Genomic DNA, 922746 nt, shown 5'->3' on the forward strand with positions numbered 1-922746 from the left:
TTGGTTTAGGTTTCGCTCACGTCCTATCTTGCGGAGAATATTGTACATGAGTGGCTCTGTTACAATTTGTTTCGATTTGTCAGTGGACGAACATAGAGTGTTGCAATTTTTAGCCCAAACAGAGGGTTTATCCTCTGGTGGATATGCGCGGAATGTTATTAAACGATATTTAAAGGAATCTGACAGCAGTGAGAGTATGGGCCGGGAAAGAAGAAGGGATTTCAGACAACCTGTCTCTATTCCAGCGGTATCTCTTGTAAATTATTCCGACAATGTGTCGAAAAGTCATCCCGTAACAATCAGGGACATCTCTAAAAGCGGTGTATGTGTTGTGTTTTCCGAGATGGATATCCAGTTACGCGATCTGTTGCGGTCTGCAATGGGATTTGAACTTGTTTTTACTGTACCAGAGTCTGGAGCCACAGTCGCGTTTTCTTGTAAAGTCTGCCGAACAATTTTTGGCGCTAATGTCGCTATGGCCGGTGAATTCAGCAATGCAACCCACCATGAGGTGGGAGCACTGTCTCCAATATTCCAATAAGGAGTGGTTACCCCCGTGTCCCGAAGAGCATGAAGCAGGATACATCTGTGGATGTTGCGCAAGATGCAACTAAATAGCATCAAGGGACTTCGTATGTGGTCTCCACCGATGATTTTCACAGCGAAAGGCCGCTGTCCTCAGAGGACAGCGGCCTTTCTGTTACCAGTCCCCCTGAGCCGCGCAGAGGCCGGGGGGCTGGATTTTACGGGGTATGCTGAGAACAGCCTTGCGCGAAAGGGCCTAGAGATGAGTCCGGCTGAGCCTTTCTTCAATGCGCAGAAGTTGATTGTACTTGGATATCCGGTCAGAGCGGCACAGGCTGCCGGTCTTGATCTGTCCGGCGTTAACCGCAACGGCGAGGTCGGAGATGAAGTGGTCCGAGGTTTCGCCGGAACGGTGCGAGATGACGGTCTTATAGGCTGCTTCCTTGGCCATCTCGATGGTATCCAGCGTTTCGGTTACCGTGCCGATCTGGTTCAGCTTGATCAGAATGGCGTTGCAGATGCCCTTGGAGATGCCTTCTGCAAGAATCTTCGGGTTGGTGACGAAAAGGTCGTCGCCGACCAGCTGAATGTCCTTGCCCAGTTCGCGGGTAAGGTGGGCAAAGCCGTCCCAGTCGTCTTCGGCAAGGCCGTCTTCGATGGAAATGAGGGGGAAGCGGGCGCAGAGATCCTTGTAGAAGTCGGTCAGTTCGGCTGCGGAGAATTCCTTGCCTTCTCCGGCCAGCACGTACTTGCCATTCTTGCGGAACTCGCTGGCAGCCACGTCAATGGCAATGGAAATGTCCTTGCCGGGCTCGTAGCCTGCCGCTTCAATGGCGCGGATGAGGTATTCGAACGCGGCGGCGTGGTTCTTAAGGTTGGGGGCAAAGCCGCCCTCATCGCCTACGGACGTGACCATGCCGTCCTTGTTGAGGATCTTCTTGAGGGCATGGAAGGTTTCCGTGCCCATACGCAGTGCTTCAGCAAAGCTGACCGCCTGCATGGGCAGGATCATGAATTCCTGAATATCCAGATTGTTGGGGGCGTGCGCGCCGCCATTGATGACGTTCATCATGGCGCGGGGCATCTTCTTGCCGTTGGTGCCGCCAAGGTAGCGGTAGAGGGGCAGGCCGAGGGAGGAAGCCGCAGCGCGGGCGCAGGCCATGGAAACACCGAGCATGGCGTTAGCGCCGAGCTTGTTCTTGTTTTCCGTGCCGTCCAGTTCGATCATGGCGCTGTCTATGGCAACCTGATTGATGCAGTTCATGCCGACAATGGTGTCGGCAATGGGACCCATGATGTTGCCCACTGCGGTCTGTACGCCCTTGCCGTTATAACGGGCGGCGTTGCCGTCGCGCAGTTCCAGAGCTTCACGGGTGCCGGTGGATGCACCGGAAGGCACGCCTGCAGTACCCATGTGGCCGGATTCTAGACATACTTCCACTTCAACCGTGGGGTTGCCGCGCGAGTCAAGAATTTCGCGGGCCCAGACAGTTTTAATTCTGCTCATTGCAATATCTCCTGTAGTGATGACGAAAGATTCCCGAGGAGGTGGAGATTGCTCCCCTGCGGACAGGGGAGCTGCCATGACTATTTCTGGAAGATTTCGATCTTGTTGGTGCGCGGTTCGGAGAGCGTGAGGTCGGCGGAATGCGTGCTCAGAACAACAACATCACCGTCATTGAACTTGGGCGAATTGTGCACGAAGTTCTTCAGGCGGGTGGTGTGGCGTGCCTCTGCCTCGGTGCACAGCAAGGGGCTTACGCCCCAAACGAAGTTCAGCGCCTTCACCGTGGATACCACGGGAGAAAGTGCATGGATTTCGTGGCGCGGACGGCGGCTGGATATGTTGCGGGCGGTAAGGCCGCTTTCCGTATGACACACCAGTGCCACGGCCCCGAAGTTCTGCGCCAGCAGGCAGGATGCATAGGCCATGTGCTTACCGTTGTTCGAACCTTCGCGGGGCAGCCACGGGGTCTGCATCCGTTCGTGGAAGTAGCCTTCGGCTGCAACGGATATTTCGTGAATGGTTTTGACAACTTCCAGCGGATTTGCGCCGATGGCGGTTTCTTCGGAGAGCATGACGCAGTCCGCACCGTCCACCATGGCGTTGGTCACGTCCGATGCTTCCGCACGGGTGGGCACCACGTTGTTCACCATGGAGAGCATCATCTGGGTGGCTACGATAACAGGCTTCTGCGCATGGCGGCAGGCGCGGATAAGGCGCTTCTGAATGGTCGGCACTTCGGCGAGCGGACATTCCAGCGCAAGGTCGCCGCGGGCAACCATGATGGCATCTGCCAGTTCCAGCAGCGATTCAATGTTATCCACGGCGTTCTGGCGCTCGATCTTGGCGATGATGGGCACGCGGCGGCCGCAGCGTTCCATCTCTTCAATCAGGTCGCGCAGGTCCTGTGCAGTCTGCACAAAGGAGATGGCAAAGGCATCCAGTCCCAGTGCAAGACCTTCGCACACGTCTATGCGGTCCTTGTTGGTGAGCGCAGCCACGGGGTGGAACTTGCCGGGGAAGGTGATGCCTTTATTCGAGGTCAGCAGTCCGGCATTTTTGGCTTCCAGTTCGAACAGGCGATCTTTGGCAAGAACCTTGGTCACGTTGAGCTGCAGCAGACCGTCGGCAAGAATGACGCGCATGCCCTCTTCAAGCCCTATGAGCAGTTCGGGAAAATCCAGCGGAAGGAACAGGCGGCCTTCGGCAGCGGCTGCCTCTTCGGGCACGCCAAGCAGCATGGTTTCGCCCTTGCTGATCTGTCTCGGAGAATCCGCAACGGTACCGATGCGGGTCTTGGGACCGCACAGGTCGCCCATGGCCGTGAGCGGGGTTTCCAGTTCCTGCTCCAGCTGGCGGATGAGCTTGAGCGCTTCCACAAAGCCGTCTGCGCTGGAGTGGGAGAAATTGAGCCGGAAGATGCGCACACCGTTTTCCACCATCGCCCGCATAATTTCTATCTTGGTTGATGCGGGGCCGAGTGTGGCTATGATTTTGGTTTTCATGATACCCATCCTTGTAGTCATGAGCGTGGTTCGGAAGGCTGCACCGTCACTGCGCCGGGCAACTCATGCCTTGTGCCGACGGTTTCCGGTGCAACGGTTTCAATGATGGCGGGCTGTTTCTGGGCCAACGTGTCGTCGTACACGGTTTGCTGAAATACGTTTTGCAGAATGGACAGGCAGATAAAGCAGACAATGCCTGCAATAATGGGGGTGGTTACCCAGCCGCAGGCAATGCCGCCCACGGTGCGCCAGCGGATGCCCCGTCCGCCCTTGAGCAGCCCCATGCCCACCACTGCGCCCACAATGGCCTGCGAACTGGAAACGGGAACCAGAGGCAGGGTGGGGAGGCCCATTCCCCTGAGAAAAGCCTCAAGGCTCTGCGAAGAAAACACAAAGAGCACAACCGAGTGCGCCCATACCGCAACAAGCGCCATGACGGGAGAAAGTTTGAATATGCCCCCGCCGATGGTCTGCATGGTGTGTCTGGAATAGGTGAACACCCCGACGGCAATGGCTATGCCGCCGATAAGAAAGAGCAACTGGGCGGAACTGAGCGGAATTACCCCGAAGAGCGTGACGTTACCGAAAGGGGATACCGGAACAAATACGCCCACGACGTTGGCGATGTTGTTCGCTCCCAGAGAGTAGGAACCGAAAGCTCCCACGGCGATCAGCCCGTAGCGGGTCCACTTGTCGAGTTTGAACAGGCTGATCCTGCAGGACGGAATGACAAAGGCCGCAAGCTTGTAGAAGGCAATGGCCGTTATGGCAGCCAGCGTGGGGCAGGCAACCCAGGTCATGACGATCTTGGTCAGCTCTATGGTGTCCGTGGGGGTGTCGGAAAAGAAGTTCCAGCCGAGAATGGCACCCACGATGGCCTGTGATGTCGAGGCGGGATACCGCGCCCGTATCATCATGTACACGCTCAGGGCAGCGGAAAAGGCCACCACGAACGCGCCTGCCAGAGCGTTTACCGCTCCCAGTTTGCCCAGTGTTTCAGAGGCCCCCGCACCGCTTATGACCGCACCCAGCAAGACAAACAGGCTGCAGCAGACGGCTGCAGTGTGAAACTTGACCATGCGCGAGCCCACGGCGGTGCCGAACACGTTGGCAGCATCGTTTGCGCCGAGGGACCAGCCCAGAAACATTCCGCTCGAGAGAAAGAAGAGAGACACTCTGTGCTCCTAGAACGCGCGCTTGAGTACGTATATGGCAAGGCTGTCGGCCATGTCTTCAGCCTGATCCGCAATGGCGTCCACGTGGCGGACGAAGGCGCTCAACTGGAGGCTTTCGCACAGTTCGAGGTTTTCCGTTCTGAAAATGGCGGTCTGCAGTCTGGTAGAAATCTTGTCTGCTTCCGCTTCCCAATAGGACACTTTATGCAGATGGTCGGAAACTGCCAGAATATTTTTGAAGAAAGATCGTATGGAGCAGGTAACCGCTTCAACTGCCTCTACCACGCATTCAACGAGAGCGAGAAGGTCTTTCACCAGCGTTTCGCGCATATTGGGCCGTTCAATTTCGAAGCGGAACATGGAGCCTTTGAAATGGCCGAGCAGCGAATCCATGCCTTCAATGAGGCGCAGCACGTCGCCGCGGGATTCGGGAATGAGGGTGCGGCGGTAAAGCAGATCCTCAATGGATCGGCGCAGCACGTCGGCCTGACGCTCTGTTTCCACCATATTCTCGAGATGGCCCTTGAAAGCATCAAGATTGTGGCTCGTGTAGGAATCGATGCCGCGTTTGTAGATGATACCGGATTCGCTCACCAGATCGAGAAATGCGTCAACCTTGTGCTCAATGCCGATTTTTTTGCGTAATATTCCACCGTAAGACATGACAGGACCCTTAGCGTGTTGCAAATAACTTTTGACTCAAAGGCGCTCCCCGCTCCGCCCGCAGGCGGAGCGGGGAATTTCGCCTAGGCGGTTTCAGCGCGATGTTTCTTGACGATGTTGATCAGCGGGGGAACGAGGAGCAACAGGGTCAGAATCCAGAGGACGATGGCCTGCGGGCTTGCAAAGAAGATGGAGAAGCTGCCGCGGCCCATGATAAGTCCCTGGGCAAATCCGGTTTCGGCAATGGGGCCCAGAATCAGACCGAGAATGAGGGCTCCCAGAGAGAAGCCGGTCTTCTTCAGGATGATGGCACCAACACCGAAAAGCAGACACAGGTAGATATCGAGCACGCTGTTGTGAATTGCGTAGGAGCCGAGCACCGAGAACAGGCACACGGTGGGAATGAGCAGTTCAACAGGAGTGCGGGATATCTTGGCGAAACGGGGGGCCATGTACAGGCCGAGAATGAGGAACACAATGTTGGCAAGGAAGAGCGATAAAATGAAGGCGTAGGTCATGGTGCCGTGCTTGGTGAAAAGCTCGGGACCGGGGATGAGGCCGTGCACCAGCAGGCCGCCCAGCAGTGCCGCAGCAACGCTGTTGCCGGGAATGCCGAGAGTGAGCGTGGGTACCAGCGAGCCGCCCACGCAGCCGTTGTTGCCGGCTTCTGCAGCGGCGATACCTTCAGGGTTGCCCTTGCCGAACAGGTGTTCGTTCTTGGAGCGGCGTTTTGCCACGTTGTAGGACAGGAAGGCCGCAATGGTTGCGCCTTCACCGGGAAGAATGCCGACGATGGTACCGGTGACGGAACCGAGGCCGATGTACTTCCACAGTCCCTTGGGCATGGGTTCGTTCTTGATTGCGCCGACATCTGCCGTGCCTTCCACCACGCTCTTCTTGCCGGTGAGGGCAAGCATCTGCGCGATGGAGAACATGCCGATGAGCGCGGGCATGAAGGCGACGCCTTCAAACAGGTCGGTAAGGCCGCCGGTGTAGCGCAGCATGCCGGAGATGGGGTCGGTGCCGACAACGGCGATGATCAGGCCGAGCAGGCCGGAGATGATGGACTTGATAAGGCCGCTTTCTTCGTCAGCCATGGAAACGATGCCGGCAAGGCCCAGAAGTGCCAGCAGGAAGTATTCCGGCGGGCCGAAAGAGAGAGCAAAAATGGCCAGCACCGGAGCCATGATGAGCAGAATGAACGTGGAGAATGTGCCGCCCCAGAAGCTCGAGATAACCGAGACTTTGAGTGCGAGTCCGGCGCGCCCCTGCTGCGTGAGTGGGTAGCCTTCCATAGCTGTTGCCACGGCGGCGGGAGTACCCGGCGTGCGCAGCAGAATGGCCGGAATGGAGCCGCCATACATGGCACCGCAGTATACGCCGCCCATGAGCACGAGACCGACAAGCGGTTCAAGAGTGAAGGTAACAGGAATAAGCAGGGCCACCGCCATGGTTGCGGTAAGGCCGGGCATGCCACCCACGACAACGCCGGCAACCGTGCCGATAACAACGGCAAACAGGGCTGCGGGGGCCATGAGTGCATTGAAAGCGTCGAGGATCATCATACGGTCTTCCCCTTATCCTAAGAAGCTGCATGCGGGCATAAAGACGCCCAGCAGTCTTTCGAAGACAATGTATATGAAGCCGAGAACCCCGGCAGTGGTCAGTCCGATGGAGAGGATTCTTCTGGCTCCCAGCAGATACATGGCAATGGGCAGGAACAGGCCGGAAGCAAGATAGAACCCGAGGTATTCAAACGTCAGCGTGTAGAGGACGAGCAGGCCGAGCAGACCCCAGAAGCGCACGGGCATATCCGCGATAACCAGCTTCTTGTTGCTGCTGTCATCCTTGTCCTTTCGTCTGGCCTTTCTGGCAGAGAGTGCCAGTTCGGCAACACAGAGGATACCGAGAGAGAGTCCGAGGAATCGTACGTATTCGGCCGTGGAGCCCTGAACGGATTGCGGGTAGGATGCGGTGCTGCTGTAAAGCAGCACCGCCAGTACCAGAAATCCGCCAAGCAGTAGTAACTCAGCAAGCTTTCTAGTCATGATAGTTTACCAGGGGTTTTTATCGTAGAAGGTCTGGGTTTCAACCTGCAGCTCGTCGAGGTAGGAACGGAAGTCCTTGCCGCTCATGGGCAGACGGCTGAACACGTTCTTTTCGCAGTCGGAAATGTAGTCGGGGTCGCTGTTGACCTTTACGAGCAGGTCGTCAAGCTTGTCCTGAATTTCCTTGTCGATACCGGCGGGAGCTGCAAAGCCGCGAACAGCGGTCATGGATACGGAAACGCCCTGTTCCTTGGCGGTGGGCACTTCGGGCAGCAGGTCAGAACGGACATCGGTCAGCATTGCGATAATGCGTGCGGTGCCGGCCTTCTGCTGGGAATGCATCTGGGAAAGGTTCATGAAGCTGGCATCGCAGTGGTTGCCGAGGATCATGGCCTTCTGCTCAGTGGAGCCCTTGGTGGGCAGCAGATTGAAGGTGGTGCCGGTGCGGTTTTCAAACTTCTTGGCAGCGATGAAGTCGTCGGAACCGATACCGTTCACAGCAACGGTCAGGGGCTTTGCCTTGGCGGCTTCAATGAAGGAAGCAAGGTCCTTGATGGGGCTTTCCAGCGGAACGGCGATCAGAACCGGATCGTCCACGGTGTTGCCCATGAGGTGGAAGCTGTCGAGGGTGTAGGTGGCGCGCTTGGCCACGATGTGGGAAACGACCTGGGTGGTGAAGAGCATACCGATGGTGTAGCCGTCGGTCTTGGAGCGGGCGATGAGCTCAAAACCCTTCTGGCCGCCGGAACCGGGCACGTTCTGCACTACGAAGTCGGCACCTTTCCAGTACTTCTTGGCAGCGTTGATGAAGATACGGGCGGTGGTATCAGTGGAACCACCAGCCTTGGAGGGAACGATGATGGTGATCGGCTTTTCCGGATACTCGGCAAAAGCATATGCCGGGAAGACGAACACCATGGCAAGAAGCAACGCAAACAGTTTTCTCATAACTCCTCCTTGAATGTTTCTCAGCAAACGAAACCTTCGTGACAACGTCGACCGGTTGCCCATCAACAGGCCGAGCCCGCAATGAATGAATGTAGAAGCAGCGTTGTTGGTCTGTTGTGCTGCCCTGATTTTCACTGGGTGCGGTCCCTATAGATCAAGGACCGTGCCAAGAGGTGTTTTTATGGTTAACATGCTGTTATTGTTTTTATTATGCATTTTGTGAGAGCGATGGGTCAGGGTTGCGGGAGTTTCAAAATTGTGTCAATTTTGACTCATCCGATCCTGTTTTGACCCGAAATCGGTTTGACCACCGGGGCAAAGCGGTCAACCGGGGGATTGTTGCCGCTATATAATGATTGGCGTGCTGTTCTGTTTTTCCGTGCGTTTCAGGGGCGGCCAGAACGTAAGGCTGCGACAGGACTTGAGCGGAGTTGCTGCCGCAACCCGCTTTTTTATTTGTATATTACGGACCCCTCAGCGGCGTTGCCCAGGTCTTGGAAGGGAAGAGAGTCGGTGCGGTCCGGACTCGGGAACGGGCGGTGACCGTCGCGGAAGGCCCCGGGTAACACGGTTATGTGTGAACGGTGTGATGTTTGCAGTGTGGCTGTGTGGGTGTTTGTATATGGTTGCGTCCTGTCCCTGAGGAGTGAGGGGGCGGGCATGTCGAGGGAGCGAGGGAGGTTGTCGATGGGGTGTTTGTGTGTGGAGCACAATGTGGGGTGGAAGAAGCGGGTGCTGGCTTTGCTTCTGCTCATGGGAGTCGCCCTTGCGGCAGCTCCCGAGAAGGCCGTTGCCGCGCGCCTTCAGATTTTAACATCGTTTTCGCCTGCGTTTTATGAACCGTTCATACAACGGTTCAATGCATTGCATCCTGATATAGAGGTCGCCATTCTGAACAAGAAGACGACCTCGGCCATTGATGAAGTGGTCAGGGGCAACAGCAGGCAGTTCGACCTGTTCTGGTCGTCATCGCCGGATGCCTTCGAGATACTGAAAAGCTCGCGAAAGCTGCGGCGGTCATCTCTGGGCAGGCAGCATAAAGTGTTGTTTGCAGGGGATTTGTCGGTGGATGATCCCGAAGGGTATTACTTCGGCTTTGCCCTTTCCGGTGTAGGGTGGATGTGGAACCAGTCCTACCTGCGGAAAGAGGGGCTCAAGCCCCCGCAAGGGTGGGCAGACATGGCGAATCCGGCCTATTACAACCACATGGCCATGTCCACGCCCACGCAGTCCGGTTCCACCCACCTTATCGTGGAAACCCTGCTGCAGGGCATGGGCTGGGAGAAAGGCTGGGCGCACCTTATGCACATAGCGGGCAATCTGGTCACGCTTTCCGCGCGGAGTTTCAGCGTGCCGGAAGGGGTGAAAAGCGGGTTGTTCGGCATGGGGCTGGTGATCGATATTCTCGGCCGTCCGCAGGATATGTCCAATCTTTCGTTCCGCTACGGTGAGCCGGTCTTTCTGGTTGCGGCGAGCATTGCCGCCCTGAAGAACGGTGCCAATACGAAGGAAGCGGAACTGTTCATCGATTTTGTGCTTTCACCGGAAGGGCAGGACATACTGCTCATGCCGGGCGTGAACCGCCTGCCGGTATCGCAGGCCATATATGACAGCGGCAAGCTTGAATCGTCGGCACTGCTGGCGCTTATCAAGGCCGGAAAATCCCGCCCGTACGATGCGTATACGGCGCAGCTGCGATATGGGCTGGTGAACAGGATGTTTGATGAACTCATTACCTTCAAGCTGCCGGAGCGGCGCAGAATCTGGAAACGGCTCATAACGCTGAGCAAGCAGGACGATGCGAATACTCCGGCTGTGGCCAATGTGCGGGAGAAGGTCTATGCGCTGCTCGGCGAGATTCCCGTAACCGAGGCGCAGAGCCGTGATGCGGAGTTTGCCGGAATATTCTCCTCACCTTCTTCTGCCAGAACGGGGGGAACGGTGATGCAGGGACAGATAGAACAGTGGCAGCGTTTCGTAAATGAACGCCTGATAAAAGCCAAGGAATTGCTGGACACAGTATCCGTCAAGAAATGAAAAAGAACATCCCGTTATTCTTCGGCATATGGGCCCGCCTGCTCATGGCCTTCGGCGCAATTGCGACCGTGACCGTGCTTGCGGTGCTCACCGCCCTTTTTCTGCTGGAACGGTCCAGTGATATCTTTGCCAACATTACGGAACGCCAGTTGCCGGAACTGGCGCAGGTTGCCAACTTTGCCGAGATAGGCGGTCAGATCATGGCCGTTGCTCCCAGCCTTGCCTCTGCGGCGGATGAAGAGGAGCAGGCAAGGGTGCGGACCGACCTTGATGGTCTGCTTGTGCGTTTTAAACGCGAGCTCGGGGTGCTTGAGCAGAACAACCCGCAGGTGGCCAGCGAGCTGGACCAGCTGGTAAAGCAGCTCACGGACAATCTGTTTGCCCTGCAGTTGCGCGTTGCCGACCGTCTGCGCCTTGAAGATGTGCTGCTGAAGAATATGGAGCGCCTGCGCTGGTTGTATTCCGACCTGCTTGGCGAGATAGAGCCGCTGGGTCAGGATCTGAACTACAATCTGGATGCCGAACTCGATCGCACCATAAGCGCGGCGGGTAAGGGCAACAGGCAGGCCGCCATGATTCGCCTGCGCACAACCCGCAGCCTCAAGAAAACCGTTGAAAGCATGGGCAACAACGGGGACCTGCTGGTGAGTCTGCTTCTGCAGGCGTCTTCGTCCGAGCGCGAGGCGCAGGTGGATAATCTCGCCGCCCTTGCGCGCGATACCGGCACCGCGCTGAAGCTGGCGCTGGAGGCATTTTCCGACGAGGCCAGCGCCCTTACCCTGCGCCATTCCCTGACTGAGATCATTGCCCTTTCGGAAGGGCCGGAAGGTGTTTTTGCCATCAAGAAGCAGATTCTCGAGGCAGAGGCGGACGGGCAGACCATGCTCGCCGACAACCGGCGCATTGTGGGACTGCTCAGAAGTTCCATCGAATCCATTGTCGAGCACAGCCAGCAGGAAGCCTTTGAGGCTGCCGAAGTGACCAAAAGCAAGCTGGAACGCGCCACATGGTCGCAGCTCGGGCTTGTGTTCCTGAGCCTTGTCATAGCAGCCTGCGTCATGTGGTTCTATGTGCGCGGCAGCATTGTTGCGCGGCTCAACGCCCTTGCCAACAGCATGCGGGCCATTGCCCATGGTGATCTTGCCCACCCCGTGCCCGAGGCCGGAGGCGATGAGATAGGGCAGATGGCAGCAGCGCTGCGCGTTTTTCGCGATACTGCCCGCACGGTGGAAGAAGCCAATGCGCAGGCCATTATCGATAATGCGGCCGTAGGCCTTGTAATCGTCGAGCCTGACGGGGAAATACGGTTCTTCAACCCCATGGCGGCCACGTTGTTCGGCGTGGAATCCGGCGGTATGACCGGCCGCTCGCTGTTTTTCCTGCTTTCAGAGAGGGACAGGGCGCCCCTGCGTGAAGCGATCGCCTTTACCTTCAACGGTGGCACGGACCAGATTCAGGTGCTCTGTCTGGGCGTCAGAAGCGACGGCAGCGAGTTCCCCGTGGAAATGGTGGTGCGGCCCATTCAGCAGCGCTCGCAGCGGCGGCTCATGATCACCATGAATGACGTGACCGAGCGTGAAAAAGCTGAAGAATTGCTGCGCCGACGGGTGAAGATCAAAACAGACCACCTGAGCCGTATCAATGAGCGCCTGCGTCAGGAAGTGAAGGAACGGCGCAGGGTGCAGGATGAACTGGTGCAGGCGGGCAAGCTCGCTGCTCTGGGGCAGCTGTCCGCGGGCATTGCCCATGAGCTCAACCAGCCGCTTTCTGCCATCCGCTATTACATCCACAACGCACGGCTCTTGCTGCAGCGCGGGCAGCTGGACATGCACGAAGAGAATATCGGCAAGATCAGCGAACTGAGCGAACGCATGGCCAAGATGATCAACCATCTTAAGTCGTTCGCGCGTCTGCCTTCCAACAAGCTGCAGCCGGTGGATGTTGTTCCGGCAATGGATCATGCGCTTTCGTTGCTGAACCGCAGAATAGCGGATGAGGGCATTGTCATAGAACGGCATTATGAAAACCGCCCCCACATTGTTCTTGCGGAAGACATACGGCTTGAACAGGTGCTTGTGAATATCGTGGGCAACGCCGTGGATGCGGTGTCGCAGCAACCGCAGGATAACAGGCGCATCACGCTGGATATCGTGGAGCGCGGCAACTGGCTGGCCATTGAGGTGGTGGACAGCGGCCCCGGCATTCCCGCCGAAGTTCGCGAGGCCATATTCGACCCCTTCTACACCACCAAGGAGGTGGGCAAGGGGCTCGGGCTGGGACTTTCCATTTCCTATAATATCGTGAAGGACATGCGCGGAGCCATAGAGGCTTCTGCCGCAGAAACCGGCGGTACCCGGTTTGTCATTTCATTCCAGAAGGTTGATGAGCAGGTATGACAACAATAGGTGAAGTTTTTCTCGTAGATGATGAAGCGGAGATCCGGCAGGCCTGCCGGCAGACCTTTGAGCTGGAGGGCTATGCCATCCGCACGTTCAAGTCTGCCGATGAAGTGCTGACCGAAATCTCCCCCGACTGGCTGGGTGTCGTTATCAGCGATGTGAGAATGCCGGGAATGGATGGGCTTGAGCTGCTGCGGCGGATCAAGGAACTGGCTCCCGAATTGCCCGTGATCATCCTTACGGGGCACGGCGATGTGCCCATGGCGCTGGAAGCCATCCGCCTCGGCGCGTACGATTTTCTGGAAAAACCCGCACCGCCTGAATATCTGATAGACGTGGCCAGACGCGCTCTGGACGCACGCCGCCTCTGCCTTGAAAACCGCAACCTGAAACAGCAGCTGGAAACCAGTTTTGATCTGGAATCCCGCATTCTGGGCAATTCTCCGGGTATCAAGCAGTTGCGGCAGACTGTTGCCAGCCTTGCCACCATTGATGTGGACGTGCTTCTGCTTGGTGAAACAGGGGTCGGCAAGGAACTCACCGCCCGTTCCATGCACGAATGCGGCGCCCGCAGGGCAGGGGCCTTTGTGGCGCTGAACTGCGGTGCCATTCCTGCCAATCTGGTGGAAAGTGAACTGTTCGGTCATGAACGGGGCGCTTTTACCAGTGCCATGAACCGGCGCATCGGCAAGATAGAGCAGGCACAGGGCGGCACCCTGTTCCTTGACGAAGTGGAATCCATGCCGCTGGACATTCAGGTCAAGCTGTTGCGCGCCCTGCAGGAGCGCGTGGTGGAGCGCGTGGGCAGCAACAAGAGCATTGCCGTTGATTATCGTGTTATTGCCGCTTCCAAGATCGGCCTGCGCGAGGCCGTGCGCAGCGGCGCCTTCCGCGAAGACTTGTTCTATCGCCTGAACGTGGCGCGGGTGGCCATTCCACCCCTGCGGGAACGGACAGAAGACATCATGCTGCTGCTTCGCCACTTCATGGGCATCATGTCTGAGCGGTTCCACAGGGCCATTCCCGAAATTTCTCCCGAAACCATGAGCAAGCTGCAGCAGTATTACTGGCCCGGCAACGTGCGCGAGTTGCGCAACGTGGCGCAGCAGCTGGTTCTGGGGTTGCCGCTCGATCTTTCCGCGGCGCATCTGAGTGATGATGGCGACGATTCTCCCCGCCTTTTCGACAAGGCTGCTCCGCTGGACGACCTGATGGAGCAGTATGAAAAGCAGGTGATTGAAGAAGCCCTTGCCCGTAACGAAGGGAAGATCGAAAAAACAGCCCAGTATCTGGGTATTCCCCGCAAGCGGCTGTATCTGCGCATGCAGAAATACGGCTTGCAGAAATAGCCGGACAGGCCGGTGGAAGGGGCGCCCGATTGCATGAAAAGGTCCACCTGTCAGTTCAGACGGGGCATCAGGCTGCTGACGAGAACAGTTCTGTCTTTGGGCTCCACCGGGCAGGAACCTAACGTTTCTGCACCTCGTATACGCGATGGAAATCCGTTTTGGGGATCTCAGTTCCGGCTTGACGGGGTTGCGAGTTTCTTGAAAACGAGGGGTTGCCATTAAATCAAGGCCCCGTCTGTCAATTCAGACGGGGCCTTTGTCTTGTCATGCGGCCTGCTTGTGCAGGATGGGTCAATTTTGACCCGTACTATTTGCAGTATGCTTCAAAAGCCTTGCGGATGGACACGGCAGCCAGCAGCGTGCGGGGCAGAATGGTGTCTGCCAGCAGGTATTCATCTGTTGTATGCAGCTTGCCGCCGATGGGGCCGAGTCCGTCCAGCACCGGAATGCCGGTCTGAGCGATGAAGTTGGCGTCGGAACCGCCGCCGCGCTGCATGCTGGTTACGGGAATGCCGAGTTCACGGCCAATGCCTTCCACAAGGGCATAGAGGCCGAGTATGGCATCGTTGGTCGGCATGGCCGGACGCATGGTCCTGATGGCGAGGGTGCATTCCGTGCCGTTGGTCTGCGGATTGGCGGCCAGGCGCTGAATGGTGTCCCACATGCGGGTTCTGCTGTCTTCGTCCCGATAACGGAATTCCACCACGGCAGTGGCGTGTTCAGACACGGTGTTTGCACCTGTGCCGCCCTCGATATGTCCTACGTTGAGGGATATGCCTGCCTGCGGGTCGTTGAGGGCTTCCAACTGCTGAATCTGGCGGGCAAGCTCCAGAATGGCGCTCGATTTGTCGGGGCCTGCGCTGCCCGCGTGGGCTGCCTTGCCTTTGATCACAAGGTCGAAGGCTATGCGCCCCTTGCGGCCTATGACCAGATCGCCGTTATCGCCTGCCCCTTCCATTACCAACGCCACATCACTTTTGTGCGCTTCCTGCAGAATAAGTTCGGAAGAATGCGTGGAACCGGTCTCTTCATCCGAGTTGCAAATAAACGCAACAGGCATGTCCTTGAGCAGGCCCGCGGCATCCAGCGCCTTGAGGGCGTAAAGCCCTGCGACAAGGCCGGACTTCATGTCCGCAACGCCGGGACCGTAAAGCGTATCACCCTTGCGGGTGAAGGTGTTGAAGCCCATCTCAGGCGGAAATACGGTGTCCATATGTCCGCACAGCAGCACGCCTTTTCCACCTTGGGTGCGCGGCTTTGTTTCGATGACGATGTTGTCGCCGACCTGCGCGCGGGCCTCACGGCGAACCGAAAAACCGGCTGTTTCCGCGGCCTTTGTCATGATGGTTGCCACCGCATCGGTACCGGCCTTGTTGGGGGTGTGGCTGTTTGTCAGCACCAGCTCTTCGAGCAGGGCCAGCATTTCTCCTTCATGACGTGCCAGATAGTCCTTGATGGTTTCAATCATTATGCAACTGCCTGTGGTTGTTGGTAGGGGGCTGAATGTATTCTTTCTTCCGTTTGTGGTAGTGGAAACTGCGTATTCCCGCAATCATTGTGAGGGTGCTCAATCAATCAAAATTCCTTGAAGATCAAGCTGAAAACAAGTAAGGCTTGATAGGTTTGAGTGAAATCACCTAGCAAGGAGAGTCCCATGCGTAAAAAATTACTGGCTACGTTCATCACCCTCGCACTGCTGACCGTCGGCGTTTCCGGTGCCTATGCCCAGACACTGACAGTGGGTATGAAGGGCGAACCCACGTCTCTTGACCCGCATTTCCACAACGTGCAGGCCAATAACATGCAGGCAATCTGGCTTTTCGACAAGCTCATTCGACAGGATTCCCGTCAGAGGCTGGAACCCGGTCTGGCTGTGTCATGGGAGCCGGTGAGCGAAAACGTATGGGAATTCAAACTCCGTGAAGGCGTAACCTTCCATGACGGTTCCCCCTTCACCGCTGAAGACGTGAAGTTCACCATTGAACGTATTCCCAACGTTCCCAACAGCCCCTCTTCCTTCGCTGCAATGGTGTCTGCTGTTACCAAGATCGAAATTGTCGATCCGCACACCATCCGTTTCCACACTGATGCTCCCGCACCGCTTCTGCCCCGTAACTTTGCGGCCTTCAATATTGTCTCCAAGAAGTACGGTGAAGGCGCTTCCACCTCCGATTTCAATTCCGGCAAGGCTGCCATAGGCACCGGTCCCTACAAGCTGGTGGAATGGAAGCGCGGCGACAGCCTCGTTTTTGCCCGTAACGATAACTACTGGGGCGAAAAGCAGCCCTGGGATACCATTGTGGTCAAGCCCATCAGCAACGACGGTACCCGTGTGGCAGCCCTCAAGGCCGGTGACGTTGACCTTATCGACTTTGTTCCCCCCGCTGACGTGAAGCATCTCGAAGCCGATGCCAAGCTGCGACTGGTGAAGTGTCCCTCCACCCGTCTCATCTATCTGCATCTCGACTCCAACCGCGACGAAACCCCCATGGTGACCGACAACGCCGGTAACGTGATCAAGAACCCCATGAAGGACGTGCGCGTGCGCAAGGCCATTTCCAAGGCCATCAACCGCGATGCCATTGTGGCGCGTATCATGGAAGGTCTTGCCGTTCCCGCTGCTCAGATGGTTCCGGACGGGTACGAAGGCACCAGCACCACGCTGAAGCCCGAAGCATTTGATCCCAAGGGAGCCAAGGCCCTGCTGGCAGAAGCGGGCTATCCTGACGGATTCAAGATCACCATTCACGGTCCCAACGACCGTTACGTCAACGATGCCGACATCGCGCAGGCCGTTGCCCAGATGCTGAGCAAGGTGGGCATCAAGACCGAAGTGAACACCATGCCCAAGAGCGTGTACTTCTCCCGTGCTTCGGCCCTTGAATTCAGCCTTATGCTGATGGGCTGGGCAACGGATACCGGCGAGCAGTCCAACTGCGTAGCCTCGCTGCTGCACACCTATGATGAGGAAAAGGGCTTCGGCGCTTCCAACCGCGGCCGTTATTCCAATCCCGAGGTGGACAGACTGCTGGAAGAAGCCCTTGTGACCGTTGATCCTGCCAAGCACAATGAGCTGATCATCAAGTCCACCGAACTCGGCCTGAACGACGTGGGCATCGTGCCTATCCATTATCAGGTGAACGTGTGGGGCATGAAGAAGGGCCTGAACTACAACGGCCGCACCGACAGCTACACGCTGCCGCGCGAGATTTCCGAAGTAAAATAGCCCGCAACGGGGAGAGGGCTGCCTTTTCCCCGACTATTGCCTGAAGGTGGCCGGAGTATCCATACGGATGCAAAGGAGGGGGGAAGGATACGGTGATCGCTCCGTGCTCCTTGCACCTCAATTCCTTTGTCCGGCCTCACTATGTATGCTATGTGACCGGAGGGGTGAAGTGTCATCCCTCCGGTCTATATCCCGATCCGCGTGTCCGGTTGTCCGGTGCATGTATACGTCTATTCGCTGTGTTCTTTCGGTTTCCACTCCGGTTGCAGCAGGCGCGCGGTCCCTTTCCTGACCTTATCGGAGCGTCACCTTTTATGCTCGCCTTTCTTATCAGACGTATATCGCAGAGCGCTGTTGTTCTGCTCGTCATGTCTCTTCTGGTCTTCGTGGGCGTGTTCTACATTGGGAATCCGGTGGATATTCTTATCGCACCGGACGCCACCCCTGCAGAATACGCGCGCGCCGTAAAAGATCTCGGGCTGGATAAGCCCCTGTGGGAACAATATTTCGTCTTTCTGAAAGGTGCCCTGCAGGGGGATTTCGGAAAGTCTTTTGTCTATAACGAACCGGCATTGCAAGTTATTCTTGCGCGCCTGCCCGCCACGCTTGAGCTGGCATTCACGGCCATGTTCATGGCTGTGGTTTTCGGCATACCTTTAGGCATGGTTGCGGGTATTCAGGCTGATAACTGGATAGGCCGCAACATCATGCGTTTTTCCATCCTCGGTTTCAGCCTGCCGACCTTCTGGGTGGGGCTCATGCTCATTATTCTGTTCTCCGTTCATCTGGGCTGGCTGCCATCTGGCGGGCGGGGTGAAACAGTGGATGTGCTCGGTTATCCTGTCAGCTTCCTTTCGTGGAAAGGCTTCTCGCATCTGGTCCTGCCCGCCATGAACCTTGCCCTGTTCAAGATGTCGCTTGCCATACGGTTGAGCCGGGCAGGAGTGCAGGAGAATCTGCAGATGGATTACGTGAAATTCGCCCGCGCCAAGGGGCTGAGCAATACCCGCATCATCGGGTTGCATGTCATGAAGAACATCATGATTCCGGTGGTGACCGTGCTGGGCATGGAACTTGGCAACCTCATCGCCTTTGCGGTGGTGACGGAGACCATTTTTGCATGGCCCGGCATGGGCAAGCTGGTCATAGATTCCATCGGTGTGCTCGACCGGCCCATCATCGTGGCCTATCTGCTCATTACCGTGACCATGTTCATCATCATCAACCTTGTTGTGGACATTTTGTATTCGATTCTCGACCCCCGCGTCCGGCTGGGACAGGAACGATAGTTCCGCACAGGAAGACCATATGACGACTACCAATACAGCAGCCACCGCAGACAAAGTGAAAGAAGAGTCCCTCTTCCTGCTGGCGGTGAAGGAATATTTTGAAAGCCGTGTGGCGGCGCTGGGGCTTATCGTGCTCATCGCCATCATCATTGTGGCGCTTGCCGCACCTCTTATCGCTCCGCAGAATCCGTACGACCTGATGACCATCGACATTATGGACGGCAAGCTCAGTCCCGGTGAATCCTCTTTCGACGGCTCCATAACCTATGTGCTGGGAACGGACACGCAGGGGCGCGACATGTACAGCGCCATCCTCTACGGGCTGCGCATCAGTCTTGGCGTGGGCGTGGTCAGCACGCTCATCGCGCTGGTCATGGGGGCGACAATCGGTCTGTGGTCCGCGTATGTGGGCGGCAAGACGGATGCCTTCATCATGCGCGTTGTTGACCTGCAGCTCAGTTTTCCGGCCATTCTCGTGGCGCTTATCCTGCTGGCCATTCTGGGCAAGGGGGTGGACAAGATCATCCTCTCGCTGGTCATTGTGCAGTGGGCCTATTACGCACGCGCCATACGAAGCAACGTGATCGTGGAGCGCAGCAAGGAATATGTGGAGGCGGCCAAATGTCTTGCCCTGCCGCTGCGGCGTATCATGTTTACACATGTGCTGCCCAACTGCATGCCGGAGCTCATTGTCATTTCCACGGTCAAGGTGGCAGGGGCCATTGCGCTGGAGGCAACGCTTTCCTTCCTCGGTCTTGGCATGCCCATTACGCAGCCCTCTCTCGGCCTGCTTATTTCTAACGGTTTCAAATACATGCAGAGCGGATATTACTGGATAAGCTTCTATCCCGGCGTGGCGCTGCTCATTCTCATCGTGAGCATCAATCTGGTCGGCGACAGGCTGCGTGACGTTCTGAATCCGAGGTTGAAGAAATGAGTACTCCCCTTCTCGAAATCAAAGACCTCAATACCCATTTTTTCACCCGCGCGGGTGTGGCCAAGGCAGTGAACGGCATTTCGCTCACTGTGGACAAGGGCGAGGTTGTCGGCATTGTGGGTGAATCCGGCAGCGGCAAGTCCGTAACGGGCTTTTCCATCATGGGGTTGGTTGATCCTCCCGGCAGAACCGTGAGCGGCAGCATTCTGTTCAAGGGCAGGGAGTTGCTGGATCAGTCCCCTCGTGAATGGCAGAAGTTTCGCGGTTCCGAGGTCGCCATGATCTTTCAGGACCCCATGATGACGCTGAACCCTGTTCTGCGGATTGATACTCAGATGATAGAGGCTGTGCGGGCGCATGAGAACGTCTCCAGAGACGAGGCCCGCAGGCGTGCTGTTGAGGCGCTTGGCATGGTGGGCATTCCGTCCCCCGAGGAGCGCATCAAGGCGTATCCGCATCAGTTTTCGGGCGGCATGCGTCAGCGCGTGGCCATTGCCACGGGCCTGCTCAACCGTCCCGACCTGATCATCGCGGACGAGCCTACCACCGCGCTGGATGTGACCATTCAGAGCCAGATTCTCGCCGAGATGCAGCAGCTTTGCCGCAAGACCGGCATGGCGCTGATTTGGATCACCCATGACCTGACCGTCATTGCAGGGCTGGCCCACAAGGTGGCCGTCATGTACGCCGGACGCATCATCGAAGAAGGCAAGGTGACGGAGGTGCTGGATGCCCCGCTGCATCCCTACACCGAAGGGCTTGTGGGCTCCGTGCCCAGCAGGAACCACCGTGGTGAGCCGCTGTATCAGATTCCGGGCATGACACCGTCTCTCATCAATCTGCCGGAGGGTTGCGCCTTTCGCATGCGGTGCCCCAAGGCAACGGAAGTCTGCCTGCAGGAACCGGAAATGACGGACATTGCCGAAGGTCGCCGTGTGCGCTGCTTTCATCCCAACAAGTGACAAACTCGCAGGACAGACAGACTATGAGTGAATCGAATATTCCCTATCTCCGCTGCGAGAATGTAAGCCGTGTCTTTACGAAAAAGCTGGATTTTGCCGGGCGCATAGCCCGTGCGCTGGGCTCCAGACTGCGCGAGGAGCACGTGCAGGCTGTGGATGCCGTGAACCTTGCCGTCATGCCGGGTGAAGTGCTCGGCCTTGTGGGCGAATCCGGTTGCGGCAAGTCCACGCTGGGGCGCATGCTGTGCGGCATTTTGCCCCGCAGCGGTGGCAATATTTATTACAAGGGTACCGACGTGGACCTGCTGAAGGGCAGGGACGCCAAAGAATATGCCGTGAACGTGCAGATGATCTTTCAGGACCCGTTTGCATCGTTGAATCCGCGCATGCGTGTGCGCAAGATCATTGGTGAGGCGCCCCTGTTTCACGGGCTGACCACGGCCGGGGAGCTTGATGACTACCTGAACGAGGTGATGCTGCGTTGCGGGCTCGATCCCAGCTACAAGAACCGGTATCCCCACCAGTTCTCGGGCGGGCAGCGTCAGCGCATAGGCATTGCCCGTGCCATGGCCGTGCAGCCGGAGTGTCTGGTGTGCGATGAATCGGTGGCGGCGCTGGACGTTTCCATTCAGGCGCAGATTCTGAACCTGTTCATGGATTTGCGCCGAGAACTGAACCTGACATGCGTGTTCATCAGCCACGACCTTGGCGTTGTGGAGCATATCTCGGACCGTATTGCCGTCATGTACCTTGGCCGCATTGTGGAAGTGGCCCCTGTGGATGCACTTTTTGATGCGCCGTTCCATCCGTATACCAAGGCGTTGCTGAACGAGGTGCCTAGGCTTGACCGCAGAGGTGTGGACTTCACGCCCTTGGCAGGGGAAATTCCCTCGCCGCTGGACCCTCCGTCCGGCTGTCATTTCCATCCGCGTTGTCCTCAGGTGATGGATATCTGCAGGCAGGAACGCCCCGAAGATGTGGAGATTGCTCCCGGCCGCCGCGCCTGTTGCCATCTGGCGACAATGAAATAGCACGTTCCGGCACAGGAAAGAACGAAGCCCCGTCAATTACTGGCGGGGCTTTTTACGTGGCTGGCGAGGGTAGGTCAGTCTGGGGTAGACTGAGTTCTCGTACCCGAATGTCATGTGCCTGAGGCCCGTGCGATCATGACGGATACGTCATGGCAGACAGAGGGTAGGCTGAAGGTGGTCGGGGCCTATGTGCAAGGGACAGACGAAAGCAGAGGTGCGACCCGCCAGTTTGGAAGCGTTCCGCACACTCAGCGCCGACGCTAGTACCCCCGTTTGCCGGGAATGACCCCGCGCACCCCGCCACGGGGATTCTCGCAGTCGCCCTTGCGCCTCGGTATCAGGTGGATATGGCAGTGGAACACTGTCTGTCCGGCGTCGTACCCGTTGTTTATGCCGATATTGAAACCGGTGACGGAAGGGTCCTTCTGCAGGATGTCATCTTTGAGACGATGCAGCAGGGCATCTGCATCCTTCTTCTCTTCAGCCGTGAGGGAAAAGTAATCCGGCGCATGCCGTTTGGGAATGATGAGCAGATGGCCTTCCGTTACCGGATACTTGTCAGGAAAGGCGATGCAGGTTCCCTGTTCGGCGGTGAATGAGAGAGAGGCAGCATGCTTGCAAAAAATGCAGGTACACGTGGCGGTAAATGGAGTGTCCATGAGGATTTCTCGGGTGGTTTCTAGTGGGATTGTGTGATTGAAAGATAGAGCGTGTGCCGGACAGCTTCTTGTTTCACGGATTCCGGGATCTGTAAATCTGTAGGCAGTCCGTAGTACGGGGCCCATGTTGCTTCTGAGTATTCCCGGTATTTGACTTGTCTGGCTTTCATGCGCACTTATGAGTCTGTTCTGCTGGTTAGTAGCCCAGAACGCACCGTCCCACTATGGAGTAACTATGCGCTCAGTAATAAAGAGAATTTGTGTCATTGTGGCTGTTTTGCTGCTTTCGCTGTTCGCCGTTTATCTTTTCGGGGCGGTCATGGTGCTGTCGGATCTGGCCTCACGCATTCATCCTGATCTGGCTCTGTGGGCCGTGCTGGTTTGTCTTGCTCTTATCGCCTATGCCCTGTGGTGCGCTGCGGCTCCCTTCTTCAGGCCGCATGCCCTGACTCTGTCCGCTACGCCTGATGAGGAGGAATTGCAGGCGTACAAAGCCGAACTGCTCACGCGATTGCGGAGTAACGGGTATCTTCAGGCGCAGGGAGTCTCCGTCAATGATGAGAATGATGTTTCAGCGGCTCTGGATGTTTTGCAGCGTAAGGCCAACACTGACATCCGCAATACAGCAAAGCAGGTATTTCTGGGGACAGCGGTATCGCAGAACGGCAAGCTGGACTCTCTTATCGTGCTTACGCTGCTGGCGCGGCTTATCTGGCGCATTTCTGCCTTGTACAATCAGCGGCCGGCCCCTTCGGAATTGTTGTCTCTGTATTCCAATGTCGCCGTAACGTCGTTCCTTGCAGCAGGAGTTGAAGATTTGGGCGGCGAGGAGGCCATGAGCAGCATTATCGGCCCTGCGGTTGCCTCATCTGCCCTGGGTGCCTTGCCCGGTGCCGAAGCGGTGGCAACTGCGGTTACGACGGCTCTTGTAGATGGTTCCGCAAATGCGCTTCTTACTCTTCGTACGGGCATTCTTGCACGGAATTATGTCTCCGGCTCATTGGCGGCTCAGGGCGGGAACAGGAGGATTGCAACAGTGGAAGCTCTTTCCATGTTGGCAGATATCTCCGGAGAAATCGTCAAGAAGGTCATTGCGAAGACCGGACAGGCCGCTGTTCAGGTCTGTGGTAAAAAAGTTGGCGATGCCGTGAGTGCAGGTGCGAGAACGGCGCGCAAAGCCGCCGAAAGTGTTGCAGAAGGTGTTGGCGGCGCGGCCCGTTCCGTGGGAGCTGGCGTGGGCGGAGCCGCCCGAGCTGTGGGTTCCGGTGTGAGCGGGGCGGTAAAAACGGCGGGAACAGGCGTGAGCGATGGTGCCAACCTGTTGCGCGATGGAGCTTTCGGAGCTGCCGTAGCCGTGGGAGATTCCACAACGGCTCTTGGCAAAGCTGTAGCAAAAGGGGCGCTTGGTTCTGCACGTGTGATCGGTAATGGCGTAAAGGAAAGCGGTCATGCGGTATCTGGTCTGCTGGGTCGCGCTGGTAATCGAACTTCCAGGCTGTGGCGGCGTATCATACGACAGCGTTAATGTCAGACGAACGCGCAGTGATTCTCAGCGTCGCGTTGAGGCTCAGCATGTCCGGCAGAGGCTCTCCCTGGTATTTACGGGAAAGCCCTGTAGTCAATTGAGCATCAGTGTCCTGAACGGATAAAGGCAGATATCTGGCGGCTGAACGTGCGCCGGGCACTGCACACCATGTCCTGTCAGCTTTCGCCCATACTTTTCAGGCTTTCGGGTCCACCTGCCCGTCACAATGAGAGCTGCTTTCAAGGGCGAGATCATGCTCTTCCCGTAACTTGGCGGAAGGACCGTTGGCCAGAGGGGGCAGCTCGCGGCTGTACCCCTTTGGAAAATGCTGGCGGGCGGTTCGAATTCGGAAAAAGACAGATCGACAGTACAAGGGCAGTGAAATTGTGTGATGCGCTCTGGACGTCCTGGCGTTGCGGAATTGGATGAAATATCTGTCAGCCGGAGCAGGGTGGTATCAGTAGTGGGCGTGGGGGAGATGGACTGAAAGGGTTGTGCCTTCCGGATTGGAGCTCATGAGTTCTATCCGGCCGCCGTGAGCCTTGGCGATGAGCTGGGCGCTGTATGTTCCGAGGCCGGTGCCGTATATCTTGCCCGCTGTAATGTTTTTTTCGAAAAAACGGTCCCGTATGGATTCAGGCACTTCACCGACATTGTGGATAGCAATGCATGTTGCGTTTTCACCCGCCTTGCAGGTGATGCTGACGTGTCCGTCCTGAGGCGATGCCTCTACTGCGTTTTTCACCAGATTCATAAGCATGCTTTCAAGAAGAAAGGCTTCTCCGCAGACCGGTGGCCTGCCCGGATAGCACGTTGTGTCTATTTGGATATCAACGTTTATCCGGTTTTGCCCGGACAATACCATGAGGGATTGTTTTACGGAGTTGAGCAGTTTGTGAACGTCTACCGGCGTTGCGGGTGCCGTATATTCGCCCCGCTCCATTTTCCGCAAGGGTTCTGCAGCGTCAATAAGGTCAATCACCTGGCGGATGCCAAGCATGATTTGCGGGAAAAAATGCACAACGGATTCATCTATTGCGCCATCCATGACCATCTGGGCCAAGGCAAACAGGTTGACAAGGGGGCCTTTGATATCGTGGTAGATGATGCGTTCTACGTTTTCTCTGAACTGCTCCTCGCGCTTACGCAGTGAAATGTCATGCATCACAATGCGGCAAACGCGGGCCGCTTCATCGTCCTGTGAGATAGAGGCGGAAATGTGTGCCCAGAATTCAGTATCCCTTTTTTTCAGCAGACGCAGGTCAAATTCCGTCGGTGTTGTCTGGAGGAAATTTTTGCGTTGCTGGTAATAGAGGTCCTGATCATCCCTGAACACAAACCGGGTCCATGGCTCGCCTATCATATCGCTTCGGGTTACCCCGAGAAGCGAGGCGGCAGTCAGGTTTGCCTCCATGATCAGCCCCCGCGGGCTGAGGGTGCAATACCCGACCGGTGCCAGATCATAGAGGTCGAAGTAGCGTGCCCGCGTTGCATCAAGTTCGGCATGTGATCGCCGCAGTTCTTCATTCTGCAGTTCCAGTTCAATTTGATGTACGCGCAGTTCATGGAGCGTCTGCTGCATCTCGGCGGGAGTGAGGGCGGGGGCATTTTTTGAGTCTCCGGCCTGTGCCAGTTTTTCTGCCCGAATCCGCAATTTATCCATCATGCCTGTATCCTCCCTTGTGTCACGCGTTGCGTGACGGCCATAGCGTATATGCTGCCAGAATTGTTGACCAGAAAAGTCGCCGTGAGCAGAATGGGAATGGACTGCCCCTCTTTGTTTAGGCGGATCGTCTCATACTGCACCATGCTGCCGGCAGCGACACTGCGTATTGTTTCCAGTTCGTGTTCCCGATTCTCTTCTGCGGTCATTTCCTGGATATTCATGGTGAGTGCCTCTTCTTCGCTCCAGCCGAAAAGCCTTTGGGCAGAAGGGTTCCATGAGATGATATCTCCCCTCATATTCAAGGCTGCAATGGCATCTTGCGAATCCCTGACAACCCCGACCAGGCGGAGCTGGTCGTGAGCTTCCTGCAGCAGTTCGTGCGATTTTTTCATTTCGGTTATGTCAACAAAGGTGATGACGGCCCCCTCAATCACGTTTTCAATGGTACGGTAAGGCTGGATGCGCATTGTGTACCACTTGCCTTCCTCTGTCCGCACATCCAGTTCCTTGGGCACCAGCGTTTCCAGTACGGACTGCACGTCGGCAACCATGCTGGTATAGCCCACCATGTTGGACGCGATGTGCCCAACTGGTCGCCCTATATCTACCTGAATCAGGTTGATTATCCGGGTTGCGGCAGGGGTGAAGCGCAGCAGGCGCAGCTGCAGGTCAACAAAGACCGTGGCTATGCCTGTGCCGGAAAGAAGGTTGCTCATGTCATTGTTGGTTTGAGACAGGTCGGCCAGCTTGTTCTGTAATTCGGCATTGACGGTGGCCAGTTCCTCATTGACGGATTGCAGTTCTTCCTTGGAGGTTTCCAGCTCTTCATTGGAGGATTGCAGTTCTTCATTGATAGCCTGCATTTCTTCATTGGAGGATTTGAGCTCCTCGTTGGACGTCTCCAGTTCCTCAATGGCAGTCTGAAGGTATTCCTCTTTGGCCAGCAATTCTTGCCGTAATATCTCTATGTCGACATCCCTGTTAATGGGCAGGCCGTCGATATGGCCCCCAGTTTCAGCGGGACCGGCGGTCTGTGCCGTATCCCGGTCGGACTGCGGCGCGGCTTCAAGAATGACGAGGTACATGGGGAAACCATGGGCAATCGAACCAGCCGTAACAGGACAGGCTGTAATGTTGACCGATATGAAGCCGCTGTTCGATTTGATTCGTAGCCCTTTGTTCTGGTGGGTTTTTCCGGTTGAATGGGCTTTGTGAAGCGTAGTGCTCAATCCCCGGCGTAATCCTTCTCGTGCCATTTTGAGAATGTTGCTGACACCGGCTTCACCGGGGGAAGGTTCCAGATACTGACCGGTGCGACCGTGGAAGTAGAGAATGTCGCCGCGGGCGTTTACCAGCACCCCGGCCGGGGCGAACTGTTTTAACAGTGCCTGCTCGGTCAGTTCGCGTAAGGGCAGCTTTGCCGGATCGATTTCCTTGATGGCAGACCGGGGGTATGTCGTTTCAAGTGTCGGTCTGGGCGGCAGAAAGCGGCCCATTGCAACATGGTGCCTGTCATGCAGGGTGTCCTTGCGCTGATAGAGCTTCAGCTTGCGGTCTATCGTGGTGAAGAGATCTCCAAAATCGCCAACGGTTTCCGAGGTGCCCAGAAAGAGAAAGCCCCCCGGGTTCAAGGCGTAATGGAATAGGGGAATGAGCTTTCGTTGCAGGTCTCCCCCCATGTATATGAGCAGGTTGCGGCAGACAATGCAATCCAGTTTGGAAAATGGCGGATCCTTGATTACGTTCTGCTCGGAAAAAACCAGCATGTCGCGGATGGTTTTGTGGATGCGGTAAACGTTGCCGTCGGCCTCTGCGGTGAAAAAACGCGCCAGCCGTTCCGGAGAAATGTCTTCGGCTATACTGGCGGGATACAGTCCGCTTCGGGCCGTGGCGATAGCGTTGCTGTCTATATCGGTGGCAAATATCTGTACCACGTAGCGCTCGCGTACCCTCTCCAGATGTTCCTGCATGAGGATGGCAAAGGAATATGCCTCCTCGCCGGAGGAACATCCAGTTGACCATATCCGTACAAGGGAGCCGGAGGGTTTGTTGGCAAATAGCCTGGGTATCACTTCTTTCTCAAGCGCTGTGAAGGCATCCGGGTCACGGAAGAAACCGGTAACTCCGATGAGCAGGTCACGAAAGAGCGCATCCGTTTCTGTCGCATTCTGCTGCAGGTAGCGGATGTAGTCATCCTGCGTGGCAATCTGGTTCAGGGCCATGCGCCGTTCGATGCGGCGCTGTATGGTGCTTGGTTTATACTGGGAAAAGTCGTGTCCCGTCCGGGCGTGCAGCATGATGAAGATGGTATGCAGCGCATCGTCGTTTATAAGTTTGGGAGCGGGGGCCGTGTGCAGGGGGGAACTGACGGTGCGGGCCACGTAAGTGAATATCTGTGCGGCCATTTCGGAAGGCGGCAGGTCGTAATCCACCAGACCGGTGGCAATGGCATTTCGTGGCATGCCGTCATACTCACAAGAGGCTGGTGTCTGGGCTATAACCATTCCGCCAGCCTTTTTAATGGCGCGTATGCCGAGGGTACCGTCACTGCCGGTGCCCGACAATACTACGCCGATTGCCACTTCATTGAGGCCGAGAGCCAGCGAGCGGAAGAAGAAGTCTATGGGCATCCGCTGTCCACGGGGGGCTGCGGGTTCAATCAACTGGAGCTTGCCGTCCAGATAGGCCATGTCGCGGTTGGGCGGGATGATATAGGCGCAGTTGGGTTCAACTTTCATTCCGTCTTCGACTTCAAATACCTGCATGGATGTGTAGCGGCGGATGATCTCGGTCAGCAGGCTTTTATGGTCCGGGGCGAGGTGTTGTACCAGAACGAAGGCCAGTCCGGAGGCCACATCGTCAGGCATGGCGGAAAAAAAAGCTTCGAAGGCAGCAAGGCCCCCTGCCGAGGCTCCGATGCCTACGACGGGAGTGGTCACATGGGGTGTTACCTCTGCTGCCGGGGCGTCTGCTTTCGGCTGGGTCTTTATAGTGCTTGATTTTTTTATCATGAAGCTGTCTTTATTGAAAATTTATATAAATTGCCCACGGCATATTCCAATGTCTTCGGGAATTGAACTCGCAGTCCGTTCCGAAGTTCCGGATGTCATGCGTAATGCGGAGGTGACTCGCGGACGGCACGGTTTGAATGTTTCATATCGTATCCTCACGCAACGTGCCACGGTATCCCATTGGAATGATATTGAAAAGGACGGTAATCTGTCGCCGGCCGATTTTGTAGTGCTCAGCCTCGCGTTGCGTTGAGCGCCACGGCCTGCTGCCTTGGGAGGAGTAGATGCAATCCATTGCCTTCTCCTGCTGCCGAAAGGAGCGTGTTTCGCGCAGATTGCAGTATGGCTGACTCCGGGAGGGACTGGTCGGTAGAGAGAGGGGCAGAGCTCACCCGGCTACGGGGTGATGAAGTTCAGCATTTGGAATCAATACGGACTTTGAAAGTCTTTGTGCGGCAGGACGCCGAGGGGCTCTGCGGCCGCTCGCAGGGGGAGATGGTCCGTTTCAAGACTTTAATAGCACGATTATTCAGGTCTAGATAGGGCGATGGTCAGGTGCAGCGAAATAAATATGAGGTTGTGGCGGTGCATATACCAATTTCTGCGAAGGATTAAGATAGTAATGTCGAAATAAATTTGCACATATGTCCTCATCTGAGTGGAAAGAGGGGGTGTATTATCTATTGATATCAGTATTGTGTGTATGTATCAGTCTTCCTGATAGATGGTTAGATATTGATAATAGTAGATATTTCAGTCATGTGATGGATTGTATATGATGCTATTTATGTGGATAGAACGTTGCTGTCTCGAAGTGTAATAGATGTTGTGATTTGCCTCAATAGGAATATAGTGTGTATGAGGTGAAAAATATGAAAGCACTTCTTGTCTATCCGTCCTATCCGGATACATTCTGGAGTTTCAGGAGTATACTTCCTTTCGTTTCCAAAAAGGCCGCATTTCCTCCCCTCGGGCTGCTCACGGTTGCCGCGCTGCTCCCTGAGGAATGGGAAAAGCGTGTGGTGGATGCGAATGTCGCGCCTTTGGGTGATGCCGACCTTGAGTGGGCAGATCTTGTCATGGTGAGCGCCATGCTGGTGCAGGTTCCCGGTGCAAAGGAGGTCATGAGGCGTGCAAAGCTGGCCGGCAAAACCGTGATAGCAGGAGGGCCGGCTTTCAGGGCTAACCTAGAAGAATTTCCGGATGCGGATCATTTCATCATTGGCGAATCCGAAGTTGTTATGGATGCATTTCTGAATGACTTTGAGCATGGAACGGCAAAAAGGCAGTATGGATCTTCCGAGCGGCCCGATCTGAGCCTGACGCCTCTCCCCGCATGGCATCTGCTGAAAATGAAGGACTATGTCTCCATGGCTGTGCAGTATTCGCGCGGTTGCCCTTTTGACTGCGAGTTTTGTGGCATTATGGTCATGAACGGGCGGCGGCCGCGAGTAAAAAGCCCCGAGCAGATGCTTCGTGAGTTTCAAAGTCTCTATGATGCCGGGTGGAGGGATTCTGTCTTTATTGTGGATGACAATTTTATCGGAAACCTTGTGCAGGTGAAGCAGTTTCTGCCCCGGCTTGCTGCGTGGCAGAAGCAACGCAACTATCCTTTCAAGCTCATGACTGAGGCAAGTGTGAATCTGGCGCAGGATAGTGAACTTATGGAGATGATGAGCGCGGCAAACTTCCACAAAGTATTTATAGGTATTGAAACGCCTTCAACGCAGAGTCTGGTAGAGTGCGGAAAGAAGCAGAATGTGACGGCTGATTTTGGGAGCGCTGTGCGCGACATACACCAGCACGGAATGCAGGTGATGGGTGGTTTTATTGTGGGATTTGACAGTGATACCCCGTCAATTTTTGAGCAACAACACCGGTTTATTCAAGATATAGGCGTTGTCACAGCTATGGTGGGGGTGCTTAACGCTTTGCCCCATACACGGCTCTGGGACCGCCTGAAGGCGGAAGGGCGGTTGCTTGACGGGTGGAGTGGAGAAAATACCGATGCCAGCCTGAACTTTAACCCCCTCATGGGGTGCACAGCCCTGCTTGATGGGTACAAGAAACTGCTGGGGGCGTTGTATTCTCCACGAAAATACTATGACCGCATAAGCACCTTTCTGCATTTTTATATACCTACAGCACGGGGCAGGATCATGAGGACAGACGTTCAGGCCTTCATGAAAAGCATGTGGTCTGTCGGAATTATCTCACCTGCCCGCATGCTGTACTGGAAACTAATTTTCAAGACGCTCCTGACCAAGCCCAAGGCTCTTTCTGCCGTTGTTGAGCTTGCCATTCTCGGTCTGCATTTTGAACGGGTGTCCCATCGCGTCATGGAGTCACCATCGCCTGAGGGATGCATGTAATGGTGCCGGATGGAACGGGAAGACGTTGGCAGGGGGGGGGCGACCTCATCCAAGGGTAACTTTCGGTCTTTTCAACAAGGAGAAAGATAATGTCGCTTGGAATGATTTTGATGGTAGTCTTGGTGTTGATGCTTCTGGGAATCATCCCTGTCTGGCCGCATAGCCGTTCCTGGGGGTATCGCCCTGTAAGCGCTCTGGGGATTCTTGTCGTTATAATTATTATTCTGCTTTTGACGGGCAGGTTGTAGTCGGATTGAAGGGGCTTTGGACGTTGCGATCTTGAGCACTTTAACGCTGCCGTACATACAGAATCATGAACACCATAGGAGGAAATATGACCTATCAACTTTCATTCAGTAAGCAGGAACAGGAAATTCGCAAACTTTTCCGTGATCTGCTGAGCAAGGCAGAGTCCATGGAGGACGTAAAGAAATTCTTTTATCAAACCGTCCGTGATCTGCTGAAGGACATTTGTGACCCCATGCCCGAAGATGTTGCCATTCACGATATTCAGCTCGATCTGGACCGGGGAGAGGGATACCTGCTCTCTGATAGTCTCATGGATGGAGCCAACTTGCGTCCTCTGATGCAGGATTCCGATCTGGATGTCATACTCGAGAGATTGTCGGAACATGCCTGGGGTCGTTATCGTCGCTTAGAGAAGAATCCGGCAAAAACTGAAAGCAAAATGTATCCCATACCCGGAAGATAGTGTGAAGGGAGCTGGCTGGACAGGGCGCGATGACGTGTTTGTTCATGTCCACAAGTGTGTCCATTCGTTGTCCATCCAGTCCGCAGGCCCCTGTATCTTGCCCAACTCGAATGAAGGAACACGCGCCCGCCCCTTGGTTGGGTGCGCTGACCGCATGCCGCTGAAGATACAAGGGGGCGCAACGTTACAAATGTGGGGGCAGGGGGGCGATTAATGCCTACTTTGTCCTGAAACTCTCTCGTCTCTTTGGCACGCCCGTCGGGATTTGTCTCAGGCTCCAACAGGCTCACGATTTGTCGACGTGCTATTTGAGTAGACCTTGGGGAAGATTGTTGAACGCATGAAACGCCCTGATGAAGACTTGAAAACGCAACTAATCACCGAACTGCAAGGCCAATGCCTCCTGACTTGATAGCCGCAGGAAAAGTATTTGATATTATGTGGTTAGGCGTTCGATGTTATGGAGGCTCGCTCACCCACTTGCATCAGAACCCGAAACGGATATTGGCCGGGAGCCCACGGACGAAATCGTCATTGCTGCTGATCTTGCCGACCTCGTGGTCGTCAAAAATAGTGCCCCGCGATGGCTTCACTTTCCTTGCCATGGGGTTCTCTGGCGCTCGTGCTGCCGGTTTTCCGGGACCGTCGTGCGTTCGAAAAAAACAACAGGTGGATGTCGCCAAGACACTTGCCGGAGCCGTGAGGTCCCAGCATGGCTACGTCCCGCTTTCCAGATTTATCAACCCTGTGGATCGGTCGGGGCTGCTTGCTTTCCTGCCGCAGGTGCACTTTCTGCTATGAGCGGCAGGAACCTCACAGACAGATGGAGGATTCCTTTGTGGTTCGTCTAGGAGTCAAGGCGTCGTTGTTGTACGTGTGGTTTCGGGGGGGGCATGGTGGCAGAGCCTTGGCCGACCACAGGTCTGCGCGGCTCCTTGAGACGGAGTTCGGCTCCGGGGAGCGTTCGGGATGGTTTTTACTCTCGCCCGTTGATGGCGAATTTGCGCAGGGTGCGCACGTTCGCTAACCCCAGCTTGTTGACCATCCGCGTCAGATACGTCTCCACCGTTCTTGGGCTGATACCGAGTTTTTCGGCAACTTCCATGTTGCTCTCACCGCGTGCCATGGCCGAGAAGATGGCCCGTTCCTGATCGCTGAGCAGAAAGAGCGGGTCCGCAGTCGAAGTGCCAGCCGCTTCGTCCAGACTTAATCCGGCGCGGTCGCTCACAAAGCGTTCACCGCGCAACACACCCAGTATCCCTTCCAGCAATACACCGGGGTCCTCGCGCTTGGTCACATAGCCGTTCGCACCGCAACGCAGCGCACGATCTATGGTGCCGGGATCTTCGTGCATGGAATAGATCAGGGTGCGGACACCGTGTTCGGCCAGATCGGCAAGCAGGTCAAGACCGCTGCCGTCGGCCAGTGAAAGGTCCAGCAACGCGAGGTCAAAGGCAGCCTGTTCGAGGCATTCCTTGGCATCGGAGCGGGTTCCGGCCTCCACGCCGGGAGTATAGCCGTTTGATTCCAACAGCAAGTTCAGCCCCTGACGTACGGCAGGGTGATCGTCTACGAGCAGAAAACGAAGGTTGGCGTGCGTATGGGATGGGTCAGCGGGAAGCATCGGGGGGTGTTCTCCTTGTGGAGGTGGGGGAAATATGCTTGTCGCACGGGGCTGCGCAGGTGACGATGGTGCCACCCCGCGGGGCGTCCTCTATAGTCAGTTTGGCATGGATGACACCGGCACGGTGGGCCATGATGCCAAGGCCGAGCCCTCCCGACCGGGAACCCTGCCGTGCAGAGGCTGTGCGGCCAATGCCGTCGTCTTGAACGGTCAGGGTGACGCCATTCAGGACGGGGCAGCACAGCTTCAGGCGGATAGTGCGTGCCTGTGCGTGTTTAGCCGCGTTGGTCAGCGCTTCCTGCGCAATGCGGTACAGCGTGCGCATGTTGGGATTGGTGCATTGCCCGCAGTGGCGGCGCATATCGAGCCGCACGTCTATGCCCGTATCCTTGGCAATACGTCGGGCCAGATCGTCCAGCGAGGGGCCGGGCATCGCGGGGTCGTGTTCTACGGGCCAGAGTCCGCGCGAGGTGCGGTATGCATCGTCGGTAGAGGCATCCAAGAGAGCTGCAAGGCTGGCCATGGTCGTGGCTTCATCCGTTCCGGCAAGCCTCTTGTTCAGAATGGATGCGCGCAGCCGGGCTCCGGTGAGTTTCTGGCACAGGCCGTCATGCAGTTCGTGGCTGATGCGCCTGCGTTCTTCCTCGCTGATGTTGATCACTTCCTGTTCAAGCCGATTGCGTTCTTCCATCTCGGCCAAGAGAGACTGGTTCTTGAGCTCAAGTTCCTCGGAGAGTTTTCCCACGGACATAAATGCATGGCTGAACCGTTTGGCCAGCGCCAGCGATTGGGTAACAACCAGAAAGAGCATGCCAAATTCGATCAGATAAGGCGTGTTGATATGCTTGGTATGGGAGAGACCGTCGTTCATGCTGGCAAGCAGGGATACCCCGCTGCCGAGCAGTAGTAGCCCTGCGCCGTTCATTCCTCGCCGTGCGCAGGCGAACAGACGCAGGACGTAATAGATGGCGCAGCCCAACCCGATAAAAATGCTGAATGCGATGTATTGGGAAATGCGGTGGTCTGGCGCGATCGGCAGCAACAGAAGGAATATCACGAAGCGCAGGTCAACAAGATAGCGGACGGCAGGGTGGAAGACCTTTGGATAGAGTGAGTGGTAGAACCGGAAGAGCATGGGAGCGCAGGCCATATAGAAAAAGAGGGGGATGTATTCAGACCACTGAGGCGGCAGGGGAGGAATAAACCGGCGAATAGCCCAGAAGGACGTGTTGGAGGTCATGCTGAAGCACAATATGCATAGACAGAGGCCGCTGAAGTACGCCGCAGCAATCTGCATCCTGTCCAGATAAAACAGGAAGAGGTGGTACAGCAGGGTGACCAGCAGGCAGCCTGCGAAGAAGTAGGAAAAAGTCCAGGTTCTGTCGCGGTCGGCTTCCAGAACACCGGGCGGGGCAAGCAGTAGCCCCTCCGGCACGCCCCCGGCGCGGAAATGATGGTTGGATATCTGGAGCACAAGTTCCAGATCCTCTCCTTTAGGGGTGATGCTGGCCAGCACCAGCGATCGCAGAGGCGTCTCGCTGTATGCATCCGTGCCCACGACGCCATTGCTCGCCACGAGCTGACCGTTGGCCCACAAGCGGTAGGCCATGGGAATGTCAAAGAGCCGCAAGGTAAGCGCGTTTGCTCCCGGCCAGAGGCGCAGACGCAGACGCAGGGTGGCCTGCCCTGTGCCGCCCAGCTTTTCACCATTCACGAGCATCCCCTTCCATGTGCCGGGCAGCGAAATCAGACCTGATGGTGAAGGAGCGGTGTTTGCAGACAAGTCCTGCGGCGTCAGCAGACGGTTCCAGTAGAATTCCCACGCACCGTCCAGCCGGGCGGGACCCATGGTCACCGGATCAAAGCTCCGCAGGTCCAGCACGCCGTTTTCGGCCCGCAGGTCATCGGCCGCCCTTGCCTGGCCGTACGGCAGCAGGAGAAAAACGACCACAAGCAACAGTGCCATAAATTGTGGAGCGATGTGGAATGCTCGGACCATCCGGGGCGGGAAGGAAGAGCGCGGTGCGTTTTTGTTCATCATTGGTCCGTACAGGGTGGGATAGGGCACGCGCTTCATGCGACAGACGGACTATATAGAGGGAGGGGAGATCTTTCAATCCCCCCAACATATTCCTAAAAGACAGGCCGCCCAGACCAATCGGGTATGGCACCCTCAACGGTTAACGGCCTGCCACATCCAAGAGCACAAGGCATTATCCCAACCGCAGAGCATGTCTGCGGCTAGAATTCATATTTGATCTGCAAACTGCCGGTCACGCCCTCGCGTTTACCCACAGCATTCTGTACGCCGAGGTCAAAGGACACGGGTAACGATGCCGACGGCTTGTACACAATCCCCAGCTCGCCGATGCCGGTATCGCCGCCCATGGATGGGGCCTTCATGTCATACCCGTTGGTGCTGGCGCGGGCCTTGCCATCAAACTCATGCTCATAGGCCGCGCCAATGTACGGGGTGATATATTCATTCACCATGTAGCTGAAGCGCGAGCCAAGACGCAGGCGGCTGGAGTCCACATCCTTGAAGTCGATGGGGTCGCCGGTAGACAGCGTGACGGAGTCGCCCTCCTGCCGCGTCCAGAAGTATTTGCCGGAGAGGTCAAGCGAGGCATTCTCTGTCATGTTCCAGACATACCCGGTTCCCAGATGCGCACCGTAATACATGGATGAGGAATCGTATTCTGCACTGCGCCCGGCGGCATCGCGCAGGTCGGAACTTTCGTATTCGTTATGCAACTTACCCGCCCGGGCCGATGCTTCAATATAGATATGGCCGGGGCCGGTATCGTCCAAATCCATACGACCGAGAACGCCACCACCCTCGTAGCGGGTGCTGCCGTCCCCTTCGACCGAAGCTGCCCCGCTGAACGAGTTATAGGTACTGTATGAGCCGGTGCCGTATTCAAAAAACGGCCCGAACGTCACACGGCCAAGCGGAACATTGGTTCCCCAAGCCAGACCTGCCATAAGGGATGCGCTGTGCATATCCACATGCGAGCCGGTATTGTAGCGCATGGAACCGCCGGAAACCGCCCCAAAACCGGCCATGGCACCGCCGCCAGCAGCAGACCCGCCTTTGGCCGCAGAAACGGCAGAATCCATCCCCTGTCCGGCGGCCACGTCCGCACCTTGCGTTACCATGCCCATGCCGGAAACAAAGCCCTCTGAAAGCGCCTTGGTCTGTTCGTTCACTGTGGGTACCGCATCGGCAGATACCGTGGCTAACAGCTTGTTGTTTTCGGTTGTGATGTCAAAGTTATATACCAGAGTTACGCCCTGCATACCCGTACCGCTCGCACTGGAGTTGAGGCCGCTGTTCGTGATCAAGGTTCCGGCATCAATAAGTGTTACGGTATCGCCGATCTGCAGAGGTGAAGAGCTGCCGTCAATGCCCACATTGATAACGGAAGATCGCCCTGAGCTGCCGGTCAGGTCTGCCGTGCCGGTCACGGTCATCACCGTATCGCCTGCTGACAATGAAGAAGGTAGATAGAAGTTAAGGTACTGAAAGTTAGCAATATTATTTACCGTCAGACCGGAGGTTTTCACATTCAGGGTATTGCCTGTGAATGCGTCACCACTGGTAGTCATACTCAAATAGCCACCATAGAGGTTCGCGGCGGAGAGGTCCGGAGAACCACTGATGGTCACGATATTATTTGTGGCTACGCCGGTACCATAGGGGGCAGTGACGGCTCCGCCGATAACGCTACCTACAGTACCGCCGCTGATATTAATGATATTGCCGGAGGCTGTATGTGTTCCCCCCAGATAGTTGGCAACGGCATATCCTCCATAAAGGTTGCTTATGGTACCGCCACTGAGGTTAACTGTATTTCCGGAAGCAGTGGCAGAGGCAGGGCCGACCATGCTGTCCACATGGGCAAGGCCACCAAATGCGGAACTCGCTGTCCCACCGTTGATGGTCACGGTATTCCCAGAAGCTGTCATGGACCAAGGGTTTACGCTCTTGGCATATCCACCAAATATCTGGATAGCACTGCTACCTATAAATCCAGCCCCAATTGTCACGGTATTGCCGTTGGATTCTACAGCAAGTTCGGTTGTAATTCCGTTAAAATACCCACCATATATTCCGGTATCGACAACACCACCATTGATATTGACTGTATTTCCATAGGCATAAATATTCTCGGCATGACTTGCTATGTTATTTGTCCCACCGATACTTATGGGACCATCTAAAAACGGAGCGTTACCTATAACATCCCTATAGTTTGAGCTATAATTCACGGTAGCTGCGTTGGCATTCTGTGGAAGTGCAAAGATGAATCCAAGAGATGTGAGAGCGAAATACAGTATGGCAGCGCAAGGCAGTGAGGGTAACTTCACGTCGTGTAGTGAAGAGGTAGGCTCTTTGAAAATAAACATTTTCTGCTCCAGATATTTTTCTTTTATTTCATCTATCTCGATGATTTTCGGTACAAAATGTGCGTGTTGTAAGTAGCTGGAGCTACTTTGGTCACCCTTGAAAAGCTCAATTGGCGGGCTAAGGCAGCCCTGGGTCTGCGTTGCACTTCAATGTCAAGGCAAAGAACACCAAGGCGACCAGCGGATCAGCCCGGCGATGAAAAAAGGACGGTCGGCAGAGTATAGTAAAGATGCGGTGAACTCCTTGGGTTGCGCTGGAGATTGCTTTGTCTTCACAGACTCCTGCGCGCATGGATATTGTTGCTCCCCCCTTAATCCATCCGTGGGTGTCCGTCTGTCCGGGAAAACACGTACAGAAGCAATTTGTCAGGATTGTTGAAAGATCGGCTCGGCCAGACGTTCCATTTCTGCATCCGCAATCGCGGCGGGCCGCATCTGCCCAAGGCCCACTGTGCCGGTGGTGCCTGGTTCACGTCCTGACTCGTGCTACCCCCTTATGTGTTGTCCATGGGCAACATCCATCCAGCCCGCTGGCTGTGCCTCTTGCCTATTTCGGGCGAAAGATCACGCGCCGCATCTTTGCCGAACAGGGTGGGGCTGCCCCCGTACTTGCTTGGACGAAGCAGCTAGGAACACGCCAAAATTCTGGACGATTTTCTAATTTCTAGTTTTTCCGTAGCCCCAACCGCGAGAACCATGTACTGAAACCGCCCCCTGGGAACTCAGGTCGCCGGGAGGACTCGTGGGGTATGGTGCCGCCCTTTAGAGATTGCGCGGTTTCCTTGAGTAGAGGGGGGAGGGGGGAAAGAGGGAGAGCGCCCTCCTGATTGGATGCGCCCGCCCCTTGGTTGGGCGCACTGATCGCATGCCGCTGAAGGTCACAAGGGGGCGTCTCGTCACAAAGGTGGGGCAGGGGTGGCCGGTATGGGGCCGCCATGATGGACGGCCCACAATCTTCGCATGGCTCAATGGCTATGCCTGATGGGACGTGGGGCTACTCTACTGATGCAATCAGGGCTGAGCGAGACAGGCTGCTCGCCTCATGTGACTTTACCCAGTTGCCCGATGCTCCTCTCTCCGCAGCCCAGAAGGAAAAATGGAGCGCATATCGGCAGGCGCTGCGGGATATCTCTCTGCAGGCTGGTTTCCCTAATTCCGTTGTCTGGCCCATCGCACCGGAGGCGTAGACCGTGCAGTTGAGGGCCATGCCGTAGAGTGGTATACAGTGGTATACAAAATGACCAAAACGAAAGGGGTTGCATTGCTGCAACCCCTTGTTTTTTCTGGTACCGAGGGCGAGACTCGAACTCGCAAGCCCTTGCGGGCGGCGGATTTTGAGAAGGAATTTGGGGGTAAAATCGAAATCCCTCGAAATAATTATACCATAAATATCAAGTAATTGTAAGCGTGTGCTTGTCGCTGCGTGTCCCTTGACCGGTGTATTTACCGGGAATATACCGGGAACACTATGAGCGAGCACGAAGCCACCAAACGCATCTGGAAGCGTCTGCCCGGCACGAAGGGAATACGCTTTTTCGAGCATGCCATCCGCAAGCACAACAGGCGTCCTGACCGCTATTTCTCTGTGCGCTGGACGCGAAACGGGCGCGATGTGGAAGAGGGCATCGGCTGGTCCTCCGAGGGCTGGCAGACCGACACTATTATTGATGCCCGCCATACGCTGCAGAAGAACTACAAGCGCGGCCTTACGCCCTCTACCTTCGCCGAGCTGCGGGAAGAGCAGGAGAAGCAGCGCAGGGCGCGGGAAGCTGCCGATGCTGCCGAGAACGTGCAGGCCATGACCTTCCGCGAGTTCTTCGAGCGCTACTACGTGCCCTGGAAGCGTGACCGGCGCAAGCGCCGCACCTGGCTGGATGACCTGAAGCGTGCCAACCATCGCATATTCCCTTTCATGGGCGATCTGCCCCTCGATGCCATCACTTCCGAGCTGCTCGAAGAGTATATGGACGAGCTCTACGCCGACGGCCTTGCAGACGGCACGGTGCTGCACCACATCGCCATTGTCCGTTCGGTCTTCAACCGTGCGGCGAATACCACCGTGCACGGCGTGAAGGTCTTCCCCGGCGTTTCTCCCGTGGACGGCATTGAGCTGCCGCGCTCCGATAACCCCAGAACGCGTTACCTCACCCGAGATGAAGCGGATCTGCTCCTGCAGAGTTGCCGTGAACGCGAAGCTGATGCCCCGCGCGAGAGCATTGCCGCTTCGTGGCGGGACCTGCATGATGCCATTGTGCTGTCGCTGAACACGGGGCTGCGTCTTGGCGAGATTCAGCGCCTTGAGTGGGCGGACCTGAACTTCTTCGGGCAGACGCTCACCGTGCGGCAAATGCGCGACCGGAAGCCGGGCGGCACGGTACCGCTCAACAAAGTGGTGACCGATATGCTCAAGGGGCGTCTTGCCGTGCGGGACAAGAGCACCCCGCTGGTGTTTGTGCCCAAGGGGGCAGGGCGGTATCGTAAGATCTCTCATATGTTCCGTGACCTTGTTCTGGAGTTGGGCCTGAATGCCGACGTGACGGACAGCAGCCAGAAGCTGGTGTTCCACTCGCTCAGGCATTCCTTTGCTTCGTGGCTGGCGTTGGCGGGCGTGGACATCTATCGCATCAAGACGCTCATGCGCCACAAGACCATCACCATGACCATGCGCTATGCGCACCTGATTCCGGATGCCTCGCGCGGGGCAGTGGAGCTGCTGTGCGCTCCGCCCGCGGCCTCACCGAAAGTCCTTTACCTCCACCATGCCAAAACGGCGGATGGCCCAGTCTATTAGCTCCTCGCTACGGTAGAGCACCTTGCGGCTGCTGTTGAAACGCCGCTTGGGGCCGTTGCCCTTGTAATCCTCATTGTTCACGGTTTTGGGATCAAGCCAGCCGCCGGTGAGCTTGCCCACTTCCTTGCGGGCGACGATGGGCGGCAGCTTGCTCAGAAGGTGTTCCTTCAGTTCCTTTTCTTCGGGCGTCAAAGGACGTTCCCAGTCAACGGGAATAATGGGATGCATATCGTGCCTCCTTCTTGTGCTGTGTGTGCCTAGAATCCGAGCCCGAAATCGGGCGTGCGAAATGTGTTGCCGTATTTGTCCGGCTTGATGCTGCCGTTGGCCCATGGATCTTCAAAGCATGCGCAGTAGAGCGTGGCCGGGCGGTTGGGCTTCTTTTTGCCGGAACTCGCCTTTTTGTAGGATGCCGCGCGAAGGGCCTCGTTGGCGCAATCAAGGCTGCAATACTTCTGGCTGCCGCGCCCTTTGGTGAAGGTGCTCCGGCACCAGAGGCATGTGGCCTCTTTGGGTGTGCGCCTTGCGGCGGCGCTGCAGCTTCGGCTGCAGTATTTTGCGCGGCCAAGCCGTATGCGTCCTGCATCTGCTGAAAATGCCTTGCCGCACTGTTGGCACTTAACCATCGGCATGGTGATCACCTCCTACCAGTACCGCCAGAAATAACAGTTCCTGCGCCAGAATCTGCAACTTGACCGAGCCTTCGACCAGTTGCGCCGGTTGCGCCACAGGCACGCCGCGTTCGCGCCAGTCGCATGCCATGGTGGCGATCTCGCCAAGCTGCTCCCATACGAGGGGAAGTTGCGATTGTACGGTTGACTCATCTGCCATGGTGTTGCCTCCGTTCCTTGAGCTGCATGAGCCATATGGCCAGCTGCATGCCGCCGATGCTGACGATGAACACCAGCATGACACCGCAGAAGATGAGCATGAACGGATCATGCGAGAGCTTTTCAAGAAGTCGGACTGATGCGTGCATGGGTGCCTCCTTCAGGGATGAAGCCCAGCTTTGTGCGGTGCCTGTCGCGTATGGTGGCAAGGTGCGCCTTCAGGACAATGAGTGTGCAATGGTCGGCACCGCATATGCCTTGCATTTTGGAGAGGGCGTTGATTTGCCGTTCTATCCGGTAGACCTGTTTCAATATGGCTGCAGAGGGTTCCATGATGCCTCCTCGCGTGTGGTCATTGCGGCGGGCAGGGCTCCGGCATCTCGACCTGGGCAACGCCTCGTTTGTCAACCGTCAGTGTTGCCCCGTTGCGGGCCAGCTCCTGCCATTCATCGTTGCACCGCTTGCTGCGCAGATCGTCGGAAAGGACGGCGGCAAGCAGGTGCAGCTCAAAGGGATTGGGAGTGCGTTCGGTATCCATGGGAAAGGTAACAGCACTCATCTGGGGCCTCCTTCTTCGTCCACCAGGCGGAGCAGGGTGAGGATTGCTTGCAGCGCCTCGTAGCCTTCCTTGGCAATGCGCTGCCGTTCGTTGGGTTCGATTGAGCCGTTTTGCAGCGCATCGTGCACTTCGCCCATGAGGTCGCCGAACTCTTTTACACAGGCCAATGCCTGCCGCTCAGTTTTCTCCGCAAGCTTGCCGCCCTTGGGCAGCTTGACGAAGACGCCATGGCGAGCGCCCGCAATGTAGTGGGCGGGCAGGTCGGAATCGACAATGTCCATGAGAGGGATGAGCTGCTGCAGGCCGAACTTGTGCGTGTCTATGGCGGCGTTCAGCTCGTTCATCAGTGTGGGGTAGGCCTTGCCCAGTCGCTCGGCCACCTGTTCTGCCGTCAGTCCGCTGGGAGCGTGCTTGACCAGGTCCTGCAGCAGGTCGAGCAGGCTGTCATACATGCGTTGGTTGCGTGGGGTTGCCATGAGAAAAACTCCTTCTGATTCTCACGCTGCCGCGTATTAAACAGCGGCAAAAATTGTGATAGTGCCTAGCTAAAATCCAACAAGGAGAGTGTCGTGCCGAAGTTTGAATATCGTTCGAAGGTGTTTGAGACACATGTGAAGAGCGGGCTTGATGAATACCTGCAGGAGATGGGGCAGCAGGGGTGGGAGTTGGTCGCTGTCACCCCCACTGCCTTTTCCACCGTCTATGCGGATATCGAGTGCTCTACGGCTCCTCAGATGGTGGCTGATTCGGTTCAGGTGTACTTGAAGCGGGTGGTGTAAACGAAAAGTAGTTGGTGTGAACAAACTGCAGCGCCACCTTGAGAGCGTGGGCGCACTGTGCCTGATTGAGGTTGGCACGTTGCGCCTCGCTCTCGACAAGGTTGAGGATGCTGTTGACCAGCTCAAGGCCCGTTGCAAACGGAGCCACTGTGTCTGCTCCGCGGAAGCGGAAGGTGGTGTAGGCATCATTCATGCTGCCACTCCCTTCGGCTTCGGTCCGGGCGGAACATCCTTTGCCTCGGGCAGAAGCTCGGCAGGAAGGATGGAAGAAAGCTGCCTGTGCCGGTAGGTGGGAATGTGGGCACTGCGCAGCATGCGCAACGCCGTGGAACGTGAAACGCCTAGCTTGTCCCCTATGCTGGCATAGGAAGACCCGATTCGATTCAGATAAACCTCTAGCTTTTCAGTTCGCGTTAAATCATTTACAAGCTCGGGAATCGGTGTAACAGGTTGCATAGTTTCACCTCGTACTTGTTAGTTTTTTAGGGCACTGGCGGTGCCCTTACTCGTCTTGTGTCCTGTTCTAATAATGAAACTGATAGTTCTGATTTTAGAACTAGTCAACGTAAAATGAGAATTTATGGCGTATGAAATTGACATCCCGTCTTTTAGAGAAAGATTACGGCATGTTATAAATGAGCTTGGAGTGACGGACCAAGAGTTCGCAGCAGTCGGAAACGTGTCAAAGTCCACGCTTTCTGGCTATTTTAGTTCTGAACGCCAGCCAAAGGCTGAATCTTTGGCCCTTTGGGTTGCCCATTATGGAATTGACGCAAACTGGCTTTTGCTTGGTGAAGGCGAAATGAAAAGGGGCTCGGAGGAGCTTTCCGAGTTTGAAAGGACTGATCCCATAGCCCAGCGCATGCGCTATGCCGTTCGCCTCATGAAGGAGCACGGCGGCTCACCAGAAGATATACGCACGGCCATCACGCTGGCCCTGAAAGGGCCAGAGGCGTGAGTGGGCTGATGAGATAGGATAGGAAATGAGAAAACCCGGCGGAAGCCGGGTTTTTTGTTGGAGTAGAGGTCTGTAAAAATTAGAGCTTTCCAAGTTGGTAGTGTTTCGTTATTTGTTTGGCTATCGTGGAACATTGGCGCGTAAGAGCTGTGGTAGTGCTTATTAGTCTGCATAGGGTGGGGTATGCTTAGATTTGCTAGGAAAATATATGGTAAGACTGAAATATATTATTATTTCTTTAAAAGAGAATTGTTGTTTATCTTTTTGTTATTATGTATTTGTGTTTATATTTTGTTTTTTTATAACCGTTTTGTATGGCGAGATGTACTTGTAGCTGTTTTGTCGGGTTTTATTTTTCCTGTAATCCTTGCCGTGATGTTTAGTTCTGAAAGAAATATGCGTGGCATTACTAATAAAGTTAAGAGGTGGAGAAAGGTTTTGCGTTGTGTCGGTGTGGGTATGGTTTGTATGCTGGTGTATCTGGTGTTGATTTCTGGCTCGACTAAGGGAGAAGATAAACTTCCGAAAAGTGATGGCCGTGTGAAATCTAATGCAACTGCTGTCTCTTCTGGTAAGGCTAATGTTGATAGTGATTGTTCGCCAGATGGTTTTGATGATGTGAGACTTAAGAGAGATTTTGGTCAGGTTTTTTGGGTGGGCTTTGATGGTTATGAGGGTTGGGAGAGTACTCAAGGCTTTATTAATCAAGTTAAAGATATTGGGGGGGTTGGTGGTGTTGTTTTGGGAATTGGTAATGTCGATGTGGAGGACGATTCTGAGGCGGGGAGGGTTGTTGGCTTTAGAAAACTGTTGGTGAGGGTGAGGGATGCTTTTTCATCGAACTCCACAGGGCAATTGTTAGTTGGAACAATGTATGATGATTCGGTTCGTGGGTTGGCGCAGGCTGGAGTTATGACTGCGGTGCCTTCGGCTATGGCTTTGGCCTCAGCTAGAGATTATGGCTATGTAAGGAAGGCTGCATCCATAGTTAGTTCTGAGTTTGGATTTCTTGGTGGAAATGTTCTTTTTGGGCCAGTGTTGGATGTCAACATGGCTGGTGGGGCCAACTATATTCAAGACAGAAGCTTTGGTGGGGATGTGTCTGGCGTTTCAGGTTATGGAGGTGCTTTTCTCGAAGGAATCTCTGGGATGGTTGGCGTTTTGATGCACTTTCCAGGTGCTGGCGGTGTAAGTTCTGGAGTTGATAGTCCGGGATTGGTAAATGGAAGTGTTGGTGTCGATAGCTTCGTTAGAATGTTAGAACCATTTCGTGATAATATTCATGGAAGAAATAATGTTGTTTTAATGACATCCAATTTTTGTTCTGACATTGTAAAGGGTGGATGTGTGTCATTTGATCGTAGAATTGTTAGTGATCTTATAAGAAGTGGTAAAAGTGAGTTTTATGAAACTGATGTAGTGGGACTAGGCTATGATGGTGTTGTTTTGACCGATGATATGTCATCTCCTTCTGTCACAAGTTCTGTTGGGAGTGGAGGATATTTTTATGATAACTATGTTGATATAGTGTTTAACAATATTGTTAGGGCATTTGAGTCTGGTCACGATATGTATTTGCTTCTAAATGTCCATCCTGCAGGAGGTGGATATAAAGATAATTACGAATCTGAAAGTAATGGGTTAAAATATAGATTTGGTTTAACTTACAATGAATTTATTGATGTGTATTTAAGATTTAAGAAGTATGTTTTTGAGTGTAAAGATGTGAAGGACCGATTGGCTAGGATGAATAAGCTTGCTAAGAGTCTGAAAAGAATCGCTAGTTTAAAGAATAATTTACCTAGTGAGGTTAAGTATACTGACGATATTTTAAAAGATTTTGATATTGCTTATGAAATGCGTATTTCAAATAATAAACATCGAGAGTATGCGCAGCAAATGTTTTGGGATGGATTTGTGAGAATTCCTAGTCATAACTCGTCTAGAATGCTTAAGAATTTACCTGAAGATTCTATTGTTTCTGTATTTTTTAGAGTTAAAGAGAAAAGCTTTTCAGAGTGCTTCGCTTTCGGAAGTGGTATTATTAGTGAAGATGTGGCTAATGCTGAATTTTCAAAAAATAACTATGTAAATATGTTTAAGAGTAATTTTGATTGTAAATTTATTCCGCAAATTCTTCCATACGCTATGAAAGATTTGGATGAAATTGATTATTACACAGAAAAATATGCAGAGCTGATTAAGGGTAGAAATGATGATGCAGTAGTAGTTTTTGTTGATTCATATGATAAATGGTACTTTGCTCAAGCATTAGTTCATTTTTTAAAAAATAACAAATATAGCTCTAAAAAAATTCACATTGTTGTTACAACTCATCCGACTTTGATGCGGCTCTCTAACTCTCGTCATGAAATTAATGGGTTGTATGACAATGTCAATTTTTATATATCTTACTCGCTGCCCTCAAACCACATGTCTATGTTTTTTAGATTTGTATGGGGGTTCGGCGGGGAGGCATCTAGTGGTAGGCTCGGTGGATTGCCAATTTTTCTTGATGGCATAAATCCGTCCCCTGACTTGCGAATGCGCAATAGTACGGATGTATGTACAAATGTGCGAGAGGCTAAGGAGTGAGAGATGGGTGCAGCACAAGACTTTCTTGAGAGTGGTGAGGGGTGGAGTTGTCGGGTGGCGAGGTTGGCTCTTCCTATCTTGATCGCGACTGCTCAGTGCGGTCAAAAGATCACGTATAAGCAGTTGGCGGAAGAGTTGTGTGAGCGCCATGGGGAAGTCATTAAACGCAGGATGACTATTTACGGGTATCCCGTTGGACGAATTGGTTGGGCTATGGAGATGCTCTCTAAAGAGTGGGGAGAGCAGGTTCCGCCGATTAATGCGTTGGTTGTCAATGCTGCAACAGGACTTCCTGGGGATGGAGTGAACCAGTTTATTGTTCAGTTTCTGAAGCCTAGAGCGCGGAAACGCCAGATGGCCCCCAAAGCGCAAAAAGCCTTTAAGGAACAGGCTGTCCAGAGAGTGTGGGATTACTCTTATTGGGATCAGGTTGCAGAGTACTTTGCAATCCCGCAGGATCAGCTGGAGCCAGCTCGGATAGTGGGGGGAGATGATGGAGAGGAGATAGGTGTTCCTCCTGTTGGAATTGCGGGCGGCCATGGTGAAAGCAAGCTGCATAAAGGGCTTAAAGAGTGGGCTGCTCGTAATCCCAAGCATTTTGCTGAGTTTGGAAAATTTTCAAAGGGTGTGACTGAATACCCCTTGCATTCTGGGGACAGCCTCGACGTGTTTCTGAGAGGATCAGAAGGTCAACTTGCTGTTGAAGTGAAAGCCAGTAATGCGCCCGTCAGTGAGCTGTACAGGGGTGTCTTTCAATGTGTGAAGTACCGGGCAACAATGCGTGCCATGCTGCTTGCGGCGAGTGAGATTCCGGCTGCGCAGGCTGTGCTGCTAACAACGCTGGACATCCCAGATGAAGTTAAGAGGCTGGCCCGGCGTTTAGAGGTTAGAATTCTGTCTGCGCCACTGAGTGCGGAGAATGGTTAAGGAGGCGTATGTTAATTTGATGGGGGGGCGGGGAATATGCGACGGTACAGATAGCAAGCCAAGCACAGGGCTAGCAACTCTAAGTAGTTCAGTAATAGCTACGACCAGAGATGAAAGAGCTAGTCGGGCAACCGTTAGAGGACGATCTTGAAAGTAATGTGTCAATTTGTGGCTACTTTATAAATCAAGCCAGCTGACGTGCTTTGTTTTGTATCCAAGCATTTCAGCGTTTAGCAGGATTTCATTCTTCGATTGATGTTTTTTTAACTGTTCTTTTAAAATGGTCTTTTTATAGAAATCAGAGAAAGGGGGGTCACCATAAAAGCCCCTGTATATGTAGAGGTCGATGGCGTTAATCCAGTTTTCACCGCACGTTTCCTTAAAATTTTCGGCATTCTCTAGGAAAATAGCGGCTTTAGTTAGTTCTGTTTTTTTTCTATAATAATTTCTACCAACTGCAAGAGCAATGAGGCCAAGGCCGACCCAAAAAGAGTCTTCTATCATAAGAGATTCGCCCAGAATTTAAGCTATTAGAAAGTCATTGACATGTTTTATATTGCAATTAGCCCCAACGGCTTCGTAACTATAAGATACAAACTTAAGTGTGATAAATTTTAACATTTATCAATATTTAATGCGCTATTAGCACAATAGTTTTTCGCCAGCAAGATGCGAGGCAACAAGCCCTTTTGAGTGTGTGGGGCGGGAGCAGTGGTCTTTGTTTGAGCTGTTTGTGTGTTGGCAATGGCCCGGCTGAAGTCGGGTTTTTTGTTGGCAATGGTTTATGAATTTGGAACTTTGCAGGGTGGAGAGTTTTCGGTATGTGTTTAGCTATTGTTTGGCAATGTGCATTGTTTATTCACAGTTGCCCCGTGTTTGTGTGCGTGCGCAACGGTCGATGCGGCTCGTGTGGGTGTTGCCGACGTTTTTTGAATGGTAGCAATTGGGGAGGTGGGTGTGGACTGGACTCAGGCAGAGGTATTCATTCGTAGGTGTATCGTTTGTGGGGTTGATTTAAAGACAGCTTGGTCTTCTCAGCGAATCGTTAAGTCTGTGGGAGCATCTGTAATTCGAGTCCAGATTGGCGCGGCGAAGTGTGTGGCGATACCTGTGAGTATGTTGCAAGTGATAAACGCCCATTTGGATGGGGGAGGCGTGTTTGACCGCACTTATTTTTCGCAGAAATATCCTGTCGAAGCTAAGAATCGCGGTTGTATGATTCATGTTATAGGGCAAATCTTTGTTAAGGCTGGTTTGGCAAGGCAGAATCGGAGAAGCTATGTCATCTGATGTGTTCCTTCTGTTGTGATGGGGGGGGGCTTTGAGGCTTCGGAGGTGGTGGGGTTAATTGGCTGGTATAATTGTGCTTGTACACTGCTGATAGCAGCCCTCCTTCCGGAACGGCTCGGAAGGTCAGCTAGCCAGAGCACTGCCTTACGCAAGGCCGCTTGCCTGCCTGCAGGGCGGTGGCAACAAATCACCGCCAGCCAGAGGGCATTTGACCCTCATTTCTTTTGAGAAACGAGACACGAGAACGCCCAGCGGATAGCTGGGCGTTTTTACAGACTGATGATTGGGAGTTTGAGTATGGATACTAATAAAGATGGCATTTCTTTTTTTCGATCTATCCCGAAAGCTCCACGCATAAACGGGGAAGACCTTATTGCGTTTATTGTTGTAACAACGAGCTTATATTACTCGCTACGATCAATTGTCGTTGATAGGTTGGTGGAATTGTATCCTGCTGGCGCATCCGAGGTGATGGGAAGTGGTGGTGCAATTTTCCCCGAATCTTTGTTAATGGGAATTCCGTTGATGATATCAATGGCAACCTCTTTTCTGATTACTTTTTTTATTTACAGCAGCTCTGGGAATAAGTTTATAATAAAAATTACTTTGTTTTTCGAAAATAAGAATGTTATATCTTTATTTATTTACGCATCTGTGTTGATAGTATTGGTGTCACTTATAAGTATGTTTGATTTATTTCACATGAAAAGCTATTTAGATCGAAATGTCCCTTTTTGGTTTAAGTCGCTATATATTGTGATGCTTGGTATTTTAGCCTTGATGATATTGAAGTGTACATTTATTATAATGTACACGCTCATCAACTGTATTGTTTTTTCAATATTGATCGCGTGTCTTCTGATTGCTGTGAAAAGCAATTTCAAAGATGACGCTAAAACTGATTCAAGTCAGTATGTAAATATTGAAATGAATGACGGGAGATATATATGCGGCGGTCTGGGATATGTAACAAACAATGAATTTCTTGTTTACACAAGTAATAGTACGTTCTTGATAGTCGAGCGAAGTGCTGTAAGGACTATAAGCCTTCCACCTGCTTGTCCCAACTGAACGTTTCACTGCTCCACATCATTTAGCAAGCCTTCGCCGCCAAACAGCCCGATAATCTTCGGGCTTTTTTATTCCCCACATTGCGGCATCTGCGTTATAGATGTATGCGTTAATCGTCATTAAGGATAATTGCACCGTATAAACGAAAGGAAGGAGGGGGAATGGAGTCCTCGGCTGTAATTGCACTGATCCTCTTTTTTGTTGGGCTTGCGGCCATTGTTGCTGTGCCCGTATTGATTTTTAAGAAGAAAAAAATCGATGAACGGTTAAACAAATCGGAGAAAGGACGCCGGGACCTTGAAGAGCAGGTGGCCGATCTGATCCGTACTTTGGACCCCCTTCTCCCTCTGCAGGGGATCGTTGATGCGAAGGCTGAGGCCGATTCTATTCTCAAAGCTGCAAGAAAAAGTGCTTATACTCTTGAGCAGGAAGCAAGCCAATCCAAGGAGGCCGCAGAGAAACAGGCGGCTGAACTCTTGAGTAGTGCCCGTAAAGGTGCTCAAGGCTTGCGTGAAAAAGCACAGGGGACTTTGGATGAAGCCAAGCAAGAGGCTCAGCGAATTCTCGACAGCGCTCGTGCTCGAGCTGAATCAATTGCTGGAGATGCCTTCAAGGCCAAAGAGAATGCGGAGCTTTATGAGAAGGCTGCAAGAGCCATGAAGAACATCATTGATGGATACGGAGATGAATATCTTGTCCCAAACCGTAGCCTGCTTGATGATTTGGCTGAAGACTTTGGACACAAGGAAGCAGGGGAGAAGCTCAAGGGAGCCCGGGCACATACCCGTAGCATGATAAAGAACGGCATTGCCGCCAAATGTGATTACGTTGCGCAGGACAAGCTCAATACGGCGCTCCGCTTTGTTCTTGATGCGTTTAACGGAAAAGTTGATATGACACTTGCCAAAGTGAAGTATGACAACTTCGGTAAGCTGAAGCAGGAAATCCTAGATGCCTACGGCCTTGTGAACCAGACGGGGAAAGCATTCAGAGATGCTCGAATTGAGCCAGACTATCTTGCTGCGAGACTGGAAGAACTAAAGTGGGCTGTAGCAACGCTTGAGCTTAAGAAGGAAGAACAGGAAGAACAGCGCCGCATTCAAGAGTTAATACGGGAAGAGGAAAAGGCTCGCCGGGATTTTGAAAAAGCCATGAAGCAGGCAGCCAAGGAAGAAAAAATGCTCCAAGAGGCCATGGACAAGGCTCGGAAAGAGATGGGGGATGCCACTGAAGAGCAGCGTGCTCGCCTTGAACAACAACTGCAGGAGTTGCAGCAAAAGCTTGAAGAGGCTGAGGCCAGAAACCAGCGGGCGATTTCCATGGCACAGCAAACCAAGCGTGGACATGTGTACGTCATTTCCAACATTGGTTCATTTGGAGAAGATGTGTTCAAGATTGGCCTGACTCGCCGTCTGGAACCACTGGATCGCGTTCGCGAGCTCGGTGATGCTAGCGTTCCCTTCCCGTTTGATGTCCATGCCATGATTTACAGCGAAGACGCTCCGGCTCTTGAATCTGAATTGCATCGAACCTTCCAAGAAAGCCAGATGAATAAGGTAAACCCGCGAAAGGAATTTTTCCAGACAGGGCTACACGCGATTCGAGAGACGTTGGATGGAATGTCCATTGAGGCGCATTGGACAATGAAGGCTGAAGCTATGGAATATCGGGAATCATTGGCGATGGCAAAATCTGCTGATATCGAACCCCTTGTAGCAGAGGCTGGCTAGCAAGCGGTATTGTAACTTAAACAACGCAAAGGGAGGCATCATGGGTTGGTCACAGGATGACGATAAGAAAAAGAAGAAGAAAGATGCAGGATACGTTGCCTGTTCAGAGGATTGGGAGTTCGATCCGATCCTTTCGCAAATGGAGGATGAGTTCGACCATCTTTCCGAGGAAACAATACACAAGGCATTTAAGTCTTGCTGTAAAGAAGTTAAAACGCCCCGCCCTGTTGATGATTTTGTGGATTGTATGAGGGAAAAGTTGCGGAATAAATAGGGCTGTTAAGCGCCCCGCTACATCAAGACCGGGGCGCTTTTGTTTCTTTTCTTCAGGCCTCTTTTCCCCAGCTTGCTCCTAAGAGATGTTTACGCAATCGAGGGTGGGATCCAATTGAGGGGGGCGAACGTGCGGAGGTGTTTCTGTAAGGTGAAATAATGCGTGAAAGTCAAGTCATAATCATATACGTGATAATTTGTTAGTTAAGAGTGACATTGCGGGTGCAGAGTGAACGGTCATGATTTGTTTATTCGATTTCTAGGGAGGGAGTAGTGTCTTATTTACATGAATATTTGGATAAAATGCAAAAGGATCATTTAGGTATTCTTGATCTACAGCAAGAGCTGTCCAAACAACTCGAGGAAATAAACAAAATTTGGGAGTGCTATTCCTTTGTCTACGCCTCGGCATTGACGAAGGATGTTCCCACGTTATCAATGAACTCTGATGATTTTCATGTCATTCACGACATGATGGCTGGAGATAAGCCAAAGCGTGTGTTAGTATACCTCCAAACTCCTGGAGGATGTGGGCAAACAGCCGAACGGATAGCCAAATTTTTGCATGAACGTTTTGAGGAAGTTCACTTTCTTATTGCGGGAGATGCGATGAGTGCAGGCACTATACTTGCGTTATCCGGGCATGAGATATTGATGTCAGACGGCGGCAGCTTAGGCCCGATAGATGCCCAAATGCGGATTGGTCGTTCTTGGTGTTCTGCTCATGACTATATTACATGGATGGAAACATTGCGGACTAAAGTTCAGCAGGAAGGTGGGGTCCACCCTGTGGATGGCACGATTTTGGCACAAATTAGTCCGGGAGAGGTTCGAGGAGTTCATACGGCCTTAAGCTTTGCCATTGATAGAGTTGAGCGATGGCTTACACAGTATAAATTCCGAGATTGGAGCACTACAGAAGGCCGTAGGCTTCCCGTTGATGAGGATATGCGAAAAGCTAGAGCACGGGAAATCGCTAACGAGTTAACAAATCAGGAAAAATGGCGTTCTCACGGCACGCGCTTGACAATCAGTGACCTGCGAGAACTCGGGTTACAGATTCACCGCGTCGAGGATCACCCTGAACTTGCTGAACCTGTTGCCCGTGTAAAGGCATTGTTGTGGGTTATTTTTAGCAATAGTACCATTTTCAAGATGTATGCGGATTCAGAGAAACGAATCAATAGACAAGCATCAGTCGCACATCAGGATGTAAATCCAAGAAATGCCGAATTGTTAGAAATGGATGTCCAGTGTCAACGATGTAATGCTCATCATAAATTTATCGCTCGATTTACTGACAACGAGGCCACGCGCAAGGCCATTGAGCAAAAGGGCACTCAGTTGTTTCCCAAGGACAATAAGTTGACATGTTCATGTGGATTTGTAATTGACCTTACCGGCCAACGTGCGCATATAGAGAACATGGTGGGGAAAAAAATTCTCGATGACCTACAAGCAGGAGGGGCTCATGGAACATCCTAAGGATAGTGGATACCGCGAAGATGAACGGTTCAATCTGAAAGAGCATGAACTGCTTATTGAGATGGCGAAGACTGCCATGCCCAAGGTAACCATTGTTGACTGCTCGCGCTGCGCGCATGTTACCTTCCACGCGTTACCTCAGGAAGATAATTACTACATGTCCGCGACATCGTAGTCGGAACTCAATCGCTCGCCTGTCACAGATGGACAGGGAGTCGGAGTTTTTTAGCGCCCCGTTCCTTCAGGACCGGGGCGCTTCTATTTCTTCCCCCCCAACACCCTCTTCCCCAACTCCGTCAGCACATACCTGTGCTGCCGTGGCCCGAGCTCCACGATCTTGATGTAGCCCTTGGCGCGGAGCGATTCGCATGAGCGGTAGGGCATGCCGGGTGGAACATCCAGCTGCAGGCGGATGAGGTTGCGGTACTGGTCCAGAAGCTGAATAGCTCGCTGGATTTTGGCGGGAGGCCATGGGCGGGTGCGCTCGAACTCAAGCATGAATTCGGGCTCGCCGTGGCCTTGAAGGCCTTTGCGGATGGATATGCCGTGCCGCTGCAGGTGCCGGACCGGATCCCAGAAGACTGAGTCGCGCATTGACTCAATCTAGCAGAAAAAGGCTATAGCGCATCTCAACGCAAGTTGAGGTCCGCTATAGCCTTTTGTGTTGTCGGGGGAGGTGGGGTCTACGCGGTGGGCTCCGCATTGGCTGCAGGTGCCTGCGGCCACACGATCTCATTCGGGAAGCCAGCCTGTTCCGGCACGCCTTCCAGTGCAATGGCATAGGCATCCCACGCGGCAATGCTGGCGTTGATTTCGGCGGTATCTGCTCCGGCGGTCACAGCCGTGCGGTGTCTGCGCAGCAGCTGCATCATGGCAGGGTCATAGACCTCACGCATGAGTCGGTCACGTTCCGCACGGCCCAGCGCTGCCAGTTCCTCGGTTCTGGGGGCAGGTGGGGTAAAGGAGATGCTGCCGTCTGCGTGCACCACGGAGTTGTGCGGGCCTGCAAGGTGGGCCTGTTCGCCGAAGGTTGCCGTAACTTCATCAGCAGAAAGCTCACGGGCACCACGCTTCAGCCACATGGCTGCATCTTCGTCGTTGTCAGTGTTGACCACCCGGCTGTCCAGAATAAACACACGAATTGTACTAGGCATGGGAAGATTCTCCTATTGGTAGGCTCTCAGTGTGGCCCCGGTCTGAATGCTCTGAATATAGATTTCAATAGCGGGGGCGGTTGGAACCAACACGAACGATGACGGAGTGACAGAGGTAAAGTTGGCACGCGAGGCCATGCCGTGATAGCGGCTGGTAGATGTTGTCACAGCATCCAGCGTGCCGCTGATTACCCTGTAGAGCACTCCATCATCAGATGTGTCCGTCAGGGAAATAAACAGGGGCTTCCCTACAATCAGATCCGGTATGGTCCACGTTCCGGCAGCACCGCGCGAGCCTTTCAGTTCTACGATGCTGCGATATTCAACATCGCCCTTGTCCACCTTGTCCCCGTTGATGGCAGCCACCTGAGCAGCCAGCGCCAGCATATCCACTTGCGCGGCGTTTACGGCCACATCTGCCACCTTGATGCAGGGCAGCACATAGGATCGCTTGACGTGGTTCTCGGCACCGCCGGTGGTCGAAGTGAGCCCCTGAAAAGTCGGGACATAATTATAGCTCTGCAAAGCTCGCGTGGCTTCGCCTGGCACATCCTCGGCCGTTACTCCGTAAATGTTGTGGGAGACCTCATAGTCACCCACGCCGTTGTTATGATGATGCGCAAGCAGTTCCTCACCGGCCCAATCCCCTGCTTCCTTGCCCGCAACTCCTTCCTGTGCAGCTGAAAAATAGTGCTTATAGCACGGCAGGATGATGTGGGTGTCCGTCAAAGCGTATCGCCCGCAGCTGCCTTCATTCGTTGCTGCAGCGGCATCCCATGCCTCTTCGGTGGCAAGGTAGCCCCCATCGGCAAGTACACGGGCCACGAGCTGAGGATAGACGGTGCGCAGGAATTTCTGCTTTACGTTCACGGCCACGGAGCCGGGGTCCGGCTTGCCGGTGCTCGGGAAGTGCAAGGTGCCTACAGGCATACCAGCCACGGTACCCCACGCAAGGGAGCCGTCTTCCTGCTTGATGATTACCTGCCCCGTCTCGCCACCAGGAGGCAGCGTTGCATGCGGGTCGTCCTTGTCCTGAATATGCCCGGCAAGGGCTTGAAAGGCTTCGCCGTGCGCATCCGGGCTATTGTTATGCATCGCCATGGCCCGATCCACGAACTCCCGCGTGGCCGTAACCACGGAAGGATCAATGGTCAGCTTGATGGTGGAAGCATTGCTGATGGCAAGCACGGCGCGAAGGCACAGCTCCTTGCCCACGCCGCTATCAAGCAGGGGCTTGTAGGTGGTGGGGTAGCCGCCAATGGCGAAGAGGTCACCATCAGCATCATACAGGCCAACCTCGCGCACGGTGAAGCCGCCCACGTCCTGCGGCACCACGACTTCGGCAACGGTCCAGCTCGGGTTCTGCGGATGGATGTAGATGGAGTTCACAGGGCGGCGATGCACTTCGCGAACCAGCGCGACCATGGCCTCGCTGGGTACAATGTCGCTGCCGTTGCCGTCGCCCAGCGCGAACTCGGTAATCTGCACCGGCGTGCCGTTCTGGGCTGCAGCAAGCTTGGCTTTCCCTTTGTTGGTCAGAAGAGTGTAATAGTTGGGCACGGTTTCCTCCGTGGCTACAGGGGGTTGATGTGGGAAATTTCGGCACTCTGATAGCCGACACCGAAGCGGATATCTGCAGGGGGAACATCCGGTGTTGCCGGTTCCCACGGGTACACGGTGATGAGCTCGCCGCCGGAGAGCTGTGCTCCGACATAGGGACTGCCATAGCCGGTGAGAAACACGGTGATGCCGTCCGGATGCTGGCTCTTGCGTTTGGTGGCCTCCACAACTGTGTCGATCTGGCCGTAGAGCTCCTGATCCAGTCCCATGTTGGTGACTTCCACCTCGATGCGGAAGGTGCCGGGCGTACCACCGTATTCAAACCACTGGCGCACGGTGCCGTTGCCATAGAGTGTGGCAAGGGCATCCTCCACGCAGTACACAGTGCCGTGATGCATGCGCCAGATCAGCGCCTTACGGATGAGATCGCGCTTCTTGGCAACGGGCAGGGTGTCCGCCCAGAACAGCACGCGGAACTGCTTGGCGAGCAGAGAGAGCATGGGCTCCTGCAGCTCGTCCACGCGGGAAAGGACGGCAGGCACGGGAATGTCTGCAATGATGCGGGCACACTCCATGTCCGCAGCCTCGGCACAGGCCAGCATGATCGGATCCTCGTCGATGGAATCCGGCAGCAGTTGCGAAAGGTGTATGTCGGTGACCTTTGCCATTATGCCGACTCCAGCCCGCCGAAGGTGATCACAGGCGCACCGTCAGGCACAGCAAGCGCATGCTCGGCCACCACGGCAAAGGCCGGGCTTGCGAGCTCCACCCGCTTGGCCCCGGCGGCACGCAGCCGATAGATCAGTTCGGAAGGGTTCACATCCCGCCCCAGCTTGGCACGCTGCCATGCGATGAAAGCGTCAACAGCCTTGGTAACGGCCTCTTCCGTCTGCGCCAGTGTGACAGGATCGTCCGCATACCAGACAACAGAGATGGCATATGGCTGCTCCACAGGCGCTGCCACGGTGACGCGGTCACCCATGGGCCGGTGCTTCTTGTCGGTGAGAATGGTCTCGACCAGCTCCAGCACGGCGGCTTGCGGCAGTTGCCCTCCGCGCATGAGCGGGTACACCTCTATTTCGCAGGGCGAAGGCGAGAGCACCGCCACATCGATGATGTCTCTATGCGCCGTCATGGCCCAATAGGTGTAGGCATCGGCAGGACCGGCGGAGGAAAAACGCCCCGGAGCCAGCAGAATGCGGCTGCGCAGGTGTTCATCATCCTCCGCATCAGCCCCGGCCATGCTGGTGGTTGTGTTGCTCACGCCCGTTACGCCGGATACCGGATCGCTCAGGCGGGCTATCTGGCCTGCCGTAAAGCCGTTGCCCTTGGTTCCCGTAACCGTGCAGGTTGCAGCCACATCCATATAGGTGGTTCCGGCAGGCACGGCGGCATCGGCATCGGTGGCAAAGAGCAACGTGCCATCTGGTGTGGCGCGTGTTCCGGCGGGGATGACAATGCCTCCTGCATCGGGATCCACGGCAAAGCGCAGGGTAACCGCGGCTGCTTCCGGAGGCAGGCGATGGGTATCCACAAAGGCTCCGAGGCATTCGAGAAACTCACCTTCCGCATACTGCACCAGATTCATGCGGGCAGCGTGGTCCTGCTCCTGCCGCAGCAGGGCATGTTCCATGGCAACGCTCTCCACAAAGAGCCGCTCCGGCGCACCGGGATAGAGCTTGTTGCCGGTTATGGCCTCGTAGGTGGTAATCATCCGCGCCTCGATGGCGGCGGGATCTGTTTCGACAAATCGGATGGGCTGCGACATGATCTAGGCTCCCTCTATGCTGATGGTCACAATGGGATACAACCGCCCGTCAACGGCATCTTCCGGCTTTGCGGCAAAGGAGACAGACTCCACCTTGAGTCGGGGCTCTTGTGCCTGCAGCTCGGCAACGATCTCGCCGGTGTATTCTGCCATGGCCTCCGGCAGGGGCCTGTCCAGAAAGCGCAGGCGCACACCGAAGGTGCGGTCGAGCGGCACGGTGCCCTTTGTGGTGCCAAGGATGTTGCGGGCATTCTGGACAATCTCCGTAACGCCGGTGGCTCCTATGATCTGGCGCGTGGTTTCGCGCATGTCGATGAGGTACATCAGCGATACTCCTTCAGGGAGAGGGATAGATCAGCCGACATGAGCACCCCCTTGGGGCCGTGCGTCCGCTCGGCGATGTCCATATCAACCAGCACAAAGGTGCCGAGATTGCGCCCGCCGATCACAAGCGGATGGGCTTTGCCGGATTCGTGCACGGCCTCAAGCGTTGCAATGCGTTTTGCAGGGTCGGCACAGAGCGCGGAGGTGAGCCGGATGCGAAAACTGGCTTCCCACAGCCCCATGCCCTGAAACTGCAGCTTGGGTGGTGCGTTCATGATGCCGTGTTCGGCAAAACGGGCACTGCGCTTGCGGGAAAGGTCGTGCAGGGTGTGCACCGTCTCGCGGGAGACAGAGAAGCCCACAGGGCCGAAGCTGCCCACATTGCCGCCGGAAAAGTTGGGGATCTCTGCGGTCGTCCGCGTGGGAACTTCCGGCAACGGAAGGGACGGAGGCGTTGTCTGCTCGGTGTTCTCCACCAGCACTTCGGTCACATCGTCGGCAATGGCCGCATCGGGCTTTTCTGCCGCTATGCCACGGGCAATGCAGTCCTTCAGCGCGTTACGCAGGTCGGTGTCCTGCCATAGCGCCCATGCCTGCGGACCTATCCCGTCCGCATACCGGTTGCGCAGGGCAAGCTGCACCACGCGTTCGGCCTTAGAGCTGCTGCCAACCAGCCCGGCCACCTCTGCGGCATCGCCGGAAAAGGAGCGGTACTCCCTATCCATCTGCCGGGAAAAGGTGTCCAGCCCTGCCGCCTGCAGGGTGGTATTCTCTTCATCTGCAATGGCCTCGCAGACGCTGAGTACACCGTTGCGGCAGCGCCCGTTGGAAAAGAGTTCATTAATCAGTGTGGTGCGCAGGCTCATTTAGGCTTCCCCGTCTCGCCGCAGGTCGGGCATATGTGCGTATGGTTCACCAGCGAAACGCCACTGGCCACAACGTCATTCTGCGGATTGGTATAGTCTCCGGATCTATGTTCCATAGGGCCGTTCAGCTGCCATGTGTTGGGAGCATCCGCGCTGCCGGCAGTCATGGGGCCAAGATAGTTCATCTGGCCTCCCTGCACGGTTATCTCCGGCGCTTGCAGGTGCACACTGGTTTCGGAAGTGGCCGAGATGTCACCCGTGGCCGTTATCTCCACGGAGCCCTGCACCTTGCCCGAGAGCTTGTGGAGCTTGCGGTCATATTCGAGCAGGGTGCCGTCTGCGAAGGTCCAGTGCGCCTTGTCACGGGTGCCGACCGGGGGCAGGTCCGTTGCCGAATAGAAGGCTCCCAGCACAAACCCCTGCTCCTGCCCGTATGGCAGGAAGAGGCAGAGCACATGCTCGCCCACATCGGGCAGCACAGAGTTCTTGTCCTTGTGCGTCTTGCGCTGGATCACGCGCAGGTCATAGGTCTGCATGTTGTCGGCATCCGGCAGCGTGACGCGGCAGGTGCCTGCCGCATCGTTCACGCTCGCCACCGTGCCCACGCGCACCAGCTGGCGGACAAGTGCTTCCAGCCCTCCGAGCCGTTCCAGAAATTCCTGCACCATAGCGCACTCCTACCAGTCCATGGTTCTGCGCACGGAAAGCGCGGTAGAGTAACCGCTGTCGTCCACGGTATGGCGCGACTGCTCTATGAAATATTTGCCGTCCAGCCAGCCGAAGCCGGAAACCCCGCAGACAGCGCCGCCGATGTAACGCGGGTTGCCCATGATCTCGATATTGCCGCTTGTCTCGAGCTTGTTCTTGCGGCGCAGTTCGGTCTTTGCGCGTTCTTCTGCCGCAGCACGGCTTTCCACGCGGTCGGAGATCTTGAGCGTCTGACCCGATTCAGGCGCATCAGGCGGGGTGTAGGTATATTCCTGCGTCACATTGGCGGCGGCATCATGATAGGTGACCGTGCAGGCGTTGTAGATGTCCGCAAGGCTGTCCCGCAGGCTGAGGCGTTTGAGCTCCCCGCCATCCCGCGAGATGGTGCCAGCAGCGGGCTTTGCGTCCTGCGCCTTTTCATCCATCATCACCAGCTGGCCGGAGTAGACCTTGAAGGCCTTGCCGTGTGCTTTGGCGAGCCGGGTGAGCAGGGCCGCGTCCGATTCCTCGCGCTGATCCAGCCGGGCAAGGGAGACATCGTCGCCGCCGAATCGGGGGCTGAAGCCCTGCGCTGCTGCAATTTCAGACAGCACGCGGGAAAGGGTTGTGGCTTCCCATGCACGAGTTTTCTTTTCCCGGCGCAGGGTGCTGGTCACCATGCTGGAGATGCCCTTGAGAGAGAGCTTGTCCCCGCCCTCGCCATATTCGTATTCCAGCTCGTCGACCTCAAAGGTGCCGCACCGCAGCCGGACGCTGTCCCCCTCGCGCTGCCAATCTTCCACAATGAGCGTAGCCTCGAGCTTGTCGCCCTTAGTCAATTTCCATGGACCGCGAAACAGGCCATCCCTGTCCTCAAGCCGGAGCTCAATGCTGTCTGCCTGTGAGGATTGCGCGTTGTCCTCCCACGTGACAGATTCAAGGTACGGCGCAAGGGCCGCGCTCACGTTCTTTCCCCTACAGAGGATCTCGAATCTGGCGGTACGGGTGCGCATGGTTAGTCCTCCCATGGAGCCTTAACCGTGGTTGCCACGGCAGGCAGGTCCGGAACGGTGAGCCGCTCGCCGCCCTCAAAGATGGCCGTGCCGCGATACTGCGGGTTGGCATCCGTCAGGCGCTCGAACAGGCGTTCATCTCCCCAGATGGCGCGGGCTATGGAATCCAGCGTTTCACCGGACTGGCAGATGTAGGCACTAGGCAAGGGACACTCTCCGCTGTTTTCTGAAGTAGTCGTCGATGATGCGAGTAACCGTGGCCTCGAGCTCGCGCCTGCCGGAATCCAGTGCAGACTTCACGGTTCCGGCGTCGCCACTGGCAATGGTGAAATCCTGCTGAATGGAGATGGTGACAGGGGCATTAGCGCTGAGGGCTGCAGGAGCCTGATTGATGGCAGCTTCCATACCGGGCATGGGGTCGAGCTCCGGCACATCCGGCAGGGTCTCGCCCATGCGTGGGGCAGCTACCTTGCCGGAAGGTGCAGCAGACTTGCTGTCGCCGGAGAAGAAGCCGATCACATCGCCAATGATAGGCATGCCCTTGATGTAATCGCCCACCTTGCCGAGGCCTTCCCATATCCAGTCTATAAGTTGACGGAAGGGAGCCCAGCTTTCATAGAGCGCCGTGCCGAGTTGCCAGAGGGTGGTAACGGCCATGATGGCCACGCCGATGGGGTTTGCCATGAAGGCAGCCTTGATGGCTGTGCCCACCATACGGATGCCACCGGCTAGGAAGGTGGAACCCATGGCGGCACCACGCTGTGCCCTGCCCATGATGCTGGAGGTGATAGCTGCCCGGCGCTGAGCAAAACTGAGCGCGGTTGTGCTGGCTGCAGCAGACTTCTGGCCCATGCCGAGGCGCATGGTGGTCCTGTTTAATATCTCGTAGGTGTCTTTGCAGGAAAGACTGATGTAGCGGGCCGCAAACACGGCGAGCCTGAAGGCTATGAAACCGGCCACCGTGCCACCGATTACGGTGGTCAGGGTTTCATGCCCGGCGGCAAACTCGGCTATGGGTACCAGAATGGAGTTGATTGCCTGAATGCCCATATTCAGGGAGGGCAGGAGCACCGAGCCCATGGTGGCACCCAACATCATGGCATTGTTTGTCATGGCCTTCCATTGTGTGGAAGAGGCGGCAAGGTGGCGTTCCATGCGGGCATCCATGATGCCACGAGAATTGTCCCGTACATCCTGCAGCGCGGCAGGCAAATCCTTGAGGGCATCCAGCAGGGGGGCGATACCCTTGCGGCCTTCATCGCCGAAGACTTCCTGCAGGGCCTGCGCCCGTGCGTCGGTATCCATGCTACCTACGGCATCGTTTACCTGCTTCAGGGTAGCGAGCATGTCGAGTTCGCCGTTCTTGCTGCGGACGATCTCAATGCCCCACTTCTGCTGCGCCTTGCCAAGCTGCCGCAGCACGGCATTGAACGCGGTACCGGCGCTGCTGCCTTTCACGCCTGCGGTGTTCAGCTGGCCCAGCAGGGTAAGGCCCTGTTCAAGGTTCACCTTGTAGGAAGCAAAGCCGGATGCTGCCTCGTTCAGCGATTCGCCAAGCTGGCTGAAATCGCGGAACTGGAACTTGAGCTGCGTCTTGGTAAGCAGGTCACCAATGCGCTGCATGTTCTCATCGGCAGTGCCGCCCAGCGACTTGCCGAGGTTGTTGTAGGCGGTGGCGATGACTTCACCCACACCTTCTGCTGCACCATTGGTGATCTTTGCCACTTTCGCCACAACCGTGGAGCCTGCCCGTGCGGCCTGAGCATCCAGCCCTGCAGAGTTCAGCGCATACTGAATATCATAGGCTCCGGTAAGATCAACAAGGCCGGTGCGGGCAAGGCCACGCGCATGCTTTTGCGCTTCCATCATAGCGGCGGGCTTATTGTCGGCGTTCAGCGCGTCCTCAAGCCGGATCTGTGAGTCTTCTTCACGCGCAGCCAGCATGAACGGAGCGGCAACGCTTGCACCCATGGCAACCACGTCCATGCTGGCTGCCCGCAACTCGGCACGCTGACCCGCATAGGCCTTGCTCTTTGCCATGCTGGCGGCAAAGCGGTCATATTTGACACGCGACTTGTCCAGCGCATCGCTGAGCTTGCCATATTCGCTGCGCAGGCTTTTGACGGAAAAACCCTGCCGATCTATCTCGACAAGGTTGTTCCGGAAGGCTCGGCGGTTCTTGTCAACGTCTCGTGACAGGGTGCCTATGCGCTTTTCCGTGGAGGCTATCCGGTGGGCCAGAAGACCGTGCATGCCCCCCGAGCGCTCTGCCTCTGCGTTCAGGGATTCCAGTTCCCTTTCGGCTTCAGAGAGGGCTCTGCGGGAAGATACCAGCTTGCCGCGCAAGGTATCGAAAGACTGGCCGAGCTTGACCGGTGCTTGGCTCTCCAGACCGGAAACAGCGTCTCCCATACGCTTGAGATGCTTTTCCGCCTTGGTGAGGTTGCCATCGAATCCAGCTGCCAGCGTAGAGCCGATGACAAAGCTGAGGCCCATTGTCTTCATGTCTGCCATGCACTACCTCGGTTGACTGGTCCTGCATGGCGATCTATTGTAATAGCGTACAAACTATCGGAGATCGCCATGCAGGAAGAACCGCTTCACACGTTCATCAAGTTCTTGTTCAAAACGAGCATTGTTGTGGTGCTCGGGTATGAGCTGCTGGACGGCAATGATCTCAGTCTTTCGCAGTCTCTGATGCCTGGTATTTTCTTTGGCGGTATCATCTACAAGCTGGTCGCCTCACCGTTAGTGGAAGGCGTTGACCGCTTTACGGACCGCTTCCGTAACTGGATTGCTCAGGCCTCATGATCAGGGGGCAAGGCTTCCAGCCACGCACTGAACTCCCGCGCTTTCAGACTTCCTATTTCCCGCCGTCCCCATCCGGAGCGTTTTCCGAAGACAAGCACTGTTTTTCGCAGGTCGCTTCCTCGCGAGGGGCGGAACGCGCCAAAAAACCGTATGCCTCCTGCAGTTTCGTATAGTCTGCCTGCCGCATCCGCAGCAGGTCGGCCAAGGGCACATCGCACAGATGGGCGAAGGTGCAGACCTCAAGCCGGGCGGCTGTGGACATATCTCCCGCCAGCTCTGCAGCTTCCAGCATATCTTCCACCAGCGGCTCCCGCATGGTGAGCTCGAGCACTTCTTTTTCCTTCACCTTGAGCGGCGTGCCCAGAATGATGACCTTGGTGCGCACTTCCATCGGTTAGCCCTCCATGCCGATGTCGGAGCGGACAGCGGCGAGATAGTCGGTTCCGTTTACCTTGAAGACCATGGCGAATTTGTCCACTTCCAGAATGTCTTCACCGTCCAGCGTCAGCTTCAGATAGTCCGCGTCCAGTTCCACTTCGCAATCCTGCGCCTTGGCGATTTCCAGCTTGCCGAGGCTATGCTTTTTGACCATGCCGCCGATGACGATTTTCTGCGGTGCGGTGACAATATCGCCGCCCTTGTCCATGGCGCGGGACTGCACCGAGGCGCGAAGGTCAAGCTGCTGTCGTGTGGGAGCGAGCAGCGAAGCGGTCTGCCGGGTGATGGAGCGGAACTTCAGTTTCACCCCCAGCGCTTTGGTGAGGCCGATAACCGGCGATTCCAGCTCACCGGCAATCCCAGCGCCGGAAATGGTGTCCGTCATGAACTCGATACCGGGCAGCTCAACGTCGACTAATCCGAGGAATACCTTGCTGGCGCTGTAGGCACTGAAGGCAATGACTTTTTCAGGAGTTTTCATGCCTAGCCTCCGAACAGGGTGCTGAAGTTATTGGGGTCGAATTCGAGAATGTTCTCGATCTGCCGTGCCGGAACCGGCGGGGTCATCCACGTGTGGAAGCGCACGATGCCGTCCATGAGGTCGGTTGTGGGGTTCTCGTCCTGAAGGAACTTCATCTCGCCGCCGAGGATGATCTCCATCTGCCGGAAGCCGTTCAGGCGGATGTTTTCGCTGTCCACGATGGTTTCAACCCATCGGCGGGTGACAGGGCCATCCAGCTTCTGGAAGTAGGTGAGCACAAAGGTGTTGCCGTGCCAGTTGAAGAACCGGCGCACAGGGATGAAGGCATCCTTGGGGTCGGTATTGGAGGGGTAACAGCCCGTGCGGTTGCCGAAGGCCTTCCAGCCGCCGTCAAAGTTCAACGGCACAATCACCCCCTGCCCGTTCAGGTATTCGGCCTGATCAAGACCCAGACGAACCGGCTTGCCGTTTGCTACGGCAGAATCGATCATGAGCCTGCGGTTGGAGGGAGAGACATAGGGAATGTCGCCATACTCGGCATCGGTCTGGGCGATGAGCCCGGCCACGTGCGTGGACATGTGGTACACATCGTCGCCAAGCTTCACCTTGGGCCAGCACACGATCATGTGTTCGTCGGTGTAGTTATTGGTTTCCTTCCACGAAGGCACGTCGGTGTACTTGGTGCATACAGTGTCCGGCACGTCCACCACGGCCATGGCCTTGAACAGGCCGTTGATGCTTGCAGCCTTGGCAGCCATCACCACGCCCACGGCAGGATTCTGCGAGAAACCGGGAGCGCAGATCAGGCCGGGAATGATGCGGAAGGTGGGGAAGATGTCGGCAATGAGTTCAAGGCCGGTGCGGGCGTTGGTGGCAACATCGATGCCGCCCACAATATCCTCGCTGGTAACCTTGGTCACATCCGGGGTCTCATCCACGGCCTTGTGCTGCGCCGGGTCGAACACGTTGATGAAAACAACCGGAGCCATGTTGTAGAGCCCGTAGTGGCTCTTGGCGAATTCGCACAGGGTGTAGGAACCAATGGCCTCAAGCGCTGTCTGCGCAGCTTCGTCGGTTCCGGCGAAGGCGGCAGCAAACTCGCCATAGGTATAGCAGAGCACGGGCTCATTGATGGGCTTTGCGCCCGACATGGTGTGCACCGGAGCCGTGCCGACAACCACAGGGATGCCTGCGGAGATACGGCGCGGCGGCACAATGCCGGTGGGCTTTTCGCTGTAGGAAACGCGGTGTCTGTAAGACATGGCTTACCCCTTTTCAGCAACGCGGCGGGCGCAGTGTGCCAGCACGGAGGTTGCGTTTTTCAGTTCCTTGCGGGCGGCACCGACATCTGCGACAGGCACGAACAATGCCGCATAGTCAGGATCCGCAGTCAGTTCCTTTTCCAGATGGCGAGGCACGCCGCCTTTAAAGATAGTCCCGTGCACAACATGGCGGGCTCCCCGCAAGGTCGGGCCGAGGTACATTACAGTGCCGGTAACGGTCGGGGTCTTTTCTTTTGCCATTTAAGCCTCCATGACGGGGTCAGAGGGTAAGGTTCGTCGCCACTGCGTGCTGATGGTGGCGATGTGGAATCGTTCCTGCTGTTTCTCGGGATCGGGCTTGGCCGAGGTAAGCGGCAGCTCCATCTCCCACTTGCCGAGGCAACGGTGTTCCAGCAGCAGGCGACGCAGTCTGCCCACGAGCACGGCAATCCATGTTTCAGCTATGTCGAGCCCAGCAGGGGAATACACGCCGAGCAGGATATCCACGGTCTCGCTGCTGTCCTCTTCGGTGTCCTCGCCTTTCTGCCAGCGCAGTACAGCGCAGGGGAAAGCCTTGTGTTCTTCTGTGGTGCGCGGGATGGCACCCAGAAACACGCGGGCCGGTGCCAGTTCTCCCGCACCTCTTTCGGGTGAAGGAAGCGGCACGGTTGCCAGCGCCTGTTGCAGAAAGACTTCCAGCTCTGTCAGCAGTTCCAAAATCATCGCAAGCCCGCCTTTTCGATAAGGAACCGGGCTTCATGATCCACGGCCTTGCTGAAGCGTTCCATGGCCTGCTCCTGCAGGCTGCCAAGGTTCTCTTCTTCCCGCAGGGCGGCAAGATGGCCGGGGCCGTAGAGAATGCGAATGGGATAACGGCGATCAGCATGGACCTTCTTCACAACTTCCGGCTTTCCTGTGGACGGCGAGTTGAGCACGAAGGCATGACGCACGCCCTTGCGCCCATCATCGGCACGCACCTTCACGGTTACGCCCTTGTGGCGCTTTCCTCTGGGGCCTTTGGGAGCACTGACAAAAGGGGCGCGGGGATAAGCTCCGTATCGCATGAGCGGCACGGAGATAGGCCCCTTTGCCGAAAGAGAGCCTCGCAGATATGATTTCTTGGCCTTGATGACGGAGAGCTTTTCGCGCAAATCCCGCGCCGGAACGGCATAGGTAGAGCGGATCAGCCGCACCACATCGGTGCGCATGCCATCAAGGGTCTTGTTCACGGCACGCATGGCCACGGTCTTGTAGCCGTCCTTGATGTGTTCAAGGGCTCCGCGCATTGCCTGCATCTGCCGGTCAATGCGGTCCTTGTCGATGAGCACAAGGGTCTGTCCGGCTTTACTCATGCGAGATCCCTCCAGAGGTGGATAACCTGCAGGCCATCCTCATCTTCGGTCTGCCCCACGATCCACTCTTCACCGTTGAACTCCACCCGGCGACCAACGTCAGGAAGCAAAACGGCTCCTTCAGCAATGCGCAGGGTGGCACTTTCCACAAAGACGGATTGCCGATCATCACCGGCAGGCTCTCTGGACAGGTCCACAATGGCGACGATGGAAGCTCCGCAGAGGGTGATCTCTTCGCCGAACTCGTTGGTGCTCATCATCATGGCAAGATCGGCCTGCATGTGGTCACGAAGGGACATCAGATCCCTCCCGCTTTTCCTGTGCTACGGATGGCACCAGACACTTGCTGCTCGAGGGCATTGTTCTTCCGGTAACTTCCGAGGGAAGAACCGAGGTAGTAGTTCACCACTGCGGCGAAGGCGGTTGCGAGAGAGCCGAGAAGAAGGACAGCTGCCTGCGAGGGCTCTCCCTGCATGGTGAGCACATGGTAGAGCATGATGAAAAAACCAACCGTCACCACCAAGCTGATCATGGCCGGGGGGAACCAGCCCATACTGGTGCCCGCTTTGGTCATTGCAACCTCACGGTCTCTGGCGCTTTTGGTGTTCTCCAGCTCGGCCTGCAGCTGGACGCGCTGCCATTCGATCAAAACAGCCTGGTGCTGAAGCTCAAGCTCTTTCAGCTTGATGGCAGCCTGCGGATCCGCCTTAATTGCGGAAGCAACTGCATCTTCTGTGGGTTCACAGCCGAAGGCCTCAGCGATGAGAGACAGGCCTTTGCCGACGATGCCGCCCACAGGACCACCAACAACGGTTCCGAGAATGGGGGCGGCACTAGCGATAGTTTTGAGCCAGTCCATTACATCCTCCAGATCTCTTTAGTCAGGGCGTGAACGCGGTTCGTCCAGCCGGGCAGGAACACCTGCATAGGCTGTCGACCTGCTTCATTCTTACGCTGGGCAAGCGTTGTCATGAGCTTGATTCTTGCCCAATTGACACCGTTAACCAGCAGCAGAGGGCCATTCGGAGGCATTGCATGGCGAACCAGTTCCGCCCGCGAGGCGGGACCGAAGATGCCATCCTCTTCAAGAGTCGACCCGCAGAGGTTGAGAGCCCGCTGCAGGAAGCGAAACGCAGGGCGTGGGCCGGAGTTAACTGCGGCATCAAAGACAGCTATGGAGACAGCAGGAGGGAACTCGTCGAGCGAAAGCCCATGCCAGAAACGATCCGCAAACAAATCGCGGGCCTGATCAATGGTGAGCGCCCGGATATCTTCAGCGTCAACATCTCCATCTCCGTCGATGTCCGCGATGGATACTTCAAGCCCCTTCAGCCAACGCAGGCTCACTCCATGGTTGGTGGCCCCGCCGGGATCGTCCGGGTGGTCCACGAATCCGCCTTCCCAGCGGAGAGTAAAATCAAGAGCCAGTTTTAATGCAGGGTTCATCAGTCGGTTCCTCTCTCGTTGAGGATTTCCCGCATGGTGTCCTTTTCAATGGGCAGGTACGGCACAATGGCACGCAGCATGCGGAACTGAATGTCCAAGCGCCTTTTGATGTCTGCGATGCTTCCTTCGCATTCGATGCGGCGCACGTATTTACCGGAAAAGAGCAGACGCACGGCAACCGCCGTAACCAGAGATACGAGGGCGGTGAGCAGAAGCATTTCGAGAGGGGAAAAGGTCATGTGTCGCCTGCCTTGAAAAGAGCGGGGCCGGTTGCCCGACCCCGTCGGTTACTTTCCGGTGCCGGTCAGATCGGCAATGTCCACACCTGCAGCCTTGCAGCGAACTTCCAGTGCGGATGCATAGGCCTTTGCCTGGTCAAGCTTGCTGGCGCAGTCGTCCTTTACCGCGTCCAGTTCCGCCTGCAGCTCGGCCTTTTCCTTTTCCAGCTGGGCAATCTTGTCAGATGCACCGCTATCAACGGAGCTGGGCACGAGAGGCTCAACGGCGAGCCCGTCCCTGATAAGGGTAAGGGCCGTATCTTCAGGCAGGGAGACGGTATCTCCCGGCTTGCCGTCCTTGCCGCCACGGCCAAGGGAGCACTTGAGCTGCACATCCATTTTGACGATTTTCTTAGCTGCCATGATGTGCCTCCTAAACGACCTTGGCGAAGAAGAAGTAGCTCATGTCGGCCACGGGCAGAGGGCGACTTTCCTCGATGACGGCGAGCTGGCTCGGATCCTCTTCAATGACCGTTTTCACGAACTTTTCCACGGGGCCGATATTGCGCAGGTCAGCGGGAAGGCCGAATTCGACGGAGCAGGGAGCGCCGGTGCAGCCCATGAGGATGTAGTCGGGCGGGAAGAGTTCACGGGTGTTGCCGTGCACGTCTTCAAAACTGCCGCCGTAGACATAGTGGTCCACGTTGCCCACGTTCCCCTTGTAGAGTTTGCCGATGGCGTTGTGCATGGTGCCGCTTTCGATGCGGCGGTTATCGAGCTCGTCCTTGACGGTGGGATTCTTGCGGTAGTGCTTGTAGGCATTGGTGCCATGCACAACCACATCGGGACGCATGCCGCAGGCGTTCTGCACGATGGTGGAGAACTCTTCGAGCTGCTCGTTGGGATCGGAAGCAGGATCCGTCCAGAGGTCACCTGCAGTAAGGACGGTCACATGGTCGGCAGGCATGCCGAAGTCCACTTCGTAGTCCACACCGTCATCATCGTGCGCAACGACCTTGCCGGTACGGGCGACTTCGGAGCACATGAACTCGATGGTGAGCTCGAGGGAGTCATTGAGGATATCGATGTCGCTGACGATGGCGGACTTAACGCGGCCTTCCACATCGCCCATGCCCTGCTTCAGCTCCACGGGTTCGCCGGGGGCAGTCACATACAGCAGGTCATTGGCTCCGGAGGGACGCTTTGCACGGAACCGGGCAGAGGGAACAATCTTCAGTGCACGCTTGGTGCCTTCGATGGTAACGGCACCGGCACGTTCGCCCACCATGGGCAGTACCTTGAGAGGATAGCTCACGTTGCGCAGGTCGATATCGCGCGTCAGATGGGTGTTACGCTTGCCGAAGAACAGCGTCTGCAGCAGGCGCGGCACAGGCTTGCGCTTGATGGCGGTTGCCGTCAGCGTGCGGGGGCTGAACAGCAGGTCGAGTACATTGATGTCAGGCATACGGTTCTCCCTTAGCGGACGTAGATGCCACGACCGGCCATGGCCCAGACAGCATCACTGATCTGGTCGGCGGTTGCGGCACCCCACGGAATGGCGTTCTTGTGGAATTCGCCGTGCACATAGCCGTCGCTCTTGGCATCGCCAGCAGCGGGCACGGTTTTGGTTTCGGCGAGCAGAGCTGCAATGACCTCGCTGCCGTCATTGGCTGCGGGATCCCATGCCTTGAACTTGCGGGTGGCGGTAACGCGCCCGAGCGGCGTGCCGCGCTGCAGCATGACTTCGGCGCCGGTGGAAGCAAGCGTCACCTGATAGGTGATCACGTCATGCCCGGCCAGAAGTGTGGAACTGGTGATTTCTGCGGTAGTCATGAGCTACACCTCCATATCGACAAGCTCGGACACCAGAGCGGCTTCGAGCTGTGCGGGGGTAAGGGCTTTGTGCGAGGTATGGGTGCCGACGGGCTTCATGCTGTCCGAGCTGGTCAGAGCAGAAAGCAGGCGCTTGCTCATGTCGGGATCGTCCTTGCCGCCCTTTTCTTCGGTGGCACCGGCAGCCCCTGCTGCGGATGCCAGCATGGGGGCAACGGTGATGATCTGCTCGCAGCTGAGGTTGGCAGCCTTGAGCTTGCGCATGCTTTCCACCTGCTGGGTGAAGCCTGCGGCTTCCAGCATGGCGCAGGCGGCGTTGAATGCGGCGTCCTGCGTTTCGGGGGAGGGAGCGGGGCCAGCAGGCGCGGAGAGCTCAGTGCCCTTGCCGTCCCCCGGCTTGTCCTGTGCCGTGCCTCCTGCCTGAGCGAGAAGCTGGGCGTGGAGCTCGGGGTGCTCCTTCTGCAGCGTCTCCAGAGTGAGGTCTTTCAGGTCCATGGTGTTCTCCGTGAAGGCCGTTGTGGCCGTAGAGGAAAGTTGTGCGAGGACATGCGCAAGCGCATCGTCCCGGTCTCTGACAATGGCGGAGACAAGGCCGAGGGAGTGGGCTTTGTCGCCGTGGAATATCTGGCCGTCCGCCCACTCGGTGGCGCGGGCCGGATCAAGGCCCATGCAGCGTTCACAAATGGAGAGGAACGCCGCATAGCCCTGATTGATGCGGGATTGGAAATAGGTGCGGTCCCGATCACTGAGGGGATTGTCGGGATTTCCGGCTACCTTGAAGGAACCGGCGTGCAGATAGGTGTAGTTGCAGCCTTCTTTCTCGTTCCACTTGCTCCAGTCGGTGTGCACCCACAGCACCCCCACGCTGCCCAGACTTGCCATGCGGGGCGCAAGGATGCTGCCCGTGGCACTGGCAATGCAGTAGGCGGCGCTGCACATGAGGCCGTCCGCATAGGCGTGCATGGGCTTTTGCCCCTGAAGGGAATGCAGCCAGTCCGTCAGCTCAAAGAGGCCGGACTCGGTTCCGCCGGGGGAATTCACGTCCAGCAGGATGGCCTTTACCGATCTGTCCGCGAGAGCTGCACGCACCTTCTCGCGGATCTGCTCGTAGCCGGTGGTCCACCAGCCGCCATATTGTGTGAGCGCTCCACGGATGCGGATGAGCGCAACGCCGTCCTGCACGTCGTAAGGGGGCTTGCTCGGTTCTTCGCGCTGACCGAAGAGGAACATGCCGGAAGAAGGCTGGCGCATATCGGTCACGAGCTGCGGCAGAAAGTCGGGGGCGAGGTACAGCAGTTTACTGGCGAGCAGTTCATGCATTGGCGTTTGCTCCTTGTGGGCTTTGGGCGGCGCTCTTCAGCAGTAGGGAATCTTCCAGATCGCGCTGGGCCCAGACATCTTCCCAATCCTCGCCGCGTTCCGCGATGGCATCGGCATGTGTGGTCAGGCGGTTTTCCAGTGCCTTCGCAACGCCGAGCACTTCCTTCACTGGATCCACGTATCCGCGAGCGGGGCCGAGCCATTTGGAGTTGGTCCATGCGTGGTAGGCTTCATAGAATCCGGGGGCATGCTTGGGCAGGCGTACATAGCCGCGCAGAACAGCTTCTTCCTGCACCATGGCCCATATGATGCGGCACAGGTGGTTCACCATCCACGTGCGGTAGAGCATGAACACACGCCACGCCTCGAGCAGGGCGGCGCGGGTGGAGGAGTAGTTGCTCTTGGAAAAGTCCTTGGCGAGTACCTCGTAGGGCATGCCCATGGAGGCGGCAGCGGCGCGGAGCACCAGCTCGGTAAAGGGCACGAAGTTGTTGCCGGGGCGGCTGGGTTCGAGGATGTGAGGGCGCTCGCCGGGGTTGCCGTACATGATCTGTCCGGGGCGAACTTGCTGGTGATAGATATCTTCGTGGTCCCGCGCATTTTGCCGGATGATCCCCTGTGCATCCTCGGTTTCGATGAATACCGGAATGCTGGCGGTGATGATCTGGGCCATGAGCTCGTAATCAAGTGAATCGTCCAGATGGCGGAACAGCTTCATGCCTGCAGCAAGGGGCGAAATACCCCGTACCTGCTCCACCTCTTCAACGCGGAAGAGATGGAGCACGCAGGGGCGGTGGGCAACGAAGGCGGGCTTGCAGACGAAATGCGCGGAGCTGAGAGAATCCGTGCCGTGTGTCCAGTCCTGCAGCAGACCTGCAGGCGGGTCGGCGATCCAGTACCGTGAAGGGGCTCCCCATTCGGTGAACTCGATACCCTCACGGATCCGGTGATCGGATTCACGGTCCAGAGGGGTGCGCAGCCGACCGGGGTGTGTATCCTGAATTGCCAGCGAGAACTTGCGTCCCTCATCGGGGAGCATGACGGGCAGATACAGCAGTTCGCCGTGGATGAGCACACAGCGCAGACCGAGGAAGCACAGATCGTCAAAGGTGAGTTTCCCGCTGGGGTGCGCTTCCATCTGCCACATCTGCCACGCGAATTCCTGCTGACGAGCAACTTCGCGGGCTTCTTCCGCAGAGATGCCCAGCCGCTCGGCCAAGGGTTTGGCCTGTGGCTTGAGTCCTGTGCCGACCACGTTCACAGTCATGGAGTCAATGACAGAACGCGGAGCCCAATCGTTTGCAGCGAGATCTTCAGCGCGGAGCTGGATGGTGTCCCGTTCGTAACGGGAAGAAGATGCAGGAGTGCGGTGGGTGTGCCAGCCGCCAAGCCTGCCGGAATGAGAACCGGCCATGCGGCGCACATGGGGATGGCGACGACCGACAAGGCCATTGGCCCCACGCGAAGTACGCAGGATGCTAGCCACGGCGGGTAACCCCCTGCACGAACACAGGGCCGACCGGGGCACCGTCGATTTTGTTGAGCTCGCGTTCCAGATAGGAAAGCGTCTTCCGGATGTCAGCTACATCGGAACGAGTGAGGGTTCTGCCCGCTATGCTGTACGACTTGCCGGAAGCACAGATGAGAAGAGCGGCTTTCCATTCTCGAAGCTGTGCTGTCAGTTCGTCTCGTGTCCAAATAGTCATGCCCCGAAGGGTAGACCTTACGGGGCATTATGTCGTGGACGTGGTGGAAGTGGAAGGCGAAGATTGGGGAGATGTGTATTTGTGTAGAGATAATAATATGAGAAATATATTCACCGTTTATGATAAAGAAAAAGGAGGGAGTATGTCTAGATTGCTAATGGTTATAGCTTGTTCTTTGGTGTTGTTTGTTTCAGGCTGCAGCTATAAGACTGCTGAGCCAGTGCAGAATGTTGATGCAACTGTAAAAGAGTTTATGAAGAAATCAGAAGTATATCCAGCATTTGGATTGTTTTTCTCTAGAGGTGGAGATGATATTTCGTCGCTAGGGAGTGTTTTAAAGAAGGAGGCTAAAATAATTGATGGCGTTGAATATGAGATATATACAAAGCAAAGTGATGGTTATGGAATCGATAATTTAGATGTAATTTCAGGAACCGCTTTTATTGAGAAAGAGTATGAGGCAAAAATGTCTGTTAAGGCTGATGCATCATATATGGCGATGGCGAGCTTGAGTGGTGATAATGTGAGTAATGTTAAGGAGGTTATGCAGATCGGAGAGATCAAAAAAATAAAAGGAAATAACTTAGAAATTGATCCAACAAAGTATTGTGGAGAAGAATATTATTATGTATCAGAAATGAGGAATGGTATATCTTCATCATATGGTTCTTTGGAGAGTAATGTTGTTGGCAGCTTTGCTGGAATGCCTTTTAATACCAACTTGTCTATTGGCTTGTCAACAGATTATCATACAATTAAAAAGGGTTGGATCGTTCTTAAATTGCTACCAACCAGAAATTTGACTGTATGTGGAGCTAATAAGTCTCTTCCATCTGTTTATAGCTTTGATGAGTTGGTGGAGAGTATTAGAAAGGAATAGTTTTAAATTTCTTGCGGTGAGGTTATGTGTTGGTCGTCTGATGTTGTTTAAGGAAGTTATGAATTTCGGATAAGTGTACCCACACCCCTCTAACTTTCCCATACCTCACCGCAGGCAGCTTCCCTTCATTGATCAAATTATAGAAATGGCTCTTTGAGCAACCCAGCATTTCGCATGCCTGCTTCCAATTCAGGCGACGGCCTTTGTTGCCTTTGGGATCGCGGTATTCTTCCGTAGCTGTGGCTTTCATGGCTTCTCCTTATGATTTCTTTTCGGGTTGTTCCTATCCGAACCAAGCAGGGCGGCTTCCCATTCCTGCTTGGGGCATTGGGGTGGGGCGCGGTGCCGCGCTAATGCCGCCCTGATTCATGTTTGCGAAACGGGACTGCAGCTTCTTTCCGCCATTTTTCGGCCTACTGCGCCGCGCAATATCCAGCTCCCATGCGGCAGCGAGACAGAGCACCTCGCAATCCCAGAAGTGGTTCGCTTTGCCAGATGGGCAGAGCCACGCTTTGGCGTCATTGTCCCAATACTCCGTAGTCATTTCATCAAAGTATGCTTTGGGCATGGCCTTTTCCGCATGCAGCCAGAAGGTGCCGGGGTCTCCGGGCTGCACTTCCAGCTTGGCGGCAAGGGTGTCCTTGAAGACGTTGGTATCCAAGCGTCCAAGCTTGAGCCCGCCGGGGATCGGTCTCTTGGATTGTGGGAAGTAGTCGATCTGCGAGTAGGCAACGGGCGCTGCCTGATGCTGCTTGCCCTGCGTTGCCAGCACGCGGGCGCGATGCTTGCGGGCGAAGTTGTAGACCTCTGTGGTGCGGTGCCCCATGGCGTCGATCAAGAGGCGTTCCACAGCGTACTCGTTGTCTTGACCGTCTCTGAAGGTTTGGTGGAGCAGAAGTTTCTCCACCGCTTCCAGCGAGGGCAGGCTGCCACACTGCACAAGCCAGCTTTCCTGTTCGGTACCCCAGCCGAATGCCCTGACCACATAGCGGAAGTACCCCTTCTGGGTGTCTACGCCAGCGAGCAGGCTGGCGACTCGTGATATACCGTCTTCCAGCGGGCTCGGCACTGCGCCGCGAGGTCGATCATCGCAATGCTGACGCAGGCCTGCTTCGGTGCGCTGTTCTTCGTAATCGTACCACGGTTCAGCCTTTCGCTTGTTCATGAAGTCCTTCATTTTGGACTTCCATTCCGGCTTACCAAGCGCTTTGGCCTGCATGAACTCTACAAAGTCTGCGGCGATTTCCGACAGCCCCACAAAGCGCGATATCCATGCCGGAACATGAAAGCCGACGGAACGCGGCCTGTGTGTCTTCAGGTGGGCAAAGAGCTCAAGGCCGGAACCGCGAGCCTTCCAATATCCGCGCTTCACTGCCTCATTGCGGGTTTGGTCGGTCCAGCAACTTCCGCAATGCTCGCAGACATAGGTGGCCTGATTGCGGGCCTTAAGCTCTTCGGGGTTGGCTCTTGTGCCGCCTTCCCAACGGATGCGGTCGAATTGCATGAGCTGCTCGCCGCCGCAATCCGGACAGCGCACCCAATAGTCAAACTTCGCCTGTGCCTTCTGGAAGTTTCTCCAGATGGGGCTTTCCGCATCAGACGGCGATGATATTTTCCAGATCTTCCGGCGGCGGGCAAAGGTGGTGGTGCGGGCCTCGGCGAGGTCTTCTGAGCTGGCTTCCTTTTTGGGATTCTGGAACTTGTCCAGCTCATCAAGCACGAGATAGCAGATAGGTTTGTTGGCAAGCCGTGTAGCAGATCCCGACCACGCCATGTAGACCGGCATGTTGGAGAGATTAACGCGAATGGCGCTGCGATCCTCTCCCTTGCCGGTGAAGAGTTCTCGCAGGCGCGGGGATTCTTCAAACATGGGGATGATGCGGTCTGTGCAGTTTTCGCGGGCGGTCGTTTCGTCGGGGAAAACATAGAGCGTGGGACCGGGGCGACGGTCTGCCGCGTAGCCTATGCAGTTGTGCACGGCTTCCGATCCGCCGGACTGTGGCACCTTGCATTGCACTATCTCTTCAACGCCAGGAAAGAAGCTCGCATCCATGATGCCTGTCAGGTAGGGCGTAATGTCATTGTGCCAGCGACCCGGAATGGCACTCATGTGCAGAATGCGGTGCCGGGCCGACCATTCGCTGACTGGTACGGGTTTTCGGTGTCGAAGTGCGGCACGCTCGCCACGGGAGAAGCGGAAGGAATAGGCAAGCCGTCCGCCTGCGTTGCTGACGTGCCGGAGAAGGCGAAGGCGGACCTTCTCCGGCAGCCAGTGTGGCAGGGCAGAAGTGATACGAAGGCGGCTAGGCTTCCGCTCCGTCTTCTGCGTTCGGGATGTCGGGTTCTTCAGCATCGTTTATGAATTCCACTTCGATTTCCATCTCCCGCGAGTATTCATGCAGGGCGGTATCGATAATCGATTCAAGCATGTTGATCAGCGTGTGTGAGTGGTTGGGATTTCCTTCCACGACGTTGATCAGTTCCAGTACTTGTACTTCGATAGCGGATTTCAAGCCTGTTTCAAGAGCCACGCCGCGTGTGGACAGTTCCATTTCCACATCCTCGCGCGGGATGAGCTTGCCTTCTTCACGCAGACGCTTGATCTGCTCGCGCTTCGCCTGCTCTTCAATGCGTTTGATTTCGGCTTCCTGCTTGCGTCGGGCGAGGTCTTCCGCACTGTTGGCCTGTTTATCCGGTGTGGTGATGAAGGGCAGCGTGCGGGCGTAGGCGTCCACGTCTGACTGCACAAAGCCGTTCTCCCGCTTGCGCAGCCTGCCGGACTTTATGTCCGCATAGAGTTTGCTCTTGGCGATTTTACGTTGCTGAGAAGTCAGGTGCTCTATGACCTGGGCAGTGCTGGAGAAGGTAATCTCTCCGTTCTTGTTAGATGGCATGCGAGCCTCCAGAAGTCGCGATGCCCGTTCAAAGGCTGCAATGGCCTGTGGAGAGGGATCGTCCCGCATGAGGCGTTTCGCTTCCTCCTTCGCTTTAAGAAGAGAGGCAACATCACTTGAAGCGCTTCGAGCGAGAAGTTCGTCGAGCTTCATCTCATCCATTGCCTTGCTCCCTGTCCGTGAAGGTGGAACCTGTAGCTTCATGTACGGCATTGTTCCCTGTATAGGCCTGCCAGCGTCTGACGATTGCATCGGCATACTTGGGATCCAGTTCCATTGTCCGGCAGATTCGATTGGTGCGTTCACACGCGATAAGCGTGGTGCCTGAACCGCCGAAGGGATCAAGAACCATATCGCCCGCCTTGCTGCTGTTGCGGATGAAGCGCTCAACCAATCCCACAGGTTTCATGGTGGGATGGATTTCACTTCGGAGCGGTTTGCGTTCCAGAATGATGGTGCTGTCGAATTGCTCGACTGACAGGTCACGTCCCGTAATCACGGTGGAGGTGCCCTCGTGGCAGAGGATGATGGAACCGTCAGGAAGCTGCTCTACGGTGCCCAGGCTGCCAAGCTCCTGAATGGTTTTCCTCTTTCTTCCGCCATACCAGCGATGAGCGCTGCCCGGCTTCCATCCATAGAGAATCGGTTCGTGCTGGCATTGGTAGTCAGCCCGACCGAGCACAAAGTGGTCCTTGCGCCAGATGAGGCATGAAGCCAGTTTGAATCCGGCCTCCCTGAATGTGCTTCGGAAGTTGATTCCCTCTGTGTCTGCATGGGCGACATAGATGGGGCATCCCTTTCCCAGGACTCCATACATGGCGTTGTAAGCGTTCTGCAGGAAGGTGCGGAAGTCGCTGTCCTTCATGTTGTCATTTTTGATGGCTCCCGCCTTGCCTTTGTAGTTCACATTGTACGGCGGATCTGTCCAAATCAAGTCAGCTTCCTTGCCGAGCATGAGAGCTGCCATGGCAGCGTGGCTTGTGGAGTCTCCGCAGAGAAGACGGTGGTTATCCATGAGCCAGATGTCTCCGGGAACCGTGACGCCTGGGCCATCAGCGGGAAGCTCATCGGGATCTGGCCCCGAATCTTCCCGGTCTAGGGCATCAAGCAGATCTTCAATGTCTGAAAGTGCCAGTCCGGTAAGTTCGAGCTGAAAGGCTTCCTGCTGTAATGCTTCCAACTCAGCAGCCAGAGCGTCTTCATCCCATTTTGACCAGGCGACGGAACTGTTGGCGAGAATGCGGAAAGCCCGCACCTGCGCCTCCGTCATACCGTCAGCGAGGATAACTGGGATTTCTGCAAGACCCATACGCAGGGCAGCTTTCAGGCGAAGGTGTCCATCCACAACAACGCCATCAGCCTTTGCCAGAATGGGGAGGCGAAAGCCGAATTCGGTAATGCATGTCATCATTCGTTCGACGTGGCGGTCATTCTTCCGTAATTGGCGTTCATATGGTCTTAATCGTTCCAGTGGCCAGTATTCGAGAGTGATCGTTTTCATCCGACGCGTCCTGTGGTAGTCCTCCTGTACCGATACGTACCGCGTTTCGGCAGGAGGGTTGGAGTGATTCCGGTCGGATAGGCTTGTATCCGGTCGCCGCATGGAGGTACCAGCTTCATGCGGCAACCCTCTCTCAGTTCAATCAGTCAGCTGCAGGGCCATCCCTTGCTCGTTCCACACACTCCAGCGGCAGAGGGTAGCGGTGTCCCGACACAAAGACCTTCCATTGTCCGTCCCGTTCAAATGGAGCAGAGCGGGTGTGCGTTGAGAACTGCCGACCTACTTCTGCTGCTGTCCGGACGCGCACTCGTGTTCCTGCTGGCGTATCCGGCGGTATGTGCGGTTCAGGCTGGATCGTTCCCATATGCTCTCGCAGGATGTGGGACAGCAGGTGACCAACAGCCTCGGGATTGTGCCAGTCATATTTATTGCCATCGCGGCTGACCCACTTCTCTCCATCCTGGACGCGGAGCAATCCTGCTGGACCGTTTCGTTCCGGCCATTCTTCAGCCCCGAAGACTGCAATGGAGCGACTGGTGCCATCTGCAAGTTTAATGGTGATATGGGCAAGCTTAGGTCGCTTTTCTCTCATTTCCCCGCCTCCGTGGGGTAAAAGTTGATTTTGCTTTCCCCGCCATGGCGGGGAAAACTACTGATTTAGCAAATTCCGACAGTCGATGATGGCAGCTCCATGCGCTACCACCCAGTCAAAGGCGTCAGTGCGAAAGACAAGGTGTGATAACTGGTTGCAGAGTGCAGCGTTTTCCGGCTTTGCCAGCCGCCATTGCCAATCCCATTTGATGCCGAGAGATGTCGTCGCATCATCTTTCTCAATCCACATGGGGCCGGAGCGCAGCAGCTCGTTCAGCTGCAGCACGCTGGCCGGGATGGCTTTCGGGGGCGGGGCGGTTTCGGCAATGCTTGGCGCTTCCCCCGCGTCGGCAGCCTCGCGGCGATGGTCCTTCCCAGAGGGAAAGGGCGGCAGGGTGAACGCTGGCGGAAGTCCGGCGAGGATCCACATGGCGAGATCTACACCATGTGCAACGGCTTCACCGGGATCTTTGCCAGCAGGAACAGGCCACCGTTCCGCTTGAGGGTATGTGGCTTGCCACCAGTCACGCTGCCTTGCTTGCATGGCCTCTGTGCGCTCGGCCTTCTCGCGGGCTTCTTCCGTGTCATTCTCTGGCTCAACGCGTTCCACATCCAAGGCATTCAGAATGCACAGGCACTTTGTCAGAATGCCATGCAGCCATTCATCAGGCTTGCCGCCGAGTGTTCCCATTCCCAGCGCTCCGATTTCTTGCCGACCTGATGCGGCTGTCGCGTCCCAGCAGGCTATTGCGTCCAATTCGGCCTCGACCACCACGAAGGCACGGGCTTCCGGATTCAGGCACATAGGAACTGAGCTGGAGCCCGGCACCATGTAGTAGCGAGGCCCGAACTCGAAGCCGTTGTCTTGGCGGATCTTGATGCGCTGTAGCTTTCTTTCTCGCCAGTAGGGGATGACAATGCCTTTGGGCAGCCACAGGCGTTTGGCTTTGCCGTTCTCTGATGTTTCTTCTGTAAGACCCCATGCGGTGCGGGAGCGGTATTCCGGCTTGGGATTGTATCCAAGACGGCACCGCTTGGCGGCTTCAAGAGAAACGCCTCGCGAGGCGAGATAGGCGAGCATCGGCGGGTTTGCGAGCAGGCGCTGGTGGCATGTGGTGACAAATGACCTGGCTTTTTCCTGCCAGAGCATTGCGGGATCATCGTGCGTTTTGAACGCGTATTCCCCCCGCGCTTCTCCTTTGCGGCGAGGTGCGGCCAACGGGCGATAGCCGCTTGCAGCTTCCACACCTGCAAAAGTACAGGCTTCGCGGTATGCCATGCTTCGGAAATCCCGAAGGTACTGGATGATGTCACCTCCACGGTTTTCAGCCCTGCACCAGTAAGTGCCGCCCTTGCCTTGGTCGGGAAAGGTGCGGAAGCGGTCCTTTCCTCCGCAGGTAGGGCAGGGGGATGCCCATTCACCGCTCGTTTGCTTCACGACCGTGCTTTCCCCGACGTCTTCACGAACCAGATCAAGAATGTTCATGAGCTACCTCCAGAAAAGGACTATTGAACGATCACAAAACATGGTCCCGACAATCGTCCTTTGTTCCAACATCCCTTTATTCTTTTCTTTTTATTAAAAAGGGACGATGAGCGGATAGGTATAGTAAACAACATGCCCGAAAGCGTATTAAAGAGCCCCGCTGGAATATGGGGCACAATCGTTCTATCGTTCACGCACCTATCCTTGCCCTATCATTTCAGCAGGATAGCAATTGGACTAACGTGTCTGCTGAAGGACCTTGATCATGTTTTGCGCTATCCGTTGCCATAGAGCGTGAGCGCCCTCGGGTTTATGCGAATGCCGTAGTAGCCCTTCACGTTGCCTTCACGCGGGATGCGCTCGCTGGGGAATCCTTGTTTACGCATGCGATCTCCCATGCCTTTCATTTTGGGCACGTTCTTGGCGCTGACGTTCTTGATCCACCAGCGCTCGAACACGGGGTAGAGTGTGGCCGAAAGCACATAGCTGTCTTTGATGACTCCGTCGGAGATGAGGCAGTCTTCGAAGAAGTCCGCCATCACATCCTCGTCCTTCCGGTATTCCGAGGTGGCATCCAGGACTTTGCGCGGCGGGTTGAGCCCCTGCTGCTGATAGTCGAGGCATCCGCGTACCAGGCGGGCAAGGATGCCCGGATATTCCTTCTGAAGCTTTTCCTTGAGGAAAGGGTCACGCTGCAGCTCGTTGTCAGCGGAGGGGCTGTTCACAAAACGGCGGGTGAATTCCACAAGATGCATGCGGTCCCAGAAGGCGAAGTCATTTGCAGGAGCATGCGGGCGAACGTTGGTGAGCAGAACCAGCTGATGGGTGGGCTTGAAGCGCACCATGCGCTTGTCGTGCGGGTAGCGTCCGGTGAGGGTGTCACCGCCGGAATACCATTTTACCTTGCCCGCGCTGAACCGGGTTCCGTCGTCAGGTTCCGAAGCAAAGGCAATACGTCGCCCACGCAGTTCCATGATGTCGGCTGAAGGCCCCTGTGAAGAGCGTGCCTGCTTTTGTGCCAGCAGCATTTCAGCGGGAATGGGACCGGCGAGATCGTCGAGGATTTCACCAATGGTTTCAACAAGAAGGCCCTTGCCGTTCCGGCCTTCGCCTTCCATCACCAGAAAGGTGTGCTCGTTGGTGAGGCCGGTGATGGCATAGCCGAAAATGCGGTGCAGATAGGCGACCATTTCTTCGTCGCCTGCCATGATTTCCAGCATGAATTTGTCCCAGGCAGCAGCCTCGGCATCCATACCCCACCATTCAACACAGCTTGCCCGATGGAGAAATTCCCCCGGCACCCCCTTTCTGAGCTTACCAGTCCGAAGGTCCAACACGCCGTTGGCAACGGGCAGCAGCCAAGGCTCCTGATCCAGCTCATCACCACGGATGGCAATGGGATCGTCGATCATGCAGGCAGCCTTCAGGCAATTGTTGATGCCGCCGATGGAGCGCAGGTAGTCCGCCTGATCTGCCAGCACCTTGCACTGCCGGTTCAGTCGTGACGCACCTTCCTTGTCACCGTCGTCTTCTGCCTGTTGTTTGAGTTTGTAGAGCTCCATGCGTGTCGAGAGGTAGCAATCAACCACGCGGGCAACAGCGATAGCGGCTTCTTTGGTGATGTCGAAATCCCAGTGGCTGCCACGCCAGACCATCCACTCGGCAGCCTGGTGATTGAAGGTGAACTTGTTCCGATGGAGCTGGGCGAAGAGCAGGCCATTGCCGATGTCATTGGCCTTGGCGCATTGCACCACAAAGTGACGATCCGGTGCGGGATCGACTTCTTCAATGGGGGCCTTGGGCTCTTCAGCCCGGCGTTTGGCTACCTGTTCTCGAATGGCTGCCAGCTCGTCGACGGGGGGAGCCGGTGATCTATCAGAATTATCAATAGGTTCTGAATTGTGAGGCGTGAAATCGCTGTCGCTCATGCAAGCCTCCGCGTGTTACGAATCCCGTAATTGGTGCACCAGAAGCGTGTTTGCTTTGCTAACCTTCCATTTTTCCACGCATATTTTTCCATCAGTCGCGCCCAAACCCTGAGCCTCGCAGCACCCGTAGAGCCGCATGCCGCAGAAGGACCCGCAAGCAGGCAGAGCCTCGGGCCTCGCCGAGGGACGATTTGGTCGGAAGTCTTGAAAGGGAGGGGAGAGGGCGCGGCGCGGCGAGCCCCCTCTGAAGGATGCCGCCGCATGCGCGGCGGCGTCAGAATCGCATGCAGACCAGAGGGAAAGAAGCGGGTACTGGTGCAAAAACCGGGAACATACCGGGAACAAACCCCGAAAACGCAAAAACGGGAAGTTTCAGAGCGCAGCATTTTGCACCTGTAACTTCCCGAATTTATTCTGGTACCGAGGGCGAGACTCGAACTCGCAAGCCCTTGCGGGCGGCGGATTTTGAGTCCGCTGCGTCTACCAATTCCACCACCCCGGCGTGTGAGGAAGCGTTTTATAGTGTAATTACTGCGCGGTTGTCAACCTGATCAGATCAGAAGAGAAGAGTGTCTGTTGTGGCTATGGCGTGCCGGAAAGAAGTTGCAATCCGGTAGGATCGGGCGCTTGAAGATGCACAAGATGGGCGGGCGCCCAGACGCCCAGACGTCCAGACGCTTAGATGCGCAGGGTGTGGGCAAGGCAGAGCACATAGCCGTCGGGGTCCGCAATGTACCATTCCCGCTTGCCGTACCACATGTCACCCAGTGGCTTCACTTCGGTCACGTTGCCGGCAAGCTTCTCATGCAAGGCGTTTACGTTTTCCACTTCCAGATAGAAGGTGGCGCTGGCTCCGGGCTTTCTGCCTGCAAAGGCAGGCAGGTCATGGGCAAAGGCCCGTTCTTCAAGAAGCATGAAGCAGGCACCGCCATTGCGGACCATGGCGCAGATGAAGTCCTGCTCATTCGTTCTGTCTGTGGCAATGGGGCCACCTTCTTCGGCCACGCCCATTTCGAAGGTGAATCCCAGCGTGTCGCAGTAAAATGCCAGGGCGCGGGCCACATTGCCTACCATCAGGTTCGGGGTCAGAGATTTCATCGTGCCTCCTGTAAACAAAATGCTTAACATCCAATGCGGGGTAGGATACCTCATTCCTCTTTGGCTGCAATCGTTTCATGGAGTATGTAGCATGGTTTTCCCGCTTGGTTCCCTTTTCAACGTGGTGTGTATTGTCGTGGGTGGCGTCGTCGGCCTTGTTCTGGGCGGACGACTGCCGGATCGCATGCGGGCTATCGTGTTTACCGGGCTGGGACTTTGCACCCTTATCATAGGGATGCAGATGGGCCTGAAAACGCAGAATCCCCTTGTGCTTGTTTTCAGTATTCTGCTGGGCTCTATTACAGGTGAGTTGCTCAAGCTTGAGGATCGGTTGACCGCTCTGGGCGACTGGATGAAAAAGCGCATGCGCAGCGGGAATGAACGCTTCACGGAAGGGTTTGTATCCTCCTCCGTGCTGTTCTGCATCGGTGCCATGGCCATTCTCGGTTCGTTCGATGAAGGCTTGCGCGGTGACCATACCATCCTGTTCACCAAATCCATTCTGGACGGTTTTGCCTCTGTCGCCTTTGCCGCCAGTTATGGTGTGGGCGTTATTTTTTCTGCCATTCCGGTTTTCATTTATCAGGCCAGCCTGACGGTGTTCGCCACGGTGCTGCAACCCATTCTGAATGAAGCCATGATGACGGAGCTTGTTGCCACCGGCGGCGCACTTATCATTGGAATCAGCATAAATCTGATGGAGTTGCGGCGTATTCCGCTGACCAACATGCTTCCTGCTCTCGTGTTCGCACCTGTTCTGGCGCGGATTCTCATGTAAGGCATATGACAGAGGGGAGCGGCGTATTGCCGGTTCCCCTTTGGATGACATTTTTTGCGAACCTCGCGTGCAAGGGGTTGCACAATCTGTCACAGGTCTTATGCTATGCCCTCAGCGAGAGCGAGCAGGAATGATAGTAATTCCTGATTGTCTAATTCCGCAAATCATCCATACATTCGAAGACCCTACGGGCATTTCCAGCATATGACGCAAAAGAATTGTATCCATATAGAAGGCGCAAGGCAGCACAACCTCAAGAATCTCACTCTGGACATCCCCCGCGACGAACTGGTCGTGGTGTGCGGTCCTTCGGGGTCGGGCAAGTCCACGCTGGCGTTCGACATCGTCTATGCCGAAGGGCAGCGGCGGTATGTGGAATCGCTTTCTGCGTATGCACGTCAGTTCCTGCCGCAGATGGACAAGCCGGAAGTGGACAAGATTGAGGGCCTCTCTCCCGCCATTTCGCTGGAACAGCAGGCTTCGTCCCGCAACCCGCGTTCTACCGTGGGGACGGTGACGGAGATATACGACTTTCTGCGCGTCTTTTACGCCCGCCTTGGGACCATGTATTGCCCCGAATGCGGCAAGCCCATTGCTGCCCGCGCCGCGGACGAGATAATTGCCGACATCCTCGCCCTGCCGGAGGGGACCAAGTTCATGGTGCTGGCACCGCTGGTGGAGCATCAGAAAGGGACCCATGCCGACCGCTTCAAGAAGTTGAAGGCGGAAGGGTTTGTCCGTGTGCGGGTAAACGGCGATGTGCTGACCATTGATGATGTGCCCGCGCTTGAGAAAAACAAGAAGCACAATATCGAGCTGGTCATCGACCGCCTTGTCATGAAGGATGGTCTGCGCGGCCGTCTGGCCGATTCGGTTGAACTTGCCCTGAAATATGGTGAAGGCCGCCTTATCGTTTCCGTGGTGGGCGGGGAAGAGACTATCCATTCCACGGAATCCGTCTGCCCCACCTGCAAGATCAGTCTTCCCAAACTCTCTCCGCAGATTTTTTCTTTTAACAGCCCGCAGGGGGCCTGCCCGCGTTGTTACGGGCTTGGTACCATCGACTATTTCGAACCCAATCTGCTGGTGCCCAACAAGGGCCTTTCTTTGGCGGATGGCGGCCTGCTGCCGTGGAAGAATCCCAAGGTCATGGGGCGTTACGAAGCCGGCCTGAAGGCTCTGGGCAAGGAGTATGGTTTCACGTTGTCTACGCCGTTCAGGGAGTATTCGGACGTGGCGTGGAATGCTCTTTTCTTCGGCGACAGGAAGACGGACTGGGAGGGCGTGACCTCCATTCTGGAGCGCGGCATGGAATTCGGACAGACCTGGCGCGATGAGCTGTCCCGTTTCCGGCAGAGCAAGCCCTGTCCCAAATGCAACGGAGCACGTCTCAAGGACGAGTCTCTTGCCGTGCGCGTGGACGATCTTTCCATTTTTGCTTTCTGCTCCCTTTCCGTGGGGCGTGCGTTGGAATGGCTGCAGGGACGCACCTTCGACAAGTCGCTGGGCATCATTGCCGAGCCGCTGATGAAGGAGCTTACCCATCGCCTCGGTTTCATGGTGAACGTGGGGCTCGATTACATTTCCCTCGGCCGCAACATGTCCACGCTTTCCGGCGGCGAGGCGCAGCGAATCCGCCTTGCATCGCAGCTTGGCTCCGGTCTGGTGGGCGTGACCTACGTACTGGACGAACCTTCCATCGGCCTGCATCCCAAGGACAACGAACGGCTCATCAATACGCTGCGCAGCCTGCAGCGGCGCGGCAATACCGTGCTGGTGGTGGAGCATGACGAGGCAACCATCCGCGAGGCTGATACCGTTATCGAGCTTGGTCCCGGTTCCGGCATGCTTGGCGGCGATATCATGTTCAACGGGCCGGTCAAAGAACTGCTGGCGCATTCCGAATCGCTTACGGCCAAGTATCTGCGCGGTGAAATGGTCATCGAACTGCCCGAGACGCGCAGGGAAGGGGATAAGGCCCTTGTCCTGAAAGGCGTGACCACCAACAACCTGCAGAATGTGGACGTGCGCTTCCCCCTTGGGGCGCTCACCTGCGTGACCGGTCCTTCCGGTTCCGGCAAAAGCTCGCTGGTGGTGGATTCGCTCTACAAGCACATTGCCCTGCATCAGTCCATCAAGGTTGACAGCCCCGGGCAGATTCAGGGTATTGAAGGACTTGAAGATATTGAACGAATCGTTGCCATAGACCAGACGCCCATCGGGCGCACACCGCGTTCGAACCCGGCAACTTACACCAAGGTTTTTGACGAGATCCGGAATATTTTTGCCATGTCGCCCGATGCGAAGAAGCGCGGCTACAAGCCCGGACGTTTCAGCTTCAACGTGCGAGGCGGCCGGTGCGAAGCCTGCGGCGGCGACGGGCAGATCAGGGTGGAAATGCATTTTCTGCCCGATGTCTACGTGACCTGCGATGTCTGTAAGGGCAAGCGCTACAATCACGAGACGCTTGAGGTGCGGTACAAGGGCAAGAACATTGCCGAGGTGCTGGACATGACAGTGCGGCAAGCCAAAGTGTTCTTTGAAAATTATCCTGTCCTGGAACGCCGTCTTGCTGTATTGGAAGATGTGGGGCTGGAGTATCTCCGGCTCGGGCAGCCCGCCACCACGCTTTCCGGCGGCGAGGCCCAGAGAATCAAGATTTCCCGTGAACTCGGCAAACGCAGTCTGCCGGGAACGTTGTATATTCTGGATGAACCCACCACCGGCCTGCATATGCACGAAGTGGGCAAGCTCATCCGCGTGTTGCACCAGCTTGTGGACAGGGGCGCGACGGTTGTCGTGATCGAACATAATACCGATGTGATCATGGCCTCGGATTATGTTATCGACCTCGGTCCCGGCGGAGGCGAAAACGGCGGCAGGATCGTATCTTCCGGCACGCCGGAGGCGATTATAGCCGATCCCAACTCTGTAACCGGTTCCTTTTTGGAAAAAGACCGGCTTACCCGTGCAAACGGGTAGTGTCGTTTTTTCCATGACATAGTGTGAAGGTGTTTTTGGTATGTATGCAGTTTACCGCTTAGGAAAAAGGTATGTTGGAAAGAAGACAATCCCGTATCAGCACTAATTTTGATGAGATCTATTCCGCGTTATTTGTTGATTTTGATAACATTTTCACCCGTCTTGACGAGCTGGCTCCCGCAGCCGCACGTGCATTTGCGACCAATCCCCAGCGCTGGCTGCGCTGGCTTGAAACCCACGCCGTGCGTATGCTTTACGGCGATGGTGTACGCAGGCGCATTCTCAAGCGGTGTTGTTATCTGAACCCTCACTGTTATCACCAGTACAGACCGTTTTTCATCCGTGCGGCGTTCAATGTTATTGACTGCCCGCCGCTCACAAACCAGGGCAAGACCAGCGCCGATATCCATCTCGTCATGGATGCCATGGACACCCTGAATCACAAGACCATGTTCGACGAGTTCATCATCCTCTCGGGTGATGCGGACTTTACTCCCCTGCTGATCCGTCTGCAGGAACATGCCCGTCGCACACTGGTGCTTTCCGTCGGCTATGCGGCTCCGGCCTACACGGCCGCAAGTTCATGGCGTATCCGCGAAGACTGGTTCGTGCAGCAGGCGCTGGACGAACGCCCCTTCGAGGAACAGCGTCCTCTGGATGAGTATCAGGCAACCGGCCCCATGCCCCAGTCCGCCAAGGTGGTCCGGCCTGTCCGGTCCGACAGAAGCCACATGGAGCGTGGTGCCCAGATCGTGAAGCGCATGGTGAGCGACTCCTCAACACCCGTGCCGCTGGCACAGCTTTCCCATTTGTTGCAGAAGGAACTGGAAGCAGGGCAGGACTGGTTCGGTTACGGTCGTTTCCGCGATTTTCTGGAAGCGCTGGAGCTCGACAGGCTGGAAGTATCCAATGTGGTGCCCGGCTATGTGTTTGATCCTGCCCGTCACGAAGAACCGGAAGAGACTTCGGCGCGCTCGGAGTTCCGCGATGCCTATCCCGAACTGTATGAATTTGCGGTGCGGGTACACAGGCTGACGGATGTGCCCCTGCTCATGCCTGAGCATTACAAGCAGCTGCTCGGCCTGATAGTGGAAGAGGTGAATGCAAACGGCTTCTTCCTGACCAATACCTCGCGTAGCGTGCGTGACAAATGCGTGGAGCGGGGTATTCCCGTGGGGCGCGCACATGTGAACTTCGTGCTGGTGGGCATCACACGCGGCGGCTACCCGCTTTCCGAGCAGGACGGGGTGAACATGAAGGACGTTGCCAAGGCGTTCATGCGAAACGTGAAGGACCTGTGCAACCGGACCCAGTTTGATCTCTCGGATGAAGAATTAAAACTGCTGATGCAGTGGATAATGCCGAAAGAAAACGGCGAATAAAAACCAAAAGAAAGGGCGGGAGAAATCCCGCCCTTTCATACTGCAGACAAAGACTTTTTTGGGCTCCGCCGGGCAGGAACCTGACGTTCCTGCACCTCGTATTCTCGATGATAATCCGTTTTTGGACCCCGGTTCCGGCTTAACGGGATTGTGGGTTTACTGAAAACGAGGGTTTGCCATTAATCTGAAAGGGCGGGATTTCTTCCGCCCTTTTTGCGTCTAATAAACTTTTCTTCGTGAGAACCCCTGCCCCAGAACGGAGAAGGTGTTTTCTACAATGAAGAAGGCGTTGGGATCGCAGGTGAAGGTAATCTCTTCCAGCTTCTTCAGCTGGATGTTGTTGATTACGGTCATCAGCACATCACGGTTCTGGCCGGTGTAGGCCCCTTTGCCTTCAAGGAAAGTGCCGCTGCGCTGCAGCTTGGTCATGACCTCGGCGGCAATTTCCTTGGCGTTATCGGAGATGATGAAAACCACTTTGCGCTGGTTGAACAGCGAAAGCACAGACTCCATGGTGGTGGAGGCGATGAATACATTGATGATGGATGCCACCACAAGGTCTGTCTTCAGAATTGAAAGCGAGAGCGAGAACAGAAACAGGTTGAAGGCGAAGAAGGTTTTGCCGACTCCGATATTGTATTTCTGGTTGAGCATTATGGCTACGATATCCATCCCGCCCCCCGAACCCAGCGAGCGCAGAATAAGCCCGCCGCCAAGGCCGGAAAGCACGCCGCTTGCCACGGTCGCGTAGAATTCGTTTTCGATATGGATGGGAACATTCAGCACCTTGTACGCCACGGTGGAAAGGCACATGGCATACAGGCTGTACAGACAGAATCGTTTGCTTACCTTGAACCAGCCCATGACGAACAGGGGAATGTTCAGCATGAAGTACCACGTGGCCGGGTCCAGCAGCTGGGTCTTGTAATAGGTAAGGGCACCAAGGCCGAAAATGCCGCCGGGAATGAAGCCATGCACCGTGGCAATAGACTTGATGCTTACGGCGTAGACGCAGGAACCAAGCGTAATGAGCAGCAGGTTCCATGGAATGGAATAGGTGTAGTCTCGATTCATGATGTCGGATTTGATTGTTGCTGATCGGTAAAGAAAGGACCGATGATGACTTGAGGTGCGCTCAGATGAGGCTTTTTTGGAGAATAGTCAACCGGTCAGCATCCACTCTAATAGATAATTATTTAAATTCTTCCAGTTTGGTGCGGAAAAGTCAAAGAAGAATCGCGTTTGTGCAAACGATTATCCGTTTGCGCTGCGTTCTGGAGATTTGCTTTGGCCCTGCACATGATTATGTATGGAATGCGTGCCTGTGCTCCCGCTGTTTTCGCGGAGCGCAGGAATAATAGAACATGATCAGGCAGGTGCATGATGACAGGATTACAACACGCTCTGGCCCGCAGCACCAACCGCGGGCAGACTCTGCTTCTTCTGCTGGCTATCGCTTCCCTTTCCGGTCTTGCGGGCTGGGTTCTGGGGGGTAGTGCAGGTGCCGCATGGGCGCTGATTCTGGCGCTTGCCCTTGCGCTGTTTGCCCCCCGCATGTCTCCGGCCATGCTCATGCGCATGTACCGTGCGCGGCCCCTGCATGCAGCGGAATTCCCCGTCCTGCATGAAGTGGTGGCCGATATGGCTGCCCGCGCCGGGCTTTCCCGAACGCCCCGACTGTTTCTGATACCTTCGCAGGTCATGAACGCCTTTGCCGTGGGCGGCAGGGATGATGCGGTCATTGCCGTGACATCGGGACTTCTGAACAGGCTGGACATGGATGAACTGACAAGTGTGGTTGCGCACGAGATAAGCCACATTCTGCATGGCGATATTCAGGCCATGACGCTGGCGGATATCTTCTCGCGCATCACCGGCGTGTTCTCCACCATCGGCAAGATTTTGCTTATTATCAATCTGCCGTTGCTGCTGCTCGGTGAGATAACCATTTCGTGGGGATTGGTCTTTGTGCTGCTGGGAGCACCTGGTGTGAGCATGCTGCTGCAGCTGGCACTTTCGAGAACGCGCGAGTTTGAAGCGGATGCATCTGCAGCGCGGCTTACGGGTGCCCCCCTCGCACTGGCAAGGGCGCTTGCCAGAATCGAATACCAGCAGGGAAGCCTGTTCGACAGATTGTTCTTTCCGGGCAGGCGCGAGCAGGAGCCTTCACTGCTGCGGTCGCATCCGGTGACAGACGAGCGGGTGGCACGCCTCAAGGCCATGGCGCAGGAGCCGTGGGCAACGCCCCGGTACCGGTTTGCACAGGCAACAAGGCCCCGGCCTTTCACCATTGTGCGGCCGCGCTGGAGAATGGGCGGCTACTGGATTTCGCTGTAGCCGTTATTGCTGACCAAGGGCAGACCGCAGGAAGCTGGAACTGCTAGTATACCTTGTTTTGCGGGTGTGCTTGGGCAACTGCGGTCATGCCTTCGGCGCGCGCAGCCTTTCTCAGCCGCATGCCTGCGGCTCTGTCTGCTATTGCCGACATGTCCAGTCCCAACCCGTTGCAGGGGAGCTGGGCCTTTGCGTGCTGTTTCTTCCTTTCATTGTTCTGCAGGATAGTCATGGATTGTACTCCTGATGAAAGTTATGTCTTGTGTGACATAATGTCTTCATTATGCTATGCTGTCATGACAAATGAGCGTGTTGGATTATGCTTTGTTTAACGCAAAATGCCGCCATGCCGCGAAGGTAGCGACGGATGGGCTGTTATCAAGAGTTTGGAAATGGTTTGTGTCAAACTGGCAATAAGAGCTTTTATGTTTCCCTGCATGCCGGAGCACCCTATAGAGAAACCATGAAGATCGTGTGTCTTCACTGACAGGATGCCTGCGACAGGATATCTGTCATTCCCTTCCCCACGATGTAACGCAACGAGGAGCCGGTCATGTGTCCCGCAAGCAGACCCACCATGCGACTGCACCTTTGGCTTGAAACCGATAAAGGCGTCTTTTTCGGTCAGGGCAGGTTGCAGCTGCTGGAGTATATTGAATATACCGGTTCGCTGAACGCGGCGGCAAAGGCTCTGGGCATGTCCTACCGTGCTGCCTGGGGTAAGATAAAGACCTCTGAAGAGGCCTTGGGCTTTCAGCTTGTGGAGCAGCCCGACGGCAAACGCGGCGGTGGGCAACTGAGCGAGGCAGCCAAGCTGCTCATCGCAAGTTACCGCACGTGGCTGCAGGAAGTGGAAGCCTTTGCCCTGCAGTCTGCCAAAAAGCACATGGACTACACTCCCGCGCAATACTGGTCTGTGCGCGAACTCCCTTCCCGAAAACCGCCAGAGGCAGCGCTGTCTGCCCGCTCTGCCCGGTCTGGTCGACCTACCGGAGAGGCACCCTGCGACGGGGTGCCAGAGTCTGGAGCGGAGGCAGAAGCGGAGGCGGAAGCCTAATCCACCAAGTACCCATGACAGGATTGGTGCGTCCATAAACATGCTAACGTTAACATGTTTGAATTATTAAATAATATTGCTACAAATGTATAGACGTGGCACCGTGGTGGGGTAGGGTGTCTCCGTGGTGGAGGCGCCGTGTACCTCAACCACAGGAGGCCGACGCATGAATTGCTCGCGGCGAGGATTTCTAAAACTGACCGGCGCAGGTGTCGCCTGCCTCTCGCTGGGTCAGTTGGGATTCAATCTGTCGGAAGCTAAGGCTTATGCCACAAAGCTGAAGATTGAAGGGGCAAAGGAGATCATTACGATCTGTCCGTTCTGTTCCGTCAGTTGCAACATGATCGCGCATGTGCGCGACGGTGAACTGATCAGTACGGAAGGTGATCCTGATTTCCCCGTTAACCAGGGAGCGCTGTGTGCCAAGGGTGCCGCGCTTACCTCCATGTCCAAGAACCACCACCGTCTGCTCAAGCCCGTGTATCGCGCGCCTTACAGCGATAAGTGGGAAGAAAAGGACTGGGACTGGATGCTGGAACGCATTGCGCGCCGCATCAAGGAAACCCGCGATAAAGAGATCATTCTCACCAACGCAAAGGGCCAGACCGTCAACCGCCTCGAGTCCGTGTTCCATCTGGGTACCTCCCATGCGGACAACGAAGAGTGCGCCCTTATCCACCAAGCAATGCGCGGCCTGGGTGTTGTCCATATGGACCACCAGGCACGGATCTGACACAGCGCAACTGTAGCGGCTCTGGGAGAGTCGTTCGGACGCGGTGCGATGACCAACCACTGGATCGACATCAAGAATGCCGATTCCATCCTCATCATAGGCAGTAACGCTGCCGAGCATCACCCCATTTCATTCAAATGGGTTCTTCAGGCTAAAGACAACGGGGCCGTGGTAATGCACGTGGACCCCAAATTCTCCAGAACCTCCGCCCGTTCCGATTTCCATGTACCGCTTCGTTCCGGTACGGACATCGCGTTCATGGCGGGTTTGATCAACTATGTTCTTGAGAAGGGTAAGTATTTCAAGGAATACGTGCTCAACTATACCAACGCCGCCACCATCGTCGGCGAGGGGTATGCCTTCAAGGACGGTCTCTTCAGCGGATACGATGCACAGAAACGTGCATATGACCTGAAGAAGTGGGACTTCGAGAAGGATGAAAACGGCGTGCCCAAGCGTGACGTTACGCTCAAGCACCCCCGTTGCGTCTTCAATCTCATGAAGAAGCACTATTCCCGTTACTCCATAGACAAGGTTTCCTCCGTCACCGGCGTGACCAAGGAAAACCTGCTCAAGGTATACGAGAACTTCGCAGCCACAGGCAAGCCGGACAAGGCCGGTACCATCATGTACGCCCTTGGCTGGACGCAGCATACCGTAGGCGTGCAGAACATTCGCAGTGCGGCCATTCTCCAGCTTCTGCTGGGCAACATCGGTATTGCAGGCGGCGGCATCAATGCCCTGCGTGGTGAACCCAACGTTCAGGGTTCCACCGACCACACCCTGCTGTACCACATCATCCCCGGTTATCTGGCACAGCCCATGGCTGACTGGCAGAGCTACGAGGATTACAACAAGGCGAACACGCCTTCTTCCAAGGATCCTCTGAGCGCCAACTGGTGGCAGAACAAGCCCAAGTATCTTGCCAGCCTGCTCAAGGGCTGGTTCGGCGATTACGCTACCAGGGAAAACGGGTTCTGCTACGATCTGCTGCCCAAGATTGAAAAGGGCGCGGACCATTCGTACATGTTCCTCTTCGACCGCATGTACAAGAAGGAGATTACCGGCGGGTTCATCGTGGGCCTTAACCCCATGAACAGCGTGCCCAACTCGAACAAGGTGCGCAAGGCGCTGGATAATCTGGACTGGCTTGTCACCATGGACCTGCACCATTCCGAAACCACGGACAACTGGCAGCGCCCCGGCGTTGACCCCAAGACCGTGAAGACGGAAGTGTTCCTGCTGCCCTCCGCGCACCGCGTGGAAAAGGAAGGCACGGTTTCCAACTCCGGCCGCTGGCTGGTGTGGCACCATGCCGCCATCAAGCCGCAGGGCGAGGCCCGTCCCTTCGGCGGACTCTATATCCCTCTGGTGAACAAGCTGCAGGCCATGTACCGCAAGGAAGGCGGCACGCTTGCCGATGCCATTACCCGCCTGAACTGGCCCGAAACCTATAATGCCGAAGAGTGGACTGCCCGTATTAACGGCTTCTTCACCAAGGACACCAAGGTCGGCGACAAGCTCTACAAGAAGGGGCAGCTCGTACCTTCCTTCGTGGCTCTGCAGGATGACGGTTCCACCTCTTCGTTGAACTGGCTCTACTGCGGCAGCTTTACAGAAGAAGACGGCAACAAGTCCAAGCGCCGTGACCCTGCGCAGACTCCCATGCAGGAAAAGATCGGCCTCTATCCCAACTGGGCATGGTGCTGGCCGGTCAACCGCCGCATTCTCTACAACCGTGCCTCCGTCGACCTGAACGGCAAGCCGTGGAATCCGGCCAAGGCTGTTATCGAGTGGGATGGCGCCAAGTGGGTGGGCGACGTGCCGGACGGCGGATGGCCGCCCATGGCTACCGGCAAGGGCAAGCTGCCCTTCATCATGAGCAAGAACGGGTTTGGCCAGCTGTTCGGCCCCGGCCGTCTGGATGGTCCCTTCTCCGAGCACTACGAGCCGGTGGAAACCCCCATTGCATCGCATCCCTTCTCCAAGCAGTTGCACAGCCCGGTCTACAAGTTCGTTACCAGCGACATGGACATTCTTGCCAGGCCCGCTGATCCAGACTTCCCCATCGTGCTGACAACCTACAGCCTCACCGAACACTGGTGCGGCGGCGGCGAAACCAGAAACGTTCCCAACCTTCTGGAAACCGAACCGCAGCTCTATGTGGAAATGAGCCCCGAACTGGCCAAGGAAAAAGGCATCGCCAACGGCGATGGCGTGATCATCGAAAGTGCGCGTGGCAGAGTGGAAGCCATTGCCATGGTAACGGTACGCATCCGTCCGTTCCTGATTGAAGGCAAGACTGTCCACCTTGTGGGTATGCCGTTCTGCTTCGGCTGGACGACTCCCGGTACCGGCGACTCGACCAACCGGCTTACTCCCTCGGTAGGTGACCCCAACACCTCCATTCCGGAGTACAAGGCCTGCTGCGTCAATGTCCGCAAAGCCGACAAGCTCACTGAGATCGCACAATAGGCAGTTCCGTTAAGGGAATTCGCCAAGGAGCATGATCATGTCAAAGTCCTTTTTCATAGACACGACACGGTGCACGGCCTGCCGGGGTTGCCAGCTGGCCTGCAAGGAGTGGTTCGAGCTTCCGGCCAACAAGACCAAGCAGCTCGGAACGCATCAGAATCCGCCGGATCTGAATGCATACAACTATAAACTGGTCCGTTTCAGCGAACACATGATCGGCGACAGGGTGGAGTGGTATTTCTTCCCCGATCAATGCCGTCACTGTGTGTATCCTCCCTGCCAGGGGGCTGCGGATACTGTGCTGGAAGGGGTCGTCATTCAGGACGAAGCCACGGGTGCCGTTATCTTCACCGAGAAATCCACCCAGATTTCCAAGGATGATTTCGAATACATCCGTGAGTCCTGTCCTTACGACATTCCCCGTCGTGACGAGAAGACCGGCCGTATGGCCAAGTGCGTCATGTGCATAGACCGCGTTCAGGCCGGCATGTTGCCTGCCTGCGTAAAAGTCTGCCCCACCGGCACCATGAACTTTGGTGACCGCGAGGACATGCTCGCACTTGCGCAGAAGCGTCTGGAGAAGGTTCAGAAGACCCATCCCAACGCCATGCTTGCCAATCCGGACGATGTGAACGTCATCTACCTGCTGGCGGATGCGCCTGAACGCTATCACACCCATAGCGTTGCACAGGCCTCCCCCAGAAGTCGCAAGCAGCTTTTCGCCTCTGTGCGGAACAGGCTTGCGACTGCCGGGGACGGGGTTGAAAGAAGCTGAGACAAGAAACCCCATAGGAACCTGACCTGAAAGGGAGGGGCTGCGTGCCCTGCCGCGGCCCCTCCCCATTTCCGGAATCAGGCGCAGTGCCAACCCGCGGCACTGCCGTACATGGTGCGCGAAGCATCATGTCTTTTTACACATCAATAGATATGTTTTAAAATACATATCTAAAATCGACAGGGTTTTGTTTTTATAATATATCGTAATAAAAGACTTAATTTTTTAGTGCAGAAACGAGGGCAAGTTGCCGTGACTGTTGTCTCCCCCTGTATGTCTCTATGCATAACTTACAGGAACGTGCGTGTCGGATTCCGGATGGTTCCGGAGTGTCGGCGCGGCGGTACAGCAGGGAGGTTTCCATGCGTTCAACAAATTGCCCCACGTTGCGGATCCACTTGTGGCTGCAGAACAAGAACGGCGTTCTGGCCGGACACGGACGGATTCAGCTGCTTGAATACATCGAATATATGCGGTCCATTACAGCGGCTGCCAAGGCTCTTGGCATGTCATACCGGGCAGCATGGGGCAAGATACGGGCAACGGAAGCCCTGCTCGGCAAGCGCCTTCTGGAAGAAACAGAAGGCAAACGCACCGGCAGCAAACTGAGCAAGGACGGCCTTCGCTACATTGCTGCATACAGGAACTGGGAATCAGAGGTTGAGCAATATGCGTTTGAATCGGCACAGGAACACTTCGCCTGCCTGCAGCAATACTGGTCGCCGCGGGAATTGCCATTCCGTAAACCGCCTCCGGGTGTGCGTAATCCCGGCAGCGGTAACGGCTGATCCCACGTTGCATCCTGTGACGACAGGAGTGGTGCGTCCGTAGTAGTGTTAACTGTAACATTTTGATTTCATTCGATTTTATTGACTCAAAAATGACAGGCGTGTCACCGTTTGAGGGTAGCGGCATTCCGATAGGCGGAGTGCCTTCACCATCAAGCCAACAGGAGGCCGCAGCATGCAATGCTCACGGCGAGGATTCCTGAAAATGACCGGTGTCGGGGTGGCATGCCTTTCACTGGGACGTCTGGGAGTCAATCTGGCAGAGGCAAAGGCGTACAGCGCGAAGCTGAAGATAGAAGGGGCGAAGGAAATCCTGACCGTGTGCCCGTTCTGTTCCGTAAGCTGCAACATCATCGCCCATGTTCGTGACGGCAAACTGCTGAACACGGAAGGCGATCCTGATTTTCCGGTAAACGAGGGCGCACTGTGCGCCAAGGGTGCCGCGCTGACGTCCATGTCCAACAACCATCACAGGCTTCTCAAACCCAAATACCGTGCGCCTTACAGCGACAAGTGGGAAGAGAAGGACTGGGGCTGGATGCTGGAAAAGATAGCCCGACGCGTCAAGGAAACCCGAGATCGCGACATGATCCTCAAGAATGCAAAAGGCCAGACCGTGAACCGCGTGGAATCTCTGTTCCACATGGGCACTTCGCATGCCTCAAACGAGGAATGCTCCGTCATTCATCAGGCGGTGCGTGGTCTTGGTATTGTGCATTTCGATCATCAGGCCCGGGTCTGTCACAGCTCCACGGTATCGTCTCTGGCGGAATCGTTCGGTCGCGGTGCCATGACCAACCACTGGATAGATATCCAGAACGCCGATGTCATTCTCATCATGGGCAGCAACGCAGCCGAGCACCATCCCATTTCCTTCAAGTGGGTACTGCGCGCCAAGGACCGTGGCGCCGTGGTCATGCATGTGGACCCCAAGTTCTCCCGTACCTCGGCACGCTGCGACTTCCACGTGCCGCTGCGTTCCGGCACGGACATCGCCTTCATGGGCGGGCTCATCAACCACGTGCTGGAGAATGAAAAGTACTTCAAGGAGTACGTGCTCAACTACACTAACGCCGCCCTCATCGTGGGTGAGGAGTATTCCTTCAACGATGGTCTGTTCAGCGGCTACGATGCCAAAACGCGCACATACGACCGCACCAAATGGGCGTTTGAGGAAGATGCCAAGGGTTACATCAAGCGTGATGACACGCTCAAGCACCCCCGTTGCGTCTTCAACCTGCTGCGCAAGCACTATGCCCGCTACACCGTGGATGATGTTTCGTCCGTGACCGGTGTGCCCAAGGAAAAGCTGCTTCGCGTGTACGACCATTTTGCCGCATCGGGCGACCCCAAAAAGGCCGGCACCATTCTCTATGCGCTCGGCTGGACCCAGCATACCGTTGGGGTACAGAATATCCGTACCGCCGGTATTCTGCAGCTGCTTCTCGGCAACGTCGGACGCTCCGGCGGCGGCATCAACGCACTGCGCGGTGAACCCAACGTGCAGGGTTCCACGGATATCGCCCTGCTGTATCACGTGGTTCCGGGCTACATGTCCATGCCCATGGCTGACTGGCAGACCTATGACGAGTACAACAAGGCCAACACGCCTACAGCCAAGAGCCCGAACAGCGTCAACTGGTGGCAGCACAAGCCCAAGTACTTCACCAGCCTTCTCAAGGCATGGTTCGGGGACAGAGCGACTCCGGATAACGGGTTCTGCTATGAACTGCTGCCCAAGCTCGACAAGGGCATGGACCATTCCTACCTCTTCATGTTCGACCGCATGTACAAGAACCAGTTGCGCGGCGGCTTCATTGTGGGCGTAAACCCCGCAAACAGCCTGCCGAACACCAACAAGGTGCGCAAGGCGCTGGATACGCTGGACTGGTTGGTCGTGATGGACCTGCACCATTCCGAAACTTCGGAAAACTGGCAAAGAAAGGGATCTGACCCCTCCAAGGTGAAGACGGAGATCTTCCTCCTGCCTTCTGCCCACCGCGTGGAAAAGCCCGGCACGGTAACCAACTCCGGCCGCTGGGTGGTCTGGCACAACAAGTGTGTCGAGCCCATGGGCGAGGCCCGCAACTTCGGCGATTTCTTTGTCCCCATGATCAACAAGGTGCGCGAGCTGTACAAGGCGGAAGGCGGAACCCTGCCGGAAACCCTGCTCAGCCTCAACTGGCCGGATAAGTATGATGCCGAGGAATGGACCAAGCGTATCAACGGTTACTTCTGGCGCGACTCTGTGGTGGGCGGCAAGAAGTATCGCAAGGGCCAGCTTGTTCCCTCATTCACCGCGCTGAAGGACGATGGCTCCACCTCTTCGCTGTGCTGGGTATACACCGGCAGCTTTACGGAAGAGTATGGCAACCTCAGCAAGCGTCGCGATGCTTCGCAGACGCCGCTGCAGGCCAAGATAGGCCTCTATCCCAACTGGTCGTGGGCATGGCCTTCCAACCGGCGCATACTGTACAACAGAGCCTCGGTTGATCTGAACGGCAAGCCCTATGATCCGGACCGCACCGTCATCATGTGGGACGGCAAGCAGTGGGTGGGCGATGTGCCCGATGGCGGCGCGCCGCCGCTTGCTTCCGACAAGGGAACGCTCCCCTTCATCATGGCTCCCGCTGGTCTCGGCCAGTTGTATGGCCCCGGTCGCATGGACGGTCCTTTCGCGGAGCACTATGAGCCTGCGGAAACCCCCATTGCATCGCATCCCTTCTCCAAGCAGTTGAGCAGCCCGGTCTACAAGTTCGTTTCCAGCGATATGGATGTGCTGGCGGCTCCCGCCGATCCCAGATTCCCCATCGTGCTGACAACCTACAGCCTTACCGAACACTGGTGCGGCGGCGGGGAAACCCGCAACGTTCCCAACCTGCTGGAAGCGGAACCGCAGCTGTATGTGGAAATGAGCCATGAGCTGGCCAAGGAAAAGGGCATAGCAAACGGCGACGGCGTCATTCTGGAAAGCGCCCGCGGCCGCGTGGAGGCCATTGCCATGGTTACCGTGCGCATGCGTCCGCTGCTGGTTCAGGGAAAAACCGTGCATCTGGTGGGCATGCCGTTCTGCTACGGCTGGACAACCCCCGGATGCGGCGATTCCACCAACAGGCTCACGCCTTCGGTGGGCGACCCCAACACCACCATACCGGAAACCAAGGCCTGCTGCGTGAACGTACACAAGGCCGACAAGCTTACCGAGCTTGACCGGTAACAGCCGTCATGGAGAATGCTATGTCAAAAACATTCCTGATAGATACGACTCGATGCACGGCCTGCAGGGGTTGCCAGCTGGCCTGCAAGGAATGGTATGAACTGCCCGCAAACAAGACCTTTCAGACGGGCACGCACCAGAATCCGCCGGACCTCAATCCGAACAACTACAAACTGGTGCGCTTCAGCGAGCACCTTATCGGCGACAAGGTTGAATGGTACTTCTTCCCCGACCAATGCCGCCATTGTCTGAATCCTCCCTGTCAGGGGGCGGCAGACACGCTGATCGAAGGGGCTGTGATTCAGGACGAAGCCACCGGCGCCGTTATCTTCACCGAGAAATCCGCCAAGCTTTCCAAGGATGATTTCGAGTATGTCCGCGAGAGTTGTCCCTACAACATCCCCCGTCGTGACGAGAAGAGCGGCCGCATGGTCAAGTGCGTCATGTGCATAGACCGTGTGCAGGCCGGTATGGTGCCTGCCTGTGTGAAGGTATGCCCCACCGGTACGATGAACTTCGGTGAACGTGACGAGATGCTTGCCCTTGCGGAAAAGCGTCTTGCCAAGGTCAGGGAGACGCATCCCGATGCCATGCTCGCCGACCCCTATGATGTGAACGTGATCTATCTGCTGGGTGACAAGCCCGAGCGCTATCATGAGCATAGCGTTGCCTCGGCTACTCCCATGAACAGGAAAAACCTTTTCGCAACGGTCCGTTCTGCTGTAGGGAACGTCAAAGACGCTGTAAGAAAAGGATGATTCCATCCGGAATCGTATGAGTCTCATGTGAATACGAGGGGGGCTGCCTGAGTACGGGCAGCCTCCCCAACCAAAACAGGAAGAATAGGTACACCATGGATGCTCAGTATCTTGCCAAGCGCAAACCTGCCCCTCAGACTCTTGCCGACATCTGCGAACGCCGTCCTGCTCTGGCCAGCGTGCTCACCATCTTCATTCCTTTGTACACTGCACGCGAAGAGCTGCGCGAATCGTTGCAGCCGCTGGTGTCACCGCTTCCGGAACTGAGCGAGCCCAATGCCGAATTTCTGGCCAATGGTGTGCCTTTGCTGGCCAATGCCGGTTTTGACTGGATAGATGCCGCCTTCAAGAAGGCCGCTCATGATATTTTGCCTCAGCTCGAAGCTGTGGAAGGGCTGCGTGAAGACCTGAAAACCTTTGCGGAAGGGCTTGAGAAAGGCACCCTGATACCTCCAAAACTGACACAGACCTATCTGAGCAGCGATGCCAAGACGCTGGCAACCATGCTTGAGAACCATGCGCAGTCCACGGCTGTGGGCGCGTTCTTGACCCAGCAGATTCTCGGCCCTGTGCTGCAGGCTGCCCGCATGAAGAGTGTAGAACCTGATCTGCAGACATGGCGGCAGGGATATTGCCCTGTGTGCGGTTCTTTCCCGTCAGTGGGCTGTCTCAGCCGGCCCGATCCCGATCAGTCCGAATTTCTCAAGGGCGGCGGCGGACACAAATATCTTCACTGCTCCCTGTGCGGGCACGACTGGCGTTTCCGCCGTGGTGCTTGCCCCGGATGCAGCAACGAAGATCCGGGCGCCATCGAGTACATGCGTGCGAAGGAAAGCCCGTGGGAACGTGTGGAACTCTGCCGCAAGTGCAATACCTACGTCGGGGCGCTGGACCTGCGGGAAACCACGGAAAGCCCGGACCTTGATGCCGCCGCCATAGGGCTCATGCATCTGGATCTTCTTGCCGCTGCAGAGGGGCTGCGCCCTCTGGCTCCTTCTCTCTGGAACACCTTCGATTAACCTGCGGAGGCAGTATGCAGACCATTCGGCGAACCATTCTGCGGTATCGGGAAGGCGGGGCACATGCCTCCGACGATACGATTCTGGCCGAGGCTCCGCTGGAAATCGTGGTGAACGGCGTGCCGTGGGCCGCGCTCATGTGCACCCCCGGTGGTGACGAGGATCTTGCACTTGGCTTCTGCCTCACAGAAGGGCTTATGGCGCCGGGAGAATCCTATGCGATGGAACGTCTGGAACATATGGCCGAAGGCAGCAGAATTCACCTTTCCATCCGCGGAGGGGGCGAGCGGGTGCATACCGTCATGAACGGGCGGGGGCTGCGGACAGGGGCTTCGTGCTGCGGTAACCGCAGCGCCACCTGTGCGGAAGAGCTTATTCGTGCCATTCCCCCCGTTGCCGGTGGTTATCACATTGCTCCGGAACAGCTGCATCATCTGCAGGTGGAATCGGAAGCATGTCAGGCTCTGTTCGGCAGCACGGGGGCTACGCATTTCTGCGCCCTGTATGACAACGAGAGCGAGCTGCTCGCCTATGCCGAAGATGTGGGACGGCATAATGCGCTGGACAAGGCCGCAGGACAGGCCTTCCGGCAGGGCAGGGTGGAGCGTGTGCGGCTGGTGCTGCTTTCGTCCCGCCTGAGCTTCGAGATGGTGCAGAAGTCCATAGCACTGGGGGCGCAGGTCGTTGCGGGTTTTTCTGCCGTAACCAGCAGGGCTGTCGCGCTGGCAGAAGCCTCAGGGGTTACGCTGATCGGTTTTCTGCGACCGCCGCGTATGAACGTGTATACGCATCCCGGCCGGTTGGGGTTGGAGTCGCACGAAGGTTCGTTCCAACAGCAGGGGCTGACAAAATTCACTACGGATATGCCTTCCTGATGCTGCATCTGTGTTACATGTAATAAATTTCACATGGTTTACCGGCTCGCGAAGCTGGTCTATTCTCACGCACCCGGTTTGTGCCATATGGCAGCCGTAACCCAGCTCATTCTGTGGAGACACCCATGACGCAAGGATTCAAGAAAATCGGTGAACATACTTTTGACGAGTTCATCGAGATGGCGACCTTATTCCATAACTATCCCGCGCCGGGTCTTATCCTCGGGGGCTACATGGTTGAGGAAGCCAAGCGCCATATTCCCGAAGGCACTCTCTTCGAGGCCATTTCCGAAACTTCATGGTGTCTGCCGGACGCCATTCAGATGCTTACTCCCTGCACCATCGGCAACGGCTGGGTGCGGGTCATGAATTTCGGCCTGTATGCCATGAGCCTTTTCGACAAGCATACCGGCAAAGGTGTGCGGGTCTGGCTGGATATGCACAAACTTGCGCCCGATTCCGAAATCCGCACATGGTACCTTAAGCTCAAGCCCAAGCATGAGCAGGATTCCGACAGGCTGCTGCAGGAAATAGGCGAAGCAGGGGCAGACATTCTTTCCGTAAGGCCCATTCAGCTGCGGTCCGATCTGCTGGTCAAGCGCAGCAAGGGCGGCATTGGGGAGTGCCCCGTATGTCACGAGGCATACCCCATTGTGCACGGCCCCATCTGCCGTTCCTGCAAAGGTGAGAACCCGTATTATACTAACGCCGGTGATGCGGCCGCAGGTGTCGTCTATCCCTTGCCCAGCGCCATAAAGACCGTTGCGGCGGAAGAGGCCATGGGGCGTGAAGTGGTTCACGACATGACCAGCATAGACCCCGGCAAGAGCAAGGGAGCCGCCTTCCGCAAGGGGCAGGTTTTCGAGGTTGGCGACCTGTGCCGTCTGCAGCACATGGGCCGCAACAATCTCTATATCGAAAGTGGTGAAGTGGGCGAAGAATGGGTGCATGAAGACGACTGCGCCAAGGCTTTTGCCTCTGCCATGTCCGGTGTGGGTGTGGTGATCGATGGTGAACCGCATGAGGGCAAGGTAACGCTCAAGGCCGCACACGACGGCTTGTTCCGCGTGAATACCGATGCGTTGTATGCCTTCAACCTCTGTCCCGGTGTCATGGCCGCAAGCCGCAATGGCTGGACCGTGGTGAAGGAAGGGGCCGAGGTGGCAGGCACCCGCGCCATTCCGCTTTACCTGCAGCGTAACGACTTTGTGCGGGCCATGCAGGTGCTGGATTCGTCAGAAGTGCCTCTCTTCAGCGTGTTGCCGCTGCGCAAGGCCAAGGTGGGAGTTCTCATCACCGGTGATGAAGTGTTCAGCGGCAAGATTGAAGACCGTTTTGAGGAAATCATTCGCAGAAAGGTTACCGCACTCGGCAGCGAGGTACACCGCGCCATTCTCGTGCCGGACAACCGTGAGATGATCCGCGACAACGCCCGTAACTTACTGGACGACGGCTGCAATATCATTATTACCACTGCGGGCCTTTCCGTTGATCCCGACGACGTGACCCGTCACGGACTTGTGGATGCTGGCGCGCACGACATGCTCTATGGCGCGCCGCTGCTGCCCGGAACCATGACGCTGATCGGCAAGATAGGCACCGCGCGTCTTCTCGGTGTGCCTGCCTGTGCGCTCTTCTTCAAGCACACCAGTCTGGACCTGATTCTGCCCCGCCTGCTGGCGGATGTGGATGTTACCCGTGATGATCTTGCCCGCATGGGTGAGGGGGGCATGTGCCTTGGCTGCGCCAACTGCACCTTCCCCAAGTGCCCGTTCGGCAAGTAGAGCAGAGCGACACATACAAAATGAAAAGGCGGCCCGAAAGGACCGCCTTTTTTGATGGAAAGAAACTTGATTAAGCCGTGGCTGGCGCCAACAAACGGATTATCATCGCATACACTGGGTGCAGGGGGATTATCCCCCTGCGCGCCGAAGGCAAATCTTTGGAAATTATTCCTGGCAATCTTTTAGGCGGCCCTTTCGGGCCGCCTTTTGTATTCCTGTCGAGAGGCTGCGTCTATTTGGGGAAGACCAGCGGGAGCAGGTCTTCGATCCGTTCTGCCGTATGCACCTCGATTTTCTTGAGCAGTTCGGCAGGCACATCTTCAAGATCCTTCACGTTCTGGCTGGGAATAATCACGTGGCCAAGGCCACGTGCAACGCCCGCAAGAATCTTTTCCTTTATGCCGCCCACGGGCATGACCCTGCCGCGCAGCGTGATTTCGCCGGTCATGCACAGGTCGCTGTTCACGGGCTTGCCGGAAAGGGCGGATATGAGCGCGGTAACCAGCGTGACACCGGCAGAGGGGCCATCCTTCGGGGTGGCACCCGCAGGCACGTGAATATGGATATCCAGCTTTTCAAGGAAGTCCGGATCAATACCCAGCTGGTCCGCATGGGCCCGCGCATAGCTCATGGCGGCCTGAGCGGATTCCTTCATCACGTCACCGAGCTGGCCGGTAAGGGTGAGCTTGCCCTTGCCCTTCATGGTGGACACTTCGATATGCAGAATCTCTCCGCCGAAGGGAGTCCATGCAAGGCCCATGGCCACGCCGGGGAGCAGTTCCTTTTCCTTTTCCTCGTCAATGTAGCGGGGAATGCCCAGCAGCTTGGGCAGGGTCTTCAGGGTGATTTTGAAGGGACCCTTCTTGCCCTCGGCCTTTTTGCGGGCCAGCTTGCGGCAGATGGAGCCAATCTCGCGTTCAAGGTTACGCAGGCCCGCCTCGCGGGTGTATTCCTGAATGACCTTGGTGACCACGGTGTCCGGGATAATGGTTTCTTCCACGGTCAGGCCGTTTTCCTCGGTCTGGCGGGGGATGAGGTAGCGCCGTGCAATACTCGCCTTTTCCTGCATGGTGTAGCCGGGAATTTGGATGATCTCCATGCGGTCGCGGAGCGGCGCAGGAATGGTATCCAGCTGGTTTGCCGTGCAGATGAACATCACCTTGGAAAGATCGAAAGGCACGTTCAGGTAGTGGTCCGAGAACGAGAAGTTCTGTTCGGGGTCCAGCACTTCCAGCAGGGCGGATGAAGGGTCGCCGCGGAAATCGGAGCCGAGCTTGTCTATCTCGTCCAGCATGATAACGGGGTTGCGGGTACCAAGCTGCTTGATGATCTGGATGATGCGGCCGGGCATGGCACCGATGTAGGTGCGGCGGTGCCCGCGGATTTCGGCCTCATCGCGCATGCCGCCGAGCGACACGCGTGAGAACTTGCGTCCCAATGCGCGTGCGATGGAACGGCCAAGGGAGGTTTTGCCCACGCCGGGAGGGCCCGCAAAGCACAGGATGGGGCCTTTGGACTTGGGATTGAGCTTGCGCACGGACAGGTATTCCAGAATGCGGTCCTTTACCTTCTCAAGGCCGTAATGGTCTTCGTTGAGAATGGTTTCCGCAGTGGGAATATCCAGCCTGTCACGCGAAAGTTTTTTCCATGGCAGTTCGCCCAGCCATTCCAGATAGGTGCGCACAACGGTCGCCTCGGACGCATCGGGATGCATGGAGGCAAGGCGTCGCAACTGTTTGTCCGCTTCCTTGCGCACTTCCTTGGGCAGTCCGGCCTTTTCTATCATGCGGGCCAGTTCCTCGATGTCGTCCTCACCGGAATCGCCTTCGCCCAGCTCGCGGCGTATGGCCTTGAGTTGTTCGCGCAGGTAGTAGTCCTTCTGGGCCTTGTCCATGCCTTCGCGGGCCATGTTCTGTATCTTGGCCTGCATGGCGGCCACTTCCGTCTCTTTCACCAGCTGGTTGTTCACCAGTTGCAGGCGTTCGAGAGGATCGGTGCATTCAAGGATGAGCTGTGCGTCCGTCACCTTCATGCGCAGGTTGGCGGCAATGAGGTCGGCAAGCCTGCCGGGATCGTTCACGCTGTTCAGCACAGACATGATGTCCGAGGTTGCGACTCCGCGCAGCGAGAGAATGCGTTCGCTCTGTTCGCGGGCGGCGCGCATCATGGCTTCCTGCTCGACGGTGAGCATATCCACTTCCGGCTCGTGAAGGGCCTCTACCTCGGCGATCATGTAGGGCGATTCGGAAATGAAGTGCTTTACCCGCGCGCGGCTGATGCCCTGCACAAGCACCTTGAGGCGCCCGTCAGGCATTTTGAGCATGCGCATGATCATGACGACGGTGCCGGTATGGTGCAGGTCGGCAGGGCTGGGGTCTTCTATACCCTCTTCCTTCTGGGTGGCGATCATGAGGTAGCGGCTGCCGTTCAGGGCGGCATCCACTGCCTGTACGGATTTTTCCCGGCCCACAAAAAGGGGCAGGATCATGTAGTTGAAGACTACGATGTCGCGGACGGGAAGCACGGGCAGCTCGGCGGGAAACTCGGGCAGGGCTCCTTCCATGTCGTCGGCAAAGGAGTCGGTTACGGAGTCGTCGGGCGTGCTGTGTTCGGGATTTTCAATATCAGGATCAAGCGTCTTTTTGCTCATTATATGCTCCGTTGGGAAAAGTATGCGTGACGACTAGTATTGAATGGAAAAATCAGGGCAGGGCGGATCGGGTGCCAGTGCATCCGTGCAGGTCACTTGTGCCACCCGGCTGTATGGCGGGCCTTCCCACAGTTTTTCCTGCAACGTGGCAACGGCATCTTCTGTGCCGCAGGCGAGCAGTTCAACAGCTCCGTCAGACCGGTTGCGCACCCACCCTGTAAGGTTGAGCGCACTGGCCGTGCGGACGGTCCAGAACCGGAAACCGACTCCTTGAACCATGCCCTTGACGGAACATCTGCAGGTCTTCATTCAGGTGCCCCCGTTAATTCGGAAGGGCTGCGGCGTTTGTTACACAAGCCCTTCGTCTTTAAGACTGTAAAAGTCGCCTTCGGTGACGATGATATGGTCCAGAACCCGGATGCCCAGTGCCTGTCCGGAGCGGATGATCTGGCGTGTGATCTCCACGTCCGGCGTTGAAGGAACCGGATTGCCGCCCGGATGGTTGTGCACGATGACAAGTGAGCTTGCCTTGTACCCCAGCGCCATTTCCATGAGGTCGCGGGGATAGATCATGGTCGTGTTCACCGTTCCGGTGGAAATGCGTTCCCACGCAAGCAGCCTGTTCTGGTTATCCAGAAACACCGCCCAGAACTCTTCATGCTGCAGCGAACCGAGCCTGAGCCTTGCCATGGCGACGATTTCCGTCGGGCCGGAAAGGGTGGCTCGTTCCCTGACAGGAGATTCAAGGCACCGTGTCATGAGTTCCCGGAGCAGCAGCCACTGGTTTTCCAGAGACTGGCCAAAGCCGGTTACGGCACGAAGCTCCGCAGGGCGGGCATGAAGCACACCGTGCAGGGTTTTGAATCTCGACAGCAGTTCCTTGGCCAGCGGTTTGGTATCGCACCGGGTGAGCACGGTACCGAGCACCAGTTCCAGAATTTCATAATCCGCAAGTTGGCGCGGATCTTTTTTGAGTTTCTGGCGCAGGCGCTCCCTGTGGCCATGAAAATGCGGTTTGCTGTCCATAATAAGTAATATTTAGCGTGAAGCAAGCTGAAATACGAGAGAAAAATAGCCTTACGGAAAGATTGGGAGGGAAAAACTAACGTCTATAAGCAGTTTGAGCGTGTTGGGGACGCTGATGAGCGGCTTTGGGGCTGCCAAATAAGGCAATAAGACCCGCAACAAGCATTTCCATGGCTTGTTCCGGCTTTCGCTCGCCGGTTTTAATGCCTTTTTCAGCTTCAAGGGCGAGATCCCATATCCGTGCAATTCGTCCACGTCCCATGGAAGCGGCAAGCCGTTCCTTGTTCTGTTTGACATTGCCGGGCAGAAAGACCTGTTCACCGGCCAGCAATTGCCACAGAATGCGAGCCTCGCGCAGCAACATGGCAAGAAATTTGAAGATTCCGTCCTCGCCTGTGGCGTGACCCTGCACTACCTTGCTCCATACCTTATCCGGCGCGTTGCCGGTTTGCAGGGCATTGATGAAAGCGAAGATGTCCATTTCGGTTTCCTGCGCAATCTCCGAGGCAAGTTCCGGTGTTATGGCTGCGCTGTCCCCTGCGGCAAGGGCCAGCTTTTCCAGTTCCCGCGTGGCTGCCGTGGCGTCGGAAGGAAGGTTCTGGGCCAGCATCTGCAGTGCCTGCGGGGGAATGGTGATGGCATTCTTTGCGGCCCAGCCGGTGACAAAGTCGCGCATGTCACGCGGGGAGAGCCCTGCCGATTCCCATATCCAGCCCTTTTTTTCGGCAAACCCCCAGCATTTGAGACCGGTTATGGCCTTGGCGACCTTGGCCTTGCCCTTTTCAAACGGTACTTCAAGGCAGAGAAAGGGCCATGCGAGCGGGTTGAAACTGCCCAGCGCCTGGCTCAGTTTTTTCCAGTCATCGGTGGAAAGGTTCTGGGCGTTGCGAACGACCAGAGATTTGGGCGAGGCAAAGAGCCCCTGCAGGGTCAGGTTTTCCCAGAAAACGGGAGGCAGGCCTTCATCACCCCAATAGACGTGCCGCTGCCATTGGCCTTCGGCTGCAGGATTGGCGTTGAGCAGGGACTCTATATGGTCCTTGATGAGCTGTGCATCGGGGCAGGTGCAGATGGTGAATCCGGGTCTGGACATGGGCTCTTTATGCTGCTTGAGGTTGGGACATGAAAAATGGCCTGAAAGACGAAGCTTTCAGGCCATGTATATACGATGGGTGGCCGGGGGTCCATACGCTATTGGCCATCCGCGCAGGACTAGAAGTTGTGCCTCATGCGGTCGCAGACGCGCTGGACAAGAAGCAGGGCGAGTTCCGATCCGGCCTCCTGCTCATTCTTTGCGTCATAGGTCCGCGAGAGCGACTCCTTGCCGGAGCGCCACACTACGGCGTTTTTAGCGCCGCTGTAGACAATGGCCTCGAACGAGAGCGATGCCGAATAAATCAGCGTTACGTCGTCCGTGTTCTGCATGTGGCTGCGCAGCCTGAACTCGTTGATCACGATGCGCATGGTGTAGTCGGACGGGCTTGAATCCACCCACCGGGCCAGATTGCGCTTGTGAATCTCGTCCCGCATGAGCGAACGGAGTCTGGGCGGCAACCATGCATACATGGTGGGGTTTTCCACCGATCCCATGCGGACGGTGGCTTTGGAGCTGCCGAAAATCCCCTTTTCCTTGCCCGCCAGTGTGTAGCCGCATCCGGAGAGCAGCACCGTTGCGGTGAGGACAAGAAGGAGAAGGCGGGCTACGCCGACAACACTGTTTCTGCTAGTTGGCAACCACATTCACGAGTTTCCCGGGAATGACGATGACCTTGCGGACGGTCAGGTCTTCCACATGCTTGGCAACGTTTTCATCATTGAGCGCGAGCGTCTTCACCGCTTCCTGATCGGCGTCGGCGGGCACTTCAAGCCGCGCGCGGACTTTGCCGTTCACCTGCACCACAACGGTGACAACATCCTTAACCATGGCTTCTTCATTGTACGTGGGCCATGGAGCAAAGGCCAGACGGGTATCATGACCGATGGCCTGCCACAGCTCTTCACACAGGTGAGGAGTCATGGGTGCCATGAGCGCCAGTACCGTGGACACGGCGGAAGAGAGAACGATGCGGCCGTTTTCGTCTTCGCGCAGTTTGTCCTTGGCGAGGTAGAGGTCGTTTACCAGCTCCATGACTGCCGCAATGGCGGTATTGAACTGGAAGCGCTGGCGGATGTCTTCACCGGCCTTCTTGGCGGCGGTGTGTTCCTTGTTGCGGATGCCCTTGGCTTCTTCGCTGGTGCAATGGGCTGCGGTGGAGGAGCAGGGAGCAACAGCGGAAAGCACGTCCATCTGTTCTTCCACAAGACGCCATATGCGTTTGACAAAGCGGTTGGCACCTTCGATACCGGTATCGGACCAGTCGAAATCGCGTTCCGGCGGTGCGGCAAAGAGGCAGAACAGGCGCACGGTATCGGCACCGTAACGGGCGATCATTTCAGTGGGATCTACCACGTTGCCCTTGGACTTGGACATCTTTGCGCCGTCCATCAGCACCATGCCCTGTGTGAGCAGGTTTTTGAACGGCTCGTCAAAGTTAAGGAAACCGCAGTCGCGCAGCGCCTTGGTAAAGAAGCGGGAGTAGAGCAGATGCAGAATGGCATGCTCAACGCCGCCGATGTACTGGTCAACGGGTGCCCAGTAGGAAAGGGCGTCGGGCGTGAAGGGGGCATTGTCCTGACGGGCATCGGTATAGCGCGCGTAGTACCACGAAGATTCCACGAAGGTATCCATGGTATCGGTTTCGCGGCGTGCCTTCTGTCCGCATTTGGGACAGGTGCACTCGTAGAAATCGGGCGTGTCACCGAGGGGCGAACGGCCGTCGGGATGGGTCTGCACTTCCAGCGGCAGCACGATGGGAAGGTTCTCTTCCTTTTCGGGAACAATGCCGCAGGTATCGCAGTACACCATGGGAATGGGGCTGCCCCAGTAACGCTGACGGGAAATGTTCCAGTCGCGCAGGCGGTAGTTGGTGGTGCGCTTGCCGCGGTTGTTATCCTGCAGCCAGTCGGCCACGAGGGCCTTGCCTTCTTCATTGGGGGTGCCGTCGAACTGGCCGGAATTCACCATCACGCCGTTGGCGGTAAAGGCTTCTTCCATGCTGGCGGTGTCGAGGCTCTGACCTTCGGGCTGAATGACAACCTGCATGGGCAGATTGTACTTGCGTGCAAATTCGAAATCGCGCTGGTCATGGGCGGGAACAGCCATGACTGCGCCCGTGCCGTAGCTGGCCAGAACGAAGTTGGCCACATAGACCGGCACCTTGGCACCGTTGAGCGGATTGATGCAGTAGGCACCGGTGAAGACGCCTTCCTTCTCGAGCGTGTCGGAAGTGCGCTCAATGCGGTCCATGTTGCGGATGCGCTCTACAAAGGCGTGTACTTCTTCTGCCTGGGGCTTGTCCGCAATGAGCTTTTCCACCAGCGGATGTTCGGGGGCAAGGCTCATGAAGGTCACGCCGAACACGGTGTCGGGGCGGGTGGTGAACACGGTGATGGAGTCATCACTGTTTTCAATGTCGAAGGTGATCTCCGCGCCCACGGACTTGCCGATCCAGTTTTCCTGCATGGATATGACGCGGTCCGGCCAGCCACCCTTGAGCTTGTCGAGGTCTGCCAGCAGTTCTTCGGCATAATCCGTGATTTTCAGGAACCACTGGGCCAGATCCTTCTGCTCGACGATGCTGTCGCAGCGCCAGCACTTGCCGTCTTCCACCTGTTCGTTGGCAAGCACGGTGTTGCAGGTGGGGCACCAGTTCTGGGGCTGCTGCTTGCGATAGAGCAGGCCCTTTTCGTAAAATTTGAGAATGAACAGCTGTTCCCAGCGGTAGTATTCGCGGTCGCAGGTGGCCAGTTCACGGCGCCAGTCGTAGGAATAGCCGAGACGCTTGAGCTGGGCACGCATGTTGTCGATGTTTGCGTACGTCCACTTGGCGGGGTGAATGTTGTTCTTGATGGCGGCGTTTTCAGCGGGTAGGCCGAATGCGTCCCAGCCCATGGGGTGCATTACGTTGCAGCCCTGCATGCGCTTGAAGCGTGCCACCACGTCGCCGATGGAATAGTTGCGGACGTGGCCCATGTGGATGTTGCCCGAAGGATACGGGAACATTTCCAGCACGTAGTACTTTTCCTTGTCCGAGGTGTGATCGGTATGGAAATCGCCGTTTTCTGCCCAAATGCGCTGCCATTTGGTTTCTATGGCCTGCGGATCGTACTTCATTCCCAACAATTCCTTTTATGTTGCTCATGTTCACCGCCCGTATGGACGGCTCGCGGAAATATCTTCTGACAGTTCAGGTCGCTTTCGGCCAGCTCCGGTCGCTTTGGGCAGTCCCTGCGCAAAAGCGGTGTGAGGCCCGGCTTGAGCATTCCGCCGGTTTGAGCGGACGGATGGCCAATGCAGCCGGTCGTTATCGGCCGTTTCCGGTCGTGCGCCGGAAATGCGCCCATCTGCAAGCCTGATGATGCTTTGCCGATGGCGGCCGTGCAGTTGCCCGAACGACTCTATGCCTTACCTCAGCAAGGCCGGTTCTATCAAGCATTTGCCGCTCTACAATCGGCCTATGAAGACCGGTAAAGCGGCAAATGACGTGCGGCCGGAACCGCAACCACCCGGACAGGCCGGGTGGTTGTGAAAGCTAGACAGTGCGGGGCGTGAGAGTTCCGTCCTGCAGGGCTTTGGCCGCGGCATCGAGAATGCCGTTCACAAAGTTGCGGGATTTGTCGTCGCCGAACTGTTTTGAAAGCTCGATTGCTTCGTTGATGGCCACTTTGGGCGGCACATCCTGACGGTGCAGCATTTCATATACCGCCAGCCGGAGCAGGGTGATTTCTATTTTGCCGATGCGCTCAACCCGCCAGTTCTTGGCAAATCTGGCGATAACTTCGTCGAGTGCGCGGTGGTTGCTCCACACGCCTTCGATAAGTTCCCAGGCAAAGCCTTCAGGATGGGCAGGGTCGATATTCTTGTCGGCATTGTCCGGTGAACCGGCGTACGTCTCGGCCAGTGCTTCAATTGTCTGCACCGGAGAGAAGTTCAGGCCGTAGAGAATCTGAAAGGCCTGAGCGCGCGCCAGTCTGCGCGGAGGAGTTTTTTCCTTGGACATGGGTTAGATTTGCTCCAGAACGCGGAAGGTTTCCAGCATGGCGGAAGCCGCTTCCACACCCTTGTTGCCACCCTTGGAACCGGCACGTTCAATAGCCTGATCCAGAGTGTCACAGGTGAGCAGGCCAAAGCCTACAGGCAGGTTGAATTCGAGAGAAACCTGCGCGAGGCCCTTGGCGGCTTCGTTGCAGACGAAATCGAAGTGGGGGGTTGCACCGCGGATAACTGCGCCGAGGGCCACGATGCCGTCGTATTTGCCGGAAGCGGCGAGCTTCTTGGCGGCAATGGGCATTTCAAAGGCGCCGGGCAGGCGGACGATGGTCATGTCTTCGCGGGAAGCGCCGTGGCGCGCGAGGTAATCAACCGCACCGCCGACCAGACGGTCTACAATAAAATCGTTGAAGCGGGTGGCGATGATGGCGACCTTCATCCCCTTTGCATCAAACTGGCCTTCAATGGTCTTCACATGCAGCATGCTGTATTCTCCTTGATCAGGGCAGTGCCCTGCGAAACGTCGATCATTCAGTATAGAACACGCTCCCCGACCCTGAAAAGCATTAAATCAGGGTAGGGGAGCATAAAGTTTAGCCTGTTCAATCCGTTGCCGTGCGCGCAGGGGAAATCCCCTGTATCCGCAGTGCTCAATGGAGAGCCGGAACGGATGCCTGCTTACTGCGCGTTCTTGTCGTCAAGATGTTCCAGCATGTGGCCCATCTTGTCTTTCTTGGTGCGCAGGTAGTCGGCGTTGTATTGGCAGGCGTCCATCTCGATGGGGATACGCTCCACCACTTCGATGCCGTAGCCTTCAATGCCGACAATCTTTTTGGGGTTGTTGGTCATCATGCGCATCTTGCGAACGCCGAGGTCCACCAGCATCTGAGCGCCGATGCCGTAGTCGCGCAAGTCGGCCTTGAAGCCAAGCTTCTTGTTCGCTTCCACGGTGTCGTAGCCCTGATCCTGCAGCGCGTAGGCCTTGATCTTGTTGGCAAGGCCGATGCCGCGTCCTTCCTGACGCATGTAGAGGATCACGCCTTTGCCTTCCTGTGCGATGGCGCACATGGCATTGGCGAGCTGGTCGCCGCAGTCGCAGCGCACGGAACCGAGCACGTCGCCGGTGAGGCATTCGCTGTGCACGCGCACCATGACGGGATCGTCGCCCTTGATGTCGCCCTTCACCAGCGCAATGTGGGTGGCGGGTTCCAGCTCGTTTTCGTATGCAATCACCTTGAATTCACCGTACTTGGTGGGCATCTTGGCTTCTGCGACACGCTTGACGGAAAGCTGGTCGGGCTGCATGCGGTAGCGGATGAGATCGCGGATGGTGGCGATCTTCATGTCATGCTTCTTGGCAAACTCGATAAGGTCGGGCATGCGGGCCATTTCGCCGTCGTCTTTCATGATTTCGCAGATGACGGCAGCAGGCTTCAGACCGGCAAGGCGGGACAGGTCCACGGAGCCTTCGGTCTGGCCGGCGCGGACGAGAACGCCGCCCTTCTGGGCGCGCAGGGGGAAGATGTGGCCGGGGGTGACAAGATCTTCCGGCTTCACGTCGTCCTTGACGGCGGTAAGAATGGTGGTTGCGCGGTCGCCGGCGGAAATGCCGGTGGTAACTCCGTTACGGGCTTCGATGGATACGGTGAAGTTGGTGCCGAATTTGGACCCGTTGCGGCGTGCCATGAGCGGCAGCTGCAGCTTGTCCACCCAGTCGGGGGCCAGCGCAAGGCAGATGAGGCCGCGTCCGTGCACGGCCATGAAGTTGATCACTTCAGGGGTGACGTGTTCGGCGGCGATGGTGAGGTCGCCTTCGTTTTCCCTGTCTTCATCATCGACCAGAATAAGCATCCGGCCCTTGCGAATCTCTTCAATGGCCTCTTCGGCAGTGCAAATGGGCATGTTCGTACCTCTTGAATGTTTCTCAGGGCGGCCCGCATCAGTCTGCGTGACCCCTGCTGAACGCTTAAAATCCGTGCTTGCGCAGAAATTCTTCCGTAATCACGCCGGAAGCGGCTTTGGGGGCGGCAGGTTTGCCCTGCCACGCGCCCAGCATGCGCTGGACATATTTGCCGATGACATCCGTTTCCAGATTGACCCGGTAGCCCGGTTTCCACTCGGAAATGGTAGTCACCTTCTGCGTTTCGGGAATGATGTTCACTTCCAGAAAATCAGGGCCGCAATCATTGATCGTAAGACTGATGCCGTCAAGTGCTACGGAGCCCTTCGTGATAATTTGTGCTCCGAATTCGGCAGGAAAACTCAGCCTGTAAACGCGGGAAAGACCTGCCGGACGTACAGAAGCCACGCTTGCAACACAGTCCACGTGTCCGCTCACGATATGCCCGCCGAGACGGTCGCCCATGGCGAGCGCGCGTTCAAGGTTTACACGGCTGCCACTCTTGAGGTCGCCGAGGTTGGTCAGGCGCATGCTTTCCGCAGAGGCGTAGACGGTAAACCAGTCAGCACCAAAGGTTTCCACAGTCAGGCACACACCGTTCGTGGCGATGGATTCGCCGAGTACAATGTCTGTGAGCTGGCAGAGCGGGCGTATGGTCAGGCGGGTTTCGCTTCCCATATTCTGTACGGACCGGATTTCTCCCTGTCCGAGAATGAGTCCTGTGAACATAATCAGTCTTCCCGTCGGCGCAAGGTAATGATGATATCGTCGCCGCTTTTTTCCGTTGCAATCATGCGCAGTCCGAGCACATCTTCCATGGTAGCCGGGGCGCGGCCGTCAAACAGGCCGGGGGCCTTGGCGTCGGCCATGATCTTGGGAGCCATGTGCAGCTGAAATTCCTGTGCCAGACCGAGTTCCAGCATGGCAAGGGCCAGCCGGCCGCCGCCCTCGCACAGGGTGTACAGGCACTTGTGCTCGTTACGCAGCCAGCGCAGGCCGTAGCCTATGTCACGTCCGCCGAGGGTGTCGCCTTCCATGACGGGCAGGGGCATGACCGTGCAACCTTTGTCGCGCAGTCCCTTGGCGGCGTCAGTAGCAGCAGATTCCTCGGAAGTCCAGAATATGGTTTGCTCCGGCCGTTCCGTAAGCAGTTTGTATGCTTCGGGAACATTGGGAAGCTGCGAGGTGATGATAACGGCCAGAGGCTGTTTTTCCACCCCTTCGATGCGGCAGGAGAGCTGCGGGTTGTCTTTGCGGAAGGTGGTGCCGCCCACGATGACAGCTCCCACGTTGCGCCGAAGCTCGTGCACACGGGCGCGCGATTCGGGGCCGCTTATCCAGCGGGAATTACCGTTGCGCGTGGCTATCTTGCCATCCAGCGTGGAGGCAAGCTTGAGAATGGTATAGGGCAGGGGTGTTTCAACCCATGTCAGAAAATCCGTGACGAGGTCGCGGCATTCCTGTTCAAGCACTCCCGAATCGACGAGCACACCGTTCTCGCGCAGGAACTCCGCGCCGCCCTTGGCCTTGGGATTGGGATCCAGAAGACCGATCACCACGTGGCGGATGCCCGCATCAAGCACTGCCTTGGAGCAGGGGGGCGTTTTGCCGTAATGGTTGCAGGGCTCAAGGGTGACAACAAGAGAACACTGGGATGGATCGACGCCCTGCGTTGCGGCATCGCGCAGGCATTCCACTTCCGCATGGGGCTGGCCGCATGCCGTGTGGTAACCGCGTGCCACAATGTCGCCGTCCTTGACAAGAACGGCACCCACGGTGGGATTGGGCGCTGCATGCCAGCGTCCCTGTTCCGCCAGCGCAATGGCCTCGCGCATGAACGGTTCGAAGGGGTGACCCATTAACAGCCTCGTTTGCTATAATCCAGTTTGGTGAACACTACGCCGGATTCTTCCACCATGGCGGTGGCAAGCGGATCGTCGTAGCCTTCAACGTAATACACGGCCTTTACCCCGCAGTTGAGCAGCATCTTGGTACAGATGAGGCAGGGCATGGTGGTGCAGTAAATTTCAGCGCCGGTAAGGGAAACGCCATGCACGGCAGCCTGAATGATGACATTCTGCTCTGCGTGCAGCCCGCGGCAGATCTCGTGTCGCTGGCCGGAGGGAATGCCGAGTTGTTCGCGAAGGCAGCCGGTGTCCAGACAATGCGAAACATTGGCGGGAGCTCCGTTGTAGCCGGTGGCGAGGATGCGCTTGTCCTTCACGGCAATGGCGCCGACCTTGCGGCGGGTGCAGGTTGAGCGCTCCGCCACCATGTAGGTGATGTCCATGAAATATTGCGGCCACGGCAGTCTTTCGTGCATGGAAGCTCCTCTCGAATCTGATTTGCGATGTCGGCCCTTATAATACGAACGCGCTGCGAAGGCCAGTCTGCCCGCGCAGCGCGTTCCGATACGGCGTGGGAGTTAGGGCTACCAGGCGAAGATCGGGAACTGGCGCGCGAAGAGTTCCACTTCCTTGCGGATGGCCTTGAGGCGCGTTTCGTTTTCGATATTGCCGAGCGCGTCGATGATCCAGTCGGCGACCTTTTCCATGTCCTTGCCCTTCATGCCACGGGTGGTGAGGGCAGGGGTGCCGATGCGGATACCGGAGGTCACGAAGGGGCTGCGGGTTTCGAAGGGCACGGTGTTCTTGTTCACGGTGATGCCTGCTTCGTCCAGCGCCAGCTGTGCGGCCTTGCCGGTGATGTCCTTGTTGGACAGGTCAACCAGCATGAGGTGGTTGTCCGTGCCGCCGGAAACGAGCTCGAAGCCCTGATCGGTCAGGCACTTGGCAAGTGCCTGTGCGTTTGCCACAACCTGCTTCTGGTAGTCAGCGAATTCGGGGCGCAGAGCCTCGCCGAAGGCAACGGCCTTGGCAGCGATGACGTGCATGAGCGGACCGCCCTGAATGCCGGGGAATATCTGGCTGTTCAGGGATTTGCCGAGATCCTCTGAGCTGAGAATCATGCCGCCGCGCGGACCGCGAAGGGTCTTGTGGGTGGTCGTGGTGGTGATGTGTGCGTAGGGAATGGGGGAGCTGTGCACGCCTGCGGCCACAAGGCCGGCGATGTGCGCCATGTCCACCATGAGCTTTGCGCCTACTTCGTCGGCAATGGAGCGGAAGCGTGCGAAATCCAGTTCGCGGGGATACGCGCTTGCGCCGGCCACGATGACAGTGGGCTTGTGTTCCTTGGCGAGCTTTTCCACCTGATCATAGTCAATGCGGCCGGTTTCCTTCTGCACGCCGTAGAAGACGACGTTGAAGAAACGACCGGAGAAGTTCACGGGGCTGCCGTGGGTGAGGTGGCCGCCGTGGGAAAGATCCATACCCAGAATGGTGTCGCCGGGCTTGGCAATGGCGAAGTATGCCGCCATGTTGGCCTGGCTGCCGGAGTGGGGCTGCACGTTGGCGTATTCTGCCCCGAAAATGGTTTTTGCGCGGTTTATGGCCAGATCTTCGGCCATATCCACGAACTCACAACCGCCATAGTACCGCTTGCCCGGGTATCCTTCGGCATACTTGTGCGTCATAACGCTACCCTGCGTCTGGCGCACTGCGGAAGAGACGAAGTTCTCGGATGCGATAAGTTCGAGCCCGCCGGTCTGGCGCTCGATTTCCAGATACATTGCCCGTGCTACTTCGGGGTCTTGCAAGAACAGTTCGTCCATTTTCCACCTTCCGGTATAGATATTGTTAAAGCCGTGCACCGGTTGTCCGGTGCACGGCCTGACGCAATCGCGGGATTGCCTAGTCGGCGAATCGCTTGAACAGAATGCTGGCGTTAGTGCCGCCGAAGCCGAAGTTGTTACTCAGAACGTACTTCGCCTGATATTCTTCCGTGCCGCTGCCCATGTAGTTGAGGTCGCAATCGGGGTCGGGGCTGGTGTAGTTGGCAGTGCCGGGCACAATACCCTTGTGCAGAGTCATGCAGGAGAACACGCCTTCCATACCGCCCGCAGCACCCAGCAGGTGGCCGGTCTGCGACTTGTTGGCGGAGATGCGCAGCTTGTATGCGTGGTCGCCGAAGACCTTCTTCATGGCAAGGGTTTCGGCCTTGTCGTTGAGATTGGTGGAGGTGCCGTGCGCATTGATGACATCCACATCGGAAGGAGCGATACCCGCTTCGTCAATGGCTGCCTTCATGCAGCGCGCCATACCGTCCGCATCTTCACGGGGGGCGGTGATGTGATATGCATCGCCCGTGGAACCGAAGCCCACGACTTCCGCATAGATGTTGGCACCACGTGCCTGTGCGTGCTCCAGCGATTCCAGCATGAGGAAGCCTGAGCCTTCGCCGATGACGAAGCCGGAACGCTCTCCGTCGAAGGGACGGGAAGCGATTTCGGGGGTGTCGTTACGGTTGCTGCACAGGGCTTTGAGCGAGGTGAAGCCGGATACGCCCATGGGGGTGATGGTGGATTCGACCCCGCCGGTAATGGCGGCATCGCAGCGACCCATCACGATTTCCGTATAGGCGTGCCCGATGGCGTGCGTGCCGGAGGCACAGGCGCTGGTGAACACCACGTTGGGACCCTTGGCACCGGTGAAGATGGAAACCTGACCGGGCGCCATGTTGGAAATAAGCATGGGAATCATGAAAGGGCTGACCTTGTTGGGGCCTGCTTCCATGAGCTTGGTGTGGAACACTTCAATGGTATCCAGACCGCCGAGGCCCACACCGAGGAGGACGGCAACGCGGCCGGCATTCTCATCGTTTATGACCAGTCCGCTGTGTTCCACCACCATCTGTCCGGTTGCCACGGCGAACTGGACAAAGCGGTCCATGCGGCGGGCTTCCTTAACGGGCATGTATTCAACGGGGTCAAAATCCTTCACTTCACCTGCGATCTTCGAGGAGAATTCGGAGGCATCGAAACGCGTGATGGGGCCAATACCGGACTTGCCGGCAACCAGATTCTCCCAGCTGGATTCAAGGTCCTTGCCCAGCGGGTTGAGGGTTGCGAGACCGGTAACAACAACTCGTTTTTTTGTCATTATTCGTTCCTTGAGGCTTGCGGCGCAGTCCGCGCTGCCGGGTCTGACATGGAGCACTGTGTGGCGCCATGAGAATGTCCGGCACCAGATTCACGCTGCTGAAAGCCCGAGATTGACACCCTTGCGGGGGGCCGGGACGCGGCCGGAAGAAACGGGGCAGGCGTCTTATGATATTTCATAAGACGCCCGCGATATATGGCTGACAGTATTACTATTACTGCTTGCTTGCGATGTAATTGATGGCGTCCTGCACCTTCAGCATCTTCTGTGCATCGTCGTCATCGATTTCGGTGCCGAATTCTTCTTCCATGGCCATGATCAGTTCGGTCAGGTCGAGAGAGTCTGCGCCCAGATCTTCAACGAAAGATGCTTCGGGCTTTACTTCTTCGGCAGAAACGCCGAGCTGGTCGATGATGATCTGCTTAACTTTTGCTTCGATAGACATGGATTCCTCCAAAGGATTGTTTCTTCGTTTGTACCGCGTTTGTATACGGTGTGTTGTCTGATTTTTTTCGTAATGAGGCAGCTAGCAATACATGCCGCCGTTCACTGCAAGTACCTGACCGGTGATGTAACCTGCCTTGTCAGAGGCGAGGAAGGCGACAGCTTCGGCAACGTCATTCACCGAACCGAAGCGCTTCATGGGAATGGCGTTCTGATACTCGGTACGAACGGCTTCCGGAAGGGCATCGGTCATGTCGGTTTCGATAAAGCCGGGAGCCACGGCGTTGACAGTGACATTGCGTGCGGCCAGTTCCTTGCCCAGCGCTTTGGTCAGTCCGATAAGACCGGCCTTGGCGGCAGAGTAGTTGGCCTGACCCGCGTTGCCCATCTGCCCCACAACGGAGGTGATGTTGACAATGCGGCCGTAGCGCTGCTTCGACATGATCTTGGCCGCCTCGCGGGCAGCGAGGAACGAGCCGCGCAGGTTGATGCCGATCACGCTGTCAAAGTCCTCGTCCTTCATGCGAAGTACGAGGCCGTCCTTGGTGATGCCCGCGTTGTTCACGAGCACATCAAGTCGCACCTTGTCCTTGATTTCATTTTTGAAGAAGTCGTTCACTTCTTCGCCATTGCCCACATTGAGCTTGAAGGCGACAGCCTTGCCGCCCGCGTCGATGATGGACTGGGCAACAGCCTGTGCTTCCTCGGGCTTGGAAACGTAGGTCAGGTATACCTGAAAACCGGCTTTACCCAGAGTCTGGGCAATGGCTTTTCCTATCCCTCGGGAGCCGCCGGTCACCAGTGCTGTTGAAAGTAGTTCAGTCATAGTCGCTTCACGGGTTTTGGGTTTGGTGCGAAAAGCACTGCCTTATACCTTAAAGAAAGTATAACTTCAATTCCCAAAAAACGCCTTAATCCGTTATTGCTCAAGTGTCCGGTATTGCACAGCGAACTGTGGTTTCTCTAGAACTCGAGCAGGGCAGAACCCCAGGTGAATCCGCCGCCGAAGGTGGTCAGCAGAACACGCATGCCGGGCTTGATAAGACCCTGGCTCTTGGCGTCTGCCAGAGCCAGCGGAATCGAAGCCGCAGAAGTGTTTCCAAACTTGTTCAGGTTTACGAACACTTTTTCCGGAGCGATGTCCAGCTTCTTGCCCACTGCTTCGATGATGCGCATGTTGGCTTGGTGCGGAATGAGCATGTCCACATCGTTCGTGCTCATGCCGTTGCGGGCCAGCAGGGTTTCGCAGATGCTGGTCATGCTGCGCACGGCATGCTTGAACACTTCTCGTCCCTGCATGGTGACAAAGTGCTCGGCCGGAACAGGCTGATTCAGCTTGTAGGGAATGGAAGAGCCGCCGCCGGCAATGGTCAGCAGGTCGCGCAGGGAGCCATCGGAAGAGAGCTCTATGTCAACAACCTTGGCGCTGCCGGGCTTCTGGGTTCCGGAAATAACCACGGCACCGGCTGCATCGCCGAAAAGAACGCAGGTGTTGCGGTCTTCCCAGTTTACGCGGCTGGTGAGGGTTTCTCCTCCGGAGAGCAGAATGGTAGCATTATCGCATGCCGATGTCAGGCCGCAGGCAACCTGCAGGCCGTAGACGAAACCGGAACAGGCGGCGTTGATGTCGAGTGCCATGGCGCCCTTGATGCCGAGCTTGTCTTCCACCACGCAGGCGGTGTTAGGGCAGTAAGCATCCGGGGTGCATGTGGCGACAAGAATGTGGGTAAGCGCATCTGCCTGCATTCCTGCATCAGCAAGTGCGCCTTTGGCCGCTTCCGTCACAAGGTCGGAAGTGCACTGGCCCTCATCCACGACGTGGCGCTGCTCTATGCCGGTGCGCGTACGAATCCATTCGTCGTTGGTGTCGACAAACTTTTCCAGATCAAAGTTGGTCAGCACTTTTGCCGGGGCAAAGGAGCCGAAACCATGGATATAGCAATGCTTGGTCATGGCAGTGTCCCGAACGCGGGACGGCGGCACGACATGTGGTCGTGCCGCCGCTCCGACGATCAATTCTTGACGGCCTTGCCGAAGCTGGTCAGCTCTTCGTTAGCGCTGATAGCTTCAACCAGACGTTCGTTGGTTTTCTTCTCCACGAAGGCGGCTGCCATTTTGACCGCGTTGGTAATGGCCTTGGCGTTTGAGGCACCGTGGCACACAATGGCGATTCCTTTTAGACCCAGAACGGGGGCACCGCCGTATTCGGCGTAGTCCACCATACGGGCAAAGCGCTTGAAGGCGCTTCTCGCGAGCAGCGTGCCGATTTTCGCAAGAAAGCTGGACAGCAGTTCGCGCTTCAGGATGCGGCTCATCGAAGTGCTGAGCCCTTCGCTGAGCTTGAGAGCCACGTTCCCCACAAAGCCGTCGCACACGATGACATCCACATCGCCCGTGAACAGGTCTCTGCCTTCCACGTTACCGACGAAGCGGATATTTTTCGCCATCTTGAAAAGGTCGTAAGCCTCTTTCACCTGCGAATTGCCCTTGCCTTCCTCTTCACCGATGGAAAGCAGACCTATGCGGGGCGATTCACGCTCCAGCAGGTCACGGGCATATGCATCGGCCATGAGGCCGAACTGGAACAGGTGATGCGGTTTGCAGTCAACATTGGCACCGACGTCCAGCAGGACAATGGGCTTTTTTTCCGTGGGCATCACGCTGGCAAGCGCCGGACGGTCAACCCCCGGAATGCGTCCCATAATGAACATGCCGCACGCAACAGTAGCTCCGGAATTACCGGCGCTCACAATGCCATCCGCCTTGCCTTCTTTTACCAGTCGGCAGGCTACCTGGATGGAAGAGTTTTTCTTGCGGCGCAGTATGTCCGAAGGCTTTTCGTCCATACCGGCGACTTCATCGGTATGGACAATGTCATAGACCACCTTGCCGGAAAGCATTCCGGAAGGCAGCCTGTCAAGTTCAGCCTTAATTTTCTCCGTGTCGCCAACCAGAGCGAGCCGGATGCCATACGTGCGGGCAGCCTCTATCGCACCGGGAATGTTGACGGCGGGGCCGTGGTCCCCACCCATGACGTCCACGGCGATGATGGGGCTGTTATGCATTTTCCTTCGTCATCTGGCGGCCGTTGTAGGTACCGCAAGCGGCACAAACACGGTGGGGCAGGGCAGCTTCGCCGCACTGGCAGAACACAACGGTAGGAACAGCCACACGGTGGTGGGAACGACGCATGCCCTTCTTGGACTTGGACTTCTTAGCCTGAGATACAGCCATGACAAACCCTCTCTTTTTTTCCTTCCGGCCCGAAGCCGGAAAGGCAGTAATGCTTATTTATTGATTTTAAGATTCTGCAGCACGGCAAGGCGGGGATCAAGTTCCTCATCCTTGCAATCGCAGGAGCCCGTGTTCAGGTCGGTACCACACTGGGGGCACAGACCTTTGCATTCTTCATTGCACAACGGCTTGAGCGGCAGCGAAATAACAAACTCTTCCCAGAGCAGGGCGGAGATTTCGATCTCCAGCCACTGGCCGTCCTTGGCAGGGCGGACAGCGGGATCCTGTCCCGGTTCCAGCAGGTCTTCCTGCATGGACAAGAGTTCGGCGAATTTCTGCTTCACCGTTATAACGGCGTCTTCCGCGCAACGATCGCAGGGCGCGGCTACAGAGCCGGTAATGCGACCGCGAACAAGGCAGCCGTCTTCCTGCGGAAGAAGGTGCAACACGGCAGACAATGCATCCACAACGCGGTAGGGCAGTTTGAACTCTGCGATCGGTTCCAGCCAGATTGACTGCTCGTCGATCGTGATTTCTTTGCCCTCTGCAGGGATGTCGTTCAGTGGAATCCAAATTTGTGTCATATGTAATATCCTTGCGGAAGGCGATTTCTACATGCGACCTCATCAACTTGTCAAGAAAAGGGTTGCCTTTTTTACAGTGTGGGTATAATACACCCATCTCTTTGCAGGTGATAGAGGAACAACACGCGATAGCCGCGGCTCCGCAAGCATCTGCAGACTATAGGAACCAGATTTTTTTCATCATATATGGAGGATCGCCATGTCTAGAGAATGTGCAATTTGCGGCAAGAAGCCCCAGACCGGTAATCAGGTTTCCCACTCCAACATCAAGACCAAGCGTCGTTTCCTGCCTAACCTGCAGAGCGTTCGCCATCAGCTGCCCAGCGGCGAAGTGAAGCACATGAGTGTTTGCACCCGCTGCATCCGCTCCGGCGCAGTTGTTAAGCCCGTTACCGCCAAGAAAGCCTAAGTATTAAGGCGATCCTGACAGGATGAAAAGGCCCCGAGTGATCTCGGGGCTTTTTTTATATCCTTATTGTCACTCTTCCGGCATTATTTCCTGTCGTCAGCGGTGGCAGAAGGAAGCAGAAGGAGAGGATATGCTCTGGTTTATCCTTGCATTGGGGACTGCCTTTTTTTCCGCGCTTGAAGCGGTTGTGGTGAAAAAGTGGCTCGGCCATCTTTCCCGCTGCGACATGCTTGCCTGTTTTCTGGGCTGGAGCTGGCCCATGTTTGCCCTATATATAATGATACGGGGCTGGCAGCCCCTTGCTCCGGAGTTCTGGCAGGCTCTTCTGGTCATGCTGCCGCTGAATATTCTGGGCACCTTCATCCAGTACGAAGCCATACGGTCTGCGCCGATATCGCTTATCATGCCGCTTATGGCCTTTACGCCCGCGTTCATGATCGTGACAGGGTTTGTGTTTCTCGGTGAACTGCCCACTCCGGCCGGACTTGCCGGTATCGCCTGCATCGTGGCCGGAAGCTGGGTGCTCAACGCAAAGGCAGCCAACCGCACAGCACTGCTTGAACCCTTCAGGGCCATATTCCGCGTTCGCGGGTCACGGTACGCCCTGTATGCTTCCATTATCTGGGCCATAGGAGCCGTGTTTTCCAAACGCATGGCCCTGGCAGGTGATCCTTTTTATGCGGGCGCCATGTTTTTCACCATTCATAACGCGTTGCTTGTGGGCGGGCTGCTGCTCACAGGCAAAGCTTCATGGCGGACCATGCTTCGTCATCCCGTGGCAGGAATTGCCTCCGGAATGACGCTTGTCGCACATATCGCCTGCCATTACATTTCGATCACCATGGTCGCCGCCGCATACATGATATCCATCAAGCGTCTCAACGGGGTCATATCGGTTGCCATGGGCGGCCTTTTCTTCAAAGACGAGAACGTACGCGGCAGGTTTATCGGGGCCGCTGTCATGGCTTTGGGGGCCGGTATAATTGCCCTTTGGGGATAGAAAAGCCTGTCTGCCTTCTGTTTCCGGCCTTTTCCGGCGATAATAGGCTTGCGTTCCATGCCAGAATGATTACCAATGGCGGAGCGATCGGTTTACCATGTGTGGCCGCGCGCTGATGTCAGACTGGGCCGGGGGCCGCACTTCCGCTCGGATCGGGTAATTTCCCGCAGAACGCAAATACAGGATGTCTGATGTTTTCCAAACTATTTCTGCTTTTTACGCTCATTCCCATCATGGAGCTTTACACATTGGTGGAGGTTGGTTCCGTTATCGGTGTGGGATCGACTATTTTGATAGTCATTCTCACGGGTGTCATCGGAGCATGGCTGGCCCGCATGGAAGGTTTCAATACCATGCTGAAGGTCAGAGAAAGTCTTGCGCAGGGCAAGGTGCCTGCTGACGAGATGGTGGAAGGCCTGCTCATTCTTGTGGCCGGACTTCTTCTGCTCACGCCCGGTTTCATTACAGACTGTATGGGCATAGTGCTGCTGGCTCCGTTTACCCGCAAGCCGTTTGCCCGCATGCTTCGTAAGCAGTTCAATGAATCGGTGAAGGTGCAGGGGGCCGGTTCCTTCGGATCTGCCAACAGCGCCGGATTCACGTATTACACGTGGCATTCCTCCGGTGGCCGCAAGGCCCCGGGAGATGGTCCCCTATCGGTGCAGGATTTAGAAGCACGGCTGCGTGGAGAAACTTCGCAGGAACCGCGTAAGGCCGTGGTTATTGACTGTGATCCCATAGAGGACAAGGATAACGGTTCCCGTTAGGGGACGTATGGACTTAGTAAGAGAAAAGGCAGCCCTGCTGCCTTTTTTGATTTCCGCCGGACAGGAATATAAGGAGAGAGTATGAAGCTGATTGGTAATGTCGCGGTCATATGTATGGTCATGGTGCTCGTCTGTTCCGCTGCGCGGGCTGAAACCATCGGTTCTGTCAGCACGGTCTTCAAGGTTCTTGGAGCCAACGACAAGATAGTGGTGGAAGCGTTTGATGATCCCGATATAGAGGGGGTTACCTGTTACCTGAGCCGCGCAAAGAAGGGGGGAATATCGGGGAGCCTTGGTGTGGCGGAAGATACCTCGGACGCGTCTCTCTCGTGCAGACAGGTCGGTCCCATCTCTGTTCCCGAGCGAATCCGCAACAAGAAGGAAGACGGCGAAGAGGTCTTCAAGAAAAGAACATCGCTGCTCTTCAAGAGCATGCAGGTTGTCAGATTCTACGATGCGAAGCGAAATGTGATTATTTATCTGACGTACAGCGACAGAATAATCGAAGGCTCGCCCAAAAACTCCATCAGCTGTGTGCCGGTCATGCCCTGGGGTAACTGATGCCGCCTGTGCTGCGGTACACGCAAAATCAGGATGGCTGTTTCTGCGCTGCTGCCCGTAGAGTGGTATCAATGGTTTCAAGCAGCTCCTGGCGCGAATAGGGCTTGCTCAGCACCGCGTTGAATCCGCTGTCCTTATCCGTGAGCCGTTCATTTTCGGCAAAGGCAGTGAGGGCAATAATCGGTGTCAGGACTGCGGGATTGCCGCTTTCCCCTTCACGGATTCTGCGGGTTATCTCCATGCCGTTGGGGCCGGGGAGCTGTATGTCCATCAATATGATGTCATAGGTTGCTTTTTCCAGCGCGTGCATCGCCTGTTTGCCGTCACCGGCAACAACTACCTTATGTCCGGACAGCTCCAGAAGGCCCTTGGCTGCTGCCTGACTGATCGGGTCGTCTTCCACCAGCAGAATATGCAGGTGTTCTTTTCTGCCCTTATCTCCGGATGCTCTGCCGGCTTCAGTTTCTTTCCGGACGATTTCGAAGGGCAGCAGGATGTGAAAGGTGCTGCCCTTGCCTTCTTCACTTTCCGCCCATATCCGCCCGCCAAGCTTGCGCGCCAGATTGCGGGTGATGGAAAGGCCCAGCCCCGCCCCGCTGAACTCCTTTGTCATGAAGTCCTCTGCAATGGTGAAGGACTTGAAGATGTGCTTGATTGCCTCCTGCGAGATGCCAATGCCCGTATCCTGTACGGTGAACAGGATGTTGATGAAGCGCGAAGAGATCTCCTGAGCCCCGCCATGCGGGGCCACTGTCAGCGTCACCGAACCCTTCTGGGTGTACTGGACCGCGTTGGACAGCACGTTGGTGAGAATCTGCTTGAGACAGCCGGGGTCGCACAGCAGCTGTTCGGGAATGGAGTCCGCGTAGTGGTATGAGAAATCCAGCGATTTCAGCTGCGCCTGCGTCTGTATCACGTCAATAAGGGGCCGCAGGGTCTCCTTCATGCGCGTGGGTTTCTTATCGATTTTCAGGGTTCCCGTTTCAATGTGTGAAAGTTCAAGCAGTGACGTGACCAGAGACCCGAGCCGCACGGCGGATTGGTTCAGAAATGTGAGCAGCTCCTTCTGTGCCGGAGTGAGCTGGCTGCCTTCCAGCAACTGGGCCATGCCCAGAATGCCGTTGAGCGGCGTTCGCAACTCATGACTGATGTTTGCCAGAAACAGGCTTTTGGCCTGACTCGCCGCTTCTGCCGCTTCCTTTGCTTTGGAGAGTTCAGCTGTCCGTTTGCGAACCAGACTGTCCAGTTCCTTGTTCTGGTTGTAGAGTGCCAGATGCGTTTTTACTCTTGCGAGCACAATGGCGGGATTGAAAGGCTTGGAGATGAAGTCTACCGCGCCGATATCAAAGCCCTTTTCTTCGTCGTTATTGGAGTTCAGCGCCGTGACGAAGATGATGGGAATGTTCGCCGTCTTCGGGTTTGCTTTGAGGGCTGCGCCGGTTTCATACCCGTCCATGCCGGGCATGAGTATATCAAGCAGGATAAGGTCCGGCGGAGTATTGGCCGCAAGTTCCACGGCGTCCTGCCCGTTGGTGGCGACATTGATGGCGTATTCCGGCTGCAGGATGGCATAGAGCATCTCGATATTGGCCGGCGTGTCATCAACAATCAGAATTCGGTATCTGATGGGCTTCATTTAGGTGACCTTCTGCTATCGGTGCCGCACATGATGTTGTTCATCAGGCACTGTCGCTCTTCCTCAAAGTCTGCATGCATGATTGCGGCTGCACGGATATCTTTTTCTATCCTCAGGAAAATATCGATGATTTGCGGATCGAACTGTTTGCCGGAACTCTCGGCAACGATGGACAGCGATTCATGATGCGATATGGGCTCCTTGTAGACGCGTTTGCTGATAAGTGCGTCATAGACATCGGCCACGGCCATCAATCTTCCGGCAAGGGGAATATCCGTGCCGGAAAGACCTTGCGGGTATCCGTTTCCGTTCCACCATTCATGATGGGTATGGGCAATCTCCCTTGCGACACGCAGGAAGGAATTGGACGTATTCAGCATACGTTCGGCGCGTTGCAATGAGTCGCGGCCATATATGGTATGCAGTTTCATGATCACGAATTCGTCATCGGTCAGCCTGCCGGGTTTGAGCAGAATGTGATCGGGGATGCCAATCTTGCCGATGTCATGAAGGGGGATGGAAGCGCAGAGCATATCGACGGGAACTTCTTTGAAATACGCTGCATATTCCGCCATGCCCGCAAGTTGCTCCGCAAGCAGGCGCACATAGAGCTGGGTGCGTTTGATGTGTCCCACCAGCTCGTTGTCGCGCATTTCCGCAAGGCAGGCCATGCTGAAAATGGTGACGGACTGGGTGAGGGCTATCTCCTCTGTTCTTTCCTCGACAAGATGTTCAAGATTGTCTTGATATCCCTTAAGTTTAAGGTGATTTCGTATGCGGGCCTTGATGATGGGGGGGCTGAATGGTTTGGTTATGTAGTCAACAGCCCCTAGTTCAAGGCCTCTGGCCTCGTCTTCGGTATCTGAAAGGGTTGTGACGAAAAGTACGGGAATGGATGCGGTGCGCGGGTCGGCCTTCAATCTCCGGCAAACTTCATAGCCGTCCATTCCGCTCATGATGATGTCCAGCAGAATAATGTCCGGCTGCGGTTCAGCTGTCGCCAGCTCCAGAGCTTCGCGCCCGTTGGTGGCGGCACTGATGGCAAACTCGTCTTTCAGGATTTCCCTGAGGATAAGTATATTGGCCGTGGTGTCGTCAACGATGAGAATGCGCATTGCGGAGGTCATGATTGTTCCTCCTGTTGTATCGGCTTGTCCTGTTCTTTGCGGAACAGCTCGGAGAGCCGTTCAACACGTATGGCGGCCTTTTTGAACGCGAAAGATGCCAGGTCTTCACCCAATTCGGCGGTGAGATCTGCATCAAGTCTGACAAGAGTCGGAGTCAGTGTCTCGAAAAGGGCCAGTGCTGCCATGTCATGGATGGCAATGGCTTCCTGAAGGTCGTGAAGAATGCTTTTAACGTTCTCCACGGGCATGGCATCCGGTGGCGGTGTGGCGGCATCTGCGCCGGAGGGGGTGAGATGCTGGACACCGGCAGCCTGTTCGGCCTGTTCGTTCAGTTGCGTCCGGATGATCAGGGGAATGCCCTTTATCACCTGGTCCAGGGTATTTTCCAGTTCAATCAGCACTTCGTTCAGGTTCGCGTTGTTGTCACGCAGGGCCTGACAGGTCCGTTCTGCTGCTTCATATACTGACATTGCTCCGATATTACCGGCAACTCCCTTGAGCGTGTGTGCCAGACGGAAACCGGCCTCCAGACTATCCTGCTTTACGCATTGGCGGACTCTGGCCGGTATGTCGGCTTGTTCACGCAGGAATCCGTTTAACAGGTTTACATAGATGCCTCTGTTGTTGCGTACGCGGCGCATGCCTGCGTTAACGTCGATAATCTCGTTCTCGGCAGTGGTGAACGTTGACGGCGTTTCTGCCGGAGTAATGGGTGTTGCAACAGGTTCCCAACCTCCTTTGTGGATCCATTTGCCAAGGGTGGCATACAGTTCGTCCGGATCGATGGGCTTGTTGACGTGGTCGTTCATACCGGACTGGAGACTGAGGTTTCTGTCCGAAACCATGGCGTGGGCTGTCATGGCGATAATGGGCATTCCCTGCAGCCGGGGCAGGCTGCGAATTCTGCGTGCTGCCTCCAGCCCGTCCATCACCGGCATCTGAATATCCATGAGCACGGCCTGGAATTCTTGCTTCTGGACAAGGGTCAGAGCCTCTTCCCCGTTGCGGGCCAAGGTGACTTCCATGCCGACACCCTGCAGGAGTTCGGTTGCAACCTGCTGGTTAAGCTCGTTATCTTCTGCCAGCAAAATGCGTGCGCCCCGTATGTGATCCGGTATGGATGGAGCCCGCTGGGAGGAGCTGGTGACGGCTTCACTGATTTCGAAGTTGAATGCCTCAAGCAGTGTATTAAAAAGAACTGATCGGTTTATGGGCTTGAGCATGAGCCCTGTCAGATTCTCTTCAGCAAGGCGTTGGCGTATTTCATCCCTTCCGTAGGCCGTGACCATGATGAACTTGGGGTCGTTCGGAGGAGTCAGGATTTTTCTGATCTCCTGTATGCAGGTTATTCCGCCCATTTCCGGCATCTTCCAGTCCATGAAAACAATATCATACGGCGGGTCCGCCTGCTGAACCAGGGAAATGGCATGCCTGGGAGATATGGTTGTGTCCACTTTCAGACCGAAGGATTCAAGCGATTCTGCAAGTACCTGCAGGGCATTGGAGTTGTCATCCACGGCCAGCACTTTGCACCCTTTCAGGGATTCGGGCATGCGGAACGTTTGTTTGATGAATTCTGAAATTTCGAAGGTCAGGCTGAAGTGGAACTCCGTCCCTAGCCCAAGCCTGCTTTCACATTGAAGGTCGCCCCCCATGAGTTCGACCAGCCGCTTGGAAATGCTCAGCCCGAGTCCGGTACCCCCGTAAAGGCGGGTGGTGGAGCCATCGGCCTGTGTAAAGGGCATGTATAGATTTTTCATGTTCTCTTCGCTCAGGCCGATGCCGGAATCCTTCACACTGAAACGGAGCTTGGCGGTTGTTTTGTCCTGCGTAATTCCCCTTACGGCAAGGGTGACTTCACCTTCTTCTGTGAATTTTACTGCGTTGTTCGCAAGGTTGGTGAGCACCTGACTCAGTCGCAGGGAATCACCATACAGGCTTGCGGGCACATTGGGGTCAACTGAGAGCAGAAGCTCTATGCCCTTTTCCTCGGCTGCAAGCACAACGATGTTGATGACGTTTTCGAGCATGGTGTTCAGAGCGAAGGGGTGGCGTTCAATCTCAATCTTGCCCGCCTCGATCTTGGAGAAGTCCAGAATGTCGTTGATGATGTTCAGCAGCGTATCCGAGGCATGCTTTATCTTCTGCAGATAGTCGCGTTGCCGGGGGTCATGTTCCTTGCGCAGGGCCAGATTTCCAAGGCCGACAATGGCGTTCATGGGGGTACGAATTTCATGGCTCATGCGGGCCAGAAATTCACTCTTGGCAGAGTTGGCCTCTTCGGCAAGGGTGCGGGCACTTTCCAGCTCCTCCTTGTTTTTTACGCTGTCGGTGATGTCGCGGGTTATGCCCCGGTATCCGCCCACCAGCCCTTGCTCGTCGAAAAAAGCCGTGCCGGTCGAACGCACCCATACGGGATGCCCGTCCTTGTGTATGCAGGTTTCTTCCCAGTGCATGTGGCTTGCATTCATCAAGTCCGGATTGTTGGAAAAGGTATGGTCCAGCAAGGGAGCCAGATTGAAGGGGGCGACAGTCGCTGCTTCTTCCTGCGTGTAGCCGAGGATATTCAATATGCGGGGGCTCACATAGGTGAGGTGGCCGTTGCTATCGGTTTCCCAGATGATATCCCACGAACTCTCCACTATCTGTTTGAAACGGTTGCGGCTGGTCAGGATCTCCTTCTCGCTGGCCTTTCTTTCGTTAATGCGCTTTGCCTGTGTGAAAGCCACAATGGAAATGAGCGAAGTCAGCACGCCGAACAGGTAAAAGAAGTCCACGTATGTCTGACGAGCCAGTGCCGCGAGTTCGGCTTGCGGGATCACGCTGATGAGCCGCCACGAGAGCGAACGGGTCATGCTGTGACCAAGATTGCTCTTGGGAACATACTCAACGGCGGTGTAGGTGATGAGATCGCCGTTCACATACATCTGCCCGTTGCTGGTGGCGGCTATGTCTTCCCATGCATCCGGAAATTCTGCCTGAAAGGTACGTCCCTTTTTATCCGGATACATGAACCCCCAGCACTTGCTCTGATCCCTGTGGTATAGCCAGTACCCGTCTTTGTTGAGCAGCATCAGCCCCGTGCGTTCGTTCCGGTCAAGGTCTGCAAGGCTGTGCAGCATGCCTTCTGCAAGGTAGTTGAGGACGATAACGCCCCGGCGTTGTCCAAGTCTGTCGTCAGCACCGGTAGCAAAGCGTATGGTCGGCTTGAGAGGCGTCTCAATGACGTTGTGTTCGATATTGAGATCCAGCGGCGAGAAATAGATGGCTTCCGAAGGAAGATCTTTCGTCTCGGAGAAGTAGTAACGGTTGGATTTGTTCTGCAGTTGATCGCTGGGAACTATGGAGGCCCCGTGTGGCTCCTTGTTGATGCGGATGTCTTCATCACCGTTCATCAGAAGAAGCCGTGCCTGATCATATTGCCGGTTGTTTCTGATGAAGGAGCTGAATTCCTGCTCCAGCGCCTTCTTGTGCTTGGGAGACCATGTTGTCAGGTAGTCCCGCACCTCAAGATGGATGGAGAGATTAATCAGGTTCTGGGCAACGGAGTTAATCTCAAGCTCCAGCGATTTACCCGCAAACTCGATGAGGGATATTTGCCGACGTTCCAGAACGGTTTTCTGGGAGTCAATTTCCTGTTGCAGCAGGTAGATGAGAGATGCGGCAACGACCAGAATGACAGGAAGCCCAAGACTGAGTGCGCTGAGCAGGACTTGGCTATCTCTGGAACGTGCGGTGTTGTTCGTCGTGTGTACGTGGCTGTTTGTCATGGGGTATCCAAGCTGATTTTTAGCATAGGATACTGAATGACGAAGATTGCAGCAACGGTATATGCTCTTTTATAACGGTGTTCGCGGCAGGTTATAATGCAAAGCGGAAAAGAGCTTGTCTGGTCGTGGATTAACGATGGAGACGATGTGGCTCCGTAAGGTTCAGCACTGTTTGCACCCTGTTCAAATACGTATGGTCACGCAGGATGAGTTCACGCCACAAAGCCTTGAGCTGTGCCGCCTTATGCGGGTTGGCAAGCAGGTGATTTACCTTGGGTGAAATCTCCGCAGGGCGCCGGAAGGTCACCGCGTCCGCAAGGTGGCGGGGGAAAATATCCATGCCGGGGTTTGCGTCCGTGAGCAGCAGGCCACCCGCCGCCCATACGTCAAAATGGCGCTGGGTGAGTCCCGCAGGGAGCAGCATGCCTGTGACGTTAAGCGAGATGCGGGCGTTTCGGTACACGGCAGCGAGTCCGGTATAGTAATCAACAGGGGGGCGCAGGTCGGAACCTTCCGGCAGGCGGGGCTTCCATTGTTCATCACCGATGACGGTAAGTCCGCAGGGATGTGCCTGCTGCAGGCACATGGTGCGCCAGCATTCCGTGCTTTCGGCGGCATTGGCCCCCACCGCGCGGGGCGTGTCGGGCCAGAAATCTGCAGCTCCGAGTTGGCCGGCCCACCAGTGATAATCCGGTCTTTCTCCCCGCAGCAGCATCTCATGCGCGATGTTCTGCAAAGCACCGTCGGGGTGTATGCCTGAAAAATATTTGCGGCGTTCGGGAAATTCCGACCGGCCCACAAAGACAACCGGTGCAAGCGGTGCCACGAGCTCCGCATCGTCCTGCGTGGCAAACAGGGCAGGGTCCGTGGCAAGGGGAAGGTGGTGCACCTCCCGCGCGCCTGCAGCCTGCAATGCAGGGATGAAGCTGGCATCCGTGACGAAGAGTAATGACTCTTTCCAGAAGGGGGCCTTGCAGCCGGAAAGTATGTGCCACGGCGTATCCACACACCATATGGCAACAGGCACGCCTGCTGCCCTGAGCAGGTTGTGGCGTTCGCCGAACATGTCCAGCCCCTGCGCGTTCACGCTGAAGAAAAGGGCAGGGGTACCCTGCGCCAGCAGCCTGGGCAGCTCGGATGTGATGGTATCGGGATCGAGAATGTGAACGGCATACCCCTCTGCTGCAAAGGCGCAGGAGAGTTCGCGTATGAGCAGGCCGTGTTCCGTGCCGGACAGCAGGATGGTCCGTGTTTGTGGACTGGCTTGTGTGCCACCCCCCGGGTTCCGGGAGCGCAGATGCTGCAGCTGCACAGCTGCCAGCAACGGCCCCCAGAAGGAAGGAAACAGCCGCAGGTTCTGCCTGAAGGCCAGCACAGTGGATGCGGACAGCAGCGAGGGTGTGCATTCTGCGGGGGAAACGGACACCCAGCCGGCGGGAATGGCATCATGCCACTTCCGGTTCATCTGGGCGGAAAATTCAGGTGATTCCACATAGCGGATCACGGCATCACCGGCTGGATTTTTTGCCATAACTGCCTGCGCAGCCATTGCCGGATCAGGGCCGAGGCCGAGAAGCAGGAGGTCTCTTCCTGAGCCGTACGTGTCGAACTGGTCGGCACCGCAGAGAAGAGATTGGGGCTTGCCAAGTTCGTGTATGATGCGTATCCGTTCCGGGCGATGGTCCATTCTGTGGCCTTGGCGTTACTAGCTCTTTACGATACAAGAGCCGCAGGTGAAAAACAATGAAAGTATATCGTGACCATTATTTCAAGAAGGCCAAGCAGGAGAATTATCCTGCCCGGTCCATCTACAAGCTTAAAGAAATAGAGAAACGCTTCCGGATATTCAAGCCCGGAATGCACGTCCTTGACCTCGGTGCCGCTCCCGGATCGTGGTCGCTGGGTGCGGCGGAAATGGTGGGGCCGAGGGGGCGTGTGCTGGGGGCCGATATCCAGACCACTCCTACGGTGTTTCCCCCAAACGTCACCTTTATGCAAGAGGATGTGTTCGAGCGTTCTCAGGCATTTGAAGATGCTCTGGCCGATCTTTCGCCCATCCATGTGGTGATGAGCGACATGGCTCCGAGCACCACGGGCCACCGTTTCACGGATCAGGCCCGGTCTGCGAATCTGTGCCGCGAAGCACTTGCCGTAGCCACCAAATGCCTGATACATGGCGGCAGCTTTATCGTGAAAATTTTCATGGGGCCGGACTTTCATGAATTCGCGAGCGAGCTGCGCACCCATTTTGTAACTGTGAAGACTTTTAAACCAAAGAGCTCCCGCGCTGAGAGCATCGAAACCTTTTATATAGGAATGGGTTTCAAGGGTGATCTCGAAACCGTGCCCGCGTCTGAAGAAGATGCCGGTTCCGAATAGGCGGAACCGTAACAGGCAGGCGAACCACGCGGGAAGCTGAACAAAAAACACGAGCAGCAAACGTGCTGCATCACGCCGGACCAAGGCGTGCGGTCCAAGGAGGAAACATGGCCGGACATAGTAAATGGGCAAACATCCAGCATCGTAAGGGGCGTCAGGACGCAAAACGCTCCAAGGCCTTCACCAAGGCTGCCAAGGAAATCATCATTGCAGCGAAAGGTGGCGGCGACCCCGCTGGCAACGCCCGTCTCCGTGCCGCCATTGCAGCCGCCAAGGCTGTGAACCTTCCCAAGGACAGGATCGAAAACGCCATCAAGAAGGGTACCGGCGAACTGGCCGGCGGCGACATCGCGGAAGTGATGTACGAAGGCTACGGTCCCGGCGGTGTTGCACTGCTGATCGAAGCTGCCACCGATAACAGAAACCGTACCGTGGCTGAAGTCCGTCATCTGCTCAACAAGGGCGGCGGTTCCATGGGCGAAGCCGGCTGTGTGGGCTGGATGTTCGACCGCAAGGGCGTTGTCACCGTTGACAAGGACAAGATTTCTGAAGAGCAGATCATGGAACTGGGCCTTGAGGCCGGTGCCGAAGACGTAATCGATCAGGACGCCACCTGGGAAGTGCGTGCAGCACTTGCCGATTTCGAAGCTGTCCGCTCCGCTTTTGAAGAAGCCGGAATCGAAATCGCTTCCGCCGAAATGGCGATGATTCCCCAGAACACCATCGAAGTTGACGCACAGGTGGGGCAGAAGCTGCTCAACCTTGTGGACATGCTCGAAGACAACGACGACGTCCAGAACGTCTGGGCAAACTTCGATTTGTCCGACGAGGCGATGGCCGAGCTGGCTTAAGACTACCAGAAACGCCCGTCCAAGACGGGCGTTTTTCTTCCCCCTGCCATATGGCCGGACGGTAAGGCGGCACAATGACCCAAGGTATTACGGTTCTCGGCATAGACCCCGGTTCCCGCGTGACGGGCTGGGGGGTGGTGCGCGAGATATCCGGCGTGGCATCGCTGGTGGACTGCGGCACGGTGCGGACTGCCGATGCGGATATAGCGAAACGGCTGGGCATCATCTTCCGCGGCGTAAGCGATGTTATCACCACGCTTCGTCCAGACGTGGTGGCCGTGGAAAATGTGTTTACCGCAAAGAACGCCGCTTCCGCCCTCAAGCTCGGGCAGGCAAGGGGGGCTGCCATAGCCGCTTGTGCATTGCATGGGCTTGATGTGCACAGTTACGAACCTACCAAGGTCAAGCAGGCCATTGTGGGAACCGGCAGGGCGGACAAACAGCAGGTTGCCTTCATGGTTGCCACCATTCTTGGCGTGAAAAAGCCCTCGTGGGCGGTGGATGCGAGCGATGCGCTGGGCGTTGCCCTGTGTCATCTGACACTGCGCCGCTATGAGAAGCTTGCAGCGCGCTGAAAACGATTTTTCAGTGTTTCCCCGAATCCGTATTGCGGTCACGTTGCGGCATTTGAACTTCGTCCCCTTAACATTATAACGGGATTGGGGTACAACCCGCCAACGAGGTAACAGGCATGATAGCGTATCTTGAAGGACGGCTTGCCGAAGCCGGAGAATCTTCCGTCATTCTGGTCACCCCCGGCGGAGTGGGGTATGAGGTGTACCTGCCGGTACATACGCTTTCGCGCCTGCCGGAACGCGGGGGCGAGATCGCCGTATTCACCTATACCGTGGTGCGCGAGGATGCGCTTGAGCTCTATGGCTTTCAGACATGGGACGAGCGGCAGACCTTTGCCGTGCTCATTTCCATATCCAAGGTGGGAGCCAAGACAGCCCTTGCCATTCTTTCCCAGTTCCGGCCGGACGATCTGCGGCAGGTGGTGGCGGAGGATGATGTGGAGGCGCTGACCCGCGTTTCCGGTATCGGCAAGAAAAGCGCCCAGCATATTTTTCTTGAGCTCAAATACAAGCTCAAGGTGGAGCGTGTGCCCGGCGGTGCCGTGCTGAATGGCTCTGCCCCCGGTTCGCTCTATCGCGATGCCCTGACCGGCCTGTGCAACCTCGGGTACACGGAAGATGAAGCCGGAACAGTCCTGAAGAATGTTCTGAAGGATGAACCCGACCTCGATGTGGGCGGTGCTTTACGCGCCGCACTCAAAGCTCTTGCCAGGGGACGCTGATGACGTTGCACGATACTGAATGCCATCTGAGCACTTGCCTTGATGAAACAGTAAGGCCCCCCTCGCTGGATGAATTCATCGGGCAGGAGGAGCTGCGCAGCAACCTGAGTGTGTATCTGCAGGCTGCTCGGGAGCGCCGTCAGGCCATGGACCATACGTTGTTTTACGGCAACCCCGGTCTGGGCAAGACGACCCTTTCGCAGATCATGGCCAGCGAGCTTGGGGTGAACCTTGTTTCCACGTCCGGCCCTGTGCTGGAACGCAGCGGCGACCTTGCGGCTATTCTGACCAATCTGGGCCGCAACGACATTCTTTTTGTGGACGAGATCCATCGCATGCCCCCTGCAGTGGAGGAAGTGCTGTATCCCGCCATGGAGGACTTCAAGCTCGATCTGGTCATTGGGCAGGGGCCGGGAGCACGGACCGTGAAGATAGATCTTGAGCCGTTCACGCTGGTGGGAGCCACCACACGCATCGGCCTGCTTTCCTCACCGCTGCGCGACCGCTTCGGGGTCATTCTGCGGCTGGAGTTTTACACGCCCGAAGAGCTTGCCCGCATTGTAGCCCGCACGGCAAGAATTTTGCGGCTGGAACTCACACGCGACGGTGCGCTGGAAATAGGCAGGCGCTCGCGCGGAACCCCGCGTATTGCCAACCGTCTGCTGCGCCGCGTGCGTGATTTTGCTACGGTGAAGGGGAACGGTGCCGTTGATTCCGATCAGGCGGCCGAAGCCCTTGGCCGTATGGAGGTGGACGAAAGCGGGCTGGACCAGATGGACCGCAAGCTCCTTACTGTGCTTATCGAGCATTTCGGCGGTGGCCCTGTGGGAGTGAAGACCCTTGCGGTTGCCTGTTCCGAAGAAGTGCGGACCATAGAAGATATTTACGAGCCGTATCTCATCCAGTGCGGCTTTCTCAAGCGCACATCGCGCGGTCGCGTTGCCACGGCACGCGCCTATCGGCATTTGAATCTTTTGGCCTAACCAGTTTTTTCCCCAAGGTGGTGTCCCATGCCGCAGAAAGCGTGCCGGGTTGAATTACTTGCGTCCACACCGGACGCCACGTCCCTTATCTATGCAGCCTTCCGTCAGTGTTACCATGCAGGTTTCGTGGGCGATATGTGGCCCCGTCTGCTGGCGGGCGAAATCGCTGCCGACAAGCAGGCGGCCTTCATCACCAAGGTCATGGAATCAGGCCATGCCAGCCCCATTGAGCATGTGAGCTTTACCTTTGCCGTCGAGGGTGTTTCCCGCGCGCTTACGCACCAGCTGGTGCGTCACCGCATTGCCTCATATTCGCAACAGAGCCAGCGTTATGTTGACGGCAGCGATTTTGACTATATCCTGCCGCCTGCCATTGCCCGCATTCCCGAGGCGAAGGAACGGTTCGAATCTTTCATTGCGGAAATCGGCAACGCCTACCGCGATCTGAAAAATATTCTCGAAGCCAACGGCAGGGGAGAAAAAGCCAAGGAAGACGCACGGTTTGTACTTCCTCAGGCAGCGGAATCCAAGATTGTGTTCACCATGAACTGCCGCAGCCTGATCAACTTTTTCGAGCACCGCTGCTGCACGCGGGCGCAATGGGAAATCCGGGGCATGGCAAATCAGATGCTAGACATCTGCCGCGAAGTGCTTCCGGTTGTTTTCAAAACCGCCGGTGCACGTTGTGAGCGTCTGGGCTACTGCCCTGAAGGTGAGAAGTTTACTTGTGGCAGGTACCCCTTGCCTTGAGGGTGGTCACACTCGCCATTTCAGGTACAATCCTGATTGAAACAGTAGGAAAATCTATCATTAAGCCTGATTGCGTTTGTAAAATTCCGTTGATTTCTTGCTGATTCGGAGTAAAACGAGATTGTGGCTGTGGAAAACTTTTTCTTCATGCTGTGGATTTTCTGTGGATAACATGGGGAAATGCTGATTTCCGTAGGGTTCTGACCGATGCTTATAAATAGCAGGTTCTGATAAAATCCTATTTATCACAGTTGGTTATGTTTTGGGTCGCGGTGGGGAAATCGACATTGTTACGGTTTCGCATCGGCCTGTATTCGAATGTTGCACTTCAAGCTGATAAAACGTAGATACTCATCCATGTTTGAAATATGGGCGCATATCCAGCAGATTCTGCAAAAAAGACTCACTCCGGGCCTCTACAAGGTCTGGATTTCTCCTTTGTCAGCAGAGGTGAAAGGTCACACGGTCAGCCTTACGGCTCCTAACGAGTTCGTGGCCGCGTGGGTCCGTGACAGACTGCTTGGCGATATTACTTCGGCTGCTGCCGAAATCATTGGGCCGCAGGCGACAGTCTCCGTTGTCGCCAGCAAGACTCCGCAAAAGGCTCCGGCCCGCCGCAGTTCCATCACCGTATCCGACGCACAACCGTCCGGTCCGCTGTTTCCCTCTCAGCAGGGAACCGGTGTTGCCGTTGCGCCCGCCGCTTCCCATGAGCAGATTTCGCTGCCCATTTCGCAGCCGCTGGTCAGCAAGGCCATCGACTGGCGTTTCGATTTCGACAGCTTTGTGGTCGGTCCCTGTAACGATCTGGCCTTTGCCGCATCGCAGGGCATTACCCGTTCCTCGCTTTCGGCCGATACGCTGTTCCTCAGCTCCGGCCCCGGTCTCGGCAAGACGCACCTCATGCAGGCAGTGGGCAACGAACTCTGCCGCCAGAGCAACCGCAGCAAGCTGCATGTCGAGTACCTGACCGCAGAAGAATTTGCCACGCGCCTCATCGCTTCCCTCAAGAATCGTGATGTGGACCGCTTCAAGGCCCGTTACCGCGACGTGGACCTGCTGCTGCTTGAAGACGTGCATTTCCTGCAGGGCAAGGAACGCATGCAGGATGAAGTGCTGGCCACCATCAAGGCTCTGCAGTCCCGTGGTTCCCGTGTTGTGCTTTCCAGTTCGTTTGCACCCCGTGACCTGAAGGAGCTGGATAACCAGCTGGTTTCCCGCTTCTGCTCCGGTTTCATCGCTGCAATCGACAAGCCCGATTACGCCACCCGCCGCGATATTCTGTGCCGCAAGGCAAAGCAGTATCAGGTGTTTCTGCCGGACAATGTTACCGACATGCTCGCCGAGAACATTCGTTCCGATGTCCGCCAGATCGAAAGCTGCCTGCATAACCTGATTCTCAAGGCCCGCATCCTGAATCAGCAGATTTCCATGAACATCGCGTGGGATGTTGTCAGCCAGTATGCTTCGCACGAAATCATCATGGACATGGACAGCATTATCCGCTGTGTCTGCAACGGTTTCGATCTTTCTCCCACACAGCTCAATTCCCGTAGTCGCAGACGTGAGTTGGTAGTTGCACGCAATACGGTATTTTATCTGGCGAGAAAGCACACCGACATGTCCCTCAAGGATATCGGCGTGCATTTCAATCGCACCCATTCCACGGTTCTCAAGGGTATTACCAGCCTTGAGCGTGAAATGAGCAAGGAAACCCCCATCGGCCGTCAGGTGACCAACACCGTGGCCATGATTGAACGTAACGGACGAATTACCAGCCTGCGATAGCACGGCTGCGTTTTTCCGTATATTTCTGACTCAGAACGGCACGAATCGCATCCCGATTCGTGCCGTTTTCCGTTTCTGTACTTTTCAAGCGGAGCGGAAATGGATACAGAGATTGATGCCCGCCGGAAAGAGGCGGGTGGATCATAAAAGAGTGTGCTCATTCTGAAAAAGAGCGTGTCGCACTCATGCTTCAAGGAGTGATTATGGAGACGGGACAGGCGTATGTGGAAATAGCGCCCAGACTGCTGGGCCTGCGAGAGGCCGTTGGGCTGTCGGTGGACGAGCTTGCCGCCAAGATCGGTGTGCGGCCCGAAACGGTGAACTTGTATGAAGAAGGCGAGACCGAGATTCCCGTCAGCTATCTTAAGGATGTGGCCAATGCCTGCGGCGTGGATATCACCTCGCTCATTTCCGGCCACGAGGCGCACCTGCACGATTACACTCTGGTGCGCAAGGGGCAGGGACTCAGTGTGGCCCGCCGTGCGGACTACGATTATCTGCATCTGGCATCGCGTTTTACCAACAAACGGATGGAGCCCTTCCTTGTGACAGTGCCCCCCAAGGACGAGAATGAGCTCGTGTGGAACGAGCACGGCGGGCAGGAGTTCATCTATATTCTCAAGGGACGGCTTGAAATCTGGCTCGACCAGCGCCGGCATGAGCTCGAACCCGGCGATTCCATCTATTTCGACTCCAAAATTCCGCACGCTCTTCGCGGTCTTGATGAAGCAGAGGCCGTATTCCTGGACGTGATTAGCTAGTTTCCATCCGGTGCGCGGATACGCCGCGTGAGCACACTTTCCGGTGTGCGGCATCGTTGGATGCCTCCGGATGGAAACAGGCCCTCATGGGCCCGGCCGCCAGCCGTTAACCGGTCAGACAGCAACTGACCCCTGCGGTGTGGCGTTCCTGCACAGAGGTTACTTTGTGCGCTTTGCGCGCACTCCGTATTGACCCGTTTTGAAGGACGCAGAGCCATGCATAAACTTTCATGTTCCAGTTACGAAGAACTTGTTTCCCGTTTTTCCCTTGAAGTTCCCGAGAAATACAATTTTGCCTTTGACGACCTTGATCGTCTGGCGGACGCAACGGTCGATGGTTCCGGCAATCCTCTTGCGCTTGTGCATGTGGATGATGACGGTACACGCCGCGATTATACCTTTTCATGGCTCAAGGATGCTTCTTCCCGCCTTGCGAATGTGCTGAAAACGCAGGGCCTGCGAAAGGGCGACCGTGTCATGCTGGTGCTGTATCGCCGGGTGGAATTCTGGGTGGCCATGCTTGCCTGCCACAAGGTGGGCGCAGTACCCGTTCCGTCTCCCTCGCAGCTGACTCCCAAAGACATCATCTTCCGCGTCAACCGTGCCAATATCCGCGCCATGATCGTGGAAGATTCCATCACCGACCGTGTGGAGGCTTCCCGCCCCGAGTGCCCTTCCCTGACCTGTCTCGTGGAGGTCGGTGGCACCTCGCGTCCTGACTCGCGTCCTGACTCGCGTCCTGACTCGCGTCCTGACGGTTGGCTGGATTACGAAACTGCCGTGGCTGATGCCTCGCCCGTTTTCCCCAAGCCGCAGGGGGATGCGCTGGCAGGCGGTTCAGACCCGCTTCTCATTTTCTTTTCTTCCGGCACCACGGGCATGCCCAAGATGGTGGAGCACACCCATACCTATCCGCTTGGTCACTACATGACCGGCGCATACTGGCACGACCTTGAAGAAGGTGACCTGCACCTCACCCTTGCCGATACCGGCTGGGGCAAGGCCGTGTGGGGCAAGTTCTACGGGCAGTGGCTTGCCGGTGCTTCCGTTTTTGTATGGGATTTCCGTGGCAAGTTCGAGCCTGCCCGTCTGCTTGAGCAACTTGCGGAACATAAGGTGACCAGCTTCTGCGCACCGCCCACGGTATACCGTTTTCTCGTGCGTGAGGACCTTGCCAAGTATGATCTTTCCGCCCTGCGCCATTGCACCACGGCCGGTGAACTGCTCAACGACAGCGTATTCCTTGCATGGAAGAAGCAAACCGGTCTGCCCATCTATGAAGGCTACGGGCAGACGGAAACCACCCTGCAGATCTGCACCCTGCCCACAATGGAGCCGAAACCCGGTTCCATCGGCCGCGCTGCTCCCGGTTGGGATATCGTGCTGCGCGATATGGCAGGCAGAATCTGTCCTCCCGGTGAGGAAGGCGAAATTTGCGTGCGTGTTTCGGAAAAGACCCCCGTGGGCCTCTTTACCGGTTATATGGAAGATCCTGAAAAAACCGCTTCCGTCATGCTGAACGGGTACTACCACACAGGCGACAAGGCGTGGGTGGATGAAGACGGCTATTTCTGGTTCCTCGGCCGTGTGGACGACCTGATCAAGTCCTCGGGCTACCGTATCGGACCTTTCGAGGTGGAATCCGCCCTTGTTTCGCACGAAGCAGTGGTGGAAGCCGCTGTAACCGGTGTTCCCGATGACCTGCGCGGGCAGATAGTCAAGGCGACCGTGGTGCTTTCTGCCGGTTTCACGCCGTCTCCCGAGCTTACCAAGACGCTGCAGGACCACGTGAAAAAGGTGACAGCTCCCTACAAATACCCGCGTATAGTCGATTACGTGGCCGAGTTGCCAAAGACCATTTCCGGCAAGATCCGCCGGGTGGAAATTCGTCAGCGTGACGAAGAAGCCGCAAAAAAATAGTATCCGTCGGGATATCTATATGAAAGGCCGGAAGCACAAGCTTCCGGCCTTTCAGGTTAATGACAAACCCTCGTTTTCAGTATAACCGCATTCCCGTTAAGCCGGAACTGGGGTCCAAAAACGGATTTTCATCGCTTATACGAGGTGCAGGAACGTTAGGTTCCTGCCCGGCGGAGCCAAAAAAAATACCAAAAATGACTTTGTCAGCAGTCTGAAAGGCCGGAAGCATAAGCTTCCGGCCTTTTTTCGCAGTCGCGTCTTGTCGTTCGCGTAATCTTGTAGTCGCGGTATGGTGTTGCGAAAGGCAGAGCTTCCGCCATCGCCGTTCAGATGGCACCACGGGCGTGCCCGTATCAGATCTTCTGGCGAACGCCCTTCATGGTCAGGCCGATGCGTTTGCGCTGCTGATCCACTTCCACCACGCGTACACGCACGCGCTGCTGCACGCGCACGACATCAGCAGGGTCCTTCACAAAGTTGTCCGAAAGCTGGGATACATGCACCAGACCGTCCTGATGCACGCCGATATCCACAAACGCGCCGAACTTGGTCACGTTGGTAACAATACCGGGTAGTTCCATGCCGGTGGAAAGGTCGGCAAGGGTGTGCACGTCGGCAAAGGAGAAGGGCGCAAACTCGGGTCGCGGGTCACGGCCGGGCCGTGCCAGTTCCTGAACGATGTCGGTCAGGGTGGGCAGGCCGATGGTATCGGTGACGTAGTCATCAAGGCGTATGCGCTTACGCAGGGTCTCGTCGCGAATGAGGTCGGCAACGGTGCATCCCTGATCCTTGGCCATGCGTTCCACTATGGCGTAGGATTCCGGATGTACGGCAGATGCATCAAGCGGGTTTTTTGCGCCGTTGATGCGGAGAAAGCCCGCGCACTGTTCATAGGCCTTGGGACCGAGGCGTTTGACCTTGAGAAGCTCCTTGCGCGATGCAAAGGGGCCGCTTTCCGTACGCTGGGCAACGATGTTGGCTGCCAGCGTGGGGCCGAGGCCGGAGACGTAGGTCAGCAGTTCCGCGCTGGCGGTATTCAGCTCCACGCCCACGCTGTTCACGCAGGATACAACCACGTCTTCCAGCGAGCTCTTGAGGGCTGTCTGGTCCACATCGTGCTGATACTGCCCCACACCGATGGCCTTGGGATCGATCTTCACCAGTTCGGCAAGGGGGTCCATGAGGCGTCTGCCGATGGACACGGCGCCGCGTACCGTTACGTCGTGGTTGGGGAATTCCTTTCGGGCCACATCAGAGGCGGAATACACCGACGCCCCGCTTTCGTTGACCATGACTACCATGACGGATTCCGGCAGGCCGAGGCTGCGGACAAAGGCTTCCGTCTCGCGCGATGCCGTGCCGTTGCCGATGGCGATGGCTTCGATATTGAACTTGGAGACGAGGGCGGTAACGCGTTTGGCGGCCTCTTCAACCTTGGCACCGCCGGTAACGGGATAGATGGTCTCATTGTGGAGCAGAGCCCCCTGTGCATCGAGGCAGACCAGCTTGGCACCGGTGCGGAAACCGGGATCGAGCGCAAGCACGCGCTTCTGTCCAAGGGGGGAAGCCAGCAGCAGCTCGCGCAGGTTGGCTGCAAACACGGCTATGGCTTCCTCGTCTGCGCGGTTCTTGAGCAGGGTGCGGGCCTCGTTTTCCATGGAAGGGGCAAGCAGCCGCTTGTAGCAGTCTTCGGCCGCCATATCCATCTGACGGGAGCAGGGGCTGCTGCCGGTGACGAAATGCCGTTTCAGCGCCTGCAGGGCCATGGGTTCATCAGGGCGCAGGGAAAGGCTGAGCATACCTTCGCGCTCGCCGCGCATCATGGCGAGGATACGGTGGCCGGGAGCCGCCTTGGCAGGTTCCTGCCAGCTGAAATAGTCGCGGAAGGTAGCTGCTTCATCGGCTTTTTCACCGGCTGTCTTGGTGGCTGATGAAACGAGCTGGCCGCGCATGGAAAACATGATGCGCATGACCTTGCGGGTTTCCGTGTCTTCACTGATGCGTTCAGCCACGATGTCGCGGGCGCCTGCGAGGGCAGCTTCCGTATCTGGTACGTCATTTTCCGGCGATACGAACTGCGCGGCTGCCTTTTGCGGCACATCGCGCGGGTCCTGCTTCCACAGGATGTCGGCAAGCGGCTCAAGCCCGCGTTCGCGTGCAATCTGCGCTCTGGTGCGCCGCTTGGGGCGGTAGGGCAGGTAGATGTCTTCAAGCGCGGCAAGGGTTTCTGCCCCGTCCACTGCCTTGCGCAGTTCCGGAGTGAGCAGCTCGCGTTCTTCCAGCGACTGCGTGATGGCGCTGCGGCGTTTTTCCAGTTCGCCGAGTTGTTCGTTCCTGTCGCGGATGGCGGCAATGGCCACTTCATCCATGCCCCCTGTGACTTCCTTGCGGTAGCGGGCGATGAACGGAATGGTGGCGCTGTCGTCAAGCAGGGCGATAACGGCTTCAACCTTGGCTGCGGAGAGGGAAAGTTCTTTGGCAATGCGTGTGGCAAATGTGGTCATGCTGGTTCTTTGAAAAAAAGCTGTTGTTGTTTGTGAATGTATGCTTACATTGATTCCGTGGATACGTTATTGCACGTAACCGTTTCTACGGAAAGGAGGAAACATGAACTATTCGGAACGTGATCTTCCTGTTGTCATCAGGGAGGCGGAAATGGTGTCATTGGCAGATGGCGCTGTGGTGCGCTACGAAGAAAGCGGCGGAGCAAGAGAGGTGTTTGTGGGTGATGAGTGGTCATCGCGTGCCACCCTTTTCCCGAGTATGTCTTACGAGCTTGATTGCCCCGGCTGTTCGTATCTTCTTTCGGCCACGGATGATGGTCTTAAGGTGGAGCGCAAGGCATAGTCTGCCTTGGGTTCCGATAAATGCATGAAACACATGAGGCCGCCCTGGCGGCCTCATCTTTATTGCGCGGGCAGGTCGCCCTTGAGATTGGCCAGCTTGGCGCGCAGGTAGTCGGCAAGCGTATTGCCCACGTCGTCCTGACCGGACTGTTCCATGCCGAGGGCGGAGAGGTCTTCGGCAATCTGCTTTTCCATACGCTGTGATTCCATGAACATGACGTATACCAGCGACAGGGTGGCCCTGTTTTCCTCGGTGTCGGTGCACAGTTCGGCAAGCTGGTTGAGCGGCACAGTCTCAAGAAGACGGTCCACGAACATGTCCACCCACTTCCGGTAGACGGATGCGGGAATCTCGGGCACCAGCGAGGCAACTTGTCCTGCGGCCCTGTTTTCGACATTGGGCATGGTCACGCCCATGAATTCACCAAGGGCTTCGGTTCTGCGTTCGCGTGAATCGGACAGACGGGCGAGAATGACGTTGGAAATATGTGTGCGGATGTTCTGCGTGTCCATTGTGATCCTGCTGCCGGAAAGACCGGTAAAATAGGTTGCATCATGCATCTTCCTGTTACGGGAGACGGTTCGGGCAAGGTACTGTATCGCGCAGCATGATGCAAGAACAGGCCGGAATATGGACCAAATGTGTGTTTTGACAAAAACGTAAAACGGCCCCACACAGGTGGAGCCGTTTTGTATGCGATGTATGGCAGAAGGATTACAGCGCTGCGCGGGCGGCAGCAATGGCTGCTTCGTAATTGGGTTCGTTGGTAACTTCGGGCAGCACTTCCTGATAGACGATCTTGCCTTCCTTGTTCACGACGAGGACGGCGCGGGTAAGCAGGCGCAGTTCCTTGATGATAAGGCCGTAGGCTGCGCCGAACGCCATATCCTTGTGGTCGGAAAGGGTGGTCACGGCGTTAATTCCGGCTGCGCCGCACCAGCGGGCCTGCGCAAAGGGAAGGTCGGCGGATATGGTCAGCACGGCAATGCCGTTGCCGAGATTGGCTGCTTCCTGATTGAAACGGCGGGTTTCCACATCGCAGACGGGGGTGTCGAGCGAGGGAACGGCAGAGAGGATGAGCACCTTGCCCTTGAAGTCTGCCAGAGTCTTGGGAGAAAGGTCGTTGCCGAGCACGGTGAAGTCGGGAGCCTTGTCGCCCACGGAGACGGGAGAGCCCTGCAGGGTAAGTCCGTTGCCCTTGAAGGTGATGATGCCGGTACGTTCAGTCATTGAAAGTCTCCTTATTATTCAGAAAACGTTGTTATCTTGGGGTGGTGAGGGTTGGCGGATCACTTCGTCAGCCAGCCCGTTTGAGAACATAACGCACTTTGAGCTAAATGGGAATAATTCTCACAAAAAAATATGGCTCTCTGCCCATCTTTCTCAAGTTACCATTTTGTACGAACTGATTTCACTATTTTGTAAAATTATTGCGACTGTTTTCAACATAATTGTAAAATTTGACAATCAAGCAAAGTGTCCATTTGCAGAAAAGCCTGCATTTGCAGGGTGATTCATTGCTGGCAAGCCTCTTGCTAAGGGAAGGCTCATAGGCTGCGGGTGGCGGCTGTCTCGTGGTGAGGGCACTGCGGGATGTCACTCTTGGATTATTTACCACAATGAGCGTTGTCTTGAGCGAGGAGGCTACAATATGAATGCGGCGGATACCGCCTTTATTCTCGTGTGCGCAGCACTGGTAATGTTCATGACGCCAGGTCTGGCGTTATTCTACGGCGGCCTTGTCCGCTCCAAGAACGTTCTTTCCACCATAATGCACAGCTTCATGCTGCTGGGGGTTGCCACACTCGTTTGGGTGGTGGCGGGGTATTCCCTTTCCTTCGGTTCCGACCATGGCGGCCTCATCGGCGGTCTGGAATTCATGTTCCTTGAGGGAGTGGGGGTGGAGCCGGGACCGGCCGCGACCATTCCTCACGCACTGTTCATGATCTTTCAGTGCATGTTTGCGGTTATCACGCCTGCGCTTATTTCCGGTGCCTTTGCGGAGCGCATAAAGTTCAGCGCCATGGTTGCTTTCAGCGTACTGTGGATTCTCTGCGTATATGCCCCCATGTGCCACTGGGTATGGGGCGGCGGCTGGATGGCCCAGATGGGCGCGCTGGACTTTGCCGGCGGTGCAGTGGTGCATATGAGCTCCGCTGCTGCGGCACTTGCCGCAACGCATGTGCTTGGCCGTCGCCGCGGATACGGCAAGATGGCCTTTGTGCCGCATAACCTGCCCATGACCGTACTCGGTGCAGGCATTTTGTGGTTCGGCTGGTTCGGCTTTAACGCCGGTTCCGCCCTTGCCGCAAACGGTACCGCTGTCATGGCTTTTGTCACCACGCACATCGCAGCTGCTTCCGCAGCCGTGAGCTGGGTCATCGTGGAATGGCTCCATAGCGGCAAGCCCACCACGCTGGGTGCCGCATCCGGCGCGGTTGCCGGTCTTGTGGCCATCACGCCCGCCGCTGGTTTTGTCAGCCCCATGGCTGCCTGTGTCATCGGTCTTGTAGGCGGCGTTGTCTGTTTCGGCGGTATTCTGCTCAAGAATATCTTCAAGTATGACGATGCGCTTGATGTTGTGGGCATTCACGGCATCGGCGGCAGCTGGGGTGCACTTGCCACCGGCATTTGGGCATCCGAGGCATACGGCGGGGTCAACGGCCTGCTGCATGGCGCTCCCGTCCAGCTCTGGACGCAGCTTGTGTCCGTGGTTGCCACGTGGTTGTTCTGTTATGTGGTCAGTTATATTCTGTTCAAGGCCATTGATCTGGTCATGGGACTGCGTGTTGATGCAGAAGCCGAGCAGGCCGGTCTTGACGTGAGCGAACATAACGAGACTGCTTACACCGGCTAACCCTTTGACGCGATTGTAATCGTGGTCTACAAGAATACTCTGGCGGGGCCACATGTCCGCCAGTGACAGCAGCAGGTCTGTTGCATGACCTGAACAGGGATATGACAATGAAAAAGCTTGAGATCATTATCCGTCCTTTCAAGCTGGACGAAGTGAAAATGGCCCTGACCGATCTTGACATCAAGGGGATGACCGTCACGGAAGTGAAAGGTTTCGGTCGCCAGCGCGGGCACAAGGAAGTGTATCGCGGTGCCGAATATCAGGTGGATTTCATGCCCAAGGTGAAGATCGAGGTTGTGGTGGATGATGCACTGGTGAAGCCGGTGCTCGATTCCGTCAGCAAGGCAGCCAGAACAGGCAAAGTCGGTGACGGAAAGATATTCATCATGCCTGTGGACGATGTCTACCGCATCCGCACGGGCGAGATGGGGTCGGACGCCGTCTAGCCTTCGACCAATGATGGGGCGGGCCGGACAGCTTTGTTGTTCTGCCTGCCACAACCTAACTCGGATTTGATGACAAAAGATATACTTACCCCGTCCAGCGGAGATGCCACCAAGGCCCTGGCCGCTGGACGGGCTTCTCTTATACTGGAGCTTGAACAGCCTCCCAGGCCCGGAAGCGTACGCTTTGAACGGGCCTTTACCCGTTTGCTCGACATGTATTTTCAGACCCGCGTGGTGGAAACCGGCGCGGACAGGCAGAAGATCGCCCTTGTGGCGGTAGGCGGATACGGGCGCGGTGAAATGTGCCTTGGTTCCGACATCGACATCATCATCCTCTGCCGCAGAAGCATCCCTCCGCAGGCCATAGATGTGGCCCAGCCTCTTTTCCTGCCCCTCTGGGATGCAGGCTATTCGCTGGGGCACGGCTTCCGCACCATTGCCGATTGCGTGAAGCTGGCCAACAAGGATCACAAGGTTCTCTGTTCCCTTCTGGATGCCCGTTTCGTGGCAGGCGACAGCTCCATTTATGAAGAACTGCAGCAGCGCATGCGCGACAAGGTGCTTGCGCGGCGCGAAAAGGCATTCCTGCAGTGGCTGGATGACGAACACGCGGAACGCCTCGCCACCTACGGTGACGGCGCCGTTCTGCTGGAACCCAACCTGAAGGAAGGCGTGGGCGGGCTGCGTGACTATCACCGCCTGTTGTGGCTTGCCCGCTTGCGCGGTGCCACCGGCGATGTGAATGGCGTTATGCGGCAGGCCGGATTCAGTGAAGACGACTGCCAGCTGCTGGAGCGCAATGTGGATTTTCTGCACCGGGTACGCAACCGGCTGCATGCGCTCAGCAGGCGCAAGAGCGACAAGCTCTATGTGGACATACAGCCCGAACTGGCTGCGCGCATGGGATATGCCGATACCACGGGAATGCTGGCCGTGGAACTGTTCCTCGGCGACCTGCACCGCTGCATGGGGGATATAAAGGCGCTTGCGGCCGCATTCCGTTCGATCATGGGTGATGCCTCCGAACATGCGGATGCCGTGTGCGCCTCCTCGTCCGGTGCAGTGCTTGTGCAGGACAACGTGGTCCACATCTGCCCGCCCGAGGCGCTGATCGAAAATCCCGCCCTGATATTACAGGCGCTGGATGAAGCCGTTGTCCGGCCGGATGGTGCAACCCCTGTGTTGTCGTGGGAAACGCGGCAGACCATATCCCGTCTTGTGCGGGAGGAGCCGGAACGCCTGACGGAACTGGAAGGAGTATGGCCCACGCTGGTCCGCATTCTCACTTCCGGCAGGGCGTTTGACATCATGGAGCAGATGGTCGGCGTGGGGCTGCTTTCCGCGTTCATGCCCGATTTCGGCAGGGTGCGCGACCGTGTGCAGTTTGACGGCTTTCACACCTATCCGGTGGGACAGCATACCCTGTTCGTGTTGAGCTATCTGGAATCGCTTCCCAAGGAGCAGCATCCTGTTTTCACTCCGCGCTGGGAAAAGCTTGAGGATGTGACCGTGCTCATGCTTGCCGCCCTGTTCCATGACCTTGGCAAAGGCGGCAACGATGCCACCTCGCACTCGGTCAAGGGAGCTGCCATGGCGCGCGCCCAGCTGGCCCTGTGGGGCGTGGACGAAGCCCTTGCAGAAGAAGTGGCATTCCTTGTGGAACACCACCTGTTGCTGGCCCGCACGGCTCACAGGCGTGACCTGTCGGACGAATCAGTCGTGGCCCAGTGTGCCGGAACCATTGCCACGCAGGAACGGCTTGATCTTTTGTATCTGCTTACCTACGCCGATTCGCGTGCCACAGGTCCCAAGGCATGGAACCAGTGGTCCGCATCGCTGTTATCTGAACTGTACGGCAAAGTTGCCAACATGCTGCGTGACAGCACGCTGGCAACCCCGTTGTCCGCCCGTACCATATGCGACACCCGCAAGCGTGTGGGCGAACTGCTGATGCAGCCGGAATCTCCGGTGTCGTTTGAGGAAGGCGAGCCCATGCTGGAGCATCTGCCTTCGCGCTATGCATTGGTGGTAAATCCGGAGAACATTGTCCGGCACATGGGGCTGGTGCGCGAACTGGGCAAGGAAATCAAGGACGCACAGCGCAGGCTCAGTGAAGAAAGGGCGGCGCGAGGTATTGTGCTGCTTGATCCACGTCCGCTGGAGGGCAGGCAGAGCGATGTGTGGGAGCTTGTGGTGGTGGCCCGCGATCAGCATGGCCTTTTCGCCACGGTGGCCGGGGTGCTGGCGCTGCATAACCTTAAGGTTTTTTCCGCTGATGCGTTTGTCTGGAGAGACGGAACGGTTGTGGACGTCTTTCATGTCTCTGCACCGCCGGACCCGCTGTATCCCCGCGAATTCTGGGTGAAAGTACGCGGTTCCATCCAATATGCCCTCACGGGTAAGCTGTCGCTGGAGTATCGCATAGACCAGACCCGCGATCAGTTCCCCAAGCCCCATCGGGGCAGAAATGATGTATCCGTGGTCATAGACAACGGTCTTTCCGATTTCTATACCGTGATTGAGATCACCGCTCCTGACAGGCGTGCCCTGTTGTACGATGTGGCCCGCACACTGCAAGCCATGCGGCTGGACATCCTGTTCGCCAAGATCGCCACACTCGGGACGCAGACCAATGACAGCTTCTCCGTGCGGGATACCTACGGGCAGAAGCTGCTGGACGATGATCAGGTCACGGAAATCCGCAATGCACTGCTGCACGCCCTGCAGCAGTAATCCGCCATACAGACATACTACGCCCTGCGGGGTGCCACATATCTGACCGGACTGCGTTGTATAAGCGCCGGTTCCGGATTCTGTTTCGAATGCATATGGGAGAACTGACTTGAACGAATATATTCTGACAGCAGCCATCTATGCGGCTGCCGGATTTGTGCAGGGGCTTACGGGCTTTGGCTCGGCTCTTGTGGCCATTCCGCTGATGACAATTTATATGCCGTTGTCAGAAGCTGTGGCGGTATCCATTCTGTGCGGCGTGGTGCTGAATGCACAGGTGGGCTGGAGCTACCGGCGCTACGCGGACCGCGAACGTCTCCGCCCCCTGTTCATAGGCGCTGCCCCCGGGGTTCTGGCCGGTGTGTACCTGCTGCACAACGTACCGGGCGACATAATGAAGGCAGGCATGGGCGTGTTTTTGATGCTGTATGCTGCCTACGGGCTCTTTTTCGAACGGGTCAAGGCCAAGGGAATATCCCGTCGCTGGGGTTACCTTGCGGGATTTGCCAGTGGTGCCATAGGTGCCGCATTCAGCGCAGGCGGACCGCCGACCGTTGTGTATGCAACCCTGACCGGTTGGCCCAAGGACGTGATAAAGGCCGCACTGGCGTACTTCTTTTTCGCTGTATGTATCGTCTCGGCGGGAGCTCATGCGGCATCGGGCATGTGGAGCCTCAAGGTGCTGACCATGTTCGCCCTGACGGCTCCGGCTTTGTGGTTCGGAACGCGCCTTGGCATTCACTTTTCCGGCGGAATAGGGGAGCGTACCTACCGAAGGCTGCTCTTTACCATGCTGGCCTGTATGGGCGTGCTCATGCTGCGTCCTTTCTAGATGCGGTAGTCTCTAGTTCTGTCACGCTGACACAGCCGTGCCAGCACCCGTATACGTCCTGCCTGTCGTTGCCGGTAAGGGGACAGGCGAGGCTGGCCGCAAAAGGTCACTTCGTCTTTGCCAAGAGCAGAATATGTGCAGTGTAATGGCAGTAAAAAAGGCCGGTTCCTCGCGGAACCGGCCTTTTGCTTGGCGTATGTGGGGCTACAGAATCTGTTCAAGGAATTTCTGCAGGCGCGGATGCTCGGGGCTGTTGAAGAAGTGGTCAGGCGTGCCCACTTCCAGAATTTGTCCCTGATCCATGAACACGATGCGATCTGCCACTTCGCGGGCAAAGCCCATTTCATGTGTTACCACGACCATGGTCATGCCTTCTTTGGCAAGGTTGACCATAACATCCAGAACTTCCCCGATCATTTCAGGGTCCAGCGCCGATGTGGGTTCGTCGAAAAGCATGATCTTGGGCTGCATGGCAAGGGCGCGGGCAATGGCCACACGCTGCTTCTGTCCACCGGAAAGCTTGGCGGGATAGACATTGGCCTTTTCCGAAATGCCAACCTTTTTCAGCAGGTTGAGCGCGGTGGATTCGGCCTCGTTTTTTGCTACCTTCTTGAGCCGCATGGGGGCCATGGTCAGGTTTTGCAGAACCGTCTTGTGCGGGAACAGGTTGAACGACTGGAATACCATGCCCAGCTCCTGACGGATGGCATTGATGTCATTGCCGGGATCGTTCACGTCCAGCCCGTCGACAATGATGTTGCCCTTGTCGATGGTTTCCAGCCGGTTGATGGAGCGCAGCATGGTGGATTTTCCCGATCCGGAAGGACCGATCACCACGACTTTTTCGCCTGGCTGAATGTCCAGGGTTACGTCGTTGAGCGCCGTGAGCTGGCCGAAGAACTTGTAGACGTTCCGTATCTGGATAATGGGGGAATTAGTGTTCGTCATAGTAATTCAACTTTGCTTCCATGATGCTGACCGCCTTGGACAGCAGCAGGGTGATACACAGATAGATGAGGGCAACCATGAGGTAGGCTTCGAAATACTCGAAGGTTACCGACGCATATTCGCGGCCGCGGCGGAACAGCTCGGAAACGGCCAGAACGGAGATGAGCGAAGAGTCCTTGAGCAGTGCAATGAATTCGTTACCCACGGGCGGCAGAATGGTGCGCCATGCCTGCGGCAGTACCACCAGCATCATGGTCTGGCGGGAGTTGAAGCCCAGAGAGCGGGCCGCTTCGGTCTGTCCCTTGTCAATGGCGTCTATGCCTGCGCGGAAGACTTCGCCCATGTATGCGCCGTAGCACACGCTCATGGCAATGACCGCAGAGGCAAGGTCCGAGAGCTGTACGAATTTTCCGAGCGCGTAGTAGAGGAAGAATAACTGAACCAGCAGCGGAATGCCGCGGATTATTTCCACATAGGTAGAGGCGATGAGGTTGATTGTCCTGTTCTTGGAGAGGCGGCCGAGGCCTGTTACGAGGCCGATGGGAATGGTAACGAGAATGGAGGATATAGTGACCTGAAATGTGACGAGAATGCCGTCAGGCAGGAATTTGAGAATCTCGTAGTAGGGCTGTGGCTTTGAGATGCAGAGATACAGAATAGAGCCGATGGCAAGGAAAAGCGATATGAGCCATGCGGAAACAAGGTGTTTGTCCTTGCTGGAAGGAATGAGCATCCCATCCGTTACCGCAATGCGTATTTCTTTTTTTTCTACAGTCATTGAATGCTCGGATATGCTGAGTGGTCTATCAAAAGCAAGGGACCGGTACAACAGTACCAGTCCCGATAATAACTTATATTACGGCTGGTTATTTGCCAACCCACTTTTCGCGAAGAGCCTTTTCAATGCCCTTTTCCTGAACGGCCTTGATGCCCTTGTTCAGCAGGTCAACCATTTCCTTGTCGCCCTTCTTGACCACGAAACCATAGTATTCTTTCTGATCGGCTTCAACAATGAAACCGACCTTGAGCTTGCCGGAGTACTTTTCATTGTTCAGCACGTAGTCAAAGGCGGTTACGTCGTCGCAGATGGCGGCATCGATACGGCCGGTGAACAGAGCTTCAACAGCGTGGCCCACTTCGTCAAATTCCTTGGGGGAAACGCCGCCGTCCTTCTTGGCAACAAAGATGCCGGTGGTGCCGATCTGGCCGCCGATGGTCTTGCCCTTGAGATCGGCAAGAGTTTTGGCTTCGCTGGTAACAGGCAGGATAACAGCCTGTTTTACTTCAAAATAAGGTTCGGAGAAGTCGTACTTGGCCTTGCGTTCTTCAGTGATGGAAACGGAAGAAGCGATCATGTCGTACTTGCTGTTGGCAAGACCGGCGAAAATGCCGTCCCATGCAACGTTCTTGTGCTCGACGGTAAGACCGAGTTCCTTGGCGATGGCGTCGGTGTAATCGACGGAGTAACCGACGATCTGCTTGTCCTTGTTAACGAATTCCATGGGGGGCCAGGTGGCGTCATGGGCGATGACAATGGTCTTTCCGGCAAGGGCCACATTGGCAGTCATGAGAACGGCCAGCAACGTAAGCAAGGTTTTTTTCAGCATCCTCGTATCTCCTGAACTACTTGATATTTGTAAAAAAGCCTTCTGTTTTGTTGTACGTGATCTGCCAAAATGTCAATGCGAATCAGCGGAATCCGCAGAAAAAAGCACAGAAAATTACAAAAATGTGCTTAGTGGTGGTCGTATCAGGTACTACGGCGGTCTGAAATGCCTAACTGAATATGAAGGTTACCAGCAAAGGCACTGCGACTGTAAGGAACATGCCGCTGAATACCGCGACAATCCCGTAGCGTTCTCCCGAGCATCTTACAATTATGGGCAAAGTGGTGTCCATGGCTGTGGCACCGCCGCCTGCAACAGGTCCGAGCTTGCCGAAGACACGCGTAAGCAGCGGGGCGGTGAGCAGGGTGGTCAGTTCGCGGATGATATTGCTCATCAGCGCGACGGAACCGAGAACCGGGTCCACCATTTTCGTGATCATGATACTGGAAAGGGAGTAGTAGCCGAATCCGGCACCTACGCCGAGCGCGTGCAGCAGCGGCATATCACCGAGCAGCAGGCTGGCTGCTGCGGCACCGCAAAAGGTGCCGATGATGATGAATACGGGAACGAGCAGCACCTTGAGGTGCATTTCGCGCAGCACACGCCAGCAACGGGTGTCAAACCCAATGGACATGCCCACGAGAAAGAGCAGGGTGTAGAGCGAATACGTCGCAAGCGCATCGTCTGCTACCCACTCCGGCAGAATGTTCAACCGGCCCATCAGGCAGCCCGCCACGAAGAATCCGAGAATTATCAGACTACCTTTCATCGAGCCTCCCCCGCAGAATATACCGTTCCAGCGCCCATGTCGCAGCGGCGCTGCCAATGAGGCACGACAGGCTTATGACCATGGCGCGCACGCCTATGGTGCCCAGCTGGGCCACAAGGTTTTCGTTGGATCCAAGCGATACGCCGAGCAGGAACAGGAGCCCGTAGATGGCCCACATGGTAAGCTTGTCTACGGAGTGAACCACCTTCTCCTGATGGCGGAGGGCATAGCCGACGGGAATGCCCGCAAGAATGCAGCCGACTTCGATAAACACGATGTTCTCCAGAGCTGTGAGTGCGGTAACAGGTGAAATGGAAGAGTATGTTCCGGTTATGAGGGGGTATACCGGAGGCAAGGGGGGTGTCAATTGTGCCCGAATATGCGATTGTAGAAATAAATATCGGAAGATGTGACGCTGGTCACACTGCCGGACCGAATGAGGTTTTACAAAAGAAGCAGGCAGCGAAGAAAAGAACATCAAACAGGGCCGCGCGCCCGGGAGATATGCCATGCAACGTACAAGCCTTACTGAAGTACGCGATTACAGGCAGACCGGATTTCACAAGTATCTGGTGCACGAATCCGAAAACTTCAAGATTCTGAACTTCAATTTTATGGCAGGCCAGTCCCTGCCCATTCACAGCCATGATCTGGACGGCGAGCTTTCCATCCTGGTTTTGTCCGGGCGAGGAGAGTTTCTTGCGGCAGACGGTGCAACCCTGCCTGCGGAAGAAGGGGATGTGCTCATTTCCGAAATCCGGGAGCCGCACGGCATCCGCGCCATTACGGACATGAGCGTGCTGGTGACCATTGCTCCTCCCATCTAGCCGGAAGAAAGCTGGGCCGGTCTGCAAAACGGGACCGCTACTACATGATACAAAAAGAAAGGGCACCTTGCGGTGCCCTTTTATTTATCTTGCTACTCGTGACCTGCGCGATTGCACATAGGCATTCCGGATGGCCGTATAGGGCTCCACGGCAGCCTTTTTGAGCTCCTCGTAATCGGCAAGCTGCCGATCGAAGGAGTTGAATTCGTTATAGGACTTGAGGCCGGTCGAAGCCGTCCACGGGGTGACATAGGAAACCGGATTGAGGAAGTAGTCTCCCGTCAGACCTGCGGTGTCGCGGAGCGAGGAAGGACCGAGGAAAGGCCATACGAGGTAGAAGCCTTCGCCGAATCCCCATACGCCCAGAGTCTGGCCCATGTCTTCTTCGTCATCACTGATCTTGATGAGCGGTTTGTTTTCCTTGGCAGGATTCATGAGACCGCCGAATCCGGCGGTGGTGTTCACCACGAACCGTGCACTTTCCACACTGGCTTCAGCAAATTTGCCCTGCAGCATGCAGCTGACGAAGCGGACGGGATAGAGCAGGTTATGAAAAAAGTTGCTCACGCCGGCTCTGAGTTCCCAGGGGGTAACTGCGGAGTAGCCTTTGTGGAGCGGCTTGAGGACGTCAACGTAGAGAACGTCGTTGAAGCCGAACCAGAAGCGGTTCCATCCTTCAAACGGGTCGTTTACTTCGTAGTTGTTGTCGAAGGAATATTCTGCGTCATCATCAAAGGTTTTAAGCCCTGTGTTTCGGGAATACACCGGCTCCTGCTTCTGAGCGGAAGAGGCAACGACATACATGTCCGCAGGATATTCCGGTGCCGAATAGGCCAGCGCTGCGTTGCGGTCTGCAAAGGCGGGGTGGGCTGTCAGGGCGATAAACCCTGCTGCGATGAGTAGCTTGGCGAATAATTTCATGAGAGTGCCTTACGTTGCTATTCGGTTTTACCGTTCTGCTTGCGCACTTCTTCCGCGCGGCTCTGCACCCGCTCGATCAGTGCCTCGGCATCTTTGTTGCCATCGGTCATCAGTTCCTGGAACTGCGTACGGTAGTTCTTTACAAGACTGACACCTTCAATAATGACATCATAGATGACCCAATGGTCTTTCTGCAACATGCGATAGTCTACAGGAACAGTTTTTCCTTCAAAGTCCAGAAGCGTCTGTACTTCGACCTTGTCGCCCTTGGTGCTGGACCGCTGGCCGGTGTAGGTTGTGCCGTTGCCGGTGTAGCCTTTTATCCGTTCAAGATAGGTGGCGCGGAGCAGGTCTGCAAAGGCCTTGGAGAAGCGGGTCTGCTGATCAGGAGTGAACGAGCGCCACTTCTTGCCCACAGTACGGGCCGCAAATTCGTCGTAATCGAAAATAACCGCTACGGTGTTCTCGATCTTCGAAAGCATTTCTTCCCGGTTGGCTCCTTCAGAGTACCGGGGATCGTTCAGAGTAGCAAAAACCTCGTCCAGCGCGTGCTTGAGTGTGCTCTGCGCGTCGGTTTCAGCTGCAGCGTGAGCTGCCGGAGCCACTGCAAACAGCATTGCGCACAGGACAAAAAGTCCCAATGCAGCGCGCAGCGGATGGTTGAGAAAACACATTACTTAACTCCCCCGAAAACATATTTGCTGATTAATTCTTCTATATCCACGGCGGATTCCGTTTCCGTAATCTCGTCACCCTGCCCAAGGGTGGTTGTGGAACCGCCGGGAGCCAGTTTTATGTACTTGTCACCGATAAGGCCGCTGGTTTTGACAGAGGCAATGACATCGTCCGTGAGTTCCACGTCTTTGCGGATGGCAAGTGCCACGCTGGCAAGGCTGTCCTGCTGGTCCAGCGTAATGGAGGCCACCTTGCCGACAGGAACGCCCGCAATCTCGACATCCGCCCCGACGCGCAGGCCGGTGATGGAGGCGAAACGTGCGGTCACCGTGTAGGTGTCGGCTCCCATCACTTCCATCTTGCCGAGCTTGATGGTGAGATAGCCGACGCACAGCAGGCAGATGAGAACAAACACTCCGACTGATGTTTCCTTAGCATATTTTTTCATACACGGTTCCGGGGTAAAGTTGACGTTAGCATCTATTTGTTAAGCCATGCCTGCAAAGCGGCACGGGCCTCTTCGCCGAGCTTGAGGTCCGGCGTCTTCATGTCGCCTGCCGAACGGTCGAGGAATTGCCTCAGGTACGGATCATCGGTGCCCTTCAGTTGCTCGATTCCGCCGGAATAGACAGCCTTTCCGTCGTGCAGCACAAGAGCGTAATCCGCAATGGTGTACAGGCTGGCAAGATCATGGCTGACAACAATGATGGACATTTCCGGAAAGTGCTTCTTCATGTCCAGAAGCAGCCGGTCCATCTGTGCCGAATTAATGGGATCAAGTCCCGATGTCGGCTCATCGCATAACAGAATGGGCGGGTCTGTGACAATGGCCCTTGCAAGGCCGGCCCGTTTGCGCATGCCGCCCGAAAGCTGGTTCGGATAATACTCTGCGAACTGAGCCAGGCCCACCAGTTCCAGTTTGTGGTGCACAATCTTTTGTATGGTCGCCTTGTCGAGACGGGTATGCTCCGTAAGCGGCAGGGCAATGTTTTCACCCAGCGTCAGCGAGCCGAGCAGTGCGCCGTCCTGAAAAAGCACGCCCATCCGGCGGCGTACTTTCCTGAATTCCTTGGACGAAAGTTTGAAAAGGTCGTGCGGTCCGAGAAAAATTTTGCCACCCATGGGGCGCTTCAGGCCGAGAATGTGCCGCAACAGCGTGGACTTGCCGTCCCCGGACCCTCCGAGAATTACGGAAATTTTGCCTGCCGGAAGAGTCACCGAAATATCCTCGAGCACGACGGTGTCGTCGTATCCGAGGCGGAGGTTCTCCAGCCGTATGTCCCACCCGTTGTCTTGCATTTCGTGGCAGCCTGTGTGGTTAGAGCAGGAAGGAGGTTATGACGTAATCCGTGATCAGGATGAGCACGCATGACATGACCACGGCCGAAGTTGTGGAGTTTGAAACACCCTCCGGACCGACTCCATCCTTGCGCAGATGCGTGTAATATCCCTGAAAACAGCTGACCGTTGCCACGATGATGCCGAAAAGCAGCGCCTTGGTGAAGCCCTCGTTTATATCCGAAATATCGACGCTGGACTCAATGCGGTAGAAATAGATGCCGGAGTTTATGCCGAGCATGACCACACCAGTGAGGTAGCCGCCGATGATACCTATGACGTCGAACAGGGCGGTCAGCAGGGGAAAACAGATGATCGAAGCGGCTATGCGCGGGCTGACAAGGTAACTGATGGGGTTGATGTCCATAACTTCCAGCGCGTCGATCTGGTCCGATATGCGCATGACGCCGATTTCCGCAGCCATGGAAGATCCGGCACGGCCCGTGATCATGATCGCGGTGAGTACCGGACCCAGTTCACGGATGAGCGAAAGCGCAACGGCAGCACCCAGCAGACCCTCAGACCCGAACTTGACGAGAGTATAGTACCCCTGCAATCCGAGCACCATGCCTGTGAAGATGCCGATGAGCGAAATGACCAGCAATGATTTTGAACCGATGAAATACATCTGGTTCACTATTTTGCGCAGCTGTTTCGGTGAGGAAAAAATGTGCAGAAAGCCGTTGATGAGGAAAATGAACATGGCCCCCATCTCTCCCACGATGGAAAGCGTGCGGATTCCGAGAGCCGCTAAAGGAGAGGGAGAGGGTGATGATGTGTTCATTGTGCTATCTTGCATGCAACCGCGTCTGTTACTGATTACTGACAGGAGGGTTGCGTAACAGTTTGTATGGTTTTGTTTAAAAAAGTCAACGAAATGTTGCAGTATTAACGTGTTTTTACATATCGGCTGAATCTACTGCAGCGTCTTTTCCTTGAGCATGGGCTTGCTTATTCCCATGGTTTGCAGGGTGCTCTTCAGGTCGCGGGTGTCTTCAGGCGTTCCGCGGAAGAGAACCTGCACTCGGTGCCATGTGGCTCCGTTTGATTTGGCACTCTCGATTCTGGACTTGAGGCCGGAAGCTTCAATCCGCGCTTTCAGGCGCACGGCGGCATCAAGGTCCTGTGATGCCGCTACCTGATAGACATAGTTATATACTTCGCCCTTTCCGGTGTCCGCAGCTGTTTCTGTAGCCACGGTCTGCACTGCCGGTTTGGCCGGTTCCACAACCGGTTTGGGCGTTGCTTTCACAACCGGAGCAGCCGGTCTGGACGGAGCAGGGGACTGTTTTACGGTCCGCGCTGCGGGTGCCGGGTCCTTTTTCAGCTGATCGAAAAATGCCAGTTCTTCAGGCTTGATAACCTGTTGTGCCACCGGTGTTTCCTGCAGGCCTGCGACATTGGGCTGGCCGGAGGCGTTCAGTCTGGGGGCAGGCATGAACTGCTTGAGCTCCGGAACCGCCTCTTCAGGCTGGTAGCCGCGCCCCACAATAAGGCCGAACACGAATACCCAGACGAAACAGAGCAGACTTACAACCGCCAGCCCCGTACAGGCAGCGGGACTGGCGGTTATGGTGATTTTGCGTTTGCCGGTTGCCCCGGCTTCTTTTTCTTTGGAAAAGCTTATGCCCATGAGTATGGTCTTCAACTACATTGATTCGGGGGCGCTTACGCCGAGCAGGTTCAGGCCGTTGCGGATGACACAGGCAACGCTCTTGAGCAGCAGCAGACGTGCGGCCACAACAGATTCGTCACCGGCGTTCAGCACGGGATTGTTGGCGTAGAAGCGGTGCAGCGCGCTGGCCACGTCCTGCATGTAGAAGCTGACGTGGTGGGGGGCAAGCTGGCGGGCAGCCGCTTCCACCACATCCTCGAACTGTTCGAGAAGGCGCAGCATGTCCAGTTCATCGGCATTGCCGAGCGCTGCGAGCAGTGCGGGAGTTGCCTTGGCGGGCACGGTCATGCCGCGCTCTTCCGCCTTGCGGATGACCGAGGCAATGCGGGCATGGGCGTACTGCACGTAGTACACGGGGTTATCCATGGACTGCTGCTTGACCAGATCAAGGTCGAAATCCAGATGGCTGTCGCTCTTGCGGGAAAGGAACATGAAGCGGGCGGCGTCGCGGCCCACTTCCCTGACCACTTCTTCCAGCGTGTCAAAGGTACCCGCACGGGTGGACATGGCAACCTGTTCACCGCCGCGCAGCAGGTTCACGAGCTGCACGAGGATGACGTCAAAGCTTTCCTTGGGCTTGCCGAGCGCTTCCACGGCGGCGCGCATGCGCGGCACATAGCCGTGGTGGTCTGCACCCCAGATGTCGACGCACAGGTCGAAACCGCGGTCGTATTTGTTGTCGTGGTAGGCGATGTCGGATGCGAAATAGGTGAGCAGGCCGTCGGACTTTTTCAGCACGCGGTCCTTGTCGTCGCCAAAGTCGGTGGTGCGGAACCACAGTGCGCCGTCCTGCTCAAAGGCAAGGCCGGCCGCACGCAGGCGGTCAAAGGTCTTGTCCACGGCACCTTCTGCCAGCAGGGACTTTTCGGAGAACCACATCTGATGCTCCACATTGAAGTCCGCAAGGTCCTTCTTGATGCCGTCGAGAATGTCGTTCAGGGCGTAGTCGCGGCAGATTTCAAGAGCTTCCTGCTCGGGCAGTTCCATGAGGTTAGGATGCAGCTTCAGCACAACAGCGGCAATGTCCTTGATGTATTCGCCGCGGTAGAAATCTTCGGGGTCGGGCAGATCCTGACCGGAAAGCTGCTTGGCGCGGAACAGCACGGAGAAGCCGAGGATGTACATCTGACGCCCGGCGTCGTTGATGTAGTATTCGGTTTCCACGTCATAGCCTGCAAACCGCAGTACGCGGGTAAGGCTGTCACCCACGGCGGCACCGCGGCCGTGACCGATGTGCAGGGGGCCGGTGGGGTTGGCGGAAACGTATTCCACCTGTGCGCGCTTGCCGCAGCCATAGGAAACGCTGCCGTAGCGGTCGCCAGCCTTTTCGATGATATTGACGGTTTCGCGCCAGAAATCATCGGTAAAGGTGATGTTCAGAAAGCCGGGGCCGGCAATGTCGATCTTTTCAATGAACGGATCATTCTGCTGCAGGGCACCGGCAATGCGGGCGGCCAGATCACGGGGGCTCACATGGGCCTGCTTGGCGAGCACCATGGCGATGTTGGCAGCCATGTCACCGTGCTGCTTGTCCTTGGGGGGCTCGATGGTGGCCTTGTCGGGCCAGGTCAGATCCATGCCTTCCACGATGGTGCGGAGGGCGGAGAGCAGATGAGTCTTTGCGCGCATTGTTTCGGTTCTCTGAATATATGAAAGTTATTGTTGGTGATATGCAAAGCGGGGTACGGACAGGCTCCATACCCCGGTTCGAACTTGTCTTTATATCACGACTCGCCACACATGAAAAGATCTCAGGGGTGAGTTCCGCAGACAAACCTGCAAAAGCCGGTTGGCATGCGCTGAAAGACGTGTCGGACGGTGTATTCCGGTTTCCAATGTATTCTGTCGGGCTGTCCGGTCAGATGCGGCAGCCCGTCAGCCAGTAGCCCAACCTGTCGCTTTAGTAGCAGTTCAGGCCAGTCAGCCAGGTCAGCCAGACTATTCCGCCAGATACGCCTGAGCCGCTTCGAGGTTGCCCACGGAAACGGAAGACCATTCGGAAGAATCCGCAACAGGCTTGAGAATCTGCCCCAGCATTTTGCCGAGAACACCCTTGGGGCCTACTTCGACAAAGGTGCGCATGCCCGCATCGAACTGGTTGCGGATGGTGTCTATCCACATGACCGAAGAGGTCATCTGGGTGGGCATGATATCCTTGAGCGAAGCTGCATCGGCAACAGCCTTGCCGTTCACGTTGCAGTAAACGGGGAACTTGGGCTTGTTCCAGTTCAGCTTGGCCATGTGTGCGGAAAGTTCCTTCGCCGCCTCGTTCATGAGCGGGCTGTGGAACGCGCCGGAAACGGACAGCGGCACGGCGCGGCCCTTGCGGGTTTTCACGCGTTCAGCTGCGTCGGCAATGGCTGCCTTGGTGCCGGAAAGCACGAACTGGCCGGGAGTGTTGTAGTTGGCAACGCGGATCATTTCCCCCACGGCTTCGGCAGATTCCCTGACCACGGCTTCCACATCGGCAAGTTCCATCTTGAGCACGGCGGCCATGGTGCCGGTTCCCGCAGGGTCGGCTTCCGCCATCAGGCGTCCGCGCAGGGAAACCGTTTCAAGAACGGCGTCCACGCTCAGTGCTTCGGCAGCAGCGAGTGCGCTGAATTCGCCGAGGCTGTGACCGGCGGTGCATGCAGGGGTTGCCTTGCCTGCCACACAGGTCCACAGGGCGATGTTCACCACGGTGAGCGCGGGCTGCAGGTTGCGGGTGTTGGCCATTTCGGCTTCGTCGCCGTCCCAGTATATGCCTCGAAGGTCAATGCCGCTTATGGATTCGGCCTTCTTCCAGATATTCATGATGCCGGAATCGGCTTCGGCGAGATCCTTGCCCATGCCGGGTTCCTGAGAACCCTGACCGGGGAACAGGATGGACAGTGCTGGATTGAGGGGCATGTATGTGCTCCTGTGATGAGTGTTTGTTCAACGAGCCTTGCGTGCAGTGGTAATAGAGTATCTGTAAACAGCTTGCAAGTGTCGCTCCGGTTCAGTATTCATCAGGGTTGCGGCGTGTGCTCCGGGTGTCCGGTGCAGCACGCTGCTCAGGCATGGCAGAGCATGGCCGGTATTGCGGCAGCTGCTCGTCATGACGTGGCTGTTACGGAACGGCCGTTACGAAACGGAAATGTCATTACAATTGCTGCCGGACAACTACTGCCGGTCATTGGGTATTGATCATTCATCTATCGGCATTTACCGGGATCTACCGGTCGCAGTGCCGGATACAAGGATATTTTGTGAAAAGCAGAAGTGCAGGGGCAGAGAGAAAGGTTGCAGGCAGGGCAGGGGCCCTGAGCGTTGCGGCTGTGGAAGGCATTGTGCAGGAGTGTGGTTTTTCTCCCGATGCCGCGCAGGTGGAACAGCTGACGGAATATCTGTCGCTGGTCATGAAGTGGAACAAGGTGATGAATCTTATCGGCCCCTATTCATGGGAAGAGGCCCTGCGCACCCTCATCATGGACAGCCTGCACCTTGCCCGCTTTCTGGACACTCTTTCGTTGCCTGACGCGCCTGTCTGCTGGGATTTCGGGGCCGGAGCCGGTCTGCCGGGCATCCCCCTGCGCGTGGTGTGGAACAGGGGAACCTACCATCTTGTGGAAGTGCGCGAAAAGCGTGCGCTGTTCATGCAGCAGACCGTTGCCCGCCTCAAGATAGCAAACACGCAGGTGTTCCGCGGGCGGGCAGAAGACTTCATGGCGACCCATGAACCTGCGGACATTCTGCTCAGCAGGGCCTTCATGCCATGGGAAAAGCTGCTGGAATTTGCAGGCGGCAACATCGCCCGTACCGGACGGGTGGTCATTCTGGCCATTGAGGATGTTCCCGCATCCCTGCCGGAAGGCTGGCGGCTCGAGGCCCGCCACGACTATGCCGTGGGAGCCGATACCCGCTACTTCTGGTCGCTGGCTCCGATCATGGCTTCCAACTGATTCTTGAAGATCATCTTGGTTGCGGTTTCGTCCGCAATCTCGGCGATATCCATGAGCGTTTCGAGAAATTCGAGCATTTCGAAGCGGCGTTCTTCGGGGGAATATTCAAAGTCTTCAAGCATGTTGCCGGAAGACATGTATTCTCCGAGTTCCTGCAGATATTTCAGATTGAGCGCTGCCATGTCGGCTCCTTGCAGTTGGGTGTGAATGGGGACGTATCCCTGTTACGGGCAACTGCTTATCTGAAAAAAATCCGTCCGTGAAGCATTTTACAAATGGCGGGGCGGCCGCTATATCCTTTTGAATCGGAATGATACTCCGGGCCGGTGCCGCAGTGTATGACTGCCTGCGGCCGGAAAACGGAGCGCGCCCTCAACCGCCAGTCTGTCCTCAGGAGCGATGCATGCAAAACGGAACATCTCTTTGCAACTGGAAGAGAATTCTTCTGTACGCCATTGCGGCGTACGGCATCGCCCTTGGTGTGCGGCTGATGCAACCTAACCCGCTGCCGGATGCCATTACCATGGTGGACGGCGAATACCTGCTCGGCACGCACGATGCCTACAACTGGCTCATACGGGCCATTGATCCGCAGACTTTCGGCTCGCATCCCATGTCTGTGCTGACAAGGGTATTTGTCGAGTTCACGGGCATTTCCTACGAGACAGTCGCCTTTTGGGCGCCCCCCATTCTGGCGAGCCTTGTAGCCGCCGTGGTGGTGTGCTGGGCTGCCCTGCTGGGCAGTGCGGAAATGGGGTTGATCGCCGGTGTGGTCGCGGCACTCTGTCCCGGTTTTCTGTACCGCACGGTGTTCGGCTTTTACGACACCGACCTTGTCATGCTGCTCATGCCGCTGCTGCTTACGCTGGCTCCGGCAGCCTTGCTGCAAGGCAGGATTCACACTCCGATGGACATGTGGAAGGCCCGCAAAAAAGATCAGGGCAGCAGCGTACCCGATGCGGGCAAGCCTGTTTCACGTATGCTCATGGGGCTTTTGCTTCTTTCCGGCATGATCGGCTGGTGGATGCAGGAATGGCATGTCTTTTTCCTGTATCTCTCCAAGATATTCCCGCTGGTGGCTCTGGCACTGGTGCTGCTGCTCGGCAGACGCGGTGGCCGCGTGCCGCTGCTTGCGGGGCTGGCGCTTTATGCGCTGCCCATGGGCGGCGGGTGGATAGGGAGCATTCTCGCGCTTCTTCTGTTCGGGGTGCATGCGTTCCCGTCACACATTCCCGCAAGGCCGCTTGAACATCGCTTTGCTCCTGTCGTGCTGGTGCTGGTCATTGCGCTGGCAGGGCTGGATGCCTCTTTCTTCCAGTCCGTGCTCATCCGCATCAATCTGTACCTCAAGCCCGTTGCCAGCGACGGAGATGCCGCGCGCTATGGCCTCAAGGTGGCCTTCCCCGCCGTGGTGCAGAGCGTTATCGAGGCGCAGAACATGTCGCTGAGCGATCTCTTCGGCTATCTGTATCCCGTTACCGGTGTGGTTGTGCTCGGCCTGCTCGGCTTTCTGGCAACCCTGTGGTTTGCACCTTCGGCCACCATGCTGCTGCCGCTGCTGGTGCTTGGTCTGCTGAGCGTGAAGCTGGGCGGACGCATGATCATGTTTGCGGCACCGGCCGTGGGGCTGGGCATTGCCATGCCCATTCATTACCTGCTGCTGCACTGCCGTTCTGCCCGTTTGAATTCAGGGGCGGCACGGCTGGCCATCAGCTGCGTCTTGTCGCTGCTGCTCGCCGTACCCATCTGGGCTCAGATTTCCGCGCTGCCCTATGTCCCGTTTATCTCCGCGCCGCATGTGAAGGCCCTGAAGGCCGTAAAGGGCGAAACACCGGCCGATGCGGCCATCTGGACATGGTGGGACTGGGGCTATGCCACGCAGTTTTTCACGCGCAAATGGACATATTCCGACGGCGCGCGGCATAACTCGGACAGGCTGTATCCTACGGCCGCCATCTACACGACAGATTCCCCCCGTTTTGCCAATCAGCTCATCAAGTACATCATGAATAATGATGAAAACCTCTATTATGCGTGGAAGGGCAAAAGCGCGCAGGAGGTCGAGATCATTCTCGCCGAGCTGAAGGACAGGGATCTGGGGCTTTCGCTGCCGCGTAAGCAATATCTTGTAGTGACCGTGGATTCATTGAAGCTGGGCGCGTGGATCACTCGTTTCGGCACATGGAATTTCAGAAGAAATTCCATGCAGGGATACAACGTGAGCAGGCTGGGGAATATCAGGGTTGATCTCAATCAGGGCTATTTTGCGGAAGTGAAGGCCGGAGAGCTCACGCCTGTTGCGGTGGACAGTGTGGATATGATCGCCGCCGAAGGGGTGGAGCATCACGACTACATGCGGCAGAGCGGCATCCATCTCGTCATCGACATGCTGTCGGGATCGCAGTTCATCATGGACTCCGCCATGTATAAAACCATGATGGTGCAGATGCTTCTGCGAAAGTCGGATGACCCCGCCCTTGCTCCGTATTTCAGGCTGGTCTACGGCAACGGGCATACCCGTATTTTTGAGGTGCTTTGACGGAATCCGCTTTGGGCGGAACCGGTTCTGCTCCCGGTGAAGCAGTCTGCCAGCTTGCCTGCCAAATTGTCTGCCAGCGTGTTTGGCTGTGTGCCTGTCAGGCTCGCGAACCAGCCTTGCTGCCCGTTCCGCACGTGTGGCCTGTTTTCAGTCTCGTGCGTTCTATCCGTTCAGAATTATTCGTGATGGTAGGGGCTGCCTCTGAGAATGGCATCGGCCCTGTAGAGCTGTTCCATCAGCAGAACCCGCGCCATTTCATGCGTGAAGGTCATGGGGGAAAGACTTATCTTGTGCCTACAGGCCGCCAGTACGGCAGGCGCAAGACCAAAAGCTCCGCCGATGATGAAGCAGGGAATGCGGTTGCCGTCCATTGAGATGTCTTCCATGAAATGGGCAAACTTGACCGAGGTGTATGTCTTGCCGTGCTCGTCCATGCAGATGGGTATGTCGGCAGGGCCGAGAGCGGCAAGAATGCGCTCGCCTTCCTCGGCATTGCGTTCCGCGTTGGGCAGTTTTGCATTGCCGTCCTTGACGATACACTCCTGTATCTTTATCGAGTGTCCGAGCCGTTTGCGGTAGTGCTCGGCGGCATCAGCCCAGAAGGGCTCCTTGATTTTTCCGACAACGATCAGCTTGATGTGTTTCATGGCGTCCGGATGCGTGGTATGTGGGTGCTTCGCGGAAGGAACGGCCTGCGCCCGCTGCGCCGGAGGTTGCTTCCTTCGGAATGGTACCCTGTGTGCGGCGATGGCTCAATAACCGATGTGGGATGCAGGGGCAACCCCGGCATGTTTCCGCAGGCGGAGAAAAGAACAGTAGGAGTGCGCATGCAAACGGCAACGCCGGACAGACTGGATATGGAAACGGCGGTTCGCCTGCTGAGAAACGGCGACGTGGTGTGTTATCCCACGGAGACGTTTTTTGCCGTGGGGTGCAGCGCTTTTGATGTGTTTGCCATTGAGCGGGTTTTTCAGGCCAAAAAGCGCTCCGGTTCCATGCCCCTGCCCGTGATTATCGGCAGCCGCGAGCAGCTCGGCATGCTCACGGATGTGAATTCCGGAACTGTGAACAGGTTGGCAGATGCCTTCTGGCCGGGGTCGCTCTCCATCCTCGTTACCGCTTCCGCTGCCGTTCCGGCCATTCTTACCGGCGAGACCGGCAGGGTGGCCGTGCGCCTGTCACCCCATCCCATGGCCCGCGAACTGTGCCTTGCCGCGGGTGTGCCGCTTGTTTCCACCAGCGCCAATATCAGCGGGCATCCCGCAACCACGCAGGCTGGCGGGCTGGACCCGCGGCTTGTTGCTGGCACCGGCGGTGTGCTCGATATGCCGCCCGCACCACAGGGGGGCAAAGCCTCCACGCTGGTCGAGATAACAGGGCCGGAGACCGTGCGTATCGTGCGGCAGGGGCCGGTTACGGAAGAAGCGCTGCTGGCGGCCGGTTTCCGGATTATGCCATAAGCGCAAACGTCTGCGGGGAGCCCATGAGCCTCGGCATACAAAGAGAGCGGGGGCGGGAGTACAGGATTTTTGTCCGGATAAAAGCGCCGGTTCAGTTCCTTGTACTTTTTTGCCGTACAGGCAGGAAGGGGTTGTATGTGTAAAATCCGTGTTGTTCTGCACTGTTAGTTGTAATTGTGTCAACGGTTGCTGATGTTGGCATGGTGTGTGCTTAAGAACGAATACCTTCTTTCTTTGGCAAAAGGACGGCCTTGTCGGGTGGCACCGGCAGGGCCGTCCTTTTTTTGATCTCTTTTCCCTTTTGAGTTGGCGGGTTCTGGGTGTACACTGTACGTGCAGGAGTATTCAGATGAACAGCGATTCAACTTGCCCGCATTGCGGAAAACGTGTCAGAATATACCGTAATCCGGTTCCGACAGTGGATATTATAATCCATGAACCGGACAAGGGGGTATTGCTGATCGAACGTAACAATCCGCCCTTAGGGTGGGCGTTACCCGGTGGGTTTGTGGACTACGGTGAGACAGTGGAGGCTGCCGCTGTTCGCGAAGCATCGGAGGAAACCGGCCTTGCCGTTACGTTGACCGGATTGCTCGGTGTGTATTCCGATCCCTCGCGGGATGCGCGCATGCATACCATGAGCTGCGTTTTTACGGCCACGGCAGAGGATGTAACCGTGCTGACTGCCGGAGATGATGCCGGTGCTGCCCGTTTCTTTCCGCTGAATGCCCTGCCGGGTCTGTGTTTTGACCATGGTCGCATTCTGGATGATTTCAAAAAGCGGCTCCAACACGATGCTAAAACATCGAGCTGACCATAATAATTGAATTCTTCATCGGGCGGAGTAGCGTCTAATCGATGTATCCGGTTTCAGATACCGGCCTGCTTCTGAGGGGGAGGCAAGTCGGAAGAAGGAACAGGACAGAGCATGAAGAGGTATGGAAGCAGATGAGACCTCAGGTTGTATTCATTACATCGGAAATGTATCCCTTCTCCAAGACGGGTGGTCTGGGTGACGTTCTTGGGGCATTGCCGCTGACGCTGCACAGGATGGGGATACGGACCGCGGTCGTCACCCCGTTTTACGGGAGACTGGGTTCGGCAGAGTTCGGCGTGCATCTGGCATGGTCCGATTGCCAGGTGGGCTACCCTTGGGCGCCCATTACCGCTGATATATTTCAGGCCAACTTTCACGGCATGCCGGTCTACTTCGTGCATCGCAGCGAATATTTCGACCGGCGGTTCTATTACAACGACCATAAAGGCGACTATTTCGACAACGCGGAACGGTTCATATTCTTCAACCGCGCGGTCATGGAATTTCTCAAGCGCCTCGGTCCCGCTCCGTACATCCTGCATGCGCACGACTGGCAGGCATCGCTTGTTCCGGCCTATCTGAACTACTGGCGGCAGACCGATCCGTTCTGGCAGGATACCCGCAGCGTCATGACCATTCACAACCTTGCCTTTCAGGGGCGGTTTTCTTCACGTCTCTTTGAAGGGGCAGGGTTGCCGCCGCAGGCGTGGTCCATGAACGGAGTGGAGTTCTACGGCGACTTCAATTTTCTCAAGGGCGGCATATCCTGCGCAGACAAGATCACCACTGTTTCGCCCACCTATTCCCGGGAGATTCTTACCGAGGAGTTCGGCTGCGGGCTGGAGGGGGTGCTGCGGGCGCGGCAGCACAAACTGCACGGCATTCTGAACGGGGCGGATTATTCCATATGGAACCCCGGCAACAACAAGTTCATTCCCTGCAATTACGGGGTCAATGCCCTGAAGGGGAAGCGCAACTGCAAGATAAGCCTCATCAATGAACTGCACCTTGACCCGGCACTGAAGGATAAGCCCATTCTTGGCTTCATAGGCCGCCTGCGCCGTCAGAAGGGGGTGGATCTGCTCATCGATATTCTGCCCCAGCTGTTACAGCAGGATGTGGGCGTTGTGGTGCTGGGTGAAGGCAATCTGGAAAAAGAAGCCCGCCTGCAGAACATGATGGAGGATTACCCCGGTCGTCTTTCCACGCTGGTCAGCTACACGGAAGATCTTGCACACCGCATTCAGGCGGGATGCGATATATTTCTCATGCCTTCCACCTATGAGCCGTGCGGCCTGACGCAGATGTATGCCCTGCGTTTCGGCACGCCGCCTGTGGCAACGGCCGTGGGCGGGCTGCGCGACACCATTGTGCCGTGGCCTGACAAGGATGCCACCGGATTCATTTTCAAAGAGCCCACATCCAAGGCGTTTCTGGACGCCGTGATGCAGGCCGTGACCGTATGGAAAACCACGCCCGACGCATGGCAGGCCATGGTGCGCCGGGCCATGCATCAGGAATTCACCTGGGAGCGCTCCGCTGCCGAATACATAGAACTCTACCGCGAACTGGGAATGCAGTAGGGTTCCAAGGATACTATCGAATGCAGACGCTACCTACGTTTATCGAACCCTTCGACCTTTACCTCTTCGGTAAGGGAGAACACTGGGACCTGTACCGCATACTCGGCGCGCACCCTGTTGAACAGGACGGGGGAGCGGGATACCGTTTTGCGGTGTGGGCTCCCAATGCGCAGGAAGTGCACCTGACCGGTGACTTCAATGACTGGCGGTATGGTGAACTGCCGCTGTATCCTGTCGGCTCATCCGGCATCTGGGCGGCATTTGTGCCGGAGCTGGGCAAGGGGGCTCTTTACAAGTTCGGTATCCGCGGAGTTGACGGGCGGGTGATGTACAAGACCGACCCCATGGCCCTGTATGCGGAAATGCGTCCCGGAATAGCCTCTGTCACGTGGGATCTGGATAACCATCAGTGGCAGGATGAGGCATGGATGCAGCGACGCCTTGACGAAGGTGCGCCTCTGCACGGTCCCGTCTCCATCTACGAGGTGCATCTCGGCTCATGGATGCGTCACCACAACGGCTACGGCGAGCATAGTCCCTTTCTGAACTACGACGAGATTGCGGACCGTCTCATTCCCTATGTGCAGGAAATGGGGTTCACCCATATCGAGCTTATGCCCATAGCCGAGCATCCGCTTGACCAGTCGTGGGGATATCAGACCAGCCATTATTATGCCCCCACGTCCCGTTTTGGCACGCCTGAGATGCTCAAGAACTTTGTTGACCGTTTTCATCAGGCGGGTATTGGCGTCATTCTGGACTGGGTTCCGGCGCATTTTCCCAAGGATGAATGGTGCCTCGGGCGGTTTGACGGCAGTGCGCTGTATGAGCATCTGGACCCCCGCCTTGGCGAGCACCCCGACTGGGGTACCTATATTTTCAACTACGGCAGGCATGAGGTGCGCAACTTCCTGTTTGCCAATGCCCTGTACTGGCTGCGCGAGTTCCATTTAGACGGGCTGCGCATAGATGCCGTGGCGTCCATGCTCTATCTCGACTATTCGCGTAAGCAGGGCGAGTGGGTGCCTAATATGTACGGCGGCAGAGAAAATCTGGAAGCCGTCGATTTTCTCGGCGAACTGAACCGCGTTGTGCATGCCGAGTTTCCCGGTGCCTGCATGGTAGCCGAAGAATCCACGGCTTGGCCGGGGGTTTCCCGTCCCCTGTATGCCGGAGGGCTTGGTTTTACCTTCAAATGGAACATGGGCTGGATGCATGACATGCTGGACTACATGCGCAAGGACCCCATCTACCGGCCCCACCATCACAGCAGTCTGACGTTTTCCATGCTCTACGCCTTTTCGGAGAATTTTGTACTGCCGCTGTCGCATGACGAAGTGGTGCACGGCAAAGGCGCGCTGCTTTCCAAGATGCCGGGCGACATGTGGCAACAGCAGGCCAACCTGCGCCTGCTTTTCAGCTACATGTGGGCGCATCCGGGCAAAAAGCTGCTCTTTATGGGCGGCGAGTTCGGCCAGTGGAACGAGTGGAGCGAAGAACGCGAGCTGGACTGGTGCCTGCGGCAGTTCCCTGCGCATGAGGGCATCCGCAATCTGGTGAAGGACCTGAACGGCGTGCTGGTGCGCGAACCGGCCATGCACAAGGCAGATCACGACTGGAGCGGATTCCGTTGGGTGGATATTACCGACTATGCGGCATCGGTCATCAGTTTTCAGCGCATGGCACCGGAGGCACGACCGCTGCTCTGGGTATTCAACTTCACGCCGGTTGTGCGGCAGCATTACCGCATAGCCTGTCCCGGCGGAGGACAATGGCAGGAACTGCTCAACTCGGACAGCGAGCATTACGGCGGTTCCAACGTGGGAAACAACGGTGCGCTCATGGCGGAGCAGGACCATTTCAGCGGCGGGTACTATCTTGAGCTTACGCTGCCTCCGTTGGCGGCTCTGTGTTTTTCGCCTGTTTCTTCCGGCAGCAAGTAGTCCGTCGTGGTCTGGCAGGTCTGGCGTGCGGCGGCCGAGAAATCCGCGTAATCCGTGAAGTTTGTGTAATTCGTGTAATCCGTTGACACGTGCGGGTCGTGTGCTCTGTGTCACCCAGTGTCGTGCAACAGAGCCGCCCTTCATGAACGGACGTGCGGTAATTGTGCAGTTGTCCCTTGATCATCGAACGCTTGCCCAGTAAAAAGCCTGTCGGATTGTCAGCTCTCAACAAGGCGGGAAAACGTATGGAACCGAAGATCATTGTGCACGGCGGTGCGTGGACCATTCCCGCAGACCGCCAGCAGGCGCATATAGACGGCTGCCACGAGGCGGCCGAGCGCGCATGGACCATGCTGCAGCGTGGTGCCACGGCACTGGATGCCGTGCAGACGGCAGTGAACGTGCTGGAAATTGACCCCACCTTTGATGCGGGGCGCGGTTCCGTGCTTAACAGCGACGGGCAGATAGAGATGGATGCCTCCATCATGGACGGCAGAGATCTGAATTTTGGGGCTGTTGCGGCGGTGCGCCGCTACATGACACCTGTGGATATAGCCCGCAAGCTCATGGATACGGAATTCTGCTTTCTGGTGGCCGAGGGGGCAGAGCGCTTTGCCCGCGAGCAGGGGCTCAAGGAATGTGATCCTCGTGCACTGGTGACGGAGCGTGAGCTCAAACTTTTCGAGACCATCTGCAATCAGCAGGGCTATTGCACCCACAACGCCTTCAAGCCGGTGCCGCAGGGTACGGTGGGGGCGGTTGCCATAGATGCGTACGGCAACATGGCCGCTGCCACCTCCACAGGGGGGACTCCGGGCAAGAGACCCGGCCGTGTGGGCGATGCCCCCATCTGCGGTGCCGGTGTCTATTGCGACAACCTGCTCGGCGGGGCTTCCGCAACCGGATTTGGTGAAGGTATCATCCGCACGCTCATGTGCCGGTCTGCCTGCGAGTATCTTGCGGAAAACGACGCCATGGCGGCTGCCCGCAAGGGCATAGAACTGCTGCATGCGCGTGTGCAGGGGCATGCGGGCATTATCATGCTCAACAACAAGGGCGAATATGGGGTGTTCCACAACACCGACCACATGGCCCATGCCTATGTGTTGCCGGACGGTACCATCCATGCCTCGGTACACAAGGACAAGTAGTCGCGGAATTTGCTGAAAACAAAAGCGGGGCACCCATGGTGCCCCGTTCAGATAGCAGACAAAGTCATTTTTGGTATTTTTTGGCTCCGCCGGGCAGGAACCTAACGTTCCTGCACCTCGTATAAGCGATGAAAATCCGTTTTTCGAATCTCAGCTTCGGCTTAACGGAAATACGTTTTTACTGATAACGAAGGTTTGTCGGTAACCTGAGGCGGGGCACCATGGTGTCCCGCTTTTCTTACTGTATTTGCGTCTTACTTCCGCCGCGACTTCATGTATGCGGCAATACCCATCAGGCCGAAAATGTAGCCTATGCCCCCCATGATGTCCTGCACTGTGGGGCCATGCTGGGTTTCTTCGGCAAGCTGGCGGCGGATGGGAGCCAGCTTCTTTTCCAGCGCCGCATCCACGGCCTGCGTGACGATTTGCCGCAGTGCTTCGGCATCCACTCCGCCACCAAGTGGGGCAGAGTTAGCGGAAGAGGCAGGGGCATCGGCCTCCATGAAGGGAGGCATGTCGCCGTCGGAATTATCCGCCGTCTGCTGCGTGGCCGGAGTTGCCGTTGCTGCTCCGGCATATTCAGTTGCGGCAATGGTCCACGTGTTGGCGTGTCCTTCACCGGCGTTGAGCGTGAGCAGAATATCGGGCTTGCTGCTCAACACTTCTTTGGAAAGAGTAAAACTCCATATCCCGTCCGCGCCGGTATCACCTTCCGCGAGTACAGCGCCGGTTTTCTTGTCCGTGGCGGTAACGTGGCTTTTCTGTGCCTTGTTGCCGCTGCTGAACGTCGCTTCTGTATGAATGGTCGTGCCTTCCGCCCATGCGAATATGTTCACGCGGTGGGCATGCGCAGCCGGGGCTGCAAGCAGGGTGAGGAGCAGGGCACAGATGATGCCGGTCAGCCGGCGGGCGGAAGACGGATGCGACATGAATACCTCCGGAGTGGTCGTGTCTTTTGCGTGTGACGGTATCCCTAATCGTGCTACTGCGCAAGAGGGTGTGAAATAAAATGAGCAGGTTACCGTTTAGGCACTCAGGAATTTTCATAAACTCCTTTACAGGGGTATTTTGCTGGAGTACTGAGTATTCAAACAGCTAGGGGAGCCGGAGCTATGCACAGCATGGCGTCGGCTGAGAGTGGGCCAAGCCCAGACCCTTCGAACCTGAATCGGTTGACACCGGCGTAGGGAAGCTGCAGCAACAAACGTTGCCGTAACGCTTACCCATTCAGGTAGGCGTTTTTTTATGGCTTTTCCCTTGCGGAGAAGCAGACAAACAAGCTGGGGGAGCCTGCCGGAGTATGCAGGCTGAGAGTGGATGGTATCCAGACCCCTTGAACCTGACGCGGTTTACACCGCCGGAGGGAAGCTGTCCGCAGTAGCGGTATATTGGCTTGCCTCTTGGCAGGCTTTTTTTCTGCCGTGGAACAGGAGGAAAGGATGACTATTCGGGTAAACGGAGAAACAACCGAATGCGCGGATGGCCAGACCCTGCTCGAATTTTTGGAGGGCAGGGGGCTGAATGTGCGTTCCGTGGTGGTGGAGCATAACCGTTCCATCGTAGTGGCTGATGACCTTGGAAGCGTCCGGCTTGTCGCCGGGGATGAACTCGAAATCCTGCACTTCGTAGGAGGGGGCTAATGGAACACAGCAACAACAACGACCCTCTGGTAATCGGTGGCGTCCGGCTGCAAAGCCGTCTGTTCATCGGTACCGGAAAATACGGCTCTGATGCGGTCATCCCCGATGTCTGTCGCGCTTCCGGTTCGCAGGTCATTACAGTGGCCCTGAGAAGGGTGGATATGAACGCCGCCACGGGGAATGTGATGCAGCACATTCCGAAGCACATGCAGCTCCTGCCCAACACTTCCGGTGCGCGCGATGCCGAAGAGGCGGTTCGCATCGCACGGCTGGCACGCGCCGCCGGATGTGGCAACTGGATCAAGATCGAAGTGATTTCCGACAACCGCTACCTGCTGCCGGATGGCTACCAGACTGCGCGCGCAACGGAAATTCTGGCGAAGGAAGGCTTTGTGGTGCTGCCCTACATGAATCCGGACCTCTATGTGGCCCGCGATCTCGTGAATGCAGGGGCCGCCGCCGTTATGCCGCTGGGTGCTCCCATCGGCACCAACCGCGGCATCCGTACCCGCGAGATGATCGGCATTCTCATTGAGGAATTCGATGTGCCCATCGTTGTGGATGCGGGCATCGGCAAGCCTTCCGAAGCCTGCGATGCCATGGAAATGGGTGCAGATGCCTGCCTCGTGAACACGGCCATTGCCACGGCGGGCGACCCCGTGGTCATGGCAGATGCCTTCGGCGCTGCCGTGCGTGCCGGACGGCAGGCGTTTCTTGCCAAGGCAGGACCGGTACTTACGGGCGCGGCTGCGGCATCTTCACCGTTAACAGGTTTTCTCGGAGAATAAGAAATGGCGTTTGCACAGGTCATGGAACAGTATGCCGGCCTTGATGTGGCCGCCATGATGGAACGGGTAACCGTGGCGGATGTGCAACGGACTCTTTCGCGGCGGACACATTCCGCCGAGGACCTGCTCGTGCTCCTGTCACCTGCCGCGGCGGGACAGCTTGAGGCCATGGCGCAGCGGGCGAACCGGCTTTCCGTGCAGCATTTCGGCCGCACGATTCAGCTGTTCACGCCCATGTACATCTCCAACTTCTGCACCAACCAGTGTATCTATTGCGGCTTCAACACCCGCAACTCCATCCGCCGTACCAAGCTGGATGACGGGCAGATACGCCGTGAAGGTGAAGTCATTGCGGCCACGGGGCTGAAGCAGCTGCTGCTTCTGACCGGCGAGGCGCCGAAGATTGCCTCGGTGGAATACATCGGTCATGCTGCAAAGCTGCTGCGCGACCTGTTCCCCTCCATCGGAGTGGAAGTGTTCGCCCTGACGCAGGAAGAATATGAGCACCTCATCACCTGCGGCGTGGACAGCATGACCATGTTTCAGGAGACCTACAACGCGCAGCTCTACCCCAAACTGCACCCGGCCGGTCCCAAGAGCGATTACGGCTTCCGGCTTGATGCGCCTGAACGTGCCTGCAAGGCAGGCATGCGCGTGGTCAACATCGGTGCCTTGCTCGGGCTGGATGACTGGCGCAAGGATGCCTTCTTCACCGGTCTGCACGCACACTACCTGCAGCATGCGTTTCCCCAGACCGAGATTGCCATTTCCTTCCCCCGTATGCGTCCGCATGCTGGCGAGTTTCAGCCTGCATCCATAGTGGATGACAGACAGCTCGTGCAGATCATGCTTGCCCAGCGCATTGTGCTGCCCCGTTGCGGCATAACCATCTCGTCGCGCGAGGCTCCCGCATTCCGTGACAACCTTGTTCCCCTTGGTGTGACGAGAATGTCCGCAGGGGTGACAACCGCCGTGGGCGGACACACCAGCGAGGAAGAAGAGGTCGGCCAGTTCGAGATCTCCGATCCCCGCAGCGTGGACGAAATGTGCGCCGCCATCCGTGCGCATGGATACCAGCCCGTGTTCAAGGACTGGGAACCGCTCGAAAAGGCCGTTGCCGTGTAGCGGAGCCGCCTGTGCGCATGGTTCAGGGAACTGTCTGATCGTGGCTGGCCGTCGCTGCCCGGGGCTGCCCGTCGCTGCCCGTGGCGGCGCAAACGGCAATGCCGATGCCACTGCGGGTGATTATACGGATGATTGAACGGAGGACTGCGTGAAGGATAAGGCTGTCTTGTCAGCTCCCGGTCAGGAATCAGGGAGTTGTCCCGCAGGGGAGTCCGCCCCATATGCCGTGCACGATGCTCCGGAAGGCATGAGTGATGTTCCGGAAGCCTTGGGCGATGCTCCGGAAGAATCCACCCTGCGGTCCGGGTTGCGACGGTATCTGTCCGCAATCCAGCTGGAGAGGCTGGAAGCCGTGACCGTGGGCATTGCCGGTGCAGGCGGACTTGGTTCCAACTGCGCCATGATGCTGGCCCGTTCCGGCGTCCGCCGCTTCGTAATTGCCGATCATGATTCCATTGAACCTTCCAATCTCAACCGCCAGTTCTTTTTCGAGGATCAGGTGGGACGTTCGAAGGTGGCAGCCCTCAGGGATAACCTGCAGGCCATAGATGCCGGAATTCAGGTGACCATTCATCGTCTGGAACTGACGGAAGCCAACGTCGACGCAGTTTTTGAAGACTGTGCGATAGTGGTGGAGGCGCTGGACGGTGTGGAGGGCAAGAAGATGCTTGCCGAAGCCTTTATGGGACGCAAGGAATTCTTCGTTTCCGCCTCCGGCATGGCCGGATGGGGCGGACCGGATATGCGCACGCGCCGCATCCGTGACGTTGCGGCCCTTGTGGGGGACTTTGCAAGCGACATAGCCTCCATGCCCCCCATGGCACCACGCGTGACCATGGTGGCGGCCATGCAGGCCGATGCCGTCATAAACCACATTCTCGGCCCGTGCAGGCCGGAACAGAAGTAAGCAGGAGACAGCCATGCAGCGTGTTCTTGATACTGATATCTATGCCCTGACGGATGAAGGCCTGTCTGCAGGCCGCACCACCATCGAGGTGTCGGATGCCATGCTCAAGGCGGGCATAAAGGTGCTTCAGTACCGTGAGAAGGACAAGAAGGCCGGAGCCATGCTGGAAGAGTGCGTGGCACTGCGCCGCATGACCCGCGAGGCAGGGTGCACCTTCATCGTCAACGACCATATAGACATTGCCATGCTTGTGGATGCCGACGGTGTGCACGTGGGGCAGGAAGACCTGCCCGTGGAAGAGGTGCGCCGACTTATCGGCCCCGGCAAGATCATCGGCCTGTCCACCCATTCGCCCGAGCAGTGTCGCGATGCCATAGCACGCGGGGCGGACTATATCGGCGTGGGTCCCATTTTTGCCACGAAGACCAAGAAGGATGTGTGCGCTCCGGTGGGATACGAGTATCTGGAATATGTTGTGAAAAACCACGATATCCCGCACGTGGCCATAGGCGGAATCAAGCTGCATAACGTGGCAGATGTGGTGCGGCACGGTGCCCGATGCTGCGCACTTGTTTCCGAGATTGTCGGCGCGGATGACATTGCCGGAATGGTTGCCCGCTTGCGTGCGGAGATAGCGTCGGCCCGTTAGTCATTTTTACATATATCCACCTGTCTCTTTTTTTTATGAAGCCAAACGCCCCCGGCGGACGCTCACAATATTTTACAATATCTTTTTTTGACGCAATGTTAGCTTAGGCACAGTTACAAAAGTGATTGTGCCTTTTCTTTCGTAATGTTGTGTAAGGTTTGAGAGTAGTTACTGTTTCTTACCCTGTGCTACTTCATTTCTTGGGTGTTGCACTTTATATCGTATTTGCGTATGTCCCCTTCCCTGATTGGATGACAGGTTTTTTTGTGGGGGTGACAAAAAAATCTGGGGGGCCTCTGCAGTTCTGTTGAAGAAACTGCAGATTCAGGTGGGGGAAGAGACACTTACACTCGGGATATGACAATGAAGAGTGCATCATGCCTTGCGGTATGCTTACTGCTGGCTATCTGCATGAAATGCGGAACCGCTTTCGCGGGAGACGCATCTGTTGGCGGGATGAATTCTGCGGTTATCCGTATAGGGTTCAGCGAGTTTCCTCCCGCCCGCATGGGGGCTGAACCCGGAACCGAACGCGGCACAGAAACGGAACTTCTCCGTGAACTGTGCAGGCGTATGGGACTCAGGCCGGAGTTTGTCCACGCTCCCTTTGTGCGCAATCTCAAATTCATGGAAGACGGGTACATTGATCTCATGATTGGTGTGCTGCGCAGGCCGGAAAGGGAAAAGTACATGCTTTTCCTTGATCCTGCCTATTCCGGCGATATTCGGTATGTCTTCTGCCTCCGCAAGGGGGAGCAGACGAAGCTGCAATCGTATGAAGACCTGCGTGGCATGGTCATCGGCACGACCAACGGGGCCAAGTATTTTCCGCAGTTTGATGATGACGATAGCCTCAACAAGGATGCCGTCAGAACTGTCTACCAGAATGTGGAGAAGCTCCTCAAAGGACGAATTGATACCTTTATCGGTGAAGAATGGATGGTGAAGTTTGTTCTGAAGCGAAAAGGACTGGAGAATGCGATCAGCATGGCTCCTTACCGGTTCAGCCGTCCGCAGGATGTCTTCATCACATTATCCAGACAGTCCCAGTTTCTGGCCAGGGCAGATGAGTTCTCCGGACAGATCAAGGCAATGAAAGAAGAAAAGGTGATAGAAAAATTATCCAGAGAGTTTATCAAATCAATAACTCTCAAGTAGTTTGAGTTGTTTGCGTGCAATCTAGTGTGTGATTGATTACCGCAGCCGGAACATGGGGGCATGGTTTCGGTTGAATATTAATTCGATAAGGATATGTGATGAGACTCATGGTGCGGATGAGCTTTCTTGTCATGTTGGTTTTGTTTTTGCCCGGAATGGTGCGGGCCGATGAAATCAAAGTGGCATATACGGAGTATGCGCCCTACAGAATGACCCGGCAGAACGGGACCAAGTATGGCATAGACATCGATTTTCTGAACGAGCTCGCATCGCGGCTCGGTCATACAGTCCAGTATGTGGATTGTCCCTTCGAACGCGGATTGAGCAGCATGCAGACCGGCAAGGTCGACCTCATGACGGGAATGCTGAGTAATTCTGAGCGTGAAGAGTATATGTATTTTGTAGAGCCCGCTTACCGGAAAGCGTCTGCCAAGGTGTTTTACATAAAGGCGGGCAGCGGCATTTCCATCGAACGGCAGGAAGATCTGTACGGCAAGCAGGTAGGTGTCATCGGTGGTGTCAGTTACTATCCGGCATTCGATCTGGACCCGCGCATCAGCAAGGAATGTGTCATCACCTTTGCCCAGAATATCAAGAAGCTGGTGAACGGCAGGGTGGATGTGATTATCCAGACCGAGATCGTGGGCGACTATATGCTCTCCGCCCTTCCCGAAAGGGAAAACGTGGTAAAGGCCGCGTTGCGGAGCGGAGTGGAGCAGGGGGTCTATCTGGCCATATCCCGTAATTCTCCGTTTTTTACCGAGCGGGGGCGGATTACCGCTGTGCTCAAGGATATGCAGGCTGAAGGGTATTGGGAAACGTGTCTGCGCAACTATATGCACGTTGGGGGGAAGCATGGCCTCGCCAGGGCGAAGCCTGATTAAGTTTTTTTGTTGAGCGAATAGAAAAGGCCGCCCGGAGGGCGGCCTTTGTTGTTTCAGTAAGGAGTCCTTGCTACCAGGGAGTGGTAGGGAACTGGCTGCCGAGCTGGGTATCAAGCATGGCGCTTGCGGTTTCGCGGACCACGGTGCAGTGGTATGCGCGCTTGTCGGCGGAGCCGATCTTGGGCAGCAGGTTGATGCCGAAGCGCACAGCATGTGCCGCAATGTCCACCACGGCGAAGAAGAAGACAGTGAAGGGACAGTAGTGTTTCCAGAAGTAAAGCTGTTCGCTTCTGATGCGTGCGCGGACAACACCGGCACCGTAGAGGGAGAAATCGGCAGGTTCGTCCTTCATGGCGAACTTGTCCACGACCTTGGCGCTGGCCTGCGGCACAAAGGCCACCTTCCATACGGGGTTCAGCGCCTTGCGTGCGCGGCGGCACAGGTCCATGTCGGCAAAGCCGCCGAAGAATCGGTCGTCAAGTTTGCCGATGTTGCAGAAAAGAGCCTTGCGGACCACGGCAAAGGCAAAGGTGACAGCGGGCACTTCTTTGGGCTGGGTAGCCTTACCTTTGCAGCGGCAGGGAATGCCGAAGGCGGAAACAAACTTGGAAATGCAACCGGGCAGACGGCGTGCGCCTCTGAGACCGAAACCCTTCTGGTCCACGATGCGGCCGCCGGCTATGCCGCAGCTTGTGTTGGTTTCCATGTAGTCGAGCAGGCGGCGCGCAGAACCGGCTTCCAGAGCAACCTGCGGCGCCACGAAGAACACAAGGTCGCCGGAAGAAGCCTGAATGGCCTGGTTGGCAGCGGCGGCAAATCCCTTATCACCGGTGTTGCGGATAAGGGAGATTTCTGCACACGCACTTTTGGCAGCTTCCGCAGTTTGATCGGAAGAGGCGTTGTCCACCACGATGATTTCGCTTTCAACGCCCAGCGGGGCGAGATCGGTGGCTGTTTCATGAACGGATTCAAGACAGCTGCCGATGAACTTCTTCACATTCTTTGCAACGATGACAAAAGAGATTTTCATTGTCTGATTTCCTTGATTAGCTTTTCACCAGCCCCACACTGCCGGCGATGGGCGTTATTGCATCAATGGCGATTTGAAAGAACGCTCCCAGATCCATGTCCAGTTTCTCGCATTCCCGTATGCGGTCCCTGTTCACGCTTGCGGCAAACGCCTTGTCCTTCATTTTCTTTTTCAGGCTTTTGGGTTCCATGCCGTTCATGCCTTCAGGGCGGACAAGGGCGTTGGTGCACACCAGTCCGGTCACGCTCTCGGCGCAGCGCAGCGCGTAGTCGAGCCGGGTGGTCGGCAGATGGTTGGTACATTCGGAGTTGTGGGCGCGGATGGCGGAAAGCGCTTCTTCGGGCAAGGCGTCCTTCAGCAGTTCCATGGCCAGAAGTCCGTGTTGTTCCGGGGTGTCCTTGGTGCGGGGAAAGTCGATGTCATGCAGCAGGCCGGTAAGGCCCCACAAATCTGCATCTTCTTTCAATGCGACAGCCAGTTGGCGCATAACGGCTTCCGAGGTTACCGCATGATGCACCAGATGTTGTTCCGGCTGCAGACTCAGCAATAGTTGGTAGGCTTCGTCACGAGTGATCATCAACATCTCCAGATCGACCGGCGTTTGGATGCCAGCCTGTGAAAGATTTCTCATAATCGCGATTGGCGCGGATGACAACCATATATTCGCTTTGTTGACACAGCTCTCATAAAAGTCGAAAAGAAGGGGTTGTTTGTATGAATGATATTTAGCCGGAGAGTTTTTTCTCCGGCCCGCCATATTTTCCAGATACTGCCTGTGCGGCAAAAAGAGAAGGCCGATGGGATTAATTCTTGGTATTAAGTTCCGCGAATACGGACAGATATATTATTTTGAAAAAAGTGATTTCGAGGTGGCAATCGGCGACCGGGTCATCGTGAAAACCGATCAGGGGCAGGGGCTTGGTACCATTGTCTCCGAAAGGGACGACGTGCCTGAAGAGGCTGAGGCCGATGAAATCAAACCGGTGCACCGGCTGGCAACCAGCGAAGATTTGGAGCGCGATCAGGAAAATGAGCTTCTTGCCCGTGAGGCCCGTCAGTTCTGCGTGGACTGCATCCGTTCCCGTGATCTTGATATGAAGCTGGTTGATGTTGAAGTCTATTTCGACCGCAGCAAGATCGTTTTTTATTTCACCGCTCCGGCACGGATTGATTTCCGCGAGCTGGTCAAGGATCTGGTCAAGAACTACCGCACCCGCATTGAACTCCGCCAGATCGGTGTGCGCCACGAAACGCAGATGATAGGTGCTGTGGGCAACTGCGGCATGGTCTGCTGTTGCCGTCAGTTCCTGCGCACCTTTGCTCCCGTGACCATCAAGATGGCCAAGGAACAGAACCTGTTCCTCAACCCTGCCAAAATATCCGGCATTTGCGGGCGTCTTTTGTGCTGCCTTTCTTATGAGCAGGAAAATTACGAAGAGTTCTACCGCGCCTGTCCCAAGCTGGGCAAGAAATACCAGACGGTGGACGGCCCTGTTAAGGTGCTTCGGGCAAACATGTTCCGGAACAGCATAGCGGTGCTGACGGAGACCAACGAGGAAAAGGAAATTCCTCTGGAGGACTGGGAACAGCTCAAGCCCTCGCGTCCTGATCAGGCCAAGCAGGATGCCGCCCGGGCCGCAGCCAAGCGGGCCGCCCGCGAAGCTGAACTTGCAGCCGAGGAAGCATCGGAAGCCGGAACGGACGATATGACCGATGCCGGGGCAGAGGAGGGGGCTGATGCAGTTTCCGCCGAGGCCTCAGCCATTATTCCCGAAGGAGTGGCTCCCGAAGAGCTGGCCGCCGTGGGCACAGAATCCGAAAACGGTGCTGTGATCGAATCCGGCCCTGAAGACGTTGAAAACGTTCAGGGAACGGCACCTGCCGTTGAAGCCGGAAACACAGCTGAAGCCGCTCCTGCTGCAGAACCGCAGGCACCTGCCGCTCCGGCTCAGGATGCGGCGGCCGCCCCTGAAAAGCCGGCCAAGGACACGCGCCTTGCCCCGCTGCGCAAACCGGTCAAGAGTGCGGACCCTTCCGCCAGAAAGACCAGCAGAGGCCGTCGCAAACGCAAGCGTCGCCCTTCTTCCGGCGGTGAAGATTAGCAGGGGCGTGTAACGCGTACCATCGACCAATACCGGCATTCCATGCCGTTATGCCATAATGACATATCCGGAACCCCCGGTGCGGCTTGACCCGCCGGGGGAGACCTGAGGAGAAGTTTCGTGCAGTCCTTCTATATTACGACCCCCATTTATTACGTGAACGCCAAGCCCCATCTCGGTCACGCCTATACCACCATTATTGCGGACACCATGCGCCGCTTTCAGGCTGCCATAGGCAAGGATACCTATTTTCTGACCGGAACGGATGAGCACGGCGACAAGATCGTGCAGGCTGCCGAAAAGAACGGCTGCTCGCCGCAGGAATACGTGGATTCCATCAGCGCACTGTTCCGCGACCTGTGGCCGCACCTGAATATTTCCAATGACGACTTCATCCGCACCACGGAACCCCGCCACAAGAAGCTGGTGCAGGACGTGCTGCAGAAGGTGTATGACAACGGCGACATCTATTTCGGTGAATACGGCGGCCACTACTGCTACGGCTGTGAACGCTTCTACCCCGAAAAAGAGCTGGAAAACGGGCTCTGCCCCCAGCACCAGACCAAGCCCGAATACATTGCCGAGAAGAACTACTTCTTCCGTATGTCCAAGTATCAGGATTGGCTGAAGCAGCACATTCTGGATAACCCCGATTTCATCCGGCCCGAGCGGTACCGTAACGAAGTGCTTTCCCTGCTGGAAAGCGGCGCGCTGGAAGACCTGTGCATCTCCCGTCCCAAGTCGCGTCTGGAATGGGGTATCGAACTTCCCTTCGACAGCAACTTCGTCACCTATGTGTGGTTCGATGCGCTGCTGAACTATGTGACCGCGCTGGACTGGCCCGACGGCGAAAAGTTCGGCAAGTTCTGGCCCGGCGTGCAGCACCTTGTTGCCAAGGACATTCTCAAGCCCCACGCCATATTCTGGCCCACCATGCTCAAGGCTGCCGGTTTCGAGCTGTACAACCATCTGAACGTGCATGGCTACTGGCTGGTGCGCGATACCAAGATGTCCAAGTCCATCGGCAACGTGATCGAGCCGCTGGACATGGTGCAGAAGTACGGGCTGGATGTGTTCCGCTATTTTCTGCTGCGCGAAATGCATTTCGGCAGCGATGCCAGCTTCTCTGAAGAGGCGCTTGTTTCCCGCCTGAACGCGGACCTTGCCAACGACCTCGGCAACCTGTTCAGCCGTGTTCTTTCCATGAATACCAAATATTTCGGCGGGGTCATTCCTGCTCCTGCGGAGTATCTGCAGGACGATATGGATATCCGCGAACTGGCCGTCAATTCCATGCGCAACTTCCAGCAGCTGTTCGAGAACGTGCGTTTCTCCAACGGTCTGGAATCCCTGTGGGAACTTGTGCGCGCGCTGAACAAGTACGTGGATACCTGCCAGCCGTGGACCCTGTTCAAGGAAGGCAATCTGGAACGCCTCGGCACCGTCATGTACACCTTGCTGGAGTGCATGCGCAAAGTGGCTGTGCATCTGTGGCCCGTAATGCCCGATTCCGCTGACAAGCTGATTACCCAGCTCGGCATTCCGTTCAAGCCTGCGGATATCAATCTGCCCGCAGAAGTGGAAAGCTGGGGCGGCCTGCCTTCCGGCATCACGCCCGCGCCCGGTTCCAACCTCTTCCCCAGAGCTGATCTGGATGCCCTGCGCAAGCAGTCTGAAGAAGCCAAGCCTGCCGCGGCAAAGGATGACAAGAAGGGCAAGGAGCAGAAGAAGGCGGACAAGCCCGCACCGACAGAACCGGCCGAGATTGCCCCCATCGACTTTGAAGATTTTCAGAAGGTCGACCTGCGTGTCGGCACCGTGCTGCTGGTTGAGAACCACCCCAAGGCAGACCGCCTGTACCGTGTGGAGATTGACCTTGGTGAGGAAAAGCCCCGTCAGGTGTGCGCAGGCATCAAGGAATTCTTCACGCCCGAACAGCTTGTCGGCAAGCAGGTGGTGGTTGTTGCCAACCTCAAGCCGAGAATGCTGCGGGGTATTGAATCCCACGGCATGATTCTGGCGCTGAAGACGGAAGACGGCATGCAGCTGCTTACCGCAACGGCCACCGTTCCTACCGGAACCAAGGCTTCCTGATCTGGTAAGAGCTCGTTTGGCCTGGTCCGATTCGGTCTAGCCTGTTCTATTTGGAAAAAAGCAAACGGCCTGTCGCAAGACAGGCCGTTCAGTTTTAGTAAAACGCATTCCCGTTAAGCCGAAACTGAGGTTCAAAAACGGATTGGTATCGCTTGTACGAGGTGCAGGAACGTCAGGTTCCTGCCCGGCGGAGCCCAAATATACCAGAAATGACTTAGTAAGCAATTTAAGCGGCCTGTCGTACGACAGGCCGTTATTTATGTGCGTAAAAAGCTCAGGTCAGACACGGAAGCCGATGGCCGTGGCAAACCTGCGCGCACCGGCTGATCGGAATCCGGTTTCCCACATCCGGTTCTGCACGGCCCACAGGTCGGGGTGCGGCAGCAGCGTTCTGGCCCGCTCCACTATGGATGCCGCCCGCTCCCACTGTCTGTCGGCATCCTTGGCGTCCGGTTCTGAGGCGCTTTCGATGAAGCGCAGCAGGCGCATGGTCAACCAGTTGGTTATGACTTCGCGCCCGCCGCCGATGAGCAGGCCGCTGTCTGTCAGAAACTGCGCGAGTTGCCTGCGCTGGTTGTCCGAAAGGCCGGGGTGTTTCATGTAAGCCACGGCCAGAGCGGGAGCATTGGCCTTCCAGTGATGTCCCATGGGCTGATCGTGCTGCGCCTCAACCCATGGCTCGAACAGGGCCACGGCATTGGCGGCATCTTCTTCAAAGGCATCCAGCCGCTGGGTGTTGGCTACTTCCATGGCGCGCATGGCAATGGCCTGCCGTTTGTTTCTGGGCAGTTCCGTATAGCGCAAGGTCTGCCTGCTGCCGTCTTTGCCGGTGATGGTGATGGCGGTTTCATGAATGGTTCCGGCCTTGGGGGGCATCCATTCCCATTCCACGGGTGAGCCGTCCGGCTCGTTGGCCCAGCGGATACGGGCCTCGCCCGACAGGCTGCCGCCGACAACGTCGGTAGGCAGAATGGTGACGGTGAGGTTGCGCCATTGTACCGTATTTTTGATGTTGGGGCAGGGCAGTCGCTTTTCCGCCCACAGACGCAGCATGGCCTGCAGAATGATGCTGGCTTTGGTTTCTCGTCTCGGCAGTACATGGTTTTCAAAGACGGTGCGGCCGGTGCCTTCTTCCGTCTTGTTCGAGCGGGCCTTTTCGAGAATGGCGGCAAAGTCGCTTTCCAGCGTGGGGCCGTCCGTGCCTTTGAGTATCTCCAAGGCGCGCAGGGCGTAGGTCATGCTGTTTACCGGCTCGATGCGCGATATTTCGTCAAAGAACCAGGCACAGCTTGCAAAGGCGGCAAGAGCCTGTTCCTGCATGGCGAGCAGTTGCCATGCCTTTTTCGTGGCCTCGGGTGTGAGGCCGGGGGTGAAATTGTCCGCTGCGAAGGCTTCGCGGGGTACGGAACCGGCAAGAATTTCGCCGTATTTCTCGAGCGCGGTGGCACTGTCTTTGAACAGGGCGGCCTCTGCTGTTGTGTGGGCATCCACGGCTTTCTTCATCATGTTCAGCGCTTCGCGGAGCGGCGTCCGCCATTCCTGATTCCACTGAGGGTGTCCGCCGTCCGTGCATCCGCAGTTGCTCCGCCAGCGCTCCACGCCATGGGCGCAGCTCCATGCGCTGGGTTCGTGCAAGCGTACCTTTCTGGTGGGCGGGTTCTGGGTGAGATAGGTGGCGTAGTTGGTCAGGCGCATATTGTCCCGTCCCGAAATGGCCTGCCCGAGCGTGTAGGCAAGAGCCATCTCGCCGAAGGTGAAGTGATGGCCGTAGGTTTCACCATCCGTGCACACCGTGAGCAGGCCGCCGTTGGCCGCACCGCTCAGTTTCAGCCAGAAGTTTTCGCCGTCCTGCAGAAGCCGTTCAAAGGCAACTGCCTGAGACAGGGGACCGTTGTAGAAGAAAACGGCAATGCTCCGGCCGGAGGGCAGCTCGATGTTGTATGGCTCGGATATGTCTATTTCTCCGCCGCGCACGGGCTGCCAGTGTTCCTGTCGGTCGTCTGGACCCGATTCGGCTACTGCTGCGGCCTGATGCGGGGAAAGAATGGTGAACAGAATGCCCTGACGGGCCAGTTCTTCCAGCGTGGCAGTGTCTGCCGCGCATTCGGCAAGCCACATGCCTTCCGGTTCCCTGCCGAAGCGGGCGCGAAAGTCCGCGCGGGCCCAGGCGATTTCAAGTTTCTTGTCCTGCGCCGAGGCAAGGGGGAGAATGGTATGGTGGTATACCTGAGCCATGGCGTTTCCGTGCCCCCAACGGGCAATGCTAACGCGGTCCGCATCCACCATCCGTTGATAAGTGGGGTAGTCGTTACGTTCCATCCAGCCCAGCAGGGTGGGGCCCGCATTGAAGCTTATCCATTCGTAACAGTTCAGGATGTCAGTTATGCACCCTCCGCTGTCCGTACGTCTGGCCCATGCAAGAGGAGCGTAACTTTCCCGTGTTATACGTTGGTTCCAGTTCAGGCTCGGGGCTGCGCTGTCCTCGGGAAAAATTTCTCCCATCCATGGATCCTCACGGGGAGGCTGATAGAAGTGACCGTGAATACAGAGTTGTCGGGACATGCGATGATACTCCTGAATTTGGGCGGATAATATATCATCTATATCATCTTTTTATTTCTCTGGGGAGTCATTATATCTTCACGATTCCAGAATAGGATCATACCGCAAGACAGTTTTGTCCGGGGAGGCCGGCATGGCGATAAACGCTTTCGAGGGTCTGGATTATCCCATAAAAGGGGTTTTCTCCACAGACCGTGAGATGAAGATAGGATTTGGTGCCACGAAGCGTACTGTCATGCAGAACGTGCTCGTGTTCGTGGAACAGGATAAGGGGGGGCGGATATGGGGGCAGGTGATCAACGAAAATGACATCCCCTCGGGGGAGCGCTTTGTCATTTCGCAGGAAGAATTGCTCGAAGCATATCTTCCCGATCCCTCGGTCTATCATAAAAGGGTGCTGCCCGCTGTGCGCAACCTCAACAAGACCATTTCGCGCGCCGAGCGGCACCGCAGCCACGGCGAGTTGTTCAGTGCCGAATATGAGTTCAACAATGCCCTGCAGATAGACGAGGAGAATGTGCGTGCCACATTCGGCCTCGGGCTTGTGTATCTGGACAGGGCGGATTCGCAGAAGGCACAGCAGGTATTTGAGCGTCTCATTCTGCTGGATGCAGCCTTTGAATCTCCGCACAAGCACATGTTCAACGAGTTTGGCATCAAGCTGCGCAAGAATTCCATGTATGAGGAGTCGCTTCGGTTTTATGCACGCGCTGCGGAGCTCGCCGGAGATGATGATCACCTCATGTACAATATTGCCCGTTCACTGCTCGAATCGGGCGATAACGATGGTGCAGTACGGTATATGAAGAAGGCTCTTGCCCTGAATCCTGATCTGCGTGAAGCTCGCATGCTCAGTAAATTTCTTGAAAAAAAGACTTGAAATTCAATATGATGGGCTGTTTTACAGGAATAAACAGCTTGTTATTCCGGAATGTTTTGGTACATTGCGGAAAATATGATTGCACACTCATCGTGCGTGGTGTCACCACCGTGTGGCGTGGTGTGCCGGTAATAGGGGGAAGTAAATGGGGGCGGCAGACAGTGCGGAATCATCCGGAAGCAGTCCGTTTGCAGGAAAACCGCTGAAAGGGGTATTTTCTCTGGAGCAGTCTGCTGTCATCGGACATGGTACCACCAAGCGTAACACCAAATCACTGCAGTATTTTTATGTCATGGAAGAGCCGGATGGCCGTTGTTCCGTCCGCCTCATCAATTCCAATCATCTGCCCTCCGGTGAGGCGGAATATGCCTCTCTTGATCAGGTGATGCAGGACTATACCCCCGAGCCGGATTTCTATCACGAGAAGGTGTTCCCGGCCATGCGCGAGCTGGGCAAGACAATTGCCCGTGGTGAGCGGCATCTGAAGAATGGCGAACCCTACAGTGCGGAACTCGAATTCCTTGCCGCCCTCAAGCTTGATGAAGACAACGTGCGGGCTACGTTCGGGCTGGGGCTCGCATATCTTGATCGTGAGCAGGTGGACAAGGCCGATGTGGTCTTCCGCAAGCTGGTGAAGATGCGGGCCGCTTTTGAGCGAGAACACAAGCACATGTTCAACGCCTTCGGCATCAACCTGCGCCGCAACCACATGTTCTCGCAGGCGCTGGGGTTCTATGCCCGTGCCCAGCAGCTATGCGGTGCGGACGACCATCTCATGTTCAACATGGCCCGCTGCCTGTGCGATGCAGGCGATAACGATGGCTGCTGCACCTACCTGCGCAAGGCGCTTGAACTCAATCCTCACCAGAAGGAAGCCGCAAGCCTTCTGCGCCTTGTGGAAAAACGCAAGGGATAATCGCCGCCCTTGACGGAACCGCGATGTGCTTGTTTACCGTGTGGTAAAGAACAGATTTGGCCTGTTCCGTGTTGTCCACGGCGACCTCTTCAGTTGTCGGCTGCTTTGTCCGGCATGCTGTCCTCTGGCTGCTGACAAGCGGCGTAATGCGCGCGTTTCTGCGCCTCTCTCTCTTTGCTCCCGAAGAACTGCCTGTTCGGGTAACCCTTCTCTTTCTTCCCGGTGCCGTGCTGGCTCCCGCACCGGAGGCCCTGCCGTGGGAGGCCATAGGCGCGCTTGTCTACATGGGCCTGGGCATCACTTTTCTCGTGTATTTCGTCATCAATTATGCGCTTACCCGCATCAAGGCGGCGCACGTTATTCTGTTTTCTAACTTCATTCCCGTTTCCACCTTGCTGCTGGCCTATCTGGTGCTCGGCGAAACGCTGAACGCCTTCCAGTATGGCGGAGCGGCTATGGTGCTCTGCGGCGTTTTGCTGGCCGGTGCACCTGAAGAGGCAGGAGCGGGCAAGGAAGAATTTTGCACGGCTGCAGGAAAATGACCTGCGGCCGCCTGTAGCCGAATCGTATCGTCAGTACATTCGATCGGACATGTATCAGATGTATCGAATAGGTAATGGCTACTATTCCTGCAAGTGTGCTTTGCTGAAGCGCACTTGCGTGGAGGGGGTGATGCTATGGGGTGCTGATATACGTATGCAGATCTTTGCGTGATTTGGCAAAAGAGTTGGCAAAAATGGTGCATGATGCCTGATTGCAGTAAAATGTTGATGGAATATGCTGTATCGTACGCAGAAAACAATGGCAGACTGGTGAAAAGTGACTGTTTGAGCGCATAACACCAATCGTTATTTCACACATTCTTGTTAAAACTCCATTTCTGTACTATGCATCACGGTGCTGTTTGCGTGTTATTGTGATGCAGGGGTTGTGTTACAATGCACTATTTTTCACAAACAGCGAACTCTCTTCCCGTTACTGCATTGTCTTCGCACGCCGTGCATCATGAGGGGTCATGGTGCATGCTCCATGCGTGATGGTGCTCCACCTTTGAAGCGGAGGAATCCATGACTTCGTATACTGTGTATATGGATCAGCTTCCGGGGCTGCTGGAGCTTTGGGCCAGAGAATTTCAGGTTCATGTTCCGGTGGAAGTTGAAGAAGGCATCTATGATTTCGTCCCATGGCGCAAAGATGAGGAAATCGCCTGGGAATACGATGTTGCCTACAATACGCTGAAGCGCTTCTTCCTTCCCCCCCGCGAAACTCTGTTGCGTTTTGATCCTGCCGCGTGCACAGCGGAAGTCGTGTGCGAGGCACCCAAGCAGCTTCTGTTTGGCGTGCACCCGTATGACGTTAAGGCTGCCAACCAGCTGGATACGCTCATGCGCAAGGATGTGCCTGACAACAATTTCATCTCCAGAAAGAAGAACACCGTCATCTTTGCTCTGGAACCTGCCGCCGTTGCCCGTAACGCCTTCTGGGCGTCCGTTGACGCGCACAAAATCGACAACGGCTACGACCTGTACTGGACCCGCATAAGCTCGGCCTCTTTCCACGTGGAGGTTGCCACCCGCCGGGGCAAGGAGCTGTTGCTTGCGGGCGGGCCTCTGGACCTTGCCACGGACGCGGACAAGGAAGCCGCACGCCATGCGCACCAGCGCATCATCAAGGAATCGTTGCGCGACGGCCTGAAATATCCGTGGCGTGAAACAGCGGATATCCTGAGCCGCGCATGGGATTCCACCCTGTGGCAGCACCGCGCGCGACACTGCTTTTCGTGCGGCACCTGCAATCTTGTCTGTCCCACCTGTTACTGCTTCGACATGAAGGAGGAGCTGGATAACACCCTGACCAAGGGCGAGCGCTACCGCGAATGGGACGGCTGCATGATGGACAGCTTCTCGCGCGTGGCCGGTGATCATAACTTCCGGCCGCATACCCGTGAGCGGTTCCGTCACCGCTACTACCGCAAGGGCAAGTACATCTATGACAAGATAGGCCAGCTGGGCTGTGTGGGCTGCGGCAGGTGTGTTTCCGGATGCACCTCGGGCATTGCCGACCCCAAGGCCGTGTTCAACGAACTGTGGGAGGCGGACCGTCATGACTCCTGATACCCTGTTCCAATACGTTCCCGCGCCCGCAACGCTGGTGAAGAAGGAAAAGCTCTCCGACTTCGTCACCCTGTTCACCTTCCAGCCGGATAACGGCAGGGCGCTCATGCACAAGCCCGGCCAGTTCATCATGCTTTCCATGTACGGGGTGGGCGAAGCGCCTTTCTCGGTCAGCTCGCCGCCCAACGCCACGGGCAGCACCTTTGAGCTCGCGGTGCGCCGCATAGGCAACGTGACCAACGCCATGCACGAAATGAAGGTGGGGCAGAAGGTCGGCATACGCGGCCCCTACGGCACCAGCTTTCCCGTGCAGGATTTCGTGGGCAAGGACACCATCTTCGTGGCGGGGGGCCTCGGCTACATTCCGTTGCGCAGCCTGCTGCACTATCAGTTGCGTCACCGCGACGAGTTCGGCCGCATCATCGTCATGATCGGCTGCCGCAATCCTTCCGAGCGTATCTTCATTGACCAGATCAAAGAGCTTGAGGCCCGCGAGGACGTGGAAGTCTACGAAACCGTGGACTGCGGCAACGAGAACTGGTGTGGCAACGTGGGGCTCATCACCTCGCTGCTGCCGCATGTGGAGATTGATCCCGACATCACCCATGTGGCCATGGTGGGGCCGCCTGTCATGTACAAGTTTGTCATCCAGCAGTGTCAGGCGCGTGGCATTTCGCGCGAGAACATTTATGTTTCGCTGGAACGGCACATGAAATGCGGCATAGGCAAGTGCGGACACTGCCAGATAAACGGGCTGAATGCCTGTGTGGAAGGGCCGGTGTTCAAGTATCACGACATTCAGACCCACCCCGAAGCCATTTAGGAGGACGCCATGAAACGGAAACCGAAAATAGCGTTCTTTGACTTTGCAGGTTGCGAGGGCGACCAGCTTCAGGTGGCGAATCTTGAGGAAACCCTGCTCGACGTGCTCGGGCATGTGGAAGTGGTGAGCTTCCGCGAGGTGATGACCGGCCATAGCGATGACTATGATATCGCGCTGGTGGAAGGTTCCATCACCCGTCCTGAAGATGAGGAACGGCTGAAGGAGATACGCGCAAACGCCAAGATTCTGGTGGCGTTTGGTGCCTGTGCGACCATCGGCGGCGTGAACGCCATGAAGAACTTCATGAGCGAAACCATGTATCGCCGTCAGGTATACGGCGACAACGCCCGTTGCTACAGCACCTATGCTGCCCGGCCGCTTTCCGCTGTGGTGAAGGTGGATGCCGAGATTCACGGCTGTCCCATCGACCGCAACGAGTTTCTGCGCATCATCAAGGACCTGATCATAGGCAAGCGCCCCTTTGTGCCGGACTATCCTGTCTGCGCAGAGTGCAAGCAGGCCGGTAACATATGCCGGTATGATCTTGGCCAGCTGTGTCTGGGCATGATCACCCGTGCAGGCTGCGGCGCATGCTGCATCAACGAGGGAGCCCACTGCTGGGGCTGCCGCGGGCTCGCGCCCATGGCGAACCTTGATGCCGCCCGCTATGTGATGGAGGAGCGTGCCGGATACAGCCGTTCCGAAGTGCAGGATCTGCTGCGCATTTTCCTCAGTCATACCACCGCGCCTCTGTAGGCTGCGGGAGGAGATACGATGAGCGCCAAGAAAGTGAAGAAAGACGAAACCAAGGCCCCCGAGCCCGTCGCAACCTGTGCCGCGTGCACTGATCCTGTGCTGGCTGCGGAGGCTGAAGGCAAAAAGACCATACATGTGCACCACGTTACGCGCGTGGAAGGGCACGGCAATATCGTTGTCGTGATCGGCGAGAACAACGCGGTGGAAACCGTGCGCTGGGAAGTGCCGGAAGCGCCGCGCTTCTTCGAGGCCATATTGCAGGGGCGCAGCTATAAGGATGTGCACCAGATCGTGTCGCGCATCTGCGGCATCTGTTCCATAGGGCATCAGCTGTCCTCGTTGCAGGCAACGGAAGATGCCATGAACATCCGCATCTCCGCCCAGACGGTCACGCTGCGCAAGTTGGCCATTCATGCGGAGAACCTGCAGAGCCATCTGTTGCATCTTGCCTATCTCGTGCTGCCGGACCTGATGGGGGTGGGTTCCGTCATTCCGCTGGCAGAAACGCATAAGCCGCAACTTGTGGGGCTTATCGCCCTGCGTCGTCTGGCAAACGAGTTCTCGCGTACCATCTGCGGCCGCACCACGCACCCGCAGCGCATGGTGCCGGGCGGGTTCACCAAGCTGCCGACGGAAGAGGAGCTGCTTGTGCTGCTCAACGGCTTCCGCGACAGTCTGCCCGGTTTCAGGGAAGCCGCAAATCTGTTCGCCTCGCTGGCGGGCAAGTTCCCTGACTTCAGTCGTGAGACCGAATACATCGGCCTTGTTTCCCCCTCGGAATACGCCCTGTACCGGGGCGAGGTGGGATCATCCGACGCAAGCCGCAAGCCTGCCAGCTTCTACCGCAATGTGACGCAGGAATACTGTGTTCCCCAGTCCACGGCCAAGTGGACAAAGAACAAGCGTAATTCCTTTATGGTGGGGGCGCTTTCACGCTACAAGCTGAACCATATGCATCTCAAGCCCACGGCGCGGGAAGTGGCAAAGCTTGTGGGGCTTACCCCCGAAACGGTGAACCCTTATCACAACAACCTTGCGCAGCTGGTGGAATGTGTTCACTCGGTGGAAGATTCCATGGAACTGGTGGAATCCTTGCTTGTTGGCGGAGTGAAGCGCGAAAAAGCGCCTGTGATCCGCCCCCGTGCAGGGCGCGGTGTGGGTGCCGTGGAAGTGCCGCGGGGCATTCTGTTCCACAGTTATGAATACGATGCCAAGGGCCGCATGGTTGAGGCGGATTGCGTTATCCCCACCAACATGAACCACGCCAACATTCAGCACGATCTGGAAGCACTGGTGCCGATGATCGCGGACAAGTCCGAAGCCGAGATAGAGCTGACGACATCCATGCTGGTGCGGGCGTATGACCCGTGCATATCGTGCTCCACCCATTGTCTGGACATTACCCCCAATCAGGAAAGCAAGCCGGATAGGGGCGTGAAGTTCGTGTATAAGGGGCGGTAGGTGAGATGAGTAGGGAAGAGTAGAAAGAGACACGAGAAGAAATGAAGAAGCCCGCATCGAAAGGTGCGGGTTTTTTTGCTGTGTATGGACATTGAGTTGACATATGCCCACAATTGTCTGTGAGTATCGTGTTTGATATTGAATTATCGAATCTGCTGATATAGGTTGCTCGAAATAGGAGGGGGGTATGCCTCGCAAACCACTTGCAGTTTTCTATCCATGCACTATTTCGATTTTCCCTAATTTACTCGCTGAGTCACTGCCTCCCATCCTAAGGAAGGGTCAGACCCCAATGGATTTGATTTGGGAGAAGGTCGTAGAGCAAAAGAATTTCTCATTTCATAGTGGAAACCGTGATCGAATACTTAAATTTCGCGATTTGATTTTTATAGAAAATGAACTGCAAGGGGGGCGTATAACGCAGCAAAAAGAGCGTGTCTATATGGATGATGATGGAGAGCATTTGCATGCAAGTATTGTTTCTGATCATCCGCCAATTTGGTTTTTGATCAGTAAAGAGAAGCAGATATTGTATATACAAGCGAATTGTTATTCTCGGATAGGGATTGCAATATCATCGCTATGTAAAGCTCTAAGTAGTATTTTTACCAATATGCTAGACTCTATGTATACTGTTGAAGTAAAAAGACTTCCAGCGAAGGGCCGTTTTTGGGATATTGTTAAGAGGTCTAAGGGGGTAAACTATGTGGAATTTAAGTTTATGGTTCCAAATATTGCAGGAAGAACAAGTGCTGAAATACGAGAAGAATTGAACAGACTCAAAATTGAGGAGAATGTCACTTCTATTGTTGAAAGAAAAGAAAGTAAGCTTGGGTGTCTTCGCGTTGTTGAAGATGAAGTTACAAAAGCAAAAGTTGATACTATAGAAAATACTGGTGGAGTTTGGTCAATAAATAATAATGAGGGTATTTTTAGAAGTACAGATAATGATGCTAAAGTGAATGTTTCGCATATTGGTGAAGTTTTCAGTTCTCAAATTATTCACCAATTAAGAGAAGAGTTGGCGGGTAATGATTAGTTATTTGATTGCATATTTAAGGACTATGTGCTTTTTTAAGGTTGTTGTTCTGTCTTGTATTAGTACTTTAGCTTTGTCAAAAACTGGTCAAAATGAGTTTTATGGAAACATAATGACTTTATTGGGCATTTTATCAGGTAGTTCTTTGGCATGCGTTGCAATAGCTGCTACTGTTTTGACAAATGAGTCATTTATTAATCTGTCAATTGATTTAAATGTTGGCAAGAGAGTATATGGCGCATACGTTGATTCAATTAGGAATGATTGTTTGTTTGTGTTCTTTAGTCTCATTTTTGTTGTAACGTTCTATTGTATTCATGATGTTGACTTGCCTGGTATATCAATGCCCTTGTCTTTTGTAACAAAGCGTGATTTATTAATGTTTTTGACTCTCGTTTTGTTTTTTTCAAGTATTTCAGCGCTTAAAGACGTTTTAGAGTCTATCGTAGAGATAATTAAATTATTCTATGAGGGTGTTTGTAAGAAGAGAAAAACTTGTTCTAGTAATGAAGGGTAACTTCACAATGTCAAATATTGAGTGAGCGATTAAAATAGCCGCTGCTTCTAACCCGAAGCAGCGGCTGCGATATTTCTGACGGCCGACTATAGGCAGGCAACTTGGCCTGCGTGCTTTCGTCTAAAACGTCTTCAAATACATGCTTATCCCATCCTCAAGCATCTGCACTGCCAGAAAGACGAGGATAAGCCCCATCAGCCTTTCTGCTGCTCGCATGCCGCGCTTACCCAGATATTTGAGCAAACTTGGCGCACTCATCATGATGAGGAAAGTGGCACCCCATGCGCCCAGAATGCCGAGCAGCACTTCTGGGGAGCCGAGCCAGCCATGCTGGCCCTGCGCCCTGTGCGCATAGAGCATAACCGCCGCAAGCGCGGACGGACCTGCGATGAGCGGCACGGCAATGGGCACGATGAAGGGGTCGCGGTCCAGCTCCACCACGCTTTCACCCGCCTGCGGGAACACCATTTTCATGGCGATGATGAACAGGATGATGCCGCCGGAAAGGCGCAGGGTGGACTGATGGATATTCAGCACGCCGAGCAGCCATTCGCCGAAATAGTGGAACACGAAGATGATGATCAGCGCGAAGATGAGTTCGCGGAACAGAATGCGGCGCTGACGTTCAAGCGAGTGTTCGTTGAGCATGGGCAGGCACACGGCTGCGTTGCCGATGGGGTCCATGATCAGGAAGAGGGGCAGGGCGATTTCAAATATCGCCTGCATGCTGAGCTGCATATGCTAAAGCTCCATGTAGGTGGCGGACTGGGCCGCTTTTTCGGAAACCGTGACAGCATGCACACGCACGCCGTTTGCATCTTCCCTGCCGGAAAGACGCTCGGCAAGATGGCGATATATGAACCGCGAAAGGTTCTCCGACGACGGATTCATCACGTCGAAGGGGGGCATTTCGTTCAGCATCTTGTGGTCCAGCATCTCAAGCACACCCTTGAGTTCCTGCTTGAGCACCTTGAAGTCCAGCACGAGTTCCGTATCCGGGGTGAGACGGTCGCCTTCCACCACGGCTTCCACGGCAAAGTTGTGGCCGTGCATGTTCTCGCACTTGCCGCAATAGTTGCGCAGCGCATGGGCTGCGGCAAAATCCGAACGCACGGTAAGACGCCAGATGCCCTTAGGCTGTCTGTCTGTCATTGAGAGCTCCTTTCCAGGCGGTAAAATCCTTTTCAAACGCAGGGCCGGGCAGGATGGAGTAGCGGTCGTCCACCTGATAGAAGGCGAACGTGCCGTTGATGTTCACGCATATCTGCACGGGAACGGCTCCCTGATGCCTCTGCAGCAGACTCTTGAAGGCGACCAGCGATTCGCGGTCCAGCCCTTCCGTGGGCAGGTCCAGCGTGGTGGGGTCGCCATTGCTGAAGCAGGCTTCTGCCAGAGGCTGGACCTTTTCGGCAAGCAGTTTGATCTCTTTTACGGCATCCTCGTCCTCTTCGGTGGGTTCATCCTCGTCCTTGCCGTTCTTCTGCTCGGCAACCTTGGCGGTAAGCAGCAGCGGCTGGTCGGAATGGAACAGCTCGCGCCCTTCGGCATACGCTTCAGGGAAGATGATGAGCTCGCCGGAGGCGGTAAGGTCTTCGATGTTCGCAAAGGCCATCTTGGAGCCCTTCTTGGTAATGTGCTCCTTGATTCCGGTGATGAGAATGGCGCACTTCACTTCCGTTCCTGCCGCAAGGTCGGCGCATTCTTCCAGCGGCATGAGCTGCAGGCGCATCAGTTCGCGGCGGTAGGGCTGGAGCGGATGGCTGGTGAGGTAGAAGCCAAGGGCCTCTTTCTCGAACTTCAGCTTCATTTCGTCCGACCACTCGTCCATGCCCTGTTCTTCGCAGTCAAAGCCGATGCCGGGGCAGACCTGCGGCTCTTCCTTGATCATGGTGAACAGGGAAACCTGATTGGAGTCCTTTTCCTTGGCCTTTTTCTGCGCACGCACCACCACGGTGTCGAGCGAGGCCATCATGCCGTGGCGGGAACAGCCGAGGCAGTCCATGGCACCGCCCTTGATCAGGCTTTCTATCACGCGCTTGGTCACCTTGCGGGTGTTCACGCGGCAGAGCAGGTCGAGCAGCGAGGCAAAGGGGCCACCCTCCTGCCGGGCATCAACGATTTCGCGTATGGCTTCGTCGCCCACGTTCTTGATGCCGCCAAGGCCGTATACAACCTTGCCGTCATGCACGGTAAACTGGCGATACGAGGTCTGCACACTGGGTTGCACCACCTCTATGTCCATGTCGCGGCAGGCGGCAACGTACTTGAGAATCTTGTCCTGATTGCCCATTTCCGAGGTCATGAGCGCGGCCATGAACTCGGCGGGGTAGTGCACCTTGAGATAGGCGGTCCAGTACGAGATGAGCGCGTAGGCGGCGGAGTGCGATTTGTTGAAGCCGTAGGCCGCGAACTGCTCCATCAAGTCGAATATTTCGTTGGCCTTGGTTTCGTCTATGCCGTTTTCCGCGGCACCGGAAACGAACTTGCCGCGCTCCTGCGCCATGGCCTCGGGGTTCTTTTTACCCATTGCACGGCGCAGAAGGTCTGCACCGCCCAGCGTGTATTTGGCGACTATCTGGGCGATCTGCATGACCTGCTCCTGATAGACGATAACGCCGTAGGTGGGCTTGAGGCAGTCCTCCAGCGATGGCAGCGGATAGATGACGGGCACCTGCCCGTGCTTGCGCTTGATGAATTCGTCAACCATGCCCGAGTTCAGCGGCCCCGGACGGTACAGGGCCAGCATGGCGATGACGTCGTCAAAGCAGGTGGGCTTGAGCATGCGCAGATAGGTACGCATGCCGGAGCTTTCCACCTGGAAGATGCCGTCGGTGTCACCGCGCTGGTACAGTTCGTAGGTGGGCAGGTCGTCAAAGGCGAGCGTATCCAGATTGGGCGGCTCTTTGCCCGCCAGCGCAATGTTGTCCACCGCGTCCTGAATAACAGTCATGGTGCGCAGGCCGAGGAAGTCGAACTTCACCAGACCCACGGCTTCGACCTTCTTCATGTCGAACTGGGTCACCATGCCGCCCTTCTTATCCTTGTAGAGCGGCAGGTAGTCCGTCATGGGACGGTCAGACATGACCACGCCCGCAGCGTGGGTGGAGGCGTGCCGGCAAAGCCCCTCAAGGCGCATGGAAATATCCAGCAGCTTGGTCACGGTGGGATCGGAACGGTACAGCTCCGCCAGTTCCGGTTCCGCGTCCAGCGCCTTTTTGATGGTCATCTTCAGGTCTTCGGGAATGAGCTTGGAAATGCGGTCGCCTTCCTGAAAGCTCAGGCCCTGCGCACGCGCAACGTCGCGCACCACAGCCTTGGCCTTCATTTTTCCGAAGGTGGTGATCTGCGCAACCTTGTCTTCGCCGTAGCGGCGCTGGGTGTACTTGATGACCTCGCCGCGACGGCGTTCGCAGAAGTCCACGTCGATATCGGGCATGGACACGCGTTCGATGTTCAGAAAGCGTTCGAACAGCAGGTCGTAGGGTATGGGGTCAAGGTTGGTTATGCGCAGCGACCACGCCACCAGCGAACCGGCGGCGGAACCACGGCCGGGACCGACGGGAATGCCGTTGTCCTTGGCCCAGTTGATGAAGTCCTGCACGATAAGGAAGTAGGCAGGAAAACCCATCTGGTTGATGACGCCAAGCTCGTATTCAAGGCGGTCCCAATAGGCTTGCTCATCCACCTTGTAGGGGATGGTTTCAAGGCGTCGCTTCAGGCCTTCCTGAGACAGGCGGTTGAACTCCTGCTCCATGGAAACGCCTTCCGGCAGCTCGTATTCCGGGAAATAGTAATGGCCGAGATCGAGCTTGCAGTCGATCATGTCGGCAATCTTCACCGTGTTGGCAATGGCTTCAGGCACATGGCTGAAGGCCTTTTCCATCTCTTCCGGCGACTTGTAATACAGCTCGGTGGTGTCAAAGCGCATGCGCTTTTCATCGGTCACCTTGGCGCTGGTCTGGATGCAGAGCAGGGTGTCGTGGGCTTCCACGTCGCTTGCGTTCAGGTAGTGGCAGTCGTTGGTGGCAACAAGCGGCAGGCCCGTAATCCTGGCAAGCTCGATGAGCTTTTCGTTCAGCTCGTCCTGTTCCCTTATGCCGTTATCCTGCAGTTCCAGAAAGAAACGGCCGGGGTAGATGCCGGAATAGATGTTTGCCAGCTCCACGGCGCGGTCCATGCCCTCGTTCATGAGCGCACGCGGAATCTCGCCCGCAAGGCAGGCGGAAAGGGCGATAATGCCCTCGCTGTATTCGGCAAGCATTTCGCGGCTTACGCGCGGCTTGTAGTGAAAGCCTTCGGTAAATCCGCGTGTAACCAGACGGCAGAGGTTGTGGTAGCCTTCGTCGGTCTGGGCCAGAAGCACAAGGTGGTAGCGCTTGCGGCTGGTTTCGCTGGTGCGGTCGGTGTGGTCGCCGTGCGCCACGTACACTTCGCAGCCGATAATGGGTTTAAGGCCCATTTTCTGCGCCAGCGTGTAGAAATAGACCGCGCCGAACATGTTGCCGTGGTCGGTAATGGCCACGGCGGGCATGCCGAAGTCCTTGGCCTTGTTGCAAAGGTCCTCAAGACGGATGGCACCGTCAAGCAGGCTGTATTCCGTATGACAATGGAGATGAACAAAATCTGGCATTGGGTAGTGTCGTGTTAGAGGGGAAAAGATCGACATCTGTGTACCAGATTCACCCATCCGTCACAACCTCGCTTGAGAACTAATATCGTAACATGCTGAAAAGATATGGCATGTTCCTGATTGTTTCATACGGTTCCGGCACTTGCTCAGGCGGAAGGCATGGCGTACAAGAACCGCTAAACCGCCGCATGGCGCAAGGAGTGAACCGTGTTTGACCGCTTTTACAATATGGGCCGCCGCGCCTCAGCTCTCGTCACTGTTCTCGCTCCGGCTCTTGCCGCTGCTCTTGTTTCTTCCGTCAGCGTGGCATTTGCCGCCCCTGCCGCGGAAGAAGTAGCCGCTCCTTCCGAGTTCATGGTGAAGCTGGATGCCTTTCTGAATACCAAGTGGGGGCAATATGCCCTTATTTTCATCTTTTTCCTCATGATTATCGGGTATCTGCGTGCGCTCTTTGGTCCCAGAGGCTTTTTCCGCGAGAAGAAGTGGGATGAGTGGAATGAAGAGATGCGCCGCAAGGAAGCCGAGGCAAAGGCCGCCCGTGAGGCTGAACGCCTTGCTGATGCCGGTCGTACCAAAGCGGAGAAGCAGGCATGACCCCCCTGCCGGATATAGCTGCGCACGAGGCGTGGTTTGAGGCATGGACAGCCGGCTACCTGACCGACGACGAGCAGGATAACCGGTATATCGAGCTTAAGCGCAATCACACTATGCGCGTGCTTGAGAACGCCCGGCGCATTGTCGGCACGCTGGATATGCCGGAACATGTGGCCCGCACGGCATTGCTTGCCGCGCTGTATCATGATGTGGGGCGTTTTCCGCAATATGCGCAGTACCGCACGTTCAGCGATCAGCGTTCTGTGAACCACGGCATTCTGGGCTGCAAAACGCTGCGGCGTCTGGGGGTGCTCAACGGGGGCAGCCGCAACGAGGCTGCGCTTTGCGAATCCCGCAGTACGCAAGCCAATGTGCTGGCCAGCGTTGCCATGCACAACCGCTTTCGTGTGCCTTCCGGCATATCGTCCGCCCTGCGCGCCGTCACCGATGTGGTGCGCGACAGCGACAAGATTGATATTTTTCCCGTCATGATCGCCACCTTCACCCGCGACGGTTCTGAGAACGACGTGGTGACTCTGCATCTGGAAGAGAAGGAGGGGGCATGGTCGCCGGGCATTCTCGAATCCCTGCGGGAACGCCGTCTCGCCAGCTACAAAGACATGCGCTATGTGAACGACTTCAAGCTGCTGCTGGGATCGTGGGTGTTTGAACTGAACTATGCAGAGAGCCGCCTCATGCTGCGCGAGCGCGGGCTTGTGGAGGCACTGCTTGCCACGTGGCCTGAGCATCCCGATGTGGTGGCCATGAAGGATGTGGTGCGCGAAGCGCTCATGCGCGACTAGGTCTGCGAATGGACCTGACACCCTGAACATCTCTGACGAGTTTTAGTGTATTCGTTCGGCGTTGTTTGCAGGCAACTCGCAAGCCGACAGCCGTTTGTAATCTGGATGAGCCTGTTTTGCATGAGAGAGGGAGGTTGAAGTTGGCAAAGATTGCGCTTGTACTGACGCAGGGATTCGCAGACTGGGAATACGCGTTTATCGCCGGAACGGGAGTACCCTTTTACGGCTTTGATGTCCGTTTTTTCGCCCCCGAGGCTGGAGTTGTCCGTTCTCAGGGCGGGTTGGAGGCCATGGTTCCGCATGGACTGAATGAGATTGTCGCTTGGGCACCGGATGTGCTTGTCGTGGTAGGCGGTAGCATCTGGGCATCTCCCGATGCGCCGGACATCGGGGAGCTTCTGAAGGCGTATCATACCGCCGGAGGTACGGTGGCAGGCATATGCGGCGGCAGTCTGGCCCTTGCACGGGCCGGTATCCTTGATGCGACCCCCCATACATCCAACGATGCTGATTTTCTGGCGGAAAATGCTGCAGGTTATGCTGGTGGCGCATGTTATTGCCAGAGTCCATCTGCTGTTGTCGGGGAGCGTGTGATTACAGCACCGGGAACCGCTCCTGTCAGCTTTACTTCGGCAGTCTTCGCCGCTGCCGGTCTGGATGAAAGTGCTGTGGCGCAGTTCAGATCCATGCTGGCGGCTGAGCACGGGTAACAAGTCTGCTTTCAGCCTGCAGTGTGTGACAAATTTCGAATAGACAAGAAAAGCCCCTCCGGAAGGTGGGGCTTTCTTGTTTCAAAGATGTGTACATCAGCGACAGCTGTTATTTAGGCACCCGCAGATCATAGTGTGTCTCCAAATACGTCAGCAAGGTGTCAAGATTGCGGTATACAGGTATCTGGTCCGCACCGAACTTGTATACGCCGTTCATGATGATGGCTTCGTCAATCTCGCCGTCCGTAAGCAGTTCCCAGTTCTGCGTCTGACGTCCGGCCTTGTAGAATGTGGCAGGGTATCCCTGCCTGCTGCTCTCATCATCTTCATTCCTGCTGATGTAATGCTTCTGCGTATGCTCATTGCAGCAGCACGACATTATCTCTTCCAGCTTCATCAGAAGGCTAAGCCTGTCTTTTGATAGTCCGTTTGCAGCCATGGACAGAACCCCCATGTTCGAGTGTGGCAGCGTGACTGTATCGTGACGGCACAAGTGTTATATACTTGCCAGTTGTTGCACAGCAAAGCAAGAGGGTGCTGCAAGTTGGCCGGAACAATTTTGCATTGTTTCCGCCTGTGGCAGACGGTCGCGGTATACTCGTCCTGTCGGGAAGATGCAGAGATGGCGCACGCTGCGCATATACTTAGGCCGTGGATATTCTCGGCGTGCGGGACTTGTACGGGATGAGGCAGATAAGCTCTGTTTCCATGGTCAGCTTGCGCGGCAGTTCCCGCGCAAGATAGGCACGGGAGGACTTGGCCAGTTGTACGGAGTCTGCAATGTCCAGCGTGGAGCAGAACATCTCGCCCCAGTTTGTCACATACACCACGCTCAACTGCTTGCAGGTGCTCGTATCGCGGGGCAGGGCGAAGTTGGGTACCAGATAGCCCTTGAATATCTTTTCGCTCTGCAGTGTTTCTTCCGCATCTGTATCCAGCACTGATTTGGGGAAGAATTCATACAGGCCCTGCAGCAGTGAGGTAACATCCTGCGCTGCTATGGGCGACAGGGTCATGTCCACTTCCACGTGCATATCGGGCGAATAGAGGCCGTTGGCCACCAGCCACGCCATGAGGCAGACAGGATCGTTTTCCGCCCGCACCTCGACAAATGCCTCGCGCCGTGAGGCAACACCCTGCGGCAGGCCCATGGCTATCCATTTTTTCTTTCTTCCCGGTGTGCTGTCCTTTTTGAAGAAGAGTTCGCGGATGGTGCGCCCCATGCTGTTCACAAAGGGCAGACGCCCGATCTTGTCCTGCTGGGGGGCAAACGTGGCAAAGATCTTTCTGCCCAGTCTGGTTATGTCTTCTGGGGATATGCGGGCAACGATCTGCCGCGCCTCAAGCTTCTGCTGCAACGAGGCATAGGACTTGAGGAAGAAGGTATTCAGCTTGTCGCCCAGTTCTCTGGCCTTTTCAAAGTCCTGTTGGCCGACAAGTGCGCCCGAGCCATACAGTTCGTTTACGGCGCGGGTTCTGAGGGTCTGCAGCAATTTGTTTTCTGCGGCCTTGCCCTGTCCGGCAGGATGCAGCTTGGCCATGAAGGCCGTCTGCAGCAGGGCGGCGGCTTCCTTGTTGCCGGAGGCGTGATAATGCTCCTGCAGGGCGCGCATGAGCGTGACATAGGGGTCGGTTTTCAGCAGTCTGCGGCTGCCGTGAACAACATGCTGCTTGATCTCTTCGCACAGCAGGGGTTTTTCCGGTGTGGAAAGGTACGCTTCGAGAATGCCCAGTTTCATCACCGACTTGAAGGGGTTCTTGAATGCCTTCACAATCTGCCACAGGGCAGCCCCGAAGTATTCCTCATCGGGGATGGCCTTTACGAGGCCGAAATCGACGAAACAGTCGCCGGAGTGGAAGGGCAGGGTTGTCAGTTCCTGCAGCCGGTGGGCATGGAACTCTGTTCCGGCGCCTGATGGCATGGCCCACCACGCAAGGTCCCTGCCGCAGACCTTCAGTGCGGTGCGGTAAAATTCTTCCTTCAGCAGCAGGGCCTGTGCCGAGCCTGAACTTTCCTTGTCGGAAATGCCGAAGTCGTTGCGGATGACGGCCTCGCGGTTCATGACGAAAAAAGTCGTCTCAAGCCCGAAGGTCTCCTGCGCCCAGCGGGAGATATGATCCAGCTTGGTGCCGAGCATGCGGATGGCGTCCGGGGTGCAGGTCGCCGGATCAATGCTTACCCAGTAGTCAATGTCCGAATCGCCTGTCATGGCGACAGAGCCCACGCTGCCGATGGTGTAGATAGCGTCTACTGTGACGGTAGGGGCGGGCTGGTCTGCCAGAAGCTGAGACAGGGCGTCGGGGTCTGTTTGCTGTCCCGGTGCAGCCTGCTGTTCACAGAACAGGCTGCGGGCAATGCGCAGGGTCTCAAGGGTGGGCGCGTAGCCGGATATGGTGCAGACGGGCCAGCGATAGTTGGGAAAGAATTGCTTTTCGAACAGTCTGCTCTCAAGCAGTAAAGGCAGCAGAAGAAAGAACTCCGCGCGCTGCGTTTCAAGAACGCTGCAGGTAAGGTCGATGCGCTGGTTGTTTCGTCTGAGAAAGTGGTAGCGGCTGCGCAGGACGCTGCGGAATTGCAGAATCGTGTTTATCACGTGCTCGGCAAGCGGCTCCACCGTGCGGCACCAGCGGGGAACGGCGGCAGGTGGCAGAGTTCCGGCCAGTTCCATGAGATCATTGAACCGCCTGTGTTCTCCGGACATGAGCAGATGGGGTTCGTCGCACAGAGTTTGCCGGAAGATGCAGCCATAGTAGTTGCCCGCCCACGAGAAGGTGTGCTCGGCCTTGGTGCGCTCGAAGATGTTGTGGTTGAAGGTGCTCTCACGGAAAGTGCAGCCGCGCAGCGTGGAGCCGAAGAAAGAGGCGCGGGTGAAGTCGCACAGGCTGAAGTGGGAGGCGTGGATCTGCGCACGGGTGAAGCTTGTTTCCCACAGAACCGATTCGCTGAGTCTTGTTTCGTTGCAGGCGGAGGAGTGGAAGTGTGCGGAAGACAGAATCAGTCTGTCCGCCAGAACGCGGGTGAAGGTCGAGCGGTATATGTCCGCTTCAGAGGCATCCGTATCCGCCAGTGTGCAGCCTGAAATTGTGCAGTTGTCGAGGAGGATCTGCCCCGCGGTGCACTGCTCGAAACGGCAGTTCAGGAATGTGCAGTCCGTGAACGCACTTTGTGAAAGGTCACATCGTCTGAACGTGCATTGCTCAAAGATGCAACGCTCAAACACACTGCCGGAAAAATCCGTATCCGGAAATTCGATACCGGCAATGGTCTGTCCCAACTGGCGCATGCCGCTGAAATTGTTGTTCGCAGCCTTGGCAGATGGCGTGGAAATGGTCTTGGCAAACAGTTCTTCGGGAGTTGTCTTTTTCTTGCCGAAAAGCGTGGCTTCTTCGCGTTTGCGGGTATTGGCTGTTCCCCCCGGCTTGCGCTGCGGGCGCACCGAACTCGGAAGCGGCTCCACATAGCGCTTCTTGTGGCACGACAGCACAAACCTCTTGAGTTCGGCAGCCGTATCCGCAGGCAGCCCTTTCAGAAGATGGGCGGCGCTGGTCAGAGAGTGGGAAACAAGGTCGGCAGCACCTTCCATGAAAAGGTGGAGCAGATAGCCCAGCGCATCCTGCTTGAGTTTGGGCGGCATCAGGCTGAGAAATTCTGAAAACTGTTCCGGAGAAAGAAACAGCAGAGCCGGATAGAACTGATTACGGTCCCTTGTGAATTTGCGCATCACAAGGAGAAATATGTTTATCAGATTCGGCACGTTAAGAACAACCATGGTGAACAGGGCGTCTTTTCGCACCTTTGGCTCTTCGTGGCAGGCGAGTTTGACCAGTGCCTTCAGAAGAGGATTGGGCAGGGGCGAAGGCGGGTTTGTTCTCAACGCCTGCATCAGCAGGATAATGTGGGCTGTCCCGGTCCGGGGCGTTATGGCCGTGAATGTGGCTGTGGAAGGAGGCTGCTCCATGATGCACAGGGCTGTTGCCGCAAGCTTCGCCATTTCGTCGGAAACAGGTGATTCCACCAGCGCGATGCACTGCTGGGGTATCTTAAGGTGCGCAAGGCGTTCCGCCATCTGCAGGTTCAGGACACGCTTGGCCGTATACAGGGTGTTCATGAACTGCAGAATTTCATGAAAAGGCCAGTTTTCGCTCCGGTCAAGAAATGCCTGTGTCCACCTGCCGAGCTGCGTTTCCGTGCCTATGCCGTTACGCAGCACCTCGTGCACCAGCAGCAGTTTGCAATACAGCGGCAGGCTGTTCAGGCCGGGTTCGCACAGGTTGAACTGGGGGGCGGTTTCAAGGTGCTGTATGGCGTGGTTCCAGCAGGCCACTGGCATGGAGAGCCAGAAGCGCAGGCAGTATACGAGAATGCTGCCGGAAGCATCCTGCGCGGCAATGTTCCTGACGGCGAGCGCCATGGGGACAGCCTGGGCGGGGGCATGGCCGTTCTTCTCTTCAAATACCGTGACGGCGTTTCGGGCTTCTTCCAGCAGTGCGGACACGTCGCGGGGAGAAAGCGCGCCCAGATCGTGCGTATTTTGCAAGGCGGCAAGCAGGTTGCCGAGTGTATCCGTTTGTTTCTGCATGTCCCGTCGGTATGCTGGTGAATTTCATAAAAGCCGATTCTACGATCCGGCAAAGACTCTTCAAATGATATTGCCCGCGTAATCAACTATATGGCTTGCATGAGAGTATGGTCAAGCCTGTACCGGAAAAGAGGGGTATGCAGCCGGAAAGATATGGTATATTTCTTCCTGATTGTTATTTCTCAATGAACTCCAATGGTGCAGGTCGGGAGGCCGGTAATGAAGATGGCATGCGTAGAGACGTCGCGGACCCGGGACATAAAGCCCTTTTACGTCATGGATGTGCTGGAACGGGCGCACGCCATGGAGCGGGAGGGCAAGCATATCATCCATCTGCAGGTCGGCGAGCCAGATTTTGACGTGCCCATGCCCGTGCGCGATGCGGTTTGCCGCGCCATGTATGACGGGCGGACGCACTACACGCATTCCATGGGGACGACGGACCTGCGGGAAGCCATTGCGGAAGACTATCTCAAGCGCTACGGGGTGGAAGTTTCGCCGGAGCAGATTGTGGTGACCAACGGCACGTCTCCTGCCATGTCGCTTCTTTTCGGCGCGCTGCTGGAGCAGGGAGATGAGATCATCCTTTCCGATCCTCACTATGCCTGCTACCCCAGCTTCATCACCTTCCACGGCGGCGTGCCTGTCAAAGTACCCGTTTTCGAGGAAGACGGCTTTCAGTACCGCGCAGCTGCCATCCGCGAAAAGATGACGGACCGCACCAAGGCCATCTTCATCAACTCGCCCTCCAACCCCACCGGCAACCTGCTGTCGCCGGAACGCATGCGCAAGATTGCGGATATGAGTGTTCCCATCATTTCGGACGAGATATATCACGGCCTTGTGTATGAAGGGGAGGAGCATTCCATTCTCGAATACACGGACAACGCCTTTGTCTTCAACGGCTTCTCCAAGCTGTACGCCATGACCGGACTGCGCCTCGGGTATCTCATCGCTCCGAAGCAGTGCATGCGCACGCTGAACAAGCTGTGTCAGAACTTTTTCATATCGCCCAACGCTGTTTCGCAGTGTGCCGGTATTGCGGCACTGCGCGAATGTGAAGCGGAAGTGGCCAAGATGAAGCTCATCTACAATGAACGGCGCAAGTTCATGATCCGCAGGCTCAAAGAGATTGGGTTCGGCATTACCGTGGAGCCCACCGGAGCCTTCTATGTGCTGGGCAATGCCCGCCACTGGTCTATGGATTCGTACCAGTTCGCCTTCGAGATTCTGGAAAACGCCCACGTGGGTGTTACTCCCGGCATCGATTTTGGTCAGGGCGCGGAAGGTTATATCCGGTTCTCCTATGCGAACTCGCTGGAGAACATCAATGAAGGCATGAACCGGCTGGAACGCTTTATCCGAGAGCGTTTCGGGTCCCGCTAGCCGGACCTGTCACTCCTGTCACTCGTGTCGCGATAGTCACTATTTACACCATACTGTCACCATGGACGAATACGCACGCTTTGCCCCGCACTACGACAGGCTGCTCAATCCTTTTCTGGATGGAGTGCGCCGTAGTGTAGCGGAGCAGTGCGCACGTCTCGGGGCTGGCAGGGTGCTGGATATCTGTTGCGGTACGGCGCGGCAGGCAGCTTTTTTTCAGGGGACACAGGTCCGCTATGCCGGAGTGGATGTGTCGCGGGCCATGCTGGATGCAGCCCGCAAAACAGGCACAACCGCTCTTGCCCGTGCCGACGGGACCACGCTGCCTTTTGCTGACCGGAGTTTTGATGTTGCTCTGGTGGCGTTTGCCCTGCATGAAAAGCCTCTGGACGTGGCCGAGGCTGTTGTGCGTGAGGCTCTGCGCGTGGCGCGATACGGCCTGTTCGTGGACTACACGCTGGCGGAGCGTAATCTTGAGTTGCCGTTTCAGTGGCTCATGCAGGTGCCGGAGCGGATGGTCGGCGGTGACCACTGGCGCTGTTATCGCGCCTTCATGGCTGCGGGGGCGTTGCAGGGCATGGTGCATCGGACGGGGCTGAAAGTGCAGGAGCGAGTGTCCCTGTTCCGGGGCGGTGCTGCCATTTTCGTGTGCGGGCAGCCCTGATCGCTTCCGCTTGCAGCGGTTCGTTCTGCCGTCCGTATTGGTCTGTCATTATTTATGTCCGTATTTATGCCAGTATCTCTTTGGCAGAGCATCAGATAGAGTATCTGGCATAGCATCAGGCATAGCATCAGGCCGAGTATCAGGCCGAGTATCAGGGCGTTTATCAGGGCGTGCTGACCGCGCAGTCCAGCCGCATGCCCCACAGTATCTCGTACAATTCCAGACAATTTTCCGCCAGATAATCGGGTGCCGAGGCCGCCAGCTGTGCATGCGACGCATTGCCGCTGGTCACGGCGGCGGTGAGCGTGCCGCCCGCCTTGCCCGTCTGGATGTCCATGGGATGATCTCCCACCATCATGCTGTTTTCAGGGCGTACGCCCGTATGGGCAAGTGCTCTGAGCAGGTGGTCCGGGTCCGGTTTGACCTTGGGGACGTCTTCGCGTGCCAGCAGGCAGGTGCAGTATTCGTACAGGTCAGGAAACACCGCGAGCACGGCCTTGCGGCAGTTGCGGGTTATGACCGCAGCAGGAACATTGCGCGACCGCAGTTCGGTGAGCAGGGGCCTTGTCCACGGAAACAGGCTGCCCCGCGATGCCGCTTCCACCTCCACATCCTCGATGGCATCGTGCGCGGCTTTGATCATGGCCCGTGCCGTTATGCCGCAATGCGGTGCCACCCGGCTGCCAGCCAGTTCCAGCCATTCCAGCACAGGGCGGCCGTCGTCTTCCGGCAGCAGGGCGTGCAGGGGCGTTGCGGCCATGGTCTGCAGGGCATCGCCTGCGGCCTGCATGGCTCTGCGGCGCATTACGCCGAAATCCAGCGTAAGATGGGCGAGAGTACCGTCAAAATCGAAAATCATGGCTTGCACGCTGGTGGGCATTGTCGTATCCGGTTTGTAAGAATCACGATTTATGGTTTTAATGCCATACACGGCCGCCCGCAACGCAAGGAGGGTTTCATGCGGTCTGAGTATGATGTCGTAGTAGTAGGAGGCGGCCCCGCCGGAGCCACAGCCGCATTGGCCGTGGCAAGGAGAGGCTGTTCCGTTCTGGTGATCGAGGCGTCCGATCTGCCGCGCGAAAAACTGTGCGGTGGTCTGTTGTCTCGCAAGACGGTGCGCATCGTCAACCGCCTGCACGGAACCACGGATGAGGATCTCGTCCGCCTCGGCATCATCAACTACTCCTCAAATGGCTACCGGATAGTCTTCGACAGCAAACCTCTTTGCGACGATGTGTATGACTACCCCTTCCATTTCGTCGAGCGCGCCGTGCTGGACGCATGGCTGCTGGACCGTGCGGTGGAGGCAGGAGCCGACCTGCTCACCGGTGTGCCGGTGAGAGATGTGAATCTGGCCACAGGGGCAGTGGTGCTGCGTGACGGGCGCATGGTTCGGGGGCGCCGGATAATCGGCGCGGACGGTGCCAACAGCGTTGTCAGACGCTCCTTTCCCGTGGACAAGCGGGCATGGACAAAGTCGCTTGCCTCGACTGTGGAAGTGCGCATTCCGCGTGCGCAGTATCCTAAAGATGTTGCCGTTCCCGAAGTGCATATCGGCCCTATTGCCGAAGGGTATGGATGGGTGTTTCCGAACAGCGACCACGTTGTCGTGGGACTGGGCGGACGCATGCCCGGAGGGGGCAATATCGCGGCGCTGTTCCGTGTGTTCTGCCATGAACTGGGGATACACGATACGGATTCGCTGCAACTCAAGGGGCATCCGCTGCCCTTCGGGAACTATCTCCCCCGTCTGGTGCACGGAAAGGGCGTGCTGGCCGGTGATGCCGGCGGTCTTGTGGAACCCGTGTTCGGCGAGGGCATTTATTTTGCCATCCGTTCCGGCGAGGCGGCAGGCGAGAGCATATGCCGCTCGTTGAAAAGGCACCGGTCGCCTGAAGCCGAATACATGCGTGAACTCCGGCGCGACGTGTATGGCGAGATTCTCGGTTCACGCCGTATGCAGCGCGTACTATATTTCTTTGACCGCAACGGTCTGAACCCGCTGGTGAAGTGGGGCGTGCGCGTGGGAAGAGAGGTTCTGCTGGACGTGATTCACGGCAGGCGTTCCTTCCGTCTGTTCCGGAAATTGCCTGATAATCTGAGAGCCTGACGGCCATACACATGGGCTGTCTGCAAGCTTGATCTTGATATTCATCAGGCAGGCGGTTGTTTCCTTGGCTGTTCCCCATCCTGTTCCGGATTCGGTCACCTGCCGGACTGGCGGTCGGCGGAGCGCTCCGTATGGCGGTTTACTGTCTCGGCAGTATCTGTACGTCCGGGAAAAACGCTGACCACGCAAACCACATGCAGTCCATGCTTGCCACAGGCGTAAGGGTGGCACCTCGCAGTATGCCGAAGAGTGCTTCGCCGTCGTGTGACCATTCCGAACGGGTACCCTTGTCCAGCAGCTTGTCATTCTCCATGAAGAACTCAATGGTCTTTTCTGCGGCAACGCGCTCAAATACCCGCACCGTGGCAAGCTTTCTGTCCCATATGGCCACCATGGGCGTGATGCCCAGCGTGAAGTCCACCGCACCCTCGCGCCGGACAGCGGTGTAGGGCAGGGCGTAGTACTGCCCGTCCTGTTCCAGTGCGGCTATGCGCTCTTTGGGCGGCAGGCGGTTATCCCTGTTCATTACGGGATAGGTAATCTGCTGGAAATGGTAATAGGAATTGGGGTTGGAATAGGAACCGTACGGGTCTGTGCCGTAGCGGCGGTTGAAGCCGGTGGAGCGGGAAAGCACCATGGCGTCGGGATACGTGCGTGCGGCGCGCTCCCATGTGGTCCAGATAAGGGGGAAACGCTGCAGCTTGGCTCCCAGCAGGGGGCCTTTTATGGACATGCCGAGCAGCTGCGGCCACAGGCTGCCTGTGGCGCGGTCAAAAAGAACCGTGTTTGCGTTCAGCAGGCTGCCGGAAACGCCGAAGCTTGTGTCAAAGCGGCCCGCCTTGCCGTGGTAGCCCACAAGGCCGCCCGTGAGCGGGCTGTAGGTTATGCTGTAGGGCATGCCGTCAAACTCTTCGTTGACGACTTCATGATACACCATGATCCGCTGGGGGTAGATGCGTATGGCACCGGGAAAACGGGCCACGAACACCTGTTCCTCGTCATCCATGCTCAGGGCCGCATCGGGAACCGGCATGTAGCTGGGGCGTGAGAGCGAGGGAATCTGGTCCGGCAGAATGCCCGTGTCTGTCATCTGGTCGGCCATGCGGCGCAGCGCTGCCGGGTCCGGCACCTCCGCCCGGGCGGAAGGCGGCACGGCAAGGCTTGCGAGCAGCAGGCAGAGGCAGGCGAAGAGGCATAGCAAAGGATTGCTGCAACGCGTTACAGTGCCCCCGGCATGTATGGCTTTGGGTATTCCGTTAATCAATGTTGCTGTTTGCAAGCAGTGTATCATTTGGTATATAGCCTCCTTAAAGCAGGGTACTGCAACTGCGCATGCATGGCAACAGCATGGCGGCGGAGGACAGGGGCCGACTGCGGACTTGTTCCGTTGCGGCAGAGGGGATACTCTTGCACTGACCGGACCGGTAACGCTTCCGGCAATCGGGCGACAATTATTACAGAGAGGTGTTTGGCCGTGAGTACACCAATGAATGTACTTGTATGCGGCGGGGCGGGGTACATCGGATCCCACATGGTGAAGCTGCTGCTTGAGCAGGGGCATTCTCCAATCGTGTTTGACAATCTATCCACCGGGCATGAGGAGGCCGTTCCGGCCGAATTGCTTGCGCTCGGCGACCTGCGCGACAAATCCTCCCTGCGGCGGGTGCTGGCGGAGCATTCTTTCGATGCTGTCATGCATTTTGCCGCCAAGAGCATTGTGCCGGAATCCGTGGCCGATCCTGCCGCCTATTATGAAAACAACGTCATAGGCACCCTGAATCTTCTTGATGCCATGCGGGAAGAGGGCGTGCAGCGCTTTGTCTTCTCCTCCACGGCGGCCGTGTATGGCAACCCCGTTTCCCATGCGGGCGCTGCCTCCGGGGCGCAGGCAAGTTCCTCGCTCATAGACGAGCAGCATTCCCTTGCGCCGCTCAACCCCTACGGACGTTCCAAACTGCAGGTTGAGCAGGCGTTGCAGGACTATGCCGCTGCTTATGGCTTCCGCTCTGTCTGCTTCCGTTATTTCAACGCAGCGGGGGCTGATCCTTCCGGCGAGCTGGGCGAATCGCATGATCCTGAAACCCATCTCATCCCCAATACCTTGCGGGCCGTTCTTGGAACGGGACCGCAGCTCAAGGTGTTCGGCGACGATTATGCAACGCCCGACGGCACTTGCGTGCGTGACTACATTCATGTGAATGACCTTGCGGATGCTCATCTGCGGGCGCTTCTGCATATGCGGGATAATGAGGGAGCACACGTGTTCAACCTCGGGAATGGCGTCGGTTTTTCCGTCAAGGAAGTGCTGAACGCCGCAGAAGAGGTGACAGGTCAGCCCGTGCCCCACGAAATGGCACCGCGCCGGGCAGGTGACGCCGACATGCTGGTGGCCGACAGTGCAAAGGCACGTTCTGTTCTGGGCTGGCAGCCCGGATTCACCGATGTGCGCGAGATAATCGAAACGGCCTGGCGCTGGCACAAGGATCAGCGCTTCTAGCAGACCATATTGCATTCAGAAAGGGCGGCTCTGAGGCCGCCCTTTTTTCATTCATGGAGGAAGTGTAAGGCGGTGGAGATTATTTTTTACCGGGCTTAAGTATTTCGGGCGGGAACCGATATGGTTGGACAGAAGGACCCAGCCGGAAAAAGCAATGGCCAGCAAGGACGCAGGCCGTCCGGTTTACGGAGGACAGGGATGTCTCTTACATCATTACGAAATATTTCGGCCCTGCTGCTTGCTGTGGCCGTTGCCTTACCCGCCATGGCGGATGACTCGAATGGCGGTGCCGCAGCGCCTGCTGCCGGAGTGTATTCGGCGCAGGGACCGGTGATGAACGCTATGGAGTATACCGGCGTTGCCGAGGAGTTCGATCCCGGCACGGCCATGCGCGTGGACCCCAAGCAGGAAACTATGGTGCTCGACGGAGCCACCGTGCCCATGCATGTCATGCGCAAGGTGGACAGCGGCGTCATGCTGCCTGACGGAAGGGGGGGCATGATCTGGAAGGAAGGCGCAAGGCCCGAGCCCAATCCGGCCAATGTTGCCGCGCGGGAACTGAAGCTGAAAGTGCGCGAACTGGCGGACCAGCTGCTTGCCGGACTTGATAGACGCGCATTGCGTGGCATCACGGCCATGCCGGTATCGCTGGTGAATCAGGACGACTTTGAAGAAAGCTCGTCGTTTGGCCGGTATATTGCCGAAGCGCTGTTCTACGAATTCAACCAGCGCGGTTTTCCCGTGCGCGAGTATCGTACGGAAAGCCAGCTCAGCATGCGCCGGGGGCAGGGTGAATTTCTGCTTTCGCGCCAGCAGCAGCGTATCGGCGCTGACAGCCCCACCGTCATGTTCGTGGCGGGAACCTACTATCAGGACAAGGAAAACGTGTTTGTGAACGTGCGTATGTTCCGTGCCGCCGACGGTATGGTTCTGCGGGCGGCCCAACTGGTATTTCCGCAGACCGGTGTATCAAAACGCATGCTCGCTAATACCGGCTCACGGCTGGAAGAAACTTTTGTAGGCATGCAGGATTATCAAACCATGACCCGCGCCACGGATCTGACCGCACTGGATCTGGGCGAGGACTTCCACTAGGGGGCGCGTATGAAACGTCTGACCGCTCTCTTCATACTGCTTGTCGCGCTGCTGACGCTGGAAGGCTGTGCCATGCTTGACGGGCTTGTTTCAAAGCCCGCACCGCCCGCACCGCCCGCACCCGGAGTGGTTGTGGCCCCCTATAACGGCAATGCCCTGCATAATTTCTACATGGGGCGGCAGTATGTGGCCGAAGGGCGCTATGAACTGGCGCGCGAACACTACCTGCTGGCACTCGCGTCCGCACGCGAGGAAGCCATGCGTGACGCCCTTGTGGCAGAACTGCAGTCGGTCGACAGACTGATCAAGACGCTGCGATAGCGCGTATTGCAAGGAAGAACAGCCATGTTGCAAATCATCATCCGTACCGTGACAATGCTTGTGTGCCTGCTGCTGCCTATGGCCGCCTCTGCGGGCATGTTCGATTTCATGAAAGAAGAGAAAAAGGTGGTTGTGGTTCCGGCGGTTACTCTGCCGTCCGCTGCCTTCAAGATGGGGGCAATGCTGGATGCCCAGCTGGTGGAGCGCCTGAATCTGCTTGAAGGACCGGCCAAGGGATATACGCTTATCGTGACCACGCCCGTTGATCTCAACAACCTTGAGCTTTCCTCGCCGCTCGCACGCCAGATGGGTGAAGAACTGGCCCTGTGGTTTGTGCAGTCCGGTTACAAAGTGCAGGAAATTCGCAAGGGCCGCACCGTGCTCTTTGAACCGCAGGAAGGCGAACTGCTTCTTACCCGTCGCCAGACTCTGCTGGGCAACGAGAACGTGCGCAGCTCCATCATCATGGTGACCACCTATACCCAGTCCCGCAAGAGCATCCGGTTCAACACCCGCCTGCTGCATGCGGGAAGTAATGAAGTGCTTGCCATGTCCAGCCAGACAATTCCGCTCAACTCGGAAATGCGCACCCTCGCTGCAAGCAGTTCCGGCAAGTCGGGCGTACCTGTTACGGGCATAATGCCCTCGGTGGGCACGAGACTCCCGTAGCCTCCCTGAGTGTGACACACCTGCTTGACGCCCCGTTTCCCCAGACGGGGCGTTTTCTTATGCAGTCAGCTTTTGTTGCGCTCCTGTAGCAGCCAGTTCAGTCAGCGCCCGCAAAATGAGAGATGATCCTTAAGAATGGGCAAAGCAGACTGAGTTTTCGTATTTTCGCATCGTTGCTACCCCACGTAAAAAGACCGCCCCGATAAGGACGGTCTTTTCTTCCTGATAGACTTAAACGCGTTTCACATTCCACACGTCATTAAACAAACAGTGTAGCCAACAATGGGAACCCTAAATGCGTCCCCCTTTTGTCATCGTTATCCCTTCTACAATAGCGAAGACTTATAACGTAATGATGGGTATCGGTGGAACAGGAGCAGGCTTGGCAAAGTAGTACCCTTGCAACAGATCTGCACCGTGCTCTTTCAGCCAGTTCCATTCACCTTGCGTTTCCACGCCTTCAGCAACGGAAGTGATATTCAGCTTGTTGCTAAGTTCCAACAAAGCAGAAGTTATTCCAGACTTATACTCGTCGGCATCAACATTACGCACAAGCTCCATATCAAGCTTAATATAATCGGGCTTAAGTTTGGCTAGCAGGTTTAACGAAGAATACCCGGCGCCAATATCATCCAGCGCAACCTTAAATCCGCGCTCGCGGTAATAATCCAATACAGAAAGAAGATGGCCGACATCATGTGTCTCTTCACTCTCTACCACCTCAAACACAATATTTTCAGGCTTGAGACCTGTTTCTTCAATTGCCGCCATGGTTGTTCGCAAGCAAAACTCGGGTCTATAAATAGCCGTGGGATTAAAGTTGATGAACATCTTGGCATCAAGACTATATATCCGGGCATCGCGTATTGCAGCCAGCCTGCAAGCACGGTCCAGAGTAAAGAGCATGTCAGCTCTTCGGGCGATACTAAACATACGCAGGGGGGGAATAATAGCGCCATTATCGTCCAACCCCCTGGCCAGACATTCATACGCAAACACTTGCTGCGGGTCGTGCGCCGAGACGATGGGATGATAATGGATAACAATTCGATCCTTTTCAATAATATCAGAGAGCCAGCCCCCCTGACACCTTGCCACCAACGCTGACAAGGACTGCATTCGCATAAAGTCTGGAATTGAAGGTATTGCCCCATTCGGCATTAGCAAGGTCTTGGTGTCCTGTTGTTCAAGCGTGCCGAGCGTCTCAAAAAATTCTGAGCACATGCGCGCCACATCACCATGACCGACAGGCACAGAAACAGCTCCGGCAAAGGGCGAGGCATAGCTAAACCCTGCGCCAGACAGATACGCAACCAATGCTTCTTCGCTTTCGCGCATTGGCGGGACAAGGTATAGAATCCCCCGCTCACACAAAGCGTCCGGCAGTTTTTCGCAACGACGACAGGCTGTTGACATAAAGACAAACTCCTAAGACCATTGCAGCATTTCAAAACATATTTGTCTTAGAAATTAGCATACCCAGCCTGCCATTGCAAATTACTCCGAACAAAAACCACCATACATTTTGCTGCATAACCGCATGTGTGCACAAAAGAAAAGGCCCGCCGGTGTTCCGGCGGGCCTTGCTTCTTGTATCCGAGGAAAGCTTACATGGTTTCCTTTTTCTTCTTGCCGAAGATGCGGTGGCGTTCCATGGCGGAAAGCACGGACTTGCGCAGGCGGATGGACTGGGGGGTAACTTCCACCAGTTCGTCTTCGCGTACGAAGTGGATGGCGCGTTCCAGCGTCATGGGGCGCACGGGGGTAAGGGTAACTGCTTCATCCTTGCCGGAGGCACGCATGTTGGTCAGCTTCTTGCCCTTTGCCGGGTTCACGTCGATGTCGTTGTCACGGTTGTGTTCGCCCACGATCATGCCTTCATAAATGGGCTCGCCGGGTACAACAAACAGTTCGCCGCGCGGTTCGAGGTTGAACAGGGCGTAGGCGACGGCAGCGCCTGCACGGTCGGCCACCAGCGAACCGGTGAAGCGGGTGGGGAACTCGCCGCGGTGGGGCTCGTAGCCTGCAAACAGGGAGTTCATGATGCCGGTACCCTTGGTATCGGTAAGGAACTCGTCGCGGTAGCCGATGAGGCCGCGCGAAGGCACGGAAAATTCCATGCGGATGCGGCCGGTACCGTGGTTGATAAGGTTGTTCATGCGGCCTTTGCGCACGGAAAGCTTTTCAGTCACGATGCCGAGGAATGACTCGTCGCAGTCGATGAAGAGCTGTTCGATGGGTTCGTGGGTCTTGCCGTCTACTTCTCTGTAGATAACTTCAGGGCGGCCAACGGTGAGCTCGAATCCTTCGCGGCGCATCTGTTCCACGATGATGGCCATCTGGAATTCGCCGCGGCCCTTCACGATAAAGCTGTCGCGCTCTTCGCTGTCTTCAACGCGTATGGCCACGTTACGCAGCATTTCTTTCTGCAGGCGCTCACGAATCTTGCTGGACTGAACCAGCTTGCCTTCCTGACCTACCAGCGGAGAAGTGTTGATGGAGAAGCGCATGGAAACGGTGGGTTCATCCACGTTGATGCGCTTGAGAGCACGGGGTTTGTCGCGGGTGCAGATGGTGTCGCCGATAACCACGTCTTCAATGCCGGAAATGACGACGATATCGCCGGGCTCTGCTTCCTTGGTTTCACGCAGTTGCAGGCCGTCGTAGGTCTGCAGCTTGGAAACCTTGAGGGATTTTGCCGTGCCGTCTGCGCCTATGCAGGCGAGGGCGTCGTTGTTGTGGGCCTTGCCGTGGAACACACGGCCAACGGCCAGACGGCCGAGGTATTCGGAATAGGAAAGGTCGGCCACCAGCATCTGGAAGGGTTCTTCGGGATCATGTGCGGGACCGGGCACCTGCTCGACGATGGTTTCGAAGAGGGGGGTGAGGTTTTCGCGCGGGTCATCAATGTTGCGCATGGCCACGCCTTCACGGCCGATGGCGTAAAGCACGGGAAATTCGAGCTGTGCGTCGTTGGCGTCCAGATCAATGAAAAGATCGTAGATTTCGTTCAGCACTTCATCGGCGCGTGCGTCTTTGCGGTCGATCTTGTTGACCACGACAATGACCTTGAGGCCCGCTTCCAGCGTCTTCTTCAGTACGAAGCGGGTCTGGGGCAGCGGGCCTTCGGATGAGTCAACCAGCAGGATGGCGCCGTTGGCCATGGAGAGGGAGCGTTCCACTTCTCCGCCGAAGTCGGCGTGGCCGGGGGTGTCGATGATGTTGATCTTGCGGTCGCCCCAGCGCACGGCGCAGTTCTTGGCGGCGATGGTGATGCCGCGTTCGCGTTCCAGGTCCATGCTGTCCATGACGCGGTCGCTGACTTCCTGGTTGTCGCGGTAAATGCCGCCCTGACGGAACATGGCGTCCACAAGGGTAGTCTTGCCGTGGTCAACGTGGGCGATAATGGCCACGTTACGCACGGAGTCGTTCGTGATGATGTTTTTCAAAAAAATATCCTCGTAAAGAAAGCTGTTGCTTTTATATATGCTGTTCCTGCGTCGGAACCAAGTCGGAGGGAGAAAAAAGCGGAAGATGTCGTATCAGGACAGGATCTGCGTTGCAGCGGCATATACCTAATGAAGAGAAAGGGCAAGTGTTGCTTTGACAGATTGGATGAGCAGGCTCACGCAAAGCAGGATTACAGCGAAAGGACGATGATCTTCTGTTCGTCAGGATCAAAGAATATTTTGCTGTGTTCGATGGGCGACTGTACCTTGAATATCTGGCCGTAACTGTGGACAACCACACCTGGATATATGGTGCGGGTCACCTTAAGCTTGGATTGAATGGCCTTTTTCATGGCAACACGTTCCTGTTGAATGGTGCTTTCAATTTCCCGCAGTTCTTTTTCCGCACCAAGTCGCATCTTCAGCAGCTGTGCCACGGTTTCCCGTTTCGCGGGCGGAGTGTTCACCAGAATGGTGCGCGGGTCGCCGGTGCCCAGCGTGGCATATACCTTCTGCAGCAGGGCGTTCAGCTCGCGCCGACGTTCGGAATGGTCGGTGGTCTCCTGCTCAATGCCGAGAAATACGGTGGTGGCTACGCCAAGTTCAGAGCCGACTTCATGCGCGATGAGGGAGCCGCCGCACCGGACCGTGGAGCCGATGATCTTGCCCCGCCCCTTGGTGGCAATGACGTTCTGTCCGGCAAAGACAATGCAGTTGGTCATCTCGTGGGCGATATTCACATCTCCCTGCGCTTCAATGGTGGCGCCCTTGGCGAACATGGCTGAAATACTGCCCTGCGAGACGATGCGGCCGCCCTTGTCCATGATGATGCCGCCCTTCACCTCTACGTCGCCGCCTGCCTCTACCACTGCGCTTTCAATGGTGTCGTTCACCAGCACGTTGCGCGGGCAGATGATCTTGAAGCCGGAAAGCACGGCGCCTTTGACATGGACAGAGCCTTTTTCCAGTTCAAGGTTGCCGGTGCCCATGTTCACGTCGCCGCGTGTGGTAAACACCTCCGTTACGGAAAGCGTGTTGCGCACGAAGAAGACCATGCCCGCGATAAGAGCACGGAATTCGGAGCCGGTTTCGGTGGCTTCCACATTCTCGCCGAGAGTGATGCGGAAGACGGCACCGTCATGGGCGGGGATGACCCTGCCGAAGATATCCTTGCCGGGAACGCCGCGGGTGGGGGCGTGCAGTTTGCCCACAATATCGTCCGCAGCAACGGATCGTATGACTCCCCGTGCTCTGAAATCGATATTGCCTTCGTTATCCTGAACTCCCACATCGGAGCGGTCGTCCTTGGCGTACAGTTCGAACCAGCCGTTTCTTCCGTGCACAGGTTCAAGGCCCCGGGCAAGAATGACGTTGGGAATCTCGGTTCCGCTCTCTTTGGCATGCTGCACGGCCTTGAGGAACCGGTTTCTTTCCAGAGGGGAAGTTATTTCCAGAGCTTTCAGGGCTTCTTCCATGCGGGCTGCTGTCAGCTCTTTGCCCCGCATGTCCGTGGCGTATATGGTTGCCTGCGCGGCCATATCGGCCTTTGTTACTGTCAGAAGAGGGCTGACATGCAGGCTCAGCTTGTCAAAGTGGGCAAGACCGTACACTTCGGACCGGATCTGCAGTGTTGTCGAGTCTATGAAACAGTTGGGTGATTCGGGAAAGGTTATGCTTTTCCCCTGTTGTTCACCGGGAGCTTTGATGGGCTTGCCGGTGACGGACGTGCCGTCTTTCGCAGGCGTTGCCTTTATGATCTCGCAAAAGGCTTCACCGGGGAATACGGGGCGTGTGAAATCCCCGAAGGGTTTGATGGTGGCGTCGCCTGCCGGAACGGGAGGCTTGCCCCGCACAACGACCATGCCGTTGACATCCTTGCCGCCCGCTGCTGCCTCCATGATCAACCGTATGTCTTCGGAGGAGGGGGCTTCTGTCACGCCGGCTTTTTCAAGCGCGCGGTCTATCTGTGCTCTGGAAATATTGCAGATACCGTTGCTGCCCCGCGGGCAATCGGAAATAACGGCCCTGAGTCCGTCTTCTGAAATTGAGATGGTAATGTCGGCGTTAGGCTCGCTCACTCTGCTACCGCATCATATGTGTTAGAATATGCGTATGAACAGTCTGTCCTGCATCGGCCCCCTGCCGGATGCAAGATTAGCGAGAGTGTGTGCAATCAGACTGTGGTCTCATCCCTATCCCCGTTTTGTATCGTAGATTAATCTGTAAGATAGGGCAATATCTTGAGCCGGATTAGTTTATTGTATACCACGATATTGAAGGGCGCAGGTATTGCAGAATCCGCCGGTGGGTGGAGTATCTCTGTACTCCGGCGCAACAGAGTGGGGCGGGATCGCGTTTGAGAAGGTCCGTAAAAGGAGAAGACATGCCATACATTCCGAAAGAACGCCGCGCCGTGTTCGATGCCGCGCTGGAAGCGTGCGCAGCCGAAATAGGCAATGAAGGCGAGCTCAACTACTGCATCTACAAACTTTCCACATTGCTTATAGACCGGATTGGCCCCAGCTATACCAAGCTTTCCATGTGTTCAAGCGCCATGGAACATGCCAAGATGGAGTGGTACAGAAAGAAACTGGCGCCGTATGAAGATGAAAAAATAACGGAACACGGCGACATATAAGGGAGTGAAGATGGGCAAGGAGCAGGAAAAAACGAATGGTGCGTGCCGCCGCGGATTGAACCTTTCCATGGTTGTGGCACTGCTGGCGCTTATTGTTTCGGTTGTGTTCGGCTTCGGCGTGACGCAGAACGTATCCGGGCTGCGGCAGGAAGTGGAACGCGTGGCCCAGCAGGGCGAAGTGCGTGCGGAGCTGGACGTCGTAAAGACTGATGTGGCGGCTTTGCAGAAGCGGCTCGACAGTGTTTCGGATTTTGACGCCGTGGCGCGCAAGGCGGTTCTTTCGGCGACCATGCTGGACCTGACCCAGCGGCTGGGTGTGCTGGCGGGGACCGTTGATAATGACGCCTACGCCCGCAAGCTGAATGATGCCATGAAGCTGATGCAGGAAATACAGGCGGATCTGGAAAAATAATAAAACCGCCCGGTGTCGTGAGGCATCGGGCGGTTTTTCTTCCGGAAGAGATATTCGCGCAGAATGTGTGCAGGGTACTCCGGATCAGGCCAGCTTGCCGACCACGCTTTCGATGAGCCGTGCAAGGTTGCCGCCGGCCTTGTTCGCCATGGCGATGACAACTTCGATGGGAGCGTCTTCCATGCAGTCGGGCAAGTTTTTGTTGGTAAGGCAGGAGAAACCCAGTATTCTGAGAGACAAGTGGCGGGCCGCGATGACCTCCATGACCGTGGACATGCCCACGGCGTCGGCTCCCAGTCTCTTGAACATGCGGGTTTCGGCAGGGGTTTCCATCTGCGGGCCATGCACGCCCACATAGACGCCCCGTTCAAGGCGTATGCCGAGTGCGTCTGCCTGCTCCATGGCCAGCCGCACCAGCGAAGGATCATATGCCCGGCTCATGTCGGGAAAGCGGGGGCCCCATGCGTCATGGTTTTCGCCCGCAAGCGGGGTTCTGCCGGTAAAATTGATATGGTCGGTGATGGCCATGAGGTCTCCGGCATCCCATTGCGGATTAAGGCATCCTGCGGCGTTGGTGACGATGAAGGTGTCTATGCCGAGCCCGGCCATGCAGCGCACACCCATGCATACGTCGTCAGGGTCATATCCTTCATACAGATGATTGCGGCCCTGCTGCATGACCACCTGAACGCCGCCCAGTGTGCCGAAAAGAAATTGTCCGGCGTGGGATTGCACGGTGGAGCGGGGAAATTCCGGAATCTCAGCATAGGGAACGGCAAGCTGAACCTGCATGGCGTCTGCCAGCCCTCCCAGACCGGTACCAAGAACTATTCCCACTCTGGGAGCGGGCAGACCGGCAAGGCGAACCTGCAACGTGTCGACAGCTTTCTGGACTTTTTTTGGTTTTTGCATAACATTCCTGAATATATTTAGTTGGTCATTGCCTCGGGGGGCATGGCAGCGGAAAAGGACTCCGGCTGTCGTGATCGACTTTGCCACAGTCCGCACACCATGGTTGTATAGGCCGAACATATGGATATTGCAACGCTACTTGGGATCATACTCGGTTTTGCTCTTGTTATCGGCGCTATTTTCATGGGGGGCTCGCTGGGTGATTTCATCGATATTCCCAGTATCATGATTGTGCTCGGCGGCACGGGTGCCGCAATAAGCGTCACCTTTCCCTTCGAGGAAGTCATCCACGCCTTCGCCGGTGGCATTCAGGTGTTCGCCGGCCGGCGGGTACGGCCGCAGGAAGTGGTCAACACCATGGTGCGCATTGCTGAAATCAGCCGTCGCGAGGGCCTTGTGGCTCTTGAGAACATTCAGACGGAAAACGCTTTGCTCAAAAAAGCCTGCCAGCTTATAGCCGACAATGCCGACCCCGCGCTCATCCGCGACACCGTGATGATCGAGATTGCCACCATGAAGCGGCGCCATGCCGTTTCCATCGCCGTGTTCAACAGGCTTGGCGCGGTCGCGCCTGCCTTCGGGATGATCGGCACGCTCATCGGCCTTGTGCAGATGCTGGCGCGGCTGGACGACCCCAGCGCCATCGGCCCTGCCATGGCTGTGGCTCTTATCACCACATTTTACGGGGCGTTGCTGGCCAACCTGCTTTTCCTGCCTATTGCAGGCAAGCTGAAAGCGCGTACTCTGCAGGAAGAAGTGCACCTTTACATCATATTTGAAGGCGCCAAGTCGATTCTGGAGAACAACAACCCGCGGCTGGTGTATGAAAAGCTGAGTTCATTCCTGCCACCTCAGGAGCGCAAGAGTGCAAGATGATCATAACATCGTCGAACTCGAAGAAGAGGGCACCGCAGACTGGCTGGTCACCTTTGCCGATCTGACCACGCTGCTGCTGGTATTCTTCGTTCTCCTGTTTTCCATGTCGGTTATTGACGAAAAGCGTTTTACCGACTCTTTCCTCACGGTCCGCGAGGTCTTCGGCGGTAAAGATAAAGACTTGCTTACAACAACCGTACGGAGAGATGATGCCGCCATTCTGGATTCCGTGCGGCTGCAGAAGCAGCTAATCGAATCGCAGCGCAAGGTTTTTTCCGATGTCCGCACCTTCATGAACCAGAAGGGTGTTGAAGGCGTTGTCGGTGCCGTGTTCGACGAGGGGGTTATCACCCTCAAGGTGCCTTCGGGGGTACTTTTTGCCAAGGGTGAAGTGGAACTCTCACCTGAAGGAGAAAAGATGCTCGCCACGCTGAGAGATTTTTTTCTAAAAAATAAGACCCAGACTATCAATATTAAGGGTTATACTGACGACTCGCAGCCCTTACCGGGCAGTCGTTTCAAGGATAATTGGGAGATTTCCGCCCTCCGGGCGGTGAATGCGTTACGCTTTTTTGTGCGGTCGGGCATTGAATCAAACAGGTTGACAGCAACGGGACTTGGTGATTTAGACCCGCTGTTACCGAATACAAGTGAAGAGAACCGGGCCAAGAACAGACGTGTTGAGTTTGTGCTTGAGCGCCGGGTAGGCAAGTAGGCAGGCAATGCAGCGTGACTAGCTACGATTTTTCTCTCGACAACGGCGAATCTCTTCGCCGGGCCTTCCGGGCACAGGTCCCGGGTTTGGAAGGATGGTTTGCGGACAGGCAGAAAAGGTATCCTGTAAAGGATATCAGTGCCACCGGCTTCGCGATCCTTGACCATACCCAATCATTCAAGCAGGGCGACTCCCTCAAAATGGACCTGTTGATCAAACAACGACTGTATGTAGGTGCAATTCCGTGCCAGGTTGTCCGTGTTTTGGACAACGGCATTGTGGGGTTCGACTATCTGCCGCTTGATCTCAGGCAGGAGGCCAGAATCGACAAACTGGTGCTGGAAGTCCAGAAGCGAAGCATTGCCAACAAACACGCTGGATCTGAAGAAGACTGATTGAAACCATATCGAGGGAACTAGGTGCAAACAAAAAAACATAAGGTGCTGGTGGCAAATAGAGGGGAAATTGCCATCCGCATCGTTCAGGCCTGCATCAAGCTGGGTTTGGATTTCGTTTGTGTACACACTGCGGAAGACGCCGCATCCGGCCATGTGCGCATAGCGCGCGAAAAGGGCGGAGAGAAGAGCCTCTACCGTATTGCCTCCTATCAGGACGCCAACGAGCTGCTCGCTGTGGCGGACGACTCGGGCGCAACAGCCATTCACCCCGGTTACGGCTTCTTTGCCGAAGACTATCGCTTCGCCCGCCGCGTGGCGCAGCGCGAAAACAAGCTTATATTCATTGGCCCTTCGTGGCGTGTTATCCGTGAGCTCGGTGACAAGATCAATACCAAGCGCCTTGCGCGCAGTCTTGGTGTGCCCACCGTGCCCGGCTCCGACAAGCCCATTTATGATGAAATGGAAGCGGAAAAGGTGGCCCGCCAGCTCTTCGAATTTCAGGAAGAGCAGGGCATCGAACGTCCGCTGGTTCTGGTCAAGGCGTCTGCCGGTGGCGGCGGCATGGGTATTGAAGAAGTGCATGATATCGACCTCTTCAAGTCCGTCTATCGCCGTATCCGCAACTATGCCCTGCGTCAGTTCAAGGACGACGGCGTGCTCATCGAGCAGCGCGTGCTGGACTTCAACCACCTTGAAGTGCAGGTCGTTTCTGACCGTACGGGCAAGAATCCGGTGCATTTCGGCACCCGTAACTGCTCCATTCAGTCCACCGGCCTGCAGAAGCGTCTGGAAATAGCCCCCGGCTTCGATCCCAGCGCGCTGAACTATTCCTTTGATGCGCAGAAGGTGCTGGACGACATTACAGAGCACTCTCTGGCCATGGCCCGCAAGGTCGGTTACGACAACGTGGGTACATGGGAATGGATCGTCACCCGCGACGGCCGCCCCTTCCTTATGGAAGTGAACACCCGCATTCAGGTGGAAAACGGCGTTTCCGCCATGATCTCCCGCATCCGCGGCGAGAAGGGCGTGGACCTCATCAAGGAACAGATCCGCATCGGTCTCGGTGAGCCTCTCGGCTACACCCAGAAAGACATCACCTTCGAAGGGGTGGGTATCGAATACCGCCTGATCGCAGAAGACCCCGACAACAAGTTCACCCCCTGGGTGGGACGTATCGAACAGTTCGGCTGGACGCAGGAAGACTGGTTCAGCATGCATACGCACGTCCCCACGGACACGCCGTACGATATCCCCACGGAGTTCGACCCCAACCTTGCGTTGGCCATTATCTGGGGCAAGGACCTTGCGCACGTTAAGGAGCGCGGTCTGGAGTTCCTGGACAAGCTCAAGCTTGAAGGTGCCAACAAGGCTGGCGAGGCTTTGAAGTCCAACGTGAATTTCTTGCGGGTTAAAACACCCATCATCTTGAAATTCTAGGACTTTGTCCAAAGGGAAGGGCGTTTTTGCCACTCCCTTTGGTACCGTTACGACATCGACTGTCTCCGCCTTGCGGCGCAGGGAGTGCCAATATGGATATTGATAAGAAAATACAGCATCTTGCCGAACGCCTTTCGTATATCAAGGACGTTTTCGGCGATAAGCAGACGGAGAATGTCCGCCTGCTTGAAACCAGACTTGAAGAGTTTGTGCAGCGCGAACAGGCGTTGCCGAACAAGGATAAGATTGCGGCCGTTGCCACGGTGGAAGATCTGTTCAGCTTTGTGGAAAAGAAGCTCGAAGCCGAACTCACCCCCATGGACAAGGTCCGCATCGTGCGCCATTCGCAGCGCATATGCCTGCGCGACATTCTCGAGAACGTGTACGACAACTACACGGAAATCGGCGGCAAGGACGAAAACAGCATCGACCCCAGCATGCTCATCGCCCGCGCCTATATCACCCGTCGCAGCGGCAAGAAGACCTATCACCAGCCTGTCATGGTTATCGGGCAGGAAAAGGGCCACGGCGAGGAATTCCGCAACGGCGGTTCTGTTAAACCGTGGGGCAACGCCAAGGCGCTGCATTACATGAAGGTTGCGGAAACCGAGAACATCCCCGTGCACACCTTCGTGTTTACCCCCGGCTCCTTCCCCGTGGAAGATGCCCCCGGTGCTGCCCAGCAGATTGCCAAGAACCTGTATGAAATGTCCGCCCTTCGCGTACCCATCGTCTCCGTCTTCTCTGAAGGTGGTTCCGGCGGTGCGGAAGCCATAGGCCTTGCGGATATCCGCCTCATGCTGTCGCACGGCTACTATTCGGTTATTTCTCCCGAAGGTGCCGCCGCCATTGAAGGCCGCCTGCGCTCAGGCGACCGCGCCGGTTCCGAGCTTATCGAAAAGTGCGCTCAACAGCTCAAGATGACTGCGGAAGACAACGTGCGCATGGGCTACATCGACCATGCCATTGAAGAGCCTCCGCTGGGTGCCCGTCCCTACCACTACGACTTCTTCCGCCAGCTGCGTCAGGAAGTCATCCGCGCCACCGACGAAGTGGTGCTGAATGTGAAGGGCTTCACTCCTTTCCGCGCCATGGCGCTGCGTCGCCGTCGCGGCAAGACCATCGAAGATCTCGATCTTGAAAACATCTATGTGCGCTGGAGCCTCTCTTCCGCCGCCCGCGACCGTCTGGTGCAGCGGCGTCACAAGAAGTTCCTGCGCCTTTCCCGTCAGGCATTCCTCGACCGCCGTCCCTTCCTGCGCCGTTTCTCGGCATGGTGGTGGGACAAGGGCTGGGACATCTATTCCTACTTCAAGTACGATCTGTGGCGTAAGCATCAGAAGCAGCTCATCTATGCTGTGGAAGAAGTGGATGCCGAAGCCCGCGTGCTTATGGAAAGAGTGCTGCGTCCCTGGCGCAAGCTGACCAGCTCGCTGCCCGTGGTGCAGGCCAAGGACGACTCCAAGGAACGCGACCTGACCATGCTTTCCCAGTGGGATCAGGAAGACGAGGCCCGTAACGGCCAGTGGAGCTATGTTTCCGGCCGCGCCAAGGAAGACAAGGCCATATCCTGCCCCAATGCGGATACGCACGGCTGCCTTGACCTGTGGGCTCCCGACCTGTTCGGCGAGTTTGCGGGCGTGTGTAACTACTGCGGCCACCACTTCCCCATGGAATATCAGTGGTACATGCATAACATCTTTGATCCCGGTTCCATCTTCGAGTTCAACTCCGAAGTGGAATCTGCCAACCCGCTTGGCTTTGAAGGTCTGGATGTGAAGCTGGAACAGGCCAAGAAGAACACCGGTCTCAAGTCTGCCTGCATGACCTATGAAGCTCGCATCGACAACATCAAGGTTGTCGTGGCCATGCTGGTTGCTCCGTTCCGCGGCGGTTCCGTGGGTGCTGCGGAAGGTGAAAAGTTCATTCAGGCCGCCGAGCGCGCCAAGAAGAAGCGTTTCCCCTTCCTTGCCTATGTGCACGGCACCGCCGGTATCCGTATTCAGGAAGGTGTGAACGGCGTTATCCAGATGCCGCGCTGCACCATGGCCGTGCGCCGCTATATTGATGCCGGTGGTCTGTACCTCGTTCTGTACGACACCAATTCCTATGCAGGCCCGCTGGCCAGCTTCCTCGGCTGCTCCCCGTACCAGTTCTCCATCCGCTCGGCGAACATCGGTTTTGCCGGTCCCGGCGTTATCAAGGAGACCACGGGTATGGATATTCCCCCGGATTACCACCGGGCGTATCGCGCGCTTTCCAGAGGCCACATTCAGGGCATCTGGGACCGTCGTGATGCACGGAACAACCTGCGTCAGGCGCTGCTCACCATGGGTGGGCGCAACCTCTACTACAGGTAAGGGAGCGAGCCATGCTGGATATTACCAAACTGCTTGAAGAGATTAAGGCTTCTCCCTACGAGGAGCTCGTGATTACCGCTCCCCACACCGGCGTGGTGAGCTTTGCCGGACTGGAAGAAGGGGCGCGTGTCATCGGCCCCACCGGAATGTGGAAAGAGATTCCCGGCACCAGACTCGCCACCATTGAACGCGAGCACAACAAGAAGACCATCGTCGCAACCGAGAAGGGTATTGTTTCGAAGGTGTACAGGGAGCTTGAAGGTGCCTTCGTGGAAGCCGGAACGCCCCTCATGCAGCTGCGCCACTACCTTTCCAAGGACGAGGTGCTTGGCATCATTCTGAAGAAGGCGCTGTTCCTCTTCAACGCGCCCGAGCGCGCCAAGTATTACTTCGCGCCCGATGCGGACAAGAAGATCAAGGCTTCCGGCCCCAAGGCCGTTACCGTGCATGACGGGCAGGAACTGTTCATCATGTCGCGTATGAAGCGCGAGGCTTCACTCTCCTATTCCGGTCCCGAAGGTGTTATTTACGCCGTGTACTTTCAGCACAACGAGAACGTGGATGCCGGTGCGCCGCTTATAGGCGTTTGCCCGCCCGATCAGGTTGGTCTGATTGAGGACGTGGTCATCCGCGTGCAGACCGAATGGGTTGAACAGGACTAGCGGAGGTCGCTATGGGTAAGGTTTTGCAAGTTCGGGTGTGGGCAACCACATATGACGAGGACGACGTGCTGCGGGAATGGCCCCGCCTGCACCGCCTGGCGTGGCCCGACGATGATGCCGTCTATGTGGCAAAGCAGGGCGTGGTTGAACTGATTGACACCCTTGTGGATGCACACCGCTTCGCGGACTGGTCGGACGAGGTGAAGGAACTGACGGGAGAAAGGCTGCAGCAGCTTGCCGGGCTCAGAAAGGAGCTTGATGAGGCGCTTGCGGACTGGGACCCCGCCCGGGCCAACAAGCTGACCGATGCGATCGAAGACGCGCTGTCAGGTCTTGAAAAAGTCCTGCCCAAAGCGTAGTCTGCTCAATCCGCGCTGCCTGCTAAGGGGTGCGGATTGAACAAATGAATTGTAAGGAGCCATTCTCATGCTGAATAAAGTGATGATCATCGGGCGTCTTGGCGCAGATCCGGAGTTGCGCTACGCGGGCAACGGCACGCCCATCGCCAGCTTTAACGTGGCGACGGACGAATCCTATACCGACCGCGAGGGTAACCGTGTGGACCGCGCCGAATGGCACCGTGTGGTTGTCTTTCAGCGACAGGCCGAAAACTGCGCCAACTACCTTGCCAAGGGCAGCCTCGTGTATATTGAAGGCAGCCTGCAGACCCGCCAGTGGCAGGATCAGCAGGGGCAGACCCGTTACACCACGGAAATCAAGGCGCAGCGCGTGCAGTTCCTTGACCGCCGTGGAGAAGGTGCCCAGCCGGCTGCTTCTGCCGGTGGCGGCGAGCGTCGTTCCTTCGCCAATCAGGGCGGACAGGGCGGTGGTCAGGGGGCCGGTCAGGCCGGTCAGGGTGGTCGTGGCGGTCGTCCCCAGCAGGGCGGCTATGACAGCGGCCCCAACTATGACGACGATCTCGGTCCCGCATTCCCGTCCGAAGCCAGCGGCATGGATGACGTGCCGTTCTAGCACTTCTCTGCCATAGAATAATCAAACGCTCCCCGAAAGCTTATGCTTGCGGGGAGCGCTTTTTTACGGGCTATGGGCATCCTGCAGACTGCTGCAGTCTGGCCTGTTCCGACGTGGCAAGGCCGGAACAGGGCCTCAGGGGTGATGCGGATCAGAATTTGACCTGACGGATAGTCGCGCCGGGGCGCTGAACCGTGCGATGGTAGCGTACGGCAGGCAGGCCGAAGGACATGGCGCAGGCAATGAGATGGTCTTCGGGTATGCCCAGTCTGCTTTTGAACTCGGGCAGCACCGCCGTGATCAGGGCACGGGCAATGCCGTTCCATACCGTGCCGATGCCGTGGCTGTTTGCCAGCAGCTCAAAATAGCTCATGGCGATATGGCAGTCCGCCATGGGCGCAAGGGATTTTTCGGGCGCCGATGCAATGAGCAGGTGCGGTGCGGTCCTGAAAATGACGTCGGTGCCGTCTTCGCATCCCTGAACGTAGTTGCCGATACGTTCATAGCCGGCAGGAATGCGGTTTTCGTGCAGCGCTGCAAGGGCTGCTTCCGTCATTTCCCTGCGCAGGCGGTTCATGGTGTCTGTGTCGTCCACCACGGTAAAGGTGGTGTTCCGTTGATTTACAGCCGTGGGGGCATGCGAGGCAACCGTGAGAAGGTGATGGATAAGCTCGGGGTCAACGCCTTCTTTCTTGTAATGGCGGGTGGAGCGGCGTCCCATTATCAGGGTTTCCATTTTTTCCGCTTCCGGCAGGTTGCCTTTGAGCAGCTTACTTGCGGCAGGGTTTTTGCCGAAAATACTGAGTGCACCGGGTTTGCAGACGGCAAGGCAATGCTGGCATTCAATGCAGTTCTTCTCGTTTTCAGGGCGAATTACCGGAACATCGTCCATTTCGATAATCCTTGCAAAGCAGTCGCGGGCGCATTCTCCGCAGCGGGTACAGTCTTCCGTATGTATCTTGAAATCCAGCATATGCTTCTCCTTTGCCGGACCGGGCAGTCCGTTTGTTGATAGGGCAGGTGGCACACAGTATAGATGCTTTGCGGATAAGAAACAGTAGGCACTTATTTGTGCGCTGGTTCCGGATTGGTAAGGTTGCGGCGTAGCCGCCGTGGGGCAGAGGCCGTGGGGGGGGCCATGAGGGGAATATGGAGCAGATTTGAACAACAGCTTGCTTGGAATATGGCCGCGTGAGAGGGTATGAATCCGCAGTGTCTAATCCCCTGTACAACCTCGGACGATTATGGAAGGAATGATGCCGCCGCAAGGCGCGGTATCTACAATTTTGATAGTAGTATCGATTAGTACCACCTCTGGTGACGGATCAGACTTGATTTCTGCACCGTTTTGCAGATAATACGCTGTTCGACCTTGTCGATCATGTGGCGTAACGGCAAGGACTATAATGTGCGTAAGGAGCGTTTTATGACCAAGGGTAATGCTATGTCTGATCGCTATAAGCGTGAATTTGTAGAGGTCATGTGCCCCAAGTGCAGACGGACCCAGATTATTGCTGTGCCCGAAGAGTCCATGCCCACGTGCGAGGACTGCAAGCGCGAAATGATCATCAAGGAAGTTCTCACTGAAGGGAAGTACTAGGGAGTTGGATGCAACGGCATCCCTGACAATCAACGGGATTTGGAGGAAACGCATGAAATTTCTGAAGGCTCTGATTCTGGCCCTGCTCGTAGCCATGATCGCTCTGCCCGCAGCCGCTGCGGATATCGAACTGGCCAAGAAGTCCACCATCAGCGAAGTTCTGAAGCGCGGCGAACTGCGCGTAGGCTTTGACGCAGGCTACCCGCCCTTTGAAATGACCGACAAGAACGGCAAGTACATCGGGTTTGACGTTGACCTCGGCAAGGAACTTGCCAAGGCAATGGGCGTGAAGTTCGTGCCCGTGAACACCGATTTCGACGGCATGGTTCCTTCCCTGCTGGCCGACAAGTTCGACATCATCATCTCCGGCATGACCCTGACTCAGGAACGTAACCTGAAGATCGGCTTTAGCGATCCCTACATCATCATGGGGCAGACCGTTCTGGTGAATGCAAAGCACAAGGGCAAGATCACCTCTTACAAGCAGCTGAACGATCCCAAGTTCATCGTGATCTCCCGTATGGGCACCACCGGTGAAGAAGCCACCAAGCGTTACATCCCCAAGGCCACTTACAAGTCTTTCGAAAAGGAAGTTGACTGCGCCCTTGAAGTTATCAACGGCCGTGCAGACGCTTTCGTATACGACCTGCCCGTGAACGAAGTGTTCCAGAAGCAGCAGGGCAAGGACAAGACCTTCCTGCTCAACGAGCCTTTCACCTTTGAGCCCATGGCCATCGGCCTCAAGCAGGGTGATCCCGACTTCCTGAATTTCCTGAACAACTTCCTCCGTCAGATCAAGAACGACGGTCGTTATGAGCGCATGTATGACAAGTGGCTGCGTTCCGACGAATGGCAGTCTCAGGTAAAGTAAGGTAATCCAGCGCATTGGGGCCGGATGGAACGCCATCCGGCCCTATGCGCATTTTGATGATCCTGTTTTCGACCCGGGCCGCGTTGCGGCATGTGGGACGCGGTCCGGGCCGAAGCCGGGAAAGGTCCAGTGCGTGGGGCCTTAACCAGTTTTAGATAGCGTAAGTAGGGGACTACTAAATGAGTCGACACGTTGGATTGGACCGCCCCAAGGGACCGGGCTACTTCCTGTTCTGGAAAACCGTGTTTCTGGTGCTGCTGGCTGGCTTCATGTACTTCGTCTACATGGCTTCCAGCGCGGTGGAATATGTCTGGCGCTGGGAGCGCGTGCCACAGTACTTCTGGCTCAAGCAGGACGTGGATGTCCGTGCGGAGTCGGAAGGTGATCTGCTCTCCATCAAGCGGGATGCGACTGGCGTCACGCTGACCATCAAGACCAACAGCGGCGAAGTGCAGCGGGTTATGCCGGCCGATGCCGAAGTGCATCTGTCCGAAGGTGACTTCGTGTATATGGGCGATTCCATTGCCTCGTACCATCAGTCCAAGCCCGGTGTGCTGCTTGAAGGGTTGTGGATAACGCTGAAGGTCAGCTTCATTGCCATCATCTTCGGTATTGTTCTCGGTGTGCTTACCGGATTGTGCCGTATTTCCGCCAACCCGGCGCTGCGTTGGTCTGCCATTACCTATATTGAACTTATCCGCGGCTCCCCTCTGCTGGTGCAGATTTTTCTCTGGTATTTCGTCGCGGGCACGCTCATCAACGGTGTGCTGCAGAGCATCGGCCTCGGCGTTATGCCCCCCCTGTGGTACGGCGTGCTGGCACTTGCCATATTCACCGGTGCCTATGTGGCGGAAATCGTGCGTGCCGGTATCCAGTCCGTGCACCGCGGGCAGATGGAAGCCGCCCGTTCGCTGGGACTGAACTACAGTCAGGCCATGCGCAGGATCATTCTTCCGCAGGCCTTCCGCCGTATTCTGCCGCCGCTTGCAGGCCAGTTCATCAGCCTTGTGAAGGACTCTTCTCTGCTCGGCGTCATCGCCGTGCGCGAACTGACCAAGGCGACCCGCGAAGTCGTAAGCTCCTCTCTGCAGCCCTTTGAGCTCTGGATTCTCTGTGCCGTGCTGTATCTGGTGCTGACCTTCACTCTCTCGCTTCTGATTCAGCAGCTTGAAAGGAGAGCCCTGCGATGATCAATGCAGTCAATGTAAACAAATTCTTCTATACCCCCGACAAGCTTCATGCCCTGCGTGATGTGTCGCTGCAGATCGCATCCGGCGAGGTGGTGGTTGTCATCGGTCCTTCGGGCTCCGGTAAGTCCACCTTTCTGCGGTGCCTCAACCGTCTGGAATACGCCGATTCCGGCGAGATTTACGTGGACGGTGAGGACATTCTTGATCCGAAGTGCGACATAAACAAGGTGCGCGCCGAAGTGGGCATGGTGTTCCAGTCGTTCAACCTGTTCCCGCACATGACCGTGCTCGAGAACGTGGTGATGGCACAGATGACCGTGCGCAAGCGCTCCCGCAAGGATGCGGAAGCCAGAGGCATGGAATTGCTCGGCAAGGTCGGCATTGCGGAAAAGCACAGGGTGTATCCCGACCAGCTTTCCGGCGGGCAGCAACAGCGTGTGGCCATAGCGCGTTCTCTTGCCATGGCTCCCAAAGTGATGCTTTTTGACGAGCCGACCTCTGCACTGGACCCTGAAATGGTGGGCGAAGTGCTCGATGTTATGCAGAACCTTGCGCGTGAAGGCATGACCATGGCCGTTGTGACCCACGAAATGGGCTTTGCTCGTGAAGTGGCAGACAGAGTGGTCTTCATGGACGCCGGGCAGGTGCTTGAAGTGGGGACGCCCGAACACTTCTTCACCAATCCGCAGCATGAGCGCACCAAGCTCTTCCTGAGCCAGATTTTGTAGTTCAGGTTTACTGTTGTGTATCAGGCCCCCTTGCGACTGCTGCCGCAAGGGGGCTTTTTGCGCGCGACACCTTTCCGTAATGGGACGAAGGAGATTTTTAGCGATTATACTTGGGCATTTTCCTTGCGGTGATTATACATAGGATAGGAAAGGTAGTCCGCACAGCCTTGATCGTGCGGTTTACAGGTTGTCCATAAGGAGGTGTACCATGTTACCGACTATCAAGAAGGTATTGTACGCAACAGACCTGTCCTCTGCTGCTACGCATGCTTTCGGCTTTGCATTGAGTGTGGCTGAAAAGCACGGTGCCGAGTTGACCGTGTTGCATGTGGTTCCTGAACTGCCTCAGGAATATGGGCTTGCAGCCGGCTTTGACTTTACCCCCGACTTTGACAAGGAAATGTGGGAAGCATTCAAGAAAAGCCGGGCAGAAGGCGCAAAGAAGGAACTTGAAAAGCAGGTACGTGAAGCCTGTCTGAAATTCGGCGCTTCCCCTGTCGGGCCGGATCATCTGATTGTCCGGAATGGCAGAGCTGTTGAAGAGATTGTTGACGAAGCTCGGCGTGTCGATCTTGTTGTCATGGGTACTCAGGGACACGGCCGCATAGGTGGCCTGCTCATGGGTAGCGTTGCTCAGGGGGTGCTCGCCAAATGCGAAACTCCCGTGATGGTAGTACGTGTCGGTTCGTAACGGAATCTCCGCCTGACGGAAGCCTCACCTGACAGAAGCCTCACCTGATGGAAGCCTCATCTGGCGGAAACCCCGCAAAAAGGGGCACTGTGACGACGTTGGCGTGATGCGGAACCGGAAGTGAAAATGAAAAGCGGCTGTCGCCATGGGCGGCAGCCGCTTATTATTGCGGATTCTCTTTGTGGCGCCCGACGAGGACGATCAGCCGATGATGGCTGCCACGGCAGACGCTACCCGTTCGCCGTCCATGGCTGCGGAGATTATGCCTCCCGCGTAGCCTGCCCCTTCACCGCAGGGGAAAAGACGCTTGGCTGAAGGGTGTTCCAGCGTTTCCTTGTCACGCGGAATGCGGACAGGGGAACTGGTGCGCGATTCTACAGCAAGCACCTTGGCCTCGCCGGAATCATAGCCCTTGTACTTCTTGCCGAAGAGCGGCAGCGAGGCGCGCAGCCGTCTGGCAACGCCCTCGGGCAGCAGTTCATGCAGGGGAGCTGAGTAGATTCCGGGAATATACGAAGATTTGGGCAGGGCAGAAGAAACGCGTCCCTTGATGAAGTCGCCCACCATCTGCGCCGGAGCCTTCTGGCTCGTCCCGTCTCCCGCAGCGAACATGGCGCGTTCAACGGATGCCTGAAATTCCAGCGCGCTCAGCGGGTTATCTGCGCCGCCGATATCCTCGAGCCGTATTTCCACCACCAGCCCTGCGTTGGCAAAGGGAGCATTGCGCGCGGCAAGGCTCATGCCGTTCAGCACCAGTTCGCCGGGGGCGGTGGAGGCAGGCACCACAAAGCCGCCCGGACACATGCAGAAGGAGAATACCCCCCGATCCTGCACCTGCTGGGTGATGCGGTAGCTGGCAGCAGGGAGGTTGGTGTGCCTCGGCGACTGGTGGTAGAAAATACCGTCTATCAGCTCCTGCGGGTGTTCTATGCGTACCCCGAGTGCAAAGGGCTTGGCCTCTATGGCTATGCCCCGTGTGTGCAGCATGTGGAAGACATCGCGCGCGGAATGGCCTGTGGCCAGAATGACGGCATCGGCGTCCACAGTTGCTCCGTCAGCAAGAACGGCTCCGCGGACCTGCCCGTCTTTGAGCACAAGGTCGGTCACGTGGGTGTCGAAGTGTATTTCGCCGCCTGCACCCTCAATGGCTTCGCGTATGCGCCGCACAATGCGCGGCAGCATGTTGGACCCGAGATGCGGATGGGCGTCTATGCGTATATCCGGCGATGCGCCGTGCTCTATGAGCAGGTCGAGAATGCGCCCCACGTCGCCGCGTTTGGTGGCCCGTGTATACAGCTTGCCGTCGGAATAGGTGCCTGCGCCCCCTTCGCCGAAACAGTAGTTGGAATGGGGGTTGACCGCTCCGGTTGTGAACAGGGGCTTCAGGTCCTTGCGGCGGGCATTCACATCCTTGCCGCGTTCCAGAACAATGGGCTGGATGCCGTGTTCAAGCAGGGTGAGGGCAGCCACGTAGCCTGCGGGTCCGGCCCCGATTATGGCAACCCTGCGGCCTTTGAGCGGAGCAGGGCGGAAGAAGGGGCCTTCCGTTTCCGCAAATTCCTGCGGGGCGATAACCACCTGCAGTACGAATTGCGGCCGTCTGGAGCGGGCATCAATGGACCGGCGCGTGACCCGTGTATACAGGTTAGGGTTGTCCTGCATGCCCGCTTTGCTCAGCGCGGCCTTGCGAATGGCTTGGGGGGTGTTAATCCGGTCGGGATCTATCTTAATTTCCACGGTAACAGGCTTCATGGATATCTCTCTGTAAATGCTGTTCTGGCAGGAGCGGGCATTACTGTCTGCCCGTGCGCGGCCTACTATACTCCCGGCCTGTGTGTCACGTCAAAATAAAGCCCTGCAAGGCAACGGGATACGGGATATGTGTAGTTACCCGCCCTGTTGCCGGTGTTCGCAGCAGTAATGTGCGTGAACAGTCACGCGAATGTGCGCGTATTGTGACAGGGCAGGATGGGCGGGCATGTATCTTCCTCTCATGTTTCATGATCTCATGAATGATAACAACAGGAAAGGTAAGGTATATGATCAATCTTGAGCGTAGAGAATTGTTGAAATTGGGCGCGGTTGCGGGGGCACTCGCCCTTGTCGGAACCAGACCGCTTGCTGCAGGTGCTGCACCGTCCAGAATATCCCTTGAAGCGCTGCGGGAAATGAGCCCCGTGCAGATGGCAGAGGCCTCCGGCCCTGCCATGGCCTCGTGGGAAAGCGTGCGCAGTCAGGCTGCGGAAATCCGTAACCCCGCACTTCGCCGACAGGTGACTGCCATTCTTGAGAATCCTGCGCCCACCCTCATGAAGCGCATCGGCGCTTCGGAAAAGAAGTCCATTCACAAGGAACTGGTTGCCGAAAAACTCCTCGAGGGCGTGAGCGAGCAGGACTTTCTGCCGCCGGTCAAGGATGCTTCCAAGGCCAGCCAGCCGTTTTACGCGGCTCCCGGCAGCGGGTACCAGAGCCACCATGCCTATCCCGGCGGACTGGCCACGCATACGGACCTGAACGTGCGCGTATCCAAGGCACTGGCCGACGGCTACCTTGATGTGTATGGCTACGGGCTGGACCGCGACGTGGTCATTGCTTCCCAGTTGCTTCACGATCTGCACAAACCGTGGGTTTTTCAGTGGCAGGCAAACGGCGAGTCGCGCACGGAATTGAAGCTGGCCGGAACCGGCGAGCACCACACGCTCGGTGTTGCCGAATCCATTGCCAGAGGGCTGCCTGCCGATGTCATTGTTGCGCAGGCCTGTGCGCACAACCACCCCCGCACGCCGGAAGATGAGGTGCAGGTGGTGGGCTGGCTGAAGGCGGCTGCCATTCTCAACGGCATAGACCCCGTGCAGTACGGCCTGCTTGAAAAGGGCGGCAAGACTCTGCCCCTGCCCAGACGGCAGGAAGGGTTTGTCTGCCATCTCGGCGACCATGACTGGGTGCTTACCGTTCCGGCTGCACAGTGGATCATTCCTGTCGTGCAGACCATTGCTCAGCGCGATTACGGCATCAAGGCTGATGATGCGGCCATGTTCAACAGGTTCCGCAACTATGTGTTCTCTCAGGTGTCGATCATGTCTCTTTACGAGACCTACGCCGCCAGGGGAGAAGCAGAGCTGACCCGCGTGGTGCACGGCCAGGTGCAGCGGGCTTAAACAGTTCCTACATGCAAAAAATGAAGGCCCGCTTGCTGGAGCGGGCCTTTCTGCGTGGTGCGGGTGGAGTATCGGATACTAGCCGCACCTGGGTGACTGGGCGCAGTGTGCGCATGGAGCGGGTTTTCCTTCCCGTCATGCAAAGTCGTGGCGTCGTGCCGCCATTGCGGCGGGTGGCTGGCCAGTCGGGCCGGTCGGATCGGTCATTGCGCTCAGCGTATGGTTGGCCAGAAGGGCCATGGCGTCCTGAGGCAGCGGGATGATGCCGCGGGGGAACGATTCCACGCTATGGCCTGACAGTACGAGCGATGCCCATTTGCGCACGGAAATATGAAACAGGGCAGGATTGTCGACTACGATGCGAACCTTGGACATACGATCGTTTTCCACGGCTTGGGACGTGAAGCTTGCCCCGTGCTTCCAGTACGTGAAAAGGGCAGATTCTATCCGCCCGAACCGGAAGCCCGCAGCCGCAGCCTGCACCCAGAAATCCCAGTCCTCATACATGGTATCACGGCGAAACCCTTGACTATTCTCCCAAACCTTGCGGCGGAAGACAGCCGGAGACGTAACCACGTTCTGCCATGAAAGCAGATGGGGAGTGGTACAGGGCAGCAGAATGGTCTGCGGAGGTATGTGCCCGTCTTCGTGAACGATCTTCTGAGCCGTGTAGACAAGGTCCACGGAGGGACGATAGTCCAGCATCTCCCGACAGGCCCGAAGAAATTCCGCATCGATCAGATCGTCCGCATCCATGGCGAACAAGAGGGCGCCCTTGGCTCTGGCAAGCCCCTTGTTGCGCACCGGAGCAGGGTGCCCTTTGCCACCGGCATGCAGCAGCATGAACCGGGCACAGTTGAGTTCCTTGCCCAGCGCCTCTGCGGTGGGAACGGAATCGTCCGTACTGCCGTCATCCACCAGAATTATTTCAGTATCGTCCAGAGGATGCGTCTGCCGGTTGAGCGCATCAAAAAGACGGGGCAAATATGACCCGTAGTTGTGGTTGGTTATGATGATGCTCAGGCTGACATGTGGCGCATTCATGTTTCCTATATCGGTTGTGTAAGAGGGGCCGATAGGGGAACTTTGCCCCGAACGGATTATTATCATCCGCTTTCTGGCAGGGCCGTGCGGTTTTGCCCGCTGCTTCAGGTCGAAGCCGCGAAGAGGAAAGGTGGTTGTGACTTCCCGTCTGTGTATTCACATGATTGCCTGTTCACGATGCGCCGGTTGGTGAAGCAGCAGGAACGACTGTTCTGTCTGTTTTCCTGCTGCGGCAACGTTCTCAAGTAGCTGATGAGGCGATTCCTGCTATTGTCTTTATCGGCTGGCTGTATATACTTATAGGAATTGCAAAGAGTTTTGTAACAGGTCCCCTGTTTGATCCCTTCCGACCCCGCAAGGAGCGTTTCCGATGCCTGAATTCCTTTCGCCGTGGCTTATCTGGTTTCTGGCCGGTGTGATCATCATGCTGGCCGAACTGGGAATCCCGGGATTCGTCATAATATTCTTCGGCGTCGGTTGTTGGGCCGCAGCGCTTACGGCTGTGTGGTTCCCCGGCGCCCTTACTGCCCAGATTGCCGTGTTCATGCTGGTTTCGCTGATTTCGCTGCTCACGTTGCGCAAGGCCGCAGTGCGCATTTTTGTGGGCCGCAGCGAAGGTGCCTCTGATGAGGATACCGGCAATGTCCCCGTGGGGGCTCACGTCATTGTGGAACAGGAGATTCTTCCCGGCAGAGAGGGCAGGGTGCGCTTTCGTGGCACACTCTGGTCCGCTGTTGCCGAGGAGCCTTTGAAAGTCGGTGCCGAGGCGCAGATTTCGGGCGTGGATAAAGCCAACAAGGCATGTCTGCGCGTGGTACCTGTCCGTCAGGAATAATGCACACTCTGTGGCGGACTGTGTCTGCCACAAGACGGACGGTGCGCGAACGAAGCCTGCACCATGATACTTTCGTCATCCCCCCAGCCGGTCCCGTAGCGGCTGTCACACATAACACCAAACGGAGAATACCCGATGCTGAGTCCTGCAGCCATAGCCCTTATTGCCTTAGCGGTGTTGCTGGTCGTCGTCCTTATTAAAGGAGCGGTCATCGTGCCGCAGAAAACGGCAGCCATTATGGAACGTCTCGGCAAGTACAGCCGTACCCTTGAAGCGGGTTTTCACGTGCTTATCCCGTTCGTGGATCGCATCGCCTACTCCTTCAGCCTGAAGGAAGAGGTGATTGATGTGCCTGCGCAGATCTGCATTACCAAGGATAACGTCAGCGTTGAGGTTGACGGCATCATCTATCTTGAGGTGCAGGACGCTTTTAAATCGGCTTACGGCATAGACAATTATCTGCGTGCCGCATCGCAGCTCGCACAGACCACGCTGCGTTCCGCCATCGGCAAGATCGATCTCGACAAGACCTTTGAGGAGCGCGAAAAGATCAACAACGAGGTCATAGACGCCATTGACCAGGCGGCAATGACCTGGGGCGTGAAGGTGCTGCGTTACGAGATCAAGGACATAACGCCGCCCCTGTCCGTGAAGGAAGCCATGGAAGCCCAGATGACGGCGGAACGTCAGAAGCGCGCCAATATTGCCACATCCGAGGGGCTGCGTCAGAGCATGATCAACCAGTCCGAAGGTGAGAAGCAGAAGCAGATAAACGAAGCAGAAGGCAAGGCCGCGCAGGTGCGACTGGTTGCCGAGGCCGATGCCAAGCGTATTGAACTGGTTGCCGGGGCAACTGCGCAGGGTATTCTTCTGGTGGCGGATGCCGTCAAATCCGACGGTGGTATAGAGGCACTGAACATGCGCCTTGCCGAACAGTACATCAGGGAATTTGGTAACCTTGCCAAGGAAACCAATACCGTGCTCATGCCTGCGAACGTTGCAGACGTGGCGGGTGTTATTGCCACTGCCATGTCCACGGTAAAGGAAGTGAAAGGCGGAATGTAGATGGCGTAGTTCCAGCGCCTGTCAGTGAAGATGAAAACGGCCGGAAGCGTTCTGCTTCCGGCCTTTTTATTTTGGATGCGGCAGCCGGACTCAGTTGTCCAGCACTTCCCGGACAATGCGGGAAAATTCGGCCAGTTCAAAGGGTTTGAGCATGATCTTGCGTATGCCGTGCTGTCCCTCGCGGATGGAGCGCAGCACCTCCGAGTAGCCGGTGCAGAGGATGACCGGCAGGTCGGGGCGTATGGCATACACAGCTTCTGCCAGTTTGGCCCCCGTGAGGCCGGGCATGGTCTGGTCCGTGACGATCAGGTCAAAGGCATCCGGCGTGGAGGCAACAGCCTTCAGCGCGGTGCGGCTGTCGGTGAGCCCCGTGACCTTGTAGCCGAGATCTTCAAGAAGCTGGGTGTTTATGGCCACAAGGTCTTCCTCGTCGTCCACCAGCAAGATGCGTCCCTGACCCGTAACGGCTGCTTCCTCTTCTCCCGCTTCTTCCTGCTTTGCCTTTCCGGCAAGGGGCAGAAGCAGGGTGAAGGTGGCACCTTCTCCCAGTTCGCTGCGGGCCGTGATTTCGCCGCCCATGCTGCCCACGATGCCGTGCACCATGGCAAGGCCCATGCCCGTGCCTTCGCCCTGCGGCTTGGTGGTGAAGAAGGGGTCGAAAATACGGTTCAGCAGTTCAGAGGGAACACCGCAGCCGGAGTCGGCCACCTCAAGCTGTATGTATCTGCCGGGGTGCAGCTGGCTGGTGGGGGCAATATCCCGCTCGGCCAGGTCGCGGTAACGGGTGCTCACCTGCAGCACGCCGCCTGATTCACGCATGGCATAGGCCGCGTTGGTGCCAAGGTTCATGATGATCTGGTGAATCTGGCTGGGGTCGGCCATGAGGGTGCCGTTTGCCTGCAGGTCCGCCTCTATGGTGATGGTGGAGGGCAGAGAGGTGCGCAGCAGGTTGAGCACTTCGTGGATGAGCGGTTCCAGCTCCACGCGGCGGCGTTCCGGTTCGCGGCGGCGCGAGAACACCAGAATCTGGTTCACCATTTCGCGCGCCCGCGCGGCGACCTTGCGGATACGGTCAAGATTGCTCGCGGCGCGGCTCTCTGCGGGCACCGAGGGCTGGGCGAGCTCGGCGTACCCGGATATGGCGGCAATGATGTTGTTGAAGTCGTGGGCTATGCCCCCTGCGAGGGTGCCGAGTTCCTCCATCTTCTGGCTCTGGCGCATGCGGGTTTCCATGCGCAGCTTTTCGGTGATGTCTCGCACCACTTCCACAATATTGATGACCTTGCCCTCGTCGTCGAGCACGGGGGTGATGGAAAGGTCGCCTTCAAGCAATGAGCCGTTCTTGCGCTTGTAGGTGGTCTGGCCGCGCCATACCTCGCCTTTGCCTATGTTGTCCCATATGTGGCGGTAGAACTCTTCATTATGCTTGTCGCTGCGGACCATGGCAATGTGCTTGCCCTTGAGTTCAGTTTCCGAATAGCCGGTCATGGCCTGAAACGAGGGGTTGGTGTATTCCACGTATCCCTGTGTATCCAGAATGAATATGCCGTCTTCGGTCTGCTCCATGGCGGCCAGCATGCGCATGCGGTCCTTGAGCTCCTTCTTGAGCTCCTCGGTGCGCTGCTGCACCCGCCGTTGCAGGGTGCGGTTCCACATGATGATGGAAACAAAGGTCAGCACCACGAAGAGCACGCCGCCTGCCATGTAGAACCAGAAACGCTTGTTCTGCAGGAAGAAGGATATGTAGTTCTGATCGAGCCGTACCCAGCGCCTGTAGATGGTGCTCTGCTCGGCCGGGGTTATGGTATCCAGCCCTTTTTGCATGATACGCGCAAGAATGGGCCAGTCTGAGCGCACGGCAATGCGGTTGTAGATGGCAAATTCCGTATGTCCGGCCACGCGCAGGTTGGTTATGCCCTTGTCTTCAATGAAGTAGCTGGCCTGCGGCAACGAGATGATGGTTGCATCAATCTCGTCAAACGAGACGTGCAGCAGGGCGGCAAGGTAGTTGTAAACCGGCTGTATGTGTATGTCCGGATAATATTTGTGGATGTAGTCTATTACCGCATATTCCTTGGGCAGCGCCAGTTCCATGCCCTTGTCGCGCATGGTTTCCAGCGTGAGGAATTCCTTCTGGCTCTTGTTGACCAGAATGACGGTGGGCAGCTCAAGATATGGCTTGGTGAACTGCATGTAATCTATGCGTGCGGGGTTGCCTGCAAAACCGGCGATCATGTCTATCTCGCGGTTTTTTGCCATTTCGAGGAGCTGGTTCATGTTGTCCGGCTCGACGAGCTTGAACTTCACGTGCAGGCGTTCTTCCAGCAGGTGCATGTAGTCGGCCACCATACCGAGATATTCGCCATGTTCGTCCAGATACTCAAGCGGACGGGATGCGGGCGTGGCAGCCACGACAATGGGCTTGTTGTGCTCGGTCAGCCACACACGCTCCTCGAAGTTGAGCGGGTCCTTCCATATCTGCCGCAGCGGCAGAAGGTTGAAGGCAGACGCCGCGATAAACAGGATGACGAGAACGGCAAAGCCGAAGCCCCAGAGCTGGCCGGGCAGTCGTTTGAGGATGCCTTGCCTGCGCTGGCTCCTGCCGTTTCGGTTTTTCCCGTTCCGCGGTGTATTTGGCGGGGTGGTGTTGGACATGCTTCCTCCACAGGTAAGTACAATACTCTGTTGCATGAAGCTTGCCAATGTCCGAAATTGTTTGTGCAATCAGTCATGACTTGTAAAGGCGCAGCGTGGGCGGGCATGGGAAGTTGCGGGGATAAATTGTCGATGTTCCGAAAAAGTGAACATTGGCATGCTGCCTGTATTTTCAATGCCATGCGGCATTTCGGGAGGCAATTCCGGCTTTGCTGCGGGTTGATTGTCTGGTCCGTATGGTGCATTGAGCTAGGCACACGAACGGCAACAGCGTATTCTGCCCGAAAATGCCGAGATGCCAGTCATGCCATTCAGACCATTCCCGGCGGGCGCGCTAGTCACGCCGGCAGCACCTGCCGTAAAGGGCAAACCAGTCATGACTGTCACGCCAGATAAGCCAGAGACGATAATGATGATGGAGACGACATAATGGCCCGTATCCTGATAATCGACGATGACCCGGACATCAGCACCATCATAGCCCAGCTGGCGGAAGACGCAGGGCATGCTCCCTATACGGCGGGAACCTTGGGAGATGGGCTGCGCAGGCTGCATTCCACCCCCATTGATCTGGTGTTTCTCGACGTGCGTCTGCCCGACGGCAGGGGAATAGATGCCCTTGCGGATATCCGAAAATCGGAAGGGCAGCCCGATGTCATCATCATTACCGGCCTTGGTGATCCCGACGGGGCGGAACTGGCCATCCAGAACGGGGCATGGGACTACATCGAAAAGGGCAGCACCCTCAAGCAGATTGCCTTTTCCATGGACCGGGCGCTCAAATACCGCGAACGGCACAGGCCGGGTGAGTCGCGTTCCCTGAAACGGGACAAGCTGGTGGGGGACAGTCCCGCCGTGCATGCCGTGCTGGATAATCTTGTTGTGGCCGCCACGGGTGAAGCCAGCGTGCTCATCACAGGTGAGACGGGTACCGGCAAGGAAGTGGTGGCCCGCACTGTGCACGAGAACAGCAACAGGGCCTCCGGCCCCTTTGTGGTGCTCGACTGCGCCTCCATTCCCGCCAATCTGGTTGAAGGCGAGCTGTTCGGCCATGTAAAAGGCTCGTTTACCGGTGCCACAGCCTCGCGGCAGGGGGTAGTGGGGCAGGCCGACGGTGGCACCCTGTTCCTTGATGAAGTGGGCGAACTGCCGCTTGCCATGCAGGGGGCCTTTCTGCGTGTGCTGCAGGAAAAGCGTTATCGTCCGGTGGGCTCCACCCGCGAGCTTGTCAGTGATTTCAGGCTGGTAGCAGCCACCAACCGCGACCTTGAATCCATGTGCCGTGCCGGAACCTTCCGGACGGATCTCTTTTACCGGCTCAAATCCTGCGCCATACTCGTGCCTCCGTTGCGGCAGCGGCTTGAGGATGTTCCGGCCCTTGCACGCCACCATCTGGATGGCATCTGCGCTCGCTACGGCTGGCAGCCCAAGCAGCTTTCAGAAGAACTGCTTTCGCTGCTCATGCATTACGAATGGCCCGGTAACGTGCGCGAATTGGTGCAGACGCTGGAGCGCACGGCGGTTTTTGCGGCAGATGAAGAGACCATTTATCCCGAGCATCTTCCTGTGGACATTCGCGCCCGTGCAGCCGGACGCATGGTGCAGCGCACCTGTTCCCTTGAGAGCAGCGTGGCAGAAATGCCGCAGGCTCAGGACGTTGTGCCGGAACAGGCCGGAACGGATGTCCGAGGAGCGGCGGTGGTTTCTTCGGCGGATGTATTGGGGGATGTGTTGGGGGATGTTCCGGCGGTATCACCGTCTGCATCTCCGGCTGACTCCACGGGAACTGCGGTGGAGTCCGCAGGGCAAGAGGTGGCGTCCGAGCCGGATTTCGTGTCCCGCTATTTGGAAACGGGTGGGGAGACAGGAGCGGGACGCAGGGGGACTATTCCCCGATTCAAGGAATTCCGCACCGCCTGCATAGATCATATCGAAAAGGCCTATCTTGAGCGCCTTCTGGATGTCGCAGACGGTTCCATTAAGGATGCCTGCAGGTTGTCCGGCCTTTCCCGCACCCGACTGTATGTGCTGATGAAGTCGCACGGGGTGGTGCGCGAGTAGCTGCCCTGTGACCACTTGTACCTCACACAAAAGAGAGGAGTGTGATGGATTTTCTGCAGACCGCTGCTGAGTGGGCCTGGGCCCGCCATCATAACGTGCTTAGTTGGTATATCCGGCCGTTATTTCTTATTCCATTTTGCTATTTTGCGTACCGTCGTTCACTTGTCGGAATCTTCGCCACTCTGTTTGCCCTGCTGACGAGCATGTTCTGGTTTTCTGTTCCCGAACATGTTGCCCCTGCCGTACTTACGGCACTGCAGGCAGAAAAGGACTATCTGCTCGGTCCTTGGGCGGCATGGAAGGTGGCTATTGCGCTACTGGTTCCCCTGTCTCTGGCTGGGTTGGCTGCAGCCTTCTGGAAACGTTCCTTCATGATCGGCGTGATTGTCATAAACGCCATAGCCGTGCTCAAGCTTGTCTGGACTTTCGGATTTCTGGGCAGTGAGGCCGGTTTTGCCCTTCTTGTTCCGGCCCTGACAGGACTCGCGATCTGCAATGCGGTGGTTATATGGTGGCTGCGCAGGCGCAAGGAACAACACCAGTAGTTACTTTTCGGCATGCCGAAGCGTGGTCTTGTCCGTTTTTCTCCTCAGACTGTCTTCGCGCACCCTTTGGACTTGTTGAAAAATATCAACGATGCTGCCATGACCTCCGACCAGATTCTGGAGAAGGCGACAGAACACGACAAAGGGCTTCTCACCCCCTTTGGCAGGATGAGCCTTGAGGTGCTCAGGGAAGGTGACAACGTGGTTGTGCTGTTGTGCGATTCATACAGGAATGTTGCCCTGATGGAAGATTCCGGTTGTACCGCCAAGGTGGACAATAACTATATGGGAACCTCGACCCCGCCGTGTGCCTTCACTCTTGCCCCTGCTGAATTGTGTGAATAGCGCCTCTTCCCCGTTACCGAGAAAACCCGCTGTAAGGCGGGTTTTTTGTTCTGTGGTTCGGGATGGTCCCGGTTTAGTGAACATGTATTAGATTGAAGTGTCCCGCTTTTGTGAACATAGGGAGCCGTTGTGCGGTTCCGAAATACGGAACAGCCATCGGGGAGGGCTGATAACATGCCGTGGTTATGATATATACCGTCTTTGGCACCAATCGTGGATACCTGAGCGTACAGGCTGCGCTGCAAGCCTGAGGGAAGATGAGTATGGAGAAGAGTTCCGCGTTGGAGCTCAATAACAACCGACTGTTTTTCAGGAGTTCACCATGAAACGTATTGTTGCCGTAATGCTGTGTCTGGCAGCCGTATTCGGTCTGACCGCGTGCAACGACAAGCCTGCTGAAAAGAAGGCTGAGAAGATCACCCTTAAGTTTGCCACCCAGCACCCCATTGAGCATATGGCTCAAAAGGCTGCCGAGCGCATCAAGGCTCGCGTGGAAAAGGAAACTGAAGGCCGTGTGGAAATTCAGATCTACCCCGCCAACCAGCTCGGCGATGCTTCCCAGATTTACGAGGAAGTCATCCGCGGTTCCATCGACATCGCGCACATCACCGTGCCCGACCAGTTTGACTCCCGCCTCGGCGTAGGCTTCCTGCCCTACATCGCACGCGACTACGATCAGATTCGCAAGGTTTTCGCCACCACCGCTTTCATTCCCACCGAACTGGCGAAGATGCATGACAAGCTCGGCGTGAAGTTCTTCAGCTACTTCGGCGAAGGTTTCATCGGCGTTGGCACCGTCAAGCCCCTTGAAGCCATCAATGTTCCCGGTACCGAAAAGGGTCACATGATCCGCGTTCCCGGCCTCGACGTATTCAAGTTCGGCGCAGAGGAACTGGGCTTCCGCACCACCTCCCTGCCTTACGCCGACACCTATTCCGCCCTGCAGACCGGCGTTGTCGACGGCTGGCTCGGTGGCCCGCCCAACCTGAACTACCTGGGCTTCCGCGACGTTATCAAGCACTTCTACCAGTACAACGTGAACTTCGAGTCCACCCAGTACGTCATGAACAAGAAGACCTTTGAAGGCATTGCAGATGCTGACCGCGCTGTTGTCGAAAAGGCATTCGTGGACGAAGGCCAGCAGTCCTTCCTGATGGCTGAAAGCGAAGACCAGATGTACCGCAAGAAGATGCAGGAAATGGGTATCGAGGTTGTGACCTTCTCCACCCAGGAGCTGGAAGCCATGGCCAACTACGTGCGCGAAAAGGCATGGAAGCGTCTGGAAGCCAACCTTACCCCCGAGCTGCTCAACGGCCTCAAGGCTTCTTACAGCAACTAAACGTCCTCCAGTTTCCCGACCAGTATCTGTAACAGGATACATCACTCCCAGTACGTGCGGCGGGTGTCCGGAATACCCCCGGTACCCGCCGCACCTTCTTTCAAACCGGTTCGCATCCCGATCAAAGGGGAAAAAACAGTGATCGCCACCAAATTCAATCCCGTGCAATTCTTCTGGAAGGGGCTGAACAAGTTCCAGAAGATCATTATGGCCACAACCAGCATTTGTATCGTGGTCATGATCTGCATTGCCGTGGTCGCACGATATATTTTCGGTTCCGACTTCTACGGCGCGGAAGAACTTATTCAGATGCTTGCCTTCTGGCTCTATTTCATGGGTGCGGCTCAGGGCAGCCGCGAGCGCAGCCAGATTTCTGCCGATATTCTCACCTGCTACATCACTGATGAAAAGCGTTGCCGTATGGCGCAGCTTTTCAAGGATTTCATCTCCACTGCAATCTGTCTGCTGGTTACCGTATGGGCGCTGCAGTTCGTGATGTGGGGCGTGCAGATGGGGCCCAAGTCTCCGGTGTTCCGTCTGCCCATGCTCATCCCGCATATCGCGGTAGGTCTGGGATTTGTTCTCATGTCCATGTATCAGGTTGTCTACCTTGTGCAGGACGTTGCCGCCCACGTGCGTCTGGCCCGTGTGGAACGTTAGGAGGGAATGGAAATGACAGTCGCAATCGCAATAGGTATTCTCATGTTCACGCTGTTCATCGGCGTGCCCATTCCCTTTGCCTTCTTCGGTTCCGGTGCCTATCTGATTTTTGCAGGCGGGTATGATCCCGGCTTCCTGCTGCCGTACGGCTTTGCCAAGATGAACTCCATTGTTCTGCTTACCATTCCGCTGTTCATCATGGCGGGAGGCGTTATGGACAAGGGCGGCATAGGCGACAGGCTGGTGGACGTGGTCGATACCATCGCAGGCCGCATCCGTGGCGGTCTGGGCGTGGTTACCGTTGTTACCTGTGCCATCTTCGGCGCGGTTACCGGTTCTTCTTCCGCCACTGTTTCCTGTATCGGCTCCATCATGATGCCCAAGCTGAAGCAGGCCGGATACCCCATGGGACATTCCGCCGCGCTGCTCGCAAGCTCCGGCGTTTTAGGCATTCTCATTCCCCCGAGCATGCTGATGATTCTGTACGCATGGATGGGCAACCAGTCCGTTCTTGCCTGCTTCCTCGCTGCCTTCGTTCCCGGTGTCATTCTGACCGTTCTGCTCAGCCTGGTTAACCTGTTCCTGCTGCGCAACAACAAGGATATCGCCGTATCGCCCAGTATGGACATGGCCACCACGGCCAAGACCTTTGTCAGCAAGAGCGCCAAGGCTTCTCCCGCCCTCATGATGCCCGTGATCATTCTCGGCGGCATCTACGGCGGTATCATGACCCCCACGGAAGCAGCAGCTGTTGCCGTGCTGTACGCCGTTCCTGTGGCCATGTTCGTGTACCGCGGCCTGAAGGCCAAGAACCTGATGTACACCCTGATTGAATCCGCCACCACCACCGGCGTTATTATGGCCATGATGTTCGCGGTTATGATTCTGTCCCGCCTGTACATCATGGAAAACCTGCCCGATCAGATCATGCACGTGCTGACCTCCATTTCTGACAACAAGTTCGTGCTGCTGCTCATGATCAACGTGTTCATGCTCATCATGGGCATGCTCATGGACGACGTTTCCGGCGTGCTGCTCGGCACCCCCATTCTTGTGCCGCTGATCATGAAGCTCGGTGTGGACCCCATCCAGTTTGCCGCCATCATGGGCGTGAACCTCGGCATGGGTAACGTAACCCCGCCCACAGCTCCCTTGCTTTATCTCTCGGGCCGCATTTCCGGCGCACCCGTGACCGAAATGCTCAAGCCGACCTTGTATCTCATTCTCTTCGCGTGGCTGCCCACGCTGCTGCTGACCACCTATGTGCCCGAAGTGTCTCTGACTCTCGTGCATTACCTGATGGGCAACTAGACCAAAGGATAAACGGATATGCGTAGCATACGGGAACTGTACCGCATCGGGGTTGGTCCTTCGTCCAGCCATACCATGGGGCCCAAGATCGCCGCAGAGCGTTTTCTTGAGCGCAACCGGTCTGCCGCTTCTTTCAAGGTGTATCTTTATGAAAGCCTTGGAGCCACCGGCAAGGGCCACCTGACCGACTGGGCCGTGCAGCAGGTTCTGGGACCGGAACGCACAGAGATTGTCTGGTGTCCCGAACTGAAGCAGCCACTGCATCCCAACGGCATGCTCTTCGAGGCGCTTGATGCCGATTGCAAGGTGACGGATTCGTGGACTGTGTACAGCGTGGGCGGTGGAGCCATCCGTGAGGAAGGCGAACCTGCTGACGCGGGAAATCACGTCTATGACCTGCCCGATATCGCCGCCATAATGGCGCATTGCGAAGACAAGGGCATTACCTACTGGGAATACGTGGAGCGCTGCGAAGGCGTAGACATCTGGGATTTTCTCGCAGATGTCTGGAAGACCATGCACGCCGCCATAGAGCGCGGCCTTGATACGCAGGGGGTTCTGCCCGGTTCCATCGGCCTGCGCCGCCATGCGTGGAGCTACTACCGCAAGACCCGCCTCTCCGGCCCCGACATGCAGCAGTCCGGATTGCTCACGGCCTTTGCCATGGCGGTATCGGAAGAAAACGCAGCCGGCGGCATCATTGTCACTGCGCCCACTTGCGGTGCCTGCGGCATTGTTCCCGCTGTGCTGCACTACCTGCAGCAGACCAACTCGCTTACCGGCAGGGATGTGCTGCGGGCGCTTGCCACGGCCGGTCTGTTCGGCAACGTGATCAAGCACAACGGCTCTATCTCCGGTGCCGAAGTGGGCTGTCAGGGCGAAGTGGGCTCTGCCTGCGCCATGGCTGCCGCTGCCGCCACCCAGCTCATGGGCGGCTCGCTGCGGCAGATAGAATACGCGGCGGAGATGGGCCTTGAACACCACCTTGGCCTTACCTGCGACCCTGTTGACGGCCTTGTGCAGATTCCCTGCATCGAGCGTAACGCCTGTGCGGCCAGCCGTGCCCTTTCCTGCGGGCAGATGGCCATTCTTTCCGACGGTTCACATCGCATTCCCTTTGATGAAGTGGTGCACGTCATGACCCAGACAGGGCATGACCTGCCCAGTTTGTACAGGGAGACATCAACCGGCGGGCTTGCTCAGGCCTATTTCGCACGGATGCAGAAAAGAGCTTGATACAGTAAGTGGCCCCTCCACCAGATTCGGTTGGAGGGGCTTTTAACAGGAGGTTCGCATGGGTAATGCCTTTCCGGAACCGGTCAGCATATTCAATGATGTGATAGGGCCAGTCATGACTGGGCCTTCAAGCTCTCACACCGCCGGTCCTGCCCGTATCGGCAGGGCTGTTCACGGGCTTGCGGGCGGTGTGAGCAGGGCTGTCATCCATTTCAAGAAAGACGGTGCCTATCCCGGCACATACCGCGGGCAGGGGACAGATAAAGGGTTCATCGGCGGCTTGCTGGGATTCGGGCCGGAGCACGAACTGCTGGGTGCCTCTCTGCAGGAAGCAGGCAGGCGCGGGCTGGAATTTGCCTTCGAAATCGAGGACAACCCCCATCCCCATCCCAATACCGCCCGTATTGTAGTGACGGATGCTCGCGGCAGCGAACGGGAGTTTCTCACGGAATCCACCGGCGGCGGCATGTTCAGGATTTTCGCCATGGATGGCTTCCCCGTTTCCGTTTCCGGCGAATATTGGGAACTGTTCATACAGTCCCCGCGTAGCGAGGTGCTGGAAGGCGTGGCAGAAACAGCGCTGGTCCTCGGCTGCCGAGTAGAGCGGCGGGATGGTTCTTCCGGTTCCCTGCTGCAGATCACCGGTCAGGCTCCTTTTGCGCCCGATCTGCTGCATGTGGCGGAAACCCTGCGCAAAAACGAAGGGTGCCGTATTTCGCGGCTCGATCCTTTGCTGCCTGTTCCGGGACGGTTCCGCTACGATATGCCGTTTTTCACGGCCGGTGAGGCGCTGAAGAGTTGCAAGGGGGCAGCCGTATCCGCCGCTGAACTGGCATTTGCTTACGAAAAGGCCCGCAGCGGAGATTCGCACGCTGCCATCCTGTCCCGCATGACGGATGTTGTGCGCGTCATGCGTCAGGCTGCCGCAATGGGTATGGAAAAGGAACTGCCCGTCACGGGGTTTCTCAAGCCCAAAGCGGCACAGATGGCCCGTGCCGTTTCCGAAGTACGGCTTGCAGACCTTGGCATCATGAACCGGGGTATGGTCATCGCCACGGCCATCATGGAATATAACAGTTCCGGCGGCATTGTGGTGGCTGCGCCCACTGCCGGTTCCTGCGGGATACTCCCCGCGGTGGTTCTGTCTCTGGCCGAGAGCCTTGCGCTGTCACCGGACACTTTGGCTGAAGCAGAGGCGGAAGCCATGCTGGTTGCCGGTCTCGTGGGCGTATTCATTGCGCATCAGGCTACCTTTGCCGCCGAAGTGTGCGCCTGTCAGGCCGAAGTGGGAGCAGCCAGTGCCATGGCAGCGGCTGCAGCCGTGCAGCTGCTCGGCGGTACTGCGGAACAGGCCTTTGCCGCGGCGGGCCTTGCTCTGCAGAATCTTCTCGGGCTCATATGTGACCCTGTTGCAGGGCTGGTGGAGATTCCCTGTGTCAACCGCAACACCATGGGGGCGGCCAACGCCGTTGCTTCCGCCAACATGGTCATGGCGGGATTCGACCCTGTCATTCCGCTGGATGAAGTGATCGGCACCATGCTCCGGGTGGGCAAGATGCTGCCCGGCGAATTCCGCTGTACCAACCTTGGTGGTCTGTGCACGACCCCCACGGCCATAGGTATTCGTGAATCACTGGACCTGCGCTGACAGTACGGATAGCCGGAGCAGCGTTGCAGGCTGTCCGGTGACTGGAAATTACAAAAGCCGGGCATCTGTCCGGCTTTTTGCGTTGAAGATGCCGCGGGGGAATGCGGCATTGGGCCGCAATGTTGCCGTAATGTTGCCGTAATGTTGCCGCAATGTATAAAATGACAAATTTGTATTACATCCTTTGTGCGATAAAACAGGTGAAAACCCGACTGATTTGCTCTGAACTCCCCGCCAATGTAGTGATGGCACGTGTTAGTGGTTGTTTTTACAAAAATGATAATTATAAATTGTATAAATTAACATTTTTGTACTTTAATAACAACAAATGTGGCTTCGGAATCGGTAGTGTTTTCACGGTGTTTTGCTAACAGTCTGATAGATATACAAATTTGTAGGCAGTTGCCGTTTCGGCATTCCCTTTGCTTGGGGCTGTGCATGAACGAAACATCCGATTCCATAAAGCTCACGATACTGGCCGAAATTGGCAGCATCATCGGCAGGGCGCTCCGGTTGGAGAGCGCATTGCACGATATTCTTGCCATTCTGGGAACACGGCTTTCCATGGGACACGGCAGCATAGTTTTGCTGGAGCGTGACCGGGGAGGCGTCGCTTCATGCGTATCCTATGACCGGACCCCGCGCGATCAGGCCCGCAGAGGCTGGGGCGGGTCGGATGCAGACATCATCCGCGCCGTGTCCAAGGGGCAGGCCTTTGTCATCATGGAAGGACAGGGAACTCCCCTGTTTCTGGATGGTGCTGTTGCCCGTCGTATAACACGTCAGAAGGTGGCGCTGCTCGGAGTGCCTGTGTTCGTTCATGGTCGCGAAGCTGGGCTTCTGATGGTGAACAGGCTTTTCGATTCTCCTCTCGCGATGGATGCGGACCTTGCCTTTCTGGAAACCGTGGCCGGGCTTGTAGGGCAGTTTGTCAGCCTGAACGACTCTGTGACGGAGAAGGTGGAGGCGCTGAAGCGTGAAAACGCCGCTCTGCGGTATCGTGTTTCGCAGGATTCGCAGCGAACGCACATGATCTCGCGCAGTCCGGTCATGGCAGATGTGGAGTGCCTTATGGAACAGGCGGCCGCTTCGGATACCCCGGTGCTCCTGCAGGGTGAGGATGGAGTCGGGCGTGCTTTGCTGGCCGGTCTTATACATGATTTTTCCGAACGTGCACGCCAGCCGTTCGTCCGCATTGACTGCCGCGCGTTTTCCCGTCCGCAGGGGCGCCAGAACTGGAATGGCGGTAGGGCGCCCTCGCAGGACAGCATTACCAGCCATTTTGTCGAGCGGATGGAAGCTGCCCATGAAGGAACCGCATGTCTGGAAAATGTGACATTGCTCCCGCGTGACCTGCAGGCCAAGCTTCTGGGTGTGTTGCAGGGGCAGGGCATAGAGCGCCCCGGCACCCGCCTTGTGCGGCGTGTGAATGTGCGTGTGCTTGCCCTGTGCGGGCCTGATGTGGCGCAGCTTGTTCAGCAGGGCGGTGTTTGTCCCGATCTGTACGATTGCCTTTCCGGCAGAATGGTTATCCATGTTCCGCCTCTGCGGGAGCGCAGGGAGGATGTGGAAGCCATACTGAATCATCTCATCGCAAAGGCCGCTCGGGAATATGGCAGGCATCTGCGTTTCGGCATGGACGCACTTGAGGTGCTGCGCCGCTACGAGTGGCCCGGCAATGTGCGGGAGATGGAAGCAGTGGTTGAAAGCCTTGTGGCCATGACCGACGGCGGCAATATAAGCGCGGGTATGCTGCTGCCGCTTCTCGGTGCGGTGGAAGGTGCCCGCATGGGGGCCAAGGGGGGGGCTGTCAGCCCTTCGCTCAAGGATATGGAACGCAATGAAGTGGTGAGCGCGCTTCGCCGCACCGGCTGGATTCAGTACCGGGCAGCGGAGGTGCTGGGTATAACCGCGCGGCAGATGGGCTACAAGATCAAGAAGTTCGGCCTTGAGAACATGGTAGCCTCGGAGCGGGCCCGCGCACGCTGATCCTGTAAGAGCGTGCGTGGTTCCTTTGTGCAAGTTGGTAAGGTAGATCGGGCCGGTTGCCCTTTTCCCGCTTGCAAGGCATGACACGGATGCGGTAAAGCCGCGCCATGCATCTTGCAGGGGGAGAGCAATGAAAGACAGAGCAATTTTGTTTGACTGGGGCGGGACGCTCATGACGTCCATGCCCTATTATATGGGAGCGGGAAGAGGCTGGTCGCATGTTCCAGCGGTGGAGGGAGTTCTTGATGCGGTTCAGGCGCTCCGTTCTTCGTGGACTATAGGGCTTGCTTCTAACGCATCGGAATCCGAAGACGACGAGGTACGTGCCTCACTCGATACCATCGGGGTGGGGGCGTTTATTGACAGAATCTATACTTACAGGCGTGTGGGCAGGCCCAAGCCGTGGCCCGACTTCTGGCGGTATGTGCTTTCTGATCTGGGAATGCAGCCTTCGCAGGTTGTCATGGTTGGCGACAACTACATGGACGACGTGTGGGGTGCGGCCAACGTGGGTATGCACGCCGTGTGGCTGAACCTTGGCTCGCCTGATGTGCGCAAGGGTGACCGCTACCGGACCATTCACAACTATTCGGAACTGCCTGGCGTGTTGGCCGACATGGGGTTCATGTAAGACATCGCCGCCATATGCGTAAAAAAAGGCCGGACAATTGTCCGGCCTTTCGCATGTATGCAGGCAATTGCTACACGATGGAACCGAACGAATGGATCACGTTCTTGCGGAAGGCACGGGTTCGCCATATTTCTTCAGCGCCCGCTGTGGACAGGTCGTTACGAACGGCACTTCGCAGTTCGTCCTGCTGGGCGGGACTGAGCTTGAGCAGCTTGATGTCGCCAAGAAGCGTCAGAGGATCGCTATACTCCTTGGGCATGGGGCTCTTGCCGTTGTCGTGGTAGAGAAAGCTGATGGTTGCCTTGGGGCAGGTGTTCAGGCGTTCCAGAAAAGTAAGCATGTACGTTCTCCCTTCCGGTGCGGGTGCGCCACCGGCGATCGGACAATCTGACCGACGTTTTAGCTGTCATTGTTGTTCAAGCGGAAAGTCCGCTTCGGTGGGCGCGCAATAAGTCATAAATCCGCCCGCCGTAGTCTCCGTATTCAGTCTGCAGCACTTGGTATGCATTGGCTTGCATCGCAATTTCGAGGCCGCCAAGAAAAAACGACCTCTCATGCCGAGAGGCCGATTGCTTTGCAGAATCCGGCCTCATGGTCCATGTCTCGCATGGTTCGGCTTTGGCACCTTGCCTGAGCAGGTTGCCGGACGGTCAACGGGCCATTCCCTCGCGTCCTCGTCATGAGTGCTGTTGCCTGCTTGTAGGAAAATGGTTTCCTGATGTCAACAAGGAAATGTGGAAAAAAACATATAGTAATATTATCAGCTAATTAAGAAATGAAAAAACTGATTTAGTTGTACTTTTGAGAACTACTTTTTCTCAAGCTCTTCACAAAAATGTAGTTGCTGCTAGTACCACTATCAACCCCTCCGCTGGTCTTTCCAAAGCCGATGGTATAGGCAGAAACCAGCAACGCACACCGCAGCAAGGAGATCAATTGCCGATGGGCATTTTAACCGGGCGGCACCGTATGGGAACAGCTGCCCTCATCATGGCCGGAAGCGTGTTTCTTTCACGTTTCATGGGGCTTATCCGCGATAAATTCATTTCCTATTACCACGGTGCCACCGTGGAGTCGGATATATATTTCACGTCGTTCGTCATTCCGGATTTTCTGAATTACCTGCTCGCCGGAGGGTATTTTTCCATCACCCTTATTCCGCTGCTGGCTGAATATTTTGAACTCGATGAGCAGGAAGGCTGGCGTTTTCTTTCCGCCGTGCTTTGCTGGGTGGCGGTGGTGGCGAGTCTGCTCACGGGCGTGGCATGGATAGCCGCCCCCTGGCTGGCAAAGGTGGCTGCACCGGGTTTTGATGCACATTCTCTCGGCCGTCTTGCGCACTTTTTGCGGATCATTCTGCCCGCACAGGTGTTTTTTCTCATGGGCGCCTGCCTTTCGGGTGTGCTGTACATGCGCAGACAATTTTCTGTGCCTGCGTTGACCCCGCTTGTGTATAACGCCTGCATCATTCTGGGCGGCTGGCTGATGATAGATTCCGGTATGGAAGGCTTTTGCTGGGGCGTGCTGGGCGGTGCGGTGGTGGGCAGCTTTCTGCTGCCGCTTCTTGCTGTATACTCCGGTGGCGGTATGCGGCTGTTTCCCTGCTTCCGGCATTCGGGCGTGCGCCGCTTCATGCTGCTGGCCCTGCCCCTGATGATAGGGCAGTCCATCGTGGTGCTGGATGAGCAGTTTGTCCGCATTTTCGGGTCATTGACCGGCGACGGGGCAGTGAGCCTGCTCAATTACGCACGACGCATCATGCAGGTGCCGGTGGGCGTTGTGGCGCAGGCGGCCGGTGTTGCCTCTTACCCGTTTCTTGCGGCCCTTGTGGCCAAGCGGGAGACGGAACAGTTCAACACCACGCTCAATTCGGCGCTGCGCAATACCATGCTGATCATCGTGCCGTTGTCCGCATGGATGATAGCCGCTTCGGAACCGACTCTTCGTCTCATTTTCCAGCAGGGCGGTTTTGGTGCGGAGCAGACGCTCGGCGCGACGCCGTTGTTGCAGATTATGCTGGCTGCCGTGGCCTTCTGGGGCATTCAGCAGATTGTGGGGCGTGCCTTCTACGCCCATAAGGATACGGTAACGCCTGCCGTGGTCGGCACCGTGGCAACCGTGTTGGCTCTGCCTGCCTATTGGTGGTTTGCAAAGGTGCTGGGCGCATTCGGCGTGGCCCTTGCGGGAACCTGCTCTGTAGTGCTGTATACGCTGATGCTGTCATCCGTGTGGCGGCGGCGTTTTGGTGGCGATGCCTTTGCGGGGGTATCCGCCGCGCTTTTCAAAGCGGTGGTGCTGAGCCTGCCTGCCGCTGCTGCTGCATGGTGGGGAGTGGGGCGTGTGGCCTTGCTGTTCCCTGAATCGCCCTTGTTCGGAGCATTCATGGCGCTCGGTGTGAGCGGTCTGCTTTTCTGCCTTGTGTATGCTGTGGTGGTGCGTATTCTGGCTCCGGACATGCTTGCACCGGTAACAGCCGTAGTGCGGAGAAAGCTCCGCCGGTAGAGTGCCGGAATGGTCAGGCTGCTGACAAAGTCATTTTTTAGTTTTTTCGCCTCCGGCGGGCAGGAACCTGACGTTCCTGCACCTCGTATACGTGATGAAAGTCCGTTTTTGGACCTCAGTTCCGGCTTAACAGGAGTATGGGGTTACTGAAAACGAAGGTTTGTCATTAACCTGAAACGCCTCCCGCAAGGGAGGCGTTTTAATGTTATGGCAAGTTCCGTATTTCGAAAACAGACTTCATTAAATCGAAGCTGAAGCGATAAAACGGAAATATATCGCTTATACAGGGCGCAGGCCTTCAGTCGTTAGCAGAGTCTTCGAGGCTTGCGAATGATGAGAGCAAAACGGGATTGTCCCCCTGCCCATCTCCGATCTCTTTATCCGTAAGGCTCGCAAGGGTCGCCAACGGCTCAATGTCCGGAGGCGAATAAAACTCAAAATGATTTAACGTGAGCTACTGCTCCAGTCCACCTGTCTCGGGACCGTCGAACATGGGGCCTGTTCCGGTTGCATCCCATTCCGCTTCAAGCGCGGTAAGCTTTTCATCAAGCCAGTCGTACATGGCCCGGGCGGTGTTGTAATTCATGACAATACGGGAGTGGATGTCGCGGATGACAACCTTCTGTTCGCTTTCCACGGGAATCATTTCGTGTCCGATGCTGCCATCGGGTGCGATTATGCGTTCTGAAACCGTGGGCAGTTTGTCGCTCTCGGTATAGAAATTCAATTCTATTTCGCCATGGGGATTCACGCCGCCCCATACGCCGTGGGCGTATTTCAGTTTGGCCTCTTTTTCCATTTCGTATTCGTATCGAATTCGTGCGGGGAGTTTGTATCCCTTGCCCATGTAGTCTCCTTTCGGTGTGATTGCGGCAGATGGCCGCGAAAGCAGGCGGCACCCGGTTTTGTAGGTCAGGACGTCGAATCCAGCAAACGGCCGGATGTTCTTTCCGGAGCGACCAGCGGGGTCTGCTGTGCGAGCGGTCCGGCGGCAGGGAGTTGCCCGGCCCGTGAACGGGCCACGAATCCCGCATCCCATCGTGCCTCTGCGTCCGCAACCATGTCGCCTATGATGATAGCCGTGTCGTCCTGCAAAGAGGTGTAAGGGCGGTGGCTAAACGGCAGGCGTTTGGCTCCTTCCAGTCCCATAAGGAGGAGGGAGCGCACTATCAGGTCTTCCGACTGCCTGATCTTTTCAGGTATGACGGGCGGGAGAGGCATCGTGAGAGCTTGTCCTGTTTGTTGTCGGCGAGAGCTTCCGGCCTTCGGTATGAGGGGCGGAAGCGTGGTCCGGAGTTTTGTGACCGGACGCCATGCTCATCATATGATAGGGCAGGCAGAGCCTTAAGTAAAGAGCGTGCTCATGCAGGGGCCGCAAGCGGCGCAGGGCGCGGGCGGAGCCATGCTTGTGGCTTGACGTACGGGCGGGAATGCCGCAAAGTCTCCGCGACTTCAACCATAAACGAAAGCCGGGGATTACATATGGCCGATTATACCAGTGAAGCAATGGAAGTACGACCGTATCTGGATATGGAACTGCTCATGAGCGTGAGTCAGGAATCTCGCGTTGATGGCAAGACCATGGATCTCATGTGCCAGCTTTGGGAAAAGTGGGCTCCGCACCTCAGTGCGCGCAAGCTTAAAGTAGGCAAGATTCAGTATCTGGCCGTATGGCTGGGCGATGAGGTGGAAGCGGATGTGGACAACATCTGGGACGAATCCCCCTCAAGCGCCTATCTTGCAGGAAGCCTTGCCCAGGTTATGGTGATGTGCGCCCTGAACCAGCTCATTCCCGAGGTGCAGGACGCCGGCTGTGCACCTGCCCCCAAGCCTACCGATGCACTGGTAGACGCCATGGAAGAGGAAGGCTGCCCCTACAACGAGCAGGGAACCATGCTTTCCCGCAAGTTTGCCATTATCACGCATTACCCCTTCAAGGGCGCATGCGAAATTTGCTACCTGCAGAAGGACTGTCCCAAGGCCTCCGGCTCGCAGGATTCCGGTTCCATCGTGCTGCCCGGTTACGAACGGGGTACCGACTAGCCTCTAGGGCTTGCCGGTTCCGTCAGACCGATCGCAAAACGGATTATTCCGATTGCTCAACCCGGAGGCGTACTGTCGCTTCCGGGTTTTTTTGCAGCCAATCCTCAAGCGTGTCCATGTCGGTTGCTTCAGCCGGTGCTGCAATGACGAGCTTCTCGCCTTCCGGATGCTCCTTGAGCAGCTTGGCAATACGCCATGCAACAGATTCCACTCCACGGTTCAGAAAGCGCTCACCCTGTTCATGCATGATGAGATTGAACAGCAGCAGGGTTATGCTCCCATCTTCTGTCTGCGCGGCAACTTCCGCCTTGCGGGTTATGTCTCCGCGAAGCGCGGCGTAGGGGCTGTTGCGGCGCATGGCAATGCCTGCGGCACCGGGCAGTGCGGCTGCCAGTCCCATGCGTGCGCCGTTGTGCACCACTGCAGTGTCAATGTTGTCCACCGGCATACCGTCCACAAAGACTGTCTGTATCCGGTCTTCAACATAGTCATGAGGGATAGCGAACGCTTCTTCAAGCACCTGACGTACGCTCAGGTTCACGGGGGTGCGTACCTGCACTCCGTGCTGGAGTATGTAGCTCCAATGCCGCAGTCCGTTGGCCGTTGTTTGTAAGAATAATTCTGTGTAGGTCATTTTTAGTCATTCTTGGTTTGAATGTGTTCTTTTGAGGGGTTTTAATGACGCTTTGTTACTGTAACACACAGTAAGTGAAATATAATAAACTGTAGAACAGGCTCAAAAAATGGTATATGTTGCCGTTACTTTGGTCTGTATATCATGTTTTTCGTGGTAGCAAATACATACTGCACTGAAGGTGTGGGGTGCGCATCTTCGCAAAACTGGTCTAGAGGTAAATGCCATGTCCAAGATTCTCAGAATAAATACCAGAGACCGTTCCTATCGCTTCGAAGAGCCCGGCAAGTACGCCGGTATGGGCGGTCGTGGGCTTACGTCCCATCTTGTACTTAATGAAGTGCCTGCCGATACGCACGCATTGAGTGCGGATAACAAGATCGTTGCTGCAATCGGTCTTCTTTCCGGCACTGCCGCTGCAAACTCCGGCCGTATTTCCGTAGGCGCCAAGTCGCCCCTTACCGGCACCATCAAGGAATCCAACTCCGGCGGTAACTTCTGTCAGAAGCTGGCCCGACTGGACATTCTGGCCATGGTGCTGGAAGACAAGCCCGCTGATGATGCCGACTTCTGCAACATCATCATCACCAAGGACGGCGTTGTGTTTGAAGACGCCGCTCCCATCGTGGGCAAGGGCACGTATGATTCCATGGATTACCTCATGGACAAGTACGGCAAGAAGGCCTGCAGCATGCTTATCGGACCTGCCGGTGAAGCCTGCCTGACCGCTGCCTCCATCCAGTTCTCCGACCCGTGGGGACGTCCCGCACGTGCCGCCGGCCGTGGCGGTCTTGGCGCAGTCATGGGTTCCAAGAGAATCAAGGCCATTGTCGTGGACGATGCCGGTGGCGAACGCTGTGGCTACGCCGATGAAGAAAAGTTCAAGGTAGCTTCCAAGCGCTGGGCAGAAATTCTGCGTTCCCACCCTGTTACCGGTGAAGGGCTGCCCGGATTCGGTACTGCAGTGCTGGTGAACATCGTGAACGAAGCTGGCGCTTTCCCCACCAAGAACTTCCGCGGTGGCCGCTGTGACCACGTATCGGAAATTTCCGGTGAAAAGATTGCGGAACTCATCACCAAGCGCGGCGGCAAGACCAAGGAAGGCTGCCATGCAGGGTGCATCATCCAGTGTTCCCAGAACTACGTGGATGAAAAGGGCGAATACGTTACCTCCGGCTTCGAATATGAAACCGTGTGGGCCTTCGGCGGTAACTCCCTTATCAAGGATATTGACCAGATTGCCGCTCTGGACCGCGCCTGTGACGATCTTGGCCTCGATACCATCGAGACCGGTAACGCCGTGGCCATTGCCATGGACGGTGGCGTGATTCCGTGGGGCGACGGTGTTGCAGCCCACAAGATGCTGTATCGCATTCTGGACAAGAACGACTACCTCGGCAAGATCATCGGCAGCGGTGTGGACTTTGCCGCTCAGGCATTCGGCGTTGACCGCGTGCCTACGGTCAAGGGACAGTCCATGCCTGCATACGATCCGCGCGCAGCCAAGGGTATCGGCGTTACCTACGCCACCACCACCATGGGTGCGGACCATACTGCCGGCTACGCCATCTGCCAGAACCTGCTCAAGGTCGGCGGCGATGTGAACCCGCTGGGCAAGCAGGGACAGGTAGAAACCTCCAAGGCCCTGCAGATTGCAACCGCCACCGTTGATGCGCTCGGCCTGTGTCTCTTCGTTGCCTTTGCCGTTCTGGATACTGCCGATGCCGCTCAGGTCATCTGCGACATGGTATCCGCACGTCACGGCATCGAGTTCACTCCCGATGACTTCGGCGGGCTGGGCATCAGCACCCTGAAGGACGAACTGGCCTTCAACCGTGCTGCCGGTTTCACCAAGGAAGACGACCAGCTGCCCGCCTTCATGATGAAGGAAAAGCTGGCTCCCCATAACGTTGTTTGGGACTTCACCACCGAAGAACTGCAGGGCGCTCTGGTCGGCTAACCACTTACCGGATAGAATCAGTACGGGCCGGACAGCACATGCTGTCCGGCCTTTTTTTGCGCCCGCAGGCGCGTTGTGCGCTACTCGTTGATGCTGTGTCATCCCTGCCCATATGGTGCCGCGGTGTTCCGTATTATGTCCAATGGGCCCGAAGAAAGGAGCGTGTTCCCACCTCATAAGCAGCTGAGAACGACAGGGCTTGTACAAAGCGGGCCGAGGTTGTAGCATGCCTGTCAGTTTCCGTCATTTCAACATGTTGCCAACACGCGGAGAGTCCTGTGGTGCCAAGACTGAACATACGACAGAAGATTATTCTCGGCTTTCTCATGCCGTCCATCTGTCTTGGAGTGCTGACGGTCGTTTCCTATTCCAACCTGCTGCTCATCGAGAAGAAAACCTATTCTGTGGAGTTTATCGACGACATGGAGAATTTCATTCTCGAGTTCCGCAGGCAGGAGAAGAACTTTTTGTTGTACGGCGAGAAGAGCAGCTACGACCTTGCCATTCGCGAGGTGGATGTGGCGCTGGAAACCCTGAAGGATCTGGACGGGTACAGCTTTGATGCCCGAATGGAGCGTATGATCGGTGATCTGCGCGATCGAATAGCCGATTACCGCAACCGCATGCTCACCATGTACGGGGTGGCCAGTTCCGGCGGCAAGACCCTTGAGGCGGAGATAGACAAACTCCGTGACATCGGGAAGGATCTTGTCGATCTGGCGCAGCAGATATCCGCTCTGGAACGTAATAATATTCTTAATATAAATAAGCACCTGCGGAGCCAGCTTGTCTTCTCCATTATGGGTGTTTCCATCCTTTTTCTTATCATCTTCTACATCGTCTCCACGCGGGTTCTCAAACCTCTCAAGATCATCGAGCTGACTACCATGCAGATTGCACGCGGCAATTTTCAGCCGCTTGAGGTGCGCAAGGCCAACGATGAAATCCGGCAGGTGCAGGAGGCCTTCAACCGCATGGTGCAGGAGCTGGAAAAGCGGCAGGACCAGCTGGTTCAGGCGCAGAAGCTCTCTTCCATCGGTACGCTGAGCGCGGGCATTGCCCATCAGGTGAACAACCCCCTCAACAATATTTCCACCTCGGCCCAGATTCTGCGCGATGTGCTCAAGGACGGCACAGATCCTTTCGGCATGAAGATGCTGGACAACATAGAGAACGAAACCGCCCGCGCCCGCGACATTGTGCGCGGACTGCTCGAATTTGCGCGGCACACCGAGCTTTCTGTCAGAATCGTACCCCTCAGGGATGTGGTGAACAAGGCCGTGCAGCTTGTCTCTTCGCAGGTTCCTCCCGGTGTCACGGTAAACGTGGATGTGCAGGGGGACATTGAGCTGGAACTTGACCCTCAGCGGATGGGCGAGGTGCTTCTCAACCTGATTCTCAATGCCATTCAGGCCATAGAAACACTCCCCGGCGAGATATCGCTCTACATGGGCAAGGAACCGCCGGAAAGGATGGTGACTCTGGTGGTGGAAGACACGGGCAAGGGTATAGCCGAAAACGATCTGCCGCATATTTTCGATCCCTTCTTTACCCGTAAGGAAGTGGGCAAGGGCACGGGGCTTGGGCTTTCCGTGGCATATGGCATTATTGAAGAGTTCAAGGGCCGGATTAGGGCGGAAAGCGAAGTGGGCGTGGGTACCCGCTTCCTCATTGATCTTCCGCTGCCTGAACGTGCAGAGGCAGGGAGCGGAGAATGAACCAGTCACGTATTCTGATTGCGGAAGATGAAATGATCGCCCGCGAGAATCTCACCCACGTTCTGACCCGCAGAGGGGCGGATGTTGTGGCGGTGGAGAACGGCCGCAAGGCCATGCAGGCGCTTGCCGGCGGGGAGTTCGACCTTGTGGTTTCCGACCTGCGTATGCCGGACATGGACGGCATGCAGTTGCTGGAACATGTGAAATCCACCGTGCCGGATACTGAGGTGATCATCATCACCGGTTATGCCTCCATCGAAACCGCTGTCGAGGCCATGCGCAAAGGGGCCTACCAGTATCTTGCCAAGCCCATACGGCTGGACGAAGTCTGCGTGATGGCGGAAAAGGCGCTGGAAAAGCGCCGCCTGCGTCAGGAAGTGGATTCCCTGCGCAGGCAGCTGAAGGCATCCGATGCGCCCATTATCATCGGGCAGAGCCCAGCCGTGCGCGCACTCAAGGAGAATATTGCCCAGGTCGCACCGGTGGACTGCACCGTGCTCATTCTCGGTGAAACAGGCACCGGCAAGGAGTTGGTAGCCCGTTCCCTGCATGCGGGCAGCCCCCGGAGCGGCAACCGCTTCATGGCGGTGAACTGTGCCTCGTTCACTGAAGAGTTACTGGCCAACGAACTGTTCGGGCATGAGAAGTCGGCATTTACCGGTGCGCAGAACATCAAGAAGGGCCTTATAGAGTCTGCGGACAAGGGAACGTTTTTTCTGGATGAAGTGGGGGATATGCCCCTCAGCATGCAGGCAAACCTGCTGCGTGTGCTGGAAACCCGCACCCTGCTCAGGGTGGGAGGGACTACCGATATTCCCGTGGATGTGCGCATTATCGCCGCCACCAACCGCGATCTCAAGCTGATGGTGGAAGAGGGAAGCTTCCGGCAGGACCTGTATTACCGGCTTAATGTGATTACCCTCCGCGTGCCTCCCCTTGCTGAGCGCAAGGAGGATGTGGTGCTGCTGGCCAGCTTTTTCGCCAATCGTTTTGCCTCGGCCTTCGGCAAGACCATTACCGAGATCGACGATGAGGCGCTGCGCATTCTCATGCACTATCCTTTCCCGGGTAACGTGCGCGAGCTGGAGAATTTGATGGAACGCGCCGTAGTGTTGTGCAATGGCGAAACCATAGGCGTGGCGCACCTGCCTCACGACATGCGCGAAGAGCAGCATGTGATGCGCCCGTGCGAAGGCGGCATTTTCGAGTTCGACGGCATTGTCTCGCTGGACGAGAACGAGCGCCGGTATCTTGTATGGGTGCTTGAGCAGACACAGGGCAACAAGACCCGCGCGGCCGAACTGCTGGGCTTGAACCGTGGTTCGCTCTGGCGCAAGCTGAAGCGTTTTGGTCTGGACGAGTAATCCGTTTCCTGACAGAGAGAGTGGAGCGAATCCGGAACCGCAGAGCGGTTCCGCAGGCAGTGATACCGGGCATAACGGCCGGGCAGCGTGGGCGCTGGCAAGTCGTTATGATGGACAGAAATGATGTGGTTGCCGTTGCATTTGGCCTTGCGGCAGGCAGCATGATCGACAGCAAGGAGGAATCGGGCAAGTTTAGGAACAGCGCATGAGAATATGGGGAGTTAGTTGAACATCAGCTTTTCCATGACCTTGCGAAAGGCATACGCTCCGCTTTGCCGGGCAGGGTCCATATATACTCATAATAGGAGATTCCCGTGCTTGTTTCTGTGATTGTGTTGATTCTGGGATTGATTCTGCTCGTCTGGGGCGCCGACCGGTTTGTCGATGGTGCTGCATCGTTTGCCTCGCATCTGGGCATGTCGCCCCTTCTCATCGGCATGGTGGTGGTTGGATTTGGTACGTCAATGCCCGAACTTGTCGTGTCGGTGTTTTCCGCTGTTGAAGGAAACGCAGGCCTCGCTCTCGGCAACGTGATCGGATCGAACATCGCGAATATTTCCCTCATCCTTGGTGTTTCGGCCATTATGCGGCCCATTATGGTGCACTCGCATGTGCTGAAGAAAGAACTGCCCATTCTGTGCGGCGTGACGCTTGTCGCTGTGCTGCTGATTATGGATGGCACGTTCTCCGGTGCAGATGCATGGGTGCTCATTCTGCTTTTTGCGGGCCTGATGGGCTGGACCTTATGGCAGGGGATGAAGGAAAAGAACGATACCCTCGGCACTGCGGTCGATCAGGATATGTCGACCAGAAGAATGCCCATGAACCGTTCCATCCTGTGGCTTGTGATCGGTCTGGGCTGTCTGCTGGCGAGCTCGCGCGCACTGGTCTGGGCGGCAACGGATATCGCACGCAGCCTCGGCATAGATGATTTGGTCATCGGTCTTACCGTTGTGGCTGTGGGTACCTCTCTGCCGGAGCTGGCTTCTTCCTTTGTGGCGGCCCGTAAGGGGGAAGACGATATCGCCATCGGCAACGTTCTTGGTTCCAACCTCTTCAACATCCTTGCGGTGCTTGGCATCTCCGGAGCCATCAGCCCCATGGCCGTACCGGATGGTGTGCTCGGGCGCGACTGTGTCATCATGTCGCTTCTTACTCTGTCGCTTTTTGTGCTGGGCTACGGGTTCGGCAGGCAGGGGCGCATCAACCGGTTTGAGGGTTGCGCTCTGCTGGCCGTGTTTGTCGGCTATACCGCGTGGCTGATTATGATGCCGTAAACCGGCTGTATCAGGCAACGACGCAGGGGACAGGGCGGATGGCGAACATCCGGACACTGTAATCTGACAGAATAGAATAAACGGCCGCATCCATGAAAGTGGATGCGGCCGTTCTGACTGCTGACAAAGTCATTTCTGGTATTTTCTGACTCCGCCGGGCAGGAACCTAACGTTCCTGCACCTCGTATACGTGATGAAAATTCGTTTTTGGAACCTCTTCTTCAGCTTAACGGGAATATGGTTTTACTGAAAACGAGGGGTAGTCATTAACCTGAAACGGCCGCATCCGGAAAAGTGGATGCGGCCGTATTCATTTGTTCTGTAATGGGGACTATCAGGGCTTCGGCAGCAGCACGGCCTCTACAGCCATTTCAATATTGCTCACAAAAAGCAGTTCCACGGCGTTTCGCACTTCCTCATCCATCGCCATCATTTCATCCCTGTTACGTTCGGGCAGCACTGCCAGACGTACACCGGCCTGTTGTGCGGCGAGCACCTTTTCGCGCAGGCCGCTCACGGGCAGCACGCGCCCGCTCAGGGTAAATTCGCCCGTAAGGGCCACATCCCGCCGTGCGGGGCGTCCGGTAAGCAGGGATATGAGCGCCATGCAGATGGTCATGCCTGCAGAGGGGCCATCTTTGGAAATGGCTCCGGCAGGAATGTGCACGTGAATGTCGGAAGATTCGAAAAAGTCTTCGTTAATGCCGAACTGGGCGGCATTGCTGCGCAGATAGCTGAGCGCGGTCTGGGCAGATTCCTTGAGAATGTCGCCCAGCGAACCGGTCATGATGAGCTGGCCGCTGCCTTTCATGCGGGCGGTTTCTATGAAGATGATATGGCCGCCGTTTTCACTCCAGACAAGGCCGGTGGTCACGCCTGCAATGGGTTTGGCCGTTGCCGCTTCCAGCGAATATTTGGGATGGCCGAGGAGGGAGTGAATGTCGCTTGGCTGCACTGTCAGCGGGATCTGACGTTCCTTCTGCAGAATCTGCAGGTTCAACTTGCGGCATACCCCGCCAATTTCTCTGTTCAGGCTGCGCAGACCCGCGCCTCGGGTGTAGCCGTGCAGCAGGGTATCCATTGCCTCTGAAGTGAAGGATATGTCGTCCGGCGTATAGCCTGTTGCGCGCACTTGTCTGGGCGCAAGGTATTCAAGGCCTATGCGCCGTTTTTCGCCCAGCGTGTAGCAGGAGAAGGGAATGGTCTCCATGCGGTCGCGCAGTGGGCCGGGCAGGTTCTCCAGCATGTTCGCGGTGGTAATGAACATGACCCGGGAAAGATCGAAGGGAATGTCGAGGTAGTAGTCGAGGAAATGCCTGTTCTGTTCGGGGTCCAGAATTTCGAGCAGAACGGATGCCGGATCACCACGGAAGTCTTGCCCTATCTTGTCTATTTCATCGAGCATGAACACGGGGTTGTTCACGCCGCACTTGTTCAGCTCACTGATGATGCGTCCGGCCATGGCCCCCACATAGGTGCGTCTGTGGCCGCGCAGTTCTGCCTCATCCCGCATGCCCGCAAGAGAAAGACGGATGAACTTGCGTTGCAGCGCGTTGGCAACGGAACGCCCGATGGACGTCTTGCCCGTGCCGGGAGGGCCGGTGAAGCAGAGAATGGGGCCGGAAACGGAACATGCCTGCGTCTTTCTGTCCAGAATATCGCGCACCGTGTCGCGCAGAATGTCCAGATTGAGCGGCTTGGGCAGGTAGTGAGCCGCGCCCTTGCGCAGCGCATCCACGGCATTGTCCACGGTGGCGTAGCCCGTGACGATGATGAGTTGGGTGTCCGGCCATTCCACGCGCACCCGCTCTAGCAGGCCGAGACCATCCACCTTTTGCATTTTCAGGTCGGTGACGATGCAGTCCACATGGGTTTTGGCGAGAATATCCAGCGCTTCCTGCCCGTTAGAGGCCGTAAGGACATCGCACGAAAGCTTGCCCACCGAATAGGCCATGTTGTCGCGGGAGATGTCTTCGTCGTCCACTACAAGCACCGTGTTCCGGCGCAGATGGCAGGTAATGTTGGAAGCAAGGTATTCCAGCACGCGCTGCTTCACCAGAGACAGGCCGAAGTGTTCCTGATCAAGCACTTCGGCCGCGTGGGCCAGATGCAGGTTGTCCTGCGAGGATGTGAGCCATGGCAGCGCGAGCAGAAATTCTATGTAGTTGATGCCCAGTCCGTATTCCGCAACGGAAGGGTCCATCCGCTCAAGCTTCTCAATTTCATTCTGCGCAATTCTCCGAACGTTTTCCGGAAGCCGCACCGTCGCCACTGCATTTCGCAGCTCGGAGTGCTGGTTCGGTTCCGCAGCCGGAGCTGCCGGCTTGGGCTCACTTCGCGTGAACAATCCCATATATGCCGTCCTTTTGAAAAAAGTGATGTGTGGCGAATGGATGCGTCTGAAGCATAGCATCGGGTGACATTGAGTGCCATGTTTTCTTGCTGCTGCAATTTGCAGCGAGCCAAGGGGGTATTTTTATGTGACAAGCATGGTTTGCTGCAATTTGCAGCAGTAGATTCCGCGAGCGATGCACTTTGCATCGCTTTTTGCGTTCCAGGGGGTGGCGTTTTCTTCAAAAAATTAAATTAAAACAAATAGTTAGTTGTATGGCACGCCATATGCTTAGGGAAGGCTAGAAACACGCCGGAGACGGCACAACACGCGAGCAGGTCAGTTCCATGAAGATAATGAAAGCGCTTGAGAAAATAGCAACAGCAGTTGCCTTTGCAGAAGCTGGAGAATGGGACTCTGCGCTGGATATCATGCACTCGGACAAGACCTCTAAAAAGATCCTCATCGCCTACGAAGGTGAACCGGATAACAGGCGCATCATCGAATACGCCATTGGAATTGCGGAACGTGTGAAGTGCGACATGCTGTTCTCATATGTAGCAACAAAGAAGAAGGCTGAGAGCCTGACTCAGGAATACATTGAGATGGTGAACAAAACTTTCAATGAGGCATTTGAAAGAGAAGTTGAAGCTCTTCAGATGAACGGAAAGAACATCAATTTTCAGCATGTTGTGGTTTCCAGCGAGTTTTACGAGGCAGTCAATTCGATTTGCAGAGAAGTGAAGAAGATAGAGTTTGTCATACTTGGTTGCAGCGAAAGAAATGCTGCCAGGTTGCGGCTCAATGTTCCCTACTTCTTCTTCAAATAAAGCAGACGATGCGCGTAGCAGAGTCTGCGGATGAACGGGTGCAAATCATACGCTTTAACAGAAGGAGGGCGTCATGAGTCTGTTCAAAACTTTGGAAAACGTGTTCGCGGCTGTTGCCTTTGCAGAAAAGGGCGATTTTGAAACGGCTATCTTCATTGCCAGTGGCAAGACGGCAAAGGAAGAGCGGGTGAAGGCCCAGCCGAAGAAGCAGGCAGACAAGAGAGCCCGCCTGCGCGCCTGATGAACTGGTTGCAGCACATGTAGACGGAGCAAAGCACAAGGAGGAGTTGTGATGACCACTGTTCAGGAAAGAAAGAAAAAGGCGAAAGGGCAGGCGCTGATTTTCGGTGCCATGAGTGCAGCACTGTATGCGGGTGCCTTTGTATACGCAGATTCCATGGTGACCCTGTTCGCCAAGGGCGGGTTGTACACTGCACTGCCTATCGCCACGGTGTTTCTGTTCTCGTACGTGCACGGCAATTTCACGGGCTATGTGTGGACAGCCCTTGGAATCGAGGCTTCTGCCAAGGCCGGACGTGCTGCAGAAAAGGCCGGTGCAGCAAAGCGCACCGATTCCCGTAACCGTGCGACCATGACCGCGTAACCCGACAGGATAGTCAGGAGAATTCCCATGCATGATATGTTAGCTGAAAACCTGCGCTTCGTTGACCTTACGCTGGTCGGCGTCCTGTTCCTGTTCTTTGTCGGCTTTGTCGGCGGTCTTGTCAGCGGCTTTATCGGGTCCGGCGGCGCATTTGTTCTTACTCCCGGCATGATGAGCCTTGGTGTTCCCGGCCCCGTGGCCGTAGCCAGCAACATGTGTCACAAGTTTCCCAAGGCCCTTGTCGGCGCCATAAAGCGCTACAAGTACGGTCAGGTGGACATCAAGATGGGGCTTATCATCGGTGTGTCCGCTGAAATTGGCGTGCAGATCGGCATTCAGGTTCAGAAGTTCATTCTTGAGCAGTGGGGCCAGGCCGGTTCCAACCTGTATGTATCCTTCGCCTTCGTATTCGTTCTGGTAACTGTGGGCAGCTTCGTTCTGAAGGATGCGCTCCAGACCAAGCGTTCCGGCGGTGAAGAGCACGTTACCATGCTTGCCAAGCGCCTGCAGTCCATTGAGCTGTGGCCCATGATGAACTTTCAGACCAGCAAGATCCGCATTTCTTTCTGGTTCACCGCACCCGTAGGCCTTGCCGCAGGGCTGCTGGCAGCAACCATCGCTGTCGGCGGTTTTGCAGGTGTTCCCGGCATGATCTACATCATCGGCCTTTCCAGCCTCATGGCCTCTGCAACCGAACTGGTTGTGGCGTTTGTCATGGGTCTGGGCGGCACCATGGTGTGGGCTTTCTACGGCATGGTGGACATCCGCCTTACCCTGATTATTCTGGCTGGTTCCCTGTTCGGCGTGCAGCTTGGCGCCATTGGTACCACCTATGTGAAGGACTATGCCATCAAGTTCGTTATGGCCACCATCATGCTGATTGTTGCTTTCAGCCGTGGCCTTGCCATTCCCAAGTATCTGAACCAGCTTGAAGTCATCAACTGGGATGCCGACCTCATCAGCATCATGAGCAAGGTGAGCTTCGGTCTCATGTGCTTTGCACTGCTTGTGGGCGCGTTCATTATCCTCAAGGCCATGATCCTGGGCCGTCGCGCTGAACGGCAGCTTGAAATGGAAGGAACGGTCACCCACGCGTAAGCGGGTGTTGAACATCGGCAGGGAAGGTGGGAGGAGCGTATGTACAAGAAGGTACTCGTAGCATTCGACGGAACCGACTCGGCGACCAACGTGCTGGAACAGGCACTGGTTCTGGCCCGTTCGGAAAATGCTGCCGTCGATATCGTGACCGTCATCCCCGGCTACCAGGGAGACCTCAGACTGCTGGGTAACTCCCGTGTGCTCACCGAAATGCATAGCCACTACCAGACCTGTCTCGATTCCGCTATCAAACTGGCTCTGGCCCGCAATGTGCGGGCCAGAGCCCATCTTCGCACCGGCGAACCGCCGGAAGAGATTCTTCGCACAGCCGAAGAAGTGGGGGCTGATCTTGTCGTCATAGGCAAGCGTGCCCGTTTTCTGTTGGATTCCATGCCCGTGGGGCTGGTTGCTGACGATGTCGTCCGCCAGAGCGATGTGGATGTGCTTATCATCGCCGGTGACAAAAAGTTGGGCCTGGAGCGCATTTTTCTTGCCTACGACGGAACGGAAGGCGCAGACATTGCCGCCCGTCAGGCAAGTGCACTTGCCGCCAGATACGGTGCTGTCCTGTACATAGGCATGACCTATGAAATGGACATGGAAGCCTTCAGCCTTGCTCCTGAACTGGAAGAGGCGCTGCACCGCAAGGCTCGTTCTGCCATTGACGCTGCTGTGGAGCTGGCACGCAAGGCGGATGTGAAGCAGGTAGAGCCTGTTATCCGTCATGGCAACCCTTCCTATAAGACCCTTATTGAAGAAGCCGCCGCGCGTAAGGCGGGACTGCTTGTGGCCGGAGCCAGCGGAAGGGGCAGCCTTTCCCGTGTGCTGCTGGGCAGTGTGACGAGAAGGATGATTTCCATGAGCACCTGTCCGTTGCTGATAGTAAAGGAGTAGCTGATATGAACACCGCGAATCAGGAACCGGAAGCTGCAACGATGCAGCAGTCCATGCCTGTCACCACAGAAGCGGCCGAGCTGGATGCGAATATGGCAGCACCCCGCAATTCTGCTGACCTGTCTGCAGAACAGAGCGCAGAGCCGGCCGAAGAAGAGTTTGCGGTGATCTACCGGTACCTCGAAACGGAATCCGGCAAGGAAATTGCCGCGGAATCCGTGGTATGGGATGAGCCCGAACTGAGCGAAGGGGCCGTGGTGCACGCGGTGTCGGCTGAAGGTGCCAAGCAGCATTACACCGTAGACAGCATGAGCGGCGAGGAAACCGTCACTGTGTATCTGAAGAAGGCCCGCAACACGCTCTGGCGTCTGGTGCTTCTCGGGGTGCTCCTTACAGCCTGCTGGTTTGCCATCGACTTTATCGTCGGAAAGATATTTTAGCGATTCCCGCACATACTGCGTTTCTTGCAGCGCCGGCGGGGTTTGACCTCCTTCGCCGGCGACCCGGAAAGCCCTTCAATCAGCGGAAGGGCTTTTTCGTTTCTACGCTCAAGCGAAAGAGGGAGTGTCACTATTGAGTATGCAACGTGGCAACGTGGTTGTGTGCCGATACGGTATGCAGAAAAGGCCGGACAGCATGTACTGTCCGGCCTTGTTCGTATAAGCGGTGATTGGTCCTATTTCTTGGTGGGGAGTGGGGGCTTTTCGCCCAGCACATCGGCAAATTCCTCACCGTAAATAGTGAGCATGACCATGAAGAAGCTGAGAATGAGCGGGCCGTAGAGAATGCCAAGAATGCCGAATGCCTTGATGCCGCCGAGAATGGACATGAAGATGAAAAATACTGAGACGCGTGCGCTGTCCTTCATGAAATAGGGCCGCAGAAAACTGTCTATGGCCGCAACGGGCAGGGCGCACCACAGCAGCAGAAAGAGTGCGCTTTGCCATTCGTCCACGATAAGCAGGTAGAGGCTGGCGGGTATCCACACAAGGCCGGTGCCCACAACGGGAATAAGGGAGCAGAAGCCCATGACGGTACCCCAGAACAGGGCGGGAATGCCCACCATGGCAAGGCCGAATCCGCCTACAATACCCTGCAGCACTGCAACGAGCAGGCCCCCTACCAGAACCGAGCGGGAAACCTGACGCAGCGTGTTGATAATGTTGTCTTCCTGTTCCTCGCGCATGGGGCAGAGGTATTTCACTGCGGCCAGCATCTTTTTGCCGTCCTTAAGCAGGAAAAAGACCATCAGCAACATGAGCAGGAAGTGGAAGAAAAAGGTCACCGTATCACCAAGGGCGCTGGTGGCGAAGGATATGACTGCCTGCCCCGCAGACTTGGAAAACAGGGTGACGTTGTGTTTGATATCCAGTTCAAGCGGGTCGATGAACGGCAGCTTCTGTTGCAGCCACTGCATGGCAGACAGTATGCCGCTTTGGTTCGTCAGCTGATCAAAGTCGGTTATCCGTATCCAGTCGTTCACGGCGCGGATGCTGTCTACAGCCTGCGGAATGAGGCCGGAGAGGAACACCGTGACCGGCAGGGCGAAGCAGACTACCAGAATGCCGATGACAGAACCGGAGGCCAGCATGTCCCTGTTGCCGACTCTTGCGAGAATGCGGTTGTAGAGGGGCGAGAAACTGGCAGCTATGACAATGGAGATGATGCCCGTATGCATGAACGGCCTGATGACGCCGTACATGAGATACAGGGAGAGAAGTACCAGAACTATCAGGAAGTAACCGTATAATCCCTGTCGCGAGAAAGTACGTGAGAACTGGGCAAGGGGACCTGCCAGTTCCTCCTGTTCCTGCAGTTCCTGTTGTGCCTGCTTTTCGCAGTCGCTGTCGTTCGGGGAATGCGTGTTTTCGGTCATGGTCGGATGGCGTCCGTGGGGCTACATGGCTCCGGCAGGTTTGCCAGCAAGACCGCAGTAGCCGGGGTCGGTTTCGTCTTTGCGTTGAGGGTTCTTGAAACGCCACATCATGCAGGCTTCTCCCTGACAGAATTTCATCTTGTCGTCGGAAGTCTTGAGCAGCGGGCACGTTTTAAATCGGGCTTCCTTTTCGGGCAACAACATTTCCACCTCCTTTCACTTTCGTTTTCAGGGGAGCAGGGGCTTTGTTTCCATGTTTGTTGCATCCCGGTTTCTTGTGCGGCGTTCTTCCGCATTCCGGGAGGAGGAAACAGCTGGAGCAGGTTCAGTGCAAAATACTACGCCAAACGGTGTGCCTTTGCACCAGATTTCGCTTTTGGCCTTCCGAGCCGGAAAAATATTATTTTTCCCCTAAAGGAATTGGCACAGAGCCCGATAAGCAGGTTGAACAGGGAAATAATAATCTCTGAACAGGAGGGGATACTATGGAACTTGATGCGCTTAAAGGTGGTGCGGAAGGCGCCGCCAATGTGCTGGAGATGCAGCGTATGGCCCAGACGGAAAACCGCATGGGCCCGCAGGATCAGAACAGACTTGCACACCGTGAACAGCAAGGGGAGGGCGCTGCCCGTCCTCAGAGCGGTGTTGCCATTCAGGGGCTGGGCGAAAACCTGAACCTGATGGTTTAGCCTGCCTTGCCACATCCCGTTGCAGAAAGCGGAGCCTTAAGGCTCCGCTTTGTTTTTGGTCTGTGCCTGTTCTGTCTGCGCTGTGCTATGGGCTGGTTGCAATTCGTTCAGGACCGAGCGAAGTGCAGCTCGTTGTACCCGTCGGCGCCCATCTCGTCCGGGGGGCGCAACTGGCATGTGATGCAAACCCGTTATCTGCTGCGCCCAGGCCAGCTATCTGACCAGCTATCTGGTCAGCTATTTGTCCAGCTATCTGTCCAGCAGCGAAAGGGTGCGCATGACATCAGTCATGTCCGCAGGATCAACCGTGCCGTAGTCGGCTTCCCGCATATCTTCATCAAATCCGGCAGGTCTGCCGAACACGGCAAGGCTGACGCGCTCCATGATACGAATCTGCTCACGGGCGTCATCTTCGTGCACAAAGGGAGCCTGCGCGCCCTGCATCATGATAAGGTCCATGGAGTAGCGCTGCAGGCGTTCCGTGAATTCCTGCGACTGCCGCAGTGCCTTGTTCAGGCGCTGGTGGCGCTTGTGCAGATGGTGCCACGGGTCAGCCTCGCGGTCGGTACTGCCTGCCCTGTCCGCTTCCGCTGATGATCCGCCTTGTTGCGGTTGGAACACGATATTCTTCGGCAGCGAAGAAAGAAAATGCAGCCAGAAAGCCAGCGTGGGGGTATAGGCGGGGTCACCCGACGGGTAGTGTTCAAGAAAGGCCAGCAGCAGTGATTCGAATGCGCTTTCAAACCGAAGATGTGCGGCCTTGATGCTGCAGCGTATGCCGGTTGCCGTTTGCGAAGGGTGGAGCCGTGCTATGCACAGCCTGACCTGTTCGGACAGGGCAACATCCAGATGCAGCCTGCGCACGGTATCCCGCCATATGTAGTCGGGGATGTCGAATTGTATGGGGGCTCCCTCCGGCATGTGGAGCAGGCATGGCGGCGCAGCCTGTTCAAGCAGGGTCGTCAGCCGGTTTATTTCTTCGTCAGGGAACGTATTCGGAAAATGTGAAAGCGCAGGCCCGGAGGCCTGCGCATGCATGGATACATTTTCACCGGGATGCAGAATGCCGTCCAGTTCGTACAGAAGCGGCGCATCTGGAAAGAGCAGGAATTCGGCAAAGGTTTCGAAATCGGGGTGTTCCGGCGAGAGCACTTCCCGCAGGATGTCTGCATCGTGTCCGCCGAGCACTGTGTCCGCGTAGCGGCGCACATCGTCCGAGAGGCTGCGACCGTTTTCGAGCCATGTAATTATGGCGTCGAATATGGCCTGCGTGGAGGGATGCGGCATGTTACGCCCCCTTCTTCACCTCGTCCCACAGCGCGTCCATCTCGGAGAAGGAAAGGTCGGCAAAGACCTTGCCGCGGCTGCGGGCCAGAGCTTCCATCCGCTCGAACCGGTCGAGGAACTTGATATTGGTGTTGTTCAGGGCGGCGTTGGCCTTGAGTCCCTTGCGGCGTCCGAGTTCCACCATGGTGAAGAGCACGTCGCCGAATTCGCGTTCCTGCGCGTCCTTGTCATCCGTTGCGCATGCGGCGTTAAATTCCTGCCATTCTGATTCCAGTTGTCTGTCCACGGCGGCATCGTCCGGCCAGGTAAAGCCTATGCGCGCGGCCTTGGAATTCAGGCGGTAGGCCTTGAGCAGCGGGGGCAGGCCCTTGGGCAGGCTGTCGAATGCACCCTTGGGCTTGTCTTCTTCGCCTTCCTTCTTTTCGCTGCGCTTGATGCGTTCCCAGTTCGCCCATACATCGGCAATGCTGTTCACGCTGGCATCATCAAAAACGTGGGGATGGCGGCGGATCATCTTTGCGGCGCTTTCCTGCATGGAATCCGCAAGGGAGAATCCCTTGCATTCATACAGGCGGCTTATGAAGAGGATGAGAAACATCACGTCGCCGAGCTCTTCACGCACATCCACTATCTTTCCGCTGCGGATGGCGTCGACGAGTTCAAAAGTTTCTTCAAGCAGGTAGTCGCACAGGCTTTCCGGCGTCTGCTCCTTGTCCCACGGGCATCCGTCGGGGCCGAGCAGTTTTTCTATCACGTCTTTGAGGGCGGTGGTGGCTTCCGATATGGGGCTGGTCATGACTGGCTATCCTTTGCGCGCATCGGAAACGGTGCACGGTTTGGGGGGATGAACGGAAAAAATGCGACTAGAACGAGCGTTCCGGAATGTACTGTTGCAGATAGCTTGTGGCCTGTTGCAGATAGGGAACGGATTTGGAGTTGGTGACGAATTCCGCGTTGGGCAGAAAATACGTGATGCAGGCAAGCAGCACGCAGCAGATGAGCACACCCTTTAAACCGCCCAGCAGCAGTCCTGCCAGATGGTCGAGCCATGCGGCGGGGGTGGAGCCGATGATGGTGTGAATCACCGCCGCCAGCAGAGAGGTGAGCAGTATCACGCCGAGGAATACACCGGCGTAGGAGACAATACCTACCCAAGATTCATCCGTGATGACCTTGTTCACATAGGGCATTGCTTCCGTGTAATACCTGTTTGCCAGCAGAAAACCGCCCACAACGCCTATAATGGCGCCAAGTTCGGTCACGAGCCCGCGGAACAGGCCTCGTATGAGGAAAAAGCCCACGATGACTACAAAGATTATATCGAGTGAGTTCAAGTTTGTTATGTCCGTCACGATATGCTCTCAAAAGGGTTGTCGTTTTCAGGACGCGGAATCAGGCCCCGGCAACAGGACCTCTGCGGCCTCGGGCTGCACATGCATAGCAAAAGTGATCTGTCAGGGGAAGAGAAAGAGAATGGCGGCGGCATTTTCACGAATGAAGAAGCGCATTGCCAAGCCGGTTCATTGTGGCTAAATAATAGTGGCTGCGTATACGGTTGGCGGGCATGGTGGGGCAGGGGAAAGTTTGTATGAATTCAAGACCGGAGAACTATGGGAACTCTTGCATTATCCGCCCTTAAACCGGGTATGAGGCTGTCGGCCGATGTTCTGGACAGAAACGGCCGTAAGCTGCTTTCGTGCGGGGACGTGCTCACCGAGCAGTCTTTGCGCGTGCTCAAGATATGGGGTGTGACTGAAGCGCAGGTTGAAGGTCCGGATACCGGCGACACGTCTTCCTCTGTACCTGATGAAATTCCTGCAGATCTGTACGAAGCCGCCCTTGCGGATACAGGGCACCGCTTCAGGCACAACGATGCCTCGCTGCCTGTCATCAAGGAACTGCGCAATCTCGCCACACTGCATCTGGCCCGGAGAATGACCGCTCTGCGCGCAACCGGAGGCGACCCGCTCTCGCTTGTGCGTCCGGCGCCGGTGGTGCAGCCGGATGGCCCCTGTCCGCCTCCCATGGAAGTGCAGACCCTGCTGCGGGACGACGTGAAGCTGGGATCGCTTCCCTCGGTGTTCCACAAGCTTGTCGAGGTGGTGAACGATTCGCGCAGTTCGGCAACGGACGTGGCGGAAGTTATTGCCAACGACACGGACCTTGTTGCGCGCTTGCTGCGCGTGGTGAACAGTCCCTTCTACGGCATGACCGCGAAAGTGGACACCATCTCGCGTGCCGTAACCGTTGTGGGCAGCAACCAGCTTGTCTCCCTTGCCATGGGCATATCCCTTGTGGCCTCATTCAAGGGTATTCCGGAGCATCTGGTGAGCATGCGCAACTTCTGGGAGCACTCCATCGCCTGTGGCATGGCCGCGCGCATTCTTGCCAGCTACCGCCGCATATCCAACACCGAGCGTTTTTTCGTGGCGGGCATTCTGCACGATATCGGCCGGCTTATCATGTTCAAGCTGATGCCCGTGCATTCCACACATCTTTTCCATACCGCCTATTCGGAAAACAGGATCGTGCAGCAGTGCGAAAAAGACATAATGGGCTTCACGCACGACCGTCTCGGCGGATTGTTGCTCAAGGCATGGCGCTGCCCTGTTTCCCTTGAGAAGAATGTGCGCTATCACCATTTGCCGGGCATGGCTCCCACCGTGCAGGAAGCGGCCATAATGTGCGTGGCGGACGTGACCGCAAACGCCTTCCGTTTCGGTAGCAGCGGCGAGCGTCTGGTGCCCGTGCTTACCCGTGAGACGTGGGAATGTCTTGAGTTGCCTGTCAGCGTGTTGGGACAGGTAGTATTGCAACTGGATTATCAGGTCGCTGAAATCGTACGGTTGATGAATGTCGATGGATAACGCTGCACACCCGACCGGGACACATAGCCTTGAGCAACGGCTCAGGCACCTTGAGGAACAGGCAAGGTTCACGCTTGATGTTCTGGAAATGGCCTCGACTCTGGGCGATTTTCAGACCTGCATCAACAAGCTGCACGAGCCCACAGCCCTTCTGGAAGAGACCATTCTCCGCATAGGCGAGCTGGTGCACTTTTCCGCGTCCGCCTTTTATCTTGTGGATGAAAACAGCTCGGACTTCGCGCTGTCTCTGTGTTCGCCCGTCATGTTCAGGGACATGCTCGATGCGGAAGTGCAGCACCTCATCGACAACGGTGTCTTTGCGCTTGCCGTGCGCGAAAACAGGCCCGTTACCGTGTATTCCCGTGACAACATGTACCGTCTCGTGCTGCACGTACTGGCAACCTCGTCACGTACCAGAGGCATGTTTGTCGGCGTCATGTCCAAGGGCGAGCGCAATCTTTCCGGCATACTCATGTCGCTGCTGTCCATTGTGCTCAAGCACTGTGCCAACGCCATAGAGAGTTTTGAGTTGTACCGCCTGTTCAGGCAGGGTGACCGCGACCAGTACCAGTTCGCGGAATCTCTTCCGCTGCCGGTGGTGGAGCTTTCCGGTACCGGCGAGGTCTTGTTTGCCAACGCCGCTGCGGAGGCGTTGACGCTGAAGCAGGGGGGAACCTTGTTCTCCCGTGTTGCTCCCCGGAGCCAGAGTGCTGTCCGTTCATGGATGGTATCCTGCGCCGGCGGCGAGCCGGTAGGCGAAGTGGCGGTGGAGCTGCTTGATGAGCAGGGCGGTGCACTGGCTGTGGTGCTGCACGCAACGCCGTGGCGGACAAGTGCAACGGATTTGCGGATACGCTGTATTCTGGTGCCTGCATGAGCAGGTAATGTCTGTATGGAGCAATGGTGCCTGTATGAAGATTGAAGTGAAGTGTTTTGCCACCCTGGCGCATCGCGCTCCTGCCGGTGGCATGCTTGAGGTGGAGGCGGGAACGAGCGTGGGCAGTATTATCTCTCTGCTCGGTATTCCTGCTGATGAAGTGAAGATACGCTTTGTGAACGGGGTGCATGTAAATGATGAAGCGCTCGTCTCGGAAGGTGACAGGGTGGGGCTTTTCCCTGCTGTGGGAGGAGGTTAGGCGTTATATTTTTTCCTGAAAGACTGTAGCGGGGAACTGTTGCCTACCTGTCCTCTCGCGGGTATAGTCCATCCGTTTGTGTGCAACGGGGGAGATGGGCTATATGTCGGAGAATAGTGACACTGCTGTAGGCAGTGATATATTTTACATAGATTCCGCCTTGTTCAGGGTGTTTGATTCTGCTTCGACCGGAGTGGCCGTCTATACCTGCGACGGAGCCGTTGTCTATCTTAATGAAGCGTTTGAGCGTCTGGTCGGGCGTGGCCGGAACGAACTGGATTCGTTCCATGCCGGCACCGGCTGCTGCACGGAATCTTTTGCGGAAGAAACTCTGCGTTTCAAGGCCGTTGCAGATGGTCTCAATGTTGGCGGCTCTGTCCGCGTGCGTCTTTCCCGGCCTGACGGGTCCTGCCTTTTTGTCCGTTCCGATCTCTATTCCATCCATGATATTCAGAGTAATACCCGCCTTGTGGTGCGCCAGCTGAGTGAAATCACCGAAGCCAGCGTTCCTTCTGTGCTGGTTGCCGGCGCGCGTCGGGATAAAGCCTATGTGGCCCTGCAGCTTCTTACGCAGGTCATTCTGCGGGAATTCACGCTTAACGGTCTGATGGAAGGCATCCACGGTGTGCTGCGCGAGCTCATGCCCGCGGAAAGCTGCTCCATATCGCTGACCGGCGGACCCGGCACCATTATATCCTCTCCCTATTTCTGCGATATCAAGCGTGAAGCACCCGAGCCCCGTCCTTTCGGCAACGGGCTGACCGAGTTTGTCTACATATGGGGCAAGCCGTTCATGCTCAGGCGTGACGAAATAATGGATATGGAGGCCAAGGGCGTTGTGTGTCCGGCCAGACCTCGCCCTGCCGTATGGCTGGGTGTGCCGCTGCGGACACATGCAGGGGAAAGCGTGGGCGTGCTCACGGTGCGCTGCTATTCGGACGGAGAGGCCTTCACTCCTGAAGATCTGCAGCTGCTCGAACTGATATCCGGCTACGTGGGTGGTGCCATAGAAACCTTCAGGCAGCAGGAGGCCCTGCGGAACAGCGAGGCCCGCTTCCGCGCCGTATTCGAATTTTCCGGGCTGGGTGTATGCACCATAGGCGTTGCGCAGGAGATTATTGAGAGCAACAGGCATGTGGCCGACATGTTTGATACGGACGGTGACAGGCTCATCGGTGCCGATTTTGCCCGTTTCATCATTGATGAGCAGGTGCGGCAGAGCATACGGGACCGGTTTGCCGCTCTGGTTGCAGGGGCGGAAGAAAGCTTCACCGAGACGGCGGAATGCGCCGTTTCAGGTGCGGCACGTTTCTGGTGCCGCATGTCGTTTACCTCTGTCCGCGATGCCAACGGCGACTTCTCTTTTTCGGTTGTGCTGCTTGAGGATGTGACGGAGCACAAGCTTTCTGACGACAGGCTTATGCACATGGCCTTTCATGATGCGCTGACACGGCTGCCCAACCGTACGCTGTTCATGGATCGTCTCAGCAACGCCATCCGCAGGGCCCGCCGTCATGAGGATTATCACTTTGCCGTGCTGTTCATGGATATGGACCGGTTCAAGGTGGTGAACGACAGCATGGGCCATAAGGCGGGGGACGAACTGCTCAAGCAGTTTGCCCTGCGTGTGAGCGGGTGCCTGCGCGAGTCTGATACTTTTGCGCGCTTTGGCGGCGACGAATTTGCCGTGCTTATGGATGATCTGGAAGATGTGCTGCAGGCCCCCCATGTGGTGCAGCGCATTCTGGATTCCCTGAAGGTTCCTTTCAGAGTGGGCGATGTGGAAGTCTTCAGCGCGGTGAGTATCGGTGCGGTGCTGCGGGCGCGGGATTACGAGCGCCCCGAGGATATTCTGCGCGACGCGGATGCCGCCATGTACCGCTCCAAGGAGAATGGTCCGGGCCGGTACGAGATTTACGACCGCACCCTGCATTCCCGCATGCAGGATATGCTGCAGCTTGAAAACTCCATACGCCGCGGGCTTGAGTACTTCGAATTTCACCCCGTGTTTCAGCCGTATGTGACCCTGCAGACGGGCCGTCTGCGTGGTGCCGAAGTGCTTGCGCGCTGGCGGCAGCCCGGTGGCGGTGTCGTGCCGCCTGTCGAGTTCATTCCCGCAGCGGAGGAATCCGGCCTTATTTACGGCCTGGACTGCCAGATGCTGGAATACGGCTGCGCGGCGCTCGCCGATTGGCGCAAGCGGTATACCGGTGCATCTTCCTTTTCCATGAACTTCAACGTATCCGCCGTAACCATGCACCGCTGGAATCTGCTGGAGGTGTTCATGAAAATCGTGTCCGACTCCGGCTGCAGACCCTCGGACATATGCCTTGAAATTACGGAGAATACCCTGCTCAAGGGAGAGGAAGGCGTGACGGACCGCCTGTGGAAGCTGCGTGACCTTGGTGTGCGCATCGCCCTTGACGACTTCGGCACCGGCTACTCATCCTTCAACTATCTGCGCAGTTTTCCTGTGAACATGATCAAGGTGGACAAGATCTTCACGGCCTCCGTGCTGGAAGACAGAGCTTCGCACGGCATTGTGCAGGCCATTGTGAGCCTTGGCAGAGGGCTGGGTATGGAGGTTGTCGCAGAAGGGGTGGAAACCCTTGAACAGGCGCAGATGCTGGCATCGCTGGGATGTGAAGCTGCGCAGGGCTATCTGTATTCCCAGCCGGTGGACCCCGAACGTCTGTTCAGGATGATGGAGCACGGCCGCCTGCCCATGGAAGCCGGCTAAGTCACAGCCGGCTGGCTACCAGTCATCGCCTTCTGCTGTTCCGCCGCGCATCTCCGTGGCAATGCAGCGCAGCAATCCGTAATCGAACCTACCCTTCAGCGCATCAAATGCGCCCCTGAGTCCGGTGCCTGCTCCAATGCTGGCACCAAGCGCCTCTTGTATGTCATGCATGTCGGCGGGACTCAATTGTCCGGTTATTTCCCCGAGTTCCATTTCCTTGAGGCGCAAGGCCTGCGCAAAGTGGCCGTATACGGTTCCGGTGGCAAGGCCGCGCTCGGCGGCAACGGCTTCTGCCGTGCCGAGGGTCTTGAGCATGTCCATGGATGAGCGCACCGTCGCCGTTATGCCCCGGCTGTCGCGGGCAATCTTGCGGCGTTCCTTTTCCGCAGCTCTCTGGGGCAGCGGCGGCGTGTTTTCAGGTTTGCCGTGTTCCGCTTCATGGGCAGCCAGCAGGTCAAGAAACAGCTGGCCGTACATGGCCAGTTTGGCCTGTCCGACACCGTAGAGGTTGCTCAGTTCCTCAAGCGTTGCAGGCCGGTAAGCGGCAAGTTCCATGAGGGTTTTGTCGGGGAAAATGGCGTACGGGGGCACATCCTGTTCTTCAGACAGGCGCAGCCGCTCGTTGCGTAGCGCCTGCAGCAGGGACGATGTGAGCGGATGTGAAAGGGTGGCATGCAGCGCAGCCTCCATTTCCGGTGTGACCCGTCCGTGGGCTGCCGGTGCAGCAAGGGATTCGCGTCGTAGCTGCACTGTCCGGTCGCCCCGCAGCACCTGCCAGCTTTCTTCGTTCAGCAGCAGGCTGCCGTGGCCTTCCATATCCACATCCAGCAGGCCGAGCGCGACCAGTTGACGGAAGACGGATTTCCAGGATTCCTTGGCCAGCTCCTTGCCGCATCCGAAGGTCTTGAATTCGTTATGTCCGTGGTCAGCAACGCGCTTTGTGAGCTTGCCCAGCAGAATATCGGTCAGATGGGCCACGCCGAACCGTTGCCCGGTGCGGTAAACGCAGGAAAGGGCTTTCTGCGCGGCAACTGTGCCGTCCCATGTCTGTGGCGGGGTAATGCAGGTGTCGCAGTTGCCGCAGGAGGTAGCAAGCGGTTCCCCGAAGTAGCCGAGCAGCGCCTTGCGACGGCATTCCACTGTTTCAAGAAAGCCGAGCATGGCGTTGAGTTTCTGATGTTCGATGAAGGAACGCGGGTTTTCTTCCGGCGAGCCGATCATCTTGCGCAGAATAACCACATCGGCCAGGCCGTATGTCATGAAGGCTTCCGCCGGGAGCCCGTCACGGCCTGCGCGCCCTGTTTCCTGATGATAGGCTTCAAGGCTGCGGGGCGGCTCAAGGTGCGCGACAAAACGCACGTTGGGTTTGTCCACGCCCATGCCGAAGGCCACGGTTGCCACCATGACCACCCCTTCTTCCCGCATGAAGCGTTCCTGATTGTGGCTGCGCAGAATGGCCGTCATGCCCGCATGGTATGGCAGGGCGGGTATTCCCGCCGCCTGCAGGGCCTCTGCCGTTTCTTCAACCTTCTTGCGTGAAATGCGGTACACGATGCCTGCTTCGCCCGCATGGCGTTGCCTGATGAAGGCCAGCAGCTGATCAATGCCGCGATCTTTCTGCACTATCGCATAACTGATGTTGGGTCTGTCGAATCCCGTGGAAAAGACCGAGGCTCCGCCAAGTTGCAGATGATCCACAATGTCGCGGCGGGTGGGACCGTCCGCCGTGGCGGTAAGGGCTATGCGGGGAACCTTGGGAAATCGTTCGTGCAGTACGGAAAGCTGCGTGTATTCGGGCCGGAAATCGTGTCCCCACTGGGAAACGCAATGGGCCTCGTCTATGGCGAACAGGGCAATGGGCAACCCGTCCAGACGATTCAGAAACTGCGGAGTCATGAGACGTTCAGGCGCAACGTAGAGCAGGTCGAGCGCTCCGCCGTGCAGGGCTGCTTCCACCTCCCTCTGGCGGGCAGGGGAAAGGCTGGAGTTGAGACAGGCCGCCCTTACACCCATCTGGGTCAGCGCGCTTACCTGATCCTGCATGAGGGCAATAAGCGGCGAGATAACAATGCCGGTACCCTGTCGCATGATGGAGGGAATCTGGTAGCAGAGGGATTTGCCACCCCCTGTCGGCATGAGCACCAGCGCATCGCCTCCGCCGAGCACATGTTCTATCACGCCGTGCTGTTCGCCCTGAAAAGCATGATAGCCGTATACGTGTCTGAGCACGTCCAGAGGGGTGGATAGTTCCGGTGCGTCGGGAGCGGGGACATTGTTTATGAGTGCGTTCTGAATCTGTCTGGTCGGCATGGGCGGACACTAGCCGATTACGCCGGGTACTGGAAGGGGCTTCGGGCTATATCTCGCCATGGGTTGAAGATAGCTTGATCTATCAGGCATCTTTAGTTTACCTCTTGTGTTCGTATTCGGAAATCAATGGGGAGGGTATAGTGCGACGCTGCGTTCTGCTGCTTATTCTGCTGTTTATGGTGGGTTGCAAGGCAACAATGGTGGGTACAAATGCTGAAAGTATCTCCGATATAGAAAACAAACAGGTGGTGGGCGACCAGCGGGTTGTCTTTGTCTCGTATGACGAGGCTATAGACATTGCCGAAGAGGTCGCAAGCCTGAAGTTCCGTTCCGTCAAGGTGAACAAGGCCCGTAACGGCATTGTCGTTCACACCTATGACCCCATGTATGGCGCTTTCATAGGCCGGATAGAACCCGTTGTGCTGTATATCCCGAAGACGCAGGAATACGGCATTACTTTTCTGATGTATGGAAAAGGAGACGGTTTCTGGGACGGAACACTCACTCCAAAGACTTTTCTGAAAGCATTCTATAAAGAACTTGAGGACTACCTTGAGTTCAACGACATAGAAAATACCGTCTACACACAGGCTGAATACACGCAGTCCAAGGGCGTGCCGGTCGAAAAAGCTTCCGCAAGCATTCCGCACGACCCGCAGGCGTTCGCCTTCTGGCTCACCAAGCGTGCGGACCGCGACCCCATGGAAGGTGTGTACGAAGATTCCGCCGGTGATTTCACGCTTGGCATCTACGCCACTCCCAAGGACAGGCAGTACAAATTCAAGGCCGTCATTCTGGAATCCCGCGACCGCAAATGGAAGGTCGGCGAGATTCTTATCAAGTTTAAAAAGTTGGTACCCGGCTCCGTCTGTCTCAGCCGCATTCAGGACAAGCAGGGGACAGAATCCGGTATTGCCTGGAAGGTTGAGCGCAATTCCATTGTCTCGCTGCGCAAACCGCACGGTGACGTTGCCCTGTACAGGGAATCGGATGCAGATCTGCTCGGTACGGGTGGCGCAACCGCCTCACAGGGCGAGGGGCCTGTCATGCGGGTGGGCGACGAAGAGTACCGTCTCATTTCCTCCGGTTCCGTATGGGTTGTCGGGCCCAAATATCTCGTCACTGCAGAGCATGTTGTAGACAGCGATTATGACTACTTTGTCTTTGAAGGAGATGAGATTCGGCAGGTGCGTGTTGTCGCAACTGATAAAGATCTGGATCTGGCAGTGCTCAAGCTCATGGAAGGCACGTTTCAGGCTCCGCCCATTCCCTTGCGTAAGCAGGCAAAGATACCCAACGGTACTCCCGTGCTGGCTATGGGCTTCCCTGAGCTAGGCACGCTGGGAACGGAAATCAAGATAACGGCAGGTATAGTGAACGCCCAGACAGGGTATGCAGGCAAGAGTCAGCAATATCAGATTTCGGCAGAGATTCATCATGGTAACAGCGGCGGTCCCGTCGTCGATGACTGCGGTAACGTTATGGGCGTTGTGAGTTCCGGTATTAGCAAGATGGTAATGGATAACGTGAGTTTTGTTGTTAAATACCAGTTCTTGAAGGCGTTTATGGAGTCCCACAATGTGGATTTCACCGAAAGAGAATCGGTCAAGCCGTTGTCTGCCGTGGAAGTGTTTGAACGCTACTCAAAGTCGGTAATGTTGATTCTGGCGACCGATAAGAAATGATTTTTTCATGCTGCGACAGCGTGTTGTGAATAATTGCCGCAAGTTTGAAACGAAGAGGGTGGAGATGAGGAAGAATTTAGTGCTGCGCGTTTTGGGGATTCTTGCCGCACTGGGCATGGCTGTCATGCTCGCGGCGTGTAACGGCCCTGTTTCCATGGGGGCTTCTCCTGCCATCAAGCAGGTGGGGGGACAGGTTGTCGGGCCGCAGGATGTGTATGAAATGTCGTTTTTTGAAGCGGTGGATATGGCCCTTACCGTTTCCAAGGACAAGTTCCGCGAAGCCGAGATAGACTACGAGGGCAGAAGCATCCGCGTGAAGAACTGCATGTATCCCGGTGGATGCATGAGTGGCGAAGTGAAGCCTCTTTTGTTGAGAGATTACAATACGCACAAGTCCGGGGTGATCTTCCTGCTCGATATCAAGGGCGAGGCTTCCAGCGATCCCTTCGAATACAAGCGCCATTCCGACCTCTTCTATGGCGGGATCAAGGAATATGCGAAGCTGCGCGGGGTGCCTCAGACCACGTTCAGGCATTATACGCAGGAAGAGGGAACCTTTATTGAAATTGCTCCCAAGGATGTTCCCCGCGATTTGGCCGGTTTCGTCTACTGGCTGGACAAGAAGGACAATCCTCAGCCGTACGAGGGCGTATACGAGTTTTCCAACGGTCGTTACACCCTTGGACTTTATTACGATGCATCAGACCGCGTGTATAAGTACAAGGCCATGATTCTGGAGACCCGCACCCGCGAATGGAACGCCGGTGAGATCAAGGTAAAGTTCAACAAGCTGGAAGCGGACAGCGGCTGTCTCAGCCGGTATTTCCTGCAGGACAAGAGCGAAGTGGGCGCCACGTGGCACGTCTACAGCGACGGGCTCGTGGCGGAAAATCTGAGTGACGGTGGCTCCAACATTGTGCTGCTGCCCGTGGACGTGAGCGGCTATACCTCGAAAGATTCCGGCCGTTCCGGCAACCGCGGCAATTCCGGCAAGAAGAGCGGTGCGACGGCGAAGAAGGGCGAGCGAACCTACCGCGCTCTCGGCAGCGGTACTGCATGGCTTCTCAGCAGCAAGTATCTTGTTACCTGCAACCATGTGGTGGATACCGGCGATACCTACTTCCTGCGAGTTGGTGACGACTACAAGGAAGTGCGCGTTGTGGCCCGCGATGCGGATCTGGACCTTGCTGCGCTCAAGCTGGTTGAAGGGGCCATTGATGATCCCATTCTGCCGCTGCGCAAGAATTCAGTGCTTGAGAACGGTTCGGAAGTGTATGCCCTCGGTTTTCCGAAGGTTGGCATTCTCGGAATGACTATCAAAATTACCGATGGCATCATCAGCGCCCAGACCGGTTTTAACGGTCGTGCGCAGGACTACCAGATTTCCGTGCCCATACAGGGCGGGAACAGCGGTGGTCCCGTGTTGGATGAATCCGGCAACGTGGCGGGGGTTGCGGCCTCCATTATACGCCACGATATTGCAGATAACGTGAGCTTCATGGTGAAGTACCAGTTCCTGAAGATGTTCCTGCAGTCACATAACGTGGAATTCACGGAGCGCGATTCCAACGAATCCATGAAGGCCAAGGATATCTTCCGCCGCTACGGCTCTTCGGTGTATCTGCTGTGGGTGCTGGAACGCAATAACTAGCGATAGCAGCGGTCTGTAAGAGAAAAAGAAGCCCCCGCCGGAGTATCCGGCGGGGGCTTTATCATGCTTTGGGGGGTGCTTAGCCTTTGCGGCGCTTGGCCCACGGAACGGAGAATATCCATTCGCTGGCGCAGTGCAGCCCGTAGCGCGGCATTTCGCTGGTAAAAATAAGGGGGGCGTTTTCCGGCACTTCTTCGGCTGAAATGATCTCGGCGCGGCAGCGGCACCCAAGGGCAAAGGGGGGCAGGCAGCGGATGAGGTCTGGGTGCGAAGCGGGCAGTATGGCCCCGTGGAGCGCCCTGCAGTGCTTGCAGGGGGGGCGCATGGCCGTATAGCCGTCGTCACTGTTGTTTGCCGGAGGATCGGTGGTGATGCGCAGATAGGCGCTTCTGTTGGCTTCCAGGGCGGCCATAACACTAAGCTGTTCGTCGCGCCATGCAAGGTAGTGTTCCATGAACGCGTCAATGTCTTCGGACGAGGCCTTGTGTTCTTCAAAGAGCAGCCAGATGACTTGTCCTGTCAGTCGCGAAAAAAGGGGATGGCGGCTGGCGAGATCTTTGAAATCAATATTCATTGTGACGACCCTGTATCAAAGTGAAGCGACGAAGCGGAGCACCATGTGCAAATTTCGTCCGGCAAAATGCCAGAGAAGGTTTACTGCGCCAGCGCGCGGCTGGCAAGTGCCAACTGGGGCAATAGGCGGGTTTTTGACTGATTGTACAGACTGGCCGCCATTACGGTGTACACATTCCCCCGTAAGAGGGTTCATATCTGCTCACGTCTGAGTGCACGCAGGCAGGATATGAAAAAGCCTGCGCCGGATTCCGGCGCAGGCTTGCGTTTTATGATGCCGTGAGCCTGTTAGCCGGGTTGCTGAGCCGCAATCCAGTCCATGGCTTCTTTCAGGTCCAGTGTGCCGGTGTATATGGCCTTGCCGGAGATGGCTCCTTCAAGATTTGCAGACCGGCTAAGGGGGTAGAGTGCCTTCACATCATCCAGCGTGGCCACGCCGCCGGCGGCAATGACAGGAACCGAAGAGGTTTCCGCCAGTTTTTTCAGGGCGGAAACGTTTACGCCGGTTTGCATACCGTCGCGGTCAATGTCGGTGTAGATGACAAACGCGGCACCCTGTTCTTCCAGACGGGGCAACACGTCGTATACGGTCAGGCCCGTATCTTCCACCCACCCCTTGGTTTTGAGCTTGCCGCCTTCGGCATCCAGAGAAACACCGATTCTGCCGGGCATGGCCTTGCACAGCTTGCCGAAAAGGTCTGGGTCGGTCAGCGCAATGGTGCCGATGATGAGGCGGGTAACGCCGGCATCAAGGTAGGCACGGGCGGTGGCAATATCGCGTATGCCGCCGCCGAGCTGCACGGGAATATCCAGATTGGAACAGATGCGCCGGATGAGGTCGCGGTTCACCGGCTCGCCGGAAAACGCGCCGTCAAGATCGACAACATGCAGCCACTTGCCACCCTGGTCCTGCCACTGGCGGGCCATGGCTACGGGGTCGGAAGAGAAAACAGTTTCTTCATCGGCCCGGCCCTGCTTCAGGCGAACTGCCTGGCCGCCCTTGATATCTACTGCGGGAAAAATGATCACAGACCCAACTCCTTGATACCCTGACGCATGCCTTCTTCCGCGAGCTGCAGTGCGGAAATCCACTTGCCCTTGCGCTCAACGAATTTGCTGAGGTTCATGAGGTTGTTGCTCAGGCTTTCCTGCGTTTCCTCAAAATGGAAACGGGAGGTTGCCCGCTGACGCTTCACGTCGATAATAAAAATGTCCATGGTGACTGCAGCGGGGTGGAATGCACCCGCTTCACCGCCGTCACGGTCCTGCCACTTGAGTACCTGAGGAACCACCAGAAAATCAACCCCCATGCATTCACCGACCTTGATCCAGCGGGCAAGTGCGGTGCTGGAGCCATCTTCCTTGCTCATGCCCAGTTCAAGGCAGCGGGCGCTGGCGCCGGAACTTTCGTAGCGTCGGTTGGTCTGGCGGAACAGCTGGGTTTCGAACGTTTCGTCAAGTTCACGCAGGGTTTTCTCTTCCAGAGCTGCCTGATCTTCGGGCACATAGCCCGCAAGCAGGTCCCATGTGTGCATGGGCTGAGTGAATCGGGCAACGCCGATGGAAACCTCGGGCAACGGGGTGGGACCCTGAGTTACCTGCTGGCAGCCGACAAGGGTGAGGCCTGCAAGTAGGAGCAGGGTGATGCAGATACGCTGAACTTGTCTCATGAATCCAGACTCCCTTTGGTGCTGAGTAGCTGCGCTCGATCGCGGCTTGCGGCCATGCGCAAGGCTAGGCCGAGACCTTTGCATGCCGATTCGAGCAGATGATGTCCATTCTTACCATACAGATATGAAATGTGCATATTGATTCTTGCCGCATAGGCAACCGATTTGAAGAATTCTCTCCACAGGTCGCTTTCGTCACCGGCAATAACCGGAGGCAGCAGTTCATCGTTCCGGTAGACCAGATAGGGACGGCCGGAAATATCTATATTCACTTCAGTCATGGATTCGTCCATGGGAACCTTGGCGAATCCTACGCGGTTGATACCTGTCTTGTCAGCAAGGCACTGGTTCATTGCCTGTCCGAGGCAAAGGCCTATGTCTTCCAATGTATGGTGCGCATCAACGTGCAGATCGCCCTCGCAGGTCAGGGTAAGGTCAAAGCCTCCCCAGAAGGCCAGCAGGGTGAGCATATGGTCGGCAAAGCCCCATCCGCTCTTCACGTCCACCTTGCCCGATCCGTCCACGTTCAGGGTCAGCGCGATGCGGGTCTCGCTCGTGTCGCGCTGTATGGTGGCTATACGTTGTGTCATGCGCATATCCTTTGGGACACCGTGCGTCTGCACGGGGTGTGCGTCACGCCGTGGGCGAGCGCGTTATTTCGCTTCGGCTGCCTCTTCGTCGTCTTCATCTTCCTCTGCCTCATCTTCTTCCGAAGGTTCTTCCTTCTTACGGCCGAAGACAGAGGCGACGATGATGGATACTTCATACAGAACAAGCAGAGGACCGGCCATCAGCAGCTGCGAGAATACGTCCGGCGGGGTCAGTATGGCACCGACCACAAAGGCACCGAGCACTGCAAACCGGCGCACCTTTCGCATCATATCTGCGGTCAGAATGCCTATTCTGCTGAGGACAAGGGCGAAGAGCGGCATTTCGAATACGAACCCGAACGCGAGCAGTAGTTTGATGGAGAAACTGAGATATTCATCCAGCTTCAGCATGGCCTGAATATGCTCGTTGTTGAAGCTCATGAAGAACTCAAACGCCGCAGGGAAAACGACAAAGTACCCGAATGAGGCCCCGCCCACAAAGAACAGGGCGGAAAATACAGCCACGGGAACAATGTATTTGCGCTCTTCTTCATACAGGCCGGGGGCGATAAAGGCCCACACCTGATAGAAAATATACGGACTGGTGAGGAAAATGCCCGCAAGGGCCGCCACCTTGAGATAGGTGAGAAAGGCTTCCTGCGGTGCGGTAAAGATGAAGCTGCTCTGCTCGGGCATGAACCGGACCATGGGAGCAACCAGCAGGTTGAACAGCTCTTCTGCAAAGCCATAACAGGCAAGACAGCCCACAATGGCTGCGAGAGCTATATATTTGAGTCTCTTGCGCAGTTCGTCCAGATGCTGGACAAGCGTCATGGGGCTCTCTTCTTCTTCTTCTTCCTCTTCTTCGTCTTCTTCCTCGTCCTCTTCTTCCGTGTCATCTATCGTATCGTCGGTAACGGCCGGAAGCAGGGACGGGTCATCAATGCCTTCGCTTGAGGATTCCTCAAAAGGGAAGGGGGGCGGAGGGTGAGGAACAGAGTCAGAAACTGCCGGGGCGGCATCGGCCGCCCCGGCATCGGGAGTATCAGAATCGGAAAGGGCAGGCATATCACCCTGCTTGTCACCAGATGCAGGAGCATCGGGTACTACGTCAGATGCAGGGGCATCGGGTACTACGTCAGATGCCATAGCATCGGCTGCATTCTCAGCGTCATCACCTGCAGATTTCGGCACGACAGCCTCTTCGGCTCCATTCTTTGCCGCTGCGTCTTCGGCAGCATCGTCATTCCGGGGCTTGTTATCGGCGTCACTCATGCCTTTTCCCCGGCTACAACAGTGCTTTCGGAAGAAGATGTGACAACTTCCACGACTTCAGGGTCCGGAGGAACAGCCAGATCACCCGCAGGCTGCCCGGCAGCCTTGGCCTTCTTTTCACCCGGCTTTTCAGCCGTTTTGGTGGCAGACTTGGCCTTGGTTTTCTTCTTCTTCGGCTTTACCTCTTCCTCTGCATCATCTTCATCGCCGTAGAGTCGCTTGGCAGCGGCTTTCTTGCGTTTCTCGTGTTCTTCCATGTCGATTTCAGTGTTTATGGTCCGCTGAAAATCGGTGGATACGCGGCGGAATTCCGCCATGCCCTTGCCCAGAGTGCGGGCAATTTTAGGCAGACTCTTTGGCCCGAGAACGATCAGGGCCACAACAAGAATAACAAGTATTTCAGTAGTTCCGATGCCGAACATGCCTTTCTTGCCTGAGTTTTGTTAGATTATTCCCACTCAATGGTGCTCGGGGGCTTGGAAGAGATGTCGTACACTACGCGGTTAACGCCCTTTACTTCATTGATGATGCGGCTGGAAATGCGCTCCAGAATTTCGGAGGGCATGCGAACCCAGTCCGCAGTCATGGCGTCAACGCTGTCAACAATACGCAATGCAATGACATGCTCATAGGTACGGTCGTCGCCCATGACCCCGACGGTCTTGAGCGGCAGCAGTACGGCAAATCCCTGCCACACTTTGCGATACCATCCGGAGGCCGTCAACTCGTTCTGCACGATTTTGTCAGCTTTACGCAGAATTTCCAGACGTTCGTCGGTGATTTCACCGATAACGCGGATGGCAAGCCCGGGACCGGGGAAGGGATGACGCCATACAATGGAGTCGGGCATGCCCAGTTCCATGGCCACCTTGCGTACTTCGTCCTTGAAGAGTTCACGCAGAGGTTCGATGAGCTTGAGCTTCATCGTTTCCGGCAGGCCGCCCACGTTGTGGTGGCTCTTGATAACGGCAGAGGGGCCCTTGTGAGAAATGGATTCGATAACGTCGGGGTACAGGGTGCCCTGTGCCAGGTAGGAAACGTTGTCGATGCGGTGGGCTTCTTCATCAAATACTTCGATGAATTCGTAGCCGATGATCTTCCGCTTCTTCTCGGGATCTTCCACTCCGGCGAGCTTGGAGAGGAAACGTTCGCTGGCGTCCACGACCGTGAGGTTCAGGTCGAAGTGCTCACGCAGGTAGCTGGAAACTTCTTCCACTTCCTGTGCGCGCATCAGGCCGTTGTCCACGAAGATGCAGTGCAGGCGGTGGCCGATGGCCTTGTTGAGCAGCACGGCAACCACGGTGGAGTCGATGCCGCCGGAAAGGCCGCATACCACGTTGCCATCGGGGCCAACTGCTTCACGCACCTGCTGGATGACGCTGTCGATGAAGCCGGACATGGTCCAGTCGGCCTTGATCTTGGCAATCTTGAACAGGAAGTTGTTGATGAGCTGGGTTCCATCTTCGGAGTGGTGCACTTCGGGATGGAACTGCAGTGCGTAGATTTTTTTGGCTTCGTTCGCCATGGCAGCGATATCCAGAGTCTGGGTGCGGCCGATGACTTCAAAGCCGTCGGGCAGGCTCTTCACCTTGTCGCCGTGAGACATCCACACGCGGGAGGGGGAAGAAAGGTCCAGCCCTTCGAAGAGGGGGGTCTCCTTCAGCATGGTGAAGTCGGCAGGACCGTATTCGCGGGTCTCGGAGCTGCCCAGCGAACCGTTCAGGTTGTGTGCCAGAAGCTGCATGCCGTAGCATATGCCCAGTACCGGAACACCGAGTTCCAGCAGCCCCATGTCGAGGGTGGGGGCATCCTTGTCACCTACGCTGGAAGGTCCGCCGGAAAGGATGACGGCGGAAGGCTGCATGGCCTTTACTTCTTCTGCGGTGACAATGCAGGGGTGGATTTCCGAGTATACGCCGGCTTCACGCACGCGGCGTGCGATGAGCTGTGTGAACTGGGAACCGTAGTCAACTATGATGACTTTGCTTATGGAATCCATGTTGTTCCTCTATGGTACGGTTCTGCGAACCTAGTTTTCCATTTTATAGTTGGGAGCTTCCTTGGTGATGATGACGTCATGGACGTGGGATTCGCGCAGACCGGCTGCGGAAATCTGGACCATGCGTGCCTTGTGGGAAAGGTCGGCGATGGTTGTCGCACCCACATAGCCCATGCCTGAACGCAGGCCACCGATGAGCTGGTGAACGGTGTCGGTGACAGGTCCCTTGTAGGGAACACGGCCCACGATGCCTTCGGGAACGAGCTTCTTGCTCTTTTCCTGGAAGTAGCGGTCGGAGCTGCCTGCCTTCATGGCGTCGATGGAACCCATGCCGCGGTAGTTCTTGTAGCGGCGGCCCTGATAGAGCACGGTTTCACCGGGAGATTCGTCAGTGCCTGCGAACATGGAACCCATCATGACGGAATGCGCCCCTACGGCAATGGCCTTGACCACGTCGCCGGAGTACTTGATGCCGCCGTCGGCGATGATGCATCTGTCCATTTCCCGTGCTGCCTTGTAGGCTTCCTGAACGGCGGTAACCTGCGGAACGCCCACACCTGCAACGATGCGGGTGGTGCAGATGGAGCCGGGTCCGATGCCGACCTTCACGGTGTCTGCGCCGGATTTGAAGAGCGCCATGGCACCTTCATACGTGGCGATGTTGCCTGCAATGATCTGCGCGTTGGGGAAGCTGCTGCGGATCATGGCCACAGAGTCCAGAATGTTTCTGGAATGACCGTGGGCCGAGTCAAGCACCAGTGCGTCGGCACCGGCCTTGAGCAGCGCTTCGGCGCGCATTTCGCAATCCTTGCCTACACCAAGCGCAGCAGCAACGCGCAGGCGGCCGCTTTCGTCCTTGGCGGAGTGGGGATACTTCACCACCTTGTCGATGTCCTTCATGGTGATGATGCCCTTGAGGGTGCGGTCCTTGTCGACCACCAGCAGTTTTTCAATGCGGTGTTCGTGGAGGTGGCGCTTGGCTTCTTCAAGGGTGGTGCCCACGGGAACGGTGACGAGATTTTTGCTGGTCATGACCTCAGATACCTTTGTGGTATCGGGGGCTTCGACAAAGCGTACGTCGCGGTTGGTAAGTATGCCCACAAGTTCCTTGCCGCGCAGTACGGGCAGGCCGGAAACCTTGTATACGGACATGACTTCCAGAGCCTGGGTAATGGTCAGTTCAGGCACAATGGTGACAGGGTCGATGATCATGCCGGATTCGGACTTCTTGACCTTCTGCACTTCAAGGCACTGCTGTTCCAGCGGCATGTTTTTGTGAACAACCCCTATGCCGCCGTTGCGCGCCATAGCGATGGCCATTTCGGACTCCGTAACGGTGTCCATGGCTGCGGAAATGAGGGGAATGTTCAGGGGAATAGAGTTGGTAAGCTTGGTGCTGACGTCTACCATGTCCGGAGTGGTCTCGGAGTAACCGGGAAGAAGCAGGACGTCGTCAAACGTCAAAGCCTTGCCTATGATTTCGCTCATCGTGTGGGTCTCCCAAAGGTTGTTGTGGCTATCATTTCAAGGCCCGAACGAGGTTGGCTCGTTGTAAGGTCTCTTTCGCTGGCACAGTACCGGCCGCCTTGCCACGCCTTTGCCGGTGGTCTTGCGTGTATGGACAGTGCAACCTGCCCCGGCATCGGGTGCGTATGGAAAAAGCTCTTCCTGACGGCTTCTATAAAGCTGTGTTCCGTTTTTACAAAAATGTTAAAGTATAATTTACCATGATACGTTGTCGCAGGGGCGAATGTCAATACTGGGTGTCGCTTCGTATGTGTAACGGGGCGGCAGAAGAGCCGCTGATGAGGAGTAATGGCGGAGTATGTATCATGGTGCATTCTTGGCAGCATTCGCTAAGTTATGTCACAATCAGAAAAGGGGCAATACGGTTTGGCTGTTCGTTGCGGCAGTACGTTGTTATTGCCATGGAAAATCATGCAGTTCCGGTTGGGCCCTTGATGACTGTTTTCAAATGCGAGAAGGGGCACCGGTTGTTTCCGGTGCCCCTTTTCCTTATTATCTATCTGTATTTATTTGTGTTCAGTGTCAAGCTCGGTCTGTGCGCGCTGCTTGAGTTCGGCGTCGGCCTTGGGGTTGGCAAGCAGAGCCTCGAAATGAGGTTTCGCCTTGTCGGGCTGCTTGAGGAAATGTTTGTAGATGATGCCGAGATTGTAGCGGGCAGAGGCATCGTCTTCCAGCGCAATGAGGCTCTCGAACACTTCCACGGCTTCTGCGGGCTTCTGTTCATTGAAGAGGATGATGCCGTGCATGTACAGCACCTGCGGATCGGAAGGTGCCACTACCTGTGCCTTCTGCACAAAGAAACCGGCGCGGTTCCAGTCTTGCTGGCGGATGAAGAAGTCGGTGAGCTGCTTGAGCACACCTACGTTATTGGGGTCTTCCTTCATCAGCGCCATCAGGTGCGTGAGTTCGTCTGTTCCGCTTTCGGCGCCGCCACCGGCAGGCATGGCTTGCGCAGCTTGCTGTCTGCCCGGTTCGGTCAGGTTGGGATGCGAAGTGCGATATGCGAACGACGCGACAAGAATGGCACACAGGCTGAGGCCGATGAGACCGAGAACGAGCTTCTTGCCGCCGTTGAGAGCGGTGAGTGCAATATTAGTTGCCATTATGGGACTCCGTTCCGGAATCTGCCAGCAGTTCCATCTGGCGGATACGTTTTTCAATCTGCTTCTGGTTTGCTGCCAGAAGGCCTATGTAGCCGCCCAAGCCGAGCCAGATGGCGATGTTGGCCATGAGAAGCCAGGTTGAATTTTCCATATACCTCTCCTGAATTATGCCCGGAGGGCGTTACATGTCTTCACAGGTAGCCATGGTGTCGAGCCTGTCCGTCATGGCGGACTGGCGCGTGCGCACTGCCGTGAGTGCCAGCCAGAACAGGCCGAAGGTCAGCACGCAGGCAATAACGGTCAGCTTCATTTCCGGCTCCAGCCCGCCGCCCTTGGATGCGAACACCGCAGGGTGGATGGAGCGCCACAGGCGGGCGGAAAGAAAGACCAGCGGAACATCAACAAAGGCGGCAATGCCGAGCACTGCGCAGACCACTGCGCGACGTTCGCGCGACAGGGCCATGGAACGGAGGATGAGATAGCCCGCATAGACGAACCACATGATGAGCGTGGTGGTGAGGCGCGGGTCCCATGTCCACCATACCCCCCAGCTGTGCTTGCCCCAGACCATGCCTGTGGCAAGGGCGAGTCCGCTGAAAAGTACACCGATTTCGGCGCAGGCACCGGCAAGGTTATCCCAGAACCATGTGCGCTTCTTCAGGTACATGATGGAAGCGACAAAAACCACGGCGAAGCTGAAGAGCGACCACCATGCCAGCGGCAGGTGGAAGTAGAAGATCTTCTGCACAATGCCCATGGTCTGCTCGACGGGGGCGTAGATGAATATGAGGTACTGGCAGATGGCAAAGGCAATTCCGGCTGCCAGAGAAGTGAACGTGATCCAGTTTTCGCGCATCATGGCCTCGCTGCGAAGAGGGTTGCGGGGGTGGCGGATCTGCGGTGTGCGGCGCAGGCATATCCGATTTGGCTACGGCAGTCTCGTATCATTCTTCACCGCTATACACAAAGCCGAAGAGCAGCAGACCGGTGGCGCCGAACAGGGCGTCAAAGGCTGCGGCAAGGCCCAGCCAGTTGCTTGCACCTTCCGGAATATCGCCGGAAAAGGCAGCGGCTCCGATGCGGATGCCCGCCAGCAGAACCGGTATGAGCAGCGGAAAGAGAATGATCGACAGCAGGGATTCCCTGGCAGCCTGCCCCTGCGACAGCGCACCGAGCAGCGAGCCGAGCATGACCACGCCTATGTCCGTGAGCAGAAGAACGGCAAGTCCGGTGGCCCAGTGCTCAGAAACACTCTGCCCGAGAAACACGATGGTAGCCGGGACGAAAACCAGCTGGGCGCAGAGCAGCAGAATCAAGCCTGCAAGGGCCTTGCCCAGCCAGACGGATTGCACCGGCATGGGCGAAAGCAGCAGGCCGAAGCGCGCCCCGTTCTGTTCCTCAATACTGAACAGCGTGTTGAAGATGAGCACCTGACAGAAGGCAGAGGCCAGCCAGAAAATGGAGGCGGCCGCCTGTGGTGCCATGACTTCACCAACCTGCTGAGACAGGCTGAACACGAATATGAGCAGCAGACCGAGCAGCAGGGCCTGAATCAGCCCCGTGCCGCGGGCCAGAACAAGGCGCAGATCTTTTGCAGCTATTGTAGCGGCATATTTCAGCATACGGCCTCCGGCGTGTAACCGCTGGCAGGACCGTAATAGTCGACTCGCTTGTCACGAATGGCGAGCACATTGTCAGCCCGGACAAGGTCGGCCGCCACGGAGTGGCTTATCCACACAAGTCCGGCACCGCGTTCGCGCGCCGTTGCAATTTCATTATGCAGAATGGACATGGAGCGCACATCCAGCCCCGTTCCCGGCTCGTCCAGCAGGATGAGCGAGGGGTTGAGGAGGAATACACGGGCAAGGTTCAGGCGCTGGGCCATGCCGCGCGAGAAGGTGCCTGCCCGTTCAAAGGCAAAGCGCTTCAGTTCTACCCGCTCCAGTGCCTCAAGAAGTTCGTTCTCTCCGATGTTCAGGTCGTGAACCGAGGACCAGAAGGACAGATTCTCCATGGCCGAGAGATCAGGGTAGATGAAGGTCTGGTGTCCCACATAGCCCACACCTGCGTCACCGGCGTTGCACTCAACCGCGCCGGCACTGGGCCGGGCAAGCCCGGCCATGATCTTGAGCAGGGTGGATTTGCCCGCACCGTTGGGTCCGGCAAGGATGGTGACCGTTCCGGCTTCCACCGTGCAGGTCACATCCTTGATGATGAGCTTGGTGCCATAGAACTTGGCAACCTTGTCCAGCTTACAGAGCATCTTCTTCCCTGCGTTCTCTGTTGCGATAGCTGCAAAGGCCCAGCAGCGGGAAGAGACACATGAGCGTGCCGCCTATCCATACCCAGTTCACCAGCGGGTTCACGCTGAGCTTCAGGGTTGCGGCTTCGGTCTCGTCGGCGCCGAGCAGGGTGCCGTAGAGTTCGTTGCCGAGCGAAGGAATGGTGGCCGCTTCGGAGAAGGCGCTGCGCTGGAACTTGTGGTACAGGCGGCGCTGGGGCTGCATGGTGCCGACGAACTTGCCGTCCTTTGTTACTTCAAGGTCAGCCTGAATGAAGATGTAGGCGCGTTCGCTGCCCTGATGCAATTTCTTGTAGGTGAAGGTGTAGTCGCCAACCTGCATGGTTTCGCCGACCTTGATCTCACCTTCCGCTTCCGCCTTGTAGGGGCCGGATATGGCCACGCCGAGCACGGTCAGAGCAAGGCCCACGTGTACGCCGTATGCGGCGATGGAGCGCATGTTCCTGCGCATGGCAGGTTCGGAGGCGAACATCAGGAGTATGCCCGCAATGCCTGCCAGTGCGGTGGCACCACCGGCAATGGCCATGGGCATGGTGAAGCCCTGCGTATACAGAACGCCTGCAAAGGCGGCAAAGGCGGCACCGACAATGGCGGCCTTCTTGGTATCACGGATGCCGCCCTTCCAGCCGAGCCACGGACAGACCATGAGCAGGGCGGAGAGGATGACGAACAGCGGCAGACATACTCGGTTGTAGAAGGCGGGCTCCAGACCGACCGGATTCTCGCTCCAGAACTTGGAGAACACGGGCCACATGGTGGCGAAGAGGATGATCACGCCCAGCGTCATCAGTACCCATGCGGCGATGACAAGGAAGCCTTCGCGGCTTGCGATGTCGGACAGCGGACGGGAATCAGGATGACGGTACTGAATGGAGATCAGCAGGCTGATGAAGGTGAACACTATGATGAAAATAAGCAGGGGGGTGCCCACACCGCCGTCGCCGAAGGCGTGCAGCGAATCAACCACGCCGCTGCGGACCAGATAGGTGGCGAAGAATGCCGAGATGCTGGTCAGCGCGATGAGGAAGATGTTTATGCGGTGCAGTTTGTTGCGGCGCGTTTCGATAACTGAGGTATGCAGAAATGCGGATGCAACGAGCCAGGGAATGAGCGATGCGTTTTCAACGGGGTCCCATGCCCAGTAACCGCCCCAGCCGAGTTCCATGTAGGACCACCAGCCGCCGAGGATGATGCCTGCGGTCAGGGTGAGCCATGCGATGAGAATGAAGTTGCGGGAAATTTCGGTCCACGAGCCTTCCTGCTTGTAGGTGCCGTTCAGCGCCTGCGCAAGGGCAAGACAGCCGGGAATGGTGAAACCGCCGTACCCGAGGAACAGCAACGGGGGGTGGAAGATCATGCCCGGGTTCTGCAGCAGGGGGTTCAGGCCGTTGCCGTCTGCGGGGGCAGGGTCAACCATCTTGAAGGGGTTGCTCCATGCGGTGAGCAGCAGCAGGAAGAAGGCCATAACGGCAAGGAAGATAATCCAGAACCACAGCTTGGTGCCGTCCGAAAGGCTCTGGTAGGCGTCTGAAGTAAGGAAGAATACGCCGAAAATGGCCACTGACCATGCCCAGAAAAGTAGAGAACCGGCCTGTCCGGCCCAGAAGGCGGTCATGCGGTAGAAGGTGGCGAGGTCAAGGCTGGTGTAGCTGGCTACATAGACGTTGGTGAAATCGTAGTTCACCAGCGCCCAGAGCAGGATGAAGCAGCTTACGGTCATCAGGGCGGTGACCATGAGATGGGCTTTTTCCATCCACGGCAGTATCAGGGTGCGGCCCTGCCATATCTGCATGACGGCCACAAGGCCGAAGCCGACGGAAAACATGAGTGACGCCACGAGCAAGAGATACGCGAGAAGGTGCATGATACTCCTTCAGCCGGAATCCGGCGCAGAGATTGGGGTATGGTTGCTGGTCCGTGTCGGTAGGCTGTACGGTCCGGGGACTATTCCTGACGGTTTTCCTTCTGATACTTGGAAGGACATTTGGTCATGAGCGTCTTGGCGGTGAAGTTCTTGCCGGACGCATCAAGACCGCCCTCCACAATGACCTCAACCCCGGGCTTGAACGTGTCGGGCACTGCTCCGCGGTAGGTTATGCGCATTTCGAGGGACGTATTGTCCTTGTCTTCGATGAGGAAGGAAACACCGGGGCCGTTGGGAACATCTTCAATGCCCTCTGCCTTAACGGTGCCGAAAAGCCGTACGGAGTGCAGTTTTTCGGCCGGCATTGCCAGCGCTTCGGATACGTTCAGGAAGTAGACACTGTTCTCGGAAAGCCCCGAAAACAGCAGATAGCCAACGCCGCCGAGGAAGAGAAGCAGCGCCGCAAGGTAGACGCTTTTACCATTCTTTTTTGCCACAGGGCCTCCTGAAATTGTCAATGGCAACAAAGTTGGGCCATATTAGTATTTATTCCTGATAAGAGGTGTCTTACGCGCTTTCAAGCCCGAGTCAACCTCTGCAAGCGGATGTATCGTAGATGATGCTGATATTCCAAGTAAAAATATTATACATCACCCGGGTGCTTTGTGTGGTAATCTTCTGTAATTGCTGAATAACAGTGTCTCTGGTGTCAGGCGCCGGATTTCGTCAGCTGGCTCCGTTTGCGGCGCGCAAGCTGGCGCAGGTCTTCCACGCGGTCTGTCTCATCCACAATTTCCTTGCCCAGAATCTCTTCAAGCACGTCCTCCAGCGCTACCACGCCGGAAAGGCCGCCGTATTCGTCCAGAACCACGAAAAGGTGCATGCGTACTTCGAGAAAGTTGAGGAGCAGCTTGTCCAGCGTTACGGATTCCAGAACAAAGTGCACGGGGCGCATGATCTCGGCGAGTTTGGTTTCGTCGCGGTCGGCGGCTATTTCTTCCAGAATCGCACGGCGCAGCACAAGGCCCACCATGTCTTCGTTGTGTTCGTCGTATACCGGGATGCGGCTGTAGTGCCAGAAGTCGCCTTGTTCGCGGGCCTGCTGCACTGTCATGTCTGCGGGCAGCGAAAAGGTGACTGTGCGGGGGGTCATGATGTCTTCCACCCGCTTATGGTCAAGTGAGAGGATGTTGCGGATGGAGGTTTCTTCATACGGTTTGATGGAGCCGGAACGGCGGGAAAGGCTCACAACGGCGCGTATGTCGTCTTCCGTGGTGTGCGGGCTGCTCTTTTCAGGGGTGAGCATGCGGGTCAGCGCACCGCCGACAATGATGACCGGCTTGAGGCTCCAGACCAGAAAGGCCAGCGGGCGGGCGATGACGGGCGCCAGCGGACGGGCATAGGAAACGCCCAGAGTCTTGGGGATGACTTCGGAAAAAATGAGAATGGCGACAGTGAAGGCCGCGGCGAAAACGGCCATGTACTGGGGGCCGAACACGTCGGCAAACGCGGCACCGGCCACGGCGGCGCCTGCGGTGTTGGCCACTGTGTTCAGGGTAAGAACAGCCGTGATGGGTTCTTCTATACGCTGTCTCAGCCGGTAGAGAATTTCACCGGACCGCCTGCCGTCGTTACGCAGGCGTTCTATGTAGCTCCAGGGGATGGAATAGAGAACTGCCTCGGTCACGGAACAGGATGCAGATATGAGAACGGCAAATGCAACGGCGAGAGTGAGTTCAAGCATGTTGTTTCCTTCCGCCGGGTGTGGCGGAGCGGGGGTGGTTTGGGGATTGCGTGATCCGGCTATTGTATAAAGGCTGAGGTGGGAATTGCAAGCTTTTCAGGGGGCGTGAAAATGCGAATAACGGGGCTGTTATGCGCTTCTTGCCAAAACTCCCTGCGCGTGCCAAGAAACGCGCAGCCTGCAGCGGCTTGGTGCACATGTATTGCCCGCCGCATCTAACACTTCGGCATTGCTATGGAATAGCTGCAGGTTCCGGTTACACTTACAGCAGGAGACACGATGCCCCGGATTCGCAATATCCTTCTTGACCGTGACGGCACGGTGATTCTCGACAAGCACTACCAACATGATCCGGCAGAACTCGAATTCGAGTCCGGTGCGGTTGAAGGGCTTGCGCGTCTTGCCGGAGCAGGCATGCGCTTTTTCGTTCTGACCAACCAGTCCGGCATTGGACGCGGCTATTTTTCCGAACAGGCCATGGATGCCTGTACCCGGAGGCTGGACGAAATGCTTGCCGCCCACGGCGTAGTAGTGACGGATACCATCTACTGCCCGCATGCGCCGGAAGATACCTGCCGTTGCCGCAAGCCTGATACGGGCATGTGGGAAGTGCTGCGCGAGAGGCACGGGCTGTTGCCGGAAGAATGCGTGATGATCGGTGACAAGATTGCCGATGTGCACTTCGGTCTCAGGGCCGGACTTGCCGCCTCGGTGCTTGTACTGACAGGCAAAGGCGAAAAGCAGGCCCGCAAGCTTGGCCTGCCGGATTTTGAGTCCTGCCCCGCATCACGGTGGATGGACACCGGCAATGTGGAAGGCGGATGGCCGAACTGTGTTGCCCGTGATCTTGAAGGGGCGGCGCAGTGGATACTTGAATCCCTGCATGAGCCGGAGGCGTAATGAGCCGTATAGGTATATGGAATACCGCTTTTCTGGGAGACGCGGTGCTGACCTTGCCGCTGATCCGCACCGTCCGGGCTGCCTATCCTGACGCGGAAATCGATTTCTACGTCCGCAAGGGGCTGCGTTCCCTGTTTACGGGGCAACCCGAACTTGCAGAAGTGTATGAGTATGACAAGCGCGGCAGCCAGAACGGTTTTCTCGCTGCCGCTTCCATGGGCCGCGAGCTTGCTTCGCGCAATTACTCGTTATGGATTTCTGCCCACACAAGCCTGCGCAGCGGCATTATTGCCCGCTGGACCAGCGCCCGTATGCGCATCGGCTACAGCCGTCCTTTTTTCAATCAATGGTTCTACACGCATACGGTGGACAGGCGTTTCCCCGAGCTTGAAGAAATTGAGCGCCTGCTGCAACTGGTGAAGCCCCTCGGCATAGAACATGTGCACGACTGGCCCGAGCTCGTGCTTCCGGCAGATGCGCTGGCAGCGGCAGATGCGTTCTGGCAGGAGCGGATAACCGGCCCCGTGCTCGGGGTGCATCCGGGGTCGGTGTGGGGAACCAAGCGCTGGCCTGCCGCATCTTATGCGGAAATAGTGCGACGCGGTGTGGAGGCAGGCGCACAGGTGCTGGTGTTTGCCGGACCCGGCGAAGAGCACATGGCGCGTGAAGTTCTGGATACCTGCGGAGTTGCTGCATTGGACAAGGTCATCGACCTTTCGGCCAAGCTTTCGCTGCCTGTTCTTGCGGCGTATCTCGGCCGTCTGGACTGCTACGTGACCAACGATTCCGGCCCCATGCATCTGGCATGGGCGCAAAAAACACCGGTGACGGCCATTTTCGGCCCCACGGTACAGGCGCTTGGCTTTTATCCGCGCGGCAAGGATTCCACCGTGCTGGAGGCAGATGTGGCCTGCCGTCCCTGTGGTCTGCATGGTCCGCAGGAATGCCCCAAGGAACATTTTGCCTGCATGCGGCAGGTAACACCGGATATGGTGTGGAAGGATGTGGAAGGCAAGCTCTTCCGTAATGCCGCAACGATCTGATTGCCGGATTTTGACGAATAACAGACGGGCGTGGTGTTTATGCACCACGCCCGTCTGACGTTGATAAGAGCATTTTTGAGTGGTTTGCCTCCGGCGGGCAGGGGGATAATCCCCCTGCACCCGGTGTAAGCGATAAAGTGCATCTTTGGGCTTCAATTCCGGCTTAATGATGATTGTGTTTTTATTGAGGGGCGTCAAACAGACGGACGTGGTGTGTATGCACCACGCCCGTTTTTCTTTGTATTCTGACTGAATCTCGCAAATACTCGGCTGTGATCAGGAGGCGTTATCCTCGTGCTTGTGGTCTACATTGCCGCCGTCGTGAATATGAACGTGAACATGCGGCACGTATTCGGCATCCTGCACAATACCCTTGCGCAACGTGACGAAGCGCGAGCAGGTGCGTTCCAGAAAATCCCAGTCGTGCGAGATGATGCAACGGGTAATGGGCAGCCCGTTCAGGTGCTCGATAAGGCGCGCACGCGTGTCCGGATCAAGATCGTTTGTAGGTTCGTCGAGCAGCAGCACCTTGGGTTGCATAGCCAGCACTGAGGCAAGGGCCACCATCTTTTTTTCACCGCCGGAAAGCCGGTGTGTCACGCGGTCCTCGAAGCCATGCAACCCCAGAGAGTGCAGGGTTGCAAGGGCAACCTCACGGGCTTCATCGGGTGACATGCCCAGATTGAGCGGGCCAAAGGCCACGTCTTCAATGACGGTGGGAGAGAAAAGCTGATCGTCGGATTGCTGAAAAAGATATCCCACCTCACGGCGCAGCATTTGAAAGCCCTTTTCGCCGGTCACTATGCCGCCGTTATACCATACATGCCCCTGCGATGGTTTTATGAGGCCCATCATGGTATGCAACAGGGTCGTCTTGCCACTGCCGTTGTGGCCTATCAAGGCAACACGATCCCCTTCAAACAGGGTGATGGTGGCGTTATCCAGCGCCCGCGTGGCAGAGCCGGGATAGGAGTAACTTATATTTTCTGCACGGAGTAGAGGCAGGCCGATTTCTGCGGCCGTGTGATGTTTGCAGTCGGGAGTATGTGTCATGGCATTACCGTGAGCGGGCCGAAGCGCAGGATGAGGTCGTAGCCGAAGCTGATGGCAAAGGGAGCTGTAATCATGAGTGCTGTGGCAATGTCCTGCAGATGCAGCCGTTGTTCGTGCAGGGTGCGGAACGTGCCTGAAAAACCGCGCAGCCGCATGGCGCTGTTTACGCGTTCGGCTCTGTCCCAGCTCCGCACGAGCACCATGGCGGCAAGGTTTGCATAGGTTCTGTACGTGTGCATGTTTGTACCCGGAATAAAACCTCTGATTTTGGCCGCAGTACACAGGCGTTCATACTCCTGTGCAATGACATGGATGTAGCGCCACGTGAAGAGAAAGAGCAGGGCCAGCTTGTCGGGAACATGCAGTGACGACAGGGCGGAACCCGTTGCAGTGACTGTGGACGTGGCTATGAGCGCGATGAAGGTGAGGATGATGGCGTTTGACTTGAGGGTAATGAGCGCGGCAAGGCGTATGCCTTCCGCAGTGGCCGTCAGGGGGCCGAAGTTCGCCAGAGGTGTGCCGGGGGTGGAAAAGGGCAGGAATATCCACAGCAGGGCCATGAACAGGTTCACCAGAGCCATGCGTCGCATCAGCGGACCTGCCGGAGGGCGGGCCATGGCCATGAGCAGCAGGGAGATGGCAAGTACCGCAAGGGCGCTTTCCATGTGCTGCATTAGCGCGGTGGGGATGGCGGAACAGACTGCTGCGAGTATCTTGCATCGGGGGTCAAGTCTGTGCATGGGGCTGGTGCCCGAGGAAAACGGCTCTTCTAGCATCCGCACATCCTGTTATGGCAGCCCGTGAGGCAGACGGCAGCTCCGGAGATTGAGATAGCAGTGTGCTGCATGCTTATCGGGCCGAAGCCTCAGCAGGGTCTGCTGCGGCAGCCGCGTCATCGGCGTGATGATGCGCAGTTGCAGGAGCGGAGAAGGCAAGAACCTCCGGCCGTACCTTGGCAAGGAAGGATACCACCGAGGCGGTGACAATGCCCTCTATGACCATGACCGGCAGGGTGGAGATGAGAAGCACCTGTGCCACATGAAAGAATGCATCGCCGGACAGGGCAAGGGAGCCTGCGGTAAGAACGGCTGACAGACCTACTGCAAAGGCCCCGCAGGCAAAGGCGGCAACAGAGCGGTTGGCCGTGCCGCGGGTGAGCAGGGGGCGGAACAGATAGAAACAGAGTACGGGGGGCAGTGCCATGTTCAGCGTGTTCACGCCTAGCGTGGTAAGCCCGCCGAACTGGAAGAGAATTGCCTGCAGCGCAAGGGCCACCAGAATGGCCGGAAAAGCGGCCCAGCCCAGAATGACCCCGAGCAGACCGTTCAGTACAAGGTGGGTGGCCGTGGGGCCGACCGGCACATGGATAAGGGAGGCGACGAAGAAGGCGGCGGAAAGAATGGCAACCGTGACAAGGTTGTCGTAATCCATTTTTTTCAGTCCGATGGCTGTTCCCACAACTGTGAGGCAGGCTGAGCCTGCAAGTACCATTGGTGTGAGAACCCCTTCTGAAATGTGCATTGGCCATCTCCCTTGTTTCCGGCGCACGTGCTGTCAAAAATGATTTGGTGTGTGCACGCTGTGCGGATGAATGCGTTTTCAGCTTTGCATACCACTCACTGTTCTTTGCCGTCAACGTGCCACAAATATAAAAAATGTGTGCACGCTCAACATGCTGATGCGTCTGGAACTGCAAGCCCGCGTAACCGGCTGCAAGAAAAGAAAAAAGGCCTCCGGTAAATCCGGAGGCCTTTGATGGATACGTCTTTTGTCTTTCTAGAAGAAGACAAGGGTGACGATGATGAAGCAGGGAATCAGAATGGAACCCGACCAGGCCATGTAGCCGAAGAAGCTGGGCATCTTGACACCCTGGTCTTCAGCGATGGAGCGGACCATGAAGTTGGGGGCGTTACCGATATAGGTATTCGCACCCATGAACACGGCACCGGCGGAGATGGCGAGCAGGGTCTGGCTCATGTCGTTCATCAGGTGCACGGCGTCGCCACCTGCGGTGTTGAAGAACACAAGGTAGGTGGGAGCGTTGTCCAGGAAGGACGACAGCGCTCCGGTGAGCCAGAAGTACATGGGGTTAACAGGCGTGCCTTCATGCGAAACCATGTTGATCACGGCGGACAGCGCACCATGTTCACCGGCCTTCAGAATGGCGATGGCGGGAATCATGGAGATGAAGATACCGGAGAAGAGCTTGGCAACTTCAATAATGGGGAACCAGTTGAAGTCGTTCTTGCGACGGCTCTCGGGGTCGGTCAGCTTGAGAGACAGACCGGCGATGACGAGCAGCAGAACGTCACGGGCGATGTTCTGCAGTTCCACCGGAACGTGATAGAGGTCGAAGGATACGTGGGGACGCCACATACCGGACATAAGAACTGCCGCAACAACGCCGCCGAGCAGAATCAGGTTGACCTTGCCTTCCATGCCGAACTTTTCGCCGGAACCGGCAGCGTCACCCTTGGGCATGGGCTTGCCTTCCTTGCCGAACAGATAGGTATCCATGGCAAAGAATACGGCGAGCAGAATGCTGGCTACAAGAGCCATGGGTGCAAGCATGTGCACGGTGGTCCAGAAGAAGGAAACACCCTTCAGGAAGCCGAGGAACAGCGGCGGGTCACCCAGAGGCGTCAGAGAACCACCCACGTTTGCAACCAGGAAGATGAAGAACACGACGGAGTGCACTTTGTACTTGCGGTGTGCGTTGGCGCGGAGCAGAGGACGGATGAGCAGCATGGCAGCACCGGTGGTACCCATCCAGCTCGCCAGCAGGGTGCCGATGAGCAGAATGCCGGTGTTGAGTGCGGGGGTGCCCACAAGGCTGCCGGTCAGGCGTACGCCGCCTGCAACGGTGAACAGGGCGAACAGCAGGATGATGAACGGGATATACTCAAGGAACAGAGTATGTATCGTTTCATACAAAGCCAGCTCAAAGCCGAACTGGAAAGTGAAGGGGACGAGAAACGCCAGCCCCCAGAATGCGGCAACCTTGCCGAAGTGGTGGTGCCAGAAATGCGGTGCCGCCAACGGAAAAATCGCGATGGAAAGCAGCATGCAGGCAAAAGGAATAACCCACATTCCGGAAAGCAGAGCGCCATCCAGATGGGGGCCGCCATGTCCGCCTTCGCTGGCAAATGCGAGTGCGGGCAGCATAATGGCAGTCAGCGAAGCAGCGATGACAGCCAATGATTTGATAGAACGCCAGTTAAACACCGTCTCAGCCTCCTTGTTGTCGCGGTGAACGTCCATAGTCGAGTGCACGATAGTATCCTTGCAGCAGCGTCGTTTCCGGGAGAACCCCTCCTCGCCGGTAACGCTGCACGTTCCGATCTTCTGTTGATCCGGAAGCGTGACGCGATGGGAAACCCTGTGCGGATGCAGTGAAAAACTCCACAAGACCACAGACCTTCTAACGAGTACACACCGTCTTTTCAATAGACGCTAAGGGAAAAATTTAATAAAACCCGTAACAAAAGATTAAAACGTTGCAAATTCATGTGGTTACTTTTTGATGAAAGATCATTGTGAAAAATGGGGCAAATGGTTTGTCTGATCAGCTTTCAGATTGTGTACCCAACCAGTATAGGTGACAAATGCAGGAAACATCTGTAAAGCATGGTTTGCAAACATCAGCAGAACATCAACACACTTTAGATGTAACAGTGGAACAACAGAATGGTACGTGAAAGAACAACGCAGAGACTGGAAAAATTGGAACGGGTGCTCTCGCTCAGACAAAAGGATCTGACCCTGGTGCTCGCCAACATCCACGATCCTCATAACGTGTCGGCAATATACAGAAGTTGTGATGCCTTCGGGGTGCCTAAGGTGCATCTTTACTATACGGACACGGCTTTTCCCACACTGGGCGCCAGTTCGTCGGCTTCTGCCCGCAAGTGGGTGGATACCGTGCGGCACAAGGATAAAGAGAGCCTGATGGCCGCCATGCGTGCCGAAGGCATGCAGGTTCTGGCAACCAGCTGCACCCCCAAGGCCAAGCCCCTGCAGGAATACGACCTGGTTCGTCCCACGGCCATCATCATGGGCAACGAACATCGCGGCGTGGATACCGAGCTTGTGGATGCTGTTGATGGTGAGGTCTACATTCCCATGTACGGCATGATCCAGAGCTTCAACGTTTCCGTGGCTGCCGCAGTCATTTTGTCGGAGGCTTCCCGCCAACGCCGGTTGGCAGGCAAGTATGATGCTCCCACCTATTCTGAAGAGGAATATGCGTCCATTCTGGCCCGGTGGGCTGAAAAGTAGCGTTCCTCGCACTCTATGGGGTAACACTGTTTGCCTGAAAAAAGGAACCGCCGTATCCTGTTGAAGATACGGCGGTTCCTTTTTTTATTTCGAGCTTGTTACAAAACTCCCAAGTCTTTTAGCCAGCCCTCATATAACTGCTGCAATTCCTTCTCACCGGCCTTGCCTGCCCAGTTTGCGAGCCCTGCTGCCTTCTTGATGAGCGGCCCCGGATCTTCAAGCAGCTTGTTGACGTGTTCGGCCTTGTCTATGGCCTGGCGGGCAAGCGGAATGTTGCCGGACTTTGCGGCAGTGGCCGCAAGCTGCTTGTAGTAGGGCAGCATGGGGAAGAAATAGGTTTGCAGCAGGCGCACGCCGCAGGCTTCAGCGAACTGACCGTTTTCCTCCAGCACAGCGGCAAGCAGGTTGTAGCCCGTGTGCCAGAGAGGTTCTTTCTGCAACATTTCCCAGCAGGCGGCGGGGCTGAATTGCTGCGTCATGGCAATGGTCAGCTCTTCTTCCCTCTCCGCAGGCAGGGTGATGTAGGATTCGAGCCACGGCGTAAGGGCCATCTCGTAGCCGTCGCGTCTGGCAAAACGGTGAACATCCGGTCCGAAGCAGCCCTTGCAGCGTTCATTGAGCAGGGCGGCGTTGTCATTGTCGTCATCGCCTCTGCCCGGGGTCTGGCTTTCAAGATGATACACACGGCTCTGCGTGATGACGGCGAGTCGCCTGCCTGCTTCCCGTATGCGGCAGCACAGTTCCAGATCTTCCGAGCCGTTGCGGTATCCGCTGAAGAATGCGCCACATTGGAAAAAGAGTTCCTTTTCCACCATGATGGCTGCGCCCGTTATGGCCTGCAGGGTGCGTTTTGCGTGTACGGCAGGGTGGTCAGCGGGGAAATTGGCATACAGATGTTCGGTGCGCAGCGAGGGCGTGAAGGTAATGCCGCAGTGCTGCACTCGGTTCGTATCCGGATACAGCAGCAGCGGCCCCGCAGCGCCGATGCGCGGATCGTCCTGCATGGCCTTCATGAGCGGCGGCAGCCAGTTGGGCGTAAGCAGGGTGTCGTTGTTCAGAAAGAGCAGAAGCCCGCCCCGTGCCGCTTTTGCCCCCGCATTGCAGGCAGGGCCGAATCCCGTGTTGCGGTTAAAGCGCAGGTGGGTGAACTTGTCGCCGAAAAGCTGTTCTCCGTGCGGGGCAAGCGCGGTGGCTGTTTCGTCTTCGGAGTGGTTGTCAGCGACGATCACTTCGAAAAAGTTGCCGGAGGTATGGGCGCGCAGGCTCTTCAGGCAGGCCTCCGTCAGGTCCCAGCGGTTCCAGACGGGAATGATGATGGAAACGAGAATGGTTGGGGGCATATGTCTCATGCGCCTGCCATATTGTGCAGACGGGCGGTTTTGCGTTTCAGGTCGTCCCGAACCAGAGTGCGGCTGGCATCTCTCAGTCTGGCAACGGCCTTTTCGCCGTGGATGTGTTCCAGTTTGATCTTGTTGCCGAAAATATGGCCGTTCTTGGCAGGGGTGTTGGCCTGCCGCAGGCTGGAGTGCTGCATGTGCCGGATACGCAGCGAGCCGTTGTAGACGGCGTGATACCCGGCAAGACCTGCGCGCATGTCCCGTTCCAGATCATCGAACTGGCTGGGCGAGAAGCGTACGTCGAACGCGCCGCAGGCGTCTATTGAACGTGCGCTGATCATGTGGCAGCAGCCGGATACATGCATGCACGGTCTTGTGAACGCGGTCAAGGCGGTGTCGCGCTCGCCGGATGCATTGCCGTAAACGAAGGCGTGTTCCTGCAGGTCTTCAAAGCTGCGCTGGCCCATTGCCTGCGGCAGCAGGTGAAAGTCTGCGCACTGTATGGCGTGCGGGGCTGTGTGGTCAGTGATCGTGCAGCCCACGGCACCGGCTTGCGGATGCGCCTGTGCGGTGCTCCACAATGTGCGCAGCCAGTGATCCGGGAGGATGATGTCGTCATCCAGAAAGACCGTCCATGGCCGTTGCCGGACCTCGGGCAGCGAGAGCAGCCAGTTGCGCGCTGCCGGTGCGCCTACGTTGATGGGCAGGGATATGCGCCTGAACCGTCCTTCCGCCCATTGCGCAGCTTCACGGTCGAGCACGGCAGCTGTTGCATCCGTTGACCCGTTGTCCAGCACGAAGATAGGGCAGTCGCCTGTGTCGGATGCCCGCAGGCTTTCCAGCGTCTGTCGCAGCTGCTCTGCCTTGTTCCATGAATAGAGCACAATGGCCGGCGCGTTAAGGCTGTCTGGCAAAGGGGATTTGGCCAGCGGGGTGGATGCTTCGTAGGTCTGCAGGGTCAGGTTGGGATGAAAGCCCATGGTCTTCCACAGATCACGGAACAGCGAGGCGGCGGTCTCTCTTTCGCCCAGCTGGAGGAGCAGGGTGGCTGTCTGCTGCGTATGCCAGAGGGCAAAACCCGGATGTGTCACCTGCTGCAGGGCAGCCATTGCCTGTTCGGTTCCGAGGGTGTGAGAGGTAATCTCCGCGTGCAGGCGGGCATGCAGTGCCTCACGTGCGGGCAGGGATTCGGGAATGGAATCTGCGATGCGCTGCGCCAGTTCAAAGTCGCCGCAGGCCAGTGCTCGGTTTATTCCGGCGTTGATCCAGTACAGGGAGTGCGGTCCGGCAAGGCGTGATGCGGTCAGGGCCCGTTGAATGTCCGGTGCCGTATGCGCCGCATGCCAGTCAGCGGATTCGGGATCGGTAAGATCCGGGGCGGTTGCCGTTTCCAGCCATCGGGATACGGGGAGTCCTGCCGCGCAGCCGGAAAGGGCATCCATATCTGCCATAAGGCGCAGCAGGCGTGCATCGAGCGGAGCATCCTGCATGGCCCATACGGTCATTTCAAGGGCAAACCGGCTGCACAGTTCTCGTATTTCATGCGATTCGGCCTGATTTGAGGCCCGCAGCGCAAAGGAAATGTGACGCCATTGATGTTCAAGCCCCAGCGCGCCGTATTCCAGCGTGGGCACGGCGGCGCAGAGTGCGTCTATCTGGTCGGCGGTAAAGGCCTGTGACATGGTACCGTCCTGTAACTATGCCTGTAATTATGCCTGTAACTGTGCCAGTCATTATGTATGATATGCTCGAAGGATAGCGCGCTGAGGTATTGATTCCCTGCCGGAACCAAGGCACACTGCGAAGAGTCCGTTCTGACGAACTTTGAAGGGGACCGCACCGGATGTCAACCCTGAACCAGAGGAACCTCTTGTGATCATTGACTGGAAGGCGCTTGCGCCCGAACTTTCGCGCCCCCTGCTCAAGGGCGGGGTGGGCAAGGTGCACTTGTTGGGCATGGCCGATGCTGCTCTTGGCCTTGCCGGAAAAGGCGGTCCTGCTGCCGCGTTGTATACCGAACTGGGCTGTGATCTGCTGCTGGCCGCGTGGGAACATGATTGTCTGGACGGCAATACCGCAGGGCAGTTGCTCGCGCTGCACAGAATCCGTCCAGTTCTCAGGCCCGAAGTGCTGGCTGTTGTTTCTGCCGTGCACGGTTCGGGCAAGCCGGAGAATCAGTCTTATCTGAACAGATTGCTGCAGAAGCGCGAGACGGACAAAACCTTCCGTTTTCTGGAACAGCAACGCGAGAAGGAGCCGGGTGCTCTGTTCTGGTCTTCTCAGGCGCTCATGGTGGGTTTTTATGAAGCGGAATACGACAGGCTGGCTGCATGGCTGCATGCCGATACCGCCATTCCCGCCCCGCTGAAAGAACGGATTATGGGTGACGTGGCCTTTGCCCGCGAAGACTTCGCAACCGCAGTATTCCATTATGACCGTGCTGCCCGCAGCCTGCCGCTTGTCACGTATTCTGTCCGGCTTGCCGAGGCTGTGTATCGGGCCGGTGACAAACCGCGCGCCGTGGCGTTGTGGAAGGCAGCGGCTGCGCAGCGGCCGTGGTGCATAAACACGCTGCTGCGCCTGCATGACGTGGCAACAGGGTTGGATACGGATGTGCGCCTGCCGGAAGGACGGGGCGCGGCCCTTTTATATACATGGAACAAGGCCGAGTATCTGGACAGGGCGCTTGAGTGCATTGCAGCCAGCGACATGGACGGCAACCGCGTCATCGTTCTGGATAACGGGTCCACCGATGCCACGCCCGATGTGCTGAAAGCGTGGCGCGAGCGTATGGGCAGGGACCGGATGGAGATTGTATCCCTGCCGCTTAATGTGGGCGCGCCGGCTGCACGCAACTGGCTCATGCAGATAAAAGCGCTTGCGGATTGCCGCTGGGTCGCGTACCTCGACGACGACGCCATGCTCCCCCCCGACTGGCTGGGCCGTTTCGGTGCCGCCATGCACGCCTACCCCGATGCACTCGCCTGGGGCTGCAAGGTGGTGGACCACGGCAACCCCATGGTTCTGCAGGCGGTAGACCTGCATCTGGACGAAGGGGGCGAGGTGCTTCCCGCGCCGGAGCGCATGGAGCCGTATACGCGGCGTTTCAGTGTTTCGGATATCCATCATCAGGAACTGGATTTCGGCTGGTTCGACTATGTGCGCCCCTGCGCTTCCGTCACCGGCTGTACGCACATGTACCTGCGTGAGACGCTGGTGGAGCACGGCGGATTCGACCTGAGGTTCTCTCCTTCGCAATATGACGATCTGGAACACGACCTGCGCGGTGTGCTGCACGGGCGCATGCCTGTGTATACCGGCCACCTGCGTGTGACGCATATGAAACGGACAGGCAAGGCCGCCCGCACAGACAGCGGGGAGTTCGGCAACGCCTACGCCAACATGTACAAACTGCAAATGAAATATACGGCAGCGGAATTCGAGACCATGCGTTGCAACGACGAAGCGGCCGGTCAGACGGACCTTCTTGTCAAGCTGCTGCATCTCGACAGCTGATTCACTTCTGCCCCGTAACGGATACCATATGAACGTTTTTGATACACCGAGCACCGTGCTCGTCACCTGTCCCCGAGGTGCTGCCTCCGTCTGTGCGGAAGAGCTGAGCGCATTGGGTTTTCCCGTTCACTCGGAACTGTCAGCAGCGGTGGAAACCACAGCCACGTTGCGTGAATGCATGCGTCTGAATCTGTATCTGCGCACTGCCCATCGCGTGCAGTTTGTGCTCAAGCAATTCAACGCGTCCAATGCGGACCAGATGTATGCACAGGTGCACGCGGTGCCGTGGGAGCTGTGGCTCGCGCCGGACGGATATCTGTCCATCGGCTCCCATGTGGTGAACAACGACTCCATACGTGATACCCGTTTCGCCAATGTGCGCGTGAAGGATGCCATCGTGGACCGCATGCGCGCCAAGTTCGACCGGCGGCCGGATTCCGGTCCGGATAGCACTGGCACTGTCGTTTTTCTGCACTGGGCCGGTGATGACTGCACCCTGTATCTGGATACCTCGGGTGAACCGCTCAACCGTCGTGGCTACCGCAAGATTCCCTGCAGGGCCCCCATGCAGGAGACTCTGGCCGCGGCAACCATACTTGCCTCGGGCTGGAAAGGGGATACGCATTTTGTCAATCCCATGTGCGGCAGCGGCACCCTTGCCATTGAAGCGGCGCTCATTGCGCTGAACAGCGCCCCCGGGCTGATGCGTGAGAATTACGGCTTCATGCATGTGCCGGGGTATGACCCTGCTGACTGGGACGCCTTGCTGGACGAAGCCGAAGCCAATGAAAAGGGCGAGCTTTCCATCCGCATCATTGCCACGGACATAGACCGCCCCACGGCGGAATCCGCATACAAGAACGCCAAGGAAGCCCGCGTTGAACGCTATATCCAGTTCGGAGCCTGCGATTTTACCGAGACGCCCATTCCCGAAGAAGGGGGCATGATCATCATGAACCCGCCGTACGGAGAACGTCTGGGCGACAAGGAAACTCTGGGAGAGCTGTATGCAGGTATCGGCGACTTCTTCAAACAGCGCTGTGCCGGATACATGGGGTACGTGTTTACGGGCAACCCCGACCTTGCCAAGCAGGTGGGACTGCGCACCAAGCGCAAGATTCCTTTCTATACTGCCAAGATAGAATGCCGCCTGCTGGAATATGAACTGTATGGCGGCACCCGGAAACAGAAGGACTGATGTATCTGTGGTAGTGTGTTTGCTCAGGTTAGTGCACCCGTACTTGACATAACGGGTACAACTGGGCAAACCACGCAGCAACAGGGCGCGATATAGTCCTTTTTTCCGATCTGCAGCGGGTTTCACTGTGAAGTGAATTCCCTCTATTTTCATTGATAACAGCCGGTTGTTCTAACCGGCTCTGATAGCGCAAGGCAGGAACACGTGGCTAAATCCGACCGATACAAGAAGATGTTTGTTGTTTCCTGGGATCAGTTTCACAGGGATGCAAGAGAACTGGCAACCCGTCTGCGCGACCGCGGCCCTTTCAAGGGCATAGTGGCCATCACGCGCGGGGGGCTTGTGCCTGCGGCGATTCTTGCCCGTGAGCTGGACATTCATCTTATCGAGACGGTGTGCATCTCCAGTTACAACTGGAAAAACCAGAACGAACTGCGCGTGCTCAAGCATGTTGAGGGCGACGGCGAGGGCTGGCTTATCGTTGACGATCTCGTGGACACGGGTACCACCGCCACGGTGGTGCGCGACATGATGCCCAAGGCATTGTTTGTCACCGTGTATGCCAAGCCGAAGGGACGTCCTCTCGTGGAGGAAGTCATTGCGGAAGTAGGGCAGGATACGTGGATTCTGCTGCCCTGGGACAGCGCGGTGCAGTTTGTCGAGCCTATTGTAAATTCGAAGGAAGAAGGGTAATTTTCCTTTTTTCGATACAGCTTCTGAATCGGCGCGAGGTGGGCGTTCCCCCGTGGAACTCCGCAATTTTGCAACCCATTATCATTATGACATTTTCTGCGCTCGGAGGGATGTGATGCGTAAACTGTTTGGTGTGCTGGCGCTTGTCGCCCTGGTCGCCATGCTCGGTATCGGGACCGTGCATGCGGCTGAGAAGCAAATGAAGGTCGGCTTCGTGTATGTTTCGCCTATCGGCGATGCCGGTTATTCCTTTGCCCATGACCTTGGCCGTCAGGCCATTGCCAAGATGGACGGGATAGAAACTTCCTACGTTGAATCCGTACCGGAAGGTGCCGATGCCGAGCGTGTTATCATGAACATGGCTCGCAAGAACTTCGATATTATTTTCACCACCAGCTACGGCTACATGGACCCCACCCTGAAGGTGGCCCAGAAGTTCCCCAACATCACCTTCATGCATTGCTCCGGTTACAAGACCGCTCCCAACATGTCTGCCTACTTCGGCCGCATCTATCAGGCCCGTTACCTTGCGGGTATGGTTGCCGGCAAGATGACCAAGAGCAATATTCTCGGTTACGCCGCTGCCTTCCCCATTCCCGAAGTTATCCGCGGCATCAACGCCTTCACCCTGGGTGCACGTTCCGTGAACCCCAACGTGAAGGTACACGTGGTATGGACCAAGACCTGGTACGACCCCGCCACCGAAAAGGAAGCCGCCAAGTCCCTGCTTGACGTGGGTGCAGACGTTATCACCCAGCATCAGGATTCTCCTGCTGCTCAGGAAGCCGCTCAGGAACGTGGCGTGTACAGCATCGGCTACAACTCCGACATGTCCGCTTTCGCTCCCAAGTCTCACCTGACCTCTGCCGTGTGGAACTGGGTTCCTTTCTACACCACCGTTGTTGAGAAGGTTCGCAAGGGTGAGTGGAAGTCCGACCATTACTGGTGGGGCATTTCCGAAGGCGTTGTCGACCTTTCTCCCTACAGCGAACTGGTACCCCAGGACGTCCGCGCTCTCGTGGATGCACGCAAGGCCGAGATCAAGGAAGGCAAGTACAAGGTTTTCACTGGTCCCATCAAGGATCAGTCCGGCAAGGAACGCATTGCCGCCGGCAATGTTGCACCTGATGACATGCTGCTCGGCATGACCTGGTTTGTTGAAGGCGTTGTCGGTTCTAACGAATAACGTCCGTTTCCAATCCGGTTTACTGGAGATTCCCGCTTCATGCTAGGATTCAGAATAGCTAAGAGACAGGAGCCCCTTCAGTGGGGCTCCTTTTTTATTTTTTTTGCGGCCCTGGCGTTGTCACTGGGCATAAGCTGCCTGCTGCTCGCCATTCAGGGTAAACCTTTCATGCGTGCGCTCCTGCTGTTGTGGGAAGGCGCTTTTGCCCATGGCTACTCGCTGGAAGATACCGCCCTCAAGTCCATCCCCATATTCCTCTGTTCCCTCGGCGTTGCGGTCTGTTTCCGCATGCAGGTGTGGAACATCGGTGCGGAAGGGCAGTACGCCCTTGGTGCCGTGGGAGCCACATGGGCGGTGCTCACGTTCCCTGACGCCCCTGCGTGGGCGCTTATGCCGCTCATGTTTGCGGCTGCGGCCGCGCTTGGTGCCGCATGGGCTGCCATTCCCGCCTTTCTTCGTCTCAAGTTCGAGCTGAACGAGATCATTTCCACACTGATGTTCAACTATATCGGTATGCTGCTGCTCGAATACTATGTGTATGGCGATTGGAAGGACCCCGCGAGCTTCGGTTTTCCCATGACGGTCATGTTCCCGGATACCGCGATAATCGGTTCCATGTTCGGCCGCATTCACTGGGGGGCAGCGGTATGTGCCGTGGTGGCCGTTATGCTGTCTGTCTTTCTCAAGCGCACCCGTCTGGGATTTGAGCTCATGGCCGGTGGCGAGAACCCCCGTGCCGCCCGCTATGCGCGCATGCCCTACAACTTTCTCGTAATGCTGGTCATGGTCCTGTGCGGCGCCCTTGCCGGTTGGGCCGGACTTATCGAAACCTCCGCCACCCTGAACCGCCTGCAGCCCAACGTGATGGTCGGCTACGGCTACACTGCCATTGTTGTGGCATGGCTGGCCCGTCTGCGCATCACATCCATTGCGGTGTTCTCCATTCTGCTTGCAGGTCTGCGGGTAGGGGTGGAAAACCTGCAGCTTGAACTGCAGGTACCCGCCGCCTTTGCAGGTATCATGCAGGGCTTGCTGCTCATCACCGTGCTCGCCGGACAGTTTTTCAACTGGTATGAGATCAAGCGCGTTTCCGGCATGGAAGGGGAAGTCGACACGCCCGGTAACAGCGGTAACGCCGGTAATGCCGGTAACGCCAGCAATACCGGTAACACAGGTGATGCCCGTAATGCCGTTAACGGAGGACTGGAATGATAACCGCTGAACTGATTATTCCCATTCTCGCGGCCACGGTGCAGTCCGGCACGCCTATTCTGTATGCAACGCTGGGCGAAATGCTCACCGAGCGTTCCGGCGTGCTGAACCTCGGCGTTGAAGGCATGATGATTTTCGGCGCGTTCGGCGCGTTTCTGTTTACCTATTTTACGGGCAACCCCTGGGTGGGCCTGTTTATGGCAGGGATTTTTGCAGGCGTTCTCGGACTGCTGCACGGTCTGGTCTGTCAGGTGTTTCAGGGCAATCAGGTTGTATCCGGCCTTGCCCTGACCATTCTCGGCGTAGGCCTTGCCGACTTCCTCGGCACCCCCTATGTGGGCGTGGCCACCACCGGATTCACCCCCTTCGAGTTTCCCGTGCTTTCGTCCATTCCCGTCATCGGCGGCATCTTCTTCAAGCATGATGCGCTGGTGTATCTTTCCTACACGCTGCCCCTGATTTTCTGGTTCTTCATGAACCGCACCCGCTGGGGGCTTGCTATGGCTGCAGCTGGCGAGCATCCCGCCGCCTGTTCCGCCGCAGGCCTGAACCCCGTGCTCATGCGCTGGGCTGGCGTATTTTTCGGCGGCTTTCTTGTGGGGCTGGGCGGTGCCTATCTTTCACTCGCCTATACGCACCTGTGGACCAACAACATGACCGGCGGACGCGGCTGGATTGCCGTGGCTCTGGTCATTTTCGCGTTCTGGCGTCCCGGCCGCGCCGTGTTCGGTGCCTATCTCTTCGGGGGCATCATGGCCTTCCAGATGCGCCTGCAGGCACTCGGGGCCACGCTGCCTTCCTCGCTGCTGCTTATGCTGCCCTATGCGCTGACCATCATCGTCCTGTTGTTCTCGTCCGCCCGTGGTAAGGGCAGAGCGGCCCCTGCGGCCCTGGGCGTGAACATCGAGCCCGGAGAATAGCCATGAGCGAACGCGACATCATAAACAACCGCACGAATCGCAACGCCTTTGTGCATCTGCCGCCTCTGGTGCGGCTGGAGCATATCTGCAAGGTCTTCGGCAAGGTGCGCGCCAACAACGATATCACGCTGGACATCCGCCCCGGCATGATCAAGGCCCTGCTGGGTGAGAACGGCGCGGGCAAGTCTACGCTCATGTCCATCCTTTCCGGCCGGTTCATGCAGACTTCCGGCACTATCTATGTGGACGGAACCGCAACCCGTTTCGATTCCCCGCGTGATGCCATAAACGCAGGCATAGGCATGGTGTATCAGCATTTCATGCTGGTGGAATCCATGACGGTCGCCCAGAACGTGCTGCTCGGGCAGGAGAAGGGCTTCATCATTTCTCCCAAGGCCATGGAAGCAGAGGTGACAAAGCTTGCCGAGCGTTACGGCCTGCCCATTGATCCTTCCGCCCGCGTAAGCGAACTCTCCATGGGTGAAAAGCAGCGGGTGGAGATTCTCAAACTGCTGTACCGCGACAGCCGTGTTCTCATTCTGGACGAACCCACGGCGGTGCTCACGCCCACTGAAACGGAACAGCTGTTTGAAGCCATGTGGCGCATGGCAGATCAGGGCAAATCCATCGTCTTCATTTCGCACAAGCTCAAGGAAGTGCTCGCGGTGGCGGACGAAATCGCCATTCTGCGCAGGGGCGAGATTGTGGATGAATTCCACGAAAGCGATGTGCCCAACGAAACCGTGCTTGCCAACCGCATGGTTGGCAGGGACGTGGTGCTCGCCATTGAGGCCGAGCCTGTAAAGCCGGGGAGCGTGGTGCTTGATATCGCCAATCTTTCCGGCGACGGCATGGAATCGCTCAGCCTTACCCTGCGCAAGGGTGAGGTCATCGCTATTGCCGGCGTTGCCGGTAACGGCCAGAAGGAACTGGTCGAGGTGGTGTGCGGTCTGCGCAAGCCCGTAAGCGGCAGGGTGGAGATTCTGGGCCTCGACTGGAACAAGTTCTACCCGCGTCCTCCGCGCAAGGGCAAGTCGCTTGCTTACATTCCCGAAGACAGGCAGGGGCTTGCCACCTGCAAGTATCTTGATCTTGTGGACAACTTTTTGCTGACCACCCGCCATTCCTTTACCAGCGGTCCCTTCCTGAACCGCAAGGAAGCTGCGGAAACCACGGTGAAGATCATAGACGAATTCAACGTACAGCCCGGCCATATTGAGGGAACCGCCCGTTCCCTTTCCGGCGGCAACCTGCAGAAGCTGGTCATCGGCCGTGAATTTTTCCGCCAGCCCGACATTATCGTGGCGGAAAACCCCACGCAGGGGCTGGACATCTCCGCAACGGAAGAAGTGTGGCAGCGTCTGCTGGAAGCCCGCAACCGTGCAGGTATTCTGCTTATCACCTCGGAGCTGAACGAAGCGCTGCAGCTGGCGGACTACATTGCCGTTATGTATCGCGGGCGCTTCATGGATGTCTTCCACAAGTCCGATGCCGCCAAGGTGGAGTCCATCGGCCTTATGATGGCCGGTGTGACCGCCGCATAAACTCTTGTGGCACTGCTGGTGATATGGACCATCAACTCTGATACGTAAAAATGAACGCCCGAAGCTGCAATGCAGTTTCGGGCGTTTTTGCTATGCAGCAGGTATGTGCTCCCCGCACACCAGTGCCGGGTGGTGCACCTTGCTGCCCATACCCCCTTTCCCTATCTCTTTGACAACGGAGCGGGATGCCGTACAATGTTGCAAAGGTTACATTGCGGACTTGCGGGGGCGCAGGGGAGCATATGACAGAATCGAATTTAGCGGCTGCAGTGCATGCCGCCGGACGGTCTATGATTTTGCCCGACGGAACCGGCAAGACTGTAGTCTCTCTGGATGACCTCCGGCTGCTGGCCGAACGCAATGCCTGTTCTCTGCGGGATGCGGAGCGAACGGCTCTGCTGCAGGGCATCATGCCCGAACGTTATATACGCAACTTCAGCCTCATGGATTGTGCCGAGCAGCTTCGCCTGCTTGATGCGCACGTTTTGCTTGTAGGATTGGGAGGGCTCGGCGGCCATGTGCTCGACCTTCTTGTCCGCATGGGCGTGGGCACCATTACCGGTGCCGACGGCGATTATTTTGCGGAAAGCAATCTTAATCGCCAGCTCCTTTCCCGCGAAGACTCCCTGAATATTCCGAAGCCCGAAGCGGCTGCGCGGCATGTGACCGCAATCAACAGTTCCACCACGTTCATCGGCGTGCACGAATACCTGAGCGGAGACGCCCTTGTGGATGCCTGCCGTGGCAAGACCGTGATTGTGGATGCACTGGGCGGTCTGCAATACCGCGCCGAGCTTGAGCGGGCTGCTTCCGCCGTGGGCGTGCCATTGGTTTCCGCCGTGGTTGCAGGGCTCGGGGGGTATGTAACGGCAATTTTTCCGGGTGAGACAGGTCCTGCAGAAATGCTGGGTACCGGCACCGCAGCCGAGGACGTGCTGGGTACCCCGTCACCGGTGGTCGCCTGCGCCGCCTCCATGCAGGCAGCGGAGGTAATGCGCATCATTGTAGGGCGTCCGCGCATGCACGGCGTGTTGTTTTTCGACCTTGCGGACCGCAGTTTCCAGAATGTTCTGTTCGAGGATGTGTAGGGCAATACCCTAAACCTGCTCCTCGTAACGTGGCGTGTTGATACCGATTTTCGCTTTCACGGGTAGACAGAATACCCCCATCTGCTATCATTGGCAGAGGAGAATCGGCAGCATGACTACTGATAAACAACTGGCACACATACAGGCCGTCAGCCGGATTACCTGGATAGGCCTTATCGTGAACGTTCTGCTTTCCGTGGCCAAGGTCGCGGCGGGCATCGCAGGGAACAGCCGTGCCGTTCTTGCTGACGGCATTCACAGCATTTCCGATCTTGTCACAGATGTGGCGCTGCTTGTAGGTGTTCGATTCTGGTCGGCACCTGCCGATGATAATCATCCCTACGGCCATGGCCGTCTTGAAACGCTCATTACCGTCTGCATCGGGCTCATTCTTGCGGGCGCGGGCATCGGTATAGGCTGGGATGCCATCTCGGCATTCCGTACCGGCGAAACGCACCACAGCAAGCCGGTCGCCTTTTTTGCGGCGCTAGCCTCCATCATTTCCAAGGAATTGTTGTATCAGTGGACTGTGCGCGAGGGGCGCAGGCTGAATTCGTCTGCCGTTGTCGCCAATGCATGGCACCATCGCAGTGATGCGCTCAGTTCCATTCCTGCCGCGCTGGCAGTTGCCGTGGCCATGCTGTTGCCCGAATGGGCCTTTGTGGACCTTGTGGGGGCGATCATTGTTGCCGTGTTCATTCTGCATGCGGCGTGGTCCATATGTTTTCCGGCGCTTGAAATGCTCACCGACAAAACTGCTCCGGCCGAAGTGATGGAGCACCTCAACGAGCTTGTCTGTTCCGTACCGGGTGTGTTGAGTGTGCACCGGCTGCGCTCCCGCTATCAGGGGGCGGGACTGCTTGTGGACATGCATATCGGTGTGGACGGTGAAATTACCGTAACGGAAGGGCATGCCGTTGCCGATGCCGTAGAAAAGCTATTGCTTGAAGAGGGGCAGGAAGTGATTGAGGTGCTCGTGCACGTGGATCCGTGGGTGCACGATGATGGTCAGTGCCGCGAAATGCCTGATGAGCAGCCGAAAAACAATTGAGATTTATATAGTTACGGGCAGTTATGATAATTCGGAACGGCTCAGACAGAACTTCGTTCTCAGCAAAACGACATTCCCGTTAAGCCGGAACTGAGATCCAGAAACGGATTTTCATCGCTTATACGAGGTGCAGGAACGTCAGGTTCCTGCCCGGCGGAGCCAAAAATACCAAAAATGACGTCGTCAGAAGTTTGAATCCGGACATGATACAAGTCCGGTTCAGGTTACTGACAAACCCTCGTTTTCAGTAAAACGATATTTCCGTTAAGCCGGAACTGAGATCCAGAAACGGATTTTCATCGCTTATACGAGGTGCAGGAACGTTAGGTTCCTGCCCGGCGGAGCCAAAAATACCAAAAATGCTGTCGTTAGAAATTTGAAGCCGGACATGATGCATGTCCGGCTTTTTTGTCGGGTGTATTTGCGGCACAGGGGGCTCATTCTTTATCGTCTTCGCACTTTCCCTGATAGCCGAACAGGAAGCACAGGCCGGAGCGGACTTTGCCCGAGAAGAGCTTTTCACCAATGAGCGACCCTGCAACGCGTTTGTTGATCTCGCCGAGAGTCGGGTAGGGGTGGATGGCACCGGCAAGGGTGGAGAGTTTTACTCCGCCGCCGAGAATCGCCACCCATTCGTTGATAAGCTCTCCGGCGTGCGGGCCAGCTATCTGCACGCCGAGCACTTTCTCACGCTTGTCGAGCAGCATTTTCAGGCAGCCTTCGGTCGCGCCCTGTGCAATGGCTCGGTCGTTGGAGGCAAACGGCTCGGTCCGCAGCGTGTACTCCAGGCCTTGTTCCTGTGCGGTCTTCTCATTGAGGCCGATGGAGGCAAGCTCCGGCTCCGTGTAGGTTACCCACGGCATCCAGGTATAATCGGCCTTGCGGGGCAGCTTGAAAACTGCGTTGCTGACCACTATGCCGCCCTCATAGCCGGCTGCATGGGTGAAGAGATACTGGCCGGTTACATCGCCGCAGGCATAGATATGCTTGTGCGATGTGCGCATGCGCGCATCCACGGTTATGCCCTTGGGTGTATATTCCACGCCCGCCTGTTCCAGCCGCAGGTTTTTGATGTTGGGCGTGCGGCCCAGCGCGACCAGCAGGTGAGTGCCGCTTATGGCAATCGGCTTGCCACCGTTCTGTTCCGTCTCCACTTCAATACGTCCGTTTTTCCGGCGTACGGAACGAACAGCCGTGTTCAGCAGGACGCGCACGCCTTCTTTTTCCAGCGCATCCTGAACGATATCCGCCATGTCCTTATCCTCGCGGGAAAGGACCTGACCTGAGCGTTGTATGACGGTTACTTCGGAACCAAGGCGGCGGAAGGATTGGGCCATCTCCAGCGCTATGGGGCCTGCACCGAGAATGACAAGGGATTCCGGCAGGCTTTCGAGAGAAAAAATGGAGGTGTTGGTCAGGTAGTCCACTTCATCAAGGCCGGGAATATTCGGAATGGATGCTGACGAGCCGGTGGCAATGACAATCTGCTTGCCGGTGACCATGCGCGTTTTGTCGGCACCGGCTATGCTGACCGTATGTTCGTCCACGAAGCCGGCCTGCCCGAACAGTACCTTTGCCCCGAGAGACGTGAACCGTTCAGGGGAATCATGCGGCTGGATGGTCTGTATGACGGAACGGATACGATCTGCCACCAGAGAGAAATCCACCGGGGGCAGTTCCGGCTGCGGCAGCCCCCAACGGGCGGCATTGGCCATGCGATGACGGTTGCGGGCGGTGGTTATAAGCGTTTTGCTGGGCACGCAGCCGTAGTGCAGGCAGTCGCCTCCAAGCTGCGGCTCCTGTTCCACCAGCAGCACCCGCACACCGAGCTGGGCGGCTCCGGCCGTGGTGGTGAGTCCGGCGGCACCGCCGCCAAGCACGATCATGTCATAGTCGAAGGTGGTCATGCGTCCTCCGTGTGGTTACCGGTTACGCTTGCGCATGAAAGCCAGTGTTTTTTTCGCGGCAAGGGGAAAAAAACCGAGCAGGACGAACGACGCCAGCAGCGAAGGCGACAGAATGGCAGAGAGACTGTCGATTTTGCCCAACTCCTTTCCTGCGTTCACGTAGACGGCCGTGCCGGGCAGCATGCCGAGCTGCGAAACCCAGTAGAAGGTGCGTATGGGCAGCGAAGTGAGGCCCATGCCGAGATTGATGAGAAAGAAAGGGATAACCGGCACAAGCCGCAGGGTGAAGAGATAGAAAGGTCCTTCATGGGCTATGCCTTCGTCCATGCGTTGCAGGCGGTTGCCGAAACGGCTGCGCACCCAGTCCCTGAGCAGGTAGCGGGAGACGATGCAGGCAAGTGACGCACCGATGGAAGAGGCGAAGGAGACGACAATCAACGCTGTCCAGAATCCGAAAACCGCAGCACCGGCGAGGGTGAGAATGGTTGCCCCCGGCAGCGACAGGGCCGTGCTCAGAATGTACACGGCAGCGTAGCCTGCGAGCAGGGCGAGCGTATGCTCATTGTAGAGCATGTGCAGGTCTTGCTGGCGGGCTTTTATGGTCTCCAGCGTGAGGTACTGGTTCAGGTCGAAAATGAAAAACAGGGCAATCAGGATTCCCATGGTTCCGAGCAGGAGCATTTTTTTCAATGTTCTGCTTCGGGGCGGGGAGCCGGTACCGTGCTCCGGGGTACTGTTGTGTGGTGGCGTCATGTTGTATCCTTTCAGGTGGAGATTCCGTTGATCATCTGGTGCGGGCGATGTGACAACGTGGCGCTCAGAGATTCATGGCAGCCAGTTGGGCGGCACCCCACAGGCCGAATTCTTCGTTGGTGTTCAGATGAACGGGAATCTTTCTCAGCAGGTGCCCGTGGGTGTCGCTGTCCATAAATGCCTGTGCAAAGGCGGGATGCCGGGCAATGGAGGGATTGCCGGAGACTAAACCACCAGTGAGCACAACCCCGCCGAGAGCGAGAGTCTTCAGCACATAGTCGTGGCAGGCGCGACCGAGAAAACGGGCGAACCACACAAGCTCCGGTGCATCCGGTGTAAGCTTGGCAGTTACCTCGCGCGAGGGGATGCGTTCTCCGGTGAAAAAGGTGTGCAGGTAGCGCATGCCTGAGCCTGTGACGACCATGTCGCCTATGATCTGCGACCGGCCTGTTTCCTTGTGCAGAAACTCGGCGTAGGCGTGTTCTTCCGTGCCGACAAAGGGAAAATGTGCATGCCCCCCTTCTGAGGGCAGGGCTGTGTAAACACCATCGGTCACCTTGACGAGCAGAGCGTGGCCAAAGCCTGTTCCTGCACCAAGAACCGCCACGGGTGCACCCTCGACCGGTGTGCCGGGAAGAATGGAAAGGGCGTCGCGCATGGCAGGGCTGAGGCAGGCATATGCCTGCGCCAGAAAGTCGTTGACCAGCAGGGCCTTGGAGCAGCCGCAGGAGTCCGGCAGGGCGGCAAGGTCGATATCCCACCCTATGTTGGGAAGCGAGGCGCGTTTTCCGTCTTCTACCGGTCCCGCTACGGCAAGCACAATTGCGTCGGCAGTCTGCGGGGAACAGGGAAGCGGCGAAGCGGCAAGCTGTTCCAGCAGCTGGGCAAAACTGGTGGCTCCGGTGGTGGAAAGCCACACGCTGGCCTGCCTGACAAGCTCGCCGTTTGAGAAGGAGAAGGCTGCAAAGCGGCTGTTGGTGCCGCCTATGTCGGCAACGAGAATGCGTTTCACATGAGGCTCCTGCATGTTGTCCATGCCGTGGTCCGGCTAATCTGCCTTTGTCAGTATAACGTCCCACGCAGAAAGCAGCTGCCCGTTCATGAACAGGGCCCCGCGGTTTTCATACGTGTTTTCATCCAGCTGGCGCAAGGTTTCGATATTGGCTCCCTGCGGGGTGTATGCGCTGGAAAGTATGGTGTTATCCACAATGGCGAAGTTGCCGGATATGCGCCCCATGGGCAGGGTTTCCGCCGTCCATGTGGTGGCGCAGTCGCCCGGTTCTATGGGCGTGATTTCATAGAGGCATTCAATGTCCGTGAGCGGGGTTGTGTGAATGAGCATGGCGGAGCGGTTGTACCAGATGCGGCGTTCATGCGTGATGATGCTGGACCCGGTAACGGGATAGCTGTTTCCGTTATTGTCCCTGAATGCGCCTTTGGCGTGCCAGGTGCCGGGGAAGAGCAGATAGGTGTGTTTCATGGGTATTCCGGAGGATATGTGTGTCGGGGAGCGGGGCAGGCGTTACTGCCCCGTGTTGTTGTGTCGTGTACTGCATCCGCAGGGCTATTCTGTTCCCCACAGCTGCTTCAGGCGCTTGTCGCGACCGCAGTTGTGGCGATAGAATTTGTACCGGATGGGATTCTTTTTGTAATAATCCTGATGGTATTCTTCTGCAGGCCAGAATGTTGAGGCCTGGATTATTCTGGTTTCCACAGTGCCGTTCAGGCGGTCGGAACTGATAAGTGCAGCCTTTGAGGCTTCGGCCGCAAGGCGCTGTTCATCTGTATGGTAGAATATGGCCGCGCGGTACTGCTCTCCCTTGTCGCAGAATTGTCCGTAGGGGTCCAGCGGATCGATATTTTTCCAGAATACGTCCAGCAGGGTCTCGTAGCTTACCTTGGCGGGGTCATAGGTGATCTGAAGAGCTTCCAGATGACCTGTGGTACCTGCAGAGACTTCCTTGTAGGCGGGGTTGTCCTTGTGGCCGCCCGTATACCCTGAGGTGGTGGAAATGACGCCTTCCAGTGCATCGAAGGGCGGTTCCATGCACCAGAAGCATCCACCGGCAAAGGTGGCCACGGCCATGTTGCCGGAAGCGTCTTCAGCCCGTACCGGGGCCGGTCTGCCTACGAGGAGAAGTGTGGTGGCAAACAGTGTTGCGCCGAGTACTGTAAGAGATATGTTCATGGAGAACCTCCCGCTTGTGCGTGCATTCATTCATTGCAGGCGCAATATTGCGCTTCTGTTGAATATAACTCTTAATGCGGAAAAAGGGGAGGGGCGGCAGCTATTTTCTGCCGTGGTGGTTCCGGTGGTGCGTGTGGGGAGCGCCTCAGGGCTGACACGCCTCGCGCCAGCGGCTTTCAATGGCTTTGCCGTGGCGGAGCAGGATGTGCATGTAATCCAGCTCCATATCGATCATTTCCCTGTCCTTGCGCCGTAGCCACTCGGAAAGCCAGGCAAACCGCAAGGCGCAAGTGAAGGGCAGCAGCCATGGCAAGGTTTCGTCCGTGAGCACTGCGCCCGCATGCAGTTCGGCAATAAGGGCGGGAACAAGGCCGCGCACCAGCCAGTCGGGGTGTTCAAACCCGACACAGCCGATGCAGTTTGCGGCATCATACAGCACGGGCTTGCGTCCGGCGAATTCCCAGTCAATGACGCCGCGAATGCTGTTTTCTCCCCAGATGATGTTGAGGGGGTGGCAGTCTCCGTGTGCAATGGCCGCAGGCAGATGGGGCAGCATGGTGAACAGCGGTGTGAAGTGGGGCAGAATCTCAGCAATGCGGGCATGAATGCCGGGTTCTCTCTGCCGGATGATATCCGCGAGTGCGGCCACGTAGGAGGGCAGGGCCGGAGTGTTGGCCTCCGGTATTTCCGGCAGGGTATTGCCCGCTTTCTGCAGACCGGTGATGAATTGGCCGATGAGACGTCCGCGCCACGCGTCATCAATATAGTCGGGGCGGGGCAGTTCCACGCCGGTGATAAAGGGGGTGCACTGCCATACACCTTCAGGTGTGTGCAGAATATGCCCGCCTTCTCCGGTGCTTGCAGGGGCGTGGATGAACGGCGCGTTGCATGCCGCAAGGCTGTCCAGCAGCGCTGCCACGGTTGCACGGCTTGCGGCCTGATTTTCTCCGAGCTTTTCCACGAGCCAAAGGCTGCCGTCTGTTGTTTCCGCAACCGAGCGGGTGATGCAGCGTTCGGGGCTGCCGGGAATGGCAAGGTCGTGGCGGATGTGAGAGACGGTCAGGCCGAAGCGGGAGAGTATGTCGTGCATGGTTGTTCCTGTGGGAGTTCTGTGCAGCATTGGGCAGATTAATTGGCAAACGGTTTGGCAGCCGGTGTTTCGGGATGCGTAACGGTTGAGGACTTTTTCATAGCCGGGGCAGGATGTCCAGACTGCAGGTTTGCCTCCTCTGCCACAATGACGGAACAACCTTCGGACATATTTCGGAGATTGCGAAAAAAGCCCGCAACGCTTAGAATAAACGCTTCCGTGGAGCCGGATGTTGCGCGACAATGTCCGCCATGCTTCGTGGAGTGTTGCGGCAGCGTTTTCCGATCCGGATGGCACGAATACCGTTCATGGGGTTGCACAGGTGAGTTTCACCCGTTTGGCATTGCATCAGTCGCTGCTTGAAGCAGTGGAAGAACAGGGGTTCATAGCCCCCACGCCCATTCAGGAACGTGCCATTCCTCCGGCAATGGAAGGACGCGACGTGCTCGGGCTGGCCCAGACCGGAACCGGCAAGACGGCGGCCTTTGTGCTGCCGCTTCTGCACAGGCTGGTGGAAGGCCCGCGCAATGTTATTCGCGCGCTCATCGTTGCCCCCACCCGCGAGCTTGCAGGCCAGATTCATGAAGATATCCGGGTGCTCGGCCGCAGGGCACGCCTGCGTAGCGTGGCCGTGTATGGCGGGGTAGGATTCCACGGTCAGGTCATGCAGATGCGCGGCGGCGTGGAGATTCTTGTGGCCTGTCCCGGGCGCCTGCTCGATCACGTGCGGCAGGGGTCTGTGGACCTTTCCGCCGTTGAAGTGCTGGTGCTGGACGAGGCGGACATGATGTTCGACATGGGGTTTCTGGAAGACGTGCACGAGATTCTCCGCCTTACTTCCGGCAGAAACCAGACTCTGATGTTTTCCGCCACCATGCCGGGGCCGGTTCGTGCCTTGGCAGACAAATGCATGCGCGATCCCGTTCTGGTGGAGGTGGATATATCTACCCCCGCCGAGACTGTGACCCACTCTCTCTATCCTGTCGCACAGCATCTCAAGACGCCGCTGCTCAAGACCATGCTGCGGACGCTGGGATATGATTCCATGCTGGTGTTCACAAGAACCCGCCACGGGGCAAGACGGTTGTGGCAGCAGCTGGGCAAGGGCGGCTTCAACGTCACCTGCCTGCAGGGCAATCTATCGCAGCGCAGGCGGCAGGCCGCGCTGGATGGTTTCAAACGCGGCAAGTTCGCCATCATGGTGGCAACAGATATAGCTGCGCGCGGGCTGGACATCTCTTCCATTTCCCACGTCATAAATTACGATTTTCCCCCTTCGGTGGATACGTATATCCATCGCATCGGGCGCACGGGCAGGGCAAGCCGCACAGGCATGGCGCTGACTTTCGTGACCCCTGAAGATGAAGCCATGGTACGCACACTGGAGCGTGCCATGGAAGAGTCGCTGGACCGTTGCTACCTGCCCCGTTTCGACTACAGCGAGCAGCAGCGCAGCGCAGAGGCGCGACCGGCCAAGATAAGGCGTGTTCCGCGTCCGAGACGTATGGCACGAGCTTTTATGCCCACACAGGTGGAAACCGAACCGGCGGAACCGCTCAAAAATCAGCGGCCGCCCCGCCAGCCTGCTCCCAATCCGGCACAGGTGCGTGTCATATCAAGGCCGCAGGCAAAACCTGCTCCGGCTCCCGAAAAGGCGGAGATGCGTCCTGCCTCGCGTGCGGTTCCCAAGCAGGCTCCGGCACCGCGTGGTCCGCGCCATGCGGCACAGGATGGTCGCGATGCCCCGGAGCAGGAAGAGTAGCCCCGCAGTGCCGGACATTGATGTTGGGCACGATAGACTAGCATGATAGTCAGGCATTTTCGTCATGCATTTTCAGCATGCATCGTTTCGGGATATTTTCGCCATGTTTCACAATGACATGCGGCGCTTTTTCCCGCCCTCAGAGACAGTTGCGGGCGGGAGTATCTCGTGTCCTGACAGCATGCCGGTATGAGCAGGGTGTCACATCGGGCCTAAAGTAGCCTGAAGTAGCCCGGAGATGTTCACTGTGTCACCCTGAGCCAGAATACGGGCGGCACAGGGTGCTTCACCCGACTTGATGGCATGCGGGGCGTCTGTTACAACGCCCCTCTATACCGAATATAACCGACATCTACCGACATCTAATGGAGGAACCCCATATGCCGTCCTTTGACGTCGTGAACAAAGTGGATTTGCAGGAACTCGACAACGCCGTGAACAACGTGAAGAAAGAGGTGGAAACCCGCTACGACTTCCGTGGTACCAGCACGGAAATTACGTTGGATAAGGGCAACAAGCGTGTCAGCATTCTTGCTGCCGACGAAATGAAGATGCGGGCCGTGGCAGAAATGCTGCAGGCGCACTGCATCAAGCGTAAACTCGATCCCAAGGTGCTGGAGTTCAAGGAGTTCGAGCCCACCTCAAAGGGTGCCATCAAGCGTGATGTCTGCATCCGCGAGGGCATAAGCAAGGAACAGGCACAGAAGATTGTCAAGGATATCAAGGCCAGCAAGATCAAGGTGCAGGCCTCCATTCAAGACGATCAGGTGCGCGTGACCGGCAAGAAGATCGACGATCTGCAGGAAGTCATTGCTCTGCTCAAGGGTGGAGAATACGACGTGCCTTTCCAGTTTGTGAACATGAAGTCCTGATCCTGAGTTACGGAAAAAGGCAAAGCCGGAAAGGGAATTCCCTTTCCGGCTTTTTCATTTGTTTCCGGGCTGTTTGCTATTCGCCTGCGGCCATGACCTTGACGGTGTCGATAAAGGCCTCAAGATCGTTCTTGCCGCCCGGTGCATGGTCTTCAGGATACAGCAGGGCAGACATGTAGAAAACGGAACCTATGCGCTTTGCGACAGAAGCACTGTGCGAGAAACGGGAAAGTGTGTCGCTTACGGTTCCACGTGCATTTTCCGGCAGCATCGCCACAAGGGGGGCCGCCTCCTCAGCCAGGTTGGTGAGCAGGTTGGCCTTTTCAAGCATGATCTGGCGGTATCTGTTCTGGTCCTGATCGTCGTGCAGCACCTTTTCGGCTTTCGATTCAAGAGTCCGTACGGCCTTTGCGCGGCCTTCCAGCCAATCCGATAATGTAGTGAACGCCTTGATACCCATGGCGCGGCTCCTTGGTTTGCTCGTACAATAGCGGTTCTGGTTCCGGGGTGCAACAGATTGCGGTTATTTGCGCAGCGGCTTCAGTTTCTTCCCCGCCGTACCCTGACATTCGAAAGCGCTGTGTATGCTTTCCCTGTCATAGTGCGTGCTCTTGAAATAGTCACACTTGGCGCAGTTGGCGATCTTTTTGGCAAAGGTTTCCTGTATCACGCCACCGCAATAAGTGCCCGTGACAGCGGCGCAACTGTAGCCGTGGTTCGGCCATGCGGGGCATACCCCCATTTCCTTTTCGCGCTTGCCGCCCTTTTCACGGCCGCAGTCCTTGTAAACCCAGCAAGGAACCTCTTTGCCCGCGGCGTCTTTTTCACATTCGCCGGATTGCATGCGTTTGATATGCAGGCTCAGGTCGCTGGCTCTGCCTGAAAGGCTGAAAACATCCGTGGCGGCTTTGTTCATGGTTTCCATGGTTTCCGTGGCAATGCGTGTGATTTCATCCACGGCACCGTTGATCTGCTCGGAGGTGGCAGATTGTTCCTCGGCTGCGGTAGCAATGGACTGCACCTGTGAACTGGTTTCGTCCGCAAGGGATACAATGCTCTGCAGAGCCGCACCGGCCGCGTTGGCGCTTGCCGTAACCTGCTCCACAGCGGAAAGAGCCTGCTGCATTTCGCCGGAGGCCGCCTTGGAACTTTCCTGAATGGAAAGGATGACGCTGCGAACCTCGCTGGTGGCCTGCATGGTCTTTTCGGCCAGTTTGCGCACCTCGTCCGCCACTACGGCAAACCCGCGTCCGGCATCGCCTGCGCGGGCGGCTTCTATGGCTGCGTTCAGGGCCAGAAGGTTGGTCTGGTCGGCAATGTCGTTGATGACGTTGATTACCTGGCCTATGTCCACGGCCTTGGTACCGAGTTCTTCGATGCGGTCGCCCAGCACGGACACAACGCCGCCCACACCGGCGATTTCGCCTTCAAGGGATGCCATGCGCTTTGCACCGTCCGATGAATGGGAGCGGGTGCGCACAGCCAGTTCGGCCGCATCGCTTGCACTGCGGGCAACTTCCATGACGGTGGCGTTCATCTGCTCCATGGCGGTTGCCGTTTCCATTGTCCTGTGCTGCTGGCGGGTTGCCCCTGCGTTGGCGCTCTGTATGCGTTCTGCAAGGTCCTCGGAGGCGGAGTTTACCTGCTGGGCAGAGGCAATGAGCTGTTCGGCAAGTTCGGCCATGCGTACCTTGTCTTCAACCAGTGCTTTTTCCTGTGCACGTGACTCGGTCATGTCCACAAGAGACAGGCAAAGTCCCTTATTTGAGCTGCCATCTGAGGAGGAAAGTGGCGTGGCGGTGCAGACCAGTGTGCGCACTATCCCGTTTTGGAGAACCGTCATCTCGGCTGTTTCCCGCCTGCCGGACTTGAGAACACGTGTGGCAAGAGAGCCTGCCGCGCTGCTTTCTCCGAGCAGTCTGGACATGTTGCCGCAGAGATACTCTTCAGCTTTTCCTTTCTGGCCCAGTGCGGATATGGCGGATTCGTCCATGTGTGTTATGGAACCGTGTTCATTCGCGATAATCACGGACCGATCTTCAGAAAGGGCAGCGACAATTTCCGTGAGCCGCGTTTGCTGGTCGGCGAGCTCTTTGTTCCGGCTGAGGATGGTTTCGGCTATATTACGCAGGGGAACGGGCAGTGTATTTGCGTTGTGCAGGGTGTCATCATTCGCAATGGAGGCCAGATGCTTTATGCGTCTGGCAATAGTGAAGTGGAAGAGTAATGATGATAGTAATATCGTTGCTGAAAATACTGCTGCAAATGACAATGTCATACTTCCCAGGTGGGATATGTTGTTCCAGTAAAGACACGTCACGGCTACAAAGCCCGCAAGGAGTGCAGGGGATATAATGATCGATTTTGCAAAGTAGGAGTTATTTGCCATTGTTATCTCTGTTGCTTGGTCTTTTGATGGTGGTATTTTTCATTCTTGCAATATGACAACGGTCTATAGATACAGTTTGTATGGAAAAGCAACATAAATGTTGTCGTGCTATATACTGTTGAAGTGCCGTGCTTTGTGTGTAAACGCTTGCTCACAGTTGCCACGCAAAGAGCAATGCTGGAACCCTTGTCATTTGTCCGTTCTATTCTCGCCCATGCCCGCCCTTGCTGTTTCGGTGTCGGGCGGCTACAAGGGGGCACACCTCAGCGACGAATTATTCAAAGGATACAATATATGGCATTGATAAGCATTCAGAACGCCACTCTTTCTCTCGGCGGCCCTCTTTTGCTCGACGACGTGACCCTGCAGATTGAAGAAGGTCAGCGGGTTTGCATTCTCGGCAGAAACGGCGCGGGCAAATCAACCTTTCTGCGTGTGATGCATGGCGATGTGCCTCTGGATAAGGGAACCGTGGCCCGTCAGCAGGGGTTGCGTGTTTCCATGCTGCCGCAGGAGGTGCCGCAGGGGATCAGCGGGCAGGTGTATGCCGTTATTGCCGAAGGCATGGGAGCCACCGGCAGAGCGCTTGCGGAATACCATGAGGTGAGCGTGTTGCTGGAGTCGGGGGATACTTCCCCCGGGTTGGATACACGCCTGCAGAAGGCACAACAGGCACTCGATGCCGGAGATGGCTGGACAGCACACCAGACCGTACAGAGTGTGATCAACCATCTGAAGCTGAATGCCGAGGTGGAGTTTTCCCGTCTGTCCGGCGGGATGAAGCGCCGTGTCATGCTTGCCCGCGCATTGGCTGCGGAGCCGGATGTTCTGTTGCTGGACGAGCCCACCAACCATCTGGATGTTGATTCCATAGACTGGCTTGAAGAATTTCTTTTGCGTCGCATGCGCACGCTGGTGCTTATTACCCATGACCGCATGTTTCTGCGCAAGGTGGCAAACCGTATTGTGGAGCTTGACCGCGGACACCTTGCGGACTGGTCATGCGATTATGATACCTTTCTTGAACGGAAAGACGGGCAGCTCCATGCAGAACAGCAGGAATGGGCGCGGCTCGATCAGAAGCTTGCTGAAGAGGAAGTCTGGATTCGCAAGGGTATCAAGGCCCGCCGCACCCGCAATATGGGGCGTGTGCGCGAACTGTACGCGTTGCGTGAAGAACGGGCCAGACGGCGTGACAGGCTCGGCTCCGTTTCCATGCAGGTGCAGGAGGCAGAACGCTCAGGCAAGCTTGTGGTGGAAGCCCGTAATATTACCTACACCTATCCGGATGCCGAAACACCCGTGATACACGACGTGTCTCTGGTTATCAGCCGCGGGGACAAAGTGGGCTTTCTGGGACCCAACGGTGTGGGCAAGACCACCATGCTCAAGCTTTTGCTGGGGCGTCTTGAGCCGCAGTCGGGAACCGTGCGCCATGGCACCCGGCTTGAGATTGCCTATTTCGACCAGTTGCGCGGTGAGCTTGATGAGTCCAAATCCGTTCGGGATAACGTGGCAAACGGCAACGATACTGTCGAGATAAACGGAACCCGCAAGCATGTTGTTGGCTATCTCAAGGAATTTCTTTTCGACCCGCAGCGGATTCATATGCCCGTAAGCTGCCTTTCCGGCGGCGAGCGGAACCGTCTGCTGCTGGCGCGGCTGTTCACCAGACCGGCGAATGTGCTCGTCTTTGACGAACCCACAAACGATCTGGATATGGAAACGCTGGACCTGCTGGAAGAGCTGCTTGGCGCATATACCGGCACCGTGCTTGTGGTCAGCCATGACAGAGCCTTCCTCAACAATGTGGTTACGTCCACTCTGGCATTCGAGGGTGACGGGCGCGTCTGCGAATATGTGGGAGGCTACGATGACTGGCTGCGACAGCGACCGGCACCAGCTTCTGCGGTATCCCGCGCCGAGTCGGCAGCAAAGCCGTCCGTAAAGGCGGAAGACGATGGTGGAGCGGGTAAGCAGAAAAAGCTGACCTTCAATGAACAGCGGGAACTGAAAACCCTGAAGGAAGATCTGGAAGCACTTCCTGCCCGTCTGGCCGCACTGGAAGAAGAACAGCGCTCGCTGGAAGCGGCCATGGCTGATCCGGCGTTCTATACCCGTGACCCGCAGGGTTTTGCCGATTCGACCCGCCGCCTTGAAGAGCTGGAAAGTGAACAACTGGCACTGCTGGAACGGTGGGAACAGGCAGAACAGCGGCTGGAAGAACTGGAACAGTTCAGAGCCTAGAAGCAGAGAAGGGCCCGGGAGGGATTGTTGTTATATAGATAGTTCTATAATGATCGTGTCATGTCTCACTCACCTTAACCAAGGAGTGTTGTATGTGGCACGATCAGATCGGTTCTTCTCTTGTTGTCAGGAATGCTGAATCCTCTTTCCCACAAGGGGCGGGAAGCCGTTATGTTGCGAAGTTCCGCAACCTTCAGTTTCCGAAAGAAACCCTGTATGACAACGTTTGCTTCGTCCCCATCAGCCTGGGGCAGGAGTATCATGAAGGGAGCAAGCTGCACTCCATCATGCAGCTGGTAAACAAGACCTTCAAAGAGTGCGTTGTCATAGTCTCGGACATGCTGCACAGGCACACACTGCGTATTGTGGACCCTGATCTCACAATGGAGCGTGCCTTCGTCAAATCGGTCAATATAGGCAGGCAGTGGGTGGAGAACAATGCCGATGCCTGGGCCGACCTTTCCATTCCATACCGCATTGTCTACTGGAGCGACCTGCTCGGCATGGAAGCATATGCGGACCACAGGCAGCAGCTGGATGTCTTTTGCGACGAGGACGACGTGGCCTGCAATCTCGTTGATGACATGGTCGGCTACTTTGTGGAGGCCGCCTGCACTGAAGGAACCTGCAGTGATGAAAAATTGCGGGTTGCCGCTCTCAGCAGGGAATATCTTCTTGAAGAGCACGCCATACAGCTGCGCATGCTGCCGCAGATGTTCCCGCAGCATCACTTTGTCTATCCTCATACCAAACGGCTTGACCCGCTCATGGACTTTTATGAGCGCATGACAGGCAGCACATGCCGCTGGCTCAGAGTGCGCATAAGCCGTAAGGACCACGCGGAATAGGCTTTTTGATACGATTCGTCACATCTAATCCCATTGCCCATCTTTCATGAAATGGTGTAGGTTACTGCAACTGAAATGAAAGGTGGGCTTTATTCCATGCGTAGGTTGCTCCTGTTTTTGTTGTGTCTGCTGCTTTTTCCGTGTGCCAGCAACGCTGCAGATATCGATAAAGTAATAGTTGTCGGTCCTTCATGGGAGAAGTTTACAAATCTTGACGGCACCGGTTTGTATCATGAGATTTTGAATGAAGTGTTTGGCCTGTACGGCATTAACGTTATTCGGGAGTATGTTCCGTCAGAACGCGCTTATGATCTTGTCCGGGCGGGCAGGGCTGATATGATGACCTGCCATGATGTTGCCAGAAATCCTTTGCAGCTGGCGAAGTATCCTATGTTTGCAGGGCCCTATCATGTGTTCTTCAACAAGAAACGCATAGGGGAATGGAAGGGCGAGGAAACGCTCAGAGACCGGACTCTGGTATGGAGAATTGGGTACTATTCTCCGGCGAATTTTCCCGTTCACGTAGAGTACAAGGAAGTGAAGACAGGCGGCTCGGCACTGGGAATGGTGCTTCTCGGACGGGTCGACTTTTACGTTGATGACCTTTCTTTTATAGAAACATCCATTAAGGAAAACAAGATTCCGTTCGATATGGCCGACTATGACATACGGGTTGCCGGATACCGGACATATCATCCGGTACTGCTGCAGTCACAGCGGGGCAATCAGGTAATGGCCTTATATGATGAAGGAATGGAGCGGCTTATTCGAAACGGGCGGCTTCGGGAGATATTTGCCAAGTGGGGATTCGAATATCCGCCGTACAAGCTGGACTGATTTGTCTGCCGATATCTCGCTATATGGCGTGGCACACACGACCAACATGGTCTTTCGATTGCGTTGACCGTGCTGTAAACTGTTTGGGGGCTTCATGAAGCGTTACTTCTTTCTCATGGTCATGCTGCTGCTCATACCGTCGGGCGTTTGTGCCCAAGACTTGGGCGAAGTCATCGTTGTCGGGCCATCGTGGAACAAGTTTACCAATCATGATGGTACAGGTCTCTATCATGAGATTTTGGGCAGAATTTTTACGGAGCGCGGGGTTGCGATGCGACGGATTTATGTTTCTTCGCAGCGCGGCAATGATCTGGTCGCGTCGGGCAAGGCTGATATGATGACGTGCAGCGACAGCGCTTCTGCCCCGTTGTTTCTTGCGCGCTATCCCATGTATGAGGGAGAGTTTCACTGCTTCTATAACATCTTGCGGCAGCCGGAGTGGCATGGTCCGCAAACTATGTCCGGCAAGTCTGTGGTGTTCAGGCTGACATATTATTCCGCCAAAAACTTTCCTGAAGGCACCGTGCTCAAAGAGGTGCGCACCGCTGAAGCCGCCCTGGGGATGGTACTGCTGGGGCATGCGGATTATTACATCGACGATCTGGAGTTCATCAAAGACTCCATGAAGCAGGGCACCATTCCGTTCAATGCCGGTGATTATGCGATACAGGTCGCAGGCAGGCGGCAGTACTTTCCCGTGTTCCGCGAGTCCGAAAGAGGCAGGCAGCTGGAGGCGATGTATGCGCAGGGCATGGAAAAACTGCATGCATCCGGCGAGTTGCAGGCTATTTTTAAAAAATGGGGTTTTCCCTACCCGCACTACACATTCCCTGAATAACCGCGGAGTGGAATATGCCTGAAGCGAAACGCGGTCCTTTTTTTGTCCCCATCCGGAATTCGGTTGCGACCCTGCTGCTCAGCAAGGTGTTTCTGCTGTACGTTCTGGTGACATGCGTTCTCACTTCCGGGCAATTGGTTAACGAATATATCTCCACGCGCGACAAGGTGCACCGGTCCATCGCCTCACTTGAAACGGTGGTTTCCGAGGGGCTTGCCACGGCCATATACAATGTGGATGAGTTGCAGATACGCACCATTGTAAATGGCATGCTTGAAACGCCGGAAGTGATAGGAGTGCGGGTAGAAACGGAATTTCAGGGCGCGTTCGAGGCAAATTCTCTTGAACGGCCATTGCCTTTTGCCGCACCGGCTTTCGGGGAACATGGCGTTCTGCTGAACGTGGAAGGCTGGGGAGAGCGCGAAGGTCTTTTCTGGAACACTTTTCCCGTCATGTATCACGAAACGGGAGGGGAGCCTTATATTATCGGGGCTCTGACCGTCTTTTCCAGTGAAAACGTCGTGCTTTCCGAGGTGTGGGAAGCGCTTGTCATCATACTGGTCAACGCCGTGATCAAGGCCGTTGCCCTGTGGGTCATTTTTCTCTGGTTTGCCCGCAAGATATTGTCCCGTCCCCTTGAAAAGCTCACTACAGCCACGGCAATGGTCAGTCTCGACAACCTGGAGACGGTGCAGGTGCCTGTGGAAACGGAAAACCGTAATGAATTGACCGTGCTCGCGGAAACGTTCAACAGCATGCTTGCAAACCTGCTCGGTATGCGCCGCGAGTCGGAACGGCTGGCCATAAGTCTGCAGGAAGCCAGCAGGCAGGTTGAGGAATATAGCTGGTCACTTGAGGACAAGGTAGAGGAACGCACACGTCAGCTTGACGAAAAGAACGCGGAATTGCGTGAGGCCATCGACAGTCTGCAGCAGGCCAAGGAGCAGGCTGAGGCGGCCACCCGTTCGAAGAGCCAATTCCTTGCTACCATGAGCCATGAAATCCGGACGCCCATGAATGTGATTCTTGGCATGGCGGAGCTGTTGTCCGAGGCCGACCTTGCACGCGAGCAGCGCGAGAATGTGAAGGTGCTGCGTGCTGCCGGTGAAGGTTTGCTGGAGATCATCAACGATATTCTGGATATATCCAAGGTCGAATCCGGCCAGTTCTCGCTGGAGCATATTGAATTTGATCTTCAGAGTCTGGTGGACAAAACCATCAGAACGCTGGCTGTGCGGGGGCATGAAAAGGGGCTGGAGATTGCGTGGCGTATTGCGCCGCAGGTTCCGCACAGGCTGATGGGAGATCCAACCAGGTTGCGGCAGGTGCTCATGAATCTGGTGGGCAATGCGGTTAAGTTCACCGAACGGGGTGAGGTTATCCTTGAGGTGGATGTGCATCCCGACAGCGCGGATGCAGGCTATCTGCTCTTTACCGTCCGTGATACGGGGATAGGGGTGCCGGTTGAGCAGCAGGGGCGCATTTTCGATATTTTTTCGCAGGGCGACTCATCCACAACGCGCAAGTTTGGCGGCACCGGCCTCGGCCTCGCCATCTCACGGCATCTGGTCACGCTCATGTCAGGGGAAATTGCCGTGCAGAGCGACGGGCATTCCGGTTCCGTGTTTGCCTTTTCGGCCCGGTTCGACATTGTCAGAGCCCAGCTCATGCAGCGCCAGACTCTGAGCGCAGTGGCAGGAAAGCGTGTGCTTGTTGTTGAGCCGCATGTCTTTACCCGCAGTCTGTTGCGTGAATACCTTGAGGATTTCGGTGCTGCCGTAGAGGTGTTGGGCAACAGGCAGGGCGTATCCGCATGCCTGCGTGAACTTGCCGCATCGGGGCGGCCGGCCGAGCTGGTGGTCACAACCTTGCCGGACGGCAGCGAAGGCGGAGAGGGATTCTCCGTGGCTTCCTATGTCGCTTCGCTTGTAGACGAGGGGGTGAGGCGGTGTGTGTTCCTGAGCACCATGGGAAACAGTGTGGGTAATGTGCCGCCGGGGCTTGCCTTTGCCACTCTGGTAAAGCCTGTGGCTCCGGCTCCGCTTGCAGAAGCGCTGAACGAGGCGCTTATATCACGGCCGGTTCCTCTGGCTGTGAAGGGACCCGACATCCGGCCTGAACGCCCCCTGCGCATTCTGCTGGTAGATGATTCACCGAATAACCGCATGGTGGTAGAACTGTTCCTTCGTCGTTCGCCCCACGAGCTTGTTATGGCCGAAAACGGAGTAGAGGGAGTGGAACGCTTTGCCGAGGGGCATTTTGATGTGGTGCTCATGGATATTGAAATGCCGGTCATGGACGGGATAGCGGCAACGTTGCGCATACGTGAGATGGAAAAGGAGCAGGGAACGGGGAAGGTTCCCATAATCGCGCTGACGGCCCACGCGCTTGATGAAGAGAAGACAAGGGCTTTTGCAGCGGGGTGTACAGGATTTTTGACTAAGCCGGTAAATAAGAACGTTTTACTGGCCGAACTTTCCCGAGTGTAACTTGCTGTTTTTTCATGAATTTAAAATTAAAATGAAAAAAAATGCACTTGCCCCCTTTTCAAGGCGAAAAAGTGTTTTATTATCCCGTCAACGTTTGGGATGTTGATCCCGGCGTTGAACCCGCCCGCTGATTCAGCGGGAATTTACTGTAAAAAACTGCGGTTGCCACCGCGCCGTGCGCGGACCTGTCCTATCGTCATGCAACATGTTGCAAGGCGGGGCAGGAAGGGGTACACAGCCGCTTGGTATTGGCACTCGAAGAGTCAGAGTGCTAACAAAAAAAGTTGAATATGAAAAATGTTGGAGGTTTATAACATGAATCTGAAGCCTTTGAGCGATCGCGTTCTGGTTAAGCGTCTTGAAGCCGAAGAAAAGACCGCCGGTGGTCTCTACATTCCCGATACCGCCAAGGAAAAGCCCTCTCGCGGCGAAATCGTTGCGGTTGGCCCCGGCAAGGTTGAAAACGGCAACAACATTGCCATGACCGTTGCAGTCGGCAACGTTGTTCTCTTCAACAAGTACGCCGGCACCGAGATCAAGATCGACGGCAACGATTTCCTTGTAATGCGCGAAGACGACATTCTCGCCATCATCGCCTAACTTCCCTCATTACATATATTTTTCAGGAGGATTATCCCCATGGCTAAAGAAATTCTGTTTGACGCAAAGGCTCGTGAGCGCCTTTCCCGCGGTGTAGATAAGCTTGCCAACGCCGTTAAGGTTACCCTTGGACCCAAGGGCCGTAACGTTGTTATCGAAAAGTCCTTCGGTTCCCCCGTCATCACCAAGGACGGCGTTTCCGTAGCGAAGGAAATCGAACTGGAAGACAAGTTCGAGAACATGGGCGCACAGATGGTCAAGGAAGTTGCCTCCAAGACTTCCGACATCGCCGGCGACGGTACCACCACCGCCACCATTCTTGCTCAGGCTGTTTACAAGGAAGGCGTGAAGCTTGTTGCTGCAGGCCGTAACCCCATGGCCATCAAGCGCGGCATCGACAAGGCTGTTGAGTCCCTCGTGGCTGAACTGAACGCCCTTGCAAAGCCCACCCGCGACCAGAAGGAAATTGCTCAGGTTGGTACCATTTCCGCCAACTCCGACACCACCATCGGCAACATTATTGCCGAAGCTATGAACAAGGTCGGCAAGGAAGGCGTTATCACCGTTGAAGAAGCCAAGGGCCTCGAAACCACTCTTGAAGTTGTGGAAGGCATGCAGTTCGACCGCGGTTACCTGTCTCCCTACTTCGTGACCAACGCAGACAAGATGATCGTGGAAATGGATTCCCCCCTGATCCTCATCTGCGAAAAGAAGATTTCCAACATGAAGGACATGCTCCCCGTGCTGGAGCAGGTCGCCAAGATGAGCAAGCCCCTCGTCATCATTGCTGAAGACGTTGACGGCGAAGCTCTTGCCGCTCTCGTGGTGAACAAGCTGCGTGGCACCCTGCAGGTTGCAGCCATCAAGGCTCCCGGCTTCGGCGAACGCCGCAAGGCCATGCTGCAGGATATCGCCATCCTCACCGGTGGTCAGGTTGTTTCCGAAGAAATGGGCGTTAAGCTTGAGAACATCACCGTGGCAGACCTCGGTTCCGCCAAGCGCGTGGTTGTTGACAAGGAAAACACCACCATCGTTGACGGCGCAGGCAAGGGCGAAGACATCAAGGCCCGCGTAAAGATGATCCGCGCTCAGGTTGAAGAAACTTCTTCCGACTACGATCGTGAAAAGCTGCAGGAACGTCTGGCCAAGCTGGTCGGCGGCGTTGCAGTGATCAACGTCGGCGCTGCTACCGAAACCGAAATGAAGGAAAAGAAGGACCGCGTTGAAGACGCTCTGAACGCGACCCGTGCAGCCGTTGAAGAAGGCATCGTGCCTGGCGGCGGTACCGCTCTGGTTCGCGTGGCCACCGTTCTTGACGACATCAAGCCCGCTGACGACGATGAAGCAGCCGGTGTTGCCATTCTGCGTCGCGCCATCGAAGAACCCCTTCGTCAGATCGCCGCTAACGCCGGCTTCGAAGGTTCCATCGTTGTGGAAAAGGTTCGCGAAGGCAAGGACGGCTTCGGCTTCAACGCTGCTACCGGCGAATACGAAGACCTCATCAAGGCCGGTGTTATCGATCCCAAGAAGGTTACCCGCATTGCCCTGCAGAATGCTGCTTCCGTAGCATCCCTGCTGCTCACCACCGAGTGCGCCATTGCCGAGAAGCCTTCCGACAAGCCCGCTGCTCCGGCTATGCCCGGCGGCATGGGCGGCATGGGCGGCATGTACTAAGCATCCGCTGGCAACATTGCCTTTTGGGGCCGGAGATTTCTCCGGCCCTTTTTTTTGTCTTGAATCCGGTATATATAGTCCCGTCCACACTCTGCAATACAGTGATATCAAGTCAGAAAGGGGAGACCTCAATGGTGCTGAACAGGCATGGAGCCATGCAGTTGCTCGGGCTGGATGCAGATTGCTATGAAGAACTGCTCAACGTCATGCGCGGGGAAGTGGGGGAGTGGCTCATTTTTTTTCAGCAGGCAGACCGCTGCGAGACAGAAATGCTGCGTGCACGCGCGCACAGGCTCAAAAGTGACGCCGCAAATATCGGCGCTGAGCGAGTTAGACATGCCGCACGTGTTCTTGAGCAGGCAATACGTGAAAAACAGCAGGCCGATGAGGTCGAGCACTTCAGAAGGCTGCTCGTACAGGAGCTTCGTGAGCTTGAACGGGCAATAGTCTGACGGAATAATTCCATGGTTTCGCCGTTCCGGCGGGCACATGGCCCTAAAGAAATGCCGCTTTTCTGTCGATGAGGGTATGTAGGACTACGGCAGGCTGTCTTCCGTGGGGCTTTATAGTGCCTGAATGGACCAGGATAGAGGTACCGGCCATGAAATATAGTTTTTTCCGGAGCGGAGCGCCTTGCGCGGCGGCCGTGACAACCGCGGTAACTGTGGCAGCACTGGCTTTGACGGTGTTGCTCTCGGGCTGCGTGTTGTATCGCTCGCAGATTCCCGTTGCCACGACGTACGAGGCGGAACCGCAGTACAAGATGCAGTCGGCAGGGCACTGGCAGGTGCTGGCCTCGGATGTGGCGGACAGGATTTTGAAGGCCATTGAAGACCGTGACGACCTGCTCATGAAGCCCCTGTATCTCGAGCCGCCCAACAGCAGGCCTTTTTCTCTGGGCTTCTATAAGCTGCTGACTTCGGAACTTGTTTCGCGGGGCATGCAGGTTTCCCTTGAGCGGGAGAGCGATGTGGTCGATGTGGATTACGATGTGCTCGCCGTGCTGCATAATGACCGCATGCAGCGGCCTCCCATCGGCACCTTTACCACCATCGGTGCGGGCGTGAGCGCCGCAAGGGCGCTGAACTCCATGGCTGAATGGATTCCGGCTGCCATTGGCGCCGGAGTGCTGGCCGACCTTGCTGGCGGCGCAATCACCAGTTCTTCCAACCGCGAAGTGCTCATTTCCGTTTCCATGTCATACAACAACCGATATGTCGTCCATACTTCCTCCGTTTATTACATCAACGACCCCGATTTCGAGCAGTTTGTCGATCCCGAGGCCCGCGGCCATTATGTCCAGGAATTCAAGGCCCGTCCCGTGCGGGTTACCGCACAGTAGGAGAAGCATATGAAACGTCTGATTATGGTATGCGCATTTATACTGCTTCTGCTGACGGTGGTTGCTGCTGCGGCCGGTCCCGGCGCCATGCCGAGACAGCCCATGCACAGCGATACCTCGCTGGCTGCATTTCCCGCAGGCTCTATTATTACGGGATCAAGCCAGATGGCTGCCGATGCGTTGCATCAGGTCATGATGGGGCGGCTGAGCAAGGAAAGTCCGGTGCTTGTGGCCACCATGGTGCAGCTTGACGATCTGGAGAAAAGCTCCACGCTGGGTCGCATGGTGATGCAGCAGGTGGCATCGCGCCTCAGTCAGTACGGCTACCGCGTGATTGAGTCCCGTTTGCGCATGGATATGTCCATCCGCCCTCGTGAGGGCGAATTCATGCTTACCCGTGAAGTGGCGCGGCTGATGCAGACCCAGTATGCGGCGCAGGCGGTTCTGGTGGGTAGTTACGTGGAAAGTCCGGCATCCGTGTTCTGCTCGCTGCGTCTCATCAGGCTGGATGACGGCGCGGTTGTTGCTGCCTATGAGTACCAGTTGCCTAATGGCGGCGAGGTGCGGTCCATGCTGCGCAAGGATAGAAAGGCACCTGTGGATGTTGACCCCGTCTGGTCGGAACACTCCCGCAGGCAGGCCGCATATGTTCCCAACGGTGCCGCCTTGCCACCAGTGCAGAAGTTCGGCATGGTACGCAGTGAAGTTCCGGTCTTTCAGGGAAATACCTTTCAAGGGGGTGCCGGTGCCGCAAGGCAACCCGCAGCGGGCCTGCAAACGGCTCCTCCTCTTGCAGGCATGCCGGTTCTCGGCCCGCCTGACAGGGTGACACAGTCGCCGGAGCCTGACCCCGGAGCTCAGGTGCTCGGGCCGCCCGAGCCAGCTATCCGGTAGAGTTGCTGCCTTTGCCGAAAGATGCCGATGTACGTAAAAATAATGTTCTGCGGCATCTTTGGGCTTGTAATTATGGATGAAACAGCCTATGGATTTCGCGCGATACCGTGAGACGGTTGGTTTGAACTAACTATCTGCTGAGTCTTCCGGTGGTTCGCGAGAACATTCCCCCTGTCAAGCTTGACGCGGGCCGTTTTACACTGTAAAAAGGTCCGTTCATTTTTTTAAAGGAGAACCTTCCATGAAGAGAACGTATCAGCCGAGCAAACTCAGACGTGCCAGAGCATGCGGCTTCCGCTCCCGCCTTAAGTCCGCCAGCGGCCGTGCCGTATTGGCCCGTCGTCGTGCTAAGGGGCGTAAGAGATTATCCGCCTAACGCATTCGCGCGAGCATCGTTTGATCCGGCGGCCTGATTTTGTCAGCTGTTACAATGCAGGCCGCCGTTACTTTTCCAAGAATTTCATCCTGTTTGTGCTGCCTCGTCCCTCAGTTCAGCTGAGTTGGCGTATGGGCATGGCAGTGACGAAAAAGACAGGGACGGCAGTCGTGCGTAATCGCGTCAAGCGCGTGATACGTGAGTTTTTCCGGCTCAACCAGCGTGAGGTCTGCGACGGCTTTGACGTCGTTGTGGTGCCAAAGCGCAGTCTCAACCCCGAGCGGGTAAGCCTTGATATGGTTTCGCAGGAATTATTGCCAATAATTCAAAATGTCTGCGGCCAGCTTACCCAAGAGACGGGAAACGAAGCGCCATGAAATTATTTGCCCGAACCATACTGGTGTTGCCTATCCGCTTTTACCAGTTGTGTATTTCACCGTTTACGCCCCCAGCCTGCCGTTTTGTACCCACGTGTTCGGAGTATGCGGTCGAGGCGATCTCCCGTCACGGCGTCCTGCGGGGCACCGGTCTTGCCGTCTGGCGAATTTTACGATGTCATCCCTTCAGCCGAGGCGGTTACGATCCCGTTCCCCCTTCCCGGCATCAATCCCCCCTCGCACAGGAGTAATTGAGGTCCAACCATGATGGATAATAAGCGTTTGTTGATCGCTGTGGCGCTCTGTTTAGCAGTGACCGTAGGCTGGAATTTCCTTGCTGAACATATGGGCTGGCTGCCCAAGCCGGCCGAGCAGCAGGTAGCAACTGCTTCCGAAGCAGGCAACGTTAACGTGCAGGCAACGACCGCAGCAGATGCGGACCAGCCTGCCGTTCCTGTTTTTCAGCCCTCCGAAGGGCGTGAAGTAACCGTTTCCACCCCCCTGTACACCGCAGTGATGCACTCTCAGGGCGGCGTTATGAAGAGCTTCCAGCTCAAGGAGTACAAGGCTACTCTCGACGCTGGTTCCCCCTCTGTCGACATGGTGGGCGAGGCAGCTTCCCAGATGGGTGATCTCGGTATCATGCTGGATGGCAAGCGCACATGGCTGGAAGGCCAGTGGAGCTTTGCCGGTGAAAATCTTTCCCTTGATGGCAACGCCAGCGGCCTGCTGGTGTTTACCGGTGAAGTGGAAGGCATCCGTGTTATTCGCGAGATGCACTTCTTCGCCGATTCCTATGTGGTTAAGGAAAAAGTGCGCCTTGTGAATGCGGGAGAAACTCCCCGCAGTGTCCGTCTTGACTTCACCCTTGGTTCAAGCCCCATCGAATCGGCCCACAGCCGTTACAATCCCACCAAGATTGCATGGTTCTCCGATTCTGAAGGCCTTGATTACGAATCCGACCTCGAAGAGCTCGAAAAGGGTTTTGCCAAGAGCCTGCCCCTGCGTTGGGCAGGTGTGGAAAGCAACTACTTCCTTGCAGCTGTTGCCCCTGAAGGAAGCGATGTGGCACTCAAGGCCAAGTTCCAGCATGGTGTCTACCGCGTTGCCATAGAGCGCGATGCCATCGGCCTTGCCCCCGGAGCCGAAGTGGAACTCGGCACCAACTACTTCCTTGGCCCCAAGCTTGCCCAGGCCCTGGAGTCCGCGCCTAATATGCTCGGTGCTTCCATCGACTACGGCATGTTCAGTATTCTGGCCAAGCCCCTGTTGAAGATGATCAACTTCTTCCACGGGTATGTGGGGAACTATGGTGTGGCTATCATCATCTTGACCATTCTGATCAAGCTGCTGTTCTGGCCCCTTTCCCACAAGAGCTACAAGTCCATGGAGCAGATGAAGAAGCTGCAGCCCATGATGCAGAAGATTCGTGAAAAGCATGCTGACGACCGCGAACGGCAGAACCAGGAGGTCATGAACCTCTACAAGACCTATAAGGTCAATCCTGCCGGCGGCTGTCTGCCCATGCTCGTTCAGATTCCCGTGTTCTTCGGCCTGTATCAGGCTCTGCTGAACTCGATCGAACTGCGTCATGCTTCTTTTATCACGTATCTGCCCTTCACGGACAAGATCTGGCTTGCGGACCTTTCCGCAGCCGACCCCTTCTACATTACCCCCATTGTCATGGGGCTGACCATGCTGTTGCAGCAGATGATGACACCCAGCACCGGAGACCCGGTCCAGAAGAAGATGATGATGTTCATGCCCCTGGTGTTCACCTTCATGTTCCTGAACTTCCCCGCTGGTCTTGTCGTGTACTGGTTGGTTAACAACGTACTCTCCATAGCCCAGCAGTGGTTCATGCTCCGCAAGGCCTGATGCCTTGCCTTTTAATCGCGAGTACCTCTTGAGGTGAATGCATGGATGCATACAAGGAGTTCCAGGGTAAAACTCTGGACGGCGCCATCGAAGCGGCTTGCAGCTACTTCAATAGCGCACGGGAAAAACTTGAAATAGAGATCGTAAACGACGCAAAGACCGGGATTTTCGGTCTGGTCGGCGCCAAAAAGGCGAAGATTCGCGCCCGCCGTATGCAGGTTGCGTTTGATAGCAGTGTGTTGAATGGTTCCACCCCCGCCCCGGAAAACTCTGGCCGCGACCGTAAGAAGTCTGCGGAAGGCAGAGAAGACAAGGGCCCGCGTGAAGATCGCAGACCGCGTGATGACCGCAAGCCCCGGGATAAGGGCAAGGAGCAGGCAGCCAAGTCGGAAGACAGCGCCCGCCAGCCCGAAGCTGCTTCTGAACAGAAGGAGCGCAAAGGCGGACAGCGTGACCAGAGGCCGGCACGACGTGATGAGCGCCGTGAAGACGGCAGAAGCGAACGCCGTGAAGAACGCAAGGACGACCGCCGCGATCGCAGGGAAGAACGTGCCGAAGACGGTGAAAGCCGTCAGGACCGCAAGCCCGGCGAGAGAAAGCGTGGCGATTCCCGTTCCGACAAGCCGAGAAACAACCGTCCCCCCAAGCGTGCCAATGATGGGGAATCTACTGCCTCCATATCGGAAGAGCAGGAAGGTGTGGAACGCGAGAGTTCATCTTCTGAAGAGGAACGTCGTTCTGCAAACCGTCGCACCCGCGGCGGACGCCGCCGTACCCGTGGCGGACGCGGCCGCGGTCGCAAGGAAGAGGGCGCATCGGCAGATGCTTCTGCAGATCAGGCCGATGTTACCAATCTGAACGACGCCCCGCCGGCCGACTTCGATACTTCCTTCGACGAAGATATGATGGAAGACATCTCCGCCGAGCCCATGCCTGAGGCCAATCTTGCCGAACTGGACCAGGATAAGCTCATCGAGGTGGTAAACGGCGTTGTAAACAAGCTCATTACTCCGGTGATCGGCGAGACCCCCGTGTCTGCAGCCATCGAGGAGAACCGGGTGAAGGTGACCATCTCCAGCGGAGACAACTCCGGCCTGCTGATCGGTCGCGAAGGGCAGACTCTGGCAGCCTTCCAGTATCTGACCAACCGCATCGTGGCCAAGGAAATGGGCGTTGCCGTTCGTGTCCAGCTGGATACCGGTGATTACCGTGAACGGCAGGACGACAAACTGCGCGAAATAGCCCTGCATCTTGCCGACAAGGCCAAGACGCTTGGAAAGCCGCAGTCCACCCGTCCGCTCAGTTCCTACCATCGGCGTATAGTGCACCTTGCCCTGCAGGGCGATGATGACATACAGACCCGCAGCAAGGGCGATGGCCCGCTGAAAAGGGTGATCATCGGCCGCAAGCGCAAGAGCGCCTAGCGCAACCGCAGATGAATGCAAAAGGAGGCTCTCTGAGCCTCCTTTTTTCTTGAACAGCACCAAACAGCTTGCCCCTCCGCAAGGGCGGGGCTACACAACCGGTATGCATCATTCAGACACCATTGCCGCCATCGCCACTCCTCTCGGACAGGGGGGAATAGGCATCATCAGAATAAGCGGACCGGACGCCGCCGCCATCTTGCAGCGCCTCTTCCGCTCTTCATCCGCCTCCTTTGCCGGATTCCGTCCACGCTTCATGCACCATGGGCGCATTGCGGATGCATCCGGCGAGTTGCTTGATGACGTGCTGGCCGTGCATATGCCGGGGCCTCGCACCTTTACGGGTGAAGATGTGGTTGAGATTCATTGTCATGGCGGGCCTGCCATTGTTTCCGCCGTGCTGGAGGCTGTCTTTGCCTGCGGAGGGCGTGCGGCCGATGCGGGTGAATTTACCAAGCGCGCCTTTCTGAACGGCAGAATGGATCTGACACAGGCCGAAGCCGTGGCAGAGATGATTGCCGCACCCGTTAAGAGCGGTGTGCGCCTGGCACAGGCCAAATTGGACGGCATGCTGGGCCGTCGCATTGCCGAGCTGCGCGGGCGCCTTGAGCTTGTGCGTATGAAGCTGTGCGTGGCTGTGGATTTTCCTGAAGAGGATATTGAGTGCCTGAGTCCGGAAGAGTTTCTGGACGATATTGCATCGGTTCGTGAAGCCTTGGCGGAACTGCTGCGCAATTACGAGCGCGCCCGCTGCTGGCGCGAGGGGGTGCTGGTGGTGCTGGCCGGGCAGGTCAATGCCGGCAAGTCCAGCCTCATGAACGGCCTTCTGGGCCGCACGCGCGCCATAGTCACGGATATTCCCGGTACCACGCGCGATTTTCTGGAAGAACAGCTGAGTTTTGAGGGGCTGCCTGTCCGTCTTGTGGATACGGCCGGTCTTCGCGAGACTGGTGATATTGTCGAGCAGGAAGGCGTGCGCATAAGCCGCGATCTTGCTTCGCAGGCTGATCTGGTGCTGCTGGTTGTGGACGCCCGCACCGGCGTCGGTCATGCCGAAGAAGAGCTTGTTGCCTCTGTGGGGGCGGACAGGGTCATGGTGGTGCTGAACAAGACCGATCTGGTGGAAACGATTCCTGTCGTGCCGCAGGGCTGTGCGTATGTGGCAGTCTCCGCGAAAAAGGGCGAAGGGCTGGATACGCTGGTGGGCATGGCGCGTGCGCATGTGCTTTCCCGGCGGGAAGGCGGCGAACCCGAGTCCGGTGACCTTGTCCCCAACCTCCGGCAGAGCAGGGCACTACGCGATGCACAGGACGAGCTTGAGCACCTGCAGCAGGATATACGATTGCAACTGCCCTACGACATTCTCGGGGTACGTCTTGAGGCCGCCTGCGCCATCCTTTCAGAGATTACAGGCGAAACCACGCCGGATGACATTCTGAACAAGATCTTCGAGAGTTTCTGTATCGGCAAGTAGTGCCGAATCACCAGGCGGAGCGTCTCTTGTGCAACGGGGCGCAGTTCTGTTCCTCCGGACAGGGTAACCGGCTTCGCCATTTCTTTTCAGTGGTTTGAATACTATCGGCGGATGTGACATATGTCACGGACGCCGTTTTTTCTATCGTCTACCATGAACACTACAAGGAGTATCCATGTCCGCACCTGCTGTATCTCCATATGAAATCACGGTCTGCCGCGGCATGCAGGCTGAGACGAACTGCCGTTTCGCCATGAAGACGGCTGCCGGATTCGGCGAACGCCTTGAGCAGGCCGTGCAGCAAAGCGGGTGGCCCGCCTTTTTGCGTAATGCTATCACCGGCCCGCTGCTGCACCATCATGCCTTTCGCATTGCTCTGGCTGCCTGTCCCAATGGCTGCTCACGGCCTCACGTGGCGGATATCGGTATCATCCGGGCCTGTACCCCCCTGCTGGATTCCGAGGCTTGTTCGTGCTGTGGCATCTGCTACAAGGTGTGTCCCGACAGAGCCATAACCATGGAACGGCAGGGACCTGTAATCGACCACGCCAAGTGCATGCAGTGCGGCATGTGCGTAGCCAAGTGCAGCGAGCGGGCCTTGAGCTGTCATGAAGACGGCTACCGCATCGTGCTTGGCGGCAAGCTGGGCCGCCATCCCCGTCTGGCAACGGAAATTGGCGGCGTGCACGGCGAGCAGCATGTGCTTGCGGTTGTTACGGGATGCCTTGAAATCTACATGCGTGAGTATCGTAAAGGGCTTCGGTTCGGCGTGCTTGTGGAAGAGCTTGGCGAACGTCTGGATGAAGAATTGGCAGTATTGATGGGAAAATAAACTATGCATGAATCCCCGGTTACGGAAATCAGTAAGGAAAGTGTCCCTGGTGAACCCGCTGCTCCCCCTGTAATGGGGGGGGCGCTTCTTGCTGTACCCGTGCTGGGGCTTGTGTTGCTGGGAGCGCACTCCCTGCGGGCAGGGACCATGTGGGACCTGTTTGCGGTGCTTACCGTGGCGGGGTTGTGCCTGAGCCGTCTGGCATGGACACGGATAGTGGCCGCTGCCGTCCTTTTGTGGGGCTGCCTTGTCTGGGTCAAGACCGGCATGGATTTCGTCCAGATGCGCATGATGCTGGGACTTCCGTGGGTGCGCCTTGCATGGATACTGGGCGGGGTAACCGCGTTCTCCCTGCTCGGGGCCTTGCTGCTGCTCTCTCCCCGCGCTGTACGGCGTTTTAACGAGCGGCAGGATGCGGCAGTGCCGCAGGCCGTAGCCTTTTTGCTTACAGCCGTGCTGCTGTGGATATGCCGTGAAAAGGCGACCCGTATACCGTTGCTGCTGGCAGACCGATTTGTCCCCGGAAGCGGGGTGCTGGAAATAGCCCTGATTGCCCTTTATGCTGCCGTTGCATGCGGCTGGCTGCTGGATCGCAAGAAGGCCCGCAAGGCCCGCTCCTTCATCTGGGCCATGTTCTCGGCCGTCTTTTTCGGGCAGCTGGCCCTCGGCCTTGCCGGTGTTGAACGTCTGCTCATGACAGGCGCTTTGCATTTGCCTGTTCCCGCCCTCATCATTGCCGGACCGTTGTTCCGCGGCGACGGTTTCTTCATGCTCATCATGTTTGCGGTATCTGTTCTGCTGGTCGGTTCTGCGTGGTGCAGTCATCTGTGCTATATAGGTGCGTGGGATGACCGCCTGAGCCGCATGCATCACGGCGCGCCTCAACCTCTGCCGTACTGGGCTGCGAAGTTCCGCTGGCTTGTGGCCGTTCTGGTTTTTGCCACCGCTCTGGGGATGCGCTTTGCAGGAGTGCCGATCTTTACTGCGGTATGGCTGGCTGCCATGTTCGGCATGCTCGGCGTGGCGGTGATGGTCTTTTTCAGTTCCCGTTCGGGTTCCATGGTTCACTGTTCCGCTTTCTGCCCGCTCGGTCTTGCGGGGAACGTGTTCAGCCGTATTTCTCCGTGGCGACTGGCAATTAATGACCGTTGCACCCGTTGTGGTGCCTGCAAGCGGGTGTGCCGTTACAATGCCCTTGATGATGCGGCCTTGGAGAAGGGCAGACCCGCCTTGAGCTGCTCTTTGTGCCGCGACTGTACAACGGTATGCACGCACGGGGCTATGGAACTGCGCTTTCCTTTTCTTTCGCCCCGTGCTGCCGAGCGGACCTTTGTGACGGTGGTGGTCACACTGCACGCGGTGTTTTTTGCTGTGGCCCGTATGTAACCCCGTATAGGAGTGTTCTGAAAAGGCTTTACGCTACTGGATGCTTGTTGTAATAATGGCGGCCGTCCTTGGTGCCTGCATGGCTTGAGAGTATGAACGCCAACAAATGAATATGAGAAAAATTCCAGAGCGATACAAACGTAAAATTACCAAGGATGAGATAAACGAATTGCCCCTTTACCGCTTTGAGGGGCAGGTGGAACTGGTACGGACGGAAGAAGAACTCGCTGCAGCAGTGCAGCGTATGCGGCAGGAGAACCTGCTCGGTTTTGACACCGAAACGCGTCCCACTTTCAGGAAGGGTAAAATAAACCTGCCTTCGCTGGTACAATTTGCCTGTAGTGATGTTGTCTATCTCATTCAGCTTAACTGGCTCCCCCTGACTGAATCTGTCAAAGACCTGCTTGCCGACGCTGCAATAGTGAAAACCGGTGTGGCTGTCCGAGACGATATTAAGGACCTGCAGAGACTGTCCTTTTTCGAAGATGCCGGGGTGTTGGATTTGGGAGAGGTTGCCCGTTCCATTGGATTGGAAACGCACGGGCTTCGCAATCTTGCAGCAAACCTTCTGGATGTGCGGATTTCAAAGGGAGCACAGTGCTCCAACTGGGCGAGCCGGGAGTTGACCACGCAGCAGATTCAGTATGCTGCAACGGATGCGTGGATCAGCAGAGAGATTCATCTTCGTATGGAGTCTCTTGGGTTCCTCACTATTCCGCAACATGTGTAACCTGCTTGTCATGATGCCTGTGCATGGTGACAAAAAAGGCCGAAACGGTGACGTTTCGGCCTTTTTTGTTGTTTTTGTTTACCGTTTGCAGAAAATGGGGAACTAGTGATAATCATTGAACATGCAAAGGAAAATTGGCGAGTTTTGCATTGCGGTTTGTCAAATGTCACACACATGTAACGCAGTCTGCACATGTCCGTCACGGGCTGGTGGTTTATCTGCTCTCGTACCAACGGAGGGAATTGAATGACCAAGGAAAAGATTCTCGTTGTCGAGGATGATGAAGATATCCTTCAGCTCCTTACGTTTACGTTCGAGTCCGCAGGGTTCGAAGTGCGCACTGCTTCCACAGGACGCGAGGGCGTGACCAAGGCATCGAACTTCAGACCGGATCTCGTCCTTCTCGACCTCATGCTCCCCGGAATGAGCGGCCTTGACGTGTGCAAGGAGCTGCGCCGGAATCCGGAACTGGCAGCAGTGCCCGTTATCATGCTCACGGCACGCGGAGAAGAGGTGGACCGTATTGTGGGATTGGAGCTGGGAGCCGACGACTACATTGTCAAACCGTTCAGCCCCCGCGAGCTGGTTCTGCGGATCAATGCCGTGCTGCGGCGCACCAGAGGGGCCGAAGAGCAGGTTTCCCGCACCCACTTCGGCATGGACGGCCTTTCCATCGACATGGACGCCCACAGGGTGGAGATCGACGGAGAAGAAGCCGTGCTTACGGCGACTGAGTTCAAGCTGCTTACAGAACTGCTCAAAAACAAGGGAAGAGTCCGCACCCGTGATCAGCTCCTGAACACGGTGTGGGGCTATGAATTTGAAGGCTACGCCCGGACTGTCGATACCCATGTGCGGAGATTGAGACAGAAAATCGGCAGCTATGCGGATTACATAGAAACCATCAGGGGTGTCGGCTACCGGTTCAAGGAATAGCCGATTCTCCGCCCAAGACTCGCCTTATTGGACAAACGCATGAAGATGTACTCCAAAGACCTGAATTTCTACTACGGTGACTTTCAGGCACTGCACGGTGTCAATCTGGAGTTTGCAAAAAACCAGGTTACCGCGCTGATCGGCCCCTCCGGCTGTGGCAAGTCCACATACCTGCGGTGCCTGAACCGCATGAATGATCTCATTCCGATTTCCCGTGTGGAAGGAGTGATCATGCTGGAAGGTATGAATATTTATGACTCGAAAGTGGACGTGGTGGAACTGCGCCGCCGCGTGGGCATGGTCTTTCAGAAGCCCAACCCCTTTCCGAAGACCATTTTCGAGAACGTGGCCTACGGGCTGCGCGTGAACGGCGTGAAGGATAAAACCTATCTTGCCGACAAGGTGGAAGAAAGCCTGCGCCATGCCGCCCTGTGGGAAGAAGTGAAGGATCGCCTGCACTCATCGGCACTGGGACTTTCAGGCGGTCAGCAGCAGCGTCTGTGCATTGCACGCGCGCTTGCCGTTGAACCCGAGGTGCTGCTCATGGATGAACCCGCATCTGCGCTGGACCCCATTGCCACCCAGAAGATTGAAGAACTTATCCACAGTTTGAAGAAGAACTACACAATCATCATTGTCACACACAGCATGCAGCAGGCCGCGCGTGTTTCGGATGTGACCGCCTTCTTCTACATGGGCCGCCTCATTGAAGTGGGCGATACGGAAAGAATGTTCACACGTCCCGGCAACAAGCAGACTGAAGACTATATCACCGGCCGTTTCGGTTAGGAGACCATATGGAAACACATTTTCACTCACAGCTTGACCACATGCGCGTCAAGGTTCTTGAGATGGCCGCGTATACGCAAAGAGCCATCGAGGATGCCTGCAAGTCACTCCTGACCCGTGACGGCGACCTTGCTCAGAAAGTCATAGACGGCGATCAGATCATCAACCAGCTGGAATGCGAAATCGACGACCTGAGTCTTCGTCTGCTTGCGCTTGCCCAGCCCATGGCGGTTGACCTGCGTTCCATCGTCGGCATTACCCGCGTTTCGGTGAACCTCGAGCGCGTGGGGGATGAGGCCGTCAACATTGCCGAAAAGGCCATGTTTCTTGCCACCCGACCGCCCCTGCCGTTTCACGATCAGCTCAAGGAGCTGAGTGATACTGCACTGGATATGTTCCGCGCTGCCATTACCGCATTCCGCGAAGGCGATCCTGACCTTGGCCGCGATATCTGCCGTTGGGATAGCCAGTGCAACGCGCAGGACGTGCAGGTCATCAAGGACCTCGTCAACTACATGAACAGCGAGACGCCAGCCGTGGAGCGGGCCGTGAACACCATTCTTACCTCCCGCAGCCTTGAGCGGGTGGGGGATCTTTCCACCAACATTGCCGAGGCGGTTGTGTTCATAGTGGAAGGGGTGAGCATCAAGCATCGCATTTGCCGTTAGTATTGATAGTCGGACTTTTGGACGGCGTTCCCCGTGGAGCGCCGTTTTTTTATTTTTCACCCCCTCTATGCAAGCGGTGTAAGCTTGAGTATATTCTTGGCTATTCATGAAAAGACCGTGTTAGCGGTATGAAGGAGACTATTATGACCAAGACAGGCAAACGCAAGGTTGAGCTGCCCATTACGGCTGCAGACGTACCTGCCATGCTGCGCCAGTTGGCGGAACAGGCCGAACAGGGCAAACTGGCCCTCGGCGGCAAGGAAATCGAGGTTGACGAGTACGACACTTTTTCCGTGTCTTTCCGTCAGACCAAGAACGGTATGCGCCTTCGCGTGAAGGTGAAGTACGGCAAGTCCGGACAGGATGACGATTCCGACGATTAGTCGTCGCCGAATATATATTCCTTTGCAGAAAGCACTCCGCAAGCGCGGAGTGCTTTTTTTATGCTTCGTATCTGCCGCAGCGGAACGGAACGTCTACGCAAGTTGCTGTTTCGTTATCATGGACAGTTCCGTAAATATGCTCTTTATGGTATACGCTACGACAGCACTCTACTGAGAGGAGCAGGTTATGAAAACGCTGCTGTGTGCATTGATTGCTGCATGTACTATAGCCGCGGGGCTTGGTACAACACGAGTATCCGCTCTTGCGATGGATGTGTGTATTTCCGGGCGGGTGCCGTATGAATATGTTACGGAATCCGGGTATGCCGGTGTAAGTCTGGAGCTTTTTGCAGCAATTCTGGAACAGATGAAAGATGAGAAACTTGTGCTTTCTCAAGTGCCGTGGAGCAGAGGGTTGCGCGCTTTGGGAGAGGGCAAGTGCGATGTACTGCTTTCAGGAGTGTGGGATACGGAGCGGGAAAAACAATTTGTCTACCCTAAGCAGCCAATAGGCAGCATTGCATGGCAGTTCTTCGGAAAAGAACCGAATGCGGAATTATCCGGCATGTGGGGTGGCGTTCGGGGGTTTTCTTACCCCGAGGCCCTGTATGAGCAGGTGAGAGGCCTGCGGCGGGATGTGGACGCTCCGACACAGGAAAGCATGGTGAGAAAGCTGATGAGCGGGCGGGTCAGTGTTATTGCCATAGAGCTGGGCAGTGCGCAGACCCTTGCCCGTGATCTGGGAGTAACCCTGTATCCCGTGGGTAAACGGGTTTACGTGCCCCTCTTTGCTTTGTTCAACAAGAAAGTGCCACAAAACGTGGTTGATCGTTTTGATGAAGTCATGGAACGTTTGTGGGAAGAGGGCGTGGTAACAGATGTGTATGAGAAATATGACCTTAGCATACCGCGGCTGTCACCCCGGGATATGCTGGTTGTGGATGAACGCTTTCCACCGATAACCCCCTGACGCGTTCCGGTCATGAAGAAGTATAAAAAAACGCCCCGCAGTGCGGGGCGTTTTTTGTTGTATATACATGCGCAGGTTAGGCGCCGATGACTTCCTTCAGCTTTGCGAAGGCAGCTTCGATACCGGCAGGGTTGTTGCCGCCAGCCTGAGCCATGTCGGGGCGCCCACCGCCCTTGCCACCCACTTCGGCAGAGATGGCACCTACAAGGGCACCGGCCTTGAAGCGGTCCGTAAGGTCCTTGGTCACAGCTACCAGCAGGGTTACCTTGCTGTCCTCTTCAACGGAGGCGAGGCAGGCAATGCCGGAACCGATCTTGGAGCGGACATCGTCCATCAGGTTGCGCAGGGCGTTCACGTTGGGTGCGTCTACCTTGGCGGCCAGCACCTTCACGCCGTTCACCTCGATCACGTTGTCCATGAGGTCGCCGCCCTGACCGGAAGCGGCCTTGGCTGCCATGCGTTCCATATCCTTGCGCTGGGCGCGCAGGTCCTGCTGCAGGGCCTGTACGCGGCTGGCAACCTGTCCGGGCTTGCCCTTGACGAGGCCGGCCACTTCCTGCAGCTCGGCACGGTGTTCCATGACCAGCTTCAGGGCATTCCAGCCGGTTACGGCTTCGATGCGGCGGATACCGGCGGCAACGCCGCTTTCGGAAGTAATGAAGAAGGAGCCGGCCTGACCGGTGGCACGCAGGTGCGTTCCGCCACACAGTTCAACGGATTCGCCTTCCACGGAAACTACGCGCACGTTGGCAGTGTACTTTTCGCCGAACAACGCCATGGCACCCTTGGCGACTGCGTCGTCATAGGCCATTTCTTCGGTGTTGAGGGGCGTGTCGGCCATGATGGCGCGGTTCACGTCGTTTTCAATGGCAAGCAGTTCTTCGGGGGTGATTGCGGCAATGTGGGTGAAGTCGAAACGCAGGCGGTCGGGGCCCACAAGGGAGCCGGACTGCTTGACGTGATCACCCAGAATACGGCGCAGAGAAGCATGAAGCAGGTGCGTGCAGGTGTGGTTGCGGGCAGAGGCGATGCGTTCGCCCTCGGCAACCTCCATGTTCACGGCCTGGTTCTCGAAGATTTCGCCTTCAACCACTTCCACTTCATGCACGGTGAGTTCGGCATTGGGCTTCAGCGTGTTAAGCACGTTGGCCTTGCCGGTTTCACCGGTAATGATGCCGGTATCGCCGAGCTGACCGCCGGATTCGCCGTAGAAGGGGGTGCGGTTGGTGACAATGTATCCCTTGGTGCCCTTGGCCAGTGTGTCCACGGCTTCGGCTTCGGCGTTCATGAGCACGGCGATGCGGGCTTCGCCCTTGAGGAATTCGTACCCGATGAATTCGCTGCGCATGCCTTCTTCAAGCAGGGACTGGAAGCGCGCTGCGAGGGTTTCCTTGCCACCGGCCTTCCATGCAGCCTTGGCGCGCTGCTTTTGCTCCTGCATGCAGGCCTTGAAGCCTTCTTCGTCCACGATGAACCCGCGCTTTTCGGCAACGTCATTCACGATGTCGAGGGGGAAGCCGAACGTGTCGTACAGCTTGAACGCGGTTTCGCCCTGCACCTGAGACTTGCCTGCTTCCTTGAGGGAGGCCAGCTCGTCTTCCAGCATGGCAAGGCCCTTGTCGAGGGTCTTGTTGAAGCGTTCTTCCTCTTCCGTCACCACGCGGGCCATGAAGTCGGCGTTGCTGCGCAGTTCGGGGTAGTGGTCGCCCATGATCTCCACGATCTTGAGCGCGGTTTTGTACAGATAGGTGCCGGTGAGTCCGATCATGCGGCCGAACCGGTAGGCACGGCGGATGAGACGGCGCAGTACGTAGCCGCGGCCTTCGTTGGAAGGCAGAATGCCGTCTGCGATCATGAAGGCGATGGCACGGCTGTGGTCGGCAATAACGCGCAGAGCGGTGTCCACATCGTCGCTCTGCTTTTTGTACTGCACGCCTGCCAGTTCGGCGGTGTAGCCGATAATGGCCTGGAAAAGGTCGGTGTCGTAGTTGGAGTTCACGCCCTGACATACGGCGGCAATGCGCTCAAGGCCCATGCCGGTATCGATGGAGGGGTTGGGCAGGGGGGTGCGGGTGCCGTCCGCAGCCTGATCGAACTGCATGAACACGAGGTTCCAGATTTCGAGGAAACGGTCGCAGTCGCAGGTGCCGATACCGCAGTTGGGGCCGCAGGTCATGTGCTCGCCCTGATCAACATGGATTTCGGTACAGGGGCCGCAGGGGCCGGTATCGCCCATGGACCAGAAGTTGTCCTTTTCGCCAAGGCGGAAGATGCGCTCGGCGGGCACGCCTGCTTCGGACTGCCACAGGGCAAAGGCTTCGTCATCATCATTGTAGATGGTGATGTAGAGATTTTCCTTGGGGAGCTTCAGATCTTCGGTAATGAATTCCCATGCGAAGCGGATGGCGTCTTTTTTGAAATAGTCGCCGAAGCTGAAGTTGCCCAGCATTTCGAAGAAGGTGTGGTGGCGTGCGGTGCGGCCCACATTTTCGAGGTCGTTATGCTTGCCGCCCACGCGCAGACATTTCTGGGAGGTGGTGGCGCGCACGTAGCCGCGCTTTTCCTGCCCGAGGAAGGTCTTCTTGAACTGCACCATGCCTGCGTTGGTGAAGAGCAGGGTGGGATCGTCGTTGGGAATAAGGGCGGAAGAAGTGACCACTTCGTGTCCCTTCGACTGGAAATAGTTGAGAAATTTGGTGCGGATTTCGTTTGCAGTGATCACTGTTGGCTCCCTTGAAAAAAACTCTATCTGGCATCGAACCGGCAGTCTGTGAACTAGACGAACGCCGCCCTTGGGCGGCGTTCGGTTGTCAGCGTCAACTGCCGGATAGTCTTCTTATTCTGCGTCTGAGTCTGCGTCAGCTTCCACGACGGCGGGTTCTTTTACACCGAGGTGGGTGAGTAGCTTGTCTTCAATCTGTTTGGCAAGTGCTTCATTTTCCTGAAGCAGCAGTCGCACGTTTTCCTTGCCCTGTCCCAGTCGTTCGGATCCGAAAGCGTACCATGCACCGCTTTTGTCGATGACGTTGTTTTCAACACCAAGGTCGATGATTTCGCCAAGGCGCGAAATGCCCTGACCGTACAGAATATCGAAGTTGGCTTCGCGGAAGGGCGGAGCCACCTTGTTCTTCACGATCTTGGCGCGTACGCGGTTGCCGTATACCTCTTCCTTGTCCTTGAGGGACTGGATGCGGCGCACGTCAATGCGGATGGAGCAGTAGAACTTGAGCGCGTTGCCGCCGGTGGTCGTTTCAGGGTTGCCGTAGCCCATCGTGCCGATCTTCATGCGTATCTGGTTGATGAAGATGACGATGGCGCGGGATTTGTGAATGGTGCCGGTGAGCTTTCGCATGGCGTGCGACATGAGGCGTGCCTGGCTGCCCACCTGTGTTTCGCCCATGTTGCCTTCCAGTTCCGTTTGCGGAATGAGCGCGGCAACGGAGTCGACGACGATAACGTCCACTGCACTGGAACGGACGAGCATGTCCGCCACATCCAGAGCCTGTTCGCCATAGTCGGGCTGCGAGATCAGCAGTTCTTCGGTATTCACGCCAAGGCGCTTGGCATAGGAAGGATCAAGTGCGTGTTCGGCATCGATGAAAGCGGCGGTACCGCCCATTTTCTGGCATTCGGCAATAATATGCAGGGCAAGAGTGGTCTTGCCGGAAGATTCAGGGCCGAAGATCTCCGTCACACGACCGCGCGGTATGCCACCGACGCCCAGTGCGAGGTCCAGTCCTATGGAGCCGGACGGAATGACGGGAATGCTGACATGCGCGCTGTCGTCAAGGCGCATGACAGAGCCTTGTCCGTATTTGCGCTCAATGGCGCCAAGTGCGGTATTCAGCGCATCGCGGCGCAGATCTTCGGGGTTCTGAACGGGTTTTTTTGCCATTGGCTATGGTCTCCGATGCGGATGTATGTTCATTCTGAGCCCTGTTTCCATAGCAGAAGCCGGCCCGCGGGGCAACTCATCTTCCTGAGTCTTCCGTATTGGGCCAAGGTTGTTATTAATCATTTTAGTGTGCTATATCTTTTGGTAAGGGAGTTTTAAACGGGGTTATGGTCTCTATAGCCGGGAGGGAGCATATGCGTTATTTCGCAGGGGTGTTTTGGGGGCTTCTGTTTCTTTTGACTGCCCGCTCCGCAGTGGCGGAGGATGTATTGCGGTTTGCCTCGCAGGATTTTCCGCCATTCAGCTATGCAGAGAACGGAACGGCGGCAGGGCCGTTTGCGGATATAGTGAACATGGTGTGCGCAGAGGCCGGTTTGACGTGCCCCATTGCAATTTTGCCGTGGGGCAGAGCACTTGAAAGGGTACGCAACGGCAATGCCGAAGGGCTCTTCCCGCTGGGTTGGAACGATGAGAGAGCAACATGGCTGCGCCCCTCGCCGCCGGTGCTGACAACCGAATATGGTTTCTTTGCAACAGTTGATTCGGGAAAAAAATATGAAAGACCGGGTGATCTGCAGGGAAAGCGTGTCGGTGTGTATGGCCCTTCGAACACCTCGCATGCATTGCACCAGCTGTGGAAGCAACGGCGCAGTTTTACCATAGACATGCGCCCCGACAGCGAATCCGGCTTTTTCAAGCTGCCGAGAAACAGGGTGGATTTTGTGTTCTCGAACAGGGATGTGGGAGATGCCGTTATCCGCAAGAACAACATAACGGGGGTAGTGTATGCGGGGAATTACACTGTGCTCAACTATCTCTTCGGGTTTTCATTGGCTCCGGAAGTGCAGCCTGCCGTGGACCGTTTTCTTGAGACGTTAGCCCGCATGAAAGAGCGGGGAGATGTTGCCAGCGTGCTCGGTCGTTACCGCCTCACTTCTGCGCACTGAGAGAACGCAGGACGAACAATCGCCAACAGGTTTCAGAGTGGCGCCGTCTGTGCGTAGTTCGTCCTGTCCTTCGCCCTGCAATCAGGAGTGGCGATCAGGATATATGTAAGCAGTGAAGGCGCTCGTATCCGCAAGAAGGAGTCGCGCAGAACCTGCAAGGTCAGTTCTTGCTTTTTACGGCGATGCGCCTTATCTGCCTCGCATGCATTCGGATACCAATACTACTTCAGCCGACAACCGTTACGATGCCGTGGCCCTGCTTTCAGGCGGGCTCGATTCCATTCTGGCGGTCAAGGTTATTCAGGATCAGGGCTTGCGGGTCAAGTGCCTGCATTTTGTCTCGCCCTTTTTCGGCAAGCCGCACAAGCGCAGACACTGGGAAGCCATTTACGGCATCGATATCGAGAATGTCGATATTTCCGAGGACTATGTCCGCCTGCTGACGGAACGCCCTGTGTACGGGTTCGGCAAGGTGCTCAACCCCTGTGTGGACTGCAAGATCATCATGATGCGCAAGGCCAGCGAGATGATGCACCGTTACGGAGCCAGATTCATTATCTCCGGCGAGGTGCTGGGGCAGCGCCCCATGTCGCAGCGGCAGGATACGCTTAACGTCATCCGCCGTGATGCGGACGTGCGCGAGGTACTGCTGCGCCCCCTGTGCGCCAAGCATCTTGACCCGACAGAGGTGGAACTGAGCGGTCTGGTGGACCGTGAACGCCTTCTGGGCATCAAGGGGCGCGGACGTTCAGAACAGCTTGCACTGGCTAAGCACTACGGCTTTGCAGAAGTTCCCACACCGGGCGGTGGCTGCAAGCTGGCGGAAAAGGAAAATGCACGCCGTTACTGGCCTGTGCTCAAATTTTCGCCCAAGCCTTCTGTGCGTGACTTCAAGCTGTCCAACATTGGCCGCCAATACTGGGCGGAGGACAAATGGATGATCGTGGGGCGCAATCAGATGGACAACACCGCGCTGCTCAAGGTGTGCGGCGATGACGATCTGATATTCCGCCTGCGCGGTTTTCCCGGCCCCATTGCCGTGGGAAGACAGTTTGAAGGCAAGGCATGGGCGCAGGAAGAGATCGCAGATGCTGCCGCATTTACGGCATCGTTTTCGCCCAAGAGTGTCCAGTCCGGTCAGGACGTGACCGTGCGTGTTTCCTGCGCTGCAGACCTGCGCAAGCAGGGCGATTCCGGATCGGAACAGGGTCCCGTTGCGAACGAAATGCTCTTTACTGTAACCCCCTGTCGCCAAACGCCCATTGGGTGGTGCGAGTCTGAATGGCCCGTTGTCCGCGAGGAAATTAGGGCTGACATGCGTGACAAGCGGGCCTGAAGAGTTTATATTTAATTTACCTGGTAGACGCGTGAGACGCTGACACGGAGGCAGAATCAATACGTTATTATCCGGGCGACTTGCCGTCGTCACCATGGGGGATTGAGTTGCTCCCGACGGCGGCTGCCTGAGACTTTGCAAAAGAGATTTTGCATGTGACTTCGTCAACGATCTCACCGGGTGATTATAAGTCCCCCCGCTTCGGCGGGGGGACTTATTTTTTGCGCATTGCCCATGGAGCAGGCGGCGCTGCAGGTTCATCATTCTGCGTTCAGACTGATGCGGGATATTGTTGGACGCAGACACCATCCGGATAGGGTAGAATTGCTAACAGTTTGCATAATTATGATTGTGCTTGCGATTGTTTTGCGGAAAATGTCAAATCCAGACAGTCTGTTGATTGATCTTGAAATTGTGAGGATAACAGTCTACAGGAGGCGCGGCACTCTTGGTGATGTGCCTTGCAGTGTGTCGTGCGGATTTCGATGGAAATAATGGTCAGCGGAAACTAATTTCGGCTGAATACGACATGCTGCAGAGGGTGGGGCCGCTTTGGGCGCGGACTCATTGAGGATAATCGGGGAAGCGCGTTCCTTCAGGGAAAGGGGGGCGTGCGGCATGGGATGCCTGCATCCCGCTAAGCGCTAAAACCAAGGATGGATTCATGTCCGCAATCAACAATCAGGAAGGGTTTGCCACGCGACTGGGCGTGCTGACTGCTACGCTGGGCTCCGCTGTGGGACTCGGCAATATCTGGAAATTTCCTTACATGACCGGCGATGGCGGCGGAGCTGCCTTCCTTGTCGTGTATCTGCTTGCCACGTTCCTTGTGGGCCTGCCTGTCATGATTGGTGAAATCATGCTCGGCAGAGAAGCAAAGGCCAATGCCGTGGGTACATGGAAGAAGCTGGCTCCCGGCACCCTCTGGTACCTCGTGGGGGCAGCGGGCGTGCTGGCCGCCTTTCTCATCATGGCCTTTTATACCGATGTTGTGGGCTGGGTGTTTTCCTTCATCGTGCGCGCTGTCAGCGGAGAGTTGAATACCGTGGACCCCAAGGTGGGCGAAGCCGTTTTCGGTGCCATGGTATCCAATCCGTGGCATTCTCTGTTCTGGCAGTGGGGTGTGCTCATCCTTGTGGGTGCCATTCTGCTCGGCGGCGTTTCCAAGGGTATTGAAAAAACCACCAAGATCCTCATGCCCGTTCTGTTCATCATGCTTGTGGGCGTGTGCATCCGCTCCCTCATGCTGCCCAAGGCAGGCGAAGGCCTTGCATTCCTGTTCCGTCCCGACTTTTCCAAGGTGACGGTGGACGTGGTGCTGAACGCCATGGGCCTTGCATTCTTCAAGCTTTCCATCGGCATGGGCACCATGATGACCTACGGCAGCTACTTCAGAAACGATGCGGACATTCCGCTGACCACCATGCGCGTTATGCTGGCAGACCTTGTGGTTTCTCTGCTCGCAGGCATCGCCATATTCCCCGCCGTGTTCAACTACGGGTTCGAACCCACTGCCGGTCCCGGCCTGCTGTTCATGACCATGCCTGCCGTGTTCAGCTCGCTGCCCTTCGGCCAGTTCTTCATGACGGTCTTCTTCGTGCTGACCGGCATTGCCACCATCGGTGCCATGCTGTCCCTTTTTGAAGTGCCTGTTGCGCTGCTTTCCGGCAATGGCTGGATGGGCCGCAAGCAGGCTGTTGTCGCCACCGCGGTGGGACTTGCCCTGTTCGGTATTCCGGCAACGCTCTCGTTCAGCACGCTTTCCGATGTGACTGTGCTTGGCAAGAACTTCTTCGACATCTACGACTTCCTCAGCTCCAACATTATCCTTCCCGTGGGTGGCATCTGCATCTGTATTTACTGCGGCTGGAAATGGGGAATTGCCCAGTCCCGCAAGGCTCTGAGCAACTGCGGCGCACTTTCCAACAGCGCCCTTATCGATGTGTGGTTCATGCTTGTACGGTACCTTACGCCGCTGCTGGTGGTGCTGGTTCTGCTCAAGGGACTCAAGGTTTTCTAGCCAGTTAGCTGGAGAATACGAGTGAAAGATCAGGAGGCCCCCGCAAGGGGGTCTCCTTTTTTGCAGCCGTTCGTTGCCGACGGCGGTGCACGTTTCGTGGTGAGCCATGGAACTCTATATATCGCAATCCCTGAATCAGGATCAGATGCAGAACAAGGGGAGGGCGGGCACGAAGAGCAACACAAAGGCTTGGACTACGTGCTCTGCATGAATGCCGTCTGTCGGTACAATCTCAGCTTTGACACGCAGTGGCCTACAGCCTTGTAACTTCTGCCGGACCGGACATGTATAGTGGTCCTGCCGGTTCCGGAATGCGGACTTGCATCAGATGCCGTTGCAACACCATCTGGCAGAAAAAAGGAGGCTCCCTTGCGGGAGCCTCCTCATGTGTTCTGTATGGCGGTTGCCGTTACCGGGCATCCTGCGCCAGTTCGTCGATAAGCTGCTTGAGCTGCTGTGCGAGCGTTGCCAGTTCGTTCACCGCATCCGATGACTGTTCCATGGCCTGTGCTGTTTCGCGGCTCAGGTTGTTGATTTCATCCGTGGCACGGGTGATTTCTTCCGACGTCGCCGATTGTTCTTCGGCAGCGGTGGCAATGGAGCGAACTCTGTCGGAGGTGCCGAGAACGGTTTCCACAATGCTGTTGAGAGAATCACCGGCCTTGTGGGTCTGATCCGCACTCTGCGAAACAAGCTTGGATACATCCTTCATATGGCCGAGGGTGCCTGCCGTGCTGCCCTGAATGGCCTTGACTACGCCTTCCACTTCCTTGGTGGCGGTCATGGTCTTTTCAGCCAGCTTGCGCACTTCGTCCGCAACCACGGCGAAGCCTCGTCCTGCCTCACCGGCGCGCGCGGCTTCAATGGCCGCGTTAAGGGCCAGCAGGTTCGTCTGGTCGGCAATGTCGTTGATGACGCCGATGATCTGGCCGATGCCTTCTGCCTGCGTGCCCAGTTCCTTCAGGGTGGTTTCCATCTGCTGGGTGTGCCTGTGCACTTCGTCGGTGGAGCGGATAACATCCTGCACCACGGATGCACCCTGTTGTGCGATTTGCTGCGCCTCTTCGGCCTTTTCAGCAGCTTCGCCCGCGTTCTGGGCCACCTCAAGGGTGGTGGCGTTCATCTGCTCTATGGCCGCAGCAGATTCGCCGATACGGTCGCTCTGCAGGGCCGAGGACTGCGTTGCATCGGAAATCTGCTCCGCCAGCTGGCCTGCAGCGTCGGAAACCTGGTCGGCAATGTTGTTGGCCGTTGCTGCCGTCTGGGCGATACGTTCATTCTGCGCTTTGATGCGCTGTTCGTTTTCCTTGACGGCGGTCAGGTCGTACCAGAACGAGATGGAGCCGAGGATATTGCCGTCCGCATCATGGAAGGGCGTGGTGTTCACATCGATGTGGTACTGCTTGCCTGAGGGGCTTTTGTATTCAATCTCGCTGTGGAAGGAGCGCTTTTCGCGTATTGCCTTGTCAGACAGGGTTTCTCTGCCACCGTCGTTCCAGAAGAACTCGCCGGAGCGAACGCCGATGTAATCCGTCGGGGTTTTGGTTTTTTCAAGCAGGGTACAGACCTGCTGGTTTGCCCAGAGAATCTTGAAGTCCGGTCCCACAACAGCACATGGGGTGGGAATGCCGTTCAGCACGCCCTGCGCGAAGCCGAGCCTGTTTTTCAGTTCGCCCACCATGGCGTTAACGGAGCCGACAGTGTTGCCGATGGCATCATTGGCAGAATATTCACTGCGTGCGTTGAGGTCGCCGTCTGCAATGCGCTTGGTAACTGCGGAAAGGTCGTTAAGGGGACGCAGAAGGAAGCGTATAAGAAACGAGAAAAGTACAATGGCTGCGGCAGCCCCGCCTATGATGATGGCCGACGAGGCAAAGAGGGCCTTGTCGTCAGCGCCGAGGTACATTTCCTTTTCCGGCAGGGCAAAGCCGATGTGCCAGTCCCATGCACTGTAATAGCGTTTGTACCCAATGTAAGGCTCGCCATTACGGGCAAATTTGAGAATGCCCTCCTTGGAGTCGAGGAACTGCTTGCCGTGTTCATAGTCGGTAATGGTGGCATCTTCGTCTGCATTGTTACCGTAAACATACTTGCCGTCTGAGAGGGTGATGAAGGTCTCGCCCTTGCCGTCGTACGACAGCTTGTCGATGACAGCCTTGAGTTCAGGGGTCATCATGCTGCGGCCCACATAGATGACGGCGACAATCTTGCCTTCTTCATCCTTGATGGGCTTGTAGGCGGTAACATACCAGTCATTCACGACAAAGGCCTTGCCTCGGTATGTTTCGCCCTGCATCACGGTTTTGTAGACGGGGCTGTCTGCGGGAATGTAGGTGCCCACGGCGCGGGTGCCGTCCAGCTTCTTTACGTTGGTGGATACGCGGAGCAGCTTGCCCGGCAGTACCTGAAAAATGGTGGCGGTACCCCCAAGAGTCTTCTGGACCTGATCCACAAGCATGAAGTTGTCATTGAGCGTAATGCCGGAAAGGCCGTCCCCAAGCTGCAGGGTGGGTATGGTGACCTCTTCCTTTTCTTTGGTCACCTGATTCACGATGGTGGTCTTGATCGTGTCACTTTCCGAGATGAACATGGTGCCGAGAGTTTTGATATCTCTTTCCATGACGACAAGGTCCGCATTCAGTTTTTCCTGCGTGATCTTGTTCTGCAGATCAATCGTGTCTTCAAGTTCCGTGATGAGAGAGGCTATGAAGTGCTCGCCCAAAGTGTGGAGGGTGCTCTTTGAAGTTGCATAGAAATATACACCGGAAAAGAGAAGCATGACGACAACAGCCGCCACAATGCTGAGTAACAGTTTTCTGTTGAAGTTGAGCTGCACGATGACCTCCAGTCTTGAAATATGTCTCGGCAAAGGGAACCGACACTGGCAACGCATAAACCCATTGTCGGTCTAAGATTACAGGGCTGGCGAAACACAAGTACCGCAGTATTATCTTTGCCAGTCATGTCAACCAATTGTCAAGGTTGAGCATTTGCCGACAAACCGGGGTTTCCGCAGGTATTTCACCAGTTTCTTTTCCCCCCGGAATACGGTCTGGCAAACCCTTTGTCGATAAGCAATGTCGATAGACTGCTCTCACCTACTTCCACATCGGCGATAAGCCGGAAATATTTACCCCTTTTTATATTTTTGAGGCGTATCTTACGGCCCTGTAGAAGGGTGGTGACAAAATATTTGGCCTGTATGGCCAGAATCCGCATTTCCGGTCGCTTGTCATGCAGCTCCGGAGTATCACAGCCGGAAATGCGAATTCCGATATTCTTGCCGATCACTGGAGGAAGATCGGGAATATCAACAATGATTGTGTCTCCGTCCACAATGCGCATGACAACAGCATCCATATCCCCGTAGTCCGTATCACGCGCTTCTGCCGTCCCAACAAGACAACTGCATGCGTTAAGCAGTATGAGCAGGAGCAGGGCTGGCAGCTGGAGGTTGTGCGTGTTCATGTATATAGATAATTATATAACTTAAATCCTGTCAATGTCCTTCTCAGAACGTCAGTTATGAAGGTTGGGTGAGGAATGCAATTTGCAACGAATTGTCACGACAGGTAAAACAGGCAGAAACGACAAAAAAATGGCGCTGCCGTTGGTGACGACAGCGCCTGAAAGATGGCGGATTGACGGGATGCGGTTACCCGAAGACTTCCTGCTTGGTTACTGCCTCTGCTTTAACCCGGTCGAGCAGTTCGGCGAAAACGGCCTTTACGTTTTCACGGATGTCGCCGGCCACAATGAGGTAGAGCAGGTCGTCACCGGGGTGCAGTTCTCCCTCGTTGGCCTCGGCCACGATGCGGAAGATGCCTTCGCGCTGTTCCATCTCCTTGCATATGGCGGCAATTCTGTCATGATCAGGCGTAACACGCACGGCAACAACATTATTCTTGTCCTTGCGAGACCAACTGCGTACTACGCCGTTGTGAATGAGCATCATTCCCACATGGTCTGCAAAGCCGGGCTCCCGTTTGAGGTCGGCAAGGGCCTTGTTGATATCCATTAATAAACCTCCGCGATCGTAAGAATGGGATAGAGAATGGCCAGATTGTCCACATTGCTTAGCAAACTCCCGCAGTTCAAGGAAGCCCGAATGGTGGCGGCCGGATACGGCCTATGGACGAGCTGGGAGGGCGATCTGAACCTTTCCATCACGCAGACTTTGCAGGATTACGGCGGGTTGCTGCTGACCAGCGAGCGCGGACAGGCCGTATGGTTTTTTTTCTCAACGGATGTTTTTCTTGCACTTGCCCGGCTTGAAATATGGGGCAAGTTCAACAAGCTGCCGGTCTTTGCACAGGTATTTCCGGCCAAGCTGCTGTTCAGCAGCAAGCGCGAGATAAATCTTTCGGTTGATACGGTCATTGCTGCCCAATCCTCCATTGTTCCCGAAGATCTGGAAATATGGGTGCACGCCAGAGCACGCGAGGACGGCAAGGGGTTGCCCGGTTTTTCCTTTGATGAAACCAAGCCCTATACGGGGCTGGCCAGCGTTCCGTGGTTCATGTTCCATGCCGACCCACGTCTGCCATACCAGTCGCAGCTGGGGTGGTACGGTGTGCTCAAGCCGCTCGGAAATCCTCTGGAAAAAGGATTTCAGGCAGGCTGGCGTGAGTTCTTCAAAGAGATTGAGCAAGTTTTCCAGCGGCTGAAGATGAAGTTCATGCTGTTCGAGAACTATGTGTTCTTCCAGCTTGAAAACCTGCGCACCCTGCGTTTGTGGTGCAAGGACTATCTGTCGCTCATTGCCACCCTGAAGGAAGATACGCCCGAACGATACTGGCCGTGTGTTCAGGCGCTGGTGGATAAGAAGGGGCTCAATTTCAATAACGAACTGCACAAGAAGGTTCGTCTGGACTGGGACCAGCTGGTGCCCGACTTCCCGCACATGAGCTACCGTAACGCCTATCTCATGGGAGAAGGATTCGAGGTGCACGACACCCGTTTCAACGTGGAGTCGAGCAGCGTTGACGACTGGTGCAACATCAATCTTTCCACCGTTGGTGATGATGCCGTGGGCATGCTGCCGGTTGCCATTTCCAACAGGCTGGTGGCCGGTGTCAACAACCACTGCTTCTACTGCGGCATGCGGACGCACGAGCCCGCCGCCTGTCCTACCCGGCATATGGAAGAGCTTGATGCCGGTATATGGAAGAAAGTGGCCGCCATGGATTTCGACACCTTCAATGCCGGATTCAAACGCATCGAAGACACCCTGCAGGGAGACGTGCAGGAGGGTATAACCGCCATTCTCGGCAGAGAAGGATTGGAGCATCTGATCCTGAAGGCCGTTTTCGCCGTTACGGATACCTTCCAGCTCCGCATGATGCGCCGTATGTGGCTTGCGCGGGGCAAGGATTATCCCGCCGGAGTCGAAGATCTGGCTCCCCGTGACGAAAACCCCGTTTGGAACACGCTCAGTACCATGCTGGCGGGAGAGCACATTCATGCGGAAAAGGATTTGCAGCAGGTGCAGATCCGTTATCCCAGAGATTTCCGTTCGCGCACGATCAACGGCTTTATTGCCATGGAGCGCGGTGACCTCATCCGTGCCCAGCAGCTGTGGAAGGAAGCGGAATCCTTCTGCACATCGCCGTTGCTGCAGGGCTACCACGTGTTTCTGCAGGCGAGAAACCTTGAGATTCAAGGCCGTTTTCAGCAGGCCAGCAACATGTACAAGCAGGTCATGCGGCTTTGCCCCCTGTGGCTTGAAGCGCTGTACCGCCAGGCTGTCTGTCAGGTGAAGATGGGCTTTGCAGATCAGGCCATGGGTTTTTTGCTGAACCTGATCGAAAAAGACCCCAACATGTTCAACCGTGTGTTGCTGGACCCGGAAATGGAGCGCGGACATATCCAGATTCTGTCCGCCCTGAATGTTCCCTGGACCGAGGCGGAAGCCAAGGCCAGCCAGATGCGGGAAGGGCTGGAGAAGCTGCGGCTCGATATATCGCTCTGGTTCCCCGAGGAGCACCCCTTTGCGGAACAGGCCTCGGCAAGAATCAGCCGCCTGATGCAGCTGGCCGAGGTGAAGAACTTTGTTTCTTTCATGGGGCTGGTACAAGGGCGTGAACGCATTGACCGCGACCTGCAGATACGGGTGAATCATGAAGCACGGGATCTGAAGCAGAAATTCAAATATTTCATGGACCGCCTCACCTACATTCGTGATGAAGCCGCGTGGTTTCCCTTCCCCAAGGTGCTGGTGGAATTCAATAAGCAGTACAATTTGTGCGCGGCCAACCTGAACTGGGCGCTCAAAACGCATTTTCAGGTGGCGGAAACCTTCAAGCGGGCACAGAAAATGGCCGAGCAGGAAGAGGAGCGTCTCATCCTGCTGGAGGGTCGTCTGCGTTTTCTGCGCGTGGTGCGCGATGCAACGCTGTTTATGCTTATTCTGGGCAAGACCTTCTTCTGGATGGAGCTGATCTTCCTTGTGCTCACCCTTATCGGTTTGCCGCTTACCATCTACTATGGGCAGACCAGCGGAGCGGGATGGGCAACCGGTCTGCTTGTGAAGCAGAAGTGGCAGATTCAGAAGGGACTTATCATCATCCTTTCCGTCTTTGCCCTCGGGCTTGCCGCGCTGCGTACGGCCGTGATTTTTGAAAGTGCGCGCGAAAAACTGTTCAAAAAGGCCAGAGGGCAGGGGTAGGCGGAGTTGTCTGCGCTGGGCGGATAGCGTGGAACGGGCAAAAGCCTGTGGAGCCGCTGCAGGGCCGGAAATTTTTTTCCGGACGTATGAGGTTTCTGTCAGCGGTATTGTCGAGATCATGATTTTGCCCAGATGGACCGTACTTCCTGAATAAGGGCCGCTATCAGCGGGTCTTCCTTTCTTGAACTGAGGCAGGCAATGCTCAGTGGTACGCTGAGCGGCTCATCCCACGCGGCGGCAAGGCCTTCTGCTTCCAGCAGTTCCGCCATGTCGCGCCGCAGAATGGAAGCGCCTTTGCCGTTGGCCACCATTTCCCGGACAATGGCTTCGTCAAGCGCATCAGCAACAGGATGCGGTTTTACCCCGTGTTCCGCCATTCTGTCTGCCACCAGCTTGTGAAAGGGGCATGCGCAGGTCGTCCACAGCCACGGCAATTCTGCCAGAGACCGCCACGTAAAATCCGAGACCTTGCTGACCCGTCGCAGAAAGCGGGTGGGGATGACCACGGCGAGCGGCACGTCTGTGAGGAAGGTTTCCGATATACCCTCGTCACGGCTGATGCCGAAGCGGAAGCCTGCATCCAGCACCCGTTCATGCAGCAGGCTGGTTGTGGCCATGGTCTGCGAGGTGATGAACTCAATTGATATCTCGGGATAGAGTTTTTCCATCCGTGCATCCAGCGCGCGCATCCGCAGATAGAGCGGGTCCGTGTTCAGGCCCACGGTTATGGCTCCGCACAGCTCCGCATTGAGTTTGCCTGCAGTTACCCGCATGTTCTCGGCCGCATCAAGTATCATCCGGGCCTGACCGAGCAGGGTCTTGCCGTTGACTGTAAGCGTCATGCCCCGCGCCTGACGTTCGAAGAGGATGATGCCGAGCGAATCCTCCAGCCCCCGAATCTGGGTGCTGAGGGCCGACTGGCTGATGTGCAGTATGCGCGCCGCTCTGGTGAGGTTCTGTTCACGCGCCACACAAACAAAGGATCGGAGCTGGTTGAGTTCCACAAGATTTCTCCACGAGTCTTACGCCCCCCTTGCCGCACGATGCGGTTTAGGTTTTGCGTACCGTTCTGCAGAATCGAATGATGCCTTCTTATAATTCTGTTGGCAAGAACGCTCTGCGTCGGGCCATACTGCAAGGATATTGGAAACATAAGGAGTTGCGTCATGAAGAGTGGTAAGCTCGGGCCTTTCATGTTGAGCGGTTTGATGGTGGGTCCCGTGCTCGGATCAGGCATTTTCATTCTGCCGCCTCTGGTGCATGAGGCTGCGGGAGAGTGGGCCATTCCTGCGTGGCTCATCACCGTGGCTCTCAACGCCGTATTTGCCTTTGTGTTCGGCTTTCTTGCCATTCAGTTTCCCGGTAACGGGGGTGTGGCGGATGCCATTGGCCATGTGTTCGGCCCAAGAGCCAAGCGGCTGGCCTCGTATTATCTCATTTCTGCCGTCATATTCGGCCCTGCGGCGGTGCTGCTGACCATTGCCCGTTACCTGCCGCTGCCATGGCTGGATACCCTGCCGGGCGGGCGCATGGGCGTGGCACTTTGTCTGGTGCCGCTGGGTTTTTTGTTCCTGCTGCAGCACATCCGCTCCATAGGAACCGTGGCGCTGGCTATCTCATCGATATCGGCTGTGCTGCTGCTTGTGGGCGGCGTGCTGGTCATGGCTTTTCATGGTTCGGGGCAGGACCTGCTTCCCGAGCCGGCAAGCTTTGATGCCGATGTGTTCGGGCACGCTTTGCTCATGCTGTTCTGGATTATCGTGGGCTGGGAGGTTGTGGGCAATTACAGCGGTGAAGTGGATGACCCGCAAAGAACCATTCCTGCGGCCGTATGGGGCAGTGTGATCGCCGTTACTGCCGTGGAGCTGTGCGTGGCTTTTGCCATCCAGACGGCAGATGTACCTGTGCAGGCGGGTTACGGTGTGGCCAAGCTGCTGTACCCTCTGTTTGGAACCTCTGCCGGAATTGTGTGCTCCGTGCTTGTCACAGCGCTGTGCGTGACCACGTATCTCATGTTCGTGGGCGGTGTTGCCCGTCTGATGGCGGCCCTTGCCGCTGAAGGGGCGCTGCCTGACGTGTTTGCGAAGACAAGGAACGGCGTGCCTGTGGTTTCCATCGGCGTGTTGTGCCTGATGCAGGCAGGTTCGCTGGCAGCCTGCATTGCAGGCGTGGCAAAGCTTGAATCGCTTGTGGCCATTGCAAGCGGCTTCTTTCTTGCCAATGCCATTATCGGCATAGGAACAGGCATTGTCATGCTGCCGCATGTATGGAAGCGGGTTTGCGCCGCCTTGCTCGGAGCCGTGCTGCTGGTTGTTCTGAGCCAGTCACAGTGGTTTGTTCTGGCTGCGTGCATCATACTGGCTCTGTGGTGCTTTAACCCTGCGGAAAGGTTGACAGCACGCAGCTGAGTGAGAGATCATCAGAACCAATTCTTTTTAGGAATTTTTCCTGATAGGCTTTACATTGAGCACACAAATAATTAGTGTTCAGTGCTCTGTGACGGCAGGCGGCATTTCCGGTTGTTTTCCGGTTTTGATGGCGCTTCCGGTCGCAGTCCAATTTCATGTTGATACGTGTCCGCCCCGTAACCTGACCGATCTGACATTACCAGATAGGTCCTAAGGGAAGTGGGGTGGAACATTACTCGAATTCGAAAACAATCACAGGAGCATTATCATGTCCAAGTCCATCAAGGGCTCCCGCACGGAACAGAACCTGCTCAAATCCTTTGCGGGTGAATCTCAGGCACGTAACCGTTACACCTACTTTGCCGCCATTGCCCGCAAGGAAGGGTATGTGCAGATTTCCCATATCTTCGAAGAAACCGCCAACCATGAAAAGGAACACGCAAAGCGGATGTTCAAGTTTCTTGAAGGCGGCGATGTGGAAATCACCGCAACCTATCCTGCCGGCAAGCTCGGTTCCACGCTTGAGTGCCTGAAGGCTGCCGCCGATGGTGAACACGAGGAATTTGTTTCCCTGTACCCCGAATTTGCCCGCATTGCCGACGAAGAAGGCTTTTACGATGTTGCGGAAATGTACCGCAAGATCTGTGTGGCAGAAGAGTACCACGAAGAGCGTTACCGTGCGCTGATCAAGAATATCGAAAACGATCAGGTCTTCCACAAGGATTCCGAGATCGTGTGGCGCTGCCGCAACTGTGGTTACAACCACAAGGGCGCGGATGCTCCCGCTCTGTGTCCCGCCTGCGTGCATCCTCAGGCACACTTTGAAGTCAAGGCTACCAACTGGTAGTCCGGCTGCCGTAAGGCCTGCAGAAAGCCGGATGGTTGCATGAACGCAACTCTGCCGCACGCAAAGGACAGCACGGTTTCAGCAGACAGATAGAACATGCAGCGAGGGGTAACGTGATTGTGTCACGTTACCCCTCGTTTTTGCTTTGTGTTGCTGTCAGCGAGTTGTGCTGACAGCGCTGCTGGCGATGCATCCGTCAACGGGTGCCGGAGGCGGCAGGTCCATTCGTGTAGGGGCGCGGATTATCTTTCCTGTTTAAGCTCGGCAAGATGCTCGCGCGCAAAACCGATGGAAGGGTCAATGTCCAGAGCGGCCGTGAGGTATTCTTCGGCTTCTTCTCTCTGTCCGAGGAACTTGCAGCACAGGCCGAGGTTGGCAAGGTCAATGGCCGAGCCTTTGTCCAGATCCTTGATGAGCGTGCGGAAGTCTTCTGCCGCTTCTGCATACATGCCCAGCTTGAAGCGGGTCACGCCACGGAAGTTGAAGTATTCCTTCATCTCGGGGCACAGGGCCACTGCGCGGTCAAGACCGGGCAGGGCAGCGCGCCAGTCCTCTTTCAGCGTATGACAGTAGCCGCTGTAGAAGGCGGCCAGCCCCTTGGCATCGGCTTCGGGCTGCAGGGGTTCCGCCTGTTCGAACAGGAGGCAGGCTTCGTCAAAGGCTTCTGCCCGCAGAGCGAGCATGCCCTTGAAGAAGGGAAGAAAGTGCGCGTGCGGGTATATTTCTTCCAGCACGGAAAGGCCTTGTGCCGCCGTCTGGGCATCGCATTCTTCGCTGAGAATACGGCCCACAAACAGGCCGAGGCTGGCGTTCTTGTCCCGCTCGCGGAACTGGAAGCCCGGAACAAGGTTGTAGTTGGCGGAAACATTCAGTTCGGGATTGGTGGTCTGCACGGAATACAGGCTGTATCCCTGCGTGTGCAGGCCGCGTACAAGGGCCATGAGCTCTTCGTAGATGTCGCCGTGCTCCACGCTGGGCAGTTCATCCAGATTGACCTCGGGACCTTCAAGCAGCCAGCCCAGTTCTTCCGTTCTGGCATATTTGGGCAGGCCGGATGCCTCGTAACAGGCACCGGATTCAAAGTCGCCCGCAAGCTGGGCCACTTCCGTCAGGGCGCGTACGGCTGCCTTGACCGGAGAAGAGGCCGTGCCCGCCGTGTAGACGATTTCCGACTGATAGGGGAAGGTCGCCGGGTCCCACGCTATGGCGGCAACGGTGGGAACGGGCATACCCTGCGAGAAGTCCTTGAGAATGACGACAATGCCGTTATCCGTGAACTTGCTGTAGAGATTCACCAGCACCGGATCGGTGAACGAGGCGGGGCTGATGGTAGGCACGGGTTTGCAGGCGCGGTCTATGACGCAGCAGACGTGGCGCTCGACCAGTTCGCAGGCTCCCTGAAAAATGGATTCCTCATCTGTGTTGCCTGCCGAGGAGCCGTTGAACTCGCCAAGCTTGCGGAACCAGTCCAGCGGGATGATGCGCTCTTCGCCGCTGTGAATGTCCGTTGCGGGACAGAACCACCATTCGGTGAGGTCCATTATGCGTGCGGCGTTGTCGTGGGGCAGTGATTCGGAAACGGAGTGCAGAATCACGTCGAGCCCGACCAGCTTGTCGCCGAAGCGTTCCACCGCCTGCGACCACGTGCAGCGGACCATGTCCGGCTTGCGGTCCCAGAAGGTCCAGTAGCTGTAGCGTTCCATCAGTTCCATGAGCGCAGAGGCTTCTGCCTGCTCAACAGACGCGCCTTTGCCCATCTGTTTTCTGGTGGGCATGAACCGGCGGGCGTCTTCACCGCAGACAGAGAGAAATACGGGAATGCCGAGTCGTCCGGTATCTATGCGGCGCGTTTCGGCCAGAATATGGGTGTCCAGCTCAGCAAGACGGGCTTTCACACGGGCCACGGTCTCCGAAGGAGTCATGACCTTGTCCTGATCGGCTGTGTAGTGCTTGGGGCAACTGGAAAGTCGTATCATCTATTTGGCTCGCAATCTGTGGATGGTGTACAGGGCGCGATCCGCGCCGTCCTCGTCTCCGGCAGTGGTCTTGGTTCCCACCGTCTGTTCCTGCATGCGGAAATCTCGCTCTGCAAGCTTGAAGAACTTTTTGGCTTTTCGTCTGTAGTCCTTGGCAAGAATGGCTTCGGCCTCAGGCTGCTTTGCAAGATGGCGCTGAATGAACTTGACCAGGGCGCGGTGCAGCGTTTCAAGGTATAGAACCTCGGCCCCCACGATATAGTCGAAGGTCCGGTCAAGGCGTGTGGTCTGAATATCCACCTTGCGGACGGCAACCCTGTCCTGCAGGCCGTTTTGCAGAATGTTGATGCGGGCAAAGAGCAGGGCTTCGTCGTTCACGTCGGAAACGACTACATCCGAAAATCCCTGAGAAGCGGCGATAAGGCCGGTAACGCCGCAGCCTGCACCTATTTCGAGCAGGCTTTTGCCCTTTGAGGGCGCGTGGCGCAGAAAATGGCCGAGCATGAAGGCGGCGGGCCATATCTTGGCCCAGAGAGGCAGGGCACTGAGTGCATCTTCTTTGATGGTGGGGACGAGACTGTCGAGGTATTCTTTCATGTTCTGCACTTGCAGAATCTCGATCTGCGTATCCCCCACGACCAGCGGTTCAAAGGCAACATCGAACCGTTGCCGTGCCATATCGAGTAATTCGTCCAGCGGTGCGTCCAGACGGTATTGCATAGTGAATCCTTGGCTATGGAATAGGTGCCCGGAACGGAAACCCCACGTTGCCGTGATACGGGCACACAGGGTTCATGCACTATGCGGAACGATTGTGCAAGGCACTGAGAGTGTCTTGCAAGGGGGGGGCGTATGGCGGGCGATTGCGTATTCAGCACGTAGCACCATATCGCGGGGGCTGACCTCGGCATCTTTTTCTGATAGGGGAGGCTACGGCCAAGGCCGATGAAACGTAATCGCGAACATCGCAGGAGAAATCATGGAAAATCCGTATGTACTGCTCGAGACGACCTTGGGCGATATTCTTATAGAACTGCTGCCGGAACATGCGCCCAAGAGCGTTGCCAATTTTCTGCAGTATGTGGATGCCAAGCACTATGATTATACTATTTTTCACCGCGTCATCCGCGGCTTCATGATTCAGGGCGGCGCATACAATAACCGCCTGCAGCGCAAAGAGGCGCTGGCCCCCGTTGAGAACGAGGCCAAGGGCGGTCTTTCCAATGTAAAGGGAACCGTGGCCCTTGCCCGCGCAACGGAAAAGGACTCCGCCTGCGACGAGTTCTTCATCAACGCCGAAGACAACCTTGACCTCGACCACACGGACGACAGCGACGAAAACTATGGCTACACCGTGTTCGGCCGCGTTGTGGAAGGTATGGATGTGGTGAAGAAGATCAACTGGAAGGTGACAAAGCCCCGTAACGACTTTGATGACCTGCCCGTGGATGACATTGAAATCATCTCTGCCCGCCGTTTTGAATAGGCGTAAGGCAGATAGAGTGTAGAGTAGGGCGGCCTTCGGGCCGCCTTTTTTATGCGGCCCCGTCTGGGATAGTTAGGTGAGGGCTCTTCAGGTCGATGACAAACCCGCGTTTTCAATACAACCGTATTCCCGTTAAGCCGGAAGCGAAGTCCCAAAACGGATTTTCATCGCGTATGCGAGGTGCAGGAACGTCAGGTTCCTGCCCGGCGGAGCCAGAAAATACCAGAAATGACTTTGTCAGCAGTCTGAAGGGCCGCGCCATGTGGCGCGGCCCTTTATCTTTTCGTGTCTACAACCGTTCGGCCAGTTCTTTTCCGAACGCTTCGCATTGCAGAATGGCCTGCTCATCCGGCTTCCAGAGTACCTTGAGGCCGTCGCCCACCATTTCGAATCCGGATTTTTCAAGTTCCTTGGCGACAATACCCGCACTTTCGCCGGACCAGCCGTAGGAGCCGAAGGCAGCGCCGAGTTTCTTTTTGAATCCCAGCCCCTTGATCATTTCCAGAACCCCGGCCATGCCGGAGAGAATGCCCTTGTTGATGGTGGAGGAGCCTGCGACGACCATTTTCGATTTGAACACTTCAAGCACCACTTCATTCTTGTCGCGCTGACCCACATTGAAAAGTTTGACCGTCATCTCAGGCTTAACGCTGGAAATGCCCCTTGCGATGGCTTCTGCCATGTCCCGGGTGCTGTTCCACATGGTATCGTACAGCACGGAAACCTGATTTTCCTGATAATCCGCAGCCCACTCCAGATACTTGTGAACAATTTGCAGCGGATTATCGCGCCAGATTATGCCATGGCCGGGCATGATGTAGTCCACCGGCAGGCCAAATCCCACCACTTCTTGTATTTTCTTTTCCACCAGCTTGCTGAACGGGGTGAGGATGTTTGCATAATACTTGATGCATTCATGCATGAGATCACCCTGATCCACCAGGTCGTTGAACATGCGGTGCGATGCGTAGTGATGGCCGAATGCGTCGCTGCTGAAGAGAATGTTCTCTTTGTCCATGTAGCAGAACATGCTGTCCGGCCAATGGAGCATGGCAGCGTTGATGAAGGTGATGGTGCGCGTTCCCAGAGAGAGGGTGTCTCCGGTTTTAACCGGATGGAAATTCCAGTCCTTGTGGTAGTAGCCCCTCAGCGACTTCACTGCCTGCGGGGTGCAGTAGACAGGGACATCGGGAATGCGTTCCAGGAGTTCAGGGAGCGCGCCGCTATGGTCTATCTCTGCATGATTGGCAATAACGTAGTCGATGCTGCCAAGGTCGATTTGCTGCTCAAGGTTCGCCACAAATTCTTTGGCATATGGCATGTATACCGTATCAATTAGGACCGTTTTTTCATCGCGCACAAGATAGGCGTTGTAGGAAGATCCCTTGAAGGTGGAGTATTCCTCTCCGTGGAATTTCTGCAGTTCCCAGTCAATTTTGCCTACCCATGTCACGTTGTCCGTCAGTCGAAAACTCATGCTGCCTCACTTTGTTGTCTGTGTGCATACCGAGAGATAGTTCGCCGCCGCGTCTTTTAACGCAAAGACTACCCCATCTGACTTATGGGGTATGTGATTTGGATCAATTAGTTGTGGGAATATGCGAAAAAAGATGCCGGTTGTTGCAGACAGGGGGGGCCTTGTTGGCAGGGGGGGCACAAAAGAAGAGGGCCGGTCATGGACCGGCCCTGAAATCTGGAGCGGGAAACGGGATTTGAACCCGCGACTTCAACCTTGGCAAGGTTGCACTCTACCACTGAGTTATTCCCGCTAAGGAATATATGTATGCCTTTCGGCGATCCGACGAGTGGAGCGGGAAACGGGACTTGAACCCGCGACCTTCAGCTTGGGAAGCTGACACTCTACCACTGAGTTACTCCCGCGCTCTATCAGGTGCTCCGTCCCCGTTCGGGGTAAAGCTGGCGGCTAATGCCGCCAGCCCAAATGTCTGGAGCGGGAAACGGGATTTGAACCCGCGACTTCAACCTTGGCAAGGTTGCACTCTACCACTGAGTTATTCCCGCGTTATGGAGGCGGCATCCAGATTTGAACTGGAGAATGGAGGTTTTGCAGACCTCTGCCTTACCACTTGGCTATGCCGCCTCATCGTTGGCGATTTTGCGAAGACACACCTTGTTTGGTTTGTATCCGCTCGGAATCAGAAGTGATTTCCTCTCGCCGGAGAGCCTTTTGCCTGAACCCGGATTGGATTGCAAGCTTTTTTTCAACTTTTTTCCCGCCCGGTTTTTCCTGCTCCGAAGAGGGGGTACTTGCCGTTTGGGAAGCCGGAAATTGCCATAGCTGGCGGAACTTGTCAATCGTTTGAACAGCAAAAACGGTCAGGTTGATCTGTTCCGTTTATTGTATCCCGATGCTGCGGCAGATGAGCACGCCTTTATGAGGGGCTTTTCCGTATGGAATACAGGTGTGGGTATCAGAATGCGTAGCTGATGCCCAGAGATATTCCTGGAGCGCCGTCAACATCCAGCTTTTTGTCTTCGTCACCGGAGGAATCGTATATCCGCATGGTACGGGCAAAATGATAACTCAGACCACCCGCGATGGAGAGGCTCTGGGGTATGTCATATTCCCCCTGAACTCCAACCCTCCAGCCAGAGAGTTCCATGTATCCCTCTCGGTTGTGAGATCAATCCGTAGGGCTGGCCGGTTTGGACGGGGGGAGCATGGTTTCGGCACTGTTTCGGCGTGTGGCGCGGAATGACCGGCCGAACAGGATGGACGACAGATCAGGGGAAAACTGGCGGAAAAGTATGATGGCTTTCGTCAAAAATTGCTTAATATCGCTACAAGGCGTTAAAAGGTGTAAAAAACGCCTTGAATGGTAAACGGGCTTTTACATGTTCCCTTCCTGTGTAGTAGGGAACACGACCTGCCAGCCATTGTGCGGCAGGGCTGTAATTCAAGAGGAATGCATGGAAGTACAACCTAAGGTTTTGTTATTTGATGATGATGTGAAGCTTCAGTCGTTGTTGACTGAGTATTTGCAGGGGGCAGGATTTGAAGTTCATTGCAGGCAGACCGGTCTTGATGCCGTTGCTGCATTGCATTCAGTACAGCCTTCCATGGTTATTCTGGATATCATGATGCCCGGAATGGACGGTTTGTCCGTTTTGCGCATGTTACGGGTTGAATCCAGAGTGCCGGTGATCATGCTCACCGCGCGCGGTGACGATGCCGACCGGATAGTGGGGCTTGAACTTGGTGCGGATGACTATCTCGCCAAGCCGTTCAATCCCAGGGAGCTGCTTGCGAGAATGCGCGCCGTGCTGCGGCGGGCGGAGAGTTCGCCAGTCAGTGTTTCCGCCGGTCGTGTGGAATGTGTAGGACTTGTGCTGGATACCGGCAGGCAGGAACTGGTCATAGGCGAGACGGTTGTGGACCTTTCACCCACCGAGACCAAGCTGATGGCGGAGCTCATGCGCCAGCCGGGAGTGGAACTTTCCCGCGATGATCTCATGACCCGAGTTTGGGGCAGGGAGTTCAATGCGTATGACCGTTGCATCGACGTGCACATTTCAAAGCTGCGCTCGGTGCTGAAGCCATATCCCGAACATGCGGAGCGCATAAGAACCGTATGGGGCAAAGGGTATATGTTTCTGGGGCAGTGATGCGAATAAACAGCCTGTATACCAAGATCATGTTGAGCTTTTTCACCGCACTTGCTGCGGGGCTTGCGTGTATCGTTATCATCTTCATTCTCATTGTTGAAAACCGGTTCAACAAGCATGTCCAGAACGAGCTTATCGCCGCCTTTCGCATAACCAGCAAAGGGGTTGAACTGCTCGCCAGCGAGGGTAACATTGACGATCCGGTAGCGCATGCGGAATTGCGGCACTACATCAAAGACCTTGATGTCATCTTCAAGGGTCAGGTGTGGCTTGAAAAACCGGATGGAACGGTTTTTCTTTCCTCCCGCCCGCGCACTGTTCCCAAATTTACCATCAGCAATGAGAAGTATCAGGACAGGCTGTTCTATGCCGATGTGAAGGGGCTGCCTGAAGCTGATTTCTATTTTGCCTACCCCGTGACCGTGTTCGGGCATAATGCCACATTGGCCATGCTGCGCCGCGACGATATCTATTACAGGGACGCCGCACCGTTTTTTCTCATGGTTGTGCAGGCAGTGGGCATCTTTACGCTTCTGCTGGCCTTTCCCGTCATCAGACGTATCACCGTGCCCCTGCGAAAACTGGAGGAGGGGGCCTTGCGTTGTGCTTCAGGCGATCTTTCCTATCGGGTGGACATGAAACGCGGTGACGAGGTCGGGCGTGTGGCGCGGGCGTTTAACGTCATGGCGGACAGCGTGGAAAACATGTTGCGCATGAAGCAGGAGCTCATGGCCAATGTGTCGCACGAAATGCGCAGCCCCCTTGCCCGAATCCGTGTTGCTCTCGCCATTGCGGAAATGCGTATCGAAGAAGGGCGCACAGAGGATGCCCTGCGGCATCTTGCCGCTGTCAGTCAGGAGGTTGAGGACCTTGATTCCGCCATAGGCGGTGTTATCGAACTGAGCCGTTTCGATGCCGGAGGAGCGTATAGAGTATTCACCTCTTGTGATCTTGCAGAGATGGTCCGCTCCATGCTGCAGCGCTATGCGCCGACCATTGATATGAAGCAGTTGCAGGTGGAAGTTGATCTGCCGGAACATCTTGTGCAGGACTGCCAGAAGGAAGGCTTTAACGCGATAATCAAGAACCTGCTTGAAAATGCGGTGAAATTTGCCGAGCAGGGCGGCTTTATCCGGATAGAGCTGGCTGCAGAGAATGCGGGGGCAGTTCTGGCTGTGTCAAATAGCTACAGGCAGCTTTCGGAGAAGGAGATCAGCCTTCTGTTTCAGCCTTTCTCGCGTGGCGTGGGGGAAGATGTGCCCGGCACGGGACTTGGCCTTGCGCTTGTGGAAAGAATTGCGGTGGATCACGGCGGCGGCGTTGTGGTCGAGAATATTGAAGCCGGCGTGCGGTTTGCAGTCCGGCTGCCACGTCCGCGGAAGGATGAATCCGCCTCCTGATGCAACGGTGTTGCTGATGGGTGCAATACGGTTTTGGGGGCAGGTTCCTGCATGGCCATAAGAGAGCAGGGCCAGGAAAGAGCAGGCGCCGCGCGCAGTGTAGCTCATACAAAAGAAAAGCCCCCGATCAGAGGAATCGGGGGCTCTCTTTTGTATGTGAGCCATACACAGAGTCGTAAGGCCATGTATGGCACTAATCTCGATTTGGAGCGGGAAACGGGATTTGAACCCGCGACTTCAACCTTGGCAAGGTTGCACTCTACCACTGAGTTATTCCCGCTCGTTGGAGCCGGACTTGCCGTCCGACGAGGAGGGTTTATAGGCAAAGCGGCGCCCCTCGTCAAGATTATTTTGAGATTTTTTGTATTTTCTTTTTATGTTAGTATTTTCGTTACGTTACTTGTTGCTAAAATGCCCGTCGTGTGGCTTGCAGGCGCAGAGTTAATGATAAAGCAAAGGCGTTTGCGCTATGGAGCTGTACTTGCCCGAAATCGTGCTTATTCTAAACTGAACGCAGAATACCCCGAAATAGGTTGTTTTGCGATGTTTTATCTTATCTTATCGGTATGTTAGTTGTTTTGTACTAAAATCAAGTAGTGCTTTACTTTTGGCCCTGCATTGGTATATGCCTGTGTGCTCAGTAATAACGGCTGGCGACGTGGTTCTCCCCGTTTCTTTTTTTGCAGTTCACTGAGCCGTGAACCATGCCGAGGAGGATAGTATGGAACAGAAAGATCTCGATTATTTCCGTGAGCTTCTGCAGACCATGCTGGAAGAAGCCCAGCAGAATGGAGATGCTACTCTTGACGAATTGACAGACAGCAATGAGATGTTTGCCGATCCTGCAGACAGAGCCACTGCTGAATCTGACCGTGCTTTCACCCTGCGCATCCGTGACCGCGAGCGTAAGCTTATCAAGAAGATTCGTTCCGCAATCGGGCGTATGGAAGATGGTACTTTCGGGGTTTGCGACGAGTGCGGCGATGAAATCGGCGTTCCCCGTCTGAAAGCCCGCCCTGTTACCAAGCTGTGCATCAATTGCAAAAGCAAGCAGGAAGAAGACGAACGCGAACGGGCCGATTAGCCTGAAACAGGCGAATTTCGTATGGACGCTCATGTATTCCGACGCCTTGCCGCCGAACTGGCGCAGGTGTTGACCGGCAGTCGGATTGAGCGGTTTTACGCTCCCGCTCCGGATATAACAACTATTGTTCTCTATGCCGCCGGCCTGAAGCAGAATCTCCTGCTTCGGGCCGGTCGCCGTTTCCCCCTCCTGCTGCTTACTCCCGAACGTCCGGAGAATCCTGCATCCCCCGCAGCACACGCCATGTGGCTCCGCAAACATGCCGGAGGCCGCAGACTGGGAGCTCCGCTTGTGGACTGGGTGAACCGCCGAATGGCGGTGCCTCTCTCCGGAAGCCCCGTGCGCTGGCTGGTGCTCTGTCTGCGTGAAGGCGTGACTGTCACGGACACCCTTGAGGATGGATTCGGCAGCGAGCCGACATGGCCCGACCATGCAAGGTTTGCCTCCATTCTCGAAGGACGCGAGGTGTGGGCTGCGTATCCGCAATATACCCCTCTGCTCAGGGAAACGCTTGCCGAACTGGCCGAAACGGACCCCATGGATGCGCAGGCGCTGCTTGCCGACCTTGAGTATGGTCCCGGTGACTGCACTGCTGATGTCTACCTCTACAGCCGGGAAGATGTTCCCGAAATGGTAAGCGTCTGGCCTCTGCCTGCTGCCTGTGCAAAGGGCATGACGGAATCCGTTGTGCCTTCCGCCATGGAGGCGGTGCGTCTGATGGGGACGCAATCGTTGTTCGGCGGCATGGTGCGGCAGAAGAAGGCAGAGGAGGTGGCTCCGGCCAATGCTGCCATTAAAAGGCTTCGCAAGACTCTGCATAAGCTGGATTCGGAAGAACGCCGTCTGTCCGGCATGGTGGCGGGGCAGGCTGACGCGCTGGCAATTCAGGCCGAATTGTGGAGGATCGGGGCCGACAGTCGTCTTGCCGAGATAGAGGTGACGCTCTCCGACGGTTCGGTCAAGCGCATTGCGCTGGATTCTCTGCGTACCGTGCGTGGTAACATGGAGCGCATGTTCCATCAGGCCATGCGCGGCAAGCGCGGACTGCGTATGCTGAACGAGCGCAGAGATACGCTGCGTCGTCAGATTGATGCTCTGGAAAAGGGAGAGCTTGAGCCGGATGCCGTGCTGCCGCGCAAGAACGCGGGCGGAAGGCAGAAAGGACGCCCTGAACCGGCTGCACACCCTGACAGCAAGCTCTATCAGCGTTTTCGCAGTTCGGACGGTTTTCTCATGCTGCGTGGCCGGAATGCCAAGGGTAACCACGAGATTCTGAACAAGGCCATGCCGCACGACCTGTGGTTTCATGCCGAAGACGGACCCAGTGCGCACCTTGTGTTGCGGCTGGAGTTTCCGGGGCAGGAGGTGCCGGAGCGCACTATGATTGAAGCCGCCCAGCTGGTGGGTGTGAAAAGCTGGCAGCGCGATGGCGGCCAGGCCCGAGTGATGTGTGCTGTGGCGCGCCATGTGCGCAAGGTCAAGGGGGCTGCGGTGGGGGCTGTGCATGTGGGGCGCATGGAGCGCTCACTGTTGGTTGATCTCGGTCAGGATATCGAGAAAACACTGGCGGTTGACACTGTTCTATAAAGAGAAATAATAGGAAAAATGGCGGGAGGTAACGTTCCTGTTATCAAACATCTAATTGACTGCGATTGTTGAATGTGTATTATAATTCTGACTGCTGAATTATATGTTGCATCTATATTGTGTATGGCATGGAACAAGGTTGGGGGGTAGATTGTAGACGCGTGAGGGGACCGGGGGGGACGCTGCGTGTTACGACGAGGGTAGCTATGCTTAAACGGTTTCGCTCACTTTTCGATTCCCGGTCTGACGCCCCTTCCGGCGCGGCAGTTGATTCTTCTGCGGAAGCGAATGGTGGATATGCTCACGTGCATACCCGTTCAACCCTTGTTGCGCGGCAACCCATTTTCGACCGGGATTCCCATATATGGGGATTTGAACTGCTTTTCCGGCAGCCGCCCGATATGCTCCACTTTCCCGAACACGTCGATTCTTCCATCGCCACTTCTTCTGTCATATCTGACGGTTTTTCCATCGTTCAGCCCGTGCTTCTGCCCGAACAGAAGGTGCTGATCAATTTTTCCGCCGAGCTTCTCACCGAACGTATTCCCTCCATTCTGCCAGCCGCCCAATGCGGGGTTGAAATTCTGGAAACGGTAACACCCACCAGAGAGGTGCTGCAGTCCCTTATCCAGCTTAAACGTGAAGGCTATCTGCTGGCAGTTGATGATTACACCGGCCAGAGTGAACTGCAGTTGTTCATCAAGGTGGCAGATATCGTGAAAGTGGAAGTTCTCGGACGGGAACTGGCCGATGTGTATGACAATGTGAAGCGATTGCAGGAGTTTCCGTGCAAGCTGCTGGCCGAGAAGATAGAGGACAGGGATACTTTCCTCAAATGCCACGAGATGGGGTTTGACCTGTTCCAGGGATTTTTCTTTGCGCGCCCCGAGATCATGAGGGGCAAAAAGCTTTCATCTTCGCAAGCCATAAAAATGCGTCTGTTGGCGAAGCTTGGGGATGATAATTTCGAGATCTCCGAGGTGGGCGAGATTCTGCGTTCGGACGTTTCTCTGGTCTACAAATTCATGCGCTATCTGAATTCTGTCCACTTCGGCCTGCCGACAAAGGTCAAGAGTGTTGAACACGGTGTGACTTTGCTCGGCACGCAGAAGCTCAAACAGTGGCTGTGCGTGACGGTTCTTTCCGATCTTGAAGCGACTCCCATGTCCCGCCATATCGTTTCGCAGTCCGCCCAGCGGGGCAAGTTCCTTGAATTGCTTGGCAAGGATGCCCGAAGAGAGCAGGAACCGGCCAGTCTGTTCCTGTTGGGGCTTTTGTCCCTCATAGAAACGCTGCTGTCCGTTTCTCTGGATTCGCTGCTTCAGGATATGCCTATTGAAGAGGCCATGGTTGCGGCATTGAAGGGAGAGGAGAGCGGGTATTCGCCGTGGCTGCGGCTGGTTTCCCACTATGAGCGTGCGGAATGGGACAAGGCCATGATGGATATTGAACTGCTGGGGCTCAATGAACAGCAGGTGCTGAAGGCTTACGAGCAGTCATTGCTGTGGGCGGCTTCGTTCTTCAGGTGATGAAAAGGTGGTCTGAGGCAGTTCAGGCCGTTATGCTGCAGCCGTAAGCTGGGCGCGCGTGACTCCATGTCCGGCTCAGAGAACTAAGGGGAGACCGTAACGCGCAGAAAAGCAAGCATATGCGTTGTTATCTGCCGTTTCTGACCTTTCTCTTCTGATCTTTCTCTGCTGTTGTCTCCGTCCCTGTTGTCATTCCCAGTCATCAATGCCGTATTTTTTCAAGATTGCTGCCAGCCTGCCATTTTTCCTCATCACCTCCACTCCTCTGTCCAGCGCTGCCGCATATTCGGGTGAGCGAGCCACAGCCGGAGAAAATGCAATGTAGACTCTGTCTTCCGCAGGTCGGACAGGGTCTACGCCGGCAAGGCGTATCTGCCGCTCCATGCCCATCTCATGTGCCTTGAGCATTACGGTCATCTTTTCATCAACAAGCACATCTATCCTTCCGTAGAGCAATTTCTGCAGGTTCGTTCCCAGCGCATCGGTGCCTTGTGCTTCCTGCACGAGAGGGGTGTCTTTGTGTGTGTCTATCCATGGCTGCAGCTCTCCGCCATAGTCGTAATCTCTGGTCACTCCGAGTCTGATATTGGCAAAGGCGTCTTTGTCTGTGGGCTTCCAGAGTGAGTTTTTGAGCGTGAAATAGGCATTGGGCGCAATGCCGAGCCAGTGTCTGGGAAAAACGAAGTCCGGCACTTCTGCCAGCACAGCACCCACAAGGGCCTGAGCCTTGCCCGTCTTTACCTGATAAATGGCGCGGGTCCAGTTCATCTCTTCATAACTTACGGAAACGTTGGAGAGGGCCAGAGCCTCGGTTGCAATCTCTATGAGATAACCGGGGGCGGCTGTGCCTTCGGAGCAATTGTACGGACACCATGAATCCGCAACCAGAAGTATAGATTCTGCTCTTCCGGTGACGGGGAAAAGCAGAATGAAGCCGAGCAGAAAAACAGCGAACGGATTTTTCATGCTTATGTCCTCTTGCAGTGTAAGCACTACGCCGGAATTCGGAAAAGAGATATTATTTGCTCATGCTGCAACAGTGGAAATAGTGAGTGATTCATAAAAAAAGCCCTGCCATGAGGCAGGGCTTTGAATAGATGCAATAACGGAAACTACAAAGAAGCGCCGACCTTCTTGAGCAGACGAACGAGCTGGTTGGTAAAGCCGGCTTCGTTATCGTACCAGATTATCAGCTTGACCAGTGTACCATCTATTACGGTGGTGCACAGGGAATCTACCACACCGCCGTGGGTGTCGCCGATGTAGTCCACAGAAACCAGCGGCTCATCGCTGTAGCCGAGGTTGCCCTTCATGGGGCCTTCGGATGCAGCCTTCAGCGCAGCGTTTACCTCTTCTGCCGTGGTGGCTTTTTCCACACGGCAGGTCAGGTCCACAATGGAACCGTCAGGGGTGGGAACGCGAACGGCCATGCCATCCAGCTTGCCCTTGAGTTCGGGAATGACCATGCCCACAGCCTTGGCAGCGCCGGTGGTGGTGGGAATCATGGACATGCACGCTGCACGTGCGCGGCGCAGGTCTTTCTGGGAACCGTCCAGAATGCGCTGGCTCATGGTGTAGCTGTGGATGGTGGTCATCAGGCCGTGCATGATGCCGAAGGTATCGTTGAGCACCTTGGCTGCGGGGGCCAGACAGTTGGTAGTGCAGGAGGCGTTGGAGATGACGTCGTGCTTGGCAGGGTCATAAATGCTGTCGTTCACGCCCATGACGATGGTTGCGTCCACATCCTTGCCGGGAGCGGAGATGACAGCCTTCTTCGCACCGCATGCAATGTGGCCCGCAAGACCTTCGCGGTCCTTGATGGTACCGGTAGTTTCAACAGCGATATCAATACCGTATTTGGCCCATTCCCATTCGTTCTGCTTGCAGCGGGTTACGATAACCTGCTTGCCGTTGATCAGAAGACCCTGATCGTTTGCGGCAACATCACCCTTGAAGGTCCCGTGAACGGAATCATACTTGAAGAGGTGAGCAAGCGAAGCGTTATCCGCGCGGGCGTTGATAACGGCAACCTGCAGATCGGCATCATCCGCGAGCAGTCTGAGCAAGTAACGGCCGATACGACCGAATCCATTGACACCGAGAGTTACAGCCATCGTTAGTCTCCTGACCTTCTATATCTTGTTGGAACAGCCGAGCACGTTCTTGATCTTGTGCTGGACCATATTCTTGACAGCTTCGCGCGCGGGCTTCAGGTACTGGCGCGGATCGAAATGGGTGGGATTTTCCGCAAGGTATTTGCGGATGACGGCGGTCATGGCAAGGCGGATGTCGGTGTCGATGTTGATCTTGCATACACCGAAGGTGGCAGCCTTGCGCAGCAGTTCTTCCGGCACGCCGGAGGCGGAGCCGATTTCGCCGCCGAACTCGTTGGCCATCTTCACGAATTCCTGCGGAACCGAGGAGGAGCCGTGCAGTACGATGGGGAAGTTCGGCAGCATGTTGGTAATTTTTTCAAGGCGGTCGAAGTCGAGCTTGGCTTCCCCGGCGAACTTGTATGCGCCGTGGCTGGTGCCGATGGCAATGGCGAGGGAATCGCAGCCGGTGCGCTGGACAAACTCAACGGCCTGATCAGGGTCGGTGTAGATGGAATGTTCGGAAGACACATCGTCTTCAACACCGGCAAGGCGGCCCAGTTCAGCTTCCACGTCCACACCCTTGTCGTGGGCGTATTCCACAACGCGTTTGGTCAGGGCGATGTTTTCCTCGAAGCTGAGATGGGAGCCGTCGATCATGACGGAGGAGAAGCCGCCATCAATGCAGGACTTGCAGATCTCGAAGTCCTGACCGTGGTCGAGGTGCAGGGCAACAGGCAGGTCATCTTCGATGAGAGCAGCCTCGATCAGCTTGCGGATGTATGCCTGACCGGCATACTTGCGGGCACCGGCGGAAACCTGGAGAATGAGCGGTGCACGTTCCTCCGCGGCAGCCGCCATTATTCCCTGAATGATTTCCATGTTGTTAACGTTGAATGCGCCAACAGCGTAGCCTTCCTTGTAGGCTCTTGCGAACATCTCCCTTGTGCCGGTAAGGGGCATACAAACCTCCAGAATGTGTGGCAGTTGCATTGTCGCGATTGCGGCAATGTACCAAAAATAACGGCGCGTCCACTGTAATCGCGCCGGAAAAGGCTATTGAGTGCAGGGGTGGTACTCTCTCCAGCGTAGGGGGAGGCTGCCACCCTGTCAACAAAGGCACGGAGACTTTACACGGCAACGGGAAGAAAATCAAAGGGGATGAGCATGGTTGCCCCTTTTTGTTACCACATTTGCTGTGGTGCTGCGGAAAATTAAGGCGGAACCTGATATCATCACTGCGCGCAGCCCGTTTGAACCCCTTTGCAGGGGCTACTTCCCCGGGCAAACTACCTGCGTCTGCATGGAGCTCAGAACGTGTGTCGGCAGATGCAATAAGGCCCCGTTTCGTCGGTTTGCACCACGCAACGGGGCTTGCTCATCTGTATTCAGGGCGCGGGGTCAGATTCTTCTGGATGCATGGGCGTGGAGTTTCTGGCAATATTCGGCAATGCCGTGGTCTGCCAGGGCCGCCTTGCCGCTTGAGGTGACAAGGCGCTGGACCACAACCATGGACCGCCATGCATAGTTGGGGCTTTGCTTCACCTTCAGGTCTTTGAAGGGAATGCCTTTTGCGTCCTGCACATTCTGGGGGGAATCCATGAAAATGAGGCTGCCTTCATGGGTGTATCCTGAAAACCGCCTCAGCCATTCGGACATCTCATAGCCCCGTATGGGGAAAAGCCGCAGTGCCGCCAGCGCGAAGTTGAAGCCGTAGCCGAAGGGAACACGGGGAACGCCGTCGGCTGCGTTCACTACGCGGTAGATGGGAGTCTTGATGGGAGTGTAGAAATCGTCGTCCGCCGCTCTGGGGGCCCCGAACGTGTATGTTGCGCCTGTGCTGTCCGATCCGAGGTAGCGTGTGGCTACAATTGCCAACGCACCGCCCAGCGAGTGTCCGGTAATGTAGAGGGGAAGGTCGGTATACTGTTCGAGCAGCTTTTTTATATCCTGCTCAACAGACTGAAATGCTCTCAGAAAGCCCCGGTGCACTCGCCCGCCGCCCGGTGCAGGAACAAGGTTTATGCACATGTCGGTGACAACATCCTTTACAGATGCCGTGCCCCTGAATGCCAGCACGAGAAACGGGTCTACTCCGTCGCGGGAAAGTTTGGCGAGCATGGCTTCCGTATCATTTCTGACAAAGGTGCCGAGCAGTTCAAAATCCGCCGCGCGAAGCTCTCGTTCCACAAGTGCGCAATCCTTGCCGTTGATCTCGTAACACTTGGAGATCAGCCCTTCCAGCAGGTCTTCGTGTCTTCCTTCCTTGATGGCCTTGCGCAGTTCCTCCACGTACTCCTCAACCGTGGTCTCACCGGGAAGGGGCTCGTATATGAGCCGTGAGATTTCGGCCATCAACCATGCCGTTCTGTCCGAATACGCTGCCCGGCGGATGGGAAGTGCCGAAAGCAGACGGGAATCACCAAAATACGTGTACATGCATACCTCCTTGAACGTATTATTGCCCCGTGGTTCATTTTGCCACACTTTATATGCTTGGGTGTATGTGGTATGTATTATTTATTTCTGCACTCCGCCAAAAAAAATCCCCCGTCGATGGGACGGGGGATTTATGGTTGTCTGGGGCGGGCGTAATGCAGCCCGCCTGCGGGCAATGTTACCTGTTGTCGGTATCCAGTACGGAGAGGGCCTGCAGGGCCGTATCATCCGTGAAATCGAACCGCAGAGGGGTAAGTGTGATGTACCCTTCTGTGAGCAGGGCTCTGTCGGTCCCCGCAGCCACGGTTTCCGGCGGGATAACGCCATTCAGCCACCAGTAGTCCGAACCGCGAGGGTCCTTGCGATGGTCATACCAGTCTTTCCAAACTGCGCTGGTCTGCGGGCATACGCGCAGCCCCTTGGCTTCCGGCATGGGGCAGGCGGGGAAGTTGAGGTTGATCACGCAGCGCGGGGGCAGGTTCTTCCACGGCATATTGTCGATGAGTTCGGCTGCAAAGGCCGCCTGTTCGCTCAGGTCTTCGGGACGGAAGTTGTCGTAGGAAACGGCAATGGCGGGAAAGCCCATGTGCGCTCCTTCCGTGGCGGCGGAGACTGTTCCGGAATACAGGATGTCCGGCCCCACGTTGGCTCCTGCGTTGATGCCTGATACAACAACATCGGGTTTCACATCCATGAGGCAGGTGAGCCCCAGTTTCACGCAGTCGACAGGCGTGCCATACACGCCTTTGCCGGAAAATCCGTTTTCCTTGAATTCCTTGACGCGCAGGGGAAGCGAGATGGTAACAGCGTGGCCCACCGCGCTCTGCTCGGTGACCGGAGCAATGCAGTGCACGGTGTGACCCGCCTCAACCAGGGCTTTGTACAGGGCGCGCAGGCCGAGGGCCTGAATGCCGTCATCGTTTGTAAGGGCTATGATCATGGTTGGTCCTGAGGCGATTATACGTTATGCAAGTGTCCGGTTGCCAAGACAATAGGGGATAGAAATTGACATCTTCGCCGAAAACATGGATCGGTAATGTGAAATGACGATCCGTGAACAGCCGTTCGCAACCGGCTACCGACCGACCTCAAAAGCATAAAACGGACATGCAGAAAATTCAATTCATTCGCGATATATCGGCCAATGACGAAGTGGTATCGATTTTTGCCGTCACTCTGGCGGCACAGGGACAGGCGCGCAACGGCCCGTTCTGGCGGCTTGAGCTGGCGGATGCCTCGGGTTCCGTGGGAGCCAAGGTGTGGAGTCCGCTCAGCCAGCAGTTTGCCAGCATAACCGCAGGAATGCTCGTTTCCGTGCGCGGCCGCGCGGCCACTTTCCGCGATCAGCTCGACATAAACATCGAGGCCCTGCATATTCTTACTGAAGAAGAAATGGCAGCGCTTGATATGGGCGACTTCATGCCCGCATCAGAGCGGCATCCCGATGACATGATGGCCGACCTGATGCAGCTGTGCCGTGTTACCTTCACGCACAAACCGTGGCTTAAATTTCTGAGCGCCGTCTTCAAGGATGAAGAAATCCTGCGGCGCTTCAAAACCGCCATCGGGGCCAAGAACGTGCACCATGCCTATGCGGGCGGTCTGCTTGAGCATACGCTTTCCGTCAGCGAGCTGTGCATGCGTCTTTGCGACCATTATCCCGAATTGGACCGGCAGGTACTGCTGGCAGGAGCCATTTTCCATGATATAGGAAAGGCGTGGGAGCTCTCCGGCGGCATTGCCAACGATTACACGGACGAGGGGCGTCTCATAGGGCATATCAGCATCGGGCTGGAAAAGGCGGAACCGTATCTGCTGAAGTCCGGGCTGGAGCCCGAATTGGTCATGCATTTCAAGCATCTGGTGCTTGGCCACCATGGCACGAAAGAATGGGGTTCGCCCGTATTGCCCGCCACGCCCGAGGCGCTGGTGCTGCATTACGCCGACAACATCGATGCCAAGCTGGCGCAGGTGCGCGGCCTTTTCGCCGACTTTGCCGGAGATGTCACTGGCTGGACACCGTACCAGACAACGCTTGGCAGGCACATGTACAAGCCCGCTCGTACCCCCGAACCGGAAACGAAACAGGCTGCTAAACGCGAGGCTGCTCGCGAGATTCCCAAGGAAGACCAATGTTCATTACTCTAGAAGGAACCGAGGGCTCGGGCAAAAGCACTGTTCTCAACCGTCTCAAGGACTGGCTCATGGAGCAGGGACACGGCGTGGTGCTCACCCGTGAACCCGGCGGCAGCCGTCTGGGCAGAACCCTGCGTTCCATCCTGCTGGATATATCCAACAAGGACCTGACGGGCGAGGCCGAACTGTTCCTGTATCTTGCCGACCGTGCCCAGCATGTGCGGCAGGTCATCAAGCCCGCGCTGGATGAAGGCATGCTTGTGCTGTGCGACCGTTACGCCGATTCCACCGTTGTCTATCAGGGCTACGGACGCGGGTTGGACCCCAAGCTGCTGCACCAGTTCAACGAGGTGGCGGTGCAGGGGCTCTGGCCGGACCTGACCCTGCTTCTGGATATTGACCCCGAGATAGGACTCAAGCGCGCCATGTCGCGCAATCTGGCAGAAGGCATCTGCCAGACGGAAGGGCGTTTCGAGGCGGAATCCCTGTTGTTCCACCACCGAATCCGCGACGGGTATCTTGCGTGGGGTGCCGTGAACCGCCATCGTTTTGCGGTGATTGATGCATCCCTCAGCCCCGATGAGGTGTTTGAGCAGGTGAAAACCGCAGTGCTGGCCAAGCTTAAGCCGGCTGAATAACGGCGTACGGGGCAGGGCGGTTGTTTTCGCCGTGTTTCCGGCAGCCGGGTGGATTGTTGCAGTCCGAGAAAAGGGGGCAGCATGTTGCAGGCCAAGAATTCATTGGGCGTCATCTTTTTTCCGGCATTCGACTGGGCCATCAGCCCGACGCATCCGGAACGGGAAGAACGGCTTCTTTACACGCAGGACCAGCTGCGTGAAGAAGGGCTTTTCGATATTGAAGGCATTACCGAATACAAGCCGGAAATAGCCACGCGGGAAGATGTGGAGCGGGTGCATTTCTGCATTCCCGACGTATCCTCCGTGTGTACCAAGTCGCATCTTATTTCGGCGGGCGGCGCCATCAAGGCTGCCCAGCTGGTCATGGAAAAGAAGAAGGACAAGGCGTTTGCGCTGGTGCGTCCCCCCGGTCACCATGCCATGAAGGTGGTGCACGGGAACCGCGGCTTCTGTAACATCAATATCGAAGCTGTGATGCTTGAGCATATCCGCGAGCAGTACGGTCCTCTGCGGGTGGCCATCATCGATACCGACTGCCACCACGGCGACGGCACGCAGGATGTCTACTGGCACGACCGTAACACCCTGTTCATCTCCATTCATCAGGATGGCCGCACCCTGTATCCCGGCACGGGCTTTCCCTCGGAACTCGGCGGCCCCAATGCGCTGGGCAAGACGCTGAACATTCCCCTGCCGCCCAATACTTCGGACAAGGGTTTTCTGCATGTCATTGACCACCTTGTGCTGCCGATTCTGGAAGACTTCAAGCCGGACCTGATCATCAATTCGGCAGGGCAGGACAATCATTTTTCCGACCCCATCACCAACATGAACTTCACGGCACGGGGCTATGCGCTGCTGAACAGAAAGCTCAATCCCGATATTGCCGTGCTTGAAGGCGGTTATGCCATTCAGGGGGCGCTGCCGTATGTGAACCTCGGCATCTGCCTTGCCATGGCCGGTCTGGATTTTGACCACGTGATCGAACCGGATCTTAACCCCGCTGCCATTGAGCAGAGCCCCAAAGTGACGGAGTATATCGAAAAGCTTTCTGAAGAACTGCTGCACCTGTATCGCAATCCGCCGCCGGCCCCCCGACAAGGTGAGGTGAGTGGAGAGTTCTTTGTCCGTACCAAGGATATCTATTATGATACCGACGGCATCAGGGAAAGTCAGGTGGAGTCCGTTGTCATGTGTCCGGATTGTTCCGGCACCCTCAAGATAGACACATGGTCCACGGTGAATCCGCTCAGCGTGGGCATACAGATTCCCATAGACGCCTGCGACCGCTGCCTCGGCATCGGCCACCGTCTGCTTGAAGAAGCCCATGTGAAGGGCAACTACCGCTACATACAATGCATCAACCGTAAGGAAAAACAGTACACGCATTATGGGTTCTAGCGCATCCGTTCCCGTCGGCCATGGAGTCGGCATGTCAGGTTCAAGGTTTCCGGCAGGCAGCGTCCTGCTCCTGTTGGTGATCCTGCTCTCTGCCGCCGGCCTGAGGGCCGAACTGCGGCCCGATGTGAAGCAACTGGCTCCGCTTGTTGCCACCGGCCAGTGGGATAAGGTGAAGGCGGAAGCACAGACAGCCGTGTTTTCCGATATGCTGACCGATGCGGAAAAGTCCGAGGCGTATACCTATATGGCCCTTGCGCATGTGCAGCAGGGAGAACCCGGTCCCGCACTGGATGCCGCCGACAAGGCCGTGCAGCTGGATAGCGATAACGCCCGCGGCTGGCTGATGCGGGGAACCGCCTACATGATGCTCCGTCAGCTGGCTCCTGCGGAAAAGGACTTCGGCAAAGCCTTGCAGAAAGATCCCGCCATGTGGGAAGCCTGCCGGAATCTTGCCGAACTTTCTCAGGCCCGCGGCGATTTTCCCATGGCAATGGAATGGTTCGGCAAGGCAGTGGTTCTTGCCCCTGCCAATGTGGACCTTTCCATGGAATATGCGCTGCTTCTGCATTCGCTCGGGTTGCATGCAAAGGCGGACGAAATTCTTTCCAACGTCATAGCCGAAGTCGGAGAAACGCCCGCGCTGCTTAATAACCGTGGTATGATACGGCTGGCACAGGACTGTTACGATGATGCACTTGCGGATTTTTCCCGCGCCATAGCAATCAATCCGGCCTACGAAGAGGCGCTCATCAACCGCGGCAATGTGCTCAGGGCCTTCAAGCGCTATGATGAGTCGCTGGCGGATTTTGCTTCGGGCCTCTCCATGCATCCCGGTTCCGTCAAAATGTTTATCGGCAGGGCCTACACCCATGCTGCCATGGGCAAGTATGAGGACGCAGCCGCAGACATGGCTTCGGCCTACAGTCTGGGCAATGTCGATCCGTACGTGCTTAACGAATATGCTTGGTTCCTTGCCACCTGTCCTGACGCGAAGGTGCGCGATGGTGCCCGCGCCGTGAAGCTGACCAAGGAAGCCATAGAGCTTTCCGCCGGTCCCATTCCCGGCTATTTCGATACATTGGCGGCCGCCCTTGCGGAATCCGGCGATTATCTCGGAGCCATTGAAGCGCAGAAACAGGCCATTTTCATAGGTCAGCAGGCAGGACTCTCCGAAAAACAGCTCGCAGACTGGAATGCCAGGTTGGAAGGCTATTCGCAGGGCGTTCCATACCGCAATAATTTGCAGTAATATTGCATAAATGATTTGAAAGTAATAAGGATATAGTCATGGCTCGCAAAAAGACTCCCGCAGAGGACGTGGTGATTGACACCAAGGCCGTCACTCCCGCTTCAGGGGAACCCCGTTCTCCTGTCGATACCTACTGGACCCTGCGTTTTGAGGAATTGAAGGAAGCGCTGGAGGCCAACAATTTTGAAGTATTCATCGCCGATACCGCTGCCGCTGCGGGGGCGCTGTTCATGGATACCATTCTGCCGACGCTGAAGGGTGCCAAGACCGTTTCGTTCGGCGGTTCCATGACCCTCGTCGCCACCGGCGTGGTGGATGCCGTGCGCGCCAATCCCGATCTTGAAGTCATAGACACCTTTGACACGTCCCTTACTCGCGAAGAAGTGCTGGCCCGTCGCAGGCTTTCCCTGTTGGCGGATGTATTTCTCACGGGCACCAACGCCGTGACCGAATGCGGCAAGTTGGTGAATCTGGATATGATAGGCAACCGCGTGGGGGGCATCAATTACGGCCCGAACCATGTGGTGCTGTTCATCGGCCGCAACAAGGTTGTGGACACCGTGCAGGATGCCATGACGCGCATCAAGGAATACGTGGCTCCGGTAAACGCCATGCGTCTGAACAAAAAGACCCCGTGCCGCCAGACATCTCGCTGCATGGACTGTTCAAGCCCGGACCGCATATGCAATGTATGGACGATTACGGAAAAGTCGTTCCCCAAGGGGCGCATCCGTATTGTACTGATAAATGAAGATGCTGGATTCTAGGAGCGTCTGAAGCAGCATAGTTGACCATCATACCGGCAGTTCTCTTCGCAGAGGGCTGCCGGTCGTGTATGGAGGCGCGCGTAGATTGCCGCGCGCCGTTGCCGCGACTTCAGATTTCCGGCGGGAGAGAGATTCCTGTGCATGCGTTGCCGCCGTGCAGGAAAGAGTGTGCCCCGCGCATGCGTCCGTTTTCTCAGGGCGCTGTTTCGAATACAGGGAGGAAAGACCGTTCACCGCACACCGTAGCCAATCCAGCTCACACGGCCCGGAACTTCGATGCTGCAACCATTCATCACCGGACGGAGAGATATGTTCCTGAACGAACACCTGAGCAAGATTTTGTTTGGCGAGGCTGGAATCAACGTACCCCAGGGGGTGCTGCTTACCCCCGATACCGTGGAGGTGCCTGCCTCCATTCCTGCCCCATGGTACCTGAAGGCGCAGGTGCTCACGGGCGGGCGCGGCAAGGCGGGCGGCATACTGCGTGCCGAAACGCCTGAAGCCTTCCGCGAATGCGCGAAAAAAATATTCGGCATGACCATCAAAGGGCATAACGTGCCCTTCATCCGGGTGGAACCGGCAACGGATATCCGCAAGGAATGCTATCTTTCTTTCATCCTTTCCCGTGAACGCAAAGACCTGTTGCTGACCACCAGCCGCGCAGGCGGCATGGAGGTGGAAAATGCCTCCGGTCAGGAAAAACCCCTCATTCAGCGGGTTCCCATTGATGCAGGACTCAGAGATCACCACCTTCGTGCAGCCTTTTTTGAAATGGGCGTGGAAAAGGCCCACTGGCCCGGGTTCCGCGATCTGGCCACCAAACTTTACGCCGCCGTGCGTGACAATGGGCTGCTGCTTGCGGAAATTAACCCCCTCGTGCTGACAGGAGAAGGCGAGTGGGTGGCGCTGGACGGCAAGGTGGAGCTGGATGACAACGTGGTTGAAATGCGCGCGGAGACACTGGAGAGATTCTACACACCCGAGCATTACTCCCGCGAGGAAACCCTCGCCCGCGAAGCCGGACTGAGCTACGTGGAACTCAAGGGCTGGGTGGGCATTCTCGTGAACGGGGCGGGGCTTGCCATGGCCACCATGGACCTGCTCAACTTCAACGGCCTGACTGCCGCAAACTTCATGGATCTGGGCGGAGCTGCCAACCGCGAGCGCATGCAGCGGGCGCTTGACCTGCTGTTCCGCAATGCCAATGTGCGTGCCGTGTTCATCAATCTGTTCGGCGGCATTGTCTCCTGTGCCGAGGTGGCGCGGGCGCTGCTGGCGGTGCTTGACGGCAACCGTTCTCCCAAGCCGCTGGTGGTGCGCATGGCGGGCTTTGAATCGGAAGAAGGCCGCGCCCTGCTGCGAGAGGCCGGACATCCGGACATCTTCATTGCCACGGAAATGCACGAGGCTCTCGACCATCTGCGGACCATCAAGCCGCAGGATGCTCCAGTATACGACTATCCCCTCATTGAAGAGGCTGCCCCCAATCCTCCTGTGGGGCGCATAGAATCCGGCAGAAGTGTCGGTCTGGGCCTCGGGGCCGGTTCCAATGTTCTGGTGCAGGGCATCACCGGCAAGGTGGCGCAGCGCCATGTGCAGCTCATGCAGGAATTTGGCACCCGTATTGTGGCCGGAGTAACCCCCTTCAAGGGTGGATCGGATGTTCTGGGAGTGCCGGTCTATGATTCTGTTCACGAGGCATGCAGGCAACACAGAATAGACGCTTCCATCATCTTCGTGCCTGCGCCCTTTGCGCCGGATGCTGTGCTCGAGGCGGCTTCGGAAGATGTGCCGTGGGTGGTGTGTATTACTGAAGGCATTGCGCAGTCTGCCATGCTTTCGGCGTTCAAGAACATTCCGCCATCACGCACCCGTGTTATCGGTCCCAATACGCCAGGCATCATTGTGCCGCGGCAGACCAAGATAGGCATCATGCCCGGCTATGTGTTCGAACCGGGGCATGTGGCCGTGTTTTCCCGTTCCGGAACCCTGACGTATGAAGCCTGTGCGCGGCTTTCCGCTGCGGGGATAGGGCAGTCGGTTTCCGTGGGCATTGGCGGCGATTCATTCATCGGCACCAACTTTATTGATCTGTGTGAGCTGGTGCGTGATGACGATAATACGCATGCCGTACTGGTGTTGGGCGAGGTGGGTGGTTCTGCTGAAGAGGAGCTTGCGCGCTACGTGCGGGATACGGGCTTTGAAAAGCCGGTCATTTCGTTCATTGCAGCGCGGACAGCCCCTCCCGGTAAGCGGCTGGGACATGCCGGAGCAATTCTGGATGAAAAAACCGGAGGCGTTGTCGGCAAGCTGCAGGCCATGCGCGATGCCGGGTTCACCATCTGCCCCGATCTGGCCAGATTGCCGGAACTTGTGAAGAAGGCCATGGGATAGGCTGAATCCCGTATATTGCAGAAAAGAGTGGGGTAACGCGATGAAGGTCGCGTTACCCCACGTTGTTTTCATAATGACACCGGTATTCCCGACCAGGTAGTCTCCGTTTGTGTCAGTTCTTACCCGTCCTTATCCGTCCTTATCTGGCCTTGCCTGTTCTCTCTGGTCCGGTCTTCGTCATCCCCGTCGGAATTTACAGCGTCCGGCTTGCGTGGCCGGACGTTTAAACATTCCTTCTATCCGGATTGGAGAAGCTGCGCTACCGGTTAGGATAGCTGTAGCCAACTTGCAGAAGCTTTGTCTCTATTTCGACCCTTGAGACATCGCTTTACAGTTCAGGACTGGTGAAGCCTTGCGGCTGGTTCGGACTTACGAAGCTCCGCTTCAGATCGTATTTTCGAAGCTTCGCTTCTGGTTCATACTTTCGAAGCGTAGCTTCTGGCCGGGTAATGCCGGTGCATTATCCGCATATGCATTCAGCATGCGCGGGACTTGCCGGTCAGCAACGGCAAGCCGGGTTCCCTGTCTGCAGCCCTGCGTCTGCGTCCAGGGTAAAATGCTATACTGCGTGGTGCAGATGGTGCGGGCATGTATCATGCGATTTCTGACACATGCTGCCGAGGCAGAGATGCTGCTGCTGGTGATGCATGGGGCGCAGTCTCAGTTTGCGGTTGCCCGTATTACACAGCGTGGTCCGCCGGAAAGTGAGAAGTCCTGATGTTGCGCACATCAGCTTAACGCAGGAAGATACAACTAGTGCATATAATGCAGTTCCAAAAATGATTTCCATAACGCCTCCGTTGATTGGTGGGTCACTCAATGATGGCCACGGCCAAACAATACTCTTTGAGATTGTGAATGCAAGCACAAACTATATTATTTGCCCAAATGAGACGGAATGAAACAATCTTACAGTTCTTTTGAGACGCTACTGCACCAATGGTTCTTTGTGATGTTGCAAATGCAACATTCGTTTTGAGGTTGCAATATGTCGCGCACGTATAATTCGCTGTGTTGTACTTATTAAGAGGTGCGTTGCCATCGCTGGTTTTGCAAAGTGTGGTTGTTTCAACAATCAGAAAGCTGAAAGGTTTGCCGGGATAATTTGTTGTGGAAGCGGAATAACGCCCGGCCACTCGTTGCGCGTGCGATTGAAAATGAAAAGGCCGGAGGCATCTGCTTCCGGCCTTTTGCTGTATGTAGTCAGGTTCTGTGGGCTAGCTTTCTGGCAGAACCTGTCAATTGTGCCACGGGGGCGTTGATTCGAGTGTAATCGGCTTTTGTGAGGTTAAACGGCGTGGTGCAGGTGGTGCGGGCACGCCTCTCGCGAATTGTGACACATTTTGCCCAGACAGAGATGGTCTTGCTGGTGATACATGGGCCGTAGTCTCAGCTTTCTGTTGCCGGTGCTGCACATGGTGGAACGCCGGAAAGAGAGGAGACCGGAAGCCGCGCGCATGATCTTGACAGAGATGAACACAACCAGTGCATACAATGCAGTACCAAGGATGATTTCCATAACGCCTCCTTTTGATTGATGGGCCACTCAGGTGTGGCCACAGTTCAAATGTACAATTCGAGCTTGTGAATGCAAGCACAAAGTGCATTTTCAGTCCAATTAAGACAAAGTGAAACATTACTGCAGTTCTGTTAGTGTCGTGTTGCTGCATTTAACTCAACTGGTGCTGTGTTGTTTTGTGATATTGTGGTGTGGTGTTGTTATATTTATATGTGATGCATTGTTTCAATATGTAGCTGATGTATTTTGAGTCAGTGGTACTATATAATTGCCTGAAATTATTGATTGTTTGCATAATCAATGATGAAAGTCTCTGCTTTGCGCCGGCTGTATGTTTTGCAGGGCAGAAATGCAGATGTGAAAAAGGCCGGAAGCATGATGCTTCCGGCCTTTGGCGTTTCTGGCTGGTATTGCGGCGTGTGGCTATTGTGCCGCAGGATCGGGCGGTGCGGCAAGTTCAGGCGTAGTGCGCCGTATTGCCAACAGGTATTCATTGCTGGGCTTGGGGTCCACCAGAATCTGGTGATGGACTATCTCCATGCCCTCGGGCTTGTTGGGCCATTCTTCCCAGTGCTTTCTGCGCATGGCAATGACCACATCGGGATGTTCCTGCACAAAGGCATCCAGTTCGGGCCAGTCGTTGGTCTCAAAGATGTTGGCCTTGACGTAATAGCTGTAGGTGCCGGAGTAGATGCGGTAGCTCGCCGGAGCAAAGCCGTTGAGCATATATGTGCGCATGACAGTGGCCTGCGCCTTGGGGCTCATTATGGAATCCAGCGCGGGTGCCGTTATGGTGCCCAGAGGCAATATGAATACGGTTACACATACTGCAAGCAGAAGCAGTCCGCCTTCAGCGCGGCGCGGCGCGGCTATCCAGAGAATGGCGGCGGATACACCGGCAATGGCGGCAAGGTAGTCCCAGCCGACAATCTGAACATGGAAGGGATTGTTGAAGAACTCAATGTAGACAAGGCCGCCGGCAATACCCGCAAACAGCAGGGCGAAGAGGCGGAACATCATGCGGCACCGGCCCGGGGTGAGGCGCATGAGCGCCCGCGCGCTCAGAATGGCGAGCAACGGGAAGAGTGGCAGCAGATACACCGGCAGCTTTATGCTGATGGCGGAAAGCAGGGCAAAGCCTGACAGCACGGAAATCCACACATAGGCAAGGCCCATGCGTTCCGGTTGTCTGGTAGCCCAGAGATTCTTGTAGAACTGTACCCCGAAAAGGCGCTCCCACGGCACCGTGATAAGCAGGAATGTCCACGGCATCATCACGCCTGAAAGGGTGGCAAAGTAGAACCACCACGGCTGGCCGTGATGCCAGGTATCCGTTGCCCGCTTTATGATCTGCTGCTGAAAGATGTTTCGCAGGTAATCAGGATCTTCCGTAAAGTAGGCGGCGCTGACCCACGCAAGACAGACTGCGGTCATGACGCCGAAACCTATGGCAACATCCCAGCCCAGCAGCCGCTTGATGCGGAACCGCCATACGGTAAAGAGGATGGTGGAAACAACGGGGAAGGCCAGACCCAGCGGTCCCTTGGTTATTGTGGCAAGACCTGCGAAGAAGAAACCGAGCACGACCCAGCCGAAGGCGCTTTCCTTCTGCCAGCCCTTGAAGAGGCAGAGGTGGGAAAGGGTGATGAGCGTGGCAAACAGCAGGTCCATGCGCGAATAGTGCATCATGCCCACCGTGAAGAAGGTGGAGAGCAGCACCAGACCGGCGGCAAGCGAGGTTTTCTTGTCTTCGCCGAGGACACGGGCAAAGAGGTAGGTCGCCAGTGTGAACATCAGGCCGGACACGGCTGCGCCGAGCATGAAGAGCTTTGGTGATGCTTCGCCTACCAGCGGATACAGAGCCTTGAGCAGCCAGAAATAGACCGGCGGCTTGTCCGGATAGGGTATGCCGTTCAGATAGAGAACGATCCACTTTTTGGCGTTGATAACGTGCTCGAACACGTTGGCGTAGCGGATTTCATCCGAGAACCACAGCGCGCGGCTGTCCAGCGTGAACCATGTCTGCAGCGCCACAATCACGAACAGGGTGAGCATGGGCAGGTAGGCAAGGGTGTCGAAACAGTGGTCCAGCATACCCTTGGGAACGGGCTGGAACTGTGCGCCCTTTACCTTTTTGCCATTACCCTTCCTGCCTGTTTTTGCAGTTGCGGAATCGGCAGGTTCGGCGGTTACGGAATCTGCGGGGGCATGTTCGTCCGTAGAAGAGGCATGCTCTGCGTATGTGCCGACAGCGTGTTCGGGCGGCAGGGCCGAATGTTCACACTGTTCGTTCGTGGCGGAGGTTGTAGAAGTCCGGTCGGGACCATGTCCGGCAGATTCCTGCTGTTCGCGTTCCGGCGCGCTTGAGGAATCGGACATGGGCCAGTCGGTAGATTTGGGGCGATCGGGAGAGTCGGTCATTTCAGTCCCTGTTCCAGATGGTGTGTATGACGTACGCAGAAAAACTGCCTAACAGTATGCCGAAGAATACGTCGCTGGTGTGATGCATTTCAAGATACACGCGGGAAAAGCCCAGAAGGGCTGCGTAGCATCCCAGAAGCAACGGAACTATATGATTTTTGAAAAAGTAGGTCAGGGGTATGGTGCTGCCAATGATTTCCGCGGTATGACCTGAAGGCAGGGAGTTGTGGGCGGAATCGAAGGACCATGGCATATACAGCCCGTCCACGCCGGGGCGGGGTCTGCCGATGGCTACTTTGAAAATACGCACCAGCAGGAAGGAAACTGCAAGCTGGACCAGAATATATGCCACGACGAAACGGGTGAGCCTGGCATCGTGCCGCTTGCGGGCGGCAATGAGTATGCCCGCGTAAATGACATACATTGTGGGGTTGCCCCAGTCTGTCAGCAGCTTCATGTAATAGGTTGTGTCAGGATGCGCTGCGCGGTAAGCGCGGAAAAAGGGAATGACTTCGGCCGAGGTGCCTATTGTTGCCGTAACAAGGAGCAGCAACAGGCATAGAGGCAGAATGCTCAATACATGTTGGGTGACGGGGTAGCTGTAACGCATGGGGCCTTATACGGTGAATTGGTCCGCAAGTGAAGAAAAAGCTGGGGCCACGAGGGGTGCAGAAAAATGCGTTAACCTATTGACGAGACTTTTTAGCAAGTGTAGGCCGTTCTGCTCTACTGCGGAGTATCCGCTTCTGTTTTCACTTTCTATCAGTTCCCGTTCAGGGAGGATTACCTATGTTATCAGCTCTTCGTAATCGATGGCACGCACCGGGCGGCTACAAGGACGTTTTGCGGGTGGGGCTGCCCCTTGTGGTGAGCCTTGGCTCCACTACGCTCATGGAGTTCACTGACCGCGTCTTCCTCAGCCATTACTCTGAGGATGCCATCGCCGCATCCATGCCCGCCGCTATGGCCAACCTGACCTTTCTGCTCTTTTTCATAGGAGTGGGGAGCTATGCCAACGTGTTCATTGCCCAGTACAGCGGTGCTGCGCAGCGTTCGCGCGTGGGCGCGGCTCTGTGGCAGGCCATTTACTTCTCCATCTTCGGCGCTGTGGTGCTCGCATCCATGTCCTTTTTTGCCGAGCCCATATTCAGGCTGGCGGGGCATAGCGAATCCGTCTTCCGGCAGGAGGTCATCTACTTCCGTATCCTGTCCGTGGGCAGCGGTCTTGCGCTCACCGCCAGTTGCATCGGGTGCTTTTTCTCCGGCCGGGGTATCACCAAGCCCAATATGGTGGTCAACCTTATTGCCACGGCCATTAACGTGCCGCTCGACTACATGCTCATTTTCGGTGTGGGGCCTTTCCCCGAAATGGGTATAGCCGGTGCGGGCATTGCCACGGCATCGTCGTGGGGCATGCAGCTTGTCATGTATTGCTGGCTTGTGTTCACCAAGGAAAATGACTGTGAATTCGCCGTGTGGCGCTCGCGGGCCTTTGATCCTGCCCTGTTCCGCCGCATGATGCGTTTCGGGTTGCCCAGCGGGGTGAACAGCTTTTTCGACCTGTTCGCCGTGGGCTTTTTCATATTCATCGTCGGCAGACTGGGCAGTGCGGAGCTTGCCGCCTCCAACATCGTGTTCTCTCTGGATACGGTTGCCTTCCTGCCCATGATCGGTCTTAACATCGCCATCTCCACGCTGGTGGGGCAGGCTCTGGGGAGCGGAAAGCCGGACGAGGCCGTGCGCGCCACATCCAGTACGCTGCACATAGCAATGTTGTGGATGGGTACCATGGCCCTGCTCTTTGTAACGGTGCCGGGCTGGCTGCTGGACGTATTCCGTCCGCAGGATATGAACGCCGCATGGTTTGCCGAAGTGCAGAAAGAGGGCGTGGTGCTGTTGCGGTTCGTGGCCTGTTACAGCCTGCTCAGTTCCATGGCTCTTGTCTACTTCGGCGCGGTGCGCGGTGCGGGTGATACCCACTATGTCATGTGGGCCATCGTGTTCAGTGCCATTATGTTGCTGGCTGTGCCGTTGCTCGTTGCCCAGCTGGTGTTTGATGCGGGTTTGAACGGACTGTGGGCGGTATTCACCTTCTATGTGGTTGTGCTTTCCGCAATTGCATACAGAAGGTTCCACTACGGACCATGGAAGAGCATGCTGGTGATCGAAAGGGAGCAGCCGGAAGCAGCCGTTAAGGATGATGCCGACCGCAAGTGTGTGTCTCTGGATTAGGCAGGGGCAATCGGGGTCTTGGAGGCCCTGCGGTTATTCCACGGCGGCAACCTTGGAGAGCATGCCGTATTCACGGCCTTTGCGGGCGTCGATCTTGAGCGTCATGTAGATGCGGTCACAGTCGGCTTCCAGCGCCTTGTAACAGTCGCTCACGGCAGCCATTACGCTGTCCCAGTCACCTTCGATGACCGTGCCCATGGGGTTGAGCTGGAACATGAGACCGCTGGATTTAAGCACATTCAGTGCCCGTTTGACATAGGGGCTGACGCTGTCGCCCTTATCCATGGGAAAAATGGAAAGCTCTGCAATGACGGACATGATTCTGCTCCTGTGCTTGAGATGATTCTGACGCGCCGGAACGGTGCGTTGCGACACGCGGCGCAGGCGAGTTGTAGCCTGTAACCGGACACAAGAAAAGGCGGGAGGGAACATAAGTTCTCTCCCGCCCGTTTTTTTGCTGAAGCGGAAAGGTTAGGCAGCCTTGTGGGCTTCCAGTGAGCGCCTGCCCAGAATGAAATCCATGAACTCCACCTTTTCCATGACTTTCTTTGAAACGGCCTTGAAGCGTTGCGCTTCCTTGGCCGTATAGCGCGTAATCCCGTCACGCAGTCCTGCCACGTCCATGATCTCGTTGTAGAGATAGGGCAGATATATGGGGTCCTGACTCAGGAACATGTGGATGCTGCCGAACAGGGACCGGATTTCGCCAAAGTTGCGGTCGGGTTTTTTGAACAGCTTTTCCATACGCTTATGGGCATGGCGCAGCGAGTTTCGCCAGCTCGGGGCGCGTTCTTCAAAAACGGGCTGCTCGCAGGCGGAGCGGGACTGAAGCATACGCAGACGGTAGAGCTCAAGGGCCGGTGATTCCGACGTCAGGAAACCGTCATCCGCCACCTGCTCAAGGGTGCTGTTCGTTGCGGTGGTGATGACGTAGCCGCCGCCGTAAATATTGCGCACGTTCAGGCCGAGGCGTTTGATGTCCTGCTCCATTTCGCGGGCAGAGGTCAGGTACTGCACGCTGGTGCGGATGGGGTTGCCGTCCAAATCCTTCAGTTCCAGCGAATTGGCAACGGTGCCCGTGCAGTGGTGGCCTGCGGCGTGGGATTTTTCACGCCATGCGAAGTCCTGCCCCACAAGGGTTATATCGCGCACGCCCATCCAGTGCAGGAAGCGCATGAGTGCTACGGATACGTTCCCCGCGGCGTCCAGAACAAGATCGTCGGTTCCGGCTATAAAGGTGGCAAGGCCGCCGACCGTCCATAAGGGAATGGTGGGGCCGGGGTACTGTTCCACCACTTCCTGCTTGGTCTTGGTGGAATATATGAGCGGAATATCGCGCGCGAATTCCGGATCAAGCCGCTTGAAAACATGCAGCATGCCGTCACTGAAGTCGATGGACATGCAGAAATGTGGCTTTATGCCCACATGCTGCGCAGCCGTGAGCGTCTGCAGGGCGGTTACCACAAGGGCGGAGTGGGGCATAGCAGCGAGCGCCGGACCGTATTCCGCAAGGGAGGGGCCTGCACCCACGATTACAGCCTTGATACCCTTGCCCGCATCGCGCAGGGGGTTCACCGTGCCGTCGGAAAGGGCACGGCGGAAATTGTTGAGCTCGTTACCCACCATGATGTCCTGCGCCCTGCGCAGGGTGCCCATTTCCACACTCAGGTGTTCCAGCATCTCTTTGCATTCGCGGGTCCAGTACGCATACTGGGGGCTTATCTGCTGGCTGGGCATGTCTGCCCGCATGTATATCTTGCCGAACAGGAACTGCGTGTCGCAGCTGCGCACGGTCTGCTGAAGTACGTTGCGATCAGGGGGCAGAAAGACCAGCTTGCCCATCTGGATGAAGGGACGGTAGTCCGTCTGGCCAAGGCACACGGCAAGGATTTCGGGGTCCGGCTCCAGCACATACACCTTGTGGGTGTCGCGGGTGTTGGAAAGCAGCTGGTTAATGCCGTACCCGAGGTTGCTGCCGACAACGAATGTCGCATCCAGCGGTGTCTGCTCGCGGGGAATCCATCCCTGATAGAAGGGGGCCGGAGGCATGGTCTCGAAGATGGTCCTCCCGTCCTTCAGGCGGAAATCGAGAATTTCCCAACGATTCAGACCTATGCGGGTGTCGATGTCCGCAAGGTCCGGCTGCTGTTCCCTAAGCCACGCGGCAACGGGTTGTTTCTGCGCGGCCATGGCCCCAAGATTCTGTGTGTAGAATGGCGAGTACTTCATGTGCGCGTATATGCAAAAATACTGCCACGGCTATGGCTGTGTTGAATGTTTATTTGATTCCGGTGTGTTGTGTGCGCTTTATGCCGTGTTGGTCTGTAGCATTGAGGGCATGACGGCCCGCAGGCGTCACGATGCCGACAGGGGCGCAACGCGGCATGTGACATAAAAAAACGCACTCCGGTCAGGGAGTGCGTTTCGGGTGAGGTCTCAGATGTTTTGCGTTGCAGTTACTTTTTCGGCTGCACAGCAAATTTGCTTTTGTCACCGATGAGGATCGCGCGTGTCTGCCACGGACCAAGTTCCAGCGTCAGCTTTTTGCCTTCCAGCGCCAGCGTGTTGCCATCCGGAGGGAGTGGGCTGGCAGTTTCGTCTTCCGCGAGGATGTCGTGCACGCTGCTGCGGGAATTCAGTTTGGCCCATGCGGATTGTATGGTGACGGTTTCCGTAGCCTTCTGCCTGCCGAAGTTGGTGGCTACAAGCATCAGTGTGTTGCCCTGCTTGCGGGGCAGGTTCAGCAACTGCATGATCGTGCCGCTGTTTTTGGCAGGAAGCACGGCAACCGGCGTTGCATTTTGAATCTTGTAGTGGTTGCGGGCTGCCAGAATGCGGCCGAGGTTCCAGACAAAGGAATACGGCGTGAGTGCCTGCTCGGGAATGGAGCCGAAAACGGTCTGCGCTTTGGGCATGCCCAGCGGTGTTATGAGTGACTGCCGTGCGGTGTTGAGCAGGTCATAGGCGCCCATCATGTTCTGGAGCAGCGCTTCGTCTTCGTTGCGGGCGGGCACCAGTCCCTGCTTGAGCGGCAGGGTACCAGCCAGTTCCTTGCCCGAAACAATGAATATACCCGGCTGCATGGCATGATACGCTGCAAGCGCCGTCATGCCCCGATTCAGTTCCGCAATCTGCTCCGGCGTAAGATGGCGCATGTCGCGAATGCCCGCAGCCAGCCCCACAAGGCCCGCAGGCGTTGTGTGCAGCACGTTGTTCTTGACCAGAATGTCACCGCCGGAAGCGGTGATGATCCGCATCATCTCCCTGCGGTAGTGTTCGCGCAGGGCGGGGAGTTTGTCATCCGCAATGCCATAGAGGTGCCGCAGGGACATATCCATGCCTTCCGAGGGCATTATGGCGTGCACAAGGCGGCCTTTGTCCATGCCCAGAGATGTCTGAATATCCAGCGTAGTGTGCAGCATTGTGGCATTGCCCGTGAGCAGGGCGGCCAGCGCGCTGACGGAGCCTGCATGGTCCAGAGCCACATCCGGCCCTTCGCGCATCAGCAGTTGCTGCATGGGCAGGGGCAGGGAGTCCTGAAGGAACGACCAGCCGCCGTAGCGCCGTACTTCCTGCGCTATTGTGGCGGCAGCGTTGCGGGCATTGTCTGCGGCAATGGCCATGTCCTTCTGGCCTGCCGGATTGGTTGTTTCAATACCGACATACGGTGCCACGCTGATGCCGGTAAACGCCACACCGAGGGTTCCTACCTGCTGGATGATGGAACCGGAGACTACCTTGCGCGCATTGGCGGAAGGGTCTGTCCAGTTCAGAACAGGGCGGCTCGGTGAGCCGTGATACAGGTAGACATAGCGTCTGCTTGTGCCGTCTATGCCGCGCACTTCACCGGTTGCGGCCCAGCCGAACGGTTCGAGCGGCAAATCCAGCGTTTCGCGCAGGCGCAGGGGGGGCAGAATGTGCTGCTTGCGCAGTTCCTGCGCCGATTCGGCGGAAACGGGTTCGGCCTGCCATTGTTCGGTAATCTGCGGAAGCAGCGGCCACGCTTCTGCAGGAATGTCTATCATGCAATATATGCCCTGATAGTCGGGCTTTGCGCGGGCCGAGAGAAAGAAATCGGCTCCCATGCCGGTGGCGGCAGGCAGGAGTGTATCGCCCATGACGGCATCTGCCGTGTTGGCCGCGCGGGTGAGCCTGCGGTATTCGTCGGGCGTTCCGGCGTATTTGCTGAAACCGTATTGGACAGTATCCGCGCCGAGGAACTGGGTGCCGGAAATATCATATCCCCATATGCCGCCAGATTCGCGCAGCGGAGAGAGCAGCAGGCCGCGTACGCCCAGTTTCTGGCTCTGCCGCCAGAATTCCGGATGCAGCAAGGTTTTGAACAGCGATTCGTTGTCGTTGGTCAGCACGGAAGCAGGGTGCAGGGTAAGCCAGACCGGCGCTTCCTGAAGCAGCGTTTCAGGGCGGGGTGCCACGGAAGGCGAAAGCCACTGGATGCCGGTGTCCGAGACTATGCGTGAAAGTTCCTGCGAAGACCGCAGCATGGCCTGTTTTTCCAGCCATTGCACATAGCCGGGATCGGCTCGCAGGTCAGTGGGGGTGGTCACTTTGGGCAAGGCCTTGTCGGCGCGTCGGGGAGTGCACCCGCCAAGCGCAAGTGCAAGGCACAGGATAAGCAGTATGTGGTGCAGCCGGATGGCAAGCCGCATGTAGTATCCTCCATATAGCAGTTGTATAACAGCTGCCGCGTTTGCAGGGTCTATACTGCATGTCGCCGCGCATGAAAAGGAAAGGCGCAACATCCTTCCGGCATTGCCATTTTCGTGGTAGTACGCGAGCCGGTGCCAGCATGCGCCATTGACCCGGAGGCTGTGTCGGGATATTGGCAGCGGGAATATGATACTAACCCTGTCCGTCCGCATGCGGAAGCGGGCGATATCTTGCCGGAGCAATCATGTCCAAATTTTCCACGGAAGAGTTCATCAAGGAAAAGACCGAGGTTGAGGAAGCCGATGCCGTTCGCGTGTTCGGCAAGTCCAGAGGGCTGGATACGTTCGATCCCGCGACGGGGCGCATCATTTTTATCGGTATGCCCGGCAGCGGCAGACTGGAACTGGCGGAGCAGGTTGCAGAGCGCCTGAATATGCGCGTTGTCGCCCCCGAAGTCGTTGATTCGGTGGAAGCGCTGAATGCCGCATGTGCCGATACCGGTATTGTTCTTGTGCTGCCCTGCGAAGCCCTGCGCGATGAAGCTATCCGCGCTGCCGTGCGCGAGAAGGGGAAGGTGTTCTACCTCATGGCAGAAGTGCTGCGCATGGCCTACCGCCTTAACAAAACGTCCATTCCCGAGCAGGAAGCGATCTCCGCCCTGTTTGTGGAGATGGAACCCCTGTGCATGATGACCCTGCACTACATTCTTCAGGCCTGGAAGGAACCGAAGGAAATAGTGGAGAATGTTCTGGAGATGCTGGCCATACCTGCCTAGCATCGGCTCAGAGCTGGGCAGCACCAGTACTTACGAGAAAAAAGCCCCGTTTGATGATAAACGGGGCTTTTCATTTACATGAACTTGATTAAGCCGGATCTGGAGTCAAAAAACGAATTTTCATCGCGTACACGAGGGGCAGGAACGTTAGGTTCCTGCCCGGCGGAGCCAAAAAACAGAAATGACTTAACCTGTAGTGAAAAGCCCTCCTTTCGGAGGGCTTTTTTTATGCGTAGCAGTACAGATAATTCGCGAACAGACGCTGGCTGACACGGCTGAAACTGTCGAAGTCTGCCGTCAGTTCCAGACCGGGGATGAAGGCCTTGACTACAGGGAACTGCAGGTCCTTGCGTTGCAGCTCCACATAGACCGGACGCCGGTTGTTGGCGATGAGGGTGCGCTCCATGAGTGCCAGATTGCGGATGGGATCTTCCAAGCTGTAGTCGGGCAGGTCTTCATGGCGGCGCACCGGCAGGTCTTTCAGTGCCGGAGCAGACTGAGGGCTTTGCGGGTAGGGGTAGGGTGTCTCCGTCAGGGCGGAAATGACAGCGCGTTTACCGTTAAGCCCTGCGCCTGTTCCGCGGATGACCTCTCCCTTTCTGCTCATGACAAAGGTCTTGTAGCAGGGAATGCCGAACTCGGTGGTGATGTCCTGAAACATCACATGCACGCCGCGTGCTTCGTAATCCGCAAGCAGCAGCTTCACCTTGTCGTCCTCGCTGGAAAGACGGAAACATTCAGCCTTGATGAAAGGCTTGGTGGCTTCTGCATCGCGTTCGATAATTTCGGTCAGCGCGGCAACCTTGGCTTCTTCAATGATGTTGCCGGAGGCGAGCCCCGTGGAGCCTTGTGCCGAAAACAGGGCTATTTCATCGAGATTGCAGAACATGTAGACCATCTGCACAGGAACCATGACCGGCTCGGGGCCGTTTGCGCCTGGCGTGTGTCCCTGCATCCAGTGCAGGGGCTCATCCTGATAGGGCACTTCCAGCGGCACGCTGTTCGGGTCCATGGCGACGATGCCCTTTGTCGTCAGTTCCGACAGGCGGGCAAGCATGACGGGATGCTCACGTGCTGTTTCCAGTACCGCAGAAGGGCCGACCGAGGCGAACGACGAGCCGCGTTCCACCATTTCCATGGAATAGCCTGCACGGGCATCGGCAAGGGAAAGGCCGCGTCCGTAGGATGTGGCCAGACCCTGCAGGGAAAGATTATGCCTGCCGCATTCCACGGAAATGTCGAGGTTCCAGCGGCGCAGAAGGGCAATGGGAGAGAGTGAGGCGATGTGGCGCATTTCCACATCTGCCACAAAGCCGTTTTCCACCAGCCGTTCCAGTGCGAGCATGGCGGTCTGTTCGGGTGCGGGACGATTCCATGGTGTTCCGTAAGGTTCGGCGGCAAGCGATGCGCGCATGTCGGCTACAGTTACAGCCTTCGGGCGTTCTGCATCGGGATAGAGCATGGGCAGGTCAAAGTCTTCCATGGTCTCGGGCAGGGGCAGCATTCTGTGCTCCTGCATGTTGGACTTGAACTTGGCGCTCCATAGTCTGTGCGCATCCCGGTCTTCCTGCATCCACCATTTAAGATAGATGAGCGGCGTGTGGTGGCGCAGTTCCGCCAGCGCGTTATCGGGGAACCGTGCCAGAAATTTGCCGTGGTTGCTGTTCAGCAGGCAGGTTTCCAGAAGCAGCGCAGCCAGTACCGGACGAATGATGCTGCCGTTTTCAACGGCCGCTGCAAGCAGCTTTTCCATGCGGGAAGCATCGAATTCCTTGGTCTGCTCAAGCAGGTACTTGTGCATGAACTCGTCATAGGGGTGGGCTTCCTGATAGGCGAGGGCGTTATCGAAGGAAATGGGGTCTGCCGGATTGCAGGCAACATAGCCGACGGTGCCCTTGGTATCCGTAAGGGTAAAGGTATAGCGCATGGTCTGGCTCTTGGGCATGGAATCTCCGTAACTGTTGGAAAGTGATTTCGGGTTCCTATAGCCCACTCCGGCGGTTGATTCAATCTTCGTTGCAGTCGGTGAATATTCACAACATTATCTGTGTGCGCTGCTTTTTTGTTCCGGTGTGCTGCCGGTTTGCGATTCGGGAAATAAAGAACCTCCGGCATATCGCACGATACATACCGCGCGGTGTGCCGGAGGTGTCCGGGGGCGTGTTGTGAGGAGCCGCGTCCTCAGAAGGTAATTTTGCTCGGCTTGGGACTACTGTCTTCATTGCGCTTTATGACGCTGAAGGCAGTCGAGAATTTTTCTATGATTTTTCTGGTCAGATTAGTGTCGGTTGTATAGGTGCGTTTACTTTCATAAATGCATCCGTTGTTGCAGACAATGACAAGCTGGAAGTTAACCTGATCTTCATTGGAAAAGCCGGCCTGCTTCGGATAGCAGTTCATGTACAGTGTGCTGGATTTGAAGAGATTGTGGTTGGAACGCAGGAAGGTGCGTATAGTTTCTATGTCCGAATCGGATAGGGAGTGATCCGGAGTGTCGTCAGGATACACGACCTGCAGATCAATGCTTATCGAGGAATATGAAATGCTGGGCTGGTTGGCGAAAGTGAAATAGCCATAGATGATCCCCAAAGTGCTGCCTGCTGCAAGCACCGCCAGTAAAACCCACTTCATGCCACACTCCACGCTGAATACGAATTATTATCACTCACTATAGTATACACTACTATAGTACGCTTGCGCCAATGGTTATATGGGGGAAAACCCTCATTTTTCTGGTAGGGTTTTTGTGTTTGCAGGATATAAAAAAGGCCACCCTGAGGCGGGGTGGCCTTTTGAATAACGGGTTGTTCAGGTTTACTGGGCGGAGCCTGCAGCCTTTGCTGCTTCTTCTGCGGCCCTGGTGGCAGCTTCTGCAGCGGCGGCAGCATTCTTTGCTGCTTCAGCGGCCTTTTCTGCAAGGGCCTTCAGCTCTTCAATATTGGCGGGAGCTGCGGCTTCTGCCTGTTCTTCCTTGGCGGGTTCGGCAGCTACTTCAGCTTCATGAACTGCTTCTTTGGCATCATTCTGATGCTCGGTTTTCATGGTATCCATGTGGCCTTCGGCAGCAGGTGTTTCTGTATGTTCACCGGCCATGGCTTCCATTGCGCGCGCGGGATCAGCTTCCACTTCAGCGAGGATTTCAGCAGGCTTGTCTTCCTTCAGCCATTCAACACGGCCGGTGGAAACGTCATAAATGGCACCGACAACCTGCACTTTGCCGCTCTTGACCAGCTCGCGGGTGCTGGGGCTGACCATGAACAGGTCGTGGATGGACTGCCAAACGTTCTGCTCGATGGCCACGGGGATAACGTCTGCACCGTGCTTGCCGGTGTACTTGATGGACTTTTCAACAGCGGGGGTAATGGGGGCCACCAGACCGGGGATGTTGCGTTCAAGCGCGTGTCCGTGGCCCTCAATGGCGTTGGTAACGGCAGTAACCGCACCGCACTGGGTGTGACCCAGAACCACGAGAAGAGGCGTATTTACATGGGCAAGGCCGTATTCGATGGAACCGGCTTCGTCGCCCTGCACCACGTTGCCTGCAACGCGGATGACGAAGATGTCCATAATGCCTGCATCAAAGATGCGTTCCACGGGAACACGGGAGTCGGAGCAGCCCAGCACGGTTGCAAAAGCATGGTCGCCCTGGCTCTGCGAACCGGCCTGTTCAAGACGGATGGTGTCGGTACGCGGATGCAGCGCTTCACCGTTCACGAAGCGTTCGTTCCCTTCCTTCAGTAACTGAAGGGAGAGAGCGGGGGTGCGCTTATCCTTGGTTTTAACGTCTGATCCGTTGTCGTCGCCCATGGTCACGAAGAACAGGACAGCCAGGAACAGCGCTGCGATAATGATTATGTTCTTTCTGGAAATAGTCGACATGCATAACTCCTCTTGAATCTGTTTCACCTGATACACAATATGGCAACTGTAGCACGAAACCCCGGTCACAACCAGCAGGCCGGGTTATTTTAATGAGCCTCACGTGATATTATTCACAAGAAAAGGGTGGTTAGCAATCACTATTTGCCACGGCATCCCCTTCCTATTCTTCGGAAAAGATCTGTCGATCGGTACCCAGATAGGATTCCACGGCATGGTAGAAGGTTTCCATCAGCCGGGTGCGGTATTTGTCGCGGTGCATGACAGCATAGAAGTGGCGGATGAGCTGCATGTTTCTGAGCGGCACCCTGAAGAGTTCACCATGCTCCAGCTCGCGCTGGATGGCAAAGGGTGACAGGCAGCTCAGTGTGTCCGGGTTCTGCAGCACGCGTTTTATGGAAACCGTGTGGTGCATTTCCATGACAATGCGCAGATCCTTCATGTAGTCACCCATGTAGTAGGTGAAGGTGTCGCGTGAACCGGCACCGGGCTCACGCAGAACCCATTTCTTGTTGAGAAGCTCTTCAATGGAATAGGGGCCTTCCTTGGCAAAGTCGTCGTCGCTGGAAACAACAAACAGTTCGTCCTTGCACAGGCGGATGAATTCCAGATCGGGGCTGTCTATCTCGGTTTCCACAAGCCCTATGTCTATGTCTCCCTGTTCCAGTCCCTCTGCGATGTCGTGAGGATTGGTGAAGACCGTCTTTATGGTGACGTTGGGGTACCTGTCTTCAAACTCGAACATGATCTGCGGCAGAATATAGTCTGCAATGGTGGAAGAGGCGCCTACGACAAGCTCTCCGTTCATGTTGTCGCCTTCGAAGATGCGCAGCACTTCGTTCAAGTTCTGCAAAGCAGGTTCAAGGTTGCGCATGAAGGTACGCCCGTGGGGATTGAGGGCAAGTCTGCGGTTCAGGCGGTCGAAAAGCTGTACGCCAAGATCCTGTTCCAAACCCTTGAGGGCCACGGAAACTGCGGACTGGGTGAGAAAATTCTCTTTGGCCACCTGAGAAATATTCGGGTTTTTCGCTAGGGAGATGAACAACTCCAGCTGGCGAAGATTCATAAAGCCTCCGGCTCGTTTGTCATGAGATTTGGTCGCCCAGTATATAAAACAAATTTATGATGTCGACAACGATTGTTGAGTTTTGTGAATATAATAACGAGGGCGGGACAAAAGCAGGACGCCGTTACGGGCAAGTCGTAACGGCGTCCAGAAAGAAGGGAGGAGTTGTGTCCCTTCAGGAAGGAAGGAAAAGCTAGTTGTGCAGGAAGTAGCTGATGAAGCCCTTGGAGCGCTTTTCAGGAGCTTCGTGCTTGTATTCGTTGTAGAGGAAAGCAATGCCCAGAAGGGCGGTGGCGAATACAACAGAAGCGAAGACAATGCGCTGGCCGAGGTCATAGCTGCCGACTACAAGGTCCTGAACGGTGAAAGTGATGATCATCAGCAGCGGAATCAAAGCAAAAGACATGGTTTTTCTCCAAAGAGTGTATGTTTTTTTCGACGCAGCCTGCTGTGCAGGGGGCACTGCGTCTGAATTTTGAATGCATCAATAGGGCGCAATTATACGCGTCCGGAAGTTGTGCACCGTTGTGATAAGCGTTGCATTGTTCCGGAAGTGTTATTTGACATCACACAGATCACAACAATAGCAATTGTGAAAATATGATCAAGTGCGGTGTCTTCGCAGGTCTTTTGGTGGACGTGCAGGGCAAATAGTCTGTAAAGGCATTTCGTGAAATAAGTCACATTGCGAACATCTCATGCAATGCGTCATCGTTTCACGAACACGTGTCGATAGCCAAGAAGCAGGATATCGAGCGAAGAATTGCAGTACCAATACGGTACTGATGCATGCAGTCATTGCGTGAGATCAAAATACGCATGTTTGCGAAATGCGCAAACGAAAAAAATTCATGTCGGTAAGAAGTAAAATTGATTAACTGACCAGCGTGACATCGGGCTGGGAGGGGAGGAAATAACACCAGCCATCATTATATAACAAAGTTGGGGAGTAAGGGCGTGCAGGCGCCTGAATGCTTGACGCGTTTTCTCCTTGGGTCTAGTTTGGCGCAGCCTGAAAGGGCGGCTTCAGCCCGTTGCTGCTTTGCACTTCCCTGGCTTTTTCCTCAGTTCGGCCGTGTGTCCGGAGTGAGAAAAATGCTTCTCAGGTTTAACTTTGCACTAATCCGCTAAATATAACGGGGGCATTATGTCCATTGATGATGAAATTCTGGATATGCGCGACGATCTGGCCGATGCCGTCATAGAAGCACTTCTTGAATCCGGCTATCGGGATCTCAAGGCGGAAGGCTATGAAGACTTTCCCGCGCCTGACCCAGTCGGCGGACATATTCCGGACATCACGGCCAAGAACAAGAAGGGTATTACCTTCATCTTTGAAGTAATCACCAAGGAATTCTTCGCCGAGCAGGAAGTGGCCGACAGAATGAAGGCCTTTGCCGAGTTCGGAAACGAGAAGGAAGCCCAGTTCGTGGTTATCGTTCCCGAAGGTGAAGAAGGCTTTGCCAGTGCCTTTATTGAAGATCTGGAAATTCCCGAAGACAGCGTGGAGATCTGGGAAGCCTAGATTCCCCGTGATCTCCTTTTCGTCTTTTCACGATGGCGGGTCTTGCGACGCGCCATTTTCCTTCGTTGTTTTGCAGGAGTCTCAGGTACATGCCTACGAGTATTGGGATTAACGGATTCGGGCGCATAGGGCGCTACATGGCTCGTCTGCTGGGGGAACAACCTGCTGCCGGAAACGGCGGGGATGAGTCTTTGCGTTCGGATGAATCCTTGCGTCTGGCGGTAGTGAACGACATCATGTCTCTGGAAGAGGCCCGCCATCTGCTCCGTTACGATTCCATACATCGCCGCTTTGACGGCGTTATGCCGCACGATGAGGGATTCCTGCTGGCTGGCAAACCTGTCCGCTATACCACCGTGCAGCCTGCGGGGTGGAACTGGGATGGCGTGGATATTCTCGTGGAATCCGCAGGGCCTTTTGCGGACAGGGCCAGCAACGAACGGCATCTTGCCGCCGGTGCGAGGCGCGTGGTGGTTGCCTGTCCGGCACCTGAGGCGGATGTAACCATCATTCCCGGGGTAAACGACAACGAGCTTCTGCCGGAGCACAGAATAATCTCCTGTGCTTCCTGCACCACCAACTGTCTGGCGTTGCCCGCGCAGCACATTCTGCGCGAGTTCGGTATTCGCAGCGGGCATATGACGACCATTCATCCCTACACGCTGCGCCAGCGTCTTCTGGATGGTTCGCACTCAGACCTGCGCCGCGCCCGTGCCTGCGGCATGAACATGCTGCCCACGCCGGTCGGTGCCGCCTGTACTGTGGCCAAGGTGCTGCCCGGGCTGGAAGGAAAGCTGCACGGTCTTGCCTTCCGTGTGCCCACGGCCAGCGTTTCGCTGATCGATCTGGTCTGTGAACTGGAACGCCCCGCAACGGTGGCACAGGTGAACGACCTGCTGCGAAGCCATGCGGATGAGCATATGGGATATAGCGAAGAGCCGCTCGTTTCAGCCGACTACACGGGCTGTACCTACGGCAGTGTGGTGGACGGGGCGCTTACTTCCGTCATGGACGGCAGCATGCTGCGTATTGTGGTGTGGTATGATAACGAGGCGAGCTTTACCAACCAGCTGTTGCGGCTGGTGCGTTCAGTCCGCCGTGTTGCCGGATTGTAGATTTTCCTGAACGGGGCCCGATCAGGCCCCGGTTCCTTTTCTGATAGCGTGAAGAAAGCGCGATCGCAGCGCATCGCCCATCAAAGCCTTTTTGACCGGCGACAGCTTCAGAAAGCCCCCCACCAGCCCCCGCATGAATTCCTGCGTACGGCTGTTGGGATTGTCGAAAATGAGATTCTGGAAGGTGCCGCGCTCCAGACATTGCAGAATAACGCGCTCGAAAGTGTCTTCCGGATGGAACACCTTGCGGGCGCGTTTTTTCAATTGCAGCGCCCCCTGCTTGCAGCGCAGGGCGCATACGCCGCAGCCAAGGCAGATGGAATCGTCTATCTCTGCGGTACGCCGTTTCTTGGGTTTGCCGCTTGCGCCGGTTTCTCCGGTCAGTTCTTCGCGTATATGGATGGCGTCTATGGGGCAGGCCTTGGCGCACAGTCCGCAGCCGTTGCAGGTCTGCGTGTCGCACTCGGCTATGAAGCTGGATGAGACCAGCACCCCGGCGTAGCCGGATTCCTTGATGCCGTGCATGAGATTGCAGCAGCAGCCGCAGCAGTGGCAGATGAAACCGGCTCCCTGCCGGACGTTATCCGTGGACAGGGTGAAGCCCATGTCGCGGGAGCGGGCCAGAATGTCGAGCATCTCTGCCCTGTCTATCCGGCGGGCAAAGTTGTTGCGGATGAGAAAGTCGGCACCGGACCCCATGGAGGTGCAGGTCTCCAGCGTCACGTCGCATTGCTGAGTGCCCAGATGGTGCTTTTCATGGCGGCAGGAGCATAGGCCCACGGCAAAGACGGTGTTTTCCGCAATCAGGGTAGAGGCCTTTTCGTAGTCCAGAATCTCCACATGGTCCACGTCCGCAACGGTTTCCTCATGAGGCAGCGCCCGCATGACCGAGATGATCTGCCCGTCGCCGAAGTTGGCTTCCATAAAACTCTTGTCACCGAACATGTAGCGCTGGAAAAGCTCTGCCCATTGTACGGGTTTGAGGTCGCCTTTGGTGCGCATCATGGTGAATTCGAAAAAGCCGATGACGAAGGGGCTGATCATGTAAAGGTACTGATCTTTTTCCCATATGTCGCAGACCAGCCCTTTGCCGCACAAAGCCTCTAGCTTCGGGCGCAGCGTTGCGGCGGGGTGTCCGGTTACGGCTGCTACCCGCTCCAGCGTTGAAGGACGGTAGGGCATTCTGACGATGAGCTCTGCTTCTTCGGGTGAGTAGAGGCTGGTCAGCAGTTCGCGGAAGGCGGGAGTCCATGGGGTGCGCACGGAGGTGTTGTCTATCTTGTCCCCGAGCTGGCGGTAGATGTCTTTGGCTACGATGTGTCCCATGTTCTGTTCTGCCTCCTGTGCAAAAAAAGGCCGGGTTACCCGGCCTTTTTCGTGATTTCGAAATGCGGGGCTACAGGCCCAGCTGGTACGTGACAGCGAGTAGCTGTGCTGCGGCACCGATGATGGCGAGAGGTACCGCAATGGTCATGGAAACCTTGTGGCGCAGAGGCGTTTCGCTGCGCATTACGCGAATCCAGAAGGCGGCGGCAGCCAGCGGCATGACGGCGGCGGTGAGCCAGCACCACATGGTGAGGTTGTCTGTGGCGGGCGTACCCAGCACCGGCTGCAGCATGAAGAACAGCCATGCTGCCGGTGCAAGCTGCATCAGGGTGGGCATGAGAGCCCACTTGGCAGCGGAAGGGACGGCAAACTTGTAGTAGTCGCGGCCGAAGTCGTCACGGTTGCGGCGCAGTATCAGGTAGCACTGAGTCAGCATGCCCGAGGCGCCGAATCCTCCGAGAAGGCTCTGAATGAAAACAGGCCACGTGGGGGAGGAAGGAGATATGGTGTATATGGCAGCAAAAATTTCCATGGTTCCTGCGCCTGCGGGAATGACATGGCCTTCACGCAGCATGCTGCCTGCAAGACCGTAGCAGAGGAACAGGGCAAACAGCATGGAGATGGCGGCAAAAAGGCCGATGAGCATATGCAGGCTTTTGCTCTGACGCATGCTTTTCCACAGCAGGGTGTAGGCCATGAGCAGCGCAAAGGAGAAGGTTACGGCACCGAGGCTGGCCATGAGGGGCAGTCTGAATGGCCCCTGAAACAGTTCCGGGTTCTGTATGGTAAGATGCACCGCACCGGCGGCAATGGCGGTGAAGAAGAGGCAGCCGAGGGTGGTAGCCATGGTGGCTATCTGCTTGGCAAGCTTGTCGTGAAAGGTCTTCTTGTGCAGGACGGCAAGCTGCTGGTTGACAACGGCGATAGCCGGACTTGCCGCAATGGCAAGCAGTACCAGTCCGATGCAGCTCGCAACGATGGCTGTTACAGCCTGTGCCGGAGAGATGAGCATAGGGGTCATGCTGCTGAGGCTCCTTTGATGCTATTGGAGACGGAACGGGCGGGGCGGGTGCGGCCCTCTGGTGCGGATAGCGCGGCGTCTGCGCTTGCCGGACCGTTCTGTCGGCAACGGTCTTGTGCCTGAAAAATGCCATATGTGCAAGGCTGGCATGCAGACTGCAACAGGAAACAGCAATACTAACGCGCATTGTTCCTTGAAAAAAATCCCTGTCTCGCCTATGGATGAAAGGCATGGTGTAACTGGCGGGTATTGTGCGTTCGAAAGTTGTTTCGGGCACACCAGCTCTTTCCAGCAGAGGCGGACATCGCCTTTTTTCCTGCTTGCAGGCAAAAGATGCAGACATTGCCGGAGGCAAAGTATGGCTTTTCGTGTCGACCGGATGGTTGGTTGTATTCTGATTGCAATGTGCGCGGCATGCGCTCCCCAGCAGGGAGAGCAGAGCAGAGCGGCCAGCGACGAGTGGCGGCTGCAGAATATTGAAGCGCGTTTTCTGGAGTTTCAGGAAAGCCAGAAGGAGCGCGAGGCACAGTTGCAGACCAGGGTGCAGGATCTTGACGGCCAGCTTTCCGCAGTGCGGCAGGAACTGAACGATACCAAGACCAAGGCCGGTGAATTGCAGGCGGAAACGGCTGCTTTGAAGGAAGCTCTGCGTGCCCGTCTGGTGGCAGCGGGAGAGGCGCCTCTTGCCGATGTTCCCAAGGCCGCTCCCAAGCCGGTTCCGGCTGCCAGTGCAACGGCCAAAGCTGCACCGGAAAAAATGACTGCGTCAGCGAAGAAGGCCGCACCACAAAAGAAGGTGGCGGAAAAGGCGGCTCCAAAGGCTGCCGAACCTGAAGCCAAAGCTCCTGCTCCAGCCCCTGCTCCGGTCCCGGCCTCTGCTCCGGCCATGGCAGCCGCACCTGCTGCGGAAAAGCCTTCCGCTGCTGAAACTGTCGTGGTTGGCGATGCTTCCGGCGGTCCCGAAAAATTATATGAAGAGGGAGTCACCCTCGTTCGTGCCGGTGATGTGGAAAAAGGCCGCAAGCTGCTCGACCAGTTCATCGGCGATAATCCCAACCATACTCTCGTCCCCAATGCCCTGTATTGGATGGGCGAGACCTACTATCACGAAAAGCGCTATGCGCAGGCCGTTCTTACCTTCAAAGAGGTTGTGCGCAGGTTCCCCAAGCATGACAAGGCTGCGGCTTCCATGCTGAAGACGGGCTTCTCCTACGAAAAGCTTGGGGACAAGAGCAACGCGCGCTTCTACCTGCAGACCTTGGTTGAGGACTATCCTTCTTCTTCGCCTGCGGAAATGGCCCGCAAGCGTCTCGCCTCCTTGTAAGGCCGCAGGATTCTCATGCAGCGCACTGATGTTTCCGCTGCGTTCAGTCTTGGCGGAATGAACGACGCGCAACGAACCGAATTCTGGGCATCGCTCGCATTGCGGCATACTTCGCGTCTCGGACCGCGGACGTGGAAGAAGCTGCTGGAAGTCTATCCCTCTCCCTATTCCGCCGTGCTGGATGTGGCCAACTGGGTGGAACGTGCCGGTGTGTCTGCCCGCATGGTTTCGGAGTATCGTTCCGAACGCTGGCGCGGACCCGCACGGGAGGAGTGGAATGCCGCAGGCAAGGCCGGTTGGCGTATCCTGTTATGGACTGACCCGCGTTATCCCAACCGGCTCAAGGAAATTACCGACCCCCCCATTTTTCTCTATTACATGGGCGATGCGGGCCTGCTTGCCAATCCCGGCGTGGGCGTTGTCGGTTCCCGCCTGTGTTCGCGTGACGGCATTGCCACAACGCGGGATCTGTGCCGCCGCCTTTCCGCCTCGGGCGTGACGACTGTTTCCGGCCTTGCGCGGGGCATAGACAGCGAGGCGCACAAGGCGGCGCTGGAAAGCTGGGGCAGCACCATCGCCGTGCTCGGCACCGGACCGGACTGCATCTATCCGCCGGAAAACGCGGACCTGCATGCCCGCATCTGCGATGACGGGCTGGTTCTTTCCGAATTTCCCCCCGGTACCATGCCCGAAGCCAGAAATTTTCCCATGCGCAACAGAATCATCAGCGGGCTCTCACTCGGAGTGCTGGTGGTGGAAGCGGCCAAGCGCAGCGGCAGCCTTATCACCGCACGCCACGCCCTGGACCAGGGGCGCGAGGTGTTTGCGGTACCCGGCAGGGTGCAGGCGCGAACCTCTTCCGGATGTCACGATCTCATCAGGCAAGGGGCGAAAGCCGTGTTTGCCTGCGACGATGTGCTGGTAGAGATTGCACCGCTCATCGGCATCAATGCGGACGAATGGAAAACCCCCGAAGAGGTGGCTCCCCGACAGAGACGTGTTACACCTCCCAGTCCCGCCGCCAGAACATTCACAGGGCGGCACGCTGCGGAGCAGGATGAGTCAGGCGCAACCGTTCTGCAAGGGCGAAATGCCGCCGCAGGAAGGGGGGCACCCAAACGCACGACTGCGGCTGGCATGGGCGTTGGCATGGGCTGGAGTGCGGATGATGAAGACTGTGAGCATATGGATGCTGCCGTCAGGTCAGCCGGCTGCCACCGCGTGCCTGCGGATGTCGCATCAATGAGTTTGACCGATGACATGACGCCCGATGAGCTTGAACTTTTCAAGGCGCTTTCCGGCCGCGAAACCATGCACATAGACGACCTGTGCCGCGCGCTGGACTGGCAGGCTTCCAAAGCCAGTGCCGTGCTGCTCATGCTGGAAGTGCAGGGGGCAGTGCGCCAGTTGCCAGGCATGCACTACAGCGCTATCGTGTAGCATGCTGTGATCAGGGTTTTGGTAACGCGAATTTTGACGATATGAGAATATGCAGAAAATACCCGTAAAATTGGCAGCTCCGGGCATGAAACTCGCCAAAGCTGTGGTGCGCGAAGACGGCATTACACTGGTGGGCGAAGGCGTGGAGTTGTCTGAGTCTCTTATAGCCCGTTTTGAACAGTCGGGCATCAGCACCATTACCGTGAAGGGCAATCCCGTCCGGATGGACGGCCTGCCCGGAAGCACGGATTATGACAAGCGTGCAGAACGCATCAATCATCTTTTTCGCAAGCATACCGACAATACCTTCATGATGACCTTGAAGAAGGTGCTGTCTCAGTACTTTCGTCTCAAGGCGGCTGCAATTGCTGCAGCCGCTGCCGAAGCTGCGGCTGCCGAAGCCGCTGAAGCCGCAGCTGCAGCGGCAGCGGAAGAGGCGGAAGCGAACGGTGCTGCACCCGCTGATGGTGCCGCGGATGCAGGCATGAAGAAAAACGGGGCGCAGCAGGGTAAAAACGGTATAGGATCGTTGCTCTCCAGGAAGGTGAAGGCATGATGCAGGACATGCGAACCGAGTACAAGGGCAGGGTGCTGGCGGTGAAGAACCTGCCCACGCTGCCCAAGGTGCTGGAAGAGGTTACCCGCCTCATGGAGGACCCCAGCACCTCCACGGAGCAGATAGCCAAGGTTATCACGTTCGATCAGGTGCTGTCCGCCAAGGTGCTCAAGATGGTCAACTCGCCCATCTATGGTTTTCCGGGGCGTATCAGTTCCATTCAGCATGCGCTGGTTCTGCTGGGGTTCAACGTCATCCGCGGGCTTATTATTTCAACTTCCGTTTTTGACGACATGAACAAGGCCATGGTGGGCCTCTGGGAACACAGCGTGGGTTGTGCTCTTGCCTCCGGCGAAGTGGCCAAGACCCTCGGGCTGAAAGATCCTGAAGAATACGCCGTTGCAGGGTTGCTGCACGATCTGGGCAAGGTGGTCGCTGCGGTGCAGTTGCCGGAGATCAAGCCGGAGCTGGAAAAGCTGGTTGCCACGCAGGACATCACCTTTCTTCAGGCGGAAAAGCAACTGCTCGGTTTCGGGCATGACCGTGTAAATGCGTGGCTGGCTTTGCACTGGAACCTGCCGCCGAACATTTCCGAGGCTATCTCGTACCACCACAAGCCGTTGAGTGCGCAGCTGTATACCAAGTATGCCTGCGTGGTGCATATCGGCAATTTTCTGACCCGCGTGTTTGAATATGGCAACGGAGGCGATAACAACGTACCCGTGCTGGAACCCCGTGCCATGAAATTGCTCGGCATTAACCAGCGTATGCTGGAATCTCTGCTGGATAAGCTTTCTGACGCCTTTCTCGAAGTCTCTGACCTCGGATTCAACTAGGACGGTTTACCCTCCATATGCACCCGACCATGACGGAAAACGGCCCCATTCAGGCTTTTCTCATCTCTTCGGATACCTGCTTCGTACGTCAGGTTCAGAATATCTGGCCCGAACAGGAAATGCAGTGGTCAGTATTTTCGTGCGCAGGAGCGGTTGTGGAGCAGCTGCTCACTGATCCGCCTGCTCTGCTCGTGTCGGATTCCGTTCTGTCGGATATGACGGGCGAGGCGCTGGTTTCGCTGGTGAAGAGCGAAAATGTGTACAGACAGGTACCTACCGTGCTGTGCATGCCCCGCAAGGACTTGTACGGCGATATCGACTGGTCTCGGCTGGAGGCGGACGACATAGTTTTTACCCCGTTCGAGGATCAGGAATTCAAAGCCCGCGTGGAGCTGACCCTGAACCGCATGTCCCGTTCACTGGACGCCAATCCCCTGACCCGTCTGCCCGGGAACACCACCATTATCCAGTTTATCAAGGAACATATTGAAAAGAAGCGTGACTTCGCACTGGGGTATGCCGATCTTGATAACTTCAAGGCGTTCAACGACAAATACGGATTCTTCCGTGGTGACGAGGCGCTGATGATGGCAGCGCGGGTTATTGTGAATACCGTCAGGTCTTTTCATGGTCCCCTGTCCTTTGTTGGGCATGTGGGGGGCGATGATTTTGTCTTTGCTCTGCCGCTGGAGACGGTGGAAGCCGCCTGCAAGCGGCTGGTGGCCTCTTTCGATTCCATTGTGCCGAGTTTTTATGATGCGGCCGACAGGGAGCGGGGCAGCATCGTTTCCAAAGACAGGCGCGGGCAGACCCAGACCTTTCCGCTCATGGCCATTTCCATCGCAGTGGTATGCAATCGCAACGGCAGCCTCAAGCATTATGCAGAGGCTTCTGCCATTGCCATGCAGTTGAAGAAAAAGGCAAAGGAAGATCCGGGGAGCGTCTATGTCATCGATCAAAGGCAGGCGTAAGGGGCGCGCGGGGGACGACGACTTTCCCGGTCGCATCGCTTCATCCCGCTCGGCATCTTCCCGTACGGCGCAAGCTGATTTCTCCGGGCTTCCGGCACTGCCGGACATGGCGGAGATGTATATCGGGCATCTGGCCGTGGAAAAGGGCTATTCCGATGCCACGGTGGAAGCATATGCCCGTGACCTGCATCAGTTCGAGTCTTACCTGCAGCAGCACGGCGGCACGCTGGATGCGCCGCAGGATGTAACCCGCCATATGGTACAGGGCTTTCTTGCCGATCTGCACAGGCTGCGGATGAACAAGACGTCCATGGGACGCAAACTTTCCGCATTGCGCGGGCTGTTTCGCTATCTTGCGAAGAAGAAGTTCATAACCGTCATTCCCACGGACGGCCTGCGTAATCCCAAGACAGATACACGGCATCCCAGGGCCCTGAACGTGGACCAGACTTTTGCCGTGCTTGATGAGCGCAAGCAGCAGACTGCCGAATCCACCCGTCACAGAGGCCATGCGCGTGAACAGCTCACCCGCGACCTTGCTCTTGCCGAATTGCTCTATGGCTCGGGGCTGCGTATTTCGGAAGCTCTTGATCTGGATATTGCCGACATTGACCCTGCATCCGGCGTGGTGAGGGTAATGGGCAAAGGCAGCAAGGAACGCATGGTTCCTCTGTCCGATACGGCAAAGACCGCACTGCAGGCATGGCTGCGGCAGCGCGAGGCCCTTGATGCCTCCGGCCGTGAACCGGCCCTTTTTCTCGGAGCCCGTGGCGGCAGGCTCAACCGCAGGCAGGCGGCCCGCATCATCGAAGATTTGTGCAAACGCGTTGGCCTGCCGCAGGCGGTATCTCCCCACGGGTTGCGGCATTCGTTTGCAACCCATCTGCTTGAGGCAGGGGCAGACATGCGCAGTGTGCAGGAACTTTTAGGGCATGCGCGTCTGACCACGACCCAGCGGTACACCCATCTCAATCTCGCCCGTCTTGTGGAAGTGTATGACAAGGCGCATCCCAAGGCGGCCAGATCCGGTGAAAAGAAAAAGCCCTGATGTGAATCAGGGCTTTCAATTTAGTGAAAAGACATTTTGAATTATTTCGCCTCCGGCGGGCAGGGGGATAATCCCCCTGCACCCGATGTAAGCGATACAATCTATTTTTTGACTTCAGCCCCGGCTTTATGAAGCCTGTTTTTCGAGAAACTGGGGTTGGCATCAATTTGAATTTCTGACGTGAGCCAGTTCATTATATGTGAACCGACGGAATGTACTCTATGGAATGGGCGATTCTTCCAGCCCGACCTTGCAGACGTCGTCCAGCATCCGCAGCGTTTCATAGAGCTTCACCCATCCTGCGTCTTCACGTCCTACAAGCCTGAACTTGTAAGTGGTGACAGATGAGCAGGCATCCACTTCAAATCCTACGGTATGCGACGTGAAATCCTTGCTTTCTTCAATAATCTTGAGGATTTCATTGTGCATCTGCACGTTCTTCCTGAATACCACAGTGAGAATCACCAGCATGTTTTTCGGGGGCATGCGCTTCATGAAGGTGGGCAGCAGAAAGAGTACGGCAGAGATGATGGCCGTGGCCATGATGGCGGGGAGAAAAAGCCCGGCACCAACGGCAAGGCCGATGCCTGTGACAAGCCAGAGACTGGCCGCTGTGGTGAGGCCTCTGACACTGCCCTTGCCCTTGATGATAGCACCGCCACCCACAAAGCCGATGCTGGCAATGGCGTAAGAAGCTATTCTGCCGGGGTCGAGGCGCACAACAGCCTGCGAGTCGAGGTGTCTGAACAGTTCCTCCATGTACAGCGAAAGCTGCATCATGAGGCAGGCGCCTATGGCGACCAGAATGTTGGTTCGAAAACCGGCTGCCTGTCCGCGACGTTCGCGTTCATATCCTATGCACCCGCCCAGAAGGCCTGCGAGAAGCAGGCTGCCCAGGTGTTCCAGATGAATGTGATTTCCCAATGATTCCAGCATATGACTCTCCTGAATATAACCGCTGTAACACGATTGTCACATTGGCAGGAAATGTCAACCGCTTCGTGAAGCCGATATGCTGAAATTCTGGGCTATTATCGATGAATGTCCTTACGCGTGTTTGAAGAACATCTCATACAGGGTGAGCAATATCTCCACTACAATGAGCAGCGTGATGTACCATTCCACTCTGTACGAACTGAGATAGTCCAGAATATCAGTGTTATAGCGGACCGTATCCGTAATGACGCGCAGTCTGCCTTCCAGCACACGCTGACGTTCGTTTATCTCGTATTCAGCGTTCATGAGGGCAAAGAGTTTTTCCAGTTCGGGCATATCCCACAACTGTTCTGGCTTTTCGTCCACCATGATGCGACTGACCATGGCGGCCTGAATGGCGAGAGAATCTCCCAGCGTCTTTATGAGCTTTTTGCGGCCGCCCGGTATCTTGCCCCGGCGCATATTGTCTGCGATGGGTTCTATGGTGGCCAGCATTTCGAGAATCATGTTCTCGTAGCGGCTGAGGACCACGCTTTTTGAAAGCACGTCGGCGATGATGAAAAGCTGATCCTGCGTGGGGGTCTGTATGCGTATTTTCCCATTATACACGGATATGGGCATCTCGCCCGCGACAATCTCGGCGTGTTCGGTGTCTGATACACCGCTTAACATATCGGAGTGCGTGGCTACTTCGGTTCGGATGGCTTCTATGGCATCATCCTGCACACCGAAATAGACTAACGCTCCATATTTGTAGGCCATGACGAAATTGCCGTTCCCCATGTCCCGCATGGCTGCGGAGTGGGAGAGCCGCGTGAAGTTCAGGGTTTTCAGGTTGATGCTTTTGGCAAGGCATTCGGCAACGATGCGCATGTGAATCCCGCTTTGTGATTGAGGTTGGCAGCGCAGTAGGGCGGACACCTGCCCTGAAGACAGGTGTCCATGATGGAAATGTAAGTGGTGGCGGCAGGTTGTGGCAAGCAGTTTCAGCAGGTGGCCGATTCTTTTAAACCAAGTGCCTCGCCAAGCGCCGCTTCCACATGCAGGCGGGTGGTGTCTAGCAGGGGGAGGGGAGAGCATGTGTCATCCACCAGCAGGCAGATTTCCGTGCAGCCCAGAATGACGGCCTGTGCTCCCTGCTGTTCCATGCCCTTGATGATGTGCGCATACTTGTCGCGTGATACCGCACAGATTTTGCCGCAGCACAGTTCGTCAAAAATGACCTTGTGCACAAGGGCGCGGTCTGCGGTATCCGGAACAATCACATTCAGGCCGTGTCTGGCCTCCAGCCTGCCGCGGTAGAAATCCTGCTCCATGGTAAAGGCGGTTCCCAGCAGGCCGACAGTTTCAATGCCTTTGGTCTTGGCAAACGCGGCCGTGGCATCGGCTATGTGCAGCACCGGAATATCCGCTTCAGCCTCTATGCGCTCCGCGAACTTGTGCATGGTGTTGGTGGCAATGATCATGAAGTCGGCACCGCCCTGACGCACGGACCGTGCTCCGGCGACAAGGTGTTCCGCCACGGTTTCCCAGTCCCCCTTGGCCATGGCTGCCTCAACGGGGTGAAAATTCACACTGTGCATGACAATGCGGGCGCTGTGCAGGCCGCCGAGACGTTCGCGCACTCCCTCGTTCAGCCATTTGTAATACAACTGGGTCGATTCCCAGCTCATGCCGCCTAATATGCCTATGGTTTTCATGGTGTCCTCCTGTAGCAGCGCAGTACAGCATATCAGCTGTATGGTTGGCAGGTACAGTATGATGCAAAATGGACCCGGACAGCAGGGTACAGCCGGTTTGAAGGACGTATCAGGCCGTAGATGAACAGGTTGTGGTCAGGTTGCGGGGCATGGGCTTTCAGTACAGCCATCATCTCTGCCGGACTACAGGGGGGTGAGGGGGATAAGGTTGCCGTCGTTGTCAAATTCCATGGGAGTTGCCTGCCCGATCTGTCCAATCTGTCCGGTCTGTCGGGTTTGTCCGGTCCGGCGGGCCGAAGCAGGCAGGCCGGCAAGCAGGGCGGGGGATACATGCATGGTTTCCAGATGCAGAGTGTCGGCAATGCGCACTATACGTACCGTCTCCGGCTGCCAGTCGCCCAGAGAGTGCAGGGCAGCCTGCAGCGACTGCCTGTCTGTGGGAAAATGGATGGGAATGGCCGCCTTTTCGGGGCTGATGCCTGTAAGGGCATTGGTCACTGTCTTGGCGTAATCCATGGCATGTACCAGCCGGTCTGTGGTGAAGTCCGCAAAGCCTATGCCCAGCGCGTTGCCCTCTGATTCCGGCGTAAGGTCGCGCACGAAGATGCGGCTGACGCTGGGGCTGGACATGAAATCGCCCAGAATGTCCCGGTTTCTGCCTGTCACGTTCACGTCCATGCCGGTGCCTGAGATGTTTTTGCCTATGCGGTCCACAATGAGCAGGTCTATGACGGAAAAGGGCAGTTTGGGCGACAGCTCCTTGCACAGGGTGAGCAGTTTTTCTTCTTCCTGTTCAATCTGCTGCGGGGCAATGGCTGCAATGGTGTGCAGCTTGCCGTGGGCGTTTTCCACCAGCCCGAGCCCGAAAAGAACGGGGGCCGTGGCAAGGGCCAGACGACCTGCCTGCCGGATGACATGGGCGAACCCGTGGCGCACTGCCAGCTTGTGATACAGAGCCGCGCCTGTGTGCTTACCAAGGCCTATGCAGGCCATTTTGAAGAGGCCGCTTTCGATGGGGGCCTTGAATTTGGTGTGCGACTTCACCCTGTTGGCAATGATGATGTGGTCTGCCTGCATGGCAAGGGCGTCCATGAAGACGGGAATACCGTCTTCGGTTTCCCCGAGCTGCACAACCTGCATGGAGGAACGTATGGGGGCACCAGCTGTTTCTTCCGTAATGCCCAGCGAGGCAAGCACCTGCACCTGTCCTTCTGCCGTGGCGCCGCCGTGGCTGCCCATGGAAGGCACGATGAACGGCTCCAGCCCCATGGCGCGGCAGACCGTAACAAGGGCGGCGGTAACCTCTGCAATGCGATCAATGCCCCGGCTGCCGGCAGTAATGGCAACGGTCTGCCCCGGCCTGACGGTGCGCAGCATGCCTGCGTTGCGCAACTGCTCCACGGCATTGCTGACCGCCTTTTCGACATCCCCGACCTGCGTGGCATCAAATTCCTGCCGCACGGGGGCAAGCATGGGCCAGCGGGGTATTTCCGGCGTCCACATGGTGTGCTACTCCGGTGAGAGCAGTTCAAGGTTGAAAGCGGGGTCAAGCTTGCGGACCATGCCGGAATCCACGATTTCCAGAATGACCACTTCGGCGATCTTCCACACATCAATGCCCTGACGGATGCACCCTGTCAGCGTGTCATCGCCTCTGCCCAGTGTCGTGTGCATGTGCAGTTTGGGTTTGCCTGCCGAATCGGCAAAAAGGGTACCCAGAGCGGCCGCTTCATGTGCGGCATTGAATAGTTTGGTCATGGGGGTGATGATTTCGGCATCGCTGTCTTCCGGTCCCACAACCAGCGTGCCTGAGCCTATGCCGCCCACCAGCGCCACCAGCCCGCCGCGTATGGCGTTTTCTCCGGCAAACTGTTCGATGCAGTCGGGCAGTCTGTCGCCGTCTTCAAGCCGCAGGACAAACACCCGTCCCATGGAACCCTGTGCTGCTTTCATTATGACAATCCTCTGCTGATGTTCGTTATTGTATTGAAACGGATAGCGTATTCAAGGCCTGCGGGCAATGGAGATTGCCTTTCCTTGCGCGTTATCCTATGCCCGAGGAGGAGGCAGCATGAAGCGAAAGCATGAAAAGTCCGATGTCCGCAGGGAACAGATAGCCGAGGCGGTTCTGGACATACTGTGCGTTGAGGGCATGGGCGGGCTCACGGCGACCAAGGTGGCCAAGGCTGTGGGGCTGGTGCCCTCGGCCCTGTATCGTCATTATTCCGGCAAGCTGGAGATGCTTGAAGCCGGAGTGGAACTGCTTGGCGAGCGGGTTGGTACTCGTCTGGAACAGTGCGCGGCGGGTGATGATGATCCCCTTGCGGCGCTGCGGCGGATGCTGGATGCGCTCACCGGCATGCTGCACGAGATGCAGGTGGTGCCCCGTGTGCTTTTTTCTGATGAAACCATGACGGGCCATGCGGAATATAAGGGGGTTATCTTCAAGCTGCAGCAGCGCGTTCTCGGAACAGCCCTGCGCCATATTGCAACTGCCCAGCGTCTGGGTATGGTCCGCAACGATATTCCACCGGACAGGCTTGCCATAGCCTACATAGGCATGTTTGTGCCTCTGGCAGTGCTCTACCATTCCACTGGCGGCGGCATTGACCTGCAGTCACATCTGGACGCCAACTGGCAATTCTTTCTCGACGGTGCTGCTCCTGAACGGGCGGGAGAGCGTTAACCCGCAAGGTGCGCAACACGTTGTTCCGCTGATTAGAACCGGCACGCCATACAATAAAAGCCGGAGCACATGCAGTGCTCCGGCTTTTTCATTCAATACAGATCGTTTTAGCCGCGGTTAGGCCTTGGCGCTGGCCGCGTCGAATTCCGTGGCGAGCGAGGTCATCAGTTCCTTCACGGACATGATGCGGTCTATGCGGTGCACGTTGGAACCGGAGAAGGCAAAGCCGCGGTCAAGGTTGCCCTTTTTGGCATTGAGCAGTGCAGAGGCAATGCAGTAGGGGCTTTCTTCCTTCTTGCAGTTGTGAATGCATTCAAAAATGCATTTGAAGGGCTTTTTGAGACCGGCGCGGGCGTCTTCCACAAACTTGCCGATGATGGCGCGTCCGGGCATGCCCACGGGGCTCTGGATGATGGTTACGTCTTCTTCCTTGGCGTCGATGTACGACTGCTTGAAGCGGTCGTCGGCATCGCACTCGTGGGTGGCCACAAAGCGGGTACCCATCTGTACGCCGGAAGCGCCCATGTCGAGGAACTTCTTGATGTCTTCGCCGGTGTATACGCCGCCTGCGGCGATAACCGGAATCTTCTTGCCGTGCTTTTCCTCGAAAACCTTAACTGCTTCTACAACCTGAGGAATAACCACTTCCAGCGAGTGGGCAGGATCATCAATCTCTTCGCGGCTGAAACCGAGATGGCCACCGGCCTTGGGGCCTTCTACGACAAAGGCGTCCGGCAGGTAGTCGAACTTGGAGAGCCACTTCTTGCAGAGAATGGTGGCAGCGCGTGCAGAGGAGACAATGGGAACGAGCTTGGTGTGCGCCTGTTCCTTTTTGTCCTCGTAGTATTCCTTGAGGTACTTGGGCATATCCAGCGGCAGGCCTGCGCCGGAGAAGATGACATCCACCTTTTCTTCGATGGAGGTTTTTACGAGATCGGCGAAGTTGGTCAGGGCGACCATGATGTTCACGCCGAGAACGCCATCGCTCAGTTCACGGGCCTTGCGGATTTCCTTGCGCATGGCGCGGATATTCGCTTCGTGGGGATTTTTGCCCACATCAGGCTCGCTCATGCCGATCATGGCGCCGGCGATGACGCCTATGCCACCCTCATTGGCAACGGCGCTAGCAAGGCCGGACAGGGAGATACCCACGCCCATGCCTCCTTGCACAATGGGAATACGGGCGACAATGTCGCCTATCTTCAAAGACGGAAATGACATGATTCAGTCCTCCAAATTGCGGTGCTTCACGCCGCATTGGTAATGAAATGTCGTGTCAGTTAAACACGACAGGGGAGTAGTGTGCTCCGGACAACGGACGCAACTCTCCCTAAGGTCCCTCACGGGCGGTTCTTACACAGAACAGCAATTAGCGCAAGGGCACCAATCGCAGTGTCTGCCCCGATTGGGACGATAACTGGGGACTGTTTCCATATGGCGGAACAGAAATTCCATGAGAAGCGGAATTTGTTCATTGATGACGGTCTCGCGCATATCGTCTTCCGTGCTGGTGCCGAGCAGCAGCACTTCTTTCCCGTTGCTGCGCAGTTCCACCCATCCGGCATCGCCCACAGGCAGCGGTGCACCCTGCCGCACGCCTCTCGGGTAGATGTAGAGATAGGCCGGAAGCTGCACGCTGGGCAGCTTCTGCGCGAGCAGGGCAAGCGTGTCGTCGTCTTCTCCCTGCCAGCAGCGCAGGCGGCTCCATAGGGTGTCATCCTCCCATATGCCGGGGTTGGGACGACTGACCTTGCCGGTCTTGTAGTCCAGAATGACTGTCTGGCCTTCCCGTTCATCCACGCGGTCCATGCGGCCCGCGATGAGCCTTGTTCTGCCGTCTACGGCAATCTCGGCCTGAAAGCGTTGCTCAAGGGCGGCAATATGGGTTTCCGGCTGATTATCAATGAAGCTGGCCAGCCGTTTGCGCCCCGCCGCCTCCAGCATGAGGAAGGAGTCGAAGGGCAGGCTGTCCTTGAGTTCGCTCTGGTTGAGCCGCAGCGAAAAGAGATCCTGCAGGCGTTTGGCGTCGTCCTCGTCAAAGTGGACCGTGCGCTTGAGGTAGGGCGTGTAGAAGTCTTCAAGCACGCTGTGCAGCAGTTCGCCTATGCCCGCGTGATCGTCTCCCTCGTTCACTTCATCAATGGCACCGACGCCGCAGAGGCGTTCATGGAAAAAGCGGACAGGGCATGTGAGATAGGTATCCAGCGCGGAAGGAGACAGCGGGCGGCGAAGGTATTCGCTCAGCCGTGCTGCTATTTCCGGCGTGCGCTCGACCGGTTTGTCCAGCCGCGTGATGGCCGGCATGGGGTACGAGATGGCATGCAGGGGCGGTGTGCCTGGGGTGATGAGCTTGCCGCGTTTTTTTTCTTCCTGCCACAGCAGTTCTTCCACAAAGCGGGAACGGGCGCGTTTTTCTTCGAACAGGCCGGAGCGTTCCACCCCTGCCTGGTAGTAGATGGTGATTTGCTCCGCCCCTTGCAGCAGGCGGTGGAAGTTGTATGCGGAAACCAGCTCGCGGTGGCGCGAGTCCGGCAGCCCGAGCATGCCGCGCAGAGAATCGGGCAGAAGCGGGTCATTGGCCGGAGCACCGGGCAGCTTGTCTTCCGTGGCATCGACGATATGCACGTTATCGAACCGCAGCAGGCGTGTTTCCAGCATGCCCATGACCTGCACGCCGGTAAGCGGATCCGCCTCGAAGGGAACGCGCTCCTGCCGTATGGTTTCGCGCAGGATGGTGAAGAGCACATCCTTGGGGAAGATCTGCGTTGCCAGCGAGCATTCACGCAGCATGGGAATAACGCGGTGCATCAGACGGAATATGGATTCCGCATCGATGGGGAAGCGGTCCCACAGGTCACCGCCGTGGGTGAGCAGCAGGGTGCACAGGTCGGCCAGTGTGTCGGCCATGTCCTGCGGCGTGTGCAGATGCTCCCAGCGGGTGACGGCAAGGTCGAACACGGTGGCAAGCAGGGCGCGCACGTCTTGTTCCGGCAGCTTGCTCTGTTCATCAAGCTCGGGGTGCAAGGTTCTGGGGTCCGTGAAGCGCCTGCCCGTGCGGACCGAGGCTTCCATGTGATGCAGGGGAACGCCGAGGGGGCGTTCTTCGCCCAGTGCGAGCATTTTGAGGTAGGGGTGGCGCAGCAGGCCGATCACTTCCTTCCAGTGATACAAGGATGCCCCGTGGCCTTTACCTGATGCTGTTTCCTGCAGGCGCATGACCGTTTCAAGCAGGCGGAACAGGGTGGAGCGCCCGAGCGGGTAGCCCATGGAAATGTTCACATCCTTGCGGGGCAGGTGGTGCAGAACAGGCATGAGCAGGCCCGTATCCGGCAGCACCACGGCGCTGCCTATGGTCGCGGGGAGGGAGTCGGCATCGGTGATACGGGGCTGTCCGTCGCTTGCGCCAAGGGTGCGTTCAAGCACGTCTAGCTGCGAGTGCAGGTCGAACCCTTCATGAAACACAGTCTCGCGTTTGCGTGCTTCCGGCTCTTCGGCGCAGGTGGCTTGTACGCTCCAGCGGGAAAGCCAGCGCGTGTGCTCGCGGCAGGCCCAGTGCACCCGCGAAGGGCTTTCCGCAAGGCGGGCATCGGAATGCAGCACAACCTGCGCCTCGTACTCTTCGGCCAGGTGGCGGAAGATGGCCTCTTCAACGCCGGTAAGGCCGTAAAATCCGGCGATGAAGATGCGCTTGCCGCGCAGGCAGGCAAAGCTGTCTGCCGTGTATGTGCCCCGCTGTTCCTTGATATGCCGCAGCACGCGGAAGGCATCGTAACCGGGGGTTGTCCAGCTCCTGTTATCCAGTTTTTCCGTATATTCCCTGTGAATCCGCCCCAGAGAGCCGAGCAGACCGGCGGCAAAATCCACGACCTGCCCTTCCATGTAGGTCACGTCTTCGGGTTCAATGTTCTGATTGTAAAAATCTTCCAACAGGTTGGCGAGCCGCACCCCCCACGGGAAAAAGCGGTTGGTGTCGCCGGTGGGCAGGGGCAGGGCCTCCCGTTGTTCCTGTGCCTGATTTTCAAGGCAGCGCAGCAGCAGGCCCACCCGGTCAAGCATTTCAATCTGCTCCGGCGGGTTGTTCTCAATTTCAGAACGCAAGGTGGCGAACAGTTCGCTCACGGTAATCATCTGCGGCAGCGCAAAAGGCTTGGGCAGTTCCGGCATGGCGTAGAGCGTGTCGGCAAAATAGCGTCGGGGGCGGCTGTGCGGCACGATGATGCATGCATGGGCGGGGTTGCCGTCTGTTTCGGACAGGACAAGCCGCGCAAGGCCTGCGAGGAAGTCGTTTTCCCATGGAATGATGATGAATGGCTGGGCGCGCATGCTACTGCTCCGTCGCTGCTTCGGAATGAGAGGTGGTGCGGGAATGCTCTGCCAGTATGCACTGGCGGGCATCCAGATAGACGAGCGCGCTGCGCAAGGTGTGATCGCTGTAAGCAGGAATGGCTGCCAGCAGATTCATGTAGCGCGAAACCTGTTGTTTGTGGGCGGATGAAGGCTGACCCGTTTTGTATTCCACCACGGTGAGGGTGGTGCCGTCGTCCACCAGCAGGTCGGTGCGGTGCTGGCTGCCGTGTGCATCCATGATGGACTGTTCCGGCGTGCCATATTGCTGCCAGTGCGGGAACTCGGGCAGGGTGGCAAGCCAGTGCAGCATGGCCGACAGTTCTTCCTGCGTGGCATCACGGTCGGGAATGGGCAGCGGGGCTGTCTTCATGCCGTGCCGCACGGCGCGTTGCACATCCTGCATAATACTCTGGGGAGTGGCAGGCATGGCAAGGCGCAGTCGTTCCAGACAGGCGTGTACCAGCGTGCCGCGTCTGCGTTCGTCGAACACCAGCTCCTTGAGCGGGTTGCGGAATATCTTGAGACGGGGCAGCCATTGCATGGGCTTCCAGTTGTCGTAACTGGGCTGATCTGAATTGGGTATCGTGTTCTTCCCAGAATCGTGTTCTGCTGTGCTTTCCGCGCCAGTTGTCGTATCTATTGCCGTATCGATCGTCGTATCGGTCGTTGTATCAATCTGGGTAGAGGCCGAAGCAGAGCCCGATGCCGTGGCTGATGTCGCTGCCGGTCCCAAACTTGAAGCATCGGTTGAAGAAATGCCACGCGAGCCTGATATGCCGGCTGTACTGGATATGCCACCTGCGGCAGGTGCGGCCAAGGGGGTAGCTGTTCTTTTGCGGACAGGCGGGGTGCCGAGCATGGCTTCCGGTTCCCGTTCGTCCCTGTTTGCCCCCATGCCGTATTCGTCCAGAAGCAGGCGGAGCGCAACCAGCATGGGTGATTGGGATTCGTGGAAGGGCGAGGTGGTAATGAAGGCATGCAGCTCATCAACAGGGCGGGTCCAAGCCACGTAGAGCAGGTGCAGCTGCTCACGGGCTTCGGCAGCGAGCGCTTTGTAGTACGGTTCACCCAGTTCCTTGCAGCGCGGCACCATGATTTCCTGCCCCAGCACGGCCACACGTTCAGGCGTATCGCTGCGGCGCATGGTGTGGTGATGGAAAGGAATGACCGCCACGGGGAATTCCAGCCCCTTGGATTTGTGCATGGTCATGACGCGCACCGCATCCACATTTTCGGGCATGGGCACCTTTTCTTCACCGCCGCTTTCCGTCCACTGGTCAAGGAAGGCGGAAAGGGAGCGCATGCCGCGTTCTTCTGCCGCAAAGACCACCTCAAGGAAGCGGCGCAGGAAAATGGCATTGTCCGGAAAGCGCTCAAAGGCCTTGGTGCGGGCATACAGTTCGCGCACGGTGTCATAGGCGCTCATCAGACCGGCCTGAGAATAGAAGGGCGCAATCCACTGCCGCCATGGTCCGGGAAAGGCCTTGCGGAAAGCGGAGAACAGACGGCCATCCCGCGGTGCTGCGAGCCAGTTGTCCAGCTGCAGGGGGGAGAGGTCTGCAAGATCGGCGAACAGCCCTCTGCCGGAAACGAATTCCCAGAAGGCCATGTCGTCCGGCGGGTAGTCCAGAAAACGCAAAAATGCCACGGTCTGTGTCACCAGCGGGTGGTCTGCCAGCTTGAGGCTGTTTTCCGTGATGACGGGCAGGTTCAGGTTCACGAGCCATTCCGCCACCAGCGCGGCCTCATCGTTGGTGCGCACAAGAACGGCTATGTCGCCGCACGGTCTGCGGGGGATGAGCTCATCGCGGAAGAGGACCGTCAGGCGCTCCTCCACCTGCTTGAGCAGGTCGTCCTTGCCCTCGGCGGTGACATCGTAAAGGTGCACGTAGCCGCCGCTGTCCTTCTTGTGTTCCGGCACATCCTGCGTTGCTCCGGCAAAGCCCTGCACAATGTCGTCCACGGCGGCATCCACCAGCCTGTCCGGCGCACCGGAGAGAACGGACGAGGCAAAGGCCCGTGCCGTTTCCGGTTCAGCGAGTCGTGAAAAGATGCCGTTGTTGAATTCCACGATCTGCGCACGGCTGCGCCAGTTGTTGGGCAGCGGAGTCCGCTTGGGGTCAGGGGCAATGGCCCGCAGTTCCGGATCGTTCAGGATGGATTCAAACAGGGCGGAATCGCCCCCGCGCCAGCCGTAAATGGCCTGCTTCACGTCGCCCACATAGGTGAGGGTGCCGTTCTTGGCGAGGCATTCCACAGCCAGGGGCTGAATGGCTTCCCACTGGGGAATGGAGGTATCCTGAAATTCGTCGATGAGCAGGTGGGTGAGCCGTGTCCCCATGCGGCAGAAGGCTTCCGAGGCACCGGTTTCGCCGGAGAGCACATCGCGCGCATAGCTGGGCCACAGCGAGGCAGGGACCTTGCCCTCAGTCTGCTGCATCTCGTGCACCATGCGGGATAACGGCTCGGCAAGGCGTACGAAGGGAACAAGGATGAGCGCCCGCCGCACAAGGTGGCCGGGGCCTGCAAGGGCTGCGTGCGCATGGCACAGGTCGCTGTAGGCGGCTTCCAGATCATCGGAAGCCTTGCCCTTGGAAGCCTTGAGCAGGCAGTCGTCTATGTGCGGCTTACCGGCATAGGCAGAGTCCACAGGTGGCCTGAACGGGCCGGAGGCAAGGGCCTTGTCCATGTACTTGGTAAAGTTGGCCTGCGGAGTGAGTCCTTCCTGCTCCATGAGGTGCTTTGTGGTGTTGATTGTGGTGAGCAGGTCTCCATGCAGGTTCACCAGCCAGCCGCGCAGCACGTCGCCGTCGGCATCCGGCAGGGTTCCTTCCTGCAGGCTGCGGGTCATGAGCCCGTAAAGGCGGGTGCGCAGGGTTTCACCGGGCACAAAGCCTTCTTTGTCCGTCAGCATGAGCAGGGAGCGGCAGGCATCCGCCAGCAGATCGCGTTCCGGTCCGCCTGCGCGGGCGGCATCCAGCAGCCTGTCATAAAGAGGCTCAAAGAGCTCCTTCTCATCGAAAATGGGCTCGAAGTCCGGCGGCAGCCCGAGTTCCAGTGCGGAGAGCCGCACCAGCATGTTCAGCAGGCTGTCTATGGTGCGCACGTTCAGCGAGGAGTAGCGGCGCAGCAGAATATCCACCCAGCGGGAAGCCGTGGGGGCATCCCAGTCCGAGGCGGCGTTGCGGGGCTCAATATCCAGCGCGCGTTCCTTGAGGGAGCGCACGATGCGTTCGCGCATCTCCGTTGCGGCCTTGTTGGTAAAGGTAACGGCCAGAATTTCGGGCCAGCTGTGGCCGCTTTCCGTTTCCTCTTCGGCATGGCGGATGGCGCAGGCAGGGCGTGCATCTTCCACGGCATCTTTGAGCAGGGTAAGAAACTGCCGGGTCAGGGTATATGTCTTCCCGGACCCGGCAGAGGCTTTGATTTGTTGCAGCATGAATTACAGTTCGCAGTAGTTGTCGGGTACCATGCCGCGCAGGGCGGACTGTCCCGTGGATTCGAGCACGGCGCGCCAGTAGTCGGAATGAATGTTCAGCGTGCGGCGCTTGCGCGTGACCAGATCGAGCGGAATGTGCACATAGCGGTCCATGAGTTTGGAAACAACCATAGAGGTTTTGCCCGCCATGGCCGCATGCACCGCGCTCTGCCCCAGCAGGCCGCAGTAGATGCGGTCGTTGGCGTTGGCCGGAACGGAGCGGATGATGTAGCTCGGATCGATGTATTTGAGCGTGTAGGGCATGCCCACGTTGCTCAGGTATTCCTTGATGCGGTCCTTGAGCAGGGTGGTGAAGTCGCCGAGAACGGGGTTGCCCGAAATGTCCGTTGCCTTGTTGGTGGACATGAGGTGTTGTCCCGCTCCTTCGGCCACCACGATAACGGCATGCTTGCGGCGCTTCAGACGATCTGCCAGCGCGGGCAGCAGGCCGTTTTCCCCATCCAGTTCAAATCTGGTTTCGGGAATGAGCACGAAGTTCACTTCCTTGATGGAGAACGTGGACTGCGCAGCGATAAAGCCCGACTCGCGGCCCATGAGCTTGACGAGGCCGATGCCGTTCATGGCGCCCTGTGCTTCGGTATGGGCGCAGCTGATGGCCTCGGTCGCCTTGTCCACGGCGGTTTCAAAGCCGAAGGACTGCGGAATGAAGCTGATGTCGTTATCAATGGTCTTGGGAATGCCGATGACGGCAATCTTGAGATTGCGCTTGGTAATTTCGGCCACGATGGATTTGACAGCCTTCATGGTGCCGTCGCCGCCGATCATGAACAGGCAGTTCACGTTCATGCGTTCAAGCGCATCCACGATATCTTCGGGGTTCTGCGGGCCGCGTGAGGAGCCGAGCACCGTGCCGCCGAACTGGTGGATGTTGGAAACGGAATCGGGAGTCAGCTCCACGATTTCGTGCCCGTATTTGGGGATGAAGCCCTCAAGCCCGTAACGTATGCCCATTACCCCTGCCACATTGTAGTTGTGGTAGGCCTCCATGACGATGGCGCGGATCACGTCGTTAATGCCGGGGCAAAGGCCGCCGCAGGTGACGATGGCGCACTTGGTCTTGGAGGTGTCGAAAAAGAGGTGGCGGCGCGGACCGGCGCTCTCGAACCGGATAGGAATGGGCTCCTCATCGCCCAGTTCTTCCAGAAACTCCCTGTCGAGGAATACACTCAGCCCTTTCTCATCGTCCTCGAAGCGACAGAAGGAAATGGGGGAAGGAATCTTGGCATTTCCCAGAGTGGGAATGGTCGTATCTATGGAAAAATTGCTTTCGGCATTTTTGCGTTTCGGCATGAACGACTCCTGCTGAGTATTCAGGGCAGGCGGGGCCACCCTGTCGGCTCGGGGTTTTCAAACAATACAGGCTTATTAACATATGGTTGCCGGTAACGCCAGCCCGCGGGACGGGGTGGGTCCAGAATATCACGCAGGGGGCGGCGCGGTTTCTCTTTACACCCTCTACAAAACTGCATAGGCTTCCCGTATAGAAATGAAATACAACAGCTTGTACGGTGAATAGCGATCATGAAACCTCTTCTCGTAACACTGGGTGATCCGAACGGATTAGGCCCCGAACTGGCCTGCAGACTCTTCGGTCTCGGCGGAAGCGGCAGTCTTCCGCTTGTGCCGCTCATACTCATCGGACCGGAATCGGCGCTGCGCATGCACGCCGACCTGCTGGGCATTGCCCCTTTCTGGACCCGTATTGAAGATCCTGAAAGGGTCAGCGGTGAAGAACCGGGGGTGTTTCTCTATGAGCCCATCGGGCTGGAAGGGCTGACCCTGAACATGGGGCAGGCCACTGCGCACGGCGGCAAGGGAGCGGGCTACTCGCTGGAAGCCGCCTGCAAGCTCATCCGTTCCGGTGTGGCAGACGGCGTGGTCACGCTGCCCCTGCACAAGGCCATGCTGCAGGAAGCTGGTTTCAATTTCCCCGGTCATACCGAATTTCTGGCGCGTTTTGCGGGCCTGCGGGACGAGGACGTGTGCATGCACCTGTGCGGCAGCAAGCTGCGTGTAAGCCTTGTCACCACGCACCCTCCGCTGCGGGAGGTTGCAGACCTTGTCACCCGTGAGCGCATAAAGCGCTGCCTTGTGCTGACTGTGGATTTTGTGCGCAAGCTCGGCGTGAAAACGCCCGTGGCTGTGTGTGGCCTTAATCCCCATGCCGGCGAGTCCGGCAAGATAGGGCGTGAGGATATCGAGATTGTGGCTCCCGCCGTGGAAGATGCCCGCAAGGGCGGATTGAGCGTGGTGGGACCGCTGCCTGCGGATACCCTGTTCTACCGTGCTGCCAAGGGCGAGTTTTCCGCTGTGCTGGCCATGTATCATGATCAGGGATTGCCGCCGCTCAAACTGATGCATTTTTCACGGGCCGTGAATGTTACGCTGGGGCTGCCTTTCGTGCGGACCTCGGTGGACCACGGTACCGGCTTTGATATTACGGGCAAGGGCGTTGCCGATACCGGCAGCTTTGAAGAAGCTCTGACCCTTGCCGCCCGTCTGACCGAGCTGTAACCGGCAGGGCGGGCATGTTGTCGGCGGCTGAGCCAAGCGGGAGGATAGAGTGCGTATCGGCATAGATGTAGGGGGAACCCATACGGACGCGGTGGTGGTTGACGGCGGCAGGGTGGTTGCTTCTGCCAAGGTCTCTACTGATCATCTCAATCTGCTGTTTTCGGTGCAGAGTGCACTCAAGGCGGTGCTTGCAGATGTTGACCCCAAGGCTGTTTCGCGCCTGAATCTTTCCACCACGCTGTCCACCAATGCCATTGTCGAAGGCAGGACAGAGGACGTGGGCGTGCTGGTTTCCGCCGGTCCCGGTATCGACCCGGACGACTATCAGGTTGGTCCGTACTACTACACCGTCAGTGGCTCCATAGATCACAGGGGGGAGGAGATCTCTCCGCCCGACGAGATAGAGATGGATGCGCTGGTGCGCAACTGCTGCGAGACAGGACTCAAGGTCTACGCGGTGGTGGGCAAATTTTCCACCCGCAACCCTGCCCATGAGAGCATGTTTGCTGACAGGCTCATGGCCTGCGCGGACTTTGTGTCGCAGGGGCACCGCATTTCCGGTCAACTCAATTTTCCCCGCCGCATTGCCACCGCCTATTACAATTCAGCTGTCTGGCGCATCTACAACAAGTTTGCCGATGCCATAGAGCAGAGCGTGCGCGAATACGGCATTTATGCGCCGGTGCATATTCTCAAGGCGGACGGTGGCACCATGCCTCTGGCCATTTCACGCGAGCATCCTGTGGAATCCATCCTTTCGGGACCGGCCGCCAGCGTCATGGGCATTATCGCCCTGTGCGACATCCGGCAGGATTCCGTGATTCTCGACATAGGCGGCACGACAACCGACATTGCCATCTTTGCGTCCGGTTCTCCGGTCATAGAGAACGACGGTATAGAAGTGGGCAGTTATCCTACTCTCGTCCGCGCGCTGCGTACCCGTTCCATAGGCATTGGCGGCGATTCGCGCCTGCATGTGCAGGCCGGTGCCGTGCGTGTGGGGCCAGAACGCATAGGCCCCTGCATGGCCGCCGGTGGCAAGCAGCCTACCCTTATAGATGCCCTCATCTACAAGGGCCTTGCTGACTTCGGCGATACGGAAGCCAGTAAGGAAGGGATACGGAGCCTTGCCACCCTGTGGGACATGTTCCCGGATGCGCTTGCGGATGCAGCCATTGAAACGGCCGTGAACGCCATAGCGCGCGCAGTTGAAGGCCTGCTGGAAGAAGTGAACTCCCGCCCCGTGTACACGATCATGGAGCTGATTGAAGGCGCAAAGCTCGAACCGAGCCGTATCTACATCATGGGCGGACCAGCCAAGGCATTCAGCAGCCTTCTGGCCAAGGCCATGCAGCGGCGGGTGGAAGTTCCCGAACAGCACGCCATTGCCAACGCCATTGGTGCCGCGCTTACCCGCACGACCTTTGAACTCGAACTTTTTGCGGATACCGAAAAGGGCATCCGCTTCATTCCCACGCTCGGCATCAGGGATTCCGTCACCCGCGGCTATATGCTGGAGCACGCCCGCAAGGATGCCGTGAGCATGCTGCTGGCGCATCTGGGCGAACAGGGCGTCGCCGTTCCCGAAGGAAATGTGGATGTTCTGGAGGCAAGCAGCTTCAACATGGTGGGCGACTACGGCACGGTCGGCCGCAATATCCGCGTCAAATGTCAGGTGCGCCCCGGAGTGGCGCAGGAGTTTCGTCATGATTAAGCGTTTGCTGGTCTGCATAATGCTCTTTCTGGCGGCGGGGTTGATTCCCGCCGCTTCTGCTTTTGCCAAGGTCACGGCCAAGGCTTCTCTGCACGATATGGTCGGTCAGATGCTGCTGGTGGGATTCCGCGGCATGGAAGTAACGCCGGAAAGCCCGGTAATGCGTGACATCATGCAATACAATGTGGGCGGCGTTATCCTTTTTGACTACGACGTGGCACTCAAGAGCAAGGAGCGGAACATCCGCGACCGTGCTCAGGTAAAGGCGCTTACGACATCGCTGCAACAGGCGGCCCGCATGCCCCTGTTCATCGCCATAGATCAGGAAGGTGGCCGTGTGGCCCGCCTGAAGGCTGCACATGGTTTTCCTGCTACACCTTCCGCCGCCGTGCTCGGTAACGGTACGGTAGAGGCAACACGCAAGGCCGGAGAAACCGTCGGCCGCATGCTGGCCGAGGTGGGGGTGAACTGGGATTATGCGCCCGTGCTGGATGTGAATGTGAATCCGGATTGTCCCGTCATCGGCAAGCTTGGCCGCAGTTTTTCCGCCGACCCCAAGGTGGTGGCCGAACATGGTGCCGCCTTTGCCGAAGGGCTGAATGCCCACGGCGTTATCGCCTGCCTCAAGCATTTTCCCGGTCATGGCAGTTCGGCTGCTGATTCGCATCTCGGTGTGACGGACATAACCTCCACATGGTCCTTCAAGGAATTGAAACCCTTCAAGACCGTGCTTGAGCAGGGAGCCCGCAACGGGCTGCGCACGGCGGTCATGACGGGCCATCTGTTCAACGCCCGTCTGGATGCCGAGTATCCCGCCACCCTTTCCCGCAGCATTATCGGGGGCATTTTGCGCGAGCAGATGCGGTACGACGGGGTGATCATTACCGACGATATGCAGATGAAGGCCATTGCCGATGCCTACGGGCTTGAAGAGGCCGTGGAACGCGCCATTCATGCAGGGGCAGACATGCTGCTCTTCGGCAACAATATCAGTTACGATGCTGACATTGTCCCCAAGGTGACACGCATCATCCTGCGGCTGGTGGATACAAAACGGATTTCGCGACAGAGGGTGCAGCGTTCATACGAGCGCATCCAGTCCCTCAAGGCAGGTATGCAGTAAAAGAAAAGGCGGTGTTAAACACCGCCTCAGGGTAATGACAAACCTTCGTTTTCAGTAAACTCATATTCCTGTTAAGCCGGAACTGAGGTCCAAAAACGGATTTTCATCGCTTATACGAGGTGCAGGAACGTTAGGTTCCTGCCCGGCGGAGCCAAAAAATACCAGAAATGACTTTGTCAGCAGTCTGAGGCGGTGCTAAACACCGCCTTTGTTATGTCATTTGTTCATCAGCTGACGCAGTTTTTCCCGCTCATTCCAGAACTTGTGGAAGAATTTGACGTCATTGCCCAGAATGTTGCCCAGTTGATTCATGCTTTGCGCCTGAATGAAGTTCTTGCCCGTATTCTGGTGGTGCACGCAGGTGACATGGCCGCAGTAGAGAATCTCGTATCCCTTGAGTGCCAGATCAAAATCGTGGGCCACGTCATCCATCTGGCTTGGCGAGAAGCGCAGGTCGAAGGTAGGGCAGTCCAGAAGCGCCTGTCTGCGGAAGACATGGCAGCATCCCATGACATTGGCAGTCGGGCGTATGAAATCGTACAGCCCCGTATCGTGCTTCATGGGAGGGGTATCAAGGCTTATTCTGATCAGGTCGTCACGCACGACTGAAGGGGTTCTGTAGAGATACTGGTAGCGTCTGGGAGTGCCGGGGTTAACTATCTTGCAACCGGCAACACCTGCCTTGGGGTGCGCTTCCAAAACTGTCATCAGCGAGGCGAGCCAGTTTTCTTCCACATCGACATCATCATCGAGAAATGCCGTGTAATCTGCTTCTCTGGTGCCGGGCAAGGCAACCAGCCAGTTACGGGCTGCCGGAGCGCCTACGTTGACTGGCAGGGATATGATTTCCAGCCTGTCCGGGAACAATGTGTCGCGTATGCCGGTCACCCTTTCGAGAGAATCGTCCGTGCAGCCGTTCAGCAGTACTGTTATGCGGGCGTTGCCGATATTGGTTCCTGCGAGGCTGCGGAGTGTTTTCTCGAGAAAATCGGCCTTGTTCCATGAATACAGATAAATATTGATTTTGCGGCTTTCAAGAAGCTGCCTATCGGGAACGAAGGACTCTGAAAGCGCCTCAAGCCTGTAGCGGACAGGAATCTGGCGGGGGTCTTTCTTGAGGGACCGCATGTAGAGGGAGGAAGCTGTGCCACGGTCACCCTCAGCATACATGGCTTCTGCAGCCAGGTTGAGCGTGTGGGAGCCAAGAGAATTCTTGTCCATCTTCTCCCATATCTCCATGGCCTGTTCTCTGAAACCAAGAGCGGCGTAGTGGTTGAAAAGTATCTGCTGCCAGAAGGGTTCAAGGGGGGGAATGCACTTGAAGGAAGCAAGCCATCCGCCCGGCATTCTGCCCTCATCGTAGTCCCCGCGCAAAAGGGCAACAGCCGCCCATATACAGGCGGGAAGTTCTTTCAGTATCTGCAGGGCAAGTCTTTCGCCCTGCGCATTGTTGCTGATGCTGAAGTGGTTTTGTGCCCGCTGGCGGAGATCCTGCGGGGGAGCGATCCGTTTGAGAAGGCTGATTCTCTTTTTTAATTCATCGCTTGGGGTTATGTGATCAAGCAGCTGCAGCACAGATTCGTCAAGCGGGGCGAACTGGGCTGTTACCGCGGTGCATTGTAATAAAGCTGATTTTGCGCCTGCATGGGTTGATATGTTCTCATCAGAGAACAGCCTGTTGATGTAGGCAATGGCTGCCACGTCATCCAGAGTGAAGTTGCCGGAATAGTTGGCAAGATGGGCGCAGACTTCATCCAGTGTCAGATGTGCCAGTTCCTGATGTAACCCCGGTGTAACCCATGCAAGGGGAGAAGGCATGCGGTACTCCTTTTGAGTAGCCTGTGGGTAAAATGGTATTGATCTTGTAAACGGTTCGCAAACAAGAACCATGGGTAATTATTACCCTAACCGTCAAGTCAAAGCAAATCCCGTGCAATTTTATTGATCCGGCAGCGTGAGGGGGAATTGGAAGAGGGTTGCGCGGAATTGTCATATATTCCCTGTTTGTATTCTTTTGAAAAAAGGTATAGTCGCTACATCCTGAAATTGTCATTCTACGGAGTTCGTGATGCGAATCGGGTTACGACTTTTTATCGGGTTCAGTCTGATGCTTCTTCTCATGGCAGCCTTGGTGGCTGTAGGGTGGGAAGGGCAGCGAAGACTGACCATAGCGCAGGGAGTTCTTGAGCGCAGGGCCATGCTTGAGGCGGAACTGCGCACCATGCAGGCAGGGGCGCTGCAGTTCATGCTTGAGCCCAAGCCCGGGGCGCTGGACGCGGTGCTATCGCGCAGCGGCCAGCTGGACCAGTCCTTTTCCGCGTTCAAGATGGTGGTTGAGCATGATGTTGCCGTTCGTCTGGACAAGGCGATGCGGGCGAACATCGAGTTTCGTGGCGCGCTTGAGCGCTGGCAGTCCGTTGCGAATGGCCGCGCAACCCGCGTGCAGGAAGCGGAGGATGCCGCAACCCAGTTCATGACCTTGTTTGAGGAACTGGCCGGAAAGAAAAGAGATGCCGCCTTTGTGCACCCGGACGGGTATGCAAGCGGCGATGTGGTGAATACCCGCCTTGCCGAAATGCGCCTTGTCAACAATGTGCAGCGGGAGTTTTACGAAGCGCGCATGCTTTCGCGTGAATGGATGCGATCGGGCGATCCCAAGGTGCTGGAAGAGGTGCGCACCCGCATGGGAACCGTGCTCAGCCTGCTCGGCGATCTGAAGGAGACCATGACGGCAATGGCCGACAAGGATTTTGCCGATACCCTGCTGGCCCACGGGCGGGATTATATTGCGGCCCTGAGCGATCTTGAGGATTCCACGGGGCTGATGAACGATGTTCGTTCCACCCTTGCATTGGCCGTTGCGGACATGCGTGATCCCATGACCGTGCTTGCAGACAAATACGAGGCAGACCTCGATTATGTTCATGACATAGGTTCGCTGACGGTCGGGGGCATAGTAGCCTTTGCAGTGTTTGTGGCGCTTATTTTCACCCTCATCATCAGTTCGGGCGTGCGCAAGCGGCTGCAGAGGGCACAGAATGCCCTTGATGCGCTTGCTGGCGGCGAATGCCCTGTGCGTGATCCCAAGGACAGCGTCGAGGACATGGGCCAGCTTACGGATGCCATGCAGCGTCTGGCGCTGAGCAGTGCCGACATGGCTGAATGCGCCAAGGCCATGGCCGAAGGGGAGTGGAACAGGCCTGTTCCTGTTCGTTCTGAAAATGATGTTCTGGGCAATGCCCTTCTGCAGCTTGCCGAGAGCGGCCAGGCGCTGCGCGAAGGGCTTGCGCGAGGCGCAGCCGGTGACTTCCATGTTGTTGAGGCTCCCCGTTCCGGCAAGGACGAAACCATGGCGGCGCTGAACGGCCTGCAGAAGTTTGTCTGCGTGAAGGTCGGTTCTGCCCGCAATGCGTCCGTAGCTGTGCGCGATGCGGCAGGCAGGGCCATGGAGGCCCTCAAGGCGCTGGAAGCGAGGCTCACAGGACGCGGTGCTGCCCCCGCACCCACAGGTCAGATCGGAGAGGTGCTGCCCAGACTTGAGTCTGTGAATGCAGCCCTGAAAGGGAACGCAGCCAGCCTCAGGGATGCAGGCAAGGGCGCAGACAGGCTTGCGGGTGCTGTTTCCCGGCTTGATGCTGAGTTCCGTTCTCTCATGGGCAAGGCTACCTTTGCAGAAGACATTGCCAGACAGATAGAAACGCTGGCCATCAACGTGAATATCGAGATGGGCAGGGTGGGCGACAGCGCAGGCGGCCTTGCTGCCATTGTCAACGAACTGCGTGGCGTGGTGGAGCGTTGCCGCGAACATGCAGCAGCCATGGGAGAATCACTCTATGCCGGACGCAGGGCTTCTGACGATACCGCTGTGTTAATCCGCGATGTGCAGGAAACGCTGGGGCAGGGCATTCAGGAAGTGGCAGCCGGTGCCGCCGTTCTTGAAGACGAGATGGTTGCTCTGCGGCGCATGGCTTCCTCGCGCACGGCGCAGGCCCGCCCGGGTGAACGTGATGAAGAGTTGCGCTCTCTCGCTGCAACCATGGGTAAGGCCTTCAGCGGCCTTGTCATGGAACTGAACACCTTGCGGTCTGCCCTTGATGCCTTCATTATTGCCGAAGGGCAGGTGCCTCAATCTTCTCCGCACAGTGCCGGACGTACTCCGTCAGGCGAGAACGCCGACAGGCAGAGTGACACCCAGTCTGCTACTGTCCGGAAACCTTCTGTTCGGTCCATGCCGCCCCTGAGGATGGGGAAAGGGAAGGATGACTTCTCTGAAATGGAAGGAGAAGAACTGTAAAATTAAAGCCGCCCGAGGGCGGCTTTTTTTATTGGTCGTTCGTGGAACTCTGATCAACGTAGTGGCATTCTGTGCCGATTTGCGCGCCCACCGGCACCCGTCTGTCCAGCACATATACGTTGCCGGGTATTGATTTGGCAAAGTGCTTCATCTGGGCGGCGCGTTCGCCGATCTCCTGCAGGGAGCAGCTTCCCTGACAGTCTATGACGGCAAGTGAAACCGATATGAGAGGAAATTCCCTTTCCACACCATCCCTGCCGCGTGCCAGAATCCATCCCTTTGCACGGTCTGCCTGACTGTAGGAGTTGCGGACAAGGCGTTTGAAGCAGCGGGTAACGGCCTTGCAGATGCGCTCTGCCGTGCTGCGGTCGAGGACGCATACAAAATCGTCTCCGCCTATGTGGGCCACGATGTCGCCGCGCGCTCCATGGCGTTTTGTGGCCCATGTGAGAATATCCGCCAGCAGCAGGATGATCCTGTCTCCGTTTTTGAAGCCGTAAGTGTCGTTATATGCCTTGAAGTTGTCGAGGTCGGCATAGATGAGCGCGAATCTGGATTCCCCTCGCAGGCGGCATTCAATTTCGTTCTCCAGCGCCACGTTGCCGGGGAGTCCGGTGAGCGGGTTCGTGCCTTTGGCCAGCTCCACCTGCGCCTGTGCAAGGGCATGCAGCAGGGCTTGAACGGAAACCAGCCCGAGCAGTGTGCCGTCTCTGGTGACGATGACATCATCGTATGCCTGCAGCTGGCTTCTTTGCATGGCCATCTGCGCGGTGCTTTCTACCGGAGTGTTTTCGTCAACAATGAGTGGTGCCGCATCCATCACGGATTTGGCGGGGCGTTTGTAATACAGGGCCAGTCCATATTGGGCGGAAAGCTGCCGGTTGAGGTGGTATTCCATGATAAGCCCGATGGGGACGTTGTTTTCGGCAACGGCAATGCTGCTGTTGGGTTTGTTGTCGCCGAAGTGCTCCCGGATTTCACTGACGAGCGTGTTTGGGGAAACGGTTATGACCGGTTTGGCAAGATTGCCTACAGGAACGGAATACCCGCTGCTTCGCAGGGATATGGGCTGGTTTGCGGGGCGTATGTCGGAAAGGTCCACCGCTGCCTGTTGTTTGGGATAGGCCGGACGCCCGAGATAATAGCCCTGACCGTAGTGCGTGCCTATCTGCAGCAGGGTTGATGCCTCTTCCCGTGTTTCTATGCCTTCGGCAATGACCTTGGAATCTATCTTGTCGGCAAAGGCGACTATGGTTTCCAGCAGCGCACGGCGCACAGGGTCTCTGTCTATATTCCTGATCAGTGACATGTCGATCTTGATGAAATTGGGTTTGAGCTCGGCAATGGTGGAAAGGCCGGAATAGCCCGTGCCCGCATCGTCTATGGCGATCTGGAAACCCTGTCCCCGGTAGTGGTCGAGGGTTTTATAGAACAGGCTGAAATCGCGGATGGAGTGGCGCTCTGTAATTTCAAGAACAATGTTTTCGGCCTTCAGCCCCACCTTTTCTATAATCTCCCGCGTGCTGCCGGGGGTAAAGCTGGGGTCGGTGAGGGTGCGCGGGTGAATATTCAGAAAGAGTTTTTGTGCCTCGGCCAGTTTGTCGGCATGCACAATGGCATTTTCGCGGCACACGCGTTCCAGCGCAAAGAGCATCCCCATTTCTTCCGCAAGGTCAAAGAGAATGGCAGGGGATCTGAACGGGGAATTTTCCGGTCCGCGGCTCAAAGCTTCCCATGCCATGATGTTGCCGGTGGGAAAACTGACTATGGGTTGATACAGGGTCTGTATGCTGCGGGTTTGCAACACCGATTTGAATTCGCGCGAGAGCCGCAGGGTGTCCAGATCAAACCCCTTGCGGGCAAGGATGCGGCATTCACGCACGGCATGCATGAAGTCGGTTTCTTGACATTCGCCATCCTTGTGCCTGTACGTGGCGCACCCCACGTTCAGATGAGGTTCTCTTCCTGTCAGGCGCAGCATTTCCCGCTTCAGATACTGCTGGACGCGCAGCTTCATGGTGAATGCTGCATCAGAGAGCCGGTACTGGCGCGAGCCCACATCCGGCCATGTGAGCAGGTATTCCCCCGCTTCCAACGGGAAGAAGCGTATGCTGCCGGTTTCGGGGTCGTTCAGGGTTTCCAGGGCAGCCTCGATACCTTGTCTCAGCAGGGAGTTGAGATTGGATGCAACATCGTCACCGTAGAGTTCCCGCATGAGAATGTGATCGCTTATCTTGAAGACGATCAGGTTGAGGCATGTGTGGCTCCGCAGTGTGTCGCGAAGCTGGGTGTTGTGAATGTCCACGGCGTTGTTGCCGGGCAGAGAAGGCTGGTTGCTGATGGAACTGTCCAGCATGGTGATTTCCCTGTGTTGAATGAGTGCTCGTCTCGTATTGCGAATGCATGTCGTCCGTTTCTGTTGTCCGTGATTTCAGCATGTTAAACTGCGGACGTTTTGTAACTACGCTCTTTGGACGTCAGGTTGTTACGGGCTGGTGACATTTGGGCTGAGAATAGGTTGCGCTGTTACCGTTGCCGGTCTGTTGGCGTTTTCGCCCCTGCTGTGTGTCATGATCAGAGCATTGATGCGTCTTTTTGCATGCTGCAGGTGAGAGCGGGGCAGAAGATGCAGATGGATATCTTCCTTGAAACTTGGCTCCATAGAAGGTATTTCCGCCGTCTGGCATGATTGCCTTTCATGGCGTATGGTATGCACTGACAGGCATGAACCTTCGGACAGGGAACAACAGACTATGCAGCTACCGGAACATTGGCTCGTGGTGCGCCTGAGCGCGTTGGGCGACGTTGCCCTTACAACCGGCGTACTTGAGCGCTGGCATCGTGAGCGTAACTGGCGCTTTACTTTTCTCACGCTTGAGCAATGGGCACCTGTGCTCAAGCATCATCCCGCCATTGACCATGTGATAGGCGTGCGGCGGGAGGATTTGAGCGCTGCCGGCCTGTTGCGGCTTTGCAGAAAACTCTCGCGTGAAATGAAGGGAAGCGGCCTGCTGGACCTGCACGGTACCTTGCGTTCCCGTGTGCTTGGTGCACTCTGGAAGGGCAAGGTGCTGCAATATCCCAAGTTCAGCATGGAGCGGCGTGCCTTTTTGCGCAGCAAGGGAAAGCTGTTCCGCGAAAAGTTGCTCGAATTTAACGTGCCGCAGCGGTATGCGCTGGCTGTGGAGCCTGTCGCCCCTCCGAGACGCGAGTTGCTGCCTGTCATCCATCTTGCCGGGGAAGAAAAGAATTCAGCCATGCACCGCGTTGCCCCGATGATTGCGGGCAGTGGCAAGACCGTGGCCTTGCATCCCTATTCCACACATCTCAACAAGGCGTGGAAGCCGGAATACTGGAGCAGCCTTGCCGAAACGCTTGTTGCGGCGGGGCATAATGTGCTGATCATGGGGCGGGGTGATTCCATGGCCTCAGTCATGCCTTCGGGTGTGCACGATCTTACAAATGCCACTTCGTTACGTGAAACCTGTGCCTTGCTGGGGCAATGCGACATGCTTGTCACTGGAGATTCCGGCCCTATGCATCTTGCCGGAGGTGTGGGAACGCCGGTCATCGCCCTGTTCGGTCCCACACATGCCGTATGGGGGTTCTATCCCGAAGGGCCTGACGACATCATTCTGGAAGCAGATGAACCGTGCCGCCCCTGTTCGCTGCACGGAAGCAAGCCCTGTCCGCACGGGCAGGCCTGCATGGCGTCCATAACGCCGCAACGTGTGGTGGAAGCTGTGAACCGCATGCCCCGCAGGTCGGAACGGGCCTGAGTTCGTTTGAAGCTTACGTCGCGTTGTGCGATATTGCGTAATAGTATGTGATGTTATGTACTGATGCGTGCTGAGCTGTCCGTGCACGAAGCGTTGATTTGCCGTCTGCGACGGCCGGATCAGAAAATTCGGGCTTCTATTTCTTCCATCAGCACTTTGGCTTCCGCCATGTATGGATCGGCGGTAACGGCGCGTTTCGCATAATCATATGCCTGATCGAGTTTGCGCCAGCGCTTGTAAAGCTCCGCCATGTTGAACAGCGTTTTGGGGTGGGCACCGAACTGTTTGAGGGCTTTCAGGTACACCTGCTCACAACGCTCGAATTCGTGCAGTTCCTTGTAGCAGCGCACTGCGCCGCCGTATGCCTTGCTGTCAGAGGGAAACTGTTCAATGACGTTTTCAAACAGGACCACGGCTTCCAGATACAGCTGGTGCTCCAGAAACAGCATGGCTATTTCCGTTATCAGACCTTCTTCGTGTCCCCATCCTTCCACCACTCTGCGAAGCACACCCTTGCCCCGGGGATAGTCCTTTGCCTGCATAAGGGTTTTGCCCTTCTGGAGCAGTTCTTCCTTCTTTGATATCTTTTTTTCAACGCGTGCTGCCTGTTTGACGTGTTGTTCTTCCTTCATTCCGTGCAGAACAGATTCCAGCCGGTCCAGCAGCTCTCTTTCCTCTCCCCTTTGATAACGGATGAATGGCGTGGCATATATTTTTCTTTTTTGGAAGAACTTTATAATTTCCGGATGCTTGTTCAGTTCATTTATATATTCGTATACAAGAACTTCAACCTCGTAACGAGCCTGCCCCATTAATTTGGAATTAAGGATTTCTCCGATGCCTGCGCATATGGATTCAAGGGAACGGATAATCTCGCTGCGGCGCAGGTAAGAGCGCGCTCGCGACAGGTTTTCCCGCGTTATTTTGGGAACGGTGAATTTCATCATGCCTTTGAAGCTCCAGAGCTGTTTTCAATAGATGAAGACTTCTTTTATCTTTTGAAGACTGGTGAGTAAAGCCTTCAGAAGTGTAAGGGTAAAAATGGGGTGCTGATGATTTTGCTTGCTTTATTGAACTGATGAGGTATCAAGATAGCTTATTCTGCAAGAGGGGGAGAGTCGGATGGGTGACTCCGTATCAGGCTTGGGGTGCTGTGGGGGCAGTGCTTCAGAGTCTTGTTCTGATGAGATTAATGATAATTCATCTTTTGTTGCACGGGTTCTCGTCATTGAAGACGGGGCCGTGTCGGCAAAAGCCATATGTTTGCAGCTGACGCAGCTGGGGTATATCGTTGCAGGCGTTTTTGCCAGCGGTGAAGAGGCCTTGAGCCGGGTCTGCGAGCTTGCCCCTGATGTTGTCGTTATGGATATCGGTCTTGCCGGCAAGCTGGACGGTGTTGATACGGCCGAGCAGATCCACCGCCTGTATGACGTACCGGTTGTCTATCTTACTTCCGCTACGGATGATGCCACGTTCCAGAGGGCCAAGCTGACCAACCCGCTGGCATGGCTTGAGAAACCGGTATCTCTTGAGACCCTGCACCGCGGCTTGCGCATGGCTCTGTATCAGAGGGAATTGTACAGAAAGCTTCGGATAAGCGAAGCCAAGTACAGGCGTATCGTTGAAACCATGTCTGAAGGGCTGGTTATTCTCGATGCGGAATACCGTATCATTTTTGCCAACTCGCGGTTTCAATCACAGATACAGTGCGATAGCGAAGGGTGCTTCAATTTCTTTTTTCCATCGATGTTGAGCGCGGATACGGCGGAGTATCTGCTGGATCAGATTGCGCACCTTGATGATTCGGGCAAGATCGTCGTGGACGGATATCTCCGCTCCGCAGGCGGCGGGGAGCTGCCCGTACGCTTTTCCGTGGCCTCATGGGGCGGTACCGGCGAGATCTGCCATTGTGAGATTGCCGACCGTCACGGATATATCTGTGTGGTGAACGACATGAGCGCACAACGCGCTTCCGAGCTGGCCCGTCGTGAAGCCGAAAACAGATACCGCACCCTGTTCGAGAGCGTTCTCGACGGGGTGTACCAGTCCTTGCCCGATGGCCGTTTTCTGGAAGTGAACCCGGCCATGGCTGCCATGTTCGGGTATGATTCGCCCTCTGCCATGATTATGGAGGTGGGCGATATTTCTACCCAGTTGTATGCCGACCCTGCCGATCGTGCCCTGTTTCTGGATGTTCTGCGGGAGAACGGCAGAGTCAGCCGCCATCAGGTCCGCATGAAGAAAAGAAACGGGGAAGTGATCTGGGTGGAACTTTCAGCACATGCGGTTTGCAACGAGGATGATGAGATATTGTCGGTGGAAGGCATGCTCTTCGACATTACGGAGAGAAAACTGACCGAACAGGACCTGCGCCGCAGGGCATCCCGTGACGATCTTACCGGCCTTTATAACAGAGTGTATTTCCGCGAGTGGTTCGACAATGCGCTTGTTCTGGCCACGCGTAATACCAACAGGCTTGGCCTGCTGTATGTTGACCTGAATGATTTCAAGAAGGTGAACGACATGTTCGGCCACATGGCCGGAGACAAGGTGCTGCGTGAGGTGGCGGTTCGTCTGCGCGACTGCGTGCGGGAATCCGACATGGTAGCCCGTATCGGTGGTGATGAGTTCTGTGTGGCTCTGGAAGGCCTGCATTCGTCGGAAGACGCCATGCGGGTGGCCATGGAGATAAACCAAACCCTGTCCCGACCGCTGAAGCTGAATGATACGGAAGTTTCCGTCGGTGCCAGCCTTGGTGTCGCCATTTTTCCGGATGACGGCATGGTGGCTGAAGACCTGCTCGGCAGGGCGGATACCGCCATGTACAAGGCTAAACAGGATGGAGCAGGAGTCATGTTCTGGCGGGCACTCGGCAAGCGTGTTGCCTCGTAGGCCTCGCGGGCGGCAGACAGCTAGCTGTTTTTCCAGCAGGCCGTGATGGTTTCGCGTTCTCTCTGCATGATCTCGTGTACGGCGCGCGGAACAAGATAGGTCACATTTCGTCCGGCCAGCCAGCGTTCGCGGACCAGAGTTGCGCTTATATCAAGGCGCGGCTGTGGCAGAAAATGAATAGTGTGCCCCGTTGGCAGTCCGTATTTGGCTGCCAGCGGGGCCTTTGTTTTGAGCAGCTCGGCACCGGGCCAGTATTCGCTCACGATGGCATGAAAGGTTCCGGCGTCTTTGCCCGATCTGGGCAGCACGACAAGGTCGGCCAAGTTTGTAATTTCCATTCCCCTGTGCCATGTGGGCAGGGTGGCGAGATCTCCCGCTCCCAGTATGAAAAACAACTTGCTGTCGGGGTGGATTTTTCTGTATTCTTCAAGTGTATCAATAGTATAGGATGGTCCGGGACGCTCGTTTTCCATCTTGCTCACATGCAGAAAGGGAAAAGGGGCGGCAGCCGCAGTAACCATTTCGGCCCGCAGTGCAAAGGGGAGCAGGTTGTCTCCCTCTTTGTGCGGGGGAGACGCGCAGGGAATGAGGTCTATGCGGTCCGGCTTGATCGCTTCGAATACTTCCACGGCAGGACGGATATGACCAATGTGGACCGGATTGAATGTGCCGCCGAGAATGCCGATTGTCTGCATGGAACTTCCGGAAAATAAAAAGTTTCTGAGCGGTGTGTCACAGAGGCAGGCGATGGCCCCTTACCTGTGTCTTGTGCCTGTCAGCGGGGCGATTTCTGCCTGTATCTGTTCGTTTGTTGCAGGAAGGCAGGGGATGCTGTCCCCTGCCTGTTTTTGTCTGCTCCGGGGCGTGCGGCTCCGCGGGCTCATGGACAGGATCAGACCCTGATCTGTCCCTTGCCGAAGACGACGAACTTGGTGGTGGTGAGTTCCTTCACCCCCATGACGCCGTAAGAATGCAGCTTGGAGGTGCTGATGCCGATCTCGGCTCCCAGACCAAGCTGACCGCCATCGTTGAAGCGCGACGAGGCGTTTACCGCAACCATGGAGGCATCCACCTCGCGGACAAAGCGCATGGCGCGGTCAAGGTCGCGGGTGCAGATCACTTCCGTGTGGTTGGAACCATAGGCGGCAATGTAGTCCTGCGCCTCCTTCATGGAATCCACAACCTTCACCAGCAGTATGAGTGCGTGGTATTCCGTGCCGGGGTCGCTCTCGCTCATGGCCGTGGCCGTGCTGCCGAGCAGGGGCAGTGAGCGGGGGCAGGCGCGAAAATCCACACCGGCACCGCCCAGCTTTTCCGCCACCATGGGCAGAAAGGCCTGTGCCTCGTCCTTATGTACCAGCAGCCCTTCAAGTGCATTGCACACGCCGGGACGATGGGTTTTGGAGTTGAAGACCACGGTCAGGGCTTCTTCAAGGTCCGCGCCGCTGTCGACGTAGGCGTGGCATACACCCTCGTAGTGCTTGAGCACGGGCATGGTTGCCAGTTCCACAACCTTGCGGATAAGCGTTTCACCGCCGCGGGGGATGATCACGTCGATATATTGTTCGAGCTTGCACAGGGTATTGATGGCTTCGCGGTCCGTTGTGGGGACAACCTGCACGGCGTCGCGCGGCAGTCCTGCCGCTTCAAGCGCTTCGTGCACCAGCGCCGCGAGGGCGAGGTTGGAATTGATGGCCTCGCTACCGCCGCGCAGGATGACGGCGTTGCCCGCCTTCAGGCAGAGAATGCCGGAATCCACGGTCACGTTGGGGCGGGATTCGTATATCATGGCGATAACGCCGAGCGGAATGCGCATTTTGCCCACCAGCAGGCCGTTGGGGCGCTGCCACTGGGTTTCTATGGCTCCGATGGGGTCCGGCATTGCCGCAACCTGTCTGCAGGCATCTGACATTTCCCTGATAATGGCCGGGGTCAGGGTCAGCCTGTCCATTCTGGGACCGTCCAGTCCGCGCTTGCGGGCTTCTTCAAGGTCCTTGCTGTTCGCTTCGGTGATGGCTGCTTCTTTCTGCAGCAGCAGATCCGCCAGACGCACAAGCGCGTCGGCCTTGGCGGCAGGGCTCGCTGCACTAAGGGCGCGGGCAGCCTCCTTGGCTTTCTCGCCCATGCTCTGCATCTGTTCCGTAATATTCATGAAGCCTCCACCTTTGTGTAGATTTGATGAGTGCGGCAAGAGTATACATTTGGGGAAGGGATCGCAAGTGTGGTGCAAAGCTGCAAAAAACTCTGTCGATTTTGCATTATTCAACATCTTTCAAAGTGTAGCAGAACGTCACAACACTCAAAACCCTTTTGACATTTTCGTAATGCAAGCTTACAAAGGAGTGCGTTTTTGCGCTGACTTTCGGCGTATTCTCATTTGGTACTCGACGCAAGAGGAGATAAGATTGCATGTCGGAAAAAAGGGAAACTGAACATCACGTAGATCCGACCAATGTGGGGATCGTAGGCGAACTCCAGCATGGTATTTCCGAAGAAGCCCAGCCGCTTCTCAAGTTTCTGGTGGCGAACTACAAGACTATTCTGATCAGTCTTGGTGTCGTTGTCGCCATTGTCGCCGGTTATGGCATCTATGACTACAGCGTCAAGAAATCCATTGCTTCCGCCCGCATGGAACTGGGCGACATCCTCATCAACAAGAGCGGAGCCGATCAGTTCGCCTCTCTTGAGGCATTTGCCGCCAAGGCCCCTGAAACGGTCCGTCCTGCGGCATTGTTTGAACTGGTCCGCCTGAGCCTTGAGAAGAAAGATTATGAAAAGGCCGCAGGCCTCTGGAATTCTCTTGCAGGTATAGCGGCAGGCGATATGGCCTTTGTGGCCCGCATGGGCAAGGCGCAGGCCCTTGCCGCTTCCGGCAAGCTTGAAGAAGCTTTTACCGAACTGGAAGCCGCTGATGCTGCCGCTCCCGAATCTTTCAAAAACATAGCCAAAATGCAGTTTGCCGTGGTTGCCGAAGAAGCAGGCAAACTGGACCGGGCTCTTGCCGCCTATGAAGCCCTTCAGGGCGAAGGCAACAACATGGACAAGGAACTCTTTGCCCACAAGATAAGCCAGCTCAAGGCCCGCATAGGCAGCAAGGGCTAGCTCGCGACATCTTCCGCTCAACTGTTTGCTGTACCGGCGTTGTCCGGTCATATCAGGAGAAGTATTCAACATGGCGCATCCGATTCTGGCCGGTGGCCCCGGCGAAAAGCACCTGTTGCTCGGTAACGAAGCAATAGTGCGTGGCGCGCTGGAAGCAGGCATAAATGTTGTCACCTGCTACCCCGGCACTCCTTCCTCAGAAGTTCCCGATACCTTCCACCGTCTCAAGGACGGTTCCTACTACTTCGAATACTCCGTTAACGAGAAGGTGGCCATGGAAGTGGCCGCAGGTGCAGCTCTCGGTGGTGCCATGACTCTGGTGACCATGAAGCACGTCGGCGTGAACGTTGCCGCCGACCCGCTGCTTACCATGACCTACACCGGCCTGCCGGGCGGACTTGTGCTGCTTTCTGCAGACGACCCCGGCTGCCATTCCAGCCAGAACGAGCAGGATAACCGCTACTATGCGCGTCTTGCCGGTATGCCTTGTTTCGAGCCTGCCTCCGCGCAGGAAGCCAAGGATATGACCCGCGAAGCGCTGCATCTTGCCCGCAAAACCGAACAGCCCGTCATGCTGCGCACGACCACCCGCGTGAACCATCTGCGTGGTCCCGTGGCCTTTGATGTGCGCCCCGAACCTGCGGCCATTGTCGATTTCAAGCGTGATCCCCGCCGTTTTGTGCCGGTGCCTGCCGTGGCCCGCGTACGTCATGGCGAGCTTCTCAAGTCGCTTGAAGCAATCCGTGAAGTGGCAGAGAATTCTCCGTGGAACGTTGTCCGTGGCGAAGGCAAGGTGGGCATAATCGCTTCCGGCATCGCCCGTTCCTATCTGGCAGACGTGCTGGCCGAACAGGGCTGGGCGGACAAGGTTTCCGTGCTCGAACTGGGCATGAGCTGGCCGCTGCCCGTGAAGCTCATCGGCGACTTCCTCAAGAGTGTGGACAAGGTCATCGTCATTGAAGAACTTGAGCCGCTGCTGGAAAAGGAAATTCGCGCCATGGTGCACGAAATGGGTCTTTCCCTGCCCGTGCATGGCAAGTGCGACTACCTGACCGTGCAGGGTGAATATGACACCACCGCCATTCAGATGGCACTGGCAGAGCACCTTGATGCGCAGCCCGTTTCTCCCGTCTGCAACGAAGGTGACCTCGGCCTGCCGGTTCGTCCCCCGAACCTGTGTGCCGGTTGCTCGCACCGTGCCGTATACTATTCCGTCCGTCAGCTCTTCGGCGACGACGCCTACTATTCAAGCGATATCGGCTGCTACACGCTGGGCATTCTGCCTCCGCTCAAGGCTGCCGATTTCCTCTTCTGCATGGGATCGTCCGTGTCTTCCGGCTGCGGTTTCTCCCGCTCTTCCGGCAAGGACGTGGTTGCCTTCATCGGCGATTCCACCTTCTTCCATTCCGGCATGACCGGCCTTGTGAACGCCGTGTTCAACAAGCACAACGTGCTGCTGGTTGTTCTGGATAACGGCACCACCGCCATGACAGGCCATCAGCTGAACCCCGGCGTGGACGCCAAGGTGCTGGGCGATGCCTGCGTGCATCTGGATATTGAATCCATCGTGCGCGGCTGTGGTGTGACCGAGGTGGCAAAGGTGAAGCCTTTCAACCTCAAGGCTACCATGAAGACCTTTGAGGAAATGAAGGGCAAAACCGGCGTTCGCGTCATCATCGCTGAAGAGCCCTGCATTCTGTACGCACGGCGTACGCTGAAGCTGAACCGTCCGCAGGCTGCCTATGTGGCGGAGCAGGGGGCTGAAACCGACCGAGTTCTGAACGAATATGCCTGTCCGGCATTCTATCGTGATGAAACCGGCGTGCAGGTGGATGAATCCCTGTGTACCGGCTGTATGGTGTGCATGCAGATCAGCAAGAACTTCAAAGCCCGCAAAAGGAGCGCCTAGATGGAACGCATTCGCATCTACATGACCGGCGTGGGCGGGCAGGGTACTCTTACCGCCACCACCCTTCTGGCCCGCACTGCTCTTGATCAGGGGCTGGATGTCGTATCCGGCGAAATTCACGGCATGGCCCAGCGCGGCGGCGTGGTGGAATCCACTGTGCTGCTCGGCGGCTGGAAGAGCCCGAAAATCAGTCATGGCGAAGCCGACATCGTTCTCGGCTTTGAACCATTGGAAACACTGCGCGGCCTGCCGTATCTGGCAAAGGGCGGCAGTGTCATCAGTAACACGGAACCGTTGCCTCCCGTTGGTGTTTCCTGTGGCCGGGATACCTATCCCGCCATGGAGCATATCACCGAACGGGTGAAGGGATGCTCCGCCAAGTGCTGGTTCCTGCCCTGCAGAACGCTGGGTCTGGAAGCCGGCTCCGTACAGGCGGGGAACATCGTACTGCTGGGTGCGCTGTGCGCATCCGGGCTGCTTCCCTTCGGACCGGAGGCTCTGGAGTCCGCAATCAGGAAATATCTGAAGCCCTCGCTGGTGGAAATGAACCTCAAGGCTGTAGAGCTAGGGGTTGCCAAGCTGGCAGGCTAGGAAAACACGAATCCTATGAGTGTAACCAACCTACAAGACGAAAGTCTACAGCCGTATCTGGGAACGCTTCAGCGTATTGTGTCGGAAATGGGACCCCAGCGTCCCTTCCAGTCCACGCTGAAGTCTCTGCTCAAGACACTGGCGGAGAATCATGACTTCCAGCGGCCTCATCTGGTCATCTTCGACCCTGAGACCCGCACCCTCAAGCTCAGCCTTGCACATGCGCCCACCAAGTTGTCGCATGTGGAATACGAGCCCGGTGTCGGCGTAACGGGGCAGGTGTTCTCCAGCGGGCAGCCGGTTATCGTGCCGCGCATGAAGGATCATCCGGCCTTCCTGAACCGCGCTTTCGGGCGTACCGAGGAAGAGCTGAAGACGCTGGCCTTCATCTGCGTGCCGGTGCTCGGTCCCGGTGAAGATGATGAAGGACGCGAAGTCATCGGTACCCTCAGCGTGGACACGCCAACGAGCGATATGTCCAAGCTCACGGGGCAGTCGAAGTTCCTTGCCGTTGTCGCAGGCATGATCGCCAACCAGGCGGCGTACTTGCAGGAGGAAATGGCCCGGCAGAAGCACCTGATGTCTCAGGGCCTCATTGCCGGTGACAATGTGGAAACGGGATTCATCCCGCCCAACATTGTGGCCGCTTCCAAATCCATGCGTCTTGTACTCAACCAGGCTGCGCAGGTTGGTCCCAGCCGTGCAACCGCGCTGCTGCGTGGTGAGTCGGGTACGGGCAAGGAACTGCTGGCCGAGGCCATTCATCAGGCCAGCCCCCGCCGCGAGCAGCCGCTCATCAAGTTGAACTGCGCCGCGCTGCCCTCCGAACTGGTGGAAAGCGAACTCTTCGGTTACCAGAAGGGCGCGTTTACCGGTGCGGTGCAGGACAAGAAGGGCCTTTTCGAACTGGCGAACAAGGGGACTCTGTTCCTTGACGAAGTGGGCGAACTCAGCCCCACCGCGCAGGCAAAAGTGCTGCGTGCCATTCAGGAACAGGAAATCCAGCGTCTCGGCAGCGAAAAGACCATCACCGTTGATGTGCGTCTTATCTGCGCCACCCACCAGCCTCTGGAAGAGCTGGTGGAAAAGGGGCATTTCCGCGAAGACCTCTATTACCGCATCAACGTGTTCCCCGTGTTCATTCCGCCGCTGCGGGAACGCAGGGAAGACATTCTGCCGCTGGCGGAACACTTCCTCAGCCTGTATGCGGAAGAATACAGTCGCGACATCAAGCGTATATCCACCCCCGCCATTGACCTGCTCACGCAGTATCATTGGCCCGGTAACATACGCGAACTGAAGAACTGCATCGAACGTGCGGTGCTGGTGTGCGACGAGCACGTTATCCGTACCTACCATCTGCCGCCTTCGCTGCAGACGGCGGAAAGCACCGCGACCGACTCTAACCTTTCGTTCTGCGAGGCCGTAGCCAAGTTTGAACAGGAACTTCTTGTGGATGCGCTCAAGAAGGCCCGCGGCAACATGCTGCAGGCTGCGCGCGATCTGCGGGTGAGCTACCGTATCGTGAACTACAAGGTGAAGAAGTATGGTCTGGATGCCAAGAAATTCGCTGTGGCGAAGGGGCGTCCGCGCTAAGGCGCAGTGCATATGATATGATGAAGGCGGCTTCCGGAAGGGAGTCGCCTTTTTCTGTTTATCGCACCACGCCCCGGACTCTGTAATTGAATTCGTAGCTCAGTGCGCCGCCCCAGTCCGAGAGCAGCGCATCGCGGAACCGTGTGCCGCCTTCCGGCCCAACGGGTTTGCCGTAGGTGAAGAACCAGTTGATAACGGGGTCGCCCGTATAGCCCAGTCCTATCCAGTAGTTGCCGGACTTGAGCGTGAGCGTGTTCTGCCCAAGCGAAGCTGTATGCAGTCTGAAAGGAAAGGTGACCCACCGGTAGCCTGGCCGCATGGATATGCCTGAAACGGGGATGATTTCGCTTGTGGCGACGAGCTCTCCCGGCTTGCCCGCATCGTCCTCCATCAGGTCTATCCACAGTGAGCCGCCTCCACCGTACCGGTGCAGGGCAAGGCTTATGTCCTTAAGCGACAGGGCGCGGGGCAGGGTGAATACCTGCGCATACTGCCGCAGCCGTGTGGTTGCATATTCCGCTGTTTCCACCATGAAGTTGCGGTTCAGCGTCATTACCCCGTTCAGTGTTTCAGGAGCGTCCGAGTAGGTTGAAAAATCTATGTTCTGAGGAAAGTCCATATTGCCCAAGGCAACGGCGGCCCCTTTCTTCAATTGTGTTTTGCCTGCCTTGCCCGTGGTCGTGCGGGGCTTTAAGCGGGGAGGCTTGGCCGGATATGTTGCATCGGGCTCTGTCGTTTTGCCGGCATGGCGGCGGGCCTTCTGGCCGGTTTTGCGTCCTTCCTGTGCGGGGGGGTCTGAATCCGGTATTGCGGCCACGGGTGTTCCGGCTTCCACGACAGGCAGCATGAGTCGTTTGAGCGGTCCGTCCGCATATTCCTTTCCTGTCAGGGACACAGAGTCACTGCCGAATTCCGAAGCAAATACCTCCTGCACATTCGGGCGTCTGGTGCTGCCTCTGCGGGTTATCCATTTGACCTTGCTGTCGTTCACCGTTTCCCTGTTGTCGAGGCCCACTTCTATGCGGATGAAACGGTTGGCAATGAACATGGCCGTGCTCTGGGGATTGTAGGGTGTCCAGCCAAGGTCGGGGAACCAGACCTCAATCCATGAGTGCCGGCCAAGGCCCATGCGGGTTCGCATTACATCGCCGGAAAGGGCAATGTCGTAAGGTTCGTCCAGCGTGATGCCGTTGACGACACGAACCGGGATGCCGACCGTGCGCATGAGGGCGGCTGCGAGGTGCGAGAAGTTCTGGCAGTTGCCGGTACCGGTATCCAGCGAGAACAGTGCGTCGAACCGTTGGGGCGGATTGACGTACCGCACGTTGTCCACAATCCACTCGCAGATGCGCTGCACGGCATCGTACTGCGTCTGTGCGCCTGTCGTCAGTTCTCGCGCAAGGTCACGGATGCGGGGATCATCCGTCTGCACCTGTTCGGAGCCGAAAAGGTAATCAACTGCCTCGCGTGGAATATTGACAACGGGAAAGGGCGCAGTGGAGCGGAGCGTTCCTAACTTTGTCGTGTTGGCTGCCTTGAATCGTACCTGCGCGGTGACGGCAGAGGGCGGGGTATTCCATTGGCCTTCGACAATCTCGTTGCCCCTGTTATCCGTGTAGGTAGTCTGCTTGTCCGGCTGGGGCGTAAACTGCAGATTGAAGTCGTGCACAACTTGGCTGAACGTTGGCGAGCTGTAGGACTTGGGCACTACGAAGCTCAGATGGAAGGTGCTGGCGGCATCCGTGTCTATGACGGTCTTGGATAGTTCAAAGCTGATGAGCGAATCCATGTTGCCACGCACCCTGACGTTGCGGGCATGGGCATCCTTGCCTGCCGTGCCACACGCAAGGAGCACGGCCATGATGACCATAAAGGCGAGGCGGTGCGGCAGGGCTGGAAACAGTCGGGAGGGCATGCAGTCTCCGTGTGCGTGGGGGTTGGAATCTGGATTCACCCTACCATAGCAACAGCCGGTATGCGGAGACAAGCCTGCAAAGGAATATTCAGATGAAGCCGGAGGCGGGATCGCCCCCGGCTGATGTGGTTAGATGCCAAAGGCGCAGCCGTCTGCGCGCGGGTCGCTGCCGGCGGCGTAGAACCCTTCTTCAGTGCGCAGAATGACCTGCCCTCGGCCGAAGAGTTTGCGATCATGTCCCTGACAGAGGTTGACTGTGTGGCGCATGGCGGCCAGCGTTTCAATGGTTTCTTCGGGAAGACCTTCTTCCAGCGCCACGGAGCCGTCCGGGTTTATGCAGAACCGCAACCTGTCCAGCGCACTCTGGGGATCGCATCCGTCATCAAGCAGGGCGCTGATGACCTGAACATGGCCCTGCGGCTGCATGAAGCCCCCCATGACACCCATGGCGGAGTGCAGCGAACCGTCCTGCCGGGTGGTCATGCAGGGAATGATGGTGTGATAGGGCCGCTTGGAGGGTCCCGCGCAGTTGGGATGCCCTTCCACAAGCGTGAAGTTGCATCCTCTGTTCTGCAGGGCAAAGCCCAGACCTTCGGGAACGATGCCGCTGCCGAAATTTCCGTAGACGGAGTTGACCATGGAAATGGCATTACCGTCGCGGTCGGTTACGCAGAACTGCACGGTGTCGCTGCCTGCTTCAGGCGTACCGTGCATTACGGCGGCATTGCGCTTGTCAGGCTGAATGCGTGCGGCACGCTGCGCCGTATAGTCGGGAGCGAGCAGGGTGTTGTAGTCCAGCTCTGCATGGGCAGGGTCGCATACATACCGGCGGGCATCGGCAAAGGCGAGGCGCAGGGCCTCTATCTGTCTGTGCAGGCGCTCGGGCGAAAGCGGGGCGTGGTCGGCATGGTCGGTATGGCCGAGAATGCCGAGTGCGGAAAGGGCCACAATGCCTTGCCCGTTGGGTGGGCACTCATGCACGCGGATGCCGCGATATTCCGTTGATAATGGCGTAACCCAATCCGCAGTGCAGGCTGCAAAGTCTTCCGGCTGCAGCACGCCACCGGCTGCCTGCACCGCAGCGGCCATGCGTCCGGCAAGCTCGCCTTCGTAAAAGGCTTGTTTGCCGTGAGATGCAACAGCCTGCAGAACTTTTGCCATGTGCGGGTTGCGAACGCGCTCGCCGGGAAGCGGTGCTCTGCCGTTTGCCAGCAGAGGGGAGCTTGTTGTGTGTTTGCGCAGCGCTTCTGCCTGCGACCAGAGCTCGCTGGTTACGGGACCGACGCAGAACCCGTCGCGCGCCAGACGGATGGCAGGAGCCAGTACCTGCTCAAGCGGCAGCTTGCCGAAACGTTCATGCAGGGCGCACCACGCGGCGCATGCGCCGGGGACGGTTACAGAAATGCCGTGGTACAGGGGCATCTCTTCAACCTCAAGCGCCAGCACCTTGTCGAGGGTGAATTGCGCACCGCTTCTGCCGGAACCGTTCAGTGCGTGCACGGTGCCGGTTGCGGCATCAAAGCACAGGGCAAAGGCGTCGCCACCTATACCGGTGGAGCAGGGTTCCACCACCGCCAGTACGGCGGCCACGGCTACAGCTGCATCTGCTGCACTTCCTTTTGCGCGCAGCATGTCCAGACCGGCGGCCACGGCTTGTGGTTGTGAGGCTGCAACCATGCCATATTCCGCAAAAACGGGGGATCTGCGGGAGGAAAATGCAAAGGGGGGAACGCAAAAGCCGATTGCAGAGTGTGTATTCATTTTATCCTCATGATATTGTTCAATCACACAACAATGGGATTTTTTTGTTGAAATTTCCGTGTTGGGGCTTGCGGGGCAGTGTGTCTCATTGTAACAGGGTACCAGAGAACCTGCAGGCCCCAATGTCGACTGTTGACATTGGAAGTTATGTTTTACCTACGGCAGCGCGCTGCCACAAGCAACAGGTATCCGGTACGGTAATGCCAAAGAAAAAGAAAGGGCAGACACTGGTGTGTGTGTACCCGGATTGGTGTAAAGGGTGCGGTATTTGTGTCGCATTCTGTCCGGGAAAGGTGCTGGAAATGAGCGCATTGGGCAAGGCGGAGCCCGTGCGTCCGGAAGACTGCATCAATTGTGGCTTCTGTGAACTGCACTGTCCAGATTTTGCAATCTCCATCCGGCCACGGGAGGATGGAGCAACCTGTCCGTCGTTCCCTTCCGGCCCTCCAACCAACGGTGAGGCTTGCTGATCATGGCTACAATCAGAAAGAAACGGAAAAAGGTCGAGGTGTTTGCTCAGGGCAACGAAGCCATAGCCGAAGGCGCTTTGCTTGCCGGATGCACTTTTTTTGGCGGGTATCCCATCACGCCCTCCACTGAAATCATGGAAGTTATGTCTCAGCGCCTTCCCATGACTGAAGATGGCGTGTTCATTCAGATGGAGGACGAAATTGCCAGTATGGGCGCCATTATCGGCGCATCGCTTGCGGGACGCAAGTCCATGACGGCAACGTCCGGCCCCGGTTTTTCTCTCATGCAGGAACACATAGGCTACGCCTGCATGGTCGAGGCACCGCTGGTTGTGGTCAACGTCATGCGCGGCGGCCCCAGCACCGGGCTTCCCACCAGCCCTGCACAAGGCGATGTGCAGATGGCACGCTGGGGAACCCATGGTGACCATTCCATAATCGTTCTTTCCGCATCTACCGTGCAGGAATGTTTTGAAATGACCGTTGTGGCGTTCAATATGGCGGAAAAGTACCGCACGCCGGTTATCCTGCTGATAGATGAAGTTACGGCGCATACCCGTGAAAAGATTGTCATTCCCGATTCCGAAGAGCTGGAAATCCTTTCCCGCATGACACCCACCGTGCCGCCGGAGTGGTTTAAGCCCTATGCCGAGGCCACCCGTGCAGTGCCTGCCATGGCGCCCATCGGCTCAGGCTACCGTATCCACGTGACCGGTCTTACCCATGACAATATGGGCTTCCCCTCTTCGCGTCCTGATGAAGTGAACGAAGCCATGAAGCGCTTGTTCCGCAAGATAGACCAGTTCTACGGCGATATCATGATGGTGGACGAGTTCATGTGCGAAGACGCCGAAGTGGCCGTCATCGCCTATGGCAGCGTGGCCCGTTCCGCCCATTATGCCGTGGAGCAGGCGCGTGAACGTGGCGTGAAGGCTGGTCTTCTCACACTGAAGACGCTGTTCCCCTTTGCCCGTCCTGCCGTGGAAAAGCTCTGCCGGCGCTGCCGGCATGTTCTGGTGCCTGAAATGAACATGGGACAGATTTCCCGTGAGGTGAAGCGTGTGAACAACGGCCTCACCCGCGTGCGGACTCTGAACCGGGTAGACGGCCAGATCATTACACCTTCTGAAATCCTCAAAGCAATACTGTAGGTGTGCCATGGCAGAAGTAACACAGCTTATCCACGACTACCTGCGGCATAACAAGAAATTCCCGCACGTGTTTTGCCCCGGCTGCGGGCATGGCATCATTCTTGGTTCCCTTATCCGCAGCGTGCATGCCCTGCAGCTGCCCAAGGATGATGTGGTCATCGTTGCCGGTATCGGCTGCTCGGGGCGTATGGCGGTATATGTGGACTTCAACACCGTTCATACCACCCACGGACGCGCCCTGACCTTTGCTACCGGCATCAAGATGGCCAACCCCAAGCTCAAGGTCATCTGCGTCATGGGCGACGGCGATGCTCTTTCCATAGGCGGCAACCATCTCATCCATGCTGCGCGGCGCAATATCGGCGTAACCGCGCTCATCCTGAACAACTACATCTACGGCATGACGGGCGGGCAGTGTTCTCCCGCCACACCGTTCGGCGACAACTCCATGACCACTCCGCATGGTTCGCTGGAGCAGCCCTTCGATACGGTTGATCTGGTGACGGCGGCCGGTGCCAACTATGTGGCGCGCGGTACCTCCTTCCATGCCCGCATGCTCGACGGCCTGATAATGGACGCCATAATGCACCCCGGTTTCTCGGTTGTCGAAGCGCTGTCTCCCTGTCCTACGCAGTATGGGCGCAAGAACAAGTTCAAGGGAACAGTGAGCATGTATGAATGGCTCAAAAAGAATACGGTGAAGCTCGAAAACCGCAAGGAAGACGACACCCGCATTCCCATCGGTGTGTTCCGCAATGATAACAGGCCCGGACTTGAAGAGCGTTATGCCTCGCTCAAGCAAAGGATAATGCACAAGGGGCAGCCCGAGCCCAAGGAACAGGTTTCGCCCAAGGCTGAAGCCGAACCTATTGTTGAGGGTGTTGCGGAAAAGCCTGTTGATGCGCCAAAGGAGCAGAAGTAATGAAAAAGCTCCCGCAGATTGATCGATTTGAAATACGTCTTTCCGGTACCGGCGGTCAGGGACTCATTACCCTTGGCAGAATGCTGGGCTATGCCCTTGCCATGGGCCATGGCTACTACGCAACCCAGACGCAGAGCTATGGGCCCGAAGCGCGAGGCGGTTCCAGCCGTGCAGACGTGGTGGTGAGCAGCAAGCCCATCAGCTACCCGAAGACCGAAAATCTTGACCTTCTCGTGGCCCTGTCGCAGCAGGCATGCAACTCGTATTATCACTACATGAAGCGCTCGGGCATTCTGCTCGTTGATTCTCAGCTGGTGCAGCAGCCGCCCACCAATGTCTATCTGGGACTGCCGTTTACAGAAATGGCCACCAAAAAGATAGGCAACCCCATGGCGCTGAACACCATTGTGCTTGGTGCAGTTACCCACCTGCTGCCATTTGCGGATGTGAAGGCCATGCGCTCGGCACTGCTGGAGAACCTGCCCCAGAAGATACATGAAGTGAACCTCAAGGCCTTCAACCTCGGCCTGAAGCAGGCCAGGCAGACCTTCGGCGATGCTTCCGGTCTGTGGCAGATGGTTGAAGCCGAGGCAGAGTCGGAAGCGGATTTCTCTGACTAGTCTTCAGGAAGAGATATGGAAATGGCGGGGGTTGCAAGCCCCCGCTTTTTATTTGGTGTGCGGCAGCCGTCTGTCTCGGCTTGCCATGAGGGAGAGGGCGTAGTACCTGTGACCGCACGCTGGACAGAGGTGCAACGCAAAAGGCCAGACAGGGCCAGACGGGACCTGCCGGGGGCAGCGGCCCGCCGGTGTTTGTGTTGCATGGCACGCTTGTCGGCAAGATACTATATACGAGCGAGGGATGTAATGAGTACAACAGTTGAAGAACTTACCGTTGATTATGAAGAAGACGGCCATCTTGTCGTCAAGGAACTGGACAAGGCCATTCTTTCCAAGGGAGCGTGGGCAACTGTCATGTTCCGCTACAAGCAGTGGGACAACAAGCTGGAGGACTACGGTCCGGACAAGTACATCATCCGCCGGTACCAGAAGGTTTCCGGAGAGTATCGTGCCAAGTCCAAGTTCAACATTTCCAGCGTTGATCAAGCCAAGAAGATTGTGGAGACTCTGCAGCAGTGGATTGCCGAGGTTGAGTAGCTTCCGGCTATCGCGGGGAACCGGCCTGATGCGTGTTACGTGTCACCGGACTTCCTGCGAGTTGCAGCGCCGCATAAGAAAAGCCCCTTTACGGGGCTTTTTTGTTTGTTCGGATCTGGTCATATGTCCATGTTGGCGAACAGGCCGACCAGGTAGTCGGGAAGCTGAGTCTGGGCTTCCGCCGTCATTACCTTGCTCGGATACTGCTCCGTAATGCGCAGTGACATGAAATACTGCATGAGTATGTCGTCAGTCACCGTGATTCGCCTGCCGGTGCGGATCTGCTGGGCGAATGCTTCCTGCAGCATGCGTCGCCCTTCGAACTTAATCAGGTCTGATCGGATGATGGCCATGTCTTGCTCCTCATCTGTATAGTCTTACTGTAAGACGTTGGAGGAGAAAAGAAAACCCGCAATCCTCAAATTATTGGCGGACCGAGCGGGCGGATATGGCGATGCAGAACAAGTTGTACCGGTCGTCGTATGACGGTTCGATATTGTAATTGTACTTGGGGTTCAGGTCCAGAACCACACGCAGCTTCTTGCTGTCGTTGTTGAATCCGGTGCGGACCTGTCTGATCATCGCGCCCTTTATCTCATACGTGCTTTGCCCCTTCCATTCCTTTACTTCGATAACATCGAAGAACAGACGGGGGTTGCTCTCATCGTCAATGGTTTCCAGGTCGGGTATCCGCGGATCGCTGAAATCAAGGCAGAAGAGCTCTGCATCACCGTCCTTGGTTACCCCCATGTTCTTTATGACTGTGGGGACAAGGTGTCCGCCCTTTTTTGCCTTATCGGCGAAGGAAGGGGAAACCATGAGGGTGCAAAGAATGACTAGGGCAAGAAAAATACTATTGCGCATTGGCCTGCATAACTCCATATGGGGGCGTTGCAGACACTATGAAGTAAAACGCGGGAAAATGCAAAGATGTATGAAGGATGGAAGGTTATTCCCGGTACCGTAGGGCTTGCTGCGGCACCGGGAATATAATTGGCTATTGTTCGGCAGGGGACATGAGCATGGCAACGGCACATGCACCCGGTCCGCTGTGGCAGCCCAGCACGGGCGAAGCCTGCATGATATAGAGCGGAGCCATGCCGAATTCGTTTTCCATGCGCCGTGCATAGCGCTCGGCCACTTCGGGAACGTTCACATGGGTAATGGCGAATTGCAGGGTGCAGGGGCCGTGTTCCTGCACTTCGCGTGCAAGCATGGCAAAGAGCTTGTCTTCGCAGCGTCGTGCGCCAAGGGCCTTGGCAACCACGTTCACCTTGCCCTGCTGGCGGGAGTTGAATTCGAGAACGGGCTTGATATTCAGCAGGCGGGCAAGAAAGCCCTGGCTGCGCGTCATGCGCCCACCGCGAACGGCAAAGTCCAGCGTGTCCATGGAGACGAAAACGCGCACGTTGGCACAATCTTCTTCCGCAAGCCGGACTATTTCGGCTGCGGGCATGCCTTCCCTTGCTCTTTGTGCCGCCTTGAGGACAACCATTCCCAGTCCACCGGTAAGGGTGTTGCTGTCCAGAATGTTCAGGCGGTCGCTCCAGACCATGGACCCCACAGCCTTTGAAGACTGCATCGTACCGCTGTAGCGGGCCATGACATGCACTGCGGCCACTTCGCTGTAATGTTCCTGCATTTCTTCGTACAGGCGTTTGAAGTCGCCGGGTGCAGGCTGCGAGGTCTTTGCGGAAGTGGAGTCGCCGAGGCGGGAGTTGAATTCTTCGGTCGAGATGGTGACCTTGTCCACGAATTCTTCGTCATTGAGGAAGAGGCGCAGCGGGGCAACCTGAATATCGTATTCTCTCAGCAGGTGCTCGGGCAGGTCGCAGGTGGAGTCGGTGATAATGCCTGTCTGCTGCTGCACATCGGCAAGCAGTCTTCTATGCTGTTCCAGCATGTTCTCGGCTTTCTGTGCAGATACGGTGCCGAATTCTGCGGCTATGGCGAACACGGTATCAGGTTCGTTGGTGTGGATATGCACACGCACCTTGTCGGCAGTTCCGGCTACGATAAGGCTGTCACCAAGCGGGGCAAGGCGCTGGCGCAGGGCGGAAGCACTGATGGCTTCTCCGATGACGAGGCATTCGGTGCAGTAGAGGAACTCCAGCGAATCGACGCTGACTTTTTCCTGAACGGGATTGAAGGTCTCGACAACCACGTAGTCTTCGCCTTTGTCTTTCAGGGAGCCGCGTTCCGTGAATTCGACTATCCCTTCAAGAAGATAGACGAATCCGAGGCCGCCTGCGTCCACCACATCAGCCTTTTTCAACGATGCGAGCTTGTCCGTGGTGGAGCGGACAGACACTTTGGCGCGTTCGAGCGAGTCGTGCAGCAGTTCATGAAAATTCTGATACTTGTGGCAGTTTTCCTTCAGATGCTCGGCCCAGTCGTTGATGACGGTGAGGATTGTGCCTTCGCGCGGGTCGGAAATGGACTCCATGGCGCGTCGGGCAGCGGTAGAGGCCGCATTGGAAAAGTCTGAGGGAGAAATGCGCTTGAGTCCTTTCACCCCTTCGGAAAAACCGCACAGGAACTGGGCGAGGATGACCCCGGAGTTTCCCCGTGCGCTCATCAGTGCAGATTCGGCAATGACATCGCTCATCTTGCCTATGGAACGCTCGATGCTCTTTGCCGAGCTTGAGACGATGTTGCGCATGGTGCCGGCCATATTGCTGCCGGTATCACCGTCGGGCACAGGAAACACGTTGATATCATTGAGATGTCCGTGCTTCTCCACCAGCCTTCTGGTGGCTGCCTGAATAACGCGCATGAAACGCGTTCCGTCAAGATATTGAATCTTATTGGGGGTATTCTTCAAGAAAGGCGTCCTTGTATGGGGTCTTCTTATGCCTGCGTGGGGGCACTCCATGCGTACGGCAGAGAAGATATAAAGAAGAAGGCGCCGTAGTGCAAGGCGCTGATTGATGTGGTGGCGGTCCTGTTTTTCGGGTTATCAGTGGCGCAAGGTGGAGCTGACCCGTGTTATTGTAATGTACAGCATGAGAACGGACACCGCAGCACCTGCAAAGTAGACAGCCTTCAGGTCACCTATCCAGTAAAAGAGGGTGAAGAATATGGGGGCTACGGTTTGCGCAAGGCGCAGCACCGTGCCGTTGACGGCCATGATAGCGGCCCGCTGTTCGATGGGGGCAAGGCTTGTGAGCATGGTTGTCAGGTTGGGAAAATTGAAGCCCTGTGCAAGGCCGAAGATACAGATGGGCAGGAGCATCCACCAGTAATGCGGTGTGAAGGGAATGAGAACCATGGAAACAATGTAGAGCGCATGGCCTACGCAGAGCATGGTTCGTTCGCTGAACCAGCGGGAAAGCTTGCCTATGAGGGCGGAAGCGACGGCCGTGGCAAGTGAGGACGCGCCGAAAAGACCACCGATGGCTGAGGGGGGAACATCGAAGGTGGTGTCTGCAAGTATGGGAAAGAATGTGACGATGGGGCCGTAGAGGATGAAGAATGTGAGCAGGGTGACGGAAAAGAGCGCGATGGCCTGCCTGCTCTGGATAATTTCTCTGGCGGATTTGAAGTAGCTCTTGAGGTCCTGTTTGAATTCGGGTTCAGGCAGATCCAGATGGGTTAGTACGGCGACGCAGAGCGGCAGGGCGATGAGGGGAAGAAAGAAAGGCCAGTGCCAGCCAAGTTCACCCATGAGTCCGCCGAGCGCCGGGAATATGGCCGTGCCTATGCCGAGCACTCCGGCATTTAATCCCATAATGCGTGTGCGCTCTTTGCCTTTGTACAGATCGCCTATGATGGTAGTATACAGAACACCCAGCGGTGCCGCGCCTATGCCTTGTATGAAGCGCAGCGTCAGCAGGGTGGGCAGGGTCTGGGCAAGGCCGCAGGCTGCTCCGGCAAGCCCGAATATGATAAGACCGGGGATGAGTACTTTTTTTCTGCCGAAACGGTCTGCCAGAATGCCCGCAACGGGAGCAAGGAAGATGCCGGGAAGCGTGAACGCCGTGAGAACAAGGCCGATGGTTTCTACGGGAGCGTCAAGTTCCCGGGCCAGAAGGGGCAGAACCGGCATGATGCTGGAAACGCCCATGACAACCATGAGAGTCAGGCCGAAGATGATGGGGAGATTCGTGTCTCTGAATGTGAAGGACAAGATTGGCTCGCTGGCAAAAAATTGGGGTGTACCTTCGGTGTACTAGTTCCCTGTTGCGGGAACGTCAAGTAAAGGAGCGGAGTACGGCATGCAGGATGCGGCCGTAAGATGATGTATGAAGGAACAGACTGTTGCCATTGTCATGGTGACAAGCTATGATTACATCATATCTATTCCAATAGTTTGAAATGATAGATCTCTCACATAATATAGCATTGCCTCGACCGGAGATAATATGACTGACGAAAAGAGAATCCGTTGTCCCTACTGCCAGAAGGTGTTCAAGCTGAAGGTTAAGCCCATGCGGGATGATCAGAAGGTCCTGAATATGCAGTGCCCTTACTGCAGAGAGAGTCTTGCTCTCACCAAGGAAATGGTTTTTTCAAGCCAGGCTTGATGAGCATTGGCCTCTTTGTTTTTCGGTTGCTCGGCCCTTCCATTCAGGAAGGGCTTTTTTATGTCAGACGGATACGCCGGAACGGTTCGTATAGAGCGCGCCAATGCGCTCTATGTCCGCCATGATCTCTTTCCAGTTTTCCTGCTCAAGATTTCGGCGCATGGTGCCGGACATCGGCGCGCACTCTGATGCCACAACTTCGGGCAGGCTGTTCAGCATGCCGGGGAGCATGCGGTGTATTGCCGCCGGATTTTTATTAGCCGCCGCCCGTCTCAGCAGTTCCAGTCTGCCTGCAACCGGATTGAGAATGCCGGAAGTGTTGTTCTTCCGGTCTTCCGGCTGCTCCGCGGCGTTTGCAGCTTCTTTGGTTTGCACCGTAAGCAGGGCGGCCTTCAGCTTTGAGGCTGTCACGGGCTTGGTAACAATGGCGCTTACACCGGCTTTGGCAGCCGCTTTTTCCACAAGCTCTTTGGGGTGCAGCGATATGGCGATTATGGGGGGAGGAGGCGTTCCTTTCTCGTTCATGGCTGCATGTATGGTTCCTGCGATTTTGAAACCATTTGTTCCGGGTATTTCGAGATCGAGAAAAATGACATCCGGTGCCGGTTCATGCAGGCAGCTGCGCACTTCATGGGCCGACGGGCAGATACGGCAGGCCATGGCGAGCTGCGATAACAGCAGTTCCATCAGTCGGGCGTCGTTCCGGTCAGGGCATATTGCCAGTGCATTGCGCTGTGATCGGGGGGCGGGTGGTGTGCTTTCGTGTTCGTCTTCAGCATTGTGCCCAATCCCAACTTCAGGGGTGGCAGGCGGGGCTGAACGGCCCGTTTCAGAGTGGGGGGGCGCATGTGACGTGACACCCTGCTCCTGTTCGAGAGGAAGGCCGGGATTTTTGTGGGTGCGGAAATGGATGATGAAGGACGTGCTGCCGCACGTGGAGGATGCAACCGACAGGATGGAGCCTTCAAATTGCTTCACGAGTGCGGCAAAAAATCTTCTGTGAATGCCCGTCAACTCTTCATCGGAAACACTGCGGAACGGAGTGAGGGTGCGCATGGCGCTCCCTGAATCCGTCAGCGTGAACAATATGGGGATGATGGATTGGCGTGTTCCGAGTGTTCTGTTGAACATGTCGGATTCCGCCAAAGGTGCCGCCGGCGTTGCGGTAAGGTATACTCCTTTGCAGGGCCGGTGTTGCCGATGAACGGAAACGGCAAGCCGGATGCATTGTTTGAGGCGGCTGGCATCGGCAGAGACAATGATAGGCAGTTCCGGTGACAATTCAAAAGACATGGTCGGACACTCACCTGTGTCCGCAGACCCGTCAGCCGCTGCCTGCAGAACCTTGTGGAGATCACAGAACCCTTCATGGAGCATGAGGGTGCCGGACTCGGCGCGTGCAAAATCCTGAAGATTGTCTGCAAGGCGGTGCAGTCGCTGGCATGCATGGATAATGTCGGTAATCTGCGCCGGGGTAGACTGGGCCCTTTCGTCGGTAATGCTGTTGCAGGCCGCAGCAATGGTGTTGCACGGTTCGCTCATCAGGGTTCCCAGTTCCTGCAGCATCTCCATTCTGGCCTTGCGAAACAGGCGGTCCGCTTCCAGTCTGTATTCCTCGGCCATCCGCTGTTTCTGCATGTTCGTGTCTATGAGGCCACCTTCATAGAGCAGGGTCCCCTTTTCGTCCGAGACGCAGCGGGCCGACAGCAGTCCCCAGAATCTGGTGCCGTCCTTCCTGCGGAATTCCGCCTCAAAATTGCGGACTTGCCCGTAGGTTGAAAGCTGTTGTTTGAACTCATCCCGTCTGGAAGCATCCACATAGGCATCCGTTGCAATGTTGCGAATAGTTTCGAGGATGTCTTCCTTGTCTTTGCAACCGAACATGTTGATCAGAGCCGGATTTGCATCAAGCAGTTGCCCTTCAGCCGAGCTGACGAAGATCCCTTCGAATGCGTTGTCGAATATGCTCTGAAACTTCCGTTTGATTGTGGAGCTTTCCTGTTCATGTTTGCCGAATCGTTCAACCATAAGGTTGTATTCTTCCAGCACGATGGCGGGAATGTCCGGCGAAGCGTTTCTGCCATCTCGCAGTGTGACAGGCATGAGGTTGCGCAGCAACTGCGCTATGGCAAGGTTTTGCCCCTTGCGGGCGGCATCGAACTTTTTGAGCAGGGTTATGGTGTATGCGGTGTACGCTGCCAGGAATATCAACGAGGCAGCAATAATGTTGATGGAATAGACCGCAAGCGGAACAAGGCTGGTGGCAGCCCCCAGCGTGGCAACCATGGTGCCTTTCGTGTCTCTTAGAATGGTGTAGCGGACGAGGTGATATTCTCCATCGGCTTTAACCACCGAGGGAAGCGCTTCTGATGTATCAGGCTGCTGCAGGTAGCGGCTGGAGGTGGTGGATGCAAAAGAAAAAGCTCCGCTCCGGGTGGATGTGATTTCCAGCGGAGTTCCCCATGTGGCCAGCAGCTCCACGTTGTTTTGCGTTTTCAGGTTTTGCAGTAGCGCGGGGGTTATCGGCAGACTGAGAAGCAGTTTGCCCATCGGCGGGCCCTGAGGGCCGGAGCGGATAATGTCTGTCACGTACAGATAGAGACTGCCGTTGGCTGTTGTATAGTCCGAGGAGCGTGATTCCGTGACGGTTGCTCGCAGGAGAATTTTTTTGCGCAGCGCGGCGGGGAGCAGAGAGGCTTTCTGAGACGACGTGGCCAGCTGTATGTCCGCATTGTCGAACACCTCAAGGGCGAAGGGGGACAATATGGGAGCAATTGGGGGAATGTTAATGATCGACGCGGCAGTATGACTGCCTGACAGCAGGGTACGCACTGTTTCCGATCTGCCTGCTGTGGCGGCTTGCAGCTGCAGGGTCTGGCGCAGGGAAAGCATGCCTGAATGATACGCCTGCAGCTTTTCGTTCAGTTGCCTGTCTAGCGTTGCCCATTCACGATAGATGATCATCCCTGCGAACAGCACAAGAAACAGCGCAAAGGGCAGAAGGTGGAGGGTGCGGCTCCATTTTTTAGCAACCGGCAAAGGGGTAGGCATGTAGCTCTCCTCGATGTGGTGTCGAGAAGAGCTTACCCTGTGGCGTCTTGTGTGGGTATTATTCTATATCCATCAGTTCATGGAGTAGAGGGTATCGGTGCCAAGCTGGGCCGTCTCTTCAACTGGGCAATCGCCGGCATCGTCAGAAAGAAGATGCGCCTCCATCGTGCGTTTGCCGAAGTGGAGGGCCTGTTCCGTGTCAAACATGAAAATATCGATCTGGTTTCTCTTTGAGCCTGCCATCAGGTCTTCGATGGTGAAAATCCCCAGTTTTTTGATGTAGATCTTGCGTCCGAACACCCACCCCTGATCGAACAGGTCGCGCGAGACAGCCACGATACCGTGACGAACCTTGCGGTTCGACGCTGTGATGAGTGGCGTCTCATCCGTTTCTTCCAAGCGCGGGCTGTAGGCAGTAACCCGTACAATTTTCTTGCGTTGCATGGATTTTATTGTGTCTTTATTCGCCATGCTTATTTTTAGAGCTAATACGGTTTGTGTATATCCGCTTTCCATAAGTTCTTGAATTTGAGTAATTTTCTCTTGTTGCGTTTTCATCTGTGATGAAAGAGACGTAATATTCTGTCTTTGGAGTATGATAAGTGCTCCAAGAGACAGTATGATCAGTATGTGTATTGCGTTTTTCATGACTACCGCAATTCCTTTTTGTTTCATTTGTTGCATTTGTGAAGCAGTGTCCTTGTGTTGTGTTTGTAGTTGTATAGCGTTTTGCTGTGTGTATTTCAATGATATATCATCGCATGGCGTTGTGGCGTGGTCTGATACGTTTAACATTGTGTTATTGCAGTAGTTGAACGGACGTCATGAATCTGTAACGCAGTCTGTCGCAAACGTGAAACGTCGCGGGACTGTCGATCTTCCTTAACTTGTTTGTAACATTCCGAAGACATAACACGTGCGGGTCGCACTCAATTTCAGAGTCGCCTGAAACAGGATTGCAATGGGGCGTGTATGCTGCTTCGGACAAAAATTTCGGTTTTCTGCATGGTGCTGGGCTTGCTGCCTTTGTTGGGGATGGGGGTATACAGCGTACAAACCGCGTCAACGAGTCTGAAAGGTGCGGCGTTCGGTCAGCTGCAGGCTGTAAGCGATGTTCAGCGCGACAGCCTGGAAACTCTTGTCGAGCAGTGGAGGCATGCCACCGTCATCTATTCTCAAGTCAAGGAGGTGTACAATGCTGTCGGCATGATCAGGGATACACTGTACGGCAAGGTCAAAGACGGCGAAAAGATGCCGATAGATGCCGAGTATGATGGGATTTATGATTTCGTGAAAGCAGCCTTTGTTCCCTTTGTGACGGAATATGGCTTTGAGGATGCCTTGCTGCTGGATGACTACGGAAGGGTGATCTTCTCGGTGACAAGAGATAACGACCTCGGAGAGGATCTGGTCAAAGGTCCCTACCGGGAGACCAATCTCGCCCGCGCCTGGGAAAAGGCAGTAAAGGGCGAGTTTGTTTTTGTGGATGCAGAGGCGTATGCCCCGCTCGGGGGAAAGCCTGCCGCCTTCATGGCTGCTCCTGTATACAGCTACACCGGCGAGATTCTGGGCGTGGCCGCATTGCGGCTGCCGCTTGCGCATGTCGGGCATATCATGTCGCAGCGCGCCGGCATGGGGGATACGGGCGAGTCGTATCTTGTCGGGCAGGACGGCATTATCCGTTCGGATTCACGTCGGGATGTTGCACACCATTCCCTTGCGGCGGCCGCGCGCGACAGGGAGCAGGCAAGGGTTGATACCGTTGCCGTGCAGCGCGCACTGAAAGGGGAGAAGGGAGTGATGGTTGGTAACAGCTATGATGGTGCTGCCTACCTAACGGCCTTTGCACCGGTTGAACTGCAGGGCCTGAACTGGGTTCTGATTACCGAGATTACGGCTGAAGAAGCCTTTGCCCCGGTAACACGGTTGCGCATGGTCACCTTCGGTCTGGGAGCAGTAACCGCTCTGCTGGTCGTTGCGGGAACATGGTTCTTTCTGCGCCGTGCCATTGCCGATCCTTTCCGGCGCATCATCGCCTATGTGCAGGCTGTTTCCGGTGGCAATCTGCATGCAGAACCACAGGGTACCTTCAAGGGAGAAATAGGGCAGGTCACGCAGGCTGTTTCCCGCATGGTGGGACAGCTCAAGGAAAAGCTGGGATTCTCCGAGGGCATTCTCACGGGCATGACCATGCCCGCCGTGGTGGTGGACCCGGACAACAACGTCTCTTTCGTGAACAGCTACTTTCTCGACATGATGGAGTTCGAGGGCAGGCCGGAGAGCTATTGCGGCAAACCCGCAGCTACCTTGCTGCAGCATCAGGAAGGGGGCAGGGGCTCCACTTCGCTGGCCATGCGTGAGCAGCAGGCAGTCTTCAATGTGGAGAGAAACTGGACCACCGCGAGAGGGAACGCCCGTACAGTGCGGATAGATTGCGCACCTCTCTATGATCTTGACGGCCAGCTCATTGGCGCAATCGCGCTGGTGACCGACCTTACGGATATCCGCATCAAGGAGGCGCATATCAGCGAGCAGAATTCCATGATGCTTGAGGTGGCCGAGCAGGCGGAACTGATCAGTGCTAACCTGTCCAACGAAGCGGAGGAACTTTCGCGTCAGGTGGAGCAGGTGGGCGAGGGTGCCCGTATGCAGATTGACCGAGTGGGCCAGACGGCATCCATCATCGACGCCATGAACCGGGAGTTGCTTGAGTCCGCCCGCTATGCGGAAAACGCGGTAACGGATGCCAACACGGCCATGCGCAAGGCCGAGGAAGGCACAGAGGTCATGGGCAGAACGACAACGGCCATGAATCGTGTGCAGAACCTTTCAGAGAACCTGCGGGAAAGCATGCACCAGCTGGGAGCGCAGGCAGATGCCATTGGCGGCATTCTTGAGGTGATCAGCGATATTGCGGACCAGACCAACCTGCTTGCACTGAACGCGGCGATAGAGGCGGCACGGGCCGGTGATGCCGGACGAGGGTTTGCCGTGGTGGCAGATGAAGTTCGAAAACTTGCGGAAAGAACCATGGCCGCCACGGGTGAGGTCAACAAGAGCGTGCGGAGCATACAGAACACCGCCCATGAGAATATCAAGCACACTGATGCGGCTGTTGCAGCCGTGTCGGAAGGCAACTCGCTGGTTGTGGCCTCGGAACGGTCACTGAACGAGATAGCCGAACTGTCCGTTTCCATGGGGGAGCAGATTCAACGTATCGCCGGATTGTCCCGCGAGCACTCCGATCAGCACGCATCCATTATCAGGGCGTTTGAAGACATCCGGTCTGTTGCTTCGGAAACGGGAGCTGGGATGACGGAGTCGGAAAAAGTCGTGAGCGGGCTCGCGGGCAATGCGCATGAGCTGAGTTCGCTGATAGGCAAATTGAAGCAGTAGATGGCCTTGCCGTGCGGCAGCACTCCGCGGCTGGGGTGATTGTCAGCAATAGGCACGGGGCAGGCAGGGATGCGATAGTGCCCGAGGTAAAGGCAGCGGGATACCAGTGGCAGGGATAGTGCCGGTGTTATAGAGCCGGTGGCGGCAAAACAGCAGAGATATATCAGGCGGTGGCCAGAGCTGAAAGGGCTCCGGCCGCCGCCTTGTCTGTCAGGTCAAACATTTCTTCGCCGTGGTCATATCCGGCAAGGTGCAGCACGCCGTGCGATATGAGTCTGATGGCATGTTCCGTAACATCCTGCTGATAGAGAAACGCCTCGCGCACTGTCGTATCAAGAGACAGCGCCAGCCAGCCCATATGCCACCCTTTTTGCATTTCCTTTACCGATTCGGCATCGGCAGAAGGAAAGGAAAGGATGTTGGTGGGGCCGTCACAGCCGAGGAACGAACTGTTCAGTTCGGCTATTTCGGCATCGTCCACAAGATTGAGGTCCAGCGAGGCACCTTCGTGTCCTATGGCGGCACATATGGCCTCCACGCAGACCTGCAGTTCCATGCGGGAGACGGGGAGCAGCCATGAGAGGCCGTGGGCTTTTCGTATCTGCATCATGGCGCGTTACTGCAAGGGGTTTGACGATTTCTTTTCGGAACCGGTGAGAGACGTTGCGGCCTTGCCGGTCTGGTCGGCGGCTGTCTCTTTGGGCTCGGTCTTCTCGTCAGCTTTCTGGGGCTGCTTTGCTTCCTGCTTTGCTTCCGACTTCTCTTCGGGCTTCTTGGCGGTGCCGTTCTTTTCCTTCTTGTCGTCAGGATATTCGATGCGACGGTGGAAGATGCCCGTAAGAATACGGTGGAAGCTCTCTGTCAGGGTGTGCAGGTCGCGCAGGGTCAGTTCGGATTCATCGAGCTGGCCTTCTGCAAAGATGCTCTTGATAATGGTGTCGATGTGTCCGCGGATTCTGCTGGGGGTGGGGTCGGCCAGCACGCGGCTTGATGCTTCCACAGCATCTGCCAGCATGACAATGGCAGCTTCACGAGTCTGCGGCTTGGGGCCGGGGTAGCTGTAATCCTCTTCACGGGGGTTGTCGCCTGCTTCCTTGGCCTTGTTGAAGAAGTAGCGGATGAGCGAGGTGCCGTGGTGCTGTTCTATGATGCCTGCTATCTCGTCGCCCAGTCTGTGCTGGCGGGCCATCTCAACCCCGCGTTTCACGTGGCTGCTGATGACAAGGGTGCTCATGGAAGGGGCAATCTTGTCATGAGGGTTCTTGGCTCTTCCCTGATTCTCGATGAAGTATTCGGGTTTGGATAGCTTGCCCATGTCGTGATACAGGGCGGCCACCTTGCACAGCAGGCTGTTGGCACCTATGGATTTTGCTCCGGCTTCCACCATGTTGGCCACGATGAGCGAGTGGTGATAGGTGCCCGGTGCTTCAAGCATCAGTTCCTGCAGCATGGGCTGCTCAAGGTTCATGAGTTCCATGAGGCGGAAGCGGGTGGTGTAGCTGAACACCATTTCTATGAGCGGGCTCACGGCAAACTGCACCAGCAGCGAAAGCAGCCCGTTACCCAGCACATACAGACAGCCCATCCATATATGCCCGCTATCAAAGCGCTGGAACAGGGCCACGCCTATCCATGTGGCCATGAGGCCTGCCATGTGCGGGAAAATGCTGAGGGCGATGTCGCTTCTGGTCTGGGCGCGTTTTACCAGCAGCACATAGAGCATGGAGCCTATGAAGTAATACAGGAACAACCACAGGCCGCCCCCCGTCATGGCGGTGCACAGGAAGGAGAGGATGAGGGCTGTAACGCTGCAGCGCTTGAAGCCGAAGATCATGGCTACAAGGCCCATGCCGCCGGATACGGGGAAGAGCAGTTGCAGCAGTTCGCCGCGCATGTCGGCGGACGAGGCGTCGCCGAATGACCCGTGGGCGAACAGCAGCATCTTTGCGCCTACACCGAACAGAAGCAGCAGCAGGCCGGTAAAATAGAGGTCTTTGTTTTTGACGTCTGAAATGCGCCTTCCCGGTTTGGCAAAAGCAAAGCCGCCACCAAGCATGAGGGAAACAATGAAGAGGCCGGCAATGCGCATGGGGAACATGGTCTGCTGCTTGTGACTGATCAGGGCCTGAAGCTGCATCTGGTCTTCTTCCGTAACCCGTTCGCCCTGCCGGACGATGATTTCACCCTTTTTGATCTGGTTATAGACCGGAGCGATGGATTCGGTGGCCATGCGGCTGCGCAGATTGGTCACTTCCCTGTTCAGGGTCAGCGTGGGAGCCATGAGCGGCGTGAACAGGGCAGTGATGGAGCGGCGTGTGCTCAGGGGCAGCTTGAGCGTATCCTTGAGGTAGGTCGCCAGATTGTTGCGCAGATCCCGTATGTCCGGAACACCCGCCAGTTCAAGCCGTATGGTTTCGGTCGCGGTTGTCAGGTCACGGACGACGATGCCGTGGCGGTACTGCAGCATCAGCGTCTTATCAACGGCAACGCCGGATATGAGCTGCTCTTCCATCCACGGCAGCACGTCCTGCCGGACGATTTTACGGACGGAAGGTTCCTGCCAGTCCCGGACGGTGGAGGCGGCAATTTCGGAATTAAGGGATTCGGAAATGATCCATCTGAGCTGTTCCGGGTCGGAGTTTTCGGATGTCGGTGAGTCGATCATCGCAAAAACCTCGGCCACGCGGGACTGAAGATGCTCGATGGGGGTAAGGCTCAGATCAAAGACCGGAGGCTGCAGTTCGGCTACCTGCCTGCGTTTTGCATGGGTTGAGACGGCGTCTTCAACCAGCAGGTCCTGATCTGCCGTAACGTCTTGCGTGGCAATTTCTCCCGCTACAAAAAGAACGGTCTGCGGGCGAAGCTGCATGCCCCCCAGCACGGAAAGTCCCACAAGCACGAAGACGAAGAACACCAGCCCGTAAACAGGGCGACCTGATGCTTTTCGCGGTTTTCGCGCTTTGAAGAATGAAGGCAGAAACCGGCGTAAGCCGTTAGTCTTTTTTCCCGAAATCAGTTGTTTGGATGCGTTCATAGGCCTGTACTATCCGGCCCACCAGGGGGTGGCGGATCACGTCATCTTCGTGGAATGATAGGAAGCGGATTCCCTTGACGCCGTCGAGGATGCGCTGGGCATCCACCAATCCAGAGCGGGGAAGGCTTCTTCCCCTGTCTCCGGCGGGCAGGTCTATCTGGGTGACATCACCCGTGATGACCGCCCGTGAGCCGAAGCCCAGACGGGTAAGAAACATCTTCATCTGCTCGGGAGTTGTGTTTTGCGCTTCATCCAGAATGATGAATGCGTCGTTGAGTGTCCTGCCACGCATGAAGGCGAGGGGGGCGATCTCTATGACACCGGTTTCCAGCATTTCGGAAACTTTTTCGAAATCAAGCATGTCGTGCAGGGCATCATACAGCGGGCGGAGGTAGGGGTTGACCTTTTCCACCATGTCGCCGGGCAGAAAGCCGAGTTTTTCTCCGGCTTCTACCGCGGGGCGGGTAAGGATGATGCGCTTAACCTGCTTTGAAAGCAGCTTTGAAAGGGCCATGGCAACGGCAAGATAGGTTTTGCCGGTTCCTGCCGGTCCCACGGCGAACACCATGTCGTTTTCGCGCAGGGCGGCCACGTAGTCGCGCTGGCTCAAGGTCTTCGGCGTTATGGTCTTCTTGGGTGAAGCGACGAAAACCGCTTCCTTGAAGATGGCCTTGAGATCGGTTGCGGGCTCGCGTGCGATCATGCCGTAAGCATAGACCACATCGCGGGGAAATACGGGGTTGCCGGATTTCAGCAGCCCGTAAAGCTGCGTCATCAGGTTGAGAACGGTGTGCAGCTCTTTCTCGTTCTCGCAAGAGGCGAGAAGCGTTGCACCGCGGGTGTTCAGGGTAACGCCGCTTTTTTCAGCTATCAGGGCCAGGTTACCGTTCTGCGGTCCGAACAGTTCATTGGCCAGGCGGGCGTCGTCGAACTCCAGCGTTCGTGTCGTGGGTTGTGCAGACATAAGCTGGTAGTGCCTTGCGGCGGTACCGATACTCCTCGAAAAAGAATTTGCCAGAAGCTACCCTTTTTTATGGTCAGCGTCCAACACTTTGCGAAAAGTACAACCTCCTGTCAATATTAGTGAAAGTCTAGAAAAAGGCAGTGCCGTTGCGAATATGTGATTGCCTCTTTTTGGTACGATTTCTGCTAGATAATCCTGTAAGCGGCAGACATTGCCGTTAGGATTCACAAGGCAGGAGAAACCTATGTATACTTCAAGCATCGACAGGATTGACGGGCTTTCCTATTCGGGACTGCGTAGCGACTCGCGTACTACTGAGAACAGTTCGACGCAGGAAGCCGAAAAGACTCGTGTACAGGCCCGTCGGGCTTCCATGTATACGGCTAATAATACCATGTCGGGCATTGCCCGCGAGGTGGAAGCCGCTCTTGCGGGTGTTGAGCCGGACTCGAACGGCCGCATTACCTTCAAGCAGCTGGAAGCGCATAAGGGTAAGATGGAATCGGAGTTCGCAGAAAAGGTAAAGACCGACCTGCGTGCGCTGGGTGTGGATGAGAAAATAGAATTCCGTCTTGTATCGGATAATAACGGCGGGGTTTCCGTGTTGTCGGACAGCAAGGACGCTGCGCTTGTTGAGCGGTACTTCAAGGCAAATCCGAAGATGGTGGACGAGTTCAACAAGATTCAGATGATCGGCAATTTTGACCGTGCACGTCAGTTTCAGGACAGGCCCGTCACCGATATGCGCAAGGAAATCCAGATGCAGGGTGCGGCACTGTTCATGAGCTCTGCCATGAATAACGGTATGTCGCTGGCCTCGGAGCTTATGGACTTCAATGCGGAAGGGTATACCTCCGGCATGTTCGGCCTGAGCAGAACAATCTGATGAGACTGATTTGAGCTGAGAGCCTGAATGGAACGGTTTGAACGTAACTGCTCCGCAGGCAACTACTCCCGTGTTTTCAAGGCAGCCGTATGGGTGCCTTAGACTACCGGCAGACCTTCGTTTTCGGCAGAACCGCATTCTCGTTAAGCCGGAACCGAGGTCCAAGAAACGGATTATCCTCGCTTCTACGAGGTGCAGGAACGTCAGGTTCCTGCCCGGCGGAGCCAAAAAATACCAGAATGTCTTTGTCAGCAATGTGAGGCAGCCGTATGGCTGCCTTTTTCTGTGCCGTAGTGCCGTTTTGTCATGCAGCATGTGACAGCTTGTTTTTTGGGTGGGTTGCTGTCATGAATTCCCCCATGCGAACTCTTCAGATAATCAACGTGCGTTGGTTCAACGCCACGGCATGGTACGGCCTGTATCTTGGAACGCTGCTGCAGCGTGCGGGCCACGAGACGCGGATGATCGTCATGCAGAATACGCCGGGCGCGCTGAAAGCTCATGAATGGGGCATGCAGGGCGTGCATATGGACCTTAATACCGCCCACCCCTTCCGTCTCATGCGCACCTACGGGCAGATGCACCGGCTGGTGACCGGATTCAGGCCGGATGTGGTGAACTGCCACCGCGGCGAGGGGTTCATGCTCTGGGGGCTGCTTAAAAAACAGCTGGCAGGCGGACCATATGCCTTCAAGCTGGTGCGCACGCGTGGCGACCAGCGCCTGCCCAAGAACAATGCCGTAAACCGCTGGCTTCATACCGACGTTGCGGACGCTGTGGTTGCCACCAATTCCGTCATGGCCCGCCATTTTACCGATGTGCTGCATGTGCCTGCCTCCAAGGTGCACACCATTTACGGCGGCGTGGACGCGGACCGTTTTGTCTTCGACCCGCAGGGGCGTGAACGTGTGCGTGCCGAATTCGGGTACGGAGAAGGTGACTTTGTCCTCGGCCTTCTCGGACGTTTTGACGAGGTGAAGGGCCAGAAGGAAACCATAGAGGCCGTGGCGGCGCTGCGCAGGCAGGGCGTGTCCAATATCCGGCTCATGCTGCTCGGGTTTGACAGCGCCACCCCGCAGTCGGTGGTGGAAGGCTGGATGCGTGACAACGGCATTGAAGATATTTCGGTCATCACCGGCAAGCGGGATGACGTTACGGCCTGCCTTTCAGCGCTTGATGCCGGTGTGGTTGCGTCCAAATGGTCTGAAACCATTGCCCGTGCCGCACTGGAGATAATGGCCTGCGCCCGCCCGCTCATTTCCACCGATGTGGGGGTCATGCCCGACCTGCTGGAGGCGGATGCCATGTTCCGTCCGGCGGATGTGGATGCTCTTGCACAGGCAATACGGCGTGTGGCTTCGGATGCAGAGTATCGGAGTTTGCTGCTTGAACAGCAGCAATCGCGCATCCGTTCCCTGACCGGACAACAGTTTCTTGACCAGACGCTTTCTCTCTACAACTCAATTTTGCGGAAATAGGGTGCCGACGTGATCAATTTTGCCAGTGACAACGCTTCCGGGGCGCATCCCCGGATTATTGAGGCCGTGGCCCGTGCCAACAAGGGGTTTGCCAGCGCATACGGTGCGGACGCGCATACCGCAGAAGCGGACGCCGCGTTCAAAAGCCTTTTCGGTGACGATATCGCCGTTTTCTATGCCATGAACGGAACGGGTGCCAACGTGATGGGGCTCAAGAGCCTTATCCGCTCCTACCACGCCGTGATCTGCTCGCAGATGGCGCATATCAACGTGGACGAGACCGGCGCACCGGAAGCGGCCATAGGCTGCAAGCTGCTTACTCTGCCTTCTCCTGACGGCAAGATAACGCCGGAACAGGTTAAGCCGCTACTCGCAGCGCAGGGCGTTGTCCACCATAGCCAGCCCAAGGCCATATCCATAACGCAGGCGACCGAGTTCGGCGCGGCGTACACTCCTGAAGAAGTTCGCGCGCTGGCTGATCTTGCCCATGCGCACGGCATGTACCTGCATATGGACGGTGCGCGCATTTCCAACGCTGCCGCTTACCTTGGCGTGGATGTGAATGCCTTTACCCGTGATGCGGGAGTTGATGTGCTTTCCTTCGGCGGTGCCAAGAATGGTCTGTTGTTCGGCGAAGCGGTCATCTTCTTCAATGTCAGCGCCAACCCTGCGCCTGCGGCTGATTTTCCGTATCTGCGCAAGCAGAACCTGCAGTTGCTTTCCAAGATGCGCTTTCTTTCCTGCCAGTTTGCGGAACTGTTGCGCGACGGCCTGTGGCTGGAAAACGCGCGGCATTCCAATGCCATGGCGCAGCGTCTTGCCGCTGGATTGGCCAACGTTTCCGGCGTTACCGTGGTGAACAAGGTGGAAGCCAACGAGGTCTTTGCCGCCATGTCACCCGAGCGTATTGCATCTCTTCAGGATGATTTCTATTTCTATGTGTGGGACGCGGCCCTGCATCAGGTGCGGCTGGTCTGCTCCTTCGATACGACAGAGGCGGAAGTGGATGCCTTTGTGGCAGCCGTAGCCCGCTAACGGATTAGCTATATAATGATTGGGGCCGGTGTCGTTTAAATACCGGCCTTAATGTTAGTTTTCAGTAAAACCGCATTCCCGTTGCGCCGGAACTGAGGTCAAAAACGGATTTTCATCGCCTATACGAGGTGCAGGAACGTTAGGTTCCTGCCCGGCGGAGCCAAATGCCAGAAATGCCTTTGTGGTATTTTAAAAGGCCGATGTCGTAGAGACACCGGCCTTTTGATTTTTGTGTATCGGGCTTAGAGCCGGATGGATGAATAGAGCTTGGCGAGCCATGGGCGGGAGTAAATCTGCAGTCGCATCATCATCCACGAGGCGGGTTTGTCCTTGGCCTTGAACCGGTGGATACGCGAGGCGCAACCGGCGGGGTTGGGACCCATCTCGGTGGTGAAGAAACAGCGAAAGCCGAGGTCCTTGCCTATGGAAAGAGCATCGGGAGAGAATGCTCCCCACGGCCAGCACAGCGAGCGTTCCGGCCTGCCGAGTTCTTCCTCGATGGTGGTCTTGGCCTGAGAGAGTTCCTGTCGCAGGGCTCCCTGCAGGCTCATGCTGTCTTCATAGCTGCCGAGCTCGTCTTTTGAGAATCCTTGCACCAGTGTTTTCAGGCGCTCCAGATTGGCTTCTTCGGCAAAAAAGGCGTAGGCTGCATCTGTTTCCTGCGGAACCAGTTCGCGTATGGCGGCAAGCAGACGCTGCGAGGGTATGAAGGCGCGGTTGGCAAGCCGGGGCAGAGCCTTGAAACGGGGTAATCCCCATATGATATCGGAATCGATCCGGTCAAAGGTGCGGGTGCGTTTTTCCGGTTGGTAGAATCCGTCATATTCAGGACTGATGAATACTGATTTGTGCCATGCTGAATGGCAGGAAACACGCATGACACCGCTTTTTTCCATGAGCCGCGCTTCTTCCCAGTTGAGGAAAGGGTCCTGCCGTTCGTCAAAGCCGAGTTCATGCTTCACATACGGCTGGTCCACGCGGGGCAGGGCATCTGCGGAACATTCGTTGTTCCACACCTGCTTGAGGGTATTACGCGGTGCGGCTGCAGGTTCGATCTTGCCGGTTACGGCAAAGATGGTACCTTTGTGCCCGTATTTTTCCAGAATGGGATAGGCGTAGACATAGTTATCCAGAAAACCGTCATCAAAGGTGATGAGTATCGACTTGTCCGGCAGGGGCTTGCCCTGAATGAAGAAGTTCTCGGCATCGTCAAGTCCGATGCCGCGCCATCCGTTGCGCGCCATGGCTGCGCAGTGCTCCTCGAACAGTTCGGGAGAGACGGCAATGGGGTTCTTCCAGCGTGATATGTAGTGGTACATGAGTACCGGAACGGAGCTCGTCATGGTGCTTTGATGGGGAGTGTGGTTGACTATGAATTGTAGTGCGTTATGTTAGCATTCGAAAATGCAGAACGCTCATCTGCATTGATAACGGCGGGAATCCGCCAGTCGTCTTACGAGGAGAGCTATACGAGATGGGAGTTGAATACAAGGATTATTATAAATTGTTGGGCGTTTCCAGAAGCTCATCAAAAGACGATATCGCCAAGGCTTTCAAGAAGCTGGCCCGTCAGTATCATCCTGACCTCAATCCGAACAACAAGGATGCGGAAGCCAAGTTCAAGGAGATTAACGAGGCTTACGAGGTGCTCAAGGATGAGGAGAAGCGCAAGCTGTATGATCAGCTTGGGCCTAACTGGCAGCACGGGCAGAACTTCCAGCGTCCTCCCGGCTTCGAGAATATGAATTTTCAGGGCGGCGGCGACTTCAGCGACTTCTTCGAAACCATTTTCGGAGGAGGAGGGGGCTTCAGGCGTTCCGGCGGCTTCGGGGCTGACCCGTTTGGAGGGTATGCCGGTGGCAGCAGACCTCGCCGTGGTCGTGATGTTGAGGCAACCCTGAACCTGAGCCTTGAAGAAGCGTACAACGGCGGACGCAAGGCCGTGACTCTTCAGGATGCCGGCACCACCAAGACCCTTGAGGTGAACATTCCCGCCGGTGTGAAGGACGGTGCGAAAATACGTCTTTCCGGTCAGGGCGACAAAGGCGCTGCCGGTGGTCCCAATGGTGATCTGTATCTCAAGGTTGCCATCATGCAGCACCATCGTTTCAATCTTGATGGTGTGAACGTGGTGCTCGACCTGCCTCTTGCCCCGTGGGAAGCCGTGCTTGGTGCAACCGTGCGCGTTCCCACACTGGACGGAGAGATCGAATTGAATATTCCCCCCGGCACGAGCAGCGGCCGCAAGTTGCGTTTGCGCGGCAAAGGGCTGGGCAGTGCCTCGGCCCGGGGCGACCAGTTCGTCCGCATCATGGTCAAGGTGCCTGATTCCCTGACGGAAAAGGAACGCGCCCTGTGGGAGAGCCTGCGGGAAATTTCCGGTTTTACCCCGAGAGACTTCTAGTTCATTTGCGGGGCGGCGTTCCCGCAAGGAAAACGCCGCCCCGTGCAGCCTGAAGAAACAACGCCTGCGGAGGCCAAGATGGATAAGTATCGTTATGACGAGGATCTGCCCATTCAGTCCGACTACATTGCCTGGGCGGAGTTTCTTGAACTGGCTGCGGTGCATCCCACCCGGCTTGGCGAGCTGATGGAACTGGGATGGCTGAATCCTGCACGTACCGAGCAGGAAGAATATCTTTTTACGCGCAGAGATGTGTATCGTATCCGCAAGCTGGAACGCATCTGCGGCGATTTTAATCTTACCGCCCTTGGCGGCTCCATTATCGTGGATCTGCTGGACCGCATAGATCAACTGGAGCGCAAGGTGCAGGAACTCGAATTACTGGTGCGGGACTGATCAGTCCTGCCACACACTGCTTATACGGGAGAGATGACGCATGAATCTGAACCAATTCACCGAAAAATCACAACTTGCCATCAGCGAGGCGCAGAACGTTGCCATCCGTCTGGGACACCAGCAGGTGGACGTTGAGCATCTTGTGCAGGCGCTGGTGGAGCAGGAGAACGGGCTTGTCAGCCGTCTGCTGGAACAGATGGGGCATAAGCCCAAGGCGTATCTCGAGGCTCTGGGCAAGGAATTGCGCAGACGGCCTTCTGTCAGCGGTCCCGGCGTGGGGCCGGACTCCATCTATGTCACACAGCGTCTGAACCGCATGCTGGTGCGGGCGCAGGATTTTGCCAAGCGCCTGCAGGACGAATACGTGAGCGTGGAGCATCTGTTCTGCGCTGCGCTTGATGAGCCTGCAACCAGCGAAATAGGCCGGGTGAACAAGGAATTCGGCCTGACGCAGGACAAGGTGCTCGCAGCCCTGACGCATGTGCGCGGTGCGCAGCGTGTTACTTCGCCCAATCCTGAAGACACATATGAAGCGCTCAAGAAATACGGGCGTGACCTTGTGGAAGAAGCCCGCAAGGGCAAGCTGGACCCCGTGATCGGCCGTGATGCGGAAATCCGCCGCACCATCCGCATTCTTTCCCGCCGTACCAAGAACAACCCTGTTCTGATCGGTGAGGCAGGCGTGGGCAAAACCGCCATCGTGGAAGGACTGGCACACCGCATACTCAATGGTGACGTGCCGGAAAGTCTGAAGAACAAGAGCCTCTTTGCGCTGGATATGGGGGCGCTTATTGCGGGCGCCAAGTATCGCGGCGAGTTTGAAGAGCGTCTCAAGGCCGTGCTCAAGGAAGTGGAAAAGGCCGAAGGCCGGATTCTCATGTTTATCGACGAGCTGCATATCATCGTCGGTGCGGGCAAGACTGATGGAGCCATGGATGCAAGCAACCTGCTCAAGCCCATGCTGGCACGGGGCGAGCTGCACTGCATAGGCGCAACCACGCTGGATGAGTACCGCAAGTACATTGAAAAAGACCCCGCATTCGAACGCCGGTTCCAGCCCATTATTGTGGACGAACCCAGCGTGGAGGATACGGTTTCCATTCTGCGCGGTCTGAAAGAGCGTTTTGAGGTGCACCATGGCGTGCGCATAAGCGACTCCGCCATTGTGGAAGCCGTCACCCTGTCGGACAGGTATATTGCCGACAGGCAGCTGCCGGACAAGGCCATTGACCTGATTGACGAAGCCGCCGCCATGATCCGGACAGAGATAGATTCGCTTCCGTCCGAACTTGACGAGGCGAACCGCAAGATCATGCAGCTTGAGATAGAAAGAGAAGCACTGCGCCGCGAGAGCGACGAAGGCTCCCGTGAACGGCTGCGCAAGCTGGAAAACGAACTTGCGGGCCTGCGGGAGAATCAGGCTGCGCTGCTGTCGCAGTGGGAACGCGAAAAGGGGTCCATCAATTCCGAGCGCAATCTCAAGGAAGAGATTGAGCGCACCCGCCGCGCCATTGAAGAGGCTGAACGTAATTATGACCTGAACCGTGCCGCCGAACTCAAGTATTCCACACTGCTGAATCTTGAGAAGCTGCTTGCGGAATCTCAGGTCGGAGAAGACAAAGACGGCAGGCTTCTCAAGGAAGAAGTGCATCCGGAAGACATTGCCGAAATCGTGGCGCGCTGGACGGGTATTCCCGTTTCCAAACTGCTTGAAGCCGAGCGGGAAAAGCTGCTGCGTCTCGGGGAAGAGCTGCATAAGCGGGTTGTCGGGCAGGAAGAGGCCGTTACCGCTGTGGCGGAAGCCGTGCTGCGGTCCAGAGCCGGACTTTCCGACCCCAACAGGCCCATAGGTTCCTTCATCTTCCTTGGTCCCACGGGCGTCGGCAAGACTGAACTGTGCAAAACGCTGGCAGCTTCGCTCTTTGATTCGGAAGATAACATCGTGCGTCTCGACATGAGCGAATATATGGAAAAGCACACGGTGGCGCGGCTTATCGGTGCGCCTCCCGGCTACGTCGGCTATGATGAAGGCGGCCAGCTGACAGAGGCCGTGCGCCGCAAGCAATACAGCGTGGTGCTCTTTGACGAAATAGAAAAGGCGCATCCCGATGTGTTCAACGCGTTGCTCCAGATTCTGGACGATGGGCGTCTGACGGACAGTCATGGCCGTACGGTGAACTTCAAGAACACCATCATCATCATGACATCCAACATCGGGGCTCCGATCATGCTGGACGGCATAACCGAAGATGGCGAGTTCAGGCCCGGTGTCCGGGAAGAGGTTCTGCAGGAGCTCAGAACAAGTTTCAGGCCGGAATTCCTGAACCGTGTTGATGAAACGGTACTGTTCAGACCGCTCATGCTCGATCAGATCAAGAGCATTGTCCGGCTTCTCATGGAGCGCATACAAGGTCGTCTTGCCGAGCGTTCCATCATTGTCGAGCTGGATGAGACCGCGGCCGATCATATCGCAAGGGTAGCGTACGACCCCGTATACGGAGCCCGTCCGCTGCGGCGTTATCTGCAGCAACACGTGGAAACGCCTCTTGCCCGGATGATCATTGCGGGAGAGCTGCATGACGGGGGACAGGTGCGTATAGGTTTGGACAACGACCAACTTGTGTTCAATCTGCTGTAAGTCATGTCATGACAGTATTGAGCGCGCCCCTGCCTTTGTGTAGTGGCGCGCTTTCTTGCGTGGGCTGAGAGGAAAGGCTAATCAGCGTGTTCAGAACGTATGAACGGTTTGACCAATTGCAGACACAACGCTTTAGGAATACACATTGGTGGTAGTGTTTTGTAATTGTTGCGATAAAACCTCCAGTACGGAGGATGCAGCTACTTTTCATACAGGGCATGCGGAAAGCCCAAGGCGGGTAAGGTTGCTCATGCCCGCAAGTTTTGCTAAAGCACATTTCGCCTTGAAATAGGCTTATACCGCTAACAGGGAGTGTATCTCATGCGGATTTTTTGGATGTGCGCTCTCGCACTTGCTTTTATAACCGTGACTGCCGGCTCCGCGCTGGCGCAAGGGGGACATCCCGTGATCAAGCTTGAAACCTCCATGGGTGATATCGTTCTGGAACTCGATGCCGAAAAGGCTCCCAAGACTGCTGCCAACTTTGTGCAGTACGTTGAAGACGGTTTCTACGACGGTACCATCTTCCATCGCGTTATCGACGGATTCATGGTTCAGGGCGGTGGTTTTGACGCCAACATGGTGCAGAAGCCCACCCGTGATGAAATCGAGAACGAGGCTGATAACGGCCTCAAGAACCTCAAATACACCATCGCCATGGCCCGCACCATGGCTCCCCATTCCGCGAGTTCCCAGTTCTTCATCAACGTGAATGACAACCACTTCCTCAACCACTCCGGCAAGACCATGCAGGGATGGGGATACTGCGTTTTCGGCAAGGTTGTGGAAGGAACCGAAGTCGTGGATAAGATCAAGGGCGTACCTACCGGTACCTCCGGATTCCATGAAAACGTTCCTACTGAACCCGTGACCATTATCAAGGCTTCCGTAGTAAAGTAGAACTTGCCGCAGCCTGAAGCGAATATGAACCCCGCCGCAAGGCGGGGTTTCGTTTTGCAATCGAATCGGCTTTTTATTATGAAGGTTTTCAGTCGTGGGGGAGAACGAGAATAACCGCGAGGAGATCTGTAATGACTATCTGGACCCGTCTTGTTTCACTCTGCGTGTGCCTTGCGATGGTAGTGCAGCTTACCGCGTGCGGCATGATCCTGTATCCTGAACGCAAAGGGCAGCGTCCCGGCCGCGTAGATCCCGGCGTAGCCATTCTTGATGCTATCGGCCTGTTCTTTTTCATCATCCCCGGTGTAGTTGCCTTTGCGGTCGATTTTGGCACCGGCGCCATCTATCTGCCCGGTCACCGTGCGGATTCCGGTGCTCTGCCCGAAACAACGGTGGTGAAAACTGATCCGGCCCTGCTGGATGAAAGCTATATTGAAGCCGTGGTGGAAAGCCATACCGGCAAAAAGGTCGACCTGAGCGCCGAAGGTGTTGTGCTTCGCGAACTCCGTTCGCCCGATGCTTTAAATGCGCTCTATGCGCCCTATGAGCTTGATACGCTGGCAGTGGCCACGCGCAGATAGCGCCGGAGCATGCGCATTACGAAGAAGGCCCCGTTCATTGAACGGGGCCTTTTGCATGCGCGGGGGGGTGCTGTCTAGCGTAGCAGGTCCATCACGTGGTAGTTGGCGTCCATAACCCTCTGCGAGAGCAGGTTGACGATGAAGCGGTGCAGAGACGAAGTCAGCATCGGTTCCTTGAGCTGCAGTTCATCCAGCGTGGCTTTAGAGAGCCGGTAGAGCACGCAGTTGCCTTCCGCCACTGCGGATGCTGAACGGGGTGCCTGCGTGTAAATGCCCATTTCTCCGACCACCGTGCCCGGTCCCATCTTCTTGATGCGGGTGGTTTTTCTGCCCCCCAACTCAAGCTGTATGGTCACCATGCCGCGCTCGATAAAAAACATGTCCTTGGCCGTGTCGCCTTGCCGGAAGATGTACTCCTTGTTGGAGTAAGTCATTTTTTCCAGATAGGGCATGAGCAGAGGCAGCTTTTCCGGATCTGGGAAAGTGGGGGCCAGCATTTTTTCCAGTTTTTCTTCCGCAAGGACAGACGCTCCGGCTTCTCTGAGTATGTTGTCTTCGCACCATTCCAGCGCATAATCCATCTCCACGAAGGACATGGAAACGCCATCCGGCTCGTTGAGCGTGTAGCCGTTTTCTTCAAGCAGTTGTTCAACCTCGAACGGGACGTTGGTGAAGATGAGATTGAAGCCGCTTTTGCGAGCAATATTCTTGAACTGGGTGAAGCTAATGGCCACCTGCGAAGCAAGGCCGCTGACGCGTGAAAAGTCTATTATCAGATATTTGAGCGGCGGCTCGTTCTCATCCTGCAGCCGTTGGCGGATGGCGGCGATGATCGGTGTGGTTGACCCGAGGAATATGAAGCCCTGCAAACGCATCAGGAGAATGGCGTTGCCGCGTGATTTCAGTATGGCCAGATGTTCCGCCCCGCGGTCCACACGGCTGCGGTACGTGCTGCCGTTGAACGTGTGCTTGATGACGGAAACCTTGCTGTAGCGGCTTGCCAGAATCAGGATGGAGAAGAGGAAACCCGCCGTCATGCCTGCCAGAATGCCGAAGGCCACGGCGATGGCAAAGACGAGAACAAGCAGGATGTAATCATCCTTTCTGGTCATTTCCCGTTTGGAATCCACAAGCCACTTGCGCAGTATGGAAAGCCCAAGAAAGACCAGCATGCCTGCCGGAATGAAGCGGGGCAGATACCCAAGCAGAGGCCCTGCCCAGAAAATGGCTGAGCCGCAGATGAGACCGGCCGTTATTCCTGCCATGGGGCCGATTTTTCCCAATTTTCCAGAAGCCATGCTTCGGGATATGGATATGGAGCCGGGCAGGCCGCCGAGAAGGGCGCTTATGGTGTTGGCTGTGGCGAGGTTTTTGAGCAGTTTGTTGAGGTCTACCTCCTCTTCCATAAGCAGTTCCAGTGAATAAACCTTCTGCGCGAGAGAAAGGGTGATGAGCAGGGTTATCGCGACCAGATAGGGGGCACCCTCAAGCAGAATATCCCAGCGGATGTTGGCAAGGGTGTCAAAGCTGACCACCTCCCAGGGAATTGTAATTTGCGTCGGAAACATAAGCAGGTTCATTTCCTGCGCTGCGGGCAGGGAGAATCCCCAGTAGCGGAGCAGGCCGTGGCTTACTCCTGTGGCCAGGAGGATGAGCACAATATTCATGAAGGCGTTTTTGGTTCGATAAAGAGCCAGAGTGAGCAGCAGGCCGAAGGCTGCTGCCGGAATCCACTTCATGCAGGTTTCCAGGTTCCACGCGGGCAGCAGAGCCTTTATGCAGAAGGGGTCAAGTAAGCTGAGATGTATGGCTCCCTTGATGAGCAGAATGCCGACCATGGCCAGCATGCCCCCTATTATGGGCTGGGGAATGTAGCGCAGTATTTTGCCGGCATCCATGAAGGCGGCAAGGTGCGTGACCACGGCGGTCATGACGGTGCACGCAAGAAGGCCGGCCAGTAACGTTGCGCTTGTGGCATCAGGTGTCAGCACGGCTGCCTTGGTCTGCATGAAGGAACCGAACAGATAGAGCAGGCCGCAGACAATGGTTTCCGGTCCTGCTGCGACAACGGGCAATCTGCTGCGAACGGACATGCTTATACAGAAAACCGTGCTTGATATGAGGGCCATGCCGAGAACGGTATCAAAAGCGCAAAGCCCGGGAGCAACCTCGTGTACCAGCATGGCAATGGATATGCAGAAGAACAGCAACAGCAGGCCGCCTTCCAGCCCCGCAAGCAGGTTGGGGACCAGACCGCCATAGGTGAAGGGGCGTTTATCCGGACGCTGGACGGTGTTTATATCCACCTTCTCCGTCGAGGAATGCAGGGATGCGGAGCTGCCCCTCTGTTCTGTTCCGGACGGGAGGCCTTCAGGCTCTGTGTGTGGGGCTGCAGTGTCAGAAGAAAGCCTGCGGGAAGGCGGGACCGTTTCTTCAGATACGCCTGCCATAACGACAATGGCCCGTCTGCATGAAGGGCAACGGACAGGCTTGCCGATGAAGGAATCCGGAACGTCTTTCGTTATATCACATTGCTTGCAGTGAAAAAGCGCCACGTGCACACCTCTGTTCATGATATTTCAGAGTGCCACTTGCCCATGGTTGCAGTGATTGAAGCCGTTTTGAGCTCATCGTGCCTACCCGTGCGAGTGGTGTCGCGCAGCCATATTTTGCATGCTGTATTGCCTATGCAGAAATTAAGCTGTTAACCCATTGTATAGCATGACTATAGTAGAACGGGCAACACCTGTTGACGGGTTGCAATTTGTTGCTGACATAGTATGAGTAACAAACCTGATAAAACTCATACGCAGCACAGATGCGGAGGTCGCATGGATTATCGCATGGAGCACGACAGTCTTGGGAATCACAAGGTACCCGTAGACGCGTATTACGGTGTTCAAACCCTGCGGGCGCTGGAGAATTTTGATATCTCCGGCATTCCTATTTCCCGTTTCGACAGAATGATACAGGCGCTGGCGGAAGTAAAAAAGGCTGCCTGCCTAGCCAACATGGAACTTGACCTGCTGCCCGATTCGATTGGAGAAGCCATAGTGCAGGCCTGCCGTGACGTGCGCAGCGGCATGCTGGACTCGCAATTTGTGGTGGACGTGGTGCAGGGCGGGGCAGGAACCTCCGTGAACATGAATGCCAACGAGGTAATCTGTAATAGGGCGCTGGAAATAGCGGGTCATGCAAAGGGTGAATATCACTTCATCCATCCTCTGAACCATGTGAATCTGTCGCAATCCACAAACGATGTGTACCCCACGGCGTTCCGCATTGCGCTGGTCCGTTATATTGATGAGCTCATCAGGGCCATTCGCGAATTGCGCGAGGGGCTGGATGCAAAAGGAACCGAGTTTGCCCGTGTCATCAAGATGGCACGCACACAGCTGCAGGATGCCGTTCCCATTACGCTGGGTGCGGAATTTGCCGCATGGGGCGTGACCGTGGGAGAGGATATCCAGCGCCTTGAGGAAATGCGCCTGCTTCTCTGCGAAGTGAATATGGGGGCCACTGCGGTGGGGACCGGCATTAATTCCGTGGTGGGGTATTCCGATATAGTGGTCACGCGGCTTGCCGGTATTACCGGCCTGCCCATCAGACGTGCGGAGAATCTTATCGAGGCAACGAGCGATGCCGGAGCCTATGTCATGCTTTCCGGTATGCTCAAGCGGATTTCTGTCAAAATTTCCAAGATCTGTAATGACCTCAGACTGCTGTCTTCCGGCCCTTTCACCGGCCTTCGTGAGATAAACCTTCCTGCTGTCCAGCCCGGTTCCTCCATCATGCCCGGCAAGGTGAACCCTGTTATTCCCGAGCTGGTCAATCAGGTGGCCTACCAGGTCATCGGCAACGACATGACCGTGACCATGGCGGCGGAATCCGGCCAGCTGCAGCTGAACGTGTTTCTTCCTATCATCGCCTTCAACCTCTTTCAGGGGTTGGAGATGCTGTCTCGGGCTTTCGTCACGCTTCGCCGCCGGTGCATAGACGGCATAACCGCCAATCCCGAACGCTGTCTGCAACTGGTGAAGGGCTCTCTGGGAGTTGTTACCGCGCTTGCCCCTGTTCTTGGGTATGAAGAAGCGGCCAGCCTTGTAAAACAGGCTCAGGAGTCGGGCAAGGATGTCTGCCAGATTGTCAGGGAATCAGGCGTTGCCAATGCTGATGAAATTTGCAGCCTGCTTGACCCTGAAATGATGCTCGCCCCGCGTGCACGAAACAATAAATGATGCCTGCATCGCTCTTGCGCATGCGGTATGTGGATTGTTCGCACCCGGTATCATTCCGGATGCCGCACTGGCCCGGTGACCCGCTCACGCGGTTCGTTGCCTGTGCGGGACTTGAGGAAGACGGGTACCAGCTTCGCAGTTTCACCATGAGTGAACACGCAGGCACGCATTGCAATGCGCCCAATACCTTTTTCGAGGAGGGGGCGGATATAGCGGCCATGCTTGTCCCCCCTCCGGTGCTCCCTGTAGTGGTGGCTGATTTTTCGGACCGCGCTGCGGAGAATGCGTCGGCAGTGTTTCTGCCGGAAGACCTGTTGCGGTGGGAGCAGGAGCATGGCCGTGTTCCTGCCGGAGCACTGTTTTGCCTGCACACCGGCTGGGGGGCAAAGTGGAATGACCCTGCCGCCTTTCTGGGCTTGCAGGAACAGTCTTCTACGGGGATATCCGCAAACTCCATGTGCTTTCCGGCGTTCTCTCCCGATGTGACCCGTCTGCTTGTGGCGGACCGCAATGTGGCCGGACTGGGCATAGATACCCATGGGGTGGACAGCCCGATGGACGAGACCTTTTCTGTGAACCGCTGCGCGCTTGGATCGGGCAGACTGGTGCTGGAGTGCCTCGCCAATCTGGATAGGCTGCCACCCACAGGGACGGTGATGGTTATCGGCGGGCTGAAGCTGGAAGGCGGTACCGGATGTCCCGTGGCTGTGACAGCCTTTGTTCCCTGATACTCGCTCTGGTTCAATAAACAAAAAAAGCCGCTTCGGTCCGGAAGGAACGAAGCGGCTTTTGCGTCAACGGGTAGAGGGGCTATTGCTCAAGAAAGAAGTCCACACTGGTCACCACGCGCAGCACCTTGATTTCAGGCGAATAGGGGTCGCGCTGCTCAATGGAGAATACACCCTGACGGGCCTGGCGGATGCTGCCCACCTTGCTGCCGGAATCTGCCGCAAACTTGGTGGCGGCTTCGCGGGCATTCTTGGTGGCTGCGGCAATCATCTCGGGCTTCACGTCGTTAAGGCGGGTGAAGTCAAACTTGGGCTGATAGTCATAGGAGTAAACCAGCATGACACCCTTTTCCAGCAGGGCACCGGTTGCGGTCATGGCTTCCTTTACCATCTGAATCTTGTTACTGCGCACGGTCAGTACTGCCTCAGCAGAGTAGCGGTGCGGGGGGCGCTGTTCGGGGCTGCCACCGTATGCGTAGTGGTCGGTTATGCGCGGCGTGGAGCGTGTGGCCTGGGCGTCGCCCAGATTGTTTGCGGCAAGAAAAGCTCTGACAGCCTGTTCGGATTCTTCAATCTTTTTCTGCAGGGCAGGCAATTCGTTGCCGGTAACCGTAAAGCTTATGGGCCATATGACGCTGTCAGCGGGAAATTCGCGTTCCGCTAGCCCTTTTACGGAAACATAGCGGTCATATGATTTGAATTGTCCCAAGGCGTCTCCCAGCACAATGCTGGCAATGACAATGCTGGCAGCCAGTGCCAGCGCAGCGGTTATCAGTCCCGCATTGCCGAAGGAGCGTGTTTGTGAGTTCGATTCCATGTCTGTTCTCCTGATGGTTCACGAGGAATAGTCAGTATGCGCCGGGGCACGCCTATACGTATGACATAAAATCGGACCGATGACAGCATTAAACATTACAGGTTCTGCTGATCGAAAAAGGAGCGGAACAATCATCTTGTTACGCTCCTTTCTTTTGCGGGGGGACCTTATACGGCATTAAGCCGTGTGATGAGTCCGTTCAATTTTTGTATCAATGTATTGAGTCTGTGAATGGCCTCGGTTGCCAGCTCCGTATTTTGGCTGGTTTTTTCAGCAATGGAGCTTATCTCCTCCGTGGAACGGGTTATCTGCTCGCTGGTGGCGGATTGCTCTTCAGATGCTGTGGCTATGGAGCGCATCTGGTCCGCCGTGGTGTTGGTAATTTGTACGATGGAAGAGAGCGATTCCCCGGCTGTCTTGGTAAGTTCCGTGCTTTTACGGACAACTTCGGAAGCCTGATGCATTGCATCGATATTGTTCTTGGTACCTTCCTGAATGCCGGTAATGGCATTACGCACTTCTCCGGTGGCATTCATGGTTTTTTCGGCAAGCTTGCGTACTTCATCCGCCACCACGGCAAATCCTCGTCCGGCTTCACCGGCGCGTGCAGCTTCAATGGCGGCGTTCAGGGCCAGCAGGTTGGTTTGGTCCGCAATGTCGGTGATAACACTCATGATCTGGCCTATGGCCTGCGCCCGTTCGCCCAGTTCATCAAGGGAGGAGGTAAGGGCCACCGACTTGGTGTGGGCCTCGGTGGTTGCCTGAATGACATTGTCTACGATGGATGCGCCGGAAAGGGCGTGCCTGCGTGCCTCTTCAGCACCTTCCGCGGCATGCGAAGCATTGCTTGAAACATCCAGAACCGTTGCGTTCATCTGCTCCATGGCGGTTGCCACTTCCTCGGTCTGTTGCTTCTGAAGTTCGGCCCCCTCATTGATGATGGCAGACTGCGCGGAAAGCTCGTCAGATGCGGATGTCAGTTCCCCGGCAATGGCAGCCGCCTGCGCGGCAACATCCTTCATGGTTGTAAGCAGTGCCGAGGCGTGTTCCTTTTCTTTGTGAGCCTCTTCCATGGCAGTCTTTGCCATACCGGATTGCTCAAGGGCGTGGCGTTCCTTTTCAGCAGCAATTTCCATGTTGCGCTTGAGTTCCTGCACCATGCTCACGATGTCCAGACGGAGAGATTCCAGCTCGCCGGTAAAGGAGATCTGTGCACAGGCATCGTAATCACCTTTGGCTACCTTGCGTGAAGCAAACTGCAATGCAGTGACATTGCCCACAATGGAGCGGATAACCCAGAAAATGAGCAGGGCAAGCAGCAGCGCTGTGGCGGACTCCACTATGACTGTCACTCTGGCGGTGGAGGCGCGCTGTGCGTCAATGATGGCCTGAATTTCCTCCACAAGCTGCTCAAGGGCCGGTTCGACGCTGCCGGCTGTTTTGCGCAGGTTTTCGAGGCTGGCCGTGGCCTGTTCCGCAGTGGAGGCGTAGTTGGTGAATGCCACCAGATAGGCATCCATATATTTCAGCATCTCGGCTTTCGTCTGTTCAGGATATGCTGTGGAGGCATTGAGCACGCCCAGCATTTTGCTGTGATCGGTTTTGAATTTATCTATGTATTTTACATTGCTGCGCAGCATGTAGTCCTTTTCATGACGGCGCAATGTGAGCATGAGTGCAAGAAGTTCGTTGTCATTCTGTGCGGATATGATGGCCTCTGCCTTGTGTATGGCATCACGCAGTGAGCCGCTCAGTCCCTTGTCTTCCGAGAGTCCCAATTGAACAACAAGGTCTGTGAGGGCAGCAAACTGTTCCTTGTAGAGTTGCATCTGGGAGCTGACGTTATTGGCCTCCGCAGCCATTTCCGGCTCTGCGGCGGCGACTGCGCTCAGTTCCTCAAGTGACATGTCCACGATATTATCGAGCTTTTTACGATACTCAAGATTCTTGCGGGCAAGAAAGTCCTTCTCATTCCGGCGGGCCTGTAGCAGGTGCACTTCCGACTGTTGAATGGTGTGGGCTACCTGAAACGCCCGGTCGATTTGTCGGGCTCCTATCTCGTTGATAATAAAAACGAGTCCCAATCCGACAAGGGCCACTATTCCCGTCAGGTACAACTTGAACTTGATACTCATCTCTGCTTCTCTCTTTATTTGATGACCACTCTGGTCTGATCTTACCAAGATACTGCAGGTGAATGGAAAAAATCAATGATGATTCGTGTTAGAGTTGTAAGGTCATCAAAATGACAAAAAAGAAGCCCCCGGCGGTGTGTTCGGGGGCTTTGCAATACAAGGGGGATGGTAGGCTATTTTTCGTTGAAAGACAGCGCATGCGTTGTGCATGCGGTAACACAGGCGGGTTTGAGTCCGGCATCTACACGGTCCATGCAGAAGTCGCACTTCATGACAGTATTGGTGGCCTTGTTGAATACCGGAATATGCCAGGGGCAGGCTTCTATGCAGGCTTCGCAGCCTATGCACTCATCCTGCACAACATAGACGATACCGTCGGATTCTCTGCGCTTCATGGCCTCGGTGGGGCATACGTCCACGCAGGCAGGCTCTTCACAGTGGTAACAGCTGCGGTACGATGCCTTCATGACCGGCTTGCCGTCCTTCATTTCCGGCAGGGAAGAGGTATGAACGCCAAGCTTGATGCCAATGGGGGTATTGTTCTTGGACTTGCAGTGAACCTCGCAGGCCTTGCAGTGGATGCAGCGGTTCTTGTCCAGTTTCATTCTGTACTTGCTCATTATGTTCTCCTGACTGCTGCTATGCCTTGCGGATGCCTACAAAGTGTTCCTGAAGAGAAAGCCCGCCGCCGGAACGGTCCCATACTTCCAGACCGCCGGGCATGAGTTCCTGATCTGCCACACCCTTGCCGATGGCGCGGGACTCTACGGGCAGCCTGTGGCCGAACCCGTGGACCATGAACAGAGCCTCGGGATGGATGCACTCGGTAACAAAGGCGCGCATGGTGCCTGCGCTGCTGTTCGTGCCTGCGGAGAACACTTCGACCATGTCGCCGTCTGCAATGCCGATTTCCTTGGCGCGGGATTCGTGAATCCATGCCACGTTTTCGGACATCTGCTCGTTAAGAAGCGGGTTGTTGACCGTGTGGCCCTGCGTGTGCACGCCGACGCGGCCGAATGCTATGCGGAACATGCCCTGCGGGGGATGTGCGGGAGAAGCATAGGGCTTGAGCGAATCAATGCCGGCCTTGGCCCACTTGCCGCTCACCATTTCCAGCTTGCCGGAGGGAGTGGGGAAGCTCTCAACCTCGCGCACCACAGGTGCATCCACCAGTTCGACAAAGCCCTTGGCGGCAAAATCCTGCATGGTCAGGCCGGTGTTCTGGAGCTGGTATTCCCATATTTCTTCCATGGACTTGAACGCCAGCTTTTCCATGCCGGGGTGGCTGTCAGCCAGACGGGCTGCAAGACCACACAGAATTTCCCAGTCCGCCTTGCTGTTCACAGTGGGCTGCATGGCGCGGTGGCGCACAAAGAACTGCGGCTTGGGACCGGACTTGGAGGCAATGATGCTCTCGCGGGACAGGTAGGTGGACAGGGGAAGCACCACGTCTGAGTGCCATGCCGTGTCGGACCAGCTGAAGGTTATGCTGACCAGCAGGTCGAGCCCTTCCCACTTTTTCTTGAGTGCTTCGGGGTCGGGCATGGCCATGAGGGGGTCGTGGCGGAAACACAGGTACGCTTTGACAGGATAGGGATCGCCGGAAACAATAGCATCGTATGCAAGGTTGACGAGACCGGGACCGCCATCGAACTGCGGGTGCTTCCAGCCCACACCGTCGGCGCGTTTTTCTTCAGGCTTGGGGAACAGGTCCACAAGCTTGGTCAGGCCCTTCTTGCCCACGTCCTTTGGGGTATTCACGAGCGGCAGACCGCCCTTGACGCCCACGGAGCCGAGCAGAGCGTTGATGATATACGCCGTGCGGCACACGTTGAAGGAGTCGTTGTAGCGGGCGACCATCCAGCCGGGATGCCATATGACATTGGGGGCGGCTTCGGCCAGCTCTCTGGCAAAAGCTTCAATGCGTTCTGCGGGAATGCCGGTTTCTCCGGCAGCCCATGCGGCCGTGTAGGGAGCGGTAAAGGCAGTGAGTTCTTCCAGCCCGTTGACGAACTTTTCAACATACTCAGCCTTGTACAGCTTTTTGGTGATCAGTTCGTTGATGATGGCAAGGTTGAATGCGTAATCCGTGCCGGGGCGCACCATGAAGAAATTGTCTGCCTTGCTTGCGCTCACGTTGGCGCGGATGTCTATGACCGAGAGTTTGCAGCCCTTGCCCAGTGCGTCCATGACTGCGTTGCATTCGGCGACGTTGATGGCTTCCAGAATATTGCGGGTCTGCAGGATGATATGCTTGGCGTTGCGGAAGTCGTACGAAACCATCTTGCGGCCGATGCCGAGAACGGACTGCGCGGCATGCTGCACGTTGCGCGCGCAGGAAGCATCGTGGTTGCAGTAGTTGGGAGAGCCTAAGCCGCGCATGAAGGACTGGTGAAGGTCAACAAACGGGCCGCCACGGTCGGACCAGAGTACACTGCGGTTGCCATGTTCCGCAGTAATGGCCTTGAGCTTGTCAGCTACGTAGTCGAGAGCCTCTTCCCATGTGGCTTCGCGCCATTTACCTTCTCCTCTCTCTCCCACACGGATAAGCGGAGTGGAAGGGCGCTCGGTGTCCTTTTCCAGAGCTATGCCGGCTGCGCCACGTGCGCAAAGACCGCCCTTGAGTGCGGAGTGCGGATTGCCCATGATCCATGCCGCCTCTCCATTGCGTTTCTCCACCTGAATGGGACAACGCACGCTGCACATGCCGCAGACGCTGTATACGGTTTCACCAGTTGCCATGCTTCCTCCTGCATCAAATTGACCAAATTGCACGCTGTTGAAAAAATTGTTTTGCCAGCTTCTTCCAGGGGGAGCCGTGAATTGCTCCACATTTCTGTTGCGTGAATTGCGAAATGTCGTTGCTGCCGCATGTCGCTGATGTGTCCCTTTCACTTCAGCGGGGGCGTCGCCTGCGTCGCCGGCCGTTTGCTAGTGTGATTGACGGGTCACTATCATATATATGCAAGCGATAAAAAGTATGTGAAAAATATAGCAAGCGGTTCATTGCGCACTCAATATCGACTTGTGCTGTGCATGCACTCTTGCCTTTCTTTACTATATGAGCGAAAAATATGATAGACTGACAGTCATTCATTCAAAAAGGTTTAGGCGAATTACACGGGAACACGGTGCCTTGATTTGCAAGGCGATGGCTGATTCCGGTACACAGGGTGGAGTGAGTATGTCCCGCATAGCTTTACGGTTTCTGAAATTGATTGTTTTTTCAGCGCTTTGCTGGGGTGTGCTTTTTGCCGGTACTGCCTCTTCTGTTCTGGCGGAACATCCGCTCAAACTGCTGCATTACTGGACTGGGCCCCTTTCCGGGGGCATTGACGAAATGGTCGCCGAGTATAATGCACGCTCGCCTGTATCGCCCATAGAAGCAGTGGGTATGGATCATGAATCCTTCAAGGCCGGAATAAAAGGTCTGCTGGCCTCTGGGCAGCGTCCGCAGTTGTTCAGCTACTGGGCCGGAGCACGAACTCAATATATGGTCGACGCAGGGTATCTGGCCCCCATAGATGAAGCATGGAATGCTGCAGGCCTTGACAGGGTTTTTCCTCATGCCGTGGCGGAAACCTGCGTATATAACGGGAAACGGTATGCCCTGCCGGTGACGCAGCATGTGGTTGGCTTCTTCTTCAACCGGAACCTGTTCAGCTCCCTGAATATTACCCCCCCCGAAACATGGGATGAATTCATCGAGGTTTGCAGAACGTTGAAAAGGGCAGGTATTGCCCCTCTTTCCCTGGGTAACAGAGAGCGCTGGCCCGCACAGTTCTGGTTCGACTATTTATTGCTGCGAACCGCCGGACCTGACTACAGAGACCGGTTGGTCAAAGGGAAAGCCTCGTATCTCGATCCGCAGGTGCAGCATGCATTTACGCTGTGGCAACAGTTGATAGATGAAGGATTCTTTTCTCCTGCCACGGGCAAGAACGATTGGGCGGGCGCCGCAAAAGAAGTGCATCTCGGCAAGGCAGCCATGACTCTGATCGGAACGTGGGTGATGGGATACTACGGCGAACAGTTGGGCTGGAAGGAAATGCAGGATTACGACTTTTTCGAGTTTCCTCTGATAGATCCCGGAATCCGCAAATCCTTTGTCGGGCCAATTGATGTTCTTGTTGTGGCCCGTGGCAATAATGGGGATATTCACGGATTGGACGAGGCTCTCATGTATTTCGCCAGGGTAAGGTTGCAGGAGGTGATGAGTGCTGGGTCGGGGGCGCTGGCTCCGAGCGGGCAGGTACCTCTCGAATTTTACGGGCCTTTGAAGCGGCGGCTTGCCGAAGTTGTGCAACGGGCCGAACTATGGAATTTTGCCTATGATCTTGCCGTGCCTCCGGCCGCTGCCGATGTGGGGCTAGGGTTGTTTGCCGCGTTTCTGCGTCAGAATCAGGATCTGGGCATGCTGCTGAAGAGCACTCAGCAGAGGATGGAGTTCATATACGGTCAGCACTAACTGGTGGGAACTGGCGGGAATTGGTGAGAACTGGCGGCAGAAAGCCGCTACGGGTGGCAGAGCATGCCCGCCTGTGCGGGAATTTGCAGAAGGTCCCGGAAAATTTATCTGTGGTGGAGACAAAAGTCCGGAAAAGACATGGTCTTTTCCGGACTTTTTTATGCTCCTGCGGGCTGGGAACCGGAAGTCTCCTGAGCGGCAGGGAGAGTGATGCAGAAACGTGCGCCGTTGCGGTATTCTGTATCCAGCCAGATATTGCCGTTGTGGTTGCGCGTGATAATGAAATAGGAAACCGACAATCCGAGACCGGTGCCTTCTCCTGGTTGTTTGGTGGTGAAGAAGGGTTCAAATACCTGACGTTTATTTTTTTCATTGATGCCGGGGCCGTTGTCTTCCACCTCTATGTGTGCGGAATCATGCTCCTTGCGCAGGCGTACCGTAATGCGCGGGCTTGCTTTTGACGCATAGTCGGAGTTGAGCGCATAGGCCGCGTTTTTGAGCAGGTTGAGCATAACCTGTTCAAGCTCCTGCGGAGAGCACATTACTTCAGGGGTATCGGGAGCATAGTCCCGTTCTATGGTTATGAGCTTGAAATCGTATTTTTTCTTCAGATCATAATCGGTTGATGCAAGCTCGATGCACTTGTCCATGAGCTGGTCCAGACGGGTCACCATATGGTGGCTCTGGCTCTGGCGGGCAAAACTGAGCATGTTGCTCACAATGCGTGCGGCTCTTTCACCGGAATCCTTGATACCGAAAAGCAGATTGCGAATGCCTCGCGCCTCAAGGTACTGCCCCATGGAGTAAAGGTCGAAACTTAACTGCTCGGCCAGCTTCTTGTTACCGGCCATTTCCGGTTCAAGACGGCGGATGATGTTCTGAACGCCAAGCAGAATGCCCGCAAGCGGGTTGTTTATCTCATGGGCCATTCCGGCTGCCAGCCCGCCGACCGACATCATTTTTTCCGTCTGCAGAATAAGCTCTTCCATGCGTGCCTGATCAGTCACGTCGTCAATGCGTATAACTGCTCCGCGCAACTCGCCGCTGTATACGGGAAAGACGAGGATGGATTCCAGGCGTGAAGCCCCGTTTTCTTCGTGCGGCTGGTTGGTAAGGGTAATGGTCTTGCGTTCCCGCAGCGCAGAAATAATGCTTGCCTCCTGCGTTTTCATGCGGGGCAGTTTCTCGGTAAGCGCCTTGCCGAGAAGCTCTTCGGCCGTGCAGCCGGTTTCTTCCTGCGCCTTCTTGTTGCAGTGTGTAATTCTGCCTTTTCCATCAATGCCGATAACCACGGAAGGCATGGAATCCAGAATCTCCTGCGTGAAGGCGTGAGCTTCACGCAGCTTTCTTTCCGCCATGGTGTGCTCGGTGGTGTCGTGCAGCATGCCGTCGATGTGCTTTTGCTGATCTTCGGCATCGTGGATGCTGCGCAGGGCCAATGTGCCTATTCTTTCTTCCCCGTCAGCCTTTTTGAACAAAATGCGATGATTCGTTACCAGATCATTTTCGTCGAGTCGTGCCATGAGTCTGTCGAACAACTCTTTTTCCGTGAAGACTTGATTGCGGATGTCGGAAATGGTGCTGACAACTTCTGCAGGGGAAGAATAGCCGAGAATGCCCGCAAGTGCGGAATTTGCCGTCAATATGCCCCCGGTGGGTGACATGCGGAAGATTCCGGCAAGGGCGTTTTCATAAAGATCCCTGTAGCGGGTTTCCGTGATGCTCAGCTTTTTCTGAGATTCCGCAAGCGCGTCATATTGCTCCTGAAGCCGTTCCACCATGACCACAATGGATTGCCTCAGGCTGTTCATTTCCGAAAGAAAGGAATCTTCCGTCAGTGAGGTGCTTGTGGTGCCCTGCATGCTCACTTCGCGGGCGAACTTTTCTATTCGTATGAGCGGTGCGTCAATAAAGCGCTTGAGGATGATGTTGAGGAGAAGGAAGAGAGTGAAGTTCAGGGTGGCGATGGTTACGGTAATCCGCACAAGCGCCTTGCGGGCCAGTGCTTCCAGATTGTGGGTTGTTCCCTGCAGCGAAATGTGGCCGATTTGTCTGTCGGTCAGGACTATGGGGGCTTCGGACAGGATGAGTTCCGGAGAGAGAGTGATCCGGTCTGTGGGGACGATGCTTCCGTCCGGCAGGCGCATGCGTCCGGCAACAATTCTGTCCGAGAGTGAATCGTGCACCAGTATGGTGGCTATGTCCTCATTGAAGAAGGCATTTTCTATGATCTTCTGCGACTGGTCATCCTGAAAGTTCCATATGGGCAGGGCCAGACTGGCCGCCAGTTCTTTGGTGGTCTGCTCGATCAGAACATTCAGTTCATCATGGTAGCGGTTCTTCTCACGGATATAATCCGTAATACCGAAGACGAGCATTACAATGGTCGTTACCAGAAGTAGCGTGAGGTTTATGAATGCCCGTGTTGTCGGCTTGAACTTCGACATTGTTGTTCCCGCATGGCTTTCGAAAGAGGGGCTGAAGTGCGCGTGTGAGGCTCTATTTTTATCGTAATGTACGACATAATTCCGGTTGAGGAAAGATATTCATCCGGAGCTGATCCGGTGGGGGAAAGAGAGGGATAAGAGAGGAATTTTTTGTGCATGGCTATACCTAGTATGGGTATAGATTGTAATGACATAACAATGTGCGCTATTTGTATTTATTATCCCATGTAGCGAAGCGTATAGATGAATTTTAAAAAACACGATTGACACCCATACCCCCTATAGGTATAAAAGATCCAAGGTTGAGTTTTCATGCATATGTGTGGATGGATTTTCAGACGAATCCCAGTCCGTTTTTGAATATTCAGGAGGAAGTATGCAAAGGAAGTTCTTGATGTTTTTTGTTTCCACACTGGTGGTGGCGGCAGCGTTCGGTATGGCTTTCGCTGCGGAAGGCGGCAACGCGCGCAAGGGCAAGTTCCTGTACCGCAAGCACTGTCGGAGTTGCCATGGTGTTTCCGCATCTGATCTTTCCCCCGCAACCAAGACCCAGAAGGAATGGAAGGCGCTTTTCAGTGATACGTCCAAGATTCCGTGCAATGCGCAGTGGCCGGCGATGCCTGAGAGTGATGCGAAGGATATTTTCACATATCTGCATGATTACGCCAAGGATTCCCCCTCGCCTGCCAAGTGCAGCTGATTTGATCAAAGGGGATGCCGGAAAGTGGCTCCGGCATCCCGCTTTTCTTCACGGTCATGGTGATGGCCCGCTCGGGATCGCAAGGTCCTGCAGAGTATGGAGCATACAATGTCGGAGGGTAGGGAATTGAAGATTTCCCGCAGAAGTTTTTTCAAGGCTACCGGTCTGGCTGCCGCAGCAAGTTTGTCCGGCGGCACCGTGCTCGGTGGTCTTGCGCCTCAGGCTTGCGCCGCTGTGGCTGCGCCCGAATGGGAATCGCATTTTTCAGCCTGCGATATGTGTTTCAACAAGTGCGGACTTGTCGCGCGGGTGCAGCAGGGCAGGGTGGTCAAACTTGACCCCAATCCCAAATTTTCCAAATCACGCGGCATGTTATGCGCCAGAGGCAACGCCGGTGTCGCGCAGTTGTATGACCCGGACAGGCTCAAGTATCCTCTGCTGCGCGCAGGTAAGCGCGGCGAAGGCAAGTGGAAGCGCATTCCGTGGGATGAAGCCCTTGCCATGACGGCGGAGAAAATGCAGGAAATCCGCACCAAGTATACCCCGTGCGGGTACTTGTTCAGCGCCGGTGCGGATATGCAGTCTGCGTTCGTCTCCCGTTTCGCAGAGGTATTCGGTTCCTTCAACGTCACCTCGCATGAATCGCTCTGCCTTATTTCCAACAACAGGGCCTATCTGGATACCTTTGGCGAGGTGCCCTTTGCCGATGTCATCAACTCTAAGTACGTCCTCATGGTGGGGGCCAACCGTTTTGAAGCGCTTGTAACGCCCGATTCCATGGATCTCATGACGGCCATGCGGGAAAAGGGCTGCAAACTGGTGGTGCTCGACCCGCGCTATACCAAAACAGCGGCACTGGCGGACGAATGGCATCCCATTCGTCCCGGTACGGACATGGCCTTCATGCTGGCGGTGATCAACGTCATCATCTCTGAAAAATTGTATGATGCAGAGTGGATGGCGGAAAAAACCTTCGGTCTTGATCAGCTTGCCGGACATGTAAGTCAGTATACCCCCGCATGGGCGGCTGCGGAATGCGGCATTCCTGCGGACGATATCGTGCGCATAGCCCGCGAAATGGCTGCGGCGGCACCGCAGTCCATGATCTATCCCGGCCGCAGAACCTCAGACTATGAAGATTCCACCCAGATCAGACGCAGCTTTGCCATTGCCAACGCATTACTGGCCAACTGGGACCGTCCCGGTGGCCTGCTTGCCGCGCGTGCGGTAGGGCTCAAGGGTGTGCCGTACGATCCGCCGTGGTATGACGACAATCCCCCGGATCGCGTGGACGCCGGTCTCGTCCCCATGATGTTTGAGCACGAAGGCTCGTTTGTTCTGACTCGGGACGCTGTTCTGAAGGGCGAGCCCTATCCCCTGAAAGGCTGGTTCGTTTACAAGACCAACCCCATGGCCACGGCACCGAACAGGGCCAAGACCATAGCCATGGCCGAGCAGATGGATTTTACCGTGGTTGTGGACATTGCCATGACGGATACCGCACACATGGCAGATCTGGTGCTGCCTGCTCCCAGCTATCTGGAACGGCTTGATCCGGCATCCGGACTGCAAGGCTCAAGCGCCTGTGCCTGTGTGGTCGTGCGCGACCCTGTGGTGAATGCGCTGTACGAATCGCGTCCGGTATTCGATATTCTCAAGGACGTGGCTGGGCGTCTTGATCTGGGTGAGTACTTTGATTTTACCATCGAAGAATACCGTACAAGACAATTTGCCGAACTGCCCGACGCCATGGAAGCGCTGAGGCGCGATGGGGTCTACTATAACCCCTCCAAGGTATACGGCTTGTACGAAGGCAAGGCGCACAAGACGCTGAGTCAGAAGATTGAGCTGTTCAACCAGCGCTATGCGGATATGGGGCTGGACCCCATGCCGGTATACACCGCACCGGCCAAGGTGCCGAACAACCAGTTCCGCCTTGTGGTGGGGCGTAACGCCTACTTCACGCACGGTTCCACCCAGAATAATGCCCTGCTCCACGAACTGATGCCGGAAAATACGCTGTGGCTGCACCCTGATGCGGCACAAACGCTCGGCATAGCAGACGGCGAATTGGTGGAAGTTGCCTCCTCTGTCGGACGTGGCGAACTGAAGGCATCGCTTACCAAGGGTATTCGCACCGACACGGTGTATATGCTCACCGGCTTCGGCGCCATATCGCCCGGTCTTACCCGCATACACAATGTGGGCGCGAGCATCTCGGCCCTGCTGGATGACAAGGTGGATGCCATTTCCGGTAACGCTGCGCTGCACACAACCTTTGTGACCGTAACCCGGAAGGTGGCGTCATGAGAAAAGCCCAATACGCCATGGTGATAGACTCTGCCAAGTGCATCGACTGCAAGGCCTGCGTGGTGTCGTGCAAGGTGGCAAACGGAACTCCGGAAGGATTCTCCCGGAACTGGATCAAGGCTTCGGAGCCCGATTTTGCAGCCGGTGCCAAGCCCAGAACGCATTTTCAGCCCGGTGCCTGCATGCATTGTGAAGCGCCTATCTGCGTCGACGCCTGCCCCACGGGGGCGACGTACAAGAATGCAGATGGCATCGTGATGATAGACGAAACGCTCTGCATCGGCTGCGGGAACTGCATTCCTGCCTGTCCGTACGGGGCGCGCTTCCGCAATCCGCAAAAGCGCACGGCGGACAAGTGCAATTATTGCCCCGAGCGCAGGGCGGCAGGACTGCTCCCCGCCTGTGTGGATACCTGCCCGACCAAGGCCCGCGTCTTCGGCGACATCATGAATCCGGAATCGGATGCCGCCCGCCTGCTTGAACAGCACAAGGACCATGTGGTGCAGGTAATCAATCAAAAGAGCAACACCGCACCGCACATGTATTATCTGGCTTCCACCGCTCCAGTGGACTGGACGCACGAGGCGGTCATGCCCGCTTCCATGGCGACCATGACAGGCGTGGTGGATCCCGTGGTCAAGACTCTTGTGGGCCTTTCCGGTCTCGGGGTGCTCGTCATGCTGGGTCGCCAGTTGCTTTCCGGCCACGATAGCAGCCACGATAGCAGCCATGACAGCGGGCCCGATGTGCATACCGGCTCCGATGTGCAGGCAGGGCAGGCGCACAAACAGCAAACGGACAAGGAATAGGAGGCCGAAATGCGCATGTACAAAAGGCATGACCGCTCGGATATCTTCATCCACTGGTTTAACGCTGTCTGTTGGTTCCTGTTGCTGGTGACCGGAGTGGGGCTTATTCACAATCCGGCCCTGAATCCCTTCGGTGACGCGTTTCCGCAGGTTCTGCGAGGCATGGTCGGTGGAGGTGGCAATCTGCTGCTGGTGCACGAGATCATAGGCGTTGCATGGATATTCGGCTTTGTCGGCTATATTCTGGTGAACCCGCGCGGGGCAGCCTGTTTTCTGCGCGAGGTGTTCGCGGTCAGTCCCGACAGGGACATGCCGTGGATGTTCCGCAAGCTGGTGCTCATGACGCTGGGTGAAAAGGCCCTGAAAGCCATGGGCCAGCCTTCCGCGCTGCTGCCGCAGGGCTACTATAACATGGGGCAGAAAGGCTTCGGACAGGTTTCGGTTATCGGCGGCATCGTGATTGCCGTTACGGGCGTGATCATGCTGCTCTCGGATGTCTATTTCACGGCGGACGCGACTGTGGCCGTGAGCTGGGCAGTTACCCTGCATTATCTGGCCGTGGGCGTGGTGTTCGCAGGGCTGCTGGTGCATATTTACATGGCTGCCATTTCTCCGGACGAGCGTCCCGGTTTTCGTTCCATGTTCACCGGCTCGGTGCCGGAAGAGTATGCAAAACATCATCACCGGCTGTGGTATGAGCGCGAAAAGGCGCGTGCCGCAGATGGGGAATAAACAGGGAAGAGGCGCGCCGCAGGCGCAGTGTGGGTACAGATTGTCGCCCGCGAGGGCAGAGGAGTGATTATGCAGAGGACCGCAAGACGGTACGGGGCAGGGGCCGCCATGTTGAAGAATCGCATGGCATGTTTGTTCACCGCATTCGTGATGGCGCTTATGCTTATCCCCGCGGGTGCATTTGCCGAAGAAACGCCTATTCCTGCCGAAATGCAGTTCCACGCCATTGTGGATACTGCTTTTGTGCAGCAGTATGTGAAGGTTCCCAAACCTGCGGACGTGATGATCATTGACTCGCGTCCCGCAAACAAGTTCGGCGAGGGATACATTCCCACTGCCGTGAGCATTCCCGATTCCCAGTTCGACAAGATGGTATCGCAGCTTCCCGCAAACAAGAACGCGCTTCTTGTCTTCTATTGCGGTGGTCTGCACTGTCCCCTGAGCCACAAGTCCGCCAAGAAGGCCGAGGCTCTGGGCTACAAGAACGTGAAGGTCTATGCGGAAGGCATTCCCGGCTGGAAGAAGGCCGGTAACGCCGCAGGTATCAGCATCGACGTTATTGCCGCCATGATGAACAACGGCGACACCTATCTGCTGGTGGATGCCCGTCCTACCAAGAAGTTCCTTGAAGGCTCCATTCCTTCCGCCATTTCCCTGCCCGATTCCAAGTTCATGGAAAAGCTGGCCGTGTTGCCCGCAGGCAAGGATGTTCCCCTGATCTTCTTCTGCGGCGGTTATGCCTGTCCCCTGAGCCACAAGTCAGCCGACAAGGCCGCTCTGCTTGGATACACCAAGATCATGATCGCCGAAGCCGGCTACCCTGCATGGAAGGAACAGTTCGGCGCGGCCGCGGCAGTTGCGGTGAAGGCCGGAACGCAGGAAGGTTCCGTAGATATCGCCTGGTTTGAAAAGATGATGAAGGAAAATCCTTCCGGCATCATGCTGGTGGACGTGCGCGATGCAGCGGAATATGCGCAGGGCCATATGAAGAATGCCGTGAATATTCCAGTTGATGCCCTTGAAAAGAACATTGCATCCCTTCCCGCCGACAAGCCCGTGGTATTTGTCTGTGCAACGGGCTCCCGCAGCGGCGAAGCCTATTACATGGTGCGCGACATGCGGCCGGAAATGAAGGATGTGTTCTACATCGAGGCCGAAACCACGTATAATCCGGATGGTACGTACGAAATCAAGGTTCACAAGTAACAGTCAGGCAAGGGCCGGAGGATGACTCCGGCCCTTGTTTTTGCTCATCGAAGAATGAGCGCGACCGGCTGACCGGTGCGGAGGAGTGGCAATGCCAGACCCTGACCGTTTCGAAAGACTAAGAGCGGAACCTGCAAGCGTCCGGAAGCGTGTTTTCCGGCGGTTCACAGTTCCGCTGTTTGTGTTGCTTCTAGTATGCGTTGTTGTTTCCGCCGCTCCGGGGCAGGAGGCAAGGCCCCTGTGGTGGGCCGACATGCAGGCCGAGGCACAGGCGCATGGCTATCATCTGCTGGAAACAGACGTGGCAACTGTGGGGCCGGAATTTTTGGTGCTGGACGTGCGGCCCGATTACGAATTTCGCGGCGGACACGTGGCAGGGGCGCATAATGTGGAATTTCCTCCCACTGATGCGGCGGGAGACGCGCAGGCCATAGCCGCTGCTCTGGCCGAGGTTGTTGCACTGGCTGAAGGCACGATGGACAGGCCCGTGGCCGTATATTGCCGCAGCTTCAGGTGAACGCGTAGCGCAGTTGCAGCGCGCCAGTTGGCGCGTGCCGGTTTTACGAAGGTTTTCAGGTTTCCGCAGGGCTTCATGGGCTGGATGGCGTCTCACCCTGAGATAGAGCCCGATGAATCGGGCCGTGCGGCCCCCGGAACGACGATTACGGATGTGCACCTCTCCGTCCTTGGCGGGCATGCGGACAGGGGCTACCTCGGTCTTTCCGAAGACGCGGTGCACATGAGTTTCGCCGCCATCAGGGCGCACTACGTGGTCGTGCAATTCTTCAACTGCCTCTGCGCGGACTGCCTCAGGGAGCTTACGCAGATGGATGCCCTGCGTGAGGAGCTGGAATTAAAAGACTTGTCAGGTGATAACGGGGTGCCGTTACTGCGTTTTATCGGCATTGCGGTGCACGATGAAGCCCGCAGGGTGGCGGCATTCCGGAAGAAGCAAAAGACCGGCTTTCCGCTCTTTGTGGACAGAAGCGGAACGTTGCTGGAAGGGTTGGGTATTACGGCCCCTCCTGCAGCCTGTCTTCTGGAAAGGACTGAACAGGGCGTCATAGTGCGTGCTCTTGCAGCAGGTTCTGACCGTGAACGTGAAGCCTTTGTGCAGATGGTGCGCGGGCTGACGGAGTAATTGTCAGGCCGCCACGTATTTCAGAAGAGTGGTGAGCACGCCGGCAGTACCGGCATACAGTCCGCACCGGTCGTGGCTTTCAAGTTTGGCTTTGAGTTCTTCCACCCACGGCAGCATGTCGTTTCTGACAAAGTCAGCGGCATTCTCAAGCGCAATTTCATCGTGATCGCGCCACCCTGTGGAGAGAAGATAATAAAGATATTCCAGCTGGATGGATATGTGGTCCGGCGGCTCGTTGCTTTCGCCGGATGTCTTCAGTCCCACTGCGTTCAGCCTTTGCTGCATGGCAAGGGCGGGAGCAGCCATGACCTGATGGTCGCGATGTCCGGCGGTGTGGCACGAGGCGTATAACGGCACCGGCACGCCTTCCCGGTTGGAGACGAACAAACGGACATATTCCGTGCTGCAGAGCTGGCAGAAGCCGCTGCGGTCTTCCGCATGGCTGTCGCAGAGTTGTTCCAGTTCGGCGATTTTTTCGCATAGCTCGGCAAGGTTGCCCTTGTCCGCCTTATACAGGGGATGAAGATCGGCAAGCCCGTCCTCGCACAGTGCAAGACAGTCCGTATCCGCCAGACCACGGAACACGGCTGTCGAGAGTTCGATGGTACACAGGAGGAATAAGCGCGATGTCTCATCAGAAAACATGGAGTCGTTCATCAACACCTCTTGCGAGAACGGCCAGAAGGCGCCAGGAGCAGCGTCACTCAGTTGCAGACAATGGCCGGAACGAACCGGCGGATGATAACGGCAGCGGGTCGGAATGCCCTCCCGAAGCCATGCCGGACGCCGCCGAGGAGATGGGCATGTCGGAATCCGGCAACGACAGTGGTGACTCCGCAAATATCATGGACCGGATGGATATGGAACAGGAGCGGCTCAGAAAAAATGTGCTTGTCCGCATGCGGCGTATTGAAGGGCAGATTCGCGGCATACAGCGCATGATCGAAAACGGCGAAGAGTGCGGCGATATCCTCATGCAGGTGCGCGCCGCGCGTTCGGCGTTGCATGCCGCCAGCAAGCAGGTCATGAAGCGGTATATGGTCCGGTGCCATCTGGACGCCATTCAGAACAGTGAGGACCCAGATGAACCCATTGAGAAGATGATAGATCTTCTGACCGGCTATCTGGATTGAATGACACGAAAAAAGGGAGGAACCGAATTGCGGTTCCTCCCTTAAAATTATTGAAAAATCATTTTGAGTGTTATTTGCCTCCGGCGGGCAGGGGGATTATCCTCCTGCCCCCGGTGTAAGCGATAAAACTTGTTTGTGTGGTTTTAGCCCCGGCTTAATGGCGTTTGTTGTATTGAAAGACAGAGGTCTGCCTTTAAGCTCGAAAAAAAACCGTATCTGCCTGCCTTTCATTTTGGGAGCAGGCTGTGTCTTTATTTCCCCAGAAGAAAACGTGCCAGCTCGGCAAAGCCGCTTCCACCACGGCCCTGTGTCACCCACGTGGGGGCGGCCTCCAGTTCATCGCGGAAGTCGAGCACATTGGCCACACCGACGGAGTGGGGGAAGTAGCCGAACATGGGGGCATCGTTGGGCGAGTCGCCCGAGAACACCACCTGATCACGAATGTCGGCAAGCTCAAGGCCGAATTCTTCCCGAAACAGAATTTCAGTCATGGAAAGCTTGTCGTAGTCGCCGAACCAGCCGTTCACGTGAATGGAACTGATCTTGGCGTGCGCTCCGGCTGCTTCGAACAGGGCCTTGATGGTGGAAATATCTTCCTTGGGCAGCGGCGGCACGTCTTCGCAAAAGTCCACGGCAAGGTCAGCTTCGCGGAATGCCTGATCCGCCGAGATGGCGGCACCGGGCACAGCCTGCAGAATGGTCTTCTGCAGTTCGGTTAGCTTCAGCTTGTCGGCCGCGCGCTCCGCTTCATCCTTGCAGTAGCGGCGCAGCATCTTGCGGGCGGCATTGTCGTAGCGATAGAAGAATGCCCCGTTTTCGCCCACAACGGCGTCCACAGGCCACATCCTCGCAATGTGGTCACACCATCCGGCAGGGCGTCCGGTGATGGGAATGACCTTCATACCATGTTCCTGCAACTGTTCCATGGCAAGATAGGCCTCGGCGCGGAGCCGGCCTTCGGACGTGAGTGTATCGTCAATATCGGTGAGGACGAAGCGGATAGCACTGCGGGCCGCTTCCGGCATGTCATTCAATGGACGCATTGTCTCTCCGGTAGAGAAAACGGGCGCAGCCGAATGTGGCAACGCCCGTTTTTCATGCAGTTGTTCTTGATGGATTAGATGATCTTCTGGCGAATCTTGGTGACAAACACTTCTGCGACGATAACCACTGTAAATATGCACAGCAGTATCAGCGAAACCTGTTGCCAGCGGAACAGGTTGAGAGACGTGTCGAGCGCCACGCCGATGCCGCCAGCACCCACAAGGCCGATCACCGAGGATTCGCGGACGTTAATGTCCCAGCGGAACAGCGAGATACCCCAGAAAGCCGGAGCCACCTGCGGCCAGTATCCCTTGATCAGGATGCTGGGCCACGGTGCGCCTGCAGCCTTGAGTGCCTCGATGGGGCCTTCGTTTACCTCTTCAAGCGCTTCGGCCATGAGCTTGCCGCAGAATCCGATGGATCGGAAGGCAATGGCAATGGTGCCCGCAAGGGCGCCGGGGCCGAAGATAGCAACGAAGAGAATGGCCCATACCAGCGAGTTGACGGTACGGGAAGACACCAGAATCAGCGTGCCGAACCAGTTGAGCGCAGGAATTTTGGTGATGTTCTTTGCCGCCATGAGCCCCACGGGAATTGCCATGAAAATGGCAAGTATGGTGCCCAGAGACGCGATGTTCAGGGTCTCCACCAGTGCTTTGTGGATTCCTTCACTGTTGTATGCGGCAAAGTCCACAGGCCACATGCGCGAGAACAGGTCGTGCAGCTGCGTGGGAGCGTCGTAAAGAAACTCGGGAATGATCTCAACGGTCTTCAACGAGACAACGAAGAGCGATACGGCCCCGAGATAAACGGCAAACCGGGCAAGGCGTTGCGCCGGAGTGAATCTTTCCCAGGTTGCATTATCAGTCATTGAAGATCGCCTTTATTTTCAGTGAGATGTATTCGCTGACCATAATCAGGGCGATAATGGCTATGAGGATGGCCGCCAGGAAGTCGTAGTCAAAGCGCTGGAAGGCCGCAAAGAGCGTTCCGCCGATACCGCCCGCACCGACAATGCCTACCATGGTGGAGTTGCGCAGGTTCGCGTCAAACTGGTAGGTGGCAAAACCGATGAAGCGGTTGAAAACCTGCGGCAGCACACCGAATACGAGCACGCTCATGAACGGAGCACCTGCCGCCTTTATGGCTTCGACAGGTTTGAGCGATATTTCCTCGATGGCTTCACAGAACAGCTTGCCGATGAAGCCGATGGTGAGGAATATCAGGGTCAGAATACCTGCCAGAGGACCAAATCCCACGGCCTTCACAAACAGAATGGCAAAGATGACCGGGTGGAAGGAGCGGCAGATTGCAATGAACGTTCTTGAAGGCCACGTCATCCATTCGGGCATCAGGTTGCGTGCACCGCAAAGCCCGATGGGCAGCGAGGCGGCAATGCCGAATGCCGAGGCTATGACGGCAATCTCGACGGTTTCAACCAGGTTGCTGATCAGCAGCCGCCAGCGCTCAAAGTTGGGCGGAATCATTTCGCCCAGAAATTTTGCGCCGTTTGCCAACCCGTCGATAAACCGTGACCAGGTGAAGTCGAGAGACATGCCGGCGTACACACAGTAGGCCAGCACCCCGAGCCACCCGAGCCTTGCCGCCCAGTTGGGCTTGAAAGGCGTTCTGGTTTCGGTACGGGTTGTCATGCCAGCCAGTCCTCCCCGCCGTAAATCTGCTTCAGGTGTTCGGGGCTCAGCTCAGAGGGCGGACCGTCAAAGACGATGTGGCCCTGCGACATGCCGATGATGCGGTCGCAGAAGCGCTGGGCAAGGTTCACGTCATGGATGTTGATGAGCACGGGGATGTGCTGCGTGGCGGAAACCTGCTTGAGCAGTTCCATGATTTCCACGGACGTTTTGGGGTCCAGCGAGCTGGTGGGCTCGTCTGCCATGATCACGTCAGGGTTCTGCATCATTGCGCGGGCAATACCCACGCGCTGGCGCTGGCCGCCGGAAAGGCTGTCCGCGCGCTGGGTGGCGAATTCGCCCAGACCCACCTGATCGATGAGCTTGAACGCCTGATTGATGTCTTCCTGCGGGAATTTGCGAAGCCACGCGCGCCAGGAAGGAAGGTAACCCAGCCTGCCACAGAGCACGTTTTCAATGACGGAAAGGCGTTCCACCAGATTGAATTCCTGAAAGACCATACCGATGTGGCGTCGGGCCAGGCGGAGTCTGGTACCGCTCAGGGAGGTAATGTCCTGTCCGGCAACGATGATCTTGCCCGAGGTGGGCTCGATCAGGCGGTTGATGCAACGCAGAAGCGTGCTTTTGCCCGTGCCGGAGGGGCCGATGATGCCGACGGTGGTTTCCCCATGCACTTCAAAGGTCAGCCCCTTAAGGATAAGGTTGCCCTTGGTGTACGCCTTTTCCAGATTTTCCACAAAAAGGGAACGGGGGCTGTCCCCGTTCCCGTTATGGTTCTTGCTAATTGCGTGAGACACGATTTCTCCGATAGCCTGTTATTACTTCTTTTCTTTGGCGGCTTCTTTTTCAGCCATCTGCTTCAGGCCTTCAGCGTTGTAGCTGGAGCCGGTTGCTTCGGCGATGTCACGAATGACCTGCCAATCCTGCTTGTAGGTGATGGGGAAGAAGCGGTCTGCGCCCTTGAAGGTCTTCTGCATGGATTCGGGGAAGCGGTAAGTGCGGAAGGCTTCTTCGATCTTGGCTACCAGAGGTGCACAAAGCTGGTTGGAGTAACCGAAAGAAGAAGTGGGGAACTTGGGGCTGCGGTAGATGATGCGCATGTCGTCGCCATTGATGCGGCCTGCTGCAACCATGCGGTCATATACGTCGGAAGCAACGGGAGCTGCATCGTAGTCGCCGTGGGCAACGCCCATGACGGACTGGTCATGCTTGCCGGAGTAAACAACGGTGTAGTCCTGATCCGGAACAACGCCCAGCTTGGGGAAGAGGGCGCGGGGAGCAAGGTTGCCGGAGTTGGAAGAGGCAGAGGTGTGCGCAACGCGTTTGCCCTTGAGGTCAGCCATGGTCTGGATGGGGCTGTCTTTCTTCACGACAACGATCAGGTTGTAGCCCTGCATGTCGTCGGCATAGCCTTTGACTGCGATGGGAATGTAACCTGCAAGGTTGACTGCGAAGCCGGTGGGGCCGGTGGAGAAACCTGCAATGTGCAGACGGCCGGAACGCATGGCTTCAACTTCGGCAGCGTTGGACTGCACGGTGTAGTAGATAACGCGCTTGCCGGTTGCCTTTTCCAGATATGCCTGGAAATCGGCAAAGGCATCTTTGTAAACGGCGGGATCTTCAACAGGGGTGTAGGTGAAAACCAGCGTGCTCGGCTCCTTGCAGATACCTGCAGGGGCAATGTCGGCAACGAGATCGCCGTTGGCATCACAATACATGGAATCAAGTTCGCCACGGTTGGGGCAGTCTTCAGCAAACGCTGGAACGGCCGTCAGTACGAACGCCAGTACCAGAAACAGTAAACTCTTTCTCAACATACATTGACTCCTCATAGGGTTTGGTTTCGTCCGGAAACACTCAGGACGCTGCGCGGGCCCGCTCAACAAGCAATGTATACCCCACTATGAGCGAGCAACCGCTCTGATGTTATGGGAGCTGCAACAGAATCGCAACAAATATGGTCGACTGTTATAAAAAAAATGTCCTGAAAATGTAGGCGTGTTCGCTCGTGAATCGTGGCGAAAGTGAGTTTTGATTACTTGATCTGTCTATAACATGCTGAAAATATGATAGAAGACTTATATGGGAGGAGGGCGCTCCTGTTTCGTGATGTGCTTTTTTTATCGTTAGTGAAAATTTCAATGTCACATTGCGAAAATGATAAGTTGCCAGAGGCATATCGGCTTGCCTGTACAGTGTCGAAGTCTGGATGGAAAGGGGCAGGGGGCAGGTCGATCATATCACCCCTGCCCCATAAAGCGCGGGAGTACGTTGCAGGGGTGATTCCCGTATTGTTTCCGGAATATGCTGTTCCGGAGCGTGGAGTTTGATTTATTGGTCAGAATCTCTGCTTCTGTCACTTCGCCTTGCTGTTGATATTGTACAAGTCCTTCAATACCGTTATACAATATCGTCCGTATAGCATGTATTCAGACGTGATACCGGGCTCGTAAGGCTGTCCGGCCCGATAGCCGGAACTATGGATGTTCCGGCGGGGCGGTAACCCTCAGAAGCAAAGGGAGCAGTGATGAACGGAGGAGCTGAACAGCTGGCAATGCGCCGGATACCCATGCCCGATGTGGCACGGTTCTTCGGCATAGTTCTGGTGTATTACGGCCACATCATAGAGCGCATCATGTATCTCAAGGATCCCACTGCGACTATGCATTACAAGCTCATATACTCCTTTCATATGGCATTTTTCTTTCTGCTGTCCGGCTTCATCTTCAATGCTGACAAGCTCTACATGCCCCTCAACCGCTTCTTCCGAAAGCAGGTTGCCTCACGGCTTGTGCCATACTTCGTGTTCAGCGCGGTGCTGGTGGTGCTGAGTCTGCTTTTCAAAGGGCATTTTGTGGTCGTGGACCTTTCCACGGTGCAGGGGTACCTGCAGGGTGGCATTGCAACACTGCTGGGATTTCCCGTATTCAACATTCCCTTATGGTTCATGGCCTGCCTGTTTTCCGTGGAGCTTATCCACTTTGTTGTGGGCCGGTACCTCAAGAGCGATGCCATGCTGATTGCGGCCGCTGTTGTTACCTATCTTTCAGGATATTATCTCACGTTGTATGTGCAGTTCCTGCCCGGACCGAATTTCTGGTTTCTGCATGAAGCGCTTGTGGTGTATTCATTCTATCTGGTCGGCGTTTTGCTGCGCCGCCGGGGAATACTCATGGCTCCGGTGCAGAGGCTGATTCTGGTGCCTGTTTTCGTGGCATGCGCGCTGGCAGTGTGGTTCACCTTCAATCTCAATACAGGCCCGTTCAGGCTGTTCGATGCGGTTGTCATCGTATTATCCGGCCACGGGCATGTATTCTGGTTCATGTTCACGGCCCTGTGCGGCAGCATGATGCTGCTTGTTCTCGCCAATCTGTGCGGCAGGGTGGGGATATTCCGGTTCATGGGGCGCAACGGGTTGATATTGTTCTGCCTGAACGGTGTGTTCTATCATTTCTTCAACGGTCCCTTTGCCGAGTGGTTCATGCAGAATTACACGGCAACACCGTTCACCGTTACCTTTGCAGGGTGCCTGTTCACCCTTGCCAGTCTGGCGGCCTGCGTGCCGTTGGTGTTGTTGCTGGAGCGTTATGTTCCGCAGCTCGTGGGCAGGCCCGCAATGCGGGGGCCGTTGCTCCCTGCTCTGGTGAAAGCATAAAGTGTACGCAGGCTTGGCTGAAGGCCGTATAGATTTCCACCATGCTGATTGAAATTGACTTCACGCGATACCGTCATGGAACCGCGCCAAGGAAAAGGAGCTGATAATGAATGAATCCGGACTGATTGTCCGTTTTTGCCCGGCAGATACCGTGGCATTGTGGCGTGCATATCTTGATGCCCTGAGAGACCGTGGCATAGATATTTTTGCAACCATTGATCATAAGCAGAATGCCGAGGATGCCGGCCTAGCCATGCCGGAGACACGGCTTATCGTCTTCGGCAACCCGCAGGCCGGAACACCGCTCATGTTGCAGGCACCGGATCTGGCGCTTGATCTGCCGCTGCGGGTGCTGCTGCGGGAAATCAGGGGCGGGTGCGAGCTGGTCTATACCCCCGCTTCTGTACTGGCCAGCCGCTACGGGCTTGCCGCAGATAACCCCATCATACTCAAGATGGATGGTCTGCTCGTTGGCCTTGCCGATCAGGCGTGCGCCATGGCTGTGGAGGGGTAGGGGGGAATTGGGCTTAGCCTGCGGGCAGGTGCGCGATGCTGAGCGTCATGCCGCGCTCGTCGTCGTGCGCAGGCCCATGCTCTACGTTGTGTGTGATGTTTTGCCCGACCGTATTTGAAGGCGGGTTTGTTTTCTTCATGAATCCCTTTAACTTTGTAATCCTTCTTCCTCCGTCTTTCCCTGTGCGAGTGTAGCACAACCACATGCGTGACACAGGACCTGCAGGCATTGCCAGCAGGTCCTTTTTGTCTGCGGTCAGCTGTTTCGTGCATCATGGTGGGCAATCCCGTGACAGGCCGGATGCAGAAGGAGTTTCAGGCCGGTACAAATCGTTACGGATTGGGCTTTTTTTCCTGAAGTGTCGCATTTGCAACAGACTTCAGGATTGATTTGAGGGTACCATTCAGTCGCAATGGAAGAGCCTATGGGCCAATGATGGAGGAGTGAGAAGAAATATGGCAGTTCCTCTCACCAAAAATACATAAAAATGAAGGGTTGAAAGGAGTTGCAATGACTTCTGGGGAAAGAAAACCAACGTTGTTGTGGGCTTTGTTGACGTTCCTGCTGCCGGTTGCGGTTATCTTGTATGGAACGGTATGGGTCGGGGTGCGTCCTCCCGTGTTGCCGTTGCTGGTTGCCGTGGCGCTGGCAGGCATAATGTCTCTGCGCATCGGCTATACGTGGGAAGAGTTGCAGGAAGGCATGCTCTCGGCTGTGGGCAGAATCCAGCTCGCCGTGGCCATTCTCATGCTGGTGGGCATGATTATCGCCGCATGGATGGCATCCGGCACCATTCCCGCCATTATCTATTGGGGACTCAAGCTCATATCCCCTGAGCATTTTCTTGTTTCCACTTTCTTTCTGTGCGCGGTAGCCTCGCTCGCTACCGGCACCTCCTTCGGCACCATGGGCACCATCGGTGTGGCGCTGCTGGGCGTTGGCGGTGCCATGAGCTACGACCCTGCCTGGACCGTGGGGGCGATAGTTTCCGGTGCGTATTTCGGCGACAAGATGTCTCCTGTATCCGACTCCACGAACATTGCGGCAACCGTGTGTGATACCCCGCTGTTCAATCATATTTCGTCCATGCTCTGGACCACCGTGCCAGCCATGGTCATTGCCACTGTGGGCTATTGGATTCTCGGCACCATGCACGACGGCAGCGCCGCCACCATGGACAACATCCAGCCCATTCTCACCAGCATAGAAGCCTCCTTCAGCCTTTCACCCATCGCATTCATTCCGCCGGTGCTTATGATCGTGCTGGCTTACAGACGCCTGCCCGTTCTGCCGGTGATGGTTATCTGCGTTGTCAGCGCGCTTGCCATAGCTCTTGTGGAAGGAGCAACCGTGGCCGAGCTGGCATCCCAGCTGACCAAGGGCTATCAGGCCAAGACCGGTTCGCCCGAACTGAACAAGCTGCTTTCCCGCGGCGGTCTCATGAGCATCATGGTGACCATTCTTCTGCTTACCTCCGGCATGGCGTTCGGCGGCATACTGGAAAAGGCGCGCGTGCTTGAAGTGCTGCTTGAGGCCATGCTGCGAGGTGCCAAGAGTGCAACCCGCCTTGTGGCTTCCACCATCATTGCCTCCTACATCATTCTGCTTGGCACGGGCAGCCAGATTCTGGCCGTGGTTGTCCCCGGCCGCGCGTTTGCCGACGCCTACAAGGATGCGGACCTCGCTCCCGAGGTGCTTTCCCGAACCTGTGAAGATGCAGGCACCCTCGGTTGTCCGCTGGTTCCCTGGAGCGTGCACGCGTTCTACATCCTCGGGGTTCTCGGCGTAAGCGCCGTGGAGTTCATGCCGTATGCCTTCCTGAACATTGTGGTGCCGTTCATATCCATCGGATGTGCCGTAACCGGATTTGGAATTTTCAATAGAAAAGGTGAACGGGTTCGCCCTCTTGCAGGGAAGTAATCCCGACAGAGCTGAATAGCTAAAGGATTGATCATGTCTCAGAAGAATATAAAGAACGTTCTGTTCATCATGCTTGATACCCTGCAGTTCAACTACCTTGGATGCTACGGGAACAAGGATGTGAAGACCCCCAATCTGGACAAGTTTGCCGAAAAGGGCTTTCTGTTCGAAAACGCTTACAGCGAAGGCCTGCCCACCATACCTGTCCGCCGTGCCATCATGACCGGCCGGTTCACACTGCCTTACAGCGGCTGGCGTCCGCTGACCACCGAAGACACCACCATCACCGACCTGTTGTGGTGCCGCGAGGTGCAGACCGCGCTTGTGTATGACACGCCGCCCATGCGCCTTCCCAAATACGGCTATTCACGCGGCTTCGACTATGTGCGGTTCTGCAACGGCCATGAGCTTGATCACGAGACGTTCAGCAAGGTTCCGCTGAATCCGGAATTCAAGGGTGAAGACTACCTTTCGCCCAGCTGGCTGACGAAGGATGAAAACGGCGAGTACGATGCTTCCAGCAAGTCGCTTATCCGCGAGGCGGAATGCTATCTGCGCCAGCGCCAGAACTGGACTTCCGATGCCGACAACTACGGCTCGGTCGTTATCAGCGAGGCCGACAAGTGGATCAAGGAAAAGCGCGATCCCAACCGTCCCTTCTTCCTGTGGCTCGACTCCTTTGACCCGCATGAACCGTGGGATCCGCCGTCAATCTGGGAAGGCAAGCCCTGCCCCTACAATCCGGACTACAAGGGCAACCCCTTGCTGCTCGCCCCATGGACCGAGATCGAAGGCGTGATGACCGAAGAAGAGTGCCAGCATATCCGTGCTCTATATGCCGAAAAGGTTACCCTCATCGACAAGTGGCTCGGCAAGCTGTTTGATTCCCTGAAGGCACAGGGGCTGTGGGATGAGACCATGATCATCGTGACTTCGGACCATGGTCAGCCCATGGGGTCCGGCGAGCACGGACACGGCCTCATGCGCAAGTGCCGTCCCTGGCCCTATGAGGAACTCGTGCACGTCCCGCTGCTGGTGCACCTGCCCGGCGTGGAAGGCGGTAAGCGTGTGGAGAGTTTTGTGCAGAACGTGGACATCACCGCCACGGTTCTCGACGCTCTCGGCCTGAGTCAGGATGCGCTGGAGCAGACCGGCCATGAAGGCATTCAGACCTACGGGGCCGAAGACCTGCACGGCATGAGCCTGCTGCCGCTGATGCGCGGCGAGGTGGACCGAATCCGTGACTTTGCCATTGCAGGATACTATGGCATGTCATGGTCCATCATTACGCACTACTACAGCTATATTCACTGGTTGCAGAAGGAAATAGACACGGATTCCATGAACCGGATATTCTACGATGGTTCCGGTTCCGGCGGCAACGCCGGTGCCCAGTCTGCCAAGCTGGAAGTGAAGGAAGAAATGTGGACCTGCGTTCCCGGAGCGGAAGTCAGCGTTCCCGGTACTGACGAGCTGTATGACCGCAAGGTCGACCAGTTCCAGTTGAAGAATATTATCGAAGAGCAGCCGGAAAAGGCCAAGGAACTGCTGCAGATGCTCAAGCTCTATATCGGAGAGCTCAGAACGTCTTAGGCAGAACCGGCACGGCAAGCGGCTCTCCTGCATTGAAAGGAAACACCATGCATACGCAACAGGTTGATGAATTCTGGAGAATCAAGGTCGATAGTGACGTCTGGAAACAGGTGCTGCACTTGGGCCAGAGAAAGGAGTTTCGTCATGGTGATATTATCATCGATGCAGGGGAGCTGGTAAACAGGCTGTATTATCTCGAATCCGGCGTGGTGAGCATGAAGCGTGCGTCATGGGGCGGCGCGGAAAAGATTATCATGCATATTGAAGAGAATACGCTGTTCGGCGAGGTGCCTTTCTTCATGCACCAGCCCATACTCAGTTTTTTCATCTGCCATCAGGACGCGGTGGTTTACAGTTTTTCCCGCGAGGCGGTAGACGGCATGCTCGCAAGGCATCCGGAAATTGCCAAGGACATCATCCGCACCCTCGCCGAAAAGGTGAGCGCGCTCAGCAACCAGTCCGCAACGCTCGGGCTGGACAGCCTGTACCAGCGTATCGTCAAGTTCATACTGCTCCGCTATAACTCCATGCCTCTGGAGGATAACGAGATCATCTCGCTGGGCTCATTGCGCATGCGCGATATCGCCAGCATCCTCGGGGTGCACAGGGCCACGCTGTACAAGGCGCTCAAGGAGCTTGAGCATATGAACCTGATTCGGATGCTGGACAGGAACAGGATACATGTTCTCAACGTGGATGAACTGGCAGCCATTGCATACGAATAATCAGGATTTTTTTGGAGAACGATAATGACTACGATCAGCACGATAAGCGATGCCCACCTCGCGGAGCGGTTCCAAAGCTTTGGCGATGCCATCATCTTCTTTCACAAGGAACTGTGCCCGCACTGCAAGAACATGGAAAAGGTTCTGCTCAAGTTTTCCGCCAAGGCACCTGCCGTTGAGGTATGCAGCGTAGACAGCGAAAAGCACCCTGAACTGCTGCAGGAGCTGGGTTTTGAGCGTGTTCCCACGCTGGTATTCATACGCGGGGGCAAGGTGGCCAAGATCCAGTCCGGTATCATGAACCCCCGTGAACTTGCAGCCCTGCACGCATCCATTTAGCAACGCGCAGATCAGGAGTCTTTTGTGAGTCACGCATATGATTTGATCATTCTCGGCGGGGGCGTTGCCGGTATGACGTCTGCCATTTACGCGGCGCGTGCCAGCCTGCGCGTGCTCATCCTTGATGAGAATGCCTGCGGAGGGCTCGTCAACTGGACCCGTGTCGTTGAGAATATGCCTTCCTACAAAAGCATAGGCGGCCTTGAACTTACCGCACGCATTCAGGAGCAGGTAGAGGAGCTCGGCGTGGATGTGGAAGAAGCCGTGTGCATTGATTCCATAGACCTTGGCGGTGCCGAAAAGGCAATTGTCGCAGATGACGAGACCTATACCGCCAAAGCCGTCATTATCGCTACGGGGCGCAAGCCTGTGCCGCTTGAAGTGGCGGGCGAATGCGAGCAGGTGCATTTTTGCGCCATCTGCGACGGTGCGGCCTATGTGGGCAAACGCGTGCTCGTTGTCGGCGGTGGCAACAGCGGATTTGACGAGGCCATAGCTCTGCTGGATCAGGGTGTTTCCGAACTGGTGCTCGTGGAGAAGATGGATCGCTTCTTCGCCGCACGCACCGCACAGGACCAGTTGATGGCTCGCTCCAATGCGGAAGTCCGGCATTCCACGGAGGTCGCCGCCGTGTGCTGCAGCGACAGCCTGCGCAGCGTTACCTTGCGTAACGTGGTGACCGGTGAAGAAGAGGTGCAGACCTTTGACGGCATTTTCGTCTTCATGGGGCAGCAGCCCGGTACAGAGATGTTCAGCGGGCAGATTGCACTGGATGACGACGGATACATAGTCACGGATGAGCTTATGGCTACCTCCGTTGCCGGAGTCTACGCCGCGGGCGATGTTCGCCGAAAGAAGTACCGGCAGATAACCACTGCCATGGCGGACGGAACCGTGGCTGCTCTGGAAGCGGAGCGGCATATTCACAGCCAGATGCAGGGTTCGAAAGGGTAGAGCGACATGCCGGAACTCCAGATAACCGTTCTGGACCCGGATACCCGTCAGGTGCAGCAGGCGGCAGGACGCCTGCGTGCCCTTCTGAGAAGCGAGGGCGTGCCTGCCTGTGTCCATGAGGTGTCCTGCTATCTTGAGATTTCCCGTCGAGGGCTTGCGGATAAAACGCCCGCAATAGCATTCAGCAACATGGTTCTGCGCTGCACAAGTCTGGACGAACCGGTTCTGCGAGAACTGGCTCGCAAGCTGGGAACGCTGCATGGTGGCGAATTCGGTGAGTAGCATCGCTCTGTACGGACGTTTTAGGAATACGCTGTCTTTCAGAGACTGAATGGAATGAGGGGAGGCTTGCAGGAGCCTCCCCTTTGGATTTAGGCCCATGAATAGCTGGCCCTTTTGCAAAGACGTGGATTGGCAAAGGGGGGGGCTAGGCGTGCAATTCAGACCCGAGTCTGTCTGATTACAACTGGTCACCTTGCGCTGTTTCTGATAGCCGCTATGCAGTCCGTATGTGGACAAGCAGCGAGGAGCGAGAATTTGGACACCCGATACGAGAATACGACTCACAGCGTCAGGCAATTGCAGCACGAACTGGCAACCTATCTTGCGCTGATACCGGCATTGATGTGGCACATTGATGCTGCGTTCAATGAGATAGTGCTCACCAATGACTATAAGATACCGGGATTGGGCAACAAGGTTCCTCTTGTGCTCAAGGACCTTACTCTGGCGAAAACGCTTGTTCATTCCGACGACCTCGGGGCTTTTTACGGTGCCATGGACAGTGTCAGGGCTTTGCAACCTGCAACTGTCGCATTCAGGGTGGGTGACGAGGCAGGCCTCTGGCATTGGCTTTTTCTGAAGGGGCAGCCTGTGCAGAACGAATCGTCCCGCTATGTGGGGATGATAGGAGAGTGTGCTTCGCTGGTGGGCTCCATTGAAGACAGAGGGGCTGCAACCATGCGGCCGGACAGTCTTGAACTGCTGGACCAGCCCTCCCTGCTTGTGGAGTATTCCGGCAAGAAAGTTGTGGCCGCCAATGCCGCTGCCCGCAGTTTTCTCGGATATGGGGCTGTGGCAGACTTTCCTTCGTTTGATGGCATGATTGAAGGGGCAAGCGAGCAGTACCGGCGCAGCATGTATGAACATCTTATATTCAATACGACTTGGCGCGGTCCGCTGGCTTTCAGGGATGCATCCGGCATCCGCAGGCAGTGTGATGTTCGGCTGCGGGCAGGCGCCTGTGATGGCACGAATTTGTTGTGGGTGGGGATTGAGCCGGTCCTGACGGCGTTTTCTGCCCCAGTATTGTTAGAAGGCGATTGCGCTAAACTGTGCCAGGCGTTGGATAAGGCACAGACAGAGGTGCAGGCGTTGCAAGCCTTGCTGGAACACCAGCCGGAAGGATTGAAGGCTGAAGGGGTAATGCTGTCGCATATATACGCTTCGGAGAACCGCGTTGAGGTGACCGGGGTAGGCGAACCATTCAAGGGCATGGTGCCTCACACCTGCTATCCCTATATTGGTTCCATAGCGGAGAATCTTGTTCAGTATTCTCTGTCACATATGGTGGTTGAGGAAACCATACGCAGTATCCGTCCCATTGATTGGGCGCTGTTCATTCCGGGTGGTATCCATTCATACTATGCAGAGCCGTACTATGAAGAGGACGAGCTGGCCTATGTTCTGATTTATTGTTCCACGAAGGGTGGGGCATTCAGTTCCGGTGGGCTTCCGGCATGCAAGGATGCCTTGTTACAGTTGGCCGACCGGCTAAAGCGACTCAGCAACGACTGATAATGCAAATGCATTGAGGGGAGCCGGAAGGGACATCTGGTCTGCCTGCTTTGGCATAGGAGCCAAGGTCCGGCTGTTCTGGTCGTACCAGTGTGTAAGTGCTTTTGGGAGATGTTATCTTTAAATGGTATTAGTATGGATATGAAAACGGACGCCTGAGGGCGTCTTTTTTTATGTCTAAGGTTATATTTCGGTATGTTGCGTGTTGTATGGTTTGATTTTCTATACTGTATTTTGTCGGTGTTGTGCCACTCTGTATTTTTACATTGTTGCATATATTGTTGTTGTTTTGTCACAGAACGTTTCACTGGTTGGGCCAGATGGTGTTTTTTGTGTTTTCTTTATTGCCACCATATGGCTGTATGGCTAGTCTTGCATCCATAACATTTGGAAATGAAAAGAGAGTAAACTGGTTGGGCCAGATATGCAGAAGTCGGCAAGTGTAGTTGCAGAGCAGGTTATAGAGTTGATTCATGAAATCGGCATCAAGCCGGGAGGCAAGCTTCCCGGCGAGCGCCCGCTTGCGGACAGGTTCGGCTGCAGCCGCAATACGGTGAGAGAGGCTCTGGCCGCTTTGTCGGCCCGCGGTACTGTGGAGATCCGCACCCGCAGCGGGGCCTATCTGCGGGAAGGCGCCCTGACGGAAAATGCTGGTGGCGAGGCAGGTATTCAGGAAGCTTTTGAGGCACTTGAAACGCTGGGACCTGCGCTTGTCGGTCGAACTTGCCGTATGGCCAGTGACGCTGAGCACGAGCGTATAGAGCGCGTTACCGCACGCCTTGGCAGGGCACTGGTAGACAGGAATCCCTACGAGGCATGGCAGGGGCTGATGGCGTTTTATAACGTGTTGGCAGGCATCTGCGGCAACGCGCTGTTAAGCGGTGCCGTTGCCGACATAGCTCAGGCGGGGCGAAGCTGCGGCGCCTTGATTGCTGCACCGGAGCTTATGCCCGATTTCTTGCAGCACTTTTTTGCGGAACATGTGGAAATGCTGCAGGCCATGCGGCAGCGCGAGATTGTCCGGGCAACCGGTCTGGCTGCGGCCAGTATTGAGGCCTTTGGCACTATGCTCATGGGAGAGTGCAAAATACGGAAGCCCGGACCAGTTGACGGACCAGCTGAGGGACCCGTTGGCGGACCATCTCATAGGCCAGCCGACAGACTGGCTGACAGGGTAGTTGGCTGGAGAAAAGGCGGACCAGATGATGACGCGTAGAAATTTTTTGCAGTTGTGGAGAGGCAACCGGACTCAACCGGCTGCAAGGCAGCCTGAAGAAGCCCCCGTCGAGCAGAGTGCGGATAGTCTTCGGCAGGCTTACATGCGGGCTATGGAAGCTGGAATTGATCCTGCGACATTGGCTCAGGAGGAATTGGTACGAAGGTTTTCTTCAAAGGTAACATCTAACAATGCGGCTGATTGAAGATGTGCCGGGGCGACCGCCAAGTCTGGCCCCGACACTGATGCCATCATCCGCAGGGGAGTTCCTTATGGACAGGGACAGCAACGGTATTTTGTACCTTGAAAGCCGCAGGCTGGTCAAACGCTGGAATGGACCATGGCCTGCACTGGTGAACACGCTTATCATGGCGGTGTTCTTCTACGTCACGTGGTGGATTTTTCAGGACCCGCGCGGTATTTTCCGCATGTATACGCCCTATGTGGGGTACATGGTCTGCCGCTGGATGCTCATCCTCTTCATCTGGCTTGCGTATATCTTCGACTTCTGGCCTTTCAAGAGGACATGGCTTGAGCGCACGCATCCTCTCATAAAAGGCGCGGTGCTTACCTTGGTCAGCGTGGCCGCAATGGTGCTGCTCATCAAGGGATTCTTTATCGATTTCCTTGGCAACTACGGCATTGCCTACTTTAATCCCGAACGGCTTGAAGCCATGGGTATTACCGAGTTTTATGCGCTGGAATATGCCACGGAAGCTATCATGATGTTTGCGGCCATAGCCTCGTGGCTGTCACCCAGCTGGATTGTCGCCTGTGAAGGCGCACCGTGGAACAAACTCAAGCAGCCTGCAAAGGGGCTCACCATCCTTCTGGTGACGTTCTTTCTGAGCATGATCGTCTACTTTGTCACCATGCATTCCCACATGGCGATTCTGTTCTACCCCTGGCAGCAATATACCGCCATCACGCCGCCCTACTGGGAAGGCTTTGCCAACACCGTATCCGGTAACTTCCATATTGCATGGATCATGTGCTGCACCGTGGTTGTCTGGCAGTTCGAGACCATCTGGGAGCGCTATCCCTTTAACCTGATCAAGACCGACTGGCTGCGCCGCACGGCATCCTTCTTCGGTATTATCCTGATCGCTCTGGCACTGTGCTTCTTCCTGTACTATGCGCAGGACCTCGTATGGGGTGAAACGGTTCGTGGCACCCGCCGTCTTGCGGCACCTGACTGGCGTTGGCTGCACGTTGGTGAAATGGCCATTTTCTGGCTGCTCCCCACGCTGTTCCTCAGCTTCTACTGCGGCAACTGGCCCAATAACTTCAGCCGTCCCGTGCGTGTTTGCATCCGTACCTTCCTGACTGCCGCTCTCGCAGTGGTTGTGTACGTGATCTATTACAAGACCTCGCACCTCTTTCTCGGCACCCAGAAGGGTTTCTCACATCCTCAGCAGTTCCCCATGATTCCCATGATCTGGCTGATCAACATCTTTCTGATCAACATGTGGTTCATGGATGGATGGCCCGGCTGGAAAGCTGTTCCCAAGACACAGGAAGAGCTGAAGGAAGTGGAAGAAGAGAAGGTCGCAAGTGACGTTCGCTGGTCACCCGCACTCGGCAAGGGGCTTCTTGTGGGCACTGCCTGCGGCGTGGGGCTGTATGTCATCGTGATCGGCATTCTGCCGTGGATCGGCGAAACGGTGCAAATAATCAAGTAAGGCAGCGCAGGAGTAAAAAATGAAAGATACCAATATGAACCGGCGCGACTTCGTCAAGGGTGTTGCAACCGGGGTGTGCGCAGGTGCCTTCGCCTCTATGGGGCTGTATTCCTACACCCAGTCAGCCTACGACAGGTTGCCCAAGACAGAACGCAAGTTTCAGGACTTCGGTGCCGTGCGAAGCGTCAAGGTAGTGAACATCTCGGAAACCAGCTGGTTCAGCAATGCGGACCTTATCGGTGATATTCACGCCGCGGGCGGTCTGCTGGTGAACCAGTACACGCTGAACTGGGCGCCCTTTGCCAATGGCAGGGGTACCGCGCAGGGATCGTATGATTCCGCAATGGCCACCATCAAGGATCTGATCCCCCACGATCTTGAAAAAGCATGGGAACTGCAGCGCAAGGTTGCCTTGCACCCCGACAATCCGGGCGGATTCTCCTGCCTTCTGATTGTGGAGGCGCTGGACGGCACCAAGCATAATTTCCTGCTTGATTCCGGCTGGTCATACGAATGGATGGACAAGAGCTTCAAACGCGAAGGCATCGACAAGATGCTGGAAGCGCGGGAGATTGAAGGTCTGTTCATCTCGCACGAACATTGGGACCACTTCTGGGGCCTGCCTGTCACCATGAAGTACGACAACCGTATTCCCATGTATATCCATGATGGTTTCTACAAGGAAGGTCTGCAGTACATCAAGGACAGCGGATACAAGGGAACTCCGTTCATTCAGAAAGAACCTATGCATCAGATCATGCCCGGCATGGCCGTGCTCAAGTTTGATGTGCCGATCATCAACCGCGTGTTCGGCGAAACATCGCTTGCCTTCAACGTCAAGGACAAGGGGCTCGTGCTGGTTTCGGGCTGCTGCCATCAGGGTCTTCTGCAGATGACAGACTACGCATACACCGACCTGAAGTATGATAACGACAGGTTCTACGGGCTGTACGGTGGTCTGCACATCTCGCCTTTTGAAGACTGGGATCCCAAATACGACGACCTGGTCATTTCGCTGGGCAAGTGGAACTTCGAGCACATCGGATGCAACCACTGCACGGGCCATCTCACCGCAAAGAAGTTCATCGAACGCGGTTATCCCGTTGTTCGCGGCACGGCGCGTTACCGGTCCTCCTCCAAGGACTATCTGGGCAACGGCGATACCATCACGTTCTAACTATGCAATACGGAAGGGTGGGGCTGTCAGCCTCACCCTTTTTCGGGAATGTCATATGATTACGGATTTTTTTATTCCGCCGGGAGCGGATGAGGTTTCCTATGCCCATTTGCGGGATCTGCCTGTAAACGCCATAGCCGTTGCCTGCAGGGACAACCGTTTCCGCCGGTTGGTGAGGTGGGTGGGGATTGCACGGTGTCAGGGGGGAGAGGGCGCCTTTACGTGTCGTATTTCAGGCGGGCCGGGGATTTTCGGTCTGTCGTGGGAGGGGGGGGGCGGATTAGATGTCGTAAGGATTGGAAGGTTCGGCATCCATTACTTCCCCGACCAAGAAGAGGACGTGTGTGACCTTCTGCGCATTGATGCTGCCGTGGCTGTGCAACGGGCTGATTATGCGCAGGGAATTAGGGATTTTGTAGCGGATGAAACTCTACGATCCCTGTTCCGTATAGGCACACTGCAGATCAGTTGCCCCCTGAGTACTTCGGAACTGGGGCTGCACCTGTGCGCCGAACGGCGTAGGCGGATGGTTTCTGATTGTGGTGTAGGGAGCCTTGAAGCCGGATGGATAATCCCCCCCGGTGCTCTGGAAGAAGACCTGCCTGCATATGCCCTTTGCCGCATGTTGTTCGATGTTGTGGCTGCTGCCGTTTCTGCATGTACAAAGCAGGCGCCATCATTATTTCTCCGGACGGAGCGGGGCGGCTCGCTGCTGCATAGGCAGGCCGATGGAACGATGGTTCGTGATGCTTCAACGGAGGATTCAGTTGAAACGCAGCTTGTCGCCGATGATCTTGTTTGGGGTGAAGCGCACGCGCTGGTAGCGGCATTGTATCATGAAGCCTGTCATGATTCTTCCGAATGGGACATGTCTTTGTCTGTCGAGCAAGAGTTGGCAAAAGCTGCCATTGTCGCCCGGGCCGAGTATGACGCAGGTTCATGCGCAGCGCAGGATTTGCCGGATGGCTGGGCAAGTGCTCCCTGTTGGCAGACGCATGATCTCGATTCCCCCGCATGTGCCAGATTGTATCCGTCTCTTGCCGATAAACGCCCCGGTCTTATTGTCGTCAGCGGCTTTTTGGGTGCCGGAAAAACTACCTTTCTGAACAACTGCATCGAATATCACCGCGCCAGAGAGCGCTTTGTGGCGGTCATCCAGAACGAGGTGGGGGCAACGGGCGTGGACGAGCACCTGCTGGGCGATTCGGCATCGGTGCTTGCTCTGGATGAAGGGTGTGTATGCTGCACGCTCGCCGGAAGTCTTGCGGCAGGCGTGCGGGAGTTAACGGCACAGTTCAGCCCTGAAGTCATTCTGCTCGAAACGACCGGGCTGGCAAATCCGTTGAACTTGCTGGCAGAATTGGGTTCAATTCGCGATTTGGTGCGTCTGGATACGGTTGTTACCGTTGTTGACGCCGCCAATGTGCAGGCAGTGCTGGAATCCAGCGCCATTGCGCGAGATCAGGTTCGAGGAGCAGATGTTGTGGTGTGCAACAAGTGCGACACCATAAGCTCGGCCTCGATGGAGACTGTAAAAGCCGCGCTGACGGCATTGAACCCAAAGGCCATGATGCATGTAACCACACAAGGACAGATTCATCCTGCCTTGTTCATGGATCTTGAAACCGGCAAATCGTGTGCAGGGCTTCTGCCGGCAGTGCCCCAGAGCTATGCTAACCATACAGAGGAAGGATATAGCTCTGTCCGTTTCTTTATGCCTCGCCCCGTTACGTTGGAAGCGTTGGAACAGGCCGTTGGTGCATGTCCGGGAGCGCCTTTCCGGATCAAGGGGATAGTCGCTCTGGATGATGGTGAGCCACAGTCGTCAGGATACGTGTTGGCTCAATGCGTTGCCGGCAGGGCTGATTTCGAGCCGCTGCAGGGCTTTGAAGGCAGTCCCTTTTTGGTGATGATCGGCAGAGATCTTGATCATGCAGCCTTGCTGGAGCACTGGCAGGCGCTGGGTGCAACTTTGACGGAGTCAGATATCAGAAACGGAGTTGAATAGATGCGAGGCTGCCTTGAGATAATAAGGCGGTTTTGGGTTAAGAAAAAAGGACTTCTTGCAGAGGTCCTTTTCTCATTTTGAAATGGCAAAATTCTCAAATAGGGTGTCAACTTACACAGTGCCCCCCTCGGCCTGCGTCGAATGATAATTGTGTGGCAAAAGGAAAAGGACCTGCGATGTGAAATCACAAGTCCTTTGATTTTGGTCGGAGAGACAGGATTCGAACCTGCGACCCTCTGGTCCCAAAACAGATTTTTATGTTTCACGGGCTTTCACTCGTTTAAATTTTGTAAAGTTATCACAGTATGATAACTTTACAGTGTTTCACTGGATTTCACTTGAAATCATCCCCTTTAGCCTGTATCTGGTAGGGAGATGGTAGGGAGAATTTGAAAAAATGCGACCCTCTGGTTTTTTGAACGACGTTGAAATTGTTCATTTTTAATTTTCTTAGTGGGTCTGAGGTTTGGACATGGGTAAACGAGTAAAAACTGGCTATCCAGGGGTGTACGGCACTCCTCATGCAACCCGGAAACACGGTATCAAGCCTGATTTGTACATCGAGATTACCTATCGTCTTGATGGCAAGAAGAAGTGGGAAGGGCTTGGATGGATGTCGCAAGGAATGACACCGCTCAAGGCTTCTAAGATTCTTATGGACCTGAAAGAGGCGCACAGGACAGGGCATGGGCTGCGTACTGTTGCAGCTCATCGAGAGCTTGCAAAGGAAGAGGCGGAAGAACGATTGGAGGCCGAAAAGGTCGCAGCACGTGAGGCAACTACCTTTGAAGAGTTTTGGCTCAATGTGTATTGGCCGTTGCAGAGAGAGAAGAGCGCACGATCCATAGCTACTGAAGCATCTTTGTGGAAGCTTTGGATCGCTCCGCAGTTAGCTGATGTCGCCCTGATGAAGTTTACGCCGTTTCAGCTTGAAAAGGTTAAACAGGTCATGCTCAAGGCTGGTAAGTCTCCTAAAACGATCAAATATGCCTTTGGAGTGATTTCTCAAATATGGAGTTTGGCGCAGCGTGACGGTTATGTATTTACCCCGTTTCCTGGCGGGCAGGTTCGTTTGCCGCAGCAGGATAACAAGAGACAGCGGTTTTTGACTCCTCAAGAAGCTCGTCTTTTGTTGGAGTATCTCGCAGAACGTTCACCTCTTTCGCACGACATGGCTGTGGTCTCGTTGTTCTCCGGTATGCGGTTCGGTGAGATTGCCTCCCTAGAGTGGCAGGATGTTGATTTCCCTGATGGGCGAATTTTGATCCGCGATCCGAAGAATAGTCAGAACCGTTATGCGTTCATCACTGGTGAGATTGCTGCTGTGCTTCGTAGGCACCATTCCGGGCAACGTAGTGGATTGGTTTTTGTGAGTCGTACAGGAGGCAGGATTGATAGGATTTCCAAGGCCTACACTCGCGTTGTTGATGAACTGTTTAATGAGGGCGTGACAGACCCTCGTCTTCGTGTCTGCTTTCATACGTTAAGGCATACATACGCGAGCTGGCTCGTACAGAAGGGCGTTGATCTTTATAGCGTGAAGGAGCTGATGGGACATTCAGATTTCAAGATGACCACGCGGTATAGCCACTTGGCCCCAGAGGGATTGAGGAAGGCTGCGAAGGTGGTTGAGGGGAGCCTAGGTGACGGGGTAAGCCCCAAAGTGGGCGTGGTCATGCGAGGTCCTTGGCCTACGTAGTCCCCCCCCCTGGGGGGAGGGGGGATTGAATGGCACAGATGGCTACACAAGGAACGAGAAAATTTGTTTTTTGAAAACTTTTTCATCGCTGTTATGTGTTGAATTGACGTCAAACTACTGCTGGGCTGGTGTTTTGAATGAAATGTGTCATGTGGTGACACATTTGCGCTAATAAAAAAGAATGTGATATGGGGCGTTGAAGGCAATTGAGGCTAGTGAAACACTGAAGAGTCTGACTTATGATGTATAGAATGTCTGATGTGTTGTTAAGTCGAATGAGTGTTGTCACCTCTATATCTCTTGTGTTTGGATAGAAGTGCATATGGTGTAGAGGTTGTGCTTTATTAATAGCGGGCTAGCATAAAAATGAGGGTCCAATGTCGAAGAATATTGATGCTGAAAGATTGGCAAAGCTGTTGGAATCAATACAAGAAGACGTGCGTGAAGTGATGGAGGAGATGGCTGATTATGTTGAAGTTTTGCGAGAGGAGCATGGATTTTCGACATTGAATGACTTGTTGCGAATTGTTGAACAACAATTTTCCGGGGGGGATTCAAAAGAAAGAATGAATATCGCTAAGGTGATTTTGTCACAGAATGCACTGGCATTGCGGGATAGGCTTGCAAAACAAGCTTTATTTGACAAGGAACAGGCTGAAGTTATTGAAATTGCATTAATGTATGGCCAATTGCACGGTTTGATGACCGCGATGGTAGATCCTATGCGAGGCGGTGAGCTGTCTTTCGTTAAAGATATCATGCATTCGCTTAAATGCTCTGAGGGAAGAGAGAGCCAAACGCTAGGGAAAGAGTTCAAGATTGAGCGGGCACTGCATTGTGCTCAAATGTCGTGGGAAGGAGGAGCAGAATACTATCACAGTGAGATGGCACGAAATCTTCTTGAAGTTCCTGAGTTAGAATTGAAGATTGCTCCTATGGTTTCCGAAGCTGTTTTGCGAGATAGGCTTAAGCCTTTAGCTAGGAAATTTGGACGGGTCAGAGGTGATCGCGGGGCGATGAGGAAAAAATAGGTAGAAACAATAAGGCCGTATTCATACGGCCTTATTGTTATGTCTTAGGCTCGTATGTGACTTCTCCAGGTGCGTCGATCCCACTCATAAAGGCGTGGCCGTCGGGTGTTGTGGGGAGGATGGTATGTTGAGAATGTTAATCTAGGATGAGTCTTTTATTTTTAATATCGAAAGGCAGTACTCTTAAGGTGTGCTTTTCTTCGAATTCAAAAGAGTCAATCGGGGAAGTGAATTTGTCTGTCCTGGGATAGATAAGAGCCACTTCTTTTTCATCATCTGCTTGGAAGTACTTATGTCCATAGGCAAATATTTGGTAAAGGTCAGCTCTTGATATGCCGTATCGACTAATGTTTGGGTTGATCATTTTCCATTTTGTATCGGCAATGACCCTACTGCCGTTGCGGATTAGTTCAAGGTCTGGTTTTAAAACAAAAAATTTTTTATTCTTATGTCTTTGAACGAGGTGCTCTGAATTGAGTTGTGTTTTCACTTTCCAATCAGATTTACGTAATTGCTCAGCGACATATTCTTCAAATACTTTTTCCATAGGAAAAAGAATTGAAATGCATTCATTTCGTCCTGATTGAGGCAGGGGTGCGTTATTATTGAGTAGGATTCGGCACCAACGCATCACTTCCTCATAGTGGGCAAGATTGCGATCTGCGCGGCAGTGTTGGAAATCAGCGATGTAGTTGGTGGAATGTGGGATGTCGTAAAATGTGAACAGGTGATCTCTACAAAGCTTTTGTGATTGCACTGATTGTGCTAGCTTGGATACCTTTATAAGTGTAGATTTAATTAATCTATTTTCAGGTCTGTTGGGGTTGAATTCATCGTACTGCACATAGTTTCGCTCGCGATGGCCTGCGTTCAAACGGATGTGTTTTTGTAGGGCTAGCTTCCCTTTTATAAAGCTCTGGTTGTCTTCCCTTTCTACATAATCAGATCTGATCCCATAGCGAATCAATTGAGTTATCTGATTGAGAAAGTAACGAATAAAAAACTCAAGAAGCGGAGTCTTACCTTCGTTTAGAAGGGCTGTATCGCTTTTCTTGTATTGGAGATCTTTGAAACAGCTTAGCATTTCAAGAAATGTAAGTCTGGCATCCTTTTCCGGTTCTTCTTTACCTGTTGGATCGTAAATTTTGGGGAGAATTTCAATTATTGTACCTGCAGGAGTCTGGAGAATGCCCGCGTAATTTGTAAATTTCAGTGCCTCTTTTCGACGTATGGACGTTAGCTTGAGAAGACTATCTGCGTCTTCATTCTCCTCGGACAGGACGAGCGTTTTTAGATACGCAAAGTCCGCCTCAGAAACAGTCTTGAAGTTTTCTGCATCGGAACTAATTGGGGGAAGCCCCCCTTGAGCAAAAATGTAGCCATGCTCTTTAATGACTACATGGATCACGCTTCAGACTCCTGATTTACTTGTTTGGGGGTGTAAATTTGGATGTAGGATTCAATCTTATCAAATGCATCTTTGTTGATTTCATATTTGTTAAGATCAAAACCATTTGTTTCAGCATCGCCAAACAGTCTGGTGTTGTCGATCTCGGACTTCGTGATGAACTGGTTCTCTTTTTGTCCTTTTTGATTATCTCCCAAAACAAGCCTAATTTTTTCCCAATCATCGAAGAAGTATTCCTGCAAAAGGGGAATAATTTTTTGCTCGAAAGTCTCTTTCAATGCCTCAATTGAGGGTGAACTCCATTGATTCCCCTTGAAAAAGGCATGTCCTAACGTGTGTTCTCGATCGTATAAAACTTCAATCCTCTCGTTCATGATTGTGAGAAGTTGGGGGAGGTTCACTGTTGAAGAGCCTTCAGTCACAGTTTGCCCCTCAAGACATCCCGGATTTGGCATGATTTCCACGAAAGAAAATCTGCGTCGCAGTGCTGTGTCCATCAGTGCTAGCGATCTATCCGCAGTATTCATTGTGCCGATGATGTGCAGGTTTTTGGGAACAGAGAAGGACTTTTGGGAATAGGGAAGCTTGATTTCAAGTCCATTTGGTTCTGTGATGGTGAAGTCTCGGCGTTTGTCGTCCTCAATAAGTGTTATCAATTCACCAAAAATTTTCGAAATATTCCCTCTGTTTATTTCGTCGATAAAGAGCGCATAGGTATTGCTTGGATCGCTAAGGGCTTTCTTGCAAATTCGTTTGAAAACTCCATCTACTCGTTCGTATTCAAGTTCACTTTGTTGCTCTTCAGGTTCTTGCTGTGATGGATCTTTTAGTACTGGTCTGATTCCCTCGATAAATTCTTCATAGCTGTATGACTGATGGAAGGTAATAAATTCATAGCGTTTTATGATTTGATCGGGTGGTTGTTTGGCTGAGAACATTTTTGCCAATCTAAGCACATCTTCGCATATATCTTTCCAGCCTTCTTGTAACTCCCATACGGAATCGGCTTTCTTGTCAAAGATATATGGAGGTCTACGTTTTGTATATTTTACAGTTTGTGAGTCTTCTACGGTATGCACTTGTAGATTGAGCCAGAGAGTCTGGTTGGGGTTGCGATTATCGCTTATGTTAAGCTTTGCCTTGACGAGTGGGTGTTCCCTGATTTCAGGGACGGTTGCCTTGCCTTTATTGAGGTGGAGTGCTGCTGCAATTATCTTCCACCACGGGAGATCGCCGATGATTTCAGTCGTCCATTGTTCAGGGGTAAGATTACTTGTTTTTGTAGTGTATTGCTCTTTTAGTTGTTGTATGCGGTATGTCTTTCCTGTTCCAGGGGGGCCATAAAAAATGGTGTTGAGGGTGTCGAGCGGGGGCTTGGGTTTAGCGGTGGCTAGGTTCATAGGCTGTGTAACTTTAGTCTCTTGTGATTGGGTTTCAGGGGACTTAATCTGAGTGGAGTAAAGCCACCAGATGAAGGTGTTCAAGATTATTGGATCAGCATTTCGGAAGATGTCGTCGTATTCTATTATCTTCTTCAATAGCTGTGAGTTTTTGTCAGACCAGTCTCCTTTTTTGGTAATGGAAAAGGAGTGCTTTTGATTTAAGTAATCGATGAGGCGATTTACATATCTTACGTTCACAACAGAAGAATATATGCGTGGTGCTGCTGCAGCAAAAACTCGATTGATTGGGGCAAAACGATTTCTTGTAACAACCCCTTGTGCTTTAAAGATATCCCATTTTTTGAGTATTTTTTTGTAACCATTAATACTTGAATCTTTGAAAATATCATTTGTAAAATTGATGATGATATTTTTTAGTTTTTCAAACTCATCTTTTGTGACAAGTCCGTAGTTTCCAATGCCAGATATCCCGTTTGCTCTTTCTGTCCACAGGTACTTAGCAAAATCAATATCGAGTCGTTCTTTTCCTTCGACTATGAGTTGTACTTTGCCACAAGTTCTTCGATAGTGAGTGATCCATTCCTGTCTTGGGTTCTGGGAATAATCGTCAAACAGTTCAATCAGTGTTTTGTTGGACATGTTGATACCTTGATATAGCTCTTGTGACCTGATTGTTATCTTCGCTGGCGACTTTTTGTTGCCTTGTTTCCGTTTGAGGTTTCCCGTTCCGCTTTTATGCGCTCTAGCAGAACGGATGCAGGTTCATCATTCGGATCTTGTGGAACGAGTTCGCCTCGGAAGGCCTTGGCGAGGATAGACTGGTCTAGGTTGTTAAGTGGAGAAGACGTTCCTTCGACTATCTCTAGGAGTTTTTCATGCAGTTCAATTGTACGGGTGAGGATGATTTCGAGTTGCTTCTGTTCTGCAATTGGGGCGAGCGGGATTGGTAAATTTTCAACATCCCTTACTCTGAGGTGCTTTACGCCCATTCCGACTCCAACTCGTTGAGCAAACTCAATGATATGTGGAGCCTGGAGTGCATAAAGGAGGAAGTTCTTGCGTAAGTTGTTATCATCAGCTCGCAATAGCATCATTCGCTGCCCCATACACAACATTACTTCTTCTGGAATCATACCGACTTCACACATAGGGGCTTCGCGAGTGAAAATGATGTCCCCTGGCAGGGGAATGCATCGCCGTGACCAATACTGGTAAGTTGGTTCATCAACGAACATTGTTGCTGACAAGTTGATTTTTCCGTTTCGCACATTTGTAGTGCGGATCAAAGGGATTCCATCTTCCTTATAAGGGGCTGTCTTGTTATGACAATCAACAACAATAGCGCAAGATTCTGATGTGCTTGCCCAACACCACCCCTCAGGCAGCTCTGGCAAGCCTTCTGTATCCACTGGCGCAGGCTCCTCGTACTTCTCTTTCCACTTGTCGTTCTTGGGCTTCACGCCTTTGGCCTGCATCTTGGCAAGCTCGGCTTCTTCCCAGCGGACGCGGCGTTCAGCGCGAATACGCTCAAGGAGTCTGGAAGCAGGCTCCATATTAGGATTCTGCTTGCGCCACTCGGCAGTCAGGTCACCACGAAAGGCAGCCGCAAGCACAGACTGCCGGAACTTTTCCAGCAACGGCTTTACGGTTTCCAGAGCCTCACGAGTGCGGCGGCTTTTGGCTTGCAACGCGTCGATTTTGTCTGCAATGCGCCGTTGCTCGTTGAGGGGCGGGAGGGGCAGCTTGTAGGATTCGAGATAGCTTCTGGGTACTCGTTGCTGGCCCACGGCTCCGGTCATCTGATATTCTGCTTCCTTGCGGAAAGAATGTTGCCGTAAAAAACGATGGAGGAATTCAGGCACTATCCCTTCAGGACGAAAAACAAAAAACTCGGTAGAGCCGCAAGCCATGCCGTTTCGCATTCCAGATGCGACAGCAGATTTTCCGTTTTCCATGCAAGGAGTGATTTTGGCGAACAAAACATCTCCATCGCAGAAGTGGGTGTAGCCCTTACGAACGCTTCCGAGTGTACGGATTTCACTTGCGACTATTTCACCGGTGATGTCAGAAATCGAAGCCATCGGGACAAAAGAAATCTCTGTGTTATCCTCTATGGCTTTCGGATGCTTGGGGTTAAGTTGGCTCACTTGTTCGATCGACGCCCATGCCCATCCATTTGGGATATTGGATGTGTCTGTCATTAGTCGGCCTCACCCTTTTCAAGCATAGCCTTCAGCTCTTCCATCTCCTGCATGGCAATCCCCAATTGCTCCATGATTTCGGCAGCCAACACTTCCGGTTCAGGAAGGTCATCGGCGTAGTCGGCGTTTTCATCACGGAGCCAGGTGATGTCCAGATTGTCATTGCGCTTGGCAACATCTTCGCGAGTGAAGCAGCGGAAACGGCCTTCTTCGCCTTGGTCAACACGCTGGGCGTTGCCGTTGGGGTCGTCACCGTAGCAGGCTTCAAACTCGGCAAAGTGGGCGCGGGTAAGCGGGGTGCGCTTGCCGAAGCTGGGCATGTTGGTTCGCAGATCGTAGAACCATGTAGCCTTGGTGTTGCCCTTGTCGGTTTCCCCTCGCTGGAAGAAGAGCACGTTGGTCTTCACCCCCTGGGCGTAGAAGATGCCTGTGGGCAAGCGAAGGATTGTGTGCAGGTTGCACTTCTCCATCAGGTCGGTGCGGATGCTGCGGCCTGTGTTGTCTTCAAACAGTACGTTATCGGGCAGCACCACTGCCGCACGGCCACCGGGCTTCAGGCCTCGGTAGATGTGCTGCAAAAAGGCAAGCTGGCGGTTGTTGGTGGGGTAGGTGAAGTCATCTCGGCGGGTATGGCCTCCGCCTGTTGCAGTGCCGAAGGGCGGGTTGGTGAGGATAAGGTCTGCTTTCGCCATGGATGCGCCCTGCGGGCCGAGCGTGTCACCGTGGAAAACGGGCGTTTCCACGCCATGCAGCATGAGGTTCATCAGGCAGAGACGATGCACGTCCTGCACCAGTTCAATACCCTGGAAGGCTTCGCGGCGCTGGAAGTTCTGCTCATGCTCTTTCAGGGTGAAGAGGTCGTCCGTGCGCTCCTTGATGTACCTGTCAGCATTGATCAGGAACCCCCCCGTACCTACTGCCGGGTCTTGGATGATTTCGCCGGGCTTCGGCTGCATCAGGTCCACCATGGATTCAATCAGTCGTCGGGGTGTGAAGTACTGTCCAGCCCCGCGCTTCGATTCCGTGGCGTTCTTTTCCAGTAGGCCTTCATACAGGTCGCCAAGTCCTTCTTCTCGTGCGCTGTACCAATCCAGTTTGTCGATGGACTCTACAAGCTTCCGCAGGTTTTTTGGCTGCTGGATGAAGCTGGTTGCGTTGGCGAATATATCCTGCACAAGCTTTGAACCGCTGGTGCCAAGGTCAATGAGCATCTTCTTGTAAAAGACAAGCTGCTCAACCCCGTCCTGTTTGACGAGCTTCTTCCAGCGGTATTCTTCCGGAATTTGGTGTTCTGTTTGGGTCTCCTCCGCCATTTTGAGGAAGAGGAGGTAGGTCAGCTCGTTTACGTACTGATGGTAGGTAACGCCGTCACCCCAAAGGGTGTTGCAGAGCTTCCAGAGTTGCTGGACGATGTCGGTGGTAGTGTTCATTTGGTCCTAATTTCCAGACTTCGGCCGCTTTCATAATCGGCGTTGTTTGTAGCAATCATGTCTTTGGTATAATCGAAAGTGAATACACGGCGAAGGTTAAACCATTCATCCGAGGCAATCACTTTTAGCCTGAGGTAATCACCCTCTTGAAGGTCACATCCAAGTCCCTCTGTTGAACGTACAACCCATGCTCCGCTTCTCCCATTGTAACGGGCGCTAAGCATTTCCAGGACTTTTTGTGACCTAATTGGGATAACACGATGGTTAGCAACTGTTTTACCATCTCTAGAAGGTGGGTGAGTTACGTGATAGAGAGCCATCTCTAGGTCGATAAGAGACCGAAATAAGAGTGCATTACGTATTTTGATGGATATGATGCCATTCACGATTGCTAGTGGAGCAGAGTGCATTTGGGGGCGAAAGTACATCTGGCCCGCCCAATAGAGAATCGAGGCAACAAGTCCCGAAATTACTCCAATTAATAGTGATTCCATTTTATTTTACCCGGCATCCCGCCACATGGCTTCGTTAATCTCGCCAAGTACTTCTTCCATCCTGCCATCAAACACCTTGTTCAATCTTGGGAAGCCACCGTTGGCCTGGAATTGCCCGCTGTTGAGGGCTTCGCGATCCACGATGATCTCTTTGCGCATCTGTTCGCCAATTCGATTCAGCCATTGCCGTTGCGGGGCTGTCCACTGACGGCTTGAAAGGATGCGCTTCATTGCCCTGTCCACACGTTCTTCATATGACATGAGCGGTGAGCCAAGGGCTAACTGCCGGATGAAGCCTATGATGGAAGCAGCGATGTCCTGATTCTTAGACTCGCGCCACGCGGTGCGCAGTTTGACCTCAGAATACTGGTGCTCGTCAAGGAGTTGCTTAAGCTCCTTCAACTGCTGGCGGGTGAGTTCGCCAGGGCGTTGCAGAACTACCTTGAGGGCGGCAATCTCGTTTTGATTGTTCAGAATGAATTGCCGGAAGGATTCCAGGTAGTCTTCCGGCTTGTTGGCCGTACCGTAGCCGCGTTCCTCACGCCGGAGTTTATCCTCATGATGGGAGATGAGTTGCTTGCCTCCCATGTCGGATCGGATGCCATCCAGGAACGCACCAAGGCCTTGAGGGCCGAGAAGCATGGCCGTGGTGCTGGAAATATCCTTGCCCCCAAGTTGATCAGCAAAGGCCTGCGGTGCATGCCCTGTGAGCGTCTGGAACTTCTCAAGGGTATCATCCTTAATCAGGCGCTTCTTGCGCTGGAACTTGGCGCGGAACTGGTTGACGATGGTTTGCCGCACGTTATCATCCGTGGTTCCTTCCAATTCGGAAATAAGCTGCTGGAAGGTGACGGATACAGTCTGCACAACAGGTTTCATCTCGGTATAGTCCTGCAAAGCAGAGTACAGGTCTACGGCGTCGAAGATGCGGAACCACTCCTTGCCGATGTCGTCGCACAGGCGTGTTGCTCTGCCCAGCATCTGCTCATACAGAATGCGGCTTCTGACTCTCCGCAGGAAAACAAGGTTGCAAATTTCCGGCACGTCTATGCCTGTGGTCAAGAGGTCAACCGTGACGACGACGTTCGGAAGTCGTTCATTTTTAAAGCAGCGAATGAGCTGCAACGGCTTATCCGAATTGCCCGTTATCTTGATCACAGCATCGTCTTCCACCTCGCCATACTCGGACACAAAGGCCTGCTTGAGCAGATCAACAACCATGTCTGCATGGCTATCCGTAGCGCAGAAGATGAGGGTCTTTCCATCCAGTGTCGGGTCTAGGTGCTTTGCAAGCTGGCCGCAGACAACCTTGTTGAACGGTTCTGTGATGACGCGTTTGTTGAACTCGTCAATTTCAACGGAGACTTCGTCCTCCAGGTTCCATGTATCCACTTCGCCGCTGTGTGCGTCGAAAATGTCTATGTCCTGCCCGGCCTTCCATGTGATGCCATCTTCAGCCAGTTCAGTAACGATACGAATGGGCGGTTCATGATCCACAAGGTAGCCGTCAATGACAGCCTGGCGGTAGGAGTACGTGTACACAGGTTTGCCAAAGAGGTCGGTCGTGTGCAGCGCAGGTGTGGCCGTGAGGCCGATACGGACAGCATCAAAATGGTCAAGGACGCGGCTGTATTTGGAAATGTAGTCGCTTTCGCTGCGGAAGGTGAGTTCCGTGTCGCTCATATCCTTGTCGAGGTTGTAGCCCCGATGGCATTCGTCCACGATGATGCAGTCATACTGGTCAACGGGCAAGGGAGTGTCACCGTCCGCAGGGAAGAGCAGACGCTTAACCATCCCCTGGATGGTGGCAATTTGGAGTCGCGTATCCTTGTCCGGCTTTACGTCTCCGATTTCCTTCACGTCGTATATTTCGTTGAAGGTCTGGTGGCTCTCAAGCCGGAAGTCCTTGAATGCGTCTGCGGTCTGTTCGCCCAGTGATGTTCTGTCGACCAGAAAGAGCACGCGACGGAATCTCTTTGCTTTGCAGAATCGGTACACCAGGCCGATACAGGTTCGGGTTTTCCCTGTGCCTGTTGCCATGGCCGTGAGTATGTTCCGTTTTCCTTCGGCAATGGCAGCTTCAACTGCCCGGATGGCATCGTGCTGGTAATAGCGAAGATCCAGATAGTCTGAGGAGTTCGTTTCCAGGGTTGCATCGGCAGCGGGGATGTCCTGCCCAAGCAGTTCCATGAGGCCTTCCGGCGTTGGCCAGCCTACAAGAGGGCGAGAGATGTTGGTTGTAACTCGTGCATCCCTGAACCATATGCCGCTTTTGGTACGGAGCTGTTTGAGGAAAGGGCGGCCATTGGCGGAAAACAGGAAGGGAAGGGCATGCCCGTCCCATGCGCTGCCTTCCGGGAGGGTTTCTTCTCCTCGCACGGTGTAGCCTTTGCTGTAGCGTTGTGCCTGCTTCAGGGCTGACGAAACATCCTTGTTCCGGCGTTTGGCTTCGACAGTGGCTACAGGTGTAAGGCCGACAAAAAGTATGTAGTCCGCTGGGCCGGATTTGGTTGGCCATTCGGCAATGGCGAGGTTCTTTCCCTTTTGGGGGCGAACTCCGGCCTTGTATGTGAGGTGGGTTGAGTCGGCTTCCCATCCGGCATCACGGAGTTGTGCATCGATGATCTTCCGGGTGTCGGCTTCGTCCAAGTCAACAGAAGCTTCGCCAACCTGGTTCAGGGCTTGCTTTGTGCTGTCGATTTCGGTCTTGGATTTCTTGGTTGCCTGAATGCGAAGCTCTTCAACGCGAAGGGCAAACGAGCGCTTTGCTTCGTCCTGCTGTTGCTTGCCTTCCTGAAGCAGAGACTCTTTCTCAGCAAGGTGCAGGTATGCTACTTCCGCCTTTTTGAGGGCGGCCTGTTGTGCCTCTTCCGTTTCGGCAAGCTTCTGCTTGAGTCGTTCCAGTTCGGCTGCAAGAGCAGCATCAGCCTGAGTCGGCTTTGGGGGAGGAAGGAAGGGGCCAGGTTCAAACTCCTTATCCTTCCCGAAAACCTTATGGAACCAAGTTGCAAGAATCCTGGAAAAACGAAGGGCATCCAACGCATTCTGTTCTTCGCCTTCGAGGCCATGAACGGCGATGTTGCCAGCTTTTCTGAGGATGTGGAAAATCTGGTTTATCTTTGGGCTGAGGACGCCTTCGTCATCCAGCTTGCGAAGTACCTTTACGGCGGTGTCTTCCTCGTAAATGGCTATGCCGGAACGGGCGGCAATTTGCTGGGCGAGCAACTCGCTGAAGAGCCGGATTTTGAAGAGTGCGGCGTTGGCATCGCTAAAGACAAGGCGCTCTGCTTGTGCAGCACACTTCAGGAGCAGTTCGTCGTGTTCAGCAAGAAACCAGAAATTAGGCGATGCTATGGCGAGGGTATCCATGGTGTCGTTCTCTTATGTTTAGGCATCGATTCGTACTTAGGCACTACACGAAGAGGCCGAATTCGTGAAGAGTTAGACAGTTTTTTAAAAAAATTACCCCCCATTTGAGACTCAAACCTAGGGTTTGAGACCTACCCCCTAGCTTCCAGAATTTTTTGATCTGGTTACGTTTGCTGAAACTAAATTGAAGGAGATGTAGTCATGTCGATTACACAAGAATTTAATGCAAATGTAGCCGGAGTCAGCCTTGCGGATAGCCTAGAGCCGCATCTCCCCCCTGTGCTGTGGCGACATAAGTGGAATGAGTATCGAGCCCAGCTAGAGCTCCCCTTTACCAGAGGGCATATGCAGAACCTGGACTCGCAGAAGCGCGGTCCCAAGTCCGCTTTGCTCGGTGGAAAGATTTTTTATCGTAAGAACGACCTGCTTGAATGGATAGCTAAGGAGGGCTGGAACAATGGCTGCAATTAATCTCGATGGCTGCATCATAATTTCATCTCCAGACATCATAGAGAAATTTATGAAAAACCCTGAGAACGCTTGGAAGAGATCAGAGTTCAGAGAGATCGTTAATGCTCTGGCAGAGTATATGGAAATGCCGAGAGGTGATCTCTTCGTTGATGGGGTCCCGCATAGTTTTTACGCGGAAGAGGAGGGGGGATTTTATGCTGCATACATACTCTCACCCTTGAATCCATATTGCATGGCTATGTCCGACCTTACGCTGGGGAGGACGATAAGCTTTCAAACCCCGAAGGATTGGTTGCGAGCGGCGGATAATGGAACAATAGAGCCGCAAGGTATACGGGCTGCAATTAAGACCTATTTCAACTCGTTCGAAAGGGAGGTGCGCTAATGATTGCTCGTAACCGTGAATCATCTAACTACTTCGATTTCAGGAACGCTGCTCCATACTACGATGCTAATATGCGTGCAGGTTTCCATGAAGATTGGACTCTTGAAGATGCAAGGAGGCAACTGCATGCGAAGATACACGCTCTTGGACTTGAGTGTCCCGAGATTGTCGCTGACGGAGAATTCCATCGTTGCGATATCCAGAGTGATCTTTCAGGCATGAACGATGGATCATACTGGCTATCTCCCGAATTTCCGTATTGCGGCTATGCGAAAAATTGGAAGAGTGGGGAGGAGGAGAAAGTCAGCCCCGCCGAAGATGTTATGTCTACGTTTTCATCTAAACAGCGTGAGGCGTTTGAGAAGGAGCAAACCCACTTTAAGAAGCTTCAGGTTGTTGAGCTGGCAAAGCGAGCCGAGACGATGGCTGAACGTGCTTTGTCTATTATGCAGGAGTGTGTTCCAGCTCGACCAGATCATCCATACTTATTGCGTAAACGTGTGAAGGCTTATGGTCTGTATCAAGACAAGGGGGGGCGGCTCGTCATTCCTCTTGTTGATACGTCTGGAAAGATATGGGGATGGCAAACTATTGAGGGAGTCACTAACACCGGGCATCCAGAGAAGCGGTGTCATGGCAGTAAGAAAGGCCATTATTTCGGCATTGGTTTGCCAGATGGCAATGAACCTCCTCGCGTGCTTTATATAGCGGAAGGATACGCGACGGCGGCATCAATTCATGAGGCCACGGGAAGCCCGATAGTGATGGCCGTTGATGCTGGAAACTTGATGAGTGTTGGCAGAGCACTTCGTGAAAAGTACCCGGATGCATTTTGTGTGTTTTGTGCAGACAATGATGCATGGACTGAAGGAAATCCGGGAAGGGCATATGCTCAGAAAGCCGCTCATGAGATACGAGGAACTGTTTGTTTGCCAGAGTTTGAGGATACCTCCTTACGGCCTACGGATTTTAATGACCTTCATATGCTGCAAGGGCTTAGCGCTGTTAGAATGCAAATCCAACAGTCTGTTGTGGAGGCGATCAGCGCCGGAACAGTGCAACCGATCCCTATTGATGCTCCGCAACCCCTACCTATAACAAGTGAAATGCTACCAGCCGTATTGTGGTCATGGGTTGAGGAATGCGCAAAATCCGTTCAGGTGCCTTTGGAGCTTGTAGTTGCAAACACCCTTGGAGCCTTGTCTGCGGCTGTGTTCGGTCGGTGTTTTGTACGTTTGGGTCAGGACTATGTTGAGCCTCTTTGCTTATTTATTATGGCTCCTCTTCCGCCTGGAGAGCGAAAAAGTAGCGTAACTAAGCTTTGTAAGGCCCCCCTCGTTGTATGGGAAAGGGAGAAGCAAAGAGAAGAAGCTTTTGAAGTAAGAAAAAATAGGAGAAGAGTCGAAGCTATAAATGGGCAAATTAAAGAAATTGAAAAGGAAATGCGCAACGCAGATTTAGTAGATATGGATGAGTATTTAGAAAGAATCGAGCGCTTAGAGCGAGATAAACCAAAGAAGTTGACGACATTCAGACTGTTTGCAGATGACGTCACTGCTGAGGGACTGGCGTTGCTGATGTCACAGAATCATGAGCAATGTGCAATCATTGAAGCTGAGGGTGGATTCCTTGAAACCATCGGTGGAAGGTATAGCGCTGGTGTAGCGAATCTCGACCTCGTTCTGAAGGCATATAACAAGGAGTCTGTTAACGTTGATAGGAGGGGAAGTGATTCATTAAAACTTGAAAGCCCCGCCCTAACGATGTGTATCTCGCCACAAATATTCGCGCTTAGGGGGCTGGCAGCCAAGCCCGACTTCAGGTCGAGAGGGGTTGTAGGTCGTTTCATATTTCTTATGGGAAAGTCGACCCTAGGTACACGAACCCCCTATAATGAAGATATTCCACTATCAATAGTTCAGCAATATTGGGCATTAGTATGTCGCCAAGCAGAGGACATGTATGCGCTGGTTAAGGCGGGAAAGGAAATCGAACTCACGTGTTCCAAGCAGGGAATGGAGGAGCTCAACGCCTTCAGAGCAGAGGTGGAAGTGCGCATGGGGCCAGAAGGAGACTTGCATCATATGACAGACTGGGCAGGTAAAATTCCAGGCACTGTTGTTCGCATTGCAGGGCTATACCACCTTATTGAGCGCCTTTCTAATGATCAGAGGGAGATTCAGGAGAATTCTGTGCGTATGGCCTGCCAGTTTGGACGAGTTCTCATTGGGCATGCTAAAGTGGCTCTCTCCGTGATGGAGGGGGATGAAAGGGGCAGCTCGTCGCAATTTATGCTCGAGAAAATTCGTCAAATGGGGATACGTGAAGTATCCTTGCGAGACATATTCATTGCCTGCCGTTCAAGGTTTGCCAAGATGGGAAAATGTCGTGAGATTGTAGGATTTCTTGAAGAGCATGGATATCTGGCAAAGACAACTCCATCTTTGCGGGGAGTAGGGCGAAAAAGTGAGCTTTATGTGGTTCATCCGAGTGTATTTATCGCCAACTCCTGTTCGCAAAACACACAAAATTAGGCTTTTGTTCTATTTTGTGCGTTTTGCGCAGGGAAACTAGGAGGAGAATATTATGGCAAAAGAGTTGGCGGAACTTACGACTCAACAAGTTTTTTTTGTCGAGCTCTTTGTGAATGGAGAAACGGGTGTGGCTGGTAATGCGACAAAAGCTGCGTTGCTTGCGGGCTACTCGGAGAAAACTGCGCGCGTGATTGGACAGCAACTGCTTGCCAAACGTCATGTTGCACTTGCTGTACGAGAAGCTAATATCAGGGCTTTGAAGTCGCATGCCTCACTTGCCATATCAACTCTGGCAGCCATCGTCAGTGATGAGAGAGCTAAGCATAGGGATCGGCTTGAAGCAGCTAAGGCTTTGCTGGATCGCGGCGGATATCAGGCTGGCGAAGTGGATGCTGGCGGCGATACTCCTTTGAGTGAAATGACCATTGAAGAGTTGGCAGCTATTGTTCTGAAAAAGAACTCCATAGATGTTACTCCATCAGGCGCATAGTAGCCCTCAAGGCCTTTTGCCTACAAGGATGCCCTTCTGTAATCCAGAGGGGCATTTTTTTATGGGTTGGGGCTGCTGGGCTAGATTCTAGTATGGAGATAATAGTACCCAGAAAATGAATTATGGCGACGTATCCTAAGTCTGATTGTTATGGTTGGAGAGATTGCGGATGAGTGTGCGCCCCTCTGGTCTGACTGTCAGAGTTAAATTGTTAATTATTAGAAGGTGGCAGTATCGAAGGTGAGTAAGCCCAAAAGAGGATGGACGGACTGCTCTGGCGTGTCCGGCAAGCCACGCCTGACACGTAGGAATGGACTTCGTCCTGCTCTGTGTATTGAGATTGTATATAGTCTTGATAGGATGGAGAGATGGGCAGGGCTTAGCCCTCTCGTACCCGAGGACCTGAGGCGGAAGCTAAGTTCCTTTAAGGGAGGCTGGGAGAGGGGATAGCTGTTACAGCGTTCATATCGCACGGCACAGGTTTGGTCCTTTTGGTCCATTTTGAGTTGGGTATTCAGCTCCGCACCAACTGTGCGAAAAGAATATAAGATTTCGTGATTGTAAAATTTTATTAAATATCAGTATCTTGCGTTTTTGTGGCGTGGTTTCAACCTGGAGTATTATTCAGATTAGGAAGGATATTTCTGTTTTCATATACCTGGAAACGCGTTATATGCCGTTCACTTATTATTTGAAGTGAGCGGAAATAGTGAACCCAACGCAACACATTGCAACCTTAATCATTAATGAGCTTGAAAGTGCGGGGCGGCCCCTTCGACTACGGGAGCTATCTACGGCTGTTCGGCGTAAGGTGTCCGTTCCGGATCATCAGATGTTGCGCCAGCTCCGGGAGCTTATGCGGCAGGGGCGAACCGAGTGCGTGCATGGAGCCTGGAGGTCCACGAGCGTTGGAGTGCAACAAGCTCCAACCATGCTGCCCCGCGTCTCCAGTCATACCCACACGCACATCTGGACGGATAAAACATGGCCTTTTGCCGATGGAGATGAAAGGGCACCGAAAGCGTCCTTAGACGGCGAGGGGAGGTGGGACCTTTTCCGGAAGCTCGTCGGGTACTACATGCAGTGCGTTCGTAATGAGGAGGGGGCAGACGCATGCGCCTTTCTTAACCAGCTCAACTCAACCTTCCTCTTTCTACGCCGGACTGGATTCTGGCAGCCTCGGCCTGGTGCCACCTGGCAAGTCACCATTCCGCTAGGACAACACTTAGCTGACTTCACGGCCAGACTCTCTGGTGCCGAGGATGACACCCCCCTTGTTCTCGGATACCCAATAAATGCCACCTTCAAAGAGGGGGCGGACGGCATCAACGTCAGCGCTTTGCGTCCGGTATTCTTTTATCCTCTCCAAGCAGAAGTAGTGGCTCAGGGCCTCCGCCTGACCATCGAAGACCCTGTACCTGAGGTGAACCTTGGCTGGCTGGAGTACGCCTTTTCCCGCAAGCCAGAGCGCCAACGCAATTTTCTCTCGGCCTGCGGCTTCATGCGTGCCCGGATGGCGGAAGACGGTACCCCCGGCCGAGAGCGGGCAGAATTGGCTCCGGGCCTGGACACTCTGACTGCAGCCTTATCCTCTTTCCTGCCGTCTAGAATGCGCCAACGACTTGATCTGGCCGACATCCCTGATACTCCGTTGAAAGAACCCTTTGACAACGGCATCTATAATCGGGCTGTGATCATGTTCGCCAAGCGCACCCGCTTCAACAAGCGCCTGCTACAAGAGCTGTCCATCATATCCAAGGCCCCGGACGACGTGCTGGACAGCACTGCCCTAGCCCCGCTCTTCGCTGGGCAGCCTTCTCAGGTTAAATCGACAACTGAAGGTACATCTTGGAAAAATTCTCCTGTGGAAGGAGTGGCGGCGGACGTTTTTCCATTCAATGCATCCCAGCGTCAGGCTGTGGCATCTTTACTCCGGCACGACGTCTCCGTAATCACTGGCCCACCTGGCACAGGCAAGAGCCAAGTGGTGGCCGGAACAGCCGCCAACGCTCGTTTCCTGGACCAGTCGGTACTCATCTCCAGTCGCAACCACAAAGCCATCGACGCAGTGGTCCACCGCCTGACCGATGCATCGGGCCAGCCTATGGTGCTGCGTACCAACTCCAAGGAAGACCCCGGCTTGCGGGTCACCTTTTCCACAGTTATCAAGGCGATGCTTACCAGCCAAACGGATCCAGAAGCCCAAGAACGGGTGCAACGGGCACGGGAGGACCTTTTTACCCGACTGGAGGAGCGCGGGCGGGAATCGGCCTTGGCAGCCGAGGTACTAGGGATTTCCGCCGAATTGGGCCAAGTAGAGAACCGACTGTCTTACCTTCAAAGTGAATTGCCCGACGGCTTGTCCCCGGCTCTGGACCAATTCCACCAGGCTTTTCCGACTCTCCTTGTCCGACATGCGTCCAAGTTCGCGCAATCAGGAAAAGCCTCTTGGTCGGAGTTCAGATTCATTATTCTGTACCTACGTTTGCGAAACAGTCTCAAACCTTTCCCTGGGACTCCAACCCTCCCCTTATGGCCCGATCTTCAAGCCCGGACACTGCTCTCTGATGTCATGGGGACAATCCTCAAGGCCGCCGAGTATTCCGAACTACGCGCCAGAGCTAACGAACTGGAAACCCGCGCGGCCCAGCTACCTCCGCTTGAGAAACTCACTGAAAGGGTGGCCCGCGTTGGCAGCCGCATGGAGAGCATTCTGCAAGACCTGCTCACTCTGGACTTAAAGCACCGCGCAGGACTTCGAGATGAGGCGTCGCGATCCAAGCTGGCAGGACTGCGCGCAGCCCTGAACAGCATCCATACCGGACTTTCTGATGGACGACTGGATCGCCAAGCCGCTAAAGAGATAAGCAACCTAGGTTGCGAGGTCCTCCACGCCTTTCCGGTCTGGGCCGTGACGAACCTATCCGTGGGATCGCGCATCCCTTTTTGTCCAGGGCTCTTTGACCTAGCCCTGATTGATGAAGCCAGTCAGTCCGACATACCCTCGGCCATCCCCATCCTCTTCCGCGCTCGTCGGGTGGGTGTCATCGGCGACCCTCTCCAACTCACCCACACAAGCCGCCTCAGCCCGGCCAAGGACACACTCATGCGGCGCAGCCTCGGCTTGGAACACTTGGAGGAGCAGCGCTTCGCATATACCGAGAGTTCCTTGTATGATCTGTGCGCCGGGGTCCACATGGTGAGACCAATCTTTCTGGATACCACTTATCGCAGTACCGAGGACATCGCTGGATACTCCAGCCAACTTTTCTATAATGGTGGCCTACGGGTAGGGACCGACTCTGGCCGACTCAACCCTCCTCAAGGTGTACAGCCCGGCATCCACTGGAGCGAGGTTGACGGAGAGGTTAAAAGCTCAAGCGGCAGTGGCTGCCACTGTCCGGCCGAGGTCGAAGAAATCGTACGTCAAGTGGGCGAGCTTCTTAGGGATGGGCAGTTTCGAGGCACCTTGGGCATCGTTACCCCATTTCGCCAGCAGGCAAACCGTATCCAGGACGCACTTTTTGAATCGGGCATTGACTACCAACGGCTGCTTGGATCCCAAGCTCATGTAGATACAGCCCACGGCTTCCAAGGGGACGAGCGGGACGTAATCTTCTTCAGCCTGTGCGCCGGTCCGGACATGCCACGTGGTTCTCGCCACTTTCTGCGGGAGACGGGCAACCTCTTCAACGTGGCAGTGAGCCGGGCACGTGCCGTGCTGCATGTGGTGGGCAACCGCGCCTGGGCCGCCCACTGCGGTATCCCTCATGTAGAGCGTTTGGCTTGTCCCAAGGACTGTCGCCCCGCACCTCCACCTAAAACCCCATGGCATCCCCACGAGTCTCCCTATGAAAAAATGTTGTTCAAAGCGCTAGAGGAAGCGGGACTGGAGCCCAAACCCCAGTATCCCGTCCGCTTTCGACGGCTGGACATGGCATTGATTCGATCGGGTGAAAACGGATTGAAATTGGATATCGAGGTGGACGGAGACTGCCACCGTAATGCCGATGGCTCCCGCAAGTTGGACGACATGTGGCGAGACATCGAATTGCAAGCTATGGGCTGGAAGGTGGCCCGGTTCTGGACTTACCAACTGCGCGAGGACCTCCCCGGCAGCGTGGCAAAAATAATGAAAATTTGGGAGCAGGCATGAGCGAGATGACCCCCACCACTGATGCTACGGTCGAGCCGGGCAAGGCGTCCCCGTTTCCGAAACCTGCAGCACTGGACAAAGCATTTCCGCCCATTTGGGTCATGGCGGTGCTGATCTTTTTCACCTCTCTGCTTATCCTCGCCATGGGCTGGAAAATCATGGGACTAGAGGAGGAGCGGTTGCAATTGGCCGTGGCCACGGAAACGCTACGCAAAGACCGAGAGACTCTTGAGGGCGACATTACCCGATATGCCCAGATCCGTGAGGAGCTCCCAACACTGGAAGACCGCCATTCGTCCTTGTCGCGAGAGGTCGCGGCCCTTGGGACGGAGAAGGAGGCCCTGGAAATCCGGCTAAAAACGGCATCCGAGGAATTGGATTCGGCCCAAAAAAGACGCCAAACGGCCCATGAAGAGATGCGAGTAGCCGTTGACTCCAAGGAGACAGCCCAAAACGTTTACAGGGAGCTGACGGACAAGGCCAAAGTGTTAGAAAAGAGCGTTGCGGGCCTGTCCAATAAAGATAATGCACTCAAGGAACGGGTAGCGAAATACGAGGAACAACAGGTAGCGCTGGAGAGTAACGTTGCCGGACTAGATAGGCAAAGAAACGAACTTCAGACCAAGGTAGCCGAGTTGAAAAGCCTTATCGACGGTAAGACTCTGGCTTTACAACAACTCCAGCAAGACGAAAAGGCCTATGGAAGCCTAGCTGATAAATTCCAGAAAATTCTCAGTGAGTTGCAAGCAGCAGGACAAGATGCATCTCGAACTGTTGGCAATCTGAAAGGCGAAGCCGACAAACTTACGGCTTCGGCTGACAGGGCCGACGAGCAATCCCGTAAGCTGGCCAAGGTCACCGAGGATATGGAACGCCAGGGAGCTAGTCTGGAGCGGGAAGCGAGCACCCTCAAGTCATCCGTAGAGCAGGTAGCCAGCCAGACGAAGTCTCTAGATGGCACATCCAAGGTGCTTACCTCCTCAGCCGATCTAGCTAAGGGGGCTGTGGAGGATGTCAGGAGTAAAGCCTCACAGGCTATCAACAACCTGAGCACGGAGGTCGGCAACGTTCGCAGCGTCGTAGCGGATCTGGAGCAGGAGAAAACACACCTGCAGCAGGCGACTTCTGGTCTGGAAGGCAGCGCAGCTCCTCTTGGAAAACAAATCGAACGGCTATTGGGCCAGGCGGACCAAGCCAAGTCTACAGTTTCCAACCTAGAGAGCACGACCAAGAATATCAATGGGGAATACCAAACCCTGCGAAAGTCCAACCAGGACCTTTCCACTCAGGTGACTCAGCTTAATCAAAGCCTGATGCAAGTGATCCGGGCGGCACAGCCCCTGACTGACAAGGCAGCTGCTATGGAATCCCTGAACACTCAGGTGAGTCGCCTTGGCACCTTGCTCAATGACTTGGCAGCGCTAAAACAGCACCTGGACGCCCAGGCACGTTCTCTGGAAGGCCAATCCCCCGTGCCCCCAACCCCATAGGAAACACGCAATCTCGGAAACAGCCCACAGGCAGTCAAGGCTTAAAATCAATAGTTTACCTCAATAGTTCGGAGACAGCATTATGCAAGGCTCATCCACCTTTTTCCCCGCCACCCTCTGGCTTCTGGCCGCAGCACTGACTGTGACTGTGCTCTTGATTTTCTTTTTTATGAGTTTTTACTGGCGAAGAAGGCAGAATGCCTTTCTGCAGGACAGTAGTGAAGTCGCCGATCTGGCCGCCAGCAAGCAGCAGTATGAAGCCGATAACAAGGCCCTACTGGAGTGGCAATATCGGCAAAAAGACGAACTTTTGCGCATGACCGCCGAAAGAGAGGAGCAGGAGCGCATCAGAGCCGAGCTGACCGATCTGGAGCAACGCTGCCTCGCCAAGGACCAGGAAAATGGAGCCCTGCGAAGGGAAGTGGGCGAGTTGGAGAACCAAAAGCTCATGGCCTCCCAAACCTTGGAGCAGCTCAAGAGAGATATTGGCTCCATTGAAGACAACAGAACCGAAGCACTAACCTTGAAACGTGAAATCGAGGATATGGAGAAGCGGCTGGAAGAAGGGCGTGAAATCCTGTCAAAATTGCCGGAATTAGAGCTTCGGTTGCAGGCTTTGAGCCGTGAGAAAATCGCGATTGAAGAACGTATTCACAAACTGCAAGAAGACTCCCGCGAGCTCCAACATGTCGAGAAGGAAATGGAAGAGCTAAAGGAGGGCAGAAAAGAAAGGGCCCAGCTTAGCGTTCTCGTGGATTCTCTCCGCTCTGAGCAAAGCGCACTTGAAAAGGATATCCGACGGCTTGAGGAGGAGACGAAAGAGCAGGAGCGCAAGCTGGAGGCGTTGAAAGGCGATGTGGTGAATGAAGCCAAAGCTGCTGAGGCCAATAAACGGGCTGCCGATGACGCTCGGAAATTGCTCGAAGATGTCATCAGCCGCCGCGACGATGCCGAAACGGCGGTCCGGTCGCTGGAGGCACGAAAAGCAGTGTTGGAAGACCACATTGGTGAACTTTCCGGGCAGGGGGACGATAAATCCGAACCCCAAAACGACTTGCGCTACGCAGACCTCCTCAAACGTAGCGCCGACTGCCTCCGCCAAGACGAATTTAACCCGAAGCCACGTGCTGTGGATGAATACGATGCTCTCGAGCAGTTCAAGGAAGACCTGCGTCAACGCGACCTTCACTTCCCTTCCCGTACCATCGACGCTTTCCACACGTCCCTCAAGTGCCAGAGTATAAATCCCCTGACGGTGCTAGCTGGCGTCTCTGGGACTGGCAAGACCCTTTTGCCTATGAAATACGCCGAGCTCATGGGTATGCATTCTCTGGTTCTACCAGTCCAGCCCCGCTGGGATTCGCCTCAAGACCTCTTCGGCTTCTACAACTACCTAGAGAAAGAGTACAAAGCCACAGAGCTCTCCCGCGCGTTGGTGCGCATGGACCCCTACAACTACTCTGACGGGCAACAGCAAGACGGTTATATCTGGCCCCAAAAACGTCTACTCATGGTTCTTTTGGACGAAATGAACCTGGCACGTACCGAGTACTACTTTAGCGAATTTCTCTCCAAACTTGAGTTGCGACGACTCGTGGAGAACCCCCAAAAGGCTGCTCACCGTGAAAAAGCTGAGGTGGAATTAGACACCGGCCCTGGCCTCAAGAAGAGCTATCGAATTTGGGTACCGGAAAATGTCTTGTTCGTGGGCACTATGAACGAGGATGAGACCACGCAGACCCTTTCGGACAAGGTTCTTGACCGATCCAATGTTCTGCGGTTCGGAAAGCCAGATAAACGGCAAAATGGGTATAAGATTCCTGAGAAGAATCAGCAGCAACGTCAAGTTCTCACTTATGATCAGTGGAATCAGTGGCTTCATACTCCAACTACGCACAGCGCATGGCAAGAGCAGACCGATAGCTGGATCAGTAGAATTAACAATGGCCTGAACATGGTAGGCAGACCGTTTGGTTTCCGGGTTGAAGATGCAATTCGGTTGTATATTGCGAACTATCCCGGAGTAGATACTGAAGATCGGTTCAAATTGGCCTTCGCCGACCAAGTGGAACAGAAGATAATTCCCAAGTTGCGAGGCTTGGACATGAATGACAGCAATTTGAACACAAACCAGTGTGTTAGTGAACTCGCTAATATAATAGATGAACTTGGCGACAGACCTCTTTCTGAAGCTTTTAGGGATGCGACAAGCGAAAGCAATAGCATGGGCATGTTCACTTGGCGTGGGGTGACACGGTCCCTGGACCAGAGATAAACTATGAACGGTGTCGTCGCTGTCCAACTGCACTTATGGCCGTGGTCCGTGGGAAACCGGGATGAAACGGTCGATCTTATCAACGGAGAAGTGAATGCTCGATTTTATGGTAGCCCTGTACTCTCCGTGACCCGTGGGGCGGAGGTCTTGCTAGCCAAACGGTATGAGAGGTTTATCCCGTTTGGGCCGGAGTACGCTTCGACTTCTGGACCTTGCCAACTATATCAGACACCCCATGGGGTGATCGCACAAAAGTACGGTTTACCGAAGTCGTCGCAAAGCAAAATTGCGCCGATACTGGCTGTAGTGCCAGAAGGTCGCAAGTCTGAACAAATTACCCTACGCATGGATGGGGCAGCATCGAGCCTACAAGAGAGAGAGGAAACACAGGGCGAAAGCCAACTGTACAATGCTGTTCTGGCTTGGTCCAACTACTTTGACGAGTGTATCCGTGAATCATCGGGCTCTAAGCGCCAAGGCAAGCTCCCATGGTCCAATATACTCGTCTATCTCAAGACTATCGCCCTACAGGACGAAGAACCGCGCATGGCGCTCATTGTGCATATCGCTGAACGCATGCGCAGGCAGTTGCCCCAGATTGTTCATGCAGCCCGGCGAATCCTGGTACGGGAACGCACCATGATTCCGGCCCCGCGCGTGGCGGAAACCGATGCTGCGTGCCTGCGCTGGTACATCCGCCAGCCCGGCACTACTTCAACCCAAAAGGCGGCTGCCAACCGCCATCGTCTCCTTGCAGTCACTCGCAAAGAATCCCTGGACACGCTAGAAAACATGGTCCTCAAGGATTTTCTTAAACGCTGCACCTTAGAAAGCGCTCGCTACCTCAATTTTGATTGTACAGCAGATCAGCGCACCCAGTCTGAACGTGGTCGTAACGTCAACTCTTTCGGCCACATATGTGCAGACCTTGGACGTCTACCTCAAATGGAGTACATTTCGTCTCCACCCGCCTCGATCCGGCCTAACTATGTCCTGCAAAACGACTACCGTTATAAAAACATCTGGGAGCTCTATCGAAAGCTGTTGCATCGTGAAGATGAGAAGGACCGCCTTTGGGATTGGCAGGCCCACACATGGGCCGACATCGCCCGCATGTTGGTCAGCGCGGCCCTTATTTCCCTCGAAAAAGAATCCGGTGGAGCAGGGGCTTTCCAGCTAACAGAAATCCTTGAGTCTGTTTTGGTTATTTTGCAGGAACAGCGCTTGGGTGCACGCCTTGATCACGGCTCCGAACCCGGCCCGTTCCTGGTCAAGTCAGATGAAAATGGGCAAGGGCAGGGCGTGGTGCTGGAAATAGTGCATCCAACCTTAGCCCATGAACATGAGTCCACAAAGGATCTCGGGCGCATGGGTGGACACCTCTATCTTGTTTTCACCCCCTTGGACGGCTCATCGCAAACTGTCTTGGTGCTCTGGGCTGTGCATACGGCAGGATGCGATCCCTTGAAGCGCCCTAGGTGGGATGCTGTGTCAGAATCTGCCGCCAAGGCGCTGGAAAGGCATAAAATCCTAATCGGTGAAAGGGCTTCCAAGGTGCCAAATCTACGCGCTTTTGTCTTGGCAAGTGATTTGGAGGCCCGTGCCCCCGAGCTCCATTCGTCTCCTCAGGGCACGGTACATCTCATCCAGGTCCCAACCAACCAGATGGCGTGGAATAAAGTTGTAGAATACCTCGCCTTGGTTCTCGAAGAAGTCATGGAGTCTTTAGTATGAGCCGAATCCACGGAGTCAGTGCCTTTGGACTCATGGACTGCGCTGCGGTCACAAACGGAGGGTGCAAAATGAGCGGCTTCTATCTCGCCGATGCAGTACTGCCCCAAAGTTCCCTCGGGCAGATCCGCACCGGAGACGAGGCGGAGTCAGAGCGCATCCATTCGGGACTCCAGTGGCCGCCAGAAGCACGGGTACTCCCGGAAAAGCCTCTGCGCCGTGTGCCTATTCCTGTTGCCTGGTCTCTTTTGGTGGACGCCGGAGACCGCACAGTGCGATGGGAAGGCGGCAGGGGGAATTCCATCCCTCTTGCCTCGATTCTGGCGGCCCATGTCAAAGGTCTGCTGGAGGAAAACGATTTCACATACAGTAACCAGGATCAGGCCGTGGTGGCGATCCCTGACCATCTAGATGAGTACGGACAGGAGGCGTTGCTCCAGGCCTTCGGCAGCAACCGCAGTCAGGTATCCCTGCTCTGGCGGCCCGTTGCCGCGGCCATGACTTGGCTAGATGCGGCAAAACCAACAAATCTGGAGCAAGACGACTTCCTTCTGGTGATCTACCTGGGACCTGATGGTATGGATTTCACCACATTCGGTCTTCGAGAAGAGAAGTGTAACGGGCGGACGTACGTATTACCCGTTCGAAACAGGCCCTCCCGCGCACCGCTTCCACCTGGATGGGAGTGGGCCTGCGCTCTGTCTGCCGAGGCCGACCCCCTATGCAGGGATGATTACGGGGCTTTCTGGCAAACCTTCACCACCTTCCCCGAAGTGTGGGCCGCCATTGCCGGGGCGCCATGGGATAACGAAGATCTGCCACGCCCTTGGTCCACATCCCAAGGCTGGAGGTTGTGGGATCCCGCCCCCGTCCTAAATGAAAAGGTGCTTGATTGCGGCCAGGGGCAGTCGGCAATCCTGCGAAAATTGCTCAAAGGTTCTTGCAAACTGACACCAGCCGACCGCAAGAGTAGTGGTGAAACCTGGGGGGAGCACCTGAAGGCAGAACTTAAGGCGACATTGGCCACGCAACCAGGGCGGCTGCGTGGTGCGATACTGTGCGGACCTATTGCACCTCGGCAGATCCCTCGATGGCTGAATCCAGAGGAATTAGGTCTTCTGCCCGATACTGAACCCCGGCCCGATACGCTCTGGATGGCCAGTGCTTGCGACGATCCCGTGGCTTTAGGAGCACGTCTCTATGGGGAGCGACTGGCTGCCGGACTTCCCACGTATCTTGACACCCTTCCAGGCCTAGCTCTGCTAACTCAAAGGCAAGGGGGACTGGACTGGGTAGATATCGTGGAATCCAGCGAATGTCCGGGAGGGCAACCATATACTCGAAACATTCCGGACCGATTTTTTCTTCCGAAAAAATCTTCCAGCATGCTCGTGTACTTGAAGAAAGAGATGAGATCAAATGAGGAGAAAAAACCAGAAAAACCCGTAAGCAGCTATCGTCCTGAATTTATTTCTCCGATTGAGAGTAGAGTTAAAAGCCTAGGCAGTCTTGAAGAGGTTTTGAATAGTCAGGCATGGGATTTAAACTACTCAGCTCGTAACTATGCTTTATCTTATGCGGAATGGCTTTTTTGGAAACCAGATTTGTCGAAATCACCTTTCCGGCATGGAAGTGTTGAATTTCCTTCCTCTCCAAGTAAGGACGTCCCTCTTACAATCAATGTGGAGATGCGTCCGGCCAGTGGTTTGGCACGTGTGGAGTTCGTGCCGGAAAAGGAAAATGCTCTAAAGGGGCGCTCTGCTGCATTTGATTTTTCACGCATGGCTCCATTGGCAGAAGAGGAATTACCGGAACCACAATTGCGTTGGCCTGAAACTTTGCACTTTGAAACGACACTTGACCCTAAAGCGTTAGACGACCGACGCATCCGCGACTTCATTCAGTTGCCTCAGAACGTAATTGACAAAATATTCATCCGTCACCTGGAGTCTATGAAAGCAGCCATTTGTGCCCCAGCGCAAGACAGTCATAGGAAATTTTCCGCAAAGAGAATAGACGAGAACGGCAATGCTGGGTCTCCGCAAGGATGCGCGATTGTCTCTCAAATTGCCGATCGCATAGAACAACAATCACAACACTTTTTGGCAAGCAAACAAATTTTCATGGAAGATAACACGCGTATCTTTATTGTCCGGTCCTCTTGGCTTTGGGCAGCAACACCGCAAGTTGTCACTGGGTACATTGAAGAATTTATATCAAATCACAAATATCACGATGCAACATGGAACCACATCATAGAATCAGCAAGCAGGTGTTTTACAAAGGAAACCCAGTTCAAGCTCCTTTGCAAAATTATACACAAAAGGTCATCAACTGGTCGTGGAAATTCATTTCCCATACAGTCGATGCGTTCATTGTCAAGAATACTAGTAATCAGAGAACAAGGGTGGCGAGGTCTCGACAGTGATATGGCAAGACATTTTGCTGATCGAGCAGCAGATATCATATGCGATGAGGTTAAATCTAATAACATAAAACAAAAATTCTTTCAGGGGGTCTTCCTTATTCTCGCCTTGCTGCGTTTCAGAGCGACTGACCCATCATTCCTTGATCCTGTAAATCAGTCCTCTGTATTCAGACAAATAGAAGATTGCTTCCGTGAAGGAATAGAAATCGCCCGCAGGCAAGGGAACGCCGAAAAAGTACAATTAATCAAGAAAACAATTGATTTCATGTATTCAAAGGGATGCAAAGGAATTATTAGCCAAGTTGCTTCGCAAGCTGGAGAGTAGCTATATAAATCAGGATGATTCTAATGCTAAACTGTATAGTTTCAATTTTTTAATCTCATAAGTCGTTCGATGTGGAGTTTTACTTTTGACTGTAGACCGTCTTAAGTATCTACTATGATGTATTGCTTGGTTGTTTGGTAGGGCTGTAGATGTCTCTGTGGGTACATGTTTTAGTTCGTTCCATAAATGTTGCCTCGCTTGCTGTGAACAATTTTGGGAATCTCAAGGTGAGGCGTACAAATTGGGCTGTTACGTGAAGGCTGATTATAGTGTTTATGTTTTCTTTGAATTTATACACAACTGTCGATGATGTTTTTTTATGTTCCACTCCTGTGTTTGACTAGTCTGCAATCTACTCTTTCTTTTTCAATCAAGATGTGCCGAACTCCCTGATCCTAAAGAGCGAATTGCCCCTTGCTTTCGTCTTTGCCAAGTGCGACCATATATAGAAACTGTAGTCTAGAACCTGCTCTAAATCCTCATCTCCTCTTGAGCAGCCAAGCCAGTAGCCGTTCTTGGTCTTATGAAAAGAACTCTGACTGCTTCCTGCTTTTCTCCTGGGAGCCTTAAGGGCACCAGTTCGCCAAGCCGATAGTGGCATCCACGTCAAGAGTGTCTCCCCCTCCCAGAAATGCGTTGGGGGGGGGCTGGGGTAGGGCCTGAAGTTGAGAAACTTAATGGTTCTTGTTGCGATTTGGGTGCGCCTTTTACAAATAAAAGAGCTAAGTGCAGGTGACATCTCTTATGATGGAAGGAGATACGGGAAAAGGACGAAGCGAAGTGATAGGGGGCTTTGGCCCATCCAATTGGGTTTGGGGCAGAATCGTTGAGGAAGCGTCTTTTACTTCACACGTTTACACTCTCCATCAACGAATTCTGGTAGGGAGATGGTAGGGAAACAATGTTTCACAGAAAAAGGGCTTACGACGATGTGTCGTAAGCCCTTGATTTCTTTGGTCGGAGAGACAGGATTCGAACCTGCGACCCTCTGGTCCCAAACCAGATGCGCTACCAACCTGCGCTACTCTCCGTTTGATGTAAGCGGTCTGATAGACGAAAGAGTTTGGGGTTGCAAGCAAAAAGTGGAATTTGGGAAGATGTAATGTGTTCAGGAAGCGACATTCTGTGGGGATTCCTTCTCAATCAAGGGGAATGCCGGATGAGAACAGGTGGATCAGTCTGGTTCAGGATCTGATGGTATGAGATGCAGCTTGTCTATGGCCTCATACAGGTCTTCAAGTTCGGAGGCCAACTGTTGCAGCATGGCAGAAGTAGCGAGGGAGCCGGTGATGGCATCCGTCATGTCTGAGGGGGATAGAGCCGCCAGTTGCTGCATAAGGTCTTCCAGTTCGCCGGCAAGCAAGACGATGCGCTCGGCTCCCACCGTGGCGGCAGCGCCTTTAAGGGCATGGGCTTCAATGCGTGCATTATTGTAATTGTTGTCGGCCATGTGTCCGGATATCCGGCGGAGCTTTTTGGGGGCATCCATCCTGAAAGCATCCAGAAGCAGGGCAAACAACTCCTTATCGTCTCCCAGACGGAGCAGGACGGGGTGGATGTTCAGAACGGGTGGCCGGTTCATCAGAATTCAATTCCTTTCTGGGCGGGAATTCCCTTCTTATAGGGATGTTTGATCTCAGTCATCTCGGTGACGAGGTCGGCTTCTTCTTCAAGCCATCGGGGGCAGCCGCGGCCGGAGAGTATCAAATGAGCATCCCGCTTGCGGGCCATGGCAATCAGGTCGCGCAGCTCTTCTTCTTTAAGCAGTTCTGACTGCAGTGCATACAGCGCTTCATCCAGCACCAGCATATCAACGCTGGCAAGCTGTTCCTTAGCCCAGTTGATCAGTTCTTCCGAAACGGCACGGTGAGAAGGATACTGATCGGGGCGGGTGAGAAACCCTTTGCCCTTGGCGTGAAAGCGTTCACCGAGCAGGTTTGCGAGCACGGTCTGTTCCCCTGCCTGATCGTTACGCTTCATGAACTGTCCAAAGGCAACAGTGAGGTTCTGCCCGATTGCACGGATGGCGATACCTATCGAAGCCGTAGTTTTGCCCTTGCCGTTGCCTGTGTTGACGAGAATCATGCCGGAAAGCTCCAGATGCCGGGGATGGAGGTGCCGCACGCCTTGCAGACGGGCGCACCTTTGAGAATTGCGCGATAGCCGGTCCGGCGGATTACAACGTTTCCGCAGGAAGGACAAGCCGTGTGCTCGGAAAAATGCCCATGCACGTTACCCAGATATACATGGGACAAGCCGCATTGTTTGCCAATCTCCCATGCACGTTCCAGACGTTCAAGCGGAGTGGGGGGCCTGTCTGTCATCATATATGTAGGATGAAAGCGGGAGATGTGCCATGGCACGTCCTTGCCGAGTTCGTCGCGGATGAAGCAGGCCATGTCGCGCAGTTCGGCATCGCTGTCGTTTGCCTCCGGTATGAGCAGCGTTGTAACTTCAAGCCACCAGCCCATGCGGACGATATGCTTCAGGTTGCGCAGCACAGGTTTGAGTTGCGCGCCGCAATGCTCGTGGTAAAATGATTCAGTAAAGGCTTTAAGGTCTATGTTGCAGGCGTGGATGAGCCCGTTCAGCGCATCCAGACATTCAGTACTCTGGAATCCGTTGGAAACCATGATATTCATGAGGCCATTATCAATGGCGCATGTTGCTGTGTCGGCCATGAGTTCATAGAATATTGTAGGCTCGGAATATGTGTAGGATATGGACCGCGCATTCAGACGTAAAGCTTCTTCCACGAGTATTGCGGGCGTAACAGGCTGTCCTTGCACCGGCCTGCCAAGGCGCGGGGGGGCTGAGAGAGTATGGTTCTGGCAGAAGGCGCAGCTGAAATTGCACCCCATGGTTCCGAATGAGAACGTTGTTGAGCCCGGCAATACGTGATACAGGGGTTTCTTTTCCACCGGATCAAGGTTTGCGGCGGCAATGCAATCATATGTCGCGGTGAGGAGCTCTCCGCCCTTGTTATGACGCACCCCGCACAACCCTTTATCTTCACTGCGGATGATGCACGAATGGGCGCAGAGTCTGCATTGAACAGCCCCGTCGTTCAGCGGCTTCCAGTGTTTTGCGGCATGCATGGCTGCAACCGGATTACTGGGACGTCCCGGGCTTCATGTGAAGCTTGGGCGTAATTTCTATGTTGATCACGGGCGGAGGCGTGTTACTATCAGTTCCGTTTCCGGAATTATTCTGAGGAGAGGGAGCAGAGCGCAGGATGGTGTCTCCGGTTTCCGGGTCTGTGCCGAGCTGCATTCCTTCTGTAAAGGTGCCCATGGTTTTGTCCTGCCGCTGGGTGTCGCCAGTACCCATGCTGGCAAAAACGGGTGCGGCAATGGTTAAACCAATAAGCAATGCGCATAGTGTGAAGCGCACGTTACAGGTCGCCGGACGGTTAACATTCTGGAATGCAAACCTTTTCCTTGTCATGAGAGTTCTCCTTGCTCTTTGGGCACTAAAAGCCTATGAAGGGCTTCCGAAAATCTCGAACCTACGCTGTTTAAGGAGCTATATACATGTCTGAAGATCGTGCTAGAGCGTACACCGAGGCGGGGGTAGATATCAATGCCGGCAACGCCCTGGTAAGCAGAATCAAGAATATTGTCGCCACAACGCACACCAACGGCGTTCTTTCGGATATCGGCGGATTCGGAGGTCTGTTCAAGCCGGACCTTTCCGGTATGGAAGATCCGGTACTGGTTGCTTCCACCGACGGCGTGGGAACCAAGCTCAAGCTGGCTTTTACATTTGATAAGCATGACACGGTCGGTATCGACCTTGTTGCCATGAGCGTGAACGATATTCTTGTTCAGGGCGCAAAGCCTCTGTTCTTCCTCGACTATTTCGCAACCGGCAAGCTGGATGTAGACAAGGCCCAGCAGGTTGTTGCCGGTGTGGCTGAAGGCTGCAAGCGCGCACGTTCCGCCCTGCTCGGCGGTGAAACCGCTGAAATGCCCTCTATGTATGCCGACGGCGAATACGATCTGGCCGGTTTTTGTGTCGGCATAGCTGATAACGCCCGTATTGTTGATGGTTCCTCCATCCGCGTGCATGACGTTGTTATCGGTCTTGCATCCACCGGTCCTCACTCGAACGGGTACACCCTCATCCGCAAGGTGCTCGACAAGAGCGGCCTCAAGGGTGATGACACGTTCCCCGGCACCGAGCGTACTGTTGCTGAAGTCCTTCTCGAACCCACTGCAATCTATGTGGAAACTGTCCGTAACCTGATGCGGGACTTCGAGATCAAGGGCATGGTGCACGTCACCGGCGGCGGATTCTACGATAACCTGCCCCGTGTGCTGCCCGCTACTGTGCAGGCAAACATCAATTTCGGCAGCTGGGATATCGAGCCTGTGTTCCAGTGGCTGAAAGAGCAGGGCGAGCTTTCATGGCCTGAAATGCTCCAGATCTTCAACACCGGCATAGGCTATGTGCTTATTGTCAGCGAAGATATCTGTGAAGAGGTCATGGGGCGCCTCGACGCGCTCCATCAGAAAGCGTGGGTGATCGGGAAAATCGAGCGCCGACAGCAGGATGACTCGGAACAGGTTCATGTGAACTTTCCTGAAGAAAACGAATGCAAATAGTATAAAGCCGGGGAAACCCGGCTTTTTTCTTACTCCTCCACTTGCCTCTTTGAGCGCTAACGCCTAGTTTGACCATGTTGCTTTAAGGCATATCTGCCGGATTGTCCGTTACAGGCACAGCTTCATGGAGGTTGGCGCCGCGCGGAGACTGGCGGAAACATAGTATGTAAAATAGATAATTCGCCATGAACAAAAAAATATACAATCCCAAAATGCTGTGCGCCGCTGCTGCACTGGCTTTGTGTTTCATTGGAAGCGCCGAGGCCCGTGTGGCCAGTGGCGAGTGGATGGACAAGCTTCCCGCGGGTAAGACCTTCGAGATTGCTCCGTTGCGTTCCAAGGATGAAGCAAAGCGTTTTGCCTTTGCAGATGCCGTGTTTGCGGAGGCTACGGAAATTTTGCGTAACGCCGGTTCCGATGAGCGCAAGGTGCTTCTTCAGGACTACCTGAAAGAACGGGCTTCGCATTTCATCATGAGTTATACTGAGCTCGGTGTGGAAAATCTGCCTGAGGGCAGCCGCCTCACCGTTGATGTTCATGTGAACCGTGACCTTCTGCGGCAGGAGCTCAAGCGTCTGGGCTTTTTTGCCACCGGCGCCACTCCTCTGGCGTACAGCCCCCAATATGGTGCTGTGCAGCCGGATACGTGGGAAACACTTGGAAGACTGCATGTTTTATACGGACTTACCCCAAGTTCGGCGGCCCCTCTTGAGCTGAAGCTCGATTATGCCGGCAAGGTGTGGACCGTTTCTCTTGTGGATCGCAGCGCGCCTTCCGCCGAGCCGTATTTTGCCACTGCCGATTCTCTTGATGGTGCATGGGGCAAGGTGTGGGGCAAGTATTTCGGCGGCATGAACGAAGACAAGGCTGTCACCGCTTCGGTTACTCTTACAGTGGACGGCTGGTTCACTCCCGACGGGGTGGAGGCCTTTGATACCATGCTGCAGGAGTGGTCCGACGTTCTGGATACGGTATCGCTGCAGGATGTTTCCATGGAAGCATCGGGAATATCCGGCCACTGGGCAGTGAATATTCTTGATGCGGACAAGCTGCGTGAGCGTCTGCAGGACTATACCTCGAAGCGGCGTTTGTCTTTTGCCCTGAAGGATAGATAGCTCTGCGCTTGCCGCAGGGCGGCTGTGTCAACGCTGTCATTGCGGCGTGCAATGCGGGGTAAAGCTCATTGAAATAGGTTGGCGGGAGTCGTTGAAAGAACTACCTGCCGGGCATGGCACTTGTCGCCGGTTGAAAGGAAGCATGTGAAACTGACTGATTGTTGTTTTATGAGTCAGCATCAAAAAACAAATCCCGAAGCGCGTCGTGCTTCGGGATTTGTTTTTGAGAAAAGTCCGTGCCGTGATTGTGTTAGGCGTCGTCGTCTTTCTTCTTGGAAGACGGAGTAACGTCGATTTCGTCAGGCTCGGTGGTTGCCTTCTTGAAATTCTTAATGGCTCGGCCGAGTCCACCGCCGATTTCAGGAAGCTTGTTGGCGCCGAAAACGATCAGCACCACAAGGAGAATCAACAGGATTTCTTGCATTCCTAATCCGAACATACATTGCCTCCGTGTAATATAGCAGCAGGCTATACACATAGGGGAACCTGAGGTCAAGGGAAACTACTGTTGGGAAAAAACCTTTTGTGCTGCTAACTATCTGTAATTGCAAGGTCTGGCGTCTTGGGGTACCATGGCGTCATATTCGTGAATAAGGAAGAGGAAGAGTATAATGCGACGTATAGTAGTTGTCAGTTCCGGGCTTGCGGGCGCAAAAGCCGCGACGCGCATAAAGCGTCTTGCCCCTGAGATTGAGGTAAATCTGGTTGTTCCATCCGGCGAAGAGCAGGGCAAAGAGAGCGGCCCGTTCGCCCGCATGGTTGAATCCCGTCAGGTTTCTGAAGCGCTGACCGAGGCGCGTCAGGTTGGCGTGATCAAGGCCAGTGAGGTGCAGTTCGATTTTGAACAGAGTCAGGTAAATGTGCGTTCGCAGCGCGGCCTTCTGCATATTCGTTTCAATGAGGTCGTTCTGGAGGTCGAGGCTTCGGCCCGCCTGCCCCGCAGCCTGCGTGCAGCTGGGAACGTTGTCCCGTGGCCTCTGGAAAATTGTTTTGTGCTCGATAGCTGGATTAACGAAACCCGGCCCGGCCGTGCTGTCGTTGTGGGTGGCAGTGTGGCTCTGGAACTGCTGGCGCCTCTGCTGGAGTCCGGTCTTTCCGTTACCTGGGTGCGCACTGCTGATGCGGCGTACGATGCCGACATGTGGGATGTCATCGAACGCCGCGTTACGGATTCCTCCAACGGCCGTGTGGTGGTTGAGGACTGGACAGACGTGCGGGTTGAGGCGCTTGTTCCCGTGCTTGCAGAAGACGGCTCAGTGCAGTCTTTACAGGATGGTCGTGGCGGCGAAGTAGCTGGCGACGTATTTTTCTGGACCATTCCGCAGCGGGCTCTGCATCCTATCATTGCCCAGCCCGGTGTCGAGCTTGATCCGTCCGGCCTTATTGCCGTGGACAGCCATTTCCGCAGCGGCCCCGAGGGGCTGTACATCATCGGCTCCGGCGTCTCTATGTCCCGCCTGCCGGGCAAGACTCCGGGTGCTCCCGTGCCCAGTGTGGCCATGGGCGAGGCTGCCGTGCTTGCTTCCGCCCGCGTGGTGGCGAATCATCTTGCCGGTTTTGTTGGCGAGAATGCTTCATGGCAGGGTGTTGCCGGCGTTTTCCGCAGCTGCGGGGCCGATGTAACCGCATGCAAGCTGGGCCTGACCATGGATGAGGCCAGAGTGGCCGGTTTTGAGCCCGAGTTTGCTTTGCTGCACAGTTCGGCCGCCCTGTATGGCAATGCCGATGCACCTGTCACGCTCAAGCTGGTGTGTGACAAGAATTCACACGTCCTGCTGGGTGCACAGGTTGTGGCACGCAGCTGTTGCGGTCAGGCTGATACCATTGCCAACAGTGTAAGCGTGGCCATGGCATCGTCCATGACGGTTGAACGCCTCTCCGTGCTCGACTTTGCGGGGGCCGGTGGCGAGATTCTGCACCGTGCGGCTTCCATTCTTTCCAACAAGCTCATGTACCGTTTTTACGGTATTTCGGCGGAAGAACTTATGGCTTCCAAGGAAGCCGGTGCCAACTTCTTCATGCTTGACCTGCGCGACAACGTGGCCTGGAAGGGTGGGCACATTCCCGAAGCCTACAATATTCCCTACACCCAGCTCAAAAAGCGTCTGCAGGACGAAGTGCCCAGATTCACTCCCATCGTGCTGATCAGCCGTTCCTCGGACGCAGCCTATTCCGCAGCCTGCCAGCTGTTCGGGCTGGGGGCCACCGATCTGTATGTGCTGGATGGCGGTATGGATATGTGGCCTTATGAGGTGATGAAAGGCTGATGCATTTGCAAGGGAAAACCCCCATGAATGTTCTTCGCATGCCCGGCGTGCATTGTGCGCTATATGCCGCCGGGCATTGCCTTTATGAAGAACGTCTGAATCCCGGCTATGAGCCTCAGTGGCGTTGTGCGGAGCTTATGCGGTTCATGGCGATGTATGATACATTGCTTGAGCAGTGCGAACGTTTCTCCCTGTCGGAGGAAGAGGTGGCCTCATTGTGGGAGAAGAGAGTGGCGGCAACTCGCGCTCCCGGAGACGGGTGTCCTACGTATGCTCCACGAACGGGCGGCTGCCCCGGCTGCCGCAAGCCTGCGGGTTCCTGTTCATCGCAAGGGAACACTTCCGATGGATCTTCTGCATCGGCGCAAACAATGAATGGGGAAACTGACACCACCTTCCCCGTGCAGGATTTCTCTTCCGTACTTGACTGTACCCGCAGCTTCGGCTCAGCCTGCATATTGCGAATGCCCCGCTGCGAAGGCGTGTGCGGCCATTTTGTCCGTCAAACCGGTTGATATTCTATAAGATGGTGACAACAATGACGAAGTTAGATGTTCCGTTGCTGCTGCATGTTCCCGGTCTGCAACCCGAATTTGCGAGTTCCCGCATGCCCGCAGGAGTGCGCTTCATGTCGCCGGGACTGCCCCGCACTGACGCCTCACCTTTCTGGGTTTCCGGTGAGCTGCCTTTTGCTCCGGCCGAGGCACGGGCCTGTCTGAACGAGATGATCAGTCTGGGAGAACAGTTCAGGAATACCCGCGATCTGGTTACTCTTGCCCTGCAGCCCCAGATTGATCCGTATGGCGGCAATGACTCGGTTCGGAAGGAAATGGCAGAACTGGAACATTTCGCCGCCACGGGCGAGTCTGTCGTCTCTGAAAAGGATCCCCTGCAATCTGAGGAGTCTCTGGTTGCTGTATCGGCCATTGCTGCGCAGAAGGCGCTGATTCTGGCATGGAATCTTGAATCCCGTGTTCATGAGCTGGCAGGGCTGCACGATACGCTTGCCAAGGCCGCCGGTTCCTTCAAGGGACTGGTGGGCGTGGACGATGAAGATCTTGATGAACTGCCGGGCCTGAGCAGAACCATGGGAACGCTGAACAGCGGTGCGGAAGACATATCGCGCATGAACTGGCGGACGGTGCTGTCTGCCGTGCTGCGGTTTGCCCCTGCTGATGCAGTGTTTGTCACCACGGATGAACGGCTTGTTTCGGCTTTAACCGAACTGACTGAAATTGTGCAGCCGGACGAAGATCTGGCTCAAGCGGGCGGGGTAGAAGGATTCGGCATGTGCCGGGTGCCTGCATGGACCCTGCTCGGACACGACAGTGCCCCTGCAGACCGTCCGTGGCTCGGACGTGAACTGCGGTTTCTGGTCTGTCATACCTGTTAGCGATTATTCAGGAGAAATGAGCGGTGTATGTAACTGCCCATAATCTGCGGGAAGCATATCCCGCCGGCGTTACCGGTATCATCTTCGATTGCGATGGTGTCATGTTCGACACTCGTGAATGCAATGTCCAGTATTACAATCTCATCCTTTCACGCATGGGGCTTGAACCCATGACAAAGGAACAGGAAGATTTCGTGCACGTGGCCACCGTGGTGCAGTCGCTGGAGTATATTGTTCCCCGTTCACGCTGGAACGAACTGCCAGAGGCCCGCAAGGCTGTTAATTATGTGCAGGAGATAATGCCGCACATGCGGCCGGAGCCCGGATTGTTTGAGCTGCTTGAAACACTGCGTTCCATGAACGTGCGCATGGCCGTGTATACCAACCGGACCAACACCATGGAGCTTGTTCTTGAGCGCTGGGGTATTTCCTCCTTCTTCTTTCCGGTCATGACCGCGCAGAAGGTGAAGGGCAAGCCGCATCCCGAAGGTGCGTTCAAGATACTTGAAGCGTGGGGGGCAAAGCCCTCTGACGTTGCTTTTATCGGAGACTCGACAGCGGACCAGCGGGCCGCGGAAGCAGCCGGTATTCCGTTCTGGGCTTTCAAGAATGAAAGTCTGCTGGCACAACGTCATGTTCCGGACTTCTGGAGTGTGAGGCGAGCCCTCATTCAATGGAATGGGGATACCTGCTCCCGTTAAACGGCTGTTTTGCTGTGGGATTGGAAAAAAACACGTCTTCTGCATTTTTTTGCTTGATTTCGACTTGCAGGAAATGGAAAGATGACCATTAAGGAGTATCTCCAGACCCCTCGTCGAGGGGGGGAGTATTCCAAGAATATTCGGAGGCTATATGGAGTTGCTTGCAGGAAATTTTCTCGGGGCCATCGCCGGAGTTATCAACGCGGTCCTTTCACTGTATTTCTGGATTGTTATAGCTTCGGCGGTGCTTTCTTGGGTTAACCCCGACCCCTACAACCCCATTGTGCGTATCATACGCAATCTGACGGAACCGGTTTTCTACAGAGTGAGAAAGCTGCTTCCGTTTACTAATATCGGCGGTCTTGATTTGTCGCCCGTGGTCATTCTGCTCGGGATTGAATTTATCAAGATGTTTCTCGTGCGTACCTTGTACCAGTTCGCCGGGCACATGTAGGAGGTAGGAATGTCTATCAGCCGTATTGATATCCTCAACCAGAAGTTTTCCCGCAGTCTGCGGGGCTATAGCCCGACAGAGGTGGACCGCTGCATGCAGGAGGCGGCCGATACCATTGGCCGGTTGAGTGAGGATAGGTCGTTGCTTGAGGCGCGGGTGACAGAGCTTGAGGCCCGTCTGCGTGATTTCAAGGACCGTGAGAATGCGCTGAGAGATACCCTGCTTACCGCCCAGAAGGTGACCGACGAGCTTAAGTCCACCGCCCAGCGCGAAGCGCAGCTCATCATTGATGCTGCCTATGCCAAGGCAGAGAACCTGATAAATCAGGGACACCAGCGGCTGGCCAAGATACATGAAGAAATCAATGCGTCCAAGAAGATGCGTGCGCAGTTTGAGATGAAGGTTCAGGCGGTCATCGATTCGCATCAACAGCTTATCGAGATGAACCGCAAGGAAGACGAGCAGCTGGATGCCATGGAGAAGAAGGTGGCATTTCTGAAGGCGAACAACGGGTAGGCATGGCCCTGCCGGAATATATTGTACCGGAGCCGGATGGCAGCCATATGCTGCTGGTCTGGGCACAACCCGGTGCCAAGAAGAATGAGGTGGTTGGCCTCCATCAGGGGCGTTTGAAGATACGACTTAACGCACCGGCTGTGGATAACAAGGCCAACAAAGCTCTCCTTGAGTTTGTCGCGAAGCTTCTGTCTGTTCGTGCCAGCCGCCTTGAACTGGTGGCAGGGCAAACGAGCAGGCAGAAGAAGATCCGTATAGAGTCAGCAGAAGAACCCGTGTGGAACTCGCTGATCACGGGTGTTGCTGAATAACCTCCAAAGGAAGGAGTAAGGCTTATGGAAGCACGTGACCTCGAATTACTTGAAAAGTATCTTCCGCAAGATCTTGAACTGAAGACCCTTTGGGATGAACACATCATCTACAAGAAAAAGCTCGAAAAACTCGAAAGCAAAATCGTACGCACTCCCTCGGAGGACAAGACTCTGAAGGAAATAAAAAAACAGAAACTGGAAGGGAAAACGCGGCTTCATGGAATACTGGACCGCTATCGCAACGCGGAGGGATAAATGGAACTGACTGGGGCCCAAATCCTGTTGGAAAGCCTTAAGATGGAAGGCGTTGATGTTCTGTTCGGCTACCCAGGCGGTGCCGTGCTGGATATTTACAACGAACTTCCCAGGCATGAGAGTCTGCGTCACGTGCTGGTGCGCCACGAGCAAGGCGCTGTGCACGCAGCAGACGGATATGCACGTGCGTCCGGGAAGGTCGGCGTATGTCTGGTTACCTCCGGTCCCGGTGCCACGAACACCGTTACCGGCATTGCCACGGCATACTGCGATTCGATTCCGCTTGTCGTGCTAACAGGACAGGTCCCAACCCCCCTGATTGGAAACGACGCGTTTCAGGAAGTGGATATCGTCGGCATCACCAGACCGTGCACCAAGCACAACTATCTGGTGAAGGACATAACCAAACTGGCTTCCACCATAAAGGAAGCCTTTTATCTGGCGCGCTCGGGCCGTCCGGGGCCTGTTCTTGTGGATATACCCAAGGATGTGCAAAACAGACTGTGCGAATTCAGGTATCCTGAAGAGATTAAAATGCGCAGCTATAATCCGACCTACAAGCCCAATCTGAACCAGCTGCGCCGTGCCGTGGAACATATCATGGTAGCAAAGCGGCCGCTGGTTTTTGCGGGCGGTGGGGTCATCACTTCCAACGCCAGTGCGGAGCTGGGCGAAATGGCCCGTTCGCTGCGCATTCCGGTGGTGGGCAGCCTCATGGGGCTGGGGGCTTTCCCCTGTGACGATCCGCTATGGCTGGGTATGCTGGGCATGCACGGAACGTATGCGGCCAACAAGGCCGTGAGCAATGCCGATCTGATCATCGCGGCTGGTGCGCGGTTCGACGACCGCGTGACGGGCAAGCTTTCCACCTTTGCTCCGGGTGCCAAGATCATTCATATCGACATAGACCCCACATCCATCCGCAAGAACGTGGAAGTGCATGTTCCTGTGGTCGGCGACTGCCGGCACGCCCTTGCCGGTATTCAGGAGATCGTCAACGCCCGCCTTTCTGAAAAAGACTGGCATGCAGAGCACGATGACTGGATATGTCAGGTGGGTGAATGGCGCACTGCGCAGCCGCTCACATATATCAAGAACGGTAAGCTCAAACCTCAGAAGGTGGTGGAAACCATTTTCGAGCTTACCAAGGGCGAAGCGATACTGACCACCGAAGTAGGGCAGAACCAGATGTGGACTGCCCAGTTCTACAAGTTCCGCAAGCCGAGGACACTGCTCACCTCGGGCGGACTGGGAACCATGGGATACGGGCTCCCCGCTGCAATCGGGGCGCAGATGGCCTTTCCCGACAAGCTGGTTATCGACATTGCCGGTGACGGCTCCATTCAGATGAACAGTCAGGAGCTTATGACCGCAGTGTGTAACCGTCTGCCGGTGAAAATTGTCATCCTGAACAACGGATTCCTCGGCATGGTCCGGCAGTGGCAGGAACTCTTCTACCAGAGGAACTACTGCAATACCTGCATGGACGCACAGCCGGACTTCGTCAAGCTGGCGGAAGCCTATGGTGCCTCGGGCTACCGGGTAACAGAGGAATCGCAGCTTGAGTCCGTTCTGAAGGAAGCGTTCTCAAACCCCAACACCTGCATTGTAGACGTGCATGTGGAAAAGGAAGAGAACGTGTACCCCATGGTGCCTGCCGGTGCCTCCCTTGAAGAAATGCTGCTGGTATAGGAGGTAACCATGCGTCACGTACTGTCGGTACTTGTCGAGAACGAACCCGGTGTGCTTTCCCGTGTGGCCGGCCTTTTCAGCGGTCGCGGATTCAACGTGGATTCTTTGAACGTTGCTCCCACGCTGGAAGAAGGCGTATCTCTTATGACTATTACAACCACCGGCGACAATCAGATAGTGGAGCAGATAGTAAAACAGCTCCGCAAGCTGGTTACGGTGATTAAAGTTGTTGACTTTCAGGACCTCGCTGCCGTAGAGCGAGAGATGGCGTTGATGAAGGTGTATGCGGAAGACAACCGCAGGGCCGAGATTCTGCGTATTGCCGATATATTCCGCTGCAAGGTAGTAGATGTGAGCATGAGTGAACTGACCATAGAAGCCACGGGAGACCATGGCAAGATTGAAGCGATCATCGCGCTACTATCGCGTTTCGGCATTAAGGAAATTGCACGGACCGGCACTGTCGCTATGCGCCGTTCCATGCAACCTGAGAGTTAGACAAGCACGCTAGGCAACCCGCCTGAGCGCCGGTCGGCTCTCAGGCGGGTTTTTTTATACCCTAACCTAAACGTGTGCGCCGTGCTCTGCACGGCAGGGAGTAGTAATGAAGGTTTATTATGAACAGGATGCCAACCTGGACGTCTTGAAGGGCAAGACCGTAGCCATCATCGGCTATGGCAGCCAGGGCCACGCCCACGCACAGAACCTGCGCGACTCCGGTGTGAACGTCATTGTCGGTCAGCGCCCCGGTGGCGCCAACTATGAGCTCGCCAAGGAACATGGCTTCGCACCCATGTCTGCCGCTGAAGCCGCCGCCAAGGCCGACCTGATCATGATCCTACTCCCCGACCAGAATCAGGCCGCTGTATATGAAAACGATGTAAAGCCCCACCTGACCGCCGGCAAGTCGCTGGTGTTCGCTCACGGCTTCAACATCCACTTCAACCAGATCGTTCCCCCCAAGGATGTCGACGTGTTCATGGTCGCCCCCAAGGGTCCGGGTCATCTCGTTCGCCGCACCTATACCGAAGGTGGCGGAGTTCCCTGCCTGTTCGCTATCCACCAAGATGCGACCGGCACGGCACGGGAGAAGGCTCTGGCCTATGCAAAGGGCGTAGGTGGTGCACGTTCCGGCGTTATTGAAACGACCTTCACCGAAGAAACTGAAACCGACCTCTTCGGTGAGCAGGCTGTTCTTTGCGGTGGTATCAGCGCCCTGATCAAGGCAGGCTTTGAAACGCTCGTGGAAGCCGGCTACCAGCCGGAAGTCGCGTACTTCGAATGTCTGCATGAAACCAAGCTTATTGTGGACCTTCTGTACGAAGGCGGCCTCGCCAAGATGCGTCATTCCATTTCCGACACCGCCGAATACGGCGACTACGTAACCGGACCCCGCATCATCACCGAGGAAACCAAGAAGGAAATGAAGCGCGTTCTGGAAGACATCCAGTACGGCCGCTTTGCACGGGACTTCATCCTTGAATCCAAGGCGAACTACCCCACCTTCACTGCACGTCGTCGTATCGAAGCGGCACATCCCATTGAAGAAGTGGGTAAGCGTCTTCGTGATATGATGCCCTGGCTCAAGAAGTAATTGAGTTCAGGAATAAGAATAAAAAAGCCGCTTCACCCGAAGCGGCTTTTTTTATGGTCGCAAGATCGCAAGGCCGTAAAATCGCAAGGTTGCACGGCTGTATGGTGGTTTAGTTGCAGGGTCGTTTGTTCGCGTAGTCATGTGATATTGAGATTGTTTGGTATTATGATCACGAAATCGTTTGGCCTCGTGAGCGTAGGTGATAGCCTTGTCAGCTTTGCCAGCGGTTGGCAGTGCCTCATTGGGTTTTGGCTCCGGCCCTTTGGTAGAACCTGTTTACAGGGGCGGAATTGAAGTTGTGCAGGTTGTTTCCTGTTGTCGCACTCTGCGTCTTGTAATGTTGCAATTGGAAGTATAGGGTCGTGGTTCTCTCGTTTCCAGCATCTTTTTCCGGAGTTAACATGAAGGCTGCCGATATCTTGCTCGCCGTGCTTGTGGCGCTTGTCTGGGGATTCAACTTTGTGGTCATCAAGGTAGGGCTGGGAGCGTTTCCCCCCATCCTGTTCGTGGCGCTGCGCTTCTTTTTTGCCGCCGTGCCTGCGGTATTCTTCATTTCTCGAAAGGGTATTCCGTGGCGATGGCTCGTTGCGCTCGGCGTGAGCTTGGGAGTGGTGAAGTTCGGCTTGCTGTTTGTGGGAATGAACATGGGCATGCCCGCAGGGCTTTCTTCGCTGGTGTTGCAGTGTCAGGCCGTGTTCACGTTGCTGATGGCAGCGTTGGTGCTGAAAGATGTTCCCACCAAATGGCAGGCGGGCGGAGTGATAGTCGCCTGTGCTGGTATGGGGCTGCTCATTTCCGACATGTCTGGAACGCCCAGTTTTACAGGCCTTATGCTGGTGATTGCCGCCGGTTTCTTCTGGGGCGTTTCCAACATCATCATGAAGAAGGTGGGGAAGGTGGATATGCTCTCGCTCATCGTCTGGATGAGTCTTGTGCCGCCGTTGCCTCTGCTTGGTCTTTCCGTAGTGATGGAAACCGGACAGTGGGAGGCCATAACGCAGATGACCCTCACAGGTGCCGGAGTGCTGTTCTATATCTCTATCATCTCGACTGTCTTTGCTTTCGCTGCCTGGGCGCAGTTGTTCAAGCAATATTCCCCCAATATGGTGGCTCCGTTCTCTTTGCTTGTGCCCATTTTCGGCATTCTCTCCGCCTCAGTCGTGCTTGGCGAAGAGTTCACAGCCATAGAAATGGCCGCATCCTGCCTCGTATTTTCCGGCATCCTTCTGGTTGTATTTGGCAACAGGGTTGCTGTGGCGTTCGCAAAAAGGAGTGTGCCACAATGATTTCATTTCTTTACTTATATAAGAAATATGTTATTTAGCCTCATATAAATTATCTAGGAGGCTAAAATGAGCCAGTGCACTGACAAACAAGGTTATGTGTGGGAATTCTATAAGGATTCCAACGACAAGTGGAGATGGCGTAAGACGGCAACAAACGGAAATATTGTTGGGTCTTCTTCTCAGGGCTATGTGAACAAGTCTGACTGCATCGATAATGCTAGATCACTTGGATGCACTTGCATTTAGGTCTTATACTACGCTGCAAAAAAGCCGCCCATCTTGCGATGGGCGGCTTCATTTTTTCTAACCATTCAAATCGTAGCTACACAGCAACTCGCGGTGCCGTGGCGGCAAGCTCCAGCGCTTCATCCAAGGTGGGATGCGCCCAGATAATGGAGTGCACATCCTCAACCGTCCACTGCTGCTTTACCATGATGGTGGCAGCAGAGATGAGATGCGAAACACCGTGACCGACTGCGGCAATGCCTGCCATCTTGCCTTCCACCCACAGCACTTTCACGAACCCGTGGGTCGTGCCGTAGGACTGGGCAATGGGGTTGGCGATGAGCTGCGAGACGGAAGCCTCCACAGCCTTGCCTGCGGCCTTGAGTTCCGCAACGGTGGGACCTACACGCATTACTTCCGTGTGGCCGTAGATGCAGGCGGGCATGGGACCGGACACATAGTCGCCCTGTGCTTTGCCGCAGATGTGGCGGACCACATAGCGGGCCTGATGGTCGGCAGCGTGGGCGAGCAGGGTGCGGCCGTTCACGTCGCCGATAACATACACACTATCGCTTGCCTTGAGGCTGCCGTCCGTGACAATCCATCCGGCCCCTACGGTCTTCGCGCCTATGGCGTCCAGATTCAGGGTGCCGCTGGCAGGCTTGCGGCCAGCAGCCATGAGCGACTTGTCTGCCGTGAGGGTCTCGCCATCCTCAAAGGTGAGCACAGCTTTGCCGTCAACAGTTTTGAGCGAGGCAACTTTGCGGCCGGTATGTATCTTCCAGCCTTCGCGCTTGAGCTGCTTGGCAAGCACATCGCCGATATCCGCGTCCTCGGTGGGCGCGAGACGGTCCATGCCTTCCACTATGGTGATTTCCGTTCCCAGACGGTTGTAGAAATCACCCATCTCAAGCCCTATGGCCCCGGCACCCACCACTATCATGGATGCAGGCGCTTCGGTGAGCGTCAGCACGTGCGACGAATGCAGCACGCAGTCGCCGTCCGGCTCCAGACCGGGAAACGCCGTGGGCATGGAGCCGGTGGCCACAATGCAATGCCTGAAGCCAAGCTCAACAGCACCATCGGCCTTGTCAACGACGAGGGTTGCGGCATCCTTGAAGCTGGCTGCTCCGGTATGCACGTCCACGCCCAGCGCCTGCAGCTGCTTGCCCACTGCGGTGCGACTTCCCTTGAGAAAGCGGTCCTTGCGGGTCTGCATGGCAGGCAGGTCAAAGGACAGCGTGCCGGTAGCGCTCTTCAGCTTTTCCTGACTGTGCAGCATGGGAGCGGCAGCTGTGGAGCCGAGGAACAGCTTGGTGGGGATGCACCCCCAGTTCAGGCAGGTGCCGCCAAGGTCTTCCTTTTCCACCAGCGCGGTCTTGAGTCCGGCCTGTGCGGCATCCATGGCGGCGCGCATGCCGCCGGGGCCTGCCCCGATGACTATGCAATCGTACGTCATGGCATCACCTACGCAGGTTCGATGAGAATCATCGAACGGGCAGCCTTGGTTTCATCAAGACGGCGGACAGGGGTCTTCAGCGGTGCTTCCTGCAGGGCCACGGGATCAGTCTTCGCGCTTTCAAGAATCTCGATGAGGTCATCCACAAAGGCGTCCAGCGTTTCCTTGCTTTCCGTCTCGGTGGGCTCGAACATCATGCATTCCTTGACGATCAGCGGGAAGTAGATGGTGGGAGCATGGTAGCCCCTGTCCAGCAGGGCCTTGGCGATATCCAGCGCGCGCACGCCGCAGGATGCCTGCTGGTCGCACGCGGAGGCCACGAATTCATGCATGCATATCCTGTTGTAGGGGATGTGCAGGTAGTCTTCGAGGCGCTTGCGCATGTAGTTCGCGTTCAACACGGCGTATTCGGAGGCGCGGGTAAGGCCTTCGCCGCCGAGACGCAGGATGTAGGCATAGGCCTTCAGTACGACACCGAAGTTGCCGTAGAAGGGTGCCATGAACCCGATGGACTTGGGATAGTCGTAGTTCAGGAAGAGGCGGCCATCGCGCAGCTTGTCCACACGGGAGATGGGCAGGAAAGGCTTGAGGCGCTCGGAAACACCAACAGGACCGGCACCGGGGCCGCCGCCGCCATGCGGGGTGGCAAGGGTCTTGTGGAGGTTGAGGTGCACCACGTCGAAGCCCACGTCGCCCACACGCATCTTGCCCATGATGGCGTTCAGGTTTGCGCCGTCGTAGTAGAGCAGGGCGTCAATCTTGCGCAGCTTCTCCACGATTTCGGGGAGATGCTTCTCAAACAGGCCCAGCGTATTGGGGCAGGTCATCATCAGGGCGGCCACGTCGTCGTCCAGCACGGCATCAAGAGCCGCGGGGTCGAGCATGCCGTCCTTGGACTCGATGTTCACCACTTCGAATCCGGCCAGCGCGGCAGATGCGGGGTTGGTGCCGTGTGCGGAGTCGGGGCAGATGACTTTGGTCTTCTTGTTGCCCTTGTCCTTGTGATATGCGGCAATGAGCATTGCGCCGGTGAGTTCGCCGTGAGCGCCCGCCATGGGGTGCAGGGTGAAGGCGCTCATGCCCGTGAGTTCGCAGAGCATGCGCTCGGTTTCGTACATGACCTCAAGCGCGCCCTGCGTATACAGACCGGCACTCTTGATCTGGGGCAGCAGCGGGTGCAGCCTTGAGAAACCGGGCAGCGCAGCTACCTGTTCGGTGAACTTGGGGTTGTACTTCATGGTACAGGAGCCAAGCGGGTAGAAGTTGGAATCAACCCCGTAGTTCAGGCGGCTTAGACGGGTGAAGTGACGCACCACGTCCAGTTCGCTCATTTCCGGCAGTGCGGGCCGCTTGGCGCGCAGCAGGTTCTTGGGGATGAAAGATTCCGCGCGTTCTTCCGGCATGGGGGGCAGACAGGCGGTACGTCCGGGGACGGATTGTGCGAATGCGGTCTTCATTACAGTATCCCTCCCAGCATTTCGGCCAGAATGCCGACCTGTTCAAAGGTGTGTTTTTCCGTGCAGGCAACGAGCAGGACGTCGTCCATATCCTTGTAGTAGCGTCCGAGCGGCACACCTGCCACGAAGCCGCGTTCCACCAGCTTGTCCACGGCCTCAAAGGCGCTGATGGGCAGACGGATGGCCACTTCGTTGCCGAAGGGCGCGTCGTTCAGCAGTTCAACACCGGGAATGGCGGTCAGGCGGTCTGCAAGATAGTGGGTGCGCTCCATGGAAAGCTCGGCCGTGCGGATAAGCCCTTCGGGGCCCAGCAGGCACATGTGGATAAGCGCGCGCAGTGCGCACAGGGCCTGGTTGGAGCAGATGTTGGAAGTCGCCTTGGCGCGGCGGATGTGCTGTTCGCGGGCCTGCAGGGTGAGCACGTAGCCGGTGCGGCCTTCAAGGTCTTCGGTGCGGCCGACAATGCGGCCGGGCATCTGGCGGACCAGCTTTTCGGTGCATGCCATGATGCCGAGGTAGGGGCCGCCGAAGGACAGGGGCTGGCCGAGGCTCTGGCCTTCTGCCACGGTGATGTCTGCGCCCATTTCGCCGGGGGTCTTCAGAACGGACTGCATGACCGGATACACGGAAATGACGCCAAGGGCCTTCTTCTCGTGTGCATGGGCAAAGAGTTCGGTGAAGTCGTTGACATTGCCGAAGAAGTTGGGGTTCTGCACCACCACGGCTGCGCATTTGTCGTCAATGGCGGCCTTCAGTCCCTCGATGTCGGTCATGCCGTCCATATGCGGCACGGTGACGAACTCGATATTGAGGTTCGAGGTGTAGGAGGTGAGCATGGTCCGGTAGATGGGACTCACTGCCTCGGAGACGACGATCTTGTTCCGCTTGGTGGCGCGCACTGCCATCATCATGGCTTCGAAGATGGCGGAGCCGCCGTCATAAACGGATGCGTTGGATGCGTCCATGTCCAGAAGGCGGCATACCGCAGTCTGGAACTCGAAAATGGCCTGCAGCGTTCCCTGCGAGGATTCGGGCTGGTAGGGCGTGTAGGCCGTGTAGAATTCGCCGCGGGAGATGAGCGCGTCTACGGCTTTGGGGATATGATGATCGTAGAAACCGGCACCGAGGAAGCTGACGAGGTCGGTACGGTTCTTTCCGGCCAGTTCTTCAAAGTACGAGCAGACTTCCATTTCGCTCATGCCTTCCGGCAGGTCGAAGCTCTTGGGCCGCATGTTGGCGGGAATGTCTGCGAAAAGATCTTCCATGGTGGTGACGCCGATGACGTCCAGCATGGCCTTCAGGTCTTCCTGAGTATGAGGAACGAAAGGCATAGGGCCTCCTGTGGCCTGTGCGTTGGAAAACGCGTGTCTCTGCCGTTGGCAGGGTCATGCAGTTGCCTGCATTTGCATGGGGAGCGGGAAGTCTACATGATCCGCTCCCGCCTGGAAGACAGGGAAGGGCGTCGTGTGTTCAGGCAGCGGGGTACCGTTTTGCTGATTGGCAGGGCAGGGATGCACTTGCAGGGCACATGTATGCTGTGACCGTCCGGAACAGATCATTCTGTGCGGAAGCGGGACAACGCCGACATGTGCTTGTCATATTGCAAGGGCGCATCGGCACAGCCAATGCGAAAAGACCCGCCCCGGATTCTGCAAGAGGAAGCAGGCTCGGGACGCACCTTGTACCCGCGGCCGAAGCCGCGCCTAGTGGTCTTCGCTGGCAGCCAGTTCCGCGTATTCGGTGGCGGAGAGCAGGTTGGCGGGTTCGTCGGAAATGCGAACCTTGATCAGCCAGCCGTCTTCGAAAGCCGATTCGTTCACCTTTTCGGGGTTGTCTTCAAGGGCTTCGTTCACGGCAATGACTTCACCGCTTACAGGGGCGTACAGTTCGCTGGCAGCCTTGACGGACTCGATGGAGCCCATTTCCGTGCCGGCTTCCACAGTGTCACCCACGGCAGGCAGTTCGACGAAGGTGATGTCGCCGAGCAGTTCCTGTGCGTAATCGGTAATGCCGATGACTGCAGTGTCGCCGTCAATGTCGGCCCATTCGTGGGATTTGCTGTAGAGAAGATTCTCAGGGGTTTTCATAGAGGGAAGCCTCCTGCGTTAGGTGTTGTTGTGGTTGTGGTTTGCGGGGAAAACCCCGCGAGTGATTCTTGGTTCTGCATACCCTTGGACTCGGCTATGGGCAAGTCCCCGGTGTGTGTTTTCTGCAAAAAAAGCTTTGTTTAGTGATCAAAGCCTCAGATGGCTGTGAAAAACAAATGGCCAGCGCACACTTGGGTGGGGCTGGCCATTTGCAGTATTCAGTCTGTGTTATTCTGCAGACTTCTCGAGGGTGACACCCAGAGACTGGATCTCATCCAGAAGAGTCTGCTTGCGGATGGGTTTTACGATGTAGCTGATGGCATCGCCAAGGAAGAATGCATCGTGCACTTCCTTGTTATCATCAAGTCCGGAGATCATGATGACCTTGGTGGCCTTGTCGCCAGCTATGCCCATTTCTTTTTCAACTTCACGGATTTCGCGCAGGGCATCCTGCCCGTCCATGTTGGGCATCATGATGTCGAGCGTGATGACATCATAGGGTTCACCGTCTTTGAGGGCAGCACGGAACGCCTCCACACCTTCCTCTCCGTCAGCCGCAACTTCGACATATCCGTAGGGGTGCAGAATTTTCTGAACCAGCCTGCGGCTGTCAAAGTCATCATCAATGACAAGAAATTTCATTCAATTCCTCCAAATGTTCCAGAGAGGTATCGCGCGTAACTCTACTCTCCATCCTTGCGGTCGTCAACACGCTTAGGCACCTGCGGCGGCAAACGCATCGGCCACAATCTGCCGTGCCTCCGCCTGCAGGGTTTTCAGGTGTTCGGGGCCGGCAAAGCTCTCTGTGTAAATCTTGTACACGTCTTCCGTGCCTGAAGGACGGGCGGCAAACCAGCCCTCTTCAGTTACAACCTTCAGCCCGCCTATGGGCGCGCCGTTTGCCGGAGCACTGGTAAGTTTGGCCGTTATGGGGTTGCCCGCCAGCGTGTCGGCGCGCACGGCGGACGGGTCCAGATTTTTCAGCGCCTTTTTCTGCTCCGGGTTGGCCGGTGCCTCAAGGCGTTCATAAATGGGGGTGCCGTGGCGCTCTGTAAGCGCAGTATACTGCTGCTGCGGGTCCTTGCCGGTAACGGCAAGAATCTCGCAGGCCAGAAGGTTCATGATTATGCCGTCCTTGTCGGTGGACCACACCTTTCCGTTCTTGCGCAGGAAGCTTGCTCCCGCGCTTTCTTCGCCACCGAAACCATACGAGCCATCGATAAGGCCGCTGACGAACCACTTGAAGCCGACAGGCACTTCGCTGACCGTGCGGCCCAGCTCCTTACCTACCCTGTCAATCATGGAGCTCGATACCAGTGTCTTGCCTATGGAGGCATCCGGCCGCCAGTTGGGACGGTGCGTAAACAGATACTGAATGGCAGCGGCAAGATAGTGGTTGGGATTCATCAGTCCGGTTTTGGTCACAATGCCGTGCCTGTCCGTATCCGGGTCGTTGCCGCAGGCAATGTCGTAGGAGGCGCTCATGTGTATCAAGTTGCTCATGGCCCATGGCGATGAGCAATCCATGCGGATCTTTCCATCCTTGTCCACGGGCATGAAGCGGAACGTGGGGTCCGTCTCCTTGTTCACGACTGTGATATCCAGCTTGTATCGCTTGGCAATGGGTTCCCAGTAGGCAAGACCGGCACCGCCGAGCGGGTCTACGCCGATCTTCAGTCCGGCCTTGGATATGGCGTCCATGTCGAGGATGGAGGCGAGGTCGCGGACGTAGGGAGAAATATAATCGTACGAACGGGTTGTATCCGCCTTGCGAGCACGGGAAAGGGGAATGCGCTGTACGTCCCTGTTGGCGGTGCTGAGCAGCTCGTTTGCACGGCGCTCAATCCACACGGTGGCATCGGTATCCGCAGGTCCGCCGTGCGGGGGATTGTACTTGAATCCGCCATCGGCAGGCGGGTTGTGCGAGGGCGTTATGACAATGCCATCCGCAAGGCTGCCGCCCGCCGCGTTGAAAGACAGAATGGCGTGGGAAATGACGGGCGTGGGAACGTAGCCGTCCTGCGCATCAATGCAGACAGTCACGCCGTTTGCGGCCAGCACTTCCAGAGCCGTGTCGTGGGCTGGTTCAGAGAGGGCATGCGTATCCCTGCCCATGAAGAGTGGCCCGCTAATGCCGTTCTGCCTGCGGTAGTCACATACCGCCTGTGTGATGGCAGCAATATGTGCCTCGTTGAAGCTGCATTTCAGCGAGCTGCCCCTGTGGCCCGATGTGCCGAAAGCCACTCTCTGCGCGGGTTCCTGCATGTCGGGTTGCAGCGTGAAATAGGCGGAGACCAGCTTGGGAATATTGACGAGCAGTTCGGGTGGGCACTTCTTGCCTGCGAGCGGATGGATGGCCATGCGGATTCCTGTTCAGGTATGCGGTTACAAACGGATCATGGAGCAGTTCTATACCTGTAACAAACCAGAATCTCAAGACATGGTGCGAAGTTATAACATGGAGTGCAATGAAATACCGGAGAGAAGGACGGGTGTCTGGCGAGAACCTCTTATGTTTACGGTATATTCTAAGTATGTTGATCTCTTAGCCAGAATGCCGTCGCTTCGCTCCGTTATGCACAGATATAAGCAATACGCATGCCACTGGAGGGGGAATGTGATCGCGCCGGCGGGCCATCGCACACAGCAACGCATGCTGATATAAAAGAGTATTATATCAGTGTGTTGAATCGTTGATTATTGCGTTTCCCGAGAGCAGGTCGTCTATGCGGGAGAGGTAGCTATTTACCTCTGAAATAGTCTGATGAATGCCAAGGCGAAGGCTGGGGAAAATATGCATGGCTTGCGTCAAATCTTCGTTGCGGGCGGCGTCTTCCAGCTCTTTTGCCATTTGGGCAAGCGCTGCAGCTCCTATGTTCCTGATGGAAGATTTTACGGAATGGGTAAGGCGCTCAAGTTCCCTGCAGTTTCCTTTCATAAGACATTCTTCAAGCGCGGTTGTCGTGCCCGGCATGGTCTGGGCATAGAGCGTGAGCAACGTGATTATGACATTCCTTCTGCCTGAAAGCAGACGGCTGATTTCATCGAAATCGGAGAGTTTGGTCGCCGGAGATACCGCTTGCTCCTCGGCCTGAGTTTTCACGGGGACATATTCCAGACCCCGGTGGGGGAAAATGTCGAGGAGTAGCTGGCGCAGGTCTTCAATCGCAAGCGGCTTGGAAAGACAGGCATTGAAACCGGCTTCTGCAAATCTGGGCTGCTCCTCGGAACGGATATGTGCGCTCAGAGCGATGAGAGGAATGTGCGGAGAAACAGCAGGAAGGGTGCCGGACCGTATTTTTCTGGCAGTGTCTATCCCGTCCAGAACCGGCATCTGTATATCCATGAGCACGAGGTCGAATTCCTGCTTTTCCAGAAGTTCCAGCGCCTTTTCTCCGTTTTCGGCGATGGTGGCCACATGATTGTCTAACTCCAGCATCTGGGCAATGACGATCTGGTTAAAAGGATTGTCTTCGGCAACAAGGATGCGAAGTCCCTCTATAACCTTGCGCATGGAGTTATCCGGCTTCCGTGAAGGTAGCGGAGCTTCATTGCCTTTGTATTGTCCGAAGGGGATGGAGACGTGAAACGTTGTTCCCGCCCCCACGGTGCTGCTGACGTTGATTTCTCCACCCATCATTTCGATAAGGTGTTTAGATATGGCAAGGCCGAGGCCAGCGCCGCCGAACTTGCGGGTAATAGAGCCGTCAGCCTGTGCAAAGCTCTGGAATATGAGAGAAAGCTTGTTCTTGGGAATGCCGATTCCCGTATCCCGGATGGTGAAACTGAGCCACTCGGGAACATCCTGAAGTGCCTGCTGCTTTTCTGTGGCTGCGTTGCCGTCGTTTGAAAGGGCTTGTAATTCGGCGTGTGATTGCCGTGAGTCAGCGGAGGTATTCGTGATAGAGGCGCCATATTCCTGACGTTCGGGGGATACCCCGATGGTCACGGAGCCAGTATCCGTAAATTTGACGGCATTGCCCACAAGGTTGATCAATACCTGCCGTAGCCTGTCCCTGTCGCCGACAACGCGCAGAGGTACGTCCGGCGTACAATCGGTGATAAGATGAATACCCTTGTTCTGTGCTTCAACCCTGAGAAGATCCTGAATGCCGCTGACAAGCTTGCGCGGGCTGAAGTCCGTATATTCCAGATCGATGGCTCCTGCTTCTATCCGGGCAAAATCAAGGAGCTGGTTGAGCAGTTTGAGCAGTGATGAAGCGGCGTCCCTGAGTACCTGCAGATTGTGTACTTTTTTCGGATCTGTCTCCATGCGCAGGTTCATATCGGCCATGCCCAGTATCGCCGTCATGGGGGTTCTGATCTCGTGGCTGATGTTGGCAAGGAATTGACTTTTTGCACGGTTGGCCATTTCAGCCGCTTCCTTGGCCTCTATGAGCAGATTTTCTGCTTCTTTCTGCAAGGTGATGTCATGGATGAATCCTTCAAACCCCGGTGTGCCTTCGGGGGTGTTGAACACTCTGGCGTTTTCAACTACCCATAAATTTTTTCCTGTAAAGGTAACAACCTGCGCTTCAAAATTGTGGATAAAGCCGTACTTGTTCATGCGGCGCAGGAATTCTCTGCGGCTTTCCGGCCTTGCATAGAAGGCGTCCAGCTTGTCCTGCAAGGCTGCCCGCATCTCTTCTTCGCAGGAGTATTCGAACATGCTGACCAGGGCCGGATTCAAACTGAGCAGCTTGCCTTCTTCCGTGCTCTGATAAATGCCATACGGAGCATTGCTGAAAATGGTTCTGTAGTTTTCTTCTGCAACGGCCAGTGCGGCCAGAGTTCTCTGCTGGTCGGTGATGTCTTCAAAGCTGTCCACAGCGCCGATTATGTTGCCGGCGGAATCAAAAAGGGGTTCCCTGTTCTTGATGACAGTGCGGACAGATCCTGATCGGGTACGGATTTCATACTGGATGCCACGGCTGGAAACGGGGCCGATGGTGTGGCCTATGGTACCGGAATTCACATAGAAAAAGCTGTAGTGCCTCCCTATGGCTTCTTCTGACGGGTAACCGGTAATTTCTTCCGCCCTGTTGTTCCAGGCGGTAACCAATCCGCTTTGATTCAGTGAGACGATGGCGCTCGGTATGACCATGTTGACCTTCTCGGCCTGACTGCGCAGCGCAACCTCCCTTTCTTCGGCACTCTTTCTGTCCCGTATTTCCTGCTGCAGCAGGGTGTTCTGCAGCTGGATACGTTCTCTGTTGTTGCTTGCCTCTTCAAGGCGCGCTTTGAGTGATGTGTTACGCAGGTCCAGCCGGACTGCAAGCAGCGCGGTAACAAGCGTGGCCGAGGCTATGAGTGATAGCAGAAACAGTTTCAGTTGCGGGTGAGCAAGGCCGTATACATCGTCGATTTCAAAAACAGATACCAGTTCATAGGATGAGTTGGGAATGGAAAGCCGTATGGCCTGCAGCTTTGGCAGAAGAGAGCCGTCACCGCCTGCAAAAGGGAGCGGCTCTATGTATCCCAGCCGCAACCCCGTGAGTTTGTATGCCGGAAACTGCGCGGGGCTGTCATCCGAGATGGGGATGGGAGGATTATCGGGATGCAGCAGGAAGGACTTGTGAGGGGTGTCTGTGGAGAATTGTGAGAGATATGCTTTCAGAGAGTGTACAGGAATGGAACTGAAAATATGCCCTACAACTATTCCATCATGTATGTATGGAAGTGTTATGATAATATTCTTTGAATTTCCGGTATATATCCGGGTTGTTTCGGCTTTTTGATAGTTGCTGTCATCTTGCTGGAGGGTGAAATCCGAGTTGCAGTAGTCAGCTGATGGATACTTTTTGAGAATGTTTAATGAATTGTCTGTGGACTTGTAACCTATGTGACAGTAAATCGGCGTTCCATTGATTACATTCAGGAAGAGAAAACGCTCGAACTGATTTTCCATGAGACTGATGCTGGCTTCCAGACCGTATTGACGAGGCATCCCCAGATCTTTTGTTCTGTAATATGCTGCCAGAGAGGGGTGCTGTGCCAGTTCGGTAATGTCGACAAGTTTGGTCTGAAAGAAATAGGAGATGGCGTGTGCTTCGCTGTTGGCTGAAGAAAGAAGGTGATGTCTGTTGGTATTGCTGAGAACAATATTCTGCTGATGCAGTTTTGCAATAAGCCAGAACAGGAATATCCCGACCGTAAATACGGCGGCATACAGGGCCAACCTTGTGTGTCGGGATATCTTTGTCAGAGAAGTATAATCATTCTTCATCGGCGTGATTCTGCTTCTCAATGAATGCTTCTACGTTTCGAACTGCTTCAGGGTAGTATCTGTTGATAATGACATCATAGCTGCCATCATTCATGCAACTATGCAGGAATGCGTTGAACGCTTCAAGGAGTTCTTCAGACTCAGGGGCAAAGGCAACAGCGATACGCTGTTTATCGGATATGGGGCCTATTACCTTGAGCTTGCCGGGCCAGATGCCGAGAAGGACGAGGGCATCCGGTTCATCAGTCAGAATAGTATCGGTGTTGCCTTGCAACAGCGCACCTATGTGGTCGTGAGCGGAGGAACCATAATGTATGATGTGAGCCCCGAATTCTTCAAGGCCGTACAGTGCCGGGTCGATGGAGGTGTCTTTTGCCCCTGCCACACTCCGCCCCTTGAGCTGTTTCTTGACGGCCTGAATATCTTCTTCGGTATGTCCTGATGGGGTGATGGGGACAAGGGGTAATTCGGCTCTTGTCATGAGCCATACCTGGGTGGGAAAAGTAGGGATGGAAAAGCGGACGATTTTTTCCCGCCAGGGTGCAACCGTCAGGCCTGCTGCGGCAATGTCTCCGCGTATGGGGGTGCTGCCGGCGTATGTCATCCCCTTGCCTGTAAGGTGGTATTGCCTGCCCGTAAGGTCGGCGAACATTCTTGTATGCGGGGATTCCACAAACTCGTAGCGCACTCCCAGATGCTGGGCAAAGAGCTTGATGATGTCTACATCCATCCCGTTATGGTTGGGAGTGACAAACTGTGAGTAGGGAAAGCCCAGATGCCGCAGGGTGCCGCGTTCGCGGATTTCCTTCAGCGTCACGGCCCATGAGGATTGGACGCCGGTGCAGAAGAGCAAAAGAAAAACGCCGAGGATTGTCTTGAAGGACAAAAATCCCCGGCGTTTGCTGTTCTGTGGCATGTAATCCTCCGGTGTGCGGCGCTGCGGACGCAGGGCCTTGGTTCACTGGAGGAGTACTACACCATTACACGTTGAAAAGGAAGTGAACCACGTCACCATCCTTCACTATGTATTCCTTGCCTTCCGACCGCAGCACACCCACCGAGCGGCAGGCTGCTTCCGTCTTGTGCTGGACGTAATCGTTGTAGCCGATAACTTCTGCACGGATGAAGCCGCGTTCGAAGTCGGAGTGGATGACACCGGCTGCCTGCGGTGCGGTCCAGCCGTTGCGGATGGTCCACGCGCGCACTTCCTTCACGCCTACGGTGAAGTAGCTGATCAGGCCGAGGGTGTGGTAGCCGGTGCGGATAACCTGCACAAGGCCGCTTTCGCTGATGCCAAAGGATTCCAGCATCTCCTGAGCTTCGGCTTCATCAAGCCCCTGCAGCTCTTCTTCAACCTTGGCGCAGATCTTGACTATGTCGCAACCGCGGGATGCGGCGAATTCTGCGAGACGCTGCACGTGGGCGTTGTCTTCCAGCAGGCCGCCTTCATCCACGTTGGCGCAATAGATGATCTTTTTGTCGGAAAGCAGTGCCAGTTCCTTGAACTGCGCGGCAAGGCAATCGATCTTGCGGTCGGGGAAAGTGGAGGCAGGTTTGCCTTCGTTCAGATAGGCAAGCAGACGTTCCATGGCTTCCACGGTGGGGCGCATGGTCTTGTCGCCTTTGGAGGCACGCTGCAGTTTGTCCAGACGTTTTTCAACGGCCTGAATGTCTGCCAGCAGCAGTTCCGTTTCAATGGTTTCGATATCGCGCAGCGGGTCTACCGAGCCTTCAACGTGCGTGATGTTATCGTCCTCAAAGCAGCGGACAACTTCGAGAATGGCTGCTGCTTCACGGATGTTGCCGAGGAACTGGTTGCCGAGACCTTCGCCCTTGCTTGCGCCGCGGACCAGACCGGCGATGTCGATAAAGTCGATGGTGGCGTACAGGGTCTTCTGGGGCTTGGCTATTTCGGTCAGCGTGTCGACGCGCTTGTCAGGCACAGGAACCGTGGCCTTGTTGGGCTCGATGGTGCAGAAGGGGTAGTTGGCGGATTCCGCGTTCTGCGCCTTGGTCAATGCGTTGAAAAGAGTGGACTTGCCCACGTTGGGCAGTCCTACGATGCCGATGCTCAATGCCATGATGATTCTCCGGAAAAAAGATGGGAACGCGGTGCGTCCGCGGGGCTAATACGTTTTTTTTGCGTGAAACACAAAGGAAATTTGCAGGCTGTGCCTTCCGTAGCTCAGGATACTGTTTCGCCGGGCGAGCCAGGCAGGCCGCGGGGAACACGTGGTGAGCTGGAGGAGCATGGCGGATAACCCCATGAAAAAGCCCCCGAAGCAAATTCGGGGGCTTGCCATTTCGTGATGTACGTCTGCTAGGGAACAACGCGCATGATGTATGCGGAATCCGGCAGCAGGTACTTGCGGGCTACGTTGCGCAGGTCTTCGGCTGTGAGCTTGTCTGCCTTTTCGATGGCCTCTTTGTTCATATCCAGCGGGAAGCCGGAAGCAGAAAGCGATGCGGCTTCGGAGCTGCGACTGCTCAGGCTCTGATGATCCCGGTAGTAGTCGCCCCGCAGCAGGTTCTTGCCGCGTGCAAGCTGTTCCGCAGGCAGCAGGTTTGTCTGCAGATCCTTGATAACGCGTTTGAACCCGTCCAGCGCCTGCTGTTCCTTCTCCGGTTCCGTTCCGATGTAGAAGACAAGCAGACCCGTGAGGTTGGACTGCCACGGGAAGGCAGTCACGGTATAGCCGAGCCCGTGTTTGTCGCGCAGATCGCTGAAGAGCAGCCCGCTCTGTCCGGCAAGTATGGCCTGCAGCAGGTCAAGGGCGGGGCCGTCTTCTGCACCGAGAGGAGCCGTTTTGAAGATCATGAGCAGGTGAGCCTGATTACGGTCTTTCAGCGTAAGCGTCTTTTCGCGTTCGGCGTTCCATTCCGGCTGAGCAGGTACTGCCTTTTCTGCAGCGGGAACGGGCAGGCTGTTCGCCAACTTGAGCATGGCTTCGCGATCGAAGTTGCCGCATACGGCCAGAGTCCACGGGCGGGCGACCTGCTCCTTCCAGAACGTGCTGATGCTTTCCGGGGTATAGGTGTTCAGGCTTTCGTCCGTACCGAGCTGGTAATAACCATAGGCATGGTTGCGGAACAGGAAGGGGAACATGTGGCGGAAGGCAAGCCCGAGGGGTTGGTCTTCACGTGACTTGATGGCCGCCTTCATGTTGGTGATTTCGCGGGTTACTTCTTCGGGAGCAAAGGCAGGCTCCTTGAGCACGTCGCGGAACAGGCCGAGCATGTCGTCACCGAAGCGCTCAGGGAACTTTGCCCGCAGTGTGAAGGTCTGTCTGCCGGAGCTTGCACCGATGTCTGAAGCCCTGTTGGACTGGAATTCCTCAATGGCCGTGGCATCAAGCTTTGCCGTTCCCTTGGTCAGGGTGCGGGCGGTAAGCTCGGCAAGGCCCTGCCGGTTAGCATCGACAAGGCTGTCACCACCCTGAAAGACAAGGTCCATGGAGATGTAGGGCAGGGTATTGTCAGGGATGAGCACCAACGTTCTGCCCTTGCCGAGATCAATGGTTTCAGTGCCGGCGGGATGCTGTTTGCTGTCAGCCTTCTTCACGGCAACGGCGCTTACAGGCCATATGGTACGGGTGGACTTTTCCAGCGTTGTGGCACTTACTTCGGCCTTTTCGGGCAGCAGCAGAACTGCATGCATCCGCTCGGGGCGGACGTAGGTGCGGATGGCGTCTTCAAGCTGGGCACGGCCGGTCTGGCGAAGGGTCTGGATATAGTTGGTTTCGCCCTGTTCGCCGCCGCTGAAGAATTGGAACATGCCCACCTTTGAGGCAAGGCCGGGCAGGGTTTCCTTGGTGCGGTACATGGAATCTTCAAGATTCAGGCGTGCGCGCTGCAGTTCTTCGTCCGTGAAGGCGTTCGCATCCAGAGAAGAAAACGTCTTCATGAGTTCCTGCCAGAACGTGTCCAGCTTGTCCGCGTCAAGGGAGGCAGAAAGGTACAGAAAGCCGACTCGCTCAAAGGCGTAGGCGCCCAGCGAAATGTCATCCACAAGCTGCTTTTCGTACTTGAAAGTCTTGTAGAGCGTGGAGGTGCGGTCACCGCCAAGAAGCTGTGCGAGCACTTCAAGGGCGGTTGCACGTGAGTCGTTGAAGCCGTGAATGGGCAGTGCAACGCTCATGTACACCTTGTTCCACTTGCCGTGTTCAACTCTGACAGTAGGGCCGTCAGTGAACTGGGTGATGTCGATGGACGCCGGGGGAACAAAGTCGCGGGTGTTGTTCAGCGAGCCGAACTGCTTCTGCGCTTCGTCAAGCACGGCCTTCTTGTCCACCTTGCCGCTCACGACCAGCAGCATGGACTGCGGCTGGTAATAGGTGGCAATGTAGTCCTTGATGTCCTGTCTGCTGAAACCGCTGACCGTTTCGCGGTAGCCTATGATGGGCCGCGCGTAAGGGGTATTGGGCAGGGTGTTGGCAGAGATGTGTTTGAAGAGAAGCTGGCCGGGATTGTCTTCGCCGCGCTCAAGCTCAGAAAGCACAACCTTCTTTTCAGATTCCAGTTCTTCGGGATCAACGGTGGCGTTAAACGCCATGTCCTTGAGAACGTCCATGCCGGTCTTCCAGTGGCTGACGGGAACATCGGCCAGATAGACAGTATAGTCGAAGCTGGTTGCCGCGTTTATGTAACCGCCGATGGCCTCGATATCACCCGCTGCGCCGCCTTTGGGGCGCTTGGCGGTTCCCTTGAACACCATGTGTTCAAGCAGGTGGCTGATGCCCGCCTGAGCAGGTGTTTCGTACGCAGAGCCCGCATGCACATAAAGACGGATGGAAGCGAGCGGGAACCGTTCGTCTTCCTGAACCAGCACGGTCAGTCCGTTGGGCAGGCGGGTTATGGTTGCGCCCCACGGAGGCGTGTCCATGGCGGGGGAATCCGTATCGGCGAGCTTGGGGGCTATTTCGGGGGCAGACATGCGGGAAGTAGTGGCGGACAACGTCTTCTCGTTTGTTTTTTCAGTTGGTTTATCAATAAAAATGTACATCGAGATCATCGCGATCATGACGACGATACCGAACAGGAAGCCGGAGAACCGCTGAAACATCGTTTAAGCTCCTGTGGTCAAACTTTTCGGAAAAATGACAGCCCGGAGGGCATGATACTTCAGAAGCGGCATCAAGCATAGCTTGTGTGCCATATTGCATACAGGTAATCGTCAAAGTCCTCAAGGCAAGGTTGCTGCATAATAATTTGCCCGCAGACGTAAAATGGGTAATGTTCCCGAAGTGGTTGCGATAGGGTCGCGGCCTGTTGTACTTTGGCCGCACGGCGGCGTATCCGTCAATGGAGATATCTATGCCAGAGGCATTGTTGGAACAATTCTATAGGCGCTCTGCCAGTCTTGTGGAAGAGCTTGAACCGTATCTTCTGGAACTCGAAGTAGCCGATGAGCAGGCCGATTCCGAGCTTCTCGGGCGTATTCTTCGTGTTGTCACCAGTGTAAGGATGGGGGCGGGACTTCTGGGAGAGGAGCGTTTGCTCCGGCTTGCCCGGCTGCTTGAAATAGTGCTTGAGCGCCTGCGCTCAGGATCGCTGCAACTGGCGCATGAGGGAGTCCGGACTATCCTGCGGGGTTGTTCCGTGCTGGCCGCCATTGCGGGAAATGAGGATACGTCCAGATATGATGACGCCGTTGCCGCTCTTGAAGCGCTCGCGCAGTCCCATATGCCTTCCGAGGGAATGTTCGATCCCGGTTATCCCATTTGTTTTGCTGACGGAAAGCCCATAATGCATCTTTCCGGTTACGAGCTGGAACAGTGCGGCGGTGACGGGGCCTTTTTGTACATGCTGACCTTCAATCTGCATGCGGATATCGGCGCAAAAGATATTACCCCCCTTGATTTGCTCGAATTTCTGCAAAAAAGCGGACATGTCATTGCCACGCACTGCGAGTGTGATCTGGCGGCTACCGTATGCTGCGAAACAGATCTTAAAGGGGTACTTTATGTTCTGTTTTCGTCCATTCTTGAGCAGGACCTTGTGGAAGCCGTGTTTATGCTGGATTCTCGCCAGATACAGGCATTGGACGTGCTGACACTTGCTTCCGGAACGCTTTCGCTTACAGCGGAGGAGCGTTCGCCGGATGATGGGGCAGCGTTGTACGATCAGCAGGTGACGGATGCCCCCATTGAGGGACTGGACGAATTGATGGAAGAGTTCGACCGTGCCATGGCCGAAATGCGCGAAAGATCACACGTGCCGTTTGAACCTTGGGACGGTTCGGACGCATTCGGAGCAGGCATTGCCCCATTGCCGGCTTCCGCGTTGAAAAAGCAGGATATTTTTGATTCCATTGTCGACGGCGTGGAGTCCTCGATTCTGAAGATGGCAAATGGACCGGATGAATCTGTGGAAGAACCGGCGGCTTCGTCTGTGGCTTCATTTGTGGCTTCGTCCGTGCGAGATCCGTTTGGAGATCTGGCACCTGTGGATGAGCTTATAGAAGGTGATTCTCCGGTAATGGCGACCGTCCCTGAGGATGATACCGAATCGCTTCTTGCGGAACTGCTCGGTGAGCATTCCGGCGATGCATCCGGCATGGCCAGCTCCATCGCGCATGCAGCCGGTGATTTGTTTGTGCAGGGCGATATTGATGCTGCCTTTATCGATACAGCGCCTGGCGGTAAGACTTCAGAGAGTGAAAGCGACCGTCCGGAGCCTGCGGAGCCTGCTGAGGACCTGCCGGCGGATGATGTGTCCAGCGAGTACTGGCCCGATACGGATGAGGACGGCAGTCCGGATGACTCGCGTCTTCTTACCGACGGAGCAGACATGCCTTTGGCGGACGATCCGTCAGGCGATAATTCTGGTATCCTGACGTTGGATGAAAAAGCGGCTCTTTCCGAGACATTTGCACAGGACGTTGCCGGCGAGGGCGAAGGGATTTCCGGTTTTCCTGCATCCGGTGTCGACACCTTGTTCGCCGGCGGGGACAGCGGTGTATCCGCTTTTGGCGGTGAGACTACGACTCAGGACGAGAGCCTTGAGGCGGAGTATCCCGAAGGGGATCAGAGCCAGCTTGCAGCGTTGGAAGCCGAGTTCGAGGCCGCACTTCTGGAAGAAGCCCGCACAGCCGGTATTCTGCTGCCGGACGATGTCTCCGGAATGGAAGCGGAAGAATCTGCAGTCAGTGAAGAACAGGACTTTTTTAATGAACCGGATACTGCCGCAGACCCGGACGCTGACCCCGATGCCGATTTGTTTATGGATTCGGGCAATGAGCCTGATCTTTCCTACCTGAATCCCACAAGGGAGGAGGTGGAAGGAGGGGTTGTGCTCGCCATGGAAGGGCAGACCGAACGCCTGCATGGTTTCACCGTGACAGCGGATGAATCCCGCGCCGTGGTGAATCTGGCTGGTGACGTTACCATTGCCGCCGCTGAGAATGTGCGTGATCTGCTGCTTGATCTCATGCAGGAGCATGCCGCCATTGAACTTGATATGCGCGAGACCCAGAGCACGGACATATCCTTTATCCAACTTCTTATTGCGGCATCGCGCTTTGCGGCAGAGCACGGCGTGCAGCTGACGCTGCGTGGTGGTCATGCCGGTGCTGCGGGTGAAACCTTCAGCCAGTGCGGGTTTAGCGACGAGGTGCGGGCGCGGCTGTCGCTTGCTTCGGTATTCGTCGCGTAACGGTCGTTCTGCCGTCTGATAAATTAATAAAAGTGCAGTAAGCCGTGGCTTATGCCCAAATACGAAATTGCATCGCTTACACCGGGTGCAGGGGGATTATCCCCCTGCCCGCCGGAGGCGAATAAAACTCAAAATGACTTGATTACCAGTCTGAAAAAGGGAGGCTTTCGCCTCCCTTTTTTTATTCCATGTGCTGTGCTGTCTTTGTCAGCTTGAAGTCCAGCAGGCCGAATTCCGGCACCACCGCGAGAATGAGCTTCAGGGGCGAAACGTACAGATCAGACCAGTCAAAGGTCAGTTTGTACCCGTTGTCCGTCGCTTCAATTCTGTGGAAGATGGGGCGGATGTCTACGGTGCGTTCTCCCTTCTTTGTTTCGCGGGTCCAGTCGAATATTTCGAAGTCCGCGAAAGTGGCAAAGGCGGCCTTGAACTCTTCAAGGCGCTCGGGCGCGCCGCAGTATTCAAGTTCAAACTCTTCCGCAATGGCCTGCGGCTGCACTCTGCGGAAATCGAGAAGTTCAATGCGGGTGGGGTGCATTCCTTTGGGGAAAGCAGTCGCAATGGCATTGAACAGGTCCTGCGCGGGCATGTGCTCACGCAGGTAAATGTTTACCCATTCCGCGGTGCTTGCCACGCCAACGGGCAGCGCCTTGCCGAACGAGATGAGCGGCAGGGGATGAAAGCCCTGTGAAAAGGTCATGGGCAGGCGTGCGCGGCGGAACACCTTTTCGAAAACGGCCTGCAGCTCAAGCTGCGAAAGGAAGATGGAAGGGCCTTCCTTGGTGTACCATATGCGGTAATGCACGGCCTTGTTGCCCAGTTCTTCGGCAAGCTGGGGCGGTGCGCTGCTTTCTGTCTGCAGCTGGATGACGTTGCCCCTTTCGTCCGTTTCCGGCTCATGGGTAAGCTGGTCGCGCTCTGTACGGTTCAGAACATTCTGATAGGTCGTTTCCGGGGTAATGCGGTCCAGCAGGGAGGGACGCTTGCCCACGTCGCAGGTGCCGCACAGGTGGCAGCTGCCGTAGCGGCAGTCGTCCGTAATGGCCATGTCGTAGGCGCGTTGGCGTTCCTTGAGCAGGTATTCCTTGGAAACGCCGCTGACAATGTGATCCCACGGCAGAGGAAGGGAAACATCGCGCTCCGCAATGTACTCTTCGTAGGTGAGGCCATGTTCGCCAAGGGCTTCAAGGTAGGGTTCAAGCTTGAAGTGCTCCATCCAGCTGCTGAAAACGGCACCCTTGCGGTAGGCCGTTTCCACCACGTCCGCAAGACGACGGTCGCCGCGGGAGAAAATGCCTTCAAGCGCGCTGGAGCTGGGCTCGTGCCAGCGCATGCGCATGCTCTTTTCTTTTTTGAAGGCATCGCGAAGGTAGAAAATGCGGTTCTTGATTTCTTCAAGCGGAATCTGGGCTTCCCACTGGAAAGGGGTGTGCGCCTTGGGTACGAAGGGAGAGATGGAAGCCGTAACATTCAGGCGCTTCACATATCCGGCCGCACAGCGCACCTTGCGGCACAGTTCCACAATGGCATCAAGGTCTTCGTAGGTTTCCGTGGGCAGGCCGATCATGAAATAGAGCTTTACCTGCTGCCAGCCGTGCTGGAAGAGCTTGCGGATATGCAGCAGAAGCTGTTCTTCGGTTATGCCCTTGTTTATGACATCGCGCAGGCGCTGGCTTCCGGCTTCCGGCGCAAGGGTTGCACCGGTGCGGCGTATGCCCGCCATGCGGGCCATGATGTCGTCATCGATGGACCCCACGCGCAGAGAGGGCAGGGAGACGGAAATCTGTTCGCTGCTGCACCGGTCCACGGTTCTGGTGAACAGGGTCTTGAGTGCGGAGAAGTCACCCGTGGACAGTGAGAGGAACGAAAGTTCGTCATAGCCCGTGGACGTGAGGGTTTCGTGCAGGATGCGCTCGATTTCCTCAACGGAGCGTTCGCGGGCCGGGCGGTAGATCATGCCGGCCTGACAGAACCGGCAGCCACGGGTGCAGCCACGGCCGATTTCCAGTGCCAGACGGCTGTGCACAGCACCGAAGGGAACCGGCTGCGATACGGGGAACGTGGCCGTGTTCATGTCCGGAATGACACGACGGGCAGGGGCGGTGTGGTCTTCATACAGGGGGACGAGGGGCTGGTCCTTGCCCTTGAATTCGAAGAACGAGGGAACGTAAACGCCGTGCAGGCGCGAGGCGCGGCGCAGAAACTCGTGGCGGGTCGTCTTTTCCTTCTTGCACTGCTGCAGAACATCCAGCAGTTCCACCATGAGGTCTTCACCCTCACCGAGAACCATCAGGTCCATGAACGGCGCAAGAGGTTCCGCTCCAAGAGTGCATCCGCCGCCAGCCATGACGATCGGAATATCAAGGTTGTCGCCGCGATCGACGGTCCGTAGGGGAATACCGCCAAGGTCGAGCATGTACATGATGTTGGTGTAGCAAAGTTCATGCGTTACATGAAAGCCGACCAGATCGAGGCGTGAAAGCGGAGTATCCGATTCCAGCGTGGCGAGCTGCACCTTGTGTTCGCGGAGAACGGCGGCCGTATCAACGCAGGGAGTGAACACGCGCTCTGCCCACCAGTCTTCCCGGTTGTTGATGATTCCGTAAAGAATCTTCTGGCCGAGATAGGACATGCCCACTTCGTACATATCAGGAAAGGCGAGGGCCAGATGCAGGTTTACGGCATCTTTTCGCTTGTGAATGGCCCCTTCTTCAATTCCCAGATAGCGGGTGGGTTTGGGGATGAGGGAGAGCAGTTCGCGCATGAGTAGCTCCTTACGCCTGTGAAAAATGTGAACGCAGTCTGCTGTGTGGCAGATTGCCGTCGGTAACGATAACAAAGGGGGGTGGCATGTGCCACCCCCCTTTCGGGTATACGGAACTGAGCGTTCTTACTTGAGCAGCTTGGAAATGTCGGAAACCTTGCCGCCACCGGGGTTCTGCAGATTCAGACCGCCGAGGCCGCCCGTGCTGAGAGTCAGGTTGGAAATGGCTTCGATATACTTGCTCTTCAGTTCTTCAGGGCAGTTCTTATATTCATAAAGAACATGCGTGGTTTCAATGGTGCCGTTGAAGTCCTGTTCAAAAGGATAGCCGAAAGGCAGCAACATCATCTGCACCCCCTGCTGGGTGGGAACGGTCTGCAGGGCGGCTACTTCGGTCAGCTTGCCTATTTCAACACCGGCCTTGCCGATGACCATATCGCCGCTTACCAGCTTAACCAGCTTAACTTCATATGCCATGAGATTTCTCCTTGGGGGTTGTTACCGCGCAATAGGTAGGGCTTAGCCCTCTACCTGTCAAGCTGCGAGGTCATTCTGCCGAAATTTCGAATGGCAGGAAGGCAGACCACGCCCGCAAGCCCGAGAATGATGAATCCGGCCCCGAAACTGCCCAGGTCACCGCAGAATCCGATCATGGCCGGTGCACCGCCCGCAGCGAGAAAAGCAACCAGCGGCATGGTCATGGAAAGGACCAGTGATCGTTCCGCCGGCAGAAAGGCGTTGGCAAACATCTTGAAAATGGCCGGAAACATGAGCGGTGGAAGCGCCGCCTGCATGAAAAGCGTCATGGTCAGCCACTGCCCGTGCACTGCCGGCACAAGCATGACGGCAACAACGCTGCCGGCGAAGGAGATAAATAGAATGCGTTCTTCACCCATTCTGTCCGTAAGCCAGCCACCGGCAAGAGCCATGAAGGGCGTGGGAATGCGGGTGACTGCCATAAGTGCATTGGCCGAGGTTCTGTCCATGCCTTCCGCATTCACCAGAAACAGGGGCATGATGCTGTACGGGGCCCATTCCATTGCCACAGCAACGCCGATGATAAGGACAAACAGCCATGTCTCCCTGCGTTTAAGCAGAGAGGGAACTGTGCTTTTTCCGGGTGGTTCACCGTGGAAGTTACCGCCTCTTCCCTTGAACAGAAAGAGCAGTGCGCCGGTAACGGCAATGCCGCCCATGGCCTGCAGCGCACCGCGCCAATCCGTGAATTGCAGGGCTATTTCGGCAAATGTAGGCGCAACGATGAAGGCAAGGTTGGGGGCAAGTTCGTGAACAGATATGGTTTTGCCCCAGTCCTTGCGGTCGGCAATGGAACCGAGTGCCGCAAGGCCGGAAGGAAAATACATGCCGCCGGACATGCCGCACAGGGTAAAGCCGATGCGCAGCTCGTCAAGGGAGCTGGCAAAAGAGAGAAAGGTGAGCGCAAGGCCGTAGCAGCCTATGGAAAGGGGGATAACATACCTGTGGCGCAGTCTGCTGGAAAGAAAGCCGCTGCAGAACACGCTGAAGGCATTGCCTGCCGAGGTGAAGAGCAAAAGCGCGCCAGCGTCGGTGTAGGAAAGATTGAATTCATCCTGCAGGGGGACGAGCATGGGGGCAAGCAGCATGCGCGAGGTCTGGTTCAAAAAGAACATGAAAGTTATGAACAGAATCCACGGCAACGCCCTGGAAAATGGTGGTGTGGAGGTGGTTTGATCTGCCGTGCTCATGTTCTTTCAGAAAGTTCTTGTAACATTAGATTGTTGTGCATGTTTCTTGCTGCATTCTGCGCTGAACGCAAATCGGGCAAAGATTGCCGACTTGTTCCGCATAGGCTTTGCGGGACCGGAAGTGCGTCTGTGTGAACGATTCGCAAGAAGCAAGGAGCGGAATATGCACGCCGCGTTATCGTTCATGGGCAAGGCTCTTCTTATTATGGGAATAACCTATGCCTGCATCAGTGTCGGAAGCAGTTATTCGCAGAGGATAACCGACGTGGCCAAGGGCAAGGGGCCGCATTCCATTCGCAGGAGTGTCACCCCGCCTGTCTATGAGTCGGTCGGGAATCAGTACGGATTAGCAGGAGCAGCCAACTAGCTGCGTTTCTGCCATTTTCTGCCGGATCGCTGTTTCGCCAACGGCATTGAAAAGGGGGGCTTTTGCCCCCCTTTGCTTTGGCAATGTCATTGGGGCAGTTACAGCCCCATGCGTTCCTTGAGATAATTGAAGTCGATGGCGGAGCTCACAAGCTGTGCTCCCTGACGGATCTTGATCACATCGCGCAGTTTGTGGCGCGAGAGAATGATCTCCATCTTCTTGGCAACGGTGTAGGTATCGTCCCGTACCACCACGATGGGAATGTTCAGCACCTCCGAGCGGGTGAGGATGATGTCGTTGGGGTAGAGGTTGCCCGTGAGCACGAGGCAGGGGCAGTTTCCTTCAAGCGCCACAAGCTGAACATCCGAACGGTCACCGCCGACGATGATGGCGGAGTTCTTGTTCTTGCGGAAGTGGGTCATGAAGTTCTCGACCTGCATGGTGCCGATGAGGAAGTTTTCCACGACCTTGTCGGACTTGTTCTGTGCGGAAATGACTTTGCCGCCCAGACGTTCGGCCAGATCGCCAACCTTTATGGCTCCCATGAGCGGGTCCTTGGGAATAACTCCCAGCACCTTCACGCCGTTCTTTTCGAGGAACGGGCGGATGAGTCCATCCACCTCGTTCATGAAGTTCTGAGGAATGTCGTTCAGCACCACGCCCGCCATATTATCACCGAGCGTATCCTTGAGAACGACAAGATAATCGTAGTTGAGCTCTTTTTGCAGACGGTCGATGACCACAGCCTGCAGGTTCAGCTCGCGTACCACGCGTATGCCGTCCACGTTGCAGTAGCGGCCGGAGTACATGCTGCCGGAGCCCGCAACCACCATGACGTCCTTGTCCTGCTGCAACGTGTTGTAGCCGTTCACGATGGAGGGCATGAGGTCGTCGCATTGTCCGCTGAATGCGCGGACCTTGAAATCCTGCGTCACCACCACTGGGGTGACGAGGTTGGCCGGGGCATCCTGTCCCAAAATATCCTGTACGAAGAAAGCGTCCTCGTCGCCGAGAATGCCGTCACGCTCTTCGGGCATGGCGCCCACTGGCTTCATGTAGCCCACATTCAGACCTTCCTTCTGAAGGCGAAGCCCGATGCCCATGACGACCATGTTCTTGCCGGAATATCCGGCTGTCGATCCGATGTAGATACCGGCAGCCATAGTCTCCTCCTCTGATGTTGCCGTTGGGTGCGATATGTGTCTGTTCCACCTGTCTGCGTGTCCCGCGCATTGTGTGGACCGGCTATTCTTTCAAGCCGCAGGTCCCGGCATCTGGTGCCGGAGCCAGAATCACGCGCACATCCGCCACCCACGCTCCTGTGCTGTTGACAAGGACGGGATTGAATTCTGCCTCATGAATCTCCGGAAAATCAAGTGATAACTGTGACATGATCAAAAGAATGTCTTCAATGGCCGTGAAGTTGACGGATTCTTCGCCGCGCACCCCCTGCAGAAGCGGGAACGATTTGATTTCACGTATCATATCGTGTGCATCGCTCAGGGAAAGGGGAGCCAGCCTGCAGGAGATGTCTCTGAGCACTTCTACATAGATGCCTCCGAGTCCGAAAATGATCATGGGGCCGAACTGCGGGTCACGTTTGAAGCCGATAAGCACCTCTTTGGCATTGCGGGCTACCATGCCCTGCACAAGACAGCCCATTATGTAGGCGTCCTTGCGTTGGCGTTGCGCTCTGGAGGTAATGTCCAGAAAGGCTGCCTGCACCTCTTCCGGCGACTTGAGGTTGACCTTGACCCCCCCCACATCGCTTTTGTGCGAAATCTGCGGTGAGGCGATCTTGAGCACCACGGGAAAGCCTATCTGTTTTGCTGCGGCAATTGCCTCGTCGCTGGTGCGGCAGAGTCTGGTGTCCGGAATGGGTAGTTCGTAAGCCTTGAGAAGACCTTGTGCCTGAAATTCCACAATTTCCTGTGTGCCATCCGCCTGAGCCTTGCGAATTATTTCCCGCGCCTTGGTTATGTTGCGCCGGTAGCACACCTCCACCGGCATGGGCTGTACCTTCCATTCCCTGTAGCGGTTAAGGGCCTCTATGGCCTGAATGGCTGGTTCAGGAAAATCATAACAGGGTATGCCCGCCCGCACGAGTATTTCTCTGCCTTCCCTGACGGCTGGCCCGCCCATGAGGCAGGCAAATACCGGCTTGTTATGTTTGGCGACCACCTCGACAATGGCCCGCGCCACATCAGACACACCAGTGCGTGCAGTGGGGGAGACAAGAATAAGCAGCGAGTGCACCATCTCGTCTTTCAGGACGATATCTATGGCACCGGAAAATCTGTCCGCCTTGGCATCGCCAATGACATCCACGGGATTATAGAAGGCGGCAAAGGGAGGAAGGATGCCCTTGAGCGCATCAACCGTGCTTGCGGATAAAGGGGCCATGATCAGGCGGGACAGTTCTATGGCGTCGGCAGCCATGATGCCGGGGCCGCCGGAGTTGGTGACCACGCCTACATTGGGTCCGGCAGGCAGGGAAAGGCTTGAAAATGCCTGCGCAAGATTGAAAAGGTCCCGCAGGGCGCTCACCCGCATTATTCCCGTCTGGACAAAGGCCGCTTCATACGCCTGATCGGCACCTGCCATGGCACCGGTATGAGAAGAAGCAGCCTTGGCACCGGCGCCCGTTTTGCCCGACTTGATCATGATAACGGGCTTTTCGCGCGTGACATTCTGGGCGACCTGCAAAAAACGCTGGCCGCATTCCACGCCCTCCACATAGCCGATGATGACCCGCGTGTCGGGATCTTCCGCCAGATAGGCAAGGATGTCGGACTCGTCGAGAATGGCCTTGTTGCCGATGCTGATGAATTTTGAAAAACCGAGGCTCCGCTCCTGCGCCCAGTCAAGGATGGAAACGCACAGGGCGCCGGATTGCGAGAAAAAGGCGATGTTGCCGCGGGCAGGCTGGCCTACGGCAAATGTAGTATTGAGCCGTGCTCCGGTATTGATGAGGCCGAGACAGTTGGGGCCGAGCAGGGCTATGCCGTATTTTTCTGCCAGTTTTTTGACATTTTCTTCAAGGTACCATCCGTTGCCGCCAATTTCCTTGAATCCTGCAGTGATAACGACAATGGATTTGACACCTTTCTTGCCCAGTTCGTCTACAGCCCCGGCAACTTCTGCCGGGGGAATGCAGATTACGGCCAAATCGACTGAATCAGGCAGGTCGCGGATGTTGCGGACAACCCTGCAACCAAGTATAGTCTCCGACTTCGGGTTTACAGGATATATCCCACCAGCAAAACCTGCCTCCAGCAGGTTGGCTAATACCACGTTTCCAATTTTTCCGGTTGTGGCAGAGGCTCCGATAATGGCAACGTTTTCGGGGTTGAACAGGGCCGGGATGTTACGGTGATATGTCATGGGCCCCCACTTTGGAGAAAGGTGAAAATGCTTAACATTCTACAAGATTCTATCCACTATCGCTTCCGGCAAGTCAAGTTGCTGGAAACGGCGCTCACCCACAGCTCGCATGCTAACGAGCAGGGTGGCGATATTGAACATAACGAACGCTTTGAATTTCTTGGTGATGCGGTGCTGGAGCTGAGCGTTTCGGAGCGGCTGTTTGCCATGTTCCCGGGCGCACGGGAAGGACACCTGACCCGTATGCGGGCCAAGCTCGTGAGCAAGCCATCTCTGGCGGAGCTTGCCAAGGAATTAAAGCTTGATGCCTGTTTGCTGTTGGGCAAGGGGGAAGAGAGCCAGGGCGGAAGGGACAGGCATTCTCTGCTGAGCGATGCACTGGAAGCCGTCTTGGGGGCCGTGTTTCTGGATGGCGGATACGCCTCTGCGCTCGCAGTTGTAGACGTCCTTTTCGCCTCTCGCTGGCCGCAGGAGCCGGAAGGAGGCAAGAGCAAGGACTATAAAAGCAGATTGCAGGAACTTACACAGAAGTGCTTCAGAGAGCGCCCTGTGTATTCCCTGGCCGGCAGCAAAGGGCCGGAACATGAAAAAGTGTTCGAAGTCCTGCTTACATTACCCGACGGCCAAACTGTGACTGCAGACGGCCCGAGTGTTAAACGGGCTGAGCAGAGAGCCGCCGGACTGGCGCTTAAGCTGCTGGAACGTTCAATGGACCAATAGGTTTTTTGAAAAGGCCGGGGAGGGGGAGCTCCCCGGCCTTTTTCGTCTTTGGTCGCCTTGAACGATGTTCGACGCGCGGTGCTACTAACCGCCGATAAGCTTCATTGCCATCTGCGGCAGAGAGTTGGCCTGCGAGAGCATGGCCACTGCAGCCTGGGTCAGAATCTGGTTACGCACGAATTCCGTCATTTCGGTGGCTACGTCCACGTCGGAGATTCGGGATTCTGAAGCCTGCAGGTTTTCTGCCTGAATGGTAAGGTTCGATATCGTGTTCTCAAGGCGGTTTTGCAGGGCACCGAGAGAGGCACGGATCTTGTCCTTGGAAATAATTGCCTGGTCAATCGCATTCAGTGCCTGCTGTGCCGCGGACTGGGTGGAAATCGTGTACCCGCCGTGCGTTGCAAGCGTATTGTTGCCGATGCCAAGGGCAGATGCGGTGGAGATGCCGATCTGGATGTAGTAATAGTCTTCGGCTGAGTCGTTGCCCGTACCGAAGTGCACCTTGAGCTTGCCCGTGGCGTTCAGACCGCTGCCGTTATGCACATTGCCGGAAAGTGTACCGTTCAACAGGTGAATGCCGTTGAAGTCGGTGGCGTTGGCAATTCGGGTAATTTCCGATGCCATTGCCTGATATTCCGATTCGATCATGAGACGCTGGTCCGAGTTGTAGGTACCGGTGGCTGCCTGTTCCGCCAGTTCCTTCATTCTGATCAGTTTTTCGTCGATGATCTGCAGAGCGCCGTCGGCCGTCTGGATCATGGAGATCGCGTCGTTTGCGTTACGGATCCCCTGGTTCATTGTGGAAATATCTGCCCGCATAAGTTCGCGGATGGCCAGACCTGCTGCGTCGTCCGCTGCGGTTCCCACGCGCAGACCGGAAGACAGACGGCGCGTGGAATCTGACAGTCTGGTGTAACTTGCATTCAAGTTACGAGACGCGTTCATCGCCATAAGGTTGTGATTTATGACCAAAGACATGGTATAACCTCCTTGTTGTACTGTCTTGGACTTAGCAATGGCGATGCCAAATGATAAATTAATAGTTATTTCAGAGTGTTAAAAATGCATGAAATGCTGTTTTTGTGGGTTTGCGGCGCAGATGGTCAATATTTTCCGCCTGCTTGGGCGGATATTCGACGCAGGAAGGCCGGTGGGAAAAAGTGTTCATGCTGCCCTAAAGCAAATTTAATGTGAGCCGATAAGACGTATGTTAGGAGTTAGTCCCATTCCGGCATAGTGCCGGCTTTTCAACCGGGAGGAGTCGTCATGAGACTGCAAGAAATTGACAGCGGTCTGCTCCATACCTATGGCGAGCCCGGCCCTGTAAGAGGGGCGGACCCCGGAAGCAACGTTTATGCGACACCGATCGACAAGCAGGCTTCTCAGACACGCGTTGACGAAACCGGGAACGGGAGCAGTGACCAGAACACAGAACCTGCCAGTGAAAAAGACATACGGCAGGCAGCCGAAGAATTGCAGAAGCGCATGGAAGAACAAGGTGTACATCTGAAGTTCGAGGTTATGCACGCCGAAGACGGGCAGATAGAAGTGGAAGTTACAGATGAGGATCGCAGCAAGGTGCTCATGCGCATCCCTCCCAAAGGCGTCCTTCGCATAAATGCTCAGGGCAGGACTGCCATAGGGAATTTTCTCAATCTGCGTTCCTGACCGAAGAGATGTTTTGATAGTGCTTACAAAAGGCATGGTACAACCATGCCTTTTTTCGTGGTCTGTTATATCCGGTACAGGAATATGCGAAACAGGCAGCATTATAATGGAGTCAGTGAGAAACTGATATAGTATGGCACGGTGCAATACTGTTCCGTTCCATCAATGTTTCTTTTCGTCCAAGGAGAGGGGACTCCATGCTATCAAGAATGAGTCTGCGCGCAAAAATGCTGAGTGTGGCCGTGGCCGGGCCGTTGGTCGTTGCTGTCATTCTGTCGCTTCTCCGGGTTCAGGATATCCGGCAGGGAGCACAGGAAAGCGTTGTGGCTAAAAGTCGGGCCATTGTTCTCATGGCAGAGGCCGGACGGAATGAAATGTCCAAAAAACTTGAGATGCACCTCATAAAACCCTTTGCCGAGATCCCGCCGGACAAGGTGGTAGAGGCCGTACCGGTGATTACCGCCATAAACATGGCCAAGGTTAATGCAAAAGAGGCCGGCTACGAATTCCGCGTTCCCAAGAACAGCCCCCGTAATCCGGCCAATGCCCCCACGGAACTTGAAAAAGAAGTGCTGGAAAAGCTGGAACAGGGCAATCTGTCCGAGTACATCATTTATGGAAAGGATGAGATCCGGTATTTCCGCCCCATCCGTTTGACGGCAGAATGCCTATACTGCCACGGCGACCCCGTAGGGGAGAAGGATGTAACCGGAGGCATCAAGGAAGGGTGGCGCGCCGGGGAAGTGCATGGAGCTTTCGAGATCATCAGCTCTCTCGCAGAGGCAAATGCCAGAATTCGGGAGGCCCAATACAATGTGGCAGGCATTGCCGGGGGCGCATTGCTGGTAATAATTCTGCTTACATGGCTGATAATGAAGGCCAGCCTGCTTTCGCCGCTTGAAAAGATAAAGGTGTATGTTGCCTCGCTTGCCGGGGGGAATCTGGATTCCCATATACAGTATGATAATAAGGATGAGATGGGCGAACTGGTTGCCAGTTTGCGCGCCATGCTTGAAAAATTGCGCCATATCATCATGGAATCAAAGGAAATAGCGAGACAGGTTTCGATGGGGAGCAACGAGTTGGCCAGCGCGTCTGAATCGCTTGCAGAAGGTGCAAGCCGTCAGGCTTCTGCCGTGGAGGAGATATCATCCTCTGTTGAGCAGATGACCTCGAATATTGAACAGAACGCGCATAATGCCAAACGCACAGAGGAAATGGCTCTCAAGTCTGCTCACAATGCACGGGAAAGCGGGGCGGCCGTGAGCAAATCCGTTGGGGCCATGCGGGATATAGCGGAAAAGATACGCTTCATACAGGAAATCGCCAGACAGACGAACCTGCTGGCGTTAAACGCTGCCATAGAGGCGGCCCGTGCGGGTGAACACGGTGCAGGGTTTGCCGTGGTTGCCAGCGAGGTGCGAAAACTGGCGGAGCGCAGCAACCATGTGGCTGAAGAGATAAGCGAGCTTTCTGTCAGCAGTGTGGACATTGCCGACAAAGCAGGAAGAATGCTTGCCGAACTGCTGCCGGATATTGAAGCAACATCCAGCCTTGTTCAGGAAATTTCTGCCGCCTGTGCGGAGCAGCATCAGGGAGCTGAGCAGGTGAACAAGGGCATTCAGGCTCTGGACAGCGTGGTGCATCAGAATGCTGCGGCATCCGAAGAGATTGCCGGAACTTCCGCATCCCTTTCCCGTCAGTCGAAAGAACTGGATTCTTCCATGGCCTATTTCTCCGCACGACAGCGAATGGCGTTGCCGGAGTAACGTAGCGATCAAGGAAACCGCATTGAGCGGCCTGCCGGTGAGGCGGGCCGCTTTTTTGCTGCAGGATGAACGAAAATCCCGCCTCGGGTAAAGCGGGATTTTCGGGTGGCAGGCGGTTTCGGGGCCGCCTGCCGTATATGGTCGATCATTGTGCAGTCAGTATTAGCGCTTCATGCCTATGACTTCGTTCAGCATGGTGTCCGTGGTGGTGATGACCTTGGAGTTAGCCTGGAAGCCTCGCTGCGTGGTGATCATCTGAACGAATTCCTTGGCAAGGTCCACGTTGGATTGCTCAAGTGAGTTCGAATACACCGCGCCGAGCCCGTTGTTGTTGGCCGGTCCGGGGAGTGCTTCGCCCGAATCGCGGGTTGCGGAGAAGAGGTTGCCGCCTTCTCTGCGCAGGTTGTGCTCGCTCTGGAAGTCGTAGAGCGTGATCTGGTACAGGTCCAGAATGATGCCGTTCGAGTAGCGGCCGCGCATGATGCCGTCGCGGTCAACGGTAACGTTCTGGAGGAAGCCGAAGGTGTACCCATCCTGACTCTGCAGCAGGGTGGATGAAGCACCCGCAAAACTGGTGGTGGCCGAAGACTGGCGTTCAACATTGCTGCCGAGCGACATGAGGTTGCCGGCGTTGCTGCCAATGGTTGCCGCAGTCTGTCCTGCTCCGCCGTTGACGAGGCCAGCCGAAGTGCTCGTGTATTTGAGACCGAGGTTCAGTTCCATGAGCGAGCCGGTAACATTGGTCGACAGACCGGGGGTTACGAAGCTGGCGTTGGAAAGGCCTGAGAAGTTCGCAGTGAACAGCGGGTAGCCGTTTGTCGAATACGTGGTGGGTGCCCAGTTTGAAAGTTGTTTCAGGTCCGTACCGGCGTTGCTCTTGATGGTGTATGCGGACTGGTCCACAAGCTGCCCCGAGCTGTCGAAGGTAAGGGTACCTGTCATGAGCACACCTGCGGATGAGGTGGTGCTTACCTTGGTACCGTTGAAGACTCGTCCGTCTTCACCGGGTTCCACGGTTACCATGTATTCCCAGTAGCGCTTGCCGCTTGCTGCACCGGAAACGGTGTCTGCTGCAACCTGGTCAAAGTAGACCGTCAGGTTATGTGCGGTGCCACCTTCGTCATACACGCGCAGCGTGGACTGGTAGGCAAAACTGTTCTGGCCGATGGGCGGATTGTCCAGACCGTTCCACTGCGAGAACATCGCGAAGAACGGGTCAGCATCGTTGCTGGCCTTGTCGCCGCCGTCACGGGCATCAAGGTTGGTAATCATGGTGACGTTGGAAGTGTGCTTGGGTTCACACGTAAAGCCTTCCAGCCTGATGTCGGTGGGCACACCTGATCCCTTGATGGATGAAGACGTGCTTGTCACCTGCGTGGAAGATGTTGCCAGCGAGGGACGCGGCGTCTGAATCTGCCAGCCCTGCAGCACATAGCCGTGCGGGTCGACAAGATAGCCGTCCTTGTCGAAGCGGAAGTTGCCTGCGCGGGTGTAATAGACGCTTTCTTCGTCTTTCACTTTTACCTGAAAGAAGCCCTTGCCTCCGATTGCAAGGTCGGTTGCTTCAGTGGTGGTTTCAAACGCACCCTGGCTGAAGTCGCCGTAAATGGCTCCGATGGCAACGCCACGGCCGACCTGTGTGACACCGGCGGCGCTGTTGACATCCTGGTTGATGAAGTCCTCGAAGTCCATGCGACTGCCCTTGAACCCAACGGTGTTGACGTTCGCAATGTTGTTGCCGAGAACGTTCATTTTCTCGCCATGTGCCAGCAGGCCCGAAATTCCTGTCCACATGGATGCGGTAAGACTCATGATCGACCTCCTTACAAGGCACTGTGTGCCACAGTGTGCGGAACTATTCCGCACATCATTGTCAAGCTGTGTGCAGGCGGCTTAAGCCAGCTTTGCACTGGGTTAGGTTTTGTAAATCCGATTGCTATTCCTCGGACGAAGGTGTTTCATCCGTGGTAGGGATGGAAGAGTTATCAACAACTTCCTGAACGTCCGTAAATTTAACTATTCGGCCGTCGGCGAGGCGCAGGTACTGGTCTGTTCCGTCTCTCTGCACGCCTGCCACCTTGCCGCTCACTTCCGTGGAGATGAGAACCGGCTTTCCATCCAGCCCCTCGGCGTACATGGCGACCGAGTACACGCCGTCTGCCATTTCGGTTCCCTTGTAGTCCTTGCCGTCCCACTGATATTCGTAGTTGCCCGTCTGCTTGGTGCCGATGCTTTCGGTGCGGACAAGGTTCATATTCGGGTCGTAGATGTTGATGAAACCGTTGGCCACGGGCTCGGTAATGGTAAAATACAGGGAGCTGGTGCTATCGGCGGTCTTGGAGAGGCCGTACCCCTTGGCTCGCACGTCCTTGCCGATGAAGCTGACCGCACTGATCATTTCCTGGCGGGAGGTGGAATCGTTCATTTCCTTGATGCCGCCGGAAATATTGGTGAGCTGTTCAAGGCTGGAGAATTCAGAGAGCTGGGAAACAAATTCCTTGTCGTCCATGGGGTTCATGGGGTCCTGATGGGAGAGCTGAGCAACCAGCAGGGTAAGGAAGTCTTCCTTGCCCAGATCGGACTTGCCGCGAACCTGCAGCTGCCCGAATTCCTGTTCGGCTTTGCCAAGTATGCTGCCATCTACTGCCGTTGCCATGGGAAACCTCTCTTATGCGATAAGATCCACACCCTGACGGGTGGAATGTTTTGCCGTTTCCCCGGTATTGTGCATTTCCTGGGCCAAAGCCGTATTGTCTGCTCTGAGGTTGTGTAACCGCCTCTGATTCAAGAATTTTTGTCTCAGTTCCTGCTGCGCGTTATGCTCTGTGGAGCCTTGCCAGGAAGACATGTCCTGCTGGTTTTGCAGCCCGGTCTGCACCTCGATGTTGTCCACCTTCAGGCCCTGGTTTTCCAGAGAAGTCTTGAGCTGGTGCAACTGGTCATTGATCGCCTTGGCAGCTTCCGCGCTTTCGGGTCTGATAAGCGCATTCACTTCATGGTTCTTGACGGAAAGAATGACCGTGATCTTGCCGAGATCTTCAGGAGTGAGTTGCAGGGTCAGCTGCTTTGCACCGTTCTGCATGGTGCGGAGCATGCCGCTTTCAACCTGTTCGAAAACCTGTCTTTCTGCCGTTCTGGCTGCAGCCGTACGTAAACCGTTGGCAGCTGCGGCGTTCTGGTCGATCACGGTCTGCCCGTTGGTAGAAGGAGCAGAGTTGATTTCAAGGCGCTCAAGCAGGGACTTCAGGGCATCTTTTTGCTTGTCCCTGCTCTTGTTCTGCATGGTGTCGTCTGAGAGCGTGTCGTTGAAACGGCCAAACTGGCGAGACTCTGCGCTCTGCTGCTTGTCGGTTGCCGGATGAACAGCGTTCTTGTTGTCTGTTTGTTTCACGGACTCGGCGTTTTTTTCCTGCATGGCAGCATTGCGTGCTTCGCGGGTCACTTCCTTGTTCCCCGCAGAACCTGCCGTTACGGTTGATAAACCGTTGGCTTCGGCTGTCGCACTATCCTTGATAAGAACCGACGATGCCGCGGTTTCCTTGGAAGCACGCATATCGGCAGCATTGAATCTGCCGGAGCGCTCCCATGCCTCTTCCATGGCGGGAGCAAGCGCATCGTGCAAGCTGGTAACACGCTCTTCGGCCGCGTTGCGCTTGGCAGTAATGCTATTGGAAATTTCTGAGAGCAGAGCCTTCAGGCCCTTTGTGTCTACGGTAAGACCTTCCTGCCCTGCAAAGAGCTGCTTCATGCGGCTTATGCCGGATTCGTCCAGCTGGAGAGCCTTGCCTATGTTGGCAAGTTCTTCCTGGCTGATGTCGAGGGTGGTTCCTTCGGGCATGGAAGCTATTTTGTTGAGGACACTGTTCCACGCCTTGGAAAGATTGCCGCTCTGCGCGGTATCCAGCAGGCTGCCGGATTCTTCAGGCGTGAAGCCAAGCTTTTGCAGAAAGACGGATGCGCCGTTGCGGGTGGCATCATCAAGCTTGAAAGCGGCCGTTTCCTGTCCGGTGAAGGCACCGTTTTCGGCCAGAGAGTGCAGCAGGCTGCTCCACGTGAGAGAACCTTCAGAGGCCGACGTTTCAAGCTCATCAAGCGTCTTGTCGTCAACGCCGAGGTTGGAGAGTTTGGTCTTGAGGCTGTGATAGGTGTGCACGTCGATCTTGCCGTCGCGCAGACCGTTTATGCCATCTTCCTTGCCGCCGGTGCCGAGAAGGCGGTTGCGGATCTTGTCTGCCTGCGCATTGCTGCCGGCGAGTGAAAGCGCGTTGGAAGCAGTCTTGAGCGAGCTTTGCCCCATGCTGGCCGTATTTTTCAGAATGCCTTCAAAAGACGAAGCGGAGGCACCGGCTGCCTTCGTCTGCGCCTTGATCCCGTTTGAAGGGGATGATTCTGAAAATAGTACGGGAAAGAATTGCATGGAAGACTCCTTTGGACCTCCCAAAGCGAAAAGCGTTCCAAAACTTTCAGTTGTTAAAATACAGATGGTTATGTGTCGCAGGTAAAGGCTTGAGAGGGGAATGTGTTGCCTGGCTCGGCAAAGGTTTCCCCTTTTGGGGGAGGCTGGGGGAAAGCAGGGAACAGAATACAGGAGCTCTGTTGCCGTTATATGTGCAATGTTTGCCCTGCAAGGGGGAGAAAGCGGAGCAGAAGGGGGAAAGGGGGTTAGCCGGCGGCTAGGCCCAGAAGTCGTTCAATCATGGAGAGTGCGTCAGCATGCGCTGCGCCTGAAAATTCCTGATTGAAGAGTGCAAGCTGCATGTAGCCCGTGAGCGGGCGTATGAAGAGAGGATGTTGTTTCCAGTAGTCGGGAGCGGCGGCAGGGGAGGATTTGCCCTTAATGGCCGGAAGCAGGTCTCTGCTTATGCCGAGCAGCTGCTTCTTCAGAACAGGAACGAGCTGCGGAGAGACCGAGTTGAGCATCCTGAATGCAGTCTCGGCATCATGAGAGGCAGTCACCCCAAACTCACTGGCGAAAAACGCCTTCCAGAAAAGGGCAAGCCGGTGTCTGGGGGAGGTAATTTCCGTGCCGTCCGCATGGCGCAGGCTGTACAGTCCGTCCGCTCCGCGCGTGGTTGTATACAGCCTCTGCCCTGCAGGCGTTACGGAAATATCTTCAGTACCATCCTTTTTGGAAAGCGCGTGCGTAAGGGCCGCCACACGTTCCATGGAAAATGTCTTGTGGCAGAGAAAGGATGGGTGCTTGCACTGCCAGCAGCCGTTACAGCTGATGCTGGAACGCAGAACATGATGCCCCGGCTGGTAAGGGCCGGTTTCCCATGGGTGCACATAACCCATGGAGAGGTTGAGCGTGGGGGTGCCTGTCCATGCCGCAACGTGCATGGGGCCTGTATCCGGCGTTATGAGGCAGCGGAGCGTTCTGATGAGGGTCGAGAATTCGGAAAGGGAAAACCTGCCGCACAGGTTCAGTGCTGCCGTACCTGTTTTGTGGGCCACGGCACTTCCGAGCGGCATGTCGGCCTTGCCGCCCAGCAGAACCGGCTTCATGCCGCGCTTGAGCAGGGCGGTCACCAGAGATGACCATGCCTCAACGGTTGGGCGCTTTGCCGGATCGCTGGCACCGAGAAACACGCCCACTTTGGTCGCATCAGTCCGGTCCGTTTCCGGGTCCGGCCAGCGGGATGATCTGATGAGAGCGGCAGGAACCGTATCCAGCCCGTTCAGGTCTGCCCAGTGAAAGAGGTTGTGCCTGTTGTTATGGACAAGGCTGGCTCTGTACAGTTGCCATTTGCCGTGAATATAGGTGGTTCCGGCGGCAGTGGTTGCCGGACCCGCAAGATGTTCGCAGTGCAGCGCGCCGGCAAGGGCGGCAGCTTCCGGCCTGTGGCTCAGGTTGATGACGAGGCTGTACTCTTCCTTTGCGAGCAGGGGGGCAGCCTCCCGCGGGAAATAGGTCACATGCGGGCTCAGCGGCATGAGGCCTTCAAAGAAGGTCCGTTCCGCCACTACCCATATGGGGTGGCCGGGGTATTGGTGCTGCAGCCAGAGCAGAAGGGGAAAGGTGAGAACCAGATCCCCCATGCGCTGCATTTGAAGAACAAGAATGGGCTTTGCGCTCATGGGCTACCCGAATATGTCGCGCATGGCAGCCGCCAGATCGGTCACGCGTTGTTCGTAGCTATGTTCCGCAAGAATGCGTTTTCGCGCAGCAGAGATGACGGTGTGTCTGGCCTGCTCGTTATGCAGGTAAAAGCGGATGAGGTCAGGGGCTTCTTCCGGCTCGTGATAGCAGATGACTTCTTTGCCGGGAACGAAGAGTTCATCCATCTGTTCCCGCCAGTCGGTCAGCACGAAAGAGCCTGTGGCCGGAACGTCGAACACCCGCTGGTTCACTGCTCCCTTCATCTGCTTGCTGGTGCAGTTGAAGTTGATGGTCGAGAGCGGATAGAAGTGGGGCAGTTCGTCGTAATAGCCTATTTCCGGATGCAGGTCCCACGGGTGTTGCGTAGAGCGGAAGGTTTGCCGCCACCCCTTGTCGCCGACAATGAGGGGGGAGAAGGGCAGGGTCTGCTCCACGCAGCGGGCGCGGTACTGGCGTGTTGCTTCCCATGTGATCATTGTCTCGTAGGAAAGCTGTCGTTCGGGCGTGTCCAGCTCGCTGAAATGCGTAAAGAGAGCGGGATGGTGGTGTTGCAGGAACTGGCGGACGGAGCGTTCTTCATGTGCGGCAAAGTCCCGCGCGACCTGCCTGTACGTTGTGAGCAACGGCTTGGGGAAGCGTCCTGCCCTCATGCGGTGGGCGACTTTGTACACCATCGAATTGCCCACAAAGGATATGTCGCGCTTGAGCGGGTGGTGCGCAGGCACCGAGGCGGGTTTTGCGAACCTGACAGGGTCAGTCCCGAGCGGGAGATACCGGACATGCTCGAAGCCCATGGATTGCAGGGAGGCTATGTTGTCCGTATCCCACGTGAAAATGGCTGTCCACGGGCTGATGAGCCGGTTGTACAGATAGAGGATAAGGTGGGGGTTATCCACAAACCACGAGGCAAGGGGCAGCTGCAGCTTTTCCAGCAGGTCGGTGAGCACACCCTCGCGGTCCACCCCTAGGTGGTTGATGGTAAAGGCGAAGTCCGGCTTGAATTCCAGCACGGCCTTGAGCAGGCGTTCCACGAATTCGGTATGGCCCACCTCGTCATCGCTCAGGGTCAGCAGGTGGTAGGGGTATCCCAGCCGTTCGCAGGCGGTGACGATCTCCCCCATGAGGAAATACTGGCTGGTGATGAGCAGCAGGCGCGGTGCGGTGCCGGAAAATTTGGGATACGCGGCTTTGGCCCAGAAGTCGTACCGGACGCTTGCCGCCAGCCTGTCGCGGATGGTGCCGTAATAGTCCCGGTCGAGACGCAGATAGAACGGATGGGACAGTGCCAGAAGCGGTTTTCCGCCATGCTCCATCTGCCATTTTGTCAGGCCCGCCAGCACGGTTTCCGGATTGTCATCTGCAATCCAGAGAATCCGGCCTGTGCTTAGGGCTTCTGCAAGAAGGCCGGGATGCTGGCCTTTATGCGCTGCATCTGATGTCCCTGTCTGTGCCGGAAGCTGGTTAAGGCGCGTGCAGTGCAGAATGGGCAGTTCATTGTCCACAACCGCAACAGGGCCATCATATTGTTCAAGTAATGCTTGCAGGGCATGGCCCATTCCGCTGCCAAGCAGCACGGGCAGCGTGCCTGTCCTGTCTTCCTGCGACAGGAAGGGGCGCAGCAACTGCATTTCTCTTTCCGCTCCGCCGGGGCCGAGCAGGGGCATGGTTTTACCGGAACGTGTGATCTGAACATCAACCAGCGTTTCGTTATCTGCTACCGGCCGGACCTGATAATCCTTTGAAACGGAAACCTGCATGGCTACCAGCTTTTAACCTCGGGTTTGTGGAGATACAGCTCCATGCGATTGTTCGTTTCTCTGTTGGGGTCCGATGTATTGGGCAGCAGGGGCTGGGAGTCGGCATAGCCTACGGCCTTCAGCCGTGAGGGGGGTATATCCCCGCGAGCCATGATGGCCCGCAGCATGGCTGCCGCTCGGGCGCTCGAAAGCTCCCAGTTGGTGGGGTAGGGGCCTGGCGGCGGAGCAATATCGCTGGTGTGCCCGCGGACAACGAGGTTTACGTTGCGCTCTTTGAGAATCTTGATGGCCCCGTCCAGCAGTGATACGGCGTCCAGTTTGACCTCCGCCGATTCGGGGGCGAAGAAGGTGTCCACAGGAAAGCGCATTACCACGCCCTGATCCTCTGCGGAAACCTTAACGGTTTTCTTCAGGTTGGGATCTTCGAGGACAATGTTCTTCAGCTCTACCACCATGCCCAGAATCTGCTGATCATCTTTCTTCAGTTCCACATCCTTGCGCTCGAACTGCGAAGGCGAAAATGCGGCAAATTCTGCATCGGGCCTTTTTATCTGAATGCCGAACGCGTTCTTGACGGACCCCATGAGGGTCTTGAACTTGTTGGCATCCTGCTGCGCAAAGGAGAGCAGAAGCACGAAAAAGCAGAGCAGCAGCGTAACCATGTCTGCAAAGGTGGCCATCCATTCCGGAAGACCTTCCTGTTTCGGCGGGTCATCTGATTTGCGTGATGGCTGCGGGCAGGTCTTTTTTTCTGCCATGGCTTACCTGCTTTGTCTCTGGCCGGGAGGAAGGAATGAATCCAGTTTTTCTTTTACTATGCTGGGGTGTTCGCCGTTCAGAATGGCAAGAACGCCTTCCATGATGAGTTCCATGTTCAGGGCTTCTTCATTGGAACGTTCTTCCAGTTTCTTGGCCATGGGCAGGAACAGGCAGTTTGCCATGATGGCACCGTAAAAAGTGGTCAGCAGTGCAACGGCCATTGCGGGGCCGATGGAAGAAGGATCATCAAGGTTCTGGAGCATCTGCACAAGGCCGATCAGCGTTCCGATCATACCGAAGGCGGGAGCCATTGTGCCCATGCCCTTGAGGATTTCCTGTCCGGTGCGGTGGCGTTTCACCATGTTGGACATTTCCAGTTCCATGACGGCTCTGACAATGGATTCCTCGGTACCGTCGGAAACAAGCAGAATGCCGCGCTTCATGAACGGGTTTTCAACGGAAACCTTTTCCAGCGCCACAAGGCTTTCCTTTCGCGCTTTTTCAGCGAGGCCGATAAGGGTCTGAATGGAATCAGTCAGTTCCGGCGGTTTGGCGAAGAAGGTCTTCATGATGACCTTGGCGGCACTGAGAATCGTTTTGAGCGGGAACATGACGAATGCGACGGCGAACGTACCGCCGACAACAACGATGACAGAGGGGATGTCTACAAAGCCCCCCATGCTGCCGCCTACGGCGATGGCACCGACAATGAGGCCGAGAGAGCCAAGAATACCAATTAACGTTGCTATATCCATATTCTATCTACTTTTTGACCATGGCTGGAGAGTCAAATACTATTTCGTTGTCCTGACAAGTGATGCAGACGTTTTCCATGAAGTCGTTAATAACGCAATAGACTCCGCCAATACTTATTTCGACTCCGGGACGTATCTGTCCCGGTACGATTATCCGGCATGTGCGCAGGTCAGACTCGCTTGTCATCTGTTCCCACAGGGCTTGCCTGCGTTTCTGCAGGGTGACGAGTCTGGTTCGCGATATTTCAAGCTTTGGTTCGCATTCCGCCTTCAGTTCGGCATGTTTGCCGCATTTCTTTTCCAGAGATTCTATCAATGCCTTCAGCTTGGCTATTCCCTCGTCGGCAGCGCGCAGGTTGAACATCTGCGCCGGATCGTACCCCATTTCTATGCTGGTCATGGTGCTTATGCCCCCGCCCAGCTGGTCCTGAATGTAGACGATGCGGTTTGCGTGTATAGTGCCCCCCTGCAGACGTCCCTTTACAACCAGATTTTTCTGAACCCACACGTCGGTGTGCATACAGGAACCATCAATGAGTATATCGCCGTCGGCAATCAGTGTGGCGTTTTCGATGAAGGGGATTTTTATGTCTCCCTTTGCCGAAATTCGCGCCATTTTTCCGCCTTTGATGCCGTTTTCTGCGGTGAAGCTGCCTAGCGCTTCAACACGGGCACCTTCGACGTTCTTCTTTACCAGAATGTTTCGCCCCTGCACGCTGAACCCGGTTCGTATGGCCCCGTGCACGCAGATATCGCTCACAAATACGATATTGCCGGTGTGAAAGTCCACATCTCTGCGAACGTTCAACAGTTTCTTAACCGTAATGACACCTTCATGATAGAAGACATATCCGTTCACGGTTGCAATGATTTGTCCGGCATTTTTGGGGTTGACCGCTGTATTGGGCCCCACGGGAAGCGGCTGTCCCGCCCAGGGGCGGGGAGATATCACACCGGGGCGCAGCGGAGCGTCCGCGGGCACCAGTTCTGCCAGCACCTGTCCGGCCACGACATTCTGCACATAGTCCAGGTTGTAGTGGTCAACCTTACCGCTGACCGACTCCTTGGGAGTCAGGTGCATGTGGTCGAAATCAGGGTCGAAATAATGAACCAGTATTTGCGACATCTGCTACCTCTGATGGCTATTCCGGCAATATGTCTAGAATGCCTTCGTCGCCTTCCAGTATCTGAAAGAAGTTGCTCAGATGAACAAGCCCGAGCGTGGATCGGACCTGAGCAGAGGGATTGAGGATGAACAGTGACTTGCTCTTGCTGGCCATCTTCGTCTTGAGGGCCACCAGCATGCCCACCCCTGAACTGTCTATGAATGTGACTTCCTGCATATCCGCCACAAGGTGCTCAATGCGTTCGCGTTCGACGAACGACTCGATCTTTGTCCGGAGGTCTGGTGCAGTGTTAAGCGTTACTTCGCCTTTGAATTGAATCAGCAGGGTGGTTCCCTGCTGAATCGGGTTTAACGAATCCATAGCCCCCTCGGTATGGTTAGCTGTGCGTGCACCGTGTTTTTGCCGTTGTCTTCGGTCAGGAAATACTCCGTTGCCAGCGAAGCAATGATGTATAACCCGCGGCCCCCCTCAGCCTCGGGTTGTGAAAGAGAAGGATTGGCAATATTCGTTCCGGTTTTGGAAAACCCCATGCCCCAGTCTGAGACTTTGCATGTGACGGAATTGCCGGGATCAATGTCGAGTTCAATTTCAACCTTGCCTACTTCCATATTGCGATAGGCGTGGCGCGCACAGTTCGCAACAGCTTCGGTAAGCAGGAGGTCCAGCGAATGCAGTACCTCTTCATTGACTATGTAATCCTTCAGTACCGCAACAGCCCCTTTGGTCAAAGCCCGAGAGGCGTCCGGATGTGCCTTGGTCGTGAGTGTGTACACATGCATTGCGGCTACCCCATTGCAATCCAGAGTGCGGTTACATCATCCCTGAAATTCTGCTTTCCTCCCGCCTCCTGCGTCAAGCTATTTTGTAACGAATCAACGTAGTCGGCAGGAACAGACATGTGCGCCGAAGCTATCTCCAGAAAACGGGAAAGTGAGAACAGGGCTCCGTCCGTCATTCGCCAGTCGAAGAATCCATCCGTATAAAGAAGTATCCGGCTGCCGGATTTGAAGCTGCAATGCAGTGATTCAGTTGCGACATCAAAGAAGCCGAGCAGGGGAACATTGGCATGCAAGGTTTCTATGGTGCCGTCCGGGTGCCGCAGAATGGCCGGGCAATGCCCCGCGTTAATGTATTCCAGCGATCCGTTCCGCGTGTCGAAGTCCACACAGAAAAGCGTGACGAAGTCCGCTTCCGTCCCAATGGTTTCGAGCAGGTGCTTGTTTATGAGCTGCACAGTATCCACCAGTGTTGTGGTCCGCATCTGGGTCAGGCGGAACAGGGTGCGCACAATGCCCATGATGAAGGCGGCCCGTGCGCCGTGGCCGGAAACATCCGCAATTATGGCCCGCAGTGTTACCCCGTCCGGCAGGGTGAAGTAGTCATAGTAATCACCGCTCGCATGCCCGGACGGATTGTATATGCTCTCTATGCGGATGCCGGGAATAAGCGGGCTTGCATCCGGCAGCAGTTTTTGCTGCAGGTGGGCGACCAGTTCTATTTCCTTGCGGATACGTGTGGAATATTCCCGCAGCTGCTTGGTTATTGCGGTCTGCCGTTCGGCAACACCGATGCGCGCAAGCAACTCCGCCTTGCTGAAGGGTTTTGCAAGAAAGTCATTTGCCCCCATGTTGAGGGACAGGGTGTGCAGATCGGGGTCTTCCTCGCCGGTGAGGACGATGATGTAGGTGTCTGTGTCGTTATGATCCTTGCGGATGCTGCGGATAACAGCGAGACCGTTTTCTTCCGGCATGAGCAGATCAAGCAGGATAATGTCCGGCTTGAATGTGAGATAGCTTTCCAGCGCAGCCGCTCCCGTTTCCGCTTCATGCAGGGTTCTCGTGTCGCCGAGCATTGCCTTGAGGGAGGCCCGGGTCATTCGCGAATCATCTGCGATGAGTATTGCGGGGGCGGGGTTTGCTGTGGTTGTCATGATTTCTCGAAGTCGCTGTCTGTAAGAGCTATTGTCACCGGGCCCCAGTTTGTGAGCGAAACGTCCATTTCCGCCCCGAAACAACCGCATTGCACGTCTTGCGGTCCGGGCATTGCGCTGCGCACATCGTGCACGAACCGCTCGAAGAGAGCGAGAGCGACAGGCGGCGGGCAGGCATTTGTAAATGATGGCCTTCTGCCGCGCCGGACATCGGCATAGAGTGTAAATTGAGGAACGAGCAGAATCTGGCCACCGAACTCCGGCAGGCTGAGATTCATTTTTCCTGCCTTATCCGGAAATATACGCAGTTCCAGCATCTTGCTCAACAGTGTCTGCCAAATTTTCTTTGCAGGCAGTGATTCATCGTCATGCTGGCCGAAACCGACAAGAACCACAAGACCGGTGCCGATGCTGCCGACAATGTTGCCGTCCACCGTTACCCGGCCTTGCTTTGCCCTCTGGATGAGCAGTTTCATCACAGGCTCCCGGCACTTGTGCTGTTACATGTCTGCATCGTCACAGGCATCCTGCTTGCGTTCTTCCTGCTTCTTCCGGCCGGAGGAAGCGCCTTCGCAGGTGCATGTTTCGGAAGATGGCGTTTCGTCAGCCTCGGGGATCATGTCGTCTGTAACAAGGAAGTTGGCCATGCTGGCCTTGTCTTCATGGGTTACTTCCGCGGCTGCATCGGAAATGCGCTGCACCTCTTCCGCGCGCAGAGCCCTGCGCAGCACCTTGCCCACGATGGTCTTGGGAAGCTCGTCGCGGAACTCCACCTGCTTGGGCAGTTTGTAGTTGGCAAGCTGCTCGCGGCAGTGGGCTATGATCTCGCCCTTGGTCAGTTTTTCTCCGGCCTTGGGAACAACATACGCTTTGATGATCTCGCCGCGCGTGGGGTGAGGCACGCCTACGGTCACGGCCTCCAGAACCTTGGGATGCTCATAGAGCACTTCGTCAATCTCGCGCGGATACACGTTGTAGCCGCCAACGATGATCATGTCCTTCTTGCGGTCCACGATGAAGAAGTAGCCGTCTTCGTCCATGGTGGCGATGTCGCCGGTGTAGAGCCAGCCGTTGCGCAGGGTGGATGCGGTTTCGTCCGGGCGGTTCCAGTAGCCTTTCATGACCTGCGGTCCCCGGATGACGAGTTCACCGATCTTCCCTGCCGGCAGGGGCACGGAGCCAACTTCCATATCCACGATGCGTGCCTCGGTATCCGGAAATGGAACACCGATGGAGCCAATTTTGTGCACGCTGTCTATGGGGTTGAGGTGCGTGACGGGAGAGGCTTCCGTCAGGCCGAAGCCTTCTATGATGCTGGCTCCGGTAAGAGCGGCAAAGCGTTTGGTCTGCTCGACAGGCATGGGTGATGAGCCGGAGATACAGTAGCGGATGCAGGTGAGGTCGTAGTTGCCGATCTCTTTTTGCTGCATGAGCGCAATGTAGACGGACGGGGCACCGGGGAAAATGGTGGGCTTGTATTTCTGAATGCCGTCCAGCACGTCTTTGGGAACGAAACGGGGAAAGGGAATGACCGTGGAGGCCAGCATGGTAGGAAAGACAAGACAGACCGTGAGCCCGAATACGTGAAAATAGGGCAGTATTCCGAGGAAAATATGGTGCTCGCTGGCCAGCTTTTTAAGCATGGCGTTGCACTGCTGCGCGTTAACGGCAAGGTTGAAATGCGTGAGCATAACACCTTTGGCAATGCCCGTTGTGCCGCCCGTATACTGAAGAAGCGCCAGTGTTTCTGTGGGGTTGGCAACGGGGGTGCTCAACCTGTCGCTTCCTTCAGTCAACACTTTCCAGGGAAGAATGTGCTTGCCGTCAAAGGGAACATGCTGGTGCGAAGAGTCGCGTTTGGTTTTCAGCGAGTAGAGAAGATTGAGCGGGAAATTAAGACTCTCTGAAATGCGGGTGATGAAATATTTCTTGATGGGCAGCTTGTCGCGCAGCTTTTCCAGCTTGGGCCATACCAGGTCGAGCGCTATCATGTGCTGAGCGCCGGAATCCTCTATCTGATGGACAAGCTCCTTTTCCATATACAGCGGGTTGGTCATGACAACGACGGCACCCGCTTTGAGAATTCCCCAGAAGGCCACAATGGTCTGCGGCAGGTTGGGCATCATGACGGAAACCCTGTCGCCGGGAGAAACTCCGTTGCGCCGCAGGTTGGCGGCGACGGTTTCTGCCATTATCAGCAGTTTCTTGTAGCTGATCTTCTTGTTGCGGAAAACAATGGCAGTGCGATTGGGATGGTTTTCCGCAGCCCTGTCGAGATAGGCATACAGAGGGAGGCTTTCATACTGGATGGAGGCCGGAACGCCCTCGTCATAGTGTCCCAGCCAGGGGAATGCGTAAGAAGTGGTCTGCTCGCTCATGAAATTGATTTTGTAATGGGTGGTTGAAATGCCCGCTGCATTCTGCATGCTGGCGCGCTGAGAACATGCCCTGTCCCGCCGGTGCGTGATGGGCTGTCTTTTTACAATGGTGTTGCAATTAGAGCAAGGTATTGATTTTGCGGCAGGATGCAGGATGAGTGTTCACTTTCATGCGATATGCACTCTACACCCTCGCTGTATTGCCACTTTTGAATCGTTTATGTCTGACAATTGCCGAATGGTGCGGACCTTACATATTTGTGTGATCAGACAACCCTGAAACAGTGCATACAGCTTTGTATTTCATGCCTTGTGCAGATTCATGCGTATGTAATAACACCTTGTCTTAATGACGGTGGTATGCCAGATGTTTTATATGTTCGTCGGAACATAATTGATATTCACGCGGCATGTTTGCCCGCTCAAGCCTTACGGGGTTGGAGAATGCAATTACAGGAAGTGCTGATCCCGCTGTTGCTGACACTGAAGGTGGTCTTCTGGTCCACGCTTATCGCTGCCGGTGCCGGCATTATTGCTGCCTATCTGCTTTGCAGGAAGAATTTTCCGGGGCGCGACTGGCTTGATGCCGCATGTTCGCTGCCTCTGGTGCTGCCCCCCACCGTGCTCGGCTATTATCTGATTGTCGTGATAGGCAGAAACGGCTTGCTTGGGCAGTGGCTTGAGCAGGAGCTGGGCATACGCCTCATGTTTACGTGGCAGGGGGCTGTTGTCGCTGCTGCTGTCGTCTCCTTTCCTCTTGTTTTCAAATCCGCCCGTGCCGCCTTTGAGAGTGTGCCGCCCAGTTATCTGCAGGCCGCACGCATTCTTGGAGCAGGCGAGTGGGAGATATTCTTCAGGGTCACATTGCCTCTGGCATTCAGAGGCGTGCTCGCAGGCACCATGCTCGCCTTTGCCCGCGGCATGGGCGAATTCGGCGCAACTCTCATGGTGGCGGGCAACCTGCCCGGACGCACGCAGACCCTTTCCCTTGCCGTATACAGTGCGGTTCAGGCTGGTAACGACGGGCTCGCAACGATACTCGTCTGCGTTGTCAGCATCGTCTGCGTGGTATTGCTGGTAGTAACGGGGAAATTGGTTTCTCCGAATAACGCATGACAAGGAGAGGTTGGTAGTATGAAACGGTTCATTTTCACACTGGTAATGACGTTGGGTCTGGTCTCTTCCGCATACTCTGCAGAAATCATGGTGTCAGCTGCCGCCAGTTTGACGGATGCTTTTACCGAAATCGAGGCTCGTTACGAAAAGCTGCATCCCGATACGGATGTGGTCATGAACTTTGCCGCTTCCGGCCCCCTGTATAAGCAGATAGAGCAGGGCGCACCTGTTGACGTGTTTGCCTCTGCCAATGCAAAGTGGATGGACAAGGCTGTTGAGCAGGGTTTTGCGGACAAGAAAAACGTGACCATATTTGCCCAGAACAGCTTGGTGCTGGCCGTGCCTGCGGGTAATCCTGCCAAGGTAGGTGCTGTGAAGGATCTGTCTTCTGCTCCGGTGCGCATGATTGCCGTGGGAACACCTGAAACCGTTCCCGCGGGGCAGTATGCCAAGGCCGCTCTGGTAAAGCTCGGCATGTGGGACACGCTTGCCCCCAAGTTTGTGTATGGCGAATCCGTCAGACAGGTTCTGGATTATCTTGTTCGCGGCGAGGTTGATGCCGCCTTTGTATACGGAACCGATGCTGCCAAGGGCGGCGCTGCGGTGACCACGGTTGCGGAAATTCCCCTCGAAAAGCCTGTTGCATACCCTGCAGCCGTATTGAACAAGGCTCCCAATCCGTCCGGTGCGGCTTCCTTCTTCTCTTTCCTGAATGGCGAAGAAGGGCGTGAAGTATTGAAGAAATATGGATTCAAGGTTCAGTAGACCTGAGGAAGTTGTGATCCCATGCAGTTTGACATCGACATTGAAGTGAGACTTGGCGATTGCCGCAAGTCCCTGTTCTGCCGGAAGGAGGGGCGTGTTTTCGAGCTGAAGACCCGCCTTGCCTGCGATGTCCGCAATCTTGTGCTTGCCGGGCCGTCAGGTTCCGGAAAATCCATTACCCTGCAGGCAGTTGCGGGGCTGGTGCAGCCGGATTCCGGCAGAATAGCCATAGGCAGCCACGTGTTCTATGATTCAGCGCAGGGGATCAATGTGCTGCCGCAGCAGCGTCGCATAGGGTATGTGTTTCAGGATTATGCGCTCTTTCCGCACTGCACGGTGCGGGAAAACGTGGTGTTCGGCATGAAGCGCTGGAGCAAGCGGCTCTCGCGTGAAGAACTGAAGACGGTTGATGAGGTGCTGGACGTGTTCGGGCTTGGCCAGATTGCAAACGCCCGACCTGCTGCCATATCCGGCGGCCAGCGTCAGCGGACGGCTTTGGCCAGAGCCTTGGCCTCCAAACCGGAAGTTCTGCTGCTGGACGAACCGTTTTCGGCGCTGGACCAGCCCCTGCGGCTGCGTATGCGCGAAGAGCTTGCACGTATTCTGAATCACTATTCCATTCCGATGATTCTGGTGACGCACGACATAGACGAAGCCTGCTATTTTGCCGACACCGTTGCCGTGTATGCCGAGGGTGGCGTGCGCGATATTCTGGATGCGGAAGAACTGGCAGGGCGCGGCGAAAATATGGCCGGTTCCGTGGGAACAGTCATCCAGTCTGCCTATAATTTGCAGTAGTCATCCCGACTGTTCCCGAGACCTGGAAAAACAAAAGCCCGCAGGCAGCGCCTGCGGGCTTTCGTTTTGGTCAGAACAGAATGTCTAGCCGACTAGCCGAGCAGGCCGTGGGACTGCAGGCAGCACCGCAGGGTCTTCTCGTTATTTTCCATGAGGGGAACAAGAGGCAGGCGCAGCTCAAGGCCTATCTTGCCCATCATGGAAAGGGCGGTTTTTACGGGAATGGGGTTGGTTTCTATGAACATGGCTCTGCACAGGCCCTGCATACCGAAGTGCAGCTTGCGGGCCGTGGCGATGTCACCTTCCTTGAAGGCTTTGCACATGCTCGACATCTTTCCGGGAATGATGTTGGACACAACGGAAATAACACCGCAACCGCCGAGAGAAAGCAGAGGCAGCACAGTGAAATCGTCGCCGGAAAGAACCTGGAAGTCCGGTCCGCACTGTTCGATGATGTCTGAAACCTGAGTCAGGTTGGCCGTGGCTTCCTTCACACCCTTCACCTGCGGAATATCCTTGAACAGACGGGCAAGGGTACAGGGCAGCATGTTGGTGCCGGTGCGGCCGGGAACATTGTAGAGAACAAAGGGCATGTCCACTTCGCCGGCAATGGCCTTGAAGTGCTGATACAGCCCTTCCTGCGTGGGTTTGTTGTAGTAGGGCGTGATGAGCAGAGCACCGTCGGCACCGGCTTCTTTGGCGAATCTGGTGAGATCGATGGCTTCTTTGGTATTATTGGAACCTGCACCGGCCAGAACCGGCACCCGCTTGTTGGCCTGTTCCACACAAATGCGGATGACTTCGCGATGTTCCTCGTGTGAAAGAGTGGCGGACTCACCGGTTGTGCCGCAGGGGACGAGACCGTTGATGCCCTGTTCAATCTGCCACTCGATCAGTTCCCTGTAGCGCTCTTCATCGATAACGCCATCCTTGAAAGGCGTTACCAGCGCTGTAAACGCACCCGTAAACTGCATATAGCCTCCTCTTCTCGCTGTCGGAGCGTTCGTCCGCTTCTGGAATTGCGGACGAGCGGGCCGTTTGTTCCTTAGGGTAGGGTGAGGCCGAGAGCCTCAAGATACATTTCACCGGAATAGACGTTCAGCGCCTTGCCCTTGAGGTGGACGCATCCATTTTCAATGGATATGCCGAGTATTTCACCGCCGGAGCTGCGGACATTGACGGATGATTCCGTAAGTCCCAGAGCGTTGGTGACAACCACACCTGCCGCGGCACCAGTGCCGCAGGCATAGGTTTCGTCTTCCACGCCGCGTTCGTAGGTGCGCAGATGAATGTTATTCCGGTCCAGCACGGTCACAAAGTTCGCGTTGGTTCCGGCAGGGGCGAATGCCGCGTGATAGCGGACATGCGCACCAAGGGTTTTCACGTTCAGACCTGCCGCATCGTCATGGATGTAAACGGCGTGCGGTACACCAGTGTTCACGAAGTGAATTGTGCCTTCAAGACCGGGCATATCGACGGACTTGTTCAGTTCAAGTCCCTTGGGCGGGGTGAGCTGTACCTTTACCTCGCAGTTCTCGACATCCACCTCAGCACGGATGGGGCCTGCGTCGGACCCGAAGGTGTGCACCGGACCGGCAAATCCCAGCTTTACTGCCAGCAGACCGGCGCAACGCGATGCATTGCCGCACATTTCTGCCCGGGAACCGTCTGCGTTGTAGAAATGCCAGCGGTAATCAACTGAGGCATCGGGAGCCTCTTCAAGAAAGACAAGGCCGTCTGCTCCGACGCCAAAGGCGCGGCGGCAGACTTTTTTTGCCCAGTCCGCCATGGCTGACACGGGCAGCGCAAGCTTTCTGTTGTCAATGAACACGAAGTCGTTGCCGCAGCCCTGCATCTTATGGATGGGGACTGCATTCATGTTCCTGTTCAACGAATAACTCCTTGCAATGTATGCGATATGTGCCCGTTCTCGCGTTTATATTCATGGGGTGGGCATGGCTTCGATCACCGGGTCCGGCGGAACGGAGTCGTCAAGATTGACAACGGGGAAGCGGACGTTGTCAATCTCTTTCCATTCCCAGTCCCGGGTTCTCCGGGGCCATTCCATGAGTTCCAGCACTGCCAGCGCCTTGCCTTTGGCGTAGCCTCTGGCCCATAAAATGGTTCCTTTCGAGTCCATGTTGCCCCGCATTCCTCCACCTGCGCCACTGCCGAGCAGAACATCGTAATGTCCGGAGGCAGCAGCGAGAAATTCCCGTTCCGTGGGGGTTCCCCACGGGCTGACCCCTATCACGAGGTCACATTCGGCACGGAGCGTGTCCGCAATCCGAATGAGTTCAGCGTCTGACGCGGAAGGATCGTTCTGTACTGCGGGGAACAGAACAACCCCTATACGCCTTTCTCCGATGACACTCTGCTGCACAACCGGTCTTTGGTCAACAAGGCGGAAGCCGTTAGGCACTTTGCCTGTATGCCCTAAAAACCAATCATGCGCAGTGGTTCCCATCCACCCTACGTCTACCTGCATGCGTTCAAAAGCGGTGATGAGGTAGGGTGCAGACTCCGGAGCAAGCTCGCCGCCTGCGGCAGTGGTAAATTCACCAGCGCCGCCGATGACGATGGCAGGGCCCAGAATCTTGAATGATGCAATTTTACCGGCCCGCCGGGCCAGCCCTCCGATCGTTTTACCGCCTCAGGAAGGGCAGGGGAGAAGCTCGCCATACCCGTTGGCAAAAAACACAATGCGCAGAACGGGAAGGTTCTGCGCGTCGTGTGCTTCTGCCGCTTTTCCCGTGAGCAATGCAAGCACACTCAACAGGACGGCAAGGATGGCAGTTCGGCCGGCGCCGGTCAGGCGCCTTGTTCTACTCATTGAGAAATTCTTTGAGTTCCTTGCCGGCCCTGAAAAAGGGAAGCTGTTTAGGGTTAACCTTAACAATTTCACCGGTTTTGGGGTTTCTTCCGGTATATCCGCCGTAATCTTTGAGTTTGAAGCTGCCAAAGCCGCGAATTTCAACGCGGTCGCCGTTGGCAAGGGCGGATTTCATGCTGTCTACGAAGATATTGACCACGGTGGTCGCTTCTTCAATTGAGATGTTGTTCTCGTCGGACAGGGTCTTGATGAGTTCACTTTTGTTCATCACCTACTCCGGGCAAATGCGGGCATGTGGGCATGCGCTGTGGTTAGAGATCAAGAATTTTGCAGCTAACACAAATTGGGCATGTGGAGTATGTAATAAATCATTCTGATATTCAAGCGGTTATTAGAAGAAACTCTTTGTCTCAGTTAAAAAAGGGCCGTCGGCAATCTTGTCGCGCAGTGAAACACGCATGCGTTGCAACTTGACCGCAAGGGCAAACATATCTTGTGCTGCAGGCGAACCCGGCGCCATTTTCAGCAGCGGTTTCTGCTTTCTGACGGATTCAGTGACCATTCTGTCATGGCGGATGCCGCCAAGCAGGTGCGGGGTGAAGCCGAGGAACTTGTCACATGCCGCAGCAAGGCGCCTGAAGGTTATTTCCTCTTCGCGCTTGTCTTCAACCTGGTTCACGATAACGTGGAAATCCCGCACACCGTGCTGCGTGGCAAGCACTTTCATGAGCGCGTAGCTGTCTGTCAGCGAAGTAGGCTCCGGAGTTACGATGATCAGGCGTACATGCGTCATGGCACCAAAAGCCAGAACCGTGGGATTTATCCCTGCGCCGATGTCCATGAAAAGATAGTCGTACCCTGTGAACAGCGGGTCCAGCTTGCGAAAGAGCATGGCGCGCAGGTCGGAATCCATCTCGACCAATTCAGGTACGCCGGATGCCGCCGGAAGGAAGTCGAAGCCGCCCGGTTCGATGTGGACAGCTATTTCCCGCGGGTCCATATCAGAATCCAGCAGATTCTGCATGTTGTTTTCGGGAGCGACGCCCATGAGTACGTCAAGGTTTGCGAGCCCGAGATCGCAGTCCATGAGAAGCAGGGGAAAACCCCCGCGGAACATGCAGTATCCGAGATTGAGAGCGATGTTGGATTTTCCTACGCCGCCCTTGCCGCTGAGTACGGAAACACTGAGAGTTCTGTTCGTGCGCATGTTCATACCGGGTATTAATCAGTTCCTGAAAAGAGGAACTGTTTTTCATTGGAGTGTACCATGGTGGAGCGGTCGTATTCGAAATCCGGTTTCTGCCGGGCAACGTGTACGCAATTTTTTCCGCTTGTTTTCGCCTCGTAGAGAGCCTTGTCAGCCAGTTCCATGAGCTGGGTGATGGATGTGCTTCCCCGGCCGTTCATACAGGCCACCCCGGCGGAAAAAGTGCAGGAGAAGGGCTCGTGATTTTCACAGCCGAACTTCTGCTCAGAAAATTGCTGCAAAACTCGTTCCACCATCGATTTTGTCTTGAGTGCACTGGCTCCGGGAAGCAGCAGGGCGAATTCCTCGCCTCCGAGGCGGGCGGCAACATCGTATACGCGTTTGGCTTCGATAAGAACATCGGCAAGACCGCAGAGTACCTCGTCCCCGCATGGGTGACCGTAGGTGTCGTTTACGTTCTTGAAGTTGTCTATGTCTATGATGACAAGACTGACTGTGCTGTTGCTGCGCTCCACGCGCTCGGCTTCCATCTGCATCTTGCGGTTGAAAGCCCTGCGGTTTTCAAGGCCGGTAAGCGGATCGTGCTCGGATTGATGGGCAAGATCCTCAAGGGCGTTGAGCAGATTGTTCAGGTTCAGGCACGCCGATTCGTCCAGCGAAAGGGCAAGCCATTCCTGCAGGCCATAGAGTTTTGCCACATCGTTCCACTGTTCGACAGTGACGCCGGACAGCATGCGCGTAACGGCTATGAGGCCGTCCTTGGGGCCATCCGTACGTTCCCTTGCGAGCTGGAGCAGCAGGTCCCGCAACGAATCCAGCTCACACGACAGCGGACGCAGGTCTTCGGGGATGTCCCGGGAGCCGTATGTCTTAATTTTCTGCATGGAGATACAACAGGAAATCTCTCAGGAATACATCGATCTTACCGTTGAGCACGGCTTCGACGTCTCCCATTTCCGAGTTTGTCCGATGGTCTTTGACCAACCGGTATGGCTGGAGGGTGTAGGTGCGAATCTGGCTGCCGAAACTGATATCCATCTTGTTGGCGTATTCGGCCTGCCGTTCGTCCTGCCGTTTGCGCAGTTCGAGATCGTATATTCTTGCCTTGAGAATCTGCATGGCAGAATCGCGGTTCGCATGCTGCGACTTCTCATTCTGGCACTGGGCCACGGTGCCGGTGGGAATGTGCGTGATGCGCACAGCGGAGCTGGTGGTGTTAACGCTCTGCCCGCCGGGGCCGCTGGAACGGAAGAAGTCAATGCGAAGGTCTGCTTCCTTGACGTCTACCACGATATCGTCTCCGGCATCGGGAATCACATCCACAGACGCGAACGAGGTGTGGCGTCTGCCCGAAGAGTCGAAGGGTGAAATGCGGATGAGGCGGTGAATGCCCCGTTCACCCTTGAGCAGGCCATAGGTGTTCGTACCGCGAATACGCAGGGTTACGCTTTTGATGCCTGCTTCATCCCCGTCCAGAAAATCGAGGTATTCTGCCTTGAAGCCCTGCGCGTCTGCCCAGCGCACATACATGCGCAGAAGCATCTGCGCCCAGTCCTGCGCCTCGGTGCCGCCTGCGCCAGGATGAATTTCCAGAATGGCATCCTTGGAATCTTCCGGCGCGGAAAGAAGCATGTTCATTTCCGTTATCTGCAGCAATTCTTCAAGCAGGTTGGTCTGCGCTTCAAGGGTTTCCAGAATTTCGGCACTCTGATCCTCTTCTGCGAGCAGCAGCCATTCTTCAAGGTCTTCCTTGGCGCGCTTGAGAGCTTGCAGGCGGTTCACCTCTGTCTCAAGGCTGCTTTTTTCCTGCAAAACAGGAGTAAGCTTATCCGGCTTATCCCATGCTCCGGGGCTGGAAAGCTGTTTTTCTATTTCGTCGAGACGGGCTTGGGAGGCATCAAGGTCAAAGCCGCCTCCACAGGGTTGAAAATTGCTCGAAAAGAGTTTGGCTTTGCGTACGCAGATCTGCAAGATGTAACATATATTTATAGTCTGATTGGTTAAGGGTTCTTTCGCGTCATTCCGTAGCCAATGCACGACAGGCATGCGCCGATCAGCAGAACGTGGATGAACGTGAAGGCATTGTGATATGGTGTGGTCCGGCTGACGGTGGCGGCTATGCCGTTCACGGTCTCAGCCCGGAACAGGGAACCTCTGGTTATGATGGTGCCTTTGGGGTCCACGATGGCGGAAATGCCGGTATTGGTGGATCGTATCAGATAACGTCCCTGTTCGATAGCCCTGAGCACGGCAAGGTGCAGGTGCTGCTCCGGAGCGGCAGTTTTGCCGAACCATGCATCGTTGCTGATGTTGACCAGCAGGTTTGCCCCTTCTTCCACTCGCTGCTGTGCCAGTTCCGGAAAAATGGTTTCGTAGCAGATGAGCACACCCAAGGCAAGATTGCTGTAAGAAACCGGATGGATGGCAGAACTGGTCTGGAACTCGCCTGTTCCCTCGAAAAATACTTCGAGGAAGGGCAGGTATTGGCCAAAGGGCAGGTACTCGCCGAAGGGAACAAGGTGCTCCTTGTCATACCAGCTATTCATCAACCCGTCGGGGGTGAGCAGATAGGCCCGGTTAAGGGTGTTCCACTTGCGGCCATCGGTTCCTGCGGCATATGCGGGGGTGCCCACCAGAAGCGGTGTTTTCTCCGCGACCACGAGTTCGCGGACGAGGGAAAGATATTCCTTCTTTTCCTGAAGGTAGAAGGGCATGGCGGTTTCCGGCCAGACTACAAGGTCGGCAGGAGCGTTGGTCAGGGCCCCGTGCGTCATGTCTACGTATCTGTGGACGGTGCCGTTCTGATAGGCGGGAACCCATTTCTGCCCCTGATCTATATTGCCCTGCACCATGATTGTGCGGACGGGAGCGGTTGTTTGTATGGGAGTGTTCCACGCAAACAGCGACCATGCTGCGCACAGGGCGATTGCTGCAGTACCGGCTGCCAGCGGGGCGGGCTTGCGGGTTCTCGCAGCCTCGATGAGCTGGCATATGACAAACACCATGACACCGGAATAAGCATAGCTGCCCATGAGCGAGAGAGGCTGTAGTGCAGCGGGCCACGAGGCAAATGCCGAGGCAAGAATGGCCCACGGAAAGCCGGTGAACAGAGTGCCCCGAAGGAATTCGAGGGATGCCCAGAGCAGCCCTGCAAACAGTGCTCGCAGCATGGGCGGGAGTTTGTCGCGCATAAGGCGCACGCCAAGCGCAAACAACGCTGCATAGAGCGCCAGGTAGGTGGCAAGAAGGGCCGGAGCGGGCATGGCAAGTGACCAGTGCATTCCGGTCTGTTCTTCAAGCGGTACGGCCACCCAGTATATGCATGCCGTGTACCCGAGAATGCCGGCCAGAAGCGCCCGCCTGAAAACACTGGCGGAACGGGTTTCTCCGGTTGCCATGTAATAGAGGATGGCAGGAAAAATCAGAACCAGCGGCGGCAGGTGCGCCAGTTGATTCGCCATTCCGAAAAAAAGGCCTGAGGCGGCGAGGAGGATGAGTAGTGCTTGCATGGTGCGCAGAGGAGAATGGGTTTTCGGGAAAAGGTCAAGAGGTAAAGACGCGTCGTTTAACCAAGAAAAACGGGCCCGCAGGTGCGGGCCCGTGATTATTCATGCCTTTCGACGAGAATGGTCTGGATCATCTTGGCGTTGGCAGACTTGATGGAAAAGCGGTAGCCTTCAAGCATGAAGGTTTCTCCCGCCTGCGGAACATGGCCTGCCAGCTCGCTGAGGTAGCCGCCTATGGTTTCCACCTGCTCCGAGGCAAGGCGTATGCCCAGCAAGGGTTCAAGTTCTTCCAGCAGGGCTCTGCCCGAGAGCATGTAGCTTTCATCCTCAAGCTGTCTGATGTCCTCTTCCTTGGGAAGGTCATACTCGTCGTCGATGTCGCCCACGATGATTTCCAGAATATCTTCAATGGTGACAACGCCCGAAGTGCCGCCGTATTCATCTACGGCTATGGCGAAATGGAGTTTGCGGGCCCGGAATTCCTGCAGCAGGTCGCTCACCATCTTCGTTTCGGGCACGAAGAAGGGTTTGCGCATTATGTTTTTGAGAGGAGTTTTGTGCAGGGCAGGATCGTACAGATAACGCAGCACGTCCTTGGCGTAGGCCACGCCGACGATATTGTCGCGATTTCCTTCATAAATGGGAATTCGCGAATGCCCGGATTCGATTATGAGATTGACGACATCGTTGATGGAGGCGCTCAGTTCGATACAATGGATGTCCGTTCTCGGCACCATGATTTCGTCCACCTGAGTCTCGTCAAGGCTCAGTACGTTAAGGAGCATGGAACCTTCAGCTGCCTCAAGCTCGCCTTCTTCGCGGGCTTCGAGAATAGCCTTCTCCACACTGTCTCCGGACTTGTTGTTAAAAATGTTACTGATCAGCGACCAGAGTCGACTGTCCGAACCTCCGTCCAAAACGAGTCTCCTTGTTAAGGTTTTTTGATTAAAGGCCAGTGTTTGTCCTTCTGAATTGTGGGACAATATCTGTCACGCACGCATGACGCAAGCGCAAAGAAACGGGAACGCGTAATTTCTATTCAAGTCCCTTTTCCCGGTACAGTTCCAGATGGCGCCGCATGGCCCAGTTGCCAATTTCATCCACTTCATTACCGCGCAATGGTGGCAGCCAGTAGAGCTCTCCATGGGCGTTTTCCACGGCTTCGGCCCGTTGTATGAACTGCAGGCCGAGGTCCACATCGCGGGTTTCAAAATCCACATAGGGCATCTGCAGACGGCACAGCAGCCAGTAACGGGTTCTGGTGCCGGTCTCCGGCTCCCACAGGTCCAGCAGAATGAAAATTCTGTCGCCTATGTTGAATGAAAGCCCGCATTCCTTGGCATCGTGGCGCTTGATATGCAGCTTGACGCCGCCCGCGGAGATATTGACTAGCCGCACCTGCGCGCGCTTGCCGGGAATGAAGCTGAGAACGGGTTTGCCCCAGTTCTTGAAATTCATGTCATGCTTGGCATCGGCGAGCAGTTTTTCAGGCCACAGAGCAATGCCCATGATGTATTGCTCCGGCGGATCAACACGCAGTGCCGCCCGCTTCTGCTTCATTTCCAGTTTCTCGGGAACGGAGAGGTTGAGATGGCAGATTTCGTTGCCTACGGGCCGTATGCCGATAATGGATGAGGTAAACATGTAGTGCTGGGGTGTACGCTTCTCGTCCTGCATGCGGAAGTAGCAGTCTACGGTTTTGCCGAGCCAGTTGCTGCTGATGTTTTTCAGGGAGGAACACTCCATCGTCACAGAGTCCGCTCCCAGGTCATACAGGATGCAGAAGGTGGAGCGACGTTTGTCTGTTTCGGAATGAAACTGGAGCTCCATCTTGCTGCGCTGGTCCATGGCGTTTTTCAGATCGGTTCGTATGGACTGCGGATCAAGTACCCAGCCGTGCGGAACATATACTGCGGAGCGCTTGGAGCGTAGCCACATGATAATGATGATGGCAACCAGCACCGCAACAACAGCCAGCAGGACCATTATGACCTGCATGGAAACCATCTCGCGGGCAGATGTGTCGGTGAAACTGCGACTGATTTCTGAGAAATAGTCTGTGGTCTTGTCCACTGCGGTGATCATGGGAAATCGCACGGTCTTATTTCTTATCCGGATAGGTTATGTGTTTTTCCGGTTGCTTGCCCCTTTTCAGACGGGCGAGCAGTCTGCATGGTTTTCCGTGTACCGCGAAAGGTCTGCCGCAAGGCCGACTATCCATTATATATAAAGAAGAAAATGCCGGTACAGTCAACTACCCGTCACCTGCCACCCGATGGGCAATGGGGGCGGTATAGTGGATAACAGGAACGGAAAACAGAAGCATAAAGCCAGAAAGAAGTATTTTGTTGTTTACAATCAGTATGTTGCCTGGTGTGCGAGACTTTTCCGGAGCTGTTGCGGGCAGCCTGTCTCTTCCGCTGCAGAATTCTCTTTTCGCGCGGCCGTGGCACGCAAAGAAAATTTTGCAGTCCGAGGCAATTTATATTGCAAGAACAGGTCCATATGCAACTGAAAAGCCTGCAGATATGGAGCGTGCAGGCACTGATGTGCTGCAGGGAAAACCGGATTTGGATCAGGCTCTGCGTTCCAGCTTTTTGAGGTGGATTTCAAGGCAGGCAATTGCGGCAGGAGTTATGCCGGATATGCGGGATGCCTGCCCCAGAGTGCGGGGGCGGATGCTGCTCAGCTTTTCCACTGCTTCACGGGTCAGACCGGAGACCTCGCCGTATGCCATGTCTTCGGGCAGCACAGTGTGTTCGGAGCGCGCAAAGCGTTCCACCAGTTCTTCCTGACGGCGCAGGTAACCGGCGTATTTGGTTATCGTTTCCGCTTCGCGCAGAGATTCTTCGGGAAAGCTCGTTATCTCGGGCCAGAAGGGAACCAGATCGGCTATGTGCAACGCCGGTCTGCGCAGCAGGTCTCCCAGGGTTATGGCTTTGCTGGGGGAGGCCTCATTCATGCCTTCAAGAATGGCCCGCGTTTCGGCATCTGGACGGATGCGGCGTTCTTCCAGTTCCGCAAGCAGGGTATCCAGAGCCGCATGTTTTGCGGAGTATTGCGCCCATTGTTCATCCTTCACAAGTCCGAGCTCTCGGCCTATGGCGGTCAGCCGTCTGTCGGCATTGCTTTCGCGCAGCAGCAGGCGGTGCTCGGCGCGGGACGTGAACATGCGGTACGGCTCCTTGGTTCCCTTGGTGACAAGGTCGTCCACCAGCACGGCCATGTATGCCTGGTCGCGGCCGGGAACAAAGGGGGCTCTGCCCGTCAGGGTACAGAAGGCATTGAGCGCTGCCCAGAGGCCCTGCGCCGCGGCTTCTTCATAGCCGGAAGTACCGTTGACCTGTCCAGCCAGATAGAGTCCGGACAGGCATTTGGTTTCCAGCGTGGCGTGCAGCTGGGTCGGATTGGCGTAGTCATATTCAATGGCATAGCCGGGGCGCACGATCTGTGCTTTTTCCAGACCGGGAATGGAGGCGATCATGGCCTTTTGCACATCCAGCGGCAGACTGGTGGGAATGCCGTTAGGGTAGCATTCGGGGCTGTTTGCCCCTTCCGGCTCGACAAAAATCTGATGCCGTCCCTTTTCGGGAAAGCGCGCCACCTTGTCTTCGATGGAAGGGCAGTAGCGTGCGCCCGTGCCTTCAATCACGCCCGTGAACATGGGCGAACGGTCAAACCCTGAGCGAATGGCCGCATGGGTCTGTTCGTTGGTCCATGTGACATGGCAGGGCAACTGCGGCATTTTTGCTTCCGTGGAGCGGAAGCTGAACAGGGGCGGCGGGGTGTCGCCTGTCTGCTCTTCCATGACGGAAAAATCGATGCTGCTTTTCAGCAGACGCGGCGTGGTGCCTGTCTTGAGCCGTCCGAGGGTCAGGCCCACGGACTCAAGGGATTTAGAAAGATTCATGGCGGCAGGATCGCCAAGGCGGCCGCCGGCGAAATTGGTGAGCCCCACATGGATGAGCCCGCGCATGAAGGTGCCTGCCGTGATGATGACGGTGCTGGCGCGGAAGGTCTGCTGAAGGCGGGTACGAACACCGGCGCAGCGGCCGTTTTCCACCAGAATCTCTTCAGCGGTGTCCTGCCAGACCCACAGTGTTTCCTGCGCATAGATGTCACGCTTGACCACACGCATGTATTCGTCGCGGTCAATCTGGGCGCGGGTGGCGTGCACTGCGGGGCCCTTGCTGGTGTTCAGCGTGCGGAACTGTATGCCTGCCTGATCGGCCCACAGACCCATCATGCCGCCAAGTGCGTCAATTTCGCGGACCATATGTCCTTTGGCAAGCCCGCCGATGGCAGGATTGCAGGAAAGGGCGCCGATATGATCGGCGTTTATGGTCATGAGCATGGTGTTCAGGCCAAGGTTGCTTGCCGCCATGGCGGCTTCGCATCCGGCATGGCCGGCACCTACGACGATGACGTCAAAAACTTCCGGGGGCAGGGACTTCAGCATGGGCGTTAGGGGTGCTCCGGAGCACAAAGTGCCCCGGAGCTGGTAGTCGTGAATGTTGTTGACCTACTTGTCGAAAAGCAGGCGGGTCATCACCTTGGCATCATTGATGTTGATGGAGATGAGTGATTTTTCGTCAGGCTGGTGGGCATTGCCGCTCAGGGTGCTCCAGCAGGCCACTTCAAGACCGTGAACACGCATGTGTGCGGCAACTGTGCCTCCGCCTATGCCCATGGGGCGAGCCTCTACGTTGTAGACTTCGCGGATGGCCACGGCAAGGCGCTTTACCACATCACAGTCGGCCGGAGTGGCATCGGTGGACTGGTTGGCCTGAACATCGTCAAGGCTGATGGAAACACCTCTGAAAGCTTCCACTTCATCAGCCAGCTTACGGATGGCGGCACGCACGTCTGCAAGGTCGTAACCGGGCAGCACGCGGCAGTCGATGTAGAAGACATCAAGACCGGGAACCGTGTTCACGTTCTCGACGTTCAGTTCCTTCTTGGTGGGAGTGAAGGTGGAAATATTGGGCTCGAACAGTTCGTCCACGCGGGGGAAGGTGTCGTGCAGGCTGCGCACCTTGAGAATCATCTCTGCTGCGGCTTCGAGCGAGTTGATGCCGAGGGCGGGGCGGGATGCATGGCACTGCTTGCCGCGCACGGTCACCTTGAGCCAGAGAATGGATTTTTCCGCCACCTCGATCATGGAGCCGTCTGCATTGCCCACGTCGGGTACCACGATCAGGTCGTCCTTGGCAAAGAGTTCGGGCTTGGTCTGCATGATGTAGTCAAGGCCGTATTTGCTGCCGGTTTCTTCATCGGCCACAAGAATGAGGCCCAGCGTGAAGTCGGGCGTAACGCCTTGTGCCACAAGGGCCTTGGCGGTGAGCAGGGATGAAACTATGCCCTGCTGGTTGTCTTCCACACCACGTCCGCAGAGAACGTCGCCGTCTACCTGCACCTGCCAGGGATCATTGGTCCACAGGGCCAGATCGCCGGTGGGTACGACGTCAGTATGGGCAAGCAGCCACACGGTTCTGGAGCTTTTGCCGGGAACGCGGGCGATGAGCGTGGGGCGGTAACCGCAGGGAACGCGATCGTCAGGGGCGCGAACTTCTTCAACATCAGTGATGCCGTTGGCCGCAAGCCACCCTTTGAGATATTCGGCCTTTTCAATTTCCCCGATGCCGCCTGCGGAAGGGCAGAGGGCAGGGCGGGCCGTCATTTGCGTCTGCAGTTCGATGACAAGATCGCGCTGGTTGTCGAGAAAGGTGTAGAGTTGTTCCAGCATGACTATGCTCCGGTGATGATGGTTGGCGGGCACAGGAGGCTTTCCATACCATTCTGCACGGCTGGGAACGTGTGCCGTGTGCTGTGAAGAGGCGGCTCCACTGCCCGAAGATCGTTCGGCCGATGATCAAAGGGAAAGAAAAAACGGGAAGGCTGCCGAAGCGCACCTTCCCGTTTGTCGGCTGTGAAAGAAGAGCCTAGCGGCCCTTGGCAGCGCGCTTGGATGCCTTGAGGGGGTTGATCTTGACCTTGCCGGTCTTGTCAACGCTGGCCTTAACGTGGGTGGCGAAGTTGCAAACGCCGAGGGCCCACTTGCTCTGGGGCTGAGCATAGCTGCCGCAGTAGTTCTGACCTTCAAACTGCTTGCTACGTTCGCAGCCCTCGCACTTCTCAACTACGGGCTGGCAGATGACGCCGTTGTAGAGCATCCCCTCTGCGGTCATGACTGCACCTTCAAATACTGCACTCATTGTATCGTCCTCCTGGATCGCGCGGGCTGCGCGCGAATATTGTTCTTGAAAGCAGGGATCAATTATATAGATCCCGGCAAAAGTCAACATAAAAGTGTCTGTTCCAATCGAATCTCTAGATTTTATACATAAAGCCGTCAACTGTCGAGTATGATGCGCATTTCAAAGCCCGCACAGGCGCCAGCGTGTGCCTCGCCCGTGATGTCGCCCGTGATGTCGCCCATGATGTCGCTAGACCAGCTTGCTGCGCACCCAGTCCCGAACAGCACGAATTTCCGCTACAAGAGCGGGGTAGTCTATCCGAAGATATGTACCATCATTATATAATACCTCGCCTGAAACCATGGTCATGCGTACTTCGGCTCCCGTGGCAGCATACACCGCATGAGAAACGGGATTGTGGAGGGGGAGCAGGTTGGGGGCATTCAGGTCGAGCGCGATCATGTCTGCCTTCATTCCCGGTGCAATGCTGCCGATATCCTGCCTGTGCATGGCGGCTGCACCGCCGAGGGTGGCCATGTCCAGAACGGACTGAGCGGGTGCGCATGTAGGGTCCATGCTGTGCACCTTGTGCAACAGCGCGCAGGAGGTCATCTCCGTGAACATGTTCAGGGCGTTGTTCGAGGCGGCTCCGTCCGTGCCGAGGCTGACCCTTACTCCTTTTTCAAGCATGTAGGGTATGTTCGCAATGCCGGAGGCAAGCTTCATGTTGCTTTCAGGATTGTGGGCAACCACGGTGCCGGTTTCCGCCAGCAGGTCGATTTCGGCTTCTGTCAGGTCCACTGCGTGTGCGATGGTGGTGCGGGGGGAAAGAAGGCCGAGATCATGGGCATACGGCACTGGCCGCTTGCCGAATGCCTTGAGGCACTGCTCGGTTTCCGTCGGAGTTTCCCCGAGATGGATGTTGATGGGAAGATCAAGTTCTTCGGCAAGCTCGCGGCAGCGGGTGAGTATTGCCGGTGTGGTGGTATAGACTGCATGAGGCATGACGGATTGGGAGATGCGCGGATGGTTCTTCCACTTGGCGTGCAGCTCTTTCACTATCTCGAATCCACGGTCGGTGTTCGGGTAGGCGGGGGAGGGGAACATGAAAATGCCCTCGCCGCCGAGAATGCGCAGTCCGGCTTTGTCCACAGCTGAATAGGTGGCGTCTTCCAGAAGGTACATGTCGCAGAATGAGGTGGTGCCGAGCCGTGTCATCTCCGCACAGGCGAGCAGGGCACCGAGTTCAACGAAATCCCTGTTCAGATGCTGTTCCACAGGAAAGATGTGCTTGGTGAGCCATTCCATCAGGGGCAGGTCATCCGCAACGCCTCTGAGCAGAGTCATGGCCGCATGGGTATGCGCATTGACGAGACCGGGCATGACCAGCACGTTGCCGAGATCGAGCGTGTTAACCGGCTGGTAGCGGTTGCTGATTTCTTCCCAGCTTCCGACGTCGGTAATGGTGTCGCCCGTTATGGCTATGCCGCCCTGTTCAATGACGGTTCTGAGAGGATTCTGCGTGAGAATCTGGTCGGCTCTGACGAGAAGGTCGCACACCGTTGTCATGCGCAGGTCTCCGTGGGGTTCGTTGAGTGTGAGTGGGGCAATGCCGATTGTGCTGTGGCGGCAATCAAAATATGGTATCGTCGCCGCAGGCGCAAGCCAATTGCGATGCGTAATATGATGCTGCAGCTGCAGGCACATCATTAATAATTGGAGGAAGGATGAAAACGGGTTGTTTGTTGATACATGGTTGGGCCGGAGCCCCTTTTGAGATGGAGCCGCTTGTTCATCCTCTTGAGGTTTTCGGGTGCGTGGTGAGCAATTGTACGCTCCCCGGACATGGGACGACCTTTGATGATTTTTGCACTACATGGTTTGAAGACTGGGCCGCAGGTGCCGAGCAGGCATATGAAGAGCTTGCACAGCGCGTGGACAGGGTTGTGGTGATAGGGCTTTCCATGGGCGGAACACTCGCGCTGCACCTGGCGTCGAAGTACCCCGTTGCCGGTGTGGTGACAATGGCTTCGCCAGTTTACGTATATAAGTTGTTTCCCCCGCAGATGAAGGATTGGCGGTTGCCGTTTGTCGGTCTTCTGCGGCATGTGCGCCCCATATGGCCGGGAAGCCCCAGAAGGGCGGAGGCGAATGAAATTGCCCCCTGGGAGGGGTATGACGGAGTAACAAGCCTTCCGCAGCTGTGGAGCCTCATGGAAGGCGTGAAGAAAGCGGGACGTACTCTGGACCGCGTGACGGCCCCCTTGCTGGCCATGCATTGCCCGACAGACAGGACCGCGCCATCGGGTAACGTGTGGGAGATAATGCGCAAGGTTTCGTCAAAATACAGGAGAATGGAGCTGATTCCCATCGAAGAGACAGTTACAGCGCACCATATGCTGACAACTCACAGGGAAACGAGAGAGCGCGTTTGCGGACTTATTCAAGACTTTCTGGTCAAAACAGTTGGTTTGTAGACAAAATTGTAAACGAGTGGACGCACAGTTTTTTGTGACAATTTCGTCATATTATATATTAACATGCTGTATTTAAAAAATATAAGAACGATTTTCGAGCGAGGTGACAAGATGGCCACATGTGCTTGTTGACAATTTTAGTATTTTCACGCTAATTCGTACTTCCGTTCAATGAGAAATGCCCTCAAAGCGTTTTTTCGCTTTTTTTATCAAAATTGTTAGCGGGTCCGGATGGACGGGGTGAGGGGATCCGACCGCCCGCTCTCTGCGCAAAGCGAGGAGACTGTCTTGCTTTTCAAGCCGATCAGCCAGAATTTTAATGATTTCGTCATAGACCGGGACAAGGAACGCTGCATCAACTGCGAAGTCTGTGTGCGCCAGTGTTCCTATGAAGCCCATTTCTGGGATGATGCCCGTCAGTGTGTGAACCACGACAACACCAAGTGTGTCGGCTGCCACAGATGCGAAGCGCTTTGTCCCACGGGCTGTCTCACCATCAAGAAAAACCCTGCCGATTTCCGCGATAACGCTCTGTGGACCCCCACGTACATGAAGTATCTGTACAAGCAGGGCGACACCGGCGGTATTCTGCTTTCCGGCATGGGCAGCCCCAGTGCAAAGCCCATCTACTGGGACAACCTCCAGCTTGATGCCAGCCAGGTGACCAACCCCTCCATCGACCCGCTGCGCGAGCCTATGGAACTGCGTACCTACCTCGGTTCCAAGCCGGACAATGTGGAAGTGGAGCAGACCCCCGACGGTCCCAAGCTGAAGACCAAGATCGGTCCGCAGGTGAAGCTGGAATATCCCATGATGTTCTCGGCCATGTCCTTCGGGTCCATCAACTTCAACCTGCACAAGGCCATGGCCATGGCGGCCACCGAGCTCGGCATTGTCTACAATACCGGTGAAGGCGGCCTGCATCCTACCTTGTACAAGTACGGGGCTAACACCATCGTACAGGTTGCTTCCGGCCGTTTCGGCGTGCACAAGGACTACCTGAATGCCGGTGCCGCCATCGAAATCAAGGTCGGTCAGGGCGCAAAGCCCGGTATCGGCGGCCATCTGCCCGGCGAGAAGATTGACGAAGAAGTCTCCAAGACCCGCATGGTTCCTGTGGGCTCCGACGCCATATCGCCTGCCCCGCACCACGATATTTATTCCATTGAAGACCTGCTGCAGCTCATCTATGCGCTGAAGGAAGCAACCGAATACCGCGTTCCCGTATCCGTGAAGATTGCAGCCGTGCACAACGCACCTGCCATTGCTTCCGGTATCGTGCGCGCCGGTGCCGACATCGTCGTTATCGACGGTTTCCGCGGCGGCACGGGGGCTGCTCCCACCATGATCCGCGACAACGTGGGCATTCCGGTGGAACTGGCTCTTGCTCAGGTTGACAACCGCCTGCGTGATGAAGGCATCCGCAACTGGGCCTCTCTGGTTGTTGCCGGCGGCACCCGCTGTTCCGCCGACGTCATCAAGGCCATCGCCCTTGGTGCAGACGCCGTGTACATCGCCACAGCGGCGCTGGTCGCCGTGGGTTGCACGCTCTGCGGCCGTTGCTACACCGGCAAGTGTCCCTGGGGTATCGCCACGAACGAAGCGCGCCTCAAGAAGCGCCAGAATCCTGAAATCGCCGCCAAGCGCCTGACCAACCTTGTCAGGGCATGGGGACACGAAATTCAGGAAATGCTGGGCGGCATGGGCCTCAACTCCATCGAAAGCCTGCGCGGCAACCGCGACAAGCTTCGTGGCATCGGCCTTAACGAAGTCGAACTTGACATCCTTGGTGTCAAGCACGCCGGGAGGTAGGCAATGCGCAGAGTCTATCCCAACAAGGATTTCTGCATCGGATGCCATATTTGCGAACTGGCCTGTCTGACAGCTCATTCCGAGAGCAAGGACCTTATCATCGCCGTGCGCGAGGAACAGGCTTCCGGCCTGCGCCCCTGCAAGGCTGTGTATGAAAAGGGCCCCGTCTGCGTCTCACTGAGCTGCCGACACTGTGAGAACCCCAGCTGTGTAACGGCGTGCATTTCCGGTGCGCTCTACAAGGACGAAGAAAGCGGTAAGACCAAGTATGACGAGAGCCAGTGCGTGGGCTGCTGGTCGTGCCTGATGGCTTGTCCCTTCGGGGCTATCCGCCGCAATCCGTCCAAGGGGAAGATCATCAAGTGTGACCTGTGTGAAGGAAGGGACAAGCCCGCCTGTGTAGAGGCCTGCCCCAATGCCGCACTGAGCTACGAAGATCGTTAGCAACAAGCATCCGGGAGAATACCATGACCTATGTCATCGTAGGCAACGGCGTAGCCTCCGTTGGTGCCATTGAAGGCATCCGGAAGCTGGATAAAGAGGGCAATATTGTGGTGGTGAGCGAAGAAAACACCCCCACCTACGGCCGTCCCCTCATTTCCTATTTCCTCGCAGGCAAGATCGGGCTGGATCGCATGAGCCTCCGTCCCGACGGATATTATGAAAAGAACAACGTGGAACTCAAACTTGGTTCCCGCGTTGTCGGCCTTGATACCGGTTCGAAGACTCTGGCACTGTCCAATGGCGAGAGCGTTTCGTACGACAAGCTTCTTCTTGCTACCGGTGGTGTTCCTTTCATGCCCCCCATCAAGGGGCTCGAAGGCCCGGGCATTTACAACTTTACCACCCTTGCCCATGCGGAAATACTGCTCGATATCGCGCAGAATATCCGCAACGTAGTGGTTATCGGTGGTGGACTTATCGGCCTCAAGGCTGCTGAAGGCCTGTTTGATAACGGTTTGAAAGTAACCATTGTTGAACTTGGCCCCCGCGTTCTTTCCGCCGCTTTTGATGATGTGGCGGGCAAGATGGTTTCCCGCCGGCTCGAAACGGAAGGGCTCGGCATCCGTTGCGGCAGCACGGTGGAAGAAGTGCTTCGCGGCCCCAGCGGCGGCATTAACGGCGTGCGTCTGGCCAGCGGCGAAGTAATCGCCTGCGAAGCCGTGGTTGTGGCCATCGGTGTTGTTCCGAGCCTCACTCCCGCGAAGGAAGCCGGACTCAACATTCGTCGCGGCATCAAGGTGGACGAGTTTCTGCACACCAGTGCCGAAGACATTTACGCAGCAGGCGACGTTGCCGAAGCCTACGACATGATCACCGATGACGTGCGGGTAACCCCCATCTGGCCCAACGCTTACAGCCAGGGCTACTATGCGGGTATGAACATGACCGGCAAAAAGCACGAAAAGCATCCCGGCGGACTGGCCATGAACGCCATCTCCTTCTACGGGCTGCCCACAGCTTCTCTCGGTATGGTCAACCCCGCACCGGAAGAAGACTGCGAAATCTGCACCTATGCGGATGAAGAGAAGCAGACCTATCGCAAGCTGGTTTTCCGCAATGACAGGCTTGTCGGATATGTGCTGGTCGGCGACATCGACTTTGCAGGGCTGTATACCGGTTTTGTCCGTTTCCAGCTGCCCCTGAGCGATGAGATCAAGCAGGAACTCAAGGACGGACGGCCCTCTGCGCTGCTCTGGCCCGAACACGATTTCGAGACGAGATGGACCCCCGACCACGAGTAGGGCAGACCATCATCGGAGAAGATATATGAAGGCTCCCAGCAATTTCTGGCATTTTGACAAGGATATTTCCGGGTGCGGTGTCTTCGGTGTCATTGACAAGAAGAAGAACCTCATATCCGGCTCCATGCCCATCAGCGCCATGTGCACCATGCACGACCGCGGCAACGGGCTGGGTGGCGGTTTTGCCGCATACGGCATCTACCCCGACCACAAGGACGAGTACGCATTTCACCTGATGTGCGACGACAAGGCCGCTCTGGACAGGGCTGAGGAAATCATAAAGGAATACTTTGAGATTTCCGTTTCCGAGCCCATTCCCACCCGCAAGGTGCTCAGCATCAAGAATCCGCCCGTAATGTGGCGCTTCTTCGTTACGCCCAAGGTCCGTCGCCCCAAGTGGGAAGGCCTGACAGAGCAGGATTACATCGTAAACGTGGTTATGCTCATCAACCGCAGGGGCGGCGCATTCGTCTTCTCCAGCGGCAAGAACATGGGTGCGTTCAAGGGTGTGGGTTTTCCCGAAGATATCGCCGATTTCTTCCGTCTGGAGGAATACAGCGCCTACATCTGGACCGGCCACAACCGTTTTCCCACCAACACTCCCGGCTGGTGGGGCGGGGCGCATCCGTTCACGATTCTGGACTGGGCCATTGTGCACAACGGCGAAATCTCTTCGTACGGTATCAACCGCCGTTACCTCTGTCAGCATGACTATGAATGCACCATGATGACGGATACTGAAGTTGTGGCGTATCTGCTCGATCTGCTTATGCGTAAGCACGGTCTCTCATACGAAATGGTGAGCAAGGTTTTTGCTCCGCCTTTCTGGGACGAGATTGACCGCATGGAACCTGAAGAACGCAAGCTGTATGAAACCCTGCGCATGGTATACGGACCGGCCTGCCTGAATGGACCTTTCGCCATTCTCGTAACCGATGCCAACACCATGATGGGCCTGAACGACCGTGTTAAGCTTCGTCCTCTGGTTATTGCCGAAAAGGACAGCATGGTGTTCATGTCCAGCGAGGAAAGCTCCATCCGCGAAGTTTGTCCCGATCTCGACCGAGTTTGGGCGCCCAAGGCCGGTGAACCCGTTATTGTGAAAGTGGAGGCGTAACCATGGGCAAGAAGGTCACTCTGGACGCCAACGGCGTTTATTACAGACAGCTTAACGAGCAGATTCGCGAGGCGGTTCGCAATGGTGCCGATGAGATTGAGTTGCTCAACGTGCGCGGACAGCGCTATATCGGCAACGCCATTGACAAGCCCGTCCGCTTCACGGTGAACGGTGTTCCGGGTCAGGATATGGCGGCTTTCATGCGCGGAGCCTTTATCCGTGTGGAAGGCAATGCACAGGACGGCGTGGCCAACACCATGGACGACGGGCAGATTGAAATTAACGGTATGGCCGGAGACGTGCTCGGCTACGGCATGCGTGGCGGCCGGGTCATGGTGAAGCAGGATGTGGGCTACCGCGTGGGCATTCACATGAAGGCCTACATGGACAAGTCTCCCGTCATTGTCGCAGGCGGCAAGGCCGGTGACTTTCTTGGTGAATACATGGCGGGTGGGGCGATCATCCTGCTCGGCATGGACTCCACCATGCCCGTGGAGACGCCCATTACCGGACGCAGTCTGGGAACCGGCATGCACGGCGGGGTGATTTATATCCGCGGTGATGTTCCGGAATATCAGCTCGGACCCGGTCTGAGCTTCCATCCTCTGGAAGATGAAGACATCGCCTTTATCCGCAAGCATGTGGAAGACTGGGCCAGCGCTTTCGGCAAGGATGCCGATGAAGTCATGGCAGGAACCTTCCGCAAGGTGCAGCCTTTCTCCAAGCGTCCCTACGGCAATATGTACGTGGGTACCAACTAGGATTTTGACGGATATCAGCAAAGTATTCGGGCCCTCCGAAAGGAGGGCCTTTTATTTTGCGCCTGCCGGATATGGAACCGCAGGCCGTGCCAATATATAATGATGGGGTTTGCGATTCTGTCTGACAGAAATTGCAGCGCTCCGGGCTGCAACCCGCCCCGGCTGTGCCGTGCGCGCCTTCGGTACCCTTTCCGTTGTGCTCGAAAACGGTTGCATGTTTTCGTCCTAAAAGGTACTTCTTGCAGGTTTTCAACCAGTTTTCATTTCATGATCACCCCATAAGGAGCAAATCATGTCGTTTATCAACACCGCTTGGGCCATGGGCAATGTCGGTCAGGCTTCCGGACAGGGCGGGGGAATCGCCGCTTTTGCACCCCTCATCCTCATGTTTGCCATTTTCTACTTCCTTCTCATCCGTCCGCAGCAGAAAAAGGCCAAGGAACACAAGGCCATGCTCGAGGGTCTGAAGAAGGGTGACGCAGTGGTCACCGCCGGCGGCCTGTATGGTACCGTTGTGGAAGCCAAGGAAGAAGTGCTGACTGTAGATCTTGGCACTACCACCGTAAAGGTTGGCCGCCAGTTCGTTTCCGGTCTGGTTTCCGCTCCTGCCCCCAAGGAAAAGAAGAAGGGCAAGGAAGAAAAGCAGGCTGAAAAGCAGGAAAATAAATAAGATAACAGCGGGCGGGGGGGTGCAAAATTGTGCCTCCCGCTTGCCATATACCCCCAAGCAGGCGTAAGACTTGCCCGCTTGGCTGTAACATGCCCGGGCAGTGCCGTACTGCTTTGGGCTTTGCTGTTTGACGGAAGTCAGTATCAGATAGCATTTAGGAGTTAGAATGAAAGAAGGTCTGCGATGGCGAATACTGGTTGCCCTGCTGGTAACCATGCTGGGCCTTGCCTACGCGCTGCCGAGCGTTCCTTTCATAGGGAATTCCGGCTTGCAGAAGGTTTTGCCGAAAGACAAAATTAGTCTTGGCCTCGATCTCATGGGGGGCATTTACCTGACTCTCGGCGTGGATGTGGAAAAAGCCATCGAGAACACCCTTGCCCAGACAGGGCAGGACTTGCGCACCGTTGCCCGCGAAGAGAAAATCAATATTCTTCGTCCCCGCGTCATCGGTAGTGACAAGCTTGAACTTGTTCTCGTCAAGGCGGATCAGAGAGAAGCTCTGAACAAGCTGATTGCCGAAAAATTTTCGCATCTGACCAACGAGGCCCCGGTGGATATGGAAGAGGGCAAGGTACGTTACTCCCTTTCCTACACCAAAGAATATCGCAAGTATCTTGCAGATCTTGCCCTCGATCAGGCTGTTAAGACCATCCGTAACCGAATTGACCAGTTCGGCGTGAGTGAGCCTGATATCCGCAAGCAGCAGGATTACCGTATCCAGGTGCAGCTGCCCGGTTTGAGCGATCCTGAACGTGCGATTCAGATTATCGGCAAGACCGCGCATCTCGAGTTCCGCATGGTCAAGGACGATGCGAATGTAGAGAATGCGAAACGCGGCATCGTGCCCCCCGGCTACGAGGCGCTGCCCATGGTCTCCCGCAATCCTGACGGAACGTACTCTGAAACCGTTCTGGTCGTTGAAAAAGACGCTGCCATGACCGGTGAGTATGTGCAGGATGCCTATGTGAACTTTGACCACTTCAACCAGTCCTACGTCGGCCTTACCTTCAATGCCAGCGGAGCACGACGCTTTGAGCAGATTACCGGCGACCATGCCGGCAGACGCATGGCGATCGTGCTGGACGGAAAGATCCACTCGGCACCCGTGATTCAGGAAAAGATCCGCGGCGGCCGCGCATCCATTTCCGGCCGCTTTACCAAGGAAGAGGCGCATGACCTCGCCATTGTGCTGCGCGCCGGTTCGCTGCCCGCTCCCGTCAATATTCTCGAGGAACGTTCCGTAGGTCCTTCCCTCGGTCAGGAATCCATTGATCAGGGTGTTACCGCAGCTCTCATCGGCGGCGTGCTCGTCATGGTCTTCATGATTGTTTACTACGGTTTTGGCGGTGTGGTGGCCGACATTGTTCTGTGTCTGAACATTGTGCTCATCATGGCCGGTCTTGCCGCATTCGGTGCCACGCTGACCCTGCCCGGTATTGCCGGTATCATTCTTACGCTGGGTATGGCCGTTGACGCCAACGTGCTCATATTTGAACGTATCCGCGAAGAACTGCGAAGAGGCCTCACGCCGCTTGCCGCAATCACCGAGGGCTATAACCGGGCCACGCTGACCATCTTTGACGCCAACATCACAACCCTGATTACGGCTGTCATTCTGTATCAGTTCGGCACCGGGCCCATCCGCGGCTTTGCCGTTACCCTGAGTCTTGGCATTCTTGCTTCCATGTTCACTGCCATCTTCTGTTCCCGCATTCTCTTCGATTTGTGGGCAGGCACCAAGCAGCGAACCAAGCTCAGCATCTAAGGAGTTGATCATATGGGTCTGAGTATCATCAAACCGAATAGCACTATCGACTTCGTAGGGCTGCGTAAGTATACGCTCATCATCTCTCTGCTGGTAATGCTGATTGGTGTGGGATCGCTCATCATGAAGGGCGGCCCCAAGTTCGGCATCGACTTCGCAGGTGGTGTCATGGTGCAGGTGCAGTTCGACAAGGCTGTGGAACCTGACACCCTGAAGGATAGCCTGAAGGAAGCTGACCTGCCCGGCCTTGTGGTGCAGCGCATCGGTATGAAGGGCGACAACGCCTATCTGATCCGCGCTTCCGTTACCGGTGCCAACCCCGAAAACATGCGCGACCTCGTGCAGTCTTCCTTCAGTACACATCTCAAGGACGTGTCCTTCGAGATTCAGCGTCTTGAAATGGTAGGCCCCAAGGTTGGTAACGACCTGCGATCCGCAGCACTGGAAGCCTTGTATTACGCGGTGCTTCTCATCGCCATCTACATATCCGGCCGTTTTGAACAGCGCTGGGTGGTAGCGGGCATCATGGCTGCGGCTCTGGCCACGGCACTGTATGGCCTTGGTGAACTTGGCGTATCCAAGCAGTACCTTGTGATCACCGCCATGGCGCTCACATTGGTGCTGTGCTGGAAGCTGAAGCTCAACTATGCCCTGGGGGCCGTCGTGGCGCTTATCCATGACGTTCTCATCACGGTGGGTATTTTCTCGGTCCTGAATAAGGAATTCGACCTGACCATCGTTGCGGCATTGCTGACTATCGTGGGTTATTCCCTGAACGACACCATCATCGTGTTCGACCGTATCCGTGAAAACATCCGCGGAAGAGTGGCCCCCACGTATGGTGAGGTTGTGAACACGGCCGTGAACCAGACATTGAGCCGTACGCTGCTTACCTCCGGCACGACCCTGCTCGTGGTTGTGGCACTGTTCTTCCTCGGTGGCAGTGTCATTCACGATTTTGCGCTGGCCATGCTCATCGGCATCGGCGTCGGTACGTATTCCTCCATCTTCATTGCCAGCCCGGTACTTCTCGCACTGAGCCCTGAAGAGATTCCTGCAGAGGAACCCAAGAAGGCTCCCATTGTGAAGTCCGAACACGGCGTTGTATAACGTCTGGTGCAAATGAAACGACAAGGGGCGCTCCGGTAACGGAGCGCCCCTTTTGTTTTCAGGTTTTGCGTTTTTTAATTCAACGTGTTAGATGATGTTCATGAGCATACGAAGTGTAACAGATGTCGAAGGGGTCCCGGGCTTTTCCGAAGGCGAAGGCCTGTATTCCGGTATTGAAGATGTGCTCTGGTCCCGCAGGGATGCGATGAAGCTCTTTCGGGCGCTTTTTGAACTCGTTCCCGATGCCTTGGTTCTTGCGGATTCGTCATACCGAATACTGGTTGTGAACACCAACGCCGTTACTCTGTTTGGGATGAGCGAAGAAGCTCTGACCGGAAGCGACTGCCGGCTTCTTGTTTCCGAAGCAGTGACGGAAGAGTTTGCCGATGCCCTGCAAGGCCTTGAGACCGATTCCGTCTGGAGCGGGACCTTGGATGCCTGTGTTGTAGAAGGACCGTCTGTTCCGGTTGAGATTGCCGCACGCAAAGTATCCATTGCCTCTGATGTGCTCTTTCAGATCGTCTTCCACGACATAAGCAGCCACGTGACGCTGGAGCAGGACCTGCAGCGTAAGGATGCCGTGGTGGAAGGGATGAACCTTGCCCTGCGACATGTCATCAGGAGTGTGCACGAAGAACGGCGGGAGATGAAGGACGAACTGGTTCAGCAGGTGAAAGACCAGGTATTGCCCGCGCTGGAACGCATTGCAGATGAAGACAGTTCCGATATGCGCCAGAACTATAAGGCTGTTATTGAAGACCAGCTTGGTGAAATGTCTGACGGTAGTCCCGCTCCGCTCGATAACCTGCTCATACGCTTAACGCCCCGCGAAATGGAAATTTGCCGTCTCATTGCACTTGGTCGCAAGACACGGGAAATTTGCGAACTGCTCCAGATTTCTTTTGAAACCATGCAGACCCATCGCAAGAACATCCGCCGCAAGCTCGGGCTGACAGGGCAGGGGATTTCCCTGTACGTCTTTCTGCAGCAAGGGCAGCAATCCTCCGCCAGGTAGCCTTCTTCTTCGCAGGCATCCGCAGTCTTCTGATCTGTGATTTCGGGTACTCTCTCCGAATCTCAGGTTAGAGTATGCTGCATATTGCTTGAATCGGGTACGACATCTACCCGATCCATACCCTAAATACCCCCTTGCCCCTATTCCATTCCTCTGTGAATATTGCATCGTTAAAGATGTACCAATTCACAGACCCCCTCCATGTACCGCCATCCATAATAGAATCCTTATTCAGGTTGTTAATTTCTTCCGCACAGGATGCTGCCGATGGTGGTTCTGCTGCGTAACGGGGGCATGATTTCAGGAGATTTGATGTCAAAGATTGTCGTAGAGAGTTTATACAAAATTTTTGGTCCTTCACCCGACGTGGCACTTGCCATGCTTAAAGAGGGGAAGGGCAAAGATGATATAATGGAGAAGACCCGCCACGGGGTAGGGGTCAATAATGCCTCATTCTCCATTGAAGAAGGCGAGATAGTAGTAATAATGGGCCTTTCCGGAAGCGGAAAGTCCACGTTGGTAAGGTGTCTCAATCGTCTTATTGAGCCCACGGAAGGTACTGTTCATATTGATGGACAGGATATAACCACCATGAGTCCCGACGAGTTGCGCGAGCTTCGCCAATCCAAACTGGGCATGGTATTTCAGAATTTTGCGTTGTTTCCGCACCGTACCGTTGCCGAAAATGCCGCCTACGGCCTTGAAATCAAGGGAGTAGATGCTGAAATCCGCCGCGAAAAAGCTTTTGAAGCACTTGAACTGGTGGGCTTGAAAGGATGGGAAGAAGTATATCCTTCGCAACTATCCGGCGGTATGCAGCAGCGTGTCGGCCTTGCCCGGGCCCTTGCACTTGATCCGGATGTTTTGCTGATGGATGAAGCCTTCAGCGCCCTTGATCCTCTTATCCGCAGGGACATGCAGGACGAACTGATCAACCTGCAGGAGAAGATGCGCAAGACCATCGTCTTCATCAGCCATGACCTTGATGAGGCCCTTAAACTGGGTGACCGCATTATCCTGATGAAAGACGGCAAGATTGTGCAGATAGGCACGCCGGAAGAGATTCTGATGGAGCCTGCCAACAGGTATGTGGAACGGTTTGTCGAGGAAGTGGATATATCCCGCGTTTTGACCGCCGATTCCATCATGCAGAAGGTGCTTGCCGTTGCTCATCTGGGAACGGACGGCCCCCGTGCGGCGCTCAGAAAAATGAAAAACCACGGCATATCCTCACTCTTCGTTCTTGGCAGGGATCATACGCTCATGGGGGTGGTTTCCGCAGATCAGGCGGCGCACCTCATCGAAATCGGAGAGACGGACCTGTCGCCCATAATCTGCACCGACCTCAAGACCGTGTTGCCGGATACCCCCGCGCAGGACCTGTTTCCCATAATGCACGATCTGGCCTATCCGCTTGCAGTTGTGGACAGTTCCAATCGTCTGAAGGGAGTCATCGTCAGAGGCACCCTCATAGCCGCTCTTGCGGAAAGAAAGGGGGCCTAAATGAGTTACAGAATTCCCGTAGGCGACGTTATCGAGTCCGGCATCAACTTTCTGGTCGAGCATCTGTCCTTTGCCACCAAAGCCTGTTCCGTGGTTGTGGAAGCCTCTCTGCGCTTTCTTGAGAAGGGCATGGTGGCCATTCCGGAACCCATTTTCATCCTGCTTTCCGGGCTGATAGTGTGGAGGCTGACCCGCGAGCGTAATCTGGGACTGTTCGCGGTTCTCGGGCTCGCACTTATCTGGAACATGGGGTTGTGGGCGGCTACCATGAGCACCATTGCCCTTGTATTTGTGGCAACGTTGTTTGCCATCATGCTGGGCATACCCATCGGGATTTTCACTGCGGTGAACAAGGTCGCCTATCGCATTATCATGCCGACGCTGGACATAATGCAGACTATGCCCGCGTTTGTGTATCTGATTCCTGCCATTCCTTTTTTCGGACTGGGCAAAATGGCGGCCATATTCTCCACGGTCATATTCTCCATGCCGCCTGCCATACGCATGACCTGCCTAGGCATACGGCAGGTACCGCTGGATCTTGTTGAGTGTGCAGAAGCCTTCGGCTCAAGCCGGTGGCAGCGGCTTGTAAAGCTGGAATTGCCGCTCGCCCGTTCGACCATTCTCGCAGGCGTGAACCAGACTGTCATGCTTGCACTTTCCATGGTGGTTATCGCCGCCATGATCGGCGCCAAGGGACTTGGCGGCGAAGTTTGGAAAGCCATTCAGCGCCTTCAGATGGGCCGCGGATTTGAAGCCGGAATAGGTATCGTTATTGTGGCGATAATTCTGGACCGCGTCCTTCAGAAGGCGGGAAAACGTAAACAGTAATGTAAGGAGTTCTTAATGAAACGTGTACTATCTTTGTGTCTTGCTCTGGCCCTTGTCGTTGCGAGTTCCGTTGTTGCCTTTGCAAAGGATCCCGTACGCATTGCATATGTGGAGTGGGATTGCGCCACTACCTCTACCAACATGGTAAAGGCGGTGCTTGAACAGGAAATGGGCTATGAAGTAGAAATACTGCCCGTTGCCGCAGCCGCCATGTGGCAGGCAGTCGGTTCCGGCGATGTGGACGGCATGGTAACCGCATGGTTGCCTGTAACCCACGGTGACTACCTGAAGAAGGTGGGCGACAAGGTTGAAGACCTTGGCCCGCTGTCCACAGGTGCAAAGGTCGGCTGGGTTGTTCCCAAGTATGTCACCATCAATTCCATTGAAGAACTCAAGGCAAATGCCGACAAGTTCGAGGGCAAAATCATAGGTATCGACCCCGGTGCCGGACTGATGCGCATGTCCGAGGACACCATGAAGGCGTATTCCCTTGATAATTTTGAGCTGGTGGAAGGTAGTGGGGCGACCATGACTGCCGCTCTTGCCGATGCCGTAAAGAACAACAAGTGGGTTGTCGTGACCGGTTGGTCTCCCCACTGGATGTTCGGACGCTGGCAGCTCAAGTACCTTGAAGATCCCAAGGGCACTCTCGGTGGTTCCGAAACCATCAACGCTGTTGTCCGAAAGGGTCTGAAAAAGGATATGCCCGAGGTGTATGCATTCCTCGACCGTTTTGCATGGGATACTCCCGATCAGCTGCAGATGGTCATGGCATGGAATCAGGAATCCGGCGCTGATCCTTATGAAAACGCCAAGCGGTTCATCAAGGAAAATCCTGAAGTCGTGAAGAAGTGGCTCGGTAAGTAGCCATAGTCTCGAATGTAAAGGCCGCCCCATGGGGCGGCTTTTTTCTTGCCATGCGGAAAAGGAGGTAAGGGCACTGTTGTCGAGCCGTGTCCAATGTAATGGCGTACTTGGATAACGGAGTCTTCTTTGCGTTTCCGGAACTGCCGAGGGGGGGGGATCCGATGATAAAAATATGCCCTTTCCCACTCAATACAGTCAATTGTTGCTGTAACATGTTGCATTTTTTTGTTAGAGCATGGTAGAGTGATTACTGGCATTTCAACTATAAACAATCCATTATCTGGAGGATACAATGAAACGTTTGCTCGTAGCTCTGTCTGTTTCCGCAGCTCTGATCATGGGCTCTTCGCTCATCGCCTTTTCTCAGGACGGCGCTTCCCTCTACAAGGCCTGTCAGGGCTGTCATGGTGCGCAGGGCGAAAAGCTCGCCATGGGTGTTGGCGCTCCTTTGAAGGGGCAGAGCGCTGACGATCTGTCCAAGAAGATGCACGGCTACAAGGACGGCAGCTATGGCCATGCCAAGAAAGCCGTGATGGAAAACCTGATGAAGCGTTTTGACGATGCGCAGATCCAGGTACTGGCCGACCATATTGCCAAGTTCTAAAGCTCAACTAGCCTGAGGGTGTATCCTGCGGAGTTGCCATGCGTATGCCTATTGTCGCTTTCTGGGTGCTTATTCTTGTTGTGTCGAGTTCTCCGCTTCAGGCGGCCCCTGTTGATCATTCCGGCCACGCTGCATCCATGCAGACGGCAGAGCAGACAGCGGGGCACGATCATATGCAGATGGGCAACGGAACGACCAATGCGACCCACAGCATGCCGACGGAAAGCATGCCGGCTGATATGGCCAACGGCAACCACGGCGTTGTAACACCAGGGCAGCATGACGCGGGGCATATGGTGCCTGACGGTTCTGCCCCCGGCCTTGGCGGGCATGTGCACAAGGAGCCCGATGCCTCCGCCCCTGTTGCGTCAATAGATGAAAAGCTGGGCAACATCATCCCGCAGGGTATCATGTTCAAAGATGAAACGGGGCAGATGGTTGACGTGCGAACCCTTATGGACAAGCCGACAATCATCGCCCCGGTCTATTTCTCCTGCCCGAACGTCTGCAATATTCTGCAAAGCTCCATAGCCCGCGTTTTGCCTCAGATGTCGCTGAAGCCGGATGCCGAGTACCGCGTGATATCGGTCAGCTTTGACGAGACCGACACGCCCGAACTGGCGGCACACAGAAAGAAGAACTACATCGCCGCCATGCATAACGATTTTCCTCCCACCGGCTGGCGATTCCTGACCGGCAGCAAGGAGAGTATCGACAGGCTGATGGATGAACTCGGCTATCGCTTTGCCCGTGTGGACAAGGATTTTGTGCATCCTGTTGCCATCATTGTCACCTCGCCCGAGGGCAAGATAGTCAGATACCTTTACGGGAACAACTTCCTGCCTTTTGACACCACCATGGCCCTGACAGAAGCGGCAGAGGGCAAGGTGGGCATTTCGCTTAAACGCATCGTTTCCTACTGTTTTTCCTATGACCCGCAGGGAAGACGCTATGCGCTGGACATAATGCGCGTCGCGGGCTTTGTCGTTCTGTTCGGCGTCGGCGTTCTTTTCCTCATCCTTTCCCGCGGCGGACGCAAACCCCGCAAATGATTTGTCCCAGAACCTTCGAGCATTGAGAGGTTGTCATGGCTTCGGAGCATCAATCCGCTCTCAGTTTTTTCGACAGGCAGCCCGGTACGTCCGGGGGCATTACCTCCTGGATTTTTTCAACCGACCACAAACGGATCGGTATCATGTACCTTTGGGGGATCATGGGATTCTTCATCGTGGGCATGTTGCTGGGGTTCCTTATCCGGCTTGAGCTTATCGCCCCCGGCCGGGACATAATGGACCAGCAGACCTACAACGTCATGTTCACCCTGCACGGGGTTATCATGATCTTTCTGGTGGTCATTCCCAGCATTCCCGCTGCGTTCGGCAACATATTTCTGCCCATTCAGATAGGAGCCGAGGATGTATCCTTTCCGCGGCTCAACAACTTTTCATGGTGGCTGTATGTGACAGGCGCACTGCTTGCGCTGGTTTCGCTGTTTACTGGTAACGGGCCGCCGGATACCGGCTGGACATTCTATGTGCCTTTCAGCAGCAATGTGACCACAACCAACGTGAATGTGGCCGTCATAGCCGTGTTCATTCTCGGTTTTTCATCCATCCTCACCGGCCTCAATTTTGTCACAACCCTGCACCGGCTGCGTGCTCCGGGCATGACATGGACCAGGATGCCGCTTTTCTGCTGGTCGCTGTATGCAACCGGCTGGATTCAGATTCTGGCAACCCCGGTGCTCGGCATAACGGTGCTGCTCATTTTTGCAGAAAGAGTGCTTGGGGTGGGCCTTTTTGATCCTGCCAAGGGCGGCGACCCCATCCTTTATCAGCACCTTTTCTGGCTCTATTCGCATCCTGCCGTATATATCATGATCCTTCCGGCAATGGGCGTTATCTCCGACGTCATTCCCGTATTCGCCCGGCGCGATATTTTCGGCTACAAGATGATCGCCTTTTCAAGCGTCATGATCGCCTTTGCCGGTTCGCTGGTGTGGGCGCACCACATGTTCACCAGCGGCATGAGCGACACGGCCGTGCTTGTTTTCTCCTTCCTTACCTTTGTGGTGGCCATCCCCTCGGCCATCAAGGTCTTCAACTGGGTTTCCACCCTCTACAAGGGGTCCATTTATACGGACCCGCCGTTCTGGTACGCACTTGCCTTCATCTTCCTGTTTTCGGTAGGCGGACTTACCGGACTCATTCTCGGTGCGGCCGGTACCGACATCCATGTGCACGATACCTACTTCGTTGTGGGGCATTTCCATTACGTCATCTTCGGCGGGCTCGGATTCGGTCTTTTCTCTGCCATGCACTACTGGTTCCCCAAGATTTTCGGCAGGATGTACAACTCCAGAATGGCCAAGATATCCTGCGTGATCATCTTTGTCGGCTTTAATGTGCTGTATTTTCCCATGCTCATCATGGGCATGCAGGGCATGCCGCGCAGATATTACGACTATCTGCCGCAATATGCTTTCGGCCACCTTATCTCGACCATCGGATCATGGATTCTTATAGCAGGCCTGCTGCTCATGTTCGGCAACCTGATCCGCGGAGCGTTCAAGGGCAAGAAATGCGGCAGCAATCCATGGGGGGGCGCTTCCCTCGAATGGCAGATTCCCTCGCCGCCTCCGCATCATAACTTTGTGACGGAACCGGTGGTTGATCGTGGACCCTACGACTTCAGAGGGGTGGAACGCGATGAGTGCGATTAAGGATTATACCGGCGCGAAACTGGGTATGTGGCTCTTCCTGTTCACGGAAGTGCTTCTCTTCGGCGGACTGTTTCTGCTGTATGCAGCCTATCTGCACAAGTTCCCAGCTGAGTTTCATCTTGCGGGCAAAGAACTGAACGTTGTGCTTGGCGGTACCAACACGGTAGTGCTGATTTCCAGCTCATGGTTCATGGCGCTGGCAATCAGCGCCCTGCAGCAGGGCAGGGTTGATCACTGCAAGAAGCTGATGTTGCTTACGCTGGCCATGGCCATGACCTTTCTTGTCATCAAATACTTCGAATGGTCGGCCAAGATTCACCATGGCATTTTCCCTGATTCTCCCGAGTTGCTGGCAAGACCGGCGGGCGAAGTGGTGTACTTCGGGCTCTACTACCTCATGACCGGCCTGCATGGGCTGCACGTTATTCTGGGTGGCGGACTGATCACCTTTGCCTACGTTCTCATTGTCCGTGGCAAGGTTACGCCTCAAGATTTCGTGTTTCTCGAAAATGCCGGCCTGTACTGGCACCTTGTGGACCTTGTGTGGATCTACCTTTTCCCGCTTTTCTACCTGATAGCCTAGGGGGATGCCATGACAGAACATCATGAAGAGCATCATACCGTCTCATACCGCTTCAATACCATCATATGGGGCATTCTGCTGTGCCTTACCGCAGTTACCGTCATCGCGGCACAGTTCGACTTCGGATTTCTGAACGTTGTGGTTGCCCTGACCATTGCCACGGTCAAGGCAGGGCTGGTCATTCTGTTTTTCATGCACCTTAAGTATGAAAAACCCCTGTTCAAGATCATTGTGTTCATCACGTTTTTTCTGCTGGCCATAGCCATAGGGTTCACCTTCTTCGACATTGGCTACAGGTACTGAGGAGGTGCCATGAATCCGCAAAATTTCAATCCAGTTGCCGAAGTCGATTTTGCTTTCTACATCATTTTCGGTGTTTCCATAGTGATGTTGTTAGGCATCAGCGCCACGGCCCTCTGGTTCGTGTACCGTTATCACCACACCAGAAACCCCAAGGCGGAAGACATATCCGGCAATCTGCTGGCAGAAGTGGTATGGATTGTCATTCCCTCCCTTATCGTCATGGCACTCTTCTATTACGGATGGGCCGGATACAAGGCATTGCGCACTGTTCCTGACAATGCCATGAATGTGAAGGTCACCGCCCGGATGTGGTCATGGGTGTTTGAATATGACAACGGCAAACGCAGCAGCGTGCTGTATGTGCCCAAGGACAAACCGGTAAAGCTGCTGATGACCTCGGCCGATGTTATTCACAGCCTGTACATTCCTGCCTATCGCATCAAGATGGATACTGTACCGCGCATGGAAACCTATGCATGGTTCAATCCCGATGCCGAAGGTTCATACGACATCTTCTGTGCCGAATATTGCGGGCTGAAGCACGCAAACATGATCACCACGGTGGAGGTCATGCCTCCGGACGAATTCAACAAATGGTACAACGGCAAAAGTAAATCCGCGGGGGCGGGCAAGGCTCTGGCCCTGCTGGAGAACTACGGCTGCCTTAGCTGCCATTCCACGGACGGCTCAAAGAACACCGGCCCCACATTCAGCAATCTGTATGGCAAAAAGCAGGTTGTTGAGCTTCCGGACGGTACGAAGAAGCAGGTTGTCGTGGATGAGCCGTATCTGAAGCGTGCCATACTGAACCCGCAGACAGAGGTGCCGGAAGGATTTACTCCTGCCATGATGCCCTACAAGGACGCCATATCCGATGAAGATCTCAAGACCATCTTGCAGTGGTTCATGCACGGTAACGAGGTGTCGCTGGACGCCGGACGCGAACTGATGATGGCTGAAGGGTGCATATCGTGTCATTCCACAGACGGCAGTCTTGTGGCGGCCCCCTCGCTCAAGGATATATGGGGTCGTAAGGTGGAGGTGCTTGAAAACGGCAAGGAAAAGACCGTCACTTCTGATGAAGCTTATCTGCGGGAATCCATCCTTGCTCCGGAAAAACTGATCGTGAAGGGCTTTGATCCTATCATGCCTCCGTATCCCCATCTGACTCCCGAGCAGATGCAGCAGATGTTGGTGTACATGAAATCCCTTTCGGGGGCAGAGCAGTAGGATGATGCGTCCTTTGGCAAGGCTTGTACGGCTGCCCGTTTCCATCATGGTGGCGGTTTCGGCTGCCTTCGGGTACCTGCTGGTGCGTCCGGTTTTCGACACGGAATTGGGACTTGCCTGCATGGGAACCTTCTGGCTCGCTTCTGCCTGTTCGGTGCTGAACCAGGTACAGGAAAGTGATTCGGATGCCTTGCTCAGCCGTACCGCCGGCCGCCCCTTACCCATGGGGCAGATATCCGTTTCCGTGGCACTGTGCATTGCTTTGGTGTGCGGTGCTGCGGCAGTGGCCTGCTTTCTCATGCTCAAGGTTCCGGCGTTGCTGTGGATGACCTGCGGCATTGTGCTGTCCTACAACGCTGTATACACCCCCCTGAAGAGGCGCACCGGCTTTGCTCTGCTTGTCGGAGCCGTTCCCGGCGCCATGCCCCCCGTCATGGGGTGGGCCGCTGCCGGAGGCAGCGTGGCGGATGTTGCAGCACTGGCGGTGTTTGCCGTCTATTATCTGTGGCAGGTGCCGCATTTCTGGCTGAGAGTGGAGCGGGATGCGGGTGAATATGTCCGGGCCGGATTGCCTATTCCGGTTACCGTTTTTGGCCATGAACGCTACAGAATGTTGCTCAGGCTGTGGTTTCATGCCTATGTGGCAGGCATTCTGCTGTTGCCGCTGTTTGCCCGCATGCAGACACCGCAAATGCGGGTGGCAATGACTTTAACCGCGGTATCGGTGTTTCTGCTGACCGGCACAGTTCTCTATAAAGGCGGAAAAAAGGGACATCGTGCGGCGTTTCAATGGGTAAATGCGTCTCTTGCCATTGTCATGTGTCTGCTGCTTGCAGACAGACTGTTCGCGGCATATTACTGATGCCTCCGTCGTGGGGCGGCAGCAGACTGTGAATTGCAACGGGAATGTTCAGCCGTATAGTCCGTTCAAGTGTGCAGTTGCAGTTTTGTCAAAGCCCGGTTGGAATCCAGTTGAAACTCAGTTGAAGTTCAGTTGAAGAGGTGAATATGGATACCCGAATCATCATGTGGATTCATCCGATCATTCAGGTGATCGCGACAATTGCCGGTTTTGCGGCAATGTACTGGGGCTTCCGGCGGTTTCAGATGACGCACCTCAAGCACAAAGTCATGTTTCCATGGAAGCCGCATGTACGCTGGGGATCGATTGCCCTGCTGCTTTGGACAGCCGGTCTGGGACTGGGGTTGCTTTTTGCCAATATGGGCTGGGGTTCCATACTGGTCACTGACATTCATTACATGATCGGTTTTGCCGTGGCTCCGCTATGTGTTACGGCCTATGCTACCGGCTTTGTCATGGATAAGTACAAGAAGAAACGGACCGTACTGAACGTGGTGCACGGGGTAAACAACCTGCTGCTTTGCCTGCTCATATGCATGCAGATTGTGACCGGCGTATGGGTCATAAAGGTATTTCTTGTGTATTAACAGAGAGGTGTACAGGTGTGCGGAATTTCCGTTTGTGATCCGCGACCTTAAACAACTGCTTTAAGAAATGAACAAGGGCCGCCGGACGAATGCCGGGCGGCCCTTGTTGTGTTTCGGGATGCGGTTACGCGTCGCGGTTGTCGAAAACGCGCTTGGCCTTGCCTGCGGAACGTTCGATGGTTCTGGGTTCCACAAGGCGCACCTTGGTGGACACACCGAGGAACTCCTTGATGGTTTTCTGGATGCGTCCTTCGATGCGCTGCAGGTTCTTGATGGCGTCGGAGAACATGGTTTCGTCCACTTCCACCTGAATCTCCATGTGGTCCAGATTGCCGTCGCGGGTGACGATGATCTGGTAGTGGGGCGATGCGCCTTCTGTTTCCAGAATGATGGACTCGATCTGGGAGGGGAACACGTTTACGCCGCGGATGATGAGCATGTCGTCGCTGCGGCCGGTTATGCGGCGCATACGGACATGGGTTCTGCCGCAGGCGCAGGGAGTGTAGTTCAGCGATGTGATATCACGCGTGCGGTAGCGGATGAGCGGAATGCCTTCCTTGCTCAGCGTGGTGATGACAAGCTCGCCGGTCTCGCCGGGGGGCAGCTGCTCGCCGGTAACGGGATCAATGATTTCCGGCAGGAAGTGGTCTTCCCATATGTGCATGCCGTCCTTGGCAACGGCGCATTCCATGGAAACACCGGGTCCCATGATTTCCGAAAGGCCGTAAATGTTCACTGCGGTGATGCCCATCTTGTCTTCGATGTCGGCACGCATGGCGTCTGTCCATGGTTCGGCACCGAAGATGCCTATGCGCAGGGGCAGGGTGCGGATATCAATGCCCGCTTCCTGTGCTGCCTCGTGCAGAACAAGGCCGTAGGAAGGCGTGGAGCAGAGCACGGTTGCGCCGAAGTCGCGCATGAGCTGCACCTGACGTTTGGTTCCGCCGCCCGATACGGGAATAACAGTCGCGCCAAGCCGTTCAGCGCCGTAATGCGCTCCAAGGCCGCCCGTAAACAGGCCGTAACCATATGCGTTGTGTACGAAATCCTGACGAGAGGCACCGGCACACATGAAGGAGCGGGCCATAAGTTCGGCCCAGTTGTTCAGGTCGCGCTGGGTATAGCCCACAACGGTTGCCTTGCCCGTAGTGCCGGACGAGGCATGCAGGCGGACGATGGTATCCTTGGGGACAGCAAAAAGACCGAAAGGATAGTTGTTGCGTAGGTCTTGCTTCTCGGTAAACGGTAGATACTTGAGGTCTTTCAGGGATTTGATGTCGGAGGGGTTTACCCCCGCCTCGTCGAACCGTTTGCGATAGTGGGGCACGTTTGCGTACACGCGCTCGCAAAGGTTTTGCAGCCGCCGCAGTTGAAGCGCTTCCAGCTCCTCACGGGGAAGCGTCTCGCGGTCAACGTCGTAAATCATACCGTTTCTCCTGCATCTTGAAAAAAAGGATAGCTGTTCGTATCGGATACCAGTATAAACTGAATACTGAGATGTGCCTGATTCCCAGGGTACGGTCAAGACGTGCCCAACGGAATGAGGCCCTTCATTTCATTGCCTGATGGAGGAAATCAACGCCATGAAGGTGCTCATTTGCGGAGCAGGTCTGGTTGCAGCGGAGCTGCTTAAGCGTCTCGGCAAGAACTGGCAGGTTACGCTCATAGATAAGGACAAAACCAAAACGGGCTTATGTCTGCAGGGTTGCGACATGGTAGTCAAAACCATGTTCGAAGATGCCTCCAGTCCTGTTACGCTTGATCAAGCCGGACTCACCGGTCAGGACTATGTTCTGGCCCTTACGGACAGGGACGAGGTGAATCTGGCCGTGGTGCGCAGGGCTCGTGAGGCTGGTGTGGCGCAAGTGCTTGCACTCGTGCACGCATCGACACGCGTTGACGAGTTCGAGTCGCTTGGTGCCCGCGTCGTGCTCGTGGGCTCGCTGCCTGCACGTCATATTTATCATTATCTCGAAGACCCCAGAGTGGCCGTCACTCCGCTTGCCACGGGAAGAGGAGAGGTGCTTGAGGTTGATACCTCGGCCTTTTTCCGGATGATAGGCAAGCCCGCTGTTTCTGTCCGCGGCGAGGGCTGGAAGCTGGCCGCCCTGTTCCGGCAGGGGCGTTTCCTTCTTCCGGAATACGACACAAGGGTGGAGGCAGGCGACCGCATGATTATTGTGGGTGAAGCAGGCTCCTTCCAGCCTGTATGCTCCCTGCTGGAATGTGATTCTCCCCATTTCCCGCTGGCCTACGGGCGGGGAGTGCTGGTGGCTCTTCTTCCCGGCAGCGAATCCCAGAATGCCGTGCTGGATGAGGCGCTCTATCTTTCCCGGTACACCAAGGTTTCGCACATGGATGTTGTGTGCGCCGAGGACCAGTGCTCGGTGGAAAAGCGTATCAAGGAATTTTCCCATGTGTATGAGGCGCATCCCGAGATGGATACGGACGCCATGCTGCGCAGGGTTCGCGAAAAGGTGGAAGAGGGCAGTATAGGCTGTGTTGTCGTGCCGCCGTTTGAAACCGCCCTGTGGAACCGTCTGCTCAAGCCACCGCTGGTCGGGCTGGCGCATTCTCTCGGCTGTCCGGTGCTCATATCCAGAGGGTCGGAGCCGTATTCCAGAATTCTGGTACCCTTCAATAACAACCCCGTTGCCGAGCTTACCCTTGAGCTTGCGCTGGATTTTGCCAAGCAGGTGCAGGCGGCAGTTTCGGTTGTCATAGTGGAAGAAGAGGACTTTGTGCACGGCGAAGACTGGAGCCCCTCATCCGAAGGGATGAGCAAGCGCATCAAGGAAATTGCTCATGTTCACAAGGTGAAACTGAATGTCATGGTGCGCAAGGGCAATCCGGTGAAGGAGATTACAGCCATATCGGCGGAATATGACCTGCTCGTTGTGGGAAGCTCCACAGACCAGAAGGATCTGTTCTTTCCTCATGTTGGCGAAATGCTGACCAGAAGCGCCAGTTGCTCCGTGCTGGTCATCACGTCTTAGAGGTGCCCATGATTGTGCATCAGGCATATTCGCTTCTGCTTGTTTCCGGAGCGGCACTTATTCTTCCCGGTGTAAGCCGCATATTGCGGATTCCTGCCCCTGTGGCGGAAATTCTCTTCGGCGTATTGCTCGGCAAGAGCCTGCTGCACCTGCAGTTTTCCGGTGAATGGTTACCGTTTCTGGCGGAACTCGGTTTTCTCATGCTCATGTTTCAGTCGGGTATGGAGATTGATTTCAGTGTGCTCACACGCCAGTCCGCGAAAGAGGTATTGCTGCAGTTCGTCGTCTTTTGCGGTACGGTGGCCGGTGCCTTTGCCATAACGCTGTTTCTCGGGCTGCACCCCTTTATGGCGCTTGTGCTTTCCACCACTTCGCTGGGGCTGGTTATGCCCACATTGCGGGAGACAGGACTTTTGAAAACCATGTTCGGCCAGCGGGTGCTCATTGCTTCGACGCTTGCCGATTTTCTGACCCTGCTGGCCATTACGCTCTTCATGCTGTGGGATGAGCACGGGCTTTCTTTACAGCTCATTTCGCCCTTACCCTTGTTTATAGGCTTTGGACTGCTGCTTCGCATGGGACGGCTGTGGGCATGGTGGAATCCCGACAAGGTCCGAAAACTGCTTGATTCCGAAGGCAATCTTGAAATGGGAGTGCGGTTTTCGCTTGCCTTGCTGTTCCTGTTCGTGGCCTTTTCCGAGCTGGTGCATCTTGAGCCGGTACTTGGCGCGTTCATGGGCGGGTGTGTGCTTTCCTATGTATTCCGGGCCAAGGAAACGCTCGAGGGCAAGCTTTCCGCACTTGGTTTCGGTTTTCTCGTGCCGGTGTTCTTTATCAATGTGGGCATGCAGTTCGACCTTTCCAATGTGTTGCGTCCGGATATGCTGATTCTTACGGCCCTGCTGCTGGTCTTCGCGTTTCTGGTTAAAGTGATCCCGGCTTTCCTTTTCGGACTGCGAGGCATGAAACTGCGTGATTCGCTGCGGGCGGGGGTGCTTCTGTCTTCCCGGTTGAGCCTTATTGTTGCCGCGGCAGAACTTGGCGTATCGCGAGGATTTGTGACTCCGGCGCAGCAGGATGCCATCATTTTGCTGGCCATGCTCACCTGCCTTCTTGGCCCCACGTTGTTCAAGCTGCTCAGCAAAACCGTCATTCAACCGCAGGGCAGGGCAGGGGAATCCGCCTAGATGCGGCGGACATGAAGATTTGCTTACCGTTCGAGAGTATTGTAGAAGTATCGGGCGCATGATTGTGCTTTCACTCTACATGTCAGGAGGCGCGAGATGGATTTCAGGAAACTGGTTCTGCAAAACCGCAGCTACCGCCGGTTTGACGGGCAGAAGAAAATTACCCTGCAGGAACTGGAAGCTCTGGTCGACCTTGCACGACACACGCCTTGCGGCGCGAACCGTCAGCCCTTGAAGTATGTTCTTGTGACCTCGCAGGACATGTGCGAAGACATCTTCCCCGCGCTGGGCTGGGCCGGTTATCTTCCCGAGTGGAAGGGACCTGCCGAGGGCGAACGTCCGACAGCCTATATCGTAGTGCTCGGCGATGACGCCATAAGCACGGAAACACAGGTGGACCTTGGCATAGCCAGCCAGACCATCATGCTCGGCGCAGCCTCCATGGGACTGGGCGGTTGCATGCTCGGGGCCATCAACAAGGATAAGATACACGCCACGCTGGAATTGCCGCAGTCTCTGCGCGTACTGCTCGTGCTTGCGCTGGGGCATCCTGCGGAGAAAGTGGTAATTGAACCACTTGGCGAGGACGGAAATATCAAGTATTGGCGTGACGCCGCGAGCGTTCACCATGTGCCTAAGCGCAGTCTTGAGGACCTCATCGTGGCTCGCCACGCATAATTTTTTACCATCGGATTATTTTTATGACAGTACCTACCAACAAGAAGTTCGCCGTTGTTCCGGTAACGGAAAAGGTTGAAAATATTATCAAGTGGCTTGAAGAAAAGCACGCTTCGGACGTTGTTGCGCTCAGCCTTGAGCGCGTGAACTCCTTTACCGACGCGGTAATCATCGCATCTGCCAAGTCGGTGCGTCAGGCTCAGGCCATTGCCGAGCACGTGTACGCCATGGCCAAGGAATCCAACTACGAATACCTGCGCGTTGAAGGCAAGGACTCCGGTCAGTGGGTTCTGGTGGACCTGAACGACGTGGTCGTGAACGTCTTCCAGGATGACGTGCGCAAGCTCTTCAATCTCGAAAGCCTCTGGGCTGATGCAACCGTTCTCCATCAGGACGAAGCAAACTAGATATAACATGAGCAACCTCACTCCGACCCTGCTGCTGATTCTGGACGGCTGGGGCATTGCGCCGGAAGGTCCCGGCAATGCCATTTCCTGCGCCTGCACCCCCTCGCTCGATGCTCTGACTGCTCATCATCCCCACACTGCTCTGGCATGTTCCGGCCGTTCTGTGGGGCTGCCCGACGGATTCATGGGCAACTCCGAAGTCGGCCACATGAACATCGGCGCCGGTCGTGTGATTTATCAGGATATGACGCGCATAGACATCGCCATCGAACAAGGCGAGATGGCTGTCAATCCTGCTATCCTGAAGCTCATTGCTGATACGAAGGCCAAGGGCGGAAGACTGCACCTGATGGGCCTTTTTTCCGACGGCGGTGTGCACAGTCACCTGCTGCATCTCTATGCCCTGCTGGAGCTTGCCAAGGCACACGATGTTGAGGTGCTTATCCATGCCTTCATGGACGGCCGTGACACGGCCCCCACGAGTGGCAAGGGATATATGGAACAGCTGGTCGCTGCCTGCGACCGTATCGGGGCTGGCAAGGTCGCCACTGTTTCCGGCCGCTTTTATGCCATGGATCGTGATAAGCGCTGGGATCGAGTGAAGGTTGCCTGGGATTGTCTTGTGCTGGGGCAGGGCGAACGTGCGTCCGATCCCGTGGCAGCCGTTCAGGCGGCCTATGATGCAGGCAAGACGGATGAGTTCATCATGCCCTGCAACATCGTTGAAGCTGGTGGCACAGAGCCTGTGACCTGCATTGCCGACAACGACGGCGTGTTCTTTTTCAACTTCCGCGCCGACCGCGCCCGTGAGCTTTCCCGCGCGCTTTTCGACGAATCCTTTGACGACTTCGACAGGGTTCGGCAGCCCGTGCTGGCAGGGTTTGCAACAATGACGGCCTATGATTCCACGTTCCCCATGGATGTGGCATTTGTAAAGGAAAAGGGAGCAGATACACTGGGTGAAGTCGTCTCCTCGCTCGGACTGCGTCAGCTGCGCATTGCGGAAACAGAGAAGTACGCACATGTGACCTATTTCTTCAACGGCGGCAGGGAAGAGCCTCTGGAAGGCGAAGACCGTATTCTGGTCAATTCCCCCCGTGAGGTGGCCACCTACGATCTCAAGCCGGAAATGAGCGTTTTTGAGGTAACTGAAAAGCTGCTTGCCGAGTGGAATTCCGGCAAGTACTCTCTTGTTGTCTGCAATCTCGCCAATCTGGACATGGTGGGGCATACAGGAATAATGCCTGCGGCCCGTGCCGCTTGCGAAGCGGTGGATTCCTGCGTGAAAAGGATTCTGGATGCCGTAGTTGCTTCCGGCGGCCGTGCATTTGTGACCGCCGACCATGGTAACGCGGAAGAAATGCTGGACCCCGCAGGCAACCCGCACACTGCGCATACCATGAACAGGGTGCCGTTTGTGCTTGTGGAAAAGGGAACAGCCGTTACCCTGCGCGAAGGAAAGCTCGGCGATATTGCTCCCACCATTCTGGATATGTGGGGAGTGGAAAAACCGGCCGCAATGACCGGAGAAACCCTGCTGGTAAAACCGGCGGCATAAGGGACAATTCCGATGTCACAGAAGAGCAACAAGCCTTTGGCGCCTGTAAAACCCGCAGGGCTGGAGATGATTTTTTTCTATCCTTGTCCCCATTGCGGCCACAATGTTCCGCTGCTGACGCCCACCCAGCCCTCCATGGCGCAGTGCGATGCCTGTGCGCAGCATTTTCCCATTGTTCCGGTGGATGAAAAAACCCTCCGTTTCATGAGGACGATGCTTGCCAACGGCAGGGCAGCCATAGATCCTGACTTCATGTAGCACTTGAAGAATTGAAATAACAAAAGCCCCCGAGCAGAATGCTGCGGGGGCTTTTGTTATCTTTTTTGTGCTACGATCAATGACATGTGCCCGGCGATTGGAGAAAAAAGTTTGTTGATTGTGAAACGGATGATTTTAGCAAAGCATCCTTGTTTAGTATAAACTTTTGATAATAGCGGGTGAAGTATGGGGATCTCGTCTTTTAAGCCCTTTGCAGCGTCAAATTTTGATTCTTTTATGATAGTGAAACCATAATCATTAAGTTTTTTTGAAACTTCACCAGCATCAAGCATGAATTGATAAAATCCACTATCTAAATGAGAAAAGGTTTTTGGTAGCAATTCAAATCTATTAAGCTTCGATTTGATCCTGCGTAGTAATGAAAAGGTTGGGAATGTTATAAACAAATATCCATTACTTGCTATCACTCTTTGTGCTTCTTTTAATATGTCATCATATCCATTGTAGAAGTGCTCAATAACTCCAAGCGACCAATATCCATCTATGGTGTTGCTCGATAGAGGCAGGTCAAATACATCTCCACAAATTAATTGCAAATAGTTTGCCTTATTCTTTACTCTATGTAGTGTGTTTTGCGCATAATCAAGGCCAATAACATTGTATTCGCTTAGGTATAAATTGTGAACAATGTTGCATGGGCCGCACCCGCCTTCAAATATTGTACTTGATTGTTTTAAGTATTTTGAAGTGACACCTAAGACAAAATCGCCTTTGCCAGGTTTTTTGGTATTGAGTGGTATATTTTCCCAGTGCTTGTCCCAAAATGCAGATGTTGCATTAGTGTTGCATTGCACCAAGCGTTTATTGATTTTGTCGTAATATGTTGGCATGCCATCTCCGAACATGACGCTGTGGATAGATTGAGTATCTTTAATTATATTGCAGGACTACATGTATACTGATTTGTCTGTAGAAACTAGTATCACGTGGATACATAGCTGTCACTGGGGGTAAGAGGCAATAAAAAACAAAAGCCCCCGAGCAGAATGCTGCGGGGGCTTTTCTTGTATTGGTGGCTGCTACGCCTTGGCGCTTGCGCAGGCTTCCGACAGGCGGGCCTTGATGTAGGTGCGCATTTCCTCGTCGTCTTCTTCAAGGTTCAGACAGCAGGCATCTTCGCCGAGAAGGCCGCCGGGAACCCAGTCGCCAAGCTCGTCAGGGTCCTGAATCATGTCGGCATAGAAGCAGACGGAAAGCCAGCGAGCTTCGGGATCATCATCCACCACATCAACGAGAACAAAAAGAGTACGGCTGGTCTGAGCGGCATGGGTTGCCCGCAGGGAATAGCTGACGCCGGGGCGCCCCTTGAACTGCAGGGTTACGCCTTCCATTGCGGCAAGGTGATCCTTGAATTCGATAAAAGCTGCGCGGGTTCTGGTGTCATTGTCGGTCCACTGCTCAAGCAGTGCATTCAGTTCCTGTTCGGCATTTTCGGCAAACATGCGAATCTCCTTGATCATGCCACGCGTGTGGGTGATGTGGCGGTATTATTTTGTCAGGTAAGTGGGTGCTTTCTCACGGGCAGCGTTCTCTGTCAATGCGATGGACGAAAGGCTGCAGTGGTAGCTTGAGGCAGAGTTTTCACACACCGGCCGAATCTGACAATCCTGTATTGAAACGGATAGTCCGGCAGCTATTGCGGGTATTGGAAGAAAGGTTTTCGATTCCGGATACCAAGAGGCCGAGAACGCTGCTTGCGTTTTCTGACATGGGACTGCGCCCAGTGCATGTCGAATAGTTATAATTTTATGTGGTTGCGTTTGTTCTCATTAAAAAATGACAAAATAATGAATTTTCATTCAACAAAATTGTGGACAACTGAACGATACGAAAGTAATTCAAACGTCCTTGAATGCCCGATCAGGGTAGGTGGATTTTCTGGAGATTCAAGTATTTCGTGCCGTTAGCATCGGTGTGAAAAAGTTGAACCGGAGTCCGCAATTCAGGGCGTAGGGTATGGGGTTGGACTGATTGATTTGCTTCTCAATCGCCCCGTAGAAGACACCGGATGCCTTCCCCGCACTGCCGCAATGTGTGTGGCCCGGGCGGTTTGCAAAATTGAAAAACGGCATCCAAGACGTTCAGGACGGTATTTACATGAAATCACGTGAACAGTGGGGCTCGCGGCTGGGATTCATTCTGGCAGCCGTCGGTTCTGCCATCGGCCTCGGTAACATCTGGCGTTTCCCGTACATGGCCTATGAAAACGGCGGCGGGGCGTTCCTTATTCCTTACATCTTTGCGCTGCTGACGGCCGGTATTCCCTTCATGATTCTGGAATTCGGGCTTGGACAGAAATATCGCGGCTCTGCTCCCAAGGTTTTTGCCATGCTCAATCCCAAATGGGAATGGATTGGCTGGGCGCAGGTCATGGTCGCTTTTGTCATTTCCATCTACTATATTGCCGTTGTGGGCTGGACCCTCAACTACACCGTTTTTGCCTTTGATCAGAGCTGGGGCGCAGATCCCAAGGCTTTCTTCTTCGGAGATTATCTCGGCGTAACCGATTCTCCTCTGAATCTGGGCGGCATTCGCTGGAACATACTTGCAGCCTGTGCATTCGCATGGCTCGTAACCTGGGCTGCCTGTACCTCCGGCGTCCGCAAGGGTATTGAGCGCGCCTGCAAAGTTCTCATTCCCTTACTTTTCCTGCTGGTGCTGGTGCTCATTTCCCGCGTTGTAACGCTTGACGGTGCCATGACCGGCCTTGAATATCTCTTCAAGCCCGATTTCTCCAAAATCGCCGATTTCAGCGTATGGACTGACGCATACGGACAAATCTTCTATTCTCTTTCCGTGGGCTTCTCCATTATGCTGGCCTATTCAAGCTATCTGCCCAAGGAATCCGACACCGCCAACAACGCGGCAATGACCGTGTTCATCAACTGCGGTTTCTCCCTGCTGGCAGGGGTGATGATCTTCAGCGTACTTGGCAACATGGCCCATGAAACCGGTAAAACCGTTACCGACGTGGCCGGTGCAGGCGTTGGCCTTGCCTTCGTGATCATTCCCAAGGCCATCAACACCATGCCCATGCCCACCTTCTTCGGTGTGCTGTTCTTCCTCTGCCTCGTAATGGCGGGCCTCAGCTCCCTCATTTCCATCGTGGAAGCTGTATGCGCATCCTTCATCGACAAGTTCGGCTGGTCCCGCAAGGCGACTGTTACCGTATACTGTGTCGGCGGTTTCGCACTTACGTCTGTGTACGCCACGGGCGGCGGCCTGCTGATTCTCGATATAGTGGACCACTTCATCAACAACCTGTGCCTGCTGCCTGTAGCGCTGCTCGAAATAGTGCTCATCAGCTGGGTTGTCGGGCTTGATGATATTCGCAAGCATGTGAACGCCACCTCCGACTTTGCCGTCGGAAAGCTGTGGAAGACCTGCCTCAAGTTCGTGACCATTGCCGTGCTTGGCTATGCAACGCTTCGCAACTTCCAGGGAGACATTGCTACTCCCTACGGCGGTTACGCAACCGAGGAACTCATCGTTCTCGGCTGGGCCCTTATTCCCTTTGTTCTCATGATGGGCGTGTACCTGCGCAACAAGCAGGCATCTCCCGCCTTTCTGACCAGCCATCATTAGGAGGTGCATATGACAACTTCAGCCATCATCATGATGATCGTCGGTTTTGGCGTAACATGGGGCGGGGCCACATGGTGTCTGCGCCTTGCGATACGCAAGCATCTTTCCCAGAAGGATTAGAAAAGAAACGGCCGCCCTGAGCGGCCGTTTGCTTTTGGTGCGAATATTATATTGTCAATAGCCTTTACAGGCCGCCTCCAATGTATACAATGGCGATAAATGTTCACAAGGAGCGAACTGATGTCCAAAACCGTTCTTATGGTGCTTACTTCTCATGACAGTCTGGGAGACAGCGGTCATCCGACAGGATGGTGGCTGGAAGAAATGGCTGCGCCGTATCTGCTGTTCCGTGATGCGGGACTGGAGGTGACTGTAGCTTCTCCGCAGGGAGGCAAGGCCCCCCTCGATCCCCGCAGCGTCGAGGAGCAGGCTCAGAACGAATGGACCCGCCGGTTCATGCAGAGCAAGGAAGCGCAGGAAGCTGTGAATGACACTATTCCCGTTGATATGGTGCGTGCCGAGGACTATGACGTGCTGTTCTTCCCCGGCGGCCATGGCCCCATGTTCGACCTTGCCGTGGACGAATCCGTGTCTGAGCTGATTACGGATTTCATTCTGGAAAAGAAGCCTGTTGCCGCCGTGTGTCATGGACCTGCAGCCCTGCTGGCTGCAAAAGACGGCAATGACAATCCCGTTGTTGCGGGAAAAAAGGTGACCGGCTTTTCCAATACGGAAGAGATCGCCGTGGCCCTGCATGAGGTCGTTCCCTTCCTTCTGGAAGATGCCCTGAAAGAAAAAGGGGGCCGGTATGAATGCGGCCCTGAATGGCAGCCCCATGTTGTTGAAGATGGTCTGCTGCTGACAGGGCAGAATCCCGCATCCTCGCTGCCTCTTGCTGAAGCCGTGCTCAAACGCCTCGGAGTGAATTTCGTGCGCAAATAAGACGGTGTCGCAACACGCCGACATTCCATCCTTGTCTTCTCTTTGAAGCGAACCATTGGCGGGGGTCGTTTTTACGATCCCCCATCTATTTCAGACGTAACTCAGGCTGCGTGGCCAGCATGGTGCCGGCCCGCGCGCGACGTAACCAACAGGATCTATTCATTCATGCTTTACGCCATTGCAAGTATCATCATCGGACTTGTTCTGCTCGTATGGAGTGCCGACCGTTTTGTGGACGGCGCAGCTTCCACCGCCCGCCATTTCGGCATGCCCCCGTTGCTTATCGGCATGGTCATTGTGGGATTCGGTACTTCGGTACCCGAAATGCTGGTTTCGGCACTTTCCGCCATGCAGGGCAATCCTGGATTGGCGCTCGGAAACGCGTATGGTTCCAATATCGCGAACATCGCCCTTATTCTCGGTGCAGCAGCTCTCATCAGCCCCATCATCGTCCATTCTCAGGTTCTTCGCCGCGAACTGCCGCTTCTGCTCGGTATTTCCGCTGTATCCATACTCCTGTTGTGGGATGGCAGCCTTTCCCGTCTCGACTCGGCCATTCTGCTGATCATGTTCGCCTGCATCATGGGCTGGTCCATCATGCAGGGCATGCGTGCCCGTACCGATGCCTTCAGCAAGGAAATGGACGTAGAGATGGCATCGTCCATCATGCCGCTCAAAAAATCCGTCATGTGGCTTGTTGTCGGTCTGGTACTGCTTATTCTCAGTTCCCGCATGCTGGTGTGGGGTGCCGTGACCATTGCCCAGTCTCTGGGCGTGAGCGATCTCATCATCGGTCTTACCATTGTTGCGCTCGGCACCTCCCTGCCGGAGCTTGCTTCTTCCGTTGCGGCCGCCCTTAAAAAAGAACATGATATCGCCCTTGGCAACGTGCTCGGTTCAAACCTGTTCAACACGCTTGCCGTTGTGGGCATTGCGGGCAGCATCCATCCGCTCGAGGTCGAGAACGCCGTGCTGTTCCGCGATATGCCCATAATGCTGGGGCTGACCCTTTCGCTGGTATTCATGGGGCTCTGCGGCCGCAAGAATGCCCGTATAAATCGTTTTGAAGCGTGCCTGCTGCTCCTGTCCTATGTGGGATACAATGGCTGGCTCGTGTTCACTACGCTGGCATAATCCTTTTGTCGCATATCGGCCGCAGCCAGTCTGAACGGCCGGAAGGAGTGCATGCGGCAACGTATGAAGACTCTGAAACTCCCGACTCCCTCCCGGCCGGTGGAATCTGACGCCGGCCGGTGGGCGTCGTTATGGAAAACATGGGCGGGTCGCATCCCGCGCATCCTGCTGCTTCTTCTTGTGCTGGGTGTGCTGGACGTTGCCCGTTTCTTCATTTGGCCCGACGTGGCAGACTTGAAGAAGAGCAATCCGGAAACCACAGCCTTTATGGAATACCGCAAGGAACAGTGGGAAAATATGGGGCGCAAAAAGAATACCGTCCGTCACCAATGGGTGCGTCTGCGCGACATTTCTCCCAACCTCGTAAAGGCCGTCACCATAGCGGAGGATGACCGCTTCTGGATGCACGAAGGGTTTGACCTTGAAGGCATTGAAGAAGCGCTTCTGCGCAATCTGGAAGAAGGCAGGTTGGCGGCAGGGGGCAGTACCATTTCACAGCAGTTGGTGAAAAACCTGTATTTTTCACCTGAAAAAAGTCTTACCCGCAAGCTGCGGGAGGCCGTGGTGACATGGCGGGTGGAAAATGCGCTGAGCAAGACCCGCATTCTGGAGCTGTATCTCAACTGCATAGAGTGGGGAGACGGCATCTTCGGCATTGGTGCCGCATCGCACCATTATTACGGCAAATCACCTTCTGCGCTTACGCCCCGAGAGGCTGCCTCTCTGGCGGCCGTGCTGCCCAATCCCCTCAAATGGACGCCCACCTCGCAGTCAAGAGTGGTGAAGTTGCGCACGCGCATCATTCTGCGGCGACTGGAGCGCCGGTTGCAGCAGGATGCCCCGGGATCAGACGGCTAGGGGTTTTACGCCTTGGGGGACATCTCTTCCGACACGTCAAACTGACGGATATGAAGCAGAGGAATGAAGGTGAGAGTCTTGTCCGGCCGTATGATCTGCAGGGTGCTGTTGTCCGTCACCTCCCATTGCAGGCAGGGAATGGAGGAAACGCCGCCGTCCGTATAGCGGATGGTGAGCAGATAGTGCAGGGGAGCCTTGATTCTGTAAGCCTTGTGTTCGTTACCGGATGCAACCTCAGCCTTCATGCTGACAATCCAGTGCAGAATGGCCTTTTTCTTGTTTTCCAGCGAGTTATGTTCGGGACACAGGCCCACTTTCTGGCTGTCCGGCGCCGGAACGAATCCGTGGATGAAGCCTCCGGTAGCATCCTTGCCGCATATGAAGCAGGGGACCATGGCGAAACTCCCTGTGCAGATGATAGAAAAATCCCCCTGAGCCAAGGCGCAGGGGGATTTCATGTTTGCTAAAGGCTCTTCAGGTAGTTGATGCCGTTCTTGACCAGAATAATGCCCAGTTCGCTGGTTTCACCTGCGGTCCATCCGGGGTGGTTGGTCGGGTGGTTGTAGGCTTCAGGGTGGGGCATGAGGCCGAGAATGCGACCCGAAGGATCGGTGAGCCCTGCGATGCCCATGGGAGAACCGTTGGGGTTCAGCGGGTAGGCTTCGGTAGGCTCTCCTGATTCGGGATCAGCATACTGCAGAGCAATAAGGTTCTGGCTGATCAGGGCTTCGCGGACGGTCTCGTCGCGGAAGATGATCTTGCCCTCGCCGTGGCGTACGGGAAGGTAAAGCATGTCTACGCCCTTGGTGAACACGCAGGGGCTCTGGGGGTTGGCCTTAAGGTGTACCCAGCGGTCTTCGAACCTGGCGGAATCGTTATGGGAAAGCGAAACCTGACGGTCGAAGTAGTCACCGCCGATGGCGGGAAGCAGACCCAGCTTCACCAGAAGCTGAAAACCGTTGCAGATGCCGAGAATGATGCCACCGTTGGCAAAAAAGGTCTTCAACTGGTTGAGCAGGGGTTCTTTCTGCTCCGTGGCGGCGTGGCGCCAGCGCTGTGCAGCGGCCAGTGCGGATCCAAGGTCGTCCCCGTCGAGGAAGCCGCCGGGGAAGATCAGGAAGTTGTAGTCGGTAAGGCGGGTACGGCCGGCAACGAGATCGGAAAAGTAGGCAATATCCGCAACATCCGCTCCGGAAAGGCGTGCCGCATGCGCGGATTCCACTTCACAATTGGTGCCGTATCCGGTGATAACCAGAGTCTTAGCCTGGGCCATTGCTGCAATGTCTCCTGAAAAGTTGTCGTGTGGCAAAAAAGGGTCTTTACTTGCTCAACCGGTTCGGTTAGACCCTGTCGCTTTTGGAATGCTCAAACGTCCCTACAGGGTGATCCGCGCGACAAGGCGGTAGAGCAGTGCAGGGACCGATGATCATAGTTGCACACTCGGTAACAGTCAACGGCTGACGTTGGTTGAAATTTTGTGTATTACTGAGCGGATGTGTTGAAATCCGATTGTTCTTTGGATTTGGCACCAGTTTTTTCAAACACATACCCTTAGGCAGGAGTGTATGAAGACCAAGTTTATTTTTGTTACCGGCGGGGTTCTATCCTCTCTGGGCAAGGGATTAGCCGCTGCATCTCTCGGCGTGCTGCTCAAGGCCCGTGGTCTGAACGTGACCATTCAGAAGCTGGACCCGTACATCAACGTTGACCCCGGTACCATGAACCCCTTCCAGCACGGCGAAGTTTACGTTACCGACGACGGTGCCGAGACCGACCTTGACCTCGGGCATTATGAGCGTTTCCTCAATGTGCCCATGAGCCAGAAGAACAACTGCACCTCCGGCTCCGTTTACTACCGGGTCATCACCAAGGAACGCCGTGGCGACTACCTCGGCGGCACCGTGCAGGTCATCCCGCACATCACCGACGAGATCAAGAAGTGCATCCTCGACCTTGCCAGCGACGACCTTGATGTAGCCATTGTTGAAATCGGCGGCACCGTGGGTGACATTGAAGGGCAACCCTTCCTTGAAGCAATCCGCCAGCTGCGCAGCGACCTCGGCCGTGAGCACTGCATGTACATCCACCTTACGCTGGTGCCCTATCTGCGCGCTGCCGGTGAGCACAAGACCAAGCCCACCCAGCACAGCGTAAAGGAACTGCGTTCCATCGGCATTCAGCCCGACATCATCATCTGCCGTTGTGAAGAGCCCATCAACAGCGACCTGAAGCGCAAGATCGCACTGTTCTGCAATGTTGATCACGATGCCGTGTTCTCCGCGCAGGACGTAAAGAATATCTATGAAGTGCCGCTGTGCTTCTATGAAGAAGGGCTGGATCAGAAGGTTGCCATCATGCTGCGCCTTCCTGCCAAGAATGCGGATCTTGCCGCATGGCAGAAGCTCATCCATACCTTTAACAATCCTGTGGGCACTGTGCGCATAGGTATTGTGGGCAAGTACGTGGACCTCAAGGAAGCGTACAAGAGCCTGCACGAAGCATTGGTGCACGGCGGCCTTGCCAACAAGGTGAAGGTGGAGCTCGAGTATGTGAACTCGGAAGAGATAACCACCCACAACGTCAAGAAGATGCTCAAGGATCTCGACGGCATCCTCGTGCCCGGCGGCTTCGGCCTCCGCGGTGTGGAAGGCAAGATTATCGCCATCCGCCATGCCCGTGAAAACAAGATTCCCTTCTTCGGCATCTGCCTTGGTATGCAGCTTGCGGTTATCGAGTACTCCCGCAATGTGCTGGGTCTTGAAGGCGCCACTTCTGAAGAATTTGATGAAATGGCCAAGGACAAGGTTATCTACCTGATGACCGAATGGTACGATTTCCGCCGCCAGGCTACTGAAAAGCGTGACGAAAGAAGCGACAAGGGTGGCACCATGCGTCTGGGAACTTACCCCTGCGTGCTCAAGCCCGAAACCAATGCCATCCGCGCTTACAATGTTGAGAACATTGAAGAACGCCACCGTCATCGTTTCGAATTCAACAAGGCCTACTTCCAGCGCCTTGAAGAGGCCGGACTGGTGTTCTCCGGGCTGTCTCCCGATGGTGAGTTGGTTGAAATCGTGGAAATCAAGGAGCATCCCTGGTTCCTCGGCTGCCAGTTCCATCCGGAATTCAAGTCCACTCCGATGAACCCGCACCCGCTGTTTCGCGAGTTCATCAAGGCTTCCAAGAAGAACAAGGCGTAACTGCCGGTGCTGCCTGACACCGGAAAACTGCCGGTGGACATTCCTGCCTATTCCTAAGAGGTTCGATCGGGGGCTCACACTTGTGTGCCCCCGATTTTGTGCTTTCTTTCAAGGCATGATTGCGGTAGGTATTTGATCTTGTGATCTTGACGCTAAACAGGATAGTAATTTCAGCATGTACGCACAGTTAGCTAAGCCATTGTACGATTCGTTCGTTTCCGGCCCCTTTGTGTTCGCAGGCCCCTGCGCACTTGAAAGCTTCGAACTGGCTCTGGAAACCGCCCATGCGGTGAAGGAAGCTGCTTCAGCCTGCGGCCTGACCGCCGTTTTCAAAAGCTCTTATGACAAGGCGAACAGAACCTCCCTGAGCAGTTTCAGAGGGCCCGGCATTTCCAAGGGGCTTGAGTGGCTCGCCCGTATCAAGGAAGAAACAGGTCTGCCGGTCGTAACCGACATACATGAACCGGAACAGGCGGCTCCTGTTGCTGAAGTGGCTGATATTCTGCAGATTCCCGCCTTTCTCTGCCGTCAGACAAGCCTGCTTCTTGCAGCAGCGCAGACCGGCCGCATAATCAACGTAAAGAAAGGGCAGTTCGTGGCCCCATGGGACATGAAGCCCGCACTGGACAAGCTTTTCTCCACGGGCAACCGTTGTATCCTGCTGACAGAACGGGGAGCCTCGTTCGGGTATAATAATCTTGTTGTCGATTTCCGCTCCCTCCCCATCATGCAGTCGTTCGGTGTCCCCGTTGTTTTTGACGCCACCCATTCGGTTCAGCTGCCGGGCGGGCAGGGCGGTTGCTCGGGCGGAGACAGGCAGTACGTTCCCAAGCTGGCCCGCGCTGCCGTTGCCGCAGGGGTAAATGGTGTATTCCTCGAATGCCACCCCGATCCGGACAAGGCTCTTTGCGACGGCCCCAACAGCTGGCCGCTGGAAAAGCTTGCTCCGCTACTCAAAGACCTCTCCACCATATGGAACATAGATTATGCATGCTGAGCAGGTAGCCAAAGATATCAAGGTGATCGTGCTGGATTGCGACGGCGTGCTCACTGACGGCGGCCTGTACTACGATTCCGAGGGCAACGTCTCCAAAAGGTTCAATGTGCAGGATGGCCTTGGCATCAAGGTTGTGCAGAAGGCGGGCATTCCCGTGGCCGTCATTACCGGTCTGGATTCCGAGGCCGTGAAGTCCCGCATTGCCTCTCTGGGTATTGATGATTATTTTGCAGGCTTCCTCGACAAGATGGAGTGCCTTGAGATTATCCGGTCCAAATACGGCGTATCCTTTGAGCACATGGCCTACGTCGGCGACGACTGGGTAGACCTTGGCCCCATGCGTGCCGTAGGGTTGCCCGTGGCCGTGGCCAATGCGCAGCCGGAAACCAAGGATATCGCTCTACTCGTGACGCAGGCGCGTGGCGGGGAAGGGGCGGTGCGCGAGGTTATCCGTTTTATTCTCAAGGCGCAGGGCAAGCTTGAACAGGCCATGAGCCGCTGGAACGTATAGAATGCGCAAGCGCTATTTTTTGATAGGTGCGGTACTTATCGGCGTTGCCGGGGCGGTTGTCATAAATTTTGCGACCGACAAGGCGGTGAACGAAATCCGTCAGGTTGTGCAAAAGGAACAGCACGGCCCGGAAAACGTGGTGGACCTGACGCTGAAAGGCATAGAGCTTCAGCAGGGTGAGCACGGCGAAGAGCTGTGGCGCCTCAAAGCCAAGGGAGCATGGTACGATCAGAAGGAAGGCGTGGTCCAGGTTTCCGACCCCGTGATTACCTATATTCTGAAGCCGGACAAACAGGAACTGGTGGTGCGTTCCGCACGCGGAGTGGTCAATCAGCAGGCCAGAGTTGCCCGGTTGTGGGAAAATGTTGAAATTGAACGCGATGGCGGCTACATACGTACCAACCTGATTATCTACAACGGCACCAGTCACACTCTTAACATGCCCGGAGTTGCCCATTTTGACGGTCCGGATCTGTTTGGCAACGCAACCAACGTGACCTGGTATCTTAACGAAAACCTCGTTCGGGCGGAAAAGGACGTTTCAGTCGAAATGCTGGTCCGTCAACGCCTGGATGATTTAGCGGAAGGAGAAATCAAGGATGCTTCGCATTAGCCGCTGGCTTATGGCCTTTTGCCTCGTAATGCTTTTCGCCGGAGTGGTGCATACCGCGCAGGAAGGCGAAATGGTTCCCATCAAGGTTACCTCCGACAAGCTATCTTATGATGCAACAGGGCAGAAAGTTACTTTTGAGGGGAATGTGCATGTGACACACCCCGATGCCCAGCTCTGGTCCAAGAAAATTGTCATTCTGCTTACGGCAGACGACGCCAAGGCAAAAACAAAGAGTGAAGATGATTCCGCCATGGACCCCGGCCAGATCGACAAGATCATCGCCGAGGGCGATGTGCGCGTGAAAATGACCGACGGCAAGACCGGCAACTGCCAGAAAGCCACATATAATCTTGGCACCGGCATTCTGGTCATGGAAGGTTCTCCGGTTCTCACGGACGGCCCCAACAGCATTCAGGGTGATATCATCAATTTCTACGTGAAGGAAAACAAGAGCGAAGTGATCGGCTCTTCCGCTCTTCCCGTAGAGGCTCTTTTCTCCGCTCCCAAGCGCACCAAGAAGTAGGCAGCATGTCGTTTCTTGAAGCAGAGACACTGCATAAGGTGTATGGAAAACGAGAGGTAGTGCGCGGCATTTCCCTGAGTATGAAGCAGGGGGAAGTGGTGGGACTTCTCGGGCCCAACGGTGCCGGCAAGACCACAACCTTCTACATGCTGATCGGCATGGTGAAGCCCACAAGCGGCATCGTGAAGTATGACGGCAGCGAGATCACCGACTGGCCGCTCCACGAGCGCGCCCGCGTGGGATTGAGCTACCTTCCCCAGGAAAGCTCGGTGTTCCGCAAGCTGACCGTGCGCCAGAATCTCGAACTCATTCTTGAGCACACGGACATGTCCAAGGCTCAGCAGAACAAGCGTGCCGACACCTTGCTCGAAGAATTTCGCATCACGCATATTGCCGATTCCATGGCCATGCACCTTTCCGGTGGTGAACGCCGCCGTCTCGAAATTGCCCGCGCCCTCATCCGCAAGCCCCGCTTTATCCTGCTTGATGAGCCCTTTGCCGGCATCGATCCGCTGGCAGTGGATGATATTCAGGCCATTATCCGCGGCCTGAGCGACAGGGGTATCGGCGTACTCATTTCTGACCACAACGTCAGGGAAACACTCAATATCTGCGACAGGGCGTACCTTGTCTTCGAAGGGCAGATCATCCTCAACGGAACACCGGCTCAGATTGTTAACGATCCCAAAGCGCGACGCGTCTATCTGGGAGAAGGTTTCTCTTTGTAAGGTTGATGCTTTTCTCTGGCAACTCTCTAAAAAATATCGAGAAGAGATTCTTCTATGCCGCAAAAGCCCGATTTTCGGGCTTTTCTTTGTTGCATGGTTCTTGCTTGTATGGCAAAAAGGACTCGTATATAGAAATTTTGGAATGCTTCTTGATAGGGGTGGCTTTTCATAACGCAAACCGATCTTACCTGCCGCAGGTTCCTGCGCGGGGTAACTTCTCCGGATAGCATCACGTATGGCACTTGAACTCCGTCAGCAACTAAAGCTCTCTCAGCAATTGGTCATGACTCCCCAATTGCAGCAGGCAATCAAACTGCTGCAATTGTCCCGTCTTGAACTCATGGAGACTGTTCAGCAGGAACTGCTCGAGAATCCGTTTCTTGAAGAATCCCCTGAATCGCTGGTTCCGGCAGATGCTACGGAAAAGGCTGAACTTCGATCCGAGGCTCAGGAAGGATATGACAAGGAACTGGCCTCCAATGCCGACTGGGAAGACTATCTCGGCGATTTTTCAAGCACCACCAAACAAGTTGCCTCCCGCGAAACCGAAATCCCTGAAGAAGGTTCTTCCTTCGAAGCCCGCTTATCTTCACGCCCTTCACTTGACGGCCACCTCTTCTGGCAATTGACCCTTTCCCGGGTGACCGAACGCCAGCAGGGCATCGGCGAAATCATTATCGGCAACATAGGTTCCAACGGTTATCTGCATGCTTCAGTGCAGGAAATGGCTGAAATGGCCGGTGCCGAGGTGGAAGAGGTGGAAGAGATGCTGCACAGGGTTCAGCGTTTCGACCCTGTCGGTGTGGCCGCCCGTTCTCCTCAGGAATGTCTGCTCGTTCAGATAGAGGTGCTTGGCTACGATCGTGACCCCGTGCTTGTCGAATTGGTACGTGATCATCTGGAAGATCTGGAGAAACGCCGCTATAAGCCCCTGTGCCGCAAGTTCCGGATCAATATGGATGACCTCAGGGAATATCTTGAGCTTATCCAGACGCTGGACCCCATGCCGGGTGCCAGTTTCGGCACCAGTGAACCGCATTATGTGGCTCCGGACGTGTTCGTGCACAAGTATGACGGCGAATTTGTCATCATTTTAAACGACGACGGGTTGCCCAGTCTTCAGCTGAGTGATATTATTGATACCCTTCCTCAGGTTTCCGGACCTGACAAGGACTACTTCCAGGAGAAAATGCGTTCTGCGTCCTGGCTCATAAAGAGCCTGCATCAGAGGCAGCGCACACTCTACAAGGTTATGGAGAGTATCGTAAAATATCAGCGCGGATTTTTTGAAGAGGGTGTCACGGCTTTAAAGCCTCTGATTCTCAAGGACATTGCAGACGATATCGGTATGCACGAGTCCACGGTGAGCCGAATTACCACCAGCAAGTACGTGGCAACCCCTCATGGTATTTTTGAACTCAAGTTCTTCTTTAACAGTGCCATCGGCATGGATGATGGCAGTTCTGTGGGCTCGGAGAGCGTCAAAGCGCTCATCAAGCAGCTGATCAGCGAGGAAAATTCCAAGCGTCCCCTGAGTGATGAGCGAATCGGTGAAATTCTCAAAGAAAAATTACAATTGAATATTGCCCGCAGAACCGTTGCGAAGTATCGTACAGCTATGGACATCCCCTCATCGTCCAAGCGGAAGTCCGCTTTTTAACGGAGGGGGGCTTCCTGCAACGCCATGGGCGGTCAGGATGCAAACCACAGACGCCAGAGGCATGACTGCACATGCAGTCTCCTGAACACTCCAAGGAGGCATATATGAACATCGCATTCACATTCAAGAACTTCGAGCCTTCCGACCATCTCAAGAAGTATGCCCGCCGTCGTTTTGAAAAGCTTGGCAAGTTCCTGACTGCACACGGCAAGTCCGAAATGCAGGTTGGAATGAGCGTGGATAACTACCGTCACAAGATTGATGTGACGCTGGTTGCGGACGGTCTGAATCTGTCTGCCAATGAAAAGTCCGAGGACATGTACGCCACTGTTGACCTTGTGTTCGACAAGCTTGCTTCGCAGGTGAAGAAGCATTCCGAAAAGAACAAGGACCATCGCAGAGGTGCGGAACTGGCTCTGCGCGAAGACGTGTTCAGCTATGCGGACACTGCTGCCGGCCGCGAGCGCACCATCGTCGGGACCGACCACTTCACGCCCAAGCCGATGGGAATTGACGAGGCTGCACTGCAGCTTGACTCGCTTAATTTCGAGTTCCTTGTGTTTCTGAACGCGGAAACCGAGCGCGTCAATGTCATCTACCGCCGCGAAAACGGAGACTTCGGTCTCATCGATCCTACCATCTAGGACGCTGAAAAATGAAACTGGGTGATTACCTGGATAAAGAAATGATTCTGCCCGAGCTTACCGCCAGCACCAAGGAAGAGGTGCTGGCGGAGCTCGTTGAGCGTGTTGTTGAGGTTTATCCTTCTCTGGATAGGGAACGAGTTCTGTCTGTTTTGAAAGAACGTGAAAGCCTCGGCACCACGGGCATCGGAGACGGAATTGCCATTCCTCATGGCAAGCTGGACTCTCTCGACCGCATTATCCTTGTTGCGGGCCGCAGCATAAAGGGCGTAGACTTCGAGGCTCTGGACTTCAAGCTCTGTAACATCTTTTTTCTGGTCCTTGCTCCCGAACAGGTTGCAGGTGTACATCTGCGCATTCTGGCGCAGATATCCCGTCTGTTAAAGGACAAGGAATTCAGAAGCGCCATCCTTACCGCTTCCGGTACCGAAGAACTCTGGCAGTTGCTTGGCAACGCCTGATAGAGCCTGTCAAACATGGACTCTCCTGTAGCTCCCTCATTTCCCATTCTTGTGGTCACCGGTTTATCCGGCGGTGGCAAGAGTACCGTGCTCAGAGTGTTCGAGGATCTTCGATATTACACCATCGACGGTCTTCCCGTTACGCTTGCGCTGCAGATGGTTTCCATTCTTGATGAGCGGAGCCTCGCCAAGTATCGCGGGCTGGTGCTCGGCATGGACCTGCGTCACATTGAGTTCGACAGTGGTTTTGATGCCATTCTGCAGGCCATGCGCGAAAAGGGGCTTGCCCCGGCGATCATTTTCATGGAAGCGCGGCCCGATGTCATCGTGCGGCGCTACAAGGAAACCCGCCGCCCCCATCCGCTCGAAAGCGGAGGCCTTGGGCTTGAACAGGCTATGGAGACGGAGCGCAGGTTGTTGGAGCCTGTGCGTGCAATGGCAGACCTTGTCATAGACACGTCCGACTATTCCATTCATGACATCCGGCGCATCATCCAGCAGAAATGGACCATTCTGGAAGGCAACAGGCGCAGCATGCGCGTGCATCTGCTGACCTTCGGCTTCAAGTACGGCACACCTGCCGAAGCGGACATGGTGTTTGACCTGCGCTTTCTTCCCAACCCGTATCACGAGCCTGAACTGCGCCCGCTGTCGGGTAAGGACCCGGCCATTTCGCAGTACGTGCTCGGGGCAGGCGTCGGGAAAGAGTATCTGGAAAGGCTGACCGAATTTCTGCACTTCACACTCACCCAGATGGAGGGTGAAGGGCGTTATCGCGCCACGGTCGCCATAGGATGCACGGGCGGCAGGCACAGATCGGTCGCCGCAGCCGAGGCGCTATTTGAGGCTTTGAAAAACTTTGATTTTGCTGTATCTATTGAACACCGGCATATGGAGCTGGTTTAGCTTCAAAAGATTGCACTCTTCGCAGATTTATATTTCCGCCGGTGGAGAATAGTACCCTAATGACTGAACCCATTACAGACGTTGCTCCTGTTGGCGTGGTGATAGTAACCCACGCCGATTACGGTTCCGCCTTGCTGCGTGCAGCGGAAGTCATACTTGGTTCGCAGGACGACTGCGGCACTGTCAGCGTGGACGGGACTTCAGAAGTTGCCGAAACGGTTGCCAGACTCAAAGAAACGGTCGCCCGTGTGGATAAGGGCAGGGGAGTTCTCATTCTCACCGACATGTTCGGCGGAACGCCGACCAACCTGAGCCTTTCCCTTCTCAGTGCCGGAAACGTAGAAGTGGTCACGGGCGTGAATCTGCCCATGCTGCTCAAGGTTTTCGGTTGTCGAAAAATGGATCTGCACACTCTTGCGGACGAAGCCAAAGCCTCGGGCGACAAAGGTATTGTCGTTGCGGGCGCGGTTCTTCGCCGGAAAGTCAAAAACGGGTAACTCGGCATGCAGTGGGTTCGCATAGACAACAGGCTCATACACGGGCAAGTCATCGAAACCTGGTTGCCCTACACCCGCGCAAAACGCCTGCTCGTCGTCAACGACGAAATGGCAGCGGACGATCTGCAGCAGCAGATTGCTTCTCTGGCCGTACCGGGGCGTATTCATGCTGATTTCATTCATGTGAATGCTCTGGCAGAGTATGCACGCAAGCATGCAGGCGACATGCAGGATACTCTTGTTCTGGTTGCCAACTGCAGTGATGCGCGCCGTATTCTGGATAACGGCTTTTCCTTTACCGTGCTGAACATCGGAAACCTGCACTATTCCCCGGGAAAGAAGCAGCTGTGTGCGCATGTTGCCGTTACCGAAGAAGATGAGGTGTGTCTTCGTTATTTCAGCAAACGCAGCGTTGAACTTGATTTCCGCTGTGTCCCCAATGATCCGGTCCAGATAAAGGGGTGGTAGGATGGATAATCTGTTCAATACCGTAATCTGGATGGCTCCTCTCGCTTTTTTTTTGCCTTCTCTTCAGTACTGCGCTTTGCGCTGAATCTGGGCTTTTTTGAGCGTCCTCTTGCAGCTGGCTTCATCTGGGGCATAGTCACAGGAGAGTGGACGCTGGCCATTCACGTGTCCATATTCTTTGAGCTTATCTGGCTCGATCTCTTTCCTGCCGGTACCTACATCCCTCCCAATGCCGTGGCCCCCATGCTGCTGACACTCGGTGTTTCCAGCTATTTCAACATTCAGGATGCAACCATGCTGGCCTTACCCATTCTGGTCAGCATGCCCGCTGCGCTGTTAGCTTCCCGTATTGAGTACTGGCAGCGCAAGTTGCAGAATGCCGGGTATAACCGCATTATCCATTGGGGCAGAAAGGATGCTGAAGACAGCGTGCCGGGCAGGGTGCTCATGCAGTCTCTGGCACAGAGCTTTATCATGCATATTCTTTTCTTCTGCGTTTGCCAGCTTGTGCTTATTCTCACGATCAGGGGATTGTCGTGGTATCTTGGCCACCTGCCGGCCATTAGCGGATTAGGGTGGATGCATTTGTGGTTCGCGGCCGGTATCGGCGGCGTTATGTCCCTTCGTGTGCGACGTTCCTATGTGGTTTTTCTGCTGTGTCTCGTCTGCGTCGTGCTCATCGGGAGCGCCTGATCGTCTGTTTTTTCAAAAAAAATCATGCCGACCCTCTAGACCCACTTGGCAGGCTTTCAGCTTTGTGCTATTTGGCACAAACTATTTTCGGAAGAAGGCGAGCCAATCGCATAGTCAAACCCAATTTGGAGGAGTTTTACCATGGCAATTCTCGTGATGGGTCATATGAACCCCGATACCGACTCTATCATTTCCGCCATTGCCGTTGCCGACCTGCTCAGCAAGCGCGGCATGGAAGCAAAGGCTGTTGCACAGGGCGAAGTGACCCCCGAGTCCGCTTTTGTTCTTGGCAAGTTCGGCCTGACCGCTCCTGAAGTTGTTACTTCTGTTGCCGGCCAGAAGCTGTGGCTCGTTGACACCACCGACGGTGCTCAGCTGCCCGCAGACATCAAGGAAGCTGAAGTTGTGGGCGTTACCGACCACCACAAGCTGGGCGACGTAACCACCTCCAACCCCCTCGAAATGTGGGTATGGCCCGTAGGCTGCTGCGGCACCGTTATCAAGGCCATGTACGACTTCTACGGTATCGAAGTGCCCAAGGGCATCGCAGGCGGCCTGCTCTGTGCCATCCTGTCCGACACCGTTATGTTCAAGTCCGTTACCACCACCCCCGCTGACAAGAAGGCTGTTGCCGAACTGGCAGCCATCGCCGGTGTAGCCGACACCACCACCGTGGGCATGGACATGTTCAAGGTGAAGTCCGCTGTTGACGGCGCTTCCATGGAATCCCTCGTATTCCGTGACTACAAGGACTTCGACATGAACGGCAACAAGGTCGGTATCGGCCAGCTCGAAGTGATCGATCTGTCCATGCTGGACGCCGTTAAGGAAGGCCTGTTTGCAGAAATCCAGAAGGTGAAGGCCGGTGGCCGTCACTCCGTATTCCTGCTCCTGACCGACATCATGAAGGAAGGTTCCGAAATGCTGATCGTTTCCGACGATCCTTCCGTTGTGAAGAAGGCTTTCGGCGTTGAAGTTGCCGGCAAGAGCGTATGGCTCGACGGCGTCATGAGCCGCAAGAAGCAGGTTGTTCCTAACTTCGAAAAGGCTTTCAAGGGCTAATCAAACAGCCTCTTGCATGAAATGCCAAGGCCCGGTGCAATGCACCGGGCCTTTTTTAATTCCATTTGAAGAAATGCCAGTTACGCCTGATGTCCGGCAAGGGCTGCGCAGCGCATTTCCCTGAGCCGGATGCCGGATTCCGGCCCTCTGTTTCGCAATTCGTCCGGCAGAACCACACGCAGAATGGTATCGCGGTCTTCGCGCATTCTTTCAAGCAGATCAATGCCGCTGTCTGCGAGGACGAGTCGGCAGAAGGGTTCCAGCAGGCTGTGCTTGTTGATCTCCATGAGCAGATCAACGCGTGTGCCTGCACGCAGGGAAAGATAGGTGCCGCCCTTCATGTGCTGCCGTGCGGCAACCATACCTGCACGCATGAGCCGGTTAGAGAGCTTGAGTCGCATCCCGAGCACCCGGGCCAGTTCTTCACCCCGGTGTTCATGCTTGTAATGATGCGGCAAAACGTCTTCGGGGGTCAGAGTCTTGCCAAGGTCGTGACACAGCGCCATATATACGGCAGTAGGGTCCCCTGCACATTTGTCCATAACTTGTGCAGTGTGTTCAAGAACACTTTCCCGATGATAGGGCAGGGGGCCGGCAGGAATATTGTCTGCATTCTCCAGTTCCCTGAACCATGGACCAAGGCATCCGCCACGATGCAGTTCGCGGAGGAAGCGACCGGGCTGAGGGGTGCGCATGGCTTTGATGAGCTCGCCGGCCACTCGTTCCGGTGTCATAAGGCCGAGCACACCGGAAGAAGCTATCTCCTGCATTTGCACAAGAAGTTCCGGATGCAGTGTGAAATCAGTAAAATCTGCTGCAAAACGTGCGGCTCTGAAGGCTCGTATGGGATCATTCTTCAGCGAGGTTGCATTTGTGGGCCGCAATGTTCGGTTGCGCAAATCCGCAAATGCCTGCGGATGAGCATACAATCTGCCGTTCTGGTCAAGGGCTACGGCATTGATGGTAAAATCGCGCAATTGAAGGTCTTCGTGGATGTTATTTCCCCGTAAAGGGGCATGCTCAAGGCCATTGAGTATGCATATTGAAAAATCATTTCCTGCCTTGCGTGCAGAAGGATTGCGGCATATAAAGCCTTCGACGGTGTCCGCGAAGGCATAATCGAATTCGTGCGGAGTGCGCCCGAGCAGCAGATCCCTGACAGCTCCGCCCACTAAATATTCTTCCATTCCGGTAGTATGCATTGAATCAGTTCCGTTGGCATTTTCATTTGAAGTCTGATGACGGCATCCTATCAGGTGTGGCGTAATGTTGTATATCCTTAAAGACGGTCTTTCCGGCGTGGCGTCACCTCTTTCTCCGGACGAACTGGCGGGTTCCGATCCGGCATGGGGTGATGAAATACGCAATGCACGCTGGACCGAATGCGAAAAAAACGGCATTCGGTTCTGGGTCTCCTCCTGCGCCTGTTGCAGCGGGGCAGAGGGAGCAGGTGAAGCAGCCGGATCCGTCTTCATATGTGGCACTTGCACCTCCAGTCTGGATGTGGTGCGCATTCTTGCGCGTGAAGGATTGCTGCATGAATGGGATTCTGTGCTGGCGCTTTCGCAATCTTCAGGACGAGGTCAGCTGCGCAGGCCGTGGAGCTCTCCGTCCGGAAATATTTATTCAGCAATAAGGCTTCCTTATGGTGCTCCGCATCTGGATGACATCGCTTCGCTCACAGTGGGCTATCTGCTGGCAGAAGCGCTGAACGCGCAGGGTGTGCGCGTTGCCTTGAAATGGCCGAACGATTTGTTGCTGGAAAACAGGAAGACGGGTGGAGTCCTTTTGGAGGACTTTGGCGGTGCGTTGTTTGCCGGAATAGGCATCAACGTGGTTTCAAGCCCGCCGGTGTCGGAACTGAGGGATGGCTGGGCTGTGCCTGCCACGAACCTGAGGGCGGAAGGCTGTAAGCTTTCCGTAATGACCTTGTGGCAAACGCTTGTGAATCGAGTACGTTTTTGTTATGAGACGCAGGTTGTTCGCTGCAACAGAGAAGAGTTGACAAGACGCGTGCAATTACATCTTGCCTGGGTGGGCCGTGAAATCATCATTCACGGCGGAGATGAGGAGTATCGTCCGGGCAGGCTTTTGGGTGTCAACGAAAACGGAGCGCTCCGTCTTCTCCTGTCCGGTCAAGAAATTGCTGTCCATTCCGGCAGCATTGCCCTCTCGTCGCATACAGACCTTCCCATTTGATGTTTCGGCTCGCCCTTTAACCCGGTGACTTGCTGTCTCCGGATATTGGTATACGAGGATTGAATGGCCAATAAGACGTTTCATCAAGTATTGGACGAAGTGAAGGGCAAGCCTATTCTGGTTGCCAACCGCGGTATTCCCGCACGCCGCATCTGTCGTTCCATTCGTGAGCGGTTCGATGGAATCGCCATCATGACTGCGACTGACGTCGATAAAACGTCTCCGGCCGCCTCTGCCGCGCAGGAGCTCATGCTCCTCGGCAAAGATCCCAGAGGGTATCTGGACATAGACCGGATAATCGACCTCGCCAAGAAGCGCGGTGTTGTTGCTATTCATCCTGGCTGGGGCTTTGCCTCCGAAGACGACGCCTTCCCCAAGCGCTGTGCTGAAGAAGGCATCATCTTCATAGGTTCTTCCGCCGAGGCCATGAACCTGCTCGGCAACAAGGTACAGGTCCGCAAGATCGCCAAGAAGATCGGCGTTCCCGTGGTTCCCGGCTCTGAAGGAGCTGTGGACGTACCTCTTGCCCGTCAGCTTGCAGAAGAGATCGGCTTCCCCATCATGCTCAAGGCTGAGGGTGGCGGGGGCGGTCGCGGCATCTTCCTCGTGCAGAATCAGGACGAACTGGAATCTGCCTTCACCAAGGCTTCCACCATGGCTCAGGCATCTTTTGGCAACCCCCGCGTGTATGTCGAAAAGTATCTGGCCTCCGTCCGTCATATCGAAATTCAGGTCATTGCCGACAAATACGGCAACGTGTTCGCCTTTGACGAACGCGACTGCACCGTGCAGCGTAACCACCAGAAGCTGGTTGAAATCACGCCTTCTCCCTCGCCGCTCATCACGCCCGAACTGCGTGCACAGCTCAAGGAATATTCCCGCAAGCTGGTGCTTGAAGTGGGCTATGATTCCCTGGCGACGGTTGAATTTCTCGTTACCGCTGACGGCACCCCCTATCTTATTGAAGTAAACACCCGCCTGCAGGTGGAACACGGCATTACGGAATGCCGCTATGGCATCGATCTTGTGGAAGAGCAGATCGCCGTTGCCTTTGGCGCGGAACTGCGTCTTACTGAAGAAGGCTGCCCGCCCGCTCAGTGGGCCATGCAGCTTCGCATTAACTGCGAAGACCCGCAGGCCAGCTTCTCGCCCAACTGTGGCGTGATCTCCCGTTACGTATCGCCCGGCGGCCCCGGTATCCGCATCGACTCCAACCTTTCCGCAGGGTATGAGTTTCCTTCCAACTACGACTCGGCAGGAGCGCTGCTCATCGCTTATGGTCGCGGCTGGAACAAGGTGCTGGGTACCATTGAACGTGCGCTGAACGAATACGCTATCGGCGGCGTGAAGACGACTATTCCCTTCTTCAAGCAGGTCATAAAGCATCCCAAGTTCCGTGATGCTTCCTATGATACCAACTTCATTGCCAAGACCCCCGAGCTTCTCTGCTACACCGACGTGGCACCGGAAGCCGTGCGTCTTTCCCGGCTCATCGCCGGTATCAGCGCAAAGGGGTACAACCCGCACGTTCTGCTGGGCGAATACCGTACGCCGGAGAACCCGCGCGTAGGCAACGGCAGGTTCGATCCTGTTCTGCCCGCCGTGCCCTCAAAGCTGCTGAAGAGCGAACCGCCTTATCCCCGCGGCGACCGCAAAGCCCTGCTGGATTTCGTGCGTGATTCCGACTACGTGCACTTCTGCGACACCACGCCGCGCGACATCACGCAGTCCAACTCCGGTAATCGTTTCCGTCTGGCAGAAGACATGCTCATTGCCCCGCATCTTGACAACTGCGGATTCTTCTCCATTGAAAACGGCGGCGGAGCGCACTTCCACGTGGCCATGATGGCCAACATGACCTATCCCTTCAACGAAGCGGAGCAGTGGAACAGGGTCGCCCCCAAGACGTTGAAGCAGATTCTCATCCGCTCCACCAACGTACTGGGCTACAAGCCCCAGCCGCGTAATCTCATGCGCCTGACCGGTGAAATGATCTGTGATCATTACCAGATCATCCGCTGTTTCGACTTCCTGAACCACGTGGACAACATGCGTCCCTTTGCCGAAGTGGCTCTGAGCAGAAAGGAAGTGGTGTTTGAACCCGCCATTTCTCTTTCGTGGGCCAAGGGCTTCGACGTGGACCACTACATTGGCGTGACCTCCGCCATCCTGCGCATGGTGGGTGAAGTTGCCGGAGTAGGGGAGAGCAAGGCCAGCGAACTCATCATTCTCGGCCTCAAGGACATGGCAGGCGTATGCCCGCCCCGCTTTATCTCCGCTCTTGTTGCCGCACTGCGCACGAAGTGGCCCAGGCTGGTTCTGCATTACCACAGGCATTACACCGACGGCCTGTTCGTTCCTTCCGTGGGTGCGGCTGCCAAGGCTGGCGCGCATATCGTGGATACCGGCATCGGCGCGGCTGTCCGCTGGTACGGTCAGGGCGAAGTGCTTTCCACTGCCGCATATATTGAAGACGAACTCGGTCTCAAGACCAATCTCAACAAGGACATGATCCGCGAGTGCAACTTCGTGCTCAAGCAGATCATGCCGTACTACGACCGTTACACCACGCCCTTCTTCCAGGGCATTGACCACGATGTGGTGGAACACGGCATGCCCGGCGGCGCTACCTCCTCTTCGCAGGAAGGTGCCATGAAGCAGGGGTATATCCACCTGCTGCCCTACATGCTCAAGTTCCTTGCCGGAACCCGCAAGATCGTGCGCTACCACGATGTTACCCCCGGCTCACAGATTACCTGGAACACGGCATTTCTCGCGGTTTCCAGCGCCTACAAGCGCGGTGGCGAGAACGAGGTGAAGTACCTTCTGAGTGTGCTGGACGAAGTGAACAAGATGGATGCCTGTCAGGATTGTCAGGCTGAGCTTGCAGAAGCACGTCTTGCTCTGTATCAGGACAGCAACGATGCATTCCGCGATCTGCTGCTCGGCAAGTTCGGCAAACTGCCGCTCGGTTTCCCGCCCGACTGGGTCTACCAGAGTGCGTTTGGCGATGAATGGAAGCAGGCCATTGCTTCCCGCACAGAACAGTCTCCGCTGGAAACACTCAAGGATATCGACCTCGTTTCCGAAGAGAAGAGCTATATTGAGCACATGAAGCGCAAGCCCACGGATGAAGAGTTCGTCATGTATCTCAACCATCCCGCGGATGCGCTCAAGACCGTGCAGTTCCGTAACGAGTTCGGCAACCCCAATCAGGTGCCGCTGGATGTATGGTTTGAGGGACTTGAGCTTGGCCGCGAACTGCAGTTTGTGGACAGCAACAAGAAGCCCCACACCATGACCATTCTGCACAAGACGTCTCCGGACAAATCCGGTAAGAGTGTTGTGCGTTACGTGCTCGATTCCGAAATCCTCAGCTACGACGTTCAGGTCGCGCTGCCGCAGGAAGAAGAGGGCATCGGTTACGAAAAGGCCGATAAGAATAACACCAACCATGTGGCCGCCCCCTCCAACGGCGACCTCTGGGTCATGTATGTTCACCCCGGCGACCTGGTGAAGAAGGGTGAAGAACTCTTCAACATCTCCATCATGAAGCAGGAAAAGGCTGTACTGGCTCCTGCCGACGGCATGGTGGTAAGAGTGCTCAAGACAGCGGACTTCAAGGAAAACAAGGTCATGGTTCCCGTCAAGGAAGGGGAGCTGCTTGTGGAACTTGGCCCTGTACCCCGCCGCTGTCCCAACGAGGCGTGCCAGCGTCCTCTGACCATTGAAGGCGGTGGTTTCTGCCCCTTCTGCGGTGTGAAACTGGAAGCGTAATTGGATAAAACCGCCCGCCGGTTCAAGCCGGCGGGCGGTATAAGCGTTGAAGAGGAGTTTCGTGCCAATGATCTCATTGACGCGACTAACCATCAGAGATACATAGGACAATGCCTATACGTGACAGTTAATTCCTAACCAGATTCAGACTGTTAATGGATGGGGCATCGGGTCCCCGAGAAGTCAACGTTTCCGGTTCTCAACGAAAGGCGCATTCGCCTTTCTCCGAAGGAGTAACTTATATGGCCAAAACCAAGGCTGAAGAGGCCAAGGCCACCAAGGCCCCCGTGGCAGTGAATGTAGAAGAGATCAAGAAGAAGCTGGTTCTTACCGGCTCCGACATTGTCACGATAGGTGAAGAAGCCGAACTCTGGGTCGGCGGCAAGAACTACAACACCGCCATAATCAGTCAGGTGCCCGGAATCCGTGCACCACAGTTTCGCGCCATTTCCTCCATCGCCTTCCATAAGGTGTTGGATGAAACCAAGGTAAACGCCTCTCTCGTTCGTTCCATTGTTGATAAGGAATACAATCGTATCGACTGGAATGATCCTGAAATAAATAAAGATTCCGATTTTCTGCAGAAGTTTGTACGCAATCTCGCCAAGGAGATTCGTGCAGAAGTTCAGGCAACCGGCGTAACCAACCAGCTCAAGACCCGCACGTTCGTCAACAACGTGGTCGAAGGTTTCGCCACTTCTCCCGAAGGTATCGACCAGCTCCGCAAGCGTTCCGTGCTTGTGCAGGCTGGCATTCTGTCCGTTGAAATCCCCAAGGATGTCAACGAATGCGTGCGTCAGGCGTATAACGACATCTGCAAGGAAGCCGGCGGGGAAGATGTTCCCGTAGCCGTACGTTCTTCTGCTGCGGGTGAAGACTCCCGCAAGAAGGCCTTTGCCGGTCTGCAGGATACCTACCTGAACATCGTGGGCGAGAACATGTGCGTTGAAGCCTATCACTGGGATTGCGCATCCGCCTACAACCTGCGTTCCATGACCTACCGTCGCGAAGCCATTCTCGACGCCATGGCCAAGGCAGAAGAGACCGGTGACGAGTCCATCGCCATCAAGGCCAAGGAAGAGTGGGCCATTGAAAATACCTCGCTCTCCGTGTGCATTATGCGCATGATCAACCCCGTCATTTCCGGTACCGCATTCTCTGCGGACACCGCTACGGGTTGCCGCGGCACGGATCGCAAGGACCTCGTTTCCATCGACGCAAGCTACGGCCTCGGCGAGGCTGTTGTGGGCGGCATGGTCACCCCCGACAAATTTTACGTGTTCAAGCGCGACGACCAGCAGGAAGTGGTCATCCGCCAGATGGGCTGCAAGGACAAGAAGATCGTTTATGACGAAAAGGGCGGCACCAAGATGGTCAAGGTGCCGGACAACGAAGCCTATCGTTGGTCCCTGTCTCTTGCGCAGGCCGAAGAAGTGGCCAAGGGTGTGCGTAACATCTCCACCGCGTATGGCAGCATGATCATGGACACCGAGTTCTGCATCGACAGCGCCGACCGTCTGTGGTTCGTGCAGGCCCGTCCTGAAACCCGCTGGAACGAAGAACTGGAACTGCATCCCCACACCATTTTCATGCGTCGTCTGGAAGTGGATGCCAAGGCAGCCGCTGCAGCCGAAGTCATTGTGGAAGGCAACGGCGCTTCCCGTGGTGCAGGGCAGGGCAACGTCAAGTTCCTGCGCTCCGCTCTTGAACTCAACAAGATCAACAAGGGCGACATTCTCGCCGCAGAACGTACCGACCCCGACATGGTGCCCGGCATGCGTATTGCCGCCGCCATTCTCGCGGATGTGGGCGGCGACACCAGCCACGCGGCCATTACTTCCCGCGAACTGGGCATTCCCGCCATCATCGGTATTCAGCGTCCGGAAGCCCTGCGCGCCCTCGACGGTCAGGATGTGACTGTAGACGGCACCCGCGGCAAGGTATACCGCGGCCTGCTGCCCCTGAACGTTGTGGGCGGCGAAATGGATCTTTCCCAGCTGCCCGCCACCAAGACCAAGGTCGGCCTCATTCTCGCCGACGTGGGACAGGCTCTGTTCCTCTCCCGTCTGCGCAGTGTGGAAGACTTTGAAGTGGGTCTGCTGCGTGCCGAGTTCATGCTCGGTAACGTGGGTGTGCACCCCCGTGCGCTGGAAGCCTATGACAACGGCGAGCTGGAGCATGTGGTCAACGCCAAGGTCAAGGAACTGGACGCCAAGCTGACCAAGGTTCTGCGCGAACAGCTCGCTGCCGGTATTGTCGGCGTGGATATGAAGCTGCGTGAATATGTCGGCCACCTCACCGGTCTGGCACAGGAAATTGCCCGCCTCACCGAGCAGGAAAACCTGCGCGGCACCGACGAGGTGCTGGCCGTGCACCGCAAGATGCGCGAACTTGATCACAAGCTGGACGACTACGTGGCCTTTGCCACCCGCCGTCTTGATGTGCTGAAGACCTCTGCCGATCTGTATGAGCACGTGCTCTGCGTCATGGGCTTCAAGGACGAAGTTACCATACTCAAGGGTAACGATCCTGAAACCAAGCGCCGTCTTGCCGAAATTGATGCCATTGTGAAGGGCCGTGTGGAAGAAGCTTCCAAAATCCCCGCAGTGGCAGAGATGATCAAGAAGATCAAGACCCTGCGCGATGATGTGGCTCTGACCACCGGTATGAAGAAGGAAATCGACGATATTCGCGGCATTCCCGAGAAGATTCGCGAAATCATCCGTGCCCGCGGCTTCCGTTCCGGCAAGGAGCACTATGTGCAGACGCTGGCGCAGGGCCTGGCTCTGTTCGCCATGGCCTTCTACGGAAAGGATATCATCTACCGTACCACTGACTTCAAATCCAACGAATACCGCAACCTGCTCGGCGGTTCGCTCTTCGAACACTTTGAAGACAACCCCATGCTTGGCTACCGCGGTGTTTCCCGTAACCTGCATGACTGGGAACTGGAAGCGTTCAAGCTGGCACGCGGCGTGTTCGGTGGCATCAACCTGCAGATCATGCTTCCCTTCGTGCGCACGCTGGAAGAAGGCCGCTCCATGCGCCGCTATCTGGAGCAGGTACACAAGCTCAAGAGCGGTGTGGACGGACTCAAGGTCATCCTGATGTCCGAAATTCCCAGCAACGCCATTCTTGCCAAGGAATTCATCAAGGAATTCGACGGATTCTCCATCGGTTCCAACGACATGACTCAGATGGTTCTTGCCACCGACCGTGACAACGCAAGCCTTTCTCACATCTACGATGAAGAAGATCCTGCTGTTGTCTGGGCGATTCTGAGCACCATCTTCACCGGTCAGAAATTTGGCAAGAAGGTAGGTTTCTGCGGACAGGGCGTTTCCAACAGCGTTATCCTGCGCGGCCTTGTGGCCATTGCGGGCATCGTTTCCGCCTCTGTTGTGCCGGATACCTACTACCGCACCAAGATCGACATGGCTGCAGTGGAAAACGAGAACATTCCTACCAGCAAGCTGGGAGAATGGCTCGGAACCCAGTTCCTCAACAAGGTTCGCACTCTGCTTGAGAATAACGGCTACGGCCATATCCTCAAGAAATACAAGACCGCCAAGGATGTGATGGACTGGTATGAAGGCGAACTTTCCCGCCTGCATGAACAGCTCCGTGACTCCATAGAAACTCCCAAGGAGAAGTTCTATCGTCAGGAGCTGGAACAGTTCCGTGCAACCTTCCACAAGCCTGTTATCTACGCAGGATGGGATTGGAGCCAGACCGTGGAAGACGCTCTGCATCAGGCCGGTTTTGCCAACTTCGACGAGCAGGCCAAGGCTCTTGCCGCACAGCGCGAAACCAAGTGGTAGCAGACATCTGATCTGATATATCAACGGGGCAGTCTTTGGACTGTCCCGTTTTTTTGTTTGTAATATCAGTCTGCTCTTAAGTTTCCACTGTTCTACTTTAAGTTTCTGACGCAGGGTCCGGGCTGCTCGTATGGAACCTGGCAGCACTGGCAGAACACAGTTGTTTCACGCTGAGCAAGCATACCTGCCTTGGCATGACTGCAATTCTTAAGGATGTGTGGGGGCAGGGCTGCTTCGTAGGCTGTACGCTGAAGACCATAAGAAAGGGCAGCCACCGAGGTGACTGCCCTTGAATCGTTTTGTTGTAGTACTAATTCAGGCGGCCATTGATGTTGTCCTGAATCCAGTGGGAGTCGAACCACTCCAGAGGAGTGACAGGAATGCCGGAAGCAAGAACACCGTAGTGGAGATGGTCTCCGCCGGCCATGCCGGTGATACCGGTTTTGCCTACAATGTCACCCTTGAGCACGTTCTGGCCGGGCTGCACGGCAAATTCGGAAAGGTGAGCATACAAGGTCTGCAGGCCAAGGCCGTGGTCAACGATGACAACCTGACCGTAAATGCCCATGGTGTCGGCGAATACGACCTTGCCGTCGTTTGCCGCAGGCACGGGAGCATGGCGGGTAGAAGCGAGGTCATGACCAAGGTGGAACTGCTGGTCAACTTCCACGCCGTTGTACACATAGGTGCGCTTTTCCGCGAAGCGGGCGCGGTTGGCAGCGTTGGGAAGACGCAGGAAGGGGCCCTTCCAGAGCATTTCAGGAGAGGTCTGCAGACCGATGGAGATAAGCGATGCACGGTTTGCAACGCGCATGTCACGGTTGACCTTCAGGAAGCGCTCAAGGTGCGTCATCTCACCGGGGAATTCCTGCTCAAACTCAGGCATCTTGGTGGAAAGGAAGGATTCGCTCAGGTTGATGCGGTCGGAAGTGAATTCGCGATCAAGCGGATACACGGCAGCGGGGCGATCATACGCGTTGCCTGCCATATCCTTGGCAATGAGACGCGGCTTGTATTCGTCCACGGTCAGATAATAAGGGAATGCGAAGAAGCAGAGGTAGTTGCCGGAGCTCTGCTGGTAACCGGGGAAGAAGGTATCTCCGACCTGAACACCGGTGGAGGAGGTTTCCTCGGATACGGAATAGGCGATAACGCCCACGCCGCCACGTCGCACATAAGGCGGCATGGTGATGACGGAAACGCGGGGCGGGGTTGTATCCAGCCGGTAGGAATACTCGCGGGTAGCGGTATTGCCCTTGCCGAAGGCGGCGTAGGAGCCGTCAGAAGCTTTCACGATAAGCTCGAAGGCACCTTCTTTAAGGTCAATGGAAGAGAGGTTGATCACTTCCTTGCGTTCGGGCAGACGATCCATCCAATCCTGCTGGTAGATGATGGTTGTCGTGGTGTTCTTTCTGATGAGAACAGTAAGGTTCTTCAGGCCGGAAGCCTGATCGGCAAGAGATATTTCCAGAGAGGAATTCTTGCTCAGGCGTCCGTCCCCCGGCGTTACGGTAATAAGAGGAGCCTGCTGGTCCTTGAGCAGAAGGTAGCCCCCACCACCTACGGCGCCTAGCAATATGATCAAGAACAGGGTCAGTGCGATACTTTTGGGCTTGGACATTATGGTTCCTTACTAAATAACTCGTCATGCATCTTTATGATGCGGTTGGTGGGTAAGAGAAAAGCCACCCTTGCGGATGGCTGGGATCATAGCCGTATGAAGGTATCCCTTTACAATGCTTCAACAGCGTCCATAAGGGTAATGGTCAGCTTGAGAAAATCGGCTTCGGTAAGAATGCCGACAAGACGATCTTTTTCCACAACCGGCAGACAGCCGTATTTATGGTTGAACAATATTTCCGCAGCGCTGCGTAACCGTGTGTCCGGAGTAACGGTAAGTACATCCGTACGCATTATCTCGCTCACCGGTATTCCGGCATCAATTTCATCCTGCACATCCTGCCCCACATCCGCAAAACGGGATACAGTGGAGGAGAGCAGATCTCTGTGGGTCAACAATCCCAGAAAGAAGCCGGACTCGTCCACTATCGGGATATGCCGTATACGGGCAAGGCTCATGAGTGAACGGGCAGTCTTGAGCGAATCCGTCTGCTTCAGTGTGAACAGGTTGGTTGACATGAGATCGCTGACGTACAGCATTGGTGTCGCTCCCGAGTTTAAATTGTACGGGATCAATCTTCGCATACTCAGCGCGTATGTCAAGGGACTCCATTTGGTTGACTTGGAAGGAAAAATCTGCTTCTCAAACCGAGCACGTTTATTTTGACATACGCGGGAAAGACGTTCAAAGTTCCCGGGGCTGTCAGCATATTGAAAGGAAAGAGGATCGGCGGTTTGATTGTTGATATGCGGCGTAACCGCGAGAGAATGATACGCGAACAGCTTGAGGCCCGTGGCATAACTGATCCACGGGTGCTTTCTGCCATGCGCAAGATTCCTCGGCACCTGTATGTGCAGGAAGCGCTGCGGCTGCAGGCGTATGAAGATCATCCGTTGCCCATTGGCTACGGACAGACCATTTCGCAGCCGTATATCGTCGCCTATATGTCTGAGCAGCTGGAAACCGCACCGGGCATGAGCGTGCTGGAAATCGGTACCGGCTCAGGGTATCAGGCAACCGTTCTCGCGGAGATGGGGCTGGATGTCTATTCCGTCGAACGCCTGCGCGAGCTGCACTTCGCCACTCAGAAGCTTCTGCGCGAACTCAAGTACTATCATATACGACTCAAGCTGGATGACGGCACTATGGGGTGGCCTGAAATGGGCCCGTTTGACCGCATCATAGTAACGGCTGGCGGACCGACTATTCCCGAACCGCTCGTGCACCAGCTTGCTGATCCGGGCATGTTGCTCATTCCCGTGGGCAAGAACAAGCGCATGCAGCAACTTGTCCGCATTCGCAAGCAGGACGGTGATGTAACCCTTGAACGTCTGTGCGGCGTTCAATTTGTAGATCTGGTTGGAACCCATGGATGGTAACGCCTTTGGGCATAATGCAAAAATATCTGGATAAGTTATGGCGGGTTTCCGAATCGCAGGGTGCGCTTCGTGTGCTCGCCGCAGTTTCATTCACCGAATCAATTTTTTTTCCGCTTCCGCCGGACCTGCTGCTGATTCCCATGGCTCTGGCCAAGAGAAAGCAGGCCTTCCGACTTGCGGCCATATGCCTTTTCACCTCACTGCTCGGCGGTATTCTGGGGTATGGAATAGGCTACTTTTTCATGGATGTGGTGGGCATGCCCATCATCCACTTCTATGGTCTTGATGACAAATATCTTGTCATCAAGGAATGGTACGATACATACAGCGCATGGGCGGTAGCTGCAGCAGGGTTGACCCCCATTCCATACAAGCTGTGCACGCTTACTGCCGGTGCCTTCAAAATAGATTTCTGGGTGTTCATCATTGCCTCTACCATCAGCCGCGGGGTGCGTTTTTTTGCCATAGCCGGACTGATATACATGTTTGGTGAACAGGCCCGCTATTTTCTTGAAAAACGCTTTGATCTGGTGCTGCTGGCCACCCTCATTCTCGGCATAGCCGGTTTCGTGGTCATACGGTATCTGTAGCAGAGGCTCGGGACGGGCCTGATAAGAACCGGTGCAGCTGTGTGCAGCATACTTGACGGCGGCACATTGTTGATTACATCTTCGGACAGCACCATCCGTTACAGCCGCGAAGCGGCATGCGGGATCGCTTTCGACAAAAGGAGTACGGTATGTCTTCATGCAGTGGGTGTTCATCATCGGGCGGCATTCAGCCCGGTGCAGAAATAAAGGCAAGTGCCAAGCAGAATATTCAGGATGCCCTGATTTCTTCAACGCTGGACAAGATTCGCTACAAGCTTTTCATCATGAGTGGCAAGGGCGGGGTGGGCAAAAGCTCAGTAACCGTCAATACTGCTGCAGCCTTGGCCGCCAAAGGCTACAAGGTTGGTATCCTTGATGTGGACATCCACGGCCCCAGCGTACCGAACCTGCTTGGCGCAACCCAGCTCGGACTTGAAGCGGACCGCGGCGGCCTGCTCAACCCTGCGCAGGTGAACGAAAATCTGTGGGTTGTTTCCATGGACTCCCTGCTCAAAGACAAGGACACAGCCGTTTTGTGGCGCGGCCCCAAGAAAACCGCTGCCATCCGCCAGTTTGTTTCCGACGTGAACTGGGGTGAGCTTGACTTTCTGCTCATCGATTCCCCTCCCGGCACCGGCGATGAGCACATGACCGTGCTCAAGACCATTCCTGAAGCCCTGTGTGTGGTCGTAACCACCCCGCAGGAGATTTCGCTGGCCGACGTGCGCAAAGCCATCAACTTCCTGCAGTATGCAAACGCAAACGTTCTCGGTGTGGTTGAGAACATGAGCGGACTTGCCTGTCCCCACTGTGGCGGCGAGATTACGCTGTTCAAGAAGGGTGGAGGCAAGGAACTTGCTGAACGGTACGGGCTTGAGTTTCTCGGCAGCGTGCCGCTGGACCCTGCGACCGTTGTGGCCGCCGACAAGGGCGTGCCTGTTGTCATGCTTGAAGAAGAGTCGCACGCCAAGGCCGGTTTCCTTAACCTTGCAGACAACATCATAGCCGCGCTGGATAGCAGTCTGGAAGCAATTTCCAGTTCCAACGCCTAGCGGAACAAGTACATGCAAAGCCGCAACCACGGCAGGAGCTCGTTAGCGCGAAAGACCCTGGCGGTCTTCGTGGTCAGTGCAGCCCTGCAGGTTGCGGCTTTTACTGTTTCCAAAGCGGAGACAATCTATTACTGGAAAGACCCTTCGGGCATATATCACTTTTACAAGTCACCACCCAAAGGCTTTGTGCCGAGAGTAAAAAAGGAATCTGCCCGCAGGCAGTCGTCATACAAGTCTCTCTCCAAGAGGCAGATAGACAGGCTGGCAGATTTGTTCGGAAAAAGGCACAAGGTAGATGCCAGCCTCGTAAAGGCTGTCATAGAGGTGGAGTCGGACTACAATCCGAAGGTTGTCTCTTCAGCAGGTGCACAGGGGCTCATGCAGATAATGCCTGAAACCCAGAAGGATCTAGGGCTGGACAATCCTTTCGACCCGGTGGAGAATGTGGAAGCCGGTGTGCGCTATCTGCGCATGATGCTTGACCGCTTTAAAGATGTGCGGCTGGCTCTGGCCGCATACAATGCCGGTCCTTTAACTGTGGAAAAATACGGTGGCATCCCTCCCTTTGCGGAAACAAGGAAGTATGTTACCAAGGTGCTGAAACGATACCGGTACAACCGATCAAAGGTCAGACAGAATGTTCAACCTAGCAAATAAGATTACAATAGCCCGCATTCTTATAGTTCCCTTCATTGTTCTGCTGATGTATTTTCCCGGCAAGATTACCGGTCTGATTGCTTTTTTCCTCTTCTTTGTGGCCTCGGCAACCGACATGCTCGACGGCTTCATAGCCAGAAGGGAAGGGCAGGTAACCAGTTTTGGCAAGTTCCTTGATCCGCTTGCGGACAAACTGCTTATCAGCTCCGTCCTTATCATGCTGACCTACCATGAGTGGGTTCCTGCATGGATAACCATCGTCATTATCTGCAGAGAGCTTATCGTGACGGGGCTTCGCGCCATGGCTGCCGATGAAGGTATTGTCATTGCCGCAGACAGGTACGGCAAGATAAAGACCATCCTTCAGATGTTTGCCTGCGCGCCGCTCATCCTTCACGATCCGTTGTTCGGCATTCCCATGCAACCCATTGGAGAGATTCTTCTTTACATCGCTCTTGTTCTCACTGTATTTTCTGGTGGAAACTACCTGTACGGTTTTTACGGAAACTGGTTGCGGGAAACCGCCAAAGGGTAGTGAAGGTACTGCCGGTGCCGCATGTCCTGGGCGCGACGAACACGCCTGAACACAGCTCCGACTTCCGCTTTTTCAGGTCGGGTTGTACTCCTCAAGGAGTTTGACCATGCAAGAGTATGAAGAACTGCAAAGCAGACTGCGAAACTGCCTGCAAACAATCCTCGAGCTAGAGCCTGAACTTGAAGGTCTGGAACTTGGGCAGGATCTCATGAAGGAATTCGACCTGCTTAAATCCTTTATGGAAAAGCTGGAGGATGTTGATCTGCAGGAAGAAGACGTCCGTCGTATAGAAACAGCGACAGCTAACTTTCTTGAGGAACTTAAAGGACCCTTGTCGAACCTGCGCGAACGCAGTGTCGCCAGGCGGTTCCTGCACTAATCATGTTCTGGAAACGCGTAATTCTCGGGTGCCTTATCACCCTGAACATTTTCCTTTTTGTTCGCATGCTGGTCAGCGACCAGGGCTTTTTCTCATACAGAGAGCTCAAGTCTGACTATATCACTCTTGAGGCACAGCTGGCGGAAGTGCAGCAGAAGAATCTGGAACTGAGCCAGGAAATACGCCTGCTCCAGTCTGATGCCGACTACATTGAAAGAGTGATACGGCAGCGCCTTAATTTCGTTAAGGACAACGAAATTCTGTATATTTTTCCGGATGCAACAAAAGTGGGTACAGCAGGAGCCGCGCAGGATGAAGGCAAAGATTAAGTGGTATCAGGAAGTACTCGAGCTTGAACCCAGTTCCAAGGTTTTCTTCCCCCTTGCCAGACTGTTCGCTGACAACGACCAATACTCCGAAGCAGTGGCAACCCTCAAACAGGGGCTGGAGCGTCACCCTGAACATTTTGAAGCCCGCATGCTGCTTATTGACTGCCTTGGCAGAATAGGCGCCAAAGACAAGCTTGCCGAAGAAATTGCTTCTGTCGGACTGGTTTTGTCCAAATATCCTTCCTTCTGGAAAAACTGGGCTTCGGAACAGGCAGCTTCTCCGGACGGTAAAGATGCGGCACTTGCCCTTTCCTTTCTCTCCGCCACGTTCAGCAATTCCAGCATTTCATGGTCTTCCATCATCGAGCAGGGCCTGCGCAGTGTGCTGCATGGCAACCCTGCGGCAATGCCCGCTGCCGCTCAGGCTGCTGTAGTCCAGACGCCGATTTCCGCCCCCGCTGCTGTCTCTGCGGTAACAGAGGAAGATGAAGAGGTGGAACCGGAAGAACCTGAAGTTCCCCTCCGCAAAAGCCATGCGCAGTTTACCGAGGCAGAAGCCGCAGCATATACGGGGATACCCAGAAATCTGCCCGAAGCGTATGATGATGCCGACGAGCATGAAGATGAACCCTTTTCCCTGCGCACTCTGACCATGGCCCATGTGCTGGCAGAGCAGGGTGATATCAAGGGGGCTCTTGACATTTGCGACGAACTGGATGCCGCTGCTCAGTCGGAAAATGAGCGTCGCAGAATACAGGATTTTCGAGATTCCATGACTGGCACTGCCAAAAACGCAGGCCAAACCTCTCAGACAAAGGAAGATGCCCAGCCGCTGCAGGGCAAAACCAAGCTAATCAATACGTTGGAAATGCTGGCAGAAAGGCTTGAAGCACGCGCAGCCCGATAACGGCTGCGTTTTCATGTCCGGAGATCTGATCTGTCGTCTGTTCCCAACCAAGTCCATATCAGGAGCGTATACGTGCGTCGTTTTGTGACTGTAGCCATCATGTTGGCTCTATGCATCACCGTGCTCGCCGGTTGCAAGCAAGCTGCGAAGAATGTCTGGAAGGACACCAAGAAATATTACCGGGAATACCTTAACACGCCTGCCACGCTTGATTTCGAGCCTGCAGACGCTGAACCCGTGGAAGATCGTCTCGCCTCGGTGTACACCCCGGTCGGACTGGCACTTGAGTCATTCCGCAGAGACATGGAAAATCAGGATCAGTTCCCGACTGAAGAATGGGTACAGCAGATGATGACCCGTTATCCGTGGTTGAACGGTATTGCCGTGGCATCTCCTGATGGTACCGTGTTCATGCAGAAGCCTGAAGTGAGCATGAAGGCCCTGAATTTCGCACCACTGTTCGCTGAAGACGAAAAGAGCGGTGTCCGTGAAATGCGTGCCTATGCCGAAAACAACCCCATGGGGCCGGAAGTGTATGTGGGCACCCCCTTCTTCGTGAACAACGAGTTCAAGGGCATGGTCGTCGGCCACTTTGACCCGCGCAGCCTTCTTTCCGTATGCCCGGATCCGGCGCGTCTCGTGATCATTGCACCGGAAGGTGTTCTCTGGTCCGGACACTACATTTACGACACTACCCCGTTGGCCAAGGTCGACTGGAAGAAGGCCGTGGAGTCCGACTCCACGGATACCGTCTCGAACGAGCTGGGTGAATTCCTCTGGGTATCCAAGTATATCGGCAATATGCCTCTGGTTTTTGCCGCCACATCCAGCGAATTCCCCATCGACCCCAGCCAGCTAAACGCGCTTGCGCGTCCTGAACCTGTTGTCGAGGTTCCTACGGTCATGCCCGTACCGACCAACGAAGCTCAGGAAAACGCTGCTTCGGAGGCATCGGCAGATCAGGCAGGCGAGGTTGCTGCTGCACCGGTCCTTGAAGCCGGAATGGTTCAGCCGACCCTGAATGATAGCCCCGGACCTGCCGCTCCGACCAGAAATGCTGTCTATTCCGTGCAGGTTGGTGCCTTCCACAACCCGCAGTATGCGGAAGAGCGTGCAAAGCTCGTTACCGAGCGCGGTTTTTCTCCCTGCATGATGCAGCTCTATGACAAGCAGGGCCAGCTGTGGCACGTGGTGGAAATTTTTGATTCGCCTGACAAGGTTGCCGCGTTCAAGGAACTTCGCAACTTTGCCAAGAATGCTGAAGGGATCGAGTACACCATGGGTGTTCTTGATGCCGGAGTGATTGAGCGTAGAAAAGAATGCCGTTAGGCAAATCGCATTTACGGAGGGCGAAATGCGTCAGGTTACTGTAACCGAACATGTCTTGCTGCATCAGACAAAGTCTCCTGCGGCTTCTGGTAAATTCACGACTTTGCTGTATGACCTCATCCTGTCTGCCAAGATGATCGCCCGCAGCGTCAACAAGGCTGGTCTGCTGGATATTCTCGGCGCCACCGGCGAAACCAACGTGCAGGGTGAACAGGTCCAGAAGCTGGACGAATACGCCAACCGGACCCTCATCCACCGCATGGAACGCACCGGTGTTCTGTGCGCCATGGCCTCGGAAGAAAACGCCGATATCATCAAGGTTCCCGAGCGCTTTAAACGCGGAGAATACATTCTTATTTTCGACCCGCTTGACGGCTCCTCGAACATTGATGTGAACATCAACGTCGGTACCATATTCTCCATACTCAAGCGCACCTCACCCAACGACGAGGACGTGACTCTGGCCGATATTCTGCAGAGCGGTACGGAGCAGGTGGCCGCAGGTTATTTCCTGTACGGTCCCTCCACGATGCTCGTATACACGTCCGGCGAGGGCGTTCACGGCTTCACTCTTGATCCCACCGTGGGCGAATTTCTGCTTTCGCATCCGGATATCCGCATTCCAGAGCGCGGCAAGGTCTACTCGGTCAATGAATCGTACTATCACTACTGGGATGAACCCACCCGCAAGATCATTGAATACTTCAAGAGCAAGGATAACGAACGCGGCGCTCCCTATTCGTTGCGCTACGTTGGCTCCCTTGTGGCGGACTTTCATCGCAACCTGCTCAACGGCGGTATTTTCATGTATCCTGTCGACCATCGCATACCGCACAAGCCGCAGGGCAAACTGCGCCTCATGTGCGAAGCCTCACCCCTCGCCTTTGTGGCAGAGCAGGCAGGCGGTGCGGCCACGGATGGCAAACGCCGCATTCTTGAAATAAAGCCCGGCGAACTGCACGAACGTGTGCCGCTCTTTATCGGATCGGCAAAAGATGTAGAACACGTGGCCAAGATGTACGAAGAAGCAGGGCAGTAGCCCCGGCATGTCCGTTATTGTGGAAGCGGGGCCATGGTCCCGCTTCCTTGTTTTAACACCGGCCCGTCCTTGAACGTGACTGCTTTATCCGTATACGGCAGGGCCTTTCCCAGAGATATATATGCTTACTCTCGGCATCGAAACTTCCTGTGACGAAACGGCACTGGCTCTTGTGCGCGACGGCAAGCTGCTGCATAGCGTCATGTCCACCCAGATAGATATCCATGCTCTCTTCGGTGGCGTAGTGCCTGAACTGGCCTCCCGCGAGCATTACAGGCTCATAGGTCGCCTGTATGACGAGTTGCTTGAAAAATCGGGTGTGACAACGGCAGACATTGACGTTGTGGCTGTTTCCAGAGGTCCGGGCCTTCTCGGCAGTCTGCTTGTGGGACTGGGCTTTGCAAAAGGGCTTGTCGCTGCAGGCAATGCCCGGCTTGTGGGCATAAACCATCTGCACGCCCACCTGCTTGCCCCCGGCCTTGAAGAGGACCTGATCTTTCCCGCTGCCGGGCTGCTCGTATCCGGCGGTCACACGCATATCTACCGCATAGAGGGGCCGGATAATTTCTCCCTGCTGGGCAGAACCCTTGATGATGCCGCAGGTGAAGCCTTTGATAAGGTTGCGAAGATGCTGAACATGCCGTATCCAGGCGGCCGGTACATCGACCGGCTGGGCAGGATGGCGGAACCGGAATCTTCTCTGTTCACCAGACCCTATCTGGACAACGACAATCTCGATTTCAGCTTCAGCGGCCTGAAGACGGCTGTGGGGCTGTATATTCAGAAGAATCCTCACCTCATACTTGCTTCGCAGGACATGGCTTCCCGCCTTTTTGACGAAAGCATGGACGTATCGGGCCTTGCTCACCTGTGTGCTTCATTCAACCATACTGTTTCGGAAACGCTGCGCATCAAGGTTGAGCGGGCTATCGGCCACATGAAAGCCAGAGGAGAGGCCCCCAGATCGCTCATTGTCGCCGGCGGTGTTGCGGCCAACAGCAGAGTGCGCGAGGCCATGGATGGCGTGGCAAAGCGTTTCGGCATACGCCTTTCGCTGCCTTCGCTCTTTCTATGCACTGATAACGGTGCCATGGTGGCGTATGCGGGAGAATTGCTCGCAGCAAAGGGAATGCATCACGGACTTGATCTGGATGCCATTCCCCGTGGACAAAAGATTCCTGATGACTATCTGAGGGAAGTGCATTGACCTGCAAGAGGGCGCTCATAAATCATGAGCTTCCCTTGACACGGTATGAAACCCCTAATATTTGTATTTGATATCGACGTGTGGCATCCATGTGTTGCCTGCGTCCCCAGAATGAATGACGAGGCCGAAGCATCGGTCAAAACCTGCAAAGGAGCGAACTATGGCAGTTCAGGTAACCGACAGCAATTTCGAAGCTGAAATTCTCAAGTCCAATATTCCCGCTCTTGTTGATTTCTGGGCGCCCTGGTGTGGCCCCTGCCGTGCAATGGGTCCGGTCATTGACGAACTGGCCGCCGAATTTGAAGGCAAGGTTCGCATCGCCAAGATGAACGTTGACGAAAACCCCGCTACCCCCAGCAAGTACGGTATCCGCGCTATCCCCACCATCATTCTGTTCAAGAACGGTGAAGTTGTGGAGCAGATTACCGGCGCTGTATCCAAGAGCAGCATTAAGGACATGATCTCCCAGAAGGCTCTCGGCTAATGAAAGAATATGATTCCTTGGTGATAGGGGGGGGGCCGGCAGGTGTCACGGCCGCCCTTTATCTTTTGCGTTCCGGTATGACCGTGGCGTTCACGGAAATGCTGTCTCCCGGCGGGCAACTGCTGATGACCGAGGAAATCGAGAACTATCCCGGTTTTCCCAAGGGCATCAAAGGCTATGAACTTGCCGATCTGCTCGCGGCGCATCTTGAAGGCTACCATTACGACAAGTACATGGACACCGTGAAAACCATTGAGCACAGCCCCAAGGGAAACAAAGTGCTCATCGGTGACGAGTGGGTTCTTGCCAGAACCATCATCATCTGCTCCGGTGCCAAATACAAGAAGCTCGGCCTGCCTAATGAAGAGCGCCTCATCGGACGCGGTATTTCTTACTGCGCCCTGTGCGACGGCAACTTCTTCCGCGGGCAGACTGTCGGCGTAGTGGGCGGAGGCAACTCCGCACTTGAGGAATCTCTCTACCTCTCCAAGCTGGTAAAGAAGCTGCATCTCATTCATCGCCGCGATGACTTCCGTGCCACCAAGTGCGTTCAGGAAAAGGTTTGCATCATCCCCGATATCGACATCATCCGCAGTTCTGTGGTGACCGCGATTCATGGAGATGACAACCTCACCGGCGTTACCGTCAAGAACACCAAAACCGGAGACGAGAACTTTCTTGCACTTGACGGATTGTTCATCTTTGTGGGGTACGAGCCCGTCAAGGAATTCTATCCGGCGGGCCTCAAGACGGATAACTCCGGCTTTATCATCACCGATACGGAAATGGTCACCAACATGCCCGGCATCTTTGCCGCGGGTGATTGCCGGTCCAAAAACTGCCGCCAGGTCGCCACTGCGGTAGGAGACGGTGCAACTGCTGCCAACTCCGCATTCCACTATCTGGAAACGAATTAATGCGTAGAACTGTCATTCGCTTTTTAGCGCTGCTGCCAGTCCTGTTTGTGCTGAACGGTTGTGGCTTCATAGATTATTTCTATCTGCCGCCGCCGGAAGACACCGCTCAGGAACTTTTTGAGGCCGGAAACGATGCAATGCGTGAAAAAAATTACGCATCCGCCATCGAATACTTCAACACGCTCAAAGACAAATATCCCTTCAGCCCCTATACGATTGAAGCGGAACTGTCTCTGGGAGACGCCTATTTCCTTGACGAAGAGTACCCGCTCGCTGCGGATACCTACAAGGAATTCGAAACGCTCCATCCGCGTCATGAAGCAATTCCCTATGTGCTGTTCCAGATAGGTAATGCCAACCTGAACAGCTTCATTTCCATTGACCGGCCACAGACCAACATTGCCGAAGCCTACGAATACTTCCAGCGCCTGCAGGAAGCGTATCCGGGCTCGGAGTATGCGGTAAAGGCTCAGGAATATCTCTATACCTGCCGCAAGTACATGGCAGAACACGAAATCTACGTCGCTGATTTCTACTGGCGTACGGAACGGTACATGGCCGCCTACAAGCGCTATAACACCGTGGTGGAACAGTACTCCGATGTGGAAGAATATCAGGAATACGCCCGCGAAAAAGCCAAGGTGTCTTACCTGAAAAGCCAGCAGCAGGAAGCTACAGAGCGTCGCGAACGCCGCGAAGGGTCATGGAAGGATTACTTCGAGTGGCTCTAGCAAAAAGCAGCTGACGACGAAAATTCAAAGGGGCGGTTCCCATACGGGACCGCCCCTTTTTTGCGCGCTTGATTGAGAGGGAAGGAATAATAAAATCAGATCGGCTCGTCAGGGTAGAGCGTGGTCACACACCGATGCGGCATGCGGCTCTGAGTTTATTCGGCGGAAGAGTGTGTTTCTGCTTCGTCTTCAGCCTGCGGGCCAAGAGCATAGAGCTTCATTGCATCCCAAAGGGCATTGATTCCCAGGCCGGAAGACGAAGAGGAAATTATCGGCTTAACCCCTTCCAGCAGCCGTGCCCATTCTGCCTGCTTGGCAGACCGCTCTTTCTGCTTGCATTTGTCGGCCTTTGTGAGAACGGGAAGCAGAGGAATCTTGATGGATCGGGCATAGGCTGTCAGATCAATATCCAGCTTCTGGGGAGGAATGCGACAATCAAGAAGCACAGCCAACGCCTTGAGCGAGGAGGTGCCAACAAGATAGGCATTGATCAGCTTCGCCCATTTTTCCCGGTCGCTTTTCGAGGCCTTTGCATAGCCATAGCCGGGCAGGTCCACGAGATAAAACCCCCATGGCTCCACACGGTAATAGTTTATGCTCTGCGTCTTGCCGGGAGTGGCGCTTATGCGGGCCAGTTTCTTCCGGCCTGCAAGGGCATTGATGAGAGAGGACTTGCCCACGTTGGAACGTCCGGCAAGAGCAATTTGCGGCGCCTGCACGTTTTGAAGCTGCTCAAGCGTATATATGGTATCTTCGAGAATGAGTTGCGGTTGCATTATATATCCGATGATGGAGGAGGGCCGGGAGACCGGCTTGACAGAAAGAGTCTGTTTGTAAAATATGCCTTGTTTCAATCCATGATACGATCATGAAGCGACATGCTGAGACAATGCTATCAAATGGATGGCATAAACACAAAGGGGAATGCGAATGGCCCGCTACAGGTTTTTGATCCTCAATGGCCCCAATCTCGGCGCGCTGGGCAAAAGGCAGCCGGAGATTTACGGAACGAGCGGTATGGATGCGCTGCCCCCTCTTATCCGCAAGGTACTCGGCGATCGCGCCGATGATATCGAGCTTGAGTATTATCAGTCGAACAGCGAAGGTGCGCTCATCGATCGTCTGGAGCAGGCGCGGGAGCAGGGTGTGCAAGGCGTTGCCCTGAATGCCGGAGCCTACACCCATACCAGCCTTGCTCTGGCAGATTGCCTTGCATGGATAGGCGTTCCCTGCGTGGAGGTTCACCTGAGCAATGTGCTTGCACGCTCGGAACCTCTGCGCCAGAAAAGCTACATCGGCCGCCATGTCATCGGCGTTGTGGCCGGCTTTGGCATGATGAGTTATGCACTGGCCTTGCAGGCACTTGTGCAGCACCATGAAAAAGAGTAATGTGCCGCTTCCCGATACGGGGAACCCATAAAAATCAGAACAACGCTTTCGGCAACATGCCGATTTTTTGGAGGATCCGATGTATTCCACTACCGATTTCAAGCGCGGCCTCAAAATCCTGATGGATGATACGCCGTACGAAATTATCGAATTTCAGCATTTCAAGCCCGGTAAGGGCGGCGCAATGATTCGCACAAAACTGCGCAATCTGCTCAACGCCCGTGTTGTGGACAAGACCTTCCGCTCCGGCGAAAAGGTGGGCAGGCCCAACATCGAACATCGCGAAATGCAGTTCTTATACATCGAAGACACCAATCTGGTTCTGATGGATATGGAATCCTACGAGCAGTACTACATGTCCAAGGAAAACACCGACGGAAAGGAAGGTTTTCTCAAGGACGGTCAGCACGTTAAAATCATGCTGTTCAATGGTGAACCGCTCGACCTTGAACTGCCTGCGTCCCTCGTGCTGGAAGTGACCCACACTGAACCCGGCGCAAAGGGCGACACTGTTTCCAACGTGACCAAGCCCGCAACGCTGGAAACCGGCATCACCATCAACGTGCCCCTGTTCATCAACATCGGCAACCGCGTTAAGGTGAACACCGAAACCCGCGAATACCTGAGCCGCGAGAACTAGTCTTCCGTTCCCCTTGCGCGCCCAGCAGGAACAACTGCTGCGCCGTGTGGACGGATGCCCTGTAATACGGTAAGGGATATGGCTGTAACAGGCCGTATCCCTTTTTTTCTTTATTGCTTTTACGGAGGATAGCGCTACGGACGGCAATCGCGTGGCCCGTGAACTGTTCGCCATGTTTCTCGTTTTCTGGGGGCTGCTGTTGCTGCTGAGTCTTGCGACCTACAGCCAGGCCGACCCCAGCCTGAACCATATCGTCAGTTCGCCTGCTTCCATCAACAACGCCGTTGGTCTTTTCGGAGCACACCTCGCCGGTATGCTTGTGGATTTTTTCGGCATCGCATCGTATTTGTGGGCTTTCGGCTTCATTTTCGCCGGTGGCCGCAATTTTGTTCCCGGGCTCACCGCCATGTGGTGGCGCTGGTTCGGCATAACCATATTCGGCATATGTTTCAGTACCTTTGCCTCTGCTGTTTCCATGAACATGGGAGATATGCGGGGCGGTGGTTTTCTGGGTACCAGTCTGTATACTGTAAGCTGGTACTTCCTGCGCCCCACGGGTGCAATTCTTCTGTGGCTATTCCTGTTTCTGTGCTCCCTGCAGCTGACCTTCGGCAGCACGTGGTCCGACCTGCTCAAGCGGTTTCAGGGACTTACGCTGGATCGCATCCTCAAGTTTCTGGAACGTCACAATCGGCGCAGTGTCCTCAAGGAGAATGCCACCGAACTCGATCATGAACACGGTGAATCAACCGTAAAAAGAATCCGCAGGCTTTTCCGGCCCAAGAAAAAGAGTGAGTCCAGAGCGCTCATGCTGGCCGGTGAAACAGACAATTCCGGCATCATTGACACCCGCCCTGAACCGGAACCGGTTGTCGCTAAACGCGTGTCCGCCGCAGAACGTACGCGTGAAATTTCTGCTCCCCAGCCTGCAGCTGAATCTGCTTCATCCATCATCATAGATGAACGGCCGGAAGCACCGGCAGGCGAGCTGCTTGCCCCGTTCCCCACCGGTCCGGTAACTGAAACCAAGCCAAAGGCAGCCCAAAAGGCCGTGGCTCCGGCCCCAGTGAAGGGGAAGGTGCAATTGCCCAAGCTGGACCTGCTCTCCGATCACGCCTCGGACATGCATCGCACGCCCAAAGATGTTCTTGAAGCCAAGGGGCGCATGTTGATTGAAACCTTGGCAGATTTCGGTCTGCAGGGCGAATTGCAGCGCATTACTCCCGGGCCTGTGGTGACCATGTTCGAGATCAAGCCCGCCCCCGGGGTCAAGGTCAGCCGTATTGCCAATCTCTCCGATGATCTGGCCATGGCGCTCAGGGCCATTTCCGTGCGCATTCAGGCCCCCATTCCGGGCAAAGACAGCGTAGGTATAGAAATCCCCAACGAGCACAGGGAAATAGTGTGCCTTCGCGAACTCATCGGAGCCGAGGTCTTCCGCAAGTCCGACCTGCCGCTTACTCTGGCTGTGGGCAAGGATATTTCGGGCGTTCCCTTTGCCACCGACCTTGCCAAGATGCCCCATTTGCTGGTGGCCGGTGCAACGGGGCAGGGCAAGAGCGTGTTCATCAACTCCGTGCTCATGAGCCTGCTGTATCGCACCACGCCGGATGAGCTGAAACTGCTGCTCATTGACCCCAAGCGTATCGAACTTGCCGTGTATGCGGACATGCCGCACCTTGTGCACCCGGTTGTGACAGACATGTCGCAGGCCAAGAATGCCCTCGACTGGGCCGTGCATGAAATGGACAAGCGTTACGAGGCCATGGCCATTCTCGGCGTGCGCAACATAATAGGGTACAACGATAAACTTAAAGGATTGGGTGAAGAACGGCCTGAAGAGTATGCCGCTCTTGAACCTATGCCATATCTAGTCATCATTATTGACGAACTTGCCGACCTGATGCTCACGGCTGCCAAGGAAGTGGAAACCAGCATTGTACGACTGGCACAGCTTGCCCGTGCTGCGGGCATTCACCTCATTCTGGCGACCCAGCGCCCCAGCGTGGACGTTGTAACAGGTCTTATCAAGGCCAACTTTCCGTGCCGCATATCCTTTCAGGTTACCGCAAAGCACGACTCCAGAACCATTCTGGATACGGTTGGCGCAGAGCACCTGCTGGGCAAGGGCGACATGCTCTTCAAGGCAGGCGGCGGCAGGCTGCAGCGCATGCACGGCGCATTTGTCAGTGACGATGATGTTGTCTCCGTGGTCAATTTCTGGAAGACACAGCTACCTCCTTCCTACAAGGTGGACTTTGCCGAGTGGGGTAACGAAGGTACAGGCGATTTCGGAGGCATGGACGGCAACGGCGGCCCCATGGGGGCCGTATCTGACGATCCCATGTATAATGAGTGTGTTGCCTTTGTCATGCAGCAGGGCAAAGCTTCCATTTCGCTCATTCAGCGCCGCTTCCGCATCGGCTTCAACAGGGCAGCCCGCTATGTTGAACAGATGGAGCAGGACGGTATCATCGGAGCGGCGGATGGCAGCAAGCCGCGCACGGTCATCGGCGGTCCCGCCGGACGTGACGATTTTTGATCCAGCTATTTAATGTCATAAACAATCAGACTCGGAGTTTTACGCACAATGCGCCATATTCGTTCCATGTTTCGCTCCACGTGTTACTCTGTTTCGCTTGTTCTGGCACTTTGCCTGCTTCTTGCGGCACAGTCCCACGCAAGCGAGGTGACGGACGGCATTCAAAAACGCTACAGAGCGGCCAAGACCATGACCGCCCAGTTCACTCAAGTGCTGCGGCACAAGGAGAGCGGGGCTGTTGAAAACCGTTCCGGCTCTCTGTTTTTCAAAGCCCCCGAGCGTATCCGCTGGGTAACGGAAAAGCCCTCTCCGGAACTGCTGGTAGTAAACCCCGAAGCCGTGTGGAACTATTTCAAGGACGAAGAAGTAGCCTACAAGTATCCGGCATCGCTGGTGCATGAAACCAAGACGGCCCTGCGGTTCATCACCGGCAAGGCCAACCTTGAAGACGATTTCTACATTGAAAAGCAGGCTCCGCAGGACGGAATGACCGTGCTGCATCTTTTTGCCAAAGAACCTTCCACCGACCTGACAGAAGCCACACTGTGGATCACCCCGGAATATGAGGTGGCGCGCATTCTTACTGTGGACTTCTACGGCAACGAGAACGAGATCCGTTTCAACGGCATGGCCTTTGACAAGCCGCTTGAAGACAGCTTCTTCGAATTCACGCCGCCCAAGGGTGTGGATGTGGAAGACAGAACCCAGAGCGTGCCCGAACAGGGTATCAAGGAATAGCTCCGGGCAGGGCAGGGTTCTCAATAATCCCAGCAAAAGAAAAGCCCCTGAAGACATGATCTTCAGGGGCTTTTTCGTATTCAGGGATTAACAGGGATCAAAGAGATCATTCAAGTCCGGTGGCACGGCGGAGCAGGGATACCTCGTTTTCATCAAGGAATCGGGCCTTGCCCTTGTCCAGATTGCCGAGATCCAGAGGACCATGCCGGAACCGCTTGAGGGAAAGAATGGTCAGATCAAGATCGCGGCACATGCGGCGAATCTGTCTGTTTATTCCCTGCATGAGGTGCATTTCCAGCGTGGTGACACCGTTTTCTTCTCGCAGTACGTTCACCTTGACGGGAGCCAGTTCCTCTCCTTCCGCGAGGGTCATGCCTGAACGCATGGTGCGGAGTGCGGAATCAGCAACCGCGCCACGGATGCGTACACGGTAGACCTTGGGCAGATGCCACTTGGGATGCGTAAGGCGGTAGGTGAGATCGCCGTCATCCGTAAGAAGGATCAAGCCCTCTGAAAAGAAGTCCAGCCGCCCGACAGGAAAAAGACGAGCCTTCTTCATTTCAGGGGGAAGAAGGTCCAGAATGGTGGTACGCCCCTGCGGGTCTTTCACGGTGGTAACTACGCGCACGGGTTTGTTCGCCATGACATAGGTATAGGTTTGGCGCGACATGTTCAGGTTCACGGTAACACCGTTCACAGTCACCACGTCCTTGTTCAGGACGACCTTTACCCCTGCGGTGGTCACAGTCTGGCCGTTTACTCCGACTGCGCCCTGTGCAATCAGTTCGTCTGCCGCACGGCGGGAACATATACCTGCAAGAGCAAGTGCCTTGTTGAGGCGCACAGGCTCTGCAGGGTCAGCATAGGCGGCTTCCTGCGACTGAGGCGGCTGGTGTTGCCTTGGCTTGTCGTTCCACTGACCGCCCCGGTTGTCACCGCCGGAACCGCGTGGAGGCCTTTCGGCTTTTCCAAAACGTGGGTCGGGCGAATCTGAACGCGAATCGGGGCGCGAATCAGTCCGTGCATTTCTGCGCGACTGAGAGGGTCCATCCTGCGTCTGGCGGGAGCTGCCTGAGCCCTCGCCATCGCGGCGGGCACGCCTGTCGCCGCTCTCTTGGTCGCGGTAATTCTTTCTGGCACCGGCAGGCTTGTCACTATTTCTGGACATGAGATTCCTGATGATTTGGACGGGTTAAGGGCGGAGCACTTTGGTAGCAAGTTGCATGCTGGTGACTACATCCAGCATATTGGTCGTCTGGCCAACAGCTTTTGCATCCAGAATGCCGAAGAAATCAAGGCAGGTGCCGCACACCAGAATGGAAACGCCGGAAGCTTCAAGCTTCTTCAGCTCCTCAATGACGGGGCTATCCTTCACAGCGAGCTTTACACCGCCGTTCACCATGACAATACGCCAAAGTTCCTTGCCCAGTTCGGGCAAGGTGGCAAGGAAATTCTTCATGAGCTTTCCGCCCAGCACATCATCACCGCCACCGATAACATCAGAAGCAATGAAAACGCAGACTTTCTGCTCTTGCTGAACAGCCGCCATCTGGGCGGGCGTCATGACTTCACAGTCGCAGCCTTCTTTGCCGCTACCGGTTGCAATAAGCCGCCAACCGCCGGAAATGGTCTCTACGGCAACGGAATATCCCTTGCCGGAAACGAAGCGGGTGACATTTTCCTTGGCAGCTTCGTTATCAACCAGTATGGAAAACCCCGCCGGAGCCGAGCTTTCGATCAATTTTTTGCATTCCAGAACAGGTTGAGGGCACGCAAGGTTCTGGCAGTTCAGTTCAATTTCTGGCATTGTGATCCTCCTCACTTAGGAGATACCAGCCGCACGTGGCCGGTCAAGTTAAAACAGCAGAAGATTGCAGTAACAAAGCCCCCGAAAGGGCCGGGAAATACATTTCATGTCCGAATTGGCGAAATATGACAAAAAAAGTGAACATGTAAAGAGCCTTCCTCTTCTCAAACGCTGCCTGGGGTACTTCAAACCCTACTCACGCAGGATTACCATAGCCATAATAGCCATGCTTATGGTTTCCGCCGCAGAAGGTGGCACGGCATACATCGTCAAGCCCGCCTTCGACGATGGGCTGAACGGCAAGGATATGAGTTCACTCATGTTTGTCGCTTTTGCGGCTGTGGGCATCTTCTCCGTAAAAGCCGCAGGACGATATGTTCAGAACTACCTCATGCGTTACAGCGCCCTCAAGGTGCTGGAGCAACTGCGTAACGAACTCTACGACAGAATGATCTTTCTGCCCATGAAGTTCTTTGAGCGGGAACAGGTGGGCAACCTCATGTCACGCATCATTCAGGACGTCATTCTCATCCGTTCCAGCCTTCCCTCCGTTGTCATGATGGCGCGGGAACTCATCACTATGGTGGCGCTGATCGGCGTCGTGTTCTATCAGGACTGGTATCTGGCCATATGGGCCGTTCTGGTGCTGCCGGTGGCCATTCTTCCTATCGCATTCTTCGGTCGCAAGCTCCGTAAGCTTGGCCGCAAGAATCAGGTCAAGCTGGCCGACATTTCCGTCTTCCTGCAGGAAGTTTTCAGCGGCATCCGCGTGGTGAAAGCTTTCCATACCGAACGCAAGGAAGGGGAGAACTTCCGCAAGGAAAACGGCCGCCTCGTCAAGATAGCCGTCAAGGAAGTCGTCTACAGTGAACTGTCTTCACCTGTCATGGACGTTGTCGGCGCCATTGGTGCCGGTGCCGTGCTCGTTGCGGGTGGTATGCGTGTAATTGAAGGCCATATGACCGTGGGGGGGCTTATGTCCTTCCTTGCTGCACTCGGCTTGCTTTATGCCCCCGTGAAAAAATTCAGTTCCGCAAACCTTGACGTTCAACGTGCTCTTGCAGGTGCCGAACGAGTTTTCGAAATCCTCGACTCCACTGAAATTGTTGAAGAAAAAGACGGAACCGTTCCCTTTGAACCGCCGTTGAAAGAAGTGGAGTTCCGCAACGTTTCTTTTGCCTACGACGGCTGTGAAGCCCCGGCTCTGGATAACGTGAGCTTTACAGTCCGTGCCGGTGAAAGGGTGGCCATTGTCGGTCCCAGCGGGGCGGGCAAAACCACATTCGTCAACCTCATTCCCCGCTTTTATGAACAGCAGCAGGGGCAGATTCTCATCAACGGGCTGGATGTTCGCGATTACACGCTTGCAACCCTGCGCAGGAATATTGCCATGGTTTCGCAGGACGCCTTCCTGTTCAACATCTCCGTCCGCGAGAACATCGCCTACGGACAGGCGAGCATTTCCGAGGATGATGTCCGTGCAGCAGCCCGTGCGGCATACGCGAATGACTTTATCGAAGCACTGCCCGACGGGTACGACTCGGTAGTAGGCGAACGCGGCACCAAACTTTCCGGCGGGCAGAAACAGAGGCTGACCATTGCCCGTGCCATCCTCAAGAACGCTCCCTTGCTTATTCTTGATGAAGCGACCAGCGCGCTGGATTCCGAATCCGAACGCATAGTGCAGAAGGCTCTTGAAAACCTGATGGCAGAGCGCACAAGCATCGTCATAGCCCACAGGCTCTCCACCGTGCTTTCCGCAGACAGGATTCTGGTGATGGATCACGGCAGAATCATCTCGCAGGGACGGCATGAAGAATTGCTGGGTACTTGTCAGCTCTATACGAAGCTGTATGCAATGCAGTTCAACACTCCGGAATCCGTCGAACCGGCCTCCTGCCCCATGGTAGAGGAGCTCGCGTAATGAAGCTGCCCCTTTCAGTGGTGTCGCCCTGCATTTATTGGATGGTGCGTGCAATGTATTCCTCTCTCCGCTTCACGGAATCGGGGAGAGAGGTCGTGGACGCCTTTGCCGCGCAGCGCACGCCCATGGTGTTTGCTTTATGGCACGACGAGTTGTTTCCTGTAATTCACGCCAAAAGAAATTTGGAACTTATTGCAATCATTAGTCAAAGCAAAGACGGCGAATTGCTTTCCAATTTCATGGAACGATTTGGCTTTAGAACGGCCCGTGGCTCCAGCTCCCGCGGCGGAGTTAAAGCTTTACTTCAAGTTTCAAAAGCCATGCAGCGCGACAGCATCAGTTGCTGCATCACGGTAGACGGCCCCAGAGGCCCGAGACACAAGGTGAAAGAGGGGGCCATTTTTGTGGCAAACCGCACAAACGCTCCCATTATTCCCCTGCGTATCCACATGGCTTCCAGCTATAAGTTCAAACGGGCCTGGGACAATTTTCAGGTTCCCATTCCATTTTCCAGCGTTCATGTAGCCTTTGGCGAACCATATCATGTGCCGGAAGGCACGCTGGATAAAGAAGCCTTCGAACAGGAATGTCTGAAACTCGAAGAACGTCTCAACGCTTTGTAAATTAACGGAATATTCATGCGTTTTCCCTATTCTTTCATTGCTGAAATAGCTCCCTCGCTCGGATTTGGCGGCACCGATAAGCTGGCCCGGATTCTGGGCACCTGCATGTGGCACCTTGTCGGGTCCCGACGCAGGCTCGCCATCAACGCCATAGAAAAGCACCTTGATGTTCCGGCAGATAAGGCCAGAGAAATTGCCAAGGCAAGCTTCATCCACAACTTCAAGTCGTTCCTCGAACTGGTTCTTGTGGGCAGAGTGGATGAAGAATTCTGCCGCAGCTCCATTCGGGAAGGGCGACCTGGCGTGCTGGAAGAAGTCATGAATCTGCAGGGGCCGGTCGTGGTGGCAACCGCTCATCTGGGTTCATGGGAACTTATGTCGGGTATGCTCGGCAGCTTCATCGCCACAAGAAATAGAGACGCTCTGGTCGTGGTGCGCAAGAACAAAAATGCCAACCTGCATGAGCTTATCTGTCATTTCAGGGGCAGTCAGGGGGCCAAGGTAGTAGACCACCGTCAGGCTGTGTTCACTGTTCTCAAGGCACTGAAAAGAAACGGGCTTTCTGCATTTTTGGTGGATCATAACTGCCCGCGTAATGAGGCCATATTTCTGCCATTTCTGAACGAAACAGCCGCTGTAAACATGGGGCCGGCCGTACTTGCGGTAAGAGCCAACGCGACTGTCGTGCCGGTCTTCCTCGTTCGGGACGAGCAGGGGGGCTATGTCTTTCATGTAGATTCGCCGCTTTCGCCTGACAAGTTTACAGGCACACGTGAAGAAAAGATCCGCCAAGTTGCTGAATTTTATACTGGTGCTGTTGAAAAATATGTCAGAAAGTATCCGGAACAATGGTTCTGGATGCATAAACGGTGGAAAACCAGGCCCGAATCGGAAGACCGTTCCGCAAGCAACGCCTGAGGAAGCCGGCCCTCCCGTAGCGCCTGTCCTCAAATACCGTGCGGCCGTGAATTGTCTCTGGCGGGAAACACCTTATTCCCGAAAAGGAGAGGGCGCTCATGCACTTGTCCTTGCGCAGGCTGCGTCTGGGGCTGAAAACCGTATTCAGCGGGCGTATATCCGTCCTTGTCACGGGTTTTCTTGTCACCATTCTGATGCTCCTTTTCTATCTCTGGAATCCCTTCATTCTGCGAAGCCTTGTCTATAAGGTTTATGACGAACTGCTTATACAGTCGCATACGCACGAGACAACGGACATTCCCGTCATCATCGATATCGATGAAAAATCGCTCGATACATACGGCCAGTGGCCATGGCCGCGCTACAGGGTGGCCATGCTTCTGGCGATGGCACAGCATTACGGGGCAAGCGCTGTGGGCCTCGATATTGTGTTTTCGGAAGAAGACCGCACATCCCCTCGTGTTCTCAGGGAGACTCTTGCCGAAGACCTAAAGGTTAACTTGAAGGTTTCCGGCATTCCAGATGCTCTGCTGGATAACGACAGTCTATTGGCAGACAACCTGAAGCGCGGGCCTTTTGTTCTTGGATATCACTTCAACTTTGAACCCTCCGGTGCCACAGAAAAGCCGTGCGTGCTGCAGCCCGTAAAGGCCGTTATTCTGGCAGAAGACGGGGCCGCCAAGCCGGAAGACGCCCTCTACAACGCGCCGGAGGCCATCTGCAACCTGCCAGTTCTGGGCGAAGCGGCACGCGGGGCAGGTTTTTTCACAACCGTACCGGACCTAGACGGTATGCTCCGCAGAACGCCCCTCATCATCTACTTTAAGGGACAGATCTATCCGAGCCTTGCGCTGGCCATGCTCATGCAGGCCACAGGTAACACCCAGATAATCCTCAAGATGAAGCAGGGCGGTGTTGAATCCATCAAGTTCGGCGATCGCGTGATTCCACTTGATGAAAGGGGCCGTATGCTCTTGAAATACAGAGGAAAAGGTGGAGCATTCAGATACATTTCCGCCGCGGATCTGCTCGAGCAGAAACTGAAGAAGGATGAACTTAAAGGGAAGCTGGTTCTTGTGGGAACATCAGCAGCCGGACTCAAGGACCTGCGGGCGCAACCCTTTGATCCAGTTTTTCCGGGGGTTGAGGCCCATGCCACGGTGCTCGATTCCATTCTCAAAGGTGACTTCATAACCCGACCTTGGTTTGCACGGGTACTGGAGTTCAACACAATCCTTCTTGTCGGTGTCACTTCCACCATCATACTCTCTCTGACCGGTGCCATACCGGCCCTGCTATTCTGTATAGCCATGGGAGCAGGGCTGCTGTTTGGTGCGAAGTGGAGCTTTGCCACGCAGGGCTTCTTTCTATCACCGTTGACGGCCCTGCTCACCCTTGCAGTCAACTTTTCCCTGCTCACGCTGATGAAGTTCAGAAGGGAAGAGGGCCATAAGAAATTCCTCACGGCAACCTTCAAGTCATACCTTTCCCCCGAGCTGATTGAAGAGATGATCGCAGAGCGCACCATGCCTGAACTGGGCGGAGAAGCTCGCGTAATGACAGCCTATTTTACGGATATTCAAAAGTTCTCAACCTTTTCCGAAATACTCACGGCACCACAACTGGTTGAACTGTTGAATGAGTACCTTTCAGCAATGACGGACATACTCATCGCAGAAGGTGGCACCCTTGATAAGTATGAAGGGGACGCAATTATTGCCTTTTTTGGGGCTCCCATTAACTTTGCCGACCATCCTTTACGTGCCTGCCGTGTGGCGCTGGCCATGCAGGACACGCTGCAGGCACTCCGTGCAAAGTGGATTTCAGAGCAGATTGATCCGTCGGTTGAAGTACGCAACATCAAGGGATACCCGCAGGAAGTTTGGCCGGAAAACAGCAAATGGCCAGTCAACGTCCATCAGATGCGCATGCGCATCGGCATTAACAGCGGCGAGATGGTCGTGGGCAACATGGGCAGCGCAATGCGCATGAATTACACCATGATGGGCGATCCGGTGAACCTTGCAGCACGGCTGGAGGCTGGCGCAAAGCAGCTGGGCATTTACACTGCCGTCAGTGAACATACTCTGGAGATTTCCTTCAAGGACGGCAGGGGGAACACCGCGAAAGTTCATGATTTTGTGGAAACCCGCTTTATCGACCGCATTGCCGTGGTGGGCAAATCAGAACCGGTCAACGTGTATGAACTGGTGGCCTTGAAAGGCGGTCTGACAGAGAGAGACAAGACACTCTTCACGTATTTTGCGGAAGGTATGGTCCATTATCAGGCGCAGGAGTGGGACAAGGCAATCACGGCTTTCTCCACAGCCAGTGGATATGAACGCTTTCCGGATTCGCCGATAACGCCATCGTCAGTCTTCATTGCCCGGTGCAAGCAATACAAACAAACACCTCCAGTGCCCGCAGGCGAAAACTGGGATGGCGTATACCGCATGACGAGCAAATAAGAAGTTCAAGTCAAAGAGCAATTCACCACAGACTATCTGCGATAGCCCTTCATTCATCTTATTCATTCAAGCCATGGTGCCTCACACCATGGCTTTTTGTCGTTTAATGCCCTTGTAAGAAGCAAAAGGGCAGAAGTCCTGACCGAACTCGGCAAAATTCATTTTCTCCCCGTAAAAGGCAAATATGAAGGATGTTCAAACTGAGCATCCCGCTTCTTCAATGCAAGCGACGCAACGACGTACGGAGTAAAAGCTCTCAGGACCATAGTAGCGTTAAAGCGATTTGCGAACGCCATCTTCGGTCAAAGTTCAAGGTAGCCACACTCCGGGAAGGGAACAGGCAAGGCGCTCCAAAAGGTCACCAGACAGCAGAAAGTTAAAGCAAAACCAAAGGGCCTGTGTGGAAAACTTACCGATTGTTTCACGAAAGTCCACAAGAGAGTAATGGGCTGATATTGCAAGCTTTCATATATTTAAAAGTTAACATAATTTACATTATGAGACATAAATAAGCTTGAGTATCTCCCTTTGCAAACCGTGTTTTGGGCATGCGCTCTCTTCACTCAGCTCTCCATATAATCCTCTCGCATTCTGCTCACAGTCTGCCGTCCCGCACGCTGTCTGTTTGAAACCTCATCGCGCTGGCATTCTAGATCTGGGATCTCTGTCTTATATCCGCCAATGGCAGACATGACACCGCGACGATCATCTATTTATTCAGCTCTTTTATTCTGCTCCGGCTTCGCGGATGCTCCGTTTCATTCAAAGGTCCGTATGAAAGTCCGACGTCTTGGTTTCGAGACACCGGTCACACTGCACATCATAGGAACCTGTTCCTTTTCAGATTCCCCCAACATCTCCGCCTGAATTTGTTTGATAGCCTGCGGCACTCTCGCCAGACAAATTGACAGGCCAATTTCCAAAATTTGTGCCTCTCCCAATTTCTCATTTTCACTCCGAAAAAACGAAGGCCACAAATCGATTTTGCGGCCCTGAAATACAAATCGCGACTCTCATTTCATGAAAAATTTATCGTCTTCCATTTTGCCATTTCCAGCGCATGGTGTACTGTATGAAGTACATTCACTTTCAAAGTGAGCTGTATTGATTGAATTTGCCCATTTTAGTGTAACAAAAACAAGGAGATCACATATGAAAGTCAGCGCACGTAACCTGCTCACAGGTACGATCAAGTCCATCAAGGAAGGAGCCGTTAACAATGAGCTCGTTCTTGAAGTTGCCCCCGGGGTCGAGATCGTTTCCATCATCACCAAAAGCTCCTGCGACAGGCTCGGACTCAAGGTCGGCGGCAAGGCATACGCCATGGTCAAGGCATCCAGCGTCATGATCGCCACTGACTAGTCTGAACACCCTGCAACTACAGAGAATGCTATGGGTCGGCCAGGTGCCGGCCCTTTTTTCGGCAAAGGACAAACTGGTTTAAAAATGATCACTCAATGAAAAATCAAATTGATTAGGCGGGTTGACGTAATTGATCCCCTGAGGCACATACTCATTTCTCCATCGAATCATTTTACTTGTCCTTCGCGTGAGCCTTCGTATGAATGTCACCTGAAGGACCGTGCTCAACTACTTGTGCGGGTAACGTTCTGACGTTTTGGGGCCTTTCACACTTGTAAACGGGTACGGCATGACAAACTCTGTATTCAAATTACTCCGACGCATGGCCGGAAAAGCGCAGCTGGTACGCATGTTCACGGGGCTCGGCATCCCTCTGTGCGTATACGGCATAATGAACAGCATCGGCTTTCCCTTTGAAGGCTTGATGTGGGCTACGGCTGTGTGCTTTTGCGTGCTCGGCTGGCGAGTGGTGGCCGACAGCAGACTGGATGGATTTTCCGGCGTGGCCGCCCTTCTGGTTCTTGTGGAGTTCGCGGCGCTATTCTTGGAACGGCATGAGTTTGCGGACAAATCCCCTGCTCTCTATGCCCTGCTACTCGGTGCCGGATTGCTGTTTTTTGCCCTGTTGCGGTTTCCGCTCTTTCAGGGGCTTGCAGAAGATTTGCTGCATGAACATTTTTTCCCGGAACAGCTACGCAATTCCCCGTACTACAATCGCGGGTGGCGGCTGGTGAATCTGGGCTGGTCCCTGTTGTTTTTCCTCAAGGCCTTGATTCTCTATTCCGGAGAAGATACTGCCCCGGCCAATGAGGTTGTGTCTTTTTCTGCATGGCTACTGGGCTGGCCGTTGTTTGTTCTTCTTCTGTTTGCAAGCGTGTGGTTCATCCGGCGCTACTGGAGACAAAAAGGGATTGTGGAACTAGCAGCCTTTTAAAACGCAAAAAAGCGCTCCGGCCTGAAACCGGAGCGCTTTCCTTTTGTGCAGAGAGTGAAGAGCTTATTTCTGAACGACCTTGTTCCAGTCAGCCAGAAACGATTCAAGACCGCTGTCGGTCAACGGATGCTGGGTAAAAGACATGAGCACCTTGAACGGCACAGTCACCGTATGTGCTCCCATGGTTGCAGCGTCCACAACATGGCGGGGGTGCCGCACACTTGCAACAAGCACCTTGGTCGCAAATCCGTAGTTGTTGAAAATGGTCATGATTTCATGGATGAGGTGCATGCCGTCCTGCGCGATACCATCCAGCCTTCCCACAAAGGGAGAGACGTAGGTGGCTCCGGCCTTGGCGGCAAGCAATGCCTGCAGGGGCGAAAAGACCAGTGTTACATTGGTCTTTATGCCCATCTCCGTAAGGGTGCGTACGGCCTTTATCCCCTCGGGAATCATGGGGATTTTTACAACGACATTGGAGCCGAACTTGACAAGCTCCTTCGCCTCCCGAACCATTTCTTCAGCCTTGAGTCCTACAACTTCAAGGCTGACAGGTCCTTCCACCTCGTTGCAGACAGCCTGCGCTATCTCGCGCCAGTCGCCCTTTTCCCGTGAAAACAACGTCGGGTTGGTAGTTACCCCGTCGATTAGTCCGTAGGCCTGCGCCTCACGTATTTCGTCCAGATTCGCTGTATCGATGAAGAATTCCATGTCGCCTCGCTTGATTGATCATGTTGTTCGCGCGAATGAAACAATCCTGAAAGCCAACCTAGCATGTGAAGAACGCGAATGACAATAAAAAGCCCTCTCTTTCAGCCAGTTAAATCAGAGAAGGCATAAAAAAAGAGAGGAATCCGGCAGGAATCCTCTCATACATGAAAAACTGTACGGTCTCAGAAGAACGGTTATGCTTCTTCCTTGGCCTCGGCAGCAATTTCGCGGCCGCCCTGCTCCAGCTGAGCCAGATACTTGTCACGACATTCGTAGCTGCAGAAACGGTGGATATTCTCGCCGTCGCGCACACGAATTTCCTGATCAAGGGAAACATAGGCACCGCAGACAGGGTCTTTGACCATTTCGCCGGTGGCTACCTTGCGTTCGATGTCCTTCGCCTTCTTGGCGGCGTCCTTGTCGGACTTCTTCTTGCTGTCATTGGTGAACATCTTGAAGAGAGCCCAGCCACACACGGCGAAAATGAGTAACTTGATGAGCATTGGCCTACCCTTGTCTTTGTCGTTATTGCCAGATTTGGTCGCCTTCAAGGCGATATTGCAACGCGTTCAAGGCTTGTACCAGAGTTTTTCCGTCGGGAAAAGTCAGTTCGGGGGCAATTTCACGCAACGGTACCAGAACAAAGGCCCGCTGCTGCATGCGGGGATGAGGCAGAATGAGCTTTTCGCTCTCCATGACCACATCACCGAATAAAAGCAGATCAAGATCAATGACGCGGGGGCCGAAACGGTCTTCAGGGGCGCTGCTGTTTCTGCAGCGCCCCATGGAAGACTCGATGTTCAGCAAAGAGGTAAGAAGCGACTCGGGGTCCATGGCACCGATGCAGGAAACGCAGAGCACCTGATTGGCAAACCAGGCCTGCTCCTTCTTTTCCTGCGGCTCGGTGCGATACACGCCGGAAACGGCTTTGACCGTCACGCCGTCTAACGCAGCTATGGCTTCAACGGCACGGGCAAGGTTGCCATCCGTATCTCCCATATTGGAACCGAGGCAGATAAATGCTTCTACAGCTTGACGATTCGGGATACCGCCTCCTCAAGGCGAGCGTCATTCACGGTCAGGGAAATGCGGAAATACCCTTCACCGGGAGTGCCGAAACCGTTACCGGGGGTTATAACCACACCGGTTTCCTGCAGCACCTTGGTCACGAATTCGGACGAGGTGTAGCCCTGGGGCACGCGGCACCAGATGTAGAAGGTGGATTCAGGCACGTTGCAGTGAATGCCGGCCTTGCGTAGCGCAGCAATCATGATATCGCGGCGCTGCTTGTAAATCTTGCGCAGCTCGGCGGTGAAGGGGTCGCCGTCGCGCATGGCCACGATGCCCGCTTCCTGCACGGCCTGGAATACGCCGGAGTCCACGTTTTCCTTGATCTTGCCAAGGCCTGCAACCAGCTGGGGGTTGCCGACAGCCATACCCACGCGCCAACCGGTCATGTTGTAGGTCTTGGACAACGAATGGAACTCGATGGCGACGTCCTTGCCGCCGGGAACAGACATGATGGACAGCGGTCTGTTGTCTTCGTTGTAGTAGATTTCAGTGTAGGCGGTGTCGTGCACAACGATCACGTTGTACTGCTTGGCGATCTTGATGAGCTTTTCGTAGAACGCCATATCAGCCATGGCGGCCGTGGGGTTGTTCGGATAGTTCACGAAGATTGCCTTGGCCTTGGTCCACGTTTCTTCATCAATGGCATCAAGGTCGGGCAGGAAGCTGTTGTCCTCGGTCAGAGGCACGAACTTCACGATACCGCCGGCAAATTCGGTGGCAATGTTGTAAACTGGGTAGTTGGGAGTGCACACCAGCACCAGGTCGCCGGGGTTGATGAACGCCAGCGGGAAGTGGGCAATGCCTTCCTTGGAACCGATAAGGCTTACAACTTCGCTCTTGGGGTCAAGGTCGGCGTTGAAACGACGCTTGTACCAGTCAGCAACGGCTTCACGGTAAGACAGCATGCCTACATAGGAAGGATAGGCATGGTTTACAGGCTTTTCCACCGCTTTCTTCATGGCCTCGATAATGAAATCGGGGGTGGGCATATCGGGATCGCCAATTCCCAGACTGATGATGTCCACACCGCGGGCGGCAACCTGTGCCTTGATTCTGTCGATTTCCGCGAAGAGATAGGGGGGCAGTTTTGCCAAACGGTCTGCAAGCTGGAACTGTGCCATGGCGTTGCGTTCTCCTTAAAATTTCAATCCCTTTTGCCGGTAAAAAAAGAAGGGCTCTGCCATAAGCCCTGTTCCTTCTGTAATTACTTGTGTGGCATATGCCACTTGTGGGCCCAAAAAACAAGTGTTTATTGAGCCCGCAAGCCATGGCAACAAACCGTTTTCGGCAGATACCCTCCCCCTTCGCGCGTCACTCTATAATAATGATAGCGGCTCTGATGCGTTCCTACTTCTTGAGGAACAGATAGGCTGCAAGCCCGACAAGCACGAAGGCGAAGATCCTCTTGAACACGTCGGTCGGAACTCCTTCAATGAGCCTTGCACCGATCTGCGCGCCGATCATGCCGCCGATACCCAGCAGAATACCGGCACGGTAGTCGATGTTGGCCAGCTTGTTGTGTGCTATGAGCGCGGATATGGAAATGATGAGTATAGCCAGAAACGAAGTACCCACGGCCTTCTGGGCGTTATAACCGAGAAAGAGCAGCAGAGGAACGGTGAGAAAACCGCCGCCAAGGCCTGTGAACGAGGCCCCTATTCCGACCAGAATCCCGGCTGCGGCAAGAATGATGCTGTCCATGATGAAACTCCTTTGCGTGATTATAACCAAATTGGTCAGACCACTTTCCTCTTGTTTTGAACCACTGTCAATTGGTCAGACCAATTAAACCGCGAGAAATCTTCACGGGCTACCCTTGTCTGGCACACCGACACCGTGTAACGTATTAAACCAATTGAAATGCACCTTTTGCAGCAACGAAATACTACGGAACACTGATGACTCAGGCACCCACCACTCCCACCACGCATCCGCTTGTGGACAGCTATCTTCAACATCTTCTCGTAACCCGCGGGTTATCCGAAAACACCATTGCCTCGTACGCCACGGATATGGAAAGCTTTCTGATCTTTCTTCAGGAGAAACGCTTCCAGCTTGAGTCCGTGACAGACCAATCACTATTTCTCTATGTCATGTATCTGCGCAGGCGCGGACTTAACAGCCGCAGTCTTGCGCGACATCTTTCCGCCTTGCGCGGCTTTTTCGCCTACTGCCTTGAAGAACGGGTGTTAAGCGACAATCCGGTTCAGTACCTTGAGAACCCGAAGCTGCCCAAGACCCTGCCGGATGTACTCTCGCAGGAAGAGGTAGCAGCCATTCTCGCCCAGCCAATTCTCAAAACCAAACTTGGATTCCGCGACAGAACCATGCTGGAACTGCTGTATGCAGCGGGCCTGCGCGTTTCCGAGCTCATCTCGCTTGCGCCTGTCGATTTCGACGCGCAAACCGGCCTTGTCCGCGTCTTCGGCAAGGGGGGCAAGGAGCGCATTGTTCCTGTACACGAAGCGGCCGCAAAATTCCTTGATATCTACCTGCGGGACTGGCGGCCGGCCTTTTCTCCCGTCCAGAACTTCGTCTTTCTGAACCGCTCAGGCAAAAAGCTCACGCGCCAGGCGGTGTGGAAAAACATTCAGCGTTACGTGCAGGAAGCCGGAATCCGCAAAAGCGTTTCACCGCACACCTTCCGCCATTCCTTTGCCACGCACCTGCTGGACGGCGGCGCGGACCTGCGAACGGTGCAGTTGCTGCTCGGTCATACTGATATCGCGGCTACAGAAATCTACACGCATGTACAGGCCGACAGGCTCCGGCAGGTGCACCGCAAATACCACCCCCGATCAAGGATGTAGACGTGCCCGGCACCACGAACAAAACCGGCAACGGGCATCAGATTCCCGCTCCCGTTCTCATTACGGCACATGCCAATGCGGATTTTGACGCCCTTGCGGCCATGGTGGCGGCCAGCAAGCTCCATCCCGATGCTGTGCTGGTCTTCCCCGGCAGTCAGGAACGGAACCTGCGCAATTTCTTCATTGAAAGTGCCACCTACATGTTCAACTTCAAGCAGTCCAAGGACATTGATTTTTCAACGGTCCGCAGACTCATTGTCGTTGATACCCGCCAGCGTTCACGCATTCCTCATGTGGAAGCTGCGCTGGATAATCCCGGTCTCGAAATTCTGCTCTACGACCATCATCCCGCGTCGGACGATGATCTGCCCGCAACCCAGAGTGTGTATGAACCTTGGGGGGCTACCACCACCATCATCACCCTGATGTTGCGGGACAAGGACATTGCTGTTTCGGAAGAAGAGGCAACCCTGCTTGGTCTGGGCATATTCGAGGACACGGGCTCCTTCTCCTTTGCCTCCACCACCGAGCACGATTTTCAGGCGGCGGCGTGGCTCAAAACGAAAGGCATGGACCTGAACGCCATCTCCGAACTCATGACGCGCGACCTGACAACGGAGCAGGTCTCCATTCTGAGCGCCATGCTGCAAAGTGCCACCACCCATGACATTAACGGGGTTTCCGTGGTCATGGCCGAGGCAACCATAGAGCATTACGTGGGAGACTTTGCCCTGCTGGCACACAAGATGCTTGATATGGAAAACCTTAAAGTGCTCTTTGCGCTGGGCCGTATGGGCGATCGCGTACACGTGGTTGCCAGAAGCCGCCTGCCGGAAGTGGATGTGGGGCAGATATGCTCATCCCTCGGCGGTGGCGGGCATGCCTATGCCGCTTCCGTTTCCGTGAAGGACAGAACTCTTTCTCAAGTAAAGGATGAACTCTTTGCCCTGCTGTTTTCTTCCGTGAACAAACAGAAGCTGGTGCGCGACCACATGTCCGCACCGGCCGTAACCATTGACGATGCCTCGACCATCACCCACGCCGAAGAAGTGATGAACCGTTACGGGCTCAAGGCCGTCCCCATCATCAAGCACGAAAATCATTCGGAAGTGGCGGGCTACCTTGAATATCAGACCGCGACACGGGCCATAACCCACGGGCTCGGCAACATGCCGGTGAGCGTCTACATGCAGCGCAACATCCAGACCGTGCACCCCGAAGACAGCCTCTATCCGGTCATGGAAATCGTGGTGAGCAACCGCCAGCGCCTTGTTCCTGTGGTGGATAACGGCGCCATCATAGGCGTCATCACCCGCACGGACATCATCAACACCATAGTTGAAGAACCGGCGCGCATTCCAGAGACGCTGCTCCCTGAAAAGCGGCGCGAAAGAAACGTGAAATCGCTCCTGCGCGAACGCCTGCCCGCCCGCCTGTTTTCGCTGCTGGAAGTGGCCGGAAATCTTGGCGACTCTCTGGGAGTGCCCGTATATACCGTTGGCGGGTTCGTACGGGATCTGCTGCTCAACCGCAGCAACCTCGACCTTGACTTGGTAGTGGAAAGCGACGGCATAGCCTTCGCCCGCGAGCTGGCACGGGTGCTGAACGGTCGTGTACGCGCGCACAACAAGTTCAAGACGGCCGTCGTTATCTACAAGGATGACAACGGCACTGAGGAACGGGTGGATGTAGCCACGGCGCGCCTTGAATACTATGAGTACCCTGCCGCGCTGCCCACGGTTGAACTGTCGTCCATAAAAATGGACCTGTTCCGGCGGGATTTCACCATTAACGCACAGGCCATTCAGCTGAACAAGCCACAGTTCGGCCGCCTTATCGACTTCTTCGGCGCGCAGCGCGACATGAAGGACAAGATGCTGCGTGTTCTGCACTCACTGAGTTTTGTGGAAGACCCCACCCGCATTCTGCGCGCCATCCGCTTTGAAAAGCGCTTTGAATTCCAGATAGGACCGCAAACCACGCGGCTCATAAAGAACGCTCTACAGCTCGGGCTCATGGACAAGCTCAGCGGCAGCCGCATCTTCAATGAAGTGGATGCCATTCTACACGAAGCCCGCCCTCTGGCCTGCCTGCGCCGCATGGACGAGTTCGGCCTGCTGACCATCATTCACCCCCAGCTGCGCCTCACTCCCACCAAGGAACAAATCCTTGAGGAGCTGGAAAACGTGGCCAACTGGTACCGGCTGCTCTATCTTGCCGACGCTCCCGAGCCGTGGATGCTCTATTTCATGGGACTGCTGATCAATGCCACCTATCCCGAAGTGAAGGAGGTGACCGCACGGTTCCATTTCACCAAGCGGCAGGAAGACGACCTGCTCATGCTGCGTGAGAATATCCGCGAGGGCATAACTCTGCTCAACAACTGGGGGCGGCACGACAGATCCATGAGCGGGCTGCACAGAACCCTTTCTCCCATCCGGGTTGAAGGGTTGCTGTTCATCATGGCACGAACGCGCGTAGATGAGCTTCGCAAAAGTATTTCTCACTATCTCACCCACCTGCGCGGCATGAAGGTAGATATAACGGGAGAAGATCTGCGAATCATGGGCGCTCCGCCCGGGCCGGCGTATGGACGCATTCTCTCCCGCGTTCTCTCAGCCAAGCTTGATGGTGCGGCCCCCACACGGCAGATGCAGCTGGACATGGCGCAGTCTCTCGTGCGTGAAGAAACTGCAAAAGATGCCGACTATCTGGCCAGAAGAAAGACCTGCCGCGGTCCTGAACCGGATACAGAGCCTTTTCATGCCGTTTTTTCCGACGATGAACCGTTTGAAGAACGCACCGAAGAATTCAAGGATGGGGACGGCTCAAATTCCGATTCGAATCCCGTCCCGAATTCCTCTCCTGATCAGTCAAAGGAACATTGAGAAACGCGACAGAAAGCTGAAGTTCAAGTGGACAGCCTTGCAAGGCCCGATGCCGCTAAAGGCTTGCCCTTGCGACATATCGCGTGTAGACCCAACTAACCTCGCCTGATCATGCAAGATGAACGGTGTGGAACCGGATGCCGCTATACCGGCAATAAGCCGTATGTAGACAACGTCCTGAAATGACAGAATTATAATGGGTTCGGGCGGAACCCGCTCAGCGATCCGGCCCGGAGAAAGTTAAAGCAAAGGTTGAACCATGGAAGTGTTATGGGCTCCCTGGCGGCTTGACTACATTCTTGGTCCCAAGCCGGATTCGTGCGTGTTCTGTCTGCCCGAACATACAGATGAAGACGAAGAGCGCCTCATCCTGTATCGCGGCAAGCACAACTTCGTCATCATGAACAAGTTTCCCTACAACAACGGTCATCTCATGGTTACGCCCTACCGGCATGTCATGAACCTGGCTGACCTGTCACCGGAAGAGGCCCATGAAAACATGGACCTGCTGCAGGCGTGCGTGCGCATTCTCAAGCAGCACTTCAATCCCGGCGGCATCAACGTGGGACTGAATCTGGGCGAAGCTTCCGGCGCGGGAATCCGCGAACATCTGCACTTTCACCTTGTGCCCAGATGGAACGGCGATTCCTCCTTCATGGCAGTCATGAACGAAACCCGTGTCATTCCGGAACACCTGCATTCAACATACAAGGCATTAAAACCGTTGTTTGACGAGTTATAATATTGCATAACAAATCAGAAGGTCGGCAAGCGGGTCTGCCACACGAACAATCCGCCCCGGCACGAGCCAACTCAGGAGGAATATATGCGTTTTATCAAGGTGTTGGGGCTTGTTATTGTTTTCTTCCTTACCATGGTCTTCTTCCAGCAGAACACCGCGGAACTTTCCCAGACAATAACCCTCAAGTTCGACCTGCTCTTCCAGTCGTGGTCGACCATTCCCCTGCCCATCTATTTCTTGATTCTGGGCGCGTTTGCCCTTGGTGCCATTGTGGTGGTTCTGTTCTTCTTCATTGAGCGCGTCCGTCTTGGTGCTGCTGTCCGCAAGGCACGCAAGCAGTCCAAGAAGCTTGAGAAAGAAGTGAACGCCCTGCGCACCCAGCCGCTGGAGTCCGCCGAGCCCATGGCTGTTGAAGCTGCTGCCCCCGAGGCGGCAAAGGCGGAATAATCCGTGTCCATATTGCGACGTTTCTGGCCCGGCACCCACACGGGAAAACCGGGAAACACCATTCTTTCTCCCGTCAGAGGTACTCCTCCGGGGGAGAGAGATACCCGCGCCGCCATCAACGAGCTTTCACAGGCTGTCCGCAATGATCCGGACGCCGTGGAGATCTATCTCGCCCTCGGAAACCTCTTCCGGTCTCAGGGGGAAATTGAACGGGCGGTCCAGATACGGAGCAATCTGATCGTTCGCCCGGGTCTTGACGACAAGTTCAAGGCCCGGGCCTATTTCGAGCTCGGCCACGATTACAAGCGCGGCGGATTCATGGACCGCGCCATGCAATCTTTTGAACAGGCCCGCAAGCTCGGCGGAGAAACGGAAGAACTGCTCAGGGCCATGGCACGGCTCTATGCCGAAACCGGCAGCTTTCAGAATGCGGCCAGCCTTTACGGCAAGCTGGATCACAGAATTGCTCAGGCCCATTATCTGGTCCGCCATGCGGAAGAGCTGTATGATGCCGGTGCCGTTTCCGACAGCAAAAAACTTCTGCACAAGGCCCTGAAAGTTTACAGCGGCTCGGTCGAGGCATGGCTTGCGCTTATTTCGCTGGCCACCACCGATCGGGAATGGAGAAAAACAGGTCTGCTGCTTACGCAGGCGCTTGGCTCCGTTGCTCCTTCCATGCGCTTCCTGCTGCTGGAAGGCATGCTCTCCTTTTCTCCCTCCAAGACCGAGGCGACCAAGGAAAGCAAAGGCGAGTTCACCGCCAACCTTTGCGAGGCGGTCATGCCCGCTCTGGAGGCGCAGGCACCTGACCTTATTCTGCAGTACTACGGGGCTCTTTTTCTGCTGCGCTGCGGGAATCCTGAAGAAGCCAACGCATGGCTCGCAAAAACCATGGTGCTCAGCCCCGATTTCTGGGCGGCACGGCTTGAGCTTCTTGGCCTTTCCATGGATGACCAGCCCCTTTCGCCGGTTTTTCGCAACCATCTTGCCTTCTTCGTGGAACAGGCAAAACAGGTGAAACGCTTCGTGTGCAGCAGTTGTGGCATACGCCGTTCCCATACCTTCTATGTCTGCCCGCGTTGCCGCAGTTGGCATTCCGCCGCTTTCAGAATCACGCTGCAAGACTGATTTTTCATCCCGTTCCTCTGCTCTCCCCTATTGAGCAGTTGGACATCATCATAACTTTCACCACATTTTCATGACGTTAGAATCGAACAATACCATGAGCGACGCCGCAATTCCCAAGCTTACCCCCATGTTCGAGCAGTACTTCCAGATCAAGGAAGACTACAAGGACTGCCTGCTTTTCTACCGCATGGGCGACTTCTACGAACTCTTTTTCGAGGATGCAGAAATTGCGGCCCGTGATCTTCAGATCGCCCTGACAAGCCGTTCAAGCCCGAATGCCGACTACCGCATCCCCATGTGCGGTGTTCCCTATCATGCGGCGGAAACTTACCTGCCTCAGTTGCTTGAAAAGGGCCACAAGGTTGCCATCTGCGAGCAGATTGAAGACCCCAAGGAAGCCAAAGGGCTGGTCAAACGCGCCGTAAAACGGGTGCTGACCCCCGGCACCGTGGTGGAAGACGCAAACCTTGCCGCCAAGGGACACAACTTTCTTGCCGCCCTGTTCTGGGATGAAGCGGCAGCCAGCGGTGGTCTTGCCTGGATGGATTACTCCACTGGCGACTGGTCCGGCCTTTCCGTGACCAAAATCAACGAGCTGTGGCAATGGGCTCAGAAGATGGGCCCACGCGAGCTGCTGGTGCCGGATACGGTTGCCGTGCCGGAATCCTTTGCGCTGGTTAATACGCATATAAACCGCATGCCGTCGCGCCCCGCATTCGACTATGCCAGCAGTCGCGACCGCGTCATGCAGGTACACAACATTACAGACCTTGCAGTTGTCGGCCTTGAAAAGCACAAGGAGCTTACCCGCGCGTGCGGAGCGCTGCTCACCTACCTTGGGCAAACCCAGAAGCAGGAACTCACACACCTTGGGCAATTCAAACTGCTCAATCTGAGCAAGCATCTTATCCTTGATGAAATCACAGAGCGGAACCTTGAAATATTCCGCCGTCTTGATGGTAGAAAAGGGCTGGGTACCCTCTGGCACGTCCTTGACCAGACACAGACACCCATGGGCGGGCGTCTGCTTGAAGAACGTCTGCGCCACCCGTGGCGGGAATTGGGCCCCATCAGTGAAACGCTTGATGCGGTTGCACATTTCGCATCGCGTGACAGCCTGCGCAATGAGTTTCGCACTGCTCTGCGGGACGTATATGACATCGAGCGCCTGAGCACGCGCATACAGCTCAACAGGGCCACGCCCAAAGATTACATTGCGCTGCGTAACAGCCTCGATTCACTGCCACGCATCCGCACAATTCTGGAGCAACCGGATACTACTGGCGGTTATACCACCGCCGATGAAGATCAGGGGCTGTCCCTTCCCGGCTTCCTTGCCCGCCTGCTTGCCAACTGGGACGACATGTTCGACTACAGTGACATGCTGGACAGAGCCCTTGTGGACAACCCGCCTCATCTGCTCACGGAAGGCGGACTCTTCAAATCCGGTTACAAACCGGAACTGGATGAGCTGATTGAACTGACAGAGCATGGCGAGGCAAAGCTTGAGGAACTGCTGGCAGAAGAACAGCAGAGCTCTAGCCTGCCCAAGCTGAAGATGAAGTATAACAGGGTATTCGGCTACTTTTTCGAGCTGTCCAACGCTGTCAGGGAATCCGTACCCGAACACTTCATCCGCAGGCAGACGCTGGCCAACGCGGAACGCTTCACCACCCCGCGCCTCAAGGAGCTGGAAGAAAAATTACTTGAGGCTTCCGATACCCGCAAGACACTTGAATACAAGCTGTTTCAGGAACTGCGCGATCTGGTGGCGCAGGCCCGTCCCCGCCTGCTGTTCATGGCCGACATGCTCGCATGGCTGGACTACTGGCAAGGCCTTGCCGAGACAGCGCGCAAATGGAACTGGACCCGTCCCGAACTGCACAGCGGACAGGACATCACCATAGTTGAAGGGCGTCATCCCGTTGTGGAAGCCGTGCAGGGAAGCAGCAATTTCATTCCCAACGACCTGCGCATAGATGACAAACGCCGCGTACTGCTCATCACCGGCCCCAACATGGCCGGTAAGTCAACCGTGCTGCGGCAGGCAGCCATTATCTGCATTCTGGCACAGATAGGCTCATTCGTTCCGGCCCGTGAAGCCCGCATAGGTCTGACAGACCGCATATTCTCCCGCGTGGGCGCATCGGACAATCTGGCACAGGGGCAGTCCACCTTCATGGTGGAAATGATGGAAACAGCCCGCATTCTGCGACAGGCAAGCAAACGCAGCCTCGTCATTCTGGACGAGATCGGCCGCGGCACATCCACCTTCGACGGTCTGTCTCTGGCATGGTCCGTGGTTGAGGAGCTGGCCCGCAGGTCCGATGGCATACGCACGCTTTTTGCCACGCATTACCACGAGCTGACGGCGCTTGAAGGCACCATACCCGGCGTGCACAACATGAATATCGCCATCAAGGAATGGAACGGCGATATCGTGTTCCTGCGCCGCCTCGTCCCCGGCCCCTCGGACCGGAGCTATGGTATAGAAGTAGCCAAACTTGCCGGAGTTCCCGCCGGAGTCGTCCGCCGTGCCAAGGAAATTCTCGGAGATCTTGAACGCAAGGCAAAGGCTTCCGGCCAGCATTTTGAGCCGCCGCGTCCGGCCCAGTCTCTTCTTCCGGGGGTGCCCGCACCGGAACCGCCCAGACAAAAGGAAAAGCCGGTGGTGGAAGCCCCTGTGCATCCCCTGCTCACGGCTCTGCGCGATATTGATACCGATAATATGACACCAATGGATGCCCTGAAACGCCTGACCGAATGGAAAATGCTCTGGGGCAGCACTGCAAGCGAGGATAACGATGACTAGATCTACCCTTACAAAGCTTTGTTCCGGCCTTCTTGTGGCCCTGCTTGCCGCTTCACCCATGATTGCAGGCTGCGGCAAAAAAGGCTGGCCGCAACCCAGAGACACCAGTGACAGCTTCAGCTGGGTTCGGGCCAACGCCACTCCTGCTTCCGGATGCATCCGGGTCGAAGCGGAATTGAATGGCAATTTGCGCAACATAGAGTATATTGCACTTGAACTGCAGACCGCAGGCTCGGCGGAAGATTGCCCCACCTGCCCCTTCAACCCCAACGAACGGGTGGAATATCATCCTGAAGAGCTGGGAATCACCTCCCAGCAGGGTGCTTTCTCCACGCTCTACTGCCCCACCCGCAAATCCGGTGCCTATCGCTGGAGACTGGTCGGGGTAAACGTCTACGGTACGCTGGAACACGCCACTTCCACCGTCCGTGGTGTGGAAATGGAATAAACAGTTCCGCAACAGGAGGCACGCATGCATCATTTTGAATACCGTAACGGGGAACTTCATGCCGAAAACGTGCCCGTACGCAAGCTTGCGCAGGAATATGGCACGCCGCTGTATGTGTATTCCTCGGCAACGTTCACGCATCACTTCAAGGCGTTCGATTCCGCCTTTGAAGGCATTCAGCACCTTACCTGCTATTCGGTGAAGGCATGCTCCAACATCAACATCCTCAAGCTGCTCGGCTCGCTCGGCGCAGGAATGGATATTGTTTCAGGTGGTGAACTGCACCGGGCGCTCAAGGCCGGAGTCCCCGCTGAACGCATTGTGTATTCGGGTGTGGGAAAGAAGCACACGGAAATACGCGAAGCGCTGGAAGCCGGAATCCTGATGTTCAATGTGGAATCGAAGCAGGAACTTGAGCGCATTGCCTCCGTTGCCCGCGAGCTGAACAAGGTTGCCCGCATTTCATTGCGCGTAAACCCGGATGTGGACCCTAAAACGCATCCCTACATCTCCACTGGACTCAAAAAGAACAAATTCGGGCTTGATATTGAACAGTCGCTGGCGACCTATCGCAGAGCCGGCGAGCTTGAAGGTGTCGAGCCCATTGGCATCGACTGCCACATAGGTTCACAGTTGACCAGCATTGAACCTTTCCTCGAAGCGCTGGACAGGGTCATGAAATTCTACGAAACCCTCAAGGCCGAGGGAATAAACATCCGTTACCTCGACCTTGGCGGCGGGCTTGGCATCCCCTACAATACGGAAGAGCCGCCCCACCCTGTAGAATATGGCAGAGCCGTCACGGAACGCCTCAAGGGAACCGGACTTACGCTTATTCTTGAACCCGGCCGCGTCATCGCCGGTAACTCCGGCATACTGGTAACCGAGGTTGTGTACACCAAGGATACTCCCAGCAAGCATTTCGTCATCGTAGATGCCGCCATGAACGATCTGGTGCGCCCCTCCCTGTATCAGTCTTTCCATCGCATTGCGGAAGTTGTCCCACAGGGACGGGAGCAGCGGGATGTAGATGTGGTCGGCCCCATCTGCGAATCAGGCGACTTTCTTGCGCAGGACAGAACCATCCCCGCCGTGGAGCAAGGGGAACTGCTCGCCCTGTTCTCTGCAGGGGCGTACGGCTTTTCCATGAGTTCGCAATACAACTCCCGCCTGCGTGCCGCAGAGGTGATGGTGGATGGTGATACCGTCAAGGTCATCCGCAAGCGCGAAACGTATGCGGACCTCACTGCGCTGGAAGAAGGAAGCCTGTGACCGTGACAGTTATACTGCACGACAAATAGACAGCCCGCCCAGACAACTGGGCCAGTTGTCTGAGCAGATAGCTAAACCAGATACCAGACAAGATACAGGGATCAGATAAACAGGCCAGCTAGACAGGCCAAGTAAAAGCCGGGGAATCTAGCCCAAAAATCTAATTTGATAATCTGGTTTAATAAACAGAGCCATCGCACATTGTTAACGCCGGAGGAGAAATCCTCCGGCGTTTTTATTTAAAACTTCTTTTATAATCAGCACCATATCAACTCAATGGATATTTATATAAACAAATGTTCAAAAAAAGCTTGCCACAGGATGAGAACCTTGTTTATAAACAGCAACAGAGCAACACGATAAGGAGAAAGCATGGCACAACTGGACTTCCACACGTTCTTCCGCAGACTGGAGAAAGCCACAAGCATCAAAAGTCAGCAGGATCTTGCAACGGCGCTGGGAGTGAACCGTTCCGCTATTACACAGGCGAAACGCCGCGATGCCGTGCCTTCCAAATGGATTCTGGCCCTGTCACGTCAATTCGGCCTGAATCCCGACTGGCTTGAATTCGGGAAGGGGATGCCCCAGCGTGCAAAAGCGGATGCCGCTGCAACCGCCTCCCCCGCCCACGCCACTCATTCTGAGCACGAACAGGTGGCAAGTATTCCGGCCATTGCGACAGTACCCAAGGTCTACGCACGACTGTGCGCCGGCGGCGGCTCCTTTGACGTGGAGGCAGCCGTGGTGGAAGAGCACATCTTCAGACAGGACTGGCTTGCCAGAAAGGGAAAGCCCGGTTCCATGGTCCTCATGGATGTGTTCGGCAACAGCATGGAACCCGAAATTCGGGAAGGCGACATGGTTCTCGTGGACCAGTCGCAAAAGGACATCTTTGCCGGTTCCATCTACGCCGTGGGCCTTGAAGAGACTGTCATGGTCAAACGCCTTGAACGCAAAATGGGAGAGGTTGTCCTGCATAGCGACAACCCGGACTACTCCCCCATTCAGGTTCGGGGAGACGAGCTTGAGAGTTTTCGCGTCATCGGGCGCATAGTATGGATTAGTCGGGAATATCGTTAATTTTTTCGGAAACAAAAAGGGCAATGCCCTTTTTTTGGAACAGCAAAGTTAACTTTAATAAACAAGAAGGCAACATACAAGGAGAACGGTCATGCAAAAGCGTTTCTGCACCTGTGGTTTCATGGTTCTGGTCGACTACATCATGAACAGCAATTCCTTTGCCTGCCGGATATTCTCCGCAGGACTCAAGGCCGGACACCGGGTGGAAAGCTGCCCCTGCTGCGGACGCCCGCTTGATATCGACTCTCTGCGGTAATGTATTGGCCCGCCCCTATCAAAGCGGAAAGATGCATGCGGGATCAGCCCCGTTTTTTTGGCCCTCTGCTGTTGCATTATATAAACCATCACTTGCGCGAAATACACCGACTCTCGAAAAGGCTTCCCCGGTCGGTTGTTTCCTCCGCGCGGCATTCCGGTCTGCCCCCGGAGTGCCGCGCTTCCTTTTACGTAAATTCAACTATGGAGCATCTTCCATGCCCTTATTCAATCATGCCGACGGCCAGCACCTTGATGTGGAAGGTGCAAGTATCTATTTTGAGCTACGGGGAAACCGGAACGGAAAACCGCTTGTCCTGCTCCACGGTGGCTTCGGTGACATGGAGACCTTCAATGCCCTGCTTCCCTTCATGAAAGCAGACTACCTGCTCATAGGCATAGACAGCCGCGGACAGGGAAAATCCACGTTGGGCGACGTACCACTCACATACGCCCGAATTCAGAAAGATGTGGAAGAAGTGCTGAAACATCTGGGCATCACCACCGCAAGCCTTATCGGTCACAGTGATGGTGGCATTGTCGGGCTTCGTCTGGCGGCTGAAGGCAACATCACAATCGAAAAGCTTGTCACCATCGGCTCCCATTGGCATCTCGCTGAGGATGACCCGGCGCGCGCCCTGTTTGCGGAAGTAACAGCAGAAAGCTGGAAGGCCATGTTTCCGGAAAGCTACAACGTCTACCAACGGCTCAACCCGAAGCCCGATTTCTGCACGCTCACGGACCAGATACTCCGGCTGTGGCTTGATACCGGTCCGGTGGGGTATCCCGGCGAGATGATACGCGACATCACAGGCAGCCTGCTTGTGGTTCGCGGAGATGACGACATGCTCATCTCCCGTCAGCAGGCGGTGGAAATTGCAGACATGGTAGCCGGTGCCTGCCTGCTGAACGTCCCCTTTGCCAGCCACACCATTCATGAAGAAAAACCCGAGTTGCTCATGAGCTGTATTAACGAATTTCTGGGCAAATGATGCAACGCCTGCCCGGACGCACTTGCAAAGGAAAAAGGCCTGCAGCATTAGCTGCAGGCCTTTCTACCTTATGGTGCCGAGGAAGGGACTCGAACCCTTATGGGATTTCTCCCACTACCCCCTCAAGATAGCGTGTCTACCAATTCCACCACCCCGGCGATTTCCCGTGTATAGCAAGGTCATCAAGACCCGAATACCATATTACTGAGCAGGCTTTTCAGCAGGCTCCTGCTTGGGGGCAGCCTCTTCCAGAAGAAGGGGCTTGTCCTGTGCGGACTTCTCTTCGATCTTCACATCAATGATGCCGGATTCGTCGGAGGAGGAATGACCGGTCATGTAGTTGTAGCTCAGGGAAGTAAACAGGAAGATTACGGCCATGATGCCGGTCAGCTTGGCAATCATACCGCCGGCGCCACCGCTGCCGAACATGGACTGGCTGCCGCCGCCGAAGATGACACCCATACCTTCCTTGCCGGCCTGAAGCAGAACAAGGATAACCAGGGCGACACAGGCCACGATATGCAGGATAAGAATCAGGTTTTCCACTGAGAATGTCCTCCTAGGAACAACGAAGATCGTTGAAATCCAATTTTATGCAAGCACTATGCGGCTGAAGCTATCAGCCTGCAAAGAAGCGCCTCCTACCAGAACTCCATTGACATTGTCAAGGCTTACGATTTCCGAAGCGTTGTCCGGCTTCACGCTGCCACCATATAAAATGGGCATCTGTGCCCCCGTGGCTGGGAACATGGCAACAAGCTTTTCACGCACAATGGCATGGGCTTCAAGGATTTCCTTGGGGCCTGCCACCTTGCCCGTGCCGATGGCCCAGACGGGCTCGTAGGCAATGGCAATGACTTCGGGAGAAATATCCGCTGGCACATCCTTGAGCCCGGTTTCAAGCTGGGTATGAATGATTGCCGTCAGCTTGCCCGCTTCGCGCTCTTCAAGCTTCTCGCCAATACAAAGACATACCTTGAGCCCCTTGGCAAGGCTGTAGGCTGTTTTCTGTCCTACAAAGGTGTTGGATTCGCCAAGCACATGGCGACGTTCGGAATGGCCGGTCAGCACCCAGTTGCAGCCGCAGGCGGCAAGCATGGCCGGAGAAATTTCTCCGGTAAAGGCGCCTTCGTCAGCCGGATACACATCCTGCCCGCCCACATTGAATCCTGCAGCGCCCTTCACAGCCTCAACGGTGCCGTGCAGTGCGGTAAAAGGAGGAAAAATGAGCACTTCACGATCCTGCGGCAATGAACCTACTTTATCCACCAGTGCGCGCGCAGTCTCCCTCGCCTCGTCAGCGGTCTTGTACATCTTCCAGTTGGCGGCCATCAGTTTCTTCATTTCCGTCGTCTCCTTCAGTTATCTGCAAGCATTGTGTGCAATTCAACTATAGTATGCGAAAGAATGCCGGACACGCAATGATTCATGCGTCCGTCATGCCGATGCGGCATCTTCCTGCAGGCTTTTGGTGTAAACAAGAGCGTCTTCGTTGGTATCCGTATAATAGTGCCTGCGCACGCCGCACTGCACATAGCCGTAACTTTCGTACAGGGCAATGGCTGCGGCATTCGAGCGGCGAACCTCCAGCACGGAAGTCTCTATGCCCATCTTCACGCCGATCTGCAACATGAGACCGAGAAGCCGCTTGCCAAGCCCCTGCCTGCGGTGATCGGGATGCGTGGCAATGTTCAGGATTTCCAGTTCGTACGGGGTATGGTATACGGCCACGTACGCGACAAGAGCACCATTCTGCCGCAGGCCGAATATGGAAAATACATGCTGCTCGAAGGCAAGACGAAATTGCTTTTCCTGCCAGGGCATGGAAAAACAGCGCTTTTCCAGTTCGGCGACTTCGGTTATATGCTCCGGCCCGAGCTTGAAGAAGTCCGCATTCTGCGCGGAAACAGCTGCGGCTGCGGTCTTCGGGTCACCGGCCTGCTCGCGAGCCTGTACATTGACCTGAACTTTGGCCTGATTATTACCCTGACCATCAGCCAGTTCATCAGCGTGTTCCCCGGCGGAAGAAACCGGCCCGCCCTGCTCCTTCGGCAATGTGGTATCTGACATATTACCAACGCGGGTTCAGCGGCTGCGCACAGCACAACCCGACCCAGTTAAACATGATTGAAACTATTTATCAGCAACTCATAGAAGACATTACCGAATTCGTGGAAGTTGTCGACGAAAACGACAAGCCTTTCATGGTCATGCCTGTTAATGACGTGCACACCCAGCCCCTTCGGCACCGGGTGGTACTCACACTGCTGTATGACGATGGCGGACGGCTCTATCTGCAACGCCGTGCAAAAACCAAAAAGCTGTATCCCGGCCGTTGGGACCTATCATCCACCGGCCACGTGAAAGCCGGGGAATCGCGTGAACATGCGGCTCTTCGCGAGCTGAACGAGGAGCTGCGAGTCTTTCCCGGCAAGGTCAATCTGCTTGCGCAGATACCGGCCACTCCGGAAACGGACTTTGCCGTCATATCCCTGTTCTCTGCCCGGGTTGGGGGAGACAAGCCCTGCCCCAACCCTGAAGAAGTGGCCGAAGGCCTGTTTCTGGATCAGGAAGAGTTCGCCGCCATGTACGAAGGCTTTCGCGAATTGCTCACCCCTGCGGTCATCTGGGCTGCCGAAAACGGCCATCTCTTTTCTGACCTTCCCGATATCGGCGATCCCGCCGAACTGACTGATGACGAATTGGCGGATGTCGAAATAGATGAAGATTCATCAGAAGACGATTTGCCTGATGACAATTGATCTGATGACGAACTGAATCCTGACAGCTGCTGACTCAAGCGACCCGACAGTCAGCCGATACAGAATCTGCCAGCAGATGAGACACCATCTGCCACCGTCCCTGCCATACTCCTCTTATGAAAAATCCCTGATCAGTCTTTCTTCAGTAAGGTAAACATGGTGTCGTGCAGGCTGCCGTTGGTCGCAAGCACCCCACGGGAATACAACTCGAAAGGCAGATTGGTATCCAGCTGGGTGACCCGGCCGCCCGCCTCTTCCACCAGCAGCCAGCCTGCAGAGGTATCCCACGGGCGAAGGCCTATTTCGTAAAAGGCATCATATCTTCCGGCTGCCACAAAGGCAAAATCAAGGGCAGCGGCACCACAGCGGCGAACACCACGCGTTGTCACCAAAGTCTTGGACAGCCAGTGCAGAATTTCTTCAACATTCTCGCAGATGCTGTAGGGAAACCCCGTGGAAACCAGTGCGTGCTCAAGGTTGTCCGTAGCCGTTACCTGCATGGGCCGGCCATTCACTGCGGACCCGTGCCCTCTGGCCGCGGTGAAGCATTCGTTCAGAATGGGCGCATTCACAATACCCGCCACCATCCTGCCCTTGTGCCACAGCCCTACTGATGAAGCCACAAAGGGTATCTGGTGGGCAAAGTTCGTGGTTCCGTCCACAGGGTCGATAATCCACGCAAGATCGCTCAGCTGGGCATTTCCGGCGCTTTCTTCCGCCAGAAAGGTCGCCTCGGGCAAAATGGAATGCAGGCGGCGCTTCAGGTCTTCTTCCACTGCCACATCCGTCTCCGTCACCAGATCAATGCGGCCTTTAAGGGTAACCTTGCGGGGCTTGTACCAGCTGTCCTGAATAATGCTGCCGGATTCCTTCACGGCGGCTGTCGCTGCCTCGAGAATAGAGGCGTATGCTGCTGTATCCATCATGCACTCCTTTACCCTTTCACAACAAAAAAGCGGCCCGAAGGCCGCCATTCTGTCGAAGGGGCAAGTCTAGTTGATATACACCTTGCTGTAGAACTTGCGATCATCAAGGGTGCGGCCGGTACCGCGAACCACCGTGGTGAGGGGATCATCGTCGATGACGACCTTGAGGCTGGTCTCCTTGGTGATGAGCGTGTTGAGTCCTTTCAGCAGCGCTCCGCCACCGGCAAGCAGCAGGCCGTTGTCGGCAATATCGCCTGCAAGTTCCGGCGGGGTCTTTTCAAGGGACTTGCGCACGGCCATGACAATGGCCTTTACGGGATCGGCAAGGGCTTCGCGTACGTGTCCGTCAGTCACCAGTACGGACTTGGGGGTGCCGCTGACCATATCCTTGCCCGAAACGTCCATGGAGAGCGTTTCCGGCAGCGGATGGGCGGAACCGATTCTGATCTTGATGCGCTCGGCCATGTTTTCGCCGATGAGCAGCTTGAACTCTTCCTGAAAATATCTCTGCACGGCACTGTTCATGGCGTCGCCGGCCACACGCACGGATTCGGCATAGGCGATGGCAGAAAGGGATATGACAGCCACTTCGGTAGTACCGCCGCCGATATCCACCACCATGTTGCCGAGGGGCTGATGAATGGCCATGTTGGCACCTATGGCCGCGGCCATGGGCTCTTCCACAAGGCGCACATCGCGTGCTCCTGCCTGCTGGGCGGATTCGATTACGGCTCGTTTTTCAACCTGCGTAATGCCGGTGGGCACACAGATGACGATGTTCGGCTTGGCAAGGGAGAAACCGGTAATCACCTTCTTGATGAAAAAAGCGATCATCTGTTTGGTGACTTCAAAGTCGGCGATAACACCGTCTTTCATGGGGCGGATGGCGCGGATGCGCTGAGGGGTACGACCGAGAAATTCTTTAGCTTCCTTGCCTACGGCAAGCACTGTGTTCCGGTCGTTATCAATGGCTACAACGGAAGGTTCATTAAGCACAATTCCGTCGCTTTTGGTGTATAAAAGGGTATTCGCGGTGCCAAGGTCCATGGCAAGATCCTTGCCGAACAGTCCTAACAATTTGCCGAACATTTAGGCACTCTCTTCTTGGGTCGAAGTGGAAAAATCAAATTCAAGTTCCTCAGACTGCTCTGTTTTTTCTGCTGCAGCCTGCTGCAATTGATGTAATTGCTGTGCAGCCTCGTGCAACCGACTCCGTAAATACAGGTTTTCTAGAAATAATGCCAGATGTTCAGAAGCCATCTGACAGAAAACCTTGAGCTCCTCAGGAATTTCCTTTGGATTTTCGCTCGCAAACACAAGCACACCGCGGGTTATGCGCCCGATTGTCAGCGGCAGACAAATAACGCTTTGAAAACCGGGATGCGCTGCCAGCTTGCCATACAACGGCGAAGACTGTGTGCCGGAGTCGGACCCGCCCATGAACACAGGCTTGCCGTTTCTGAATACCCAGCCCACAAGCCCGGTGCCGTAGGGAATGGCCTGTGCCTCGCCCTGTACAATCGGCTGTGTTTCGTCCTCGATATAATAGTTCTGACCGGCCTCGTCACGCGAGGCGAAACTACAGTAGGAAAAGCCCGAGGTCTCGGCCATGATGCCGAGATACTGCTCAAGGAACTTGGACCAGTTCTTATGTCGCTTGCGCAGGCCATAAATCAACTGCAGGCAGCTGTAATACTTTCCCAGATTTACCTGTTCCGCCGCAAGGCAGGAACTGGACTGCACTTCGTAGACAAGATCGGCAAACAGCTGAAGGATTTTCTGGTCTTTGTTGGAAAAGGAATACTGGCGTTTGCTGTCCAGACAGAGCGCCCCGGTTCCGTTCTTCAGGGAAACGCCCATGAAGGCCTTGATCTTGGTTTCCTCGTTATTCGAGTAGTACCCCAGATGATACTGGCGCGTATCAAAGTCGTTAACCAGCATCGGCCCCTGGTTGCTCAGAATCCATCCGACAAGCCCTTTGCCCGGAACAAAATGGGCTCCCTTGTTCACAAGGTCGCCAAGACTGAAGCTGCCCGCAACGGCAAACTCTCTTCCGGAGTTGTCGGGCATTATCAATACAGCTGAATACGCATCAAAAACGCTGCAGATTATTCCGAGGATGCGCTCATAGCAGGACTTGGTATTCATTAAAATATACCTGCCGGATCACATGAAACCGGCTATGCTTAGCATGCTTTATCTATGACCGGGAGCTTTCCGCAATCCTGAGACGCAGGATAACAGATTTCACCAGCTCTTCCGCAGTATATCCCGCATGATAACAGTGGGCGGGGAAGCGCCACAACCATGAAAAGAAGGAAGACTGGACGAAGAACAGGTCAACAGGGCTCCCAATTGTTAATATTAGTATAGTAATCCTGCGGTTGTTTCAATCTCCCCGAACCTCCAGCCGAAACAGGGCACCACTCTACCACAGTTAATATCATGAAATTATTTAGTAATTTTTTGTAAAACTGCCCCACAATCCGGAGCCTTCATTTTTCATGAAATGGTAGAAATTTTTTAGATAATACAATATGATGCTTTGAAAGGTAAGCAGGACGCCACGTCCATGGCGCACACACCTCATCACTTCATGCCTCCACAGGATTTGAGCTTCATGAGTTTCGACTGGAAAAAGGCGTTTTCGCAATGTGGCATCCCCTGGGACACCCACAATACCTTTGCTGCGCCCATAAATCTGACATCACTCATAGAGCTGAAAGAATTTCTGGATATTGTCCACACCAAGTTCTGCCTTCTCAAGCCCTTCTGCGAGAATGAGGACTATCCCATAGTTGACAACAGGGAACTGCTGCCCTCGTTTGAATCGGACATGTGGGAGTACAAGAATCTTCCCGGCTTCTCACTTGTCGCCTTTGACAGGCAGATCAACTATTTCTCCGAGATTTTCCAGTTCGACATCCTGCATTCCCTTATGGACGAAACTGCCACAGCAGAAGGCAAGTCATGCCCGCTTGAGCAAACTGTTATATCACAAAACGTTCAGGCCATGCAGAACCGCATGCCCAAAAAGATTCAGGATACGTTCAAGCAACGCTTCATGAAATATGACGTATCCGTCCTTGACCATTACCCCCAGTTGCTCCCCTTCATCCTAGAAATGGACAGGGCGCAGGTGATGGCGCTTGATTCGTTCGGCAACTATTACCTTTCTGGCATCTACGCCTCCTTCCCCTCCGAACTGGATGCGGAAATCAAGCGGTTCGGCATGCGCGCTGGCAAATTTTCCATTGGCGACAACGAAAAATACGAACGTAACCGCCTGTTCGTCTATCAGTACCTGATGGAGCTTTACGGCTTTCCCATTGTTTCGGAGCGCAGAACGTCCAGTGCCCTGTTTGCTCGCCGCCTGCATAAAATGGGCGAACGCTTCCTCATCAGGGTGCTCGGTCAGAGCGACCGCACCCTGACAACGCTCTATACTCCCCCTAAGCGCAAGCATTACCCGCTGGTTGAAAAAATTGCGCTGGTGAAGGTGCACGACGACCAGACAGAGGTTATCCGGCGTCTGGAAGAAGGCGGCTTCTTCGTGGACGAAAAAAAACGCATTGTCATTTTGCGCGTGACCTACGCACAGCACAAATTCAACCCGGACAACGTGCGGCAGGAACGCGCCCTTTCCGTGATGATGCAGGAGGTTATCCACCCCCTTACCGGAAGGGTCATCGATGATCTCAACATCATCAAGGACACGACCAACATGTTCCTTCGCCTCAACGACATTGTCCGGGGCGAACACATGGGGCGCATCACTTACAAGCGTAATGAAATTGTCGAAAACACGGATACGGACGAGAAGCGGCTCAAATTCCTCTACGCATGGCTCTCAAAGCACCAGCGCAGAATTATCGGCTATTCCGACGAATTTTTCGGCAACGTGGTCAAGGTTCTGGATGGCTACCTGCTCTCGCCAGACAACTACGAGGCGTTCGGGAACCTGAACGAACTGTATCAGGAAGTATGGACACGCTACAGCTTTATCCAGCAGGCCCGTAAAATCAAAGTGCTTGAAGACCTGCGCACACGCGAATTCAAGGGCGAACGTATCAGCTACGGCACCATGCTGACCGAAGCGGCAACCCTGCTCCACGGTCTCAAGTTCGAAATCGTAAGCTACTTTGATGAACTGGTTGCCAGCGTTATCTCCATTGCCGAATCCATTCTCAATGACCGCTACCTGACCCGCAATTACATTGAAAAAAGGGATGACCAGCTCACGCCCTACGGTATGGAGATGAAAAAACAGTACAGAAAACTCGTCTCCCTACTTGACGAATTCAAAGCAATCCGCAAATCTCGTCGCGAGTTCAGTCAGAATCGCTAATATGGCCGTGTGATTCTGAAGGAACCAGCAACCACACCACAACATCCACCATCAACCGCTCAGGAGGACGCCTTGTCTGACCTGCTCCAAACTCCGTTAACGTCGTGGCACAAGGCTCAGGGCGCCAAAATGGCCCCTTTTGCCGGCTGGGATATGCCCATACAATACAAGGGCATCATCGTGGAGCACAATCACACCCGTGAGCATGCCTCCATCTTCGATATCTGCCACATGGGTGAATTCACGCTCAAGGGTGCAGGTGCAAAGGACGCCCTTTCCAAGATCGTCACCCACAATCTGGACACGCTCGGCACCGGCAAATGCCGATACGGTTTTCTGCTGAACGAAGAAGGCTGCATCCTTGACGACCTCATCGTCTATTGCATGGGAGAAGACGACTACATGCTGGTGGTCAACGGCGCCTGTACCGAATCCGACTTCGCATGGATAGCCCGCCACCTGCCCGCCTCGCTCGCCTTTACCGATATTTCCTCCCAGACCGCCAAGATCGACCTGCAGGGTCCCGATGCCTACGATGTGCTTGAGGCCGTCATGGGTTCCGGTTTCCGCTCTCTCAAGTATTTCTGCCATGTGACGGCCGAGTTCAACGGCGACACCATCATCATCAGCCGCACCGGCTACACCGGCGAACTGGGCTATGAATTCTATCTGCCCGCCTACAATGCCGCAGCCCTGTGGGATAAGCTCAATGCCGACTCCCGCGTAGAACCTGCGGGCCTTGGCGCACGCGACACTCTGCGCCTTGAAGTCGGCCTGCCCCTCTACGGCCAGGACCTTGACACCAAGCACAACCCCACCGAAGCCGGAATGGGCTGGCTGCTCAAGTCGCCTGCCGCATACATCGGCAAGGGCAAGGATGCGGAAGTTCGCGAAATGCTCATTCCTCTCACCATCCCCGGCCGCAGGGCCGCACGTCACAACGACGTTGTCTGCCTGCCCGACTCGAAGGGCGGCAAGGAAGTGGGCATTGTCACCAGCGGCTCCTTCTGCCCCTCTGTGGGTAATTCCGTGGCCCTTGCTTACGTGGCCAAGGAATACGCCGAAGAAACGGACTTTGTCGTCAAGACCGCCCGTGCAGGGCTGGAAGCAACCCGGTCCGAACTGCCCTTCTTCAAGGGCGGCACGGCCCGCAAGAAGCTTGAAGACTAACCGGCTCGCCTGTTTCTCCATGCTTGTTCAAGGGGTGGCTTTGGCCGCCCCTTTTTGCTGCGATCTGTCGTCCATTTTGTAAGGGGAACCGGACGCATTGGTGTTGGCAGACCGCCCCATGCCTGTTAAGAATGCGCAATAGAGTTACCGACCTTACGTATCGCGCCACAGTACTTTACCCATTCCGGAGTCTTGATTCTTGAAAACGTTCTATCTGCCGCCCGAAGAATGGCGGGAACCATACGCACTTGAAGGGCAGGAAGCCAGGCACCTCGTCAAGGTACTGCGCGCCCGCGCAGGCGACCTTATCCGCCTGCTGGACGGAAGAGGCCGCGAAGGCACATTCCGCATTACCGCCACGGAAAAGCAGCGTGTTGCGCTAACCCTTGAAGTGTTGGTTGAACATCCTGCCCCGTCGGGGTCCACAGTGCTTGCTCTGGGCTGGGCCAAATCCGTGCGACGCGGCTGGTTGCTTGAAAAAGCTGTGGAACTTGAAGCAGGCGGGGTGTGGCTCTGGCAGGCGGACCGTTCCCAGTCGCATGTTCCTGAAGACATAAAGGAATCGTGGGAAGGCCAGATGATCGCCGGAGCCAAGCAGAGCGTAAACCCGTGGCTGCCTGAACTGCGTACCATTCCCGAAGGCGTTGAAGGGCTGGTGGCTTTGGCACCGGAATTCGACCGCACCCTCATCCTGTGGGAAGGACAGTCTCCCTCGGCCCTGCTTTCGCCTGCCATGCTCGGCGGTAACGGGCGAACCCTGTTTGTCGTCGGGCCGGAAGGCGGCTTTTCCGACCGAGAAGTGCGCGTTCTTACCGAAGGCGGTTTCACCCCCGTCAGCCTTGGTCGCCGCATCCTGCGGTGGGAAACCGCAGCCCTGCTCTGCCTCGGGCTGGACTGGTGGCACCGCGAACTGAACGCATCGTCTCCCACAGAGAATGGAGGCAGGCCGTGAGCGTACGCCAGCCGCTTGCGGACAAAATCCGCCCGGAATCCTTTGATGACTTTGTCGGCCAGGAACATCTGAAGGCGCGCATAACCGCCCTTGGCAATGCCAACCGGCTGCCCAGCCTGTTGCTCTTCGGCCCTCCCGGCTGCGGCAAATCCACACTGGCCCTGCTGCTTGCCCGACAGACAGGCAAAAACTGGCTGCGCGTAAGCGCGCCGGAGGCAGGCCTGCAGCAACTGCGTAAATCCCTCACCGGCGTGGATGTGCTGGTGCTGGACGAATTGCATCGTTTCTCCAAGGCCCAGCAGGACTTCTTTCTGCCGTTGCTCGAGTCGGGCGAAATTACGCTGATTGCCACAACGACGGAAAACCCCTCTTTCAGCGTTACCCGCCAGTTGCTCTCGCGGCTGCACGTGCTGCGTCTGCGTCCTCTGAGCAGACCGGAGATGATCCAGCTTGCACGGCGCGGCGCGGAATCCAGCGGCTTCACACTGGAAGACCAGTCTTACGATTTCATCGCAGGCGTTGCGCACGGTGACGCACGCACCATGCTCAACCTTCTTGAATATGTGGCGGCCCTGCCCGAAGAGTCGCGCACATTCGAGAAGCTGCGCTCCGCCCTGCCCGAAGTGGTTATCCGGCACGACAAGGACGGCGACAACCACTACGAGCTGGCATCCGCACTCATCAAGTCCATCCGCGGCAGTGACCCGGATGCCGCGCTCTATTACCTTGCCTGCCTGCTTGAAGGCGGGGAAGACCCCCGTTTCATCACCCGCCGCCTCATTCTTTCCGCATCGGAGGATATAGGTCTGGCCGACCCCATGGCCCTGCAGCTTGCCGTTGCCTGCCAGCAGGCCATAGAATTCGTGGGCATGCCTGAAGGATTCATTCCCATGGCGGAGTGTGTGGTGTATCTTGCACTTTCAAAGAAGAGCAATTCAACCTATGCGGCCTATCTTGCGGCGGCCAAAGAAATCAAGACAAACGGCCCGCGTCCTGTGCCGCTGCACTTGCGCAATCCTTCCACCAAGCTTCAGAAAGACTGGGGATACGGCAAGAACTACCTGTACCCGCACAGTTATCCTGAAGGACACGTGGAACAGCAGTATCTGCCCGACGGGCTTGAAGACAGACATTTCTACCAACCCAAGGAACATGGTATGGAACCCCGCATAGCGGCGTGGTTCCGGCAATTGAACAAGAGAAAATCGTAAGCGGTACCACACATGGCAACTGGCCCCATATTCAGCATCATAACGCCAAGCGCGGGCAAACGCCCTCTGGCCCTTGCACAGGCCATAGAAAGTGTTCATACCGCGATGCTGCATGCGGGGCTTGATGCTTCGGCTGTTGAGATGCTTATCGGCTATGATGGCGTACAAGGGCCAGAAGTGTGCGACTACCCTTTTCTGCGGTTTATGAACCTGCCCGCACAGGGCCATTTCGGTAACGGCATACGCCGTATTCTGCTGCGGGTGGCAAAAGGAACACGAATTATCTTTCTGGATGACGACAACACTCTGGCCCCCGAAGCCTTTGTCATCTTCGGCAGGTATCCCGATGCGGAACTCGTGATCGCCCGCATTGATGTAAGCAAAGCGTTTGCCAATGGCTACCTGCCTGAGCATGTGGAAGGAAGGGAGCTTTTCCGTCCCACCAACGTAGACCCGCTGTGCATGTGCCTTTCACGGGATCTTGTGCAGAACCGCTGCGCAGGCTGGGAAGTTTACGAAGGCTATGAATCGGATTATCGGAATCTGGTACGCTACTACCGCCGTGCGCGATCCGTTGCCATAACGGATGATGTAGTAGGTGTTTATGACGCTGGGCGCGGTATGGACCGGGGGGGCATGAACCGCAGGCAGCAGGACATTGAATCAAAACGGGAGATATCATGATGAAGCGCGTATTACTGCTTCTGGCAGCACTCATGCTTATGACACTTTCCTCGGGTTGTGCCATCTACAAAACAAGCGTTGATGAACGGGATGTTAAAACAGTTGCAACCGACAAGTATATCACGGCGGAAATCAAGGCCCGCTTTCTTGAAGACAAGCTGGTCAGCATACTCGACATAGGGGCCAATGTGTATCAGGGCCATGCCTACCTCTATGGTGAGTATGAAAGTGATGCACAGCGCGCCCGCGCCATTTCCATTGCCCAGGATGTGGATGGTGTGACCAACGTTACCTACTACCTTCTGCCCAAGGTGAAGGATGACGGCTGCGGCACCACAGACAACCTGATGATTCGCGGCGAACTGGAAAAGGAACTCATCTCCGACGACCGCATCTGGTCCACCAACGTGGATGTTGCCGTCATCCAGTGCAATGTCCTGCTGATGGGCCGTGTGGGCAACCAGCGCGAGATTGACCTGTCCATCAAGTACGCGAAGGAAATTGAAGGCGTGCGCAGGGTCCGCTCCTATCTGCGGGTTCTCGGCCAATAGCCATCTTCCGCCATACAAACATACAGCGCCCCCGATCTCTCCAGGTCGGGGGCGCTTGATATTGGGGAGACTGCCAGTCTCTCCCGGATTCGGTTCTACTTCTTGCCGAATATTGCCGGAGGCTTGGTGGTATCACCGCCGGTATTCGGGAAGTCGGGATAACGGTATGCAGGCGTGTTGTGCTTGATAAGCTCTCTTGCGCCTTCCATGAAGCGGTTAAAGCGGTGCTTGCACTCATAGAAACCGTGCCACCATGCGTAGTCGGGAGCCATCATCATGGAACCCATGCGTGCGCGGCGGCCTTCATGGTGCCAGAGTTCATAGAATTCCACTTCAAGTTCTTCATCAAAGACCGTGGTGTTATCCAGCAGCTTCTTTGCGTACAGATCGTCCAGCATGGTCTTGGCAGGCTTGTAGTACTTCTCGTTGTACTCTTCGACGGCCTTGTCGAAATCAACGTAGAAATCATCGACCCACGCGTTGCCATGACACTGCAGACACACATCCTTCATCTTCGCTCTTTCGACCTTCCAGTCGGTTTTGGCGGGGAAAGCCGCAAACTCGGAAGGACGAACCGTCAGCGGGGCCTGCGTTTCCCAAGACAGACGCTCGGTCACATCGTGGCTGGTCATAACCTTGCCGGAACCGGACATATGACAGGCCGCACAGGTGGGGGCGCGGTAATCAACACCTGCCGTCCATGTGCCACCGGCGGCATTCCAGTTGTACTGGTCGCCGAAGGTATCATAGATGTCGCCGTGCTTCGATTCCTTGTAGATCTCGATCTGGGGATGGTCCGGACCAAGGTGACACTGGCCGCAGGCTTCCGGCTTACGGGCTTCCATGACGGAGAAGCGGTGACGGGTGTGGCAGCTGGTACAGGAGCCCAGCGAACCGTCAAGGTTCACTCTGCCCACGCCCACGTTGGGCCAGGTGGATGAATCAAGCTTACCGTTCTCAATCTTCAGAATGGTACCGTGGCAGTAGTAACAGCCGGTCTTGCGCTCGTTATCCGAGTTCATGCCCTTGTTGAGCCACGGGTCTATCTTCCACATTATCTCAATGGTGTTTGCATGCTTGGAACGGCTGTACTGAGTCACTTCGTCGGGGTGACAACGGGAACAGTCCTTGGGAGTAACCACAGCCGCAACGGGAATCTTGTACTGCGCCTTGCCGTAAGGCATGTCACCTCGGCTGTAATACTCAAAATGCGCCTTGGAGACATCGGCATCCTCATCGGCAGCCTGATGGCAATCAAGACAGGTAATGTTGGCTGAGGCATGCCTGCTGGCCGCCCAGTCGGCAAACAGGCCGGGCGTGGTCACACGGTGGCACTCGATACAGGCAACAGCCTGATCCGGCATGCTTCTTTCAATACGATATTCCTTCATTTTCGGATAGTTGTTAGCAGCTTTGGCGGTGCCTGCCGGCACAACCAGCAGCATAACCGCTATCAGCAACAGCCAGCCCTTCAACGACATACATTTCATCGGGAAAGCCTCCTCAGTTACCTGATTGTTCACTAGAGCTTGAGTCCCGTAGCCCTGTACGGAGGTGAAAACTGCTTGTACTGGTAATGCGGACGATCCACATGAACCAGATTCCTGTGGCAATCCACGCATTTGCGCTCGTAACCGGGACGCGGATACAACACGGTACGATGCGCCAGCATTGCTCCTCTGTTTCCGGGGATATACAGAATATTCCGGTGGCACTTCTGACACTGCTCATTATTGAAGCTTTCATATGCCCGTTCACGCATGGCTGCCCTGTCGTATTCCTCGACAGGGTTGCTCATCATGACATGGGCATAGACGTCCTTCAGCCCATGATAGGTCTTGGAGTAGAAGAAGTTCACCGTATCGTGCGGTGCAGGCAGGTGGCAGTCCATGCAGTCCGCAACTATCCCCTGTGCGTTGTTGACGTGGGTGGAGGTTTTCCAAGCCTCCCATGCAGGTCGGATTTCATGACAGGAAGCACAGAAGCCGGGCGTGGAGGTGCGAACCATTGTGTAATAGGTCATGCTGAAGATGGGGAACCCCAGCAGCACTCCTGCAATAGTCCACAGGGCCGGCTTGTACCATCGCATACGTACCCCCTTTGAGCAGTCCGCTCCGTAAAAGGTTCGACATCACAAGTATTAAGCTACTATAGACTCCACCATACATGCTGTATTGCTGTACCCAATTATAATTTGCAAAAAAAAGAGGCGGACAATGTCCGCCTCTTTCAGGAATCAGTTCAATATACCGCGTTAGCGCGTAAGCTTGCGGTACTTGATGCGGGTGGGCTGGTCGGCATCCTTGCCGAGACGCTTTTTACGGTCCGCTTCGTACTCGCTATAGTTACCATCGAAGAACACAACGGAAGAATCGCCTTCAAAGGCGAGAATATGCGTTGCAATACGGTCGAGGAACCAACGGTCATGCGAGATGACCAGCACGCAGCCGGCAAAGTTCTCAATGCCTTCTTCCAGCGCACGCATGGTGTTTACGTCAAGGTCGTTGGTGGGTTCGTCAAGCAGGATGACGTTTGCACCGGACTTGAGCGTACGGGCAAGATGCACACGGTTGCGCTCTCCACCGGAAAGCACGTCCACCGACTTCTGCTGATCGGAACCGGTAAGGCCGAAACGCGAGCAGTATGCGCGGGAGTTCACTTCTCTCGTACCCAGCTTGATGGTGTCATACCCTTCGGAGATGACATCATACACAGACTTGCCTGCGGCAAGGGTGTCACGGCCCTGATCCACATAAGCCAGTTTTACGGTCTCGCCCAGCTTCAGCTCGCCGCCGTCGGGCTTTTCGTCACCGGTAATCATCTTGAACAGAGTGGATTTACCGGCACCGTTCGGACCGATAATGCCCACAACCGAACCGGGCTGGATAAGAAAGTTCATGTTGTCCACGAGCAGCTTCTCACCCATGGTTTTCTGAACATTCACAGCCTCGATGACGGACTTGCCGAGACGCGGTCCCGGAGGAATGTAGATTTCCAGATCCTTTGCATGCTTCTCTGACTCAGTGGAAAGCAGGGATTCATAAGCGCTGATGCGTGCCTTGGATTTGGCATGACGCCCCTTGGGAGACATGCGTATCCATTCCAGCTCGCGCTGCAGGGTCTTCTGACGTTCCGATTCCTGCTTCTCTTCCACGGACAGTCTCTGCTGCTTCTGCTCCAGCCAGCTGGAGTAGTTGCCCTTCCACGGAATACCGCGGCCGCGGTCAAGCTCAAGAATCCAGCCTGCCACGTTATCAAGGAAGTAGCGGTCATGGGTTACGGCAATGACGGTGCCGGGGAAGGTCTGGAGAAAACGCTCCAGCCAGCCGACAGATTCTGCGTCCAGATGGTTGGTGGGTTCGTCGAGGAGCAGGATGTCCGGATTCTGCAAAAGCAGACGGCACAGGGCCACACGGCGCTTTTCACCACCGGAAATCACGGAAACAGGGGTGTCCGCAGGGGGACAACGCAGCGCGTCCATGGCCATTTCCAGACGGGAATCGATATCCCAGCCGCCCTTGTTGTCCATGAGTTCCTGCACAACGGCCTGACGCTCGATAAGAGCGTCCATTTCCTCGGGTTCCATGGGTTCGGCGAACTTTGCGTTGATTTCGTTGAACTCCCTGATGACCTGCATCACATCGCCAACGCCTTCTTCAACCACTTCGCGCACGGTGCGGGTTTCATCAACCAGCGGCTCCTGTTCAAGGTAGCCGATGGTGTACCCGGGAGAAACCGCGGTTTCGCCCTCGAAATCCTTATCCACACCTGCAAGCACCTTGAGCAGGGAAGATTTACCGGAACCGTTAAGGCCCAGCACGCCGATTTTGGCACCGTAGAAATAGGAAAGGGAAATATTTTTCAACACTTCGCGCTGTCCGTGACGTTTTGTCACGCGCATCATCGAATAAATAATCTTATCCGGTTCGTTCTGGCTCATGAGCTCTCCGAAGTTGGAAATTTCAGCCATCATTAGGCTTGTGAAGCTTTTGCCGTGAAAAGCGCAGCTTGTCCAGCACAGAAGACAAAATCCTTACAGCGCCAAGGTCTTCGGGCAGATGCTTCTCAAAAAAGACAGGATGATTGCATTTGCAGGCAAGAGCGCGTAGTTTTCGCGCCGTCCGGACTGTTACAGAACCGTTACACAGCCTGCTCCACGTACCGGCCACCACAGAACCGGAGAATGGCCCCCCTGCCGGACGGGGCATGCATGCTCACCTCTTACACGATTGAAGGAAAGGCCATGGCTGTTTATCCAGTAATGTACGGCAATACCTATACTACTCCTGAAAATGCCTCCAACCCCATAGCCAGACTGTTTCCCAATCTGTGTTTCTATCCGTCCATGCTTGCCATTGTCGGGGCAGCATCCCGTCTTGCCAAGTACGACAGACTCACCCCCGAAGAATGGGTCAAAAGCAGTCTGGCCATTGTACGCGCCTTTGAGCGTGTGGGTGGCACCTTTCATTTCGAGAACCTGCAGGCCTTTACCCGGCTTGATGGCCCCTGCGTCTTCGTGGGCAACCACATGAGCACACTGGAGACGTTTGTGCTCCCCGCGGTGATACAACCCTACCGCAATGTAACCTTTGTCGTTAAGCAGAGCCTGATGAAATACCCCTTCTTCAGATGGGTGATGCATTCGCGAGACCCCATTGCCGTTGGCCGGACCAACCCGCGAGAAGACCTTAAAGCGGTTCTTGAAGGTGGAGTGCAGCGCCTTGAAAAAGGCATCTCCGTCGTGGTCTTTCCGCAGGCGACGCGCAGCGACGAGCTGAACCCTGCAACCTTCAATTCCATTGGTATCAAGCTTGCGAAAAAGGCGGGGGTTCCCGTCGTGCCGCTTGCGCTGAAAACCAATGCGTGGGGTACCGGCGGGCTTATCAAAGACTTCGGGCCGATCACGGTTTCTCACCCCGTCATGATGCGATTCGGCGACCCCATGGTCATTGAAGGCAACGGCAAGGCCGAGCATCAGCATGTATGCGATTTTATTAGCGCATCACTCAAAGAGTGGACTTAACCCGCCTTGCACTGCCGCATGATCACGACGCAGTGCGAGCACTGTGCGCGTAAACACTATCATTTTCTGCAATAATATTTTTCACTAAACCCCTTGTATATTCAGGGCATTGCGTTTTCTTCAGATTATTCTTTCATCTCACCAACCCCATTTTATATTGACAGAAGATCGTGCGGGGACTAGTTTTAGCCATCGACTGTTTGAGCGCTCAGTTTGGCAAGAACTGGTTCTCTCTGATACCTTCCGCAATCATCAGGCAGAGCAACAGGTGGCTCGCAGTCAGGTTGTTAAGAATTTTTCTATAACACGCTCCTCTTCTCTCTCAGCCCCCGCAAGGGGGCTCTTCTTTTACGAGAACCTCGGAGCAGCCATTTCTGACAACTGACTAACAGCATTGTCTCATATCTGAATAATTTCTGTCCTGCGCAGCTTGAGGAAACGGCAAAGATACAACTGCAGCAAAACAAAGTACTCGGCGCTAATCCATGCAAGTAACACTTTATGCAGGAAAGCAAGAGTATTGCAGCTGTTGATTGACTGTTCGACTATTGTGAGCTAATGGACTTTTGGGTGCTCAAACAGTGTTATAACTTAAGGCTTGATTGGCAATTCTTCCGTCGGATGCAATGGGCTGCATCCGGATATTGCCTGAACCACATAAAAGATAGGCCAAGTGTATGACAATGACGAAAAAGGATGCGCTGCTTCTGGCAGCCAAAGAGCTATTCGGGGAGTACGGGTACGCTGAAACCACTTTCAAGAAGATTTCCGAACGCGCTGGGGTTGCGCTGGGTCTTCTTACCCATCACTACGGTAACAAGGAAAAGCTGTTTCTTGCCGCAGGGCTGGATGTTCTGGACAACTTTCTGATCCACCTGCGCGAGGCGTGCGCACGCGGTGAAAACGGCTACGAATCTGTGGTCAATTTCAGCCGGGAGTATTTGGAATTCTCCATTCAGAAAGATTCCTATTTCATGGTTCTGGTCCGCTGCTCCCCTTATTCGGACATGAAAACCAAGACCGACCGCGACACCATGTACGAAAAATTCAATCAGGTTCCCCGCGAACTGGAATACCACGTACGCCGCGGCATTGAGGACGGTTCCATAAAGAAAGACCTGCCTCCCCATGAAACCGCAACCGCCATCCAGTGTAACCTGGTTGGTGCAATTCGTACCAAGTTGCTGACGCCGTATGCTCCTCCGAGCCTCTATGACGAAATGGTACGATTCATCTCAAGAAGCATCAAAGCCTAATTTTGCATGCTGGTTGCACTAAAAAGCGGAAGGTAATTCTTCCGCTTTTTTTGTGTCCGCAGTCATGTCCTGCTCTACCCTCTGCAAAAAAGAGCCCCCTTGCGGGGGCCCAATCATATTCTGTTTCCTGCTTTAGCTCTTTTCAGGAGCGGGAATCAGGCGCTTGTTGCCGTCCCATACCTGCTGCGCCTTGGGGAAGGGCTTGAGGTACTTGAGCCATTCGTGCGTCTGCAGATGTGCGGGGTCCATCATCAGTTCACGGCTGTGTTCCATAATCGGCGGAACAAGAGTCTTGATGTCACCGGCCAGATCCTTCGCAATGGTGAAGTTGGAAGCGCGGACGGCCGCATCTACTGACTTCTGGCTGAACTGCTGAGACTTGGCAAGGGTATCCAGAGCCTTGGTCGGGTTATGGAAACCAACGCTATTCTCGGCAGAAACGTAATCCCAGAAGAACTGCCCCTTACGGCACCATTCGCGGGCTTCGATCATGAGATCATCATAGTCTGCAGACTTGGGCCCGGTGTACTCGGATGCACGGCGGATGGCTTCGTGCGCCCGTACGGAGACCTCCTGAGCGATGAGCAGCTGGGCAAACACCTTTTCCTGCGTATCCACCACGCGGCCCTTGAGGTACTCAGGCGTCTTGTCGGTGTGGCACTGACGGCAGGCAGCCATATCCGGGTCCTTCAGCGGAGAGGTCCACTGATGGTCGGAAATCTTCTTTTTGCCGTCGAGACGCTTGTACGTCATGTGACAATCCGCGCAGGAAACACCGGCGGAGCCGTGCGGACCGTTGATCCAGGTTTCATATTCGGGGTGCTGGGCCTTGAGCATGGGAGTCTGGGAGACAGGATGAATCCAGTCATAGAACTGGCCTTCAAATCCCTTGATCTTGGAATCGCCATGCCCCTTGTAGTACGTGTAGATGTTCTCGGGATCATACCCTTCGGTCCACGGGAACACAGGGCGCTGGGCCGCGCCGAATTCAGGCTTCTGGAAGTAGTATTCCACGTGGCACTGACCACACATGAGGGCGCGCTTTTCGTTACGCGGTATGTCCTTCCATTCCCTGCCCTGAACCTTGAGGAATTCCTTGAGCGGCTCGCTGTACAGCTGCAGTTCCATGGTCTCGGCTTCATGGCAGTTGGTACAGCCGATAGCATGGTCCTTCACATCCATGGCCTGACGGAACTCGTTGAAGTCCTTTTTCCAGAAATCATCGCCATATTTCTCGATGAACTCCGGCATCATGGTCGTCTTGCAGTTCCAGCAGGTGGAGGGCAGGCCGCCCTTCTCGCTGTAACGGTTTATACGGTCGATATTGAGAATGTCTTCAATGGCATAGGTGTGGCCACGGGCAGCACGATACTCAAAACTGAACGCATACCCGAGCCACAGGTTCTTCAGATAGGGCTGTGCGTGCTTGTAGCCCTTGGGCAGCGGGTTCACGTTGTCATGCTTGTTATACGGCACGGACCCGCCGTATTCGGTCATGATCTTGTCTTCATCGTTACGCAGGTAGGTTTGATAATGCAGCGGAAACACCTTTCCGAATTCGGAATTGCGTATTTCAGCCTTGTCCAGATTTGTCTTGTAGGTCGGAGTGACCGGTTCCACGGCATCGGAACAACCAGTGAGCGCAATGGCGGCACCCACGACGATAACACCGGCAACGGCAGAGAATTTCTTAAGCATCGGCAGCCTTCCTCGTCGATATTGGCTTCTTTGGGGTGTGGGGCACATGGCGGTGGCAGGACATGCAGTTATCCTTGCTTCCCATATTCACGGTCATCACGGTGCTTGAGTGGCAGCGCACACAGTTTGCCTGCACCACATTCAGGGTATTTCCCTGAGGATGAATAAGATCCGGAATGGTTCCCAAGGTGTTGGCATAGATGTCCTTTGTGCCTGCAACTGCCTTGAACGGAATTTTGGCCGCAAGGTTATGCGGCGCATGACATTCGTTGCATGACAGTTTGGCGTGTACCGACTGCTTGTGCGTCAGCGCCGCCTCTTCCATGGCGTGACAACTGCCGCAGAAAGCTGCCCTGTCGGTTGTCACCATCGCCAGCCCCGCACCGAAAGTCAGCGCCACACCGGCCAACCCGGCCAGCAGCATGGCTCTCCACCTTCGAGCGGAACTCCCTTCTTTGGTCAACGACATTACTATCCTCCTGAATGGCTTTCCCTTCACAACGTTTCAACTTCACAACGACACAACGGCATGTGTTTTGGTCGACAGTTCGACACGTTATGTGCAGACTAGTCCAAAATGTGTGCCAACTGACGATGTTACATGAATATATAAAAATAATATAAAAACGCAACGTTAAAAGAAACATTAGTCTGGTACTGGACGTAAAGTCCGCACCGTGTCATAAATATCTGACGATAATGTCCGATTTTCATGACAACAGCGTTCATATTTTTCGGACAAACAACAAATACAACAGGATGACTGACCATGAGGATCAAGCACAGCATTCCCGTGCTGCCCGGCATATTCCTGCTGGTCTGGACACTCCTCCTGCTGGCATTGTTCAGCTGGAGCGCCGTCAGCGAGAAAAAGCACGTCAACGACATTGCACTGCGGCAGGCAAGAGCCTTCTTTCTGCAGATCGTTTCCACCAGAGAGTGGAACTCGGCCCACGGGGGCGTGTATGTGATGGTGACAGACAGAGTCAGCCCCAACCCTTATCTGGATGACCCTCAACGTGACATTGTCACCACCAAGGGAGAGCGGCTCACCAAGATCAATCCGGCTTACATGACTCGCCAGATATCCGAAATTCTTGCCGATACCGAAGGGGTGAGCTTTCACATAACCAGCCTGAAACCCCTGCGCCCCAACAACGCTCCCGATCTTTGGGAACATAATTCCCTGAAACAATTCGAGAGAGGTGAGAAGGAAGCCTTCCAACTCATCAACGAACTGGATGAGACAGCGCGCTTCCGCTACATGGCCCCCCTCTTCGCCACCAAGTCATGCCTTACCTGCCACAAGGGGCCTGATGACAAGGAAGGAGGCGTACGTGGCGGCATAAGCGTTTCCATTGCCGCTGCTCCGCTCCTGCAGCTCGGGCAGGACAACATAAACCGCATGGGGCTTGGTTATTTTCTCATCGGCCTTGTGGGTCTCATAGGCATTGGCACCTCTGCATTTCAGGTCATACGCAAGCGTGAGCAGGCAGAAGTTGCCAACCGCATGAAGAGCATGTTCCTCGCCAATATGAGCCACGACATGCGAACCCCCCTCACGGGCATCATCGGCATGGCCGAGCTGCTCAGGCGCGACGCCACAACCCCGGAACAAGATGAATACGCATCACAATTGCAACTTTCTGCCGAAACGCTTCTGGACATCGTCAACGACATCACAGACTTTTCGCGCCTAGAGTCGGGCCGCATGGAACTGTCCATTGCTCCGTTCTCGCTTTCCGCTCTGGTCGCAAGCTCCCTGAAGGTCGTGCAATTTGCCTGCACCAGAAAGGGCATTGCCCTTTCCTATTCCATCGCACCGGACGTGCCGGATACCTTGCTGGGCGATTCCTTCAGGCTCAGGCAGATGCTTGGCAACCTGCTCGGCAACTCGGTCAAATTCACGGAGCGCGGCACCATTTCCGTTGCCGTGCATCTGGTGAAACGGTCAGATGAAGGATGCATGCTTTCTTTCTCCGTCAGCGATACCGGCATGGGCATTCACCCGAGCCAGCACGCCACCATTTTCGACAGCTTCACTCAGGGATCACAGGCACTGGCCACCGGACAGGTGGGAACAGGGCTCGGCCTTGCCATCACCCGCCAGCTTGTGGAGATGATGGGGGGCAGTATCAGTGTTTCAAGTTCACCGGGAGAAGGCTGCACATTCTCGTTCACGGCCTTGTTCCAACCTTCGGAGACTGAGGTACCCGAATCAGACCCTACTCCCTGCAACCATGATGTGCCCAGGCTCCACCTGCTTGTAGCAGACGACAACCAATTGAACCGTACTTATCTCAAGGAAATACTGAGCGGTTTCGGGCACAGCGTGGACGTGGCTTCCAACGGACGCGAGGCCTTGAATCTTCTCCGCAAAGTCCGCTACGACGCCGTGCTCATGGATGTGCAGATGCCGGAAATGGACGGCATCGAAACAACCCGTGCCATCCGCTCCGGCGTGCATCCGGACATACCGGCCGACCTGCCGGTCATTGCAGTCACGGCCTTTGCTGTGGAGGGCGACAGAGAACGTTTTCTTGAAGCAGGCATGAACGCCTATGTCAGCAAGCCCATGACAGCCGATTCGCTGGCAGCAACGTTATGCACATTATTCCCAGAAACTGGCAGAGTACCGACGACGCCCCCGCGCGCTCATACCAAGCCTTCCGTACCGGAAGCGCCGGAAACAACGTCCACACAATCGAACAACGGCATAACCATCGATAGTGCTGCCCCCATGGATATGGCAAAAGCCCTTGAAGCCATGGGAGGCAACAAGGCACTGCTGCTCCGTCTGTGTGCAGCCTTTCTTGAAGAGGTGCCGGAACGCTGCTCTCAACTGGAAACAGCCCTGCAGCAACGTAGCTGGGCCGAAGCCAGAAGGCTGGCTCACGCAATCAAGAACTCCGCAGCCATGTTGTCTGCAACGCAATTGCATGAAATTGCAAAGAAAATAGAAATATCCTGTGTTGATGAAAGCCCCGGCGCCGACAAAGAACTTAAAGCGATGCTTGAATGTATGCCCGCACTGACGGCCCATATCAACACCCTTCTGAAGAATGGTGAGACACCTCATGTCTAAGATACTGATTGTTGATGATGAACTGATGGTGCGTACCATGCTCGCTGAAATTGCCGGCAGCATGGGCCACGAGGCGCTGAGCGCACCGAGCATTGCACAAGGATTGCTGCTCGCCGCCCAGTCGGCATGTGATCTGGTATATCTGGATGTGCTGCTTCCGGACGGAAACGGCCTGAATCACCTGCCGGACTTCAAGCAATTACCCAGCCAGCCCGAGATTATTGTGATTACAGGATTCGGGGATCCCGACGGAGCAGAACTGGCCGTGCGCCACGGGGTGTGGGATTACCTGCAGAAACCCCTGATGATGGATCAGGTGAAGCTCTCGCTTACCCGCGCTCTGGCATTCCGCCAGCAGAAAGAAAACACGAACTCAGTCAAAACCTTTCTCAGGCCGGAAATAATCGGCAACAGCCCTGCCCTTCAAACGGCACTGGGACTCGCGCAGGAGGCCGCCTCAACCAGCGTGAATGTGCTGCTTCAGGGAGAAACCGGCACCGGCAAGGAGCTGTTTGCACGCGCCATTCACCTGAACAGCCGCAGACGCGACAAACCGTTTGTGACGCTGGACTGTGCCTCCTTTACGGAATCCCTTCTGGAAAGCCAGCTCTTCGGCCATGTAAAGGGAGCCTTTACCGGAGCGGACAGAAGCCGCGAAGGCCTGCTCACTCTGGCGCACGGCGGCACCCTTTTCCTGGATGAAATCGGCGACCTGCCCCTTCCCATTCAGGGGGCTTTTCTGCGTGCACTTGAATCCAAACGATTCCGTCCCGTGGGTGCCAGCCGCGAAGCGGAAAGCGACTTCCGCCTCATCGCCGCAACCAACAAGGATCTTCATGAAATGGTACGGCTGGACCTGTTCCGCTCGGATCTGCTCTACCGGCTGCGCGGCATGACCATTCCCCTGCCGCCGCTACGCGAAAGGCATGGCGACATTCCTCTGCTCATAACCCACTATCTGGACAAGCACTGTGCCCGATACGGCGTGTGCGGCAAAACCCCTTCAGAAGACTTTCTGGAAGCTGTAAACACGTATGACTGGCCCGGCAATATCCGCGAACTGGTACATGCGCTGGACAGATCCTGCACCGCATCGTTTGACGACCCCATTCTCTTTGCGCGGCAGCTACCGACGGAAATAAGGGTTCAGGTTGCCCGCATGAGTGCAGGTCAAAACGGCAGCAACGGTTCCCATGCAGCATCATCTCCCTCTGTTCATTCCACTCCGGTCCCAAATGATCCGCAAAGCATGAACGCACCTGTGTCGCTCAAGGAACACCGCCACGAGACGGAACGACAGTATCTCAACGACGTGCTCAGGCACGTATCCGGCAGCATTCCGGCCGCCGTTGAAATAACAGGGGTCTCCCGCGGTCACCTGTATGAACTGCTGAAGAAGCACGGAATCACTCCATAAAAAAACGGCACCCTGAAGTGCCGTTTTGCAGTGTCATTCGACAAAAACGAACGTAAAGGACGAGCGCTAGTTGAAACGTATGTAGATGGGAATGGTATGAACCTCGCGGGAATGTTCCCTGGTGGGGCCCAGTTCATAACGAATGGCGGCAGGATCAAGCTGCATCTCTTTCGCCACGGACTCGGCAAATCCCTTGAGGTTGATGATGGGGTGTCTCATGAACACCTGCGGCAGACCATACGTAAGGTTGCAGGCAAGACATTTTCCGGGACGCTGACGAAGCACGAAGGCAAACTGGGCTTCTTTGGCGTCACCCTTCACAAAATCGACTGAGATGTCGTAGGAACCGTCTTCTGCACCGCCAAACAAGGCATCAAAGAAAGCGTCTGTCCTGTCGTGCGGAAACAGCACGTCCAACTTCTCACGGGTAAAGATAGTCTCGAAATTCATAATGCCTCCCTGGCGCAATCCCCTCTGAAAACACAGAGAACACACTGTTATTTCAAACAAACCTACCGGCGCGCGATTACCGGAACATCTCCGCTAGCACGACACGCCGTCAACGGCAAGGGAAAACCCCGCCATACCGCGGTGCTTGCAGCCTGTTCTCCTTTTACCACGAACAATCCGGTCTGAACGGGTTCCCTCCGCTGTATGCGTTTACGGCGCATGCTCTTCAGACGACCGTCAGGCTACCTCCAGACTGCCGCCCAAATAACGCCCAAATAACGCTCGGACAACGCCCAAAGCACAGAGGGCAACACAGACAGCACGCAAATGCCGGTCTTCAGGCCACGGGGGTCATGTCCCGAAACATAATATGAGAAGGTAGCCGAAGGCCCCTTGGAGCCTCGTTACAGCCGAGACATAATATCAAGGATGTCCGGTTCAAGCTCAACACGGGCGAGGGGGATATCCTCCAGCCTGAAACGGGAGCGGAAAACTTCGGGCCTAGCCGGTGCGGGTTCGGGCTGCAATCCGGCACGGCAGGCAAGATAGCCCACCACTGCCTCGGGCCGTATGCCCGCTTCCCGCAGCATGCATAATTCGAAATGACGATGCCGTTTGGCCAGCCGCTCGCCTTCGTGATCAAAGACAAGGGGTACGTGGGCATATGTAGGCACCGGTTTACCCAGCAACCGGTACACCAGCACCTGACGGGGCGTGCAGTGCAGAATATCGTCTCCGCGCACAATCTGCGTGATGTGCTGGTCCGCATCATCTATGACCACGGCAAGCTGATAGGCAAACACACCGTCCGAGCGGCGCACGGCAAAATCACCGCCGCATTCTTCCCATGTCAGGCAGACATCCCCACGCAGCACATCGTGAAAGCCGATGAAATGGTCGCCGCAGTGCAGGCGAAGAGCCGCCTTGCGCCCCTGCTCCATGCGCTCGCGACGCTCGGCCGCACTTAAATTGAGGCAGATTCCGGGATATGCGGCCCCGTAATCTTCCGCATGCGGTGCGGAAGCCAGCGCGCGCAGTTCCTTGCGGGTACAGAAACAGGGGTACACATGGCCCTGCTCCTCCAGCATGGCGAGCACTTCTTCGTAACGCCCGTAACGCTCGCTCTGCACATAAGGACCATATGGACCACCCACATCAGGGCCTTCGTCCCAATCAAGCCCCAGCCATTCAAGATCGCGCATTATGCCGTCTGCGAATTCGGTACGCGACCGGTCGGGATCAATATCCTCCATACGCAGAACAAGGGTTCCCCCCTTGCTGCGTACAGCCAGCCAGCACAGCAGAAAGGACCATGCATTGCCAAGATGCATAAACCCCGTGGGGGATGGGGCCAATCGTCCCCTCACCGGCCGGGAATCTGAAGAAGTGCCGATAATCGAATCTGCTGCTATATTCGTCATGCAGCATCTGGAACCATGCCCACCACCAAAAGTCAAGGGTGGCAGCCTCCAACCCTGTCCCGATGATACTCCCCCTGCGCAGTGCACTCCCATCCCCATGCAGGCGGAGCAAATCCGGATGCCCGTGTTGCAGAGAGCAACAGAACCTCATCATTGCCACGAGCAAAGTCTCACATCGCTGCCACGAGCAGCAGGCCCGCATCATTGCTGCGAGCAACGGAGCCACATCCCGAAACTTGACACCACAGACGCAATAACCTACAAATCCAGACCTCTTGCACAGACCATCAACTCTTGGTCGAGCATGCGCCCGTAGCTCAGTTGGATAGAGCGACGACCTCCTAAGTCGTAGGCCACAGGTTCGATTCCTGTCGGGCGCACCATTTAAAACAAAGGGTTAGCATAAACACACATGCTAACCCTTCGCTTTTTGCTAACCTAACGCTAGAATTCAGAACCAGCCTCCTGTTTGCAGGGCATCGCTCATATCCGGAAGCTGCTGACGGTCTGTAAACACCATGCACACCGAGCCTGATTGCTGATCCAACAACAGTCTGAGACGGCCAAAGAGCCGCCTAACTGGTTTGAGCCTCACACTATAATTCTGCGCATAGTAAATCAGCATCGTCGCCACTCCATCATCATGGTGAATGGCGTCATATGGTAGCGGCTAATGCGCTCTTGCGGCCCTCCTGACGGAGCGGGTTCATCATAAAACGTGAGTTGCAACCCGGCATCAAGGAAAGCAGACATGTAAACACAGAGCGGTCTGTGCCAGTTCCGTATCCGCAGCCCGTCCCATTCAACCCAGTCCGCTCTCTCCTCGAGATAGTTCCCGAGCGGATGATACTCACGCCCATCTGCCCCCTCTACCCACCCCGTAGTGCCATTTGATGTATAAAAACTAGTTAGGTTGGCGACCAAAATCGTTCCCTTGGGTTTGGTAACCCGAGCCGCTTCACGAATCGCCGCACGCACATCATTAATATCAATCAAGGTAAGATAGAAGACAACGAGGTCGAATTCGGCATCTCCGAATGGTAAATCTTCTGCAAAGCCGGTAAGATATCGACCGCAAGGGTCTGTTTGCCGCGCATAGTGGAGAAAATCTTCAACAGGATCAATACCAGTCGTGATAATGCCCAGTCGTTCGGCCATTCGGCAGAAACGCCCATCTCCACATCCGACATCCAACATTGTCGCTGCCCCCGATTTCTTGACCCGGTCCATCATCGGAGTATCAAGGATAAATTCGCGGGCAAAATCACCTCGTTCTGGCATTCTGTCGAGCCAGGCGGCCGAGGAGCTTACCCAGCCATTCTCATCTGGATTACGCATCGCTGTAGCTGTCCTTTCTGAATATCTTAAAATTCTCTTGCGGTACCAGACCCATTCAGGTCCATTTATTTAAACAAGGGAGCAAATGCTTTCGCGTTTGTGATTCTCGATAGTACCCCCCTAAAAATCCTCAACTCGCGCGCGCCATGCCTTCTTCGTGTTTTCTACCTTACAGCTAATAACAAGCGCAAGAGCATGCAATTAGGTACAAAACACAAAACCGGTATCTTCCTCCAGCTAAATGCAACACAACCTAACACCCTGAAAATACAATCAAAGACCTCCTAAGTCGTAGGCCACAGGTTCGATTCCTGTCGGGCGCACCACTGCAAGTCATTTCAAGCCGCATTCAGTGCGGCTTTTTTGTTGTCCGATTCCGAGCCCACCCTCTCCTGCTTCCAACGCCTGAAGCTCACACACAATTCTCTACTTACCAGGTATATTACTGTTGATTAATGAATTTATTCTATACTTGCGAAGTTCTGTTCATTCAAAACCATGCAAGTTGCATATTGCATACAAACACATCGCACACCAACACACTGAATTTTGGAAACTTAATTCCAGACTAGTGTTGTAGTGTTCTTTTCATACCTGAGACGTACCCTACTATTTAATGAAAATGCCTTTACAGCTTGCACTCTTGTGATAACCATACTCGAAAGATAGAGTTATACGTATGAGGCCAAATAGTTGCCACATGGCCACATGCAACAGGCTCGTATCAGAGATACAAAAATCTGTATCATTTGGTGTAACAAGGAGGCGTGCATGCATTTTTCCGAATCATGGGATTGGGAAAACGGAGAGCGTGTCGTCGCGGAATCATTGGCTCCCATGGAGGAGCACAAATGGCAGGAAGAAATTCACGTTTCTCCCGACGGAGAAACAGCCGCCGCCATCGTCTGTATCGACAGCGGCGAGTTCGGCCTGCGATTCAATGACACCGTACACGACAATACGTTCGAAAAGGCGTGGAAGCCCGGCTTCTCGCCCGACGGACGTTTCTGCGTCTTCGTGCAACAGGACGAGGAATGGACTCTGGCTGAAAACGGCGAGCCATGGGAAGAGCGTTACGGCTTCATATGGGATCCCCAGTTCAGTGCAGAGGGCGGCGTCATTGCCGCTGCCGTTCAGCAGGACATGGAATACGGCATGTCTGTTAACGGGGCGGTGTGGGAAAACCGTTATGAAAACGCCAACGGATTTGTATTAAGCGCCAACGGCAAGCGTTCTGCCGCCGTGGTGCAGGTCAAATCCCTGGGTCAGGCCGATCTGGAAACCTTCCGCGAAGGTGCCTACACCGTTGCCGTGGACGGAGAAACCTGGGATTCCACCTTCATGAACGCATGGAATCCCGTGTTCAGCCCGTATGCCCACAGGGTGGCAGCTCAGGTCAGGCTAACCCTGTATGACTACACCATCGCAGTGGAAGGCACCCCGTGGCCTATCCACTTCCAATGCGTGTGGGACCCCTGTTTCCATCCCAACAGCAGCTCCGTGGCTGCCCCTGTCCGCCAGGGCGGTAAATGGGGCATAGCGGAAGACGGTAATATCCTCTGGAAACCCCGTTATTACAACTGCTGGCACCTTCAATACTCATCCGACGGCAGCAAGCTCTACGCCATTGTCGCGCCTGATTACGGGCAATTCACCGTGGCCGTGAACGAGAAGCCGTGGAGCATCACCGCGCCGGTTGTCACCGACCTTGTCATTTCGGCAGACGGCACCCGGGCCGCAGCGCTTGGCAACCACGACAACAAGGCGTGGCATGTCATGCTGGACGGCAAAGCATGGCGGGGACGCTACGACATGGCATGGAAGCCCGTGTTCAGCCATGACGGAAAAAGCCTTGCCGCCAGAGTACGCACCGGCAGCAAGTATGCCGTGATGGTGAACGACAAACAGGTAGACGGCGAGTTCGACAAGGCCTGGGACCCCACCTTCAGCCCCGACGGCTCCAAGGTGCTCATCCGCGGCATGCGGAACAACACCCTGCTCCGCATCGTGGCGGATGTACCCCGTTAACCGTGGAGGCAGGACATGAACACTCTGTACAACTTCGTAACCGGACCGCTTGCATGGGCAGCCTTCGTCATCTTCATTGGCGGATCGGCGTATCGCATCTGGTCCATGATCAAACTGGCCAGGCAGAAGGAAGCGGCATTCATCAGCTATATGAGTCTGCCACACGCCATGCGGTCCATCTTCAGATGGCTAACGCCTTTCGGCACGCTGGGGTGGAAGGAAAATCCGGCCATCACAGTAGCCACCTTCCTGTTCCATATCTGCCTTTTCGCACTGGCAATATTCACCGCAGGTCATGAGGTGCTGTGGGACTACGCTTTCGGCATCAGCTTTCCCTCGCTGCCGCAGGGCGTATCGGATGTGCTTACCCTGATCGTCATTGGTGCCTGTATCTACTTTGCATACCGCAGGCTCACCAACGCACAGGTCAGCTTTGTCACCACAAGCAAGGACTGGCTGGCTCTGTCCATTGCGGCAGCGCCTTTCATCACCGGCTTTCTTGCCTCACAGCAGTTCGGCAACGGTCAGATCATGACCCTGCTGCACGTGCTGAGCGGCGAGGTGATGCTTGTGGCCATTCCCTTCACCCGCCTCTCGCATGCCCTGTTCCAGCCGCTCACCCGCGCCTACATCGCGTCGGAATTCGGTGCGGTTCGCCATGTACAGGACTGGTAGCAGCACAACAGGAGGTATTACATGTCCATTCTGGATAGAAAGATAGAGGATACCGAGCTTAAACGCGCTACCGCCTCGCTCACCCAGGATCGTATCGAACAGGTCATCAACAGCGTCCTGCAGGGCGAAACCGGTGCGCGACTCAAGGCATACACTGAAACCTGCATGCGGTGCGGCATGTGTGCGCCCGCCTGCCACTATTGCGTGTCGCACGACATGGACCCCAGCTACTCTCCGGTGGGCAAGGTCGAACAGACCATGGGCCTGATATTCCGCAAGCACGGCCGTCTTACTCCGGAAGAAGTCTACGGCATAGCGCAGATCGCCTACACGGAATGCAACCTCTGCCGCCGTTGCGTACACTACTGTCCCATCGGTGTGGACACGGGCTACATCATAAGCACCGTGCGCCGCATCTGCCACAAGCTGGGTGTAACCCCCATGTACATTCAGGATACGGCCCACAGCCATTCCGCCACCATGAACCAGATGTGGGTCAAGGAAGACGAATGGATTGACAGCCTCATGTGGCAGGAAGATGAAGCCCGCGACGAATTCCCTGACCTGCGGATACCGCTGGATGTGGAAGGGGCGGAAATCTTCTACTCGGTTATCGCACCGGAACCCAAGTTCCGCACACAGCTCATCTATCAGGCCGCCGCCATATTCAATCACGTGGGAGCCGACTGGACCATGCCCTCCACTCCGGGCTGGGACAACAGCGACATGTGCATGTTTACAGGCGACTTCGAGATGATGGGCAGGCTCAAACGCAACCACTTCGAGGCGGCGCAGAAGCTTAAGGTACGGCGCATCGTCATGGGGGAATGCGGTCACGCCTTCCGCTCCGTGTACGATGTGGGCAACCGCTGGCTCGGCTGGAAGAACCACCCCGTTCCCATCGTGCACTCCGTGGAATACTTCTGGGAACTCTTCAACGAAGGTAAGATCCGTCTCACCCGCCAGTTCGAAGAGCCCGTAACCATCCATGATCCCTGCAACATCATCCGCGGCCGCGGCCTCATGGACAAGCTGCGCGAAGTTACACACCACCTGTGCAAGGAAGTAATAGAAATGTCCCCCACCCGTGAGCACAACTACTGCTGTGCCGCAGGTGGCGGCGTCATCAACTGCGGCCCGCCCTTCAAGAGCGTTCGGCTGGAAGGCAACAGAATCAAGGCTGACCAGCTGCGCGACACAGGCGTAAAGGTCGTGGTGGCCCCCTGCCACAACTGCCACGGCGGCCTTGAAGACATCATTCATCACTATCAGCTCGGCATTCACACCAAGTTCCTCGGCGACCTGATATACGAACTGATGGAAAAGCCCGAACCGGAATAGCGAAAGGAGACCAACATGAACAAGCGTGTACGCAATATACTCGCCCTGCTGGCTTCTCTGCTGCTTCTGGTGCTCGGGCTCTCCCTCGCACCCGTATCAGCGCAGGAGGAGCTGCAGCAACTGCGGCCGGAAGCCCTGCAACCGGCAACACGCCCCGCAGCGCTCTTCAACCACGACGAGCACAATGCCAAGGCCAATCTGGAAGACAAGTGCATACGTTGTCACCACAGCGGGACCGAGGGCAAGCTGGTTGCGGATGAATCCTCGGAAGGAACGCCCTGTGCAGACTGTCACACCGTGAAAGGCACCAGCAAGCAGACGCCTCTGCGCCGTGCCTACCACCGCCAGTGCATGGACTGCCACAAAGCGAACAACAAGGGGCCCACGCACTGCAGCGGTTGTCACGACAAACGCCATCCCTAACCTGAACCGGACAGAAGGACAGGCTTTATGGACATGGTAACGCTTTCAAAAGACGGCAGATTGCAGAACAGCACTCTGGAAACGGATACCCGTTCCTCCCGCCCCGTGCCGGCGGAACCGGATATTCTTTCCTGCCTCGGCAACCGCGTGCAGTTGGAAGAGGAATTCTCCCTGAGATCGTTCTTCGCCCTTCTTGTCCGGCACCCCGAACTGCGCCGCATGAGTCAGTTTTTTGCAGCTGCCGAAGCCGAAGCCGAGCGTTGTCCGACGGAAGGATGTACCACCCCGGACTTCACGGAGCTGGTCTTTGCCAAGACCGTGGAGCTTACCGGTGCTCCCGGAGAACCTGTGATGAACGTTTTCACCACGTTCCGCGGCATGCTCCCCGACGAGGGAACAGGCCCAAGAAGCGGCGAAATACGTTTTCACAGCCTGAACATGCTTCTGGACATGCCCATCCGGCTCGGCAGACTGCGCCACGTGGTCTTCGGCGACCGGACAAGCATGCTGGAATGCGACACAACATTCTCCCTTTTCGAAATAATTGAAGGAATCGCATGGGAACTGGGTTTCCAGGGCGGTTCTCAACAATGCAGCCTCAGGAGGTAGCGTATGTTTAAGAAGATTCTGTTCGCTACATCGGCTTCCCCGGCTTGTGACAACGCCGCCAAGGTCGCTTTTGACCTCGCCAAGCGCAACGGCGCGAAGTTGTATCTGCTCCATGTACTCGGTGTGCCCAGCAGGGGCTTCAGCACCACGGTACGCGACCTGCGTACCGGCCAAGATGAGGCAGTGGACGGCGACTACCGGGAATGGGTTGAAGAAGAAATCCGCACCACCTATGCGGAACAGCTTGAAGAATATGGTGACAACACCGTGATGCAACTCTCCGTGGGTGTGCCTTCAACCGAGATTCTGCGTTTTGCCCGCAAGGAAGATGTGGACCTCATCGTCATGGGTGCCAATACCCGCGATGACGACCCCGAATCGGCACGCGCCCGCTCCATCGTGGGCCGGACCATGGAAAAGGTGGCACGTCTGGCCAAATCACCCGTGCTCATCGTGAACCGTCCCTGTACCACCTGCTGGAACCTCTTCTCCAACATCGTGTACTGCACGGACTTTTCCAAGGCGGCAGATCAGGCCTTCAAGTTTGCCAACAGCACGGCGCAGACCATCGGTGCCAAGCTCTACATCTTCCACGCCTTCGACATCACGAGCGCCAAGCTCGGCGTGTTCCCCGGTCAGGCAGACATAGAGCGGCACATTGAACGCGCCCATGAAAAGATCAAGGAACGCTACATCTCCCAGATGGGTGACTACGACAACTACGACGTGGAAATCTGGGAAGGAACACCGTATGTTGAAATCCTGAAATTCGCGCGCGAAAAGAAGGCGGACCTTATCATCATGGCTCACCACACCAAGGAAGTGGAACCTGAAGAGGCGTCCATAGGCTCAACGGTGGAACAGGTGGTCATACGTTCCGCCTGTCCCGTAGCCAGTGTAGCGCGCGCGTAGCGCCCGGAACACCTCAACATCGGAGGTGCTCATGGGTGGGCCTTGTATTCTGGTGGTGGACGATGAACTCAGCTTCAGGCTCTTTCTGAAAACTCTGTTCGAAACGGGCGGTTATCAGGTTATAGCCGCCCGAAACGGAAAAGAAGGGTTGGAAAAGGCCCGCACCAAGCGGCCGGCGTGCATAGTGCTTGATGTGATGATGCCGGAACGCGGAGGACTTGAGATGTACAAGGGGTTGAAGACAACCTCGGAACTGCGGGACATTCCCGTGGTCATGCTCTCCGCGGTGGCGGCCAAGGGATTCGCCCACGCACTTAAAATGATTGGATTGGCAGCGGAGGAGCTTCCCCCTCCCGACGCATATGTGGAGAAGCCCCCGAGACCGGGGCCGCTGCTGGAAGTTGTTCGCGGACTGGTGGACCAGCCTGCGCCCCCGATCGATACCAAAACGGGCTAAGGAAACCCAGGGAGTGTAGCAATGCCGCACAAGATCCTTGTCATAGACGACGATCCTTACATCGTTAAATACCTTGTGGATATCCTGAGCGATAACGGATACGCCACGTGCTCCGCCTCCGATGGCGCGGAAGGACTGGAGCTGCTCAAGAAGGAAAAGCCGGACCTCGTTACGCTGGACCTTGAAATGCCCAACGAATGGGGCCCGCGCTTCTACCGCAAGATGACCAAGGAGCCGGAATTCAAGGAAATGCCGGTCATTGTCATCAGCGGTCTTTCGGGCATTCATCTGGCCATCCGCAACGCGGTGGCATCGTTGAAGAAACCCTTCGACCCCAACCAGCTGCTGGAAATAATCAGGGATACCCTGAACAACAAGGACGCGCTCAAGGACGACTAATCCAAGGCGCATCCAGCACCGCAGAACCGGTCGAGACACCAATCGGGCGCCGCCGCGGCGGCGCCCGACTACCTCCTTGCCCATTTCCTACGAAAAGGGTATGAAATCACATAGCTGTAGATACAGAACACATACTCCTCAGCCACTTCAACTCGAGCTCAAGGGGATTCCATGCAGCATGTCGTACTGCTCGTAGACGATGAAGACGGCATCCGAACCGTTCTCGGACTGTCGCTGGCAGATATGGGGTACAGTGTGCACACCGCCGCCAGCGGCGAGGAAGCCCTGCGCATCTTTGATGAAGTCCGGCCCCATATTGTCCTTACAGATATCAAGATGCCGGGCCTGAGCGGCCTTGACCTTCTCGAGCGCATCAAGAAGAAATCGCCGGAAACGGAAGTGATAATGCTCACCGGCCATGGCGACATGAACCTTGCCATCCAGAGCATCAAGAAAGACGCTACAGATTTCATTACCAAGCCCATCAACGACGATGTGCTGGAAATTGCCCTGAATCGCGCGCACGAACGCATAACCATGCGCGCCCGGCTGCGGGAGCATACTGACAACCTTGAACAGATGGTTGAAGGGCAGGCAGCCCGCCTTGTCGAACAGGAACGCCAACTGGCGGCACTGCAGGTTGCCGAGGGGTTCGCCGACGGCATGCGCGCGCTGTACAATTCCATTGACGGTGCCGAGGGCATGTTCAACCAGCTTCCCTGTTTTGTCGCCGTGCACAACGCCAAGATGGAGATCATCGCCTCCAACCCTCTGTATAAAGAGCGTCTTGCATCAGGCATAGGTGCACGCAGCTGGGACGTGTATCCCTATTGCAAAGGCACGGGTGACGAAGCCTGTCCCGTACGCAAGGTGCTGGAAACAGGCGAAGGCCAGCGCTGCCAGGAGTTCGTCCGCGACAAGGACGGCAACGACGTGCCCGTTATCGTGAACGCGGCACCCATTCTGGACAACAACGGCGAAATAGAGCTGGTGCTGGAAATTGCCGCCGATATCACGGAAGTGAAACGGCTGCAGGAAGAACTGCGCCTTACACGCCACCGCTACCAGCAGCTTTTCGAGGAATCGCCCTGCTACATCAGCGTACAGAACCGCGAACTCAAGATCGTGGCCAGCAACCGGCTCTTCCGGGACGATTTTGACGATGATGTGGGCGGATTCTGCCATGAGATTTATGCCCACCGTTCAAGCCCCTGTGTGGGCTGCCCCGTGCTTAAGACATTCGAGGACGGACAGCCGCACCAGTTCGAGACGGTAGTAACCTCAAAGCGCGGAGAGCAGCGCAACGTGCTTGTCTGGACGGCTCCCATACGCGATGCCAACGGACACATCACGGAAGTCATGGAGATGTCCACAGACATAACCCAGTTGCGCATCCTGCAGGACAGGCTCTCGAATCTGGGCCTGCTGCTCGGCTCCACGGCGCATGGCATCAAGGGACTGCTCACCGCCCTTGACGGCGGTGTATACCGGCTGGGTTCCGGCATAGAAAAGGATAACAAGGAACGCATCAAGGACAGCTATCAGGACATACGCCACCTGGTGGAACGCCTGCGCAAAATGGTGCTGGACATTCTCTACTACGCCAAGAAACGCGCCCTGCAATGGGAAGTGGTCATGGCCTCGCGTATGGCGGAAGAAGTAGCCGCCCTTGTCGAGCCCAAGGCAAAAGAGAACAACGTATTCTTCTCGCTTGAAGTGGCACCGGATACCGGCACATTCGAGGCCGATGCCGGCGCATTATCCGCCGCTCTTGTGAACATACTGGAAAATGCCGTGGATGCCTGCGCGACGTCGCGCCGCCCGGAACCGCGTTTTGTGCATTTTTCCGTAAAGGGCATAGGCAGCGAGGTGAAGTTTTCCATCCGCGATAACGGTGTGGGCATGGACCGCGAAACCCGCGACAAGCTCTTCACTCTTTTCTTCTCTTCCAAGGGCTCATCCGGCACCGGTATCGGCCTGTTCGTGGCCAATCAGGTGGTACAGCAGCACGGGGGAAGGATTATCGTCATGTCTGAAGCAGGCAGGGGCAGCACCTTTGCCGTGGTCATGCCGAGACGCCTGTCTGAAGAAGCCAAGCAGGGAACCGAACTGGCAGGCATAGATCTTGTCCCCAACGGCTAGGCGGGGTTCATCAGACAGGGTTCATTCAGTCAGGATTCATTCAGTCAGGATTCATAAGGAAGGGAGGTCAGGCTTTTGCAACGGGACTTGTCCGGTATGTCGGCTGAATGCATCAGCAGATCATATCGCCGGCCGGTTCCCGCAAAAAAGGCGCGGCCATAAGCACCACGCCCCGGTCAGTTGAAAATGAGAAGTCCATTTTCCATGGTGGACGGTATCCCGTACTGCTCAGACAACAGCTTTGCCCATTTCAGCGCTATCTTCTCGTACGTTCCGTCACTCATCATTTCCTTTCCGGCCTTTCGCCATTGGGCAACAAGATTTTCATCTACGGCCCGTGAGAAAAGGACATACACATCGGAATACCCGATTTCGTATACGGCCCTGTAGTTGGCAAAACTGAGTCCCAGCTGCTTGCAATCAAAGGCCATGCCCACGCTGTCATACACCATGGCATCTATCCGTCCGAGTTCCAGCTTGCGAATATTCGAGGCGTGGCTGGTAACACTTTCCACTTTCCTGAAACCGTTGTTGCGTAGAAAGTCTTCGCGCACATCACCTATCTTGGCACCTATACGCATGCCGCGCAATGTATCAAGAGTGTAGCTATTGCGCGAAAACGCTTTCAGCACATAGAAATTCCACGCCTTGCGATACAGAGGCATAAGCCATTGAAAGGCGTTTTCGCGCTCATCGGTACGGGAAAAGCTGAAAAACAGCAGATCATCCCGCCATGCCGCTTCTTCAAGCGTTCTTTTCTCAGGCATAATGACCAGGCGGGACGTATCGCCCACCCGCCTTTGCAGCTCTTTGACCATATCCACGGAGATACCGACAAGCTCCCCAGAGGTGGAAATGTAGTTTCCGGGAGGCTCATCGACGGTATAGATAGTCAGCGCACCGGCTGAATTCGGGCTCAGGAGAAGCACGAAAAGGCAACAGGCAATCAGCGCGCATTGTAACGTCGCATTCCACCTCATACATGTCCTTTTACTCCCCGCAGTTCCGGACACAATCGCAGACCTGAGTGCAATCGGGCAGGATAAAATCTACCGGGTTCCTTCTTCTTTGAGGGAACGGACAAGCTCAGAAAGCCTGCCAAGCTGAACAGCAAGCGCATTGAGTGCTTCCGTGCTTTCCACAATCCCCTGAGAGGTCTGAATGGTAATACGGTTTATCTCATCAACAGACCTGTTGATCTCTTCCGAAGTGGCTGCCTGCTGCTCCGCTGCCGTAGCAATGCCCTGCACGCGCTCTGCCGAACTTTCCACCCCCATGACAATCTCCGACAATACGGAACTGGAACGGTTTGCAAGGTCAACAGCCCTGTTCAGATCGGTCACGGCCTTCTGCATGGAGGTGACATTCAGCTTGGCAACATTCTGAATGGCATGAATGGCGCTGCCCACTTCCTTGGTGGCAGTCATGGTCTTTTCCGCAAGTTTGCGTACCTCGTCCGCTACTACTGCAAAGCCCCTGCCCGCCTCACCGGCCCGCGCAGCTTCTATGGCCGCATTCAGCGCCAACAGGTTTGTCTGATCAGCGATATCCGTAATAACGCCCATGATGCGGCCGATGGATTCAGCCTGAAGGCCGAGCTCATCCATCTGCTTCTGCAACTCTTCAGTCTGGCGCTGTGTCGTGCGGATGGCCTCGATGGAGCTTTCCACAACCTTGGCACCCTCGCTTGCCTTCACCTTGGCATCGTCGCCTGCCGCAGCTGCCTCTCCCGAGTTCTTGGCCACTTCAAATACCGTGGCATTCATCTCTTCAATGGCGGTAGCCGTGGCAGCAATGCGGGCTGCCTGAGTGTCCGTGCCGCGCTGAATCTCTTCAGCCTGTCTCGACATCTGCTCAGCAGCTACGGAAACCTCTCTCACGATTTCCTCAAGGCTTTCCGCAGCCTGATACATGCCATCCGCCTTGGCGCGCTCTGCGAGTCTGGTTGCCTCTTCCGCAGATTTAAGGGCCACGGCGGCCTGATTCGCCTTCTCCTCGGCAATGCGGGTCTGTTCCCCCACTGCTTCCATGGTTCGGTTCAACTGCATGAGCATGTCACGAAAGGCATTTGCGAGAAGTCCGTTCTCATCGCGCTGGTCCACATCAAGCCGGACTTTCATATCACCTGCGGCAATTTGCTGGGCAAATACTACCATCTTGCGCAGTGGAACGGTTATGTTGCGGGCCACCAGTATCGTGATAAGCGCTCCCAGCAGCAGGCTACCCACGGTGAGTGCCACAAGGGCGTAGGTCAGCTCGGTAAACCGCTTCTCGGAATCGGATGCCTTGGCCGTAGCCATGGTATTCACGATTTCAGTAAGCGTGTTAATATTCTCCCGCATGGCATCAAACTGGTCCTTGGCCTCTCCCAGAGACAGTCCCCGGGCTTTTTCAAGGTCACCACTGTTTATGAGATCTATAACCTGCTTCGAAACAGGCTCCCACTTCTTTCTGTCTGCGAAATACGCGTCCACATACTTTTTGGTTTCGGGTGTGGCTATCAACGCATAGAATTTGTTTATCCGCGTATCTGCCTGCCCTATATTGTCTGAATAATCTTTCATCTGCGCGGCAAACGCTTCGGTTCCCGGCTCGGCAAAGCACATGCTCCGTTCGGCAATCAAGGCCTGATGCAGGTCGCGGTCGGCTTCAAGAAGAAAGGTCGCACCTTTGAAGTCCACGTTGAACACTCCGTCCAACTGGGTGTTTAAAACACTTGAACTGTAGTACGCGGTAATCCCCATCGCTATAAGCAACAGTAGATTTGTTACCAGAACCATAGCCAGTTTCGTTACTATTCTCATCTGATTCAACATTACCGCCACTCCTGCTCTGAAAATTCTCCACGTGAAATAGACACGCCACTATTCCATAAAGCAGATGCCGCAACACAGCAAGCGCACTGCACACATATCAATAGCATTTGTGCAAGAAAAAAGAAACACCCTATAGATGAAGGAAGTGGCACTTTACCCCACAAAAAAGGGATATGCTTGGGGTCAATGTTTCAAAGGCAGGCGGAGCATGGCGCGTACCCCCCCCTGAATGCCGTTTTCCAGCACCAGTTCGCCTCCCATCTCACGGGCGGCCTTTCGGGTCGCCATAAGCCCGAATCCTGTACCGCGTGCCTTGGTGGTGAACATGCCGTCGTCAATGCTGGCAAACACCTCGTCGCTCAGGCCCCGGCCATTGTCCTCGACAATGTAGCAGACATAGCCGCCGGCACATTCCGTATGCAGAATCACTCTTCCGTCGCCGTGGTCCATCCTTCCGGCCTGGATGGCTTCTTCAACTGCTTCCACCGCGTTGGTCGCAAGGTTCATGATACATGCATGAATGGCCTCGGGATCAAGCAACGCTTCCGGCTGGGGAGCCGATGCATGCATGAGGGTTGCCCCGGCTTCGCGTATGCGGGAAGCAAGCAGCTCCGCCACTTCACGCACGGGCCGGTCGGGGTCTATGAATTCCGGACGGATTTCCATGGGGCGTGAAAGCTGCAGCATGTTCATGGTCAGGTCGCGTACACGGGTCACATCGCGCTTCACCATGCCCCAACCCTGTTCAAGATACTCGCGCTTGTTCAGTTCCAGCCCCTTTTCAAGGACAAAGAGTGCTCCTTCCAGCCCTCCGGCAATGTTCTTTATGGCATGTGCCATACCGGCAACGGTTTCGCCCATGGCGGCAAGCCGTTCGGCCTGCAGCAGTTCACGTGTTCTCTGTTCGACCAGTTTCTCAAGGTGCTCGGTATGCCTGCGCACCGTTTCACGCAGAACAGCCCGCTCCATTGAGCGACGCAACGTGAACTCCAGAAGGTCCGCATTCGCCGGCTTGGTCAGAAAGTCCGTTGCACCGAGCCGCAAACTTTCTATGGCAAGCCCCATGTCCGCATGGCCGGTATTCATTACCACCTCAATGGCAGGCCAGCTCTCGCGCACATGACGTAACAACTGCATCCCATCCATACCGGGCATGCGGATATCTGTGAGCACCACGGGAATACTTTTGTGCCTCAGAATTTCCAACGCGCTCTCGGCCGATTGTGCCTTGTGGACTACATAGCCCATGTCCTCAATCAATGCCCCGAGAACAGTCAGAATACCGACTTCGTCGTCCACCAGCAGCACTTCCGGCTTCAGGTCGGGCAACGTGGCCGGGGGACGGCCGGACAAGGATGTATTTGTAGAATCTGTCATGACTGTTGCCATCTGCTCCCTTGAACAACTGCAATATTGTCAGGCCTGCAGGCCATGCTGCACACTAGGAGCCGGATATCCCGCTTCCATCGACATCCTGTTGCCCGCCACTTGCCGTTGCCCCGGAAGAAGACGGGAAACGCAGCGTGAAACGGGCACCGCTTCCAGACGCATTTTCCGCATGAATGCTGCCTCCGAAGTCCCTGACAAGCCCGTAACTGATGGAAAGCCCGAGTCCGGTACCCTTGCCCACCTTCTTTGTCGTGAAGAACGGCTCGAAGATCTTGTTCTGCAGCGATTTGGGAATGCCGGTACCCGTGTCCTCGATTACCACCTCAACCTCCCTGCCTTTATTCAGGGTGGTCAAGGTAATCCTTCGCGGAGCCTCAGGCGTTGCGGCGCTGCGTTCTTCAATGGCATCCCGCGCATTGAGCAACAGGTTCATGAATACCTGTTCAAGCCTGTTGGGCATGGCAAGAATGAGGGGAACATGCTCATCAAGCCGCCACACCACCTCTATTTCGCGGGAAGAGAGCTGCCTGAAGAAGAATTCGAAAGAAGCCCGCAACACCGTATTGATGTTCACCAGCTCCAATGTAAGGTCGGATTGCCGACCGAACTCCCGCATATGGTTGATGATCTGGCTTGCGCGGTCCACATGCGCATCCACTTCCGTGGCCATGGTATTCAGCACCTCTGGTGCTATCTCTTCCTGCCTGCGCAGCTTGCGCATGATGAAGCTGCTGGCCGTCTTGATCACCGTAAGAGGCTGGTTAAGCTCGTGCGCCACGCCTGTGGCCATTTCACCCAGAGTGGCCATCTTGCCGGCCTGAATGAGCTTGCGCTCCGTTTCCAGCCGCTCGGTGATATCGTTCGTGGTCACCAGCAGAATCTGCCTCTCATGGTATTCAGCCGGAGACAGCATGATATCCACATAGAAGGGGCTGCCGTCTTTCCGGAAGTTGCGGGCCCTGTTCAGAACCGTGAAGGCGCGCAGTTGCGAGGCGTATCTGTCCTGTTCTTCAGAAGAGAAAAAGGAAAGGAAGGATTCCCCGCGCACGCGGACCCGCTCCACACCATAGACCAGTTCGGCCGTGGTGTTGCAGTCGATGACTTCCAGCGTCTGGGCATCGAGCACAAAAACGGAATTGGGAATATTGTCGAAAATAGCATGATACTTCTGTTCAGACATACGCAGGCGCTCTTCCACGGAGCGCCGGGCTGAAATATCCAGGCTCATCTCCATGGCGGCGACCACGTTGCCTGCCTCATCAAGCACAGGGGAGGTGTGCACCAGCCAATAGGCACGTGTGCCGTCAGGATTTACCCTGCTCTCTTCCGAACAATGGGCAAGGCCGGTGGCAAAGGTCTTTTCCACAGGACAGTTGGGGCATTTATCCGTTCGCCCCTTATAGGCTTCATAACAGTGTATGCCCGAGGCCGGATTGAACCTGTCCGCGAACTCCCTGTTGTACTGCAGAAGCTTGTAATCTCTGTCCTGTACGGTGATGCTGCAGGGCACCTGCTCGAAAAGATGCTGATATTCCTTGCGTTGCCTTTCCAGCGCCGCATGTTTATCCGCCACCTCTTTCTGCATGCGACTGAGAGCCGAGGCCAGTTCGCCGATTTCTCCCACGCCTTCAAAGTGCTCGAAATCGACCTTCTCACCCCTGCCTATTCTTCTGGCAGATTCGATGAGTTTGGCAACAGGGTGCGTGATGAACCGCCGCAACAGCATCACGATAAGTGTGGAGGCACCCAGAAATACTCCGGCAGTAAGCATGAGTATGCGATTCTGAAATACGAGAATATCCTGCTCGGCAGAATCGGCCCTGAGCACCACATCAAGCGCTCCCAGAACCATTTTGCCCGGCTCGTGGGCATGGCAGACATCCTCTGCGCACCCTTTTTCATTCATGATGGGCATAAGACTGCCGAGGCGCGGCAGCCCCTGACCATCATCAAACATGCGGATGCGTTCTTCCACCGTCAGGCTGGTCTTGGGAGTATCCGTCACGTGGCAGGCATGGCAGGCCGTATCCCGGATATCCGTCCGCGTATCAATTTCTTCGGGATGGTTGGAAAACTTGATCTCACCCGCTTTGTTATAGATGCGGATGGAAACGATGTCCGGCTGTTTGGCAACGTCGCTGATAATCTGATCCAGCTCGTGCCGTGCATTGCCCATCATCGCATAACGCGTGCCCAGCAGAATGGTCTGCCCCAGACGGTCGGCCCCTGCAACGAGCTCGCGAGCGGCATGAGAGTGCTGGTACCGTATGCTCAACCACGCATGCAGCCCTAGGCACACGAATAAGGTAATGCCCGTAATGACCAGAATACGAACAGCAAGTGAAGCGCGCAGAAACCGGAAAGAACTGGACACGGCACTCCTCCCATCCGTTAACGGTGCGCCCTGCGTGTAACGCAGGGCACATTGCAACATCTATGTTATTCCGGCTGGATCACAGGAAATCCTCCAGGCCTGTCAACGTCACATCTGCCAGAGAACACTTTGACGAAACAGGGATTTCCCGCTTGAATTCCGGATGCTCGGTGATGGTCCGCACACAGTAATCACCAAACTTTACCCCCTTTTCTGCATAGTTAACCAGCTCGCCAAAACGAAACTTGTCGAGATGGGAGTACATGGCAAGACTGGCCTCTTTCCAGAGCAGCCTTGTAAGACATCCGGGAGCATGGGAACAGGTAACGGCGTCTTTACCGCACCCCACAAGGTCTGTGCCTCCCTCCAGCAGACGAACCACCTCGCCCACGGTAATGGAAGCAGGGTCCACGGCCAGCATATGCCCCCCGTTTGGCCCTCGCCTTGTTGTCAGATATCCACCGTTCTTCAGCTGTCGGGCGATCTTCTCAAGATATTTCTGAGAAATTCCCAACCTCTTCGCGGAATCACGCATAAGCACAGGCTCATCGCGCCCGTGCACGGCAATATCGAGCAGCAGTCTTGTTCCGTACCGACTATTCGTCAGTAGCCTCATAATAGCACGCCTCCCTGATTTGCACATATCGGCATTAGAGCCACCCTATCTGGCAGGTAAACGCTTCCGCGAGGGCCACCCACCCCGTAAGGAAGTATTCACTGACAGAAACAAACAACTATAAAAAACATACCCTACCTGAGGAGTAGGTACAATGAAAAACTAAACCGAACGGCTATGGTAGACTATTTGGATTTCCAGAAAAACAGGGGCTCTGGGCGTACGTTACACAACTGGCATCCGGGCAATGAAGAAACACATAAACAGCAGATAAACGCGTCGCAACTCTGCTTAATGCCAACATAAACGCAAATAGAATGTTGCAGCATGTTTCAATTCGTATGAGACATGGTATTGTGATGATAATTTGCCTTCCAAGTCGAATGAACATTGAAAATACTTAGCCGTATGATAGTGTAAACGATGCGTATAAACCCTGTTAAGAGGCGACCATGAAAAATCCAATATCGTTACATGGCCCGTGCAACGGATGTGCTTTTCACCAAAAGTCATGCAGCTCCAAAGGGAAAAACGGATCAACTGCCTTTTGCAGAGAATTTATCCCTATGTGCCTGACATGCCAGTATCCGAGCTATTTCTGCGCAACCTGTTCCATCAGACGCTTCAGCAGTATGAAGCCGTTGCCGCGAGAATTACCACCGCAACCGGAACACGCGTATGCGTGCCGTTGGTAACTCCAAGCCACAAAAGGAAAGTGCCGCTTCCGGTAAACCGGAAGCGGCACTTTTCCATGACGTGCAATGGAAGTTAACAGGCCAGCAGCCCCTCGAGATCCTGTTGGATGCTCTTTATGAACTGACTCGCCTGCTGTCGACGTTCATCAGTCAGTTCTGCCCACCGCTGTGCTTTGTTCATGGTACACTGTTCGCCGGCTTCGACGTCAATGTACACCATGTCGTTCTCACCAACTTCCACTTCGATTCGCTCTCCGTTCGGTTTGGTAAGCACGACTTCCACCTTGCCCAAAGAAGTAGACTTGCCCATCAGTCATCTCCTTACAGGTAGAAGGTTTAACGAAAAAACCCCGAAATCCATGCGGAGATTACCACAGGAAAAAAAAGCCGCAAGCCTGCACCGATAAGGCCCACACGCCTTGTGAAGATGCGCACTAAGCGGTAATTTCAGAGGTTTTTTCCGTTTTCTCTGTTTCCCCTACGAAAACTTGACCTTTCTAGTCCAAAATCGATCTTTTGTGAAAGTTTTTTTTAGGGCCCTCATACTGTTTGCCCAACCAAACACGCCATTTCATTTGAAAAAAGGCCGCCTCACAGAGGCGGCCTTTCGCGTAATCAGAGAATACGGTGATTATTCGGCATTGTTTTCGTCATTATCCGTGCCGTTTTCTCCGCTGCCGTATTTTGCCTTGGCAAAGTCTCTCAGCCCTTCAGCAAGGCTGCGAAGCTTTTCATCGACAAGGGTATTTATACTTCCTTCAGGATACCGCCCTGCTTCATCGCGCTCTCCGGCAGAGCGGCCAGTGAGGATCTCAATCCCCTCATTGACATGTGCCACGGCCCAGATGCGGAATGTGCCGTTTTTCACGGCTTCAACCACTTCTTCCTTGAGCATCAGATCTTTCACGTTTGCCTTGGGAATCATCACCCCCTGCTCGCCGGTCAACCCGCGATTCTTGCAAACCTTGAAGAAGCCTTCAATCTTCTCGTTCACACCGCCTATAGGCTGCACCTCGCCCTTCTGGTTCACGGAACCGGTCACGGCAATACCCTGATGTATCGGCACTTCCGCAAGGCTTGAAAGCAGGGCGTACAGCTCTGTGGACGAGGCAGAATCACCATCTATGCCTCCATAGGACTGCTCAAAGGCAATGGAAGCGGCAAGGGTAAGCGGTTTGTCCTGCGCAAAATATTTGCGCAGATAGCCGCCGAGAATGAGCATGCCCTTGCTGTGGGTGGAGCCGGAAAGATCCGCCTCTCGTTCGATGTTGATGATTCCTTCCTTGCCGATGGAGGTGGCGCAGGTAATGCGGGCAGGCTTGCCGAAAGCATAGTCACCAAGGGAATATACCGCCAGCCCGTTGATCTGTCCCACGACAGCACCTTCGGTATCTATAAACACGCTGCCGCGGTCTATCATTTCCTGCAGACGGTCTTCCATCTGGTTCGTGCGATAAATGCGTGCGTCATTCGCCTTGCAAATATGCTCGCCGCGGACGATGGATTCTCCTGCCTCTCTGGCAATAAAGTTGGCCTCTTCCATTATGTCACTGAGAATGGGGAATGCCGTGGAAATGCGTTCCTGCCTGCCGGATATACGCACGCCGTGTTCAAGAAGCGAGGCAACGGCATCGGCATGGAACGGCATCAGTTTACCTTCGTTCACAAAGGTCCTGATGAGTCGGCTGATATCGCGGACAGCCTTGTCATCCCGCGGCATGGACGCTTCAAAATCGGCACGGACCTTGAAGATCTTGTCCACGTCTTCATCATAATTCCGCAACAGATGGTACAGGTGCGGGGTGGCTATGACGACAACCTTCACCTCCATCGATATGGACTCAGGCTTAAGTGAAGAGGTGGCCATGAGGTAGTAAGGATCGAAGGTCTGTATCTCAATCTCGGAAGTTTTCAGCGCCCGCTTGAGCGTCTGCCACACACCGGCTTCCTGAATGGCATCCATGAGATTAATCACAAGATACCCGCCATTGGCCCTGATGAACGAACCGCCGTTGATCTTTTTGTAGTCTGTTCGCCACAGCCCGTTTCTATCCATCACCCTTTCGATACTGCCGAAGAGGTTGCGGTAGGTGGGATGCGATTCCACAATGACGGGCGGGCCTTCGCTCTCGCTGTTGTCCACAAGCAGGTTCACACCGTAGGGATGCAGTACCGTTTCTGCCGATGAGCCAGGAAAACTCATACCCATGGGGCCTTGCTGCGGCTGGCCAATGGACTTGATCGCATCCAGATTCTCGGCCATGTCATCGAGCATGGCCTCCACATGTTTTTGCACCTTCTCCGCATCCCGCCATCCATTGAGCAGAGGTTCGGAAAGCTCGCGGGCAATGTTCATGAACATGAGCTTGTCCACTTCCTCGCTGCGGTGCTTCACCTCTTTCTGCAGTGTCCGCACCTCTAGGAAAATGGCGTCTATGTCTTCCTTGAGTTCCTTGTACTTGGCGCGCAACTGTTCAAATTCTTCGCGTGGGAAGCGGCCCTTCTCCATCATCTCTTCAAGCTTGAGCAGGTGAACCGGCTCACCGTCGATGACAGGCACGATATCGGGGCGCTGTATCTGGCCCATCTGCATGTTCACCATGACAAAACCGGCATCCTTAACGCGCTCTTCAAGCCCTTTGAAGAACTCGCGGGTTTTCTTGTCGTGCTCTTCTATGATGGCATTCTTGCTGTTGATGTATTCCTGACTTTCAAACAGCTGAGGCACTTCGCGCTTGATGCCTTCAAGGAACTTGTCCACAGCGGTTTTGAACTTCACGCCGTTTCCGGCCACAAAACGCAGCAGTATCGGCTCTTCCTGGGTTTTGAAATTGTTCACGTAGCAGAGATCGTCAGGAGTCTCCTGCTTACGGGTATAATTTTCCAGCAGGCGCTTCACCACAGCCATTTTGCCAAGGTTAACGGAGCCGGTAACGAATATATTGTACCCTTTGGCATCCATGCCCATACCGAACCGGAATGCCTCTACCCCTCTATCCTGCCCGATAATCTCTTCCTGCGCCTCCAGTTCGTCCGTCGTGGTAAAAGGCAATGCGGCCGGGTCCAGCCTCCATCGCAGATCTTCCAAGGCAACTATCGCTCTATCTCTGATCGCAGTCATTGTAACCTCCTGGCAGGCTTAGGATCGGTGCTTCAGCAGTATCGGTACGCGGCGCGCCTGCGGCTTTCTGCATTTGGGCATTATGATACGCAGCATGGTTCCGGTAAGTTCGGCCACCACATCTTCAGAACGCACTTTGCAGGGCAGTTTAAAACGATGTTCCATGAGGCTGCTTCTGGTTTCTCCGGCTGCCTCTTCCTGCTGGGTGCAACTGATGGAAAGCATGTCGCCGTTAATCTCGATGGCAAGATCTTCCGGTTTCACGCCGGGCAGTTGAGCCTCAACGATCACCTCATCGGGCAGATCCTTGATGGTCAGGTCAACCTCGGCAAGAGGCTGACACAGTGAAGGCAACCCGAAATCCGAACACAATCTGTCGAAAAGCCGCTCACTGTCATTTCTGAGTCGTTGCAATTGCTGGCTTTTCCAAATCTTCAAGTTGGGCATATCCCATCCTCCTGATACAAAAGCCTGAGCTGTCGGCAATGTCCCCCGTCTCCGGCAAAAGGCAGACGACAGCGTTGGAATCTAACATCTAACCATATTTATACATTCTTTCCGAGTAATGTGAATGGCCGGACGATATTTTTCTTCATCCGTTACCGAGTTAAGATACAACTCCTCCTTGACCAACAGGCCACAATGCCTTACCCAGACATTTCGGCCGACGTCGTTCGAAGTCTTCCGATTTCCGGCTCCGCCCCTCTGCTGTCACCGGCACAACCGCCGTTCTGACGACTCCCATAAAACAGACTAGTACGATTTAAGGATACGCAAAGAATGGATACTATCCCGATTTCCGTTGAAGGTTTCAAAAAGCTCGAGCGTGAACTTGATGCACTGAAGAAGGAACGCCCGGCCATCATTCAGGCTATCAAAGAAGCCCGTGAAGAAGGCGATCTTTCGGAAAATGCCGGATACGATGCCGCACGCGAACGCCAGGGTATGCTCGAAGCGCGCATCAACTACATTGAATCGCGTATGCCCAAGTTCAATGTCATCGACATCAACACGCTGAACAGCCCCAAGGCCATTTTCGGCTCTACCGTTACGGTCGAAGACCTCGAAAGCGGTGAAAAGAAGACCTACACTATGCTTGGTCCTGACGAAGCCGACTTCAACAACGGCAGCATTTCCATCCTTTCCCCCGTTGCAAAAGCCCTTCTCGGCAAGCAGGTGGGTGACGAGGTTGTGGTAAATGCTCCCAAGGGCCGCATTGAATACGAGATCATCTCCATCGAATTCAAGGGAACCTCTCCCGCTGCATAAACGGGCCAGCCTGTATGATATTATCCGGCCAGCCCCAAGCTGGCCTTTTTTTATTTTCGCAGGCACAAAAAAAAGGCGGCCCCCATCGGGGCCGCCTTGCACAGGCGCCGCAATTGCGGCACTCTGAACATACGCAAAATTATTCCGAACGCTCGGTTACTTCCACCAGATGATAACCGAACTGGGTACGCACGGGGCCGTGTACCACGCCTACGGCTTCATTAAAGCAGACATGGTCGAACTCGGGGACCATCTGACCGGGGCGGAACTGGCCCAGTTCGCCACCACGACGACCGGAGGGGCACTTGGAATACTGCTTTGCCACTTCTGCGAATTCTTCGCCGCCTTCAATGCGGGTCTTCAGTTCAATGCAGGTAGCTTCGGAATCGACAAGAATGTGACGCGCTTTGGCTGTTGCCATTGAATGCTCCTTATAATTCAGTTTATGTGCAAATCATGCCATGCCTTCGCTCGCGAAGCAACATATGCCCTTTCCCCTTTTTTCGTTCTTGCTTCTGGAGCGGATGAAAGATATAGCCCCCTAAGCAATTTGATGAACTTTTAACCATGATGTTTTCAAGGAGAACTGGATGGCCGGTTCCGACGACAGCCGCCAGAATGGCGCTGAAGAAAGTTTTGAAGCGATGCTGGACGCCTACACAGGCTCCATGGGTGAAAGCCTTAAGGTTGGGGACCGCGTGAAAGGCACGGTCATCAGCATTACCGCTGACAGCGTGTTTGTGGACACCGGCACCAAGGTAGACGGAGTTGCCGAGCGCAGCGAATTCCTTGATGATGCAGGCGAGTTGGCCGTGAAAGACGGCGACGAAGTAGAACTGTACGTCATGGCAGCCAATGCCCAGGAAATCCGCCTTTCCAAGGCTCTTTCCGGCATTGGTGGCGCTGCCATTCTGGAAGACGCCTTCAGGGCAAACCTGCCTGTTGAAGGCCGCGTTGTTGCCACCCGCAAGGGCGGGTACGACGTTGAGGTGCTCAAGCGCCGCGCCTTCTGCCCCGTCAGCCAGATCGACACCCGCTTCGTTGAAGACGCGGAAGCCTATGTAGGTCAGACCTTCCAGTTCCAGATCATCAAGTTCGAACAGAACGGTCGCAACGTTGTTGTGTCCCGCCGTGTACTGCTTGAACAGGAGCTGGAAGCAAAGCGCGCCGAATTCCTTGCCGAAATCAAGGAAGGTTCCGTTGTCGACGCCAAGATCGTACGCCTTGCTCCTTTCGGTGCCTTCGCCGAAATTCAGCCCGGCATCGAAGGTCTGATTCACGTTTCCGAACTCAGCTGGGCCCGTATCGGCTCTGCAGATGAGGTCGTTAGCGAAGGCGACGTAGTGCGTGCCAAGGTCCTTTCCATTGAAACGGATAAAAAGGGCCAGCTGCGCATTTCCATGTCCGCCAAGCAGGTAATGGAAAATCCCTGGGCCCGCGTTGCCGAAGATCTCAAGGAAGGCGAAGTGCGTGAAGGCAAGGTTGTACGCCTCACCAACTTTGGTGCCTTTGTTGAAGTTCTTCCCGGCATTGACGGCCTGGTGCACATTTCCGAAATGTCTTACACCAAGCGCGTGCACAAGCCCGGTGACATGGTTGCCGCAGGCGACAAGGTTATGGTGAAGGTTAAGGGCATAGACCTTAACGCACAGCGCGTTTCCCTCAGCATGAAGGAAGCCGAAGGCGACCCGTGGGCAGGCATTGAAGAACGCTTTGCCGCAGGCGCCACTGTTGAAGGCAAGGTTGAATCCCGCACCGACTTCGGTCTGTTTGTGGCACTTGCTCCCGGTATTACCGGCCTCATGCCCAAGTCCAACATGGCAAAGGCCGACAAGGCTGCCAATCTGGACAACGTGAAGCCCGGCGACACCCTGCAGGTAACCGTTGCGCAGGTTCGCACCGCTGAACGCAAGATCACCCTCGCCCCCGTGGGCGTAGTGACCGAAGAAGACAACTCGTGGAAGGAATACCGCAAACCCAAGGCTGAAAAGACCACGGTTTCCGGCGATACTTCCGCCTTCTCTAACTCTCTTGGGGCAGCTCTCAAGAACGCCCTGAAGAACAAGTAGCGTTCTGCGTTCCTGAACATTTGAAAGGCCGGTCTTTGACCGGCCTTTTCTTGTATGTTTAGCCCGCCTTTTACGGCATTACCGCACTCCCTCATGCATCTTCCTGCATACGGCTCTTCGCAAACCTGCTTCTTCCACTATAATAGAACAGTTACATAGCCCCTGCCCCTGAGGCTCTATCCTTACTCCAGGTGTTCAGACAGGCCCTTGCAGACATTCGCAGGCATTTTTTCATCCCAAGAGTTTACAATAAGAAAAAACGGCCTATTATGTATGAGGTCTGAAATTCTGCCGTTGCTACCCATTTCATGCAGAATTCTCAAGGAGAACCGTAATGAACCGCCTTACTCCAAAAGTCTTTGTGACTTCCCCCCTTCTGGTGCTGATCATGGCAGCAACGGCCCTTGCCGCCAACCTGCCCGACTTCACCGCGCTGGCCAAAAAGGCCGGTCCGGCCGTTGCGAACATCAGTACGGAAAAGACCGTTGAGATTTCCAATAACAAGGGCCTGCAGGACTTTCTGCGAAACCACCCCCGTGGAACCCCCTTTGACGATTTCTTTGATCAGTTCGACCAGTTCTTCGGCAACCGCGGTGAGCAGCAGCCCCGCAAGGAGCGGTCACTTGGTTCCGGCTTCATCATCTCCGCAGACGGATATGTTGTGACCAACAACCACGTCATCGAAAATGCGGACATCATCCGCGTGAACATTGAAACCGGCAAGAACAGCTCCGAATCACTCATTGCCAAGGTCATCGGCACTGATCCGGAAACCGACCTCGCCCTGCTCAAGGTGGACGCCAACCGCACCCTGCCCTTCATAGAGTTCGGCAACTCTGATGATCTGGAAGTGGGCGAATGGGTCATGGCCATCGGCAACCCCTTCGGCCTAGACCACACAGTCACAGCAGGCATTGTCAGCGCTAAGGGCCGCAATATCCGTTCCGGCCCCTTTGACAACTACCTGCAGACCGACGCCTCCATCAATCCCGGCAACTCCGGCGGCCCCCTGATTAACGGAGACGGCGAAGTCATCGGCATCAACACCGCCATCATTGCGCGCGGACAGGGGATCGGCTTTGCCATTCCCAGCAACATGGCCAAGCGCATCATCAACCAGCTGAAGACGGAACAGACGGTCCGTCGCGGCTGGATAGGCGTGAACATCACCAATCTTGATGAAAACACCGCCAAAGCCCTGGGTCTGAAGACCGACAAGGGTGCGTTTGTAGCCGGCGTTATTCCCGGACAGCCTGCCGACAAGGCCGGCCTGAAATCCGGCGATATCATTGTCGGCGTAAACGACAAGACCATCACCTCGTCCAGCGAGCTTATCAATTCCATTGCAAACCTGCCCCCCGGTGACAAGGCCAAGCTGACCATCCTTCGTGAAGGCAAATCCCGCACGCTGATGATCACCCTTGGTGAACGCAACCGCGAAGTTGCCAAGGCGGCACCCAGCCAGCCCGCAACAGAGTCAGCCATTGCCTCTCTCGGCATCAAGCTGCGCGCGGTAACATCTACCGAAGCCAAGGCACTTGGACTTGACTCCGTGGCCGGTATTCTGGTCACCGAAGTGGACCCGACCAAACCTGCTGCCGAAGCAGATATGCGACCCGGCGACGTGATTCTTCAGGCCAACCTCAAACCCGTGAACACGGTTGACGAGTTCCTGAAGGTTCTGAAGGAAGAAGGCGAGCCGCGCGGTGCCATAATGCTGCAGATCAAGCGACGCGGCATAGTGCAGTTCTACTCCATTCCCATTTCCCGGTAAGCGCTGAAATGACAGGCGGGCGTTCCGAACGGGACGCCCGCTTTTTCATTGGCTTTCACCTCCGCCCCTGCTACTATTCCGACCCGCTGCAAGGATAATCAAAGCTTTCAGGAGTTTCCATGAGCTCTCTCACCCCCAGAGAAATAGTGTCCGAACTGGACAAGTATATCATCGGTCAGAAGGATGCCAAACGCATGGTGGCCGTAGCCATGCGCAACCGCTGGAGACGCCAGCAGATCGAACCCGGCCTGCGCGACGAAATAGCCCCCAAGAACATCATCATGATGGGCCCCACCGGAGTGGGAAAGACGGAGATTGCCCGGCGACTCGCCAAGCTTTCCGGATCTCCCTTCGTCAAGGTCGAGGCCACCAAGTTCACTGAAGTGGGCTATGTGGGACGAGATGTCGAATCCATGGTCCGCGATCTCATGGAACTGGGCATTGCCCTCATCCGTGAAGAAGAGACCGAGCGCGTGCGCACCAAGGCCGAGGCCAATGCGGAAGAAAGCTTGCTGGACCTGCTGTTGCCCGGCTCCCGCCTTTCCTCTCCTCCCATGACCTCGTTCGACGCCCCCACACCTTCTCCCGCCCCTGCGGGCGATTCCACGCGCGACAAGATGCGCCAGATGTTCCGTCAGGGCAAACTGGACGACCGCGAAGTGGAAATGGAAGTGGAAATGCAGAGCGGGCCGCATCTCGAAGTCATGACCATACCGGGCATGGAAGAGATAGGCTCCCAGTTCAAGGACGTATTCAGCAAGGCCTTTCCTGCCAAGCGCAAGAAGCGCCGCATGCGCGTGGGCGACGCCTTTGCCCTGCTTATCGAGCAGGAAGCAGCACGGCTCATCGACCCCGACAAGGTGGCGGAACTTGCACGCGAGCGTGTGGAGCAGACGGGTATCATCTTCATTGATGAAATCGACAAGATCGCCAGTTCCGAACACGGGGGCAAAAGCGCCGACATATCCCGCGACGGCGTGCAGCGCGACCTGCTGCCCATAGTCGAAGGCAGCGTCGTGAACACGAAATATGGCATGGTGCGCACCGACCATATTCTCTTCATCGGTGCCGGTGCCTTTCACTATGCCAAGCCTTCTGACCTCATCCCCGAACTGCAGGGCCGCTTCCCGCTGCGTACCGAGCTTTCCGCTCTGGGCAAGGAAGAGTTTTTGCGCATTCTCAAGGAACCGCGCAACGCCCTCACCATCCAGTACAAGGCGCTTCTTGCCACGGAAGGTGTCAGCATTGACTTTACCGAAGACGGCCTTGAAGAAATTGCCGCCTTTGCCGAAATGACGAACCAGGAAACCGAGAACATCGGTGCCCGGCGTCTGTATACGATCATGGAACGTATTCTTGCGGAAATATCCTTTGAAGCGCCCGACCGTTCCGGCGATTCGCTTGTGATAGACCGTGACTTTGTGCAGCAGCAACTGGCCGATGTCCGCGAAGACCGCGACCTCAGCCGGTATATTCTGTAACCCCAGCCAGAACAATCCGATCCGTACGGGAGCATAGTGCATGGACCAGCATGAAAAAGACAAAATGAAGTCGCGGGTTCTTATCGAATCCCTGCCCTATATGCGTCAGTTCCACGGCGAGACCGTCGTCATCAAGTACGGTGGCCATGCAATGAAGGACGCTGAACTCGGCCGTGCCTTTGCTCTTAACATCGTACTGCTCAAGTATGTGGGCATCAATCCCGTGATCGTTCACGGCGGCGGCCCCCAGATTGGCAGAATGCTGGAAGCGCTGAACATTCAGAGCCACTTCCGCGAAGGACTGCGCGTTACCGACGACGCCACCATGGACGTGGTGGAAATGGTGCTCGTGGGCAAGGTGAACAAGGAAATCGTGAACATGCTCAACCTTGCGGGCTGCAAGGCAGTGGGGCTTTCCGGCAAGGACGGCAGGCTCATCCGCGCCCGCAAGATGGAGATGGTAATAGAGAACTTCAAGCGCACGCCGGAAATTATCGACCTTGGCAAGGTGGGCGAAGTGGTCGGGGTGGAAACCTCTCTGCTCCGCTCGCTTGAGCGCGACGGCTATGTGCCCGTCATCGCCCCCGTTGGCGTGGATGATGAAGGCGTCACCTACAACATAAACGCAGACGCCGTGGCCGGTGCCGTGGCCGGTGCGCTCAAGGCAAAGCGCCTGCTGCTGCTCACCGATGTTGCCGGCATACTGGACAAGAACAAGGAACTGCTCTCCTCGCTCACAGTGCGCCAGGTTCACGGACTCTTCGAACAGGGAGTGTTGCAGGGCGGCATGATCCCCAAGGTCAAATGCTGCCTTGAAGCCCTTGAAGAAGGTGTGGAAAAGGCCATGATCATCGATGGCCGGCTTGAAAACTCCGTGCTCCTTGAACTCTTCACCGACAAGGGTATCGGCACGCAGATCACGCATGACGCGTAAGCCCCGCCCTTTTCCCGCATCACAACAGACAGGCCCCTGCCGCTTCATGCAGCAGGGGCTTTTCCATTTCTTCATACAGCAAATATCATACTCAGTATTGGTACTTCGATTATACTGGTTAGTAATCAAAACTACCAGATCAGGTCATGGAGGCTTCCGTGAGCATTCGATTTCGACTGATACTTCCTGTATGTGCGCTGTTCCTCATCATCGTCGTCATGTTCGGCGGTACGGTATACGTTACACAGGATCAGGCAAAAGACGGGCTTGCCATCAACCTTGGTGGCAGACAGCGCATGCTGACCCAGAAGATTGCGAAGGAAACGTTGAGCTTCATAAGTGCGGACGACAAAGCCGCCGCAGAGAAACAGGTCCGCTCTTCCATGCAGATATTTGAAGTATCACTTGAAGCACTTGCAAATGGTGGCAGCGCCCCCCTCACTCTGGACATGGCCGGTCCCAAAGGCCTACTCCCTGCCCCCCCACCTGATGTGCACCTGCAGCTTGTTACCGGCAAGGAACTCTGGACCGAATACAAGGGCATGATTGAAGCAGCGTTGAAGAACGACACCAAGGTCGCCCGCAAGATCCCGGCCTTCAGCGTGCAGGTTCTGGCCGCCATGAACAAGGCCGTGGTCATGCTGCAGGCAAAGGCGGAAGCAAACATACGCACCCTGCTCATCATTCAGGCAAGCTGCCTCAGCTTTGCCATACTTGCGGCCACCGCTATCCTGATCACCCTCAAAAAGCGCATTCTCGCTCCACTGGCCCAGTGCCTGGGAGCCGCCAAGAATGTTGCGGGAGGTAATCTGGACACCCACATCCACGTGCCGGGCAACGACGAACTCGGTACTCTGGGCCATGCTCTGCAGACCATGATTGATCAGACCAGCCGGGTCGTCGCCAGTGTGCAGTCCAGCTCCCTGAGCCTGAACACGAGCATGAGAGAGCTTTCCAGATCAAGTCAGACCCTCTCGGAAGGTGCAACAGAACAAGCGGCAGCGGTTGAAGAAATCTCGGCCTCTGTTGAAGAGATGACCGCAAATATCAAACAGAATGCAGAAAACACGCGCAAGACAGAGCAAATGGCATTGCAGGCTGCCAAGGATGCCGAAGAAGGGGGAGAAGCGGTCAACAAGACCGAAGCGGCCATGAAGACCATTTCTGAAAAGATTGTCATTGTTGAAGAAATCGCACGGCAAACCAACCTTCTGGCACTGAATGCCGCCATAGAAGCCGCACGGGCAGGCGAACACGGCAAGGGCTTTGCCGTTGTGGCATCGGAAGTACGCAAACTGGCCGAACGCTCCGGAGCGGCTGCCTCGGAAATTAGTTCTCTCTCCATTGGCAGTGTAAAAATCGCACAGGAAGCTGGTGCAAAACTGCGCTCGGTCGTCCCCAACATACGGGAAACCGCAGGGCTGGTTCAAGAGATCACCGCTGCCAATAACGAACAGTATGCCGGTGCGGAACAGGTGAACAAGGCCATCCAGCAGCTGGATTCCGTCGTGCAAAGCAACGCGTCCGCCTCGGAAGAACTGGCAGCTTCATCCGTGCAACTCTCCGATCAGGCGCAAAATCTCAACGATGCCATCAGCTTCTTCTCACTTGGAGGGATAGCCCACACCCCCAATACCGCAATGGCCGCTTTGCCTCCAAGTGAAACCAGCTATGAACACGATGATGATTTCGATTAGCAACTCATTGAAATAGTGATAGTTACACTGCGAAAACTTGACAAAACCTATTTCCGACCTATTCTATAAGGTATAACCGGAACTGTTACCGGAGATAAGGAGGTTAACGCCATGACAGCTACCCCCTATACTACCTTGAAAAACAACTTTGAAAAAGCAATGCTCTGCACCGCCTTTGCAGAGGCTAATACGGATTGCCCGTGTCCCGAACAGAAAGAACATGAAGATACGAGCAGGAAGAACGAGAATACCGAAACCTTCAAGGACACATTAACCTGCATAGCCTACGCTGAGGCAGATACAGACTGCCCCATCGACACAAAGAAAAACTCCGTACAATAGCAGATAAACAACCGGACTAGAGAATACAAGCGGGAGCATACCATGTATGCTCCCGCTTTCATTTGAAAAAGTCTTCAACCACAGATTTTAAAGGCTGAAACTTACACCTATTGCTGGTACTGCTTCTTCCACTCGTCCAGAAACAACACAGCTGTTTCTACAGAGGAAAGCTGCCCGTTCTGCTGGCGGATGGCCCAGACAATATCCTGAAATGCCGCATCGGCAGGAATGCCCAACCGCTGCATGAGGGCAGCAAGCTCTTCGCGCAGTTCCGCGGGGATATCCGCCGGAAGGGCGGCAGATTCCTTGCGCGGAGCAGGCCAGCCCTCGCGGCGCGAGGCAATGAACTCCGTCAGGGTTCGCATACGCGCGGCATAGGTGTGATCGCGCAGCACGCGGGCCTTCGCTTTTTCCGCCACGGCAACCCGTGCGGATTCATCGCCAAGATAGGTCTGGATCTTGTCGAGCAGTTCCTCCATGGAACCAAAGGTGACAAGCTCGTCACTATCAAACAGGTCGCGCATGAGCGTGCGCCTGTCCACAAGCTGGAAGGCACCACAGGCGGCAAGCTCAAAGGTGCGCGGGTTGACGAAGTCTCCGCCGCTTACCAGTTCTCTGGCGTCCACGCTGGAATGCAGGTTCAGGTTGATCTTGGTGGCGTTGTAAATCTTCACACAATCTTCAGAAGAAATGCGTGCGCCCTTCATCTGCACATGGCGCTCAAGCAGAGGTTCACCATCCCATTCCGTTCCCCATATCTTGAAATCAAGATGTGTCAGCTGCCTGAAGGCAATGCGGCGGTTCGGATAGCCCGCCCCGAGAAAGGAGACATCCGAACCGTACTTGCGCTGCTCCGCCGAGCTCAGTTCCAGCTTCCTGTGCATGGAAGGCAGCGCCGCCATGGGCAGATACAGCGCATTCTCGACACCTATGTCGCGCAACTCGCTGAGGAACGGCTCATGCTGAATAACCGCAAAAAAGTCATAGAATGGTGCAAACCCGCGCCAGTAGGTAAAAAGCCGGTAGTCTTCCACAAACCACATGGCCGTGGCCACCCCGTCTTTACGCAGGCGCTTCAATGCCTGACGGTTCAGCGGAGCCTGCGCAAGACAGAGCACCAGATCGGGTTCAAAGGTCTCCACCTTGGCGAGCACGGCCTGTGAGACAACCTGCAGAAAGCTGTTTTCCAGATATTCGAGCCTGTCCGTGGTAACACGCAGGTCCTTCAATGCCGAAAAGGCGGAATGGAACGAGGGGGCTTCAAAAACCTCCACCGTGTGCCCCTGTTCTTTCAGCCCCTCAACGCAAAAACGTCCCACGGGCAGAGAACCACCATACAAGGGAAGCACAACCAGAACTCGCAGAGAATGTGCCAAGGCTGTCATTACGCTATCCTTTTTCTATAAATCACCGGCAAGCCCGGCGTTATCTTGCGGGAGCATCCAGTCGGATTCCTGAAACAGCAAAGCCGCCTGCGCGTTATCACCTATGGAAGCCAGCTCCATAAGCCCGAAGCGTTCGGCCACAAGGCCGCGCTGGTCCTTGCGCTGCGGCGAGGCATCGTCCTGTCCGAACACGGGCATATATGTCACGCCCACAGCGTCGAGCATACTCACCTGCCCTATCACATTGGCGGGATAATCGTCATCGAACTTGCCCGCCAGAATCTTCAGGAACTTCGGATCGGCAAACACATTCAGACACTGCGTGTTTATGGGACAGGGGCGTGATTCAAGACAGGGAGAACACGGCAGCACGGCCTGCCAGATGCGGTGACCGAGGCCATAGGGGCCGGTTTCATGCGACCATGCCGAAGAAAGAAAGAATGCCTGCACGGGGGTGCCCAAGTGCGCCGCAAGGTGCATGGTGCCGGTATCGGGCGTGAGCACCACATCCAGTGCGCCCACGCAGTCCAGCAGCCCGGCAAAGTCCGTGCGCCCCACAAGGTTTTCCGTACGCTGCAGCAAGGGACCGTCAAATTTACGCATGAGCTGGCTGCCCAGTTGAGCCTCGGCCTTTGTTCCCAGCAGGGTCACCTTGGGGCCGCCGTGCGCCTCGAAAACGGCCTGCACGCAATCCGCAAGCATGTTCACGGGCAGGGAACGACGCGAATTGCGTCCGGCAAGCACCACACCGATGCCGCCCCCCTTACGCATGGCAATGGGGTTCACCGCCTCAGGCACAATGGGGTCCGGAGCCAGCAGACCCCAGAAATCCATAAGGTTCAGCGGGCTGGTACGCCGGTTGCGTGTCCAGCGGAAAGCAAGACGCATCCAATGGTCTTTCAGAGGCTGGCCGCCTTCTGTGCGATACCCGTGCACAACGGCCGGATCAAAAAGTGTGGCCATGGCAAAGTTAAGGCCTGAAAAATTGAGGTTGAACACACCGTCAAACTTCTCGGCCTGCATTGCCGCAAACAACGGCAGGTTTGCAGCAAGCACCTCTTCCGCCGTTGTTGTCCCGTGTGCCTGAATGCCATGCACCCGCACATCGGGATAGATGAGAGAAGCAAGGGAAACGAGCGAGCGGTCTATACACAGGTGAACTTCGTTGCCCCCCTGCTGCAAGGACAGGATAAGCCGCTTCGTCTGCAGCAGGTCGCCGAACCGGGCCAGCTGAATAACCAGATATTTCGACATGTTTATTCCATATCATCCTTCCGGCCATACCGCCGGAGTCCGCAACCTTCATCCATGCACCGCAAAGCAGTGCCATTTCCCTTGCCGCCCGAAGGCCGCCTACGCAAAGGAAAAGAACAAAAAACTGCCCTATTTCCCCGACATCATTACCGGATCAGGCCGCATACGGCAAGGGTGGCCCGCAGAGGGAGCGTCACTTCCTCCCGCGTAAGTCTGAAACATCTTCAAATTCATGTTTTACTTTACGGTTACGGCTCTGTATAAAGCCCCATGCGGTATTATCCAACCTTTCTAGACATGCGTGGCAAACGGTGCCTCATAGTGGGTATCGGCGACGTGGGACGCCGCAAACTCGCGTCGTTGCTTGCTGCAGAGCCTGTAGAGATTCTGGTGCTGGACACCTTCCGTCTTGACGGTATTACCGATCAGGAGCTGAAAGACCTGCTTTCGCACCCTGCTGTCACCTATCAGGACCGGCCCTTTACCGCCTCCGATGTTCTGGGGCGGGCTCTGGTCTTTGCCTGCACGGGCAGCCGTACTGTCAATGAATCCGTTGCCCTTGCCTGCCGGAACCACTCCGTGCTGTGCAATGTCATAGATGCCCCTGAAGAAGGGGACTTCATCGTGCCTGCCCATTTCGAAGCGGGCGAGCTTATTGTGGCACTGAGCACGGGCGGCAACAGCCCTGCGCTTGCACGCCGCATCCGCATGGAACTGCAGGAATTCGTGGGCAACCGCTTTTCCGGCATGGTTGTGCTCATGGGTCGTCTTCGTCCGCTTGTCCTTGCGCGCGGCGAAGAGACAGGGCAGAATACCAAGCTGTTTCGAACCATCGCAGGTTCCGGCCTTATGGACGCTTTGCAGAGCAAAGACAGGACCGGTGCCGAAACAATACTGACAGAACTGTTACCGCAAGAACTGCACCCCCACATAGGAGAGTTGCTGCATGAACTTGTCTGAGCTGTTCTCCCTGCTCATCATCGTCCTGTATGCCCTTGGCACCCTGCTGATCATAGCCGGAACGGTGCTGAGGAAGGATCAACTCAAAAAGCTGTCCAACTGGTCAGCCGTTGCGGGCTTTGCGCTGCACAGCGGCATGTTGCTTTTTGCCATGATGGGCAGCGATTTCGACCTGTCGAAGGGATACTACATTCAGTTCCTTTCATGGAGCCTGCTGTTCATCTACTTCTTCCTGTGGTGGCGCATGCGCCTTTCGTTCCTCGGCCTCACGGCATCGCCACTGGCCATGCTTCTGTTCATAGGCTCCTTTACCCTCACCACCGTGCAGGGCAAACTGCCTGAAGAATGGACCGGCATGTTCTTCGGCCTGCATATAGGCACCCTGTTCCTCAGCTTCGGCCTGCTGGCCATGGCCTTTGGCGCGGGGCTCATCTTCATCCGCCTGGAACGCAAGATTAAAACCAAGGAACAGCTCACCGATTTTGACAAGGATATGCCCGCGCTGGCCACCTTTGACCGCGTGAACCACGTTGCCGTCATGGCCGGCTTCCCCTTATATACCATCGGCATGGCCTCCGGCTTCATATGGGCCCGCCTTGCATGGGGACGCCTGCTTTCGGCCGACCCCAAGGAAATAGTTTCCATTTTCGTCTGGTTTGTCTTTGCATGGCTGTTCCATCAGCGTCTTGCCGCCGGATGGCGAGGACGCAAGGCAGCCAAGGCCGTTATCTGGCTGTTTGCCATCAGCGTTTTTTCTCTCATCGGGATCAACGTCTTCATGCCTACCCACCACAGCTTCATTCAGTAGTAATTCATCATGGATCGCGACATCTATCTTATCGGCCTCAATCACAAGACTGCCACGGTTGAAGTGCGTGAAAAATTCGCACTAACCGACTGTAAGCATCTGGAACCGGGCGTTGTTCCCGTTGAAGGGTGCATCAAGGAAGCCATGGTCCTTTCCACCTGCAACCGCGTGGAAATCATCGTGGTGGGAGAAGGCGACGGCGTCATCAACCACGTCATAAAGTGCTGGGCTGACGCCCGCGGACAACGCGTGGACGACCTTGAACCATACGTCTACAAGCACAAGGGGCTGGATGCGGTGCAACACCTGTTCACCGTTGCTTCCAGCCTTGACTCCCTCGTTGTGGGCGAACCCCAGATTCTGGGCCAGCTCAAGACCGCATACCACGAGGCTGTGGACCGCAACGCCACCCGTGTCATCCTGAACAGGCTGCTGCACAAGGCATTCTCCGTTGCCAAACGGGTACGCACCGAAACAGGTGTGGCCTCAAGCGCTGTTTCCATTTCCTATGCCGCCGTTGAACTGGCAAAGCGCATTTTCGGCGACATGAGCGAATATTCCGCCATGCTCATCGGCGCCGGTGAAATGGCAGAACTTGCTGCCACGCACCTGCTGAACAACGGCATCAAGAAAATCTACGTTGCGAACCGCACCTTCGAGCGCGGGCAGTTGCTCGCCGAGCAGTTCAACGGCGAGGCCATAGCCTTTTCCGACCTGTTCACCCAGCTGGAGAAGGTGGATATCATTATCTCGTCCACGGGTGCCCACGAGGCCATCATCCGGGCCAAGGACATTCGCAACGTCCTGAAGAAACGCAAGAACCGCCCCATGTTCTTCATCGACATCGCCGTGCCGCGGGACATAGACCCGGACGTGAACGGGCTGGACAACGTCTATCTCTACGACATTGACGACCTGAAGGAAGTGGTCGAGGAAAACCTCGCCCAGCGGCAGGAAGAGGCCCAGAAGGCCCGTGCCATTGTGGAAAGCGAAACCCAGACTTTCAGCAAGTGGCTGCGCTCGCTGGAGCTGCAGCCCACCATCGTGGACCTTGTGAACCGTTCCGAGGCCATTGTCGAAGAAGAGCTGATAAAGTGTATGAAGCGCCTTGATGGCGCCAACGGTGATACCGAAAAGGTCCTGCGCTGCGCCATGATAGCCGTGGCCAAGAAAATGAACCATGAGCCCATATCCTTCCTCAAGCGCAGACATGAGGAAGAAGAGGCCGGGGACCGCTATATCGACATTACGCGGCGCATGTTCAATCTGGATAACGATTCCGTACACGACCTTGCCCACGGGCACCGCCGCAGGAAGAACTGAGTATCCTCCTGTCCGGTACCATCCAGCATCATTACGCGCACTGAAATTCGGAGTTTACGCATGCGACTGTACGTTTTTGAAGACCTGACCGCGGAAGACCTCAAGAAGGTAAAAGACCATCTGGACGCCATGGAACTTTCCGGCAGTATGCCCGGCATATACTGGCTCCCCCTGCCCAAGGCCATGCTCAGCGATGTGCAGCTTGAACACACGGACTGCGCTCCGCACTGCATGGCACTGGAAATAGTGGGCGATTCCCTGCGCCTTGAACTACTGGTGCGGGCCCGCAACAAACTGCGCTGCGAGTGTGTTGCCTATCCTTCGCCCGAACTGCGCACGCATATGCTCCAGTACATGGACGACATGCTCATGGACCTTGGCATTTACGTGTAACACGCGCCCTCTTCCGGAAAAACCTGCCAGCAGCACGCGTCCGGAACAAGGCGTCTCTGACAATGATGTTTTCGCAGCCCCTTCCGTGTGTACACACCAGAAGGGGCTTGCTTTCTCAAGGCCCAATTCGTCCGTACCATTCGTCCGGTACTGCTCACAGGGTACAGCTCACACGGACACAACGTGAGGGTAAACAACATGCGCACACAACCACCCGCCCATCTCCCCGCCGCATTGCGCGAGCTGACACCAGCTCAGGCGCGTCTTTGTCTGCATGTCGAGCAATTCATCCGCCAAGGCATGGGCCTTACCGGAGAAGCGCTCTCGGGCAAGGGGCTTCTTGTCGCCTGCTCGGGCGGATGTGATTCCACCGCCCTGCTCATCATTCTTCGCTGCCTGCAGGAGCGCCTTGGCTGCCGCCTTGCCGTGGCACACCTTGATCATCGTCTGCGGCCGGAATCGTCCGCTGAGGGCGTCATCGTACAGCAGCGCTGCGCAGCCATGGGCATTCCCTGCACGCTCGGCTCAGAAGATGTTGCAGCACGCGCGCTGGAGGCCGGAACCGGCATTGAGGAAGCTGCCCGCAACGCCCGATACGCCTTTCTGGAAAAAGCCCGCGTGGAATCAGACTGCGACTACATAGTCACAGCTCACCATCTCAACGATCTTGCGGAAGACATGCTCATGCGGCTCATGCGCGGAACCGGCTGGCCCGCATTGGGGGGTATGGAAGCTACCTGCATGGATCGCCGCCTCATCCGCCCTCTGCTTGTGACAGAAAGGAACAAGCTTGAAGCCTTTCTAGAAGAGTCCGGCATACCGTGGTGCGAAGATAGTTCCAACAGCGACCCGACCTATCTGCGCAACAGGGTCAGGGCCGAATTTCTGCCTCTTTTCATGCGGGAAAACCCCGCGTTTCTCTCTTCAGTTGCCGGTCTATGGCGGCTGGCACGGACAGACGCTGACTACTGGCAGCATGCGGAAGACAACATTCTTGCATCGTTGGATAAAAGTACTTCTTCCAGAGATTCTCTGGAAGACCGTTCGGAATATACCTCCGCTCCCCGCGCGGCATGTCCCGCCGGCAGCACGGCAGAGGCTGCAGCCCCCGCCCCCATAGTACTCCCCCGCACGGTACTATCCTCTGCGGACAAAGCGCTGCGATTGCGGGTGTATAAACGATGTCTAGACAAACTCGGCACCGGTCAGGCACTTCTGGAAGGGCTGGAACGGCTGGATGCCGTATGGTTGCGCAACGAAGGGGGCAAAACCATCCAGTTTCCCGGTAGTAAAACAGCGACGATCACGGGCGGAAATATTCTGTTTTCACGCGGATAATCAGGATTTTCCCTGCCCCGCCGTTGACAGTAAGTCTTGCTTCACGCTAAGAGCATGTGAAATATATGACAAGGAGGAATGAGGTGAATATTCTCACTTTCGGACCTAACGGCAGCGGCAAGGGCACCCAGGGTGCTCTGGTGAAGAAGAAATACAACCTTGACCACATCGAATCCGGTGCAATCTTCCGTCAGCACATCGGCGGCGGCACCGAACTCGGCAAAAAGGCCAAGGAATACATCGACCGCGGCGACCTCGTACCGGACGACATCACCATTCCCATGGTTCTGGAAACCCTGAAGGGTGCCGGTCCCAACGGCTGGCTGCTCGACGGTTTCCCCCGCAACATGGTTCAGGCCGAGAAGCTGTACGACGCTCTTCGCGCTGAAGGTATCAAGCTGGATTACGTCATCGAAATCCTCCTGCCCCGCGAAGTTGCCAAGAACCGCATCATGGGCCGTCGTCTCTGCAAGAACGACAACAACCATCCCAACAACATCTTCATCGACGCCATCAAGCCCAACGGCGATGTATGCCGCGTCTGTGGCGGTGCTCTGTCCTCCCGCGCTGATGACCAGGACGAAACTGCCATCAACAAGCGTCACGACATTTACTACAACACCGTGGACGGCACCCTCGCTGCTGCCTACTTCTACAAGGACCTCGCTGCCAAGGGCGAGACCAAGTACATTGAACTGAACGGCGAAGGCTCCATCGACTCCATCAAGGACACCCTTCTCGCTCAGCTCGCTTAATTCCCTCGTTCGTTACATACCCATGGGTACAATAAAGGCCCCCTGCTCTTGCAGGGGGCTTTTTTATTCCGGACAATCATCCCTCTCACAGACAACACCAGCTTTATGCAGACCTCTCCAATCGTGACCGGAGGGAGAGAACAGACATTCCTCTCCCTTTCATTATAGCGCACTAACGATTCATGACAGTGCCAAGCTGACTGAACACCCCGATATGCTCGCTGCTCACGCGCACGTCGTGCACGTCCTGCAGTTTGCGCATCTGCCGTATCATCTGCTCCAGCCGGTCATCCTCGTTCACCAGCAGCCATATGCGGCTCACTTCGCCACCGTTCAGGGGCAGACAGAGAATAGCTTCCACGTTGAAGGCCCGCCGGGAAAACAGGCCGCACACATGCGACATGACACCGGCGTGGTTGCTTACCGTTACATCAAGAACCGTGCGGGTAATCTGGCTAGACATTGATTTCTCCTTCAATCATCGTGCGGTTGGCTGCGCCTGGGGGTACCATGGGCAACACCCTTTCTTCCCTGCTCACGGGAACATGCACGAGACAGGGTCCACGCTGAGCAAAGGCCTCTCTGAGGACGGCATCGGGATCGCTGCAACCGGCCAGATTTACCGTGCGCCAGCCGAAACCTTCCGCAATCTTCATGAAATCCACTGCTATCTGATATTCAGATGAGAAGCAGTTGGCGTTGAAGAACAGCTCCTGCTGCTGGTGCACCAGCCCGAGGCAGTTGTTGTTCAGCAGCACCACGGTCACGTTCACCCGCTGTTCGGCAGCGGTGGCAAATTCCTGAATGTTCATGAGCAGGCTGCCGTCTCCGCTGAAGCAGATGACCTTGCGGTCCGGTGCGGCGAGCGAAGCGCCAATAGCCGCAGGCAGACCGAAGCCCATGGTGCCGAGCCCGCCCGAGGTAAGCCATTGCCGTTCCTGCTTGAAGGGGTAGCTCTGGGCAGTCCACATCTGATGCTTGCCCACGTCGGTACAGACGATGGTGTCGTCTTCAACCAGTTCACCGATTCTGCGGATGAGCTTCTGGGGACTCTCATACCCACCTTCGAGCGGTGCCATCTGGGGAAAGGCGTTTCTGAGCGCGGTAATGAAGTCCATCCACTCGGTTCTCGGATTGGGCTGCACATTGGGCAACAGGGCATCCATCACTTCGCAGATATCGCCGAGAATGCCCACGGAGGCCGTGCGGATCTTGTCAATTTCGCTGTGGTCGATATCAATGTGAATAACCCTGGCCGACGGGCAGAATTCCTGCACCTTGCCGGTGGCACGGTCATCAAAACGGACACCGGCCGCGATGATGAGATCGCAGGCCTCCAGCGCCATATTGGTATAACGCTCCGCATGCATGCCCAGCATGCCGATGGACAGAGGGTGATCCTTGGGAATGGCACCAAGGCCCATGAGGGTCATGGTCACCGGCATGGCCGACCGTGTGGCCAGTTCCAGAATCCTGTCGCTGGCACCTCCGGCAACCACACCACCGCCGACCCACAGCACGGGGCGCTTGGCCGAATTGATCATCTCGACCGCAGATTCAAGGTCCGCATCATAGGCTCTTGGGGCGGGGTCCGGCTCACCGATCTCAGGCCACTCGGCAAAGCTCACTTCACCAACCTGAATGTCGCGGGGAATGTCTATCAGAATGGGGCCGGGGCGACCTGAGGAGGCAAGGCGGAAGGCCTCCGGAATCACGGCGAGCAGTTCCGCGCCGGACCGCACAAGAAAGTTGTGCTTGGTAATGGGAATGCTCATGCCGTAGGTATCCACTTCCTGAAACGCATCCGTTCCCATCAGCATACTCGGCACTTGCCCGGTAATGCAGATAACGGGCACCGAATCCAGCTTGGCGTCGGCGATAGCCGTGAGAATATTGGTGGCTCCGGGGCCGGAAGTGGCAAAACAGACTGCGGGCTTGCCCGTGGTCCGTGCCATGCCCTGCGCGATGAATCCTGCCCCCTGCTCGTGACGGGCCAGAACGTGATGGATAAGTGAACTGCGTGAAAGCGCATCGTACAAGGGCAGATTCGCCCCGCCGGGTATGCCGGAAATGATCCGCACTCCCTGCCGTTCAAGCAAATGTATGGTAAGCTCTGCGCCGGTCATCCTGAACATTGTGCACTCCTCTTCTGACCCATTTTCTCAACCGGCGGGGGGGGTGGGTCAAAACAAGAACCCCCGCCGGTGCCTGAGCGCTGGCGGGGGTTTATTCCAGTGTTGTACTGAACGAGCCCGTTACATCGCTGAGGCACCGACGCCATGCAAGACGACGACGTTGACGACGACATTGACGACGACCACTAGAACAACCACAGCCTGCATCAGGCTGTCAGCGATAGCTGCAAAGGTGTTTCCGGTGGTATGTCGCATTGGGTTCTCGTTCCTATTCAGGAAATAAGTTTGTTCATGAAAAGTAGTGCCGGAAGAGCAAAAATGTCAAGGCATAGAGCACAATTGCTGGGGAGTGCCGTGATTACTCCGGTGAACGGTCAAAAACAGCCGGTGAACGGCAACCACGGTTCCAGCCCCAAGCACTGTTCTGCCAGCCGAAAACTAATTCTGCTGCGCCATAATCCCGTCAATTGTCTTGAGAAGTACCTGACAATCCACAGGTTTGGGCAGATAGGCGTCCATTCCCGAAGCAATGAACCGGTCCCTGTCTCCTGCCATGGCATAGGCTGTGAGCGCGATAACCGGTATGAGCCGCCTGCGTTCGCCCACTTCCCCTTCGCGAATGGCTTTTACAGCTTGCAGGCCGTCCATTACGGGCATCTGTATGTCCATGAGAACAAGGTCAAAGTCCTTTTCACGCAGCGCCTCAAGCGCCTGCTTGCCATCACCGGCAATATAGGCGGTTGCTCCGGCGTTCTCCAGCTGCCGTGCCACAAAACGGGCACTCAGGGTATCGTCTTCCACAACCAGCACGTGATAAGGCAGCCGTCTTATCCCCTGCGCGGAAAGCACATCTCCCACCTGTTCCGCCAAGGCTTCCACCCGCTGGAAGGGAAGCGAAATGTAGAAGGTGGAGCCAACGTATTCTTCTGTCTCAACACACAACTCCCCGCCCATAAGGGCCACAAGGCGTTTCACAATGGACAACCCAAGCCCCGCTCCCTGAAAATGTCTGGTACAGCTTCCTTCAGCCTGACTGAACGGTTCGAACATCCTGACCAGATTATCATCACTGATACCTATTCCCGTATCGCTTATCGAAAACAGAATGCGCAGGTCTCGATTATCGCATGTTGGCAACGCTCCTACATAGATATCCACAGAGCCCGTTTTGGTGAACTTCAGTGCATTCCCCACAAGGTTGTTAAGCACCTGATGCACTTTGGTAGCATCCCCCCAAAGCATGGGCGGCACCGCAGATGCTATCTCAAGATTCAGTATGACGTTGGTCTGTCTTGCAGCCGGAAAGAACAACTGCCACACGGCCCGCACCGTATCCGGAAGCGAGAACGATTCCACCTTGAGTTCTTCCTTGCCCGCCTCGATACGGGAAAGGTCCAGAATGTCGCCTAAAAGCCGGGTGAGCCGCCTGCACGACTGCGTGGCAAGCACAACAAAATCTTCCTGTTCAGCATTCAGGGGGGTATCCGTCAGAATCTGCAGGGTACCCATGACGCCGTTCAGCGGAGTACGCAATTCATGGCTCATATTGGCAAGAAACTCGGACTTGGCCCTGTTTGCTGCATCGGCCTCTTCCTTGCTCTGCTTGAGTTCCACATTTCTTTCAGTCAATTTGCGTATCAGAGCCAACTTCTCCATGGTGACCGATGTCAGGTCAGCGAGAGACTGCAAGGCCTGCACGACAGAGTCATCCGGCACGTTACGCTTCGCCCAGTATATGCCTATGCATCCCAGAGGTGCCGCGGACCGGATGGGAACCATGGCCATACTTTTTACAAAGGTCTTACGGTACACGTCTGCCGGAATGCGGGGATCATCAAAGACATCCGGAATGATTACTGCCTTCCGGTTCTGCATAACCCAGCCGCTTATGCAAAGCTTTTGCGGAAACCGTTTTCCCTTCCATAACGGCGCTATGGCTTCTTCATCTGCATAGAAACAGTTATCGTCTTCATTATGCACAAAGGTGGCCCCGTCAGCTCCGGCTATCTGCCTAGCGGCACGGCTTACGATTCCACGCACCTCCTCAATGCTGGCGGCAAGAGAAAGTTTGTTTGCCGCATCTGCCAGCAACCCCTGCTCCCGGGCCTTACGTTCATTCTCCTGCTCCGCGATTCTCCGCCTTGTAATATCCAAGGATATGCTGACAAGACCATCCACCACTCCGTCCTGATCCCGATGAGGATGCTTGACTGACAGGAAGTGCCGCTGGCCGTTCAAGGTCTCCGCCACTTCCTCAAACACACCTGTTTCTCCGCACTCAAGAACGGCTCTGTCATTGTCCACCTGCCCGCCGTCGACGGGAGAAGTAAACGTCAGAAAGGACATGCCGCCGAGCAGATTATCCTTCCGTATTCCCGTCATGGAATATACGGCCGGATTAACGCCGAGCAGACGCCCCCGCCTGTCCCGCGTATATACGAGAATATCCCGCGCAGCGAAGGGACCACCAAAAATCTCTTCAGGAAACTGAATCCAGTGCTTATCACCCAGATTCTCAGTGCATGCCGCCGCACCCATGACAGGCGCACCGGCAGAATCGGCTTGGCTAAACGAACCGCTTTCGGATGAACTTTGCTGCACTTCTTCAGCTACATTCTTACCGGGACGCTGCTCTGCCTTTTTCAGCCGTTCAAGGGCCTCACTGATGAGCAACCCCATCAGAATGAACATAATGGTGGAATACAGATCAGCAGTATTCTCAAAACCGAACGAACGCTGAGGCGTGATAAAGAAATACCACCCCAGCAGAGCCGAAAGGATTGTGGAAACCGCACCGCCGTGCAAGCCGGTAAGTCTGGCGCTGAAGAACACCGCCGGAAAGAACAACAGCCAGGTGAAGGGAGAAATACTGGCCCAGAGCACCCATTGCAGCCCGAGTGCCAACAAGGGGAAGAGAAGGACAAGGCTGACATTGTAAACACTGTTCGAAGCACGCATGGCTATCCTGCCTCTTTTTGCTACACAAAATCAGCGAGATGACTTCTGTCCTAACCCTGCGATCACGCGGAGAGCATGACAAAAGCCGGTCCGCCACGAGTAATGGCGCAACTCGCCGCCACAAAAATAGATTTATTTCTATTTATGGTTGTACGTAGCGAGGGGTATATCGTCAATGCCAATAAAAGACTTTCGCAGGTTGCGGAGGGACTAGGAATCAGTCCAAGCCGTCACAGCGGATAACGGCGGGATAGTGAGCAGGATACCAGGATGGGATACTAGCCTGTGCAGGGCGGGATAAACGGAAAAGGGTCCGGCAGCATTGCTGTCGGACCCATATTCTCTTGGTAGCGGGGGCCGGATTTGAACCGACGGCCTTCGGGTTATGAGCCCGACGAGCTACCGAGCTGCTCCACCCCGCGTCACGTGTGAGAGGGGGTTTACGTTGAAGCGGCTAATGTGTCAATCACTGATTTACAATAATCTCTCAATTCGCTATTACTTCCCGGTTATGACAACAATCAAATCACTATCCATAGTTGTTCCCGTATATAACGAAGAAGACAACCTCCCTATCCTGTTCGCCGAGATCGAACGCGCCATGTCGCGCACCGACAAAGACTGGCATGTCATCTTTGTGGATGACGGCAGCAAGGACAGAAGCCTTGAGGTCATGCGCCAGCTTGCGGAAAAGCACGATACTGTCCGCTATGTGGTCTTTGCCCAGAACTGCGGACAGTCTGCCGCCTTCAAGGCTGGTTTTGATGCCGCTACGGGCGACGTTGTCGTTACCATGGACGCCGATCTTCAGAATGACCCTGCCGACATCCCTGCCATGCTTCAGGAGTACGAGCGCGGCTTTGACATGGTCATCGGCTGGCGCGCAAAGCGTCAGGACTCCATTGTGAAAAAGATCGTCTCCAAGATCGGCAACGGCATCCGCAACCGCCTGAGCAATGAAACCGTCAAGGATACCGGCTGCTCCCTCAAGGTGATGCGCACCAGCATGGCGCAGCTCCTTCCCATGTTCACGGGTATGCACCGTTTTCTGCCCACGCTCATGAAGATGCAGGGCGCCAAGGTTGCCGAAGTTCGTGTAAATCACAGACCCAGACAGCATGGCGTATCCAAATACGGCGTGTGGGACCGCACCAAGGCCACCTTCTTCGACCTGCTGGCCATTCGCTGGATGCAGAAACGCACATTCCGCTATACGATCAGGGAACAGAAATAGACGGACGGCAAAGCAGGATACCGGATGGAATTCTGGCTGCACTGGACATGTACATTTATCGGGGCGGCCCTGCAGGCCGCCTCTGTCGTTCATCTGGCCTTCCGCCGGACCGGACAACAGAAGCGGAATGCCCTTTCCGCTCCCCCCCCTTTCGGAAACGAAAAGGGTAATACAGCCGAAACAACTTCGGCGTATGATCGCCTCCGGCTGGCTGCGGGTCTCGGCTCCTGCCTGCTCCTCGCCTTACAGGCCCTGCTGGACGGCGACCACGTTATGCTGACGGGACAGATGCTTCTGGCCCTCTTTTTCCTTACAGAACATCGGTACCGCCCTACGGTGCGATAACAGTCGCCTTGCTCCGCGACCTGCAAAGCGGAACATGACAGACGAGGACAGCACAGATTGATCAATGCAAAAACCAGAAAGGCCATCCTCAAGGCCTTTTTCATATTCGCTCTGCTGGCGGCAGCCATCTATCTTTTCAGAGTTTCCGGCCTCAATGAAGTGCTGGACAAGCATTGGATGGACGTGCACATCCGCGATCAGGGTATTTCCGGCGACCTGCTGTTTCTGGCTATTGCCGCAGGATTCACTGCGGTGGGCCTGCCCCGCCAGATAATCGGTTTTTTTGCGGGCTATGTTTTCGGGGCAACTATGGGCACCGTCATGGGAACCGTGGGAACCGCACTTGGCTGCGCCCTGTCCTTCTACTACGCCCGTTTTGCCGGACGCGAGGCCATTGAGCGCAGACTGGGCAAGAAGACGGCAAAGCTCAACGCCTTTCTGCAGCGCGACCCCTTCCAGATGACTGTGGTCATCCGCCTGCTGCCCGTGGGAAGCAATATCCTGACCAATCTTCTGGCGGGTATCACGTCCATATCCTCCCTCTCATTTCTCGGAGGCTCCGCGCTCGGCTACATCCCCCAGACCTTCATTTTCGCCCTGCTCGGCAGCGGAGTGAATGTTGATCCTGTCTGGCGCACCACTATCAGCGCCGTGCTCATGGTTGTTTCAAGCCTGCTCGGCTACCGACTCTACCGGAAATACCGGGTAGAATCCGAACTGGATGCATAAGAAAACGCCCCGCCGCACTCCGGCGGGGCGTTTTCATTTCGCATATCCCCTTTCGCAGTAGATAGAGATTCAGGGCTTCACCCGTCGTGCATTCATTCAGGAACACACCAAGCTGATAGCCCGTTATCTGACCTACCTTCTTTCTCCCGGCCCTGCCGCGCCTGACATCCTGCATCAGATCAATCACCATGAGCCCTATGCCGCTCCAGTTGCTCATGGTCAATTCAAGCCTCATCACGTCCGGACCGAATCCTCCACGCCTGCCGGCTTGATGCAGTGTCAAGCATAGCTCCCCGTCACAAAAAAGCGCTCTGCCGAATTACGACAGAGCGCTAAATGCGTCACTTCGAAGAAGTACAGTCTACTTGCGCCAGAACTCCGGCACAAAAAGGATGAACACAGTATAGATTTCAAGACGCCCGAGCAGCATGCACCATGTGAGCACCCACTTGGCGGCCAGCGGCAGATGTGCAAAGTTCTCTGCAGGGCCCACAGTACCAAGACCCGGCCCAATGTTGCCTATGCAGGCGGCAACAGCCGCAAAAGCCGTGAGCACGTCTATGCCCAGTGCAGTGAGCAGGAAGCTGGAAATGACAAACAGTCCCACATACAGAATGAAGAAGCCCCATATGCCGGACATGACCTCGGCAGGCACAATACGCCCCCCGAGCTTGATATGCTTCACCGCTCTCGGATGCACCAACCGGAACAATTCATGGTAGGCCTGTTTGAGCAACAGCAGCACACGCATGCACTTTATGCCGCCACCCGTTGAACCGGCGCACCCCCCAAGGAACATGAGGAAGAGAAGTAAGGCCTGCGGGAACGGCAGCCACAGCTCGTAATCCGCCGTGGCAAAACCGGTGGTTGTGCATATGGAAACCACCTGAAACGCCGCATGGCGGAACGATTCTGTCCAGGTATCGTAATTGCGGCCGTAGATAAACAAGGCAATCAGCACCGTGAAAATCACAGTTGCAACCGCATAGAACTTGAATTCGGAATCCTTCCAGAAACACTTCACGTCGCCGATCAACGCCCTGTAATGCAGGGAAAAGTTGGCACCGGCAATGAACATGAAGATGGTGATGACCCACTGGATATAGGCGCTGTCATAATGGCCGACGGACAGGTTCTTGGTGGAGAAGCCCCCCGTCGCCATGGTGCCGAAGGTATGGCAGATGGCGTCAAAGAGTGTCATGCCGCCGAACATGAGGAGTATGCACTGGACAACGGAGATGGCCACATACACCTTCCAGAGAACCGTGGCCGTATCCTTGATGCGGGGTTTGAGCTTGTCCGGCACGGGACCGGGAACTTCCGCCTTGTAAAGCTGCATGCCGCCCACCCCGAGGAAGGGCAGAATGGCCAGAGACATGACGATGATCCCCATACCGCCAAGCCAGTGTGTCAGGCTGCGCCACATGAGAATGCTGCGGGGCGTTGACTCAATGTCCGTCATGACGCTTGAGCCCGTGGTGGTGAACCCCGATATGGACTCGAACACGCAGTCCGTCCACGTGGGGAACACATCTGCCAGCAAGAAGGGCAACGCGCCTGCAAGTCCGGCACCGAGCCAGCCCAGGGCCACAATGGCCATGCCTTCACGGTGGTTCATGATCTGCTTGTCCTTGCGCCGGAACGCAAGAATGAGCAGCAGCCCCACACAGACGGAAATGAGCATGGAATGCACAAGGGGCCACAAACCGGAATCGCGATAATAGAGAGCCCAGCCGATGGGGAACAACATGGTCAACCCCACGGAAACAACCAGCGCCCCTATGACGTACAGACAATACGCAAATCGCATGCCGGCCTACAATTGCTTCAGTGTTACCGTCAGCGCCTGTTCAACACGCGAGACATTCTCACGCGTAGACAGAATGATGATACGGTCATCAGGCTGTATCATGCTGTCACCACTGGGAATGACAACTTCCTTGCCTCGCACAATGGCCAGCAGCAGCGTGCCGCGCGGCATGGCAAGATCCTTTACGGGTTTGCCCACAAGTTCGGAATCAGCTTGCGCAATGGCTTCAAGCGCCTCTGCGCCCTCACCCCGGATGGACACTGACGAGAGCACCTTGCCACGGCGGATATGGTGCAGGATAGAGTTCACGGCAGAAAGACGGGGTGAAACCGAATGATCAATGCCGATGGCACTCACCAGAGGCTGGTAGGCGACCTTGTTCACACGGGTTACCGTCTTCTTCGCGCCAAGATTCTTGGCAAGCAGTGAAGAGAGAATATTGGTTTCTTCGTCGGAGGTCAGCGAAATAACGGCATCCATCTCTCCCACGTTTTCTTCACGCAAGAAATCCTGATCGGTTCCGTCTCCGCGAAGCACAAGTGTGGAGTTCAGCTTTTCCGCCAGATACTGACAACGTGCTTCACTCTTGTCCACAAGCTTCACATGCAGGCCTTTGCGCTCAAACAGCACGGCCAGACGCAGCCCTATGTTACCACCGCCGATAATGAGCACATCACGCACCGGGGCCATATCACGGCCACAGACGCTGCGGACCACATCAAGACTGGTATCCTTGCACGCGAAATACACGATATCACCGGAAATGATTTCATCGCGTCCGCTCGGAATGATAAGGTCCTCGCCGCGGACGATTGCCGCAATGAGCACATTGGTATCCGGCACAACATCACGGAACGCCATCAGCTTCTTTCCAACCAGCGGTCCCTTTTCAACCCGAATGCCCACAAGTTTGACGCGACCTTCGGCGAACTCGCTGAAGTCTACGGCACCGGGCACGGCCAGCATGCGGTCGATGGCTTTGATGACTTCAATCTCGGGATTGATGATAGTGGAAATATTGAGCGGCTTGTTGGTGAGGGCATCCTGATAGAGGTTGTATTCCTCGTTTCGGATACGGGCGATCTTGATGGAATCCGGAGAAATGGCGTTGGCAAACAGGCAGGCGATGATGTTTATCTCGTCACTGTCCGTCACAGCCAGAAAAATATCAGCGTCCATCACTCCGGCATCGGAGAGAACGACAGGGCTGCAACCGGACCCTTGAAAAGTCTGCACGTCCAACACTTCGGAAACACGGCGTAGCGCTTCGGAACTCTGGTCAATGATGACCACTTCCTTGCTTTCCTGAGCCAGACGGTGGGCAATGTGGTATCCCACTTCGCCCGCCCCGACGATGACCACCTTGAGTTGTTCGACCCGCGGTGCACGACTGAAAAAACCCATGTTAGGTGTTTCTCCCTGATATGCCAAAGCCGGAACGCAAAAACAATTCACGAGTGGAACCAGCCTTTCACGCCGCTCAGGTCCGGCACGACTCAGCCGGAACCTTGAACTATAGGACTTTGGCGGATTGAGCGTCTCGCAATTATTACCAAATTGCATGTGCCTCTGCAAGGTTGGGGCAAAATGCTCCTCACATGGAACCTGGTACGCAGACAACAAAAAAGCCCGCACAAAAGGCGGGCCTCTTTGCAAACGTAATCTTGCAAGGCGAACTAGATCTGGGAGATAGCCTTGCTCAGACGAGAAATGTTACGAGAAGCGTTTTTCCAATGGATAACGCCCTTGGTGGCAGCCTTGTCCAAAATGGACGAAGCGGTGCCGAGCAGAGCCATAGCCTGGTCCTTGTCCTTGAGCTGAACAGCTGCGCGAACAGCCTTCACAGTGTTACGGACACGGGTCTTCATAGCGCGGTTACGAGCAGCGCGCTTCAGGCTCTGGCGATGCCGCTTGATGGCAGACTTGTGGTTAGCCACGATTAATCCTCCGAAAGACTTGTATGTAAGAATCTTAATGACAATTACTGGAACACGGGAAGCAAGTCATTACGCTGCCACCCCCAGCATGTCAAGCATTATCCGACTTTTCTTCACCTCTCAGGACAGTTACCAGAACCATTCCGAGTGGCGAAAGTATTTTCTGCTACATCTGCAGTGCTGCAAAGTCGGCAAGTCTGCCAAGCTTCTGCACCAGAGAGGTCAGCAGGTTCAGACGATTGACGCGCACGGCGGCATCGTCGCACATGACCATGACATTATCGAAGAAGGCATCCACGGTAGGACGCAGTTCGCCGAGCAGACCGAACAGGGCATCAAAATCCCCTGCCTGCCACAGGCTTTCGAATCTGGGTTCGACAGCCCTGAGCGCTTCACCAAGAGCCTTTTCCGCTTCGTCTTCAAACAGGGCAGCATCCACAACACCGGAAAGAGCCACACCGGCCTCTTCTCCCTGCTTGCGGATGATGTTTGCCGCACGCTTGAAAGTGAGCACTGCCTGCCCGAATCCTTCGGATTTGCTGAAGGCATCAAGTGCCTTGAGACGCGCGGCGGCATCGCAGATATCCGAAGAGCCGGCATTGAGCGCAGCTTCCACCAGCAGGGTTTCATAGCCCTGCGATACGAAGTAGTTCTTGAGACGCAGGTTGAAGAACTCAACCATCTTCTCAAGTGCTTCTTCGGGAGCCAGCTTCCACTTGATAGCATCACCATATCCGGCCTGCGCGGCGAGGAAGATGTCGCGGGCGGATACACGGATGTTCCGGTCCAGCATGATGCGGGTGATGCCGAGGCAGCAGCGGCGCAGCGCATACGGGTCGGCAGCACCGGTGGGAATCATGCCCAGGCCGAAGCAGCCGGCCATGGTATCGGCCTTGTCCGCAATGGAGAGCAGCGCACCGCAGAGGGAGGAAGGAACGGGCGTATCGGGACCTGCGGGCAGATACTGCTCCGCAATGGCCTGTGCCACCACGTCGTTTTCACCCATCTTGCGGGCATAGATGCCACCCATAATGCCCTGCAGGCTGTCAAACTCGTACACCATTTCGGAAACGAGGTCGGCCTTGGACAGACGCCCTGCCCTTTCGGCATCAGCCTTCAGGCCTGCATCCACAGACGCGGCCAGCGAACCGCACAGAGTGGAAAGCCGACGGGTCTTGTTGCCCATGGAGCCCAGAGGAGCAAGGAAGATAACCGAGTCGAGCTTGCCGAGCCATGCATCAAAGCTGTTCTTCAGGTCGTTGCGCCAGAAGAAGCGGCCGTCTTCAAGACGGGCACGCAGCACGCGTTCCCAGCCCTTGCGCACCACATCCATATCCTTGGGAGTGATGTTCAGCACGGTCAGGAAGTACGGAAGCAGGTTGCCGTCCTTGTCTTCAAGGCCGAAGCTCTTCTGGTGGCTCTGCATGCTGGTCAGCAGAGCTTCGCGGGGCAGTTCGAGGAAGGAAGGATCAAATCCTCCCAGACAGGGCACCGGATGTTCGGAAAGCCCCTGCACTTCGTCGAGCAGGCTGTCTTTCCAGAGCACGGTGCCACCCATGGCTGCGGCAAGGGCATTACCTTCCGCAATGGTGTGAGCGCGACGTTCGGCACCGGAGAGGGTGACGGCACACTGTTCGCGCACGACATCGGCAAATTTATCAGCATGAGAAACGGTGAAGGGACCGGGGCCGTGCACACGATGCCCGCGGGTGGTGTTGCCTGAGGCGAGGTCTGCCACGCCAAAGGGAACCACCTGATCATCGAACATGGCAAGAACCCAGCGCAGCGGACGCGCATAGGTGTATTCAAGGCTGCCCCACTTCATCTTCTTAGGGAACGGCAGTGCGCCAATGATGGCGGGACACCCTTCCGAAAGCAGATCAAGAGTGCGGGCACCGCCGATCTTCTTGCGGACAGCAAGGTACTCGCCCTTGTCGATCTTGAGGGTGAACGCATCGGCAAGGTCAACGCCCTGCGTCTTGGCGAAACCCTCGGCAGCTTTGGTGGGCTTGCCTTCGGCATCATAGGCTATTCTGACGGGCGGACCGGATACCACTTCCTCCGCTTCATTCTGAATGGCGGAAATACCCTTCACGGTAGCCGCTGCACGGCGGGGGGTGGACTGCACATCAATGGCTTCGAAATCCACGTGCGATTCCGTCAAAAAGGCCGCAAGACGGTCCTTCAATTCCTTTTCCAGCCCGGGCAGGAAGCGGGCGGGCAACTCTTCGGTGCCGATTTCCAACACAAATACGGACATGGTATGCTCTTCCTGTGGGCTTACTTGGTTTCGGTCTTGGGCAACATGGGATACCCGAGGTCTTCACGCTGCTTCGCGTAAAGACGAGCCACTGCGGATGCCAGAGCACGTACGCGACCTATATAACCGGTGCGCTCGGTAATGGAGATGGCTCCGCGTGCATCAAGCAGGTTGAATGTGTGCGAACACTTCAGGCAGTAGTCATAGGCCGGCCATGCCACACCCTCTTCGCACAGGCGTTTGCATTCACCTTCATACATGTTGAACAGGTTCAGCAGCATACCGGCATCGCTCAGTTCGAAGTTGTACTTGGACATTTCCACTTCGTTCTGATGATAGACATTCCCGTAGGTGACCTTGTCGTTGTACATGAGATCGTACACCGACTCCTTGCCCTGCAGATACATGCACAGGCGCTCAAGACCGTAGGTAATTTCCACGCTGGTGGGGAACAGGTCTATACCGCCCACCTGCTGGAAGTAGGTGAACTGCGTCACTTCCATGCCGTTCAGCCAGATTTCCCAGCCCAGCCCCCATGCGCCGAGGGTGGGAGATTCCCAGTCATCTTCGACGAAACGGATGTCGTGAACGGCAGGATCGATACCCAGAGCCTTCAGGCTTGCAAGGTACAACTCCTGAATGTTGTCGGGAGAAGGCTTCAGAATGACCTGAAACTGGAAATAATGCTGCAGGCGGTTGGGATTTTCACCATACCGTCCGTCAGTGGGACGGCGTGAAGGCTCCACATACGCGACATTCCACGGCTCGGGACCGATAACGCGCAGGAACGTCGCGGGGTTGAAGGTACCCGCACCGCATTCGATATCAAACGGCTGTGCAAGCACGCAGCCCTGCTCGGACCAGAAGTTCTGCAGGGTGAGAATAACGTTTTGGAAGTGCATGATGATCCCCTGAAGTCAATATTCTGTACACGATGTAACCGTGTTGTTGTGGTCGAATGCATTGGCGGACAAAGCCACCATTTCGCGCTAAACGCGCCTGAACATGCCCTTCTCCCATGCCAGACCGACATGGAACTGAATAAAGCCGTCCACGGCACGGGTAATCTCCTTGCGGGCACGCGGCGAAAGGTCCAGTGCTGTCCAGCAAAGCGGTGGATTGTCCTGCACAAATCGCAAAGCGTCAAGAGATTCGTTACCCATTCTGAAGCGCGGACCGGATGGCGCAGTGCAATTTCCGCAAAACAAAACACCTTCCTGCACGTGAAACACGCCTCCCCCCTGCCCTATGAGCGTTCCGCACTGCATGCAATGTCCGGTCTCGGGCCGATACCCCTGCTCAAAGGCAAATCGTGCCCTGAACAACAGGGGAAGCAAGGGGTCAACCTTTTCCGATTCCTGCAACAATGCAAGCACCCCTTCAAACAGGGAAAAAGCGGCTCCCGCACCTTCTGCAGAAACCCCCATGGCTTCAATGAACTTCTGACAGTTCACCGCCAGTCCCAGTCGCTGCAGATCAGTTCGCAACCTCACGGGTGAACGCAGCAGCGTTCCTTCCTCGAGGCTGTTGTAGGCGGCCATCCGGCTGCCCTTGACCCTGAAAAGCACTTGGTTGAGGTGATCAAGGCATCCGCTGAAGCGCTGTCTGCTCCGGCAGCCGCCAAAGGCGAACGCCGTAAAAATTCCATGCTCCGGAGACAAAAAGCGGACCCACAGGTCCGCTTCCTTGAACCGCCCGATGCGGAGAATGATTCCTTTATCCGTATAATCCATCAGACTATCGGGATCGGACGAAATTCATGGTCAGTACCTTGCCGTCGGCACCGTCGAGTTTCACATTCTTTCCATTCAGGGCAAGGCTGACACCGCCGGAGTTTCCAAGGCGCAACGTCAGGGTCTTGGGGAAGCGTATTACAAATTTCTGGCCGGAGCGAAGATACATCTCCTTGCGATCAACCCCGTCTCCCCATGCTTCAACCCAGCACTCGGCCGAAGCGGAAAGGGTAATCTTCTGATCACCGGAAACCTTTGGCAGCGCCACGTCCTGCGAAGCAGAGCCGCTGGTCACCACACTTACGTGGTCAGACTCCTGAGCCGGAGCAGCAGCCTGTTCCGTAACGGCAGGCGTTTCCGTACTTTCTTCTTCAGCCGGGGGTTCAACAACGGCCGGGGCGCCCTGATCTGCCGAAGCGGCGGGCGCTTCAAGGCCTGCCTGAGACTGGTCTGCCTGCGGAGCCGCCTCCATGGAGAGCGCGCTCTGTGCACCGTTCAGGGCCTTATCTGCCAGATCGCTTCCGGCGGACCCTTCCGCGGGAGCTTCAATCGAAGCTCCCGTGGAAGAGTTAGTGGACAGATTATCAGAAGCACCGGCGGGTGCTTCTTCCGGAGCGGGCACCGGGTCCTGCACGGCAGGCGGTGTTTCCGGCGCAGGTTGAACTGCGGATTCGGCAGGAAGGTTCTCCCCTGACACAACGGCCGGAGCCGAAGGTGTCCGCAGGAAGAAATACCACCCGCCACCAGCTGAAAGACCAAGCAGCAGAACAATGAGCACTATCCAGAGCCAGCTGGGAGAGGAGGACTGGACATTTCGGGCATTATACACCGGTTCGGGATCTTCGGGTTCGCCGTAGGCCTCCAGATAGATGGCATCCACGGCCGCACCGAGTTCTTCCGGGTTAAGCTTCACTATCCGTGCATAAGACTTAACAAAGCCCTTGGTATAAACCAGATGAGGCAGTTCCTCCAGCTCACCGCTCTCCAATGCTTTCAGTGTCCGTATGGCTACCTTGATACTTCGCGAGACATCCTCGCGTGAAAGCCCCCTGAGTTCTCTCTCCTTCTGCAGGAGAGCCCCCAATTCGGTCATTGAAGTCATTAAGCCTCCGAAGAGTCGGACGTTGATGGATTACAGATTGATTTTAACCACTGCCTTTTCACGCAGTTTGGTTGTGTATTCTTCAAAACGGGATTCGAGCATGGGCTGGCGCAGCGTATTCTCGATGGTGCTGTACACATCCTCCAGAGGAAGCATATCGCCGGAGGTCGCCTTGTCGAGTTTAAGCACGATGGTTGCGCCTTCCTGCTCAAAAGGTTCGGCCACCTGCCCAGCAGAAAGAGGCTCAAGGGCTTCTCGCCACGTGGAGGAAAGATCCTTCCATGCAAGGTCGCCCAGAAGACCACCGTTGTCCTTGGCAGGACCGACGGAGAACATCTTCACGGCGTCTTCAAATGAAAGCTTGCCTTCGCGGATCATGCCCAGAGGCTTTTCCTTATCTGCATTGGGAGCAAAGACAAGCATCTTGACAGTAACTTTTCTTTCGCTCGTAAATTCGGACTTGTGCTCATCATAATAGGCCTGCACATCTTCCTTGGTCACAACGACCTTGCGGCTGACCATATAACTGATGAGCCTGGAGCGGACGATGTTCTTGCGTACCTTGCCGAAGAGCATATCGTATGAAACGCCATCCGCCTTCATCTGCTCCTTGACCTGTTCAAGGGTCATGTTGCTGCGCTGGGCCATCTTGCGGATTTCGTTCTCCACCTCGGTGTCCTTCACGGTCAGCTGGTAGCGCTCTGCTTCCTGCGTGAAGAGCTCGTCGGTGATCATGGCATCCAGCACTTTTCTCTCGATGGCATGAATTCTGTCGGCATCGCCCGGATTTTTGCGGGAAAGACCGGTCTTGAGCAACTCCGGGGCCACTGCTTCCTGAACATCATATTGGGTAATGATCGACCCGTTCACAACGGCGACGATCTTGTTGAAAACGGTTTCGGCTCCTGCGATGCCGGCACTCAGAAAAAGTACGCACGCAAGAATGGAACAGGCACAAAAGGCCCGCAAAGTTCTATGCTTAGGTGACAATACCCACTCCCAGATTATGGTTGAAGGAATAGACATGTGCTGCCGCTTCAGCTGGTTACGGTTATTTCATAACCGGCAACAGCAACGCATCATCAGTTTACGTTTCGTGTAATCTGTTTCCAGATGTTATGCAACAATAGGGAAAAAATACCGGACCTTCACGGAACCTTGCGTGAACATTAAAGGATTGCGGTAACTGCATACCGCAATCAATCATTGCGCTTTGGCATCCGCCCCGCCGCCTTCAGCATTCTGCCCTGATTTGGGAGCATCTTCTGCGTTTTTGTCTTCCGCAGGATGCAGCAGCAGACTGGAAATACGTATATCCGCCTTGCCCAGTTCCTCGCTGAGCCACTCATCAAAAGCAGACTGTAGCTTCTGCTCCAGCAGCACCTTTTCCACAAGCGGATAAGCATGAGAGGGGCCCAGAACCTTTTCCGGCAAGTTCTCCAGCAAGATGAGTGACTCAAAGCTGTTATCGGCATTCATGACGGCACTGGCCTCCCCTTCCTTCAGCTTGTCGAAGGTAGACTTCCAGTTCACAGGCATCATGTTCAACCGCATTTTCAATTCGCGGACGGTGATATCGTCGAAGGACTTTAAAATTTCCTCTTCGGGAGTACCGGCAAGCCACATGTCGCGGGCTTTGCTCACGTGCTCCCTGTCCCTGCCGGAAAGATGCAGAAAACGGATGCGCGGCGGAAGATAGAAATCGGCCACATGATCTTTGTAGTACGCTTCCGCCTCTTGCGAGGTCAACTTGATACGCGGTCGCAGAACGTCAGTTTTGAGGGTTTCCATGGCCAGTTGCTGACGCAGCTGGGTACGCCACACGGTGATGTCTATGTACTCTTCCACCAGAGCCTTTTCAAACTGCCCCTCGGGGTAATCGGCTCGTATGACGGCCTCCGCATTGGCGACAGCCTCATCGGTAACACTCAACCCTGCTCTGACCAAAGCCTGATTTACAAGCTCATTCACGATAAGACGGGCCAGCACGTTGCCGTAATCCTCCCGCAAGGCATCCACCGCCGGAACCATGCCGCCGGACCAACTCAGATTGTTCAGATCGTAGCTGGCTTCAAGCTGGGTAAGATAGATAGGCTTGCCGTTGACAGTGGCAACCACCCCTTCCTGTTCCATATCCTTGGAGCAGCCGGCAAACAGCAGCACCGCAGACAGGCAACACAGAGTCAGGGAACACAAATGGCGCAAACGGGCATATCTTATCTTGTGCAGCATCACAGGTCCTTATTTTTTCTGTAAAAGAGGCGTCAACTCGGCCCGGGCATTCTCCAGACGCTCTCTGACATTTCCCCCAGTCTCCATCCTGAACTCAAGGCATGCCGGCGGGACTAGACGGGCGGAAGAGGCGCGGGCGCCAACCCATTCCACAAGCGCAGCCGGTGAAACGGCATCTGATTTATCGCCCCATATGAGACGTACCTTATCCTTGAAGATGTCAGCCCTCTGCACCTGCATGGACATGAGGAATCGCTTGAACAGTAACACACCGAGGAAGTTGGAAAGCTCTTCAGGCAGCGGTCCGAAACGGTCGCGCATTTCCAGTTCGAGATCCTGCAGCATAACGGCATCCACGGCAGACGACAGCATCTTGTAAAAACGCAGACGTTCCCTTCCATCCGTGATGTACGTTTCGGGAATATGGGCATTCACGCCAATATTGAGTTCTGTTTCCACGGCAATCAGGGACTCTTCGCCCTTCAGGCGTCTCACTTCCTCTTCCAGCATTTCCAGATACAAGTCCAGCCCCACGCGGGCCATCTGGCCCGATTGAGCTTCGCCGAGGATGTTGCCGGAACCGCGCAGACGCAGGTCTTCCATGGCCACCTGGAAACCGGCTCCGAGGTAGTCCATCTCCATAATGATCCTGAGGCGTTTTCGGGCTATATCCTGCAATGTTTCCAGATTGTTCACCACAAACACGGCATGGGCCTGAACATCCGAACGGCCCACACGGCCTCGCAACTGGTAAAGCTGTCCGAGTCCGAACATCTGGGCCTGGTCCACGATCAGCGTGTTAGCGCGCGGAAAATCCAGACCGGATTCCACAATGGCGGTGCATACCAGAACATCCAGTTCACCATGCCAGAATTTGTGCATGGTGGTTTCCAGATCCTTCTCGGACATCTGACCGTGTGCCTGCCCCAATCTGGCTTCCGGCACGAGCTGGCGCACATACTCCGCCACGCGCTCAAGACCCTCTATGCGGTTGTGAACCCAGAAGACCTGACCGTCCCTGTCCAGCTCCCGCTTGATATAGCCGCGCAGCATATCCGCGTCGCGCTCGATAAGGTCGGTTTCTACCGGTTTTCTTCCGAGCGGGGCCGTTTCTATAACGGAAAGCTCACGGATGCCCGACATGGAAAGCTGCAATGTTCTGGGAATGGGGGTGGCCGAAAGCGTGAGAACGTCTACATTCTTCCTGAACTTCTTGAGCTTCTCCTTGTGGCGGACGCCAAAGCGTTGCTCCTCGTCCAGAACGAGCAAAGCGAGATTGGGCAGATCCACATCGTCTGAAAGAAGACGGTGCGTCCCGATGAGAATATCCACCTGCCCCTTTGAGGCCGCGGCAAGCACTTCCTTCTGCTTCTGGCGGGTCACGAACCGGCTAAGCATGCCTATGTTGACGGGGAAGCCGCCCAGACGACTCTTGAAAGTCTGATAATGCTGTTCCGCAAGGATGGTGGTGGGACAAAGCAAGGCCACCTGTTTTCCCTCACAGGCGGCACGGAACGCGGCTCGCATGGCCACCTCCGTCTTGCCGAAGCCCACGTCGCCGCATACCAGGCGGTCCATGGGGGTGGGCTTTTCCATATCTTCCAGCACATCCTGAATGGCACGGGCCTGATCCGGCGTTTCCTCAAAGCCGAAAGAGGCTTCAAATTCCCTGTACAGTTCATTGATGGGGCCGTAGCCAAACCCCTTGGCAATGCGCCGCCATGCGTACATTTCCACAAGGTCGTGGGCGATTTTTTCAATGGCCTTGCGCGCCCGGGACTTTGAGGTGAGCCAGCCTGCACCGCCCAGTTTGTCGAGGGCAGGAGCGCCCCCGTCCGGTCCTTTGAACCGCTGGATAAGACCGAGCCGGTCAACAGGCAGATACAGCTTGTCATCGCCAGCATAGCGCAGCAGCAGATAATCGTTGGCCACACCGCCCAGTTCCATGCGGTGCATGCCGTCAAATATTGCTATGCCGTAGTCCCGGTGGACAAGATGATCACCCGGCGTCAGGTCATCATGCTCCTTCAGCCCCGCAAAGGCTCCTGTGCGGGCCCGCTCCCGACGCTCCGTTCTCGGCTGGATGACATCCTCTCCGAGTATGAGCACCTTGTCCCATACAAGGTCAATACCGCGCCGGAATGGTGCCACCAGTGCGAACAATCCCTTTTCCCATAGCGAATAGCGCAGGTGGGGCATAAGCCCGTCCTGCTCGGCCAGCTTGAGGAACTTGGCCCTGCTCCGCTCATTGGAAAAAGCAAGAAGTACCTGCCGCTTTTCGTGCGTCCACTTGCGCAACCGGGAGACAAGGGCCTGCCACGGGCGATCCTGATCCTGCGACGAGGTGAAAATATCCTGAAACGCACCATACGAACGTTCAGTCAGGTCTGCTCCCTGCTTCTCCACGCCGATGACCAGATCTTCAAAGTGAACGCGGCGATTATCAGACCAGACAGCTGTTGCCTGATCCTGCGAACGAAGGGCCATGCTTGCGGGCTGACGAAGGCCCGTCTCAGCCGCTTGCTTATCGAGAAAGGCGTGCCAAGTGCGTTCTGACTCTTCAAGTGATTCTTTAAGTTCCCGCTCGGAAGGCAGAATGAATACGGCGTCTTTGGGCAGCCACTGCTCAAGAAAAGCCGCCTGCTCGTAATAGGACCCCGGCAGAATTGGCGTTGATCCCTCTTCTGCCGCACGGGTAAAAGCCCCGGCCTGTCCCTTGGCCAGCTTGCCGTGCTTTTCCAGCTCCTTCCACCACTGCACCGCCTTGGCTCTCTGATCTGAACTCAGAATGAGAGGCGATGTGGGCAGCAGTACAATCTCCTGCATATTGCCGCGGGAACGCTGGCTTGAAGGGTCAAAGAGCCGTATTTCCTCAAGCTGGTCACCAAAAAATTCCAAACGGACAGGGCGCGCATAACCGGGACAGAAGATATCAAGTATATCCCCGCGCAGCGCCATTTCTCCCGGCTGGGTCACCATGGGAACACGGGAATACCCCCACTCCACACATTGATCGAGCAGCAGATCGGGGCCAGTATCATCCCCCACGGGCAGGACCAGCTCATGCGTGTCGAAAAGGGTAACCGGCGGCAGCTTGGGCAGGAAGTTATCCAGCGAAACCAGAACACCCTGGTGCTTCTTGCGCAGGCTCAACGAGTACAGGCTGGCAATGCGCGAAGACCATGCGCTCTTGCCGTGAGAACCGGCAGGATGCTGGGGTATAACGGTCCAGGGCTGTTCCCAGACCGGAGAAGTAAGGTTGGTCTCTTCAGTGGAACTTTCCGGCGTAAAAAGGGTAAGAAGACCTTTCAGTTCCGCCAGTTCCTGCGAGTTGCGCACGACAACCACCACATGCTCATCCCTGTTCCGCAGAGAATGGGCCATGCGGGCCTGAGAAGCGGGACCGCTCCTCGCTACCTGAACAACACGCTGCGTAGAATTCTGCAGCGCCAGAATCATCTCGTCAAAAAGCACTGGAAACCCGTTTGGTTGGCATCCGTTCAGCTCGGCACAATGCCGGGAAGGGACGACAAAAAGCCGCCGTGCTCCTTTCGGAACATCTGGCGGCCCTTGTATCGATACGGACGCGGTTTAGATCTGACCAAGCACGTTGAGGTCGTCGTTGGAAAGCAGACGGTCGAGATCGAGCAGGATGAGCAGACGATCCTGAAGCTTTCCGACACCGCTGATATATTCCGACTCCATCCCTGCCACAACGGGCGGCGGCGGCTCGACCGTGCTGGCGGGAATACGCAGCACTTCCGAAACCGAGTCCACAACAAAACCGACAATCATGTTATTGATTTCAATAACAATGATTCTCGTATGCTTGTCATGGGTCTTGGAAGTCAGACCAAAACGACGACGAAGGTCAATAATGGGAATAACCTTGCCGCGAAGGTTGATTACCCCTTCAACAAATTCAGGCGCACGGGGAACCTTGGTGATTTCCATGGTGCGGATTATCTCCTGCACCTTCAGAATATCAACCCCGAATTCTTCGTCGCCTATACTGAAGGTCACGAGCTGCAGAAGTTCGTCGTCCTGCTTTCTCTGCGCTTCACTCATTTCGCTACTCCTTCTAAGAAGTCTGCCCCGGAAAGAGGCCGAAACGTCCTGTTTCAATAGGTCAGTATGCAATGTACCGATATTGCGTACACATGGCAACTAGTTTGGACAAAACAGCCCCAACCAGCCATGATAATCGTCGAAACAAAAAGGGTTGTAAAAGGTGATAGGGTCGGATATTAGTATTGCGTCATTGCAGAGCGATGACAAAACCGCCCGTACGGCAAGGAGTCCCACTTTGATGGCGAACATTTTTCCCTATCCTGAGGATGCCCCGCTCCACATGCAGATAAAATCTCTTGGAGATGATGAGCTTCTTGACTTCTGGGAAGAAACACAATTTCTCGAACGCTTTCTTGAAGACGACATGCAGGCCCGCAATCAGGCCTCCATGCAGTATGAGCGCCTTATCCTTCAGGAGCTGCAGCTGCGCTCCTGCAGGCGATGCGTCTCCGAACGCAGAGCGTAACTCCGACACATCCGGCAAGGCGGCCCCAGCGGGCCGCCTTTTTTATTGCCCAATATTGCCCACTACCAACAAACAAGGGCTCCCGATGTGCACCGGGAGCCCTTGCTTCATTCAATTATCAGATACGCTACTTGGGATCGGGACGCCCCACGCAGAAGTAGGCAAAACCAAGTTCAGCCATCATGCTCGGCGGGTACAGGTTACGACCGTCGAACAGAATGGGAGCGGACAGAGAGGCCTTTATGCGGTCGAAATCCGGGGTACGGAACTGGTTCCACTCGGTTACAACCAGCAGCGCCTGCGCACCTTCCACAGCCTCGTACTGCTTGTCCACGATTTCCACCAGCGGATCGTTTTCAAACAGAGGCTTCACCTTTTCGCCTGCAACGGGGTCAAAGGCACGGATGCGCATACCCTTTGCAGTGAGTTCCTTGATCATGGCAAGCGAAGCTGCCTCGCGGGTATCGTCGGTGTTGGCCTTGAATGCAATGCCCCATATGGCGAGGGTCTTGCCGGCCACTCCACCCTGCGGTTCAAAGTAGTCGAGAATGCGTTCGGCCATGCGAAGCTTCTGACGATCGTTCACGTTATCCACGGATTCGAGCAACTCGGGACGGAAATCATACTCATGCGCTGTGTTGATGAGCGCCTTCACGTCCTTGGGGAAGCAGGAACCGCCGTAGCCTACGCCGGGGTAGATGAAGTGATAGCCGATGCGATGGTCGGAACCGATGCCAATGCGCACATCACGCACGTCAGCCCCCACACGTTCGCAAATATTAGCCACTTCGTTGATAAAGGAAATCTTGGTGGCGAGCATGCAGTTGGCAGCGTACTTGGTCATTTCCGCGCTACGCACACCCATGACAATCATCTTCTCGCGGCTGCGGGCAAAGGGAGCGTAAAGAGTGCGCAGGTATTCAGCAGACTTCTCGCTTTCCGTACCCACCACCACGCGGTCGGGCTTCATGAAGTCGTTGACTGCGTCGCCTTCCTTGAGGAATTCGGGGTTGGAAACCACGTCGAATTCAATATCAACACCACGTTTTGCAAGCTCATCGCTGATGATACCGCGCACACGGTCCGCAGTGCCAACCGGCACAGTGGACTTGTCCACAACGATGACAGGTTTGTGCATGTGCTGACCGATTTCGCGGGCCACCTGCTCAACATAGCAAAGATCGCAGGAGCCATCGGGACGGGAAGGAGTTCCCACGGTTATGAAAACGAACTGCGCCCGTTCCATACCTTCTGCAAGGCTGGTGGTAAATATGAGATTACCTTCGGCGTAATTGCGGCGCACCAGCTCCTCAAGACCGGGCTCGTAAATATGCACCTTGCCGGCCTGAAGCGTTTTCACCACATCGGGATTCACATCCACGCAGGTGACGGTATTTCCCATTTCAGCAAAGCATGCGGCGCTGACAAGACCAACATAACCGGTTCCGACTATACAAACATTCATTATATACCTCTGCTATATGAAGCGAATGACCATTCTTACAATACCCGAAGCATTTACCCTCTGAGCCTCTTTTCGTCAACAAGGTGCAATCCCCCTGTAAACCTTGACTGAATAGTACCATCCCGTACATTTAAGCTTGACTTTGGGATGTGCCCTCACGATCATAAGCAATCAAAATTTGAGGAGGCTTCCATGCCCGTTCTAGTAGTCAACGTCGACCATGTGGCCACGCTCCGCCAGCAACGCAGGGGCATTGAACCCGAGCCGGCAACTGCAGCGCATCTGGCAGAACTTGCCGGTGCACGCGGCATTATTGTTCATCTGCGTGAAGACCGCAGGCACATCATCGACCGCGACGTCAAACTGCTCGCCAGCTGCCTTAACACCCGGATGCACCTTGAAATGGCTGCCACCCGGGAAATGCAGGGCATTGCACAGGAAACGAACCCCTACATGGTCTGCCTTGTGCCCGAAAAACGCGAAGAGCTCACCACCGAAGGCGGACTTGCCGTTGCCGGCAGAGTTGAACACCTGCGTGACTACCTTGCTCCCATTCATGCCAAGGGCATCAAATCCAGCTTGTTCATTGAAGCAGACGTGACACAGATTGATGCCGCAAAAGCCGTTGGCAGCGAGTTCATCGAAATCCACACCGGCCACTTTGCCGATGCGAAAACGCCTGAAGCCCAGCAGAAGGAATTCGAGAAGATCGTGCGCGGCATCGAATATGCCCGCTCCATTGATCTGCGCGTGAACCTTGGTCACGGCCTCAACTACACGAACATTTTCATGTTCAAGGACGTTCCCGGCATTGATGAATATTCCATCGGTCATTCCATCATTTCCCGTGCCGTGCTGGTGGGCATGGACCGCGCCGTCCGCGACATGGTGGAAATCATCCGCACCTTTGCGGAATAGCCGCACCACAGCCACGGAGAAAAGTACGTGATTACAGGGCTGGGACTGGATGTCTGTGAACTGGACAGAATAGAACGCTCATGGAAGCGGTTCGGCGAAAAGTTCGCAGCGCGCATTCTGCATCCGAATGAACTGGCCCTGCTTCCTTCCTCTCCCGTGGCCTACCTCGCTTCACGGTTCGCTGCCAAAGAGGCTGCGGTTAAAGCGCTTGGAACCGGCTTTACCGGTGGCATATGGTTTACACAAATAGAAGTAGCCAAAGAAGCATCGGGCAAACCGACACTGAAGCTGCACGGCAAGGCCGCAGACAAGGCCCGTGAACTGGGCGCAACCACCCTGCACATATCCCTGACCCACGGCAAAGGCGTTGCCTCTGCCGTTGTCATTCTGGAATCCTGATCCGCCGGACTCCCGAAACGGGAGAAACGGAGGCCCCACATGGAACCGACACTCTTTTCCCCTCTGCCCTCTCCGGCTGAAATGGCCGAATGGGACCGCGCATCCATCCGCGAATTCGGCATCCGCGAAGAGATACTCATGGAAAATGCCAGCCGCGAAGCCCTGCATGTTCTGCACAAGGAGTTTGGCTCCTGTGCAGACAAAAGCGTACTGCTGTTCATGGGCAGCGGCAACAACGGGGCAGACGCTGCGGCACTGGGCAGACACCTGCATGATGCGGGCGCTCGCGTTCTGGTGCTGCATACCCGTCCGCTGGGTACCAGTAAGAGAGCGGCCGGATACCATGTACGACTGGCACGCAAAACCGGTGTGCAGTTCATGCTGCTGCGCCAGCACACCCTGAGCACCCTCCCCGAACCGTGGCAACACCCCGACTGTATTATTGACGGCCTTCTCGGCACCGGATTCAGAGGAGCGCTCAGGCCGGACACCCTCGCGCTGGTGCATTGGATCAATGAGCAGAGGTCCCGCAGTTTCATTTTCGCCCTCGACATTCCTTCCGGCCTTGACGGTCTGACAGGCAATGCATCTCCCGTGGCAGTGCGTGCCCACGCCACAGTGACCTTCGAGGCAGCCAAGACCGGCCTGCACATGCCCGGAGCCATGGCTTTCACCGGCAGACTGCACGCCCGCCCCATAGGCATTCCCAAAGCCGTTCGTGAAGCACATCCCGCCTCATGCGAACTGCTTGATACATCCGTAGCCACACTGCTGCCCGTGCAGCTGGGAGACATGCACAAAGGTACCTCCGGCCACGTGCTCATTCTGGGAGGCTCGCGGGGCATGACAGGAGCACCGGTTCTGGCAGCGCAAGGTGCCATGCGCGGTGGCGCAGGCTATGTACGCATTGCGGCCCCAAGACAGCTTCTGGCAGATATGACATCGGGCTTGCCCGATGTGCTGACATCTCCTCTCGGTTCCGGTGACACGTGGGACGACATTTCGAACGAATCTCTGGCCGACGCACTGCAACGTGCCACAGTGCTGGTCACCGGCCCCGGCATGGGGCGCTCCGCGGGAGCGCTTGCAACGCTGACAACGCTGCTCACCCTGCCCGGACGCCCCCCCATGGTGCTGGATGCCGACGCCCTTTACCTGCTTGCTCAGCACCCCGCCCTGAAGGATCATCTCAGAAAAGACGACATTCTCACCCCGCATCCAGGTGAGGCCGCCCTGCTGGCCGGAACCTCCATCGCGGAAGTTCAGTCGGACAGACTAGCCACAGCCCGTCGTTTTGCGCTAGAATATCCCTGTATCGTCATATTGAAAGGTGCAGGCACTCTGATCAGCTGCCCCAATGTGCCGCTGGTCCTTTCACCCTTTGCCGTACCACAGCTTGCCGTTGCCGGTTCAGGCGACGTACTGGCCGGATTGCTGGCAAGCCTGCTGGCCCAGGGGTTGAATACAAGAGATGCAGCCTGCCTAGGAGTGTATCTGCACGGGTTGGCCGGATATCTTCTGCAAACGGAATTTCCCTGTCGCGGCAACACGGCACAAGATATTGCCGCCGCGCTCATCGCTGCAAAAAAGGAGCTCGCCACATGCTTACCGCCCGCGATATAATGTCCAGTAAGGTTGTATCCGTAACTCCTGATACCGACATCCCCACTGCCGCCCGCCTGATGGTGGACAACAAGTACAACGGCCTGCCCGTGGTTTCCAAGGACGGCACGCTTGTGGGCATCATCTGCCAGAGCGATCTCATCAGCCAGCAGAAGAAACTGAACGTACCCACACTGTTCACGGTACTCGACGGCATCATTCCCATGCGCTCCATGTCTGATCTAGACGCGGAAATGCGCAAGATAGCCGCAAGCAAGGTATCGGAAGCCATGACGGCAGCCCCGACAACCGTACGTCCCTCGACTCCTATTGACGAGATAGCCTCTCTCATGGTGGACAACCAGTATCACTCCCTGCCTGTCGTCGAAGACGGACAGGTGGTCGGCATTATCGGCAAAGAAGACATCCTTAAAACCCTCATCCCCGGATAACAGGCTACCGTGCATCTGAAGCTACTTGATTCCGATACAACCGAATATCTGGGACGGGCCGTAGCCACTGCCTTGCAGAAGACTGGCACGGCCTGTCCCATTCTCTTTCAGGGACCGCTCGGCAGCGGCAAGACCACACTGGTCAGAGCCCTGGTCGAGTCCATGCCCGGCGGAGATAACGCCGAGGTCAGCAGTCCCAGCTTTAACGTTTACAACATCTACCCCACCAGACCGGAAATCGTTCACTACGACATGTACCGGCTGGAAGGCTCACCCGTGGAAAGCAGCTATTACGAGTTCCTCGATGAGGGGCGCTCCGTGCTGCTGGTGGAATGGGCGGAATTCATACCCCGTGCCGAATGGCCCGATGAGTGGTTGCTTTTTCGCTGGCTTCCATGCGATGAAGGCCGTCTCGTCGAGATTTCGTCCAGCGGTTCATCCGCAAGACGCTGCTACGACGAATTGCGTCTTCTGGTGGAACAGTTACGCCAGTAGGGTTGGGTGATGGGTCTAGACGGACAAAGGGCCGTCCTGTGGTATAACCCCTTAAACAGACAAAGGAATCGGTATGCGTATTCTGGTTCAGAAATTCGGGGGAACTTCCGTTGCCAACCTTGAGTGCATGAAACAGGTTCGCGAAAAAACTCTTGCCGCGAGAGCCAAGGGGTACAAGGTGGTTGTTGTCCTTTCCGCCCGTTCGGGAGACACCAACAAGCTGCTGGCCCTCGCAGACGAGTATTCACGCGACCCTGATTCTGCGGAAGTAGATTCCCTTGTTTCCACCGGCGAGCAGGTTTCTGTCGCCCTGTTCGCCATGATCATGAAGGATGCCGGCGTGAAGGCCCGCTCTCTTCTGGGATTCCAGATTCCCATGAAGACCGATCAGGCTCACGGAAAAGCCAGAATCCTCGGGATAGACAACGAAAAACTCACTGCGCTGCTCAATGATTACGATGTACTTGCAGTTGCCGGTTTCCAGGGCATTACTGAATGCAACCGCATCACCACCCTTGGTCGTGGCGGTTCCGACACTTCCGCTGTTGCTCTGGCTGCCGCGCTTGGCTGCGAGTGTGAAATCTACACAGATGTGGACGGCGTTTACACCACCGATCCCAACATGTGCAGCACCGCCCGCAAGATGGACCGCGTCTCCTATGACGAGATGCTGGAAATGGCCAGCATGGGCGCCAAGGTTCTGCAGATACGATCGGTGGAATTTGCCAAGAAGTACAAAGTGCCCGTGCACGTTCGTTCCACCTTCACCGACACTCCGGGAACATTAGTAACGCAAGAGGATTCAACGATGGAAGCAGTTCTCGTTTCTGGCATTGCCTATGACAAGGATCAGGCACGTGTAACGCTGCGTGACGTACCGGACGTTCCCGGTGTGGCTTACAGCCTGTTCGGCCCCCTTGCCGACAAGGGCGTTGTCGTGGACATGATCGTTCAGAACCCCAGCCGCAATGGCAAGACCGACATGACCTTCACCGTTCCCCGCGGGGACCTGAAGAAAACGCTCACCCTGATGGAAGAAATCAAGCAGGAAACCGGCGCAGCAGAAGTGTTGCACGACCTGCACGTATCCAAAGTTTCCGCCATCGGCGTGGGCATGCGCAACCATTCCGGCGTAGCCGCCAAGGCTTTTGCAGCCTTGCGCGCCATGAATATAAATATTCTCATGATCAGCACTTCCGAAATCAAGATTACCTGTCTGATTGAGGAAAAATATACTGAATTGGCGGTTCGCACCCTGCACGACGCCTTCGGGCTGGATAAAGACTCCATGCTTGGCTGATCATGAAAAAAATACAGATATACGACACGACGCTTCGGGACGGCACCCAGTCAGAAGACATCAACCTCAATAACGAGGACAAGATCAAGATCGCGATCAGGCTCGATGAGCTTGGTGTGGATTTTATCGAAGGTGGCTGGCCGGGTTCCAACCCTGTGGACCGCGCATTTTTCAGCGAAATTCAGAATTATCAGCTGAAACACGCGCGCATTGCCGCATTTGGCAGCACGCATCACCCCAACTTTCTGCCGGAGAACGATCCGAACCTACGCAGCCTGTTGGATTCCGGTGCCAGCGTTTGCACCATTTTCGGCAAGACATGGAACATCCATGCCACGGAAGCCCTACGTGTTTCCGAAGAACGAAATCTTGAAATAATTCATGATTCCGTGGCTTACCTGCACTCGCAGGGCAAGCCTGTGTTCTTTGATGCGGAACACTTCTTCGACGGATACAAATCCAACCCGGAATATGCCCTTGCCGCCATAGGCAAAGCATTCAAAGCCGGGGCGGAAGTGCTTGTGCTCTGCGACACCAACGGCGGCACCCTGCCCTCTGAGGTTTCCGCCATTGTCGCCGAAGTCCGCAAAGCGCTGCCGGAGGCCAATATCGGCATCCACACGCACAATGACTGCGAGATGGCTGTGGCCAACTCCATTGCTGCCGTGCAGACAGGGGCCATGCACATTCAGGGTACCATGAACGGGGTGGGCGAGCGTTGCGGAAACGCAAACCTCTGCTCCATCATTCCGATTCTCGAACTGAAGTGCGGCGGTGCATACACCACCATTCCGCGCGAAAAGCTGCAGCTCATCACGGCAACCTCGGCCTATGTATCCGATGTGGCCAACATGCAGCCCTTCAGCCGTCAGCCCTTTGTGGGCCGCTCGGCTTTTGCGCACAAGGGTGGCATCCATGCCAGTGCGGTCAACCGTCTGGCCATGCTCTACGAACATGTCGACCCCAGAGAACTGGGCAACCGCCAGCGCGTACTGCTCACGGAACTGGCCGGCCGTGCCAACATAGTGAGCATGGCGCGCCGGTTCGGATTCCATCTGGACAAGGATGAGCCGGTGGTAAAGGGACTGCTCAACGAGCTGAAGACCCGCTCCAGCATGGGCTACGACTATGCTGCGGCCGAAGCTTCCGTGGAACTGCTGCTGCTCAAGAAGCTTGCGCGCCGCGGAGTGCGGGAGTTCTTCAACCTCGTACAGTTCCGCGTGCTGGAGCTCAAGGATTCACACGGAAAGGAACCCTACTCCGAAGCATCTGTCCGGGTCGAGGTGGAAGGCATTACCGAGCACACGGCAGCCACGGGACACGGTCCGGTCAACGCGCTGGACAACGCCCTGCGCAAAGCGCTCATCGGCTTCTACCCGCGACTCAACGAAATGCGCCTTCTCGACTTCAAGGTACGCGTCATGACCGCGGCCAACCCTGACGGCGGCGGAACAGCCTCCGTAGTGCGGGTACTCATCGAATCCGGCGACCAGCAGTCGCGCTGGGTAACGGTGGGGGTCTCGTACAACATCATAGAGGCCAGCTGGCAGGCCCTTGTCGATTCCATCACGTACAAGCTCTACAAGGACGAGTACGAAAAACGGAAAAACGAAACGGACGACTAGCCTCTTCCCCAGAATAAAAGGCCGGAACCATGTTCCGGCCTTTCTTTTTGGCTTTCGGATAAAACGTCGGAGAATTTTGCCATACGCGCCGCTAGTCGTTCAGCGCGCGGCAGCGAAGTTAAGGGTATGCAAATAAAGAGCAGGCCTAGCTGGCCATACGCTCAACACTTACGCGATATTGCACAATGTCTTCCACGGTCAGCACAGGCATGCCGTGCTTTTTGCCAAGCGCGACAATTTCGGGCAGGCGGGCCATGGAACCGTCCTCATTGGTTACTTCGCACAACACGCCGCAGGGCTCAAGTCCGGCAAGGCGCATAAGATCAACAGTTGCTTCGGTGTGTCCCCTGCGGCTGAGTACTCCACCATCACGGGCGCGCAAGGGGAAAACATGACCGGGTCTGTTCAGATCCGCAGGCTTGGCCGTAGAAGATGCGGCAGCCTTGATCGTGCGCACACGGTCAGCGGCAGAAACACCGGTGGTAACACCTTCGGCAGCTTCAATGCTCACGGTAAAGGCGGTCTGGTGCCTGCTTTCGTTTTTCTCCACCATCATGGGCAGTTTGAGTTGACGAACTTTTTCGTCCGTCAGACACAGGCAGACAATACCACTGCATTCGCGGATGAGCATAGCCATCTGCTGCTGGTTCAGATGTTCTGCGGAGAAGATGAGATCTCCCTCATTTTCCCTGTCCTCGTCATCGGTAACAAGCACACCTTGTCCGTTACGCAACGCATCAAGTGCGCGTTCCACCCTTTCGAGCGGGGAACCGAAAGAGGACAGCAAAGACTGATTCATGGTGACTACTCCTGTAGTAAACAAACCAGAATCAGGGCACGGAAAAAGACAGATGCCGGAAGAATATCCGGCACAGGGTATGAAATACCCTCGGCGGGATGCTGACTGTCTTAAACTCTTCCATCCGGACTATACCGTCGGCTCTGGCATTTCACCAGATCTGCTGACCTCCGCATCCATTGACCATCGCCGGAGCGGAGCGCTCGCGGGCTCTCCGAAGCAACTCGGAATACCGCCGGTAGGGAATTTCACCCTGCCCTGAGAATAAGCAGCTGGAATCTATCTCTCAAAACGGCAAGGTGTCAACACCCGGCTGCAGAGAATAAAAAAAGCCTCCTGTAAAAAAAGAGGCTGTAAGCATTTCTGGCATTATTGCTCATTCTTCTATGATACTGCAGCAACTGCCTGCGGGTGAATAGACAAACTTCGCAACCCGGTTACGTCCGGCATTCTTGGCAAAATACAAGGCCTTGTCAGCCGCATCGATAAGGTTTTCCTGATAGGCTCCCTTCCACGTCGGATCGGCTTCTGCAAGCCCGCTCGAAATGGTGATCCGTATCCCCTTACGCATAATATCGCCATTGCTGTCGCGGATAACAAAGTTGTACCGCTCCATACGCTTACGGATGTCTACCGCAAGCTCTTCCGCCACAAGCGCCGAAGAACCGCGCAGGATGATGGCAAATTCCTCGCCTCCGTATCGGCACGGATGCACCTCCAGCCCTTCTGAACCGAAGGCCGAGATGGACTGACGCATGAGACAGGCAACCGTGGTTAACGCCTGATCACCAATGCGGTGACCAAATTCATCGTTAAAATCCTTGAAGAAGTCTATATCGAGCATGAGCAAGGCCAGCGGAATACTTTTTTCCTTCCATTCTCTGACGCCTTGTTCCAGCACTTCATCAAAGGCCCGCCGGTTATTCAAACCGGTCAGGGGGTCTGTCTTGCTCAACTGATCCAGATTTTCCATGTCCCGTTCCATAAGGCTTATCACCTCACGGAACGTGGCCTGAAGCAATGAGACTATTTCTGATGAATCCTGTCCGCTGGTTACTGCCTCCACGCTCCGGGCTTCCAGATGCTTCACGTCACCCTTGCGGCGCTGCATGAGGCGCTTGAATTCCTCAGCAAGCTGCACGGTTTCCTGCAGGGCGGCATTAAGGCGCTGCTCATACGGAGCAACCAGAATTTCCCGGTCCCGCATGAGCACTTCCCTGAAGCGGTCCTCGCTGAAATCTTTGCGCTTGAGCACATCAACCAGCAGTGCCTGAACCTGGCTCTTCTGAATTTCCGAAAGATAGGAATAATCCTCAAGCCCCCGCATATACAGGACGAGTGTGCGCCACTTGGCATCACGCGGCACACCGGCCTTATCCAGCATTTCGCAGAATTTGCCGTCTTGTGTAAAATCGCATGAACCGGATCTTTCGCATTGCAGAAGAGTAGAGGGCATCTGTATTCAACCTATGGGACTGTAAGTGATTATTTCCCATGCCGGGGCATGGCATCAATATTCAACTGATTGCGTAATATGCCTTAAAAAGAATGTACTGTCATTGAAATCTATTGGTCAGGCCAGATCCTGCAGTGCCTCGCGGGGGCAAACCCCATGTCAAAGGCCTGCTCAACATTCCGGAATTCTATTCTATTTTTTGCAGATATCTGTCCGGAACCGTCACACATAAAAGTAAACAAGCGCTTACTTTTACGGTTGCCCACATACGTATCGCTTCTCTTCGAAATTATATCCACCACCTGCCACATCCCCACCCGCCCTTTCACTGCATCACGCTGCAACTCCAACAAATTCTCAAAAATTCTGCGGGGCACATCAGCATGCCAGTATACCATGGCGTATCCTTCTGAAACCAGAATTTCAGCAACGTTGCTGCCCTGCGGAAGCACAAGCCGGGCAAGGGTACGCCCGTAACGGTCTTTGGATGGAGTTCCGCTCATGACACGAATCTCCTTTCCCATAACCAAAGAGGCAAGCGCATCGCGGGATTGAACGGCATAAAACTGGTTTGCGGCACCGTCTTTGCCCATTTCCGGGGCGTCTATACCCAGGAGCCTTACTACCTCTCCAGAGACAAGAACCACGGTATCACCATCGGGAACAAAGCGTACAGTCGCCCTTCTTCCTTCGTTCCCGACATCTGGTTTCGCAAAGGCAGCGGGTTGATGAAGAAACAGAAGGCAACCGAACAGCAGTACGGTCACAACCGCCAGCAGTCCCGGGCATCCGGCGGGGGGGCGCATAAAAGGATTGCGCATAACGAGTTTGGAAACCTCACAGAAAGAAAGACGGGCGACCTTGGGTCGCCCGTCTCATTATCAGCTTTCGTAGTACGAACGCAGGGTCTGGCTTCGAACAGGATGCCGCAACTTTCGAAGCGCCTTGGCTTCGATCTGGCGGATACGTTCGCGGGTAACGTTAAAGAGCTTACCCACTTCTTCCAGAGTGTGGTCGGACTTTTCGCCAATACCGAACCGCTTGCGCAGCACCTGCTCCTCACGGGGGGTAAGGTCGGCAAGCACGCTGGCAATCTGTTCGCCAAGCTTGGTGTTGACCACCTCTTCGGACGGCGCAACAGCCTTCTTGTCTTCAATGAAATCGCCGAGGCTGGAATCTTCCTCATCCCCGATGGGAGTTTCGAGAGAAATGGGTTCCTTGGCGATCTTGAGGACCTTCTTCACCTTGTCGATGGGATAGTCCATACGCTCCGCAATTTCTTCGGGCGTGGGGTCGCGTCCCAGTTCCTGAACAAGGTAGCGGGAAGTGCGGATAAGCTTGTTGATCGTTTCGATCATATGCACAGGGATACGGATGGTACGGGCCTGATCCGCGATGGCGCGGGTGATGGCCTGACGTATCCACCAGGTAGCATACGTGGAGAACTTGTAACCGCGCTGGTATTCGAACTTGTCCACCGCCTTCATGAGGCCGATGTTCCCTTCCTGAATCAGGTCGAGGAACTGCAACCCGCGGTTGGTGTACTTCTTTGCGATGCTCACAACAAGGCGCAGGTTGGAACGGATAAGCTCCTGCTTGGCACGCATGGCGGCACTGTTGCCACGCTTGATGCGCCACAGCACTTCTTCAAGGTCCGTCACGTTGTGACAACACTTTTCCTGCAGGCGCTTGAGAATTTCGATCTTGCCTATGATCATTTCCTTGAAGGAAAACAGCTCCTCCACGGTCAGGCCAAGTTCGTCCGCAGCGACGACAGGATTTATTTCGCGTTCTTCCAGCTTGGAGAACAGAGTCTGGATGTCCACCTGCGTCTTGCCGGTGGACAGTATATACGCTGAAAGGTCACGCTGGCAGTTATGCATCTGCCGCACGTAGTCTTCAACAGTCTCGATAATACGGTCGATGAGCGTCTTTTCCAGCTTGATGTCACGCAGCCGGAGAACAATCTCTTCCTTGTAGCTGATTATTTCCTTCTGCAGACCTGCCACACGCTTGTCGAGCGTGGCACATTCATCCAGCTTCAGATAGATCTTCTTTCGCTTCTTGTAGACCGACTTGATTTCATCAAGCAGTTTTATGACGCGCTCGCGCTGGTTCAGCTCATCTTCACTGGGGTCGTCTTCCTCAATGGTTTTAACCACATCTTTCAACTTGATGCGGTTATCCTTGAGATCGTCGCCCACGTGAATGAGTTCTTCAACAGCCACAGGCACTTCAACAAGGGCGTACAGAACGTCCTGCTCGCCCATTTCTATCTTCTTGGCGATGACAACTTCACCGTCGCGGTCCAGCAGGGGCACAGCCCCCATTTCCCGCAGATACATGCGCACGGGGTCCGTGCTGCGGGTGGCGTAATCGGCAGAATCTTCATCGTCAGTCAGTTCAATATCAACTTCGCCCGCGTCTTCGTCAGATTCGCTGGGAGTCACGGCAATGGCTTTGCCTTCTTTTTCCGTGTCGACAATCGCAATGTCGAGCTGGTCAAAGATGCCGATGATCTCTTCAATCTGCTCAGGGGTGTTGACCTCGGCAGGCAGGGCCTTGTTGACTTCATCAAAAGTCAGAAAACCGCTGACCTTACCCTTGGCGATGAGGGTTTTGATCTGCTGGATGTCCTTAATATTCCCCATTGGACCTCCCCAAGGATTCGTTTAACACACGAAGAAGTTCCATGTCCGCGTCCGGTTCGCCACCCTGTTTCATTTGCCGCATGGCGGCTACGAGGGATTGCCCTTGCTGCTGGCGGCGGTTCTTTTCCAGAAACGCGCAGACATCACGAAGCTCTTCCTGTTCCTTTTCGGCCGGCACAGAGTTTTCCACCCTGTTCCGTATCCAAAATTCCTTTTCTTTTCCATCAAGGTACATGGCGACATCGCCAGTACCATGTTCCAAGACCGCTTCCCACAACCGTTCCGCCCAAGGGGCTTGCAGCAATTCACGGCCGCCATGCTCCTCAAGCACTGATTGCAGGTGCGGATAACGCACTAAAAACAACAGAACCGTTTCTTCCAGCGACACAGCCAGTGACGGCTTTACCGCAGGTGGCTGCGGAACAGACTGCTGACGACGTGCGCCACCCCTGTTTGCATACCCACCGGAGCGTCCGGCAGAAGGCTGTGCCTGGGCACCGGACCATGTCTGTCGTTCACTCTTTCCATTCTGATACTTACGAGTTGGCTTTGCGCCCTGTCTGTTGGCATATGACGGTCCACCTGTGGTGCGGCCACCTGCTTCCGGGTGCCAGCCCGGACCGTTTTCCATGCCATAACGGGCAGATACCGGCCGTTTTGGAGCGGCAGTGCGGCGTAAATCCGCCTCATCAAGCCCCAAACCGCCGGCAAGCCGGGAAATATAAAACGAGCGCAGCTCCGGCTGCACCAGCGAATCCAGAAAACGGGTCACCCACTCCAGAACCTCACGGGGAGCCCACTGCGAAACAGTGCTCATGCAGTAGTCCATGCCGTCAGGAGCTGCCTGCAGCTGCCCCTCAAAAGCCTCGGTACCCTGCCCCTGCAGCAGGCTGTCCACATCCTCGCCTTCCGGCATGAGCACAACGCGGCATTGCATGCCGCGGCTCAGGACCATTTCACAGCTTTTCAGAGCCGCCTTTCTGCCCGCCTCGTCTCCGTCGAAAATGAGATCGATGCTGGAGCAGAAGCCGCCAAGGCGTTTCACCTGATCGGGCGTAAGTGCCGTTCCGAGCACACCGCAGGCATTTTCGTACCCGAACTGGTGCAGGGTGAGAACGTCCATGTATCCTTCGGTGAGCAGAGCACGTTTCTGGGCAGTTATGGCCCGCCGTGCCTGAAATAATCCGTAAAGATGCTCACCTTTCTTGTAGATGGGCGTATCGCTGCTGTTGATATACTTGGCCTGTTCCTTGGCCTCATCCTTCACGATGATACGGCCGCCGAACGCGATAACCTGTCCTGAAAGATCTTTGATCGGGAAAATCAGTCGTCCGCGGAAGCGGTCATACATGTTGCCCCGCTCGTTGCGCGAAAGAAGTCCGGATTCCACCCCTTGTGCGGGAGAAAATCCTTCGCTCTGCAGAGCATCACCGAGCGAATGCCATTCATCCGGCGCCCAGCCCAGTTCGAACGCTTCAACAATCTGCGGAGCCATGGAGCGACCGGCAATGTAGTCTCTGCACTGCTTACCCTTGGGAGAACGCAGGCAGGCGGAAAAATGGTTCCGCGCAATCTCGTACATGCGCAGGCATTGCCGCTTCGTGTCTCTTTCCTGCTGTGCGCGCGGGTCGGGCTTGTATTCCTGCAGCTCCACACCGGCTTCTTCAGCCAGTTGCGCAATGGCTTCGCGGAACTCCAGACCGTTCACCCGGCAATAAAAATCAATCAGGTCGCCTGATGCATGGCAGCCGAAACAATAAAAGAACCCATCCTGTTCATTAATGCTGAACGAAGGGGTCTTCTCCTGATGAAAAGGGCACAGTCCTTTCCAGCGCCCGCTCACCTGCCGCAGCTCCATATAGCGCCGCGCCAGATCCGCAAGGTTTATACGGGCCTTAATTTCCCGAACTGCTGAATAGTCCCGACTGCTCATGTGAATACTCAAGGGTGCACAAAAGCACCCGCCGGCCCATTGTCCAACCGGCGGCGTGCGCAGCCCGTGCTATTTGAAATCCACTATGGTCATCCCGTCGCCTCCCATGTCTTCCGGCGCAAGCCGGAATTCGGATACGGCAGGAAAGTCGCGCAACAGCCGGTGTACTTCCTTACGAAGCACGCCGGTTCCGCGTCCGTGAACAATCTCGACCTGTGATACATTACCCAGAAGGGCTTTATCAAGAAAACGCGACACTTCGCTTAAAGCTACATCAGTCCGCATTCCCCTCAAGTCAAGTCTCAAGGCAATATTTCTTTCTGCCTTGACCGTCGCTCCTGTCGTGACAGGAGTCTTGGGACCCGCAACTCCCTTTTCGTCCACAAGAGCAAGGTCTTTACCTTCCACCCACATGGAAACGCCGGAAAGATCAATTTTTACGCGATTGCGGCGACCGTCGACCTCTTCAACCACACCGGTCTTGCTCCACGGCAGGTAGGAAAGGCGCTGCCCCGGCTGAACAACCTCAACAGAGAAGGGCTTAACGGGCTCCGGCTGTACGACAACCGGCTTAACCAGTTTTTCGCGGGTTTTCGAAAGTTCCTTCAGCGCCGACTTGTGACTCACCTTGCCGGACTTCCAGTCTTTCAGAACACCCTGTGCCTGTGTCTGCACTTCTGTGAACAGCTTTTCACGGTCACGTTCAAACCGCTCTTCGAGCCGGTCACGTTTGGAGCGGAACTTGTCGCGCTCCTTATGCAGAGTCTCGATCTCCTTCTCACGGGTCACCGCGAGGGAGTTGAGGCGGTCGATGAGCGCGGAAGTATCTTCCCCGTCCATGAGCAGATAGCTCTCTGCCCTTCTGAGGACCGTTTCAGGCATGCCGTGTTCGCGTGCCACATCAAGAGCCTGCGACGCTCCCACCTGATCATAGGCAAGGCGGTACAGCGGTTTCTTGGTGTTCGGGTCAAAAAGCACGGAAGCGGCGCGAACTTTCTCACGGCTGAGGGCATAGGCCTTCAGTGCTGGGAAATGGGTAGCCGCCGCAATGGAAGCATCCTTCTCAAGCAGCTCGTCAATGACTGCCTGAGCAAGGGCTGCGCCCTGTGCAGGATCGGTGCCTGCACCAAATTCATCGAGTATGACCAGCGTTTCGGCATCTGCCTTGTCCCACAGGGCACTCAAATGGCGAATCTGCGCCGTAAACGTGGAAACATGCCCTTCAAGGCTCTGCTCATCGCCGATAAAGGCAAACACCTTGGTCCACAGGGGAAGCGTGCTTCCGCCTGCAACCGGCACCGGCAGACCGCTCATGGCCATGAGCGCGATAAGGCCGATGGTCTTGAGGCACACGGTCTTGCCACCTGCGTTACCACCGCTGATCACCAGAGCCTTCTGGCCGGGTTTCAACTGCAGGTTGAGCGGCAGTGATCCCTTTTCGGTCAGGGCAAGCAAAGGATGACGGGCTTCACGCAGATTGAGCGGCGTTTCGGCAGAAAGCTCCAGAGCCGTGCCGTCGAAGGCAGCAGCCAGCGAGCACTTTGCCAGCAGTACATCAACCTTCACCAGAAGGTCATGCACTCCGCGAACGGATGCAAGCTGGGAACGGATAAGACCGGTGAGGTAGATGAGCACCTTGCGCTCTTCTTCGCGCTCCTGCTGCTTGAGCTCCTGCAGTTCGTTGTTGAGATCCACAAGGAACAGCGGCTCGAAATAGCAGGTTTCTCCGGTCTGCGAATAATCGTGGATGATGCCCTGCACCCTGCCCTTGAAGTTGCTCTTCAGCGGCAGCACATAGCGGTCGTTGGCAAGGGTGAGGTACTCGTCCTGCATGTACTGAAGCAGGTTGTAGGTCTGCACCACTTCCTTGACCTTGCGGGTGCAGGTCTGGTGGATGCGACGCACTTCCTGACGGACGAGCAGCAGTTCGGGAGAGCTTTCATCGCGGATCTGGCCGTTGTCGCCTATGCATCGTGCAAGACCGGACCAGCTCTGCCCCGGCCAGGGGTAGCGGTCCACGGCTTCTTGCAGCAGAGGCCATTCAACTGATCCGCCGGGTGCCGAAGAAATAGAATCCACAAGCTCCTTGGCCTGCGCAAGCACCTGACGCAGTGCCCACAGATCATCCAGATCAAGCACATTGCCGGGCGCTTCGACAAAATCGAGCATGCCGGACAGCGGCGGAAACTGACGCAGCCGGAAAGAGGCATACTGGGACCAGACCTGGCCCTGCCGGAAAAAGTCCATCTCCGAACGGGCAGAATCCGGAGACAAAGGCTCCACCTTGCGGCAGGCTTCGGCTCCGGCATCCGATACGGCAAGCCCGGCAAGATGCACAAGCACCTTGTCGAACTCAAGATTCTGAAGAGTACGTTGTTCCATGCAGAAGAAGACTAAGAAAGCTTTTCGCGAACGAGTGCGCTCAGCTTCTTTCCGTCCACGCGCCCCTTGTAATCGGCCATAATGGGGTTCATCACCTTGCCCATATCCTTCATATCCGCTGCACCGGTTTCGGCGATGGTTTTGTCCACAAGAGCAGACAGCTCTTCATCGGAAAGGGGCTGGGGAAGGTAGGTCTTGAGCACTTCAAGCTCTGCGGATTCAATGGCGGCAAGGTCGGGACGATTGGCGGAATTGAACTGCTCAATGGAGTCCTGACGCTGCTTTGCCTGCTTCATGATGACGCCGAAGACATCTTCATCGGTCAGCTCACGAAGAAGTTCAACCTGAAGGTTCTTGGCTGCAGTCTTCAGGTGACGCAGCACGCCGAGCTTGACCTGATCCTTAGCCTTGTACGCGGCAATGTAATCCGCTTCGATCTGCTTTGCGAGGCTCATGGCGGTGACCTGTGATGGTGGGGGGTGATAAAGAATAATGCGGGGACTCGAAACTAACCGAATCCCCGCTATAATGCATCATGAATGCTTACATGAATGCTCCCGACTAAGCGGGCTCACGCGAGGCTAGCTCGCGTTCATCTTTCTCATCTTTTTAACAAGACGCTTGCGTGCGGCGGCCTTTTTCTTCTTGCGCATCACGCTGGGCTTTTCGAAGTGCTGACGCTTCTTCATTTCGGAAAGAACACCAGCCTTCTCAACCTGCTTCTTGAAACGGCGAAGCGCGATATCGAAGTTATAGTCACCTTCTTCGAGGAATACACCTGGCATTAAAAATCACCACCTTCATGCAATGTCCGTTTGGCGAAAGTACGCCAAGGCAAGAAGGTCAGATACTCCTTCCACAAAATCTTGGCAAGCACTTTGTTTATCGGACAATAAAAAAGGCCTGTCCGGCTGGACAGGCCTTCAAACCAGACAGCAACAAAATTTAGTGGCTACCGTGCCCGTGGCCGTGTTCGTCCTGACGGGCCTGCATCACGGACTTCAGGATAACATACCCGAGACCGGAGCAAAGAACGAACAGAACAGCGTACAGCACACCAAAAAACACAAAATGGTCAGCCATCCACCATGGAATATCCATGGGCAGCGGGCTCTGAATAGTTTCACCGTGCAGCATTTGCGCCTCCGAAGCTACTACTTGATAGCTTCTTTAAGAAGCTTGCCGGGACGGAACTTAACCACCTTGGCGGCGGGAATGGAAATTTCTGCGCCGGTACGGGGGTTGCGTCCCTTACGTTCCTTGCGCTCTTCGACAACAAAAGTGCCGAAACCGGTCAGGGTGAGCTTGCCTTCCTTGACCAGAACGTCTTCAACAGCGTCGATGAAGGCGTTAAGGGAACGCTCGGCATTAGCCTTGGTGAGGTTCGCCTTTTCTGCAATCTTTTCGATGAGATCCGCTTTAGTCATCTGCCACATCCTCCTCTCTGGGGTTTACCAAATAACACGCTTGGCAAAAAGATATCACCTAGGGCTCATTCACGCACCGAGGTGACTTTGAGATTTTTTTCTCAAACCCAGAAAACCCTTATCAGATGCGTAAATCTGGCGCAACGGTAAATATTGCCTTCGGCAGTAGGCAAACACCATTTCACCCTTCAAGTCAAGCAGGAATCCAATTTTTTACAGTAGTTGCGAGCAACTGGAACTGTCTTGGGGTCAGGTTCTCAGGACGGGCTGTGGGCAGCACTCCAGCCGCCGCAAAAGCCTCATCAAGCCTTTCTCCAAAATAACCACGCAGAATTGTTTGCATTTGCTTTCTGCGCTGCTGAAAACAGACCTTGATTACCCACGACAGAGACGCGGGATCGAAGTCCAGCTCATGTTTGGGAATTGGCTCAAACCTGAGTACGGCGGAATCGACCTTAGGCCTTGGCTTGAATACGGTAGGTGGCACGATAAACGCCCTTTTCGGCCGGCAGAAGCTCTGCAGCCAAACGGTAAGGCCACCGTACTGCTTCGAGTTCGGCGCTGCGGTTATCCTGTCGCCAACCTCCTTCTGAATCATGAAGACGGCACGGACGAGTCCCGGTGCCCTGCTGAGAATATCCCACATCAACGGTGAGGCAACATTGTACGGCAGATTGCCGATGACCTTCCAGGAAGGTCCCACTCCAAGATTCTCCCACGGAAAAAGCAGTGCGTCCGTCAGCACGACATTCAGTTCAGGATCACCGGCCGGAGGATTTTTTCTGTGCTCCGAGGCCCAATGATGGTCCTTCTCCAGAATAGTGAACCATTTGGGTCCCCGCGCGTGAATAAGGTGGGTCAGCGCACCGGGGCCGGGGCCGATCTCAATCACACGGTCTTCCGGAGTAATACCGAGCTCATCTACAATTCGATTGGCGATGTTCTTGTCTTGCAGGAAATTCTGGCCGAGGCTTTTCTTGGCACGAGGCCCGGAATGGATATCTAGAGTCATGCGGGAACTTCCTGTCGCATAAAAATATGAATGGAGGGTCTGCACGGCGTGCTTCCGCTCTCGAAAGCACAGGCAGATATCTAGCGGGTGGAGTCAGAGGAAACGTCGGAAGCAATACCTTTCTGATGAGGCAACGCCGCGGTTCCGGCGACTATGTCACTCTGGCCTGCAGAGGTATCAGCGGCACGTTTATCAGCTGCAAGCTCTGCGGCTTCTCTCTCGGCCTTCTTCTTCTGGTACTTCTTGATCAGCCGGATCATGCGCTTTTGTCTGTAGCGGTTCACAGCCTTGAAGGCCAGTATATACGTGACAAAGGCGCCGGGCACACCAAGAATCAAACCTCCGGTGAACATGACCACCACAAGGCCCCAGCCCTGCTCTATCATGGCTTTGAGTTCCAGATGGTGAAAGTCCAGCTCGGGCGTATCCACCGGCATGATCATGCGTCCCACATAGTAGAGCATGGTATAGAAAGGGATCAGGTTTACCGGATTGGAAATCCATGTACCGAGTGCTGCAGGAATCTTGCTGGCTCTGAAGACAAAGGCAAGGGAAAGAGCCACTATGGTCTGAAAAGGTATGACGGGTAGAAAACCGACAAAAACGCCAACCGCCAGCCCCATGGCAACGGAATGAGTAGAGGCCTTCAGGCGCATGACCCGAAGGTAGTTGTATCTGAGCGTCCGCTTGAATGTTTCCCATCGTTGCTGCACGAGCCAGAATCTCCCTGATTGATCGATCCAGTCTAAACAAGCTCAATTACGAAAGCGTGTCGAAGCGGGCAAACTTGAGCATGAGTCCTGCCCTTCCCTGCGTGGCGGAACGTAAATCCGTCGAGAAGCCAAACAGCTTTCTCATGGGGGCAAGTGCCTGTACAACCTTCTGCCCCGCATGGTCAAACATGTTCCCAACCCGGGCCCCCTTCATGCCCAGCAGGCTGATGACATCGCCGACGTAGGAGTCGGGAACAGACACTTCCACATGCATGATGGGTTCAAGCAACACAGGGCCTGCAAGCTCCAGCACCTCCTTGAGGGCCAGCACCGCCGCCATGTGGTACCCGGCAACGCTTGACGCACCGTCCTTGCGCTCCATTGCAAGGATGGAGACATCGACATCCTGCACCGGATAGCCCTTCTGAACGCCACTGAACAAACTATCATTAATCCCTTGTTCCACTGCGTCAAGCCACTGCGCCGGCCATCCGTCGGTATTCATCTCGAAGCGGACGCGGTTGCCCTTGTCCCGCTCACGGGGGGCAATACGAACAGAAACCTTGCCAAAGTGATGCTGGTCGCCAAGCTCTCTATCAAACACGCCGGTCGCCTCGGCAGTCTTAGTCACGGCTTCCTGATACACAACCTGCGGATTGCCTGTTCGGGGTGATACCTTGTACTCCCTGCGCAGCCTGTCTATGACCACTTCCAGATGCAGCTCGCCCATACCGGAAATGACGCGCTGGCCGGTCTCTTCGTCCTGCACAAAGGTAAGGGTGGGGTCTTCCTGAAGATACTTTTCCAGCACCTCGTCCAGTTTATCCCCTTCCTCAGAGTTTCTGGGCTCAAGCGCCAAGGATATGACAGGCTTATACGCTGCGATATTTTCAAGAATGTAAGGATGTTCAGGGGTGGCGATGGTATCTCCGGTGCGCGCGCCCTTGAGCCCCGCAGCCGCGACGATATCGCCGGCATAAGCGTGCTCAATCTTCTCCTGATGGCTCGCGTGCAACCTGAACAGACGGGATATTCTCTCGGATTCTCCCTTTGTCACGTTGCGGTAGACCTCTCCGGCCTTTATCTCGCCGGAGTAAATGCGCATGAGCACCATCTTGCGCCCGTCATCCATGAAAACCTTGAAAGCAAGCGCCCCCAAAGGAGCTGACGGAGAAACATCCAACGAGCACTTATCCTTGGTATTCTCCATATGGGCCACCGGAGGTTCAACATCGAGAGGCCCGGGCAGATAGTCCAGAACGCCATCGAGAACCAGCTGCACGCCTGTGTTTTTCAGAGCGGAACCGGCAAACACGGGAACCACCTGCAACTTCAGGGTGGCAGCGCGCAGCACGGCGCGAATCTCCTGTGCGGAAATATCTTCGCCTCCGAGATAGCGTTCCATGATACCGTCGTCGAAATCGGCAACACTTTCCAGCAGCCGATCGCGCCACGGGGCAACCAGCGATGCCTCCTCTTCTGTCAGAGGATGTCGGGTATACTCCCTGCCCTGCGAATCCTGATCGAATTCCACACGCTCCATCGTCACCACATCGGCAACACCGTAAAAATCCTCACCCTGCCCGAGCGGCACGACCACGGGAAGAGGATTCGCCTTCAACCGCGAGCGCATTCCTTCAAGTACTGCTTCAAAGTCTGCACCAAGCCTGTCCATTTTGTTGATGAACGCAAGCTTGGGCACGTGGAACTTCTCAGACTGCCGCCATACGGTTTCAGACTGGGGCTCCACCCCGCCTACGGCACAGAAAACGCCGATCGCACCATCAAGAACGCGCAGGCTGCGCTCTACTTCTATGGTGAAATCAACATGGCCGGGCGTATCTATGATGTTGATGGTGTGCTTGCCCCAGTGGCAGGATGTGCAGGCAGAGGCAATGGTTATGCCGCGTTCCTGCTCTTCCGGCATGAAATCCATGGTGGCGGTGCCTTCATGCACCTCGCCCATGCGATGAATTCTGTCGGTGTAATAGAGAATTCGTTCCGTGAGGGTGGTCTTGCCCGCATCAATGTGAGCTATGACTCCGATATTTCTGAGAAACTCAAGATACTTGGATGAAACAGCCTGCTTGGTCATGAGTCTCGCTCCGGCGAAAGATGTGGAAAATTAGGCGCAGGGCAGTATACCGGCTTAAAAAAGCTCCTTCCGGGTTACATCTCGGTCATCAGCGAAAGCCTGCGCTGCATGAAGAACTGCGGCTCAAGCTCCGGCCAGATCCAGCACCCCTCCTGCCCGGGCCCCAGCATCAGTGGAATGGAATCAGGCACAATATCAACCAGATCCGGCGTTCCTGCAAGTGCGAGAAAACCGCCCTCTTCCTGTACCATTTCAAGGTTTTCGCCATCATACCGCACGATCTGCAAATCCGGATGAGCCCATGAAAGAAGATCTTCATCTATATCGCAGGCATCTTCGGCCCCGGCGATCGCCAGTGAACCAGAAACGGGCTCAAACCAGCACGCGACATGTGGTGAACAGTCAAGGGCAAAACGGGCGACTGCGGCCTTCAACGCCTCATCAATCTTTCCGAGAACGAGACACCGGCCGCTTCCCTTGTTTGCCATTTCAGACAGCAGAACCGGCATGCGGTCTGCGGCAAGATTGACCACAGCCTCCTGTCCGGCCAGCTCAAAACCGGCCAGAACGGGAGCAGCCCAAGGCGCCCCCTCATCCGCTATCCGCACCACAAGCACGTTGGCAACTCCGGCCAGCAGCGCCGGCATGAGCGCAGCCACGGAACGCGGGCCTGAGGCGTATTCCCCCGCCAGAAAAACAATGGTCCATTCCACCGGGCGTATTTCAGCCACGGAAACAAAGCCCTGACGCCACTGTTTTTCCGCACGCCCCCATGTCATACCCGCAGCGCCATGCAGCACATGTAAACGGGCAATACACGTTTTGAGCCATGCCCTTCTTTCCGGCGTGGTACTCTCGTATGCTTCTCCAAACTCCTCGTCCGGCACCAGAAAGGTACCGAGCCAATCGGGGAAAGGGCTTTCATCAAACATCCGATCCTCGCAAATTTACGGTCTCGTCGCCGGTCTTATTATCCGGATGGCCCTTGTGGCGGGTAATGGGATTACCTCGTCTGGGATGCAGCCAACGTCTGCGCGAATCCTTACCCTTGCGCTGAATTTTGCCCCGGGAACGGGTAAACCAGAGAATACGCGCAAGCGCCGATCCCCCGAAAAGGATGTCAGCCCCCCATGCGGCAAGAACGGGGGATACTATCCCTTTTTCGCCAAGAGTTCCGCCCACTGTAAAAAGCGCATAATATACAAAGGTCAGCAGCAAACCGGTTCCAATGCAAATATACAGATTGTCCTTCCACGTGACCAGCATGAGACCGATAAGCCCCATGACCATAACTGAGCACGCGTAGGCCAGTTTCATATGCAAAGCTGTTCTGAGAGCCTCAACGTTTGATCCGGTGGCCTGCAACTGACGGGTTGCGGTCCAGAGCTTCCACAAAGGGAGTTTTTGCAGGTCTGTTCGCGGGTCAACAACCTGAAAGGCCGCTACGTCCTGCTGCAAAGGCAGGGAATAGGCGTCTGCCCGGCCTGTGGTAAGCATGCCGGGGTCGAGTATCCGCACGTTCCGGAGCGTCCAGTCTCCCGGCTTGGCGGTGAAGCTCCTTGCCTTGAGAACCTGTTTGATTTCCCTGCCGTCATCACTCAGCTCATAGGCCGTAACATTACGCCCCTGACGCTTGGCAGGCACCACGGTTCCCAAATGAACAATATACGCCCCTTCCGTGAACCAGACACGGTTCAGTTCCGTATCCTGAATGCTCTTTTTCCGGACATCTTCCTTCCAGATGCGGGCTGCCAGCTGCTCGCCCTGCACCCCGAGAAACTGGGAAAATGCCAGCTGCGCAACAGCCCAGGCAATGCCGCACACAAAAAAGAACCGGGCCAGCCGGAGAAAAGAAATGCCCCCGGCCTGCAGAGCCACCAGCTCGCGGCTGCGGGCCATGATGCACAGCTGCAGAATACAGGCGATCAGAAAAACTGCCGGAAGAATCTGTGAGATGATAAGCGGCGTTTTCACCACAAAATAGGTAATGGCCACTTTTGCGGAAACGCCTGCCTCAAGGAAGTCATCCAGACGGTCAAAAAGGTCGGAAAGCAGATAGAGACCGATGCCCACGCCGAGCACCATGAACATGAGAAAAAGGTTCTGCCGCAACAGATAGCGGGACATCAACGACATGCAGCACGCTCCTTGCGACGATGCAGGAAGGCGGCATGCTTCAACATACCAACAACGTTGAGGGAACGTTCACGGGCGGCACGCTGCAGCCCCACGGCCGCAAGAATTGCAAACATCAGGTTCGGCAGCCACACGCCCACCACCGGCGAAACTGTGCCCGATTCCCCAGCGGAAAAACCGACAGACAGCAGGCTGTAGTACACCAGAAAATTGACAAGGGCCATGATGACGCCCATCTGTCGTTCCATCCCCTCAAACGCGCAGGCAAGCGGCATGGCAAAAAGACCAAGAATAAAGCACGCAATCGGCAGGGCCAGACGCTTCTGCATCTCAACCTCCACCTTGCGCATATAGTTGAGATTGTCGGCGAATTCTCCAGGGGCGGCATACAGCTTTTTAAGCCCTGTCCACGACATTTCCTTGGGTTTAACCTCGCCAAGATCGAATCCGGTAACAAGCTTGTTCAGGTCAAGCCGGACAGTGTATTCTCTGAAGGAGAGCACACTCACGCTTCCTTTCTGCTGCCGGTAAACCTTTCCGTCCGCAAGACGGACCAGAATATCGCCACGGATCTTGTCCGTCTCGATTATCCCCCGCGGTGCGGTAATGGCAATGGTAGCCCCCTCACGGGTGCTGTCTTCCACCATAACCTCTTCCATCTTGCCACTGGCATTATCCACCTTGCGGGCATAAACCATAATTCCCGGGATGCTCTGATTGAACACACCGGGTTGTATGACTATGCGTGCACGCGTCTGCACGATATCCACAATGGTCGATCGGAAATTGCCCATCCCCCACGAAAGCCCGTACATGGAAATACCCATGTTGAAGAGGGTGCACAGCAGGCAGAATATGATTGGAGCCGGCAAAAGCTGATACAGACTCAGTCCGCCGGCCTTAAGGGCAACAAGCTCCCTGTCTGTGCTCATGCGCAGAAAGGTCAGAAACACACTGAGCATACAGGCTATCGGAACTATGAGCAGCAGGAAGAACGGCCCCAGATAAACGAATAGCATAGCCATATCTGCCGGTCCGACTTCCAGCCCGAGAAAAAGCTCCCGCAACTGCAGAACACGGCCGATCAGTATCAATGACAGCAGCGAGCCCAGACACAGGCTGAACAGGGACGATAGTTCCTTGAAAATTTGTCGGTGCAGCAAAGAAAGAGTAAGCAGAAACGCCCCCTACTCCTCGGTTTTGGCGGGTTTAAACAGGTCGCGCAGCATTTCCGCGTCCTTGGGACTCAGGTTGTAACGCATGCCCGCTTCATCAAGAAGCGGCCCCAGCGCCTTACCTTCCTTCAACAGTTCATCAATATACTGTGCAGCTCTACGGATCAGTTCGCCCTGCGGCATCACGGTAGTCACGATTGATTCCCCCAAGCTTGCGGTTGTTTCAGGAAGGCGGGTGAAGCCCTGGATATCACTACAGACGGGACTCCACTCCAAAATCGATTAAACCTACACCACTCGTCCCGCGCTTGCAACACAACCGCCGTTGCGGTATCCCGTGATGCATCATAATTCAACCCTTTTCTCGACCCATTTGTCAGAAAGGCCCACCTCACCCTGTAAGGACACCCAACATGACAGACATTCTTCCGGCCATATGGCTGGGCATAGTTGAAGGATTGACGGAGTTTCTTCCGGTTTCTTCCACGGGGCACCTCATCATCACCGGAAATCTTCTCGGTGTGACGGGCCCCAAAGCTGATACCTTTGAAGTCGTCATCCAGCTGGGAGCCATTCTTGCCGTGGTCGTTCTCTATTGGGAGCGATTTCTCGCTCTGCTCAAGCCCCGCGCCGATATGCGCTTTTCCGGCTTCAGAGGGCTGTGGCTCCTGTTTCTCACCTCGCTGCCCGCCAGCCTTGCCGGTTTACTCCTGCACGGCGCCATAAAGGAACACCTGTTTACTCCGGTTACCGTGGGACTCGCACTCGGCGTAGGCGCCCTGTACATCCTCTTTGTTGAAAACCGGACGGCAAAACAGGGAGAACCTGACAAATACGCCACCCTCGATGACATAACCCCCTCGCTTGCACTGGGCATAGGCTTTTTCCAGTGCCTTGCGCTGTGGCCCGGCTTTTCCCGTTCAGCTGCCACCATAATGGGGGGCATGATCCTCGGCACCCGCCGTTCGCTTGCGGCGGAGTATTCCTTCATCGCAGCAGTACCCATCATGTTCGCGGCAACCGGCTATGACATGCTCAAAAACTACAGCCTGTTCACGGCCGACGACATGCTCTTTCTGAGTGTCGGCTTTGCCGTTTCCTTTGTTGCGGCGTGGGCTGCGGTAAAAACCTTCATCGCTCTGGTAGGCCGCATGACATTCCGTCCCTTTGCATGGTACCGACTGGCGCTGGCACCGCTGGTGATCTATTTCTGGTCCTGATACGCCCCTTTTTCTTGCGGAGTGCAAAAAGAGACTTGCCAAGCATAGGCGTTTTGTATAATCAATTCCCCGTCGCGCGAGACTGTGTAAACAGACAGCGCTGACACATGGCGAGGTAGCTCAGATGGTCAGAGCATGCGGCTCATATCCGCAGTGTCGGGGGTTCAATCCCCTCCCTCGCTACCATGACTACAAAGGCCCCATCCGGAAACGGACGGGGCCTTTTCTCTTTTCAACAAACAATTCCATAACAATTCCGGCTACCCTGCCAATTTTTTTCTTTTATCGCTTGACAATCGAGCCAACTTCCAGCAAAAGCCTCTCCACGCAAACACGTGGCGAGGTAGCTCAGATGGTCAGAGCATGCGGCTCATATCCGCAGTGTCGGGGGTTCAATCCCCTCCCTCGCTACCACGAATTCAAAAGCCCCTGCCGGAAACGGTAGGGGCTTTTCCTTTTCACATCTCAGCACAAGCACGCCAGCTCCACGCCTGCCACCTAACTTCCCGACTTATCAGATCATGATCAGCAGTCATCTCCGTTGCGTCGCTCATATTCCGCGTCTCTCCATATGACTGACACCCCACACACACCGAAGGGAAAACGTGCCCCCATAATGCTGGCACTCTTCTTGCTCATATCTGCCAAGAGAGAGAGTGGGGAAATATATGCAGGCCATCATAGGAGGTGATTGCCGTGACCGTAGAGGGCATATTCAACGGCCTGAGCAGCATGATCAACATACGGCAGTCGGACGGAGAGCGCGAAACTGCGACCGGTTCGGATTCGCTGGACCTGTCAAAGCTGACGGACTCCATCAGCCTGTCATCCATTGATCCCAAGCTGCGCTCGGTGCTGGAAGAGATTTCCGAGCGCGGGGGTAACGTTGTTGACGCGCTGGAAGGCAACATCAACACGTTGCAGGACGGTTTTCTTGAAACGCTGCATTCGCGGCTATCCGAAGCCGGTGTAAGCCTGGATGAAAAGATAACCCTGCGTCACAACGGGGGGGCGTCTCTTACGCTGGTCAGTCAGCACCCTGACAAGGAAACCATAGACAACGTTCTTGCAAAGAGCCCCGACCTTACAGAGGCTTTTGACGAAATCGCCGGACAGTCGGAACTGGTGCGCGACATACGCAATATACGCAAGGTGGTTACCAACCGTGGCGGCCTTGCACAGTATGCCGAGGCAGCGTCCGAGGGTGGCAAGGGAAACGACAGCTATCAACTGAGCATGCGCGGTGCGTTCTCGCACTTCTACTTCAACAAGGATTAGCGATTTTCTCTTGCGTGTTGCAGGATGAAAAGGTATTGCCTACGACCTGTTCGGGATGTGGAGCTGACGTTTTTTTTATTTACGACAGAACCTTGCCATACCTGAAACAGCCATTATATTCTCTGCGACAGGATTTGGCCCTGTCCGGCTTCGCCTAATGAATGGGGGCGCCCTGGTTTCGACGGGGATTGAAGATGCCGGAGTGGCAGGCCGAGGCGCCGCTGGCCTCGTTAAAAGCGGCACAAAAGTAATTGCCAACGATAATTACGAATACGCACTGGCTGCTTAATTGACAGTCACATCTGCAGGGTTGATGTCTGATAGATCTCGCAGATGACAAACTTATCAGGCTGGCTTTCGATGGCGTTCACCCCTGAGAAAGTAAGAACATATAGATGAACTGGCTGCAGGCCACCTGGTCATGGGTAACACTTGCAGCGAGATTACGAACATGACCTAAGCCTGTAGAAGCTTCGAGCGGACCATTCTCGGACGCGAGTTCGATTCTCGCCGCCTCCACCATTCAAGGAATTTATAGGGTTTCACGCCGTCTCACCAGACCGTGAAACCCTTTCCTTTTGGGGCTTTCCCATCTCTTTGTGTCTCACCCCATCGCTTTACAGCACAAGCAAAGTGGGGGTACAAAGGGGGTACATTTTGATACCCCCGCGAGGATGTACCCCCATGAAGCTTACCGACACGCAAATCAAGAAAATCAAGCCCCAGGACACCGCCAAGCGCTACTTTGACGGCGGCGGCCTTTACCTTGAAGTGCGCCCGAACGGAAGCCGGTACTGGCGATACAAGTACCGCTTTCAGGGGAAAGAAAAGCTTCTCGCTATCGGCGTGTACCCCGACATATCTCTTAAGGATGCAAGAACAGCCAGGGCAAACGCCTCTGCCCTGCTCGACAAGGGCCTGGACCCTTCCACCGAAAAGAACAACGGGCGGCGGATCACCGCACAGCCAGAAGCGCAAACCTTTGAACAGATCGCGCGCGAATGGATGGACCTGCAAAAAGACGGTTGGGCGCAGTCCCACTACCGCACCGTCGTGCAACGCCTTGAGGGAAATGTCTTCCCCTTCATAGGGCAGCGCCCCGTATCCGAAATACAGCCTATAGAAGTGCTGGACACCATAAAGCTCATGGAAGCGCGAGGCGTGCGCGAATCGGCACATAAGACCATGAGCATCTGCAGCATGATTTTCCGCTATGCCGTGGCATCGTGCATTATCGCAAGCGACCCGACCCGAGATTTACGCGGCGCGCTGGCCCCGGTTGTGCGAAGCCAATTTGCCGCGATTACCACGCGGACAGGTGCAGGCCAGTTGATGCGGGCAATACATGGCTTTGAAGGCTTCACCCTTACGCGCCTGATGTTGCTACTGCACGCCTACACCTTCTGCCGCCCTGGCGAAATTCGCGGTGCGGAGTGGTCAGAGATTGATATGGATGCAGCGTTATGGACCATTCCGGCCGAACGCATGAAGGGAAAGCGCGAACACCTGGTGCCACTCTCGCGCCAGGCGCTTGAAGTACTGAAAGCCGCACATCCCATTTCCGGGCATGGCCGTTTCATCTTTCCTTCTATCCGATCCGCCGCTTACCCCATGTCGAACAACACGGCGAACGCCGCTATCCGAAGAATGGGATACGGGAAAGACGAAATGACCGCCCACGGGTTTCGGGCAATGGCGTCTACTATATTAAATGAAGAGGGGTACGACCCGGACGTAATTGAAAGACAACTTGCCCACATTGAAACAAACAAGGTAAGAGCGGCATATCACCGAGCACAGTATTTGGAAGAGAGAAGGATGATGATGCAGGAATGGGCGAACCTACTGGATTCGCTTGCCCCCCGCATAGCCCTTTAATTTTGGTGCCTGATGCAAGCCACAAGCAAAACCACTTCCACTACAGAAGGCAGAGCATGCGCGATTACCTCAAAGGGAAAGCTGAAGCAGACTATTGGGTTTATGGCATAACCGAACGGGAATTCACATATACCATCGAGTTAATACAAGGCATCGTTGATCTTCGAACAGAAAAGCATACTGAATATGAAAATGAGGTTCGAAGGGACACCCCCGATTTAGCTGATGACATACTCGATGACATTTCCTACTATAAATACGTTGAAGAACAACATCTTTGGCAGTTTGCCCTTGTCAGACTACAGGGTCTATTTGAATCTGTAATGACTAGCGAATTTGCGCCCCCCAGAGATGGAGTTAGACTAAACGGAATTTCATTAAAGTTAGCAGCTATTGCCAGAGAGCGATACACATTAACTGACGATGAAAAAAGCGAGCTCATTGCATGGGCAAACATACGCAATGGCATTGCACATGCCCCACCCGAAGAGCACCGCCCTATTCTTTACAAGGAAGACGTTGTTGAATACAAAAATCTAGTTTTAAGTTTATATCAAAGGTGGAAATCTGAAAAGAAAGCTAGAAACCAAACTTAAAATCATTACTACAGATACCATCAACAAAAAACAAGAAAAGTATTGACAAACAAATTCAACTGTGCTACATATACCATGTTCGCCATATTGCGGGAGTTCATACTACTCCCGTGGAGCACGCAAATAGTACATCTCTCCAAATCGTCGCAGATTCAACCACTGAAACTACAGACAATGGAGGGCTCATTATGAGAAAAATCAATACAGTTGGGATCATTGCAAACCTACTCAGCGCAATAGCGCTCGTTATCGGCCTATGGACAACCCCGCTATACACTGTCGATTTGGATCAGATGAACCACGGGCTCCCGCAATGTGACGAGCCAAACTCTCACTTCAAGAAGCCCCCGACTTACGCCGGGGGCTTCTTCATTTCATCTAATGGCCGCCGCTTAAGCGTGGCCGTTTCGTCCGAAGGTTGAACTGGTTCCAGGCGTCCGCAAGCATGGCGTGAACATCAACGTTCGGCTCCATGATGGAAAGCACATGCGCTTCCTTGATGGCTTGCTTGATTACGGCGTCTGTTTCCATGCCCACCAGATCGGCCAGCGCGGCGAAGTTCGCCAAGGTAAACTGGCGCCGCCCCTTGAGCATTTCAGAGAGCTCGAGCTTGTGCTTTGGGGAAAGGTACCGCTTGCCCGCGAAGTGCTCCATATTGTCATTGAACAGGGCCAGCCAATCAATGATCAGGCGAAGCAGGCAGGCTTCGAAGATGGTGGGGGTGAAGGGTTCCGCCGCAACGGGAAGCGCTTTCTGGCCGTGGCCACTTTCGGCAAGCGCCTGCTCCATCGCGTTGAAGGCTTCGATAAAGCGGATTTTCCACTGCATGGCCTTTTTGCCAGTGAAGCCCATTGCAAGGATGGTGAAGCCGTCGCGGGTTAGGTTGTAGGCTTGCCGGACCTCCCCTTTTCCATCCAGATAATCAACGGGCTCAAAATTGAGCGCGTTAAAATCCGAGGGAACTTCCAAGGCTTCAATCTTACGAACGACATTCTTGTGGAGCTTGCCGAAGAACTCGGCGACCTGGAGACTGGAGACTACGGGTCGACCCTCGACAAGGTCTACCGTGGGGGAAACTGCGGACATGATGTCCTCCTAGTGCTTTTCGAATGGACACCTTTCAAATGAAAGATGCCGGGAGTTCGAACCTCCACTAGGCGAGGCTGGGTATTTTAGGCCGAAGCCCTGGACATTTCCCCACTCCCGGCAAATATGCGCATAGGATAACCCTAAGATTTTTCAGAAACAATCTTGACTCTGAAAAAAGGGCACAAAAAAACCGCATCTGACGAGGTGGCGGTGTCCGCCTAGTGTGGGAGTTTCGACGCTCCGTAGCAACAAAAGGACATAATTTGATGGGGAAGTCAAGAGGGGCGAAACTCGCGTTGACAACCCCCTTCAATCACAGCACATATAGAGCCAAGGATAAATCATATCAGGAGAACAAAACCATGGTTTGCTGCATGGCTGATAAATATGGGTGGTGCAAGGACATTAAGGAGACCATCAAAGGACCTGATGGAAAGGACTATTGCATCTTTCATGCGCCTGCGGACAGCAAGTCTCCAAACGACCTTGAAAGAGAAACAAACAATATTATTGAAAACACATCAAATTTAATAAATCTTTCAGGATCTATATTTAATTGCCCTATCAGGTTTGAAATTCAAAACAACAAATCACTACACATATCAAACTCAACGTTCCTATACAGATTAGAAATAGTAGATTCAAACACAGACAGAATCATCGCACACAATTCAAAATTCAAAACTATAAATATATTTAATTCAATAGTTAATCTTTTTCAAATATCTAAAACGAAATTGGAACAAATTTTTGCAACTGAATCAACATTTAAATACGTAACAATATCAGATATAAACAAAGAAGAAGAAACAAAGCATAATTTTGTTGAATTTGTATTATCAAACATTTACACATTTTCTTATTTCAATTCTAAGACAAATTTATCAATAGTTTCATGCACAATTGATAAATCCCTATACGTCAATGACATATGTTCAAATTTTCTACAAATTTATTCTTGCACCATAAATGGGTATGCAGTATTGAATAAAATCGAAACAAATAAAATAACTATATCAAATACAATACCAATAAATAATTTAGAAATATCAAATACAAACCTATCTATATTCCCACTAAATGGATCACCAATCGAAAATATCACCTTTACTCTTTGCGAATGGCCAAAACACAAAGACAGAATAACCACGAAAGATTCTATTTCAATAATTGAATTAATACATAAAAAACAAACATACAGCACACTAACAAAAAAAGAATATACAGAAATCCTATCAACAAACGAAGATATATTTAGGAGACTAAAAAAGAAAGCCCGCCTAGATAACAACGAACTCCTTGCTTCCGACTGGCACTATGGCGAAAAATTCATGCTTGAAAAACGCCTCTGGACAGAAGCCCCCGCACTCACATGGCTCACACTCTGGCTATACAGACAGATCAGCGATTACGGCGAATCACCAGCAAAAGCCCTTTGGGTGCTCTTATCCTTCCTATCACTATTCCCATTAACCTTCTCGCTTTTCACATGCGACTACACTTTCCCCATTGATTCAGGCGACATCCGAACCTTGACCAACAACATGCTCAACTACATCCCCTTTGCATCAAAAGCGCCGGACTCCAGCAAGCTCTACCCGTTGCGCTACCTTGAAATATTCTGGCAAACCGTGATCACGATCCAAGCTGCTATTACCGGATTTGCGTTTAGGAATAAGTTTAGAAGATAAAAGAAGCCCCCACCCGACAACCACAAGGTGATCAATCGTGAATACGAGACTTTTTGTTGATAATAACGACATTGCGTATTGCACAACGTTTGAAGATGGAAGGATTTACAAGGTTTTAATAAAGCCTCTCAACAAGACCATTTATGTCTGCGAAGAGTGCGGGTCAGCTTGGCTTGATCTTGACAGTCTGTTTACCGAAGAACATGCAACATCATTGCAATATTACCTAAAAGAAATTGGAATCATTGGCGATGGCTATGTTAAATGGAGTGAGATTGTCGAATATGGAGATTTTTTGACCGCGAGCGAGCTTGAGGATGCTATACAGCGACATGGCATTAGCATTGTCAATTAATGCGCCTTCATGCGCCCGCCGAGCAACAACGCCTCCTCCCCAGCACTGATCCAAACAAAGCCCCCACCCGTTTCCGGATGGGGGCTATTCACTTCCTAGTGGAGCGCCTCCGTATTTGACCTGGCGTGCATCCCCCACAAACGAGGGAGGCACCGTCAGTATTGCATCACAATCACTACTTCGGCACCTCACCCTCAACATCCGTAACATACCCGCCCGCGCTCATCTTGTGCGTTACTCGGGTAATGCTCCATTCGCCATTCACGCCGGAACGGAAGCCGGAAAGGATTAGGCGGCCCTCTGCGGCTAGCTCCGTCCTTCCGGGAAGGCTTACGGAAAGGGTGGACTTTCCACGGCGGTAGGCTTCCAAAGAGGTTTGGGCGGCCTTTTCTGCGGCGGCCTGGTCAGGGTATACGTGCCGGATACGGCGAACCGGCTCCCCTTCTCCGGCCGTGGCTTCCTTATCCTGGGCGGCGTTAGTATCGCGCCACACGGTGACAACCCGCTTATAGTCCTGCCGCCCTATCAGCTTAACAGAATGGCTTGTGCCGCTTGTCCTGGCGATGGATACCGTGGGCATGCTCTTGCCGCTTATGGTCTTTCCCTCGCCCTGGGGTACAATGATCAACTTGCCGTCGTTGGCCTTGGCGATGCCGCCAACACTCTTTGCCACGCGGGTAAGCAGGTTCATGTTGCTTTCGTCCGCCTGGTCCAGGTGGGGCAACGTATGACTTGCAAGCGCGGGGCTTACGGCAGGGGTAAGGCCATGCTCTGCGGCTATGGATGCGGCAAGGTCGCCAAGGGTGCGGGGAGTCCATGAGCGGTTATGCTGTGTGTGCAATGCGGTGTACGCCTTGCTATCCTTCATCGGGGCGGCCTTGGCCGTAATGGTCATACGATCCGGCGGCCCTTTCAGTTCAATCTCATCCACCACATACAGGCCCATAAAACGGGCGGCCCCTTCATAGCCCAACCATACGCGCAATTCCGCGCCGGTTGCAGGCAGATTAATGCCCGCGCCGCTGTCGTCCAGTTCCAGGGTCATGCAATCGGATGCGATACCCGCTTCATCCGTCAGGGTCATAGAAATAAACCGCTGCCGGATAGCTGCGGTTATGTCGTTGCCATTGGCTTCAATACGGTAGGAAGGGCGGAAAGTATCAGCCATGCGCTAGTCCCACAGGCTTATGCCCCGTTCTTCAACGGGGGTTGGCAGATCGGGAAGGGAAAGCACCACGCCTGCGGGCAGTAAGGGTCCATGCTTGGCAATGCCGGGATTCGCTTCAAGCACCAAGGCAACGGCCGTGGCCATGTCCGCCCTGGTGCCGTAGAATTGCCAGCAAATGCGGTCCAGGGCATCGCCCTCTTTCGTCTGGTACTGCATCAATATCCCTCATCATACTTACGCAGACGGATTGAAAACTCGATTTGCAACGGTGCGCCGCCACGCTCAAATGTCTTTTGCGTCTCGTTCACACTAAGGATAACCCACCGGCCATGCACATAGCCCCGGCCATCTACCATAAGAAGCGGCTCCCCTTTGGCGGCTTCCGCGCGCATGACATCCAGTTGCCCTAGGCCGCCCCGGAAGGTGGGCAGAATAACCCCGTTCAGTGAAATGGAGTCTTCACCTGGTCCCGTGAACTGCAAGGCGGCAAGCTGGTTTACACGCTCCAACGCCTGCCAACGGTAGGCCGTGGCCCGTGAAAGTTGCTGATATGCCGCGGTATCCAGTGAAAACACGTACGCGCCAAGCTTGATCATTACTCCGGCCATGCCCTACCCCCACGCGAAGCTTGCATCATCATACATTGCCCGACGGCCTTCTGCCTGCTGGCGCTCCGTTATCTTGCGGGCCACGGCATCCGCTATGGCTTCCGGGTCCTGCCCTGGTGCCGCATGTACGTGTATGTCGCCGGTCTGATTATTGATGGTAGTTGCCCCGCCGCGCTGTACAGGCGGCAGATCAGGAACAGAAGCGGCAGGCGCTGAAGAACTGGCCGGCACATCGCTTGGAACATCCGCGCCGAAGAAGGTTTTTACCGCTCCCCATACGCCGCCAACGCTGAACGCCTGTTTCAGATCATCCCAGGCGGTAACCAGGCGATACACTCCGGCCACAGCCAACCCGATAGCGGTAATGATCATTCCCAACGGGTTCGCCATAAGCGCCACGCCCACGGCCTTGATTGCCGCGCCAACGGCCAACATACCGGAACTGAGCGCGGGCAAGGCCATAGAGACAAGCGGGGCAAGCGCGCTGCCAACCTGCCACAGACTTTGCCCGAACTGGAAAGCAGCAATGGCCGTCTTTGATGCCATGAGCATGCCCACGGCAATAGCCAGGTTTTCAAAGCCCCCAAGCTTTTCGGCAGTCCATGAAATCACGGACCCGACAGACTGCATAACGCTCCACAGGCCCTGCCCGAAGGCGACAATCTTGGGTATGGATTCCTTGATGGAGTCACCCACGCCCACAATGGTAGCGCGGTTTTCGCGCAACCAGTCGGCCAGCTTCGGCCCCATGTCTTCGATAAGCGGGGCAAGTGCGCCACCCACCAGGCCGGAAACTTCCTGCCAGGCACTGCCGACCACAGCAGTAAAACGGCTCATGGCCGTATTGTAGGCAAATGCGCCCTTCGTGCCTTCCTCGGTTAACAGGTTCAGGCGCTTCTGTTGCGCCAGCAGCTCGTTAACGCCTTCCTTCCTGGTGCGCAGATAGCCGATAAATTTGTTTCCCTCGCCACCCATCAGAATATCAGCGGCGGAAACGGCCTTCTGGTGGTCATCAAGGTTCTTTGCGGCTTCTGCTATGCGGTTGAACTGTTCCTCGGGTTTCAGGTCCTTCAACTCTTCAAACTGCAGCCCGAGAATCTGCAAGGCCTCGGTAACGGGCGTGATTTCGGCAAGCCCTTTGGATTCGCCTAGCTTGTTGCTCATCTCTTCGATGAGGTCGCCCACGTTATCCGCTTCTAGCCCTGCTTCGGAAGCGATGCCGCCCCAAATGCGCATATACTCGCCCGAGATGCCAAGACTCTTTGCAAGCCCTTCCTGCTTGGCGGTCATGCTGTTTGTCATGGTTATAGCGGTGCCAACGGCTGCCGCTCCGGTAGTGATAACGGCGGTGAACTTGGCCGCCTCGCCAACCAGGTTACGGAACTTGCCGCCCACATCGGCATCAAGGGCTTTCTGGAATGCTTCATACTTACGCTGTGAACGCTCCATTTCTGCGGCAAGGCGGCGCTGTTCGCCCGCAAGCCGGTGCGTATTTACTCCGGCCTGCGAAAGCTCATTGCCCAACTTGTCCAGGGCTTCGCGCTTGGTGGTATACGTCCGTTCCGCCTTTGCCGCCGCCCGTTCCGCCTGATCAACGGCACGCTTCATGGCTGCCGTAGGCTTTTCCGCGCTTTCAAATTCCTTACGCAGTGCGGCCGCCTCCCGCTTCAACTCGCGGTACTCGCGGCCTGCCTTGCGCACGCCGTCAGGGGCATAGGCGTTAAGCTTGTCCTGCTTTTCCTTCAAATCCCGAATGGAGTCGCCCACACCGCTCAAGTCGCCCCGCACAGTACGCATAGCGGTGCGCATTGATCCGGCCACGGCGGCCCCAACTTCAATGACAGCAGAATACTTTCGCTTATCAGCCATATTCTATTTCCCCTTCGGCAGGGCGGTAACCCATTCCATCAATTCTTCCAGCGACAAGTCCAGCAGTTCAGAGAGGGACCACCCGGTATAGTTGGCTAGGCCCAGAACGGCCTTCCGGGTGGTCGCCTCGTCTAGGACAAAAAACCGTCGTAGATTTCCTGCACCTTCCGGTAGTCAACCATATCCAGTTCTTCAATCACCTGGGGCGACACCTCGCACAGGTTGGCAAACAGGCGCACTTCCTTATCCTGGTTAGTTCCACCGGCCTTGGCGGCTATAACCTGGTCGCGAACCTTCACACGGCGTATACTGAGTTCCGTAACCGTTTCGCCCATCATTTCCACAGGATAATCAAGCGTGATTTTGGTTTTCATGTTTTCCCCTACATGCCCAGGGCGCTACGCCGGGCGGCAAGCTGATCCATGCCATTAACGATGCGGACCATGTTGATAACGTCGATTTCGTGCAGCACTCTGCCGCCCTGCTCCCGCTTGTAGTACGTGAGGTCAAAGGTATAGGTGGACGCGCCCACTTCCCCGGACTTCCAGGCGGCCGGTTCAATGGAACGCAGACGGCCGCGAAGCTGAACAACAACCGGGGTAACGGTGCCGTCGAAGGATTCCAGGGAACCGCGCGCAGTAAGCTGCGTATCGGTCCCGGTGGTCAGGCCGAACAGGGACAGCAGGTCCGCGCATTGCTTGGGGGTGGTCATGGTGCATTCCAGCTTTTCCATGCCGGTTTCAATGCCCACGGGTGCATCCATGCCAGCGGCGCGAAAATCTTCGGTGGTAAGGGACAGCTTGGGCAGTTGCAGTTCCTGCACTTCCCCGGCGTAGCCGCGCCCGTCAACGAACACGGCAAAGCCTTTCAGAATGTCACTTGCAACGGACATTATTCAAACACCTCCGTAATGTAGTCGTTAACCATGTGGGAACGGAACGTGATGTGCTCGGCCGGGTACGGCGGGGTGAAGTCAAAATCAAAGTAGATTTTGCCCTGGGCAATCTGATCCGGGGTGTTGAGTTCCGGGTCCGCCCAACAGGAACCCCCAAGGATGGCACCAACCGCTTTCAGGTGGCGAAGGTAGGCGTTAACCCCTTCAATCACATCCTGCACGTAGGTTTTCGTAATGTTGCGGTCCACGGCCCACAGGTGCGCCTGTAGCAGACTTTCGTTGATCATGTCGGCAGTACGCCGCACAGACAGGAACGCCCATTTCGGGTCAGTGGATGCGGTACGGTTGCCCCACAGAATATAGCCGCCTTCATTAATAATGGTGGCAACGTTCTTTTCGTTAAGGGCGTTGGCGCGGCAGTTAACATCGCCAAGCGTGAAATCTACCGGGCGGGACGTGCCGGAGATACCATAGATCGGCTTGTTGGAAGGTGACCACCAGAAGCCCTTGTCGTTGTCCGTGCGGGCGATTACCCCGGCAACACGGGCGCTTGCAGGTTCATCCACATACACGCCGTTACGGTAGACCTTCACCCAGGGGTCTACCATGTAGACGCGGGCGGTACCGTAATCACCGATTGCGGCAATCGCGGCGGCATCGTTGGCATTCGGTCCATCGACCAGGATAACGGCGCGCATGCGCTCCGCGATGCCTTCCAGTTCTGCGGCTACGGGGTTCTTCAAGAAGGTGCCGGGGTTTTCGGCATCCTCGGTGCGCTGATGCGTGAAGCCGGGGGCAAGCAGAATACGGGGGGTGAAGCCAAGTACCGACTTAGACGAAAGCAGGGCGTGAACACCCTCATATGCGCCGGTTACACCATCAACCCCGCCAACCACGTTGGTCATGGTTGCCGCGTCGTTGGCTCCGGCCTCTACGCGAATCACCACAACCATAGCGCCGCACTGGTCCATAATGGCATCCAGGGCGGCAGGAAGCGTACCGGCATAATTGCCCACGGTATCCAGCTTGGCGGCTTCCTTGCGGCTGCCAGCGATGAGCACGGGCGTATTCAGGGGGAATGCCGCCGCGTCTGCATCCGGTGCCGTACCCACAATGCCGATAACGGATGATTTGACCGTCCGAATCGGGCGCGGCCCCGCGTCGATTTCAACAACTTCCACGCCGTGTAAAAACTGTTCAGGCATGGTTTACCTCCTGCTAGTTGCTTTGCGCCGGAATATCCGGCCAGATTACGGAATGGGGAAAATCAGGCTGATCCGGCACCAGTTCAAGCGCGTGGGCGTATGCGTCCCATGCCTCTATGCTGGCATCTATGGCCGTGGTTTCGGCACCTGCGGCCACTGCGGCGCGGTGGTTGCGCAACAGTTGCATAATTGCCGGGTCGTAAAGTTCTTTCATGCGGCGGTCACGTTCCGCGCGGGCCGTGGCGGCAAGTTCTTCTTCGGTAGGTGCAGGCGGCGCGGGGGGTGGGGTAAAGGTAATGCTACCGTACTCGTTCACCACGGTATTATGCGGGCCTGCAAGATTGGCCAGGTCGCCAAATATTGCCGCAACTTCTTCCGCCGCAAGTTCGCGAGCACCATTTTGCAGCAAAATTGCTGCATCTTCGGCGTTGTCAGAATTGATCACTCGGTTATTCAGGATGAACACACGAATTGAATCAGGCATCGGAAGGTTCTCCTATTGGTAGGCACTTAATCTGAATCTGACGCTACTCGATCCGATAGAGACAACGACGGTATCGCTAGTCGGGATAACCACCATTGTACTGCCGGAGTTATACGTCTCCCCCTGAGAATTGCCGACATGGGCAAAAAACGTCCCACTAAATCCCGTGCCGCCTCCTGTTGCTCCGCTTGTGATCGTGAATAACGCGATGACGTCACCCCCTCCGGTTCCATCAACAAGCAAAAACAGGGGCTTCCCAATATGCAACCCCGTCAGGGTCCATGTTCCTGTCGTGCTCCGAGTTCCTTTCAATTCGGTAACACTCCGATATTCCGCATCCCCCTTATCTACCTTGCCCGCATTCTCCCCATTGAGTTTGGCCACCTGCCCCGCCAGCGCCAACATATCGACCTGGGAGGCGTTCACAGCCGCGTCGTAGGCTTTGATGCAGGGAAGCAGGTAGGACGTTTTCGGGCGGTTTTCAGGACCTCCGACGGTAGAGGTCAATCCTTGGTATGTTGGAACATAACTATAGCTCTGCGAAGCTCTTGTAGCTTCACCGGGCACATCTTCTTCCGTTGTGCCGTAGATGTTGTGGGATACTTCGTAGTCACCCACTCCATTATTATGATGATGCGCAAGCAACTCATCACCGGCCCAATCCCCAACGCCCTTCCCTGCAACACCATCCTGTGCCGACGCAAAGTAATGCTTGTAGCAAGGGAGAATGATGTGGGTATCCGTCAGGCAGTAGCGGCCGCACGTTCCTTCCTGTGCTGCGGCCTCGGCATCCCATGCCGCTTCCGTAGCAAGGAAGCCGCCGGATGCCTGCACAAAGGCGACAAGTTGCGGGTAAACATCCCGCGTGAACTTCTGCTTAACATTTACAGGCACCGTACCCGGCAACGGGCTTGCCGTAGTGGAGAAGCAAAGCTGCCCAACCGGCACCCCCGCAACGGTACCCCAGGCAAGGCTTCCATCTTCCTGTTTGATAATCACCTGCCCGGCCTCTCCGCCCTCCGGTAAGGTCTCGTGCGGATCGTCTCTTCTGGCCGCGTGGGCCTCGACCAGGGTACGGACAACAGTAATTTTGTCGTCAACGTACTTGCGGCTTGCAAGCACCATCGTAGGATCAATTTTCAATGTGATTGAGGCCGTGCTGGAAACCTGAATACGCAGAATAGCAGCCAACTCGCGGCCCGATCCTTCTGCCAGTGTCGGCTTGTACGTGGCCGGGAACGACGCAACGGCAAACAGATTGCCCTGATCATCAAACACCCCGACCTCATGCACGGTGAAGCCGCCCACCTCGGGCGGAATGACCATTTCAACCAGGATCAGGCTTGCATTGCCCGGATCAACAGACAGGTTATTTATGGGTGCCCTATGCACTTCATGCACAAGCGCTTCCATAGTCGGAAGCGGGGTAATGGGGTTGCCGTTGCCGTCACCCACGGCAACATGGGTCAGATTAACCTTTGTGCCCAATGCCGTTGCATTTGCCAGCTTGGCGGCACCAATCTCGGTAACCAGTGTGAAAAACATCTGTGCCATCAGATCACCACAGGATTAACGGTTACAGTTTCATACAGGGCAAAACATCCGCCCACATACAACGCGCCCTGGCTGGAAACGCTTGCAGGCATCCACGGGTCCACGGTGACAACATCACCGCTCATCAAATGGGCACCCACATACACATGCCCGGCGCTTCGTCCTGCCATTGTGATTCCTGCGAGGTGCGACCGGGTATTCTTGGTTTTCAATACGATCCGCTCCAAAGAGCGAATCAACGAATCATCCACCCCCCGATCATCAATTTCGATCAGCACGCGAAAAGTACCCCGCTGCCCTTCCGGTGCTTCTTCCCACCACTCGACAACGCGGATGGAATAGCCAAGGGCGGAAATTGCCCTATTCAGTGCCCCACGCGTGCCCTTGCGCCGATGTATGGCAATGGCAGATGCCACAGCCCCGCGCTTTTGCGCCTCGGTCCATGTAGAATCCCACTCATCAACCGACAGCGCCCAGGCAAGCCACGGCAACAGCGCAACGGGGCACGTTGCTGCACCCCAAAGGGTATCAACAGGAACAGGAACAGCCGAAAGCCTGGTCATGCCTTCGGCAAGGGCGCGTTCCTGGGGTGTTGCATTGGGGGGTAACAGGCTTTCCATCAGTTCACGCTCATTTCAATATCGATTGAACGGCAATATGCCGCCTGGTGCGCCTCTACCGAAATGTCTGCATTGGGACTTTGCAGTTCAACACGGATCACGCCCGAGATGTGCAACGCCTCGTATATGCCGGAAACAGCCACGCCCAGGCCCAACTTGTGACGCTCGGCCACATACCGTTCCAGGTCTTTTCTGGCGGCCTCCTTCACGCTGTCCGGGCTTGGCCCGGTCATCATGTGGATTACGGCCACAACGTCATATTCCACGATTTCAGCAGGCAGCACCGTTACCCTGTCTGTTAAGGGGCGTATGTCCTGGTCTGCGAACTTGGCCCGCACAGCATCCAAAACGGCATTACTTGGCAGTCCGTTGCCATCCATGCCCAGGATGTAGAGGGACACATCAACCGGGGCGGGAGAAATGGGGGCGGCATCCTTCACGCCGGAGACTGCCAGCGCGTGAAAGATGTACGCCCCATCAGGGCCAGCAACAGAAAAGCCTTCGGGTGCAAGCTGCACACGACGGCGAAAATCGACATCGGATTCATAGGTGGGGGCAACGGGTGGATAGGCATTAGGATTGCCGGGATTTTCCAGCTTACGCGCAAGCGGTACCAGGGCGGCCAGATTGTCCAGATCGTTGCCGGTTGCATAGGCGACCATAACCGCGCGGGCGGCATCGTTCACACGCTGGCGAACAATGGTTTCCCGGTAGGCTGCCACCTCAAGCACCTTATAGGCGGGGTCAGATTCAACCAGGGCCGAAAAGGCGGCATCCCTGCTTTGCAGATCAGCCAGCATTTCGGCCAGAATGGCCTCATAATCCAGCGTTTCCACAATATCGGGGGCAGGCAGGCCAGAAAGGTCAATGGCATTAAATCCACTCATACCATCACCCCGTCCATTGCGATTTCCCGCCCATCAGGCAGATACACACCATCAAGGCGTATCTGGACCCTACCGGCATCCGTTGCCGAAACCTGAACGCGGGTAACGCGCAGACGCGGTTCCCACCTGTCCAGCGCTTCCGCCGTGGCGGCGATGTATTCAATCTTGTTCGCTTCGTTGGCGGGAGAATCCACCAGAGAAAAGAGGCGGGACCCGTAGTCCCGACGCATGACGCGGGACCCAATGGGCGTTAGCAAAATGTCCCTAATGGACTGTCTGAGGTGGGCAAGACCATCAAGCGGCTTGCCGGTAGAAGAATCAATGCCGCGCATACGTTGGCTATACGATGCGCGGCAAATTGCTTCCTCTGCGGTTTTTGCAGTTACAAGGGAACAAGCGAACCATAGCGCAAGGCCCCGGTAACGGTCATGCTGCCGTTAACCGTCGCATTGCCCGTTACAACCATATCCCCTTGCAGGGTGTAGCTTCCTGTATGCTCTGTGTCGGCATGCTTGTATTCTTGGCCTATGGTATTCCCTGCATCATCGTGCCCGCCTGCGGTAGTCAGAGTGCCTTCAACGACTATCTGCGGGGCAGTCAAAAAGACGCGGGAACCTGCTTCAATCGTCGCGTTCTTCCCCGCCTTTGCGTCAATGCTGCCTGTAGCCTGTACGGAAACATCGCCGGGAATGGTGGCCGCCAATGTATGCGCCGCGCGGTCATATTCGATAACCGCACCATCCTTGAAGACCATGCGGGCAACATCCGGGGTATTTGCCGGTGCCGGGTGGGCGGCCTGGAACACACCTACCAGGGCAACTCCCTGTCCTGTCTCGCCGGAAGGTGACAGGATCAGGACTTGTTCGCCTACCTCGGGTGCCCACCATGAAACATCACCGCCCGCACGGGCCGTTACCCACGGTAGCCAATCCGTAACCACGGCACCGCACCGAACACGCACGCGGGCGGCTTCATAGTCCGCCGCCTCTATGGTGCCCCATCGAATCAGATTTGCAAGCCGTCTATCCATTTCAGCCATTTGGTAACGTTGCATCGGTCACCTCTGTATATTCAGGCTCATGGTCCACACCGACGCGGGGTGTATAGGATACAAGCACGGTTTGCGGTATTATCCCTTCCCCTGCCCATACGGATTCACCCAAGTAGCCCCGTACTTCAAATTCAACGCGCCATTCTTCATACGCGCGCTTTTCCTGGCTCCATTCATCAGGATAGGCACCAAAGAACTCGGCAGGATGCACAGGCAGGCCAAAGCGGTTGCCGTGCAGCCACTTGGATACGGCAGCGACAAGCGCCCCGATTTCAATATTCACGTCTGCATCTTTGACGTGCATCAGCAAATGCAGTTCCCACCGTGTGCGCACGGCAAGTTGCTCTGTGCCCACATCCGTATCCGGTTCCAGGGCTATCATGTTCAAGGCTGCCGCCGGACACCTAACCCTTTCTTTAAGGGTTTCGTAAGCCTTCACGTTAAGCGCGGGAAAGGCTTGCTGTAAGCCTTCCGCTATGGCTTTGTGCATGGCTTGAATAGTTATTTCTTGCGGGTTTCCCATCGTAATTCCTGTTCAAAAATACGATAGAAGCGGCTTTCCAGCAGGGGCAACACCTCGTTGATCACTGCGTAATCCACTTCTTTGTCGATGTGGGCATACTGAATTGCAAGCGGCTGGCGCTCACGGCCGATACGGCGGTATACTTGGCGCTCATCGTTTTTGTTCTGAGCGATGAAGGCCCGCCGACGCTCAATTTTGCCAGCCACAACGCCGGATGCCGTTTGCCGTGGATTCAAACCGGCAAGGGGAATGGCCGATGCACCGAAAAACACGCGGGCGGTCATGTGGTTACCCTTGGTGTAGATGCGCAAACGTGGCCGCAAAGTCTTTTGCTGTATGCCGGTTTCACGCGCCACCATACGAACCAGAAGGCCGCCAATCCACCGGCTTGTTTTGCTGACAGCACGACGGGCGGCGACCTCAATATCCTTTTGTGTGGCGGCAAAATCTCGCGCTATAGCCTCGACCTTGGCGAGGCTGATATTCATGTACTGGCGGCTCATGGGAATAACAGGACAACGGCAACGCCGGTTCCATCAGGCTCTACTCTGTCAACGTCATACACACGCCCGTCTACGGTACACACGGTTTCGCGCGTGAAGTCGGCAACGTCGCGATGCTTGCAGGTCAGTACAGGGCCAGTTGTTTCAAGTTCCAGGCTGCCAAGGGTTGCGAATGCTCCCGGATTATCAAAAATCGCCGCAAAGGTGCGGGCGGGATTCTCTGCCCGCACCTCTACGGCGAACTCTTCACAGTCCAGGAAGTCGGTAAAGTCTTCCTGCATGGTCATGACGACTACTTGCCTGCAGCCCCAGGCTTTGCCTCTTTGGCCTTGGAATCGTCATACTTCACAGCGCGTTCTCGATGAATAAGGTTTCTCGCCACATCAAGCGGAACAGAAACAACCTTGCCAGGCGTCACCATTTCACCGTCAATCAGTATAGCGCTCCCTTCTTCCCCGATAGTCTTGATAGTCATGGTCTTTTCGGTCTTACGGGCCATGTTCTACCCCTTATGGTACGGGGCGGTCATGCCGCCCCGGTTGTACGTTGTCGTTAAACAGTGGTGCCCACGCAGAACGATTCGGCACGGCGGGCCGCAATGTCCACATCCTGCATCGCCACGATGCGCAGACGGCCCTTTGCACTATGGGTATAGGGGTCCAGAGTCAGTTCCAGGCCACCCCACAGGCCGATAATGAGGTCCGCGAAGTTGCCGAAAAACGCATCTGCGGCGGCAATCTGGTTGGTAACACCTGCGGTATAGCCGTTGATGGTGTTGCCGGTTTCCCAAATGGTAGCCTCGGTATTGGCAAACTTGGGGGTGGTTTTGCAGTGTCCGCGCGTCTTGGCGTTGATGAGGTAGGCCATGCTGTTCACATCAGCATCATCGGCGGCAATTTCGCTTTCCATTGCCACCAGTTCGGCAAAGGTGGGCTTTCCGCTTGCGGCGAACGGCACCGCGTTCACGCCGCTGATATTCTTAATGCCCAGAGGCTCATCGTTGCCGGTTCCATAGAAACCAAGGTTATCAACTTTCAGGCCAACAGCCTTTGCCAGGTCGAAGCGAATCAGGGCTTCAACGTCAAGGCTCGACTGCATAAGCAGGCGGCGAGAAACCTCGGACATCGCGCCTATCGTGGTGGGCGACATTTTCACCTGGCCGAAATCACCCTGAGATTCGGACACATCCGTATCTTCCCCGACAACGTAGCCGGTAGCGCCGGAAAGCTGTTTCGGAATATCCACGTTACCAACCAGGCCAGCCAATTGCGTACCGTACTGCATGAGCAGAGTGCGACGACGCAGCATTTCAATGAAACTGGATGCCATGAGGTCCGTGCTTACCAGGTTGCCACCGTGGGGAGCGGCTGCATTGCCGGTGCTATAGGTACGCTGTAGCGGGGCGCAAAGAACTTCGGGGGGGATGATGATACCGCTTGCATCACGTCCCAACCGTTCGGCGGCTGCGGCAGATGCTTCCAGTTCCAGCGCGGCGGCTTCACGAACCTTCTTATTGTGCTGGTTGTTGGGGTCCAGACAACGCAACACGTTTACAAAGCTGTAGCGCTGCACGTCCTTTTCAGACAGGCCCACGGCCTCGTTTCTCTCGTCCGGGGTGGGCTTCTTGCTGCGGCCATTCATTTCCTTGAGCAAGAAGCTCTGGAAATCTTCGGGGGTCTTGTTCTCGCGCACGAACTTTTCCGCATCTTCGGGGGCATTGTATTCGCGCCCGAGAGTAAGAATGGTATCAACGCGGGTACGTTCCGCCTGTACGGCCTTTTCACGCACTGCCTGTTCGTCCATCTGCGGCGCGCCTTCGCCGTGCTTCTGAGGGGTGCCGGTTCCGGGCATAGTCCTTTCCTCCATGTTAGAAAGCGTATTGATTTCAGGCGCGCCACCAAGGCCGCGCCCAACCCCCACAGACGTATCCAGGGGGATGGTTACGAATGAAATTTCAAAGGGTTCCCAATCGGTAGCCCTGTAAACGTCGGTATCGTCATCACGGGTTTCAACCAGTTTGACTTCATGGACTTCAAAGCCCACGGAAATATGGCGCAGAATGCCGTCCACAACATCGCGAAACTTCTCCTCCGCGAGAGTGCCCCGACCAAACCGGACTACAGCCCGCCCCTTGCCGTCCGCGTCGATCCGCGCCGATTCGACAACCGCGATATGGGCGTCTCGGTCATGATTGAACAAAACAGGACCGCCATTATTCAGACGATCCAGACGCACGGCGGCGCTTGAATGTTCCAGTACCAGGACAGTACGCCACCACTGTTTGATTTCCGCATCACTGGAAAAGGCAACTTCCACCGTGCGCTTTTCCTCATCCACGGACCGCACGGCATCAATGCGGAAAAACGCCCGAGTGGCTGTAGTCTTGATGCTATCCTTCGTCGGTTTCATCATTTCCGGCATCGTCCGGTACCTCCTCAATTATCGGGGCCGCCTTGGTTGCAGCTTGGGCAATACCCAACGCCCCCCACTTGCGGCGCTCCTCTGCGATTTCGTCAAACACTTCATCAGGATCACGGCCGCTTTCCCGGATGGATTCAGACACGGACCGCATAAGGCCGTCCTGTTCCGTGCGGTGCGCGTTGGCATCCTTCGCCGGATCAACCCAAGCCCATCGACGCGGCTGGAAACGGGCGCGCTTGTATTGCCCCACACGCTCAACACGTAACGGGGTAAGACCGATGGTTATAGCCCCGGCCAGCACAGCAACGGAAACCCACGCCTCAAATACAGGGCGGATCAGCTTATCAACGAACCATTGTTGCAGGTCCTTCCAGGTTTCACGCTCATCAAGCGCGCCTGCCCGTAAGCTGGAATAGTTGGCCTTTGAAAGATCGCCGGTCAGGGCAGAATAAGAGACATCAAGCCCGGCAGATGCGGACGTGAGACACGCACGGGTAAAGGTTTCAAACTCTCCCTGCGGATATTGCGGATTGTATTCCTTGAAGGTGTAGCCAGGCGGGATAACGTCGAACGCACCCGGCTCTGCGGATTCTGGAAAATCCAATTCGTCCTCATCATCACCCGCCACGTCCACATATTCGGGGTCCGCCTGGAAAAAACCCGACTTGGTAGCCCCAACCCTCGCATTGATTACGGCGGCGGTTTCATACCGGGAAAGATGATGCAGACGGGTCAACGAGGTCCCCATCCAGGAAAGGCCGCGCGGCTGCCCGATAAACTCGGGCAAAAAAAGGTGGATCATTTCCGAAGCCGGTACGCGCTGGTACTTGGCCCCGCTATATGAGAAACCTTCCGCGTAGTCTTCGGCATCCACACGAATATAGAAGGCTACCCGCTTACCTTCCGGGGTAAATTCAATACCGGCGCGAATGCGGTTCCCGTTACGCAAGTCTTCACGCAGAGACACATCAACGCGGGTCGGGTCGATAAGCTGTAACTGGATTCGATACTTGCCATAGTCCCGCCCCTTCAAGATGCGAACAAAGCATTCCCCATCTCGTGCAACAGTCTGAACAACTAAGCCCTGCAACTCTCGCCAGGTAAGCGTTTCGGTAACCTCGGGCATCAAGCCCCATTCCTTCCACGCTTCTGAAATGGCCTTGCAGGCAAGATCGTCAACGGTTCCATCCGGCTTTAACACCGCTGGAATCACTTGAACGCCAGCAGCCCCGACAATGTTCTTACGCACCAGGCGCAAGAATTTCTTGCCGTGGTCCATGTTCACTTGGGCATCACGACCACGGGCACACAGGGCGCGCCATTCCCGCTCAACGATTGTTACGGGGCTTTCGGGATGTTTGGGCCAGGATTCGTTAAGGCGGCCTCCCTGTGCGGCTTCGTATCCGCGCAAGGTAATTCGCGGCAACGCCTTACGGGTATGGCGGCGTGGTTCCGGCTGCGGTTCTACGTCTGCGGACCTGCGGCCCCTGAAACGGTCGAAAATACCCATTAGAGTCGCACCCCTATGGAGCGTATGCCGCCCTTGCCGCGCTGTTTGTTTATGCGGGAGACAAAGAAGGAACGCAGTTTGAGCAGGTCGGCAACGCTCATACGCTGCAACTCACGGTCTTTGATTTTGTAGCTTTGCTGATCTTTGGTCGCCCTGTTCGCCAGAACGGCGTTGATTGCATCAAGGGCAATTTCGGCCTCGGTACGGCCGTCGAAAGTTTCCACATCAAGCAGGTTCACCATCACAACCAGTTCGCCATTAAGGGCAACCTGTTGTTCGCTTTCGCGCAGTACGATCACCTGCCACCAGTAACGGCCCACGGCCATATCCACAGGCAGGGAAAAATCGAAGCTGTCACCGTTTGCCACACCTTCCACATCATGCTTTGCGCCTCCGCGAAGGATGAGCGTTGCCGCCCATCCTTCCGAAGGCAGATAGCCGTCCAGTGCAAGGGAACAGGAGACGGATGATCCTCGGTAAATCTGTTTTGGTATGCTTGGTAACATCAGCCCATCACAAAGCTTTCGCGCCGCTTCTTACGGGAACGCAGTTTTACTTTCTTGCGTTTCTGCCCCATTTCCTCCGGCACTTCCTCTGCACTTTTTGCAGTTTCCGGCATTGTTTCAGGACCGTCGGGCATGGTGGCGGCCTGCTTCGCCAGGCGTTTTTCAAATCGGGCAAAGTTCGGGTTCAGAATGAGTAAGGCGGCGTGTGCGTACACCCTGCAATCAAGGGCTTCATTTCGCGGACGGACCTTGAGCCATTCCCGCTTGGGCCACCCCTTCACGTAACGGGTGACGCACTTTTCTGCGGTCAACTGGCGGAAGTATTCTTCTTCATAGTGGGCAGGCCAATGACAGCGCCCTGGACCGGAACCAGGCAACGCAAGGCGCTTGTATAAGAGGGTTTTCGCCTGGTCCGTACCAATCGTGAACAGTTCCACAGGGCGACCACTCCGACGGCCCGTCTTGCGCTTGGTAGGTGCGGAGACAATGGGCACCCCATCACCGCCCTTGCCCTTAATGGCAAACACGCGCTGCCCCTTGCGCTTCTTACAGTAACCGTAGACGGCCTGGGTATTGGCTCCACCCGAGTCAATGCAGCTACAGGAAATGGAAAGTTCCACCCCGTCCGTGTTGGTCCAGCGCCGGTCAAGAAAATCGTCCAGGGCTTCCCACACTTCCGACTGATCGGGGTCACCGTAGAGAATAGCTGTTTCCACGGACCAAGATTCTTCACCGTGGCCCCAGGCGACCACCTCCACTTCCAGGCGGTCCGGTTGGGTATCAATGCCTGCGGTCAGGATGTAAGCGCCAACGGGCACAGCGGCCCCGTATTCCTCCCGACGCTGCATCAGGCCGGTGTCGTCTATGGTTTCGCCTTGTTCTTCCCAGGTTTCCGCAAGCGAAACGTTGACGAAACTCTGCACGTCTCCCGCATGTTTCTTATCCAGAAAACTCTGGGCAATATCCCGCCATTTACGCCACGGGCTATAAAACTCGTTCAGATGAAAAGACGCATGCCCCATAAAGGGACGTTCCGCGCGCCACTCGCCAGCCTTGAGCATTGCAGGCTTGTGCTTGTCTTCAATGGTGCAGCCGCAATGCTCACAAATATAGTACGCAGTATCCGGCCTTGCTGTGCCGTCTGCGTCTGAATCCCATTTGAAATAGGCAAATTGGAAAGTTAGATAGTTATTGCAGTGAGGGCACGGCATCCAATACTTGCGTCGGTCACCGGCCAAATAGGATTTTTCAACTCTGGAAAAACCCTTAATGGTGGGGGTACTGGTTTCCAGCAGCTTGCGGCGGTCACCGAAGGTTGCGGCACGCTGCCACAGCAATTGCACCGGGTCGCCTTCCTCGGTCATGGTGTAACCGTCGATTTCGTCACAGTTGATAACCGGGGCGGAACGGCCGCGCATGGTGTTGGTTGATCCAGACCAGGAAAACATGAGGAAGCCGCCGGGGTATGACTTCATAAGGGAGTTGTTCACACCATCACGGCCGCGCGGTTTGGCGACCTTATCCCGGATCACGGGAGTATCGCGCAACAGGGGGGTAAGCTTGGTTTCTGTCCAAGTCTTGAGGTCGGACTGTGTAGGCTGCATCATCATGCAGCTTTTCGGCTCTTGAGCTATGGCATAGCCAATGCCGTTATTGATAACCTCTGTTTTCCCCGTCTGTGCTGCCCACATCAGGGTAATACGGCGTGTCACCCTATCGCCGATACAGTCCATAGGCCCGCGCTGGTACGGGGCATTGTCAGTCCGCCACGGTCCCGGCGTGGCGTTCGCCTGCCCGATGTGGCGGTACCGATCCGCCCATTCGGAAACGGTCAGGCGTTCAGGTGCTCGAAGGTTTTGAGAGGCTTTGCGAAAGACTTTGCGCAAGCCCTCCATATTCGACAGGCTTCCGAACTCAATCGGCATCTTCAACCTTCTCCAATAAATCGGCCTCGCTCAGGGCATTCAAGGCGAGGTCAATTTCTTCTTCAAGGATCACTTTAATTTCGGTTTCATCGTCCGCAGCCATAAGACGCAAGGCGGTGCGTTCCGGTATGGAAAGCAATGCCTGGCGAACCTCGACGAAAGCGGCCGTCAGGGCGCGTTCCATCTCTTCAATCGGGGCGACCTCGCCGGACAGCTTGGCGGCCTCAATCTCTTTGCAACGCACCTGAGCAACCAAAAGCCGCCGATCCAGAACAGCCTTCGGCACTTCGTCGCCAACATCGCCAACGGCCTTTGCTACTGCCCTGTCGGTATGCCACTTCACGCACTCGGCCAGGTCAAACACCCAGGCGGCCCCCCTGCCCCCTTGCTGAACACACGGCAACCCCTCACGTAAGCGGGTGCGGATCGTGGGCAAAGACAACCCCAGAGCAAGGGCGAGGCCCTGCATATCCACAGTAGCCCCGCCAACCTGTGTAAAACTCTCCGTTTTTTTCTGTTTTTTCTTTTTCGCTTCTGTCGTCATTCCAGCCCCTTAACCGGATTCTCCACATAGTTTTAATGTGAGAAACAGAAAATTGGTTTTGAAATCCACGCACACCGAAAACTCTGAGATGCTAGTGGACCCGCTGTTTACCCCTCCGGGAAGGACCCGTTTAGCGGCGTATAGATGCGTTTAGCGGTGTTTAGCCTTTGAACTGGTTAGTTATTGGGGAATGTTGCGGTTCTAATGCTAAACGCTTGCTGACTACTGCCGCACATTATTGCAAACCACTGTGTACACTGTCCTTTCTGCCACTCCGATACGGGCCGCAATGGTCGCCGCACTCATCCCCTCACGACGCATGGACAGGATGCGTTTATCCCTTTCCGCGCGGATCACGTTCGCGCACTTGGCCATAGGCAAAATGAAGCCGGGAAACTCCTTCGACAGCGCTTCGGCGTGGGCATCCCCCACCACATCACGCAGCCAATGATCCAACGGCAAACGCTTGGGGATATACAGTGAACGGCACTTGCAGGCTCGGGCCAACGCAAGCGCCCCCTCTCGGCCTATAATGTCCGCTACAACCTGGGCGGTTTCGGGTAATGCGGCATCGCTCATCCTTTCACCCCTTGTCGGATTTCAAGGTCTTGGCGGCACTGCATGCGCGCTCGGCCAGCACGTCCAGCAGCTTGCCACCTGAATAACCGGCGATAGCCGTACCGGAAGATACAGCGGCGGGCGGTATGCCAAGGCTCAACAAAAGGCCGTGGGCAACCCACCCGGTAAAGCCCGCAATGGCGAGAGATGCCACAACGGCTTTGATGGAGCACGGCGAACCACCACGCAGAAGTTTGATACCACCGCCAAGCATGGCTATCAGGACAGGGGGGCACCAGCCCCCCATCCATTGCAAGACGGCACTGAGCCACTGCACGCATGCTTCATAGGTCATGCGCTCGGGCATTATTCGCCGTCCTGTGCGGTGTTGTCGGGTGAAGGGGTCAGGTCGGGAAGGTTGCGAATATCGGCCGTCTGCCGTTCAAACTCTTCAAGGCTCGGAACGGTGTAACCCTCGGCACTGAGGCGCTTTGCCATCCTGTAGCCTTCCATGCCGACTCTCAACGCGGATTCAGCCAGGGCAAGAGCGGTGATAGGATCAAAGGGCATTACTCACCCCCTTTGCTGTAAAGGAAGGATCGCGCCTTGATGAAAAGCGCGGTGCAATCCTGCAAGGCGGTTTCGGCATCGATGCGCAGTTGCGACCAGTTCGGCGGCTCGGTCCTGGTCCTGGCATAGATCATGGCCGCATCGTCATAGGCCACGATTGCCCGCTTTGCCGTGTCCATCACCGGGGCAACTTTGGTTTCCAAGAACTGCACCCCATCCGGGGGCAAGGATGCGTGCAGGGAAAGGTATTCATCATGCAGGGCCGCGTACCCGGTATTCAACTCGGTACCGACGGCCACCCCCTTGTCATACGGTGCCAGGCCGGAAAGCGCGCACCCGGTCATAGCCGACGGCACCAACAGCAAAAGCAGGATCACGCCCGCCGCTTTGCCTGTTAGCTTGGGAACTATCTTAACGCTTACGTTCTTCGTTGCCTTGATACGGCCATAAATGGACAACAGGCCGCCAATGCCAACACCGATGGACAGGCCAACATCCACCATTTGCGACTGTGCCGCATCGTCCACACTGTACCCCATCGCCATAAGCACGGAGCACAGTATGGAGATGACGACACCCCACACGGTACGCGACTGCAACAAATGCTTCGTCTCTTCCATGATCAATCCTTTTGGCTAAATGTTTGCGCAAAAACAAAAGGCGCATCTTTAAAAGACGCGCCTATAATAGACTAACACACCGCATTACGCGATGTGCCTACGTGCGTATGCACATTTTAATTACACTTTAGACTCTGTTGTATTGTTGATTTGAGTTGATGATATGTATTCAAGTGTGTTTGTAATGGTAGATACAAACACTTCAACAGACATTTCTTCATGTCCACACCGCTTGCAACGTCGAATACGCACCGTTCTTTCGGTATCATCAAATGCCCTTGGGGCACTTGTAGGCGTTCCGCACTTTCGGCAGGCAAGAGACATATCAATCCCTCTCAATATCGTTCACGGTCCGTTCGTCCATGAATGCGGTCAGGTCCTGTTCTTTCACGCGGTAGCATGGCCGTTTTTGTGTGCCCATATTGTACCCACGCAACTCCTTACGCCTGATCAACCGGCGCACCCATTCGGGTCGCCTTTTCAAACGCGCTGCCACTTCATCAACGGTCAACGTCTGCATGCAGCATCCTCCCCATATGCCTTATTGCCGCGCGGCGGCTCTCATCGCGGAATGAAAGATAATGCGTCGTGCTCTTGGGGTCTTTGTGCCCCAGGGCTTGCGACACCTCCATAAACGGATCAACGCCCCGGCCTTCCGCTACCTGGGCAAGCATGAACTCGTATGTCTCGTTCGCAAAGGTCTTGCGCATACTATGCGTTGCCACGTCTTCGGCAATGCCACACCTCCCGAAGGCATCCTGCAACACGCGGCGCGCCTGGGTGTAGGATATGGCCTTGTTTTCGTCGCCCTGGGCACGGAACAGGAAAGAATCAGGGGCCGGGTATCCAAGCTCCCGAATCTGATCCAGAATAGCCCTCCGTGCTTCCGGTGCCAGATACACGACGCGGCTTTCCTGCTTGCCTTTCATGTGACGGCGGGCAACCCGAACAGTAAGGCGCACCTTGCCGCGGGCGGTTACATCGGCTACACGAAGAGAAAGCATTTCGCGTATGCGAAAGCCTGCAAGAATACCTAAAATAAATAGGCAACGATTACGAACCACATAGCGTCCGCTGAAGGCACCTACAGCCCCAGCAACCTCTTCGTGTGACAAGGGGCGGCAACCTGGCACAACACCTCCAAACACAAATCATCGTGCAACCATAGTTATCTGAATCAATCAGCCAATCGTAATAGACAAACAATAAACACAAACCACATATAAACAAGAATAATAAAATGATAAACGAACTAATTGAAAAATTAAAATTACTAGATGAAAGCACTGATTCTGTAGAAATAGAAAAATGCATCGCACACTTTTCAGAACAAGAAAAAATAGTACATGGACACATTGGATTTTTATTTATATACTCACTACTTCTAATAATACCAACAATATCTGAAATATACAACATAGAAGTCATCACAAAACTAGGAACAATAACATCAGGAATGATAAAAGCATTTTTTGCTATTGCAAACATTTTATACCCTTTTATATTCACATTCACAACGACAACAGTAAATGCAATAATTCCATTTTCCGCACTTCAAACATACACAAGAGGAAAGCTATCCAAAGCAACAGCATCTTACTTAATCAATGAAAACAAAATAAATCCATATTACACTGGATCTATTTTTCTCAGCATTTATAGAAAAAATGAAAAAATCAGAAAATTTAGCGCCATACTAACATTATTCTTTACGTTTTTTCCTTTACTTGTAGTATTTATACTTCCAGTAATATCACTATTTGTCTCAACAAAATCAACATGCAACACCTTGACACAACCATACAGCGCACTCTATGCCACATCAGCGTTAATACTAGCTTCATACAGCACAATCCACCTACTAATTAGCACAATCACAGCACTTAAAATATCTGAAAAACTTAAATCAAAAACCAAAAATTAGATAATAAAAAAGCACATCAATCACACAATTACACAATTACAAAATCACAAAACAACTACCATCATGAACTAGGAATATAAAGTGAATTACATAAACAGAAACGCACTTTGCACTTTTAAAGACAATGAAAGCATAATATCTTTTGCTAATACAATTAACAAAGAAGAAGAGTTAATATTCAAAAAACTTAAAACTCTTTTATTTTTTTCTTTAATAGCAATAATAGTACACAATTCAAAAGAAATCTCTATCACACCGCAAACATCTTTTTTGAAATTTTGCATAAAAGACAATATACAAATATCTTTATTCGCATACATACCATTTTTAATATACTTTTTACATGCGGTACCACATGCCATAAAATTAATACTTATAAACAAACTAAAAAGGCATTCAATAATAATATCTTCTTAATCTGAAAAATCAGACCTCAGTACAATCACAACAATATATAGCAAAATTGAATCAGCATACATTTATCAAATATCAATAGATACAGGAAATTCAGAAATAAAAATAAAAGATTATATAAAGGCGCCTGTTGACCCATATTTCCATCTTTATATGCTATCATCACTTCCATTCATCATCATAACATCATACGCTCTAAACATATCAACTATCGGCATTACAACTGCTTTATACCCAGAAACGCCAAGTGGATATTTTATTGTCTTGATAATATCCTATCAGGCACTATTTCTGCTCACACTAACAAGAACTACATCCCGTTTCACAAAACAACTTCAATCCCTTCGCGACCAACAAACACCGGCAACCCCGCCCGATCACCCCGATACGAAACAACCTGAATAGCCATGTCGTAACGGTCATGGCCGCCCGTATCGAAGTGGAACCAGGTCATGCCCGCGCCTGCTTCAATGCGCTGTATGAACTCAAAACAGGACAAATTGGGGTATGCCTGCAACTCTGCCCACACTTCGGCAGGCGTGATGTTGCGGAACTTGCAATCAAACGCCCTGCCGAACTTGTGCTGAGAAAGGGCCGCGCCGGTTCCGGTGCCCATCTCGCGCAAGCCGGATTCTTTGAAAGTTCCGCCCGCCTGCCAGTTGTTCACCACGATAGGGCCGTACCGCTTGCGCAGCCGATCCAACGTAACGAGGGCCAGTTGATCAAAGGCCATGAACATCATTGCACCGCGGGCCTTGTTCGCCTGATGGAACTCGGGGCCGACTAGTTCTTCAATTCGGAAATGTTCGGGCGTGTACATCGTTCTTCCTCCGTTTGCTCTCTGCATTCACACTTCGCGCACTTGGCGCGCTCAATCCACCACCAGGGCGGCGCGGTCTTGGGACACGGCCGCATGTTCGGATGCCGTTGCCGCCATTGCCGGGCCACCTCCCAAGAGACAGCGCCGATAGCCTGGGGGCTTGGCGGTGAAAACTGGCAACCATCCGCCACAGGCTACGGCCTCGCCTCGACCTGTTGCATAGCCAGGTAGCGCGGGCCGTACAGGTTCGCCTTCATGTATTCAAAGGCGTTCAACTCCCGCCAGCCTTTCACCTTGGCGCGCTCCACGTCGGCACGGCTCATGCTCCGCCGTTCCTTGGGGTGACAATGGGCGCACAACTCCACCCCGGCCAGGCCAGCGGGCGAAAGCAGGTAAAACGCCCCATGAATGCACCCTTGCGTGCAGGGGCCGCCCGGCAAAGCTTTGGCGCTGTTGTCCTGTAAAAACCGATGCGCCCGCAGCAACACCGTTGCCAACGATTCTCCGTATTCCAGCTTGCGCCCGCTCTCCACGATAGCGGCAAGGGCGTCCGTCAACTGGTCCTTCGTCAGGTACTTCAACGTCTTGTACCCCACGGAATACCCCACGTCGGACGGCGCGGGCAGATTCACGGCCTTATGCGCATTGGCAAGCCATAGCTCAAACTCGGGAAGCGTGATGCCTGTAAGCGTCTTCATGCGTCGCCCTCCGCTATGCCTTGATTACGGCAGCAATGGCCGGTTCGTATGCTTCACGATCAAGCCGGTTATTTTCGCAGAACACGGCCACCATCGCCGCAAAGTCTTCACCGGCAGAAACGTACCGGCTCACAAAGTCCACGGCCTGGGAAAGTGCCGGAAGCTTCTTGGAAGCCTTCTTTTCCGCACTCGGCAGGAAGTTGCCTTCACGCACTTTCAGGCAGTTGGAAACGTTCAACAGCCAGTCGAAAGACGCTTTCCACTCGTTCACCTCGCCCATCAGGTACGGGCAACGGCCCACACGGCGGAAATACTCTTCCCAATCGTCCAGGGCCTTGAACTCTGCCTTGCTTCGCGCCCTGATCGCGGCCTTGCGCTTGTCCGTTACCGCCGTACAACGGGGCAGCTTATGGCCGTTCGGCTGATCGTCCACCAACAGCCGGTTATACAGGTCGGCAACCTGCTGGCACGGGTCCGCCTTTGGGGCTTGCTCCGGTTCCAAAAGCGAAGGCTCAATTTCGTCAAGCGAAACAACGCTCACGTCGGCACCAGCCGACAAGGGTACGTTAGTACCCTCTCTTATTTCTTCTTTCTGTTCTTTGTTCTCTGTTCTCTGATTAGCGGAAGGAAGCAGACCTGTTTCCGTAAAGGCTTCCGCAAAGGCTTTCTTAAAAGCTTCGTGAAGCCCGTCAACCGTGGCTTTTGCGCTCTCTAGCATGTGCATTTTCAACGTGCTTTCGGGCAAAGCATCAAAGCCGCCGCGCCACGATTTGATCACATTCGGGCTTTCTGGAATGTTATATTTGAGGAAATTCGGGAACCACACCAGAAGCGCCCCGTCATGCTTCGCAATCCCTTGCGCCAAGACTTCCTGAAAGGCTTTCTCGAAGGCTTTCAACTCCATCCCAAGCTCATAAGCGAAGCCTGGCACATTGCCCCGAATCGCCCCTATCTGCGTTAGAGTTGGATGGGTAAGCAGAAAGAAGATGATAAGCTTCGCATCCAGTGACAACGCCATGAACTTGGCATCGTTCCAGATACATGTCGAAATCTTGCGGTAGTGTTTTGCCTTGCTCATCCGAAACCATTCCCTTGCGTTTTCGCCTGGTTCCAGGCATTATTTCCTATCCGAACGCGCTAGTTCGTACCTAGCGCCCCTTGCACCCCTCGGCCCCCCGGACTGAGGGGTTTTTCTTTTTGGGCACACCTATCTTTTCATAGCCAATCTGGTACCCTCACTAATAAACATTCACTAACTTTTAACCCTTTGAGGTGCTTTATGACCGAAGCCGAAGTTCAATACATTGCGAAACTTCTTGAAAACAAATCTGACAACTACAAACTTGCCTATGTAGCGGCATACCACGCTGCAAAAGGCGGAAACGTAATTCCACCACAGGCGTTTTACCATTTCCTCAGAACCCTACAGGAAGCGGACGGGGTTGACCCTAGCCAGCTTAAAGACCCATCCTTCACATAAATCGCGAAACATAATGCCCCATCATTTTGCCTGCCCGCCCTCGCTATATGGACAACCAATCCAGCCGCAAGGGCGGGCTATCGGATCGTAGCATTCAATCGCATAGGGGCAGGTAGCGCACCGCATAGCCGATTCAGGCTCGATATAGCGAACAGGCAAGCCTAGGGCGCGTGCAATTGCTATTTCTGCCTGCACCCCTACGGACTCACGCCAACCAGGCAGGCACAGCACCCATAATTCGTGGTGCCGTTCCAGCGTGGCACGACACATTGCCGCCCAAAACGCCCAATCCTTGGGCAGACCAAAACGCACTGCCGCTTCATGTGTGAGCGTTAGCGGAGAATACACGCCATAGCCTTGTTCCCATCCTCGGGCGGCCTGCTCTGTCACCGCCAGAAAACGCGCTTGGCGCACCCTTTCAGATTCATGAGTGTAAGGGGCAGCCAGATACACAAGCACGATACCGTTACTCATCCCTACGCCTCCAAATCCTGGCGGTAGGCAACCACGGTTTCGTCAATCTCGCCCTTCACCTCTTCGGCCAGGGCCTGCACCTCGCGCATGTCCGCGCGGTCCTGTATGGCATTGTGCAATCTGGTTAAGACGGGGTAATCATCCAGGCATTCGGCAAGCACATCTCCCTTATCAGGGATGCCCACGGCATCAGGCACGCAGTGCATACCCAGGGCTTCGGCCATGTAGTTCAGCATTGCATGCGCCAACTTCGTTCCGCCTGCTTCATGCAGATCGTGCAGAAGAACCCGCACCCGTTGAATGTCAGGCCGCGCGGAATCGCCGTCATAGTCAGGGTTTCGCATCTGCTTGTAGAGTTGCTTGTGTCCACGCCGAAAAATGCGCTCGAGCGCGGGCATGCCCAGGCAGTCCTTCGCCTCTCGCATCATCTCCCACGCCTGCAATCGGTGCTTTGTCATATATCGCCCTACTTCTATTTGTTCCGCCCTTCTGTTACGGGAAAGCCAGACACACCAACCCGCAACAGAAGGAGCGGAAATGAAAGGTATTGTTATCGCGGTCAATCGTGTTCGCGGCATGGTAGCCGTTCAACTTGAAGACGGTGACCACATCGTTTTTGACAGTCTCGGCGGCGACTTCTCCAAAGGCGACATTGTTTCGCACATCAAAGACGAACACGGAGACCAGGAAGTCATGAACGTTAGCCAAGGCGCACGAGAAACCATCTACGTTGAAGCCCTAAACGCCACCATCGCAAGCGCCTTAACCCTCATCCGCTAACACCGCCTCCAACATCCGCAGGGCGTCAGCATACGCCTTGCGGGTGTACTGATGCATTTTCACCCCACCCTTACGGCACAGCATTTCGTTAACGCGCATCCCGCGTTCCGCGAGTAGAATCTTCCGCTTAAGCATCACCCGCATAGCGATAAGCCTCTCTTCCCGAGAGCCCTGAATCACAGGCCAGGCAGGTTGAATCCGCCAGTGCGCCATGTTGGAAAAATCCTCACCGGAATTGCGCAAGGTCCATTCCAGCAATTTACGCCGCGCGCGGCATATCGCTTCCTGTTTGCGCTCATCCCTATCCAGCCCGCTGGAATTCAGACACATCGCCTACCCCCTACGCAGGGAAACCCCTGCCCTGTTTCGTCTCGTGATTTTGTGGTTACTGCCGCACACTGCACACAGGAAAGATCAGGCCGCATTTTCAGCACCCTCCTTGACAAGGTCAGGACACAAAGAGGTTAGGGGAATGCCCAATCGCAAATGATACCGAACGGCATATGATGCCCCTATATTTCTCCGTCCAGAACAGTGGTTGTGCACTACTCCGCGCTTACTCCCATCTAAGCCAGTCAAAATAGCCAACTCTACAAAGGAAAGGCCATGTTCTTGCCTATAAACCTCAAGTGCGTTTCTCATGAAGCGAATGATTTCACGTGAAGACACATTAGTCAAGACCACGCTCTTCACTGAAGACATGCCTCGGGCTAAATGAAGTAGGGAGCAATAAAATGTCAGACAGATACGCGCAGATTTCATCACTCGCATGGGCACAAATCCTCGATCGCCTTAAGGCTCTACGGGATTCAGGAGAAACCTACCAAGCTATCGGTCGGCGAATGGGAGTCCAACGAGGTAGCGTTCAAAACTGGATTGATGGCTTAAGAAGTGGAGAAAGGGTTTCCTTTGCAGACATGCTAAGATACCTTGACTCACTTCAAATCCCTATTGATTCGATCCTAAAAGGTCTGCCCACAGAAGTCCCTCCCCTCAAAAATACACAAATTAAAAATTTACGCCCGAACGCACAAGCCGACCCCGCGTTCATAATGAGTGGAGAAGCCCCGTTAAACAGCATCGGCGCCGTGGTAAACGTGTACGCAACCGCAGGGGCGGGCCTAGCGCTAGACAACCAAACAGACACTCCACTGGCACAAATATCTATACCTGCCAAATATGTCAGACCGTCGTTACTAGTCGTAATCGTCGAAGGAGACTCCATGGAGCCCACAATAAAAAAAGGGGCTTATGTAGGAATTGATCATTCTGCTGAAAAGCTTATTCAAGGCGAAGTCTATGGAGTCAATTTACCATACGAAGGAGTTGTTCTCAAAAGAGTCTACTTTGACCACAGCTCCGATAGTTTAGTTTTAAAATCCGACAACCAAAAACACAGTGATATTCGCCTTCCCATTGAAAATCGTGAAGGATTAATTATTGGCAAAGCCATTTGGGTAATGCAGGACTTATAGCATAAAGAAAATAGAAATGATCACATCTATACGTTTAATAAACTGGAAGAGCTTTGCTGATGCCAAGCTCTATATTGACCCAATAACTACAATCATTGGTGTCAACGCAAGCGGAAAATCCAACATCCTTGATGCGCTAGAATTTCTACGGCGCACCTCAAGTGGCGTAAGTATAGACAGTGCTCTCTCCGGCTCTGGAGACGGAGGCCTCCCTCCTCTACGAGGGAATATTGGGTGGGCAGCTAGAAAAGGTCACAATATATTTGGCATCGAAGCAGAAATTGAAACAGACAATAATAACTTTATATATTCCATCTCAGTATACACGAAGGAAAAAGTTGTTAGAATTCACGAAGAAACACTGTATGACACAACAGCAAAAACAAATGTTTTTAAACTAAAATCAATATCAGGAAAAATAAAGCTTTTCATGCTTGGAGCTGAGCTTGGCGATGCAGATTTTGAAAATGAAAGCGCCCTCTCTACACTTCATAAAACAAAGGGCTTACTCACCCCTAAAGAGTATATCAAATCCATTAATACTATACAGTCTCTGCTTTCTAGCATTTTCCCATTCAAACCAATGCATAACAGCATGCGTTCAATCGCCCCCATATCAGACCAATATAGGTATGACGGATCTAACATTGCTGGATTCATTGCAGGACATAAAAACAAAACGAATATTGAAAGACAGCTCTCGAAATATGCAACGAAATTTCCTGAAGGAGATATAACAAAAGTTTGGACAGAATTTATTGGTATCAATAAAGAAAAAGCAGAATTATACTGCAACGAATCTTTTGGTAATACCACAAACACTGTAGATGCAAATAACATGTCTGATGGAACTCTTAGATTCCTTGCAATACTCGTCGCAATGCTAACTGCTCCAGAACACTCTTTAGTTGCAATAGAAGAAATTGATAACGGACTACATCCTTCAAGATCAGAATTATTAATAAATTCTCTAAAAGAAATTGGCTCCAAACGAAAAGTCGATGTAATCATTATAACTCACAATCCAGCCTTGCTTAACTTTCTCGGACCTGAGGCCATCCCATTCATATCAGTTGTGCACAGAAAGCACAGCGGTGAAAGCACAATTACACTCTTAGAAGATGTCGACCAGCTCCCCAAGCTTATGGCCTCCGGCCCAATAGGAACAATAGTAAGCCAAGGAAAGCTACAAAAAGCCCTTAGAAATCAGGAAGACGCACGATGAGTAAAGTGCTTATTATTGACACATGTATTCTTTGCGTCCTCTTAAAAGTCCCACACATGGAAACATGTGGAAGAAACGATGATAAATGGGACTTTACCCGTGTAAACTCCATAATCGAATCCGAACTAGGCCAGAAAACAACACTTGTACTGCCCATAGCTACATTAATTGAATCTGGAAACCATATAACAAACCACGGAAACTACACTCATGCATCCGAATTGATTGAAATTCTTAAAAAATCAATCAATGAAGAAACTCCATGGGCTGCGTTTAGTGATCAAAGCGCTTTATGGTCCGAGGAAGAACTTGATAAACTTGCTGCGGAATGGCCAGACAAATGCAAAAGCATTGGCCTCGGAGATATGACCATCACTGCCGTCGCAAATCACTACGCCAAGAGTGGTTACACCGTTGAATTACTAACTGCAGACTCAGGGCTTAAGGCTTACGAACCTCTCCCCCCCACATCCATCCCAAGACGAAATCGCAAATAAGACTCCTTTCGACACGCATAGGAGGATTTTTTATTGACCTTATTGCTTTCACGTGAAAACATGTTTTCACACAAAAGCGCTTCTAGCTGAAAACGGTTCACGGACCAAAGTAAGACCAATACAAGCAGCTACTGTGTACCCCGCCGGGCGGCAGGGAGGCACCGAACGGAGACTAGTAGGAACGCCGCGAACGAGGCCCATTAAAGCGGGAGGGATGAAAGCCATAAGGAACCATCGCGGTTTGCAGCGCTGGCCCGTGACAGCAAGGACGCCTCCTCAGTCACAACCAGACGCATGCCAGGACAAGCACCCTACGCCACACAAGCGGGCACGGGACCGCCCTGCAAGCCGCGAACAACCGCAGAAGGTGGGGCGCATGCAACGGCTAATCTCTTTTCATACTCTGCGAAACACTGCTCTCCGCTTTCTCTGCGGCGGCCTGTTCATTGTCCTGCTTCTTGCGCTCTCCGCCTTGGGGCAGATCATGACAGGAACCATGTAACAAACGGAGAAACCACCATGCCCACAGACGACGGCCTTGTTTCCCTGGCCAACCTGAAAGGCGGTGCCGTGATTGAAGCGGCCGACTACGCCCTACAGGAAGTATTTGAAAACATCCTGGACCCGAACACGGAAGCCACGCAAACGCGCGAGGTAACCGTGAAGCTGGTCTTCAAACCCGGCAAGGACCGTAGCACCAGCGCCATACTGGTTAAGGTGGATCGCAAGCTTGCCGCCCAGGCACCTTTCGACGCGACCATTGCTATCGGCAAGGGCTTGGAAGGCAAGGCCATTGGCAGCGAATACGGCGCTATTGATCCTAGCCAGCACATCTTGCCCGAAACCGTCGAAGACCCTGCCAAGGCATTTGCCGGTTCCAAGAACGTTACCCCCTTCAAGGCTGCCGCTGGCGGCGCACACTAACCACCAACCCAAAGGATACGGCACATCATGCCTAGCGTAGACCTGAACGAATCCATTGAAACACTGGTAAGGCTTGGCGGCGACCTGAAACAGGCAGAAGTGGACCGCCGCACGCAGTTTGTTGTCCATGAACACAACGGCCGCCCCTACTACAAGGGCGAGTTCCGCCCCATGCTTGAGCCGGAAGCGGAACCGCTTCACGTGAACACCCTTACCGCCCTGGCCGACTACCTGAACGACAACCCGGACGAACTGGACCTCTCCAAGCTTCTCGTCCACGTAAACAGCGCTACGGACGTGGTTATCCGTTCCGTACCCACCGGACCGCACAAGCAGCGCCCTGTGTTCATGCGTGCCGGTGCCCTGATCCCGGATCATATGTTCGATACCTACGTCAGCCCCGACAAGTTCGTTCCTTACCTGCAAAGCTGTTTTGCAGCAGGCGAAGACCTGGAAACGGTTATTGCCGTATGCGGCAACGTGACTGCCGCGGCAGAAGTGCGCCAGCAGGACGACGGCATGACGCAGACCGTCACCGCCCGCATGGGGGTACAGCGCCGCACTGACATTGAAGTGCCGAATCCGGTAGTGCTCTACCCGTTCTCTTCCTTCGTCGAGATCATGCAGCCCGCCCGCAAGTTCGTGCTCCGCTTCAAGGGTGACACCGACAAGGGCACCCTTTGCGCGCTCATCCCCGCCGACGGTGGCGCATGGCAGATCGCTGCAATCGAATCCATCAGCACCTGGCTCCGTGAAAAACTCCCCGAGGGCGTGCGCGTAATCGCATAGCGCCGCCTTACTCCACACAACGCCGGGGGCGGCCCATAGCCCCCGGCACACCACACAAAGCCATGAAGAAAGAATACACCGTAGAAGTTGCATTGCGGGTCCTGGTGCCCGTGAAGGCCGAAGACGCGCACACTGCGCAGATCATCGCCAAAGATCGCGCAGAAATGGGCGCGGCCTTCGGCGGTAACCTGCACGTCTTGGAAGTGCAGACCGGAAACCTGGAAGAGAAAAGGGAGGCGTAGCCGTGCCAATCAGCGTTCAGCTCGAAATTTCCGACAACAACGAATGCGTCGATGCCCCATACTGGTTGATAATCGACCCCATGCAAATGATGAAACCCGCCCCACGCTCTGTCGCCCAAATGATAACCGGACCGTTTTTCAGTCGCGAATCGGCAGAGAAGCACCTTGCGGCAAGGCACTATGAATTCTCCGACAAGGCTGTTGTCTGGTGTGCGTCTGGCTATTGGTCGCACCAGTACAAGGAAGCATGGCGAACAGGTTGTAAAACTGCGGTAGGCGGCGAGTGATGGTTCAACGATACAAATTCCTTCCAGAAGCGGAAGAAGCGATCCGCGCCTGCTGGTGCGCCATGGCACTAAGCTCTGAGGGCGAATACGTCATGCACTCCGACTACGCCGCCCTCCTATCTCACGCCAAACATCTTGAGACGCGTCTAAACATGGCCACATCATTTTGTGTAGGCCTGATACGCGAAAGGGAAGTGAACATAGAAGCCCGTGGGGAAGGAAAATGGTGTGTTTACAGAGGCGGCTATGTTTTGACTCGCAAAGGGAAATGGGAATATGAGCCGTTGCCATCATCTCGCACTCAGAGTTTCTACGATAATACTCGCTTCACGCTGGAAGAAGCATTTGAACGGGCCAACGCTGTAATAAAAGAATTCAGGAAATAGCCATGAACGCGAAGCCGCTCTTTCTGCCCCTCATGCGCCGATACTTTGAAGCCTTCGTGCGCGGCGAAAAGCACACCGAGTTTCGCCAGGTATCGAAGCGGTGGAACCTGGACAAAGTAACCGTTGGCCGCCCTGTTACCCTATCCAGCGGTTACGGCAGCCACAGCCGCCTACAGGGTGTTGTAGAGTCCGTAAAAGTGGCCCATTCAAGCACCCTGCCGGAAGAAGATCGGACGGCGGTTCTAGAGTGCTACGGGGGCGACGTAGAATTGATTTGTATAGGTATCAAAATAGACCGACAGGAGGCGTAACCATGCAGACCCAACCCGCAACCACTACAGCAAGCCAGAACGGTACACAGGATCGCCTCTTGAGACTTCCCGAGGTCTTGAGTAAGGTTCCTTTCAGCCGGGCGACCCTCTACCGCCGCATTGAAAACGGCGAGTTCCCCGCCCCCAAAAAAGACGGCCACATATCCTTCTGGCACCTTTCGGCCATAAACGCCTGGATTGAAGCCAAGAAAAACGGGCTTGACAACTAACCCCAGCATCACACCAAAGCCTTCTTCAATAGCCTCCACCGTTTCGGTAGAGGCTTTTTTTGCTACTCTGCACAACTTGACGCAGCAGACATAAAAAGACAATAAGCACATATATTTTCGACCACACCAAGGCGGACAACATGAACACCAGTCAAAAAATAGCACTTTTTGCTGTTATTGTTACGATCATCGGCATCACCATCGCAGAAACTAGCAAGTATTGCGATAGAGCCAACGAAAGCTACATTGCAAGCCTTAAGCATGACATTGATATGTACGAAAAATTTGAAAAGTTTAACATTCCGAAGACACTAAACACCCTAAACACAACCCTTACAGAACTAGAGAAAAATGCAAAAAATATAAATGACTATACAGATACAATAAACAAGAACAAAGAATTGGAAATTAAAAACAAAACCTTATCATCTGATATTGAGAAGTTTAAACAAGAAAATATAGAGTTAAATAAAAAAATTGAAGCACTAGAAGAAAAATACAACAGACTGATGTCTGAAAATGAAAACTTCACCCTCAAAAACAACCAGTCAAGAACACTTTTGGGCGGAGAAATAGCTGTGGGACTATCAAGAGCATCTCAAGCACTTGAAATTGCTACCGTGACAATAAACAACAAAACCCATGAGCTACGCGCTGGGCAATCCGTTTCATTAGAACTCTCTGGAAAACGCTGCACGACTGTCCTCAAGGGGATTGGATATGACAGTGCTGGCTTTGAATTCTTCTGCAAACCAATCCCCCCAAAATCTCACCAGTAAAACCGGGGGTACATATGGGGGTACATTTCCAGATGTTCAAAAAAATATTCATTTAAATAAGTCGATTATGCGTCAAATGTGGTGGACGCCGCCTCCACCATTCAAGGAATTTATAGGGTTTCACGCCGTCTCACCAGACCGTGAAACCCTTTCCTTTTGTACTGCCGCGCAAGCAATCGCCTACGCCCCCGCTGCCCCAAAACGGCCAGGGCCAATACACCCGCAGCTGTTCAATAAAAAAGGGAGGAACAACCGTTCCTCCCTTCATAATCATCGAAGCCTGATTACTTTGCAGCTTCTGCCGGCAGTTCGCGAAAGACCATAGTGCCGCTGTCATAAGGCAACATCAGGTAGAGTTTGCCGTTTTCAACATAAAACGACTGCGCCCGGTGCAAATCGCGCATGTACACCATATCCTGCGTGTCAGGAGGGCAGGCCATACGGGTTGAGAACATGTTACCGAACGTAATCTTCCCTTCTTCAAGGACATACACGCCGCCACCACGGTTGCAATCAAAGCGCATCTGCGCCCTGCTCTCGTCCGTAAGCAGCATGGTGTAGCGTTCGGAATCAGCTGCCACGATGGTTTCGACGGGTGTTATGGTAGATTCCCACCCCCAAACCTTCCCCACAACCTCTTCCGGAGCAGCCTCGCGGCCATCCTTTTGCTTTGAGAAATACGAGCCACACGCCGTAAGCATGAATATGCTCAGGGCAACACAGAGCAACGTCAGTACACGATTCCACTTCATATTCTTCTCCTGATAGTCACATTCAGGATTTGGCTCACCACCGGACACGTTGCATCCGGCAATCATCACACACCTGCGGGATGAGAGCGGCAAAGCGGAGAGCAAGCAATATGGCGCTGTCCTTTTCCGCTTTCTTCTCACAATCTCATGCGCAGCACGCCGCGCCTGCACAAGCTCTGGCACAACAGCCCACGTGCAAAAACGAACAGTATCAAGCCAAACCCAATTTACTTCTCCTTGTTCAGCTTCAAAGCGAGCCGAACTGACAGAAATGAGTTTGAACCATACATCAAATCCGCCCCACAGGCACCAACGTTTGTTTTAAAAGATGTAAATCACCATCCCGCATTCATGGGCAGCGCCTCTTCAAGGCGCGCCCCAGCACTGCAGCGGGGATTCAAAACAGCTCTCCCGTCAACAGCCTGATCCACAGCATATCGCAAATCCTCAAGAAAGGAGATCTGCGTTTCCCGCAACAGCGGCTCATCATCAATAACTATGAGCAAAACCCCATCTCACACACTCCACAAATCGGATATGTCCGGGTCATCCTCTCTTCCGGCTTCTCCAGAGAAAACGCTCTCGAAGAAATGCGCAAGGAAGGCGTATGCACTTTCATTGAAAAGCCATACCAGATAGACACGCTCACCAAAGCCCTTGATAAGGTCATTGATCCCGGTACCACCTGACGACCACGAAAACAAAACAGCCTGCACCGGAACCGATGCAGGCTGAAATATCCATGACTATGTTAAGCTATCCCTTTGCGCGAAGCAGGACCTCATCCTTACCGTCACGCTCCTTGATAAGCACATCCACACGCTCGTTACGGGCCGTGTTCATGGTCTTACCCACATAGTCGGCGTGTATTGGCAGTTCCCGGTGCCCGCGATCCACAAGCACCAGCAGTTCAACGCACTTGGGTCTGCCGAAATCAAGAATTCCCTCAAGGGCAGCCCGAATGGTGCGCCCCGTGAAAAGAACGTCATCAACCAGCAGAATAATCTTGCCGTCAATATCACCGGGCAATTCTGTCCTGTTGATCATGGGCTGCGACTCAAGGCTGGTCCAGTCGTCGCGGTACAGGTTTATATCCAGAGCGCCGAGCGGCACATCACATTTGAGCCTTTCCGAGAGAATGGCACGCAGGCGGGCGGCAAGGTCAACGCCGCGTCGCTGGATTCCAACGAGGCAAAGATCGACGCACTCTCCATGACGTTCCAACACCTGATAGGCCAGCCGCTCCAGTGTGCGGCGCATTTCCTCTTCCGACAGAATCATCACATCATCAGACATGGTGCTCCAACCTTGCGTGTTCACATTTATCACATCGGGCTCACTCAGCGGGAGCGAGCGCCAGCTCAACCTGCATCATCCCGATTATCATCTCTTATAGACAGATGCCTCCCACAACGCAATGCCCATGCCGACACCCACAATTGACATTTGTTCAATAATTTGATATATTTAAAAAATCAATACACTCTCTCGTCTTTTATAGACTCCATAAATGACGAGCACCATCCGAACCGGAGGTACCATGGTTACTCTTGACCCCAGCGCCAAGAACGAACTTGACGCTTACTTTACCGACAAGGACAAAACCCCCATCCGCATATATCTCGCCCCCGGTGGCTGCAGTGGCCCCCGCCTGGCACTGGCCCTTGACGAGCCCGGAGATGACGACGCGACTCTGGATGTTGGCGGTTACACCTTTACCATGAACAAAGACCTGCATGAGCAGGTTAAGGGCGTTACCATTTCGGTTTCCTGCGGCGGTTTTGCCGTGGTTCCCGAAGTACCGCTGCCCAGCATGGGCGGTGGCGGCTGCAGCGGCTGCGGATCTTCCTCATCCTGCTGCTCATAGCCTTGTCTACAAGACAAGTACCAACGGCCCTTACGGGCCGTTTTTTTATTTCACGCCCAAAAATACCGTTTTGAATCAGGAACAATTACTTAGAATCATCGTGCCTTATCAACGCAAGGTAGTTGTGAAATCTATAACTATGCCCCGTATCCATTGACAATCTCTTGGGGTGTACGTACTTGTACCTCCTACACCCAAGCGGAGGAAAGCAATGTTTACACTGACCGAAAGCGCCCACAAGGAACTTGCGGCGTACTTTGCGGATAAGGAAAAGTCCGGCATTCGCATCTACCTTGCCCCCGGTGGCTGAAGCGGCCCCCGACTGGCATTGGCTCTGGATGAGCCGAACGAAGAAGACACCGTATTTACCGAGAAGGAATTCACCTTCGCCATCAATAGCGCCCTGCTTGCGCAGACCGGCGCCATCAAAATCGACTTGTCCTACATGGGCTTCACTGTCGAATCCGCAAACGCCCTGTCGGGCGGCGGTTCTTCCTGCGGTGGTTGCTCCAGCGCAGGCAGCTGCAGCTAATCGCAGCTTCGACTTTTGAAATACGAAAGCGGCCTTTTACCAAAGGCCGCTTTTCTTCTTATTCAAGTCCCACCATATATTATCGCGGGCAATACTCATTGAGAACATCGTTAACCTTTCGTATTGTCGAAGCATCAACCGCTTTACTAAACAAAATATAACGACTGTTGCCCCCCGGCACATCACGTAACAGAGTAAACCCGAATTCGTCTTCACGCAAACCTGCCTGAGACAAGAGATAATGCACCTCTTCCGGCGCGGCCAATATATAGTCTATCCGCCCTGCTCCAAGCATTTTCGCAAGCTGCACCTGATCGCCAACCAGCACAAACCGCCTCGGAGAATATTCTTTGATACTCTCGTCAACGCTTTCTCCGTATGAAAAACCATCAATAACACCTAGAGTAACATTCCGGTCTTTCAACAAATCACTCAGGTCTATCTCTCCGTCTTTCCCGTTCAAAACCCCTTTTCTGTGAAGTGCCACCAGCGGTTGATCATGATACAGCAGAGAGCTGAACACGCCCCATTGCCGCCGCTCCTCGGTCATGAACCATCCTACCGAAGCTGCATTCAACTGCTCTTCCTTGAGCATTTGGACAATGCGTTTGGCAGGAAGAGAGCGGGTGCGGAACGGTACTCCGGCCTTGGCAAAAACCGCCATGGCCTGCTCGAGAAGAAAACCGGAGGGCTTACCCTCCTTGGATGTATAATAATAAGGAGGTCTCTCCATATAGAGCACGAGCAAAGGCTCTGCACTCATAGCCGGAGTATGCAGCATAAAAAGGAACATCCAGATAAAGCCCACTACACGACGAACAGACATCCCCTTTACCTCCCTGATCGAGCTGTTCGTTTAGATACAGCAAAATTTATGATTCTTCACCTACAGAATCAAAGCACCACCCGCAAAATCTCTATGAGATACCGCAAAAAAAGAACCCCGTACCAAGGCACGGGGTTCATTCAATCAGAAAAAAATATCGCTACTCGTCAACATTTGAAGGGCCGGCAGGCAAACTGCGCGGCATCTGGTTCCCACCGGAAGAAGAACCTACGGGAAGTGCCTCAATGGTCTTGCCTGTTGATTCGCCTCCGGCAGTCAGCATCCGCCCGTCAGCAGTGATGGCCGTTTTGCCGTCAATAATGGCAATGCCGGTGCGTTCAAGCACCTCACGGCGGAATGCGTATTCTTCCGTCATCTTTCGTGTGCGGTACATGAGCCAAAGCTTTGCGATGTAGCTGATGAGCCACGCGGCAAAAAGGCCAATACCAACCCATAAGGCAAGCTCTGCAGCCGTTTCGCCCAGCTTGAGCAGAAAGTTCATCACCACATCCATGTTGTAGAGCACAAGCCCCACAAGCAGCAGACCGGCGAGCATGATAATGGTGGGCATACCCTGCACAAGGCCCACCCAGCGCTTCATCTTTTCAGGCATCAGCTCGTGAGCAGTCTGCGAAAATTCCGGATCACCCTGAATGATGCGCGAGAATCCCATGCCGATTATCTGTATGATGAACATTACCCCGACAGGTGCCAGAAACACGGATACAAGGTACGCCTTCCAGGGGAAGGTATATTCCATGGCTCCGTCAGGCAGAGTCTGCATATTGGTGACACCGTGCAGAATGGCCACCACCGTAACCACAAACTCCACAATGATGACACCCAGAGCAATGTAAGCAAGCAGGGATTTACGCTCTTTTTCATTGAGCATGGCCCCCAGTCCGCCGGGGCCGGTCCCCTTGGAAGCGGCCTTGGCAGAGCCTGCCTCTTCACGGGGTTCCTGCTGCATATCCTTTTCGCTCATTCT

836 protein-coding genes, 12 tRNA genes, 1 other RNA gene, 1 pseudogene and 4 riboswitches are annotated in these 922746 nt (G+C 55.6%); of the genes and pseudogenes, 447 read left to right on the plus strand and 403 right to left on the minus strand.

Going from position 1 to position 922746, the window contains the following annotated elements; translation table 11 throughout:
- Positions 1-46: 46 nt before the first annotated feature.
- Positions 47-541 (plus strand): PilZ domain-containing protein, encoded by a 495-nt coding sequence (locus HUV30_RS07895; RefSeq protein ID WP_174404898.1) that lies wholly within the window; start codon positions 47-49, stop codon positions 539-541.
- A 240-nt stretch (positions 542-781) separates the two neighbouring features.
- On the opposite strand, the gene eno is transcribed toward HUV30_RS07895, so the two are convergent.
- The 7 genes from eno to HUV30_RS07930 all read right to left on the minus strand — a co-directional run bounded on the left by eno (position 782) and on the right by HUV30_RS07930 (position 8368).
- On the minus strand, positions 782-2032 hold the full coding sequence (gene eno, locus HUV30_RS07900; protein WP_174404899.1) for a phosphopyruvate hydratase: 1251 nt from the start codon (positions 2030-2032) through the stop codon (positions 782-784).
- Positions 2033-2112: 80 nt separating this feature from the next.
- Positions 2113-3534 (minus strand): pyruvate kinase, encoded by a 1422-nt coding sequence (gene pyk / locus HUV30_RS07905; protein ID WP_243452115.1) that lies wholly within the window; start codon positions 3532-3534, stop codon positions 2113-2115.
- Positions 3535-3551: 17 nt separating this feature from the next.
- Complete coding sequence (locus HUV30_RS07910; RefSeq protein ID WP_205245205.1) at positions 3552-4709, minus strand: inorganic phosphate transporter; 1158 nt, start codon at positions 4707-4709, stop codon at positions 3552-3554.
- Positions 4710-4718: 9 nt separating this feature from the next.
- Positions 4719-5372 carry a DUF47 domain-containing protein gene (locus HUV30_RS07915; RefSeq protein WP_174404901.1) on the minus strand — a complete coding sequence of 218 codons (654 nt, stop codon included), beginning with the start codon at positions 5370-5372 and terminating at the stop codon, positions 4719-4721.
- 83 nt (positions 5373-5455) lie between these two features.
- On the minus strand, positions 5456-6937 hold the full coding sequence (locus HUV30_RS07920; RefSeq protein WP_243452116.1) for a tripartite tricarboxylate transporter permease: 1482 nt from the start codon (positions 6935-6937) through the stop codon (positions 5456-5458).
- 12 nt (positions 6938-6949) lie between these two features.
- Positions 6950-7420, minus strand: coding sequence for a tripartite tricarboxylate transporter TctB family protein (locus HUV30_RS07925; RefSeq protein ID WP_174404902.1), 471 nt, complete (start codon positions 7418-7420; stop codon positions 6950-6952).
- Between the two features lie 6 nt (positions 7421-7426).
- Positions 7427-8368, minus strand: coding sequence for a Bug family tripartite tricarboxylate transporter substrate binding protein (locus tag HUV30_RS07930; protein WP_174404903.1), 942 nt, complete (start codon positions 8366-8368; stop codon positions 7427-7429).
- A 687-nt stretch (positions 8369-9055) separates the two neighbouring features.
- Here HUV30_RS07930 and HUV30_RS07935 point away from each other — a divergent pair.
- Genes HUV30_RS07935 through HUV30_RS07945 form a run of 3 tightly spaced genes read left to right on the plus strand, consistent with a single transcriptional unit; the run spans position 9056 to position 14153 of the window.
- Positions 9056-10405, plus strand: a complete 1350-nt coding sequence (locus tag HUV30_RS07935; protein ID WP_174404904.1) for an ABC transporter substrate-binding protein — start codon at positions 9056-9058, stop codon at positions 10403-10405.
- Positions 10402-12801: an ATP-binding protein gene (locus HUV30_RS07940; RefSeq protein ID WP_174404905.1), complete on the plus strand. Its 2400-nt coding sequence runs from the start codon at positions 10402-10404 to the stop codon at positions 12799-12801. Before HUV30_RS07935 ends, HUV30_RS07940 begins: the two co-directional genes overlap by 4 nt.
- Positions 12798-14153, plus strand: a complete 1356-nt coding sequence (locus tag HUV30_RS07945; RefSeq protein WP_174404906.1) for a sigma-54-dependent transcriptional regulator — start codon at positions 12798-12800, stop codon at positions 14151-14153. The genes HUV30_RS07940 and HUV30_RS07945 overlap by 4 nt, the downstream gene beginning before the upstream one ends.
- 307 nt (positions 14154-14460) lie before the next feature.
- On the opposite strand, the gene HUV30_RS07950 is transcribed toward HUV30_RS07945, so the two are convergent.
- On the minus strand, positions 14461-15621 hold the full coding sequence (locus tag HUV30_RS07950) for a M20 family metallopeptidase (protein WP_174404907.1): 1161 nt from the start codon (positions 15619-15621) through the stop codon (positions 14461-14463).
- Positions 15622-15807: 186 nt separating this feature from the next.
- Here HUV30_RS07950 and HUV30_RS07955 point away from each other — a divergent pair, with 186 nt between their 5' ends.
- From HUV30_RS07955 to HUV30_RS07975, 5 genes are all read left to right on the plus strand, one after another.
- Positions 15808-17379 carry an ABC transporter substrate-binding protein gene (locus tag HUV30_RS07955; protein WP_174404908.1) on the plus strand — a complete coding sequence of 524 codons (1572 nt, stop codon included), beginning with the start codon at positions 15808-15810 and terminating at the stop codon, positions 17377-17379.
- A gap of 314 nt (positions 17380-17693) precedes the next feature.
- A complete protein-coding gene (locus HUV30_RS07960) occupies positions 17694-18668 on the plus strand; it encodes an ABC transporter permease (RefSeq protein ID WP_174404909.1) in 975 nt (324 codons plus the stop codon).
- Positions 18669-18687: 19 nt separating this feature from the next.
- Positions 18688-19605: an ABC transporter permease gene (locus tag HUV30_RS07965; RefSeq protein ID WP_174404910.1), complete on the plus strand. Its 918-nt coding sequence runs from the start codon at positions 18688-18690 to the stop codon at positions 19603-19605.
- The gene (locus tag HUV30_RS07970; RefSeq protein ID WP_174404911.1) at positions 19602-20567 is read left to right on the plus strand and encodes an ABC transporter ATP-binding protein; all 966 of its coding nucleotides are present in this window, start codon (positions 19602-19604) and stop codon (positions 20565-20567) included. The genes HUV30_RS07965 and HUV30_RS07970 overlap by 4 nt, the downstream gene beginning before the upstream one ends.
- A 23-nt stretch (positions 20568-20590) precedes the next feature.
- A complete protein-coding gene (locus tag HUV30_RS07975; protein ID WP_174404912.1) occupies positions 20591-21598 on the plus strand; it encodes an ABC transporter ATP-binding protein in 1008 nt (335 codons plus the stop codon).
- A 260-nt stretch (positions 21599-21858) separates the two neighbouring features.
- Here the strand turns inward: HUV30_RS07975 and HUV30_RS07980 are convergent, their stop codons facing one another.
- The gene (locus tag HUV30_RS07980) at positions 21859-22257 is read right to left on the minus strand and encodes an HIT family protein (RefSeq protein ID WP_174404913.1); all 399 of its coding nucleotides are present in this window, start codon (positions 22255-22257) and stop codon (positions 21859-21861) included.
- A gap of 235 nt (positions 22258-22492) precedes the next feature.
- On the opposite strand from HUV30_RS07980, the gene HUV30_RS07985 reads away from it, so the two are divergent.
- Positions 22493-23782 (plus strand): DUF697 domain-containing protein, encoded by a 1290-nt coding sequence (locus HUV30_RS07985; RefSeq protein ID WP_174404914.1) that lies wholly within the window; start codon positions 22493-22495, stop codon positions 23780-23782.
- Between the two features lie 457 nt (positions 23783-24239).
- Here HUV30_RS07985 and HUV30_RS07990 read toward each other — a convergent pair whose 3' ends face one another.
- Together HUV30_RS07990 and HUV30_RS07995 are read right to left on the minus strand one after the other, a co-directional pair.
- Positions 24240-25448 carry an ATP-binding protein gene (locus HUV30_RS07990; RefSeq protein WP_174404915.1) on the minus strand — a complete coding sequence of 403 codons (1209 nt, stop codon included), beginning with the start codon at positions 25446-25448 and terminating at the stop codon, positions 24240-24242.
- On the minus strand, positions 25445-28387 hold the full coding sequence (locus tag HUV30_RS07995; protein ID WP_243452117.1) for a chemotaxis protein CheB: 2943 nt from the start codon (positions 28385-28387) through the stop codon (positions 25445-25447). Before HUV30_RS07995 ends, HUV30_RS07990 begins: the two co-directional genes overlap by 4 nt.
- Here HUV30_RS07995 and HUV30_RS08000 point away from each other — a divergent pair.
- From HUV30_RS08000 to HUV30_RS08015, 4 genes are all read left to right on the plus strand, one after another.
- Positions 28365-28712, plus strand: coding sequence for a hypothetical protein (locus HUV30_RS08000; protein ID WP_174404716.1), 348 nt, complete (start codon positions 28365-28367; stop codon positions 28710-28712). The genes HUV30_RS07995 and HUV30_RS08000 overlap by 23 nt on opposite strands.
- A gap of 766 nt (positions 28713-29478) precedes the next feature.
- Positions 29479-30831: a B12-binding domain-containing radical SAM protein gene (locus HUV30_RS08005; RefSeq protein ID WP_373869330.1), complete on the plus strand. Its 1353-nt coding sequence runs from the start codon at positions 29479-29481 to the stop codon at positions 30829-30831.
- Positions 30832-30932: 101 nt separating this feature from the next.
- Positions 30933-31079: a DUF3309 family protein gene (locus HUV30_RS08010; protein ID WP_444979619.1), complete on the plus strand. Its 147-nt coding sequence runs from the start codon at positions 30933-30935 to the stop codon at positions 31077-31079.
- Positions 31080-31165: 86 nt separating this feature from the next.
- Positions 31166-31543, plus strand: coding sequence for a hypothetical protein (locus HUV30_RS08015; RefSeq protein ID WP_174404919.1), 378 nt, complete (start codon positions 31166-31168; stop codon positions 31541-31543).
- A 976-nt stretch (positions 31544-32519) separates the two neighbouring features.
- Here the strand turns inward: HUV30_RS08015 and HUV30_RS08020 are convergent.
- From HUV30_RS08020 to HUV30_RS08030, 3 genes are all read right to left on the minus strand, one after another.
- Complete coding sequence (locus HUV30_RS08020) at positions 32520-33167, minus strand: response regulator transcription factor (protein WP_174404920.1); 648 nt, start codon at positions 33165-33167, stop codon at positions 32520-32522.
- Positions 33154-35133, minus strand: a complete 1980-nt coding sequence (locus HUV30_RS08025) for a sensor histidine kinase (protein ID WP_243452118.1) — start codon at positions 35131-35133, stop codon at positions 33154-33156. The genes HUV30_RS08020 and HUV30_RS08025 overlap by 14 nt, the downstream gene beginning before the upstream one ends.
- Before the next feature lie 275 nt (positions 35134-35408).
- On the minus strand, positions 35409-37577 hold the full coding sequence (locus HUV30_RS08030) for an autotransporter domain-containing protein (protein ID WP_174404922.1): 2169 nt from the start codon (positions 37575-37577) through the stop codon (positions 35409-35411).
- A gap of 968 nt (positions 37578-38545) precedes the next feature.
- Between HUV30_RS08030 and HUV30_RS08035 the strand changes: the two genes are divergently transcribed.
- Together HUV30_RS08035 and HUV30_RS08040 are read left to right on the plus strand one after the other, a co-directional pair.
- The gene (locus tag HUV30_RS08035) at positions 38546-38764 is read left to right on the plus strand and encodes a tail fiber assembly protein (protein ID WP_243452119.1); all 219 of its coding nucleotides are present in this window, start codon (positions 38546-38548) and stop codon (positions 38762-38764) included.
- 281 nt (positions 38765-39045) lie between these two features.
- Positions 39046-40368 carry a tyrosine-type recombinase/integrase gene (locus HUV30_RS08040; protein ID WP_174404924.1) on the plus strand — a complete coding sequence of 441 codons (1323 nt, stop codon included), beginning with the start codon at positions 39046-39048 and terminating at the stop codon, positions 40366-40368.
- On the opposite strand, the gene HUV30_RS08045 is transcribed toward HUV30_RS08040, so the two are convergent.
- The 7 genes from HUV30_RS08045 to HUV30_RS08075 are packed head-to-tail and all read right to left on the minus strand — an operon-like array spanning position 40312 to position 42233.
- Positions 40312-40596, minus strand: a complete 285-nt coding sequence (locus HUV30_RS08045; RefSeq protein ID WP_174404925.1) for a hypothetical protein — start codon at positions 40594-40596, stop codon at positions 40312-40314. The two genes, HUV30_RS08040 and HUV30_RS08045, sit on opposite strands and share 57 nt — an antisense overlap.
- 29 nt (positions 40597-40625) lie before the next feature.
- Entirely contained in the window at positions 40626-41000 is a 375-nt protein-coding gene (locus tag HUV30_RS08050; RefSeq protein WP_174404926.1) for a hypothetical protein, read from the minus strand.
- Positions 40987-41199 carry a hypothetical protein gene (locus HUV30_RS08055; RefSeq protein ID WP_174404927.1) on the minus strand — a complete coding sequence of 71 codons (213 nt, stop codon included), beginning with the start codon at positions 41197-41199 and terminating at the stop codon, positions 40987-40989. Before HUV30_RS08055 ends, HUV30_RS08050 begins: the two co-directional genes overlap by 14 nt.
- Positions 41189-41347 (minus strand): hypothetical protein, encoded by a 159-nt coding sequence (locus HUV30_RS08060; protein WP_174404928.1) that lies wholly within the window; start codon positions 41345-41347, stop codon positions 41189-41191. Before HUV30_RS08060 ends, HUV30_RS08055 begins: the two co-directional genes overlap by 11 nt.
- Positions 41322-41531 carry a hypothetical protein gene (locus tag HUV30_RS08065; protein WP_174404929.1) on the minus strand — a complete coding sequence of 70 codons (210 nt, stop codon included), beginning with the start codon at positions 41529-41531 and terminating at the stop codon, positions 41322-41324. Before HUV30_RS08065 ends, HUV30_RS08060 begins: the two co-directional genes overlap by 26 nt.
- A gap of 19 nt (positions 41532-41550) precedes the next feature.
- On the minus strand, positions 41551-41757 hold the full coding sequence (locus tag HUV30_RS08070) for a hypothetical protein (protein WP_174404930.1): 207 nt from the start codon (positions 41755-41757) through the stop codon (positions 41551-41553).
- Positions 41754-42233, minus strand: a complete 480-nt coding sequence (locus HUV30_RS08075; RefSeq protein WP_243452120.1) for a phage regulatory CII family protein — start codon at positions 42231-42233, stop codon at positions 41754-41756. The genes HUV30_RS08070 and HUV30_RS08075 overlap by 4 nt, the downstream gene beginning before the upstream one ends.
- A 93-nt stretch (positions 42234-42326) precedes the next feature.
- On the opposite strand from HUV30_RS08075, the gene HUV30_RS08080 reads away from it, so the two are divergent.
- The 5 genes from HUV30_RS08080 (at position 42327) to HUV30_RS08100 (ending at position 47016) form a co-directional block, all read left to right on the plus strand.
- Positions 42327-42536: a hypothetical protein gene (locus HUV30_RS08080; RefSeq protein WP_174404931.1), complete on the plus strand. Its 210-nt coding sequence runs from the start codon at positions 42327-42329 to the stop codon at positions 42534-42536.
- Positions 42537-42552: 16 nt separating this feature from the next.
- A complete protein-coding gene (locus HUV30_RS08085; RefSeq protein WP_174404932.1) occupies positions 42553-42825 on the plus strand; it encodes a hypothetical protein in 273 nt (90 codons plus the stop codon).
- Between the two features lie 291 nt (positions 42826-43116).
- The gene (locus tag HUV30_RS08090; protein WP_174404933.1) at positions 43117-43494 is read left to right on the plus strand and encodes a helix-turn-helix domain-containing protein; all 378 of its coding nucleotides are present in this window, start codon (positions 43117-43119) and stop codon (positions 43492-43494) included.
- Positions 43495-43677: 183 nt separating this feature from the next.
- Positions 43678-46089, plus strand: a complete 2412-nt coding sequence (locus HUV30_RS08095) for a glycoside hydrolase family 3 N-terminal domain-containing protein (protein ID WP_174404934.1) — start codon at positions 43678-43680, stop codon at positions 46087-46089.
- 3 nt (positions 46090-46092) lie between these two features.
- A complete protein-coding gene (locus HUV30_RS08100; RefSeq protein WP_174404935.1) occupies positions 46093-47016 on the plus strand; it encodes a hypothetical protein in 924 nt (307 codons plus the stop codon).
- Positions 47017-47193: 177 nt separating this feature from the next.
- On the opposite strand, the gene HUV30_RS08105 is transcribed toward HUV30_RS08100, so the two are convergent.
- Entirely contained in the window at positions 47194-47520 is a 327-nt protein-coding gene (locus HUV30_RS08105; protein WP_174404936.1) for a hypothetical protein, read from the minus strand.
- Between the two features lie 1083 nt (positions 47521-48603).
- Here HUV30_RS08105 and HUV30_RS08110 point away from each other — a divergent pair.
- The 5 genes from HUV30_RS08110 to HUV30_RS08130 all read left to right on the plus strand — a co-directional run bounded on the left by HUV30_RS08110 (position 48604) and on the right by HUV30_RS08130 (position 53040).
- The gene (locus HUV30_RS08110) at positions 48604-49377 is read left to right on the plus strand and encodes a hypothetical protein (RefSeq protein WP_174404937.1); all 774 of its coding nucleotides are present in this window, start codon (positions 48604-48606) and stop codon (positions 49375-49377) included.
- A 161-nt stretch (positions 49378-49538) separates the two neighbouring features.
- The gene (locus tag HUV30_RS08115; protein WP_174404938.1) at positions 49539-51107 is read left to right on the plus strand and encodes an SNIPE associated domain-containing protein; all 1569 of its coding nucleotides are present in this window, start codon (positions 49539-49541) and stop codon (positions 51105-51107) included.
- Positions 51108-51147: 40 nt separating this feature from the next.
- Entirely contained in the window at positions 51148-51381 is a 234-nt protein-coding gene (locus tag HUV30_RS08120) for a hypothetical protein (RefSeq protein ID WP_174404939.1), read from the plus strand.
- A 272-nt stretch (positions 51382-51653) separates the two neighbouring features.
- Positions 51654-52865: an SDH family Clp fold serine proteinase gene (locus tag HUV30_RS08125; protein WP_174404940.1), complete on the plus strand. Its 1212-nt coding sequence runs from the start codon at positions 51654-51656 to the stop codon at positions 52863-52865.
- Positions 52852-53040: a hypothetical protein gene (locus HUV30_RS08130; protein ID WP_174404941.1), complete on the plus strand. Its 189-nt coding sequence runs from the start codon at positions 52852-52854 to the stop codon at positions 53038-53040. Before HUV30_RS08125 ends, HUV30_RS08130 begins: the two co-directional genes overlap by 14 nt.
- Positions 53041-53123: 83 nt before the next feature.
- Here HUV30_RS08130 and HUV30_RS08135 read toward each other — a convergent pair whose 3' ends face one another.
- The 11 genes from HUV30_RS08135 to HUV30_RS08185 form a co-directional block, all read right to left on the minus strand.
- Positions 53124-53459, minus strand: a complete 336-nt coding sequence (locus HUV30_RS08135; protein ID WP_174404942.1) for a hypothetical protein — start codon at positions 53457-53459, stop codon at positions 53124-53126.
- A gap of 89 nt (positions 53460-53548) precedes the next feature.
- Positions 53549-54019 carry a phage tail assembly chaperone gene (locus HUV30_RS08140; protein ID WP_174404943.1) on the minus strand — a complete coding sequence of 157 codons (471 nt, stop codon included), beginning with the start codon at positions 54017-54019 and terminating at the stop codon, positions 53549-53551.
- Between the two features lie 12 nt (positions 54020-54031).
- Positions 54032-55579: a phage tail protein gene (locus tag HUV30_RS08145; protein ID WP_174404944.1), complete on the minus strand. Its 1548-nt coding sequence runs from the start codon at positions 55577-55579 to the stop codon at positions 54032-54034.
- A 14-nt stretch (positions 55580-55593) separates the two neighbouring features.
- On the minus strand, positions 55594-56247 hold the full coding sequence (locus HUV30_RS08150; protein ID WP_174404945.1) for a phage tail protein I: 654 nt from the start codon (positions 56245-56247) through the stop codon (positions 55594-55596).
- Positions 56247-57347, minus strand: coding sequence for a baseplate assembly protein (locus tag HUV30_RS08155; protein WP_174404946.1), 1101 nt, complete (start codon positions 57345-57347; stop codon positions 56247-56249). The genes HUV30_RS08150 and HUV30_RS08155 overlap by 1 nt, the downstream gene beginning before the upstream one ends.
- A 3-nt stretch (positions 57348-57350) precedes the next feature.
- Positions 57351-57671 carry a GPW/gp25 family protein gene (locus HUV30_RS08160; protein WP_174404947.1) on the minus strand — a complete coding sequence of 107 codons (321 nt, stop codon included), beginning with the start codon at positions 57669-57671 and terminating at the stop codon, positions 57351-57353.
- A complete protein-coding gene (locus tag HUV30_RS08165) occupies positions 57671-58537 on the minus strand; it encodes a phage tail protein (protein WP_174404948.1) in 867 nt (288 codons plus the stop codon). The genes HUV30_RS08160 and HUV30_RS08165 overlap by 1 nt, the downstream gene beginning before the upstream one ends.
- The gene (locus HUV30_RS08170) at positions 58534-59205 is read right to left on the minus strand and encodes a phage baseplate assembly protein V (RefSeq protein WP_243452121.1); all 672 of its coding nucleotides are present in this window, start codon (positions 59203-59205) and stop codon (positions 58534-58536) included. Before HUV30_RS08170 ends, HUV30_RS08165 begins: the two co-directional genes overlap by 4 nt.
- 9 nt (positions 59206-59214) lie before the next feature.
- Positions 59215-60237, minus strand: coding sequence for a phage late control D family protein (locus tag HUV30_RS08175; RefSeq protein WP_174404949.1), 1023 nt, complete (start codon positions 60235-60237; stop codon positions 59215-59217).
- Positions 60238-60239: 2 nt separating this feature from the next.
- Positions 60240-60443, minus strand: coding sequence for a tail protein X (locus HUV30_RS08180; RefSeq protein WP_174404950.1), 204 nt, complete (start codon positions 60441-60443; stop codon positions 60240-60242).
- The gene (locus tag HUV30_RS08185; protein WP_174404951.1) at positions 60436-62751 is read right to left on the minus strand and encodes a phage tail tape measure protein; all 2316 of its coding nucleotides are present in this window, start codon (positions 62749-62751) and stop codon (positions 60436-60438) included. The genes HUV30_RS08180 and HUV30_RS08185 overlap by 8 nt, the downstream gene beginning before the upstream one ends.
- Positions 62752-62820: 69 nt before the next feature.
- Between HUV30_RS08185 and HUV30_RS08190 the strand changes: the two genes are divergently transcribed.
- Positions 62821-63048 (plus strand): hypothetical protein, encoded by a 228-nt coding sequence (locus HUV30_RS08190; protein ID WP_174404952.1) that lies wholly within the window; start codon positions 62821-62823, stop codon positions 63046-63048.
- A gap of 52 nt (positions 63049-63100) precedes the next feature.
- On the opposite strand, the gene HUV30_RS08195 is transcribed toward HUV30_RS08190, so the two are convergent.
- Genes HUV30_RS08195 through HUV30_RS08270 form a run of 16 tightly spaced genes read right to left on the minus strand, consistent with a single transcriptional unit; the run spans position 63101 to position 73104 of the window.
- Positions 63101-63439, minus strand: a complete 339-nt coding sequence (locus tag HUV30_RS08195) for a phage tail assembly protein (RefSeq protein ID WP_174404953.1) — start codon at positions 63437-63439, stop codon at positions 63101-63103.
- A 3-nt stretch (positions 63440-63442) separates the two neighbouring features.
- Positions 63443-63967 (minus strand): phage major tail tube protein, encoded by a 525-nt coding sequence (locus HUV30_RS08200; protein WP_174404954.1) that lies wholly within the window; start codon positions 63965-63967, stop codon positions 63443-63445.
- A 2-nt stretch (positions 63968-63969) separates the two neighbouring features.
- Positions 63970-65229: a phage tail sheath family protein gene (locus HUV30_RS08205; RefSeq protein WP_174404955.1), complete on the minus strand. Its 1260-nt coding sequence runs from the start codon at positions 65227-65229 to the stop codon at positions 63970-63972.
- Positions 65230-65232: 3 nt separating this feature from the next.
- The gene (locus tag HUV30_RS08210; RefSeq protein WP_174404956.1) at positions 65233-65490 is read right to left on the minus strand and encodes a hypothetical protein; all 258 of its coding nucleotides are present in this window, start codon (positions 65488-65490) and stop codon (positions 65233-65235) included.
- Positions 65491-65952: a hypothetical protein gene (locus HUV30_RS08215; protein WP_174404957.1), complete on the minus strand. Its 462-nt coding sequence runs from the start codon at positions 65950-65952 to the stop codon at positions 65491-65493.
- Positions 65949-66581, minus strand: coding sequence for a phage tail protein (locus HUV30_RS08220; RefSeq protein ID WP_174404958.1), 633 nt, complete (start codon positions 66579-66581; stop codon positions 65949-65951). Before HUV30_RS08220 ends, HUV30_RS08215 begins: the two co-directional genes overlap by 4 nt.
- Positions 66578-66880, minus strand: coding sequence for a hypothetical protein (locus tag HUV30_RS08225; RefSeq protein ID WP_174404959.1), 303 nt, complete (start codon positions 66878-66880; stop codon positions 66578-66580). The genes HUV30_RS08220 and HUV30_RS08225 overlap by 4 nt, the downstream gene beginning before the upstream one ends.
- Positions 66880-67440: a hypothetical protein gene (locus HUV30_RS08230; protein ID WP_174404960.1), complete on the minus strand. Its 561-nt coding sequence runs from the start codon at positions 67438-67440 to the stop codon at positions 66880-66882. The genes HUV30_RS08225 and HUV30_RS08230 overlap by 1 nt, the downstream gene beginning before the upstream one ends.
- Positions 67440-68027: a glycoside hydrolase family 108 protein gene (locus HUV30_RS08235; protein ID WP_174404961.1), complete on the minus strand. Its 588-nt coding sequence runs from the start codon at positions 68025-68027 to the stop codon at positions 67440-67442. Before HUV30_RS08235 ends, HUV30_RS08230 begins: the two co-directional genes overlap by 1 nt.
- Positions 68027-68266: a hypothetical protein gene (locus HUV30_RS08240; protein ID WP_174404962.1), complete on the minus strand. Its 240-nt coding sequence runs from the start codon at positions 68264-68266 to the stop codon at positions 68027-68029. The genes HUV30_RS08235 and HUV30_RS08240 overlap by 1 nt, the downstream gene beginning before the upstream one ends.
- A 48-nt stretch (positions 68267-68314) precedes the next feature.
- Entirely contained in the window at positions 68315-68668 is a 354-nt protein-coding gene (locus HUV30_RS08245; protein ID WP_174404963.1) for a hypothetical protein, read from the minus strand.
- A gap of 10 nt (positions 68669-68678) precedes the next feature.
- Entirely contained in the window at positions 68679-69710 is a 1032-nt protein-coding gene (locus HUV30_RS08250) for a major capsid protein (RefSeq protein WP_174404964.1), read from the minus strand.
- 11 nt (positions 69711-69721) lie between these two features.
- Positions 69722-70078: a head decoration protein gene (locus tag HUV30_RS08255; protein ID WP_174404965.1), complete on the minus strand. Its 357-nt coding sequence runs from the start codon at positions 70076-70078 to the stop codon at positions 69722-69724.
- Positions 70079-70081: 3 nt separating this feature from the next.
- Positions 70082-71398, minus strand: a complete 1317-nt coding sequence (locus HUV30_RS08260; RefSeq protein WP_174404966.1) for a S49 family peptidase — start codon at positions 71396-71398, stop codon at positions 70082-70084.
- Positions 71391-72884: a phage portal protein gene (locus HUV30_RS08265; RefSeq protein WP_174404967.1), complete on the minus strand. Its 1494-nt coding sequence runs from the start codon at positions 72882-72884 to the stop codon at positions 71391-71393. Before HUV30_RS08265 ends, HUV30_RS08260 begins: the two co-directional genes overlap by 8 nt.
- Positions 72877-73104 carry a DUF6148 family protein gene (locus HUV30_RS08270; RefSeq protein ID WP_174404968.1) on the minus strand — a complete coding sequence of 76 codons (228 nt, stop codon included), beginning with the start codon at positions 73102-73104 and terminating at the stop codon, positions 72877-72879. Before HUV30_RS08270 ends, HUV30_RS08265 begins: the two co-directional genes overlap by 8 nt.
- Positions 73105-73138: 34 nt before the next feature.
- Here HUV30_RS08270 and HUV30_RS08275 point away from each other — a divergent pair, with 34 nt between their 5' ends.
- Positions 73139-73984 carry a hypothetical protein gene (locus HUV30_RS08275; RefSeq protein ID WP_174404969.1) on the plus strand — a complete coding sequence of 282 codons (846 nt, stop codon included), beginning with the start codon at positions 73139-73141 and terminating at the stop codon, positions 73982-73984.
- 22 nt (positions 73985-74006) lie between these two features.
- Here HUV30_RS08275 and HUV30_RS08280 read toward each other — a convergent pair whose 3' ends face one another.
- The 9 genes from HUV30_RS08280 to HUV30_RS08320 all read right to left on the minus strand — a co-directional run bounded on the left by HUV30_RS08280 (position 74007) and on the right by HUV30_RS08320 (position 83482).
- On the minus strand, positions 74007-74234 hold the full coding sequence (locus HUV30_RS08280; protein ID WP_174404970.1) for a helix-turn-helix transcriptional regulator: 228 nt from the start codon (positions 74232-74234) through the stop codon (positions 74007-74009).
- A 33-nt stretch (positions 74235-74267) separates the two neighbouring features.
- Positions 74268-76094 carry a terminase gpA endonuclease subunit gene (locus tag HUV30_RS08285; RefSeq protein WP_174404971.1) on the minus strand — a complete coding sequence of 609 codons (1827 nt, stop codon included), beginning with the start codon at positions 76092-76094 and terminating at the stop codon, positions 74268-74270.
- A gap of 193 nt (positions 76095-76287) precedes the next feature.
- Positions 76288-77040 (minus strand): hypothetical protein, encoded by a 753-nt coding sequence (locus HUV30_RS08290; protein WP_174404972.1) that lies wholly within the window; start codon positions 77038-77040, stop codon positions 76288-76290.
- Complete coding sequence (locus tag HUV30_RS08295) at positions 77033-78379, minus strand: DNA modification methylase (RefSeq protein WP_174404973.1); 1347 nt, start codon at positions 78377-78379, stop codon at positions 77033-77035. Before HUV30_RS08295 ends, HUV30_RS08290 begins: the two co-directional genes overlap by 8 nt.
- A gap of 142 nt (positions 78380-78521) precedes the next feature.
- Positions 78522-78971: a hypothetical protein gene (locus HUV30_RS08300; RefSeq protein WP_174404974.1), complete on the minus strand. Its 450-nt coding sequence runs from the start codon at positions 78969-78971 to the stop codon at positions 78522-78524.
- 57 nt (positions 78972-79028) lie between these two features.
- Positions 79029-80456 (minus strand): primase-helicase zinc-binding domain-containing protein, encoded by a 1428-nt coding sequence (locus HUV30_RS08305; protein WP_174404975.1) that lies wholly within the window; start codon positions 80454-80456, stop codon positions 79029-79031.
- 275 nt (positions 80457-80731) lie between these two features.
- Positions 80732-82384 (minus strand): DNA primase family protein, encoded by a 1653-nt coding sequence (locus HUV30_RS08310; RefSeq protein WP_174404976.1) that lies wholly within the window; start codon positions 82382-82384, stop codon positions 80732-80734.
- Positions 82385-82799: 415 nt separating this feature from the next.
- A tRNA-Leu gene (locus HUV30_RS08315) sits at positions 82800-82886 on the minus strand.
- A 176-nt stretch (positions 82887-83062) separates the two neighbouring features.
- Positions 83063-83482, minus strand: a complete 420-nt coding sequence (locus tag HUV30_RS08320; protein ID WP_174404977.1) for a VOC family protein — start codon at positions 83480-83482, stop codon at positions 83063-83065.
- 91 nt (positions 83483-83573) lie between these two features.
- On the opposite strand from HUV30_RS08320, the gene HUV30_RS08325 reads away from it, so the two are divergent.
- The 3 genes from HUV30_RS08325 to HUV30_RS08335 all read left to right on the plus strand — a co-directional run bounded on the left by HUV30_RS08325 (position 83574) and on the right by HUV30_RS08335 (position 88624).
- Entirely contained in the window at positions 83574-84260 is a 687-nt protein-coding gene (locus tag HUV30_RS08325) for a DUF554 domain-containing protein (protein WP_174404978.1), read from the plus strand.
- Positions 84261-84464: 204 nt separating this feature from the next.
- Positions 84465-87242, plus strand: coding sequence for an excinuclease ABC subunit UvrA (uvrA, locus tag HUV30_RS08330; protein WP_174404979.1), 2778 nt, complete (start codon positions 84465-84467; stop codon positions 87240-87242).
- A 71-nt stretch (positions 87243-87313) separates the two neighbouring features.
- Positions 87314-88624: an NYN domain-containing protein gene (locus tag HUV30_RS08335; RefSeq protein ID WP_174404980.1), complete on the plus strand. Its 1311-nt coding sequence runs from the start codon at positions 87314-87316 to the stop codon at positions 88622-88624.
- A 219-nt stretch (positions 88625-88843) separates the two neighbouring features.
- On the opposite strand, the gene HUV30_RS08340 is transcribed toward HUV30_RS08335, so the two are convergent.
- Entirely contained in the window at positions 88844-89698 is an 855-nt protein-coding gene (locus HUV30_RS08340; RefSeq protein ID WP_174404981.1) for a YitT family protein, read from the minus strand.
- Between the two features lie 306 nt (positions 89699-90004).
- On the opposite strand from HUV30_RS08340, the gene HUV30_RS08345 reads away from it, so the two are divergent.
- Entirely contained in the window at positions 90005-90961 is a 957-nt protein-coding gene (locus tag HUV30_RS08345) for a zinc metalloprotease HtpX (protein WP_174404982.1), read from the plus strand.
- Positions 90962-91004: 43 nt separating this feature from the next.
- Here HUV30_RS08345 and HUV30_RS08350 read toward each other — a convergent pair whose 3' ends face one another.
- Positions 91005-91190, minus strand: a complete 186-nt coding sequence (locus HUV30_RS08350) for a hypothetical protein (RefSeq protein WP_174404983.1) — start codon at positions 91188-91190, stop codon at positions 91005-91007.
- 345 nt (positions 91191-91535) lie between these two features.
- On the opposite strand from HUV30_RS08350, the gene HUV30_RS08355 reads away from it, so the two are divergent.
- The 9 genes from HUV30_RS08355 (at position 91536) to HUV30_RS08395 (ending at position 104439) form a co-directional block, all read left to right on the plus strand.
- Positions 91536-92015, plus strand: a complete 480-nt coding sequence (locus HUV30_RS08355) for a winged helix-turn-helix domain-containing protein (RefSeq protein ID WP_243452122.1) — start codon at positions 91536-91538, stop codon at positions 92013-92015.
- Between the two features lie 166 nt (positions 92016-92181).
- A complete protein-coding gene (fdnG, locus tag HUV30_RS08360) occupies positions 92182-95223 on the plus strand; it encodes a formate dehydrogenase-N subunit alpha (RefSeq protein WP_174404985.1) in 3042 nt (1013 codons plus the stop codon).
- A gap of 37 nt (positions 95224-95260) precedes the next feature.
- Complete coding sequence (locus tag HUV30_RS08365; protein WP_174404986.1) at positions 95261-95998, plus strand: 4Fe-4S dicluster domain-containing protein; 738 nt, start codon at positions 95261-95263, stop codon at positions 95996-95998.
- 362 nt (positions 95999-96360) lie between these two features.
- Entirely contained in the window at positions 96361-96786 is a 426-nt protein-coding gene (locus HUV30_RS08370) for a winged helix-turn-helix domain-containing protein (RefSeq protein ID WP_174404987.1), read from the plus strand.
- A 175-nt stretch (positions 96787-96961) separates the two neighbouring features.
- Positions 96962-100003: a formate dehydrogenase-N subunit alpha gene (gene fdnG, locus HUV30_RS08375; protein WP_174404988.1), complete on the plus strand. Its 3042-nt coding sequence runs from the start codon at positions 96962-96964 to the stop codon at positions 100001-100003.
- A gap of 20 nt (positions 100004-100023) precedes the next feature.
- Positions 100024-100761, plus strand: coding sequence for a 4Fe-4S dicluster domain-containing protein (locus tag HUV30_RS08380; RefSeq protein ID WP_174404989.1), 738 nt, complete (start codon positions 100024-100026; stop codon positions 100759-100761).
- Between the two features lie 95 nt (positions 100762-100856).
- On the plus strand, positions 100857-101780 hold the full coding sequence (locus HUV30_RS08385) for a formate dehydrogenase accessory protein FdhE (protein WP_174404990.1): 924 nt from the start codon (positions 100857-100859) through the stop codon (positions 101778-101780).
- 14 nt (positions 101781-101794) lie between these two features.
- A complete protein-coding gene (gene fdhD / locus HUV30_RS08390) occupies positions 101795-102655 on the plus strand; it encodes a formate dehydrogenase accessory sulfurtransferase FdhD (protein ID WP_174404991.1) in 861 nt (286 codons plus the stop codon).
- Positions 102656-102780: 125 nt separating this feature from the next.
- On the plus strand, positions 102781-104439 hold the full coding sequence (locus HUV30_RS08395) for an FmdE family protein (RefSeq protein ID WP_174404992.1): 1659 nt from the start codon (positions 102781-102783) through the stop codon (positions 104437-104439).
- 232 nt (positions 104440-104671) lie between these two features.
- Here HUV30_RS08395 and lon read toward each other — a convergent pair whose 3' ends face one another.
- The 6 genes from lon to leuS all read right to left on the minus strand — a co-directional run bounded on the left by lon (position 104672) and on the right by leuS (position 112328).
- Positions 104672-107089, minus strand: coding sequence for an endopeptidase La (gene lon / locus HUV30_RS08400; RefSeq protein ID WP_174404993.1), 2418 nt, complete (start codon positions 107087-107089; stop codon positions 104672-104674).
- Positions 107090-107122: 33 nt separating this feature from the next.
- On the minus strand, positions 107123-107398 hold the full coding sequence (locus HUV30_RS08405) for an acylphosphatase (protein WP_174404994.1): 276 nt from the start codon (positions 107396-107398) through the stop codon (positions 107123-107125).
- A gap of 39 nt (positions 107399-107437) precedes the next feature.
- Positions 107438-108115, minus strand: coding sequence for a RadC family protein (radC, locus tag HUV30_RS08410; protein WP_174404995.1), 678 nt, complete (start codon positions 108113-108115; stop codon positions 107438-107440).
- Positions 108116-108191: 76 nt separating this feature from the next.
- Positions 108192-109208 (minus strand): DNA polymerase III subunit delta, encoded by a 1017-nt coding sequence (gene holA, locus HUV30_RS08415; RefSeq protein ID WP_174404996.1) that lies wholly within the window; start codon positions 109206-109208, stop codon positions 108192-108194.
- Between the two features lie 119 nt (positions 109209-109327).
- Entirely contained in the window at positions 109328-109855 is a 528-nt protein-coding gene (gene lptE / locus HUV30_RS08420) for an LPS assembly lipoprotein LptE (RefSeq protein ID WP_174404997.1), read from the minus strand.
- Complete coding sequence (gene leuS, locus HUV30_RS08425; RefSeq protein WP_174404998.1) at positions 109839-112328, minus strand: leucine--tRNA ligase; 2490 nt, start codon at positions 112326-112328, stop codon at positions 109839-109841. Before leuS ends, lptE begins: the two co-directional genes overlap by 17 nt.
- Positions 112329-112505: 177 nt before the next feature.
- Between leuS and HUV30_RS08430 the strand changes: the two genes are divergently transcribed.
- Positions 112506-112685 carry a hypothetical protein gene (locus HUV30_RS08430; protein ID WP_174404999.1) on the plus strand — a complete coding sequence of 60 codons (180 nt, stop codon included), beginning with the start codon at positions 112506-112508 and terminating at the stop codon, positions 112683-112685.
- A gap of 61 nt (positions 112686-112746) precedes the next feature.
- On the opposite strand, the gene nusB is transcribed toward HUV30_RS08430, so the two are convergent.
- The 14 genes from nusB to HUV30_RS08500 form a co-directional block, all read right to left on the minus strand.
- The gene (nusB, locus tag HUV30_RS08435; protein ID WP_174405000.1) at positions 112747-113214 is read right to left on the minus strand and encodes a transcription antitermination factor NusB; all 468 of its coding nucleotides are present in this window, start codon (positions 113212-113214) and stop codon (positions 112747-112749) included.
- A gap of 3 nt (positions 113215-113217) precedes the next feature.
- The gene (gene ribH, locus HUV30_RS08440) at positions 113218-113688 is read right to left on the minus strand and encodes a 6,7-dimethyl-8-ribityllumazine synthase (RefSeq protein ID WP_174405001.1); all 471 of its coding nucleotides are present in this window, start codon (positions 113686-113688) and stop codon (positions 113218-113220) included.
- Between the two features lie 194 nt (positions 113689-113882).
- Positions 113883-115106 (minus strand): bifunctional 3,4-dihydroxy-2-butanone-4-phosphate synthase/GTP cyclohydrolase II, encoded by a 1224-nt coding sequence (locus HUV30_RS08445; RefSeq protein ID WP_174405002.1) that lies wholly within the window; start codon positions 115104-115106, stop codon positions 113883-113885.
- 64 nt (positions 115107-115170) lie between these two features.
- On the minus strand, positions 115171-115833 hold the full coding sequence (locus HUV30_RS08450) for a riboflavin synthase (protein ID WP_174405003.1): 663 nt from the start codon (positions 115831-115833) through the stop codon (positions 115171-115173).
- Positions 115834-115835: 2 nt separating this feature from the next.
- Positions 115836-116963: a bifunctional diaminohydroxyphosphoribosylaminopyrimidine deaminase/5-amino-6-(5-phosphoribosylamino)uracil reductase RibD gene (ribD, locus tag HUV30_RS08455; protein WP_174405004.1), complete on the minus strand. Its 1128-nt coding sequence runs from the start codon at positions 116961-116963 to the stop codon at positions 115836-115838.
- Positions 116963-117427: a deoxycytidylate deaminase gene (locus tag HUV30_RS08460; protein ID WP_174405005.1), complete on the minus strand. Its 465-nt coding sequence runs from the start codon at positions 117425-117427 to the stop codon at positions 116963-116965. Before HUV30_RS08460 ends, ribD begins: the two co-directional genes overlap by 1 nt.
- 108 nt (positions 117428-117535) lie before the next feature.
- On the minus strand, positions 117536-118774 hold the full coding sequence (glyA, locus tag HUV30_RS08465) for a serine hydroxymethyltransferase (protein ID WP_174405006.1): 1239 nt from the start codon (positions 118772-118774) through the stop codon (positions 117536-117538).
- Positions 118775-118853: 79 nt separating this feature from the next.
- Complete coding sequence (gene fabF / locus HUV30_RS08470) at positions 118854-120101, minus strand: beta-ketoacyl-ACP synthase II (protein ID WP_174405007.1); 1248 nt, start codon at positions 120099-120101, stop codon at positions 118854-118856.
- A gap of 214 nt (positions 120102-120315) precedes the next feature.
- Positions 120316-120546, minus strand: a complete 231-nt coding sequence (gene acpP, locus HUV30_RS08475; protein ID WP_174405008.1) for an acyl carrier protein — start codon at positions 120544-120546, stop codon at positions 120316-120318.
- 81 nt (positions 120547-120627) lie between these two features.
- Positions 120628-121371: a 3-oxoacyl-[acyl-carrier-protein] reductase gene (gene fabG, locus HUV30_RS08480; protein WP_174405009.1), complete on the minus strand. Its 744-nt coding sequence runs from the start codon at positions 121369-121371 to the stop codon at positions 120628-120630.
- A gap of 137 nt (positions 121372-121508) precedes the next feature.
- On the minus strand, positions 121509-122498 hold the full coding sequence (locus HUV30_RS08485; RefSeq protein WP_174405010.1) for a beta-ketoacyl-ACP synthase III: 990 nt from the start codon (positions 122496-122498) through the stop codon (positions 121509-121511).
- A gap of 59 nt (positions 122499-122557) precedes the next feature.
- Positions 122558-123610, minus strand: a complete 1053-nt coding sequence (plsX, locus tag HUV30_RS08490) for a phosphate acyltransferase PlsX (protein WP_174405011.1) — start codon at positions 123608-123610, stop codon at positions 122558-122560.
- A complete protein-coding gene (gene rpmF, locus HUV30_RS08495) occupies positions 123603-123779 on the minus strand; it encodes a 50S ribosomal protein L32 (RefSeq protein ID WP_174405012.1) in 177 nt (58 codons plus the stop codon). Before rpmF ends, plsX begins: the two co-directional genes overlap by 8 nt.
- A gap of 53 nt (positions 123780-123832) precedes the next feature.
- Positions 123833-124363, minus strand: a complete 531-nt coding sequence (locus tag HUV30_RS08500) for a YceD family protein (RefSeq protein ID WP_174405013.1) — start codon at positions 124361-124363, stop codon at positions 123833-123835.
- 199 nt (positions 124364-124562) lie between these two features.
- Between HUV30_RS08500 and rpmB the strand changes: the two genes are divergently transcribed.
- From rpmB to creA, 4 genes are all read left to right on the plus strand, one after another.
- Positions 124563-124772, plus strand: coding sequence for a 50S ribosomal protein L28 (rpmB, locus tag HUV30_RS08505; RefSeq protein WP_174405014.1), 210 nt, complete (start codon positions 124563-124565; stop codon positions 124770-124772).
- 130 nt (positions 124773-124902) lie between these two features.
- Positions 124903-125772, plus strand: coding sequence for an EamA family transporter (locus HUV30_RS08510; RefSeq protein WP_174405015.1), 870 nt, complete (start codon positions 124903-124905; stop codon positions 125770-125772).
- 191 nt (positions 125773-125963) lie between these two features.
- Positions 125964-126539, plus strand: coding sequence for an FxsA family protein (locus HUV30_RS08515; protein WP_174405016.1), 576 nt, complete (start codon positions 125964-125966; stop codon positions 126537-126539).
- Positions 126540-126620: 81 nt separating this feature from the next.
- Positions 126621-127100: a protein CreA gene (gene creA / locus HUV30_RS08520; protein ID WP_174405017.1), complete on the plus strand. Its 480-nt coding sequence runs from the start codon at positions 126621-126623 to the stop codon at positions 127098-127100.
- Between the two features lie 28 nt (positions 127101-127128).
- Here creA and HUV30_RS08525 read toward each other — a convergent pair whose 3' ends face one another.
- The 4 genes from HUV30_RS08525 to HUV30_RS08540 form a co-directional block, all read right to left on the minus strand.
- Positions 127129-128736 (minus strand): response regulator, encoded by a 1608-nt coding sequence (locus tag HUV30_RS08525; RefSeq protein WP_174405018.1) that lies wholly within the window; start codon positions 128734-128736, stop codon positions 127129-127131.
- Positions 128733-129863, minus strand: coding sequence for a response regulator (locus HUV30_RS08530; RefSeq protein WP_174405019.1), 1131 nt, complete (start codon positions 129861-129863; stop codon positions 128733-128735). The genes HUV30_RS08525 and HUV30_RS08530 overlap by 4 nt, the downstream gene beginning before the upstream one ends.
- Positions 129860-133633 carry a PAS domain-containing hybrid sensor histidine kinase/response regulator gene (locus tag HUV30_RS08535; protein ID WP_174405020.1) on the minus strand — a complete coding sequence of 1258 codons (3774 nt, stop codon included), beginning with the start codon at positions 133631-133633 and terminating at the stop codon, positions 129860-129862. The genes HUV30_RS08530 and HUV30_RS08535 overlap by 4 nt, the downstream gene beginning before the upstream one ends.
- Before the next feature lie 130 nt (positions 133634-133763).
- Positions 133764-135320, minus strand: coding sequence for a glycosyltransferase family protein (locus HUV30_RS08540; protein ID WP_174405021.1), 1557 nt, complete (start codon positions 135318-135320; stop codon positions 133764-133766).
- 56 nt (positions 135321-135376) lie between these two features.
- On the opposite strand from HUV30_RS08540, the gene HUV30_RS08545 reads away from it, so the two are divergent.
- The 9 genes from HUV30_RS08545 (at position 135377) to HUV30_RS08585 (ending at position 144362) form a co-directional block, all read left to right on the plus strand.
- On the plus strand, positions 135377-136012 hold the full coding sequence (locus HUV30_RS08545) for an RlmE family RNA methyltransferase (RefSeq protein ID WP_174405022.1): 636 nt from the start codon (positions 135377-135379) through the stop codon (positions 136010-136012).
- A gap of 107 nt (positions 136013-136119) precedes the next feature.
- Positions 136120-136863: a YebC/PmpR family DNA-binding transcriptional regulator gene (locus tag HUV30_RS08550; RefSeq protein ID WP_174405023.1), complete on the plus strand. Its 744-nt coding sequence runs from the start codon at positions 136120-136122 to the stop codon at positions 136861-136863.
- Positions 136864-136937: 74 nt separating this feature from the next.
- Positions 136938-137438 (plus strand): crossover junction endodeoxyribonuclease RuvC, encoded by a 501-nt coding sequence (gene ruvC, locus HUV30_RS08555; protein WP_174405024.1) that lies wholly within the window; start codon positions 136938-136940, stop codon positions 137436-137438.
- A 116-nt stretch (positions 137439-137554) separates the two neighbouring features.
- Positions 137555-138160, plus strand: a complete 606-nt coding sequence (ruvA, locus tag HUV30_RS08560; RefSeq protein ID WP_174405025.1) for a Holliday junction branch migration protein RuvA — start codon at positions 137555-137557, stop codon at positions 138158-138160.
- Complete coding sequence (gene ruvB / locus HUV30_RS08565) at positions 138160-139143, plus strand: Holliday junction branch migration DNA helicase RuvB (RefSeq protein WP_174405026.1); 984 nt, start codon at positions 138160-138162, stop codon at positions 139141-139143. The genes ruvA and ruvB overlap by 1 nt, the downstream gene beginning before the upstream one ends.
- Before the next feature lie 27 nt (positions 139144-139170).
- On the plus strand, positions 139171-139893 hold the full coding sequence (gene thyX / locus HUV30_RS08570) for an FAD-dependent thymidylate synthase (protein ID WP_174405027.1): 723 nt from the start codon (positions 139171-139173) through the stop codon (positions 139891-139893).
- Between the two features lie 357 nt (positions 139894-140250).
- Positions 140251-141681: a chromosomal replication initiator protein DnaA gene (dnaA, locus tag HUV30_RS08575; RefSeq protein ID WP_174405028.1), complete on the plus strand. Its 1431-nt coding sequence runs from the start codon at positions 140251-140253 to the stop codon at positions 141679-141681.
- Between the two features lie 203 nt (positions 141682-141884).
- The gene (locus tag HUV30_RS08580; RefSeq protein ID WP_174405029.1) at positions 141885-142442 is read left to right on the plus strand and encodes a helix-turn-helix domain-containing protein; all 558 of its coding nucleotides are present in this window, start codon (positions 141885-141887) and stop codon (positions 142440-142442) included.
- A 216-nt stretch (positions 142443-142658) separates the two neighbouring features.
- Positions 142659-144362, plus strand: coding sequence for an AMP-binding protein (locus HUV30_RS08585; protein ID WP_174405030.1), 1704 nt, complete (start codon positions 142659-142661; stop codon positions 144360-144362).
- A gap of 353 nt (positions 144363-144715) precedes the next feature.
- Here HUV30_RS08585 and HUV30_RS08590 read toward each other — a convergent pair whose 3' ends face one another.
- On the minus strand, positions 144716-146866 hold the full coding sequence (locus HUV30_RS08590) for a Tex family protein (protein ID WP_174405031.1): 2151 nt from the start codon (positions 146864-146866) through the stop codon (positions 144716-144718).
- Between the two features lie 103 nt (positions 146867-146969).
- Between HUV30_RS08590 and HUV30_RS08595 the strand changes: the two genes are divergently transcribed.
- Entirely contained in the window at positions 146970-147209 is a 240-nt protein-coding gene (locus HUV30_RS08595) for a hypothetical protein (protein ID WP_174405032.1), read from the plus strand.
- Between the two features lie 59 nt (positions 147210-147268).
- Here HUV30_RS08595 and HUV30_RS08600 read toward each other — a convergent pair whose 3' ends face one another.
- Positions 147269-147721: a hypothetical protein gene (locus HUV30_RS08600; protein WP_174405033.1), complete on the minus strand. Its 453-nt coding sequence runs from the start codon at positions 147719-147721 to the stop codon at positions 147269-147271.
- 202 nt (positions 147722-147923) lie between these two features.
- Positions 147924-148439: a thiol peroxidase gene (tpx, locus tag HUV30_RS08605; protein WP_174405034.1), complete on the minus strand. Its 516-nt coding sequence runs from the start codon at positions 148437-148439 to the stop codon at positions 147924-147926.
- A gap of 421 nt (positions 148440-148860) precedes the next feature.
- Here tpx and HUV30_RS08610 point away from each other — a divergent pair, with 421 nt between their 5' ends.
- The 4 genes from HUV30_RS08610 to HUV30_RS08625 all read left to right on the plus strand — a co-directional run bounded on the left by HUV30_RS08610 (position 148861) and on the right by HUV30_RS08625 (position 154077).
- On the plus strand, positions 148861-150066 hold the full coding sequence (locus HUV30_RS08610; RefSeq protein ID WP_174405035.1) for an ammonium transporter: 1206 nt from the start codon (positions 148861-148863) through the stop codon (positions 150064-150066).
- A gap of 107 nt (positions 150067-150173) precedes the next feature.
- The gene (locus tag HUV30_RS08615) at positions 150174-150512 is read left to right on the plus strand and encodes a P-II family nitrogen regulator (RefSeq protein WP_174405036.1); all 339 of its coding nucleotides are present in this window, start codon (positions 150174-150176) and stop codon (positions 150510-150512) included.
- Positions 150513-150581: 69 nt separating this feature from the next.
- Entirely contained in the window at positions 150582-153245 is a 2664-nt protein-coding gene (glnD, locus tag HUV30_RS08620; RefSeq protein WP_174405037.1) for a [protein-PII] uridylyltransferase, read from the plus strand.
- A 109-nt stretch (positions 153246-153354) separates the two neighbouring features.
- On the plus strand, positions 153355-154077 hold the full coding sequence (locus tag HUV30_RS08625) for a sulfite exporter TauE/SafE family protein (RefSeq protein ID WP_174405038.1): 723 nt from the start codon (positions 153355-153357) through the stop codon (positions 154075-154077).
- A 204-nt stretch (positions 154078-154281) separates the two neighbouring features.
- On the opposite strand, the gene HUV30_RS08630 is transcribed toward HUV30_RS08625, so the two are convergent.
- From HUV30_RS08630 to HUV30_RS08650, 5 genes are all read right to left on the minus strand, one after another.
- A complete protein-coding gene (locus HUV30_RS08630; protein WP_174405039.1) occupies positions 154282-155025 on the minus strand; it encodes an amino acid ABC transporter ATP-binding protein in 744 nt (247 codons plus the stop codon).
- Positions 155012-155803 (minus strand): amino acid ABC transporter permease, encoded by a 792-nt coding sequence (locus HUV30_RS08635; protein WP_174405040.1) that lies wholly within the window; start codon positions 155801-155803, stop codon positions 155012-155014. Before HUV30_RS08635 ends, HUV30_RS08630 begins: the two co-directional genes overlap by 14 nt.
- A gap of 88 nt (positions 155804-155891) precedes the next feature.
- Entirely contained in the window at positions 155892-156632 is a 741-nt protein-coding gene (locus HUV30_RS08640; RefSeq protein WP_174405041.1) for a basic amino acid ABC transporter substrate-binding protein, read from the minus strand.
- Positions 156633-156801: 169 nt separating this feature from the next.
- Positions 156802-157401: a LysO family transporter gene (locus HUV30_RS08645; protein ID WP_174405042.1), complete on the minus strand. Its 600-nt coding sequence runs from the start codon at positions 157399-157401 to the stop codon at positions 156802-156804.
- Positions 157391-157675 (minus strand): LysO family transporter, encoded by a 285-nt coding sequence (locus HUV30_RS08650; RefSeq protein WP_174405043.1) that lies wholly within the window; start codon positions 157673-157675, stop codon positions 157391-157393. Before HUV30_RS08650 ends, HUV30_RS08645 begins: the two co-directional genes overlap by 11 nt.
- A 235-nt stretch (positions 157676-157910) precedes the next feature.
- On the opposite strand from HUV30_RS08650, the gene HUV30_RS08655 reads away from it, so the two are divergent.
- Positions 157911-158228 carry a cupin domain-containing protein gene (locus HUV30_RS08655; RefSeq protein WP_174405044.1) on the plus strand — a complete coding sequence of 106 codons (318 nt, stop codon included), beginning with the start codon at positions 157911-157913 and terminating at the stop codon, positions 158226-158228.
- Between the two features lie 84 nt (positions 158229-158312).
- Here HUV30_RS08655 and HUV30_RS08660 read toward each other — a convergent pair whose 3' ends face one another.
- From HUV30_RS08660 to HUV30_RS08695, 8 genes are all read right to left on the minus strand, one after another.
- Positions 158313-159149: an MlaA family lipoprotein gene (locus HUV30_RS08660; RefSeq protein ID WP_174405045.1), complete on the minus strand. Its 837-nt coding sequence runs from the start codon at positions 159147-159149 to the stop codon at positions 158313-158315.
- A gap of 17 nt (positions 159150-159166) precedes the next feature.
- Positions 159167-159823 carry an MlaC/ttg2D family ABC transporter substrate-binding protein gene (locus tag HUV30_RS08665; RefSeq protein WP_243452123.1) on the minus strand — a complete coding sequence of 219 codons (657 nt, stop codon included), beginning with the start codon at positions 159821-159823 and terminating at the stop codon, positions 159167-159169.
- Positions 159823-160272 (minus strand): outer membrane lipid asymmetry maintenance protein MlaD, encoded by a 450-nt coding sequence (gene mlaD / locus HUV30_RS08670; protein ID WP_174405046.1) that lies wholly within the window; start codon positions 160270-160272, stop codon positions 159823-159825. The genes HUV30_RS08665 and mlaD overlap by 1 nt, the downstream gene beginning before the upstream one ends.
- Before the next feature lie 32 nt (positions 160273-160304).
- Complete coding sequence (locus HUV30_RS08675; protein WP_174405047.1) at positions 160305-161123, minus strand: ABC transporter ATP-binding protein; 819 nt, start codon at positions 161121-161123, stop codon at positions 160305-160307.
- 19 nt (positions 161124-161142) lie between these two features.
- Positions 161143-161946 (minus strand): MlaE family ABC transporter permease, encoded by an 804-nt coding sequence (locus HUV30_RS08680; RefSeq protein ID WP_243452124.1) that lies wholly within the window; start codon positions 161944-161946, stop codon positions 161143-161145.
- Positions 161947-162078: 132 nt separating this feature from the next.
- Positions 162079-162810: an SPOR domain-containing protein gene (locus HUV30_RS08685; RefSeq protein WP_174405049.1), complete on the minus strand. Its 732-nt coding sequence runs from the start codon at positions 162808-162810 to the stop codon at positions 162079-162081.
- The gene (argS, locus tag HUV30_RS08690) at positions 162811-164466 is read right to left on the minus strand and encodes an arginine--tRNA ligase (protein ID WP_174405050.1); all 1656 of its coding nucleotides are present in this window, start codon (positions 164464-164466) and stop codon (positions 162811-162813) included.
- A 309-nt stretch (positions 164467-164775) separates the two neighbouring features.
- Positions 164776-165729, minus strand: coding sequence for an ACP S-malonyltransferase (locus tag HUV30_RS08695; protein WP_174405051.1), 954 nt, complete (start codon positions 165727-165729; stop codon positions 164776-164778).
- Positions 165730-166070: 341 nt separating this feature from the next.
- Here HUV30_RS08695 and HUV30_RS08700 point away from each other — a divergent pair, with 341 nt between their 5' ends.
- Positions 166071-166763: a 16S rRNA (guanine(527)-N(7))-methyltransferase RsmG gene (locus tag HUV30_RS08700; protein WP_174405052.1), complete on the plus strand. Its 693-nt coding sequence runs from the start codon at positions 166071-166073 to the stop codon at positions 166761-166763.
- Here the strand turns inward: HUV30_RS08700 and HUV30_RS08705 are convergent.
- Positions 166724-166945 carry a hypothetical protein gene (locus HUV30_RS08705; RefSeq protein ID WP_174405053.1) on the minus strand — a complete coding sequence of 74 codons (222 nt, stop codon included), beginning with the start codon at positions 166943-166945 and terminating at the stop codon, positions 166724-166726. The genes HUV30_RS08700 and HUV30_RS08705 overlap by 40 nt on opposite strands.
- 221 nt (positions 166946-167166) lie before the next feature.
- Between HUV30_RS08705 and HUV30_RS08710 the strand changes: the two genes are divergently transcribed.
- A complete protein-coding gene (locus HUV30_RS08710; protein ID WP_174405054.1) occupies positions 167167-169302 on the plus strand; it encodes an STT3 domain-containing protein in 2136 nt (711 codons plus the stop codon).
- A 176-nt stretch (positions 169303-169478) separates the two neighbouring features.
- Here HUV30_RS08710 and HUV30_RS08715 read toward each other — a convergent pair whose 3' ends face one another.
- Complete coding sequence (locus HUV30_RS08715) at positions 169479-169949, minus strand: 23S rRNA (pseudouridine(1915)-N(3))-methyltransferase RlmH (RefSeq protein WP_174405055.1); 471 nt, start codon at positions 169947-169949, stop codon at positions 169479-169481.
- A 180-nt stretch (positions 169950-170129) separates the two neighbouring features.
- Here HUV30_RS08715 and HUV30_RS08720 point away from each other — a divergent pair, with 180 nt between their 5' ends.
- The 5 genes from HUV30_RS08720 to HUV30_RS08740 all read left to right on the plus strand — a co-directional run bounded on the left by HUV30_RS08720 (position 170130) and on the right by HUV30_RS08740 (position 176256).
- Complete coding sequence (locus tag HUV30_RS08720; RefSeq protein ID WP_174405056.1) at positions 170130-170762, plus strand: L-threonylcarbamoyladenylate synthase; 633 nt, start codon at positions 170130-170132, stop codon at positions 170760-170762.
- 349 nt (positions 170763-171111) lie between these two features.
- Positions 171112-171576: an NUDIX domain-containing protein gene (locus tag HUV30_RS08725; RefSeq protein ID WP_174405057.1), complete on the plus strand. Its 465-nt coding sequence runs from the start codon at positions 171112-171114 to the stop codon at positions 171574-171576.
- A 134-nt stretch (positions 171577-171710) separates the two neighbouring features.
- Positions 171711-173162 carry a glycogen synthase GlgA gene (gene glgA, locus HUV30_RS08730; RefSeq protein ID WP_174405058.1) on the plus strand — a complete coding sequence of 484 codons (1452 nt, stop codon included), beginning with the start codon at positions 171711-171713 and terminating at the stop codon, positions 173160-173162.
- A gap of 20 nt (positions 173163-173182) precedes the next feature.
- A complete protein-coding gene (gene glgB / locus HUV30_RS08735; protein ID WP_174405059.1) occupies positions 173183-175105 on the plus strand; it encodes a 1,4-alpha-glucan branching protein GlgB in 1923 nt (640 codons plus the stop codon).
- 245 nt (positions 175106-175350) lie between these two features.
- Positions 175351-176256, plus strand: coding sequence for an isoaspartyl peptidase/L-asparaginase family protein (locus tag HUV30_RS08740; protein ID WP_174405060.1), 906 nt, complete (start codon positions 175351-175353; stop codon positions 176254-176256).
- Positions 176257-176510: 254 nt separating this feature from the next.
- On the opposite strand, the gene HUV30_RS08745 is transcribed toward HUV30_RS08740, so the two are convergent.
- A complete protein-coding gene (locus HUV30_RS08745; RefSeq protein WP_174405061.1) occupies positions 176511-177185 on the minus strand; it encodes a NikL family nickel/cobalt ECF transporter subunit in 675 nt (224 codons plus the stop codon).
- 158 nt (positions 177186-177343) lie between these two features.
- Positions 177344-177463: riboswitch (TPP riboswitch) on the plus strand.
- 65 nt (positions 177464-177528) lie between these two features.
- Positions 177529-177639, plus strand: a riboswitch (TPP riboswitch).
- 56 nt (positions 177640-177695) lie between these two features.
- On the opposite strand from HUV30_RS08745, the gene thiS reads away from it, so the two are divergent.
- The 7 genes from thiS to HUV30_RS08780 all read left to right on the plus strand — a co-directional run bounded on the left by thiS (position 177696) and on the right by HUV30_RS08780 (position 183407).
- Positions 177696-177896 (plus strand): sulfur carrier protein ThiS, encoded by a 201-nt coding sequence (gene thiS, locus HUV30_RS08750; RefSeq protein ID WP_174405062.1) that lies wholly within the window; start codon positions 177696-177698, stop codon positions 177894-177896.
- Positions 177896-178684 (plus strand): thiazole synthase, encoded by a 789-nt coding sequence (locus HUV30_RS08755; protein WP_174405063.1) that lies wholly within the window; start codon positions 177896-177898, stop codon positions 178682-178684. Before thiS ends, HUV30_RS08755 begins: the two co-directional genes overlap by 1 nt.
- A gap of 3 nt (positions 178685-178687) precedes the next feature.
- Positions 178688-179809 carry a 2-iminoacetate synthase ThiH gene (gene thiH / locus HUV30_RS08760; RefSeq protein ID WP_174405064.1) on the plus strand — a complete coding sequence of 374 codons (1122 nt, stop codon included), beginning with the start codon at positions 178688-178690 and terminating at the stop codon, positions 179807-179809.
- A 148-nt stretch (positions 179810-179957) separates the two neighbouring features.
- Positions 179958-180716 carry a sulfur carrier protein ThiS adenylyltransferase ThiF gene (gene thiF, locus HUV30_RS08765; RefSeq protein WP_243452125.1) on the plus strand — a complete coding sequence of 253 codons (759 nt, stop codon included), beginning with the start codon at positions 179958-179960 and terminating at the stop codon, positions 180714-180716.
- Between the two features lie 13 nt (positions 180717-180729).
- Positions 180730-181365, plus strand: a complete 636-nt coding sequence (gene thiE, locus HUV30_RS08770) for a thiamine phosphate synthase (RefSeq protein ID WP_174405065.1) — start codon at positions 180730-180732, stop codon at positions 181363-181365.
- Between the two features lie 363 nt (positions 181366-181728).
- Positions 181729-182523 (plus strand): substrate-binding periplasmic protein, encoded by a 795-nt coding sequence (locus HUV30_RS08775; protein WP_174405066.1) that lies wholly within the window; start codon positions 181729-181731, stop codon positions 182521-182523.
- A 131-nt stretch (positions 182524-182654) separates the two neighbouring features.
- Positions 182655-183407, plus strand: coding sequence for a substrate-binding periplasmic protein (locus tag HUV30_RS08780; RefSeq protein ID WP_174405067.1), 753 nt, complete (start codon positions 182655-182657; stop codon positions 183405-183407).
- A 70-nt stretch (positions 183408-183477) separates the two neighbouring features.
- Here HUV30_RS08780 and HUV30_RS08785 read toward each other — a convergent pair whose 3' ends face one another.
- Entirely contained in the window at positions 183478-184437 is a 960-nt protein-coding gene (locus HUV30_RS08785) for a glycosyltransferase (RefSeq protein ID WP_174405068.1), read from the minus strand.
- Between the two features lie 16 nt (positions 184438-184453).
- Positions 184454-185014 (minus strand): HDIG domain-containing metalloprotein, encoded by a 561-nt coding sequence (locus HUV30_RS08790; RefSeq protein WP_174405069.1) that lies wholly within the window; start codon positions 185012-185014, stop codon positions 184454-184456.
- Positions 185015-185234: 220 nt separating this feature from the next.
- Between HUV30_RS08790 and HUV30_RS08795 the strand changes: the two genes are divergently transcribed.
- Positions 185235-186539: a PSP1 domain-containing protein gene (locus HUV30_RS08795; protein ID WP_174405070.1), complete on the plus strand. Its 1305-nt coding sequence runs from the start codon at positions 185235-185237 to the stop codon at positions 186537-186539.
- A 120-nt stretch (positions 186540-186659) separates the two neighbouring features.
- Positions 186660-188633: a methionine--tRNA ligase gene (metG, locus tag HUV30_RS08800; RefSeq protein ID WP_174405071.1), complete on the plus strand. Its 1974-nt coding sequence runs from the start codon at positions 186660-186662 to the stop codon at positions 188631-188633.
- Between the two features lie 279 nt (positions 188634-188912).
- Here the strand turns inward: metG and HUV30_RS08805 are convergent, their stop codons facing one another.
- Positions 188913-191195 carry a DUF3536 domain-containing protein gene (locus HUV30_RS08805; RefSeq protein WP_174405072.1) on the minus strand — a complete coding sequence of 761 codons (2283 nt, stop codon included), beginning with the start codon at positions 191193-191195 and terminating at the stop codon, positions 188913-188915.
- Between the two features lie 133 nt (positions 191196-191328).
- On the opposite strand from HUV30_RS08805, the gene HUV30_RS08810 reads away from it, so the two are divergent.
- The 9 genes from HUV30_RS08810 to HUV30_RS08850 all read left to right on the plus strand — a co-directional run bounded on the left by HUV30_RS08810 (position 191329) and on the right by HUV30_RS08850 (position 199701).
- Positions 191329-192075, plus strand: a complete 747-nt coding sequence (locus tag HUV30_RS08810; RefSeq protein WP_174405073.1) for a tetratricopeptide repeat protein — start codon at positions 191329-191331, stop codon at positions 192073-192075.
- Positions 192076-192220: 145 nt separating this feature from the next.
- Complete coding sequence (locus HUV30_RS08815) at positions 192221-192991, plus strand: tetratricopeptide repeat protein (protein WP_174405074.1); 771 nt, start codon at positions 192221-192223, stop codon at positions 192989-192991.
- A 146-nt stretch (positions 192992-193137) separates the two neighbouring features.
- Entirely contained in the window at positions 193138-193533 is a 396-nt protein-coding gene (locus HUV30_RS08820) for an EamA family transporter (protein WP_174405075.1), read from the plus strand.
- Between the two features lie 525 nt (positions 193534-194058).
- Entirely contained in the window at positions 194059-195105 is a 1047-nt protein-coding gene (locus tag HUV30_RS08825) for a 4Fe-4S dicluster domain-containing protein (RefSeq protein WP_174405076.1), read from the plus strand.
- Complete coding sequence (locus HUV30_RS08830; RefSeq protein WP_174405077.1) at positions 195095-195928, plus strand: FAD/NAD(P)-binding protein; 834 nt, start codon at positions 195095-195097, stop codon at positions 195926-195928. Before HUV30_RS08825 ends, HUV30_RS08830 begins: the two co-directional genes overlap by 11 nt.
- A gap of 9 nt (positions 195929-195937) precedes the next feature.
- A complete protein-coding gene (locus HUV30_RS08835; protein ID WP_174405078.1) occupies positions 195938-196684 on the plus strand; it encodes an NADH-quinone oxidoreductase subunit B family protein in 747 nt (248 codons plus the stop codon).
- Between the two features lie 18 nt (positions 196685-196702).
- A complete protein-coding gene (locus HUV30_RS08840; RefSeq protein WP_174405079.1) occupies positions 196703-198145 on the plus strand; it encodes a Ni/Fe hydrogenase subunit alpha in 1443 nt (480 codons plus the stop codon).
- Between the two features lie 187 nt (positions 198146-198332).
- Positions 198333-199184 carry a hypothetical protein gene (locus tag HUV30_RS08845; RefSeq protein WP_174405080.1) on the plus strand — a complete coding sequence of 284 codons (852 nt, stop codon included), beginning with the start codon at positions 198333-198335 and terminating at the stop codon, positions 199182-199184.
- Positions 199177-199701 (plus strand): hypothetical protein, encoded by a 525-nt coding sequence (locus HUV30_RS08850; protein ID WP_174405081.1) that lies wholly within the window; start codon positions 199177-199179, stop codon positions 199699-199701. Before HUV30_RS08845 ends, HUV30_RS08850 begins: the two co-directional genes overlap by 8 nt.
- Before the next feature lie 120 nt (positions 199702-199821).
- Here HUV30_RS08850 and HUV30_RS08855 read toward each other — a convergent pair whose 3' ends face one another.
- Genes HUV30_RS08855 through dnaE form a run of 3 tightly spaced genes read right to left on the minus strand, consistent with a single transcriptional unit; the run spans position 199822 to position 204331 of the window.
- The gene (locus HUV30_RS08855; RefSeq protein ID WP_243452126.1) at positions 199822-200439 is read right to left on the minus strand and encodes a MarC family protein; all 618 of its coding nucleotides are present in this window, start codon (positions 200437-200439) and stop codon (positions 199822-199824) included.
- A 3-nt stretch (positions 200440-200442) separates the two neighbouring features.
- Positions 200443-200853, minus strand: a complete 411-nt coding sequence (queD, locus tag HUV30_RS08860) for a 6-carboxytetrahydropterin synthase QueD (RefSeq protein WP_174405082.1) — start codon at positions 200851-200853, stop codon at positions 200443-200445.
- Entirely contained in the window at positions 200834-204331 is a 3498-nt protein-coding gene (gene dnaE, locus HUV30_RS08865) for a DNA polymerase III subunit alpha (RefSeq protein ID WP_174405083.1), read from the minus strand. Before dnaE ends, queD begins: the two co-directional genes overlap by 20 nt.
- 207 nt (positions 204332-204538) lie before the next feature.
- Here dnaE and HUV30_RS08870 point away from each other — a divergent pair, with 207 nt between their 5' ends.
- The 3 genes from HUV30_RS08870 to HUV30_RS08880 all read left to right on the plus strand — a co-directional run bounded on the left by HUV30_RS08870 (position 204539) and on the right by HUV30_RS08880 (position 206438).
- Positions 204539-204925, plus strand: a complete 387-nt coding sequence (locus HUV30_RS08870) for a hypothetical protein (protein WP_174405084.1) — start codon at positions 204539-204541, stop codon at positions 204923-204925.
- On the plus strand, positions 204922-205728 hold the full coding sequence (locus HUV30_RS08875; RefSeq protein WP_174405085.1) for an HD domain-containing protein: 807 nt from the start codon (positions 204922-204924) through the stop codon (positions 205726-205728). Before HUV30_RS08870 ends, HUV30_RS08875 begins: the two co-directional genes overlap by 4 nt.
- A gap of 140 nt (positions 205729-205868) precedes the next feature.
- Positions 205869-206438: a DJ-1/PfpI family protein gene (locus HUV30_RS08880; protein ID WP_174405086.1), complete on the plus strand. Its 570-nt coding sequence runs from the start codon at positions 205869-205871 to the stop codon at positions 206436-206438.
- Positions 206439-206547: 109 nt separating this feature from the next.
- On the opposite strand, the gene HUV30_RS08885 is transcribed toward HUV30_RS08880, so the two are convergent.
- Positions 206548-206877 carry a hypothetical protein gene (locus HUV30_RS08885; protein ID WP_174405087.1) on the minus strand — a complete coding sequence of 110 codons (330 nt, stop codon included), beginning with the start codon at positions 206875-206877 and terminating at the stop codon, positions 206548-206550.
- 205 nt (positions 206878-207082) lie between these two features.
- Positions 207083-211018, minus strand: a complete 3936-nt coding sequence (locus HUV30_RS08890; protein WP_174405088.1) for a class I adenylate cyclase domain-containing protein — start codon at positions 211016-211018, stop codon at positions 207083-207085.
- A 225-nt stretch (positions 211019-211243) separates the two neighbouring features.
- Here HUV30_RS08890 and HUV30_RS08895 point away from each other — a divergent pair, with 225 nt between their 5' ends.
- Both HUV30_RS08895 and HUV30_RS08900 read left to right on the plus strand, forming a co-directional pair.
- Entirely contained in the window at positions 211244-212404 is a 1161-nt protein-coding gene (locus HUV30_RS08895) for a pyridoxal phosphate-dependent aminotransferase (protein WP_205245229.1), read from the plus strand.
- Between the two features lie 61 nt (positions 212405-212465).
- A complete protein-coding gene (locus tag HUV30_RS08900; protein WP_174405090.1) occupies positions 212466-213068 on the plus strand; it encodes a class I SAM-dependent methyltransferase in 603 nt (200 codons plus the stop codon).
- Between the two features lie 163 nt (positions 213069-213231).
- Here the strand turns inward: HUV30_RS08900 and HUV30_RS08905 are convergent, their stop codons facing one another.
- A complete protein-coding gene (locus HUV30_RS08905; protein ID WP_174405091.1) occupies positions 213232-213948 on the minus strand; it encodes an HAD family hydrolase in 717 nt (238 codons plus the stop codon).
- 78 nt (positions 213949-214026) lie between these two features.
- Between HUV30_RS08905 and HUV30_RS08910 the strand changes: the two genes are divergently transcribed.
- Complete coding sequence (locus tag HUV30_RS08910; protein ID WP_174405092.1) at positions 214027-215178, plus strand: NAD(P)/FAD-dependent oxidoreductase; 1152 nt, start codon at positions 214027-214029, stop codon at positions 215176-215178.
- Positions 215179-215317: 139 nt separating this feature from the next.
- On the opposite strand, the gene HUV30_RS08915 is transcribed toward HUV30_RS08910, so the two are convergent.
- On the minus strand, positions 215318-216379 hold the full coding sequence (locus tag HUV30_RS08915; RefSeq protein ID WP_174405093.1) for a DUF3179 domain-containing protein: 1062 nt from the start codon (positions 216377-216379) through the stop codon (positions 215318-215320).
- A 285-nt stretch (positions 216380-216664) separates the two neighbouring features.
- Here HUV30_RS08915 and galE point away from each other — a divergent pair, with 285 nt between their 5' ends.
- The 4 genes from galE (at position 216665) to HUV30_RS08935 (ending at position 219760) form a co-directional block, all read left to right on the plus strand.
- The gene (gene galE / locus HUV30_RS08920) at positions 216665-217675 is read left to right on the plus strand and encodes a UDP-glucose 4-epimerase GalE (RefSeq protein ID WP_174405094.1); all 1011 of its coding nucleotides are present in this window, start codon (positions 216665-216667) and stop codon (positions 217673-217675) included.
- Positions 217676-217873: 198 nt separating this feature from the next.
- Positions 217874-218770, plus strand: coding sequence for a FlgO family outer membrane protein (locus HUV30_RS08925; RefSeq protein WP_174405095.1), 897 nt, complete (start codon positions 217874-217876; stop codon positions 218768-218770).
- Positions 218771-218779: 9 nt separating this feature from the next.
- A complete protein-coding gene (locus HUV30_RS08930) occupies positions 218780-219091 on the plus strand; it encodes a hypothetical protein (RefSeq protein WP_174405096.1) in 312 nt (103 codons plus the stop codon).
- Positions 219092-219115: 24 nt separating this feature from the next.
- Positions 219116-219760, plus strand: coding sequence for a FlgO family outer membrane protein (locus HUV30_RS08935; protein ID WP_174405097.1), 645 nt, complete (start codon positions 219116-219118; stop codon positions 219758-219760).
- Between the two features lie 342 nt (positions 219761-220102).
- Here the strand turns inward: HUV30_RS08935 and HUV30_RS08940 are convergent, their stop codons facing one another.
- From HUV30_RS08940 to HUV30_RS08950, 3 genes are all read right to left on the minus strand, one after another.
- On the minus strand, positions 220103-221176 hold the full coding sequence (locus HUV30_RS08940; protein WP_174405098.1) for an EAL domain-containing protein: 1074 nt from the start codon (positions 221174-221176) through the stop codon (positions 220103-220105).
- Between the two features lie 191 nt (positions 221177-221367).
- The gene (typA, locus tag HUV30_RS08945; RefSeq protein WP_243452128.1) at positions 221368-223209 is read right to left on the minus strand and encodes a translational GTPase TypA; all 1842 of its coding nucleotides are present in this window, start codon (positions 223207-223209) and stop codon (positions 221368-221370) included.
- 191 nt (positions 223210-223400) lie between these two features.
- A complete protein-coding gene (locus HUV30_RS08950; RefSeq protein WP_174405099.1) occupies positions 223401-225287 on the minus strand; it encodes a FapA family protein in 1887 nt (628 codons plus the stop codon).
- Positions 225288-225592: 305 nt separating this feature from the next.
- On the opposite strand from HUV30_RS08950, the gene HUV30_RS08955 reads away from it, so the two are divergent.
- Both HUV30_RS08955 and HUV30_RS08960 read left to right on the plus strand, forming a co-directional pair.
- Positions 225593-225847 carry a DUF6899 family protein gene (locus tag HUV30_RS08955; RefSeq protein WP_174405100.1) on the plus strand — a complete coding sequence of 85 codons (255 nt, stop codon included), beginning with the start codon at positions 225593-225595 and terminating at the stop codon, positions 225845-225847.
- Positions 225848-225857: 10 nt separating this feature from the next.
- A complete protein-coding gene (locus tag HUV30_RS08960; protein ID WP_174405101.1) occupies positions 225858-226259 on the plus strand; it encodes a hypothetical protein in 402 nt (133 codons plus the stop codon).
- Positions 226260-226343: 84 nt separating this feature from the next.
- Here the strand turns inward: HUV30_RS08960 and HUV30_RS08965 are convergent, their stop codons facing one another.
- Positions 226344-227171: a purine-nucleoside phosphorylase gene (locus HUV30_RS08965; RefSeq protein ID WP_174405102.1), complete on the minus strand. Its 828-nt coding sequence runs from the start codon at positions 227169-227171 to the stop codon at positions 226344-226346.
- Positions 227172-227291: 120 nt separating this feature from the next.
- Between HUV30_RS08965 and HUV30_RS08970 the strand changes: the two genes are divergently transcribed.
- From HUV30_RS08970 to HUV30_RS09005, 8 genes are all read left to right on the plus strand, one after another.
- Positions 227292-228047, plus strand: coding sequence for a motility protein A (locus HUV30_RS08970; RefSeq protein WP_174405103.1), 756 nt, complete (start codon positions 227292-227294; stop codon positions 228045-228047).
- Positions 228037-228762, plus strand: coding sequence for an OmpA/MotB family protein (locus HUV30_RS08975; RefSeq protein ID WP_174405104.1), 726 nt, complete (start codon positions 228037-228039; stop codon positions 228760-228762). The genes HUV30_RS08970 and HUV30_RS08975 overlap by 11 nt, the downstream gene beginning before the upstream one ends.
- A 14-nt stretch (positions 228763-228776) precedes the next feature.
- Complete coding sequence (locus tag HUV30_RS08980; protein ID WP_174405105.1) at positions 228777-229157, plus strand: PilZ domain-containing protein; 381 nt, start codon at positions 228777-228779, stop codon at positions 229155-229157.
- A gap of 24 nt (positions 229158-229181) precedes the next feature.
- Entirely contained in the window at positions 229182-230600 is a 1419-nt protein-coding gene (locus HUV30_RS08985; protein WP_174405106.1) for an ATP-binding protein, read from the plus strand.
- 92 nt (positions 230601-230692) lie between these two features.
- A complete protein-coding gene (locus tag HUV30_RS08990; RefSeq protein ID WP_174405107.1) occupies positions 230693-232960 on the plus strand; it encodes a carboxyl transferase domain-containing protein in 2268 nt (755 codons plus the stop codon).
- Positions 232961-232971: 11 nt separating this feature from the next.
- The gene (locus HUV30_RS08995; protein WP_174405108.1) at positions 232972-233622 is read left to right on the plus strand and encodes a biotin/lipoyl attachment domain-containing protein; all 651 of its coding nucleotides are present in this window, start codon (positions 232972-232974) and stop codon (positions 233620-233622) included.
- A gap of 11 nt (positions 233623-233633) precedes the next feature.
- On the plus strand, positions 233634-233981 hold the full coding sequence (locus HUV30_RS09000) for a hypothetical protein (protein ID WP_174405109.1): 348 nt from the start codon (positions 233634-233636) through the stop codon (positions 233979-233981).
- 67 nt (positions 233982-234048) lie between these two features.
- On the plus strand, positions 234049-234594 hold the full coding sequence (locus tag HUV30_RS09005; RefSeq protein WP_174405110.1) for a single-stranded DNA-binding protein: 546 nt from the start codon (positions 234049-234051) through the stop codon (positions 234592-234594).
- Between the two features lie 151 nt (positions 234595-234745).
- On the opposite strand, the gene HUV30_RS09010 is transcribed toward HUV30_RS09005, so the two are convergent.
- On the minus strand, positions 234746-235567 hold the full coding sequence (locus tag HUV30_RS09010; RefSeq protein ID WP_174405111.1) for a nitroreductase family protein: 822 nt from the start codon (positions 235565-235567) through the stop codon (positions 234746-234748).
- Between the two features lie 471 nt (positions 235568-236038).
- Between HUV30_RS09010 and HUV30_RS09015 the strand changes: the two genes are divergently transcribed.
- From HUV30_RS09015 to HUV30_RS09035, 5 genes are all read left to right on the plus strand, one after another.
- Complete coding sequence (locus HUV30_RS09015; RefSeq protein ID WP_174405112.1) at positions 236039-236194, plus strand: hypothetical protein; 156 nt, start codon at positions 236039-236041, stop codon at positions 236192-236194.
- A gap of 52 nt (positions 236195-236246) precedes the next feature.
- On the plus strand, positions 236247-237065 hold the full coding sequence (locus tag HUV30_RS09020) for a transporter substrate-binding domain-containing protein (protein ID WP_174405113.1): 819 nt from the start codon (positions 236247-236249) through the stop codon (positions 237063-237065).
- Between the two features lie 179 nt (positions 237066-237244).
- Entirely contained in the window at positions 237245-238255 is a 1011-nt protein-coding gene (locus HUV30_RS09025; protein ID WP_174405114.1) for an amino acid ABC transporter permease, read from the plus strand.
- Positions 238252-238983, plus strand: coding sequence for an amino acid ABC transporter ATP-binding protein (locus HUV30_RS09030; RefSeq protein WP_174405115.1), 732 nt, complete (start codon positions 238252-238254; stop codon positions 238981-238983). Before HUV30_RS09025 ends, HUV30_RS09030 begins: the two co-directional genes overlap by 4 nt.
- Positions 238984-239191: 208 nt before the next feature.
- A complete protein-coding gene (locus HUV30_RS09035; RefSeq protein WP_174405116.1) occupies positions 239192-239674 on the plus strand; it encodes a universal stress protein in 483 nt (160 codons plus the stop codon).
- Positions 239675-239875: 201 nt separating this feature from the next.
- Here HUV30_RS09035 and HUV30_RS09040 read toward each other — a convergent pair whose 3' ends face one another.
- Positions 239876-241426, minus strand: a complete 1551-nt coding sequence (locus tag HUV30_RS09040) for an NAD(P)/FAD-dependent oxidoreductase (RefSeq protein WP_174405117.1) — start codon at positions 241424-241426, stop codon at positions 239876-239878.
- 287 nt (positions 241427-241713) lie between these two features.
- Here HUV30_RS09040 and HUV30_RS09045 point away from each other — a divergent pair, with 287 nt between their 5' ends.
- Positions 241714-242832 carry a metal-dependent phosphohydrolase gene (locus tag HUV30_RS09045; RefSeq protein ID WP_174405118.1) on the plus strand — a complete coding sequence of 373 codons (1119 nt, stop codon included), beginning with the start codon at positions 241714-241716 and terminating at the stop codon, positions 242830-242832.
- 135 nt (positions 242833-242967) lie between these two features.
- On the opposite strand, the gene HUV30_RS09050 is transcribed toward HUV30_RS09045, so the two are convergent.
- The gene (locus HUV30_RS09050) at positions 242968-243876 is read right to left on the minus strand and encodes a glycosyltransferase family 2 protein (protein ID WP_174405119.1); all 909 of its coding nucleotides are present in this window, start codon (positions 243874-243876) and stop codon (positions 242968-242970) included.
- A 370-nt stretch (positions 243877-244246) separates the two neighbouring features.
- Here HUV30_RS09050 and HUV30_RS09055 point away from each other — a divergent pair, with 370 nt between their 5' ends.
- Positions 244247-244711 carry an NfeD family protein gene (locus HUV30_RS09055; protein WP_174405120.1) on the plus strand — a complete coding sequence of 155 codons (465 nt, stop codon included), beginning with the start codon at positions 244247-244249 and terminating at the stop codon, positions 244709-244711.
- Positions 244712-244846: 135 nt separating this feature from the next.
- Entirely contained in the window at positions 244847-245776 is a 930-nt protein-coding gene (locus HUV30_RS09060; protein ID WP_205245207.1) for an SPFH domain-containing protein, read from the plus strand.
- 90 nt (positions 245777-245866) lie between these two features.
- Here the strand turns inward: HUV30_RS09060 and HUV30_RS09065 are convergent, their stop codons facing one another.
- Complete coding sequence (locus HUV30_RS09065; protein WP_174405121.1) at positions 245867-248431, minus strand: PAS domain S-box protein; 2565 nt, start codon at positions 248429-248431, stop codon at positions 245867-245869.
- A gap of 429 nt (positions 248432-248860) precedes the next feature.
- On the opposite strand from HUV30_RS09065, the gene HUV30_RS09070 reads away from it, so the two are divergent.
- From HUV30_RS09070 to HUV30_RS09120, 10 genes are all read left to right on the plus strand, one after another.
- On the plus strand, positions 248861-250492 hold the full coding sequence (locus tag HUV30_RS09070) for a sigma 54-interacting transcriptional regulator (protein ID WP_243452129.1): 1632 nt from the start codon (positions 248861-248863) through the stop codon (positions 250490-250492).
- Between the two features lie 203 nt (positions 250493-250695).
- The gene (locus HUV30_RS09080; protein ID WP_174405122.1) at positions 250696-251037 is read left to right on the plus strand and encodes a hypothetical protein; all 342 of its coding nucleotides are present in this window, start codon (positions 250696-250698) and stop codon (positions 251035-251037) included.
- Positions 251038-251136: 99 nt separating this feature from the next.
- Positions 251137-251382 (plus strand): hypothetical protein, encoded by a 246-nt coding sequence (locus tag HUV30_RS09085; protein WP_174405123.1) that lies wholly within the window; start codon positions 251137-251139, stop codon positions 251380-251382.
- A gap of 322 nt (positions 251383-251704) precedes the next feature.
- Positions 251705-252721 (plus strand): TRAP transporter substrate-binding protein DctP, encoded by a 1017-nt coding sequence (dctP, locus tag HUV30_RS09090; protein ID WP_174405124.1) that lies wholly within the window; start codon positions 251705-251707, stop codon positions 252719-252721.
- 138 nt (positions 252722-252859) lie between these two features.
- Positions 252860-253381 carry a TRAP transporter small permease gene (locus tag HUV30_RS09095; protein ID WP_243452130.1) on the plus strand — a complete coding sequence of 174 codons (522 nt, stop codon included), beginning with the start codon at positions 252860-252862 and terminating at the stop codon, positions 253379-253381.
- A 12-nt stretch (positions 253382-253393) separates the two neighbouring features.
- Positions 253394-254692, plus strand: a complete 1299-nt coding sequence (locus tag HUV30_RS09100) for a TRAP transporter large permease (protein ID WP_243452131.1) — start codon at positions 253394-253396, stop codon at positions 254690-254692.
- A gap of 18 nt (positions 254693-254710) precedes the next feature.
- Entirely contained in the window at positions 254711-255928 is a 1218-nt protein-coding gene (locus HUV30_RS09105; protein WP_174405126.1) for an L-serine ammonia-lyase, iron-sulfur-dependent, subunit alpha, read from the plus strand.
- Between the two features lie 58 nt (positions 255929-255986).
- Positions 255987-257576: an L-serine ammonia-lyase, iron-sulfur-dependent, subunit alpha gene (locus HUV30_RS09110; RefSeq protein ID WP_174405127.1), complete on the plus strand. Its 1590-nt coding sequence runs from the start codon at positions 255987-255989 to the stop codon at positions 257574-257576.
- A 438-nt stretch (positions 257577-258014) separates the two neighbouring features.
- The gene (locus HUV30_RS09115; protein WP_174405128.1) at positions 258015-259565 is read left to right on the plus strand and encodes a sigma-54-dependent Fis family transcriptional regulator; all 1551 of its coding nucleotides are present in this window, start codon (positions 258015-258017) and stop codon (positions 259563-259565) included.
- 130 nt (positions 259566-259695) lie between these two features.
- Positions 259696-260196 (plus strand): HAD family hydrolase, encoded by a 501-nt coding sequence (locus tag HUV30_RS09120; protein WP_174405129.1) that lies wholly within the window; start codon positions 259696-259698, stop codon positions 260194-260196.
- Positions 260197-260266: 70 nt separating this feature from the next.
- Here HUV30_RS09120 and HUV30_RS09125 read toward each other — a convergent pair whose 3' ends face one another.
- Positions 260267-260536, minus strand: a complete 270-nt coding sequence (locus HUV30_RS09125) for a hypothetical protein (RefSeq protein ID WP_174405130.1) — start codon at positions 260534-260536, stop codon at positions 260267-260269.
- 246 nt (positions 260537-260782) lie between these two features.
- A riboswitch (SAM riboswitch) is annotated at positions 260783-260882 on the minus strand.
- A gap of 256 nt (positions 260883-261138) precedes the next feature.
- On the opposite strand from HUV30_RS09125, the gene murJ reads away from it, so the two are divergent.
- A complete protein-coding gene (gene murJ / locus HUV30_RS09130; RefSeq protein WP_174405131.1) occupies positions 261139-262698 on the plus strand; it encodes a murein biosynthesis integral membrane protein MurJ in 1560 nt (519 codons plus the stop codon).
- Between the two features lie 454 nt (positions 262699-263152).
- Here the strand turns inward: murJ and HUV30_RS09135 are convergent, their stop codons facing one another.
- Positions 263153-263545 carry a hypothetical protein gene (locus tag HUV30_RS09135; RefSeq protein WP_174405132.1) on the minus strand — a complete coding sequence of 131 codons (393 nt, stop codon included), beginning with the start codon at positions 263543-263545 and terminating at the stop codon, positions 263153-263155.
- 65 nt (positions 263546-263610) lie between these two features.
- Positions 263611-263865, minus strand: a complete 255-nt coding sequence (locus HUV30_RS09140; RefSeq protein ID WP_174405133.1) for a hypothetical protein — start codon at positions 263863-263865, stop codon at positions 263611-263613.
- 315 nt (positions 263866-264180) lie between these two features.
- Between HUV30_RS09140 and HUV30_RS09145 the strand changes: the two genes are divergently transcribed.
- A complete protein-coding gene (locus HUV30_RS09145) occupies positions 264181-264741 on the plus strand; it encodes a hypothetical protein (protein WP_174405134.1) in 561 nt (186 codons plus the stop codon).
- Between the two features lie 43 nt (positions 264742-264784).
- Here HUV30_RS09145 and HUV30_RS09150 read toward each other — a convergent pair whose 3' ends face one another.
- Positions 264785-265282 carry a hypothetical protein gene (locus HUV30_RS09150; protein ID WP_174405135.1) on the minus strand — a complete coding sequence of 166 codons (498 nt, stop codon included), beginning with the start codon at positions 265280-265282 and terminating at the stop codon, positions 264785-264787.
- Between the two features lie 319 nt (positions 265283-265601).
- On the opposite strand from HUV30_RS09150, the gene HUV30_RS09155 reads away from it, so the two are divergent.
- The 4 genes from HUV30_RS09155 to HUV30_RS09170 all read left to right on the plus strand — a co-directional run bounded on the left by HUV30_RS09155 (position 265602) and on the right by HUV30_RS09170 (position 271694).
- Entirely contained in the window at positions 265602-267335 is a 1734-nt protein-coding gene (locus HUV30_RS09155; RefSeq protein WP_174405136.1) for an aldehyde ferredoxin oxidoreductase family protein, read from the plus strand.
- 281 nt (positions 267336-267616) lie between these two features.
- Positions 267617-269053, plus strand: coding sequence for a sensor histidine kinase (locus HUV30_RS09160; RefSeq protein WP_174405137.1), 1437 nt, complete (start codon positions 267617-267619; stop codon positions 269051-269053).
- Positions 269050-270417: a sigma-54-dependent transcriptional regulator gene (locus tag HUV30_RS09165; protein WP_174405138.1), complete on the plus strand. Its 1368-nt coding sequence runs from the start codon at positions 269050-269052 to the stop codon at positions 270415-270417. The genes HUV30_RS09160 and HUV30_RS09165 overlap by 4 nt, the downstream gene beginning before the upstream one ends.
- Positions 270418-270731: 314 nt before the next feature.
- Positions 270732-271694: a calcium/sodium antiporter gene (locus HUV30_RS09170; RefSeq protein ID WP_174405139.1), complete on the plus strand. Its 963-nt coding sequence runs from the start codon at positions 270732-270734 to the stop codon at positions 271692-271694.
- Between the two features lie 334 nt (positions 271695-272028).
- Here the strand turns inward: HUV30_RS09170 and HUV30_RS09175 are convergent, their stop codons facing one another.
- Positions 272029-274047, minus strand: coding sequence for a S16 family serine protease (locus HUV30_RS09175; RefSeq protein ID WP_174405140.1), 2019 nt, complete (start codon positions 274045-274047; stop codon positions 272029-272031).
- Positions 274048-274373: 326 nt separating this feature from the next.
- On the opposite strand from HUV30_RS09175, the gene HUV30_RS09180 reads away from it, so the two are divergent.
- From HUV30_RS09180 to HUV30_RS09205, 6 genes are all read left to right on the plus strand, one after another.
- Positions 274374-274856, plus strand: coding sequence for a putative universal stress family protein (locus HUV30_RS09180; protein WP_174405141.1), 483 nt, complete (start codon positions 274374-274376; stop codon positions 274854-274856).
- Positions 274857-274929: 73 nt separating this feature from the next.
- On the plus strand, positions 274930-275097 hold the full coding sequence (locus HUV30_RS09185; protein WP_174405142.1) for a hypothetical protein: 168 nt from the start codon (positions 274930-274932) through the stop codon (positions 275095-275097).
- A gap of 51 nt (positions 275098-275148) precedes the next feature.
- The gene (locus tag HUV30_RS09190; RefSeq protein WP_174405143.1) at positions 275149-275460 is read left to right on the plus strand and encodes a hypothetical protein; all 312 of its coding nucleotides are present in this window, start codon (positions 275149-275151) and stop codon (positions 275458-275460) included.
- A gap of 27 nt (positions 275461-275487) precedes the next feature.
- Entirely contained in the window at positions 275488-276558 is a 1071-nt protein-coding gene (locus HUV30_RS09195) for a sulfite exporter TauE/SafE family protein (RefSeq protein ID WP_174405144.1), read from the plus strand.
- Positions 276559-276597: 39 nt separating this feature from the next.
- Positions 276598-277452: a universal stress protein gene (locus HUV30_RS09200; RefSeq protein WP_174405145.1), complete on the plus strand. Its 855-nt coding sequence runs from the start codon at positions 276598-276600 to the stop codon at positions 277450-277452.
- A gap of 5 nt (positions 277453-277457) precedes the next feature.
- Positions 277458-277892: a hypothetical protein gene (locus HUV30_RS09205; protein ID WP_174405146.1), complete on the plus strand. Its 435-nt coding sequence runs from the start codon at positions 277458-277460 to the stop codon at positions 277890-277892.
- Positions 277893-278128: 236 nt separating this feature from the next.
- Here HUV30_RS09205 and HUV30_RS09210 read toward each other — a convergent pair whose 3' ends face one another.
- Both HUV30_RS09210 and HUV30_RS09215 read right to left on the minus strand, forming a co-directional pair.
- Positions 278129-279328: an AI-2E family transporter gene (locus tag HUV30_RS09210; RefSeq protein ID WP_174405147.1), complete on the minus strand. Its 1200-nt coding sequence runs from the start codon at positions 279326-279328 to the stop codon at positions 278129-278131.
- A gap of 21 nt (positions 279329-279349) precedes the next feature.
- Positions 279350-279532, minus strand: a complete 183-nt coding sequence (locus HUV30_RS09215) for a hypothetical protein (protein ID WP_174405148.1) — start codon at positions 279530-279532, stop codon at positions 279350-279352.
- Positions 279533-279813: 281 nt separating this feature from the next.
- Between HUV30_RS09215 and HUV30_RS09220 the strand changes: the two genes are divergently transcribed.
- Positions 279814-280017 (plus strand): hypothetical protein, encoded by a 204-nt coding sequence (locus tag HUV30_RS09220; protein WP_174405149.1) that lies wholly within the window; start codon positions 279814-279816, stop codon positions 280015-280017.
- Between the two features lie 249 nt (positions 280018-280266).
- Here HUV30_RS09220 and HUV30_RS09225 read toward each other — a convergent pair whose 3' ends face one another.
- The 3 genes from HUV30_RS09225 to HUV30_RS09235 form a co-directional block, all read right to left on the minus strand.
- Positions 280267-281304: a hypothetical protein gene (locus HUV30_RS09225; protein ID WP_174405150.1), complete on the minus strand. Its 1038-nt coding sequence runs from the start codon at positions 281302-281304 to the stop codon at positions 280267-280269.
- Between the two features lies 1 nt (position 281305).
- Entirely contained in the window at positions 281306-282100 is a 795-nt protein-coding gene (gene mazG, locus HUV30_RS09230) for a nucleoside triphosphate pyrophosphohydrolase (protein ID WP_174405151.1), read from the minus strand.
- A gap of 67 nt (positions 282101-282167) precedes the next feature.
- On the minus strand, positions 282168-282638 hold the full coding sequence (locus HUV30_RS09235) for a CvpA family protein (RefSeq protein WP_174405152.1): 471 nt from the start codon (positions 282636-282638) through the stop codon (positions 282168-282170).
- Between the two features lie 276 nt (positions 282639-282914).
- On the opposite strand from HUV30_RS09235, the gene HUV30_RS09240 reads away from it, so the two are divergent.
- The 4 genes from HUV30_RS09240 to HUV30_RS09255 all read left to right on the plus strand — a co-directional run bounded on the left by HUV30_RS09240 (position 282915) and on the right by HUV30_RS09255 (position 288047).
- Positions 282915-284171, plus strand: coding sequence for an HDOD domain-containing protein (locus HUV30_RS09240; protein ID WP_174405153.1), 1257 nt, complete (start codon positions 282915-282917; stop codon positions 284169-284171).
- On the plus strand, positions 284164-285048 hold the full coding sequence (locus tag HUV30_RS09245) for a PAS domain-containing protein (RefSeq protein ID WP_174405154.1): 885 nt from the start codon (positions 284164-284166) through the stop codon (positions 285046-285048). Before HUV30_RS09240 ends, HUV30_RS09245 begins: the two co-directional genes overlap by 8 nt.
- A 34-nt stretch (positions 285049-285082) precedes the next feature.
- Positions 285083-285307: a MoaD/ThiS family protein gene (locus HUV30_RS09250; protein WP_174405155.1), complete on the plus strand. Its 225-nt coding sequence runs from the start codon at positions 285083-285085 to the stop codon at positions 285305-285307.
- A 103-nt stretch (positions 285308-285410) separates the two neighbouring features.
- Positions 285411-288047, plus strand: coding sequence for a bifunctional diguanylate cyclase/phosphodiesterase (locus HUV30_RS09255; RefSeq protein ID WP_174405156.1), 2637 nt, complete (start codon positions 285411-285413; stop codon positions 288045-288047).
- Between the two features lie 15 nt (positions 288048-288062).
- On the opposite strand, the gene recQ is transcribed toward HUV30_RS09255, so the two are convergent.
- The gene (recQ, locus tag HUV30_RS09260; RefSeq protein ID WP_174405157.1) at positions 288063-290357 is read right to left on the minus strand and encodes a DNA helicase RecQ; all 2295 of its coding nucleotides are present in this window, start codon (positions 290355-290357) and stop codon (positions 288063-288065) included.
- A gap of 140 nt (positions 290358-290497) precedes the next feature.
- On the opposite strand from recQ, the gene HUV30_RS09265 reads away from it, so the two are divergent.
- A complete protein-coding gene (locus HUV30_RS09265) occupies positions 290498-292042 on the plus strand; it encodes a S1 family peptidase (protein ID WP_174405158.1) in 1545 nt (514 codons plus the stop codon).
- A 64-nt stretch (positions 292043-292106) separates the two neighbouring features.
- Positions 292107-293693, plus strand: a complete 1587-nt coding sequence (locus tag HUV30_RS09270) for a S1 family peptidase (RefSeq protein ID WP_174405159.1) — start codon at positions 292107-292109, stop codon at positions 293691-293693.
- Positions 293694-293772: 79 nt separating this feature from the next.
- On the opposite strand, the gene HUV30_RS09275 is transcribed toward HUV30_RS09270, so the two are convergent.
- The 16 genes from HUV30_RS09275 to HUV30_RS09350 form a co-directional block, all read right to left on the minus strand.
- On the minus strand, positions 293773-294267 hold the full coding sequence (locus tag HUV30_RS09275) for a putative phage head morphogenesis protein (protein WP_174405160.1): 495 nt from the start codon (positions 294265-294267) through the stop codon (positions 293773-293775).
- A 287-nt stretch (positions 294268-294554) separates the two neighbouring features.
- Positions 294555-295295, minus strand: coding sequence for a 1-(5-phosphoribosyl)-5-[(5-phosphoribosylamino)methylideneamino]imidazole-4-carboxamide isomerase (hisA, locus tag HUV30_RS09280; protein ID WP_174405161.1), 741 nt, complete (start codon positions 295293-295295; stop codon positions 294555-294557).
- On the minus strand, positions 295292-295936 hold the full coding sequence (locus HUV30_RS09285) for a hypothetical protein (RefSeq protein ID WP_174405162.1): 645 nt from the start codon (positions 295934-295936) through the stop codon (positions 295292-295294). Before HUV30_RS09285 ends, hisA begins: the two co-directional genes overlap by 4 nt.
- Entirely contained in the window at positions 295933-296526 is a 594-nt protein-coding gene (gene hisB / locus HUV30_RS09290; RefSeq protein WP_174405163.1) for an imidazoleglycerol-phosphate dehydratase HisB, read from the minus strand. Before hisB ends, HUV30_RS09285 begins: the two co-directional genes overlap by 4 nt.
- Before the next feature lie 63 nt (positions 296527-296589).
- A complete protein-coding gene (gene tatC / locus HUV30_RS18565; protein ID WP_174406142.1) occupies positions 296590-297360 on the minus strand; it encodes a twin-arginine translocase subunit TatC in 771 nt (256 codons plus the stop codon).
- Positions 297361-297797: 437 nt separating this feature from the next.
- Entirely contained in the window at positions 297798-298223 is a 426-nt protein-coding gene (gene tatB, locus HUV30_RS09300) for a Sec-independent protein translocase protein TatB (RefSeq protein ID WP_174405164.1), read from the minus strand.
- 26 nt (positions 298224-298249) lie between these two features.
- Positions 298250-299800: a glutamine-hydrolyzing GMP synthase gene (gene guaA, locus HUV30_RS09305; RefSeq protein ID WP_174405165.1), complete on the minus strand. Its 1551-nt coding sequence runs from the start codon at positions 299798-299800 to the stop codon at positions 298250-298252.
- A 30-nt stretch (positions 299801-299830) separates the two neighbouring features.
- A complete protein-coding gene (guaB, locus tag HUV30_RS09310; protein ID WP_174405166.1) occupies positions 299831-301288 on the minus strand; it encodes an IMP dehydrogenase in 1458 nt (485 codons plus the stop codon).
- 545 nt (positions 301289-301833) lie between these two features.
- On the minus strand, positions 301834-302430 hold the full coding sequence (locus HUV30_RS09315; RefSeq protein ID WP_174405167.1) for a tetratricopeptide repeat protein: 597 nt from the start codon (positions 302428-302430) through the stop codon (positions 301834-301836).
- Complete coding sequence (locus HUV30_RS09320) at positions 302420-302581, minus strand: CcmD family protein (protein ID WP_174405168.1); 162 nt, start codon at positions 302579-302581, stop codon at positions 302420-302422. The genes HUV30_RS09315 and HUV30_RS09320 overlap by 11 nt, the downstream gene beginning before the upstream one ends.
- Positions 302582-302611: 30 nt before the next feature.
- Positions 302612-303286, minus strand: coding sequence for a cytochrome c biogenesis protein (locus HUV30_RS09325; RefSeq protein WP_174406143.1), 675 nt, complete (start codon positions 303284-303286; stop codon positions 302612-302614).
- Between the two features lie 88 nt (positions 303287-303374).
- Positions 303375-304052 carry a heme exporter protein CcmB gene (locus tag HUV30_RS09330; protein ID WP_174405169.1) on the minus strand — a complete coding sequence of 226 codons (678 nt, stop codon included), beginning with the start codon at positions 304050-304052 and terminating at the stop codon, positions 303375-303377.
- The gene (locus tag HUV30_RS09335; RefSeq protein ID WP_174405170.1) at positions 304046-304693 is read right to left on the minus strand and encodes an ABC transporter ATP-binding protein; all 648 of its coding nucleotides are present in this window, start codon (positions 304691-304693) and stop codon (positions 304046-304048) included. The genes HUV30_RS09330 and HUV30_RS09335 overlap by 7 nt, the downstream gene beginning before the upstream one ends.
- Positions 304683-306596 carry a heme lyase CcmF/NrfE family subunit gene (locus HUV30_RS09340; RefSeq protein ID WP_174405171.1) on the minus strand — a complete coding sequence of 638 codons (1914 nt, stop codon included), beginning with the start codon at positions 306594-306596 and terminating at the stop codon, positions 304683-304685. Before HUV30_RS09340 ends, HUV30_RS09335 begins: the two co-directional genes overlap by 11 nt.
- An 80-nt stretch (positions 306597-306676) precedes the next feature.
- Positions 306677-307093: a cytochrome c maturation protein CcmE gene (locus HUV30_RS09345; RefSeq protein WP_174405172.1), complete on the minus strand. Its 417-nt coding sequence runs from the start codon at positions 307091-307093 to the stop codon at positions 306677-306679.
- 212 nt (positions 307094-307305) lie between these two features.
- Positions 307306-308340 carry a CNNM domain-containing protein gene (locus HUV30_RS09350; protein WP_174405173.1) on the minus strand — a complete coding sequence of 345 codons (1035 nt, stop codon included), beginning with the start codon at positions 308338-308340 and terminating at the stop codon, positions 307306-307308.
- Between the two features lie 279 nt (positions 308341-308619).
- Between HUV30_RS09350 and HUV30_RS09355 the strand changes: the two genes are divergently transcribed.
- Together HUV30_RS09355 and HUV30_RS09360 are read left to right on the plus strand one after the other, a co-directional pair.
- Complete coding sequence (locus HUV30_RS09355; protein ID WP_174405174.1) at positions 308620-309240, plus strand: D-glycero-alpha-D-manno-heptose-1,7-bisphosphate 7-phosphatase; 621 nt, start codon at positions 308620-308622, stop codon at positions 309238-309240.
- Positions 309240-310283 carry a glycosyltransferase family 9 protein gene (locus HUV30_RS09360; RefSeq protein WP_174405175.1) on the plus strand — a complete coding sequence of 348 codons (1044 nt, stop codon included), beginning with the start codon at positions 309240-309242 and terminating at the stop codon, positions 310281-310283. The genes HUV30_RS09355 and HUV30_RS09360 overlap by 1 nt, the downstream gene beginning before the upstream one ends.
- Before the next feature lie 276 nt (positions 310284-310559).
- On the opposite strand, the gene HUV30_RS09365 is transcribed toward HUV30_RS09360, so the two are convergent.
- From HUV30_RS09365 to HUV30_RS09380, 4 genes are all read right to left on the minus strand, one after another.
- Positions 310560-311336 (minus strand): energy-coupling factor ABC transporter ATP-binding protein, encoded by a 777-nt coding sequence (locus tag HUV30_RS09365; protein WP_174405176.1) that lies wholly within the window; start codon positions 311334-311336, stop codon positions 310560-310562.
- The gene (gene cbiQ / locus HUV30_RS09370; RefSeq protein WP_174405177.1) at positions 311333-312112 is read right to left on the minus strand and encodes a cobalt ECF transporter T component CbiQ; all 780 of its coding nucleotides are present in this window, start codon (positions 312110-312112) and stop codon (positions 311333-311335) included. The genes HUV30_RS09365 and cbiQ overlap by 4 nt, the downstream gene beginning before the upstream one ends.
- A 73-nt stretch (positions 312113-312185) precedes the next feature.
- A complete protein-coding gene (cbiM, locus tag HUV30_RS09375) occupies positions 312186-312857 on the minus strand; it encodes a cobalt transporter CbiM (protein WP_174405178.1) in 672 nt (223 codons plus the stop codon).
- Positions 312858-313112: 255 nt separating this feature from the next.
- On the minus strand, positions 313113-314501 hold the full coding sequence (locus HUV30_RS09380; RefSeq protein WP_243452188.1) for a sodium:proton antiporter: 1389 nt from the start codon (positions 314499-314501) through the stop codon (positions 313113-313115).
- A 522-nt stretch (positions 314502-315023) separates the two neighbouring features.
- Between HUV30_RS09380 and HUV30_RS09385 the strand changes: the two genes are divergently transcribed.
- A complete protein-coding gene (locus tag HUV30_RS09385) occupies positions 315024-315614 on the plus strand; it encodes a TrmH family RNA methyltransferase (RefSeq protein ID WP_174405179.1) in 591 nt (196 codons plus the stop codon).
- A gap of 98 nt (positions 315615-315712) precedes the next feature.
- On the opposite strand, the gene HUV30_RS09390 is transcribed toward HUV30_RS09385, so the two are convergent.
- Both HUV30_RS09390 and HUV30_RS09395 read right to left on the minus strand, forming a co-directional pair.
- Positions 315713-316954, minus strand: a complete 1242-nt coding sequence (locus HUV30_RS09390) for a glycosyltransferase family 2 protein (protein ID WP_174405180.1) — start codon at positions 316952-316954, stop codon at positions 315713-315715.
- Between the two features lie 5 nt (positions 316955-316959).
- The gene (locus HUV30_RS09395) at positions 316960-318633 is read right to left on the minus strand and encodes a glycosyltransferase family 2 protein (protein ID WP_174405181.1); all 1674 of its coding nucleotides are present in this window, start codon (positions 318631-318633) and stop codon (positions 316960-316962) included.
- Positions 318634-318823: 190 nt separating this feature from the next.
- Between HUV30_RS09395 and HUV30_RS09400 the strand changes: the two genes are divergently transcribed.
- From HUV30_RS09400 to HUV30_RS09440, 9 genes are all read left to right on the plus strand, one after another.
- The gene (locus HUV30_RS09400) at positions 318824-320467 is read left to right on the plus strand and encodes a glycosyltransferase family 2 protein (RefSeq protein ID WP_243452133.1); all 1644 of its coding nucleotides are present in this window, start codon (positions 318824-318826) and stop codon (positions 320465-320467) included.
- Positions 320468-320495: 28 nt separating this feature from the next.
- The gene (locus HUV30_RS09405; protein WP_174405182.1) at positions 320496-321665 is read left to right on the plus strand and encodes a THUMP domain-containing class I SAM-dependent RNA methyltransferase; all 1170 of its coding nucleotides are present in this window, start codon (positions 320496-320498) and stop codon (positions 321663-321665) included.
- Positions 321666-321869: 204 nt separating this feature from the next.
- Positions 321870-322358 (plus strand): xanthine phosphoribosyltransferase, encoded by a 489-nt coding sequence (gene gpt / locus HUV30_RS09410; RefSeq protein ID WP_174405183.1) that lies wholly within the window; start codon positions 321870-321872, stop codon positions 322356-322358.
- Between the two features lie 115 nt (positions 322359-322473).
- The gene (locus tag HUV30_RS09415; RefSeq protein ID WP_174405184.1) at positions 322474-323544 is read left to right on the plus strand and encodes a BMP family ABC transporter substrate-binding protein; all 1071 of its coding nucleotides are present in this window, start codon (positions 322474-322476) and stop codon (positions 323542-323544) included.
- A gap of 39 nt (positions 323545-323583) precedes the next feature.
- Positions 323584-324756 carry an ABC transporter permease gene (locus tag HUV30_RS09420; protein WP_174405185.1) on the plus strand — a complete coding sequence of 391 codons (1173 nt, stop codon included), beginning with the start codon at positions 323584-323586 and terminating at the stop codon, positions 324754-324756.
- Positions 324756-325676 carry an ABC transporter permease gene (locus HUV30_RS09425; RefSeq protein WP_174406146.1) on the plus strand — a complete coding sequence of 307 codons (921 nt, stop codon included), beginning with the start codon at positions 324756-324758 and terminating at the stop codon, positions 325674-325676. Before HUV30_RS09420 ends, HUV30_RS09425 begins: the two co-directional genes overlap by 1 nt.
- A 2-nt stretch (positions 325677-325678) precedes the next feature.
- Positions 325679-327220: an ABC transporter ATP-binding protein gene (locus tag HUV30_RS09430; protein WP_174405186.1), complete on the plus strand. Its 1542-nt coding sequence runs from the start codon at positions 325679-325681 to the stop codon at positions 327218-327220.
- A gap of 290 nt (positions 327221-327510) precedes the next feature.
- Positions 327511-328308, plus strand: coding sequence for a ThiF family adenylyltransferase (locus tag HUV30_RS09435; RefSeq protein WP_243452134.1), 798 nt, complete (start codon positions 327511-327513; stop codon positions 328306-328308).
- 112 nt (positions 328309-328420) lie between these two features.
- On the plus strand, positions 328421-329359 hold the full coding sequence (locus HUV30_RS09440; protein ID WP_174405187.1) for a cation diffusion facilitator family transporter: 939 nt from the start codon (positions 328421-328423) through the stop codon (positions 329357-329359).
- Between the two features lie 437 nt (positions 329360-329796).
- On the opposite strand, the gene HUV30_RS09445 is transcribed toward HUV30_RS09440, so the two are convergent.
- The 6 genes from HUV30_RS09445 to HUV30_RS09470 form a co-directional block, all read right to left on the minus strand.
- On the minus strand, positions 329797-331266 hold the full coding sequence (locus tag HUV30_RS09445; RefSeq protein WP_174405188.1) for a dihydrolipoyl dehydrogenase family protein: 1470 nt from the start codon (positions 331264-331266) through the stop codon (positions 329797-329799).
- Between the two features lie 15 nt (positions 331267-331281).
- The gene (locus tag HUV30_RS09450; protein WP_243452189.1) at positions 331282-331947 is read right to left on the minus strand and encodes a TVP38/TMEM64 family protein; all 666 of its coding nucleotides are present in this window, start codon (positions 331945-331947) and stop codon (positions 331282-331284) included.
- A 136-nt stretch (positions 331948-332083) separates the two neighbouring features.
- Positions 332084-333031: a glucokinase gene (locus HUV30_RS09455; RefSeq protein WP_243452135.1), complete on the minus strand. Its 948-nt coding sequence runs from the start codon at positions 333029-333031 to the stop codon at positions 332084-332086.
- A 36-nt stretch (positions 333032-333067) separates the two neighbouring features.
- A complete protein-coding gene (locus HUV30_RS09460) occupies positions 333068-333499 on the minus strand; it encodes a hypothetical protein (RefSeq protein WP_174405191.1) in 432 nt (143 codons plus the stop codon).
- An 84-nt stretch (positions 333500-333583) separates the two neighbouring features.
- Complete coding sequence (gene msrA / locus HUV30_RS09465; RefSeq protein WP_174405192.1) at positions 333584-334207, minus strand: peptide-methionine (S)-S-oxide reductase MsrA; 624 nt, start codon at positions 334205-334207, stop codon at positions 333584-333586.
- Positions 334208-334352: 145 nt separating this feature from the next.
- Positions 334353-335297 carry a phosphotransferase enzyme family protein gene (locus HUV30_RS09470; protein ID WP_174405193.1) on the minus strand — a complete coding sequence of 315 codons (945 nt, stop codon included), beginning with the start codon at positions 335295-335297 and terminating at the stop codon, positions 334353-334355.
- Positions 335298-335526: 229 nt separating this feature from the next.
- Here HUV30_RS09470 and HUV30_RS09475 point away from each other — a divergent pair, with 229 nt between their 5' ends.
- Positions 335527-337059: a DEAD/DEAH box helicase gene (locus HUV30_RS09475; protein WP_174405194.1), complete on the plus strand. Its 1533-nt coding sequence runs from the start codon at positions 335527-335529 to the stop codon at positions 337057-337059.
- A gap of 380 nt (positions 337060-337439) precedes the next feature.
- The gene (locus HUV30_RS09480) at positions 337440-337931 is read left to right on the plus strand and encodes a YajQ family cyclic di-GMP-binding protein (RefSeq protein WP_174405195.1); all 492 of its coding nucleotides are present in this window, start codon (positions 337440-337442) and stop codon (positions 337929-337931) included.
- Between the two features lie 76 nt (positions 337932-338007).
- Here the strand turns inward: HUV30_RS09480 and HUV30_RS09485 are convergent, their stop codons facing one another.
- Both HUV30_RS09485 and HUV30_RS09490 read right to left on the minus strand, forming a co-directional pair.
- On the minus strand, positions 338008-338391 hold the full coding sequence (locus HUV30_RS09485) for a hypothetical protein (protein WP_174405196.1): 384 nt from the start codon (positions 338389-338391) through the stop codon (positions 338008-338010).
- 63 nt (positions 338392-338454) lie between these two features.
- Positions 338455-340209, minus strand: a complete 1755-nt coding sequence (locus tag HUV30_RS09490) for a methyl-accepting chemotaxis protein (protein ID WP_174405197.1) — start codon at positions 340207-340209, stop codon at positions 338455-338457.
- A gap of 405 nt (positions 340210-340614) precedes the next feature.
- Between HUV30_RS09490 and HUV30_RS09495 the strand changes: the two genes are divergently transcribed.
- The 24 genes from HUV30_RS09495 to HUV30_RS09610 all read left to right on the plus strand — a co-directional run bounded on the left by HUV30_RS09495 (position 340615) and on the right by HUV30_RS09610 (position 364312).
- On the plus strand, positions 340615-342567 hold the full coding sequence (locus HUV30_RS09495; protein WP_174405198.1) for an ATP-binding cassette domain-containing protein: 1953 nt from the start codon (positions 340615-340617) through the stop codon (positions 342565-342567).
- A 92-nt stretch (positions 342568-342659) separates the two neighbouring features.
- Entirely contained in the window at positions 342660-343415 is a 756-nt protein-coding gene (locus tag HUV30_RS09500) for a hypothetical protein (RefSeq protein ID WP_174405199.1), read from the plus strand.
- Positions 343416-343490: 75 nt separating this feature from the next.
- Entirely contained in the window at positions 343491-344252 is a 762-nt protein-coding gene (locus tag HUV30_RS09505) for a substrate-binding periplasmic protein (RefSeq protein WP_243452136.1), read from the plus strand.
- A 94-nt stretch (positions 344253-344346) separates the two neighbouring features.
- Positions 344347-345090: a substrate-binding periplasmic protein gene (locus HUV30_RS09510; RefSeq protein ID WP_174405200.1), complete on the plus strand. Its 744-nt coding sequence runs from the start codon at positions 344347-344349 to the stop codon at positions 345088-345090.
- Between the two features lie 14 nt (positions 345091-345104).
- A complete protein-coding gene (locus tag HUV30_RS09515) occupies positions 345105-347579 on the plus strand; it encodes an ATP-binding protein (RefSeq protein ID WP_174405201.1) in 2475 nt (824 codons plus the stop codon).
- Between the two features lie 315 nt (positions 347580-347894).
- Positions 347895-348179, plus strand: a complete 285-nt coding sequence (gene groES, locus HUV30_RS09520; RefSeq protein ID WP_174405202.1) for a co-chaperone GroES — start codon at positions 347895-347897, stop codon at positions 348177-348179.
- Positions 348180-348218: 39 nt separating this feature from the next.
- Positions 348219-349853 (plus strand): chaperonin GroEL, encoded by a 1635-nt coding sequence (gene groL / locus HUV30_RS09525; protein WP_174405203.1) that lies wholly within the window; start codon positions 348219-348221, stop codon positions 349851-349853.
- Positions 349854-349984: 131 nt separating this feature from the next.
- Complete coding sequence (locus HUV30_RS09530) at positions 349985-350305, plus strand: Hpt domain-containing protein (RefSeq protein WP_174405204.1); 321 nt, start codon at positions 349985-349987, stop codon at positions 350303-350305.
- 194 nt (positions 350306-350499) lie between these two features.
- A complete protein-coding gene (locus HUV30_RS09535) occupies positions 350500-351195 on the plus strand; it encodes a hypothetical protein (RefSeq protein WP_205245208.1) in 696 nt (231 codons plus the stop codon).
- Between the two features lie 9 nt (positions 351196-351204).
- Positions 351205-352089: a FlgO family outer membrane protein gene (locus HUV30_RS09540; protein WP_174405206.1), complete on the plus strand. Its 885-nt coding sequence runs from the start codon at positions 351205-351207 to the stop codon at positions 352087-352089.
- Between the two features lie 241 nt (positions 352090-352330).
- Positions 352331-352465 carry a 50S ribosomal protein L34 gene (gene rpmH, locus HUV30_RS09545; RefSeq protein ID WP_174405207.1) on the plus strand — a complete coding sequence of 45 codons (135 nt, stop codon included), beginning with the start codon at positions 352331-352333 and terminating at the stop codon, positions 352463-352465.
- Between the two features lie 20 nt (positions 352466-352485).
- Positions 352486-352842, plus strand: a complete 357-nt coding sequence (rnpA, locus tag HUV30_RS09550) for a ribonuclease P protein component (protein ID WP_243452137.1) — start codon at positions 352486-352488, stop codon at positions 352840-352842.
- On the plus strand, positions 352839-353093 hold the full coding sequence (gene yidD, locus HUV30_RS09555; protein WP_174405208.1) for a membrane protein insertion efficiency factor YidD: 255 nt from the start codon (positions 352839-352841) through the stop codon (positions 353091-353093). Before rnpA ends, yidD begins: the two co-directional genes overlap by 4 nt.
- Positions 353094-353109: 16 nt before the next feature.
- The gene (gene yidC / locus HUV30_RS09560; protein ID WP_174406150.1) at positions 353110-354720 is read left to right on the plus strand and encodes a membrane protein insertase YidC; all 1611 of its coding nucleotides are present in this window, start codon (positions 353110-353112) and stop codon (positions 354718-354720) included.
- Between the two features lie 41 nt (positions 354721-354761).
- A complete protein-coding gene (locus tag HUV30_RS09565) occupies positions 354762-356144 on the plus strand; it encodes a protein jag (protein ID WP_174405209.1) in 1383 nt (460 codons plus the stop codon).
- Positions 356145-356247: 103 nt separating this feature from the next.
- Entirely contained in the window at positions 356248-357618 is a 1371-nt protein-coding gene (gene mnmE, locus HUV30_RS09570) for a tRNA uridine-5-carboxymethylaminomethyl(34) synthesis GTPase MnmE (protein ID WP_174406151.1), read from the plus strand.
- Between the two features lie 175 nt (positions 357619-357793).
- Positions 357794-358450 (plus strand): 4Fe-4S dicluster domain-containing protein, encoded by a 657-nt coding sequence (locus HUV30_RS09575; protein ID WP_174405210.1) that lies wholly within the window; start codon positions 357794-357796, stop codon positions 358448-358450.
- 3 nt (positions 358451-358453) lie between these two features.
- Positions 358454-359836 carry a 4Fe-4S binding protein gene (locus HUV30_RS09580; RefSeq protein ID WP_243452138.1) on the plus strand — a complete coding sequence of 461 codons (1383 nt, stop codon included), beginning with the start codon at positions 358454-358456 and terminating at the stop codon, positions 359834-359836.
- Positions 359837-359948: 112 nt separating this feature from the next.
- Positions 359949-360566 (plus strand): 3'-5' exonuclease, encoded by a 618-nt coding sequence (locus tag HUV30_RS09585; protein WP_174405211.1) that lies wholly within the window; start codon positions 359949-359951, stop codon positions 360564-360566.
- A 246-nt stretch (positions 360567-360812) separates the two neighbouring features.
- Positions 360813-361502, plus strand: coding sequence for a response regulator (locus tag HUV30_RS09590; protein WP_174405212.1), 690 nt, complete (start codon positions 360813-360815; stop codon positions 361500-361502).
- 39 nt (positions 361503-361541) lie between these two features.
- Positions 361542-362291 carry a phosphate ABC transporter ATP-binding protein PstB gene (gene pstB / locus HUV30_RS09595; RefSeq protein WP_174405213.1) on the plus strand — a complete coding sequence of 250 codons (750 nt, stop codon included), beginning with the start codon at positions 361542-361544 and terminating at the stop codon, positions 362289-362291.
- Between the two features lie 8 nt (positions 362292-362299).
- Positions 362300-362959 (plus strand): phosphate signaling complex protein PhoU, encoded by a 660-nt coding sequence (phoU, locus tag HUV30_RS09600; RefSeq protein ID WP_174405214.1) that lies wholly within the window; start codon positions 362300-362302, stop codon positions 362957-362959.
- A 143-nt stretch (positions 362960-363102) separates the two neighbouring features.
- Positions 363103-363342, plus strand: a complete 240-nt coding sequence (locus HUV30_RS09605) for a hypothetical protein (protein ID WP_174405215.1) — start codon at positions 363103-363105, stop codon at positions 363340-363342.
- A 187-nt stretch (positions 363343-363529) separates the two neighbouring features.
- A complete protein-coding gene (locus HUV30_RS09610; protein WP_174405216.1) occupies positions 363530-364312 on the plus strand; it encodes a substrate-binding periplasmic protein in 783 nt (260 codons plus the stop codon).
- A 76-nt stretch (positions 364313-364388) separates the two neighbouring features.
- Here HUV30_RS09610 and alaS read toward each other — a convergent pair whose 3' ends face one another.
- Complete coding sequence (gene alaS, locus HUV30_RS09615) at positions 364389-367034, minus strand: alanine--tRNA ligase (RefSeq protein WP_174405217.1); 2646 nt, start codon at positions 367032-367034, stop codon at positions 364389-364391.
- A gap of 114 nt (positions 367035-367148) precedes the next feature.
- The gene (gene recA, locus HUV30_RS09620) at positions 367149-368207 is read right to left on the minus strand and encodes a recombinase RecA (RefSeq protein WP_174405218.1); all 1059 of its coding nucleotides are present in this window, start codon (positions 368205-368207) and stop codon (positions 367149-367151) included.
- Positions 368208-368401: 194 nt separating this feature from the next.
- On the opposite strand from recA, the gene HUV30_RS09625 reads away from it, so the two are divergent.
- From HUV30_RS09625 to HUV30_RS09635, 3 genes are all read left to right on the plus strand, one after another.
- The gene (locus HUV30_RS09625) at positions 368402-369154 is read left to right on the plus strand and encodes a substrate-binding periplasmic protein (protein WP_174405219.1); all 753 of its coding nucleotides are present in this window, start codon (positions 368402-368404) and stop codon (positions 369152-369154) included.
- 202 nt (positions 369155-369356) lie between these two features.
- Entirely contained in the window at positions 369357-370490 is a 1134-nt protein-coding gene (locus HUV30_RS09630; RefSeq protein WP_174405220.1) for a tRNA(5-methylaminomethyl-2-thiouridylate) methyltransferase, read from the plus strand.
- 664 nt (positions 370491-371154) lie between these two features.
- On the plus strand, positions 371155-372510 hold the full coding sequence (locus HUV30_RS09635) for a sodium-dependent transporter (protein ID WP_174405221.1): 1356 nt from the start codon (positions 371155-371157) through the stop codon (positions 372508-372510).
- A 409-nt stretch (positions 372511-372919) separates the two neighbouring features.
- Here the strand turns inward: HUV30_RS09635 and HUV30_RS18570 are convergent, their stop codons facing one another.
- The 4 genes and pseudogenes from HUV30_RS18570 to HUV30_RS09650 form a co-directional block, all read right to left on the minus strand.
- Positions 372920-373633 (minus strand): methyl-accepting chemotaxis protein, encoded by a 714-nt coding sequence (locus HUV30_RS18570; RefSeq protein WP_408639935.1) that lies wholly within the window; start codon positions 373631-373633, stop codon positions 372920-372922.
- 195 nt (positions 373634-373828) lie between these two features.
- Positions 373829-375403 (minus strand): annotated as a pseudogene (locus HUV30_RS18575) (Cache 3/Cache 2 fusion domain-containing protein); the annotation flags it as partial.
- 128 nt (positions 375404-375531) lie between these two features.
- Complete coding sequence (locus HUV30_RS09645) at positions 375532-375855, minus strand: thermonuclease family protein (RefSeq protein WP_174405223.1); 324 nt, start codon at positions 375853-375855, stop codon at positions 375532-375534.
- A 310-nt stretch (positions 375856-376165) separates the two neighbouring features.
- Entirely contained in the window at positions 376166-376528 is a 363-nt protein-coding gene (locus tag HUV30_RS09650; RefSeq protein ID WP_174405224.1) for a molybdenum cofactor biosynthesis protein MoaE, read from the minus strand.
- A 36-nt stretch (positions 376529-376564) separates the two neighbouring features.
- Here HUV30_RS09650 and HUV30_RS09655 point away from each other — a divergent pair, with 36 nt between their 5' ends.
- Positions 376565-379177, plus strand: coding sequence for a tetratricopeptide repeat protein (locus tag HUV30_RS09655; RefSeq protein WP_174405225.1), 2613 nt, complete (start codon positions 376565-376567; stop codon positions 379175-379177).
- Positions 379178-379293: 116 nt separating this feature from the next.
- Here the strand turns inward: HUV30_RS09655 and HUV30_RS09660 are convergent, their stop codons facing one another.
- Positions 379294-380181 (minus strand): LysR family transcriptional regulator, encoded by an 888-nt coding sequence (locus HUV30_RS09660; protein WP_174405226.1) that lies wholly within the window; start codon positions 380179-380181, stop codon positions 379294-379296.
- A gap of 162 nt (positions 380182-380343) precedes the next feature.
- Here HUV30_RS09660 and HUV30_RS09665 point away from each other — a divergent pair, with 162 nt between their 5' ends.
- The gene (locus HUV30_RS09665; protein ID WP_174405227.1) at positions 380344-381585 is read left to right on the plus strand and encodes an APC family permease; all 1242 of its coding nucleotides are present in this window, start codon (positions 380344-380346) and stop codon (positions 381583-381585) included.
- 268 nt (positions 381586-381853) lie between these two features.
- Positions 381854-382432 (plus strand): rubrerythrin, encoded by a 579-nt coding sequence (rbr, locus tag HUV30_RS09670; RefSeq protein WP_174405228.1) that lies wholly within the window; start codon positions 381854-381856, stop codon positions 382430-382432.
- A gap of 242 nt (positions 382433-382674) precedes the next feature.
- Here rbr and HUV30_RS09675 read toward each other — a convergent pair whose 3' ends face one another.
- Together HUV30_RS09675 and HUV30_RS09680 are read right to left on the minus strand one after the other, a co-directional pair.
- Entirely contained in the window at positions 382675-384408 is a 1734-nt protein-coding gene (locus HUV30_RS09675; protein WP_174405229.1) for a YcaO-like family protein, read from the minus strand.
- Positions 384409-385128 carry a class I SAM-dependent methyltransferase gene (locus HUV30_RS09680; RefSeq protein WP_174405230.1) on the minus strand — a complete coding sequence of 240 codons (720 nt, stop codon included), beginning with the start codon at positions 385126-385128 and terminating at the stop codon, positions 384409-384411.
- A gap of 259 nt (positions 385129-385387) precedes the next feature.
- Between HUV30_RS09680 and HUV30_RS09685 the strand changes: the two genes are divergently transcribed.
- Entirely contained in the window at positions 385388-385894 is a 507-nt protein-coding gene (locus HUV30_RS09685) for a peptidylprolyl isomerase (RefSeq protein WP_174405231.1), read from the plus strand.
- A 289-nt stretch (positions 385895-386183) separates the two neighbouring features.
- On the opposite strand, the gene HUV30_RS09690 is transcribed toward HUV30_RS09685, so the two are convergent.
- From HUV30_RS09690 to HUV30_RS09715, 6 genes are all read right to left on the minus strand, one after another.
- On the minus strand, positions 386184-387371 hold the full coding sequence (locus HUV30_RS09690; RefSeq protein WP_174405232.1) for an anaerobic nitric oxide reductase flavorubredoxin: 1188 nt from the start codon (positions 387369-387371) through the stop codon (positions 386184-386186).
- A 217-nt stretch (positions 387372-387588) separates the two neighbouring features.
- Positions 387589-387663, minus strand: a tRNA-Gly gene (locus HUV30_RS09695).
- 37 nt (positions 387664-387700) lie between these two features.
- A tRNA-Gly gene (locus HUV30_RS09700) sits at positions 387701-387775 on the minus strand.
- Between the two features lie 66 nt (positions 387776-387841).
- Positions 387842-387916: transfer RNA gene (locus HUV30_RS09705), tRNA-Gly, on the minus strand.
- Between the two features lie 4 nt (positions 387917-387920).
- Positions 387921-387995: transfer RNA gene (locus tag HUV30_RS09710), tRNA-Cys, on the minus strand.
- Positions 387996-388326: 331 nt separating this feature from the next.
- The gene (locus tag HUV30_RS09715) at positions 388327-388518 is read right to left on the minus strand and encodes a hypothetical protein (RefSeq protein WP_174405233.1); all 192 of its coding nucleotides are present in this window, start codon (positions 388516-388518) and stop codon (positions 388327-388329) included.
- A 307-nt stretch (positions 388519-388825) separates the two neighbouring features.
- On the opposite strand from HUV30_RS09715, the gene HUV30_RS09720 reads away from it, so the two are divergent.
- On the plus strand, positions 388826-389521 hold the full coding sequence (locus HUV30_RS09720; protein WP_174405234.1) for a response regulator transcription factor: 696 nt from the start codon (positions 388826-388828) through the stop codon (positions 389519-389521).
- On the plus strand, positions 389521-390921 hold the full coding sequence (locus HUV30_RS09725; protein WP_174405235.1) for a sensor histidine kinase: 1401 nt from the start codon (positions 389521-389523) through the stop codon (positions 390919-390921). The genes HUV30_RS09720 and HUV30_RS09725 overlap by 1 nt, the downstream gene beginning before the upstream one ends.
- A 205-nt stretch (positions 390922-391126) precedes the next feature.
- Here the strand turns inward: HUV30_RS09725 and HUV30_RS09730 are convergent.
- Positions 391127-391201: transfer RNA gene (locus HUV30_RS09730), tRNA-Gly, on the minus strand.
- Positions 391202-391642: 441 nt separating this feature from the next.
- On the opposite strand from HUV30_RS09730, the gene dksA reads away from it, so the two are divergent.
- The 3 genes from dksA to HUV30_RS09745 all read left to right on the plus strand — a co-directional run bounded on the left by dksA (position 391643) and on the right by HUV30_RS09745 (position 395121).
- Positions 391643-392005 carry an RNA polymerase-binding protein DksA gene (dksA, locus tag HUV30_RS09735; RefSeq protein ID WP_174405236.1) on the plus strand — a complete coding sequence of 121 codons (363 nt, stop codon included), beginning with the start codon at positions 391643-391645 and terminating at the stop codon, positions 392003-392005.
- A 21-nt stretch (positions 392006-392026) separates the two neighbouring features.
- Positions 392027-393592 carry an NFACT RNA binding domain-containing protein gene (locus tag HUV30_RS09740; protein WP_174405237.1) on the plus strand — a complete coding sequence of 522 codons (1566 nt, stop codon included), beginning with the start codon at positions 392027-392029 and terminating at the stop codon, positions 393590-393592.
- Between the two features lie 206 nt (positions 393593-393798).
- Positions 393799-395121 carry an EAL and HDOD domain-containing protein gene (locus HUV30_RS09745; protein ID WP_174405238.1) on the plus strand — a complete coding sequence of 441 codons (1323 nt, stop codon included), beginning with the start codon at positions 393799-393801 and terminating at the stop codon, positions 395119-395121.
- A 189-nt stretch (positions 395122-395310) separates the two neighbouring features.
- Here the strand turns inward: HUV30_RS09745 and HUV30_RS09750 are convergent, their stop codons facing one another.
- The 5 genes from HUV30_RS09750 to surE all read right to left on the minus strand — a co-directional run bounded on the left by HUV30_RS09750 (position 395311) and on the right by surE (position 400593).
- The gene (locus HUV30_RS09750) at positions 395311-396087 is read right to left on the minus strand and encodes a substrate-binding periplasmic protein (RefSeq protein WP_174405239.1); all 777 of its coding nucleotides are present in this window, start codon (positions 396085-396087) and stop codon (positions 395311-395313) included.
- 146 nt (positions 396088-396233) lie between these two features.
- The gene (gene gap, locus HUV30_RS09755; RefSeq protein WP_174405240.1) at positions 396234-397235 is read right to left on the minus strand and encodes a type I glyceraldehyde-3-phosphate dehydrogenase; all 1002 of its coding nucleotides are present in this window, start codon (positions 397233-397235) and stop codon (positions 396234-396236) included.
- An 18-nt stretch (positions 397236-397253) separates the two neighbouring features.
- Positions 397254-398177: a class II fructose-1,6-bisphosphate aldolase gene (gene fba / locus HUV30_RS09760; protein ID WP_174405241.1), complete on the minus strand. Its 924-nt coding sequence runs from the start codon at positions 398175-398177 to the stop codon at positions 397254-397256.
- A gap of 438 nt (positions 398178-398615) precedes the next feature.
- Positions 398616-399653, minus strand: coding sequence for a lipase family protein (locus HUV30_RS09765; RefSeq protein WP_174405242.1), 1038 nt, complete (start codon positions 399651-399653; stop codon positions 398616-398618).
- A 178-nt stretch (positions 399654-399831) separates the two neighbouring features.
- Positions 399832-400593, minus strand: coding sequence for a 5'/3'-nucleotidase SurE (gene surE / locus HUV30_RS09770; protein WP_174405243.1), 762 nt, complete (start codon positions 400591-400593; stop codon positions 399832-399834).
- A gap of 167 nt (positions 400594-400760) precedes the next feature.
- On the opposite strand from surE, the gene HUV30_RS09775 reads away from it, so the two are divergent.
- From HUV30_RS09775 to HUV30_RS18460, 7 genes are all read left to right on the plus strand, one after another.
- Positions 400761-401801 carry a 3'-5' exoribonuclease YhaM family protein gene (locus HUV30_RS09775; protein WP_174405244.1) on the plus strand — a complete coding sequence of 347 codons (1041 nt, stop codon included), beginning with the start codon at positions 400761-400763 and terminating at the stop codon, positions 401799-401801.
- Entirely contained in the window at positions 401786-402427 is a 642-nt protein-coding gene (tmk, locus tag HUV30_RS09780; RefSeq protein WP_174405245.1) for a dTMP kinase, read from the plus strand. Before HUV30_RS09775 ends, tmk begins: the two co-directional genes overlap by 16 nt.
- Before the next feature lie 81 nt (positions 402428-402508).
- The gene (locus HUV30_RS09785) at positions 402509-403828 is read left to right on the plus strand and encodes a histone deacetylase family protein (protein ID WP_174405246.1); all 1320 of its coding nucleotides are present in this window, start codon (positions 402509-402511) and stop codon (positions 403826-403828) included.
- 31 nt (positions 403829-403859) lie between these two features.
- The gene (locus HUV30_RS09790) at positions 403860-405077 is read left to right on the plus strand and encodes a tetratricopeptide repeat protein (RefSeq protein WP_174405247.1); all 1218 of its coding nucleotides are present in this window, start codon (positions 403860-403862) and stop codon (positions 405075-405077) included.
- A gap of 38 nt (positions 405078-405115) precedes the next feature.
- Positions 405116-405844: a lactate utilization protein gene (locus HUV30_RS09795; RefSeq protein WP_174405248.1), complete on the plus strand. Its 729-nt coding sequence runs from the start codon at positions 405116-405118 to the stop codon at positions 405842-405844.
- Between the two features lie 309 nt (positions 405845-406153).
- Positions 406154-408238, plus strand: coding sequence for a succinate--CoA ligase subunit alpha (gene sucD, locus HUV30_RS09800; RefSeq protein WP_174405249.1), 2085 nt, complete (start codon positions 406154-406156; stop codon positions 408236-408238).
- A 595-nt stretch (positions 408239-408833) separates the two neighbouring features.
- On the plus strand, positions 408834-408956 hold the full coding sequence (locus tag HUV30_RS18460) for a hypothetical protein (protein WP_269891218.1): 123 nt from the start codon (positions 408834-408836) through the stop codon (positions 408954-408956).
- A gap of 570 nt (positions 408957-409526) precedes the next feature.
- Here the strand turns inward: HUV30_RS18460 and HUV30_RS09805 are convergent.
- From HUV30_RS09805 to HUV30_RS09815, 3 genes are all read right to left on the minus strand, one after another.
- Entirely contained in the window at positions 409527-409757 is a 231-nt protein-coding gene (locus HUV30_RS09805) for a hypothetical protein (RefSeq protein WP_174405250.1), read from the minus strand.
- Positions 409758-410180: 423 nt separating this feature from the next.
- Entirely contained in the window at positions 410181-412178 is a 1998-nt protein-coding gene (locus tag HUV30_RS09810; protein ID WP_174405251.1) for an ArnT family glycosyltransferase, read from the minus strand.
- A 1-nt stretch (position 412179) separates the two neighbouring features.
- A complete protein-coding gene (locus tag HUV30_RS09815) occupies positions 412180-412788 on the minus strand; it encodes a phosphatase PAP2 family protein (RefSeq protein ID WP_174405252.1) in 609 nt (202 codons plus the stop codon).
- A 179-nt stretch (positions 412789-412967) separates the two neighbouring features.
- Here HUV30_RS09815 and HUV30_RS09820 point away from each other — a divergent pair, with 179 nt between their 5' ends.
- On the plus strand, positions 412968-414410 hold the full coding sequence (locus HUV30_RS09820; protein WP_174405253.1) for an MATE family efflux transporter: 1443 nt from the start codon (positions 412968-412970) through the stop codon (positions 414408-414410).
- A 33-nt stretch (positions 414411-414443) separates the two neighbouring features.
- Here the strand turns inward: HUV30_RS09820 and HUV30_RS09825 are convergent, their stop codons facing one another.
- The 3 genes from HUV30_RS09825 to HUV30_RS09835 form a co-directional block, all read right to left on the minus strand.
- Positions 414444-414728, minus strand: coding sequence for an MTH1187 family thiamine-binding protein (locus HUV30_RS09825; protein ID WP_174405254.1), 285 nt, complete (start codon positions 414726-414728; stop codon positions 414444-414446).
- Between the two features lie 153 nt (positions 414729-414881).
- On the minus strand, positions 414882-416090 hold the full coding sequence (locus HUV30_RS09830; RefSeq protein WP_373869336.1) for a 6-hydroxymethylpterin diphosphokinase MptE-like protein: 1209 nt from the start codon (positions 416088-416090) through the stop codon (positions 414882-414884).
- 776 nt (positions 416091-416866) lie between these two features.
- On the minus strand, positions 416867-419080 hold the full coding sequence (locus HUV30_RS09835) for a hypothetical protein (RefSeq protein WP_174405256.1): 2214 nt from the start codon (positions 419078-419080) through the stop codon (positions 416867-416869).
- 245 nt (positions 419081-419325) lie between these two features.
- Here HUV30_RS09835 and HUV30_RS09840 point away from each other — a divergent pair, with 245 nt between their 5' ends.
- Complete coding sequence (locus tag HUV30_RS09840; protein ID WP_174405257.1) at positions 419326-419856, plus strand: nucleoside/nucleotide kinase family protein; 531 nt, start codon at positions 419326-419328, stop codon at positions 419854-419856.
- A 226-nt stretch (positions 419857-420082) separates the two neighbouring features.
- On the opposite strand, the gene HUV30_RS09845 is transcribed toward HUV30_RS09840, so the two are convergent.
- The 5 genes from HUV30_RS09845 to HUV30_RS09865 form a co-directional block, all read right to left on the minus strand.
- On the minus strand, positions 420083-421801 hold the full coding sequence (locus HUV30_RS09845) for a YcaO-like family protein (protein WP_243452139.1): 1719 nt from the start codon (positions 421799-421801) through the stop codon (positions 420083-420085).
- Positions 421802-422037: 236 nt separating this feature from the next.
- The gene (locus HUV30_RS09850) at positions 422038-422487 is read right to left on the minus strand and encodes a hypothetical protein (RefSeq protein ID WP_174405258.1); all 450 of its coding nucleotides are present in this window, start codon (positions 422485-422487) and stop codon (positions 422038-422040) included.
- A 183-nt stretch (positions 422488-422670) separates the two neighbouring features.
- Positions 422671-423735 (minus strand): carbonic anhydrase, encoded by a 1065-nt coding sequence (locus tag HUV30_RS09855; protein ID WP_205245209.1) that lies wholly within the window; start codon positions 423733-423735, stop codon positions 422671-422673.
- Positions 423736-423898: 163 nt separating this feature from the next.
- Positions 423899-424801, minus strand: coding sequence for a LysR substrate-binding domain-containing protein (locus tag HUV30_RS09860; RefSeq protein ID WP_174405259.1), 903 nt, complete (start codon positions 424799-424801; stop codon positions 423899-423901).
- Between the two features lie 193 nt (positions 424802-424994).
- Positions 424995-425207 (minus strand): hypothetical protein, encoded by a 213-nt coding sequence (locus HUV30_RS09865; RefSeq protein WP_174405260.1) that lies wholly within the window; start codon positions 425205-425207, stop codon positions 424995-424997.
- Positions 425208-425948: 741 nt separating this feature from the next.
- On the opposite strand from HUV30_RS09865, the gene HUV30_RS09870 reads away from it, so the two are divergent.
- Positions 425949-426326 carry a hypothetical protein gene (locus HUV30_RS09870; protein ID WP_174405261.1) on the plus strand — a complete coding sequence of 126 codons (378 nt, stop codon included), beginning with the start codon at positions 425949-425951 and terminating at the stop codon, positions 426324-426326.
- Positions 426327-426415: 89 nt separating this feature from the next.
- Complete coding sequence (locus HUV30_RS09875; RefSeq protein WP_174405262.1) at positions 426416-427441, plus strand: type I glyceraldehyde-3-phosphate dehydrogenase; 1026 nt, start codon at positions 426416-426418, stop codon at positions 427439-427441.
- A gap of 21 nt (positions 427442-427462) precedes the next feature.
- Here the strand turns inward: HUV30_RS09875 and HUV30_RS09880 are convergent, their stop codons facing one another.
- Positions 427463-428767 (minus strand): ATP-binding protein, encoded by a 1305-nt coding sequence (locus HUV30_RS09880; protein WP_174405263.1) that lies wholly within the window; start codon positions 428765-428767, stop codon positions 427463-427465.
- A 70-nt stretch (positions 428768-428837) separates the two neighbouring features.
- Positions 428838-429788 carry a hypothetical protein gene (locus HUV30_RS09885; RefSeq protein ID WP_174405264.1) on the minus strand — a complete coding sequence of 317 codons (951 nt, stop codon included), beginning with the start codon at positions 429786-429788 and terminating at the stop codon, positions 428838-428840.
- A 358-nt stretch (positions 429789-430146) separates the two neighbouring features.
- Between HUV30_RS09885 and ybgF the strand changes: the two genes are divergently transcribed.
- From ybgF to HUV30_RS09915, 6 genes are all read left to right on the plus strand, one after another.
- On the plus strand, positions 430147-431112 hold the full coding sequence (gene ybgF, locus HUV30_RS09890; RefSeq protein ID WP_174405265.1) for a tol-pal system protein YbgF: 966 nt from the start codon (positions 430147-430149) through the stop codon (positions 431110-431112).
- 15 nt (positions 431113-431127) lie between these two features.
- Entirely contained in the window at positions 431128-432552 is a 1425-nt protein-coding gene (gene dprA / locus HUV30_RS09895; protein ID WP_174405266.1) for a DNA-processing protein DprA, read from the plus strand.
- An 85-nt stretch (positions 432553-432637) separates the two neighbouring features.
- Positions 432638-433108: a hypothetical protein gene (locus HUV30_RS09900; protein ID WP_174405267.1), complete on the plus strand. Its 471-nt coding sequence runs from the start codon at positions 432638-432640 to the stop codon at positions 433106-433108.
- Entirely contained in the window at positions 433105-433944 is an 840-nt protein-coding gene (locus tag HUV30_RS09905; protein ID WP_174405268.1) for an HDOD domain-containing protein, read from the plus strand. Before HUV30_RS09900 ends, HUV30_RS09905 begins: the two co-directional genes overlap by 4 nt.
- A 17-nt stretch (positions 433945-433961) precedes the next feature.
- Positions 433962-434915 carry a GGDEF domain-containing protein gene (locus HUV30_RS09910; RefSeq protein ID WP_174405269.1) on the plus strand — a complete coding sequence of 318 codons (954 nt, stop codon included), beginning with the start codon at positions 433962-433964 and terminating at the stop codon, positions 434913-434915.
- 106 nt (positions 434916-435021) lie between these two features.
- Positions 435022-435963 (plus strand): tyrosine recombinase XerC, encoded by a 942-nt coding sequence (locus tag HUV30_RS09915; RefSeq protein WP_243452190.1) that lies wholly within the window; start codon positions 435022-435024, stop codon positions 435961-435963.
- Positions 435964-436182: 219 nt separating this feature from the next.
- Here the strand turns inward: HUV30_RS09915 and HUV30_RS09920 are convergent, their stop codons facing one another.
- The 5 genes from HUV30_RS09920 to HUV30_RS09940 all read right to left on the minus strand — a co-directional run bounded on the left by HUV30_RS09920 (position 436183) and on the right by HUV30_RS09940 (position 440552).
- Positions 436183-436899 (minus strand): MgtC/SapB family protein, encoded by a 717-nt coding sequence (locus tag HUV30_RS09920; RefSeq protein ID WP_174405270.1) that lies wholly within the window; start codon positions 436897-436899, stop codon positions 436183-436185.
- Between the two features lie 111 nt (positions 436900-437010).
- Positions 437011-437772, minus strand: coding sequence for an RMD1 family protein (locus tag HUV30_RS09925; RefSeq protein WP_174405271.1), 762 nt, complete (start codon positions 437770-437772; stop codon positions 437011-437013).
- A 113-nt stretch (positions 437773-437885) separates the two neighbouring features.
- Positions 437886-438599 (minus strand): aspartate/glutamate racemase family protein, encoded by a 714-nt coding sequence (locus tag HUV30_RS09930; protein ID WP_174405272.1) that lies wholly within the window; start codon positions 438597-438599, stop codon positions 437886-437888.
- Between the two features lie 183 nt (positions 438600-438782).
- Positions 438783-440102: a nickel pincer cofactor-dependent isomerase, group 22 gene (locus HUV30_RS09935; protein ID WP_174405273.1), complete on the minus strand. Its 1320-nt coding sequence runs from the start codon at positions 440100-440102 to the stop codon at positions 438783-438785.
- Between the two features lie 6 nt (positions 440103-440108).
- Positions 440109-440552 (minus strand): PPC domain-containing DNA-binding protein, encoded by a 444-nt coding sequence (locus tag HUV30_RS09940; RefSeq protein ID WP_174405274.1) that lies wholly within the window; start codon positions 440550-440552, stop codon positions 440109-440111.
- A 118-nt stretch (positions 440553-440670) separates the two neighbouring features.
- Between HUV30_RS09940 and HUV30_RS09945 the strand changes: the two genes are divergently transcribed.
- A complete protein-coding gene (locus tag HUV30_RS09945) occupies positions 440671-441285 on the plus strand; it encodes a TetR/AcrR family transcriptional regulator (protein ID WP_174405275.1) in 615 nt (204 codons plus the stop codon).
- 117 nt (positions 441286-441402) lie between these two features.
- On the opposite strand, the gene HUV30_RS09950 is transcribed toward HUV30_RS09945, so the two are convergent.
- From HUV30_RS09950 to HUV30_RS09965, 4 genes are all read right to left on the minus strand, one after another.
- Entirely contained in the window at positions 441403-442506 is a 1104-nt protein-coding gene (locus HUV30_RS09950) for an NAD(P)H-dependent flavin oxidoreductase (protein WP_174405276.1), read from the minus strand.
- A 132-nt stretch (positions 442507-442638) separates the two neighbouring features.
- Positions 442639-445608: a PD-(D/E)XK nuclease family protein gene (locus tag HUV30_RS09955; RefSeq protein WP_243452140.1), complete on the minus strand. Its 2970-nt coding sequence runs from the start codon at positions 445606-445608 to the stop codon at positions 442639-442641.
- Between the two features lies 1 nt (position 445609).
- Positions 445610-449071, minus strand: coding sequence for a UvrD-helicase domain-containing protein (locus HUV30_RS09960; protein WP_174405278.1), 3462 nt, complete (start codon positions 449069-449071; stop codon positions 445610-445612).
- A gap of 3 nt (positions 449072-449074) precedes the next feature.
- Positions 449075-450421 (minus strand): ATP-dependent 6-phosphofructokinase, encoded by a 1347-nt coding sequence (locus tag HUV30_RS09965; protein ID WP_174405279.1) that lies wholly within the window; start codon positions 450419-450421, stop codon positions 449075-449077.
- Between the two features lie 231 nt (positions 450422-450652).
- Here HUV30_RS09965 and pdxA point away from each other — a divergent pair, with 231 nt between their 5' ends.
- From pdxA to HUV30_RS09980, 3 genes are read left to right on the plus strand one after another with little or no spacing between them, the layout of a single operon-like run.
- Positions 450653-451645 carry a 4-hydroxythreonine-4-phosphate dehydrogenase PdxA gene (pdxA, locus tag HUV30_RS09970; protein ID WP_174405280.1) on the plus strand — a complete coding sequence of 331 codons (993 nt, stop codon included), beginning with the start codon at positions 450653-450655 and terminating at the stop codon, positions 451643-451645.
- Between the two features lie 49 nt (positions 451646-451694).
- Positions 451695-453359 (plus strand): hydantoinase/oxoprolinase family protein, encoded by a 1665-nt coding sequence (locus HUV30_RS09975; RefSeq protein WP_174405281.1) that lies wholly within the window; start codon positions 451695-451697, stop codon positions 453357-453359.
- Positions 453352-454482: a glycoside hydrolase family 3 protein gene (locus HUV30_RS09980; protein WP_174405282.1), complete on the plus strand. Its 1131-nt coding sequence runs from the start codon at positions 453352-453354 to the stop codon at positions 454480-454482. Before HUV30_RS09975 ends, HUV30_RS09980 begins: the two co-directional genes overlap by 8 nt.
- A 216-nt stretch (positions 454483-454698) precedes the next feature.
- On the opposite strand, the gene HUV30_RS09985 is transcribed toward HUV30_RS09980, so the two are convergent.
- Complete coding sequence (locus HUV30_RS09985) at positions 454699-456300, minus strand: glycosyltransferase (RefSeq protein ID WP_174405283.1); 1602 nt, start codon at positions 456298-456300, stop codon at positions 454699-454701.
- Between the two features lie 250 nt (positions 456301-456550).
- Between HUV30_RS09985 and HUV30_RS09990 the strand changes: the two genes are divergently transcribed.
- Entirely contained in the window at positions 456551-458776 is a 2226-nt protein-coding gene (locus tag HUV30_RS09990; protein WP_174405284.1) for a methyl-accepting chemotaxis protein, read from the plus strand.
- A 28-nt stretch (positions 458777-458804) separates the two neighbouring features.
- On the opposite strand, the gene HUV30_RS09995 is transcribed toward HUV30_RS09990, so the two are convergent.
- Positions 458805-461132, minus strand: a complete 2328-nt coding sequence (locus HUV30_RS09995) for a GGDEF domain-containing protein (protein WP_174405285.1) — start codon at positions 461130-461132, stop codon at positions 458805-458807.
- Positions 461133-461529: 397 nt separating this feature from the next.
- Here HUV30_RS09995 and HUV30_RS10000 point away from each other — a divergent pair, with 397 nt between their 5' ends.
- A complete protein-coding gene (locus tag HUV30_RS10000; RefSeq protein ID WP_174405286.1) occupies positions 461530-462555 on the plus strand; it encodes a glycosyltransferase family 9 protein in 1026 nt (341 codons plus the stop codon).
- 119 nt (positions 462556-462674) lie between these two features.
- Here HUV30_RS10000 and HUV30_RS10005 read toward each other — a convergent pair whose 3' ends face one another.
- The gene (locus HUV30_RS10005; protein ID WP_174405287.1) at positions 462675-463502 is read right to left on the minus strand and encodes a tetratricopeptide repeat protein; all 828 of its coding nucleotides are present in this window, start codon (positions 463500-463502) and stop codon (positions 462675-462677) included.
- Between the two features lie 175 nt (positions 463503-463677).
- Between HUV30_RS10005 and HUV30_RS10010 the strand changes: the two genes are divergently transcribed.
- Complete coding sequence (locus HUV30_RS10010; RefSeq protein WP_276512311.1) at positions 463678-465447, plus strand: diguanylate cyclase domain-containing protein; 1770 nt, start codon at positions 463678-463680, stop codon at positions 465445-465447.
- Between the two features lie 20 nt (positions 465448-465467).
- Here the strand turns inward: HUV30_RS10010 and nadD are convergent, their stop codons facing one another.
- Positions 465468-466142: a nicotinate-nucleotide adenylyltransferase gene (gene nadD / locus HUV30_RS10015; RefSeq protein ID WP_174405289.1), complete on the minus strand. Its 675-nt coding sequence runs from the start codon at positions 466140-466142 to the stop codon at positions 465468-465470.
- Positions 466143-466339: 197 nt separating this feature from the next.
- The gene (locus tag HUV30_RS10020) at positions 466340-467599 is read right to left on the minus strand and encodes a glutamate-5-semialdehyde dehydrogenase (protein ID WP_174405290.1); all 1260 of its coding nucleotides are present in this window, start codon (positions 467597-467599) and stop codon (positions 466340-466342) included.
- A gap of 257 nt (positions 467600-467856) precedes the next feature.
- On the opposite strand from HUV30_RS10020, the gene HUV30_RS10025 reads away from it, so the two are divergent.
- From HUV30_RS10025 to HUV30_RS10040, 4 genes are all read left to right on the plus strand, one after another.
- The gene (locus HUV30_RS10025) at positions 467857-468549 is read left to right on the plus strand and encodes a tetratricopeptide repeat protein (protein ID WP_174405291.1); all 693 of its coding nucleotides are present in this window, start codon (positions 467857-467859) and stop codon (positions 468547-468549) included.
- Positions 468550-468619: 70 nt separating this feature from the next.
- Positions 468620-470458 (plus strand): indolepyruvate ferredoxin oxidoreductase subunit alpha, encoded by a 1839-nt coding sequence (gene iorA, locus HUV30_RS10030; protein ID WP_174405292.1) that lies wholly within the window; start codon positions 468620-468622, stop codon positions 470456-470458.
- The gene (locus tag HUV30_RS10035; RefSeq protein ID WP_174405293.1) at positions 470459-471049 is read left to right on the plus strand and encodes an indolepyruvate oxidoreductase subunit beta; all 591 of its coding nucleotides are present in this window, start codon (positions 470459-470461) and stop codon (positions 471047-471049) included.
- A 15-nt stretch (positions 471050-471064) separates the two neighbouring features.
- A complete protein-coding gene (locus HUV30_RS10040; protein ID WP_174405294.1) occupies positions 471065-472645 on the plus strand; it encodes a sigma-54-dependent Fis family transcriptional regulator in 1581 nt (526 codons plus the stop codon).
- A gap of 58 nt (positions 472646-472703) precedes the next feature.
- Here the strand turns inward: HUV30_RS10040 and HUV30_RS10045 are convergent, their stop codons facing one another.
- Positions 472704-474560 (minus strand): transglutaminase-like domain-containing protein, encoded by a 1857-nt coding sequence (locus HUV30_RS10045; RefSeq protein ID WP_174405295.1) that lies wholly within the window; start codon positions 474558-474560, stop codon positions 472704-472706.
- A gap of 129 nt (positions 474561-474689) precedes the next feature.
- Positions 474690-476237, minus strand: coding sequence for a gamma-glutamyltransferase family protein (locus tag HUV30_RS10050; RefSeq protein ID WP_243452142.1), 1548 nt, complete (start codon positions 476235-476237; stop codon positions 474690-474692).
- A gap of 284 nt (positions 476238-476521) precedes the next feature.
- Between HUV30_RS10050 and HUV30_RS10055 the strand changes: the two genes are divergently transcribed.
- The 5 genes from HUV30_RS10055 (at position 476522) to HUV30_RS10075 (ending at position 480021) form a co-directional block, all read left to right on the plus strand.
- Positions 476522-476791 carry a 4Fe-4S dicluster domain-containing protein gene (locus HUV30_RS10055; RefSeq protein ID WP_174406155.1) on the plus strand — a complete coding sequence of 90 codons (270 nt, stop codon included), beginning with the start codon at positions 476522-476524 and terminating at the stop codon, positions 476789-476791.
- Positions 476792-476793: 2 nt separating this feature from the next.
- On the plus strand, positions 476794-477942 hold the full coding sequence (locus HUV30_RS10060; protein WP_174405297.1) for a 2-oxoacid:acceptor oxidoreductase subunit alpha: 1149 nt from the start codon (positions 476794-476796) through the stop codon (positions 477940-477942).
- Between the two features lie 7 nt (positions 477943-477949).
- Positions 477950-478864 carry a 2-oxoacid:ferredoxin oxidoreductase subunit beta gene (locus HUV30_RS10065; RefSeq protein WP_174405298.1) on the plus strand — a complete coding sequence of 305 codons (915 nt, stop codon included), beginning with the start codon at positions 477950-477952 and terminating at the stop codon, positions 478862-478864.
- Positions 478864-479484, plus strand: a complete 621-nt coding sequence (locus tag HUV30_RS10070) for a 2-oxoacid:acceptor oxidoreductase family protein (RefSeq protein WP_174405299.1) — start codon at positions 478864-478866, stop codon at positions 479482-479484. Before HUV30_RS10065 ends, HUV30_RS10070 begins: the two co-directional genes overlap by 1 nt.
- A 246-nt stretch (positions 479485-479730) precedes the next feature.
- Positions 479731-480021: a hypothetical protein gene (locus HUV30_RS10075; RefSeq protein ID WP_174405300.1), complete on the plus strand. Its 291-nt coding sequence runs from the start codon at positions 479731-479733 to the stop codon at positions 480019-480021.
- A 119-nt stretch (positions 480022-480140) separates the two neighbouring features.
- Here the strand turns inward: HUV30_RS10075 and HUV30_RS10080 are convergent, their stop codons facing one another.
- The 4 genes from HUV30_RS10080 to HUV30_RS10095 all read right to left on the minus strand — a co-directional run bounded on the left by HUV30_RS10080 (position 480141) and on the right by HUV30_RS10095 (position 484150).
- Positions 480141-480374, minus strand: a complete 234-nt coding sequence (locus tag HUV30_RS10080) for a hypothetical protein (RefSeq protein WP_174405301.1) — start codon at positions 480372-480374, stop codon at positions 480141-480143.
- A 70-nt stretch (positions 480375-480444) separates the two neighbouring features.
- Entirely contained in the window at positions 480445-480885 is a 441-nt protein-coding gene (locus HUV30_RS10085; RefSeq protein ID WP_174405302.1) for an AMIN domain-containing protein, read from the minus strand.
- A 133-nt stretch (positions 480886-481018) separates the two neighbouring features.
- Positions 481019-482797: a DegV family protein gene (locus HUV30_RS10090; RefSeq protein ID WP_243452143.1), complete on the minus strand. Its 1779-nt coding sequence runs from the start codon at positions 482795-482797 to the stop codon at positions 481019-481021.
- Positions 482798-482980: 183 nt separating this feature from the next.
- Positions 482981-484150 (minus strand): MFS transporter, encoded by a 1170-nt coding sequence (locus tag HUV30_RS10095; protein WP_243452144.1) that lies wholly within the window; start codon positions 484148-484150, stop codon positions 482981-482983.
- 235 nt (positions 484151-484385) lie between these two features.
- Between HUV30_RS10095 and HUV30_RS10100 the strand changes: the two genes are divergently transcribed.
- Positions 484386-484547 (plus strand): hypothetical protein, encoded by a 162-nt coding sequence (locus tag HUV30_RS10100; RefSeq protein WP_174405304.1) that lies wholly within the window; start codon positions 484386-484388, stop codon positions 484545-484547.
- Positions 484548-484610: 63 nt separating this feature from the next.
- Here HUV30_RS10100 and HUV30_RS10105 read toward each other — a convergent pair whose 3' ends face one another.
- Both HUV30_RS10105 and HUV30_RS10110 read right to left on the minus strand, forming a co-directional pair.
- Positions 484611-487598, minus strand: a complete 2988-nt coding sequence (locus tag HUV30_RS10105) for an ATP-binding response regulator (protein WP_174405305.1) — start codon at positions 487596-487598, stop codon at positions 484611-484613.
- 72 nt (positions 487599-487670) lie between these two features.
- The gene (locus HUV30_RS10110) at positions 487671-488246 is read right to left on the minus strand and encodes a 3D domain-containing protein (RefSeq protein WP_174405306.1); all 576 of its coding nucleotides are present in this window, start codon (positions 488244-488246) and stop codon (positions 487671-487673) included.
- A gap of 387 nt (positions 488247-488633) precedes the next feature.
- Between HUV30_RS10110 and HUV30_RS10115 the strand changes: the two genes are divergently transcribed.
- Complete coding sequence (locus HUV30_RS10115) at positions 488634-490994, plus strand: methyl-accepting chemotaxis protein (protein ID WP_507762595.1); 2361 nt, start codon at positions 488634-488636, stop codon at positions 490992-490994.
- Between the two features lie 163 nt (positions 490995-491157).
- On the opposite strand, the gene ybeY is transcribed toward HUV30_RS10115, so the two are convergent.
- From ybeY to HUV30_RS10130, 3 genes are read right to left on the minus strand one after another with little or no spacing between them, the layout of a single operon-like run.
- Positions 491158-491604: an rRNA maturation RNase YbeY gene (ybeY, locus tag HUV30_RS10120; RefSeq protein ID WP_174405308.1), complete on the minus strand. Its 447-nt coding sequence runs from the start codon at positions 491602-491604 to the stop codon at positions 491158-491160.
- A 6-nt stretch (positions 491605-491610) separates the two neighbouring features.
- Entirely contained in the window at positions 491611-494028 is a 2418-nt protein-coding gene (locus HUV30_RS10125) for an HD family phosphohydrolase (RefSeq protein WP_174405309.1), read from the minus strand.
- The gene (locus HUV30_RS10130) at positions 493988-494992 is read right to left on the minus strand and encodes a PhoH family protein (protein ID WP_174405310.1); all 1005 of its coding nucleotides are present in this window, start codon (positions 494990-494992) and stop codon (positions 493988-493990) included. The genes HUV30_RS10125 and HUV30_RS10130 overlap by 41 nt, the downstream gene beginning before the upstream one ends.
- Before the next feature lie 244 nt (positions 494993-495236).
- Between HUV30_RS10130 and HUV30_RS10135 the strand changes: the two genes are divergently transcribed.
- The 3 genes from HUV30_RS10135 to HUV30_RS10145 all read left to right on the plus strand — a co-directional run bounded on the left by HUV30_RS10135 (position 495237) and on the right by HUV30_RS10145 (position 498391).
- Positions 495237-495878: a hypothetical protein gene (locus HUV30_RS10135; RefSeq protein ID WP_174405311.1), complete on the plus strand. Its 642-nt coding sequence runs from the start codon at positions 495237-495239 to the stop codon at positions 495876-495878.
- A 359-nt stretch (positions 495879-496237) separates the two neighbouring features.
- Positions 496238-497356, plus strand: coding sequence for a glycosyltransferase (locus HUV30_RS10140; RefSeq protein WP_174405312.1), 1119 nt, complete (start codon positions 496238-496240; stop codon positions 497354-497356).
- A 9-nt stretch (positions 497357-497365) separates the two neighbouring features.
- Positions 497366-498391, plus strand: coding sequence for a threonine aldolase family protein (locus HUV30_RS10145; protein ID WP_174405313.1), 1026 nt, complete (start codon positions 497366-497368; stop codon positions 498389-498391).
- 242 nt (positions 498392-498633) lie between these two features.
- Here the strand turns inward: HUV30_RS10145 and HUV30_RS10150 are convergent, their stop codons facing one another.
- Positions 498634-499734 (minus strand): polysaccharide deacetylase family protein, encoded by a 1101-nt coding sequence (locus HUV30_RS10150; protein ID WP_174405314.1) that lies wholly within the window; start codon positions 499732-499734, stop codon positions 498634-498636.
- A 131-nt stretch (positions 499735-499865) separates the two neighbouring features.
- Here HUV30_RS10150 and HUV30_RS10155 point away from each other — a divergent pair, with 131 nt between their 5' ends.
- The 5 genes from HUV30_RS10155 to HUV30_RS10175 all read left to right on the plus strand — a co-directional run bounded on the left by HUV30_RS10155 (position 499866) and on the right by HUV30_RS10175 (position 505310).
- On the plus strand, positions 499866-500795 hold the full coding sequence (locus HUV30_RS10155; RefSeq protein WP_174405315.1) for a DnaJ C-terminal domain-containing protein: 930 nt from the start codon (positions 499866-499868) through the stop codon (positions 500793-500795).
- Positions 500796-500873: 78 nt separating this feature from the next.
- Positions 500874-501191, plus strand: a complete 318-nt coding sequence (locus tag HUV30_RS10160) for a chaperone modulator CbpM (RefSeq protein ID WP_174405316.1) — start codon at positions 500874-500876, stop codon at positions 501189-501191.
- A gap of 40 nt (positions 501192-501231) precedes the next feature.
- Positions 501232-503829 carry an ATP-dependent chaperone ClpB gene (gene clpB, locus HUV30_RS10165; RefSeq protein WP_174405317.1) on the plus strand — a complete coding sequence of 866 codons (2598 nt, stop codon included), beginning with the start codon at positions 501232-501234 and terminating at the stop codon, positions 503827-503829.
- A gap of 405 nt (positions 503830-504234) precedes the next feature.
- Positions 504235-504729, plus strand: coding sequence for a peptidylprolyl isomerase (locus tag HUV30_RS10170; RefSeq protein WP_269891262.1), 495 nt, complete (start codon positions 504235-504237; stop codon positions 504727-504729).
- A gap of 131 nt (positions 504730-504860) precedes the next feature.
- Complete coding sequence (locus tag HUV30_RS10175; RefSeq protein ID WP_174405319.1) at positions 504861-505310, plus strand: hypothetical protein; 450 nt, start codon at positions 504861-504863, stop codon at positions 505308-505310.
- A 74-nt stretch (positions 505311-505384) separates the two neighbouring features.
- On the opposite strand, the gene HUV30_RS10180 is transcribed toward HUV30_RS10175, so the two are convergent.
- Positions 505385-507616: a cyclic nucleotide-binding domain-containing protein gene (locus HUV30_RS10180; RefSeq protein WP_174405320.1), complete on the minus strand. Its 2232-nt coding sequence runs from the start codon at positions 507614-507616 to the stop codon at positions 505385-505387.
- A 525-nt stretch (positions 507617-508141) separates the two neighbouring features.
- Here HUV30_RS10180 and HUV30_RS10185 point away from each other — a divergent pair.
- Complete coding sequence (locus HUV30_RS10185) at positions 508142-509548, plus strand: aspartate ammonia-lyase (RefSeq protein WP_174405321.1); 1407 nt, start codon at positions 508142-508144, stop codon at positions 509546-509548.
- 20 nt (positions 509549-509568) lie between these two features.
- On the plus strand, positions 509569-510276 hold the full coding sequence (locus HUV30_RS10190; RefSeq protein ID WP_276512318.1) for a cyclase family protein: 708 nt from the start codon (positions 509569-509571) through the stop codon (positions 510274-510276).
- A gap of 82 nt (positions 510277-510358) precedes the next feature.
- On the opposite strand, the gene HUV30_RS10195 is transcribed toward HUV30_RS10190, so the two are convergent.
- From HUV30_RS10195 to HUV30_RS10210, 4 genes are all read right to left on the minus strand, one after another.
- On the minus strand, positions 510359-511093 hold the full coding sequence (locus HUV30_RS10195) for an SIMPL domain-containing protein (RefSeq protein WP_174405322.1): 735 nt from the start codon (positions 511091-511093) through the stop codon (positions 510359-510361).
- Between the two features lie 167 nt (positions 511094-511260).
- Positions 511261-513228, minus strand: a complete 1968-nt coding sequence (locus tag HUV30_RS10200; RefSeq protein WP_174405323.1) for a methyl-accepting chemotaxis protein — start codon at positions 513226-513228, stop codon at positions 511261-511263.
- Between the two features lie 173 nt (positions 513229-513401).
- Positions 513402-513848 carry a 4Fe-4S dicluster domain-containing protein gene (locus HUV30_RS10205; protein WP_174405324.1) on the minus strand — a complete coding sequence of 149 codons (447 nt, stop codon included), beginning with the start codon at positions 513846-513848 and terminating at the stop codon, positions 513402-513404.
- Between the two features lie 19 nt (positions 513849-513867).
- Positions 513868-515970 carry a molybdopterin-dependent oxidoreductase gene (locus tag HUV30_RS10210; protein WP_174405325.1) on the minus strand — a complete coding sequence of 701 codons (2103 nt, stop codon included), beginning with the start codon at positions 515968-515970 and terminating at the stop codon, positions 513868-513870.
- Between the two features lie 442 nt (positions 515971-516412).
- On the opposite strand from HUV30_RS10210, the gene HUV30_RS10215 reads away from it, so the two are divergent.
- A complete protein-coding gene (locus HUV30_RS10215; protein ID WP_174405326.1) occupies positions 516413-517696 on the plus strand; it encodes an extracellular solute-binding protein in 1284 nt (427 codons plus the stop codon).
- Positions 517697-517854: 158 nt separating this feature from the next.
- On the opposite strand, the gene HUV30_RS10220 is transcribed toward HUV30_RS10215, so the two are convergent.
- Positions 517855-520143 (minus strand): PAS domain-containing sensor histidine kinase, encoded by a 2289-nt coding sequence (locus HUV30_RS10220; protein WP_174405327.1) that lies wholly within the window; start codon positions 520141-520143, stop codon positions 517855-517857.
- Between the two features lie 376 nt (positions 520144-520519).
- Between HUV30_RS10220 and HUV30_RS10225 the strand changes: the two genes are divergently transcribed.
- The 7 genes from HUV30_RS10225 to HUV30_RS10255 all read left to right on the plus strand — a co-directional run bounded on the left by HUV30_RS10225 (position 520520) and on the right by HUV30_RS10255 (position 527041).
- Positions 520520-520843 (plus strand): c-type cytochrome, encoded by a 324-nt coding sequence (locus HUV30_RS10225; protein WP_174405328.1) that lies wholly within the window; start codon positions 520520-520522, stop codon positions 520841-520843.
- A 108-nt stretch (positions 520844-520951) separates the two neighbouring features.
- Positions 520952-523153, plus strand: a complete 2202-nt coding sequence (locus HUV30_RS10230) for a molybdopterin-containing oxidoreductase family protein (RefSeq protein ID WP_174405329.1) — start codon at positions 520952-520954, stop codon at positions 523151-523153.
- The gene (locus HUV30_RS10235; protein ID WP_174405330.1) at positions 523150-523962 is read left to right on the plus strand and encodes a 4Fe-4S dicluster domain-containing protein; all 813 of its coding nucleotides are present in this window, start codon (positions 523150-523152) and stop codon (positions 523960-523962) included. The genes HUV30_RS10230 and HUV30_RS10235 overlap by 4 nt, the downstream gene beginning before the upstream one ends.
- A gap of 9 nt (positions 523963-523971) precedes the next feature.
- Positions 523972-524694 (plus strand): formate dehydrogenase subunit gamma, encoded by a 723-nt coding sequence (locus HUV30_RS10240; protein ID WP_174405331.1) that lies wholly within the window; start codon positions 523972-523974, stop codon positions 524692-524694.
- Positions 524695-524763: 69 nt separating this feature from the next.
- Positions 524764-525900, plus strand: a complete 1137-nt coding sequence (locus tag HUV30_RS10245; protein WP_243452147.1) for a rhodanese-like domain-containing protein — start codon at positions 524764-524766, stop codon at positions 525898-525900.
- Positions 525901-526081: 181 nt separating this feature from the next.
- Positions 526082-526417 carry a rhodanese-like domain-containing protein gene (locus HUV30_RS10250; RefSeq protein WP_174405332.1) on the plus strand — a complete coding sequence of 112 codons (336 nt, stop codon included), beginning with the start codon at positions 526082-526084 and terminating at the stop codon, positions 526415-526417.
- 75 nt (positions 526418-526492) lie between these two features.
- Entirely contained in the window at positions 526493-527041 is a 549-nt protein-coding gene (locus HUV30_RS10255) for a TlpA family protein disulfide reductase (protein WP_174405333.1), read from the plus strand.
- 3 nt (positions 527042-527044) lie between these two features.
- On the opposite strand, the gene HUV30_RS10260 is transcribed toward HUV30_RS10255, so the two are convergent.
- A complete protein-coding gene (locus HUV30_RS10260; RefSeq protein ID WP_174405334.1) occupies positions 527045-527698 on the minus strand; it encodes a TorD/DmsD family molecular chaperone in 654 nt (217 codons plus the stop codon).
- 146 nt (positions 527699-527844) lie between these two features.
- Here HUV30_RS10260 and HUV30_RS10265 point away from each other — a divergent pair, with 146 nt between their 5' ends.
- A complete protein-coding gene (locus tag HUV30_RS10265) occupies positions 527845-528174 on the plus strand; it encodes a metal-sensitive transcriptional regulator (protein ID WP_243452148.1) in 330 nt (109 codons plus the stop codon).
- Positions 528175-528425: 251 nt separating this feature from the next.
- On the opposite strand, the gene HUV30_RS10270 is transcribed toward HUV30_RS10265, so the two are convergent.
- The 5 genes from HUV30_RS10270 to phnD form a co-directional block, all read right to left on the minus strand.
- Entirely contained in the window at positions 528426-529217 is a 792-nt protein-coding gene (locus HUV30_RS10270) for an HAD-IIB family hydrolase (protein WP_174405335.1), read from the minus strand.
- 74 nt (positions 529218-529291) lie between these two features.
- Complete coding sequence (gene phnE / locus HUV30_RS10275) at positions 529292-530089, minus strand: phosphonate ABC transporter, permease protein PhnE (RefSeq protein ID WP_174405336.1); 798 nt, start codon at positions 530087-530089, stop codon at positions 529292-529294.
- Positions 530082-530870 (minus strand): phosphonate ABC transporter, permease protein PhnE, encoded by a 789-nt coding sequence (gene phnE / locus HUV30_RS10280; protein ID WP_174405337.1) that lies wholly within the window; start codon positions 530868-530870, stop codon positions 530082-530084. The genes phnE (HUV30_RS10275) and phnE (HUV30_RS10280) overlap by 8 nt, the downstream gene beginning before the upstream one ends.
- Positions 530867-531667, minus strand: a complete 801-nt coding sequence (gene phnC / locus HUV30_RS10285) for a phosphonate ABC transporter ATP-binding protein (RefSeq protein ID WP_243452149.1) — start codon at positions 531665-531667, stop codon at positions 530867-530869. Before phnC ends, phnE (HUV30_RS10280) begins: the two co-directional genes overlap by 4 nt.
- A gap of 21 nt (positions 531668-531688) precedes the next feature.
- On the minus strand, positions 531689-532687 hold the full coding sequence (gene phnD / locus HUV30_RS10290; protein WP_205245210.1) for a phosphate/phosphite/phosphonate ABC transporter substrate-binding protein: 999 nt from the start codon (positions 532685-532687) through the stop codon (positions 531689-531691).
- Between the two features lie 710 nt (positions 532688-533397).
- Here phnD and HUV30_RS10295 point away from each other — a divergent pair.
- The 15 genes from HUV30_RS10295 to HUV30_RS10365 all read left to right on the plus strand — a co-directional run bounded on the left by HUV30_RS10295 (position 533398) and on the right by HUV30_RS10365 (position 551180).
- A complete protein-coding gene (locus HUV30_RS10295) occupies positions 533398-534525 on the plus strand; it encodes an acyltransferase family protein (protein WP_174405338.1) in 1128 nt (375 codons plus the stop codon).
- Positions 534526-534631: 106 nt separating this feature from the next.
- Complete coding sequence (locus HUV30_RS10300; RefSeq protein WP_174405339.1) at positions 534632-535039, plus strand: DUF302 domain-containing protein; 408 nt, start codon at positions 534632-534634, stop codon at positions 535037-535039.
- 510 nt (positions 535040-535549) lie between these two features.
- Positions 535550-536959, plus strand: a complete 1410-nt coding sequence (gene nhaC, locus HUV30_RS10305; protein WP_174405340.1) for a Na+/H+ antiporter NhaC — start codon at positions 535550-535552, stop codon at positions 536957-536959.
- Between the two features lie 33 nt (positions 536960-536992).
- The gene (locus HUV30_RS10310) at positions 536993-538552 is read left to right on the plus strand and encodes a sulfatase family protein (RefSeq protein ID WP_174405341.1); all 1560 of its coding nucleotides are present in this window, start codon (positions 536993-536995) and stop codon (positions 538550-538552) included.
- 47 nt (positions 538553-538599) lie between these two features.
- A complete protein-coding gene (locus tag HUV30_RS10315) occupies positions 538600-539277 on the plus strand; it encodes a Crp/Fnr family transcriptional regulator (protein ID WP_174405342.1) in 678 nt (225 codons plus the stop codon).
- A gap of 24 nt (positions 539278-539301) precedes the next feature.
- Positions 539302-539616, plus strand: coding sequence for a thioredoxin family protein (locus tag HUV30_RS10320; RefSeq protein ID WP_174405343.1), 315 nt, complete (start codon positions 539302-539304; stop codon positions 539614-539616).
- Positions 539617-539640: 24 nt separating this feature from the next.
- Entirely contained in the window at positions 539641-540570 is a 930-nt protein-coding gene (locus HUV30_RS10325; RefSeq protein ID WP_174405344.1) for an NAD(P)/FAD-dependent oxidoreductase, read from the plus strand.
- A 6-nt stretch (positions 540571-540576) separates the two neighbouring features.
- Entirely contained in the window at positions 540577-540852 is a 276-nt protein-coding gene (locus HUV30_RS10330; protein ID WP_174405345.1) for a hypothetical protein, read from the plus strand.
- Positions 540853-541107: 255 nt separating this feature from the next.
- Positions 541108-542367, plus strand: coding sequence for a diguanylate cyclase (locus HUV30_RS10335; RefSeq protein WP_174405346.1), 1260 nt, complete (start codon positions 541108-541110; stop codon positions 542365-542367).
- Between the two features lie 424 nt (positions 542368-542791).
- Positions 542792-543583 carry a FadR/GntR family transcriptional regulator gene (locus tag HUV30_RS10340; protein WP_174405347.1) on the plus strand — a complete coding sequence of 264 codons (792 nt, stop codon included), beginning with the start codon at positions 542792-542794 and terminating at the stop codon, positions 543581-543583.
- Between the two features lie 272 nt (positions 543584-543855).
- Positions 543856-545265 carry a hypothetical protein gene (locus tag HUV30_RS10345; protein ID WP_174405348.1) on the plus strand — a complete coding sequence of 470 codons (1410 nt, stop codon included), beginning with the start codon at positions 543856-543858 and terminating at the stop codon, positions 545263-545265.
- A 19-nt stretch (positions 545266-545284) separates the two neighbouring features.
- Positions 545285-546442, plus strand: a complete 1158-nt coding sequence (locus HUV30_RS10350; protein WP_174405349.1) for an MBL fold metallo-hydrolase — start codon at positions 545285-545287, stop codon at positions 546440-546442.
- Positions 546443-547079: 637 nt separating this feature from the next.
- Positions 547080-548450, plus strand: a complete 1371-nt coding sequence (locus HUV30_RS10355; protein WP_174405350.1) for a CobW family GTP-binding protein — start codon at positions 547080-547082, stop codon at positions 548448-548450.
- Positions 548451-548922: 472 nt separating this feature from the next.
- On the plus strand, positions 548923-550149 hold the full coding sequence (locus tag HUV30_RS10360; RefSeq protein WP_174405351.1) for a tyrosine-type recombinase/integrase: 1227 nt from the start codon (positions 548923-548925) through the stop codon (positions 550147-550149).
- Between the two features lie 377 nt (positions 550150-550526).
- Complete coding sequence (locus HUV30_RS10365) at positions 550527-551180, plus strand: hypothetical protein (RefSeq protein ID WP_174405352.1); 654 nt, start codon at positions 550527-550529, stop codon at positions 551178-551180.
- Positions 551181-551316: 136 nt separating this feature from the next.
- On the opposite strand, the gene HUV30_RS10370 is transcribed toward HUV30_RS10365, so the two are convergent.
- The 5 genes from HUV30_RS10370 to hsdR all read right to left on the minus strand — a co-directional run bounded on the left by HUV30_RS10370 (position 551317) and on the right by hsdR (position 561485).
- Entirely contained in the window at positions 551317-552588 is a 1272-nt protein-coding gene (locus tag HUV30_RS10370; RefSeq protein WP_174405353.1) for an McrC family protein, read from the minus strand.
- The gene (locus tag HUV30_RS10375) at positions 552585-554630 is read right to left on the minus strand and encodes an McrB family protein (RefSeq protein ID WP_174405354.1); all 2046 of its coding nucleotides are present in this window, start codon (positions 554628-554630) and stop codon (positions 552585-552587) included. Before HUV30_RS10375 ends, HUV30_RS10370 begins: the two co-directional genes overlap by 4 nt.
- A 35-nt stretch (positions 554631-554665) precedes the next feature.
- On the minus strand, positions 554666-556192 hold the full coding sequence (locus HUV30_RS10380) for a restriction endonuclease subunit S (RefSeq protein WP_174405355.1): 1527 nt from the start codon (positions 556190-556192) through the stop codon (positions 554666-554668).
- The gene (locus tag HUV30_RS10385) at positions 556192-557622 is read right to left on the minus strand and encodes a type I restriction-modification system subunit M (protein WP_174405356.1); all 1431 of its coding nucleotides are present in this window, start codon (positions 557620-557622) and stop codon (positions 556192-556194) included. Before HUV30_RS10385 ends, HUV30_RS10380 begins: the two co-directional genes overlap by 1 nt.
- Before the next feature lie 500 nt (positions 557623-558122).
- Positions 558123-561485, minus strand: coding sequence for a type I restriction-modification system endonuclease (gene hsdR, locus HUV30_RS10390; RefSeq protein ID WP_174405357.1), 3363 nt, complete (start codon positions 561483-561485; stop codon positions 558123-558125).
- 345 nt (positions 561486-561830) lie between these two features.
- Here hsdR and HUV30_RS18465 point away from each other — a divergent pair, with 345 nt between their 5' ends.
- The 9 genes from HUV30_RS18465 to HUV30_RS10430 all read left to right on the plus strand — a co-directional run bounded on the left by HUV30_RS18465 (position 561831) and on the right by HUV30_RS10430 (position 577770).
- A complete protein-coding gene (locus tag HUV30_RS18465) occupies positions 561831-561956 on the plus strand; it encodes a hypothetical protein (protein ID WP_276512312.1) in 126 nt (41 codons plus the stop codon).
- Entirely contained in the window at positions 561943-562341 is a 399-nt protein-coding gene (locus HUV30_RS10395; RefSeq protein ID WP_174405358.1) for a hypothetical protein, read from the plus strand. The genes HUV30_RS18465 and HUV30_RS10395 overlap by 14 nt, the downstream gene beginning before the upstream one ends.
- Positions 562341-564875, plus strand: a complete 2535-nt coding sequence (locus HUV30_RS10400; RefSeq protein WP_174405359.1) for a DUF3987 domain-containing protein — start codon at positions 562341-562343, stop codon at positions 564873-564875. The genes HUV30_RS10395 and HUV30_RS10400 overlap by 1 nt, the downstream gene beginning before the upstream one ends.
- 52 nt (positions 564876-564927) lie before the next feature.
- Positions 564928-565365, plus strand: a complete 438-nt coding sequence (locus tag HUV30_RS10405) for a terminase small subunit (protein WP_174405360.1) — start codon at positions 564928-564930, stop codon at positions 565363-565365.
- 913 nt (positions 565366-566278) lie between these two features.
- A complete protein-coding gene (locus tag HUV30_RS10410) occupies positions 566279-569521 on the plus strand; it encodes an AAA domain-containing protein (RefSeq protein WP_205245211.1) in 3243 nt (1080 codons plus the stop codon).
- Positions 569518-571011 (plus strand): hypothetical protein, encoded by a 1494-nt coding sequence (locus HUV30_RS10415; RefSeq protein ID WP_174405362.1) that lies wholly within the window; start codon positions 569518-569520, stop codon positions 571009-571011. Before HUV30_RS10410 ends, HUV30_RS10415 begins: the two co-directional genes overlap by 4 nt.
- An 82-nt stretch (positions 571012-571093) precedes the next feature.
- Complete coding sequence (locus HUV30_RS10420) at positions 571094-573286, plus strand: DUF8727 domain-containing protein (protein WP_174405363.1); 2193 nt, start codon at positions 571094-571096, stop codon at positions 573284-573286.
- A gap of 3 nt (positions 573287-573289) precedes the next feature.
- On the plus strand, positions 573290-575020 hold the full coding sequence (locus HUV30_RS10425) for a DUF2357 domain-containing protein (protein WP_174405364.1): 1731 nt from the start codon (positions 573290-573292) through the stop codon (positions 575018-575020).
- Positions 575021-575088: 68 nt separating this feature from the next.
- Positions 575089-577770: a hypothetical protein gene (locus HUV30_RS10430; protein WP_174405365.1), complete on the plus strand. Its 2682-nt coding sequence runs from the start codon at positions 575089-575091 to the stop codon at positions 577768-577770.
- 954 nt (positions 577771-578724) lie between these two features.
- Here HUV30_RS10430 and HUV30_RS10435 read toward each other — a convergent pair.
- From HUV30_RS10435 to HUV30_RS10455, 5 genes are all read right to left on the minus strand, one after another.
- Positions 578725-578801: transfer RNA gene (locus HUV30_RS10435), tRNA-Pro, on the minus strand.
- A 143-nt stretch (positions 578802-578944) separates the two neighbouring features.
- Positions 578945-579352 (minus strand): Hpt domain-containing protein, encoded by a 408-nt coding sequence (locus HUV30_RS10440; RefSeq protein WP_174405366.1) that lies wholly within the window; start codon positions 579350-579352, stop codon positions 578945-578947.
- On the minus strand, positions 579352-579855 hold the full coding sequence (locus HUV30_RS10445; RefSeq protein WP_174405367.1) for a cob(I)yrinic acid a,c-diamide adenosyltransferase: 504 nt from the start codon (positions 579853-579855) through the stop codon (positions 579352-579354). The genes HUV30_RS10440 and HUV30_RS10445 overlap by 1 nt, the downstream gene beginning before the upstream one ends.
- Positions 579852-580868, minus strand: a complete 1017-nt coding sequence (gene amrS / locus HUV30_RS10450; RefSeq protein WP_174405368.1) for an AmmeMemoRadiSam system radical SAM enzyme — start codon at positions 580866-580868, stop codon at positions 579852-579854. Before amrS ends, HUV30_RS10445 begins: the two co-directional genes overlap by 4 nt.
- A gap of 13 nt (positions 580869-580881) precedes the next feature.
- Positions 580882-581217: a hypothetical protein gene (locus tag HUV30_RS10455; RefSeq protein ID WP_174405369.1), complete on the minus strand. Its 336-nt coding sequence runs from the start codon at positions 581215-581217 to the stop codon at positions 580882-580884.
- An 86-nt stretch (positions 581218-581303) separates the two neighbouring features.
- On the opposite strand from HUV30_RS10455, the gene purM reads away from it, so the two are divergent.
- Entirely contained in the window at positions 581304-582377 is a 1074-nt protein-coding gene (gene purM, locus HUV30_RS10460) for a phosphoribosylformylglycinamidine cyclo-ligase (protein WP_174405370.1), read from the plus strand.
- A gap of 185 nt (positions 582378-582562) precedes the next feature.
- Positions 582563-583492 carry a hypothetical protein gene (locus HUV30_RS10465; RefSeq protein ID WP_174405371.1) on the plus strand — a complete coding sequence of 310 codons (930 nt, stop codon included), beginning with the start codon at positions 582563-582565 and terminating at the stop codon, positions 583490-583492.
- A gap of 250 nt (positions 583493-583742) precedes the next feature.
- On the opposite strand, the gene HUV30_RS10470 is transcribed toward HUV30_RS10465, so the two are convergent.
- The gene (locus HUV30_RS10470; protein WP_174405372.1) at positions 583743-583931 is read right to left on the minus strand and encodes a twin-arginine translocase TatA/TatE family subunit; all 189 of its coding nucleotides are present in this window, start codon (positions 583929-583931) and stop codon (positions 583743-583745) included.
- Positions 583932-584103: 172 nt separating this feature from the next.
- On the opposite strand from HUV30_RS10470, the gene HUV30_RS10475 reads away from it, so the two are divergent.
- The 12 genes from HUV30_RS10475 to HUV30_RS10530 all read left to right on the plus strand — a co-directional run bounded on the left by HUV30_RS10475 (position 584104) and on the right by HUV30_RS10530 (position 594207).
- Complete coding sequence (locus tag HUV30_RS10475; protein WP_174405373.1) at positions 584104-585759, plus strand: FAD-dependent oxidoreductase; 1656 nt, start codon at positions 584104-584106, stop codon at positions 585757-585759.
- A gap of 538 nt (positions 585760-586297) precedes the next feature.
- Positions 586298-587152 carry a hypothetical protein gene (locus HUV30_RS10480; RefSeq protein ID WP_174405374.1) on the plus strand — a complete coding sequence of 285 codons (855 nt, stop codon included), beginning with the start codon at positions 586298-586300 and terminating at the stop codon, positions 587150-587152.
- 23 nt (positions 587153-587175) lie between these two features.
- Positions 587176-587853 carry an HAD family hydrolase gene (locus HUV30_RS10485; RefSeq protein WP_174405375.1) on the plus strand — a complete coding sequence of 226 codons (678 nt, stop codon included), beginning with the start codon at positions 587176-587178 and terminating at the stop codon, positions 587851-587853.
- 151 nt (positions 587854-588004) lie between these two features.
- Positions 588005-588307 (plus strand): YggT family protein, encoded by a 303-nt coding sequence (locus HUV30_RS10490; protein WP_174405376.1) that lies wholly within the window; start codon positions 588005-588007, stop codon positions 588305-588307.
- 9 nt (positions 588308-588316) lie between these two features.
- Positions 588317-588823: a DivIVA domain-containing protein gene (locus HUV30_RS10495; RefSeq protein ID WP_174405377.1), complete on the plus strand. Its 507-nt coding sequence runs from the start codon at positions 588317-588319 to the stop codon at positions 588821-588823.
- 2 nt (positions 588824-588825) lie between these two features.
- Positions 588826-589134: a DUF167 domain-containing protein gene (locus tag HUV30_RS10500; RefSeq protein WP_174405378.1), complete on the plus strand. Its 309-nt coding sequence runs from the start codon at positions 588826-588828 to the stop codon at positions 589132-589134.
- 24 nt (positions 589135-589158) lie between these two features.
- Complete coding sequence (locus tag HUV30_RS10505) at positions 589159-589389, plus strand: DUF465 domain-containing protein (RefSeq protein WP_174405379.1); 231 nt, start codon at positions 589159-589161, stop codon at positions 589387-589389.
- Entirely contained in the window at positions 589390-591081 is a 1692-nt protein-coding gene (gene ilvB, locus HUV30_RS10510) for a biosynthetic-type acetolactate synthase large subunit (RefSeq protein ID WP_174405380.1), read from the plus strand. It begins immediately after the preceding gene.
- A 9-nt stretch (positions 591082-591090) separates the two neighbouring features.
- Entirely contained in the window at positions 591091-591579 is a 489-nt protein-coding gene (gene ilvN, locus HUV30_RS10515; RefSeq protein ID WP_174405381.1) for an acetolactate synthase small subunit, read from the plus strand.
- Between the two features lie 106 nt (positions 591580-591685).
- On the plus strand, positions 591686-592675 hold the full coding sequence (gene ilvC, locus HUV30_RS10520) for a ketol-acid reductoisomerase (RefSeq protein ID WP_174405382.1): 990 nt from the start codon (positions 591686-591688) through the stop codon (positions 592673-592675).
- Between the two features lie 401 nt (positions 592676-593076).
- Positions 593077-593961 (plus strand): EamA family transporter, encoded by an 885-nt coding sequence (locus HUV30_RS10525; RefSeq protein ID WP_174405383.1) that lies wholly within the window; start codon positions 593077-593079, stop codon positions 593959-593961.
- Between the two features lie 66 nt (positions 593962-594027).
- On the plus strand, positions 594028-594207 hold the full coding sequence (locus tag HUV30_RS10530) for a YegP family protein (RefSeq protein ID WP_174405384.1): 180 nt from the start codon (positions 594028-594030) through the stop codon (positions 594205-594207).
- Positions 594208-594283: 76 nt separating this feature from the next.
- Here the strand turns inward: HUV30_RS10530 and HUV30_RS10535 are convergent, their stop codons facing one another.
- The 10 genes from HUV30_RS10535 to HUV30_RS10580 form a co-directional block, all read right to left on the minus strand.
- Positions 594284-595645: a dihydrolipoyl dehydrogenase family protein gene (locus HUV30_RS10535; RefSeq protein ID WP_174405385.1), complete on the minus strand. Its 1362-nt coding sequence runs from the start codon at positions 595643-595645 to the stop codon at positions 594284-594286.
- An 8-nt stretch (positions 595646-595653) separates the two neighbouring features.
- Positions 595654-597102, minus strand: coding sequence for an aminomethyl-transferring glycine dehydrogenase subunit GcvPB (gcvPB, locus tag HUV30_RS10540; RefSeq protein WP_174405386.1), 1449 nt, complete (start codon positions 597100-597102; stop codon positions 595654-595656).
- A complete protein-coding gene (gene gcvPA, locus HUV30_RS10545; RefSeq protein ID WP_174405387.1) occupies positions 597102-598433 on the minus strand; it encodes an aminomethyl-transferring glycine dehydrogenase subunit GcvPA in 1332 nt (443 codons plus the stop codon). The genes gcvPB and gcvPA overlap by 1 nt, the downstream gene beginning before the upstream one ends.
- A gap of 372 nt (positions 598434-598805) precedes the next feature.
- Positions 598806-599189, minus strand: a complete 384-nt coding sequence (gene gcvH, locus HUV30_RS10550) for a glycine cleavage system protein GcvH (protein WP_174405388.1) — start codon at positions 599187-599189, stop codon at positions 598806-598808.
- A gap of 228 nt (positions 599190-599417) precedes the next feature.
- Positions 599418-599831 (minus strand): response regulator, encoded by a 414-nt coding sequence (locus HUV30_RS10555; protein ID WP_174405389.1) that lies wholly within the window; start codon positions 599829-599831, stop codon positions 599418-599420.
- Positions 599832-599903: 72 nt separating this feature from the next.
- Positions 599904-601550: a phosphoglucomutase (alpha-D-glucose-1,6-bisphosphate-dependent) gene (pgm, locus tag HUV30_RS10560; RefSeq protein ID WP_174405390.1), complete on the minus strand. Its 1647-nt coding sequence runs from the start codon at positions 601548-601550 to the stop codon at positions 599904-599906.
- 316 nt (positions 601551-601866) lie between these two features.
- A complete protein-coding gene (locus tag HUV30_RS10565; protein ID WP_174405391.1) occupies positions 601867-605415 on the minus strand; it encodes a PAS domain-containing hybrid sensor histidine kinase/response regulator in 3549 nt (1182 codons plus the stop codon).
- Positions 605405-606331, minus strand: a complete 927-nt coding sequence (locus HUV30_RS10570) for a transporter substrate-binding domain-containing protein (RefSeq protein ID WP_174405392.1) — start codon at positions 606329-606331, stop codon at positions 605405-605407. Before HUV30_RS10570 ends, HUV30_RS10565 begins: the two co-directional genes overlap by 11 nt.
- A 64-nt stretch (positions 606332-606395) precedes the next feature.
- Positions 606396-607496, minus strand: coding sequence for a redox-regulated ATPase YchF (gene ychF, locus HUV30_RS10575; protein WP_174405393.1), 1101 nt, complete (start codon positions 607494-607496; stop codon positions 606396-606398).
- A 239-nt stretch (positions 607497-607735) separates the two neighbouring features.
- A complete protein-coding gene (locus HUV30_RS10580; RefSeq protein ID WP_243452150.1) occupies positions 607736-610477 on the minus strand; it encodes a M16 family metallopeptidase in 2742 nt (913 codons plus the stop codon).
- Between the two features lie 266 nt (positions 610478-610743).
- Between HUV30_RS10580 and HUV30_RS10585 the strand changes: the two genes are divergently transcribed.
- On the plus strand, positions 610744-613068 hold the full coding sequence (locus HUV30_RS10585) for an STAS domain-containing protein (RefSeq protein WP_174405394.1): 2325 nt from the start codon (positions 610744-610746) through the stop codon (positions 613066-613068).
- A gap of 181 nt (positions 613069-613249) precedes the next feature.
- Here HUV30_RS10585 and HUV30_RS10590 read toward each other — a convergent pair whose 3' ends face one another.
- The 3 genes from HUV30_RS10590 to HUV30_RS10600 form a co-directional block, all read right to left on the minus strand.
- Entirely contained in the window at positions 613250-615832 is a 2583-nt protein-coding gene (locus HUV30_RS10590) for a TIGR03960 family B12-binding radical SAM protein (RefSeq protein WP_174405395.1), read from the minus strand.
- Between the two features lie 126 nt (positions 615833-615958).
- Positions 615959-616309 carry a hypothetical protein gene (locus HUV30_RS10595; RefSeq protein WP_174405396.1) on the minus strand — a complete coding sequence of 117 codons (351 nt, stop codon included), beginning with the start codon at positions 616307-616309 and terminating at the stop codon, positions 615959-615961.
- Between the two features lie 50 nt (positions 616310-616359).
- Positions 616360-617559, minus strand: coding sequence for an MFS transporter (locus HUV30_RS10600; protein WP_174405397.1), 1200 nt, complete (start codon positions 617557-617559; stop codon positions 616360-616362).
- Positions 617560-617722: 163 nt separating this feature from the next.
- Between HUV30_RS10600 and HUV30_RS10605 the strand changes: the two genes are divergently transcribed.
- The gene (locus HUV30_RS10605) at positions 617723-617926 is read left to right on the plus strand and encodes a hypothetical protein (protein ID WP_174405398.1); all 204 of its coding nucleotides are present in this window, start codon (positions 617723-617725) and stop codon (positions 617924-617926) included.
- A gap of 98 nt (positions 617927-618024) precedes the next feature.
- Here the strand turns inward: HUV30_RS10605 and HUV30_RS10610 are convergent, their stop codons facing one another.
- The gene (locus tag HUV30_RS10610; RefSeq protein WP_174405399.1) at positions 618025-619089 is read right to left on the minus strand and encodes a phosphotransacetylase family protein; all 1065 of its coding nucleotides are present in this window, start codon (positions 619087-619089) and stop codon (positions 618025-618027) included.
- Between the two features lie 82 nt (positions 619090-619171).
- The gene (gene acs / locus HUV30_RS10615) at positions 619172-621310 is read right to left on the minus strand and encodes an acetate--CoA ligase alpha subunit (protein WP_174405400.1); all 2139 of its coding nucleotides are present in this window, start codon (positions 621308-621310) and stop codon (positions 619172-619174) included.
- Positions 621311-621337: 27 nt separating this feature from the next.
- Between acs and rnc the strand changes: the two genes are divergently transcribed.
- Positions 621338-622030 carry a ribonuclease III gene (gene rnc, locus HUV30_RS10620; protein ID WP_174405401.1) on the plus strand — a complete coding sequence of 231 codons (693 nt, stop codon included), beginning with the start codon at positions 621338-621340 and terminating at the stop codon, positions 622028-622030.
- Positions 622031-622114: 84 nt separating this feature from the next.
- On the opposite strand, the gene HUV30_RS10625 is transcribed toward rnc, so the two are convergent.
- Entirely contained in the window at positions 622115-623008 is an 894-nt protein-coding gene (locus tag HUV30_RS10625) for a flagellin N-terminal helical domain-containing protein (RefSeq protein ID WP_174405402.1), read from the minus strand.
- A gap of 288 nt (positions 623009-623296) precedes the next feature.
- On the opposite strand from HUV30_RS10625, the gene HUV30_RS10630 reads away from it, so the two are divergent.
- Together HUV30_RS10630 and HUV30_RS10635 are read left to right on the plus strand one after the other, a co-directional pair.
- Positions 623297-623698: a flagellar protein FlaG gene (locus HUV30_RS10630; RefSeq protein WP_174405403.1), complete on the plus strand. Its 402-nt coding sequence runs from the start codon at positions 623297-623299 to the stop codon at positions 623696-623698.
- Between the two features lie 197 nt (positions 623699-623895).
- Complete coding sequence (locus HUV30_RS10635) at positions 623896-625467, plus strand: methyl-accepting chemotaxis protein (protein ID WP_174405404.1); 1572 nt, start codon at positions 623896-623898, stop codon at positions 625465-625467.
- A 162-nt stretch (positions 625468-625629) separates the two neighbouring features.
- On the opposite strand, the gene HUV30_RS10640 is transcribed toward HUV30_RS10635, so the two are convergent.
- From HUV30_RS10640 to HUV30_RS10700, 13 genes are all read right to left on the minus strand, one after another.
- On the minus strand, positions 625630-627279 hold the full coding sequence (locus HUV30_RS10640; RefSeq protein ID WP_174405405.1) for a flagellar hook protein FlgE: 1650 nt from the start codon (positions 627277-627279) through the stop codon (positions 625630-625632).
- 124 nt (positions 627280-627403) lie between these two features.
- The gene (locus tag HUV30_RS10645; protein WP_174405406.1) at positions 627404-628123 is read right to left on the minus strand and encodes a flagellar hook assembly protein FlgD; all 720 of its coding nucleotides are present in this window, start codon (positions 628121-628123) and stop codon (positions 627404-627406) included.
- Positions 628124-628135: 12 nt separating this feature from the next.
- Positions 628136-629884, minus strand: coding sequence for a flagellar hook-length control protein FliK (locus tag HUV30_RS10650; protein ID WP_174405407.1), 1749 nt, complete (start codon positions 629882-629884; stop codon positions 628136-628138).
- Positions 629885-630129: 245 nt separating this feature from the next.
- Positions 630130-631545, minus strand: coding sequence for a glycosyltransferase family 9 protein (locus HUV30_RS10655; RefSeq protein WP_174405408.1), 1416 nt, complete (start codon positions 631543-631545; stop codon positions 630130-630132).
- A 3-nt stretch (positions 631546-631548) separates the two neighbouring features.
- Complete coding sequence (locus HUV30_RS10660) at positions 631549-633324, minus strand: CgeB family protein (protein ID WP_174405409.1); 1776 nt, start codon at positions 633322-633324, stop codon at positions 631549-631551.
- A 2-nt stretch (positions 633325-633326) separates the two neighbouring features.
- Positions 633327-634082, minus strand: coding sequence for an OmpA/MotB family protein (locus tag HUV30_RS10665; protein ID WP_174405410.1), 756 nt, complete (start codon positions 634080-634082; stop codon positions 633327-633329).
- Between the two features lie 3 nt (positions 634083-634085).
- Positions 634086-634838 carry a motility protein A gene (locus HUV30_RS10670; RefSeq protein ID WP_174405411.1) on the minus strand — a complete coding sequence of 251 codons (753 nt, stop codon included), beginning with the start codon at positions 634836-634838 and terminating at the stop codon, positions 634086-634088.
- A 7-nt stretch (positions 634839-634845) separates the two neighbouring features.
- Complete coding sequence (locus HUV30_RS10675) at positions 634846-635964, minus strand: FapA family protein (RefSeq protein ID WP_174405412.1); 1119 nt, start codon at positions 635962-635964, stop codon at positions 634846-634848.
- 16 nt (positions 635965-635980) lie between these two features.
- The gene (locus HUV30_RS10680; RefSeq protein WP_174405413.1) at positions 635981-636325 is read right to left on the minus strand and encodes an STAS domain-containing protein; all 345 of its coding nucleotides are present in this window, start codon (positions 636323-636325) and stop codon (positions 635981-635983) included.
- Positions 636313-636744, minus strand: coding sequence for an ATP-binding protein (locus tag HUV30_RS10685; protein ID WP_174405414.1), 432 nt, complete (start codon positions 636742-636744; stop codon positions 636313-636315). Before HUV30_RS10685 ends, HUV30_RS10680 begins: the two co-directional genes overlap by 13 nt.
- A 5-nt stretch (positions 636745-636749) precedes the next feature.
- Entirely contained in the window at positions 636750-637895 is a 1146-nt protein-coding gene (locus HUV30_RS10690) for a SpoIIE family protein phosphatase (RefSeq protein ID WP_174405415.1), read from the minus strand.
- Entirely contained in the window at positions 637892-638371 is a 480-nt protein-coding gene (dtd, locus tag HUV30_RS10695; protein WP_174405416.1) for a D-aminoacyl-tRNA deacylase, read from the minus strand. Before dtd ends, HUV30_RS10690 begins: the two co-directional genes overlap by 4 nt.
- Before the next feature lie 24 nt (positions 638372-638395).
- Positions 638396-640273: a long-chain-fatty-acid--CoA ligase gene (locus tag HUV30_RS10700; RefSeq protein WP_174406163.1), complete on the minus strand. Its 1878-nt coding sequence runs from the start codon at positions 640271-640273 to the stop codon at positions 638396-638398.
- A gap of 444 nt (positions 640274-640717) precedes the next feature.
- Between HUV30_RS10700 and modB the strand changes: the two genes are divergently transcribed.
- From modB to HUV30_RS10715, 3 genes are read left to right on the plus strand one after another with little or no spacing between them, the layout of a single operon-like run.
- A complete protein-coding gene (gene modB, locus HUV30_RS10705) occupies positions 640718-641389 on the plus strand; it encodes a molybdate ABC transporter permease subunit (RefSeq protein ID WP_174405421.1) in 672 nt (223 codons plus the stop codon).
- An 18-nt stretch (positions 641390-641407) separates the two neighbouring features.
- Positions 641408-642154: a molybdate ABC transporter substrate-binding protein gene (gene modA, locus HUV30_RS10710; RefSeq protein ID WP_174405423.1), complete on the plus strand. Its 747-nt coding sequence runs from the start codon at positions 641408-641410 to the stop codon at positions 642152-642154.
- Positions 642155-642175: 21 nt separating this feature from the next.
- The gene (locus HUV30_RS10715) at positions 642176-642952 is read left to right on the plus strand and encodes an ABC transporter ATP-binding protein (protein WP_174405425.1); all 777 of its coding nucleotides are present in this window, start codon (positions 642176-642178) and stop codon (positions 642950-642952) included.
- A gap of 92 nt (positions 642953-643044) precedes the next feature.
- On the opposite strand, the gene dapA is transcribed toward HUV30_RS10715, so the two are convergent.
- The 14 genes from dapA to HUV30_RS10790 all read right to left on the minus strand — a co-directional run bounded on the left by dapA (position 643045) and on the right by HUV30_RS10790 (position 658264).
- A complete protein-coding gene (gene dapA, locus HUV30_RS10720; protein WP_174405427.1) occupies positions 643045-643926 on the minus strand; it encodes a 4-hydroxy-tetrahydrodipicolinate synthase in 882 nt (293 codons plus the stop codon).
- A gap of 71 nt (positions 643927-643997) precedes the next feature.
- A complete protein-coding gene (dapF, locus tag HUV30_RS10725) occupies positions 643998-644831 on the minus strand; it encodes a diaminopimelate epimerase (RefSeq protein WP_174406164.1) in 834 nt (277 codons plus the stop codon).
- A gap of 63 nt (positions 644832-644894) precedes the next feature.
- Positions 644895-645785 carry a UshA-like (seleno)protein family 2 gene (locus tag HUV30_RS18580; protein ID WP_420705183.1) on the minus strand — a complete coding sequence of 297 codons (891 nt, stop codon included), beginning with the start codon at positions 645783-645785 and terminating at the stop codon, positions 644895-644897.
- The gene (locus HUV30_RS10740) at positions 645778-646053 is read right to left on the minus strand and encodes an HU family DNA-binding protein (RefSeq protein WP_174405432.1); all 276 of its coding nucleotides are present in this window, start codon (positions 646051-646053) and stop codon (positions 645778-645780) included. The genes HUV30_RS18580 and HUV30_RS10740 overlap by 8 nt, the downstream gene beginning before the upstream one ends.
- 123 nt (positions 646054-646176) lie before the next feature.
- The gene (locus tag HUV30_RS10745) at positions 646177-646992 is read right to left on the minus strand and encodes a MinD/ParA family protein (protein WP_174405433.1); all 816 of its coding nucleotides are present in this window, start codon (positions 646990-646992) and stop codon (positions 646177-646179) included.
- Positions 646993-647006: 14 nt separating this feature from the next.
- A complete protein-coding gene (locus HUV30_RS10750) occupies positions 647007-647876 on the minus strand; it encodes a GGDEF domain-containing protein (protein WP_174405435.1) in 870 nt (289 codons plus the stop codon).
- Positions 647863-648973 (minus strand): peptide chain release factor 2 gene (gene prfB, locus HUV30_RS10755; RefSeq protein WP_174405437.1). Its coding sequence is split into 2 segments (ribosomal slippage): positions 647863-648897 and positions 648899-648973, totalling 1110 coding nucleotides; the frame shifts between segments, so codons are not numbered across the junction. Before prfB ends, HUV30_RS10750 begins: the two co-directional genes overlap by 14 nt.
- A gap of 19 nt (positions 648974-648992) precedes the next feature.
- On the minus strand, positions 648993-650501 hold the full coding sequence (lnt, locus tag HUV30_RS10760) for an apolipoprotein N-acyltransferase (RefSeq protein ID WP_276512313.1): 1509 nt from the start codon (positions 650499-650501) through the stop codon (positions 648993-648995).
- A gap of 95 nt (positions 650502-650596) precedes the next feature.
- Positions 650597-651415 carry a hemolysin family protein gene (locus HUV30_RS10765; protein WP_174405441.1) on the minus strand — a complete coding sequence of 273 codons (819 nt, stop codon included), beginning with the start codon at positions 651413-651415 and terminating at the stop codon, positions 650597-650599.
- Positions 651416-651533: 118 nt separating this feature from the next.
- Entirely contained in the window at positions 651534-652595 is a 1062-nt protein-coding gene (locus HUV30_RS10770) for a PilZ domain-containing protein (protein WP_174405442.1), read from the minus strand.
- A gap of 478 nt (positions 652596-653073) precedes the next feature.
- A complete protein-coding gene (gene mnmG / locus HUV30_RS10775; RefSeq protein WP_174405444.1) occupies positions 653074-654957 on the minus strand; it encodes a tRNA uridine-5-carboxymethylaminomethyl(34) synthesis enzyme MnmG in 1884 nt (627 codons plus the stop codon).
- 63 nt (positions 654958-655020) lie between these two features.
- Entirely contained in the window at positions 655021-656244 is a 1224-nt protein-coding gene (locus HUV30_RS10780; protein ID WP_174405445.1) for a M20 family metallo-hydrolase, read from the minus strand.
- A 196-nt stretch (positions 656245-656440) separates the two neighbouring features.
- A complete protein-coding gene (locus HUV30_RS10785; protein WP_174405447.1) occupies positions 656441-656713 on the minus strand; it encodes a PxxKW family cysteine-rich protein in 273 nt (90 codons plus the stop codon).
- Positions 656714-656944: 231 nt separating this feature from the next.
- Entirely contained in the window at positions 656945-658264 is a 1320-nt protein-coding gene (locus HUV30_RS10790; RefSeq protein WP_174405449.1) for an amidohydrolase, read from the minus strand.
- A gap of 158 nt (positions 658265-658422) precedes the next feature.
- Here HUV30_RS10790 and HUV30_RS10795 point away from each other — a divergent pair, with 158 nt between their 5' ends.
- The 21 genes from HUV30_RS10795 (at position 658423) to HUV30_RS10895 (ending at position 679259) form a co-directional block, all read left to right on the plus strand.
- Positions 658423-659172, plus strand: coding sequence for an alpha/beta hydrolase (locus HUV30_RS10795; protein WP_174405451.1), 750 nt, complete (start codon positions 658423-658425; stop codon positions 659170-659172).
- Between the two features lie 288 nt (positions 659173-659460).
- Complete coding sequence (locus tag HUV30_RS10800) at positions 659461-660984, plus strand: glutamate synthase-related protein (protein ID WP_174405453.1); 1524 nt, start codon at positions 659461-659463, stop codon at positions 660982-660984.
- Between the two features lie 3 nt (positions 660985-660987).
- The gene (locus tag HUV30_RS10805) at positions 660988-661428 is read left to right on the plus strand and encodes a 4Fe-4S dicluster domain-containing protein (protein WP_174405455.1); all 441 of its coding nucleotides are present in this window, start codon (positions 660988-660990) and stop codon (positions 661426-661428) included.
- A gap of 23 nt (positions 661429-661451) precedes the next feature.
- Entirely contained in the window at positions 661452-662729 is a 1278-nt protein-coding gene (locus HUV30_RS10810; RefSeq protein ID WP_174405457.1) for an NAD(P)/FAD-dependent oxidoreductase, read from the plus strand.
- A 25-nt stretch (positions 662730-662754) separates the two neighbouring features.
- A complete protein-coding gene (locus HUV30_RS10815) occupies positions 662755-663846 on the plus strand; it encodes a class II glutamine amidotransferase (protein ID WP_174405459.1) in 1092 nt (363 codons plus the stop codon).
- A gap of 2 nt (positions 663847-663848) precedes the next feature.
- Complete coding sequence (locus tag HUV30_RS10820) at positions 663849-664607, plus strand: GltB/FmdC/FwdC-like GXGXG domain-containing protein (protein ID WP_174405461.1); 759 nt, start codon at positions 663849-663851, stop codon at positions 664605-664607.
- Between the two features lie 292 nt (positions 664608-664899).
- Positions 664900-665277: a preprotein translocase subunit YajC gene (gene yajC / locus HUV30_RS10825; RefSeq protein WP_174405463.1), complete on the plus strand. Its 378-nt coding sequence runs from the start codon at positions 664900-664902 to the stop codon at positions 665275-665277.
- Between the two features lie 166 nt (positions 665278-665443).
- The gene (gene secD / locus HUV30_RS10830) at positions 665444-667042 is read left to right on the plus strand and encodes a protein translocase subunit SecD (protein ID WP_174405465.1); all 1599 of its coding nucleotides are present in this window, start codon (positions 665444-665446) and stop codon (positions 667040-667042) included.
- Between the two features lie 12 nt (positions 667043-667054).
- Complete coding sequence (gene secF, locus HUV30_RS10835) at positions 667055-668152, plus strand: protein translocase subunit SecF (protein WP_174405467.1); 1098 nt, start codon at positions 667055-667057, stop codon at positions 668150-668152.
- A gap of 100 nt (positions 668153-668252) precedes the next feature.
- Entirely contained in the window at positions 668253-669167 is a 915-nt protein-coding gene (locus HUV30_RS10840) for a PAS and helix-turn-helix domain-containing protein (RefSeq protein ID WP_174405468.1), read from the plus strand.
- A 312-nt stretch (positions 669168-669479) separates the two neighbouring features.
- Positions 669480-670670: a quaternary amine ABC transporter ATP-binding protein gene (locus HUV30_RS10845; protein ID WP_174405470.1), complete on the plus strand. Its 1191-nt coding sequence runs from the start codon at positions 669480-669482 to the stop codon at positions 670668-670670.
- Entirely contained in the window at positions 670671-671501 is an 831-nt protein-coding gene (locus HUV30_RS10850; protein ID WP_174405472.1) for an ABC transporter permease, read from the plus strand. It begins immediately after the preceding gene.
- Positions 671502-671516: 15 nt separating this feature from the next.
- The gene (locus HUV30_RS10855; RefSeq protein ID WP_174405474.1) at positions 671517-672368 is read left to right on the plus strand and encodes a glycine betaine ABC transporter substrate-binding protein; all 852 of its coding nucleotides are present in this window, start codon (positions 671517-671519) and stop codon (positions 672366-672368) included.
- A gap of 292 nt (positions 672369-672660) precedes the next feature.
- Positions 672661-672972 carry a c-type cytochrome gene (locus HUV30_RS10860; RefSeq protein ID WP_174405475.1) on the plus strand — a complete coding sequence of 104 codons (312 nt, stop codon included), beginning with the start codon at positions 672661-672663 and terminating at the stop codon, positions 672970-672972.
- Positions 672973-673010: 38 nt separating this feature from the next.
- Positions 673011-674024, plus strand: coding sequence for an SCO family protein (locus HUV30_RS10865; protein WP_243452152.1), 1014 nt, complete (start codon positions 673011-673013; stop codon positions 674022-674024).
- Positions 674025-674059: 35 nt separating this feature from the next.
- Positions 674060-675694 (plus strand): cytochrome c oxidase subunit I, encoded by a 1635-nt coding sequence (gene ctaD / locus HUV30_RS10870; protein WP_174405476.1) that lies wholly within the window; start codon positions 674060-674062, stop codon positions 675692-675694.
- The gene (locus HUV30_RS10875; protein ID WP_174405477.1) at positions 675681-676277 is read left to right on the plus strand and encodes a cytochrome c oxidase subunit 3 family protein; all 597 of its coding nucleotides are present in this window, start codon (positions 675681-675683) and stop codon (positions 676275-676277) included. Before ctaD ends, HUV30_RS10875 begins: the two co-directional genes overlap by 14 nt.
- A 9-nt stretch (positions 676278-676286) precedes the next feature.
- Positions 676287-676580, plus strand: coding sequence for a cytochrome C oxidase subunit IV family protein (locus tag HUV30_RS10880; RefSeq protein WP_174405478.1), 294 nt, complete (start codon positions 676287-676289; stop codon positions 676578-676580).
- Between the two features lie 9 nt (positions 676581-676589).
- Positions 676590-677810, plus strand: a complete 1221-nt coding sequence (gene coxB / locus HUV30_RS10885; protein ID WP_174405479.1) for a cytochrome c oxidase subunit II — start codon at positions 676590-676592, stop codon at positions 677808-677810.
- A 1-nt stretch (position 677811) separates the two neighbouring features.
- On the plus strand, positions 677812-678672 hold the full coding sequence (locus tag HUV30_RS10890) for a protoheme IX farnesyltransferase (protein WP_174405480.1): 861 nt from the start codon (positions 677812-677814) through the stop codon (positions 678670-678672).
- Positions 678673-678818: 146 nt separating this feature from the next.
- Positions 678819-679259 carry a DUF4079 family protein gene (locus HUV30_RS10895; RefSeq protein WP_243452153.1) on the plus strand — a complete coding sequence of 147 codons (441 nt, stop codon included), beginning with the start codon at positions 678819-678821 and terminating at the stop codon, positions 679257-679259.
- A gap of 124 nt (positions 679260-679383) precedes the next feature.
- Here the strand turns inward: HUV30_RS10895 and HUV30_RS10900 are convergent, their stop codons facing one another.
- Complete coding sequence (locus HUV30_RS10900) at positions 679384-680685, minus strand: phenylacetate--CoA ligase family protein (RefSeq protein ID WP_174405481.1); 1302 nt, start codon at positions 680683-680685, stop codon at positions 679384-679386.
- 157 nt (positions 680686-680842) lie between these two features.
- Between HUV30_RS10900 and HUV30_RS10905 the strand changes: the two genes are divergently transcribed.
- From HUV30_RS10905 to HUV30_RS10930, 6 genes are all read left to right on the plus strand, one after another.
- Complete coding sequence (locus HUV30_RS10905) at positions 680843-682255, plus strand: NAD-binding protein (RefSeq protein WP_174405482.1); 1413 nt, start codon at positions 680843-680845, stop codon at positions 682253-682255.
- A gap of 8 nt (positions 682256-682263) precedes the next feature.
- Positions 682264-683442 (plus strand): cation:proton antiporter, encoded by a 1179-nt coding sequence (locus tag HUV30_RS10910; protein ID WP_174405483.1) that lies wholly within the window; start codon positions 682264-682266, stop codon positions 683440-683442.
- A 96-nt stretch (positions 683443-683538) separates the two neighbouring features.
- Complete coding sequence (locus HUV30_RS10915; protein WP_174405484.1) at positions 683539-684120, plus strand: nitroreductase family protein; 582 nt, start codon at positions 683539-683541, stop codon at positions 684118-684120.
- Between the two features lie 23 nt (positions 684121-684143).
- The gene (gene rsfS, locus HUV30_RS10920; protein ID WP_174405485.1) at positions 684144-684527 is read left to right on the plus strand and encodes a ribosome silencing factor; all 384 of its coding nucleotides are present in this window, start codon (positions 684144-684146) and stop codon (positions 684525-684527) included.
- Between the two features lie 7 nt (positions 684528-684534).
- Complete coding sequence (gene gpmI, locus HUV30_RS10925) at positions 684535-686085, plus strand: 2,3-bisphosphoglycerate-independent phosphoglycerate mutase (RefSeq protein WP_174405486.1); 1551 nt, start codon at positions 684535-684537, stop codon at positions 686083-686085.
- Between the two features lie 12 nt (positions 686086-686097).
- Positions 686098-686343: a hypothetical protein gene (locus HUV30_RS10930; protein WP_174405487.1), complete on the plus strand. Its 246-nt coding sequence runs from the start codon at positions 686098-686100 to the stop codon at positions 686341-686343.
- Positions 686344-686399: 56 nt separating this feature from the next.
- On the opposite strand, the gene HUV30_RS10935 is transcribed toward HUV30_RS10930, so the two are convergent.
- Complete coding sequence (locus HUV30_RS10935) at positions 686400-687194, minus strand: class I SAM-dependent methyltransferase (protein ID WP_174405488.1); 795 nt, start codon at positions 687192-687194, stop codon at positions 686400-686402.
- Between the two features lie 189 nt (positions 687195-687383).
- A complete protein-coding gene (locus HUV30_RS10940) occupies positions 687384-687806 on the minus strand; it encodes a hypothetical protein (protein WP_174405489.1) in 423 nt (140 codons plus the stop codon).
- A 655-nt stretch (positions 687807-688461) separates the two neighbouring features.
- Between HUV30_RS10940 and HUV30_RS10945 the strand changes: the two genes are divergently transcribed.
- From HUV30_RS10945 to mtgA, 5 genes are all read left to right on the plus strand, one after another.
- The gene (locus tag HUV30_RS10945) at positions 688462-689949 is read left to right on the plus strand and encodes a sodium-dependent transporter (protein ID WP_174405490.1); all 1488 of its coding nucleotides are present in this window, start codon (positions 688462-688464) and stop codon (positions 689947-689949) included.
- Positions 689950-689958: 9 nt separating this feature from the next.
- Positions 689959-690069 (plus strand): MetS family NSS transporter small subunit, encoded by a 111-nt coding sequence (locus tag HUV30_RS10950; RefSeq protein ID WP_174405491.1) that lies wholly within the window; start codon positions 689959-689961, stop codon positions 690067-690069.
- Positions 690070-690189: 120 nt separating this feature from the next.
- On the plus strand, positions 690190-690891 hold the full coding sequence (locus HUV30_RS10955; protein ID WP_174405492.1) for a type 1 glutamine amidotransferase domain-containing protein: 702 nt from the start codon (positions 690190-690192) through the stop codon (positions 690889-690891).
- A gap of 165 nt (positions 690892-691056) precedes the next feature.
- The gene (locus HUV30_RS10960; RefSeq protein ID WP_174405493.1) at positions 691057-692025 is read left to right on the plus strand and encodes a calcium/sodium antiporter; all 969 of its coding nucleotides are present in this window, start codon (positions 691057-691059) and stop codon (positions 692023-692025) included.
- Between the two features lie 63 nt (positions 692026-692088).
- Entirely contained in the window at positions 692089-692883 is a 795-nt protein-coding gene (mtgA, locus tag HUV30_RS10965; protein ID WP_243452154.1) for a monofunctional biosynthetic peptidoglycan transglycosylase, read from the plus strand.
- Between the two features lie 5 nt (positions 692884-692888).
- Here mtgA and HUV30_RS10970 read toward each other — a convergent pair whose 3' ends face one another.
- Together HUV30_RS10970 and HUV30_RS10975 are read right to left on the minus strand one after the other, a co-directional pair.
- The gene (locus HUV30_RS10970; RefSeq protein ID WP_174405495.1) at positions 692889-693278 is read right to left on the minus strand and encodes a hypothetical protein; all 390 of its coding nucleotides are present in this window, start codon (positions 693276-693278) and stop codon (positions 692889-692891) included.
- 68 nt (positions 693279-693346) lie between these two features.
- Positions 693347-694156, minus strand: a complete 810-nt coding sequence (locus HUV30_RS10975) for a phosphoribosylformylglycinamidine synthase subunit PurQ (protein WP_174405496.1) — start codon at positions 694154-694156, stop codon at positions 693347-693349.
- A 292-nt stretch (positions 694157-694448) separates the two neighbouring features.
- Between HUV30_RS10975 and pyrG the strand changes: the two genes are divergently transcribed.
- The 14 genes from pyrG to HUV30_RS11045 all read left to right on the plus strand — a co-directional run bounded on the left by pyrG (position 694449) and on the right by HUV30_RS11045 (position 705846).
- Entirely contained in the window at positions 694449-696083 is a 1635-nt protein-coding gene (gene pyrG, locus HUV30_RS10980; protein WP_174405497.1) for a CTP synthase, read from the plus strand.
- Positions 696084-696258: 175 nt separating this feature from the next.
- Positions 696259-697080 carry a 3-deoxy-8-phosphooctulonate synthase gene (gene kdsA / locus HUV30_RS10985; protein WP_174405498.1) on the plus strand — a complete coding sequence of 274 codons (822 nt, stop codon included), beginning with the start codon at positions 696259-696261 and terminating at the stop codon, positions 697078-697080.
- Entirely contained in the window at positions 697070-697591 is a 522-nt protein-coding gene (locus HUV30_RS10990) for a KdsC family phosphatase (RefSeq protein WP_174405499.1), read from the plus strand. The genes kdsA and HUV30_RS10990 overlap by 11 nt, the downstream gene beginning before the upstream one ends.
- A 1-nt stretch (position 697592) precedes the next feature.
- Complete coding sequence (gene lptC / locus HUV30_RS10995) at positions 697593-698204, plus strand: LPS export ABC transporter periplasmic protein LptC (RefSeq protein ID WP_174405500.1); 612 nt, start codon at positions 697593-697595, stop codon at positions 698202-698204.
- Positions 698191-698727, plus strand: coding sequence for an LptA/OstA family protein (locus tag HUV30_RS11000; RefSeq protein ID WP_174405501.1), 537 nt, complete (start codon positions 698191-698193; stop codon positions 698725-698727). Before lptC ends, HUV30_RS11000 begins: the two co-directional genes overlap by 14 nt.
- A gap of 5 nt (positions 698728-698732) precedes the next feature.
- Complete coding sequence (gene lptB / locus HUV30_RS11005; RefSeq protein ID WP_174405502.1) at positions 698733-699455, plus strand: LPS export ABC transporter ATP-binding protein; 723 nt, start codon at positions 698733-698735, stop codon at positions 699453-699455.
- 235 nt (positions 699456-699690) lie between these two features.
- Positions 699691-701115 (plus strand): RNA polymerase factor sigma-54, encoded by a 1425-nt coding sequence (gene rpoN, locus HUV30_RS11010; RefSeq protein WP_174405503.1) that lies wholly within the window; start codon positions 699691-699693, stop codon positions 701113-701115.
- A gap of 104 nt (positions 701116-701219) precedes the next feature.
- Positions 701220-701759, plus strand: coding sequence for a ribosome hibernation-promoting factor, HPF/YfiA family (gene hpf / locus HUV30_RS11015; RefSeq protein WP_174405504.1), 540 nt, complete (start codon positions 701220-701222; stop codon positions 701757-701759).
- An 11-nt stretch (positions 701760-701770) separates the two neighbouring features.
- Entirely contained in the window at positions 701771-702220 is a 450-nt protein-coding gene (locus HUV30_RS11020) for a PTS sugar transporter subunit IIA (protein WP_174405505.1), read from the plus strand.
- A 15-nt stretch (positions 702221-702235) separates the two neighbouring features.
- Positions 702236-703126, plus strand: a complete 891-nt coding sequence (gene rapZ / locus HUV30_RS11025; RefSeq protein WP_174405506.1) for an RNase adapter RapZ — start codon at positions 702236-702238, stop codon at positions 703124-703126.
- Between the two features lie 59 nt (positions 703127-703185).
- Positions 703186-703623, plus strand: coding sequence for a PTS sugar transporter subunit IIA (locus HUV30_RS11030; protein ID WP_174405507.1), 438 nt, complete (start codon positions 703186-703188; stop codon positions 703621-703623).
- Positions 703624-703629: 6 nt separating this feature from the next.
- Positions 703630-704091 (plus strand): PTS sugar transporter subunit IIB, encoded by a 462-nt coding sequence (locus tag HUV30_RS11035; RefSeq protein WP_174405508.1) that lies wholly within the window; start codon positions 703630-703632, stop codon positions 704089-704091.
- A 27-nt stretch (positions 704092-704118) separates the two neighbouring features.
- The gene (locus tag HUV30_RS11040; RefSeq protein ID WP_174406167.1) at positions 704119-704784 is read left to right on the plus strand and encodes a PTS sugar transporter subunit IIC; all 666 of its coding nucleotides are present in this window, start codon (positions 704119-704121) and stop codon (positions 704782-704784) included.
- Between the two features lie 141 nt (positions 704785-704925).
- Complete coding sequence (locus tag HUV30_RS11045) at positions 704926-705846, plus strand: manganese-dependent inorganic pyrophosphatase (protein WP_174405509.1); 921 nt, start codon at positions 704926-704928, stop codon at positions 705844-705846.
- Between the two features lie 80 nt (positions 705847-705926).
- On the opposite strand, the gene HUV30_RS11050 is transcribed toward HUV30_RS11045, so the two are convergent.
- Positions 705927-707048: a tRNA nucleotidyltransferase/poly(A) polymerase-related protein gene (locus tag HUV30_RS11050; RefSeq protein ID WP_243452155.1), complete on the minus strand. Its 1122-nt coding sequence runs from the start codon at positions 707046-707048 to the stop codon at positions 705927-705929.
- Between the two features lie 301 nt (positions 707049-707349).
- Between HUV30_RS11050 and HUV30_RS11055 the strand changes: the two genes are divergently transcribed.
- From HUV30_RS11055 to HUV30_RS11065, 3 genes are all read left to right on the plus strand, one after another.
- Entirely contained in the window at positions 707350-708045 is a 696-nt protein-coding gene (locus HUV30_RS11055; protein WP_174405510.1) for a biotin--[acetyl-CoA-carboxylase] ligase, read from the plus strand.
- 63 nt (positions 708046-708108) lie between these two features.
- Entirely contained in the window at positions 708109-711822 is a 3714-nt protein-coding gene (locus tag HUV30_RS11060) for a pyruvate carboxylase (protein ID WP_174405511.1), read from the plus strand.
- 242 nt (positions 711823-712064) lie between these two features.
- Complete coding sequence (locus HUV30_RS11065; RefSeq protein ID WP_174405512.1) at positions 712065-715643, plus strand: PEP/pyruvate-binding domain-containing protein; 3579 nt, start codon at positions 712065-712067, stop codon at positions 715641-715643.
- Positions 715644-715953: 310 nt separating this feature from the next.
- Here HUV30_RS11065 and HUV30_RS11070 read toward each other — a convergent pair whose 3' ends face one another.
- Both HUV30_RS11070 and HUV30_RS11075 read right to left on the minus strand, forming a co-directional pair.
- Positions 715954-717264, minus strand: a complete 1311-nt coding sequence (locus HUV30_RS11070) for a M23 family metallopeptidase (RefSeq protein ID WP_174405513.1) — start codon at positions 717262-717264, stop codon at positions 715954-715956.
- A gap of 110 nt (positions 717265-717374) precedes the next feature.
- Positions 717375-717803: a CBS domain-containing protein gene (locus HUV30_RS11075; protein ID WP_174405514.1), complete on the minus strand. Its 429-nt coding sequence runs from the start codon at positions 717801-717803 to the stop codon at positions 717375-717377.
- 207 nt (positions 717804-718010) lie between these two features.
- Between HUV30_RS11075 and HUV30_RS11080 the strand changes: the two genes are divergently transcribed.
- From HUV30_RS11080 to HUV30_RS11145, 14 genes are all read left to right on the plus strand, one after another.
- Positions 718011-718643, plus strand: a complete 633-nt coding sequence (locus tag HUV30_RS11080) for a protein-L-isoaspartate(D-aspartate) O-methyltransferase (protein WP_174406169.1) — start codon at positions 718011-718013, stop codon at positions 718641-718643.
- Positions 718637-719233 carry a YqaA family protein gene (locus tag HUV30_RS11085; RefSeq protein WP_174405515.1) on the plus strand — a complete coding sequence of 199 codons (597 nt, stop codon included), beginning with the start codon at positions 718637-718639 and terminating at the stop codon, positions 719231-719233. The genes HUV30_RS11080 and HUV30_RS11085 overlap by 7 nt, the downstream gene beginning before the upstream one ends.
- A gap of 149 nt (positions 719234-719382) precedes the next feature.
- The gene (locus tag HUV30_RS11090; RefSeq protein ID WP_174405516.1) at positions 719383-720285 is read left to right on the plus strand and encodes an Mrp/NBP35 family ATP-binding protein; all 903 of its coding nucleotides are present in this window, start codon (positions 719383-719385) and stop codon (positions 720283-720285) included.
- A 12-nt stretch (positions 720286-720297) separates the two neighbouring features.
- A complete protein-coding gene (locus HUV30_RS11095; protein WP_174405517.1) occupies positions 720298-720942 on the plus strand; it encodes a lytic transglycosylase domain-containing protein in 645 nt (214 codons plus the stop codon).
- Positions 720923-721477, plus strand: a complete 555-nt coding sequence (gene pgsA, locus HUV30_RS11100; protein WP_174405518.1) for a CDP-diacylglycerol--glycerol-3-phosphate 3-phosphatidyltransferase — start codon at positions 720923-720925, stop codon at positions 721475-721477. Before HUV30_RS11095 ends, pgsA begins: the two co-directional genes overlap by 20 nt.
- Positions 721478-721583: 106 nt before the next feature.
- Entirely contained in the window at positions 721584-721856 is a 273-nt protein-coding gene (locus tag HUV30_RS11105) for a hypothetical protein (protein ID WP_174405519.1), read from the plus strand.
- A 2-nt stretch (positions 721857-721858) separates the two neighbouring features.
- Positions 721859-722185: an FtsB family cell division protein gene (locus HUV30_RS11110; RefSeq protein ID WP_174405520.1), complete on the plus strand. Its 327-nt coding sequence runs from the start codon at positions 721859-721861 to the stop codon at positions 722183-722185.
- Positions 722169-723092 carry a tetratricopeptide repeat-containing protein gene (locus HUV30_RS11115; RefSeq protein ID WP_174405521.1) on the plus strand — a complete coding sequence of 308 codons (924 nt, stop codon included), beginning with the start codon at positions 722169-722171 and terminating at the stop codon, positions 723090-723092. Before HUV30_RS11110 ends, HUV30_RS11115 begins: the two co-directional genes overlap by 17 nt.
- Before the next feature lie 72 nt (positions 723093-723164).
- Positions 723165-724421 carry an SPOR domain-containing protein gene (locus HUV30_RS11120; protein WP_174405522.1) on the plus strand — a complete coding sequence of 419 codons (1257 nt, stop codon included), beginning with the start codon at positions 723165-723167 and terminating at the stop codon, positions 724419-724421.
- A gap of 25 nt (positions 724422-724446) precedes the next feature.
- Positions 724447-725460 carry a class 1 fructose-bisphosphatase gene (gene fbp / locus HUV30_RS11125; protein ID WP_174405523.1) on the plus strand — a complete coding sequence of 338 codons (1014 nt, stop codon included), beginning with the start codon at positions 724447-724449 and terminating at the stop codon, positions 725458-725460.
- A gap of 121 nt (positions 725461-725581) precedes the next feature.
- Positions 725582-726667: a tRNA (adenosine(37)-N6)-threonylcarbamoyltransferase complex transferase subunit TsaD gene (tsaD, locus tag HUV30_RS11130; RefSeq protein WP_174405524.1), complete on the plus strand. Its 1086-nt coding sequence runs from the start codon at positions 725582-725584 to the stop codon at positions 726665-726667.
- A 160-nt stretch (positions 726668-726827) separates the two neighbouring features.
- A complete protein-coding gene (gene trxA, locus HUV30_RS11135) occupies positions 726828-727151 on the plus strand; it encodes a thioredoxin (RefSeq protein WP_174405525.1) in 324 nt (107 codons plus the stop codon).
- A complete protein-coding gene (trxB, locus tag HUV30_RS11140) occupies positions 727151-728068 on the plus strand; it encodes a thioredoxin-disulfide reductase (protein WP_174405526.1) in 918 nt (305 codons plus the stop codon). The genes trxA and trxB overlap by 1 nt, the downstream gene beginning before the upstream one ends.
- Positions 728068-728799, plus strand: coding sequence for an outer membrane protein assembly factor BamD (locus tag HUV30_RS11145; protein WP_174405527.1), 732 nt, complete (start codon positions 728068-728070; stop codon positions 728797-728799). Before trxB ends, HUV30_RS11145 begins: the two co-directional genes overlap by 1 nt.
- A 155-nt stretch (positions 728800-728954) precedes the next feature.
- Here HUV30_RS11145 and yihA read toward each other — a convergent pair whose 3' ends face one another.
- Positions 728955-729575, minus strand: coding sequence for a ribosome biogenesis GTP-binding protein YihA/YsxC (gene yihA, locus HUV30_RS11150; RefSeq protein ID WP_174405528.1), 621 nt, complete (start codon positions 729573-729575; stop codon positions 728955-728957).
- Positions 729576-729729: 154 nt separating this feature from the next.
- Here yihA and HUV30_RS11155 point away from each other — a divergent pair, with 154 nt between their 5' ends.
- From HUV30_RS11155 to lolA, 4 genes are all read left to right on the plus strand, one after another.
- Positions 729730-730188, plus strand: a complete 459-nt coding sequence (locus HUV30_RS11155; protein WP_174405529.1) for a type II 3-dehydroquinate dehydratase — start codon at positions 729730-729732, stop codon at positions 730186-730188.
- A gap of 79 nt (positions 730189-730267) precedes the next feature.
- Positions 730268-730828, plus strand: coding sequence for an elongation factor P (gene efp / locus HUV30_RS11160; protein WP_174405530.1), 561 nt, complete (start codon positions 730268-730270; stop codon positions 730826-730828).
- A 151-nt stretch (positions 730829-730979) separates the two neighbouring features.
- The gene (locus HUV30_RS11165; protein ID WP_269891359.1) at positions 730980-733370 is read left to right on the plus strand and encodes a DNA translocase FtsK; all 2391 of its coding nucleotides are present in this window, start codon (positions 730980-730982) and stop codon (positions 733368-733370) included.
- 48 nt (positions 733371-733418) lie between these two features.
- On the plus strand, positions 733419-734108 hold the full coding sequence (gene lolA, locus HUV30_RS11170) for an outer membrane lipoprotein periplasmic chaperone LolA (protein WP_174405531.1): 690 nt from the start codon (positions 733419-733421) through the stop codon (positions 734106-734108).
- Between the two features lie 106 nt (positions 734109-734214).
- Here the strand turns inward: lolA and HUV30_RS11175 are convergent, their stop codons facing one another.
- Both HUV30_RS11175 and yedF read right to left on the minus strand, forming a co-directional pair.
- Positions 734215-735276: a pseudouridine synthase gene (locus HUV30_RS11175; protein ID WP_174405532.1), complete on the minus strand. Its 1062-nt coding sequence runs from the start codon at positions 735274-735276 to the stop codon at positions 734215-734217.
- A 24-nt stretch (positions 735277-735300) separates the two neighbouring features.
- Positions 735301-735915, minus strand: coding sequence for a sulfurtransferase-like selenium metabolism protein YedF (gene yedF, locus HUV30_RS11180; protein ID WP_174405533.1), 615 nt, complete (start codon positions 735913-735915; stop codon positions 735301-735303).
- A gap of 106 nt (positions 735916-736021) precedes the next feature.
- On the opposite strand from yedF, the gene HUV30_RS11185 reads away from it, so the two are divergent.
- The 6 genes from HUV30_RS11185 (at position 736022) to HUV30_RS11210 (ending at position 744144) form a co-directional block, all read left to right on the plus strand.
- The gene (locus tag HUV30_RS11185; RefSeq protein WP_174405534.1) at positions 736022-737839 is read left to right on the plus strand and encodes an ABC transporter ATP-binding protein; all 1818 of its coding nucleotides are present in this window, start codon (positions 736022-736024) and stop codon (positions 737837-737839) included.
- Positions 737839-738462 carry a lysophospholipid acyltransferase family protein gene (locus HUV30_RS11190; RefSeq protein WP_174405535.1) on the plus strand — a complete coding sequence of 208 codons (624 nt, stop codon included), beginning with the start codon at positions 737839-737841 and terminating at the stop codon, positions 738460-738462. The genes HUV30_RS11185 and HUV30_RS11190 overlap by 1 nt, the downstream gene beginning before the upstream one ends.
- Before the next feature lie 15 nt (positions 738463-738477).
- On the plus strand, positions 738478-739380 hold the full coding sequence (locus tag HUV30_RS11195; RefSeq protein WP_174405536.1) for a lysophospholipid acyltransferase family protein: 903 nt from the start codon (positions 738478-738480) through the stop codon (positions 739378-739380).
- Positions 739381-739478: 98 nt separating this feature from the next.
- Positions 739479-741848 (plus strand): CHASE2 domain-containing protein, encoded by a 2370-nt coding sequence (locus HUV30_RS11200; protein WP_243452156.1) that lies wholly within the window; start codon positions 739479-739481, stop codon positions 741846-741848.
- Between the two features lie 1152 nt (positions 741849-743000).
- A complete protein-coding gene (locus HUV30_RS11205) occupies positions 743001-743210 on the plus strand; it encodes a TOBE domain-containing protein (RefSeq protein ID WP_174405537.1) in 210 nt (69 codons plus the stop codon).
- A gap of 289 nt (positions 743211-743499) precedes the next feature.
- Positions 743500-744144, plus strand: a complete 645-nt coding sequence (locus HUV30_RS11210; protein ID WP_174405538.1) for a hypothetical protein — start codon at positions 743500-743502, stop codon at positions 744142-744144.
- A 63-nt stretch (positions 744145-744207) separates the two neighbouring features.
- Here HUV30_RS11210 and fsa read toward each other — a convergent pair whose 3' ends face one another.
- The 5 genes from fsa to HUV30_RS11235 form a co-directional block, all read right to left on the minus strand.
- The gene (gene fsa / locus HUV30_RS11215) at positions 744208-744855 is read right to left on the minus strand and encodes a fructose-6-phosphate aldolase (RefSeq protein ID WP_174405539.1); all 648 of its coding nucleotides are present in this window, start codon (positions 744853-744855) and stop codon (positions 744208-744210) included.
- A gap of 194 nt (positions 744856-745049) precedes the next feature.
- The gene (locus HUV30_RS11220; RefSeq protein ID WP_174405540.1) at positions 745050-745358 is read right to left on the minus strand and encodes a transcriptional regulator; all 309 of its coding nucleotides are present in this window, start codon (positions 745356-745358) and stop codon (positions 745050-745052) included.
- Between the two features lie 22 nt (positions 745359-745380).
- The gene (gene folK / locus HUV30_RS11225) at positions 745381-745902 is read right to left on the minus strand and encodes a 2-amino-4-hydroxy-6-hydroxymethyldihydropteridine diphosphokinase (RefSeq protein WP_308481318.1); all 522 of its coding nucleotides are present in this window, start codon (positions 745900-745902) and stop codon (positions 745381-745383) included.
- Positions 745881-747047, minus strand: a complete 1167-nt coding sequence (locus HUV30_RS11230; protein ID WP_174405541.1) for an LL-diaminopimelate aminotransferase — start codon at positions 747045-747047, stop codon at positions 745881-745883. The genes folK and HUV30_RS11230 overlap by 22 nt, the downstream gene beginning before the upstream one ends.
- A 226-nt stretch (positions 747048-747273) precedes the next feature.
- Complete coding sequence (locus tag HUV30_RS11235; RefSeq protein WP_174405542.1) at positions 747274-747627, minus strand: sulfite exporter TauE/SafE family protein; 354 nt, start codon at positions 747625-747627, stop codon at positions 747274-747276.
- Positions 747628-747824: 197 nt separating this feature from the next.
- On the opposite strand from HUV30_RS11235, the gene xerD reads away from it, so the two are divergent.
- The 11 genes from xerD to HUV30_RS11290 all read left to right on the plus strand — a co-directional run bounded on the left by xerD (position 747825) and on the right by HUV30_RS11290 (position 760800).
- Positions 747825-748736, plus strand: a complete 912-nt coding sequence (xerD, locus tag HUV30_RS11240) for a site-specific tyrosine recombinase XerD (protein ID WP_174405543.1) — start codon at positions 747825-747827, stop codon at positions 748734-748736.
- A gap of 2 nt (positions 748737-748738) precedes the next feature.
- Positions 748739-751624: a CBS domain-containing protein gene (locus HUV30_RS11245; protein WP_243452158.1), complete on the plus strand. Its 2886-nt coding sequence runs from the start codon at positions 748739-748741 to the stop codon at positions 751622-751624.
- A 259-nt stretch (positions 751625-751883) separates the two neighbouring features.
- Entirely contained in the window at positions 751884-752366 is a 483-nt protein-coding gene (locus tag HUV30_RS11250; RefSeq protein WP_174405544.1) for an HIT family protein, read from the plus strand.
- An 84-nt stretch (positions 752367-752450) separates the two neighbouring features.
- Positions 752451-752813: a lipopolysaccharide assembly protein LapA domain-containing protein gene (locus HUV30_RS11255; protein WP_174405545.1), complete on the plus strand. Its 363-nt coding sequence runs from the start codon at positions 752451-752453 to the stop codon at positions 752811-752813.
- A gap of 3 nt (positions 752814-752816) precedes the next feature.
- Positions 752817-753941 carry a tetratricopeptide repeat protein gene (locus HUV30_RS11260; RefSeq protein ID WP_174405546.1) on the plus strand — a complete coding sequence of 375 codons (1125 nt, stop codon included), beginning with the start codon at positions 752817-752819 and terminating at the stop codon, positions 753939-753941.
- 94 nt (positions 753942-754035) lie between these two features.
- Positions 754036-756753 (plus strand): DNA mismatch repair protein MutS, encoded by a 2718-nt coding sequence (gene mutS, locus HUV30_RS11265; protein WP_174405547.1) that lies wholly within the window; start codon positions 754036-754038, stop codon positions 756751-756753.
- On the plus strand, positions 756746-757201 hold the full coding sequence (locus tag HUV30_RS11270; RefSeq protein ID WP_174405548.1) for a hypothetical protein: 456 nt from the start codon (positions 756746-756748) through the stop codon (positions 757199-757201). The genes mutS and HUV30_RS11270 overlap by 8 nt, the downstream gene beginning before the upstream one ends.
- A 24-nt stretch (positions 757202-757225) precedes the next feature.
- Positions 757226-758473: a diaminopimelate decarboxylase gene (gene lysA, locus HUV30_RS11275; protein WP_174405549.1), complete on the plus strand. Its 1248-nt coding sequence runs from the start codon at positions 757226-757228 to the stop codon at positions 758471-758473.
- A 372-nt stretch (positions 758474-758845) separates the two neighbouring features.
- Positions 758846-759553, plus strand: a complete 708-nt coding sequence (locus HUV30_RS11280) for a LexA family transcriptional regulator (protein WP_174405550.1) — start codon at positions 758846-758848, stop codon at positions 759551-759553.
- Between the two features lie 91 nt (positions 759554-759644).
- Positions 759645-759809: a hypothetical protein gene (locus HUV30_RS11285; protein WP_174405551.1), complete on the plus strand. Its 165-nt coding sequence runs from the start codon at positions 759645-759647 to the stop codon at positions 759807-759809.
- A gap of 217 nt (positions 759810-760026) precedes the next feature.
- Positions 760027-760800 (plus strand): alpha/beta fold hydrolase, encoded by a 774-nt coding sequence (locus HUV30_RS11290; protein ID WP_174405552.1) that lies wholly within the window; start codon positions 760027-760029, stop codon positions 760798-760800.
- A 71-nt stretch (positions 760801-760871) separates the two neighbouring features.
- On the opposite strand, the gene HUV30_RS11295 is transcribed toward HUV30_RS11290, so the two are convergent.
- The 4 genes from HUV30_RS11295 to rimI all read right to left on the minus strand — a co-directional run bounded on the left by HUV30_RS11295 (position 760872) and on the right by rimI (position 762870).
- A tRNA-Leu gene (locus HUV30_RS11295) sits at positions 760872-760958 on the minus strand.
- A gap of 43 nt (positions 760959-761001) precedes the next feature.
- Entirely contained in the window at positions 761002-761346 is a 345-nt protein-coding gene (secG, locus tag HUV30_RS11300) for a preprotein translocase subunit SecG (RefSeq protein ID WP_174405553.1), read from the minus strand.
- 45 nt (positions 761347-761391) lie between these two features.
- On the minus strand, positions 761392-762144 hold the full coding sequence (gene tpiA / locus HUV30_RS11305) for a triose-phosphate isomerase (RefSeq protein WP_174405554.1): 753 nt from the start codon (positions 762142-762144) through the stop codon (positions 761392-761394).
- Between the two features lie 93 nt (positions 762145-762237).
- Complete coding sequence (rimI, locus tag HUV30_RS11310) at positions 762238-762870, minus strand: ribosomal protein S18-alanine N-acetyltransferase (RefSeq protein WP_174405555.1); 633 nt, start codon at positions 762868-762870, stop codon at positions 762238-762240.
- A gap of 53 nt (positions 762871-762923) precedes the next feature.
- Between rimI and HUV30_RS11315 the strand changes: the two genes are divergently transcribed.
- The gene (locus HUV30_RS11315) at positions 762924-763562 is read left to right on the plus strand and encodes an NUDIX hydrolase (RefSeq protein WP_174405556.1); all 639 of its coding nucleotides are present in this window, start codon (positions 762924-762926) and stop codon (positions 763560-763562) included.
- Between the two features lie 131 nt (positions 763563-763693).
- Here the strand turns inward: HUV30_RS11315 and HUV30_RS11320 are convergent, their stop codons facing one another.
- The 3 genes from HUV30_RS11320 to HUV30_RS11330 all read right to left on the minus strand — a co-directional run bounded on the left by HUV30_RS11320 (position 763694) and on the right by HUV30_RS11330 (position 766636).
- Positions 763694-764488: an inositol monophosphatase family protein gene (locus HUV30_RS11320; RefSeq protein WP_308481192.1), complete on the minus strand. Its 795-nt coding sequence runs from the start codon at positions 764486-764488 to the stop codon at positions 763694-763696.
- A 66-nt stretch (positions 764489-764554) separates the two neighbouring features.
- A complete protein-coding gene (locus tag HUV30_RS11325; protein WP_174405557.1) occupies positions 764555-765577 on the minus strand; it encodes a rod shape-determining protein in 1023 nt (340 codons plus the stop codon).
- Positions 765578-766636, minus strand: coding sequence for a GAF domain-containing protein (locus tag HUV30_RS11330; RefSeq protein WP_174405558.1), 1059 nt, complete (start codon positions 766634-766636; stop codon positions 765578-765580).
- 472 nt (positions 766637-767108) lie between these two features.
- Between HUV30_RS11330 and HUV30_RS11335 the strand changes: the two genes are divergently transcribed.
- The 6 genes from HUV30_RS11335 (at position 767109) to HUV30_RS11360 (ending at position 773404) form a co-directional block, all read left to right on the plus strand.
- Positions 767109-768836 carry a hypothetical protein gene (locus tag HUV30_RS11335; RefSeq protein WP_174405559.1) on the plus strand — a complete coding sequence of 576 codons (1728 nt, stop codon included), beginning with the start codon at positions 767109-767111 and terminating at the stop codon, positions 768834-768836.
- A 72-nt stretch (positions 768837-768908) separates the two neighbouring features.
- Positions 768909-770006, plus strand: a complete 1098-nt coding sequence (gene gcvT / locus HUV30_RS11340) for a glycine cleavage system aminomethyltransferase GcvT (RefSeq protein ID WP_174405560.1) — start codon at positions 768909-768911, stop codon at positions 770004-770006.
- 199 nt (positions 770007-770205) lie between these two features.
- Positions 770206-770958 carry a 16S rRNA (uracil(1498)-N(3))-methyltransferase gene (locus tag HUV30_RS11345; protein ID WP_174405561.1) on the plus strand — a complete coding sequence of 251 codons (753 nt, stop codon included), beginning with the start codon at positions 770206-770208 and terminating at the stop codon, positions 770956-770958.
- Positions 770955-772169, plus strand: coding sequence for a replication-associated recombination protein A (locus HUV30_RS11350; RefSeq protein ID WP_174405562.1), 1215 nt, complete (start codon positions 770955-770957; stop codon positions 772167-772169). Before HUV30_RS11345 ends, HUV30_RS11350 begins: the two co-directional genes overlap by 4 nt.
- 12 nt (positions 772170-772181) lie before the next feature.
- On the plus strand, positions 772182-772853 hold the full coding sequence (locus HUV30_RS11355) for a glycosyl transferase family 2 (RefSeq protein ID WP_174405563.1): 672 nt from the start codon (positions 772182-772184) through the stop codon (positions 772851-772853).
- Positions 772850-773404 (plus strand): BON domain-containing protein, encoded by a 555-nt coding sequence (locus tag HUV30_RS11360; protein ID WP_243452159.1) that lies wholly within the window; start codon positions 772850-772852, stop codon positions 773402-773404. The genes HUV30_RS11355 and HUV30_RS11360 overlap by 4 nt, the downstream gene beginning before the upstream one ends.
- Before the next feature lie 95 nt (positions 773405-773499).
- Here HUV30_RS11360 and HUV30_RS11365 read toward each other — a convergent pair whose 3' ends face one another.
- The 3 genes from HUV30_RS11365 to ettA all read right to left on the minus strand — a co-directional run bounded on the left by HUV30_RS11365 (position 773500) and on the right by ettA (position 777344).
- Positions 773500-774894 carry a multiheme c-type cytochrome gene (locus tag HUV30_RS11365; protein WP_174405564.1) on the minus strand — a complete coding sequence of 465 codons (1395 nt, stop codon included), beginning with the start codon at positions 774892-774894 and terminating at the stop codon, positions 773500-773502.
- A 32-nt stretch (positions 774895-774926) separates the two neighbouring features.
- Positions 774927-775493, minus strand: coding sequence for a NapC/NirT family cytochrome c (locus tag HUV30_RS11370; protein ID WP_174405565.1), 567 nt, complete (start codon positions 775491-775493; stop codon positions 774927-774929).
- Between the two features lie 165 nt (positions 775494-775658).
- Complete coding sequence (ettA, locus tag HUV30_RS11375) at positions 775659-777344, minus strand: energy-dependent translational throttle protein EttA (protein WP_174405566.1); 1686 nt, start codon at positions 777342-777344, stop codon at positions 775659-775661.
- A gap of 303 nt (positions 777345-777647) precedes the next feature.
- Between ettA and HUV30_RS11380 the strand changes: the two genes are divergently transcribed.
- A complete protein-coding gene (locus tag HUV30_RS11380) occupies positions 777648-778427 on the plus strand; it encodes a lysophospholipid acyltransferase family protein (RefSeq protein ID WP_174405567.1) in 780 nt (259 codons plus the stop codon).
- Positions 778428-779104: 677 nt separating this feature from the next.
- Positions 779105-779683 (plus strand): TetR/AcrR family transcriptional regulator, encoded by a 579-nt coding sequence (locus tag HUV30_RS11385; protein WP_174405568.1) that lies wholly within the window; start codon positions 779105-779107, stop codon positions 779681-779683.
- Positions 779684-779815: 132 nt separating this feature from the next.
- Here the strand turns inward: HUV30_RS11385 and HUV30_RS11390 are convergent, their stop codons facing one another.
- Entirely contained in the window at positions 779816-781381 is a 1566-nt protein-coding gene (locus HUV30_RS11390) for an ammonia-forming cytochrome c nitrite reductase subunit c552 (protein ID WP_174405569.1), read from the minus strand.
- Positions 781374-781850 carry a cytochrome c3 family protein gene (locus HUV30_RS11395; protein ID WP_243452160.1) on the minus strand — a complete coding sequence of 159 codons (477 nt, stop codon included), beginning with the start codon at positions 781848-781850 and terminating at the stop codon, positions 781374-781376. Before HUV30_RS11395 ends, HUV30_RS11390 begins: the two co-directional genes overlap by 8 nt.
- A 300-nt stretch (positions 781851-782150) precedes the next feature.
- On the opposite strand from HUV30_RS11395, the gene HUV30_RS11400 reads away from it, so the two are divergent.
- The gene (locus tag HUV30_RS11400) at positions 782151-784466 is read left to right on the plus strand and encodes an ATP-binding protein (protein ID WP_174405570.1); all 2316 of its coding nucleotides are present in this window, start codon (positions 782151-782153) and stop codon (positions 784464-784466) included.
- Positions 784459-785883: a sigma-54-dependent transcriptional regulator gene (locus tag HUV30_RS11405; RefSeq protein ID WP_174405571.1), complete on the plus strand. Its 1425-nt coding sequence runs from the start codon at positions 784459-784461 to the stop codon at positions 785881-785883. The genes HUV30_RS11400 and HUV30_RS11405 overlap by 8 nt, the downstream gene beginning before the upstream one ends.
- A gap of 66 nt (positions 785884-785949) precedes the next feature.
- Here HUV30_RS11405 and HUV30_RS11410 read toward each other — a convergent pair whose 3' ends face one another.
- On the minus strand, positions 785950-786333 hold the full coding sequence (locus HUV30_RS11410) for a pancreas/duodenum homeobox protein 1 (protein ID WP_174405572.1): 384 nt from the start codon (positions 786331-786333) through the stop codon (positions 785950-785952).
- 404 nt (positions 786334-786737) lie between these two features.
- Entirely contained in the window at positions 786738-787754 is a 1017-nt protein-coding gene (gene gluQRS / locus HUV30_RS11415) for a tRNA glutamyl-Q(34) synthetase GluQRS (protein WP_174405573.1), read from the minus strand.
- 306 nt (positions 787755-788060) lie between these two features.
- Here gluQRS and HUV30_RS11420 point away from each other — a divergent pair.
- A tRNA-Arg gene (locus HUV30_RS11420) sits at positions 788061-788137 on the plus strand.
- 235 nt (positions 788138-788372) lie between these two features.
- On the opposite strand, the gene HUV30_RS11425 is transcribed toward HUV30_RS11420, so the two are convergent.
- Positions 788373-789092 (minus strand): class I SAM-dependent methyltransferase, encoded by a 720-nt coding sequence (locus tag HUV30_RS11425; protein WP_205245212.1) that lies wholly within the window; start codon positions 789090-789092, stop codon positions 788373-788375.
- Positions 789093-789863: 771 nt separating this feature from the next.
- Between HUV30_RS11425 and tmcD the strand changes: the two genes are divergently transcribed.
- The 9 genes from tmcD to HUV30_RS11470 all read left to right on the plus strand — a co-directional run bounded on the left by tmcD (position 789864) and on the right by HUV30_RS11470 (position 798078).
- Complete coding sequence (tmcD, locus tag HUV30_RS11430; RefSeq protein ID WP_174405574.1) at positions 789864-791120, plus strand: electron transfer complex subunit TmcD; 1257 nt, start codon at positions 789864-789866, stop codon at positions 791118-791120.
- A gap of 15 nt (positions 791121-791135) precedes the next feature.
- Entirely contained in the window at positions 791136-791795 is a 660-nt protein-coding gene (gene tmcC, locus HUV30_RS11435) for a TmcC family electron transfer complex membrane anchor subunit (RefSeq protein WP_174405575.1), read from the plus strand.
- Positions 791796-791816: 21 nt separating this feature from the next.
- Positions 791817-793136, plus strand: coding sequence for an electron transfer complex ferredoxin TmcB (gene tmcB, locus HUV30_RS11440; RefSeq protein WP_174405576.1), 1320 nt, complete (start codon positions 791817-791819; stop codon positions 793134-793136).
- 15 nt (positions 793137-793151) lie between these two features.
- The gene (gene tmcA, locus HUV30_RS11445; protein WP_174405577.1) at positions 793152-793559 is read left to right on the plus strand and encodes an acidic tetraheme cytochrome c3 TmcA; all 408 of its coding nucleotides are present in this window, start codon (positions 793152-793154) and stop codon (positions 793557-793559) included.
- A gap of 27 nt (positions 793560-793586) precedes the next feature.
- Positions 793587-794168, plus strand: a complete 582-nt coding sequence (locus HUV30_RS11450) for a hypothetical protein (protein WP_174405578.1) — start codon at positions 793587-793589, stop codon at positions 794166-794168.
- A gap of 3 nt (positions 794169-794171) precedes the next feature.
- Entirely contained in the window at positions 794172-795080 is a 909-nt protein-coding gene (locus HUV30_RS11455) for a universal stress protein (RefSeq protein WP_174405579.1), read from the plus strand.
- 31 nt (positions 795081-795111) lie between these two features.
- A complete protein-coding gene (locus HUV30_RS11460; protein WP_174405580.1) occupies positions 795112-795537 on the plus strand; it encodes a response regulator in 426 nt (141 codons plus the stop codon).
- A gap of 21 nt (positions 795538-795558) precedes the next feature.
- Positions 795559-795936, plus strand: a complete 378-nt coding sequence (divK, locus tag HUV30_RS11465; protein WP_174405581.1) for a DVU0259 family response regulator domain-containing protein — start codon at positions 795559-795561, stop codon at positions 795934-795936.
- Positions 795937-796107: 171 nt separating this feature from the next.
- Positions 796108-798078 carry a hybrid sensor histidine kinase/response regulator gene (locus HUV30_RS11470; RefSeq protein ID WP_174405582.1) on the plus strand — a complete coding sequence of 657 codons (1971 nt, stop codon included), beginning with the start codon at positions 796108-796110 and terminating at the stop codon, positions 798076-798078.
- Between the two features lie 176 nt (positions 798079-798254).
- On the opposite strand, the gene HUV30_RS11475 is transcribed toward HUV30_RS11470, so the two are convergent.
- The 8 genes from HUV30_RS11475 to HUV30_RS11510 all read right to left on the minus strand — a co-directional run bounded on the left by HUV30_RS11475 (position 798255) and on the right by HUV30_RS11510 (position 809536).
- Positions 798255-799058 carry a substrate-binding periplasmic protein gene (locus tag HUV30_RS11475; protein ID WP_174405583.1) on the minus strand — a complete coding sequence of 268 codons (804 nt, stop codon included), beginning with the start codon at positions 799056-799058 and terminating at the stop codon, positions 798255-798257.
- A gap of 69 nt (positions 799059-799127) precedes the next feature.
- On the minus strand, positions 799128-800894 hold the full coding sequence (locus HUV30_RS11480; RefSeq protein WP_174405584.1) for a methyl-accepting chemotaxis protein: 1767 nt from the start codon (positions 800892-800894) through the stop codon (positions 799128-799130).
- 183 nt (positions 800895-801077) lie between these two features.
- The gene (locus HUV30_RS11485; protein WP_174405585.1) at positions 801078-802271 is read right to left on the minus strand and encodes a sensor histidine kinase; all 1194 of its coding nucleotides are present in this window, start codon (positions 802269-802271) and stop codon (positions 801078-801080) included.
- A 64-nt stretch (positions 802272-802335) separates the two neighbouring features.
- The gene (locus HUV30_RS11490; protein WP_243452161.1) at positions 802336-804657 is read right to left on the minus strand and encodes an ATP-binding protein; all 2322 of its coding nucleotides are present in this window, start codon (positions 804655-804657) and stop codon (positions 802336-802338) included.
- A 79-nt stretch (positions 804658-804736) separates the two neighbouring features.
- Entirely contained in the window at positions 804737-805273 is a 537-nt protein-coding gene (locus HUV30_RS11495) for an RrF2 family transcriptional regulator (RefSeq protein WP_174405587.1), read from the minus strand.
- Between the two features lie 768 nt (positions 805274-806041).
- Positions 806042-806278 carry a hypothetical protein gene (locus HUV30_RS11500; protein ID WP_174405588.1) on the minus strand — a complete coding sequence of 79 codons (237 nt, stop codon included), beginning with the start codon at positions 806276-806278 and terminating at the stop codon, positions 806042-806044.
- Positions 806279-806599: 321 nt separating this feature from the next.
- Positions 806600-809089: a Lon protease family protein gene (locus HUV30_RS11505; protein WP_174405589.1), complete on the minus strand. Its 2490-nt coding sequence runs from the start codon at positions 809087-809089 to the stop codon at positions 806600-806602.
- A gap of 18 nt (positions 809090-809107) precedes the next feature.
- Entirely contained in the window at positions 809108-809536 is a 429-nt protein-coding gene (locus HUV30_RS11510; RefSeq protein ID WP_174405590.1) for an Hsp20/alpha crystallin family protein, read from the minus strand.
- Between the two features lie 333 nt (positions 809537-809869).
- On the opposite strand from HUV30_RS11510, the gene greA reads away from it, so the two are divergent.
- Positions 809870-810358, plus strand: coding sequence for a transcription elongation factor GreA (gene greA, locus HUV30_RS11515; RefSeq protein ID WP_174405591.1), 489 nt, complete (start codon positions 809870-809872; stop codon positions 810356-810358).
- 139 nt (positions 810359-810497) lie between these two features.
- On the opposite strand, the gene HUV30_RS11520 is transcribed toward greA, so the two are convergent.
- Entirely contained in the window at positions 810498-810800 is a 303-nt protein-coding gene (locus HUV30_RS11520; protein ID WP_269892108.1) for a peptidylprolyl isomerase, read from the minus strand.
- Between the two features lie 148 nt (positions 810801-810948).
- Here HUV30_RS11520 and HUV30_RS11525 point away from each other — a divergent pair, with 148 nt between their 5' ends.
- The 6 genes from HUV30_RS11525 (at position 810949) to HUV30_RS11550 (ending at position 818655) form a co-directional block, all read left to right on the plus strand.
- On the plus strand, positions 810949-812427 hold the full coding sequence (locus HUV30_RS11525) for a 30S ribosomal protein S1 (protein ID WP_174405593.1): 1479 nt from the start codon (positions 810949-810951) through the stop codon (positions 812425-812427).
- Between the two features lie 334 nt (positions 812428-812761).
- On the plus strand, positions 812762-814201 hold the full coding sequence (locus HUV30_RS11530; protein ID WP_174405594.1) for a Do family serine endopeptidase: 1440 nt from the start codon (positions 812762-812764) through the stop codon (positions 814199-814201).
- A 119-nt stretch (positions 814202-814320) separates the two neighbouring features.
- Positions 814321-815682 carry an ATP-dependent protease ATPase subunit HslU gene (hslU, locus tag HUV30_RS11535; RefSeq protein WP_174405595.1) on the plus strand — a complete coding sequence of 454 codons (1362 nt, stop codon included), beginning with the start codon at positions 814321-814323 and terminating at the stop codon, positions 815680-815682.
- Positions 815683-815722: 40 nt separating this feature from the next.
- A complete protein-coding gene (gene argB / locus HUV30_RS11540; protein WP_174405596.1) occupies positions 815723-816616 on the plus strand; it encodes an acetylglutamate kinase in 894 nt (297 codons plus the stop codon).
- A 158-nt stretch (positions 816617-816774) separates the two neighbouring features.
- Positions 816775-818313, plus strand: a complete 1539-nt coding sequence (locus HUV30_RS11545; protein WP_174405597.1) for a methyl-accepting chemotaxis protein — start codon at positions 816775-816777, stop codon at positions 818311-818313.
- A 111-nt stretch (positions 818314-818424) separates the two neighbouring features.
- Positions 818425-818655, plus strand: coding sequence for a hypothetical protein (locus HUV30_RS11550; RefSeq protein ID WP_174405598.1), 231 nt, complete (start codon positions 818425-818427; stop codon positions 818653-818655).
- A gap of 107 nt (positions 818656-818762) precedes the next feature.
- On the opposite strand, the gene HUV30_RS11555 is transcribed toward HUV30_RS11550, so the two are convergent.
- Positions 818763-820040 (minus strand): CgeB family protein, encoded by a 1278-nt coding sequence (locus HUV30_RS11555; protein ID WP_174405599.1) that lies wholly within the window; start codon positions 820038-820040, stop codon positions 818763-818765.
- A 15-nt stretch (positions 820041-820055) separates the two neighbouring features.
- Entirely contained in the window at positions 820056-821294 is a 1239-nt protein-coding gene (locus HUV30_RS11560) for a glycosyltransferase family 9 protein (protein ID WP_174405600.1), read from the minus strand.
- A 270-nt stretch (positions 821295-821564) separates the two neighbouring features.
- Here HUV30_RS11560 and HUV30_RS11565 point away from each other — a divergent pair, with 270 nt between their 5' ends.
- From HUV30_RS11565 to HUV30_RS11590, 6 genes are all read left to right on the plus strand, one after another.
- Positions 821565-822254: a precorrin-2 dehydrogenase/sirohydrochlorin ferrochelatase family protein gene (locus HUV30_RS11565; protein WP_174405601.1), complete on the plus strand. Its 690-nt coding sequence runs from the start codon at positions 821565-821567 to the stop codon at positions 822252-822254.
- On the plus strand, positions 822241-823062 hold the full coding sequence (locus HUV30_RS11570; protein WP_174405602.1) for a cytochrome C assembly family protein: 822 nt from the start codon (positions 822241-822243) through the stop codon (positions 823060-823062). Before HUV30_RS11565 ends, HUV30_RS11570 begins: the two co-directional genes overlap by 14 nt.
- Positions 823063-823071: 9 nt before the next feature.
- Positions 823072-824385: a glutamyl-tRNA reductase gene (gene hemA, locus HUV30_RS11575; RefSeq protein WP_174405603.1), complete on the plus strand. Its 1314-nt coding sequence runs from the start codon at positions 823072-823074 to the stop codon at positions 824383-824385.
- Between the two features lie 60 nt (positions 824386-824445).
- Positions 824446-824778 (plus strand): hypothetical protein, encoded by a 333-nt coding sequence (locus HUV30_RS11580; protein ID WP_174405604.1) that lies wholly within the window; start codon positions 824446-824448, stop codon positions 824776-824778.
- A gap of 198 nt (positions 824779-824976) precedes the next feature.
- Complete coding sequence (gene tilS / locus HUV30_RS11585; RefSeq protein WP_174405605.1) at positions 824977-826116, plus strand: tRNA lysidine(34) synthetase TilS; 1140 nt, start codon at positions 824977-824979, stop codon at positions 826114-826116.
- 83 nt (positions 826117-826199) lie between these two features.
- Positions 826200-826871: an adenylate kinase gene (locus HUV30_RS11590; RefSeq protein ID WP_174405606.1), complete on the plus strand. Its 672-nt coding sequence runs from the start codon at positions 826200-826202 to the stop codon at positions 826869-826871.
- A gap of 172 nt (positions 826872-827043) precedes the next feature.
- Here HUV30_RS11590 and ilvN (HUV30_RS11595) read toward each other — a convergent pair whose 3' ends face one another.
- The 5 genes from ilvN (HUV30_RS11595) to HUV30_RS11610 form a co-directional block, all read right to left on the minus strand.
- Positions 827044-827334, minus strand: a complete 291-nt coding sequence (ilvN, locus tag HUV30_RS11595; RefSeq protein ID WP_174405607.1) for an acetolactate synthase small subunit — start codon at positions 827332-827334, stop codon at positions 827044-827046.
- On the minus strand, positions 827327-829006 hold the full coding sequence (gene ilvB, locus HUV30_RS11600) for an acetolactate synthase large subunit (RefSeq protein ID WP_174405608.1): 1680 nt from the start codon (positions 829004-829006) through the stop codon (positions 827327-827329). The genes ilvN (HUV30_RS11595) and ilvB (HUV30_RS11600) overlap by 8 nt, the downstream gene beginning before the upstream one ends.
- 120 nt (positions 829007-829126) lie before the next feature.
- Complete coding sequence (locus HUV30_RS18470) at positions 829127-829261, minus strand: hypothetical protein (RefSeq protein WP_269891400.1); 135 nt, start codon at positions 829259-829261, stop codon at positions 829127-829129.
- 183 nt (positions 829262-829444) lie between these two features.
- On the minus strand, positions 829445-831964 hold the full coding sequence (locus HUV30_RS11605) for an ATP-binding protein (protein WP_174405609.1): 2520 nt from the start codon (positions 831962-831964) through the stop codon (positions 829445-829447).
- Between the two features lie 345 nt (positions 831965-832309).
- A tRNA-Met gene (locus HUV30_RS11610) sits at positions 832310-832386 on the minus strand.
- A gap of 89 nt (positions 832387-832475) precedes the next feature.
- Between HUV30_RS11610 and HUV30_RS11615 the strand changes: the two genes are divergently transcribed.
- Together HUV30_RS11615 and HUV30_RS11620 are read left to right on the plus strand one after the other, a co-directional pair.
- Positions 832476-833198 carry a glycosyltransferase family 2 protein gene (locus tag HUV30_RS11615; protein WP_174405610.1) on the plus strand — a complete coding sequence of 241 codons (723 nt, stop codon included), beginning with the start codon at positions 832476-832478 and terminating at the stop codon, positions 833196-833198.
- A 402-nt stretch (positions 833199-833600) separates the two neighbouring features.
- Positions 833601-834272: a TVP38/TMEM64 family protein gene (locus HUV30_RS11620; protein ID WP_243452162.1), complete on the plus strand. Its 672-nt coding sequence runs from the start codon at positions 833601-833603 to the stop codon at positions 834270-834272.
- Between the two features lie 361 nt (positions 834273-834633).
- Here HUV30_RS11620 and HUV30_RS11625 read toward each other — a convergent pair whose 3' ends face one another.
- The 11 genes from HUV30_RS11625 to HUV30_RS11675 form a co-directional block, all read right to left on the minus strand.
- Positions 834634-836082 carry a TrkH family potassium uptake protein gene (locus HUV30_RS11625; protein WP_174405611.1) on the minus strand — a complete coding sequence of 483 codons (1449 nt, stop codon included), beginning with the start codon at positions 836080-836082 and terminating at the stop codon, positions 834634-834636.
- 6 nt (positions 836083-836088) lie between these two features.
- Positions 836089-837486, minus strand: a complete 1398-nt coding sequence (gene trkA, locus HUV30_RS11630) for a Trk system potassium transporter TrkA (RefSeq protein WP_174405612.1) — start codon at positions 837484-837486, stop codon at positions 836089-836091.
- A gap of 272 nt (positions 837487-837758) precedes the next feature.
- Entirely contained in the window at positions 837759-838019 is a 261-nt protein-coding gene (gene rpsT / locus HUV30_RS11635) for a 30S ribosomal protein S20 (protein ID WP_174405613.1), read from the minus strand.
- A gap of 166 nt (positions 838020-838185) precedes the next feature.
- A complete protein-coding gene (gene glyS, locus HUV30_RS11640) occupies positions 838186-840279 on the minus strand; it encodes a glycine--tRNA ligase subunit beta (RefSeq protein WP_174405614.1) in 2094 nt (697 codons plus the stop codon).
- Positions 840280-840299: 20 nt separating this feature from the next.
- Positions 840300-841181, minus strand: a complete 882-nt coding sequence (glyQ, locus tag HUV30_RS11645; protein ID WP_174405615.1) for a glycine--tRNA ligase subunit alpha — start codon at positions 841179-841181, stop codon at positions 840300-840302.
- Positions 841182-841268: 87 nt separating this feature from the next.
- Entirely contained in the window at positions 841269-842012 is a 744-nt protein-coding gene (gene recO, locus HUV30_RS11650; protein WP_174405616.1) for a DNA repair protein RecO, read from the minus strand.
- 4 nt (positions 842013-842016) lie between these two features.
- The gene (locus HUV30_RS11655) at positions 842017-843114 is read right to left on the minus strand and encodes a helix-turn-helix domain-containing protein (RefSeq protein ID WP_174405617.1); all 1098 of its coding nucleotides are present in this window, start codon (positions 843112-843114) and stop codon (positions 842017-842019) included.
- Positions 843115-843144: 30 nt separating this feature from the next.
- Positions 843145-844104: a SurA N-terminal domain-containing protein gene (locus HUV30_RS11660; RefSeq protein WP_174405618.1), complete on the minus strand. Its 960-nt coding sequence runs from the start codon at positions 844102-844104 to the stop codon at positions 843145-843147.
- Between the two features lie 213 nt (positions 844105-844317).
- Positions 844318-845346: a SurA N-terminal domain-containing protein gene (locus tag HUV30_RS11665; protein WP_174405619.1), complete on the minus strand. Its 1029-nt coding sequence runs from the start codon at positions 845344-845346 to the stop codon at positions 844318-844320.
- A gap of 9 nt (positions 845347-845355) precedes the next feature.
- Positions 845356-848805 carry a transcription-repair coupling factor gene (gene mfd, locus HUV30_RS11670; protein ID WP_174406178.1) on the minus strand — a complete coding sequence of 1150 codons (3450 nt, stop codon included), beginning with the start codon at positions 848803-848805 and terminating at the stop codon, positions 845356-845358.
- Positions 848806-848937: 132 nt separating this feature from the next.
- A complete protein-coding gene (locus tag HUV30_RS11675; protein WP_174405620.1) occupies positions 848938-849414 on the minus strand; it encodes a chemotaxis protein CheW in 477 nt (158 codons plus the stop codon).
- 241 nt (positions 849415-849655) lie between these two features.
- Between HUV30_RS11675 and HUV30_RS11680 the strand changes: the two genes are divergently transcribed.
- Positions 849656-849883, plus strand: coding sequence for a hypothetical protein (locus tag HUV30_RS11680; RefSeq protein ID WP_174405621.1), 228 nt, complete (start codon positions 849656-849658; stop codon positions 849881-849883).
- Between the two features lie 127 nt (positions 849884-850010).
- Here HUV30_RS11680 and HUV30_RS11685 read toward each other — a convergent pair whose 3' ends face one another.
- On the minus strand, positions 850011-851348 hold the full coding sequence (locus HUV30_RS11685) for a UDP-glucose dehydrogenase family protein (protein WP_174405622.1): 1338 nt from the start codon (positions 851346-851348) through the stop codon (positions 850011-850013).
- A gap of 192 nt (positions 851349-851540) precedes the next feature.
- Here HUV30_RS11685 and HUV30_RS11690 point away from each other — a divergent pair, with 192 nt between their 5' ends.
- From HUV30_RS11690 to cimA, 7 genes are all read left to right on the plus strand, one after another.
- On the plus strand, positions 851541-852266 hold the full coding sequence (locus HUV30_RS11690; RefSeq protein ID WP_174405623.1) for a pyridoxine 5'-phosphate synthase: 726 nt from the start codon (positions 851541-851543) through the stop codon (positions 852264-852266).
- Positions 852267-852293: 27 nt separating this feature from the next.
- Complete coding sequence (locus tag HUV30_RS11695) at positions 852294-852665, plus strand: holo-[acyl-carrier-protein] synthase (protein ID WP_174405624.1); 372 nt, start codon at positions 852294-852296, stop codon at positions 852663-852665.
- Positions 852666-852704: 39 nt separating this feature from the next.
- Positions 852705-854288, plus strand: coding sequence for an NAD(P)H-hydrate dehydratase (locus HUV30_RS11700; RefSeq protein ID WP_174405625.1), 1584 nt, complete (start codon positions 852705-852707; stop codon positions 854286-854288).
- Positions 854267-854719 carry a CBS domain-containing protein gene (locus HUV30_RS11705; protein WP_174405626.1) on the plus strand — a complete coding sequence of 151 codons (453 nt, stop codon included), beginning with the start codon at positions 854267-854269 and terminating at the stop codon, positions 854717-854719. The genes HUV30_RS11700 and HUV30_RS11705 overlap by 22 nt, the downstream gene beginning before the upstream one ends.
- 9 nt (positions 854720-854728) lie before the next feature.
- Positions 854729-855214 (plus strand): tRNA (adenosine(37)-N6)-threonylcarbamoyltransferase complex ATPase subunit type 1 TsaE, encoded by a 486-nt coding sequence (gene tsaE / locus HUV30_RS11710; protein ID WP_174405627.1) that lies wholly within the window; start codon positions 854729-854731, stop codon positions 855212-855214.
- 73 nt (positions 855215-855287) lie between these two features.
- Entirely contained in the window at positions 855288-856514 is a 1227-nt protein-coding gene (locus HUV30_RS11715; RefSeq protein WP_174405628.1) for an aspartate kinase, read from the plus strand.
- Between the two features lie 2 nt (positions 856515-856516).
- The gene (cimA, locus tag HUV30_RS11720) at positions 856517-858139 is read left to right on the plus strand and encodes a citramalate synthase (protein WP_243452163.1); all 1623 of its coding nucleotides are present in this window, start codon (positions 856517-856519) and stop codon (positions 858137-858139) included.
- A gap of 145 nt (positions 858140-858284) precedes the next feature.
- On the opposite strand, the gene ribB is transcribed toward cimA, so the two are convergent.
- The 17 genes from ribB to HUV30_RS11805 all read right to left on the minus strand — a co-directional run bounded on the left by ribB (position 858285) and on the right by HUV30_RS11805 (position 876113).
- Entirely contained in the window at positions 858285-858938 is a 654-nt protein-coding gene (gene ribB, locus HUV30_RS11725) for a 3,4-dihydroxy-2-butanone-4-phosphate synthase (RefSeq protein ID WP_174405629.1), read from the minus strand.
- 108 nt (positions 858939-859046) lie between these two features.
- Positions 859047-859208: riboswitch (FMN riboswitch) on the minus strand.
- 106 nt (positions 859209-859314) lie between these two features.
- Positions 859315-860394 (minus strand): GGDEF domain-containing protein, encoded by a 1080-nt coding sequence (locus HUV30_RS11730; RefSeq protein ID WP_243452164.1) that lies wholly within the window; start codon positions 860392-860394, stop codon positions 859315-859317.
- 110 nt (positions 860395-860504) lie between these two features.
- Positions 860505-861215 carry a thermonuclease family protein gene (locus HUV30_RS11735; protein ID WP_174405630.1) on the minus strand — a complete coding sequence of 237 codons (711 nt, stop codon included), beginning with the start codon at positions 861213-861215 and terminating at the stop codon, positions 860505-860507.
- A 60-nt stretch (positions 861216-861275) separates the two neighbouring features.
- On the minus strand, positions 861276-863045 hold the full coding sequence (gene rpoD / locus HUV30_RS11740; RefSeq protein ID WP_174405631.1) for an RNA polymerase sigma factor RpoD: 1770 nt from the start codon (positions 863043-863045) through the stop codon (positions 861276-861278).
- Positions 863032-864978, minus strand: coding sequence for a DNA primase (dnaG, locus tag HUV30_RS11745; protein ID WP_174405632.1), 1947 nt, complete (start codon positions 864976-864978; stop codon positions 863032-863034). The genes rpoD and dnaG overlap by 14 nt, the downstream gene beginning before the upstream one ends.
- Before the next feature lie 69 nt (positions 864979-865047).
- Positions 865048-867360, minus strand: a complete 2313-nt coding sequence (locus HUV30_RS11750) for an endonuclease MutS2 (RefSeq protein ID WP_174405633.1) — start codon at positions 867358-867360, stop codon at positions 865048-865050.
- A gap of 11 nt (positions 867361-867371) precedes the next feature.
- Positions 867372-867815 carry a GatB/YqeY domain-containing protein gene (locus HUV30_RS11755; protein WP_174405634.1) on the minus strand — a complete coding sequence of 148 codons (444 nt, stop codon included), beginning with the start codon at positions 867813-867815 and terminating at the stop codon, positions 867372-867374.
- Positions 867816-867941: 126 nt separating this feature from the next.
- Positions 867942-868145 (minus strand): 30S ribosomal protein S21, encoded by a 204-nt coding sequence (rpsU, locus tag HUV30_RS11760; protein ID WP_174405635.1) that lies wholly within the window; start codon positions 868143-868145, stop codon positions 867942-867944.
- Positions 868146-868305: 160 nt separating this feature from the next.
- A complete protein-coding gene (locus HUV30_RS11765; RefSeq protein WP_174405636.1) occupies positions 868306-868497 on the minus strand; it encodes a hypothetical protein in 192 nt (63 codons plus the stop codon).
- Positions 868498-868514: 17 nt separating this feature from the next.
- Positions 868515-868787, minus strand: a complete 273-nt coding sequence (locus HUV30_RS11770) for an HU family DNA-binding protein (RefSeq protein WP_174405637.1) — start codon at positions 868785-868787, stop codon at positions 868515-868517.
- A 193-nt stretch (positions 868788-868980) separates the two neighbouring features.
- Positions 868981-869799, minus strand: a complete 819-nt coding sequence (rsmA, locus tag HUV30_RS11775) for a 16S rRNA (adenine(1518)-N(6)/adenine(1519)-N(6))-dimethyltransferase RsmA (RefSeq protein WP_174405638.1) — start codon at positions 869797-869799, stop codon at positions 868981-868983.
- 80 nt (positions 869800-869879) lie between these two features.
- Positions 869880-870512 (minus strand): DUF2062 domain-containing protein, encoded by a 633-nt coding sequence (locus tag HUV30_RS11780; protein ID WP_243452165.1) that lies wholly within the window; start codon positions 870510-870512, stop codon positions 869880-869882.
- A gap of 46 nt (positions 870513-870558) precedes the next feature.
- Complete coding sequence (gene fusA, locus HUV30_RS11785) at positions 870559-872607, minus strand: elongation factor G (RefSeq protein ID WP_174405639.1); 2049 nt, start codon at positions 872605-872607, stop codon at positions 870559-870561.
- A gap of 74 nt (positions 872608-872681) precedes the next feature.
- Positions 872682-873539, minus strand: coding sequence for a histidinol dehydrogenase (locus tag HUV30_RS11790; protein WP_174405640.1), 858 nt, complete (start codon positions 873537-873539; stop codon positions 872682-872684).
- Entirely contained in the window at positions 873532-874743 is a 1212-nt protein-coding gene (lptG, locus tag HUV30_RS11795; protein ID WP_174405641.1) for an LPS export ABC transporter permease LptG, read from the minus strand. Before lptG ends, HUV30_RS11790 begins: the two co-directional genes overlap by 8 nt.
- On the minus strand, positions 874734-875906 hold the full coding sequence (lptF, locus tag HUV30_RS11800) for an LPS export ABC transporter permease LptF (RefSeq protein ID WP_308481209.1): 1173 nt from the start codon (positions 875904-875906) through the stop codon (positions 874734-874736). Before lptF ends, lptG begins: the two co-directional genes overlap by 10 nt.
- A 24-nt stretch (positions 875907-875930) precedes the next feature.
- Positions 875931-876113 (minus strand): hypothetical protein, encoded by a 183-nt coding sequence (locus HUV30_RS11805; RefSeq protein ID WP_174405642.1) that lies wholly within the window; start codon positions 876111-876113, stop codon positions 875931-875933.
- Positions 876114-876331: 218 nt separating this feature from the next.
- Between HUV30_RS11805 and HUV30_RS11810 the strand changes: the two genes are divergently transcribed.
- From HUV30_RS11810 to HUV30_RS11840, 7 genes are all read left to right on the plus strand, one after another.
- Positions 876332-877138: an undecaprenyl-diphosphate phosphatase gene (locus HUV30_RS11810; protein ID WP_174405643.1), complete on the plus strand. Its 807-nt coding sequence runs from the start codon at positions 876332-876334 to the stop codon at positions 877136-877138.
- A gap of 109 nt (positions 877139-877247) precedes the next feature.
- A tRNA-Met gene (locus HUV30_RS11815) sits at positions 877248-877324 on the plus strand.
- A 151-nt stretch (positions 877325-877475) separates the two neighbouring features.
- Positions 877476-877552, plus strand: a tRNA-Met gene (locus tag HUV30_RS11820).
- 282 nt (positions 877553-877834) lie between these two features.
- Positions 877835-878416, plus strand: coding sequence for a hypothetical protein (locus tag HUV30_RS11825; protein ID WP_174405644.1), 582 nt, complete (start codon positions 877835-877837; stop codon positions 878414-878416).
- Positions 878417-878579: 163 nt separating this feature from the next.
- Positions 878580-878938: a transfer-messenger RNA gene (ssrA, locus tag HUV30_RS11830) on the plus strand.
- Positions 878939-879100: 162 nt separating this feature from the next.
- The gene (locus tag HUV30_RS11835; protein ID WP_174405645.1) at positions 879101-880294 is read left to right on the plus strand and encodes a tyrosine-type recombinase/integrase; all 1194 of its coding nucleotides are present in this window, start codon (positions 879101-879103) and stop codon (positions 880292-880294) included.
- A 56-nt stretch (positions 880295-880350) separates the two neighbouring features.
- The gene (locus HUV30_RS11840) at positions 880351-880890 is read left to right on the plus strand and encodes a hypothetical protein (RefSeq protein ID WP_174405646.1); all 540 of its coding nucleotides are present in this window, start codon (positions 880351-880353) and stop codon (positions 880888-880890) included.
- A 378-nt stretch (positions 880891-881268) separates the two neighbouring features.
- Here HUV30_RS11840 and HUV30_RS11845 read toward each other — a convergent pair whose 3' ends face one another.
- Positions 881269-881976: a Rha family transcriptional regulator gene (locus HUV30_RS11845; protein WP_174405647.1), complete on the minus strand. Its 708-nt coding sequence runs from the start codon at positions 881974-881976 to the stop codon at positions 881269-881271.
- 269 nt (positions 881977-882245) lie between these two features.
- On the opposite strand from HUV30_RS11845, the gene HUV30_RS11850 reads away from it, so the two are divergent.
- On the plus strand, positions 882246-883670 hold the full coding sequence (locus HUV30_RS11850) for a hypothetical protein (RefSeq protein WP_174405648.1): 1425 nt from the start codon (positions 882246-882248) through the stop codon (positions 883668-883670).
- Positions 883671-883707: 37 nt separating this feature from the next.
- A complete protein-coding gene (locus HUV30_RS11855; RefSeq protein ID WP_174405649.1) occupies positions 883708-884025 on the plus strand; it encodes an SGNH/GDSL hydrolase family protein in 318 nt (105 codons plus the stop codon).
- Between the two features lie 175 nt (positions 884026-884200).
- On the opposite strand, the gene HUV30_RS11860 is transcribed toward HUV30_RS11855, so the two are convergent.
- The 28 genes from HUV30_RS11860 to HUV30_RS11995 form a co-directional block, all read right to left on the minus strand.
- The gene (locus HUV30_RS11860) at positions 884201-885193 is read right to left on the minus strand and encodes a contractile injection system protein, VgrG/Pvc8 family (RefSeq protein WP_174405650.1); all 993 of its coding nucleotides are present in this window, start codon (positions 885191-885193) and stop codon (positions 884201-884203) included.
- A 3-nt stretch (positions 885194-885196) separates the two neighbouring features.
- Positions 885197-885409 (minus strand): tail protein X, encoded by a 213-nt coding sequence (locus tag HUV30_RS11865; protein ID WP_174405651.1) that lies wholly within the window; start codon positions 885407-885409, stop codon positions 885197-885199.
- On the minus strand, positions 885409-885801 hold the full coding sequence (locus HUV30_RS11870; RefSeq protein WP_174405652.1) for a phage tail protein: 393 nt from the start codon (positions 885799-885801) through the stop codon (positions 885409-885411). The genes HUV30_RS11865 and HUV30_RS11870 overlap by 1 nt, the downstream gene beginning before the upstream one ends.
- A 3-nt stretch (positions 885802-885804) precedes the next feature.
- The gene (locus HUV30_RS11875; protein WP_174405653.1) at positions 885805-887670 is read right to left on the minus strand and encodes a phage tail tape measure protein; all 1866 of its coding nucleotides are present in this window, start codon (positions 887668-887670) and stop codon (positions 885805-885807) included.
- 131 nt (positions 887671-887801) lie between these two features.
- Positions 887802-888044 (minus strand): phage tail assembly protein, encoded by a 243-nt coding sequence (locus HUV30_RS11880; RefSeq protein WP_174405654.1) that lies wholly within the window; start codon positions 888042-888044, stop codon positions 887802-887804.
- An 8-nt stretch (positions 888045-888052) separates the two neighbouring features.
- On the minus strand, positions 888053-888562 hold the full coding sequence (locus HUV30_RS11885; protein WP_174405655.1) for a phage major tail tube protein: 510 nt from the start codon (positions 888560-888562) through the stop codon (positions 888053-888055).
- Positions 888562-889770, minus strand: a complete 1209-nt coding sequence (locus tag HUV30_RS11890) for a phage tail sheath C-terminal domain-containing protein (RefSeq protein WP_174405656.1) — start codon at positions 889768-889770, stop codon at positions 888562-888564. Before HUV30_RS11890 ends, HUV30_RS11885 begins: the two co-directional genes overlap by 1 nt.
- Before the next feature lie 13 nt (positions 889771-889783).
- Positions 889784-890254 carry a phage tail assembly chaperone gene (locus tag HUV30_RS11895; protein ID WP_174405657.1) on the minus strand — a complete coding sequence of 157 codons (471 nt, stop codon included), beginning with the start codon at positions 890252-890254 and terminating at the stop codon, positions 889784-889786.
- Between the two features lie 12 nt (positions 890255-890266).
- Positions 890267-891808: a phage tail protein gene (locus HUV30_RS11900; RefSeq protein WP_174405658.1), complete on the minus strand. Its 1542-nt coding sequence runs from the start codon at positions 891806-891808 to the stop codon at positions 890267-890269.
- Positions 891808-892428, minus strand: coding sequence for a phage tail protein I (locus HUV30_RS11905; RefSeq protein ID WP_174405659.1), 621 nt, complete (start codon positions 892426-892428; stop codon positions 891808-891810). Before HUV30_RS11905 ends, HUV30_RS11900 begins: the two co-directional genes overlap by 1 nt.
- Positions 892428-893315, minus strand: coding sequence for a baseplate assembly protein (locus tag HUV30_RS11910; RefSeq protein ID WP_174405660.1), 888 nt, complete (start codon positions 893313-893315; stop codon positions 892428-892430). Before HUV30_RS11910 ends, HUV30_RS11905 begins: the two co-directional genes overlap by 1 nt.
- The gene (locus tag HUV30_RS11915) at positions 893312-893647 is read right to left on the minus strand and encodes a GPW/gp25 family protein (protein WP_174405661.1); all 336 of its coding nucleotides are present in this window, start codon (positions 893645-893647) and stop codon (positions 893312-893314) included. The genes HUV30_RS11910 and HUV30_RS11915 overlap by 4 nt, the downstream gene beginning before the upstream one ends.
- A 50-nt stretch (positions 893648-893697) precedes the next feature.
- Complete coding sequence (locus HUV30_RS11920; protein ID WP_174405662.1) at positions 893698-894369, minus strand: phage baseplate assembly protein V; 672 nt, start codon at positions 894367-894369, stop codon at positions 893698-893700.
- The gene (locus tag HUV30_RS11925) at positions 894347-894748 is read right to left on the minus strand and encodes a hypothetical protein (protein ID WP_205245214.1); all 402 of its coding nucleotides are present in this window, start codon (positions 894746-894748) and stop codon (positions 894347-894349) included. The genes HUV30_RS11920 and HUV30_RS11925 overlap by 23 nt, the downstream gene beginning before the upstream one ends.
- 119 nt (positions 894749-894867) lie before the next feature.
- Positions 894868-895377, minus strand: a complete 510-nt coding sequence (locus HUV30_RS11930) for a phage tail protein (RefSeq protein ID WP_174405664.1) — start codon at positions 895375-895377, stop codon at positions 894868-894870.
- A gap of 11 nt (positions 895378-895388) precedes the next feature.
- Complete coding sequence (locus HUV30_RS11935; RefSeq protein WP_174405665.1) at positions 895389-895679, minus strand: head-tail joining protein; 291 nt, start codon at positions 895677-895679, stop codon at positions 895389-895391.
- Between the two features lie 5 nt (positions 895680-895684).
- A complete protein-coding gene (locus HUV30_RS11940) occupies positions 895685-895891 on the minus strand; it encodes a hypothetical protein (protein ID WP_174405666.1) in 207 nt (68 codons plus the stop codon).
- Between the two features lie 53 nt (positions 895892-895944).
- On the minus strand, positions 895945-897804 hold the full coding sequence (locus HUV30_RS11945; protein ID WP_174405667.1) for a phage major capsid protein: 1860 nt from the start codon (positions 897802-897804) through the stop codon (positions 895945-895947).
- On the minus strand, positions 897782-899323 hold the full coding sequence (locus HUV30_RS11950; RefSeq protein ID WP_174405668.1) for a phage portal protein: 1542 nt from the start codon (positions 899321-899323) through the stop codon (positions 897782-897784). The genes HUV30_RS11945 and HUV30_RS11950 overlap by 23 nt, the downstream gene beginning before the upstream one ends.
- Positions 899323-899829 (minus strand): hypothetical protein, encoded by a 507-nt coding sequence (locus HUV30_RS11955; RefSeq protein ID WP_174405669.1) that lies wholly within the window; start codon positions 899827-899829, stop codon positions 899323-899325. Before HUV30_RS11955 ends, HUV30_RS11950 begins: the two co-directional genes overlap by 1 nt.
- Positions 899829-901754, minus strand: a complete 1926-nt coding sequence (locus tag HUV30_RS11960) for a phage terminase large subunit family protein (RefSeq protein WP_243452197.1) — start codon at positions 901752-901754, stop codon at positions 899829-899831. The genes HUV30_RS11955 and HUV30_RS11960 overlap by 1 nt, the downstream gene beginning before the upstream one ends.
- Entirely contained in the window at positions 901744-902298 is a 555-nt protein-coding gene (locus tag HUV30_RS11965) for a terminase small subunit (RefSeq protein ID WP_174405671.1), read from the minus strand. Before HUV30_RS11965 ends, HUV30_RS11960 begins: the two co-directional genes overlap by 11 nt.
- Before the next feature lie 222 nt (positions 902299-902520).
- Complete coding sequence (locus HUV30_RS11970) at positions 902521-902877, minus strand: helix-turn-helix domain-containing protein (protein ID WP_174405672.1); 357 nt, start codon at positions 902875-902877, stop codon at positions 902521-902523.
- A 4-nt stretch (positions 902878-902881) separates the two neighbouring features.
- Positions 902882-903223, minus strand: a complete 342-nt coding sequence (locus HUV30_RS11975; protein ID WP_174405673.1) for a phage holin family protein — start codon at positions 903221-903223, stop codon at positions 902882-902884.
- Positions 903223-903426 carry a hypothetical protein gene (locus HUV30_RS11980; RefSeq protein ID WP_174405674.1) on the minus strand — a complete coding sequence of 68 codons (204 nt, stop codon included), beginning with the start codon at positions 903424-903426 and terminating at the stop codon, positions 903223-903225. Before HUV30_RS11980 ends, HUV30_RS11975 begins: the two co-directional genes overlap by 1 nt.
- Positions 903426-904046, minus strand: a complete 621-nt coding sequence (locus HUV30_RS11985; RefSeq protein ID WP_174405675.1) for a hypothetical protein — start codon at positions 904044-904046, stop codon at positions 903426-903428. The genes HUV30_RS11980 and HUV30_RS11985 overlap by 1 nt, the downstream gene beginning before the upstream one ends.
- A gap of 325 nt (positions 904047-904371) precedes the next feature.
- Positions 904372-904566, minus strand: a complete 195-nt coding sequence (locus tag HUV30_RS11990) for a helix-turn-helix domain-containing protein (protein ID WP_174405676.1) — start codon at positions 904564-904566, stop codon at positions 904372-904374.
- A complete protein-coding gene (locus HUV30_RS11995; protein ID WP_308481213.1) occupies positions 904547-905194 on the minus strand; it encodes a tyrosine-type recombinase/integrase in 648 nt (215 codons plus the stop codon). Before HUV30_RS11995 ends, HUV30_RS11990 begins: the two co-directional genes overlap by 20 nt.
- 92 nt (positions 905195-905286) lie before the next feature.
- Here HUV30_RS11995 and HUV30_RS12000 point away from each other — a divergent pair, with 92 nt between their 5' ends.
- Positions 905287-905970, plus strand: coding sequence for a hypothetical protein (locus HUV30_RS12000; protein WP_174405677.1), 684 nt, complete (start codon positions 905287-905289; stop codon positions 905968-905970).
- Positions 905971-906706: 736 nt separating this feature from the next.
- Here the strand turns inward: HUV30_RS12000 and HUV30_RS12010 are convergent.
- The 3 genes from HUV30_RS12010 to HUV30_RS12020 all read right to left on the minus strand — a co-directional run bounded on the left by HUV30_RS12010 (position 906707) and on the right by HUV30_RS12020 (position 908980).
- Positions 906707-907204 carry a hypothetical protein gene (locus HUV30_RS12010; protein ID WP_174405679.1) on the minus strand — a complete coding sequence of 166 codons (498 nt, stop codon included), beginning with the start codon at positions 907202-907204 and terminating at the stop codon, positions 906707-906709.
- 194 nt (positions 907205-907398) lie between these two features.
- Positions 907399-907902: a hypothetical protein gene (locus HUV30_RS12015; RefSeq protein ID WP_174405680.1), complete on the minus strand. Its 504-nt coding sequence runs from the start codon at positions 907900-907902 to the stop codon at positions 907399-907401.
- A 13-nt stretch (positions 907903-907915) separates the two neighbouring features.
- A complete protein-coding gene (locus tag HUV30_RS12020; protein ID WP_174405681.1) occupies positions 907916-908980 on the minus strand; it encodes a hypothetical protein in 1065 nt (354 codons plus the stop codon).
- 201 nt (positions 908981-909181) lie between these two features.
- Here HUV30_RS12020 and HUV30_RS12025 point away from each other — a divergent pair, with 201 nt between their 5' ends.
- The gene (locus HUV30_RS12025) at positions 909182-909382 is read left to right on the plus strand and encodes a hypothetical protein (RefSeq protein ID WP_174405682.1); all 201 of its coding nucleotides are present in this window, start codon (positions 909182-909184) and stop codon (positions 909380-909382) included.
- 21 nt (positions 909383-909403) lie between these two features.
- On the opposite strand, the gene HUV30_RS12030 is transcribed toward HUV30_RS12025, so the two are convergent.
- Together HUV30_RS12030 and HUV30_RS12035 are read right to left on the minus strand one after the other, a co-directional pair.
- The gene (locus HUV30_RS12030; protein WP_174405683.1) at positions 909404-909856 is read right to left on the minus strand and encodes a DUF1937 family protein; all 453 of its coding nucleotides are present in this window, start codon (positions 909854-909856) and stop codon (positions 909404-909406) included.
- 2 nt (positions 909857-909858) lie between these two features.
- Positions 909859-910314 carry a hypothetical protein gene (locus HUV30_RS12035; RefSeq protein WP_174405684.1) on the minus strand — a complete coding sequence of 152 codons (456 nt, stop codon included), beginning with the start codon at positions 910312-910314 and terminating at the stop codon, positions 909859-909861.
- Positions 910315-910393: 79 nt separating this feature from the next.
- Here HUV30_RS12035 and HUV30_RS12040 point away from each other — a divergent pair, with 79 nt between their 5' ends.
- Entirely contained in the window at positions 910394-910636 is a 243-nt protein-coding gene (locus tag HUV30_RS12040; RefSeq protein ID WP_174405685.1) for a hypothetical protein, read from the plus strand.
- Here HUV30_RS12040 and HUV30_RS12045 read toward each other — a convergent pair.
- Positions 910619-910966: a hypothetical protein gene (locus HUV30_RS12045; RefSeq protein WP_174405686.1), complete on the minus strand. Its 348-nt coding sequence runs from the start codon at positions 910964-910966 to the stop codon at positions 910619-910621. The genes HUV30_RS12040 and HUV30_RS12045 overlap by 18 nt on opposite strands.
- 404 nt (positions 910967-911370) lie before the next feature.
- On the opposite strand from HUV30_RS12045, the gene HUV30_RS12050 reads away from it, so the two are divergent.
- The 12 genes from HUV30_RS12050 to HUV30_RS12100 all read left to right on the plus strand — a co-directional run bounded on the left by HUV30_RS12050 (position 911371) and on the right by HUV30_RS12100 (position 917781).
- Positions 911371-912111 (plus strand): S24 family peptidase, encoded by a 741-nt coding sequence (locus HUV30_RS12050; protein ID WP_174405687.1) that lies wholly within the window; start codon positions 911371-911373, stop codon positions 912109-912111.
- A gap of 16 nt (positions 912112-912127) precedes the next feature.
- On the plus strand, positions 912128-913336 hold the full coding sequence (locus HUV30_RS12055; RefSeq protein WP_174405688.1) for an AAA family ATPase: 1209 nt from the start codon (positions 912128-912130) through the stop codon (positions 913334-913336).
- Positions 913333-913833, plus strand: coding sequence for a hypothetical protein (locus HUV30_RS12060; protein WP_174405689.1), 501 nt, complete (start codon positions 913333-913335; stop codon positions 913831-913833). The genes HUV30_RS12055 and HUV30_RS12060 overlap by 4 nt, the downstream gene beginning before the upstream one ends.
- 376 nt (positions 913834-914209) lie before the next feature.
- Entirely contained in the window at positions 914210-914335 is a 126-nt protein-coding gene (locus tag HUV30_RS18475) for a hypothetical protein (RefSeq protein WP_276512314.1), read from the plus strand.
- 17 nt (positions 914336-914352) lie between these two features.
- Positions 914353-914757: a hypothetical protein gene (locus tag HUV30_RS12065; protein WP_174405690.1), complete on the plus strand. Its 405-nt coding sequence runs from the start codon at positions 914353-914355 to the stop codon at positions 914755-914757.
- Between the two features lie 27 nt (positions 914758-914784).
- Complete coding sequence (locus HUV30_RS12070) at positions 914785-915546, plus strand: hypothetical protein (protein ID WP_174405691.1); 762 nt, start codon at positions 914785-914787, stop codon at positions 915544-915546.
- 62 nt (positions 915547-915608) lie between these two features.
- Complete coding sequence (locus HUV30_RS12075) at positions 915609-915788, plus strand: hypothetical protein (protein ID WP_174405692.1); 180 nt, start codon at positions 915609-915611, stop codon at positions 915786-915788.
- A 2-nt stretch (positions 915789-915790) separates the two neighbouring features.
- Positions 915791-916075, plus strand: a complete 285-nt coding sequence (locus HUV30_RS12080; protein WP_174405693.1) for a hypothetical protein — start codon at positions 915791-915793, stop codon at positions 916073-916075.
- On the plus strand, positions 916075-916461 hold the full coding sequence (locus tag HUV30_RS12085; protein ID WP_174405694.1) for a hypothetical protein: 387 nt from the start codon (positions 916075-916077) through the stop codon (positions 916459-916461). Before HUV30_RS12080 ends, HUV30_RS12085 begins: the two co-directional genes overlap by 1 nt.
- A 2-nt stretch (positions 916462-916463) precedes the next feature.
- On the plus strand, positions 916464-916772 hold the full coding sequence (locus HUV30_RS12090; RefSeq protein WP_174405695.1) for a hypothetical protein: 309 nt from the start codon (positions 916464-916466) through the stop codon (positions 916770-916772).
- Positions 916773-916774: 2 nt separating this feature from the next.
- Entirely contained in the window at positions 916775-917002 is a 228-nt protein-coding gene (locus HUV30_RS12095; RefSeq protein ID WP_174405696.1) for a helix-turn-helix transcriptional regulator, read from the plus strand.
- A 140-nt stretch (positions 917003-917142) separates the two neighbouring features.
- A complete protein-coding gene (locus HUV30_RS12100; RefSeq protein ID WP_174405697.1) occupies positions 917143-917781 on the plus strand; it encodes a hypothetical protein in 639 nt (212 codons plus the stop codon).
- Between the two features lie 284 nt (positions 917782-918065).
- On the opposite strand, the gene HUV30_RS12105 is transcribed toward HUV30_RS12100, so the two are convergent.
- Both HUV30_RS12105 and pyrR read right to left on the minus strand, forming a co-directional pair.
- A complete protein-coding gene (locus tag HUV30_RS12105; RefSeq protein ID WP_174405698.1) occupies positions 918066-918533 on the minus strand; it encodes an META domain-containing protein in 468 nt (155 codons plus the stop codon).
- 756 nt (positions 918534-919289) lie between these two features.
- Positions 919290-919829, minus strand: coding sequence for a bifunctional pyr operon transcriptional regulator/uracil phosphoribosyltransferase PyrR (gene pyrR / locus HUV30_RS12110; RefSeq protein ID WP_243452166.1), 540 nt, complete (start codon positions 919827-919829; stop codon positions 919290-919292).
- A 244-nt stretch (positions 919830-920073) separates the two neighbouring features.
- Between pyrR and HUV30_RS12115 the strand changes: the two genes are divergently transcribed.
- Together HUV30_RS12115 and HUV30_RS12120 are read left to right on the plus strand one after the other, a co-directional pair.
- Positions 920074-920400 carry an IscA/HesB family protein gene (locus tag HUV30_RS12115; RefSeq protein WP_174405699.1) on the plus strand — a complete coding sequence of 109 codons (327 nt, stop codon included), beginning with the start codon at positions 920074-920076 and terminating at the stop codon, positions 920398-920400.
- Between the two features lie 211 nt (positions 920401-920611).
- Complete coding sequence (locus tag HUV30_RS12120; protein WP_174405700.1) at positions 920612-920932, plus strand: IscA/HesB family protein; 321 nt, start codon at positions 920612-920614, stop codon at positions 920930-920932.
- A gap of 79 nt (positions 920933-921011) precedes the next feature.
- On the opposite strand, the gene HUV30_RS12125 is transcribed toward HUV30_RS12120, so the two are convergent.
- Both HUV30_RS12125 and HUV30_RS12130 read right to left on the minus strand, forming a co-directional pair.
- The gene (locus HUV30_RS12125; RefSeq protein WP_174405701.1) at positions 921012-921758 is read right to left on the minus strand and encodes a substrate-binding periplasmic protein; all 747 of its coding nucleotides are present in this window, start codon (positions 921756-921758) and stop codon (positions 921012-921014) included.
- A 160-nt stretch (positions 921759-921918) separates the two neighbouring features.
- On the minus strand, positions 921919-922743 hold the full coding sequence (locus HUV30_RS12130; protein WP_243452167.1) for a hypothetical protein: 825 nt from the start codon (positions 922741-922743) through the stop codon (positions 921919-921921).
- Positions 922744-922746: the final 3 nt, after the last annotated feature.

This window comes from Desulfovibrio subterraneus (genome assembly GCF_013340285.1).
GTDB classification, from domain to species: Bacteria; Desulfobacterota; Desulfovibrionia; order Desulfovibrionales; family Desulfovibrionaceae; genus Halodesulfovibrio; species Halodesulfovibrio subterraneus.

Coding starts and splice junctions, on each gene's coding strand:
- HUV30_RS07895 (WP_174404898.1), top strand. CDS start 47: ATGAGTGGCTCTGTTACAATTTGTTTCGATTTGTCAGTGGACGAACAT.
- eno (WP_174404899.1), bottom strand. CDS start 2,032: ATGAGCAGAATTAAAACTGTCTGGGCCCGCGAAATTCTTGACTCGCGC.
- pyk (WP_243452115.1), bottom strand. CDS start 3,534: ATGAAAACCAAAATCATAGCCACACTCGGCCCCGCATCAACCAAGATA.
- HUV30_RS07915 (WP_174404901.1), bottom strand. CDS start 5,372: ATGTCTTACGGTGGAATATTACGCAAAAAAATCGGCATTGAGCACAAG.
- HUV30_RS07920 (WP_243452116.1), bottom strand. CDS start 6,937: ATGATGATCCTCGACGCTTTCAATGCACTCATGGCCCCCGCAGCCCTG.
- HUV30_RS07925 (WP_174404902.1), bottom strand. CDS start 7,420: ATGACTAGAAAGCTTGCTGAGTTACTACTGCTTGGCGGATTTCTGGTA.
- HUV30_RS07930 (WP_174404903.1), bottom strand. CDS start 8,368: ATGAGAAAACTGTTTGCGTTGCTTCTTGCCATGGTGTTCGTCTTCCCG.
- HUV30_RS07935 (WP_174404904.1), top strand. CDS start 9,056: ATGGGGTGTTTGTGTGTGGAGCACAATGTGGGGTGGAAGAAGCGGGTG.
- HUV30_RS07940 (WP_174404905.1), top strand. CDS start 10,402: ATGAAAAAGAACATCCCGTTATTCTTCGGCATATGGGCCCGCCTGCTC.
- HUV30_RS07945 (WP_174404906.1), top strand. CDS start 12,798: ATGACAACAATAGGTGAAGTTTTTCTCGTAGATGATGAAGCGGAGATC.
- HUV30_RS07950 (WP_174404907.1), bottom strand. CDS start 15,621: ATGATTGAAACCATCAAGGACTATCTGGCACGTCATGAAGGAGAAATG.
- HUV30_RS07955 (WP_174404908.1), top strand. CDS start 15,808: ATGCGTAAAAAATTACTGGCTACGTTCATCACCCTCGCACTGCTGACC.
- HUV30_RS07960 (WP_174404909.1), top strand. CDS start 17,694: ATGCTCGCCTTTCTTATCAGACGTATATCGCAGAGCGCTGTTGTTCTG.
- HUV30_RS07965 (WP_174404910.1), top strand. CDS start 18,688: ATGACGACTACCAATACAGCAGCCACCGCAGACAAAGTGAAAGAAGAG.
- HUV30_RS07970 (WP_174404911.1), top strand. CDS start 19,602: ATGAGTACTCCCCTTCTCGAAATCAAAGACCTCAATACCCATTTTTTC.
- HUV30_RS07975 (WP_174404912.1), top strand. CDS start 20,591: ATGAGTGAATCGAATATTCCCTATCTCCGCTGCGAGAATGTAAGCCGT.
- HUV30_RS07980 (WP_174404913.1), bottom strand. CDS start 22,257: ATGGACACTCCATTTACCGCCACGTGTACCTGCATTTTTTGCAAGCAT.
- HUV30_RS07985 (WP_174404914.1), top strand. CDS start 22,493: ATGCGCTCAGTAATAAAGAGAATTTGTGTCATTGTGGCTGTTTTGCTG.
- HUV30_RS07990 (WP_174404915.1), bottom strand. CDS start 25,448: ATGATGGATAAATTGCGGATTCGGGCAGAAAAACTGGCACAGGCCGGA.
- HUV30_RS08000 (WP_174404716.1), top strand. CDS start 28,365: ATGCCTACGACGGGAGTGGTCACATGGGGTGTTACCTCTGCTGCCGGG.
- HUV30_RS08010 (WP_444979619.1), top strand. CDS start 30,933: ATGATTTTGATGGTAGTCTTGGTGTTGATGCTTCTGGGAATCATCCCT.
- HUV30_RS08015 (WP_174404919.1), top strand. CDS start 31,166: ATGACCTATCAACTTTCATTCAGTAAGCAGGAACAGGAAATTCGCAAA.
- HUV30_RS08020 (WP_174404920.1), bottom strand. CDS start 33,167: ATGCTTCCCGCTGACCCATCCCATACGCACGCCAACCTTCGTTTTCTG.
- HUV30_RS08025 (WP_243452118.1), bottom strand. CDS start 35,133: ATGGCACTGTTGCTTGTGGTCGTTTTTCTCCTGCTGCCGTACGGCCAG.
- HUV30_RS08030 (WP_174404922.1), bottom strand. CDS start 37,577: ATGTTTATTTTCAAAGAGCCTACCTCTTCACTACACGACGTGAAGTTA.
- HUV30_RS08035 (WP_243452119.1), top strand. CDS start 38,546: ATGGCTATGCCTGATGGGACGTGGGGCTACTCTACTGATGCAATCAGG.
- HUV30_RS08040 (WP_174404924.1), top strand. CDS start 39,046: ATGAGCGAGCACGAAGCCACCAAACGCATCTGGAAGCGTCTGCCCGGC.
- HUV30_RS08045 (WP_174404925.1), bottom strand. CDS start 40,596: ATGCATCCCATTATTCCCGTTGACTGGGAACGTCCTTTGACGCCCGAA.
- HUV30_RS08050 (WP_174404926.1), bottom strand. CDS start 41,000: ATGCCGATGGTTAAGTGCCAACAGTGCGGCAAGGCATTTTCAGCAGAT.
- HUV30_RS08055 (WP_174404927.1), bottom strand. CDS start 41,199: ATGGCAGATGAGTCAACCGTACAATCGCAACTTCCCCTCGTATGGGAG.
- HUV30_RS08060 (WP_174404928.1), bottom strand. CDS start 41,347: ATGCACGCATCAGTCCGACTTCTTGAAAAGCTCTCGCATGATCCGTTC.
- HUV30_RS08065 (WP_174404929.1), bottom strand. CDS start 41,531: ATGGAACCCTCTGCAGCCATATTGAAACAGGTCTACCGGATAGAACGG.
- HUV30_RS08070 (WP_174404930.1), bottom strand. CDS start 41,757: ATGAGTGCTGTTACCTTTCCCATGGATACCGAACGCACTCCCAATCCC.
- HUV30_RS08075 (WP_243452120.1), bottom strand. CDS start 42,233: ATGGCAACCCCACGCAACCAACGCATGTATGACAGCCTGCTCGACCTG.
- HUV30_RS08090 (WP_174404933.1), top strand. CDS start 43,117: ATGGCGTATGAAATTGACATCCCGTCTTTTAGAGAAAGATTACGGCAT.
- HUV30_RS08095 (WP_174404934.1), top strand. CDS start 43,678: ATGCTTAGATTTGCTAGGAAAATATATGGTAAGACTGAAATATATTAT.
- HUV30_RS08100 (WP_174404935.1), top strand. CDS start 46,093: ATGGGTGCAGCACAAGACTTTCTTGAGAGTGGTGAGGGGTGGAGTTGT.
- HUV30_RS08105 (WP_174404936.1), bottom strand. CDS start 47,520: ATGATAGAAGACTCTTTTTGGGTCGGCCTTGGCCTCATTGCTCTTGCA.
- HUV30_RS08110 (WP_174404937.1), top strand. CDS start 48,604: ATGGATACTAATAAAGATGGCATTTCTTTTTTTCGATCTATCCCGAAA.
- HUV30_RS08115 (WP_174404938.1), top strand. CDS start 49,539: ATGGAGTCCTCGGCTGTAATTGCACTGATCCTCTTTTTTGTTGGGCTT.
- HUV30_RS08120 (WP_174404939.1), top strand. CDS start 51,148: ATGGGTTGGTCACAGGATGACGATAAGAAAAAGAAGAAGAAAGATGCA.
- HUV30_RS08130 (WP_174404941.1), top strand. CDS start 52,852: ATGGAACATCCTAAGGATAGTGGATACCGCGAAGATGAACGGTTCAAT.
- HUV30_RS08135 (WP_174404942.1), bottom strand. CDS start 53,459: ATGCGCGACTCAGTCTTCTGGGATCCGGTCCGGCACCTGCAGCGGCAC.
- HUV30_RS08140 (WP_174404943.1), bottom strand. CDS start 54,019: ATGCCTAGTACAATTCGTGTGTTTATTCTGGACAGCCGGGTGGTCAAC.
- HUV30_RS08150 (WP_174404945.1), bottom strand. CDS start 56,247: ATGGCAAAGGTCACCGACATACACCTTTCGCAACTGCTGCCGGATTCC.
- HUV30_RS08155 (WP_174404946.1), bottom strand. CDS start 57,347: ATGTCGCAGCCCATCCGATTTGTCGAAACAGATCCCGCCGCCATCGAG.
- HUV30_RS08160 (WP_174404947.1), bottom strand. CDS start 57,671: ATGTACCTCATCGACATGCGCGAAACCACGCGCCAGATCATAGGAGCC.
- HUV30_RS08165 (WP_174404948.1), bottom strand. CDS start 58,537: ATGAGCCTGCGCACCACACTGATTAATGAACTCTTTTCCAACGGGCGC.
- HUV30_RS08170 (WP_243452121.1), bottom strand. CDS start 59,205: ATGGTGCAGGAATTTCTGGAACGGCTCGGAGGGCTGGAAGCACTTGTC.
- HUV30_RS08175 (WP_174404949.1), bottom strand. CDS start 60,237: ATGCGCACCCGTACCGCCAGATTCGAGATCCTCTGTAGGGGAAAGAAC.
- HUV30_RS08185 (WP_174404951.1), bottom strand. CDS start 62,751: ATGGCAGACATGAAGACAATGGGCCTCAGCTTTGTCATCGGCTCTACG.
- HUV30_RS08190 (WP_174404952.1), top strand. CDS start 62,821: ATGCAGGAAGAACCGCTTCACACGTTCATCAAGTTCTTGTTCAAAACG.
- HUV30_RS08195 (WP_174404953.1), bottom strand. CDS start 63,439: ATGGAAGTGCGCACCAAGGTCATCATTCTGGGCACGCCGCTCAAGGTG.
- HUV30_RS08200 (WP_174404954.1), bottom strand. CDS start 63,967: ATGAAAACTCCTGAAAAAGTCATTGCCTTCAGTGCCTACAGCGCCAGC.
- HUV30_RS08205 (WP_174404955.1), bottom strand. CDS start 65,229: ATGTCTTACAGACACCGCGTTTCCTACAGCGAAAAGCCCACCGGCATT.
- HUV30_RS08210 (WP_174404956.1), bottom strand. CDS start 65,490: ATGGCAAAAGAAAAGACCCCGACCGTTACCGGCACTGTAATGTACCTC.
- HUV30_RS08215 (WP_174404957.1), bottom strand. CDS start 65,952: ATGATTTTGGAACTGCTGACAGAGCTGGAAGTCTTTCTGCAACAGGCG.
- HUV30_RS08220 (WP_174404958.1), bottom strand. CDS start 66,581: ATGAGTAAAGCCGGACAGACCCTTGTGCTCATCGACAAGGACCGCATT.
- HUV30_RS08225 (WP_174404959.1), bottom strand. CDS start 66,880: ATGTCCCTTCGTGACCACATGCAGGCCGATCTTGCCATGATGATGAGC.
- HUV30_RS08230 (WP_174404960.1), bottom strand. CDS start 67,440: ATGGACTGGCTCAAAACTATCGCTAGTGCCGCCCCCATTCTCGGAACC.
- HUV30_RS08235 (WP_174404961.1), bottom strand. CDS start 68,027: ATGAACCCTGCATTAAAACTGGCTCTTGATTTTACTCTCCGCTGGGAA.
- HUV30_RS08240 (WP_174404962.1), bottom strand. CDS start 68,266: ATGACCTTTTCCCCTCTCGAAATGCTTCTGCTCACCGCCCTCGTATCT.
- HUV30_RS08245 (WP_174404963.1), bottom strand. CDS start 68,668: ATGGCAGCTAAGAAAATCGTCAAAATGGATGTGCAGCTCAAGTGCTCC.
- HUV30_RS08250 (WP_174404964.1), bottom strand. CDS start 69,710: ATGCCTGACATCAATGTACTCGACCTGCTGTTCAGCCCCCGCACGCTG.
- HUV30_RS08255 (WP_174404965.1), bottom strand. CDS start 70,078: ATGACTACCGCAGAAATCACCAGTTCCACACTTCTGGCCGGGCATGAC.
- HUV30_RS08260 (WP_174404966.1), bottom strand. CDS start 71,398: ATGCATGAACTGCTCGCCAGTAAACTGCTGTACCTCGCCCCCGACTTT.
- HUV30_RS08270 (WP_174404968.1), bottom strand. CDS start 73,104: ATGACTATTTGGACACGAGACGAACTGACAGCACAGCTTCGAGAATGG.
- HUV30_RS08280 (WP_174404970.1), bottom strand. CDS start 74,234: ATGAAAGCCACAGCTACGGAAGAATACCGCGATCCCAAAGGCAACAAA.
- HUV30_RS08285 (WP_174404971.1), bottom strand. CDS start 76,094: ATGAGTGCCATTCCGGGTCGCTGGCACAATGACATTACGCCCTACCTG.
- HUV30_RS08290 (WP_174404972.1), bottom strand. CDS start 77,040: ATGGATGAGATGAAGCTCGACGAACTTCTCGCTCGAAGCGCTTCAAGT.
- HUV30_RS08295 (WP_174404973.1), bottom strand. CDS start 78,379: ATGAAAACGATCACTCTCGAATACTGGCCACTGGAACGATTAAGACCA.
- HUV30_RS08300 (WP_174404974.1), bottom strand. CDS start 78,971: ATGAGAGAAAAGCGACCTAAGCTTGCCCATATCACCATTAAACTTGCA.
- HUV30_RS08305 (WP_174404975.1), bottom strand. CDS start 80,456: ATGAACATTCTTGATCTGGTTCGTGAAGACGTCGGGGAAAGCACGGTC.
- HUV30_RS08310 (WP_174404976.1), bottom strand. CDS start 82,384: ATGAGCGACAGCGATTTCACGCCTCACAATTCAGAACCTATTGATAAT.
- HUV30_RS08320 (WP_174404977.1), bottom strand. CDS start 83,482: ATGAAATCTCTGACCCCGAACCTGATGGTAGGCAATGTGGCCCGCGCC.
- HUV30_RS08325 (WP_174404978.1), top strand. CDS start 83,574: ATGGTTTTCCCGCTTGGTTCCCTTTTCAACGTGGTGTGTATTGTCGTG.
- uvrA (WP_174404979.1), top strand. CDS start 84,465: ATGACGCAAAAGAATTGTATCCATATAGAAGGCGCAAGGCAGCACAAC.
- HUV30_RS08335 (WP_174404980.1), top strand. CDS start 87,314: ATGTTGGAAAGAAGACAATCCCGTATCAGCACTAATTTTGATGAGATC.
- HUV30_RS08340 (WP_174404981.1), bottom strand. CDS start 89,698: ATGAATCGAGACTACACCTATTCCATTCCATGGAACCTGCTGCTCATT.
- HUV30_RS08345 (WP_174404982.1), top strand. CDS start 90,005: ATGATGACAGGATTACAACACGCTCTGGCCCGCAGCACCAACCGCGGG.
- HUV30_RS08350 (WP_174404983.1), bottom strand. CDS start 91,190: ATGACTATCCTGCAGAACAATGAAAGGAAGAAACAGCACGCAAAGGCC.
- HUV30_RS08355 (WP_243452122.1), top strand. CDS start 91,536: ATGCGACTGCACCTTTGGCTTGAAACCGATAAAGGCGTCTTTTTCGGT.
- HUV30_RS08365 (WP_174404986.1), top strand. CDS start 95,261: ATGTCAAAGTCCTTTTTCATAGACACGACACGGTGCACGGCCTGCCGG.
- HUV30_RS08370 (WP_174404987.1), top strand. CDS start 96,361: ATGCGTTCAACAAATTGCCCCACGTTGCGGATCCACTTGTGGCTGCAG.
- fdnG (WP_174404988.1), top strand. CDS start 96,962: ATGCAATGCTCACGGCGAGGATTCCTGAAAATGACCGGTGTCGGGGTG.
- HUV30_RS08380 (WP_174404989.1), top strand. CDS start 100,024: ATGTCAAAAACATTCCTGATAGATACGACTCGATGCACGGCCTGCAGG.
- HUV30_RS08385 (WP_174404990.1), top strand. CDS start 100,857: ATGGATGCTCAGTATCTTGCCAAGCGCAAACCTGCCCCTCAGACTCTT.
- fdhD (WP_174404991.1), top strand. CDS start 101,795: ATGCAGACCATTCGGCGAACCATTCTGCGGTATCGGGAAGGCGGGGCA.
- HUV30_RS08395 (WP_174404992.1), top strand. CDS start 102,781: ATGACGCAAGGATTCAAGAAAATCGGTGAACATACTTTTGACGAGTTC.
- lon (WP_174404993.1), bottom strand. CDS start 107,089: ATGAGCAAAAAGACGCTTGATCCTGATATTGAAAATCCCGAACACAGC.
- HUV30_RS08405 (WP_174404994.1), bottom strand. CDS start 107,398: ATGAAGACCTGCAGATGTTCCGTCAAGGGCATGGTTCAAGGAGTCGGT.
- radC (WP_174404995.1), bottom strand. CDS start 108,115: ATGGACAGCAAACCGCATTTTCATGGCCACAGGGAGCGCCTGCGCCAG.
- holA (WP_174404996.1), bottom strand. CDS start 109,208: ATGTCCAGACCCGGATTCACCATCTGCACCTGCCCCGATGCACAGCTC.
- lptE (WP_174404997.1), bottom strand. CDS start 109,855: ATGTGGTTGCCAACTAGCAGAAACAGTGTTGTCGGCGTAGCCCGCCTT.
- leuS (WP_174404998.1), bottom strand. CDS start 112,328: ATGAAGTACGATCCGCAGGCCATAGAAACCAAATGGCAGCGCATTTGG.
- HUV30_RS08430 (WP_174404999.1), top strand. CDS start 112,506: ATGCAGCCGGTCGTTATCGGCCGTTTCCGGTCGTGCGCCGGAAATGCG.
- nusB (WP_174405000.1), bottom strand. CDS start 113,214: ATGTCCAAGGAAAAAACTCCTCCGCGCAGACTGGCGCGCGCTCAGGCC.
- ribH (WP_174405001.1), bottom strand. CDS start 113,688: ATGCTGCATGTGAAGACCATTGAAGGCCAGTTTGATGCAAAGGGGATG.
- HUV30_RS08445 (WP_174405002.1), bottom strand. CDS start 115,106: ATGCCCATTTGCACTGCCGAAGAGGCCATTGAAGAGATTCGCAAGGGC.
- HUV30_RS08450 (WP_174405003.1), bottom strand. CDS start 115,833: ATGTTCACAGGACTCATTCTCGGACAGGGAGAAATCCGGTCCGTACAG.
- ribD (WP_174405004.1), bottom strand. CDS start 116,963: ATGGGTCACCCCTTCGAACCGTTCATGCGCGAGGCCATTGCGCTGGCG.
- HUV30_RS08460 (WP_174405005.1), bottom strand. CDS start 117,427: ATGCACGAAAGACTGCCGTGGCCGCAATATTTCATGGACATCACCTAC.
- glyA (WP_174405006.1), bottom strand. CDS start 118,774: ATGGACGAACTGTTCTTGCAAGACCCCGAAGTAGCACGGGCAATGTAT.
- fabF (WP_174405007.1), bottom strand. CDS start 120,101: ATGACAAAAAAACGAGTTGTTGTTACCGGTCTCGCAACCCTCAACCCG.
- acpP (WP_174405008.1), bottom strand. CDS start 120,546: ATGTCTATCGAAGCAAAAGTTAAGCAGATCATCATCGACCAGCTCGGC.
- fabG (WP_174405009.1), bottom strand. CDS start 121,371: ATGACTGAACTACTTTCAACAGCACTGGTGACCGGCGGCTCCCGAGGG.
- HUV30_RS08485 (WP_174405010.1), bottom strand. CDS start 122,498: ATGACCAAGCATTGCTATATCCATGGTTTCGGCTCCTTTGCCCCGGCA.
- plsX (WP_174405011.1), bottom strand. CDS start 123,610: ATGCATAACAGCCCCATCATCGCCGTGGACGTCATGGGTGGGGACCAC.
- rpmF (WP_174405012.1), bottom strand. CDS start 123,779: ATGGCTGTATCTCAGGCTAAGAAGTCCAAGTCCAAGAAGGGCATGCGT.
- HUV30_RS08500 (WP_174405013.1), bottom strand. CDS start 124,363: ATGACACAAATTTGGATTCCACTGAACGACATCCCTGCAGAGGGCAAA.
- rpmB (WP_174405014.1), top strand. CDS start 124,563: ATGTCTAGAGAATGTGCAATTTGCGGCAAGAAGCCCCAGACCGGTAAT.
- HUV30_RS08510 (WP_174405015.1), top strand. CDS start 124,903: ATGCTCTGGTTTATCCTTGCATTGGGGACTGCCTTTTTTTCCGCGCTT.
- HUV30_RS08515 (WP_174405016.1), top strand. CDS start 125,964: ATGTTTTCCAAACTATTTCTGCTTTTTACGCTCATTCCCATCATGGAG.
- creA (WP_174405017.1), top strand. CDS start 126,621: ATGAAGCTGATTGGTAATGTCGCGGTCATATGTATGGTCATGGTGCTC.
- HUV30_RS08525 (WP_174405018.1), bottom strand. CDS start 128,736: ATGAAGCCCATCAGATACCGAATTCTGATTGTTGATGACACGCCGGCC.
- HUV30_RS08530 (WP_174405019.1), bottom strand. CDS start 129,863: ATGACCTCCGCAATGCGCATTCTCATCGTTGACGACACCACGGCCAAT.
- HUV30_RS08535 (WP_174405020.1), bottom strand. CDS start 133,633: ATGACAAACAGCCACGTACACACGACGAACAACACCGCACGTTCCAGA.
- HUV30_RS08540 (WP_174405021.1), bottom strand. CDS start 135,320: ATGGACCATCGCCCGGAACGGATACGCATCATACACGAACTTGGCAAG.
- HUV30_RS08545 (WP_174405022.1), top strand. CDS start 135,377: ATGAAAGTATATCGTGACCATTATTTCAAGAAGGCCAAGCAGGAGAAT.
- HUV30_RS08550 (WP_174405023.1), top strand. CDS start 136,120: ATGGCCGGACATAGTAAATGGGCAAACATCCAGCATCGTAAGGGGCGT.
- ruvC (WP_174405024.1), top strand. CDS start 136,938: ATGACCCAAGGTATTACGGTTCTCGGCATAGACCCCGGTTCCCGCGTG.
- ruvA (WP_174405025.1), top strand. CDS start 137,555: ATGATAGCGTATCTTGAAGGACGGCTTGCCGAAGCCGGAGAATCTTCC.
- ruvB (WP_174405026.1), top strand. CDS start 138,160: ATGACGTTGCACGATACTGAATGCCATCTGAGCACTTGCCTTGATGAA.
- thyX (WP_174405027.1), top strand. CDS start 139,171: ATGCCGCAGAAAGCGTGCCGGGTTGAATTACTTGCGTCCACACCGGAC.
- dnaA (WP_174405028.1), top strand. CDS start 140,251: ATGTTTGAAATATGGGCGCATATCCAGCAGATTCTGCAAAAAAGACTC.
- HUV30_RS08580 (WP_174405029.1), top strand. CDS start 141,885: ATGGAGACGGGACAGGCGTATGTGGAAATAGCGCCCAGACTGCTGGGC.
- HUV30_RS08585 (WP_174405030.1), top strand. CDS start 142,659: ATGCATAAACTTTCATGTTCCAGTTACGAAGAACTTGTTTCCCGTTTT.
- HUV30_RS08590 (WP_174405031.1), bottom strand. CDS start 146,866: ATGACCACATTTGCCACACGCATTGCCAAAGAACTTTCCCTCTCCGCA.
- HUV30_RS08595 (WP_174405032.1), top strand. CDS start 146,970: ATGAACTATTCGGAACGTGATCTTCCTGTTGTCATCAGGGAGGCGGAA.
- HUV30_RS08600 (WP_174405033.1), bottom strand. CDS start 147,721: ATGGACACGCAGAACATCCGCACACATATTTCCAACGTCATTCTCGCC.
- tpx (WP_174405034.1), bottom strand. CDS start 148,439: ATGACTGAACGTACCGGCATCATCACCTTCAAGGGCAACGGACTTACC.
- HUV30_RS08610 (WP_174405035.1), top strand. CDS start 148,861: ATGAATGCGGCGGATACCGCCTTTATTCTCGTGTGCGCAGCACTGGTA.
- HUV30_RS08615 (WP_174405036.1), top strand. CDS start 150,174: ATGAAAAAGCTTGAGATCATTATCCGTCCTTTCAAGCTGGACGAAGTG.
- glnD (WP_174405037.1), top strand. CDS start 150,582: ATGACAAAAGATATACTTACCCCGTCCAGCGGAGATGCCACCAAGGCC.
- HUV30_RS08630 (WP_174405039.1), bottom strand. CDS start 155,025: ATGACGAACACTAATTCCCCCATTATCCAGATACGGAACGTCTACAAG.
- HUV30_RS08635 (WP_174405040.1), bottom strand. CDS start 155,803: ATGACTGTAGAAAAAAAAGAAATACGCATTGCGGTAACGGATGGGATG.
- HUV30_RS08640 (WP_174405041.1), bottom strand. CDS start 156,632: ATGCTGAAAAAAACCTTGCTTACGTTGCTGGCCGTTCTCATGACTGCC.
- HUV30_RS08645 (WP_174405042.1), bottom strand. CDS start 157,401: ATGAAAGGTAGTCTGATAATTCTCGGATTCTTCGTGGCGGGCTGCCTG.
- HUV30_RS08655 (WP_174405044.1), top strand. CDS start 157,911: ATGCAACGTACAAGCCTTACTGAAGTACGCGATTACAGGCAGACCGGA.
- HUV30_RS08660 (WP_174405045.1), bottom strand. CDS start 159,149: ATGAAATTATTCGCCAAGCTACTCATCGCAGCAGGGTTTATCGCCCTG.
- HUV30_RS08665 (WP_243452123.1), bottom strand. CDS start 159,823: ATGTGTTTTCTCAACCATCCGCTGCGCGCTGCATTGGGACTTTTTGTC.
- mlaD (WP_174405046.1), bottom strand. CDS start 160,272: ATGAAAAAATATGCTAAGGAAACATCAGTCGGAGTGTTTGTTCTCATC.
- HUV30_RS08675 (WP_174405047.1), bottom strand. CDS start 161,123: ATGCAAGACAACGGGTGGGACATACGGCTGGAGAACCTCCGCCTCGGA.
- HUV30_RS08680 (WP_243452124.1), bottom strand. CDS start 161,946: ATGAACACATCATCACCCTCTCCCTCTCCTTTAGCGGCTCTCGGAATC.
- argS (WP_174405050.1), bottom strand. CDS start 164,466: ATGCGCGCAAAGACTCATCTGCTCTCCGCCCTCCGCACCATCGTGGAA.
- HUV30_RS08695 (WP_174405051.1), bottom strand. CDS start 165,729: ATGCCCCTCAATCCAGCACTGTCCATCCTGTTCCCCGGTCAGGGTTCT.
- HUV30_RS08705 (WP_174405053.1), bottom strand. CDS start 166,945: ATGGCAGCGCTCAATCTGAAATATCTGCAGGAACTCGGAGAATACATG.
- HUV30_RS08710 (WP_174405054.1), top strand. CDS start 167,167: ATGCAAAACGGAACATCTCTTTGCAACTGGAAGAGAATTCTTCTGTAC.
- HUV30_RS08715 (WP_174405055.1), bottom strand. CDS start 169,949: ATGAAACACATCAAGCTGATCGTTGTCGGAAAAATCAAGGAGCCCTTC.
- HUV30_RS08720 (WP_174405056.1), top strand. CDS start 170,130: ATGCAAACGGCAACGCCGGACAGACTGGATATGGAAACGGCGGTTCGC.
- HUV30_RS08725 (WP_174405057.1), top strand. CDS start 171,112: ATGAACAGCGATTCAACTTGCCCGCATTGCGGAAAACGTGTCAGAATA.
- glgA (WP_174405058.1), top strand. CDS start 171,711: ATGAGACCTCAGGTTGTATTCATTACATCGGAAATGTATCCCTTCTCC.
- glgB (WP_174405059.1), top strand. CDS start 173,183: ATGCAGACGCTACCTACGTTTATCGAACCCTTCGACCTTTACCTCTTC.
- HUV30_RS08740 (WP_174405060.1), top strand. CDS start 175,351: ATGGAACCGAAGATCATTGTGCACGGCGGTGCGTGGACCATTCCCGCA.
- HUV30_RS08745 (WP_174405061.1), bottom strand. CDS start 177,185: ATGTCGCATCCGTCTTCCGCCCGCCGGCTGACCGGCATCATCTGTGCC.
- thiS (WP_174405062.1), top strand. CDS start 177,696: ATGACTATTCGGGTAAACGGAGAAACAACCGAATGCGCGGATGGCCAG.
- HUV30_RS08755 (WP_174405063.1), top strand. CDS start 177,896: ATGGAACACAGCAACAACAACGACCCTCTGGTAATCGGTGGCGTCCGG.
- thiH (WP_174405064.1), top strand. CDS start 178,688: ATGGCGTTTGCACAGGTCATGGAACAGTATGCCGGCCTTGATGTGGCC.
- thiE (WP_174405065.1), top strand. CDS start 180,730: ATGCAGCGTGTTCTTGATACTGATATCTATGCCCTGACGGATGAAGGC.
- HUV30_RS08775 (WP_174405066.1), top strand. CDS start 181,729: ATGAAGAGTGCATCATGCCTTGCGGTATGCTTACTGCTGGCTATCTGC.
- HUV30_RS08780 (WP_174405067.1), top strand. CDS start 182,655: ATGTTGGTTTTGTTTTTGCCCGGAATGGTGCGGGCCGATGAAATCAAA.
- HUV30_RS08785 (WP_174405068.1), bottom strand. CDS start 184,437: ATGAAAATCTCTTTTGTCATCGTTGCAAAGAATGTGAAGAAGTTCATC.
- HUV30_RS08790 (WP_174405069.1), bottom strand. CDS start 185,014: ATGATCACTCGTGACGAAGCCTACCAACTATTGCTGAGTCTGCAGCCG.
- HUV30_RS08795 (WP_174405070.1), top strand. CDS start 185,235: ATGGGATTAATTCTTGGTATTAAGTTCCGCGAATACGGACAGATATAT.
- HUV30_RS08805 (WP_174405072.1), bottom strand. CDS start 191,195: ATGTCCCGACAACTCTGTATTCACGGTCACTTCTATCAGCCTCCCCGT.
- HUV30_RS08810 (WP_174405073.1), top strand. CDS start 191,329: ATGGCGATAAACGCTTTCGAGGGTCTGGATTATCCCATAAAAGGGGTT.
- HUV30_RS08815 (WP_174405074.1), top strand. CDS start 192,221: ATGGGGGCGGCAGACAGTGCGGAATCATCCGGAAGCAGTCCGTTTGCA.
- HUV30_RS08820 (WP_174405075.1), top strand. CDS start 193,138: ATGCGCGCGTTTCTGCGCCTCTCTCTCTTTGCTCCCGAAGAACTGCCT.
- HUV30_RS08825 (WP_174405076.1), top strand. CDS start 194,059: ATGACTTCGTATACTGTGTATATGGATCAGCTTCCGGGGCTGCTGGAG.
- HUV30_RS08830 (WP_174405077.1), top strand. CDS start 195,095: ATGACTCCTGATACCCTGTTCCAATACGTTCCCGCGCCCGCAACGCTG.
- HUV30_RS08835 (WP_174405078.1), top strand. CDS start 195,938: ATGAAACGGAAACCGAAAATAGCGTTCTTTGACTTTGCAGGTTGCGAG.
- HUV30_RS08840 (WP_174405079.1), top strand. CDS start 196,703: ATGAGCGCCAAGAAAGTGAAGAAAGACGAAACCAAGGCCCCCGAGCCC.
- HUV30_RS08845 (WP_174405080.1), top strand. CDS start 198,333: ATGCCTCGCAAACCACTTGCAGTTTTCTATCCATGCACTATTTCGATT.
- HUV30_RS08850 (WP_174405081.1), top strand. CDS start 199,177: ATGATTAGTTATTTGATTGCATATTTAAGGACTATGTGCTTTTTTAAG.
- HUV30_RS08855 (WP_243452126.1), bottom strand. CDS start 200,439: ATGCAGCTCAGCATGCAGGCGATATTTGAAATCGCCCTGCCCCTCTTC.
- queD (WP_174405082.1), bottom strand. CDS start 200,853: ATGACAGACAGACAGCCTAAGGGCATCTGGCGTCTTACCGTGCGTTCG.
- dnaE (WP_174405083.1), bottom strand. CDS start 204,331: ATGCCAGATTTTGTTCATCTCCATTGTCATACGGAATACAGCCTGCTT.
- HUV30_RS08875 (WP_174405085.1), top strand. CDS start 204,922: ATGACCCCCCTGCCGGATATAGCTGCGCACGAGGCGTGGTTTGAGGCA.
- HUV30_RS08885 (WP_174405087.1), bottom strand. CDS start 206,877: ATGGCTGCAAACGGACTATCAAAAGACAGGCTTAGCCTTCTGATGAAG.
- HUV30_RS08890 (WP_174405088.1), bottom strand. CDS start 211,018: ATGCAGAAACAAACGGATACACTCGGCAACCTGCTTGCCGCCTTGCAA.
- HUV30_RS08895 (WP_205245229.1), top strand. CDS start 211,244: ATGGCATGCGTAGAGACGTCGCGGACCCGGGACATAAAGCCCTTTTAC.
- HUV30_RS08900 (WP_174405090.1), top strand. CDS start 212,466: ATGGACGAATACGCACGCTTTGCCCCGCACTACGACAGGCTGCTCAAT.
- HUV30_RS08905 (WP_174405091.1), bottom strand. CDS start 213,948: ATGCCCACCAGCGTGCAAGCCATGATTTTCGATTTTGACGGTACTCTC.
- HUV30_RS08910 (WP_174405092.1), top strand. CDS start 214,027: ATGCGGTCTGAGTATGATGTCGTAGTAGTAGGAGGCGGCCCCGCCGGA.
- galE (WP_174405094.1), top strand. CDS start 216,665: ATGAATGTACTTGTATGCGGCGGGGCGGGGTACATCGGATCCCACATG.
- HUV30_RS08925 (WP_174405095.1), top strand. CDS start 217,874: ATGTCTCTTACATCATTACGAAATATTTCGGCCCTGCTGCTTGCTGTG.
- HUV30_RS08930 (WP_174405096.1), top strand. CDS start 218,780: ATGAAACGTCTGACCGCTCTCTTCATACTGCTTGTCGCGCTGCTGACG.
- HUV30_RS08935 (WP_174405097.1), top strand. CDS start 219,116: ATGTTGCAAATCATCATCCGTACCGTGACAATGCTTGTGTGCCTGCTG.
- HUV30_RS08940 (WP_174405098.1), bottom strand. CDS start 221,176: ATGTCAACAGCCTGTCGTCGTTGCGAAAAACTGCCGGACGCTTTGTGT.
- HUV30_RS08955 (WP_174405100.1), top strand. CDS start 225,593: ATGCCATACATTCCGAAAGAACGCCGCGCCGTGTTCGATGCCGCGCTG.
- HUV30_RS08960 (WP_174405101.1), top strand. CDS start 225,858: ATGGGCAAGGAGCAGGAAAAAACGAATGGTGCGTGCCGCCGCGGATTG.
- HUV30_RS08965 (WP_174405102.1), bottom strand. CDS start 227,171: ATGCAAAAACCAAAAAAAGTCCAGAAAGCTGTCGACACGTTGCAGGTT.
- HUV30_RS08970 (WP_174405103.1), top strand. CDS start 227,292: ATGGATATTGCAACGCTACTTGGGATCATACTCGGTTTTGCTCTTGTT.
- HUV30_RS08990 (WP_174405107.1), top strand. CDS start 230,693: ATGGATATTGATAAGAAAATACAGCATCTTGCCGAACGCCTTTCGTAT.
- HUV30_RS08995 (WP_174405108.1), top strand. CDS start 232,972: ATGCTGGATATTACCAAACTGCTTGAAGAGATTAAGGCTTCTCCCTAC.
- HUV30_RS09000 (WP_174405109.1), top strand. CDS start 233,634: ATGGGTAAGGTTTTGCAAGTTCGGGTGTGGGCAACCACATATGACGAG.
- HUV30_RS09005 (WP_174405110.1), top strand. CDS start 234,049: ATGCTGAATAAAGTGATGATCATCGGGCGTCTTGGCGCAGATCCGGAG.
- HUV30_RS09010 (WP_174405111.1), bottom strand. CDS start 235,567: ATGCTGGATTTCAAGATACATACGGAAGACTGTACCCGCTGCGGAGAA.
- HUV30_RS09015 (WP_174405112.1), top strand. CDS start 236,039: ATGTCTGATCGCTATAAGCGTGAATTTGTAGAGGTCATGTGCCCCAAG.
- HUV30_RS09020 (WP_174405113.1), top strand. CDS start 236,247: ATGAAATTTCTGAAGGCTCTGATTCTGGCCCTGCTCGTAGCCATGATC.
- HUV30_RS09025 (WP_174405114.1), top strand. CDS start 237,245: ATGAGTCGACACGTTGGATTGGACCGCCCCAAGGGACCGGGCTACTTC.
- HUV30_RS09030 (WP_174405115.1), top strand. CDS start 238,252: ATGATCAATGCAGTCAATGTAAACAAATTCTTCTATACCCCCGACAAG.
- HUV30_RS09035 (WP_174405116.1), top strand. CDS start 239,192: ATGTTACCGACTATCAAGAAGGTATTGTACGCAACAGACCTGTCCTCT.
- HUV30_RS09040 (WP_174405117.1), bottom strand. CDS start 241,426: ATGAAGCCTGTTACCGTGGAAATTAAGATAGATCCCGACCGGATTAAC.
- HUV30_RS09045 (WP_174405118.1), top strand. CDS start 241,714: ATGATCAATCTTGAGCGTAGAGAATTGTTGAAATTGGGCGCGGTTGCG.
- HUV30_RS09050 (WP_174405119.1), bottom strand. CDS start 243,876: ATGAATGCGCCACATGTCAGCCTGAGCATCATCATAACCAACCACAAC.
- HUV30_RS09055 (WP_174405120.1), top strand. CDS start 244,247: ATGCCTGAATTCCTTTCGCCGTGGCTTATCTGGTTTCTGGCCGGTGTG.
- HUV30_RS09060 (WP_205245207.1), top strand. CDS start 244,847: ATGCTGAGTCCTGCAGCCATAGCCCTTATTGCCTTAGCGGTGTTGCTG.
- HUV30_RS09065 (WP_174405121.1), bottom strand. CDS start 248,431: ATGTCCAACACCACCCCGCCAAATACACCGCGGAACGGGAAAAACCGA.
- HUV30_RS09070 (WP_243452129.1), top strand. CDS start 248,861: ATGGCCCGTATCCTGATAATCGACGATGACCCGGACATCAGCACCATC.
- HUV30_RS09080 (WP_174405122.1), top strand. CDS start 250,696: ATGTTCTGGTTTTCTGTTCCCGAACATGTTGCCCCTGCCGTACTTACG.
- HUV30_RS09085 (WP_174405123.1), top strand. CDS start 251,137: ATGACCTCCGACCAGATTCTGGAGAAGGCGACAGAACACGACAAAGGG.
- dctP (WP_174405124.1), top strand. CDS start 251,705: ATGAAACGTATTGTTGCCGTAATGCTGTGTCTGGCAGCCGTATTCGGT.
- HUV30_RS09100 (WP_243452131.1), top strand. CDS start 253,394: ATGACAGTCGCAATCGCAATAGGTATTCTCATGTTCACGCTGTTCATC.
- HUV30_RS09105 (WP_174405126.1), top strand. CDS start 254,711: ATGCGTAGCATACGGGAACTGTACCGCATCGGGGTTGGTCCTTCGTCC.
- HUV30_RS09110 (WP_174405127.1), top strand. CDS start 255,987: ATGGGTAATGCCTTTCCGGAACCGGTCAGCATATTCAATGATGTGATA.
- HUV30_RS09115 (WP_174405128.1), top strand. CDS start 258,015: ATGAACGAAACATCCGATTCCATAAAGCTCACGATACTGGCCGAAATT.
- HUV30_RS09120 (WP_174405129.1), top strand. CDS start 259,696: ATGAAAGACAGAGCAATTTTGTTTGACTGGGGCGGGACGCTCATGACG.
- HUV30_RS09125 (WP_174405130.1), bottom strand. CDS start 260,536: ATGCTTACTTTTCTGGAACGCCTGAACACCTGCCCCAAGGCAACCATC.
- murJ (WP_174405131.1), top strand. CDS start 261,139: ATGGGCATTTTAACCGGGCGGCACCGTATGGGAACAGCTGCCCTCATC.
- HUV30_RS09135 (WP_174405132.1), bottom strand. CDS start 263,545: ATGGGCAAGGGATACAAACTCCCCGCACGAATTCGATACGAATACGAA.
- HUV30_RS09145 (WP_174405134.1), top strand. CDS start 264,181: ATGGCCGATTATACCAGTGAAGCAATGGAAGTACGACCGTATCTGGAT.
- HUV30_RS09155 (WP_174405136.1), top strand. CDS start 265,602: ATGTCCAAGATTCTCAGAATAAATACCAGAGACCGTTCCTATCGCTTC.
- HUV30_RS09165 (WP_174405138.1), top strand. CDS start 269,050: ATGAACCAGTCACGTATTCTGATTGCGGAAGATGAAATGATCGCCCGC.
- HUV30_RS09175 (WP_174405140.1), bottom strand. CDS start 274,047: ATGGGATTGTTCACGCGAAGTGAGCCCAAGCCGGCAGCTCCGGCTGCG.
- HUV30_RS09180 (WP_174405141.1), top strand. CDS start 274,374: ATGAAGATAATGAAAGCGCTTGAGAAAATAGCAACAGCAGTTGCCTTT.
- HUV30_RS09185 (WP_174405142.1), top strand. CDS start 274,930: ATGAGTCTGTTCAAAACTTTGGAAAACGTGTTCGCGGCTGTTGCCTTT.
- HUV30_RS09190 (WP_174405143.1), top strand. CDS start 275,149: ATGACCACTGTTCAGGAAAGAAAGAAAAAGGCGAAAGGGCAGGCGCTG.
- HUV30_RS09195 (WP_174405144.1), top strand. CDS start 275,488: ATGCATGATATGTTAGCTGAAAACCTGCGCTTCGTTGACCTTACGCTG.
- HUV30_RS09200 (WP_174405145.1), top strand. CDS start 276,598: ATGTACAAGAAGGTACTCGTAGCATTCGACGGAACCGACTCGGCGACC.
- HUV30_RS09205 (WP_174405146.1), top strand. CDS start 277,458: ATGAACACCGCGAATCAGGAACCGGAAGCTGCAACGATGCAGCAGTCC.
- HUV30_RS09210 (WP_174405147.1), bottom strand. CDS start 279,328: ATGACCGAAAACACGCATTCCCCGAACGACAGCGACTGCGAAAAGCAG.
- HUV30_RS09215 (WP_174405148.1), bottom strand. CDS start 279,532: ATGTTGTTGCCCGAAAAGGAAGCCCGATTTAAAACGTGCCCGCTGCTC.
- HUV30_RS09220 (WP_174405149.1), top strand. CDS start 279,814: ATGGAACTTGATGCGCTTAAAGGTGGTGCGGAAGGCGCCGCCAATGTG.
- HUV30_RS09225 (WP_174405150.1), bottom strand. CDS start 281,304: ATGCCGCATCCCTCCACGCAGGCCATATTCGACGCCATAATTACATGG.
- mazG (WP_174405151.1), bottom strand. CDS start 282,100: ATGACCAGCCCCATATCGGAAGCCACCACCGCCCTCAAAGACGTGATA.
- HUV30_RS09240 (WP_174405153.1), top strand. CDS start 282,915: ATGGGAACTCTTGCATTATCCGCCCTTAAACCGGGTATGAGGCTGTCG.
- HUV30_RS09245 (WP_174405154.1), top strand. CDS start 284,164: ATGGATAACGCTGCACACCCGACCGGGACACATAGCCTTGAGCAACGG.
- HUV30_RS09250 (WP_174405155.1), top strand. CDS start 285,083: ATGAAGATTGAAGTGAAGTGTTTTGCCACCCTGGCGCATCGCGCTCCT.
- HUV30_RS09255 (WP_174405156.1), top strand. CDS start 285,411: ATGTCGGAGAATAGTGACACTGCTGTAGGCAGTGATATATTTTACATA.
- recQ (WP_174405157.1), bottom strand. CDS start 290,357: ATGCCGACCAGACAGATTCAGAACGCACTCATAAACAATGTCCCCGCT.
- HUV30_RS09270 (WP_174405159.1), top strand. CDS start 292,107: ATGAGGAAGAATTTAGTGCTGCGCGTTTTGGGGATTCTTGCCGCACTG.
- HUV30_RS09275 (WP_174405160.1), bottom strand. CDS start 294,267: ATGAATATTGATTTCAAAGATCTCGCCAGCCGCCATCCCCTTTTTTCG.
- HUV30_RS09285 (WP_174405162.1), bottom strand. CDS start 295,936: ATGAGACAAGTTCAGCGTATCTGCATCACCCTGCTCCTACTTGCAGGC.
- hisB (WP_174405163.1), bottom strand. CDS start 296,526: ATGACACAACGTATAGCCACCATACAGCGCGACACGAGCGAGACCCGC.
- tatC (WP_174406142.1), bottom strand. CDS start 297,360: ATGACGCTTGTCCAGCATCTGGACGAACTGCGCAAGAGACTCAAATAT.
- tatB (WP_174405164.1), bottom strand. CDS start 298,223: ATGTTCGGCATCGGAACTACTGAAATACTTGTTATTCTTGTTGTGGCC.
- guaA (WP_174405165.1), bottom strand. CDS start 299,800: ATGGATTCCATAAGCAAAGTCATCATAGTTGACTACGGTTCCCAGTTC.
- guaB (WP_174405166.1), bottom strand. CDS start 301,288: ATGAGCGAAATCATAGGCAAGGCTTTGACGTTTGACGACGTCCTGCTT.
- HUV30_RS09315 (WP_174405167.1), bottom strand. CDS start 302,430: ATGGCAACTAATATTGCACTCACCGCTCTCAACGGCGGCAAGAAGCTC.
- HUV30_RS09320 (WP_174405168.1), bottom strand. CDS start 302,581: ATGGAAAATTCAACCTGGCTTCTCATGGCCAACATCGCCATCTGGCTC.
- HUV30_RS09325 (WP_174406143.1), bottom strand. CDS start 303,286: ATGCGCGAAAACTGGATCACGTTCACTTCTCTGGCAGCCGGAATTGCC.
- HUV30_RS09330 (WP_174405169.1), bottom strand. CDS start 304,052: ATGCTGAAATATGCCGCTACAATAGCTGCAAAAGATCTGCGCCTTGTT.
- HUV30_RS09335 (WP_174405170.1), bottom strand. CDS start 304,693: ATGCTCTGTAAGCTGGACAAGGTTGCCAAGTTCTATGGCACCAAGCTC.
- HUV30_RS09340 (WP_174405171.1), bottom strand. CDS start 306,596: ATGCACCTTCTCGCGTATCTCTTGCTCGTGGCGTCACTCATGTTTTCC.
- HUV30_RS09350 (WP_174405173.1), bottom strand. CDS start 308,340: ATGCTTGAACTCACTCTCGCCGTTGCATTTGCCGTTCTCATATCTGCA.
- HUV30_RS09355 (WP_174405174.1), top strand. CDS start 308,620: ATGCCCCGGATTCGCAATATCCTTCTTGACCGTGACGGCACGGTGATT.
- HUV30_RS09360 (WP_174405175.1), top strand. CDS start 309,240: ATGAGCCGTATAGGTATATGGAATACCGCTTTTCTGGGAGACGCGGTG.
- HUV30_RS09365 (WP_174405176.1), bottom strand. CDS start 311,336: ATGACACATACTCCCGACTGCAAACATCACACGGCCGCAGAAATCGGC.
- cbiQ (WP_174405177.1), bottom strand. CDS start 312,112: ATGCTAGAAGAGCCGTTTTCCTCGGGCACCAGCCCCATGCACAGACTT.
- cbiM (WP_174405178.1), bottom strand. CDS start 312,857: ATGCACATTTCAGAAGGGGTTCTCACACCAATGGTACTTGCAGGCTCA.
- HUV30_RS09380 (WP_243452188.1), bottom strand. CDS start 314,501: ATGCTGCCCGCACTCGCATTTGCCAGCGAAGGCGGACATGGCGGCCCC.
- HUV30_RS09385 (WP_174405179.1), top strand. CDS start 315,024: ATGGTACGTGAAAGAACAACGCAGAGACTGGAAAAATTGGAACGGGTG.
- HUV30_RS09390 (WP_174405180.1), bottom strand. CDS start 316,954: ATGCCCCCAACCATTCTCGTTTCCATCATCATTCCCGTCTGGAACCGC.
- HUV30_RS09395 (WP_174405181.1), bottom strand. CDS start 318,633: ATGTCACAGGCCTTTACCGCCGACCAGATAGACGCACTCTGCGCCGCC.
- HUV30_RS09405 (WP_174405182.1), top strand. CDS start 320,496: ATGAACGTTTTTGATACACCGAGCACCGTGCTCGTCACCTGTCCCCGA.
- HUV30_RS09415 (WP_174405184.1), top strand. CDS start 322,474: ATGCGTAAACTGTTTGGTGTGCTGGCGCTTGTCGCCCTGGTCGCCATG.
- HUV30_RS09420 (WP_174405185.1), top strand. CDS start 323,584: ATGCTAGGATTCAGAATAGCTAAGAGACAGGAGCCCCTTCAGTGGGGC.
- HUV30_RS09430 (WP_174405186.1), top strand. CDS start 325,679: ATGAGCGAACGCGACATCATAAACAACCGCACGAATCGCAACGCCTTT.
- HUV30_RS09435 (WP_243452134.1), top strand. CDS start 327,511: ATGATTTTGCCCGACGGAACCGGCAAGACTGTAGTCTCTCTGGATGAC.
- HUV30_RS09440 (WP_174405187.1), top strand. CDS start 328,421: ATGACTACTGATAAACAACTGGCACACATACAGGCCGTCAGCCGGATT.
- HUV30_RS09445 (WP_174405188.1), bottom strand. CDS start 331,266: ATGACCACCTTCGACTATGACATGATCGTGCTTGGCGGCGGTGCCGCC.
- HUV30_RS09450 (WP_243452189.1), bottom strand. CDS start 331,947: ATGCTCCTGCTCGGAACCATGGGAATCCTGATTGCCCTGTTTTTCATT.
- HUV30_RS09460 (WP_174405191.1), bottom strand. CDS start 333,499: ATGAAACACACCTATCTGCTCTTCCCCGGCACCTGGCACGCCAAAGGC.
- msrA (WP_174405192.1), bottom strand. CDS start 334,207: ATGAACATATCTCTTACAGTACTCGGCGCAACACTGTTTGCCACCACA.
- HUV30_RS09470 (WP_174405193.1), bottom strand. CDS start 335,297: ATGCACGACATACTCTCCCGCTTCGGCCTGACCGTCTCTCACATCCGC.
- HUV30_RS09475 (WP_174405194.1), top strand. CDS start 335,527: ATGTTGCGCGACAATGTCCGCCATGCTTCGTGGAGTGTTGCGGCAGCG.
- HUV30_RS09480 (WP_174405195.1), top strand. CDS start 337,440: ATGCCGTCCTTTGACGTCGTGAACAAAGTGGATTTGCAGGAACTCGAC.
- HUV30_RS09485 (WP_174405196.1), bottom strand. CDS start 338,391: ATGGGTATCAAGGCGTTCACTACATTATCGGATTGGCTGGAAGGCCGC.
- HUV30_RS09490 (WP_174405197.1), bottom strand. CDS start 340,209: ATGACATTGTCATTTGCAGCAGTATTTTCAGCAACGATATTACTATCA.
- HUV30_RS09495 (WP_174405198.1), top strand. CDS start 340,615: ATGGCATTGATAAGCATTCAGAACGCCACTCTTTCTCTCGGCGGCCCT.
- HUV30_RS09500 (WP_174405199.1), top strand. CDS start 342,660: ATGTGGCACGATCAGATCGGTTCTTCTCTTGTTGTCAGGAATGCTGAA.
- HUV30_RS09505 (WP_243452136.1), top strand. CDS start 343,491: ATGAAAGGTGGGCTTTATTCCATGCGTAGGTTGCTCCTGTTTTTGTTG.
- HUV30_RS09510 (WP_174405200.1), top strand. CDS start 344,347: ATGAAGCGTTACTTCTTTCTCATGGTCATGCTGCTGCTCATACCGTCG.
- HUV30_RS09515 (WP_174405201.1), top strand. CDS start 345,105: ATGCCTGAAGCGAAACGCGGTCCTTTTTTTGTCCCCATCCGGAATTCG.
- groES (WP_174405202.1), top strand. CDS start 347,895: ATGAATCTGAAGCCTTTGAGCGATCGCGTTCTGGTTAAGCGTCTTGAA.
- groL (WP_174405203.1), top strand. CDS start 348,219: ATGGCTAAAGAAATTCTGTTTGACGCAAAGGCTCGTGAGCGCCTTTCC.
- HUV30_RS09530 (WP_174405204.1), top strand. CDS start 349,985: ATGGTGCTGAACAGGCATGGAGCCATGCAGTTGCTCGGGCTGGATGCA.
- HUV30_RS09540 (WP_174405206.1), top strand. CDS start 351,205: ATGAAACGTCTGATTATGGTATGCGCATTTATACTGCTTCTGCTGACG.
- rpmH (WP_174405207.1), top strand. CDS start 352,331: ATGAAGAGAACGTATCAGCCGAGCAAACTCAGACGTGCCAGAGCATGC.
- yidD (WP_174405208.1), top strand. CDS start 352,839: ATGAAATTATTTGCCCGAACCATACTGGTGTTGCCTATCCGCTTTTAC.
- yidC (WP_174406150.1), top strand. CDS start 353,110: ATGGATAATAAGCGTTTGTTGATCGCTGTGGCGCTCTGTTTAGCAGTG.
- HUV30_RS09565 (WP_174405209.1), top strand. CDS start 354,762: ATGGATGCATACAAGGAGTTCCAGGGTAAAACTCTGGACGGCGCCATC.
- mnmE (WP_174406151.1), top strand. CDS start 356,248: ATGCATCATTCAGACACCATTGCCGCCATCGCCACTCCTCTCGGACAG.
- HUV30_RS09575 (WP_174405210.1), top strand. CDS start 357,794: ATGTCCGCACCTGCTGTATCTCCATATGAAATCACGGTCTGCCGCGGC.
- HUV30_RS09580 (WP_243452138.1), top strand. CDS start 358,454: ATGCATGAATCCCCGGTTACGGAAATCAGTAAGGAAAGTGTCCCTGGT.
- HUV30_RS09585 (WP_174405211.1), top strand. CDS start 359,949: ATGAGAAAAATTCCAGAGCGATACAAACGTAAAATTACCAAGGATGAG.
- HUV30_RS09590 (WP_174405212.1), top strand. CDS start 360,813: ATGACCAAGGAAAAGATTCTCGTTGTCGAGGATGATGAAGATATCCTT.
- pstB (WP_174405213.1), top strand. CDS start 361,542: ATGAAGATGTACTCCAAAGACCTGAATTTCTACTACGGTGACTTTCAG.
- phoU (WP_174405214.1), top strand. CDS start 362,300: ATGGAAACACATTTTCACTCACAGCTTGACCACATGCGCGTCAAGGTT.
- HUV30_RS09605 (WP_174405215.1), top strand. CDS start 363,103: ATGACCAAGACAGGCAAACGCAAGGTTGAGCTGCCCATTACGGCTGCA.
- HUV30_RS09610 (WP_174405216.1), top strand. CDS start 363,530: ATGAAAACGCTGCTGTGTGCATTGATTGCTGCATGTACTATAGCCGCG.
- recA (WP_174405218.1), bottom strand. CDS start 368,207: ATGGCAAAAAAACCCGTTCAGAACCCCGAAGATCTGCGCCGCGATGCG.
- HUV30_RS09625 (WP_174405219.1), top strand. CDS start 368,402: ATGCGTTATTTCGCAGGGGTGTTTTGGGGGCTTCTGTTTCTTTTGACT.
- HUV30_RS09630 (WP_174405220.1), top strand. CDS start 369,357: ATGCATTCGGATACCAATACTACTTCAGCCGACAACCGTTACGATGCC.
- HUV30_RS09635 (WP_174405221.1), top strand. CDS start 371,155: ATGTCCGCAATCAACAATCAGGAAGGGTTTGCCACGCGACTGGGCGTG.
- HUV30_RS18570 (WP_408639935.1), bottom strand. CDS start 373,633: ATGAACGCCACCACCCTTGAGGTGGCCCAGAACGCGGGCGAAGCTGCT.
- HUV30_RS09645 (WP_174405223.1), bottom strand. CDS start 375,855: ATGCGCATTGTGGACGGAGACACAATCATTGTTGATATTCCCGATCTT.
- HUV30_RS09650 (WP_174405224.1), bottom strand. CDS start 376,528: ATGGATATCAACAAGGCCCTTGCCGACCTCAAACGGGAGCCCGGCTTT.
- HUV30_RS09655 (WP_174405225.1), top strand. CDS start 376,565: ATGGCCAGATTGTCCACATTGCTTAGCAAACTCCCGCAGTTCAAGGAA.
- HUV30_RS09665 (WP_174405227.1), top strand. CDS start 380,344: ATGAAGAGTGGTAAGCTCGGGCCTTTCATGTTGAGCGGTTTGATGGTG.
- rbr (WP_174405228.1), top strand. CDS start 381,854: ATGTCCAAGTCCATCAAGGGCTCCCGCACGGAACAGAACCTGCTCAAA.
- HUV30_RS09675 (WP_174405229.1), bottom strand. CDS start 384,408: ATGATACGACTTTCCAGTTGCCCCAAGCACTACACAGCCGATCAGGAC.
- HUV30_RS09680 (WP_174405230.1), bottom strand. CDS start 385,128: ATGCAATACCGTCTGGACGCACCGCTGGACGAATTACTCGATATGGCA.
- HUV30_RS09685 (WP_174405231.1), top strand. CDS start 385,388: ATGGAAAATCCGTATGTACTGCTCGAGACGACCTTGGGCGATATTCTT.
- HUV30_RS09690 (WP_174405232.1), bottom strand. CDS start 387,371: ATGAGTTTTCGACTGACGGACAACGTGACATGGGTAGGCAAAATTGAC.
- HUV30_RS09715 (WP_174405233.1), bottom strand. CDS start 388,518: ATGGAACTCTCTGGCTGGAGGGTTGGAGTTCAGGGGGAATATGACATA.
- HUV30_RS09720 (WP_174405234.1), top strand. CDS start 388,826: ATGGAAGTACAACCTAAGGTTTTGTTATTTGATGATGATGTGAAGCTT.
- HUV30_RS09725 (WP_174405235.1), top strand. CDS start 389,521: ATGCGAATAAACAGCCTGTATACCAAGATCATGTTGAGCTTTTTCACC.
- dksA (WP_174405236.1), top strand. CDS start 391,643: ATGGAACAGAAAGATCTCGATTATTTCCGTGAGCTTCTGCAGACCATG.
- HUV30_RS09740 (WP_174405237.1), top strand. CDS start 392,027: ATGGACGCTCATGTATTCCGACGCCTTGCCGCCGAACTGGCGCAGGTG.
- HUV30_RS09745 (WP_174405238.1), top strand. CDS start 393,799: ATGCTTAAACGGTTTCGCTCACTTTTCGATTCCCGGTCTGACGCCCCT.
- HUV30_RS09750 (WP_174405239.1), bottom strand. CDS start 396,087: ATGAAAAATCCGTTCGCTGTTTTTCTGCTCGGCTTCATTCTGCTTTTC.
- gap (WP_174405240.1), bottom strand. CDS start 397,235: ATGGCTGTAACTCTCGGTGTCAATGGATTCGGTCGTATCGGCCGTTAC.
- fba (WP_174405241.1), bottom strand. CDS start 398,177: ATGCCCCTTACCGGCACAAGGGAGATGTTCGCAAGAGCCTACAAGGAA.
- HUV30_RS09765 (WP_174405242.1), bottom strand. CDS start 399,653: ATGTACACGTATTTTGGTGATTCCCGTCTGCTTTCGGCACTTCCCATC.
- surE (WP_174405243.1), bottom strand. CDS start 400,593: ATGATCATAGCCCTTACAAACGATGACGGCATTCAGGCCCTCGGCCTG.
- HUV30_RS09775 (WP_174405244.1), top strand. CDS start 400,761: ATGCAGAAAATTCAATTCATTCGCGATATATCGGCCAATGACGAAGTG.
- tmk (WP_174405245.1), top strand. CDS start 401,786: ATGTTCATTACTCTAGAAGGAACCGAGGGCTCGGGCAAAAGCACTGTT.
- HUV30_RS09785 (WP_174405246.1), top strand. CDS start 402,509: ATGTTGCAGGCCAAGAATTCATTGGGCGTCATCTTTTTTCCGGCATTC.
- HUV30_RS09790 (WP_174405247.1), top strand. CDS start 403,860: ATGTCAGGTTCAAGGTTTCCGGCAGGCAGCGTCCTGCTCCTGTTGGTG.
- HUV30_RS09795 (WP_174405248.1), top strand. CDS start 405,116: ATGGCTCGCAAAAAGACTCCCGCAGAGGACGTGGTGATTGACACCAAG.
- sucD (WP_174405249.1), top strand. CDS start 406,154: ATGTTCCTGAACGAACACCTGAGCAAGATTTTGTTTGGCGAGGCTGGA.
- HUV30_RS18460 (WP_269891218.1), top strand. CDS start 408,834: ATGCGATTTCTGACACATGCTGCCGAGGCAGAGATGCTGCTGCTGGTG.
- HUV30_RS09805 (WP_174405250.1), bottom strand. CDS start 409,757: ATGGAAATCATCCTTGGTACTGCATTGTATGCACTGGTTGTGTTCATC.
- HUV30_RS09810 (WP_174405251.1), bottom strand. CDS start 412,178: ATGACCGACTCTCCCGATCGCCCCAAATCTACCGACTGGCCCATGTCC.
- HUV30_RS09815 (WP_174405252.1), bottom strand. CDS start 412,788: ATGCGTTACAGCTACCCCGTCACCCAACATGTATTGAGCATTCTGCCT.
- HUV30_RS09820 (WP_174405253.1), top strand. CDS start 412,968: ATGTTATCAGCTCTTCGTAATCGATGGCACGCACCGGGCGGCTACAAG.
- HUV30_RS09825 (WP_174405254.1), bottom strand. CDS start 414,728: ATGTCCGTCATTGCAGAGCTTTCCATTTTTCCCATGGATAAGGGCGAC.
- HUV30_RS09830 (WP_373869336.1), bottom strand. CDS start 416,090: ATGCTGGAACACCTGAGTGTGGAAATGGGCACCCTGCGCAGGGCGCAG.
- HUV30_RS09835 (WP_174405256.1), bottom strand. CDS start 419,080: ATGCGGCTTGCCATCCGGCTGCACCACATACTGCTTATCCTGTGCCTT.
- HUV30_RS09840 (WP_174405257.1), top strand. CDS start 419,326: ATGTCCAAATTTTCCACGGAAGAGTTCATCAAGGAAAAGACCGAGGTT.
- HUV30_RS09845 (WP_243452139.1), bottom strand. CDS start 421,801: ATGCCCAAGAGCCAGACCATGCGCTATACCTTTACCCTTACGGATACC.
- HUV30_RS09850 (WP_174405258.1), bottom strand. CDS start 422,487: ATGAAGTGGGTTTTACTGGCGGTGCTTGCAGCAGGCAGCACTTTGGGG.
- HUV30_RS09855 (WP_205245209.1), bottom strand. CDS start 423,735: ATGTCGACTATTTCCAGAAAGAACATAATCATTATCGCAGCGCTGTTC.
- HUV30_RS09860 (WP_174405259.1), bottom strand. CDS start 424,801: ATGAATCTTCGCCAGCTGGAGTTGTTCATCTCCCTAGCGAAAAACCCG.
- HUV30_RS09865 (WP_174405260.1), bottom strand. CDS start 425,207: ATGTCTTTTGCTTTGATTCCGCTGCTGATGATCATCACTTTCACCGTT.
- HUV30_RS09870 (WP_174405261.1), top strand. CDS start 425,949: ATGTCCATTGATGATGAAATTCTGGATATGCGCGACGATCTGGCCGAT.
- HUV30_RS09875 (WP_174405262.1), top strand. CDS start 426,416: ATGCCTACGAGTATTGGGATTAACGGATTCGGGCGCATAGGGCGCTAC.
- HUV30_RS09880 (WP_174405263.1), bottom strand. CDS start 428,767: ATGGGACACATCGTAGCCAAAGACATCTACCGCCAGCTCGGGGACAAG.
- HUV30_RS09885 (WP_174405264.1), bottom strand. CDS start 429,788: ATGACCCCTATGCTCATCTCTCCGGCACAGGCTGTAACAGCCATCGTT.
- ybgF (WP_174405265.1), top strand. CDS start 430,147: ATGGCTTTTCGTGTCGACCGGATGGTTGGTTGTATTCTGATTGCAATG.
- dprA (WP_174405266.1), top strand. CDS start 431,128: ATGCAGCGCACTGATGTTTCCGCTGCGTTCAGTCTTGGCGGAATGAAC.
- HUV30_RS09900 (WP_174405267.1), top strand. CDS start 432,638: ATGAAACTCGCCAAAGCTGTGGTGCGCGAAGACGGCATTACACTGGTG.
- HUV30_RS09905 (WP_174405268.1), top strand. CDS start 433,105: ATGATGCAGGACATGCGAACCGAGTACAAGGGCAGGGTGCTGGCGGTG.
- HUV30_RS09910 (WP_174405269.1), top strand. CDS start 433,962: ATGCACCCGACCATGACGGAAAACGGCCCCATTCAGGCTTTTCTCATC.
- HUV30_RS09915 (WP_243452190.1), top strand. CDS start 435,022: ATGGCGGAGATGTATATCGGGCATCTGGCCGTGGAAAAGGGCTATTCC.
- HUV30_RS09920 (WP_174405270.1), bottom strand. CDS start 436,899: ATGCTGGAATCATTGGGAAATCACATTCATCTGGAACACCTGGGCAGC.
- HUV30_RS09925 (WP_174405271.1), bottom strand. CDS start 437,772: ATGCGCATCGTTGCCGAATGCCTTGCCAAAAGCATCAACCTGAAAACC.
- HUV30_RS09930 (WP_174405272.1), bottom strand. CDS start 438,599: ATGAAAACCATAGGCATATTAGGCGGCATGAGCTGGGAATCGACCCAG.
- HUV30_RS09935 (WP_174405273.1), bottom strand. CDS start 440,102: ATGTGGACGCCGGAAATACCCCGCTGGCCCATGCTTGCCCCCGTGCGG.
- HUV30_RS09940 (WP_174405274.1), bottom strand. CDS start 440,552: ATGAAAGCAGCACAGGGTTCCATGGGACGGGTGTTTGTCCTGCGGCTT.
- HUV30_RS09945 (WP_174405275.1), top strand. CDS start 440,671: ATGAAGCGAAAGCATGAAAAGTCCGATGTCCGCAGGGAACAGATAGCC.
- HUV30_RS09950 (WP_174405276.1), bottom strand. CDS start 442,506: ATGTCATTTCCGTCTTTGAAGATAGGCGACATTGTCGCCCGTATTCCC.
- HUV30_RS09955 (WP_243452140.1), bottom strand. CDS start 445,608: ATGCGCGCCCAGCCATTCATCATCATTCCATGGGAAAACGACTTCCTC.
- HUV30_RS09960 (WP_174405278.1), bottom strand. CDS start 449,071: ATGCTGCAACAAATCAAAGCCTCTGCCGGGTCCGGGAAGACATATACC.
- HUV30_RS09965 (WP_174405279.1), bottom strand. CDS start 450,421: ATGCCGAAACGCAAAAATGCCGAAAGCAATTTTTCCATAGATACGACC.
- pdxA (WP_174405280.1), top strand. CDS start 450,653: ATGAAACCTCTTCTCGTAACACTGGGTGATCCGAACGGATTAGGCCCC.
- HUV30_RS09980 (WP_174405282.1), top strand. CDS start 453,352: ATGATTAAGCGTTTGCTGGTCTGCATAATGCTCTTTCTGGCGGCGGGG.
- HUV30_RS09985 (WP_174405283.1), bottom strand. CDS start 456,300: ATGCCTTCTCCCCTTGCATGGGTTACACCGGGGTTACATCAGGAACTG.
- HUV30_RS09990 (WP_174405284.1), top strand. CDS start 456,551: ATGCGAATCGGGTTACGACTTTTTATCGGGTTCAGTCTGATGCTTCTT.
- HUV30_RS09995 (WP_174405285.1), bottom strand. CDS start 461,132: ATGCTGGACAGTTCCATCAGCAACCAGCCTTCTCTGCCCGGCAACAAC.
- HUV30_RS10000 (WP_174405286.1), top strand. CDS start 461,530: ATGCAGCTACCGGAACATTGGCTCGTGGTGCGCCTGAGCGCGTTGGGC.
- HUV30_RS10005 (WP_174405287.1), bottom strand. CDS start 463,502: ATGATGAAATTCACCGTTCCCAAAATAACGCGGGAAAACCTGTCGCGA.
- HUV30_RS10010 (WP_276512311.1), top strand. CDS start 463,678: ATGGGTGACTCCGTATCAGGCTTGGGGTGCTGTGGGGGCAGTGCTTCA.
- nadD (WP_174405289.1), bottom strand. CDS start 466,142: ATGCAGACAATCGGCATTCTCGGCGGCACATTCAATCCGGTCCACATT.
- HUV30_RS10020 (WP_174405290.1), bottom strand. CDS start 467,599: ATGAATATTACGGAACAGATGCAGAGCATGGGCGAGAAAGCCAAGGAG.
- HUV30_RS10025 (WP_174405291.1), top strand. CDS start 467,857: ATGTCGGAAAAAAGGGAAACTGAACATCACGTAGATCCGACCAATGTG.
- iorA (WP_174405292.1), top strand. CDS start 468,620: ATGGCGCATCCGATTCTGGCCGGTGGCCCCGGCGAAAAGCACCTGTTG.
- HUV30_RS10035 (WP_174405293.1), top strand. CDS start 470,459: ATGGAACGCATTCGCATCTACATGACCGGCGTGGGCGGGCAGGGTACT.
- HUV30_RS10040 (WP_174405294.1), top strand. CDS start 471,065: ATGAGTGTAACCAACCTACAAGACGAAAGTCTACAGCCGTATCTGGGA.
- HUV30_RS10045 (WP_174405295.1), bottom strand. CDS start 474,560: ATGCCCTCCCGACTGTTTCCAGCCCTGCCGCACCGCCTCGCCTTTATG.
- HUV30_RS10050 (WP_243452142.1), bottom strand. CDS start 476,237: ATGGTTGCAGCCTCACAACCACAAGCCGTGGCCGCCGGTCTGGACATG.
- HUV30_RS10055 (WP_174406155.1), top strand. CDS start 476,522: ATGCCAAAGAAAAAGAAAGGGCAGACACTGGTGTGTGTGTACCCGGAT.
- HUV30_RS10060 (WP_174405297.1), top strand. CDS start 476,794: ATGGCTACAATCAGAAAGAAACGGAAAAAGGTCGAGGTGTTTGCTCAG.
- HUV30_RS10065 (WP_174405298.1), top strand. CDS start 477,950: ATGGCAGAAGTAACACAGCTTATCCACGACTACCTGCGGCATAACAAG.
- HUV30_RS10070 (WP_174405299.1), top strand. CDS start 478,864: ATGAAAAAGCTCCCGCAGATTGATCGATTTGAAATACGTCTTTCCGGT.
- HUV30_RS10075 (WP_174405300.1), top strand. CDS start 479,731: ATGAGTACAACAGTTGAAGAACTTACCGTTGATTATGAAGAAGACGGC.
- HUV30_RS10080 (WP_174405301.1), bottom strand. CDS start 480,374: ATGGCCATCATCCGATCAGACCTGATTAAGTTCGAAGGGCGACGCATG.
- HUV30_RS10085 (WP_174405302.1), bottom strand. CDS start 480,885: ATGCGCAATAGTATTTTTCTTGCCCTAGTCATTCTTTGCACCCTCATG.
- HUV30_RS10090 (WP_243452143.1), bottom strand. CDS start 482,797: ATGCGCGTTATTCAGGCAGCCACCAGAAGGCTGGTGGAGAAGCACGGA.
- HUV30_RS10100 (WP_174405304.1), top strand. CDS start 484,386: ATGACTGACGAAAAGAGAATCCGTTGTCCCTACTGCCAGAAGGTGTTC.
- HUV30_RS10105 (WP_174405305.1), bottom strand. CDS start 487,598: ATGCCTACCCCTTTGCCGGTTGCTAAAAAATGGAGCCGCACCCTCCAC.
- HUV30_RS10110 (WP_174405306.1), bottom strand. CDS start 488,246: ATGAAAAACGCAATACACATACTGATCATACTGTCTCTTGGAGCACTT.
- HUV30_RS10115 (WP_507762595.1), top strand. CDS start 488,634: ATGGGGGTATACAGCGTACAAACCGCGTCAACGAGTCTGAAAGGTGCG.
- ybeY (WP_174405308.1), bottom strand. CDS start 491,604: ATGATGCAGATACGAAAAGCCCACGGCCTCTCATGGCTGCTCCCCGTC.
- HUV30_RS10125 (WP_174405309.1), bottom strand. CDS start 494,028: ATGAACGCATCCAAACAACTGATTTCGGGAAAAAAGACTAACGGCTTA.
- HUV30_RS10130 (WP_174405310.1), bottom strand. CDS start 494,992: ATGTCTGCACAACCCACGACACGAACGCTGGAGTTCGACGACGCCCGC.
- HUV30_RS10135 (WP_174405311.1), top strand. CDS start 495,237: ATGTATACTTCAAGCATCGACAGGATTGACGGGCTTTCCTATTCGGGA.
- HUV30_RS10140 (WP_174405312.1), top strand. CDS start 496,238: ATGCGAACTCTTCAGATAATCAACGTGCGTTGGTTCAACGCCACGGCA.
- HUV30_RS10150 (WP_174405314.1), bottom strand. CDS start 499,734: ATGACGAGCTCCGTTCCGGTACTCATGTACCACTACATATCACGCTGG.
- HUV30_RS10155 (WP_174405315.1), top strand. CDS start 499,866: ATGGGAGTTGAATACAAGGATTATTATAAATTGTTGGGCGTTTCCAGA.
- HUV30_RS10160 (WP_174405316.1), top strand. CDS start 500,874: ATGGATAAGTATCGTTATGACGAGGATCTGCCCATTCAGTCCGACTAC.
- clpB (WP_174405317.1), top strand. CDS start 501,232: ATGAATCTGAACCAATTCACCGAAAAATCACAACTTGCCATCAGCGAG.
- HUV30_RS10175 (WP_174405319.1), top strand. CDS start 504,861: ATGACTATCTGGACCCGTCTTGTTTCACTCTGCGTGTGCCTTGCGATG.
- HUV30_RS10185 (WP_174405321.1), top strand. CDS start 508,142: ATGGATTATCGCATGGAGCACGACAGTCTTGGGAATCACAAGGTACCC.
- HUV30_RS10190 (WP_276512318.1), top strand. CDS start 509,569: ATGCGGTATGTGGATTGTTCGCACCCGGTATCATTCCGGATGCCGCAC.
- HUV30_RS10195 (WP_174405322.1), bottom strand. CDS start 511,093: ATGGAATCGAACTCACAAACACGCTCCTTCGGCAATGCGGGACTGATA.
- HUV30_RS10200 (WP_174405323.1), bottom strand. CDS start 513,228: ATGAGTATCAAGTTCAAGTTGTACCTGACGGGAATAGTGGCCCTTGTC.
- HUV30_RS10205 (WP_174405324.1), bottom strand. CDS start 513,848: ATGAGCAAGTACAGAATGAAACTGGACAAGAACCGCTGCATCCACTGC.
- HUV30_RS10210 (WP_174405325.1), bottom strand. CDS start 515,970: ATGGCAACTGGTGAAACCGTATACAGCGTCTGCGGCATGTGCAGCGTG.
- HUV30_RS10215 (WP_174405326.1), top strand. CDS start 516,413: ATGTCCCGCATAGCTTTACGGTTTCTGAAATTGATTGTTTTTTCAGCG.
- HUV30_RS10220 (WP_174405327.1), bottom strand. CDS start 520,143: ATGTCGAAGTTCAAGCCGACAACACGGGCATTCATAAACCTCACGCTA.
- HUV30_RS10225 (WP_174405328.1), top strand. CDS start 520,520: ATGCAAAGGAAGTTCTTGATGTTTTTTGTTTCCACACTGGTGGTGGCG.
- HUV30_RS10230 (WP_174405329.1), top strand. CDS start 520,952: ATGTCGGAGGGTAGGGAATTGAAGATTTCCCGCAGAAGTTTTTTCAAG.
- HUV30_RS10235 (WP_174405330.1), top strand. CDS start 523,150: ATGAGAAAAGCCCAATACGCCATGGTGATAGACTCTGCCAAGTGCATC.
- HUV30_RS10240 (WP_174405331.1), top strand. CDS start 523,972: ATGCGCATGTACAAAAGGCATGACCGCTCGGATATCTTCATCCACTGG.
- HUV30_RS10245 (WP_243452147.1), top strand. CDS start 524,764: ATGCAGAGGACCGCAAGACGGTACGGGGCAGGGGCCGCCATGTTGAAG.
- HUV30_RS10255 (WP_174405333.1), top strand. CDS start 526,493: ATGGGCTGGATGGCGTCTCACCCTGAGATAGAGCCCGATGAATCGGGC.
- HUV30_RS10260 (WP_174405334.1), bottom strand. CDS start 527,698: ATGAACGACTCCATGTTTTCTGATGAGACATCGCGCTTATTCCTCCTG.
- HUV30_RS10265 (WP_243452148.1), top strand. CDS start 527,845: ATGTCGGAATCCGGCAACGACAGTGGTGACTCCGCAAATATCATGGAC.
- HUV30_RS10270 (WP_174405335.1), bottom strand. CDS start 529,217: ATGCGTCCATTGAATGACATGCCGGAAGCGGCCCGCAGTGCTATCCGC.
- phnE (WP_174405336.1), bottom strand. CDS start 530,089: ATGACTGATAATGCAACCTGGGAAAGATTCACTCCGGCGCAACGCCTT.
- phnE (WP_174405337.1), bottom strand. CDS start 530,870: ATGACAACCCGTACCGAAACCAGAACGCCTTTCAAGCCCAACTGGGCG.
- phnD (WP_205245210.1), bottom strand. CDS start 532,687: ATGTTGAGAAAGAGTTTACTGTTTCTGGTACTGGCGTTCGTACTGACG.
- HUV30_RS10295 (WP_174405338.1), top strand. CDS start 533,398: ATGAACGGAGGAGCTGAACAGCTGGCAATGCGCCGGATACCCATGCCC.
- HUV30_RS10300 (WP_174405339.1), top strand. CDS start 534,632: ATGAATGAATCCGGACTGATTGTCCGTTTTTGCCCGGCAGATACCGTG.
- nhaC (WP_174405340.1), top strand. CDS start 535,550: ATGACTTCTGGGGAAAGAAAACCAACGTTGTTGTGGGCTTTGTTGACG.
- HUV30_RS10310 (WP_174405341.1), top strand. CDS start 536,993: ATGTCTCAGAAGAATATAAAGAACGTTCTGTTCATCATGCTTGATACC.
- HUV30_RS10315 (WP_174405342.1), top strand. CDS start 538,600: ATGCATACGCAACAGGTTGATGAATTCTGGAGAATCAAGGTCGATAGT.
- HUV30_RS10320 (WP_174405343.1), top strand. CDS start 539,302: ATGACTACGATCAGCACGATAAGCGATGCCCACCTCGCGGAGCGGTTC.
- HUV30_RS10330 (WP_174405345.1), top strand. CDS start 540,577: ATGCCGGAACTCCAGATAACCGTTCTGGACCCGGATACCCGTCAGGTG.
- HUV30_RS10340 (WP_174405347.1), top strand. CDS start 542,792: ATGCAGAAGTCGGCAAGTGTAGTTGCAGAGCAGGTTATAGAGTTGATT.
- HUV30_RS10345 (WP_174405348.1), top strand. CDS start 543,856: ATGGACAGGGACAGCAACGGTATTTTGTACCTTGAAAGCCGCAGGCTG.
- HUV30_RS10350 (WP_174405349.1), top strand. CDS start 545,285: ATGAAAGATACCAATATGAACCGGCGCGACTTCGTCAAGGGTGTTGCA.
- HUV30_RS10360 (WP_174405351.1), top strand. CDS start 548,923: ATGGGTAAACGAGTAAAAACTGGCTATCCAGGGGTGTACGGCACTCCT.
- HUV30_RS10365 (WP_174405352.1), top strand. CDS start 550,527: ATGTCGAAGAATATTGATGCTGAAAGATTGGCAAAGCTGTTGGAATCA.
- HUV30_RS10375 (WP_174405354.1), bottom strand. CDS start 554,630: ATGTCCAACAAAACACTGATTGAACTGTTTGACGATTATTCCCAGAAC.
- HUV30_RS10380 (WP_174405355.1), bottom strand. CDS start 556,192: ATGACAGACACATCCAATATCCCAAATGGATGGGCATGGGCGTCGATC.
- HUV30_RS10385 (WP_174405356.1), bottom strand. CDS start 557,622: ATGAACACTACCACCGACATCGTCCAGCAACTCTGGAAGCTCTGCAAC.
- hsdR (WP_174405357.1), bottom strand. CDS start 561,485: ATGGATACCCTCGCCATAGCATCGCCTAATTTCTGGTTTCTTGCTGAA.
- HUV30_RS18465 (WP_276512312.1), top strand. CDS start 561,831: ATGCAGAACCTGGACTCGCAGAAGCGCGGTCCCAAGTCCGCTTTGCTC.
- HUV30_RS10395 (WP_174405358.1), top strand. CDS start 561,943: ATGGCTGCAATTAATCTCGATGGCTGCATCATAATTTCATCTCCAGAC.
- HUV30_RS10400 (WP_174405359.1), top strand. CDS start 562,341: ATGATTGCTCGTAACCGTGAATCATCTAACTACTTCGATTTCAGGAAC.
- HUV30_RS10405 (WP_174405360.1), top strand. CDS start 564,928: ATGGCAAAAGAGTTGGCGGAACTTACGACTCAACAAGTTTTTTTTGTC.
- HUV30_RS10415 (WP_174405362.1), top strand. CDS start 569,518: ATGAGCGAGATGACCCCCACCACTGATGCTACGGTCGAGCCGGGCAAG.
- HUV30_RS10420 (WP_174405363.1), top strand. CDS start 571,094: ATGCAAGGCTCATCCACCTTTTTCCCCGCCACCCTCTGGCTTCTGGCC.
- HUV30_RS10425 (WP_174405364.1), top strand. CDS start 573,290: ATGAACGGTGTCGTCGCTGTCCAACTGCACTTATGGCCGTGGTCCGTG.
- HUV30_RS10430 (WP_174405365.1), top strand. CDS start 575,089: ATGAGCGGCTTCTATCTCGCCGATGCAGTACTGCCCCAAAGTTCCCTC.
- HUV30_RS10440 (WP_174405366.1), bottom strand. CDS start 579,352: ATGAACCGGCCACCCGTTCTGAACATCCACCCCGTCCTGCTCCGTCTG.
- HUV30_RS10445 (WP_174405367.1), bottom strand. CDS start 579,855: ATGATTCTCGTCAACACAGGCAACGGCAAGGGCAAAACTACGGCTTCG.
- amrS (WP_174405368.1), bottom strand. CDS start 580,868: ATGCATGCCGCAAAACACTGGAAGCCGCTGAACGACGGGGCTGTTCAA.
- HUV30_RS10455 (WP_174405369.1), bottom strand. CDS start 581,217: ATGACAAGGAAAAGGTTTGCATTCCAGAATGTTAACCGTCCGGCGACC.
- purM (WP_174405370.1), top strand. CDS start 581,304: ATGTCTGAAGATCGTGCTAGAGCGTACACCGAGGCGGGGGTAGATATC.
- HUV30_RS10465 (WP_174405371.1), top strand. CDS start 582,563: ATGAACAAAAAAATATACAATCCCAAAATGCTGTGCGCCGCTGCTGCA.
- HUV30_RS10470 (WP_174405372.1), bottom strand. CDS start 583,931: ATGTTCGGATTAGGAATGCAAGAAATCCTGTTGATTCTCCTTGTGGTG.
- HUV30_RS10475 (WP_174405373.1), top strand. CDS start 584,104: ATGCGACGTATAGTAGTTGTCAGTTCCGGGCTTGCGGGCGCAAAAGCC.
- HUV30_RS10480 (WP_174405374.1), top strand. CDS start 586,298: ATGACGAAGTTAGATGTTCCGTTGCTGCTGCATGTTCCCGGTCTGCAA.
- HUV30_RS10490 (WP_174405376.1), top strand. CDS start 588,005: ATGGAGTTGCTTGCAGGAAATTTTCTCGGGGCCATCGCCGGAGTTATC.
- HUV30_RS10495 (WP_174405377.1), top strand. CDS start 588,317: ATGTCTATCAGCCGTATTGATATCCTCAACCAGAAGTTTTCCCGCAGT.
- HUV30_RS10500 (WP_174405378.1), top strand. CDS start 588,826: ATGGCCCTGCCGGAATATATTGTACCGGAGCCGGATGGCAGCCATATG.
- HUV30_RS10505 (WP_174405379.1), top strand. CDS start 589,159: ATGGAAGCACGTGACCTCGAATTACTTGAAAAGTATCTTCCGCAAGAT.
- ilvB (WP_174405380.1), top strand. CDS start 589,390: ATGGAACTGACTGGGGCCCAAATCCTGTTGGAAAGCCTTAAGATGGAA.
- ilvN (WP_174405381.1), top strand. CDS start 591,091: ATGCGTCACGTACTGTCGGTACTTGTCGAGAACGAACCCGGTGTGCTT.
- ilvC (WP_174405382.1), top strand. CDS start 591,686: ATGAAGGTTTATTATGAACAGGATGCCAACCTGGACGTCTTGAAGGGC.
- HUV30_RS10525 (WP_174405383.1), top strand. CDS start 593,077: ATGAAGGCTGCCGATATCTTGCTCGCCGTGCTTGTGGCGCTTGTCTGG.
- HUV30_RS10530 (WP_174405384.1), top strand. CDS start 594,028: ATGAGCCAGTGCACTGACAAACAAGGTTATGTGTGGGAATTCTATAAG.
- HUV30_RS10535 (WP_174405385.1), bottom strand. CDS start 595,645: ATGACGTACGATTGCATAGTCATCGGGGCAGGCCCCGGCGGCATGCGC.
- gcvPB (WP_174405386.1), bottom strand. CDS start 597,102: ATGAAGACCGCATTCGCACAATCCGTCCCCGGACGTACCGCCTGTCTG.
- gcvPA (WP_174405387.1), bottom strand. CDS start 598,433: ATGCCTTTCGTTCCTCATACTCAGGAAGACCTGAAGGCCATGCTGGAC.
- gcvH (WP_174405388.1), bottom strand. CDS start 599,189: ATGAAAACCCCTGAGAATCTTCTCTACAGCAAATCCCACGAATGGGCC.
- HUV30_RS10555 (WP_174405389.1), bottom strand. CDS start 599,831: ATGAAATTTCTTGTCATTGATGATGACTTTGACAGCCGCAGGCTGGTT.
- pgm (WP_174405390.1), bottom strand. CDS start 601,550: ATGGCCATCCATCCGCTCGCAGGCAAGAAGTGCCCACCCGAACTGCTC.
- HUV30_RS10565 (WP_174405391.1), bottom strand. CDS start 605,415: ATGAAGAATGATTATACTTCTCTGACAAAGATATCCCGACACACAAGG.
- HUV30_RS10570 (WP_174405392.1), bottom strand. CDS start 606,331: ATGCCACAGAACAGCAAACGCCGGGGATTTTTGTCCTTCAAGACAATC.
- ychF (WP_174405393.1), bottom strand. CDS start 607,496: ATGGCATTGAGCATCGGCATCGTAGGACTGCCCAACGTGGGCAAGTCC.
- HUV30_RS10580 (WP_243452150.1), bottom strand. CDS start 610,477: ATGTTTCAGCGGTTCTCCGGCTTCCTGTTCGGTATCGTCGTCATGATC.
- HUV30_RS10590 (WP_174405395.1), bottom strand. CDS start 615,832: ATGCGCGAACTGCTCTCCCTCATCCCCAAACCCACCCGCTATCTGGGA.
- HUV30_RS10595 (WP_174405396.1), bottom strand. CDS start 616,309: ATGGCATATGAAGTTAAGCTGGTTAAGCTGGTAAGCGGCGATATGGTC.
- HUV30_RS10600 (WP_174405397.1), bottom strand. CDS start 617,559: ATGAGCACGGCAGATCAAACCACCTCCACACCACCATTTTCCAGGGCG.
- HUV30_RS10605 (WP_174405398.1), top strand. CDS start 617,723: ATGCACGCCGCGTTATCGTTCATGGGCAAGGCTCTTCTTATTATGGGA.
- HUV30_RS10610 (WP_174405399.1), bottom strand. CDS start 619,089: ATGGCTGCCGGTATCTACATCGGATCGACAGCCGGATATTCCGGCAAG.
- acs (WP_174405400.1), bottom strand. CDS start 621,310: ATGACATATCACCGTAACATCCCGGCCCTGTTCAACCCCGAAAACGTT.
- rnc (WP_174405401.1), top strand. CDS start 621,338: ATGCTTAACATTCTACAAGATTCTATCCACTATCGCTTCCGGCAAGTC.
- HUV30_RS10625 (WP_174405402.1), bottom strand. CDS start 623,008: ATGTCTTTGGTCATAAATCACAACCTTATGGCGATGAACGCGTCTCGT.
- HUV30_RS10630 (WP_174405403.1), top strand. CDS start 623,297: ATGAGACTGCAAGAAATTGACAGCGGTCTGCTCCATACCTATGGCGAG.
- HUV30_RS10635 (WP_174405404.1), top strand. CDS start 623,896: ATGCTATCAAGAATGAGTCTGCGCGCAAAAATGCTGAGTGTGGCCGTG.
- HUV30_RS10640 (WP_174405405.1), bottom strand. CDS start 627,279: ATGAGTCTTACCGCATCCATGTGGACAGGAATTTCGGGCCTGCTGGCA.
- HUV30_RS10645 (WP_174405406.1), bottom strand. CDS start 628,123: ATGGCAACGGCAGTAGATGGCAGCATACTTGGCAAAGCCGAACAGGAA.
- HUV30_RS10650 (WP_174405407.1), bottom strand. CDS start 629,884: ATGCAATTCTTTCCCGTACTATTTTCAGAATCATCCCCTTCAAACGGG.
- HUV30_RS10655 (WP_174405408.1), bottom strand. CDS start 631,545: ATGAGCGCAAAGCCCATTCTTGTTCTTCAAATGCAGCGCATGGGGGAT.
- HUV30_RS10660 (WP_174405409.1), bottom strand. CDS start 633,324: ATGCAGGTTTCCGTTTCAAAGGATTATCAGGTCCGGCCGGTAGCAGAT.
- HUV30_RS10665 (WP_174405410.1), bottom strand. CDS start 634,082: ATGGCAGAAAAAAAGACCTGCCCGCAGCCATCACGCAAATCAGATGAC.
- HUV30_RS10670 (WP_174405411.1), bottom strand. CDS start 634,838: ATGGATATAGCAACGTTAATTGGTATTCTTGGCTCTCTCGGCCTCATT.
- HUV30_RS10675 (WP_174405412.1), bottom strand. CDS start 635,964: ATGTCGCAAATACTGGTTCATTATTTCGACCCTGATTTCGACCACATG.
- HUV30_RS10680 (WP_174405413.1), bottom strand. CDS start 636,325: ATGGATTCGTTAAACCCGATTCAGCAGGGAACCACCCTGCTGATTCAA.
- HUV30_RS10685 (WP_174405414.1), bottom strand. CDS start 636,744: ATGCATGTGTACACACTCACGACCAAGGCACATCCGGACGCCTCTCGG.
- HUV30_RS10690 (WP_174405415.1), bottom strand. CDS start 637,895: ATGACAACCACAGCAAACCCCGCCCCCGCAATACTCATCGCAGATGAT.
- dtd (WP_174405416.1), bottom strand. CDS start 638,371: ATGAAACTGCTCATCCAGAGGGCAAAGCAAGGCCGGGTAACGGTGGAC.
- HUV30_RS10700 (WP_174406163.1), bottom strand. CDS start 640,273: ATGAGCGAGCAGACCACTTCTTACGCATTCCCCTGGCTGGGACACTAT.
- modB (WP_174405421.1), top strand. CDS start 640,718: ATGCAATTACAGGAAGTGCTGATCCCGCTGTTGCTGACACTGAAGGTG.
- modA (WP_174405423.1), top strand. CDS start 641,408: ATGAAACGGTTCATTTTCACACTGGTAATGACGTTGGGTCTGGTCTCT.
- HUV30_RS10715 (WP_174405425.1), top strand. CDS start 642,176: ATGCAGTTTGACATCGACATTGAAGTGAGACTTGGCGATTGCCGCAAG.
- dapA (WP_174405427.1), bottom strand. CDS start 643,926: ATGCAGTTTACGGGTGCGTTTACAGCGCTGGTAACGCCTTTCAAGGAT.
- dapF (WP_174406164.1), bottom strand. CDS start 644,831: ATGAATGCAGTCCCCATCCATAAGATGCAGGGCTGCGGCAACGACTTC.
- HUV30_RS10740 (WP_174405432.1), bottom strand. CDS start 646,053: ATGAACAAAAGTGAACTCATCAAGACCCTGTCCGACGAGAACAACATC.
- HUV30_RS10745 (WP_174405433.1), bottom strand. CDS start 646,992: ATGCGCACGAACAGAACTCTCAGTGTTTCCGTACTCAGCGGCAAGGGC.
- HUV30_RS10750 (WP_174405435.1), bottom strand. CDS start 647,876: ATGCAGAAAATTAAGACATACGGCTCCCGGGACATCCCCGAAGACCTG.
- lnt (WP_276512313.1), bottom strand. CDS start 650,501: ATGCAAGCACTACTCATCCTCCTCGCCGCCTCAGGCCTTTTTTTCGGA.
- mnmG (WP_174405444.1), bottom strand. CDS start 654,957: ATGCTGAAGTCCCTGCCCCCGGAAGTTTTTGACGTCATCGTCGTAGGT.
- HUV30_RS10780 (WP_174405445.1), bottom strand. CDS start 656,244: ATGCTGGAACAACTCTACACCTTTCTCGACAACCAGCGCGATCTTGTC.
- HUV30_RS10785 (WP_174405447.1), bottom strand. CDS start 656,713: ATGAGTGCAGTATTTGAAGGTGCAGTCATGACCGCAGAGGGGATGCTC.
- HUV30_RS10790 (WP_174405449.1), bottom strand. CDS start 658,264: ATGACAACGGTGTGCGACCTTCTCGTCAGAGCCGACCAGATTCTCACG.
- HUV30_RS10795 (WP_174405451.1), top strand. CDS start 658,423: ATGAAAACGGGTTGTTTGTTGATACATGGTTGGGCCGGAGCCCCTTTT.
- HUV30_RS10805 (WP_174405455.1), top strand. CDS start 660,988: ATGCGCAGAGTCTATCCCAACAAGGATTTCTGCATCGGATGCCATATT.
- HUV30_RS10810 (WP_174405457.1), top strand. CDS start 661,452: ATGACCTATGTCATCGTAGGCAACGGCGTAGCCTCCGTTGGTGCCATT.
- HUV30_RS10815 (WP_174405459.1), top strand. CDS start 662,755: ATGAAGGCTCCCAGCAATTTCTGGCATTTTGACAAGGATATTTCCGGG.
- HUV30_RS10820 (WP_174405461.1), top strand. CDS start 663,849: ATGGGCAAGAAGGTCACTCTGGACGCCAACGGCGTTTATTACAGACAG.
- yajC (WP_174405463.1), top strand. CDS start 664,900: ATGTCGTTTATCAACACCGCTTGGGCCATGGGCAATGTCGGTCAGGCT.
- secD (WP_174405465.1), top strand. CDS start 665,444: ATGAAAGAAGGTCTGCGATGGCGAATACTGGTTGCCCTGCTGGTAACC.
- secF (WP_174405467.1), top strand. CDS start 667,055: ATGGGTCTGAGTATCATCAAACCGAATAGCACTATCGACTTCGTAGGG.
- HUV30_RS10840 (WP_174405468.1), top strand. CDS start 668,253: ATGAGCATACGAAGTGTAACAGATGTCGAAGGGGTCCCGGGCTTTTCC.
- HUV30_RS10845 (WP_174405470.1), top strand. CDS start 669,480: ATGTCAAAGATTGTCGTAGAGAGTTTATACAAAATTTTTGGTCCTTCA.
- HUV30_RS10850 (WP_174405472.1), top strand. CDS start 670,671: ATGAGTTACAGAATTCCCGTAGGCGACGTTATCGAGTCCGGCATCAAC.
- HUV30_RS10855 (WP_174405474.1), top strand. CDS start 671,517: ATGAAACGTGTACTATCTTTGTGTCTTGCTCTGGCCCTTGTCGTTGCG.
- HUV30_RS10860 (WP_174405475.1), top strand. CDS start 672,661: ATGAAACGTTTGCTCGTAGCTCTGTCTGTTTCCGCAGCTCTGATCATG.
- HUV30_RS10865 (WP_243452152.1), top strand. CDS start 673,011: ATGCGTATGCCTATTGTCGCTTTCTGGGTGCTTATTCTTGTTGTGTCG.
- ctaD (WP_174405476.1), top strand. CDS start 674,060: ATGGCTTCGGAGCATCAATCCGCTCTCAGTTTTTTCGACAGGCAGCCC.
- HUV30_RS10875 (WP_174405477.1), top strand. CDS start 675,681: ATGAGTGCGATTAAGGATTATACCGGCGCGAAACTGGGTATGTGGCTC.
- HUV30_RS10880 (WP_174405478.1), top strand. CDS start 676,287: ATGACAGAACATCATGAAGAGCATCATACCGTCTCATACCGCTTCAAT.
- coxB (WP_174405479.1), top strand. CDS start 676,590: ATGAATCCGCAAAATTTCAATCCAGTTGCCGAAGTCGATTTTGCTTTC.
- HUV30_RS10890 (WP_174405480.1), top strand. CDS start 677,812: ATGATGCGTCCTTTGGCAAGGCTTGTACGGCTGCCCGTTTCCATCATG.
- HUV30_RS10895 (WP_243452153.1), top strand. CDS start 678,819: ATGGATACCCGAATCATCATGTGGATTCATCCGATCATTCAGGTGATC.
- HUV30_RS10900 (WP_174405481.1), bottom strand. CDS start 680,685: ATGATTTACGACGTTGACCGCGAGACGCTTCCCCGTGAGGAGCTGGAA.
- HUV30_RS10905 (WP_174405482.1), top strand. CDS start 680,843: ATGAAGGTGCTCATTTGCGGAGCAGGTCTGGTTGCAGCGGAGCTGCTT.
- HUV30_RS10910 (WP_174405483.1), top strand. CDS start 682,264: ATGATTGTGCATCAGGCATATTCGCTTCTGCTTGTTTCCGGAGCGGCA.
- HUV30_RS10915 (WP_174405484.1), top strand. CDS start 683,539: ATGGATTTCAGGAAACTGGTTCTGCAAAACCGCAGCTACCGCCGGTTT.
- rsfS (WP_174405485.1), top strand. CDS start 684,144: ATGACAGTACCTACCAACAAGAAGTTCGCCGTTGTTCCGGTAACGGAA.
- gpmI (WP_174405486.1), top strand. CDS start 684,535: ATGAGCAACCTCACTCCGACCCTGCTGCTGATTCTGGACGGCTGGGGC.
- HUV30_RS10930 (WP_174405487.1), top strand. CDS start 686,098: ATGTCACAGAAGAGCAACAAGCCTTTGGCGCCTGTAAAACCCGCAGGG.
- HUV30_RS10935 (WP_174405488.1), bottom strand. CDS start 687,194: ATGCCAACATATTACGACAAAATCAATAAACGCTTGGTGCAATGCAAC.
- HUV30_RS10940 (WP_174405489.1), bottom strand. CDS start 687,806: ATGTTTGCCGAAAATGCCGAACAGGAACTGAATGCACTGCTTGAGCAG.
- HUV30_RS10945 (WP_174405490.1), top strand. CDS start 688,462: ATGAAATCACGTGAACAGTGGGGCTCGCGGCTGGGATTCATTCTGGCA.
- HUV30_RS10950 (WP_174405491.1), top strand. CDS start 689,959: ATGACAACTTCAGCCATCATCATGATGATCGTCGGTTTTGGCGTAACA.
- HUV30_RS10955 (WP_174405492.1), top strand. CDS start 690,190: ATGTCCAAAACCGTTCTTATGGTGCTTACTTCTCATGACAGTCTGGGA.
- HUV30_RS10960 (WP_174405493.1), top strand. CDS start 691,057: ATGCTTTACGCCATTGCAAGTATCATCATCGGACTTGTTCTGCTCGTA.
- mtgA (WP_243452154.1), top strand. CDS start 692,089: ATGAAGACTCTGAAACTCCCGACTCCCTCCCGGCCGGTGGAATCTGAC.
- HUV30_RS10970 (WP_174405495.1), bottom strand. CDS start 693,278: ATGGTCCCCTGCTTCATATGCGGCAAGGATGCTACCGGAGGCTTCATC.
- HUV30_RS10975 (WP_174405496.1), bottom strand. CDS start 694,156: ATGGCCCAGGCTAAGACTCTGGTTATCACCGGATACGGCACCAATTGT.
- pyrG (WP_174405497.1), top strand. CDS start 694,449: ATGAAGACCAAGTTTATTTTTGTTACCGGCGGGGTTCTATCCTCTCTG.
- kdsA (WP_174405498.1), top strand. CDS start 696,259: ATGTACGCACAGTTAGCTAAGCCATTGTACGATTCGTTCGTTTCCGGC.
- HUV30_RS10990 (WP_174405499.1), top strand. CDS start 697,070: ATGCATGCTGAGCAGGTAGCCAAAGATATCAAGGTGATCGTGCTGGAT.
- lptC (WP_174405500.1), top strand. CDS start 697,593: ATGCGCAAGCGCTATTTTTTGATAGGTGCGGTACTTATCGGCGTTGCC.
- HUV30_RS11000 (WP_174405501.1), top strand. CDS start 698,191: ATGCTTCGCATTAGCCGCTGGCTTATGGCCTTTTGCCTCGTAATGCTT.
- lptB (WP_174405502.1), top strand. CDS start 698,733: ATGTCGTTTCTTGAAGCAGAGACACTGCATAAGGTGTATGGAAAACGA.
- rpoN (WP_174405503.1), top strand. CDS start 699,691: ATGGCACTTGAACTCCGTCAGCAACTAAAGCTCTCTCAGCAATTGGTC.
- hpf (WP_174405504.1), top strand. CDS start 701,220: ATGAACATCGCATTCACATTCAAGAACTTCGAGCCTTCCGACCATCTC.
- HUV30_RS11020 (WP_174405505.1), top strand. CDS start 701,771: ATGAAACTGGGTGATTACCTGGATAAAGAAATGATTCTGCCCGAGCTT.
- rapZ (WP_174405506.1), top strand. CDS start 702,236: ATGGACTCTCCTGTAGCTCCCTCATTTCCCATTCTTGTGGTCACCGGT.
- HUV30_RS11030 (WP_174405507.1), top strand. CDS start 703,186: ATGACTGAACCCATTACAGACGTTGCTCCTGTTGGCGTGGTGATAGTA.
- HUV30_RS11035 (WP_174405508.1), top strand. CDS start 703,630: ATGCAGTGGGTTCGCATAGACAACAGGCTCATACACGGGCAAGTCATC.
- HUV30_RS11045 (WP_174405509.1), top strand. CDS start 704,926: ATGGCAATTCTCGTGATGGGTCATATGAACCCCGATACCGACTCTATC.
- HUV30_RS11050 (WP_243452155.1), bottom strand. CDS start 707,048: ATGCATACTACCGGAATGGAAGAATATTTAGTGGGCGGAGCTGTCAGG.
- HUV30_RS11060 (WP_174405511.1), top strand. CDS start 708,109: ATGGCCAATAAGACGTTTCATCAAGTATTGGACGAAGTGAAGGGCAAG.
- HUV30_RS11065 (WP_174405512.1), top strand. CDS start 712,065: ATGGCCAAAACCAAGGCTGAAGAGGCCAAGGCCACCAAGGCCCCCGTG.
- HUV30_RS11070 (WP_174405513.1), bottom strand. CDS start 717,264: ATGTCCAAGCCCAAAAGTATCGCACTGACCCTGTTCTTGATCATATTG.
- HUV30_RS11075 (WP_174405514.1), bottom strand. CDS start 717,803: ATGCTGTACGTCAGCGATCTCATGTCAACCAACCTGTTCACACTGAAG.
- HUV30_RS11080 (WP_174406169.1), top strand. CDS start 718,011: ATGCGGCGTAACCGCGAGAGAATGATACGCGAACAGCTTGAGGCCCGT.
- HUV30_RS11085 (WP_174405515.1), top strand. CDS start 718,637: ATGGTAACGCCTTTGGGCATAATGCAAAAATATCTGGATAAGTTATGG.
- HUV30_RS11090 (WP_174405516.1), top strand. CDS start 719,383: ATGTCTTCATGCAGTGGGTGTTCATCATCGGGCGGCATTCAGCCCGGT.
- HUV30_RS11095 (WP_174405517.1), top strand. CDS start 720,298: ATGCAAAGCCGCAACCACGGCAGGAGCTCGTTAGCGCGAAAGACCCTG.
- pgsA (WP_174405518.1), top strand. CDS start 720,923: ATGTTCAACCTAGCAAATAAGATTACAATAGCCCGCATTCTTATAGTT.
- HUV30_RS11105 (WP_174405519.1), top strand. CDS start 721,584: ATGCAAGAGTATGAAGAACTGCAAAGCAGACTGCGAAACTGCCTGCAA.
- HUV30_RS11110 (WP_174405520.1), top strand. CDS start 721,859: ATGTTCTGGAAACGCGTAATTCTCGGGTGCCTTATCACCCTGAACATT.
- HUV30_RS11115 (WP_174405521.1), top strand. CDS start 722,169: ATGAAGGCAAAGATTAAGTGGTATCAGGAAGTACTCGAGCTTGAACCC.
- fbp (WP_174405523.1), top strand. CDS start 724,447: ATGCGTCAGGTTACTGTAACCGAACATGTCTTGCTGCATCAGACAAAG.
- tsaD (WP_174405524.1), top strand. CDS start 725,582: ATGCTTACTCTCGGCATCGAAACTTCCTGTGACGAAACGGCACTGGCT.
- trxA (WP_174405525.1), top strand. CDS start 726,828: ATGGCAGTTCAGGTAACCGACAGCAATTTCGAAGCTGAAATTCTCAAG.
- trxB (WP_174405526.1), top strand. CDS start 727,151: ATGAAAGAATATGATTCCTTGGTGATAGGGGGGGGGCCGGCAGGTGTC.
- HUV30_RS11145 (WP_174405527.1), top strand. CDS start 728,068: ATGCGTAGAACTGTCATTCGCTTTTTAGCGCTGCTGCCAGTCCTGTTT.
- yihA (WP_174405528.1), bottom strand. CDS start 729,575: ATGCAACCGCAACTCATTCTCGAAGATACCATATATACGCTTGAGCAG.
- HUV30_RS11155 (WP_174405529.1), top strand. CDS start 729,730: ATGGCCCGCTACAGGTTTTTGATCCTCAATGGCCCCAATCTCGGCGCG.
- efp (WP_174405530.1), top strand. CDS start 730,268: ATGTATTCCACTACCGATTTCAAGCGCGGCCTCAAAATCCTGATGGAT.
- lolA (WP_174405531.1), top strand. CDS start 733,419: ATGCGCCATATTCGTTCCATGTTTCGCTCCACGTGTTACTCTGTTTCG.
- HUV30_RS11175 (WP_174405532.1), bottom strand. CDS start 735,276: ATGTCCAGAAATAGTGACAAGCCTGCCGGTGCCAGAAAGAATTACCGC.
- yedF (WP_174405533.1), bottom strand. CDS start 735,915: ATGCCAGAAATTGAACTGAACTGCCAGAACCTTGCGTGCCCTCAACCT.
- HUV30_RS11185 (WP_174405534.1), top strand. CDS start 736,022: ATGTCCGAATTGGCGAAATATGACAAAAAAAGTGAACATGTAAAGAGC.
- HUV30_RS11190 (WP_174405535.1), top strand. CDS start 737,839: ATGAAGCTGCCCCTTTCAGTGGTGTCGCCCTGCATTTATTGGATGGTG.
- HUV30_RS11195 (WP_174405536.1), top strand. CDS start 738,478: ATGCGTTTTCCCTATTCTTTCATTGCTGAAATAGCTCCCTCGCTCGGA.
- HUV30_RS11200 (WP_243452156.1), top strand. CDS start 739,479: ATGCACTTGTCCTTGCGCAGGCTGCGTCTGGGGCTGAAAACCGTATTC.
- HUV30_RS11205 (WP_174405537.1), top strand. CDS start 743,001: ATGAAAGTCAGCGCACGTAACCTGCTCACAGGTACGATCAAGTCCATC.
- HUV30_RS11210 (WP_174405538.1), top strand. CDS start 743,500: ATGACAAACTCTGTATTCAAATTACTCCGACGCATGGCCGGAAAAGCG.
- fsa (WP_174405539.1), bottom strand. CDS start 744,855: ATGGAATTCTTCATCGATACAGCGAATCTGGACGAAATACGTGAGGCG.
- HUV30_RS11220 (WP_174405540.1), bottom strand. CDS start 745,358: ATGCTCATCAAGTTACTCATTTTCGCCGTGTGTGGCTGGGCTCTCTTC.
- HUV30_RS11230 (WP_174405541.1), bottom strand. CDS start 747,047: ATGGCACAGTTCCAGCTTGCAGACCGTTTGGCAAAACTGCCCCCCTAT.
- HUV30_RS11235 (WP_174405542.1), bottom strand. CDS start 747,627: ATGGACAGCATCATTCTTGCCGCAGCCGGGATTCTGGTCGGAATAGGG.
- xerD (WP_174405543.1), top strand. CDS start 747,825: ATGACTCAGGCACCCACCACTCCCACCACGCATCCGCTTGTGGACAGC.
- HUV30_RS11250 (WP_174405544.1), top strand. CDS start 751,884: ATGGAAGTGTTATGGGCTCCCTGGCGGCTTGACTACATTCTTGGTCCC.
- HUV30_RS11255 (WP_174405545.1), top strand. CDS start 752,451: ATGCGTTTTATCAAGGTGTTGGGGCTTGTTATTGTTTTCTTCCTTACC.
- mutS (WP_174405547.1), top strand. CDS start 754,036: ATGAGCGACGCCGCAATTCCCAAGCTTACCCCCATGTTCGAGCAGTAC.
- HUV30_RS11270 (WP_174405548.1), top strand. CDS start 756,746: ATGACTAGATCTACCCTTACAAAGCTTTGTTCCGGCCTTCTTGTGGCC.
- lysA (WP_174405549.1), top strand. CDS start 757,226: ATGCATCATTTTGAATACCGTAACGGGGAACTTCATGCCGAAAACGTG.
- HUV30_RS11280 (WP_174405550.1), top strand. CDS start 758,846: ATGGCACAACTGGACTTCCACACGTTCTTCCGCAGACTGGAGAAAGCC.
- HUV30_RS11285 (WP_174405551.1), top strand. CDS start 759,645: ATGCAAAAGCGTTTCTGCACCTGTGGTTTCATGGTTCTGGTCGACTAC.
- HUV30_RS11290 (WP_174405552.1), top strand. CDS start 760,027: ATGCCCTTATTCAATCATGCCGACGGCCAGCACCTTGATGTGGAAGGT.
- tpiA (WP_174405554.1), bottom strand. CDS start 762,144: ATGAAGAAACTGATGGCCGCCAACTGGAAGATGTACAAGACCGCTGAC.
- rimI (WP_174405555.1), bottom strand. CDS start 762,870: ATGTCAGATACCACATTGCCGAAGGAGCAGGGCGGGCCGGTTTCTTCC.
- HUV30_RS11315 (WP_174405556.1), top strand. CDS start 762,924: ATGATTGAAACTATTTATCAGCAACTCATAGAAGACATTACCGAATTC.
- HUV30_RS11320 (WP_308481192.1), bottom strand. CDS start 764,488: ATGATGGATACAGCAGCATACGCCTCTATTCTCGAGGCAGCGACAGCC.
- HUV30_RS11325 (WP_174405557.1), bottom strand. CDS start 765,577: ATGTTCGGCAAATTGTTAGGACTGTTCGGCAAGGATCTTGCCATGGAC.
- HUV30_RS11330 (WP_174405558.1), bottom strand. CDS start 766,636: ATGAATACCAAGTCCTGCTATGAGCGCATCCTCGGAATAATCTGCAGC.
- HUV30_RS11335 (WP_174405559.1), top strand. CDS start 767,109: ATGAGTTTCGACTGGAAAAAGGCGTTTTCGCAATGTGGCATCCCCTGG.
- HUV30_RS11355 (WP_174405563.1), top strand. CDS start 772,182: ATGGCAACTGGCCCCATATTCAGCATCATAACGCCAAGCGCGGGCAAA.
- HUV30_RS11360 (WP_243452159.1), top strand. CDS start 772,850: ATGATGAAGCGCGTATTACTGCTTCTGGCAGCACTCATGCTTATGACA.
- HUV30_RS11365 (WP_174405564.1), bottom strand. CDS start 774,894: ATGAAATGTATGTCGTTGAAGGGCTGGCTGTTGCTGATAGCGGTTATG.
- HUV30_RS11370 (WP_174405565.1), bottom strand. CDS start 775,493: ATGCGATGGTACAAGCCGGCCCTGTGGACTATTGCAGGAGTGCTGCTG.
- ettA (WP_174405566.1), bottom strand. CDS start 777,344: ATGAGCCAGAACGAACCGGATAAGATTATTTATTCGATGATGCGCGTG.
- HUV30_RS11380 (WP_174405567.1), top strand. CDS start 777,648: ATGGCTGTTTATCCAGTAATGTACGGCAATACCTATACTACTCCTGAA.
- HUV30_RS11385 (WP_174405568.1), top strand. CDS start 779,105: ATGACAATGACGAAAAAGGATGCGCTGCTTCTGGCAGCCAAAGAGCTA.
- HUV30_RS11390 (WP_174405569.1), bottom strand. CDS start 781,381: ATGCTTAAGAAATTCTCTGCCGTTGCCGGTGTTATCGTCGTGGGTGCC.
- HUV30_RS11395 (WP_243452160.1), bottom strand. CDS start 781,850: ATGTCGTTGACCAAAGAAGGGAGTTCCGCTCGAAGGTGGAGAGCCATG.
- HUV30_RS11400 (WP_174405570.1), top strand. CDS start 782,151: ATGAGGATCAAGCACAGCATTCCCGTGCTGCCCGGCATATTCCTGCTG.
- HUV30_RS11405 (WP_174405571.1), top strand. CDS start 784,459: ATGTCTAAGATACTGATTGTTGATGATGAACTGATGGTGCGTACCATG.
- HUV30_RS11410 (WP_174405572.1), bottom strand. CDS start 786,333: ATGAATTTCGAGACTATCTTTACCCGTGAGAAGTTGGACGTGCTGTTT.
- gluQRS (WP_174405573.1), bottom strand. CDS start 787,754: ATGACGAATATAGCAGCAGATTCGATTATCGGCACTTCTTCAGATTCC.
- HUV30_RS11425 (WP_205245212.1), bottom strand. CDS start 789,092: ATGCGTAATCCAGATGAGAATGGCTGGGTAAGCTCCTCGGCCGCCTGG.
- tmcD (WP_174405574.1), top strand. CDS start 789,864: ATGCATTTTTCCGAATCATGGGATTGGGAAAACGGAGAGCGTGTCGTC.
- tmcC (WP_174405575.1), top strand. CDS start 791,136: ATGAACACTCTGTACAACTTCGTAACCGGACCGCTTGCATGGGCAGCC.
- tmcB (WP_174405576.1), top strand. CDS start 791,817: ATGTCCATTCTGGATAGAAAGATAGAGGATACCGAGCTTAAACGCGCT.
- tmcA (WP_174405577.1), top strand. CDS start 793,152: ATGAACAAGCGTGTACGCAATATACTCGCCCTGCTGGCTTCTCTGCTG.
- HUV30_RS11450 (WP_174405578.1), top strand. CDS start 793,587: ATGGACATGGTAACGCTTTCAAAAGACGGCAGATTGCAGAACAGCACT.
- HUV30_RS11455 (WP_174405579.1), top strand. CDS start 794,172: ATGTTTAAGAAGATTCTGTTCGCTACATCGGCTTCCCCGGCTTGTGAC.
- HUV30_RS11460 (WP_174405580.1), top strand. CDS start 795,112: ATGGGTGGGCCTTGTATTCTGGTGGTGGACGATGAACTCAGCTTCAGG.
- divK (WP_174405581.1), top strand. CDS start 795,559: ATGCCGCACAAGATCCTTGTCATAGACGACGATCCTTACATCGTTAAA.
- HUV30_RS11470 (WP_174405582.1), top strand. CDS start 796,108: ATGCAGCATGTCGTACTGCTCGTAGACGATGAAGACGGCATCCGAACC.
- HUV30_RS11475 (WP_174405583.1), bottom strand. CDS start 799,058: ATGAGGTGGAATGCGACGTTACAATGCGCGCTGATTGCCTGTTGCCTT.
- HUV30_RS11480 (WP_174405584.1), bottom strand. CDS start 800,894: ATGTTGAATCAGATGAGAATAGTAACGAAACTGGCTATGGTTCTGGTA.
- HUV30_RS11485 (WP_174405585.1), bottom strand. CDS start 802,271: ATGACAGATTCTACAAATACATCCTTGTCCGGCCGTCCCCCGGCCACG.
- HUV30_RS11495 (WP_174405587.1), bottom strand. CDS start 805,273: ATGAGGCTACTGACGAATAGTCGGTACGGAACAAGACTGCTGCTCGAT.
- HUV30_RS11500 (WP_174405588.1), bottom strand. CDS start 806,278: ATGGGCAAGTCTACTTCTTTGGGCAAGGTGGAAGTCGTGCTTACCAAA.
- HUV30_RS11505 (WP_174405589.1), bottom strand. CDS start 809,089: ATGACTGCGATCAGAGATAGAGCGATAGTTGCCTTGGAAGATCTGCGA.
- HUV30_RS11510 (WP_174405590.1), bottom strand. CDS start 809,536: ATGCCCAACTTGAAGATTTGGAAAAGCCAGCAATTGCAACGACTCAGA.
- greA (WP_174405591.1), top strand. CDS start 809,870: ATGGATACTATCCCGATTTCCGTTGAAGGTTTCAAAAAGCTCGAGCGT.
- HUV30_RS11525 (WP_174405593.1), top strand. CDS start 810,949: ATGGCCGGTTCCGACGACAGCCGCCAGAATGGCGCTGAAGAAAGTTTT.
- HUV30_RS11530 (WP_174405594.1), top strand. CDS start 812,762: ATGAACCGCCTTACTCCAAAAGTCTTTGTGACTTCCCCCCTTCTGGTG.
- hslU (WP_174405595.1), top strand. CDS start 814,321: ATGAGCTCTCTCACCCCCAGAGAAATAGTGTCCGAACTGGACAAGTAT.
- argB (WP_174405596.1), top strand. CDS start 815,723: ATGGACCAGCATGAAAAAGACAAAATGAAGTCGCGGGTTCTTATCGAA.
- HUV30_RS11550 (WP_174405598.1), top strand. CDS start 818,425: ATGACAGCTACCCCCTATACTACCTTGAAAAACAACTTTGAAAAAGCA.
- HUV30_RS11555 (WP_174405599.1), bottom strand. CDS start 820,040: ATGACAGCCTTGGCACATTCTCTGCGAGTTCTGGTTGTGCTTCCCTTG.
- HUV30_RS11560 (WP_174405600.1), bottom strand. CDS start 821,294: ATGTCGAAATATCTGGTTATTCAGCTGGCCCGGTTCGGCGACCTGCTG.
- HUV30_RS11565 (WP_174405601.1), top strand. CDS start 821,565: ATGCGGTATTATCCAACCTTTCTAGACATGCGTGGCAAACGGTGCCTC.
- HUV30_RS11570 (WP_174405602.1), top strand. CDS start 822,241: ATGAACTTGTCTGAGCTGTTCTCCCTGCTCATCATCGTCCTGTATGCC.
- hemA (WP_174405603.1), top strand. CDS start 823,072: ATGGATCGCGACATCTATCTTATCGGCCTCAATCACAAGACTGCCACG.
- HUV30_RS11580 (WP_174405604.1), top strand. CDS start 824,446: ATGCGACTGTACGTTTTTGAAGACCTGACCGCGGAAGACCTCAAGAAG.
- tilS (WP_174405605.1), top strand. CDS start 824,977: ATGCGCACACAACCACCCGCCCATCTCCCCGCCGCATTGCGCGAGCTG.
- ilvN (WP_174405607.1), bottom strand. CDS start 827,334: ATGTCTAGCCAGATTACCCGCACGGTTCTTGATGTAACGGTAAGCAAC.
- ilvB (WP_174405608.1), bottom strand. CDS start 829,006: ATGTTCAGGATGACCGGCGCAGAGCTTACCATACATTTGCTTGAACGG.
- HUV30_RS18470 (WP_269891400.1), bottom strand. CDS start 829,261: ATGCGACATACCACCGGAAACACCTTTGCAGCTATCGCTGACAGCCTG.
- HUV30_RS11605 (WP_174405609.1), bottom strand. CDS start 831,964: ATGCGTGCTTCGAACAGTGTTTACAATGTCAGCCTTGTCCTTCTCTTC.
- HUV30_RS11615 (WP_174405610.1), top strand. CDS start 832,476: ATGACAACAATCAAATCACTATCCATAGTTGTTCCCGTATATAACGAA.
- HUV30_RS11625 (WP_174405611.1), bottom strand. CDS start 836,082: ATGCGATTTGCGTATTGTCTGTACGTCATAGGGGCGCTGGTTGTTTCC.
- trkA (WP_174405612.1), bottom strand. CDS start 837,486: ATGGGTTTTTTCAGTCGTGCACCGCGGGTCGAACAACTCAAGGTGGTC.
- glyS (WP_174405614.1), bottom strand. CDS start 840,279: ATGTCCGTATTTGTGTTGGAAATCGGCACCGAAGAGTTGCCCGCCCGC.
- glyQ (WP_174405615.1), bottom strand. CDS start 841,181: ATGCACTTCCAAAACGTTATTCTCACCCTGCAGAACTTCTGGTCCGAG.
- recO (WP_174405616.1), bottom strand. CDS start 842,012: ATGGATTATACGGATAAAGGAATCATTCTCCGCATCGGGCGGTTCAAG.
- HUV30_RS11655 (WP_174405617.1), bottom strand. CDS start 843,114: ATGACTTCAATGACCGAATTGGGGGCTCTCCTGCAGAAGGAGAGAGAA.
- HUV30_RS11665 (WP_174405619.1), bottom strand. CDS start 845,346: ATGCTGCACAAGATAAGATATGCCCGTTTGCGCCATTTGTGTTCCCTG.
- mfd (WP_174406178.1), bottom strand. CDS start 848,805: ATGATTCTGGCGCTGCAGAATTCTACGCAGCGTGTTGTTCAGGTAGCG.
- HUV30_RS11675 (WP_174405620.1), bottom strand. CDS start 849,414: ATGAGTGAAGCGCAGAGAAAGCAGGACGACGAACTTCTGCAGCTCGTG.
- HUV30_RS11680 (WP_174405621.1), top strand. CDS start 849,656: ATGGCGAACATTTTTCCCTATCCTGAGGATGCCCCGCTCCACATGCAG.
- HUV30_RS11685 (WP_174405622.1), bottom strand. CDS start 851,348: ATGAATGTTTGTATAGTCGGAACCGGTTATGTTGGTCTTGTCAGCGCC.
- HUV30_RS11690 (WP_174405623.1), top strand. CDS start 851,541: ATGCCCGTTCTAGTAGTCAACGTCGACCATGTGGCCACGCTCCGCCAG.
- HUV30_RS11700 (WP_174405625.1), top strand. CDS start 852,705: ATGGAACCGACACTCTTTTCCCCTCTGCCCTCTCCGGCTGAAATGGCC.
- HUV30_RS11705 (WP_174405626.1), top strand. CDS start 854,267: ATGCTTACCGCCCGCGATATAATGTCCAGTAAGGTTGTATCCGTAACT.
- HUV30_RS11715 (WP_174405628.1), top strand. CDS start 855,288: ATGCGTATTCTGGTTCAGAAATTCGGGGGAACTTCCGTTGCCAACCTT.
- cimA (WP_243452163.1), top strand. CDS start 856,517: ATGAAAAAAATACAGATATACGACACGACGCTTCGGGACGGCACCCAG.
- ribB (WP_174405629.1), bottom strand. CDS start 858,938: ATGAATCAGTCTTTGCTGTCCTCTTTCGGTTCCCCGCTCGAAAGGGTG.
- HUV30_RS11730 (WP_243452164.1), bottom strand. CDS start 860,394: ATGCCCTCTACTCTTCTGCAATGCGAAAGATCCGGTTCATGCGATTTT.
- HUV30_RS11735 (WP_174405630.1), bottom strand. CDS start 861,215: ATGCGCAATCCTTTTATGCGCCCCCCCGCCGGATGCCCGGGACTGCTG.
- rpoD (WP_174405631.1), bottom strand. CDS start 863,045: ATGGGGAATATTAAGGACATCCAGCAGATCAAAACCCTCATCGCCAAG.
- dnaG (WP_174405632.1), bottom strand. CDS start 864,978: ATGAGCAGTCGGGACTATTCAGCAGTTCGGGAAATTAAGGCCCGTATA.
- HUV30_RS11750 (WP_174405633.1), bottom strand. CDS start 867,360: ATGGAACAACGTACTCTTCAGAATCTTGAGTTCGACAAGGTGCTTGTG.
- HUV30_RS11755 (WP_174405634.1), bottom strand. CDS start 867,815: ATGAGCCTCGCAAAGCAGATCGAAGCGGATTACATTGCCGCGTACAAG.
- rpsU (WP_174405635.1), bottom strand. CDS start 868,145: ATGCCAGGTGTATTCCTCGAAGAAGGTGACTATAACTTCGATATCGCG.
- HUV30_RS11765 (WP_174405636.1), bottom strand. CDS start 868,497: ATGCTGCACGGTGAAACTATTCAGAGCCCGCTGCCCATGGATATTCCA.
- HUV30_RS11770 (WP_174405637.1), bottom strand. CDS start 868,787: ATGACTAAAGCGGATCTCATCGAAAAGATTGCAGAAAAGGCGAACCTC.
- rsmA (WP_174405638.1), bottom strand. CDS start 869,799: ATGACTCTAGATATCCATTCCGGGCCTCGTGCCAAGAAAAGCCTCGGC.
- fusA (WP_174405639.1), bottom strand. CDS start 872,607: ATGACCAAGCAGGCTGTTTCATCCAAGTATCTTGAGTTTCTCAGAAAT.
- HUV30_RS11790 (WP_174405640.1), bottom strand. CDS start 873,539: ATGTTTGATGAAAGCCCTTTCCCCGATTGGCTCGGTACCTTTCTGGTG.
- lptG (WP_174405641.1), bottom strand. CDS start 874,743: ATGTCGTTGATGTCCCGCTATCTGTTGCGGCAGAACCTTTTTCTCATG.
- HUV30_RS11810 (WP_174405643.1), top strand. CDS start 876,332: ATGACAGACATTCTTCCGGCCATATGGCTGGGCATAGTTGAAGGATTG.
- HUV30_RS11835 (WP_174405645.1), top strand. CDS start 879,101: ATGAAGCTTACCGACACGCAAATCAAGAAAATCAAGCCCCAGGACACC.
- HUV30_RS11840 (WP_174405646.1), top strand. CDS start 880,351: ATGCGCGATTACCTCAAAGGGAAAGCTGAAGCAGACTATTGGGTTTAT.
- HUV30_RS11845 (WP_174405647.1), bottom strand. CDS start 881,976: ATGTCCGCAGTTTCCCCCACGGTAGACCTTGTCGAGGGTCGACCCGTA.
- HUV30_RS11850 (WP_174405648.1), top strand. CDS start 882,246: ATGGGGAAGTCAAGAGGGGCGAAACTCGCGTTGACAACCCCCTTCAAT.
- HUV30_RS11860 (WP_174405650.1), bottom strand. CDS start 885,193: ATGGCTGATACTTTCCGCCCTTCCTACCGTATTGAAGCCAATGGCAAC.
- HUV30_RS11865 (WP_174405651.1), bottom strand. CDS start 885,409: ATGCAGTACCAGACGAAAGAGGGCGATGCCCTGGACCGCATTTGCTGG.
- HUV30_RS11870 (WP_174405652.1), bottom strand. CDS start 885,801: ATGGCCGGAGTAATGATCAAGCTTGGCGCGTACGTGTTTTCACTGGAT.
- HUV30_RS11875 (WP_174405653.1), bottom strand. CDS start 887,670: ATGGCTGATAAGCGAAAGTATTCTGCTGTCATTGAAGTTGGGGCCGCC.
- HUV30_RS11880 (WP_174405654.1), bottom strand. CDS start 888,044: ATGAAAACCAAAATCACGCTTGATTATCCTGTGGAAATGATGGGCGAA.
- HUV30_RS11885 (WP_174405655.1), bottom strand. CDS start 888,562: ATGTCCGTTGCAAGTGACATTCTGAAAGGCTTTGCCGTGTTCGTTGAC.
- HUV30_RS11890 (WP_174405656.1), bottom strand. CDS start 889,770: ATGCCTGAACAGTTTTTACACGGCGTGGAAGTTGTTGAAATCGACGCG.
- HUV30_RS11895 (WP_174405657.1), bottom strand. CDS start 890,254: ATGCCTGATTCAATTCGTGTGTTCATCCTGAATAACCGAGTGATCAAT.
- HUV30_RS11900 (WP_174405658.1), bottom strand. CDS start 891,808: ATGGCACAGATGTTTTTCACACTGGTTACCGAGATTGGTGCCGCCAAG.
- HUV30_RS11905 (WP_174405659.1), bottom strand. CDS start 892,428: ATGGAAAGCCTGTTACCCCCCAATGCAACACCCCAGGAACGCGCCCTT.
- HUV30_RS11910 (WP_174405660.1), bottom strand. CDS start 893,315: ATGAGTGGATTTAATGCCATTGACCTTTCTGGCCTGCCTGCCCCCGAT.
- HUV30_RS11915 (WP_174405661.1), bottom strand. CDS start 893,647: ATGCGCGGCATTGATTCTTCTACCGGCAAGCCGCTTGATGGTCTTGCC.
- HUV30_RS11920 (WP_174405662.1), bottom strand. CDS start 894,369: ATGCAACGTTACCAAATGGCTGAAATGGATAGACGGCTTGCAAATCTG.
- HUV30_RS11925 (WP_205245214.1), bottom strand. CDS start 894,748: ATGATAGCCCTGGAACCGGATACGGATGTGGGCACAGAGCAACTTGCC.
- HUV30_RS11930 (WP_174405664.1), bottom strand. CDS start 895,377: ATGAATATCAGCCTCGCCAAGGTCGAGGCTATAGCGCGAGATTTTGCC.
- HUV30_RS11935 (WP_174405665.1), bottom strand. CDS start 895,679: ATGACCATGCAGGAAGACTTTACCGACTTCCTGGACTGTGAAGAGTTC.
- HUV30_RS11940 (WP_174405666.1), bottom strand. CDS start 895,891: ATGGCCCGTAAGACCGAAAAGACCATGACTATCAAGACTATCGGGGAA.
- HUV30_RS11945 (WP_174405667.1), bottom strand. CDS start 897,804: ATGATGAAACCGACGAAGGATAGCATCAAGACTACAGCCACTCGGGCG.
- HUV30_RS11950 (WP_174405668.1), bottom strand. CDS start 899,323: ATGGGTATTTTCGACCGTTTCAGGGGCCGCAGGTCCGCAGACGTAGAA.
- HUV30_RS11955 (WP_174405669.1), bottom strand. CDS start 899,829: ATGTTACCAAGCATACCAAAACAGATTTACCGAGGATCATCCGTCTCC.
- HUV30_RS11960 (WP_243452197.1), bottom strand. CDS start 901,754: ATGCCGATTGAGTTCGGAAGCCTGTCGAATATGGAGGGCTTGCGCAAA.
- HUV30_RS11965 (WP_174405671.1), bottom strand. CDS start 902,298: ATGACGACAGAAGCGAAAAAGAAAAAACAGAAAAAAACGGAGAGTTTT.
- HUV30_RS11970 (WP_174405672.1), bottom strand. CDS start 902,877: ATGAGCGATGCCGCATTACCCGAAACCGCCCAGGTTGTAGCGGACATT.
- HUV30_RS11975 (WP_174405673.1), bottom strand. CDS start 903,223: ATGCCCGAGCGCATGACCTATGAAGCATGCGTGCAGTGGCTCAGTGCC.
- HUV30_RS11980 (WP_174405674.1), bottom strand. CDS start 903,426: ATGCCCTTTGATCCTATCACCGCTCTTGCCCTGGCTGAATCCGCGTTG.
- HUV30_RS11985 (WP_174405675.1), bottom strand. CDS start 904,046: ATGGAAGAGACGAAGCATTTGTTGCAGTCGCGTACCGTGTGGGGTGTC.
- HUV30_RS11990 (WP_174405676.1), bottom strand. CDS start 904,566: ATGCAGACGTTGACCGTTGATGAAGTGGCAGCGCGTTTGAAAAGGCGA.
- HUV30_RS12000 (WP_174405677.1), top strand. CDS start 905,287: ATGATAAACGAACTAATTGAAAAATTAAAATTACTAGATGAAAGCACT.
- HUV30_RS12010 (WP_174405679.1), bottom strand. CDS start 907,204: ATGTACACGCCCGAACATTTCCGAATTGAAGAACTAGTCGGCCCCGAG.
- HUV30_RS12015 (WP_174405680.1), bottom strand. CDS start 907,902: ATGAAGACGCTTACAGGCATCACGCTTCCCGAGTTTGAGCTATGGCTT.
- HUV30_RS12020 (WP_174405681.1), bottom strand. CDS start 908,980: ATGAGCAAGGCAAAACACTACCGCAAGATTTCGACATGTATCTGGAAC.
- HUV30_RS12025 (WP_174405682.1), top strand. CDS start 909,182: ATGACCGAAGCCGAAGTTCAATACATTGCGAAACTTCTTGAAAACAAA.
- HUV30_RS12030 (WP_174405683.1), bottom strand. CDS start 909,856: ATGAGTAACGGTATCGTGCTTGTGTATCTGGCTGCCCCTTACACTCAT.
- HUV30_RS12035 (WP_174405684.1), bottom strand. CDS start 910,314: ATGACAAAGCACCGATTGCAGGCGTGGGAGATGATGCGAGAGGCGAAG.
- HUV30_RS12040 (WP_174405685.1), top strand. CDS start 910,394: ATGAAAGGTATTGTTATCGCGGTCAATCGTGTTCGCGGCATGGTAGCC.
- HUV30_RS12045 (WP_174405686.1), bottom strand. CDS start 910,966: ATGTGTCTGAATTCCAGCGGGCTGGATAGGGATGAGCGCAAACAGGAA.
- HUV30_RS12050 (WP_174405687.1), top strand. CDS start 911,371: ATGTCAGACAGATACGCGCAGATTTCATCACTCGCATGGGCACAAATC.
- HUV30_RS12055 (WP_174405688.1), top strand. CDS start 912,128: ATGATCACATCTATACGTTTAATAAACTGGAAGAGCTTTGCTGATGCC.
- HUV30_RS12060 (WP_174405689.1), top strand. CDS start 913,333: ATGAGTAAAGTGCTTATTATTGACACATGTATTCTTTGCGTCCTCTTA.
- HUV30_RS18475 (WP_276512314.1), top strand. CDS start 914,210: ATGCAACGGCTAATCTCTTTTCATACTCTGCGAAACACTGCTCTCCGC.
- HUV30_RS12065 (WP_174405690.1), top strand. CDS start 914,353: ATGCCCACAGACGACGGCCTTGTTTCCCTGGCCAACCTGAAAGGCGGT.
- HUV30_RS12070 (WP_174405691.1), top strand. CDS start 914,785: ATGCCTAGCGTAGACCTGAACGAATCCATTGAAACACTGGTAAGGCTT.
- HUV30_RS12075 (WP_174405692.1), top strand. CDS start 915,609: ATGAAGAAAGAATACACCGTAGAAGTTGCATTGCGGGTCCTGGTGCCC.
- HUV30_RS12085 (WP_174405694.1), top strand. CDS start 916,075: ATGGTTCAACGATACAAATTCCTTCCAGAAGCGGAAGAAGCGATCCGC.
- HUV30_RS12090 (WP_174405695.1), top strand. CDS start 916,464: ATGAACGCGAAGCCGCTCTTTCTGCCCCTCATGCGCCGATACTTTGAA.
- HUV30_RS12095 (WP_174405696.1), top strand. CDS start 916,775: ATGCAGACCCAACCCGCAACCACTACAGCAAGCCAGAACGGTACACAG.
- HUV30_RS12100 (WP_174405697.1), top strand. CDS start 917,143: ATGAACACCAGTCAAAAAATAGCACTTTTTGCTGTTATTGTTACGATC.
- HUV30_RS12105 (WP_174405698.1), bottom strand. CDS start 918,533: ATGAAGTGGAATCGTGTACTGACGTTGCTCTGTGTTGCCCTGAGCATA.
- pyrR (WP_243452166.1), bottom strand. CDS start 919,829: ATGTCTGATGATGTGATGATTCTGTCGGAAGAGGAAATGCGCCGCACA.
- HUV30_RS12115 (WP_174405699.1), top strand. CDS start 920,074: ATGGTTACTCTTGACCCCAGCGCCAAGAACGAACTTGACGCTTACTTT.
- HUV30_RS12125 (WP_174405701.1), bottom strand. CDS start 921,758: ATGTCTGTTCGTCGTGTAGTGGGCTTTATCTGGATGTTCCTTTTTATG.
- HUV30_RS12130 (WP_243452167.1), bottom strand. CDS start 922,743: ATGAGCGAAAAGGATATGCAGCAGGAACCCCGTGAAGAGGCAGGCTCT.